Raw genomic sequence first — 922,746 nt, 5'->3', positions numbered from 1 at the left:
TAAGGCAATAGCAAGGCTTCGTGGGACGTATAAAAGTCGGTCTCTTTTAGCTGAGATAAGCCTGCACCAACCCCACACGCTTCCATGAATTGCAAAGCATCATCGATTTTATCAGCAACACCTTGATAGCGACCGCCTGCAGGACTTGCATTCAAAAAGTCCAAATTCCACTGATGAACTTGATGCAAATCCGCAAAACCACCCTGCGAGAAAGCGCGAAGTAAATTCATTGTCGAAGCGCTTTGATTATACACCTGCACTAAACGCTCAGGATCCGGCACACGAGCCTGCTCGGTAAAATCAATGCCATTAATAATATCGCCACGATAACTAGGCAGCTCAACGCCATTAACAACCTCTGTTCCAGCTGACCTTGGCTTAGCAAACTGACCAGCCATGCGGCCGACCTTCACAACAGGACACTTACCCGCATAAGTCAAAACCACTGCCATTTGCAGCATGACTTTAAATGTATCGCGAATATTATTAGCATGAAACTCAGCAAAACTTTCTGCGCAATCACCGCCTTGCAATAAAAACGACTGTCGATTTGCCACCTGAGCCAATGCCTTTTTAAGCTGACGCGCTTCACCTGCAAAAACAAGAGGAGGCATTTTGCCTAATGTACTTTCCACCTGAGCCAGATGCTCAGCATTAGGATAAACCGGCTGTTGCAGTGCCGTTTTACCTCTCCAACTTGTCAATCCCCACTGCTCCATAACGCAATACAACCTTCTCTTAAATAATTTTTTAATATATTAACGGGCCACAACCCAAAGTATTTCAGCATCTTTTGCCGACAAAGAAACAACAGCGTGTCCCATTGAGGCATCATAATACACACTATCACCTTCTTTTAATTCAATTGGTTCATAGAGCTCAGAGAAAAAATTAATTTTACCTCGCAAAACCAAAAGAAACTCCTCGCCATCATGACGAACCCACTCTTTAAACTCTGCGAAAGATCTCGCTCTGACAGTAGTCTTGAAAGGCACCATTTTTTTGCGGCTAATTGAGTAATTGAGCAATTCATGCTCATACGTTGCTGTCGGATGCGGCTCTCCTCGGCCCTTTCGCGTAACATCCCTTCGCCCAGCAATAGAATGCTCACTGGCCTCAACAAACAACTGAGGCAAGTCCATTTCCAAACCATTTATGAGCTTTTGCACAATAGCAAAACTAGGCGAAACCTGATCATTTTCAATTTTCGACAATGTAGAGCGAGCGATTCCAGTCTTTTTGCCCACCTCTTCCAGCGTCCACCCTCTCGCAAGACGAATTTCCTTAACACGCTTCCCCAGCTCTAACGGCTCGACAAAGCGATCAGGATCAGAGGCTGTGGCTGTTTCTAACGACGGTCGACTAACCATAAATTACCAATACTACATATTCACAAAGAAAGAAAATTGCCTGCTATGCCTCAGACACATACTGACAGTTATTTATTCAACAAAGGCGCCATTGCTGCCGCACACCGAGAAAGATCAAAACCTTTCCCTGCCACATAAGCACTAAGCTCATCAGAAGACTTACCCTTAGCATTTTCAGACAGCAGCCACAAAACGGAAGATCGAGTTCCTGTACGGCAAAAAGCCAAGGTTTTTTTACTGACACCTAGCGCGTCAGACTGAACCTCAACATGCTCTTTCGACAACTTAGATAAGTCAATTGGGTTACTAACATATTCTAGACCTAATGCTTCAGCCTTTGCGCGCAAAGCATTATCTGTCGGCTGATCTTCAGACTCAAAATCAGGACGATTATTAATCACCCTTTCAAAACCTAGATCCTTCAACACCTCTATATCTTCTAGCAATATCTGAGGCGCAACATAATACAGACTGTCGAGCTGAATCACATTATTCATTTTCACCCACCTTAAGAACGATACAACACTTTAATCAAATGAAAACCAAACTGTGTTTTAACGGGCCCCTGAATTTTATACAGCGGACCATCAAACACAGCCTTATCAAACGCTGGCACCATATCCCCTTTGCGAAACTCCCCAAGGTCTCCACCTTTTTTACCAGAAGGACAAGTTGAGAATTGCTTGGCCAATTTATGAAAATCAGCACCTTTATCTAACTTTGCCTTTAATGAGTCCGCTTCCGCTTTGGTTTTTACCAAGATATGACACGCACTTGCTGTCGACATTACCACTCCCACAATTCAAATAGACTAGATAAAACATGTTAACCTATTTAATATATTCATATTAAGCAGTAAGCAACCATAAACACAAAATAGTCCTAGTAAAAGTCATAACATCACAAACAAAATAGGCAACTTTAAACTATGAGCACTTATGCAGCGATAAATGACCTATCTTTTCTCTTAGTAGAACCGTCAGATACCCAAAAGAAAATCATCACTAAAGCTCTAGAAGATGCCGGCATAAAGCAAATTGAATACGCAAACAGCATTCAAGAAGCAATGGGCTTACTCGCTTCGTTTCCGCCCGATCTAGTCATTTCGTCAATGTACCTTCCTGACGGAACCGCAAATGAACTTATCGACAAAATACGCGCTAATCCAGACACAGAAAACCAGTGCTTCATGCTCATTTCTAGCGAAAGAAACCGTGAGAATTTAGAACACTTAAGACAGTCTGGCGTTCTTGCCATATTACCCAAACCTTTTAGTCAAAAGAATTTAGTAAGAGCAATTCACGCTACTCTAGATCTCATTGTTGAAGAAGAAATTGATTTGGAGTTGTTTGATCCACGAACACTAAGAGTACTTATTACAGACGACAGCCTGATGGCTCGAAAGCACATAAGCAAAACACTAAACACAATGGGTATAGAAGACATCCAATTTGCAGAAAATGGCAAAGAAGCAATTCTTCTACTGAACGAAATGGAATTTGACCTTATTGTAACCGACTACAATATGCCTGAAATGGATGGTTTAGAGCTTACTGAAGCGGTCAGGTTAGACCCGTCCTTAGCCCATATTCCAATATTGATGGTTAGCTCTAACGCGGACACTGAAAATAGCCAGCTATCAAATATCGCCCAAGAAGGGGTAGATGCTATCTGCGGCAAACCTTTTGAACCAAGCACAGTAAGAAAACTCTTAGCCAAAATACTTGACTAAAAAAACAAAAAAAAGAGCTTCAATATATGAAGCTCTTTTTTGTTCGCTGCACTAACTACTTAATCAGATCAGCAACAATTTCTTTGTTCGCCTCAGGGAAGTCATAAGAAGGCAGATCAGAAACTGGCACCCAAGCGGTTTGCTGACCTTCACTCCCCACTGGCTCACCATCAAACTTTGTTACTTTATAAAAACAAAGCTCAACTTGTTTATCGCCATAATCATGGGCAATGGTCTTAAAAAAAGAGCACTCAGTGACAGCGATGCCACACTCTTCTTTTAACTCACGCTGCAATGCAGTCTCTGGAGATTCCATAGGTTCACACTTACCCCCAGGAAACTCCCATAAACCACCCTGATGCTGGCTTGACTTGCGAAGAGCAATAAAAACCAAATCATCGCGAACAATAATACCGGCAGCAACTCTAACCAACATTAGGTACGGTACTCAGCATTAATAGTGACATACTCATGAGAAAAATCCGTCGTCCAAACAGTATCAGATTCAGATCCCATTCCTAAGTCGAGCACTATATGTATTTCTTCTGGTGCCATTGCTTCTTTCCCATGTTCCTCCAAATAATCTGGAGAACGACCACCATCACGAGCTACTTCAAACCCGTTGATATGCAACTGAACATGATCAACATTTAAACCTTCAACGCCCGCACGACCAACAACCGCCAAAATACGACCCCAGTTAGGATCTGAAGCAAACAAAGCCGTTTTCACCAAAGGTGAATGAGCAATCTCGAAGGCAACTTTCGTTGCATCAGACTTAACAGAAGCGCCTATAACTTCCACAGTGACAAACTTAGTTGCCCCTTCACCATCGCGCACAATCGCATGAGCAAGCTCCTGCATAACCTCAGTAAACGCAACAATAAAAGCTTTTGCCAGTGGCTCATCGACCGAAGAGACTTTTGTATTGCCTGCCATTCCTGTTGCAACCGCAACACAAGAATCATTTGTAGAGGTATCACTATCAACGGTAATACGGTTAAAGCTCTTGTTAACAACATCCTTCAGAATCGACTGAAGAACATCTTGCTCCATCGCAATATCACTACACACGTAACCCAGCATAGTCGCCATATTAGGACGAATCATACCGGCGCCTTTGGAGATACCAGCAATAGAATAAGAACGACCTTCATGTTCGAAGGTACGCACAGAGCCCTTTGGTAAAGTATCCGTTGTCATAATACCAATACCAGCAGAACGCCAGTTATCACCAGACAGATTTGCAAGTGCTGATGGTATTGCTGCAATGATCTTCGCTACAGGCAAAGGCTCTCCAATAACACCGGTAGAGAAAGGCAATATAGATTCAACGCTCACACCTGTTTCATGAGCCAACGACTCACACGTTTTCAGTGCCGTTTCCAAACCTGATTTACCAGTACCAGCATTAGCGTTACCTGTATTAATCAACAAATAACGACTGTTGGATAAGCCTAGATGTTTTTGACAAATACGCACGGGTGCTGCACAAAATGCGTTTTGAGTAAAAACACCCGCAACAGAAGCACCTTCGCATAACTCAAAAATGACAACATCTTTTTTATTAGGCTTTTTGATACCTGCTTCTGCAACACCAATTCTTACCCCTTTTATTTCCGGAATAAGAGGAAAATCATGCAACCCTACAGCCATTTAAACTTTCTCCAGTTAAACAAGACTACCGTGACACTGCTTATATTTCTTACCAGACCCACATGGGCAAGGCTCATTTCGACCTACTTTAGGATATTCTTGCGACTCGCTAGAGCCATCGTCTAAAGCATTCAATGAATCATGAACCATACTCATTGTTGTTTTTTCTTCTTGTGCCTTGCGAGCCGCTTCTATTTTTTCGGCTTCTTCTGCAGACTGAACTCTCACACGAGTAATAATTTGAATCACTTCAAACTTAATCTGCTCTAGCAAGCCTTGGAACAGCTCAAACGATTCACGTTTGTATTCCTGCTTTGGATTCTTTTGTGCATAACCACGCAAATGAATACCTTGTCTAAGCATATCCATCGTCTGAAGATGCTCTTTCCAAAGAGTATCAAGAACCTGAAGAAGCACTTGCTTCTCGAAAGCTCTAAACGAACTTGCGCCAGCAACTTGCTCTTTTGCTTGGTAATCTTCAACAAAAGCATCCAGAATTTTCTGACGAAGAGGTTCTTCGTACAGTTTTTTGTCTTCTTCTACCCATTTTGCAATAGGGAGCTCTAGGCCAAACTCATTACGAATCTTATCCTCTAATCCTGCAAGATCCCACATGTCGAAGATACTTTGCGGCGGAATAAACTCATCAATAACTCCAGCAACCACCTCTTCTCGCATAGCTGAAATAGCCTCAGAAAGATCTTCTGATACCATCATATCAAAGCGCTGACGATAAATTACCTGACGCTGATCATTCGCAACATCATCATACTCAAGCAATTGCTTACGAATATCAAAGTTACGACCTTCAACTTTACGCTGGGCCTTTTCAATCGCATTCGAAACCATCTTATGCTCTATGGCTTCACCCTTCTCCATACCCAACGCCATCATCATTTTCTTGATGCGATCAGACATGAAAATACGCATTAAATTGTCTTCTAATGACAAGTAGAAGCGTGAAGAACCAACGTCGCCTTGACGCCCTGCACGTCCACGCAACTGGTTATCAATACGACGAGACTCATGACGCTCAGTACCAATGATATGCAAACCACCGGCAGCCAATACAGACTCATTTCGAGACTTCCAATCCGCCTTCAACGCATCGATACTTTCTTGACTAGCTCCTTCGCCCAGCTGATCAATCTCAACCTGCAAATTACCACCCAATACAATATCTGTACCACGACCCGCCATATTGGTAGCAATGGTAACAGCACCAGGACGACCCGCATCTGCAATGATCTGAGCTTCACGCTCATGCTGTTTAGCATTTAGAACATTGTGTTTTACGTTTTTCTTCTCAAGATAATTTGACAGCAACTCAGAATATTCAATAGAAGCCGTACCCACTAATACAGGACGCCCTTGCTGAATAATTTCTTCAATATCCAAGACAATCGCTTCAAACTTGTCTTCCGTCGTCATGTAAATAAGGTCGTTATAGTCTTTACGCTGAACCTGACGATTGGTCGGAATAACAATGACGGATAGACCATAAATTTGCTGAAACTCAAAAGCTTCCGTATCGGCTGTACCCGTCATTCCAGATAATTTGTCATATAGACGGAAGTAATTTTGGAAAGTCGTCGACGCCAATGTCTGACTTTCCGCCTGAATCGTCACACCCTCTTTTGCTTCTACTGCTTGGTGGATACCCTCAGACCAACGACGACCTGGCATGGTACGACCCGTATGCTCGTCAACGATGACGATTTGATCTCCTTGAATCACATAATCAATGTTTTTCTTAAAGATAACATGGGCCTTCATACACGCATGAACATGGTGCAATAAAGAAAGATTTCCTGCCGCATAAAGGCTTTCACCTTCACCCAACAATCCTTGCTCTACCAACCACGCCTCAACAAACGAGTGACCTTCTTCGGTTAACTCGATACTGCGCTGCGACTCATCAAAAATATAATGCCCAGTAGCCGCATCACCCTCAGCATCGTCAGAACTTTCTTGCTTGGTCAGTAATGGCGCCAACTGGTTAATTTTACGATACTGCTCAGAACTGTCTTCTACAGCACCAGAAATAATAAGAGGCGTTCTCGCCTCATCTATTAGGATGGAGTCGACTTCATCCACTACAGAAAAGTTCAAATCACGCTGAACACGATCTTCTAGGCGGAACACCATATTGTCACGAAGATAGTCAAAGCCAAATTCGTTGTTCGTTCCGTAGGTGATATCACATAAGTAAGCCGACTTCTTCTCATCACGATCTTGACCAGAAAAAACAACACCGACACTCATGTCTAAAAATTCATAAAGTGGACGCATCCAATTCGCATCACGTTTAGCAAGGTAATCATTCACCGTAACAACGTGAACGCCTTTAGACGTCAATGCGTTCAAATACACTGCAAGCGTTGCAACAAGCGTTTTACCTTCACCTGTTCGCATCTCTGCAATTCGACCTTCGTTCAAAACCATTCCACCAATGAGCTGCACATCAAAGTGGCGCATCCCCATCACACGACTACTGCCTTCTCTGACAACAGCAAACGCCTCAGGCAAAATAGAATCAAGTGATTCGCCTTTATTTAAACGTTCACGAAACTCGCTGGTTTTTCCTGACAAATCATCGTCTGATAATTTTTTGAGAGATTCTTCGAATTGATTAATTTGCGTAACGATTTTTTTATATCGTTTTACTTCTCGGTCATTCTTTGTGCCGACAATTTTTTTAATTACGGTTCCTAACATCTTGAACTCAACGTAGCCAATTAGTAATAAACACAGTCTACCACGGTAATGTGAGACAAAACATGAAATATCAAGGACCTAAATACAAAAAAACCAGACATATTGTCTGGTTTTTTTGTATTCGGTTAAGAATTAATCACTTATTAAGCGCCAACAAAAGCTGGCTCCACATAAGAAATAGGCGTTGTTTGCGCTTCATCTTCGAAAACAACATATTCCCAAGCGTCTTGATGCTCAAGCAAAGCTAACAAAAGCTTATTATTCAAAGCATGGCCTGATTTATAAGCTTTGTATTCACCGATAAGACTGTGACCCAAAAGATAAAGATCACCAATCGCATCCAATACCTTATGACGCACTAGCTCATCACGGTAACGCAAACCTTCATCGTTCAGGACGCGATAGTCATCAAGAACAATGGCATTTTCCATGTTTGCGCCACGAGCAAGGTTATTATTTTTGAAGTATTCTAGATCCTTCATAAAACCAAAAGTACGTGCGCGGCTAATTTCTTTCACAAAAGTAGTCGTTGAAAAATCAAACGACGTGCTTTGCACATCTTCACCAATGGCAGGATGCTGAAAGTCAATTGTAAACGACAGTCGGAAACCTGAATGAGGCTCAAGAGAGGCATATTTATCGCCCTCATCAACTCGAATAGGCTTCTTAACTCGAATGAATTTCTTCGGTGCGTTTTGAGCTTCCAAACCAGCAGACTGCAGAAGGAAAACAAAAGGGCTTGCACTTCCATCCATAAGAGGAATTTCGCTAGCGCTTACTTCTACATAGGCGTTATCAACACCTAGACCAGCCATGGCTGACAACAAATGCTCTACAGTACTAACCTTCACATCACCCTGACATAAAGCCGTAGCAAAATTTGTTGACCCTACTGCCTTCGCATCGCCATGAATCTCTACAACTGGATCCAAGTCTGTACGAACAAATACGATACCCGTATTCACAGGAGCAGGTTTTAATGTCAAATACACCTTCTCGCCAGAGTGTAAACCCACTCCAGTAGCTCGAATAATGTTCTTTAGTGTGTGTTGGCGTACCATTTGATTCCTACATTTTTATGACTGGATACTATTCTTTACAAATAATATCAATAACACATTTTATATACAATCCAACCTTTTGATATTGCATCGTTTTTGCTGAAACTAATCAGCTTGTCGACGCAAAAACGCTGGAATGTCCAAATATGACAATTTATCGCCACTTGAAATAGAAGATGAATCCGTTGATTCTTTCTTTTCATCCAAGTTTTTCTCTACAACTTCCACCTTGGTATTAACCGAAGGCTTAGACTCAGGAGGAGCCACTGAAACTTGCGCTTCAGTGTTTTCTACAACTTGTTGCTCCACCTTTGTCATAACCGGTTGAGAGACAGCAGATTCACCAACAGCAGACTTCATTTCAACTGCGGTACGACCCTCTAAACCAGTAGCAACCACCGTAACTCGCATCTCATCACCTACACTAGGATCGATAGCACAACCAATTACGACAGTAGCATCTTCCGATGCATATTCTTCAATAATTCCACCAACCTCAGTAAACTCGGACAACCCAACTTCTTCGTTGGCTGTAATGTTTACCAGCACACCACGTGCACCTCTAAGATTGATGTCTTCAAGCAATGGATTGTGAATTGCGGCCTCAGCAGCCACTCTCGCTCTATCCTCACCTGATGCAGACCCCGTCCCCATCATCGCCATACCCATCTCAGACATAACCGTTCTTACGTCTGCAAAGTCGACGTTGATCAAACCAGGTCGCATGATCAAATCTGTTATACCCTGAACCGCATTAAACAAAACATTGTTTGCTTCACCAAATGCCTTCAGCAGGGAAATATTTTTTCCCAATACTGGTAACAAGCGTTCATTCGGTACTGTTATTAATGAATCGACATTTTCACGCAATTCTTTAACACCATCTTCTGCAACGCGTGCTCGACGACGGCCTTCAAACGGAAAAGGCTTAGTAACAACAGCAACCGTCAATATACCAAGCTCACGAGCCACCTTAGCAATAACGGGAGCAGCACCTGTTCCTGTACCACCGCCCATACCAGCGGTGATAAAAACCATATCAGCGCCAGTTAACAACTGGGTAATCTTTTCTTGGTCTTCTAAAGCGGAGTCGCGCCCCACCTCAGGGTTTGCACCTGCACCCAATCCTTTTGTGATCGTTGAGCCCAGTTGCAAAGAAACACCTGTCTCGAAACCTATCAGAGCCTTGGAATCCGTGTTAGCACAGATAAATTCCACACCTTCCAATCGGTTCTCAAGCATGTGACGCACGGCATTACCACCGCCACCGCCAACACCAACAACTTTAATAACAGCATTATCTGATAGATTATCTTCGGCTAAATCAAAGACATTCATGGGCTTATCGCTCCTCAATAAATTCGTAATCACTTCTGACTAAATATAACTTTGAAACCAGTGTTTAAGTTTCTGCCACGCCTTCGCTGCACTGAAGGATGACCCGATTTCTTTAGGTGCCAGAACTGACGTTTCTCGTTTAGTTTGCGTCTTAGACATCATTCGTTTCGAGATTTCCGTTACTTCAGCCTCTTTACTGCCATAAGCCAATAATCCAACACTTGTTGAATATATAGGGTTATCGACAATGTCCGACATTCCTTTAGTACTATCTGGTAAAGATAGTCGAACAGGCATCTGGAAAACCTTCTCCGCCAGTTCAGCTGCCCCTTCCATTAAGGACGTACCCCCAGTAATTACAATACCTGCAGGGATACGCTCAGCATATCCACTGCGCCTTAACTCATCTAAAACTAAATTGTAAATTTCTTCATACCGAGCCTCTACAACTTCAGTTAAGGCATGGCGTGTAATAGATCTTGGTTGACGATCCCCAACACTTGGCACTTGAAGAACCTGCTCAGCAGAAGCCATAGAAGACATTGCACAAGCATACTTCACTTTAATTTCTTCTGCGTGTTGAGTCGGAGTACGCAGAGCCATCGAAATATCATTCGTGACCTGATCACCCGCCACCGGAACCACTGCAGTATGGTGCAACGCGCCATCAATCCAAACTGCGATATCAGACGTTCCTGCACCGATATCTATTAAACAAACACCTAAATCTTTTTCATCTTCACTTAGTGAAGATTCACTGGAAGCCAGCTGTGAGAGAATGACACCATCCACTCCCAACCCACAACGCTTAATACATTTCTCCACATTCATCACAGCGTTCACGGCGCCTGAGATTAAGTGGACATTGGCCTCTAAACGAACACCAGACATTCCCAAAGGATCTTTGATGCCTTCCTGCGAATCTATGTGGTATTCCTGAGGCAGAATATGTATCACTCGCTGATCTGAAGATATTGGCACAGCTTGCGCGGCATCAATGACTCGATCAATATCTTCTTTTTGCACTTCGCCATTTTTCACCGCCACAATGCCATGAGAATTCAAGCTGCGTATATGGCTCCCAGCAACACTGACATAAACAGAATGTATATTACAACCTGCCATCAATTCAGCTTCCTCAACAGCTCTTTGGATAGACTGCACTGTTGACTCAATATTGATGACAACACCACGCTTCATACCCTTTGAACTATGAGAGCCAATACCGACAATTTCCAAACTACCATCAGCTAGAACTTCGCCAACCAAACAGATAACTTTCGATGTGCCTACATCCAAACCGACTATCATTTTACCTTCCCGGCATTACGTGTTTTTATGGAGACCCTCTTCATGCTGTACAAAAAAGCAACAAACAGGCCAACATTATTTATTTTTTGCCCAACCCACTGCTACCCCATGAGGATAGCGAGCATCGACAGACGTTATTTGATCTATTCTACCCGATAAATCACTTTTATACACCGCTATAAAGCGCTGTAACCGTTCTAATATCTCGGTTCTTCCTAGCTTGACGGCTACTCCATTGGTAAAAACAATATTCCAAGCCCCCCTTGGCTCCAAGGTGAGAGAAAATATCCGCAATGAAGAGGAAGCAAGCACTTGGCTTACTAAACCAAACTGCTCGAGCACAATATCGCTTGAACCTTCTGGACCATAAAGCCGAGTAAGCGGCAAATCAGGCACCGTCTTTGGAGTAATAACGGCAGCAGAGGTGGAAAGAACTTGCCTATCCCCCCAGTATGCTAGAGGCGTATGCTCATGAACAAGCACCTGCAACGTATTTGGCCAAACTTTACGAATCTCTGCACTTGCCACCCACTCTGATGACAAAACTGTCGCTAAGGCGTCCGACAAAGAAACACTTAAAAGGCTCTGATTGAGCAAAGAAGAAAAATCGGACTGCAACTCTGCTTTCTTTGCATATTTCAGATCCCCTTTGATCTCAATATTCTCGATAGCAAACCAAGTTTCAGAGGATTCATTTCCCTGAAATGTCGCCACCAATATTAATAAAATCGCCCCAATGAGTGCCGCTATTCTCATACGCTAGTTACGCCCAACTTTATCCCAAGCACTTTGCGCAATCTTCTCTACTAATGAAGCATAGTCAATTCCAACATAATTAGCCGCCATAGGAACCAAACTATGAGATGTCATACCCGGCGCGGTATTCACTTCCAACACCCAAAAGACCCCAGCTTGATCGCGCATTACATCAACACGCCCCCAACCAGAACAACCCAATGAGCGATAAGCATCCAACGCCAGCATTTGCAGCTCATTTTCATCATCTTCATTCAGGCCACAAGGTAGTAGATACTCGGTATCATCCGCAATGTATTTTGCCTCATAGTCATACAACTTATGATCAGGGGCAGGCTTAAGCCCTATTGGAGGATAAGCCACGTCATCGATAATCGTTATCGTGAATTCAGGCCCATCAACAAACTCCTCAACCAGAACATCAGAGTCATACTCAAGCGCCTTAAGAAGCGCTTCATCAAGCTCCGCTCTGTTAGTGGCTTTGTTAATTCCAATAGTAGACCCCTCTCTTGAAGGCTTTACTATCACTGGATAAGACATCTGCTCTTCAATGACATCTGCATCAGCATGCCCAACAAAAGACAAATAAGCTGGCGTCGGAATACCAATACCATGCCAAAAGCGCTTAGTTAGCACTTTATCCATTGCCAACCCACAAGCCAAAGGCGAGCTTCCCGTATAAGGCTTACCAAGCATTTCAAGCAAAGCTTGAACTCGACCATCCTCACCTTCACCACCATGCAAGGCGATGAACGCCACATCGAATGATACAGACTGCAATTGCACAATAGGATCCAACAGCCCATCAGCGCCATAAAGATCCACTTCTACAACTTGGAAACCTTTTGACCTAAGGCCTTCCGCGACCAAAGGACCGCTTTGCATCGATACTTCACGTTCAGCCGAGCGGCCACCATAAATAACAGCAATCACTGCTTCTTTTAGTGTTTTTAACATCTTAAATTCCGCTCACTGATAAGTTTTTCGATACCATGCCAATGTCACCAGCACCTTGCGTAATAAACAAATCTCCCTCACGCAGGACATTACTTAAAATGGAACGCAAATCCGCCTCACCGCCAACATGAATAGGATCAACATTACCACGCTGACGAATACTGCCACACAAAGAACGACTGTCAGCACCGTTAATCGGGACTTCTCCAGCTGAATAAACATCAAGCAGCAGCAACACATCCACCTGAGACAAAACCCGAACAAAATCTTCGTAAAGGTCACGAGTCCTAGTATAACGATGCGGCTGATACACCATCACCAATCGTTTTTCAGGCCAACCTGCACGAATAGCCTTTATCGTTGCCAAAACTTCACTCGGGTGGTGACCATAATCATCAATAAACATCACATTAGACCCGTTCGGAAGCTCTAACGGTTTTTGTTCTTGGAAGCGACGACCAACCCCTTCAAAACCCATCAAACCAGCCTGAATAGCACTGGCATCAACACCTAAATCTGTTGCTACTGCAATCGTTGAAAGCGCATTTAATACATTGTGACGCCCAGGCATTGGCAAACGAATCTTCAGCGGCTCACCCTCAGGACGGTGGGCTAAAAATTCGCAGTAGCGACCAGTTTGGACAATGTCGGTCGCATAGAAATCAGCCACTTGATCTATCCCATAAGTCAAAACAGGACGACTCAGTAATGGCAGAATTTCGCGAACATTTTCATCATCAACACACAACACTGCCAAACCATAAAATGGCAAGTTATGCACAAACTCTACGAATGTATGCTTCACTTTCTCAAAGTCACCATCGTAAGTATCCATATGATCTTCATCAATGTTGGTCACTATGACTGTCTGTGGCTGCAAATGCAGAAAAGAAGCATCGCTCTCATCCGCCTCAGCAACAAGATACGCACTGCTACCCAATTGCGCATTCGCGCCAGCACTGGTTAAACGACCACCGATTACAAAGGTTGGAGCCTCACCAGTTGACGCCAAAATAGACGCCATCAAACTTGTTGTGGTTGTTTTGCCATGGGTGCCAGCAACCGCAATGCCATGGCGATAACGCATAAGCTCCGCCAACATCTCCGCTCTGCGAACAATAGGAATACGATGCTCTTTCCCCCAAATAATTTCTGGGTTTTGCTCATTTACCGCAGTAGACACCACAATAACATGGGCGTCATACACGTTTTCTTCTAAATGGCCGAGATAAATTTTGATCCCTAACTCTTCAAGTCGCTCTGTTGTCGAGGACGCCTTAAGATCTGACCCTGATACCTGATAGCCTTGGTTATGTAACACCTCGGCAATACCACACATCCCAACACCACCAATACCGATAAAGTGAATGTTTTGGATACGACGCATTGTCGGAATATCGTACTGAGTTTTGTTATTCATCATGATTTAATTAACCTTAAACAGTGTGCAACAACATCTTGTGTTGCATTTGGATGAGCAACCAATTTGGCCTGCTCCCCCATTTTCAATAATGTCTCTTCACTCTCTACAAACTCAGAAAGCAATGAAATGATTTTTTCACAAGTTAACTGTGGTTGAGGCAATAAATAAGCGCCTCCATTTTTTTCTAAATACCGTGCATTGGCAGTTTGATGATCGTCAATTGCGTAAGGATATGGAACCAAAATAGACGGCAGCCCAGCAATTGCCAGCTCACTTACCGTCATAGCGCCTGCCCGACACAATACAATATCCGCCCAATAATACGCTTGATCCATGTTATCCAAGTAAGGCTCAACCCGAGCATCCACTCCCGCCTCACGATACATGTCTGAGACCGCATCAAAATTACGAACTCCGGTTTGATGCCAAACATCTAACCGCTGAGAAAAAGGCCATTGTGCCAAAACTTGCGGGACCACATCGTTAATCGCCTTAGCTCCCAAACTACCGCCAACAACAAGTAATCGCAGCGGTCGCGCAACACCACTTCTAGATTCACGAACCCGCTGATCTAAAATAGTGTTCCTAATTGGATTGCCAACACTAATGGCCTTTGGCAAAGCACCATCAAAAGCCTGTAACCTTAAACTTGCCACTTTGGACAGTAATTTATTTGTTGTCCCAGCAATGGCATTTTGCTCATGAATAACCAAAGGAATTCCCAGAAGTCGAGCTGCCACACCGCCAGGGCCTGCCACAAACCCGCCCATGCCCAACACAACATCAGGCTTAACCTTTTGCAAAACGGCCACAGCTTGGCCTATCGCATGCAACACTCTAAACGGCGCCGCCAACAAACCAAGTAATCCTTTACCTCTCACTCCTTTAATAGATAAAGAGTGCAAAACAATATCCTGCTTAGGCACAAGAGACTCTTCCATGCCTCCTTTCGAACCTAACCACTGAACATCTAAACCTTTTTCCCTAAAACTATGAGCACAAGCCAATGCTGGATAAATATGGCCACCCGTTCCGCCAGCCATAATAATGACCTTATTTACACCACTCATGCTGCACTCTCTTTCAATTTAGAAGATTCTCCCGAATCGTTTTCAACACGTCGATTTTCAATATCCACACGCGCAACAACAAACAAACTGCTCAAAGTAATAATCAGGCTACTGCCACCATAACTAATAAGAGGCAACGTAAGTCCTTTAGTCGGTAAAAAGCCTGTATTCACGCCAATATTAATGATTACCTGAGCCAAAATAAGAATGGAAAAGCCGAAGCACATGTAGCCAGCAAACGGGCGAGATAAAGTCATAGCACGACGACCAATTTTAAAAGCCCGCGCCACCATCACTGCAAACAGAAAGATCAGCAACAAACCACCGAACATACCGGTTTCTTCAACCCAAATGGAAAACACAAAATCCGTATGCGCCTCCGGCAGATAAGATAGCTTTTGCACACTATTACCAAGCCCCAAACCAAACCATTCCCCGCGACCATAAGCAATTAAGGCCTGACTCAACTGATAGCCTTCATTAAACGGATCCGCCCAAGGGTCGATAAAGTTCATCAAACGTTTCAATCGATAGCTTTCTGAAATTGCAACAACGCCTAGCATCAAAACCGCACCGATCATCAGCAATAAAAACTGATACAAAGGCGCGCCGCCCAAAAAGAGCAGCACCATCACCGTACCAAGTAGAACAACGGACGCACCGAAATCTGGCTCAAACAAGAGAAACAATAGAAAAATACTACAAAGACAAAGAGGAAGAACGAACCCCACCCAACCTTCTCGCACTCGATCCGCTCTACGCACCAGATAACCAGAGACGTAAACCACCATACAGACTTTAGCGACTTCAGACGCCTGAAGGTTAAACACGACAAGGTTTATCCAGCGACGACTGCCATTAACACTCTTACCAATCCCCGGCATCAACACAAGAATAAGTAAGATGAGCGACAAGCCCATCATCAAAATGCCCCATTTATGCAACTGGCTTGTCGGCAATGACAATAAAATCCAACCTGAAATCAAACCAATAATCAGATACAGAGCCTGTCGCACCATAAAAAAGTAAGGGTGACCGTGAATATTTTCAGATATAGAAATGGAAGCACTTGAAACCATCACCATTCCAAGCGCTAGAATAGCCACAACAGAAGCTACGAAAACCGCATCGACCTGAGCAAATTCACGAATAGAAACTCGGTCAAATACCTTCAACCATTTCATAATGCATTAACCAACCGAGCAAAATGCTCACCGCGTACTTCATAATTCTTATACATATCTAGACTGGCGCAAGCAGGCGAGAACAAAACAATATCTCCCTCTTTGCCATCCTGCCCGATACTGGCCACAATTTGATCCAAGGTATCAAAGTGCTTTACTTCAGCATCTGCGGGCAACACTTCAGCGATTCGTTCTGCGTCTTTCCCAAACAAATACGTGGTGCGTACAAAATCTTTTACAGGTTTAGCAAGTGCTCGAAAATCGGCCCCTTTTCCTTCGCCGCCGGCAATCAGTACAATATTTTTAGTCGCAGACGAGCCAAGCCCTTGAAGCGCCGCTAAGGTTGCCCCCACATTTGTGCCTTTTGAGTCATTGATGTAAGTGACCCCATTGTGCGTACGAACCGTCTCACAACGATGTGGCAAACCACCAAATTCGCTTAATACTTTAGCAATAGGTTCAGACATGACATCCACACCCAACAACTCAATCATCGCCAGAGCAGCCAAGACATTGGCATGATTATGAGAGCCCTTTAGGGCGATTTGAGAAGTGTGATACAGCCTTTCAACACCACGACAAAGCCAAGCACCATCCCCATCCTTAATCATGCCGTACTCTTTTAGATCGGGGCTTTTAGTCGTAAAAGCACGGACAGGGACGCCCTCAGCCAACAGCGGAGCCGTCAAGATATCCTGTTTATTACATACGGCCGCTTTACAACCGCGATAGACTTTTTGCTTAGCCCGCTGATACTCATAAAGATCTTTATAACGATCCATATGATCTTCGGAAACATTCAGGAGACAGGCCAAATCAGCCTGAAGAGCATGTGTCGTTTCTAGCTGAAAGCTAGACAACTCAAGCACATAGAAATCAGTATTAGGAGCCAGCAAATCCAAAGCTGGCAAGCCTAGATTACCGCCTGCCTTAGCATTTTTACCACACGCCTGAAGCAGTAATGCGACCAAAGTCGTTACTGTACTTTTGGCATTAGATCCTGTAATAGCAACAAAAGGCGCATCGACATAATCGCAGAACAAATCGATATCTCCACGCATAGCCACACCACGCTCAGCAAGGCGAGCCAAAACAGGTGTACGTAGCGCGATACCAGGACTTACAAACAGCTCTGTCACCCCAAGGGTTTCAAGCACCTCTAAATCACCAGTAAAGATCCGCTCTTCAGAGCAAAGTTTTTTTGCCTCTTCCAAGCCAGGTGGATTTTCACGAGAATCCACCACGTAAAATTCAATTCCCTTGCTAGCCAAAAAGCGCACACAAGACAAGCCTGTCGCTCCCAAGCCGACAACGGCTCTTATCCGATCTGACCCGATCAACGACATGCAAAACTCCTAGCGTACTTTTAAGGTTGCAAAACCTACTAAAACAAGACAAACAGTGATAATCCAAAAACGAACAATCACTTTAGGCTCAGCCCAGCCCTTTAATTCGAAGTGATGATGGATTGGTGCCATCCTAAATATTCTTCGTTTGGTCAGCTTATAAGAGGCAACCTGCAAAATGACAGACACTGTTTCCATAACAAAAACACCGCCCATGATGAACAACACCAACTCTTGGCGAACAATCACAGCAATGGTTCCTAATGCCGCACCCAAAGCCAAAGAGCCAACATCGCCCATGAAAATTTGCGCAGGGTAAGTGTTAAACCACAAAAAGCCCAAACCAGCCCCGGCAAGGGCGGCACAAAACACCAGCAACTCCCCAGAACCATGCACATATGGGATAAGCAAATAATCTGCAAATCGTATATTACCGGTCAGGTAGGCAAACACACCAAGTGCTCCACCGACTAAAACCGTCGGCAGAATCGCCAACCCATCTAAACCATCCGTTAAGTTCACAGCATTACTCGTACCGACAATTACGAAATACGTCAGCACAATAAAAAACGCACCTAAAGGGATGGCAACATCTTTAAAGAGAGGCACAATCAGCGCCGTTTCAGCCGGAGTGCTCGCTGTGTAATACAAATAAAAGGCAGCCGCTAGACCAAACACACTTTGCCAAAAATACTTCCAACGACTAGGAAGGCCACGCGAGTTCTTCTCAACCACTTTGCGATAATCATCGACCCAACCAACAACACCAAATGCCAGCATAACCAACAAAACAACCCAAACATATTGGTTACGCAAATCGCCCCAGAGCAATGTACTCACAGAGATAGAAAATATGATCAGCGCTCCGCCCATGGTCGGGGTGCCAGCTTTAGACAAATGTGTCTGAGGGCCATCATTACGAACAGACTGACCAATTTGCAAACGCTGCAAAAAAACAATGACTTTATTCCCTATCAAAAGAGAAATAGCCAACGCGGTAAGCACACCCAAAATGGCACGCAAAGACAAATAATTGAATACGGTAAAAAAGGTATGGTATTTACTTAAATACGCCGTGAGCAGAAGTAACATTGTTAAGGAATATCCTAATTGATTAATGCTTCAATGACATTTTCCATTTTAGCGGACCGAGATCCCTTTACTAAAATGGCGTGTTTTTTATCTAGAGGTCTAACAACCGTCGCCGCCTCATTATGGGTTTCACAAAATATTGCGTTTCCCCCTTTATCCCTAAATGCCACTCCAGCAACTTTCGCTACCGGGCCGACACAAATCAAATAAGATATTCCTTTATCTCTCGCATATTCACCCAAGCCATAATGAATCGCATCTCGCTGCTCACCCAATTCACCTAAAGCCCCTAAAATTAACCAGGTCTCTTCTACAGACTGCATCGATAACACATCTATTGCAGCCTCAACTGACTTTGGGCTGGCATTGTAGCAATCATTAATTATAAGAGCGCCATTTTTTGCCTTAAGGCGCTCTAATCGCCCTGATACCAGCACAGGTGCGGCTAATTTATCAGTCGCTTGTTTAAAATCAATACCTAGAATCAACATAGCTAAAACAACCGCCATGCCATTGGCAATTTGATGCTTTCCAGCACCTGCGATAGTGACGGGTAAAGCTTCCCCATCATAATGAAACAGTGCTGAACTAGACTCTGCGCCTAAAACTATTTCAGAGGCATAGAGACTCGCCGCTGCAGTAAAGCCAAACGAATAGACGTTACGATCACCAGCCAAGCCACACCAATAATCAAAATACTCATCATCGGCATTCAAAATGACACTAGCAGCAGATGAAGAGCCAGATATTAATGCGCCCTTTTCCTTGGCTATACTTCCAAGATCGCCTAGCCCTTCAAAATGACTTCCGCTAGCATTCGTCAATATCACTATATCCGGATGCGCTATTTTTGCTAATAACGGAATTTCACCCGTAAAACTGGTACCCGCTTCAATGACTGCGACTTGATGATTCTCTTCCAGTTCAAGCAATGTTTGCGGCACACCAATTTGATTGTTCAAATTGGCGCGTGTTTTTAACACATTTTTATTGCTAAGAGACTGAGCTAACCAATCTTTTACGGTTGTTTTACCATTACTACCGGTAATACAGACAACTTCACCTTTAAATGCATCTCTAACCAAGCGGGCTATTGCGCCATATGCTAATGTTGTATTGCTGACTTTAACGTAATTTTGCACATCTACATCGCGTTCAGAGACAACAGCAAGCGCGCCGCCATCTATCGCTTGAGTGACATAATCATGACCATCAAAACGTTCACCTTTAATAGCGACAAAAATACAGCCACTTATGATTTTTCTTGTATCCGTAACAACTGCGTTTATTTCACAATCATCACCAACAAGCTCGCCATTACAAGCTTGAGCAATATCTGAAAGAGTAAGATTAATTAACATAGCTTTTCACCCCCTTCAGAGCCTCTTCTTTATCGTCAAAATGATGCTTAACACCCTTGATATCTTGATAAGACTCATGACCCTTTCCAGCGATCAACACAACATCGTTCGGCCCTGCAGACAAAATAGCCTGCTGAATTGCCACTCTACGATCGGGCTCAAAACTAAATGCCTCACCCTCATTTGTCTGTGACAACACATCAGCAAAAATCTGGTCTATTGATTCTGTACGCGGATTATCCGACGTCAACCAAACATAATCTGCGTTTTGCATAGCGGCCGCCATCATCAAAGGTCGCTTACCACGATCCCTATCGCCTCCACAGCCAAACACGCAAATCAAGCGCCCACTGGAATGCTCTCTCAATGCTTGCAGCGCAACTTCTAAAGCATCCGGCGTATGTGCGTAATCAACCACCACAAGAGGTGCATTTGGACATTGCACCTTATCCATACGTCCGGGCGCGCCGCGTAACGAAGACAGACCTGATATCAACGCCTGCTTATCTTCGACGTCATACCAAAGACTCGCCAGTGCAGCCAAAGCATTTTGTATATTAAAACGCCCCAATAAAGGCAAAAATACCGACGACTCCCCTTCAGGATGACAAAGCAAAAAACGACTCCCTGTCGGCTCAAGGGTTAATTGCTTAACATAAAAATCCGCTTCGGGGTTATGCTCGCTATAGGTATGACGGGCCGACGTAGTCGCACCCTCAGCCATAAAACCAGAATAAGAATCATCAAGGCAAAAGACAGAATGAGACACCGTCTCTACAGAAAATAAGCGCCGCTTAGCCAACGCGTAGGCATTCATATCACCATGGTAATCCAGATGATCACGAGAAAGGTTTGAAAATACCGCCGTCTGAAAAGGAACCCCTTCTATACGCCCTTGATCCAAAGCATGAGAAGACGCTTCAAAGGCAACAAAGTTTACGCCCTTTTCAGCCATATTCATTAAAGTAAGATGCAAAGACAAAAGATCTGGCGTAGTTTGTTTTGCTTCGGCCAAATCCCCTAAAGCCCCAACGCCAAAGGTTCCAACCAAACCGCTGTTGAAGCCCACAAAATTCGCCAGTTGAGCAATATAAAAGCAAATGGAAGATTTACCGTTTGTGCCAGTTACAGCCACCATATGCCCGGGCATACTACCAAAAAAGCCATGCAAACAAGACACTAACAACGCCGCAGGATCAGCGACAGAAATGAGTTCTATGTTATCGTGCTGTAAGTTCAGGTCAGAAGGCACAACGGCCACCTTGCAACCTAAGGCAGCAACATTATCCAAATAGTCCCAACCATTAGATGTAACACCCGGCAAGGCAAAAAAAACGCAATCCTCATCCACTTTACGACTATCGGTTTCTAGCCGGCTATAAAAAGCAGAATGCGGATTACCCTCTACAGAGTAACCCGCCAATTTAAGTAATTGATCATGTCTTAATTGCCCCATTTAACCACCCTGCACAACTTGATATGGCACTTTCTTGGGTTCCAAACGCACCTCTCTAAGTCCTTCGGGCAGGTCTGGGTAAATATTCAATGTTGTTAACGCCCCTTCCATCACGCGTGAAAAAACAGGAGCAGCCACTTCACCGCCATAATACTCGCGACCTTTAGGATCATTAACCATAACGACCATTGCCAATCTAGGGTTAGAGGCCGGAGCAACACCTGCAAATAAAGCGATATACTGGTCGTATTCATACCCTTTCGAGCCTACTTTATGAACCGTACCTGTCTTTCCTGCAACACGATAACCGGGAATTTTAGCCGCTTTACCAGAGCCTTTTTGAACAACAGACTCCATCATTTTCACAACATCACGCGCTACTTTTTTAGGAATAACCTGCTTACCATCAGCCGGAACATCCTGTTTGAAAATAGTCACAGGCACACGATAACCATCATTAGCCAATGTCATATAAGCCTGAGCCAACTGCAATGTGGAAACAGATAAACCATATCCATACGATAACGTCGCAATCTCTGATGGATGCCATTTAGGATGAGAAGGAAGAACCCCAGAAGCCTCACCCGGAAAGCCAATGCCAACTGGTGAACCTATACCTAATTCATAGTCCATATTCCAAACCGCGTCTTGCGGTAGTGACAAAGCAATCTTTGACGCCCCAACGTTACTTGATTTGATTAATAGTTTTTCAAAATCAATCACACCATAATTGGCAGCATCACGAATCGTAAATCGACCAAAGCGCAAATAACCTGGAGAAGTATCAATGGTCGTTTCAGTTGTGTACTGGCCAGACATTAAAGCAGCCGAAATAGTAAAAGGCTTCATGGTTGAGCCAGGCTCAAATAAATCGATCACAGCACGGTTACGCAACTCTTCATATTCTAGTTTAGAGCGATCATTCGGGTTATAAGATGGCTGATTGACCATGGCCAAAATCTCACCGGTTTTCACATCCAAAATCACAGCAGAAGCGGACGTAGCTCGGTGCTCTTGAACCGCAGCTTTAAGCTCTCGATAAGCCAAATATTGCAATCTCAGGTCAATACTAAGTTCAATATTTTCACCAGGGTGCTCCGTTTCATCCACACCGACACCACGAATAATATTGCCCGATAGATCTTTCACATAACTGCGTCGGCCAGGCTGACCTTCCAGCGCTTTATCGTAAGCAAGCTCTATGCCTTCTTGGCCTTTGTCATCGATGTTAGTAAAACCAACAACATGGGCTGCAACCTCGCCCGCTGGGTAAAATCGCTTATATTCTTTCGTCTTACTCACACCGACAACATGCGCCGCCATAATAGCATCAGCTTCATGGGGAGGAATTTGGCGTCTAAGATACATAAAAGAACGCGTCTTATTGGCTTCAAACCGTTCTTGCAACCACGCTCGCCCTACACCCATAACCTCAGCAAGGCGCTTAATTTCTTGTTCAGGGCCAATATTCATGGAAGGATCACGAGGCATTTTCCATAGTGCTTTTGGGTTTGCAATAATCGTCCATGTTGGTGTACTTACCGCCAAAGGCTCACCTCGACGATCTAAAATCATGCCTCTCGTTGCAGGAATAGACTCAGTGCGCACTGCACGCATTTCACCCTGGTTTTGTAGGAAAGCTTTATCAACAACCGTCAAATGAAACAGTCGCCCCCCAGCAATGAGGAACAACAACAAGGCGATAGCATATACAAACCTAAAGCGCCATTTTCCTGGTATGTGAACACTATTATCAATTTTCATGGTTTCACTATTATCAATTCATCCTGAGAAGGAGCATGCATATTTAAATCTTTAATAGCCGCTTGCTCTAAGCGGCTAGGCTGAGTCAGAGCACTTTGCTCAAGAAGCAACTGCCCCCATTTCACTTCATAATCCACTTCGTCTTGCTTCAACGTTTGAAGGTAAGAAAAGTCTTTTCTAAAGTCGTAAACTTGAATAACAACAGCAATTGAAACGATAGCCAGCAACACGACACCGACAGCAAACACCAGCGGCGAAAAGCGCGACTTAATCACTGACTCGCTCCAACACTCGTAACACAGCGCTACGCGAGCGCACATTTTCACTCACCTCTGATTGAGAAGGCTTAATCGCTTTACCAACCGTCTTAAATTTAATGTCGAGGTGTGCGTTACGAATAGGCAAATGTCTTGGCAGCTCAGGCCCTTTTGATTTCAACTTCATAAAGCGCTTAACAATTCGATCTTCAAGAGAATGGAAACTGATAACCGCCAAGCGCCCACCCACTTTCAATGCTTCTGCCGCCGCATCTAAGCCTACTTCCAAGTCACCTAACTCATTATTGATATGAATTCGGATACCCTGAAATGCTCTAGTCGCTGGATTTTTGCCTTTTTCCCAAGCAGGGTTAGCCTCAGCAACAATTTTAGAAAGCTGAAGCGTTGTCAGGATTGGAGTATGTGCACGGTATTCACAAATCGCCTTCGCAATACGACGGGAGAATCGCTCTTCGCCATATTGATACATCACATCGGCCATTTCTTTTTCACCAGCAGAGGCAATCCATTCAGCAGCACTTAAGCCTTTATCTGGATTCATGCGCATATCAAGCGGGCCATCATTCATAAAACTAAAGCCACGTTCAGCATCGTCAATTTGAGGAGAAGAAACCCCCAAATCCATCATCACGCCATCCACTCTATCAACACCAAACACACTTAAAATATGCTCAGCCATGTTCGCGAAACTGTCTTGAACAATAGAGAAGCGTGAATCTTCTTGCTCTAATGCTTTGCCATAACCTATTGCCACAGGATCTTTGTCAAATCCCAGCAATCGGCCTTTGTCTAATCGGTCTAAAACCAAACGAGTATGCCCCCCACGGCCAAACGTCCCGTCTACATACAGGCCATTCGTGTCGGTTACGAGCATATCGACGGACTCATTAAGCATGACGCTTATGTGTTCTGCCATCGTCTTTGTCATAAAGAAATATCCATCATGGTTTCAGTTTGTAAGTCTCCAAGAGCATCTTGGGACAAATAATCTTCTCGTTGTGCTTCCCACTCTTCTTGGCTCCAAATTTCTAATTTTTTGCCTTGACCAAGAATCGTCAGTTTTTTATCCAGTCGAGCAAATTCACGCAGTGGCGCTGGAAGCAAAATTCGCCCAGCTTTATCCACTTCTAAATCAGTCGCATGACCAACTAAAAGACGCTGTAAACGGCGCGCTTGTGGCTGGAAAGTTGGCAACTTATCTAACTTTTGCTGGATCTGTTCCCACTCTGACAAGGGGTAAAGCAACAAGCATCTCGACACGGGATCAATGGTAACGACGACACCATCATCGTCATATTGGGCGAGATCATCGCGCAAGCGTGCAGGGAGCGACATTCGCCCCTTCACATCAACGCTTACCTGATGAATCCCACGAAACATTGTCATATCCCACTTATCGACACTTTATCCCACAATTTAACACTTTTTTGGAAAAATAGTAAAAAAATATCGATAATAATTAAAATAGAAAAACGACAGACACAAAAAAGCCGCCAAAAAAGGCGGCCACAAAAGTCTAGGCTTAAGAACAATCACGAAAAAAATAAAAGGGAAAACAACAACTTCTTTTGAAAGCAGATCTACGAAAAAAGCAAAGGTGTACAAAGAATATCGCTCAAGCGACAAAGGAATAAAAAAGAAGGGAAATGTGCAAGTTGGCCGATAAGCCGGGTTCTGTCGTGGACAGTCATTCATCTAATACGTACATCACTGCACGTCTTTAGCAACCTACCCGAACTCAGCGCGGGTCACGCCAAAGAGTTCCTATTTGGTCTTGCTTCAAGTGGGGTTTACCTTGCCACGAACTGTTGCCAGTCGCGCGGTGCGCTCTTACCGCACCATTTCAACCTTACCGGCAGTAAACTGCTTAGGCGGTATATTTTCTGCTGCACTTTCCGTAGGCTCACGCCCCCCAGGCGTTACCTGGCACTTTACCCTGCGAAGCCCGGACTTTCCTCCCCCCAATAAATTGAGCGGCGACTGCCTAGCCAACTTGCGACGCGCATATTACTTATCTACGCAGGTAATAACAAGCGCTTTCTTGCCAACAGAAAATTTTATTCGATTTTAAAATATTACAGATTAAGCAACAGGCAACTGAAAACACACCTCCAAGCCACCTTCTTCTCGGTTTTTTGCCGTTATCTGCCCTTTATGAGCCCGAATTATTCGCTGAGATATAGTAAGCCCAACACCAAAGCCACCGCTATTAGCCTCTCGCGCTTCAGAGGATCGATAAAAGGCATGGAAAATCTTCTCTAATTTATCATCAGATACACCGGGGCCGTTATCGCGTACATATATGTAAGCCATCCCAGCCTTTTCACTCGTTTCGACCTCAATCACACCGCCACACCCTGCATAAAAGCAGGCATTACGAAGCACGTTTTCAATAGCATGTCGTAACTGAAGCGGATCACCCAATATGGTTTTAGGCGCTCGCCCCAATCGCGTAACAGTAATTCCTTTAAGCTGACTCTCAAAACTAACATCAGCCACAATGTCATCGAGCCACTGACGTAGATTCATTTCTTCTTTGATCAAAGAAGCCGCCTCAAGTCGACTCAACGTAAGAACCTGACCAATCAATTCATCCAGCTCATGCAGTTCCGTGCGAATCCTAGATAAATAGCCTTTTTGAGCTTCTAAACCATATTTATCCTCAGCGATGGTCAAAGCCACTTCAATTCGAGCCAATGGCGTTCTAAGTTCATGAGACACATCACGCATCAAGCGCTCTTTAGAGGATAAGAGCGTCTCAATTCGCACCGCCATTTCATTAAACTCACGCGCCAACTTACCAACAGCATCACTCCGTCGAGCCAACTTATTCTCGACCCTTGCCGTCATATCCCCTTGACCAAATGAGCGAGCAACTCGCTGCAACTTAAGCAAAGGACCTAACAACCAATAAGCCAACACACCACTCGAAACCAACAAGCCTAACAATGAAAATCCAACCACAGCCTCTGGTGCAAGCGAGTTAATTTCAGGGCTTGGTTTAAATATCAGCAAATACTGGACATTATTCCCACCTATCACCTGAATAAACTGGCTGTGCAAAAAGTCCGCCGAAGGACGACCTGTTGCATCAGGCGTGTTTTGCTCCCTAAAGTTACGAGGCAATGGCTTTAATAGAGGACGACCATTTTCCTGATATAAATAAATCGTACCAGACAGCCGCTTCTCAGCTTTTTCGGTTTCCTCTTGCAAGGAGTCTATACCGAACTTTTCATACCCAGCCACCAACTGAACACCCACATCTCCGAGCAAGTCAGCTGATACCTGATTGCGTTTTTGAATAAATTGGACCATCCCTAGACCAATACTGACAACAACAATGTTTGACAGCAGTACAACCAAAAACACGCGCAGAAAAGTATTTTTCATGAAAAACTAAGCACCTTGCTCATTCGATACAAATATATAACCAACACCTCGTACTGTTTTAATCCGAGGATCACCATTTTCTAAATTACCAATTTTTTTACGCAAATTACTAATATGCATATCTAAACTGCGATCATACATAGTTAATTTACGACCTAAAGCTTTTTCTGAAAGCTCCTGCTTAGTCAACACCTGACCTGGCGCCATTAACATACACTCAAGCAGTGTATATTCAGACGTCGTCAACTCAACCAACTCACCATTCAAATAAACCGTACGATCCTTACGACGTAGCAACACACCAGAAAGCTCAATGTCAGCAGTAGGATCATCTTCACGTTCTTGGCTTGCACGACGCATAATAGCCTTGATACGTGCTAGCAACTCACGCGGGTTAAACGGCTTAGACAAATAATCATCCGCACCCATTTCCAAACCAAGAATACGATCAATATCATCACCCTTGGCAGTCAACATAATAACCGGCACCGCACTCTTATTACGGATTTGCTTTAACGTTTCAAACCCATCTAACTCAGGCATCATAACATCAAGAATAACAATATCCGGCATATTCACAGCCATAAGCTCCAACGCCTCTCTGCCATTCCAAGCATGAGTGACATCATAACCCTCACCATCAAAGTACTCTTTAATCAAATCCGATAAACGAGCATCATCATCAGCAAGCAATAACTTAACCATAAATATTCCTCTTCATTTTACTATTCAAACAGCAAATACGCTGCCCTAATTCCAATTGTAAATATTACATCAGCCCCCAACAAACACCGCCCCCTCTTTTCACTCTATTTACAAAGAATGCTAATAAGATGAACTTAGCGAGTTAAAAATACAAAAAAAGCCGCTAAAAAAGCAGCTTTTTAATCAACCCATTAAACAAATCAAACTATTGCTTAAAAGGATCGCGAAGAACAATTGTTTCGTTACGATCTGGGCCAGTCGAAATAATATCTACTGGAACACCAACTTGCTCTTCAAGGAAGCGAATATAATCTTGCGCATTCTTAGGCAAAGCATCGAAATTTGGCGCACCAACTGTTGATTCTGTCCAGCCTGGCAACTCAACATATACTGGCTTAGCGTTTTCATAACCCTCACTGTCAACTAAAGACCCAGCCACTGGGTTACCATCAGCATCAGCGTAAGACACACAAACCTTAATCACTTCAGAACCATCAAGAACATCCAGTTTCGTCAAACACATACCTGAAACCGAGTTAATCTGAACAGCGTGACGCAAGGCAACAGCATCAAACCAACCACAACGACGAGAACGACCTGTTGTAGCACCAAACTCATGACCACGACGACCCAAACGCTCACCGTCTTCATCGAACAATTCAGTAGGGAAAGGACCTGAACCTACACGCGTAGTATAAGCCTTGGTAATACCAAGCACGTAATCCAAGTATAACGGACCAAAACCCGTACCGGCTGGAGCACCGCCAGCTGTTGTATTTGAAGACGTTACATAAGGATAAGTACCGTGGTCAACATCCAACAATGAACCTTGCGCACCTTCGAACATGATGTTCGCACCGGCTTTACGCAAGTCATGCAACAAAGTAATAGTGTCTGCCACCATTGGACGCAAGAAATCAGCCATTTCCAAGCCCGCAGCATAAACCTCATCAAATGAGATTGGATCTACTTTATGGTATTCAGTCAGTACGAAGTTGTAATACTCAAGCACTTCTTTCAGCTTAGCAGCAAAACGTTCAGAGTCTAACAAGTCTCCAACACGGATCGCACGACGAGCAACCTTATCTTCATAAGCTGGCCCGATACCACGACCGGTTGTACCAATTTTCTTCTCGCCTTTTGCAAGCTCACGAGCTTGGTCAATAGCAATATGATAAGGAAGAATTAATGGACAAGCCGCACTGATTTTCAAACGATCAACCGCTGGCACACCTTGCTCAAGAAGCTCAAGAACTTCTGTTTTTAAGGCAGCAGGAGACAACACAACACCGTTACCAATAATACACTGAACACCTACACGCAAAATACCAGAAGGGATCAAGTGCAAAACGGTCTTTTTGCCATCGATAACCAATGTATGGCCAGCATTATGACCACCTTGAAAACGCACAACAGCTGCAACGTCCTCAGTAAGAAGGTCTACAACCTTACCCTTACCTTCATCACCCCATTGAGTGCCTAGAATAACAACATTTTTACCCATAATTTCAGGTCTCATTTAGATAGTTCTTAAAGAAAATTCTAGCTCTGAATCGGCATCAACTGCCAAGTCTCATCAACAAATTCCAACTTAAAGTCCGCATCTCCAGCGTAGACATCATCCAAGACCTCTATCACTCGATACCCTTCACTTCGTAAGGAGTTTGCTTTCTGCCAAAGCGCATCGCTTGAGCAAATTGGCGACAGAACCGTTTTTGGCTTATTCACCACAACATCAGTTAAAGCAACCAAGGCTTTCACATCCGTACTAAAACCCGTAGCTGGGCGTGAACGACCAAACACTTGTCCAATATTGTTATAGCGTCCGCCTCGAGCAATGGCATTACCATGACCAGGAACATAAGCCGCAAAAACAACACCAGTATGGTAGCTATAGGAAACCAAATCGCTTAGATCGAAATGAAGACCTACATTAGGAAAACGCTGACAAATTGAATCACTCACTTTTTGAAGCAAAACAATGGCCTCACGAATAGATTCATTCACATTCCCCAACAAATCCATCGCACGTTTCAATACCTCTTTGCCGCCACACAAACGCGGCAAACCAACTAACCACTGCTGCTGGTCTGCACTCAAGCCATCAAGACTTTCCACGTAGCGGTCAAGTTCAGGCAAATCTTTTGCCTTATATAATTCAATCAACTTACTTTCTTGATCTGCATTAAGATCGCAAGCAGCAAGAACGCCACTCACCACATCAACATGCCCGAGATCAAGAACAAGATTAGACAAACCGGCTGTAGATAAGGTTTGCAACATCAAGGATAAAACCTCAACATCACTTTCTACGCCGCCATGACCATAAATTTCTGCCCCTAATTGTATGGGGCTACGTGTGCCATCTAGGCCAGCCGGCATGGTTCTTAAAACACTGCCGCAATAACTCAAACGTTGCACCCCATCATCTTTAAGACAATGAGCATCAATACGAGCAACTTGAGATGTAAAATCGGCACGAATACCCAAAAGTCGACCTGACAACTGATCAATTACTTTAAAGGTTTCAATTTCTAGGTCTGAGCCTGCTCCCGTTAGAAGGGAATCCAGATACTCTAATAGAGGAGGTATTACTAAGTGATATCCCCAGCTCTCATGGAGATTAAGCAGAGTTCTTCTAAGGTGCTCGATCTTAGCCGCCTGTTCAGGCAACGCTTCATCAACGCCCTCAGGAAGTAACCAGCGATCTGCTAATGTCATTAAATTGTCCTCTTAGCTTCGAGTCAGCAAAAGAAGCATTAATCCAAGAAACATACTAACCGCGCCCAGAATACGTAAATTTAAATCTGAGCTCGCGATAGCTTTCACCATTATCTCCCGCCAAACATTCGGAACTAAAAACGGCAAAAAGCCCTCAGCGATCAATAAAAGGCTGACGCCAACCAGCAGCGACTGCAACAATTCCTGCATAGATTCTCTTTATTTTGACCATTAAAAAACCGGGCTTGGCCCGGTTTGTGTAATAGTACCATGTTTCCCATTTTAACAAATAGGTCTCATGCACGATTATTGATGAATATCTACTCTATTTAGAACCACTGCTAGTAGAGCTATTCAAATATTTGAAGAATTCACTATCAGGCTCAAGCACGAACAAATCATTGCTACCACTAAAGCTTTCACGATAGGCCTGAAGGCTACGATAAAACTCGTAAAACTCAGGATCCTGCTTATAGACTTTAGAGTAAATAGCGGCTGCTTTAGCGTCACCATCACCACGAATCATTTCAGCATCACGCTGTGCTTCTGCTTCTAAAACGACTTGTTGACGATCTGCATCTGCTCGAATACCTTCAGCTAACTCCAAACCTTTCGATCTGTGATCACGAGCTTCACGCTCACGCTCAGTTCTCATTCGCTGATAAACAGACTCACTAACATCTGGCGGTAAATCAATTCGCTTAACTCGGATATCAACAATTGAAATACCCAATTCATTTTGAGCGACCTGATTTAGCTCATCACGCAAACCTGTCATCAACTGGTCACGTTCACCAGAAACAACTTCGTGCATAGTACGCTCACCGAATTTATTTCGAAGTCCCGTATCAACACGAGAAGACAAAACGCGATTCGCCACAAACTCATCACCAGACGTTGCTTGGTAATATTTAGCTACAGAGTCTATCTTCCATTTAACGTAAGAATCCACAACAACAGCCTTCTTCTCTAGCGTTAAGTAACGCTGAGGACGAGAGTCCATTGTCAAAATTCGAGCATCAAACTTTTTGACTTCGTTCATAATCGGAAGCTTAAAGTGAAGGCCAGGCTGAACATCATCCTGAACAATTTCACCAAACTTAAGAACAACCGCACGCTCTGTTTCACTCACCACAAAAAGTGTTTGTGAAGCAACTAGCACACCGAGAAGAGCAACAAATAAAACGGAAAAAGAAAAGCCTCTCATTAGTTTCTGCCCTCTCTACGAATTGTTGCACTTTGACGTTTACGAATCTCTTCAAGAACTTGGTCAGTCAACATTCCAACATTGCTAGAATTCAAAGACCCAGACCCCTTAGACGACTCTGCACGCTGCTTCATTAACTGATCCAAAGGCAAATACATCATGTTATTTCCACCTTCAGTATCCACAACAACCTTATTCACATCTTTATAGACGGATTCCATTGTCTCAATATACAAACGGCGACGAGTAACGTCTGGCGCTTTCGTATATTCTCGATACAGTCTATCAAAACGATCAGCCTGACCACTTGCTCGAGCAACAATCTCAGAACGGTAAGCTTCAGCTTCCTCTCTGATACGCTGCGCACGACCACGTGCTTCAGGAATAATACCATTTGCGTAAGACTCCGCTTCATTACGGACTCTTAGCTCATCTTCTTTCGCCTTAATAACGTCATCAAACGCTTCCTGCACCTGAGTTGGTGCTTGCGTATTTTCAACGTTAACTTTCGAAATCAAAACACCAGTACCATAAGCATTGCTGTAGTCTTGGATACGAGCCTTAACCTCTGACGCTAACAACTCACGACCTTCCGTTAAGATTTGATCCATTTCAGAGCTACCCACAACATGGCGCAAAGCACTTTCTGTTGCCTGAGCCAAAGACTCTTCAGGATTACGAACATTCAGCAAAAAGTTCTTTGGATCTTGAACCGAATACTGAACAGAAACACCAACCTCAACAATGGCATCATCCACCGTCAACATAAGTGCTTTATGGTCATGGGAACGAACTTTCGTCACATTAACCTTACTAACAGTATCAATCATCGGAGGATTCCAATGCAGACCTGGCATAACTGTAGAGTGATATTTACCTAGACGAAGCACTACGCCTCGTTCTTGCTGATCCACTTGGTAAATGCCCGTAGCTGCCCAAAGAGCAAGCAGAGCAATCAGCGCAATAGCGATTAAACCACCACCGATTTTGCCCGAAAAATTAGAGCCACCACCATTAGAACCACCAGATTTACGGGACTTTTTAACGCCTAGCATCCCCATCAATTTCTGGAAAGCCTCATCCAAATCTGGAGGACCTTGTTCATTCCCACTAGGCTTGCGGCCCCATGGGTCATTGTTGGTTTCCTTTTCACGATCTCCATCTGGGCGTCCAGCACCATTATTACGGTTTTTATCTGGATTCCATGGGTCATTGTCGTTATTACCCGGTTCATTCCAGGCCATACTACATCTCCACTTTATTTTAATGATAATCCTGACAGCTTACACAGCTTCAATCTGATCCTCAGACATGCCAGCGCGAGCCAAAATTTGCAAATAATCTTTTTTAGGCAACTTAACATCAAGGACAAATCGGCCCATCTCATCAAAGCGCTCCGATTTCACTGCCCCATGCTCAAACAGCATAGCTCTTAATCGACCATACTTGTTCGACAAGTAAAGAGTTTCATTAAAAACGTCTTCCGCTAAAAGCTCTGCAATTGCCTGCTTAAGCAAATCAATACCTTGACCATCACGAGCAGACAACCAAACTCTTAAAGGGTTCCCGTCCGAATCACGATCTATTCGAGGCTCTGCGGTAGGCAAAGCATCTATTTTATTAAACACCTTAAGCGTTGGCACTTCATTAGCACCAATCTCTTCTAGCACAGAATCCACATGCTTCATATTCTCTTCGCGAGAAATATCGGCAGCATCAACAACATGCAAAAGCAAATCAGCCTCTGAAGACTCTTTCAATGTCGCCTGAAACGCTTTAATTAATCGGTGCGGCAACTGACGGATGAAACCAACCGTATCAGCCAAGACAATCGAACCAACCTGCTCAATATCTAAACGACGCAGTGTCGGATCCAATGTGGCAAACAACTGATCAGCCGCATAAACCTCTGACCCCGTCGCCCGATTAAACAAGGTTGACTTACCTGCGTTGGTATAACCAACCAGCGAGACCGTTGGCACTGAAGATCGATCACGGGATCGGCGGTTTTGATCTCGCTGAGACCCCACTTTGGCCAATCTCTTTTGAATCGCTTTAATGCGCTCTCTTAATAATCGACGGTCAGTCTCAAGCTGAGTTTCACCTGGACCACGCATACCTATACCGCCCTTCTGGCGTTCTAAGTGCGTCCAACCACGAATAAGACGAGTAGACATGTGCTGCAACTGCGCTAGCTCAACCTGCAATTTACCCTCATGGGTACGTGCACGCTGCGCAAATATATCAAGTATCAGTCCTGTGCGATCAAGCACACGACACTGCAATACACTTTCTAAGTTACGCTCTTGGGAAGGAGACAAAGCATGATCGAAAAGAACCACTTGAGCTTCTTCTCGATCAACAATGTCTTTTATTTCTGCTAGTTTACCGGTGCCAATAAAGTACCGGGCATCAGGACGCTGACGCGACCCTGATACAACAGCAACAGGATCGGCGCCAGCAGAAATAGCAAGCTCCACAAACTCTTCCGGCCCATAAGACTCATTTTGCTCATGAAAATCTATATGAACCAATACAGCTATTTCACCACTATCTGGACGTTCAAAAAACAATCTAGTATTCCTCTGTTCGCCTTGTTACAGACAAACTATTCAGCTTCATCTTCCGGCTGATCAGGAGACGGAACGCGAATTGTACGGGAAGGTACAACTGTAGAAATGGCATGTTTGTAAACCATTTGGCTAACAGTATTTTTCAATAGAATCACAAACTGATCGAATGATTCGATTTGACCTTGAAGTTTAATTCCATTTACAAGAAAGATAGATACTGGCACTCTTTCTTTACGTAGAATATTTAGATAAGGGTCTTGTAATGATTGCCCTTTTGACATTGTGATCTCCTTAAACAAGCAAAAAATATTAAATTAAATATTGATAAAACAATACTGTAGATACTACACCAAATTTTTACCGATTTCCCCTATATAATCCTGCTTTCTATGTAATTCAAGGCTTCCGGCACAAGATCTTTCGACAAACTATCGAAAATCATCAGATCCTCCCAGCCCCTTAACCAAGTAAGCTGCCTTTTTGCCAACTGACGAGACGCAACCACTCCTTTAAAGATAGCATCATCTAGCAAATCAGCACCGTCTAAATATTGCCATAGCTGTCGATATCCGACACAGCGCATAGATGGCATATCAATAGACAAGTCACCGCGGCGGTACAAACCTTCTACTTCAGCCAAAAAACCTTGGTCCATCATCTCATAAAAGCGCTGCTCTATTCGCTCATGCAAGACACTTCGCTCTTTCGGCATCACGGCCATATTAATCATATCAAATGGCAAAGACACCGTTTCTTGCTGCGCCCAAAACTGAGTCATAGTCTTACCCGTCAAACGATACACTTCAATAGCACGCTGCAATCTTTGAGGGTCATTAGGGTGAATACGAGAAGCGGCTTCTGGGTCAAACCTCTGCAACTCTTCATGCAAAGCCCCCCAACCTTTCTCTAAAGCCTCAGCCTCAATCAAAGCGCGCAACTCAGCGTCGGCTTGCGGCATTTCAGCCAAACCTTTTTGCAGCGCATTGAAATACATCATAGTGCCGCCTACCAAAAGCGGCGTTTTACCTTTCGCAATAATCTCTTGTGACTGCTCAACCGCATCCAAAACAAAATCGGCCGCAGAATAAGATTCAAGCGGATCAATAATATCAATTAGCCTATGAGGAGCCCTTGCAAGCAACGCAGCATCCGGTTTGGCCGTGCCGATATCCATCCCCTTATAAACCAGAGCGGAGTCCACACTAATAATTTCAAAATCGTGGTGCTCAGCCAACTCAACGGCCAGCCCTGTTTTCCCAGAAGCCGTCGGCCCCATCAAACAAACAACATGTGGCTTCGTCATATTAACGCCCTCTCAAGAAAAGTTTATCCAAGTCAGACATTGTCAAATGCGCCCAAGTTGGTCGGCCATGGTTACACTGTCCACTTCGCTCAGTCACCTCCATATCTCGGAGAAGACTGTTCATTTCAGCAATAGTCAACTTACGATTAGCACGCACCGCACCATGACAAGCCATGGAAGCCATCAGCTCATTCGCCCTAGACTCCATCAAGTCAGACACCCCATTGATCGATAAATCACTTATAACATCGCGCACCAATCCTTCAACGTCCCCTCGAATCAGTATAATAGGAACTTCTCGAACCATGACACTTTCTAATCCCGTTCTTTCTACTCGAAAGCCGAACGACTCAAACACATTGCCACTTTCTTCTACCAAATCGGCTTCACTTTGCGATACAGACACATTGATCGGCACCAATAGCGGCTGAGACGATATGTTTTTTTGATAAAAAGCCGTCTTCATGCGCTCATACACTATTCGCTCATGTGCTGCGTGCATGTCGACTAAAATCAACCCTTGTTCACTCTCGGAAAGAATATAAACCCCATGCAACTGAGCCACCGCAAAACCTAAAGGCGGCACAGCTTGATAATCAGCATCTGATCTCGCAAAAGGGTCGCCAGATTGCCCTAGAGAGCTTGGTGGAGCAACTTCTCTCACCTCACCCGTCTCAGGATCAACCTCCTCCGTCGCAGATACATATTCCTGAGCATAACCAGACAGCCGACGCATACCATCAAGCTGACCACGCACCTCTGAAGAACCCAAAGAACCAGAAGGCGAACGAGATTGCATCCACTCCATGCCAGACGCCGCAGGACGATTCGATAGCTGCAAAGCGGACTGCTCTGTAATATTTGAGCCGTATGAAGACGGTTCACTGGCGGCTGAATCCTGCATACCCGTTGGCGCCCCATCCGATTCAGGACGCACATCAGCGATAGCCTTATGAATTCGACTAAACAAGAAATCATGCACCAAACGCCCATCCCGAAACCGCACTTCATGCTTTGTTGGATGTACGTTTACGTCTACTGTAGAAGGGTCTAACTCAAGATATAAAACAAACGTTGGATGACGGCCATTATATAAAACATCACGATAAGCCTGACGAACGGCGTGGGCGACCAATTTATCTTTAACCACCCGACCATTTACAAAGAAGTATTGCAAATCCGCTTGGGAACGAGAAAATGTGGGCAAACCAATCCAGCCCCACAAACGCAAGCCAGCCGCTTCCACATCGAGCGTCAACGAATTCTCTATAAATTTCTTACCCAGCAAAGTGGCCAATCTATGCTCAGCGTGGAGCTGATCTGTCACTGGGCGAAGATCATATACCTGCTTACCATTATGACTTAAGCGAAAACCTGTTTCATAGCGACTCAGCGCCAAACGCTTCACCACCTCTTCTAGGTGGGCAAATTCGGTTTTTTCAGTACGCAGGAATTTACGACGAGCTGGCGTATTAAAGAATAAGTCCCGCACATCGATCGTCGTACCTTGAGGATGAGAAGCGGGACGAATTGCCGTCGCCATATCTTTGCCTTCTGCCTCTACACGCCATGCTTCTTCTTCATTTTCGGCCTGAGAGGTAAGGTGCATTCTTGACACAGAGCTAATACTGGCTAGCGCTTCACCACGAAAACCCAGCGTACAGACAGCTTCTAAATCATCTAAAGTAATTATTTTACTTGTTGCGTGTCGGCTTAACGCTAAAGACAAATCATCTTTCATGATTCCAGTGCCGTTATCACGGATCTTTATGCGCCTAACGCCACCTTGCTCGACATCGATATCAAGCTGAGTGGCCCCAGCATCAAGACTGTTTTCAAGCAACTCTTTCACAACGGAGGCTGGTCGCTCAACCACCTCTCCCGCTGCGATTTGGTTAGCTAAACGCGGAGATAAAAGATTAATTCTTTTCATGAACGACCTTTGATTTCTGAGCTCTTTAGTTCAACACAAGAGCATAAGACAATTAGATTCTAGCCGGCAGGTATAACAAGCTTTTGACCAATCCAAATAACATCGTTACTTAGATTGTTTGCTTGCCTTAAAGTAGGTAAAGACACCTGATTGCGTCTAGCAATTTCAGACAAAGTATCACCTTTACTAACGGTATACACATAATCAGAATGTTTCTTTTGCTTCCAAGCCACTAAGGTTCCATCTGGTGCATTCTTGGTAAAGTATTCGATGACACCTTTAGAAATAGAATCAGCCAACTTTACGCGATATGTTCTGCTCGATAAATTCTTGGCTTCCGTCTTGTTTGATACAAAGCCAGTTTCAATCAAAATAGACGGAATATCTGGTGATTTTAGCACCACAAAGCCTGCTTGCTGCACGCTGCCTTTATGTAAGACAGCCACATTTTTCATCTCACCGAGAACACTTTCACCAATATTCAGACTCATCTGAATCGTCGAATTCATTGACATATCAAGCAAGACCTCAGCAAGCAACTGATCTTTGTCATCCAAAGAAATGCCACCCACCAAATCGGCGGAGTTTTCTTGTTGCGCCAGCCAGCGACCCATTTCAGAACTTTTACCACTCAATGACAGAGCCCACACCGAAGCCCCGCGAGCACTCGATTTTGTAAAAGCATCCGCATGCACGGAAATCATCAAATCAGCATTAGCTTCACGCGCCACACGAGAACGGTCACGCAATTGAAGATAGGTATCAGTTGATCGCGTCAACACAGCCTTAAAGCCATCAACCGCATTTATTCGTCGAGCCAGTTCCTTACTAATCGACAACACTATGTCTTTTTCACGAACATTGTACTGCCCCAAAGCACCCGGATCCTTTCCACCGTGCCCAGGATCGATCGCAATAACGATATCACGCTTTTCTTTGGATAAATTCGCTAAGCTTTTTACAACCGTCACCGGTTTGCTGACGCCATACTCAAGCTCAACCAATATTCTCGGGCCATAAGTACCATTTGCCGCCAACACAGTACTCTTCGCTTTTGCCTTTTGAGCCAAATCCAACACGAAGCGAACACCATTGTCTCGCTTAGCGTAACGAACTCGCATCAAAACATCAGAAGACAAAGCCGACAAGCCATTAACCACAGAGGTATTTAAGTCGACGTTACTCACATCGAGCACTATTCGCTCTGGGTTGGAAAGAGGAAATATACGATGCTCCGAAGCATCAGATAGCTCAAAAACTAAACGTGTCACACCCTCTTGCTGAGCGACACGAATGTCTCTCACTTCTGCAGCAAAGGCATTTGCCGCAGTTAAGGAGACAATAAAAGAGAAAAAAACAAATAAATAAGTACGAAATTTAGTATGCATATCAGACAGCTAGCTAGTATATCTGACACACTATAACTGCTGATTACATGGATCTCAATCTTACTTAGAGTAAAGACGTCTATACATCAAGACGTTATGACATTTTGCAGCGTATTTATAGCCGCCAAACCTTTTTCAGTAACGCCTTCTATCACCACATGGCGACCCTGACGAATCAAGCTCAATGAAACAATCAAATCTGCCTCAGGCAAAATACCACGCCCCATTTCAGCCCATTCAATTAAACACAAAGCGCCATCCGAGAAATAATCACGAATCCCTATAAATTCAAGCTCTTCCGCATCTGAAACGCGATAAAGGTCAAAATGAAATGCTTCAAGGCCGGATAACTCATAGGGCTCAACAATCGTATAAGTAGGACTTTTAACTGGCCCCAAATGACCTAAGCCACGCAACATACCTCTAACAAGCGTGGTTTTACCCATACCAAGGTCTCCCTCTAGATACACAACCGCGCCCGCTTTTAAAGCCAAGGAAACAGCCCCGCCTAGACTTTCCATCGACTCTTCACCGTAAACATCTTTCTCTATTTGCATCACTTACCAATCCTTCTCTACTCAAAAAGAGCAAACACCAATCACATGGCTCATTAATTTCTGACAATTCTAATACAGAAGCCTTTTGAAACAAGTGGCAATCCCCCATAATCAATATGCATTTTTACCGCTCACCACAAACATCTAACCAGAGGACACTTATGGATTGGCTGCTTATGTCACTCATCGCCATTGCCGTATTTATTACTGGCATTTCTAAAGGTGGTTTCTCTGGCGCTTTCGGCATACTTGCTGTACCGCTTATTTCACTCCAAACTTCCCCTACTCTGGCCGCCGCCATAATGCTCCCCATACTCTGTATCATGGACATTTTCACTGTGCAGAAGTTTTGGAAAAAGTGGAACACAGAGCAACTAATCAAATGCATACCTGCAGCCATCATCGGCGTTGTTATTGGTGGCCTAACAGCGTCATGGTTCTCTGCTGAATGGTTAAAAATAATGGTTGGCATTATTGCTGTTGGCTTCACGCTGAACTCATGGCCAAGAAAAAACAGCGCAACAGAGCGACCACCTCTGCATTCGTTCACTGGCAAGCTTTGGTGCACCCTTGGCGGTTTCACCAGTTTTATAGCTCACGCTGGCGGACCACCCATGAGCGTCTATCTATTAAGAGCAAACCTAGACAAAACACAATACGTGGCTACAGCAGCCGTCATCTTCACAGCAATAAACTATGTAAAACTCATTCCATACGGCATGCTTGGACAACTCAACAGCACCAACATCCTGTTATCACTTTGCTTTACACCCGTTGCGTTTATTGGCGTCCAACTTGGCGCATGGCTGCATTACAAACTTTCCACGGCCGTGTTTTTCAAATTCATGTACGGCTTTCTTTTCCTAACAGGAATCAAGCTAATATGGGATGGTGTGACAGGACTGAGTTAGTGGGCACAGAACCCACCAACTCATAACAAGAACAGGTTAGATTAGCAGCATGTGCTATTAAGATTTATCGTCCATACCAAACATAGTTCGACGATAATGCTTTAATTCGCCAATAGACTCTAAAATATCATCCATTGCCAAATGTGAGCCTGATTTAGTAAATCCTTCTAATGCCTCTGGCTTCCAACGTCTTGCCAATTCTTTAATGGTACTGACATCCAAATAACGATAATGAAAGAATGCTTCTAACTTAGGCATGTAACGGTACAAGAAGCGACGATCTTGCCCAACACTATTACCACAAATTGGCGATTTACCTGCTGGCACATATTGCGCCAAAAACTGAATGGTTTCTTCCTCTGCCTGCGCCATGCTTATGCTCGACGACAACACTCTTGCTGTTAAGCCAGAATCACCATGATGCTGTGTACACCACTCATCCATCGCGTCCATCACCGCTTTTTCTTGATGAATAGCAAGGCTAGGACCTTTTGCTAAAACGCTCAGATGCTTATCCGTAACCACGGTTGCAATCTCAATAATTGTGTCCGTTTCTGGGTTCAATCCGGTCATTTCAAGATCGATCCACACTAAATTCTCATCATTTAAGCTCATAACCTTCCAAATCCTTTATTATCAATGCCAAGCATTATACTCTATGCGCCTTACTTTATGACCAGACGAATCTAATGTCGAAGCGAAAACTTACTAAACAACAAACTTGGCGAATCGAAAAAATCCACAAAGAGCGCGTTGAACGCACTCAAAAAAGAGGAGAGGTCGCCGAGGAACTTCTTCAGTCATCAGACCTTGGAGCCGAAACTGAAGGCATTATTATTTCTCATTTCGGAACACAAGTTGAAGTGGAAGGCACTCAAGAACCTTTTCTTGGCGTATCTACCCGATGCAACCTACGCGCCAATCTAGGCCAACTTGTAACAGGCGATAAAGTCGTTTGGCGCCCGAAACAAAATGAGGGCGGTGTCGTGGTTGCAACCACACCAAGACACACTTCTTTATCTCGCCCAGATATGCACGGCAGGATAAAACCCGTCGCAGCAAACATAGATCACATTATTGTTGTGATTGCTGCAGAGCCTGTTGCGCACGCCAATTTAATTGACCGCTACCTAGTTGCTGCAGAAACCGTTGGCATTCCACCTGTCATACTACTTAACAAATGCGATTTAATTGACGACAAAAACAAAGAAGATTTAGACAATCTACTTAAAACCTACGAAGACCTGAATTACAACATCATCAGAACCTCCATCAAAAATCAAGCTGGAATGGAGTCGCTGTATGGATTCTTACAAGATAAAACCAGCGTTTTTGTTGGACAGTCAGGCGTAGGTAAGTCGTCACTTATCGGCACCCTACTCCCAGATATAGATATCAGCGTGGGTGAGCTTTCTCAGAAACGTAAAAAAGGCGTACATACCACCACCACAGCCAGACTATTCCATATGCCAAAAGGCGGCGACCTCATTGACTCACCAGGAATACGTGAATTTGGTTTATGGCACATTTCAGAAGATGAGTTACTGAACGGCTTTATCGAATTTCGACCGCATATCGGCTACTGCCGATTCCGAGATTGCGCTCACGAAAAAGAACCAGGCTGTGCGATTCTTGAAGCCTTGGAAAAAGGTGAAATAACAGAACACCGCTTCCAAAGCTTCTTAAGAATTAAACATTCGATACGTGAAAATCAGGCGTTTTAAAAAACCGCTTCTGGCGTAAGTTTGACACTAGGTTGCTGGGCAGCATCACCGAAATTACGGCGATTCTGATCCAGCAATTTTTTATAAGCATCATCCGTCAACAGAGTAATACTGATTCGTCTATTCTCGGCACTCTCGGTATCAAAACGGTTATAAGGGACCGAATCAGACAAACCTATCACTTGAGCAATACGCTTATCAGGCACACCGCCTTCTTCTAATATTCGGCGAGCCGCATTCGCCCTTAGCGCTGACAAATCCCAGTTATCCAAACGCCCACCATTAAATTTTGACGAATCCGTGTGCCCCGTGATGACAATAGGGTTAGAGACCTTATTAAAAATTGGCGACATGGTAAGGAGAGTATTTTCTATATCAGGCATCATTCGCGCACTGCCACGCTCAAACATGGGCTTATCAGGGTCGTCCAACAACGTAATACGCACACCAAGAGGCGTGATTTCGATACGCATATTTTGCTGCTGAGAAAGCAGGACATTCATTTTCCCCACCTCTTCTTGCAACATATCGTTGATGCTCTTTGACTCCGCAGAATCAGGCCCATTACCCAAACGATCATCACGAGAAGGCACATCAACACTGCCAGGATCAGGCAGTTGCAAATCTAGCTTCTTTTCAGCACTTTTGGCAGGACTGCCACCTAGATCAATCGGATTAGCACTAAAACCAGCCGTTGACTGCCCCATTGGATCTTGAAAGTACCCTTCAATACTTTTTAACTCCTCTGGAGAGGCCACGCTCATGATCCATAAAACCAAAAATAGCGCCATCATTGCCAAAGCAAAATCCGCCAAGGCTATCTTCCAAGCACCGCCATGATGACCGCCCTTTTTGATTTTTTTGACTCGACGAATAACTAAGCCATTAGTACCTATAGCCATTGCTCACACCTCTTATTCTTGCGCTCTTGCATACTAGCGATACTGCTTAAGGCCATCAGATAGCTCAATAAAACTCGGACGCATTTCAGGTGGAAGCAACTTGCGGCCAGTTTCTACCGCGACTGGCGGAGCATAGCCTGACACAATCGAATTCAAACACGCTTTAATACATAGGTATGCTTTTAACTCATGGGTACCTAAATTCTCCAAATGAGAAGCCATAGGCCCCACAAAACCATAACCAAAAAATATCCCTAGAAATGTCCCTACTAGCGCAGCCGCAACATGAGCACCGATCTCTTCCAGCGGCCCACCGATCGACCCCATGGTAATAACAATACCCAACACAGCCGCCACAATACCAAAGCCTGGCAACCCTTCGGCCACACGAGTCAAGGCATGACTTGGTGCAACCAACTCTTCCTGAATTTGTTCAATTTCATTATCCATAATTGCCTCTATCTCATAAGCAGGCAATCCTGTTAAGGTAAAAATCCGATAGTTATCCGTTAAAAAATCAACAACCTCATGATCCCGAACGACATCGGGAAATCGAGCAAACAACTCACTCGTAAAAGGCGACTCGATGTCTTCTTCAATCGATAAAAAACCTTGCTGTCGGCTTTTTTGAAAAAGGCAATACATCAAACCTAACAACTGCAGATAAAAAGTCTTATTGTGACGACTTCCAGTAAACACCTGCGGCAGCATGGTAATTACTTTTTTCTGCACAATAAAAGGATTGGCAACCATGAAAGCACCAAGCGCTGCACCACAGATGATAATAACCTCAAAAGGTTGCCATAGGGCCAACATATTCCCATGGGAAGCAATATAGCCAAACACCACACTAACAATGACCACTAGCAAACCAGCTAATGCAAACATATTACCTTCCTTAATACTGACAAAGTATGCTCTTATCTCAATATACAGTATGATTAATAAGAACCGAAATATAAGAGCAACTTTTTAAAAACCACCAACATGAGCTCTCAATGTAACCAGCTATGATAGACAAGTCACCTTCTGGCCTAAATGAATGGCTACATTTTCTAAAAAGCAAAAAATTTCCCGTGAAAGCGGTAAGCTTGTCTCGTCTAAAAACCCAAATAGCGAGAACAGAAGACACACTTGATGGCATGCAAGCCAATATCGCCTCTGACCCATTATTAGCCTTCGCGATATTAAACGAAGCAAACCGAATAATACCTAATAAAAACAATGAAATAAAAAATCCTTTCCACGCAGCATCAATGGTTGGCATGAGTGGTATCGGAAAGATTTTTTCCGTTTTTGCACCTTACAAATTCTATCCAAAAAACAATCCACCACATATCAAAGCCTTCCTTAGTGAAATACAAACCAGCTACGAGGCTGCCACCATAGCGAGACATTGGTCGATTGAGAAACTCACCAGCCACGAGGATGATATTTTTTGGATCACCTTATTTCGCGATGCAGCAAGATGGCTATTGTGGTTTTACGCCTATCCAACCATGATGGAAATTAAGCACAAGCTCAGCCAAGGCGAAAAACAAAGCCAAGCCGAATTGAACGTTTTAGGCTGTCGCATAGACGAACTGACTGTGCATTTATGCACCCATTGGAACACACCAAACAAGGTTATTGAGTCCTTCTCTACCAAGTTCATACCGAATAAAAAAGAACTGCAAAGCCTGGCACACTTAGCCCATCACCCAGAAGAACTACCTGGTTTTTCTGAAGACAAAAGGCTAACAATACTAATAAACAACCCACTGATTTTTTCATACTGCGCAACCAAGCTAACCCATGAAGCAGATTTAAGGGGCTGGGATTCTAAAAACCTGCCTTTTTTCTATCGTGTTGTCGCAACCGTTATGCACCGTCATGTAGGGGAAGTGATCCAAACCGCACACCTTGCCAGTGCAGAAGCAGCAAGACTGTTTAATAATGGCGGAAGAGCACCTTTAGCACTGCAACTACTAGACCCAAATTTATATACTGGCAATAAGACCAGCATCAGTGATACCAACAAAGCATCCCCCATTGCCACACTCAAAAAAGCATTGGGCAAACACGATATTTATGACTCAAAGCAAAAAGCTAATATGGCTTTGAAAACGATTAAACAAGCCATACCAACCGCACAGCACGTCATACTATTCAAACAATCCAAAAGCACTGTGTCGCCGATCTTCCAATATGGCTACAATATCAACATTCTGAAAACCATAAAATGGGACGCACCTTCTACCCTATTTAGCAAGCTATCAACCAAAAAGTCAGCAACACATCTTTTCGGCAAAAAACTAGACAGAATATTAAAAGACCTGCCGCACACAGCAGCCCAAATAATCGACCCTAACGGCCACCTCATGCTCGCCTCTACACAAACAGCAGAGCGAGAAACGGTTATATTTTGGCTAGAAACTCGCGGCGAATTTAACGAAAAAGACTTCACAAGCCTAAAACAGATTGTGTCTCTTGTAAGCCACAATCCAATTTAAACATTTATTCAAACTTCACCTACTAGGATAATAAACGTGACTAAAGACCAACTTTTCGCCTTTGCGCAACACATCACACCACAAAAAACATTATCAAGAGTCATTGGTAAGATCGCCGAATGCGAAAACTCATGGGTTAAAAACACCTTTATCAACCAATTTGTTAAAAAATACCAAGTCGACATGTCGGAAGCCGTTAACAGTGACGCGCTGTCCTACCGCAACTTCAACGATTTTTTTACACGCGCTATTCGCCCAGAACTGCGCCCTATTTGCGAAGAAAAGAACAGCATTGCCTGCCCTGCGGACGGCGCGATTAGCCAACTAGGCAAGATTGAACACGGCACACTATTTCAAGCAAAAGGCCATCATTACAGCCTAACAAGCCTTCTTGGTGGTGATGCTTCCTTGTCTAACGATTTTCTTGGCGGCTCCTTTGCCACTGTATACCTATCTCCAAAAGACTATCATCGCGTTCACATGCCACTCACTGGCAAGTTAACCAAAATGATCCACATTCCAGGAAAGCTTTTCTCGGTCAACAAAGTCACGGCAGAACAAATCCCTAACGTTTTTGCTCGTAATGAACGCACAGTATGCCTATTTGAAACAGAAGCTGGTCCAATGGCCGTCATACTTGTTGGCGCCATGATTGTAGCCAGCATAGAAACCGTATGGGCAGGACAAGTCACACCATTCAACAAGAATGTCGTGACATGGGATTACAAAGAACTAAGCAACATAGAGATCAAGAAAGGCGAAGAAATGGGCCGATTCAAACTAGGATCAACCGCCATCGTTTTATTCGGTAAGAACGCCGTCAATTGGGAAGCGTCGCTTCAAGCAGAAATACCAACCAAAATGGGTATGCATTTCGGTACAATCAACGAGAAAGAATAAGCCGTAAAGCAGAAAGTCTACTCTTGGATTGAGTAGACTTTTACGCATGAAAGACAAAACTAAAAAGAGTTACCTAGCTGCTTGGATAACAGGGATAATGTCCTGACTAACCATCTCATGCAGCGAATCACGATAGCCTGTTTTGCCTGAAGGCAAATGCTCATCGGACGTAATAGCGATCGTTAAGTCCAAATCTGGCAGCACATAAATCATTTGCCCACCATAGCCCCAACCATAGTAGCCCTGAACATCCGCAAAGGTTTGAATAGACCAACCATACCCATATAGACCACGATGAAAGCGTGACTGCGTCCTTGGCTGCCAACTTTCCTCTATCCATTTTTTAGAAAGAATCCGCTTACCTTTTTTGGTGACTCCACCCCTTCGCTACAACTCACCAAACGCCAAAAGTGAAGCTGGCGTCATACCAACTTGATTACCTCCCATTGGAACACCTTGAGGGTCTGTCTCCCAACTCTGAATCCAAACACCAGAACCGTTAAACCACTTATTGGCTAGCTGATAAGTATTCTTACCACTCTGACGCATAATGATCGCAGACAAAAGATGCGTATTTCCTGTTGAATACTGCATGTCACCACCAATCTCGGACACAAAAGGTCGCGCCAACACCGCCTGAACCCAGTTATTGCTCGCTACCCAACGTCCATAATACCGTCCAGACGTACGCTCTAGTCCCGCCTGCATTGAAAGCAAATGCGACACTGTAATCTCTTTCAAACGCGGATCTGGATCTTTTGGCAGTTGATCAGCAAGAATCGACACAATAGTTTGATCGACACCCTGAATAACATCACGCTCAATCGCCATACCAACGATTGCCGACATCAGTGACTTTGACGCCGACTTAATATTGGCAACCGCATCAAGATTAGCCTTGTTGTAAGCCTTTGCCCAAACCACCTCCCCTTTGTAGGCAATCTGTACCGTTTTAATATTAGGAAAACCTTGGGCTGTTTTATCCATATCACTAAAATCTAACCCCTTAGCTTGAACACTAAAAAGCAATATCACAGCGCTAAGTAAAAAATAATGCATATAAAACAATTCACCCTATTAAAGCCAACACTCAAACAAAATAACAATCACTCACCCAAAAGAAGATGGCACCCACCGATTAAAGCACATAAAAAAGCCCGCACGAAGCAGGCCTTTTTATGTATCAGAGGAAGCTTAACCACTAAGGCATATCGTCTTCTAACTCTTCTTTTGGTGTTGGCATCAAATCTTCACGTGTCACATTCATACCCAGCAATAAATTTGCCGCCACGAAAATAGAAGAATAAGTACCGATCACAATCCCTACCAATAACGCCATAGAGAAGTTGTGAATGGCTTCGCCACCCGCAACAAACAAAACCACCAACACAAACAAGGTCGTTAAAGACGTAATCAAAGTACGACCAAGTGTTTGGTTAATCGACTCATTTACCAAGTCGAAAGGCGTTGTGTCACGCATGATACGGAAATTCTCTCGAATACGGTCACACACGACAATGGTATCGTTTAGGGAGTAACCAACGACAGCAAGTAACGCCGCTAACACAGTCAGGTCAAACTCCACCTCAAAAAGAGAAAAGAAGCCCAACGTGATAATAACGTCGTGTATCAAAGCCGCTACAGAGGCAACAGAGAACTTAAACTGGAAACGCACAGCAACGTAAATCATCACGATCGCCAAGGCAAGTAACATGCCCAGACCACCTTGCTCACGCAACTCCTCACCAACTTGCGCACCAACAAACTCAGAACGCTGAAGCGAAACGTTAGTCTCACCATGATTCTGCAAAGTTGATAACACCTCATCACCCAATGTTGGCGTATAAGAGTTGGCCATACGAACCACTACATCCGTTGGTGACCCAAAGTTTTGCACCACTACATCGGTATAGCCGTTTTCAGCCAGCAAAGCTCGAACGTCATCAAGTTTAGGTGCCTCTTCATAAGCCACCTCGATCAAAGTACCACCAGTAAAGTCCAAACCAAACTGCAGCCCTTTTGTTGCCAAAGAACCCAGAGAGATAAGAATCAAAACCAGCGAAAAGGCTGCGACGATTTTACGCATTGCCATAAACGGAATATTTGTCACTTTCATGGCACCCTCCTAAATATACAGTTTTTTGTTTTTACGACCGCCATACACAAGATTCACCTGTGCACGCGTTACAACAATCGCTGTAAACATCGAAGTAATAATACCCAGTGACAAGGTTACGGCGAACCCTTTAACCGGCCCAGTTCCTACTGCAAACAAGATAACAGCAACCAATAACGTTGTTATATTGGCATCAAAAATCGTAGTGAATGCGCGGTTGAAACCAGAATGTATCGCTTGCTGACTCGGCGTTCCGTTCGCCAGCTCTTCTTTTATCCGCGAGAAAATCAACACATTGGCATCCACCGCCATCCCCATCGTCAACACAATACCGGCAATACCGGGCAAGGTTAACGTAGCAGAAAGCAACGACATACACGCCATCAGAAGGATGATATTCAGCGCCAAAGAAATGTTGGCAAAAATACCAAACACCTTGTAGTAAACCAGCATGAACAACATCACAACCAGCAAACCAATTTGAGCAGAAGTCACACCCAGCTTGATATTTTCAGCACCCAAGCTTGGTCCAATAGTACGTTCTTCAACAAAGTAAATTGGCGCAGCCAAGGCACCAGCACGTAACAACAAGGCAAGTTCGGAAGATTCACGAGGACTATCAAGCCCCGTAATACGGAATGAATTACCTAGCGTCGTTTGGATTGTCGCTAAAGAAATAATCCCTTTTTCGCTGTAGCTTCTACGCACTTCTTCCATTTTGCCGTCTTTTTCAACAAAACGACTGCGAGATTTGTGTTCAATAAATACAACCGCCATATTGCGACCAACAGCAGAGCGAGTCACTTTACTCATCTGCTTGCCACCCTTGGAGTCCAGGTTAATATTTACCTGTGGGCGACCATTTTCGTCGAAAGAAGAACTCGCATCAGAAACACTGTCACCAGTAATGATAAGGTCACGCTCTAGTCGTGCAGTACGACCACTGCCATCACGGAACGCCAATGTTTCAATATCGGCACCTTTATCGTCTAAGCCTGCTTCCAAATGGAATTCAAGGTTAGCGGTTGCGCCGATAATACGTTTCGCTGCCGCTGTATCTTGCACACCTGGCAATTCAACCACAATACGGTTACTGCCCTGACGCTGCACTAAAGGCTCAGCCACACCCAACTCGTTTACACGATTTCGCAATGTGGTTAAGTTTTGCTGCAAAGCGTAGGATTCAATTTCTTTCTTAGCGGCTTCTGTAAAGCTCACATTCAAGTAGAAATCACTGCCGTCCTGTTGTGTCGCGTAGCGATATTCCGAGAAGTCACGTTTCAGAAGCGTTTCCGCCAAATCCAGATCGGACTCTTTCAAGAAGCGAATAGACAAAATACCGTCTTCAACATCAACACTGCGATAGCGAATTCGCTCATTACGTAACGCGGCTTTCATTTCGCTGGCACTGACTTCAAGTCTTTGCTTCAGTGCTGCAGGTGTATCCACCTCCAGCAAGAAATGCACACCACCACGTAAATCAAGGCCCAACTTAGCAGGCCCAGCTCCCAAAGAAGACAACCAATCAGGTGTTGTTGGCACCAAGTTAAGCGCCGTTACGAAGTCTTCACCCAAAGCTGCCGCTACAACAGGCTTGGCAGCAAGTTGGTCCTCACCACTATTAAAGCGCAAGGTACCACCAGCAGAAGTAAGCTCTGCTTGTTTTAATTCTATATTCGCTTCAGCAAGCGCATTTTTTGCTTTTTGCAACGACTGCTCATCAACAATAGCAGTACTTTTTTGAGTAGATAATTGTAGCGCTGGATCATCCGGATAAAGGTTTGGGAAGGCATAGAGTAGCCCCAAAGCCAAAACTAGAAGAATTAGCAAATACTTCCACAAGGGGTACTTGTTAAGCATGAAAAATCCTTTAAACCTAAAAAAATGAATAGATCGATAAAGAAGAAAAGCGCCGTAAAGGCGCTTTTCTAAGAAAGGTTAAATAGACTTTAACGTTCCTTTAGGTAAAACAGCTGCAACAGAAGACTTTTGGAATTTCATCTCAATGCCTTCCGCAACTTCAAGCACTACGTAGTTATCATCTACTTTAGATACTTTACCCAATACACCACCGCCAGTTACTACCTCTGTACCTTTCGCCAAAGATGCAATCAAGTTTTTATGCTCTTTTGCACGCTTTGCTTGTGGGCGCCACATAAGGAAGTAAAAAATAACAACGAAGCCAGCAAGAAGCACTAGGTTAAAAATACCTGCATCTGCTGGTGCGCCGCCTTCAGCGTAAGCTGGTGAGATCAATGCGATCATGGTGTTAACTCTCCAATGGTTTATGAAACTGTTGCAAACTCTTTTTCAAGAAATTTGCATGATTTTGTTTATTATTCACTCAAAGCTGGCGTTTCTAGGCCTCGCTTTGCATAAAACTCATCAACAAAGGCGTCAAATCTACCTTCATCGAGCGCTAGACGCAATCCCGCCATGAGTGTTTGATAGTATCGTAGGTTATGAATCGTATTTAATTGTGCCCCTACCATTTCTTGACACTTATCCAAGTGATGTAAATAAGACCTAGAAAAGTTTTTACAAGTGTAACAATCACATTCTTTGTCTAACGGGCCAACATCGTGACGATATTGAGCGTTACGAATGCGAACCACACCATCTGATGTAAACAAGTGACCATTACGGGCATTACGTGTCGGCATCACACAGTCAAACATGTCAACACCGCGACGCACGCCTTCCACCAAATCTTCTGGCTTACCAACACCCATCAAATAACGAGGCTTATCAGCAGGCATTTTTGGTGTCGTGTGATCCAATACCTTCATCATTTCTTCTTTTGGCTCACCCACTGACAAGCCACCGATTGCGTAGCCATCAAAACCAATATCCACCAAACCTTCTAGCGACTCGTCTCGAAGGTTTTCGTACATACTGCCTTGGATAATACCAAACAATGCAGAAGGACTATCACCGTGCTCGTCCTTCGAACGCTTAGCCCAACGCAAACTCATACGCATGGACTTGGCAGCCACTTCTGGCGTCGCTGGATAAGGCGTACACTCATCGAAAATCATGACGATATCTGAGCCAAGGTCACGCTGAACTTGCATGGATATTTCAGGACTCAAAAAGACTTTTGAACCATTAATCGGCGAGCGGAAGCTAACCCCTTCCTCGGTGATTTTACGCATTTCTCCAAGAGAAAATACCTGAAAACCACCAGAGTCCGTTAGAATTGGCTTCTTCCATTGCGTGAAGTCATGCAAATCACCATGCGCTTTCACAACATCTGTGCCTGGGCGCAACCAAAGGTGGAACGTATTACCAAGGATAATATCCGCACCAATCTCTTCAATATCTTTGGTCAACATCCCCTTCACAGTACCGTAAGTACCGACTGGCATAAAAGCTGGCGTTTCAACCTTCCCACGTGGAAACGTCAAGGTAGCACGGCGCGCTTTTCCTGACGTAGTGTGAAGTTCAAAATCCATAAAACATTCTGGACGCTTATCAGACATACGTCTTATTCCTCACCTTGCGGGCCTTTAGCCTGCGCATTTCGTGTAATAAACATGGCATCACCATAACTAAAAAATCGATATTTCTGCTCTACAGCTGTTTTATACGCAGCCATAACATGATCGTATCCCGCAAAAGCACTGATCAGCATAATCAGTGTGGACTCTGGCAAATGGAAATTCGTCACCAAGGCATCCACTGTTTTAAATTCATAACCAGGATAGATAAAGATACTGGTATCGCCTTGCATCGGCGCAATTTCACCACTTTGACTTGCTGATTCAAGGCTGCGAACACTCGTTGTACCCACAGCAATCACTCGACCACCACGCGCCTTAGTCGCTTTTACTTGCTCAACCACACTGGGCTCAACTTCAACATACTCAGCATGCATGACATGGTCTTTTACATTTTCGACCTTCATCGGCTGAAAAGTTCCTGCACCAACGTGCAAGGTAACAAACGCCGTTTCTACGCCTTTGGCTTTAAGCTTTTCCAACAGCGCATCATCAAAATGCAACCCTGCCGTTGGGGCAGCGACCGCACCTGGCTTTTGATTATAAACCGTTTGATAACGTTCTTGGTCACTGTCTTCATCTGGACGTTCGATATAAGGCGGCAGCGGCATATGACCTGCTCGTGACAAAACATCCAACACAGATTCATTGAATACAAGATGAAACAAAGCACCTGAACGACCTACCATAGTCGCTTCAATCTGCTCTCCTTTGTCTTGCCCTAAAATCAACTTACTGTTTTCTTTTGGCGATTTACTAGCACGCACATGAGCTAGAGCTTCGTTACCATTGATAACCCGCTCAACCAATATTTCAACTTTACCGCCGGATTCCTTTTGCCCAAAAACACGAGCAGGAATAACTCGGGTATTATTAAACACCATCAAATCACCAGGCTGAACTAAATCCAACACATCTGGAAATTGACGATGAACCACATCCCCAGTCGGACCATCAAGATGCAACAGGCGACTCGCCGTTCTATCCGGCGTAGGGTAATTGGCGATCAATGAATCAGGTAAATCAAAGTGATAATCGGAAACGAGCATGGAAAGAAAGCTACCTAGAAAAAACGACCCAGCATTCTAGCGAAAATCCGTCTAAAAAGGTACTTCCAAGCCACCAGAAGTGAAAAAGATAAAAAATTTTCCTTATTAGCGTTGACATATATTGGAAATACCCTAAAATACGCCTCACCTTTTTCAAGGCCAGTGTGGTGGAATTGGTAGACACGACGGATTCAAAATCCGTTGCCTTCGGGTGTGGCGGTTCGAGTCCGCCTACTGGTACCAACATAAAAAAGCCCTGATCATTGATCAGGGCTTTTTTTTCGTTCCTTGAATGTCATTCTTGGATTTTGAAATTACATAAATGCATCATTTTAGGAACAACACATGAATCGCCGTAAAAAGATCAAAAGCATATACGACAAGCGCATTAAGCAAGCCAACCTAAAGGCCAACCCTAAAAAGGCGAAACCTAAGTACATATCTAAGGCTGAACGCGCAAAAATGGAAGCCGAAGCGGCAACTAACCCAAACATTGAAGCCGCTACTGAAACCCCTGATACAAACGAGACAGAAGACGCTTAAAATCGCGCTCTAAAATGCCAGTCACCTTCCGTCATATCATTTTTGATTGACTGGCAAATATCCTCGTCTATCTCTTCGCTCTCCGGATCATATAAACCACAATGGGCCACTGCGTACTTTTTGTTTATATTTTTCCCCAAATATTCGTACACAACTCGCACGCAACAAGGCGCTCTTTCGCCACTACCTGACACTCCTAGACGCAAGCCTGTTAAGCGCTCAACGCGATTTCGAAAAGAAGGGTAAAGTATAGTCTGGGTCATTTCCACGTGCGTCTGACTTTCAAAGTCTAGCAAAAACAATCGGTCTGAAAGCAATTGCACAAAACCATTATAAACACCATGGAACGACTTTTTAATATTGCGCGGGTTTAGTCGCTCTATACGTTTATAATAGGTCTTACCGTCTTGCGACTCTATATGAACCAAGGTGCGTAATATTTTCCCCGGGCACGCCATAGAGTAATAATACTCAAAATAGTAACCATTATATTTTGCCAAACCCAACTGACCAGACTGGTTAAGTCGATCAAATTGCAGCTGTTCAGGCGTTAGAGCTTTGACCTCTTCAGTCTGACGAATCGGACGCGCCTGCACCAACTTAACGAACTGCTCATGGGCAAGCATCATTTCATGAGGCTCTACACCAAAAAACTCACAGATACGGCGCTGCGTACTGTTGCTCGGCATAGTTGTGCCATTGAGATATCGATTAAATTGCGCACGATTAATATGCAGTCGACGACATACATCCGCAACCGATTTGTAGTAGCTACACAACAACTGCAAGTTATCCGCAAAATGTTGAACCATGATGAGTCCTATTTAATCTTATTTTGCATACCAACATAAATTCGCCGCTAGTGTAATAAATCACAAACTATTTAACACGCACAAAATAGTGCTAGTTGATGCTACCATAGCACCAACTAGCATCAGATCGCACCTATTTACGAACTCCCTTTAGTACTTATTTTTCGTTCCAATGGGCACCTCAATACCCCCTTAATAAATCTAAAAACACTAGGAGTTATGATTCATGCTATCCCTTCTCACTGACTTGCTTTGGAGCAAAGTCCTTATTGCGGTGTTAATCGGCCTTGGCATCTGGTTTACCGTTGCAACCCGATTCGTGCAGTTCCGCTACTTTGGCAACATGTTTAGCATACTAACAGCCAAACACCATGAAGCAGACGGCAAACACTTAAGTTCGTTTCAAGCCTTAATCTTATCTGTAGCAGGTCGTGTCGGTGGCGGTAATATTGCCGGCGTAGCTGTGGCGATCACAATCGGTGGCCCAGGTGCTATTTTCTGGATGTGGATTGTTGGCCTAATGGGCATGGCAACCAGCTTTGTAGAATGTCTATTGGCACAAACTTATAAATCGGCAGATAGTGACGGTTCTTACCGTGGTGGCCCAGCATTTTATATAGAGCGTGGTCTAGGTAAAAACTGGAAATGGCTTGCGGTACTTTACTCTGTATTGTTATTAGCCACATTCGGCATTGCCTTCACGACACTTCAATCCTACTCGGTTGCAACTTCATTAGAAGATGCCTTTGGTATCCAGCCTTACTACAGCGGCATTGGCATGGCGCTCATTGTTGGTCTAATCATTTTCGGCGGTGTAAAACGCATCGCTCAAGTGGCTGAAATCTTAGTACCTATCATGGCTGGCGGTTATTTACTTATCGCCCTGATCGTACTTGCGATGAACCTCAGCGCAATTCCAGATACATTAGTTATGATAGTTAAAAGTGCCTTTGGCCTAGAACCAGCATTTGGTGGCGGCATAGGGGCAGCCATCCTAATGGGTGTAAAACGCGGTCTATTCTCTAACGAAGCGGGTCTGGGCAGTGCACCAAACGTGGCAGCCGTTGCGCATATTCCACACCCTGCCAACCAAGGTATCGTGCAAGCATTCTCTGTATTTATCGACACCATCGTATTGTGTACTTGTACCGCTCTGATCATTCTTCTTGGCAGCGCGTATGACCCAAGCAGCACAGACACCGTTCAAGGCGTCGCTCTGACTCAAGCCTCTCTCGCCACTCACATGGGTGATTATGGCCGTATGTTTGTCAGTATTGCCTTGCTGCTATTTGGTTTTAGTACCATTTTGTACAACTACTACCTAGGTGAAAACAGCGTTAGCTATCTAACGAAATCTGGCAATCATGGTTTCTACATGAACGCTTTCCGCGTCATCATCATTTGCCTATGCTGCACTGGGGCAATCCTTGACCTAAGCACTGTATTTGCTTTCGCGGATTTAAGTATGGGTCTATTGGCATTAGTTAACTTGTTTGCTCTTGCTCTGCTATTCAAAGTGGCTAAGCGCGTGATGAAAGACTTTGACGATCAACGCAAAGAAGGCAACAAAACACCGACCTTCGAAGCCGTTCGCTTTCAAGACTTAGAGCTGGACCAAGAATCTTGGCCAACTAACGACTCTCACCGTTAATCATTCAACCTAGGTTTCACCTCACCGTCACTCGGTGAGGTGTCAGGAAACACAAAATGAATACTCGCTCTGAATACGATTTACTTGGCAACATGGACGTTCCAGCAGATGCTTTTTATGGCATACAAACATTACGTGCTGCACAAAACTTTTCGATCACAGGCGTTCCAATCTCACATTTCCCAGAGCTAATCAAAGCGTTAGCCATGGTAAAAGCCGCTGCCGCTCGAACCAACCAAGAAATGAAGCTGCTTTCTACTGAAAAAGCAGACGCCATCGTATTTGCCTGCCAAGACTTAATTCAAGGCCAGTATCACGATCAATTTATTGTTGATGTGATCCAAGGCGGCGCTGGCACATCAACCAACATGAATGCCAACGAAGTGATTGCCAACATTGCATTAACGAAATTGGGCCATGAAAAAGGTGAATACAAATACCTGCATCCCAATGACGACGTTAACCGCTCACAATCTACTAACGACGCCTACCCAACGGCGGCTTGTTTAGGCATTCAATTTGCGGCAGATAACTTTGTTCCAAGCCTTGCCTCCCTAAAAGAAGCGATAGAGGCCAAAGCTCGTGAGTTTGCTCACATTGTAAAAATGGGTCGCACGCAACTGCAAGACGCAGTCCCAATGACATTAGGTCAAGAATTCGACGCCTTTGCCGTCACTCTTGGCGAAGACATTGACCGAATTCGTGAAGCATGCACCCTACTGTGCGAAGTAAACCTTGGCGGCACGGCAATCGGCACTGGCATCAACACGCCAGAAGGCTACGCTAAACGGGTGGTAGAGAAGCTAGCAACCATCTCGACAAAACCACTTGTGCCAGCAAGCAACCTAGTCGAAGCAACCTCCGACATGGGCGCCTTTGTGTTTTTCTCCGGCATTCTGAAACGTCTAGCCATCAAACTCAGCAAGATGAGCAACGACTTACGCCTACTGTCCAGTGGCCCTAGAACTGGCTTAGGCGAAATCAATCTCCCTGCTATGCAACCTGGTTCTTCCATCATGCCGGGTAAGGTAAACCCCGTGATTCCTGAAGCGATGAACCAAACCGCTTATCAAGTTATCGCCTCTGATCTTGCCGTAACATTGGCCGCTGAAGCCGGTCAATTACAGCTAAACGCCATGGAACCCATGATCATTTATAACGTACTCAATTCGTTGAAAATGCTCAAAGAAGCTTGTCAGATGTTAGAGAATCGCTGCATACGTGGCATCACAGCAAACGAAGCCGTTTGCGCAGGTCATGTTGAAAACAGCATAGGCATTATCACAGCCTTGGTTCCACACATTGGTTACGCCAACGCATCACGTATAGCCAACACCGCACTGCATACAGGCAATACCGTTAAAGCCTTAGTGATTGAAGAAAACCTACTTACGGAAGACCAAGTAAATATTCTGCTAAGCCCACAATCCATGTTATCGCCTAGCAAGGTTGTCTTATGAGCGCACAAGTCCTCATTTTATATACAGGCGGCACAATAGGCATGGTGCAAACAGAGCAGGGCTTGGCCCCTGCTTCTGGCTTGCAAGAGCGCATTGAAATGGCATTAGGGGCGAGCATCAACACGCTTCCCTCTTTTGAAGTATTGGAAATTTCGCCTTTAATTGACAGCGCCAACATTACGCCTAAGCACTGGACAAAGTTAGTGTCCATTCTTGCAACCCATTGGCAAGATTACGATGGCTTTATCATTCTTCATGGCACGGACACCATGGCGTACACGGCCTCGGCTTTGTCTTTTATGCTGGGTGCTTGTACGAAAAACATAATCTTAACAGGCTCTCAAATCCCCTTGGGCATGAACCGCAGTGATGCCAGCTCCAACTTAGAAGCCGCATTGTCGCTGGCAGTCTCCCATAAAATACCGGATGTAAGTTTAGTTTTTGCTGGCAAGCTCATGCGTGGCAGCCGTATTCAAAAAGTCAGCAGTCATTGCATTGAAGCCTTCCACACGCCCAATGACGATTTATTAGGCAAGCTTGATATCGAGATGCGGCTGTATCCTGATCGCATGATAAAGAGCAAAGAAGACGATATGAAAAACCCAGCCACCTCAATTGAAAACAATATTGTCAGCTTTAAAACAGGTGCTGTTGGTATCATCACTCTGCACCCAAGCCAACCAACAGCCATCTATCAAAGCTTATTAGACGACGAAGATTGCAAAGCCATTGTTCTATTAACCTACGGTGCAGGCAATGTACCCGATCAAAACCCAGCGTTTTTATCTTTTTTAACAGAAGCAATGTTGCGCAAGAAAAACATCGTGAATTTGACCCAATGCCTACACGGTGGTGTGTCTCAGGGCGCTTATGCAGCGGGATCCATCTTATCGTCAATGAATGTATTAAGTGGTAGAGACATGACCTTGGAGGCAGCCTTCTGCAAACTCCATTGGCTGATTGCCAAAGGGGAAAACTATTACGGCATTCTAGAAAAGTGGAATACAAATTATTGCGGTGAATTTAGCTCCCTATAAACGCATTAAAGGCCTTTACGTTAAGCGACGCAAAGGCCTTTAATGTCTAGTTGCTAGGCTCACTCCATACCGCCCATTCATTACCACACGGATCCAGAAAGTGAAAACGACGACCACCAGGGAAGTCAAAAATTACTTGTTCAATCGTTCCACCCGCCGCTTGTACTTTTTCAAATACCACTTCGAGTTCATGACTGTATAAGATAATCAGCGCTGCGCCATTTTGAGGCCTTGAACAAAAGTTTGCCTGAAAAAAACCGCCATCCAATCCTGCATTTTCAAATGCTGAATATTCTGGCCCATAGTCTTTAAACCCCCAGCCAAACACCTGAGTAAAAAAAGCCTTATTTAACGCCAAGTCACGCGCTGGCAATTCAACGTAATTGATTTTATTCGATTCCATACACACTCACTTAACGGTCGATGTCACAACCAAGATAACACTCATTACAATAAGAGCACCGCCAATCCACTGCTGTTTCGTGAGTTTTTCAGCGAAGCGCACTTTCGAATAATATAAGGTTCCAATGATTTCAATTTGCCCTAACGTTTTTACCAAGGCCGGATTCACCAAAGCAAAGCCGGTAAACCAACCAATAGAACCTAATGAGCTTAGCACACCCACTTTACAGCTTAACGCCAATTCATTTTTAAATGGTGCTAACAGATCTCGACTCCTATAAATTTGAAGACCACATAAAATAAGAGACTGCATGGCCAAAACATACCAAAGCGTCACACCCGCACTGGTTATCAAAGAGCCAGAGAACGAATGGCTAGCCATCGATGCAGCAACAGACGTAACGGCGAAACAGAAACCACTCGCCAAGCCCAACAACAAAGATATGTCTTTATGAGCTCGCTTAATATTCTGCCACTTTACACTCATTACAACCGCACCCAGCACCCCTAAAAAAATGCCAACCCAGGAACCAATCGTTAACGTGTAATGCAACAAGGGCAAACCAATCAAAGCGGCCAACACCGCTTCCGTTTTCGCCAACAAAGTCCCCAGCGCAAAGCTGCCAGACTGAAAAGCTCGCAACATAAAATACGTCGCCATCATTTGCGCAATAGCACACACACTCGCCGCAACAAAGAAGCGCGGATTATTATCAACTGACACCCCACCAAACAGATACCAACACACAGCAAGATACAGGGAAACCAAAGGCAAGCCATACAAAGAGCGCGACATGGTGGCATGCAAAAAGCCCGCTTCACGAGCCAGAGTATTTTGATACGCCGTTCGAATAGACTGACACCCAGCCGCAAACAGAGTAATGAAGATCCACATATCAACGCCTTAAATTCGATTCAAAGGCGCTAGCATGAGGTTAAGAGAAGTATTTGTAAAAGGAATAAATCTTATATTTTAGATTCCATAAAGGAATACTTTATAAGGTAACTCGACAAACATCGGCAAATTGCTTAGTTAATTCAAAAGCCGATATTTCTTTGCAACCTGACACATTCTGACCACTCCACAAAGAAGAAAAGCCATCCGAACCATGCTTCTCTGCCAGAGCTTTTAACTGCGCCATTTCCATTGAGGCATGTGGAAACTCAGGAACATTATCATTCATATAACCAAGGTCTTTCATAACTCGGTTAGCGATTCCTCTTGCTGGTCGTCCCGTAAATACATTGGTTAATGCGGTATGGTGAGCTTTTTGGCTTTTTAATGCTGCGCGATGCAACGCCGATGTTTTAGCTTCATCACACAACAAATAAGACGTTCCTATTTGCACCGCCCCAGCACCAAGTGCCAATGCACCATTAATGCTGCGAGCATCACAAACACCACCAGCCGCAACAACAGGGATAGCGACTCGATTCACAATCTGAGGCAATAACGAAAACAGCCCAACCTGCGTAGAAACATCGTTCGAAAGAAACATCCCACGATGTCCACCCGCTTCAACACCCTGTGCAATAACACCATCGGCGCCATTCTCTTCCAGCCAAATAGCCTCTTCCAACGTCGTTGCCGAAGACAACACCTTCGTCCCCCAGCGCTTAATTCGAGCCAGCAAGTCCGGATCAGGCAAGCCAAAGTGAAAACTAATAACAGGTGGAGCAAACGCCTCTATCGCATCAGCAATATCATGGCTAAAAGGCATACGCGAAGCCGCCTTTACTGACTCATCATATTGACCAGAAAACTCGTCAAAGTAGGGTTTCAATAAAGCCCGCCATTGCTGATGTTTTTGTTCGTCGTATTCTGCTGTTTTATGACAGAAAAAATTCAGGTTATAAGGTTTAGCCGTAGCCGCTTTAATTAAAGAAACCTGATGAGCAATATCGTCCACGCTCAACATAGCGCAAGGCAAAGAGCCCAAGCCACCCGCTTTCGATACAGCAATAGCTAAAGCGCTGTCTTGAACGCCCGCCATAGGCGCCTGAATAATGGGAGAATCTATTCCCAACCATTCACAGATACGAGATTCCCTCATCTGGTTTCCTTATATTTAACCAAAAATTTCAGAGCAAAAGCTTAAAACTTTGCAGCAATACCCAACAGTGCCTGTTTAACAGACGCATCAACAACTTCACCGTCTTTCATCACATCATAAAAGTTAGGCACACTTAAACTACCAACAACATTACCCTTGAAAAATGGCATGCTGTTCACCGTTTGAGCAAGCACACTGCTCGCACCACCAGGGCCAGGTGATGTAGAAAGCACCGCAATTGGCTTATTTTGAAAAACCGCTTTTTCAATACGAGACGCCCAATCAAAGATATTCTTATAGGCCGCGGAATAAGTACCATTATGTTCGGCAAAAGAGGCAACGATCGCATCCGCTTGGGCAATGGCATCAACAAAGATCTGCGCTTTAGCCGGAACACCAAATTCTTTTTCGAAGTCTTCACTAAAAAGCGGCATTTCAAAATCGTTCAGATCAAGCAGAGTTACTTCCGCCCCCTCGACGAGATTTGCAGTATAACCGGCCAAAGCCTTATTAATTGACTGGCGGCTTGAGCTAGCACCAAATGCAAGTATTTTCATGTTCGATCCTTCTATTTCGGGAATGTTAAAAGCGACGATAACAAGCGTTTCATCTTTTTTTGATGTAACTGTATTTAGAATGCCACCATGAGACACATTTTTAAACATACATTTGTACGCTTCGCCATTGTGGGCGGCATTGGCTTCTTAGTCGACCTTAGCAGCATGCTACTGCTGGCTATCTGGCTACCTCCGGCAGTCGCACGAGGCATTGCCTTTTGGATCGCCGCAAGCTCAAACTGGTGGTGGAATCGCAGCATAACTTTTAGCGATGTAAACCCAGACAACACAAACAAAAAAGCCGCCGCATTGCAGTTAACGCAATTTCTCGGCGGCTCTGTTGTGGCCTTTGTACCCAATTGGGGCTGCTACCTAATACTCATGTCACAACCACCAGCACTGCACAATCCAACGTTTAGTCTCTTGTGGCCTTATCTGGCAATGATACCTGGCATACTAGTGGGTTTATTCCTCAATTACGCTTTCTCTCGCTTTTGGGTCTTTTCCCCTGCAAAGCATTAAACCGCAAAGGCCATGAGTACTAGTCGTTTAGACTTTGCTATTACCGTGATCAGCAAATCGTCCTTTCGCTTTATCATGCACTTGGTCATGACGTGGCCAAGGCCAGCCGCCAAATTGCGTACGCTGATAGTCACTAAAAGCTTGCTGCAACTCGGCTCTTGTATTCATCACAAATGGACCATGCTGTTCCACTGGCTCACCAATTGGACGACCTTGCAACAACAAGAAACGCGCTTTCTTACCTTTGTTTTTAAGCACTAAAGGCGCATCGCTTTTCAAAACAAACGCTTCGTTGATAGAAGCAGTAGTGTCATCCAGTGTCACCTTTTCGCCCTCAAAGAAGTAAAGCGTGCGGCTCAGCTTCGCAGACGCTGCTGGCAGCGTCCATTCACCATTTTCTGGTAAATCGATCAGCCAAATCGCCACATCGTTATTGCTATCCGCTGCCCATGAATCTGGAGGACAAGGCGAAGGATCGACATTCTGAAACGAACCTGCCACCACTTTAACCTGAGTATTCAAACCATTGGCATCCGCGACACTCACTACAGGCGTATCTTCATTCCAAAGCATTGCGAAATGAGGCGGCACCATCTTGTTTTTGCTTGGTAGATTCAACCAGATTTGAAAAAGCTCCAATGGATTAGGGCCTTCTTCGTTCAGCAAAGGAAACATTTCTGAATGCTGAACACCTTCTCCTGCGGTCATCCACTGGGTATCGCCTTCGCCATAACGCCCAGCCGCACCAATCGAGTCGGCATGATCAACAAAGCCTTTGTTTACAATAGTGACGGTTTCGAAACCACGATGCGGGTGAGCAGGGAATCCAGGAATACTTCTCCCATGGTACATACGCCAACCATCAATACCACCAAAGTCTTGCCCCAGAGGGCGATTGTTTAACGGCGCATCTGGGCCCATAGAACCATTGGCTTTAGGGTAAGTATCATTGTGAAAAGCACAAAACAAAAAAGGATCAAAGGTCGGCCAGAACATTTGCAACGGAATTCGTTTTAAAATAGTTGAGCTCATAGAATGTTCTCCATCAAACATCAGTATCAATATACGAGAGATAATAACATCAAAAAAGTCGATTGTTTTATGCTGATATTGAATCTAACCCATTAACAATTTAAATCTATTACTCAGAACGAGGAAACACCACCGTCGCTCGACAACCGCCATTATCATTATCGACCAATGAAAACGAACAATCGTATTTCGCACAAATATCTCGCACTATCATCAAGCCTAAACCATAACCCTCGCCACCAGGTTTGCCACTCAATCCGCAGCCACTATCAATAATCGACAACTCATTTTCTGATATAACAATATTAACGAAGCCTTCTTCGGTACAGGCCATGGCATTTTTTAGTAAGTTGCCCACCAAAATATGAAAAGTCGGAACAGGCAACTTCGTCGTAATTTGACCTTTGCTGATAATATCAACCGTTACCGGCCTATCTGCCAAATAGCCTAAATGCATTTGTCGAATGTCGTCATACTCACTCGGCTGCACAACGCGTGAAGTAATCCCCTCTACATCTTCCTCTCGAGTCAGAGACAACAAGGTCGTGATGTAATCTTCCATCTCTTGGCAAGCCTGAACCATTCGCACTCGCTGCCTTTCTAAAAACGCTTTTGAATCCGATTTTCCCAGAAGCGTCGTTACGCCTTTTATCACCATAAGTGGTGTGCGTAATTCATGACTGGCATAGCGGTTAAAGGCTCGCTCTCTTTCGATCAAATCACGTATTTGATTCTGATAACTGTTTAAACGATCAACCAACTGGCGTATTTCCCTTGTTGCGGCCCCTTCTGGCAATTCGATGGCCGACAAATTCGCAGGACTGCGCGCACCAAGACTTTGCGTCAGCTGCGCTAGTGGTTTAGTCAAACGACCAGAAATCCGCATCACCACCCACAAACTGACAGCTAACAATAACAACGACAAGATCAATTGAGTGCTTTGCGTTTCGAACATTTGCGCTTCAGAAGTTTCATAAATTTCATCATAGTGAATAACATAAATTTCTTTCATTTCACCGTTAAGCATCACCTGCGAACGCATAGCAAACATCTCTAAGCTCGTATCTGAGGCTTCATCCAGCTCAAAGGGTTTGTCATTCACCATGCCTTTCACCAACACAATTCCCGGTGGCAAATTTTCCTTGCCAACATACACCTCAGAAAAAGGCGGAACCGACACATGGGTTAATTCCTTACCATTTAACATAGACACTGCGGTGTTTTTATCTTTCAACATACGATTTTCGGCATAGATCATTTCTATGTTTTCTATCATTGAAGTAAACATAGAAAAATGGAAGGCAATAATCGCAAAGGCCACAATAGAAAAATAAGTGAAGGTTAACTGTTTTGCGGTTTTAAATTGCTTCATTCATCACCTTCAGCAACAAGTCGATATCCGACTTTAGAAACGGTTCTTAAATAGGCATGTTCAAAAGGCCGATCGACCAAGCTACGTAACTGATAAATGTGACTGCGTAACACTTTGCTGTCTGGCTCTTCATCACCCCACAAGGCATCGCAAATTTCGTCTTTGGACACCACTTCTGGGGCTTTTTGCATAAGACATTTTAAAATAGTGTATTGAGATGGGTTTAATGAATAGCGCCCACCCTCTCTTTGCAAAACTCGGGTATTCATATCCAAAGATAAACGCCCAAAGGTCAGGGTTTTGTTCGCTACACTGCCTTTGCGTCGTCTAACTAAAGCCTGCAACCGAGAATCCAAAATTTCCAAATCAAACGGTTTGACTAAATAGTCGTCCGCCAGATGGTCAAAGCCCGTCAAGATATCGTCTTTCGTGTCACGCGCGGTAAGCATTAAAATTGGTGTATCAATACCCGCCTCACGCAAAGATTTACAGACGGTTAATCCATCCATTTTGGGCAGCATGATGTCTAAAATAATCACATCATAATGTTCCGTTTTTGCTAACTCGTACCCTTGCGAGCCATTGTTTGCATAGTCCAAGACATAACCTTTGATTTCGAAATAATCAAAGATCACCCCTGCAATGTCTTTATGGTCTTCTATTAAGAGTAGTTTCATCGTCGTCTCAGCAGTCAGTAAAGAAGATAAGTAACACCATTTTATGACACGTATTGTCACACAGTGACATGAAAAAAAAGTGAATCACCTTTTTGCGACCCAGCTATCTTTATTATGCCTTCATCGCACTTCCCCTTATTGGAGAATTCAATGAAAGCCATTCCTTATAGACAATACGCGCAAACAGAGCCCGCCACAAAAGCTCAACCTTTGGTGACGGTGATTATTCCATTTTTAAATGAAGCCGATGTTCTCAGCGTTTGCCAACAACGAGTTTGTGATGCCCTGTCCCAACTTCATCAACACTGTGAGATTCTCTATATTGATGATGGCAGTCAAGACGACAGCTGGGCATTAGTCAATACGTTCAACCACCCATTACACCAAATACGCTGCTTACGCCTAAGCCGGAACTTCGGCAAAGAAGCCGCCATGAGCGCTGGCATGAAAGCCTCTACGGGGCGTTGCGTTATCTTACTAGATGCAGACCTACAAGACCCACCTGAATACATTCCAGAAATGGTAGAAGCATGGAAAAATGGCGCGCAGATCGTCGAGATGCAACGTCGGGAGCGCCATGGCGAAAGCTGGCTCAAACGCACCACGGCTCATTGCTTTTATCGCTTTATGTCGAAAGTAAGTGACCACCAAATCACTGAAAACGTTGGCGACTTCCGTCTAATGGATCAAAAAGTCGTGAAGGTCATTAACACCTTGCCTGAACGAACGCGTTTTATGAAAGGTTTATTAGCTTGGCCTGGCTTCCACCGTAAAATACTTACCTTTGACCGTGACCCTCGCCTGGCCGGCAATACCAAATGGAACTACGCAAAACTTATTCATTTGGCGCTAGAAGGCATCACCTCCTTTAGCACCAAACCTCTTCGTTGGGCCACCATGGCAGGAATCACCACCTCTGCGATTGCCTTCATAATGGCATTGGTGGTTTTCACCAAAACCATCGTCTGGGGCGATCCGGTAGCAGGTTACCCCTCAACCATGTTGATCATTTTATTTTTAGGCGGCTTTCAGCTTCTCTCAATTGGCGTATTAGGGGAATACGTCGGACGACTGTTCATTGAATCCAAACAACGTCCACTCTATGTCCTCATGGAAGACACCACAAAACAACCAACTTTTCACCCAGTGGACGCAGAATAATGCCAAAAACAATAACCCAACTACCATCCTATAAAACGCTATTTATTCTGCTCTTCAGCTGCTTAATACTGCGTCTTATTTCTCTCTCACTTTACCCATTGATGGACACAACAGAAGCCCGCTATGGCGAAATGGCACGCATCATGTTTGAGACAGGCAACTGGATAACACCGATGTTTGACTACAATGTGCCATTTTGGGGAAAGCCACCTATTTTCACTTGGCTAAGTGGCCTTGGATTTGAACTCTTTGGCGTCAATGAATTTGCAGCACGTGTGCCGCACCTTATCGTTGGCCTAGGCATTATTTGGTTAGTCTACAGTCTGGCAAAAGATCATTTCCAATCCTCTGTCTTAGGTGTGTTTGCGGCCAGTATTCTCGCTTCTACGATTTCTTTTATCATCTTAAGTGGTGCTGTGATGACCGACACAGCCCTCACTTTTTCCATCTGCTTAAGCATGATCAGCTTCTGGCAAGCTTGGAACAATAGAGGCAAAATTTGGGGGTATTTGTTCTTCGTAGGATTGGCACTGGGCATGCTTTCTAAAGGCCCACTTGCCATTGTATTAATTGGTATCAGTTTAACCATTTGGTTACTCCCTAATGGGCGCTGGAAAAAACTCTGGAGCGCTTTACCTTGGGGATACGGCACACTCATTTTTCTTGTTATTTCTGTGCCTTGGTACGCCATTGCCGAATACAAAACACCGGGCTTTTTAGATTACTTCATCGTCGGCGAACACATTAAGCGTTTCATTGTCAGTGGCTGGCAAGGCGATCTTTATGGCACCGCCCATGAAAGAACGCGTGGCACGATTTGGCTCTATGCGTTTCTTGCCATGCTGCCATGGAGTCCACTACTTATACTGCAATGGATTCGCACGATAAAAGACAACAAAGACGTAGAGCAAAGTACAGACGGCTTTGGTAGCTTTTTAGTGTTGTGGATGCTGTCGCCCATGTTACTTTTCAGCTTTTCAGGTAATATTCTAGCCAGTTACGTGATGCCAGCACTGCCTGCCTCCGCGCTCCTGATCGCCTACTTACAAGGCAAAAAACCGCTACCAAGCTGGTTCTATAAAATTGGCTTCATCACCCCTATTTTGCTTATTGTTCTGTTTAGTGCGTTGCACTTCGACTTAGTACCGAAACGTTCAGAAGACAAAATACTCGCCGTCTGGAAACAGCAGCCAGAAGCCACACAGAGCGATTTATTTTATCTGCATAAAAGACCTTTCTCAGCTCAGTATTATTCATCAGGCAAAGCGAAACAGCGTGCAGCAGACACTAACAGCTGGCTAACAACACAGAAAGCCCCATTCTTCATAGTGCAAGCTAAAAAAGACGCAACCACCTACCCAAACTGGCAATGCGTTAAAAAAGGCCAAACCGACAAGGAAATACTACTGTACTGCCACAAAAAATAATTTTTTCCCGCCCACAAAAAAGCCCAAGCCTTAATATTATTAAGACTTGGGCCTTATCGAATCTGTCACAACTTACATTGAAATAGATCCATAACTAGGCTCAGAATGCGAAGTGTTTAACGCATCATGAGCATGTGGAATATAGACAATTGCTTCGTTCTTATCAACTTTAAGCGCGTCAGGCACTTCACCCTTCCAAGCAATTTTTCGCTCGTCTCTTGGTGAAACACCAATATGCTTACGATAACAGCGACTAAAATGAGGCGTGGATATAAAGCCACATGCCATCGAAATCTCTACAATCGACATATTGGATTGTTTAAGCAATTTACGCGCTCTTTCAAGGCGCAAACGCAAATAATAGCGAGAAGGCGAACAATCCAAATGACGGTGAAACATTCGCTCAATCTGACGACGAGACACATCGACAAAATTAGCCAACTCATCAAGCTCAATAGGCTCTTCTAAGTTGTTTTCCATCAGTTCAATAACATCCACCAGCTTAGGAGTGCAAACACCCACATTACTAAACTGACGCATCGGCATACGTTGTTGATCAGACTCATTACGAATACGATCACAAATAAACATATCTGAAATAGCGTTAGATAATTTTGGACCATGCTGCTTCGTCATCATGTTTAGAAACATGTCCATAGGCGCACTACCGCCTGATGACGTTAATCGATCCTTATCAATTGAGAAAAGCTTATTATTGCAATTCACCTTAGGAAACGTTTCTTGCAAGGCAGTCAAACATTCCCAATGCACACTGCATTGATAACCATTCAAAAGCCCAGCATATGCAAGCACATACGCCCCAGTACAAATACCACCTAATTTAACACCTTTACGCGATTGTTTCGTCAGCCATGAAACTTGCTTCGCAGTAAAAGCCCTAGTGATATCAACGCCACCCGCCACGATAATTAGATCAAACTCTACGTTATCTTCAATGGATAGATCTGGCGTTAAGATCAAACCATCGCTTGCAGTTACAGGCTTCCCATCCGCGGAAATTAAATTCCAACTATACAGTTCTTCGGCCGACAATTGATTCGCCATACGCAGCGGTTCAATCGAAGAGGCAAGCGCAATCATTGTAAAATGATCGAGCAATAAAAAACCCACTTTTGTAGTGCTTCTTGCATCAAACGCAAGACCTGAGTCATTTGCCATTACCATATTAGAGTCCTCATTTTTGTGCTTCTTCATGCTAGGCAAGAACTAGACCAACATAACCAATTTCACTAAGAAGTACTTTTATTATTTTTAAGGAGGCACGAAATCAAAGGCGTCCTATTCTTATTGTCACATAATAATAGTTGAACTAGAGCAGAACGCACTCTAGCTCACACCCAAAATCTAACACCATGCACTAATATAGAACAAGACCGCTCTTTAATTGAACGCTTTTTTTCAATAAATTTTAATACTCAAGCACAACGTCAGATTTCGGCACGGTACAGCAAGACAATACATAACCCGCTTCGATATCTTCATCGGTAATACCACCGTTGTGATCCATCTGAGTTTCACCCTCTTTAACCAATACTTTACAAGTACCACAAATCCCCATACCGCAGGCTTTAGGTATCATCAGATCCAGTTTCGCCGCGGCGTTGTGCAAGGTTTCACCTGCGCCAATCTGAATACTCTTACCGCTTCCAGTAAACTCAACACGGACCAGATCCTCTTGATTTACGGCTTCCGCTTCAGCCTGTGCCACTTCCGCTTGCTCGATGGCGTCTTCCACAACACTTGCTGGCGTCGCACCAAAAGACTCCTCATGGTAGCGGCTCATATCAAAGCCTCTGGAGATAAGAAGTTCTTTCACGGCTTTCATGTAAGGCGCAGGCCCACAACAGAAAATCTCTCGCTCCATGAAATCAGGCGAAATCATATCCAGTTTTGCCGCATCCAAATAACCGCGGTAACCCTGCCAAGGCAAACCGTTTTCCATACGCTCAACGATCAAGTACAAACCAAAGTTGTCTAATCGCGCCGCCAAATGGTCAAGCTCTCGACTATAGATAACGTCTCTTGGAGAACGAGCGCTGTGTATAAACGTCATATCAACATCAGCATTCGTGTCGAACCACCAACGCGCCATCGACATCACAGGCGTAATACCAACACCACCTGATAACAACAACACTTTATCAGCTGGGTAATCAATACAGTTAAACTGACCAACCGGTCCATGCACCGCCAACTCTGTGCCTATCACCATGTTGTCATGCAACCAATTAGACACTTCCCCACCAGGCACGCGCTTCACTGTAATGGAGAAGCTGTATGGCACAGAAGGCGAACTCGAAATGGTGTAAGAGCGCATAACCTGCTTACTCTCAATTTCCAGCTCTAATGTGACAAATTGCCCAGGCTTAAAGAAAAACATCACAGGCTGCTGCGCCATGAAACAGAATGTTTTCACATCCCACGTTTCATGAATCACTTTTACACAACGCACGTTATGGCGGCCATTAACCCAAGTCTGAGTATTTACCGGAGCTAAATAATCAGCATTCACAATAGCAGAAGAAGAGTTGGTCATATTGAAATCTCTTTTATTAAAGTCGAGTACATATAAATTGAATGACGCCTTTTCGAGCCATTTTGGGCGCAGTTTGTATATGCGAGTTTACTCTAAGCGACAATAAGTTGCTCATGGAGGTCAAACCTAGATGACACATACAATAGCGAGTCGATTTATGTATCACCGCGTGTCGTGAATAGTCATTTTTTTGGCCGATAATTCAGCGACTATAGCCTCGTAGTTAATGAACGACGCATATTTGCCCATCAATCTTTTTGTCATGAAGGTCCAGAAAGATGAATCAACACGATTTACTGAACGTACGCCATGCTTCTTTAGACGAAGCAAAAACGACAATGTATGAGTTACTAGAGAATCGCGCACGCAATTACTCTCTAGATGCTCAGCTATATAATGATCCACACATGTTCAGAATCGACATGGAAGAGATCTTTCAAAAAGAGTGGCTATTTGTTGGAATGACCAGTGAAATTCCAAAGAAAGGCGACTACATCACCGTCGAGGTTGGGCAAAACTCACTGCTTATTTTGCGTGACGCTGAAGGCAACGTGAATGCTTTCCACAACACTTGTAGACACCGTGGCTCAGTACTTTGCACAGAACACAGAGGCAAAGTCGCCAACCTAGTTTGTCCTTATCACCAATGGACTTACGACCTAAAAGGCAACCTATTGTTTGCCGGCACAGAAATGAACAAAGATTTCGACCTGAAGCAGCATGGCCTTAAACCGGTATTTTGCAAAACCGGTGGCGGATTCATCTATGTTTGCCTAGGAAAAACACAGCCTGATGATGGTTTTGACGATTACCTAGCCACACTCGAAGCCTACATGGAACCGTATGATGTTGAAAACACCAAGCTGGCTGTTGAATCCACCATGTACGAACGTGCCAACTGGAAGCTAGTACTTGAAAACAACCGCGAGTGCTACCACTGCTCAGGCAGCCACCCAGAACTGTTGAACACACTTCTAGAGTGGGACGACACCGAAGATCCACGCGCGCCACAAGACTTCCACGACCACTACAACGCACAAGCAGCGCAGTGGGACAAAGAAGGCATTCCACATAAGAGCAAAAGCTTTGGTGAAGTGCAGCGCAATCGTATCGTGCGTATGCCACTTAAAAAAGGCACGCAAGTTATGACGATAGATGGCTCTGCCGCCTGTCAGAAAACATTAGGACGCATCCAAAACCGCGAACTAGGCTCAATGCGTATCTTGCATTTGCCGAACTCTTGGAACCACATGCAATCCGACCACTTTATCGTATTCCGCGTGCTACCTGTTTCAGCACAAGAATCCATCGTCACAACCAAATGGTTCGTCCACAAAGACGCAGTAGAAGGTGTTGACTACGATACCGAAAAACTACGTAGAGTATGGGATGCCACTAACGAACAAGACAAAGTACTTGGCGAACGCAACCAGCTAGGTATTAACTCTATCGGTTACCAACCTGGCCCTTACTCTGAAACATTTGAATTCGGCGTTATAAACTTCTTAGAATGGTATTCAAATACTGTTAAGAAAAACCTTAAAGCGAAATAAAAATAGCTTTAAGTTGCTCAGCAACACCAAAAAACGCAATACCAAAAAACACAAAAAGCGAATCCTCGGATTCGCTTTTTTTATGCTTTAACATAAGTATGAAGGTATGAGTTTTTCTACAAAATTCGCTTAAGCAATCGATCCGCGCGGGTGCGAATAATTCTTCTCAGCAGTTTTTGTGTCTTGGCGGGATAATCATGAATAGAATCGAGTTGCTCGTAAGATGAGATACGCTGGGTATGCTGATGAATACCATCAAACTCAGCCTCAAACTTAGCCAACAAATGTTGCTTTGGATCGTCAATCAACAAACCATTTTCCAGATCCAACGCCCACGCGCGTGGGTTCACATTATTGCCAGTCAGCAACATACGACAACGATCCACCCAAAGGCCTTTTAGGTGATAACTATTGCTATCGTGCTTCCATAAATGAATCGATAAGCCACCCGACGCAATATAAGATTCATTGGCTTGAGCAAAACGACGCAAATTCATCTCATACAAATACGGCAGACCACCAATCGCCTTAAACGGTTGATCTGGCGGAATATAGAAATCATTGGCGGTTTTGTCACCGACAATAACATGGACCTTCACACCACGTTTAATAGCGCGCTTAACCTCCCGTAGAGCCACTTTAGGAAGGTTAAAATACGGCGTACAAAGAACAATCTCTTGTTTCGCATCAGACAGCAGAGACACAATCTTTTGATTCAACACATTATGTCGCTTCCCGACACCAACCATAGGCGTCACCGCCACATGCTGATCGTTAATCGCTTGTTTCTCGCCACGGTAAGACGACTTACCTAACGAAATCCGAAACTGTCGAATATCAGATTTAATGTCTTTCGTCGTCGGTAAATCTGTCTGATTTAAATCATGCACCGCAGGCTGCAAAATAATCGCATTATGGACAAATCCCACCATGCTATCGGCCAGAGCTTGCTGCTGAATGACATGATAACGATCAAAACGGTAGCGATCTTGGCGGTGAAGATACACATTATTAATACTTGCGCCGCTGTAAATCACCGTATCGTCAATGACAGAACCTTTCAGATGCAACACACCAAACACTTCACGGTTACGAACAGGCACACCATAAACAGGCACAGCATGCTCATACTTTTGTGCAAACGCCTGATACATACCCGCATTGCCTTTCGACTTGTCGGCACCAATCAAACCACGCTGAGCGCGATGCCAATCAACACAAATAGCAATATCCAAGCTTGGGTTACGTTGTTTTGCTTCATAAGCCGCCGTCAAAATCTCTCTGCCTGCTTCATCATCTTCCAGATAAAGCGCGACAAGATAGATCCTAGACTGAGCGTTCTGGATCGCTTCTAATAAATATTCTCGAAAACTAAAGGCAGATTGCAGGACATGGAATTGGTCAGGCTCAACGGCAAATGTAGGCAGTGAACCGAATAAATTTCTAATGGGCATAATACAAAAGTGCTACCTTATTTTTAACGAACGCCAAACTGTAACAAATCCATCAATTTTTTTCTTAAAAATAATCGACTCAGCTCGAAAAGAACCCTAAAAAACAGAGCAAATGTCGTATTCAATACCTACTAAAGCCTAACCTCCTCCATATCTGGGTGATTCCGTAGATACACCAGCCAAGAAGAATCAATCACCCTCACCTCATCTTCAAGCCATAACGCATCATGGCGATACCTTGCCAAGGCAACAATGCCTCCACCAAAAACGAAGCGCAACGGAAAGACATCAGCCTCACCGCTGCAGACAAGGTTAGTGAAATGAGAAAGCCGGTTTGGAAGTGATTTTTTAATAATAACTACTTACCACCTTTTTTAGAGTATTAAGCACCCATTATATTACTATAATTAACTCCCTATCATTGGAGAGAAAAATAAAGTCACACCTAGAAACATCAGCACACCTCCGATAAAATTATTTACGATTCTTTGTTTTTTCAGCATTCCCTCTCTTAGTTTTGGCGTTGAGAAAAATATTGCAACGATACAAAACCATAAAAGATGAGCTAACGACATAAAAACCCCATAAAGACATAAAACAAAAAAGCCAGTATCCTTATTTAAAAATTGGGTAAAAACACTAAGTACAAAAACATGGTTTTAGGGTTCAAGGCGTTAGTAAAAAAACCTGTTTTGAAAGATTTATAACTATTAAAACCCTGAATTTCTTTTTGACTTCCAGCACTAACTACTACACTTTTTATTGTTTTAAAGCCAATATAAATCAAATAGGCCGCACCTATAAATTTTACAACCATAAATAAAGAAGGGCTTTGAGAGATCAAGAGTCCAATACCAAATATCGTATAAATAACATGAACTTGAACCCCTAAAGAGATTCCCAAGGCACTCATTACGCCTGATTTTCTACCGTAAAGAAAGCTGTTTCTCGTTACCATAGCAAAATCAGCTCCAGGACTTATAACGGCTAAAACAGTGATTACAATAACAGCAATAATTTCATTCATATTTTAATACCATTTCCATTCATTTATTTTTAAAAGTTATAAAAAGTATTTCTTGACATCCTATTTCACCCGTAGTTTATTTATAATCGAGTAAAACACCATGGAGACATTGAAATACACGTCAATTATTATTAGTATGAAATAAAAATAAATTGATTTTTATTTCATACATACTTGAGGAAATAGCAATGACAAATGGCTTCAGAACACCTCCACTGAACTCATTAAAAGTATTCAGTGTTGTAGCGAAGCATGAAAGCATCTCTAAAGCGGCATTAGACTTGAACCTAACAGAAAGCGCTGTTAGTCGTCAGATCAAAAATATTGAAGAAAATTTAAACTTTTCACTTTTTACACGAAGAAGCCGAAGAATTTATCTAACAGAAGAAGGGGAAATACTGCAAAGGTGCTGCACTAAAATTTTCACTGAACTCGATAACACATTAAAAAACCTTTCTTATTCTGACTCAAAAGAACCTTTAGTCGTATCCTGCGAACCAACCTTAACCATGAATTGGCTTATCCCTAACCTCCCTAAATTTCATGAATTACATCCAGACATACCTATCCGAATTTTTGCTGCCGGTGGTGATATAGACTTAAGCACAGAGAGAGTTGACATAGCCCTACGTCGTAATGATTTCACTTGGAATAGAAACTATTTTTCTGAAAAAGTATGTGATGAACTGATTGGGCCCGTATGCTCTGAAAATCATTGGAAAATATATGAAAAGGGCAAAAGCCCAATGACAATACTGCACACAAAGTCTCGCTTCGATGCATGGCAAAAGTGGCTATCAAACACACCTAAAGAGACACTATTAATAGAAAATGAAATGATATTTGAGCATTTCTACCTTTGCCTACAAGCAGCAACATCTAACTTAGGCTTTGCCATTACTTCCATTTATATGTGTCCTGAAGAGCTTAAAGCAAAAAAACTTATGGCTCCCTTTTCTTTTATCAAAGATGGCTCTTCCTATCACCTGTTGTCCGAAACACCTATAACACATGACTCAAGAAAGAATGCATTTTACCAGTGGGCAAAAAGCGAGTTTGCAAACATCCGTTCAACCCATTTCGATACGGAATAATAAAACAAAACACAAACCACGCCGGAAGAGCCGGTTCCTTTCACATCTGGCTACTGGGTAAAGAGGGTGTTTTCAGGAAGCAAAGTAATCACCAAGAATAAAGTCTAGCTGAACAATATTTTGGGTTTAATCCCAATTCCTTTTGCTTTATCGTCATCTCCCCTATGACAACCTCAGCAAAGGAGAAAAACGTGAAGCAAGACAGCGAATGGGATCTAGATATCGGACAAGAGCATTTTGTCGTACAACGCCGATACGAAGCTCTAGGCGCATTCAATGACGTACTAATTGCAGTTTGGTTCTTGATCGGAAGCTTCTTTTTCCTCAACGACTCATTAGTGGAAAGCGGCACATGGTTGTTTATCGTTGGCAGCGCCCAGCTGATCATCAAACCCTTAATTAAGCTAACTAGCTTAATTCACGTGGGCAGGATAGCGCCAACGAACAATCATTAAATTTTACTCTGACCCGAATTATTACTAGAAGCTGCTGGTCTTAAGCTGATATTTGATGTAGTTAAATCCAAAAGAAATCCGAACTTTTCAGCCAAATTATTCACCAAAGGAGGATTGTTAAAAGCAGATCTAATAGCTAAGAATGTTTAAGACCGATATTACGACATTAGGGACAGATAAAAATTTTTATCTGTCCCTAATGTCCCTCAGCTAAAAAAGAGCCATAAAAAACAGAGCAAATGTCGTATTAAATACCTACTAAAGCCTAACCTCCTCCATATCTGGGTTGTTCTTTAAATACGCCTTCCAAGACAAATCAATTGCCTTCACCTCATCTTCAAGCCAACGCCTGAACTTCATCACTTTCTGATACTTAAAATGCGGCGCAGGCGCGACAAGATAAAAATCATATTGCGACTTCATATAAATAGGCAGCGGAGAAATCAACAGCCCCTTCTCAATCAGCTCATACACCAAACCATAACGCATCATTGCCAGACCTTGTTGAGACAACAACGCCTCCACCAAGGAAGTCGAATCCGCCACATGCAAATGCGACCTCATCGGCATATCGTAAAGGTCCAAAAATCGCTGCATCACAGGCCAAACATGCCGAACGTCTGGCCCAGTATCAGTAATAATCGGAATATTAATTAACTGTTCTTTAATCGGTTCATTCATACGAATCATCGACGGATGACACACCAATACTAAATGCTCTTGAAATAATAATTGCGACTTCAGGCCAGCGTAGTCGCCCCGACCTAAGCGAATACACAAATCCAAATCACTGTCCGCAAACGTCGATAAATCAATACTCGGACTCAAGCGAAGGTTAATCTCCGGCTCTTGTGATTGAAACCCACCCAAGCGCGACACCAACCAACGGCTTGAAAACGACGGCACCGAACTAATCACCAAAGTATTTGGGTTTGGATCTTCCGTAATGCCTTTCACACCCTCTTCTAATAAGCCAAATGCCTTCTCAACGTAGTCAAATAAATACTGCCCTTCCGACGTCAGCACCACTTGGCGAGTGTGCCGTTCAAACAACTCCACACTTAGCGCCTGCTCCAAGGTTTTAATCTGCTGACTCACCGCCGCCTGCGTCACAAAAAGCGACTCCGCCGCCTTCTTAAAACTCAACGTCTGTGCCGCATAACGAAACGCCTGCAAAGATTTAAGCGGCGGTAAAGCTCGACTAGAAGACATGGAAGGCACCTTTTATAAGTAAGATTTTCTTAACTATAAAACACTTTTTCTCGTTTGTCGCACCGCAATTAATAGCCGATTATTTGAACATAAAGCAAACAAACTAATTAACAGAGAAAAGGATAGCGCCATGAAAAACTGCACATCAGAAGAAATGAACAACCTCGAAAACAACCAACTAGACATAACTTCTAACTGCAAAAACGCATTAGCTAAACTAAAAGCAAACACATGGAAACAACGCCTAGCCAAAATAGCTCACAACTGGCGTACAAGAAGCAGATTGAGCCAACTTAACGACGCCCAACTGAAAGACCTCGGTTTAACTGCTGCGGATGTGGATCAAGAAGTGAGAAAGCCGGTTTGGAGGTGACTTTTTTGGGGGAGCAAGCAAGGGTACTTTGGGGAGTGCCCTTTTTGCAGGGTTGTTGTTTCTATAGACAGATTTGGGTTGTATTTTAACGCCAAGCTAAGCGGCAAGTTTGGAGTGGAAGTTTTTGTGCTAGCGTAGCGATAAAGCACAAAAATCGGCCACGGAAAATTTGTCCTTGCTTGAGCGCCTTGTTATGCGATTTTAATCGGTAACCCGCAGTTGAATTTGCGCACCATCCGGTAGGTCTTTGATTTGTTTTGCTACGTGACCCGAAAACCTAATTAGTTCGTGCAGCGGTGCTGTATTAATATTTGAAATTACGTACTCACCACCTAAAGCGCCTGGGGTTACTAAGCAGTATTTTTGACCTTCGGTTAGTTGCCCAAGATGCTCACTGGCCTGCTCAACTAAAGCCTGCATATACCAATCTTCTAGGAACTCTTGATCGGTTGAAAGGCTATCTAGCTCTTCGCGATTGGTTGCCACTATTTCACAGTAAACATCTTCGGGGCAAAGGCGCCAATAATAACCAGAAGAATCTTTGACCATTAGGTTACCGAAGTCATTTTCACCTACGACCTCGACAGGATCGATACCAACCCAACCCTAAGATTCTTTTATTTCTTGAATAATATCCATGAGTTCCTTTACGCATAACGCTTTTTTAAAAGTTGTCACTGCTAATCCACGAAGCCACAGCGAACGAATATGCAACGACATCTGACCCATGACCACGCTTTCCTTCCTTCAGCATTCTCGTTACATCAAGCACGATCTGATTTCCATCAGCTAATTCCCCGGTCATCTGCATAATAGTAGTCTCGAAGCTTTTCATTAATTGTGGTGTTGACATCATTCTTCTATGATCTTCCGCCGCTTCATGAGCAATAAAATTTCTAGCTTTTCTTGCCCCATGTATTTTTTCTTCCATCAAACCGGGTAATCCATGCTCACCAATAAGTAGCTTTATCTTTGTATACAAAGTATCTGACTTGACTAGCTTATAGATCTCATAAGAGAACTCACTCTCCGATTTTTCGATATCAAACAAATGGGCCAAAGTTCTACAGTTTTTTTCGAATTCAGTAGCGTATGCCAAAGCTCGTCCCAGCACAGCATAAACAGCATCTGATTCTTCTGTTCTCTCTGGCATTGGCAATAGTGGATGATTCATAGACTTTTAACGCCCAATTAAGGTGTGAGCCACGCTACCACGGCTACCACGGCACTCAATTTGAGCGCCGTAAACACTAAACTTGACCTAAACCAAAAATGCCAAGTGTGGGGAATCGCTCTTAAATTGTTTGTTAGGTGTGGTTACCGACATAGGTTCCATCAGGACAAATTGTAAAGTTATTTCCGCCCACATATGAACCATCTGGACAAATCGTAAAGGTACTACCGCCAACATAAGTTCCATCAGGGCAAATTGTAAAAGTACTACCCCCGACATAGCTCCCATCAGGACATATTGTAAAAGTGCTACCACCAACATAACTTCCATCAGGGCATATTGTAAAAGTGTTACCACCAACATAGCTTCCATCTGGACATATTGTAAAACTCATAATAATTTCCTTCTTTAAAACACCTAACGCCGTGCTCTGGGGCAAACCGAAGCGCAGCATAGGTTTGTCCCTAGCAGCACCTTGTTATGCCTTGCCTACACCAAACCACGATTTGAGCTTTGAACCCCATTTTTGCTCGTAGAATGGCTTAGTTTGATTTATAAAGTACTGGCAAAGACCAGAATCATTTTCATTGACCCTATATAGATCAACAGCCTCGCCTTCGGGCGCGGTATCGCCAGCTACGGCGCCAGCCGCTCTCATAACCTTTTCAATATCACCATCTGCCTCTATGCCTACTATTAGATGAGGTTTCTCATCAACAAACGAGTCATGCATGAGTGCCAGATAAGCTTTTTTAACATTGCCATGTTTTGCCAAGAGCTGTGTCAGTGAATCAATCATCTTTGAAGGGTAATTAGAAGGTTGCCCCAGTAGCACCTTAGTTTCTTTCTCTACGACTCTCTGAGAAGGAGCCTGACTGATGCCTATAGATAACAAATGCGTAACTTCTTCAGGAGCAAACTCTTTACCATAGTCTGATTTCGGGTTAAGAAATAGCGTAGCCCCTTGCGTCATTTCAAACAAAGAACGAACTGGTAGGGCTAAATATGATTCTTCGCTATTGATTGATTTTTGCAGCACTTCTAGCGAGGAAAAGAACGGAATTACAGGTGAGCTATCTGCTTTCTCCCAATGCTGTATTTGAATTTTATTTCCGGCTTCGAGATTCACCTCTCCGTCTGTACCTAGTACTCCAGTCGTACCAAGCAAAAACACCTCCGAGCTTAGTAGGATTTCACAGAATTGTGGTCGATGGGCTGGCTCGTCAGCAGCCAACCTTAAAATCTCTTCTAGTTTATTTTCTTCGGTTAATTCCACGATTCTTCCTTAAGGCATAACGCCTCAATAACCGGCGCGGTTCTGCCGCGTCCGGCGCCGTAGGCGCGTAGTTGATTGATTTGTTAGGAGCTTAATCAAGGTTTAGCCATTTTGTACTATATCCATAACTGCGACCTACGGTATTTCTTATGGATTTGTTCTTATATTTTTCTCGGACTGGGTTGTTCGCTACTTTTCCAACGAACTCCATTCTATCGGCCGCTTCATGTTTAAGTTTTCGATTGAAATATTGAGTAGATCCTGCACTAAACCAACCCGCAATTTCGTAGACCTCTTGAATTATGCCGTCATAAACTGCTAGTGCGTATTTTGCATTTCTATAGTTTTTGGGTAGCCTATTCCAACAACCCCGTGTAATTTCGTAAAGACTTAATTCATCTATACCGTAGTAGAATAGTTTATTTATCAGGATGATAACTGCTGGGTCATCTACCTCAACATCTTGCATTGATATTAAAGCTGAAACCTCTTCAAGCGTCTTTCTCCCTGCTGCTTTAGATCCCTTTCCTCTAACCTCATTTGTTAGGTTTTCTATTCCAATGATATCAATGCATGATGCCTCGATTTGTTCGGCTTCTTGGCTTGTTTCAAGCCCATAACGAATTAGCTCTATGCGCGGTTCCAGTCCTAAGCTATTTAGCTCTTTGATTCGTTTGACTTTGTCAGACTCCTTTTGATCTCGCAAGTGTGATAAAGCCATTTTGTTAACTCCTTTCCCTATGTAGAAGACCTCATCTTTTCTTGGGTCTACATAAGCGTAAACATAATTTTTTAATTCATTCCATTTGATGTCGGAGTGCATATGTATTCCTAACGCTCGCATTTGCGGCTGGTTTGGAGTGTAGCGGAAAACCAGTCCGACAACATGCGTTTGTTAGGCATTTTCACTCTTCCGTACTGCCTCTATTACTTTTATGAGGTAATCAGGTGAAATTGGCGTTTCTTTCGATGTTATAGATTCTTGAATTATCTCACGGGTCGTTTGGCCATCAGTCATAATTGGGTTTCTCTCGACGGCCAAAAACTTGTGAATGCACTTTTCTATTAAAGCTTTATCATCAATGGAAATAGAGGCTTCCAATGCAACAAAATTATGTTCAATATTTGTGGCTTCATTTTGAAAATACTTTATTTCAGCCAGGCTAGCTTTATACAGCCTTAGAAAAAAGTATGAAAATACTTCTATGATAAGAACGATAGATAGACGTGGCAGGAACTCCATTGCAAAATCACCTAGAGAAGAATGAGTGCCTTCTTTAGCTAATACGAAAAAAGATAGGGCAATTACACCAGATAGAGCTGTAATTACACCCAGAACCAAATTTACAGTTCCCCGCCTACCAAGAGCATCTATTTCTTTATATATACGATCTAAAGTCGATTTTCCACGCTTGAAAATATCTAATCTATACTCCGAAGCCTTAATTTCATCCCTCAGTTTATCAATGTAGCTTGCATTGGCATCTGCATTTAGCCTATTTAAGATTTCATCTGTTATGATTTTCTCATCTTCTTCTGACACTGGAGATGTTTGCTTTGCAAATTTTGCTTTCAATTCATGGCGCAAATGCTCAATTTCATATTTGTAAATCTCATCTTTAGTTGATGACAAGTTTGTACCACTTAGGAAACGAACCATAACAAGCGCCATAACAGCACCTACCGTCACCAATGCAAGTAAAACACTCTCCTTGCTTTTCTCAAAACTAGAAAACTCGTCAGTTATAAAAGGAACAAAAGATATTGTCATAGCGACGAGCATCATGGGCAATAGTATGGTGTCTTTATCTCTCAATAAGATTCGTATCAGTCTATTCATGCTTTATTTCCATATTGATGCCTAACATCTATGGACACCCCGATTTTTGCAAGCAAAATCAAGATCTAACAAAAACAGTTTTGCAGCCATCTATTCGGATTTTTGGTAAAGCTTTATTAGCTTTTATCCCTGATGAACTCCGCTGACTTGGTTCTAATCATTTTGGCGTTTTCAACGAAACGATGTTAGTCCCAGAATTTCCAAGTCACGGTCTTACCTATCTTGTCATCACTCTTTTTTACTGAGCAAAACTTGGTGTATCACTCTTTAAAATTTAGATCGTTTGAGCATGATATTTTTGATCTCGTGCAAGTATCGCCCAAACAACTCTTACCAATTTGTTGGCTAATGCCACAATAACTTTGTTTTTATGCATTCTGTTTAACAGGTTTGTAATCCACTCATAATAAGGCTTTCCCGGTTTAATATGTCTTATGACCGCCCTAGCACCATGAATAAACATTCGCCTTAAATACGAATCGCCTCGCTTACTAATGCCTAGTAATAGTGACTTTCCTCCACTTGAGTGTTGGCTCGGTACCAAACCCAACCAAGCAGATAGTTGACGACCAGAATCAAATTCTCTCGCATCACCAATACTTGCCACTAACGCTGATGAGGTTAATCGACCAACACCTGGAATTTCTCTAATAGACTGACATTGGCGACTTTCTTGGCTCGCTCTATCAATTTGTGTATCTAGGTTATTTAGATATTTTTCTAAATCTATTAATCTAGATTGCATCGCCTTAATATGATTACACAACATCATGGGCAGACAATCTTCAACTAAAGCAAAATCTTCTCTAAACCATATCTGTAAGCGAAACCTTCCTGCTGGGATACTGACACCAAATTCCTGCAAACTTGCCCTAATTCGATTAATTAAAGCCGTTCGGTCTCGTACAACACCATCTCGTTCTCGATGGAGTAAAAGCAAAGCTTGCTGCTCTTCACTTTTAACAGACACAAAACGCATATTTGGTCGGCTAACCGCTTCACAAATGGCTTCGGCATCTGCTGCATCATTCTTATTCGTTTTAACATAGGGCTTTACATATTGTGGTGGCATCAACTTCACAGTATGGCCTAGTTTACTTATCTCTCTAGCCCAATAATGGGAGCTACCGCACGCCTCCATTCCTATCAAACATGGCTCTATATTGATTAAGAAACGAAGAAGTTGATTGCGACGTAGCATTTTATTAAACAGTTTTTTTCCAGCTCGATTAAAAGCGCATATCTGAAAAACTGATTTGGCTAAATCAATACCAACTGTATGAATCGTATCCATAACGTCCTCCTTTTAAACTGACCTACTCAGTATAGAAGGGGGTGTCCATTTCATTATTTTAATAGTCCGCTTGCGCGTTTACACATTTTTAAATTCACTTAAAACCATTTTAACTTTCTGAATAATAATACTTTTTAACTGATATCCAAAAAAGTCAAAACTGGAAAAACGAGCATGCGTGTTTTTTCATTTATCCACTGCGCGTTATTTCGTCTGCCAATATTCTTATCCATTGATACTAAAGGTCTTTCTGGATTGCTGCCAGTACAAACAGGCAAAGTTATGATTATTTTTTAGACAAATCGTGCCAATAATTGGTAATCATAAAAATAAACTGTATATTTGCTAAAAGGGTCAGAGTAAAATTAAAACACCTTTCGACTCTAATAGTTATTTTTCGCTAGCATATGTCTTTTAATTTTACTCGCTCCCTCATTATCCTGTTATGTGCGCACTAAAGTTGTATGTACAATCTCAGCATGTCTTTGTGTTGAATACCATTTTCAAAGATTGGCTCAGGGTAATTTAGCAAAAAGTGATCTTTGATGACTGAATCGACTCGAAAGCCAAGGCGTTGATAATATGTCAGTTGATAGCCAAATGTGCCAGTACCAAGTTCAACACGATTGATCCCCTTACTTGATAACTGCAATAGAATTGACTTTAGCAATGCGGAGCCAAAGCCTTGACCTTGGAACTCTGGATACACAGATATATTGAATATCTCAGCAACACTGCTAGTGTGAGGTTTTACTGTGCAAGCCGCTAGAACACGCCCATTATCTATTGCAGCAAAACACCATGAGCCCAATAAATATGATGAAATACTTGCTTCAGAAGGATCGGCTTCAAGCAGTAAATCCAGCGGAATCTGACTGCTTTTGACTTCGATATACTGCATTTTTCCTCCAATCACATAATGCTCACTTGAGTAATGAACAACGCAATACTGATACCGCTGAATATTTAATCACAACGCATATTAAAAATGCCTGGCGTTGCAAATAAGTTACTAGTTTTGCTTGCCCTACTTTCTAACAACGTCGCTGTGATCCAAAACGTCTTTGCATGCGGAAAAAAGCGCAGTGTATTAAGATGGGATTAATTGGTTTGCTAAATACCGTAGTCGCGCTCTACCTTTGATATGCGAGTTTTAAATGATGAATACCATTTTTCATGGCCAAGCTTTTGGGCTTGTTGATGCTCTGCATGTGCTTTCCACTGCCTGATGGACTCGAGATCAGACCAATATGAAACAGTAATTCCAACGTCCTCTCGTGCCGATTCTATGCCTAAAAACCCTGGTTGCTTTGAAGCTAGTTCGACCATTCGGTCTGCCATTTGACCATAACCGCTATCAACTTCAGTACGGTGAGATGTAAAAATTACCGCGTAATATGGCGGGTTAGGTGTGTTAGCGATGAGGGACATCTTTGCTCCTTTAGGTATCCAACATTATATTAATACAGTTGTGCGTTATTCTCTTTACCCATTGATACTAAAAGACTTGCAAACCAGCCACCAGTAAAAGCTCGTAGTTTTTGATTACTTATCAGACAAGGCAGTGTTAAAGCTCCGAAGCGCAAAAGAACCCCAACTTCCGTCTTCCCCTTGAAGAAAAGGGAAGAAACTTGTCCGTAGCTTGAATCAGTTATTCATTAGAACAATAGCATTTCCTTAAAAAAGCTACTTCGCTAATCGTGCTCTTCGATTGAAGATAGTGGGTATTTTGGGGCAAGGCTAACGTAAAGGGTAAGACTAATTATTTTTATATACAGAAGATCTATGTGCACCTTTAATCACGTTTATGATCAATACGTCATCTCTTATCTGATAAATGATGCGATATAAACCTTGCCTTACGCGACAAGTATCTAAACCAGATAGCTTGATGCAGCCTTCTGCTCTTGGGTTATCAGCTAGACTTTCAATTTTTTGAAATATTTTGGGGGACGTCTTTTTTAGGGATATTCTTAAAATCTTTGCTGACCGACTTTTTGAAAGTAATCTTATATTTTGCCATTCGCTTTCAGCTCGTTTAGAAAAACTTCATAAGTCACTTCTGGCTCATTCACTCGTTCTGATATGGCAGCAAGGTCTTCTTGATCTTCTCTCATAAGCAAACGAACTGCTTCATCAATTAGTTCTGAAATAGAAACATCTGATGATGCCACTCGCATTTTTAGCGCTTGATGGATAGCAGGCTCAAAGTAAACGGTTGAACGTTTTGATAAATTACTCATGTTACACCTCGACGATTCTTCAGGGGTTTTAACAATGTAGCGTTATAACGTTAAAACATCAAAATCGAAAAATTTCGAGTGATCTCGTTTTATACTGGAGAGATTATGGGAGCAAGGCGGACGCCAAGAGCGAGGTCAAACGGCCATCTAAAGCAGTCAAGTTGAGTTGTGGCGTTTGCTTAGGCCTCATTCTCTGTTAATTCAAGCTGTCTCTCACTTCGCCAGACGCGTATTAGAACAATCTCTTTGGCTTGTCTGAGGTAGACAACCCGAAATGGCGCGTGAATCAATTCACGAATGTGATCCATGTTGAATTCAGGAACAATTCGTCCTATATCTGGGTAAATTTGAAGCATTTCGCAATGTTTCAAGATAGCAGCGACGAAGTCATCACCGATATGCGGCACATCTTGTTCTCGGTAATACTCCTGAATAGCTTGTAAATCCTCAAGAGCAGACTGTACGATGCGTAATTCCATTTACTTGATTCCCAAGGTTTTCTTGGCGTCCTCCAAGGATACGGTGTTGCCTTCGCGAGCATCCATTAGTCCCTGCGCCACCGCTTTTACAAACCGCAATTCCTCTGCGGTTTTCTCATAATCTTCGAGCCCCTGAACCACCGCTACGCCGCGGCCACGGCTAGTAAGTAGAATTGGGCGATGCGTTTCCTGCGTTCGACCCACTACCTTTCCGGGATTGATCTTTAGGTCTGATAGAGGAATAACATCCTCAGAAAATTTAATCTGCATAGTGACTTCCTAGCAAGCAATCGAGTGCTATTAATAGCACCCGTTAACAGGTATGGTCAATAAACATAGGGCTCGCATTTGGAAGACGGGGGCAAAGCCCTGAAGAGCCAAAGTAATAACCCCACCCTAGCCCTCCCCTTGGAAGACATAAGGGGAGGGAATAATTACGTTGTCGGGCTAAAGCCGCGACCTACAAAAAAAGTTAAATCAACAACTTACAAGGTTGATGCGGAGTAAGGCGAACGCCAAGAGCGAGGTCAAACGACAGTGTCGAGCGGTGGTGTTTAGCTTGCTCGCATCTCGAGAAGTCAGGGGCAAAGCCCTGAAGAGCCAAAGTAATAACCCCATCCTAGCCCTCCCCTTGGAAGACATAAGGGGAGGGAATAATTACGTTGTCGGGCTAAAGCCGCGACCTACAAAAAAAGTTAAATCAACAACTTACAAGGTTGATGCGGAGTAAGGCGGACGCCAAGAGCGAGGTCAAACGACAGTGTCGAGCGGTGGTGTTTGCCTTGCTCCTGCTACCAAACGACCTAGATGTGAGCCGTCTCTTCACTTAAAGCGTTGTTGATTTCTTTCCAAGTCAGTCCACTGCCCTTTTTCGCTGACGTTTGTGTTTGGGTGATTTGGATGATTTGCCCTGCGATGGATATGGCGATTTCGAAGGGTTTCTTGCCTGCGATTTCGTTTAGTCCCACTGGGCAGTGGACGGAGTCGATTTCTGCTTGGCTGAAGGAGGCGCTAACGAGGCGTTTTTTGAAGCGAAGCGCTTTGGTTTTCGAGCCGATTAAGCCGATGAATCGGCAGTCTTTGCGATCCAGCAAGGCTTCCACAAGTTGGTAGTCCAAGGCGTGGTCGTGGGTCATGACCAAGGCGATTTCGTTATGGCTCATGTGGTCGATGTGTTCCAACATGGATTCATACAAAAACGGCGTGACGTTGCTTGGCAAGCCTTTGAGGTTATGGTCTTGAGCCAAGTTCTCGCGGCTGTCGACCCATGAGATTTTCGCCTGCATGTTGCCCAGAACATTGACCAAAGTCGTCGCCACGTGCCCCATACCAAAGATGGTGATCTTTGTGGCGGGTTCTGGGAAATACTCCAGCAGCACGCTGACCGTGCCGCCGCAACATTGATTGGTTTTAGCGGCGAGGGGAAAGTTTTCCAAAAGATGCGAAGGCGATGCCGCATCTTGCAACATGGCGCGGGCTTTTTGGCAGACAGCGTATTCCAGCTGTCCACCGCCGATGGTGTCGAAGCTGTGCGACTCGGTGATGATCATCTTGCTCGATGATTCCCGAGGCGCAGAACCTTGGGTGCCGATCACGGTAGCGATCACCCAAGCTTGCCCTGCTTTTTCCACCTCTTGCAAAGCCTGAACCCAACTCATAGAGGACATCATAGACTGACTTCCTCATCCGCTTTATGATTTTGCGCCGCTTGCATGGCGTAATACACCGCTTCTGGCGTGGCAGGCACAGCCAATGGCGGTGAGATTTTATGGTCTGCCACGGCAGCGCAGGCGTCTTTTAGTGCACACCAAACGGAAATCCCCAGCATGAGCGGCGGTTCGCCTACGGCTTTAGAACGATAGACGGATTCTTCGCTATTGGGTCGATCAAACAGTTTAACGTTGAACTTCTCTGGAATGTCCGCCGAGGTAGGAATTTTGTAATTCGCCGGGCTGTTGGTGGTGATGCGACCTTTTTCATCCCAGCTTAGCTCTTCTGACGTGAGCCAGCCCATGCCTTGCACAAACGCGCCTTCAATCTGCCCTATATCCAAATCTGCGTTTATCGAATCGCCAACATCGTGGAGGATATCCACTTGAGTCACCTTGTATTCACCCGTAAAGGTATCGACAATCACTTCCGCCACAGCAGCGCCATTGGCGTAGTATAAAAATGGACGACCTTTGGCCGCTTTGCGGTCGTAACCTATCTTCGGTGTTTTATAAAAACCTGTAGACGATAAAGACACGCGATTCATGTACGCCAGTTTAATGAACTCAGGAAAGCCCATGGTCTCGCTGCCTAGGATGACTTGATCGTCTTCAATAGCAAATTCATCGGCAGCAATAGCAAAGTGTTCCATGGCGAATTCTTGCAAGCGACCTTTGATCGTCATCGCTGCATCCAACGCCGCCATGCCATTCAAATCTGTTCCTGCTGATGCGGCGGTTGGTGACGCGTTTGGCACTTTGTCAGTACGAGTAGAACCTACATTGACGCGCTGATAGTCAATACCAAAAGCCTTGGCAACAATTTGCGCCACCTTGGTGTAAAGCCCCTGCCCCATTTCCGTTCCGCCATGGCTCACGTGCACACTGCCGTCGGTGTAGATATGCAGCAAGGCACCACCTTGGTTTAAGTGTTTCGAGGTAAAGGAAATACCAAATTTCACAGGTGTGAGCGCGAGGCCTTTTTTCAAGAAAGAGTTCTTCTTGTTGAAAGCCTTAATCGCTTCACGACGAGCGCGATAATCTGAGCTGGTTTCGAGCTCTTCTATCAGTGTAAGCAACACATCGTCATCGACTTTTTGTCCATATGGCGTGGTGTCTTTACCGGTTTTATAACAATTTAACTTACGAATATCTAAGGCATCTTTACCGACTGCACAGGCGATTTCTTCGATCACGTTTTCTGCCAACAGAACGCCTTTAGGCCCACCAAAGCCACGAAACGCGGTATTGGACACTGTGTGGGTTTTCCCACGATAGCCACTGATGCGAGCATTCGGTAGGAAATAAGCGTTGTCTGCGTGGAACATGGCGCGGTCAACAACGCCGTCAGACAAATCGGCGGTACAGCCACATTTGCCCACCATGTCGTACTCTGCTGCAAGGATCTCACCCGCGTCAGAAAAGCCCACTTCGTAGCTGTTCCAGAAGTCGTGACGCTTACCGGTTTGCACCATGTCGTCTTGGCGCGGCATACGATACTTAACTGGGCAACGATTTCGTACCGCAAGCACCGCTGCCATACAGCTCAGCACCGCCGCTTGCGATTCTTTACCACCAAAGCCACCGCCCATACGACGTACTTCAACCAATACTTGAGCCACTGGCAAGCCAAGCACACGCGCCACCAGCTTTTGTACTTCCGCTGGATGCTGAGAGGAAGCAAATACTTGTACGCCGCCGTCTTCATTTGGGGTTGCCACACTGATCTGGCCTTCCAGATAAAAATGTTCCTGGCCTTTGATGTACAAATCGGATTTCAGTTTATTTGGCGCGGCTTCTAATGCCCCTTTGGCGTCGCCACAGCTAATGGTGTGAGTCGGCAAAACGAACTCTTGACGTTCTAACGATTGACGAGGATGTAAAGTTGCTTCTCGCGGTTTGTACTCTATCTCCGCCAAGGCAACGGCTTGTTTTGCCGCACGCAAACTGGTGGCTGCGACCGCAAAAATGGCTTGCCCTATGAAGTGAACGAAATCACCCGCCAATAGCAAATCACCGCTCAATACAGGCGACACATCCACTTCACCAGGAATATCCGCTTGCACGATCACATCGACCACACCTGGGTAAGCACGAACTTTGTCCAAGTTGATCGACACAATATCCGCGTGGGCTTCGGTCGATAACCCCGTTGCCACATGCAATTCATTTGGCCATTCCGGCATGTCGTCAATGTAAACAGCTTGGCCTGTTACGTGTTTAATCGCCGATTCATGGACAGGCAAAAAACCATTTTTGCCGATGTCTTTTTTGTCTAAAGTAAAATCTTGTGGCAGTTTACGCATGAGTGCTTGCCTCCGAACCAGTCGATAAAATGGAATCGCTAACAGCGTGACCTGAGAAGGTCACCACCTCGGTGCCGTTTAATTCCAACCAGGCTTTGTGAATCAGATTACAGGCAATATCCAAACGGTATTTTGCGCTGGCTCGCATGTCGCTCATTGGCGTTAATTCACTGCGTAACGCTTCTATGGCTTGGTTTAAGGCTTGCTCGTCATTAATGGCTTTGCCGATTAATGCGGCTTCTGCTTTTTTACCACGAATTGGGGTGGCGGCCATGCCACCAAATGCAAAGCGTACGTCGCTTACTTTGCCATTATCAACGCTAAATCGAACCGCTAACATAACGCTGGAAATATCGTCTTCCATGCGTTTCGATACTTTATAAAAGCGATGAAATTGCGACAGTTTGTCCAGCGGCACATCAAAGGATGCGATCATTTCATCGTCGGCTAGTTGAGTTTGTTTGTAGCCTTGGTAAAAGTCATTGATGTTTACCGTTCTAGTACTGCCGTCTGTTTTCAATAATTGAATATCGGCATCAAACGCCAATAGCAATGGCGGTAAATCAGCAATGGGCGATGCGTTCGCCACGTTGCCGCCAATCGTGCCACGGTTACGAATTTGTCGAGAGGCTATTCGGCTCAATAAGCCATAAATTTGCGGATAAAGTATCTTGCTGAAATCTTCCAATTCACTGTAAGTCACCGACGCACCGATTGTCAGTGTCACGGCACCAATATCCAACTGCTTAAGTTCCGCCACGTTAGATACGTCGATGAGAGTATCAAAATCGCGGTAACGCTGAGTGTTTTCTAGCATCAAGTCCGTGCCACCAGCGATCAAGGTTGCGTCTGGATACGAAGTTAATGCCTGAGCCAGTTGCTCTAAATTGTTTGGTTGTACGTAGTTGCTGCTGTCATTCGTTTGCGTTTGTAGGTTTTCAAGTAACGCCTTAATGCCTTCGTTTTTACTCATTAACTCAATAAAAGGCGTCTCTTTAGATTCTTGAACCTTGATCATAGACAAGCCAGCATCGATGATTGGGCGATAGCCAGTACAACGACATAAGTTGCCAGAAATCGCATCGCAAACGGCTTCACGATCAATTGGCTGGTCAGCGTTCTGTTTGTTTTCGTATAACCCCGCCAAGGACAATACAAATCCCGGCGTACAAAAACCACACTGAGAACCATGAGATTCCACCATGGCCTGTTGAGCAGGATGCAATTCATCCACCTTGGATAAATACTCTACCGAGACCACATGCTTACCCGATAAAGATTGAACTGGCGTAATGCATGAGTTGAGCGTTGAATAGGTCAATTCGCCGTTTTCTAATGCACCAACAAGAAGCGTGCATGCACCACAATCTCCAGAGGCACAACCTTCCTTCGTACCAGTTAATCCACGTTTTTCTCTTAAGTAACGCAAAGCGGTAAAGTCGCTAGGGAGCGTGTTATCGTCGATGAGCTCATCGTTTAGTATAAATTGCAAAGCGCTCTCCTTATTTAGAATAGTGTCATTAATAATAGCTTAAATGCAAAAACCTGACCAATCGTACAAAGTTTTGATTTAAAACTAATACTGTTCCTTAAACAATCCATTTTGCAATTAAAAGTATTAACCCTATCGACAATCGCAAATGAGTTTTATTATCATTAATGCAGTTTGATAAAGGACAGTAAGGTTACCAATATGGACAAGATTAACATTAATGAAGAATTTGTATCTCTAAACGAAGAATGGGCACCAAAAATCATTGCCGAGTCTAATGGGCAATCGGTACGAATTTTAAAAGGGACAGGAGAATTAGGCTGGCACAAACATGAAGACGAAGAAAAAATTATCATCGTCTTCAAAGGCCAACTGACATTAAGGCTCAAATCATCCAGTGACATTATCCTTGAGCAAGGCGATATGTACGTCATGCCAAAAGGGGTTGATCACTGCCCTGTCGCACAAGCTGACACGCACTTCATGATGATAGAACCGTCTTAGTACGCACTCCGAATTAAGCATAAAAGATAAATATATATAGCACTACTTAAAATTTAGGTCTAAAATAAGACCTAAATTTAGTGCTTAATTGAGGTTCCCATGAGACAAATCTTAGCCAATTACACAGCCAGTATTTCTGAATTAAAGAAAAACCCAACGGCTTTACTTAACGAATCTGATGGCTCTGCTATAGCCATTTTAAACCACAATAAGCCAGCGGCTTACCTCGTCCCTGCTGAGGCCTATGAGCTTTTGATGGAGATGGTCGATGATATTGAACTAGCAAAACTAGTTGAGGCTCGCCGTACTGATTTATCCAAAGCCATCGAAGTGAGTTTAGATGACTTATAAATTAAAATTTCTTCCTGCAGCTCTAAAAGAATGGCGCAAATTAGCACCACAAATCCAAACACAATTTAAAAAGAAGTTAGCAGAGCGACTAGACAACCCGCATGTTCCAGCCTCAAAACTACGTGGTTATGATTACGTCTACAAAATAAAACTAAGAACCTCAGGCTACCGCCTAGCTTATGAAGTCATAGACGATGAAGTCGTCGTTTATGTGCTGGCAATTGGAAAACGAGACAAAGACGCGGTTTATAAAAAACTCGCTTCTCGGGCTGGTTGATATCGCACCATTTTGTTTCATTACCTCTATTCGAATACTTTTCTGTCTTATCACCAAAAGTCTTTCACTTTACTTTTTATTATTAAATTCAAATACTTAAAGAAATATTTCTAGTTCCACTTAAACATGGAACAAATGTTGCTAAATATAAAACATATGAAACAAGCGGGTCTTTAATACCTATTAATTGTATGGAGTATGTTTATGAAAGCGGCAAAGAAAACAGCAATTCGATTCTCTCTTTTAGCCAGTCTCATCTCAGCCACATCTGCCATGGCGGCAGATCAGGTTACATTTCAATTAGACTGGTTACCAGGTGGCGATAAAGCGCCCGTTTATGTAGGTATCCAACAAGGTTTCTTTGCTGACGAAGATTTAGAGGTCAAGATCGCCAGTGGTCGCGGTTCCACCGATGCGTTAACTAAGATGGCAACAGGCCAGTCTGATATTGGTAGTTCCGATATTGGCGCCTTGATGGCCGCAAAAGCTCAGGACGATGTGCCTGTTGTAGCGGTTTATCCCTACTTCACACAAGCACCACACGCATTTTTCGTCTTAAAAAGCAGCGGCATTAAATCGATCAAAGATTTGAAAGGCAAAAAAGTCGCAACGTCACCCTTCACCTCATCCAATGCTTTCTTGCCATTGGTGTTAGAACAAAATGGCCTGAGCGAAGACGATATTAAATTAGTAAAATCCGATCCGGGTGCTCTAGCACCAATGATGATCACCGGCAGCACAGATGCCATTATTGCTTGGGTCACCAACACCGCGCTTTATGAGTCGCAAGCGAAAGGCGCAGGCAAAGAGCTGATCGAAATGCCTTGGTCAAATTCTGGTTTGTCACTTTATAGTTCCTCTCTTCTAGCTTCTGAACGCTTTTTAGAAGAGCGTCCAGATGTCGCCAAACGTTTCATCAAAGCCTTCGCAAAATCCATTGAGTTTACTTACGCCAACCCAGACCAAGCGGGCGTGGATCTACACAAAATGGTGCCAGAAGTCGACGCCAACATTGTTTCCGCACAAATTAAGAGCATTTATAACTTGGTCTACAACGACGTCACAACACAAGACGGCTTTGGTAACTTCACCGACGAACGCATTCAAAAAACATGGGAATACGTAGCACAAGCCAATGGCGTCTCTGTGGATGCAATCGACCCAAAAAGTGCCGTAAACAACAGCTTTAAGCCGGAGTAACGGTATGGAAGATAATAAGATGACGGATAGCAATAAATCCGCCTACGTGAGCATGAAAAAAGTGAGTCATAAATTTGACCCACGCCCAGAAGCACCCATGGTTGTGCAAGACATAGATCTCGATATACACCGCCACGAATTTGTGGCGGTCGTTGGGCCATCTGGTTGTGGTAAATCCACTCTCTTGCGCATGGTGGCGGGCTTGCTGATCCCGTCTCATGGCGAAGTCTCTGTCTTTAACCGTCCCGTTACCGAACCTCGTGACGACGTGGGCATTGTGTTTCAAAAAGCCAATTTGTTGCCTTGGCTAACGGTACGCAAAAATGTGCTGTTTCCACTGAAACACAAATACGGCAGTTATTCCCCTAGTGATGAAAAGCGTGCCAACGAACTATTAGAAATGGCTGGTCTGACTCAGTTTGCAGACAAGATGCCAGACGAATTATCTGGCGGCATGCAGCAACGTGTTGGCATTGTGCGAGCACTACTTCTGAACCCAGACATTCTATTGATGGATGAACCTTTTTCGGCATTGGATGCGTTAACGCGTGAGCAAATCGGTTTCGACCTGCTCGATATTTGGAAAAAAAACCCAAAGACCGTGTTGTTTATCACCCACTCCATTAGTGAAGCTGTGTTGTTATCAGATCGTATTTTAGTGATGAGCAAACGCCCCGGTACTGTGTTGGATTTGATCGAGGTAGATTTACCTCGCCCACGCTCTTCACAAACCATTAACTCCCCTCGCTTTGCTGAGCTAACCGATTTAATCAGAGGCTATATTTATGAACCCAACGTACCAGCCTAAAACTTGGCTCGGCCAGCAAGCCAATCGCTTCGCACCGGGGCTATTCTTTATCGGCCTCGTGCTGTTATGGGAGCTAATCTGTCGATTTGGCAATGTGCCAAATTACATTTTGCCTTCACCATCAGCGATTTTTATTGCCTTCTTTGATGTGGAATTTTCCCGCTGGTTGACACACCTTTGGGCAACATTACGTGTGGCTTTGATGGGCTTTGCTCTGTCTATCCTCATTGCCCTTCCCTTATCCATTGGCATGATGCGCTCTGAATTGATGAACCGAGTACTGTATCCAGCTTTGATCGTGATTCAGTCGACCCCTGTGGTCGCCGTTGCGCCTTTGATCATCGTGTTGCTTGGCACTGACGATCCATCTCGCGTGTTGATCACTTGCCTGATTACCTTCTTCCCGCTTGTGGTATCAACGACGACGGGCATGCTGGAAACACCACCAGAAATGATTGAACTCAGCCAATCTTTGCGTGCGCCACGTTATCGTGAAACCTGGCAGATTCGCATTCCTTATGCGATTCCACACATTTTCAGTGGCCTTCGAGTGTCGATCACGTTAGCGATTATTGGTGCCGTGGTGGCGGAATTCGTCGCAGCTGAAGAAGGTTTGGGCTATTTCATTCAGTTCTCCACTTCTTTCTTTAAAATCCCGCAAGCCTTTGCTGGGCTGATCTTCTTATCGGTCATCAGTTTGTTACTGTTTAAATCGATTCAGTGGATTCAGGCGTGGTTGTTTCCGTGGAGCCTTCCTAAGAAGAAGTAAGTTATGACATTAAATACCAAAGACACAGGTTTTTTACGCCAAAGCTTTGCCCTAGCGGATGAGGCCAAACAACAAGGCATTCACCCGTTTGCGGCGATCTTAGTCGACGGCGAAGACAATGTACTGATGACCCAAGTGAACGGCTACTTGCCCGACTTCGATATGACAGGCCACGCCGAGCGCAAGTTAATGACACGCGCCAGCAAGGCGTATCGTCCAGACTTTATGGCAAAGTGCACCATGTATGTTTCCGCTGAGCCTTGTGCCATGTGCGCAGGTTCCGCTTATTGGGCAGGATTAGGACGCCTTGTGTATGGATTGAGCGAAGACCGCTTAAAGCAAATCACTGGCAACCACCCAGAAAACCCGACTTTGGCTTTACCTTGTCGTACCGTATTTGAATCGGGACAACGAAAAGTGGAAGTCATTGGGCCTTGTCTTGAAGAAGAGGCCGCAAAATTGCATGAGGGTGTTTGGTAACACGAAATAATCGGAGTAGAAGCAGTCAGACGCGCTCTATTACTCTGTCACTCTATAAAAAGAGTAAGAGTAGAGTACGTTCGGTCATTGCTCCATTTTCCACTAGGCAGAAGCGCCTAGTCATTTTAAACCTAGGAGAATGGGAGAAAACCATGACGAATGCATATTCACTTGAAGAACTACAACGCGAAACCACCTTTGGTGGCGCAGGAGAAGACACCAACGATAGAGAAATTCGCATCATCGACATGAGCGATTTTGAAAATCGTCGAGAAGAAATCACCGAGCAACTTTGGCTTGCCGCAACCGAAATCGGTTTCTTCCAATTAAGCAACCACGGTATCGATCCTGAAGAAATAAAAGCCGCCTTCAAAGAGTCCGAGCGTTTTTTTAACCTTCCTGAAAGTATTAAAAGCAAATACCCAAGACCAAAAAGTGTCAACGCCGGCTGGGAAAGTCGCAGCCAGATCCGCCCTTCTACTGGCACTAAGGACCAAAAAGAGTCTTATCAGATTACCCAATACCACATGGACAATTTGTGGCCTTCTGAAGACGAGTTGCCAAACTTTCAAGCCAATACGCTACGTTTTGAAAAACAATGCTGGGAAGTCGGCATGAAGGTGTTGTCTTGCTTTGCGGACAAGCTCGGCTTTGATCGAGACTTCTTTAGCAAAGCACACGACCCACGTCAGCCAGACTATCAAAGCACCTTGCGCTTGTTGCATTATTACGCCACTGAAGGCGTCACCGAGCAAGGTAATATCTGGCGTGCTGGTGCCCATACGGATTTCGATTGTTTGACTTTATTGTTCCAACACGAAGGACACGGCGGTTTACAGGTTTGCCCAGGTGCGGAAGCAGAAACCCAACGCTGGACAAGCATTCCGCCCCTTGGCGGCGTGATCACTTGCAACATCGGCGATATGCTCATGCGCTGGAGTGACGACCAACTTAAATCCAACCTGCACAGGGTGCGTCAGCCACGAATCGATGAATACTGCGGCAGCCGTCATTCCATTGCCTTCTTCTGCCAAGCCAACAAAACACAGATCATCCAAGGCCCAGCAAAACGCTACCAACCTATCAGCGCAGCAGACTTTTTGACGCAACGCATTCAGGCAAACTTTGTCGATAAATAAGCCTTCGATTTTCACTACTCGCTAACAAAAAAACCGCCACCGATGCTTAACCATCGATGGCGGTTTTTATATGAATCGGTAGGCGCAATTTCACAAATCCGCCAATCTGAACCCTGCAATTTTATGTACTTCGCTCATGGCTCGGTCAAACTCAGTTTGCCAGTCATTGGGCGTTCTGGCTTCAAAGCCTGCAAGTATCTGCTCTTTGGTCGCGCCTTTCACGGCCATGATGAAGGGAAAACCAAACTTCGCTCGATAGGTATCGTTCAGCTGTAGAAAGTACGCAAGTTCTTCTTCTGAACATTGATCCAACCCTGCTCCGGCTTGCTCTGATGTAGAAGCATCCGTTAATTCTCCCGCTATAGCCGCTTTGCCAGCCAAGTCAGGATGAGCACGCAACAACAGCAGTTTCTGCTCGTCTGTGCTTTGCTCCACGATGTCAGCCATGGCCTCTTTCACTTTGTCGATACTGTCAAAATATTCGGCAGGATGCGCAACTTTCTGTCGCCACAATTCTTCTGCTACCCAAGTCGAATGCTCATAAATATTGCTGAATAACGCGATAAAATCCGCTTCTTCCATTTGACTAATCGCAGCTAACGGGTCGTGCATAATAGGACTCCAATCTCCAATTTTTATCTAAGAACATCTCTATGAATGACAAAAATGCGTACCATAGGAACATATGGCACAAATATTGACTACTATGAAACAATATTTTCAATTCCATTTCACTTATTAAAGGCTCTACTTGCAAGAAACAGGCAAGGTAAGCCACACTTTTAAAAATAGCAGCTAAGGACAAACAATGGGATATCTAACGACTCATATACTAGACACAACAAAAGGCATTGCCGCCGCAGGCGTTAAAATTCGTCTTTATCAACGCATGTCAGAAGATCAGCGACAGCTGATTCATAGCACTGTGTCCAATAGTGATGGACGCTGTGATCAGCCTTTGTTGCAAGCTGACAGCTTCTCTGTGGGCGTGTATGAACTGGAATACGCTATTGATGAATACTTTGCCGATGGCACCAACCAAGACAGTAAACAAGACGGTCCAAGCTTTTTAAATACCGTGGTAATTCGGTTCGGTATCAGCGATGAAAACGCCCATTATCATATTCCACTGCTTGTCTCGCCTTATTCTTACAGCACGTATCGTGGTAGCTAGTTTTTCGTATTTAGAGCCCAGACTAAGCGAGCCAGAATAGAGCAAAAAGCACTAATTCCGCACCAAGATAGTCCACTTCCTGCCCTATCGGTCAAAGAAGAAAACTCGCCTATTTCTTCTTTGACCCACACCCAAAGATTACCAATCCCTCTAAAACAAAGGTTTCACATATAAAAATATAGGTTCATTTGTTTCATGGCATATTTATTGCGAATGCTCTTCCTTATTCGCTATTAAGAATTTGAGGAAAATCCTATGAAAGCACTCGTGATAGGCGCAGGTATCGGCGGAATGTCAGCAGCAGCAGCGCTAAAGCAACAAGGCATCGAATGCGATATTTTTGAAGCGGTGAAAGAAATCAAACCCGTGGGAGCAGCACTTTCTATTTGGTCTAACGGCGTGAAATGCATGAACCATTTAGGCATGGGCAGCATTATGGACGAACTCGGTGGCCCGATGCACAACATGGCGTATCACGACGGTTTAACTGGAAGCGTGATGACACAATTCAGCCTTGCGCCCCTGGTTGATGCGGTTGGCGAACGCCCTTGTCCTGTTTCGCGAGCGGACTTACAAAGCCAAATGATCGACTGGTGGGGGCGCGATAAAGTTCAATTTGGCAAGCGCATTGAAAAAGTCGAACAAAGCGACACGGCCGTCACTGCGTATTTTACCGATGGCACCAGCGCAACAGGCGGCTTCATGATTGCCGCCGACGGTACGCATTCCGTGGTGCGCGCTGACGTGATTGGCTATCAAACCGAGCGCCGTTACGCCGATTATGTAAACTGGAATGGCTTAGTAGAAATAGATGAGAACATTGCTCCTGCCGACCAATGGACCACTTTTGTTGGCGAAGGCAAACGTGTTTCCATCATGCCCATCGCGAATGATCGCTTTTACTTCTTTTTTGATGTGCCATTACCAAAAGGCCTAGCAGAAGACAGAAGCACTGTGGTGGCGGATCTCACCCGCTACTTTGCTGGTTGGGCGGAACCCGTTCAAAAACTGATTGCAGCGATTAATCCAGAAACCACTAACCGTATCGAAATCCATGATATCGAGCCATTCGATACTTTGGTGAAAGGCAATATTGCGCTACTGGGTGACGCTGCTCACAGCACAACACCAGACATTGGCCAAGGCGGTTGCTCCGCACTAGAAGACGCTGTTGTTCTAGGACAGTGTTTTGCAGATCAATTTGGAATGAAAGGGAAAACGGTTGCGGGTGTTCTTGCCGCTTTGCAGCAATACGAAGAAGAACGCCGTTTTCGCGTTAAAGATCTTGTGCTAAAAGCTCGCAAACGCTGTGATGTTACCCATGGCAAAGACATGCAAGAAACCCAAGCTTGGTATGATGAACTAAGACACGAAACAGGCGAGAATATTATCGCTGGGTTGCGTAACACTATTATTGGTGGGCCATTGGCGTAATGCTAGTAAATGACTGATAGCGTACAAGTAAAGTGATTACCTACACTGGGTAATCACTTTCTTGCCAGTTTCAAAAAGCGCTCTCTGCTGTTGGTCAGGTGCAAGCGCATTGCTGCCCGCGCAGCGTAAGAATCTCCTCGCTCTATCGCTGCATACACTTCTTCGTGTTCATGGTTCACATGAGACACATCAATACGCTTTCGTGGTACTAAACTGTTTTCCATGTGTTGCATGATATCGACAAAGTAATGATTGCCTGCCGACTTTGCGATTAATAAATGGAAATTAAAATCCGCTGATCCTGCGTCTGATACATGGCCATTTCTGTCGATAGCTCGCAATGCATCCAAGGCTTTGCGGATTTCCACCAGCTGCTCTTCTGTACGTCGTAAGGCGGCTAAACCAGCGATTTCCACTTCCAAACCAATGCGCAGCTCCAAGATTTCCACTGCATCATTGACATAATCAAATGACAAATCCATCGGCCCTTGGCCTTTGTTATTTAAAACAAAGGTGCCTATGCCGTGTCTGGTTTCTACATTTCCTGATGCCTGAAGTCGTTGCAAGGCTTCTCGTACAACGGTTCGGCTGACGCCATGCTCTTGCATGATGTCAGCCTCTTTAGGCAATTTATCCCCCGGAACTAACACCTTATTTTCAATTTTATGCAGTATTTCTTGAACCAATTTCTGCGCCAAATTCCGTTGTGGCTTGTTTTCTCGATGAGGTTCATTAGACGAAATAGCGGACAATAAAGGATCATTTTTCACGTTCGGTCATTCCTAACAACTAGAAAAGTCATCATACAACATATAACAAAAATACGGAAAGTTAAAAAAGTACAAGGCGCTAACGCCCCAATTTCCGCAACAACTCAGGATTAAAGCGTGATAATGCCTCAAAAAGACATATTAACACTCCAAAAAAATAGTCATCGTACCTCTTGACCAATATAAAGTTAGTTGTATGATGTACTACATCAAACGTATAACACTCGATCTAAAGAGATTTTCTTAGCCATGAAAATTACAAAAATAACAATTAGGCGCATCGCGATTCCGTTTACAGCTGGCGTACGACACATCGCTCCCGTAAAAGAGGAAGACAAGTTCAACGGTGCCTCTCCTAACATAGATAAGATGGAGTCACTTCTTGTTGAAGTGGAGACCGATACTGGGCTAATTGGCTGGGGCGAAGCATTCGGACACGCCTCAAATGTCGTTACCTACGCGGCTTTAGAACACCTTGTTGCCCCTATGTTTGTTGGCAAACACATCGCAGAATACGAACAACACCTCTACGCAGCCAAACGTGCATTACACAGTTTCGGCAGTTCTGGCCCTATGCTTTACGCCCTATCCGCTATCGACATTGCCATTTGGGACCTTAAAGCACAGCAAGCCAAACAACCTCTGCATCAATTTCTAGGTGGCAAGAGCGGTAAAATTAGCCTTTACGCCAGCCTAGTAAGTTATGGCAATGAGCCTGAAAAAGTCCGTGAAAACGTCCTACGCACGGCCAAAGCGGGCTTCAAAAAAATAAAATTACACGAAACCACTTATGACGCCGTTGCGGCTGCTCGCCACGCCTTACCTGATGATGTGGAACTCATGGTGGATGTAAATTGCCCTTGGAATCTCGCTGAAGCTACCGCCAAAGTAACCGAGTTAAAACCGCTTAACTTAGGCTGGGTAGAAGAACCCGTTTGGCCTCCTGAAGACACCGCGCAACTTGCCAGCATTAGAAAAATTGGTGTGCCTATCTCTGCCGGTGAAAACGCCTCTGGCCCAGATGGGTTTGAACAGTTATTTAAAGCGGGCGCTATTGATATCGCTCAGCCGAGCGTCAGCAAGATAGGCGGCATCACTGGCATGTACGATGTCTGTGATCGCGCCAAACATCACAATGTAAAAGTAGTCCCACATTGTTTCTACTATGGTGCGGGCATGATAGCGACGGCTCACTTTATCGCTGCCAATATGCCTGAAACGTCATTAGAAATCCCTTTCATTGAATTGGCTGATTTTCTTCACCCACTCAACGAATGCCCTGCGACATACGACCTTGGAAACACTTTCGGATTAGGTTTCTCACCGAAGCCAGAAATCATCGAAAAGTACACTATAGCAAGCTGCTTAATTAGCAATAAATAGCACTATCTTTCTTAGCACAATAAAAACAATCTACGCTTCAAGCGTATTTAGGAGAAGACTATGTTCACACGAAAAACCCTTGCGGCCCTAACCATCACATCAGCGCTTGCCGTCACGCCAGCGGCTTTTGCAGCAAAAATGATTACGGTTGCTAACTTTTTTCCTGATACTCACCCAAACAGTGTCGCTCTAAAAGACACCTTCAAAAAAGATGTCGAAAGCCTTAGTAATGGCGAACTGAAAGTAAAAGTATTCAGCAATGGTGTATTGGGTGCAGAAGAAAAGCTTTATAACTCTGTCCGAGGCGGCACCATTAATATGGCTATCCTTGGCACAATTATGGACAAAGAAGTAGAAAACGTAGGCATTATCCAACTGCCCTTCTTGTTCAAAAATTACGAACACGCTCAAACTGTATTAAACAGCGAGATCGGTCAAAAATTAGTGAATGATATGGACACCAATACAGGCATGCATTTCCTTGCTTATGGTGTGCAAGGTTTCCGCGTTGTTGCCAGTAACCGTGAAATTTCCTCTATGGATGACTTCAAAGGACTTCGCCTACGCTTTCCTGGCATTACCAGCATGCTAGAAATCGGTAACAACCTAGGTGCGAACATCACACCTTTGCCTATTTCCGAAGTGTTTAGTGCTCTAGAGCAAGGCGTTGTGGACGGCGTTGAAAACCCATACCCAAATATCGTCGCGTCTAAGTGGTATGAAATTGTGAAGTACATTACTGAAACGAATCACGTTTTCACGCCAAATTTGTATTTGATGAACAACAACACTTGGAACGGCTTAACCAAAGAGCAACAAAAAGCCGTTTCTACAGCTGCGCAAAACGCAGCGAAACAAGAGTGGAGTTTGTTGATCAAACAGGAAGCACAAAACAAAGCGAAGCTTGAACAAGACGGTGTGAAAATCACGGTGCCAGACCAAGCTTTCCATGCGGCGTTAATAAAAGCAGAACAATCTGCGTATGAAAACTTCTACAAAACTCATCCAGGTGCTCGCGATATTGTTGAAGAAATCATTGCACTAGGCGAAAAATAAGTTCAATAAGGGCGTCCCTATATTCCATAGAGACGCCCTTTTTAAATACGAAATTTTGAATACTGTTTGACCCATTAAGAGCATCCCCATGATGAAAAAGCTATCTCGCTCTGTAGACTTACTGCTAGGAATCGGCATGGCGAGTTGTCTAACCGCCATGTCTTGCCTTGTTTTCTCGAATGTCATTCTGCGCTATTTATTCGATTCAGGTATCACATGGTCGGAAGAAATGTCGCGCTATCTATTCGTCTTTATGATCTTTCTCGGCACCACTCGTGCGATGAAGCTCAATCAACATTTGAACGTCGATATTTTCATTAAGCTTATACCGTTCACATGGTTGAGAATCGCACTGCAACTTATTTCTGCGGCCTTAATGCTATATGCCCTCTGGTTACTCATCGATGGTAGCTGGGAATTAGTCAAAATCAATATGAACACTCTCGGCCCCGCCACGAATATGCCACTTTGGTTGCTCTATGCAGGCGCAATCATTATGGGAGCTTGCATGAGTTTGTTTATTCTATTTGGCATTAGACGCTTAATCGAAAACGAACAGCAACAAGACGCTCTCAACAACAAAAATCACCAAGAAGGAGAAGCATAATGGAGCTGGTCATTTTTGCTGGCGCGTTATTTGGCGCCATTATTATCGGTATGCCTATCGCCTTCGCGCTTATCATGACAGGTATGGCGCTGATGTTTTACATGGATATGTTTAACAGTCAGTTGATTGCGGAAAACCTAGTCAGTGGCAGTAATAACTTTTCTTTAATGGCCATTCCCTTCTTCATACTCGCAGGGGAATTAATGAATGCAGGCGGTATTACCCGCCGGATTATTGATTTAGGCATGACCATGCTTGGCCACAAAAAAGGTGGTATGGGTTATGTCACCATTGTGGCGGCAATACTCTTTGCGTCGTTATCTGGTTCTGCTGTGGCGGACACTGTGGCACTTGGCGCTATATTGATTCCGCTCATGGTTAAAGCGGGCTATGACCACAACCGCTCTTGTGGGCTTATTGCCTCCAGCGGCATTATTGCCCCTATTTTGCCACCAAGCATTCCTTTGATTTTATTTGGTGTCACCAGTGGCGTTTCCATCTCTCAGCTTTTCATTGCCGGTTTAGCTCCGGGTCTAATGATGGGGGTTTTGCTGATTTTTGTGTGGTGGTACGTTACCCGTAAAGAAGACATTGAACTGCTCGAAAAAGCCAGCCTTAGCCAGCGCCTTCATGCTCTAAAGAATGCGCTATGGGCACTCATCTTACCTGTCATTATTGTTGTCGGTTTGCGTTTTGGTGTATTCACCCCTACAGAAGCAGGGGCTGTTGCAGCCTTTTATGCATTGTTTATCGGAATATTCGTTTATCGAGAACTCACTCCTAAGCGTCTTTATAGTGTATTGGTGAACTGCGCTACGCTAACCAGCATCATTATGTTCTTGGTTGCGGCCTCTTCTATCGCGGCTTGGATGATCACCATGGCGGATATCCCAGGTGCCGTGTCTGAGTTACTTCAGCGCTGGAAAGACGACCCAACCACACTAATGATCATTATCAATATCTTGGTATTAGTCATCGGCATGGCAATGGACCTTGCTCCCGTGATCTTGATTTTGACGCCGGTTCTGATGCCCGTTGTTACCGCAGCAGGAATCGACCCTGTCTATTTTGGTATTGTCTTTGTACTTAATCTAAGTATTGGCTTACTGACGCCACCCGTTGGCACCGTATTAGCCGCCATATCAAGCGTTGGCAACACCAGTATGGGAGCAGTCACTAAAGGTATTGCGCCATTCTTATTGGCTCAACTGGCCTTACTGATTGCGCTAATCTTGTTTCCTTCTCTGGTCTTAGTGCCTTTCCATGCCCTTTATAATTAACCAATAACGGCTCACTTCCATAGCAAAAGACTAGGCTTCCTCATTGGGCAAACCAAATGAGGAAGCCAATTAAAACTTGATAAGAATCACAATACTCGATATAAAGGCATCTTGAAGTGGAGATGATGATGAGTAAAAAGTTCTTATTGCTAACACCTGAAGATGGCGCTGATGTCCTAAAAAGCCTAGCGGCGCCAGCTCGTTTGGCAATATTGTCTTTGCTGCATGAAAAAGGTCCGATGAATGTTAATGACATTGCCGACCTGCTCGAACTACCGCAATCATCGACTTCTAGCCATATCAACTCTCTCGAAACTGTTGGCTTAATTACCACTGAAAGCCAAAAGGGCCGTAAAGGTAGCCAAAAAATCTGCCGCGCAGCCCATGAAGAAATCGTCCTATCTTTCAGTAATACCAAGCAAAATCAAAATAATGTCATTGAAGTGTCTATGCCTGTTGGCTTGTATTCTGAATTTGACGTGATGGCGCCTTGTGGCTTGTGCTCTGAATCTGGCATTGTTGGATTTTTAGATAGCCCAGACACTTATCTCTCTCCAGACCGAATGCGCGCAAACTTATTATGGTTCACCAAAGGCTATGTGGAATATCAATTCCCTAATAATGCTCGCATCGCAGGCCAGAAAGTAAAAGAGCTAGAGCTGGTTATGGAGCTTTCATCAGAAGTGCCGGGGACCTCAGAAAACTGGCCCTCTGATATCCATATCTCTATCAATGGCAAGACCGCCGCCATTTGGACAGCACCTGGCGACTACGGTGATCACCAAGGTAAATACACCCCAGATTGGTGGAAGCTCGCTGGCAGTCAATACGGGCATTTAAAAAGCTTCCGTGTCACTCATAACGGGACTTTTGTCGATGGCATGCGTGTTTCAGACGTTTCTTTGCAAGACTTAGCGCTGGACGAACATCGATCCATTCGGGTGCGAATTTCAGTTCCTGACAATGCTGAGCACCCTGGCGGAATCAATATTTTTGGCAAGCAATTTGGCAATTACGATCAAGATATTATTTTACGCCTTCAATCTTAAGCATCTTATTTTCTGATTTTGATATCAGCAAGTTTGTCATAGTGATAAAAAATTCATAAAAACGCTAAATATCAATACCTTAGAAAATCCTCAAGCATTCAACACTTTCTTTTTTCGTTCAAAATCCCGCTTAGACATACCAATTTTGGTATTCGATTGCACGAAAATTAAACGTCTTATTGATTGACCTTAAGTCAAATATGCCTTTAATATCCATCAATCGGATAATAAACATAAAATCAGATACTTAAAAATACCTTAAATAAGTACAAAAATAAGAAAGGAGTAAGCATGCGCGCTACAGTGACTGCACACAAAGACTATGTGATTGCCAAAATTGACCCTCGTCTATACGGCTCTTTCATCGAACATTTAGGTCGCGCTGTTTACAGCGGCATCTATGAACCAGGCCATCCAACCGCAGATGAGCATGGTTTTCGCCAAGATGTGATCGAGCTGATTAAAGACATCGACGTTCCGGTCACTCGCTACCCAGGTGGTAACTTTGTTTCTGCTTACAACTGGGAAGATGGTATTGGGCCAAAAGAAGACCGTCCTACTCGTCTAGACCTTGCATGGCATACCTCAGAAAGCAATGAAATTGGCATCCATGAATTTGCTGAATGGGCAGAGCAAGCTGGCACAGAAATGATGTTAGCAGTGAACCTTGGTTCACGTGGCTTAGACGAAGCCCGCGCTTTCCTAGAATACGTTAACCACCCTGGTGGCTCTTATTGGTCTGACTTACGTAAGAAAAACGGCCGCGAAGAACCATGGGACGTAAAACTATGGTGCCTTGGTAATGAGATGGATGGCCCTTGGCAAATCGGTCAAAAAACAGCGGCAGAATACGGTCGAGTGGCTTTTGAAACAGCCAAAGCCATGCGCGCTTTCGACAAGAACATCGAGTTGGTTGTTTGCGGTTCTTCTTCTCCTAAAATGGCCACTTACCCAGAATGGGAAAGCACGGTTCTAGATTACACCTATGAAACCGTCGACTATATTTCATTGCATATGTATTTCGACGACCATGAGAAGAACACGGCAAACTATCTAGCCAAAGCCAGCCTACTGGATAACTACATCGATACTATTGCGGCGGTTATTAAAACCACTAAAGCCAAAAAACGCTCTAACCATGACGTCTATATTTCATTCGATGAATGGAACGTCTGGTATCACTCTAACGAGCAAGACAAAAAAATCCTTGGTGGCAACGACGGCTGGCCACACGCTCCTGCTTTGTTAGAAGACATTTACGACTTTGCTGATACCTTGCAAGTTGGCTGTATTCTTAACAGCTTTATTCGTCACAGCGACGTAGTAAAAATTGGTTGTTTGGCACAGTTAGTCAACGTTATTGCTCCTATAATGACAGTGAAAGGCGGACCAGCTTGGCGTCAGTCTACTTATTATCCATATTTGTATGCTTCCCAATATGGTCGCGGTACAGCACTTAATCTTGCAGTGCAGTGCGAAAGTTACAGCACAGACTTTGCTAAGGATGTACCCTACTTAGATGTATCCGCTGTTGAGTCTGATAAAGATGGCGGTTTGACCTTCTTCATCGTAAATCGTCATCCAGATGAAAGCATTGAATTGGATCTGTCTCTACAAGGATTCACACACCAAACAGTCATTATGGATAAAGTCATGTCAGGTTACGCACTTGACACTAAAAATGGCCCAGATGCTGAACAAGTGGCACCGAAAGATGGCCAAGGCGCGTCTGTTACACAGCAAAAATTAACGGCAAGCATTGCTCCTATGAGCTATCGCATGATTCGACTTGGGGCGTAATACCCCAAGTTTTTCCGTTTAAAATTTGCTGAGAGAGGAAACCATGTCTGCATCTATCTCTATAAAAAATATAACAAAGCGATATGACAGTGTTACCGTTTTAGACGACATTAACCTACACATTGAAGACGGTGAGTTTGTTGTATTCCTTGGTCCTTCTGGCTGTGGTAAATCGACCCTATTGCGCATGATTGCGGGACTGGAGTCGATAACCGAAGGTTCTATTGAAATTGGCGAAAAACGCATTGATACGCTCCCTCCTGGGCAGCGCGGTGTAGCCATGGTGTTTCAGTCCTATGCACTTTACCCGCATATGACAACACGTCAAAACATGGCTTTTGGCCTAGAGAACGTGAAAGTAGCCCAAGACGAAATTGATCGTCGCGTTAATGACGCTGCGAAGATCCTCGAAATTGATCACTTGTTGGACCGAAAACCTGGACGATTGTCTGGTGGTCAGCGCCAACGTGTTGCAATAGGTCGCGCTATTGTCAAAGAACCCAAAGCCTTCCTCTTCGATGAGCCATTGTCCAATTTAGATGCGGCATTACGTGGCAGAACTCGTTTAGAACTGGCTCAGCTCCACCAGCGCCTTGGTTCAACCATGATCTTTGTAACCCACGATCAGGTGGAAGCGATGACGTTAGCAGACCGCATCGTCATCATGCACAACCAAAAAATAGAACAAATCGGCACACCAATGGAGATTTATCAATATCCTGTGAGCCGCTTTGTTGCTGAATTTGTTGGCTCTCCACCTATGTCTATGTTGCCGATCAATCACATCGAAAAAACCGCGGATGGCGTGACTGTTGAAGTCAGTGGTGCGGGAACCGTCGCCACAGCCATTACCCTACCAGCAGAATTCAACGCTAAAGACGCGGTTATTGGTATTCGAGCAGAAGACACTGAAGTGGTTTCAGAGCAAGAAGATGGCCTTGATTTGACCATAAAAGTCGTCGAACGCCTTGGTGATCGCACCCTTCTGTATGGCACTTTGGTTGATGGCACAGAGCTTATCGCGGAGGATTCAGGACGCTCAAAAGTAAAAGCTGGCGATATGGTACGAGTGGCAATATCTCCTCACGCTGCACATATTTTTGACGGTGATGGCCGCGCCCATCACAGCAAAATGGAGGTGTAAGATGGCGGAAAGTTATCGTCGTTCCCGTTGGTCGAATGGCTTATTTGTCGTTCCCTATTTGAGTGTCTTTTTGACCTTGCTGGTGTTCCCTCTTGGTTGGGGGATCTGGCTGTCCCTCAATAAAGTGGATTTATTTGGTGGTGAACGCTTCATAGGTTTAAAAAACTACGCCCGTGTATTAAGTGACCCCATTTTTGGGCAAGCGGTCAAAAACACGGTCATTTTTGTTGGGGTATCCGTACCTACTTTAGTCGTTTTGGGTTTGTTTCTGGCATTGGCCTTAAACAAAACCACCAAAGGCTCGTCTTTTTTACGCGGCGTATTTTTTGCGTCTTCTATCCTGTCTGTCACCATAGTAACGCTCATTTGGCGTATCGTTTTCATCCCTAACGATGGCTTAATGGCACTGATTTTTGAGTATTTCGGTTGGCAGCCAATCGGTTTCCTTTCAACCACTGGTTGGTCGTTATTTTCGGTTGGTGTTGCAACGGTTTGGTGGTGTATCGGTTTGCCGATGATGTTGTTCTTAGCAGCGTTACAGCAAATACCGAAAGACCTTTATGAGGCTGCCGCTCTCGACAATACGTCGCGCTGGCGAGTGCTAACCCGCATCACACTGCCATCGATTAAGTCGACCATTATGTTGGTTGCGATTATCCAAGTGGTCATGCAGTTCCAGTTATTTGGTCAGGCTCAATTAATGACTAACGGTGGCCCTGCAGGTTCGTCACGACCAATCGTTATGTACATATATGAAATTGGCTTCTTACGCTGGGATATTGGTATGGGTGCCGCAGCGTCACAAATTCTGTTCTTAATCATTCTTTGTGCCGCCATGTTGCAATATTGGGTCAGCACTCGTAAAGAGGAGACAGACGCATGAAAGCATTAAACTATTCGCCAGAGCATTTAACGTCGAACCGTAGATTGTTCTGGATAGCCGCTTTCCTCGGCTTAATTATGATGGCGCCGGTAGCATGGATTATCGGTCTTTCATTGAAAGATAATGCGGAGCTGCTCAAAGGCACCGAAGCTGTCTTTTCGTTTCCCTATACCTTAGAGAACTATGCGAACATCTTAAAGTCATCCAGTGTTTTTGGCTGGTTTATGAATTCGGTGATAGTTGCGGTTGGACAAACATTTGGCGTGCTTCTACTCTCTTCTCTTGCGGGTTACGCTTTTGCGAGACTGGAATTTCCATTCCGTAAAACACTATTCATTATTGTGTTATTTGGTTTGGCTGTGCCTGAACAGGCGGTGATTATCGCTCGTCACCAGATGTTCAACTGGTTCGACCTCCACAATACGCACATCGGCTTGATATTGCCTAACTTGTCTTCGGCGTTTGGCGTTTTTCTGATGACGCAATTCTTTCGGGCAATCCCCAAAGAAATTGATGAAGCAGCCATGTTGGATAATACATCGACTTTTCGTATTTTCTGGAAAGTACTGCTACCGCTAACACTGCCAGCACAAGCAACGTTAGGGATATTTACTTTCTTGCAGGCTTGGAACGATTACTGGTGGCCGCTGATCTCTGCGACAAAGTCCGATATGTATACTCTCACCATAGGTATCGCATCATCACAAACAAACTTTGCGCAATCCGAAGGACTTGGTTTCTTAGGTGCACAGGCTATCTTTGCATCATTGCCTGTCGTGCTTGTTTATATTTTCTTTCAACGCCACATAGTCACTGCGGTATCAGGAGGAGCCGTAAAATAACGCGAATAAACATACTTGAGTAATAAAAATTGACACTGGGCTATACAACAACAATAAAAATGAACTAGGAGATAAATAATGAAAAAGTTACTTCTCGGGACAACAGCAGTTGGCTTATTAGCTCTCGCACCATTGGCGAACGCCAATACCACAATTGAACTGCAGCGCTTCTTTGGTGCCTGTGAAGCCGAATACGGCAAGGTCACTGACGTTTCTGCGGCGGTTGGCGAATGTGGCATCATCACCGCATTGGTGAATAAGTTTGAAGCCGACAATCCAGATATCGACGTAAATGTCACCACAGTGGAATGGCCTGGTTATGACCAGCTGAATGCTCAACTAGCGTCACGGTCGGCTCCTGATGTTGTTTCTATGCATTATTCTGCTATGTCCGACTACCAGTCTCGCGGCCTTTTAGTACCACTGGATAAGCTACTAAAAGATCAGAATATCAAACCATCAGATTTTACCAACGCGGCCATCTCCAGTGTCACGAAGGAAGGTAAAGTTTATGCTTTGCCATTCGATAACTGGACTATGCTATTTCACGTAAATAACAATCTGATGAAGAAAGCAGATCTAATGAAGTCCAATGGTAAACCCGTTTTACCAAGCAGCAGCGATGAACTATTTACCCAAGGCAAACAGTTTAAAGATGCAACTGGCAAACCTTACTTAGTGCAAATCACAGCGAATGAAACCGCCGCTTACGCTCGTATTTTCTACACGCTCATGATGCAGCAAAACAGCAAGTTTTTTGCCGATCCTAGCCGTATCGACTTAAGTGGAAAAGACGCCAAAGCAGCTCTAACCTTGATGAAAGACATCATGGATAAAGGCTTAAGTACAAAAAATATGGACTACCCTGCTGCGGTCGCTGGCTTTGCGAACGGCCAAGGCGGCATTGCCGTAAACGGTACTTGGTTAATTGGTTCTTATGATGCGCAATCAAAACAAGCCGATAACCCACTATCAGATGGTTACAGTGTTTTCCCTGTGCCACAGTTCTTTAAACAAAAAGACGCCACTTATGCTGACGGCCATGGCTGGGTTGTTCCTCGCGGAAATCGTGATGAGGAAAAAATGGCAGCCATCGGAAAACTGTTTAAATTCCTATACGACAACGACTATGAGTGGGCTCGTACAGGCCATTTACCAACAGTAAAAGCCGTGATTGACAGCGATGAGTTTAAATCTCTGCCTCATCGTAGTGATATCGCAAAAGTCGCTAAAACCGGACAAGCTTTACCAGCTCAGGTTTTACGCCAATTTGCGATCCAAGACATTCTTGGCGAAGAATTAGGCTCTGCTATTAGTGGTAACAAATCGATAGACGATGCACTGGAAACAGCGCAATATCGTATTAACGACTTGTTAGAAAATATCTAATCGTCATCTGTCTACACTTTCGGGAGCTTCGGCTCCCTTTTATTTGAAAGGATACTTCCGTGAACGTAGCGCCAGATTTAAATCAAGTTCAATATATCACGCTAAATAACGCGCAGCTTAAGGTGTCGATTCTGACATTGGGTGCGAGCATTCAATCTGTCTATCTTAAAGGCTACGAGCATTCTTTGGTTTTAGGCTCAACAAAAATAGCCGATTACCTTCAAGGGGCAAAATACTTTGGTGCTGTGGTTGGCCGAGTAGCAAACAGAACCAATAAAGGGCATGCCGTGATAGCTGGAAAAACCTATCAGCTGCCTCCTACCTTACCAGAAACCCACCACCTTCATGGTGGCCCAGATGGAACCGGCAGTAAAAACTGGTCTATTATCGAGCAAAGTGACGACATGGTGCAGCTGCAAACGCAACTGGCTGACGGTGAAATGGGTTACCCAGGTAACATGATTGTGAATGTGTTTTACCGACTGGTCGATAGCGCATTGGAAATGGAAATTACCGCAACAACGGATCAGCTAACCATTTGTAATTTTGCCGGCCATAGCTATTTCAATCTTGATGGCAAAGGCTCCATCTTGGATCATCAACTTAGCATTCAAGCAGACCACTACTTACCAGTGGATGCTGAGTTAATTCCCACGGGCGAAGTCACGCCAACTGCAGGCAGTGCCTTTGATTTTTTACAGTCCCGCACTATTGGCCGAGAGGATTACCCAGGACTGGATACCAATTTCTGCCTTTCTTTGGCCAGCCATCGTCCGTTACAAACCGTTGCCACACTTAAAGCCCCTATCACTGGGCTGACATTGCACTATCAAACAACCGAGCCAGGATTGCAGGTTTATGACGGTCGTCACATTCAGCTGAGTGCCGAATCAAATATCAACCAAGGCGCGCTATCGGCTTACGCAGGCCTCGCCCTTGAGGCACAACATTGGCCAGATGCCATTAACCAGTCACACTTCCCACCAATTTTACTTGCACCTGAAGACACTTATAGGCAAGTGACGCGTTACGCTTTCGTGTGACGGTTCAATTAAGCCAAGGCTCAAAATAAAAAAGGGGCTTTCTACCACTCATGTAGAAAGCCCCTTTTTCTTGCTCTAAGCAAGTATCAGATCGATTTTACAACGCCAAAGTAAAGGTTCCTTTTGGCGTTACAGGAAGGTATTTTTTGTAGAAGTCTAAATACGATTGTTCTGGATCCAAATCAGCGAACAAATCTGGGTACATCGCCTTAGCATAGAACTCAATCATAGCCGCATCGAAAATAGTACGACATGCACCATGATAAGCCGCATATAAACGATTATTTTTAACCGCATTAATAGATGACCAACCTAAACGATTTTTATAGCCTTCTAAACGCTTGTGGGCTTCTGCTCTATCAACACCTTGCCCCATGATCATTGAATCAGACCCTTTGCCTGTTTCATAACCCGTAATAACGATAACATCAGGGTTTGAAGCAATTACTTGTTCTGGGTTCAATTTACCCCACCACTCAACAAATGGCGCAGAAATATTGTCGCCACCCGCCATAGTCGAAATAGCACCCCACATGTTTTTACCAAAGGTAAAACCAAGCTCTTGCACACCAGAAGCACCAAACTCTGTATACACCTTAGGCTCTGGTAAATTCGCTTCAGCAAGACGCTTACTAATCATGTCTGCAGTATTTTTATAATCCGTAGCAATCTGGTTTGCGCGCTCTTCTTGGCCTGTAATCACACCAATCAGTTCTGTACTTTTAATATGGCGCTCTAATGTCTGAGCATTGTAATCCACCACAACAATTTTAATACCCGCACTTTCAAGACGCTCGATATCTGTTGCTAAGCCTTTGTACTGCCAGTCAGCCAACATCACAACATCTGGGTTCAAGCTAATAACTTTCTCAACAGAAAAGGTTTGTGTGTCCACACGACCAATCTCTGGGATATCGTCTAATGATGGACGGTGCTCGACGTACATTTCCCAGTTGCTAGTGCGCGCCTGCCAAATGTATTTAGACATGCCAACGACTTTGTCAAAAGCTGCCTCTGTACCGATTGCCATGTAGTCTTCAGGATAAAATCCCACAATAACTCGCTGCGCTGGCGCATCAAATGTTACATCACGACCCAAGACATCTTTTACCGTCACTTCAGTAGCCCACACTGAGCCAATAGAAAACGTTAAAAAAAGCATTATGAACGACTTAATCATGCTAGTACCTAAATCAGTAAATTTAATCGCATATGATAATCGTTATTATCTTTTTTTCAAATGAAATTTGAAGAGTACAGAAATAAAAAAGGGCCATTTTGTATGGCCCTTTGATTTACATTTTTAGTGATAAATGATGTCTACTCCGTACGGAAACGAACCACCATCACGTGTAACTGTTTACTCAATTCATCTTGCTTGCGACACAGTTCAGCAACGTCACCAGATATATCCGATACTCTGTGCGCAGACTCACTGATTGAATTAATGTTTTCATTAACCCCTTCGGTTACTGCACGCTGCTCTTCTGCAGAAGCCGCTGTCTGCATCGTCATATCACGCATTTGTTTAACCACTTCTTCAATCTGCTCGAACGATACGAGTGCTTGGTCAGATAAATTAATCGCATTTTCTGATTCCGTTACACTTATCATCATAGAATCTGACGCTTGTTTCGTTCTGTTCGCAAGAAGCCCCAAAATATTGCTAATCTGTTCGGTCGACTCTTGGGTGCGCCCAGCAAGGGTTCGCACTTCGTCGGCGACAACAGCAAAACCCCGGCCTTGTTCACCGGCACGCGCCGCTTCTATTGCGGCATTTAATGCCAACAAATTAGTTTGCTCTGCGATACCTTGAATCGTTGACAGAATCTGATTGATATTCGTGGTCTCTTTTTGCAGTTCCGTAATAATCTGATTCGACTCTTTTAAGCGAGTACCTAAACGATTCACCCCTTCAGCACTGCTTTTTAGTAAATTCTTACCTGCTATCGTCGTTTCCAAGCCTTTCTCAGAGAATTGAGCTGAATTGGCGCAGCTTTCAGCCGCTTCATTCGACGCTATCAACATCTGCTGACCAGCTTCGGCAATCAACTCTATGGACTGCAGTTGCGTTGTCGCAGACTGAGCCACTTCACTCGCTTTCGCTGAGGTTTCAGCGGCGATTTTATCAATCTGAATACTGGACTTCTTAATACCGACTATAAGTTTTCGAGTCGTTTCGATAAATTGATTAAACCAATTAGATAAAGTGCCTGTCTCATCATTGGTGTTGATCGAAATTTGAGAAGTTAAATCCCCCTCGCCTTCAGCAAGAATTTGCAAATGTTTCGAAACAGACTCAATTGGCGTGATCAAACCTTTCGCCATTAAGAATGCAACCACACCAAATACAATCAAAAGCAACACGCAGACGATCGTCGTGGTTTTAATCATTTCAACCGTGCTTGAATAAATTTCTGCAGCAGGCATTAAACCTACAAACTTCCAGTCTAAATTTGGGGAAGTATAAACATTGGCATAATAGTCTCTTCCATCTAGCTCGAAATTAACGACACCATCAGATGTATTGGCAATGGCTTGATAAGCCTCACCGTCTAGCTCGGTAATTTTCTTAAAATTATTCTCAGCATGAAGGGCATCGACCAAAATAGTTCCAGTGTTTTCGATTACCATAAGGCTACCGGAATTGCCCAGTTTCGTTCTATTCGCCATTTCAGTTAATGTCTTTATAGACACATCAACAGCGACAACACCACCAATATTATTGCCTTTGTTATAAGTACGTACCGCTGATACATACACAGCATCATCAGGTTCCCAATAATAGGCGTCTCGAAGTGCCACTTGATTAGGCGTTTCTAGGGCTCTTGAATACCAAGCGCGTTTTTTTGGATGCCATTCTGCATATTCATAAGTCCCTGGCCACTCCATGTAACCATCGCCAACATCACCAGTGTAAACGTATACATAGTTAGGATTATTTTTGCCTATCGCCTCAAACAAGTTAAAAACCTCAGCCTCTCGACCGCCATTTTGCGCAGCAATCTTGCTTGGCGCTTTGCCCTGTTTATCATGATAAGTTGTTAAAGGTTCTGCATTTGGATCTGTTATCGCGTCACTTTCCGCAATAAAAGCAACAACGTATTTAATATCGGTAAGAAATTGATCAAAGGTGTCTTCTACAGCTCCTATAGTTTGTCCACTATTTTTCGTAAAGCCTTTTAGCGCTTGATCAGAAGCAAGAAAGCCAGTTATTGCACTAACCACTAAAACAGGCAATAAAGTAGCAACAGAAAAAGCAATCAATAGCTTGGTTTTTATCTTCATAAACGTCATCCAAATATTCTATTCACCAATATTAAGGCTCTGAAAGGGCTTACGATAAGTCCACAGAGAACTCATTCAATATGAGAAATACCTTTTAAAAGAATCTAATTTTGATACTTCATATCGCTTGATTAGCTAGTTAGTAGAAATCAGTACTTCCTTACTTTTCCTTCACTCCCTCAATTTACTAAAAAATACTTTATCAACAACATTTAGAGTAGTTTAAATATGCTAATTTATGTATCTAAAAAGCACATAAAGCTGTAAAAAAATACAATCAGATAAACAGATTATATTTCACAGGAAGTGTAAGGATTTTAGAGAGGAAATATCTAAAGGAAAACGTACTTATAAAGCAGCCTTAGTAGCATTGCATCGGTGCTTTATAAGTATCGTAAATTGATGCAGATTAACTAAATGCAGCTATGACACTATATACTTCAGGTAGTACCGTCGTGTTTTCTTTTTGCATTGATAAGCAAAGGTCTTTAATGAAAGGCGTCTGTTCAGGATACTGCTGCAACCAAGACAAAACGGCTTCCTGCACTTCAGGCAAACTTTGCTCTAAAGTAACAGGCGCCCCAAGGGCTATCAGCTTTTCCTTGAAGTCGACTTCATCAATTAAGTCTACAATCATCATAACGCATACCTATATACAAAATGCTTGTTCAGTTAAGCAACAATGGACTAACAGCTTATACCTAAACAGTGGTCTAGCGCACCACTTTTTCTTCTAATAATAAGTCGAATATAGCTTGGGCCTTTTCAGCTGCCGTTTCATTTTTCATGACTTTGCCACCACCGCCAACAGGTTTCGCCGTTGCGGCCTTCATTCGGTCAGCTGCAGTTTTGGCTTTCACTACTTTCAAACGCTTAGGGCGAGGCTTGGCAGCGCTAATTTGCCACGTTGCCATAGCCTCATCCTTCACACTGTTAACATCCAATACTTTAAAATCTGCCCTTAGTCCTGGCCCGAAAGCCGTTTGACGCGCTTCAGCAGCGGCATTATCAACTGTAGCAATAAAAGGCAGGCTGACAATAACCGAACGCCTCTGACCACGAGGTAAAGCCAACAAAACTTCTGCAGCACCCTGTTTTATTGTCAAAATTTCTGCAACGCGAGGCACTAATGGCCAGCCGAGTTGTTCAGCCAATAAATAGGGCAACATACCAGAAGACTCGCCACTTTCGGCACGAACTCCCGTTAGTACTACTTGTGCTTTACTGCTTTTCAAGAAATCAACCAAGATTGGCAAGGCATCGCCATCAGCCGGTTGCGGTAAGACTGTCAACGAATCTAACCCCATACCTGCATATTGACGCAGCACGGGTTCTTGAGCATCACCAGCGTGAACAACTGTTAAAGACTTTTTCGACAGTTTCAAACCTAGCTCAACAGCTCTACCATCTTGCTCAGCACGACGTGATCGACCTGACTGAGGGTGACGACCAATAGAAACCAAAGAAACCACATTAACTTTAGGCGGCATCACTCTTCTCCTGTTCCTTTGATGAATAATGTTCTTGAGCAAGTTTCATCAGTGCTTCCAAAACAGCCTCACTGTCTTCAATAACAGCTAAGTCGGCACGCTTCACCATGTCACAGCCCGCATCGGTATTAATCGCAACCACCTTGTCACACTGCCCAATACCTTGCATATGCTGAATCGCACCAGAAATACCAACAGCCAGATAAACACGTGCCGTAACCCAAGTTCCAGATGCCCCAACTTGGCGAGAACGAGGCATAAAGCCATCGTCTACTGCTACACGACTTGCGCCTTCAGTAGCACGTAGTGCCGCCGCGACCGCATGGAATTGATCCCAATTATGGATACCATTACCAGCCGATAAGATAAACTCAGCTTCCGCTAAAGGCACAGCGTTAGAATCGACTTCAATTTGCCCCTGATCAATCAAGCGATAATTGTCACCGGTATCGACGCTATTAACATCAAATTCTAGATCCAGTACTTGATGTCGAGTATCTTCAATGGCATTGGCACACTCTTCCATCAGCATCAAAATACGTGGTGTTTCTCTACTAATATCACAGCTTCCAGACGCGCCACGGCTTACTGTACTGGTTGCCGTAACTTGCCAAGCTTGCGTTGCTGGACGCTCTCCCAAACGCGATGCTAAACGGCACGCTAAATCAGTGCCACCATGGATACTATCGGGGAACAACCAGTTCTCTGGTTTATATTGAGCTTCTATTTGCATCAAAGCAGATAATCTTGCCTCTGGCGCAAAGCCTTCAAACTCTTGGCCTGTAATATGAAGCAGACGATCGACACCCGCTAAATCAAACTGGGTTTCTTTACTTTCACCAAAACACACTAGTACAACGGCAATATTGCCTTTGTCAGCGGCTTTATTTTCAGCCACAAGTTGATGTGCCAACCCAAGAATGTCTTTGTCATGGCTGGTCAGACGACCGCCAATCATATCGGCTACCACCATAATGTAACCGTCTGGATTATCAACAACATGCAATGGCAGCTGAACTTCTTTCGCTTCGCCAGCGCGTTTTTTACTATTAAGACCAGCAGCTGACAAGTTAGCTCTGTCGATACGCTTGATCCCATTTGGGCCAATAAAGCCAACGACGTGAGGATTTTTACGCAATAGCCCTGTTGGACCACGCACTTCGCCTTGTCCTGCCGATACCACACTGCTATGCAATGGGTGCAAACGGTTACGGGCAATCCATTCAGTTCTTGGATCACGTCTTAGAAGACCGCTTGAAGTCGCCTCAGTTGAGGGAAATTCGCTCATGAGTTCACCTCCTCAGAAAGTTGACTAACAAGAATTTCAGCAATATCTTTTACAACAGGTCTTGGTTCTACAACACCTTCAAGCATAGCAGTACATTGCTGACAACCCACGGCAACCATTTCGGCACCAGTGCTAACCACATCTTCCATACGCATATCTGCAATACGGCGTTCGCCAGGAATATCCGTAATCGGAGCGCCACCGCCACCGCCACAACAACGAGAGCGGTAACCAGAACGTTCCATTTCAGCAACATCAATACCTAAGCTAGCCAACAATTCACGCGGTGCGTCATATTCACCATTGTAGCGGCCCAAATAACACGGATCATGATAAGTAACCTTGCCACCTTTAAAAGTATCTAGCTGTAAACGGCCCTCTTTCACCAAACGATTCAAGAAGGTCGTGTGGTGCAATACTTCAACGCCTTTAAGGGCATCAGAACCAAAGTCACCGTATTCATTTTTCAAACAATGAAATGCATGCGGGTCTGTCGTTACGATTGTTTTAAAGCTGTATTTCGACAACGTCGCCAAGTTACGCTTTGCCAAACTTTGGAAAGCCGCATCGTCACCTAATCGACGAGCAACATCACCACTGTCTAGCTCTTCATCACCCAAGATCGCAACGTCAATATTTGCTGCTTTCATTAGTTTCACAAACGCACGTAAAATTCGCTGACTGCGCATATCAAAGGCACCATCAGACACCCAGAACAACACATCCGCTTGCTTCACATCTTTCATCAAATTCAGGTTTTGGTCTGCCGCCCAGTGAGTTCGGCTCGCTGGCGAGTAACCATTCGGGTTATCTGTAGCGATAATGTTTTCCAGAACTTGAGCACCTTTGTTTGGTGTCTCGCCCTTTTCTAGGGTCAAGAAACGACGCATATCAACAATGGCGTCCACATGTTCGATCATCATCGGGCACTCTTCTACGCAAGCACGACATGTCGTACATGACCAAAGCGTATCTGAGCTGATCAAACCATTAGTGATAATCTGGTCCGGTGCACCTTTCGCGTTACCAACGTCCACACCAGGGTAAGGACTACCTGCATACTTTGCATCCGTACCACCAGCAAAACCTACCACCATGTCTTGAATAAGTTTCTTGGGATTCAATGGCTGACCTGCTGCGAATGCTGGGCAAACCGCTTCACAACGACCGCACTGTACACAAGCATCAAAACCTAATAATTGGTTCCATTTGAAATCCGTAGGTTTCGCAACGCCATGGGATGCCTCACCTAAAACAGCCGGTTTCAAGCCAGTGGAACGGCCACCACCAAAGCGTTCTGGACGACGGTGAAAAGCAAGATGCAAAGCCCCTGCAAAAGCGTGCTTCATTGGCCCGCCCCACGTCATGCCAAACAGCATTTCACTTAGGCTCATTAAAATAAGAACAGACAATACAAGCGTAAGTACCCAACCACCCGTTCCTTCAGGAAGAATTCCTGCAGCAGGTAAAGTCAGTACAAAAAAGGTGATAGAAAAAGTCAGTAGGCTTTTCGGCAAGCGCATCCACGGACCTTTAGAAAGGCGCGATGGCGGGTTCATGCGGCGCTTATAAACAAACAAAGCACCACAAAACATCAATACCAAAGCCGCTAGTAGCGCCCAAGCAAGAATTTCGCTCTTAACGCCAAATAGGTGAACAAACAGTACTAGCACCATGGCTAAGACGAAACCACCACCCGTTGCAACGTGTGTACGAGACATGTATTTATCCCGTTCTACAACATGGTGAAGGTCATGCAAATAGCGTTTTGGCATCGCCAGCAAACCAGCCAGAATATTGACTTTTTCAGCCTGTCCTGCGCGCCATAAATTCATGCGGCGGATAGCACCAATCCCCGCTAGCACAAGAAGAAAACCAATCAAAGTTGGAGGTAACCAATCAAGAATCATGATGAGTCCTCATCATTATAAATACAGAAGGCACATACAGTATTTACTCATATATGCATTAGCGATTTAACGAACCCAGTAAAGACAAGGCAAAAATGAACAAGAAAGCTCAGCTAGTAACAATAAAAGAACATTTCGAGTTCATTTTTAACCAGGTATTTACGAGCGCAGTAATCGCTCCCCTACAAGTCTTTGCAAAGGCGAAGAGCATCATACATAGCAGCATGAACGTTACGCTGAGAGACACAGTCTCCGAGACGCCACAAGATCATGCCCTCATCTGATCCACCTTCAAGCACTGGCTGAGGCTTAATATCAAACAAAGCTTCGTTATCAATTTGGCCTTTATTACGAGAACTTGATTTTAGTGCGTAGTACAACTCTTCGTTTGGACGCGTACCGTTCTCAATCACGACTTGATCAACCACACGTTCTTCTTTCTGTGCAGTGTACTCATTTTCAAGCACAGCCACTAAGCTGTTGCCTTCACGATATACTTTGTCTAACAGCATATCGGACGTCATGATAACTTCACGCTCGTACAAAGAACGGTAGTAAGTTGGGAACGTCGTACCGCCAACACCAACACCAGGTTTAATATCGTCAGTCACCAATTCAACCAAAGAGCCTTTAGACGCCAAATAATCGGCTGCAGACATACCTGAGAATTCACAAATAGTGTCGTATACCAAGACATTTTTGCCTGGTTCAACCGCACCACTCAGAATATCCCAAGAAGAAACAACCAAACCTTCAGCAGCGCCCCACTCTTCATTCTGTTCGATAAATGGACGACCACCAGTCGCCAAGATACATACATCTGGGTTCAACTCTTTAACCATGGCTTCATCCGCTGACGTATTTAGACGTACGTCAACGCCTAGGCGCTCCACTTCCATCACTAACCAACGAGTAATACCCGCAATTTGATCACGCTGAGGCGCTTTGGCCGCATAGACTAACTGACCACCTAGCTCACTTGCTTTCTCAAGCAAAGTCACTTTATGACCACGTTCCGCTGCAACACGTGCCGCTTCAAGACCGCCAGGGCCGCCACCGACAACGAGCACATTACGAATGACACCCGTTGTTTTTTCGATAACATGTGGCAAGCCCATGTACTCACGAGATGTTGCCGCATTCTGGATACACAACACGTCCAAACCTTGGTACTGACGGTCGATACAGTAGTTTGCACCCACACACTGACGAATCTGATCAACCTGATCCATCTTGATTTTGGCAATAAAGTGCGGATCAGCAATATGAGCACGAGTCATACCAACAAAATCGACATAACCTGCTTCAAGAATACGCTTCGCTTGGTTCGGATCTTTGATATTTTGCGCATGGATTACTGGAACATTAACGACTTCTTTGATGCCAGCAGCCAAATATAAAAACGGCTCAGGCGGATAGCTCATATTTGGAATAACGTTGGCCAAAGTATTGTGAGTATCACAACCAGAACCAACCACACCAAAGTAATCCACCATGCCTGTCGCATCGTAGTATTGGGCAATTTTCTTCATTTCTTCATGGCCCAAGCCATCAGGATGGAACTCATCACCCGTGATACGCATACCAACGACAAAGTCAGGACCCACTTCAGCACGAACAGCTTTAAGCACTTCCATGCCAAACTTCATACGGCCTTCAAACGTTCCGCCCCATTCATCGGTACGCTTGTTTACACGTGGCGACCAAAATTGGTCAATCATGTGTTGGTGAACAGCAGACAGTTCTACACCATCCAATCCACCTTCTTTGGCACGGCGAGCTGCTTGAGCAAAATCACCAATAACACGCCACATTTCTTCAACTTCAATGGTTTTACAAGTTGCACGGTGAACTGGTTCACGAATACCAGAAGGAGACATTAGGTTAGGCCAGTTTTCACCATCCCAGCGAGAACGACGACCCATGTGAGAAATCTGGATCATAATCTTGCCACCATGCTTATGAACCGCATCAGCAAGATTTTGGAAATGAGGAATGATGCGATCTGTCGAAAGATTGACCGAACTCCACCAGCTTTGCGGGCTGTCAATAGACACCACACTAGAACCACCACATATACACAGACCACAGCCACCTTTGGCTTTTTCTTCGTAATATTTCACGTAACGGTCTGTTGTCATGCCGCCATCAGTAGCATATACCTCAGCATGAGCCGTACTGACAATACGATTGCGGATGGTTAATTTATTAATATTTAGTGGTTCGAACAACGCATCATACTGGGACATAACATCCTGCCTTCTTGAAAACGACGTGTAACTTTTACTGATTACGATCACCACCTGCCCGTGGCAATCGCATCTTCGTGGTTTAGGTTAAAAAGATTCTAAAGTGGTGACACTTGGAAATACCCAACATCACAGCCTTCTTCTGCTGCGCTTTGAGTCTGAATCGCCTTGGTGCGAACCGCCAATCCATTGCTTTCTGCAATTTGATCTAGCGCCCCAGCAAACCAACCTGTGAACATGTAATCCACTTTACGATTCACTTTTTTACCGTGAATTTTTTCGTAGTGATAAACAAAAGCGGAATTCTCTAAACGCACTTTCGCAGTGCCTTTTTCAACATCCAACTCTTCTGTAATAAAGAAGCCCCAACCACGTTGCGACAAACGTCTCAAGTAGTGGTGCCAGATCTCTTCGCCATAAATACCGTGGCAAGCTGATTCCTGCTCACACCAGTAATAAGCTGACTTATAACCCGCCTTATAAAGAATCTCAGCGTAACGTTCTTCGCCGATTTCATCTTCGATTCCCATGTGGTTGTTCACAAAAAAGTGGCGAGGTACATACAGCATTGGAAGTGCATCTGTACTCCAAACTCCGGTTTCGCTATCAACTTCTATAGGCATCTCTGGTGCATGAACAGTCATATCTAATTCCTTAAATTCTTTGTGTTATAACCAAACCCTGCAAAGCGTTACGAGCGCTGTAGCTTTATTCGCCCCAAACTTCTTTTAATAGATTTACCCAGTTTTCACCCATAATCTTCTGTACCTGACGCTCGCTGAAGCCATGCTTCAACAGCGCCTCGGTCAAATTCGGGAAATCACCTACAGTACGCATACCCAGTGGATTGATGATCTCACCAAAGCGAGTCAAGCGACGGGCATAGCCTTTATCGTGAGTTAGGTATTCGAAGAAATCGTAGCCGTGACCTTGAGTAAAGTCAGTGCCAATACCGATCGCATCTTCACCAACGATGTTGTAGATGTATTGAATGGCTTCTACATAATCATCGACTGTTGCATTGATGCCGGCTTTTAAGAAAGGAGCAAACATGGTGACACCAACAAAACCGCCATTATCAGCAATGAACTTCAATTCTTCGTCTGTACGGTTACGTGGATGCTCTTTCAAACCTGCTGGAAGGCAGTGTGAATAGGCAACGGGTTGTTTGGATTCGATGATGACTTCTTTCGCAGTATTTGGACCAACATGAGATAGGTCACACAACATACCAACACGGTTCATTTCCGCGACAATTTCACGGCCGTAACCAGACAAACCGCCGTCACGTTCGTAACAACCCGTACCAACCAAGTTTTGTGTGTTGTAGCACATCTGCACAATACCAACGCCAAGGTCTTTAAAGATTTGTACGTAACCAATTTGGTCTTCAAATGCATGAGCGTTTTGAAAGCCCATCATTACACCTGTTTTACCTTCAGCTTTCGCTCGGTGAATGTCTTTTGTCGTGTAGACTTTGGTTAGCAAATCACTGTTGGCTTCGATCAATTGATTCATCTCGACAACATTGCGCACCGTGCCTTCAAAGTTTTCCCAGAACGACACAGTACAATTCGCTGCGGTCAGCTTACCTTTCGCCATGTCTTCAAATAGCTCACGGTTCCACTTCGCACAAATCAAACCGTCAATAATAATAGACTTATCATGTAACTCTGCTGCGTTCATTGTTCTGTCCTTTAGGGCTATTAAGCAATGAACTCAGTGTAATTTTTCGGCTAGTAGGAGAACTAGCTGGAAACGACTAGAGCAACACTAAAACCGACTAGGTTATTGCGTCGCTTTCAAACCCATTTTAAAGAAAGAGTCATTAAGTACTGGGTAAGGGACTTAAGAGAGGATTTAGAGGGCAAACACCTCTTTATTAAACGCTTTTCAGATCCATAGCGTTTTGAATAAAAAGGTGTGTGAGCCACTAAATGTGTTTGGAAGATGTCTGTGAAGGGATTATTTTTTAACGATTAAGTCTTCTAGCTTCAATCCTGTGGCTTTTTGGATGCTGCGCCATAGGTAATAAAATATCGCCATTAGCATGATCATGGATGGAATAGCGATCATTGGGTAGCTGTATAAGGTCATCTGCCCCAGTTCTTCGTTAAAGGCTTCCGTTCCTGCTGGACTGGTAACGATCCATTTCGCCAAGACATAATTCATTGTCGCAGAAAAGGCAAAAGAGCCTGCAATGAAATACGTGGCTTTCATTAATCGCTTTTCAAACATTTCTGTACTGTTGTTTTCTTCAAGCTTTTGCTTAATGGTTTCAACGTCCATGATCGCAGCGTTAAAGAACATCGCTCGCACCAAAGGATACGGTGTAAATGTCGAGATCAAAACGGCCACCCCAATAACCGCAGGAATCGCTGCTTCTTTAATCGCCAGCCATTTATTGTCTAACTCGAACAAGCCAATACTGCCTGTCAGCAACACACTGAACAAACCCAACAAGGCAATGAAGTTGAACTTCCTGTACTTAACTAACTCATAAATCCCCCAGCCTAGGGGAAACGCCAACGCTGCGATTAAACCGCCAGTCGTACCTAGCTTATCTTCACCACTTAACTTCATCAAAATAAAAGATGGCAAAATGACACTAACAATAAGATCCACCATTGGACGTGGCTTGTGTTCGGGCGTGTTACTCATATTCTCTGTTTCCAAGTTTAATTCAAATTCTAATGGCGACTATCATAAAGGAAAAATACACATGGTGGTGAATAGACAATGATTTTTGATAGAAGTGCCAAGGATTTGTGGATTTCATCCTTTGGTTCCATTCGAATGCTTAGTATTCCCGACCTTTATATAATCACTATACCTACTGTTATTCGGCCAGCAACCTCAAAACTTCGACTCGACATCCATGCTTTTATGAAGTACCCGAACAATAAAGATTGAGTCCCTTTGAATTTCATAAAATATAGTATGGCTTTGATGTTGGTGTTTCCGTAAGCCTGAAGCTATATAGTCACATTGCGTACCTGATATAGGGTTATCTGCTAAAAAAAGCATCGTTGCATCTAATTCTTTGATGTAAGTTCTACGCTTGTCTGAACCCCATACTTTCTGTGTATAGGTAGCTATTTTCTTAATGTCGGCACGTGCCGCGTTCGACAAAGTAAACAAATTCATTTACCCAATTCGTCATCAAGCTCTTTCATCAAGCCTTCATAGCTGTATTCGGCAGTGCCACTAGCAACACCTTCTTGTATTAAGCTTTGCAGTGCTTTAAGTTTTTGATCATCATCTTCAAGTTTACGCAATCCAGCACGGATGACTTCACTAGCGGAGGCGTATCGCCCATCTGCTATTTGCTGTGCAATAAACTGATCAAAATGACTACCTAAACTAATGCTTGTATTTTTAGGCATTCCTTCCTCCTTCTGTACCAATAGTTGGTATATTTTGGTACAGAGAGTGTAGTAAGTCAAAATAAAGGATAAGACGAACAAACCACACTAGCCCCAGTTGCTTATAATAAAACCCCTTCTCTATAATGGCAGGCATATCAAACAGTCCATTACAAAGAAGGCGGTTTTATAATGGTGTTTAAGAAGGTTTCTTTAAAGATAGCGATGGCGGCGGCTTTGGCTGTGATGGTCGGTTGTAGTTCATCACCAACAGGGCGCAAACAGTTTGCCGTGCTGCCTGATAGCCAGATGAATGAGATGGGCGTTCAATCTTTCACGGAAATGAAGAAAGAAATACCGGCTTCATCTGATGCTAAATTGCGCGAGCAAGTTCAATGTGTGGCAGATTCATTAATTGCGGTGTTGCCAGAAAAGTATCGCAACCAAGACTGGGAAGTGGTGCTGTTTAACGATGAACAAGTGAATGCATTTGCCTTACCTGGATACAAAGTTGGTATTTATACGGGACTTTTGACTGTTGCAGAAAACCAATCACAATTAGCCGCTGTGGTCGGTCATGAATTAGCCCATGTTATTGCCCGCCACGGTAACGAACGCGTGTCGACTCAGTTGGCAACAAGCCAAGCTTTGGCGTTGGGGTATCAATTGAGTGGTGAAGAGTCGCCAGAAAAAATAGCCATCTTCCAAGCGCTAGGCATAGGAGCGCAAGTAGGCATTATTTTACCCTTTAGCCGCTCTCATGAGTCTGAGGCAGATTTACTTGGCCTAAGCTATATGGCAAAAGCGGGCTTTGATCCACGAGAAAGCGTTCAATTATGGCGTAATATGAGTGCAGGAGGTGAAAGCAAAGCACCGGAGCTGCTATCTACTCACCCTTCCAACTCCACTCGCATTAAAGATTTGCAGGCAAATTTAAGTAAAAACCTACCAATTTATGAAGACTTAGTCGCCCAGAATAAAACGGCTAAGTGTTACTAGCGTCTGCCCTAAACATCTTGGTTAATAGATAAAGTACTAACATCCAAAAAGATAAAGGAACCGAGGAGCACTTGCTACTCGGTTCCTTGTGACAATTTACTTTTATTTTAACCCGTCCCCGTCTATTCCGTATTTATTAGCAATACACACACTTTCAAGTCGACTTATAACGATAGCCCAATAGATAGAAGATGTTTGAATTAAATGGCTTTTGCGGCTGCAGAGGGCTTAACCCTCAAGCCGATTGAGACAAACAAGGAAGCCGCCAACAGTATCAATGCAGCGATACTAAAGACCCCCAAAGCACCACTTGCATCAAACACCAATCCGCCCGCTGCAGCACCGGTTGCAATCCCTACTTGAATAGCCGCAACCAAAAGCCCACCACCACTTTCAGCTTCGTCCGGTACACTACGTGTAATCCAGGTAGACCAACCGACAGGCACGCCACCAAACGCCATACCCCAAATCGCTACCAATACAGCAGTTGGAGCAATAGCGCCCTGAATGCTGACCATCCCGATTCCTGCTAAGCCAATGATCAATGGTGCAAGCGTTAAAGTAAGACGCAGAGATCGCGCAATTAACACACCGGCTAAGTGAGTCCCAATGAAGTTCGCCACGCCAAAACCTAATAAGATGCCAGAAATACCAGCCGTAGCCACGCCTGTTACGTTTTCAAGAAAGGGTCGGACATAAGTAAATAAAGCGAAGTGCCCCGTAAAAATAAGCACCAGCATTATTAGGCCAAACTTCATTCGAGGTCGATTCATCACTGCTAACAATGTACCCAATGTCGCTCGCCCACGAGGAGGCATTTTCGGTAAGGTCGCAAGCTGGACGAAAAGAACCATAACCCCTAGTAAAGCAACAAGCCAAAAGACATTACGCCAGCCAATAGTACCACCGAGGTAGCTGCCAAGCGGCGCCGCAAAAATCGTCGCGGCCGACACCCCACTAAACATAATAGCCAACGCACGAGGAATGTCTTTATCGGGAACCAAGCGCATAACGACAGCGGCCGCCATGGTCCAGAAACCACCCAGTGCAATACCAAGTAACACCCTACCGGCCAACAGCAAGAAGAAATTTGGAGCAAGCGCAACCAAAGCGCTTGAGATAATTAATAGCACAGAGAAGCCCAGCAATACGTATCGACGATCTATTCTGCGGGTCACAGTAGCCGTTAAAAGGCTGGCGACCACCGCCAAAATAGCAGTAGCCGAAACCGCTTGACCAGCCATACCTTCGGTAATGGAAAGGTCTGACGCCATCGGAGTAAGAAGGCTAGCAGGCAAAAACTCTGCCGTGACCAACCCAAAAACACCTAACGTCATCGCTATCACAGCCCACCAGGCAGGTGTTTCTTTTGTCTGCATGGACGGCTCATTTATGGTATTCGTCATTGAAAATCCTCTAGATATAAATGTTTGTACATTGCCTATCGAACAATATGCACAGAATAATATGGACAGGCCAGACGATATATACCAATATATCTTAAATTTATACCATATCGTCCGGAGCGCTATGCAACTTTCCACGCAAAACAACATCACCAATAAAACCCAACACGACATGGTAAACGAGCTTCTGTCCGGTGTTCGCCTTAAAGGCCTTGAATACCGACGTATCGAAATTTCAGCGCCATTTGGCCTGAAATATGGAGAAGGAGCCGATACAAAATTGGCGTACTTTCATTTTATCGGCCAAGGCTCAGTATTACTTCGAACCAAGAGTGGCGCAGTACAAGAGCTTGCCTGTGGCGATGCTGTATTGTTGCCTTGCGCTGGAGCGCACGATATTTATAGCGAAGACGGCGTGCCATTAGTCAGTATCGATGCCTTTGAAAAAGTATCGCTGTGTGATGCCTCCTCTGAAATCCGTGCTTGTGATACCGAAATCTGTAGATCAAAAGACAACTTTATTTTCAGTTGTGCGATGGAGTTCAACTTAGGCTGGCTTCATCCATTAGCCCATTTGAAGCCCGAAGTCATGCATATTGAAACCGTGCCCGATTATGACCCTCAAATCCCGGCCATTCTTGATGTCATGACCAAAGAACTAAAGGCAAAACGACCTGGATATAGCGTCATTTTAACAAGGCTTGCCGATGTCGTGGCCGCTGCGATTTTACGTCGTTGGGTAGAAGTTGGATGCGATGTGTGCGGCTGGGTTGAAGCCATGCGCGACCCCAAATTGGCACAGGTTTTATCCGCCCTACACCATGACCCAGGTCGACAATGGTCGGTAGCAGATATGGCTTGTGAGATGGGCGTTTCACGTTCTGTCTTTGCTGAGCGCTTTACCGAATTAACCCATTCCACACCACAGCAATATCTAGGCAATCTGCGCATGCGGCTCGCAAGCCAATGGATCAGCCAAGACAACCTGAATCTTGACGAAATCGCAGATCGCCTTGGCTATAGCTCAACAGCATCGTTTAGTCGAGCCTTCAAACGAATGACAGGTATATCCCCCGGCGCGGTTAGAAATGGCCTGCTTCCAGAACTTTGAAAACAAAAGTAGAACAACAAAATGCACATAAGTGTGGATGATAAGCTGGTTGATAGAGTTGATCATAATCCACTGGTAAACTTACTGAATTTACTTTTCATAAGGCTTAAATCACATGTCTACTTCGATAAAATCTGGTTTTAATGTAACCAGGGTTGCGGGCTTTAGTACTATTCTGATGACAACGTTTTTAGTGGGTTGCAGTGAGCCACCAAAACTGGAAACGGTTGAAGGCTATGCCCAAGGCACAACCTATCAAATCAGCTTTTGGTCTGAAGACGCGGTTCCAGTAACAGAGGTACAAGCTGCATTTAACGATACTCTTGCCCAGATTGATAAAGAACTTTCTACTTATCGTCCAGATTCTTTCATTTCCGAGTTCAACCGCAGCCCTTCTGTGGCCTGGCAACCTGTTTCTCAAGACTTTGTCGAACTGGTTCAAATCGCCCAAGACATACACGCGAAATCAGAAGGTTGTTACGACCCGACTATTGGGCCTTTGTTTGATCTATGGGGGTTCAAAACCGACCAACTTCATGTGCCAACACCAGAAGAACTCACAGCTCTGAAAGCAGAAATAGGCATAGATAAAGTTGAAATCGATGAAGAAAATATGCGCGTGCGTAAAACGCGTCCTTTCTTACAGCTTGATTTTTCTTCTATGGGCGAAGGTTACACCATTGGCAAGTTAAGTCATGTATTAGAATCCAAAGGCTACGATAATTACATGGTGCAATTTGGTGGCGATATGAAAATCAAAGGACACAAGCCAAATGGCGACAAATGGCGAGTGGCCATTCAAAGTCCAATCCCTTCTACTGAAGGTGGTCCAAAAGTTTATAAAGTCATAACGGTCAAAAATGAAGATGGCGTCACACTGGATACATCAGGCACTTATAACCGTCACTTCGACGATAATGGCGTGGAGTATTCGCACATAATCAACCCAAGCACAGGCAAGCCAATCACTCATGACCTTGTCTCGGCATCGGTATTTGGCACCGACCCTAGAATAAGCGATGCATGGGCAACCACCATGTTGTGCCTTGGCCCAGTGGAAGGCGCAAAAATCGCCAAAGAGGAAAACTTAGACGTCTTCTTTATCGAAAGAAAGAACGACAAGTTGGTGAACTCCAGCAGTGCCGCTTTGCTCAAAACAGACAAAGTGAAATTTGATTAAAAAGCGAGCAGGTGTAATGCTTGTTACTACTGCTCGCCTTATGCGAGACTATTTTCCTCCCATTTAGAAATGGCAAGATCGTAAGGAAAAAACGCTATGGAAAAGCTTGTATTGGTATACCTAGTTTCGGTACTCATGGCTGGCTGCGTAGGTAATGAAAGCTATACCAAAATTGGGAATTATTTCAATGGCAGCGACGAAAGCCCTGTCACAGAAATCGAAGATGCCGAGAGCGAAGGTAACGACACAGAAAACAATCCTGACGACCCCGAAAAAGTATACAACGCCACCGTGACGACCAGTGACCTTGAAGGCTCTTGGAGAAAGTCATGCGGGCATGTAGACGGTGAAGCGCACTATGATATCGTTACGTTATCCTTCAGTCGTAGCGAATTCACCACTGATATAAAAAACTACCTTGATGCTGGCTGCACTAGCCCCTTACCTGGGGCTCCGAATCCTACATCATTTAGCAAATTCACGTTGGGAAACGGCATTATGCTGAGTGATGGCACTATCGTCACCGAAGTCGATAGTCGCACTATGCGATATGATGGCGCCCACTTCTACCCTGAAGAACACAACATCATTTATATCAAGAACGACAATCTCTACACTGGAGCTGATGACCAAGATACGTTACAGAGACCAACCAGACTCGACTATAAGCGTCCTTTCCATAGAATAAACTAGCCTACAGTCAGCCATTCTTGCTGCTGCCTTGCATTAATTTGTTAAAACTTGGATAAAACAAAAAGACCGAATAGCAAACTATTCGGTCTTTTTTTACCCATTCTATTCAGCTTAAATTAAAGCGTACTCTTAAGACCTAACTCTAAACCACGAACTTCCGCCAAGCCTTTCATTCGGCCTAGTTTCGAGTAACCCGGTTTCGAGTTTTTATCTAGGTCATTCAGGATTTGATGACCATGGTCTGGTCTCATTGGGATCAGGCTCGGTGCGTTGTTGTCGTTACGCTTTTTCTCTTCTACAAGAAGCGCGCGAACCACGCCAACCATGTCTACGTCACCACCAAGGTGGGACGCTTCATGGAAGCTACCTGCCACTTCTTCACGTTTAGTGGATCTTAAATGCGTAAAGAAGATGTTTGAGCCAAAGCGTTGCACCATGTCGACCAAGTCGTTATCAGCACGAACTCCATAAGAACCAGTACAAAGAGTAATACCGTTTACAGGACTTGGCACTGCACCAAGCAACCATTCGATATCGTCTTTGACAGAGACAACGCGTGGTAAACCAAGAATTGGACGTGGTGGATCATCTGGATGAATCGCTAAACGTAAACCGCCTTGTTCTGCGGCTGGCACAATTTCTTCCAAGAAAAGCTTCAAGTGTTCACGAAGTTTGTCTTTGTCGATACCATCGTATTCGTCTAATTTAGAACGAAACTGCTCTAGAGTGTAGCTCTCTTCTGAACCAGGAAGACCTGCAATGATATTCGCCACTAGACGGTTCTTATCTTCTTCTTTTAGGTTTTCAATAAAGATTTTTGCTTGGGCTTTTTCTTCATCGCTGTATTCAGATTCTGCCCCTTTACGCTCTAGAATATAAAGTTCAAACGCCGCAAACGCAGTTTGATCGAAACGCAACGCACGCGAGCCATCAGGCAATGCATAATCCAAATCCGTACGCGTCCAATCCAACACTGGCATAAAGTTGTAACATACCGTATCGATTCCACATTCAGCCAAATTCAGCAGGGTTTGCTTGTAGTTTTGAATGTACTCTTTGTAGTTACCAGTGCGCTTTTTAATGTCTTCATGCACTGGCACACTTTCTACCACAGACCAGCGCAGTGAATGCGATTCGATCATTTCCTTACGAGCTCTGATCGCCTCTACTGGCCAAACGTCACCATTAGGAATTTCATGCAACGCGGTCACAACACCCGTCGCGCCTGTTTGACGAATATCCGTCAACGTTGTTTCATCGTTTGGTCCAAACCAACGCCAAGTATGTTCCATTTTATCCTCCGAAATTCGCAGTGTTGTTATTGAATGACAGACATTCCACAACACCACTTGAAATAAGTGTTTTGTAAGCGCTCAGCACAGCAACAGAGAATGCCTCGTTTTGGCTGAGTGTATTTGAAAATATATCGTTCAATTTTAGAGCTTCGTGTACCAATGATTCTGGGTCTGAACAGCGAGCATGGAGCTCACTTAATGTCTGTGCCATTGGGTCATCAACTTGATGTTTATTGCCATCAAGGTCTTCGCCACGTACATAGAACAACCACGCCGCCACGCCTAATGCGGTCGCAGCAAGACTGGATCTGGTAGCTAAGCGTTCTTCTGCGCCACTCAACCAGCGTTGCGGGATCTTCTGTGATCCATCCATCGCTATTTGTGACAACTGATGCTGCAGGCTGTCATTGGCAAATCGGCTGATCAAACTATCAATGTAAGCCTGTACTTGCACCTCTTCAGGTAAATCCAAGGTAGGCGAGGCTTCAACACTCATATAGTGACGAATTAAGTTAGCGAATTTTTCATCCGCTACCGCTTGTGCAACTGTTTGATGTTTGGCTGCTAAACCAACATACGCCAACAAAGAATGACTCCCGTTCAACAGACGAAGCTTCATAGTTTCAAATGGATGTACATCTGCCACCATTTGTACGCCATCTTCTTCCCAGTCTGGGCGACCTTGTGGGAAGTTGTCTTCGACAACCCATTGGCTAAAGGCTTCACACATGACGGCATTTTCATCGTCACACTGCAGTTCTGACTGCAAGCGTTCACGAGAAGCGTCCGACATAGCTGGTACGATTCTGTCAACCATAGAGCTAGGGAAAGCAACGTTATCTTGAATCCATTGGGCGAACTCAGTAGAACGGTGCTCAGCTAATCCACACACAGCTTGACGGGTCAAGCTGCCATTATTGGGCATATTGTCACAAGACAAGACAGTAAACGCTGGCAAGCCAGATTCTTTTCTGCGATACAAGGCTTCAACTAAAATTCCAGGCGCCGTTTTCGGTGCTGTGGGATTCTGTATGTCATGCTGAATACTTGGATCATCTAGACGCAATGTTTTATCGGCTGGCGCCAAGTAATAGCCCTTCTCGGTCACGGTTAAAGTGACGATCTTGGTCTTTGGCGACACCAGTTTTTCAAACAAAGGTTCTTTATCAGTGCCCGCAAATAAAGCGTCACGAATCGCGTTGACTTCTCGCAACTCGACATTCTGACTATCCTGATATTCGGCAATATGATATCGACAATTATTGGCTTTCAGCTGATCAACCAACTGGGTATTCGAGCGAATATTAACGGCACAAATTCCCCAATCACCACCTTGGTGACGATTAAGATTTTTTTCGATATAAACTGCTTGATGGGCACGATGAAAAGCCCCCAATCCAATATGAACAATGCCAACATCTACCTTGTCTGGCGCATATAAGGTATTTGTTGTTTTTATGCTAATCATGATGGTTCCTTAGGTTGTAACGATAAAATAGCGCAGCCTTACGAGATTAATTCTGGAAGCCAAAGTACTTCTTAGCGTTTTCAGAACAAATTCCTTCCACCATGCCACTTAATAGCGCCATATCTGCAGGAGCCTCACCACGCTCAACCCAACCACCAATCATGTCGCACAACAAACGACGGAAATACTCATGACGGGTATAGGACAAAAAGCTACGAGAGTCGGTTAGCATACCGACAAATTGGCTCAACAAGCCCATTTGAGCCACACTGGTAAGCTGGCGCTGCATGCCATCCAGTTGATCGTTAAACCACCAGCCAGAACCAAATTGCACCTTGCCTGCAATGCCGCCACCTTGGAAGTTACCCGCCATGGTTGCCAGCATTTCATTATGAATTGGATTCAAGCAGTAAAGGATGGTTTTTGGTAGTTCATCAGTCTGATCTAAAGCATTCAAGAATCCAGACAATGGCTCTGCGTAAGCGCGATCATCCATAGAGTCAAAACCAGAATCACCACCAACCAGTTTGAACATTCTGGATGAATTGTTTCGGCGCGCACCAATGTGCAACTGCATCACCCAGCCTTTTTTAGCGTATTGCTTGCCTAACCACACTTGAACGGCGCTGGAAAATTGCGCTATTTCAAGTTCGGTTAGCGGTTGCTCATTAACGCGTTTGGATAGAATAGAATCCAATTCAGCTTCGCTTGGTTCGTTAGCAAAGCGCATGATTTCAATACCGTGATCGGCACTACGACAACCATGAGCATCAAATACTTCTAGACGTTGCGCTAAGGCATCAATCAGATCTTTAAAGCGAACAATGTTTATGTCGGCAGCTTTACCCAGTTTGTTTAAGTAATCTTTGAAGCCAACATGATCGACTTTAAAAGCGCGATCAGGTCGCCAGCTTGGCGTCACAGCAATGTCAAAACTGCTGTCGTTAGCGATAAACTTATGGTGTTCAAGGCTATCCGCTGGGTCATCCGTGGTGCCAACCATTTTCACATTCATTTGCTGCATAATGCCACGTGCGAAAAACTCTGGTTGCTGCAACATATCATTGCACTGCTCCCAAATAGCGTCGGCTGTTTTTGGAGAAAACAGCACATCTGTGACGCCAAATGGACGGCGCAACTCTAGGTGAGTCCAATGGTAAATTGGATTGCCTATGCACTGAGGGACAGTTTTAGACCAAGCTTGGTATTTTTCTTTAAAGCTAGCGTCTCCGGTGATTAAACGCTCTTCCATACCTGCGGCGCGCATAGCGCGCCACTTGTAATGGTCACCTTCCAACCAGATCTCGCCAAGGTCGCTAAAACGGCGATTCTCAGCAATCTCTTGAGGGCTTAGATGGCAATGGTAATCGTAGATTGGTTGCTCAGCCGCGTAGTCATGATAAAGACGCTTGGCCGTTTCCGTTGTAAGCAAAAAATCTTCTGTCATAAAGTTTTTCATGTCATTCCTCGGCTTAAGCTAGTTCGTTTAGGGCAACAGTTTGAGATGCTTGCACTCGCTTGCCATTGACGTAGAAAGGGCGTAACTCATTGCTAGGCAGAACAAAGCTCACTTCGCTGTAAGCTGGTTGCCATTCACCCTCACTTGATACGGCCAAATCAATACGCTCTAGATCCGATGTTAATGTCATGTTTAGCATCAGATACTTGCCATCTAGGTAACCGTTGCTTAGGCCGTCGTCATCAAACACTGATACGTTGCGCTGCCCTGCACCTTTGAATGGGAAAACAAGGAACTGGCGTTGTGTGTCTTTTTCTGCGTCCACATGAGCAATACGACTGCTGGTAGGAATCACACTACCGGCACGAGCAAGTAGCGGAATTTCTTCTAATGCGGCAGGTAACCTAATGTCTTGTCCGCCGGCATACCAAGTCTTGCGATGGAAGTCATACCAACCTTCACCATTATCAGGCAAATAAACAGGACGAGTTCGTTGTCCCTGCTCCACCACAGAGGCAACCAATAGATCTTGACCTAGCAAAAAGTCATCGCACTCTTCATAAGTACGAGCATCGCCTTCGTGATCTAAGAAAGTCGCACGTAGCATAGGTTCGTGGTGCTTGTGTGCTTGCCAAAGCAGGTTATACAAATAAGGCATCAAGCGGTAACGAAGCGCCATGGCTTCACGAATAATTGGCGTCACCTCTGGATACATCCAAGGCTCGTTAACCGTTTTATCATCGTTCCAAGAATGAATAGTGAAACGAGGATGCATGACACCATTTTGAACCCAGCGTACGAACAATTCAGGATCTGGACGATCGCCAGAGAACCCACCCACGTCATGGCCCATGTTATACAAACCAGAAAGGTTCATACCAACCCCCATGCGAGTGTTGTACCGCAAAGTTTGCCAGTTAGTACGGTTGTCACCACTCCATGTTTGCACGTAGCGCTGCATGCCTGGGCAACCGGATCGCGAGATCAAATATGGGCGCAGGCTTGGTGCGAATTCCGTTTGTGCTTCGAAAGAGGCACGCATCATTAGCAAAGGTTGTAGCGGACGAATTAACTTGATTGGTGTTTGTTTACCAAAGCCAACACAACGAGCATTGCTGTCCCACACTTCGTATTCGTTGTTATCATTCCAAGTAGAATCAATGCCCTTTTCAAGCAGCTGCTCGGTAACATTTGTTTTCCACCATTGAATGGTTTTTGGGTTAGTGAAGTCCAAGTGTGACCCTGAATCATCCCAAAATTGTGAAGACTCAGGGGCGTCGAATTCAGAGTCTTGAATGAATAAATTCTGCGACGCGACTTCATCAAAGCGCGGGTGATCTTGCAGCAAACAAGGCTTGATATTGGCCGCTAGTTTAAGACCCGCCTTATGGAAGTCTTCACTCAATTTAAGTGGGTTTGGTACCTTGCTGGTGTTCCAGTTAAATACGTAGCGCTTATTACCAATTGAGGTATAACCAGACGAAAGCTGAAAAGAATCGCATGGCATGTTGTGATTATCACAATGCTTAATAAAGTCGCCTAACTGCTCTTGAGCGTTTTCCGCATCCGTATAAAGCATGGTGGAACCACTGTAACCAAGGCTCCACTTAGGGCCAAAGATGGTACGACCTGTTAGGTTGACATAGGTTTTGGTCACATCTAAGACTTTTTCACCGTACATGAAGTAGAAATCGAGGTCGCCTTCATCAGCGTGATAACTGCGGTAATAGCCATGATAGTTATCAAGCTCGTTACCCAAATCAAACCAGCTGGTTGATAAGTTATCGTAGAAAATACCAAAACTCGCTTGCTCGGTTTTCGTAATGTAGAACGGAATATGTTTATACAAAGGGTCGGTATTTTTCGCATCGTAACCCATCGCATCAATATTACGCATTTGGTATCGAGAACCATGACGATTCAAATCACCAGCCTTCTCACCCAATCCATAATATTTTTCAGACAAATCACGAGCCATATAATGATGGATATCGTTACTTTGCACGCCCAGCATATAGGCACCGCTTTGGCGGTCTGCTGCAAGATAATGCCATTCGCCAGTCGCGTCGGCATATTCCCATGTAAGCTTTAGTGGCTTCGATAGAGTAACGCGAAGAGCGTCGGAAGCAATGCTTAGCTGATCCCCCTGCTCTGACACGTTAAATTCTGGACAAGTAAAGCCTTCCGTACTCATACGGTCGCGCCCTTCCCAGCCTGTTTCGCTATCATTAGGAGAAACACACCAGCTGCTTTCAAGCTGCAATGTAGCGTTCTTTTTTAGTAAAACACGAATCACGTTAGATTCTAGAACGAAAAAATGCAGCACATGGCGATCGTCACACTGGACGTCTACACGATTGCCTTCAACACCTAGAAGCTTCCAATTCTTAATTGGCTTCATAAATACATATCTCCAAATATCGTTAAAATTCGCACGCTTCTAAACTAGTACCCAAGTAAAAGAGACGGTAAAAACAGGCTAATTTCTGGAATGAAAGTCACTGCCAACAACGCCAATAAAAGTAAACCAAAGATAGGCAACAACGGCTTAATCACTTGGTCAATTTTGACGCCACTTACAGAGCAACCAACAAACAAGGCGCTGCCGACTGGAGGAGTACAAATACCAATACATAAGTTAAATGTGATGATGATGCCGAAGTGAACTGGATCGATACCAAGCTCTTGCGCAATAGGTAAGAAAATAGGTGTGAAGATTAACAACGCTGGTGTCATATCCATAAAGATACCGACAACAAGCAAAATTAAGTTAATAATCAACAAGATAATAATAGGGTTATCAGAAAGAGCCAGAAGCACATCACTTACAGCATAAGGGATGTCACCGTTTGCCATTGCCCAAGCCATTGCCATAGACGCCCCGATCAATAACATGATCATAGAAGCAGTCATGATGGAGCCTAGAATAATGCTCGGCATATCCTTAATTGTCACTTCACGATAAATCAAGGCTAGCAATAGCGAGTACACAACCGCGACAGCAGACGCTTCTGTGGCTGTAAAAACACCACCGATAATACCGCCCATGATGACCACAATAAGTCCTAGGCTAGGCAAAGCTCGAAGCGTAATACGTCCAGCTTCGGTCATAGAAACTGGTTCAGAAACTGGGTAGTTTTTCTTTTTAGACACGACAGCAACGGCCAACATCACACACGCGCCCATTAATATGCCAGGCAAATAGCCGCCTAAGAACAAAGCACTAATCGAGGTACCACCAGAAATCAGGGAGTAAACAATTAAAGCATTACTAGGTGGAATCAATAGGCCTGCGGGGCTAGAAGATATGTTTACTGCTGTGGAAAATACAGGGTCGTAGCCACTCTTTTTCTGCAATGGCGCCATAGTACCGCCCACCGCAGCAGCCGCCGCAACGGCAGAACCAGAAATCGAGCCAAACAGCATATTAGCAATCACATTCACATGGCCTAAAGAACCTGGTAAACGCCCAGCTAACAACTTAGAAAATTCAATCAATCTTAATGCCAGCCCGCCACGGTTCATTATATTACCAGCGAGAATGAAAAACGGGATCGCCAGCAAAGTAAAACTGTCCATGCCTGACGCAATTTTTTGCGAAACAACAGATAAGGCCGCATCAAACGGCAGAGAAACCATAATAGACAGCAGCGAAGCAATCGCAATGGAAAAAGAAATGGGTACACCAAGTACCAGCATTCCAAAAAAACTACCAAATAAAACAAGTGCAATTAACCATTCCACGTTTTTTATCCTTATTATCAGAATTTTTTAGACCGCTAAGACGCTAGAAAACAGCGGAATTCTTTAACATGTAAGTTATTTTAATCTTGGCTTGGTGTGACCAAATCTCTTACCAAATACAAGATCATGAATACGCCACTGATTGGAATTGCGGAATAAACCCAGCCCATTTGCAGCCCTAAAACAGGAGAGACTTGACCAACATTCAACGTTTTCATCATCAATGATCCGCCGCCATACACCATAATTACAGCCGCGAAAAACACACCAATTAATGTAATGACCAATTGCAAGGTGGCTTTTTTATTGCCATCCAACATCAGCAAAACAAAGTCCATCGCCAGATGCTTTTTCTGCCCTAATGTGAAAGCTGCACCTAACAAAGCAACCCAAATAAACAAGAACCTAGCAATCTCATCGGTTGATGTACTTGGCGCACCAAGAACATATCGAGAGAACACTTGCCACACCACACACGACACCAATACCACCATCAAAGTGATACAAATTGTCGATAATATGCGGTCGACCACATGAATGAATTTCGCCATTTACTACCCCCAAAAGAGACTAAAAGCGCAAAACAGCGCCTATTAACCAACGACATATTGAACCAAACATCAAATTTGGTCAACTAATCAGACAGATTGGTTGACCAAAATCAACTTGCGTGCAATTATTCGAACTCGAAACAACACACTTTGATAATCTAAAACATTATAAAAATATCAAAACGGAGATTTACAAAATGTTAAATATCAAAAAAACTAAGTTACACCTTGCTACAGCAGTCATCATTGGCGGCTTGATGGGTGCCTCTTCTATGAGTTTCGCTCAAACTCTAAAACTTAGTCATAACGGCGACACAAAATCCCCTGTCCATAAAGCTCTTAAATTCTTCGCTGATGAAGTAAAAGAAAAGACAGATGGTGATTTGAAAGTTCGTGTTTACCCAAATGGACAATTAGGTACACAACGTGAGTCTCTAGAATTACTTCAAAGTGGCGCGCTCGACATGGCGAAATCAAACGCCAGTGAACTTGAGTCATTTGACCCAGGTTACGGCGCTTTCAACATCCCTTACATCTTTAGAGATCGTGAACACTTTTATCGCGCACTTGAAAGTGAAGACATTGGCCAAAAAATCCTGCGCTCTTCTGAAAAATACGGTTTTGTCGGCGTAGCGTATTTTGATGCAGGTTCTCGTAACTTCTACACAACTAAGCCTGTTCGAACACCAGCCGATTTGAAAGGCATGAAAATTCGCGTTCAGCCAAGCCCTAGCGCGATTAAAATGATGGAATTAATGGGTGCATCTCCAACCCCACTACCATTTGGTGAGCTGTACACTGCACTACAACAACGTGTGGTTGATGGTGCCGAAAACAACATTGGCGCTGTAACGACCTACCGTCATGGTGAAGTGGCGAAATATTACACCGAAGATGAACACGCTATGATTCCTGATGTATTAGTTATCAGCGCTAGCACTTGGGAAGGATTGTCTGATGATAACAAAGCAGCCGTAATCGCTGCGGGTAAAGACGCGACAGCGTTCATGAAGACACTTTGGGCGGAATACACGGTAGAAGAGCTTAAAAAAGCTGAAAAAATGGGCGTAGAAGTTCTTCAAGCTGATAAAGACGCCTTTATTAAAGCCGTTGCTCCAATGCATGAAGCCGCAGCAGAGAACCCTGCGATTTCATCTTATGTGAAAGCAATAAAAGCACTCGACAAATAAGCAAAATCCAGCGACTCTTATTGGGTTACCTCTTAATAAGAGTCGCTTACTTATTAAAGCTCCCTCTTTTTAGTACATTAGTCTATCGACCTCTGATCTCTCACTATTATTAAAATTAAAGTAGAACGCCATGATAAACAGTCTTGTAAAACCAAAGCGCCTTTACCAAGAGGTAGGCCTTAAATTATACGAGGAACTTAGAAAAGGCAGATATCAGATCGGAGACCGTTTACCACCGGAACGCGATATCGCCGAACAATTAGGCGTCAGCAGAACCTTACTTCGTGAAGCACTAATCATGCTTGAACTGATGGAGGTGGTTGAAGTTCGTAAAGGCAGCGGTGTTTATCTTTTAAAGCAACCCACTAGCATTAAATCGACCGATCGATTTGAAGAATCATTAGACAAGGATGATGTTGGCCCATTTGAAATGATGCAAGCAAGGCAACTGCTTGAAAGTCATGTTGCAGAATTTGCAGCCAGCCAGGCAACCAAGAAAGACATTCTCAAAATGCGCGATGCACTAGAGCTAGAAAAGCAGACAATAGACACAGCCGACAAAAATCATGAGGCTGATAAGTTGTTTCATTTGGCGATCGCCGAAGCAACGCAAAATAGCGTTTTGGTCGACCTTGTCAAAACTCTATGGGAACGCCGTGAAAATAGCCCCATGTGGAAACAACTTCACTCCCACATCATTGATCAGGCTTACCGAAAAAAATGGCTTATTGATCACGAGAATATTCTGCTTGCGATTCAACAAAAGAAGCCTGATGCGGCTCGTATGGCCATGTGGCGACATTTAGAAAACGTTAAAGACACCTTAATGCTGTTGTCAGAACATCAAGACCCTAATTTCGATGGTTACTTATTCAGTACTAACCCTGTACAACTGCCTACTAGTAACTAGTAAACCTTTTTTGTAGTGCTCTCTTGCCATTAATAAGAGAGCACTATGCGAATGTTCTGTCCTTCGCCGTGCATTCCATTCCTACCAAAGTTTCCTCCCCTCACCTAAGACCCTCCCATATTTACAAAAAGCAATATTTACCTAATTGCTGTTCTGTCATTTCTAGTCTATCAATATATAGAGCGCCTTCTTGATATATGGAATATATGATGGATCATACTGAAGTTGAAGATAGCAGAATTGACCTACCTAATAGCCCGTCAAGGGATGAGTTTTTTTTAAAACAATTAGTCACTTACTTACCTATGGGGGCCATGGTCGTCAATGCCGACACACGAATCCTATTCGTTAACGACTCTCTTATTGATATTCTCGGCTACTCCCAAGAAGAGCTGCTTAATGCTGATATTGATATGTTGCTGCCTGAAGAATTCAGAGATAAGCACAAAAACTTTATACAGCATTTTTTTGCGCAACCGCGTAAGCGTCAAATGGGGTTAGGACAAGCCTTATACGCTCGCAAGAAAAATGGTGAACATATCCCAATAGAAATTGGGCTTAACCCAATACAGCAAAACGGACACACTTTTGTATTAGCCACCTTGATCGATTTAACCGCAAGACAACGCGCTAACAATATGTTTCAACGCTCTATTGAAAGCGCTCCTCATGGCATTCTAGCGGTGGATGCTGGTGGAATAATTCAACTTACAAACAGCGCTCTTTGCCAAGCTTTTGGTTATTCCGCTGAAGAGCTAATCAATCAGTCAATGGATATGCTTTTACCCCATCGCTACCGCGAATACCACGGTAAATTGCGCGACACTTTTCACCAGACGCCAACACCAAGAATGATGGGCGTGGGTCGCGACCTAACAGCACTGCATAAAGATGGGCGAGAATTCCCAGTTGAAATAGGCCTCAGCCCGTTTGAAGACGAAACAGGCAATAACATGGTATTGGTTTCTCTGCTGGACATCACCAAACGTAAACGTATGGAACAAGATCTTAAAGAGACAAATACTAACTTAGAAGAATTCACCTATGTGGCTTCTCATGATTTGCGCTCACCACTTCGAGGTATTGCAGATTTATTAGAGTGGATAAAAGAAGATTTAGACTCTGGCCTTATTCCGGATGTCAAACGAAACCTCGACAGAATAGAGGTTCGAATTGAGCGCATGGAACAGTTAATAGACAATTTATTAACTTATGCTAAAGCAGGTAAAGTCGAGTCAAATACACAACAAATCGACGTCAACAAGCTTCTAGATGGTATATTCGAATTAATCCCTATTCCAAAAGGCATAACCGTTACTAGAGATATCAAATTAAAACATCTCACTTCCACATCGACACCGTTAGAAACGGTCATTCGCAACCTAATTAGTAACGCGATCAAACACCATGATCGGGACACCGGCAATATATTTATTCACTGTGTTGCTGAAAATAATCTTTGTCATTTCTCGATATCGGATGATGGACCCGGTATTCCAGAAGCGGCTTTCTCACGCATTTTTCGTTTATTTCAAACAGTAACATCCAACGAGCGCAGTGGCACTGGTATAGGCCTATCTGTTAGTCGGCGCTTAGTTGAAACACACGGTGGCCGTATTAGCGTTGAAGCAAATACGCCACAAAGAGGCGTCACATTCCATGTATGGTGGCCACGATTTTTGAGGAAGGATACCCATGATTGAACACCTAAACGTACTTATTGTTGAAGACGATGATGTTGCAGCTGAATCCATTACTCGCAGCCTAAAAAAAGTGGATCCCGATATCAGCTTGGTTTATGCAGAACACGGTAAGACAGCGATAGAAATATTAGAAAAACGCCATCCAAGCAGAACATTAGCAGCACCCTATTTGGTACTACTAGACTTAAATATGCCAGTCATGAATGGTTTTGAGTTTTTAGAGTACATACGTGAAGACCCAGTCCTTCAAGACTGCATCGTTTTCATTCTTACTACTTCAAATGATGATAACGACCGAGCGCGAGCGTATGACAATAATGTGGCAGGCTACATGGTGAAATCCGCTGTTGGGCCACAATTCGCTAAATTGGCCATGCTAATGGACGCTTATAGAAACGCTGTTGAGCCAAACCATTAAACATGGAGTTACTATGGAAGCACAATTCACTGTAGACCTATTAGAAGCCTACCAAGGGCCCACACTAAAGCTGCTGATTGTTGACGATGATGATGTTGATCGTGAACGTCTGCGTAGAATGCTGTCCAAATCAGACATAAAAACGCACGTATCTGAAGCGGTTTCCGTCGAAGACTCTTTAGAGCATTTGAGCAAGAGTAATTTTGACTGTGTCATTATTGACTACCGTTTGGGATTAACTTCGGGACTCACTTTGCTAGATAGTATTCGTTCGACGATGGATAACCATTGTGCTGTCATCATGATCACTGGATTAGGCGATGAAGAAGTGGCAGCTGAGGCTATGAGGCTTGGAGCAAGTGATTACCTATTAAAAAGTCAGCTACAAAGCCACAAACTCATCCACGCCATCATCAATTCAGTGCATCGTGCCGAGCTAGAAAAAAAACTTCACGATATGGCCCATTATGACAACCTTACAGGGTTAGCCAGCAGGCCGCTGCTATTAGAAAAGTTGCAACAGGTCGTTAAAAACAACGAACCCGCTGCTGTCGCTTTTTTGGACTTGGATAATTTCAAACCCGTCAACGATAATTACGGCCATGAGACGGGTGACTATGTTTTGGTTACCATTGCGAATCGTCTGAAAAATTTGCTTCGCAAAGAAGATACGCTTTCTAGAATGGGTGGTGATGAATTTGTCTTACTGCTTAGAGGAATTGCCAGCAAGCAAGAATGCGACCTGTTCTTAAATAGGCTAATCAGCCTAATCAACACCCCTATTGAACTGACAGAGTTCGAATGCCAAGTACAGGTTTCTGCGAGTGTTGGCGTAGCCTTGGTGACAGATAATAGTCTAGACGCTGACACCATATTACGTCGCGCTGACCAAACCATGTATCAAGCTAAAAATTCCGGTAGTAACAACATTTTATTTTTCGATCCTCATGAAGAGAAGCGCCTATATGATCGCAGAACCATGCTACAAGCCGCTGAACGAGGTGTCGCATTAAATGAATTTGAACTCTATTACCAACCTCAGATTGACATGGTAAAACAGACGGTAATCGGTGTTGAAGCTCTGATTCGTTGGCACCATCCCAGCCTAGGTTTATTGTATCCGGAGACTTTTTCCGAAGCATTAGAGCATCCAAATACAGGGGTTTTGATTGGTGAATGGGTTCTAAAAGAAGCTCTAAAGCAACACGCAATTTGGAATATCCCAGACCTTGTCATTAGTGTCAATATTGCTCCTGCTCACTTGTTAAATCACAACTTTGTTCAGCGCCTTTCTCTGTTACTAGAGCAAACTCCAGCGGTAAACCCTCAAGCATTAGAGATTGAGATCCTAGAAACAGTATCTATGTCTGACATCAAACATGCTGTTGAGGTGGTAAAAGCCTGTAGCCAATTAGGTGTGCATGTCGCATTGGACGATTTTGGGACAGGTTATGCGTCCCTAAGCTATTTAAAACAATTGCCTTTGAACACATTAAAAATCGATAAGAGCTTTGTACAAAACCTATTAAAAAATCCTGAGGATCGATCTATCGTGATTTGTATCGTTGCCTTAAGCCAAGCATTTAATTACAAGCTCATTGCTGAAGGCGTTGAATCCCAAGAAATTCAACAGGCGTTATTAGAGATTGGCTGTCAATTTGGGCAAGGCTATTTCATTGCCAAGCCAATGCCAGCGGACAAAATGACGTCATGGATAAAGACTCATCATTAAGGGAAAAATTTACGCTATTGTGTAAAACGTGACAATAACTTGCATTACAAAAGTTTCAAAACCACTTTTTAGTTTCATTAGAAGAAAAGAAACTTCCGCTTATAACGAAGGTTGGTAGACTGCGCCGCATATCAAAACAAGCAAAAAAACAAGAGAGTCTACCATGTTCAGTAATGATGCTATGACAGTGCGCGATCAACGCACCAGTAAAATCATATTGGCTATTGCCGCAATTACCATTCTATTGGCCACGTTTGCCGGCCAAATGCCCAGCGGAATGATCGGTGCCTTGGGTATTATGGTCATCATCGGCTTCATCCTTAATTACATTGGGGACAGAACCCCTATTATCAATCAGTTCTTCGGTGGTGGCGCGATTGTCGTCATTTTCGGCTCTGCTTACTTATTCCACAGCGGTTTGTTTCCTTCTAGCGCTGAAAGCAACATTACAACCTTCATGAAAAGTGGTGGCTTCTTAGCGTTTTATGTTGCCAGTCTAGTAACGGGCTCCATTTTTGGTATGGACACACAAACCCTAAAACAAGCCGCATTAAAATACATTCCGGTGATTTTAGGGTCTGCTTTCTTCGCTTGTATCTTCACAGGCCTAGTTGGCATGCTGGTGAGCAAAGACTTTTACGATTCCGTGATGTTAATAGCACTGCCTATTATGGGTGGTGGTATGGGTGCTGGAGCTGTGCCACTTGTTGAAATCATGTCTGGAAAGACGGGCATGAATGCAGAGACGCTAATGTCACAAATGGTTCCTGCATTGGCTATTGGTAATGCTATCGCTATTGTGATTGCGGGATTGCTCAATAAACTCGGCCAGATGTCCCCAAGCCTAACAGGTAATGGCCAACTAATTCGCGGCCAAAAACCGATTGAGGAAGAAGACCAAACAGTCTCTGGATTGACTGTCACCACTCTTGGCGTTGGTGCTTTGTTGGCTGTCAGCATGTACTTCATTGGTACTTTTCTATCCAACTACATTAGCATGCACACTTATGCGCTAATGATCCTGTCAATCGCTATTATCAAAGTGTCTGGCATTATGCCTAAGGCGTTAGAGCAAGCTGCTTTTTCTTGGTACAAGTTTGTTGTTGGCAACCTAACACCAGCCCTATTGGTCGGCATTGGTGTGGCATACACAGATCTGAACCAAATTCTTAATGCTCTATCTCCAATCTACTTCTTACTAGTTCTAATCACCGTACTTGGCGCTGTTTTTGGTGCTGGCTTAATCGGCTGGTTGATGGGCTTTTATCCAATCGAGGCAGCGATTACTGGCGGGCTTTGCATGGCAAACATGGGCGGTACAGGCGACGTAGCGGTACTTGCGGCAAGTAAACGTATGGAGCTGATGCCTTTCGCACAAATCTCATCGCGAATTGGTGGTGCCTTCATGCTGATATTGGCGACAATTGTGGTGCAATCGATCGCATAACACTTCAACAAGTTATTTAATACACTAGCAAGTCCGCATAATCACCTTGCTAGCTTTCAAACAAAAGGGAAAAGTCCGTCAAGGCTTTTCCCTTTTGTTTAGCCGTTCCCTCTGTATGCTGTATAATCAGCGCTCTTATTTCATAAGTAATAATCCATACATGACACTTAAGTCCTACTTAGCATTAATTACAATTTCAACCATTACCGCCATTATCATTTCAGCGGCATTCGTATTCGGCTATTCCCTACAAAATGCCTATTTAGAAGGAATAAGTAAACGAGGGTTGGAGCTAGCTCGAGTCATTGCCCAAGACGAAAAAGTGATTCAGGCCGTCAAAGCAAGCAATTCGGGCCAATTTACTTCCCTAGAGCAGCACATTGAAAATCTTCGCCAGCAAACAGACGCATCTTATATTGTTGTCGTAAACAAAGACGCCATTCGTCTAAGTCATCCAACACCCACATTGATCGGTAAAGCTTTTATTGGAGACGATATATACCCAGTCCTACAGCAAGGCATCGCTTTTACCAATGTCGCCAGCGGTTCACTAGGGGAAGCCATCCGCAATTTCACACCTATAAAACACAATTCAGACGTAATTGGGGCCGTTAGCGTTGGCTATTTATCTCAAACTACCAGCGAATTGATATATCAACATTTAAAAGAAGCAGGCTTACTTGTTGTGCTAGTTTATTTACTTGGTGTGGTTATCGCGATTTTTTTGATCGCCAAGTTAAAACGGACTTTTTTAAGCTTAGAACCAGAAGAGATCGTACAGAAATTCAAAGAGCATGAATTAATTTTAGACAGCATTCGCGATGGCATTGTTGCCATTGATCATGAACAGAGCATTACCGCGATTAACAGCACAGCGGTTGAATGGTTAACCATGAACGTTTTAAGCCCGTCACAAGTTGTCAGAAAGCCGTTAAAAGAACTCTCTCAAAGTCTTTCCCATTTTATCTTAGAAGCAAAAGGCCAACTCACTCAAAACAGGTTTCATTTAGGTGCTCTGGAATTTATCGCTACCCTTTACCCTATCAAAGGTAAAAAAGGCAATGTAGGCTATGTCATCGTCTTCTTTCCTGATCACGGTGAAAAGTCTCTAGAACAAGAGCTAATTTCCACAAAGAATTACGCTGACTTATTACGTGCTAAAACACATGAGCATTCTAATCGACTTAATGTACTGTCTGGTATGCTGCAAGCAGGGCGCTATGATGACGCTATTGAATACCTCCAAAAAGAAAGCGACGGCGACCAAATAATACTAAAACGCATTATTCAGACCATCGAAAACAGTGCTGTAGCAGGCCTTATTTTCGCTAAGCACAACAAAGCCAAAGACTTAAAAGTAGACATGCAAATGGATAGCGATTGCCAATTAGGTCACTACCCTTCTGAGGCAAATGAAGCCTTGGTCACTTTAGTTGGAAACCTAATAGACAATGCCTTTCTGGCAGCCTGGTCAAACAGACAGCATTCATCACCATTTGTTAAACTCTATATCAGTGATCGTAACGCCCACATCATGATACAAATTGAAGACAGCGGTGCCGGTATTGATGAAAAACTAGAAAGCCGAATATTGGATTTTGGTGTCAGCAGCAAGCACAGTACAGAGCAACACGGTATTGGCTTATATTTGGTTAAAAAAGTTGTCGACCAATATCATGGTAGTCTGGATTGGGAGCGCAGTGAAGAAAACACCACTGTGTTTAGTATATATTTAGATAAACGAGCGCTAATAAGATGAGTCGCATTCCTGTAATGATTGTGGAAGATGATCTGCGTGCTAGCTATGTATTAGAAAGTACCGTAAACCAGCACAATGATTTTCATGTTATCGCAGTCTGTGAAAGTATTATTGAAGCAGAATTAAAAGCCGAAGCATTCGAACCAGAACTAATTATGGTAGATATTACGCTTCCTGATGGAAACGGGATTGGCTTAGTAAAATCTTTAAAGCAGCGTGGTTTCAATGCCGCCTTTATCATGACAACGGCAGAAAGAGAAACCACGACCATTGAAAAAGCCATCCAACTTGGCGTGATAGATTACTTAGTCAAACCAATTCGCATGTCTCGCGTATTACAGGCGTTGGATGATTATTTAGATTTTAAAAAGCGTCTAACGAAAAACAATAAAATCGATCAACAAGACATAGATGCGCTATTTCGAAAGAGCGCTTCTCAAGACGGCAGCCGAAAAACACCGAAAGGCATTGACGAAAACACCTTAGAAAAGCTCAATCAATACCTTGAAACCATAGAGGAACATTCATTCACTGCCGAAGAAATTGGCGATGCCATTAATCTTAGCCGCATCACCGCAAGACGCTACCTTGAGTATTTAGAAACCCAAGGCTATGTCTGCATGACACTCGATTACAAAACAGGTGGCAGGCCAAAGCAACGCTACACAAAAACGACTTGAAACATGATGATTAACACACTAACGAGCGTACTGCCTAAATACTTTAAACGCAGGCCGATCCCCAAAAAGCTCATTTTTGTTGGTATTGACTACCTCTGCTTTGCGCTGTCTAAGTCCTTACTCGACCAAAACAAACAGGCTAGACAACCCCTGAATATTATCGCTTTCATAGACGATGAACCTTGGAATAACAGAACGCTGGTTCACGGTGTGACAGTATTTTCGCCCAGTGAAGTGTCTGCCCTAATACGCAAACATGATGTGGATATAGTCATTCAAGTAGAGGGGGAATCAATCAACATTGCAGACAACATTTGGCAAGATATCATCAAAACCCAAGTATCAATCATTACACTAGACAAGCATCAGGATCTCAAACAAATGCAAGAGATTGTTTACAAAGTCTGCGAAAACATAAAAAAATAGGGTTACAGAGAAGTGCTCCATAACCCTATTTTTAGACGTTACATATCTTATCTATAACGCTCGTCTAAACCAATTAGTAAGCTGATGAAACCGCAACACGCTGGTCATTCAGGCTCATTGCCGTTTTTAGAGACTGGGGCGAAGACATAGCAACAACATTCAATTGATCAGTATAAATATCTTTAGGCAACTCAATATCATTACGTTGCGCCATCACAGTTTTAAATTTCTCAACATCGATTGAGTCTGAGCCATTCTTAATGGTGTTCAATTCATCTTCCGTTAAACTGGCCATTCCGCCACCAGGCAAATATATTGCCCCCGTTACGAAATCGACACCGAATGCCACAACACCAGGAACAAAGAAAAACAGTAAACCAATGGCGTCCAATGCCGCCACACCGATATCAATTTGGCCATTCGTTTGTCCACGACGTTCAGGGTAAAGCAATGTGCCACACGCTGTTACTTGAGTAACAAGTAAGGCAGCGGCAACACCTCGTGCCAAACGAGTAAAGCCTAAATTTTTCTTTAAACCTGTCATACTTATTCCTTATCAATGATTAGCACAATGACTACTGTAGCTTGAATCAGCTCAAAAGAACAAACCTCATCATCTTTATTTCACAATACTTTCGATCCACTAAACAGAGGTAATTTGATCATCTAGCTTGTTAACGATGTATTCTCCTATCGGAAAAGCACTGGTCGCTGCAGGAGAAGGCGCATTGCAAACATGCAAGGTACGAGCACTTTGAGCAAACAGAAAATCATGCACTAAACTGCCATCTTTCATCACAGCCTGAGCGCGTATCCCAGCGGGATAAGCCTGCAAATCATCTAATGAAACAAGGTCGCAGTATTTCTGCACTTGCGCCAAGTAACCAGGTTTATACCAAGAGTTTTTAGTCTCAACCAAACCTGTTTTCCAATGCTTAGATAGCAGCTTCCAAAAGCCGGGGAAACGCACCATATCAAATACGTCACGAAGGTTTATGTTAATTCGACCATAACCTTCTCGCTTCCATCCTTGTACCGCATTTGGGCCTACCGTCACAGACCCATCGATCATACGAGTCAAATGCACCCCTAAAAACGGTAAGTCTGGATCCGGAATTGGATAGATTAAATGATTTACAACTTTATTGTGTTTTGCAGGCAAACGGTAATATTCGCCACGAAAAGGAATAATTTGAAAGTCGGTTGGGATATTAAGCATCTTAGTCAGGCGATCCGCCATCAAACCACTGCAGCTGACCAGATAAGATGTACTCACTACATCGTTGTTCAATGTGATCGCCACACGTTCGTGACTCTCATCAAGGCCAACCACCTCTGTACCTAAGCGCAGTTCGCCACCCTTCCCTACGAAAAGCTCAGCAAGCTTATGGCAAATCTCTCGATAGCTGACGATTCCGGTAGAAGGCACATACAGTGCCGCAAGGCCTTTCACATTAGGCTCACGCTCTTTAAGCTGTGCCTGATCTAGCTTATGCACTTCTAAGTTATTTTCTTGGCATCGCGAGTACAGGGCTTCCATACGCTCTTGCTCAGCGGGATTGGTTGCAACCAATAATTTTCCGCATTCATCAAACTTGATATTATGTTGAAGACAGAACGCCTTAGTGGCTTTGGCACCTCGCTGACAAAAATCGGCTTTTAAACTTCCTGGCGCATAATAAACCCCAGCATGAATAACACCTGAGTTATGGCCGGTCTGATGCATCCCAACTTCTGCTTCTTTTTCAATCAATAGTATGCGGTACGTAGGATAACGCTGCTGTAATTGCCAAGCGGTTGACAGGCCAACAATACCCGCTCCTATCACTGTAATATCATAAACAGTATTGCCGCCAGACACGTCACTCATTACTTTCTTCCTTTTTTATTATTGAAAACTCTACATGAACAAGCTTTATATTCTCTTAAAAAATAAAGCTATCTTGGCTTAAAGTCGAACTTTTTAAAAAAGCCAAACTTATCGGCAAGATAAAATTCAATACACGCTTGGCACACACAAACACGCCCTTTTTGCTCCAACGGTATAAGCGCCAGTAAATCCTCCGGCACTTTAACTCTAAAACACCAACAAGTCTGACTGTCATCAAGAGCACAGCCATTATCCTTTAAACAAAATGGACACGTCATATGAACACCTATCAGCCAAAAAAAATCCCTGCCTAGGCAGGGATTTTTATCATCAGTTGAACTTAAAGTTCCAGCTTACCAGCCAGTGATTTCTTTAAGGCCAGCACCGATGTCTGCCAAAGAACGAACAGTTTTAACACCAGCGTCTTCTAGAGCAGCGAATTTCTCATCAGCTGTGCCTTTACCACCAGAGATGATAGCGCCAGCATGGCCCATACGCTTACCAGCAGGTGCAGTAACACCAGCAATGTAAGATACAACAGGCTTAGTAACGTTTGCTTTGATGTAAGCAGCCGCTTCTTCTTCAGCTGTACCACCGATTTCACCGATCATTACAATCGCTTCAGTCTGTGGATCGTTTTGGAACATTTCCAATACGTCGATGAAGTTAGTACCTGGGATTGGGTCACCACCGATGCCTACACAAGTAGATTGACCGAAGCCTGCATCCGTTGTTTGCTTAACCGCTTCATAAGTCAAAGTACCAGAACGAGATACAATACCTACTTTACCTGGCATATGAATGTGGCCAGGCATGATGCCGATCTTACATTCACCAGGAGTGATAACACCTGGGCAGTTAGGGCCGATCAAACGTACACCTAGGTTGTCACAAGCTACTTTACAGTCAAGCATGTCTAGAGTTGGAACGCCTTCAGTAATACAAACAATCAGTTTGATGCCTGCATTAGCCGCTTCAAGAATAGAGTCTTTAACGAAAGGAGCTGGAACGTAGATAACAGATGCTTCAGCACCAGTTTGCTCAACCGCTTCTTTTACTGTATTGAAAACAGGAAGGCCAAGGTGAGTTTGACCACCTTTACCAGGTGTAACACCACCAACCATTTTCGTTCCGTAAGCAATCGCTTGCTCAGAGTGGAAAGTACCTTGGCCGCCAGTGAAACCCTGACAGATTACTTTAGTATCTTTGTTAATTAAAACAGACATTATTATTTGCCCTCCGCAGCTTTAACTACTTGCTCTGCCGCGTCTTTCAAACTTGCTGCAGCAATGATATCTAGACCAGAGTTCGCAAGAACTTCACGACCTAGTTCAGCATTTGTACCTTCAAGACGAACAACAACAGGCACGTTTACGCCTACTTGCTCAACAGCACCGATGATACCTTCAGCAATCATATCGCAACGAACGATACCGCCGAAGATGTTAACCAATACGGCTTTAACATTGTCATCAGAAAGGATGATTTTGAACGCTTCAGCAACACGCTCTTTCGTCGCGCCGCCACCAACGTCTAGGAAGTTAGCTGGCTTGCCGCCATGTAGGTTAACGATATCCATTGTACCCATTGCTAGGCCGGCACCGTTTACCATGCAACCAACGTTTCCGTCTAGTGCAACGTAGTTAAGTTCCCACTGTGCTGCATGTGCTTCACGCTCATCTTCTTGAGATGGATCGTGGAACTCTTGCATTTTCTTCTGACGGTAAACAGCATTGCTATCAATGTTGATTTTGCCGTCTAGACAGTGAAGGTTACCTTCATCTGTAATAACAAGAGGGTTGATTTCTAGAAGTGCGAAATCGTAATCATGGAACATCTGAGACAAACCAAGGAAGATCTTAGTGAACTGCTTGATTTGCGCAGCGTTTAGACCCATTTTGAACGCGATTTCACGCGCTTGGTAAGGCTGAGCACCCACAAGAGGATCAATAATCGCTTTATGGATAAGTTCAGGTGTTTCTTCCGCTACTTTTTCAATTTCAACGCCGCCTTCAGTAGACGCCATGAAAACAACTTTACGAGTAGAACGGTCAACAACAGCACCTAGGTACAATTCGTTTGCGATGTCAGTGCAAGACTCAACAAGAATCTTAGCAACTGGCTGACCATTTTCGTCAGTTTGGTAAGTAACTAGGTTTTTACCTAACCAGTTTTGTGCAAACGCAGCAACTTCTTCATAAGAATCAACAAGTTTTACACCACCTGCTTTACCGCGACCACCAGCATGAACCTGAGCTTTAACAACCCACTTGTCACCACCAATTTTCTTCGCTGCTTCAACCGCCTCTTCTGGCGTGTCTACTGCGTACCCTGTAGATACTGGCAGGCCGTATTCAGCAAAAAGCTGTTTAGCCTGATATTCATGTAAGTTCATTTGATTCTTCCGCTCATCTGAATGGTTGACATAAGCTCTGCCCGTTAAGACAGAAATTGCCGGCTCATTGGCCGGCAAATCTAATTTGGATTAACGCTTTTTACGATTTGCAATATGAATCGCGTGGTTATCTACCGCTAACGCCGCTTCATGAACTGCTTCACTTACTGTTGGGTGAGCAAATACAGTCAAGGCGATGTCTTCTGCTGTAGAACCGAATTCCATTGCAATAACAGCTTGAGCAATCAAATCTGCCGCATGGCCGCCGATAATATGGCAACCTAAAATACGATCAGTTTCTTCACAAGCAATTATCTTAACAAAACCATCAGTATCGTTAGCCGCCATAGCGCGACCAGATGCTGCAAATGGGAATTTACCCACTTTAAACTTAACACCCTCTGCTTTTAGCTCTTGCTCGTTTTTACCAACCCAAGCTAGCTCTGGGTGTGTGTAAATAACAGAAGGGATGCAGTCGTAATTCATTTGTGCTTTATGGCCTGCAATAATATCAGCAACCATCACACCTTCTTCAGATGCTTTGTGAGCCAGCATAGGTCCGCGAACAATATCACCAATCGCGAAAACACCTGGTACAGAAGTACGGCACTGTTCGTCAACAAAGACAAAACCACGCTCATCTAGCTTCACGCCAGAATCTTCTGAGAAACAGCCCTGAGTGAATGGTTTACGACCAACCGCAACGATTAACTTATCAAAAGTTTGCTTTTGTTCTTCACCTTTCGCATCAAGGTAAGTTACTTCAACTTCTTCACCCTTGATTTCGCTACCAGTAACGCGAGCACCTAGACGAATGTCTAAATGTTGCTTTTTGAAGATTTTAGCCGCTTCTTTGGCAAGATCTTGATCACATACGCTCAAGAATGAATCTTGTGCTTCAAGAACAACCACTTCTGAACCCAAACGAGCCCATACAGAACCAAGTTCTAGACCGATAACACCAGCACCAATTACGCCAAGACGTTTTGGTACAGCACGGAAATCAAGTGCACCTTCGTTATCAACGATGATATCACCTGTACGTGGAGCCGGTGGAATGTTAACTGGAACAGAACCTGTTGCCAAAATAACATTTTCAGCTTCGATTACAGTTACTGTGCCATCGTGCGCAGTAAATTCTACTTTCTTGTTCGCTAGTACTTTACCAAAACCTTCAAAGCTTGTGACACCGTTTGCTTTGAAAAGACCTGAAATACCACCAGTAAGTTGATCAACAATTTTATCTTTGCGATCAACCATGGCATTCACATCCATGGATACTTCACCCGTAGTGATACCGTGGACACCATAAGATTCTTTCGCATCATGGAATTTGTGAGAAGAGTCTAACAATGCTTTAGAAGGAATACAGCCAACGTTCAAACAAGTTCCACCAAGACGTGGCTTGTTTTCTTTGTCTAACCATTTTTCGATACAGGCTGTTTTTAAACCTAACTGAGCAGCTCGTATAGCGGCTACATAACCACCAGGGCCGCCACCAATTACAACAACATCAAATTTATCAGACATAAGAGGTCCCATTTTTCAGTCAAGCTAGGCAGCACATACTGTGCCGCCTAGTATAAAATTCATACAAACTAGTTGATACGAATACTTAGATTTCAAGTAAAAGACGTGCAGGGTCTTCAAGTAGGTCTTTGACCGTTACCAAGAATTGTACGGCTTCTTTGCCGTCAATCATACGGTGATCATAAGACAAGGCCAAATACATCATTGGCTGGATTACTACTTGACCATTAACAGCCATTGGACGCTCTTGGATTTTATGCATACCCAAGATAGCTGTTTGTGGTGGATTGATGATTGGTGTAGAAAGCAAAGAACCGAAGGTACCACCATTAGTAATAGTGAAAGTACCACCTTGCATATCATCCATACCTAGTTTGCCGTCACGTCCACGTAGCGCGAAGTCCATGATTGAAGACTCGATGTCTGCAAGACCCATAGCTTCAGTATTACGTAGAACAGGAACCATCAAACCACGATCGGTAGAAACAGCCACACCGATGTCTTGGTAACCATGGTAAACAATGTCGTTACCATCAATTGAAGCGTTTACAGCAGGGAAGCGTTTAAGCGCTTCTGTTGCCGCTTTCACGAAGAAAGACATGAAACCAAGCTTCGTGCCGTTATGAGCTTTAGCAAACTCATCTTTGTACTTCTTACGAAGCTCCATGATAGGGCCCATGTTAACTTCATTATATGTAGTTAACAATGCAGCTGTCTGCTGAGCTTCAACCAAACGCTTAGCAATAGTTGCGCGAAGACGCGTCATAGGAACGCGTTTTTCAACACGACCTTCAGCACCCAATGCGGTAGAAGCTGGAGCAGAAGCGGCTTTTGCAGCTGGCGCAGCTTTGGCTGGAGCAGCAGTAGAAGCAGGAGCAGCAGATTTTGACTTAACTGCAGCTTCAACATCTTCTTTAGTGATGCGACCACCTTTTCCAGTGCCTTTCACTTGGGACGCCGTTAAGCCAGCTTCAGAAAGCGCTTTGCGTGCAGCAGGGCCTGCAACACCATCTTCATCACCTTCTGCAGCGGAAGTAGATTCAGCTTGCGCAGGTGCTGCTTCTGAACCAGAAGCACCAACCAAGAAGTTAGCTAGAACCTCATCACTAAGAACGGTATCGCCTTCGTTTTTCAAGATTTCGCCAATCACACCATCAGCTGGTGCAACCACCTCTAGAACCACTTTATCCGTTTCGATATCGACGATATGATCATCACGAGTACAGGCTTCACCTGGCTGTTTGTACCAAGTAGCAACCGTACCATCGGCAACGGATTCTGGGAAACTTGGCGTTTTAATCTGAACCGTTTCTTTTGAAGAAGCCGAAGCTGGTGCTGCAGACTTTTCAGCTGGAGCATCCGCTTTTTTAGCAGGTGCTTCAGAAGCCGAAGCTCCAGATTCAAAAATCGCCAATACTTCGTCACTTAATACAGTGTCGCCTTCACCTTTTAGGATTTCTTTCAACACACCATCAGCAGGAGCAACAACTTCCAAGACAACTTTATCAGTCTCGATGTCTACAATATGCTCATCACGTGCACAGGCTTCGCCTGGCTGTTTGTACCAAGTAGCAACGGTGCCGTCTGCTACAGATTCTGGAAAAGTAGGTGCTTTAATTTCAATGCTCATTTTATACCCTTATCTCTTTGACAGGCTATGGTACTAACCAACTAATGCGTCGTTGACCAGCGCTTCTTGTTCTTCAACATGGACAGACATGTAACCAGCCGCTGGTGCAGCAGACGAAATTCGACCTGCAAAGCGGATTTTTAATTCAGGATACAGTTTTTCCAACACTCGATTCATACGGTGACGATTGGCATGCCAAGCACCTTGGTTTTTCGGCTCTTCTTGACACCATACCAAGCTCTCAACATTTTTGTATTGTTCTAACTCAGACTCTAAATCTGCGTATGGGAACGGATACAATTGCTCAACACGTATTACAGCAACGTCATCTTTTTGCAGCTCTTCACGACGGTTAATCAAGTCAAAGTACACTTTACCGCTACAAAGAATAATACGTTTTACTTTATCCGCAGTAATGTTTTCCACTGACTCAGGAAGAACCGTTTTGAAGCTACCTTCCGCCAAATCTTCTAGTGTCGAAATCGCTTGTTTATGACGCAACAAACTCTTTGGAGACATAATAATAAGCGGACGACGCATAGGACGAATCGCTTGGCGACGGATAATATGGAAGATCTGCGACGGCGTTGTTGGCACACAAACCTGAATATTATATTCAGCACAAAGCTGTAAGAAACGCTCTAGCCTTGCAGATGAGTGCTCAGGACCTTGACCTTCATAACCATGCGGCAACAACATAGTTAAGCCACATAGGCGTCCCCATTTATGCTCACCACTGGTAATAAACTGGTCAATTACAACCTGCGCGCCATTTGCGAAGTCACCAAATTGCGCTTCCCAAATAACCAGACCTTTTGGAGATGTGCTGGCATAACCGTACTCAAAAGCCAATACCGCTTCTTCTGAAAGGTAAGAGTCGTAAAGATCCATTGTAGGCTGATCTTCTGACAAATGTTTCAGTGGAATATAAGTACTGCCATCTTTTTGGCTATGAATTACCGCATGACGATGCGAGAAAGTACCACGACCAGAATCCTGACCCGTAATACGAATCGGATAACCCTGCTCAAGCAAAGTTGCAAACGCCAATGTTTCTGCGTAACCCCAATTTAGAGGCAAAGCACCTGCGGTCATTTTATCGCGGTCTTGATAAATCTTTTGAACTTGACGCTGAATAACGACACCATCAGGAACCGTTGTTAATTTCTTAGCAACTTCCTGCAACTTAGATAATGGGTATGTCGTGTCGCCTGCATCCGTCCACTCAACACCTAGATAAGGTTTCCAATCAACAAAAGATCCTGTTTGAGACTCTAGTACAAGACTTTTTGCTACATGACGGCCATTATCCAAATCTTCGCGATTTTCACTTACCATCTTATCGGACTGTTCTTGTGTCACGACAGATTCAGCAATCAAACGCTCAGAGTAAAGGGTACGAGTCGTTTTCAATTTATTGATAACACTGTACATCAATGGCTGAGTACCAGAAGGCTCGTCTGTCTCGTTATGACCACGACGACGGTAACAAACCATATCAATGACAACATCACGACCAAATTCGTAACGGTAATCTAAGGCTAGTTGAGTGACAAAAAGCACTGCTTCTGGGTCATCACCATTAACGTGGAAAATCGGCGCCTGAATAATTTTAGCAACATCTGTCGCATATTCAGTAGAACGCGAGTCTTCCTGACGGTTAGTAGTAAAACCAACCTGGTTGTTAATAACGATATGTACTGTACCACCTGTTCGGTAAGCGCGTGTTTGAGACATCTGGAATGTCTCCATAACCACACCTTGGCCTGCAAATGCTGCATCACCATGGATCGAGATAGGTACGACAGTTTTACCCGTTGTGTCTTTACGGCGATCTTGACGAGCACGTACAGAACCTTCAACAACAGGAGAAACGATTTCTAAGTGTGATGGGTTAAATGACAAAGCAATATGAACTTCCCCACCCGCCGTCATCACATTAGATGAGAAACCTTGGTGGTATTTAACGTCACCAGAGGTATTGACTAATTTTTTACCTTCAAACTCATCAAACAAGTCTTTAGGATTTTTACCTAGCGTGTTCACCAAGACGTTAAGACGACCACGGTGAGCCATGCCAATAACCACTTCTTTCGCACCAAGCGCGCCAGAACGTTGGATTAGCTCATTCACCATAGGGATTAAGCTTTCGCCACCCTCAAGACCAAAACGTTTTGCGCCTGGGTAACGACTAGCAAGATACTTCTCTAGTCCTTCAGCAGCAGTTAAACGCTCAAGTAAGCTTTCGCGGGTTTCTTGGGAGTATTCAGGACGTGAACGAACCGATTCAACACGTTGTTGAAGCCACGCTTTTTCTTGCGTATCAACAATGTGCATGAATTCATAACCAATGCTTCCGCAATAGGTTTTTTCAAGCTCAGATACGATCTCACTTAATTTAAGCGCTTCTTTATTAAAGAATAAAGAACCTACATTAAAAGTGGTATCTAGATCTGCACCAGTTAATTGGTGATAACCAATATCTAGATCAGCTACTTTCTCACGTTTTTGTAACCCAAGTGGATCAAGTGTTGCGTGTTGATGTCCACGAACGCGATAAGCGTTTATCAACTGCAGGACATTGATTTGTTTCTGCTCATGATCAGAACTAGCCACCACACCTGTAGAAGCAGGCATTGAGCGAAATTTGTTCTTACCAATTTGTAGAAACTGTTCTTGAATCACGGAATGAGGAAGATCAGTTGATTGTGCTTCGCTTACACGAGGCAATTGATCAAAACATTTACGCCATTCCTCCGACACTGAGTTCGGATCGACGAGGTAGCTTTCAAACAACCCTTCAACATATTCCAAGTTTCCACCTGAAAAATGAGAGGTGCTCCACAGCAACTCCATTAAACTTTCGTGCATTCTCGATCACCCTTATGTTCGAGCCAGCTACCGGGGTCCCGGTCTCAATCTATAATAAGATCGATCATTTTATCAGGCCCGTAAGGCTATTAAAGCCTCGATTTTTTGTTTATTTCCAGCTACTTTCGCCCTTCTACGTTCAATACTAAACCACTAAGAACATCACATTTAAAAAAATGCCACATCCTAATTCCATAATTACTAAGTTAGCGGTTTTTCTTAGTACATCCTTGTTCGCAAAGGTCGAATTTTAAATTCTTTTTGTTGCATTCTCTACATTAGAATATGCAAAAATGGCGGCATTGAATACATTTCCAAGCCGCCTATTTCGCGCAGTCAATCCAAATAAAACTGGACAACCACAAAAACAACTATCAGGTCGCTCTTTGTAACAGCATAGAACGAATATTACCAATCGCCTTAGTAGGGTTTAGACCTTTAGGGCAAACGTTTACACAGTTCATGATACCGTGGCAACGGAAAACACTAAATGGGTCGTCTAAGTCACTAAGACGTTCCTGAGTTGCTGTATCACGGCTATCTGCCAAGAAGCGGTAAGCCTGTAGCAATCCAGATGGCCCAACAAACTTATCAGGATTCCACCAGAAAGATGGGCATGCCGTTGAACAACAAGCACATAGAATACATTCGTAAAGTCCATCAAGCTTTTCACGCTCTTCTGGGCTTTGCAAACGTTCAATTGCTGGCGCAGGCTCATCATTAATTAGGAATGGACGAATCTTTTCATACTGCTTGTAGAATTGTCCCATATCCACGACAAGATCGCGAACAACCGGTAAACCAGGCAAAGGACGAAGCACAAGCTTACCCTTTTTAGCGGCTTCCGATACTGGCGTTATACAAGCCAAACCATTCTTACCAGACATATTCATACCATCTGAACCACACACACCTTCACGGCATGAGCGACGGTAAGAGATAGTAGGATCTTGCGCTTTCAACAAGTTCAACACATCAAGCACCATCAGATCTTTACCTTCTGGCAACTCAATTTGATAGTCCTGCATGTAAGGAGCATCGTCCACTTCAGGATTATAGCGATAAATACTAACCAACATTGATATAACTCCTTAGTATGAACGGATCTTAGGTGGAAAAGCTTCCATGGTTTTTGGAGCAAAGTTTACTTCACGCTTAGTCACATTCTTACCTACTGGGTGGAACAAAGAATGTTTCAACCAGTTTTCATCGTCACGCTCAGTAAAATCATTACGTGCATGAGCACCTCGACTTTCTTTACGGAATTCTGCTGGAATAGCTGTTGCTTCAGCAACCTCCAATAGGTTTTCAAGCTCAAGGGCCTCAATACGCGCAGTATTAAATGCTTGGCTCTTATCTTCAAGATGCAAATTCTCAACGCGAGTACGAATTTCTTTAAGCTGAGCCAAACCTTTCTGCATTGCCTCACCATCACGGAATACACCGAAGTAAAGCTGCATTACACGCTGAAGATCAGCACGAACGGCTGCAACACTTTCACCGCCGTTTGAACCATTTAGACGGTTCAAGCGAGACAATGCTTTTTCTATATTCGTGTCGTCCGCATCTAGAGAGTCGAAACCTTCATCTAGAGACTTTTTAACATGCAAACCAACAGCACGACCAAACACAACAAGGTCTAGAAGTGAGTTACCACCCAAACGGTTGGCACCATGTACAGATACACAAGCCGCTTCACCACACGCATAAAGACCATCAATGATAACGTCTTCACCCGCTTCATTTTGTTTAAGCGCTTGACCACCGATGTTTGTTGGAATACCACCCATCATGTAGTGACAAGTAGGAATAACAGGAATTGGTTCTTTAACTGGATCAACGTGCGCAAACGTGCGAGAAAGCTCAAGGATACCAGGCAAACGCTTATTCAACGTTTCTTCACCTAGGTGATCCAATTTCAACAACACGTGATCACCGTCTGGACCACAGCCACGACCTTCAAGAATTTCAAGAACCATTGAGCGAGCCACTACGTCACGACCAGCAAGGTCTTTCGCATTTGGCGCATAACGCTCCATGAAACGTTCGCCGTCTTTATTGATTAGGTAACCACCTTCACCACGACAACCTTCCGTTACAAGCGTACCTGCACCGTAAATGCCTGTCGGGTGGAATTGCCACATTTCCATATCCTGCATAGGGAAACCAGCACGCAAAGCCATACCAACACCGTCACCAGTATTAATGTGAGCGTTAGTGGTTGACTGGAAGATACGGCCAGCACCGCCTGTTGCAATAACAGTCGCCTTTGCTTTTAGATAAACGGTTTCGCCTGTTTCGATACAAATCGCAATAACACCAACAACAGCGTCTTCGTTATTCTTCACTAAGTCTGTGGCATACCACTCATTAAAGAAAGTCGTTCCGCCTTTTAGGTTACCCTGATAAAGCGTATGCAACAAAGCGTGACCTGTACGGTCAGCAGCAGCACAAGTACGGGCAGCCTGACCGCCCTTACCAAAATCTTTAGACTGACCGCCAAATGGACGCTGATAAATACGACCTTGCTCAGTACGTGAAAACGGTAAGCCCATGTGCTCTAGTTCGAAAACGGCTTGAGGACCGACAGAACACATGTATTCAATTGCATCTTGGTCGCCAATGTAATCAGACCCTTTTACAGTGTCATACATGTGCCAGCGCCAATCATCATTCGGATCATCACTCGCAATTGCACACGTAATACCACCCTGAGCGGATACAGTGTGTGAACGAGTTGGGAATACTTTAGTAACACATGCGGTATTTAAACCTGATTCTGTTAACTGAAGTGCAGCGCGCATACCAGCACCGCCACCACCGATAACAATGGCATCAAAAGAAATAGTACGAATATTTGCCATTACTTATAGCCCCCAAAGAACCTGAACACCCCATACGATGTAAACAAACATTACAAAACCGCATAGAGATTGAAAAAAGAAACGAGCACCAGTTGCTTTGATGTAGTCAGTTGAAACAGACCACAAACCAATCCAAGAATGCATACCAATAGATAGAAGCACCATCAAACTAAAGATGCGCATCCATGTTGCTTCAAACAAAGCACTCCACTGATCGTATGTTAGATCAGGATTAAGCAACAAATATCCAATAATGAAAACAGTGTACAAAGACAACACAACGGCAGATACACGCTGCATCATCCAGTCATAAAGGCCTGAACGACCAAAACTAGTGATTTGAGTTACCATATCCAAACTCCTGCTAACACAATAAGAACCACAGCAATCACAATGTTTGCGATAGCAGCACTACGTCCACTTTCTAATTCTTCAAAATATCCCATATCCATAAACAAGTGTTTAACACCTGCTACGAAATGGTACATCAATGCAGAGACAACACCCCAGATAACGAACTTCACCAAAAAGTTAGTTTGCAAAGCGTTAACTACCTGATCAAAACCTTCTTGAGATTCAAGAGAAAGATCGAACGCATAAAACAAGAAAGCCAATCCCACAAAAAGGATGATTCCTGTTACACGATGAAGAATAGACACAATTGCAGTGACGGGCATTGATATTGTTGAAATATCAAGGTTGACTGGTCTTTTTTTATTCACGACTATTTACACCATTTTTATCGATTGAATGGTCAATCACGACCCAATGTCTATACGCGCCTGTTTTTACATCTTAATCAGAGTAATATGACACGTCATAGGCCTACTTTGAAAATCTCATCGATTTGCCAACAAATGTTTAAAAGCGACTTTCTTTTATCCATTAGCATCAGCAAATCAATGAAATCGTCTGAGGCGCAATTATAGACCAGCGAAAAATACTAAGACAAATAGACTGAACAAGAGGTTTTCAATGGTCACCATTCATCAAATGAATGTAGACATAACTTCAAACAATAATGGTATAAAATTACATAAAATTAGCACTGAGAACTTTTCTATTTTTCCTTATAAATCATACAGATAAGTAAAAATAAGTATAAAAACCCTCCGAATAACCTTCAGGGTTATGTCAGATAATTACAAAATAACACACCATAATGTAAATTCGGTGCAAATGAACAAGATTGACTTTTATAGTCTAGAAACAGTATTTTTTCCGCACCTTCTGGACTAGGCAGTGTCAATATAAGAACTTTTAGCCCAGAACCGGAATACGAAGGAGACCATAAATGGCTGATAAAAAAGCGCTACTCAAAGTGGATGGGATCGATAAAGCTATCGAACTTCCTGTTCTTTCAGGTACTTTAGGAACAGACGTCATAGACGTTCGCGGACTAGGTGCTAACGGTGTATTCACCTACGATCCAGGCTTTATGTCTACCGGCTCTTGTGAATCCTCTATTACATACATAGATGGAGATGCAGGAATACTATTGCATCGCGGTTATCCAATTGCGCAACTTGCAGAACATTCAGACTATCTAGAAACATGCTATTTGTTACTTTATGGAGAACTTCCTAATAAAGCCCAAAAAGCAGAATTTGAAAAAACGGTTGGCAAACACACCATGGTGAACCAATCGATGCATAAATTCATCGAGGGCTTTAGAAATGACGCTCACCCTATGGCTATTATGTGTGGCCTAGTTGGTGCTTTGTCTGCTTTCTATCAAGACCATATGGATATCAACAATCCAAAGCATCGTGAAATTGCGGCATTCCGCCTTATCTCTAAAATGCCTACTTTGGCATCTATTTGCTACAAGTACTCTAAAGATCAGCCTGTTATGTACCCTCGTAACGACTTATCTTATGCAGAAAACTTCTTGTACATGATGTTCGCAACACCATGTGAAGAGTACAAAGTTAATCCTGTTTTTGCTAAAGCAATGGACCGAATTTTCATCCTTCACGCAGATCATGAACAGAATGCGTCTACTTCTACAGTACGACTAGCAGGCTCATCAGGCGCAAACCCATTCGCTTGTATTGCTGCTGGTATCGCAACGCTTTGGGGGCCTGCTCATGGTGGTGCAAACGAAGCCGTGTTGACTATGCTTGAAGAAATTGGTGATGTTGAAAACATTGATGAATACATCGCGAAAGCCAAAGACAAAAACGATCCATTCCGTCTAATGGGCTTCGGGCATCGTGTCTATAAAAACTTTGATCCACGCGCAAAAGTAATGCGTGAAACATGTGATCAGGTATTGGAAGAATTAGGCCAGTCTAATGACCCTCTTCTTAAAATCGCCAAACGCCTTGAGCAGATTGCACTAGAAGATCCTTACTTCGTTGAGCGTAAACTTTACCCTAACGTGGACTTCTACTCCGGCATTATCATGAAAGCAATTGGTATTCCAACCAGTATGTTTACTGTGATTTTTGCCATGTCTCGTACTATTGGCTGGATCTCTCACTGGAATGAAATGATCAGCGGGCCGTATAAAATTGGCCGCCCTCGCCAGCTGTATGTCGGCAAGCCAGAGCGCGACTACCCAACCAAAAAGTAATACATTGAACTAATGCATTACAAAAAAACGCGCCCTTAGGCGCGTTTTTTATTGGTTATAAAGATCTAAATAAAAGCTAAGTGCTACTCTTCATCATCTTCAACGATTTCAGTAATCGTTGATTGACCACACTTAACACACTCCCCTTCAATCCAAACTCGATCTTTCGACTCAAATTCCTTAGGGTTAACCATGCCTAAGTCAACTTCCATGCAGTGATTACACCAAGTTTGAGATACAAAATCTTTTTGCTCTTCCTCTGGGCGCGCCGAGAAATCACGTTCTTTTACTGTTTCATCCATCGGATCTAACATTTAATTCATTCCACCATATTGATAAGACACAACCCTATTTGCGTCGGGATCTAACGCATTTAACGGAGCACTGATGAGCAAGCGACTCAAGGAAATACTATTAAAGAGTTTCTCTTTATCACCATCAATAACGACAACGAATTCCACTTTATCACCTTCAACCTGCACAATACTCAGGTCACGCACCAAGCCAATACTCTCCAAATAAGACTGCACTTTATTCATCGCGGCGTAATTTTTAACACCAACTACCTGAATATTCAGCTTGCTTGCCGAGCCACTATTACGGACAGACGCATAGCGAGAAGAAAACACTTTCGCTACACGAGCCGCAGCCTGATCGACCACATCATTAAGTGTTTCACCCTGTAATGAAAAGCGTTCCGTTGCACCGTTCTTTAATAGCACCAAGGCGCTACCTTCAATTTGCCCAGCAAAATCACTTACTTTTAGCGCGACGACAGAATCTGTCTGATAACGCCGACTTGCCGCTTGTATACTGTCTTCAAAAAAGCCCCAAACATCAGACACCGTCAGATTTTTCTTATCCACTTCATCAAATAGCGGGGCATACACAGGAACCCCAACCATGCTGCTCGATTGCGCAAATTGACTCAGTGCATCTGAAGGCGACCTTGACCCAGACAATGACCTCACACCATTTTTTTCTGTCACTAACCATACCAATACAGAAGGTCGATTATCGCCCCACACAGGCAAATTATTCTTGGATAAAAAACCATCAATTGATGCTTGATAAAAAGTCACCTTGATTTTTTTACCCGGAACAAAACCCCCATCAAATGGCAAAAGCTCATTTAAAGAAGCAATAGAGTGTTGCGCTACCCAAGTAGAAGCTTGTTTTTTAGCTTGCTCAAGCAAATCACCAGAAATGGCGTCTTTGTCTCCTGATACTTTAATTAGCACATCCTCAGCAGCCAAATTGAACGCATCGTTCAGCATTTGCGACTCGGATTGCGTCACTGGTAAATTAATTTCAGCACTATAAAGCCCTTGAACAGGAACAGCATTGGCTGACGAAATACAAAAAACACTGATAAGTAGTAAAAATATACGAGAATTCATAACCCTTCCTTCGTTTATTTGCCTATTCTACTGTCTTAATTGCAAAGAACCATAGCCCTAATGCGCCACTATGCTAAAATGCATTTTTTTCCTCGTACCATGATAAGGCATAGGCAATGACCAAGTCGGATAAACCATCCATTAGTTATAAAGACGCAGGCGTAGATATCAACGCCGGAAATCAACTTGTTGAACGCATTAAAGGCGTAAGCAAAAAAACTCGTCGCCCTGAAGTAATGGGTGGTTTGGGTGGATTTGGCGCCTTGACTCGCCTTCCAACAAAATACAAAAACCCCATCTTAGTTTCAGGCACTGACGGCGTAGGCACAAAACTTCGCCTAGCAATGGACCTTAATCAACACGATACGATTGGTATCGACCTTGTTGCTATGTGCGTTAACGATCTAGTAGTAGCAGGCGCTGAGCCTCTATTATTCCTAGATTACTACGCAACTGGCAAGCTAGACGTTGACGTTGCAGCCAATGTAGTAACAGGTATTGGTGAAGGCTGTCTACAAGCAGGCTGTGCGCTTGTTGGTGGTGAAACAGCTGAAATGCCTGGCATGTACCATGACGGTGATTATGACCTAGCTGGCTTTTGTGTAGGCGTGGTTGAAGAAGGAAGCATCATTGATGGCAGCAATGTAAAAGCTGGCGACAAATTGATTGCTTTAGGTTCATCTGGCCCTCACTCAAACGGCTATTCACTTATCCGTAAGATTCTTGAAGTCAGCAAAGCAGACCTAAATCAAGAGATCGACGGCGTACCGTTAAAAGACGCATTGATGGAGCCAACTCGCATTTATGTGAAGTCTATCCTTAAGTTAATGGAATCCATTTCCGTGAACGCCCTAGCTCACATCACTGGCGGCGGTTTGCTTGAAAACATTCCTCGCGTTCTTCCTGAAGACGCAGCGGCGCGCATCGATGCAGCAAGCTGGAAACGCCCAGCTGTGTTCGATTGGTTGCAAGAACAAGGAAATGTTGAGCAAGAAGAGATGTACCGTGTTTTAAACTGCGGTGTCGGCATGGTACTTTCAATTGATGCAGAAAAAGCAGACGAAGCGCTTGCCATTCTGCAAGCTGAAGGTGAAAACGCTTGGATCATTGGTGACATTTGCCCACGTAACGGTGGCAAAGATGTCTTGATCTCTGATCTAGAGATGCAAGCATGAGTTTTCCAATCGTTGTCTTAATTTCTGGCAGCGGCAGCAACTTGCAAGCTTTGATTGATCAAAGCTTGCAAGGAAAACTCAAAACCAAGATCTGCGCTGTAATTAGCAATAAAGCGGATGCATATGGCCTAGAGCGAGCGAAGAATGCAGGCATTCCCACTCATACTCTTAGCCATAAATCATTCAACAGCCGAGAGGAGTTCGACTCAGAACTACAAGCTCTCATAGATCAATACCAGCCAAAGCTGGTTGTTCTGGCTGGCTTTATGCGTATTTTAACTGAAGCATTTGCGAAACATTATGATGGTAGGATGCTAAACATTCATCCATCTTTGTTGCCAAAGTTCAAAGGGCTCGATACGCACCAACGTGCAATTGATGCGAATGAAAAAGAGCACGGTGTATCCGTTCACTTTGTCAGTCCTGAACTGGATGCAGGTGCGGTGATATTGCAAGCAAGCACAGAGATTGCCGAAGAAGAGACAGCGGAAACATTAGCGAAAAAAGTCCATGCTTTGGAGCATATTATTTACCCACTGGCTGTAAAATGGTTCAGTGAAGAAAGACTAACATTCCAAGACGGAAAGGCTTTTTTAGATAAGAATCCACTGCCCGAACACGGCATTCTTTATAACGAAGCACTAACATGATGTAGGAGAAAGTATGAGAGCTCGTAAAATTCCAAATTTGTTAATGGCTATTTTTATGAGTATTCCCATGCTTTCTTTCTCTTCAACAGCACAAAAGCCCGAAGAAACTTTTCTAAAGCCCTATACCGCCGTCTACAGCACAATATGGAAAAAAGGCATCAGTCTAAAAGTAGAAGGCAAGCAAACCCTTTCAAAGCAAGATAATGATTCTTGGAAATTTACGTTTACTGCTGACAGTCTCATCGCTTCGCTAAATGAGTCATCTGTTTTTTACGTTAAAGATCACCAGATAGTGCCCACCAAATACAAATATAAAAGCTCAGCTCTTGGGAAAAAAAGAAGCGCGACACTGACCTTCGACTGGGAAAACAACTTCGTTCGCAATGATGTTAAAGACAAGCCATGGAATCTTTCGATTAACCCAGGCACTCTCGATAAACTGTCAATTCAGTTACAAGTTAGACAAGACCTAAAGCTTGGAAAAAACGACTTCGAGTATCAAATCGCGGATGGAGGATACATAAAAACCTGGCGCTTCAAGCGAGATAAAATGGAAACCATCAACACCAAACTTGGTCGTGTTTCCGCCATCAAAATCATTCGCACAGACAATCTTGAAAAGGGTAAAAAGACGTCTTTCTGGTTTGTCCCTTCGTTAGACTACTTGCTCGTTAAACTAGAGCATGAAGAAGACGGCGAGTCGTACCACCTAGATATCGACTCACTAAAATAATTTACAGCAGATCTTGTGGCGTATTTACATTTAAAAGCTGCTCAGGGACATCCCACTTGACGGTATCACCGCCAAAGTAGTCATAAAAAGCCATCACGCTATAACGGTTCTCAGTATTAAAAAACGCTTCTAACGCTACTAACGTTTCCGCTACAGGTAAGATCGCATGCAAAGGATGTATTCCTGAAGAATCACATAAATAATGAATACGATCAGGTGAGGACACACTGGCTTGTTTTAACTTTGCGAATGCGTCTGCGCTAATTTGTGGCGTATCACAGGGAGAAACCAATAAATGCGATGTCTTAGAAAAGGCCAAGCAAGACATCAATCCAGATAAAGGCCCTTTGCCATGATAATTTTGCTCATCCGCTATCACGTCGTAACCCAGCTCAGCGTATTTTTCGATATTTCGATTGGCATTAATAAACACAACATCCGCTACTTGCTGTAACGCTCGCGCTACGGATGACGCCATCGGTTCACCCTGAAAGAACAACAAACCTTTGTCCTGCTTTGACATTCGCTCTGCTTTTCCACCAGCAAGCACTGCTGCTGATAAAGATATAAACGCCATGCTATTCTCTTTCTACAAAATATGATCAAAATACGCCCTATCTCGCTTTGACCAAATATCATCAGCCAAAACAAGACAATCCTCATGAGACGTCACACCATAAAGAAGTCCTGCCACCGACGCAATAGTTTGTCGCACGGCCTGCTCACCAAATTGATCTAACTGATTTCCGCACCAATGATCTGTTAATCGTGACAAGTCCAAATTGTCTTTTAAGCGCTTGTGCTCCTTTTCAGCCTTTGGCCAATCAGACCAACTGGCTACGTTATTTTGCCACTTACCCAATGCCACATCGCGCTCTGGATTCACTTCCGCTTCACCATTACCACCACGAAATACCAATACTGATTCATCACCCAATTGTTCGCAGGCAGAAAGATGAAGCTGGTCATAGCCACGATGAAACACCCCATGCACACTATGGGCTGCCGAAAAAGGATTCATCATACGCACAACCGTATTGACTGGTGAACGCAACCCCAACACATATTTAAGATCCATCATGCTCCCCAAAGATGCATCGATATCAGCCAGTGGGATGTAAGCAAAATGTCTGTCAATAAGCTCTTGTTTTAGCTGTGTTCTAGAGTGGCAAACGGCTAACCCCAATTGTTGAATAACATATTCCACATAGATTCGATTTTCTCCATCAAATGTATGGCCATGCATAACAATATTCACGCCTGTATTAGCAAGTGCGATTGCCGCCAGCAAAAACCAAGGCAACTCATTGCGTTTGCCAGCGTAAGCAGGCCAATCCAAATCGACCTTGGCTTTCAGCGGGTCTTTTTTCGATAAATAGTCTCTTGCTGCTTTCGTAAAACCAACCGTTTCCTCAACCGTTTCTTCACGAATTCGAATCAACATCCAGAATGCGCCTGACTGTTCTGGCGCAACTTGACCAGACAACATTAAATTCATGGCATGTTCGGCCTCTTCCGCCGTCAAACTGCGTGCGCCTTTTTTACCTCGGCCTAAAATTTTTACATATTGAGTGAAATCATTCGTCATTCGGATTTGTGTACTACTCATCATGCTGATAACTCCGCCACTGAAGAAACAAAGCGTTTTAACTCAGGAAGACAAGAGCCACAATTGGTGCCACATTTTAGTTTGTCCCCCAATCCACTGACAGTACAAACACCAGACGAAACCGCCTTTTCAATTTGCTTACTGCCTACTTGATAGCAAGAGCAAACAATTTCTCCTTTATCTTCAGCGTTGGCGGGACTGCCTACCAAAATAGCTAAACGGTCTGCTAATGATAACGGAGTGTTTGCTTCTAATTTAGAAATAAGCCAATCCGCCAAAATGGATTTAGGCTGCGGATGCATATAAATAAGCATGGTAATTTTTTGATCAACCAACTTCGCCAATCGAACTTGTTGGGTTACTGGGTTCGCATACTCTAACCACTCAACCTTTTTTGCTAAACCGTCACGCCGTTCTACATGGATTGCTTTCAAGGACGCTTGTGTTTGCCCCTTCGGCCAAACAACTTCGTAGTGATAGCCTTGCTCTGATGGTACTTGGCACCAATACAAACAATCCGATAAAACAAGCGGAACTGCCGAGATAATCATGCCGTAGTCAATATCACTTACCGCCTCCAGCTGAACCTGAGCGTGTTTAGACTCTGGTTGCCCTGACAAAGGGTCAACGACTTGGGGTATTAGATTAGATACAACGGACGCGTTAGCAAATTGTCGAGTCCAGTGAATTGGCACAAACACATTAGCCGGTGCAACGGCTCGACTTAGCTTAGCTTTTAGCAACACTTCCCCGTACAGCGAAGTAAGACACACCAATGCTTTGTCTTTAATACCAAGCTGTTTCGCATCTTTCGGATGGATTTCCACATAAGGCTGTGCGGTATGCTTAGCCAAAGACGCCGCATCTCCAGTTCTTGTCATCGTATGCCATTGATCGCGCACTCGCCCGCTATTTAAAGTGAAAGGCCATTCCGGTGAAGCTTGATGCTTAGGCAAACGTGGCGTAATGGCAATGAATTTTGCTCGACCGTCTGGCGTGAAAAAATAGCCATCCTCAAACATCCGCTTGGTGCCTTCTGGACGACCTTTCGGCACCGGCCATTGCACTGGCGTCAAAGCATCGTATTCGGCCTTAGTTATTTGACTAAAATGGCCAATATCAAAATCACGTTTGCCATTGTTCTCAAACGCTGACAAAGCCGCATGCTCAGCAAAAATCTCATGAACATCTTGATAAGAAAAAGCCGATTGAAAGCCCAAACTTTTTGCGACTTCACAGATTGCCCACCAATCATGCTTAGCTTGCCCTGGCGCTGGCAATAAACCTCGTTGGCGAGAAATACGCCGCTCAGAGTTGGTGACCGTACCGTCTTTTTCACTCCAGCCCGTCGCAGGAAACAAGACATTAGCCATCGCGGTTGTGTCCGTATGCGCCTTACAATCACTGACAATCACAAGCTCACACTTTTCCAATGCCCGTCGAACTTGCGCTGTATCAGGCAAGCTCACCATAGGATTGGTCGACATAATCCACACGACTTTTACTTTACCTTCCTCCATGGCTTGAAATAAGTCGACGGCTTTTAGACCATTTTCTGTGGCCATATTGGGCGCTTGCCAGAAACGCTGGACTAAATCCTGTGCGTCTGGTGTTGCAAAATCCATATGAGCAGCCAATTGATTGGCCAACCCGCCGACTTCTCGCCCACCCATAGCATTCGGCTGACCCGTAATAGAAAAAGGCCCAGCCCCCTCTTTGCCAATACGGCCCGTCGCCAAATGACAATTAATAATCGCATTGCATTTATCAACGCCGGAGGACGACTGATTCACCCCTTGCGAATAAAAGGTAATTGTCTTTGCGGTATCACGCCACCAGCCAACTAAGCAGGTTAAATCTTGCTCACTTACCCCGCAAAAATTCGCTGCAGAGGAAAGACTCGGTGTCGACGCTTGCGCTTGCGCCAAAGCCTCATCAAAACCATTGGTGTGGTTCGCAATAAAGTCATGATCCAGAATATCTAATTGGGCAGAGTCGTGTAATAAAAAGGAAAATATTGCGGCGTCACCCCCAGGTTTAATCGCCAAGTGCAAATCCGCAATGTCACAAGTCGCTGTTTCACGAGGGTCGATCACGACGACTTTCATATTCGGTCGTTGTTTTTTAGCTGCGGCAATACGTTGATATAGAATGGGATGAGTCCAGGCAGCATTCGATCCAACCATGATCAATAAATCACAACACTCTAAATCTTCATAACTGCAAGGCACAGTGTCCGAGCCAAAAGCGCGCTTGTAGCCGACAACGGCAGACGCCATACACAAGCGAGAATTGGTATCCACGTTGGCAGTACCAATAAAACCTTTGGCAAGTTTATTAGCCACATAATAATCTTCAGTAAGAATTTGCCCCGAAAGATAAAAAGCAAACGCATCGGGACCATGGTCTTTAATAACCTGAGTGATTTTTGCGCTTACCGTCTCAACAGCCGATTGCCAATCCACTGGCCGCCCATTCACCATAGGCGTTAATAAACGATCATCTGATTGAATCGTTTGTGCAAGGCTGCTGCCTTTCACACACAAGCGACCAAAGTTCGCAGGATGCTCCAAGTCACCAGAAACAGGAGGAATCGCTTCATTTACCGAATGAGGAACAGTCAAGTTTACGCCACACCCAACACCGCAGTATGGACAAGTCGTTTTTCCGCTTGTTGCTGTCATCGTTGTTGCCGCCATGGACCCTCCTCACATTTGCCTTCTTAAAAACAAAAAAAGGCCCAATCACTTTTCTAAAAAAGTGATTGGGCCTCGTTGCCTTTTGTAATATCTGTATGCTTTATGTGTAAGCCATCGTCGGTTTACGGTGCATCAGTAATCTATACATAGCAATTAGTAAGCCAACTTTTAATAAAGCAGATAAAGCCAGTTATAACTGGGTTTTACTGGCCTTGCGGCTGGCGTACTTCTGAAGTGCTATAAAAAACGATCTTTTAGAGCCCTCAAACAGTGCAGCTAAGCAATAAAATGCACCATTTCTAATTGGCGGCGATAAACACCTCATTACCTTCTAACTTCGCTTGCCAATGAGGTACTTTAATATCCTCTTCCAGACATTCGCCCGATGCCAAGACAAAGTGTTGTTTATACAAAGGGCTGGCAACGACCCATTGATCTTGTAAATGGGCAACCAAGCCTCGTGATAAAACATTCGCCTTGCCAACCGGATCCCAGTTAGCAATCGCAAAGACTTTATTATCAGACTCAGGGACGTAGAAAATCGCGACTTGTTCGCCATTTACCATGGCCGCCACACCAGCGCCCTCTATTAGGTCTTCTTGTTTACAAATTAATTTCCATGGCATCGTCATCGTTTTAACCTACCTTCGCAATTAATTGTTGTTTCTCTGCTTCTGTTGCCGGACGCATTTGACTGCGCTCTTCAACAAAGACCACATTGTTATCACTTCCCTCATAATTCACAAATTGGCGGAACGTTTTTAGGGCTTCTGGATCTTGCAACGTGGTTTTCCATTCGCATTGGAAAGTATCCACGACGTGCTGCATACTGGCTTCAAGCTCAGCACATAAACCCAGTTTGTCATCAATCACCACCTCTTTAAGGTAGTCCAATCCTCCCTCTAGACCGTCCATCCAAACAGAAGTACGCTGCAAGCGATCCGCTGTTTTGGTGTAAAACATCAATACACGGTCGATGTATTTCACCAAGGTTTCATCGTCCAGATCTTTGGCAAACAAGTCTCCGTGGCGTGGCTTCATACCACCATTACCGCACACATATAGGTTCCAACCACCTTCTGTGGCGATCACACCAATGTCTTTACTCTGAGCTTCAGCGCACTCTCGAGTACAACCAGACACCGCGAATTTGATTTTATGGGGGGAGCGCAAGCCTTTGTAACGATTCTCCAGATCAATCGCCATCTTCATGCTGTCATTCACGCCATAACGACACCAAGTGCTACCAACGCAAGATTTCACTGTACGTAAGGATTTGCCATAGGCTTGACCGGTTTCAAAACCCGCTGCAATTAACTTTTCCCAAATTTCGGGTAATTGCGACAAGGTCGCACCGAATAAGTCGATCCGCTGACCACCTGTTACCTTAGTGTATAAGCCGTACTCTTTTGCCACCTCGCCTAATACAATCAATCTATCAGGCGTGATTTCCCCGCCCGGAATGCGCGGCACAATTGAGTAGGTTCCATCTTTTTGCATATTGGCAAGGAAGCGATCATTGGTGTCTTGCAAGCTAATGTGTTCTTTTTTCAACACATAATCATTCCAGACACTGGCTAAAATAGACCCAACTGCGGGCTTGCATATTTCACAACCGTGACCTTTACCATGTTGGTTTAACAGTTCAGCAAAGGTTTTGATTCCACCGACCTTCACTAGGTTGTACAAATCTTGGCGGGTATACGCAAAATGTTCACAAATGTCTGTGCTGACCTCAACACCCAAGGCTAACAATTCATTGTCGACGACTTTTTTCAATAACGCTGCACAACCACCACAACCCGTTCCCGCTTTCGTAATGCCTTTCACATCACCAACCGACAAAGCGCCATGACAAACGGCGTCATTAATATCTTGTTTAGAGACGTTATGGCAGCTACAGATCGATGCAGTCGCTGGTAAAGCATCTACACCTAGGCCAACGGGAGCATCGCCCATCGTAGGTAAAATAAGTGCTTGTGCTTGCTCAGGTAAATCAATGGCATTGAGGTAATATTGCAACAAGGTATCGTAATAACTGTTGTCGCCCACTAAGACAGCGCCTAATAGCTTTTTACCGTCTTCAGAAACCACCATTTTTCGATAGCTTTGGCTGATTTCATCTTGGTAAACAAAGACTTTGCAGCCTTGCGATTGAGCATGTGCATCGCCAACTGACCCCACGTCGCAACCCAAAAGCTTCAACTTGGTGCTCATATCCGCGCCTGTGAACGTCACGCCTACATAACCCAACAAATGCCCTGCGGCGGATTTGGCCATGGCGTAACCTGGAGCAACCAAACCAAAAATACGATTATTCCACAGCGCACACTCGCCAATGGCATAAATGTCGTCATCACTGGTTTGGCAATGATTGTTGACACTGATACCGCCACGCTCTCCAACCGTTAGACCCGATTGATGCGCCAACGCATCCTGCGGTCGAATCCCCGCAGAGAATAAAATAAGATCAGTTTCAAGATGAGAACCATCAGCAAAATTCATGCGATGAAAAGCACTCTCACCATCAATTATTTCTTTGGTCGCGGTGTCGGTATATACCTTGACACCTAACTCCTCGATCATTTCCTTAAGAACCGCACCGCCCTTTTCGTCTAATTGAACGGGCATTAAACGCGGAGCGAATTCCACAACACTGGTTTCCAAACCCAGATTTTTGAGCGCATTCGCCGCTTCCAACCCAAGTAAACCACCGCCGACAACCGTGCCTCTTGTTACTTGTTTCGCACACGCTCTAATCGCGTCAAGATCATCAAGAGTACGATAAACAAAGGTGTTATCACGTTTATGACCAGGAATAGGTGGAACAAAAGGATAAGAGCCCGTCGCCAGAACAAGCTTGTCATAAGACAATGACTCGCCATTTTGTAATATGAGCGTCTTCGCCTCACGGTCGATCTCGGTCACCAAGCTATTGGTAAAGTAGCGCACGCCATGTTCGTCATATAAAGTGCCATCTGTCATGGCCAAATCGGCTGCACCTTTACCCGTGAAATATTCACTTAGATGCACACGGTCATAAGCTAAGTAAGGCTCTTCACCAAACACCGTAATTTGAAAGGCTTCATGACCAGCTTGGGCGATCATTTGTTCGACAAAGTGATGACCGACCAGGCCATTGCCGATCACCACAAGATGAGGTTTGGTAGTAAGAAAAGACACGCTAGAAATCATTGTGTTCCCCTTTGCAATAATAGTTTGCCTAACGGCTAACAACGTCTAGAACGGCTTGATTTAGGCCACTTGAAGGCAGCAATACGCTTCGCCAAATACCAGTAAATCAAGCATCTCAGAGACATTGGTCTTGTTTTGAATTAGCTGGAAATACCAGCTTCCATCGGCGACGTTGCCATAAAGAATTGCGCCAACCAGTAAGCCGTCGTTGACTACCAGTTTGCGGTAATGATTTGCGCTAACATCTTTGAAAAAAATGCAGTTGTCTTCTTCTGATGGCTCAATCTTACCAACCGAAAAAAGATTGATGCCGGATACTTTCAACTTAGTCGATGTCGGCTCGATAACAAACGCGGCTTCTTCGCCTACCAACACCTTCATCAAAACGTTAATTTGTGTCCAAATAGGCGCTACTAAGCCAAAGGTTTGTTGATTACATTCACAGCACTCACCCAGAGCATAAACATCAGGGTGAGAAGTTTGCATTCGCTCATCGACTAAAATCGCCCGATTCGTTTCCAATCCAGCCGCTTTGGCTAACGCAATTTCAGGCACGATACCCGCAGCCATAACAACCAAGTTCACTGCCAGCTGTTCGCCACTTTGGCAAACCACATGAGAGACGCAGCCGTCATCTGTTTGTAAAAAGGATTCTGGTGACTCGCCAAGACGAAACTCGATACCCATTTGCGTAAGCCTAGCCAGTAAGAGCTCGGCCGATTCGGCGTCTAGCTGACGATTTAGCAACCAATTTGAGCGATGAAAAACGACCACCTTATGACCACGCTTTACCAAGCCCACTGCAGCTTCTAAGCCCAACAAACCACCACCGACGACGCAAACAGACTGACGGCCTTTCAACTGCGTCATAACATCCACATCATTCCAAGTACGAAAGCCCATTACATTAGGAGCCGACACCCCTTTGATTGGTAGCACACTTGCCCGAGAGCCAGTCGCTAGCACTAATTGATCGTATTTAATGGTTTTTCCACTGGCTAATAGGAGCGTTTTATTTTTCGGGTCCAACTTAATAGCGGGATCATTGGACACAATATCAACGCCATCTTCTTGCATTTTCTGCGCATCAACAAATGGCATATCGGCATCCGAAATATCCTTTGCCAATAAAGAGGACAACATGATGCGGTTATAGCCAACTCTGGATTCTTCCCCAACCAAAACTATTTGGTAATCATCGCCATGCGCTTTTTCGAAGTCGTGCGCAAGCTTGCTGCCAGCCATACCAGCCCCAACAATGACGAGACGGCGTTTGCCCGACTTAGAGATAAGACTAGGCATTGGCAACCTTGGCACTAGCCGCCACCGTTTTACTCTTAGTCGTTGCTTGGATAGGCTCTACTTTGCGTTGTTTTTCATACAAGAAGGTCAACACTTGAGTTCGATAATCTACGTATCTTGGGTCATTCGCTAAAGCCAGACGTTCACGCGGGCGCTCAAGGTCAACATGGAGAATTTCTCCAACAGTGGCAGCTGGGCCATTCGTCATCATGACTATACGGTCCGATAGCAGCACGGCTTCATCCACGTCGTGAGTAATCATAATCACAGTGTTGTTTAAGTCTTTTTGAATCTCCATCAACGAATCTTGAAGGTGTGCCCGAGTCAAGGCATCCAATGCTCCAAAAGGCTCATCCATCAGTAAAACACTAGGCTCCATCGCTAACGCTCTAGCAATACCAACACGCTGCTTCATACCGCCAGAGATTTCATCTGGACGCTTATCAGCGGCATGGGTCATGTGCACCAACTCTAAGTTATGCATGATCCAGTCATGCATTTCTTTCTTCGATTTGGTTTTGCGAAAAACCTGTTTCACTGCCAATTCGACATTCTGGTAAGAAGTTAGCCAAGGCAGTAAAGAATGGTTTTGAAAAACCACCGCACGCTCCGGTCCTGGCCCCTTAACTTCACGACCATCCAATAAAATGCCGCCTTCCGTTGCGTCATACAAACCAGCCACGATATTAAGGACGGTAGACTTACCGCAACCCGAATGACCAATAAGCGATACAAACTCGCCTTTCTGTATTTTTAGGCTGACATTATCAAGCGCTTTAAAAGGCCCTTTTGGTGTAGGAAACTCAATAGAAATATGGCTTATATCTAAATGTGTTGTCATAGCATTCTCCGTTAGCGCACTCTAAATTAATGTATTTTCGACAAATCGCTTCTTATCGAAGCACCTGCGTCTTATCCCAAGAAGCGAAGCGCTGGAATGCCAACATCACTCGATCCAACAAATACCCAATAAAACCAATCATCAGAACAGCCACCATAATTCGGCCCAACGAGTTCGAACTGCCATTTTGAAACTCATCCCAAACAAACTTCCCTAGCCCTGGGTTTTGCGCCAACATTTCCGCCGCAATCAACACCATCCATGCAATACCTAATGACAGACGTAAACCTGTGAACATCAAAGGAATCGCGGACGGAATGACGATCTTCATCACATGTGTCACCCACCCAAGGCGCAATACTTTGGATACGTTAAGCAAGTCTTTTTCGACCGCTGCGACCCCCACCGCCGTATTTATCAAAGTTGGCCACATGCAGCACAAGGTGACCGTGAACATGGACGTTAAGAATGATTTGGAAAACATAGGATCATCAGATACATAACTCGCACTCACGACCATAGTGACCAAAGGCAACCATGCCAGCGGAGAAACCGGCTTAAATACCTGAATCACCGGATTCAGGGCACTGTAAACAGAACGATTCAAACCAATCAAAATCCCTACAGGAATAGCAATAAGGCTGGCCAGACCAAACCCAGCTAGAACGGTGTACAAGCTGGTAAATATCTGGTCAAAAAAGGTCGGCTTACCAGTGTAATCCCGGATAATGCCAGCATAGCTTGGGTCTTTAGCTTGACGTTCCGCAATACGCTCTTCTTGGCGGACGTAAAACTTTTCGGCCTTCACTCGTTCATTCTGGTGTTCTGCCACCAAACTATTCCACTGTTCATACACCACAACAGGGCCAGGAAATTCTCCCAGAGAGGTATGAACTCGACTTGCTCCTGCTTGCCACAACAAGATGAAAACTATAATTCCAAAGACTGGCAGTAGAACGCCCTTCAAAGAAAATGCGCTGATCTTATCCTTTAAAGAAGCCATGGTTATGTTTGATATCATCATCTTTATCTCACTTATCGTGTTTGGTTTAGACCTGATCATCGCCTTTTAGACCAATCTTAAATCGCTTCAGATAATCATTAGGGTGTTTACCGTCATACATGACACCATCAATAAAGTCGCTTTGAGGTGGTTTAAAACCATCTTCCTTATCAAAATCAGGAAACTCGTCTGCCGACATGACACCCTCCTCTATTAAGGATTGTGCCGCTTGCGCATAAATATCAGGACGGTAGACATCTTTAGCGATCTTCATGAACCATTCGTCAGACTTAGGTTCGGAAATTTGCCCCCAACGACGCATTTGCGTTAGGTACCAAATCGCATCGCTGTAATAGGGATAAGTTGCGTGATGACGGAAGAAGACGTTGAAATCTGGAATGTCACGTTTATCGCCTTTTTCATACTCAAAAGTACCGGTCATACTGTTGGCGATCACATCGTAATCAGCGCCCACATATTGGCTACGCGAGAGGATTTTTACCGCCTCAGGGCGATTAGCATTGTTGTTTTCATCTAGCCATTTCGCAGCACGAATCATGGCTTTGACAACACGAATGTGCGTGTTGGGGTATTGATCCGCCCAGTCGCTGCTCACACCAAAGACTTTCTCTGGGTTATTTTTCCAGATTTCATAATCGGTAATGACTGGCACACCAATCCCTTTAAACACAGCTTGTTGGTTCCAAGGTTCACCAACGCAGTAACCTGAAATCGTTCCCGCTTCCATGGTGGCTGGCATTTGCGGTGGCGGTGTAACAGACAGCAAAGCATCGGCATTAATCTGACCACTGGTGTCGCCTCGCGCTGGGGCGTAATAACCTGGATGAATGCCACCAGCAGCAAGCCAATAACGCAGCTCGTAATTATGAGTGGAGACGGGAAACACCATGCCCATTTTGAATGGTTTGCCTTGGGCTTTATAGCCATCTATTACAGGCTTTAAAGCACTGGCACTGATTGGATGAACAGGCTTGCCATCTGGACCATTTGGAATGTTTTTCTTCATTTCATCCCAAACATCGTTGGAAACCGTAATACCATTACCATTCAAATCCATACTAAAAGCGGTCACTATGTGCGCTTTCGTACCGTACCCAATAGTTGCACCCAGTGGCTGACCCGCTAGCATATGAGCGCCATCTAACTGCCCATCAATCACTCGGTCGAGCAGAACTTTCCAATTTGCTTGAGCTTCCAAAGTGACATACAGCCCTTCATCTTCGAAATAGCCTTTCTCATACGCAATCGCCAATGGCGCCATATCGGTTAGTTTGATAAAACCAAATTTAAGCTCTTCCTTTTCCGCATAACCAACCTCCGCTTGGGCAACACCAGATAACAGAACGGACCCCATTAATATGGAAAAACCCATTTTAGGAAGGGGATCTAAGGCTTTCAAAAATCTTAGGTTCATTGTCATACTCCGCAACTAAATACATTTCAAAAAGTAGAAAAACAAAAAAAGGCGCATGCACAACACAAATAGAATGTGTTTGCAGGCGCCTTTGCCATTCAAAGAAAATCCGACTTTGGAGATTCAGTAATGTGGGTGACAATTAACGACCGTTGCCAATTTCACCATTTTTTTTCAAAAAATTTTTCTCTATGTATTTTACAAAGCACGCAGTGTGCCAATTAAAATAAACAACTGTTTTATATGGTTTTTTGTATTTTTTCCGCTCAATTTTGAAATGCAGACCGATAAGAACATCTTTATTCTTGCCCAATAATCATGCACAGCGCACTAAAACATCACATCATCCGATGCGCATTACGCCAATCTTTCAAACCCCTTTAAAATCCCTTCAGGGTGCAAACGAATTTCCCCATCCGCCACCAAAGATAACCAAGTTGCTTCGTCTGCCTCTGGTAGCTGCCACTCTATGGCATTTTTGTCTTCAACTAAGCCCAGTGCTTTGTAGTAAAGATCTTTACGATAAATTTGCTCGGCTAACTGGTTTAGCTTGGACACACCACCTAACTGTTGCCAGCGATGCATCTGAGCCATGACCCATAATGCATAACTCGGCAGTGGCTTATTAATATCACTACCGGAAAAACGCTGAAACGCTTCCATTGGCCAATCAAACTGTCCCTTTGGTTTAATAGAACCAAAGCCATACACCAACTGCTGCATAGTGCAATTTAAATAATCTGGATGGCTCAAAATACTAAGAAGCTCAGCTTGGTTTTCTGCGACATCTACCCAAGCGCAGGCTTTATCTAACGCCCGAATAATCGCAAGATGTTGTGCTTGATTTTGCTCGGCCCAAAGGGCGTTCACTCCAAATACTTTCTCCGGAGTGCTTCCCCAAATTTCATATCCTGTGACCAGCATATGACCAACACCTTGCTCAACCGCCAAGCTATTCCATGGCTCACCCACACAATAGCCATCTATATCGCCACGTCTTAAGTTATCGACCATTTTTACCGGAGGAATAACCACTATTTGGACATCTTTATCCGGATTAATACCAGCTCGACTCAGCCAATCCCGTAACTGATAATTATGAGAGGAATAAGGGTACACCATCGCAAAACGCAACGGCGCGACTTTGTCACCTCGATGATCAATGAGCCTTTTTAAAGCGACGCCCGTTCGGATGTCCAGAGAAGAGTCAGCAAAATGTTGCAGTTGGTCGTACAGAAAATTACCAATCGTTATGCCATTACCGTTGTGGCTTACGGTAAAACTGGTTTGCATTGCTGTTTTGATGCTACCTATCCCTAGGCTGGCAGCGATCGGCATTGATGACAACATGTGCGCACCGTCTAGCAAATTAAACGCTACCTTGTCACGAATACTTGCCCAAGATGCCTCTTTAGAAAGTACAACATTGACGCCCTCATCGACAAAGAAGCCCTTCTCTTGAGCAATAACAAAAGGCGCGCAATCGATAAGTGGGATAAAACCGATACGAATGGGATCCGCTTGCTGAATAAGACTATTTGATTGCACTGTGTTCATTTTGAACCTCCCATCAACTCCATGACAGATATGATATTTCTAGCAACATCTGTCATACGTTGACTACGATCCATTGCTAGTTTTCTAAGAGCTTGATAGGCCGCTGGCTCATCACATTTCTGATGTTTCATGATTAAACCTTTTGCTTTATCTATCAGCTTACGATCTTCAAGCTGGCTTTTTACCGACTCAAGCTCAGACCTAAGAGCATGAAACTCCCTAAATCGCGCAATAGCCACTTGTAATAATGCTTTGACGCTACCGCTATTGACGCCATCAACCACATAGGCGCTTACCCCAGCCCTAATGGCAGCCTCTACATACTTAGAGTCATCCTGTTCAGCAAACATCACGATTGGGCGAGGATTATCTTTAGTGAGACGAGACATATTTTCCAACATGTCTCGATCAGGTGATTCAATATCAATAATCACCATATCTGGTTGAAACTCTGCTACGGCTTCGGTTAGGTTTTTAGCATTCTCTAAACGTCTAATGACACGGTAACCGCTATCCATCATAGCTTGTTCTACAATAGCCGCTCTTGCAGGCTCATTATCGACCAACATCACAGTCAATTCTTTTTCGGGGGGAGCGGACATGGTGCATTCTCTTTGAAAGCGTTAAGTTACACTCAAGTAAACTGCAAAAATTGCGCCATTAAGATACACAGAAAATAGATAAATACGGAGGATAAGCAACAATAGAGCGCTGCTGCAGTCGAAAATCCCCTTTCATTCTGATGTGATTGAGCGGCAAAAAAGTGAAATGAACCAAAAATGTGCAGAGGACGCTAAGGATACGACCTAATGCACCGTATCAAGTGATTTCACTAAAAGAGCCAAGGCTAAACGATCTTTAGTATTGGTTTTCTTAAAAACAGAAGTAAGATGAGCTTTCACGGTCCGCTCGGTGATCTCTAACTCCAATGCAATTTGCTTGTTTGAAAGGCCTTTTGCAATACATCTAGCAACACTCCATTCCCTGTCAGACAAATGCTCAAGCGTGTTATTAGACGTTGGTTCAGTCGGTGCAGACTGTTGAATGAGTTGCTCTATGAAAGCCTTCCCTCCCCAAATCTCGCCAGAGTCAATCACGGACAACACCAGTGATAATTGCTCCTTACCAATATAAGGTGCACATTGACCATTTACGCCTACCGAAAATAATCTTAGTGCTGCACTTTGGCTAAATTGATTCGGAAAAACGACCACTTTTTGTTTTGGAAACGCTGAACATAATGCCGCAACATCTTCTACATCTTTGGAAAAAGAGTCGTTGCCTAAATACATAAAGCAATATTCAAACTCGGATGGTGATACAGTTAACGATTCACGCACATCTTCTATCGTCTCAGCACGAAATAATGAAATTCCAACTGCGACTACACTATTCCAATGTGTCCAAACGGCGTCATCTGTATTCCAACACAAAATTTTCAAAATAAACCTCATCCTATTGAGTGCAACCTAGCTATTCTAACCAGCTAACAATGACAGTTTGTTAACATTTGTTACCGAATATAAACCTTGGCGTTTTTTTTGTAATTAACGCTCACGAAGCGCATTCTGCTTGGCTTTTAGAATTGGTTTCAATAAATAATCGAGTAGCGTTTTCTTGCCTGTTATAATATCTACGGTCGCTTGCATACCTGGGATAATTGGTAATTGCGATTTTTCAGTCCCTAAATAATTCTTATCCGTCCTCACCCTAACCAAATAGAAACTGTTGCCTTCTTCATCCAGAATGGTATCAGCACTGATGTTTTCAACAACACCAGGCAACCCGCCAAAAATAGCAAAATCATAGGCTGACAACTTAACAACCGCTTTCAAGTCTGGCTGTATAAAACCAATGTTTTCGGGTCGAACTTTAGCTTCAATCAATAGCGAGTCTTCAATAGGTACAATTTCCAATAAACTCATTCCAGGCTTAACAACGCCACCCACCGTATTGATTTGAATTTGTTTCACAATCCCTTTAACCGGTGATCTAACCTGCGTTCTAGAAACTTTATCAGCTAGTGATACGCTGGTTTCACGCAGTTGATCCAACTTGCTTCGAACGGCGGTTAAATCCTCTTGGGCATCAGCACGAAATTTAGCATCACTTTCTTCGAGCTTACTCTGCGCTTCTTTTAACGCTGACTCGGCTCTTGGAATAGCCAATTGAGTGGCTTCTAAATCCCCCTGCAGCTGGTTCACTTGCCGTTCAAGCTGTAATAACTCAACCCTGGATACAGCTCCCTGCTCAAAAGCAGGTCGAGTTAACGCTAATTCTTCTTTAGAGTATGCATAACTTTGCTTCAAGTTTGCCAGCTTCGCCTGTAATTCAACAATCTCTTGTCGCCGCTGTGCTATCTGCTGCTCAAAGCTAGCCTGATTAGTACGCAGTGACTCTAAGCGATTCTTGTATAAATCAAGCTCTCGATTAACCACCTGTGGGTTTTCCTTCATAACATCAGCATCAAACTCAGGTTTAACACCATAAGACTCTGCTTGAAGACGTGTGGCACGCACCCGTAAATTAATCGACTCTGCTTGTTGCTCCCTTAATGAAGATAGCGCTTCTGTGTTTTCGATCGTCATCAACACCTGATCATTATCGACAACCTGCCCAACCTTTACGTTAATTTCTTTTAAAATACCACCTTCAAGGTTTTGAATTTGTTGAACCTGACTCGAAGGAATCACCCTTCCCTCACCAACAGTCACTTCATCCAACGAAGTATAGTGAGCCCACACTAATGCAACGGTGATGAATATAAAAATCACCCATAGAATGATACGGCCGCCACGAGGCGTCTTCAGCATCAAAGCGGCATTTCGGTTAGTCAAATACTCTAAATCACTTTGAGATATTGATGTTTTTTTACTCATTATTAACTGACCTTTAATTTGCCTTGGCGAAGTGCTTCATGCACCTGAGCTTTTGGACCATCAGCAATCAAGCGACCATTATCCATTACGATAATACGGTCAACCATATCCAGCATAGAGGCCTTATGTGTAATTAATATAAGCGTTTTATCTTTTAACCCTTCCATTAGTCTTCGCTTCATTCGCGTCTCAGTTGTATTGTCCATCGAGGCGGTGGGTTCATCCAAAATAAGGATTGGTGGATCAAAAAGTAACGCACGAGCGATCGCAATACTTTGACGCTGTCCACCTGACAGTAAAGCACCTCGCTCACCAACATTACTGTCTAGACCACTTGGCTTACGATTAGCAAACTCAGAAACACCTGACAGGTCAGCCGCTCGAATAATAGCGTCATCCTCCATGTAAGGAACGCCCATGACGATATTATCTTTGATAGAGCCATAAAATAAATTAACGTCTTGGGATACAGCGCCAACATTACGACGTAAATCAGTAGGATTAACCTGACGAAGGTCCACACCATCTATTCTTATTGCACCGCTATTGGGTGTATAAAGGCCTGTCATCAACTTACCAATGGTCGATTTTCCGGATCCGATACGCCCGATAATGGCGACCTTCTCTCCTTGCCTAATATTAATATTAATTTCACTTACCGCTGCTTGCTCTTGATCAGGATAAGCGAAATTAACCGCCTCGAATTGAAATTCTCCTTTAAAGACAGGACGATGCACAAACTTAACATCGTCAGGGTTTTCAACTGGAGAGGACATAATTTCATTTATTGAGGTAAAGGCCGACTTCGCTTGATTGTATCGAGTTGCTAAACTCGCCACCTGCGCCATGGGGCCAAGTGCGCGACCTGTCAACATAACAGAGGCCACCAACGCCCCCATACTCATGTTCCCTTCTGCGATCTGATAGACACCCACAATCACAATGATCACGGTTGTTAACTGTTGCGCAACCATGGCAAAAGAAGAAGAGGACTGTGATAGTTGACGCGTTTTCACGCCCCAATCGGCAATGTTACCAACCGCACTTTCCCATTGCTTTTGCATTACGCCTTCGGCGTTATTGAGCTTAACACTCTCAGCGTTATAAAGACTTTCGATCAATACCGCGTTTTTCTGTGAGGCTGTTTTTTGGCTTTCTTCAATGGAGCGACGCAAAGGCACTTGGATAATAATGCTGTAAAGCAAAATTAAGGCAATAGTCACGATGGGGATATAACCAACAGGTCCACCGATCATCCATATCACGCCAATGATAAGAAACATAAATGGAATATCAACCAGAGTAGTGATTGACGCTGAAGTAATAAAATCTCGAATACTCTCAAATTCTTGGAGGTTTTTTGCGAACGCCCCAACCGATTTGGGACGAGACGCCATGGTGATATTGTTCACCTTGGAAAAAATAGAGGCCGAAATCAATATATCTGATTTTTTCCCAGCAATATCGATAAAGTAAGAGCGCAACATACGCAATAAAAAATCAAACAAATAGACAACCGCGGCGCCAATAGCCAAGACCCAAAGCGTATCAAATGCATTGTTAGGCACAACACGATCGTATACGTTCATCACAAAAAGCGGGCTGGCTACGGCAAAGATATTAATCAGCAGGGAAGCGATGAAAACGTCTCGATAAATACGCCAAGAACCAGTCACAGTTCCCCAGAACCAATGACCCTTTTTCTTTTCTTCGTCATCATTTTTCGCTGAACGCTTATCAAATTGATACAAAGGGCGTACAAAAAAACAGTAACCAGAAAAAGACTCAGTCAGTTGCTCAATCGGTAAGGTTATTTCCCCTTCCCCAGATTCTGGTCGAAATATTTTGGCGGTGCCAGACTCTTTATCCAATTCCAATAAAACGCAGGCTTGCTTTTCCTTCAATAGAAGGACGACAGGAAGCACCATGTCTGGGATTTTTAACAGGGGACGCTTAACAAAACGTGAGCTCAAACCTATGCGCTGTGCAGCGCGTTGAAAAAGCTCGGGGGTCATTTCATTTTCAGTGATAGGTAAACCCGCGGCAATACCATCGGCAGTGTAAGGATTATAAAAATACTTACTTAGCAGAACTAAGCAATCTAATAACGGATTCGGGTATTCTAACGAAGCACTTTTAATTCGCCATTGGTCGGCAGCTTCTTCAGGAGTCGCTTGATTCGTTACTCCTGTCACGTCTTCACCACCCTCATTAATGATGTCATTATCTTCATAAGATTCTGGTGACGAAGAGTCCTGCTCTGAACGACCAGTGTCAGACATACCCTATATTCTCCTTAAAAAACCGAAATACCGCTTGTGGATCAATAATAAAATAATAAGAACTATAGTCTAGAATAGTGTTTATTAAGTAATATGGGAAGAGAACATACCAACTTGTCATAAATTGAGATATTAGAAGGAAATCAATATGCTTTACGCAAAACTCAATGCAGATGGAGTGATTATAGATGTGGCCACATCACAGTCAGATGAGTACAAATTATTAGTCGCTCCTAATGACCCAACGGTTGCCAGCATATTGGAAAAAAAATTCACGTCAGCAAGCACCAGCACCCAAGAAATACTCGCTAGCTCTGATGGTGAAATGATGCGTATTTTGGAAGATTTAGTAGACCTTCTAACAGAAAAACGCCTGATACAATTTACTGAATTACCTTTAGCTGCGCAGAAGAAATTGCTTGGTAGAAAATGGGTGCGTGGCGTTCATAGCGGAAATGATGAAAGCTTAATGGCCGACAATGAAGACATTGGCGATCGAGAAGATGACTCATTAATCTAGTAAGCCACCTTCTTAAAAGACCGCACAAGCAAGCTGCATTACATGTCTTGCGAGCGCCCAATATAGAAGCCTTGAGCCCCCGTTACATCAAATCGTTTCAATGCTATTAACTGTCTTTCATTCTCCACACCCGTTGCGATCACTTCAATATTTAAGCTATTGAACATCTTACAAAGAGTATGCATAAAGAAAGACTCAGATTCCTTACCCGCTGCCATACGCGTATAAGACGAATCGACTTTCACATAATCTGGCATTAGCGTTTGTAGATATTGGAAAGCTGAGAACTGCTTACCGACATTATCAATACCGAACACTACATGATGTTTTTTCAGTATTTGAGCCAACACGTTGGCTTGGGCTTCCTCTAACAAAACGCTTTGTTCAGATATCTCAAACATTAACTTACTTTTAATATCCGTACTTAATGAACCAAGAGTGCTGTCTAACCAATCAATAAATGACGCTTTAGTGACGGATGACATTGACACATTTACCGTAAGCGGTGCGGCTAAGCTTCTGGATTTAATATAGTTAATAACCTGAGAAATAATGACTTTGTCTATTTTTTCACCCAAATCAAACTGTTCAGCCAAGCCAATAAAATACCCTGCATGATATTCCTTTCCACCATGCTCCAAGCCCATAAACACTTCTTCATGGGAGGTGACGAAAACATCGTCTGATGACGAGTCTAACATCACCACCTTCTGTTTTTTCAGCTTGAATGATTGACGCTTGATGGTTAACTCTAAAACGTCTTTCCAATCTGTCCTGCTCAAAGATAATTTCTGACCCGCATTGAAATCCAACACTTTAGTCATGTTGGCACCCGCTCGCTTCGCTTCACGTAAGGCACTGTCTGCTTGAGACATAACCGCAGCACGATCAACCTGCCCATCAAAGGTAATTGCCCCAATATTTGCGACATGACTGGAATAACTAATACTGGCCACATTTAACTCCAGTAAGTTTGCCATAATATCTTCGACTATTTGCTTAAGCTCGCTATGGTCAACGTTTGGAATCAAGACCACAAAATCTGCGCCCGACAAACGCGCAAGCGTGCAAAATGACGAAATAGTGGCAACTTTTTTGGACAATACATCTGCTGCGGATTGAATAAACAAGTCTGCAGATTCATAGCCTCGTTCGTTATTCAATTTTGCCAAATCGGCCAAACTCACAAAAATAAGACCATCAATCCCACGCTCTCTTCCGACAAAATGAGATTTAATCTGGCTTTCAAAGAAGTTACGATTCCCCAATCCACTGACAGGGTCTTTAAAGGCTTTCGCTTGTAGCCATTGCGCCGTTTCCACCTCGGAGGCAAATTCTTTCTCTAACTTTTCAGCCATCCGGTTCATGGATAAAACAACGGATTTTAATTCTCGGGTTTTAGGAACGTTCGTCATTTTCATAAAGCGGCGTTGCTGTATCGCTTCAGCCTGTTTTTCCAGCTCAACCAAGGGGCGGAACAAATAGCGTAAGGCAAAGCTTCCCACAAGTAGTGTTACTGCGCCGATGACAAAGAATGAGATCAGTAAATCTCGTGTCGCTAACCAGAGCTGATAATAGCCATAACCCGCACTACCGGTAACATACACTTGACCAAGCTCACTCCAGCCATTTGATATCACGGCTTTGGCAACAGGTACTTTAAAATCAATCAGTTGAATAAACCAATTTGGCACGCCATCTATCTTTGTTTCATTCGAGCGAACAATGTCTTGCTCTGTGTTATAAACATGGATGCGTACTTCAGAGAAATACCCACTATCAAATACTGCATTGATGCTACTTTCTACCGAGGCATAATCTTCCAAAGCCATAAAATCTGAAACAGACATGCTAAGAGACGTCGCAGAATCTTGTGTTGTCGATGCCAACTGCCCGATCAAATAGCCTTTTGTCGTGTTAAAATTGATGCCCATTACGACAGCAAGCATCAATGAAAAAATGGCGATAATTGTTATCATTAATTGGCGGAACAGGGTCATCCACGTTCTCCTAGTTTTTCATCGTATTGAAACGATTATTTAAATCTGTCCACAAGCTCAACCTAGATGAGCCACCTACCAAGACACCGCGCCCTTTTTCTTTGGATAGCCACATGTTCTCTGCGTTAAATGAGTAAATAGGCAAGAGGTCATTGCGTTGTATCGCGGGTTTTAATTCTTTATCTAGATTATCAAGCAAGACAGGAACAGAGGTTGGCTTATGGTAATACGCCAATACCATGTGATGTTGATTAAGTTTCAATGATTTTACATACACAAGTCGTAGCTTATCATCAGGCACACCAAGCTCTCTTAGAGTGAAATATTTAGCAATAGTAAAGTCTTCGCAGTCCCCTGCTTGCATTCCTAAAAATTCAATTGGTGTTGCCCAATAATCTTCTTTACCCCATAGAGTCATGTCATCAACAAACTCCATCTGGTTAAAGAAGTTATTCACCACTGTCAATTGCTCCACAATTGGTAAGGATTGAGATTCTCCTATCAACTTGCGCCATGCAAGTATGCGCTTCTCTGCACTGGCACCATAAACAGTTGCCGCTTCTTTAGCCAGTGTTCGATATTTGTCCGATACGTCAGCATAGAGCCACAAGCCCGGCAAAAAGCACACGACAAGGAGCACACACAAACATCGTCTGCTGTGCCCCATAAGTAAAAAAAACGATTGAAATCGTTTTTTCACAGAAAAATTACTTATCAGATATCGACTTTGCATTAAACGCAGCTAACTGTTCTGCTGTCGCTTCCGGCTGATACTTCGCTTTCCAAGTATCATATGGTTCGCCGTAGACGAATTCGCGCGCTTCATCATAGTCCATATCAATGCCTTGCTGCTTAGCTTCAGCCATGTACCATTTGCTTAAACAATTACGACAAAATCCCGCTAAATTCATCAAATCGATATTTTGCACAGATTTATTGTCATCAAGATGCTTCAAAAGACGACGTAATACAGCCGCTTCAATTTCCGTTTGTTTGCTCATAATAATCTCAAGTCTTCTCTTAAAAAGGTTAACAATTAATCAAGATGCCTATGGTGCTTAGGTTGTTGACGCCACTGCCATTCTTGCGCAACCAGCATAAAATCTCTCAATGGTTGCATATTCTCTCCTGCAACCTGCTCTATCGCATAAGCACATGCTTCTAAAGTAGAAAGCGATGTCATATTAGGCGACTTACGAATCGCGTATTGCCCCTTCGGGGACTGTGCAAAACTAACGGCATCAAATTCTCCCAACATAGGCTCGGTAAAAAACACTTTTTTGGCTTTTCGCCAAGTAGCATCGAGCAAGATAAGCCCTTCTATTTCCGCATTCGAATCCGCATCCATAGACTCTATAGAAACCGCATTGTCTGCAGGAAACACCAAGCGCCATTTAGCTGGGTTTAATTGCCCTAGTCTGCTTACCAACTCATCTCGATTGGCTGTCGAAATACACTCAACCGACGTTAAACTTAAAGACAATAACGACACAGTATTTTTCGCATGCTGTGCTTCTTTAGGGTCTTGTAGTATTAAGATTTTCAAGCGAGTAGACAACTTGGGAACCCACTTGCAAACACATTGACCCGCTAAAAAACCACAAGAATCACAGCGTGCTCTTTTTGCACTTGGCATTTACTGGCCTCTTATCACTAAACGTTATGCCAGTTTGGCGAGATAAGCCTTCACCACGTTATCCCAGCCCATATCTAATGCTTCAACAGTTAAAGCATGACCAATCGATACTTCCGTGATGCGCCCTGGCTCACATAACGCCTGAACATTATTCAAGTCTAGATCATGACCCGCATTCACGTCTAAACCAGCGTCTATAGCCGCTTGCGCTGCTTGCTGATACGCTTCAAGAACATCTTCAAATCCTTCTTTGCCATAAGCATTCGCATAGGCTTCGGTATAAAGCTCCACACGATCCGCTCCCACCTCTTTTGCCAATGCCATATTCTCAGCATCAGGATCCATAAACAAAACAACTCTGATTCCCTTTGCCTTCAGTTTAGCAATAACTGGGCGTAAAGCATCTTGATCACGAGCTATATTCCACCCATGATCTGACGTCAATTGATTTGGATCATCAGGCACCAAGGTGCATTGGTCTGGTTCTACCTCTAAGACCACATCTAAAAATTGAGCATCTGGAAAACCTTCAACATTTAGCTCTGCACCGGGAAAACGCTTTAATAGCGCTTTTAAATCATGAGCATCTTGATAAGTTGCATGGCGCTGATCTGGTCGTGGGTGGATGGTAATACCAAAAGCGCCAAGCTCTAATGTACGCTCAGCCATCGCTATTAAATTTGGGTAATCTCTGCCACGAGAATTTCGAAGTAAACCAATTTTATTCAAATTAACGCTTAAGTGTGTCATTCAACTTCTCTCGATTGGGTCATTTAATGGCATTATAAGACAAACACCTAGCGTCAATCACTAAAATACCAAACAAGATATTGGTTGCGCCCATTATATAGAGCAAGGCTTATGATAAACTGGCCGCCACAAAAAAGGAGTCCATGATGAAATACGAACTCTTCCAGTCCATTTATGATCGAGCCGCTCTTCGACATGGTGGTAAAAAACATCTTGAAGCCATGCTTTCTAGACCACTAAGCCCAACACAACTCAGCCAGCACACAGACGATAGATGGCTTGCGGCCTTCTCTCAAAAAGTCTTTCAGTCTGGCATTAATTGGCAGGTTGTTCGCAACAAATGGCCCGGTTTTGAAACGGTTTTCTTCGGTTTCGACATCGAAAAAATGCTACTAATCCATGATGAAATGTGGGAAGAAAAAGCCAAAGACGTGCGTATCATTCGCAACTTCGGCAAAGTCATGACAATTCGTGAAAACGCCTTAATGATTAGTGAATGCCAAGCTAGCCATGGTTCTTTTTCAAACTTTGTTGCGCAATGGCCGGATGACAACATTATAGGCTTGTGGGCCTATTTGAAAAAACATGGCGCTCGCCTTGGCGGCAATACCGGCCCTTACACACTAAGAGCCATGGGGAAAGATACTTTTATGCTAACCAAGGATGTTGAGGGTTACCTGCGCCAGCATGAGATTATCACCACGGGCAGAGACACTCAGTCAGCATGGAAAGCCGCACAAGCTGCGTTTAACCATTGGCATAACGAGAGCGGACGTTCTTATACCGAAATAAGCCAGTGCATTGCACTGAGCGTTAATTAAACATTTTATACATTCAGTAATTTATTATTTGTTAGGAGAATACATGGCCGATCTACGAATCGATATTATTTCAGATCTGGTTTGCCCTTGGTGCTACTTAGGCTACTCACGTCTTAAACAAGCGATTGAGCAGCTGGGAGACGATTACCGTATCGACATTCGCTGGCAGCCATTTGAGCTACATCCTGATATGCCACTAGAAGGGGCAGATCGAGAAACTTACCTAGGTGAGCGGTTCGGTAGCCCAGAGAAGCTAAATGAAGCGACACATGCTATTCAACAAGTGGGGATAGAAGCAGGAATTCAATTCAATTTTTCTGAAAAAGATCGCATTCCCAATACCAAGCTCAGCCATCAATTTGTACTGGCTGCCACTAAGTCTGGGCTAGCGACGCCTTTTGTGTTGGCTGTATTCCATGCCTACTTCACTGATGGAAAGGACATTGGGTCAAAAGTCATTCTTGAAGAAGTCGCCGCAAGCATCGGTATGCAGAAAGCTGACATGGATTATGCACTGAGCCCTGAAGCTCAGCAGCTGACCGAAAGAAAACTAAAGCACTTACGTGACTTAGATATAAACTCCGTACCGACCTATGTTATCAATGACAAATACATGGTTCATGGTGCCCACGACCCTGAAGCATTTCTGAAAGTGCTAACGGACATAGCAGAAAAAGAGCAGTAAACACCCTCTTCGATCCCATCCTTTTGCTGATAAGACCTAAGCTAATTCACGGTCTTATCAGTAAGCCTTACCAACAGCCCCTATAAAAAACTATCAAATATTTAAAATAGATTAATATTTATCTATTGATAATCATTAACATTAAAAATAGAATCGCAAGATCAGAATATTAGTGAGAGTGATTTTCATTTATGTATGTTTGTATTTGTAACAAAGTATCAGACAGAGAGATCAAAGCGTCCATTCAAGAAGGGGCGACAACCATGCGTGAACTCTACAAAGAACACAATATCGGTAGCCAGTGCGGCAAATGTTGCCAGTGCGCAAAAAAGCTACTGAACAGTGAGTTGATCAAGATTGCCGACACCCAAGTTCAAGTAGCTTAATGGCAAAGAACTAAATTACATTTGTGATTGCAGGTAGTTTTCAATACCAGAAGTTGCAATCAAATGCTGTTGAGTTTCGAGCCAATCTATCTGCTCTTCTTGCTCTTCTAATATCTTTTCTAAGGCATCACGGCTCATAAAGTCTTTTTTCTGCTCACAAAGATCAATTGCCGCTTTAAGCGTTGGCAAGGTATCCAATTCGAATTCCAAGTTAGCCGCAATCATCTCTTCGCTATTTTCACCAATGCGCAGACGTCCAAGATCTTGTAAATTAGGCAAACCTTCCAAGAACAAAACACGCTCAATCAAACGATCCGCATTTTTCATTTTTTGGATAGAGGTTTTATAATCCGCCTTGTCCAGAGCACTAAAGCCGAAGTCTTTAAACATGCGAGCATGAAGAAAATACTGGTTGATACCAACCAATTCATTGGCCAAAACTTTGTTTAGATTAGCAACTACGTCACGATCCCCTTTCATAGCATCACTCCTTAGTTACCCATCTGTGACTGGTAATAGTTCTGCATACCAATTTTGTCCATTAGACCAAGCTGTTTTTCCAACCAATAAACATGGTCTTCTTCAGTATCAAACAACAACTTCTCTAGCGTTTCACGTGTTTGATAATCCCCTTCTGATTCACATACAGCAATGGCCTCTCTCACACAGCTAACCACTTCAAGTTCAAGGGTCAGGTCATTACTCATCATCGAACGAACATCAGAGCCAATCAACAAATCACGACGTTTCGTCATGCATGGCACACCTTCTAAGAACAAGATGCGTTTGATAAGCCAATCAGAATGCTGAGTTTCCTCTTCCATCTCGTGATTAAGGCGCTCATAAAGTTTATCTAAGCCCCAATCTTCGTACATGCGAGAGTGAATGAAATATTGGTCAATCGCGGCCAATTCGTTCGCTAACAAGGTATTCAAGCTATCAATTACTTTTTTACTGCCTTTCATATTCTTTTCCTCTTATCGTAAGCAAGTCCATTTTTGTAATGGGCACAAAATGTAAAACTTGGTTCAAAAATGGAGAGTCTAGAATTCAATTCTAGACTCTCGCCTTAGTTTGTCTAAGATTAAAATAAATCTTGGCTAGGCGGCTCATCGGTTTTAGCCACCTTTCCTTCTCCCACCTTCACTTCAAGACTGTCAATTCTTTGAAGCCCTCTTGGTAGCTTAAGTCCTCTGCGGCCGCGCTCACCAAGGTATTCTTCCAAATCTTTTTCTGTGAAGGAAATAAAACGTTTCCCAGCATAAGCCGTTAAAAGATCATTGGGTTGTACGCAAGCTAAGGCAACCACCAGCTCTTCTCTATCCGCAGCACGGGCACTTGGAATGCTAAGCATCTTGTTGCCTTTGCCTTTAGCCATCTGAGGCAACGAAGCCACATCAAATGCCAGCATACGTCCTTCATTTGAAATCGCAACAACACGACCTGACGAAGGATCCTGCACAGGCACAGGTGCAAGTACTTGCGCCCCTTTCGGTAAGGACAATGTTGCTTTACCTGCTTTGTTTTTCGCATACAAATCTTTAAGCTGAGCAACAAAACCATAACCGGCATCGCTTGCGATCAAGTAATAAGCGTCTTCACTATCAAGCACCATCGAAACAATCGTCGCGTCTTTTTCCAACGTAATACGACCTGTTATCGGCTCTCCTTGGCCTCGGGCAGATGGTAAGGTGTGAGCCTTAATCGAATACGTACGTCCATTAGAAGCCACTAGCACGAGCATTTGGTTCGAACGCCCTTTTGTGCTGGCTAGGAACCCATCGCCCGATTTATAGCTCAAACCATTAACATCAATATCATGGCCTTTGGCGGCACGAATCCATCCTTGCTTAGAAATCACCACAGTAATAGGATCATTCGATAGCAAATCTTCTTCGCTAAAGGCTTGCGCTTCTTTACGAGCCACAATCGGAGTACGGCGCTCATCACCAAAAGCATCAACCGCTTCTTGAATCTCGTCCGAAATCAATTTCTTTAACTTACGGTCAGAAGACAGTAGACCTTCGAGCTGCTTACGCTCTTTCTCTAGCTCATCTTGCTCACCCTTGATACGCATTTCTTCAAGCCTAGCAAGGTGACGCAATTTCAATTCTAAAATCGACTCAGCTTGCGCATCACTTAAGCCAAAACGCGACATCAGCTCTACTTTCGGCTTTTCTTCCGTACGAATGATTTCGATTACTTCATCAATATTTAAATAAGCAATCAACAAGCCTTCTAAAATATGCAAACGGCTATTAACTTTGTCTAGTCGGAATTGCAAACGACGACGAACGACATCAATACGGAAACGCAACCATTCAGATAAGAAATTCTTCAACGGTTTCACTTGAGGTAAACCGTCAAGACCAATCACATTCATGTTGGTACGGTAAGATTTCTCTAAATCTGTTGTTGCAAAAAGGTGCGTCATGACCGAATCAATATCAACGCGATTTGACTTAGGCACTATCACCAATCGAGTCGCATTTTCATGATCTGATTCGTCACGTAAATCAACCACCATCGGCAATTTCTTCGCTTGCATTTGCGCCGCAATTTGCTCTAACACCTTGCTACCAGACACCTGATGAGGGAGCTCGTTAACAACAATTTCGCCATCCTCGACTGTAAAGCGAGCTCTGGCTTTAATTTGCCCCTTGCCAGTCTCATAAAGCTTAGCGATATCGCTTCTAGGCGTGATAATTTCACCGCCTGTCGGGAAATCTGGGCCTTGAACAAAATTAAGGAGGTCTTCTAATTCTGCATTTGGATTATTCAATAAATGAATGCAGGCTTCGCCGATTTCACGCAAGTTATGTGGTGGAATATCGGTTGCCATACCAACTGCAATACCCGTTGTACCATTGAGCAATAAATTGGGTAAACGCGATGGTAAAACCGATGGCTCTTGTAGCGTTCCATCAAAGTTCGGAACCCAATCCACGGTTCCTTGGCTCACTTCTTTAAGCAAGACATCCGCGTATTTCGACAATCGAGATTCAGTGTAACGCATGGCTGCGAAAGACTTTGGATCGTCCGGCGCTCCCCAGTTACCTTGACCGTCCACTAATGGATAACGATACGAGAAAGGTTGCGCCATCAGCACCATAGCTTCATAACATGCGCTGTCACCATGAGGGTGAAACTTACCCAGTACGTCACCCACAGTACGAGCGGATTTTTTGTATTTCGCACTGGCTTTTAGACCAAGTTCACTCATCGCGTAAATGATGCGACGCTGAACCGGTTTCAACCCATCACCGATGTGTGGCAATGCTCGGTCTAAAATCACGTACATAGAGTAATTTAAGTACGCTTTTTCTGTGTAGTCTTTTAATGAAAGGGTTTCATTCGACTCAAAATTTGACAACTCACTCAAGGAAACTTTCCTTCTACAATCGTTTGAATGTGTAAATTATCGACACATACGGATTTCATAAACTAATATGGGAACAACTATAAAGAAACATCCCAATACACTGCAACACTCTGCGTAAGATTATCATGGAAAGGCCTGTATTCTCGTGTTTCAATACGGTCAATTATCAAATAAGGTAACGGTTAGTGAATGCGACAGTCCAAAATACAAGCAATCCCCTAGACTACAGTCTTGGCGAGACCAGCAAACGTATTATTGTGCACCAGCAAGATGACCTTTTGATTATTCACGATCACCTTTTTCAAGATGTGACGCCCACCCGCTTTTATCACGACCAAGCAGATACATTCTTGTTTATCATTAAAGGCGAAGCTTACTTGCAACAGTATGCACCAAACAATGTTCAAACCATCGTTGAAGAAATCACCTTGAAAACACACCAAGGAATTTGGCTCAATGCAGACACAATCAACTCTGTCACGTTACTCACCCCCAGAGTCGAATGTTGCTTAATTAGGCTGTCAAATTCAATGAATTCACAGCCAACCCAACCGTTCACGAAAATATCGTCAGGAACCGTTGAGTCGCAATTAGGAAGGAATCAGATCAGAATATGGCCTCTGTGGGAAACAGAGATCGGACGAATTTCACTAGAATTGTATCCTGCGAAATACAAGGAAACACTCTACTACCACAAAACAACGACGCAGTATTTTTTACCACTTGGCGGCTCTACTCTTCTACTAAGCAAATCAAAAACACCTACGGCTTGCCCCAGTATAGGAAAAGTCATTCCACCTAAAGAAGCCGTGGCCATCTTAAACCCAGGAAATCAAAACAGTATTGTCCTATCGGTCATGACCAAGCATTACAACCAAGGGCGCGTTCACCTTCTAACACGAAGCTAGTATAGTAAACTTTGAACGATATACGGTTATCGCAACACGAGTGCGGTTAAAATATGGTCTTCCCACTTACCATTAATCTTCAAGTAGTCTCTTGCCACGCCTTCTTTATCGAAACCTAGCTTCTTCAGCACCGCAGCACTTCGAACATTTCTTGGCATGTAACTCGCTTGTATACGATCAATATGTAACTCTTTAGAAAGATACTCTAATCCCGCGGTTAAAGCTTCATGCATGATCCCTTTGCCTTGCTCGCTTTCTCGGATGCTGTAGCCTAAATTACAAGCTTGAAAAACGCCGCGGATAATATTGGAATAATTAGTATAAGCAAGCATTTTGTCTTCGCTTGGAGACAAAAAGCAGAACACAACGCCCCTGTCCTCAAGAAAATCACGACGCATTTCGCGTATGCGTAATGCACAAGTCTCAAGTGAATAATAGCCTTCACTTCGAAGAGGCTCCCACTGAGCTAGAAAGTCTTTTTCCTGATTAATATAGTCATACAAGAGCGGCGCTTGGCTTTCGTCCAATATTCTTAACACTCCGCGCTCTGTGACAATACGAGGAAAGCGTGAGGCATACAAATCATGATTAGAGTATTTAAACGACATATCCTTCATCACTTCAAACAGCTTTAACGAGTATTCTTCATACCAACAATTTTCACCAATGGTTAAAAGTCTACGCTGTAAATCATTATTTAACCAAGCCTCAGCCTCTGGCTTGCTTGACCAATAAGTGATGAATACATCCGTCTCACCTGAGGAATACTCAGCATCAAGATAACCTGGTTGCTCTTTCACCAGCTCAAGCATTTTTTCAACCATAATTCGGTAGGTCAAATCATCCGACATCAGTTTACTAGAAAGCGAAACACCATAGTAAGGCACTTTATTTGGGGAACTAAATACGCTCATAGACTCTCTAACCTGAAAGATAGATAAATCATAAATGTGTAAACATGAATTATATACACACTTATTGGTAATCTCCGACTATAGTTATTACCTAGGTTTGGACAGATCTATACTGACGCAGTAATACTTTTTATTAAAACTTAGCGATACGCTTTGTGCTGCCGTCATGGGTACTTAGTAATACCCTTTACACTATTATTTTTAAACTCTTATAGGCTTCATAAAGCCTGGTGTAAATAGATCTTCCCTGTTGGTATCCCCCTTTATATCAGTAGGGATAAGGAAAGCTTTTGTGCCCGCTGTGAAGCGGGCACTTTTTTTGGCTATTTATCCCAAGTCACACCAGCACCCGAAGTGATCGCTTGATATTGATCAGGACGTCGGTCACGGAATAGTCCAAATGAACGTCGTGCTTGGCGTATCGCATCTAAATCGTAATCAGAATACAAAATAGTACTTTCATCACGCCCCGCCACACACTTCATCGCTCCCATTTCATCGGTCATAAAAGAAGAACCATAAAACTGGATAAAACTATTCTCACCCTCTTCTCGGCCAACACGGTTCGCTGCAATCACTGGCACCATATTCGCAGCGGAATGCCCCTGCATAGTTCTTTGCCAATGATCTTTTGAGTCCCACTCAGGATAAGGAGGCTCGGAACCAATTGCCGTAGGGTAAAAAATCAGTTCAGCCCCTTTCAAAGCTAATTCACGAGCCAATTCTGGAAACCACTGATCCCAACAAATTCCACAACCAATACGACCGAACTTTGTATCCCATACTTTCACACCGGTATTGCCTGGAGTGAAATAGTATTTTTCTTGGTAACCTGGGCCATCCGGAATATGAGTTTTGCGATACAAATCCATCACATCACCATTGGCGTCGATCATCACCAAAGAGTTATAAAATACATTACCATCACGCTCAAAGAAGCTGATAGGCAAAACGACCCCCAACTCCTTCGCAAGCTTACTCATTGTTTGGATCGCCAAGCAATCATTTACAGGTTGCGCCCAATCAAAATACTCTGGTTTTTGATCAATGCAAAAATACGGTCCCATAAACAATTCTTGCAACAGAACAATATTTGCCTGATTTGCTGCGGCCTCTCTTACTTGCGCAACCGCGTTATCTAAATTCGCTTGAAAATCTGTACTAATTGCCATTTGAACGCAGGCTACTTTTACAGTACTCATACTCTACTACCTCCAAAATATCGTGTGTCATCAGCAAAAAGGCTTAGTTTATACCTGAGTCAAATAGGTTGTGCCTTCTAGTACTTTTTTATAAGTAGCCATTAGTTTCACCTGCTCTTCCTGACTAAGCGAGCTTGCTGCTACTTTCTCTTGGTAACGCTTAATTAATTCATTCTCATCATAACTGACAAACTTCAGCACATCCTGAACACTGTCGCCTTTTAGTACATGATCAATTCTAAAACCATCATCCGTTAAATACACATCCACTGAACAGGTATCGCCAAATAAATTATGCAGATCCCCTAAGGTTTCCTGATACGCTCCGACTAAGAAAAAGCCCATCAAATAATCTTCACCTTTTGGTGGCGGTGGCGGCAATGGTAAAGACGATTCAATCCCCTGACCGTCTACATAGCTATATAAACAACCATCAGAATCACAAGTAACGTCTTGAATCTTACCTCTAAAAGAAGGCGCTTGATCCAAGCCCTGCAAAGGCAACACAGGGAATAATTGATCAATCCCCCAAGCATCTGGCATGGATTGAAACACAGACAAATTCACAAACAATTTTTCAGCTAAACGTTCATTCAGCTCATCAATAACAGGACGATGACCTCTGTTACGATTATCTAAACGAGGTAATAAATTACGGCACGCAGATAAAAAGAGGTTTTCGGCTTGCGCTCTTTGGGCAAGGTTAAGCTGGCCGTGGTTATATAAGGTCAAACTATCGTTAAAGTCATCCAGCAAGTCATGATAAATCTCAACCAGAGAGCGACCCTCATCCTGCTGTTCTTTCAAGCTCTGATAAGATGCCCAAAGTCGTTGCAGTTCCAACTCACATTCTTCGCCTGGTTCTTCAATTGGCAAAAGCTCTGCGCCATGCGAAAAGACATCAGCAATCATCATCGCATGATGCGCCGTTACTGCACGACCAGACTCAGAGATCAAATGTGGATGCGGAAGCTCGTATTGTTCACACACATTATGGAAAGCAAAAACAACATTGTTAGCGTATTCACCAATACTGTAGTTTGCAGAAAAGTCATTCTGACTGCGAGTACCTTCGTAATCGACACCCAATCCGCCACCAACATCAACCCACTTGATTTTGACATCCATTTGATGCAGTTCAGCATAATAACGAGCGCATTCTTTCAAACTGTTTTGAATGTCTCGAATACGAGTAATTTGCGAGCCTAAATGAAAATGGATTAACTCAAGGCAATGCAACAAACCCAACTCACGCAAACGGTCAATTGCGCGCAACAACTGAGATGTGGTTAGACCAAATTTCGATTTCTCACCACCACTATTGCCCCAGTGCGTAGTACAGGTTGACGCAAGGCGAATACGAATACCGATACGTGGCTGAACACCAATCTTCTCCGCTTCCTCTAGAATCCAATCTAGCTCATGCATTTTCTCAACAACGATGAAGACCTGATGGCCCATTTTCTCAGCCATCAAGGCAAGATGAATAAACTCACGGTCTTTGTAGCCATTACACACAATAATGCCGTCAGCATTTTTATGCATAGCAAGTACTGCCATAAGCTCAGGTTTACTACCTGCTTCCAAGCCTACCGTAGATAAATTATCAGGTTGGCAAGCAGCAATTTCTTCAACTACTCGGCGCTGCTGGTTTACTTTAATTGGATAAACTATGGCGTATTTTGCTTGGTAGTCGTAGTAGTCTATCGCCTGCTGAAACGAGTTAGTTATTTTCTCAATGCGCGAATGCAAAATATTAGGAAATCGAACAAGGCATGGATATGGAATCCCCTGTTGTTTAAGCGCCGCGGAAAGCTCAGTCAAATCGATACTATTTTCTCTATCCGGTAAAGCAATCACTCGACCTTTATCATTGATTGAAAAAAAGTCACTGCTCCAATGACTTACATTATACAGTTCCATCGAATCTTTGATTGACCAAGGCTTCATATCATCTCCAAATTTCTATGTAACTAAACATTAGCCCTCATTCGAATGAGGTACACTTAGTGAAGCACAGACAAATATTTTAGGTGTAATTAAAATAAAAAAAAGCGGCGCTAAGATATACACCTTAGCTCCGCTTTATTCTAACGAAAGAACAAACTAAGACACTCTTTCGCCATGTGCTTGTTTATCCGCATGGTAAGAAGAACGCACCAAAGGACCGCATGCTGCATGCTTAAAGCCTAACTCTTTTGCTACTTCTTCATAACGAGCAAATTCTTCAGGCGGTACAAAGCGTGCCATTGGGAAATGATGTTTAGATGGCTGCAAATACTGCCCAATCGTCAACATATCCACGTTATGCGCGCGCAAGTCTTTTAGTACCTCAACGATCTCTTCAAAGGTCTCACCCATACCAACCATCAAGCCAGATTTAGTTGGCACATCAGGGCAGCGATCTTTAAAGTTTTTCAAAAGATCCAGTGACCACTGATAGTCAGAACCAGGTCTAACTTGACGATACAAACGTGGGATAGACTCTAGATTGTGGTTAAACACATCCGGCGGTGCAATTGAAAGCGTATCAATAGCCACCTCCATGCGACCACGGAAGTCAGGAACCAAAGTTTCAATTTCAATGTTCGGACTTTCTGCACGCGTCTCTCGAATACAATCAACAAAATGCTGAGCACCACCATCACGAAGATCATCACGGTCCACAGAGGTAATAACCACATATTTAAGTTTCATGTCGCGAATGGCGGCAGCCAATTCTTTTGGCTCATCTGCACTAAGAGGATTAGGACGACCGTGAGCCACATCGCAGAAAGGACAGCGACGCGTACAGATCTCACCCATAATCATAAAAGTAGCAGTACCATTACTAAAGCACTCACCCAAATTTGGGCAATTAGCTTCTTCACAAACAGAAGCCAGTTTGTGCTCTCGCAACGTTGCTTTAATACGAGCAATCTCAGGAGAAGCAGGCATACGGACACGAAGCCAATCTGGCTTACGAGGTATTTCTTCTGTTGGAACAATTTTCACGGGAATACGCGCCATTTTATCGGCACCGCGTAATTTTTCCCCTTGGACAACGCGTTTGCGTTCAGCTGTCATTCTAATTCCACCCTTGTTGGATAGCCGGATAACTGTATCCGAGTTGTTCAGCCAGCTGATTCGCCAACTGAACTTTTACATTCGATAAATTACTGTCTTTATTAAGACGTTTCATATCAACCATCTGCAAGCCTTGATAGCCACAAGGGTTAATACGATTAAATGGGGTAAGATCCATATCAACATTCAAAGCTAAGCCATGAAATGAACAGCCTCTGCGCACACGCAATCCCAACGAGGCTATTTTTTGCTCATCCACATAAACCCCAGGAGCATCGGGTTTTGGGTAAGCGTCAATGGCATTCTGTGCCAAAGTACCTACCACAGCGTTTTCTAGTACGCTGACCAGATCTCGAACACCAATTCCAAGACGCTTCAGATCCACTAAAACATAAGCAACCAGCTGGCCAGGCCCATGATACGTGACCTGACCACCACGGTCGACTTGAATAACGGGAATATCGCCAGGAGCCAAAAGATGCTCTTCTTTCCCAGCTTGTCCTTGTGTAAATAAAGCTGGGTGTTCAAGCAGCCAAATTTCATCAGCATCGTCTTTTGTCCGATGCTGAGTAAATTCTTTCATTCGCTCCCATGTGTCAGCGTAATCAATCACGCCTAAATCACGGCAAATTAAATTTAGCTGCATTTACATGACCATTTTAACGGCTTCAATCGACATTAAGTCACGATGCAAAGCCGATAATTGATCTTCACTATGAGCAACAATACGAAAACTAAAGCTAACAAAGCGCCCTTTACTAGAGCGATTAATGTTCTCTGCTTCCGCCATTTCTGGTGCATGCACCAACAAGCATTCCTTGATTTCTTGATGGATACCATCGGCATCAATTGAAACTACTTTGATAACGTAGTTTTCACAAGGAAACTCAATTTTAGGTGCATCTACAGCATTTTGTGCCTGATCACCATCTTTCGTAATTAGTGCCATTTCTAGTTTACCATTCGCCTATAAGGCCTTAAAACAAGTTCATAAAGAAGAGTTTGATTTTATCAAAGATTCGCTTGAAGAAACCACCTTCTTCTACCGCCTCTAGTGCCACCACTTGACGCTCTAGTAGTACGTTATTTTCTGAACCAACTACGATTTTCCCTAACACATCACCAACAGCAATAGGCGCTACGATTTCTTTTTGCATATCCAATGTAGCTTGAATAGAGTCGCCTTGTTGACGAGGCATAGTTACTAGGACATCTTCAGAGAAACCAACTTTAACATTTGGCTGACTACCGCCCCATACTCGAGCATTGTTCACAACTTGGCCGCGACTATAAAGCTTACGAGTTTCATAGTATCTAAAACCATAGTCCAATAGTTTTTGAGCTTCAGCAGCGCGAGCCGCATCCGATTTGGTTCCCATAACCACTGTAATTAGGCGCGTACCATTACGCACTGCAGATGCGGCCAAACAATAGCCAGCGGCCTCTGTATGACCTGTTTTCAGACCATCAACTGTTTTATCTCTCCACAACAAACGGTTACGGTTTGGTTGGCGGATATTGTTGTATGTAAACTCTTTTTCAGCATACATTTTGTAATTTTCAGGAAACTGCAGAATAGTTGCACGAGATAATTTCGCTATGTCGTGTGCACTAGAATAATGATCTTCAGCAGGAAACCCGGTCGAGTTAACAAAATGTGAATTGGTCATTCCTAGTAGCTGAGCATGCTGATTCATTAAATCGGCAAATGCGGACTCGCTTCCAGCTACGTATTCGGCAGCAGCAACGCTAGCATCATTACCAGACTGAATAATAATACCGCGCATCAAGTTTTCTAAGCTAACCTGCGTACCTTCACGAATGAACATACGAGAACCTTCCATCCTCCATGCTTTTTCGCTAATCGTCACTTTATCTTCTAAAGATAAATTTCCACGAGCAAGTTCGTACTCAACAATATAAGCCGTCATTAATTTAGTCAGACTCGCTGGTGGCAAAGCTTCATCAGCATTATGCTCGACTAAAACATCTCCGGTATAGGCATCCATCAAAATATAGCTAGAAGCTGATAATTGCGGAGGGGTCGGGATCAATGACGGAGCCGCAAAAATGGAGCCACTTACGAAACAAAATACGAGGGATAGGGTAACTAGGAGTTTTTTCATACTCAAAAAAGTCGTCTTCTAAAAAATGTGAATAAATAATACTAGAGCATTAAACGAATCTCTAGCCCAAACAAATCGTGCCTACGGCACTAAAGCCACCCTAACCGGGTTGCCAAAGCCCTCTTGCTGGAGCTTACTTTGCCATTCAAGTAGTTTATCTGCGCTTTCAAAAGGACCAACAAAAACCTTATACAAACCATCGCTTTGCTTATTAACAACCACTTTAACACTGGTATCAAATGCTTCAAAAAGTCGACGTTTTAGTTGGTCTGCTGACTCTTCTGAACTAAAGGCTCCCATTTGTAAATGAGAGAACCTTAACTCAGCTTCAGGACTTGGGTTTTCAACCGGCGGAGTAGCCAAAGCCTTATCAGGCAAGGCTTTCAGTGGTGGAACAGGTGTACTCACCGCTGTCTCCGATGGACGATAACTCTGCCCTTTAGCTGGCGTTATCGCTTCAATTCTCACCCGTGCCAACCCCTTCTTATGATAATCAAGGCGAGCCGCTGCTGCATAAGAAAGATCGATTAATCGGTCTCCATGAAATGGCCCCCGATCATTGACACGAACAATCACTGAACGCTGATTATCAAGGTTGGTTACCTTGAGGTAAGTCGGCAATGGCAAGGATTTGTGTGCCGCTGAGAACGCGTACATGTCATATGTTTCCCCATTTGAGGTTTTATGACCATGGAACTTCTTTCCATACCAAGAAGCCGTCCCCTCTGCCACATAGCCTTGAGCAGAGTCCATCACCCAATACTTTTTGCCCCAAACTTCGTAAGGGCTTTTATTGCCACCACGACTCTTTTCTTCCCATTTCGGTACCAAGTCTGGCAAATGATCTACTTTTATATCACCTGTAGGGGCATGGTCTTGCAAAATCGAATAACGCCCGCCCCCAGACGCTTTTTCATAATCTATTTCATCTTTACCTAAAACATGACGCGTGCTCATACAACCACTTAATACCAGCGAACTAAGGCTGGCAATAAATAGTAGATTAATAGCTCTCATAGCTTCCTATCATCTCCGCAAGCTCAAGTACTGACATGGCATACCGCCTACTTGGGTTATAGTCCATGATGGTAAAAAAGTTCTCGTAGGCAAGCCAATAGGAAACCTCTTCAGCTCCTGTTCTCAAACCAATCAATCCTGTCTTTTTAGGAATAAAGGATTGTGCTGGCAGTACATTAAGTGCCGACCATTCTGTCATTTCAGAACTCGGCGCTCTACCACGATTAACAAAATCTACCACCTTTTCTGGTTCTGCAACGTAGGCCATAACAAACCAAGGCTCTCTCGCCTTCCAACCATGGTGTTTAAGGTAGTTAGCAACACTACCAATGGCATCGGCTTCGGATCCCCATAAGTCAATATGGCCATTCTGGTCATAATCTACTGCCAGCTTTTGATAATTGCTTGGCATAAACTGTACCATCCCCATTGCACCACTATATGACCCTTTTGTGTCGCCAATGTTCCAACCTTCTTGGCGAACTAATAATAAATATGCTTCCAGCTCACTTTGGAAATAATCTTTTCGCCTAGGATAATCAAACGCGAGTGTCGTTAGTGATGTAAAAACGTCCCTTGAGCCAGTTATACGCCCGTAATAGGTTTCAACACCGATTAACGCAACAATGATACTAGGCTCAACACCAAACTCTTGCTGAGCCTTACGTAGCCATTTCTCATTACGTTTAGCAAACTCACGTCCGGCTTTTGCTCTATCTTCGTTTACAAAGCGAGTTTTATATTCATAGTAAGGAGTAATAACTTCGGGTTGGTTGTCGGATTTTTCAATGACCTTAGGACGCACTTTTATATGAGAAAAGGCCAGCTCTAGGCGATTTCTGTCATAGTTGTGCTCTTTTACTAACTTGTTAATAAAGCGCTGAACTTCAGGATAACCTGCATAAGACTCCGCCCATTCCTCAGGCATATCCTCAAGCAGTGAATTACTGACCCCTGAATCAGCGGGTAAGGTTGAGTGATCCATACTACTGCACGCAGTCAGACCAAGCGCTAAAAATACAAATGCAGCTTGCTTAATCATCATCTTGCTCTTTTATGTGTTTGTATTGACATTAAAATCCCAAAGGTCGCCATGATGGTAATAATAGAGGTTCCACCATAACTAACGAGTGGTAAGGGTACCCCAACCACAGGCAGAATACCTGACACCATGCCAATATTTACAAACATATACACAAAAAAGGTAAGCGTTAAACTACCCGCTAATAAACGCGCATAATTATCTTCCGCTGTGGCAGAGATATACAAACCTCGTGCTATAACCAATAGATACGCCAGTATCAACACACCGCAGCCCAGCATGCCAAACTCTTCGGCGAGTACAGCGATAATAAAATCTGTATGACTTTCAGGCAGAAAATCTAACTGGGCCTGCGTTCCTTCCAGAAAACCTTTGCCATATAGACCGCCAGAACCAATCGCCGTTTTAGATTGGATAATATTCCAGCCAGAACCCAATGGGTCGCTTTCTGGATTTAAAAACGTCAATACGCGCTGGCGCTGATAATCATGCATGAATTGCCATAATGTGTACCCTGCAATAGGCGCTAATGCCGCAGCACCTAAAATATAACGCCAACCTAATCCCGCGAGAAACAGAACGAAAATGCCTGACACGGCCACCAACAACGAGGTTCCTAAGTCCGGCTGCTTAGCGATAAGTAACACTGGGGTGGCAATCAGAGCAAGCACAATCACTATTTGCTTAAAACTAGGAGGAAGTTGCTTGTCAGAAAAATACCAAGCAATCATCATGGGCATAACAATCTTCATAATTTCGGAAGGCTGAAAACGTAAACCACCAGGTAACGCCAACCAACGCTGAGCGCCTTTTGCCCCCACCCCAAAAAGCAACACACAAATGAGAAGAACAGCAAGGAAAATAAACAAAGCTGGCGAAGCACGCCGCATATATTTAGGAGGGAGTTGTGCCAAGACCAAACACACTAAAAGCCCCACAGCCAAACGAAACACCTGTCGTTCGACCATTGCAACATCCTGACCAGAAGCAGAATAAAGAATAAAAAGACCGCCCGATATTAACAACAATAGCGAGGCCATCAGCAGAATATCAATGTGCACCAGCTTCCATAAGTGGGCATTAGTAAAAGACAAGGCTCTACGATAAACACTATCCCTCATTCTTATTACCTTTTAAATAGTCATATCGCTCAGGGTAGTCATCATAAAGATAGGCATCAAACAACGCCTTACTTAAATCAGCAGGCTTAGAGCTACTACCACCGTTCTCAAAAATTGCAAAAATAGAAATCTTAGGGTTTTTAGCGGGAGCAAAACCAATAAATAAAGCATGATCGTGCAACCTTTTTTCTAAGCTATCTGCATCATACTCTTGGTCTTCTTGTAAGCTAAACACCTGTCCAGTACCTGTTTTACCTGCAATGTCGTATTTCGTTCCTTGCAAACGTCTAGCCGTACCATGGGAGTCGGTGATTACTTTACGCATAGCATCAACCATTCGCTCCCAGTTACGCTGATCTTTCAACACTATATCGTGCTCGTCACCGCGGCCGTCTTCAAAAACAGCGGGCTCATCACCAATCGTGTTTGCCATACGTGGATAAAAATAATGCCCCCTGCTTGCGAGTGCAGATGTAGCGGAGGCTATTTGCACCGGTGTTGCCACCATAAACCCCTGCCCTATACCAACGTTTACTGAGTCACCTGGGTACCAAGGCTCTTTATACTTAGCTTTTTTCCACTCATTTGAAGGCAACAGACCATCACTTTGACCATTTAAATCCAGTAAATTACTCTGACCAAAACCAAAGCGGGTTAAGAAATTATGGATCGGAGTAATTCCCATCTTATTCGCCAATTGATAATAATAGGTATCAACCGACTCTATAATAGAGCGTTCTAAATCAATCCAACCATGACCGGTTCGCTTCCAATCTCGGTAACGTCGACCATCTGGGTTAATTTGGTAATAGCCTTTTGCGAAATAACGCTCAGTCCAAGAGGAAAAACCATACTCAAGACCAGCAAGAGCCATAAACGGTTTAATCGTTGATGCTGGGGGATAGCCACCGCGTAACGCTCGGTTAAATAAAGGCAGCTTTTTTGATTGGCGAAGAATTTTGTAATCGTCGTAGGATATACCGCGGACAAACAAGTTAGGATCATAACCAGGTTTTGAAACCAAGGCTAAAACACCACCCGTTGTTGGATCTATTGCTACAACCGATCCAGTGTAATTACCCAAAAGATCATAAGCATACTGTTGAAGCCTTGCATCTAAAAATAAATGCAGATCTTTTCCTGGGGTTGGATTTTGTCTATCCAGCTCAGACATGATGCGGCCGCGCGCATTAACTTCTACTTTACTAAGACCAGCCTCACCAAAGAGCGTTTTTTCGTAGAAACCTTCAACGCCAGTTTTACCAATAAATAAAGCGCCTTGGTAAGCTTGCTTATCAACCGTTTCTAAATCTTTCGATGTAATACGGCCCACGTAACCAATCGCATGAGCAAACGCCTCTCCATACGGATAGTAACGGGTTAATTGTGCCTCTACTTGAACACCATCAAGCTTATAAAGATCAACGGCTACTTTCGCCCACTCTTCATCGGTCAGTTGAGATTTTAGTGTTAAGGATTGATAAGGACGCCGGTATTCTTTAAGTCTTTCATCAAAATCCTCCCATTCAGCATCGCTGATTTCAATAATGCCAGAGAGCATTTTTTTCAACTTGGCGAAGTCTTCTACTCGTTCAGGAATAATAGTTAAACTGTGAATCGGCGTATTGTCCGCCAGAATTAAGCCATTACGATCATAAATCAAACCACGAGGTGGAGGTTGAGTAACCAACATCACCCGATTATCATCCGCTTTTGTCTGATAAAGGTCATGTTCTATCACTTGTAAATAGAACAGCCTGGCCATCAATACCATAGCCAGTATCAATACAAATAACGCAGCAGCAATCAAACGATGTTGAGTCAAACGCTGCTCTTGACGATAGTTTCGGAAGTTCTGATGTCGACGGCTCACCTGACCACCTTTACCTGTGATATGGGTGATTATTCATTAGCGTCCAAGCACGATAGATCTGCTCTGCTAAGATAATTCTCACCATAGGATGGGGTAACGTTAAACGAGACAAAGACCAAACCTGATCCGCTCGTGCTGTACATCTTGGGTCGAGACCATCAGGGCCACCCACCAACAAGCTAACATTGTAGCCATCCATACGCCACTGCTCTGTTTGGTCTGCAAGCTGCTCTGTAGACCATTCTTTACCAAGGACTTCCATTGCGATGACCTTGTCGCCAGAAGGAATTGCCTCAAGCATGGCATCCCCTTCTTTTCGAATCGCCTTAGCTATATCCGTATTTTTCCCACGTGGCGACATTGGGATTTCAACAAGCTCTAGCGCAAAGTCTTTTGGAAGACGCTTTGCATACTCATCATAACCTTCCGTCACCCACTTCGGCATTTTACTACCAACAGCAATTAAACGAACACGCATTACAAAAAGCCTTAGAGTTGTTCTGGTTTAATATCCCACAGTTTTTCAAGGTCATAAAACGCTCGAGCTTCTTCCGTCATCACATGAACAACCACATCATGTAAATCCACCAAAACCCAATCACTGCCCATGCCACGACCTTCCGAACCCAATGGCTGAAGACCCTGACCTTTTAAATGTTCAAATACATTTTGACCCAAAGCATTCACGTGACGCTTTGAAGTACCAGTACAAATAACCATGTAGTCCATCATATCTGTATGATTTCCTACGTTTAGCACTGTAATTTTATCACCCTTAACATCTTCCAATGCTTCAACAGCAAAAGCTAAAATTTGATCTGCTGTGAGATTAAGTTGACTCATATGTTTACGTTATCCTATCGATATAATTGATATTGCTGTATATAGTTCTGAACGGGTTCGGGCAACAAGTAGGCAATAGACTCATTATTACGAGCCAACCCCCTAATCATGCTTGAGGATATGCCTAGAGGAGTCAGTGCCTCAAACCAGATCCGCCCTGAGGGCGCGCATTGTAACTCATGCGGTGAAGCCGCACGACAATTTTCGCAAAAAGCGTTTAATTCAGACACAAAGTCTGGTTCCCAACCAGGTCGAGACACCACAAGTAAGTGTGCAAAGTGCATCAGTTGATGCCAATTTTTCCAAGTTGGAAGGGATAAAAAACTGTCCATACCCAACACCATAACAAGAGGTGTATCTGGGCCAATTTCCTCACGGATAGCTCGTAATGTATCCACCGTATAACTAGGACCCTCGCGATCGATTTCACGAGAATCAACACTCAAACGCTCATCACTAGAAATAGCAAGTTGCGTCATTTCTAAGCGTTGTTCAGGTGTGATCACAGGACGATCTTTATGAACAGGCTGAAAGCAAGGTATTAACCTCAACTCCGAAAAACCGTAACGATCTAGTATCTCAACGGCCGTTCTTAAATGGCCATTATGAATAGGATCAAAAGTCCCTCCCATAATGGCCAAACCGGACAATTTATTAGACCTAGTTGTCACGAGTATGACCATCACCAAGTACTACGTACTTTTGACTTGTTAACCCCAACAAACCAACTGGTCCACGGGCATGAATTTTGTCGGTTGATATACCAATTTCCGCACCAAACCCATACTCAAAACCATCGGCAAAAGATGTTGAAGCATTCACCATTACAGACGAAGAATCGACTTCCGTCATAAAAGCACGGGTCTTCGAATAATTCTGTGAAACAATCGCATCTGTATGGTGTGAGCCATACTTATTAATGTGCGTAATTGCCTCATCCATATCAGATACTATCTTGATGGATAACTTAGGCGCTAAATATTCGGTGTACCAATCCTCTTCTGATGCTTCACCGATAACGGTACTAATAGCACGAGATTGCTCACAGCCTACTAGCTCTACGCCTTTTTCTTGATAAGCAGCAACTAATTTAGGCAATATTTGTTCAGCGCTTGCGACATGCACCAATAAAGACTCCATAGCATTACACACACCATAACGACGTGTTTTTGCGTTCATTGCGATGGCAAAAGCTTTTTCTAAATCAGCTTCCTCATCAATATAAACATGACAATTACCATCTAGGTGTTTAATCACTGGGACACGCGCATCTTTACTGATGCGCTCAATTAACCCTTTGCCACCACGAGGCACAATCACATCCACAAACTCAGGCATCGAGATCAACATCCCAACGGCTTCTCTATCTGTAGTATTTAACACCTGCACCGCATGCTCTGGCAAACCGGCGGCAACAACCCCTTTTTTTACAGCCTCAGCAATCGCTTGATTAGAATAAAACGCTTCAGAACCACCGCGTAAAATCGTCGCATTGCCGGATTTCAAACAAAGACTTGCTGCGTCAATCGTCACATTAGGGCGAGACTCATAAATAATACCAATCACACCAAGAGGAACTCGCATTTGACCGCGCTGAATACCGGATGGAAGATAAACCATATCGGATATTTCACCGATTGGGTCTGGCAAAGATGCAACTTGCTTTAATCCTTCGATCATCCCATTAATACGAGCATCATCAAGCAATAAACGATCTAACAATGCAGAATCCAAACCTTTAGCTTGACCATTTTCCATATCCTTAGCATTTTCAGATATCAATCGAGGTCGGGCATTTTCTAAAGCGTCTGCCATAGCAAACAACGCCATATTCTTTTGCTTCGTGGATGCTTTAGCAAGCAGACGAGAAGCCGCCCTAGCTTGCTGACCAATTTGATTCATATAAGATTCTAAAGACATCGTTAATCTCTAATAAAAGTAAAAAGAGTACACACTAGATCCGTAAAAAGTCGCGACCTATTTCATCAAGACAGTATACTATCACACTATTTTTATTCATTTAGTGCAGATTTTCACGAAAGGACAGACCATTGCCCTCCCAACATTCCTTTACTCTAAACACTATTGGCATAATCCATTCTTGCTACAAAGAAAAATTTGGCATTCCACGCCAGCCAGGTCTGGTTACCGAAGCGACAGCCAGACTAGAACTCATCCCCCCATACAATAGACTTGATACCCTAGACGGACTAGATGGTTTTTCTCATATCTGGATACAGTTTATTTTCCATGGCTGCATAAATGAAAGCTGGAAAGCTAAAATTCGCCCTCCTCGCTTAGGAGGCAAGGCTAAGATGGGCGTGTTTGCTACCAGAGCCACACACAGACCCAACCCAATAGGCTTATCAGCAGTAAAAATCGGACGAATTTATCAGGAGGGTCAGCGTATATTTATTGACCTATATGGCGCAGATTTACTAGATGGCACCCCCGTACTCGACATCAAGCCATATTTACCTTACGCAGATAGCATTAGTAACGCCAAAGGAGGATTCGCCCCAGCGGCTGCCGAAGCACAAAAAAGACCCGTCGTCTTTTCTGAGGAGGCGAAAGCACAGTGCGAAAGATATGAAAATTTGCACAACAAGAAAATAACCACTTTAATTAAGCAAATAATAGAACAAGACCCAAGGCCATCCTACCTATCAACACAAATAGATAGAGAGCACGGAATCCAATTATGGGACTTAAATATCAAGTGGTGCGCAAGAAATGACCATTTTGAAGTTCTCAGAATAGAGCACGAATAAGTGAGCAAATCATGAACAAGAAGCAGTTTTTAAATACCTACAAAAAAATAGATGGACTTAACGAGAAGAAGACCGAAAACACAGTAAAGCCGCCTATTTATCGTTCAGAGCATGATGAGCGCTTGATTAAAGACTTTCACTACGCGAAATTTCAGAAAAATCTTCAAAATGCCCAGAACAGTGACACCCTAAAAGCTCTACTGAACAAAGAAGATTGGAGCGAGGAAGACACGAATACATTGCTAGAGTCCCTGCGCTGATCAACATACACAACACCTATACCCATGGTTATCCACATGTTATATGTATAGTTTTTCTGTCAACAACTTCAAAAAAATATGCAAAAAAAAGCGGGCCTAAGCCCGCTTTTTATTACAACTATAGAATCAAAACTTAGTTTTGGTTTTCTAGTTGCGCTTTGATCAAATCACCGATAGTCGTAGGACCATTAGATTCAGCTTGTTGTTTCTCAGAGTGAGATTTCAACGCAGCTTTCTCTTCAGTAGCATCTTTCTGCTTGATAGAAAGAGCAATAGTACGAGCTTTACGATCAACATTGATGATCGCAGCTTCTACTTTGTCGCCTTCTTTCAATGCAGTTGTTGCATCTTCGATACGCTCACGGCTGATTTCAGATACTTTCAAAGTAGCTTCAACGCCTTCAGCAAGAACAACTACAGCACCTTTCGCATCAACTTCAGAAACAGTACCGTTTACGATAGTGCCTTTGTCATTTTCAGCAACGAAAGCAAGGAACGGGTCTTCTTCTAGTTGTTTAACACCTAGAGAGATACGCTCGCGCTCAGCATCGATAGACAATACAACTGTTTCTAGCATATCGCCTTTCTTGTATTGACGAACGGCTTCTTCACCAGTTTCGTCCCAAGATAGGTCAGAAAGGTGAACAAGACCATCAATACCGCCATCAAGACCGATGAACACACCAAAGTCAGTGATAGACTTGATTGCGCCAGAGATCTTGTCGCCTTTATTGAAAGATGTAGCAAACTCTTCCCATGGGTTCATTGTGCATTGCTTGATACCCAAAGAAATACGACGACGCTCTTCATCAATGTCAAGAACCATAACTTCAACTTCATCACCGATCTGAACAACTTTAGATGGGTGAATGTTTTTGTTAGTCCAATCCATTTCAGAAACGTGTACTAGACCTTCTACGCCTTCTTCAAGCTCAGCGAAGCAGCCGTAATCAGTCAAGTTAGTTACTTTAGCAGTTACTTTAGTATTTTCTGGGTAACGAGCTTTGATAGCTACCCATGGATCTTCACCCAACTGCTTAAGACCTAGAGATACACGGTTACGCTCACGGTCGAATTTAAGAACCTTAACATCAATCTCATCGCCAACAGCAATGATTTCGCTTGGGTGCTTAATGCGTTTCCAAGCCATGTCAGTGATGTGTAGAAGACCATCAACACCACCAAGATCAACGAAAGCACCGTAGTCAGTAAGGTTCTTAACGATACCTTTAACTTCTTGACCTTCTTCAAGAGAAGCAAGCAATGTTTCGCGTTCAGCGCTGTTAGTCGCTTCCATAACGGCACGACGAGAAACAACAACGTTGTTACGTTTTTGATCAAGCTTGATAAGTTTGAACTCTAGATCCACACCTTCCAAGTGAGATGTATCGCGGATTGGGCGAACGTCTACCAAAGAACCAGGCAAGAAAGCACGGATATTAGCGATATCAACTGTGAAGCCACCTTTGACTTTACCATTGATAACACCGTGAACGATGGCATTTTCTTCGTAAGCTTTTTCAAGAACAGACCAAGTTTCTGCACGTTTAGCTTTTTCACGAGACAATTTAGTCTCACCGAAACCATCTTCAACAGCATCAAGTGCAACTTTAACTTCGTCACCGATGTTTAAGTTGAACTCACCACTTTCCGTTAGGAACTGAGAACGAGGAATTACGCCTTCAGATTTAAGACCTGCATGAACAGTTACCCATTCGTTATCGATGTCAACAACGATACCAGTAACAATTGAGCCTGGCGCCATTTCGACGGTTAATAGGCTTTCTTCAAACAGTTCTGCGAAGCTTTGAGTCATTGTATTTCCTATATAATCGACCTATATAAAGAACTAGGTCATATCCACATTGCCAGCAAATGTGGGTCAATTTTTTGAATGATGCGATGAAAGCTTGCTGGCACTTCCACCGACTTGAATAACATTTGATCTATTCTAGCACATTATAGATAAAAAAAAGTAGACGCAAAAAAGAACAGATTATACAAGACCCGCTTTTACCGTTTCGGCAAAAACCATCTCGACAACCTGCTCTATGGTCAAATTCGTACTATCTATAACTAAAGCGCCTGCTGCAGGCACAAGAGGAGCAATTGCTCTGTTCGCATCCCGCTCATCACGCTCTTTAATCGTTTTAACAAGTTCAGCTAGATTAACAGCTTCACCTTTTTGCTGCAATTGCTGCGCACGTCTTTGCGCTCGCTCTTCTGCAGAAGCCGTTAAAAATATTTTAATCTGGGCGGAAGGAAACACCACTGTTCCCATATCCCGACCATCAGCAACAAGACCAGGGGCTTGCGAAAAAGCACGCTGACGCAACAACAAACCTTCGCGAACTTCAGGAATTGCCGCTAATTTAGAAGCACAATTACCAACCTCTTCTGTTCGAATAGCTTGAGTAACCACCTCTCCTTCGAGAATAATCTCAACTTTGCCTTCTTCGGTCTGTTGAAACTGTATATCCAGATGCTCAGCCAAGACCTTTAACGTATCCACATCATCAGGAGACATTCCATGATGGGAGACAGCAAGTGCAAGTAATCTATATAAGGCACCACTATCAAGTATGTGCCATCCCAGCTTTTCCGCGATCAATTGACTTACAGTACCTTTACCGGCACCACTTGGACCATCAATCGTAATAACTGGGCCTTGGTTGATCATAACTATTCCTCTTAAAAAACTATTGCGCCACAGAGCAATGAAAACCTAATTGCAATGCGACACTCTCCAACTCATTAAATTCTTCTAATAATTTTTGACAATCATTTACTTTTGTTATGGATTTACTACGCGCTCCCAAGCCAAGCATGGCAAGCGCTAATCTATCATCACCAGCGCAGTCCAATTCACCACCCTGAGGAAAACCACCCTTGATCAATAGATCACCGTGTTCGTATGTACAGGAGATTTTCATAGAATCCAACGCATCCACCAAAGCCAACACTCTATCTTCATAGTAATAAGGTAAGTCACCCACACCCTCTACTCGACTGTCACCTTTCGCGTACGCTGCCACCACACAAAGCAAAGGTAGCTCATCTCTAAATTGATAGGTCTGCCCAGCCGATAATACAAACGATGATAATTCTGCAAAACCTGCCTGCAAAACACCCTCATAAAGGCCAGATTCAGCCAATGGTGGTATAACCACATTTGCACCAATAGATTTTAAAAACGACAAGAAATCAAAAGAAACAGAGTCTAACCCTGCATTTTCGATCATCAAATCAGAGCCTGGTAGCAAACTTGCCAACAGCACAAGCCATACGGCCTCATACTCATCACCAGACAATACAATATCCGTACCAACTAAAGACCCAGGAGAAAAATTAAAACTGTCTCCATGCTTGGTCATATTCTGGCCAAAGCGCTGCAATAAAACTTCACAGTGAGATAAGCCAAGCAACATAGGCCTCACTCGCCCTTCATCAGGGGAATAAATAGCAGACAAAAATGCTGCCATCAAAAGGTTCCCAGACCCTGTTTTCAATTCAACATCTACATTAAAAGAATCATTTGGCGACAAGGTAACAGGCAAACAATCAGCCAGCTCAGAGACTACCGATCCACCCATCTGACGCAGCAAAGAAAATAAATCACTCATAGATTGATTAAGCAATTTACCTTCAGCAACAACCGTTACTGAGAAAGACTGACCAGCTAAAACTGGCAACAACAAATACAAACTCTCTCGCGACTCGTGCACATTGATTGGAGCAATTGGCGCTTTTAAACCATACAAGCCCACGCCATGGATACGCACACAATCCTCTGAGGCCTCTTCAATAACAACCCCCATATCACGGAAAGCTTGCATTGTAATGCGTACATCACCCGTTAAATCAATGTTCTTGATCTCACTCACACCGACGGAAAGCGCCGCTATAGTAATGACTTTATGTGACAAAGATTTGTCACCCAGCAAAGAAATCTTCCCTTTTACGGTAGAAGCTGGCAATACAGAGACAGAAACAGGGCGCACCTCTTTTGCTGAACCTATTGTACGCAACTCCAGCAGACGAAGAAAATGATCTCGCGCAGACTTTGCTCGGGTAAAAACACCGAACATGCTCGCCCCATCACCTTGCTCAATTGCAGCACGCATATCAGCCAGACGATCTGTAAAATGATCCAATGTAGCTAACGTGGCATCTTTATTCGCCATAAAAACATCTCGCCACATCACAGGGTCACTTGATGCAATACGAGTAAAGTCACGGAAGCCACCAGCCGCAAATTTGAATATATCTTGGCTACGCTCACCGCTTGCCAGTGCATCCACCAAGGTAAATGCCAACAAATGTGGCAAATGACTGGACGAGGCCAAGACATGATCATGATGATCAACATCCATACTCACCACATCCGCACCAACCGCACGCCAAATTCGGTGCAAGCGATCCAATAACAAGGGGTCACTATCAGGCAAAGGCGTGACAATCGCCATATGCTTTTCAAACAGCTGCGGATTCGAAGCCAAAACACCACTTTTTTCCGCACCCGCAATAGGATGACCAGGGATAAAATTAGCAGGAACAAAACCAAATACACGGCGCACGGATTCAACAACACTTCCCTTTGTCGAACCCACATCAGTAACAAGCGTTTTTTCTTGTAGCAATGGCTTAAGGTCAGCCAATACGGATTCCATTGCTCTTACCGGTGTTGCAAGAACAATAACATCCATTTTTGAGACATACTCTTGTGAAAGCTCTGCTGGATAATCAATAACACCAGTCGAGACCCCTAACGCGAGCTCGCCCTCTCGACGATCGACACCATAAAGTGTTGCCAATCCTCGATCTTTAAGCGCCTTAGCAAAAGAACCACCTATCATGCCAAGACCGATAATCATGACATTGCCAAACTTCTTATTTTCTTGCGGCGTCACATTCGCGAGCACCTGAAATTCACTTTCACCAGTCAAAGCACAACACTCTTAATCAATTTGCTAAAGCACAGCAACTGGGTATGACCCCAACACTTTCACTTCTGACGCACGTTCACGCAACTCTTCAATGACTGCGCTACAGCCTTCATCCAAATGATGTCCAACGAAGTCTATATAGAAAATATATCCCCAACGGCTCATAAGTGATGGGCGTGTCTCCAAGCGAGTCATATCAACCCCATGTCGCTCAAAAGCCTCAAGCAATCGATACAAAGCACCGGGCTCGTTTTTCGCACTGATCAATAATGATGTCTTATCCTTTCCACTTGGTGGCACATCTTCATTCCCCACAATCAAAAATCGCGTCGTATTATCCGGACGATCCTCAATATTGGCAGACACTTTCAGCAGACCATAAAGTTCGCAAGCCACTTCACCCGCTATTGCAGCAATGGCTCGACCACTACGGCCAGCCTCCGCCGCCAAACGCGCCGCTTCCGCATTTGAACTTACAGCAACACGCTCTACATGCGGCCAATAGCGATCCAGCCAGGCACGACATTGCGCCAAAGATTGCTGATGAGAGTAAATATGCGTGACATCATCCGCACTTACATTTGGGCTTACTAACAAGTGGTGGTGAATTCGCTCTTCCACTTCGCCACATATCTTAAGACGTGAGTCACGAAAACTGTCTAAGGTATGATTAACAACACCTTCTGTCGAATTCTCAACTGGCACAACACCATAATTAGCCGCCCCAGATTCAACCTCACGAAACACCTCATCAATAGCCGCCATAGGCGCACTAATAATTGATTTGCCAAAATGCTTTAGCGCTGCCTGCTGAGTAAAAGTACCTTCAGGCCCTAAGAAAGCAATTCGCATTGGCTTCTCAAGTGCAAGACATGAAGACATAACCTGACGAAATATCTTCGCCATTTCCTCATTACCCAAAGGCCCTTCATTGCGCTCCATCACTCTGCGTAAAACTTGCGCCTCACGTTCAGGACGGTAAAACACAACAGACTCATCACCTTGCTCAGCCAGTTTTACTTCCGCTACTTTCTGAGCACAGCGTGCGCGCTCATTGATCAACATCTGTATTTGCGAGTCAATAGAATCAATACGATCGCGCAATAGCGGCAGCGTATCGGGTACTGCTTGTTTAGAATTCGACATGCTATTTATTATCCGTAGACGTTATTATCTCTAAAAAGGGGTTATCGATGACGCTCTTCAAAGGCGCGCATGAAATCAATTAATGCCTGAACCCCTTCCATTGGCATAGCGTTATAAATACTGGCACGCATACCGCCAACAGAGCGATGCCCTGCTAAAGTACGTAAGCCAGCCGCTTCCGACTCTTTCAAGAAAAGAGATTCAAGGGACTCATCCGCCAAAATAAACGGCACATTCATACGAGAACGGTAGGCAGGATCAACAGGGTTTGAATAAAAATCGCTAGAATCAATAAAGTCATATAAGGCTTGAGCTTTACGAATATTGATCGCCTCAATCGCTTCGACACCACCTTGCTCTTCCAACCACTCAAACACCAAATCCGCTAAATAAATAGCAAAAGTCGGTGGCGTATTGATCATAGAATCATTGGCAGCTAAATTTTCAAAATTCCAAATAGAAGGCACATTATCGCCACAACGAGCCAACAAATCCTTACGAATAATACAAATCACCACACCTGCTGGACCAACGTTCTTTTGGGCACCAGCATAAATAAGACCATATTTACTCACATCAATTTTGCGAGACAATATAGTTGAAGACAAATCTGCAACGATAGGCAAGCTTGTTTCTGGCAAATCTGCGAACTCTAGACCACCAATCGTTTCGTTTGCACACAAATGCAAGTAGGCCGCACTTTCATCTAGTTTCAAACTAGAAAAGTCAGGAACCGTGGTGTAATTTTGCTCTTTTGAAGAACCAACCACGTTAACCTTGGTATATCTTTTCGCTTCTTTAATGGCCTTCGAAGACCAAGCACCAGTATCTAGATAGCAGGCAGACTCAAAACCATTTACTAAATTTGCAGGAATCTGAGCAAACAAAGTGGATGCACCACCTTGAACAAATAACACTTCATAATCATCACTAATATCAAGCAGTCGAGATAAACGAGCTTTGGCAGACGCCAAGATCGACATAAACTCAGTACTTCTGTGACTCATTTCCATAACAGAAACACCAGCACCATGCCAATCAAGCATTTCAGCCTGTGCTTTTTTCAATACCGCTTCAGGAAGCGCTGCTGGACCAGAACAAAAATTATATACTCGGCTCATCCCGCCTATTACCTCTAGTATTTTCAGGACTTATCTACAACAAAAGCGACGCACCTAGGTGCGTCGCTTATTTTCTATTCCGTATCAGTATCTGGAATGTCCGGAGACTCGTCACCATCGCTTGGTGCCTGATCGACTACAACATCACCTGCTTCATCAACCACAATGTCTGCTTCGTCATCTTCAACGACACGTTCAATACCAACCAAATGCTCATCATTGGTCAATCGAATCAAGGTAACACCTTGAGTATTACGACCTTGACAAGACACCTCGGTCACCCGAGTACGAACCAAAGTACCCTGATCGGTAATCAAAATAATCTCATCGGTTTCATCAACCTGAGCAGCACCAACCACAGGGCCGTTACGCTCAGACACTTGAATACCAATAACACCTTGACCACCACGTCCATAGACTGGGAAGTCTTCCACTAGAGTACGCTTGCCGTAACCATTCTCACACGCCATCAAGACAGCAGAACCTTCTTGAGGAACGATCAATGACACAACCTTAGCGTCTTCATTCAAGCGAATACCACGAACACCTGCCGCAGTTCGACCCATTGCACGAACATCAGACTCTTTAAAGCGTATTGTTTTACCAGAAGAGGAAACCAACATAATGTCGTTTTCACCATTGGTAACAGACACACCAACCAACTCATCTGTTTCATCTAGGCTAAGCGCAATCAAACCTGTAGAGCGAGGACGCGCAAAATGCTGCATCGCCGTCTTCTTAACCGTACCGTTTGCCGTTGCCATGAAGATGTAGCTGCTTGCTTCAACAATTTCCTCTTCAGAAACTTCTTCATCAGAGTCAGCCTCAGCCACTGGTAAAGGCAATAGAGCAGAAATAAACTCTCCCTCTTTTAGCGGCAGTAGGTTAACGATAGGACGACCTTTCGCACTACGGCTAGCCACAGGAATCTCGAACACACGCAACCAATAAACTTTACCTAGATTACTGAACAGCATGATAGTGTCATGGCTACTAGTAACTAATAAGTGCTCGATATGATCTTCATCTTTCATGCTTGCAGAAGATTTTCCACGACCACCGCGACGCTGAGCTTGATACTCAACCAATGGCTGAGATTTCGCATAACCAGTATTCGAAATTGTCACCACCATTGGGGCTTCATCAATCAAATCGGCAATAGTCAAATCCTGACGAGAGGTTAAGATCTCAGTGCGACGAGCGTCACCAAATGTATCTCGAACTTCTTCCAACTCTTCACGAATCACTTCCATCAAGCGATCAGGGTCAGACAAAATATTCAGCAATTCAGCGATAAGCTCAATAAGAGACTTATACTCGCCCATTAGCTTGTCGTGCTCTAAGCCCGTTAGACGATGTAGACGTAAGTCCAAAATCGCCTGCGCTTGATCTGGTGACAAATGATAAGCACCATCAACAAAACCGTAACAAGCTTCAAGGTCATCTGGTCTACATGCATCAGCGCCTGCACGTTCAAGCATGGCCATAACATCACCTGGCTGCCAAGACTCGCCAACCAATTTTTCTTTCGCCTCAGCAGAGGTCGGAGAAGTACGAATCAACTCAATCACACGGTCGATGTTAGCAAGCGACACCGCCAAACCTTCAAGAATGTGACCACGTTCACGCGCTTTGCGAAGCTCGAAAATAGTACGACGAGTAACCACTTCACGGCGGTGCTTAACGAAACACTCAAGAATTTGCTTAAGGTTTAGCAATTGAGGGCGGCCATCAACCAAGGCCACCATATTCATACCGAATACAGATTGAAGCTGTGTTTGCGTGAAGATGTTATTTACAACAACTTCAGGGTTTTCACCACGGCGCAATTCAATAACGATACGCATACCGTCTTTATCAGATTCATCACGTAGCTCACTGATGCCTTCCAGCTTTTTCTCTTTGACTAGCTCAGCGATTTTTTCAATCACTTTCGCCTTGTTTAGCTGGTAAGGAATTTCAGTGAAAACGATGGATTGGCGATTGCCTTTTTCCATGTCTTCAAAGTGATGGCGAGCACGCATATAAATACGGCCACGACCTGTTTTGTAGGCTTCAATAATACCCGCGCGACCATTGATAAACGCCCCTGTAGGGAAATCAGGCCCAGGTATATGATCGATCAGCTCATCAATGGTGATGTCTGCGTTATCAATAACAGCAAGACAGCCATCAATAATCTCACCGAGATTATGAGGAGGGATATTAGTTGCCATACCAACCGCGATACCCGCAGAACCGTTTACCAACAGCCCTGGAACGCGTGCAGGCAATACTTCAGGCATAAATTCGGTGCCATCGTAGTTAGGCACGAAATCAACCGTTTCTTTCTCAAGATCCATCAACAGATGATGAGAAATTTTCGCCATACGAATTTCGGTATAACGCATCGCTGCAGCACTGTCACCATCGACAGAACCAAAGTTACCTTGACCATCAACCAAGGTGTAACGCATTGAGAAAGGCTGCGCCATACGAACAATCGTATCGTATACAGCAGAATCACCATGTGGGTGATACTTACCGATTACATCACCAACGATACGCGCCGATTTTTTGTACGGTTTATTCCAATCATTTTTAAGTTCATTCATCGCAAATAGAACGCGACGGTGAACAGGCTTTAATCCGTCTCGTACATCAGGTAATGCTCGGCCCACAATAACGCTCATTGCGTAGTCTAGGTAAGATCCCTTAAGTTCATTTTCGATACTGACGGGAGTAATTTCTTTGGCTAATTCACCCATAGATACAATCGATCCTTATGCCTTGGAGTCAAAAGACTCCCTAATATCTTTTTATAAGCGCTGCATTGTAACATAAGGAAATAAATAACACCCCTTCAAGGAGCATGTTTTGTTGTTCTATATTGCAATTATAGAAACAGCACCCCAAACAGTCTCCCTGCTCAAAGTAAGTTTACTATTGGTCACCCCTTTAGTTGGCGCTATACTAGAAAAAGCACACTTTAGCTCAAGCCTAAAACAGACGACATAAAGCACATTACGCAGCTCAATACATCGAGCTTATCGCCTTTAGCAACATTTAAGATGGATGCAGAACAGATGACCGACACTCAACAAAACAACGTAGACCTAAATGAAGTTGCAAAATTTGAAGCACTAGCAAGCCGCTGGTGGGACACTGAGAATGAATTTAAACCTCTGCACGACATAAACCCACTACGCACCAACTATATAAATGAGCGAGCTGACGGCCTGAAAGGCAAAAAAGTCATCGATGTCGGTTGTGGTGGAGGCATATTGTCAGAAGCCATGGCAAAACTCGGCGCAAGCGTCAAAGGCATAGATATGGGAGAAGCCCCACTTGCTGTAGCAAAACTGCACAACGAAGAGTCAAAGCTCGATATCGATTATGAAAAAATCACCGCAGAGGAAATTGCCCAACGAGAATCTGGCCAGTACGACATCGTCACTTGCCTTGAAATGCTTGAGCATGTTCCAGACCCATCATCGGTTATCAAAGCCTGCATGACGCTAGTGAAGCCAGGTGGACATGTATTTTTCTCCACCATCAACAGAAACCCCAAAGCTTATCTATTTGCCATTATAGGGGCTGAATACATTCTAAAAATGCTTCCTAAAGGCACCCACGACTACGCAAAATTCATCCAACCGGCTGAGCTCAATAACTACGCAAGGGCCGCTGGTTTAGAAGTTTCACACATGACAGGGTTGACCTATAACCCCATCACCAAAGTGTACAAACTCAACGACAAAGATGTATCCGTTAATTACATGATGCACACTCAGAAAATTAACGCCTAACCAAGGCATAAGGAGGAGATATGTTTGATTATCAAGCCCCAAGCCAACTACTTAAAGACAAGGTAATCCTTGTTACTGGTGCAGGTGACGGTATAGGCAAAACCGCCGCGATCACTTATGCAAAACATGGCGCAACAGTCATCCTATTAGGACGCACCACCAAAAAACTGGAAGCCGTATACGACCATATCGAACAAATGGGCTATCCTCAGGCCGCGATCGTACCACTAAATCTTGATGGCGCGGCTGAGCACGACTATGTAGAACTTGCCAACACCATTGAAAGTGAATTTGGTCATTTAGATGGCATTCTACACAATGCCAGCCTTTTAGGTGAACGAACGCCGATAGCAACCTACGACATCACCTTGTTCGAGCAAGTTATGCGCGTCAATGTGACCAGCCAATTATTGCTAAACCAAGCCCTACTCGCTCTTATGCAGAAAGCAAAACATGCTTCTATTGTGTTTACATCGTCTGGCGTTGGCAGAAAGGCAAAAGCTAACTGGGGAGCGTATGCCATTTCAAAATTTGCCACCGAAGCCATGATGCAATTGTTTTCCAACGAACTGGTCGATCTTTCCCCGAACATTCGAGCGAACGCGATCAACCCTGGAGCAACAAGAACCAGCATGCGCGCCAACGCCTACCCTGAAGAAAACCCAGAAACACTGGCAACAACAGAAGACATCATGCCGGTATACCTTTACCTTATGGGCGATGACAGCCTAAACGTTAATGGGCAATCTTTAGACGCCCAATAACCCACCGATAGATGCAATGCGCGACAGCCATTGCATCTTTCCCCATGCTTCAGTTAGTCTGAAGTCATGAACAAATTCAAAACAGCGCTCTACGTACTTTTCATTTTATTCATCACGCAGACCTCGCTATCAGCTCGCGCGGATGACGCACACCTAACAAAAAATCACACTTCGGTAAGCCCAAAACTAATGACGCAAAATATTACGCACGCCACTCAAGACACCTTTACACCGATTCCAAATAAGAGCACAAGCGACGAAAACAGCTACAACTTGATCACTCTCCCTAACCACCTAAAAGTACTGCTTATCAGTGATCCAAAAGCGGAAAGATACTCTGCCTCCCTATCAGTCAAAGTTGGTAGTTTTCAAGACCCAACTGGGCAACAGGGGCTGACTCACTTTCTTGAACACATGCTGTTTCTTGGCACTGAAAAGTACCCTGAAGCCGGAAACTACCAAACCTACATCAACACTCATGGCGGAACACATAACGCCTACACAAGCACAGATAAAACCAACTTTTACTTTGATATTTCCCCATCAGCTTATGAAGGCGCCCTAGATCGCTTTTCACAGTTTTTTATCTCTCCCCTGTTTAGCGAATCACTCACTCAAAGAGAAAAAAATGCCGTCAATGCAGAATATAAAGCAAAGCTAACTGACGAAAGCCGACGCAATACCCAAGCCTTAAAAACCTTGATCAACCCTGACCATCCCTACAGCCAATTTTCAGTAGGCAGCCTAGACACCCTCAAAGATCTCCCTAATAAACCACTAAGAGAGCAGCTGCTTAACCTATACAAAGAACACTACTCTAGCGAAAATATGGGCCTAGTTCTTGTCGCAAACCTTCCGCCAAATCAGCTAGCAGAGCTTGCTCATCAATACTTCTCATCTATTCCGAGCAAAGCCATAACGACATCCAAAAGCTACCCAGAACTCATTACGACCGATAAACCACAACTGCAATTTGTTCGTTCTTTAATCAACAGCAACACGCTTAATATTTTCTACCAAATAGACGCCCAAAAACAAAATTACAAAACTCAGCCAACACGCTATCTATCCTATATTTTGGGCAATGAAAACAAAGGCTCTCTTTATGCCTCATTAAAATCAGATGGGTTAATTAACAGCATATCAACCGGAGTTTCTCCGGATTATGGGGACAACGCCCTATTCTCCATAAAAATACGCTTAACCGACGAGGGACTATCTCAAATCAATACTGTCGCACAGCGACTCTTTGCCACGATCAGTCTTTTGAAATCTTCACCTGTCAATCCACTCTACTTGCAAGAAGGACTGACATTAAGCCAGCTCATGTTCAACAACCAAAGCTATGTCGCCCCTTTAAACCTTGCTCGAACACTCTCAGCAAGAATGTTAGATACACCAAGTGAGGACATTCTAAGCAGCTTTCGACTAGAACATGCAGCAAACCAGAGCGAAGTCCAACACCTGCTACAACAACTGTCACCAGAAAACCTACTAATACAAGTAGTGACCAACAAAACGTTCCCGCAGGACTGGACAAGTAAAGCCCCCACATGGAAAACCGAACCTTGGTATAACAGCGAATACAGTAACAACCTAATTAGCCAGTCACTTTCAGACACCATTAATTTTTCAGTCAAAACCACGCAAGTCGGGTTGCCTGAAAAAAACAACTTCATCCCAGAGTCACTAAAACTCGTCGATGAAAAAGACTCAAGCCCCAAGATTATATTCCAGAAAGAAGGCATGACTTTTTGGAGCAAATCCGATCCCAGCTTTAAAAAACCCACGGCGATGAACTTTATCGCCTTTCGCTTCGATAATGCCGCCGATACCGCCAAACACACACTGCTCAATAGACTATGGACACGACTTTTTAACGACAGCGTAAGCGAGTCGACTTATGCTCCGTATATCGCAGGATTAGGCTACTCATTCTACCCACACACAAACGGTGTCACACTTAGAACAAGCGGCTACTCAGATAAACAGAACGTTTACACAACTTGGCTCATAGATCAGATTTTCTTATTTCGCCCTAACCAAGAAACATTCAATCTTGCTAAAACTCAACTCAAAACAGATCTAAGCAATCAAAAAAGTCGTCAGGCTTACAGCAATGCCAACAGCGCGCTACACACGCTCATCACAAAAAATAGCCAGACCATAGAACAACTAGAAAGTGCACTAGAATCACTCACATTAGAAGATCTCCAAGCTTTCACAAAAAGGGCGCGCAGTCATTTTGATATCGTCGCCTACAGCACAGGAAATGTCACAGAGCAACAATCAACACAACTTGCTCAATCCATTTACCAACGCGTAGAAGACAGACTCACACATAGAGAACCGCTAGAAATTGAAACCAAAGAACTCACCGCACAACAGAAGCATCATTACAAGTTCAACTCCACAAGCAACGACTGCGTTGTGCTTTACACATTAATAGACACCAGCGGACAGAACACACAAAAGGCGATTACCGAAAAAGCGTACTTTGCCATCTTGAAAAAGCTCATTAGCAGCCCTTTTTATCAAGAACTAAGGACCAAAAAGCAGCTTGGCTACATTGTTGGCGCGCAAGACCTCAGCATTCGCAAAACCCCAATGCTAGGGCTGCTGGTACAATCCCCCAATAAGGATACGCTAACCTTAGTAAACGCCATGGAAGACTTCATAGAAGAGCAAAGAGAAAGATTACCCAATCTATCTGCTGATGAGTTTTATAAAGCAAAAAATGCGCTGTTAAGCGAACTAAAAATGACAGCAAAAAACCTAAGTGATAACGCCCTTAATGAATGGCATCAAATTGCCAAACCAGCACCCGATTTTCAGACGAAAGAAGAATGGATAGAAAACGTAGAAAAGATAGAAGTAAAAGATTTTCTTGCCTTTATCAAACAGAAATTTGAATCAACTGAAACAGCAAAAATCATCATTCATAACAAAGCGTTTCCGCAGGAATTAACAGACCAAGAATCTTGGCAGGAGGCCTCCCCTATGTCACCCAAGCTGTGAGACTTAGGAGTTAACCGCCAATTAATCGCTCCAGTTTTTCAGCGTCCGTGGCAGGAGCCCCTTTTGCCCCACGCGCCGAAGCTGGCGCAGCGGATTCCCCTACAGGAGAGAAGTCCCCAACATCTGGTACAACTTTATCTGACGAGCGATCATCCGCGTTAATTTGATCACCAAAAATACCAATTTCCGGCATCATTCTTAAACGCTTATTTTGAATATCTTCGGGAATATTGCCTGTAAACAGCACAGTAAAAGGCGCCTCTTCAGTACGCTTATTCACTTCATCGTAAATCGCCTGCTCACGCTCAGCAATGGCATTTTCTTCCAAATAAGACATACCCTTACCATCCGCTGTAATAACAACATTGGGTCCTAGGGTCATTTTTGCCTTTTCCGCTGGAATAACTGCCACCTGTTCCTGAGAACTCAACACAACCTGATGCTCGGAACGAATAATCTGATTACCATAGATAATCTCAACAGGCTGACGCTCAACAGTCTGAGCATGCACACATAACGATACTGCACAAAGCAACCCAATTGAATATTTCATAACCACCCCAAAGTAAGACTCCATTCACTATAAGAGATAAAAACACATAAAAAAAGGAGTCCAAGCAATACTTGAACTCCTTTTTTGTCTCTTTTAGTAACGATTAAAGAGTAATGACTTCAAAATCCACTTCAGGATTGGCTTCTGCGTCATAATCAACACCTTCGACACCAAAACCAAACAACTTCAAAAATTCATCTTTGTAAAGTTGATAGTCCGTCTCTGAAAAGAGGTTGGCATCGTTAATTTGAGGCCAAAGATCACGACAAGCTTGCTGTACGTCTTCGCGCAATTCCCAATCATCCAAGCGAAGACGGTTTTTCTCGTCTGTCAATTCTGCAGGGTTATGATTGTTGTATAGACGCTCAGAGAACATACGGTAAATCTGATCCATACAACCTTCATGGATACCTTTTTCACGCATCACCTTGAAGACCATTGCCAAATACAAAGGCATCACTGGAATAGCAGAAGACGCCTGAGTAACAACCGACTTCAATACGGCAACATTAGCACCACCGCCGATTTTCGCTAACTGAGCATCAATAGCTGCAGAAGCACGATCCAAATCTTCTTTCGCTTTACCTAACGCACCATGCCAATAAATCGGCCACGTGATATCAGAACCAATGTATGAATAAGCGACCGTGCGAGCACCCTCAGCCAAAACACCCGCTTCTTGTAAAGCAGACATCCAAAGCTCCCAGTCTTGACCACCCATTACCGTCGTCGTCGCTGCAACTTCTTCTTCAGTCGCAGGCTCAATTTCAGCTTCAATAATGACATCTTTATTGGTATCAATCGCAGTAGAACGGTATGGCTGACCAATAGGCTTAAGAACAGAACGCACAACCTCACCAGTTTCTGGCATTTTACGAACAGGAGAAGCCAGTGAGTAAACCACCATATCCACTTGACCAAGATCTTGCTTAATCAAATCAATCACAGTTTCGCGCGCTTCATTTGAGAAAGCATCGCCATTAATACTTTTCGCGTACAAACCTTCTTCTTTGGCCACTTTATCGAATGCAGCAGAATTGTACCAACCAGCTGTACCCGTTTTCTTTTCTGTACCTGGTTTTTCAAAGAAAACACCAATTGTTGCAGCACCAGAACCGAACGCTGCAGCGATACGAGAAGACAAGCCATAACCACTTGACGCACCGATTACAAGTACTTTTTTAGGGCCATTTTCAATCGCCCCTTTGCTTTTAGTAAAAGCGATTTGATCTCTTACGTTTTGCTCACAACCTACTGGATGTGTTGTTGTACAAATGAATCCGCGAATCTTTGGTTTTATGATCATAATATTGTCTCAACGTCATGTTTTGCTTACGTCTTGCCTGACAATTACTTCAAATAAGGCAGGCAACACAAATCTACTCGCCATGATACAATAGCCGAACCAATATGTCCTGATTCTGCTAAAAATTCAGAACCAAAAAATCATCAAAACCTTGAGAGAGCGCACAGTGCACCTACTTGTCATTGGCTACGTCTGGCCAGAACCAAACTCTTCCGCTGCTGGCAGTAGAATGATGCAACTACTAAACAGCTTCCATAAAGAACAATGGCAGATTTCTTTTGCAAGCCCAGCCCAGCAAACAGAACACATGGCAGACCTATCCCAGCTAGGCATTGAAGCCGAACATATAGAACTGAACAGCGATTCATTTGATCACTATATTGCAGAAAAGAAACCAGACATTGTGGTATTTGATCGCTTCATGATGGAGGAGCAGTTTGGCTGGCGCGTAGAAAAATTCAGTCCCGATTCGTTACGAGTCCTCAATACAGAAGACCTTCACTCACTAAGGCAAGCCAGACACAATGCCCTTAAGCAAAACAGAGAGTTTGTCATTGAAGACCTTTACAACGACCACGGCATCCGTGAAATCGCTGCCATTCATCGCTGCGATCTAACCTTGATGATTTCTGAAGTGGAAGCAAAGCTGCTAGTCGATCAATTTCACGCACCAGAAACACACGTTTTCCACCTACCATTTATGCTGCCTGAACCACAACAGACAGACACATTACGCAGTTTCGAAGATCGCGAACATTTTATTAGCATCGGCAACTTTCGACATGCTCCAAATTGGGATGCTGTACTGCAATTGAAAACAGAAATATGGCCAAAAATTCGCAAGCGCTTACCGAAAGCAGAGATGCATATTTACGGTGCATACCCACCACCAAAAGCCACACAACTGCATAATGCAAAAGAAGGCTTTTTAGTGAAAGGCTGGGCTGAAGATGCTCAAGCTGTGATGCAACAAGCGCGACTTTGCTTAGCACCATTACGCTTTGGCGCGGGAATTAAAGGCAAATTAGTGGAAGCCATGCAAGTCGGCACACCGAGCATCACCACCAGCATTGGCGCGGAATCTATGCATGGCGTATTACCTTGGAATGGCGTGATAACCGACAACATAGACACCTTTGTCGACGCCGCTGTTTCGCTCTATGAGGACAAAGAAAGCTGGCTATTAATGCAACAAAATGGCAACACAATATTGCAAGCTCGCTATCAAGCAGAAGAGTGGGAGCCCAAACTGATCAATCGATTAAAATTACAGCTTCAGCTAAAAGAAAGCCTAAGAAACAAACACTTTCTAGGATTAATGCTGCGGCATCACAGCCTTAAAAGCACGCAATACATGTCCCAATGGATAGAACTTAAAAACAAAAATGAAGAGAAATAGCGCTAACGAAAAAACACACTAAGCAGAAACAAAACGACTTTTAGCCTCTCGCTCACGCACTTTTTTCATTACAGCCTGCTGAGAGGCTTTGTTCATACTGCCCCACTGACTAATTTCCTTGCCAGTACGGTAACAGCCAACACAAACATCTTCGTCATTCAAAAGACAGATATTTACACAAGGGGATTTTAACTGAGGTTTTGGCTTAGTCATTCTTAATCAACATACATAAAAAAGGCCTTAGTGAAAAAGATCACCAAGGCCTCTGATTCTAATATTCAGCGTTATGATACACACGCTGCACATCATCAAGATCATTCAAAAGATCCAAAAAGCGATCAAACTGCTCCACTTCTTCACCTTGAATTTCAATCGTATTTTGAGCAACAAACTGAATTTCATCTACTTCGAATTCAATATCACCAAACGCATCCGTAATGGCCGTTTTAGCTTTGCTGTAATCAGTATGCGGTGCAAATACTGTCACCTTACCGTCTTCCAACTCAATGTCGGTTACGTCAACATCCGCCATCATTAGTGCTTCTAATACCGCTTCTTCATCCGTACCGGCGAAAACAAAAATAGCGCTGTGGTCAAACATGTGACTCACGCTACCTTGGCTACCAATTTTGCATTTTACTTTGTTAAAGCAAGTGCGCACATCACCAAAAGTACGGTTTGGGTTATCAGACAAACAATCGACGATAACCATTGTATTACCAGGACCAAAACCTTCGTAGCGAGCAGTATCAAAATCTTCTCCACCACCGCCTTTCGCTTTATCAATTGCTTTATCGATAACGTGAGTTGGCACCTGATCTTTTTTAGCTCGATCAATCAGAGAACGTAGTGCCAAATTACCATTAGGATCAATACCACCGGATTTTGCGCAAACATAAATCTCACGGCCGTACTTACTGTAAACCTTGGCTTTTTGGTCAGACGTTTTTGCCATGGACTCTTTGCGGTTTTGAAAGGCTCTGCCCATTACATATTCCTATTCTATACAGTCTTAAAAGTAAGATTCTAACGTGTAGCCCAAAAAGAAGGAACTGCTAGCCAAACATAAATACAATAAAAAGCCAGCCTTAGTGCCGCAAAAGACCACAAGCATCAGAGCAAATACTGTTAATTCATGTGCTCTTTAATGATTAAAGCCTTGCCCGCTCATCATGACATCAAACTGCTGATCTTTTTGCAGCCAAAGGTCATTCACCCATTGCTGAAAATACGCCCGATATTCTGCATCATTTTGGTAGTCACCAAGCAATGCAGGTTCAATCGGCATCATTCTAATATGTACTTTTATCTTGGGGACATTCCCACAAAGGTAGTCAAAAAAACTTGGGATACCTTCGGGATAAACAATGGTTACATCAATTAACTGATGTAACTTGCCATTCATGGCATTCAGCGCAAAGGACAAACCTCCCGCTTTCGGTGTAAGAAGGTGCTTGTACTGGTTAGACTGTTGTCGGTGTTTTTCTTCTGTAAAACGCGTGCCTTCGAGAAAATTCATAATCGAAACGGGAAAATACTGAAACTTTTCACAGGCTTTTTTCGTCACCTCAATGTCTTTTCCTTTCAGTTCAGGTCGCTTCTTGAGCAGCTCAGGACTGTAACGTTTCATAAAGGGAAACTCTAATGCCCACCACGCCAAGCCGATAAAAGGCACCCAAATAAGCTCGCGCTTTAAAAAGAACTTGATGAAAGGAATGCGTCTATTAAACAGGCGCTGGAGAATAAGAATATCCACCCAAGATTGGTGGTTCGCGGTGATCATGTACCATTCGTTTTTCTCAAACGCATTCACACCAGTAACATCAATTGCGGAGCGCCCAAAGTAACGCTGATTAATGTTATTCACTCCGATCCAGAAAGTAGCAATTCGGTCTAGAATGACATTCAGCACAGCACGCACTCTCGGAAAAGGAAGCCCCCCTTTTAAAACAGCCAATATTATTACTGGCACAAAGCAAAACAGAGTGTTTAGTACAATCAAAACAAATGAAAGCACGCCTCTTAAAACAAAGAAATTAATCATGAACTAGCTCAAAAAACGAAAAATAGTGCACTATTTTAAAGGAAATCCTCATTATTTACACTCCAATCAAGTAGCCAGCTTTCCTAATAAAACAGTATAGTAAATAGACCGTTAGAATAACTTATCAACCAACACCTTAGATGAAGCGATTACACAGCAAAGCAATGATAACAGAGCAAACTGCTTCACTATTTTTAGTAGTGCACACTATAGGATTTCAAACCCAGCTATGACCATGACTAAAGGGTTAAAAATTCGCCATAAACTATTTGCCGTTTTTGTATTAAGTAACGTATTGCTAATAGTGTCTATGTGGCAAGTCTTTCAATGGAGCTTTGATAAAGGCTTCGTCTCCTATGCGACAGAACGTGATCGCGATTTCCTTGAACAAATGGCCAACAGAACAGCCAACCTATATATCTATTACGATGATTGGTACTTCCTGGTACAAGAAAGCCGCATGGAAAGTGAGTGGCAGCAAGCAAAACTTGAAAATCTTCGCGATCTTGTGCCGCCCCCAAGCACACCCAATCTAGATTTAATTTACCCATCACAATACTACCGCCAGCGTTTTTTACTGTTCGATAGCCAGAAGACCCCCATTATCGGCGAAGTTAAATTTGCGGACGCAGAAACGCATGCGGTAAAAGTAAACAAGAAAGTCGTCGGCTATGTGGGCCTTCGATCTATTCGTGAATTAGTTCAGGATCAAACAGTACGCTTTGTGAGACAGCAAGGTGAGGCATTTTTGCTAATTTCCGCTTTCATGCTCATCATTGCCGCACTATTAACTTGGCCTTTAGCTCAATGGCTAAGCCGCCCAATAACCTCCATGCAAAGAGCAACTAAAAAACTAGCGGCGGGTAAATTTGAGACACGCATCGCTGTAAATGGCTCTGATGAACTGGCAAGCCTAAGTTGTGATTTTAACAATTTAGCCTGTACATTAGAGCATACAAGAGAAGCACGTAAGCGCTGGGTAGCTGACACAGCCCATGAACTAAGAACACCAGTCGCTATTTTACGTGGCGAGATTGAAGCCATGCAGGACGGCATTATTAAGGTAACACCTGACAGTCTTGCATCACTACAGCAAGAAACATTGCACATTGCACGTCTGATTGATGACTTAAACCAATTATCAATGCATGATGTTGGAAGCCTAAGCTACAACATGGAAGACATTGCAATTAACGACATTATTGAACAAACCGTTCAATCTATGACGTTACCTTTCAATGAAGCTGGACTGGATTTGATATTTGAATATTCACAGAAAAAACCTATTGTTATGAATGGTGACGCTGATAGGTTGCATCAGTTGTTTTCTAACCTGATGAATAATTCACTAAAATACACAAACGCTCCAGGGACCTTGACGGTAAAACTAAAAAAGGCGAACAAGAAAGCGATCATTTTATTCGAGGATTCAGCGCCTGGAGTAAGTGATGAGGATAAAGAGAAAATTTTCGAGCAGTTTTTCCGCGTTGAAAACTCACGAAACAGAGCAACAGGAGGCAGAGGTCTAGGTCTCGCCATTTGCTCTAATATTGTAGATGGACATCAAGGCACTATCAGTGCATACCACTCTCCTGATGGTGGTTTAGGAATAAAAATAGAATTCCCTTTAAATTAATATGGAACGAATAACATTATGAGCAAAGTACTAATTATTGAAGACGAACCAAAATTAGCAGAATTAATGGGTGCTTACCTAGAGCAAGCAGGTTATGAGCACCATCACCTTGACCGCGGTGATGTTGCCGTAAACTACATTAAAAACAATGCTGTCGATATTATTTTGCTCGACTTGATGCTACCAGGGTTAGATGGCGTCGAGATTTGCAAACAAGTTCGTCAATTTAGCGGCGTGCCTATTATTATGGTGACAGCCAAAGCTGAAGAAATCGATCGCCTAATTGGTTTAGAAATGGGTGCTGACGATTACGTATGCAAACCATTCAGCCCTCGCGAAATCGTTGCTCGTGTGAAAGCGAACCTTCGTCGAGTTGAACTAGACCAAGCTGAATCACCAAGAACAGACGGTTTTGACCTAGACGTAGATCGCCTACGTGCCACTTACAAAGGTGAGCTGATTGACCTAACGACTGTTGAATTCCAGTTGCTTCAACTACTAATCAAAGAACCGGGTCGTGTCTTTGGCCGAGATCTGATAATGAAGAGCATTTACGCTGACAGCCGTGTCGTAAGTGACCGTACAATTGATAGCCATATCAAGAAACTGCGTAAGAAAATATCTGCCGTAGCGCCAGAGTTAAATGTTATTCATTCCGTTTATGGAGCTGGTTACCGTTTCGAAAACAACGACCAGTAATATCCTGCTAAGGAATAGGCGTTGGACAATTTTTTAGACGTATTGGTTTTTTCATTTTCCATTACATTGCCAATATTCTTAATATTGGCGCTAGGCGTATTGCTACACCGAATACGCCTTATCAATGACAACTTCGTTGATATTGCCTCTAAATTAGTGTTCAACGTCACCCTTCCCGCCCTACTCTTCATTAGTATATCTAAATCAAATATCAGCCAAGATACCGACTTATCACTGGTGATATTTGCCATGCTTGCTGTCACTATCACTTATATAGCTTTAGAGCTATTTATGTCGTTTTGGATAGCGGATAAAGCCGAGCGCGCAGTGCTGGTTCAAGGCGCTTTTCGTTCCAACATGGGGATTATCGGTTTAGCCTATTGCGTAAACGCTTATGGCAATGAAGTATTCTCAGTCGCGGCCGTTTACTTAGGTGGCGTCACCATATTATTTAATATTTTGTCTGTGATTGGATTAAGCCGAGCTTTGGGTAAAAACGCCAGCTTTACAGGCATAATAAAAGGCATCGCGAAAAACCCTTTAATTATCGCCATTGTGGCAGCCTTTGCTTGCTCATTATCAGGCTTCACACTTCCTTCTACACTTTATAAGACGGGCAGTTATTTTGCGCAAATGACACTGCCATTGGCCTTGCTTTGTGCGGGCGCGTCATTGAGTTTCAAGTCCTTAAAAAACGGCATGCTTGGCGCCATATTGGCATCAGTCGGTAAACTTGTGTTCATTCCATTTACACTGACTTTTAGTGGATATTTACTGGGTTATCGCGGTATGGAACTCGGTGTATTATTCTTAATGTCTTCTGCTCCAACCGCTTCTGCAAGTTATATTATGGTCAGAGCCATGAAGGGCAACGCCACTCTTGCTGCCAATATTATTGTGATAACAACGATTGCATCCTTGATTACTACAAGCATTGGCGTTACTTTGCTACGCAGTTTTAATCTTATCTAATTAAAGAAAGCCTTTCTTTCATCGAACACAGTTGCCTGTAAGTTATTAGGTCTTTCAGCATAATATAAGCGAGTGAGACACCCTTGATTTCACAATTTCGTAAACATCGCCTTTTTTTTCTTTCCCTTGGTTGTGTCATCCTGACTCTACTGTTCTTCGGTGTAAACACCATCGCCTATCAAGCGCTTATCATCAACAAACATTCGGAGGGCCAAGATCAGCTGCTCGATTACGTCATCGAATTACGTAATGAACTAAAAGGCTACCATATTCTGCCCTATGCCCTTGCAGACAACCCAACGCTATTAGACTTTATGGAGAACCCAAAAGACGAGGCGTTAACCCAGCAAATTCAACGACAGCTAGAAGACCTTACTCACGTATCAAAAACATTAGATTGGTTTATTCTTTCCTCACAAGGAGATTTGCTTGTCTCCAGTGAGCAATCCCCGCATTTTAAACTGGACGATTATTTCGACAAACAGAGCTTAAGCAATGTCCTGAAAGACCAACAAGGAGAATATATTCTGGTTTCTGGCTACAACGCTGAGCTATCTAAATCCGCACATATCGTCATGGCGCCGGTTTATACGCCTTCAGGATTAGCCGGAGCAGTTGTTGTCCGTATCAATGTGAACGATCTAATTGAGCGCTGGAACTTATCAGATGATCTGGTCGTGATGACAGATCAAAACAGCCTGATTTTTTTAGCCAGCAAAGTAGATAGATTGCTAATTAGTGACTGGCTAAGCAACTACAGCAATGTGCAGTTTTTAAATAATACTCGCTCTAAAATATACCATTTAAACAATGAAAGTTACTTACTGCAAAATGTCACTTTGGACGATCTAAAATGGCAAATTCACTATTTATCCAATTTGAAAACCATCCAAAAGAAAGCACAGAACATTGCATTTATAAGCTTAGGGATCTTCGCCTTAATCTTTCTATTTTGGCTTTATCGAAGAGAACGCGCGTTAAAAATCGCGTCCAAACTTGAAAATGAAATCCTCATTGCCGACAGCGCCCTGCGTCAGCGTGCGCTAATTGAAAACACACACGTAGGACTTTTACAGCTGACCAAAAGCGGGGAAATCTCCTTCGCAAACCCAATGGGCCTGAGCTATCTTGGAAAAAGCGCTCAACTCAACGAACGCTATCTTGAGGATTTTTTACCTAATTGCCCAGAAAACCATACTGCACTTACCTTTGTGCAATCGTTACAAGAAGCAGAATCAAAAGACACAGTGCTGACTAGCAACTTGTTAGGACAAGAAGCGATGTTACAAAAAGACGATGGACAACTTTTCCCTGCCCTATTATCTGTTTCACCACTTGAATGGAGCGATTCTCAAGGATACTTGGTGACACTAATAGACATTAGCAAAAGAAAAAAAGCCGAATTGAATTTATTGGAAGCCAACACACGCCTAGAAGAACGAGTTCTAGAACGAACAAAAGCCCTTGAAGTCGCACAGCAAGAATTATTAAGAACTGAAAAGCTCGCCGCCATAGGGCAAATGTCTACCGCCATTGCTCACGAACTGAATCAGCCCCTTACCGGCATCAGAACACTTGCTTACAGCACTGAACTACTATTAAAAAGACAAGAACCCGAACAAGCCTTAAAGACGTTAGTTGATCTAGAATCTCTTGTGGTGCGAATGCAAAAACTGACTAGCGAACTAAAAGTTCTCGCCTATCGGCGACCTGAGCAACTTATTCCCACATCAATAAAAATAGCGGTCAATTGCGCAATAGAAAGCCTTGGTGATGATGCCCATGACGTACAATGGGATATAGAATTGCAAGATTCAGACAAGGTTATTGCTGAACCGACTAGGTTAGAGCGTATTTTTGCCAACCTTATTAGCAATTCAGTCCAAGCCTGCAATGAATTAAAAATTCCCCCAAGGATTCAAATCGCATTACAAGAGGAAGATGGCTATATCAGCATCAATTACCAAGACAATGGACCAGGCATTGATAAAGCACAATTAGCGCATATCTTTGAACCCTTTTTCACGACCAAGCCAATCGGTAAAGGATTAGGACTTGGTCTTGCTATTAGTGCCAACCTTGCGAAAGACATGAACGGAGTACTTAAGGCAAGCCATAACTCTGCGGCGCAATTAGTCTTCAGATTAACCCTATTAAAGGCCTAACATGGAAAATAACAACACCAGCAATCACATCGAAATTTGGCTGCTTGATGATGACGATATCGTACGTTCAACAACGGCCCAATGGTTACGCTTATCCAGTTACACAGTGAGAGAATTCCAAGACGCTCAAGACCTCATTGACCATTTCAGCGTTGGTTTGCCTTGCATCATTGTTAGCGATATTCGAATGACCCCCATTGATGGGCTCACACTGATGAATAACTGTCTTTCACAGGAAGCTGAACTGCCTTTTATTCTCATCACAGGCCACGGTGATGTCGATACTGCCGTTAATGCTCTTCGTGATGGCGCCTTTGACTTCCTCGAAAAACCCTTTGATCCGAATCGATTATTACAAACCGTAGAAAAAGCCATTCAACTGAGAAAGGTACAACAGCAACACGCAAACCAATCTCAATATTTGGGTGAGTTACATGGCTTGGAAGAAACGATTATCGGACAAAACGAACAAATCATTCGAGTAAGACAGCAAATTCGCACCTTTGCCAGCATGGATACTCACGTCATTGTTTACGGGAAAACAGGTTGCGGAAAAGAACTAGTCGCCAAAGCGCTGCACGACTGCAGCCCAAGAAGTAAACACCCCTTTGTTGCTATAAACTGCGCTGCCATTCCTGCTGATCTTTTTGAAAGTGAGCTGTTTGGACATGAAGCTGGGGCATTCACCAGTGCCAATAAACAACGAATAGGCAAGCTGGAGCACGCCAGTGGCGGCACCCTCTTTCTAGATGAAATAGAAAGCATGCCTTTGCCAATGCAAATAAAACTATTGCGCGTATTACAAGAAAATCAGCTAGAACGTATCGGCAGTAACAACACTATACAAATAGACCTTAGAGTGGTTGCCGCTGCTAAAAACGACTTACAGACACTCGACAATTTCCGACAGGACTTATTCTTTCGACTCAACGTTTCTCAGATTCACTTACCAGATTTACGCAGTAGAGGAGCAGACATTCCCCTACTTTTCGAGCATTTCTGCCGTATTGCCGTAAAAGAACGGGGTGGTGATTTCAAACCATTAAGCCCAATAGATCACGAAACACTCACCGTATATGGCTGGCCCGGCAACGTTCGTGAACTCAGAAACGTCGCTCTACGCTATGCCTTAGAACCCAACACGAGCATAGCCAAGATACTTGCTGGTTATCAGGCGCAAGACGACATAGACACCATCACGCCATTACCTCTAAGTGTCAAAGTCCAAGAATTTGAACGCAGTTTGATAGAAGCCAGCATCCGACAACAAAAAGGTAATATTCAGCTGGTCTTGGAACAACTTCAACTTCCGCGCAGAACCCTAAATCAAAAAATGCAAAAATACGGCTTAAACCGAGTCGATTACCTAGATTAATCCGCTATTTAAGCAATTAGATCAAATAAAGATATCAACAAAGTGATTCTCATATAATTTATTTAATGAGAATCACTTGCATCAAACCTCTAAAAATACTTTAATGATAACCATTATCGATTCAGGGGCTACATACGATGCAACTAAACATGCAAGACATCTATGACAATAGCGGCAGCATTAGCGAACAGGCGATGCCATGGCTATCTGGTCACAAGCAACGAATTACCCTTCTGCCTAATTTGCACTTACTCAACCAGCATCTAAGCAGTACTGCAGATGTGTCTATTCACGAAGAAGCTCAACCAGGCCTCTATTTTTCTTTTTTGGGAACAGGCCCAATAAAAACCGTCGAAGATATTCAGTCTGTACAAATTAGTTATCAGGCAAGCGCCATTAGTGGCGACTTTATGATGAAAAAAGGCGAGTCATTTAGTCTTTTGCAGACGCATATTAGCCCTTCTCTTCTTGCGTCTGTTTTGGGCGAGACAGAAGATCAAGTGATTCAGCATTTTGTTGCTATGCGTAACCGGTTAGGCAACGAAAACGCTGTCATCCAACTTCCTGTCACTGGCAATACTCATCCAATATTAACCAATATTTTAAACCACAAAAGCCACTCAATTAGTCTAGCGGGGCATTTGTACTCACTTATTTTTACACTGATCGAGCAGCTGCAAATGCTTAGTCACCTCTCTCAATGTGAAGGTTGTCAAAGTAAGTTATTTAACGCGCAAAACCTGATTGAAGCACCAGAGTTAAACAAACTCGACATTCAACATCTTGCTCATACTGTAGGCTTAAATACAGAAGCATTAGCTATTGGTTTTAAACACCTTACAGGAAAATCAATAGAGAGCTATTTCACTCTCAATCGTATCGAATCAGCGGCCTCTAAACTTCGACAAAACCCTGCGGAAAAATCGCATATTCATATTGTCGCTCAGAGCGGTTTTTCTGAAGATCAATTTGAAGCGGCTTTCATTAAATATTTTGGTGTCTACAGCCACCAGTATGAGCAAATACACTAAGCATTAAGTTATAGGAAATACATAAGACATGGCTCAATCAACTATCGCCCTCATCTACGGCACAGACACCAACAACACAGAAGAAGTTGGTCACAAGATAGCGAAACAATGGGAAGAATTAGGCGAGCAAGTTGATATATTCAACATAAAAGACATAGAGCTTAGCCAACTAGAACAGTACTCAATGCTCATTTTAGGGATTCCAACATGGGACTTTGGTGGCATTCAATCAGATTGGGAAGACATTGGCGATAATCTAGCAGACTTAGCTCTTGCTGATACGGTTATAGCGCTTTATGGACTAGGTGATCAATTTGGTTATGGCGACTACTTTGTTGACGCAGTTGGTTGGCTTTACGAGAAACTGTTACCAACAAATGCCACATTTATTGGTCAATGGCCCACCGAAGGTTATGAATTTGAAGCATCGCGCGCTTGCGTTCATAACAAAGAATATTTTGTCGGTTTAGCAATCGATGAAGACCAGCAATTTGAACTCACTGATCAACGTATAGAACAGTGGGTCATCCAGCTTTACGCAGAAAGAGCAGTAGAAGCCGCTTAAGTTATCGTCTGACTGGCCATTGCAGTAAAAGCTAACGACTAATTTGGTACACCAAACATTCGCTGCCCCGAATGCCCAAATTTAGCTTACTGCAATGAGATAATTTGACGGCTTGCTCTAGCCTGTGTGAAGAACGTGACTACCTCTCCTTTCTCTCCTGCTTGGAGGTAGTCACGTATTTTTCTTTTCTTCTAGATACTATTCGTTATGATGTAAGAGAAAGCATTAAATTTCTTCTACACACAGTTGATATACATGAACCTACAACTTTCGGATATTGTTATCCTGCTACTTGTTTTTGCCGCCATTTATGCATGGTGGCGTAATGCCTTTATTAGAGAGCAAGCTTTAATATGCGCCAAAAAACACTGTGAATCTCTAAATCTACAGTTACTAGAAGACAGTGTTGCAGGGTCTGAATGGCGGCCGACTTGGCAACATGGCCAAATCAAAATAAAGCGCAGCTATAAATTCGAATTTAGCTCTAGTGGTATTGCCCGATACCAAGGAAAAATTAGCTACCTCGGCCCCCATAAAACAGAGATATGGCTAAGCCCACATGACTTTTGAGCACCAAAAGACAACACCATGCAATAAAATATCAACGACAGTCACATTTATTCACACAACAACGACAAGATAAATTCATATTTTTATTTCATTTAATTGCAAATGTGGTCATAGTAGAAATAGAATACATGTGTAAATAAGTGTAATGATTTGATAGACAAAGCGTAAACTTAGGCTATCGACCTAATACCCTCAACTAAAGTCTATCTGTTCCACATATAATAAAAACGCAGGATAAATTATGTTGGCAAACCTTAGTTTTCGTACAAAATTACTTTCCCTACTCATTGCTGCGGTTCTTGGATTCGTTATTGTCACTGCTGTTGCCTTGCAGGGTTTAAACGTCCAAGAAACATCCTCATCAAAATTTGAGCGACTAACAAGCGTTGATAAAAATCTGTCAACGCTCATCATCACCTTGATGGAAGAGTATGAAGCCCTTTCTACAATCAATGACAGCTCCTACGACAGTTATTTAGAACAACTAAACGCGAGCAACGAGTCTTTTATCGCGACGCTTCAAAAAGACCTAGCAAGTCTTCAAGATGAAGGCGCTAAAGAAAACCTTAAAAACATCATCACTTCCTTAGCTGACTACAACGATTCATTAATATTATTGGTTAAGCAAAGACATAAAGTGGGCTTTAATGGCTCATCTGGCCTAAAAGGTGAAATATCTCTTTTAGGTGAAAAAGTGACTGAAGACATTTCCTTCTTAAGTCTTGTTAAGCAAGAATTCTTACCCGTTCGCGAAGCAGAAAAGAACTTTATCTTTGAGCCCACACCAGAAAACAAAGCTTCGTTCATGGAACGCTACGACAAATTCTATAAACGCGTAGTGAACTTTGGCCTAGAAGAGCGTTTTGGTGAAGTTATTGGCCAATATTTTGCGGCGGTAGAAAACCTTAGTAAAGAAAACCAAATCTTAAAAGATCTACAAGCACAGTTCTCTACCAATAAAGCGGCGTTCGCGCAAACACGCTTAGCCACAACCGATTACATGCAGAAAGCCGTACAAGAAGCACGCCAACAAGCTTCTGTAAGTTCTCAGCAAGCCAGCATAGGCCTGATCATTGTTAGTGTAATTGTCGCTATTATCTCCGCTCTAATGATGATGGGTATCGGCAGCAGCGTTAACAAAACCCTAAACCAAATCATTAAAGATTTAGGTAAAGTGAAAAGCGGTGATCTGACGGCACGCTTACATGTAAACAGCAAACGTAACGATGAATTTGACTCTCTGTGTAGTTCTGTCAACGAAATGACAAATGGACTGGGTAGCGTTATTGGCGACGTAGTCAACACCACGCAAGGTGTCAACAACATGGTAGCCGAGCTTAATACATCGGTTGTAAACATTGCTCAGAGCAACCGTTCCGTTAGTGAACAGACAAACTCTCTAGCGGCAGCTACCGAAGAAATATCCACCACTATTTCAAGCATTTCCCATACAACAGAAGGCTTGAGCAGTCAGTCTCAGAATACTTATGAGTCTGCCAAAGTGGGTGCAGAAACGATAAAAGGCGCACTTGCAAATCTGTCTAGCACTATCAGTGTGGTGAACAAAACTAGCCAGCAGCTTAACGAGTTAGGCCAACTGTCTAAAGACATCGACAATGTCATTGGTATGATTAACGATCTAGCTAATCAGACCAACTTATTAGCCCTAAACGCAGCTATTGAAGCAGCGCGTGCCGGTGAAGCTGGTCGTGGTTTCTCTGTCGTGGCAGATGAAGTTCGCTCTCTTGCAGAAAAAACAGTTGATGCAACAGCGAAAATTACTGACATAGTAAGCACGATACAGTCGTCTACTCAAACGGCGATTGAAACAATGCAAAGTGGTCAAGATAGCCTGCACTCTATTGAAGAGTTCAGCGAGAAAGCCGAGCTTGCAATTCGAGACATTGAGCAAAATGCACAAACTAGCTCTGCATCTTCTATCGATATGGCAAGATCCATCCAAGAAGTCGCGAAAACCGCTGTTCACATGAGTGAAGAGATGGATAAGATTGCTCAGCAACTTCAACGCGATAACAGCTACATTAACAGCATTGAAGGTAATACCCGCGACATTCACAATCAGGTAAGCAGCCTAGATAAAAAAACGAGCGTTTTCACTACTCGTTAATACAAGACAAATAAGACACAAAAAAAACCGGCTTAAGCCGGTTTTTTTGTCTCATTTGCTATGAACCAGAAATAACTGATTATGCTAAGTCAGCAAACTCTTTTTCCCAACGCTTAGCTTCTTTCTTAGACGGTCCACCTAAAACATTCACCGCGGTTCGCATGCGTGCGCGTGAAATATCAGAACCTAGAATCGCCATTGAATCAAAGACAGAAACAGAAGCGGTTGTACCAGAAATAGCCACAAACAAAGGCGCAAAGAAGTCCTTAGGCTTAATACCCATAACTTGTGCTAGCGCTTTCATTTCATTAAAGATGTTATCTTTTTCCCACTGGTTCAATGCTTCTAGACGCCACAACGCGAACTGCATCGCTTTACGAAGCGTTTCTTCTTCCATTTTTATAGAAGAGAAATCTTCTTTCGTAATAGGCAACATACCTTTTAGGAAAAAGCCTGCCACATCCGCAACATCAGAAAAAGTTTCTACTCGTGGCATTACCAAAGGCAAAATCTTCATCAAGTATTCTGGGTTCAGTGCCCATTCAACATATTTCTGAGCAAACGCTTCTGGCGATAGATTCTCGCGAATCCACATACCGTTTAACCAGCTCAACTTCTCAACATCAAAAACAGGGCCACCCAAAGATACGCGCTGAATATCAAAATGCTCAATCATGTCATCAAGCGAGAATTTTTCACGCTCATCAGGCATAGACCAGCCCATACGACCAAGGTAATTGATAACGGCTTCAGACATATACCCCATACGTTGATAGTACAAGATACTCGTTGGATTCTTACGTTTTGATAATTTAGACTTATCAGGGTTACGCAGTAAAGGCATATGACACAATGTCGGCATATCCCAACCAAAGTATTGATACAACAATATGTGCTTAGGCGCTGAGTTAATCCATTCTTCACCACGAATAACATGGGTAATTTTCATCAAATGGTCATCTACAACGTTGGCCAAATGGTACGTTGGCATGCCATCAGCTTTAAGCAACACCTGCATATCCACTTGAGACCAATCGATTTCAATTGTGCCACGAAGCATATCTTGAACCACACAAACGCCTTCTTCAGGCACTTTCATGCGGATAACATAAGGAACACCTGCATCCAGTTTCGCCTGAATCTCTTCTTGGCTCAGCTTAAGCGCTCTACCGTCGTACTTTTGCGGCAGACCTTGCTCTTTCTGCTCGATACGCATTTGATCCAACTCTTCCGGTGTTTCAAACGCATAAAACGCATGGCCTTTCTCGATCAGTTCTTGTGCATACTGAGCGTAAATATCACCTCTTTCACTTTGACGATAAGGGCCGTATTCTCCCCCAACATCTGGACCTTCCGCCCAATCAAGACCCAACCAGCGAAGCGCATCCAAAATCATTTTTTCAGATTCTGGCGTGCTGCGAGTTTGATCCGTATCTTCGATACGTAAAATAAACTTACCGCCCATTTTTCGAGCAAACGCCATGTTAAATAGCGCGATATAAGCAGTTCCTACATGCGGGTCACCTGTTGGTGAAGGTGCAATACGTGTTCTTACCTCTGACATAACAATCTCATTTATCTGTTGCCTGAAAATATCACTATTATAAGCCTCTCACAGCCTGTGAGTAAGAGGGCTGAACTATCTTTTCCGTTTAGATGTTTGATATTCATGAAACTTTACTTGTGCAGCCACTAAGCGCCGAAGAAACAAGTAGATAAAATAGCCAATAGCCTGCGCTGATTACTTATTTGTGCTGATAACGGAGCTGAGAAAGGCGAACGCCAATATCTACATCGGTTTTTAATGCCACCAAGGATCGTGACAAGAGACATTGTTCATATCCTCCCGCCAACATTTTCTGAGTCCGTTCCGAAAAAGACGCCAAATTGGCATAAATATCTTCAATTGTTGGAAACTCTCGAATAATGCCCAGTGCGGTTTTAGGACCAATCCCCTTCACCCCTGGAATACGGTTTGTTGTATCACCAACCAAGGCCCAATAATCAGTTAACTGATGAGGTTCCACACCGTACTTTCCAGGCACCCAGATTTTGTCATACCCCAGCTTAGCGAAATAATCGTACTGTAGGATGCGATCGTCCCCCAGCAATTGAGTGAAGCCTTTGTCCGTGGAAACAATATAAGATTTGACATTATTCTGCGCTGCTTTGACCGCCAAAGTGGCGATAAGATCGTCCGCTTCCCAGCCATCTATTCTCAAACACGGCAGATGATTAAATCGAAAGACACGGGCAAAATCCGCTAACGATTCCAGCAATGCATCGTCCATGGGAACTCGGCCAAGCTTATACTCTGGATAGACTTTGTGACGCCACGTTTTACCGTTGGAATCAAACACAACCACAGCATATGATGGTTCAAACTGATGAGTTAACTTCGCCAAAGCTTCTATTGCAATGCTTTGTGTACGTTCCACTCGACGCTCTAAATCTTGCTCGGATTCTAATGCAGCATAAAGTCGACGAATTAAATTTAAACCGTCAATAATGAGTAATTTTTTATCCACACCAAACCCTTATTTTTACTTCTTTGCTTTACAGACAAAACTTTTTATTAGGGTAACATGAGTAAACATGCACCACGATAACTAGTATGATGATATTCCAATAACACAAAAGGACTCTGTTATGAAAAAGCAACCAGCCTACTTGTATGTAAGCGTTCTTTTAGGCACGTTAACTCAACCTATTTTTGCCACGCCAATCGACGCGGTCATTGGTTTAAGCAACAGTCAAATAGTCGAAAACAACCCAACCATAAGCCTGTCTCCAATCTCAGGCACTTTGCTACCACTGCAAGATAACTTCGCCCCCATTACCCATTTACAGAATGATTCATCAACCAATTGGATTAATGAAGTGGGACAAGAAGTCAGAGTAGAGCATAAACAAAGAGACCTAAGCTACACAGGCACTCTCACTCAAATACAACAAAATAACCGTACCATGTGGCTGTCCATAAATGGCCGCCTAACACAATTACCGCTGGATGATTTCTACCTAATTCCGCTGACAAAATCGGAACCCCAAAAAAACGCAACAGCACTTACCTTCCCTGTCAGCTATCAAACCAACCAGCTTTCTTGGTCACCACAGCTCAGCCTAATATTTGAAAATGGTCAGGTGACTCTTTCGCAACAAGCTTTATTGAGCAATCACTCCAACACGCAAATTGATATTCGAAAGAGCTTATTACACTACTCAAATAACATTAGCCCGCAGCGCTTTAAAATAGAACGCAGTTCTCTTGCCATGGGTGACATGAAGCAAGAGGTAAACTATCAAGACAACGAAATAAGTTATCCTTTAAAAGAAAACGCTCTTTCTATTTCCCCCTATTCCAATACCTTAATACCGTTACCGAGCAGCAACAGCGAAATAGACAAACAAGTTCAACAAGCCAGTTTATATACCTATGGAAACAGTTCAGGAAAAATCGATCTAACCTTTAATAACACCGTCCATTTTTCATTGCCTAAAGATGGCTTCCCTGGGGTATATAAAACCTTCTGGAAAAAAGAAGGTTTACTGATTCCGGGCAACGAAATCACATTAAATACCGTTCGCGCCAACAACCCTCTTACCGTGACGACAAACAAAAGCCAAGATGTAACCGGTTACCTTACCCTTGTTAGCTCTACATCCGAAAAACTTCCCACGACACAGGTCTGGACTGCCACAATAGAAAACCATTCCGATAAAGCACAGCACTATTCAGTGGAACACAGTACAAACAGTCTTGTAGAGTTATTAGCGGGCGACGCGGCAACACAGACAAATGCCAAAGGCATAAACCTTAGCGGCAATATAGAAGCGAATTCAACGAAGACAGTAACCTATAAAATAGAGCTGAAAAACTAATCACTACAAAATAAAGAGAAATGGGGGCCAACCCCTCATCTCTCTTGCATTAATTTTTCACAATCCGATCCTATTTAAAATATTTCGTTATGATATGGTCAATAGTCATAATAGATATAGCAACTTAGGTACTGCCACAAGTTAAAAACTTAAGGTAGTATTATAACTATATTTCATAATACGAGCCCACAGAGATCTATGAAAAAGCATATTATATCATCACTCATTGCCGCAGCAGTGCTATCCAGTGCGACTGCAAACGCTGAAAGCATTTATCAAGTATACAAATTAGCTCAGCAACATGACCCAAGTCTTAGAGCGGCAGCTGCCACTTATCAAGCGCAAAAAGAAGGCGTAACAGTTTCCAAAGGGAACCTATACCCAAGCATCTCTTTTAACGGCAACCTTGGTTACGATAAAACAGACACTTCTTCCGCTGATTTTGACAGCACCTCAAACTCCTTGGCGTTGCAGTTAAGTTACCCAATTTACTCACCTGCTCTTAGTTATGCTGTTGACTCAGTTGAATTAAGCTCGAAAAGTGCTGGTATTAGTTATGAAAATGCCTCTGAAGATCTTGCTCTTCAAACGCTAACCGAATACTTCAACCTGTTAATTGCACAGTCCACCTTGCAAACAACAGAAGCTTTAGTAAAAAGTACAGCAAGTCAGCTAGATCGCGCTAAAAAGCAATATGAAGTAGGTTTGGCGTCTATTACTGACCTGCAAGACGCACAAGCGGAATATGACTCTGTTCGAGTAACGGAACTAAGCGCCCGCTCTAGTGTGTCTTATGCTCAAAAAGCCTTGCTCCAAAGAACAGGCCAAGAAATCAAAAACATTCCTCAACTGTCAAAAGACTACCCTATTCGCTTAGACCCAAATATGACAGTGGATTCTTTGATTGCTAAAGCGAAAATGGATAACAAAGATTTGAAAATTCTAAGCCTTTCATTGGAAAGTGCAGAGAACAATATCAATATCCAAAAAGCCAATGGTCGTACACCAACTGTCGCCATCACAGGCTCGCTATCAAGAACAGACACGGATTATAGCAACAGCGCCCCTGCTTCCATGCAAGACGGCGTCACAAACAATGCTTCCGTCGCTCTAGGCGTTAGCATTCCGCTTTACAGCGGCGGTGCAATCAACGCATCCATTCGACAAGCAACATCACAAGCCGAGTCTGTTGCTGAACAAAGAGCAAGCTCTATTCAGTCCATTGAGCTGAATATCCGTAGCCTATATCTTGATTTGCAAACAGCCGTTGCTCAAATCGAAGCACAGCAGCAGCTAATCCGCTCTAGAACCAGTGCCTTAGAAGCAACAAGAGCTGGCTATGATGTGGGTACTCGTAACCTTGTTGAACTATTAGATGCACAATCTAATCTGTTTAATGCGCAAAATACTTACGAACAATACCGCTACAACTTTGTGTTGAAAAAGCTAAATCTTCTTGAAGCCACTGGCGACCTAACAGAAGACAAGATCAAAGAGCTAGACAAATGGCTGGTTGCTAAAAACTAACCGACTCAGTCTTAGCGAAAGAAAAAAGCCGTAAAACACTGTTTTACGGCTTTTTTATTGGCTTCAACACCCTGTCAGTATTATCGAGTTATCAACTTTTCTCGTTTTGTGAATCGAGCTAATACTTTATACAAACCATAAGCATCTTTGCTGCCTGCCAACTCACGAATTGAATGCATACCAAATGTTGGTAAGCCGATATCAATGGTAGGAACACCTATCTCGCCAGAAGTAATTGGCCCAATTGTGCTACCGCACGCCATATCACTACGAACGACAAAGCACTGTACATCGTAATTTTCTTGCGCAGCGATATCACGGTAAATGCTTGCTGTTTCACTGTTTGTCGCATAGCGCTGGTTCGCATTTACCTTAATAACCGCCCCTTTATTGATAGCAGGCGCGTGATTTTTATCGTGCTTGTGCGCATAGTTCGGATGCAATGCATGAGCATTGTCTGCAGACACCAACATAGAACGCTGAATGGATTGAACATATTGCTCTGGATCGGGTGTTAAACGGTGCAATACATCCTCTAAAAATGGCCCATTTGCGCCACACGCAGACAAACTACCAATCTCTTCGTGATCGGTGCAAATAAGCAAGCTTGGACGCTGTGAGTCACTATCTAATAGAGCCTGCAACCCAACGAAACAGCTCAACAAATTATCCAAACGAGCGGAGCAGATATACTCTTTATGCAAACCAACCAAAGCGGCTGGCTGAGTATCATAAAGGCTCAACTCGAAGTCTAAAATAGTAGCAACAGACAACTCTGGGTATTGCTTTTTCAGTTGCGCTTTTAACAATGAATGCAAATCGAATTCGTTTTCTGCGCCACAAAGAATAGGCAAAATTTCTTCTTGTGGATTCACAGAGAAGCCTTCGTTTGCCTGACGATTCAAGTGGATCGCTAGGTTTGGTACGACCGCGACCGGGTCTTTAAAGTCCACTAAGCGGCTGACAATTTTACCTTCTTGGTTTTTTAAAGTGATACGACCTGCAATCGATAAATCTCGATCCAACCAAGTGTGAAGTAAAACCCCGCCATAAACCTCGACACCCAACTGGTGATAACCAAAACGATCGACTTGCGCATTCGGCTTCAACTTTAAGCAAGGACTATCGGTATGGGCACCAATCATTCGCCAACCAGTTTGATGCATAGTCAGCTGAGGCGTCGTAAAAGCAATTAAGGATGATTCATTACGCGTGACAAAATATTTCCCACCTTCCTCAATCACCCAGTTATCTTCTTCTAATAACTCGACAAAACCTTCCGCAAGCAAGGCGTTACGCATGCTGTCTGTGGCATGAAACGGCGTTGGGGAAGAGTGAAGAAATGACAGTAAAGAATCATTAAAGTTTGAAAATTCCATAATATCCTATAGCACAATGCTTTAAAAAAGTGACTTTTTAACACTTAAGCTAGCCTTACAGCTCAGTGTCTAATATGATTTTACTAATGATGTATTAAATAGACAGAGAGAACACATTCCGGATGAACTATAAACGCCTTTTGCTTTGCCTTTTAACCGGCTACACCTTTGCCTCAACCTCTGTGTCTGCTTATCAGGAGCTACAGCCTCCTCATGAATATGACAAAGTATCCAAAGAACTCGTCGAAATGCTGGAAGGCATTCATTATAACAGACCTCTTATCGATGATACCATTTCGGAAAAAGCGTTTGATTATTACATCGAAGCGCTCGATCCGACGAAAAGCTTCTTCCTAAAAAGCGACATAGAAAAGCTGTCTCAATACAGAAACAGCTTGGATGATGCTTTGCGCGATGGCGATACTCAGGTAGCCTACACTATCTACAATCTTTATCTTAAGCGCCTTGAGAAACGTTTGGTCGACCTAAAAAGCCAACTTCCGGAGATGGTAAAGGGCTTTGACTACACGATAGACGAAACATTAAACGCCGATCCAGAAACACTAGAATGGGCTAACAGTGAAGCAGAACTCGACGATTACTGGCGTAAACGCCTAAAAAATCGCGCACTCACGCTTAAATTAAATGGCGAAGACGAAGACAAAATCATTTCCGTCCTTGAGCGCCGCTATAAAAACCAACTGAAGCAGGTTGATCAGACAAACGCCACCGACGTTTATCAAACCTTTGCCAATGCCATCACCTCCGCGTTGGATCCTCACACCAGTTACTTTGCCCCACGAGCGTCAGAGACTTTCAATATCAATATGAGTTTGTCCCTTGAAGGCATCGGCGCGGTATTACAAATGGACGATGACTACACCAAAGTAGTACGTCTAGTGCCTGGTGGCCCTGCCGCCACACAAAGCGATCTAGCACCCAACGACCGCATAATTGCCGTGGGTCAAGAAGGCGAGCCCATGATCGATGTGGTGGGAATGCGTCTTGACGACGTTGTGGACATGATCCGTGGAGAGCGCGACACAAAAGTAATACTGGAAGTAACGCCGAGCAAAGGCGATACGCAAACCAGTAAAAAAATCAGCATCGTACGTAAAAAAGTTAAACTTGAAGACCAATCCGCCAAAAAAGAAATTGTCGAAATAGAACGTGATGGCGAGAAATACAAAGTGGGTGTGATTAGTTTACCTACCTTCTATTCTGATTTTGCCGCCATCCAAGCTGGCGATAAAAACTACAAAAGCTCTACTCGTGATACTAAAAAACTCATAGAAGAGCTGCGTAAAGAAGACATCTCCGCCCTGATTCTAGATTTACGAAACAATGGTGGCGGTTCATTACAAGAAGCCAACGCCCTAGCTGGCTTGTTCATTCCATCTGGCCCTACCGTTCAAATTCGAGATCAAAGCGGGCGAGTCACACCATTAGGCGATTCTGACCCAGGCATAGCCTACAGCGGCCCAATGGCCGTCTTAGTGAACCGTATGAGCGCCTCTGCATCTGAAATCGTGGCTGGCGCCTTACAAGACTATGGACGCGCCTTAATTCTTGGCGATCAAACCTTCGGAAAAGGAACCGTTCAAGTCTTACAAGAAATGGACAAAGGCCAACTGAAAGTCACACAAGCCAAATTTTATCGTGTCTCAGGTGAGAGCACCCAGCACAAAGGCGTCATGCCAGACATTGCCTTTCCTTCTTTGATAGACAAAGACAACATTGGCGAGAGTGCTTTAGATAACCCATTACCATGGGATAAAATTCATGAAACACGCTACCCAGTTTACTGGAATATGCCTGCTTACTTGCCTATTCTAGAGCCTCGTCATGAAGACAGAATGGCAAAAGATCCTAATTTCATTGCCATCAATGAACAAATTAAAGAGTTCAAAGATCAGGTTGAAACCTATAAAACAATATCATTGAATGAAGCCACTCGTATAAAACAACGAGAAGAAAGCAAGAAAAGAGAGCTAGAACGCGAAAATAAACGCCGTACCGCACTCGGGCTTGAAACGGTAGACTCTGTTGATGATATAGAGCCTGTCGAAGAAGATACCTATGCAAAAGAAGCATCAGAAATCTTACTAGACTTCATAGCAACCAACCAAATGGCGCAAGCGCAAGCAGATAAGAAGACTGCACAAAAATAGCCTATAAAGGGCGAAGAGCTAAATCCTGCTGTTCGCCCTTTTCAACCCACTAATACGAACGTACCTAATACCATGGCTAAAGCCTCATCCGACCGCAACACCATAGACCTATTTGGCAAATCGCCAGGCCGTCCTAGAAGCCAACCTCTCACCAGAAAAGACCAGCTTAAACTCAATAAACGAGCCCAGCGTGAGAAAGAAAAAGCACAAGGGCTGAAGCGCTTAGAACTTCTCATAGAGCAAGAGGTTATTGAAAAACTTGATCAACTTTGCAATCTAAACGGCTTGAAACGTGCTGAATGGCTAACATTGCAAATTAATAGCTCACTTGCCAATGGCAAAACCACCAAATCAAAAAGACCAGCCCCAAAGAGCGACACAAAAGTGAGTAAATAATCCCCATGAAAAAGAACCACTAACAATAGTGATTTGATATACTAGCCAGCCATTTAACACTGCAAACTGAAAAACAGACTCGATATGGCCAAACTGTATTTTTATTACTCCGCGATGAACGCTGGTAAATCCACCGTTTTACTGCAATCTGCTCACAATTACCAAGAGCGAGGCATGCGGGTTTTACTTCTTACAGCATCGATAGATGATCGATTTGAAACAGGGCATATAGCCTCTAGAATTGGCATATCAGCAGAAGCCTGCCTGTTTGATAACAGCACAGACCTTGTGGCGTTAATCCAGAATGAAATCAACCAGCAAACATTAAGCTGCATATTGATTGACGAAGCGCAGTTTTTAACCAAAGAACAAGTTTATGCTTTATCTGAAATTGTCGATAAACAACACATCCCTGTGCTTGCTTTTGGCATTCGCACAGATTTTCAAGGTGAGCTGTTCGAAGGCAGCCAAGCGTTACTAGCTTGGTCAGATAAGTTAATTGAATTAAAAACCGTATGTCATTGTGGTAGCAAAGCCACCATGGTCATTCGACTTAATGAACAAGGAATTCCTGTTAAAGAAGGCGCACAAGTTGAAATTGGTGGTAACGACCGCTACTTGTCCGTTTGCCGAAAACACTTTAAAGAAGCCGTGAGAGATTAATTATGTGGTTCAAGAACGCCCAGATATTCCAACTAAAAGATACCGAATCACTAGATACTAACGAACTAATCGACAAAATCCCGGAGTTCCCATTAAAAGAATGCGGATCTCAAGAAGAGTTCTCTTTCGGCTGGCTGCCACTCATTCGTAACAGCGAGCAATGGAGCTTAGCCAGCGATCGCTGCTTGTTGTTCCGCGCAGGTAAAGAAGAAAAAGTGTTACCTTCTGCCGTGGTACGTGAAGAACTAGAAGCCAAGGTCGCTGAAATCGAATTAATCGAAGGCCGTAAAGTAGGTCGCAAAGAAAAGTCTGACATGAAAGACGAATTGGTTTTCACGCTTCGTCCCAAAGCTTTTTCAAAGCGCACAGACATCTGGGCATACATTGATCTACAAGCCAAAATACTGGTTCTCAACAGCACCAATGCCAGCATGACAGAGCTGTTGTTTAAGCATCTGCAAACAACGCTTGGCAGTTTCCCAATGACACCATTGCAAGCACAGGTTTCACCGTCTTCTCTGATGACAGATTGGTTAGTCAAAAACGAAGTACCAGCAAGTCTTGAAACCGGTGACGAATGTGAAATCCAAGATGCGTCAGAAGACAAAGCAACCATTCGCTTTAAATCTTTAGAGCCATTATCTGAAGACGTGACTCGTCACTTACAACAAGGCATGGCAGTAAAAAACCTAGGCCTTCGCTGGACAGATAAACTAAGCTTCGTATTACATGACGATCTAACACTACGCAAAATTAAATTTGATGATGCACTAAAAGAAGCTGCGTTTAATGATTCTCAAGGCGGTGGGTTATCCGACATGGACGCAAACTTTTCTCTAATGTCTCTTACCATGAGAGAGTTTTTTGCTTCCTATTGCATGTGGTTTGAAATCGATTAAAGCGCCATATTTATTGAGCTCGCCAAGCTTTTCCACAGATATCGTGGATAAGCTTGGGGAGAACATTCGCAAAGCCAGACAACAAGGCAGCCGCACAGAATACTCAATAAAAACAGCCAAAACGTAAAGCAACCAGATGCACAATCCTGAACCTAAAAACTCAGGACGATCATCCAAAAAACAACAGAAATAAACTTACAAATCAATCACTTAATTTTTTAAATTTACTTAACCGTTTTAGATAAATAAAGTCGACTTAAGCAAGCCATACCAATAAACACCCTTATATTGTCGTATTTTTAAATAGGTTCCTAACTGCATGACAACACTTAAAAAAGAAGAAGATATCGCTAAAAGAGTCACTCTGGTTGGCGCTGTTTGGGACGCTCTATTGGGGTTAGCAAAAATTGTTGCTGGATACTTTTCTCAATCACAGGCTCTTATCGCTGACGGCATCCATTCCCTATCGGATTTAGTCACAGACGTGTTTGTCTATTTTGCTTCTGCCAACTCCCGCCAAGGACCAGATGAAAACCATCCCTATGGTCACCTTCGCTTTGAAACATTAACCACCGTTTTTCTAGGAATGGTTCTGATTGTGGTGGCCTTTGGGATTGGTTACGAGGCCTTCAATGCAGATTCATCACAAGCTCAATTAACTTGGTATGGCCTAACCGCGATCCTTGTCACCATCGCTGTGAAGGAAGCCATCTTCCATTACACCAAAAAAGCGGGCGATGAAATCGGCAGCAAAATGTTGGTTGCCAATGCTTGGCACAGCCGTAGCGATGCACTTTCCTCTGTTGCCGTATTAATAGGCTTAATTGGGGTCTACTTTGGTTATGGCTGGGCAGACATGGTGGCTTCCGTTATTGTCGCCCTATTAATCGGCAAAATGGCGATCAGCATGGTATGGGAAAACCTAGCGGAACTCGTAGACACAGCCCCTGACCCAAAACTGATTGCGCAAATCAAAGACACGGCCAACAGTCTAAAACACGTAATGGCGCCCCATGATGTGAGAGCTAGATCCATGGCTGGGAAAATCTACCTAGATATGCACATTCATGTTCCAAGCCACGCCAGCGTTAGCGAAGGACATTACCTTGGCGACTTGGTTGCTTACACTATTAAAAAAGCGCACTCACAAGTAGAAGACGTGATGGTGCACGTGGATACCGATGAAACCATTCAGACAGACAGTTTCACCCATAAATCTGGCAAGCCACCACACTTAAAACTGCCTGCACGCCATCAAATCATAGCCGATTTAGGCTACCTACTGCGCCAGCATTCAGCGTACGTAGACATACCAAACACTCGGCTTCATTATCTGAACAACCAGCTTGATTTAGAAATCATAGCTCAGTCTGCAAACACAGCAGAAGGCGCGGATCTAAAACAACTGACAGCAAGAATTCTTCAGGAACTACAAACAACAAACTATATAAACAAAGCCACTGTGCTTTGGGCCTTTCCTGAATGACAAAGAAAGTGAATCAGCTAAGATTTTTGTAGGTCGCGGCTTCAGCCCGACAAAACCTTATATATCCTTATGAGCTTTTTGGGGCGTACTTTAGCGCAAAAAAATGTCATTTCTCGTGAAGAAGGTTTTGATTTTGTGTTGGGAGTTTTTTTGTCGGCCTAAAGGCACGACCTACAATTTACGCCAAAAACGACGAGCAATGAAACACGGAAAGATTCAATTACTCGTTCGGTTCATCGGTAAAAACATCATCGTTTAGATACTCCACTGGCAGCGCCTTACTGGTCTTCGCACCCATCATTTTCAGCCTTTCCGCTCTGGAAACCAAATTACCACGCCCAGCCGTCAGTTTTTTCAACGCCGATTCATGAGTACGACTCACCGCATCCAATTTACTACCTATGTCATCCATATCCTGCACAAAACTCGAAAACTTGTCGTACATAGCGCCTGCTTGGCGTGCAATTTCAATCGCGTTTTGACTTTGCTTTTCATTGCGCCAAATATTTTGAATGGTGCGTAATGTCGCCAACAAGTTAGATGGCCCGACAATAATAATATTGTGTTCAAAAGCTTCACTAAACAAACCATTATCGCCCTGCAAAGCCAGACCAAACGCCGCTTCGATTGGAATAAACAAAAGCACAAAATCCAATGAGGTCACACCTGGCAAGTCATGATAAGACTTAGCGCTTAGCTCCTTCATATGACGGCGAACGGCATCCAAATGCTGTTTCAGCGCTCGATTTCTGTCTTCTTCAGTTTCGGCTTCCATATAGGCCAAATAGCTAATTAGCACCATTTTGGAATCCACAATGATCTGTTTACCCTCAGGCAAATGAATCACCACATCTGGCTGCAAGCGTCGACCTTCTGCTGTTTGGTAGGAGGCTTGCGTCTCATATTCACGGCCTTTTTCTAATCCAGAACGTTCTAATATTCGCTCTAGAATCACCTCACCCCAACCGCCTTGCAGTTTATTTTGCCCTTTCAAAGCATGCGTTAAGCTCACCGCATCGTCACTGATTTTTTGATTCAGTTGCTGAAGCCCTTTAATCTCTTTCACCAAAGAAAAGCGTTCACGGGCCTCTTCTTGATAACTTTTCTCTACGCTTTCTTGAAACTTCTGAATTTGTGAGCCAAGTGGCGTTAATAACGACCCTAATTGGCGCTCATTTTCTTTCGCCAACCGCTGTCCTTGCTGGCTCATAATCTCCTGAGCCATTTGCTTAAATTCGGTTTCGTTTTGCTTTTTTTGCTCACGATAAAAGGCTTCTTTTTCTTGCCAGACACTTTGTGCTGCTGCGAACTGTTGCTCTAAAGTAAGCGACTCTTTTTCCAAATAATGAACCTGATCTTTCGATTGCTCTAAAAGACGCAGTAATTCCTCATTTTGTTGCTGCATTTTTTCCTCTGTGCGCTGCCACTGACGGCGCATAGCCTGTACAATAACGCCAGCAATAACAGAGAGAAGAATCGCGCCGATACAAAAGCCCGATAACACCCAAACTGATTGCGAAAGCCAATCTGTCATATGAATTAAAACTCGCTATTTAAATGTCTGTTTTTAACAAAGTGAGGTCTTTACATGACGTCGCGAACAAAGGCAAAACGAGTCTATTTTTCATACTGCATTGGCGCGCGCAGCAGTCATGCTAAGGTCTCGATAAGTTTACATGGATTACTACCTAAGCCCAACACACACGCAACGCTTTGATCTAGAAATAAAAAATAGTCAGTTCATTACGACGGTTTGTCGTACAAACGGCCGTGATGCGGCAAAGGCTTTTATCGAAGAGGTGCGTCAGCGTTACCCAGATGCTAACCATCACTGTTGGGCGTTTATTGCTGGTATGCCAAATAATGCCCACCTGTGGGATCAAAGTGACGATGGCGAACCAAAAGGCACAGCGGGTAAACCGATGCTGAATGTGTTGCAGCACTCAGATTTTGGGGAAACGACCGTCGTCGTGACACGCTTTTTTGGTGGTGTAAAACTCGGCGCAGGTGGCTTAGTAAGAGCATACAGCCAAGCCGTACAAGAAGCGCTGTCGCAAACAGAATATGAAAATGTATACCCGCGGCGCGCCGTTCAGCTAAAAATCGCCTACCCTTTATTGGGTAAGGTTGAATACTGGCTAGAACAGAGCGATATAGAAATAACCAACAAAACATACAGTGACAGCATCGTAATTGACCTTGCTGTTATTGAACGTACTTGGCCTGAGCACAAAATCGTATTAACCGATTTATGCCAAGGCAGTTTAACTTTAATTGAACCGGACAACGAATAACTATGTACCAAACTGGACAAAGATGGAGTAGCCGCAACGAGCCTGATCTCGGCGTAGGCATGATAGTAGACACACAAAATAAGTCTTTTACCCTGCATTTCCCAGATGCGGAAGCAGAACGTCAATACTCAAATGACCAGACTAGCCTTGTCCGACGCACGCTGACCGTCGGCGACCAACTTCATTTCCAAGATGAAACCTACACAGTATTGGAAGTAGAAGAAATCAACGATTTGATCGAATACCGCATCAGTGACGACGATGATTGGCTAGAAGAATCCATCATCCAATTTCCACGTAACGATAAAAACGAGTTAGATTCTTTATTGGCGCTGTCGCCTGCTCGTCGTATGTGGTTCGACTTACGTCGTCACACACTTGAACACCAAGCGGCCAATGCGGCATCGCCGGTACGTGGTTTAATGGGTTTGAAAGCAGAACTTCTACCACATCAGATTTACCTTGCTCACGACATCGCTAACCGCCCGAAAGCACGCGCACTTTTGTGTGACGAAGTCGGCATGGGTAAAACCCTAGAAGCAGGCTTGATCTTACATCAACGTCTACTAAACGGCCTTTGCAAACGCGTTCTTATCCTCACGCCAACAAACCTGCAACACCAGTGGTTGGTAGAGATGTTACGCCGCTTTCATCAGCCATTCTCACTGATCAACGAGTCTGTATACGAAGACTTCATGGACGGTGACGACAACCCATTCGAACAACAACCTTTTGTTATTGCACCAATCGATTGGGCGAGCCAACATCCAAAAGCGACTCAACATATGTTAGACGCTGAATGGGACATGGTCATTGTCGACGAAGCTCACCACCTTGCTTGGCATCCAGAAACACCAAGCATTGGCTACCAAGTGGTTGCTCGTTTAGCCGCACAAACAGAATCTCTATTGCTATTGAGTGCAACGCCAGAACAAACCGGCGAGCGTGAACATTTCTCTCGCCTACAGCTTTTAGATGCCGATCATTACCATGACTTCGACCACTACCTAGCTCAGCAAAGAGAATTTAAAAAAGCCGCTGAACTGGCTGAATCTTTATTGCCATTTAGCCAAGAAAACAGCTCGCCTGAAGCATTGGACTGGAAAGCGGCATTTGGCTCGTACCTGGCTGAAGTGAGCGCCAAAGACTGGTTCCAAGACCTAACCACCAAATCTGGTGCAGAACAAACCGCTGCCGCGAAAGAAGCCATTAGCTGGTTGATTGACCGTCACGGAACAGGCCGTGAAATGTTCCGTAATACACGGGCGGCTGTGGGTGGTTTCCCTGATCGTTACCTTCATTCTTACCCATTAGAAAACAACGAACACTTCGAGTCTGCCAATCGTCACGTGCAGCCAGAAACCGAAGTATCTGATGGCTTATGGGAAAAAGACCCTCGTTGGGTTTGGCTTAAAGAATTCCTTGAATGCCAAGCAGACAAAATTCTAGTGATTTGTCACTCTGCCGACATGGCAAAATGGCTAAACGACCAGCTTACTTTCGCTGGCTTCCAAAGCGCAGATTTCCACGAACAAATGCCACTTATCCACCGTGACCGAGCAGCGGCTTACTTCGCAGACGAAGAAGGCGCGCAAATCTTGGTATGTTCTGAAATCGGCAGTGAAGGCCGCAACTTCCAATTCAGCCATCACATCGTCATGTACGATTTACCTGAGCACCCTGACCTACTTGAACAACGTATTGGCCGCCTTGACCGCCTAGGTCAACTAAACGACGTTCAGATTCATGTGCCTTACATCAAAAACAGCGTACAAGAGCGCCTATACCACTGGTATCACCACGCCCTAAACGCATTTTGCCGTACTACAGGTTCTGGCGATAAGGTCGAAGAAGCTTTTGGTGACAGTCTGCATGCTTATTTGCACGGCCAAGACGACGACACAGATCTACTAAAAGAAGCCAACATCTACCATGAAGCACTGCTAAAACAAATGGAAGAAGGCCGTAACCGCTTGCTAGAAATGAGCTCATGTCGCCCTGAACAAGCCCGAACGCTAATCGACCAGATTAACAACCAAGCGACAAAAGGCCTACACCACTACATTGAGCAAGTGACTCACGCATTCAACATCTATGCTGATTGCATCAATGACGATCCTGACCGCGCCGCATGGTTCTTGCGCCCTTCTACCGACATGATGCTAGAAGCCCTACCAGGCATCGAAGAAGAAGGCAAAATGCTCATGCTTGATCGCCGTCAAGCTAGCCAACGTGAAGACGTGGCGTTCGCAACCTGGGAACACCCACTGATCACCATGCTAATGGACGAAGTACAAGGCTTTGACTCTGGCAAACTGACTTCAGCCATCTTACCAATTGCAGCATTGCCAGAAGGCACTGTACTGGTCGAAAGTATGTTCGTTATTGAAGCGACCGCTCATCCTCGTTTGAAATTGGCACAGTCACTGCCAATGACACCAATGTGGCAATTGTCTGACTCCAATGGCAAATTCCTCCACCAGCAATTTACTGCCGACAAATGGGCAGAAAAATTGAAAGGTGTGCCAAACCGAGTGGCAGAACAATGGGTTGCTGCATTGCGCAAAAACCTTATTGAAGTGTTGCAAGCTCACCAGTTGAATGCCCAAGACCAAGCGCGTCCGATTGTGCACGCGGCGAAGACGTCTTACCAGCATCGCTGCCAAAATGAAATCGAACGTTTAGTGGAACTGAAAGCCTTCAACAACACCATTCGTGACGAAGACATAGCGCGCCTTGAGACCAACATGCAAGAAGGTTTGACTCGTATCGACGAACACCAAATCCGCTTGGATGCGATTCGTATTATCTTAACAACGAAACCGGAATAACATCCTGTGCAGGATGCCGTAACGAGTTTAGAACCATCTCGCTTAGAGATATTGTACGAAGACGAATGGTTTGCCGTAATAAACAAGCCTGCTAACTGCTTATCTGTGCCCGGTCGTGGCCCAGATAAGCTCGACTCTATCTTGCATAGAGCAGAATGTTTATTTGGTGAAGCCTTTGCCATACACCGTTTGGACGAAGCCACCTCAGGCTTAATCCTCGTGGCGAAAACTCACGAGTGTCAAAAACGCATGTACGCGCATTTTCGTGAACGAGAAGTGAAAAAAGAATACCGCGCCCTGCTGCGCGGTCATCTTTTGGGTGATAAAGGCGAAGTAAGAAAGCCACTGCGCTGCGACTGGCCAAACCGCCCAAGACAAATCATCTGCACCGATGAATGGAGCAAAGACTCTATCACCTATTGGGAAAAAATCGGCTACGAAGACAACACTACCCGTGTTCGACTCGTGCCTTTTACAGGTCGTTCTCACCAACTGCGCGTCCACATGCAAAGCCTCGGACACTCGATTATTGGCGACGAATTCTACGACCCAGCATTTCACAACGACCCTAGGTTACTGCTGCATGCTTATCGACTAGAGTTCAGACATCCGTTCACCAAAGCTTGGGTAGCGTTTGTCGCGGCCTGTCCTTTTTAGTTCCCGCCCACCGCCCTAGAAGCTGAGCAACATCATTCGCGCTTAAACAACATCATTCCCGCTTAAACAACATCATTCCCGCTTAAACAAAGTCATTCCCGCTTAAACAAAGTCATTCCCGCGAAGGCGGGAATCAATCTCTTTTTGTCCTACAGTATTTAGGTTCCATTCGAGTACTTTGTATTCCCAACCTTTTTTCCGCTCTGCTGAGCGGGTAACTTTTTGCTAGCGCCCAAAAAGTAACCAAAAATTCGCTTTATCGGGCTATCGCCCAAACGTCTCATTTATTTTGGTTAAGGTTATGTCTAGCAACACGAGTTTTACCATAAGGCATAGATTGTTTTTGCTGATGTTAGGAAGGATATTTTTAACTGACTCTGAAACGCCACAAGGTCGCGCAACTTCGTCGCGTCGAACTGACTTCTTCTGGATTGCAATGATGAAGAACAAAGACATAGGTCTGATGAGACGAGGAACGAGGCGTGATCTGACGATGAAAGCGGAGCTTTTACTTTGGTCGCAGGCTTAGCCCCCCTCAACTTTTGTCTCAGAGAGGACAAACGCCCGCGAAGGCGAGGATCAATCTCTTATATTTAATTTTACTCTGACCCTAATTAGTTTGTCCCTTTTAGTTCCCGCCCACCGCCCTAGAAGCTGAGCAACATCACTCGCGCTTAAACAACGTCATTCCCGCTTAAACAAAGTCATTCCCGCGAAGGCGGGAATCAATCTCTTTTGTCCTACAGTATTTAGGTTTCATTCGAGTGCTTTGTATTCACAACCTTTATTCCGCCCTGCTAGGCGGGTAACTTTTTTCAAACGATAAAAAAGTAACCAAAAAATCTTTTATCGGACTTTCAGCCCAAACGTCTCATTCACTTTGCTTGTTATTGGATTCAGCAAGACGATTTACATCGTAAGGCATAGATTGTTTTTGGTGATGTTAGAAAGGATATTTTTAACTGACTCTGAAACGCCATAAAGTCGCGCAACTTCGTCGCGTCGAACTGACTTCTTCTGGATTGCAATGATGGAACCCAAAGAGCGTAGGTCTGATGAGACGAGGAACGAGGCGTGATCTGACGATGAAAGCGGAGCTAATTTGTGGTAAAGTGAGCGCAGCGAGCCACAAATTAGTGGAGCGTAGCTTTTTCCCTTGAAGCGCTTTGTTATACAAGTTCATTTCGCATAGCAGACAGGTACGCGAAATGCCTAAACTCATCTGGTATAGACTTACCCACTGATAGCTCTTGGTACGCAAATTTCAGAGCGCAAGCACCTAACGCAGCAACATTTAGACCTTGTACATATGGTTGATAATTTTCAGGGAGGTAATCTTTTACTAGTGCTCCAGCTCCTGCAACTCCAAACCAAGGGTCTGTTGCAACAGATGTGAGTGAGCGCTTAACACGCTGAAATTTTGTCTCTTTCATGACTCTGTTAAAGTCATTCAAATCGCGATGCAGCTTATTTAGTGCTTTGTTTTTTCGTTTTGGTATATCTTGCGATGACATTATTTGATCGACTATTGAGTCCATTGAGTCACGCAATGCGAGTAATTCAGCATTCCTGCGCATTTTGAACTCGACAACTTCTGGAAGAGGAACATCAGCCGTTGGAATTTGAACAGCGTTATACAGTTCAAACTCAAGACAACCTTGTTTTTTCGAGTATTCTTGAGGAACGATTAGCCTTTGCGTAGGTTGGGCAATGCTCCACTCTTTATCCTCGGCTTTATTATTCTGTTCAAAAGCAACCATTTGGGAAGCGAGAAATAACAACCCGTTTTCATGTGCTTCCATTCTTTGGAATCTAACCTCGGTAGACGTTGCAATTCCTTCTTGTATTAGGAATTCAATATCAGGCCCACCGTCGATATGAATCATATTGTTTACGGGATAATCGATCTCATCCCAAAACAAAAGATACTTGCGAAGGTTTACAGCTTCAACACCACCCGCTAGCTGAAGACCTCCACTATCCAGTACCTTATAGTTTGGTGTGATAATTATGCCGCGTTTCATAATGCCTCTTCATTTGTATAATATTTTAATAGTACACATGCGCGTTTACACATTTTTAAATTCACTTAAAACCCTTTTAACTTTCTGAAAAATAATACTTTTTTATTCATATCCACAAAAATCAAAACTGAAAAGGCGAGCGTGCGTGTTATTTCCTTTATCCACTGCGCGTTATTCCCTAAAAAAAGCACACGGTAGATCCTTATTCATTGATATTAGGAAACTTTTTTACTTTCAACCAGTACAAAACACGCACAACGGGTTTATTTAAGGCTGTATATACCGTCATAATCAGCGAATTGTCGGCCTAAAGGCGCGCCCTACGACTGGCATTAGGGTATCGGGTATAATTTTGCAGACGATTATCTACTAAGAAGTCAGTTCGACGCGACGAAGTTGCGCGACTTTATGGAGTTTCAGGGTCATTAACAGAAAGACTTTCATGAACAGAAAAACCAATCTATGCCTTACGATAAAAATCGTGTTGCTAGACATAACCTTAACCAAAATAAATGAGACGTTTGGGCGATAGCCCGATAAAGCGACCTTTTGGTTACTTTTGTGTCGCTAGACAAAAGTTACCCGCTCAGCAGAGCGGAATAAAGGTTGGGGAAACAAAGCGTTTAAATGGAATCAAAAACAGAGAATAACCCCACCCTAGCCCTCCCCTTGGAAGACATAAGGGGAGGGAATAAGAAAGCTAAAACTCTCTTCCAAAAAGAAGTACGTTCTTTTTGACGCCCTTGAACACCAGTTAACAAGCCACCAATCTCTGTAACCCAGTAAAATCAAGGAATTGGCTTTATCACTCACACAAGCGTTACATTCCACCCCCAACAACAATCACTGTACTGATCTAGGTTCAAGTCTATCAAGCAGTTTGATATTGCCATACCCTACTTTACTGGAAGCAGCCATTATGGGCATGTATCAAAAAATCATCACTATGACTGAACAGCAGGATAAGTAGAGAAATTAAGCCTATTGATATAGCAGTTATCAAAGCTGTTGGCCGTAAACAAACGAAGACTGAGTAGTTAAACTGACCTTCTGGATTAACAAATCACACTTTTCATACCAAGGGCTAAAAAACTAGATATAAGGGATAAATGTATAACTTGTTATGCATGCAATTCTTCTTTCTTACCCACCACCAAAGGCTTAACCAGTTTGGCTTCTTCTTGATAACGGTTTCGTGTATCCCAAAGATCGACAGCATGTTGTATGTTTAACCAAAATTCAGGTGTATTACCAAAGGCAGCCGCTAGTTTTATAGCGATTGGCGCGGTTAGCACACCACCGTTGATAAGACTGCTGACGGTATTACGATGTACTCCCATAGCATCAGCCAGTGCTTTGGAGGTAATGTTCATTGGTTCAAGAAACTCAATTTTAAGCATTTCACCAACGCTAACTGGTCGACGTTTTGTTTTACGCATTTGTTGGCACCTCAATATTTGTGCGGGTCAAGATAAGTGTTTAGAGCAGTTCCTTGGACCCACTGAAAAATTAAGCGGTATTGTTTATTGATTCGAATTGAACACCAGCCTTGCAGATTACCGTCTAAATGCTCAAATCGATTACCTGGAGGAATCCGTAAATCAGACTCTGTCAGTGCCGCATCTAAAATTTCCAACTTCCTATATAGAGCATTTTCAATATTCTTAGGTATCAACCTGTGACGCTGGTCTTCTTCGTAAAATAATTCTAACCATTTATGTTTAAATTCTAATGACATTCGCACTTCCTTACTGTGCATCAATATACAAATCATATCGCACAGCATTGCTATGCACAACCACCAAAAAAATCAGTCTCGTTAGGCTAAAGGACTCACACCTAATTAAAAAAGTCTGTCCCTTTATACGCTGCTACACTTTAAATAATGCCCTTCAATCAAGTAAGGAGGCTTAGCCAGATGACTGAACTAAATTTAAAGTGCGTTTGCGGAGCCATTAAAGGAAGAACCTCTGCAATCAGTTCAAAAATTGGTACGAGGATTAGGAAACTTTTTTACTTTCTACCAGTACAAAACACGCACAACGGGTTTATTTAAAAGGGCTAAACGCGCAAAAATGCGTTTATTTAAAAAAATAGGCTGTATGTACCGTCATAATCAGCGAATTGTCGGCCTAAAGGCGCGCCCTACGACTGGCATTAGGGTATCGGGTATAATTTTGCAGACGATTATCTACTAAGAAGTCAGTTCGACGCGACGAAGTTGCGCGACTTTATGGAGTTTAAGCAACGGATAAAGGTTGGGGAAACAAAACGTTTAAATGGAATCAAAAACAGAGAATAACCCCACCCTAGCCCTCCCCTTGGAAGACATAAAGGGGAGGGAATAAGAAAGCTAAAACTCTCTTCCAAAAAGCAGTACGTTTTCTTTGACGCCCTCACTCTGGGCAATATTGGGAAGCAGTCCCCACTGTTCAAACCCTTGGCGTTTGAAGAAGCCTTGGCTTTCCACATTACTCGCGTAGATATAGGCAATCAGGTGGTTGAAGCCGAGTTCCGCTCTTAGCATTTCGAGGTGTTGGATAAGTTGTGTGCCGACGCCTTTACCCTGCTCTTCTGGGTTGACGTAGAGGCTAATTTCGCTGGCTGCATCAAATGCGGGAAGTCCGTAGAAAGGTTCGATTGAGCACCAGGCAATCACGTCGCCGTGCTTTTCGCAGACCAGCATTGGGTGAGCCTCTGTGATGCTGTCGATCCAATCCATAACATCAATGAGGTTAACATGCTGCTGTCTGCGACCTTTAGTCGCAAATAGATCGCAGTGCTGAAAAATACGTAAGATGGCAGGGGCATCGTCTAGGGTTGCTAGACGAATACCACTGCTTTTGTTTGGTGACTCGACAGAGCTAGCCTTGTTCAAGCAGGCGACGCAAGTCGATGATGGCGGTATTAGCGCGAGAGATATAAGACGCCATAACCAATGAATGGTTTGCAAGCACACCAAAGCCACTGCCGTTTAAGATGAATGGAGACCAAATATTAGCTTGAGTAGCCTCTAACTCACGAATGATCTGACGCAGGCTTACCAAGGCATTTTTGTCTTGCAGTACGAAGACGAAGTCCACTTCGATCGCTCGAAGTATGTGAATAAGCGCCCAGCTTGTACCACGAGCTTCATAAAACACATCGTCAACCTTTGACCAAGGCGTGCGAACGTAACGATCATTTTCTTCTGATTCGAGTTGTGGCTTGTCGTCTATCACGCTCGCAGACAAACGCTGAGACAAGCTACCAAGGCGAGTGCTAACGTCCGATAACCAATCGGCAAGGTTGTCTGCACGTGCATAGAATTGTGCTTTGTTGTTGCTTGGCCCTGCGAGGCGATCTAGATATTGCATTAACTCTTTGTTACCACGGCGGTATTCGCTTTCACTAGAAGGCAACGCCCAGCTTCTGGTATCAAAGTTAAATTGCGGTTCAGCAATCTTTAGGTTCACGTCTTCAGTTGACTGAGATTGCGAACGGCTAAATTCTTTACGAAACGCGCGCGCCAAGTCACGAGACTGCACTAATGCCCCAAATTCCCATGCAGGCATGTTGTCCATAAAGACACCCGGCGGCATGATATCGTTACTGATAAAGCCACCTGGTTTATCCAGCAAGGTTTCGATAATGCTGTGTAAGGTGCTGGCTGTGGTATACCCAGTCACTAACTTTTTACTGTTGTTTAAATAGCCTTGCGCTGCGGCTTTTTCTTTGGCTGTTGCCACAACATCAAATTGATCCGGCTCACTACTCCAGTACATACCTAAAAAACTCAGCAGTATGGCGATCACGACAAGGGCGGCCGCTATGGCTTTCCCCATGTTTGAAAAGTTGATGATGGACGTTAAGCCCCGAAACTTATTCGTTAACCATGACATTATTGACCTACCTTAATCTTGTTGTAATTCGACCATGTAATCCGCACGGTGATAAATCATCGCACGTACACGAAATTCTGTTACTCGACTGTTAATTATCTGATAAATCAATCGCGCCTCTTTGTCATTTGGCCAGTGAATAGCAATCGGCCGATCAGCTTGCGCTACTTTATCTATAATAGGCTGAATAAGGGAGATTATCTCGTCATCCGTCATGCTAAAAAGTGTTTTTGGCAATAAATATTGATCTTCATTGGGCGCTTTTGGTGCTGCCTCCGATGACGACTGTTTAGCTTGGCTTTTACTCATCTTTGCCACTTGCGCACGCTTTTTTTGCAAATCACTAATACGCGAGACCATTTCTTCAATGACGGGGTCTTCTGGATTCACCGACCTAGCTGAATCGATATAACGCGAGGCGCTTGCGTATTCACCGCGCAAGGCAGATTCCCAAGCCCATTGCGTGTAGATGTCCACAATGGCGGAGATGCCTTGTATTGCTTGGTAATTACCGGGATCCCGACCAAGCACTGCCTGAAAATACAGGTTAGCGTTGTCTTCTACTGGCGTTAACAAACGTTCCGCGGCTAAGGCGGCTTGTCCTTTTTGGATTAGCTGCTGTGTTAGTTTCTCGGCCGCTGTTAAACTTTTTACCGCTTTCGTCGTGGTTGACGATTCTGTGGTGACATCCTGAACCGTGCTTTTGGTGTCAGTGTTCTCTGAAGTAACGGCCACATTCTCTTGCTCTTTTTCTGACGTTGGCGCATTTTCAGCAGATGATTTCACATTTTGCTGGCAACCTGTCATGAAAAGCACAAGAATGAGAATTAAGATACGATTTTTACTCAATGTTTCCCCTTGAGATTGGCAACGTAAAGGCTGATTGATAGTCTACACCCTCACCTTTACCCTAGTGAAATTAGATTGTAAATTTATGCGCCTATTTGTTTTCTTGCTATTACTGACGTTTAACAGTGTGACTCAGGCTTTTACATTTGGGGCAACATCCGCTTTTTCAAAGCCTACTTTTTTACCCGTCGACCAAGCCTTTCAACTGTCAGTATCAGCACCTAAAGATGGCAAATTTACAGCGAAATGGCAGATTGCTGACGGTTACTATTTATATCAAGAACAGTTCAGTTTGTCTGGTCAACACGCAGATAAACTACACTTTTCCCCTTTTCCTGCCGGTGAAGCAAAGCACGATGACTATTATGGTGACGTAATCGTTTACCGAGATCAATTTACTCTGCCTATTTATTACGACATAACACTGCCCGCAGGAACACAAGTTAACGCTGTTTTAACCTACCAAGGCTGTGCCGACAAAGGCTTATGTTACGCACCACAAAATATGCCAATTCAATTTACTGTACCTGAAATGAGCGCTGAGTATGCGGAGCCCCCCAAGACTAAATCGATAACCAATAAGGCAGCCAGCAGTACAGCAAACCTCCCCCAACCCGTTTTTTCAGACGCATTGTCTATTAACAAACTACTTGGCTCTGATAATACTTGGGCAACGCTACTTGCGGTGTTTGCACTTGGGCTACTCTTATCTTTTACACCTTGCGTGTTGCCTATGGTTCCCATCGTCAGCGCCATTGTGGTTGGCACACGTAACTCCAAATTAGGCGCCTTTTACTACAGTTTAATTTATGTTTTCGCTATGGCGCTTACTTATGCCGCTATTGGGGCTCTCGTTGGTATTTTCGGCCTACAATTTAATATCCAAGCGCAGTTACAAAACCCTATTCTATTAATAATGAGTGCCGTTGTTTTTGTCTTGTTGGCTTTAGCCATGTTTGGCGTTTACGAAATCCGTTTACCAAGCGCATGGCAACACCGCCTTCAGATGTCAGGGCAAACAACCACATCGGTATGGAAGTCCACTGGCAGCATTTTTCTGGCGGGTGTGTTAGCCACCTTGATTGTTTCTCCTTGTGTGTCCGCACCTCTAGCAGGCGCTTTGCTTTACATCAGCAGCCAAGGCAACGCTTGGTATGGAGCAACAATATTGTTTGTCATGGCTCTAGGCATGGGATTGCCGCTGTTATTGGTGGGCCTGTTTGGGCCTAAAGTTTTACCTAAGAGTGGGGAATGGCTGCACGATATTAAAGTTATGATGGGCTTTGGCTTACTCGCCATGGCCGTTTGGTTAATCACCCGCTGGTTACCGATAGCTAGCCATTTGTATCTTTGGGCTTTGCTATTCCTAGGTATGAGCGGCTACTTCATTCATCGTGCTTATCGAGTGGCATCTCATCCAGTGCGCTGGTTCTTAGCATTAACCTTATTTTTGGTGGGTTGCATTGAATTTATTGGCGGGGCCAGTGGCAGTTACTCGCCATTACAACCCTTGAAAAAGTTCTCTACCACCTCCAACCAGTCAGAAGAAGCAGTATTGTTTGACGCGACCATTACCAGTCTGGATGAACTGAATAACATTGTCGCTAATCAAGACCCACGACCCATTGTCTTGGATCTTTATGCTGATTGGTGTATCAGCTGTAGAGTTCTAGAAGAGATGTTTGCTTCGCCTGATGTTTTATCTAGGCTTGATCATGTTCAATTGGTACGAGTTGATGTCACCGAAAATTCCGCTGACAACCAAGCTCTGATGAAAAAATTTAATCTTTACGGACCACCTTCCTTGGTTTTCTTAGATGCCCTAGGAAACGAACGGAAAACATTGACCATTATGGGAGAGCCATCAAAGCCCTTATTAATCAACCGTTTAGATGCCGCTTTGACAGAATAAACAAAGCATCACAAGGCGAGGTTTACCACGGTTCAAAAAACATACAATACAAACATTTTTTGGTTTTTTTACCGCATAACTGGACAATATCCAGCTTTTTACCGATAATTTCGCGTTACAAGCTTTTTAATTAGCCATTTTTTATAAAAGCCTGCTTGCTGTATAAAGCGAGCTATTTACAAATTTATAATAATCAGTGGATCACACAATCACTGAACCATTAATTTCAGACAGAAGAGAGTAACCATGGACATTCGTAAAATCAAAAAACTAATCGAGCTTTTGGAAGAATCAAACGTCTACGAGATTGAAATCAAAGAAGGCGAAGAAGCGGTTCGTATTAGTCGTGGTGGTGCTCCGGTTCAAGCACCTATGATGCCCGCTCCAATGATGGCTGCTGCTCCTGCGGCACCAGCTGCAGCTTCTACTGCTGCGCCAGAAGCCCCAGCTGCTATTACTGGCCACACTGTAAACTCTCCTATGGTCGGCACTTACTACAAGTCTTCTGCCCCAGGCGCTAAACCTTTCGTCGAAGTAGGCCAAAAAGTTAACGTTGGCGATACAATCTGTATCGTTGAAGCAATGAAAATGATGAACCAAATTGAAGCCGATAAATCTGGCACAATTGGCGCAATCCTTGTTGAAGATGGCGAGCCAGTTGAATTTGACCAGCCTCTTATTACTATCATTTAATCCAACGCAAAGGTTCCATCATGCTCGATAAGGTATTGATTGCTAACCGAGGCGAAATCGCGCTACGTATTCTACGTGCGTGTAAAGAGCTCGGTATCAAAACCGTTGCGGTTCACTCTAAAATTGACCGTGACTTATTACATGTGCGTCTTGCAGACGAATCTATCTGCATTGGGCCAAACCCATCTGCTCAAAGTTATTTGAACATTCCAGCGATCATTAGCGCTGCAGAATTAACAGATACTTCAGCGATCCACCCAGGCTACGGCTTCCTTGCGGAAAATGCAGACTTTGCAGAGCAAGTTGAGCGTTCTGGCTTTACTTTCATCGGCCCTAAAGCTGAAACAATTCGTCTAATGGGCGATAAAGTATCAGCTATCAAAGCGATGAAAGAAGCTGGCGTACCAACGGTTCCAGGCTCAAACGGCCCTGTACCATCCGATCCTGAAGAATGCATACGCATTGCAAATGAAATCGGCTTCCCTGTGATTGTAAAAGCTGCCGCTGGCGGTGGTGGTCGTGGTATGCGCGTTGTTCACAACGAAGGCAGCCTATTAAAATCGATCAGTATTACACAATCAGAAGCAGGCTCGTACTTCGGCGACAGCACGGTTTATATGGAGAAATTCCTACAAAACCCACGTCACGTAGAAGTTCAGGTGCTAGCTGACGGTCAAGGTAACGCGGTTCACCTATACGATCGCGACTGCTCTTTGCAACGTCGTCACCAAAAAGTATTGGAAGAAGCACCAGCACCAATGCTAAACGAAGAATCTCGTCAAGCTTGTTTGAAAGCCTGTGTTGATGCTTGTATCAAGATCAACTACCGCGGCGCGGGTACGTTTGAATTCCTATACGAAGATGGCAATTTCTACTTCATCGAAATGAACACTCGTGTTCAAGTAGAGCACCCTGTTACTGAAATGGTTACAGGCGTAGATATCGTTAAAGAACAACTTCGCATCGCGAGCGGCTTGCCACTGTCTTTGAAACAAGAAGACATCAAGCTAAATGGCCACGCGGTTGAATCTCGTATCAACGCAGAAGACTCTAAAACCTTCATGCCTTGCCCAGGTAAAGTGGAATATTTCCATGCACCAGGCGGTATGGGTGTTCGTGTTGACTCTCACCTGTACAGTGGCTACTCAGTACCACCAACGTATGACTCAATGATTGCTAAAATCATTTGTCATGCACCAGATCGTACAGCTGCGTTAAAACGCCTTTCTGGCGCTCTAGATGAAACATTCATCGATGGTATTAAAACCAACATAGAGCTACAAAAAGACCTAGTCAATGATGCTAACTTCATTGCTGGCGGCGTTAACATCCATTATTTGGAGAAAAAACTCGGTCTATAAAGACCGCAGTTTTGTCCCTAGTGATGACTAAATCACTAGGGACAATCATTTTCCACTCGCCACTCGCCCCAAGCTTCGCTATTCTATTCCTGTTTATTTATTGTTGGACTCCACTTTATGCCTTGGCTTCAAATACGCATCCATACTACTCCCGATCATGTCCCAGCCTTTGAAGACACGCTTCTTGACTGCGGTGCTTTGGTTGTTACCTTTGAAGACGTTCACGATGATCCGGTTTACGAACCAGACCTGAACACCGCACCATTATGGAAAAACACCAAAGTCACGGGCTTATTTGAAGCTGACGCAGACATTGAACATATTCGCCCTGTGATTGAGCATAAAGCCGCCTCTATCAATGAATCCGACATCGATATGAAAATAGAGATTCTGGAAGACAAAGACTGGGAACGCGAATGGATGGACAGTTACCACCCAATCCAATTTGGCGAACGCCTCTGGGTTTGCCCTAGCTGGAGAGAAGTCCCAGATCCAAAAGCGGTAACGCTTATGTTGGACCCTGGCTTGGCATTTGGTACAGGAACACACCCTACAACGGCTCTTTGCTTACAATGGTTAGACAGCATTGACTGCCAAGACAAAACCATTATCGACTATGGTTGTGGCTCTGGCATCCTAGGCATTGCAGGTTTGTTGCTTGGCGCTACTAACATGGTGGGAATAGACATAGACCCACAAGCCGTTCAAGCCACGCAAGCCAATGCTGAACGCAACAACATTGACCCAAGTAGAATTGAAGTCAAGTTGCCACCGTATGAGTCTGACCTACAAGCGGATATTGTGGTAGCCAATATTTTGGCAGGCCCACTTGCCCACCTTGCCCCAACCATTTCAGCGCTGGTTAAGACGAACGGACAATTAGCGTTATCCGGCATTCTTGCCAACCAAGCTAAAGAAGTCATTGAAGCCTATCAAGAATGGTTTACGATAGACGACATCACTGAAAAGGAAGAATGGGTTCGTATTGTGGCAACCAAAAACGCATAACCCCCATTTAGTAACGCTTAAATAGGAAAACACACCTCATGGCCAATAGCTTTATCACTCGATGCCCCAAATGTTCTACTGCATTTCGTGTCACCGACGAGGTATTAAGCATGGCCAAGGGGAAAGTACGATGTGGGCAATGCTTTCATATCTTCGAGGCCGGTAACGGTCTACAGCAAGCCGAGAAAACACAAAAGCGTGAAGTTAAGCAAGAAAGCAAAGCCCAAGTAAAAGAAACAGCGCTAGCGAATAGCTCAGAAAAATCGGATTTACCACCTCCGCCAGTATCGCCATACAATCAGAGCTACCCCAACCAAGAACAATTCACGCCAGCTGACGACATCGTCAACCCAGATTGGCTACACACTCTGTTCGATGACGAAGACCTTTACCCTCTTGGTCATAAAGCAGAACCCTCTCGTAAAGAGAAAGAGCAAAAAACCACGACCACGCCCGAAAAATCAGCGGTAGAAGCCAGCACCACCAAAGAGACAACACCGAAGACTGATGAACCTGCGCCATGGGAAGTCGAATTAGCAGAAGTTGAGGCCGCACTTAAATCGACCTCTAATACGATTGATACTAAGAAGCCAACACCTAAAAGCACCGCGCCTTCAGCAAAAACAGAAACGACAAAAACAGAAGCTAAAATAGCAGAACCACATATCGAGCCTGATTACATGGTCGCACTGCACTCGCTGGCTCAGTCTGCCGCCGAGCAAACACGACCATCCGACATCAAAAACCAACACTCTATTTTAGAACAACTTTCTGCCCAGCAAAGTTTGGCGCCGTTATTAGGCGATGCCGAAGAGACGACTCGTAAGAAGAAATCTCACCCTTGGCTATGGTTTTTCGCCACTTTATTTGGCGCGGCCTTATTATCAGCCCAAGTGGCGATGCATTTTTTTGATGAAGGCAGCCGCTCGTCCAATTTCAGATCACTGTACCGAACCTTATGTTCGTATACTGGCTGTGTACTACCTGGTTTTGAAGACGTCAGCGCCATCTCCATCCAGCATGTTAGAATACAAAGTCACCCGACCATTCCGAACACCTTGCTGGTGAATGCCATCATCACCAACACCAGTGATTTTTCACAACCTATGCCGAAAATTGCTCTGGAATTTTTCGACTTAAATGGCCTTCCTGTTGCTGCGAGACTCTTTGCACCAAATGATTATTTACACAAAGACTTCTTAGACATTACCTATATGCCACCAAGCACCCCAATCCATTTAGTTATTCCAATCCAAGACCCAGGTGCTCGTGCTGTCACCCATCAGCTTAGGGCGTTCCCAGCCAACACTCGCTCGTACTAATTTTTCAGAGTTTTGCATTGCTGCACTAATGCAGTTATTTGGCTTTCGTGTTTTTTTCCTCGTCTTGGCCATGCTTGTAGCTCGGTACAAAGCGCTCTTTTCGTTGATTTGCCACTAAGGTCAAAAAAAGAACAAAAAATAGTCAGTTTTTATGCTGTCAAGACTTCAAAAATGACGATTGCCTAGGTATTATTCACGCCCGCTCGACACTGTCGACGATCTTTAACATTCAATCCAGTATTCAGGAACATCATGGCATTTGCAATTGGCCCATATTGCGTAGACAAACCTGTCATTCTAGCCCCTATGGCGGGAGTTACAGATTTGCCTTTTCGCCGCCTTTGCCATGACCAAGGTGCAGGCTTGGTCGTATCAGAAATGGTTACTTCTGATGTTCGCCTGTGGAACTCGACTAAAAGCCGCCATCGTCTAATACACGACGCAGAAGTCTCACCAAGATCCGTTCAGATCGCAGGTGGCGACCCAGTAATGATGGCTGAAGCAGCTCAACAAAATGTCGAGCTAGGCGCACAAATCATTGATATCAACATGGGTTGCCCTGCGAAAAAAGTGTGCAACAAAGCCGCTGGCTCTGCATTACTAAAAGATGAAACCTTGGTTCGTGAAATACTGGAATCGGTTGTAAATAGTGTTTCTGTTCCAGTCACTCTGAAAATCCGTACTGGATGGAGTCTCGATCAGAAGAACGGTCTTGCTATAGCAAAAATGGCCGAAGATATTGGCATTCAAGCATTAGCCATTCATGGACGAACACGGGAATGTAAATTCCAAGGACAAGTTGAATACGACACAATTGCAGAGATCAAACATCATTTGAGCATCCCTATTTTTGCCAATGGGGATATCAAAGACGCACAGACTGCAAAATTTGTGAAAGATTACACCCAAGCGGACGGCATAATGATTGGTCGAGCCGCTCAAGGAAGACCATGGATTTTTCGAGAAATAAACCATTATTTACAAACAAATGAATTGTTAGCACCTCCATCTTTATCTGAGGTGAGGCAGCTTGTTATTAACCACGTTGGCGCTTTGCACCAGTTTTACGGTGACTATTTAGGCGTGCGTATTGCTCGCAAACACGTTGGTTGGTACTTGCAAACGTTAGCGGATAAAACACAATTTCGCAGCTTGTTTAACCGTATTGATAATACGCAAGAACAACTTGATAAATTGGAAGAGTTCTTTGTTTGCCAATAGGCAAACGAACCTTACACATTAATGCTACGATCATCTGAAAGACGAGTTGGATCACTCTTCTCTACGATGATCAACACACATTAATAAATGGTTAGCTTTAAAAAATAGAAGGTCATTCTGTGGTAGAACAAACTCATACACATACGTTTCAAGCCGCTTCTTCAGAGCAGTCACAAACCCTACGTGACAATGTTGAAAAAGCCCTACAAAACTATTTCGCTCATCTCGATGGGCAGCCAATAACAGACTTATATCAGTTAGTCTTAGCCGAGGTTGAGGCGCCTTTGCTAGAGTCTGTCATGAGCTACACAAAGGATAACCAAACCAAAGCATCCACCATCCTTGGATTAAACCGAGGCACACTTCGCAAGAAGTTGAAGCAATACGGCATGCTATAAGCACAAAGAAAAAAAGGGCGAATTCGCCCTTTTTTTCGTCTTATCTTCCCCTTGTTTTATTTAGTGTTAAATTAACCGCGAGAACCATGATGGCAAATCAAAATACAGTAACTCCAATCAAACGAGCGTTAATCAGTGTTTCCGACAAAACAGGCATTGTCGACTTTGCACGCGAACTAGCAGCTCAAGGCGTTGAAATTCTTTCAACGGGTGGTACTTACCGTCTTTTATTGGACAACAACGTTAAAGCGACAGAAGTGTCTGACTACACGGGCTTCCCTGAAATGATGGATGGCCGCGTAAAAACCCTACACCCTAAAGTACACGGTGGCATTCTTGGTCGTCGTGATATCGACGGCGCCATCATGAAAGAACACGGCATCGAAGAAATCGACATGGTGGTTGTTAACCTTTACCCATTTGAAGCGACGATTGAACGCCCTGATTGCGACCTACCAATGGCTATTGAAAACATCGACATTGGTGGCCCAACAATGGTTCGTTCCGCTGCGAAAAACCACAAAGACGTTGCCATTGTTGTTTCTCCATCTAGCTACGAAGGCATCTTGGCTTCTCTTAAAGCAGATGGCGGCTTAACGTACGATCAGCGTTTTGACCTAGCTGTTCAAGCCTTTGAGCACACATCACATTACGATGGCGCTATTGCAAATTTCCTAGGTAAAAAAGTACCTGGCGGCAGCGAAAACTTCGCTCGCACATTTAACTTAAAGTTCAATAAACAAGAAGAAATGCGCTATGGTGAAAACCCTCATCAAAAAGCCGCTTTCTACGTTGAGGCAAACCCGAAAGAAGCCTCTATCAGCACAGCGAAACAAATCCAAGGCAAAGCACTGTCTTACAACAATATTGCCGACACTGATGCAGCACTTGAGTGCGTAAAAAGCTTCGACAAGCCTGCTTGCGTTATCGTAAAACACGCTAACCCTTGTGGCGTTGCAACAGCAGCAACGCAATTTGAAGCTTATGATCTTGCTTTCCAAACAGACCCAACGTCTGCTTTCGGAGGCATCATTGCATTCAACCAAGAGCTTGATGCAAAAACAGCCCAAGCCATTGTTGATCGTCAATTCGTTGAAGTGATTATTGCCCCAAGCATCAGCAAAGAAGCTTCTGACATTGTCGCTACCAAACAAAACGTTCGCCTACTTGAGTGCGGCCAATGGTCAACTGACAAGCCAGCAGCATTGGACTACAAACGCGTTAATGGCGGTTTGTTGGTGCAAGACCGCGATGATGGCAACATCACTCTCGCTGACTTAAAAGTGGTTTCTAAGCGCCAACCTAGCGAAGCTGAGCTAAAAGACCTATTGTTCGCTTGGAAAGTCGCTAAATTCGTTAAGTCTAATGCCATTGTTTATGCGAAAGCAGAACAAACAATCGGTGTAGGCGCAGGCCAAATGAGCCGTGTTTACAGCGCTAAAATTGCTGGCATTAAAGCAGCAGACGAAAATTTAGAGGTTGTTGGCTCTGTTATGGCGTCTGATGCCTTCTTCCCATTCCGTGATGGCATCGATGCCGCTGCACAAGCAGGCATTACAGCCGTTATTCAGCCAGGCGGCTCTATGCGCGATGAAGAAGTTATCGCAGCCGCAGACGAAGCAGGTATGGCGATGGTCTTCACAGGCATGCGTCACTTCCGCCACTAAGACAGTGTCACCAATCGACACTTATAGTAAATACAAAGCTTGATAGTCGCCAGAGACTGCGGTCTCTGGCTCGTAATACAAAGGATTAGATAATGAAAGTTCTTATCATTGGTAACGGCGGACGCGAACATGCTCTAGCATGGAAAACCGCTGAATCTGATCAAGTAGAAAAAGTCTTTGTTGCTCCCGGCAACGCAGGCTCAGCATCAGAAAATAAAGTAGAAAATGTCAACATTGGCGTAACAGACATTGCTGACCTTGTTGCTTTCGCCAAAAAAGAAAACATCGATCTAACGATTGTTGGTCCTGAAGCACCATTGGTTATTGGTGTGGTTGATGCATTTGAAAAAGAAGGCTTGGCTATCTTTGGCCCAACGGCTGCGGCAGCACAATTAGAAGGCTCTAAAGCCTTCACCAAAGACTTCTTGGCTCGCCATAACATCCCAACGGCTTCTTACGGCAACTTCACCGAAATCGAACCTGCTGTTGCTTACATCAAACAGCAAGGCGCTCCGATTGTGGTGAAAGCTGATGGCTTGGCCGCTGGTAAAGGCGTTATCTTGGCTCAAACAGAAGCGGAAGCCATTGCAGCAGTTGAAGACATGCTGCAAGGCAACTCTTTTGGCGATGCCGGCAGCCGTGTTGTTATTGAAGAGTTCTTAGTTGGCGAAGAAGCCAGCTTTATTTGCATGGTCGACGGTGAAACGGTTTTACCTATGGCGACCAGCCAAGACCACAAAGCTCGCGATAATGGCGACCTAGGCCCAAACACTGGCGGTATGGGTGCCTACTCTCCTGCCCCTGTTGTAACACCTGAAATTCATGATCGCATTATGAATGAAGTTATTATGCCAACCGTAAAAGGCATGAATGCTGAAGGCAACCGTTACCGTGGTTTCCTATACGCTGGCGTGATGATTACCGCTGACGGCACACCAAAAACATTGGAATACAACTGCCGTTTCGGTGACCCAGAAACTCAACCTATCATGATGCGTTTACGCTCTGACTTGGCGCAAATGTGTTTGGCTGCCGTTAATGGCAAACTGGATACAGTCGAAGCAGACTGGGACCCTCGTGCCAGCTTAGGTGTTGTTCTTGCTGCTGGCGGTTACCCTGCAGATTACGCGAAAGGCGATGTAATTTCTGGTTTGGATACAGTGCTTGCTGAAGGTCAAAAAGTCTTTCAAGCTGGTACTGCATTGAAGGACGGCCAAGTGGTTACTAATGGCGGCCGTGTTCTTTGTGCAGTTGCTCTTGGCGATACCGTTGCTCAAGCTCAATCAGCCGCTTACGATGTGGTAAACACATTGTCTTGGGACAAGGTTTATTTCCGCACCGACATTGGTCATCGTGCCATTGCTCGCGAGCAGAAATAATCCCTCTATAGCACAAAATAAAAAGGCCTCACGTTGAGGCCTTTTTTACATTTAATACCTTTTTAGGCGTATGACTTATTTTTTTAGCTGAGACTCTTTTTTGTCTAACCAAGCTTTAAACAGTCGCCCCAACTCCAACACCAACAGGCCAAAGATAATCCCTGCAACCCAATCTAACCCTAGCACAAAGCCCAAAGCAGCAATCATTCCGTAGCCGTACATGAGGTTGGTGCGTGTTGCTGGTTTTTTCTGCCTTGCAAACCAAGTGACACCTAGAAGCAGTATGCTAAACCAAACATAATACTCCACTAAAATTGGATATAGCATTCGATCCCCTATCTAGTTAATAATAATAGCCTTTATTGAATCTGCTTAGGCCAGCATTTTGTTTAATCGACTGATTTTACTATTTATACTCTGCATCTCCAACACCGTATGGGGTGTTAACACCATAGCTATCATAGATGAAAGCCATGATGTGGCTAATATCAGTCAAACTGGCTCATATTTTATCGACAAAAATAAAGTACTTTCTCTTGATGATATTTCATCTGATGCTTACGCCAAGCAATTCCGCCCCATTCATAGCGACTACTTTCAGCTCGGAATGGTAGAAGGTAACGTCTGGATTCGCACTGAAGTTGCCATACGAACAACCGACAATACACCTGTCCTCTTAGAAGTTAATTCCCCAAGACTGCAATATCTAGACATTTATTTGCCTACGTTACCTAAAGGGCAGGTTCAAGTAGAGCTTGGCGGCGCAAGACCCTATAACAACAGGCAGGTAAAAGCACCACATTACATTTTTTCGATCCCTGCTAATCCACCGCCGGTTTTTACCCTGTACCTTAAGCTTTCTTCCCATTTACCGATCAATGCCGATATTGAGCTTAAAACCCTATCTAGGATAAGCCAAGATTCACAACAAGAGCAGATGATCACAGGCGTGTTGATTGGCATTCTGTTCACCCTGTTTGTTTGCAATATCTTCTTTTACGTCAAGACATCTCATCCGATGTACTTGATTTATAGCTTTTTGCTGGTTGGCATTGTGGTTTTACACCTCTCAATCCATGACCAGGTCGCGCAGTTTTTTCCCGACCAAAGCAATATTCAAGAGCGTATGTACAATCTATCGTCTCTCGCCTGTTTATGCGCGATCGTATTTTTCTCCAGGCTGTACCTGAACACCAAGGCGCACCTGCCCAGCATTGATAAAATTTTAATCACAGTGGGCACTATCAATGGCATCTTTGCCATTATTTTTAGCGTGACACCAAATGTTATAAACATCAAAGTGCTGTCTCTCATTGTGGTAGGCACTTTATTACTTTTAACCGTCCATGCCATCATTGCGTTTCTTAAAAACATTCCATTTTCTGGCTACTATTTGGCCGCCAGACTTACTCTACTAACAGGGCATTTCATATGGATCTTATCGGTCTATGGCATTATCCCGAGCGTTGTCTTATTTGAATGGGGCATGACCATCACGATCATTTTGGAAGCCATGATTCATTTCTCCGGCATGATAGTGCAAGCCACGCCACTAATCCAAAAGAACACACTCAAAGGCCAATACAATCAAACCGAGGTGATGGATTTTTTAGCCGACATTTCAAATCGCTTACGACGTCATATAAACATACTGGGTGGCGGATTATCGCACCTTGAAAAGGTCACAACATCGAAAGACGTTAAACCCTTTATAGCGAGTAGCCAAACCGCCAACAACAACCTTAAAAACATCATTGAGCGAATCGATCTATTAAGCGACATTAAAGACAATACGCCACCAGCACAGCCTTACCCTCAGCCACTTAATCAATTAATAGACCGCGCCTACAATAATATTCAACGCTTAGACCAAGACGGCACTTTTATCGAGCTAAATACTCACAATACTGATCATGTTGAAGTGCTGCAAAACGCCACGATATTACAACAATTGATCGAAAGCCTAGTGCAAGAATTCAAACACTTTACGGATCAAACCTTAACACTGGATATCACTCGCCATGAGAGCAATCGAGACGGCATAACAGAACTAGAAATTAATTGCTGCCCGATTCCAACTAGAATCCAAGAGCCCAGTAGCTTCGACCTTGGACTGCATTATATTTTGCTGCTTATTCGCTATTTAGATGGAAGCATGAAGACCATAGACAATGAACGCTGTATTAGTATCAAACTGCCAATCAGCATACATATTCGCCCAACTACTAGTGATCACCTATCACAACAACAGCACTTCAATATTATTTTGTTTGGCCAACTGGATGACGACCTACAAAAAGCACTATCGATATTACAAAGCCACAGTAATCGCATAGAACATGTCACCACACTAGAAAATTTATTAGAGCATCTTGAACAACCCGAAAAAAGAAAATCGGGATCTATCATTTTAGTGTTTGATAATGGCGGGCACATCCCTCACATCACACAACAAAGACTGATGCCTTTAATGCGCGTCGAAGATCAGTGTTTGCTGATTAGTAACAATGTTAAGATGTCCCTAGACTATGCACGCAAGCTTGGTTTTGATGGACTCTTAGCCTGTGCTGAATTAGACAATCAACTTGAGCAACAACTGTCTAAGCTAATTCAGAAAGGCGATCGATTAAGGAACACATCTTTGTCACGGGTCAATCCTTTGCGCAAAACACCTTGAAGCAACATCAGCAACCTTGAATAATACTCATCAAAGGAGACAATATGGACTGTTTATTTTGCAAAATAGTAAAAGGGGATATCCCGGCAACCGTACTATTTGAAGACGATGATGTTATCGCTTTTGAGGACATCATGCCTCAAGCGCCAACGCATTTTCTAGTCATCCCCAAACGCCATATTAGTACGCTAAACGATCTTACTGATGCCGACGCCTCAGTGGTTGGCAAACTGCAAATCACCGCTGCCAAAATAGCAAAACAGAAAGGCATCAGTGACGCAGGATATCGTGTGGCAATGAATTGCAACGAAATGGGTGGGCAAACCGTCTATCATATTCATATGCATGTATTGGGCGGTCGTGCAATGACATGGCCACCAGGTTAACAAGAGGAAATACCATGATCTCTTTTCTAGATAAAGCTGTACTTCAGTTTGACCGAGCACTTCAAACTCTGGTGCCGCATGCAGCAAATGCCTCTCGCCCTTCTCCTGCCATGACGCTAGAAGAAACAGAGCTAACCCACGCAGAAAGAACACACTCTTCTGGACTAATGCGCATTAATCATACTGGCGAAGTCTGTGCACAAGCCCTTTACGCAGGCCAAGCAACCACAGCAAAGCTACCAGAAGTACGGGAAGAAATGGAGCATGCTGCCGATGAAGAGATTGATCATTTAGTATGGTGTGAACAGCGTCTTTATGACCTCGGCAGTAAACCAAGTATTCTGAACCCATTATTTTATGGTGCCTCTTTTATCATTGGTGCAGGTGCTGGTTTGATCAGTGATAAATTAAGCTTGGGCTTTGTTGCTGCAACAGAAGATCAAGTTTGTGTTCACCTTCAAAAACACATGGCCGCTCTGCCTGTGCAAGATGAAAAAAGCAAAGCTGTACTAGAGCAAATGCACATTGACGAAGCCAAACACAAAGCCATGGCACTGGATGCTGGAGGCTATGAATTTCCAAAACCGATTATGGCTATCATGACCCAAGTATCCAAAGTCATGACCACTACTACTTACCGGATTTAATCATGAACAGAGACCTTCATTCTATTCGTCGTGACTACCAATTCGACGATCTTCTAGAAGCACAAGCCGGAAATGACCCGCTTGCTTTATTTGATGCTTGGCTAGAAAAAGCCATTGATGTCTGCCCTGATGATCCAACGGCTATGGTATTAAGCACAGTTGATTCAGCTGGCTGGCCTCATTCTCGCGTCGTGCTACTGAAACAGCGTAATGATGCAGGCTTTTCTTTTTTCACCAATTACGACAGTGAAAAAGGCCAACAGCTCGCTCAAAATAACAAAGCCTGCATAACTTTCTTCTGGCCCGCACTATCTCGCCAGGTTCGAATCGAAGGTACCATAGAAAAAGTGTCACGAGAGGCTTCAGAGACCTACTTTGCAAGTCGCCCTCGTGCTAGCCAGCTTGCCGCGAGAACATCAAAGCAAAGCGCCACAATAGAAAGCCGCGACGCACTTCAACAAGCCTTTAAACAAGAAGAGCAAGCTTTCATGGATCAAGAAGTGCCTTGTCCTGACAATTGGGGCGGTTACGTTCTAAAACCTGTATTCATTGAATTTTGGCAAGGCCGACCAAGTCGACTTCATGACCGAATTTGCTACACGCACACTGACAACGAATGGGCTATAACGCGCAAAGCGCCATAATGTCAAAGTCAAAGTAGGAGACGAAAAGTTAAGCTTATTCGCTCCTCTTTGATGCGCTTTCTCACAGGCAAAGAATGCTGCCACAGAACTTGTGTTGAAGCGGACATAATTAGCCAGCTCGCATGTTCCAATTCCACCTTATGTTTAATCACGTGGTTGGCTTTTAAGCGAAATAAAAACGGACGTGTTGCTCCGAGACTCAGCATAGCCACTACCGGCGCTGGCCCTAGGGCTTTCTCGTCATCTGCATGCCACCCCATGTACTCATCACCGTCTTGATACCAATTCAGCAAGACTGCATTAAAGGGCTGCTGAGCAAGGCTCTCCGCTTCTTTTTTAATCGCTAATAACCAATCAGGCCAACCTGAGCCAAGATGGTCTTTACCAGAATAACGATAACAGACGCCTTCATCGGCAATAAACGCCACCTGCCTAGGCACTGACACCTCACGCCCAAACATCGTTAAACTTTCTCTTTCCCAAAACACTCTAGACTGCAGCTGTGACATAAGCCCCTGCAAGCTTGAGCTAGAAAATGAGTATCGGTATGATGGCCGAATACTCACTAACCTATTTCCCTTGGACGACAATGCAATCCTCTCCCCTTTCTGGATCAACCAAACGCAGTGCTTTTTTAGACGTGTATCGTGGCACCGCAGTGCTGCTAATGATCATTTTTCATTTTTGTTGGGATTTACGCAATTTTGGCTTTGTAGACTTCTCTGTTTATGACCCATTCTGGGTATATTTCCGTAGCGTCATACTGACTTTATTTCTTTCGGCTGTTGGCTGGTCAACCTACCTTGTGCTTACAGAAAAAGCCAAACCTTCTTTCTGGAAGCGGGACCTCAAACTTTTTATTTGCGCTGCGGGACTTTCCCTTGCAACCTATCTCGCTGCCCCTAATCAATGGATTTACTTTGGTATCCTACACTTTATCTTCATCGCGTCACTGATCACTAGACCTGTCGCAAAATGGCCTATTGTCTCTGCCGCTATTGGAGCCGTCATTATTGTCACATACCATGCAACAGATTGGCTGCATTTTCCAAATGCGTTTTCAACCATCACCCAGTACATTGCTATACCACAAAGAACCTTAGACATTGTTTTCCCATTCCCATGGATAGGCGTTGTTTTAATCGGACCTCTACTTGGTTATCTACACCTACATAAACTACCTACACCTAATAACCTTGTCATTAGCCTATTGTGCTTTATGGGACGTTATGCTCTGCCAATATACCTGCTTCATCAGCTGGTGTTATTTGCTCTTGTCGGCAGCGTCAAAATGGTGCTGAATCTTGCACCTTGATTACTTTTTGCGCGCAGATCGTGCATGGAATTAGGTGAGTTTTTTTCATCGAAAAAATAGATAAAAATAGATAAAAATAGATTTTATGCTATTGCCAATTGCTAACTTTACGCTTTGTCGGGCAAGTAAAGTAAGTGACCACTTCGGCATTTTCTGTTTATCATTTTCGAGTTTTTTTCAAGCCTTGATTTTCATTCAAATGAGCACTATTGTTCGTTACATATTGTTAACGAAGCACTACATATAGTGTGTCACTTTTAAAGCACATACTACATAGAGTATTTCTCCTCTTTTTATAATGCACTAATGGGAAGTTAAGGCATGAGCACTCTCACAGTTACTAAACGTAACGGGAAGACCGAAAACATCAACCTAGAAAAGATCCATAAAGTCATAGCATGGGCTGCTGAAGGTTTAGAAAATGTCTCTGTTTCCCAAGTGGAACTAAAAGCGCGAATTCAATTTTTTGAAGGCATTCGTACTACCGATATCCACGAGACACTAATCAAGTCTGCTGCAGATTTGATTTCTGAACATACGCCTGATTATCAATACCTAGCCGCTCGCCTAGCCATCTTTCACTTACGTAAAAAGGCCTTTGGTGATTTTGAGCCACCGCACCTTTACGCGCATGTAAAAAATCTTGTTCAGCAAAAGCGTTATGACGCGCAATTGCTAGAAAAGTACTCTGAAGAAGAGTTCAATCAGCTAAACGAATTCATTGACCACTCTCGTGATATGAATTTTTCCTACGCAGCCGTCAAACAGCTTGAAGGCAAATACTTAGTGCAAAACCGCGTTAGCGGTGATATTTACGAAAGCCCTCAGTTTATCTACATCCTAGTTGCGGCTTGCCTATTTGCTGAGTATGAGCCAAAAGATCGCTTGAATCTTATTCGCCGTTTCTATGATGCCGTCTCTAAGTTTAAGATTTCATTACCAACGCCTATCATGTCTGGTATTCGTACACCTACACGTCAGTTTAGTAGCTGTGTACTAATTGAGTGTGGTGACTCTTTAGACTCTATCAACGCAACATCCAGCGCCATCGTTAAGTACGTTAGCCAACGTGCTGGTATTGGTGTAAATGCGGGTGCCATTCGTGCCTTGGGCAGCGCCATTCGTGGCGGTGAAGCCTTCCACACTGGCTGTATTCCATTCTACAAGCACTTCCAAACAGCAGTAAAAAGCTGTTCACAAGGCGGCGTTCGTGGTGGTGCAGCAACGGTGTTTTACCCTATTTGGCACCTAGAAGTCGAAAGCCTATTAGTATTGAAAAACAACCGTGGTGTAGAAGAAAACCGCGTACGTCACTTAGACTATGGTGTTCAGTTCAACCGTTTGATGTACCAACGTTTGATCAAAGGCGGCAATATCACATTGTTTAGCCCATCAGATGTACCTGGCTTATACGATGCCTTTTTTGCTGACCAAGAAGAGTTCGATCGCCTATACACCATGTATGAGCAAGATCCTTCTATTCGCAAGCAAACAATCAAAGCGACAGAGCTATTTACGCTGTTTGCTTCTGAACGTGCTAGCACAGGTCGTATTTACTTACAGAACGTGGATCACTGTAATACTCACAGCCCATTTGATCCTAAAGTTGCTCCTGTTAAGCAAAGTAACTTGTGTTTGGAAATTGCACTGCCAACCAAGCCACTAAATCGCATTGATGACCCTGAAGGTGAGATTGCACTTTGTACATTGTCTGCATTCAACCTAGGCGCCCTAGAAAATCTAGACGAGCTTGAAGAATTGTCTGAGCTAATCGTCCGTGCTCTCGATGCATTGTTGGATTACCAGAACTACCCAATTCCAGCAGCACAACGTGCCACTGAGTTACGCCGTACTTTAGGTGTGGGTGTTATCAACTACGCTTATTACCTAGCGAAAAACGGTGTTAAATACTCTGACGGTAGCGCAAACGAGCTAACGCATAAAACGTTCGAAGCCATTCAATACTTCCTATTGAAAGCGTCCAACAAGTTGGCAAAAGAATTTGGCCCTTGCTTAGCTTTCAACGAAACAACTTACTCTAAAGGTATTTTGCCGATCGATTCCTATAAAAAGGAAATCGATAACATAGTGTCTCCAGAACTTGTTTATGACTGGGAAACACTGCGTTCAGAAATCGTGACTCACGGTCTGCGTAACTCCACGCTAACCGCGTTAATGCCATCTGAAACGTCGTCTCAGATCAGTAACGCGACAAACGGTATTGAGCCACCACGTGGTTTCGTCTCCGTCAAAGCCAGTAAAGATGGCATTCTGAAACAAGTTGTGCCTGAGTTTGAACGCCTAAAAGAAAACTACGAGTTATTGTGGAGCATCCCATCTAACGATGGCTACCTACAACTAGTTGGTATTATGCAGAAGTTTGTCGACCAAGCTATCTCGGCAAACACAAACTATGATCCACAGAAGTTTGATGCTCAAAAAGTACCAATGAAGGTAATTTTGAAAGACCTTCTAACGGCGTACAAATTAGGCGTAAAAACACTCTACTATCACAACACACGTGATGGTGCAGATGACAAGCAAGAAGACATGGATGATTGCGCTGGCGGTGCTTGCAAAATCTAACTTGTCTAATAATCGTTAAGTGCTGATTAAACAGTATGACAAGCAAAGCCTCATAGACATGGGGCTTTGCTATGTTTAGCATTTTAGCGAAACACGAATATCTATTAACAACTAAGGTGTGTCTTTTTATCCATCACACCCTATGCTTTTGAGGAATACCCTGAGACATGAGTTACTCGACTTTTAACCGTAAACAGTTCGATAGTACAAAAGAACCAATGTTCTTTGGTGAAAATGTCAACGTTGCTCGTTATGACCAGCAAAAGCACCCAATCTTTGAGAAACTGATTGAAAAGCAGCTGTCTTTTTTCTGGCGCCCAGAAGAAGTCGATCTTTCTACCGATCGTAAAGACTTCCAACGTCTTGAAGCCCATGAACAGCATATCTTTTTAAGCAATTTAAAATATCAAACATTGCTAGACAGTGTACAAGGTCGTTCGCCAAATGTTGCATTATTGCCAATCGTATCTTTACCAGAATTAGAAACATGGATCGAAACTTGGTCTTTCAGTGAAACGATTCACAGCCGTTCTTACACGCACATCATTCGTAATATTGTAAATGATCCGACTAAGATTTTTGACGACATTGTAACCAACGCTGAAATTACGAAACGCGCTGACAGCGTGTCTATCTATTACGATCGTCTTATCGAAATGGTCAACCTATATAACACTATGGGGATGGGGACATTCGACATACCAGGCAGAGGCGAAATTGAGATATCAATGCCTAAGCTGAAAAAAGCGCTGTATCTTACCATTGCTTCTGTCAACGTATTAGAAGCGATTCGTTTCTATGTTAGCTTTGCCTGCAGTTTTGGTTTTGCAGAACGCACTCTTATGGAAGGCAATGCAAAAATCATCAAACTAATCGCACGTGATGAAGCCTTACATCTAACAGGCACACAACACATGTTGAACCTGATGGCATCGGGTAAAGATGATCCTGAAATGGCTGTCATTGCAGCAGAATGCCAAAATGAAGTACGTCAGATCTTCATTGAAGCGGCTGAACAAGAGAAAGAATGGGCAAATTACCTATTTAAAGATGGCTCAATGATCGGTCTTAACGCTCAGATCTTAGGCCAGTATGTAGAGTATATTACCAACGTTCGCATGCAAGCGATTGGACTTGAAACTCACTTTGCTACAAAGAACAACCCAATCCCTTGGATCAATGCTTGGTTGGTAAGTGACAATGTTCAAGTCGCGCCACAAGAAGCTGAAATCAGCTCTTACCTAGTAGGACAGACAGATAACAGTTTAGATGACTCAGATTTCGATGACTTCGACCTCTAACAAAGCAATGCCGGAGCAAAAAGAGCAAGTTCTACACCGTGTACTTTTAGGGAAAAAGCAAATCCTTGTGACCGAGGAGGAGCCTTTATTAGTTCAGCTTGAACGTGCGGGTATTCACGTTGAATATCAGTGTCGTGAGGGTTACTGCTCTTCTTGCTCCATCAAGCTTTTATGGGGAAATGTTATTTACCCATTCGAGCCTCTAGCGTGGGTACAAAGCGGCTATTTACTAGCCTGTTGTGCCATCGTTAAAAGCGACATCGAAATCGCTTTTTTCGACTAATCGCTCAGTCCTAACTGGGATCGCGTAAAGTACGGTAACCTGCATAAATTCGGGTTACCGTCGTTATCCAACATATCACGCCAAAAATATACGCCAATACAGCAAAGTAATTTGGCCACAAGCAAATCAATATTAGAAAACCAATAGTTTCCGCCCCTTCAGCCAATCCGCCTACGAAATACAAAGATTTACGACCATACTCTAAGCGCTCAATATTTCGTTTCTCTGCCATAATAGCAAAGGCTAAAAAGCTACTCCCCGTCCCCATAAAAGAAAAAATCAGAAAACTGGCCGCCAATGCGTTATCTAGCGGATTCATCAAAGCAAAGCCAAACACCACCGCCGAATAAAAAATAAAGTCCAAGGTAATGTCCAAGTACCCGCCTAAATCGGTAGGCCCTTGCACACGAGCAACGGCGCCATCCAAGCCGTCCATAACACGATTGATTACCACCAACACTAACGCTAGAGAGGTTTGCTCAAAATACAAAGCAGGCAAGACCATCATACCCACAGAAAAACCAAACAGAGTAATCCAATTGGCCTTTACGCCCAGCTTATCGATCAGCAAAGCGGTTAAACGTAAGGGATGCTTAAGAGTTTTAATAAAAAATGTATCTAACATTCCAAAAACAACCTTGATTCTATGAGGACGTAGGTTTTAAAGACTTGCTACAATATTGGCATATTTTCTTTGCCAATATCTATTTCATTTACTTACGCAGATTAATAAGGTTTCTATGATAAACGCAAAACAATACGGCACATCAGGACCTCACCTTATCGTCATCCATGGTTTATTTGGTAATGCTGATAACTGGCATTCTATTGCTCAATCCTTAGCCGAGCACTTTACAATACACTGTGTCGACCTTCCAAACCACGGCAAGTCAGATAGTATGAGTGAAGCCAGCTACCCAAAAATGGCTTCCGCTGTTCTGGAATGGGCTAAAGCAAACAACATAAACACCTTCTATCTATTAGGTCATTCTATGGGCGGAAAAGTTGCCATGCAAATGGCGGCAATCGCTGAAGCAGGACAGATAGAAAAGCTCATCGTGGTAGACATCGCCCCTGTCGATTACGAACCGAGCCATACTCGTATATTGGACGGTTTGAAAGCCATTGATGAAGCTCTACCAGCCTCTAGAAAAGAAGCAGACTCATTATTGAGCCAGTATGAATCAAGCTTGGGAGTAAGACAGTTTTTACTAAAAAACCTAACTAAAAAAGAACAAGGGTTTAGCCTAGATCTTTCTGTACAAAATATTGCAGACAGCTACCCAGTTATTTTGAAAAAGCCTGAGATAAACGCAGCGGTCAACCTCCCTACACTGTTCATAAAAGGTGAGAATTCAGACTATATTGTGGCAGATTATCAAGACGCCATTGCAAAACTCTTCCCACAAGCTAGCTTTAAAATGATCTCAGGAGCTGGCCACTGGCTTCATGCCGAGAAGCCAGTGCCGTTTAGCAGCTTAGTAAAACGCTTTTTAACCTCTTAACTAGTTACACGCTGATTCCGAGCAAAGTCCATATTGGTCTTTTAAATACGCAGCGGAAGGCAGCACAATGCCATGAGATTTTATAAGGTAGGGATTGAAGCTAACTCTTAATTGGTCTGGGTACACTGCATCCAACAGTGTGCCCTCTGCCTGCCAGCCATTTATACGAGCCGCCAAAGCGTCTAATTTTGTTTCGGTATCAGAGTAAATAGCAAACAAAGAACCAGCCTTAACAAATCCCAACGACGGGCCTATCATCAATTTCTGTTTATGAAATAGCAGCTTCAAAATGTCTTGTGCAATTCCGTTTTCATAAAGCTGAGAATCGACCAATGAAAACATCATCGTAGAATCTTCCATAATATAGTTCACTGCTTTTAACACAGATAACTGATCAACCTCAGTTTGCAAAAAGCGAAACGTGAACCCATACACACTCGCTTGTTCCTGCATGCCCTGCTGATCTATAAGAAGATTGTTACTGTGTAGAACGATAAGTGGCTTGGGGTCAAACCAGACTGCCTGCAGTAATGATAAGCGCTTTTCTAAAGGCGCGCCTGAAAAAACAGCACTACTGGGTATAGAGCACTGAGGCTGAATATTTAAATATTCTTCTTTACCAATAAAAATCCCAACAATCGCTCCTTTTGAGGCAACCGAACAAGCCTCTCGAAAGCTATTATTGCCAATGGCAACAATCATATCCTCTGGCTGTAGTGCTGAAATGTTTTGCACAAACACAGACTGTCGCACAGGGATAACCGATGTACTGGTGGATAATAATCGAGAAAGTTGGAACGTCAAAGAACGCACCGAACTCTCTTCAGTATTGTGAACCACATAAACTGCTGCCGACACCTTCATTGTGCTAAACAGCAATAAAAACCAAAAAATCCGTTTCACTCTTTCATTAATCCGAGTTAGAAAGTAATGTTGCTAAAGACATAGAAGAACGTGTCTTCGTCCAAGTTATTGTGGTAGCTAACCAAAGCGTTTCCATCCAAGCGCGCTTCTAAACCCAACCCCATCGTGGCAGTCGAATAGCCACCTAGTGACATTTTGTAAGATAGCCAACTATTGACAAACTCGTAGTTCCTTCCGTTTAACTCTTTCCCATACCAATAGTAGCCATTAATAAACAACTTATCCGTTAATGGCTGACTCGAAAATAATGACATCATTATCGGTGAGGTAGAGTCCAACAGTTTACTATTGTCCGTTTGCGTATCTTGATAAGCATAAGTGAACCGAGTCATTCCGCCTGAGCGTGAACGCCAATCCAGTTCAAGCTCCAAACCATTAATACTGACATCTTCCGTCACACCCTCTTCAATGGCTGAATCTGACCCTGCATTAGAAAAGTATTTTCTGCTTAATACCATATCTTGAACCGAATCATGGTAAAGCTTTACATCCATCGACAACCCCTGATCAAGCCAATAATGATAATAGCCTATTTCGTACGAGGTGATTTTCTCTTCCCTCTCTCCTTGATCAGCGTATGTCGTGTAAGAGCTTTCTCCAGTCGACAATACGTAATGCCATTTAAAATATTGATCAGACAAATCGGGCGTTCTCACCGCGTTCGAAGCGTTGAATCGAAAGGACTCATTTTCTGACAATTTGTAGGTGGCTCCCAGCTTAGGCGATAAGAATGTCCCACCCATTTGGCTACGCTCAAGCATGGCCCCAGTATTCAAAACCCAGCGCTCACCTGCTCTATATTCTAAATTTGAAGATGCTCGCAGCACTTCATCGCTGACAGCGCCCGAAAAGTAGTGTTCAGAATCGGCTTCATCCAAGCGATAACCTAATGCGGAGATCACTTTTAGGTTTTCTCTCGCGGCCCAGGTGCTTTGCACTTCCAGATCCTGACGGGTTTCCACTAGGTCCACGTCATACGATCGATAAACATCCCCGCTACTAGTACCACCAAAAAACACACTATAAAAAGAGCTGGTTAATCTGGCATCGTGATGCTCACTTTGTTCAGCCTGATCATAGTAATACTGGAATTTTAATTCATGATCGGACGAGACTTGCTTAGTGTAACTGAGCTTGATGTGCTCACGATTCGCCTCACGTACCGGATCATTAATATCATAAGAACCTTCCGCATACTCTTCAGGATCCATATTAGCTTTGACACGATTTGCCCCTACATCTATGTCAAAGAAACTAGTGGATGTTTCTTTTTGAATGAAAACATTCCCCATGACAGTTCCATGCCCATCATGTCGATCATTACCATCCTTATCTGTATCAAATCCACTTACATTACTGGTCGAAGCTGATGCTCGGTAGCTCCAATCACCATTCAAGCCACTGTGTTGACCATATAAGCGGTAATCACCTCGTGATCCTGAATAAGCAGAAACACTGCTTCCCAATGTTTCCAAAGGAGAGCGTGTAATGATGTTCACTACAGCGAAATATGAGTTAATACCATAACTCGCCGCATTAGGACCTCGGTTGACCTCCACACGCGAAACATCTTCAATATTAAGAGGTAAAGTTGCCCACTCAACTCGAGCCTTGCCAGCACTATAGACAGAACGTCCATTTACCAACACCTGAATGCGGCGATATTCTTCTAGCTGAGTACCATGGTACGACACAATTTTCTGACTGGATGCTTTATAAGGAAACACCGCAAACCCTGGGACAAATTGCAGTAAATCTTCAACATACTGCATATTTAGGCGTCGAATAAACTCACCATCCAGCACCGACAAGGTAGAGGAAACATCGACTCTTGGCTGCGCTATTTTAGATGGGGTAACGACCACTGGAATACTATCAAAAAAATCATCAAATGAGCTCAACTCTGTCCCAGTTAAAGATGACATATCATCCAACTCAGCCCATGCTATTGAACTCAATGACAGGGATAAAACAACACAACACCAACGCATCATAATGACTTTAACCTATACTCATCAGCCAAATAGGTGCCTAAAACGCGTACATCTTCAGAGAAAAAACTCAGCTCCTCAAGCGCCGCTTGCATAGCAGCAGATTGAAAATGCGCCTCTACATCGACATAAAACTGTGTCGCCGTGAAGTTGCCATTCACCATGTAGCTTTCTAGCTTCAACATGTTAATACCCTGAGTCGCAAAGCCACCCATTGCTTTATACAAAGCCGCAGGAATATTGCGCACCCGAAACATAAAAGACGTTATATAAGTTTGGCCTTCTTCCATAACTGGCATTTTTTGCTGGCGGGCAAAGACTAAGAAGCGAGTCGTGTTGCCAACAGAATCATTAAAGTGGTTTTTTAGTACCTTTAGACCATAAAGCTCTGCCGCAAGCTCAGACGATATAACGGCTAATCCGGGCTCTTCAAACTCAGCTATGTGCTTGGCCGCGCCTGCGGTATCGTACATAGCCTGATTTTTTGCTCCTAACGCCTTTATATTACTATCACACTGGGCCAAGGCTTGAGGGTGGCTGCCTATGCGAGTAATTTGATCGATCGTCATAGAATGAGGCGCAATCAAACAGTGGTTTACGGGTTCAAAATGTTCTTTCACAACATACAGCTGAGTGCGTTTTAACTCTCGGTAAATTTCCTCGACTCGCCCAGCCGTAGAATTTTCCACCGGAATCATCGCGTAATATGCATCCCCTTTTTCAACCATATTTAAGGCATCAACAAAGGTGGCGCAATGAACGCTATTCCAATCGGGAAAAGTGTGTTTACACGCTAAATGAGAATAAGCTCCAGGCTCGCCTTGGTAAGCGACGACCTTCATTGCATCTAAAGTAAGATGTTGATCTGGCATAGTGAATTCTTTTCTGTGGTATATTTCGAATACAGTATCAAATAGGCGTCATTATTTACATAGAAATGACATTGAAGACTCAGAAAACAGATAATACACCATGAAAAAAATACTTATTGTGCTGGTAAAAGGCTATCAGTTTTTAATCAGTCCATTGCTAGGAAATAACTGCCGATTTTACCCAAGCTGTTCTCAATATATGATTCAAGCCATTGAGCAATATGGTGTGTTTAAAGGAATGTATCTTGGAATAAAAAGACTGTCTAAATGTCATCCATGGCACGAAGGCGGTATTGATCCGGTACCTTCGCCTTGCGAATGCAAAACCAACACAAAAAAAAACGACAACCCTTAACTCAAGGCCGTCGTCATTTGTAGTTTTAAGTCACTTGCAACCAATACCGCTTGCGTTCTGTTATTAATTTCAAGCTTGCGGAATATGGCGGTAATGTGCGCTTTAACCGTTGCCTCCGAAATGGACAACTCATAGGCAATTTGCTTATTCAACAACCCTTCATGCAAATAACACAACACCTTGTATTGCTGAGGAGTCAATTCAGCGACTTTATTTTGCATTGATAAATCAGGTTTAGGTTGATTAGCCACAGCCTGCTTAAGATCATCGGGTAACCAAATATCACCCGCTAAAATAGCATGGATCGCTTGTACATAAGTGGCTGGCTCACTGGTTTTGGGGATAAAACCCAGCGCGCCAGAGTCTATGACTTTTGCAACCATTTCACTGTCTTCACTGCCTGAAATCACAGCTACTGGTACATCTGGAAAGTCTTTACGAATTCGAATCAACCCATAAAGCTCACCACTGCCCGGCATATTTAAATCCAGTAAAAGCAAATCAAGGTCATCAAGATCGCTTAAACATTGTAGCGTCGAATCTAAGTCAAAAGATTCGACAATAACAATACCCTGAATCTCTGCTCGTAATGCACCACTGAGTGCACTACGAAACAAAGGATGATCATCCGCGATAACAAGTGAAATCACAGTTTATCCTTTTAAATATGTAAACGATTACACATTTAAACGGTTTTCGATTAAATCATCAACCACACTTGGATCAGCTAATGTACTTGTGTCTCCCAATTGATCATGTTCGTTAGCAGCAATCTTCCGCAAAATACGACGCATAATCTTACCTGAACGCGTTTTTGGCAGACCTTTGCTTGCCCACTGAATCAGATCAGGCGTCGCAATTGGACCAATTTCTTGGCGAACAAACTGTTTTAATGCCTTAGTGAGGTCTTCATCTGGCGTGACACCAGCAACCGCACTCACGTAAACATAGATACCTTGTCCCTTAATATCGTGCGGATACCCAACAATGGCAGCTTCAGCCACTGAAGGATGCGCCACCAAAGCACTCTCGATTTCTGCAGTACCAAGACGGTGACCAGATACGTTTAAGACATCATCCATTCGACCGGTGATCCAATAGTGGCCATCTTCGTCACGCATCGCCCCATCACCAGTGAAATACATACCTTCAAACGTGCTGAAATAAGTTTGTTCAAAACGCTCATGATCACCATACACTGTACGAGCTTGACCCGGCCAAGAATCGGTTATAACCAATCCACCTTCCACTTGAACGCCCTGAGCATTTTGTACGACGCCTTGAGCATCCACCAATGCAGGCTGAACGCCAAACAACGGTCCAGTACAGGATCCAGGTTTCACATCACCTTGAACAATTCGTGGTGTCATCATCATGCCACCAGTTTCGGTTTGCCACCAAGTGTCTACGATAGGACAAGCAGAGTTACCAATTTCAGTGTAATACCAAGACCACGCTTCTGGGTTAATTGGTTCACCAACACTGCCCAATATACGCAAAGAATCACGCTTACTGGTACGTGTTGCTTCATCCCCTTTTGCCATCAAGGCACGAATTGCCGTTGGCGCAGTGTACAAAAGAGTGACATCAAATTTGTCTACTACTCGACCAATTCGGCCTGAATCTGGGTAGGTTGGAACACCTTCAAACAAGATACTCGTAGCACCATTGGCAAGCGGGCCGTATACCATGTAGCTGTGTCCGGTAATCCAGCCAACATCAGCCGCACACCAGTAAACATCATCAGGCTTAAGATCAAAAACCAATTCGTGGGTCAATGATGCATACACTAAATAACCGCCAGTTGTATGAACAACCCCTTTCGGTTTACCTGTCGATCCAGAGGTGTACAAAATAAACAATGGATCTTCAGCATTCATTGGTTCTGCTGGGCACTCAGTGCTTTCATTCGCTACTTCAGCGGCCCAATCCACATCACGACCATCAACCCAAGGCACATCTTTGTTGGTATAGCGATAGACAACAACAGACTCAACTGATGGACAAGCATTCTTATCCAGTGCCATATCCACATTGTGTTTAAGTGGAATCGTATTTCCAGCACGACGACCTTCGTCGGCAGTAATGACAAGCTTCACTTCACAATCATTTAGGCGGTCGGCAATTGCATTAGCGGAGAAACCGCCAAAAATAACAGAATGGATTGCCCCAATTCGGGCACACGCCAACATGCTGTAGACGGCTTGAGGAATCATTGGCATGTAAATCGCTACTCGGTCACCTTTTTTAACGCCTTTGCGCTTCAAAAGATTGGCTAAGCGGCCTACTTCATCATGCAGTGTCTGATAGGTAATCGCGACTTTGTCATCGCTTTCTTTGTCGCCTTCACAGTAATAAGCAACTTTGTTTGCAGAGGTGGCCAAATGGCGATCGATACAGTTATACGCGACGTTTAATTCGCCATCTTCAAACCATTTAATATTAACCTGACCACGCTTAAATGAGGTGTTTTTAACTTTGCTATAAGGTGTAAACCAATCTAAGCGTTTACCGGCTTCCCCCCAAAATTTATCTGGGTTTTCAATCGATTCTTGATAGCGTTTTTCAAACTCTGCTTGACTCACATTGGCATTTTTTGCCGCCTCACTTGAGGTTGCGCTATATAATGACTTCATAACCCGCTCCATTGTTAAATTTGTTATTCGGATGCAGAACTACTATAACCAGACAAGCAGTACGATCTATTCCACTTTAGTCTTATTGAGACTTTATCATGTACGCGCTTTGCAGCCTGTCTAAGAAAAGCGTCCTGCTTTTACAAAAAATGGCAGACGTATTTCCTGCTTTTTAGTTGGTTTAGACCAAGCTTCTCGAATAATAGGAGACGCTTCTAGCAGAAAATCGTCCCCATGCTCTTGAATACGTAGCTGAGAAGCAGACCACGTTCGAATAAAGTCTATAGTCTGCGTTACTGACCAATGGCAATTTAGCTCAAATGCTGGCACATCAATCAATTCAAATGGAAACTCAATACTTCGATATTGCTCCCATAACAAGCGACTTTCCGCTGGCCAGTAATCCTGAAGATGCGGTAAGACGGCTTCCGCAATAGCTCGATCTTCGGCCTCTCCGATTTGCAACCAGTTATAACCCCAGCAAACAAACATGCCACCAGGCTTCAAGACTCGTCGAAGTTCAGACCAAAAAGACGCTAAATCAAACCAATGCAATGCATGAGCCACACACACCACATCAAAATAATCATCTGGATAAAGGGTCTTCTCAGCAGGAAACACCTGATAATTTACTTTACGGTGTGGCGTTGCTGCAGTGATTTGAGACTCACTAATATCCGATGCTTCCACACGGTCAAAATACGCAGCAAGATCAACCGATGCCTGACCGGTCCCACAAGCACAGTCCCATACAACACTTGATGGAGACACTTGCTGAGAAAGCCAATAATAAAGCTCGGCCGGATACATTGGTCGAGTTCGAGAATAACTAATCGAAGACTGTCCATCAAAAGTACGCATAGAAACCTCTAACCCCAACTGTGCTTTCACCTTAATAACATCCTTAAAGGCTGCAACCTATCCTGTGTCAATATCCTGATACTAACGAGCTAGTACCCCGTACTCTTCAAGCACTTGCCGAGCTTGTTTAATTCCTTTAACTCGATGCGCCTTCATACCCAATGCACATGCCGCATCAATGTTAATCTGATTATCATCAATAAAGAGTATTTGTTCAGGTGCCACTTGCAGCTGATCAATCACATGATGATAAATCGCAGCATCCGGTTTCACAAACCCCACTTGATGAGAAGCGTAATAGCTATGAAATTTATCAGCTAATGCCATTTCATCCATCAGCCTTGGCCAATGTGCAGCGTTGGTGTTGGATAAAACCGCTCGATGATATTCCGGTTTAACCGCGTCTACTAACTCCAACGCCCCAGCAAACAAACCTTTTGGCCATGCTTTAAAGGACGCTTTAAACACATCTTTATCAATGGTGCTGCCCACTTCCGCTAATAAATCTTGTGCAAATTTATCAAAAGAAATCTTCCCCGAATCAAATGCTGCAACACTCGGTGATGATAACCACTTCAGCCATACATCAGACTCTTCACCCTCTGTATTCAGCATCCGATGCATTTCTGATACATCGCCGAGATCTACCAATACATTTCCTAAATCAAATAGTACAACACGAATAGTCGATTTTTGTTTCATTATTTCCCTTCCAGGTACATCGGCAATATTTCGCTCATTCAAAATCAAATAAGCAATAAAATAGCATGTTAACAGCGATGATTGCTCGACCTCATCATAAGCAATTTATTGCCGACAAAGAAACGTCAACAATAAGCAAAAAACAGCGCATATGAGTATAAAAAAGTAAAAATACTCGAGAGCATTAAAAATAGTCTTTCAATATCAACAACTTAAATATTTGGCATGATAATCGCAATCAATAAATCAACTAACCCCACCCATTAGGAGAAAAATAACATGAAATTGGGATTCGTTACTAAAGCCATTCTTTCTAGCGCAACCGCTGCGGCGATTGCACTTTCTGCAACCAATGTATCAGCAGCTGACGATCGCAACTATATATTAGCAACCGCATCAACAGGTGGTACCTATTACCCAGTTGGTGTTGCTATTGCTACATTAAGCAAAGTCAAACTAGAACCAAAATTTGGTTTATCTGTCTCTGCCATCAGCTCTGCAGGGTCAGGCGAAAACATCAAATTACTGCGTGAAAACCAAGCGCAATTTGCCATTCTACAAGGCCTTTACGGTGCATGGGCATGGGAAGGTGAAGGCCCATTTGAAAGCTCAGGCAAACAAACTGAATTGCGCTCTGTATCAATGCTATGGCAAAACGTTGAACACTTTGTACTAAAGTCAGATTTGGCTAAAACGGGTACAGTGGCTGACCTAAAAGACATTGAAAATACCAACCACAAATTCTCAATTGGAACAAAAAACTCTGGTACTGAAGGCTCTGGCCGCCAACAGCTAAAAGGCCTAAACATTGATCCAGATAAGTTTGCTCTCGCTTACATGGGATATGGTGCCAGCGCTGACGCCATGCAAAATGGCAACATTGATGGTATGAACACGCCAGCAGGTGTACCTGTTAGTGCCGTGACACGCCTTTACGCATCAATGGGTGACAAAGTAAAAGTATTGGACTTCACTGATGAACAAATCAAACAAGCCAATGGCAATTATGAGCTATGGACTCGTTATGTTATTCCTGCAAACACTTACCCAGGTCAAACAAAAGACATCAACACCGTAGCGCAACCTAATTTCCTTGCGACACGTGCCGATTTGTCTGAAGACGATGTTTATGAGCTAACTAAGTCCCTATATGAAAACTTGGGGTATTTAAGTGCCATTCACAAAGCAACCGCTGTAATGTCTATTGAAAAAGCCATTGCTGGTCTGCCTGTGCCATTACACCCAGGCGCAGCTCGTTACTACCGTGAACGCGGTATTAACATTCCTGCTCGTCTGATTGCGAATTAATAACCTACTCGCAATAGATTGTCGCGCCGTACTAAGTACGGCGCACTTTACCTCTCTTTGCTTAATTTGTTTCTGTACGTATCTAAGGTAGCCTGTCTATGACTGCTTCATCTCAACCAACCGATTCTCAAGAAATTAATCTTGAAGATTTCGAAACAAAACATCGCTCTGGACTCTGGTTAAACCGACTTGTTTTTACCATTTCCATTTTTCTCGCTGTGGCTCATATTTACATCAACACCATCGCTACTTTGCCTGAATTGTGGGTCTCCGCTTTTCACTTCGCAGGCTTTGGTGCGCTATGCGCTTTACTGATTCCAGCACACCCAAAATGGCAAGACAGTAAAATAGCAATGTTTTTTGATGGGGCGATCGTGCTTGCGCTGATTGGAATGGTGTTATACATCATCTTTTTCGAAGACGCCCTTTACGCAAGAGGGGTGACATTCAATACATCAGATTGGATCGTTTCTAGCATTGCCGTGCTACTGTCATTGGAGCTCATTCGCCGAACCAGCGGCTGGTTTATTCCTTTCTTAATTCTTATTGCCTTAAGCTATGTTGTGTTGTGGGGAAGCTGGCTGGGCGGCATGTTTAACTTCCCAGGTCTTAGCCTAGAAACACTGCTGTATCGTAGTTTTTTTAGTACCGATGGCATGTTCGGCTCTATTTCCCGTATTTCATGGAGCTTTGTCTTCATGTTTATTTTATTCGGCGCTTTTTTAGTAAAATCAGGTGCCGGTGATTTCATCATCGATTTATCCCGATCCCTTGCCAGCAAGATGATTGGCGGGCCAGGATTTGTTGCTGTACTTGGCTCTGGTCTCATGGGCTCTGTTTCTGGCTCTTCTGTGGCCAACACGGTTTCGACGGGGGTTATTACCATCCCTCTGATGCGCAAAGCAGGGTTTCCAGCACGCTTTGCCGCAGGCGTTGAAGCCGCAGCGTCTACTGGTGGACAGCTAATGCCACCTGTCATGGGAGCTGGTGCCTTTATTATGGCGTCTTACACCCAAGTATCTTACGTCACCATCATCGGTGTCGCTGCTATTCCAGCCTTACTGTATTTTCTTTCTGTTGGTTTCTTTGTTCGTGTAGAAGCGAAACGTAGCAAAGTAATTTCGACTGAAAGTGATGACGCGGTAAAAGTGTCGCAAGTATTAAAAAGCGGTTGGCATCATATTGTTCCTTTAACCGTTCTGGTTACTCTGTTAGTACAAGGTTTTACGCCAACTTACGCTGCGGGTATCAGCATACTTGCTGTCATTGCAGCGTCTTTTTTGTCTAGCAAACATCGCATGGGGCCTGCAGAAATACTCGATGCTATGGCGCAAGGCGCAAAAAACATGTCAACAACAGCCGTTCTTCTTGTTGGCATTGGTTTAGTGGTAAACGTCATAAGTACAACAGGGATAGGTAATACTTTCTCGTTATTAATTACCAACTGGGCTAGTGGCAGCTTGTTTTACACCATAATTTTGGTGGCCATTGCATCGCTTATTTTGGGAATGGGATTACCCGTTACAGCGGCCTACATTGTTTTAGGAACACTGTCTGCACCTGCGTTATTTAACCTGATCGCTGAAAGTCAGTTACTAGATATGATGGTTTCTGGAAGCTTGCCAGAAGCGGCCAATGCCGTCTTTATGCTGGTCGATCCTTCTGCGATTACGGCGCTGGCACAAGGCATGCCGATGGATCAAGCACAGTCCTTGTTGGCTCAAGTGCCAAATGACTTTAAAGGCATGTTAATGGATCAGGCGTTGGGCGCTGAGAGCGTTGCGATGATTCTGGTAACAGCCCATATGATTATCTTCTGGTTATCACAAGATAGTAATGTGACGCCTCCTGTGTGTTTAACCGCTTTTGCCGCGGCTGCGATCGCGAAAACACCACCAATGCGAACGGGTATGACGGCATGGAAACTGGCAAAAGGTCTGTATATTGTGCCGTTATTAATGGCCTACACACCCCTTATTGGTGGCGATTCTGAAACACTATTGCGTCTCACTTTCTTTGCTATTTTTGGTATGTATGCATTGGTAGGTGCAATGGAAGGTTATCTAGAAGACAAACTAGCCATAGTGCCACGCGCTTTGCTATTAGCCGCTTCTTTAATGATGCTATGGCCAAACTTAGATCTATGGATTCAATTCATCGGCTTGGTCGTGTTCTTATGTATCTTTATGGTTGGCAACAAGTCCTACAAAAAGAGCCTATAAATCAACCTCTAAGATAAAAAGTTGAGCAATAAAAAAGGAGCATTTTCATCAAAATGCTCCTTTTTTTATATGCTCATTTCAGACCGTTAAGCGGTGCAGAAAAACGCTTTTCAAACCTTCATTCTTCAGACTCTGAACTAGAACCCGCTTTTGCATCGGTTTTGCCTGCCATCATACTAATCCAAGTAGCAACATTAGCATTGTATTCGCTGCGCGTATTCTCGGGTATTGATTGCATTGTTGGAATACTTGCTGTCATTGGATTGACTGGTCGACCTCTTACATGCAGCTCATAGTGCAGATGCGCTCCCGTGGTTCGCCCAGTATTCCCAGACAAGGCAACAACTTGACCACGTTTCACTTTCTGGCCTTTTTTCACTAGAATTTTACTCAAGTGAAGATAACGTGAGCCATAAGGGCCGGTATAGTCGATCACAACATATTTACCAGCGTATTTATGTGATGCCACGCGAGTCACAATACCATCACCTGTAGCCAACACTTCGGTTCCTGAAGGTGTTGCCAAATCAACCCCATTATGAGGCGCTGGGTGCCCTGTTATTGGGTGTAAGCGATTAGCATTAAAAGGCGAACTAATTCGATAGTGTTTGCGTGTCGGCCAACGCAATAACGCAGGCGTTAAACTGTTACCTGCCTCGTCATAGAAACGACCATCGGAATGTAAAAAAGCACGGTATGTTTCACCCTTAACGGTAATTTCTATCGCTTCTAATTGATCCTCACCTACTTTTACACCATCTATGCTGCCTTTTTTAACAACAAAGTTGAATTCGTCGTTAGCCCTTAGGTCCTTACGGAAGTTAACTCGACCTTTAAGCACATCTTGAATAATCAAAATATTGGCATCAGAAAGACCGGCTTTTTTGGCAGACAAGTAAAAGTTACTGACCACTTTACTGTGGACGGTTTCCTGTTTGTAAGTGATGGGCTTGATATGTTCATCATAACTAAAACCACCGTTTTCGTGCCGAACATATGACACACTTTTACTTATATCAAGGCGACGGGTTAACTCTACTAACTCACCTTCTTCATTCAGTTTAAAAGTAAACTTATCATTAGGAAGCAATGGCTCAAGAACAAGATATTCTTGGTCAGCCTCCAGTACGGAATACAAAGACTCACGGGACAACCCCAGACGCGCAAAAATACCCGCCAGCGTATCGCCCGGCTTTATAACGTATTTAATAGAAGGAAGAGGTGCAGTCACTTCCTCTACTTGCTGTAAAGGGTCAGTGGTAACGAAAGAGTCGTAATCTTTGTCTTCATCAGTGTCTTCATCTGACTTTGCATTAGCAGTAGAAGGCTTAACGGACGTCTTAGTGTTACCACTAGGTAATTGGTACTCTTTAGGATTCTCTGTTGATGATACAAGCGATTTATAAACAAACAGCAGAACGATGAAAACGACGAAAATAATGGATAACCAAGCACGCGGCCCAGATAAAGCCCAGCGTGAAAGGCGTGTTATAAACTGCATAAATAAAAAAACTCATTAAACAAAAAATGGCTCTCACAGAACCTGACTATGCACCACCACTTGGGCCGCACACATTCTCAATTAGGACAAGAACTGAGCCACACTTTGTCTCATGTGCCTCCCCCTCGCCACTGTTGGAGTGCAAATAATCACAGTCCATACCTTTTTCACCTAGGGTTTTACACAACCCATACGAAAAAGACATTGAAGCTATTTTTTTTCGGGCAAGAATACGGCATTTTGAGTTTCAAAGAAATACTTAACAATTTGAAATGCGCATCTATATTGATTCTTTTATGAACAATAGACAGCGACCAAGAATCACCTCGTTTTATGCACTTTTTCAATATAAAAAGATTGGACGACCTTCTCGTCTCTCCGTACTATTAAAGCCCTCTCAAATTCATTTAGTAAATCGGATAATATGCAATATTCATCCTTGTCTTTTCCCTGCTTCCAACGACATTCTTTTGATCGCTGCGACAATCAACTCGCTGCTGGGTCGGCAAAGCTTGTGGAAGAAGTCCCTCTGGCCATTAGTATCAATGACATTACTCATGCCGTCATGATGGTTACCCCCAATCAATTAGACGCCTTTGTCATTGGTTTTGCGCGGAGCGAAGGCATTATTGAGCACATTAGCGATGTACGAGATTTGGAAGTAGAGACTACAAAAATACCGCCCAATATTGACAGCATCGCCATTAACTTAACCCTTAGTTCTCGCCGATTTGCCAATTTCAAACAAAAGAAACACGCTCACCTTGGTGCAACAGGATGCGGCTTGTGTGGTGTCGAATCGCTTCCTCAAGCGATCCCTACGCTAGCAACATTACCACCAAGCGAGCCGATAGCTGAGTCAACTTTATTGTCGCTAAAATCACGTTTGGCTGATTATCAAACCCTTGGAAAACAAACGGGGGCTGTGCATGCGGCGTTATTGGTTTCTCCTAACGGAGACCCTATTATCTGCATGGAAGACATAGGCAGACACAATGCACTCGACAAGGTGATTGGCTACGCTCTGCAACAAGATATCAACTTACATAACTACAGCGTTTTAATGACGAGCAGATGCAGTACGGAATTAGTACAAAAGGCCGTTCGAGTTGGTCTTTCTAGACTTATCCATCTCGCTTCACCCAGCACATTAGCCGTAACACTTGCGGAACATTATGGGCTAACGCTGATTCATTTACCTAAACAAGACTCACCACGAATATTTACATCTTCAACCCCGTAAAAGGAAAAAAACTTGAGTAAAAAAGCTGATTTTTATTCGCCATATAAAGGACCGGCGGGTGGCTGGGGTGCGTTACAAAGCACTACAAAACATTGGTTAAAAAGCAAAAATGCGGTTCGAAACATTCACTCATTATTAAAAACCAACCAACCCCATGGCTTTGATTGTCCAGGCTGTGCTTGGGGTGAAAAGCATGATCCTGCCAAAATCCGTTTTTGTGAAAACGGCGCGAAAGCCGTTAACTGGGAAGCCACATCACGAAAAGTCGATGCCGCTTTTATGGCAGAACACAGTGTAAGCTGGCTGAACACACAAAGTGATTACTTCCTTGAATACCAAGGTCGACTCACTGAACCTATGCGCTATAACCGCGAAACCGATCACTACGAAGCCATCTCTTGGGAACAAGCCTACCAACAAATCGGCGACACGCTAAAAAAACAAGCGGACCCAAATAATGTTGCTTTCTATACATCGGGGCGCGCCAGCAATGAAGCCGCATTCTTATACCAACTCTTTGCACGGGCTTATGGCACAAACAACTTCCCTGACTGTTCGAACATGTGTCACGAAGCCAGTGGTTATGCATTATCCAGCAGTATTGGTAGTGGTAAAGGCACGGTTGATATAGGCGATTTTGAACATACTGATGCCGTCTTTGTTTTCGGGCAAAATCCAGGCACAAACCACCCACGCATGCTAGAAACCCTAAAAGAAGTGGTCCAGCGTGGTGCCCAACTATTCAGCTTCAACACTCTTCAAGAGCGTGGTTTAGAGCGTTTCCAGAACCCTCAAAGCCCGATCGAAATGCTGACCAATGGTTCTAAACCAACCAATACTGGCTACTTTTGTCCGAAAATTGGTGGTGATATGGCGGTGGTTCGCGGGATAGTCAAAGTCCTCATTGACATGGAAGAAGCGGCCCAACGAAAAGGCGAAGCGGTTTTTGATCATGACTTTATCAAAGAACACACCCAAGGTTTAGATGACTACCTTGAGCAAGTAAAACAAACGCCTTGGCAAGAGATTATCGATCAGTCTGGCTTAAGCAAAGCCGACATAACCCAAGCCGCTAACGTCTACGCCAAAGCAAATAGCGTGATTATTACCTGGGCAATGGGAATAACTCAGCATCATCATTCGGTTGCCACTATCCACGAAATGGTCAACCTAATGGCGCTGCGGGGGAATTTGGGCAAACCTGGTGCTGGCGTTTGCCCTGTTCGTGGCCACAGCAATGTTCAAGGCGATAGAACGATGGGCATTAATGAATGCCCTTCAGAGGAATTTCTAAACGCTTTAGAAACACACTTTCAATTTACACCGCCCAAAAAGCATGGCTTCGCAGTTGTCGATACGATTCGCGCGATGCGGGATGGCAAAGTCAGTGTGTTCATCGCGCTCGGTGGCAACTTCGCGGCCGCAACACCTGATACCAAAGCCACTGAGCATGCCTTACAGCAATGCGAGCTCACAGTACAAATCAGTACTAAGCTTAACCGCTCTCACCTGATTACAGGCAAAGAAGCCATCATACTGCCTTGCCTTGGCCGAACGGATATTGATCATCAGGCTAAAGGACAGCAAAAAATCACTGTAGAAGATTCATTCAGCATGATTCATGCCTCTGGCGGTGTATTAGAGCCATTAAGTAAAGAGCAAAAATCTGAGCCTGCTATCATTGCAGGGATGGCCGCAGCAACACTAGGCAATTTCCCTATTGATTGGCATGAAGCGGTTAGCGATTACAATATCATTCGTGAACACATTGCGGCTGTGGTGCCAGGATTCAAAGACTTTAACCAACGTATTTTAGAAGATGGTGGTTTCTATCTAGGCAACAGTGCACGTGAAAGAAAATGGGAAACACCAGCCGGCAAAGCCATTTGTCATACTCACACACTGCCTGCTTCTATTTTGCCTAAGCGTGCTCACGATTTACTTTCTGACAGAACACTGGTCATGCAAACTCTCCGTTCTCATGACCAGTACAACACCACTATTTATGGTATGAACGATAGATATCGTGGTATCAAAGGCGAACGTAAAGTGGTGTTTATCAATCCTGCGGATATACAACGCCTAGGATTTGAAGAAGGCCAAAGTGTCACCCTACGATCCCTATGGGATGATGGCGTCATTCGCCAAGTAAGCGGTTTCAAGTTGGTGCCTTACAGCATTCCTGCTGGCAACATAGCGACCTATTACCCAGAAACGAATCCGCTAGTGCCGCTAGACAGCCTAGGGGAATTCAGTAATACACCAACTTCAAAAAGTATTGCCATAGAACTAGAAGCATTCGAAGAAGAAAGCAACGGTATCGCGGTTGCCACCGTTTAACCCTCTCTTTAAGTAATACTCTCTTTATGTGGTCATTAAAAAGGGGCGGATCTCAATGAGATATCCGCCCCTTTTTTGCTCTTACTATTTATCAAAACGATCAATGGCGCCACATTACCGGAAAGAAAAGCACCAGCACAGTAAAGTATTCAAGACGACCTAAGATCATGGCAAAACTCATCAGCCAAGTACCTGCGTCGCTTAATGGTGAAAAGTTACTGCCCAGCTCAGCAAAGCCTGGCCCAAGCACATTCAAACAAGCTGCGGTTGCACTCAAAGACGCCATAAAACTCATGCCTGTCATCATCAGCAAAACCGTAAACAAAATCGTTATCATGGCGACAATACACATGAATCCCATCACAGAATGTCGTACATCAGCCGCAATCGTTCGCCCCTGAAACTTCATCGCGAAGACCCCATTAGGATGCACTAAGCGCTTTATCTCCAAGCCAATCGATTTGACCGAAATGATGTTGCGGATCACTTTATTACCACCCGCCGTCGACCCTGCACAACCGCCAATGTAACCAACAAAAATCAAAATAATAGACGTCACGGCCGGCCAAGCGCCAAAATCTGTTGCCGCATAACCAGTACTGGTAATAAACGAAATGACATGGAAAAACGACTGTGTAACAGCCACCCAAAGCCCCTCTTCTGACTCTGTCTGAAACAAAAACAAAGCCAATAACAAAGCGATAAAACCAATGATTTTTAAGAAACCTCGCGTCTCTTCATCTTGCCAATAAAGCTTAATGCTACGAGCAATATAAATACGATAATGCAAGGCGAAATTCACCGCCCCCAACACCATAAAAAGGTTACAGATCCACAAAATTAATGGGCTATTAAAATACCCCATACTGGCATCATGAGTAGAAAAACCGCCCGTAGAAACCGTCGTAAAACTGTGGCCTATCGCATCAAACGCAGACATTCCAGCAAAGTAATAACTCAGCGCACACAACACGGTGATCGCTAAGTACACCATCCATAAATAATGTGTGGTACTGGAAACTCGGGGGGAAAGCTTTTCGTCTTTAATTGGCCCTGGAGTCTCGGCTTTTAATAAGCGCATACCACCAATGTTTAACATTGGCAGAATAGCCACAACAAAAATAACCACCCCAAGACCACCCATCCATTGTAAAAACTGGCGGTACATCAAAAAAGTGGGCGGCATGTCATCGAGCCCCGACAAAACGGTTGCCCCTGTGGTTGTTAAAGCACTGATCGACTCGAACACACCGTCAGTAAAAGAAATGTGAGTAATCGAGATAATAGGAATTGCCCCCAGAACCCCAACAGTGAACCAAGTTAATGTCGCGAATAACATAGCTTCGCGAGTATTAACCGAAGGCAATGCGTATTTTCGAAAACCCAATAATATGACCAAAGAAAGTATAAAGATAACCACAGCAGGTATTGCGAATGCGCGGCCGACACCATCTTTAAAAAACATGAAAGACAATTCACCAAACACAAACTGCACAACACTCATCCACAAGCATGGCATTGTCAGCATACGCAGCACTAATAAAGGGCGAATCATATATAGTCGCCTCTCCCATCAATTAATCAGAAGCAGATTCTAAACGTTTACCTTGCGCAAACACAGCCATTCAAAAAAAGCTATTTTGTAAACAATGTGGACGAACTAAGCACCATGTGCTTTATTATATAAAAATAATAACTAAGCCTTGATTCAAAAAGGAATGAAAATGAGCCAAATACCACTGATTGACATATTTCACCTAAGCGCAATGGCCATCACCGTAGGCTGCTTTTTATTTATTAGTGCAAAACGTGTTATCGAACTTTGCTCTAACACCAATATAGAGAAATCATAATAAAAAACCGAGCCAATAAGGCTCGGTCTATAATTTGCCGAAAATCTCAAAGTTTAGCATTTACCCATGGCTTAACATTTTGGCTCTAATATCATCTGGAATCGCTTTGGCTTTAAGGCTGCCATCAAGAGTATGACAAGCCCACACTCGCTTTTCCGTACATTCAATCGCTAAATCACCCTCATTAAAAAGCCGATGGCGAATACCAAAACTGGCACGGCCAATCTCAGTAAACTCACTCTTAATGATAACCTTATCACCATACTTAGAAGGTTTAAAAAATTGCGAGCGAGTATCAACCATTGGAAAGCCAACAGCCTTTAATTCATCACGAATGTACCTAAGCGAAAAGCCCATTGCCTCAAATAAAGCCCCTGTTGAGGCATCAAAATAAGCAAAATAACGCGGATAAAAGACAATATCAGCGGGGTCACAGTCGCCCCACTCAATTTGCACTTGGCGCTCATTATGAAACATAACGCAGTTCCTTATAAACTGATAACCAAATCAGAAAGGGGCTCTTGGTACAAAAGCTCAATTTGATCTTCTCGATGGTTTTGTACTGCACGCTGATTCAATGAACCTTTATCCGTTACTTCGTGTGCATCAATACTTGGTGGCGCAGCTTGCAACAAAATTCGTTGCACAACCGTAGAGCTGCCTGTGCTGTTTTTAGCGAACTCGACCAACTTTTGCTTAAACGCCTCTCGAACAGCGGAATGGGCAATAATTTGCTCGTTAGTTTCCACCGAGTCATGTGGCAGAATGGCCTTACAATGGGCCCAATCGGGAAAGACCAGAGCACTGATATAACCGCGGTTTGTGCCACACAACACCACATCCTGCACAAATGGGGCAAATGAACTGATCAGCTTAGCCCGCAGCGTTCCCGCACTCACCCAAGTACCACTGTCCAATTTGAAGTCCTCAGATACTCGACCATCAAAACGGAAACCACGCTGGGGCTCATTCTCATCCAGATACGCAAATGCGTCACCTAGACAGTAATAGCCTTCTTCATCAAACGCTTTTGCCGTCAACTCAGGCTGACGCCAATAACCCGGCATCACGGTTTCCGCCTTAACACGCGCTTCTAACTTACCTTCGTTTGGAACCAGCTTAATCGACACACCAGGGGCAGGAACGCCAATAACACCAGAAGTGGACTCTTCTACAGAAGCAAACGTCGCTGACGGTGCCGTTTCGGTACACCCTAATCCTGTGACCATGGGTATTTTTTTGCCCGTATATTGAATCGCCAAGGCATCCAAATCATCCCAAATATGTTGGGCTAAGCCTGCCGCAGCAAAGAAAGTAAACTGCAAGCGCGCAAAAAACTTCTCAGCCAAATCCTGATCGGCTTTTAGACTTTTCACCAAAAGCTCAAACCCTTTTGGCACATTGAAATAGACGGTTGGAGAAATCTCTGCAAGATTCTGCAAGGTTTTATCGAATAACTTCTCGGTTGGCTTACCATCGTCTAAGTACAAACTTCCGCCGTTGTACAAAGCAATACCGATATTATGATTACCACCAAAAGTATGGTTCCAAGGAAGCCAATCCACCATGATAGGTGGCTGATCTTTAAAGAACTGCATAACTTGATGAATCATCACTTGGTTAGCGCAAATCATACGTTGAGTATTGATCACACCTTTTGGCATCCCTGTTGTGCCAGAGGTAAACAGCACTTTAGCAATGGTATCGCCATTCACCTGAGCATTCTTTTCATCGATTAAATGGGATTCAGGAAAGTCCCAAAAAGAGTCAAACGATAAAGTAGGATTAGAAATTTTCTGCGGTGTGATATCGCCTTTTATGACAGCAACTGGCGTCTCTACCTCTTTGCAAACGGCTTGAATGGCATTTTCATAAGGAGCAAGCTCATCCACCACAATCAAACCCGGCGTCAAAATATCAAAAATATGTTGTAGCTTACCGTAATCAGTCGCAACCAGAGAGTAAGCTGGTGACACTGGTGCATGAGCAATTCCTACATACATGCCCGCCAGCGCAAGCATCAAGTGCTCAACACTATTACCACATAGAAATACGATAGGACGATCAACAGAAACAGGTTGAGTCAGTAACCAAGAGGCAAGTTTGCGCACTCGAGTTACCGCTTGAGCGTAAGTTACTTTCTGCCATTCGCCGTGCTCATCACGCTGTGCCACAAACATCTGATCTGGTGTTTTATCAGCCCAGTATTCAAGCTTATCAGTCCAGCAACGAGCGTACTCATCAAGCGCTTTTTGGCTATTGATGATTTGCACTCCACCTTCACGATTTTCAATGTCGATCGGATGCGCCACAACCTTAATTGGATGAAATTCACCGTTCATTTTTTGCTCCCGCTCTCATCTTTTGCCCTTTAAGGCTTTTGATTATTTTTATGTCTTGAGTATTAGGGAGTGGTTTAGTAACCACTGCCGAATTGTTATTTTTATCTCGACTTCAGACCCAAACGGCCTGTTTCAAAATTTGTACTTGCTAAGACCTAAACCAGCATTTTCAACAACCTTTAGCGCCGCCAATGCACAAGGCAAACGATAAGCTCCATAAAATGCGGCTAGCGCCTTAATATTCTGCATATAAGGCTCATCAACCATCTCTTGTTTTTGCTGATAAGCCAGCACATTAAATATCTGCCATGTGCAACATAGAATGCCCATAGCCTCCAAGAAAGGCACAGATACTGCCAGTAATCCGTCATGATCGGCATTCAGATTCAGCAAGTGTGAGTCCAGCAATGACGTCACTTTAGTAACCACCAGCTGCGTTTCTGTCGCCATAGAGGCAAACTCATCATCCGCTTCAAAAGGCTGAATCAACTGAGTTATTTCTGCTAATAACTCAGTGACTGTGCGACCTTGGTCACCACGTACTTTTCTAAACATTAAGTCACGGGCCTGAATGCCTGTCGTGCCTTCATAAATCGTCGTGACTCGGGCATCGCGCATAATTTGCGCAACACCGGTTTCTTCTACGAACCCCATGCCACCAAAAACCTGAACCACTTGGCCTGCCATCACATTGGCACGTTCTGTTGCAAAGGCTTTAAAAATCGGTGTCAGCAAAGCGACTCGATCTTTTTTCGATGAATCATGGGCCGCCTCAGTGGCATCAATTTGAGCTGCAATTTGATAGCCCAAAGCACGCAGTGCAAAGGTTTCCGAACGCATTTCTAGCAACATGCGTTTCACATCGGCATGCTCAACAATGGCCACCTTTTCGCCTTCACTATTAGCGCCTTGAGTTCGTTCTTGGGCATACTCTAATGCCCGTTGATAACCCAATTCCCCCAGAGCCACGCCTTGTAAGCCGCAACTTAAGCGAGCCTCATTCATCAAGACAAACATAGCTTGTAAGCCTTGATTTAATTCCCCTACCAATTCACCAATACAATCGTCTTGGTCGCCGTAGCTAATGGAACAAGTTGGGCTACCATGAAGTCCCATTTTGTGTTCCATTCCAGTACAACGAACATCATTGAATTCGCCAAGTGCACCGTCGTCGCCAACACGATACTTAGGCACGATAAATAACGAAATGCCGCGGCTACCCGCCGGTGCATCTGGTGTTCTAGCCAGAACTAAATGCGCAATGTTGTCGGTAAGATCATGATCACCATAGGTAATGAAAATCTTCTGACCTTTAATCTTATAAGTATTGTCAGCTTGTGGTATCGCCTTGGTGTTTAGAGCACCAAGATCTGAACCCGCATTAGGCTCTGTCAGAGCCATCGCCACGGTCCAATCACCGCTAACAATGTTTGGTAAATAACGCTCTTGGATCGATTTATTCGCAAAGTTCAATAGGATCTCTGAACCACCTTGCGCGAGAGCTTGAAACATCACAAAGGCCAAATTCGCCGACAACCACATTTCATTAACCGGCTGCGCTATGTACTTTGGCAGACCTTGGCCACCAAACGCTTCCGGCAACGCCAAACCAATCCAACCTGATTCGGCAAATTGCTGATAAGCATCTCGCCAACCATCTGGCGTTATTACCTTTCCGTCTTCAAAGCGACAGCCTTGAACATCGCCCACCGCATTCAGTGGTGCAAGCACACCTGTGGCAAATTTCGCCGCTTCTTCCATCACCGCATTGGCCAGCTCGGGATCAAAACCATCCAATGATTCGCAAGCATCCAAGCCTTGCTGCTGATAGGCTTGTGCCACCAGCAGCTGCATGTCTTTGTAAGGCGCTTGATAAGTCATCATCGACTCCGAGTTACTTCGCTGCCATACGAATCGCACCATCAAGACGAATCACTTCGCCATTGAGCATGCCGTTCTCGATAATATGTTGAGCCAAAGACGCATACTCATCAGGCTCACCAAGGCGCGGTGGAAATGGCACAGATTCACCCAAGGACTTTTGCACTTCTTCCGGCAACACATCCATCATTGGTGTTTTGAATAAGCCTGGGGCAATGGTCATCACGCGAATACCGAAACGGGCTAATTCACGAGCAATCGGCAAAGTCATAGCGCACACACCGCCTTTGGACGCCGCATACCCTGCTTGGCCAATCTGACCATCAAACGCCGCAACAGACGCGGTATTAATAATCACTCCACGCTCTAAATTGGCTTCTTGTTCGTTGTGCTGCATTTTGTCGGCTACCAAACGAATCATGTTAAACGTGCCAATTAAGTTAACCGATACCGCACGCTGGAATGATGCCAAGCGATGCGGACCTTCACGCCCAACGACACGCTCTGCGCCGGGTATACCCGCACAGTTAACCAAGCCACTAATAGGACCAAAGGCGTCAACTGCTTTATCAATCGCATTCTGAACCGATACTTCATCTACGATATCCGTCACACAGCCTTGGACTCGTTCACCTAAGTCTGATTTGACGCGTGCTAAACCTTCTTCATTTACATCCGCTAGAGTGACTTTGGCACCCAGACCGTGCAGACGACGCGCAACCGCCTCGCCAATCCCCGAAGCCGAGCCTGTTACCACAAAATGTTTATCTTGGATTTGCATCTAAATACTCCTTACCTTGCTGTTATTTTTATTACCAAGGGCAGATTTACTCAGTCTTTTCCTTGTTATTTGATAAAAGAGTCTTGGCATTTGATTCACGCTGACGCATTAAATTTGCGAAACAGACGCAAGTACTTTTTATTTTAAGCACTAAATTTCAAGACTCATGCTATGCACGACTACAAGCAAAGCTCTTAGCTTTTTTTACGATTTAAAAACGCATCAATACGTGCTTTTACTTCCTCACTGGTTTGCGTAATACCGCAAATCAATGACTCGGTATACATACCTTCCTGTGCCGACATATTGCCGATACGGCTTAGTCCCGTGGTCATTGCCCAGTTGGAATATTTAGAGTTTTTGCTGATGCCTTTGGCGATTTCAAATGCTTTTGCCAAGGCCTCGCCATGACCAACAACATAGTGCGCTAGGCCGATGCGTAAACCTTCTTCAGCATCTACGTCGCGTCCTGTCAGCATCATTTCAGTCATACGGCTAACACCAATGACATTGGAGACATTGACAGATGCGCCACCGCCAACAAAAATCCCGTGTTTGCCTTCAGGTAAGCGGTAGAAAGTATTCTCTTCTGTAACACGCACATGAGCACAAATCCCCAACTCTAGGCCGCCACCAATAACCGCACCATGCATGGCCGCCACAACTGGAATGCCAGAATCACGGATATGACCAAATACGCGGTGCCACATATTAGAATGCTTCACTACTTCGAAAGGTTCACGCGCCTTGTGCTCTTGCAAATCCAGACCAGAACAAAATTCAGGACCATTGCCAGAAAGCACAATAACCTTCACTTCATCCGCTAAATTCAAAAACACATGCTCAATCTCAAGACATAAGCTGTCATTGATGGCATTTTTCTTTTCTGGGCGGTTAAGCTGTAAATGCGCCACACCGTTTTCTACGGAATAATTAATAAATTGATAAGTCATCTTGGATTACCTTTAGCCTTATAATTAGCGGTCTGAAACTTTGATTACTACGGCCATGCCGGTATCACCCGCCGCACAACCAGTGAACAATCCATAACCGCCACCATTGATAACCAATTCTTCAATAAGCTCAATAATGGCACGCATGCCAGTTGGCCCTTGTGGGTGGCCCCAAATCAAAGAACAGCCATAGTTGTTCATCGTCATCACATCTATGTCCATGGCTTTCGCCAAGGCTACATCGTTAACCGCAAACGGGTTGTGTGTTTTGATGGCTTTCACTTGTTTTATATCAACGCCTGCCACGGCAAGAGCGCGTTTCGCGGCCTCTATCGGTGCAGCTGGCATATAAGCCAAATCATCACGGGCTTGCCCAAAACCTAGCACTTCGATCTTGATTTCAGAACGCTTAGTCAGCTCAGCAACTTTTTCTGAATGACACAAAATAACGGAAGCATTGCCATCGGCAGGATGAGTCTGGTTACCAAAAGTAATCACGCCACCTTCCTGAATTGGCTTCAGTTTTTGCAAGCCTTCTAGGGTAGTTGGAAACACCCCTTCGTCGCCCGTAATGACTTTATCTTCTTTGGCGAAATTGGCTGTCGGTACAGATAAAGGCAATGTCATGTAGCGTTTCTGGAATGCCTGATCGTCTTGCAAAGCCGCTTGATATTGCTCATAGCGACGGAAAGTGACCGTGTCTAATTCTTCACGAGTGATATCGAAACGCTTAGCGACATTTTCACCCGTTTGCATCATCGAATGACCACCAACACAGTCGTTCATCATGTTGTAAGTTACTTGATCTTCTGACGCTCCTGCCGGGCCTTTCGCATTGGGATAATAGATATGTGGGCCGTTAGAACAGCGGTCCGCCGTCATCAACAAAGACACATTTGCCATACCACAGACAATTTCTGATGCGGCAGCAAACAAACCACGCGCACTGGTCGCACACACTTGGTTAACCGCATGGCCGGCGGTATTAACCGCACCAATGTCGTACAAAGGCCAAGGCGCACCATTGAAAGATTGATATTGATTCACCGTCATACCCAATACCCCAGAATCAAACACCTTGGGGTCAATATGGCGTTTCGCCAATTCAGCTTTCGCTACGTGCGCAGCAAACTTCATGGAATGTAAATGTTGTAATGAGCCCTGCCACTTTGTGAATGGCGTACTCCAATACGCACCGTAAGGAATTTCTACATTGTTGATCGACATAAGGTTTCTCGCTTATTTATTCTTGTTTTTTTACTGTTGGTTAGCCGTCGCCATGATGTCAGACAAACCACCCCATTGTTCAGCAAAGATAGCTTCCGGCATGGTTTTTAGATCGTCTGCAATAACAGGTCTAAACGCCATAGCACTCAATACATCTTTTTCTAAATCCAACCCCGGTGCGATTTCGGTGAGCACCATGCCTTCTTGACGCAGCTCTAAAACGCAACGCTCCGTGACAAACACCACAGGCTGATGGTTTTCACGCGCCACAGCCCCACTAAAGGTAATGTGATCTACCGACTCGACAAACTTCTGCACCTTGCCTTCTTCTAGCACGGTCATTTTGCCGTTTTCGAAGCTCAACTTAGCGCCATTCACCAAGGTGCCGCAGAACACCACTTTCTTGGCACTTTGAGAAATATTAATAAAACCGCCTGGGCCAACGACTTTAGGGCCAAACTTACTGACGTTTAAATTCCCTTCTTTATCTGCTTGCGCCAATCCCAAAAAGGCAATATCCAAACCGCCACCGTCATAAAAATCGAACTGCGCTTCATGCTCAATAATCGCATCCGCATTCCACGCCGCGCCAAAGTCACCGCCAGACGCGGGAATACCGCCGTAAGTGCCGAGCTCGGTCGTTAGAGTAAATAAATGGGAGACTTTTTCTTCTGCCGCAATGGCAGCAACCCCATCAGGCATACCAATGCCAAGGTTCACCATAGCGTTTGCTTTTAACTCCATCGCTGCACGACGAGCAATCACCTTTCGGTCACTAAAAGGCATTGGTGGCAACGCATTTAAAGGCACACGGGAATTACCCGCTAAACCTGGATTGTAGGTTGTTGTGATGGTTTGTTTGTGGTCTTCGGCAGGGGCGACAGTGACATAATCCACTAACACACCTGGCACTTTCACTTCTTTCGGATGAATGGAGTGGCGCTCAGCAATGTATTTCACTTGCGCAATAACGATACCACCGCTGTTTTTAGCCGCTTGTGCCATTGGCAAGATTTCCGCCAACATGGCTTCTTCTTCCACAGATAGATTGCCATCTTCATCAGCCGTAGTGGCACGAATCACGACAACATCGAGCGGAAATTTCTTATAGAGAAGCCACTCTTCGCCTTCAATATTGATGCGTTTAACCAGATCTTCCTTAGTTAATGACGTCACCTTACCACCACTTACTAAAGGATCGACATAGGTTCCCATACCAATCTTGGTGATCACGCCAGGTTTATTGCCTGCTATTTGACGCCACATAGTGGTCAATACACCTTGAGGAAGCAAATAGGCCTCAATGGCATTATCTGAAATCATTTGCGCCATTTTGGGTGCTTGGCCTGTGTGCCCAGAAATCAGGCGTTTCACTAAATTCGGGTAGGACATTCGGGACATGCCTGCGTCTTTACCGTTACCACAACCACAGTCATGGATTAACGTTAAAGCCTGTGGGTGGCCCGTTGCTATAAAGCGCTGCTCAACGGCTTTAGCGACAGCCTCAGCAAAATAAGACATACCCACTGTAGACCAGGCAACATTGGCACCATCAGGAATCAACTCAGCAGCTTGCGCTAAAGAAATAACCTTGCTCATTTTTACCCTCACATCTCTTTTATATTTATTTAGTTGGGCTTTAGTTCGTCGACTTTAACTTGTCAGGAATAATTATGTTGTACATTACAACTATTTTTTTTACAAACATTTTTTATGCACGTTACTTTTTTTGAATACCTTGTGTAAAAATTCTATGAGGAGTTTTGTTGAAAACCCCAACTATTCATGTCAAAACTAACCTATTCTTTAGATAGAGAGATAAAAAGCAAAAAATACTGGCAGGATCAATGAGCATGATGGAGCATCCCGATCACGTCATCTAAAAGTGAAAAACAATAAATAACAAAAAAAATACAAGGTGAACAAAATGAAAAAAATCCAAATGACAAGCCTCGCTTTTATGGTGGGCTCTATGATGTCTATCAATGCTTTAGCCGCTGACGCTGAGTACACCCTAAAGCTGCACCACATGCTCCCTCCTGCATCCAATGCGCACAGTAATTTTTTGGAACCTTGGGCGAAAAAAGTAGAAGAAGAATCCAATGGCCGCATTAAAATTGACATTTATCCAGCTATGCAATTAGGCGGTAAACCAGCACAGCTTTTTGATCAAACACGTAAAGGTATCGTTGATATCTCTTGGACTGTCGCAGGCTATACTCCTGGACGCTTCCCTAAAATGACCTCTTTTGAACTGCCGTTTATCCCAGGTTCAGCCAAAGCAACCAGTATGGCTCTACAAGAATATGCAGAAACCGAAATGCAAGATGAACTAAAAGACGTTCATCTGTTGGCGGTTCATACACACACTCCAGGCTCTCTTCATTCTCGCGATAAAAGAATTAAAAGCCTAGAAGACTTACAGGATTTAAAAGTTCGCGCGCCAAACAAATACATGTCTGAAGCATTCAGTGCCATTGGTGTTAACACCGTATTTTTACCTGTACCAGAAATGCCAAGCGCGCTTTCTAAAGGTGTCATTGATGTCGCTGTGCTACCTTATGAAGTGGTTCTACCGATGAAGATTCATGAATTGGTTGGACACCATACTGAATTTAAAGGCAAAGGCTTATATTCAAATACCTTCGCCTTTACGATGAATAAAAAGGTCTATAACAGCATGCCAGCTGACCTACAAAAAGTGATCGACAACAACTCAGGTGTAGAATTAGCAGGTCACATTGGTGAGGTTTTTGATAACTATGAAGTGTTCGCGCGTAAATATGCGGTAGATCGTGGCAATACTTTCGATTACATCGAAGGTGCCGAGCATCAACGCTGGGAAGAAAAAATGGCTCCGGTTGTCGATAAATGGGTTGAAGACATGAATGACGACGGCTACGAAGGACAACGCCTTCTCGATAAAACAAGAGCTCTTATCAAGAAATACGAAGACTTATAAGCCAGCCAATCGGATAAGTTAGCATGATCAAATTTAATGCAGATATACACCGATCTTATCTAGGTCGCGTATCGTCTCTATTTGCGCTAACGGGTGGCTTTATCATGTTGATACTGGCGGCGATAACCGTCACCAGTATCATTGGTAGGTCAACCATAGGGCAATCAATAGTAGGCGATTATGAAATTACCGAAATGGGTCTGGCAATGGCCGTATTTCTTTTTTTACCCGAATGCTATTTGCGCAAGGGTCATGTCATCGTCGACCTCTTTACCGCAAACTGCAAACCAAGCACTTTACGGTTTTTAGATACCTTCAGTGACGTAGTTTTCACCATAGTGGCCTTTGTTTTTGCCTACCGTATGAGCCTAAGCGGCTTAGAGGCAAAGGAGTATTTAGAACAAAGTATGCTTCTAGAGTTGCCGACTTGGTGGACCTTTATTGTAGGCGTTGTATCCATGATACTTTGTGGCCTATGTGGTCTTTATAAGCTGTCTACCACCTTGTGTGGAGGTAATCATGAGTAATGTAGAACTGGCCTTTTTAATGATGGCTGTACTGCTGGTTCTGATGAGTATTCGTATTCCTATCGCCTTAACTATGTTGGTTTGTGGTGCTGTTGGTTACGCTCTTATTGGTGGTGTACCTGCCCTTTTAGAATATTTGGGCACTGCGCCGGTCGCAAAATTTTCCACTTACGACCTTTCTGTTGTTCCACTCTTTTTATTAATGGGCGAATTAGCAACACGATCTGGTATCACCGCGGAACTATTCCGCACCTGTAACACCTGGATTGGTCGCCAACGTGGCGGTATTGCCATGGCAGCGATTGCAGGCTGTGCCGCCTTTGGCGCTATTTGTGGTTCGTCTTTAGCCACGGCCTCAACTATGGGCAAGGTTGCCTTACCAGAAATGAAACGCCTGAAATATTCTGGCAGTTTAGCGGCTGGTGCGTTGGCAGCTGGCGGAACGTTAGGCATATTGATCCCACCTTCCATGGTGCTGATTATTTTCGCCGTACTGACCGAACAGAATATCTCAAAAATGTTTATTGCCGCCTTCGTTCCAGGCTTTTTAGCCGCTGGTGGTTACATTCTTGCTATTGCGGTTTATGTACGAATTTTCCCTGACGCTGGCCCTCGTGGCCCAAAAACGACATTTGCCCAGAAAATCAAATCAACCAAAGATGTTTGGCACATCACGACAATCTTCTTGATCGTATTGGGCGGTATCTACATGGGGATCTTCACCCCAACAGAAGCCGCTTCCGTTGGTGTCATTTTAACCGCCATTCTTGCCTTTACTCATGGCAAAATGCGAATGGATGGCCTATTGGTTTGCTTAATACGGACCGCTGTATCCTCTGCAATGATTTTTTTCATTGTGCTAGGCGCAGACCTTTTTAGTGTCTTTATTGCTTTGTCCCGCTTGCCGGATTTAGGGGTTGAACTTATACAAAATTCCGGTTTGTCGCCATATACCATATTGGTCTGCATGCTGCTTACCTATTTGGTTATGGGCTGTTTCTTAGACAGCTTAGCAATGATCTTGCTGACAATTCCAATTTACTTCCCCATGATAATGGCGATGGATTTTGGCATACCGCAAGCAGACTTAGGACTTTGGTTTGGTATCTTAGCCTTGATCGTTGTAGAAGTGGGGCTAATCACACCACCCGTCGGTATGAACGTATTTATTATAAAATCGTTCGATGATGCCCTAAAGCTCAAAGATTGCTTCAAAGGGGTTATTCCTTTCCTAATCTCAGACTTTATTAGGGTCGCATTACTTATACTCTTCCCTAGTATTACCCTCGGACTCGTTCACTTAATAGGGTAATAAAAAAGGCGTAGGTGCACATTGCACCTACGCCTTTTTGATATAATCCCCAATAGTTTAGACTCACACCAAACTCATGTTTTATATTACAATAACGGATTATTCGACTAAGAACTGAGACACTCATGGCTAACGACACAAAAAAAATAGACCAACCCGTAGACTTTGGCATACTCAATAACTTGGTTGGTTATCGCTTACGTCGCGCACAAATGAATTTCTTCACAAAATTTTCTGAGGTCTGTTCAGATCTTGGTATCAGCCCAGGCTTGTTTGCCATAGCCGCGATCGTTGAACGAAACCCAGGGCTAACCCAAACAGCCGTCGCTCAGGCATTAGGCAATGATCGATCTGCCATGGTAGCCGCAGTCGATAAGCTCGAAAAAATGGACATTATTGAACGTAGACCAGCCATTAATGACCGTCGATCCTACGCTCTTTTTATGACACCGCATGGTGAAGAGTTTTTTCTTAAAATCAGTCAACGAGTCATGGAACATGAACAAGCAATGGCTTCACGTCTTGATGGTGAGAATGAATTAGATTGGCTATTAAAAACGCTAGATACGCTCTCTAAGTAATTAAAAAGGCCAACTCTGAACGCCCCATAAGGTTGGCCTTTGTTAATATTCTTTTGCTTAAATACAGATCAAAGTTTATTAGTAAACTGACCAACAGCATCGACAACACGTTTAGCACCATCTTGTATTTCGACGATAACCTCACCCGCTTCATTAGATAACGCCAACCCTTTTTGCGCTTGTTCTCTGCCTTTATTAATCAGGGCAACGGCTTTTTCGGCAAGCACTTGGTTCTTTCCAACCACCCCAACAATCTCTTCTGTTGCAGAGCTGGTACGTGATGCCAACTGTCTAACTTCGTCTGCTACAACCGCGAAGCCTCGACCTTGCTCTCCCGCTCTAGCGGCTTCAATTGCGGCATTTAGTGCTAATAAATTCGTCTGATCCGCAATCCCTCTTATACTTTCAATAATGGAACCAACTAATTGAGACTGAGCATCCAACTCTGAAATCCCTTGCGCGGCTTCAGCCATTTGCTCGGATAGTTGGCGCATCACGGCCACGGTTTCACTCACCACTTGATTACCTTTTTTAGCACTAGAATCGGTTTGCTGTGAGGTGGCATAAGCAATATCTGCTGCTTCTGATACTGCCAATTCACGATTCACTAAATCTGTAATCAGAGTGGCAAACTTAATGACTTTGTAAAACCGGCCATGTACATCGGAAATGGGATTATATGACGCTTCTAGCCAAACAGTATTGCCTCTACTGTCAATACGTTGAAAACGATCGGCAACAAACTCGCCTTTATTTAAACGTGCCCAGAAAGCGGTATAAGCATCAGAATTCGCCTCTTCAGCAGTACAAAACATCCTGTGATGCTTGCCTTTTATTTGATCGATTTTATAGCCCATACCACGCAAAAAAAGCTCATTTGCATCTAGTATGTGCCCACTCATATCGAATTCAATCACCGCAGTAGAGCGTTGCAATGCCGCTATAATATTTTCATCTTCGCGGGAGCTCGTGATAGTCCGTGTTAAGTTATTACAATATAGAGAGTATTCTTTTAGCTTACCTGTTTCACCATGAAGAATGGGCTGAAACACGGCTCTTAACCATGATTCAGAGCCGTCTTCTTTTTCAATTTCCAAGGCTCCAGCCCAATGTCTCACTTCTTTTATAGCATTCATAAACGCCTTATAATGCTCAGTTTTTCGCGAGTAGACAGGCACCAAATCTGCTAACTTTCTTCCGACAATCGCTTCTTTAGAAAAGCCAAGCTCTGTCGTGAACATTTTATTAACTGATTTCACTAACCCGTCGGTATCCAGAGTAATAACCAGCATTTCTTGATCTAGGCTGTCTTTTATCTGATGAAGAGAGTTTAACTCTTCCTTGATAACCTTAAGTTCACTCTTTAAGTTACTGTTAAACATTCATCTCTCCTAGAATCTGCTCATAAATAGATCAGCGTTATCAAGATTAAGCTGGTTGAAACAAGCAATCTATTGAAATAGCTTAGATCAAATTTTCAATAATTCACCTTTTTCCACTCATTTTTTGCAGAATAATAGCCATTTCTTCTTGCAACTGAGCCCGCAATTCTGTGCTATCAATGGAAGATAAACATGCTTCTACGAGGGCATTATCTTCTGTCGTTTTTAAGGTTTTTTCGAATATAAAAACCTGACTGGCGAAACGCTGTAATCCCATAGTCAAAGACGCCCCTTTTAAAGTATGGAGGGTCTCTGCTGCCGCTAACCGATCTCTGGATTCAACGCTTTGAGCTATTTTTGCTAATAAATCCTCTGACTCTTGAGTAAAGCCCTCGATAACACTGTTATAAAGCTCTATGCTGCCGCCAAATCGACTTAGAATAGACTCAATATCCTCGTAATCGCTTAACTCAACTGTCGGGGTGCTTTTCTCGGTTGGCTCAACCACAGAGTCTTTTGCGTCTTCCTGCGTAACAAGCTCATCTCGAGTGTTAGTATGCTTAAGAATACAGGCAACCATTTTGTCTATATCCAGAGGCTTGGCAATATGGTCATTCATCCCCGCTCTAAAGCAGGCTTGACGGTCTGACTCCGAAACATTGGCCGTCATGGCAATAATTGGAAGCGATGCAAACCTTGTATCCTTACGTATTTGCTTCGTAGCTTCTAAGCCATCAATACCGGGCATTTGCATGTCCATCAACACAATATCAAATGCCCCCACATCATGATTGAGTACTGTTGCAACACCCTCTAAACCGCCTTCTTCCACTGTCACAACAGCGCCTTCAATAGCCAACAATTCTGTGGCCACTTGTCTATTGAAAGCGTTATCTTCAACCAACAAAACTTTCACACCAATTAAATTACCGCCACCATAATCATTACTCAAACGATCAGGTAACGAGGATGCATCACCTGAAAGAGCTTGATAAACCGTTTCTGACAATTGACTTACTGTTGCGGGCTTTAATAAAGACCCAGAAATACACTCAAATTTATTATCTAATTGATCATTTATTGCGCTAGACAATAAAATGATTTTTGGCGCACGGTCAGTATCAGGAAAGATTGAATTTACTTCGTTAATACTTTCTTGACCCAAAAAGTCTGATGTTTTCGTATCGAGTAAAATGGCATTGTACTTATCACCTGCGGCGAGCGATTCTCTCAGCAATACAATAGCACCCTGAATCGATTCCGCTTTTTTACTTGTCCACCCAAGACCAAATGCCATCCGTGTGAAAATCGCTTGTGTTGCCACATTTTCATCAACAATTAAAACCTGTAACGGCTTGCTGGATATATTATTAAAAGGTAATTCCGGCTTAATATCAGATATCGGCAAATCAACCGTAAAATAAAAACGACTGCCCTTACCTAACTCACTCTCTACTTGTAATGAGCCTCCCATTAACTCGACAAAGCGACGCGAAATAACCAAACCTAACCCTGAGCCCCCAAAGCGGCGTGCAGTGGAAGATTCTGCTTGCGAAAACACCTCAAAAATCGAGTCTAACTTGTCTTCTGCTATACCAATGCCAGTATCCTGAACAGATACCGTTAGACGAACTACACCCGCTTCTGCTGGTTGTTGCTGAATTTTCAACACCACACTGCCTTCTAAAGTAAACTTCACAGCATTACTGACTAGGTTAATAAGTATTTGTAGAAGACGTAATTTGTCACCGACAAGAAAGGCCGGAATCCCCCTATCAATATCAAAAATCAACTCAACATTTTTTCCGAGCGAACTGCCAGACAAAACAGTTGATAATTCACACAACAAGGCTTCAACTTCAAACGGTGCTTTCTCAAGCTCTAATTTACCCGCATCGACTTTAGAAAAATCCAAAACGTCGTTGATCAAAGCCAATAATGATTTCGCAGAAATTTGCGCTTTAGAAATATAATCATCTTGCTGATTTGTCAGTGGCGTGCGCTTTACAAGGTGTAACATACCCAAAATCGCGTTCATGGGGGTGCGTATTTCATGACTCATATTTGCCAAAAAGTTCGACTTAGCGACATTGGCCGCAATAGCTTCATCTTTGGCTTTACGTAACCATGTTTCTAACTCATATTCTTTGGTTATGTCTCGATTAATGCCGGTAACTTTCATTACCTGCCCATCGCTGTCTTTCTGCAAAATAGCACTGGCCAATATATGGCGGATACTGCCATCCGGTAAGATGATGCGGAACACAACATCATAAGAGCCCTTATTATCTATCACATCTTTTAACGCTGCGGTGACGGTATCTCGATCTTCTGGGTGGACTCGATCGAACCACTCATCATAAGTAATGCCCTCATCTTTTTTAGAAAGTGGAAACTGATACATAGACAGCATCAAATCACTCCACTCCAAAACATCATCAGCAATATTTAGACTCCAGATACCTAGCTGCGCCGCTTCTGCCGCTAACAGCAACTGGTCTCTGGTATATATCAACGCCTGTTGGTTACTCTTCTGCTCGGTGATGTCCATCGCCATCCCCAGATATCCCACAGTGTTGTTATCACCGCCTTTCATCAGAGTGACAACCAAAGAGACCGGACGTGTACTGCCGTCTTTATGTATATAGGTCCATTCTTTGCTTTCGAAATCGCCTTGTAAAGCGTGGTGAATCAGTACATCTAGGGAGTCAGAAACCGTTTCACCTGTTGCCTCGAATATGTCAATACGATGTTTGTCGATTTCTATTTCGTCATGGAAGCCAACAGGCGTCAGCTTACCGACAACCTCATCAGCCGAATAGCCAAGCATGCGCTCAGCCCCTTTATTAAATAACTTAATCACACCGTTCAAATCTGTCGCAATAATAGACACTTCTGAGGAGGCACTTAAGACATCACTTAACAATAAATTTAGCTCTCTTAGCTCGGCTGTTCTCGCCTTTACTTGGCTCTCCAAATTGCTATTCAATTCAAAAATTTTGGCTTCGGCTTTTTTACGCTCTGAAATATCACGAATACTTTTTGAAACACCGACAACCTTTTTATTTGCATCTAATATAGGCGATAAAGTAATAGACACTGGAATCTCTGTACCAGACTTGGTGGTTCTTCGCGTCTCAATGGATTTAGGCTCCTTACTCTCTTTTAAAGTCGCAATAGCCTTCAAAGCCTCAAATCGAAGTTCATTGGGCACAAGCAACTCCACCACATTCTTACCTATCGCTTCCTCCTTGGAGTAGCCTAAAATTCGTTCTGCACCGCTATTCCAGCTGACCACCTCTCCGTCCATATTTGAGCTAACAATACCATCTGCGGAGCTTTCAACAACGGCCGAAATTCTAGCTTGGTGTGTCATCACCTCTCGATTTCGCAAGATATACAGACGTATAACAACCACAACAACTGTCAGTAATAAACTGATTAATAACCCAATCGACAAAAAATCAACCGGGCTGGGTAAACGCAACGATTGAATGAATGCAGGCGTGACTCTTAATACGCTTCTCCATTCACGCCCATATACCTTTGTTGTTTGGACCTGTTCATAACCCGCCACGCCCGATACACTGCTGCCGTAGAATTGAACAGGTTCGTCCAAATCCGTAATGTCCCAAAGTTCATAATGAAGCTTTTCAACATCTACTGGCAAACCACTCAACACCTCACCCATTATCAGAGGGGCATAGCTCCACCCAAAACCCTTCTGTAGACGCTCTGCTTGTGTCAAAGGCGTGCTGCCGCCATGATAAATGGGCATAAGAATAAGAAAGGACTGTTGCGGCTTACCTGTCGCTTGCACTAAAGTGATTGGACCTGTTAAACGAACTTCTCCTGAATACAAAGCAGACGCTGCGGCTTCTCGCCGGTTTTTTTCAGAGGCAATATCCAAACCCACCGCTTGGCGATTTCGATCAACAGGCTCGATATATTGAATAATGTATCGTTCGTTAAAATTGGGGTTTAGTGACTTAACAGAAAACTCAGGCCAGCCATCTTTACGCGCACGATCAACAAAGGCACTTTCTTCTGATGGTGTTACGCGACGAATAAAACCAAAGCCCCTAGCGCCAGGAAACTCAACATCAACATCACGACTTAAACTGTACAGAGTGAAAATCTTGCGAGTAATCAAATTCTCACCCGTAGTTAGTATTGCCCCTCTGGCTCCTCGCAAGCCATATTGATAAAGCTCAATGCGAGTCTGTACTTCCCGTTGTAGAGTATTCGCTGCCTCTAAAGCCGCTTTATTAATCTGTACTTTGTTGTCTTCATGAACTTTGTAAGCAATAGCAAGAGCAACAGTGATCGTCAGCAATAACGTAATAAGAACCCAGCGATTAAAAATAGACTCAAATGATACTCTTTGCACTTATGCCTCCGGACCACAAACTCACCTCATGCTTGGATAAAACCACAGAAGCGAATAATCAAATACAGCAACAATAAGTTGCAAGTTAATTAATAACTTATATTGAGAAAATTACCACCAAAAACACAAAATAAAACATGGGTTATCTCAGATAAATTATCGTTGAAAAACAGGTAAAACCATACAAAGCACTTAGGCGTTTTATTGTCTTGAATCAATGTTTATTCCACAAACAAAGCAACTCGCATAATTTTACGTTATCCTTTTCACACTATTTAGGCGCGTTTTCTTCTCAAATAAAACGACAGGATCGACTTTCATGAATATTGCTGTTTTTTCTTGCAAGCCCTACGACAAAAGAACCTTATCCTCCTACGCGGAGCATAAAAACATGTCCATGAGCTACTTCGAAAGTAGACTCAGCATGGAAACCATTAGCCTAGTAAAAGGTTTTGATGCGGTATCTTGCTTCGTTAACGACGATGTTAATGCCGAAGTCATTCACCTTTTAAAGCAACAAGGTGTAAAAACCATCGCCCTGCGTTGTGCTGGATTCAATAACGTCGATCTAGACGCAGCAAAAGCGGAAGGCATCAAGGTATTTCATGTCCCAGATTACAGCCCAACCTCCGTTGCTGAACACGCCGTGGCACTTATCATGACGTTAAACCGCAAAACGCATCGCGCCTATCATCGCGTAAAAGAAGGCAACTTTGCCCTTGAAGGGCTCATGGGCTTCAACCTTGAAGGGAAAACCGTTGGCTGTATCGGCACAGGACGAATCGGCGCAGCATTTTGTCGCATCATGAAAGGCTTTGGCTGCAAGGTGTTGTGTTATGACTTATATCCGTCACAAGCGCTTATCGACCTAGGTTGCCAATACATCACACTCGATGAAATCTACCAAGAAAGCGACATCATCAGCCTGCATTGTCCTTTGAACCCTTCGACTCATCACTTAATCAATAAAGACAGCTTAGAAAAGATGAAAGACGGTGTGATGATTATCAACACCAGCCGAGGCGCATTGGTCCACGCACAAGAAGCCATTGACGCACTTTACAGTGGAAAAATTGGTTATCTGGGTTTAGACGTGTACGAGCAAGAAAACAAAATCTTCTTCGAAGACATGTCATCCCACATCATCCAAGACAGCGTCTTCCAACTCATGCTCACCTTCCCTAACGTCGTCGTCACTGGGCATCAAGGCTACTTCACTATCGAAGCGCTGAACCACATCGCCGAAACAACGGTCGACAACTTACTGCACCACCAAAGCGACAGCAGTGGAACAAGGCAATTGGCATAGGGCTGAGTCGTAACAAAAAGATCACATAATAATCAAGATACACTAAACCATTCATCACTCTGATCACGTATAATTTGCGAACTTGGAGAGTACAAAAGGAGTGACGAAAGATGAACCTCGATAAACCAACTCAAGAAAGACTAATAAGCATTGTCCGTAGAGCAGGCCAAGAGATCGTCATGCCAAACTTTCGTCAGCTTAGCGCCGCCGACGTAGAAACCAAAAGCAGCCTAACGGACCTTGTCACCATTGCCGACAAAGCCAGCGAAGCATTCATCACTGAAGAAATTCAGGCGGCCTTTCCTAATTGGGAAATCGTCGGAGAAGAAGCCGTTGCCGAAGACCCATCGACCACAGACAAAATAGCGACGGCAGACACCTGCGTCATCATCGACCCTATTGACGGCACCTGGAACTACGCCCACGGATTATCTGAATTTGGCATCATACTCGCCGTGGTCGTAAAAGGCGTCACACGTTTTGGCTTGCTGTACGACCCAGTAAACGACGACTGGATTTATGCCAATCGTGGCGAAGGCGCGTTTTTCCAACACACCGCCATGAATGAAAAAGGCAAGCATCAAACACCCAGCCAAGCGCCGCTAGCCTTAAAGATCACCGCAGAACCCGAGCTAGATAAACTCGTCGGCATAATGTCGGTAAACTCTTATAGTGGTCAGAAAAAACAAGACTTTGCCTTAAAAGCAAGCCGCTTTGTGCGTATCAACAACCTACCTTCCTGCCCTGCTTACCGACAAATAGCCCAAGGCCACTTTCACTTCAGCCTCACCTACAAAATGCTGCCATGGGATCACGCCGCAGGCGTACTGGTTCACACCGAAGCGGGCGGCATATGCCGAACACTCGACGGCCAAGAGTACCGCCCAACTATGCTCGACGGCGAAATGCTCGCCGCCCAGTCAGAACAACAGTGGCAAGCGTTGGCGGAACATTTTAGGAAATAGGCTGAACGCCCCATAGTTTTACTCAACGCAATCTGTGGCATAATGCCAGAATATATAGGCAAAAGAGATAACAAGGGCATGACCGAAGAAAATCTACCATCAGCACGTTGGAAGCAGCGATTTGAGAATTATAAAAAAGCGTTGTTGCAACTCAACGAAGCCGTCGAAGCCTACGACGAACAATCGCCAAACATCATAAAAGAAGGCGTTCTACAGCGATTCGAATTCACTCACGAACTTGCATGGAAGGTGTTAAAAGACTATCTAGAATACGAAGGTCATCAGAACATTACAGGATCAAGAACCGCCACAAGACTGGCGTTTAACATTGGCCTAATTAAAGATGGTCAAACATGGATGGACATGATCGAAAGCCGAAACAAAACAGTACACGCCTACGATGCCAGTATTCTTGAAACCGAATTTTCAAAGGTACGAGAAAGTTATAACGCCTGCTTCATCCAACTCAAAGAAAAACTGTCCACCCTATGACACTTTCCCAATACGGTATTCCAAATCAATTACTGGAAAAAATGTCAGAGACCTTTTCAAAGTATCCAGACATTGAAAAAGTGACTCTGTTTGGCTCCCGCGCCACAGGAAACTTTCGCAACGGATCAGACATAGACCTGTCTATTTCAACACGAAAATCGGACATCATCCCCACTCTTCGTATTGAATTAGACGATTTAAACAGCCCATATCTGATCGACTTGGTGGATGAAAACAACCTCACCAACCAAGCCTTGTTAGCACAGATTCGAGAATCTGGGGTAGTAATCTATACCGTCTAACGTTCTACGTTTAGCTAAAACGCTTATCAAAAGTGGAATGTTTCATAATCTCATAAGCGCCTGTTCGTATGTTTTCTTTGGCAACAACAAGACGATAACTACGATTTAACTTCAAACGAAACATCCCTCTTTGGCAGCGCAAAGCCTTCCATTTTCGTAACCTCGTTTCATTTGCAATGAGCCGATATATTTCTTTCCACGCTTTCTTCTGTATATGATCAGGAATGACATCATGCTCTTTTATTTTAATCGCCATACATTCCTCCTCACACCATCACCGAAGGAATAAGCTCGTAACGCTGCTTAAATCCAGAGACATTAAAAGGAACCTGACTCAGTGCTTGTTCGACACCCGCAGTCAAAATAGAATCACTGACGATATAACCGCTGCCCGCATCGGAATTTTGGTAAAAACGCCCTTCTGGATTGATCATCAAATACGTATGCGTCATGGCATGATTGTCTTCTTCGACAATCATGCTAGATAGCGCAGCATGTCGCTGAACATAAGCTTTATACTGATCCTGAGTAATCGTCAGCTGATGATCATGTACCGGTAAAACACGCAATAATTTCCATTTATTTGGCTGAATCTCGTTTATTAAATCCAGTAAACTGTCATCACAGTTCACCGAATTCACCACGGTGTTCAGCTTTAAAATCCCAGTCTGATTCAACGACCGATAACGGGCGCACATCTGCACCAATTGTTCAGCGTCAATCCAACGTTTCTTGCGATCAACACGGCCAATACCCTGCGCCAAAGCATGATCCGCGGTATCGTAACTCATCCCCAACACATCTAACGAAGGCGCTAATTCATCCAAAATATCGTCAGTAAGATAATGCCCATTGGTAATCAAAGACGTGCGAAAACCTAACCGATTCGCAAACTTAACAGCATCCAGAAAACGCTGACCGAGCAACATAGGCTCACCACCAGCAAAATTGAGGCGCACGTTCTGATAACCCATTTCAGCTTGTAGTGGATTAGGTTGTAAAAAATAATCAGCAAGATTTTGGAGAAGGGATTCCACTTGGCCTGACAAACGATGAAGCTCATTTTTCGCTTCTAAATCATCCCAAGTGGCGTAACAGTAGCTGCACTGATAGTTGCAGCTTTCTGTCATGTGAAAATTGATGACAAGGTCAGTGCTTGTTGTATGTGTTCCTGAAGTAAGTGCCGTCATGTTGAACCTCCGTTTATTGTCAACGGAAACCAGATTCAACTTGTGCACTGCACAACATAGATTTTTTCTAAATCTATTTTTCTTTTCTACGAAAAATTAAAGCTTGAGCATAAAATCCAAAAGGTCATCCACCTCTTCCGCTTCATGGATTTTCTTATCTATCTCAGCCTTTAGCTCGGCAACACCCGCTACATTCGTATCCAATTGACGGATCAAAGCTTGAGCCTCAAGCCACTCACCATCTAAGTATTTCATTAGAATACTGTCCATCGGCTCAAGCACCGCCGCTTGAGCCAACAAAACACGAAGCAAAGAACCATTACTGCCAAGCGTTACCTGAGGCAAGGTTTTAAACGGATTCGGCAAACGCGCCGCCCTGAGGTCAAAATCCCCTTCTAGGCAGGAAACAAAAGCCGTTGCCTCGCTACTTGAAAGCGCAATGCCTGCCAGCGAATGCTGACGAATGAACATGGCTTTCACTATCTCCGCACATTGCTGGCGCTTCGTAGGCTCACAGAAAATCGCCTTCACTTCCTTTGAATCGGCAAAAACAGCACTCAACAACATAGCATTGAACAAGGTATCCAATTCAGTTTCTGGAATAGAATTGTTGTTTTTATGAACAATCAGCTCAGATTGAGAACTCAACAAGCCATTACGCAAAAAGGAATTCGCCTTAGTTCTTAGAGAGGGCGTTTGGCTCAAAATATCTGAGCCAAATAAAAACCTCAGCGCATCGGGAATGCTGTAGTAGTTAGGTTCCACAGTATGCTGCCTTCAAAATAGAGCTTGAGTTCTTATATTTGAGTTGCGATTCAGTTAAGTTTGAATGAGCAATTCTTTCGGCCAATTGATACCAAGAACTTGTATAGCTGCTACAGCCATGATTGTGCACTAAGAATTGCATAGTAGCTCCAATACAGTAGCCAGCTTTAATGCCTTCGTTTAAAGAAGTACGTTGACCCGCTAAGAGCTCGGCTTTACCACGCTTATCGTAGATTTCAATGACCTCTCGACAAGCGCTAACAAGAAGTGAACCACTATTATTAATAGGAATATCACCATCAGCAAACACATTACTACTCAGTACCAAAGCTAATAAACCCCATATCAAACGATTATTTTTAGTCATACCAAAATCCTTTTATTGTTTATCAGTATTCATCGAATCAGTGTGAGTATTACCCTCACTATCGGTGAAAAAATCAACTTGCTCTTCTGCAGATTTAAGTTTTTCTTTCTCTTCTGCTTTTTTCATTTCAGCGTTGTAATCATCTTTAATGGCCTGAATCCACTCTATCTTAGGCAGCGGAGTCAAAGCATAAAGAGCCACGAGGTACACAACAAAAAAGATCAAATAGAAATCATTTTCTTGATAATCGCTAACGCCAAGCTGCTCTTTTTTAAAAAAGAAAACGAGAAATAAACAACTCACCGTTAGGTAAAACGCAGCTGCACCAGCCGAGATAACGACATACCTCGTTACAATCTCACTAAAAGACTCACCTACAGACCCACTCCGAACAAAAAAACGACGCAAGACAACGATGAAGAGAAAAAAGCCCAACAATTCAAGATTATCCAACTCATTCAAACTTAAGTTTCCATCGAACGGCAGATAAAAAAAGAAGTAAAAGCTCACAAAACAGAGGAGAACAGTAAAAAAGCATATAAAAAGAGACATAACAAAAGAGGCAAGATGTCCAACTATAAGGTCTATTACGTTGAGTATTTTCTTACTTATTAACCACATAAAAATTTCGTCCTTAAAAGGTATTTATGAATTCGTTAATTTTGCAACATCCGTTTTTTTGAAACAAATATTTTCTATAGCAGGATCAAGCGGTAAAGCTTTCTTTTCATTTTTTTCACCTTGGTCTTCTTGGTTAATAGGTCCTAGATAGTAGGAAAAAGCACAAGACTCTTCTTTCTTAGAAACATAAGCAAAATAGCCTTTTTTCTTAAGAAATAAGCATTACTCGTTGATAAAACGATTTCACCCCATAAAGCTTGTCCTTTTACCACTAACTTAGGGCAAAATCTTGTTAAAGTTTCATACTCTTTATTCATTTCAGGGATTACGCAAATATCTTCTTCCATTTTTAATTTTTCAACGTAGTCAGTCCCATTCCAAAACCCTACAAACCCGGGAAATAAGAGAAGAAAAAAAGCTATGGCAAGAGAAAACTTTAGGAATATTTGAAAAACAAAACTAGAAATAGCTCCAATACCACTCCAAATAAGAGTGGAAATCCACCATGATTCAACTACCATTTTAAACAATGAAAAAAACTTTATGTCTTTTTTTCTCATATAGTTTTTTATTAAATTATCTTTACTAATAAAAAAGTGAGAAATAAACCCTGCTAAACCATACATTCCTGCCATAAAAAATATTTTCTCAAGATCAGGAATATAATTAATCTTAATGAAATTACTTGCTATTTTCTCAACACCTAGAAAAGCGAAAAAATAAATTTCTTTTATCTCGTAATTGAAATCGACGTTTTCCAGCCCCATTTCAGAGACCATACCTTTCTGATAAGCAAAACCATAAACACCAGCATACATCACAAGAATAGGAATAATTTTAAGTATTAGGTTTAAAGTGATGTATTTTGAAAAAAAACCTATTTTATTTACTGACTTAGATACTATGAATTCACCTTGAAGTTTTTCATCAGGGCTTTCTGACAATGTAAAACTTCCATTTATAGTATCAGTTTTTTTATTATTCATTGCTTCATTACTCATTCTTCATCCTTAAAGGCATGTAGTTCTCATTAGATTATTTATATTGGTTGTTTTTACTTTTTCTTCCCAACTTTCTTCGCGGCCTTGGCAAGGGCTTCGCTTTCGGCGCGGGCGGCGGCGATGCGTTTGAGCAGTTGGTCGGCGGGTTCATCGTTCGGATCTTGCGGCACCAGTTCGCCACGGAAGGCTTTGGCGAGGATGGATTGGGTGAGTTTGTCGACGCGCTGTTGGGCTTTTTGCACTTGTTTTTCGATGGTGTCGGCAAAGGCAAAGTATTGATCCACAAGGCGAACGATTTCGGCTTGCTCTTTCAAAGAGGGCAAAGGAACAGGAAAACCCTTAAACATAGCAATATCAATTCTTAGACGAGTTACTCCAAAAGCTAATTTCTCAATTATCTCCGTAGACATTGGAGAATTAAAATAAAACATCAAATATTTTTTATTTGCTGACAGCTCATCAACATCCATTTTAAGTACATCTGGAGTTACCATAGATATTCCAAAATTTTCTGGATATATACAACATTCACCAGGTGGGTCCCCTAATTTAGTAACGAGTAACTCACCACCATATACACTGTAATCTTGATGTTGTGCTTTCCACACTTCTCGATCCATAAAGTTCGGTTTTCTTTGATTAAAGCCAATTTCTTTAACATGTCTCAAAAAGATAATTGGTACACCTTCATCTCTAAAGTCTTTTGCTTTAAAAATTGTACCAAACGGGCCTGCACAAATAGCATTTGATGAATCCCGCGCCAATTTATAGTTCTCAATCCAACACCACGACGTGGGTAAATCAATTAGGCTAATATCGTTAAAAGAAAACTTATTACCTCGCAGTTTTAATCTGCCTTTTTTCTTCGAGAAGGTTTCTGCAATTTCATCAACCGCATTAATTAAAGTCTCTCTTACCCTCCACTCTTCGGTCAATTTCCCACTGACTGCGGCGGCGAGGACGGATTGGCGGAAGCGTTTGAGGATGGCGGGGATGTCATCGAGGCGGGCTTTGATGGTGTCCACCTGTGCCAAGACTTGATCCAGTTTTTCGACGATACGTTTTTGCTCGGCTAGGGGGGCGAGAGGTAGCGTGCAAGCTTTTAACTTTTTCTGGTTTAAAGATGACTGATTTACCGCATGTTGTGCTATAGAGACAAAACCGCCTATAGCTCTGTAGAATTTACAATAATAATTAAATAGTTCAGGCTTATACAGCGAATTGTTCACAACTAATCGAAGCAAATTTGTGCCATGAAATAGTTCTTTATCGCTATTAAAAATAGCTGTTTTACCTAAATGTATTGGACTATTAATATGACTAAACAAAATATCTTTTTTATTAATTCGATACTTTGGAAGTTTTTCTTCGTCAAAGCCATCAACGTAGCCAATTTTAGAAAAATCAAACTTCTCTTTAGCTATAGTTTCAATGCGACTAACAGGTATACCTGATTGCTCTTGATTTTGTTTATTAGATATTCCATTAGAAATAGACTCTAAAACCTCATCAAAGCAAGCCTCACTCCACCCCTTCGGCAATTCGCTCACGCTTGGCCTCCAAATAGTTCACCTTGGCCTTTTTTATTGCCTTGCTCTTTGCCCTGCTCTACGACTTTTTCTTCTAAACCAAAGGCTTGCTCTAAAAGCTGCTTTTGCGCTTCGGCTTCGTCGTCGGCGCCGAGGGCTTGCATCAGTTGATAGAGTTCGCCCATGGCTTCGGTGAGTTCCGCCATGGCTTCGCCTGCCAATACGTCTGGCTCGGGCAGGTTTTCCGAGTTGCTGGCTTCGAGGTCTTTGAGCCATGCGATGTCTAGGCTGTCGCCTTTTTGCTCGCGAATGTAGTCACGGCTGAATTTGCGCCAGCGGGCGTTATCAACACCTTCCTCTTCACTCAGCCCTTCGATTTCACCCAGTTGCTTATAGACGCCCTCTTCCCGTGGTGATTGGCCGTTGGCGTCTTCCCCGTAGGCAGCAATAAAGGCATCAAAGTGGGCTTCGGTGAGCATGCGGCGTTTGCCAAAGGTTTGCATATTGGTACGCATGTCGTACACCCACGTTTCTTGGGTGCAGTGGGTGTCTTGATGTGGGTTGTCTGGGGTGCCTTTTTGGAAAAACAGCACATTGGTTTTCACCCCAGCGGCGTAGAAAATGCCCGTGGGTAAGCGCAAAATGGTGTGCAGGTTGCACTTGTTCATTAGGTCGCGGCGAATGTCGGTGCCCTTGCCGCCTTCAAACAGAACGTTATCGGGGATCACCACAGCGGCGCGGCCACCGGGTTCCAGCGTTCCGATAATATGCTGCATAAAACACAATTGTTTATTGCCCGTTTGGTGAACAAATTTACGGGTAACGTTGCTGCTGGACGCGCTACCAAACGGCGGGTTAGACAACACAAGGTTAGCCTTGGGAATGTCTTCCCCATCGGCACCCAAGGTGTTGCCAAGGTGAATAGCGCCGTGTTCGCTGTCGCCTTCGATGTCGTGCAACAAGCAGTTCATTAGGGCAAGACGGCGGGTTTCGGGGACTAATTCAAGACCAATAAAAGCGCGCTCCATTTGGAACGTTTGGATGTCGTCGGGCAAGTCTTCTAAGTTATTAGTCTGATCTTTAATGTATTTATCGGCTTCGATCAAGAAGCCTGCTGTGCCTGCAGCAGGGTCTTGGATGATCTCGCGCGGTTGCGGCTTCATCAGCTTCACAATGGCGTTAATCAAGGGGCGTGGCGTGAAGTATTGCCCTGCGCCAGATTTGGTTTCGTTGGCGTTTTTCTGTAGCAAGCCTTCGTACATGTCACCAAAGTCGTCACGGCCTTTGCCGCTGCCATCGTTGTCGTACCAGTCCAACTTGTCCATGTTATCGATCAGTTCGGTCAATTGGGCGGGCTGGGTAATAGTCGTTGTGGCATTAAGGAAAATCGCTTGGACGATGGCGTGATGGTCACCATCCAGCTTGTTTAATAAGGTTTTGTAAAAGCTATGCTGTTCGATGCCGATTTTGCTTTTTAGATCTTTCCAGCGGTAGCCCTCGGGCAGCAGATCCACTTCTTGCCCGGTTTGTTCGCACATTTTTAAAAACAGCAAGGAAGCCAGTTCGTTCACGTAGTTTTGGTAGGACACACCACCATCGCGTAGGTTGTCGCACAGCTTCCAGAGTTTGGCGACCAGCTCGTTGTTGTTCATAAAATGTCTCTATTTTGTAGCACTAGTAAATAAGGGCGCTTTTGCCATGTTGGGCTAAAGCGCATTAAGAGGATAATGGGCGGGTATGATACCCACCTAGGCCAGTTCGTCCCAGATGTACTCGTTAAATTTTTGCAGAATTTCGTCCAGCTCGTTGTCTAGGGCGTCTTGCAAACGGCGTTTGCCGCCGTCTCGTCGGTAGTTGCCGATTTTGTACACGTCGTCGTCCAGCACGACTTTATCTTTGATGGAGCTGGCAAGACGGTCTAACCATTTGACTTGCACGGCATTCCAGTCGCGCTCGGCTTTTATCTTTTCTAGGGCGTGATCGACCCGCACATCAAAAGGCAAAAGCTGTGGGTTCTTCATGCTGGCACGACGAATGTGCCCCACCAGTTTGGCGGCAATGTCTTGGTTGGTTTTCTGTTTCCATGCGGTTTGCAAGGCGGATTCGTCAAAGCGCTTGGCGTCGAACCATTCTTGCAGCTCCACCAGCCCTTTACGAGTGAGATCTCGTGGCCGATTAACTACTGCATCGAGCGCAGCCAGTTGGTTGACGTTGTCTTTCACTAGGCGATCAAAGGCATCCAAAAAGTCGTCTGGCTGGTTGTAATCACCATACAGGGTTTCCACGCCAATCACCTTGTCGGCAATGTCGGTAAAAATCGGGCGGTCACGCAGGCTGTTTAGGGTGCGTTTTAAGTCTTCAATTTGTTCAACCAAGTTAGGCAGCTCGGCAAAGTGCTGAGCGGAGATCCGCGCCCCTTGGCTTTTTAAGGTTTTGCCCAGTTCCGCAAAAGAGCAACGGGTGACGTTCTTCAAGCGTTCGTCGAGTTTTTGGATCTGTTGCTCTACGTCTCGGCTGCGCAATTTTTGGTAATTGGCTTGGGTAATGACACGCTGGAGTTTAGACACCAACTGTTCGTGGCTGTTTTGAGCAAAAGATTGATCATTGCTTTCGATCAGCTCGTAAGCCTTGTCGTCGCTGATTTCCGCTACCAAGGTAGTCAGACTGACCTCTGGGCGCACCACCACGGCTTGCATGGTGTCGACGGATTCTAGCGTGCGGTACAAGTCCACAGCGTCAAAAATACGGAAGTTGGTTTTGCCTATGTCGGGGCACAAACGTGTGGCACGGCCTTTCATTTGTTCGTACAAGATACGGCTGCGCACTTTGCGTAAAAACACCAAATTACAAATACTGGGCACATCAATGCCTGTGGTAAGCAGGTCTACGGTGACAACAATATTCGGTAAGCGATCTTTTTCGTAGCGGGTGATCAGGCTTTGTAACTTGTTGGCGTCTTTATCTGAATTGCCGGTGATTTTGATAATGGCGTTGTGTGCTAGGTTGGCAAATGCCGGATTGCCAGATTGTCTAAAGGCTTCTCTTAGCGCAATGACCACCGCATCCGCGTGTTCGTTGTTCACACAGAAAATGAGGGTTTTCTGCTGGCCGTTTGGGTCAAGCCAGTTGGTCAGCTCTTGGCAAATGGCTTGGGTAAAGCTGGGGGCGATAATTTGCTTGTTAAACTGGTCTACTTCGAAGTTCTGTTCGTCTTCTAGCTGATCGAGCTGTAAGTCGCCATTCACCGTCAGGCGCTGTACCTGCTGCCCTTTAGCAAAGGCAATGCCCTTGGTGTTCAGTTCGGTGTTGATCTTAATCGGCGGTTGATAGTCGTTTAAATAGCCGTCAATCACGGCGGTTCGGTAAGAATAGTTAAAAATCGGCCGGCCAAAGATCTCTGTGGTGTGCAACGCTGGTGTGGCGGTGAGCGCCAATTTAAAGGCATCAAATTGATCGATCACACGACGATAAGCCGAAATGTAGTCTTGCTGATCGCGGAAGGCAAGCTCCCCTTCGGTTTGCTCTTTATCCAGAATATAACCACGGTGGGCTTCGTCTATGATAATGGCATCGTACAAACCCACGGGGATAAATTCGTCACTTTGCAGTACGCGTTTCACCAGTGATTGCACGGTGGCAACGTGGATCTTGGTACTGTCTTCTGGGAAGCGATCGGTCAGGCCTTTGATGTTGAAAATACGGTTAAAGCTTTGCTCTTGAATCCGTGTGTCGTCAAAGGAAGCAATGGCTTGGTTGCCCAACGAGCGACGATCAACCAAGAAAAGCACTCGTTTGAAACGCTGGGATTGAATCATGCGGTACATGATGGCGATGGCGGTTCGGGTTTTGCCTGTGCCCGTTGCCATGGCTAATAAAGCGCTACGCTTGCCCGACACCACGGCGTTTTCCACCGCGCGCACGGCGTCTTCTTGGTAGTAGCGCAACCCCAGTTCGCTCATATCTTGGTGGGTGGCAAACCAGTTATTTAGCTGCCCGGTATTTTGCTCTAGCTTATCTAGTAGCTCTTTCGGGGTGAGCCATTGCGGTAAAGCGTCTGGCTGGTTAGTGGCAAGGCGTGTGTCTCGATACCAAATGCCACTTTTGCTTTTAACGGCGGCACTGTAGCCGCGCCCATTGGCGGAAAAGCAAAAAGGTATCTGGTAGCCCGTGGCATTGTATTCATTGATTTTAAACTCACTGACGGCGGCCATCATTTGCTCGTCGTTCGCAGCGCGCTTGCTAAGCTCTTCTCGATAGGTGAGTAAATCAAAGTGTTTGCTGTAGCGGTAAGCTTCGTTGAGTTTATCGGCTACGTCTTGGTTATAACGCTTGGCTTCCACCACACCAACGGGGATTAATCCTGCAAACAAAACATAATCGGCAAAGCCCACCTTACCTGTTTCGTCTTTGCCTGTTGGCCATTCGGCAATGGCCATATTGCGACCGATAACTGGGCGTGTGCCATTGCTGTATTTGAGATTCTGAGTGTCCGCTTCCCAGCCTGCAAGGCGCAGTTGCTCATCGATCAAGTAGCGTGTTTCTTGCTCATCCAAATTAAGAGGAGTTTGGCTGGCCTGTTTGGCGGTGGACTTGTAGAAGATATTACGGTCAGGCTCGCTCAACTTGGCTAATTCATCTTCTTTGGCCTTGAGCTGGGCTTCTAGCGCGGCAATGCGCGCTTCGCTTTGTGCTTGGGTTTCTTGCTTATCACTTTCTAACACAGACAAACGACCTTGTAGCTCGCTCAGTGCCTGCTGTTGGGCGTCTATTTCCGCTTGGCTTTTGTGCTCTTGCTGCTCAGCTGCTTTTTCTGCCTGTGCTAGGGCATCTTTTAACGCAGCGATTTCTTGCTGATAGGCTTGCGAATTTTGCTTGCTTGGTAATTGAAACAGTGGCGCAGCAAAGTCCCTGTCACTACTTGTTAAACGGTAATACCAAAGCGCCAAACGAAACGCCAAGCGCAAGCACATTTCTGCATCGTTTAGGTCATTGTGGTATTTGTGTACCGCATCGTTACCAATGGTGCGCAGTTTATGAAAGACATTGATGATGCTTTCATCTATGTTGGTTTTCTTTTGAATTTCAGCGAGCAATTTGAACTGGGTGTCTTGTGGTTCGATGTTAAATATCTTACCAAGATGATTCGCCACATATTCACCAAAAATACGCAGTTTGACTAGAGTGGTGTTGGGATCGTCTGGATAGTTATTTTCAGCGGCTTGGGCAATAGATAGTAGAAAGTCGTTGTGACCTTTTAGAAAAGCAAAATTAGATTGAGTTATTGTCATTGCGTTCTAAAGTCCCTTCAGCGCCTAATGTCATCATATTGGTTTGTCAGTTTACCCTGACAATTCAACTTGCGGAATCCCTGAAGGCTGAATATCCCAAGAATTCTCACCAAGGATGCTTGGCAAAGTAGCTTTCCAAATGATCGATCAAGGCGCGTACATTGGGCGATAAATGCTTTCGGGATGAATAAAGTGCGTAGATCGTCAGGTCTTTGGGTTTCCAATCTGGTAGTACATGGCACAGGCTGCCATCGTTAATGTAACGATTGGCTAAATAAGTAGGCTGCAGGCAAACTCCCATACCATTCAATGTGGCGTGCAAAAGCGCTGTGGCTTCGTTAATGCTTAGGCGACAATTAACACTCACCGATTCAAACTGATCACCTTTAGAAAGGTGCCAGATATGCCGTTCAAAGTTTTTATACCCCAAACAAGCGTGATTGATTAAGTCTTGCGGATCTTGGATTTCGCCTAGGGTTTGCCGTACTTTTTCAAGGTAAGCAGGAGACGCCACCAGCACAGATTCACACATGGCAATGGGTTTACCGATTAAAGACGGATCCGGATTCGAAGCAATGCGAATGGCAAGGTCGATGCTTTTTTCCGTTAAGTCGGCGGTGCTGTCTTCTAGATCCATATCGATATGAACGTTGGGGTTCTGCTCCATAAAGTCTTGAATGGCAGGCATCAATTGGGAAAAGCCAAACGACATGCTCGACGTGATTCGCACCAAGCCTGACAACTCCTCACTGGTATTCACCAAAGCGGTGATTTTATCCGCTTGCTCCAACCACTGTTCCACGTCTTTTAAACAGGCTTCGCCCGCACTGGTGAGTGATATTTTTCGGGTTGTGCGGTGCAACAAGCGGATTTTTAACCAGTCTTCCATGGCTTCGATATAACGTGTCACCATGGGACGCGACATATTTAAGCGATCTGCGGTGCGAGAAAAGCTCCGCGATTGAGCAACATCGATAAAAACCTTAGCCGCAATAACTCTGTCCATTTCACCCACCCACTTGCACGATATAAGAAATAATCATGCTCATTATTGTGTATTTTTCCGAGCACATCAATTCCCTATTATGAGCACATGAATTACATAATCACTCTTTGGAGATAAAGATGAAAAAACTGATTACATTCGCGGCTTCCGCGATTATCGCTCATGCTGCTTTTGCAGCAGACACCAAGCCATTAACACTAGATGTATATAATGCAGACGCCAACAGCTTTAATGTGACATCCACTTTGGTATATGGTGAAACGGAAGCGCTGCTTATCGACACTGGTTTTACCAAAGCCGATGCATTGCGTATTGCAGCAAAAGTGCTGGATTCTCATAAAGAGCTAAAAACCATTTTCATTAGCCAAGCCGATCCTGATTATTACTTCGGTGCCGAGACGCTACACGCTATTTTCCCTCAAGCGGATATCGTCACTACGCCTGCGGTTAAAAAAGTGATTGAGGAAAAACTGGCAGGAAAATTGGCTTTTTGGGCTCCTAAAATGGGCGACAACGCTCCAGTAAACCCAATTATTCCAAAGGCTTACGATAAATCGACTTTGATGGTAGACGGCCATGCTATCGATATTCGTGGCACGGAAGGCGCGTTTGCACATCGTCCTTATCTTTGGATTCCAGAAAACAAAGCTATTCTGGGGAATGTCGCTGTGTACGCAAACATGCACCTATGGATGGCAGATGCACAATCTGATGCAGCTCAAGCTGCTTGGACGGCACAATTACAAGAAATGCTGGCGCTCAAACCTGCGGTCGTTATTCCAGGTCACATGGCACCTGGAACAAAACTGGATTCAAATAGCATTTCGCACTCTCTGAATTACATCAAAATCTTTCAGAAAGCGAAGAAAGAGAGTAAAAACAGTGCTGAGCTTATTAACGCCATGTCAGCCAAATTCCCAGATGCTAAAGGCGCTTTAAGTTTGGATATCGCAGCGAAAGTTCATAAAGGTGAAATGTCATGGTAAAGGTACATTATTTCTTCGACCCTATGTGTGGTTGGTGTTATGGAGCATCGTCTCTGCTCGGTGTGTTGGCTGATATGCCTGAATTTGAGGTCATTTATCACCCTGGAGGTATGATCCCAAAACAAGTAATTGACCCTTCGTTTAGACAGCACATTTTGCAGGCGGATAAACAAATTGCACTCATGACAAAAGCACACTTTGGCGATGCTTATAAAGCAAGAGTGGCGGGAACTGGCGATTTTATTGTGGATTCCTACTCAACAACGCGTGCCTTTTTTGTTGGTCAAGAGATGGGCATCAAAGCACATGTCATGTTGGCAGCCATTCAGAAAGCACATTACCAAGATGGTAAACATCTGGACGAGTTAGATACCTTAGCAGAACTTGCTGCGTCTATGGGTTTAGACAAAGCCACTTGGAACGAAAAAATGGCACAGTCTGAAGCCAAGATGCTGAGTAAAGTAGAGGAAAGTCATCGCTTGATGGGGGAATTAAGAGTCAGTGGCTATCCAACAATGATTGTTGAAAGAAATAATCAATTCATTAGGCTCGAACACAGCAAGTACTATGGTAAGCCAGCAGAGTGGCAAGACTATTTAGCTGAATTAGTTTAAACCTATAAAGCCTTCTCTAAACTCACAGAGAAGGCTTTTATCTTTCATCACCCATTCTCATAGCTGCCAAGCAAAGGTCAATGTCCCATAACGACTAAATCGATCCATCTTTCTATCATGCTCGTCACCATTTATTGTGAAGGGTGTATTAATAGCAAACGCAACGGCAATGCCTTCCCAAGCGTAACTAAATCCCGTACTGAATAACGTGTTAGTGTGGTCATAATCAATTGAGCGACTATCACGGAAAGTATTACCATCGGTGAAAATCTGATTAAAAGTATACCCAGCTTGTAAACCCGCATAAACAAACCAACCGCTGTCCACTGCGGTCGGATTAGACATACGGTTATCCGTCAAGAGAATGGTGGGATAAGACTTTTTTAAGTTACGACCATATCGGTACATAATACCGGTATTAGCCTCACTTCTTAACGTACCTACACTAAGATTCCCGCCCGTCAACACATCCATAGTATCGTTGTCGGAAACCCAAGATCGCCAAACACGGCTACGAGATAACTCGAACACCAATTCGTTATGCAGCTGAGTGTCCCAGCCTTTAGGGTCTTGCGCTCCAATGATTTTATGAAAGCCTTTTTGCGTCTCTTTGCCCATTGCCAGAGGCCCCACAATACCAATAGTGGTACTGACACGATCAGCGTAATCTTCTCGAGTTGTAATATAGGTATTGTTCATACTGAGCAAAGCAGAATACGGGAAAGACCCTTCTGGCGGGTTATGCAAAGTCAAATCTTCTGCGGTATTTAATGTTTGTCCAAAACTGTAGACATTGGCAGAAGATTGCACTTCCCCATCAGGCATACTCCACATTAGAGGCTTTACCCAAAAATCTGGCCAATGAGGGCTACGACCAGACTCATTCACATCGTAATGTGTCACATACAGACCATTGGTATAACCGCTGTCTTCGTTCACAAAAACATCATTATCTAAAGTAACAGACATCCAACTCTGGCTGGCATACGCAGACATTCCAAACAACAGAAATAAACTATTTAAAGAGTACTTTACGAGGCTTTTCGCTACTGCATCTTTATCTGTAATCAATCTTTTTTGATCGTCTTTGTTTAACACCTGTAGCATGAAAGCTCCCCGCTGCGTAAGCACCTTGCATCTTAAAATTATTAAGTTTACAGATATTATAAATAGAAATTATGCGGGAGAGGACGACTAAGAGTTATAACATTATGGAAATGAAAGGAAGGATTACATATAATTTTCAAGAATAGTTCAATTTGTGCATTAAATGGGAAAGATAAGGCGAACATAGCTAAAATTTTTCAAGCAATGAACGCCCTATTGGGTATTTTATATTAGAAAATCAAAAAACCTAACGAAATAATCACACCTGAGCCGATCAAAGCCATTAAACAATAGCCCATCACATCTTTTGCACCAAGACCTGCAATAGCCAGTGCTGGCAATGCCCAGAATGGTTGAATCATATTTGTCCACGCATCACCCCAAGCAATCGCCATAGCCGTTTTCGCAGCATCAACGCCTAACGCAGCACCCGCTGGCATCATTATAGGAGCTTGTACCGCCCATTGACCGCCACCAGAAGGAACAAAGAAGTTAACGATGCCAGCGCTCAAAAAAGTGAAAAGCGGAAAAGTCGTTTCATTTGAAATAGACACAAATGCCTGAGAAATTACACCAGCTAACGACACACCGGAATCTCCCGTTGCTGTCATCATACCCATGATCCCAGCATAGAATGGGAACTGCAGCAAAATGCCAGAGCAGTTACGTGCCCCTTGAGAAACCGAGTTCAACAGGCTTTTTGGTGTGCCATGAAGCAAAACAGCGGAAAACAAGAAGGTAAAATTCACTATATTTAGGTTCAGTGCGAAACCGTTATTCACAAAATAGTAAATCACGTAAGCAAAGCCCATCACACCTAACAGCATGGACAAAGCACGGCTATTTTCAAGACGTTCTGCTGGGCTCATATCAGCTTTACTTGGCGTATCGACGACTTGCTCTTTTAATAATTCAGCGTCAATGGTAATTGTGTCTTGTGGTGCTGGATGCATCAAACGGTTCAACAATGGAATCGTAATAAACATCACCGCCAAAATGGTTAGGTTCATGGTTGAGAAAAGCGTTTCAGAGGTAGAAATTGGTCCTGTCACCGCACCATTAGTCACCTTTTCTATATTCGCACCGCCGGCGATAGACAAGGGAATCGATCCAGATAAACCAGCATGCCAAAATAAAAAACCGCTGTAAGCAGAAGCAATCAATAAGCGGTAGTCTACACCTTTAACACGAGCGGCAATTTCTTTGGCAAAAATAGCTCCCACAGAGGGAAGGAGCGGACAAGTTTTCTTGTCTCAGCATGTAAATAAAAACATGTATTCGAGGCGAGTGCCGAATGTTAATAGTGCACTATTGACGAGGTGCTCAACAATGAAGACAGGTTTTTAGGACATGCCCTTCGGGTCTTTCAGAGAAAACGACATACAGTGTTGCGCTTCCTTACAAGGTGCCTACATTCCTTCAGAATCGCGCCTTGTCTGACGATTTCTCTGAAAGACTGAGACTTAGAGAACTTGTCCGCTCCTTCCCTTTCCAAAGCCCCAGTTAACCCAACATGCCATCGCACTGATAACAGTAACTAGAATAATAGCTTGCCCCGGTGTTTTGGCGATATCAGCCAACATTGCTAATTTTCGTTTGAACGCTGGCGCACTTGCCATGGCATGACCCGTAACAACCACCATTGCCATCTGCATAGAGAAACTAAGCAAATTCCAAAACCCACCTGCCCAAGCGTTTACTACTTGCATTGGCCCTTGCCCAGTACTGGGCATTACCAATAAAAACACAACGAATGTTAAAACGATGGCGAAAATAAAAGGATCAGGAAGGTAACGCTGTAGCAAAGTAACGAAGAATTGACTTACTTTTTGTAAGCCTGTTTGTTTTTGTTCAAGGGTATTCATCAGTTCTATCCTATTTTTATAGTTTTTATGAGATGACAAACAAAAGCGAAAGCAGAAAGTGGTCACACCACTTTCTGCCAAAGTTTTGCTTTTATTATCTTTTACAGTTGTTAAATCGAATGATTAACGAGAAACTAACATAGCAACGCCCATACCGCCGCCAATACACAAGGTCGCTAAGCCTTTGTTAAGATCTTGACGCTGCATTTCATGAAGCAAGGTAACCAAAATTCGACAACCAGAAGCACCAATAGGATGGCCCAGCGCCACAGCACCGCCATTTACATTCACCTTATCAGCTTCTAATCCAAGTTCTTTATTGACACACAAAGCCTGCACTGCAAAAGCTTCGTTGGCCTCAACAAGATCCAGATCAGCGACTTGCCACTTCGCTTTGTTAAGCACTTTTTGAGTCGCTGCTATCGGTCCCGTTCCCATGATTTCAGGATCGACACCGGCTCCGCTTGCCGCCTCAATAACCGCGAGAATGGGCAAACCTAAACGCTTAGCTTCTTCATCAGACGTCACGACCACCATGGCTGCGCCATCATTTAGCGTAGACGCATTGCCTGCGGTCACCGTCCCTTCTTTTGTAAACGCAGGACGCAATTTAGCAAGAGACTCTGTCGACGTATCAGAACGAATTTGCTCATCAGCATCCACTATGATCGGCTCACCTTTGCGCTGGGGAATGGAAATCGGCTGAATCTCCTCCACAAATCGACCAGCCGCTTGTGCTTGTGCCGCTTTTTGCTGAGAGCTGGCGGCAAAAGTGTCTTGTTCTTGGCGGCTAATATTCCAACGATTGGCAATATTTTCAGCGGTTTGGCCCATATGGTAATCATTAAATGCATCCCATAGGCCGTCAGTCACCATGGAATCCAACAATTCCCAGTTACCCATTTTCTTACCTGTGCGACTGTTTGGTAACACATGTGCCGCTTGACTCATGCTTTCTTGACCACCTGCAACCACCATACTGGCATCACCGTTCAACACGGCTTGCGCTGCAAGTTGCACCGCTTTTAAACCCGAGCCACAGACTTTATTGATCGTCATCGCGGAAACATGATGCGGTAAGCCTGCATGCACGGCCGTTTGGCGAGCTGGGTTTTGGCCACAGCCAGCGGTCAACACTTGGCCTAAAATCACATCTTCAATGTGATCTTTCAAAATAGGTTGCTTAGCCAACATACCAGACAATAGTTGCGTCCCAATTTGAACGGCACTAAGGGAGGATAAAGCGCCATTAAAAGCGCCAATGGGAGTTCGTGCTGCTGCTACAATAACGGCTTTCATAAACAAGTCCTTTCACGATTGGTTAAATACGCTATGGAGTAACGGATTAGGCAAATTGCATTTCTGGCACATGATCGGGAACGATCAATTTACCCTGTGTTTTTTCAACAATCTCTTCTACTGAAACACCAGGCGCTCTTTCTTTCAACACAAAAGCACCGTCAGCAATTTCCAGCCAAGCTAAATCGGTGAGGACTTTTTTAATACAGCCTTTGCCAGTGAGCGGCAAGGAACAATTAGACAAGAGTTTGGATTCACCATCTTTAGAAGCATGAGTCATGGTGACAATGATATTCTCTGCGCCTGCGACCAAATCCATGGCGCCGCCCATACCTTTGATCAGTTTGTTGGGAATCATCCAAGAGGCAATGTTGCCATTCACATCCACCTCAAACGCACCCAGCACAGTCAAATCCACATGGCCGCCACGGATCATGGCAAAAGACTCGGCAGAAGAAAAGATAGACGCACCTTTCACGGTTGTGACAGTTTGCTTGCCAGCGTTGATCATGTCTGCATCGATGGTTTCTTCCGTTGGAAACTCACCCATACCCAGCAAACCATTTTCAGATTGCAACATGACTTCCATATTCTCAGGGACGTAATTGGCCACTAAAGTAGGAATACCAATACCAAGGTTAACGTAAAAACCGTCTTGTAATTCTTGGGCGACTCGTTGCGCCATTTGCTCTCTAGTAAGTGACATAAGAAACCTCTTTTTATTCTATTATTCTGCTGTTTTAACGGTTCTTTTTTCTATGCGTTTTTCGAACGTACCAAGAACAACTCGGTTAACATAAATACCTGGTGTATGAATCTGTGCGGGATCAAGTTCACCGACTTCCACGATTTCTTCCACTTCTACAACAGTGATTTTGCCTGCGGTCGCGGCGAGAGGATTAAAGTTTTGTGCGGTGTGGCGATAAATAACATTGCCGTAACGGTCTGCTTTCCAGCCTTTTACAATCGCGAAGTCGCCAACAATAGCTTCTTCTAGCAAGTATTCTCGACCATTAAATTCTTTGGTTTCTTTGCCCTCGGCAACTGGAGTACCGACGCCTGTCGCAGTATAAAAAGCTGGAATCCCCGCACCACCTGCACGCATTTTCTCAGCCAAGGTGCCTTGGGGCGTCAGCTCAACTTCCAGTTCGCCATTCAATAGTTGCTTTTCAAATAAGGCGTTTTCACCCACATAGGACGACACCATTTTGGTGATTTGCTTATCTTCAAGCAGAATGCCCAAACCAAAACCGTCTACGCCACAGTTATTAGAAACAACGGTTAAACCTTTTGTGCCTTTACGTTTTATCTCAGCGATTAGGTTTTCAGGGATACCGCAAAGACCAAAGCCTCCTGCCAGTATCGTCATACCATCTTCAAGTCCGACCATGGCCTCTTCAAATGAAGCGACAACTTTGTCAAAACCGGCCATATTAGTTCTCCTATCTTATTATTTTTACTTTCCAACAGTTTGACCCAAGCAGATAAATTAATTAAATTTGTTTTTTCTATTTATTGATAAGTTTTTCAAAATAATAATCCTATAGAAGCATTCCTAAATGAACATCAAACAAGTTCGAGCCTTCCTCGCTGTCGCCGAGTCCATGAGTTTTGCCAGCGCAGCGACGCAATTGCACTTATCACAACCGGCCCTGAGCCTGTCTATTAAAAGCCTAGAGGACAATTTAGGTGGCAAGTTATTTACTCGTACAACACGTCATATCGCCTTAACGCCAGAGGGGGAAGCGCTTGCTCCTATCGCTAGACGATTACTGGCGCAATGGGAAAATGCCGAAGATGAAATGAAACAGCGGTTTGCGCTGCAAATGGGCAAAATCACTATCGCTGCCATGCCCTCTTTCGCGGCATCGTTGTTGCCTAAAGCGATCCGTAATTATCACTCGTCTTATCCGAACATTCAGGTGGCCATCGATGATGTGTTATCTGACATAGTGGTAGAAATGGTTCGTAACAACCAAGTGGAACTTGGGATCTCATTTGAGCCAAGCAATCTGGTGGATTTGTCTTTTTACCCACTTTACGAAGACAGGTTCATCGCTATTTTACCAAAAAACCATCCCCTCATAGAGCAAGACGAAGTGACTTGGACGGCACTTCTGCAATACGACTTCATTACCTTACAACGCCCTTCCAGCGTTCGAACTATGATTGAAAGCGCACTCAATGAAGCAAACATCGAACTCAATGTCGCATTTGATGCTCACCAACTTGCGACGGTAGGACGCATGGTCAGCGAAGGCATGGGCGTTGCCGTTGTCCCCGCCTTGTGTCAGCAACAAGCCTTAGAACAAGGCGCTGTTTGTCGTGCTGTCATTGAACCGGAAATTTGCCGTAGGGTGGGCGTTATATGCCAACCAAGGTCACACCTATCTATTGCTGCCGCTGCGATGCTTGATGTATTGATCAACACATATGCTTAGCAACCGCTTCCAACATTAATTGTCTTAACCAAATAATCCCCAAATCCGCATTTTGATATTTATGCCATTGCATACTTTCACACAGCGTGGGCAAGGCTACAGGAGTAGCGAAGGACTTTAAGGGCATCCCTTGTGTAATGGATTTATCGATAAGCCGCCTCTGTAAAGTGGCGATTAAATTAGTACCAACAATTAAATTTGGAATGCACGAAAAACTAAATGTCCGCACATCAACACGACGTGAAATACCTTGCGATTCATAAGCATGAGTTTCAAAAGATGGATTGGAATTGGGTGGTTGCATACAAATATGACCCGCCGACATAAAGGTTTCCATCGTCATCTGATCTTTAGCCAGATCACTTTGATCCCACACCACACAAGCAAATTCATCGGTGATTAAAGGCTCACTAAGGTGAAAATCGGAACAAAAAATATCTGGCATGATCAGCAAATCCGCCTCACCACGATCCAGCTCTTTCTTTGGATCACTCACCTGAGGCAAAAAGTTCAACTTCACTGTACAACCTTGCGCTTGAGTCATCTCTATCACATAAGGAATAAGCGTATGAAGCATGTAATCTGATACGCAAATACGAAACTCTCGGTCGGAAGTAGTTGGATCAAAACCCGGCTTGAGCATTATAGAGGCGTCTATTTTTACCAAGATGTCACGAATTGGCTGCTCTAATTGCTCAGCTAAAGGGCTTAACGTCATTCTTCGCCCCGTTTGAATTAACAGATCATCGTTAAAATATCGACGCAATCGAGACAATGAGCTACTCATGGCCGATTGACTTAGGTGTAACTCTTCGGCTGCTAGACTCACATTCTGATTACGGATCAGAGCGTCTAACGCCACCAATAAATTCAGATCAAGTTTTCGAAAATGCATTGTTTTTATTCTCTTTTTCGTGCCAGAAAGCGTCAACAAGGTGTGACATAACACGCCTTGCTTTTTTAATCTGCCTTGTATTTATCATAATGGTCAAATCGATACCATAGATACTTAATAGAAATATTATTCATTTAAAGAATATATTTTTTTTCTCTACCATGATTTTCATCAGATGTGATGACTTGCTTAACCGTCAAATTTATGAACAGCCAAGCAATCTAGTTGAACCACAATAAAAATAATAATCTGGAGTGAATATGATGAATCTACTTTTCCGCCAATGGCAAAAACGCCAACCATTCTATACAAGCACACCAACAACCCAAGCCAGTATCTTGACTTAGCGAATGCTGATTAATGCAGCATTAATCTAAACGAAACAGCCCCACAAACCGCTACTGTCACAGTGAACATAGAGCATCAATTTGCTGCTTTATTGAGCTGAACTTATGTGGGCACTCTGTTTGAAAAACGCAAAAATATAAAAATAAAAAGAGAGAAACGTATGAAAAAAACAGCTATCGCACTATGTATTTTATCGCCTATTACTTACGTAAACGCTGGTGTAATCGACTTTTTAAAAGACAGTGATCACACATTCAAATTGCAAAATACCTATGACGACACAAGAAGTGGGCGTTACGATAGAACAGGCAAATCGGATTTATTGAACTGGGCTCAGTCCGCTACTTATGACTTTGATTCCGTGTATGCGGCCGATCATTATGGCTTTAATTTAAGCTTATTGGCGGTTGAGCCGATTGATACGGGTGACGCATTCCTTGCTAAGCAATATTTTAAGGTAAAAGTGGATGACAACGGTAAAAGAAGCGCAGAAGGGTTTAACAAATTCACCCAAGCTTTTCTAAAGCAAAAGTTCACTACGGACAACAACACTAATATCAACTTGTACGAAGGGCTTCGTGTTTTGAAGAACTTCGGCGCTGTTACACGGGATGGAGACATTACCGATAGTGCTTACATGGGCGTAACGGCTGATATAGACTCCGAAAACTGGAATTTTAAAGCAGGTTATCTGACCGCTTATACAACACCAAATGATCCAGATGTGGATGACCTAAAAACAAAAGACCAAAAAGAAATAGATTTCATTTATACCGTAGCGGCTGAGTACAAAAATGGTGGCCAGTCTTTCCAATACCATATCGGGGAAGGACAAGACTATGTAAGAAGTCAATTCTTTGGATACAGCAAACAACTGACGGCCAAAAAAGTCTCTGCCAAAGTCTTTCATGCTCAAGCACTATCAAAATATAAAGCGCAATCAGCTCGTAACCGCTTCTTTGATGATAACGCTTACATTGCAGAAATAAAGACGGATTTCTTTTTGCCCTCAGGCGTTTTTACTGTTGGCTACGCTTATGTCTCAGCAGACAGAAAGAACAGCTTGGGTCGATTTGAGAACAACCTTTCCGGTAATTCAAAAGGCAACGATAACACCATTGCCAACGGCGTCAGTAAAGATTTTTACAATGATCAAGAAAACGTAATTTCTTTGAATTATTTCCATCGATACAGCCAAGAAGTGAAGTTTGGTTTACTTGCCCGCTATGGCTTTGGCTTTGAGTACCAAGGACAAGATTTATACGAATACGAAGTTGGTGGCGCCGTTTTCTATACACCAAGCGATGTGCCAGGTCTTGAGCTTAGTCTAATGGGTGGACCCAACTCTTCTATTCGTCGTGGTCGAGACAACACGCCTTACCTAGACAGTAATGGAAAAACGAGCAACTTTGATGGAACAACCTTAATAGCCAAAGTAAGCTACGAATTCTAAAAACCTTTATATTGCATGATTAAAATGAGAATAATATGGCTAAAAAAACAATAAGATCTGTGGAGCGTTTGTTGACCCTAAGCAGTGCTATTGCACTGCTGGCGGGCTGCAGCGCCAGTCCTCAAGGCAATTTCACTGAAGACGTTACAACCAAGCAAGCCAACTTGGTGAGCAAAATAAAACCAATCTTAGCTATTGATGGCTTATCATTTAAAGATCTCAATCAAAACGGTCAACTTGACCCATATGAAGATTGGCGTCTACCTACTCCGCTTCGTGTAGACAACCTAGTTAAGCAAATGACACTACAAGAAAAAGCAGGTTTAATGTTGATCGATACGCTCAACAGCGGCTGTGAAGGCTTGCCACAGGATACGGCGCAACATTACATCAAAAGCCAAAATATGCGTCGTTTCATTTTCCGTAACGTGGTCACTAATGACACTCGATGCGGTCCCGATCGAGGCATTTTCGCAGGCTCATCACTCACGCCTGCAGAATCCGCTCATTATATGAACCAAATCCAAGAAATGGCGGAAAATAGCCGTTTGGGTATCCCTGTCTTGCAGAAGTCCAATGCACGAAACCATTTCGATAAAGATCCGAAAGTCGGCATTAACGAAGCAGCAGGCGCCTTTACCCAGTTCCCAAAAGAACCAGGTTTAGCCGCCGCCGTGTTAGGTGAAGAAGCCCTTCACCCAGGACAAGGTATGGAAGTAATCAAAACCTTTTCAGAAGTTATCGGAAGCGAATGGCGCTCCATTGGATTGCGCGGCATGTATGGTTACATGGCAGACTTGGGCACCGAACCTCGCTGGCACCGCTTCCACGAAACCTTCACTGAAAATGCCGACCTAGATGCGAGCATCATGACCGGATTGGTAGAAGGTCTACAAGGTGGGCCGGTCAATCCAGACACGAATATTGCCCTTACGCTTAAGCATTTTCCCGGAGGTGGACCGCAAGAAATGGGCCTTGATCCCCACTATTCCTTTGGTAAAAATCAAGTCTACCCGGCTGGTCAATTTGAACAACACCTTAAGCCCTTTCAAGCGGCGATTGATGCTGGTGTTTCTTCGATCATGCCTTACTACGGCGTGCCCATTGACGTTGTCCATAATGGCGTAAAATACGAACAATTGGGCTCATCATTCTCTAAACAAATTGTTACCGACTTGTTGCGTGACGAAATGGGCTTTAAAGGCTATGTGAATACCGACACCGGAATCGTCGATGCCAGAGCATGGGGACTGGAAGACAAAACCGTTCCAGAACGTGTCGCACAAGCGATTCAAGCCGGAGCCGATACTATTTCAGGCTTCCACGATGCGAAAACCATTACCGACTTGGTCGATCAAAAACTACTGACTGAAGCGCGTATCAATGAATCTGCAAAACGTCTGTTAACCCCCATGTTCAAGCTAGGTTTATTCGAGAATCCTTATGTAACTGAGGGTATTGCTCAACAGACGATTGGCAATGAAAAGCACCAGAAAAAAGCCATGGAAATTATGCAGAAGTCCATTGTCTTATTGCAAAACAAGACCCAAGCGAACAACACAAAAGTGCTACCGCTTAAACAAGGCGCTCACCTTTATGTTATGGGTATGGCACCAAAAGACATCGCGCCCTACGGCTATAAAATTGTGAATGGTGAACCAACTGACAAGAATGGCAAAGCCTTACCAAGACCCAGTGCAAAAGGCAGTGACTATGCACTAATAAGAGTCGAAGTAAAAAACGCCAGTCCACTGTTGCGCAGCTATCGCACAAAAGATGCTGCGACAGGCAATAACCCAAAACATATCAATCCATTAACGAATAAAACATGGGGGTCAGAAGACCCATGCAATATGTTTCCGCAGGTTAACCGCTTATGTGTTGATGATATGTTTGGACTAGGGTTGATATTTGGCGGTGCCGTGCCATGGGAAGTCAATAACCTTTCCTTTACTAGCATGGCGGCATCTGAGTCGTGGAAAATCTCGCCGTCTCTAGAAGACATTCAAGCCGTGATGAAAGAAGTGGGCGCTGAAAACACCATTCTTAACATCTATTTCCGTAACCCTTATGTGCTTGATGAGGCAAGTGGTTTGAAAAACGCTGGTGCTATTTTGGCTGGTTTTGGAGTCAACAACAAAGCGCTCATGGACGTTATTTCTGGACGCTTTGCGCCACAAGGCAAAATGCCTTTTGCTCTGCCAAACAGCTTAAAAGCAGTCCTTGACAATGCACCAGACGCACCTGGATATCCAAAAGAAGACACCTTATTTGATTACAACTTTGGCTTAACTTACTAAGTAAAACATAGACTAATCAAGATGCTTCACTAACGGATTACACTAAAAATGGCGCTTTAGTATCAGCGCCATTTTTCTTTCTTTCGACCATTCTAATAGTGCCTTGGGGATTTAAACAAACAAAAGTCAAGTTGATATCATCAACAGGTCATGTGGTTATTATCAACTTAAACTGAATCTTTCTTTTCTCTATGATTGATTCGACTGCCATGTATAAAAGGCACAATAATAAAAAGAGGTAACTAAATGAAACCATCCAAAACAAGACGCATTGTCGATTTGTCCGTCGCACTAGATAACAACCCATACACAGATCCACCGCCACTTTTGCCTAAAATAGATTACACAGATCATCAAGAAGGCTGGCCTGAAATGGCAAGTATGTTCCCAGGTTTAAACAAAGAAGACATGCCAGGAAACGAAGCGTGGGCCGTCGAAAAAATGGTCATGAGCGCGCACAACGGAACACACATGGATGCTCCTTGGCACTACGCGTCTACTACTGACGGCGGTAAACCTGCCTACGGTATAGATGAATTGCCATTAGATTGGTGCTTGCAGCCGGGTGTAAAACTGGACTTTCGTGACTTCCCTGATGGTCACATTATTACGGCAGCAGAAGTAGAAGCTGAGCTAAAACGTATTAACCATACACTTGAGCCTTTGGATATTGTGTTGGTAAATACTCGCGCTGGTAGCATTTATGGCGAGCCTGGCTATTTGGAAGCTGGCGTCGGCATGGGACGAGAAGCAACCATGTATTTGTTAGAGCGCGGTGTTCGAGTTGTCGGAACTGATGCGTGGAGTTGGGATGCACCATTCAAATACACTCGAGAAAAATTCGCTGAATCTGGTGATGCTTCTATTATATGGGAGGGCCATAAAGCAGGACGTGATATTGGTTACGGACAAATGGAAAAGCTTTCCAACTTAGAAAGCCTACCAGCGGATGGTTTTATGGTGTCTTGCTTCCCCTATAAGATCAAAAATGGTTCCGCGGGCTTTATTCGTGCCGTCGCTATTTTTGATTAACTGACCGACTTAAAAAATAACAGGCGATTTATGCAGATAAATCGCCTTTTCTTTCACTTTTCGTTACGTTGACTTTTGTTATTGCGATTTCACTAAATTAGCCACGACTTTTTGCTCGATCACACCAAACGGCCCTACACTACCATCATCAAACATCGCTTCCATTCGCACCCTGTCACCAAACTTCATAAACTGAGTTTGGATTTCACCAAGATCGATTTTTTCAATGACTCGACGTTCAGCAATGCAAGCAGAACCGGCATCTCGAGACTTGTTAGAAACCGTTCCTGAACCCAAGATACAACCAGCGGTTAATTTACGACTTCGAGCAGCATGCACCATTAATTCAGGAAACGAAAAATTCATTTCACTACCGTGAGGCTCACCAAAACGCTGGCCATTCCACGTAACATGCAAAGACATATTCACTCTACCGTTTTTCCATGCCTCCCCCAATTCATCCGGTGTGACAGCCACAGGTGCAAAGCTAGAAGACGGTTTCGCCTGCAAAAAGCCGAAGCCAGAATTCATTTCGCGAGGGCCAAGAGCACGCAGACTCCAATCGTTAATCTGCACAATAAGACGAATAGCCTTAGCGGTTTCTTCAACAGAAGCCATCATGGGGACCTCCGCCATTACGACACCAAATTCTCCTTCAAAGTCGATGCCATCGGCTTCTTTGGGCATAGGAATATCGACTGTAGGACCTTGGAAGTCATCGCTCGCACCTTGATACATAACTGGAATCGTATCAAAGTCCGCAATCGGATCGGTATTAAACGCTTCTTCCATCAGCTTACCGTGATTTAAAAAAGCCGACGCATCCAGCCATTGAGGGCTTCTTGGCAATGGCGCACAACAACGACTTGGGTCAAAATCAAACGCATCTTGTCGTTTTCCAGCATTAAGCTGTTCATATAAAGCCTGTAACTCAGACTCATTTTTGTGCCAATTCTGTACCGCTGATAATAAATTAGGCGCAATAGCGCTAGCATCCACTGCTTTGCTCAAATCTTTTGATACCACCACTAAATGGCCATCTAATGTCCCATTAGGTAAGGTTGCGAACTTCATGAGATTACTCCTTAAACGGATTATCTGTTTTTATGTTGAGTCGATATAACGAAAGAAAGCAGCGCTCAGAAATCACCCTCACGCTGCTCAAAGGGGGGAATTAACTAAAATGACTTAAATAGGTTGGCTCAATGCCATCAATGATTGCCCCATAATTTTAGAATGTTCTGCTTTGTCACCACCATTGATTTCGATGTCACATAAGCGAGCTGAATTTTCAACAACCATTCGACAACGATCCCAGCGACGTTCATGAAAACGTTCTAACGCTTCTTCAACAGAGTTGTTCGTGGCTAACTCGTCAGCCAATACAATACCGCTCTCAATACCAATACCTGCACCAGATGCAAGATGTGGTGTGGTTGCGGCAACCGTATCACCTATCATCACTAAACGACCTTTATTCCAAGGCGTTTTCACCAACAAATTAGCAAGCGGACGATAATCGATATTCGCTTCTTCTTTTAAAGCATGAGGAATCAAGGCTTTTACAATTGGATTAGGGAAGTTTTCCATCAAGCCTGCAAATACTTTAGGCCAAGTGGCTTTATCAATATGCTCTTTGGTTGGACGATCTTCAGTAATAAACATGTACATATGGGTTTCAGAGACAGGATTGACTCCCAATTTTAGATGACTGCCCATCCACATAGTGACACGATTAATCTCCGCTGGACGAGGCATAATGGCACGCCAAACACCCTGGCCAATGTATTCTGGTTCAGGAACTTCAGGAAAAAACTCTTTACGCAATGTAGAATGAACGCCGTCAGCCCCCACTACCAAATCGTAGTCCTTCGTCGTGCCGTCGGTAAAAGTGACACTCGCGCAGGTTTCAGATTGCTTAATTTCCGTATAAGTACAACCCAAACGAACATTCACTCCAGAATCAATCGTTGCATTCGACATGATTCTCGCCAATGTCGGACGAAAAATACCGCCACTGCCGCCAACCTTTGAACCCACAGGGCTTGGCGTGGGTAATTCCATAACGAGAGGACCGTGAGCCAAATGAATGGCTACACCATCGGTCACACAGCCTTGTTCAACCACTTGTTCGTACAAACCAAGGCTCTCTAATGCGCGCATAGACGCACCATTAATGGTAATACCGGCACCTAGTTCACACCATTCAGGGTCAATCTCTACCAAATCCACCTCAATACCATTGCGGCGCATTTTGATAGCGGCCGCCATACCAGAGAAACCACCGCCGACAACCAACACTTTATTTACAGCAGCCATAAAACTACTCCTTCTTATTTTTTTATTACTAATAATTAGCGGATATCCGTTAATAAAATAGAGACTTTTCCCGCTTGATTTACATAAACAGGAACCGGTTTTAAGCTCTTGCCAAGACAAGGACCTTGGACACATAAGCCTGTATTTGGCTCAAATAACGCCCCATGCGCATGGCAACTAATAAAGGTGTGCTGAGAATTCATGTAAGCGTCTTTTCGCCACGCCATTGGCGCACCATCAACATGAGGACAAGCATTACGCCAACCAAACAATTGCCCTTCTTGTTTAACAATAAAGAACAAATCGCTTCCCGATTCATCGCTTAAAAACCCTTTCGACGCCCCCTCTTCGATATCATCAATGTGGCAAAGGTACATATTTTCATTCAGCTTTTTATTTAGTTCAGCCATATTGTGTTATCCATCTTTAAATCAATAGAATCGATTAGCCTACTCATGACACAGATTCAGCCTTAGCAATCAAAGCACGAGTTCGGAAAACATTGATAAAACAAAATAGGGAAATCAAGCCGAAGACTAACGCCGCAATACCAATGCCGTGGTAGCCAAAAAATTTCACTATCGTCCCACCAAGGACAGGACCGATCGCTGCACCAATCATCAACATCGCAGGCGTTGCTGCCATGGCTCGGCCAGAGGTATCTAAGCGAGCCAATAAGCCAAACACAAAGGTATGAGTAAAAATCATCAAGGAAACAAAGCAGGACGCTGATACCGCATATAAGATGAAGCCACTGCTGTTCATCATGATATTTGATAAGACAATTTGTAGAACAGGACCAGCAAACAAAACAAACTTAGTGGAAAAACGTTTTTGAAAAATACCCGCCAGCGCCGCTGCAACAATATTAATCAAAGCAAGAGCGACCAAAACCAAGGTAATAGAATCGGTATCAAAACCGCGCTCGTTACCAACTCGCTCCATAAAGCTGAAGGCCATGGCTTGAGTGACTGCCATTAAACTGATGCCTACGATCCCGAACCAAACACTGGGCGGAATGACTTCTTTGGCTTTTACGCCTTCATCCTTATCCAATACGACGGAGGGAAAGGCCAACGCACACACCACAGCTGCGATGGTCATAATGCCGCCAAAAATAAGAAACAAGGCTTCACCACCCGCCGCTTTGGTTATGTTTGGTGTGGCACCCATAAACACAAAACCTAATATGCCTAAGGTAAAACCAGCAATCGCAAACAAACGATGAGGGTTTTCACCACGAGCGAAAGTTCCATGAGCCATGCTCAGCGCGGCACTCGCACTTAAACCGGCAACAAGATGCAATAGCGCCAATTGAAAATATTCTGAAGTTTGAGACGCCGCAAAGAAACATAAGCCTGAGATCAAAAAGCCAACGCTTGCCACTAACCGACGATTGACCTTTTTAAAGCGAGGGGCAATTAAAACACTGGCACACACAGCACCACACAAGAACAAGGTCACTAGACCGCCAGCTTGCTGAGTATCAAAACGATACGTCGCTACCAAAATACCAATCCATAAAGGCAATGCGACAAGATCCAACATCCCAGCGCAATGGGAAACCATTAATGCAATATTACCTTTAACACCAAAACGTTGGCTCATTTTACACCTCCAACGAAAGAGGCTAGTTCTCGTCGATTCGCTAGGATGCAAATCCTTTTTACTAAATAAATTTTCAACATATTTTTTACCATCCACTTTGCTTATTTTTATATCGTGGGAGCGGCTTAAACCGCTTTGTTGGCAACACTTTAGGGTGCTAGTTATCTTCTGCAAACACCCCAAAATGCGCTTTTTTTTAGCATTCAAGAACACTTGGCTGCCATGACTTTAGACAGCAAAGATTCTATTCATAATCACCGTTTTCAGTCGTATCTTTGCCCGGAGACCATTTATTTCTGTATCGCAGTAAGAAAGCCTGTGATGCATCCGCTCCCATTGGAGAAACACGAGGCTCCCAATTTTTATCATGCAAATCCATGTCTGCATCCATTTCAATATGGCAAGCAAAAGGACTATTAAAATACCAAAACCAATTTGACCCTAAGATATGACGACCAGGCCCCCAAAAGGCTTGATAGCCTTTTTCAATAAAGCGAGAACCGTTTTGCATCACTTCTGTTGGTCCACCAAAATGGAAAGTGAAATGCTCAACACCTTGCATAAATGGTGGCGCACCAATAAGGAAATGAGTGTGATGATCAAGTGTTCCTGCTGGTTGTAGAAATGGACCCACGCCTTCAAATCGATCGGTACAACGAAAGCCCAAACGCTCCACATAAAACGCCTCAGCCTTCACTGGGTCCGGCACAAAATACACAATATGAGACAAAGTACGTGGGCGAATCTGCTCAGCGTCAACATCGACTGCTCTGTGATTAACTGGGCGCTGGAAAGGCGACCCTGGAACGTTAGAAATCTCTCCTGCAAGATTGATCGTCTTGCGTTTTGTTACTTGGAAACCAATAACAAAACCAGAGTCATCCGTAGATTCGATTGAACCATCTGCTAAGGTTTTGACCTCGCGGTCTTTGCTTAATTCTTCAGTAATCGCTTGAATAGTCTCGACATCGGCAACCCCCATAACCGTTTTACGCATCATACAACCATTACCGATACTGGCTGGGAGGCTGTCATCTGACGCATGCGCCAATACAACCGCAGTGCCATCCAACGCTTCAAAACGTCCACCAGTTTCCGTTACGTCCACTGGGAACAAGCCATAATCCGTTAAAAATATTGAACAAGCAGCAATGTCTTCAACGCCAAAAACAATGGTTTCTAAACCTATTATTTTCATTATTATTCTCCCTTAAAAGGCTTAGGCCGTATGACCATGAAGTGTTTCTGCAACCCAATCAGCGATATACGCCCCCGCATTAGCAGAATTATCAAAACTCGAATGCTGAACACCACCTTCACGTTCAGTAAAAATTTTCAATTCGCGATTCGGGCTGTTAACCAATTGCTCATACGTACGGTGCGCCCATTTCAATGGAATTTGTGAGTCTTTTTCACCGTGAGTGACAAGGAATGGCACCTTGATACGATCCAGTACACCATCTAAATGAACCTTCTCAGCGATCTCCATAAACTCATCCATGTCTTTGGCACCCCAAACCCAGCGAACGTGCTCCCAATAATGAGGGACAGGAAAACTGCCTTCTTTTTCTAAACGACGTTTTTGTACATCTCGCCAGTCATGGTTCGCCCCCCAGACCACACCACAAGCAAACCTTGGCTCAAATGCCACCGCACGAGGACAGTAATAGCCACCTAGTGACACACCTTCCATACCAATTCGTTTTGCATCAATTTCTTCGCGAGTTTCTAACCAATCTACTACTCGGCTAGCCCAATGTTCGCTGTCATAACGAGCCGTAAAACCTTGTAGACGGATCGCCTCACCTGTACCTGGTTGATCAACGATCAAAGACGACACACCACGTTGCGCTAACCAGCGGGGCAATCCAACGCGGTATTTCATTTCTTTTGTGGAGTCCAAGCCATTCACTTGTACAAGCACTGGCGCTTTACCTTGCACACCTTCAGCTCGTACATATAAAGCAGAAAGGTGCTTGCCTTCATATGGAATCTCAACGCGTTCACAATTTTCATTAGCCAATTTCAGCCCAAGGTTAAACACCTCTAAAAAACGTTGATATAACGCCATACGTCCTTCTGAACCGTGACCCTGAAGACGTTCTGCTGTTGAGTAATAGGTTGCTGCGCGACCGTATTTGTCGCCAGCAGAGATCAGGCGGCCACGTGCCTCATCCTCTTTTGCTAGCTCACACAATTTGTCCGCCATGCGCTCCCAGCTTTCACGGAAAGCTTTAGAGCCAGCCGCATCTTTCGCTTTTGCTGCTTCTTGCAGTGGTGCACACATTTCTTCAATTTCACCAATCCGTGCGCCCATTTCTAGCGCAAGATTGATAGAAAGATCCCATGGATAATTGGTAGGGAAATAACGAAACATAAGTTCTCCAAATTGTTCTATAAGCCAGCCGGCTAAGGTTTATTGTTTAAATAATCTTTGTAAAAACAGATATCTAAGGACAAAAATTCACGAGGTCGTTATCAACACTCGGCTGCAAAAAATAAATGAAGGGCTGTTTACCTAAATCAGGTAATCACAAATTTCGGGTGATAAAGCGTCAAGAGAAGCAGCCATGTGAAACCGAAACACTTTGAATCGTATTGGGAAATTCATGCCGATAGATTGAAAAGCATCGACATCTCGATACTGGATGGAATGAAGTGCAGACATTGATTTTTCCTCATTTAGTTTATTTTTATCCTGAGAACAGAAACAATGTAAATGAGTGCAACCTTTCAGAAAAACCCTTTAAACTAAATCAACCATTCGATATCATCGAATAATCACTTAAGACCTGTTCACAAAATTGTGAGCATCACTCAGGCTAACAAAAGCAGCTATATGAGGGTCTAAAATAATAAAAATAATTTAATAGGGGTAACTCATGCGTTTTAAGAAACTGGATTTAAATTTATTAGTTGCGCTGGATACATTGTTGATAGAGCAAAGCATTACTAGAGGAGCGGAAAAGCTCAATATGAGCCCATCGGCTCTTAGTAATTCCTTGTCACGTTTACGAGAATATTTTCAGGATGATTTGTTAACCCAGATTGGACGTAAAATGGTCATTACGCCGTTGGGAGAAAATTTAAAGGTTCAAGTTCGTAATGCTTTAAATAACATTGAAAGCACAATCTTGGTTCAACCCAGCTTCAATGCCCAAGCTACAGACCGTATTTTTAGTTTCTTTTGCTCGGACTACACTCAAACAGTACTTGTCCCTCATGCCTTAGAAATTGTCGGTAAAGAAAAAAGCAGCGCACGCTTTCAGTTTTTAGCACAAGTCGATAACCCACACGCTCAACTCGAACAAGGCAAAGCCGACTTACTTATTATCCCGTCTGATTTCATGTCTACAGAACATCCGAGTGAAGTCCTTTATGAGGAGGAGTTTGTCTGTGTCGTTTGGGCTCATAGCCAGATTGCACAAGGTGAATTAAGCATAGAAAAATACGCAGAAGCGGGTCATGTTTTGATGCGCCCTGCAGGCATTAAAAAAGATTTCTTTGAGACGATTTTCGCGCAAAAATATGGCATAAAACGACGTCTGATCGCGACAACATTCAGTTTTGCGTCTCTACCAGCCTTGGTAATTGGATCAGAAAATATTGCCACCATACATGCAAGACTAGCCAAAAAAATGGCTAAAGTATGGCCACTGAAAATTCTACCTCTGCCCTTTGCTGTTCCTCCAATGCAACAGTGCATGCAATGGCATCAATATCGTAACAACGATGAAGGCTTGATTTGGCTTAGAAACACATTAAAGCAAGCCGCGATCAACATGGATAATGAGTGATTTTTAAACATCCCCCTATCTGTGGCAGCTGCAAGGATGCTCGATGTGTTAATTGATATTTATCTATGGGATCTTGTTCATACTAGGAACAAAATAAGGAAGTATTGCGCTTCCGTCGTTTTCAGAACGCCTTTATGTCGCATAAGGAACTATCCTTTTTATGTCTGGTGACAAAATAACCAGACATAGAAACAAAAACAAAAACAACTTCAAACAAAGGATGTCGTTATGAGTAATCATGCAAATCGCGGTGTTATTTACCAAGGTAATGGCACAGTCAAAGTGGACGCTATACCCTTCCCAGAGCTGGCTATTGGCAATCGCCGATGCGATCACGGTGTTATCCTAAAAGTTGTCACCACAAACATTTGTGGTAGTGATCAACACATGGTACGTGGCCGTACAACTGCACCGAGTGGTTTGGTTCTAGGCCATGAAATCACGGGCCAAGTTATCGAATGTGGCCGCGATGTAGAATTCATCAAAGTTGGTGACCTAGTTTCTGTTCCTTTCAACATTGCATGTGGCCGCTGCCGCAACTGTAAAGAAGGTAAAACAGGCATCTGTTTAAATGTTAACCCTGCTCGCCCTGGTGCAGCTTATGGTTATGTAGACATGGGTGGCTGGGTTGGTGGTCAAGCTGATTACGTAATGGTGCCATACGCTGACTTTAACTTGTTGAAATTCCCTGATGCCGATCAAGCACTGGAAAAAATTCAAGATCTAACACTGCTTTCTGACATTCTTCCTACTGGTTTCCACGGCTGTATTACGGCAGGCGTAGGTCCAGGCTCTACTGTTTATATCGCTGGTGCAGGCCCTGTTGGTCTAGCTGCAGCGGCATCCGCTCACCTACTTGGCGCGGCTTGTGTCATCGTTGGTGACATGGTGGAAGATCGCCTTAACCAGGCTCGTTCTTTCGGTTGCGAAACTATCGACCTTACTCAAGAAGGCGATATGCAAGATAAAATCGAAGCCATTCTTGGTGATCGTGAAGTGGACGCATTTGTCGATTGCGTAGGCTTTGAAGCACATGCTTGTGGGTGTAACCACCATCAAGAATCCCCTGCCGTTGTATTGAACTCTGCGATGCAGATGACGCGTGCTGGTGGACAAATTGGTATCCCAGGTTTGTACGTGACGGAAGATCCAGGTGCAACTGATGAGGCCGCAAAACAAGGTAGCCTAAGCATGCGCTTTGGTCTTGGCTGGGCGAAATCTCATTCTTTCCACACCGGTCAATGTCCTGTAATGAAGTACCACAGACAGCTAATGCAAGCGATCTTGTTCGATAAAATCGACATTGCTAAAGCAGTTAACGTACAAATGATTTCACTTGATCAAGCACCACAAGGTTACGCTGATTTCGATGGTGGCGCAGCGAAGAAATTCGTTATCGACCCACACAAAATGGTGAGCTAATTCAGCCACCAATCTAGAACACTAGATTCTAAAAAGGCCTTGCCCCATAAACGTTTAAAAAACGTTATTAGGGCAAGGCCTTTTTCGTTTTAATTCGATAATGGATGAATACTCATCGCTTAGTCAGTGTAATATTGCTTTTTGAATGCCGTTAGAACTTTGGGGAGATGATCAGGTAAATCCTCGGCAATCAATCCAGCACCAACCTCACAAGCCACTTCACCATGCATCCAAACGGCCGCTGCTGCGGCATAAAATGGTTCAAAACCTTGCGCTAACAATCCGACTATAAACCCAGCTAAAACATCGCCTGACCCGCCCGTTGCCAGATCCGCAGGCGCATTGGAATTAATAATAGCTCGACCATCAGGAGAAGCGATCACTGTATCCGCACCTTTCAATATCACGACAGCAGCACTTAATTTGGCAGCAAGCCGAGCTCGCCTTAATTTATCTCCAGCGTGCTCTTCATTAATATCGGGGAACAGTCGAGCAAACTCACCTTCATGAGGCGTCATAACACAGGGCCCATTAATCGCTTCGAAAAGTATTTTAGGGTCATCTGCAAAAGCACTTAAACCATCCGCATCTAACACAGTAGGACGGTTCGTCGCCAGCGCCGCCAGAACAATTTTGCGCGTACGTATTCGCTCGAATCCAGCCAAACCTGCACCGGGCCCGACAATAATGGCATTGTGACGCGGATCGAGTAATAACTCTTCAAAGTCTTCCGCTTCCTGACTCTGCTCTAACTTAGTCACCATCACACTAGTCATCGCTGTGGCATATATTGCCCACACTTTAATTGGCACAGCCAGCGTAACTAGGCCTGCACCCATTCTCATAGCGGCACGGGCCGTTAGACGACTCGCTCCTGTCATATTTTCACCGCCAAACACAACAGCGTGTCCACGATGAAATTTGTGTCCATCTAAGCGAGGCCAAGGGTACTCTCGATACCAAAGCTCAGGACTATTCTCCCAAGTATGAAGGTTCAACTCGTCCAATACCGGAGCGGGAATGCCGATATCAGCAACAACAAGCTTGCCGCACAAACCACGGCCAGGGAACAACAAATGACCAGGCTTTTTACGAAAGAAAGTTACCGTTAACTCTGCTGGTGCAACCAATCCAAATGCCGCACCTGTTGTACCATCAACGCCACTAGGAACATCAATCGCACACACAGGCATTTTACGCTTGATAATGGCATCCACCATATCGCGAGGTTTACCCTCCAGAGACCGAGTTAAACCCGCCCCAAACATAGCGTCGATCACCAAATCGGTTTGATCTAACAAATCCGTTGCAAACGCTTCTATCTCACCCTGCCAGGCTTGGTAAAAATACGCCGCTTCAGCGGATAATTTTTCAACAGAACCCCAAAACGCCAGCCGCACAGGCCACCCAGCAGAGAGCAAAAATTGAGCAACAACAAAACCATCACCACCGTTGTTGCCTGGTCCACAGAGCACTAACACTCGACATCTGGACCATCGTTCAAGCACAGCATCGGCCACTGCTTTGCCAGCCGCAGCCATCAGTTCCATAGCAGGCACTCCGGCCTGAACCGCCGCTTTATCGGCCTCACCCATTTCACTTGCCGTTAGAAGTATTTGGGGATGCTGCTTATCCATGTGATCCATTACCTCCCACCTATTGATAACTAAGCCTTTTATATCACTAATATTAACAGTTATGTCTGAATATCGCGTTCACTTTAAAGGCATTTATGAAAACCATCAGGTCTGGGCACTTATAAGCATTTCTACAACGGCAAAGACAGCCTTTAGTATATTGTCTAAGCCGTCACAGGTATGATGACGCTTTATAATGCCTTTTCAATTATTCGACTTATTACCGGACACTCTTATGAACGACGAGATCAACTATGAAAACAATCCACTACACGGTTTGGGTTTACAAGAACTGCTCACCCAACTAGTTGATCACTACGGTTTTGAGATCCTGTACGCTTACTTGAATATCAACTGCTTCAAAACTAACCCCAGCATTGAATCCAGCGTGAAATTTCTCAAGAAGACTGAATGGGCACGGGAGAAAGTAGAAGTTTTCTATCTGTATAAATTTAAAAACTTACCACGTGTGTCATCGGAGCAGTTTGAACTGCCACCGCGGAAACGTATCATTCCAGAAGGCCAGACACCCCGTGAGCCAGCTGAATTGAGTTTTGAAGATGCAGAACGCGTACGAGAAAAGCAGGCAAAGAAAGCGGCTGAGCATGGTAAAACCCGAAACTATCGGAGCAACAACCCCGGTGGTTATTCTAGAAGCTAGCCACGTAACTAACATAAACACATAAAAAAAGGGGAATTCCTGTTAAGTGAATTCCCCTTTTTTCATTACATCAAGGTTAAACAAACATAATAATAAAACTAAGCCAACACAAACTCTTCTGTCTGCTCATTAAGCTGCTTATTTTCTGGCAAATATTTTTCCATTGCCGCCATAAGCTCTCGGTGTTGCAAGATGGCAAGGCATTCTTTTTCGTTAAGATGATCAAGAAGGCTTTGAATATTATCGCTGTTGATAATCTGCCATTCCGCGCAAATCCAATCACGACAAAACTCTTTATTTGGCTCATCTTCTGGCATTTGAGCAAGGTGCCAATAAAACAACGCAGCATCAGATGACAAACGCTTCAAAGAAGAGGAAGCACTATCAAAGTTAAGTTCGCTTTGCGCTTCGTCGTAGCGGCTCTGCATAGTAATAATGGGGTGCGGACGTTTTTCTTCTGGCGCACGCATCAACCCTAAGTAATGAATCACGTTACCACGCTTAGCGCCACCACTTAGCCATGACAATGGAATAGATAGAATCAGACCGAAGCTGATAGGCAAAGACCAATAAAACAGCTCTTTACTTAAGAACAAAGCACCGCCCGCTAAACCAATACCTAGCAAAGTATGGCTACAGTGAGCACGTGCTGCGACTTTCCATGAAGTAGCGCCATCATCACGGGATTGTGGTTTCCAACCACTGTCGCGACCTTTAAACACGTCGTATACAACTTGGAACTGAGACAACATCAGAATAGGCGCATACAACGCTGACAAAATGGTCTCTACCAACGTACTCAATGTCAGCAAGATTGGCCCACCAAATTGCATGCAGCGGCGGAAGTTCAACATAGCAGCCAACCAACCATAGACTTTAGGCGCTAACACCAACGCCATCGACAAAACAAATAATGAGCGCGCTTTTTCGAAGTCAAATACTGGCCAAGTCGGAAACAGTGATGGATTGGCAAAATACTCAGGGCGAACAAAGTACGCCTGAACTGCCAAAGCAAAACCAACAACGATTAACAGCAGCCAGAAAACAGCACTAAGATAAGACATGATCCCAGAGATTAAATGCAAACGTGTGGCAAAATGAAAGCCTTTAGCAAAGACAAACGCCTTATGTTGCAAGTTACCCTGACACCAGCGACGATCTCGAACAATCACATCCACCAGCGATGGCGGCGCTTCTTCGTATGACGCTTTTAAATCCGTATCAAAACGCACACCCCAACCTGCACGGCGTAACAGCGCGGCTTCCATAAAGTCATGGCTCATTACATGACCACCAAAAGGTGCCTTACCTTCTAATACCGGCAAACCGCAGGCATCAGCAAAGGCCTTGGTACGGATAATGGCATTATGTCCCCAAAAGTTAGAAGAATAACCATGCCACGCCGCTAAGCCAGACGCATAAATGGGACCGAAACAATGGTTAGCAAATTGCTGAATACGACTATACAGAGTGTTCGCACGGATAATGGTTGGCAAAGTTTGAATCAGACCTACCCCTGGCTCAGCTGCCATACGACGAGTAAGTGAAATCAAACAATCCGCTCCCATCAAACTGTCGGCGTCCAGTACAATCATGCATTCATAATCGCCACCGTAACCTGTCACCCATTCTGCAATGTTACCTGCTTTTCGTTCAGCATTATTGTAACGACGACGGTAATAGATAGGACACGCCGAGTCATCGTCATTTAGCAGCGGACGAAACGCTTGTTCCTCAGCAATCCAAGCATCCGCTCTATTAGTATCACTTAAAATAAAGAACGCAAATTTGCCCGGTGCTTGTTTGACCAAGTCTTCATGCATTGCTTGAATATTCGCTCGAATGCGTAAAGGGTCTTCGTTATATACTGGCAACAAGATAGCCGTAACGCCATCAACATCTTGCTCTTTACGAGCTTTAGAAAAGGGCCAAATCTGGAAGATCAACCCAAGTGTCGCCTGTGAAAATGCAAATGAAATCCACGTAAAGTTGATACAAAATAAAACTAAAAAAGCCCACTGCAAACCCGCAATGGCATTGGTATTTAACACATCGTACATCTCGGTTGCCCCATACCAAGACAAACCGACCGTGCCAATTAATACAAACAAACGAGAAAAAAATGTCGTAACTGCAAAGCTCTGCAATCTATTTTTACGAGCTTTAGATTCTTCGTTAACGGTATGACGCGGCATCGTCAAAGGGGATACCTTTGGCAATGCTTGTTTAGCAACACTGTCCTTTAACAACATAATTATTCCTTTATCCAACGATATAACCAAGTCGGCGCAACAGCGACATCATCTTGTTTCAGCTGGACTCTCAATTCTGACAAAGCAGCATCTTCAGGGTCGAAAGATACATACACGCGAACACCGTTATTGTGTGGGTTCTTGACCAAAATGGTTTCAAGAATTTTCCCATTACTTATGCTGGCATCGACCGTAAGATCATCGACATTTACATCCGACATCTTATTAAAATCGATCACCACTTCAGGATTCGTTTTGAACAACTTCACCCCTTTAGCACTGCGAACGATTCGAGGAGAATCCATTGCAACAGGTGTGTCATTAGACCAAGTCATTAAATACTTATAAGTATAAGATTCACCTTTCTTCAAACCCTTTTCAGGTTGCCAGTAGGCAACAATATTGTCATTTGTTTCTGCGTTTGAAGGAATTTCAACTAACGCGACATGGCCTTTACCCCAGTCATTCAGAGGCTTAATCCAAGCAGAAGGACGTGTATGATAGCTGGCCTCTAGATCTTGATAGTCCTCAAATCTACGATGACGCTGGATCAATCCAAAGCCTTTTGGAGAATCATCACTGAAAGCACTGACTTGCAATGATTTAGGATTGTTTAATGGACGCCAAACCATTTCGCCTTTACCCGTTAAGATTTGCAGACCTTCGGAGTCATGAACGGCAGGACGGTAATCTGGAGTCTCTGGACCATCAAGCGAGTTGTTGTACATAAACATAGAAGTCAGTGGTGCGACGCCCACATTCTTTAGGTCTACTCGTGGAAACAGGGTCGCTTTCACATCAACACGAGTCGGCTTTCCTGGGTAAATACCAAATCGATAAGCGCCTGTAACACTTTTGCTGTCCAGTAATGCATGAACAACAATGGCATCCTGACTAGACGATGGGCGCTCAATCCAAAACTGTTTAAACATAGGGAACTCTTCGCCCTTAGGCTCAGCCACATCCACTGCTAAACCACGCGCCGACAAACCATAGGATTGCCCTTTGGATATAGCTCGAAAATAACTCGCTCCTTGAAAGACAATAAATTCATCATTCATATCGGCGGCATTTATCGGGTAATGCAAACGTAAACCAGCGTATTTCCCCACCTGCGAAATAAGCTTACTTATTTCAGCATTCGGTGTAGTAAAAGAATCTGACGATACGCTCAATGGAAAAGCACGACCGTTTTCAACGACATCAATAGATACTAAATCTTTAAAAATAAAGCCTGGAGCAAATAGCTGGACTGAAAATTTCGTTGGCGTGTTTCCCCATACCGCTTGGTTCTGCTGAAAGTTAATTTGTCGGTAAGTAGAATAATTCATATCAGTCAAGGTCTGCGGTGCCTTCTCGGCTGGCTTCATTGGAGATTGAGCCAACTCTTTCGCCAGATCGATCACCGTTTGATTTGAAAAAGCATACCCTTTTGACTCTTGCTCTAATTGAACGTTTTTAGCCACAGGAACAGAGTCTACCTTCACATCAGATTCTTCTGCTTGTGCATACCCTATTAAATTGATTAATAGAGACGTTAATAAAGATCGTTTTATTAGCCAAAATGAATTGGCGCGCATATTAGATAAAGAAGGATAAAATAATTTCAAAAGAAGCTCTCTCGTTGCCTAATTGGATTCAACCAATCCTCAACATAAGGATGACGTCATAAATTTGACACTTATGATATAAGTAAACTCACAAGAGATTAAGCCAGCAAAGTCGGAGGAATTCATAAGAATTAAGGATAGATTGTGCCTAAGGAAGTTTATTGTTATTCATGATCACTAAAAATAGCTTTTAGCCCCATTAAAGAGTGATAAAAAGACACTTACATGACTGTTATTGAACAACATATTACAAAAACTTTCGAATCCAGTAGAGATAAAACCATGTTCAAAAAACTAAAAAATTGGTGTGAAAACAGGCGAATCAAAGCAATGGGATTTACTGTAGAACAATGGGAATCCGCCATTGCTGACTGGCCAGTTATGGATCGTTATCAAGGCACAGAACGTGACACACTTCGAGAGATGAGTTTTCATTTCCTTGCTCGTAAAGGTGTCATTCCTGGTGCCGAATTTCAATTCACTGAAGCCATGTGCCTGAGGCTTGCCACCATGTCATGCGTGCCCATTTTACATCTCGGCTTAGATTGGTACGACCACTGCAAAACCATCATTTTGTACGAAAGTGACTTTATCGCCAACCATCCTTATCAAAGTGAAGATGGTGTCGTACATACAGAAGGTCGAGGATTAAGCGGTGAGGCATGGCTGAGGGGTCCACTGATTTTGTCGTGGAAGTCTATTCTAGAAACAGGCGATCATGCCCGTCACGGCAAAGCCAGTAATGTGGTCATTCATGAATTTGCCCACAAGCTAGACATGCTTCGAGATGGCGCCAATGTCACACCGCCAATGCACCCAGATATGAAACCTGGAGAATGGCACGGCATATTATCCGAAGCATTCCAGCGCCTTCAAAATGACTGGCAACATCATAAACACCTACCTCTAGACGAATATGCTCTCACCAATCCAGCCGAGTTTTTCGCGGTATGCAGTGAGACCTTTTTTGAAGCCCCTAAAATGATGAAAAAAGAAATGCCCGATGTCTACAGATTACTGTGCCAATTTTATCGCCAAGATCCAGCTCGTTAAAACTCACAAATCCAAACTTAAAACGGGCATAGAATCAGACATTTACTAACGGACTAGGGTATTAATTTCCGTACTAACTGACGTCATCAATTTATGAATAGGACATTTATCTGCAATAACCCCTAAGCTTTGACGCTGCTCATCGGTTAAATCACCGTTTAATGTAAGGCTGACATTAAGCACATAAATACCTTTGCCTTCACGACTGTTATCTCGCTCAATATCGATATCCACACTGGTTAATGCTATTTTTTTTCGTTGGGCATACATCAGCAAAGTCATCGCTTTGCATGCTGCTAATGAAGCATCATAAAAATCATGAGGGTCTGGTGCGCTATCCTCTCCACCCAAGGCAACAGCGGCATCGGAAAAAATACTGTGCTGGTCTATACGAATCGTTTGTCGGTAACGACCAGTCTCATTTTTTTCTAAATGAATCGTCATGGTATTCCCTCGATAAAATGGTTAAACATGTTTTTATGGTAACGGAATAAACTCGTCCTCATCGCCAATAACTTTTGGAAACACCCCTGCCTGCCAGTCTCGTTTCGCCTGTTCTACACGCTCTTTACGACTGGAAATAAAATTCCATTCGATAAAGCGCTTACCTATTTTTTCACCGCCAATAAATGCGATTCTCGAACCCGCTGTAGCGTCAATAACCACCTCATCAGCGGCGGACAAGATCACCATGGAAAACTCAGGGATCACAGTTTCTTTTATTTTTAAACCGCCCTTCACCACATAAATGGCGCGTTCTTCTGTATTCGGTAAGGTTAAACGTTGTCCCGCTTGCATGTGCGCTTCGACATACAAGGTTTCAGCATAGGTTTTTACAGGCGACGTCACTCCATAAGCGCTTCCCATTAGAACCCTAATCGGTACACCTTCAACTGTTATAGAAGGGATACTGGCCGCAGGGTAATGATAAAAAGCTGGCTCGATTTCTTCATCTTTCTCAGGCAAAGCCAGCCATAACTGCAAACCATGCAATGTATGAGGAACATTCTTCACCTCAGGGCGTTCTCGTTCCGAGTGAGTAATGCCTTTGCCAGCCACCATTAAATTGATATCGCCTGGCGTAATCGTGGCGTAACTACCCAAAGAGTCTCGATGTAATATCTCCCCTTCAAACAGGTAAGTCACTGTTGCTAAATTGATGTGTGGATGTGGGCGAACATTAACACCGGAACCCGCCGAAAAATTCGCTGGCCCCATATGATCAAAGAAAATCCATGGACCAACCGTTTTACGCTGTGTTGTTGGCAACGTCCGTCTTACCGAAAACTCACCAAGGTCCTTTTCTCGCGGCTTGATAATAGTCTCAATCGCTTCACAAACACCGTCGTTTGATTTCTCTATGCTCATATCATTTTCCTGCTCAAGTCATCGTTCCACTAAAACATTACCCGAAGCAGTCAGATTTATACACCTTAGTGTCACTTTTTAATCAGCAAACTACACCACTCAGTTGCTTATCACCGACAATAACCTACACAGACGACAGGCAATTGCTTGTTTTTGCTAATCCCTTAAAAAAACCTTTCTCGACGCTCCGTAAATAATTAACATTCTGCCTTTGCTTTTTTTATGTTTAGGAGCCTTTGCCATGAGTCAGACTACCGTTGAACTACTGCACGCATACTACGATGCTTTCAATGCTCAAGACATGGACACCTTTCTGTCTTTGCTAACCGAGGATGTCATTCACGATATCAACCAAGGCAACCGCGAAGTAGGCAAAGCAACCTTTGCTCGTTTCATGGAGCGCATGAACACAAACTACAAGGAAACCATTACTGATATCGTTGTTATGTCCAACCCTGCGGGCGATCGTGCTGCGGTTGAGTTTACGGTATTGGGTGAATACATCGCCACCGACGAAGGTTTGCCAGAAGCAAACGGCCAAACTTATACACTACCGGCTGGCGCTTTCTTCGATATTCGCGACGGTAAAGTGGCACGCGTCACGAATTACTACAACTTAGAAGACTGGATCGCACAAGTATCCGCGTAAAATACGCTTACTGATGAATAACTGATAAACCGTAGAGCGCCCCCTTATGCTGACATTCCAACGTTTATCTGGCCCTTCCTTGAACCAGTACATTGATGAACTGGCTCAACTACGTATGCGCGTGTTCCGTGACTTCCCCTATCTTTATGATGGCGATACACACTACGAAGCACGCTACCTTCAAACCTATATTGAAGCGCCCAATAGCGTGATCGTCTTGGCTTTTGATGGCAATAAAATTGTTGGAGCTTCAACCGGTTTGCCACTACGCCATGAAACCGACGAAGTAACACAGCCCTTTATCAACGCCGGTTACAACCTTGATGACATTTTCTATTGTGGTGAATCGGTACTTTTACCTGAGTATCGCGGCCAAGGTGCCGGTGTGGCCTTCTTCGATCATCGCGAAGAGCATGCTAAAAACCTTGAAGGCATAAAGTACGCCTGCTTCTGTGGCGTACAACGTCCAGACGATCACCCATCACGCCCCGCTGATTACCAACCGCTGGATCAATTCTGGCGTAATCGTGGATATGAAAAGCGCCCAGAGCTCGCGACTCATTTCAGTTGGAAAGAAATTGGCGAACAAGAAGAATCCCTTAAACCCATGACCTTTTGGATGAAGTCCTTGCTATGAGCGAGATAACATAATATGAGCGCATTTAAACTGGCGACGGCACAATACGACATTGGCTTTTTCACACAATGGGAAGAGTTTGCTGAAAAACTAGACCGCTGGGTAACCAATGCCGCTCAGCAAGACGCTAAACTTTTGGTCTTCCCAGAATACGGCAGCATGGAATTGGCCTCGCTGTTTGGCAAAGCCGTTTATAGTGACTTGCAGAAACAGCTTCATGCCATGCAAACTTTATTGGCTAAATGGCATGATCTACATACTGAACTGGCAAAGCGTCACAATGTATTGATTCTTGCCAGCAGCTTCCCAACAGAACAACAAGACGGACGTTTTCTAAATCGCGCGAACCTATTTGGTCCTAAAAGCCTGATTGATTATCAAGATAAACTAATGATGACGCGTTTTGAAAATGAACAATGGCACATCAGTGGTGGCAAAGAGATTAAAGTCATTGATACTGACCTTGGTCGAATCGGCATTCATATATGCTACGACTCAGAATTTCCCATGATCGCTAATCGACAAGTCGCAGCAGGCGCTGATTTACTATTGGTGCCAAGTTGCACCGATACTCAAGCAGGCTTTCACCGAGTGCGCATTGGCTGCCAAGCCCGCGCTTTAGAAAACCAATGCTACGTGGTGCAATCCCCAACCATTGGCAACGCGCCTTGGTCAGAAGCGGTAGACGTCAATACAGGACGCGCCAGTATTTACACTCCAGTGGATTATGGCTTTCCTGATAATGGCATTTTGGCAGAAGGCAAAGATAACGAAGCAGGCTGGGTGTACGCCACTGTAGACCTATCCGAAATCGCCCGCATTCGTAAAGAAGGCCAAGTATTTAACTACCGCGATTGGCCCAAACAATTCAAATTAACTAGTATAGAATGACACCTATATGCTTGTTTTTTGGATTTTTTCTTTCTACTCGATACACTACTAAGTAGAAAGAAAAAAGACCTTTCGGACCGTTTTATGCTATGAATAAAATCTTCCCTTTATCTCTTGCTTAACTTTTTTCATGGGCAACTGATGATTCAATAATCTCATGGTTTCCAACATTTTTGGTACAGCATGAGAAAAATGCGATTTAAACCCATCACATAGATAATTGCGATTTAACAAACCGTCACTGGATGGTTCAAACCGATGTTTTGGACACCCACCATGACATACAGAACGCACCTCACACTGCAAACAATCAACACTAATGTTATCTCGTTTATCTTGACCAAACTTACGATTTTGCGGCAAATTAACTAAATCAATCAAAGAGGTTTCATTAATGTTGCCCAGCTTATGCTCTGGGTATACGTAATGATCACAGGAATAAACATCCCCATTAGATTCCATTGCGACACTGCTACCACACGTTTCATTAAAAACACACGAACCAGGCCGACCAACTAATTGGCTCATGGTTTGCTCAAAATTCATCACAAAAACTTTTCCTAAATCGTTTTGAATCCAATAATCAAAAATAGTATTCAAGAATTTACCGTATGCTTTTGCTTGAACTGACCATTCAGCAAGATTTGATTCACCTTCAAAAGTAGGCTGTATTAATATCAAACCGTCGCGATCAGGCACAATGGCTTTACGTTCAACCAATGGAATGAATTGCATATATTGACTGCCTATACGCTTTAAGAAAGCATAGACATTTAAGGGACGTCTCACATTTTCAGCATTGACCACGGTTAACGTATTAAAATCCACGTTATGCTTTTTCAGCAGCTCAACCCCTTTTAGCGTATCATCGAAGGTACTCTTGCCCTTTCGGGAAAGGCGATAAGTGTCATTACTTATGCGATCACCATCTATAGAAACTCCAATTAAAAAATGATGCTTGTTGAAAAATAAAGCCCATTCCTTATCCAGCAAAGTAGCATTAGTTTGTAAAGCATTAGTAACCGTTTTCCGTCCTTTATACTGCTCTTGAAAGGTCACAGCCTGACGGAAGAAGTCTAAGCCCAGAAGAGTAGGCTCACCTCCCTGCCAAACAAACTCAATAACATCACCTTTTTGTGACTGTATCTGATCACGAATGTAATTTTCCAATGTCGTATCATTCATACGCCACTGTTTTTTTCTATCTGGATAAAGGTTCTCTTTTTCCAGATAGAAGCAATAAGTACAGTCAATATTACAGACCGAGCCACTTGGCTTAGCCATCACCCCAAAGTGATTAATTCGATCTACAATCTGATTCATAACACCGCCTTCAATAAAAACATACGACTGAAGCAGCTATAAGCTTAAATACTGCATCAGTCGTCACTTCAGAACTTATCGACCACTGTAGGACGCTGCATGCTCAATAACATTATTTTGTCGAATATACTCTTCAAACTCACCTTTCAGCTCTCGTACAAGCTCTGGGTGTTGGGCCGATAAATCCAGAGTTTCACCACGATCTTTCGACAAATCGTAAAGTGCCCAAGGTACATCTTTCCTAAATACTGGCGTTTTACTCATCGTGGCTTGCTGACTCAACTTCCAATTATCACGAACAACATAACTTGCCCCCATCAACTCATCCGCCAAAACAGTTCCTTCAGGGTGAACTATTGAAAAAGCTTGAGGTTGCTGTAAAGCTGTTAGCAAAGAAACGCCTTCTGGGGAATAAATAGCTTTACCTTGATAAGTTGATTTAGGCATCTCAACGCCCGCCGCTTCCAAAAAGGTAGGCAGCATATCCGTTACTTGAACACGAGCAGACGATGTCGGCCTTTGTTCTTTCTGGGCATTCAGCTTAATTATTAGTGGAGAGGCAGTTCCTCCTTCTGCCCCAGTAAAACCTTTAAACAAACGGAAAGGTGCAGAACCCACCTCAGCCCAACGAGAGCCATAAGCGACAACAGAGCCGGGTTTACCCATATTCTCTAATGAGTTATCTACCTTAGTTCCAGGAATTCGAGGCATAAACGCCGCTGCCCCCTCAGCACCGTTGTCTGACATAAAGGCAATAATAGTATTGTCATACTCACCTATTTCCTTCAAATGCGAAACCAACCGACCAACATGTCGGTCTAAATTACTTACCATCGCAGCGTAAATCTCCATGGATTTAGCTTCTATTAACTTTTCTTCGGCATTCAACTCATTCCAATGTTTTTCACCAAGAGACTCTTTAGCCGGTAACATTACATTGTCAATTAGACCAAGGCGTTTCATTCTAGCCAAACGCTGCTGCTTGATAACATCGTAACCTGCATCGTAGCGCCCTTTTTGTGCGTCAATATCTGCTTGAGGTGCCTGTAATGGCCAATGGGGTGCCGTATAAGCAGCATAAGCAAAAAAAGGCCTACCGTCTTTCAAGTTTGAATCTATGTAGCTTATTAATTTATTGGTATAAAACTCTGTAGAATAGAAATCTTTAGGCAGCATTTTAGATGGAAACACTCGATCATCTTCCGCATACATAGTGATGTCTAGCGGTGTCGGTGGACTAGATGGAGCAAAATGCGATCCTCCTCCATTTACCAATATAAATGATTTATCAAACCCACGCGCATATGGCAAAGCGCTTTTATTTATTCTGTACCAAGTTTTATGATCTTTATCTGGCGCCTTAACATCGTATGCCAAATGCCACTTTCCAACCATATAAGTATGATAACCAGCATCGGATAACAACTCTGGCATTGTGACAGTCTTCTCACTTAAATGACCACGATATCCTTCTGGAATGTTATCAAAATCATAAGTATTAGATTTCCCCCAAGGTGCAGTAATCGGATTATCTTTAATGATATTTATGCCAACTACTTCCCCCATATTACCGATACCCGCTAAATGATGATCAACGCCTGTCATCAGACTTGCTCGAGTAGGCGAACATACCGCCGAAGTGTGGAAATTGGTTAAAATACGCCCCTGAGTCGCTAACGCATCAATATTTGGAGTGTGTATTTCACTGCCATAGGCACTTAAATCGGAATACCCCAAATCATCTGCCATAATCAATAGAATATTAGGGCGAGTCTCGTCGTTTGAATGAGCCGTATTATAAGTGGTCTCTGTTTGGGCCATTGCTGATGCACTTAATAGCGAAGCAGCAACGACACCAAGAGATAAGTGAGGAACTTTGAATTTTGACAAGGCACTAACGCCTTTCTCGTGCAAGCGATCAATCATAGATACATCCACTGACTAGCTGTGTGTTATTTTTATTAATTACTAAACTATCAGTAAGTTGATATTGATCAAGACCTTAATATTGAACTCATGCATTCATGATATCGAATGATAACAAAAGTAAGGCTCGATGCCCTTTAATCAAGCCATGTAGGTTTCGAACCTTCTCCCCGCACAATGTCTTGTCCTTCTCTAGAAGCCATAAAAAAAACCTCTCACTCAAAAGTCATATTGGCTTATAGGTAACCTTCATTTTAACGGAAGTATTGCCTTCGAATGTATGCAGGAAAGACCGAGGCTCACTAGCAAAAATATCAATAGCCTGTAATTGACGACCTATCGTGCGAAAAGAATAATTAGCAGAATAACTCAATAGAAAACTGGCCTGTAGAACGTTGTCTCGTTTTCGGTCTAACTCACAACCCACTTCAAATTTGTGTACGTCGCCAACGTACAAAGTCTCAGTAATAGGTCGAGCTTCACAAGAGGCTCCTCCCTCAGAAACAACAATATCGGAAATCATTATTCGAACAGGGTCTTTTTTAACCAAAGAAACCGCTCTCGCGTCATTGGACTTATCAATGTTCTTTAGCAGCCACCTATCAAGACTCAAAATATTATCGATATAATCCTGCTTAGTAAAAGCGATTGTTATGTGTGGTGCTTTCACTTTTTCGCCAGTGACTAACTGGATAAAGGAAGAGATCCCAGAGGCAGTATGCAAATTATCCGCACTTAACTTTTTCAAGTCTTCCCTTTCCATCAACGCCATTTCCTCTCGGCTTAACTGAGGAAAAATAGCACCATCGATTTCTGGGAAGACAAGCACTTCAGCGAATAAAATTCGGCTGAATAACGATAGAAAAACAAGCAAAGTAACTCGACCAAGCATCTTACATCCTATAAATGATTTCCATGAAAAGCAGGATAACAAAAATAGTAAAAGAAATACTGACCTTTTGTGGCGCCCAATCTCTCCTCATTAAGGAGGTATGGGTGTTTTCGTTACTTTGACTCGTAAAAAATAGATTTATACCATCACAAGAGATCTACAGAAAAAACACCTTAATCGTTATATTTTGTGGACCACTTCATAAAATAATTTGCTCAAGACCACCCCGCTTTCACGCTCAATTTCCCCTTAGCAACTTTCACCAGCTTAGTCTTCATAAAGGTGGTGATGAGATTATCCGCAATATTCAAATCACACCATGATTTGAATAGGTAGGCTATTTGAATTATCAACGGCTATCTCTATGCCACTTACACTAATCATCAAGCCCGAAAAAGAAACTCTTTAGTTGCCTTAAACCAAAATAGCAACTAATATGTTTCTATATATTAAAAAGCAACTTATTAGTTTCCTTATGATAAATCTACTACAGCAAATCAAACATCGCCGTTTAGCACTGAAACTCAAGCAGAATGACATGCTAATGCGTATTGGTATTTCTAGGCAGCAATACCAGCGGCTTGAAGCAAAGGGCAACCCAAGACTCGATACGCTTGAACTGATTGCCCAAGGTCTAAATAGCGACGTCATGCTGATTCCAAAAGAAAAGCTGAATGCTGTTTTAGCGGTTCTTGAAAGTGATGGTAACAACACATCTTTACCGCACAAACAGCCTGATCATTCTGATGAACAAAAAAAACTATCGGATGATCCATGGAAAGGATTACTAGAAGATGGAGACGAAAATGACAACGGAAATTAGTGTTCTTAAGTTGACGTTACATGGCCATCTAGTGGGGTATTTGGCAGGGGCAAAGAATGGACGTAATGTTTTACATTTTGCTGAAAGCTTTCAATCTAATATAGCGCGCCCCACTTTTAGCTTAACCACACATCCAAATTTCCCACGTGCCAATAAAATGCTATCTGAGCCATGGGCGACCAACCAACGCCTGCACCCTATTCTGTCCAATCTATTGCCTGAAGGTTCATTGCGAGAACTGATCGCTCAAGGGCTCAAAACCCATGTTGATAATGAGTTCCATATTTTGTCTTATCTGGGTATGGATTTACCGGGTGCATTAGTCGCTGAACCGATGGAGCCAGAAGATGTTCCTCTACATTTATTCTCATCTCATGGCCAAGTAAAAGCGGTTAAATTCGACAAAATCAGCCAAGAAAACAAATTCTCCTTGGCAGGCGTTCAGATGAAGTTTTCCATGAAGGAAAAAGACGGTCGATATAATCTTTCGAAAGACAATGTGCTTGGCGATTGGATTGTGAAAACACCTTCTACTAAACACAAAGAAGTGCCCGCCAACGAGTTCACAGCCATGACTCTCGCCTCTCTCATTGGCGTTGATATTCCTGAAATAAAATTGGTCGAGATAGACCAATTAGACAATCTTCCTCAAATCAATCTTCCTGATGAAAAATTAGCTTTCGCCATAAAGCGATTTGATCGACGTGACAATCAACGCATTCATATGGAAGACTTTGCTCAAGTTCTTGTGAAGTACCCACATGAAAAATACAGTTCAGGCAACTACGAACAAATAGCAAAAATCTTGTATCAGTTTTCTGGTGATGGTTTAAATGACGCTCAGCAACTTGCTCGTCGTTTACTTGCCAACATCCTATTAGCAAACGGCGACGCCCATTTAAAAAACTGGAGTTTACTCTATTCAGATCAAGTCACACCCAAACTCTCGCCTGCTTACGACATAGTCACCACCAGTGTTTATATTGAAAACGAACAACACTTTGCCCTTAATCTAGCCAAGACAAAGGCTTGGTACGATGTCTCATATAAACACTTTGAACATTGGGCAACTAAGTCAGATATCCCATGGCGAGCAATCAAACCGCATCTGATCGATGTGATGGAAAAGGCCAGAACACTTTGGCCAAATGCACTGAAAGATCTACCCATGCATGAAGAGCACAAACAACAGCTAAAAGCGCATTGGCAAAGACTTCATGAGGATTTTCGAGTTTAATACTGTCTAGTAAAGTCTGGGAAGTCCACTAGCTTAAAGTGTGAAGGTCACTAAAAAGAAGCAAAAATACAAAGATGGGATCAAAGTGGTATCAATCTGGTCCCTTTTGGGCCAAAATCAGATACAAAAAAGCCGAACACTGGGTTCGGCTTTCGTAACTTACTGAGGAGTAAGTATAAATTTTGGTAGGACTAAGCAGATTCGAACTGCTGACCTCTACCATGTCAAAGTAAACTTATCACAAAGATAAAGCTATGATTTAAAAGGAAATATCAATTAATTTCTTATGTATTTCCAATAAAACCAGACCTATATAAATCAATAACTTACGAGCTTTAAGGAAATCACATTTTAGCTTTTTGAAGCGTACAAAGCATCTTTTTTATGAGTAGCTTTGTCATGATTATTCGGATTGATTCACTTGATTGTCTATGCCAATATAATTTGGCAAATTAACCACATTGAAGAAAAGGATTTTCTCAAATGGAACACTTACAGCAACTTCTTTCCGATCTAGAATGCATTTCCCTTGCTGATATCTCAGCGATACCAGAATCCAATCAACATGTTGTAGCAGAGCGTTTAGAGCAGTTACAAGACGAACTAAAAGCTGTGTTGAGCAGCAATGATGAATAGCTAACAAATCCTTTCAATTCTGTAATCTAATATTCACCAACACTGCCCTACAATCCAACCAAGTGTTCAATTTATGGAGGTTGGTATGTGGCGCAGTGTTTTTTTATTGCTTGTATCTTTTTCAGCCTATTCATCGGCGGGTTATTACGATGGTACAGAAGGATTAACAGGAGAAGCGTTAAAGACAAAGCTTCATAGTATTATCGATGGTCAGAAGCCGCTTAAGTACACCCAGAGCGGAAATGATGATTGGTACGATGGTGAGAAAGTAGATGTATGGGAGGCTCTGGTTTATACAGATTCCGCATGCCCTACTGAAACGCCTAAATGCGGCTTAATCAGAATGCTTTATACAGGCGAAGTTAAACGCATTGACCAGGCTAACCGTGGAAACAGTAATGACGACTCGTGGGACCGTGAACACGTATGGCCTAAATCCCGTGGTTTTGCCAAACAAAGCCAAGATGGTTACACCGACCTTCACCACTTGCGCCCTGCTGACCGTAATTTAAACGGTGCGCACAGTAATTATGGTTATGGCATGGGCGGTGAACCAGTGTATGACGAACATGATGATGGCTCTGAGGTGTTATCAGGAGCTTATGTAGACCGGGACAAAGAATCTTTCGAGCCAACAGACAAAGCTAAAGGCCAAGTTGCGCGTATGATCTTCTACATGGCAACACGATACGAAGTAGGCGACAACGCCTCACCAGAAAACATGCCAGACTTACGCATAATCAAAGGTAACCAGAAGCAAAGCGGAGAGCCAACCATAGGCGACTTATGCACGCTTGTTGCGTGGAACGATGAATTCCCTGTCACCGACTTTGAGAAACGCCGGAACGACCGAGTACAGGAGCTACAGGGCAACCGTAACCCGTTTATTGATCATCCAGAGTTTGTGGATTCGATATGGGCGAGTAAGTGCCCTTAAATCATTCGCAATGGTGTCATATGAAGCATTGCTAAATTTCACCTGACACCACACTCAACTTACTAGCTACGACGGACAAGCACTAACTGATTTTTAAATCTAAGCCATTCATGATCGCCCTGCACTAAAAACACCCACCAACCATATATAAAAAAACTAATAACACTAACAAGCATTAACAGATTCATAGGCGGTAAGTCTGGTCCCTTCAGAGCTAAAAGCACAATAAATATAACCCCATATAACAGCATAAATGCTGACATTAGATATGAAAAAGAGAAAGACAATAAATAATTGGCCAGTCGCAACCTAGGCCTATTAATTGGTGATTGTGTTGCAGATCTGAACTGGTGACCAAGCCAATGAAAAAAAGCTCTCATTGTATTGATGAAAGCTGGTGAGTTTAACTCAACGACCGTTCTGACAAAAATTCGAACTATAAGTGATAGCGCAACAGCAATCCAAACAGAATAGGTCAGTGATTCTGGCAAATCACTATTGATAGAACCAAAAGCCTGCAATAACCCTTCAACACTCATATCTCACCCCTGAATACCAAATTGTTAGTTACTAATCATCTTATATATAAAAATACAGAAAGCCCACATCGGTGGGCTTTACTTTTGCTGATTTAAAAGGCCTGTCGTTTATACGTCTAGGAAGGTGCGGTTGGCGTATTCCTTGATGCATTCGACGTTTTTATTTACCCAGTCTGGTGTGCGTAGTTGGGCGATTTGGGTTTGGTACATGCGGACGGCTTGGATTAGGTCGACGAGTTCTTTAGAGGGAACGACGACGGGGTTGCCTTCTAATTTCATGGCCGTGATCATGTTGTTGAGGATCTGGTACTTTTCTTTGTTTTGGAAGTTGGTTTCGTGGTTCGTGGTGGCGGGAAGGTGTTTTTGCTCGTTGAGCTGTTTTTCGCAGTCGATGAAGTAGCGGCGAGCTTGTTTGCCCTTATCATTCAGCTCAACCATGGCCAGTTCTTTTGCCATGTCTAAAGTGATGAAATACTCTTTTGTCGCGCCACGATTCCCGCTTGCCGAATTTGGCAAGCGGCTTACAACAGTGTAATCGACACCTTCTTCAAAGCCATATTTATCTATACGGGCTTTAATCCAGTTAGCAAAGTATCTGCCTACTTCTAGAAAAGCATGAAGTTCACGGGCATTAACGGTATCAAGAGTTTGCTCGTTGATAGAGCGAGTGTGAAGCGGAATAAGTTGCGTAGCCATACTTGGCCTCCTTCGGTCATTAAATTGACCACTCCTTGAGTGTGAGAGTCTCAATGGGTGGTGGGTCTAAATCAGGATCTCACAACCGCCCGAAGGAACGGCCTAGCCGAAGCTAGCCCAACAAAGACCCACCATAACAGGCGGACTCCGGCCACAAAAAAACACGCGGTGCGTGTTTTAGGCCGCTTCGGTACAAACGGGGTGAGATTCCCGGCACTGGATTTTGCCAGTGCAAGAGAAATACTAGATCAAGATGCGGGTGGGGTCAATGAAACATACTAATTAGTGTAAAATCTAAAAATCAATATGCAGTATCAGCTTCTGTGATCTCAGTAGGTTTATAAGTTAAAATAATAGGCCCAGAATTGAAAGTATCAAATATTGCTTCAGTAGAATTGAAATTAGTAAAATCATCTACAGTAAAATCTATACCATTTTTATCATGAAAACACCCTATTCTATGTACTTTTTGATATTGGTCTACATAATTTGAGAATAGTTCTAAGGTTCTACATCTCGGATGCCCATATCCAAGGTGTGGGCCGGCACTCACTAATAACCATTTTGGTTGTGTTAAATCTTCAAAACCTTCCGGGTAAGAGCTAAAAGAACCATGATGGGGAGCTGTCACCACAAATACATCATCATAATTTATTGATTTATTATTTTTCATAAATTCTAAAGTTTTACTAGACATATCTCCAGTCAGCAATGAATATCTATTGACAAAGCCGTCTGATACTTGTCTAGGTGTGTTTATAGCAAGCACTACACTTTTATCATTTGAGTCATCACCCTCCACATTAGCTGCTAATACATGTGTGCTAACTTTTTGCTTGGGACAACTTAATTCAAGAAATTCATCCCCGGGTAGGCTTTTAAAATTTTCATTGAATTTTTCCAATTTTAAATACTTATTTTTACTTAAGAATTTCAATAAAGAAGCTGTATTTCCGGCTTTATAGTCTTCAATATCGCCACCATAAAATATATTCTTTGGCATAATATCAAAATTATTAGAAAGATTTAGAATTATTGATGAGATATAATTATAATGATCAATATCAGGATGACTCAGCAAAATATTATACTCTGAAATTTCTAATTCTTTTTTTATTTCACTAATAGCTTTAATGGTTTCAGTCTCATTCCATTTATATAAGCCAAATTTATCCCTAAGTTTCTGATTAGCCCCTGAACTACCACAATCATAAACCATCATTTTTTTATCAGCCGGACAAGTTAGAACCTGACACAAGCCTTGACCAATTGGTAAGGTTATTAACTGAGGGGAAACCTTAGAAAGACCCTCTCCAAAACCAATTGATAAAGGTTTATTCTCAAAACCAGTTTTATCGACATTACTATCATCAAGACTATATTTTGTACACCCTGTACATAATATAACTACTATCAAAAAAATTCGATTAAACATTTTATTCCCTTCTAATTAGGATATTCCATAAAGTGAAAATTGAAGAAGTTTTATGATTTCATCTTCAAAGATTGAAGCATTTTGATGTAAATTATGATTGTATAGCCAATTTTTATAGCAGCCTATTGTAAACATTCCCGTACTAGAATATTTAGATTTACTGGTCACTTTCACATCACTACCAGCTAAAATCACACTTACTTGTCTGAAATTCAATCCCCACTCAGTTGCGTTCTTTCCTTGAAGAGAGTATTTAAATATTACATCTTCTATTTTAGGACTTTGATTGTAGCAACCTATCAAGTATGCAGTTTGAACTGAATTTTCTAATACCAGAATTTTCATAAACACTTTACATCCTTATAAAATGGCTAGCATTTAAACTAGCCATGTTGAAAACTATATTTTTAACGATACCCCCCTTAAACATCCCTTAATAATAGATTCATGTGCTGATGAATTTAAAATCAACTCAACAAATACACTATTGGCAATATCATTTGGAAAATTCGTGCCTTCAGGAAACGGTATAAAAATATTGGTAGACGATGAGTGGTCAACCTGATGTTCATTACTATTATATGTAGCAAACACAACATCTGATTCAAAAATTGCTTGTGCATTTACAATATAATTCTCAGCAGGTACTGGTGACGTTATGCGAATTCCATAAAGATCATCCTTTTTTGTAAAGGTGCATATAGCATTTGTTCCGATCTTGAAAGAGTTATTCAGATTTATCTGAGATATACTTGTCGTGATTTTTTTTAGAGGCTGAGATTGGGAGTTAAAAAAACCAGTGATATTAGAAGAGACTTCAGAATCAACTGGAGAAACTGTAATTGAACAGTTTAGATCATTAAATTCTGAAAGCAATTCAGAAACATCATATGCATCAGTATCAAAATCCAATAACAAATAGCTAGACTTGGATTGATTACTTCCATCCTTACCAATGTATGTTTTATTAAATGTTATACCAACTGGATTACGGTCTGGTAGTATATTTAAAACATATGGAACACTATTTCTTAGCCCCCATTGTACAGCACCCATTTTATAAATGGGTTTAAAAGCACCTTCTATAGATTGTGCCTTTGAACTTTCTTGAGAAATAACTGGATTTAACACTTCCGTAAGAACTTTTGAAGCAACTGTTGTAGCAGCCTTAACCACTGTACTAAATAATCCCATTTTAAACATCCTTTTTAATATAAATTTAATTCAGTACTCTTGGTACCAATACTCTTATAGTTATTCAAAATCTTTTTGTCAAGACACCTCAAAGCCTATTAATAAAACTAAGATGAAAAGTTATTTTCAAACCACCTCACTAGCCACCACAGTACACCGATACCCTGCTTTGCTGTCGCCTCTTGCGGTGACTTTGTCGATGGACCAGTTGCCTTTCATTTCGGGTGGGAAGGTGTCGTTTAGGGTGAGGATGCCTTCTGCGACGAGTTTGGGGTTGCCTGGTAAGTCGAGGGTGACGCTGGTGCCTTGGCGTTGGCTTTTGATGAGGTCGTCTTGGCAGGCTTGTTGGGCGGTGGTTGGGTTGTCGTAGCTTTGGCGTAGTTTCTTGTACGGTGCGGTGCCGACGTGTACGGTGTGTTCTTCCCCTGTGTTGTTGTTTGTCCAGTTGGCTTTGACGCCGGTGATGGCGCTTCGGCTGGGTCGGTCGAGTTGGCAGTTGATGAATTGCCCTAGCTCATTTGGTGTGTTCTGGCTCGGTACGCCGACGACGACGGGCGGAATGGCTTGCCCTGTGATGGTTTTAACTTGGCCCCGTTTGGCGAGCACGTACAGGTCGTTGACGGGTTTGGCGATGGCGTCCCGTTCCCGTGCGATGCGGGTTAAAAAGGCGCTGTCGGTTTCGTCGGTTTGGTCCATGTGCTCGAGGACGACACTTTCAAATTCTTTGGCCACGCGTGGGCTGAATCCGTGGGGCGTGACGACTTGGCGGAACAGATCGGCAAGGCTGACGTTTTCGAAGGTGCGTGTGCGGCGCTCTTTAAAGCCGGTTTTGTCGTCTACCTGAAACGGCGCGGCGGTGGCCACGATCGTCACGCTGGGCGGAAACAGTTTCGGCACGATGCGGGTGATTTTGAACTGGCCTTTGTCGATGAGGTTATCACCGTAGCCTTCTTGCCACGTGAGCACCGCGCCCTCTTTCGGCAAGCCTGTTTGCCCTGTGGTGTCGATGTGCAAAGTGAGTTGGTCGCTTTGTGTGCCGGCGGCGTCGATTCGCTCCCACGATGTTAGGCGGTTATTGATGATGCCCTCGCCTGCTCCGCTCACGCGCACTCTTGGCAAGTAGTTGGATGGATTGTCTAGTCCCATATATTGGTTACCGTCTCGGCTGCTTTGTTTGGCAAGGTGGGGATTTCAATAACAACGCCAGCGGGAAGCACTGGCCCGTAGGCTTCTAAGCCGGGGTTGAGTTCAAACAAGGCTTCTTCCGCTTGGTCGTCGTTGCGTTTTAGGGCGATCCACAGAATGTTGGAAATGGTATCGCCGTCGCGGCTACGGATGGTTGTCATTGGCGTACTCTTCTAGCTCTAGGGTGAAAGCGAGGACAAAGGCGGTGCCGTCGTCGATGATCTTGTCTTGCTTCTCTTGCAAGCGTTTGATCGTCCATTGGCCTAAGTTATTGCCGTAGCCATCGGCCAGCACCAAGGGCGCTCGCTGGTTTTGTAAGGCGCGTAAGGCGTTGAGATTCGCCATGCCATCGCCTTGAAACCACGTGCCTGTGACCGTGATGTTTTCCAACTGTTGGCCCGTGTTTTGGCTCATGGGCTTTTGACCGTAACGCGCCACCGCGACCCAACCGCCGTCACTAGTGCGCTGCAAACCCTCGTATGGCGTGCCTTCGCTCAGCGAAAACACAAAACCACCGAGCGACATCATCTGACGCATAATTACTCCTTAGATAAAAATGGAAGGACAGAAACGAAAAAGCCCATCGAGGGATGGGCTTGGGGGTGTTTTGGGGTTAATGAGGTTCAGGGGTGTTTTTTTTCTGAGTCAAAACTCCAAACTTAACGCTGAGCACAGCGGCAGTTTGTTCCGTAGCCTTTCAGCACAAAAAAGCTACGGAACAAAATGTCCGACTGGCACGATTTGTTAGGCTTCAGGATCACTTTGTTGACGATCTAACCTGTTCAATTCTTTTTAATACCTGTTTAAGACCCGGCCATTCAACATCATTTTCTTTGTTACCTTTTATTTTGTAAAAATCTTCAAAATTTTTTCGCTCTTTTGAAGTCATTTTCTCGAATAGCTCTTCCATTTCTGGTGATAGTCTGAATGACCGAATTTTCATACCGCTACCTCTAACGGCATCATTAAAATCCAAGAAGTGCTCATGTGTTATTTCAAGCTTTCCTGGAGATAACTGCCAATCAAGAACCTCAAAAATAATTCCCACTTCGGGAACAATAGACTTATTATGGATGATGCAATGCCTGATCTTTCGCAGATCTCCCATTAAAGGGCAAACAAGATTTTTCGCTTCAATATTAGAAGCTGCAGCCACACGGTGACGGTATAGCTCATCCCAAAGTGAATACATTGTGCATAGTAGAGACTTCCTGATTTCATTAGAAAAACTGCCGCCCTCTTTGCACTTCTCAATGCACTCCACTGTTTTTATTCTAGCGTGCATTTTCGGATTGCTATCTAATTTTGAACCGATCCACGTTTGATGATCATCGCTAAATGATCCTAAAGCTAGTTTTTCACCATAGTCCCGTATTCCGCTCGTAGCAAAAAACATGCAAATTAAATATTCATCAAAAGTATCAATGAACTCCCCCATAATACTTTGAACTGTTTCAGTATGCTGTTTGCTCATGCTAATTCCACATAGTTTTATTTGAAGCCTAACATTTTAATAGGGCGCATGCGTGTTTAGGCAGTTTTCAAAAGCTCTTAAAATTATCGTAACGATTTGATTTTAAATAGCTTCATGAAATTACTAACAAATCGTAAAACTGGAAAAACGAGCATGCGCGTTTACACATTTATCCACAGCGCGTTATTTCTGGTGCGGATATTCTTATTCATTGATACTAAAAGACTTTCTCGTTTCCTACCAGTCCAAACAACAACTAAGCCCACTTTCGTGGGCTTTTTGTTTTTGTTACTTATGCTTGGGCATTGGCCAGTCGTCTAGGAAGGTGCGGTTGGCGTATTCCTTGATGTGGTCGACGTTGTCGTTTACCCAGTCTGGCGTTTGTAGTCGTGCTATTTGCTGTTGGTACATGCGGACGGCTTGGATTAGGTCGATGAGTTCTTTTGATGGAACGACGACGGGGTCGCTTTGTATCTGCATGGATTTGATGATGTTGTTGAGCAGTTGCCTTCCTTGGAGGGAATAACTGTCTTTTTCCGCTAGCGCTAAGTTGTCTGTGGTTGGTTTTGCTCGTGGAGCTGTTTGGAGTAGATGAAGGATAAGTACTATTTTTCATCTACTCCAAACTCATGTTATTACTTAGAAACTAACAATTGTGGTATTGGATCTGAACTTCCTTTTTCGGACATAATTTCGTCCCTTAGCTCTTGATTGAATTCGTATTTTTTAAATGATGCCTTATTTAATATGGAAGTATCAACAACACAAATTGAGTGCTCAAACTTGGAACCCTCAACTGCATTTACATAAGCAATTACTTTGATACCTAGCTTCTCAAGTGCGATAGCAATTGCATCAAAGTCATTATCAGAGTCTTGTGAACCTGAAAGCTGTTTACAAATCAATTCAATATTTTGTAAATGCTTTATGGATTCAGGATCTGTTTTCGTTTTTAAATAATCTTTCAATCGGAGTGCGAGACCAATACTTTTTGGAGTATACCAATCTTCAACCTCAAGCACTTGCTCAGCTTCAACGTTGACATTTATTTCATAAAGAGTCGGAATTTCTGGCTTATCCAGCAAATCCCCTCTCCATTCACGTCCCAAATTTTCATTTCTCTCAACTGCGTGTAAAGCTGACAATCTAGAGCCGAAATGTGTAAACGGTCTAAATTCTTCAATATCACCGTGTAGCGAGCCATGGAACCAAGTTTGATTAATTTGCATAAGTATCCAAATCCTGTTGGTGGTTTATATATGTTAAACCTTAATATAAAAGCTCAACAATTAGGCATACTAAATTTTTACTTGTTGATTCTAAAGCTAAATTCCATGTTTACCAACAACTTTAACTTAAGATATTTTGTAATGTAGCTTACTAAAGCCCACATCGGGGCTTTAGTTGCTTACCGCTTAGAAGTCTACGAAGTTGCGTTGGGCGAAGTCTTTGACGCGGGTGATGTTGTCGTTTACCCAATCGGGTGTTTGCAGTCGTGCTATTTGTTGTTGGTACATGCGGACGGCTTGGATTAGGTCGATGAGTTCTTTTGATGGAACGACGACGGGGTCGCTTTGTATCTGCATGGATTTGACGATGTTGTTGAGCAGTTGGTACTTATCTTTTTCCGCTAGTGCTAGGTTGTCTGTGGTGGCGGGAAGTTGTTTTTGCTCGTTGAGCTGTTTTTCCATTTGGTTGAAGGCGTTGATGTAGGCTTCTTTGAATTGGGCGGCTTTGGTGCCGATGAAGCCCATGGCCAAGAAGACGAAGCCGTCGCGGGTGATGCGATACATAGGGCGAGTCTTGTCTTGTTCATCTTTGTATTCAGCCAGCTCAAAATTGAGCGCGCTAAATTCACCGCTGCATTCAAGGCTTTCTATTTTGCGTAAAACGTTTCTGTGATGCTTGCCGAAGAATTTGGCGAGATCAGTTGAAGTCGTGGTGATTTGGTTATTGGTGATTTGTACAACGGGTGCATCGATGCTTGAGATAATGTCCATAGCCATGTTTGGCCTCCTGTGTATGAAGTTGACCACCTTGTGAGGTACTAATCTCAGTAAGGTGGTGGATCTGAATCAGGTTAGTACTACCGCCACAGGAACGGCCTAGCCGAAGCTAGCCCAACAAAGACCCACCATAACAGGCAAATCTCGGCCACAAAAAAACACGCTCTGCGTGTTTTAGGCCGCTGTGTAAACGGGGTACTAATCCCGGCACTGGATTTTGCCAGTGCAAGGAGAATGTTAGATCAAGATTGGGGGCGGGTCAATGTTCTCAAATCAAATACAGCCAAAATGGGGACAGATGAAACATTAAAAGCTATTTGGTGTGATTTTTAGCCAAGAAATTACATTTTTTAACTAGTAAATCAATTATAGGTTTAACATCATTATGAGATGATGGTCTGTTATCAAACTGGTTTGTTACACTTCTATGTGAGCGGTATTTACTATAGGTAACCGTCAACTGATGTTTGGCTCTCGACAACGCTACATAGATAGCGCAATTATTTTCAAATGGTTCCTGAGCATAATTCCAAAAAGCTTGATCTTCTAAACCTAAAAAATATACCGCATGATATTCGAGACCTTTACATTTATGAATGTTCATTAAATGTATAGAATTCTCGGCATTAAACAAATTTATCGCAACCTCTAGTGATTTCGCCTGGGCACACATCTTTCGCAAGTGGTCCTCAAGACTTTTCCAAATTAAATTATAATATTCAGAAGATTTATATTGTTTCCATCTCCCTTTAATTTTTTTAGATCCAAGAAAATGAATAAAGCTCTGCATATATGAAAGTAAATCATCTACAGTACTACTTTCTGTTAACAATTTTTTCTTTGATGATATGAATTTAATAAGATTGGTTGTTAACTCTTCTTCCTTATCTCCTCCAACTTCAACTTTATTTAGTGCCAAGTTTATTTTGTAAAGATCGGTCATAACTTTAGGCCTTGGGCATACTAAAGCTTTTAAAAATAATGAAAAAAGCTGCCCTAGCGGCTCCCTCAAAGCATCTTGTAAATCATTCATATCAAGGTTATTTATTCCAGCTCTAGTAAGTTCAGCTCTTAGAATATCTGTGTATTGCGAGGAATGTTGCTTTGTTAGAATACAAATATCTTCTTCACTTACACCACTAGCAATAACTTTTCTTATATTAGCTACAACAAAAGATGCTTCTTGATGTTCATCAACGAAGATATGCGCTGAACAACTTGGTGATTGGGAAGGTAATTCATTTACGGGTTGATTTGGTTCTTTAATGTATTTTAATACAATTTCCAAAACATCTTGAATTTCCTTTGAAGCCCTATGGTTTTTAGCCATGATTTTTTTGGTAGCTGAAAAGTCGATCAAAAAATCATTAAATACTGTTTTCCTTGCTCCTGCCCACAGCATAATACTCTGATAAAGATCCCCTACTGTTAATAATTTGGTAGATGTATTTTGAAAAAATAGTTGAAGAAGTTCGTATTGCTCATTTGTAGTATCTTGAAACTCGTCAACAAAGACATAACAATATGTGTATGAAAAAAGATCTCGTATATCGGTTCTAGCTCTTAAAATTTTGATCGCCATCCTCAACAAATCATTCATAAATATTTTATCTTTGCCATTTGCGTCTTGTTGACGAAATACAATATCATAGTTATTTATTGGACGATCATGTTCTGGTAAGACATTCTTGAACCTATCAACAATACTTTTGCTAAAAGCATGAAACGTAAAAGAATCGAAACGAGTTGCTTTTTGACCACAACGTTTATTAACTCTGCTTTTTATGTTTAGTTGCGCTTCGGTTTTGAATGTTAACGATAATATTCTCTTAGGCCAAACGCATTTATCTGTAAAAAACAAGTAATTTGCTTTTTGTGCTAACAACTCAGTTTTACCCGCACCCGCTCCGGCTAGAACTGCTACAGACTCATCGCATGTGATAATGTCCATTAGCTCACTTGAAGCCTGAATACCTTCCGAAGGACACCATTGAATCATCATTCTACAACCTGATCAGCAAGTTCTATAACACGCTCTACCAATCTATTTAGCTCTGGAGGTAACTTTCTCCTTATTTGATCAGCATTGTATTTACTTTCTAGCTTTGTAAACATTCTGACGTGAGAAGCGGGTTTGCTTTTATTAGATAAAAAGCGATAACGATACCATAGAAAATTGCGCACCCATTCATCTCCAAATTCAAATCGCTTACCTATATTACCTTTTTTCAACACTGCTTTGATTAATGCCTCTTCTCGTTTCTCACGATCCGTATCTTCTTCATCCACTTTACCATCTGATGGACCCCTCTCACCATATACCTCATCTTTTTCACAAAAAATATCCGGAAAAGCACATATCATTGAGTAATCAATATCTAATGGACTTGAAAAATATACGTTACAAGACTCTAACTCTTTAACTATATTTATCTCCTTTTTATCATTAAATTTTATAATGAATTTATTAGGGTCTAATTTATCTTTCCAGTCAGGTATGTACTTTACGATGTCTTTATGAATATATTGAGTACTTATGCCGTCCATTTTACTTAATTGTTCGATAACATATTTTATTCGCCCGAAACCACCACCATTTCTATCAATATCAAAATCCAATAAAGTAACAAATGGTATTTTCAAGGTATTAAGTAGTCGCCAGAAATGATTTACATGCCTTCCGCCTAAAGGAACTACCGATATTGAGTGCGCATCTACATTCTGACTATATTGCGCCAGAAGTTTAGGTAAAATGACTTGTTCACTGTCACCTTCACCGAGGATAACAAGCTTTGCAAAATAGATTTCAGGATAAGCTTTTACTGCTTCACTTATGAACTTTGCTTGTTCGTCACCGTCTTTAGGTAAAGATAACGACTGAACATGAGTGCTCTTGGACTCATTACATAAGCGAAAATGGCGTATTTGTGTTGGTTCTACTCTCCCCACTAATGCAGCCGAATGTGTAGAAACTATAGATTGGCAAAACTCACTAGAGCCATAATCTTTAATCAGCTTAATAATTCTTCCCAAGTAATGCGGTGATAAATGGTTTTCTGGCTCCTCTAGTGCAATTAAACTGAAAATAGGCAATTTCATTTTTTCAGGGTCAAAATTAGTATGTTGCTCATTTGTTACGGCTTGTCGTGTGACTTTATCTATATCGAATAGTGCTTTCGTCAAAGCAAAGTAAACGAGAGACTTTTGTCCATCACTTAGTCTACTTGTATCTACTTTATTTCCTGCTGCGTCTGGCATAAACTGTAGCTGTATCAATCTAAATATTTCATCAACTTCCCCCACTGGAAAGTTAAGACCTGCTTGACTAAGATGACGACCTTTATATATTGCTCTCCAATTCTCATTTATCGCGCCTGTAATCTGTACCAATGCCGGATTATTCATTGCTAGACGATTTAACTCTTGAGCTTGCGCTTCAAATGAACCTTGCTCACCCTCAGACCATTTAATAGCTTTAAGCAATCGACCTAGAATAGCTTTTGACGAATATTTTAGTTGAACTAGTGGATCCCTATTCGCAGGAATATAGTTTACTTGAATTGAGTTTCTTTGCGCGGATGATATTCGGTGTTTGTCATCTTCCTCCGGGAAATCTTTATCACTGTCGACAACCCATATATTTTCATCTACATCACCTAAGGGGCTATAATCAAAGCTTAAACTGGCTTCCAAACGAACTCTAAATATTATTTCACCATTATCACTTGAAATTGTTAACCCATTAATTAAAGAGGGAATGGATGTATTGTCTTTAGCGTCTGACATTGTAAACCATGCCTCAATAAATAAACTTCTTGCTGTATATTTATCAGTGTCATCTTTTAAGTAGAAGTCTGAAGTATTTATACCTCGCAAAGAATGATCAATTGAAAATAGTTTATTCAATGCTTCTAACGCAGCACTCTTTCCAGTCCCATTGTGGCCAATAAATGCCGTTACATTAGGTTCGAAGTTTATTGTTTGTGGAAGTTCTGTAGAAATACTTTTATATCCAGAAACGATCATTTTTTTCAATAACATAATTATCCTTAATTTAAAAACGTAAATCGTTTATTGGTGTCGGACGTAGTTTACGATGATATATATTGAATTAATTATAATCCGACTTAACATAACATTCAGCTAACATTTAATATGTCTGCATACGTGATTAGAAATTCACCCATAGCACGATATTTCAATACCATGAAATCTTACTAATTGATTCTAGTAGCTTTTTTCTGAAACACCAGCAAACCTCTACAAAAAAGCAACATCACCACTATGAACTCTTTTTATCCGTCAAGCTCCCATCGGCTCTTGTGGCGACGTCCATGTTGCCCATCATGCCTTGTGCAAATTCGGCTTTGAGCCTTTCTAATATTTGGTCGCTTATTTGTTGATCATAGCTTGGGTTGCCTGTCGGTGTTAGCTGGATGGTTGGTGCGAAGGTGATGCTTTTGTTGTTGTTTTGTAGCTGTTGGCTTTGCTTTGCGATGGCGTCGGGTGCGGGTTGGTCGGTTTTGTCGTCTTCAAACCATCCGCCGATTTTGCCGCCGATCCATTCTCCTAATGAGCCACCGCCCATGCCGCCTGCGATGGAGCCGACGATTCCCCCAATGGCGGTACCGATAATGGGCACGACGGAACCAATGGCGGCGCCAGCTAACCCGCCAGCCGCCGCGCCACCCAAGCCCCCTGCCATGTCGCCTGCGGTCGCGCCGATTTGGGTGCTGTTGCCTTGGGATATGGCGGAGGCAAGGCCTGCACCTTGTAGGGCGATGTCTAGCGGTCTGAACAGTTTGCCCGCGCCTTTTAGTACGCCGCCCGCCATGCCGCCCATGGGTAGCATGGCAGACAATCCGCCAGCGGCACCCGCTAGGTCTGCCCCAGTCATGGCAAGGTCACCTAAACCACCCGCATTCGCTGAGCCCGAGAACATGGACAAGGCCGCGCCGCTGCCAAGTAAGCCAGCGAGTCGGCCGTATTTGCCAAAGCGAGAACGTCCGCTGAGTCGGGAAGGTCTGGTGGGTCTAGCTCTGCTTGATAGGTTGTCTTCGTAGTCTCTTAGTCCTGCTAATCGATTACGGCCTCTACTGCTTCCCCTTGTTCTTCCCCCTCTTCCACTTCTCTCTCTTCTATAGCCACCGCCTGCGCCGAGTCCGTTTAGTTTGCGGTTGAGTCGGTCTAGGGAGCGGGATGCTCGGTTGGCGCTTTGGGTGGTTTGGTCCGTGGAGTTGGTTAGTTTGGTTTTGCCAAGGTTGAAGCGATCGCGCCCGTTGCCAAGGGTGAGTTTGGCGAGTTTAAAGGCGATGGCTCCCGCTTTTACGGCGGCGATAGCGGCGGCAACGCCCATTAAACCTGTGGCGAGTTGTGGGTTGGCTTCGGCAAAGTCGGCCACGCCATCCACCACGGACATAAGCGGCGGTAAAACGGCATCGAGCACGGGCAAAAGACGATCGCCTAACACTATGGTCATGCGGTCGAATTTGGCGCTCAGTTGACCAAGCATATGGCCACGAGTGGCAGCACGGTTGGCGTATTCGTCGTTGACGCTGTTGGCTCGGTCGGCTTGGTTGGCGACTTTGGCAAAGGCGGAAACAAGGCCGTTTTTGTCGTCGTCCAGTGTGGTGACGAGTTTGGCGACGGCGCCTTTTACTTCTTCCCCAAAGAGTTGCGAAATCACCGCGCCTCGGTCGGTGGCGTTGACGTTTTGTAGGCCGCGCATGACTTCCACAAGGGTGCCTTGGGCGTCTTGCTGCATCATTTCCGCGAGTTCTTCCGCGTTGAAGCCGATGCGCCCCATGGCGTTTTTCTGTGCGCCTGTGGCGGCGTAGCCTGCGGTGAGTCGTCCGGTGATGTTCTTTAGCGCGGTAGAGGCAACTTCGTCCGTGGCACCGCCTGCGATGAGGCTTGCTGAGAGTGCGGCGGTTTGGTTGTAGCTAAGCCCTGCGCCCATGGCGGTGGAGCCTTGGCGTACCATGACGGCGGCAATGTCCTTTGCCTTGGCGTTCATGTTGTTGCTTAGGTAGTTGGTGCTGTCTGCCAGGTCTAGGGCGTTCTTTTGGGTTAAGCCCATGGCCGCGCGCCATGTGGCGAGGGTAGAACCGGCTTCTTCTGCGGATACGTCCCACGCAACGCTCATTTTGGTGGCGGCTTCGGCAAACTGTAAAAGCTGGTCTTTTTCGATGCCCGATTGCCCTGCGGCGGTGACGATGTCGGCAATGCCTTCTTGCTGTACGCCAAGGCGGCCAGCGAGTTTCATCATTTGTGTGCGGTATTGGGCTTCTTCTTTTTTGTCGGAAAAGTCGACAACCTTTTTGACGTCGGCAAAGGTGCTTTCGTATTCGACGGCCCGTTTGCCCGCCATGATGAGTGGCGCTGTTTTAACGGCTAGGCCGACGGCTTGCCCGACGAGTTCGCCTTTTTGGGCGTTACGATCGGCAATGCGCCCTTTTAGGGTTTGGATCTTTTTAAGTTTGGCTTGCTGACGGTCTAGGGCTTGGCTGGCTTGGTCGGTTTGGCGCGCGAGTTTGAGTTCTTGGGCGCCAAGTGAGTTCACCTTTAAGCCTGCGGCGCTCATGTCGCGACGCAATCCGCCTAGTTCTTTGGCTTGTTTGCCGTAGGCGGTGCTGAGCTTGCTACTGGCTTGTTCTGCGTTTTTGAGGGCGGCTTTTTCTTTTTTGTGGGCTTGCTCGGCGGCTTTTTTGGCTTTGGTGAGTTGCTTTACTTTTTGGCTGGCGTCGACCACTTGGCGAGACTGTGCGCCGTAGGCTTGGGCGGCGTCTAGTACGGCTTTTTCGGCTTTGGCCAGTTCGGTGGCGTGTTGCTTGACGATGGCTTTGGCGCTTTGCTCGCTTTGTTTTAGGCGGTTTGTCTCTTGGGTGGCCTTTGCCATGGCGTTGCGCGTTTCGTCTAAGCGGGTGCTTAGGGTTTTGAATCGGGCAATGGTTTTTTGTTGGTCACCTAACGTTTTTAAGTTGGCGTTGGTGCTTTCGATTTTCTGTTCGAGTTTGCCAGCGGTCTGCATGGCGTTGTGGAACGGTTTGCTGAATTTGTCGACCGCTGACAGGGCGATGGATATTTTTTTGTCGGCCATGGCTTACCCCTTTTTAATACCCAGTTTGGCGGCGGCTAGGTGGTAGCGGCGCATGGCTTCGTCGATGCGCCAGTTTAGGATTTCAGACGGTGGAACGTGGTAAACCAGCGGGATAATGTCGGTTAGGACTTCTACGTCTTTGGGCGAAAGTAGTCCGCCGGTTGTTCCAAAAAATCGATAAGTCGCTCTTGTAGCTGGTTCCAATCTGGCAGGCTGAGGCGCGCTAGTTCGGCTTTGGTAAAACCTGAACAGCTTGAGCTAATGAAAATGGTGCGTTCCCATTCGTCTTCGTGGGTGTCCATTAAGTCGGTGGTGGCAACGGTGGGCGGACGGAGTTTGTAGCTGGCTTTTTGTTGGCCATCGTCCCCTTGAATAGGGATAAGCAGCGCGGGGGCGGCTTTGTCGAATTCGCCTTCCATGAGTGTGCTGGCGGTGGTGTTCATCAGCTCTAGCACGTGGTTTTGAATGCTGGTGTAGTCGGGCGTGACTAGGGTTTTTAGTTCTTTTTCTGTGAGGCCCGTGCTTTCGCTAATACAAGCGCGAAGTAGCTTGGTGTCGGTCTTGTTGGTTTTGTGTTTTTCGGAGAGGTCACGGTGCTGCCCCATGGTAATTGTATTGATAGTGACGGTTTGGATTGGCTCGCTTTTGTCGCTTTGGATAGGCCAGACGAGTGTGTGCTTTTTGGGTTGAAACATAATTATTCTCTTCTCAAATTCGTAAAAAAAGCCCGCTCGTTTGAAGGAGCAGGCAAAGGGGCTTCAAGCTTTTTGACGGCTAGGCGTTACGGCAAGCCAACGTTGCGGCGGTGTTCGGCTAGGATGTCGCCATTGCCGAGGTTGAGGATTTGCGCGTTGCGGTCGATCTCGTAAATGGTTTTACCGGACTCGGTTTTCTTGTAGGCGCTGACGGCCATTTCCATTTCGTTGTCGGGTAGCTCGCCCATTTTGCTGGCGGATTCGGTGACGCTGGTGATCTCGCCTGTGACGCTGTATTTGATAGCGAATTTGTTGCCGTCTTCGTCTTGGTGGGATTCGTTGACGTTGATTTGGCACATCTCGCCATTTGCCAACCCAAACGCAGAGAGCAAGGTTTGGCTCGCGCCTTTGATTTTGAATTTGGCAGTGAGCTTTTCTAGCCCCACCATGACTTCACCGGGGATGAAGGAACCGCCGCGGGTGTCTTGCATGGTTTTCTTCACTTCGGGTGGTGTGAACTCGTCGAGCTCTTTGATAAGTGGCTCACCGTTGATGATGGCCATGCGGGTAATGCGGGTACGTTGTCCGGCCATTATAGGACTCCTTCAAGAAACGATTCGACGATGCCAACGTCTTCAATCAGGTGATACACCATGTGTTCGTTTGGTGCGTAACCGTGGTATTTGATGGCAATGTGCCATTCGCCGTTGGTGTAGTTTTCGACGTTGTTGAGCGTGGGGTGCAGGTAGACTTGCGCGCCCATGATGGTTTCGTCGGCCTGAAGAGATTTGAGCCAGAAGTTGAGCTTTTCAATCTCTTGGTTCATGAAAGATTCGCTTAGGTTGCGCGCCATGGCTCGCTGGGCGGTTTTCGCCAGTTTGCGAATGATGGCGTATTCCAAACCCACTTGTGAGACGAATCGCCCCATGACGCAACGGTTACCAATCAGGGAAAAGCCGCCCATGGAGGTACGCGCAAAGTACGAGATACCAAAGCGATTCATCAAATCGCCATTGGTGGCTTTGTCCATGATGTTGTAGTCGATGGTTCGCGCTGTGCCTTGGATCAAGGCGCCCATGCCGCCCTTCGCTGGGCTTTCCCATGGTTTGACTCGGGCAAAGCAAGACAAGGCAATGGCTGCGCCTGAGAAGTACACGTTGCCTTTGGCGGCTTGGCTGTAAACCGATACGAACGGATCGACCACATAGAATGCGTCGTAGCCTGTGCCTTCGCCACCTAATGACTTTGAGTATTCGATGGCGGCGTTGTCGTTGGTGTTTGGACCATCGCCAACGGGGATCGCGTAGAGGCGTTTACCCATGGCCGCGAGTGCATCGGCTACGGGTTTGGTATTGAAGCCCGGCGCGGCAATGTGGGTTGGCACTTCTTGGCAATCGCTTAAGGCTTGGATGCCGGTTCGTTGGCCTGTGGCGGGATCGATTTTACCTATTACCTTGTTGATGGTGTCGGCTGTATCTGTCCCCTCTTCCACGATGACGACGTACACCGGCACGGAAACAATGCGGAGCAGCTCGTAACAAGTACGGTAAAGCGTGCCGCGTTCTGTGCCTGCCATGTCTAGCTTGGCAACCGCGGCCATGTTGGCAATGCGGATGGGGGTGTTTTTGACGTAGCTTTCGTGGGCGTCTGGCGCGGTGCCAACCACACCGACGACTACACTCCCCAACGGCCCCATTGGTGGCGGCGCGGAGTGAGTTTCGACACTGATTCCGTTATGTACAAAGGATGCAATTTCTGGCATTACGCCTCTCCTTTTTGTTTAGCGGTCGTTGTCGCAAGGGCGACTTTACCGCTTAGGATTAAGTATTCTGCTTCGCAAGGAAGCAGATTGACCGTGGCGCCTTTTTCATGCCAATGCTTTTTGTTCGGGCATTGGTAAGGCGAGAGAACGTTGTAGGTTTGCCGAGGATTAGGCGGCTGTTTCGTGGTCATGGGCTTTCTCCAGACATAAAAAAACCGCTTTCGCGGCTGGGGTTCTTGGTGGGGTCTTTAATTAGGAATAATGGCTATTCGGTTGGTAAGGGATAGCGCTCTTTGATCTCGGCGACTTTATCACGCCACTTTTGTTCTGCTTCGTCTGTTTTGTCGTATTGCCATTCCATGTAGAGCGGGTCGGATTCCTGCTTGTACGCGGCTTCGCGTTGAGCTATTGCTAATGCCTGACGTTCTTCGAAAGTTGGCTCAGGTTTGGGGGGGTCTTCCAGTAAAGCACCCTCGGGGAGTTCTTCGCCTAGCTCTGTGATCGTGTGTTTAGAGCCATCGGCGAGAAAGTATTCAGTGCCGGTGTTGTCGACCACGTAATGCCAAGCACCATCTTTGAAATAACGCTGATGGCCTGCTTTTTCTGGGATTAACTTAACCTTTGTAGCAAATGAGGGAATCATCCATTTACCGCTTACTGGATCTTTTTTTGCAGTGATTTGCTTGGTGAAAACAGGGTATTTAGCCCCTAGTTTGAATGCGTTTAACATTATAATAAGGACTCCTAAAGTCTAGTTTTTCCGTAGTAAGCGATGGAACGGGGGCGATTCTGATCCGCTGTCGGAACAACACGTGAAGCATCGAAGCTGATATTATAATACTGGGTAGGACCACCATTAGAGTTTTGACCCGAAGCCCCGTTTCTGTAGAATGCACCACCACCAGAACCAGCCTTGGCCCCTGTAAACGTACCCGTTATAGTTCGAATCGCATCTTGTTGAAAGCCACCAAACCCACGCCCAGCATCAACACCTCGGCCATCATCATACATACGTATAAATTCCCCCCCAACAATAGGCAGCGTTACAGTCGTCGAGCCGTCCAACTCTTCAACAAAGCCGTAATATCCACTATAGGTAATTGGGTCAGCATCTTTTATTGCTTGAGAAATGTAGTTTGATGACGCTTTTACAATGGCGCATGCAATTGGATGATCAACACTACTGATGGCTGTGCCATCCAGTGCGTATTCACCAGGTCGCAATATGTCGATAGTATCTGTATAAAGCTTCGCTATATCCAAAACACTATTACCCGTCTTTGCGTTAATTTGATCTGCTATATAAAATGCCCCATTTATGTATCTAACGGTCAATAAGGCCGTTTTAAATATCTGTGAATCAGCCACAATTCCCTCAAGATTTAATGCGGCAACATTATCTATTTTAATAGTGACAGTGGATGTATTTGTTTCTGCAACAACAAACGTGAACTCGTCATAGTCTTGAAGCTCATTAAGTGCACTTCCTCCCTTTTTCGTCTTCAAAACGATATTATTGGCATCACCCGAAACAGAAAATGAGCGCCCAGCTACAACAAGACTTTCTGCATAATTTTTCGCTGCTATCAGCTTCTTAGCTACTTCACTATCCGTGTAGTTTTTTGCACTACTCAACGCATTATTCGATTTAGTTGATGCATCGGCTTTGGCTGCATTTAATGCTTCAGTTGACTTACTATCCGTATAACTTTTCGCACTAGATAAAGCATTATTTGATTTCGTTGTTGCATCAGCTTTGGCTGAATTAAGCGTTTCTGTTGCTTTGCTATCCGTGTAGCTTTTAGCACTACTCAATGCACTATTTGATTTGGACGTTGCATCGGCTTTGGCTGCATTTAATGCTTCAGTTGACTTGTTATCCGTATAGCTCTTCGCACTAGATAAAGCGTTATTTGATTTCGTCGCCGCATCGGCTTTGGCTGCATTTAATGCTTCAGTTGACTTGCTATCCGTATAGCTTTTCGCACTAGATAAAGCACTATTTGATTTAGTTGATGCATCCGATTTGGCAGCATTAAGTGTTTCAGTTGCTTTGCTGTTCGTGTAGCTTTTTGCACTATTCAATGCGTTATTTGCTTTAGCTGTGGCACCTTCATCCGTTTCGTATTGCGGGTGAGGGTCTTTGTCTTCGGAGTGCTCTTTCTTTAGATTTTCTAGGTCAGTAGGCGTAGCAAACTGTACAGAAGGATCAATTTTGATTTGAATTGAATCCGCGTTACCAGGAATAAACTTAAGTCGAATAGTATAGCTTTTTCCCTGCCCTTCACTTAATAGAGGTTTGTAATCCCCTGCTTGGCGCGCAAAAGCATATAAATAACCATCTCCAGTTTTTATTCCTGCCTCTTTAATAAAGAAGCCGCCATCACTGGCTGGAATTTCTGCCCGTGCAATCCAAACGTTAGGGTCTTTTTCATCTTTTTCTATGGTTAATCCATATTCGCGAACTTGATGTATCAAGTCGGTTCTTTCGGCAGGCGAAGCGGAATCGGCTAACACACCATCCCCAATGACCAAAACAGCTAAATCAACGTAGCTGTTATTAAATTTTGCATCACGCTCAAGGCCAAAGCCTGTTTGCGTCACATAGGTTCTATAGTCACTCATTTCTTGCTGGCTCCGATGTGGAAATGATTCGTAGATGTTGGGCTATGCCCGTATGGGTTAATGCATTTGTCTCACTACCTGCAGGAACAAATGGCGTTGACGTCATTGTGATACCAATCTCGGCGGCGACCGCAATACGAGGCGTTGAAATGGATTCACGTGCAAGATCCATAACATAGGAATCTCGCTCTGACTTCATTTCCGTAAGAAGTTGATCTATGCGAGCGTTGATTTCTGGGGTCAATACACGATCGGCAGCATAAACCCAGATTTGAAAGTAATACGGTTCTAACTCATTGGGCTTTTTAAACCATGGCGTAACATCAGCCCCAAAACCCATTTGCCCAAGTGCTTTAATAAACCCTGCTCGCGTACCGCTTAGCTGCCTGTTTCGCCATGCCTGTTGTGTACGATCTCTCTTGACTTGTTCGGTGTCTGTCGAGTCCCACACGGGTACTTGTCGATCAATACCAAGCGTCGTAATCACCCCTTTGGGCGTTTTCTGTGCGTTCAGCAATTCAGGGTATGGATGATCAATCGAGTACAGAGCCTCACTTAGAGCAAGCTCTAATGCGCGCTCTAGTGGGCTGCGGTTATCGGGTAAAACACTATACGTTTTCAGTGTTAACGGTAATTTGGACTGACTCAAGGTAAGGTGCCTCGTTGAATTGGCAACGCAATGGCTCTGTGGGTTGCAGTATGTCGGCTCGATGCGCGCCGCTTGATTTCATGAGCACGCTGTACAACATTGACAGCTCGATACTGCCGCCCAGTCTGTGTTGTTGCTCTGCATACTCTCGCACAGCCTTTTCAGCGGCGGCTTCTACCACATAGGCATCGGGGCCAGTGCGGATATACAGCACGGCGTCGCACGACCAAGGCTTAATCGTTGGGGCTTTTACAGTGAGTAAATCCGTCTCTTGAGCGATGTCGTCCCGCTGCATGTATTGTTGAGTTGCTACAATCAATTCTTCCGCTGGTACGCCATTATTTGCATGAGCCAAGATGAAGCAATCCACTTCCCCAGGTGCAACGCGCCTTGCTTGAGCGTCTTTGGTTTGTCCTGCCATCTCGTGTTCTGCAAATTCGTATGTCACGACAACTTTTTTCTCAGACGGGCTTTCGACAGTGACTTTGGGACGACCGCCCAAGGTCATGGCGTTAAATCTATAACCGGATCGTGTGCCGGTTGTCGCTAAGGCATAGGCGGCTAAGTAATAGCGGGTGAGCAATGCTTCGTTGCTTTCGACGGTCGGTGGCACTGGGGGAAAGGCGTTCGGGTCGCCTTCATCCAATATTTGACGCTCTACACCCAGTTGGCTGGCGATAAGATCGACCATTTTGTCGTCAGTCGCGTACATGCCAAACATCTGTAACGCTTGAGCGTTCATCTGCCTAAATTGGCTTTGCAATATGACGGTGAAAGCCTGAGTAAATTTGGTTAACAACTCAGCTTCGTTTTCAAAGGTTTCTGCTACGCCTGCCACGTCGTCCGGTGCGTTTTCTGACAAGTACGCCAGCACGCTTTGTTTAACCGTTTTGAATAGATCATCAAAATTTGGGGTGGTGATGATCTCCGGTTTAGGCAGTGGATTTTGATGGGGAAACATCTAACGGCACCTCAAATTTAATAGTCTGTCCATTCCACTGACCTTCGAAATATAAGGCCAATCCATTGGTTAATCGCTTGGCGACACAACGAGACGGCACAAAGTCCGTTAGGCCGTTGATTGGTTCGTAAAAGGCTGCAATAGCAGCGGCTTGCAGGCGAATAAGCATGCTGTCAGTCATATTCGACCCCATGTATTGGCGAACCTCGCTGCCAAAATTGGGGCGTTTCGCTCGCCCTACTTTGGGTGTGGTCATGACTTGGGTAATACGGCTCACGAGTTGGTCAAAGCCTTCTATTCTTCGGCCTGTTTTGCGATCGATGCCTATCATTTAGGTCACCTGCTATTGTTGTTAAGTGACTTTATAGGTACCTGCAGAAGAGCCACCTTTAACCGGCACCTCTGCATTTTGGGTGATGTGGTTAACAATGCCTTCAGCAAACGCTAACCACCATTTATGCCCCGCGGCTTTGTTTGCCAATGGATCAAATCCATTGGCTTGCATGGCTGCTTCTATGTCTTTGGCGAGTTGTTCGGAGTTGAGTGCCATGTTGAATACCTCTTTTCCAATACTTATTTGCCAGCAGTGACGGTGGATGAACAGTCAGCATGAGGTAACCCTGTGATCATGCATTTGTGAGCACCAGTTACTACGCCCATGCCTTTATTGAGCTTGATCATGCTGCCGTCTACGGTGACTTCACCACCTGCTTTAACCTTGGCTGTTTTATCGACATTGACGACCACGTCGCCTTTCACCTCGACTTTGAGAAGATGATTTTTAACATGATATGAAACGAGTGAACCGTCTGCATAACAGCGAACAATCTCGTTAGGGTCGTTACTCGGTGCGGGGAAGTTATCACTAAATAACCCGATCAGTGCGACGGTTTGGGTGCCGTTATTGCCTGCGCCGTAATTAAGTAATACCGCCTGCTCGCCCACGGATGGACAGCGATAATCCGAGGTATCGCCAGCGGCGTAGGCAAACCAACGAATAAAAGGCGTTTTAAGTCCCCCATGCTGAACTTTGATCAAGTTGCCCGATTCGTGAACGGCAATGACACGACCAAGGCGAATAATGCTTTGCATGCGTCGTCTTAGGTCTTCGGTTTCTTCGCTTAGCTCTTCGATTCTATCGAGGTAAGGCTGCAACATATCCCGAACCATGGCTTCAATCAGTTGGCGCATTAGAGACTCCGGTATTCGTCTTGGTTGTTTTCATCGGTTGGGTTGGTCGCAATGCGAATGCCGCTTTTAACGGCTTCAGGTTGCCAAGTGGATGCACCGAGATAGAGCTTTTGCTCCCAATTCACCACCCACGAATCAAAGCCGCCACAGGTGTCTTTACGAAAGTTGCCAGGGTACGCCTCGATGTTAAATGGCTTCTCTAACACGGAACCTTTTAGCCAAATACCTTTTTCATAAACAAACTGCGACACAGCCACGGCAAACTCTTGTAGCTCCATTTGTAGGTTTTTTACTTCTCGACCTAGCACACAGTGAATGGCAAATTGCGCCACGACGGGATAACGACCATCACCCACATCGGGCGCTTTGGGCAGTTCTTCAATATTTAGCAGGCAAGCCGGAGCGAGAGACTCAAGGTTCTCGCTTGGGTCGTAGCTGTCTATGGTGACTTTAGGAAAACGACCTTTCAGGGCGTCGATGATGGCTTGGTGTACATTGCTTAAGTTGATATTGGTGTTTGCCACTCATTGCCCCTCGACGTTCATCGCAAAGTTGATTTCTTGCTTTAGGATTTGGCGAAAGCGCGCCTCGGCTCGCACGTGATAACGCTCTATGATGGGTTGAGCGATGTCATTAATAAGGAAACGCTCTTCTTCGATCGGCAGTTCTGTCCATTGCCCATCGGCTCGCTTTGAACGCTTACCGCCCTTCTTGTGCTTGCGTTTAAATACGCCGCTGTGGCCGTTTTTCATGGTGGCGATAAAGGCGCCAACAAAGTGATGCTTGCCGACTCTTACGCCAACGTCCGTTTGCTTAGGTTTGCCCAAGGCCGCTACGGATATGGGCGCTAAGCCAAACCACACATTAACCGTGCGTTGGCCGTTTTTGATGTAAAAGGTTTTGTAATATCGCGCCGCTAACACTCGTTGAGGAACCGACAAAGCGACGCCTAGTTCTCGTTTGGTTTGGGTTTCTAACCAGCGCGCCACTTTTTTAAGCGTTCGTGTCACGGCTTTTTGCAGTTGACGAATAGACAGCTCTAATTGTTCTTCTAGCTCGGCAACGCCTTCCCCTAAATCTATTTGTAGGTTCATACATTACCGCCAGTTGTGGTCTTTGTTTTGAGTCACTTTCAAGGGAAGTACGATTTCAAACTCGGCTTGTTGAAAGGGCAAAATCAGATAGGATACGCCGTCAATTTCGAGGCGATCCCCCTCTTCGCAGGGGCAATGGTGGGGTGATACGCAAAAGGTCGCGGTGATCACATCGATATGCAGTTGCCCTGCGGTTTTTGATTTCGACGTGGTGTTCACGTCGCGTTCTATGAATGAGAACGTCCCTGTTATGGTGCCTGTAGTACCGGTTTGCGATATCCATATCGCGTCTTGCCCAAACGCCTTATCAATGTCGCTTTTGAGTGCGTCTAAGACAGCACGATGACTGAGATTCATAAGCGCCCCATAAGTCAAAAATAAGGAGTTGGTAAAGAAAAAGCTCTGTTAGTTAGAGCTGTAGATTTCAGCTAACAAAGATGGATCGCGAGCGATTGGCAAGTAAATCGCGCGGGAGCGGATTTCCAAGCCTTCGTCATGGTCCAGTTCTTTGGTCGTGATATGACACTCACGGGCTTTGGCGGAGCTGGCATGCAACACATCCGCTGGTGCGCGCAACATGCACCACAAGTCATTTACCCCAACTGGGTAAGAAGCGCCCTTTGTAGCCACTTCATCCGCTTCGTCGGCAATAAACTTAATACCACAAATGTTGATTTCGCTTGGATCGTCGGCAAAAGCCACGACACGTTTCGCGTGAATTTCATCACTGTAGAATTTTTTGATGCTGTCGTGGTTGAGAATCTTCTCAATCATTTCCTGACCAATGCGACACTCGACACCTTGCAGCGTTAAATGACCATGCTTTTTGGCGTTGTCTACGGTAGCTTTGCGCAGCCCTTTCAACAAAGCAGGTACATCTGTTCCTGCTGTGCCGAGCTTCAAATCCAACTTACGCTCATCCACACCCAGCACTTTATGCAAATCCACTAGAACCGCACCTTTTTTGTTTTTCACTTTGCCTTTCAATGCAGAATAGGCAGTAAATGCAGCAGTATAACGATGGTTGCTTTTGTGCTTACCCATATGGCTCTTGACCAAAGCCGCCAATTCTTGGGCTTTGATCTTCTTATCACGAAGTGAGCCAATGCGTGACAGGTCACTAGGAACAATCCGCGTATCAAATGGATAACGAATCAAATGCACTGGTACTGCGTTTTCAGCGTCGTGTTCGTCGATGTTGGGGTTTTGGCCGATTTCACCTGGCATCAAGACTTGAAGTTGTTTACCAGACTTCACAATCATGACGGTACGGTTTTCGACATTCTCCACTTTAAACATGTTTAAAACATCAGTATCGATGTGAACCGATGCATTAAAACCCGCTGTCAGTGAGACAAGTGAAAACGCCTCGTGATCGAATAATTCTTCCATTACTGTGACCCTTTTTTGATAACAATGAATGCTTTTTCAAGCTGTTCGGTGATGGCCGTTTTAATCGGCTCCGTCACCCCGTCTGGCCATGCGATGTAGAGCGTATTGAATACCGAGTTCGCCCAGTAAACCTTGCCGCCGCCAGCATGAATGCCGTAAGCATCGCTACCATCGTAGCCTTCCGCTTTTACATTTAGTGCTTTGCCTTCTTTGGTGACGATAGACCACTCTGGTTGCGTCGCAGCGGCATCGATTTGCTTGATGCACATCTCGCCGCGCTCGTGGGACCAAAGGAGTATTAAAGAGTCCGATACCTTGTTATGAATCTCTTGCATTACGCATCCTCAATCAGTTGCAGCATGTCGTAGCTCTCTTCTTTGTGAGACTCCAAACCGCTGGTTAATGAAATGTCTTCGTCTTTTTTCGCGGCGGCTTCTTTCAACGCTTTGGCCGCGGCTTCTTCACTGGCGTTGTCTTGAATAAGCTGGCCTGCCATTTCGGGGACACCAGCGGCCTTTGCAAGATGGTTAATCTTTTTCGCCAGCTCTGTTTGATTGTTCGCTTGAGCAAGGGACGATTGCTGTAACGCAACGATTTGCGCTTTTAGGTCGCTGGTTTCCGCTTCGTGGGCCGCGTTGATTTCTGCGACTATTCGTTTGTGTTTTGCATCTGTCATCATGGTATGAATCTCTTCCTCTGTTTTGATGCCATCAATTAGGCCGTGGGTGAGTAAATCGCGAGCACCAAACATCTTGGCTTGCAGTGCTTTAACTTGAGTGGCGTCAATGCCTCGGTTTTGCGCCACCAGTTGAAAAAAGGCATCGCCTAATTGGTTCACCATGGCTTGATGGCGTTCGCGCTCTGCCTCACTCAATGCCAAATGCGGTGAGCCGTCGGCTTTGGCTTCGCCTGTGGTGAAGTAGGTAATGGTCTCCTTATCGTTATGAACTTCACGACGACCAAAGATCACACCAATGGAACCGGCCATGCTGTGTGGGCTGGCGTATAGCTCGGTACATGCACTGGCCAAGGCGTAATTGGCAGAGTACGAACCGCCATTGATGAAGCCAATCACCGGCTTTATCGCCCCAATTTCTTTGATCAGGTTAGCCAGATCAAAACAACCGGATGCCTCACCGCCGGGGCCGTCGAATTCCACAAAGATGTTCTTCACCGAACTGTCTTGAGCAAGCACATTGAAGCTTTGCCGCAAGTCTCGATAAGACAGGACTTGATTACAATTCGCGTCTAGCCCATTGAAGCGGTGCGAGGTGGGACCAAAGACAGACAAGTGACAAAAGGTGTCGACTCGTCCGCTTTTTTCGCCGCCTAAAAACAGGCTTGGGTTCTGGTAAAACTGTTTGAGTAACTCAAAGTTGGCCTGATGAGCGTCAATCGTCATCATCATCGGGGAGTTCGTCATCAACTGCAGAAGATGCCGCATCGTTTATTCCTCTTGATTGTTTCGCTTCTTGGCTTCGTTGAACGCCATCCAAATGTTTATCGAGTGTTTTGCCGCGACTATTCGAGACTTCTTCCAATGATGTGATGTCGTTTTGAACTTCTAACACCAGCGCCTTAGCGGCTTTGAGTGGGTCGATTTCTTCCCATTCTGGCCAAATCCATGTGGGGTTGAGATAGGTGTAAGGGTTCTCGAAATAGTTAGGCAAACTTTCAGACGTACCAAGATGGAACGCGTCTATTAACCAGCCTAGAATCCGGTTAAACGCAGGGCCTAAAACGATGCCTCGTAACTGCCCAACTAAGCGGCGATGGTTGATCATGCCCGCACGAATACTAGAATAGTTAACTTGCGTTAAATCCCCCGTTAGCATTTCGTAGGTAATGCCCAACAGCCCTGCAATCATTCGCAACACTTGGTTGTTGTGCTCTTGATAGTTGCCTGCAATCTCGGCGGGTGACGCGGTTTTAATCTCTTTCACACCATTCAAGAAGGTCACACCACCCGCATTGTGAACAAGGCGCTGGGGCGTTCTTTGACTGGCTGGGCCGCTTGCGGTTTGGCTGACCTCGGCTTCTTTGAGAGCAAATACTTGTTGGCCTACGCGCTTCATCCGAGACTTAATCTCGACGGTTTGATTGTCTTGGTATTGCTTGGCGAAGTCGGCACCAGGGGAAATCCAAGGCTGAGCTGTACTTTGCGATACATGCACAACGTCACGAAGGTGGATCACGTCTTCAGCGGGTATCCAGTTCACCGAATCTTCGTCAAAATCTGGGTGATCTCGTGGCAGTTTGTAGAAGGCGTACTTTTTCACCTTGCCGTTTTTGGCGTACATGATGCCGCCACGAACGTAACTCCCCGCCCCCGTTTGCTCTAAACCAATCGCCAAACTTAGCGGGCTAACGACCTGTATTTGCAAAGGTATGCGGTGCAATGTTCGACGACGCACAATGAACGCGCTGCCATCCAATAACATGGTGATAACGGCTAATGCCTGAACACCTGCAAAGTTGGTGTTTTCGTAAAAGTCACAGTAAAGCGTCCATTCCTCAAAACTCTGAATGAACGACTCACTGAACAAATTAGGATCGAAAACCGGCTTTGCGCCGCCACCAATACAGCTTGCACGAAAGCGAGACGCGCCCACTCGTAACAAAGGATTATTACGAATAAGGTGATGACTGGCGGTGATCTCTTTTAAAAGAACGTTTTCGCTTTTCTCGTTATCATGCAGCTCAGCGCCTTTGAATAAGGGCGATTTAGCAACACTGGAATAACTCAAAATATCACCTCGACATCTACGCTTTCCATCAAGGGAACTGACTGCAAATCGCTGATCATTTGGCGCTCTAACGAACGCAGTTCTGACAAGCTCACTTCCGTGTATTGCATGGAAGTTCGGCCACCTTGTGGCGTGGTGTATTCGACGCGGACTTTGCGCTTACCTTGCACTAGGTCGGTTATCGCTTGCTGGACGATTTTTAAGTTGTCATCAGTAGAATAGATCGTCATCAGTAGTCTCCATAATCTGACGTTTCGTAATAATCGCCGTAGTCAGTTTCGATAATATCGTCTGTGATTTTGTGGGCGTTTGGATCAATCAAGCCAAGCGGTTCTTGGGGTGACGCGTCTTGTATTTCGGGTCGTAAGAAGTCGTAAAGCCACAGCACGTAAACGAGCAAATCCCAAGGCTCGTTGCGCTTTTGATCGGGCTTTTTGTCCCACTTCACATTGCTGCCGCTGCCCTTTAACTCCTCGGCAGTGAGCATTTGGAAATAGACCAAATCGAACACATCGTTTACGGGAAAGTGAATGTAGTTCTTGCCTGGCATTTCGTTGTTTAAACGTTCTGCCGCTCGGTTTTTCAGTTGATGAACGTTAAGGCTGCGATACTCACACCGCGCTTCGGGATGAACCTTGTATGTGAGTGTGAATTCAGGTTTGAATTTGGTTTTTGCATTCCCTTCCCCACGAATGGCAAAGATCCAACCTTGGTAAGGCGCGCAAAACTCCAGCATGGCTTTCCACGCATGGCCGTTACAGTCCATAGCCGCCGCAAACACGCCAATGGTTCGCCCATCGGATAAGGTGAATTCGGTTTCTAATTCACGAATCAGGTTTTGCTGAGTCGAGACATCTTCAGGGTCACCATGGATTTTCCCGTAATGAATTGCCCACATTTCGCCACGCTCGCCAACCGCCCAAAAGTGATAATCAAAGCGGTTCTTTTGGGTATCAATCGTCGCCAAGACACAGCGCACTTGCTCAGGCAAAGATTCCATTGGCGAGTAGTATTCTCGCCGCTTATACAATGCTTCAAAGTTGTTGAGCTTGTGCGCTCGTGATGCGTCCGAGTACTCCACGCCCACCTTCGTGTTCATGAAGGTTTGCATTTTGCGCGGGTCTTTTTTCGCCTTGTCGTATTCGGCGGCTATCGATGGCAACGAGGTGTTAGGGTTGTCGTTGTAAGCCGACCAAATATGAAAGCCAGCGTCTATTTTGCCGCGTTCGTTGGTGTCGCCCGGTTCGCCACATTTGCAGCACAAAGCGGAGCCGGTTTCGTCCCATCGTTCTGGCGTTTGATGGACGCCACAGCATTCAAACTCTCGCGTGGCACGCCATTCCCCCGCCTCCACCATGTTGAATTTGTGGTGTTCTTCAATCTTGCCGCCGCAATGAATGCAGACGAAATGCGCGTCTTTGAAGTGTTTAGGCGAGTATCGGAAATTCTCTAACTTTAGGCGTTGCTTGAAATCGCAATGAGGGCAAGGCACATACAAATAACGCTGATCGGTTTGCAGAAACTCACGCGTGATCTTACAAGTACCGGCTTCTTTTGGTGTGGAGCCAAGAACGATCTTGCGTTGTCCTTCACTCTCGGTTCGAGTGATACCGAGATCAATCGAATCACCTTCTTTATCGACGTTATCTGGATAACCCGATATCTCATCCATGAAGAGATACTTGATTGTCACCATCCGAAAGCTACTGGCAGACGTCGCCCATACAACCGATATTTCACCACCAAAAAAGCTCTTTTCATTGGTGGTATTCTTGCCAAATAGACGGTCTTTAACTGGTGCGCTATAGGTGAATACCTTGCCTATCTCACGAGTAGAGAATTTATTTGCATCCCCTTCTGTGTTCTGAACAATCATGATGTTGCCAGGATCATTCGTGATAACCCAAGCAACTGTTGTGTTGATGAATATTGCGTACCCAACACGAGCACTTTTTGATAAAACGATTTTTTCGATCAGTGGCGATTCAAACGCCAACAACCACGCTCGTTGAAAAGATTTAGGCGGGAAAATCTGTGCAGTTGAATTCTCATTCTTCTTCGCCCATTTGATGATCGGCATCTTCATCGGTGGAACGATAGAACTTCGAATAGCGTTCGAGAATTTCTTCAATAATGGGGTGTAATTCATCCAGACCTTTCCCGTTCAACCTTTCAAGAGCGGCCCGCACCACATCATCAACCTGCTTTACATCATCAGGCTTAAGAGAAACGCGTTTTTGTATCTGATTTGACAGGTCTAACAGCTTGCTTTTGACGGCAGATAAAGGGGCGTTATAGAGCTCAAACATAGCCTCAGCAGGTATCAATTCACCTTTGTCTTTTCCATTCTGTAATTGAAGTTTTATGGCAGCCTGCTTTTCCTTCTCAGTTTTCCAATCTTCGAAGGATTTAGGAGAATTTATATTTCTTCTGCTTCCACCCGTTTCCCTTCCCTTATTCGCCTTCATATGGCGGATTTTTTCGGACTGATATTTCACATAGGAACGAACAGATTCCTCAACATTAATTTTTCCAGACCCTAGAAATACCAAGGCATAGCCGTCTTTTATGTGATTACGAATTGTTCGTTCAACTACACCTAATGACTTCGCAAGCTCTTTAATCGTGCTCATTGCAAACAATTCTCACTAATAACGAATAGATAAGACAAAGCGGAATGGGAAAAACAAGCCATATTTTTAAAAAATTCTGAGAGGCCGCGAGTCTTAGACCCGCAGAAAAAAGGCCCCTATGGCGAGTACCTTTTCTTTATAAATCAACAACTTATATACATCAAAAAACATTAACCAAGCGGTCAACAATGACGTAAAAAAAGCCATTTTTAAGCATTTTTGCTAAAAATACACACTGACTGTTTTTGTCATTAAAAATGCAGCAAAAACACACCATCAAAAACAGGCCAAAATTCCCCTAATTTTCACGGTTTCTAGGGGTCGTTTTACGTTGAATTTTCACGTCTTGCTCTTTGACTCTTGGAAGACCAACTTCAGGGTCTCCAAGCTGCTCTAAAATTGAGTCAACGGTGACTTTCAAAAGCTTATTTGAGTAGCGTTTTTCCAGCCAACGAAGGCCAATAGTGATGGCTCGACTGACAAATCGTTCGACAACAATTTCCCATTTGATTTTTAGGATGGTGGCTTTCAGTGCATCCATCGCCAAGCTCATGATCAAGCCTGGCAAATTGCCAGTTATCAAGCCAAGAAGACCTTTTATAATCGTGCTCATACGTATTGCTCCTTATCGATTCCGTACAGCTCAAACGGAAAGTTATTGATGAACTCATGCACCGTTCCAGCGCCATGAATCGTGTTGTAATGATCTTTCCAATATTCGCCTAAAGCCTTGATATTATTGGGCTCAGGCAATGATTGAGGTTTACGCCAGTAATGAACACGACACATGGCCACGGCGTATTTGATGTTGCTCATCAGCTCTAATTCGTCCGGTACACCACACACTTCGAACACGCTATCGGCTTCACCACTAAGCAAGGCACGAAGATCATCCTGCAATGAGGATTTGTACTTAATGAAGTTGCGCCATAAGTCCGCATGCGTTGCTGGCTCCATCTGGATCAAACCAAGTGCTGGACCTTTGCCAAGCTGCTTCAGATGCGTGGCGCGTGACTCTTGTGTAATCGTCCCCATAACCAACTGTTCTGCGGCTTCGCTGTACATTCCAAGGTTTGAAAGCGTTGGTAAAACCACATACTCACGCAATTGTTCTAGGTTTAAACTCATTTGTTACCCCAAATATTAATGGCAATAGTGACAACAGCGGTCACCATTGAGGCAATGATAGTGATAGCCTTCCAGCTACCAAACGCAGTATTAGTACGGCTTTCAATGGTTCGAATACGGCTTTCATGGTCATCAACCACCTTACCTATTCGCTTCATGCCATCGTCATGAGAAAGGTGCCGCTCTTCTACTCGTGCGACTAATGCAGTCAGACGTGAGACAGACTGAGCCATCTCGCTAGTTGCTTTACGCAGTTCACCAAACTGCTCTCTGTTCTCTTTGCGTTGAGCTTCTATTAGCTCGCGAAAATGATCCCATTCGTTGGCCATAGAAACCCCAGAAACGAAAAAGCCCCGCAAAAAGCGAGGCCCAGAAATGACAAAGCCCCGCACTTGGCGAGGCCTGATAAGTTGTGTTGCCGTCAGACATAAAACTAACAGCGTGAAGAAACTTTAACGCCTAATTCCCTGCCTCGCAAGCCTTGCGCGCGCAAAAGCAAAATGTCGTTCTCTTCTTATGAAAGCGACATTTTGCACATAGAGCCTTGTATTTATTGGGCTAGAGCAACGCGCCTTAACAACTCAATGGCGGCATGTTGGCGGCAAATCACAGTTCTTTTTTGATAAAAACGTTTTGTTCAGGCACAAAAAAACCACCCGAAGGTGGCTTATTAAGACTGTCGGAAGCCTATTAACGAGCATACGCACTAATAAAATGGTATAAAACAGCAGCTATAACGATACAAACAATTAGAGGCATTCATGACAGCACTACCTAACGTTGACCTGATTCGAATAAGTGCAAGCGAATCAATTGACCCAACGAAAAAGGGCTCATTAGGTCAATTTTTTACAAGTCAGCCCATATCAACATACATGGCCTCATTATTTAGTTCTTACAAAGGGGCTATACAATTACTTGATCCTGGCTGTGGCCCTGGCTCACTAACTGCAGCTTTCATCGATGAGGCAGTGAAGCGTGGTGAAACGCAATCGATTGAAGCTAAATTAATCGATATTGAAGAATCAATTACACCTTATATTCTAGAGACAATTGAAGTATGTGAGGCAACGGCAAACAAAAATGCTGTGAAAGCAAAGTTGTCGTTTCAGACCAAAGACTATGTTCTTGCAACGGTCGAAGAATCAGGTCTATTTTCTGGTTCAACATTCAGTCACTGCATAATGAACCCACCATACAAAAAAATTCCATCATCAAGCGATCATCGCAAGGCACTTAGCTCCGCAGGGATTGAAACAGTTAATCTATATTCAGGATTTGTATCTTTAGCTATCAAGCAACTTAAAGATAAAGGTGAATTAGTAGCCATAATACCAAGGTCATTTTGTAACGGCCCATACTACACACCATTTAGAGAGCAGATTCTACGAGAAACAGCAATCAAGCATATCCATATCTTCGATAGCAGAAGTAACGCCTTTTCTGAGGACAAAGTACTACAAGAGAACATCATCATTCATCTAATAAAAGGCGCAGAACAAAGGGAAGTAACGATAACCTCTAGCCCTAATGCTGATTTTCATATCGACGAAGAAAGTAGCTCCATCACAGCGTCTGACATGACAACCAGAACAGTTCCATTTCACAAAATTGTGAACCCTGATGATAAAGATAGATTTTTTCATATTGCTGCAAACAATCGAGACCAAGCAATAATTGACCGCCTGAGTGCTTTCAACTCAAGTTTGAAAGATATCGAAATAGAAGTCAGCACAGGGCCTGTTGTAGACTTTAGACTCAAAGATGACCTAAGAACAGACATTGAAGAAAATGCCGTTCCGTTAATCTATCCAATCCACTTGAATGGCCAAGTAAACTGGCCTAAAGAATCAAAGAAGCCAAATGCAATAAAAGTAACAGATACTTCTAAGCCTTGGCTCTGGAAACATGAAGGCTCATTTGTCATTGTAAGGCGATTTAGCTCAAAAGAAGAAAAACGCCGCATAGTAGCTACTGCATATGACAGCCATCTTCCCGGTAAAATGATTGGCTTTGAAAACAAGCTAAACGTTTTTCACAGAAAAAAAGTTGGCATGGATCGGCACATAGCTCTTGGTCTGTACGCCTATTTAAATTCCACATTACTGGACAAATATTATCGAATCTTTGGTGGTCACACTCAAGTAAATGCAACTGACCTAAGAAACATACACTACCCAAGCGTAGAGTCTCTAAAAAGAATTGGCTCGCAGATAGAAAACCTCCCAATAAACCAAAACGAAATAGACGCGTTAATTGATAAGGAAATCTTTTTGATGACTGGCAATAACGACAACCCACTCAATGCACAAGAAAAAATCCAACAAGCCATCGACATACTTGCACTACTAGGTATGCCACGCGCACAACAAAATGAAAGATCAGCGCTCACCCTCTTAGCTCTGCTAGACTTAAAGCCTAACCAAACATGGCAAAAGATCCAACGACCAATGATGGGAGTCACACCTATCATGTCATGGGCTAAAGACCATTACGGTAAAGAGTATGCACCGAATACTCGCGAGACATTCAGAAGACAAACCCTACATCAATTTACCGCTGGTGCTATATGCCTATACAACCCCGACGAGCCAAATAGACCAGTAAACTCACCAAAAGCTTGTTATCAGATAACAGAGGAAGTTATTAACCTTCTTAATACATATGGTACAACAGATTGGGACGCTGCACTGCGTGAGTTTAAAGGGCAAAGTCATTCGCTTGCCTCAAGTTATGCAATGGAACGAAACATGAGCATGATTCCATTAACGCTGGATGATGGATCTGAAATCAAACTTAGTCCAGGTGAGCACAGCCAGCTAATCCATGACATCGTTACGGACTTTGGCCCTCGTTTTGCTCCAGGTTCAGAAGTGATCTATTTAGGTGACACTGGCGCCAAAAATGATTTTTTTAAACAAAAAAGGCTTGCCGAGTTAGGAATAACGGTAGATAAAAAAGGAAAACTTCCAGACGTAATCCTTTACTGGCCAGAAAAAGACTGGTTGTTACTCATAGAATCAGTCACTAGCCATGGACCAGTAGACGGAAAGCGCCATCAAGAACTCAAAGAGTTATTCAGCAACTCAAAAACGGCTGGCCCAGTCTACGTAACTGCAGTGCCGAACAAAACAATTCTGAAACGATTTATTATGGATATATCGTGGGAAACGGAAGTTTGGGTAGCAGACACCCCTTCACACATGATTCATTTTAACGGTGATAGATTCTTAGGCCCTCACTAACAGAGCCCCTAAAACCTCAAAAGCCCCTCCAGAAAACTGGAAGGGCTTTTGGCGGAGAGTGTGGGATTCGAACCCACGGATGGTTACCCATCGCTGGAGTATAAAACCAGTACCTTAGGCCACTCAGACAACTCTGGAAAACAAAAGCTTTCCGCAGCAAACTGTCTAATCATCATAACTCAAAATATTAATATAACAAGGGGCATTTCGCCCCTTGTTGCTCCCTGCTCTAACCTTCTCCGAAGTGTCGGCCTGTGGCGTTTTTGACTCGTTCGATGGTTTGGTCGACCCATGCGGGGTTGGTTTGGATTCTGGCGAGTTGTTGTTGGTAGTTTCGGATGGTTTGGATCATGGCCATGATGTCGGTGGCGGATACGACGGCGATGCTTTCGGTTATGCCCAAAGATTTGGCGACATCATTAATGAGTTTGAGCTTTTCATCGTCTTGGATCGGGGCGGGTAAGGTTTGTTGCACCGGTTCGGGTTCTGGCTGTTGGGCTTGGTCGAAGGCGCGGATAACTTCTAGGTTGAACTTCGGGCTAATCCACATGGCGTAAGCGTACACCAGTTCTTTGCACACCCAAGTGCCTTTATCAGCTCCACCCCGATTTGATTTAAAAGTGTTGCTCAGATCTGAGCATCGGTCAATTTCAGCAATTAATTCTTGAGTCGTTTCTAAGCGCATAAAATTTGCTGGTTTATGCTTCTGACTCGCGCCAGATACAACATGAAGATCATTAAGGGAATACAATCCGTCGAGTGTGCGGATGTCTTTTGAAGAAATAATTAAATGAGCCATCGTTGGCCTCCTGTTGTCATCGTTGACCACTTCAATAAGGTTGCAATCTTATTAAGGTGGTGGGTCAAGTATCTGGGTTGCAACAACCGCCAACAGGTAACGGCCTAACCGAAGTTAGCCCAAACAAAGACCCACCATAACAGGCGGATTCCGGCCACAAAAAAACACGCGGAGCGTGTTCTAGGCCGCTGTTGTAAAACGGGGTTGCAATCCCGACACTGGATTTTGCCAGTGCAATACTAATGCTAGATCAATGGACGAGAGCGGTCAACTGGATTTGCGAGTCTTTCGATCTTTTCGTTACTTTTTTCATCAAACGCTATTTTTTCTTCGGCCTTACTCTTTAGATAGAATTTATTCTCAGCGTAGTTTTGTATATCTTCTTTAAAGCTATCTAAGATGAAAAAAACAAGTTCTTTTAGCTGAATAATAGACTCATCAGACAAATCAAACTCATCATCCTCTTGCTCAAGGATTTTTGATCCATGACTTATTGAATTTCTATTACCTAAAAAGCATCTATCCAAATATGGTTTTTTTGTAGTTATTATGCTTTTCTTACCCAACCCTATAAGATCACATATCTTCTCAAATATATCTGGATTCAAATTACTCTTGGTATCAATCAACTTATTATTTCTATCTTCAAAGTAATCTGAATTTATTTTAAAAGGAGCCCTATCTTTTCCTGAAAATTTTTCAAGAAAAGAAATTTCATTAGAAAGAGATATACTCTCGCCACTTTCATTTACTTGAGCAATTAAAGACTTTAGCGCAATAGCGTTAAAATTAATTGTTAAGTTTACGTTTCTTTCCTTTAATTCACTAACATAGCGAAGATATAGCTTAGAAGCATTCTTAACGTAACCTTCCCAATGTGAATATAAAACCAGCAAGAGAGATTTTCTAAGAACCTCCAACTCACTGGACCCAAAGAGGCTACTTATATCAGATACCTCTTTTTTTCTCCAAGCCAAATCTTGATCTAGAGAATCTATAAGAAAATCTAACTTCATTCCTAAAGTCCATCAAAAACCCTGAAAGAGAGATCTGTTAGCTTTTGGAACCTTTGCACGGCCTTGGTACCATGTTTAGTTGCACTTACATAATCATCTTCTTTGAAAATTGAAAAAATCGTTTCAACAATTTCATCATGTTCTAAATCAACTATTTTATCAAAGTTAGCAGAAAGACCAGGTAAAATCACTTCAAATGAAGATAATGAGAAACTCTTACTAAAAGCATCTTTTGCTTTATTGAGAGTATTAAAAACTGGAAGTTTCAAATCCTTCCTAACCCAACTCAAAACTCCCTTCAAATGATTAAGCTCATCATTTAAATCAAAATCTTCATCTTTTATCAGCCTTGTAACCTCTGAATCTATGAAGTCACGAACATGAATTTGTGAAAGTTTATATTTTTGATAATCTATCTTATTACCTATTGTAATCAAATATCTAGTTATTAGTTCCATACGATATTCAGTATCATTTTTAGCATCAGGCAACTTTATTAAAGAAAGAAAATCTTTATCCTTTTTAAAATCATCTATAGATTTAAAAAAGTCACCGTCAAGCATAATCATTAGACAATTTCTAATTTCTTGATCTGAAAGATGCAATCCTCCAGTATTTAACCTCTGAAAAACTTCAAACTGGGCAATTTCACTATTCTCTGTAACTATGATATTGACGGTAATTTTCGCCCGCTTTATCATTCTAACCGTTTCTAATGGTAAAGTTTTCCAAGTTTTACCTTCAAGTGAAGGTATATACTTTGTTGAATCTAACTTAAGAGGTGGAAGTTTTTCCAGCTCACCTGCAAGCTGCAATATAGTAGATAAGCGCTGAACACCATCAACCACATCCCACATACCACTACTTCTCTGTGAAACAAATATCGGTGGAATGGGTATACCAAGAATAAGAGACTCAATAAAGTTAGATTTCTGCTCATTATCCCATCTGAAAAGTCTTTGATAAGCTGGTTCGAGAAATATCTCCCCATCTTTGTATAAATTTATGAGTTCCCCAACACTCATATTGTATGAGTCAGCCTTTATATCCTTCCGTGCCGAAGAAACTTCGGCTAACAAGCTTTTATTTGACATATAAATCTCAAGTTAAAACGTAAATATTAACGAGATTCTATGCTCTATACCTCATGCTAGCAACCTCCCCCACTCCCCCAACGCTTTGCGCATCTGTTCTCTCGAATGGGTGTGCATGTAGCGTTTGTCCAGTCCGTCCCGTTCGTGGTTGAGTAGCATTTCCCCTATTACCCAGTCGATGCCCATGTCTTGCCAACTGTCGCGGGCGAGTTTGCGTATGTCGTGGCTGGTGAACTTGATGCCCACGTCGTCGCTGAGGCTTTGATACCAACGCTCTATGGTGCGTGTGGTAATGGGTTTGATGCCTTTGACGCTGAATATATAGGTGCCACGTTTGGGCAGGCTGTTGATGAGGTCCATGGCGTGTTGGGTGATGGGCAAGCGGTGCTCGGTGCCGTTTTTGGTGTTCTCTGGTGGTAGGTACCATTCCAGTTGGGTGGGCGAAAAGTGTTTCCATTCGGCAAGGCTGGTTTCGCCTTCTCGTGTGGCGTGGAGTAATTGGGTCATGAAGAAGACGCGGCGCTTTTTGGCTTGCTTGTTAATAGCAGCGAGTAACGCGGGTAAATCGTGGGGTTTGAGTCGCCCTGGTTGGCTGTCGGGCTGGGAGGTGGTGAAGCTGCTAAGCGTAATGTTTTTGGTGGGGTTGCTGGCAATGAGGCCGAGTTCATGGGCGCGGGTGAAGGCGGTTTTCAGGGTGCCAAGCACGCCTTTTATGGTCGATAGCGCATAGTCGCTCTGCATGGGCATGTAGAGCTGCTTGTACAGTAAAGGCTTGTCGATGTCGTTGAGTCGCACTTGGTCGAGCTGGCTCAGTAGATGGTTGCCTATGTAGCTGGACGAGGTGGACACGTAATCCGACGAGTAGGTTTTGTCGGCGTCGATGTGCTGCATGTACCACATTAAGACTTCACCGCCTGTTTGGAAGGCGGACACGGTGAGGCTGGCTTCCCGATCGGCCAAGGCGTTGGCACGTATGGCTGGGAGTTCGGCAAACAGGGTTTTGGCGGTGACGGCTGGCCATTTGGCAAGCTTGGTGCGCTGGCGCTTTTTGCCTTTGTAGACGACATCATAAAAGGTGCCACCCGTCCGCGCCGCGTTGATGTGGAGTTCAACACGGCGCGCATCGTAGAGGTAACGTTTGTCTGTTTTCAGGGCGGCTTTGATGGTGGTGTCGGTTATCTTGGTGGTGCCTTTGGTCATGCAATGGCCCTTAACTGTTCCTCTGTGAGTCGTGCGGCCAGTTCAGTTTGCAGCTTGAGCAAGAAGCGTTTGCGCCCTTCTGCTATGTTGTTGGCGAAGGTCTTTTCGCTTGGTGTTGCGTGGGCGGGGCCAAGACGTAGTTCGGCAGCGAAGGTGGGCAAGGTGGCGGCAATTCGGGCATTGGTAAGCGGTTTGCCTTTTATGGTCTTACGCCCTTCTGCCAGCACCGCAGCAAACAGGCAAAGCTTTTGCATTTGTGACAGGTCACAAAAGAGCCAATCAAAGCCTTTGTCTTTCACGGATAAGGCGCGTATTTGTTTGATCATCGCGGCGTTGCTGTCGCCACCGCCGCCAAAGGTGGGCGTGATGCCCAGCAATGCCGATTCACAAATTCGTCCTGTGTTGCCAACTCCAGACCAACCCGCATCGGCTGAACTGGATATGAGGTACGTTACTTGATCGTTCACGATCCGCCATCCTAGCGCTCCTAATGTGTTGGGTTTGTCTCGATTTAGCCAGCGCATTGTTTATTGATTCCTATATAAAACGTGGTTTAGCGGTTTAGCGTCCGCTACTCTTAATCTAGATCTTTAAGAAAACTCTGATACCTTTGCCTCCAAACGATTGAGCTTAGCTATCTGAAGCTGTGTTTTGGTGTATTCCAGTTGCTGCTGGGTATGACAAAGCTCGGCTTCAAGTTGAAGACGATCTTTTAAGCCAAGCTTGTTCCATAACCAGTTTTTAAACTTATCCATCATTAACTCCTCAGTGCTTCTCGCAGTTGATTTACTTTTTCACGGCCAAACACTCGACGACGTAATAGCTCGCTTTCGCTGATTTTCTCGCCGTATTGCTTGGGTTGAATAACGTCTCGTTTGAATCGCTCGCCACGCAACCACGCTTTGCAAACATCTTTGTACACTTTGCCAAAGGCTCGCTTGCCTGCTCCGATATCGCGGCGGCGTAGCTTGGAGAACCCGACTCGTCGCCCTGCTTCGTACACCGCGTCGTGGGTTGGTTTCCAGTGCGCTAGGTCGTGGGCGTTGTTGGCCGCTTCGAAGTACGCCGCGTCGGCTGCTGGGAATTCATCAAACAAATCGTACATGGTTCGCTCCTACCAATCGGTGTCGTGAATGTCTGTCAAACTGTCGCTAACTTGCTGCTTGGCCACGGCTGGCGGCGTCGGTCGCTGTGCGGCAAACTTCATGGAATTACGCATCCACAACCTCCAAGCCGCGATCCAATCAAGCATCTTCGAGCCCTTCGCTCGGTGATAATCCAAGAACTTATTCGTCTCGACCCGCCAATCATTCGTGATTTGATTCTGTGCCAGCCAATCGAGCATTCGCTGATCGACCAAGAACTCATCCGGAACGCCAGAAGCACGTTTTGGTTTTTTGGGTTTGGGCGGAACGGCCAAGGAATTAGGATCATTGGTTTTTGTATTACTAGTAATATAATTAGTCGGATTTTTTTCCGAGGTTTCTCGGATAATTTTCCGAGACTCTTCGGAAATATTTCCGTCCTCTGGATAAATTTCCGCTTCGTTGCTTTCGGTCACTCGGATTTTTTTCCGACCTTCGGAAGTGCGCGTGTTATCTGGGATTGGTTCGTTTTGGTCAATCGCATTCCAAAGCTTACCTTTCGCTGTTAGGGCGATGTATTGGTAATGCATCTTGTCTTTTATAACGACCTTCAGCTTAATGATTCCAAGCTTCTCTAGGCTCTTCAAATGGCGAACAATGGTGTCTTCCTTATCTGTCACCATAGGCAATTCAGACAGCAGCTTAGACTTGGCAAACCAGTAATAGATTTCACCATCCATTAACGTACCATCCGCCCAAGAAGACGCTTCACATACAACCGACAGCACAGCGCATTGGGGCAAATTAAGCCCCCATTCCAGTGCTCTAACTTGGTTGATGTATAGGCTGTATCTCATGCCGTTCCCCCAATACTCAACGCTATCGCCATTGGTTTAACCCAAACAGGTGCATTGGAAAGCAAAAAGGTCTCGCCTGATCTAGCCAATAAAATGGTAGTCCCCATGACTTCGGCAATGGCCTTTGCAGCCGATGGAGGAACCGCATTACCAATGCGCTCACGCCATGCTTCGTCATTCAGCCCGTCAAGCTCCAAGTACTCTTCTGGCTCAATGAGTGATTGAAGAGCGGCAAGCTCTAAGGTGGTAAAAGGACGGTGCCATGTACCGTCTAAAGAGCGAATGACAGCAAGACATTTTTCAGTCGCTTTAGGTAAGCGAGGGTCGGCAACAGACCAGCGGCCATTATCATGAGAGGCAGCCGCCGAAACCGCGCCGGAAGAACTATCCCAAGGAATGACACCGTAATGCCCACCACCGTAATAACTGTCTCCTTTTTGGCGCTTCATACCAGGACGCGGATCAGCCACCGCAAAGGCACCTTGCCCCGTTGTACTTCCCGCAATGACAGTTCCTGAAGATCGATCAAAATGCGTTACGGCATATTTGCTCGCAAAGCCGTTTCCGCGAGGATCGGCAACCGAAAAATTGCCGTTTGTTGGTTTACTCTTTCCGGCAACAGTCCCCATTGATTCATTCCAGTCATTTACACCCATATAGCCATTGCGATGTTCAGGCATGATCACGTAATCACGCAAATACCCATCTTCCATCGCTAAACGCTCAAGGCTTCGCCAATCTTTGCCAGCTTCAACAAACGCCAGCCGCACCCATGTTTTCCATTGAAGACGTGGAACTCTATGCATTACCCCACCGCGTTTGTCTCCTGGTAATGGCATACGATCCAAGACAGAACCCACACTTTTCAGGCCCTTATAGGTTGGCTGATACAAAAAAGGTGGTATCTTTTCAATGTGACGAGCGACCAGCAAAAAACGCTTACGGCTTTGAGCCAAGCCACCAATATCACCGCAATCATGCGTCGTTTCAGAAACGGCATAGCCAGCAAAAGAAAGCAGCTGATTAATTTGGTCTAACAAATGTCGCCCACGAGTTGCCAAGCGAGGGACGTTTTCAAAAACAATTAGATCAACAGGGTCATCTTTCCATGCTTCAATCATCAACCACACACAACGAAGCGTCAGTTCATTAAGAGCCTGATACTTAGGCGTTACCGACTTTTGCTGAGACAGCAAGCCACTCGCCCCTTTACACGGGGAGCTAATAAACACCACATTTGGCGCTTGGTTCTTTGCGGCCTTTCGAATGTCGGCTGGCGTGGCTTCTTTCCAGTCTTTACAAGGTTCTTTGCCATGAAAACGGGTGTACTGATCACGAGTGAACAAATCCATCAAGGTACCTTCCACACCCGTCAACGTTTTGAAATCACGAATGGCCGAAGGCTCAACATCAATGCCACCAAGGCATTCAAACTTACCTTCTAAATTACCTACCTTTGGGTTCGCTTGGTTAAATCCTTTTGCACCGGCACCAAGGCCACAGCAAAAATGAAAGTGCGTTATCGTTTCAGTCGTCATGACTCACCCCTTAATCTGTTTCTTGCTGTGCTCAAGCACGGCTTCACGAAGATCCATAAGCGCCTCGATGGCTTCGGTGATTTCCCGCTGGCATTGCTCTTGCTCACGCATGGTCAGCTTGCCGTCTTCCATGGATTTATGGATCATCGCCAACACATCGCCGTGCTCTTTTCCGACTTTCAGCACAGATTCCAGAATGCCCAGCGGTGCGGCTTGCTTCGTCTTAATGCTTAGCTCCATGCCCATAGCGCGGTAAATGGCATGGTTGCCAGTAATCAACTGAAGCGCCACGGCCTCACGCAAAGACATCTTGTGCGTTTCCGTTTGCGGGTTTGCCTTGTTGATCAAGACTTGGTGCCCTACGCCCATCAGCGGCGCGATTTGCTTCGCAGACAGCTCCGAGTTGTGCACCGTGTCGTAAATGGCTTGGTCGATGTGATCCATTGTTTTCTCCTGATAAATACAAACGTGTGCAAACCTTGAAGCCACGTTTTTAATGTTCTAAATTCGGTATTCCATTACTCAGAAAGCAAGGAAAGCGCATGAATATTGAGATCTACACGGACACTGTCGCCCTAGTGAAAACCTTCAAAAATGTAAAAGGCCCGATCCCAAGAACAGGTGAAATCCTGTCTCTAAAGCAAGATCCCGACTTAGTGGAAGACGTTGATGAATTCATCGTCAAAGAAGTCAAATACGTTCTAGAAAACAATGAACTAAGCCCTATCATTCGGTGCATGCCGTACTTTGGCGCTCATTCCCGCTCCTTCGTTATTGAAGACTTCGGATGGGATGGGAAGGCTGGATAACTGCTTAAGGACCTGATTAAGCATTTCGCCAGTCGCGTTTAACTGGTGAAATGTGTCTGTTTCACTTAAACCAGCATTATTCAAATGACCAGTGGTTCCCCATAGCTGCACTCTTAACTTAGAAAGAGACTCCTGCACTTCGCCTAAACTGCACTTATGCTTACTCATTGTTTTCTCCTGAAATAACTAAACGTGTTCTGGTTAAAAATCGTTCGCTAAGCTAAAAATCAGAGCGACTCATGATCTTTAAGAAGCTCATCAACACTCACTTTTCCCTCTGTCGCTTCGGATATGCGACGAATGTACTTAGCAGGAGCGCGCTTATGCAGACGCAACCAATTCCAAACATGGGCTTGTTTAACCCCTGTCATTTGAGCAAGGGCTGTTTGGCTCCCAACAATCTCTACAGCTTTTTGTATAGCTGACATACCACCTCCTACAACTTTTTGCTGTATTTAATAACAACATTTTATTGTTTGTCAAATACATAATTAGTTGTAATCATCTATGACATGTTTATTTTCTTAAGCGCTTGGATAAAAATGACGATTGCAGATAGAGTTAAATCACAACGAGTTGAACTAGGCCTGACACAGGTGCAACTAGCAAAACAGATTGGAATCAGCCAACAATCTCTTCAGAAAATAGAAGACGGAAGAACAAACAACCCTAGAAAGCTTCTAGAATTAGCTAATGCGCTAAACTGCTCTCCAGAGTGGCTACAGTTCGGCATTACTACTTCTAATGATTCAGCAGAGAGCAATGTCACTTCAGCGCCTTATTTCAATAGCTTCAGAAAGCTACCTCTTATTAGCCATGTACAGGCTGGGGAATGGAGCGAGGCCCTTGATTACAGGACTCTTGGGGATGATGTTGAGTGGCAAGAGTCACCATCAACTGCCAGCGAAAATGCCTTTTGGTTGAAAGTGGTTGGAGACAGCATGACAAGCCAAGTAGGCCAAAGTATTCCTGAAGGACACTTAATTCTAGTTGATCCAAACGTTCAAGCTGATAATGGAAGCTTAGTTGTTGCAAAGCTTGAAGGCACCGATGAAGTAACATTCAAAAAATTAGTTATCGATGCAGGGCAAAAATATCTGAAGCCACTTAATCAAAACTATAAGCCTCTTGAGATAAACGGAAATTGCCGAATTATTGGCGTCGTGACAGAGGCTAAAGTGAAGTTTTAAATATTTTTTAAAACTCTCAGCCCGCTTTGCTGCGGGCTTTTTTATGTCTAAAATAAATAATACAACTTTTAGGTGTTGACCAATAACCACTTTAGGTTGTAAATTAATCCTATTCATTACAACCAAAGGATAGGAATCATGTTAATTCTAACTCGCAGACCACAAGAAGCCATCTACATTGGCGACACCATCAAAGTCACCATTTCTAGCATCAAAGGCAAGCTGATCCGTGTTCGCACAGCGTCACCAGAACTGCTTGTCGTCACTCGTAAAGTGGGTGAACCCATCAACATTGGCAAAGACATCAGCGTGACACCTCTAAGCGTAAAAGGCATGCAAGTTCGTTTAGGCATCAAAGCGCCAAAAGACATCAGCGTCCACCGCGAAGAGATCTACAACGTCATCCAAGCAGAGAAAGCCCAACAAGCAATGGCAAACGCTTAGGGCAAGGAGATCACTATGAACACAGAGTCAATAAGCTGGAACAGCAACAAAATCGCAGGACACGACGCCAACAGCAACCCAATTACCGTGGGTGAATTAGTCGCGGCTATAGAAGGATACGAGCTGCTTGCCAGCATCGCCTCAATGCCAGACAGCATGCGTGACAACTTAGCCCGCGCCGCTGGTGAAAACTACCGCGTTAAAAGCAAAAACGAGCAGCTAGAACGCACAGTGAAAGAGCTAGAAAGCCAACTCAATACCTCTTTCTCACGAATCAGCGATTTACTGGCAGAACGAGCAGAAGTTGACAACAGCAAGCTACTGGAAGCCCTAGCCAAATACGCCAACCCAAAACACTGGCGCAACCCATACAACCAGCATGGCGAACTAGACACGCAGCAAAGAAACGTCTTCGCCCATGGTTACCACGGCTTTGAACTGGCCATGTCAGTGCTGAAAGACAAACAAAAAGCAGCTTAGGGGGAAGGATGATGAGTTTTGCAGTATTTGGAGTGTCTAAAGAATTGGCTCAAACACAAGCAGCAAAGCGCCTGAAAGCCATCGAAAAGGCTGGAGTCGAATCAGCCAAAAAGACAGTCGAGTCTTGGAAGTTTGATAGAAAACTAAGCAAAGTCGATATCGCCATTAAGATTCTATCGAACATTGGAGAAATCCCACAAGAGGCGTATCAAAATGCGTTCATCGAGTTGGTCGTTTTCTACATGGGTAAGCTAACACCAAAACAAATATCACCACTGTATGGCGACCCAAAACGATGTAGAGAATTCATAGACATAGCTAAGCGATACGGCGCTAAACAATTAGCGCCTAAGCAATGTATTCGGGTACAAGACCCAAAAAAAGCAGGCAAGTTTAAATCGCAATGGAATGATGTTCCTGCAAGTTTAATGAGATAAGGAGAAGGATGATGAGCCAAATCAAACCCAAATGGCCACGTAAACAACGTCTTAGCGAATACGCAAAAAATAACTTCGTTGACCCCAAAGCAGAACGAGCAAACCTATGTCGCCAATGTCGCCTGGGCGAACTTCCTGCGGTAAAAGAAGGAAATATCTGGTTTATATGGGTTCTGCCCGATGGATCAGCCGCTTACGGGTATTCAGAAGACAAGCCAGTACAGCAACAAGCAAAAATAGATCGCCCTAAAACAGGCAACGCCATTGCTGATGCTATTCTTTCAAACTACGTAATGGACAAAGGAATTGAGTTGAGATGAGCCCTCGTAAGAACAAGTTATGTGCCAATCTTAAAGTCATCACTCGCCCAAATGGAAGCAAGTATTATTACTATAAGATGCCCGATGGCAGGATGGAATCGCTAGGTCGAGACATCCCACAAAAGGCAGCGGAAGATGCCGCTATGGCGCTTAACATTGCTCTTAACAACCAAGAATCACTCATCAACCGTATATCAAAACGTGCCGAAGAACTGCGCAACTACAACCCACAAAATCCGCCTATGTCGCAAGTGATAGACGAGTTTAAAGTGACCAATCTTGATGCCGCCCTAGAGCAGGGTAAACAAGGTAAAGAAACCATTGTGAGCAAAAAGTATAAACTCGACGAGTACATGGACAACTGGGGCAAAATGCGAGTCCAAGATATCCGAACCTTTGACCTCGCCAACCTAGTCAAAACCAAAACACCTCACGCCCAGGCAAAGCACGTCCCGTTATTACGGGAGCTTTTTCGCTATGCTGTCACGACAGGCTATAGGGACGACAACCCAGCCAACGAACTCAAAGCCGCCACGCCAGAGCCAAGACAACGCGAGCGACACACACTAAGCGGCTATATGAAAGTCAGAGAAGCCGCGCCAGATTGGTTAAAACGCGCCATGGACATTGCCATGTACAGTCTTCAACGTCGGGGTGATCTAGTAGAGATTCAGTTTTTAAAAGACATCAACCTACAAGAGCGAACCATTCGGGTACTGCAGCGCAAAACCCAACGATACAAACACCCTGTGTTTATCGATATAGCCATGGGCGACATTTTGTGGAATTCGGTTCAAGACGCCATATCAAGCAAAACAAACTGCCCTTACCTAATACATTGCCGACCTCTACGAATGGACAAACGAGACATGGCCGCCAAACCACACCCTTTTTATGTCTTGCCAGATTATCTAACAAAGCAATTTCGTAAATGGCGAGACAAAAGCGGCGCCTATGATCACCTAGAACCAAAAGAACGCCCAATGTTTCATGACATACGAGCACTTGGGATCATGCTTTATCACAAAGCCGGTTACCCAAAAGAGTACATCATGGCGTTAGCTGGGCATGCAAAAGAAAGCACAACAGACCACTACATAGAAGGTCACGAAAAACCCAAGCCACTTCGAGTAGCAGCAGAATTAGACATCAGCAACATAGCGATAGAAGACATAGATTGGCGGCAAAACAAACTTCCGCCAGAACTGGCAAGATTAATCGACGAAGAGGGCTAAATAGCCCTCTTTTTTTGGCCTGAACGAAAAAGTCAGCACAGAAAGCCTAACCCGCACCCACCAAAAAGCCAGAAAACACCATAAAAAGCGCTCTAAAATAGCCATCGTTAGGAAATCTTTCGGAAATTTTAAGGAAATTAAAAACAAAAAAAGGGCTTACGAATTAACGTAAGCCCTTGATTTTATTACCAAATTAGGTGGTAGGACTAAGCAGATTCGAACTGCTGACCTCTACCATGTCAAGGTAGCGCTCTAACCAACTGAGCTATAGTCCTAAAAAGTGTTGGCTATTATACGCAGAGGTTTGCTTTTGACAAGCCCTCGTTGATATTTTTTGAAGCCTTTGTTTTAAAACTGTTATTCACTAACTGGAACGAGTAGTTCGTGACCAATCACTTCGTCAATTAATCCGTAAGGCACTTTGTACTTTTTGTCTTTAAACCGAACCAGTGCGTAGTCGTAGCACATTTCAATCACGGTGCAGTTGACGATAACACCGTTGTCAATGACTCGGATGATGTTGTAGTTTCTTAAGGTAATCGCCACGTTTTTCTCTCCGATTCTATTATTCACCAACGTCTTTTAACTTTTTCTGCAGCTGGCGAATCTGGTCACGATAACCCGCTGCCAATTCAAATTTTAGCTCTTCAGATGCTTGCATCATTTCTTTTTGTAGCTGAATCATGGCTTTACGAACTTGAGCCACGTCTTCCATACTTTCCACTTGGTAATCTTTTGCCGTCTCGGCCACTTTCTTCGTTTTGCTACCGCGTTTGCCTGCACCTGGGTTGTAGGCACCTTCCATGATGTCTTCAACGGATTTGGTAATACCTGTTGGCGTAATACCATGTTCTTCGTTGTAGGCTTTTTGTTTTTCACGACGACGATCCGTTTCACTTATCGCACGCTCCATGGAACCGGTAATTCGGTCTGCGTATAAAATAGCTTTACCGTTAACGTTACGAGCCGCACGACCAATGGTTTGAATCAGTGATTTTTCCGAGCGTAAGAAGCCTTCTTTATCGGCATCAAGGATCGCGACTAGGCTCACTTCTGGTATATCCAAACCTTCTCGTAACAAGTTGATGCCGACCAAAACATCAAACTCGCCAAGACGCAGATCTCGAATGATCTCGACACGTTCAACGGTATCGATATCAGAATGAAGATAACGTACGCGAATGCCGTGATCGCTCAAGTAATCACTTAAATCTTCTGCCATTCGTTTCGTCAGCGTCGTCACCAATACTCGCTCACCGGCAGGCAGTCGTAAGTTTATCTCAGACAATAAATCGTCCACCTGAGTGGCGACAGGACGCACCTCTAAAATAGGGTCTATCAAGCCAGTCGGGCGAACAATCTGCTCAACAATCCAGTCCTGATGCTCTTCTTCGTATTTTCCTGGTGTAGCCGACACAAAGATCGTCTGTGGTTTAATTTGTTCCCACTCTTCAAAACGCATAGGACGATTATCAAGGGCCGAAGGCAAACGGAAGCCATATTCAACAAGGTTTTCTTTACGAGATCGGTCCCCTTTATACATGGCGCCAATTTGCGACACGGTAACATGAGATTCATCAATAACAAGCAAAGCATTGGCTGGCAGATAATCAAATAACGTTGGCGGTGGCGCGCCCTCTTCCCTACCCGATAAATAACGGGAATAGTTTTCTATGCCGTTGCAGTAGCCCAGCTCTTGCATCATTTCTAAATCGTATCGCGTACGCTGATCAAGGCGTTGCATTTCCACTAATTTATTTAGAGATTTAAGCTGTTCAAGGCGCTGATCCAACTCCACTTTAATACGCTCAATAGCCGCTTGTACGGTTTCTTTTGGCGTCACATAGTGCGTTTTCGGATATATAGTGACTCGTGGAACTTTGCGAATGGTTTTGTTCGTCAGAGGGTCGATCATCGACAAAGCTTCAATTTCGTCATCGAACAATTCGATACGGATTGCGGTGTCTTCCGAGTCAGCAGGAAAGACTTCAATCACATCGCCGCGCACTCGGAAATTACCACGTTCTAAAACCAAATCGTTGCGGCTGTATTGCAGTTCGGCCAAACGACGCAGCACATCTCGTTGATCAATACGATCGCCACGATCAAGGTGCAACATCATTTTTAAATAGGATTGCGGATCACCCAAGCCATAAATCGCCGAAACGGTAGCAACGATAATAACGTCATCGCGTTCTAACAAAGCCTTGGTCGCGGACAAACGCATTTGCTCTATGTGCTCGTTGACGGACGCGTCTTTCTCGATAAAGGTATCAGACGCAGCCACATAGGCTTCTGGCTGGTAATAGTCGTAGTAGGAAACAAAATATTCTACGGCGTTATGAGGAAAAAACTCTTTAAATTCACCGTATAGTTGTGCCGCCAAGGTTTTGTTGTGCGCCATTACAATGGTTGGGCGCTTCACTTGAGAAATCACATTGGCAATCGTGTAGGTTTTACCTGAGCCCGTCACACCAAGCAATGTTTGGTGTGCTAAACCCGCTTCAACGCCACTAACAAGTTTTTCGATGGCTTTTGGCTGATCGCCAGCAGGTGAATAAGATGAAACAACTTGAAACTCTTGCGACACGGATATTTTCCCTAAGCTTTACTATCGATCCATTAGATTAACAAATTTTGCTTAAGACGTCCGATGTTTACGCTTTTATTCTTATTCCATTAAGGCAAAAAAAGGACATAAAAAAAGAAAACAATCGATATTCAGCTTTACCATCAAAGCCTGCGTATATAACATAAGGAAATATTCATATACCCAAAAATAACAGGTAGGCTTTTTATAATCTTATGCCGCCTTTTACCTGCATCTATCCTGAGAGCGCTGATGAGCAAGCTTGAAAAATACTTACCGGCTATGGCTTGGATCAAAGAATATTCAACCAACAAACTACAAGCGGATACCATGGCCAGTCTTATTGCCACCATACTGCTGATTCCGCAGAGCATGGGCTATGCTTTGCTAGCGGGTCTGCCCGCAGTAGCAGGGTTATACGCAGGTATTATCCCTTCTATTTTATATTCCCTATTTGGTACTAGCCGCACTCTTGCTGTCGGTCCTGTGGCCATCACATCCATGATGACAGCAACGATATTGGCACCTTTTGCCATAGCAGGAAGCGAACATTATGTGGCAATTGCGATAATGCTGGCGTTTTTATCGGGCGTATTTTTAATATTAATGAGTCTGTTAAAAATGGGCTTTTTATCCAACCTACTCAGCCACCCTGTTATCTCTGGCTTCATTAGCGCCTCAGCTATCTTGATTGCTGTTGGGCAATTCAAGCACTTAATAGGTGTACAAGCTCAAGGCAACAACCTAATCGAGCTTGGGCAAAGCATGATTTTGCATATTAATGACATTAATCTGCCAACCGTTATTTTAAGTGTTATCTCTGTCGTTTCTTTACTTCTCTTTAAGCGTCACCTAACACCTATGTTAAGCAAGCTTGGCCTATCGCCAAGCACATCTAGCATGCTTGGTAAATCTGGCCCTGTGATTGTTGTCATCGCAACCACCAGTTGCGTTGGAGCCTTATCTTTAGATTCGTTAGGCATCAAAATTGTTGGTGATATTAATAACCACTTACCCGTTATTCCTGTCGAATATTTCACCTTAGAGAATATGATTGATCTGCTACCAGGCGCGTTTTTAATCAGCATCGTTGGCTTTGTTGGCTCTGTTTCAGTAGCGCAATCTTTTGCTGCAAAACGAAAACAAAACATCAACCCAAACCAAGAGCTTGTCGGGTTAGGTTTAGCAAACTTAGGGGCCGCATTCAGTGGCTCATTTCCCGTAACAGGGGGATTTTCTCGCTCGGTGGTCAACGTTAGTGCGGGGGCAACCACCCCGATGGCCGGCATTTTAACTGGGCTATTGATGCTTTTTACCCTGCTGTTTTTGACGCCGCTATTTTATTACCTACCAACAGCCGTCTTAGCCAGCTGCATCATCACATCTATTTTGCAGCTTATCGATGTTAAAGAGTTTTTTAGGCTGTATCAGTTTTCCAAACAAGAAGCCCTAGGCTTATTAGCCACATTTGTTGTCGTGCTCTTTGTGAGCATGGAAACAGGAATCATCGTTGGTGTTTCGTTATCACTGCTGTTCTTTCTCTGGCACACCAGCCACCCACACATTGCCGTGGTTGGCCGACTACCTGGCACAGAACACTTTCGTAACGTTAAGCGCTTTGACGTAGAGACAACACCCAATGTTATAACTGTTCGTATTGATGAAAATCTTTTCTTTGCGAATGCGAGAGTGCTTGAGGATTACGTTTTGACCTTGGTTTCTGAACACACAGACATTAAACATTTAATCCTTATGTGTAACGCCGTCAATATGATTGATGCTAGCGCCTTGGCGAGTTTAGAAGCCATCGATGACAGATTAAAATCAGCGGGCGTAACCTTACATTTCTCTGAAATTAAAGGCCCCGTTATGGATAAATTGGCAGGCTCAAATTTAATACAGCAGCTTAGAGGAAACGTATTTATCACTCAGCATCAAGCAATCAACACACTAACAGCTCATCAAGCAGGAACAAACGCTCCTACTCAATGAGCTAAATCAGGTGATTACTGAGCAGCATCACTCTGCTCAGCGACCTGAATAAGATCTCTATTACGTGCTAAAAGAGCATCACCAATCCCTTTCACGTTCATTAGCTGATCAACAGACTCAAAGCGGCCATTGGCGTCTCGATAGGCAATAATAGCTTCAGCCTTTTTAGCCCCCACACCAGACATAACCGCTTCAAACTGTTGAGCTGTGGCAGTATTGATATCTAAAGGGGTTGCGGCAAAAAGCGCTAGCGGAGCAAAAGCAAGTGAAATAACCAAAAGTGTGCGAGACACAAAAACACGGAAGGTACGATTAAGTTTCGTCATATTAAATTCCTTTTTAAACTGTTTTGATAACAAAAATCAGCATCATGCCAATAAAAAAACCACTCACCGAATCAGCAACCAAGCCAAAACAAGTAAGTGGTTTTTAGATTAAAAGCTTTTTATCCAGACTTCAACCGCTAACACGGCTATTTAAACGATTACACCCAAGTCTGTATTGGTCTGAGTCAGCACAGCAATAGGATCGCTCGCCTGAGTAATCGGACGACCCATCACAAGATAATGGCTTCCAGCCGCCATTGCCTCAGCCGGCGTCATAATTCGTTTCTGGTCACCTTGTTCAGATCCAACAGGACGAATGCCTGGGGTCACTAAAACAAAGTCTTTGCCAAGATCGGCAGACAACACACTAGACTCTTGAGCCGAACAAACCACACCATCCATACCAGACGATTTCGCCAACGCAGCAAGACGTTTAACATGTTGTTCAGGTGTTGAATCTATACCGATTTCCAAAAGATCCGCTTGATCCATGCTGGTCAGTACCGTCACAGCGATAAGCAATGTTTTATTATCAGGCAGTTGCTGCAAGGCATTGGCAGAGGCTTCCATCATTCGACGACCACCAGTCGCATGCACGTTGACCATCCATACACCCGCTCTCGCCGCGACACTAACGGCATTCGCTACCGTATTTGGAATATCATGAAATTTCAGATCCAAAAATATTTCAAAGCCTAGTTTATGTAGCTCATCTAAAATTGCAGGACCTGATGTCGTAAACAACTCTTTGCCGACTTTTACTCGACACTGCTTTGGATCTAGTCGTTTCGCCATCTCGATTGATTGCGCCATGGTTGGATAATCTAGGGCAACCACAATAGGGGATTGGCAGCTCATTCAGTGTCCTCTTTTTTCAGTTTTATCAATATTTCAGTGTTATTTATATAAATAGCATCTACATACAAATGCTGTATTTTACTCGCCTTCTAAGCCATGAATAGGCTTAACCACACCCCAGTTTTTACAGCTTGGACATTGCCAATGCAATTGATGCCCAGGGAAACCGCACTGGCGGCATTGAAATTTCGGCTTTACCTGCACTAACTGGTCAATAAGCTCAAACAAGACCACTAAATGCTGTTGGTTATAGCCATGTGAATCAGCAAGTTGGAGACTAATTAATTCCTTAAAACCTTTAATCGTTGGGTGCAGTCTAAGCTGCTCAACCAAAAACATCTCGGCATAATCTTTATCGGTTTCCATATAATGTTGTACAAGCGCCATAATCAATGCGGTAGAGGGCTTTTTTTGGTTTTGCTCTTGCAAAAACTTGATATAACCACCGCTTCCCCAGACTTTCTGGTAGCACTCTTTTAACTTAGGAATAATGATTGAAATAAACTCAGGGTCTTGCTCTGCTGCGTGCTTAAGCTCTTTGATAGCATCACGATAACGGCCCTGACTGTTTAACACGTCCGCTGCCCCAATACTTGCTCGAATACAGCTAGAATCTACACCTAAGGCTTCTTTGTAGTGTTGAAAAGCAGGCTTCCAATGCTCTTTCTTCTGTAGCTCTTGCGCCATTTCACAATGGAAATGAGCAAGACGCTTGATTTCTTTCTTGTTAGGGCTTTCTTTGATTAGCTCCAATCCGATCTGGATCGCTTTATCCCAGCTTTGTTCAAACTCGTACAGGTCAACCAACAAGGCTAGAATTTTGGGGTGAAACTCACTTTTTCGTGACGTAGAAGCCATGTTCAACAACAAACGCCCCGCCCTATCGAGTAAGCCTGCAGACATAAAATCGCTGGCTAGCTCTAGCTGCACCATGCGCATCTCACGTTGAGATATTTCAGGGCGTGCCAACAAACTTTGATGAATATTAATCGCCTTTTGTATTTCGCCCTTCTTACGGAACAAATTCCCCAATGTAAGGTGAATATCAAAGGTATCAGAATTGACTTCTAAGGAATCAACGAAGGCGTCAATCGCTTCGGAGTGCTGATCATTAAGCAGATGATTAAGACCACGAAAGTAGTCTGTTGGAATACTCTTTTTTATTTGCTTATTTTTTTTAGTCGGACTCTTTCGCCCCATTGCCCAGCCAACAAAGAGCGCGACAAAAAGAACCAGAAACAATCCTATTTCGGTCAACGCAACTACTCCTTCCCTACAGAAAGCTCTTTGGTAATAGAAGCTTTACGTAAGGCATCTACTTCATCACGTGCTTTTTCGTATCGACGAGTCAATACTCGGATTTGACGCTCACTGCGCAAATAAGCAACCGAACTCACAAACAGAGCCAAACATGCCCCAACGGTGAAAGACAAAATAGTATAAAGAGCAACGCTCAACTCTGGGCCTTGCCAAAAAACAAGGTCAAGGTGAATCAATTGCGGGTTACGGATGGCAAAAAACACACCAACAGCGAGAAAAAAAGTAACAAGAACGATGTAAACAACTCTTTTCAGCCATTTAAGCATAAAACAACCTACCAACAATAGAATGGCGATATTATGCCGTGATAGCTCAAAGATTTCGAGGCATAAGATGTAAATTAGTTAAGTTCGCTAATCTCTTCACCAGGAGCCAAATTAACCAACTCCCTTAATTCTTTACCCGGTTTGAAATGCGGCACATACTTCGCGCTCAGATCAACAGACTCGCCTGTTTTAGGGTTTCTGCCTATTCTAGGTGCTCGATAATGCAGAGAAAAACTACCAAAGCCTCTTATCTCTATGCGCTCACCATTTGCCAAAGAATCAGACATATGTTCAAGCATCGCCTTGATGGCTTGTTCCACATCTTTCACTGGCAAATGAGATTGCTGATCGATTAGTAGCTCTATCAGCTCAGATTTTGTCATTACTGTCCTCGCGACTATAATTTGATCACACTGTAAGACTAGCTAAATTCAGAAAGAAAGCAATAAGTTAACGTATCATAAGGCTGTTTTTACGTATTTAATTCCTAAGAAATAGAGAATATTACGAATGGACAGCTTCCACAACTAGCATAGATGCACTCTAGCTTTTATAATATCGCCAATATTTACCACATTGGAAGAAATAAAATGAGCTATAACAAGATCCCAGCGGGCAAAGATGCTCCAAACGACATCAACGTAATCATCGAAATCCCAGCTCAAGCGAACCCAGTAAAATACGAAGTGGACCATGACATGGACGCTCTTGTTGTTGATCGCTTCATGACAGCACCGATGTTTTACCCAGCAAACTACGGCTATGTTAACAACACATTGGCTGATGACGGTGACCCAGTTGACGTATTGGTTATCACTCCTTACCCAGTGGTTCCTGGTTCTGTTATTCGTTGCCGCCCTGTTGGCGTATTGAACATGTCTGACGAAGCAGGCATGGACGCTAAATTGGTTGCCGTTCCTCACGAGAAGCTAAGCAAAGAATACGGTCATATCCAAGATGTGAACGACATTCCACAATTACTACGTGATCAGATCGAACATTTCTTCGAAAACTACAAAACTCTTGAAAAAGGCAAGTGGGTAAAAGTAGAAGGTTGGGCGAGCGCTGAAGAAGCTAGAAAAGCCATCGTTGAAGGCATTGAAGCTTACAACGCACAGTAATTCGTTTTTTAAACGCTTTATTGCAGACATAAAAAAACCGATCTTAGGATCGGTTTTTTTGTTTAGAGACTTTGATCTTAGTTTTGAGAATCTAAAAAGCGCTCTGCATCTAACGCTGCCATACAACCCGTACCAGCAGAAGTGATTGCTTGACGATAAATGTGATCAGACACATCACCCGCTGCAAACACACCTTCAACACTTGTTTGAGTCGCATTGCCATGGGAACCAGACTGCACCGTCAAGTAGCCATCTTTCATATCTAACTGACCTTGGAAAATATCAGTATTAGGCTTGTGACCAATGGCAACGAACAAACCAGCAACGGCTAGCTCTTTTTTCTCACCTGTTTGAGTGTTCTTAATACGCACACCCGTTACACCTGCGTCATCACCCAACACTTCGTCAAGCTCAGAATGCCATTCGATTTTCACATTGCCGTTTTTCGCTTTTTCCATCAACTTGTCCGCAAGAATTTTTTCAGAGCGGAATTTGTCACGGCGGTGAATAACCGTAACCGTTTTAGCAATGTTAGAAAGGTAAAGCGCTTCTTCTACAGCCGTGTTACCACCGCCAATCACAGCGACGTCTTGGTTACGGTAAAAGAAACCATCACAGGTTGCGCAAGCTGATACACCCTGGCCCATGAATTTCGTTTCGCTTTCTAGGCCCAAATATTGAGCACTTGCGCCAGTAGAAATGATCAAGGCATCACAAGTGTAAACACCGCTATCACCTTCCAAGCGGAAAGGACGATTTTTAAGATCTACTTTGTTTACATGGTCAAAAATAATTTCTGTTTCAAAACGCTCAGCGTGTTTACGCATACGATCCATCAATTCTGGACCTTGCACGCCTTGGTCATCACCAGGCCAGTTGTCTACATCCGTTGTCGTCGTCAGCTGACCACCCATTTGCATACCTGTAATCATCACAGGATTAAGGTTCGCGCGGGCCGCGTATACAGCCGCTGTGTAACCTGCTGGGCCAGAACCTAAAATCATTAATTTAGCGTGTTTAACATCGCTCATGTTATTGCTCCTGTAAATGTATGCTTGCCAGACTCTAAAATGGTCGGCTAAAAAGACTGTGATGAATTCTAACGAAAATCTACTGAAATTCTTAGAGAAAAATATTAATTATTAACATAGGGACTATCTATGAGTTTTCAAGCGCCTCACTGCTTTCAATTGCACAAGCAGAGCACTCGGGGTCTTGGGTTAAACGCATTTCACGCCAGCTTCCCTCAAAACCATCAAACAACCTCAGAACGCCATGCTTCACCTTTCCACAACCGCTTGCCAGCTTCAGTGCTTCAAGTGCCTGATAAACCCCTAACATACCCACCACAGGCGCAACTATGCCGCTTTCGTTACAGCTTAACTGTTGATCCGACAATGATGGATACAAACACTCGTAACAAGGCGTCGATTGCTGATCATATAAAAAGTTTACCAACTGCCCTTCCCAGCGAATCGCAGCGGCACTTACTAAAGGCTTCTTTAATGCCATACAAGCCCGATTGATCGCCTGTCTAGCAGTGAAGTTATCGGTGCAATCCAATACCACATCCGCTTGCTCTACCGTGTTTAACAAAAGCTCACCAGATAACTTTTGCGTCAAAACCTCGACATGAACCGCAGAATTTTTCTGCGCTATTTGCTCCGCCGCCGCATCAACTTTGTTCAAGCCAAGCTGCTGTTCGTTGTAAAGGACTTGGCGAGGTAAATTACTACTTTCTAGCTGGTCCCCATCCGCAAGGATCAGATGCCCCACACCAGACGTTGCCAAATAAGTTGCCGCAATGTTCCCTAACCCACCCAAACCAATAACCAATACCTTGGTCTGAGCAAGGTTAAGTTGCCCTTGAATATCGAAATTCGGCAATAGTAACTGTCGACTATAACGATCTAACTCTGATTCGTTCATTTTCACCTTACTTTCTTATCAATCATCCTGCCCGACTGGTCAATTCTTTGCTAAACTCGCTTAATTACCTTACCCACGAGTACCAGTATGAAGTTTCCCGGTAGACGCAAACTAAAACACTATTTTCCAGTCTCTCAAGCCAAACCTGTTTTGCCGACATCAGAAGTTAGACCCGATAAAGACACCTACATTGTTGGCTTGGATGAAACCATTGTCGATGTGGTCGCCAATGTGTCTGATCAATTTTTAGAAACTTTCAACATCCAAAAAGGATTATCCAATCTTGTCGATGCGGACACAGCGTCTGCTATCTATGATGAGTTAACCGCACAAAACAGCATCTCAGATCACTTTGCTGGCGGAACTATTGGCAACACTATCCATAACTATTCTGTATTGGCCGATGATAAATCGGTTCTACTGGGCGTTATGTCAGCCAACATCACTTTAGGCTCACCAGCTTACCATTATATCTGCCATACCAGCAGCAAAGTAGATATGAATCATCTACAAGGTGTCGCTGGTGATATTGGTCGCGGTATTACCCTAATCACACCAGATGGCGAACGCACTTTTGCCATTGCCCCAGGAGACATGGACGAACTGGACGAAGACCATATTCCAGAGCATATCATAGCAGGCGGTGCCGCATTGGTAACTTGTGCGTACCCACTACGCCATCAAGGCAAACCGATCAAAAAAGCCATGCTGAAAGCCTTGGAATACGCCCATAACAATCAGGTTCCAACCGTCTTGACCCTAGGCACCAAACATCTAGTAGAAGAAAACAGGGACGAGCTACTCGAGATCATCAAAAAGCACGTTAATGTGCTCGCCATGAATGAACTGGAAGCGGAAGCATTAACAGGACTAGCTGATCCGCTACAAGCCGCCAGTGCGATTCTAGAGTATGTTGATATTGTTTTGCTGACAGCAGGTCCGGATGGCATGTATTTATGTGGTTACACCGATGATGAGCTAAAACGCGAGACCACCAATCCGATTAAATCTGGCAGCTTGGCCGATTTCAATCGCTGGGAATTCAGTCGACCAATGTTACGAGAAGCCTGCAAGCAACCAGTAAAAGTGTTTTCTCACATCGACCCATACATGGGCGGACCTGAAAAAATTCGCAATACCAATGGTGCAGGTGACGGCGCTCTATCCGCCTTGCTTCACGACATATCTGCTAATCACTTTCACAAAGAAGTGGTGCCAAACTCTAGCAAGCATTTAGCGCCCTTTTTGGCATACTCTTCTTTCGCGCAAATTTGCAAATATTCAAACCGTGTGAGTTATGAAATACTGGCTCAAAACGCGTCTCGTTTATCAAAAGGATTGCCGGAGCGAGAAGACAGCTTAGAAGAAGCGTACTGGGAAAGATAAGCTTACCGCACTTATTACAGACACAAAAAAACCATGCCTGAAGTGACCCCCAATAGTTGGACTATCCAATTACTGGGGGTCTTTTTATGTCTAAATACCACAGAGCGTTTAAGTTAAAATTAGCCAAACTTGCTCAACATGAAAGTTCAAGAGAACTCGGTCGTAAATTCGGAGTGTCATCAGGACAAATCCGTTACTGGTCATTAGTTTTTCAAATACATGGCGTTGAAAGTTTTCGTCATGAAGGCCATCCTTATTCATCTCACTTCAAGTTAAACGCAGTGAAGTCCATGCAAGCAAATAAATGGTCTCTTGCTTACTGCTGTGCGTACTTTGATTTATCTTCTCCAGGTGTTTTATTTCAATGGCGATCCCTTTATTCTCGTGAAGGTACTCTACGACTTACTTCACGAAAAAGAGGCATGCCCAACATGAATAATACTTCGACGACGCCAACCCCTTCAGAACAAATGACAGAAAAAGAACTGAGAGAAGAGCTGGAGTATTTACGTGCGGAGAATGCTGTTTTAAAAAAGTTAGAAGCCTTGGCTCAAGCAAAAAAGAAAAAGGCAAAGAAAAGACTCTAGTAGTCCATGAGCTCAAGGCTGTATTTAATTTACCCTGTTTACTTAAGGCAATAGGCTTACCAAAAAGTGTTTACTACTACCATCGTAAAAGGCTGACGGTTGATGAGCCTAATGTAGGGGTGAAGGCGCAAATACAAGCTCTTTACCATCAACATAAAGGCCGATATGGATATCGTAGAATCACGCTGGCATTACGCTCAGAAGGTACTCTTATTAACCATAAGCGAGTTCAACGCCTTATGAATGAACTAGGGCTCAAATCAAAAGTTCGACCAAAGCGATATAGATCTTATAAAGGGCATGTAGGAAGAATAGCTCCAAATCTCGTTAATAGAGAATTTGTGGCAAATAGGCCTAACCAGAAATGGGTAACGGATGTCACTGAATTTAAAGTGGGAGACAAGAAGGTTTACCTGTCTCCTATTATTGATCTTTTTAACCGAGAAGTAGTGAGCTATGAAGTACGTCAATCGGTGAAGCTCTCCTTAGTCACAGATATGTTGAAGAGCGCGATAGATAAATTAAAATCGCATGAGAAGCCCATTGTTCACTCAGATCAAGGTTGGCAATATCAGAATCGACAGTATCAAAACCAGCTTAGAGAAAAGGGATTAATACAAAGTATGTCACGCAAAGGAAACTGTTTGGATAATGCCGTTGCTGAGAGCTTTTTCGGCATACTGAAGACAGAAATGTTCCACAATAACGTGTTTAGAAATGCCGATGATCTTATTGAGAAAATCAAAGAATACATCGATTACTATAACAACGAGCGAATTAAACAGAAACTAAAAGGCCTGAGTCCGATTGAATATCGAAATCAGGCCTTGCTAGCTGCTTAGAAATGAGTCCAACTTTATGGGGTCACTTCAGCCATGCATGGTTTTTTTTCGATCTTTAAAAGAGAATCGTTTTAAAAAAGAAGCGCTTCGCTTAGCTCATCGCTTCGATGCCAAGTGCATCATTGCGTTCAAACATGCGGTTAAGCTCAAGCAAAATAACCAACTCTTCTTCTTTTTGATAAACACCTTGAATGAACTTCAATGCTTCATCATTGCCAACGCTAGGACTTTGCTCAATCTCGCCTTGGTACAAATAGAACACTTCTTGAACAGCATCAACAAGCAAACCAACTTGCTCACCATCATGCTCAATAATAATAATGCGAGTGTCGTCAGTAATTGTACACTCAGGCAAGCTAAAACGAACTCGAGTGTCGACTACCGTCACGACATTACCACGTAAATTAACGATACCTAAAACATAGGAAGGCGCACCAGGAACCGGAGCTATTTCGCTATAGCGTAGTACTTCTTTTATCTGCATGACGTTAATACCATAAGTCTCGTCAATCAGCTTAAAAGTTAAGTACTGTAACAACTCACCTTTATTCGATTCAGATAAGGCTTTCCCGTTTTCTTTAATAGGCGCTAATTCAGACATGGCTCACATCCATATTTAGTTTAATAAGAGTAATGTAGGACTCATCACGAGCTTTGTCTAGTGTAAACAAAATGTGATGAGTCTACGAGCAAAGTTAAGTAACAATTAGTTGTCTTGTTGTATCCCAACTATTGTCCAATTTCCATTTGCATCAGACATATTCTTTTCCAAATGCCAAATTTCATTGGTTTCGGAAGTCTGATCACCTTCTTTGATCCAGCCTGAGAATTGCAAAGATATAGAGGCAATAGAGCCAATATACTCACCACGAACAATCTCAACCATCAAGGAAACAACTTCTGTACGAGGCTTATCATTGCCGTATGAAGCACGTTCAGTCACCAACAAGTTATATAGTTCTGGGCTGACATAATCTAGAATCTCATCGAAATTATTGTCATCCCATGCTTTTTGCAAAGTGATGTAATGGTTTTTCGCTTCAGCAACAAACGCTTGCTCATTAAAGCCTGACGGAAGCTGAATCGCTGGCTGAGAACCAAAACCACTGATACCAGACATTGGAGAAGGCTGGGAACCATCGCGGGTTGAGTTCGGCATTTCGCGGAACATACCATTCGCACCACTTGCTTGAGCCTGTGCTGCACGACGTTTTGGTGCGATGAAGAACTTGTAAACCAAGAAACCAATCAAGGCAAATAGCAGAATATCACCGAAAGAAATGCCGTCAAAAGCACCGCTTCCTAGCAAAGCTGCAAAAATACCACCAGCTAACAATCCGCCTAACAGACCACCGCCCATTCCACCTAAGAAACCAGGCTTTTTAGCGCCAGCTGTTGTATTGGTTGTACCGGCTGTGCTGTTCGTTGTGCTTTTAGGTTTAGAGATAGAAAAGCTTTTACCAAAACTTTTACCACCACCAAACTTCTTTGCCTGAACATCTGCACTATAACCGCCAGCGCCGATTGCCAAAACAAACGCCATTAACATGGCAAATACTGTTGTTTTCACAAAACTCTCCTTTATTTAAAATTGACCAAACCAACGGCATTGCGTAAGTCTGAAATCATTCCACGTGCACGAGCTCGTGCTTTTTCCGCCCCTGCCTGTAAAACTTCTTCTACATGAGATGGATTAGCCATTAACTCAAGGTATTTTTCACGTGGCTCAGATAGTTGACCATTGACCAGAGCAAAAAGTTCCTTCTTCGCTTCGCCCCATGCAATGCCATCTGCAAAATTCTGACGCATCTGCGCCGTTTGCTCAGGTGTGGCGAACGCCTTGTAAATATCAAACACGGTAGAGTCGTCAGGATCTTTCGCTTCACCTGGTTCTAGCAAGTTTGTTTTGATTTTATTAATACCTTTTTGCAGTTTCTTTTCGGTATCAAATAATGGAATCGTATTGTTGTAACTCTTACTCATCTTACGGCCATCTAAGCCCTTCAAAATCGAGCCCTCTTCACCCACAACCGCTTCAGGTAAGACAAAATGCTCACCAAACAAATGGTTAAAACGGCCAGCAATGTCGCGCGCCATTTCGATGTGTTGAATTTGGTCACGACCAACAGGCACTTTATGCGCATTAAACGCCAAAATATCCGCCGCCATTAATACTGGATAGCAAAACAAGCCCATAGTAATACCAAAATCTGGGTCTTGGTCATTGGCAAGGTTTTCGTCCACTGCGCCTTTATAAGCGTGAGCGCGGTTCATCAAACCTTTTGCGGTTACGCAAGTCAGCAACCAATTGAGCTCAGCAATTTCAGGAATATCGGACTGACGATAAAAAGTTGCTTTATCCGTATCCAAGCCACACGCTAGCCAAGTCGCCGCAATTTCTAAACGAGACTGTTTCACACGTTCAGGATCCTGACATTTGATCAACGCATGATAGTCCGCAAGAAAGAAGTAAGATTCCGTATTTTCTTGACGGCTTGCTTCGATCGCAGGACGAATTGCACCCACAAAGTTACCTAAGTGAGGAGTGCCTGTGGTGGTAACACCGGTTAAAACAATTTCTTTTGCCATTGTTGCTACTCTTTCCTACTTTACATAATGTCGAAATTTGAAATTTTATAGTGTTGAAATGCCGCTTACCCTAACATAAAAAAATCACATCAAGAATCGCACAACAAGATTATTTATTCCTATATTCAATATCTTATCCATAATGGATCCGAATAATGAAATATCAATGCCAAAGCTCACTGATAAGACCAGAGTCACGTTGGATGCACGCACCGGTTGCCGCCCGAATCAATCCGCTCGATCCCCATAAGCTAAACGACTTTTTCGCCCGAGTGATGCCCGTATAAAGCAATTCTTTGGTTAATACTGGCGAGGGTGTCATAGGCAACAATAAGGCTACTTGCTCGAACTCAGAACCTTGGGATTTATGTACCGTCATGGCGAAGACCACCTCAAACTCACTTAAGCGACTCGGCAACAAGCCAGTAAAAGAGCCATCTGGCTGCATAAACCACACCCGAAGGCGCTGAAACTCATCGTGCATACAAAGGCCAATATCGCCGTTAAACAAGCCTAATGCCGCATCGTTTCTGGTCAGCATCACCGCTTTGCCCGGATACCACACATGCGGATCTTTCACTCGTCCACGCTGATAAAAATAATTCTCTAGTTGTGCGTTAATTTTCTCGACACCGAACTCACCTTGTCGAACCGCTGTCAAAATTTGATAGCGAGTAAACACCTCGTAGAGTTTGGCAATATCAAGATTCTGGCGCACAGCGTCCCAATAATCGTCATAACCTTTTGCCAATGCCGCAATGTCTGCTTTCGTTTGCCCTTCTTCCGGCACTCGCCACTCCACATCGGCGTACCCAGATTGAAGGCAGCTTAATACCGCTTGGCTATCACCAGCGTTCATCGCTTTCGCTAAGTGCCCGATACCGCTGTTTGCATCAAAACGATAACTGGTGCGTAACAATGTCAGCGCTCGGCTAATTGGCGGTGCTGAAGGGTTACCAAACGGCACAATATTTTCTCTGGTAAGGCTCGTAAGGCGATCGGCCCACTCCGGTTGAAAGTACACATTATCAATGCCGTAAGATAAATCACCGAGCACACTGCCCGCCTCCACCGAAGCAAGCTGATCTTTATCACCAAGCAAAATCAGTCGCGCATGGGTTGGCATTGCATCGATCAATTTTGCCATCATCGGCAAATCCACCATGGACACTTCGTCCACCAGCAACACATCCAAATGCAGAGGATTTGCTTTATTGTGCTTAAAACGACTGCGACCAAAATCGCTTCCTAACAAGCGATGCAGAGTGCTGGCTTGCTCTGGTATGGCGTCCTTAATGTCGCCACTTAATGGCAAAGCCGCTTTCGCTTTTGAGATAGACTCTGTTAGCCGCGCCGCCGCTTTACCTGTTGGCGCCGCAAGCTCAATTCGCAGTACTTTCCCTTCCGCCAATGATTGAGCCACCAGCAGCGCCAAAAGACGAGTCACTGTGGTTGTCTTGCCTGTTCCAGGGCCACCGCTAATCACCGAGAAAGGCAAACTTGCTGCGTTGGCAACCGCGACCTTTTGCCAATCTACCGACTGGGATGTATCTGGGAACAATTGCGCCAACAAATCCGCATCAACATCAAAAGGTACAACGGAAAATTGGCTCTTAAGATAATTCAGCACCTGTTGCTCATATTGGAAATAACGATATAAATACAGGCGAGTACCAGCCAGCACCATAGGTCGTTCAGCAACATTGCCAGCCAAGGACACCAAACGGCTCCCTTGCAAAGCATCACACCAAGAAGACACGCTGTTTACACCAGAATCTGCCAATGCCGCTCTCAACTCTTCAAGCTCAACACCTTCTGGTGGGTGTTGCCAAATGGTGGCTAGATCGATACAAATATGCCCCGCACCAAGATACGCACTGCACAAAGCACCTGCGATATGAACAGCACTGTCACCCTTGTCTGGATTATCCTCTTTAGCATGGTGCGCAAGCTGCGTAATCCACTGACAATCAATTGCACGCAAAACACCTTTTGCCTGCCAATCAGCAAGCCTAAATGACGTAACTTTAGCGGTATTTTCTTCAAAAGCGTCGAGCAAACCTAGCTGATTAGAAAAGTCCATATTGTACCGCCTCGTGATTTTCTGGCTTATCGCTTTCACCACTAAACAGCTTGTCTAGGGCGGTTAGATGTTCAATGCTTAATCGGCTTTTGAATACGCCTGTTTGCTGTTCCGGCTGCATACCGCGGAGGAACAAATACACCACGCCACCCACATGTTTTTCATAATCATAATTTGGCAATCGTTGCTTTAATAATCGATGCAAAGCCAGAGTGTAAAGCTGATATTGCAGATCGTATCTGTGCTCCGCAATGGCATGAACCAGTTTGTCTGCTTCGTAATCGGCAAAGTCATCGCCCAAATAATTCGACTTATAATCCAACACGTAATAACGGCCTTGATATTCGAACAACAAATCAATGAAGCCTTTTAACATACCTTTTAATGGACGATCTTGAATCATAGGTGCAACACGCGATACCTCATCATGCTCGCGAGAAATCCGATCCAACTGCAAGGCGTTCATCCCTGTCACCGGAATAAAAAACTCCATCTCTTTTCGGCAAGCCGATGGGGACAAACTCCCCAAGCTCATACCGTCCATTAACTCGGTATTCACGATATCTGGTAACCATTCGCTGAGCACATCTTGCCATTCATCAAAGCCCTGACGTTGGTAAAAATCGACCATCAATTTATGGTGGCTGGTTTTTAATAAATCCTTAAAGCTCGGGTTAGTTGACACATCATGCAGGGCTTTACCTTCTAATGCATCGTGTAAGAATGTCCCCGGCTTTGCGCCTTTGGGAAAAGTAAAACGATTCTTCTGTGGCTCTTTTTGTTGCGCTTCTAATGCCTGATCGAGCGCCTCCATATCATCCAGCAAAGGATCGACAAAACGCGTCATTTCATCCAAGCCTGGCACACTTTCATCGTGGTGTTCTTTATCTTCCACCACCAAGGAGGAATAACTCCCCACCCACCAATCACGCTCTACACGCCCCGTAAAGTGTCTAGCATGAGGTTCAATTAACTCAGCCTGTGCCATTTTGAATCGCGGCAAGCGCGGTGGTTCATCAGGCAATTCCAGCAAACACATTTGCCCATTTTGGTAACGCTCGCAAAGGCGTTCGATACTCGGATACAAGTCTCCTGCTTCCATTGGTTCGCCTTCACTAATCAAAGCACCAACACCGCTCAGATGAACATCTGACACAGCACCTCGGGATTTATTCGCGCTTTTTCCCACATCCATCGAGCCAATAAAACACGCTTCTTTGGAACGCGTTAACGCCACGTAAGCCAAGCGAATTTCCGCGGCATATAACTCTTCTTTATGCATGTCGGTTTGCGTTTCATCTGGGTCAATAGCAATCCACAATTGCTGCTGCGCATCATGATATAAAGCCGATTTGTCTTGGTCTCGATATGGCGTAAAGGCAAACGGCAAATACACCAGTGGGTATTCCAAGCCCTTACTTTTGTGGATGGTAACGATTCGAACCAGTTCCGCATCGGTTTCAAGACGGATCTTTTGCTCGTCGCTGTTACCATTCGGGTTTTGTATCGCCAACCTTAGATAACGCAACACGCCTTCTTTGGAATCCAGCTCAAGGGACTTCTGCTGTAACTTTTCGGTTAGATGCAGGAAATCCGTTAAGCGACGCTCGCCACCTGTATGACTGAGCATATTCGCAGCCAGAGCGACGTTCTGCATGAATTCACGCAACATAGGCAGCAAGCCCTGCTTATCCCAAATTTCTAGATAATCACGGAAGGCTTGTCCCCATTTTTCATACACCACATCGTCGTGGTTGAGCGTGTCTAAATCTTCCAGTGACCAATCGACCAAACTGGTTGCCAACGCTGAACGCAGTTTACTTTCTTGTCCATTGGATAAAATCGCCGTCAGCACGATCAGTAGCTCTCGCGCTTCGACGGTTTCAAACACGGAACCTTTATCACTCAAATACACGCTGGCAATACCGCGTTGGCGTAACGCGTCTTTTAGGGCATTGGCTTGGCTAAAGTTAGTCACCAATAAGGCAACATCTTTAGGTCGTACGCCTTTGCCATCAATCAGCGCCTTTCCTTGCTGCCCTTCCAGTAACAGTTCATGAAGGTGCGCCGCACAAGATTCCGCCATGGTCTGACGATAGTCTTTTGTCGACACGGGCTCATCGCTGCGTTGATACAAAAATTGCAGCGCGGCTTGCATTTGTCCATGTCGAGAAAAACCACTGGCAACGCCACGATCTTGCACTTCAACAAAGGGAATGCCCGCCACTCGAAAGGGTTCCGCTTGCGTGCTAAAAAGCCCATTCACCGACTGAATCATCGCTGCGGAAGACCGATAATTGGTTGCCAAAGAATACACACTATCGACCCGTTTTTTGGCCGCCAAATAGGTATAAATATCCGCGCCACGAAAGGCATAAATCGCCTGTTTAGGGTCGCCGATCATGATCAAGCCAAGGGCATTTTGATCCACTTGAGCTGGGGCATAAATAGATGAAAAAATCCGATACTGCACGGCATCCGTGTCTTGGAACTCATCGATCAAGGCGATGGGGTAAAGATGACGAATACGCTCGGCTAATTTACCGGCTTCGTCTTGAGACAATGCCGCATCGAGAGAGGTTAGCAAATCGGTAAACGTCAGCGATTGAGTACTGCGCTTCCAGCGTTTCATACGCTCTTGGGTCTGCTGCCAAAGCTGAGTCAGCAAGACCGCTTTTAATCGACCCACATCGGGAAAGCTTTCACGCAAAGACTGCACCAAGCCAAAAAATTCGTGAGCGGGCAAATCGCCCCCCTTGCTCAATCGGCTAGCATGCTCATTGGTGTCGAATTTCTCTAAACTCTTATCCAATTCAAAACGCGTTGAGTTCGCCCATTGCGTCATGGCCTGAATGTCTTTCGATGGGTCTTTGCGCCAAAAAGTACGCTTAATACCGCTGCGCTCAAGAGCATCGATAATATCTTGCGACTGAGCAAGCCACATAGCGCGCACCGCCGCCATGGTTTCTTGCGCCTCGCTTAGGGCATTCTCCCAATCGTAATCCGGCACGGCGATTTTGGCATCAGGCTGATTGTTCAGTAAGTACAAATCTTTCAGCAAGGCGTCTGGGGTCGACCAAATGGGCTGAATCAAGGCGGCTTTGGTGTCGTCCATCGGATAAAACACACTGCGCCAAACGTCTTTCACCGCCATAGACAATGGCGCCAGCTCATCAGTCTCAATGGTTTGTTGGAACAACATGCGGCTTTCAAAGGCATTCTGGCTCAGCATACGCTGACAAAAACCATGAATGGTGAACACTGCCGCTTCGTCCATTTGCTTCTCGGCATACAGCAGTTTTTCAATGGCTCCAGCGCGTTGTTCGTCTGACATTTGCGCCAGCCAAACCGCCAAAAACACATCACTACTCTCACCTTGTAACAAGGCTTTTCGTGCCGCTCGTATGCGCCCACGAATTCGGGCTTTGAGCTCGGCGGTGGCGGCTTCGGTAAAGGTCACCACCAAAATTTGATCGACTGTTAGCGCCTTGTCTAAATCGCCCGCTTGACCCGTTGGCACCAACAATCGCAGATATAAGTTCGCAATGGTATAGGTTTTCCCTGTGCCTGCGCTGGCTTCAATTAAGCGCTTGCCAAACAATGGAAAAGTTAAGGCGTCGAGCGGCTCAGGTATCATACTTAAGGCTTCGGCATTGGCTGAAGACTCATTAACAGAAGCTAGGTCGTTAGAAAGACTCATTCGATCACCTCCAAATGACGGTGCATGGGCAACCAAATCTGCTCACACAAGGCGACAAACTGTTCTTTTTGGCGATTCAAATCTGGGAAATAACGTTGCCAATAAGCATCATCTACTTCACTACGTGTAAAAGCACTGCTGTTATCTTGATACAGCTTCAACGCCTGCTCCCAAGCTATGTCTGCGTCTTCTTGCGTTTTACTCGAACAATAGCTTTTACACCATGCGTCGGCGCTTTTGGCTGGCAAGGCAATCGGCTGACACAAGCCTTGCTGCAGTAAAGCCAGCATCGTGTTTAGATAGTCTTGGGCATCCTTCGGCGGGATAACAATAAAACTGTGCTGAAGCAATTTGCCCGTTTTGCTCAAGTTAATAAGATGATGTTGCTTTGGCGTTCCTTGTGCACATAAAGCCAAATGCTCAATCCACGTCTGCATTTTTTGATGGGCGGATAAGTCGCCAATGCGATAAGACAAACGCGTGGTCGCCGTTGGTAAATCCAACCACGCCTGCAAAACAACACTGCCAAGGGTCAAGTTCACTTCAATAGGTTCGCATTCTTCCAGCGCATAACCTTGCAACACAGCCATCAACCGCTGGCATTGCCCACGACTCTGCTCCAAAGACAATCGACCCAGCGCGCCATAAGGCAAAGCGCCCATCAAAGATAACCGTTCAACAAACTGGTCTTCATCGCCTTTTAGCATGGCTTGCAGCAAACCCTCGCGCAGCTGATAACCTGCTAAACCATCCAAGGCGAACGGCTCATCCTCTTTTTCTTCCTCTTCTTGCAAACTTAAATAGGCTTTTAAGCGGCGTTGCGTAAAGTAACGCGTCGGATGACCAATAAAGCGCGACAGCTCGTCCAGAGCAAGATCCAGCCTTGGCTGCTCCAAACCATCCAGCGGTGAAAACTCAGCGTGTTCATCGTCCACAGGAGCGCTAAGTAAGGCTGGCAGCCATTGTTCGTCATAGCTGTACAGACGTTTATCAAACGCAACAGCCAATTCTTGTTCCTGAACATGTTGTTGTGGTTGATAATAATAAGCCGCGTTGAAAGGCTGTAAAGGATGCTCCAGAATCAATCGCTCTAGCAAGGCTTTCTGCGCTTCGTCTGGCGCTAATGCCTGATCGCCTTCAAACACACAGCTTTGACCTATGTATTCCAACAGTTCACTCACCAAGATCGACGGATTTTTCTCACTGTTGTCTTGAATACTGCGCCCCACATAACTGATGTAGAAACAATCTCGTGCTGACATCAGCGCTTCAAGGAACAAATATTTATCGTCTTCGCGTCGGCTTCGGTCGCCGCTGCGATATTGCCCAACCATAAGGTCAAAGCCCATGGGCGCAACACTGCGTGGATAATCCCCTTCGTTTAACCCCAACACACAGATAACCTTAAAGGGCACGGAACGCATAGGCATCAAGGTACAAAAGTTCACTCGACCTGCTAAGAAGCGCTGACCACCTTGAGACTCTTGCAACAAAGGCGATAACAACTGACGGATCACTTGCTGATCCAATGGGGCGTCAAAATGCGCTTGTTGCCATTGCAAGGTTAGAGTGTCGAGTTGCTTAGTCAGCAAAACTTGAAAAGCATCGTCTTCTTCCAACAAAAAGAAACGCTCTGCTAAATAATACAAAGTCGAAACCCAGTCTTTTGGAACAAGGGATTCCATCAACCTAGCTTGAGCGTCGTCAATGGCAACTAAAAACTCAGCCAGTTTCCCCGCCACCGAGGCTTCTAAACCTTCCACGTCACCATAGCTTAAGGTGTCTTGCCAAATATGGTCGTGGCCCATGGCGTAACCCAATAACATGCGACGCACGCCATTTAGCCAAGTGTGTGATTCCTGTATTGGCAAATCATGCTGTTGAGCGGTTTTACCATCCAATCCCCAACGAATACCGACTTCTGTCGACCATTGGCGAATACGCTCTAATTCCTCAACGGTTAATTCAAACCGCGCCAACACCGCTGGAACTTCAAGTACGCTGATTAATTCAGACAAAGTGAAACGACTTTCACCCAAACCAAGCAAATACAAATAGGCATCAACAATTGGGTTTTCCATACCGCCAGATTGGTCAATCAAGGCAAATGGAATCTGTTTTCTACCCTGTGCGCTACCTTTAACATTACCGAAGACTGCTTTCACGAACGGGCTGTAGGTGTTTACGTCGGGCAACATGACGATGATGTCTTTTGGCGTCAAGCTTGGATCGCTCTCGAACATTTGCAACAGCTGATCATGCAAGACTTCCACTTCCCGTAACGGACTGTGACAAAGATGCACGCGAATGCTTTGATCATCCACCGCAACGGGATGTCGATACATAGCATTGTCGATATTCGCGTCTCTTTCTTCTTTCGAGCCGTGGTTTTCTAACGTCAGCACATCTTGCTGAACCCACTGCAACAAGCCACTCGATTGCTCGCTCAGATAATCTTCAAAGACTTCCAATTCGTTGTCGGCCATTTCTTGCAGCTGAGCAATATAATCTCGTCCCAAACGCCCCCAGCTCGCCAGTAGCGGATTAGCATCCAAATGCAATGTGTCCGTACTCAACCCAGGCTTGAGAGTTTGGCGTTTTATTTCTCGACCTAAGTAATGTTTATCAACCACATCGCCCCAGTAAAAGCGACAAGGGTTCTGCAAAAATAAATGCACATCAATCCAGCCAGAAGCGGCCAACACACGCAAAGATTCAAGGGTATTTGGCGGCAAGGAAGACACACCGAAAATAAAGATACGCTCAGGCACACCAACAGGTCGCGTAGAAGATTGAGTCGCGTCATGCAAGGCTTCAATCAAATTACCACGATGATAAAGCGAGGTGCCCTGCTGGCTCACATCAGCCACCAGATCTCGCCAGAGGATCGCCTGCCAAGGCTGTTGTTCAAACAAGGCTTCTAAGGCCTTGTCCGTGCCACCATAAGAGACATCGCCAGACTCCCAAAGCTTGATCCAATCTGGACGGTAAACCAAATATTGGTCATAAATATCCGCAATGCTGCTGCATAACTGGAAGCGACGAATTTGTGTATCGTCTTCTTCAAGATACCAACTGAGCGCCTGAAACTCAGGTTCGCCAAGGCGAGTATCCAACAAGCGCATCAAGCGCCACACTAAGAAAGGTTTATTAAATTCACTTTGCGCGGGAATATCGTTAAGTGTCTGAGAAAACGTCTGCCAAACAAAAGTAGAAGGCAACGGAAACACCAAACCCGCAGCAATCGAATGGGACTCAGCCAAAAACATCTTCAGCCATTGCGCCATACCTGGGTTTTGCACCAAGATAGATTCATCATCAAACGGATTCTCTGGCGGCGAAACAGCCAGAATCTTCGCAAGCAACACGGCTAAATCCTCTAGACGGTTACCTGTGTAAAGTTGAAACATGCAAGAATCCTACGTGTTAGAAAGGAGCTTAATAAGATACTAATAAGCCTAACCTTGGACGCACCAAAAAAGAAGGACTGAATGCTTTAAATAAAAGGGTAATAAGGAAGTTTATTGGTGGAGCCTAGCGGGATCGAACCGCTGACCTGTTCGCTGCCAGCGAACCGCTCTCCCAGCTGAGCTAAGGCCCCACAAAACGCATAAGCGTAGGTGGACATGATGTCCTGAGATTTCAAAGATGTTTTGACAGCGGGGGATTTTATGGATGCTTTTTGGCCCTGTCAACCTTTTTGACTCACTTCATCTCAGTTTTTATCGAGCCATAAATATACTTATTGCTACATAATCCTGATTGCCTAAATTAAGAAATATGTGTTTTTATAAGTTATTGTTTTACTGAACATGAACCCCACTCCCCCGAAGCAATCGAGTAAGAGAGATATATGGTCGAATTTCCAACGGTCTTAGACGATCTAATGATGGCTCAGCAACCAATATTGAAAAAGTCCAAAGACATATTTGGTTACGAGCTGCTATTCCGTGGAAAGGACGCATTAAGCGCCAATGTTTCAGACGGTGAATCTGCAACTAGCCAAGTATTAGTAAACCTATGCATTGGGATTACCAACCTAGAATCTCAGTTAAGAAAGCCCTTCTTCATTAATATGACAACAGAGCTAATGCTGTCTGACGCTTTCTTTCCGATTTCCCCAGACACGGTTTATATAGAAATACTCGAAAGTCAAAAGCTCACCCCTGAGTTTTTCGAAGCGTTGAAAAAGTGGCGCGGTGCAGGTTACCGGTTTGCACTGGATGACTACCAATTCAATGCCGATTATGAGGCACTGCTGCCTTGGGTTTCGATCGTCAAAATAGACGTGTTCTTAACACCGCCAGAAAATTTCATTAAGGAAATTAACGAGCTAAAAGCGCGCGGCTTAATATTACTTGCTGAGAAGATTGAAAACGAAGAGATGTTTGAACTTTGCAAAAAGATCGGTTTTGATTTATTTCAAGGCTACTTCCTGCAACGCCCCGAAATCATCAAAGGCAAAAAAATTGACTCGGCAACACATGGCGCCATTCATCTAGTTAATGCACTGCAACAAAAAGACGTCGATATAGCCACTGTGTCAGACCTAGTCACCAAAAATCCCAAGCTGTCTTATCAACTCTTACGCATCATCAACAGCCCCGTCTGCGGTTTGTCTAAAACCGTGACATCGATCCAAGAAGCCATTATTTTTTTGGGGCTGGTGCAACTGAAAAAATGGGCGCTCCTCATCACTCTTACCTCCTCATCGACCCAACCAAAAGCATTGCTTAAAATTCTGCTGACTCGTGGACGTTGCTGTCAGTTGCTAGCACAAAATAAACAACCTACCCTTGCTGACTCGGCATTCATGGTGGGATTGATGTCTGGCATAGACGCCGTTTTCAATGTAGAAAAATCCGTGGTGCTGGAGCAAATCGCATTAGATAACCTATCCCGTGCCGCCATCATGCACCGCACAGGCGAACTAGGAAGCTATCTTTCTTTGGCACTCGACTGCGAAGAGCAGCATTGGGACAACATACAATCCATGAACCCAGCAGAAAGAGCGCAGCTAAACAGAGCATTTTTAGATGCTATGTTGTGGTCAGAAGAGGTCATGCAATCGATAAATTAAGGGCTCTGCACGAGTACCGCCTCACCCATATATGGTTAAAAATAGGGGCAAATTAAATAAAATGATTTTTTTTACGTTAAATGATTGACACCCATACAAAAAAATATAGAATGCGCTTCACCTTTTCAAGGCCAGTGTGGTGGAATTGGTAGACACGACGGATTCAAAATCCGTTGCCTTCGGGTGTGGCGGTTCGAGTCCGCCTACTGGTACCAACATAAAAAAAGCGCTTACTTCGGTAAGCGCTTTTTTTTCGTCTTGAAGAAATAGCCTGAAAAAAACAGGCTCAGTCATCAAACCCTTGCATAACATAATCGGGCAAATCTTCTTCTTTCGGTATCGGCATCGATTTACCAAATTCATCGATAGCAACGAATTTAAACATGCCTTCCGTTACTTTTTCACGGTGACCAATACGACCACGGCGCACCCAAGCTTCCACCAAAATATTCATAGAAGTGCGACCAACGGAGTCAACCTTTGTATAGACGCCTAAGATATCGCCCACCTTTACTGGACGGATAAAACTCATTCCATCTAGAGCAACCGTGACCACACGCGATTGCGCACGCTGTCCTGCACATATCCCGGCCGCGATATCCATTTGCGACACCACCCAACCACCAAAAATATCGCCTGCAGGGTTAGTATCCCCCGGCATTGCAACCGTCCTAGTCGTAAGACGACCTTTTGCCTTTTCTTCTAACCCTGACATAACACTCTCTCAAAAACTTAGTGTAAAATTTCACTGCAAAATAATATCACAGGCAACTAAAAGTACTCATCAAGACACACCACAGCCTAAGACTATTTTGTCATCAAAACATCGTAAGATATGGCCGTTCCTTTTGCTTCCGTCGTTGGGAAAGAAAAACTTGAACCTATCGACGTTCCAAGACCACCTCGACTGCTGCCACTCACACCAATACCAGTTCCTAAACGTCTAAAAGAAAGCTGCGTTACCTCATCCAAGATCACGCCATTGGCCCCTATTTTAGCGGCTTGCTCCTTTAGCTCTTCCGTGGCTTTTTCTTTTCTAGCGTCTTCCGTAAAACCACCATCACTGGACGCACGCACGGTACCAATCACTTTATAGTCAAACGCTGGCGCCTCTTCAAATACGGTCACCTCCTCCACCTCGATCTCGGGCAACTGCTGCCCAGTCACAACATGAGAACCAGAAGAACAACCAAACAACAAAGCAGGCAACGCTAAAACGGATAGATATTTAATAGCACTCATCATCGCACCTCATTTTGACTATCAGATCATAACAGTGTTGCACAAAGACAACGCAAGCAGATCGATAAAAGTATGAATTTTTGACTCAACCACTATCAAACTCAATATCCATCCAATAAAAAAGAGCAGCTCAACCTAGCTGAGCCGCTCTTCAATCACATGACTGTTCTTGGTATTTTTACACCTTAAAGCGACCGATTAAACCTTGCAGCGCCTGAGAATGCTTAGCCTGTTCATCAGCAGATTGATCAGACAATCTAGCCGCGTCACTGCAACTTATCGCCAACTGATTAATCTCATTGATCGATTTATTGATTTCCTGAACAACAGCACTTTGCTCTTCTACAGCGGCTGCAACTTGCAGGTTCATATCCGATATCGTAGAGATCATATGCGCAATTTCATCGACATTATCACCAGTCTGTCTACTTTGATCCGTTGTTTGCCCAATGCTTTCATTACTACGAACAATCACCTCTGAAGCTTGATTAGCCGCCCCTTGAAGGTTCGAGATCATAGAACCAATCTCATCAATAGAAGACTGCGTGCGCTGTGCTAAAGAACGAACCTCATCCGCAACAACAGCAAAGCCTCGCCCTTGCTCGCCAGCGCGAGCCGCCTCGATCGCCGCATTCAACGCCAACAAATTCGTTTGCTCTGCAATATCACGAATCACATCAAGAATTTTACCAATGTTCTGAGTGTCACCATTTAGCTTATTGATAACCGCTGTCGCCTCTTCTAGATTACGACTTACGCTATCCACATTGCTGATGGTAGAGCCAATGCTCGCAACAACCAACTTCGCCTTATCTACCGCACCCTGAACCACTTGCGCTGCGGACGAAGCATTACTAGAGATCTCATGAATAGAACTCTCCATCTGACCAAAAGACGCTGCCACAGTTTCTGTTTCTGAATTTTGGTGCATCATGCTTTTCAAGGTCGTCTTACTTAACTGCGAAGACTCCTTAGCCGAATGCGCAATATGGTTACTGTTCGTTGCGACACCTTTAAACACATCATGAAGCGTTTCGATAAAAGCATTAATACCAACAGCCAACTTCCCTATTTCATCTTTACGATCCAACTTAATACGGAAGGTTAAATCCCCTCCCGCTTTCGCCAAATCATTAATATGTTGTTCTAAATCTTTCAGAGGCTTAGAAATAGAGGACGCAAACAATACCGACAAGACAATGGTAACAACCACAACAACACACAGAATAATAAGAATATTCAACAAACTTGCTGACATTTTCTCAAACGTTACCTGTAGATTCTCATCCTCAATCTGAGAAAAAGAACTCATCACAGTCCCCAGAGAACGACTTATCTCAGCATTCAAAGCCTGCACTTTTTTGGAGTTTTCAATGTACTTCTCAGATAACGCACGAATTCCAACCAAAGAGTCGCGCACCTTCTCCGCCTCTGCTTTGGCGGGTGAGCCCTCAAGCTGAATGATCGCCTCTTTATTGTTCGCCTCTAGACCACTTATGTAATCAAGTAATCTGGAAGCATATGAAATATCACTCTGCACCTTTTGGAAGATCAACTCTAGCTCAAAATTGTCCACCGTATTGATCAACGCAGCCGTCAATATCTTCCTTTCAAACGTCGTTACATCCTTACGCTGATCCTCATCAACCAACTTCTCAAATTGTAAATAAAGATAGTCATCAGACACCTTTGATGATTCTCTAAGCTTCTGCACAAGCTCCGTTGCCGTCTTACCATTATCCTGGTAAATCGAATGAATTTGCTCTAGCTTATTGTTAATGCTTGCCATCTCGGCCAACAAAGACGCTTTCTCAGGCAAATTCGACTGGGAAAAGCTTGATGTGACCAACTTGTATTTTTCAGACACGCCCTCATAGTTTTCTTGGCTCTGAATAAAACTTTCAGCGCTAGAAAAATAAGAAGAGATGGCATCCGTCGTCTTCTTATTTGCTGACAACTCTTGCTTAGCGTTATCAACAACGACTTCATTTCTATAAAAGAAAACAGCCACAACAACAAGCAAGAAAGTAAGCAGAACAACAGGGACAAAAAGCTTTTTTTGCACACTGAGGGAAGAGAGAATTTTATCCATTACAAACCTTTAAGAGTTGATTATTTCTCGCTGAGTTTAGGAAAGTTATTGACGGAAAAATAGTCAGGACTGCAAAACGCTACAAAACAACTTTAGACACTTACACAGACACAGTAATAATCAAAAAAAGAGAAATATTGGAGACCCAAATGAGCGAATTAATAGAACAAGACATCTCCTGCCCTTACTGCGGCGAAAGCATCGACGTCGTCATAGAAGTGCTAGACGAAAGCCAAGAATACATCGAAGACTGCCAAGTCTGCTGCCGACCGATTGTCTTCAACATCGACACCGCCTTTGATGGCTCAACCTCCGTTTCCGTTCACTCGGAAAATGAGACGTATTGAGAAGAAGAAACACCAGCTGGCGTTGGGTCGCCAGCGACGTAATGTCCTGGGCACTGGCGCAGAAAATGACGCATTGAATTGATTTACAGCTGACATAAAAAGACCCCCAGTAATTGGATAGTCCAACTATTGGAGGTCACTTCAAGGTCGGTTTTTTTATGCATTTAGAAATATTATAAGCTTATTATTTCCTTAGTCTTTTAACTGCCTCTTTCAACGCGTCATCATCATTTAAGGCAAGCTCTATTTTTTCTATTAAGTAAAAAAGGATGATTTTTATATCTTTTGCATTTTGCAGGCACTCTTCATCTTGTTTAGAATGCAACCCTTCACTTAAAGCCGCGTAAAGCAATTTAAGTGGGTCTTGACCTTGTATTTTTAGCGAGTTCGGTAATGCTTTTTTTATTCTATCAATACTTTTTGTAAACTGGGTTTCAGATTTTGCAGCCGTTAACTCTTCAATTAATAGCTCATCAGAACCATCAATTTTCAGTACTTTGATAATTTCATCAAATATCACATTTTTTTTAGAATCTATAACTCGCCTATAATATGCAAATGCAGCAATCCCCATCCCTAGATTTTCACACTTAAGCCCTTTATAGAATAGCTTTCTATCTCCTCCCATCAACCGTTCTATTCTTTTTGGTATAGGTATAACTCTTTCAGGAAACTCACCAACCTTCTGTACTTTAACAAAGTGAGTACCTGTACCTAAGTTATAACGGTCATTAGCTGAAACAACTCTTAAACTAAGGGTCTTATAACTATTTTGACAATTTCTACAACGATAAACTACCCTAAAAATATCACTTAAGGTTTTATTCCAGTAATTTTCAGATACGCCATTCTTCATCAGATCAAATTTTTGATTTCTAGCACAAGAAGAACAATAAAAATTTGGAATCATTTCTGCACTTAAACTAACATGTCCATGACTGTTAATAAGATCGATGTTAATTTCAGCCTCTTCATACAAAGAGCTATTTTCTATAAATGTACAAAAATCTATACTTTCCATCTATCACACCTAAAATCACTCTCTTTTAATAAATAGAGTCAGAGTAAAATTAACTGTTAGCTCTGCTCTTTACCTAATTGTAATCAACTTATTAAGCATCACTTATTAGCTATTGATAATAGACTAAATAAACCTAACCCATTCTTGTTCCGTTAGGATGATAAGCGGATGCCCGCTTTCTTTTAGCTCTATTGCCTTTTGTATCTTGCGGCCAAAGCTGGTGTGCTTCCAATCTAGGGATACCGCAAGGCCAAATGAAAATTATTAAATGGATCTACCCTAAAAGAGCTGATTATTAATTCCTTTACTATCGTCCCTAGAAACAATATCAACATTCTCTCCCAAAATTAGAAAGTCATGAACTTTAAGTGTAGGAATGTTAGGTAATTTTTTCTCATGATCAACATGTAGTAAATCTCGAAGCTCCATCAAAAGTCTACCTAAAACATTTTTACCAACTAACTCATCTGAATTTGACTTCGAAGGAATAGCTCCCCAAAAATCATCTTTATAAGATAACTCTACTATTGATGCATTCTTCGTCGAAAGAAGTAATTGCCCGAATGAATCATAATTTTGTGCTAGCTTAACTCTCAGACACCACCTCATAATCTTGTGTCGTATATCCATCCAATCAGGTCTTGTTTCATATTCATATTTTTTACTAATATCTTTAGCATGCATTGGGCTTATTTGATCAAATATTAATTTTTGAATATCAGCATTATGAGGAAAACGACACGCTTGATATAGCGCTTCAGATGTCAGGATTTCTACACCATTGATGAATAAAGGATAACCAGAGGCCATATTCGAGAGCCCTCCAAAACTATCCTTAGTTTTAAAAAAAACAATTGAGTCAGCCTTTCGGTAACTTCTTAGATCACCAATCATTCCCAAAATCTATCGCCCCAAAAATATTTTCAAAACAGGAGTAAGTTTTTCTTGGTAAAAGAGGGTACCAATTAAGCGCCCCCGATGTAGCATCAGGATCGCCCCACCAAAGAGCTAAGGGAGCATTATTAGGGCAATTTCTATAAGTAACAATCATTGATCCAAAACCTAGCCCAAAAAAACCTTGCCCTAGAGGTCTTTGAAAACCTTTGACATTATCCATTTGTGATAAGATTTTAACGCCAGCCTTAAGAAACTCAGACTCTAATAACACCCTTCCATCAGGCGAAGAGAACAAAGAGTGGTCACCTACACTGCCAAAATTACTTCTAGGAGCAAAATCTAAACTATTAGTGGTTATATAGTTCGCAACTTCTTCATTAGCAAATAACGTGTCATAAGGCCAAAGAACATCAGATGTATTTTTATAATATTTCCTATTTTCGAATATCACAACTGACCAAATTTTGAATATTGAACTGCCATCGAGTCTAGGAAAAATAGTTGTTCTTAGATAGTAATCAGCGGCAGAATGGCAAACAGCAACAATAATCTGAATTTTAGATTTTTTAGGAATTTGGTCTACAAATTGTTCAAAATCCTTACGAACTCTAGTACCAGAAAACATGACATCATCAAGATATATATAGTCACCGCCTTCTTGTCCACAATCTTCTATATCTAAACCTAGCTCTCTCATAAGGCATTCAGCAAAAACACCATACATTTCTATCTGGCTATGCCCATGTATTTGAATCTTTAAGATATTTGCTCTTGACCAATAAGTAAGATGATCTCCTCCTGTCAAATCAGGATTCTTAACTAAATTAGCCAAAAACTTCACAACATTATCTCGAGTTAAGAATGTTTTCCCAAGGGTATAATCGATTTCTTTCAAAAAAGATAAAGAACATTCTGGCGAGAATTGAGCAGCCCATTTTTTAACATGATTAACATCAGGCGCGGCTATTTCACCTCGCCTGTAGTCCTTAATCGTTTCCACTATACTTTTAGTTACACAAAGCACTTCTGCCTGATACTCTTCATTAGTCATAAGCCCTTCTCCATCAAACAATACGTAGTCATTACTTCTTCCTAATTTAAGGGTTACTAGGAAATAATTGATTAAGAAAATCCGTACATACGCAAATATAGTGAAAGCAGTCACCCATTATCATTGTGGAACCATGAGCTTTTGAGTTTCGCATCTTGGGGATAATATCAACCATGCTTTTACACCATTCGTTACCCGGCTCATCTGTCTCTAGATGCCTAAAACCCGCATCACAAATCCAACCCTCTTTTACAGCCTTGCTTAGAAGCATTTTTAGACCGACATGTTTTTTAGGTTGAACTTTGAATCTGAGTGCATGCTCGATGACGGTGTATGTTTTAAGGTGTACTTCGGGGGCTAGGGCATAAAGGTAGTATGTGAAGAGAGCCATGTTTTTAGCTACGTTGAATTGCCCTTTGATTTCGTCAGGCACTTCGTCGTTTAGAATTTCTTTGGATAGATTTTCATGCAGCATCTCAAGACTTAGAACCGATCCACAAATATCACCAATGATGAGGTGCTTTCGATCAATTTTGGTTAATTCATCTAATGTCTTAAACTTTTCCATAAGAAGGCTACCACGCGAATCCATTGCTCAATGTCAGTGTTTCTTTACATTAAAATGTTTTGCATGTTTATGCCAGCAAAAACGAGCAGAGTCTCCAGACGCAGGTCATAGAAAAACAAGAGAATGATTTAATGAGGTTCGAGACGCTAGAAAAATATCGAAAGAAAGGTATTAGGAATGTTTGAGTGAGATAAGAACTTTCAGAAGAGTCTTTGGCGCTTTAATAAATTTTAGGCATAAAAAAAGGCACCATAAATGGTGCCCGGGACCGGAATCGAACCGGTACGCTCGTTAAAGCGCAAGATTTTAAGTCTTGTGTGTCTACCAATTTCACCACCCGGGCATATCTGATTTTGGAGGCCGGAGTCGGAATCGAACCGGCGTTCACGGAGTTGCAGTCCGCTGCATGACCACTCTGCCATCCGGCCTTCTATCAGATTATCTTTTGATGGAGCGGGAAACGAGGCTCGAACTCGCGACCCCAACCTTGGCAAGGTTGTGCTCTACCACTGAGCTATTCCCGCGTCTCAAAAGACGGTGCCTATTCTATGTATTTGAGCTTTCACGTCAAGGAAAAAATCCAAATAAATAACTAACTTAGGCACTTTTTTTAAATCTGTTTAGTTTTTGTTCGACTCTTTAGGCATTAGCGCAGGCCAAGCCGCTTTTAGGTAAATATACATAGACCAAAGCGTTAACAAGGCCGCTGCGATTAGAACCGCTTCCCCAACATGAGCAGAAACCGTGTCTGGTCGACTGCCCAATAAAATGAAAATCGCCAACATTTGCATGGTGGTTTTCAGCTTACCAATGAAAGACACCGCAACACTGGCGCGTTTCCCCATTTCCGCCATCCATTCTCGCAATGCAGAGATAACGATCTCTCGTCCAACAATCACGGCACTGGCTAAGGTCAATAATGGGTTTGCGTAGCTTGCGACTAACAACACCAAAGCAATGGATACCATCAACTTATCCGCCACGGGATCAAAAAACGCCCCAAAGGGTGTGGTTTGATCCAGCTTCCTAGCCAGGTAACCATCTAACCAGTCTGTAAAAGCTGCCAAGGCAAATATAATCGCACTGGTGTAATAACGCCCTTCCCATGGTAAATAGTAGATCGCTACCAAAACAGGAATCATAAAGATCCGCACGGAAGTTAATATATTCGGTATGTTCATGTTATTCCTAATTTTTAAAGCATTCCTAGTTATTACGCTAAATGCACCAACACTTAGCCAAGCTTAACTCTTATGGAGGTAGAGATAAATTTCTTCCGCTTTTTTCGCGCTAATCCCTTTTACCTTTGCGATATTTTCCTGACTCGCTGACAACAGTTCTTGGTAGCCCCCAAAAGCCGTCAGTAGCTCTTTACGGCGATTTGGCCCAATACCGGGAATCTCTTCCAAGACAGAGTGACGTCGTTTCTTGTCTCGTCTGCGGCGATGGCTTTTTACCGCAAACCTGTGGGCTTCATCTCGTATATGCTGAATGAGGTGCAATGCGGCCGAATCTGGCGGCAGTACCACTTCATCTTCTTTTGAACCAATATATAAGGTTTCAAGACCGGGTTTGCGTGTATCGCCTTTTGCTACGCCCAATAAAAAGATATCGACCAGACCAAGCTCTTTTAATACGGCTTCGGCTTGCGTTAATTGCCCTTTACCACCGTCAATGAGCAAAACATCCGGTGCGTCCAATTCGCCACTTTTCACCCGTTTGTAACGACGAGTTAGAGCCTGCTTCATAGCACCATAATCGTCCCCTGCTTCCACACCTTCGATGTTAAAAGATCGATAGCGTTTTTTATCGGGGCCGTCGGGGCCAAACACCACGCAAGATGCCACAGTGGCTTCACCACTAGAGTGACTGATATCGAAACATTCCATGTGCATTGGCGCTTCAGAAAAACCTAATAGCTTTTGCAGCGCGGTGATACGACTAAAATGATTACGCTTATCAGAAAGCCTTGCTTGTAGGCCTTGTTCTGCATTGAGTTTTGCTAGCTCTAACCAACGAGCACGTTGGCCTCTTACGTTATCTAGTACTTCTATTTTCTTCTGCGTAGTGGCAAAAATACCTTCCACCAGCGCTTCCGCATCGTCTAGTTGATGACTAATGATAAGCGTCTTAGGTAACTCTTGAATACCACCAAGGTAAAATTGAGCGATAAAAGACGATAATAATTCGCCTTCTGTGATTTCGATCGGCATTTTTGGGTAGTGGCTTTTGCTGCCAACCACTTTACCTTTACGCACCATCATCACATGCACACACAAGCCACCCGGCTGAATAATGGCGGCGATGATATCTGCTTCGCCTGTTTGCCCATAAACGTGCTGCTGTTCTTGGATGTGTTTTAGCTGGATGATTTGATCTCGCAGCTCCGCTGCGCGTTCAAATTCCATGTCTGCGGCGGCGGCACTCATTTGCGCGCTTATTTCAGCGGTCAACTCTTGGTCTTTGCCTTGTAAGAACATGCGCGCATGGCGCACATCGTTTTCGTATTCTTCGTCACTAATCAGGTTCACACATGGCCCTGAGCAACGTTTGATTTGGTACTGCAAACAAGGGCGAGATCGGTTCGAATACGTGCTGTCTTCACACTGACGTACTTTAAAGACCTTTTGCATGGTGTTCAGGCTTTCTTTGACGGCACTGCCGCTAGGAAACGGGCCAAACAAGGTTCCTTTGTCGGTTTTATCGCCACGGCGAAACAATAAGGCCGGATGATGGTGATTCGACAACAGAATATATGGGTAAGATTTATCGTCTCGCAGCAAGATATTATAAGGCGGACGATGCTGCTTAATAAGCGTTTGCTCCAGAAGCAAGGCTTCCGTTTCGCTTTTGGTAACAGCAATTTCGATGGAGTGAATACGACTTACCAAGGCCATGGTTTTGGTCGTTAACCCTGTCACGCGGAAGTAGCTCGCAACACGATTTTTTAGATTTTTTGCTTTTCCGACATAGAGCAACTCACCGTTTACATCGTACATGCGATATACGCCCGGACGTGTGGTTAAGTTGCTAACAAAATGCTTAGGGTCAAATTCTGAATGGCTCAAACAAACCTCGTTTTTCGCCTAGCCCATACCAAGTACATTGTAACGTATCGCTAGATGAATCAATTCCACATCACTGTCTATGTTTAACTTGGAAAAAATGCGAGTACGGTATGTGCTCACGGTTTTTGGACTAACATTGAGTAGGTCAGCTATCTCATGAGATTTTTTACAATCAATAATCATCTGAGCTACTTGTAACTCCCGATCGGACAATTGCCCTAAAGGCGAACCTTGTTCATCAATCGAGAACTTAGAAAGTGCCATTTTTTGGGCGATATTTTTGGATATGTAATGCTCGCCTCTGGACACCATTTCAATCGCCTCTAATATTTCGGAGGTTTTTGTGCCTTTCGTCAAATACCCTGACGCTCCAGCTTCTAGCAATTTTACTGGATACAAGTTGTCGTCCAGTGCGGACAAACCGATAATTTTAATTCTCGGCATAATGCGCTTAATTTCTTTTGTGGCACCCAATCCACCAATTCCAGGCATATGAATATCCATGAGTATAATATCTGGCTGAAGCGTTTTACTGTGCGCTATTGCTTCTTCCCCAGAATGTACAACCCCGACTACATCAACGCCTTTTACATCCTGTAATACTCGACCAATTCCTTGGCTAACCACATCATGGTCGTCAACAATCAATACTTTTAGCATAACAACCTCACCAAACTGTCCTCTATCTGCGCCTCTCCTTCAAGGAAGAATAAAACACAAAGCATCCTGCTGATAACCAATTATATTGATAACAACCTTTCCGAAAAACTCATTTAATCAGGAAGATGGCCTTTATAACCCATTTCTTTCAGCTTTTGCTGACAAATTTCTCTATACCTTGCACGCACACCCGTTCCGTTGGTTTTTTGGGTGTAATAAAGCAGAGGCGTGATTTGTTCTTCATCAACAGAGAGTTCTTTGGCGATTACGTTTGCCAAGTCTTTTACGTTGAGGGTTTGCTTATTTTCAATCATGACAACTTTAGGAATGACTAAGCGTTCACCAGCAATCACTCGATCGACAACTTTCAGGTAACTTTGCTCAAACAAAGGCCAGCTCACACGCTCTTCTTCGGATTTCAATTTGTACCAACCCACTTCAGAGCCCGCAAAAAATACCGCAGGGTGACTCCATTTATACCGCAAAGGATCCGTGCGACAAGCACACGCTTCTAGGTAAGCTGAACGAGGATCCACCAAACCGTAAGCTTTGTATGCGGTATTAATTAGCTTCAAAAAGTCCGCAATGGTCGGAGGCCAAGCATGAACTTCTTTGGTTCGCTCTACTGCGTACGCCAACAGAGGCTCTTGAAAGCCTTTTAAAGCAATGGCCCACTCACGCTTTGCAAGCTTCACTTCATCTGTGGTGCTGTAAGCTGACGCAAATTTATGGGTATAAATTGCTTTAAAGCGCGCAAACAACATATTTACTAGTACGCGAGTTTGTTGATCTGCTTCTGTCGGGCCGGAATCACGGGCAGCTCCGGCCGAACCATACTCACCAGTCTGTGTCGTGGATGTTGTTGAGGGCGTCGCTAACTTGTTCTCTAGAGGTTTTAGTAAATTTTGTACTGCCTGAGGTTCCTTCATATGAAGACCTATCCGATTGTTTGTATTGCCACTGACGTTTTACGTATTTAAAAAATTCGCTGTTCCAAGTTCTGACATTTTTCCGCTGCTCTTTGATTCTTAGCAAAAATTCGGCTTGTAGAGACAGCGCAAAATCACGAGCAATGCCAGCCTGACCAATTTGTTCTAATGTTGCCTCTTCCGGCTGCCATTGGTCGGGTTGCCTAGCGCGTTCTTTCTGCTCTAAGTATAAATCAAAATCCGTCACGCCTCGTCTGTCATTCACCACAGGGGGAGTGAACGGCGTTTCGTATTGTCGAACCGGTTGCTTTGCAGGATAGCTTTTTGGTTGCGGAGTAAATTCTTCCGTCTTATCCCGAGAAGCTCGATGCAATCTGTCCATTTTCTCCATCAATGGATCTTCTTTCGGCACTTTTTCTGCTGCCGGTTTCATCGCTTGAGCGACTTTTTGGGATGACGCCAATTGAATCTCTAAGACTTCTTCTTGGCGCTGAAAACTTAGCAACTGACTAATCTGCAAATTTGTTAATAAACGCATGAGCATAGGCACTGTCCAGAAAGGCAGCTGTGCACTAAGTCGATTCATTTCAATTCGCAGTACGTTGGCGCCTGAAAGGTAAGTATGCTGCTTTAGAAAGGTCAGCAATACTGTCTCTTCTAGACCAATCTGGGCGGCCATTGAAAATGATATCGGTAATGAATAGTCGTTATCCAACATAAATCTCGCTTCGCATAATTAGCACAACAGTCTATCAAAAGGCTTTGCCATTAGCACGACAACCTTACATGCAAACTGCGCTTCTTTTAATAAAAATAGTCCGTCTTTGACAGCATAAAAAAACACACCTATGCTGAAATAACAGCAAGGTGAACATCAAGTCTTCATGTATCAAGCCATTTGATTTTTTCTCCGTGCTGCATCGCGAACGTTACTCTGGAGGAAAGTAGTATGCACACTACCAAAATTTCTGGACACCATATCGACGTCACCCCAGCCATTAAAGACCACATCAATGAAAAACTTGAGAAAGTGTCAAAACTGACCGATCAAATTACTTCTGTTCAAGTCACTCTTCTTAAAGACAATAAATCCCAAAAAGCAGAAGCTTGCATACACTTACCAGGCAAAGAAATTTTCGCGGCGGCGTCTTCAGAAGACAGGCTGTTTTACGCCATAGATGAAATGGTAGACAAATTAACCAGACAGGTAGACAAACACAAAACCAAACAAGCCTCTGCAACCAAGTCGTTAGCATCTTAATCACGGGTTTCGAAACAAATCGTAGCCAAGCAAACAAAATACCAAAAAAGCATCGATATCCTCGGTGCTTTTTTGGTATTTTGCATAGAATAAATAATCTAGCTTGAAGTTTGGAACTTTCAGCCTCATATTAAGTCTATTAAATGTCTTAAACCTTAAAGGAGTAATCTCATGCGTTACACAGAAGCCCTTTCGACACATACGTCACAAGCGGCAAACAAAACGCTCCGCAATACATACGGGCTGTTGTCGCTTACCCTTTTGTTCAGCGCCTTCACTGCGGGCATGAGCATGGCATTAAACCTCCCACATCCGGGACTCATTATTACTCTTGTAGGCTTTTATGGCTTACTTTTCCTAACACACAAGTTTAAAAACAGCTCTGCTGGTATTTTGTGTGTATTCGCTCTGACTGGTTTCATGGGCTTAACCCTTGGTCCAATCCTGACGGCTTACTTGAGCCTATCAAACGGCTCTAGCTTGATCATGAGCGCATTAGGCATCACTGGCCTATCTTTCCTAGGCTTGTCAGCTTACGCACTTATTTCTAAGAAAGACTTTAGTTTCCTAAATGGATTCATCACAGTCGGCTTCTTTGTCTTGCTGTTTGCTGTCATTGCCGGATTTTTCGTTCAGATGCCAGCGTTGCAAATCTTCATCTCTGCAGGTTTTGCCTTGTTCTCTGCAGCGGTTATCTTATTGCAGACTAGCGAAATCGTTCGTGGTGGTGAAACTAACTACATCATGGCTACTGTGAACTTGTATGTTTCTCTATACAACATGTTCCTAAGCGTATTGTCTTTGCTTGGTATGGCTAACGACGATTAATCCTAATTAGCATTTTTAAAAGGCCGCTGACTGCGGCCTTTTTTGTGTGTAAAATTTACCGTATCTCATGCCAAGGTTATTTTTAATGCAATACACTCTGCTCATTACGGGTTCGCCTTATCACAGCAAAGCCTGTCACACTGCACTGCGCTTCATACGAGCGGCGCTTAATAAATCCCCCGATAGCATCAAAGGTGTCTTCTTTTATGAAGATGCTGTATTAATTGGCAACCAATTGGCACAGCCGCCTAGGGATGAAATCAACCTCACCCAAGCATGGCAAGAAATAGCAGAACAAAATAACATTCCACTGTATTTATGCATTGCCGCGGCGGTAAGACGTGGCATTATCAATGAAGGTGAAAGTCGTCGCTATGAACTAGAACAGCATACGCTTGCGGAGCACTTTCAGCTTGAAGGCTTGGGGACTCTTGTTGATCTTATGAACACAACCAACAAAATTATTCAGTTTAGGTAGCCTCATGAAACACACTTTGATCCACCTAAATACCAGCCCCTATTCGAGCTTGGCTTGTAAAGAGGGACTAGACCTAGCTCTCGTATTGGCCACATTCGAGCAACCTGTTGATTTATGCTTATCAGGCGCGGCGTTGGCTCTTTTATCTGACGCTCAACAACCAACAGCGGAACATGGCAAAAACCTGCACAAACTGCTCGCTGGACTCGAGTTTTATGATATTGAAAACGTCTATATAGAAAAAAACCATTCATGGCTGAATAGCACCACTTCATGGCAAGGCGTCACACCACTGGATAGTACCGAGTGGCAGACAATGTTTTCACAATACCAACAGGTTTTTCGGTTTTAATTATGCGACTCCACCAAATAAATCAACTCGATTACCCTGCCTCACTAGAAACAACGTGGCAAAATAGCCTGCAAGCAGGTGACCAAGTCTTACTGATTGAAGACGGTTTTCTAAAAAGCATTCAGTACGCTGAGAAGATGCAAACTCTTATAAAAGAAAAAGAGATCACTCTTTATTATTTGCAAAGTGATGTTGCTGCCTATGGCTTATCGCCAACAGTCGGTGTCGCACTTACAGACGAAGAATGGGTAGAGTTAACGTTTGCAGCAGAAGCAAATATAAGTTGGTAATCAATATGACAGACAATACTTTGGTTTTAGATGAAGAAGGCTATTTGCTAAACCTGCAAGACTGGACACCAGAACTTGCTAACCAACTCGCCCAAGAGGTTGAAATCGAGCTAACGGACGCGCACTGGGAAATCATTTATTTATTACGAGATTTCTATGAAGAATTTGAAGTGTCACCCGCTATGCGCCCTTTGGTCAAAGCCGTATCCAAAAAACTTGGCGCGGAAAAAGGCCGTAGCATTTATTTGATGACGCTTTTCCCGGGTAGCCCACCTAAGCTAGCCGCTAAAATTGCTGGTCTTCCAAAACCCGCGAACTGCCTTTAACCAGCACAATGTTATCAGCACAAAAAAACGGAGCGACTAAACTCCGATTTTTTGTGTGGCTAAGGCTAATATTAGACGAGTCTAGTATTTACCATACCATTCTAATTTACTCTGCAAAGCCACTACTTCACCAATAATAAGCAACGCTGGTGATTTAGCTTCATTTACCACAGATACGTCATAAACATCTTGAATTGTGGATGTAAAAACACGTTGCTCACGCGTGGTACCTTTCTCGACAATTGCCACTGGCATAGATGGACTCATACCAAAGCGTATCAACGACTGAGTGATATCTTTAAGGCCTGTTAATCCCATATAAATCACAAGAGTTTGCGCAGGATGAACTAACTCTTCCCAAGGCAACTCCGTCGTACCATCTTTCAAGTGACCCGTTAAAAATCGAACCGACTGAGCATAATCGCGATGCGTTAAAGGAATCCCCGCATACGCAGCACAACCAGCCGCCGCCGTAACACCCGGAACCACTTCAAAAGGAACGCCCTCTTCGATCAGCTCTTCCAGCTCTTCACCGCCGCGCCCAAAGATAAATGGATCTCCACCTTTTAATCGCACCACCATGTGCCCTTCTTTGGCTTTTCTTGCGAGCAAGCTATTGATCTCATCCTGAGGAAGGCTGTGCAAAGACTTGGCTTTACCTACGTACATTTTTTCTGCTGACTCAGGAATTAGCTCAATAATTTCTTTACCAACCAAGCGATCATACAAAACCACATCCGCCATTTTTAACAGTCGATGCGCTTTTAACGTCAATAACTCTGGATCACCTGGACCCGCACCAATCAAATAGACCTTGCCCGTCATAATTTCCACTATCCACTCATATAAAAAAAGCCTCCTTTGAGGCTTTTCACTTTAAAACAATTAATTCGAGGCCTTTTCACTACGTTACGAGCAAAGCCAAGACGAGGCAAAAATAGACGAGAAAGCGGAGTTTATGAGTTATAAATGAGCAATTCGAGTCTATTTTTAACAAAGTATTGGCGAGCACGGTAGTCGTGCCAAGTTATCAGCTTACGCTTTCTTCAACACGGTCTTACCGCCCATATAAGGCACTAGTACATCAGGAACGCGCACACTACCGTCTGCATTCTGGTAGTTTTCAAGTACAGCAACCAATGTACGACCGACAGCCAAACCAGAACCATTCAAGGTATGTGCCAATTCTGGACGACCGGTTTCAGGGTTACGCCAGCGCGCTTGCATACGACGAGCTTGGAAATCCCACATATTAGAGCAAGAAGAAATCTCACGGTATTTGCCCTGACCAGGCAACCATACTTCAATATCGTAAGTTTTGTGCGCAGAGAAACCAAGATCACCACCACACAAGATCACAGTACGATAAGGAAGTTCTAGCTTCTGTAGAATCACTTCTGCGTGACCAACCAATTCCTCCAGCACCTGCTCAGAGATATCTGGACGACAAACGTGGACTAGCTCAACTTTTTCGAATTGGTGCTGACGAATCATGCCGCGAGTATCACGACCATAGCTGCCTGCTTCACTGCGGAAACAAGGCGTATGTGCAACAAACTTCTTGTGCAGGTCCGCATCGTTTAAAATTTCATCACGCACTAGGTTTGTTACAGGTACTTCTGCTGTTGGAATCAAATAAAGATCGTTGTTGCCGCTTTCTTTATCCACTGGCACTTTAAACAAATCCGCTTCGAACTTAGGTAGCTGGCCTGTTCCCTTTAGGGAATGAGCGTTCACCAAGTAAGGTACATACACTTCGGTATAACCATGCAAGTCAGCATGAGTGTTGATCATGAATTGCGTTAGAGCGCGGTGTAGACGCGCTAAATCAGAATGCATAACGGCAAAGCGAGAACCAGTAATCTTCACTGCTGCTTCAAAATCCAGCATATCCATCGCTTCACCAAGATCAACGTGATCTTTTGGTTCAAAGTCGAATTGCTTAGGTGTACCCCAACGACGTACTTCTACGTTATCGTCTTCGGTCTTTCCTTCTGGAACAGAAGCATGCGGTAAGTTTGGAATACCTTCTAATAAGCTTTCCAGCTCGTCTTGAATTTGTGTTAGCTGTGCTTTTGCCGCTTCAAGGTCGTCACCCAGCGTCGCTGTTTGCGCTTTTAATTCAGCCGCTTTTTCTTTATCGCCAGACTTCATCGCCTGACCAATTTCTTTGGATACTGAATTTCGGGCTTGTTGCAGCTGCTCCGTTTCTACTTGAATGGCTTTACGACGCTCTTCTAAGGAAGAAAAAGTCGCCACATCCAACTCATAGCCTTTCTTTTTAAGTTGAGCCGCAATGGCTTCTGGGTCAGCGCGTAATGCTTTAATGTCTAACATCTCTGCAACAATATCCTTCAAACAGTGTATAAAAATAAATTAGGGTATTTTCAAATAATATAAGAGATCAGAACAAACGCGCGAGCGTCATTCCAACCGCCAAACCAACAATACCCAAAATGCAGCTTAATAATAAATAGCTTACTGCAGTTAGCCAAGCCTGCATGTTAATAAGGGAGACAATTTCCAATGAAAAAGTGGAAAAAGTGGTAAATGCACCTAAAAAACCCACCATAATTAATGGACGATAAGGTTCAAGTGACGGCAGACGCTCACTAATCAGCACAAACGCCACTCCCATTAACACGCAACCCAAGACGTTCACTACCATAGTGGCTAAGGGAAAATGGTATTGCCAGTGGGTATTAACCCACTTAGACATACCATAACGACTCAATGCGCCCAGCGCACCGCCAACCGCTATCATTAGATACATCATAGTTTGTCCTCTTGAGACAAGAAACCATAGCGTTGTAATGGACTTTGGTCATCTAAATCTGACAACCAAGCCAGTTTGTCATTGATCTTTTTCTCTAGGCCGCGATCTGTCGGCTGATAATAACGCATATCCGCCAATTCTTCTGGCATATAATTTTCGCCAGCAGCGTAAGCATGCTCTTCATTGTGAGCGTAGCGATATTCATCACCGTGCCCCATGCTTTTCGCCAATGAAGTGGGGGCATTGCGTAAATGCGCAGGCACTTCATAACTAGGCTGTGCCGCAACATCTGACATTGCTTGGTTAAACGCTTTGTATACCGCGTTACTCTTAGGCGCACACGCCATGTAAACCGCCGCTTGAGCTATCGCACGGTTCCCTTCTCCTGGGCCAACACGTTCAAAAACATCCCATGCGTTTAGACCAATTTGTAAGGCTCGTGGATCGGCATTGCCAATATCTTCTGAGGCAATCGCCAATAAACGTCGTGCAATATACAAAGGATCACAGCCACCATCCAGCATTCGCGCCATCCAATATAAGGCACCATCAGGAGAAGAACCACGAACCGATTTATGAAAGGCGGAAATCTGATCGTAAAACACATCGCCTTTACGATCAAAGCGGCGAAGACTTCCTCCAAGAACATCTTCAAGCTGTTCTTGGGTAACTTTACAACCAGGTTCAACCAAATCCGACAAAATCTCTAAAAAATTAAGTCCTCGTCGAATATCGCCATCAGCAGCTTGAGCTAACACAGATAAAAAATAATCCTCTATCTGAAAGCCATTTTCGAGGCTTTTTAGGGCCCGGGCCAATACAAGCTCCACCTCTTCGACACTTGGTGTTTTTAAACGATAGACTCGCGCCCGAGATAACAGAGCGGAATTCAATTCAAAAGCAGGGTTTTCGGTAGTAGCACCGATAAACAAAAATGTGCCATCTTCGATATAAGGCAAAAAGGCGTCTTGCTGTGATTTATTAAAACGGTGTACTTCATCGACAAATAAAACGGTCTGAGTGCCGTTCATCATGCGTAATTGCTTCGCTTGATCTACCGCAGCACGAATTTCCTTAACACCAGACATGACCGCTGATATTTCAATAAATTGCGCATCAAGGGCGTGAGATAAAAGCTGGGCAAAGGTCGTTTTACCAACACCGGGAGGACCCCAAAGAATAAAGGAATGACAGTGTCCTGTTTCTACCATTCTGCGCAACGGCTTTCCCGGACCCACCAAATGCGACTGGCCAATATAATCATCCAGACTCGCTGGCCGCATTTTTGCTGCCAAAGGCTGATAGGCCTCTGGCGGAACATCCGAAAAAAGATCTTTCATTACTGACCTTCTACAATAACATCCACGTTAGCTGGCAAATCCAACACAAAGTTTTCTTTTGCCACGCCTTCATGCGTCTCAACATTTTTAAATTCGATAACCGTGGTTTGCCCAAGGGTATCTAAAATACTCATGGCGCTGATCACTTTATTTTTAAAAGACAGAGTCAGTGCTTGAAAGAGGTCTTGATCGTCTTTTGGCGCCAAGCGAAATTTCTCAGCCCCCAATACACTCACATCATAATGAGGAAGCACATCCGCTGCTGGTTGCCCCAAAAGAGCCGCTGGCGAATTACCAACCGCACCTGACAATGGTTTTTTCGTTGCTTGCTCTAAATCCACATCCCAAACAGTGATGTATTTGCCATCAGAAATAATACGCTGGGAAAAAGGCGTCACACTGTCCCAAACAAATTGATTAGGTTTAGCCAAGAGAAAGACACCCTCACTCACTTGAAGCTGCTTCCCCTTTTCATCGTATGTCACTTGTCGGAACTCACCTTCAATATTTCGGTTCATTTCCAGTAAACTTTCTATTGAACCAGACGCATTGTCCTCTGCCTGCACTAGCGTCGATTGAAAAATAGCTAAAAAGCCAAACAGTGCGAAAGTGACGAATTTATTAACCAAAATGTATCTCCACTCATATAAACATAAAGCCCCAGAACGAAACTAGGGCCATCGACTTTTACTCTGGAATCAAGATGTCTCTTTGTCCATTGGTTCCCATTGGACCAACCAAACCAGCGGCCTCCATTGCTTCAACCAAGTTAGCCGCTCTGTTGTAACCTATTTTCAATCGACGTTGAATAGAAGAAATCGAAGCTTTACGCGTTTCAATGACAATTTTCACAGCTTCATCATAAAGTGCATCTTTATCTTCACCGCCGCCATCGGTCATTAAGTCTTCTGGGTTAACGACTACATCCTGAATGTATTCAGGCTCTCCACGCTGTTTCCATTCTTCTACTACCGCATGAACTTCCTCATCCGATACAAACGCACCGTGCACACGAATTGGGGTTGGCAAGCCAGCTGGAAGGTACAACATATCGCCCATACCCAAAAGCTGATCCGCTCCACCTTGATCAAGTATGGTTCTGGAATCTATTTTCGAAGACACCTGAAACGCCATACGTGTTGGAATATTCGCCTTAATCAAACCTGTAATAACATCCACAGATGGACGCTGGGTCGCTAGAATTAAGTGAATCCCCGCTGCCCTCGCTTTCTGTGCTATACGGGCAATCAGCTCCTCTACTTTTTTACCGACTATCATCATCATATCGGCAAATTCATCGACTATAATAACAATGTACGGCAAAGGCTCTAAATACGGTACAGTTCGCGCCACGCCATCTTCTGAAAACATAGCCATTTCTGGCTGCCATAACGGATCTTCGATCGGCTTGCCCGCTTCAATAGCATCACGAACTTTTTTGTTGTAACCCGCAATATTACGCACACCAAGCTTTGACATAAGTTTGTAGCGACGCTCCATTTCATCTACCGACCAACGCAAGCCATTGGCAGCGTCTTTCATATCAGTTATAACAGGCGTTAATAGGTGCGGAATACCTTCATAAATCGACAATTCAAGCATTTTCGGATCGACCATGATCATACGCACTTCATCAGGTGTCGATTTCAATAACATACTTAAAATCATGGCATTTACGCCCACCGATTTACCAGAACCTGTCGTACCAGCGACCAACACATGAGGCATTTTAGCTAGGTCGACAACAACAGGCTCGCCAGAAATGTCATGACCCAATGATAAGGTCAATGGCGAAGACAATCGTTCATAGGCATCGCAATTAATCACCTCTGAAAAGTAGACGGTATCACGAACTTGGTTCGGAATTTCAATCCCGATCGTCGACTTACCGGCAATCACTTCAACCACACGAACACTCATCACACTCAAGGAGCGCGCAAGGTCTTTTGCTAAGTTGGTAATTCGAGAGACTTTCACGCCTGGCGCTGGCTGAATTTCAAACCGTGTAATGACCGGACCTGGGTTCACTTCAACCACTTCGGCTTTGACACCAAAATCTTGTAGGCGCTGCTCTAATAATTCAGACAAGGCTAATAATTCATCTTCAGAATAACCGCCCTGCTTAGGTTTTGGCTTAGTCAAAACGGAACGATCCGGTAAAGAGTAAGCCTCTGTTTTTTTACTGCTTTCCGCTTCATCAGAGTAAGGACCGCCAAGAGAATCCAACTGCTTCGCTTCAGACAAAGTACGAAAAGCAGGTTTGTGTGCTGGCGAGATCTCTGCTGGTGCCGCTTTATCAGAACTAAACAACATCGCATCAGCTTGTTCTTTGGAAATACCGGACGAAACAGCAGCAGCCTCAGGTTGGGTTTGAGGCTCTTTTACTGGCTGTTTATATTGTGGTGTGCTCGTAGCTTTTGTTACATCGTCACTTTGATCTGACCAAGACTCTTCTATATAAAGCGTGTCACCAAAGTTAACGTCTTTATCGTCAAAGGCTAAACCATCGGAAGTTAAATCATCAAAACCACCAAGCTCTGGCTCCGTATGAGCGACAAATTCTTTATCGGATTTATCTTCCTTAGCTTTTGAAGATCGCACTTTTGAAAACAAAGCAGACATACTAAATTTCGATTTCTTAGAGTCATCGGAACTTGAGCCTTCATTTTCCGCAACCGATTCCTCAAACAAAATATCCACCGCTGGCTGCTCTTTCTGTGCCTTTCTTCTTTTTCGGACTATTGCAGGCTCTTCTACTTCATCAGAAACAGCTTCTAGATCAATCAGCTCATTCCTCTTATTGGCCTTTAGCTCTCGTCTGCTAATCCATTTTTGACGGACAAACATAGCAAAGTTGTACGCTCTTTCACCTAATCGGTCCATCAAACTCAACCAATGCACCTGAGAAAGCAGAGTGAATGACAAAATCACTAACGCCAAGCTAACTAAAGTCGCACCATCATAACCAATGAAGCCATACATCAAAATGCCAAGTGCGCGACCTAAAATGCCACCCGTGCCATATTGCAAAGAAGGTTCACCGACTGAATGCAAAAAACACAGTACGGATCCAAAACATAAATACAAAATACTACCAATGGTACAAAGCAAGGCGTTATTAAGAGGCAATAAGGAATGTGGGTTACGCCATAAAATGATCGCTACCCAAAAGAACAAAGGTGGTAAAGAATAGAATAGAGACCCGAAAAAGCCGGACGCTAAATCGGCAATAATGGCGCCAATTGGCCCCATAGAATTCTGGATAACGGCTCCGCTGCCAGAATAAAACCAACCAGCATCGTCTGGATTATAAGTATAGGTCGCCAAACCAAAAAAGAATAAACACAATAAAGCAGCTATAAAGGCCGCCTGTTTGGCAAACAACTCCCAAATTGGTGATCGTACCGACTCACTCATTTTTTCTGACAAAACGCGCCTTCCTATTTCATGCTAACCAAAACAAAATAAGCTCCATTCAAAGGAGCCATAAGTTCGCTAAGCTTACCATAAAAAAAGCCAACCCAAAGGGTTGGCTTTCGCTTTAACTCGTAAAGGTGTTCCCATTTTCAGAGAAGACCTTTAGGGGAATAGCTTAGAAAGAAACTTTAGCGCCAACTACAGAGTAGTCAGAATCATCAGCTTCGTATGATAGGTAAGAAGCGTAGAATGTTACATCGCCTGGAGTGTAGTAAGCAGTAAATTCAGTACGACCTTGATCTACTTCATCAACACCTTCAGAGGACTCACCACCTTTAGTGTAATACTGAGCAGCAAGAACAAGCTCTTCAGAAACTGGCAAATCAAGACCAATACCTGTGTTCATAACGTCGGCATCATTTACAGTACCAACACGAACGAAAGAAGACAATGTTGCCATACCAAGAGGCGCTTTAACACCAACAGTTAAAAGCTGGTTGTCAACGTCGTCAGACATTTTGTAGCCAGCAGATACACCCAAAGTTACACCACTAAATTCTGTTGTGTATGCTGCATTCAAAGAACCTACGTTATCACCTTCTTCAATTTCGAAAGCAACAGTAAGGCTATCATTAACCATGTAACGAACACCTAGGTCATTACCAAAATCATCTTTCGCATGGTCGTTATCTTCTTCAACACCAGCGTTGTAAGCAACAGAGTCTAGAATAGTGCCATCGAAGTCACCAAACTGAACAGCGCCAGTCTTAACATAGATTTCATCCAAGTTAAATGCTGTGTTGCCTACTTCGTCTTCACCTTCTGTTGAACCTTCCATATCAAGGTCAAAGTAAACTAGACCAGTATCACCGATAATGTTCACTTCACCACGAGAAGTAGCAGAATCACCACCTGATTCTTGAGATTTGTACTCAAGACCAGCAGTACCTTTAAATACTGGCTCAGCAGCAAAAGTAGCAGTAGAAACAGCAGCCGCAACAGCAGATACTGCAAACACAGAAGCAAGTTTAATCGCTTTCATTCAAGATTCCCCTTTATATTATATTGTGTGGCCTTGTAGACCCTTTACTGATTTTCGTCTAACCAAGAAACGTTGCTAAATCAACGACTCATGTATCTTAAAACCGATCAGTTTCACTTTTGTGACACCTGCCAAAAAAGTAAATTATCTGCAGTTCCCAACACCGTATTCCATAATCTTTTCGAACTACCGTTTAGGACTGCATCGATTAAAACCAAGTTTTCCATTACTGGTCAAGCTTTCCTTGCACTTTTTTTCTTTTTTTTTTCATTTTGCCCCCTTTATTGAGTAAAAAACACCCAATAAAGGCAACAAAGGTCAAAACACTCTAATTATTCATGCACATTCTTACGCTTTAAGCATAACATTGTGTCAACAAGTCGCAAGTAGAATGTTTTTTCCTCCTCAGTTCAAATATCGGAGTTAGATTGTTTTTCTTTAATTTTTTTGTCATTTTTTCTCTACAATAGTTTTTCGCGCCAAAAAAACTATAATTGACGCCCTCAGACCACATTAAACATTTAGGCTAGCTAGACAAATGTCAGATTCCGAAAATAACGACGCTCACGAACTCTTGTTACTTTCAGAGTCACCCTACGACACACCTGACCCTCATAAAGCCCTTCAAGATCCTGAAGGCCTCTCTGCCGTTGGTGGGGATCTGACAACAACACGCTTACTTCACCTGTACAGTAAGGGCTTTTTTCCGTGGTTTAGCGACCCCGACCCTATTTTGTGGTGGCACCCAGAACAGAGGTGCGTGTTGATTCCCGAACATTTCCATGCCTCTAAATCACTCAAAAAAGCCTGTAGAAAAGAAAACTGGATGTATTCGGTCAACCACTCTTTTGAGTCGGTTATCGACTACTGCTCTGCCTTACGGGCAGACAAGGAAGGGACGTGGATATCCAATGACATCAAAGCAGCCTATACAAAACTCCACAAACTGGGCTATGCCCATTCAATTGAAATTTGGCTTGATGAAAAATTGGTTGGTGGTTTTTATGGGGTGGCTATGGGCAAAATGTTTTTTGGCGAATCCATGTTTTCACTGCATCCGAATGCGTCAAAGATTGCATTAAAAACATTTTGCGACCTCACTAAGGATTGTCATATTGAGCTCATCGATTGCCAGGTCGAGTCAGAGCATCTACTTTCGCTAGGGGCTAAACAGCTGCCTCGCAATGATTTTTGCGCAGCACTTACTGACCTCATTCCCAAGATAGAAAAGAATTTAAAACTCATCAACATCGGAAAAAATTCAGGCAAATGCCCACTGTGATACAAAAATAGACGCAATCAGAATGCAACTAGGTTTGCCTTACGCTGCATTTTTAGGCAAAATACGCTCGATCAAAATTCAGACGTCGCTAAATACACAATTATGATTTAGATATTTAGCGCTCAACCGACCAAGAGAAACATCTTTTTTCTTCGTCTGCAGACCTTGGCGCTCTTAAGGTCGGCGTCTACTAAACAAATAGTAAGTTAACACTATAGGACACATATTGTGGCAAAAGAAGAAGGCTTAGAAATGGAAGGCACTATCATTGATACGTTGCCTAATACCATGTTCCGTGTTGAATTAGAAAACGGACACATCGTAATCGCACATATCTCTGGTAAAATGCGCAAAAACTACATTCGTATTTTAACTGGTGACAAAGTTAAAGTTGAGCTAACACCTTACGACCTATCTAAAGGCCGTATCGTATATCGCGCACGTTAATTTAAGCAGCCTTAACAAGGCAACTTAAAGTAAACGACATAAAAAAACCGGACACTGTCCGGTTTTTTTATGTCTGCTTTTCACCATATCCCTCCTCCCCTTGATTTAGGAAGGAGGGTTATCACCTAATGAACCACAGCTTCTTTAATCACCTCAAACTGCAGTTCATCACTTTTCTCATCCAAAGACACTTTGACATGACCACCGTCGTGTAGCTCCCCAAATAGGATATGATCCGCCAAAGGCTTCTTCAGATGCTCTTGGATCACTCGCGCCATCGGACGTGCACCCATTTGACGATCATAACCTTTGTTCGCTAACCAGCCTCTGGCTGTGTCTGAGACCTCTAACAAGACCCCTTTCGGATCCAGTTGCGCCTGCAACTCCACCAAGAACTTATCAACAACATTGAAAATAATACGCTCATCAAGCTGCTGAAACTGAATAACAGCGTCAAGGCGGTTTCTAAATTCTGGCGTGAATGTGCGATTAATCACTTCCATACCATCTGTCGAATTATCCTGACTTGAGAAACCAATAGAACGTCGCGCTAATTCTTCTGCACCAGCATTTGACGTCATTATCAGGATCACATTACGGAAATCCGCCTTGCGCCCATTATTATCGGTCAAAGTACCATGGTCCATTACCTGCAAAAGCAAGTTAAAGACTTCTGGATGAGCTTTCTCGATCTCATCCAATAGCACCACGCTATGCGGATTCTTTGTTACCGCTTCGGTTAATAAGCCGCCTTGATCAAAACCAACGTAACCTGGTGGCGCACCAATCAAACGCGATACCGCATGACGCTCCATGTATTCGGACATATCAAAGCGTATAAGCTCAAGCCCCAGCTGCTTAGCAAGCTGTTTAGTCACTTCCGTCTTACCAACCCCCGTTGGGCCAGCCATCAAGAAAGAACCGATAGGCTTCTGCTCAGCTTTCAGCCCAGCACGAGACAGTTTAATCGCAGCTGATAGGGAATCAATCGCGTTATCCTGACCAAACACCACCATTTTCAGGTTGCGTTCTAGGTTAGATAGCACTTGCCTGTCGTCTGAGTTAACCGCTCTAACTGGTACTCTGGCAATTTTAGAAACAATGTCTTCAATATCGGCAACCGTAATAACTGTTTTACGTTTGTCTTCCGGCTGAAGGCGCTGATAGGCACCAGCCTCATCAACAACATCAATGGCTTTATCTGGCATATGACGGTCCGTCACATAGCGCTGAGCAAGCTCTGCCGCAGCCAATAAAGCCGGTTCTTCATACTTGATTTTGTGATGTTCTTCGAATGCACCAATGATGCCTTTCAAAATCTGATAAGTATCATCAACACTTGGCTCGTTTACATCGATCTTTTGGAAACGACGCGCCAGTGCATGGTCTTTTTCAAATACGCCACGGAATTCTTGGAACGTGGTCGAACCAATACAGCGCAAACCACCTGAACTCAAGACAGGCTTAAGCAAGTTAGAGGCGTCCATAACGCCACCAGAAGCCGCACCAGCCCCAATGATGGTATGAATTTCATCGATAAACAAAATGGCGTTCGGTAATTTTTTCAGTTCGCCGAGTAACTGCTTTAGGCGTTTTTCAAAATCACCACGGTATTTTGTGCCTGCTAATAACGCCCCCAAATCCAAGGAATAGACAACGCCATCAGCGATAACATCAGGCACCTGTCCATCAACAATACGTTTTGCTAAACCTTCAGCAATGGCTGTTTTACCAACGCCAGACTCACCAACTAAAAGAGGGTTGTTTTTACGACGACGAGAAAGTGTTTGTATCACTCGCTCTACCTCGTATTCACGACCGATTAATTTATCAATCTTTCCAGCTTTAGCTTCTTCGTTGAGATTGGTAGCAAATTTTTGTAAGGGTGCCGTTGTTGTATCGTCTGCTTCGTCATCGTGATCCAAGTCTTGAGAAGCCGCGTCGCCTGTTTTAGAAATGCCATGCGCCACATAATTGACCACATCAATTCGAGCAACGCCATGTCGCTTAAGAAGATAAACCGTCTGACTCTCTTGTTCGCTAAAAATCGCCACCAGCACATTCGCACCAGTCACTTCACGCTTACCAGAGGACTGAACATGAAAAACAGCACGCTGCAATACCCGCTGAAAGCCTAAGGTAGGTTGAACTTCACGCTCTTCGTCGTCTTCAGGAATAAGAGGCGTTGTGCTATTAACAAACTCCTCAAGCTCCTTACTTAAGATGTCTAAATTGACACCACATGCTTTTAGGACGCTTGAAGCAGCGCCATTTTCAATAAGAGCTAATAATAAATGCTCAACCGTCATGAATTCATGGCGCTTGTCACGCGCCGCCTTGAAAGCTGTGTTCAGGGTTTGCTCTAGTTCTTTATCTAACATTGCTATTCCCTCACTCTGAATCAGTCGACCTTTTGTAGGTCACACATTAAGGGGTGCTCATTTTGTTCCACGAACTGTTGTACCATTGCTACTTTGGTTTCAGCAATATCAAAGGGATAAATTCCACAAACACCTTTCCCTTTCATATGTACTTCTAACATTACCTGATTAGCCTTCTCCCCATCCATAGAAAAAAAACGTTGTAACACAAATACGACAAAATCCATTGGCGTATAATCATCATTAAACAACACCACCTGATACATAGAAGGCGGTTTTAGTTCTGTTTCCTCTGGAGCAATCGCAATACTCGAATGCCCGTGTTGTTCATCATCTTCTGATACTAGTCTAATTTTCTGATCTACAATCATTCCACGCCTCTGAGGCTACAATTTTTCACATAAACAGCCAAATATGAAACATTATCACTCATATACGGCCGTTTCTTAAAAACAGATTACCACTTGAATTTTACAAATACCAAAAGGGCTTCTACGCTTTTATTGGGGCGACCAAATGTGCAATCAATGCTTATTGATGAAATTCTAGCACTGATTGACCAAAACAATTCGCACCTATTTAGCAATCTAAGCTATCCGAACTATATTTTTAAATCTAACAGCTCGCTATTACAGGCTAACTATGTTCTGAGTGGATAAGGAGTGGCTCATGCATCACGGATCAGTAAAGTGGTTTAATAATGCGAAAGGATATGGATTCATTGTCTCGGAGGATTTTAATGAAGATTTATTCATTCATTATTCTGCGATCAATGTAGAAGGATATAAAACCCTAAAAGCCGGACAGGCAGTGACATTTGATGTCGAACCAGGGGAAAGAGGGTTGCACGCTATTGAAATAAATCCAACCATTTCAAATCAAGAGGATTCAGCCAAGAGCGACTCAAAAACACAACCAGCATAGCATCAAGCCTAATCGCTATCCTTAGACGAATTTGTTATCTTACTCCCTTCACGGGGAGTGAGACGATCACTCGAGTCTTTATTAACCTCAAAATGCCCGCTTATAAGCATCTATTTACTCCATGCCTTCAAACTTAATTTTATTTAACAAGCCCTTTCGAGTTCTAAGTCAGTTTTCTGCAGAAGGAGATAAATCCACCCTTGCAGATTTCATTGATGCGCCTGAATTCTATCCTGCAGGACGACTAGACTTTGACTCGGAAGGATTATTACTGCTTACCAACCAAGGTGCGTTACAGCATATTATCGCGTCTCCAGACTTTAAAATGCCAAAGACCTATTGGGTTCAGGTAGAAGGTGATATTTCAGATAGCGCATTAGAAAAACTTAGGCAAGGCGTTGAGCTAAAAGATGGGCTGACCAAACCCGCCAAGGCGGAACGCATGGCAGAACCCGATATTTGGGAAAGATCACCGCCCGTTCGCTACCGTGAAGCCATCCCAACCAGTTGGCTATCACTGCAGATTCGAGAAGGAAAAAATAGACAAGTACGCCGAATGACCGCCGCGGTTGGCTTTCCAACACTCAGATTAATTCGCTATGCCATTGGCCGATATACTTTAGAAAACACAGAAATTGGCCAATGGAAACATATAGAGCCAACGGACATTTTACTAAAAGAGGTCACTCAGTTTGAAGAGCAAAGAAAGAGAAAGACTGCCACATCTAACCGTCGCCGCCCTAGTGAGAAAGGACACTCAAGACCCCAAGGCAACAAAATATCTCATGGTGAAGGAGTGGCAAGACGGAAACCTAGTTCTAAACCAGCCAGCAGGTCACGTCGAAAATAATGAAAGCGTTATAGAAGCCGTTATCCGTGAAACAAAAGAAGAGTCTGGCTGGATAGTAAAACCCGTCGGTTTACTGGGCATGTATGCATTTACCCCTTTCGAAGGCGCCGACACTTATCATCGCCTGTGTTTCTTATGCGAGCCCGTAAGCCAAAGCGACGAGCCGCTCGACGATGACATTGTTTCTAGCCACTGGCTAAGTTATGAAGAAATTATGGCACTGCCTCATCGCAGCCCATTAATTAAGGCCTGCATTGAAGATTCATTGAATAACCCCATTATCTCCTTATGCTTCCTATCGGATCAATTTCTTCAACCTGAGAAAGTGATACAATAACGAATATTAAATTAATCTGTGGTCTTGCCTCTTCGCTTGACCAAATTAACAGCCGAGAAATAACAGCACATGAAAGACAGTCCTATTGCGAACAACGCAAACAGCTCAAAAAAAGTCATTGTCGGCATGTCCGGCGGCGTAGACTCCTCTGTATCTGCACTTATCTTGATGCAACAGGGTTATCAGGTTGAAGGTCTTTTCATGAAGAACTGGGACGAAGATGATGGCACTGAATATTGCACTGCAAAAGATGACCTTGCCGATGCCCAAGCCGTATCGGATAAATTAGGTATCAAACTGCATACCGCCAATTTTGCAGCAGAATATTGGGACAATGTCTTCGAGCACTTCCTTGCCGAATACAAAGCTGGACGTACGCCAAACCCAGATATTTTGTGCAATAAAGAAATCAAGTTTAAAGCATTTTTGGAATACGCCATGGCACTCAATGCCGATTACATTGCCACTGGACACTATGTTCGTCGTGGCGAAAAAGACGGTGAGCCATTGCTTTTGAAGGGCTTAGACGGCAACAAAGACCAGAGTTATTTTTTGTATGCTGTTGGCAAAGATGAAATCGCCAAAACACTTTTTCCTGTTGGTGAACTAGAAAAACCGGAAGTACGCCGCCTAGCGGAAGAGTACGGCTTAGTCACTCATAACAAAAAAGACAGTACCGGCATTTGCTTTATTGGAGAACGTCGTTTCAAAGACTTCCTCGAACAGTATTTACCTGCTCAACCAGGCGATATCGAAACCCTAGAAGGCGACAAAATTGCTCGTCACCACGGCCTAATGTACCACACCATTGGCCAGCGCCAAGGTTTAGGCATTGGTGGTTTGGCGAATTACTCTGACGACCCATGGTATGTCGTAGAAAAGGATTTAGAGCGAAACGTCTTGATCGTCACACAAGGTGGTCAACACGACTCTCTTTTCAAAACCCACTTGATCGCTGATAACTTAGATTGGGTCGCGAGAGAGAAACCTAGCTTTCCATTAACCTGTAAAGCCAAATGTCGCTACCGTCAGGCAGACCAAGATTGCACCATTAACGAGTTGGCCGACGGGCGTGTTGAAGTATCTTTTGTTGAACCACAACGTGCAATCACACCAGGACAGTCTGTGGTATTTTATATAGATGACGTCTGCTTGGGCGGTGGAATCATTAATGTGGCTTTTAATAAGTAATGTTTAACACTCCCAAATGAAACACCACCCTAACCTAAGTTTTTGAGAGTAACGAAACGTGAGTAGAGAAAAAGAGCAAACTATCGCCCTATCCGCTGTCTTTCAAGCAGCGGAGCTGGTGTCTATTTTAGCCAAAACAGGAAAAGTCGATAACGAAAGCTTAAAGCCACTTTTAGACAGTATTTTGATGCTGAACGCTGCCTCTACAGAAGATATTTATGGTGGGCAATGGGATTGTCGAAGCAATCTTGCTCTGGGGCGACGTATTGCACAACAAGCTCTTGGTAAAGAACGCAGCAGTGTCAACCCAGACACACTTAGATACGCATTAAGTTTAATTCACTTAGAAAACAAGCTGTCTAAGACACCGGAAATGCTGTCACAGATCGGCCAAAGCATTATCAACATCGAACAGAAAAAAGCCCACTACGAAAGCGTGTTACACGACAATATGCTGGCGTCTATTTCGGGCATGTATCAGGACACACTGAGCAAGTTACCGTTTCGTATTCAAGTGCATGGGGACAGTCGTTTCTTACAGCAGCCACAAATATCCAATCAAGTCAGAGCCATTTTAATGGCCGGTATTAGAGCCGCAATGCTCTGGCGACAACTTGGCGGTAAACGCTGGCATTTAATTTTCAAACGCAAAGCGTTACTAAGCGCTTTAGAAGCTCGTCATTAATTTTATTTAAAAGGCCTATTAGGCCTTTTTTTAGCACTAAAGATTCTTATTTAAACAGTGGAATAATTGAAATCAATTTCCAGTATATCTTAGGGTCGATATCTCTATCTTGGTTTTTTATGTAGTATATCGTGCAAATTTTTAACCTTTGTGGGTTAACGTATTAGAGCAGTTTAAATTAGGGAATGGCGGCTAAAAGTCATCTTCGATTCAATGGGCTAAGGCCTGAAATGTTAGGGGAATTACATGTCAACGAAACAAACCATTTACTATACATTTACTGATGAGGCGCCAGCGTTAGCTACAGCGTCTCTACTTCCTATCTTTGGCGCTTTCGCGAAAGAAGCAGACATCGAACTAAAACTAACCGATATTTCTTTAGCAAGTCGTGTTATCGCTGCGTTCTCAGACCTTCTTCCAGCTGACAAGCAAGTAGAAGACGGCCTAAAATTCCTAGGCGATCTAACTGCACAACCAGAAGCAAACATTGTTAAATTGCCTAATATCAGTGCGTCTTTGCCGCAGCTTTATGCGACAATCAAAGAATTGAATGCTGAAGGTTACGGTCTTCCTGAATACCCAGAAAACCCACAAACAGACGAAGAAAAAGACATCCAAGCTCGCTACTCTAAAGTACTAGGCAGTGCCGTTAACCCAGTTCTACGCCAAGGTAACTCTGACCGTCGTGCTCCAGCAGCAGTAAAAGGCTTCGCTCGTAAGAACCCTCACTCAATGGGCAAATGGAGCAAAACCTCTATTTCTCACGTTGACTACATGCGTGAAGGCGATTTTTACTCTTCCGAGCAATCCACCACTATGGAAACTGCTCAAACTGTTAAGATCGAATTCGTTGCAAAAGATGGCTCGGTAGAAGTGAAAAAATCACTTCCTCTGCTCGCTGGCGAAATCATCGACAGCATGAACATCAGCACTAAGAAGCTACGTGAATTCTTTGAAGCGACAATGCAAGAAGCGAAAGAAGACAACATCATGTGGTCTGTGCACCTTAAAGCAACCATGATGAAAGTGTCTCACCCGATCGTATTTGGTCACGCGGTAACCGTTTTCTACAAAGACGTTTTTGAAAAATACGGTGAGCTTTTCAAAGAAATCGGCGTAAACCCAAACAACGGTTTAGGTAGCGTATACGACAAGATTCAAAGCCTTCCTGAAGCGAAACAAGAAGAAATCAAACAAGCCATCCAAGACGTTTACAAAACTCGTCCTGAATTAGCGATGGTTGACTCTGATAAAGGCATCACTAACCTACACGTACCAAGCGACGTGATCGTTGATGCTTCTATGCCTGCAATGATCCGTAACTCTGGCAAAATGTGGGGCCGTGACGGCAAAGCACACGATGCTAAAGCGGTTATTCCAGACAGCACTTACGCTCGTATTTACCAAGAAACAATCAACTTCTGTAAAACCAATGGCGCATTTAACCCAGTAACAATGGGTACTGTTCCAAACGTTGGCCTAATGGCTCAGAAAGCAGAAGAATACGGCTCTCATGACAAAACATACGAAATGAAAGCCGATGGCGTGATGCGCGTTGTCGATGCAAACGGCAACATCCTAATGCAACACAACGTTGAGAAAGGCGACATCTGGCGCGCTTGTCAAACCAAAGACGCGGCTATTAAAGATTGGGTAAAACTAGGCGTTACTCGTGCTCGTCAATCTGATACTCCAGCGGTATTCTGGCTAGAAGATGCTCGTCCACACGACAACGAGCTTCGTAAAAAAGTAGAAACTTACCTAAAAGATCACGACACTAGCGGTTTAGACATTCGCATTATGTCTTACAACGAAGCGATCCGTTTCTCTATGGAACGCATCATTCGTGGCTTAGACACTATTTCAGTAACAGGTAACATCCTACGTGACTACCTAACTGACTTGTTCCCAATCCTAGAGCTGGGTACATCTGCGAAAATGTTGTCTATCGTACCAATGCTTAATGGCGGTGGTATGTATGAAACTGGCGCTGGCGGTTCTGCTCCTAAGCACGTTCAACAGCTTATGGAAGAAAACTACCTTCGTTGGGATTCGCTAGGTGAATTCCTTGCAGTAGCCGTATCGTTCGAAGAGCTTGGTATCAAGCACAACAACGAAAAAGCAAAAATTCTTGCGAAGTGCCTAGATAAAGCAACAGGCAAATTGCTAGACACTAACAAGTCTCCTTCTCGTAAAGTGGGTGAAATCGATAACCGTGGTAGCCACTTCTACCTAGCGCTTTACTGGTCTCAAGAGCTTGCTGCACAAACAGAAGATGCGGATCTTGCAGCGAAATTCGCACCTCTAGCGAAGCAACTTGCTGATAACGAAGATAAGATTGTCGCTGAACTGGCAGCCGTTCAAGGCAAACCTTCTGGCCTATCTGGTTACTACCACATGGACCTAAATGAAGTAGCTAAGATCATGCGTCCTAGCGCTACCTTCAACTCTGCATTAGCAACACTGTAAAGTAAAACTCGAAAAACCAAGCCCAGATAGTATCCTTTGGATACTATCTGGGCTTTTTTATGCCAATCCCTTCCGTGAATCCCTGTATTACCTTCGCCCTTTTGCCTATAATAGCGGCTCCCTGAAAACCATGTTCGAGGCGTTATCTCAATGGAATTAACTAGCTTAAATGCAATTTCCCCTATCGACGGTCGTTACGGATCGAAAACCAACGTACTACGTCGCTCTGTGAGCGAGTATGGTTTGCTGCGTATGCGAGTCATAGTCGAAGTTCGCTGGCTACAGGCTCTTGCCAAACACCCACAAATTATCGAAGTTCCAGCATTAAGCAATGAAGCAAGCGCTTTATTGGATCAACTTGCGGAAAACTTCAGTGAAGCTGATGCACAAGCCATTAAAGACATTGAGAAAACAACTAACCACGATGTCAAAGCGGTTGAGTATTTCATTAAGAACAAAATGGCGGACAACGCAGAACTTGCCGCTATTTCTGAATTTGTTCACTTCGCTTGTACGTCTGAAGACATCAACAACTTATCTCACGCTTTGATGCTGCGTGAAGCATTGGAAGAAGGCATTGCTCCAGAGCTTAAAAACGTCATCAACGCCATTGAAGACCTGGCTATTGAGCACGCTGAGCAATCTATGTTGTCTCGTACACATGGCCAAACAGCATCACCAACCACTGTTGGTAAAGAAATGGCGAACGTAGCTGCACGTTTGAAGCGCCAGCTTAAGCAAATCGAAAACGTTGAATTTTTAGGCAAAATCAACGGTGCAGTGGGCAACTACAATGCTCACCTTTCTGCATACCCAGATGTTGATTGGCAAGCACACGCCGAAGCGTTTGTGACGTCTCTAGGTTTGACTTGGAATCCTTACACCACTCAAATCGAACCACACGATTACATCGCTGAACTATACGATGCGATTTGCCGTTTCAACACTATCTTGATCGATTTCGATCGCGATGTATGGGGCTACATTTCCATGGGCTTCTTCAAGCAAAAAACCATTGCAGGCGAAATCGGCTCTTCTACTATGCCGCACAAGGTTAACCCAATCGACTTCGAAAACTCCGAAGGCAACTTGGGTATTGCGAATGCCATTATGGGTCATTTGAGCGCAAAATTACCTATCTCTCGCTGGCAGCGTGACCTAACTGACTCTACGGTTCTACGTAACCTTGGTGTTGGTTTGGCGCACAGCTTAATTGCTTATCAAGCAACACTAAAAGGCATCAGCAAGTTGGAAATCAACGCGCCTCGTCTTGAAGCAGACCTAGACAATGCCTGGGAAGTTCTTGCTGAACCAATCCAAACTGTCATGCGTCGCTACGGCATCGAATCTCCATACGAGAAGTTAAAAGAGCTAACTCGTGGTCGCACTATCGATCAAGCGACGATCGAAGCCTTTGTTGATACGCTAGAAATGCCAGAGCAAGCCAAAGCCGAATTAAAAGCGCTTACGCCAAGCACTTATATCGGTAATGCGGCCGCTCAAGCAAAAGCAATTCGCAACTAATTTCTCTAAGGGATTTCCCAATGGTATATTGGGATTCTTAACGAGCGTAATGAAAAGGGCCGATTTATCGGCTCTTTTTGCCTTTTAGGCAGTAAAAACTAAAGCATCAGACCATTTTCTTTGTTCTTTTTAACGAGCGACTTATGACAAATCTAAACACACCACTGTCTATTCTTGGTGGCATGACAGCCCAAACTTTTATCGATGAATATTGGCAAAAAAAGCCATTATTGATTCGTGGCGGCCTTGTCGATTTCACTCCACCATTAGAAGCGGATGAGCTTGCAGGCATGGCCATGGAAGAAGAGATTGAGTCACGCATTGTTATCGAAAAAGGAATTAGCCCTTGGGAGATGCGCCAAGGTCCTTTTACTGAAGATACCTTTGCCACGTTACCAGAAAAAGAATGGACACTGTTAGTTCAGGCCGTTGACCATTGGGTTCCAGAAGTCCAAGCTCTAAAAGAACAATTCGAATTTCTGCCAAGCTGGCGTTTAGACGATGTCATGATCAGCTACGCTACAGAAGGCGGAAGCGTTGGTCCACATTATGACCAATACGATGTATTCCTAGTACAAGTATCAGGCAAACGCCGCTGGCAGGTATTGGCTCCAGACGAATATCAAGATTCCGCTATTCCAAACATTAAGCTGCATATTCTCGATAACTTTCCGGTTAACCCTGAAATGGACTGGGAATTAGAAGCCGGTGACATTCTCTATTTACCACCTAACTTTGCCCATAATGGACGCTCACTGGATGACGAGTGCATGACTTACTCCATCGGATTTCGTGCGCCAAGCTTGCAGGATGTCTTAACCGGTATTTGCGATAAATTATGCGAAACAGATAACGTTAAAGATCGCTTTGCGGCTCCAGAAACCGCAAGTCGCCAGCACAGCGCGCACATTAGCAAAGACGATATCCAGTACTTACAAAGCGAATTGGCAAACCTCATTAGTCAACCTGATCTGCTTGCAGAATGGTTAGGTGAAACCATGAGTGAAAGCAAATACCCTGAATATCTAACACCGTTAAACCAGCAAGAAGTAGACGAAGCATTCGCCAACGCAACACAGGGTCAAACCTTTATTCGACCTGGCGATGCCAGAATTTGTTATTACACACCACAAAGCGATGACAACTCAATTCGCGTATTTTGTAACGGTGAAAACCTAAAGGTTGATGCTGAGCTAACCGGTTTCGTGGAAGCGGTTTGTCATCAAGTTGAATTCGATTTTTCAGGCCTAGATTTACAACAGAACAGCGACCTAGAACCTCTTGTGCGTTTTCTGATTGGTCAGCAAGGGCTTATCGAATTAGTCGCACCTGAAGAATAAGGATAAGCAATGAAGGTTTTAACATCAGACTGGAACAGCAGCAAGGATCAACTGACCTTTGTTCGCAAACAGGTCTTTATCATTGAACAAGGTATCGATCCGCAAGACGAATGGGACGATCGAGATGAAGACGCTGTGCACTTTGTCTCCTTTGGTACCACCGCGGTTCCTACGGGCACTTGCCGTTTAACCGAGGAAGGGCAAATCGGCCGCTTGGCAGTATTACCTGCCTATCGACATCAGGGCTACGGTGAAATGCTGTTAATTCGTGCTGTGAAAGTCGCCAGAGAAATGGGCATTCGCAAAGTGTTTTTAAACGCTCAAGTTGACGTACAAACCTTCTATGAAAAGCAAAACTTTCGCACAGATGGGAAAGTCTTTCTGGAGGCAGGGAAAATGCACATTCGCATGGAAAGAGACATATAGCCTTTCTCTTTACCGATCTATTTTATACAAAAAAGCGAGTCGTTCCGATTGGATCGACTCGCTTTTTACATTCTGCTTGCTGCTAGAAGTTTATGCGACGATTAAACAATCGCAATTAACTCAACATCGAATTGCAATACAGAGAAAGGTTGAATCAATGCACCAGCGCCTTGAGCACCGTAAGCCAATTCTGCAGGAATAGTAAGACGGTATTTCGCACCCTCTTTCATCAACTGAAGACCTTCAGTCCAACCAGCGATAACGCCAGTTAGAGGGAATTCAATTGGCTCACCACGAGCGATTGAGCTATCGAATACTTGTCCATCAATTAGACGACCTTCGTAATGTACGCGAACTGTCGCTTCACGGCTTGGTGTTGCACCAGTACCTTCTTCAAGTACTTCAAACTGCAAACCGCTTTCAGTTGTTTGAACGCCGTCTTTTTCTTTGTTTGCAGCAAGGAAAGCTTCGCCTGCTTTTACGTTCTCTTCAGACGCTGCACGGCTTTTTTCTTCCATTTTTTGCTGTAGTTCAGCAAAAGCAGCTTCTAGCTCTGCACCAGGAACTCGCATCTCAGTGCCATTTAGGGCATCTTCAATCGCTGCAAAAAGGTGTGTTAGAGACAATTCACCAAGATCGCTACCACGTAGTTGATCACCAATTTGACGACCAATGCCGTATGCGATTTTTGATTCGTTAGAGTCGAACGACAGTTCAGACATGATTACACTCTCTTATTCATTAACTAAAAAATTGAGTGCACATCATAACATAGGCAAATCTCATGGGCTTGTGTTTCAAACAATTGACGCCGAAAAACCTTCCCCAGAAAAATATATTAATCGATGCAATAGACTTTATAAATGATATTCATTATCATCTAAGTCAACCTCTTACTATGGAGTACATTATGAAATCCAAGAACTTTGTCCAACCTCACCATAATTACGCTGAGACCAAAAAAACCACTGACTATTGGGGCATGCTGTTTATTGGTTTTATTTTTCTGTCATCAATGAGTTGTTTTTTATTCGCCAATCACAGTTGATCGACAAGCTCAACAATGATTGACCTAAATCAGAGCAGGCATAGCTAAAAGGATTAAGCTATAGGTACATTGAAAGAGGACCTTGTTATGTTACCTAAAATAAACACTATTGTTTATGCTTGTGATCTAGATGGAAAAACACAAGCCGCTATGGAGCTCGTTCTTAGCCTAGCCAATACACATGGAGCCAAAGTCATATTGATGCATGCAATAGAGCCATTGAACGCTCAAGCATCCAATATGATGAATAATTACATTAGCGAAGACATCAGAGAAACAATGCGAAAAGATGCCATCAAAGACATCAAAGCTCGCATGGAAAGATTATTGGCTGAATTCATGGAGAAATATTCTGCAGAGCTTTCTAGCCTAGCAACACCGCCTGAAACCGTGATCGTAAATGGCGTTCCATCTGAATCTATTCAACGCCTCGCCAAAGAAAAAAATGCGGATTTGATTATAATGAATAGCCGAACACATGGTCGAATTAGTCAAATGATTATTGGCTCAACTGCCAATAAAGTCATTCATTCCAGCACGATTCCAGTACTTGTTGTACCAATTAAATAACAGTCAACTCTGGTCACACTTCTCCGTGTTCGATACACTTACTGTATATATAAACAGTAAGTGTATTTATGATTCTTTATATTGCAGAAAAACCCAGCCTTGCTAGAGCTATCGCCGCCGCACTCCCTTCACCTCAGAAAAAAGAAGAAGGTTGTATTTGGCTACCTAATGGCGATTGCATCAGCTGGTGTATCGGTCACTTACTAGAGCAAGCGGAGCCTCATCAATACAACCCTGCCTATAAGTCTTGGAACCTGGATCACCTCCCTATTATTCCAACCGATTGGCAATGGCAAGAAAAAGCCAACACCAAAAAGCAACTTGGTATTCTGAAAAAGCTGATCAAAAAAGCAACGACATTAGTACATGCGGGAGACCCAGACCGCGAAGGGCAACTCTTGGTCGATGAGGTTTTGCATTACACCAAGGTTCCTGCGCAAAAATTAAAGAACACGAAACGCTTGTTAGTAAACGATTTAACACCCTCGGCCATTAAAAAAGAACTAAACAACTTACGCTCAAACAATGAATTTGCGGCCTTGTCACGTTCAGCACTAGGTCGTGCACGTGCCGACTGGCTATTTGGCTTGAACCTCACCCGCGCTTATACCATCAAAGGTCGCCAAGCAGGGTATCAAGGCGTTTTATCAATTGGACGAGTTCAGACTCCAGTATTAGGGCTGGTTGTTGCTAGAGACAAGGAGAGAGACGCTTTTATTCCTAAAGATTTTTATCAAGTATGGGCAAACATTCAGACACCTGAAGGCGCGGTATTCCAAGCCAAGTGGCTGCCTAGCGAGGCATGCCAGCCCTATATGGATGAAGAGAATCGAGTGCTCAGCTTGCCACTGGCAAAAAACGTTGCTAACCGTATTACTAATAAACCAGCGATTGTAATGGAAGCGAATTACAAGCAAAAAAAGCAAGCCGCGCCACTGCCCTACAGCTTGTCAGCCCTACAAATCGATGCTGCAAAAGCCTTTTCTCTTTCCGCACAGCAAGTATTAGATGTTTGCCAAACCCTTTATGAGCGCCATCAGATGATCACGTACCCAAGATCTGATTGCCGCTATTTACCGACTCAACAGCATAAAGACGCGCCTGCTATTCTTGCCGCTCTGGCTAAATCCGGTGGTGAAATCCAACAAGGTGCCCAACATGCTGACGCTTCAAGAAAAAGCAAAGCTTGGAATGATAAACAAGTCACAGCCCATCACGCGATCATTCCAACCAGTCAGGCACACAAGGCGGCATCGTTATCCAAAACAGAAGCTTTAGTCTTTAACTTGATTGCTCGTCAATATCTCATGCAGTTTTACCCTGAATACGATTACTTAGCGTCTTATATCAAGCTGGAAATCGAAGGCGGTCAATTTGAAGCAAAAGGCAACACACCGCTCGCACTTGGCTGGAAAGCTCTCTTACCAAGTAAAAAGAAAAATAATGACCCGGAAGATGAAAATCAAAATGAACTCCCAAAACTAAATAAAAACGAAGAGCTGTGGTGCACACAGGGACAAGTTCAAGAAAAAGTCACCACACCTCCCGCCGCATTTACTGATGCCAGCTTACTCGCAGCGATGACAGGCATTAGTCGGTTTGTCACAGACAAAGACATTAGAGCCATATTAAAGGACACCGACGGTCTTGGCACAGAAGCAACCCGAGCCAGCATCATAGAATTACTGTTCAAACGCGGATTTTTAATAAGACAGGGAAAACAAATTCACGCCAGCCAAACAGGTCGGGCCTTTATTGATTGTCTACCAGTACAGCTGGTCACCCCTGATATGACGGCAAAATGGGAGTCAGCTCTTAACAGTATCAGTGTAGGTGAAGCAAGCTATCAAGCTTTCATGGAGAGCTTAGAAGTCAATTTAAACCAACTGCTTAACGCTTCCAGAGACATGCCCACTTCCGCTTTGCAAAACTTGCCTCCTCCAACGAAGAACCCTTTTGCCAAACGTAAAAACACAACCAGTAGAAAAGCACCGAGCACAAGAAAAACAACAGGAGCAAAAAGCAGCAGCACAAAAACAAGAAGACGCTCGAAAGCGTCTTCTTAATAAAACTAGAAAGTTTTAAGCCGGCTAACAATCAACCGATGGCAAGCCACACTCCCACACCGATCATCAATGTACCGGCAATACGGTTCATTATGCGCACATTTCCGCTTTGCATAAGAAGCGACTTCAGAGTTCTTCCACCTGTTGCGTAAATCAGCAAACAAATAAATTCCAAAGTAAGGATTATACTAATCAGCACAATAAGCTGACTTGCGAGAGAATGGCTTGCATCCAAAAATGGCGGCAATAAGGCAACAAAAAAAGCCCAGCCTTTCGGGTTAGCAATTGCAGTAACAAAACCTTGGGAAATCAAATCCAAACGCGATGCAGGCTTGCTTTCTTCTGAGTCGGCTTTAATCGCCATTTTGCCTTTAGACAGCCACATTTGCAGACCGACATAGGCAAGATAAGCACCGCCAAGATATTTTAATACAACAAATACACTAGGGTAATTCAGTAGCAATGCAGCAACGCCAATAGCCGATAAAATAGCCACCATGGCAACACCCACTAGCTCGCCTAGCATCATCCATAGAGCACGTTTAACGCCAATCGTCATTCCTAACGTCATCGCTAATGTCATACACATACCCGGTGTAACAGACACGAAAAAGAAGGTCGGTATAAAAGCCGACAAAAGCGCAAAATTCACAGAAAGTCCTTTATAAAAATGGTGAGTATTGGGAAATGACAAAATTGTCACGACTGCGATTAACTAGCAAGCAGAAAATATCAATAATAAGGTCAATCAGGCGATTAGATTTTACTAGAAGCGTTTCTTTTGCTGGAAAGTAGATTCTTCCATAAATTTGTTCCATTCATCGTCAAGTTCTTCTTCGCCTGCGGTATCCATATCACGGCTAACTTCCTCTTCCGCCTTTTGCAAGATAAGGTCATCTTCTATTTCCTGAATCAATTCTTGTAATTTCAGAATGGTAGCCTGAGCTTCAGCAGAGTCTTTAATGGGGTTTAACTGTGCAAGCGCTTCTTTGTATTTTTCTAAAGCGTCACTGATCTGCCCACTTAAAAATGCCTTTCGAGCAAGATGGGAATGGTAATCTGAGTTTACTTTGTAATGAAAAAAATCAAGCAGCTTTTTATAGCGATTAGCTACATCTGCATCGATGTTCTTTTCTTTTTGCGCGAGGATTAAGTACGATTTGAAGGACTCAAACATACGTCTGACTTCAATAATCGCTAACTCATCATTCATCGGTTTAGCACGCCGCTTCTGTTTACTTGCTTGAAACTCTTTCATCTCAGTGGCCAAATTCTGTCGACGACGAGTCAAGGTTGCATCGGGCTGCAAGGCAATAAGCTGATCATGAAGAGCAATCATCCTAGAAAAAAGCCACAGCTTCATATCCTTAGGTTGATACTGAGGAGGCATTTCATCAAGATATCGACGCACTTGGCGCAATTGATTGTTTAGAGCTGCCACTTTACGTAACTTCTCTAATCTTGCTTGCTCTTTAAGCTGTAGAAAAATTGCAAAAGCAATAAATCCACCGATAACCAGCAAAAGTACCGTGATGGTGACAGCAGTCATATAGTAGGTTTTTTTACCTTAACATTGTTAATGGAACCGTTTTATTGCGCTATTTCTAACAAAATAGATTGTTCCAAATCATTTCTGCTTAAGCTCTGCCTTATCCTTTTTTTGCAAACAAAACTTCTTCAACATCCTGTATCGGTTTTAAAGGCGCGCCGTCTCTTTTTTAAAAAAAGCTTGTCATGGAAAACATTCTCGTAGCCCAAAAGAGAAAAGCACAATCGAACAAATCGTCTTCTACATTTAATCGAGTTTACTTAACTTAACCAACGTGTCTCACTATCAAAACACGCATCACTTAACAGCAATATCGTATCACCGAGCAGCACAATACTTTGGAAGGCATTTTAAGTATAGACTGAAGTGGATTGAAGGTTAGTCTAAATTTAAACAAGCAATACTAGTTTATATAACACCCTTTCCCTCTTGAAAACAAAAAAAGACCAGAAATACTGATCTTTTGTTGTTTATAGAGAGGGCTTTTCTATCGAGAAACGGAAAAACCAAGCAACATATAAAAGATAGCTGCCGACAATATTGCAGAGGCAGGTACTGTAATTACCCAAGCCGCAGCAATACGCAACAGAGCAGAACGTTTAACTAACTCTTTCTTAGTCGCTTTCTTAAGGCCTTTACGTTCAGCGGAAGAAATTGGCGAAGCGGCTTGTGCAGCTTTCAATTCTTTCAAGATCGCGCGCTTTTCAGCAACATCAGCCTGCGTGAATCGTCTTACGAACTCTTGTGTTTGCTGGCCATTGTGACCTGCAGATTCAGAGTGAGAGATAATTGACGCCAGTTTTTTCTCATAAGACTGCTTCAAATACTCACGCAAGAAGCCCACACCAAAGATACCACCCACAGCAATATGCGTAGAACTAACAGGTAAGCCTAGTTGCGAAGCAATAATAACGGTAATCGCTGCAGCCATTGCCACACAGAAAGCACGGGTCTTATCCAATTCCGTAATTTCAGAACCAACAGTTTTAATCAGCTTAGGACCAAATAGTGCCAAACCAACGGCAATACCGATACCACCTACCATCATAATCCATAGCGGAATAGTGGCTTTTCCAGATACAGCGCCAGTCAATAAAGCATCGTTAATCGCTGCTAATGGTCCAATTGCGTTTGCGACATCGTTTGCACCATGGGCAAAGCTCAACAGTGCAGCAGACACAATAAGAGGCAAAGTAAATAAGCTATTCACAGCGTCCTTATCATTTTTCAATGCCGCCGCAGCTTTGTCTACCATTGGGCGAATAAAGAAATAAACGGTTAATGCAATAGCAAAAGCAATCAAGGCTGCGGTGATGAAATCCAATTCCCACAGCTTTTTCAAACCTTTCAAGATAAGGTAAGTAGAAAACGCCCATACCATCATGCCAACAAGTAGAGGCACAACTTTTTTGGCTGCATCAATCATGTCATTTTTGTAGGTAATAGAACGCTTTATATAGAACAAGAACAACGCCGCGATGACACCACCCATAACAGGTGAAATAACCCAGCTAGCAACAATAGCAATTAATTTGTCCCAATTAGCGATATCCAAACCACCAGCGGCAACACCAGCGCCAAGTACACCACCAACAATAGAGTGAGTTGTTGAAACGGGTGCGCCTAAGTAGGTGGCTAAGTTTAACCAAATAGCACCCGCTAATAGTGCTGCCATCATCACCCAGATAAAGGTTTCAGCATCACCAATAGAGTTAGGGTTAATAATGCCATTTTTAATCGTACCAACGACATTACCACCAGCAATTAACGCCCCAGCAGCTTCAAATATAGCGGCAATTAATATTGCACCTGTCATCGACAAAGCTTTAGAGCCAACGGCAGGACCAACGTTATTGGCAACGTCGTTTGCGCCGATGTTAACGGCCATGTAAGCACCAATGGCAGCAGCAATAGCCAAAATAGATAAGTTAGAAATCCCTACGCCATTCGCTGAGGCATAAAATCCAGATAGCATCACAAATGCTAACGCAATTAGTACACGGATGTACTCATGACCACTCAGTAAAGTGGATTCTTCTTTCGGGTTATTTGTAAGATCCATAAGGGCTCTTCTTTCTATCATTAATCTTTGCCAAACCACTACTGACCCAAGGCTAGCCTGAGTAGGTAATGACATGCTCATCCCAGCATTTAAATTTCATCTGGCTCTCAAGTCATCCCATTACATTTTGGTGAAATGTAAATTTCGCGTCATTCTACACTGGGAGTCTACAGATAAAAACCCCTAAACTTTTTCAGTACAATAGTACGCGCTGAGATAAAAAAAAGTGCCTATCAAAGGCACTTATTGCAAAGATACTACAGAAATGTGACCGATTTATTACAGGCTATATTTTATAAAAAAATTAGCACTCAATCACATTCACAGCTAGACCACCACGCGATGTTTCTTTGTATTTGTCATTCATGTCTCTGCCTGTATCTCGCATCGTACGAATAACCTTATCAAGAGATACGTAATGAGTGCCATCTCCACGAAGCGCCATACTTGCCGAGTTGATGGCCTTTATCGAGCCCATGGCATTCCGCTCTATACATGGTACTTGCACCAACCCACCAATAGGGTCGCATGTTAATCCCAAATTGTGCTCCATACCGATTTCAGCAGCGTTCTCAATTTGCTCAGGTGAACCACCCGTTGCCGCCGCAAGTCCTGCTGCTGCCATAGCACAAGCAGAGCCAACCTCTCCCTGACAGCCGACTTCAGCACCTGAAATAGACGCATTTTCTTTGAACAGTAAACCGATTGCCGCTGCGGTCAAAAAGAAATCTATAACCCCCTCTTCACAAGAACGTGGGCAAAACTCCCAGTAATAATGCAACACCGCAGGGATTATACCCGCAGCACCATTTGTTGGAGCGGTAACAACACGCCCACCACCCGCATTTTCTTCGTTCACTGCCAGGGCATAAAGGTTAACCCAATCCATTGCCCCTAAAGAAGGAGTAATCATATCCATACGAGTTTTGCTGGTTAAATCTCGATAAAGGCTCGCGGCTCTTCGTTTAACTTTCAAGCCACCAGGCAAAATCCCCTCATGACGAATGCCTTCTTGAACACAGGACTTCATCACAGACCAGATAGAAAGAATGCCCTGTTTTATTTCCTCTTCCGTTCTCCAGTACTTCTCATTCTCCATCATAATCTGAGCGATAGTTTTGTCATTATCTCGACAAAGCTTAATAAGCTCCTCAGCACTATGAAATTCATAAGGAAGCCTTGTTGTGTCTTCAACTAATTCTACATTTCCATGCTCGTCTTCTTGGACAATGAAACCACCGCCAACAGAGTAAAAAGTCGCTTGATGAAGCGTATTGCCTTGTACATCAAATGCAACCAGCACCATGCCATTCGCATGAAAATCGAGGCGATCAATTCGATGATAAATAAGATCCGTCGAAACATTAATCGAGATAGGGTACTGTGCTAATAGATTCAGCTTTGAAGATGCTTCAATTGCCGCTACTCGTTCATTGACACCGCTAGGGTCAATCAGCTCAGGCAACTCACCTTCCAGTCCCATCAATACAGCTACGCCTGTTCCGTGTCCCTTGCCTGTTGCACCGAGCGAACCGTATAAGTCTATTTTCAAACGACTTACCTTTGATTCCAGATTAAGGTTTTGTATTTGATGAGCAAACTGGTTCGCCGCAATCATAGGGCCAACAGTATGGGAACTAGAGGGACCAATCCCTACCTTAAAAAGATCAAATAAACTGATTGCCATCGCTTTATTCCTCTGTCGATCAATGTTTCTCGAACGACATTTAAGTTGTATAACACGGACTACTAATGAGGCGAAATTATCACTTCTTAGATGAAGTTTCCAATCGGAAACTTCATTTTTTCAGCTATATAACGGCACATCTAGCAAAGAGGCAAATTTATGACGTTTCAAGACTAGTTGTACAAAAAATAAAAGCCTGCTTAAAAACAAAAAAAGCCAGTGTGAGTGACACACTGGCTTAGCTCAAAACAGTCAACAAATAGAAATGCAGACTATTTGTATCCTTCTATCCGAACTTAAACGTCCACAGGGTTAGAAAAAGCCCAAAGGATTGATGTCGTAGCTAACCAACATATTTTTTGTTTGTTGATAATGCTCTAGAGCAACCTTATGCGTTTCACGACCCACACCCGATTTTTTGTATCCACCAAACGCAGAGTGAGCAGGATATTGGTGATAGCAATTCATCCACACGCGACCCGCTTCTAAGTTACGTCCCATGCGATAGGCAAGGTTTGTGTCACGCGTCCAAACGCCAGCACCTAGGCCAAATTCACTATCGTTGGCGATAGCAAGTGCTTCCGCTTCATCTTTGAAAGTGGTTACACTGACCACTGGTCCAAAGATCTCTTCTTGGAAAATACGCATTTCATTAGAACCTTTAAACAAGGTTGGCTGAACATAAAACCCCTTGTCTAAGCCATCGACAGCTTCAATATCACCGCCAATTAATAACTCTGCGCCTTCTTTCTTACCAATGTCGATATAACTCATTATTTTATCAAATTGCTGCTTCGACGCTTGAGCCCCAACTTGCACTTCGGTATCAAGTGGATTACCACGCTTAATGGTTTTGGTACGCTCAATAACTAGCGCCATGAAATCATCATAAATTGATTCATGAACCAAAGCACGAGAAGGACAAGTACATACTTCCCCTTGGTTAAAGAAGGCTAACACTAGACCTTCCACGCACTTACTAATAAAAGCGTCTTCCTGCTGCATAACATCAGCAAAATAAATGTTAGGTGATTTTCCGCCCAGCTCAACCGTAGACGGAATGATGTTTTCAGCAGCGCATTTTAGGATATGGGAACCCACTGGCGTCGAGCCAGTAAAGGCGATTTTGGCAATACGTTTACTGGTAGCAAGCGCTTCACCAGCTTCTTTACCGTAACCATTAACGATATTCAGCACACCCGGCGGCAACAAGTCTTGAATCACTTTGATTAATTCTAGGATAGACGCAGGTGTTTGCTCTGCTGGCTTTAGAACCACACAGTTTCCTGCTGCAAGCGCTGGAGCCAGTTTCCATGCAGCCATCAAAATCGGAAAATTCCACGGAATAATTTGACCTACAACCCCTAATGGCTCATGAAAGTGATACGCCACAGTATGTTCGTCTAGTTCAGCCGTACTGCCTTCTTGTGCTCGCAAACAGCCAGCAAAATAACGGAAATGATCGGCAGCTAAAGGAATGTCTGCATTTAAGGTTTCACGAACCGCTTTGCCGTTATCCCAAGTCTCTGCCACAGCAAGGGCTTCTAAGTTTTGCTCGATGCGATCGGCAATTTTTAGCAAAATATTGGAGCGATTTGTAACTGATGTTTTTCCCCATGCAGCACGTGCCGCGTGTGCCGCATCCAATGCAAGGTTAATATCTTCTTCAGTAGAACGAGGAATTTGACAGAACACTTCACCGTTAACAGGACTAATATTGTCGAAGTATTGACCTTTAACAGGGGCAACCCATTCGCCGCCGATAAAATTACCGTACTGAGCTTCAAAGGAAATAAGGCTACCGTTAGTACCAGGTTTGGCGTAGATCATAACACTCTCCATTTTTTGTTGTTTTTCATTAACACTGGAACTAAGAGTAGGAAGAAAGCGAACAGAAAACTTGCCTGTGAGTCCATGAAGTTTGTCTAGCAATCCATTTCTGCTCTGCTTTTGTATTGACCCATAAGCAACCAAGAGTGATTATAAGAAGAGAGTTCGCTACGTCACACAATTAGAATAAAAAATATTAAGACGAAAGGGGTGTGTAAATGAGTCGCTCTATCTCGACAGAGAAAACATTGATGCAACACAAACGTGCGCCAATTCAACTGATCGAAAACCGTGTCTGCTTCGCAGGACCACATTCAGAATTGAGTATTTACGATACCTATGAGCAGGCCCAAAAAGTCAGCTTAAAAGCCGATACCTTGCTTTATTGCGGCATGGTCACTGGAGCAAAGGTCATGCATACCAAAGAGCATGACAATATTCCATTTCTGCCCCACGAATCTTTCATCTTAGCGCCTGAAGAGGAAGTCTTTATCGATTTCCCAGAGGCTCAGTACCAGAACCCAACCACTTGTTTGACCATCGCTATTTCACAAGAAAGAGTCGCGCAAATATGTGACCGCATGAATGACATCATGGTATCCGCATTGCCTTCAGGTAGCCCTATCGACCCAAACCAACATCTACATACATTACATACTCAAGCTACCCAACAAATTATCGACCGTCTTACCAGTGACTTTCTACGCAATGACCCAGACAGAGACTTGCTTGTTGATTTTGGCGTTAGTGAGTTGGTTACTCGCATTATTAGGCATCATGGTAGAGATGCCCTATTGCGTTTCACGCAGCATTCACCTGACGCAACAGGCTTAACCTGCGTCATCCAATGGATTGAACAAAATCTCGCCCAACCAATGGATATTAACTTACTGGCTAAGATGGCTTGCATGAGTCGCAGCCGTTTCTACGAAAGCTTTAAACGACAACTTGGTTGTACACCGTTAGAGTATCAGCACCAGCGCAGAATGAGCCGTGCCTATGAACGCTTACAAGAAAAACGTTCAGTGACAGAGGTAAGTTATGAAGTGGGCTATTTAAGCTTGAGCCACTTTAGTCGACGCTTTCATCAACACTTTGGGATATCCCCAAGACAAGTCACTCAAGCCAAACTCAATTCCTAAAAGAATTGGCTAAAAAACATGTTTTAGTTTCTGTTTACAATAAACAAAAACCACCAGCATAAAGAGTAACGCAAACATCAGCCCAAAAAATGGCACCAACTGACCTAGCTGATACAGTGACGCCAAAATAACCGGACCTAGCGCGGCGCCCAGCCCTTGCATTGATGCGTTCATACTGGCCAAACGACTCTGTTGTTCATCTTTTACCAAGAGAGTTTGTGCGGTCACTATCCCAGGAAATAAGAAGCCAAAACCTGCACCAAATAACCCCATCGCGATCAGCACACCTGTATACGAATCCAAATAGATAAACGCCAGTTGTGCAAGCACTCCAATCCCCACACCAGAAAACATAAGCGTGACAACACCTAGCTGGAATCGTGGAACCAAGATCATTTGCACTAAAATACTAAAACAAGACATGGTCATCATCGCAAACCCTAAGTGATGAGTCGTTTGCGCGACGTCTAATTGAAACCTATCCTGAATCAAAAAGCTCATGATTTGCTGTACGCCAGTCATTGATAAAATCGATAAAGAGGACATAAACAAAAATGGCATGACGGGCTGAGCAAGCCAATTTATTGCCGGTGGTTTTTCTCGTTGTCGAACATGCTTAGAATCTCTTACGAACAACACCACCAACAACGCCGCACTTCCAGCCAAAAGAGCAATGATATAAAAAGGCGCCGTCAATCCTAAGCTACTCAGTAAAGAAGCAAAGGCAGGACCTAAAATCATTCCTATACTGAAAGATGCACCGATCATCGCAATTGTTGAACTACGGCGTTTGATATCAGTATGCGCAATCAAATAGGTTTGAATAGAAGGCAAAACCCCCGCAATACCAAGAGAAAAAACAATACGTAATACAAACACAAAATAATAGGTTTGCTCTGCGGACAAATTTCTAGCGAGCGCTTCTTGCAGAACAAAACCGGTTAAGGCAATCGTCACCGCGTAACTGCTCATCCCGATAATGACAGAACGCATTCGACCAATTCGGTTAATAATACCGCCCCATAGAAAAGCAGCTACTACAAATGTCGCTGCGCCCGCTGTGATGAGTGTACTAATTCGAACATCAGCCAAACCAATCTCACGACCAATAGGTGGCAACGAGGTGAAAATAAACGATTGCCCGATTCCCACCGCCATCAAACAAGACAGCAAGAGCCAGCGAGATATTTTTTCATTAAAAGTATTAGGATTTTGAGAGGTATCCAATGTGATTCCTTAGTGTCAAACTGATCGATTAATCTACAAATAGTGTCGATTAACTTAAAACAGGCTTGGGGTATAAGCTTGTTAGTTTCTTAAGGGCAATTTATCATCCTGATAAAGCAGACGACTATATTACCATATTCTTGGTAAAATTTATGGCTCAATCTGTGCAAGCATTCACGAATAAGGCGATAAAAAGTCCATGCCACCACTGTTTAAACACCCTAATTTTGTTCACTTCTGGATTGGGCAAATCGCCTCTTCATTTGCCTTTCAAATGCTCAGTGTTGGTATTGGATGGCAAATGTATGATCTCACCAATAGCCCAATGGCATTGGGGCTAGTGGGACTTTGCCAGTTTCTCCCACAGTTACTACTAACACTGGTTGTTGGTCACGTAGCAGACCGCTATAACCGTCGCCTTATTTGTGTTTGTACACGCTTTACCATGGCGATGACGGTTGGCATTTTGGCCTATGGAAATATCACTGACAGCATTTCCGCCAATATGATTTACCTTTGTGCCGCGCTTCTTGGCACAGCAAGGGCATTCGAAATGCCAGCAAATCAAGCCATTCTTCCAAATCTTATACCCAATGAATTATTGTCACGCGCTGTTAGCGCCATCGCCTCTGCACGTGAAATCTCGGTGATTGCGGGTCCTGCGCTTGGTGGCTTAATTTACCTAATTGGACCAACCACGCTTTACCTTTCCAGCATGAGCTGCTTTTTAGTTTCTTGCGTGATTATGTTTTTCTTACATTACAACTTCATCGTGGAAACTAAGTCTCCTATAAGTATGGAGCATTTGTTTGGTGGGCTGCGCTTCATCCGAGGTAATAAAGTCATTTTGGGGTCTGTATCACTGGATATGTTTGCGGTGTTATTAGGTGGTGCTACCGCCTTACTGCCTATTGTGGCAAAAGACATTTTGCATACCGAAGCATGGGGGCTTGGTTTACTAAGGTGTTCACCAGCGGTTGGCGCTTTACTCATGTCTATCTATTTGGCACGCCGACCTTTGACCCATAGCGTGGGCAAAATCATGTTTGCTGCGGTTGCCGTATTCGGCGTGGCGACAATTCTATTTGGGCTATCTGAAAATCTTATTTTATCTATGATCGCGCTGGTCTTGCTTGGATCATCAGACATGATAAGCGTGGTCATACGCTCTACATTGGTTCAATTAGAAACACCTGACGACATGCGGGGCCGAGTCAGCGCAGCCAACTCTGTCTTCATTGGCAGTTCGAATCAACTTGGAGAGTTTGAGTCTGGGGTCACCGCAGCATGGTTTGGCGTTGTGCCCGCGATTATAGTTGGCGGTGTTGGCACCATTGCGGTTGTGGGATTATGGATGTACTTGTTCCCCAATTTATTAAAACGAGATACCTTGGAACAATAAACACCTTAAAGTGCTCAGCGTTTCCCTTACTGATCATTTTAGGCTTTCCGCTCTTAAAATGATCAGTAATATGCGGCTACTTAAACCATTTACGTTTCTCTTTTTCGATGGTTTTCCATTTCCAATTTGGTGCTTCGCCTTTCCAGACATACATACCCAGTAAGCCAATCGTACAAACAACAACAGCCATAGCCCAGTTGAGCAACTCAACTTTTGGATCGAACTTGAAACTCACCAGCATCACAACCAAGCAATAGGTGACCAGCACACTCCACCCTTGCCACGTAGCGGGCTTACCCCAGCCCCAACCATTGTCTTTTGCGGGAAACCACACATTTTTTTTATCGGTCATATCCGCCTCTCTATATCATTCATGCTACCAACTAAGATAAGCATTCTAGCGCTAGTGCAAGCCATAAAAAAAGAGCCATTCTTAAATGGCTCTTTTTTTACATTATAGACACAACTCTAGTTTGTCATTTATCGAGCTAGAAACTCACCACGTGTTTTATCGCTGCGTTTAAACAAACCGCCTAATGCTGTCGTTTGAGTAGATGAACTTGCGTCCATTACGCCACGCGCTTTCACACAATAATGCACAGCATTGATGCTGACCGCTACATTGTCTGTTTCAAGCAGGGCTTGTAATGTCACCAAAATTTGCTGTGTTAAACGCTCTTGAACTTGTGGACGTTGCGCAAAAAAACGAACGATACGGTTTATCTTAGACAAACCAATGATCTTGTTCTTAGGCAAATACGCTACTTTCGCCAAACCATCGATCGTAACAAAATGATGCTCACAAGTGCTGGTAAAGCTGATGTCACTCACTTTTACCATCTCATCCACTTTCATTTTATTTTCAATCACAGTGATTTTTGGAAACTGGGCATAATCCAAACCTGAGAAAATCTCTTTTACGTACATTTTAGCAATACGATGAGGCGTTTCAGCCAAACTATCGTCGGTCAGATCCAACCCAAGAGTCGATACCACATCTTCAAATGCGCTTTTAATTCGCTGATATTTTTCTTCGCTTGTTAGGCCGTTATCAATCATAGGGGTTTCTAAACCACTTTTGATTAGGGCATCACGCACTTTGGTTGCCTCACTAGACAACTCAAGGCGATTTAAATTGGTTTGCTTAGCTAGATTAGCTTCCATCTCTTTGTCCTACGTTTCATAACCCTGTCTCATGACATGAAGGCGTTCAAAATAAAGAAGTCTTAATTTGGCGATTAAACCAAATGTCGTCCTCCGTCTAGTGACAAGGTTCGACCTGTCATATAAAGACTGTCTAATATGTACTGTACGGCTAGCACACCTTCTTGCTCACCTGGCTCTTTGCGAAGCAAAGATTTACGCAATGCTTTGCTACGATAATCGTCATCATCACCACTGTTAAACATCAGCAATGATGGGGCAATGCTATTCACTTTAATGTGTGGTGCAAATCGCTTGGCAAATGAGCTGGTCAAATTCGCTAAGCCTGCTTTGCTTGCCGCATAAGCAATGTGCTTATCACTGCCTTTTTCAGCCACATAATCGGTCATGTGGATAATATCTGCTTGCCCATCTTGCTCAGCGCCCGCACATAATAATGCTTCAAAGGCGAGATTTATACGATAAGGTGCAAATACATGCACTTGCCACATATTTTCCATTAATATTGCCGTATTCGAGCAGCCTTCTTCAGACTCCCACTCTGACGCATTGTGGATAATGCCCCCAAGCGCCGAATACCGTTCCAATATATTAGACGTAAACGAATCAACCCCTGCAGAAGTTGAAAAGTCAGCCTGTATACAAGTAATACCTTGTTCTTCTAAAACCGCGATGTCTTTTCGTGCTTTCCGGTAAGTGATAATGACGTTGTAGCCTTTGGCCACCAATGCCTTAGCACAAGCAAGACCTAAACGTTGTCCCCCACCGGTAATAATAATCGGCATTTTACGTATCATTCGCGTCCATTCCTACAAAGTTTGCTGTGTTGACCGCATCAAATAATAATGCCTGATTTAGTCTAATATTTTCTTTCTGCTAATCTCAATACGTACTCAATCAAAAAAAAGATCATCTTATTATCATCTAAGCACGTTTTATCTGCGTATCTATTGAACCACTTTTAAGAACCCAGTTCTAAAGTATGCGTTACTCACTTTTATAAGCTAAAAGGAAGGGAATTGTAATGACTTTATTGACAGAGAAATCAACAACGAAACCACTATCAACCGATAGCATTCCGCAAGAGGCATTTGACTGGTATGACGAATACGCACATGGTGATATTGATCGCCGAACATTTCTATCAAGACTGGGCACACTAAGTGTTACTGGCTTAACACTCTCTGTCGTTGCAGGGGCACTCACACCAAACTATGCATTAGCAGAACAAGTGTCATTTAACGATCCAGACATAGTCGCAAGCTATGTTGAGTATGATTCGCCAAATGGCCATGGTCGAGCTCGTGGATATTTAGTAGTGCCCAAAAATGTAAATGCAGACAACAAAGCAGCAGCTGTCCTAGTGGCTCATGAAAATCGTGGTCTTAACCCTTATATTGAAGATGTCGCGCGCCGTTTAGCAAAAGTAGGTTTTATTGCGTTTGCACCAGACGCATTGTTTCCGTTAGGTGGCTATCCTGGTAATGACGATGAAGGCCGAGCCATGCAGAAAACCCTAGATGGTAATAAAATTGAAGGGGATTTCATGGACGCAGCCAGCCTACTCAAAAACCATTCATTTAGCACAGGTAAAGTCGGTATGGTGGGCTTCTGCTATGGTGGTTATTTAACGAATACGTTAGCGGCGGCTATGCCGGATACCATTCATGCGGGTGCGCCTTTTTATGGAACGCCAGCCAAATCCCAAATAGATAAGATAAAATCACCACTGCAGTTGCATTTCGCTGAATTAGACAAGCGCGTTAACGATACTTGGCCTGATTACGAAAAAGCACTAAAAGCGAATAACGTGGACTACACCGCCTACATTTACCCTAAAACCAACCACGGTTTTCATAATGACTCAACCGCACGTTACGATGAGAAAAATGCCGAACTGGCGTGGAATCGTACTGTGGAATTTTTCCAGCAGACGCTTAACAGCTAAACACTAGATATCCGTAAAAACAATGCTACAGCCTAACATTAGGCTGTAGCATTTTTCACTCGAGGCTTGGCTATTGCGGCACTCTTGTTCACTGGTAACGAAAAATCAATGCCACGAACATTAGGGGTTTGTCGCCACAAAGACTCACATAAGTCAGACAAACTCACATCATTTCCAGACTGCAACCAATCCACCACGGCGCGGGCCACATTAGGATACGATATCTGAACCACTCGACTCGTTTCGAGCCATTCTTGGATAATATGCGAATTCAACACATCACTCGTTTTTGCCACGCCTAATGATTCTAAGGCGATTGCATTCGAATGCTGCTCAATTTGACCTTTTAAAGGCTTGGCCAAAATACGACGCCCAAGTTGTAACGCCTCTGAATTCAATTCAAAACCTGCATTACACAATACCGACTCACATTCACTAAGATTCTTTTGAAACAAGTCTCGGCCAAATGGAAAGACTTCCACATTGCCATAAACACCAGGGTCAATATCTTTACAATGCAATCGAAAGCGGTAATTAGGCACACCTTCTAACCACTCCAGCACCGCTTCACTGTTTTCAAAGGGAAGGTAAACCAAGACAGAGCCAGAATCTGGCCTATTGTTTATCTCTTGAGCGTGAATAAGTGGTGGTAAAATAGGATAGCCAAAATGATGCCAATGGGCGCCTAACTGGGTTGTTGTTGGTGCAAAGTTCGCCATCACCCATTGAGCCACACGATTTTTCTTATAGCGAGGTATGTCATATTTGAACGCATACTGGTGACCGAACCCAATACAGGGAACACCTTGTCGCCTTGATGCCCATGCCACTATTGGCTCAAAATCCGTAATCACCAGATCGTAGCCGCGCGTATCTAACGAGCGGATGTCACGATACAATCTAGCAAACTTTGCTCTTTTACACGTTGAATAGAGATCCAACTGACCATCTCGGGCAACAAAACTTAATCCCCGAAATGTTCTGTAATTACCGAACACTGCCATATCAAAATAGTCTTCAGGTGGTCGGCCTGAAAACACAAAATCAACGTCAATACCCGCTAAGTGCATTTCTGCCGCCATTGCCCGCGCACGAGTAATATGACCGTTGCCGGTTCCCTGAACGCCATACAAAATTTTCATACCAACATCCCTATAGCCACAGCGGCACAGGTGCTACCTAACAAGGCGCCGATTACTGTATCCGTTGGAAAATGCACACCAAGAAAGATGCGTGATAAGCCGACATTTGCAGCCCAGAAATACAGCATAAGATTCATACTCGGGAACCATTCTGACACACAATATGCGATGAAAAATGCGCCAGATGTGTGCCCAGAAGGAAAAGAAAATTGGTCGGAGGGGATAATGAAACTACTAAAGTTATCCAGTGCATCGGCGGGACGATTGCGCTTAAAACCTTTTTTCATTACAAGGTAAACAATGCGCTCAAGCAAAAAGCCCACACCCATTACCAGTACCAGCTCCTTGTAGCCAGTAAACCAGAATAAAAGCGCCGCCACGGCATAAAATGGGCCATCGGCAGAAAATGAAATAGCACGCCCTAAGCGAGTTAACACCGCCCTATGTTTGCGGGCCATACACCAAGAAAAAGTTAGTACGTCAACGGCGTGGATATTCTGAAGCAGGTTCATACTTATCACCTCACTGGTTTTTGTCTTGTTTTCAACATAAACCAATAAAATGTCCATTCCATGGCATTCTTGTGACAACTTAGTGACAGCTAGATTAAGCGATCAGACCATCCTACTCGCACTTTTGACTCTTATTAATATGGGTATGACGGATATCACTTTATAACCAATTGGTAAGCATAATCCCTATTCCCAAAGACTGTGTCTGATGGTTGTAGTCCAATAAAGATTGTCCATATCCATTAAAATATTGTACATATCCGCGCGTTTTTCCCCACAACGGGAAGGTAAAACCAACTTGAATCGCACCTCGATTATCCGATGACTTTAGGTTATTTCTTAACATCACATCGATCGTATAATCATCAATCACATGAATTACATTAAATTCGCCATAGCCGTAATAGTTTTCAATGTTAGGGTTATCATCTAATTCTGCACTTTCAGGAATGCGGTACCAAGGCTTGAAAGAAAAAGCGGTATCGCCTTTCTCAAACATGAAGTCCACGTAAAACCGATTCCAAGAACGAGACAAGTCACCCGATTGACCATTCGACTGATGATTAAAGCCATAGGAGATATAATTAGGTTTAATGCCTAAAAAGCCATTTTTGGGCTTGGTTACAATAAAAGCTTCCGGCTCATGATTGGTATCACGAAATGGCGCGGAAATACCGCTGTTGTAAGCTTGCCAGTATGCCTGTTGTGAATAAGCAAACCACAAACTGGTGTCACGCCCTACAATGTCATAAGCGACAGGAAATTTCACACTCAACTGAAACTTGAATTCTACGCTGTCTAACTTTTCAGAATCCGCTTGATCACCCAAAAATGCACGATCATTCGGATTAGAAGTGTAGGCAATTGGCAAAAAATAATTCGGTTTATGGGGAGTCAATACAAAAGGGTTGCTGGATGTCGCTGTTTCTCTGCTTTCTCTCTGTTTAAACAACCCGTTGGCTTCTCTTGCTCGCTGGGTAATAGATTCAGGCACTTCTGGTTCTTCTGGCGAATAAGGCTCAGACACCTCTTCTTGGGAATGACTAACACCTTGCTCTAGCGTTGATTCTTCAGAAAGATTTTCCGTATTAGTCTCAGCCCAAAGCAAACTAGGAATAAGCATCATTGAGCATACAATGGCTTTCATCAATATATCCTTACAAGCGACCTATATGTCATTGTTATTGAGATAGAACGACCCTTTTTACATAGGTATCTGTTTCCATTTCACTCACTTCCACAGAGAAACTAACATTCTTTAGTGGAAATTGTGTTAGTGCTTCTAGAACCAAATGAGAAAGTTGCTTTCTTTGCTCTACCGTTCGCCCTGATAACACCTTCAATGTCACATGGACAAAAGCATCTTCCTGACCACCGGTCAAAAAGTTTTTATACGGGCAGCTGCGCAACTTAATATCTTCAACAGAGAAAAGTGTTGAGGCAATGCATGCGTCTTTCACTGCTTCTAAAAGGTCAGCAGGCGGCACTTCTTGCTCTAAATTTTGGCTGTACTCAACAATACAATGCGGCATAGCAAACTCCATTTTTAGATAGATTTGATAATTAAAAGTTGGTTTTCTAAATCAGTACCCTAAAACAGGGTCTACCGCTAAAGGTATTTCAGCAGTCAATCGATAGTGATTGATATGTTTGGCAACAATGCTACTTGCACTGGAAGGACTCGTTGGGGCTGAAATATGTGGCAATACGCTGACTGAAGGATGCTCCCAATAACGATGCTCTTGCGGCAATGGTTCTTGCATAAAAACATCCAATACCGCGTGAGACAATGCGTTGCAGTCTAGCCTTTCCAATAAAGCGTCATCATCGATAATCGGCCCCCGAGCAAAATTAATAATACTTGCCCCAACAGGTAAATGCGCCAATCTCTCGCGATTCAATAGCCCCTTTGTTTGTGCAGTTAAAGGCAGCAGACAAACAATGATATCACTTTGACTCAATAATGAAATCAACCCACTTTCGCCATGCAAACACGAAACACCATCAACCTGCTTTTGATTACGACTCCAACCCGAAACCGAAAAACCGTTATTCGCTAATCGCTGCGCGCTCAATTTGCCTAACTCACCTAATCCCAACACGCCAATTCGTCTATCTTGGGGGAAAACCATCGGCTGCCCTATCCATTGCTTTTTGCTTTGCTGCTGTGCGTAAGTTGGCATATCTCGGTGCAAAAATAATGTCCACGCTAATACCGCCTCTGACATGGTCGCTGCCAAATTTGGATCAACTAACCTAACGATAGAAAACCTAGGGGAAGATAGCTCCTGCACCATACGTTCAACACCAGCCCATACACTGTGTACCCAGCGTAAAGAAGGGAGCTCTAGCAAATCTTGAGGATCAGGATTGGCAACAATCGCAACATCACAGTCTTGCTTTTGCTCTGCGGTTAATTCAGACAGCAAAGCAATCTCTTCATGAGGCATGGCTTTAGACAATTCCTCAACCCAAACGGCTTGCTCTGATAAAGCACTTCGACTAATAAAAGGAATCATTTGGCGTACACCTGAGCCATATCCTTAAAACCTTTTAGCTCAATGGCATTACCACTTGGGTCTTTAAAAAAGAGAGTCCATTGCTCCCCAGGCATGCCTTCAAATCGGACACTCGGAGCGAGATCAAATGCGACATTTGCTTCCGTTAATCGTTTGGCGACCTTTTGCCATTCCTCCAACGGTAGAATCAAACCAAAATGCGGCATAGGAACAAAATGTTCTCCTACACGCCCTGTATTGGTCGTTGGGCTTGGTTCACCAAGATGCAGTGACAGTTGGTGTCCATAAAAGTCAAAATCGATCCAAGTCTCGGTACTTCGCCCTTCTGTACAACCTAGAACCTGCGTATAAAAGTCGCGAGTTTCTTCCAAAGAAGTAACATGAAAAGCGTAATGAAACAAAGCAGACATACTATGCCCCTAACAAAAAATTGAGACTAAAACATACAGCACGAAGGGAAAAAGTAAACATGAGGCCCCAAAAGAGACCTCATATACTTGTCATTAAATTAAAAAATACAGGACATAGACCGGCACAACAATTTATTGTAAGCGCTCTTCTTTCGAAATAGCCTCTTCTTTCAACGCTGTCATATTAATGTATTCAGGGCGGACATTAGGTAGCGGGTTAGCATGTGAAAATAGCTGTGAACGGCTTTGGTTCTCGATAATTCGAACATGGGAACGGTTTAATTCTCTTGGTTCTTTTACGCCACAAGAATGGGCGATCATACCGATACCATGTAATAGTTCGGCTGCGTAATTTGCCACTCTCTCAGACTTTTCAGCCGCGACTAAGCCCTGTTGTAAATCGGGGTTATGAGTCGTTATACCAGTTGGACAAGTGTTTTTATTACATTGTAATGCTTGAATACAACCAAGTGAAAATAGAAAACCTCGCGCCGTTACAACAAAATCAGCACCAGCACTTAAAGCCCATGCCGCTTTACCAGGAACGATCAACTTACCAGACGCTATAATTTTGATATAACGACGCAAACCATACGAAGTCACAATATTCACAACAGTCGGTAAACTCTCACGCAAATGCATCCCCACATAGTCCATCAAAGGTTGTGGAGCGGCTCCTGTGCCACCATCAGAACTGTCAATAGTGATAAAGTCAGGACAATACTCGATGCCTTTTTTATGGATTAACTCGCATAAGGTTTCAAAAAACGTCAAATCCCCAACCACCATTTTAAAACCAACGGGTTTAGAAGTAACTTGACGTACATGATGAACCATATTTAATAAGTCATCGATGGATTTTATATCGACATGACCATTTGGACTGATGGAATCCTCACCCACTGGAATACCACGAGTATGCGCAATCTCTTCCGTGACTTTTGCTCCTGGCAACATACCACCCTTGCCTGGCTTAGCCCCTTGACTCATTTTAATTTCAAACATTCGCACATTTTGATGCTCAGCTAAACTCGCCAGCTTGGTATCGTCCAGATGCCCTTCATTATTGCGCACACCATATTTTGCCGTTCCAATTTGAAAAACAATATCGCAACCACCTTCAAGGTGATAAGGGGACAACCCACCCTCGCCTGTGTTCATCCAAATACCTGCTTTACGTGCTCCTCTTGATAGAGCCTGTACCGCAGGTTTCGACAAGGCACCAAAACTCATCCCTGAAATATTGACCACGGAGCGAGTTCTATAAGGCTTTTTGGCAGTGTATTCACCAATACAAATCTCTTTTGGCTGTGCAGCGTCTTCCTCCAAAGTTGGAAAAGCACAATTCAAAAAGAAAATATCACCAGGGGTTTCAAGAGAACGAGTCGAGCCAAAAGCAATAGTGCTATCGACATTTTTTGCTGCACGATATGCCCAAGAGCGTTCTGCCCTGTCGAAGGGGTGCTCTTCCCGATCCATAGCAAAAAAGTATTGTCGGAAAAACTCTCCGATATGCTCAAAGATATAACGAAAGCGGCCAATAACAGGATAGTTCCGTCTAATGGTATGAGACGTTTGATGGGTATCAACCCAATACATCACCACCACAGAGACCGCAGCCACAAACAGCAAAAACACAAACAACAATGCACCCCAATGAATGGTCACCGTTGCTAACGAAGACAAGAAGTCCATAGCAAGTCCTTAATATAAATAAGTCGTATACGCAGTCATATTACGCTATGAAGAAGGACTCTGTGTGGGCAAATCATGGACAAACTGAGCAATAAACTCTTCTGGAGGAACAGGGTGACCAAAATAATACCCTTGATAATAGAAGCAACCCATTTCATGTAATCGATCAAAATGCACTAAGGTCTCCACCCCTTCTGCCAACACATTAATATTGAGCGCTTTCGCCATTGCAATCACCGCAAGCACAATTGCTTCATCACTTTTATCAGTCAATAAATCTCTGATAAAGGATTGGTCTATTTTTAGACGGTCGATAGGCAAAGATTTTAGGTATTTTAAAGAAGAGTAACCTGTACCAAAATCATCAATAGAAAGATGAACCCCCAAGTGCTTTATAGCGTGCATTTTTTCTAAAGAAGAGTTGAGGTCATTAAAGAGCATATTTTCGGTAATTTCCAAATCAACACAACTTGAAGGTACTTCATGCTTTTCTAACTGCTCTTTCAGCATAGGTAAAAAGCCTGCCTGTTGAAACTGAATTGGGCTAACGTTTATAGACATCCGCCAAGATGGATCCCATTTCCCCTCTTTTAACCAAGTTGCCACTTGGGACAAAGACTCATCTAAAACCCACTGACCAATTTCAACAATCAAACCAATTTCTTCAGCAATAGGTATAAACACCGCAGGAGAAATAAACCCATTGTGCTCATCTTTCCATCTGATCAGCGCTTCCGCCCCAATTAACTGGTTCTTGTCATTCGTCTGGGGTTGGTAATACAGTTCAAACAACTTAGCTTCGGTAGCGTGATGAAGGGCTTTTTCCATTTCAAGACGCATATCAGATATGGCCTGCATTTCTGTTCTATAAAGAGCAAAAGTGTTTCTCCCTGATTCCTTGGCGCGATATAACGCTGTATCAGCCTGCTTAAAAATTGCCTCGGCTGATGTTTCATCACCATTAAAGATTGTCGCGCCTAAACTTGCCGTTATATGAACTTCATGATGACCTGCTTTCTTAACCTGCTGGCATGCGTAAATCACCCTTCTAATAAAAGTCTCTATTACTTTTTCTACCCGTCTCTTATCATCACCAAGGTGCGACAATAAAAAAGCGAACTCATCCCCGCCCATGCGGGCAAATACAATATTATCTTTAACGACAGATTCGAGTTGCGACGCCACGGAACAAAGTAATTGATCACCGACATTGTGACCCAAGGAATCATTAATGATTTTGAACCTATCAAGATCCATAAAAACAACCGCTGCATGACTGCTTGTTTTTGTCGCTCGCAAGTTCTTCAACACATCCAGAAGCTTATCTGATAAATATTGACGATTTGGCAAGTCGGTTACCGAATCATAATACGCTAAGCGATGAATATGAGCCTCAGCTTCCTTTCGTTCAGAGACATCACGTACCAAGAGTATTGTTTCGACTCGACTTTGAATTCGGTATTTCGCCAAGCGTATCTCCACCGGCAATTCAACACCTTGAATTTGATATACAGCCTCTACCGTTTGAGGGGAGCCAAGGTTTAAATTCATTAGAACTTCAAGAAAGTCTGGCCATGACGAGGAGGTATGCAAAGCCTTCAGCGGACTTGATTTAAGCTCATCTTCACTCATTTTCAGCATATTTTCTGCTGTTGAATTGACCAGAGTAATCTTATTTCTCTCGTCTAATAACAAAATACCGTCAGCAGCGTGTTCAATCGTCGCCTTACTATGACTATCGCTACGCTCTAAATCGCTCAAGGCCTTATGGAGCTTTTTCCATAGGTGTGCAAAAGTAGTATATAAATTACCTAACTCATCCGACTTATGATATCGATGAAAGGATTTTGGCAGAGGAATGTCTTCATTGTAGCCAGCACTTGATAAAGACTCTGTTAAGCGCATTAGTGGATAAGTAACCAAAAAATAAAACACTAAGGAAAGCAGGCAGGCTAATAACACATCTTTAAATAAGTTATAGATTAAAATAGAAACTTGTTCTTTGAAAATCGCATCCAATAAATAACGCTTTTCTGGCCAGAGATATAAGTTCCCCGCATAAAAAGCAGGCCTTTCTAAGTGTAACTCTCGCTCATAAGTTTCTAAATCAACCAAAAAGTAGTTAGTAAAAAACTCTGGCAAGTAAAAATCGCGCTTGGCGGCTGTGGCTTCAACAAAAAGACGTCCAGACTCGTCTCTGACTTCCAAATGGGAAATACTAGGGCTAACAAGTAAACCATTCACCTGTTGTTGTGCAAACGCAACGTCTAAACGAAAAACCGCTTCAGACAAGGGTTTTTCGACAACGGCAAGTAATTCTTCGAAGTGTTGATTTATTTGGGCCTTTTGTTCACTAATTCCATCAAAAAATTGAAAGCCACTGCTAACCAAACTTAGAACAATAGCGAGTACTAACGTTAAAAACGTTTGCTTAACGAATAAAGATTTTGAAAAAACAACACCCATTCTGACTCGCTTATATTCTTTGGTGTTTATCCTACGCTACCGCACCTAACAACTGATTCTTAACTTGCTCTTTTATAAGATTGACATGTTATGAGCAATGACACAAGAATCTATAAAAAACTCTTATAGGAGCTATGACTTAAATCATAATTTGCTCATTTTATCCCCCCTAAAAAAGGCATAAAAAAAGCCAGCATATTAACTATACTGGCTTTAAAGTGCTAAAAACTATTTGCAACACAAGATCTTAGCCGAGCACGGCACCGTCTTCGCGCGATATAGCAATGACACTAGAACGAGGAACTGAAAGTCCTCCATCAGGCCAATGTGAATTCCCACCTTCACCCGGATGCTGAATACTAATAAACATAGTGGTCTTAGCCGCGTTCCAAGCCAAGCCAGTAATCTCAGATTCTTTTGGACCCACTAGGAATCGACGAATTTCGCCAGTCTCAGGATCCCCAACCAACATCTGGTTATTACCTTGTCCTTTGAAACCATTTTCGTTTGAGTAATTGCCGTCTGTTTGAATCCACAATAAGCCTTTAGAATCAAACTTCAGACCATCTGGCGAGTTAAACATATTGTCTTGATTAATGTTTTGAGAACCCGCATTCGCATCGTCATAAACCGCTGGGTTACCAGCTAATACAAACAAATCCCACTTAAATTCCTTGTGAGTATGATCTGCGTCCATTGGCATCCAACGCACGATTTGACCAAAGTTGTTTTTAACTCGCGGGTTTGGACCACCAGCTGGCGTAGCATCTCCACCTGCATTTGGCTTAACTCCACGGTTTTTGTTGTTCGTCAATGAGCAATACACTTCTGTTTTATGCGGGTGAGACGCCACCCACTCTGGACGGTCCATCGTAGTCGCTCCCACTTTAGAAGCCGCCATACGGGTATGAATGGCAATTTCAGCCTCCGTCATTCCCGTTGTCTTAGGCGTTAACGCTAACCACTCGCCGCGGTTATTATCATGGAATTTGGCAACGTAAAGAGTCCCTTCTTCCAGTAGGTCGCGATTATTACCACCAGCCAAGTATTTATGCTTGGAGATAAAACGATACAGAAATTCGCCACGCTCATCATCGCCAAGATAAACAACAACGTGACCGTTCGCAGCAATAGTTAATTCGGCATTTTCATGTTTAAAGCGACCTAAAGCAGTACGTTTTTTCGGGCGAGAAGTCGGATCTAATGGATCGATTTCAACAATGTAACCGAAACGATTTGGCTCATTAGGCTCTTTGACAAGATCAAAGCGATCGTCCGCCATCGCCCAGTTATAACGACCTTCCGTACTCACGCCGTAACGCTTAAACGCTTCGGGCATTTTGTAGTTCTTGTCACTTGCACTGAAGTAACCATTAAAGTTCTCTTCGCACGTCAAATAGGTACCCCAAGGCGTTTGTCCATTACCACAGTTATTCCAAGTTCCTTTGGCAACCAGCCCTTTAGGATCTTCTGAGGTTTGTAGCCATTTATGACCACGAGCAGGTCCTGTAATGTCCATTTCCGTATCCGCCGTGATTCGACGATTGTAAGGAGAATCCTGAACAATCCCCCATTTTCCGCCGCGCTCTGCTACTTCAATAATAGACACGCCGTGAGCCGCTTTGTTTTTACGCACATCATCAGCATTAGCAGGCATGCCATCAGCACGATTAGCATGAAGCGTTTTTTCATTAGTGTATTCGTTGTTGATGGCCATAATTTGTTTGCCATCTTTAGAAAAGAACGCCATGCCATCATTATGATCGCCAAAGGCCAATTCTTGTGAAGCGCCAGTACCACCTGTAGCGGCGTTAAAAGCAGGAGCATTACTGAATAAAGGATCACCCCAAGAGGCCAAAACCTCCCATTTATAACCTTCAGGGACAGTCACAGTATCTAACGTATTAGCTGCCACCTTGGTAAATGCAAGGCGTGATTCTGTGCTTCCTGCGGCAAGTGCTTTACTTGCTGCTAATGTTGTTGAGCCCATGACGAAAGCTCCGGCACCGACTGCTGCACCACCACTTAAAAAGCCACGACGTGACACCATTTTATGCGCAACTTCTTCAAATTCGACCACTTCAGGAGCGGGACGCACCAATTCATCTAACTCATCAAATCCTAGCTTTCTATCGTTTTTAATGCTCATAACACTGCCCTATTAATGATTAAAAATAGCCATTGGCGAGATTGATACCTAGGCATACTCTTTTTTGGTATTGCTCATGTCACTCTTCCTCTGGCAAGGAAACTGAAAAGTAACTTACCGAGAAAAGATGACATGAAAATGACAGTGTTGAGAAATTATGATTTATAGGCAGGATTACATAGGAAAGGATGGTTATCACTCAACCCGTAGAAAAAATATACGCTTTAAAAAATAGTATGGATAAGCCTAAAGCCAGCAGTCGCATTTATACAATAGATCAATGTTGCTTGTGGTTGTTTTCAGCCATTATTTCGGAGTACAAATTCGACTTTCCGTGTCGAACTTCTAAGCCTTCTCGTATAGACTTTTTTAACCCCTTAACCACCAAACTGTAGGAGTGATCGATTTGCCTTTGAATTTCGCCCATAGGCAATTCACCAGACAGAACAATCGAATTCCAATGTCGTTTATTCATGTGATAAGCAGGAATGACATCAGTAAAAATATCACGCAACTCAATAGCATGATCTGGAAGGCATTTCAGGTTTAAGAGTGGCGCACCCTGTTTCTTTATTAACAATGCAAACATCTTTCCCTGTACTTTGAACACGGCCGTATAATCATCGAATGGGTAATATTCTTCTGCCTCAGGTTTAGAAAGCAGATATTGTTTAAGTGATGTTGAATCCAAAATAGCGTCCTTATCATGCGTCAAAACAGTCATCAGTATAAAACAAAAAAGCCACTTACTGACATTCAGTAAGTGGCTTTAAACAGAGGTAAAATCTATCTAAGGTTAGCCTTGATGAGCCAAATATTCGTCATAAGTCCCTTGGAAATCAATAACCTTTTGTCCCTTAATTTCAATCACTCGATTTGCCAAAGAGGAGACAAACGCCCTATCGTGACTAACAAAGATCAAGGTGCCATCAAAATCTAACAAGGCGTTGTTTAACGCTTCAATTGCTTCCATATCCATATGGTTAGTCGGCTCATCCATCACTAAAACGTTTAGGTCCATCATCATCAACTTACCAAATAACAAGCGGTTTTTCTCACCACCCGAACAAACGCGTACTTTTTTATTGAAGTCATCTGCCGTAAAGAGCAAGCGCCCCAACATAGCTCTAACTTTAAGATCATCATGTTTCGCAGTACGCCATTTCGACATCCAATCAAATAATGTCAAATCGCAATCGAAGTCTTCGGTGCTGTCTTGTGGACAGTAACCAATTACCGCGTTTTCAGCCCATTTCACTTCACCCTGCTTGGCTTCTAGCTCTTTCATCAAGCAACGTAAGAATGTGGTTTTACCTGCACCGTTTTCACCAATAATCGCTAACCGAGAGCCCGCCTCTAGAATCATATTGCCGCCGGTAAACAGCAATTCATCAAAGCCATGCCCCAAATCTTCTAAGATCAACGCATGACGATGAAGCTTCTTGTCTTGCTTGAAGGTCAAAGAAGGCGTCATACGGCTCGACTGTTTTACTTCCGCCAATTCGATTTTTTCTAACTTTTTCGCCCGTGAGCTGGCTTGCTTTGCCTTAGAAGCATTGGCCGAGAAACGATTAACAAAGGCTTGAAGATCGTCCATTTCTGCACTCTTCTTCGCATTTTCAGTTAATAATTGTTCACGAATCAAAGACGAGGCTTCCATGAAATATTCGTAGTTACCTGGGTAAATACGCAACTCACCAAAGTCGATATCCGCCATGTGAGTACACACAGAGTTTAAAAAGTGACGGTCGTGGGAGATGATAATCATGGTGCATTTACGTTGATTTAACACACCTGCTAACCAGTTAATGGTATGGATATCCAAGTTGTTAGTTGGTTCATCTAGCAACAAAATATCAGGATTAGCAAACAATGCCTGTGCTAGCAAAACACGAAGTTTCCAACCCGGTGCAACTTGACTCATTAAGCCAAAATGAAATTCTTCTGCGATGCCCGCTTCCAATAAAATGTCGCCTGCGCGACTTTCTGCACTGTAACCATCCATTTCAGCAAATTCAGCTTCTAGCTCACCAGCACGCATGCCGTCTTCTTCGCTCATTTCTGGTTTAGCATAAATCGCATCTCGCTCTTGCTTAACCTTCCATAGCGCCACATCGCCCATAATAACCGCATCGACAACCGTGTATTCTTCAAAAGCAAACTGATCCTGACTTAAGGTACCGACTTTTTCACCAGGCGTGATAGACACGTTACCAGACGTTGGCGTCAGCGCCCCACTGAGGATTTTCATGAAAGTAGACTTGCCACATCCATTCGCGCCTATTAAGCCATAGCGATTACCGTTACCGAATTTTGCAGAGATGTTTTCGAACAATGGCGTTGCGCCAAATTGCATGGTGATATTAGCCGTGGAGATCAAAGGATAAAGCCCTAAACAAAAAGAAAAGAAAAACGTTTATACAGACCACAAAAGCAGGGTCAGAAGACAAACACAAAGATGGGCGAATATAGAGACTTAAGGCCCCAAAGTCGAGGATTAAGTGCCGTTTTTTTGAACAAGTCGGTCTAATAAAGGCTATTGATTATTTAACGAACCTATAATGCTCATTCTCGGTGCGAAATTACTCTAAAAATCTCACAAGACTGAATTATACATTCGTATTTTCGGGAGGGATGGCTGCTTCAGAAGGCGCTTTATCGTCTTCATCTACTGGCATTTCTGACTCATTCTTAGTTGGCTCATTATTCATGTAAGCCGCAACCTGAGCCACCAAAAAGCTGGCCACATCTCGACTTGCGCCATTAAGTAAGTTTTTTCGGGCCTTTCTTGTAATATCAAGCTGAGTACTTGCCCCTAAGGCAAAGCTAGCCAGTAAGCCTGTTGGACTGGTTGCTGTATCAAGTAAATTATCAGCCGCTTTGTCACGAGACGCCTTTGCACGTTTTTCTAAAATTTGTGTGCGAAAATATAGGCGTTCTCGCTGTTGACGCATTCGCTTTAAACCAAACATATATTACTCATCGTCTGTTGGAATAATGGCATCGAAAGTACGAGTAAAATCCATGCTTTTCAAGGTTTTCTTCACCAAATACAGCAAAACAATAGAACTTAGAAAAGTCACAAATGTTGCCGTTAATAAAATCCCGACCAAAGAAAAACCATAGCTCCATGCGAGAGCTGCAATACTGGCAATAATTAATAACCAAGTAGTGAGCAACAAGAAAATCACGCCACACATTAAGGCAAGGAGCTGGGCACTAGACGTTACCCATAACTTAGCTTCTAACGCTCCTAGCCCTAATACACTCTTCAGCCAACTTTTATGAGTATCAATAACCTCATCAAAATCCGATTTTTCTTGCTGAGATTCAGCCTCAGAGTGCTGCGATGTTTCCATCAATACTATTCCTAATTTTATTTACGCTTACTTAGAAGACTCGCAGCTAAAGCGCCTGCTAGAAACGCAATGCCGATTGTTTTAACTGGGTGTTCTTTAGCGTATTCACCCACTGCCGAGGTAACCTTTTCAGATTGGCTCTTGGCTGTGTCTGCAATTTTGTGTGCTTGTTCACTGATCTGATGAGCAACTTCTTCAATGCGTTCTTGGCTCTGTTCTTTCATTTCTGCAGCACTATCTACACCTTTATGTGCAGCCTCTGCGGCACTGTCTACTTTCTCGTGTGCTTTTGATTGGGTCGTGCTCTTGGTTGTTGTAGCCATTCTTTATTCTCCTTGTAGAATTGAAATTAACTTTTCAACGCCAATGTAGCGACAAAAAACTCAGCTAAACGAATATAGTTTAGCGTGTACATTAGAAAGGCTTCCATATCGTTTCTAGATTATCTAAAGCTAAATATTTACGTAAAAAGTCAAAAGCTTTAAATTAAAAATCAACTTACCTTTCCCTATTCACCTTACGCGCTTAATCTACAATGGTCAAAGAGACACACCACAACACGCACTTTTTCCTTTTTTTATTGTTAATCTTTAAACTATTAAAAACCCGATATAATACCAACAGATTAAACAGATAGCGTTAAGCCAACACCCTCTTTTCAAATCGTTTGATAACAAAAAAGGGCAAAAGACATACAGCCAAACAGTATGCTTTTTGCCCTTTTAGAATAGATTCATATAGACTCCTATTCGCAGATAGCTTGTCAAATTTTAAACTGGAGCACGTTATTGTTTAACATCTACCCAAGCGTCCCAACCTTTCCAATCATCCATATCCGAATAGCCTCCTGTATCAATATCAACAGGCTCTTTAGCACGTCGACTAAATACTGATACATTCATTAGTTTTTTAATTAAGCGAGACATTTCTGCTTCCTCATCTTTCATGATTTTGGAAACATCATCCTAGCATTGAAAAACTAAAGTAACCGTCAGCAACACCTAAAGAAACTCCCTTTCCCCATTGCTCGAACTATTCTTTAGCTTCTTGACGTATGGTGCTTATATGAGCCATAAAAAACCTATTTATGCACTAAAAGCGGCACAATATGGATATTACTTTAGTTTGGTCACTAACAGCTGCTCGACTCTCACACCTTCCAAATCCAATACTTCAAACTTGTAGCCTTCATAGACAAAAAAGTCAGTACGCTTGGGTAGGCGTTTTAAGCTGTAAGTGATAAAGCCACCGAGTGTTTCATATTGCGTACGGTCTGGGAACTCTTCTATATTTAAACTGCGCATCACATCATTAATGGGCGTTAATCCTTCGATCAACCATGAATTCGCATCGCGTTGCACTATTTGCTCTTCATCGTGAGGCGTTAACAAACCGCCCATAAAGCCACCCAATAAGTCCTTCACCGTCACTATCCCAACAATCGTTGCGTATTCATTTACGATGACAGCAAAAGCTTGAGGCGCAACACGAAAAGCATTAAGTGCTTCAGAAAGCGTTAAAGTTTCTGGTAGATAAAACACTTCCTTATCGACTTTTTCTGGCTTAATTTGCGCAGGTTCGCCTTTTAATACCAAGCGTAATATTTCTTTCGATTCAATAATGCCTTCGATTTTATCTAAGCTGCCATTGCAAACCAAAAAGTCATTATGCGGATGGTCAATGATTTTCTGGCTGATTTCTTCACTACTGTCATCTATATCAAAATAGATAATCTGATCTCGTGGCGTCATGGTACTGGCAATATTGCGCGTTTCTAATTCAAACACACTGCCAATTAATTGATATTCTTGACTCTGTAAACTGCCATCTTCAGCGCCCGCATCCATCATGGCAACAATGTCTTCTGTGGTCACCACCTCTTGGCGTTCGATAGGCATATTAAAAAGACGCAGAACCAAATTGGTGAAGCCGTTAAACACGAAAACCACAGGCGTTAAGATAAAGGTCACCCAAAGCATAGGAGTCACCATTCTAACGGCAACCGCTTCCGGCATAATCATGGCCACACGCTTAGGCAAAAGATCAGCAAACAAGATAAAAAGTGACGTCAAACACAAAAAGGAAATGACAAAGCTAACTTGCTCCAATAAAGGCCCAACATAAAGCAAACTTACAAATTGCTTTATGTAAGGTGTTAAGGTCTGTTCACCAACAATACCGCCCAGGATAGCAATGGCATTCAGCGCGATTTGAATCATAGCAAAAAAAGCACCTGGCTTTTGCTGCAAAGTCAGCACAGATTGCGCCTTCACATTGCCTTCATCCGCTAACACTCGAAGTTTTATTTTTCTAGCTGCCGCCACGCCAATCTCAGCCATAGCAAACAAGGCCCCAGCAATTATTAGCAAACCGATACTAAATACATCACTCATTTTTTTCTCTTTATACCGAAAGACAGAACGTCAATAGGCCGCATTATAGAAGGAAGTTGCTACGATACAATGCTTATTTTTTATACTTTCAGAAGGGAGGAATAGTATTCAAAAAAGCACACTCAAGGCGTAATATGAAACAACCAAACAGCGTAAAACACTGTCTTTATTTCATGATCAACAGGATCCAGCATGATTATTACCCTAACGACTCCGGCGATGTTGTTTCCCGCCGTTTCATTATTGCTTTTGGCTTATACGAATCGCTTTGTCACACTAGCATCGATTATTCGTAATTTTGACCCTAAACTCGAAGATGCCAACATTACAGAACAGATTACCAATTTACGTAAACGCATATACTTGATACGACGCATGCAAGAAGCTGGGGTAATTAGCTTTTTCCTATGTGTGTTATCCATGATGGCAATCTACCTTGAGTATCAACAAATAGGCAGTTACATTTTTGGCGCTAGTTTGGTTTGCTTAATGTACTCTCTGTACTTATCCGTGCGCGAAATCACCATCTCATGCGATGCATTAGAGTTGCATCTGCAACATTTCAGCACGAACTTTAAGCAACGTAATCGCAAAAAATAATTACGCTGTTAACGCTGTAATACTTGGACATTAAAACCTTTCAAAGAAGAGGTCTCAGAGTACTTTGAAAAGTACTCTGCAAAGTTTTCATCCATTACTTTTTTGTTCGTCAAGCTAGCATGTCGCAGCAATAAGGTGCCGTTTTTTCGAATAGCTAGACCTTGGTGTGAGACATTCATATTCGTACCAATGTATTGCTTTATATTCCAATTTGGACGAACCATACTGATTACACTTCCAGAAGGAATACGGTCTAAAAGCGCCTGGTTAACATCATTCTCGTTACCAATAAATAGCGCCGTTAATGGCACATATGGAATATAAGCAGGCTCAGTTTTATAAATACGGCCTTCTTCATGCAACTGTTTTAGCAAGTTTAGACACTGGCGAGACGATTCAGGGTCGCATTTTAGTACATCTCCAGTAAGTGCCTGATACCATGCAGACTTATCTATCATTGCCTTCGCAACCCGCGCTTTGCCATCACCAACATCTGGCGTGATGTCCATTAACTTGTCTTGATTGTTGCGAATCCAATCAACACTCGGAAAATGATTACGAGAAACAAAATCCACTTTTGCATCTCGATAGCGAATACGGTGTAAGTTTGACTGGAATTCCTCAGACGTCGACGAAATAGCGCCTGCCAATATGGTTTCAACGTAGGTAGTACAATCAAACACGTCGAAACGACTCAAAGGGTCCTTGTCATACTTGCCCTGATCGCCTTCTCCAACGCTACCACCAAGGTATTCAGCTCCAAGTAAGGTCGCACTTAAAGCGTCAATTTTATCGGCATTGGAGGCTGCGGTAGCAGAAAAATCATCGATCGTTTTATAAAAGACCGCTCTGTTTGCTGAATCCAGCTGATTCATGGCCATCGCAGACGAACACATAAAAGTAATCGACAACGCCGTTAGCGCTTTTCGGATAATGCACTTCATACTCGCTTTAACCCACATGATAAAATTTTTAACCTGATACATAAAAAAACAACCATTGTATAAAAAACAATCATATTATTGTGCTAGTATTTACCTATTAATTGAAATTGAGGCCGCTCATGGAAATCAATAGTTCGTCATTTATTTATGGTCAACAAGGCTTACAACGCAGCCAAGACAAGCTAGATCAAGCAAGCCAAAAAGTGGCAAGTGCCTCATTACCGACACTTGACCCCAAAGCAGCGCAACAGCCTGACCTTTATGGCTCACAGGTCCAAGATGGCCTAATTGAAGCCAAAAGTAGCGTGTTAGAAGCTCAAGCCAATGCAAACGTAATCGAGGCTTCAGATAAAACGATTGGTCGGTTGATAGACATCACAGTTTGAACATTTTTAAAATGATCAACAATGAATTAACACTGTCGAGCAAGCAACGCCATGACCTCATCAGGTGAAGTAAAGCGAACTATTCGGTCTACTTCTTGGCCGTCTTTTAATAAAATAAGCGTTGGCCAAAGCTTTACACCAAATTGGCGACCAAGGCGCTTGCCTTTACCATCAAAAATTTTAATGTGAAACAAGTCTGGCCTTGCCTTCAGAACGCTTTCGACGGCAGTCCTAGACGCTTGGCAATGTCCACACCAAGGTGTGCCGAACTCCAAAACAGCAGATCCATCAAGCGCCTGAAGGTCTTCAAATGCTGGAGCCTCTTCTGAATAATCTGGATTAAATCCCATCACACTGGCTTGCATAACACTCCCTCCTTCAAACACTATTAATCAACCACGTTAAACACTTCGACGCACTCCTCAGAACCCATTTCAAACTCTCTGCAGATCCAAGGGCGGTTTTCATAAATGGTACAAAGATAGGTCTCTCTATCAACGGCAGAACACCAGCCATCGTCTAATCTCAACATGGTTTCTCCACCCCATTCGTCCACTGAAACATGCTTATCAGGCACACCAGTATCACTAATTATCATCACTTCCATTCGGCAGCAACAAGCTTGGCAGTTTGCACACGTAATATCATGTTCAGTAATGTTCTTTAGGTCGATGGTCATAAAAGCAATAAGTTACCTAAAAGAAAGTGTCGAGAGGCAGACAGAGAATCAAAAACAGATCTTTTTGATCATAGAAAGGAAACAGTATACTACCGATCTAGCCTAAAAGCAGACACAGCCACCACACTTCGCAGGCTAGACCAGTAAAAATGATTATTTATACTTTGAATTTAACAACCAATTCATTCAGCTCGACAGCTAAACGCGTTAATTCAGCGGCACTTGAACTTGTTTCATTGGCACCAACTACCGTTTGCGTTGCTAAATCGCTAATCGTAGAAATGTTGCTATCGATTTCTTTCGATACGGTAGATTGCTCTTCCGCAGCACTTGCAATCACGTGATTGCTGTCACTAATAGCAAGAATGCGTGCCGTTATTTTTTCTAGCGCTTGAGATGCTTCAGCAGCAACGGTTTGAGCTTGGTTCGTTTTGTGGCTAGTGTTTTCCATTGACGAAACAGCATCGTTTGCCGAAATCTGGACTTGACGAACCATGGTTTCAATTTCACCTGTCGACTCTTGAGTACGATGAGCAAGGCTTCTTACCTCATCAGCCACAACCGCAAACCCTCGTCCAGCTTCACCCGCTCTTGCCGCTTCAATGGCAGCGTTTAGCGCCAATAAATTCGTTTGCTCTGCTACAGCGCGAATAACATCCAAGATTTGGCTAATCGATGCGACTTGTTCTGCCAATTGATTAATAACGCCAGTGCTGGCTGTCATTTCTTTATTCATATCAAGAATAACAGCGGTCGTTTCGCTTACTCGCGCCTTGCCTTCTTCCGCCAATGATGCCGATTCGACTGAACCTTCAGACGTTTGCTGTGCCGTTTGAGCCACTTCGTCTATTGCCGTACTCATTTGAGTAATCGCAGCAGCGGCTTGCTGGATTTCCTCATTCTGCTGCATGAGAATATTTGACGAGTTTTCTGTGACCGTATTTAGCTCTTCGGCGGCCGACGCAAGTTGCCCGGATGAATCTGCAATATGAACAATCGCTGTTCGTAAGTTCCCTTGCATGGCTTTCAAAGCAGTGGTTAAACGAGTTAATTCATCATCGCCATCAACGTGGATAGTTTGAGTCAAGTCACCGCTAGCAATCACTTCTGCGGAGGCAACAGCGTCCTGCAAAGGTTTATTAATGCTTCGAGAAAGGACCACAGCTATAACTGAAGCCGCTGCAGCTGCAATAACAGCGATAATAATAATGAGAATGAAGCTTTCATTATACATTTCCCGTGAATCTGCACTGGCGATCTCAGCACCTTCCTGGTTTGCTGCCACTATGTTTCTCAACACCACAACCATGTTATCTGCAGAGTCATTCATCTTAGGAACTAACACTGATAGAGCGTCTGTATTTCCTTGTAGTGAGGCAGAAACCACTTCTTTTTGGACGTTAAAATAACTGGCTTGCGACTTTTTAAACTCTTCGAATAAGCGCCGCTCGCTTTCTAAATATATAGTGGCTTCATACTCTGATAGATATTGCTCAACGTCTTTTATAATTTTTTCTAGGTCCGCGACTGTGGCTTTCTTTGCTTCTTGGCTAGTCCCGTTTAACAGCCTTAATGTAAATATCCTCACTCGCATTAAATTACTGTTGACGTCACCCAAGCTTGCAATAGCGGGTACAATATTCGTTTCAATCATCTCTGAATTGGCTCGAATACTTTTCATCGCTGACATACTCACGCCACCGAGGCAAACAAGCAAAAATATAATGACAGTAAACGCCATTAATAATCGAGACCTAATATTGATATTACGTAGCATGTGTACTTCCTTTAGATACTATGTTGTAAATCTGATTAACGCTTATATTTCCCTAACACACTTAATTCCTTTTAAAGCACCAATGCTCAAATTCCAATTGTGGTAGAGGAGGAGAAAAAATATACCCTTGTACAACCCCATAACCCATTGAGGTTAAATGGGATAACTGCTGCTGTGTTTCGACCCCTTCGGCAATAGCTGTTGCACGCATCGTTTTGCAAAGAGATAACACGACCTTGCTAAGTTCCTGAGACATTTCGCTATAACACTCATTGGATAAGCCATCCACAAACACTCTGTCTAATTTCAACTGTGACACGGGAAATTTCAGTAAGCGTTTAAGATTCGAATACCCTGTGCCAAAATCATCTAAAGAAATAGCCACACCCATCGCATGAATTCGTGCAATAGTATTAGCTAAACTGCATGATGTGTTAATGGACTTATTCTCAGTCACTTCTATAACCAAATCCGAAGGCAATAAGCTATTTTCCTCTAGAATAGCTTGTACCTTTTGTTCTAAGTGGGCGTAAGTAAAGGTAAGCGGTGAAAAATTAACGGCAACAGTAGGAATTTTAATGCCCTGCTTTCGCCATAGCGCCAATTGCTGACAAGCACGATTGAGAACCCATAGATCCAAATCTGCAATTAACCCATTTTCTTCTGCCAAAGCAATAAAGTCGTCAGGAGCAACCCTGCCAAACGCTTTGCTTGTCCACCTGGCCAACGCTTCCACGCCATGAAGACTATCATCTAAAATATTTATCTGAGGCTGATAATGTAGGTCGAGCAAATCGCCATTTAAATCTGCCTTTAAAGCCTGAGCTTTTTTAGCAGACGACAATGCAGCAAGCCACTCTGGCTCCACAAAACGTTTTTGAAAAAACAGACTGTAATAGTGCTTCCCTAATAGCCAAAAAGCATTAACCCACATTTTCACTTTATGTGTATTCACTCCATTTTCCATAAATAAAAGCCTAGCCTCCTTCATGACGGACTTTTTAAGCTTACTCAGCTCAAACAGTTGATTTTTGTCATCTAACCGAAACCGATTAAAAGGTAAAATTGACCATGCTTTTAAATTGACACGAGCTAATTCTGCCTCTTTGTTACAAAAACAATCACACCTTTACTGTTCAATACAATAAAGTCACCATTCGCTTCTTGTGCATGATGCTGATCACACTCAATATTTGAACCATCATTTTTCACAAAAAAACCTTCAACTGCATGTCTCGATTCGTACATAACGCAATCAAAATTTTGTCTTTTAGACACAAAATGTTGTCAATATTGCCTATATGGCAAATAGTGTCAAGCAAATTGCCTGTCAGGTTTTGCCATATAGGCAAAATTAGACGGATAATCTTGCCATGAATATTGGCCAAGCTATAAAATTTTTGCGTATTCATCGCAAGATGACTCAGGAACAAGTCGCACTGGAAGCTGACATGGCCACCAGCAATGTCTCACGAATTGAAAAAGGTCAAAGACAACCCTCGCAAAAAGTCTTACAAAAACTGGCTATGGCTTTAGATACCAAACCATCTATCTTATACGCTGCCAGCGAGCATTCTCCTGAAGACATAGTCGACTTTTTAAGACAAGAAGATGATAAAGAAAAGCATGAGGGGAACCCTGCCGATTTTCACTTCACTCATGAAGCGAAAATGGTATTAAGCTTATTTAACGAACTAACACCAAACAACAAATCCTTGTTGCTCGAGCAATTAAAAACATTGCACAAATGGCAAACAAAAACAGGTCAATAGCGCATTCGATTTTTGTCAAAAATCTCGCTAAGCACCATAAAAATAGATTGAAAAATAATGACAAACCGTACCGCCAAGTACGAATAAATGCCAAACCAAATGCCCATAACGCAATCGTGAATCCAGTATAAAGAACACTACGCCAAGGGTGTAAAGCACGCCGCCCAAGACCAACAGAAGCAACCCGGTCGGTGCCATTAAAGTGACAAGTGGCTTAATGGCAATCAGAATCAGCCATCCCAATACGACATAAAGAATGGTTGAAACAGCAGGGTGAGAGACTTTACCAAATGCCTTAAGTCCAACGCCAATCGTTGCAAGCCCCCAAACAGAAACCAGTAATGACCAGCCCCAAGCACCTTCCAACACTCCCAACATAAAAGGTGTATAGGTTCCAGCAATCAATAAATACACTGCTGAGTGATCGATCACTCGAAACACATATTTCAGTTTGCCTTTAGGCATTGCATGATAAAGAGTCGAGGCTAAATACAGTATGATCATCGTTGCTGAAAAAATACTGACCCCAACAACATAGCTCACATCGGCATAGCGCATTGCGCTCAAAATAAGAAACGGAGTACCAACAATGGCAGCAATCAAACCTAGACCATGGCTAATGCTATTCGCTACTTCTTCTCCAATCGATTGATGACGATTAGACGCCAGCTTTTCCATACTTCCCTACCTATCATTAATTTGACTTACACCAGCATGGTACAAGTCGATAAAATTAACAACGAAAGAGAATGAATAAACAATGAAAACCCAACAACAAAAACCTACACACTAACTCTGACAAACCATTGGAGCCTGAAAATCTAGATTCAATAACTGAAAATAATTTTCCCCCAAGGCGATGTTTCGAAAGGCATCATCATCAATATATTGCAGAATTCGGCTAGTCGCTTCTAGTTCAGACTGATACACCTTAAAACTATTATTCCGGAAGGCGACAAAATCAGATCCAGGCAAAATACGATCAGAGTAACGATTCATAAAAGCAACGTATTTGCTCCGATTCCCAAACTTACTAAAATAGTAATCCTCTAGTACACGCCACGAAATATCTATCATCAGATTCGGGTATTGATCCAACAAGCGCGATAAAATGGCAATGTGCGTTGCCGCATCCAAAGAGGTTTGTTCATAAGAAATCCCCATGTGAGCCCAGACAATTTTATTGTCGGGATACAGCGCCAACGCCCTCTCCATTAAGGGCAAATATAAGGTTGGCGTTGCGTTGTTACCGATATCGGAGTGAATCGTTATCGGGTAATCTCTGGCTCTTAACTCGGCCATAAAACCCGCCCACTTAGTGATGTCTTTTGGTGTGGCAGCTTTATGACGATTATTAAACTGAGCTTGCTTAACTAAATTGACCTCCCCCATCCAGTGAAATAAACCAGGATATTCCTTTTCATACAACTCCATTAACGCAACAGTTGGCTCTGGGTTCGATAAATCCGTGAACGTCATCGACAGAGTAAGATGAAGGTCATCGGGCTTGTACTCCACCATGTTTGCCGCATTAACAAAATCGTTTCGCGTGGTCGGTGCCACAGGCGTGCCTGGACATTTCAAATAATTAGAACAAGAAGAATTCGCTGGCAACATTTGCCCAATCCCATAAACATTGGCAAATCGAACCGTAGTACGAGACAAATAGTCATTTACCTCGTTAAAAGGAATCGCCCGTCCATCAAATGGTCGGTAATGTAAATGCGTATCGACAACTGGAGTGTAAGGCTCCACCTCACGATCATAACAAGCAGAATCCCCTTTGAAGGAATCTAACGAACGATAGGCTGGCGTGTTATCTGACGAGGCACAGCCACCAATCAATAAAGGAGCTAGAATAGCCCAAGGCAAATAACGACGCATAAACAAGATTCCCTATAAAGCCAACTGAGGTATAAAGTAAAAGGCAGCAATAAACATCAAGCAAAATACCATAAACATCAGCCCTATAACAAAAGCCACCACCACAAAATGGCAATAAAAAGCCTCAACTATTTGACCTAGGACTTATCTCTAAGGTTTATACTCTCAATAATATGTAGGAGAGAAAATATGTACCGAATCGGAGAGTTAGCGAAAGCCTGTGACATCAATAATGACACATTACGCTTCTATGAAAAAAATGGATTATTAAGCCCTTCAAGCCGATCAGAGTCCGGCTACCGGCTGTATACAGAAAAAGACAAAGAAACCTTAGAGTTTATATTACGTGCGAAAGGTGTTGGCTTCACTCTTGCCGAAATTCGTGAGCTACTTTCTATTGAAATAAACAAAGCTGACAACGCCTGCGCTGATGTAAAAGTGCTTGTCGACACAAAACTCTCAGATGTTGAAAGGAAACTTGCGGAACTCACTCGCTTTCAAACCTCACTCAAACGCTTATCCGATGCCTGCTGTGGTGGAGAAGAAAGCGCCGAGCATTGCACCATACTCGAAGCGCTAGAATCAGACACAAACGATGTTCGCCATGAACATCATGGTGAATAAGGCAAAGTAACCAAACGCGACCTAATCAAAACAATTAATTAGCAAGCCTTATTCACAACAACCCTATTTCTCCCTTGCTCTTTAGCATCATAGAGCGCGGCATCAGCACGGTTAAGCACCTGTTCGTAGAGTGAATCATCTTCTTTGTAAATAGCCACACCAAAGCTTGCTGTAACAAATAGGCCATCGCTCATATCTTCTTTTTCAAGCGCAGCCCGAAGAGACTCAGCAATAACTCTAGCCTCCTCGACACTGAATTTTGGCAATAAAACCGTAAACTCTTCACCACCAAATCGAGCAACCATCCCCTTATTTCCAACGATACTAGCAAACAGGACAGCCATATTTTTTAACACAGTATCGCCAACCGTATGACCATATACATCGTTTACCTTTTTAAAATAATCGACATCGGCCATGATCACAGCGAACGTCTGCTGTGTTTGCTTCGCCGCGTTATATTCACCAAGCAGGGCTTCATCTAACGCTAAACGATTATAACTGTGGGTTAATGGATCTTTCCGAATTATCACCTCTAGAGACCGATTACTGGCTTCTAACTCGGCCGTTCGAGTGCGTACTTTTGTCTCGAGTGTGACATTCATTTGCATTAATGACTGCTCTCGCACCAACAAAGAAGACATCATTTTTTCCAATGAACAGCTCAGACTGGCAACCTCGCTCAACTTACTGTCATCTTGGAAAGTCGCGTTACGGTTGCCTTGCTCAATACTTTGAGCAGTAAGCGCTAGCCTTTCTAGTGGACGACTTAAAGTGCTCGCAAATCGGTATGCCAAAAACATACAAAACAAGGTGGCAAGCCCACCAAACAACAGCAATAGTTTATGCACCTCATTAACGGTTGCCATCGCAATAGACAAAGGCTGACGTACGACAATTTGCCAACCTAGATTTGTAGATTTGAGAGGTGTCACTGACACTAAACTGGTCAGATATTTTTGACCATCTTGCCAAGTCACTGATTTGAATTGGCTATTACCAGGCAGCCCCTCAGGCACTTTGATATCATTCAGAGAATTGTCGGGATATAAAATATTATGATCTTTATCGATAATAAAAATATCGATTGCTCTTCTTTTAGACGCTTCAGTCAGGGAAGACTCCAGAACCTCTTTTACCCACACCCAATCAGCATGTGTTACAACTACCCCTTTTAACTCTCCGTTTTCCCCTATGACAGGGGCCGAAAAATCAACAAAACGAATTGGTGTACCGTCTTTCGGCTTAGGCAGTAAGTTTTCAAGCAGTAACGCCTTATGTACATCACTAACAAAAGGACCTTTACTACCATGAATAAACCAAGGTCGTTGGCTAACATCTGCCCCTGCAAGCATGCCATCACCGGACGCGAGCACGACTCCGTTCGCGTCGGCAAAACCAATCCAAGCGTAATTTTTATAAGAGCTTTTAATTTGATCTATCGCCTCTTGTAGCTCATTTAAATTTTGGCTTTTAAATAAGGAAGATCGCTGACTGAGTAAAAAAATTTCGCGTTCGCGCTCAAGCAAATTTGCGGTTAGCATATTTGAAACAGATTGACTAAGACTGACTAACGACTCGCCACTTGCCTGCGAAAGACGAGTTGAAGTCAGCTGGTAAAAAGAAGCAATGAGTACCAAGCTCAAAGAAAGAAGCAAACCACCTGACAATAAAGTAATTCGCTTCCGAAAAGTATCAAAGCCTCTCAACATGATCTGTAAACCTGATTAAAATTAAAAGTTAACTGCGTATTTTGCATCATAGCATGCCTTGACTTGCTCTTTATATTCCAATTTGAGCCCAAAAAATTAAATCGTTGGTACCAAATACCGTTACTAGACCTTTCATTGCAATTAATCCAGCACAATAGGCATAAACTTAAATGCTCTCATCGTAGGCAAAAATAGGCTGTGGATGATAATTTGGATTCTCATAAAAGAATCTTTAACTGAACTCTTATAACATTTATTCTAGAAGAAAAATCCCATACTGAGGAAGTCAGTAAACACGCAATGGATATCATCAAACATCTAAAAATAAATGGAGAGATGAGTATGCGAACCATACATTTAATACAACGCTGGCTTATAAACGCAATAGCCATTCTTTTTACCGTAACGGCTTATTCCAACCCAGTGGTGGTTTTATCAGATACAGCGAAGATAGAAGGGAATAACAACCAAGGCGTTGATTCTTTTTTAGGTGTCCCTTACGCAAAAGCACCGATTGGCTCATTGCGCTGGCAATCGCCTCAACCTGTAGAGCCTATACAAAGCACTTTGCAAGCCACACAAAAAGGCGCTATCTGCTCTCAGTGGCATCAAAACCAATTTAAAGGCCAAGAAGATTGCCTAAACCTAGATATTTATAAACCAGATAACGGTAAAGACAACTTACCCGTTTTGGTTTACATCCATGGGGGAAATAATCAAACAGGCGAAGCTAATGAATTCGACCCTAGAGCGCTGGCCAAATCACTAGACGCCATCATAGTACAAGTAAATTATCGTCTAGGAGTATTAGGATTTAACCCTCTCAAAGCCATCAAAACCGAAGATCCAATCCAAGCTTCAGGTAATTTTGGACTGTTAGATCAACACGCCGCACTGCAATGGATACAAAAAAACATCAAATATTTCGGAGGGCGCGCTGATCAGGTTACCGTATCCGGTTTTTCTGCGGGCGGACGAGATGTCATGGCAATGTTAATCTCACCTCTGTTTAAAGATAAATTCAAGCAAGCGATTGTCTTTAGTGGTGGAATGACAACAGCCCCAGTCGCCCCAAGCCAAGAGGTGTTTCGTCAAGCATTTGCTCCTCTTATTGTGGAGGACAAGGTGCAACCGAATCTGATGGCTGCCAAGAAATGGCTAGCAAAAGGTGGTGACGACGTTCTTAGCTATCTGCAAAAGCAATCCGCAGAACGTCTTGCACCCTTGATGAAAAATGCAGGCATTCGCATGAGCCATTTCCCGCACCTTTATCAAGACGGCGCAGTGATTCCTAAGAACGGTTTTGCCACGTCAAACTACAACAGCGTGCCAGTTATTATGCTCTCAGGACAGACTGAGTTCTCTTTCTTTGCATTGAGTGATCCGTACTTTTTGAAAGCATGGCGTTCAGGAGCATTAAGCAAAGACCCAGACTTACTGACCCAATACAAATTTACCTCAGATTACGGAAGCAAACTTTACAGCCTATTTAATGTTCAAAAGTCAGCAGAACAAATGTTTGAACATTACCAATCGCCTATTTTTGGCGCTGAAATTGCCTTTGGAACCAACCCTTTTGTAACACAAAACCCACAAATGGACTTAATCGGATCATTTCATGGTGTGTTTATGCCACTTCTAGATCAAAATTGGCAACAAGGACTTTTAGGTGAGACATTTCAGAAAACTGGAACCCGAGATCTAGCCAAACATTTTCAAGCTTATTTAAAACGTTTTATCCGTACAGGTAATCCAAATGACCCAGAACAAGTCAACTGGTTAACCTGGTCACCTGAACATGAACAACAAGGTCAATCGTTACTTATCCTGAACGCCAACAAACACAAAGCTCTCATCCAAATGTCATCAAAGTCATACGATGAAAATGCGCTACTTGAGGCAATGAAGAATGATAACCACCTTCCAGAACAGGCAAAAATGCAAATGATCAATCAGGTATTAAATGGACGCTGGTTTAGTACTGCTCTAGATAATACGTTTCAGAACCCTTCCCTATGGCCTAAGCAATAAACACATTGGCCGAATCACTCACGTGATTCGGCCAAACTTTGCTGTATTTTGTATTTACTATGTTAGCCAAGGCAAGCTCAAACTACTCTAGTAGGAAGCTTTAAGCCTTAAAGATAAAAAAGAGCGCTAATTTTATGATACCCTTTGTTAAGCTTTATCTTTGTATAGGGTATAGCGGTTAATGGGTCTGTTGTATTTGAATTCGTTCTTAATGAAACACCTTTTTCTTGAAGGCAATCATCTAATCGAACTAGACAGGTAATATCCTCAAGAACGTCACCTTCTCTCGTTTTCCTTTGCAAAATAAGCGCTCGACTTTTTTCTTTATCTTCAAATAACTCCATTTTTTCATTGTAAATGGGATAAGAAAAGCCTGTTTCAACCAAAGATGCATCTTGCTTAAGGTCAATAATATGAGTTCTACGAAATGTGCCATCTTCAAAAGGCTCTATGATTGTAGTGACCTCTTGTCGCCCTGATGTCCATACCTGCGTCAATACATTTCCTTCAATTTTTGTTTCAATGATTTTTTGACGGTATTGCCAGTTACTCCCATCATCAAAACTGATGGCTAAAATATTATCCCCAAAACTACCTTGTTCAGAGTAAAGCAATGAGTTGACATCAAACCCTCTATTTGTTGAATAAAGGAATTTATTGTATTTATCTTTTTGAAAGAAAGGATGTATAGGGGCCGAAAAATGTATAACACTTTCACCTTTATATCTTTGTACTAGCGTTTCATTAGCAATATTTGGATAGATTCCATCACTAATTTTGCTAGGTAGCTCTTCTGCCAACCAAAACTCGCTGTCATCACTCAATAACAAAGGAATAAAAGCCTTCATCGCCCAGTAAGGAGATGTAGGAGAGTTATAAACTTCACAAATACTAAGGTTTTGATAGGTATAACCTCTGGTCAACCGACCATCATTAGTGAATATGTTTTTATCCTTCCACCAACGAATTTGTCTTGCCCATATTCCCTTGATCTCTCCCAAAGGCATTTCATTATCATCAAGTAGAGCAAGCGCTCCCCAAAATGAGCTAGCTGCGAAACGGTAAATCAATGATCGACCCTGCTGTAAAGCAGCGCCATCTTCAGCAAACCAAAACTTAAAAGATCTAGCGAACAATTTAGATCTTTCTACAAACTTGTCAGCCCAGTCTTTTTTATCGCCTTTAATAACTTTCGCATACAACAGGCCATAATAATGCATAGCAAAGCCAGCATAATGATCAATGGTTCTCGTCGTACCATCGCAATACCAGCCTTCAGATAAGTAATAACTATCTAATCTATTTAAGTAGTCATTGGCTAGGTCATCATCCACTAAATGCCCATAGCCCACTTTCTTTAAGCCCTCTTGAACCATAATGGTAAAGAATAGCCAATTATTTTGAGGGTATTCATGGTTTTGAATATCAGCTAACCAATGTACAAGATTGCTTTTCTCTGTATCTGTGAGTGGGTAAAAAGCATGTTCAGGCAAAGTAGCCAGTAATAACCCGATGGCAGCCATCTCAACAGTACGCTGATCAAAATAAGCCGTTTTCCCCCAATAATCACTATGTGAGGGATTCGTGCCATTCACTAAAGCGTTCCTATAGAGTTCCCAATAATGAAACTCTCCTCCACCAAGAACTAAAGGAATGATTCCCCATAATGGTCTAGCAACACCTTCTAAAGAACTTGCTTTTTGATCAAATGAAGCAGCTCCCTCATTAAAGTCTATAGAAGCCCCTTGCACCTCAAAGTAAGGAATAAGAGGTTTAAACATATCGTTAACCAATTTTTGGTAATCCGACTTAGTCGAAAGCGCATTATTATCAAAAGGATTATAAGAATTCATCATATTTATGTCCTACATTAATCCAAAAAACTTTGGCAAAAACAAAGAAATCTCTGGGAAATAAGTAACGATAAGCAACCCAATAAATTGGAAAAAGAAAATCGGCAACAAAGGCTTAATAACTTTTGTTATCTTTTCCCCACTAATACTACATGAGACAAATAAAACAGTTCCAACAGGCGGTGTCACAACACCAATAGATAAGTTATAAACCATAATCACACCAAAGTGGATTGGATCTACACCTAAACTCGTAACGATTGGGTACAATATAGGGGTGAAAATCAGTAATGCTGGCGACATATCCATAAAGACGCCAACAAGCAACAAGGTGATATTAATAAAAAGCAAAATGATATATTTATTTTCACTAATACCTGATAGGAAGTCAGCAACAACATCTGGAATATAAGCAAATGTCATACTCCAGCTCATCAAGCTAGAACAGGCAATTAGAAACAAGATAACGGACGAGCTTAAAACAGAGTCATGTAGTATAGAAAATATTTTTTTCCAACTAAGACTTCTATAAAAAAGAGACAGAATAAGACTGTAAAGAACAGCAATACCAGATGCCTCGATCGCAGTAAAAACACCGCCGATAATTCCACCGATGACAATTATAATGAGTGTAAGGCTAGGAATAGCCCCCCAGCAAATGGCCAATGATTCACTAAGGTTGATACGCTCTGCTGATACTTCATAGCCATTTTTCTTAGCATATCGATAAGCGACGATCATTACGGATAAACCTAGTATTATCCCAGGAACATAACCTGCTAAAAACAATGATGCAATTGATGCCTCGCCACCTGTAATCAAGGAATAGACAATAAATACACCTGTTGGTGGAATCAGCATGCCACATATAGAGGAACTAGCATTGACAGCTGTTGTAAAAGGCATATTGTAATTTTTCTCTTTTGCCATAGGGGAAATAATCCCCCCAATGGCCGTAGCCGAAGCGATAGCAGAGCCAGAAAGAGAACCAAATAGCATGTTGGCTACAATATTTGTTTGCCACAAACTTCCAGGTATTTTTCTACCAAGTAACATTGCAAAATCAATTAACTTCCTTGCAATTCCTCCTTGATTCATAATATTACCAGCGAGAATAAAGAAAGGCAGAGCTAGAAAACCGAAATTATCCAGAGATCTAAAAATAGTTTGCCCAGACATTGACAACAAATCGCTAAAGTCCATTTGCAGACTAAGTGTTAAAATGCCGGATATAGCCAATCCTACCGCGATAGGAACGCCTATGAACAACATGAAGAAAAAACTAAAAAACAATATTATAAAAGACGAACTTTCCAGATTTTCAAAAACCAAATATTCAAATGAATCACTGTCTTTAAAAAGGCCAAATAAATATGCGAAAATCAACAGAAAAACAGAACAGAAAAATAAATAAAGAAAAGCTTTTTTATTAAGCAATCCTTTCCTGATGATCTTTATAAATTGTGATGCCGTAATAATAGATCCACTAACTATCATTACAGACTGAAGAATACCGAAATTGATCTTTAAAATAGGAGTGTTTGCCGCATTATTAAGACCTAAAACACCACCATATAGGATTACACCTCCTACAAACACATTCACGACAGTAATAAATGACTCTAAAAAAATAGCTTTTCCTTCACCAATATGGTCTATAAATATTGGAAGGTTCAAATGCTTTTCTTTTAGAAAGCACAATGAAGCACCAAGAATACCAAGCCAAATATTTGAATATCTGAGTAACTCCTCGGACACGCTGCTAGGAGAGTTCAAAAAATATCGACAAAACACTTGATAAACAATTAAAAAAACCATTCCAGATAAAAGCGCCATAAGAAAAACTTTCAACAGTACTTCTAGGAAATATTCTACTTTCAATAGAATTTGGCTTATTCCATTTTTATTTTGATTATAATTCATAAATGCCTCAATTAAAAAATCAAGAGGATAGAAAACTACCCCCTATTTTCAACTACATTTCACGATTTTCTAATTCAAATATTTTTTCAATAAACGCTTTCTTTTTATCATCATTCATCGCGTCAACGTACATAGGCTTAACAGCTTCAATAAATGGTGTTTTATCCACTTCATGGATTTCAACGCCCATTTTTTCTACTGCTATTTTCGTTCTTTCTTCAATATTTTCATCGATCGTCTCAATTGACTTACTAGAAACTCGCTTCATCTCGCTCAAGACAATCTCTCTATCTTCAGGAGACAATTTATCCATAAACTTCTTACTAGCCAATATAAAGTCAGTCAGCCTAGTTTGCTCAGTTTTCAAACCATATTTGGCAACTTCACCAAATTTAAGGTCCCATAAAGCGGAAAGACCACCTTCTGCACCATCTATAATTTTTTGTTGAAGTGATGGGTATACCTCACCAAATGGAAGTGGTGTAGGTACAGCACCGAATAAATTAATCATTTTAATATAAGAGTCACTTGATAGCGTTCTTAGCTTAAGCCCTTTTACATCGTCAATGCTTTTCATTGGTTTCGCAGCATATATACTACGAAAACCGTTACTTAAATAGCCAATTTGAAGCAATCCACTGTCTGCAACATAGCTATTAATCATTTCTTGAATATCTGGATTATTTAAAACCAAACCATACTCTTCTTTGCTGCGAAAAATATAAGGTAGGTTAATAACCCCTATTTCTGGAGCAAGAGTTTCAAGTGTTGCGCTATTTATCATACCCATATCAATAACGCCAATTTGCATAGCTTGTAAGTATTGGCTTTGTGTACCAAGCACCCCATTCCAAGACACTCTAATTTTGACTCTATTGTCTGTTTTCTCTGCCACACCCTCAACAAAATCTTGAATCAAATAGCCAGTAATAGCATTTTCAACAGTATTCGTTGCTAATCGATACGTTTTTGCATGAGCAGAAATCGATGCTGTAAGTACAGCTGCGCTGAATAGTAAAGTAGCGGTTAACTTTTTCATAAAATTCCTCTTTTGTTTTTTTAATACGAATTACTTGAAAATATACTTTATGTATCTATTGAAAGTTTTTATAACTTTCAAATTAGGTACTCTTTATTTAAAGGTCGATTTACCAGAAAAAATCTCTATGCGTAAATCCAATAGCACGTAATACACCCTCGTAATAGTAATAATCACCGTAAGGAAGCATGCCATTAGCTAAGTAATCTTTATTTTCTTCATGTGCCAAACGGACAAAAGTAGCTGCATTTGAAAGCAATCCCTGTGCATCTTCTTGTGCAGTTAAGTCGTACTGTTCACGAAGTGCTAACAGCATTCTCACACCGAAGTCTTTATATTTCGCAGCTTGTGTTTCTTGATTATTTCTCGTGAAATATTCGCTTAAAAGCAACATTCCAGAAGCAGTAATAGAACCCGCAGAGGTATCTTTATATTGAGGTTCATGTGAAGGTAATCTGTAATCCCACAATGGCACTAAATCACTTGTAATATGATCCATTACCCAGTCAGCTAATTTCGCTGAAATATTTGCGTATTTTGCATCACCAGTAATCATGGCTAACTGAGCGAATCCATGTACAGCCCACGCCTGCCCTCTGCTCCAGCAAGACTCGTCGGCATAACCTTGGAACGTATTACCACCTATTGGCTCATTCGTTTTGGTATCAAAATCATAGGTATGGTAGGTAGAATAATCATCACGTATGAGATATTTCATTGATGTTTCTGCTTGCAGAATTGCAGCATCACGATAGCTGTGATTCGCTGTTTCAGAGTATGCCCAGAACAAAAGAGATAAGTTTTGCATGCAATCAATAATGATTTTGCCTTGGATCTTTTCTGCATGCTCTTTGCCATTAGAACCAGCGGTCCAAGCAACTAGGTAATTACCATTCCAGTTAAAACGATGAAGCAAAGCATCTGCAGCACGAAGTCCAAGCTCTCGAGCAACCTGATTTCCTGTCAATTTATAATCAGCTACAGCAGTAAGAGTGAATCGAAAGCCCAAATCATGATCCATCCAGAGAGGCGTATCTAAAACTTTTTGGCAATGTGAATAACGCATTCTTGCCATATTTTTATATTTATCTTCGCCTGTCAGCATATAGCTCAGCCAAAGTTCGCCAGCCCAAAATGAGTCTGTCCAAAAATGATCTTCTGGGTAAAGCCAATAATGAGCTTCAGGTCCCGCTCCAACCATTGGATTGCGATTGCCGATCATGACTGAGTTCCGCTCAATACTCGAAAGAATATCAGCCTTAACTTTCAATAATTCCTTAAACATTTTTATACCCTTAGGTGAGATAAATTCTTAGCGCCATTAACTATTTGACCCTATGTACTTTTTTGTAGACTATGAACAAAAGAACCTACATAGCGAACGTCTTGAGCCAATAGAAATGAATCATTTCACAAAAAATGTAACGTTTCAAGATTTGTGTTCATTTTTCCTACAACCTTAAAAATTGATGCTAAAGATGAGTAATAACAAGATAAACATGAGTGAAATAGCAAGGCTGGCAGGAGTCTCAAAAGCGACTGTATCCAGAGTGTTGAACAACCCTGAAAGCGTAAAATCACATACAAAACAACTAGTAATGGGATTCATTGAATCGACAGGGTATGTCAAAGACTCATACATCAAGATACAAGTGAAGCTCAAAAAAATTACTATTATTTGTCTAGATGCAGTCAAATCCCCAAATAGCTTTTATAACGAAATCATCATCTCTTTAGAGAAAGAAATGTCGATGATTGGCTTAGAAACGGAACTGTTTGTCATTAACTACCTAAACGAAGACTGTTCGGCATCTTTAGACGGAATCATTAAGAAATCTGAAGCTATCATCATCGTTGGTGTCGGCACGCCAGCGATTTTAGAAAAGCTTCGAGCTTGCTCCATTCCTGTACTCATCATTAATGGACAAGATGACGAAATGCGGATAAATAGCATATCGCCTGATTATGAAAATGGTGCATTCTTAGCCACCAAAGAACTTATTAAGCATGGCCATACAAAAATCAAAATCATAACAGCCAATATAAGGCATTCTATTTACCAACGATCTAATGGCTTCAGTCGATGCATGGAAATGTCTAACATTGATTTTAGTCAGGATAATATTATCGATATCGTCCAATTCTCTAATAAGTTCGTTCCTGAACTTAAGCTAGAAGAATCAATAAGATCGGGCAAAGCAGGATCAGATTTCGGACTTCATACCGTTATTGATAGAATGATTTCTGAGGGCTATTTCGCTGATACAACAGCTGTTTTTTGTATATGTGACATGATGGCTGTTACCTTAATGGATGCTTTAACTAAGAATGGTATCCGTGTTCCTGAAGACATTTCGATCATTGGTTTTGATGGTTTGAAAATTGCCTCGATGGTAAGCCCGAAATTAACCTCTATTAAATTTGATTACGATGCAATGTGCAGACTAGCCGTTAGAAAAATAGTCCAACTGAGTAACGGAGATTACAGCGGTGTAATAAGATCCTGCGTTGGAGTTGAAGTGTTGCATAATGAAAGCATCGTCCCCCCTAAACAGAAACAATAATACCTAGTAATGGCGAAAAGCATTGATTATTTGTTTAAAATCCAGCCAAAGCGCATGTCAATGTTGCTTTGGTTTTTTTACTTACTAACCTCTTTGTATAGACGACCTATTAAACTCATGAACTGCTTATTCACCAAGCCAATAAGCATAAGCTTTAATGTCTTCATCACTGGCAAAAATAGACTGGCGGTTGTTACCTCACTGAATGATTTGCTCGGCATAACCTGGGATAGAAACTCTGGAACAACTAAACAGGACACACAAGGGTCAAGAAAAAGCTAGAGGCCTTGTAAATACTAGGTTCTTGAGATGCATGTCCTGTTAATAATATTAATGATATAGCCATTCGCAACATTGTGTTTTACGAGACACCCACGTTAAAACCCTTGATATGACTGGCTTATTAACATGGGTGTCCTGTTAAATTTGTGAATCATCATCCGCTTGAGTTACTAAATCAGAGTAATACCATTCAATAAAGTCATAAAAAGATGTAAACCACGGCTGTTTTTGTCCTGATTCCATCAATTCTTCTTCCCCCCACTTCACATCATAAACAGCATCTGTTTCTACATCATAAAAATAGCTGCTCTCACCTTCAATGGAAGTAAAACGCAAATAGCGACTACCAACTACATTTCCTTCTAATATTGATTCTAAGTTAAACAACTCCGAGCCAAAGCCTAGCGGAGTAAAAGCAACTACAGAATAAAAATCTATAAAAGCGGAATTTGGTACTTTTAGCTTCAGCGAATCACAAAAGTAATTCTTGTGCTCATCAGTAATAATAAATTTTCCTTGATGCTGAGAGTAACTATCTTCAAAGCACCAATTTAGATTCTGTGATAAATATTTAGTGACACTATCTGGAAGCATCAGGTATCTCCATCAATTTCTTTAATTCTATCCTTATAATATTGCTCTCTATCCTTATCAAAATTACTTCTGTCTACTGGCTTATTAGGATGAGCACTATTGGTAGGCCCAGAACCTTCACCATTCAACTCTCTACCGAGCTTAGTCTTATAAGGGTGTAATGCCTCAGCTCCCTGACCAGTTTTAACATTATGAGTTGGAGAACTTAATTCAAATAAGGGGCCTTCAGCATTTTGCCGGCTATGATGAAGCTCTACTCTAACCGTTTCTCCGTTTCTCACAACATAAGGTGCTTTACCATTTTGCATTAATTCGCGGTTGGTAGTTGTTCGAGTTTGCCCAGTAACGGATAATTAGGGTCAGAGTAAAATTAAATCACTATACCACTGCTTTTACGCCAAGCTTTTCTTACAGTTAAACGTCCCCAGTGGCCTGTACTTGGTACAGCACTACCTCAGAAGCAATCGTCCTCGTACTTTTTTATTACCATTCGACAATCGCTTCAAATTCTCTTTGGCGGATAGGCTTCCCTGAAGAGCGGCTTTTCGATACAGAACCAATGCCTTTGTTACGCTTTTAGGCACACCAGAACCAGCTTCATACAAAATAGCTAAATTATTTTGAGCGCCAGCAAAATCTTGATTGACCGCTTTTTGATACCATTCCGCTGCAAGTGAATAGTCCTGTGTTACACCGTAACCATTTTGATACATAGCGCCGATATTATTTTGAGCAGCTGCTGAACCTTGTTTGGCGGCTTGATGAAACCACTTCCAAGCTTCTTGATAATTTTTATCTACACCACTTCCACGATAAAACAATAAACCAAGCTCTACCTGTGCATCCATATCCCCTTGTTGCGCAGATTTTCTAAACCACTTTTCTGCTTCAACTGGGTTTTTATCGACTCCAATCCCCGTATTCAACAGGTAAGCAAGATTATACTGTCCATCAGAAAGACCTTGCTCTGCCGCCATTTTATATAGCTCAATTGCACGCTGAGAATCTTGTTTTACGCCATAACCTGTTTGATACAAGGCTCCCAAATTATTCTGTGCTATTGAATAGCCCTGATCGGCAGCTTTGCGATACCAGTTAGCCGCTTCAAGATAGTTTTGCTCTACTCCTAAGCCTTCATCATAAAGATAACCTAAATTCGTCTGTGCTCTTGAGTAACCCTGATCGGCAGCCTTGCGATACCAGTTAGCCGCTTCAAGATAGCTTTGCTCTACTCCTAAGCCTTCATCAAAAAGATAACCTAAATTCGTCTGTGCTCTTGGGTAACCTTGATCCGCTGCCTTGCGATACCAGTTGGCCGCTTCAAGATAGTTTTGCTCGACTCCTAAGCCTTCATCAAAAAGATAACCTAAATTCGTCTGTGCTCTTGGGTAACCTTGATCCGCTGCTTTACGATACCAATTAGCCGCCTCAAGATAACTTTGTTTTACACCTAACCCAGCATCAAAAAAATAACCTAAGTTCGTCTGTGCTTTTATATGTCCTTGATCGGCCGCTTTGCGATACCAATTAGCGGCCTCTGGGAAGTTTTGTGGAATACCAATGCCTTCTTCATAAAAGTAACCAAGGTTATATTGGGCAGAGTTATTACCAAGCTCGGCTGAACGTAAGTACCAATTCACCGATTCTTGATAGCTCTTTTCTACTCCTTGCCCACTGTAATACAAATACGCCAGAGCATTTTGAGCATTGGTATAATCTTGCTCTGCCGCTTTACGATACCAATTTGCTGCCACTTCATAATCTTGTGCCACACCTTCACCCATCTCATACATGTAGCCCAAATTATATTCAGCTTCGCCATTGTCATCTTCCGCGGCTTTCAAATACCACTTTTCTGCTTCTGTAAAATCTTGAGCAACCCCCAACCCGCTATAGTACAAATCTCCCAAGTTCACCTGAGCATAGCTATTACCATTTAAAGCGGCTTTTAAATACCAATAAGCGGCTTTTTCATAATCTTGCTGGACACCTAAGCCTTCCTCAAACAAATACGCCAAATTATTTTGCGCGTAATCATAGTCTTGATTTGCCGCTTTTAAATACCAAACGGATGCCGTGGCGTAATTCTGCGTCACCTCTGTACCGTCTTCATACCACCAGCCCAAGTAATTCTGGGCTTTTGCAAGACCACTTTTTGCAGCTAATGTCATGTAATGGAAGGCTTTATCAACATTTTTATCTCCTCCCTTAGCTTGATAAAACATCAAGGCAAGAGTGAATTGCGAGTCTATATCGTTCAGATCGGCTGAAACTTGGCACAGTGACCTTGCCTTTTCATATTCACTACTATCATAGCTAAATGCACAACCCGATTTTGCAGACAACCTAGCAAGGCGATCAGTATCGGATATAGCATTTGCCTCTTTCCCCCCATGCTGAGCACACCCTTGGAGAAAAACAAATAGCAAAGCTAATAAATAGTTACTTGGCTTCTTCAATAAAGAAGTGAAAAAACACAGATTGCGGAGAGGATGGAGAAGTGTCATTTTACGCCCTGTATAAAAATTTAATATTCCATTAAAAAACAGCATTTATTTGTTATAGAAAATCACAAAATATTCTATATAAAATACCTTAAAACGCATCACATGATGCATAAAAATTCTTGGTAGAAACATAAAAATAGAAAAGTTAGCGCCCCCGCCACCACTTAAAGCCATTCAAATTAATACTATTAAAGGCAAGGGTATTATTGAATGAGACTCTTTATAAAAATTAGCTCGACTTAAACCCTCTCGCCAAAGCGCAGGTCGCTTTGGCGTTTTTGATTTTATTCAAGATAAGCTCTGGTTCTGTGCCTGTTTCCATTTGAACGGCTAACAGCGCGGCGGATTCGGCGACTCCATAGACACCGACGGTGTTGAAGATGTAGTCGGATTTAGTACTAAGAAGCGACTCCATAGGTGTCAGCTCTTGGGCACTGTAGGTGTTGAAGTCCCAATGGTATTTGTCAGCGAGAGCGATGAGCTGTGTCTCGTCGGCTTTGATGTCAATGCTGTTTAGAGAGTGAATATCGCTGGGCGTTAAGCCTTTTTGCGCTAGAGCGTCGAGCATGAGGCTTTCGAGAAATTCCAAAGGACAGTTACGTTCACAGCCCATTCCCACAGTATAAACTGGGTTAAGATAAGGTTTCGCTGTGGTCATAACCAACTGTGCGCCAAGGGATTTTGCCACTTGCGCGCCCCACTCGTTGGCGCCGCCTTCATGCCCCGATAACAATGGAATAACAAACTTGCCTTCTTCATCCAATACTAAGACTGGCGGGTCTTGATACTTGTCTTGAATCACTGGCGCGAGGGTTCGCATCACGATGCCCGTGGCGCAGATGAACACCAGCCAATCGCCATTTTTAAACGCCGTTTGCACGAACTCAGCAAAAGGTTTTGGTTTGTAGTCGACAACCGCATCAGGCCAGTTATTCAGCGCCACGTTAGACAATAGTTTTCTTGCCAACCGTTCACCTGCTGGCGTTAATGCAACAAAGCGTATCACCGCGTGCCTCGCTCACTTTTCGTGACCACGAACAAGGAAAAATACGGCCCCGCTTTGTCTTCCAAGGTGGATACATCGCGCACAATACGTTCGTTTTCGCGGCCAATGTATTCCAGATATTTCGCGTCTTGCATGCGGTTAGTTTTGCGCAGCGCCATTAATATTCGCGGACGCGCACGCCCAGCTTTCATAATAACCACACTGTCGTGCTGCTCTAACGCGGTATCAATTTGCTGGGCGGTATGACGACCACTCACCACAGCGAAGGATTCTTTCAACACGGTTAACGGATGATTCAAGGCGGACGATGCAGCATTGATTGACGATACGCCAGGCACTACTTGGCATTGAAAATCCCCTTCTAGACGCTCTAATAAATACGCGAAAGAGCCAAAAAACAACGGGTCCCCTTCACACAAGAAAACCACGTCTTTGCCTTGCGATAATTCATTAGCAATGGCTTTTGCGCCATTGTCGTAGGCTTCATTTGCCAATGATCGATCCGTCGACATAGGCATAACAATAGCGATTTCATTCTGCGCATGAGTCACACCTGCAAAGGCTTCACTGGCGATGGTTTTCGCCTGAGAACCCCCTTCGTTATTGGCAAGGTAACTCACCACGCTGGCACCTTGAATCAAACGCAAGGCTTTTAAGGTGATCAATTCTGGATCACCGGGACCTACACCCACACCAATGAATCGGCCTGTTTTTTGAGATGTTTCCAAGGCACTCATTGTGCGTTTTCCTTATAATTTGTCTTAGTCGTTTTTTGTGTAACATGCTTTGTAAAATGAGCAAGCGCCACCGGTAAGCTTGGGCGAAATAATCGCTGCCCTGCTAATCTTTCGCCTTTAGCGATCGATACTTGCAAGCCTTGTTCGACTGCGTCTTGCGCTTCGTCACGCTGTTGAGCGAATTGCATAACCTGATATTTTGTCTCTTCAGTAACTGCGCTCACCATCAAACAACCACCAGCCGGTAAGAGATCCCAAACCTGTGCCATCAAGACGCTTAACTCGCCATCACTACCACCAATGAAAACTTTGTTTGGCTTGCCGTGCTCTTCATCATTACGAGCAAGTAAATCCATCAGCACTTCCGGCGCTCGCCCTGCGACAATCGATAAATTCTGCATCACACCAAAACGATCTCGATTGGCTGTTAAACACGCCAAACGATCTGGATGATGTTCAATAGCTATAATCTGACTACGCGGATGCCAATAGGCCATTTCAACGCTCACACCACCGCAACCCGCGCCAATGTCCCAAACCGTGTCGCCCTGCTCGATGTTCATGTATGAAAAAATCGCCAAACGCACTTCTCGCTTAGTAATCATACCTTTGCCGTCACCTTTGTCGGTCACAAATGAGGCGTCAGGAATACCCACAGAACTTGGATAAAGGGAGGTTTGTTGACTGGTTTTCAGCACAATGACATTGAGCGGATCAAATTCCAGTTCGTCTCCTATAAAAACCCCAGTGGCAAACGTACGGACTTTTTCTTGCGGATACCCCAAGGCTTCGCAAACAGTGATCTCACTTTGATCCAACCCAGCTTTAACACATTCTTCGGCAATATGTTTCGGTTGGCTATGTTGGTCCGTCAGTAACACCAAGGTTTTATTCGATTGCAAATGACGACGCAAAGACGCCAGTGGACGACCATGCAAACTCACCACCTGCACGTCTTGCAGAGACAAACCAAGGCGATGACACGCTACTTGAATACTGGAAACATTCGGATAGAAATGTAGGTTTTCAAGAGAAAAATTACGCATCAACCAAGCGCCAATGCCGTAATACAATGGATCGCCAGAGGCCAACACCACCACCTGCTTTGCGCCCTGAGATTGCCATTGTACGAAAGATTCTTTTAGCTCTTTTAGCTTGGGTAAATCCTCACGCTGACCTTGATGAACATATTGTCCAATAGTGTCATGCTGACGCGGCGCACCCAACACAATATCGTTCGGAGACAAACTCGCCAAAACCGCTTGCGCCGCCTCATCCAGATGCGCCACTTGATTAACGCCCAAACCGATAACATGGATTGGCATTTGTGTGTGTTTCATAAACCTACTTCCATTCAATGCCCCCGCACTAAGGGGCGAGGTATCTGTGGTTCATTAGAACATCGCAGCCCGCACCTCCCCCAGCTAAGGGGGAAGCTGGGAGGGGGTCAAAAACCTAACAACCCCATCCTAACCTTCCCCTTGAAGATAAGGGGAAGGAACAAAAAAGTGTTTAACTCCTCCCCCTGCTAAGGGGAGGCTGGGAGGGGGTCAGAAAAATTAACAACCCCATCCTAACCTTCCCCTTGAAGATAAGGGGAAGGAACAAAAAAGTGTTTAACTCCTCCCCCTGCTAAGGGGAGGCTGGGAGGGGGTCAGAAAAATTAACAACCCCATCCTAACCTTCCCCTTGAAGATAAGGGGAAGGAACAAAAAAGTGTTTAACTCCTCCCCCTGCTAAGGGGGAGGCTGGGAGGGGGTCAAAAACCTAACAACCCCATCCTAACCTTCCCCTTGAAGATAAGGGGAAGGAACAAAAAAGTGTTTAACTCCTCCCCCTGCTAAAGGGGAGGCTGGGAGGGGGTCAAAAACCTAACAACCCCATCCTAACCTTCCCCTTGAAGATAAGGGGAAGGAACAAAAACAAATTTAGCATCCAAAGCATTAATAATACTCGCCAATATTACAGCGCAACAAGGCATTACAACTGGCCGATGTCACGGCGCTGCCGCCCATTCGCCCTAACAAGGTGATGCATTCAATGCCCAGTTTCTCGTGGGCTTCCCAAAGCGCGTCTTTCGATTCCGCCGCGCCAACAAAACCCACAGGCATACCGATAATCAAAGCAGGTTTTGGCGCGCCTTGCTCTATCATTTCCAACAGGCGAAACAACGCCGTAGGCGCGTTGCCGATTAACACCACGCTGCCAGCAAGGTCGTCTTGCCATAAACTCAATGCCGCCATCGAGCGAGTCTCACCTTTGCTTTTTGCCAATTCCGCCGTGCGAGGATCGTTCAAAAAACACAAGGGTTCTCGCGTTATCATGCGTTTGGTCACGCCTTGCTTAACCATTTCCACGTCGCACAAAATCGCCCCATTATTGGCCAACGCCTCGCGCCCTGCTTGAGTTGCGTTGGCACTGAAGCGTACTTGCTCAGCCACATCGGGCAAACCAAGGCTGTGCACCACGCGCATAACCACTTGTTGCTGGTCTTGGCTCAAGCCAGACACATCGGTTAACTCGCGGATTTGTCGAAAGCTATCGCTCTCAATGGCTTGAGGATTATTTTCGTATTTTCTTTCGTATTGAGAGTCGTCTGAAGAAGTCACTGTTGGCTGTCTTTTGGTTGATGCTTAATATGGATAGAAGCGTTGCCCCAAGCCGCTAAACAGGCTTGCAAACATTCTTCTGTGTCACTAAATTCTCGCTCGGCGTCGGGTAAGATTGGACGAGCATGCAGTAAAACGGGAATAAATAATTCTCTAGCGGCTTCCAGCTTTGAATACGTCGCCCCACCACCACTGTTTTTACTGACGATGACATCGATACCTTGATCGATTAATAATTGGCGCTCGTCTTCTAAGGCAAAAGGGCCAATGGCCTTAATCCAGCGAACCCTGTCTGGTAGAGCAAACTTAGGCTCAACCGCCGTTCGCCACACAATGCGTTCAACGCTTGGCAAATGTAAAATACGTTCAAGCAAAGCCTCACTCATTTGCCCTGCACTTAATAATGGCACTCGAAAGCCATCAAGCCGCGCCAGTAAATCGGCTTCGTCTTGGTACTCTTGCCACAGATCGCCTTCTTTTTTTTGCCAAGCAGGACGATGAAAACGCCAACAAGGAATGCCAACCTCTTTGGCCGCCGTCACCGCTTTGCTGCTCATGGTTTGCGCATACGGATGGGTAACGTCCAAGATCGCATTAATGTGATTGTCCTTTAAATACTGAGCCAAACCACCAAATTGGGTAAAGCCACCGACCACCAACTGACAATCTACTTTAGGAACGCGAACCAACCCAGCCAAACTGTAGATGACACTGACATTCTCTTTATGCAAAGAGTCGGCTAAACGACGAGCATCAGCGGTGCCGCCTAACAATAAAACCTTCATGCCCTGTCTCGCTTATTCCTATCCAAAGCCCGTCCAACAAATTGGCCTTTGCGATCAATCGCCCAGACTTCCAATTCTATGTGAACAGGAATGTATTTTCTGGAAAAGTCTAAGGCTTGCTGGCAAATAGCATCAGCTAGTGGCAAACCTTCTGACATGGCGAACGACAAGGCTTCCACGCTGGTATTGGCGTTTTTCATGCGCTCTTGTAACTCAGCACCGGCCCCCAAACTGGCCGCCAGTTGTACCAAGGCACCAAGATCAATACTCGATGCTCGACTGTTTAAATCCATATGATGCTGGGCCAGCTTACTGATCTTACCAAAGCCTCCGCAAATACTTAACTTAGTCAGCTGAACAGGTGCGGTGGATTCCACTTTTTTAATGTGCTTTAACACAGCGCCAACAAAGTCACCCATTTCGATCAAGGCCATGTCGTCGAGCTGATAATGGCTTTTTATTGCGTCTTCGCTGGCGTTGCCAGTCGTTGCGGCAATGTGGGTCAAATTATTGGCTCGCGCCACATCGATGCCTTGATGAATAGACGCAATATAAGCCGCACAAGAAAAAGGTCGAACAATGCCCGTCGTACCGAGAATCGATAATCCACCTAAAATTCCCAAGCGTGGATTCATGGTTTTTTGCGCAATTTGTTCGCCATTAACAACACCAACAGAGACATCAAATCCTCCCTGGTATTGATAGGTTTGTGCAAAACCTTCCAAATGCTCTGTCATCATTTTGCGCGGCACAGGATTAATCGCAGGTTCGCCCACATCAAGTAACAAACCGGTTCGCGTGACAGTGCCCACACCTTGTGCTGCATGAAAACGCACGCCTTGCTCTGGTGACAATCTCAGTTCAACAAATAACGTCGCGCCATGCGTGGCGTCTGGGTCGTCTCCCGCGTCTTTTATCGTTGCGGTTTTGATGCCATTGTCTATTTCTTGGTATTCGGTAATGGGTAGGTCGACTACTTTGCCTTTGGGCAAAGTAACACTGACGCTTGAATCTTGTTTATTGGCAAAAAGAGCCTGAGCGGCCGCCACACAGCAAGCTGTCGCGCACGTACCGGTCGTTAAACCAGTGCGCAATGGCGCGGGCGATTCAGCACTTTCAGGCCACATTATTTTAGTTACCTTTTCCTAAAAAAATCTTGGCGGTGACGTCAAGGTTCGAAGGAAAGAATAAATGCAGATAACTGGCCGTTAGACCTTTTTGCTGATAAATCGCTTCGCCCGGTGCTGGGTGTCTTTGTCGTCGACCATAACCCACAGGTTCTGGCGTATTGGCACTGCGAGATCTATGATGAGCGTGACCACGGATTTCGCCTTGCGGAATAACAGCCGTTTGCATGCCTTGGCAACCACGTTTGCCACGCATCGCACCTTGGCCTGCTAAAATCCCCAACATGGGATAACACTGATGATCCAAATCGGTTAAATCCTCCAAGCTATACAACATGCCACCGCACTCCGCCAAAATACCTTTACCAGCAAGGTAAAAATCTTTAATCGCTTGGCGCATCCCTGTGTTTTCCGATAAGGCTCGAGCATGCAATTCTGGATAACCGCCCGGCAACCAAAGGGCATCGGCCTCAGGCAAGGTTTGATCTTTTAATGGCGAGAAAAATACCAATTTAGCGCCTAAGCTTTTTAGCGCAATCAGATTGGCATCATAGATAAAGCTAAACGCGGCATCTTTGGCAACGGCAATGGTTTTCCCCGACAAACTTTGTTCAATAGTTTGCTCTGTGTCTACTTGGCTGGCAGGGTAAAAAGGTACGGCACTAGGCAAGTTTAACAACCCTGTATCTTGGGTTTCTTTGAGCCATTCAACCGCCGCTTCAAAACGCACTTCTAGCTCATCTTTCACTTCGTCCGCTTGCACCAAACCCAAATGGCGTTCTGGTAAAGTAACCTCTTCATCACGCTTTAAGGTTGCGAGCAAAGGTAAGTTTGCAGGTAATGCATCGCGGATCAATTCCGCATGGCGTTCGCTGCCGCAGCGATTAGCAATCAGTCCTGCGACTTGCACATCATCACGGAAATTCGCCAAGCCAGACGCAACGGCAGCCGCAGTCTGCGCCATGCCTTTAACATCCATAACAATGGCCATGGGAATACCAAAACGAGCGGCCAGATCAGCGCTGGATGGCTCACCATCAAACATGCCCATAGCACCTTCTACCAAGATCAAATCCGCTACTTGGGCGGCTTGATAAAGCTTATCTTGGCAGTACTCTTCACCCGCCATCCAGATATCCAGTTGTTCTACTGGCTGCTTAGACGCTTGCGCTAAAATTTGCGGATCAAGGTAATCAGGACCCGTTTTAAACACACGGACGATTTTGCCTTGATTGGTAAAATAACGCGCCAGCGCCGCCGTAATGGTGGTTTTTCCCTGGTTCGACGCGGGTGCTGTCAAAAATAACGCGGGACAATGAACAACAGAAGTGGTCATAAAGCAGTCTCTAAAAGCGAATTCAATAAAACGTATTGTGCACCCAAATGCTGGGCAATATCCTGACCTCGACCACGCTTAATGGCCGCGTTTTCAGTATCGATCAACACCGTATTGCCTGGCAAAACAAGATCTGACACATCAGCTTGGGTGCGACCATCGGTCAAGATATAAGTTTGGCTGTGTAAGCCAATGGTTGTCCTATGTTGCTGCGCCAAATACTGACTGGCGTTTTCAATGGCAACCCGAAACGGCGTGCCACCGCCTGCGCCTAAATTCTCCAATAAATCCGCGATTTCTTTAGGAGCGCGTACTTTGGGCAAAATAGACGACACGCCCTCTTGCCCAAAACCTAAAATGGCGATCTGCTCTCGGGCTAAATAGGCACGCTTGGCAATGTCTAAAATCACGCCCTTAGCATGGGCAAAAACGCCTTGGCTCAAAGTCGATGCTGAGGTATCTAACAACACTAAATGCAAAACAGCCTGACCAGTTTTAGCAGGCTTAGGAGTCAAATTTTTCGGAGGCCATTCTTGTGGTTGGCTGACAATACTGCGAAACCAATCAATCCCATCCGCTGATTGACGGTCAACCGATTGCGCCACATCAGGACGATAACCGCCCTGCTGCTTGCCTTTATGCTTTCCCGGCGTTACCTCTCCAATAAGGGATTGAGTTGGGCGACGCTGATGCTTTTCATCCTCAATAGCAATCTCTATCGGTGCGCTACTTGCAAGCGCTTGTGGCTCCATGCTTCCCCACTCCCCCGAACCACTTTGCTTATTTTCGTGATGACCTTGCGAGCTTTCGCTTTGTGGTTGATTCGCGTTACCTTGTGAAGGAGAACGAGAAGCATCAGGACGACGTGACGGAGGCGGACTGGAGGCCTGAGGCGATGCTTTTACTTGGCGACGATGCGCCAACACTAAGTCTTCTACAGCCTGAATATCATCCCAAGATACGCTTTTTGCACCACGCCATGCAGCGTGTGTCATCGCCGCTCTAATCCACACGATATCACCACGAACACCATCAATGTTTGCTAACTGGCAACGAGTCGCCACTTCTAAACGTAGCTCATCCGAGCAACGCACTTGCGCCAACGCTTGTCTTGCCAAGCGAATGCTGTTTTTTAAGTTGCGCTGTTTGTATTTGAAGGCATCACAAAAGGCGTGTGTATCTTGATCATATTCATCACGCAGACGAACAATCTGCACGCGCTCTTCAAGGCTATATTGGTTGCTCAATTCCACCATCAAACCAAAGCGATCTTTTAACTGCGGACGCAGCTCGCCTTCATCAGGGTTCATGGTGCCAACCAATAGAAACCGTGCCGCGTGCTCGTGACTAATACCATCACGTTCGACACGGTTTACCCCGCTGGCGGACACATCCAAAAGTTGATCGACTAAATGATCGGCCAGCAAATTCACTTCATCGACATACAAGACCCCGCCATGGGCCTTACTTAATAAACCTGGCTTAAAGGCGACGTTCTTATCTTGCAGGACTTGCTCTAAATCCAAGGCGCCAAGCAAACGGTCTTCGCTGGTGCCCAGTGGCAAGGTGGCAAAAGGTGCCAATTCCTCACCATCCAGCGCTGGCATAACGCCCGACAAACCGCGAGCCAAAGTAGACTTTGCTGAGCCACGGGGACCGCTGATTAAGACACCACCGATGTGTGGATTTATCGCACAGAGAATCAATGCCAATTTAAGCGGTTCTTGCCCAGCTACTGCGGTAAATGGAAAGTCACTAGAGGCTAAAGGAGACATTGAGTTACCTGTTGCGGTTCGTTAAGGTCAAATAGAAAAACATAAGCCGTCTATTGTAGGCGTTTTCCCTATGATTTGTCTTGTTTGACCTTATCTATGCACCCTATTTATGTCAAACCTAAAGCCTTCAGCTTAGCTTGAACGAAACGCATGCAGCCGCAAAGAGAGCGGGCAAGAGCGATGACGCCTTAGGCCAATGACGATTGACCAGAATATTCAGCAATCAAGGTTTCCACCAATCCTAAATCAAATTGATTAATCGCTGTTTGAATGGCTTTTTGTTGATTCGAGGCCAAAGACTGACCCAACACCTGAAAGACGTCTTTGGTGGTCTGAACATCTCCACTTTGCGCCGCTCGCAATAATGGCAGCCAATCTTCTACCGTTAACTCAGGCAACGACTCGTTTTGCTCAACTTTCAAAGCCTCGCCTGCAAGCTCGCCATGAGAATCATTTTGACTTTCAGCACTGTCAGCGATAGGTACAAACTTCACATCAAGGTGAGCCGCTAATGCGGTATAAATGTTTTCAATCTGATAAGGCTTGGCAATGACCTGCCAAAAACCCTCATCCAAAAGGGCTTGCTGTTCATGAACTAATGTTGACGCTGTCACAGCAATAACAGGCACCCGCCGCTCTTGATCTTCTTTTTGAATAAATTTTAATAAATCGATTCCTGTTTTATTAGGCATACGAATGTCGGTCATTACCAAATCAGGCGAATATTGCCCAAACGCTTTTATAGCTTGCTCGCCATCTTCGGCCTCAATAATCTGACAACCCGCACTTTCAAGCAAAGACACAAGAATATCTCGTGACCATTCGTCATCCTCTGCCACCAGCACTTTGATGGGATTATTAAGCCTCATATTCAACAATGAATCTTGCTCACTCACATCCAGTACGTCATCGTCTTCTACTTTCGATAGAGGTAAGTCGACAACAATTTGCGTTCCAACACCGTCACTGCTTTTAACAGACAACGAACCCTGCATTAACTTAACAAGAGTCGTCGATAAGGCTAAACCTAACCCAGTTCCACCTGATGCTTCGCCCGCTTTACCCTGCACAAATGGCGTAAACAGATGCTCCATTAACTCTGTCTCGATGCCTGGCCCTGTATCTTCAATACTGACATGAATGCGTTCTTCTACAATTTGAACAACCGCCTTAACAGACCCTTGGGCTGTAAATTTCACTGCATTACCCAAAAGGTTGGTAATGATTTGCTGAAATTTAACGGGGTCCATCCAGACATACAGGCGATCATCGACATCGCACTCTACGATAAGGTCTAACCCTTTATCCTGGGCTTGTCCTTGAAAGAGTTTGCTAATCTGACTGACTTCTCGGCATAAATTCATTTTTTGTTCATGCAATACAAGTCGACCAGACTCAATACGCGCTATGTCTAAAATGTCGTTGATTAGGCCTAGTAAACGATTTCCTGCGCTGGCAATCGATAAAAATCGCGTTCTGGAAACGCCCGTCAGTTGATTGTCTTCACTAATTAATTGCGCGTAACCAATAATGGCATTAAGCGGGGTGCGGATTTCATGACTCATATTGGCAAGGAAATGGCTTTTCGCTTGGCTTGCTTGTTCTGCTGCTTCTTTGGCTTGCTCTAATTGTGCAGAGACATTTTTTTGCTCAGTAATATCACTCATGATGTAACCTACAGAAGTGGCATGACCATTGTCATCACGAAGTAAAAAATAGGTTTCATGAGTAGCAAAAACACGACCATCCATGCTTTTAGCCTGCATTTCGCCCTCCCATACACCATGATCTTTGACATAAGGAATCACAGTTTCTTTGAGATATTTCTGGCTAGCTTCAGGGTAAAAATCAAGATAATTTAATTCTGCCAAAGACGCATCGGTGACTTCTTCATCCACACCAAGCAGGCTGCGTATTTTTTTATTAAAGTAGTTAATATCACCATCCAATGTGGCCATCGCAAAACCTTGCGCTGAATTATCTGCAAAGCTTTTGAACAACTTAAGCTGGTTAATAAGTCGATGGCGCTCGGTAATATCTCGAGCTATGCCCAACGTGCCACAAAAGTTTATGGCAGGTTCGACCACAGGAACACGATGTACCTCAAATAAGCATGGCTCACCTCCATCTTTCGGCGTTCCCCAACCTTGCTCATGTGATGTCATACCGGTTTCTAAAGGCGCATTTCCTACTCTTTGGTAATAGGCCCCTTTTCCATCTAGGTCTAAATCTATGTCGCTTTTTCCCTTCACTTCATCCAATGTCAGCTGATTGAAATCCAAAAAAGCCTGATTGCAATCTAGATAGTTCCCCTGCTCATCTTTAGACCAAACTATGTCGGGGATATTATTAAGCAATGAAGATAAAGTTAGCTCTCGACGCTTTGCATCTTCACGAGCAAGAATTAAATCGTTCTCAGTCTGGACCCAATAGCCAACTTCTTCAAAGATGCCAGCCACACTCAGGGCTCTATTACGCTTATCTCTTCGGATGACGCTGCCGCGCATTTCGATCCAAAAGCATTCATTTAAAGGGTTTTGAATTTGCAGACGCACTGACTTACGCTCACTCGCCGCTTTTTGCTCAATCAAGCCTTCTGCCCATGCGTTGAACGCCAATTGATCATCTGGGGATAAGAACGCCAACCAGTCTTCTAGACTTTTAGGTGTCTTTTTTTCTTCAAACCCTAGCTGCATAAAAAATTCGGAGGAAGCATACAACCGATTTGTTTCCGGATACCACTCCCAAACACCGGCGTTGGTCGCAAGAATTGCTCTTGAATAACGGCGTTGTAAAAGCTTGAATCGCCATAGGAAAACAATCTGCAGCACCACTAAAATAAAAGCGGTCGCACAAAATAGAAACACGAGTATTTTGAAGAGTGTTGGCAGTTGCATATCCATACTTAATCCTTAGAAACATCAAACGTACGACTTACTGTAGATTGGATATTTGTTCTGCTCTGAGTTTTCGATACTCTAGAGTTTTTCAGGCTTATGAAAAAAGTAACCTTGACCCCATTCCACACCAAGCAATTTCAATTTATCAACAATGCTTTGGTTTTCAACAAATTCAGCCACAACGGGTTTGTCCAGCATTTTGGCTAGCTTAACAATTGAATCTACCATGCCGTAATGGATCTCATTGAGGTGCATGTCTTTGATAAACATGCCATCTATTTTGATTAGATCGAAGGGCAAATCCATTAAATAGGCAAAAGATGAAAAACCGGTACCAAAATCATCCAGCGCAATCGCACAACCATGCTCGTGCAGCAAAGACATGAAACGGCGAGTGTCAGCGAAGTTATTTAATGCCTCGGTTTCGGTAATTTCAAAACAGAACTTTGAACCGTCCAACTGAAATTCCGTCAATTGCTCAACAATGAATTCTGCAAAGTTCGCCTGTCTAACAGACAGCGCTGAAACATTAAGCGCCACTTGATCTATTGTTTCCCATAAATCACTGTTTTCAGCCATTCTCTGCATAGTATGGCGAATCACCCAGCGGTCTATTTTGGAAACAATGCCAAAGCGCTCTGCAGCACGGATGAAATCATTTGGGTAAATTAATTTACCCGTATCTTCATCAATGAGCCTTACCAGTATCTCAATCTTCTTTTTCGGCTCTTCTTTAAGAAGCGAAAATACTTGCTGAAAATGAATTTCAAAGAGATCTTTTTCTAAACCATCGATAATACGAAGGCCCCAATTTAAATTCCCACGATGCTCTTCATAAGCCAAATCTTGTGCATTTTTGATAATTTTAGAATGAATGCCAGACTTTTTACTGGTGTAACATAGTTCGTCCGCGAGCATCACAACTTGTTCAAATGACACCATATCGATGGTAATAGGCATAGCCACTTGGGTTACTGTCATGCGAAATTTGCGCTCGTCCCAGACGAACGAGAACTGTTGAATGGCTTTTTGCAAAAGCCGAAAGAAGGATTCAACCGCCTCATTTCCCCCTTGGCTAATCACTATGGCAAATTTATCACCACTTAAACGCGCACAAAAATCACGCTGCGGATCCACAAGCTCACTCATCATGATCGCCAGTTGATGCAATAATTCATCACCAGCAATGCAGCCGCATGAATCGTTGATCAGTCGAAATTCATTAATATCAATTAATACAAAATAAGGTATGTGATTGGATGTATTGGCTTGGATACCAGAGATAAGATAAGAAATGTGTTCGTCTAGCGCATCACGATTATATAGTTGTGTGACAAAATCATGCTGCGCTAAATACTTTAGACGATCTTGCATATAGCGTCTTTCGTTCACTTCTTTGCGCAGATTGCGATTTAGCAGATTTAGGTCAGCGGTTCGCTCACGCACCTTTTCTTCAAGATGAGATGTTAATTCCCTGAGCTCATTAACAAGTTGAAATTTTTCTAGTTGATGCTGAACCCTGGCTCGCACTTCCTCTATCCGGATTGGCTTACTAATATAATCATTACCGCCGGCCTCAAAGCCACGACTCACTTCATCTTCTAATGCGGTGACAAAAATAACAGGGATATCTTTGTGTACAGGGTGGGATCGAATTCGTCGACAAGTTTCAAAGCCATCTATGCCGCCCATCATAACGTCTAGCAACACTAAGCAAGGTGCCGTTCGTTCTAATAGCTCTAACGCCCTTTCACCAGAATTCGCAACAGCAATCTGACAATCTAACGTATCCATTACTTCTTGTAATACGCGTAAATTCTCAGGTACATCATCGACAATCAACACTGTTGGGAATTGCTTCATACCTAGCTATGCCTTTTCTATGATTTTACAATCACTTGTAAAAGTAATTAAAACGCCATAATCGAACAATATGTAAGTAACACCCCTAAATATTAACCCTGTTTCCGACAAAAGATCCATCTTAGTTACGCAGATAAAAAGGCAAAATGTAAATAAACCCTACCTTAAGTCATGATATCAGCACATATAAGGTACGTATTAATTTAATTTTAAGATGAGAAGCAAGATAAAAAAGCGCCAATAAAGTGCGTTCAATGAATCACATTGCCTCATAACGCACCTTAATCAACTCAGCAGAATACTCGTTACTAGAAGAATAAAAGTCTCAATTCGCTTTCGCATCAACCAAGGAATTCTGCGCCCATTTTGGCGGTCGATGATAACGGCCGACAACAGAGCTCAATAGCAAAAATGCCAACAAGGAATAGCCTAACTGACTTAAATCAAGGAAAATTATGGCAGCCACCAAAACCAAAATATCAGCCAATAACGTAGTTTTACTGGCATGGATAGAAAATTGACGCTCTAAATAAACCGCCAATATATTTAATCCGCCCAATGAAGCGTTATGTCGAAATAAAATAATAAGCCCAAAGCCTACCAACAACCCACCCAATGCGCCCGAAAGCCCAGGATGCATGGATACAATAACATAATGCTTCATCAGCTCAGATAAAGCGGATAAAAGACTAACGCTGGCAAATGTTCGGATAGTAAAATCACGGCCTAAAGCACACCAAGCCAAGATATAAAAAGGAATATTCAGCAAAAAGAACAAAGTACCAAAAGATAAGTCTGTCAATCTGAGCAGAATCATACTGACTCCCGCCGTTCCACTAATTAATAGTCCGGCAGAATTAAGAATGTGTAAGCCTAAAGCAACAAGCAAACAGCCCTCAACAATAGAGAGCCAACGGTGAGTGGTTTTCATGGCAATGTCCTTTACGGATAACGTATTAACTTTTGGTTAATAACAAAGGTTTGTAAATCGCCTCTTTTGGAAGCGGATAACACAGACCAGATACAGTACTGAGCCTATCAGTACAATTTGTGCATATTTCATACCATAAAAGAAAAATGCACAATCAGTTTTTACGGATTTATTGGCACTTTCACTCATTTATATAGTCAATAAGCATTAGCACTACTCTTCCAGCCAAAAACAGAGCTACAATACAATAATGAGAATAACACTTAGACAATTACAGATATTTGAAGCCGTTGTGCACACCGGATCCGTAACCGCGGCCGCCGAAATGGTTTCTATTAGCCAGCCCGCAGCAAGTCAGGCCCTAAGAGAGCTAGAAGCCCTGTTAGGACGCCCTCTTTTTCGTCGCCATGGCAAGCGCTTACAAATCACGCCCCAAGCTAGACACCTACTTCCGCAGGCTCGAGCCGTTCTAAGCCAGATAGAGCAAATAGAAAGCATGGGCAATGAAGACGAATTAAGTGGTTCTCTTCACTTAGCCGCAAGTGTAAGCGTTGGCAATTATCTGCTTCCAAAACAAATGTCTTTATTTAAGCGCCAACACCCAAACATCCGCTTTAACCTAGATATTGGCAATACACAAAGTGTTATCCAACAGCTGTTAACAGGTAAAGCTGAAGTAGGCTTTATTGAGGGTTACTGCCAACATGCAGAACTCATGACACAAGTGTGGCTTAAAGATGAATTAGTCGTATTTGGCTCTGCAGAAGAAGATCGACCAGAAAACTTATCTTGGGAAGACTTAAAAGAAGCAAGCTGGGTAATGCGTGAATCAGGATCAGGAACAAGGAACATACTTGAGCAAGCAACGGCTGCTCATATTCCTCAGCTCAATGTGGTGTTATCCCTCGCTCATATGGAGGCAGTAAAACAGGCCGTCATCCATCAAATGGGGTTTGGCTGCTTATCTCGAATGGCTATTTCGCAAGAGCTGAACTCTGGGCTGATACGCCTTTACCAAACACCTTTAGAGCTAAACCGAAATCTATTAATCGTAACGCCAAAAAATACAGCGCTTACTCAAAATGCCCAACGTTTTATTGACCTTTGTCGTGCTGTTCCTGTTTTACCAAGCATTTAAAACCAATAGCAAAAATAGAATGCTGATTAACATTATGCATTCTCTTGTTGTAGTTTGCACAAAGGCCAATACAATCAACTCATTACATAAGCCATGCGACCCCTAGAAAAAATATGAATATTAATAAAATAGACCTTAATCTTCTTATTTATCTCGATGTACTGTTAAGAGAATGTAACGTCACACGTTCTGCAAATAAACTTAACATCACACAGCCCGCGATGAGCAATGGATTAAAGCGCTTAAGAGATCTACTGGGTGACCCGTTACTTGTTCGCACCAGCGAAGGCATGAAGCCCACAGAAAAAGCCCTCCGTTTGCAGCCCATTGTGCGTAAAGTACTTCTCGAGTTAGAAGAAGCTCTGCAGCCAGAAGCAGACTTTAATGAAAGCACAAGTACACGAGTGTTTCGCATTATGGCAAGTGACTACGCGGCTTCTACGGTAATTCCACGATTACTCAATCGTTTGCGTGAATTCGCACCAGGCATCACATTGGACATCATGACCCCGAGCGATGTGACCTTTCATGATGTCGAAGCCGGTAAGATTGATATGGCGATTAATCGCTTTGAAGAATTACCCCAATCATTTCATCAAAAAAGCGTTTGGTTCGACACCTTTGTCTGCATGATGAGCTCAAGAAACCCAATTAAAGATCACTTTGACATTGACGCCTACTTGGCGGCTCAGCACATATGGGTAAGTAAAACAGGGTTTGGCGTCGGTGTTGGTATGGACCCAAACGACGTACAAAAATTAGGCTGGGTTGATGAAGCACTGCAGACACTGGATCACAAACGTAGTATCCGAGTCTTTACCAGAAGCTACCACACGGCAATGCATCTAGCGCTTGAGCAAGACCTGATTGCCACGCTGCCCAGAAAAGTGGCCATGGTGAACAAAAAGAACCCTGATCTGGTGATTTTAGACCCACCATTCGATATTCCCAAAATTGAACTAAAAATGATTTGGAGTCCGCTCCTTCATCACGATGCCAGTCATATTTGGTTTAGAAGGCAGGTCATCGATGTTGCCAATGAGCTAAAAGCACAAACCAAAACATAAGACATCAACATGCTTTCTATCTCACACATTCATCACGTCGCTATTATTTGTTCGAACTACCCAGTTTCAAAGAAATTTTATAGTGAAATACTGGGGTTTCGTATCGTTGCTGAGACCTATAGAGAAGAACGTCAATCCTACAAACTTGATCTTGCTGTTACTCCCAATCAACAAATCGAACTGTTTTCATTTCCCTCGCCACCAGCACGTCTTTCTCGGCCAGAAGCACAAGGCTTGCGACATTTAGCGTTTGCTGTAGACGATTTAGACGCTTGCATACAGCATCTAAATCAGCATGGTGTGATAACCGAAGCCATCCGACTGGATGAACTTACGGGTAAACGTTTCACCTTCTTCACTGACCCTGACGACTTGCCTCTAGAGCTTTATCAGCTATAAAACCAATAAACCCAATGGCAAAAAAAACGCCTGCTACTTTTCAGTAGCAGGCGTTTTGGTCATATAAAACCGAAAGTTTTATAGAGATTTTGAGTTCTCAGCAAGGTAAGACGCAACACCTTCAGGTGATGTGTTCATTCCTTTGTCGCCTTTGTTCCAGCCAGCTGGGCAAACTTGACCATTTTCTTCGAAGAATTGTAGCGCATCAACGATACGAACCAATTCATCCATGTTACGGCCGATAGGCTCGTCGTTAACAACTTGTGAACGAACGATACCTTTCTGGTCGATAACAAAAGATGCACGCATCGCAACACCCGCTGGGTAGTAAGAATCGCCACCTTCAGATTCAATGCCGTATGCTTTAGCAATTGCATGGTCCATATCAGCAGCTAGAGTGTATTCAACCGCGCCGATACCGCCTTCTTCTACTGGCGTGTTACGCCAAGCATTGTGAGTAAAGTGAGAGTCGATAGACACACCGATTACCTCTACACCCATTTCACGGAATTTTTCCATACGGTGAGACATAGCAATAATTTCTGAAGGGCAAACGAATGTGAAATCCAATGGATAGAAGAACACAATGGCGTATTTGCCTTTGATTGTTTCAGAAAGGCTGAAAGAATCAACAATTTGGCCGTCAGCCAATACGGCAGGAACTGTAAAATCTGGGGCTTTCTTACCAACTAAAATAGACATTTTTAACGTCTCCTTTTTATTGCTTGATGTTTAAAGGCTAAATTTAACTCAATTAGCGTCCCTTATTATTTACACTAATAAGGGACGCAAAAAACTTACTCTTCAGAAGAGCCTACGGCTTCTTTAATCAGCGCTTGTAATTCGCCGTTAGATGCCATCTCAACAATAATATCGCAACCACCGACTAGCTCACCTTTCACCCAAAGTTGCGGGAAAGTAGGCCAGTTAGCGTATTTTGGCAGCTCAGCACGAATGTCTGGGTTATCCAAAATGTTAACAAAGGCAAAACGCTCGCCACATGACATTAGTGCTTGGACAGCCTGAGATGAAAACCCACACTGTGGAGCGCGAGGATTCCCCTTCATATATAGCAAAATATCATTACTACTAATCTGCTCTTTAATTGTTTCGATTGTATTACTCATGCTTAAAACCTCGCTCTGCAACTGTCTTTTAGTAAGGACATCGTGGACGATTAATGCCCTTACAAAATTCAAGTCTATTAAAATCATTAAACTTGCATCAGTTTATTGGGTCTAGTGGTGTATTTACAACCCCAAAAGAGTGCTTTCAGTTACACTTTCCCTTGTTAAATGTCCTTTACTCACTTACCTGAGTGTATTAAATTGGTCGATTCCCTTTTCAGCACACAATTTAAGGAGCTATAGCGTGTCGCCTAGACATTTTCTTACTCTGAAGGATCTTTCTTCCGATGAGTTAAAACAGTTATTATTTCGAGCCTCTGAGCTTAAGAAAATCCATCACGAAGGCACACTATTTCAACCGCTTAAAAACCGAGTGTTGGCGATGATCTTTGAAAAGTCGTCTACTCGTACGCGGGTTTCTTTTGAGGCAGGTATGGCTCAATTCGGTGGGCATGCGCTGTTTCTTTCTTCACGTGACACACAGCTTGGACGTGGTGAACCAGTAGAAGACAGCGCTCGTGTTATTTCGAGCATGGTTGATGCTGTCATGATTAGAACGTTCGATCATGAAACCGTTGAAACCTTTGCTAAATACTCTTCGGTTCCTGTCATCAACGCTCTTACAGATGACTACCACCCATGTCAGCTGCTTGCAGACATGCAAACATACCAAGAACATCGTGGTTCAATCCAAGGCAAAAAAGTCGTTTGGGTTGGCGATGGTAACAACATGTGCAATTCCTATATCAATGCTGCTGCTATGCTGGACTTCCAGTTGGTTGTTGCCTGCCCTACTGGATACGAGCCTAATGCTGACCTAGTTGCCGAACACAGTGATCGTATAACCGTACTTCATGATGCTCACGAAGCAGCAAAAGGCGCGGACTTAATCGTAACGGATGTTTTTGCTTCCATGGGTCAAGAAGATGAACAAGAGCAACGCCTAAAAGATTTCGATGGCTTCCAAGTAAATTCCGACCTAATGGCAAAAGCCAACCCTGATGCCTTATTCATGCACTGCCTGCCAGCGCACCGTGGCGAAGAAGTATCTGCTGACGTGATTGACCGCCCTGATAGTGTTGTCTGGGACGAAGCCGAAAACCGCCTCCACGCCCAAAAAGCACTACTTGAATTTTTGCTGTGTCGCTAACACAATAACGAGGCTCGCTTGAAATCCAACTTTCAGCGAGCTTTTTTTGCACCCATGCATTAGCCCCTAAACATTGAACTCTCATATATGAGCTTCTAAACGATAAGGCTCTTAAATATGGCTAAACGCATCAACAGTGAATTACTATGAGCATTATTGAAGTTAGGCATTTAAAAACACTGGCCGCACTCAGAGAAACTGGCAGCTTGGTTGAAGCCGCTGAACGAGTTCACCTAACGCAATCCGCTTTGTCGCATCAGCTCAAAGACCTTGAAGAGAAACTAGGCTGCCCGCTTTTCATACGAAAAACAAAACCAGTCCGCTTCACCAGTGCAGGATTGCGCTTATTGCAGCTTGCCGATGATGTGTTACTTTCGTTCCGCTCTGCTCAACGCGATATTCAACGATTCGCCGAAGGTGAAAGTGGGCGTTTACATATCGCCATTGAATGTCACAGTTGCTATGAATGGCTGATGCCAACCATTGACCATTTTCGTGAACACTGGCCAGACGTTGAGCTAGACCTCTCTACCGCTTTTGGCTTCATGCCGCTACCGGCGCTTGCCCGTGGTGACTTGGACTTGGTGGTGACATCCGACCCGCAAGACATCCCCAACATAGACTACATTCCCTTGTTTCAATATGAGTCACAAGTTGCGCTGTCGCGGCATCACGCCCTTGCGAAAAAGGAATACTTAACACCTGAAGATTTCGCGAAAGAAACACTGATCACTTATCCTGTCGAAATCGAACGCTTAGATATCTTTAAACACTTTCTAAATCCTGCAGATGTCTCTCCAGCAAAAATTCGCCATAGCGAATTAACCCTGATGATGATGCAGTTAGTCGCGAGTGGCCGAGGCGTATGCTGTTTACCTAACTGGGCACTAACAGAATACACCAACCGACAATATGTAATAACGAAGTCACTTGGCGAAGAAGGCGTTTGGTGTAAGCTCTATTTGGCAATAAGAAAAGATCAGCGTGAAAACGCCTACATGGAAGATTTAATAACAACGGCATCAAAAACCTGCTTTAAAAACCTTAAAGGTATTTTGGCGCCAGAACTGTAACCAGCACGCTTTCGTAACCAGCATCACGCCACGGTATTTTTATGCTGGTTACGAGACCAAATAAAGCTAAATTTAGCGCCACCGGATTCACTAGCATCAATTAACACCGCCCCACCGTGCCAGAATGCAATTCGCTGAACAATCGCCAACCCTAACCCATAGCCACCTGAAGCCCGTGTACGGCTATTGTCTAGCCGTTGAAAGGGGATAAAGACTTTATCTCTATCTTCAAATGCGATACCTGGACCATCATCCTCAATATCCAATTGCCAGCGTTCGTCATCGTATGAAAAGGTCACCGCTATTGCTGTCGAAGCGTATTTGGAAGCATTAAGGATTAAATTCTGCAAAGCTCGGCTTAAATGATGCTCGTCGGCCAAGACGATATCCTCTTCGGAAATATTCACTTCAACATTAAGGTGCTGCAATAACAGATGATTGTGACTTAAAATCCCATCCACTAACTGGGAAACAGACAGCTCTTTAAAATGAAGCTCTAGCGAGCCACCTTCCAGTTTTCCATATGTTAATACTTCGTCTACAAGGGTATTTAACTCTTCTACATCACCCTCTAGCGCTTCTATTGTTTTAGCAACATCATCGTCCACTTCATCTTTCATGACCTCCAACCCAAAGCGTAAACGAGCGATTGGGGTTCTAAGTTCATGGGAAATAGCGTTAATCATCTCTCTCTGCACTTTTAATAAGCGCTGTATATGAGAAGACATTGAATCAAATGAATAGGCTAATTCTTTTAGTGTTCCGCTACTGTCTGGAACCCCTTTCGGAAGACCACTACGACCACGAGCAATTTGACGGGTGATACTTTCAAATGTCTTACGTTTGAAATCTAACGAGACAAGCTCCCGCCAAATTAAAACCAACATCACAGCAATTCCCAGACCAACGACAAACACAACCACTAAGGATAAAGAAACATTATCTTCTTCTGTGACAGCCACTAGGATCGATTGATTGGTGCTTTGATCCTTCCAGACAAAACCATACTTAGTGTAGGTTCCATGGACCGTTGCAACCCCCGTTAAAGGATTAGAAGGAGTGTAAGAAACATCTTCAATAGACACACAGCTCAAGTTTTCTAATAAAGCCAGTTTATCTGAATAGCTTATGAGGTCAGTTAATAGCAATTGGCTTAACAATGACTCCAACTGAAAAAGCGAACCACTTTTATCAACCCGACCAACCAATACAGGCGCATCGGTTTTACCAAGTGCAATCTGATAACTGTCCTCAGGGAGTTTTAGCCACTTTTTCTCTTGAATCAAAGCCGCTGTGGCCGAAATAGTGTGGGGTTCACTGGGCTGAACAGTCCAGTTGAATTGTGATTCTGGGATTTCTTTACGAATACCGGTAAGCAATAATGCAGAGCTGATTTCAGCATCAACACAAAGCAAGCGCTCTTCTCTTGAGCCACCAAAACGTGCTTGAGTGAACTCAATAACAATATAGCAACATGCAACAATAACGACACCTCCTAAAATAAGATGTCGATATAATCGCCACATTTCTGCACGCATCAGGCTAGACTTCTTTTACAAACAAATAGCCCTTGCTACGAATAGTCTTAATACGACGAGGATGAATTGGGTCGTCACCAATTTTCGAGCGAATACGAGAAATACGAACATCGACAGATCTGTCTTGACCGTCATACTCGATACCGCGTAATTCTCCGAAAATTTCCTCTCGGCTTAGGATTCGTCCTGCATTACTCGCCAATAACCAGAGCAAATCAAACTCAGCACTGGTTAACTCAACTTCCTCTTCTAAAAGCCAAGCCTCACGACGAGAGTTATCAATGGTTAATGGACCAAATTCAAGGTTTTTCTCTTCTTTCGAGGAGACAGCATCAAGATCAACATCCTGGTTACTTCGACGCAATAAAGACTGAACTCTGGCTAATAAGACCCTAGGCTTGGCAGGCTTAGAAACATAATCATCAGCTCCAATTTCCAAACCTAATATCTGATCAACATCATCGCTACGAGCGGTCAGCATTAAAATAGGACCTTTATAGTCATTTCTAACACTTCGGCATACCGTAAAACCATCAGCACCGGGCAGCATCAAGTCAAGAATAACCAAAGAAGGCTGTTCAGCAATAATACGAGAAATTGCCTTACGTCCATCCGGTTCAATTGCTACATTGAAGCCATTTTTTTGTAAATACTCCTGAGTAAGTAGCGCTAGGCGCTCATCATCTTCCACTATCAAAATAGTTTTGTTGTCATCTATACTCATGGGCATTCCTCGTCCAGTTATTATTGCTTTAGATTAAAAGGCTTGTAAATCAATCTACTAAAAGTTCTTTAATTTGTCTAACCCTGTCTCGGTTAACACCAAAATCTGAGTAGCCGACCCGAGAGGCAGAACGAACATGTATGGCACTGTCTGCATCAGGAAGGTATACCTCGACATCATCTATATAACCAACTAGCGAGCTTTCCACTTCAAAATGAACATAGCCTAATGCACTGGTGACTATACGAGTATTTCCTTGCTCAAGCAGATAGGACTCAATAGCCAACTGAGCACTTTTGCGATCACTGGTATAGATAATCGGCTCAACATAATGCTCTTTATCGTCTTCTGCTGCTTGAGTTGAAACACAGTTTGGTGAAGAAGGGCAAGGCTTTAAAAAGCCATCCGTCACCCCCAATCCTTCTGGTAATTTATTGCTAATCTTGGCATAAATACCGAACCCTACAACCAAAGCAACAACCAATCCAATTATCCAGCGAACCATGCTTCTGCGACTCCTAAGCCATTTATATCTTAACGAAACGATCTTTTACCTGGCTTTTTAGGTTTAAACTCAGGCTTGTCATTGCTTTGCCAATCAAAACCTTTAGGTGGCGCACGACGCGCACCGCCAGCTGTGGCTTTGTTTTTATGACGTTTCAATTCCAATTTTTCTTGCTGCGTCTTTGGTGTCAATTCCGATATTTTTAGATCAACCATGGCACACAAAGAATTAACATCTTTGTCATCCATTTCAACCCAACGCCCTACTTTTGCTTTAGATGGCAAAAAGACAGGACCAAAACGAACACGTTTCAAACGGTTTACTTTAACGCCTTGAGATTCCCAAAGACGACGAACCTCACGGTTACGTCCTTCCATCAAGCAAACGTAGAACCAACGGTTAATACCTTCACCGCCACCATCAACAATATCTGTAAATTTCGCGACGCCATCGTCTAGGATAACGCCTTTTTTCAATGCGGCTAAATTTTCTTCCGTTACTTCACCCATAACGCGAACTAGGTATTCACGATCAATTTCCGTCGATGGATGCATTAATCGGTTTGCCAATTCACCGTCCGTAGTAAAAAGCAGTAAGCCGGACGTATTAATATCCAAACGGCCAACAGCGATCCAACGCTCTCCGCGCAGTTTTGGTAATTTATCAAACACAGTTGGACGACCTTCAGGGTCTTTACGAGTACATACCTCGCCTTCTGGTTTGTTATAAATGATAACGCGGCGGTTTGCACCAGCCTCAGTAGCAACAATAGAATAACCATCTACTGTGATCGTATCTTTCACGCTAACACGATCGCCTAATGTAGCGACTTCGCCATTAACCAATACACGACCTTCACGGATACGAGTTTCCATCTCACGACGCGAACCTTGTCCCGCTCTTGCTAATACTTTTTGTAACTTCTCGTCCATTACGAACCTCTTAGAGGGAATGCTTCTCAGCAACCCAGTTTTAATAAAATTAATTAACCATTTTCCGCATTATAAGCCACACAACCTGAGCCTTAACAGCGGTATCTTCGCCATTTTACGCAAACGGTGCAGGATCGCCAGCACCAATACGTACAACCTCAACACTGTCAGCGTCCATTTTAACCACTGTGGTTGGTTGCAACCCACAAAAACCGCCATCTATCACTAAATCTAGAGCATGTTCCAGAGTATCGCGAATATCATAAGGATCTGTCATCGGATCCGTTTCGCCTGGCAAAATTAAGGATACACTCATAATCGGCTCTCCCAATTCTTCCAGTAAAGCAGACACTATCTGATTATTCGGGATGCGAATCCCAATCGTCTTCCTTTTGGGATGCAATAAGCGTCTCGGCACCTCTGATGTAGCATTAAATATAAACGTATATGGGCCAGGCGTATTATTTTTTAACAACCGATATAAGTGGTTATCAAAGCGTGCGTAAGTTGATATTTCAGACAAGTCACGACACACCAAAGTAAAATTATGCTTATCATCCAAGCGGCGAATAGCACGAATTCGATCTACAGCAGTCTTATCACCAAGGTGGCAACCAAGCGAATAACCACAATCCGTAGGGTAAGCAATAACACCACCGCCGCGAATCACTTCTGCCGCTTGCTTAATTAATCGTGCTTGTGGGTTTTCTGGGTGTATCTGAAAAAATTGACTCAATCTGCTCTCCACAAAAAATTATAAGTTAAAATAACCAAGCCTCAATGGATCACTCCCATGACCGCCATACTAAGTCCACCTCACTTTCGTGAATTTGAGTAAACTTACCGACTTGCATCCATGGCCCAAATGGCCCGTGGTAATCACTTCCTACCGACGCTTTTAAATCAAATTCTCTCGATAGACGCTCAAGCAATCGCACACTATCCGGCCGCTCATTACCAGATACAATTTCCATTCCCGTTCCACCCCATTTTTTAAAATCATTCAACAGTCGCTTTAATTTAGTAACGGTTAAAGGGTAGCGTTTAGGGTGTGCGAGTACTAACTCCATATTTTGGTCAGATAACTTGGCTAGAACCGTTTCCAGTTCTGGCCACACATCACGTAGCTGGCCTAGACGTTTATTCCCCAAGTATCGGTCAAACGCTTTGTTTGCGTCTTTCACAAAACCTTTTTCTACTAATAAACTTGCAAAATGCGGCCGTCCCAACTGACTTTCACCCGCTAACGCCACGGCTTCTTCGAATAAATCAGGCAAACCTTGTTTGACCAACAAATCGGCAATGCGCCGAGCACGATCAAGCCTAATCGCTTGATTTTCAGCCACAATAGCCAAAAGTTCCTCGTTGTCTGGAGCGAAATTCAACGCCACCATATGCAAAGGAACGCCATTCCACTGCGTAGACAATTCTACACCATTAATAAAACTTAAATTATGCTCCACAGCTCGCTGATGCGCTTCTGCAATACCATCTAATGTATCGTGATCTGTTAAAGCAAATAAAGAAACACCCTGCTCAACCGCTAAATCTACTAATTCTGTTGGCGAAAAATGACCGTCAGAACGCGTAGAATGTGTATGTAAATCGACTTTTCGATAAGTTGCTGCTTCAGGCATAGATTGGCTGTTCTTTAAAAGGAATGGTGGTTATCATAAGGAAAGGTGTGAATAAGTCTATGGCATTAGAAGTCTAGTCCGCATCTCCCCTCTACCAGCATACATACATTTTAGTATACATTCACTGGGTTTTTTATATGAAAATACTGCTCGACTTTCTCCCTATTGCGATCTTTTTTGTTGTTTATAAAATGACAGGGAATATCATCTTAGCAACCGCCATCTTGATTCCCGCAACCATTATTCAAGTAGGTTTTACTTGGTTCAAAAATAAAACCGTAGAAAAAATGCACCTAGTCTCGCTGGCATTAGTCATTTTACTTGGGGGAGCCACCGTGCTGATGGGAGATGGTAACTTTATAAAATGGAAGCCCACTATCGTTAATGGACTTTTCGCCATTGTGTTTTTTGGAAGCCAGTTTATTGGCGATAAAAATATCATTCAACGCATGATGGGCGATAAATTAGAACTTCCATTTAAAGTGTGGCGAACATTAAACTTAGCTTGGGTCGTTTTCTTTATTGTTTCAGGTTTAGCTAATATTTACGTAGCCTCTTCTTACAGTGAAGAAACATGGGTCGATTTTAAATTATTCGGCTTATTAGGAATGACCCTAGTATTTATTATCTTACAGGGTATTTATCTATCATCGCATATAAAAAATAAGGAATAACCATGCTTTACTCAATCATTGGCGAAGATGTAGCAAACAGCCTTAGCGCTCGTCAACAGGCTCGACCAGCTCACTTAGCGCGTTTGGAAGCACTACAAAACGAAGGTCGTTTAGTATTGGCTGGCCCAAACCCTTCTATTGATTCTGAAAACCCAGGTGATGCAGGCTTTAGCGGCAGCGTTGTTATAGCGGAATTCGCCAGCCTTGAAGAAGCAAAAGCATGGGCTGACGCTGACCCTTATGTGGCGGCAGGTGTTTACCAAAATGTTACCGTAAAACCATTCAAGCAAGTATTTCCGATGAACGCTTAACAAGCGCTTAGCGCCTCCCCCCCGATTAGGGGGAGGTTGAGAGATTATTTCTTTACATCTGAATGACCAAGATCACGTTCAGGATCGATCACATCTCGCATTCGTTGCTTTAATACCTTTGCTTCTGGGAAGCCATCTTCTTTTTTACGGCACCAAATCTCTTCCCCATTCACTCTCACCTTAAAAATACCACCTTGAGTTGGCAGCAAGGTGACACTTTTTATATCATCATCAAATGTTGTTAACAGCTCCTGAGACAACCAAGCCGCACGCAACATCCAGCGACATAAGGTACAATATTCAATTTCTACGGCTGCAGTTCGCATTTGCTTTCTCTCCGGTAAATAAATAAGACGTCTTGGAACGTCATGACACAACGAATACTATTGCTCATACATTCAATAAGGAAGTAGCACTATGCGTAAATCACTTATCGCCAGCTTGGCTTTACTTGCTCTTTGTTCAACAGCAAACGCAACAGAAGTCGATATTGTAACCAATAAAGGCTCCATAAGAGTCGACTTAAATGATGAGGCAGCACCAAAAACAGTCACGAATTTTTTGCGTTACGCGGATGAGGGCTTTTACGATAACACCATCTTCCACCGTGTTATTCGAGGCTTCATGGTACAAGGTGGTGGCTTCACAGAAGATTTAGAGCGCAAGAGCACTCATAAAGCCGTCGCCTATGAAGGTGATAATGGCTTAGCGAATAACCGCGGCACTTTAGCGATGGCGCGTACTCAGGATCCGAATAGCGCCACATCACAATTCTTTATTAACCAAGTAGATAACACTTTCCTAAACCACGGTGCTCGTGGTGCTGCGGGATACACAGTGTTTGGGCACGTTGTTTCTGGAATGGACGTTGTTGACGCCATTTCTGCTGTTCCCACAACATCGGTAGGCCCATATCAAAATGTTCCAGAGTCACCAGTCATAATCGAGAGCATCAAGCGTGTTAACTAGTTACCAATTAGAAAAACCTGCGTTAAGTTGGGGTGAGGATGGTGCTCCTCATTCCAATCAGTTTGACGATGTCTATTTCGACAAAGATTCAGGGTTAGAAGAAACTCGCTACGTTTTCTTAAAAAACAATCAGCTAAAAGAACGCTGGGCATCGCTACAAAAGAGCGCCTTTGTCATAGCCGAAACAGGGTTTGGCACAGGGCTAAACTTTTTATGCGCTTGGCAGGCTTTTCTCAATGACGCGCCCAGCGATAAGCAGCTGCACTTCATTTCAGTCGAAAAATACCCGATGACCAAGAGCATGCTGGCAAACGCATTAAAAATGTGGCCATCTATCAGCGATCTTAGTCAGCAACTAATCGACGCTTACCCTGAAGTGTGCCATGGCTTTCACCGCATCGAATTAGAACAAGGCCGAGTCCAACTCACCCTTTGGTTTGGAGAGGCACAAGACGGCTTTGCAGCACTTGATGCAGACGTCGATGCCTGGTTTCTGGATGGTTTTGCGCCAAGTAAAAACCCTGAAATGTGGTCTGACAAACTATTTCATCATATTCATCGCCTCAGCCACCAAGGTACGACTTGCTCAACGTTTACCGCAGCAGGGATTGTGCGAAGAGGATTACAAAGCGTCGGCTTTGATGTCCGTAAGGTAAAAGGCTTTGGGCAGAAAAGAGAAATGACCGTGGGTGTACTGAACACCACAACCGCCTCGCTAACGGAACGCATGTCCCAAGGGCAATCTTGGTTCAACCTTCGTCAAGATGCGACTCAAGAGATTACTAAAGTGTTGGTTGTGGGAGCTGGATTAGCCGGTGCCAATACCGCTTACGCTTTGGCAAATCAAGGCATACAAGTCGAGGTATGGGAGCAAGGCAACTGCATCGCTGGCGGAGCGTCTGGCAACCCTCAAGGCATGCTGTATCCTAAATTAGCCTCACAAGATACGCCTGTGAATCGCTTTTACTTATCCGCTTATTTGCATGCTCATCGTCTGTACACTCGCTTGGACGACAGCAAACAATTTTGGGATGCTTGTGGATTAATACAAATCCCAAAACACGATAAAGAAGCCGAGCGATTTGAAAAATTATTAAACGATAAACTTTATCCAGAAGCTATCTTGCAAGCCTCAAAAGACAGAGTAGGCAGTTTGTTCTTACCATTATCCGGCTGGGTTGTGCTTACGCGACTTTGCGAGAAGCTGTTGTCTCATGACAATATTAAAGTCAGCTTAAACACCAAGCTCGAAGGCCTTTCCCCAATCAAGACAACCGATAAAATTACCGGATGGCAAGCACAGTCTGGAGACAATAACTCGGTATTTTCACATGTCGTCCTATGTACCGCCAATGACACCAAAGCTCTGGGGGTAACACCCAACACACCCGATTACCCTATTCGAGGACAAGTCTCATTTATTGATCTTGAAAAAGCCAAAGCGGCTTGCGAAGCCATAGGAGAGTCGGCAGACAAAACAGACTTTGATAAGGTACTCTGTGAATTTGGCTATGTTTCACCTTCGATAAATGGCCTACTGCACTTTGGCTCTACTTACGACCTAAAAGACCAAGACACACAAGTAAGAGAAGAAGGACATAAACGGAACTTGGCCATTTTAGAAAGCCTGCTTTTGTTACCTAAAGAGACGTTTAATACGGAAGATTGTGGTGGACGAGTGTCGTTCCGATGCGCGGTTCCTGATTACACGCCGATTGTTGGACCTGTTCAATCAGAATCAAGTTATCAGCAGGCATATTCAACCCTCAGCAGAAATGCTAAGTGGCAAAGTAATGACATAGCAGAGCCGATAACACAGTTATTTATTAATATTGGACATGGTTCGAGAGGCTTGATTTCGACCCCTCTGAGTGGCAGTTATATTGCCAGCTTAATTACAGGGACCCCCTCGCCTTTAGAGCAACAAATAAGCCACAAGCTGCACCCAAGCCGTTTTATAATCCGAGACCTGAAACGCAGCCAAAATACCTAACTCTACTGCATTGAAACGCACTCGCGCGTTTCAATGCAGTGCAACACAAACCACATCAAGATTACGATTCAAAAAGCGCACAAGCACTTGGAATAAGCGCTAAAAATCGGTTGGAAGTTTGCGGGCGAATGATGTAATTATTCAGTTCTGGTAACAAAGCTCGCAACTTATCACTTAATTGCAGCAAGCTGGGGTTTATTGGCTCGTATGGATAAACATGGTCTTGTAGACTCAATTTATGCAACTCATCCAATTCATCTTGTAAGATACCCTTCATCGCAAAAAAACGGTCTTTCTGATTAATGTCATTGGTTTCCCAATAAGCATCAGAAAACGCCTCGTTTAATTCATAAAAAATATGCAACGCATCAGCAACATTTTTCTTAGACATGCTATCTCCAATCTTTCTTAGGCAATATTACTATTACCCCTTGTATTGTTTAACCCTAACCCTATAACCTACATTCTAAACATGAATCAATATAGGTGAATACCCCTTGAGTACATCAATGCATCATGCCGTGACTTCTGACAATCTATGGCAATCTATGCAAGCTGAAGCAGAAAAGCTCGCACAAGATGAGCCGATTTTAGCCAGCTATTTTAATACCACTATTTTACGTCATGAATCACTGTGTTCGGCATTGAGCTTTTTACTTGCTAGCAAACTCGACAGCATCTCCATCCCCGCTATGGTGCTCCGTGAAGTATTCGAAGAAGCTATGGCAGATACTAACTCTGGCATTGTACGCTGCATCGAGCAAGATATTTTAGCAATAAAAGAACGCGATGCGGCTTGCGACACTCTTACAACACCTTTGCTATTTTTTAAAGGTTTCCACGCCTTACAAACACATCGAGTGGCAAACTGGCTGTGGAAGAATAATCGTAAAAGTTTAGCTTTGTACCTACAGGGCCAAATGTCTATGGTTTTTAGCGTGGATATTCACCCTGCGGCAACAATCGGCTGCGGCGTCATGTTAGACCACGCCACAGGGCTTGTAGTGGGTGAAACTTGCGTCATTGAAGATAACGTCTCTATTTTGCAATCCGTCACTCTAGGCGGCACAGGGAAAGAGCACGGCGATCGTCATCCTAAGATACGTTCGGGTGTATTGATTGGTGCAGGTGCAAAAATTCTTGGCAATATTGAAATCGGCGAAGGCGCAAAAATCGGCGCTGGTAGCGTGGTGTTAGAACCCGTTGAGCATCACACCACTGTGGCTGGTGTACCCGCAAAAGTAGTGGGTCGCAATATGGGAGAAGACCCATCCAGAGCCATGGATCACAATATCAATCATTGTATTCGTGATTGCGTCGAAGAATAATTTAATCAAACGTAACTACGATCTTAAAAAAGATCGTAGTTACTTAAATCACTTTTCGGAATCATCTTAATGGTTTCGCTCTCTGTATCAAACAACAACACAGCCTCCCCATTTCGCAATGCTCTCAAAGCTTGTTCACGCTTCTGCGCAACCGATAGATCATAATCGCCATAATCCGTACCATCACGAGATACAATGTCATCCAAAATGGTTGCCAGTGTGTCTGCAGCTAACGAATCGTAGGGTATTAAAGTATCCAATTAAATTGCTCCATGTTGATTAAGCAAGGCAATAACGCCTTCTTCATCAATAATAGGCACATCAAGAGACTGTGCCTTGGTGAGTTTAGAACCTGCTTTTTCACCAGCCACTAAGCAGTCTGTTTTCGCTGACACAGAGCCACTGACTTTTGCGCCCAATGCTTGCAGCTTATCTTTCACCTGGTCACGGCTAAACTGAGTTAGGGAGCCAGTCACAACATAAGTTTTACCTGACAAAGGTAATTCATCAGCAGAGATCTGTTGCTTTTTCTGCCAAACAACGCCAGCTTCTAACAAACCTTTAATGGTTTCTCGATTAAGTTCCTGCTCAAAAAATACATGCACATGCTGAGCAACAATAGGACCAACATCTTCAACTTCCACCAAGGCTTCTTGATCCGCTGCCATCAAATCGTTCAACTCAGTAAAGTAACTAGTTAACGCTCGTGCTGTCGCTTCGCCCACTTCACGAATGCCTAACGCATAGATAAAGCGATTAAATTGCGTGTTTTTAGCAGCCTCGATAGAAGCCAACAGTTTCTCTACTGATTTTTGACCCATGCGCTCCATGGACAATAAGGTGTCTTTTTTCTCCGCGAGAGTAAAAATATCGACCGGCGTTTTAACAAGCTCTTGGTCAACCAACTGTTCAATCAATTTATCGCCAAGGCCATCTATGTCCATGGCTTTACGAGAGACAAAATGCTTTAGGGATTCTTTTAACTGCGCGCCACAAACCAAGCCGCCGGTACAACGAATCACGGCCTCGCCTTCCACTTGTTCCAAGTCCGAACCACAAACAGGGCACGCCTCAGGAAAAATAACGTCTGTGGCATTGTCAGGGCGCTTATCCAACACCACTTGAACAACCTTGGGAATCACATCACCAGCGCGGTGAACAACAACAAAATCGTTTATTTTCACCCCCAAGCGCGCAATTTCATCCTTGTTATGCAAGGTGGCATTAGAAACGGTTACTCCACCAACAAATACTGGCTCCAAACGCGCAACTGGCGTAATCGCTCCTGTACGACCCACTTGGAAGTCGACACCCAATACTCGGGTCATTTCTTCTTGTGCTGGAAACTTTCTGGCAATTGCCCAGCGTGGTGCTCGCGCAATAAAGCCCAACTGATTCTGCAGAGCAATTTGATCCACTTTGTAGACAATACCATCTATGTCATAAGATAAATCAACACGCTTTTCATTGAGCATTTCATAATAGTCAATACAGCCTTGCGCGCCTTCGGCTTTTGCCATCAGATCATTGATACGAAAGCCCCACTCACTCAACTGCAGCAAACCTTCGTAATGGCTTTTAGGCTGATCCCAACCTTCCACATAGCCAATTGAATAGGCACACATAACTAAGGGGCGTTTAGCGGTAATCTTTGGATCAAGTTGACGCAAACTGCCTGCGGCCGCATTTCGAGGGTTAACAAATGTCTTTTCACCTTGCTCAACAGCCAAGGCGTTCAACTTTTCAAAACCTTCTTTTGGCATGTAAATTTCGCCACGAACTTCTAATACCGCAGGTGGCGTACTGGTGCGTAGCTTCATTGGTACAGAATAGATAGTCTTTATGTTCGAAGTGATATCTTCCCCAGACAAACCATCGCCACGGGTCACGCCTCGAACCAAACGCCCCTCTTCATAACGCAGACTAATCGCCAAACCATCCAGTTTAGGTTCGCAGCAATAGGTTATATGATCAACTTTGAGCAATTTACGAATTCGCTGATCAAAATCAGACAAAGACTCGTTATCAAAGGCATTGTCCAAAGACAGCATAGGCACCGTATGGGCCACATTAGCAAAACCACTGTCTGGTTTTTCGCCAACTCGCTGGGTCGGTGAATCTGGCTGAATCCAATTAGGATGCTCGGTTTCTATCTCTTGAAGCTGGCGATATATGCGGTCGTATTCTGCGTCAGGTACAATTGGCGCATCTTTTACATGGTAAGCATAGCTGTAGTCATTAAGCTGCTGAATCATGTCCAGCATCTGCTGATGCATCATGTTTGTCTCTTGGGTCATATGTAAATAAACTCGAATTGAATTTTTTAGCTGGTCTAAAGCAACCAAGGCCCCTTAGGGCCTTGATGTAATCACTGTTTGCTGCGCATCAATCGTCGACGTTCAAAATCACGTATTCGCTGACGACAATGGGCAATGGTTTGTTCACTCATTGGACTGCGTCTTTCATCACGCAACTCCCCACCCAAATTACGCACTAAGGTTTGAGCGGTTTCTAACATGAAATCAAACGCTTTCATGCTGTTTTTCGGACCTGGCAAGCCCATAAAGAAGCTCACTCCTGGGCAATCACTTTCACCCATAGTGTCTAGATCAAACGTACCCGGCTCAATGGCATTCGCCATACTGAACTGTACTCGACCACGGTCGAAGCCATCTTCATGGCGATGGAAAATATCCATTTCACCATAGCGCATGCCACAATTTAGAATCAACTGAAGCAACTCCATGCCAGAGAAGCTTTCATTTTCTGGCGCAAAAATATTAATGACGATCACTTCTTCGATTTCAGCGACATCATTCGTTTCTTGCTCATCTTCTTCTAAAACACTGTTTGGCGTTACTTGATCAATGTCGACTTCTGAATAGCTGCGCTCGTAATCTTCGTGCATTTCAGTGTCTGCGATTTCATTGCGCTCGTCACCTGCAAAATCTAAATCAAGATCATCTTGCTCATAAAATCCATCATCTGCATAATTTTGCTCTGATACAGCCGAATCGCCAAAGTCTCGTTCAGGAACTAATGATGCCAGCTCATCAAGGTGCATCTCGTCATCACGATACATCTCTGGACCAGAATCCACTTTATGAGGAACATCGGTTAACGGCTGCTTAGCTGTCTTCCTAGCATTCTCGAACGCGTTGCTTATCGGGTCTTGTAAATCTGCACTTCGTCCCTTTACAGACGCTTTACTGTAACCAACAGGCGATCTTTTTTGCAGTATCTCGTCATCGTCTGATTCATCAAAATCAGTGAAATCACTTTCAGCTTGTGAAAGTTCATTGCTTTTTTTATATCGACGAAATCCATCTATAAGAATAACGACAATAATGACGACCCCAATTAAGATCAGCCACTCACGTAAGCTAAATTCCATTGCATATTCCGAATTGCATCAATTAATGTTGACCTTATTATCAAGCGAAGCGGCTTAGGATTCAATTACAAGGCTACGTTGATTACGAAAATCTCGTTATGATTTACCAATAAATCTCGTTTCATACCAATAATTTGGCCTTTTGTAAGATCATCGTCATTTATATTGGCGAGCTTAACGACCAAATCCACTTTATCGGCTTCTGCCAGCGTCACCGTTGGCATCAAGGAATCAAGGTTAGTTAATAACACCGGACGATCTAAATCTTCAGGAAATAGTCTTTGTATCGCAATGGGCATGGTCTGCCCTTTCAATACGGCATAAACTAATAAAACATCATCCTGGTGCCAGCGAAGCTTACTGGCATCCCAAGTTATTTTTACCGCTAACTGATCTGTAATAATAGGCGCTAATTGCTGATAATCAATACGGCCTAATTCACGCGCCTTGCCTATTGCCGATAGCAACGCCAGACGCTCTTGAGAATGCGCGCTATAACGAATCGCTTCTTGCCACGCTAATACCGCGCCTAAGTAGTGCCCTTTCGCAAACTCAGCTACGCCTTTCAAATCCAGCGCGGTGGGCTGAGTTGGTTCAACCTGAAGAACAGCGTCTACAACCTTTAGCATTTTGTCCGAGCTTTGACCACCGTTTGCATAAAAAATAGCCTGCGCATACTCAACCAATAAGCTGACACGGTTTTCCGCGTTTCTTGGCAATTTTTCTAATGCGGTTTCAAAAGCGATAACAGCATTTTGGTATTGTTCAGCTTCAAGATAGTCATTTGCAAGATAATACCAATCCTCTACTCTGTCATAACGCGCGCTACGATACATTAAAAAGTCAGTTATTTTTTCTGGCGTTAATTGCTGCTTTTGCAAATCTTGTGTAAAAAGCACCTCTTTCGAATATCCCATCTGTTGATAAAGACTCACGCTGCCTAAAACAGTTACCGCCATCACCCCCAGCATAATCCAACGCGCAAAAGAGGTGTCAGTTGAAAAAGAAAACCGCTCTTTGCTTTTGACGACACGCACTTCATGATCGATATCCTGCAAAAGCTGTGATGCTTCGCTGGCCGTTAAGCGACCAGCCTCTTGCTCCTGCGCTATTTCCTCTCGACGAACCAAAGCAAATGCTTGCCTAACCTCAGCGCCTCTGTCTCTACGATGAGTCAGCGAACCAAAAAGATACACCAGACTCAATACTAGCAGGCTGGCCATGGCCAAATACGCAATCATCATAAAGCGCGCCCTCGTCGTTTACGATTTGCCATAACTACATAGACAAAGGCTAAGATCCCCAATCCAAGCAGAATAAATGGCCCATACCAGAGCAAAAACGTAGCGGAAGAATGCTGCGGTCGATACAAAACAAAAGTTCCGTAGCGTGCGACCATGTAATCCACAACCTCTTGATCGGTTTTACCTTGCTCAATTAATTGATGAACCAACTCCCGCAGATCAACCGCAATGCCAGAGTTTGAATCCGCCAAACTTTGGTTCTGACATTTCGGGCAGCGCAGCTCTTCCACTAAACTTTGGTAACGGGTTTTATTCAATTCAGAACTAAATGCCATTTGCTCTTGAGCAAAAGTCGACACAGAAAGGAACATCACGACAGATAGGGCAACACCTTTTAGCAGCATCATTTCATGTACCCTTTCAGTTCAGGCCAGTTCTCGGCATTGACCACGCCTTGATGTCGATAGACCACCACGCCAGAACTATCAACAACAAAGGTTTCAGGAGCACCCGTAACGCCCATATCCACACCAAAGTTACCTAGCTCATCCATCAAAACCAATTGATAAGGATTGCCTTTTTGCTCTAACCATTGTTCCGCTGGGGCTTTCTGGTCTTTATAGTCGATGCCAATAATAGGCACACCAGATTCGGCCAACTCCATCAAAAAAGGATGCTCAACATGACACGCAGGGCACCAAGTCCCCCAAAAATTAATGAGATAAGCCCCCTTTGGCAAATCGTCTTTGGTATAAACTTGATCGTCTTGCAAAGACACCAAGGTGAACTCAGGCAATAATTTTCCAATCAAGGCAGAAGGCATATATTGTGTATCTTTGCCTAGTTGAAGATATAAAACGACACCTAATACCAAAAAAAGCACGAATGGCACAAAAAGTAAAAACTTACGCATAACTAGGCTCCCGCTCGTTTTCGATAGCGTTTGTCGAAAGCGGCTAACAAACCACCGACCATCATCAACAACCCACCTAGCCAGATCCATCGCACAAAGGACTTAACGTAAATCCGCACTCCCCAAGCAGAATCATCCAATCTCTCGCCCAAGGAAACATACAAGTCACGAGTAAACCCCGCATCCAAAGCGGCTTCAGTCATCACTTGCTGACGAGTTGTAAAGAAGCGCTTTTCCGGATGGAGAATGGCAACGACTTTGCCAGATTTATAGACCGTAAATTGCCCTTTACTCGATAAGTAGTTAGGACCAGAAACCTGCTCTATGCGATCGAACATAAAATCATAGCCTGCCACAGTTGCTTTATCGCCAGTAGATAATCGCAGCATAGACTCATGGCTGTTCACACTAACCAAAACGATCCCCACTAGTGTGACAACCATGCCAAGATGAGCCAATATCATGCCATAGTAATTTCTTGGCAATTGTCGTGCACGAGGAATAATGCCTTTTGTTCCCGCAGACACTTTACCAAACCAATCCGCACAAGATAAAAACACCACCCAAAATGCCACAGCTAAACTAAGCCAAGCAATGACACCAAAATCATAACGATAAACAATGCCACCAGCCGATAACACAGCCACAATAAGCGCGATGCTACAGACCTTTAAAAATACACTTAATTTAGTCTGATGCCATTTTGACAAAGGCCCTACCGCCATAAACACCATCAGCAGCAGCGCAATTGGCGTGAACACACTATTAAAATAGGGCGCGCCCACTGATATTTTACCTAAGTTTAAGGCGTCAAATATCAGTGGATACAAAGTGCCCAACAAAACGGTCAATGTCAGAACCGTCAGTAGAATATTATTCAGCAATAACCAAGCTTCTCGTCCCGAAGCCCCAAAGGAAACGCTCGAACGCACCTCGGCTGCACGGATGGCATACAACAACAAACTGCCACCGACGAGCACCAAAAGTAAAACGAGAATAAAAACACCGCGAGTCGGATCGGCCGCAAAAGAGTGCACCGAGGTTAATACACCAGAGCGAACCAAAAACGCACCAAGCAGTGAAAGACTAAAAGTAAAAATCGCCAGTAGGACAGTCCAGCTTTTAAATACACCACGCTTTTCTGTGACAGCAAGGGAATGCAACAGCGCAGTTCCCGCTAACCAAGGCATAAACGAGGCATTTTCTACTGGGTCCCAAAACCACCAGCCACCCCAACCTAATTCGTAATAAGCCCACCAGCTACCCAGCGTAATCCCTAAGGTCAAAAACGCCCACGACGCAGCAGTCCAAGGCCTTGCCCAACGTGCCCAAGACGCATTTAAATTACCCGTAATTAGCGCGGCCACGGCAAAGCCGAATGCCACAGAGAACCCCACGTACCCCATGTACAAAACAGGAGGATGGACAATCAGCCCAAAGTCTTGCAACAAAGGGTTCAGGTCTCCGCCATCCACAGGCTTATCTGGCAGTAAGCGCGCAAAAGGCGAAGACGTAAAAAGCAAAAAGGATAAAAAACCTAGACTAACCATGCCTAGCACAGATAGCACCACAGGTCCGACATCCTCAGGCAAGGTTTTTATCTTGAACGCTACGGCAGAGCACCAACCAGACAATATCAACACCCAAAGCAGCAATGACCCTTCGTGCCCACCCCACAAAGCACTAAACTTGTACCAAACAGGCAACTGGCTATTGGAATTTTGGGCCACATACAGCACAGAGAAATCATCGCTTAAAAATGACCAACTTAGTGTAATAAAGCTTACCAACACCAACGCAGACATAATAAAAGTCAGTGGGCGTGCTGTTTCCAATAAAAGTCGATTTCCTCTCCAGTAACCAATCAGGGGGACAAAAGCGAGCGAAAGAGCAAAAAATAACGACAATATCAGAGAAAATTGACCAATTTCAGGGAACATAAACAGCCTAAATTAATAAGTAGATTGCGAGTTTACTTTCGTCTCACCCATAGCACTCTGAGCATTCTTCACAGCCTCAGACACCTCCGGAGGCATGTATTTTTCGTCATGCTTTGCCAACACTTCCGTTGCGATAAATACGCCATCATCATTTAACTGCCCTTGAGCCACTACCCCCTGACCTTCTCGAAATAAATCCGGCAAAATGCCGCGATATTCGATAGTAATGGTGTGCTGAAAATCGGTTGTTTCAAACACAACCGCCAAGGTTTCTGAATGACGCTTTACACTGCCGTTCACCACCATACCACCCGCTCGTATAGTCGCGTTGCGTGGCGCTTCCCCCATGACGATTTGGGTTGGTGAATAGAACAGATTAATATTTTGCTGGAGGGCATACATGACTAGTGTCACAGCAGCGCCCAATATCAATACAATCGCACTTATGACGAATAGACGTTTTTTTCTAACTGGATGCATTAGCGAGTTTGATTCCTCATAAAGCGTTTACGTAGTCGATCCCGAGTTTTCTGACGTGTAAATAAGGTGTCCCAAACTAACCAAGTTAGCACCAAACCACTAAAGCCATAAACAGACCAAACGTATAGGCCGTGAGTTCCCATCGATAAAAATTCGCCAACACTACTAAAGGCCATTTTTCATCACCTCTTCCCTCACCCAGCTGGTTCTATGTTCACGTTGCAATATTTCTGACTGCATTCGCCAGATAACCAAACCTGCCACGAAAAAACACATACCAATCATACAAACAAGCAAGGGTAACCACATCTCAGGAGGCATTTCTGGTTTTTTAGTAAGCGTGAACGTTGGCCCTTGATGCAGCGTTTCCAACAGCACGACAGAATACTTAATAATGGGCAAATTAATTAGCCCAACTACACTGATCACCGCCACGGCTTTATTGGCTAAAACCGGATCGTCTAAAGCCTTTTGCAGGGCAATAATTCCCATATAGAGAAAAAACAATACCAACACAGAGGTCAATCTTGCGTCCCAGACCCACCAAGTTCCCCACGTTGGTTTTCCCCAAATGGCGCCAGACACCAACGCGATCAAAGCCATAATCGCACCGACCGGTGCCATTGCCTTGATAAAGATAGGCGCTATCTTCATCTGCCAAACAAGAAACACAAAGCCTGCAACACCTAACGCGAAATAACACGATTGAGCGAGTATCGCCACTGGCACGTGCATATAGATAATTCTAAAACTGTTCCCCTGTTGATAATCTGCCGGGGCAAAAGCCAGCCCCCATATCAAACCAACAATGAGGCCAACGCAGCCCAAACTAAATAAAGGCAAGGCCCAAGCTTTAGTGCGAAAGAAAAACCATTTGGGTGAACCCAATTTATGAAACCACATCCAGTTCATCAGCCTGCACCCGCTTTGATCGCAATCGCTGCCATAAAAGGCGATAGTATTAAAGACAATAAGGACATAGCCAGCAACAATGCCAACTGCCCAGAATACGGCAAACCGGCTTCTGCTGCCTGTATTGCTAATGTCGAAAAAATAATCACTGGCAAGTAAAAGGGTAATATCAACAACATGACCAACATCGCGCCCTGCCTTAAAGAAACGGTCAAGGCGGCGCCAATCACACCAATTAAAAACAAGCTTGGCGTTCCCAACAGAAACGTCATGATAAGCACCCAAAAGCTTGCATCCGATAAATACAACATTTCACTCAATATCGGCATCATGGCGAGCAGAGGCACAATAACAACCAGCCATTGCACCACCACTTTCAACAAGACCAATACCGGAAGAGAAAGACCACTGACGACCCACTGCTCTAAGGAGCCATCGCGAAAATCTTCTTTAAACATCCCCTCTACAGCCATCATTATGGCTAAGACAGCTGCACACCAAATAATTCCGCCTGCAGCTGGCGCTAAAAATTCAGCTGACGAACTGACGCCTAGAGGGAACAAGGTAACGACAATAACAAAAAACAACAGCGCGTTAATAACATCCTGCTTTCGACGCCATAACAGCAAAAATTCTGACACTAAAAAAGAAGTATATGTCATGACATCAAAGCCACATCACGGCATGGTAAAGATCGCAACGCCTGATGAGTGGTTAATACGACCAAACCACCAGACGACACATGTAAGCGAATACGCTCTTCCAATAGAGCAATCGCAGTGCTATCTAAAGCGGCAAAAGGTTCATCCAATAACCAAAGTGTTTTGTCAGTCAACCATAAACGCGCCAATGCCACTCGACGTAGCTGCCCTGCGGATAATGTGCTCGCGAATGCATTCATATGATCCAGCAAATCCAACTTCTTCAATACAGCAGACAAAGCTTCTGGGGACACAGTAGGACAATACCTGCGAATATTTTCCGCCACAGTCAGTAGACTTTTGACACCAACCGAATGGCCAATATAGATTGCATCTTGCAGCAACGGCGCTCTGTCTAAAGTGACATCCTCGCCCAAATAGACGATAGTGCCTTCAAGTGGAGAAATAACACCCACAATGACTTTTAACAACGAACTCTTACCAGCACCGTTCTCTCCTAAAATACGCACAACCTCTCCTGATTGAGCAGAAAAAGAAAAGTCTTTGCATAAGTCTCTTTCCCCTCGCTCTATCCAAAGGTCTGATATTGTTAAAGAAGCAGAAGATTGCAAAAGATTTACCTAATTCGGCCGATATGAAAGTAAAGGTTACCATTCTTTGGCTACGCTGTTTATCTATACTGTTTAACGATATGGTTTCGTTAAACAAAGACTTCAGACATTATATGAGAATCGTTCCTAAAAGAACAAACTGATAGGCTCTAACATCACATTTTATAGGCAGGCGACATGATCTCTGACATACAATCTATGATAAATGCTTCATCAGGTAAGCAGGGCAACGCCAACATCAGCAGCAATAACGCCGTAGGAAACTCAGCCACTCTTGCGAAATTAATGGGTGAAATCAAATTAATAGAAAGCCTTAGCTTAATTAAATTTCAGGGTAGTGAGTCGCTAAACTTCCAAGGCAAACCAGCACAACTGTTATTTGCAACCAGCGCACAACAACCATTCACCCTAATCAATACTGGCACTCCAATCGATATTAGCGATATCCAAAACGCAAAATTAAACAGAACCAACTTGCAGCAAGCCTCCCTGTCTATTCCAGTTGAAAACTCATCCAGCAAAACCCTTACAGGCGCAAATACCCCTACGGTTAAGCAAGCTGATAATCTTATGCTAGCGTCTCGCATTGTCAATTTAACCGTTACCTCAGCGACGCCTGCGACACCACCCAATCAATCAACCACGTCACTTGCACCAGCTACTAACACTCAAACTCCAGCTCCGCAAACCAACACAACAAATCAGACCACAAATCAGACAACAAGCCCCCAAACTGCCGCATCAAGCCAAGCGCCCAGCCAAGCGGCAAACACACCGACACTCAATGTACCACTGCGTCCAGCCAATACCGCACCACAGCCCACAGCAATGGTCAGCCCGACCCCCCCTCAAGTGGCAACCGTCTCAGATGGAAAAACTGAGTTTCCTATATTGAGCCAAACGCCACTAAAAAAAGGCGATGTGATTAGAGTTATGGTTGATGCCAATAACAACCTGCAAGTATTACCGGCAAAAGCGAACACCTCAACCATCCCTTCTACCCAAGCAGAAGCGCTTAAGCAGAGTCTCCCAAGGCAACTTTCGCTCGCAGACATGTCTCAGCTCGTCAAACAATTGCATACTCTTAACGAGACATCATCAGCCAACTTACCACCCAAAACACAACAGGCCCTGAGACAACTTATTCAAAGTTTCCCAAACCTAGGAGCACTGACCACGTCACCGGATACAATGAAGCAAGCCCTTCAGACCAGCGGTGTCTTTTCGGAATCGTTACTGGCTAGTGACAACAAAACTCAAATTCCTGCGGACATAAAACTCAATTTATCCCGCCTAAAAGACGTGCAAGAGAATACAGGCGCATTGCGCCTTGGAAGCATACCAACTGAACAAATTGCCAATGCTATTGAACGCATAACAACGAGCCAATTACGCCACTTTTCAGATCCAAACCAAATCACTACACCAACCTATCCACTGCACATAGAACTGCCAATTAAAAACGGCCAAACTCCTAGTTTCGTTCAAATCGAAATAAATAAAGATGCAAGCAGTGAAGAACAATCTAAACAAGACAGGCGCTGGTTGGTAAAACTCAAGTTTGATTTCGAAGAAACTGGTCGGTTCGATGCACGAGCCAGTATTCAGGCAAACAAAGTCGGGGTTTTATTTGCAGCCGAAGACCCAGACACTGTACAAAAGCTACAAAAAAATATGTCTCTTTTGAAACAGCGATTAACGGACAAAGACATAGAAGTAGAAAGGCTAGATGCCTTTCAAGCAAAACTGGATAAAGAAAAAGACAGTGCGCTTAAAACACACTCTTTAATCGATGTGAGGACCTAATGCAAAAAGCCGTCGCTTTAAAATATGATTTTAGTGCAGCACCAAAAGTGATCGCTAAAGGGAGTGGTCTATTAGCAGAAAAAATAATGTCAGTCGCCAAAGAAAATGACGTCTTGCTGCACCAAAGCCCTGAACTTGTTGAAATGCTCAGTACTTTGGAGCTAGGAGAAGAAATACCTGAATCTCTCTATCTTGCTGTCGCAGAAGTTATCGCTTTTGCTCACAAAATCAAAGATCATCAGTGGTAATCTGAATTACGGCGAGACTCTTGCTTTAACAGGCTAATCAATTCAGCCTCAGCACGGATCAAACCACATTTAGATACTAAATCGTCAATGGTCGCGCCCATTTCCAAAAGCTCCATAGCGCGATTGTACGAGACGCCACCTTCCTTTGATAAAATCTCGGATTGCTTCTCAACAGCCAAGTTTAGCTTTTTCTCAATGGCTACTAAACGACGCCCCATACCAATAGAACCAGAAGCAAGTACTTGCACTTGCTTTTTTTGACTCAACTCCGCCTCGGCATGTTGAAGCTTCATCCGCGCCAATCGTTTTGAAAGCCTATACGCCCAAACAACTACCGCGATCAGAATCACAAACTGGAGCATTAATAAGAGGTTAAATAACCATTGAGATTCCATCTAGTACAACAACCTTAAATTACATTGACCCAACTTCAGACCACTCATTTTCAGATAACAATTTATCCAAATCAACCAGAATAAGTAAAATATCATTTTTATGACAAACACCTTGGATAAACTTAGATGATTCGTCATTCCCAACATTTGGTGATGGCTCTATCTCTGATTGGCGTAAATAAACCACTTCAGAAACGGCATCGACCAGAATTCCGATCACATGACCCTCAACTTCAAGAATCATGATGCGCGTTGCATCCGTGATTTCGCCAGAAGGCAGACCAAACCGTTGGCAAGTATCAATAACCGTCACAACTGTGCCGCGTAAATGAATAATGCCTAAAACAAAGTTAGGTGCACCAGGTACCGGAGCAATCTCAGAGTAACGTAAAACCTCTTTGACTTGCATAACATTTACACCATAGATTTCATTTTCTAGGCGGAATGTTACCCACTGCAACATTGGATCTTCTGATTGGTTTGCGCTTTTTAGCGCTATGCTAGTAGTTGCCATTATTCATCTCCAAAGATCAAAAATGATCATTACAATTATTTAAGCGCGGCTTTAAACCCATTTTTGGGGTCATCCAACAATTCAATAAAACCCTGTACATCTAGTATGGCACACATATGATCAATTACTGTACCAGCAAGCCAAGGTCTCTTACTTCTATCACTTCGCCACTTTACTTGAGATGGTTCGAGCGTAATCGCTTCTGCAACACGTTCACAAGCCACTCCCCAATCAGAGCGATCTAACTGAATAACAAACTTAAAATGCTCTTTTAGGTCACCTTCGTAATGATTAGGCATAACCCATAAAGCAGTATCAACTGTGCGAAGATTAAAATCACCAACATTCGCGACGCCCATAAACCAGTCTGGCTGACCGAATATGGATGTTAGCTTGTCACTTCCGCTTTGGAAGATTCCCCCAAGCTCAACAAGAGGAACCGCCATTTTCAGGCCACCAACATAAAACAACAAGCATTCGAACCGACCCGTTGCCCAAGGCAAAGGATCCGTTTTCGAAATTTTACTAACCGGCTCTAGCTCTGGCTCTGGCTCTGGCTCTGGCTCTGGCTCTGGCTCTGGCTCTGGCTCTGGCTCTGGCTCTGGCTCTGGCTCTGGCTCTGGCTCTGGCTCTGGCTCTGGCTCAATAATACTTGGTGCAATCTCATCAGTTGACAAGTCTGATTCCGAATTTGCTATAGCCTGTTCAAAGTCCTTGAAAGAAGCATCAAGCGACAATAAATCTTCATCACTGAACTCAGACGCTGTAACTTCAGGTTCAGGCACTTCAGGCTCGATTTCTTCAGTCTCAACAACCTCAGACTCAACGACGTCAGAATCACTATCTTCTGATACCTCGTCCTCTGACTCTACTTCAGCAGATTCAGCAATATCCTCACTCACGGATTCCGTTGTAGCGTCTTGCAGAAGATCATCAAGGTAGCGCTGTAAAGCTACTTGAGGACCAATCATATTCTGCTCTTTGTTCTTTGTATCTTTCATAATCAGTTACTATCCCGCTGGGTTCAGCAAAGAATCCTTCAGGCTTGCATAAGCCTTAATTCCTCGGGCATTAGGATCTAGAGCTGAAGGCGCTATACCTGCTGTACTGGCATCCCTTAACTTTGTATCGACTGGAATAACAGAATGCCAAACCAACTCTTCGTAAGTATCCTTTAGATTTCTGAGGCTCTTGTTAGATGCTTGAGTACGCCTGTCGAAAAGAGTAGGAACAATTAAAAATGGAACAGGACGCTTTCTTGCGCGGTTTATCATCGTCAATGTTCTCACCATACGCTCTAGTCCTTTAATGGCAAGAAACTCAGTTTGAACCGGAATAACAAGCTGCTGACAAGCGGCTAACGCATTAATCATTAATACCCCAAGCACCGGAGGACTGTCGATTAATACATAATCATAATCGTCCCACAATATAGCCAGGGTTTTCGAAATAACTAATCCCATACCACCTTGTGATTGAGCATGACGCTCTAACGTTGCCAGCGCAGTAGAAGCAGGCAAAAGGGATAAATTGGGATGACCAGTTTCGAGTATGAGTGAAGCTGGCAAATCTGCGGGAATCTTTCCTGCCGTTTGGAAAAGACTATAAGCACTTTTTTCAATTGAATCAGGGTCGAAGCGAAAATAGCTCGTCAAAGAGCCATGGGGATCAAGATCTATCATCAATACCCGATTTCCGGCATCCGCTAACAAGCCCGCCAAAGAAACTACTGTAGTCGTTTTGCCAACGCCGCCTTTTTGATTCGCCACTGCCCAAATGTGCACTCTGACTCCCCTGATACCCTATGCTATTATTTTGCTTACGAATTCCTTGCAATCATATACAGTAATATACTATTGAAACAAGTAATCATGAAGATTATCAGCGTTACGCTTACTAATTCGTAAGATTACACGGCGATTTTGCTGTCGAGCATAGTCATTTGTGTTTCTCACCTTAGGATGTTCGCTAGAAAAACCAATGGGAGCGATCATGGTTGGATTTACGCCCCGGTAGACCAACTCATCCACAACAGAGGAAGAACGCAAACTAGACAAATGCCAATTCGACACCAAACGCCGAGAATTAACAGGTAAATCATCGGTATTACCTTCAACTAACACGACTGAAGGATAGGCTTTGAGGATATCTGCCACGAGAATTAACAAAGCGACAGCCTCATTAGTCAGCTCATACTCACCTTGCCCAAATAATAAGCCAGACTTTAACTCAAGGCTCACCCAATCCGCAGATTCAGTGACGGATATTTGCCCTGTCGCATGCAAGCCAGAAAATTGATTCTCTACAACCTGACTCAACAAAGAGTACACCGCAGAGGATGTATTTTCTTCAATAGTAGGGACTGCAGCCGGAATCGGTTTTACTTCAACCATCTCACTGTCTTTTGGCTCCCCCACAATGGGCTCACCAATATTGATCGGCTTAATAGACTTCTGAACAGCATCAAACACGCCTTGCAGCGTTTCTTTTAAACGCGCCTCGTCGTCAGAGTTTTTTAATGAGAGTGAATACAAAGCAACAAAAAAGGCAAACAGCAGAGTAATGAAATCGGCATAAGAGAGTATCCACCTGTCACGCCCTTGCGTAACCTTGGTTGATGACTTAGCCACCACCCTACGACGCTTAGGCACCCTAGATGATTTCTCACTCATAAGCGTTCAACTCAAGCTCTAAACGATATGGGTGTTTGCCTACGGCAATACCACAAATACCATCAATAAGAAGCTGATGATAAAGAAGTTCTTTATCCACATAACCCGTTAGCTTTTTGACAATAGGAAAAATGACCAAATTTGCAAAGCCTTGGCCGTATAGCGTTGAAACAAAAGCAACGGCAATACCATGGCCTAGTGCCTCTGGGCTGTCTAAGTTGGCCATCGCCTGAATCAAACCAAGTACAGAACCCATAATACCTAAAGTGGGCGCATACCCCCCGATAGATTCAATAAATGAGATACTTCTCATGCGCTTATCATGAATTCTAACCGCATCATCATGCAGTCGATCAGAGAGCAAATCTGGGTCTGTGCCATCTATCGCCATCTGTAGCGCTCGCGTAGAAAATTGACTACCTAATGATTCGACATCTGATTCTAAAGCAAGCAAAGAAAGGCGGCGGGCTTTATGCGCTAAGTTATTTAATGTGGATCTGGCTGTGTTGAAATCGTAAACAGGTGGGAAAAGGCTCCACTTAATTAAAGCCAAAGCGCGGATGGCTTCTTGGATACTACTTTGAATTAATGTAGCACCAATACTACCAACAACAACAATAATAGCGGATGGCAAGTTAAGGAGAAGAATCACTTCCCCTCCTCCTAACCAATTTGCTAGCAGTACCGAGCTAAATGCAATCAACAGTCCTGCTAAAGTCACAAAATCCACTAGCTAACCTCGCGCGCTATACGCTCACCAATGTGGTCGAGATCAATAATTTCATCTGCTAGATTAGCCTTTTCGACAGCCATAGGCATACCGTAAATAACACAAGACTCTTCGCTTTGTATCCAGACTTTGGAACCGGAGTTTTTCAACATCCGAGCACCTTCTCTGCCATCAACCCCCATACCTGTCATTACGACAGATAATACTTTTCCAGGGTAGCACTTCGAAGCAGAACCAAAGGTAACATCGACAGAAGGTTTGTAGTTTAGTCGCTCATCGCCATCAAGGATGCGAACACACCCTCCATTTCGAGGATCGATCATCATCTGCTTTCCACCTGGAGCCAAAAGCGCAACGCCTGGTTGAAGACGATCACCATCTTTAGCTTCTTTCACGGTAATCTGACAAATGTTATTAAGTCGTTCAGCAAACGCACCGGTAAATGCAGCGGGCATATGTTGAACCAACACAAGAGGCGCCGAGAAGTCCTTAGGCAGCTTACTCAACACAGCCTGCAAAGCCATTGGACCACCAGTTGAGGTACCAATAGCAACCAGACTAACTCGCTTCCTCATACGTGGAATAATAACGCCACGCTCGGTCACAATAGGCTTGGGAGCCTCTCTTGGACCCAGAGCGGCAACAGGCCTTCTATCTCCAGCAAACCGCGTTCTTGCTACTGCTAAAACACGATCCACTAATGCCCGTTTAACAATTGCCGAATCTCGAGAAATATCCTCAAAATTCTTTGGCATGAAATCGACAGCGCCCGCTTCTAATGCATCTAAAGTAACCTTAGCTCCCTCATGCGTTAATGAGGAAAACATTAGAACCGGAGTCGGCTTTAGCTTCATGATATTAGTTACTGCGGCAATGCCATCTAACACTGGCATCTCATAATCCATAGTAACTACATCAGGAGATAAAGATTGTACCTTTTCTATTGCTTCTCGACCGTCGTTAGCCGTACCAACAACGGTTAATCTAGGATCAGCCTCAAATATTTCAACTAAACGACGTCGAAAAAAGCCTGAATCATCAACAACCAGCACCTTTACAGGCATATCACATCTCCTAAATGAGTAACTTACTACCTAGATGCGTAACACTTAAGCATACTAGGTACATCCAGAATCAATGCAATACGACCATCACCAGTTATTGTTGCACCAGCCATACCGGCAGTTCCTTGCAACATTTTACCTAATGGTTTTATAACCACTTCTTCTTGGCCAACCAACTGATCAACAACAAACCCGACTTCACTCATCCCAACTTGCACAACAACCACATGAGCTTCGGATGGAAGTTCTGCACTGCCGTTATTTTTGATCAGCCAGCTCTTAAGATGGAAGATTGGTAGCGTCTTCCCTCTAATAACAACAACTTGTTGACCATCAACGACGTTGGTTTTTTTCAGGTTAAGATGGAAAATCTCATTAACACTAACCAGCGGGAAAGCAAAAGCCTGATCAGACAATGTCACCATTAGAGTCGGCATAATCGCTAACGTTAATGGCACCTTAATGATAAATCGAGAACCTTGTCCCAATACGGATTTAATCTGCAACGTACCGTTAAGCTGAGAAATTTTCGTTTTAACAACGTCCATTCCCACGCCACGACCAGATACATCGGTAATCTCAACTTTCGTTGAGAAGCCTGGTGCAAAAATTAAATTGAACGCCTCTTCATCAGATAAACGCTCAGCCGCATCAGCATCCATTAAGCCTTTTTCGACCGCCTTACGACGAAGAACATCAGGGTCCATACCGGCACCATCATCTTCGATAGACAGTAGAATATGATCCCCTTCCTGCTCAGCAGAAAGAACAACATGTCCAACTCTTGGCTTACCTTTCGCTTCACGAACATCTGGCGCTTCAACACCATGGTCAACTGAGTTTCGAACCAAGTGAACAAGTGGATCAGCAAGGGCTTCAACTAAGTTTTTGTCTAAATCTGTTTCTTCGCCTCGAAGCTCTAAATTCACTTCTTTTTTCAAGTTACGAGCCAAATCTCGAACAACTCGAGGGAACTTACCGAATACCTTCTTAATGGGCTGCATTCGGGTTTTCATGACCGCATTTTGCAAGTCACCGGTTACCACGTCCAAATTAGAAACCGCTTTCCCCATAGACTCGTCATCACTTTGCAAGCCGAGTCGTACAAGTCGATTTCGAACCAACACCAACTCACCGACCATATTCATTATGTCGTCTAATCGCTTGGTATCAACACGAACCGTGGCCTCTTGGGTAACAGGAGAATTAGCAACTTTCTCTTTTACATGCTCTGGCTCTTCAGCGGGTTTAGCCGCTGCTTTTGGTGCAACTTTAGGCTTAGCAGGCGCCGCTTTTGGCTCTGAGGTCGCCTTTGGTTTTGCTTCAGCTGCCGGTTTATCTTCTTTTTTAGACTTCTCTTTGCTCTGCAAAGTATCTAATAAAGACTCAAACTCATCTTCTGTAATGAGGTCTGACTCATTGTCAGCAGGTGCTGAATCACTGGCGACTTTTTCATCTTTTTTAGATGGCGCGCCATCACCGTGAAGCTGATCTAATAAGGCTTCGAATTCATCTTCCGTTATCTCATCGGAATCTGAAGGCGCTGCCGCTTCACTTTTCTGCGTATCATCAATTCCTGGTGCGCTATTACCGTGTAGCTGATCCAATAAGGCATCAAATTCATCTTCGGTAATTTCATCATCTGTTTTCGCATCGGATTCAGATGCTTTAGCAGTATCTGCTGTCTTTTCAGGAGCATCACCAAGCGCATCAAGCAAAGACTCAAATTCATCGTCAGAAATATCTTCGGGTTCGTTCGTTGCAGCAGGCTCTTCCTTCGCAGGCTCCTCTACCACCTCATCCTCGTCCTCAACAATTTCTTCAGCTTCTTCAGCGTCGTCGTCCTGAGCAGCAAGCTCTTCTGCAGTAGGCGGTTTTGCATATACAGCCAGCGCTGCAATCAGCTCTGGTGAAGCAGGCTCTGGCTCACCACCAGAACGAACCACCTCGAACATTTCGTTTACAGCGTCAAGCGCCTGCAAAACAATGTCCATCAAGTCAGAATCTATTTTACGCTGACCGTTTCTTAAAATATCAAAAACGTTCTCAGCATAATGGCAACAACCAACTAAGGCATTTAATTGTAAAAATCCAGCACCACCTTTTACCGTATGAAAACCACGGAAAATAGCGTTAAGCAGTTGCTTGTCGTCAGGATTTTGCTCTAAATCTACTAATTGCTCGGAAAGCTGCTCAAGAATCTCACCAGCTTCTACCAAGAAATCTTGTAGTATCTCTTCATCGACCTCGAAACTCATCCTCAGCTCCTTCTAGAAACCAAGACTTGATAGCAAGTCGTCTACTTCGTCTTGACTATTCAGTACTTCAGGGTTGTTTTGTTTATTAATAGCTGGGCCATGTCCACGAGTGTCATCGTGTTCAGACTCTTTCTCTTTGTGTTCAATTCCGGAGATACTATCAACGCGTCCAGCAACAGCAACGAGATGCACAAGTTTTTCTTCTACATCACGAATTAAATCATTCACTCTAGCGATAACTTGACCTGTTAGGTCTTGATAACCTTGCTCTAGAAGAATTGTGTTGAGGTTTGAATGCAAGGTAGTGGCACTATCGTCCGCATACGATAAGAAGACATCAATACGTTTGTATAAGTCTCTAAATTCTTGCGGTGTTAAATCTCGCTGAATCAAACGACTCCAGTCTTTGCGTAGCTCTCTCGCCTGGCTTTGTAGTTCGCTAGCGACAGGAACACTACTATCAACCATATCCATGGTTTTATTAGCAGCTGCACTAGTCGTTTCGATAACATAATTCAATCGATCCGAGGCATCAGTAATTTTGGTAACAGACTCGCTCCCGCCCTCACCAACAACAAGGTCCATTGAATCAACCTGAAAATCACGAATAGCATCATGCAAACTTCGAGTTAAAAAACCCACTTCGTTATAGAAACTATTATGTCGGGCTTCGCTCAGCTCTTGAATCTTTTTAATTGCACCACTAAAGTCACCGACTTCAATGTAATTTAAAAGCTCAACTGCGCCGTCTTTAACTAGATTTTCAAAATCCCCTAGTCCAGATCCCAATATCTTTGACATCTACATTTCCTATTTCGCAGCATCTATTCGTTCGAATATTTTCTCAATTTTTTCTTTGAGAGCCACCGCAGTAAACGGCTTAACAACATAACCATTCACCCCAGCCTGAGCTGCAGCAATAATTTGGTCACGTTTCGCCTCTGCCGTTACCATAAGAACAGGAATGCTTTTCAATTTTTCATCTGCACGCACGGCACGAAGTAATTCGATCCCTGTCATACCTGGCATATTCCAATCGGTAACGAGAAAATCAATCGTACCGGCTTGAAGTATGGGTAACGCAGTCGTCCCATCATCAGCTTCGACTGTATTGGTAAACCCTAAATCCCGTAGTAGGTTTTTAATGATTCGTCTCATTGTCGAGAAATCATCAACAATTAGGATCTTCATGTTTTTATCCAATGCAACCTCCACACCCTAAAGGTAATATTACACAACTCATAATTAATCTCGCCAATCGCTTAATCTAGCTTTCAATCTCATAGCCGCTTGACTATGAATTTGACTAACCCTTGATTCACTTACGCCTAACACTGCACCAATTTCTTTCAAGTTAAGTTCTTCATTATAATAAAGTGACAAAACTAACTTTTCTCTTTCCGGTAGGTTATCAATTTCTATTGCCAATTGATTTTGAAATCCGCCTTCTTCAACTAAAGAATATGGTGCATTTTCAACTTCGGATTCAACGCTATCTAGATTATTTGTATCAGAGTCTAGCATTTCTTCATAGCTAAACAACTGAGTAGACATAGATGAATGAATCATTTCATGATATTCATCCATCCCTATATTCATATGCGCTGCTACTTCCATATCTGAAGCTTCTCGTCCCAGGGTCGCTTCCAATTCTTTTATGGCGTTAGCAACTGCTCTACCATTTCGTCTTACTGAACGAGGCGCCCAATCTGTTTTTCGCACCTCATCCATTATAGAACCGCGAATACGGATTCCCGCATAAGTTTCAAAGCTGGCGCCTTTCGTAGACTCAAAGCGTTTATACGCCTCAATTAGCCCCATCATGCCAGCTTGAATCAAATCGTCTATATCCACACTATCAGGCAATCTCGCCAATAGGTGATAAGCAATTTTTTTCACTAAATACCCGTATTGTTCAACAATCGCATCAATTGAGAGCGTTGCTTTTTTGGAGTATGTGTTATATCCGTTTTTGGTCTGCATAAAAATAGTCTAAGCAACCTTTACCATTTAAGTTAGTTGCGCTAACTAACTGTACTACATAGTTTGGCGCAACGCTTTCAGTAATAACATAATTTTACTAACTACCATACTTTAGTGACCCATAAAGCTGACTGTAGTGTTCTGCTGTATAAACAGCTCTACTAATCAGGTTATGAGCACGAGCAGGTTCGATATCATCAGGTATTCTTTGTCCATCTGCGATATAAACAACAGGAAGACCTTCTTCAATAACTACACTAATCGCTTCGCCAAGTGAAGCTGATTCGTCAAGCTTACTTAAAACACACCCATCAAGCTGCACCTGTGAATATATTTCAGTCACGGTTTTCAGAACTTGTCTTTGGCTTGTGCAAGGCAATACTAATAACTTCTTAAGGCTGGCCCTTGCTCGTTTCATCATTAACAATTGGCGCTCAAGATTAGAATCTCTTGGATTCATACCTGCCGTATCAACCAATACCAAAGAGTAATGCGCGTATTTTGCTAACACTTCATTTAAATCTGAATACTCATTAACAACTTCAACGGGAACATTTAAAATACGCCCAAACGTTCTCAGTTGTTCATGAGCAGCAATTCGATAGGTGTCTGTTGTAATTAATACAACACCTTCAGAGCCATGTTTCAATACGTGCTGGGCAGCAATTTTACCGATTGTGGTTGTTTTACCAACACCAGTAGGGCCCATAAAGGCAATACAGCCGCGTAATTCATTAGAGCCTGAGCGAATAGGTATATAGTCAGCCAAATGTGCCAATAACCTATTCCAGTCATCTTCACGGCCTTTTAGATCTATATCATCCATCAGTCTAGACACAACAAACTCAGACAACCCTAACCCTTTTAACTTTTCGCGGGCTCGAGTCTCAACAGAAGATTCTTTGGCAGAGCTACGGTTGTCATTTTGCTGATGCTGTTCCAGCATAGCCCGAACACTTTTCAGTTCGCGCTCCATGTCCTGCAATTGCTTAGCATTATCACTATTTTTAACAGATAAAGCCTCTTCAACAGCTGGATCTTCCTTATCTTCAGGCAGTGGCGGCATTTCAATCTGAGAGTTTTGACGCGGTGAAGTATAGGAAGGTGCGTCATTCTGAGGTAGCGTGGTTTGTTGCTTGGCTCGTTCTATGCGTTCTAAATAATTCGCACTAGGATCGACCGAAGTGTCAGGGCGCGAAGAGCTTGAGCTCGAACGTTTAGACGACATGCTAGAAGGCAAAGATCCATCGTAATCTAGAGCGGCAACAATTTCTATCTCGCCTGTTGGCAGACGTTGATTTGACAAGATAACCGCATCAGGACCTACGGCGTCACGAACTTTCCGTATCGCTTGGCGCATGTCTGGTGCTCGAAACCGCCTAATTTGCATGAATACCTTAATCCTTACAGTTTATTTTTCTTACAAATCCATAGCTTACCCGAAAGATTCCGATAAATATAGATACAATATTTTACAGAAAACTGGCAATTACTATTGACCAATAACCCCCACGACAGTAATACGTTTATGATCTGGAACTTCTTGATAAGAGAGTACAGACATATTCACCATACCATAGCGCATAAAACGCGCTAACATAGGGCGAATCGGTGCAGATACGATCAAAATAGGTGTATTACCCATTGCTTCTTGCTGCTCTGCCGACTGTCTCAAAGAAGTCTGCAATTGTTCTGCCATTTGCGGCTCTAGAATCAAAGCTTCTTCATTTTTAATTCCAGACTGTTGGCTTTGTTGAACCGTCTGCATTAACATTTTTTCTAACTGCGGCTCTAAGGTCAATACAGGAATCTCTTCAACTCCATCCGCCAATGTTTGAATAATTAATCGGGACAACGATGTCCTCACGGCCGCCGTTAATATCATAGGATCTTGCGTTTTAGGCTGTACCCCCATTATCGACTCAGCAATAGTACGCATATCTCTTAGAGGCACACCCTCTATTAATAAATTCTGCAACACTTTCAGCAACACACTTAATGGCACCGTATTTGGAACTAACTCTTCCGCTAATTTAGGGTTGTACTGTTTCAACAAACTCAATAACTGCTGAACCTCATCGTGACCAATTAATTCATACGCGTGTTTATGCATAATCTGGTTAATATGAGTCGCCACGACGGTACTTACATCCACTACCGTATAACCATACGTCTGTGCCTGATCTCTTTTCTTTGGATCAATCCAAACAGCATCTAAACCAAACGACGGATCTTTGCCTGCGATACCATCAATAGAACCAAAAACTTGGCCCGGATCGATCGCCAAATCTTTATCTGGATGCACTTCCGCCTCAGCTAAACTCACCCCCATCAGGGTGACCCTGTAAGCATTTGGCATCAGATCCAAATTATCTCGAATATGAACACTAGGCACCAAGAATCCCAAATCTTGGGACAACTTACGGCGCACACCTTTTATTCTAGCCAACAATTCGCCACCCTGCGTTTTATCAACCAGAGGAATTAAACGATAGCCAACTTCTAAGCCCAGCATATCTACAGGAGCGACATCGTCCCAACTCAAATCTCTCACCTCAGCAGGCGCGGAGCCTTCTGCTGGCGTTTTGGTGGCACTTTTGGTTCCTTGATTTAACTTTTGCTTCTTACGGTACTCTAAAAAGTACGCCAACCCACCCAAACAAGCGGCTAACGATAGAAAAGAAAAATGAGGCATGCCAGGCACAATCCCCATAATAGTCATCACACCCGCGGCGACATACAGCGCCTTTGAAGACCCAAACATCTGGCGAACTACTTGCGAGCCCATATCGCCAGTTTCATTTACTCGGGTCACCATGATGGCCGCTGCAGTAGACAACATCAAAGAAGGCAGCTGAGCAACAAGACCATCACCAATGGTTAATAACGAATAGCTTTCAATCGCTTGCGCAAAAGAAAGGTCATGCTGTGCCATACCAATAGATAAGCCACCAATGATATTGATCCCAAGAATCAACAAACCGGCAATCGCATCACCTTTAACGAACTTTGAAGCACCATCCATAGAACCGTAGAACTCTGCTTCAGAAGCAATTTCCATCCTACGCTGCTTAGCTTGGTCAGCATCGATCATGCCCGCATTCAAGTCTGCGTCGATGGCCATCTGCTTACCAGGCATCGCGTCCAAGGTAAAACGAGCACTCACTTCAGATATACGACCAGCACCCTTTGTCACTACTGCGAAGTTAATAATCATTAAGATGGCGAACACTACAAAACCAACGACGTAGTTACCGCCAATCACCACTTCACCAAAGGCTTGGATAACCTTACCAGCGGCATCACCACCTTCATGACCATTTAGCAAAACCACACGCGTGGACGCAACATTAAGCGCCAGTCGCATCAAAGTAGATACCAGCAGCACCGTTGGAAACACAGCAAAATCCAATGGTCGCATGGAATAAATAGCGACCAAAAGCACCACAATCGCTAAGGCAATATTGAAGGTAAAAAGAACGTCGAGTAAAAACGCGGGGATAGGAAGAATCATCATCGCTAAAAGCGACAACAACAAAATAGGAATCCCTAGATTCCCACTAAAAATACCTTGAACCTGTCCAGTAAATCGAGCGCGGTCAAAATTCACACGGCACCCTTATTGGAGGAAAATACACAAAACATAATTAACTACCGTCCCACTGAAATTCATCAGGCACATCTAAGTTTGGCATAGCTTCTGGCTGCGGTGCCCCCATACGAGCATTACGCAATTGATACACGTAAGCCAGCAATTGCGCCACCACTTTAAATAACCCCTGCGGTATTTCCTCACCAATTTCAGTATGATGATACACCGCCCTTGCCAGAGCGGGTGATTGTATCACAGGGATATCATAGTGATTGCCGACTTCTCGGATTTTCAATGCAATAAAATCGCCACCTTTTGCAAGAAGAACAGGAGCCGCACCACTCGCTTGATCGTATTTCAACGCGACCGAAAAATGCGTCGGGTTCGTTATAATAACATCCGCATCAGGCACGTCAGACATCATTCGATTCATCGCAGCCTGGCGCTGCAACTGACGAATGCGACCTCGTACCATAGGATCACCTTCTTGCTGCTTAAATTCGTCTTTCACTTCCTGCTTAGTCATTTTCAATTTCTCTTTATGCGACCAAACTTGGAACGGCACATCAATAGCAGCAATCAGCGCCAAAGCGAGCGTAACAAAAATAAAAGACCAAATAACAATATCTATCCCATGTGAAATAGATAATTCAATAGACTGAAAAGTCAGCCCCAAAGTTTCCGGCAAAAAATAATTTAGTACTATGGTGGCAACAACGCCCACCAGCGTGACCTTGGCAATCGACTTAAGCAACTCCACCAAAGACTGCACCGAAAACATTTTTTTAAGCCCTGCGATAGGGTTCATTTTGCTCAATTTCGGCGTTAATGGCTCCCAAGCGAAGTTCAATCCCCCCAACGCTATGCTGCCAACAATCCCCGCAACAGCAAGCACAGACATTAGCAGTACCATTGAGTCCATCATAGTCACAACCGAATCATACAGATGAAAAATCATACGACTCAGATCGAATGCGTCCGCCCTTTCAAGCAAAAAATTAAAATCGAACAACACCGCCAGATCTCGAACAAGAAGCGTGCCTGTCCCGTAAATCGTCGCGGCAGCAACAATTAGCAATAGTGCAGCACTAAGGTCTTTAGACCTGGGAATATTACCTTTATTACGCGCATCCTGAAGTTTTTTACTACTGGCACTTTCGGTTTTTTCGCTACCGTCTTCATTTTCAGCCATGTAAATGAACCCCCCAAGTCACCTTTAGCCAATCGATTAACTCGCCAAAGAAAAGCAAATATATATTTAAGAAATCATCCAGCATGATCCAGAAGAAGAACAGCGAAAACAACATAATAATAGGAAAGCCAAGCGCAAATATATTCAATTGAGGCGACGCTTTAGCAACCACACCAAACGATAAGTTAATGACCAAAACAGCAACCGCCAACGGCAAGACAATAAGCAGTGCTTTTTCAAACATCCACCCACCCAAAGAAACAACTTGCCAATAACGCTGACTATCAAAACCACTACCAATCGGCCAATAATTAAAACTCTCAGCCAAATACTCTATCATCACAAGATGGCCATTTGTGCCTAAAAAAGCAAGCGCAACCATAGACAAATAATACTGACCAAGCGTCGCGACAGAAATACCATTCGCTGGGTCATTAGACATAGCAAAACCCAAACCCGCTTTCATAGCAGCAAGCTGACCTGCCAAAGAAAATAACTGAAACAAGATAGTAACAACAAAGCCCAATACAAAACCGACCACCAGCTGCTCGGCAATTAAAACAATATAAGCAGGAGAAATAGGGTCATAAGCAGGGATATTTATAACTGGCGTTACAATGACAGCGATAAGAAAAGAAAACGCAATACGTACGCGTGTATTTACCAGACGACTGCCAAACAAAGGCAACGCCATAAAAAAAGCACCGATACGAAAAAAAGGCAAAAGAAAGCTAATAGTCAGGTTAAGTAACTGATCAGGATTAAGCTCTAACATCAGCCTATTATCATAGGAATATTAATAAACAAGTTTGTCGTGAAGTCCATAAGCTTAGTCAAAATCCACGGCCCTAGTTGCATAATTACTAAAATAGTCACTATTAACCTAGGCAAGAAAGATAAAGTTTGCTCGTTTATTTGCGTTGCGGCTTGAAACACACTCACAATCAAGCCGACTAATAAGCTCGGCATCATGACGACCCCAACAATCAAGACAATCAAATAAAAACCTTGTCCATATAGATCTAAAACTACCTGAGGGTCCATAGCTAAATCCCGAAACTCGCCGCCAAAGTCCCCATAATCATAGACCAACCATCAACCATCACAAAAAGCATGATTTTGAATGGTAAGGAAATAATGATAGGAGAGAGCATCATCATACCCATTGCCATCAAGACACTGGCCACCACCATATCAACGATCAAAAAGGGAATGAAGATCATAAAACCAATTTGAAAGGCGGTTTTCAATTCACTGGTAACAAATGCAGGCATCAAGATAGTGAAAGGCAAGGTTTCCATCGACTCGATCGTCCCCTCTCTACCCGCTAACTTAACAAAAAGAGCAATATCATCTTCTCTAGTTTGAGCAAGCATAAAGTCCCGCACAGGAACGGACGCAGCCTCAACGGCTTGAACCGATGTCATCTCCTCATTTAAATAAGGCTGTAAAGCAACCTCATTCACTCGATCCAATGTCGGTGTCATGATAAATAACGTTAAAAACAACGCCATACCAATCATAATTTGATTCGATGGTGTTTGCTGCAAACCAATCGCCTGACGCAGAATCGCTAAGACAACAATAATCCGTGTAAACGCTGTCATCATCATTAAAGCCGCTGGCAACAAGGTCAGCGCAGTCATGATAAAGAGAATTTGTAACGACACCGAATAATCTTGACTGCCATCAGGGTTGGTGACCACTTTCACCGCGGGCAAGCCAACTTCAGCCCAAGACATTCCTGGCAATATCAGCAACAAAAGCAGAGCAAGACGCATCATGTAGCATCTCCATCATCTTTTTTCGCTGCCGTGTTTTCTCGATCAACTTCTTCCATCACAGAAGCAAATGATGTTGCTTTTGGTGGAAAGCTTCGTAAATGACTAATAGTCTGAGGCGTCACCCCAATTAACAAGCGCTCACCCTCCACTTCAACCAACATGAGCTTTTCTTTGGCGCCAAGGGACTGAGCACTAATGATTTTGATATCAGATTTCCCAAGCTTCATTTGAGCAAATTGAAAACGTTTCATTAGCCAAAGGCATGCAGGTATAAAAGCGATAACAAAGATAAGAGAAAGAACAACTTTCCAAATGGATGAAGTCACAGACATATCTTGCGCACCAGCGGCGCACAAATACGGAGACGCCATACAAAGTATGGCGATAGAAACACGGTCAAAAGAAAAAAAGCTCAATATATACTACTTAAGTCGTCTAATACGCTCGCTCGGACTAACAACATCGGTCAAACGAATACCGTATTTGTCGTTAACTACCACCACTTCGCCATGCGCAATCAATGTGCCATTAACCAACACATCGAGAGGCTCACCAGCAAAACGATCAAGTTCCACAACCGAACCTTGTGTTAGTTGCATCAAATTGCGGATTGCTATTTCCGTGTTACCCAATTCCATAGAAAGGACAACCGGAATATCCATAATTAGATCAAGATCAGACCCAACACCACCACTAGGAACAGCAGGATTCGAAAGTGTTTCTAACTTAACAGGCTCAACTTTTTGCTCTGACATTGCTGCCGCCCATTCGTCTTCGATACCTTCGCTATCTTCTGATTCACCAGCTTCAGACATTGCAGCTGCCCATTCATCAGCTAAATCTTCATCCATTCCTGCTGCGTCTGGATTTTGTTCTTCTGCCATGTTATTTAGTCACCTTCGTTTTAAAACTTTCTTCCATTTGTACTGAATAGCGTTCGTTACTCACCCCTAACTTGCCTTTAAATGTAGGTACACCATTCGCACGAACAGTTACAAATTCAGGCATTTCTATCGGAATAATGTCACCCGCTTTAAATTTTAAGACGTCACCTAAAGATATTTTTCTATTGGCCACATTTACCGACAACTTAACATCAATATCTTTAACATCTTGTTCAAGAGATTTGCCCCAACGGTCATCTTTTTCATCAACGTCACTCTGTACACCAGCGTCCAGCAACTCTCTTACGGGCTCGATCATAGAATAAGGTAACGTGATATGAAGCTCACCACCACCGCCATCCAGCTCAATATGGAAAGTGGATACCACCACAACTTCGCTAGGACTAACGATATTCGCCATTGCAGGGTTTACTTCTGAACTAATGTACTCTAGTTCAAGCTTCAATACAGGAGCCCACGCTTCGGTTAAGTCAACAAACACCTGCTCTAACATTAACTGAACAATTCGAATTTCTGTTGGAGTAAATTCTCGACCTTCTATTTTTGCATGTCGACCATCGCCACCAAAAAAATTGTCTACTAACTTAAAAACCAGTTTAGCATCAAGAATAAAAAGCGCCGTACTTCTTAAAGGGCGAAACTTTACCAAATTCAAACTAGTGGGAACATAAAGGGTATGAACGTATTCACCAAACTTCATTACCTGAAGACCACCAGATGAAACATCGGCAGTTCGGCGAAGCATGTTAAACAAACTAATTCGCGTATAACGAGCAAATCGTTCGTTAATCATTTCCAAGGTGGGCATACGCCCACGCACAATACGCTCTTGACTGGTGATGTCATACGACGCAACGCCATTGGCGTCTCGGTTATCCTCTTCTGCAGGCTTTTCATCAGCGCCATGTAAAAGAGCATCGATTTCATCCTGTGATAACAGATCTTGAGCTGACATAATTTTATTGCATCACAAAGTTAGTAAATAACACAGCATCAATTCCCCCTTGACCAGTTTCCTGCTCAAGAATGCCATTGATTGCATCAAGGGCTGCATTTTTTAATGCCATTTTCCCTTCAGCGGTTTGTAACTCATCAAACGATTGGCTTGAAAAAAGCAGCACCAAACTGTTTCGAATCAAAGGCATGTGTAGGGTTAGGGCATTAATCTGTTCGACATTTTTAGACTTCACAGACATGTTAAGCTGTACATAACGCTGCCTGCCATCGACCATAAAGTCCACCGTGAAAGCGGGATCTAATGCTAAGTAAGTTGAAGGCTCATTTGCTAATGCTTCCTCAGTAGACTCTGTAGACTCATCAGAGCCACTAAATAAGAAAAAATACGCAGCTGCACCACCACCGCCAACCAACACTAGAAGAAGAGCAATAATGATAATAAGTTTTTTCTTACCACCAGACTTCCCTGCTTCTTCACCAATATCCAAACCGTCTTCTTCAGCCATACTCATAAACCTTAGGTGTATCAAATTCTTTTACAGAACGTTTATCACGCTCTTATGCATGAACAATTCCCTATTCTACAAAGAATCAAACATAGCACCATCAATTTCTTGAAAGTTTAAGCGTAGTAATCAACACCTGACGCTGAAACATACGATAAATTGCTTGAATCCAACTCTTCCTCAAGCTCATCATTGCTAGCCAGCAACCCTTGCGAAGAGCCATTGCCTCGCTCACCTGCCCTATCTTGCGCGCCAGAAGTGTCTTGCTGGGAAACATCCACATCAGCACGACTCAAATCCATTCCTTGCTGAGCCAGCATATCTCTCAAGCGGCCCATCTGGCCTTCTAGCAAATCTCTTGCTTGAGGCGTTGCGGCAATAAAACTAATCTGAGTATTCGAATCACTGTCCACAGAGACTTTTACCGTTAAACTTCCAAGCTCTGGTGGGTCCAAACGGATGTGCGCGGTATGACCTCCATCACGAGCAATCCAAGCCACCTTTTGCGTCATCTCATTGGCCCAACCAGGGTGACCAGGTGGTACACTCATGGTCAAATTATTTTGAGGCGCCATAGCAGACGCATTCGCTGCAACAACAGCCGCTCGGTTTACATTGTTATTGTGCAACGAACTATTTAAACCACCAGTTGCATTATCATCAGCAAAATTGCCATCAATTTGCGCTGACATTCGACCTATCATGGCCTCCTGTTCTTTTTTACGCAATTCAATCGGCTCGTTTAACAGTACACCATCATCCGTTAGCAAGGCATCACTAAGCTCAACGCTATCGCCATCTAATGCAGTAGCCGCTCCGGCCCCTAACAAAGCAGCAGGAACCGCTCCTGAACGAGCTTCTTTATTGACAACCGTTCCAGCGACAGCTGCTGCGCCACTAAGAACTTTAGACGAATCCACTCCAGACTCTCCAGTCGCAGAACCTGAAGCGGCTTTAGTAACAGGATTCGCCATTTGAGATAAAACCCAAGACAAAGAGCTTTCTTCACCCTCCAAGTCTGTCTCAACGCCCTCTCCGGAAGATTCAACCAAACCAGATTTAGAAGTCAAACCATCGCCACCAGCCACAACGGACTTTAGCCCCGCTACTCCAGCAAGGTTTTCACCGCTGACAGTAGCAGTACTAGATGCATTTGCGGTCTTAGCAATCGACTCATTTTTCATGTCTGGTGTCTTTTGAGACAACACGCCAGTCGCGACCACCTCACCACTATCAGAATTTTTTACGGACTCAGCTTCTGCAGCAACCAACTCAGCATCCGAATTCACAGGACTAACCAGTTCAGACTCTGAATTTAAACTGTTAGTAGCCGGTAATGTTGAAACAGGCACTTCTGCATCAGCGGAAACAGCACCAGAAGCCCCTTGAGCAGGAGCGACTTCACCTTCACCCTGCAACTTTTTGCCGCTGCCATCGGCTTTGATGTTGTTATTTTTGGAGGAGACAGTTTGATCAGTAAGGCCACTCTTCCCATCAGAAGAACGGTCACCTATTGGTGTTGAATCATTCTTTGGCTCTTTCGTTGTCGCTACTTTGTCAGCACTGGAAGTCTTTGTTTCAGCTGCTGGCGACTGTGTAGATGCAGAAGAATCACCACGCGAGGAAGCCTTATCAGAAGCAAGAGTACTTTTTGCTCTATTAAAGTCGTTCGCAAAAGCATCGCCGCTCTTAGAAGGTGCCTTAGTCGAAATAGGCTTTTTAGGTGGTATATTTGAAGATAAAGACAATACCGAATTTGAGTCTGTGCGCATAATTTCCTCCGATAGTGTAGAGGACTATGCAATAGAAAGGCCAACCTAATTAGTTAAACCAACTTGCCAATGATAATGCGCTGTCACTGCACTACCACCCTTAGAAAATTCTAATTTGGAACACAGCTGATCCAGCAATGCTAAGCCTCGGTTATAAAGCAATTCTGTATTCGATATATCGTAATTCACCTTCTGATAATCAAACCCGGATCCACTGTCTTCAACATACAAAACAAGCACACGCTGATTATTATCAGAAGTGACTTTGATGGAAATCTTTACGTAGCCATCAACCAAGTTACTTAAACGTCGTTCCCGCTCATCGTAATACTGAGAAAAACCTTCGCTAGAGTTTTTCTTCGCTGAATCCAGCTGCAACACACCGTGTTCCAGTGCGTTCGAATATAATTCAGACAGAATCATAAAAATCTGACTAGAAAAGCTACTTAACCCCGGCACTGTCGTCAGTATTTGCAAAACGTATGGGAGTGGATCTGTATTGCGAAGCGAGTCAGCGTATAAAACATACTCAAAGGAGAAATTGGCTGGCGCTTCATGGTGCCTTTTTGGCACATCTCGTTCCAAAGAATCAATTCCAATATTTGTATCTAAACGAATATTCAAACACGAAATATCATCATGAGGATTCTCTAAAACCCCTTCATTTTTCAGCTGCTCAACCAACCAATCTGTCGCCTTATCTGCTTCAATTTCCCCTCGATATAGAGGGTTGAGTACTGAATGACAAAACATCTCACCAGATAACCCCAAAGCTTCATAAACACCGTCTGAAAAGGCCATCAACCTATCACCAGGCGCAAAGTTCATAGGGTCAATTTGACACTCAAAAGCCTCGGGCGAAAGCACACCCAATGGTAAATTTTTAGACGCGAAACGAATAGGTTGTTCTGATGACTCTGAAAAGAACAATAAATCTGGTAAGCCCCCATTCCACACCTCAATACTATTGTTGTTCACTTTAACATCGATAAACACTGCACTGCAGAACATATTGGCTGGCAAAATACCCTTTAGACGAGCATTAATCTCAGGAATGATTTGACGCATCAAAAAGCCTTTTTTGGTCCAATCAAAAAAGATATCGGCCAATGGAAGGGCGCCGATAGCGGCTGAAAGACCATGCCCTGTAAAATCCCCCAATAATAAATGCATCCCACCATTTGGCTTATAGGCGGCCAAAATAACGTCCCCATTAAAGGTATGGGTTCCATAATGAATAGTAGAGAGGGCGGGATCTTCCAAACAATTGGAATGCGTTATATTTTCATATACAACTTTTGCGACTTCTTGATCGTGCAGCAGTTGTTCATTGTATAAGCTCATTGCATCACGCTGCTCTTCCAACGTTTTTTGCATAACAAGCAGCTTCACTATGGCATTTAATTTCGCCGTAATAAGAGCAGGACTATAAGGTTTAGAGATGAAATCAATGCCGCCTATACGTAGGCATTTAGATAAGGCGATAGGATCAGAAATCCCAGAAAGAAAAACAATAGGAACAAACACATCTCCAGCAATCTGTTGGATTTCAGAAGCGGTTTCCCAACCATTTTTTAATGGCATTTTTATATCTAAACAGACAAGTTGAATAGCTTTAGGGTCAAATTTATCAATAGCATCTTGACCATCAATCGCAACGACAACCTTGTGCCCGAGTTGGCTTAAAATAGCCTTCAATAAAATGCGATCAGACGGATTATCGTCCGCAATCAATATGGTTAAAACTTGTTCCATATAAAACTACTCAGTAATAACAAACAGCCGATGAAAGTTAGCAATTTTAAGAATGTCAGTAGCCGCATCATTTGCGTGTATCAATCGGATATTCGCTTTATCGCCTCCAGTATAGTCCCTTAGCAACAACAACATACCCAAAGCCGAACTATCAAGATAAGTCACTCGAGATAAATCCACATCACAAGAAGTCACACCCACAGTATTCATAAAAGCTTCTTTAAACGTTTTATGACAGCTGTAATCAAAGCGTCCTTCTATTCGGATTGTTAAACACCCTGATTTTTTATTAAAAAAGCTTTCAACCACAGCCTACTCCTAGAGGATGAGTGAAAAGCTTTATTTAGCCTCCCACTCACTATTAGATTCTTCAGCAGAATTATCGTCATCTGCAACCGACGAAATACTTATGGAGGCTCTCTCTATCATGCTATGGAGCCGTTCCAACACTTCATTAACAGACACTCTGGCCTTATCAAGCCTAGCGACCCCGACACTTCTATCGGACTCTAGCAAAGACAAGGTAGATGACGTCATTGATTTCATCTCTTGTATCTGTTTCTGGACATTACTAATGTCATGCTGCAAATCAACAGCGAAACGGTGACGCACTCCTTCACTCTCACCCTCGGTCGCCGCCAGACTGGTTAATACACCAGCTCTCACTTCATTAAGCCATCGCTCTACATCACCTAATAAAAACACATCTGAAGACAAATCCTTTTCAACCAGTGCTAAGCGCTGCAAAACCAATTCGTAGCCTAATATCAATGAATCTCTTATTTGCTCAGACAACCAAACAACATCGTTTAGTTCACCTTGAAACACATCACCAAGCGAATCATCGACTAACGCAACATCATTACCAGATGCTTTATTGTGATTGGTTTTCTCGTCAATTAGGGATGCTATTTGTTGTAGTTTAGTAACTTTTTCTACCGGTTTTGTTTGTAATGAGAGAGAGTTAAGGACATCAAACACCGAAATGACATTTTGACGAGTAAGCTCTAAAGATTTAGCAAAGGAAGCGTAAGGAGAAGAAGCCCTTAATGGACGTATAGGCGCATCCCAAACATCATGAGACATAAGCTTCAAGCTATGATGTAGCACTTCAAGTTCAGCCATCTCTGACTTGGCTTTTATAGAAATGAAACACTGTAAACGAGACGCTTCTTCCTCACTATCAGGAGCAAGGCGCTCTACTTTTAGCTCGTACATGCCATCTGATAAATTTAAAACTACGCTGTCCTCGCAAAGGAGTATCGAATCCGCTATACGCTCTCCGATAGGATCATCAAGCCCCGGATCAATGCCAAACAAAGACTCAAACAAGGCGGTATTTCTATACCAAAGGTGCCCAGCACCAGCACTTAACCAACTCACATCGCCTTCATGATTCGTGATAAAAAAGGCCTCATCGACTTTTCCTAAAGCCTTCTCGACCAACTCAAGCGACTCCTGAGATTGGCGAATATCAAAATCACGGGATGCCAATTCATTATCAATAATGTGGCCAATGTCTGTTAGCTCATCCACCACATTTCGAGGTGGTAACACATGCGCATGACTATGCTTATAGTGATCCAACACGGCCTGCAAACTAGAAAAGCCAGTGCGCAGCTGCGTGGCAAATCGCACACTCAAAATAAGCAAAATGGCCATCAAAAGGATAAAAGCAGCAATGCATCCCATCATTAAACGATCAGCAAACAGTTGATGTTTATAATCAAGACTGACTCTAGTCTGCTGCAATTTCTCATTAATAGCTTTTAACTGATCAAACGAAGAATAAGCCGCCATTCGCTCTGACTCTGTCAACAACCTCTGCTCTGGTTCTTTCTGAATCATGGCATCCAGCAATATTAAAGAGTCAGATACATTCTCATCCGCTAGAAGCAGAAAATTTGGCAACCGACTTTCAATCAAGCCATACTCTCTTTGTAGCGTTTGCGAAAAGTCATCCGTCTCCATGGCTGAACGAGCGATATCGCCATCATCCCCCTTACCAAGCAACAGCCACTGCAACCAGTGCTCCTTTGCACTCTGCGTCAGCACTAACAGCTCATTCAACTTTGCCTGCTCTTGCCGCTGCTGCTCTAAACTCATGCTAATGGCAACATACACCCCACTAAATACGAGCAAGAGCATAAACAATAAAGCCGCAACGCCTTTTTGAAGTCTATTAATGAGCTCTTTTCTTGGAGCGCCAAATGGTGAATGTGGTGTATTCATAGGCAATAATCACTTTCAAGCTAATAATAAAGATGGCCAAACGCCAGCAACAAAGGATACGAAATTCTTCTTAGTAATAAGAATGTCACCGTGATCAGCATAAGAAAAACTCGTATTCTCATGCTGACTATTAAATGCATTATCTAGTGCAACAAAATCCTGAATATAGTCAGCCTCAGGCACAGCTGAACTCCAATCACATCCAGACAGAGACAAAACCACTGACGCCCCCATCCATTCTAAAACAACGGTAAATGCGGGATCATCTGAAGAAAACGCCCCACCAAGATCAAAGGGTAATTCAGATATCACACGGTCATAACAGCGGCCGTCATGCACAACGAAAGCACCAAACTCTAAACGGTTTCCCACCTTACTTATAACCGTTTTAGGTAATTGATAAGGCAGCAAGGCCATCACTAAACTCGCCTCTACCCAACACATCCTGCCACAAACGCGTCCAGAATAATAACCGTTCTTAGTTGGTAAAGCTTCTCTCTTAGACGATTGCCAGCTAGAAATTACTGGTAAGCCCTCAGCATTCAACAACCAAGGCTCTAACAGCGGTTCATTAAACGAACTCAACCAAACATTCTTAACCCATAAGCGGGGTGATGGCATTTGAGACGCTACCGCTTCAATTTCACGGATAAAAAGATAAGGAATCGCAAAATAGCGCCCTCCCTGTTGCACAACTAAAACCTCGCGAATACTAGAGGGCAACAGACAAAAAGCATCGACTTTGGAAAATAAGGGCATGTCGAATACCACTTCTGCTTCTAGTCGATTTTCCATCGAAAACATCCGGCGCTCACCCATCTTGTGCATGCTTTCTTCAGTCACAAGAAACTTGCCTAAGCATTCTGCTCGATCGAACACAACAGTCCCGAAGCTCGACTCTATCTCATACAAAGTATAGGCTAGATAATCGCGCCCTAGGCAGGACAAATAAGATAGCTGGCCACTTTCAAGAGTAGCAAGGTAAACAGAGCCTCCATGACGAACAGGTAGGTAATCACGACCTTCCTCCACCTGAATCGGCACAACATGTTCAGCCATAGGCACAAGACGGTTTGCTGAATTCAGTAAAGGTACATCAGTACGAAAACAGTCACTAAACCCTTTATAGAACCCAGCCTTAATATGCACATCAAACCTATCTAACAAGCGATAACGCAAATCGCGTGGCATCGCCGTATTTTGAAATAAGGGTAAAAAACTCAACTCACAGAGCTCTCGCAATGTTTCTTTGCTGTTTTTGGGGAGTACTTTCCAGTGCAAGTCAAGAAATTGATCCTGAAGCCAACTCAGTGATTGCACACTCACCAGAGAAAATCGCCCCATCACCACAGAGTTTTTAAACGAATCTAACTGAAATGACACCTTTCCCACACGAGAAAGCCCTTTAAGATAGGTATCAATACTTATCAACGAATTCGTATTTCCATCCAGGCTTGCTTCAAAGTTTTTGTAGGATGGCTCATCGTATGATTGCTCAGAAAAAGATAAAACCACTTGCCAACAAGACCTTTCAGCCGACAACAGAGCTTCCAGTTGATTTGCTCGTTCTGCATCAATCTGACTAGCAATAATTACTTGAATAATCGCATCGGTAGCGGACAAAAAAGCAAGATGATATTCCCTGTCATAAGGCGCACCCTGCGCCAAGAGCACATCAACAGCCGACAAAATGTCTAATAAACGCTGATTGCACAAAGGGGAAGGAAAAGATGATTTAAAAAGATTTTTAATTGAAAGTAATGATTGGTGAAGCTGCGCTATGCCATCTGCGGGTGAGTAGGCATATTCATGCAGTGCACTTTCTATTTGAGCAATAGGCAAAGACAAATTGGTTACTCCGTTATCCAGTCCTGCCATATTTCACCTTAACAATGAGCCAAGTGGCTGTCTAAATATACAATTTGAATGCTATCGCAAACTATCTAAAAAGCGGCGCATAGCAAATTCATCACTTTGTCGTTGTTCTTGTTTAGTCTCCACAAGCAGCTCTGCTTTGTGATTTTTTTCTTTAAGCCAATCCATGCTTTTCGTTTTGGTACGAGCTTGCAGCCAGCGACGCATACTCATATTAGCTTGCTGCTCAGATCGACCAATAGCGGCTTCCTGCTGGGCTATCGCTTGCTGAACTCGCGTCACAAAGTGCTGATAGTTGGTCGTTAAATACGCACTCAAACCTAAAAGATTTCGCTCAGATTCATACTGTTCCGCGTATTCGCGCAACTCTTGCAACTTTTGCTCATCATAAAGCACTTTCGCTTTATCTCGCGCTAATTGCTGAGCAGCAGAGTCCTCTTTGCGTTTAGCAAGATCGACTAGAATCTGCATTCGCTGTGATTTTTTCATGCCCACTCCACTTTGAAACTCACTAAATAGTAGACGTTTTTATAAGCTGGCGTCTACTGCGCTTTCGTCATTGCCGTCACAAGAGCCTGCAAACTCTCATCTATGCTGAAGCTTTCAGTAAGGGATTGCTGTAGAAACTCCCTGATATCTGGCATTTGCAAGATGGCTTGATCTAAATCCGGATCACTACCACGGGCATAAGCACCGACAGAAATAAGGTCTTGGTTTTGCTGGAACTTTGAATACAGCTGCTTAACTCGCATGGCACCATATAAATGATCTTCACTGACAATATGCGGCATAGCTCGAGAAATAGAAGCCTCTATATCGATAGCCGGATAATGCCCTTCTTCAGCCAAACGTCGAGACAACACAATATGGCCATCTAGAATAGCTCGAGACGCATCAGCAATAGGATCCTGCTGATCGTCCCCCTCAGTCAATACCGTATAAAATGCGGTTACTGAGCCACTGCCTTCGCAGCCATTACCAGCCCGTTCAACCAACTGTGGAAGTTTAGAAAAAACCGAAGGCGGATACCCTTTTGTTGCTGGGGGCTCTCCAACTGACAGTGCAATTTCCCGCTGTGCTTGAGCATAACGAGTTAAAGAGTCCATTAGCAGCAGAACATTTTTACCTTGATCACGATAATACTCAGCAATGCGAGTGGCAAGCATCGCTGCGCGCAATCGCATCAATGCTGAGTCATCCGCAGGAGAAGCTACCACAACCGAACGTGCAAGACCTTCAGCACCAAGTATTTGATCAATAAATTCTTTTACTTCTCGGCCACGCTCACCAATCAAGCCAACCACAGTAATATCCGCTTCTGTATACTTGGTCATCATCCCAAGCAACATACTCTTACCCACACCACTGCCGGCAAAAAGCCCTAAACGCTGTCCTTTACCAACCGTTAACAGGCTATTGATCGCCTTAATTCCGACGTCCAATGGCTCGTGTATAGGCTTCCTTTGCAACGGGTTAATCACATCACCGTGCAGGCTAACAGAATCCTTAGTTTTGATTTTGCCTTTACCATCCAAAGGCTTGCCTAAGCCATTCACAACACGGCCGAGCAACTCGTCCCCCACAGGCATCAGGCTATCACCAAGTAAAGGGCGCACCCGAGCACCAGGAGAAATCCCTTCTATTGCTTCTGTTGGCATTAAATAAGTTAAATCACCAGTAAACCCAACCACCTCGGATTCCACCCAGCGATCTTTTCTGACTTGTACCGAACAGCGATCTCCCAACGCCACGACACAGCCAACCGCCTCCATGGTCAAACCAACCATGCGGGTCACTTTGCCTTCTATTTGAGGAGGCAACCTTGTTAATGAGACATGACTTAGTTTGTTAAATCGCTCTTTAAGCGTAGACACAGCAGTTAATCCTGCTCAGCAAAGGATAGATTACGAAGTTCATCACATACAGCGTCAAGTCGTTGCTCGACGCGCCCATCGACATGAAAGGATTTAGAATCAAGAACAAAACCACCGCTGATAAGCGATTCATCCGTTTCAAGCTGAATGGTTAGTCTATCTTTAACCCCCAACTCCTCTAAAATAGACACATCATCAGGGTGAAGTCGAAGTTTCACACGACCTTCGTATTCACCAATTTCATCAAATACTCTTGAAAGCTGCTTTTTAAGCACACTATGGCCATCTTGAGACATTGTAGAAAGACAAACATTTTCGATAATACGCGTCATTGACTGATACAAAAGCGTTTCTACTGCTTCTCGGCTCTCTTCCAATGGATGCGTCAATTCTTGCACAGCCTTACTCAATAAAGCCTCAAGCGCTTCAAATTGTAGTTTCGCCTGTTCACGAGCTTGCTCTTTGCCTTCTTCTAGGCCAATTAAACGACCTTCTTCATGGCCTTTCTCAAAGCCATCCACTTCGCCTTTAGAAAAACCATCGGCATGACCTTTTTTATGGCCTTCCTCTTCACCCTGAATGAAACCTTCTTCATAGGCGGCCGAACGAATTTCTTCTAATTGAGAAGCGGTTAGCGGCTCATACACCAAAGAGTCTTCATCGACCTCTTCACTGGTGACAACTGTATTCTTTTGAATCAACATCGCTGGACCAGAATTGGTCACCGGATTATTATTTTCTAGGTGAGGAAGTTCCCAACGCTCGTAAGCTGTTAACTTACGTTCGTTTTTTTCCTGCTTTTGATCTGACATGCTCTAACTAAACCATCTGCTCACCGCCGCCACCGAGAACGATTTCTCCGTTATCAGCAAGGCGTCTGGCAACTGCCAATATTTCTTTTTGTGCGACTTCCACTTCACTTACACGCACAGGGCCTTTCGCTTCCAAATCATCTTTAAGCATATCGGCAGCACGTGAAGACATGTTTTTGAAAATTTTGTCCTGCATATCGGGATCTGCGCCTTTCAAGGCAAGAATCAAGGTTTCAGATTCAACTTCACGAAGAATAACCTGAATGCCGCGATCATCCACATCCATAAGGTTATCAAATACAAACATCAAATCCTGAATTGTATTAGCAAGATCTTCATCAACATCACGAATAGATTCCATTAATTCAGACTCTACAGAGCTGTCGATAAAGTTCATGATATTGGCTGCCGTACGAACACCGCCAATAGTTGTAGACTGGGTTGAGTTATTACCAGAGAACTGACGCTCAAGGATATTGTTTAACTCTTGCAATGCCGCTGGCTGAACCGTTTCTAAGGCGGCCACACGCAACACGATATCCAAACGTACTCGTTCATCAAAATTCGCAAGGATATCAGCGGCCTGATCTGGATCTAGGTACGAAATAACGATGGCTTGAATCTGCGGGTGCTCATAACGAATAACATCTGCAACAGCGCGAGACTCCATCCATTTAAGCGTATCAAGACCGGTTGTATTCCCGCCTAATAGAATCCGATCGATCAAGCTGCCGGCTTTTTCTTCACCTAGGGCTTCTCTTAGCATGTTACGAATGTAACCATCGGCACCAAGCCCTAAACCAGTTTGGTCTCCAACTAATACCAAGAAATCATCCAATACTTTCTCAACTTGATGTCGTTGAATATTGGATAACTGAGCCATAGTCTGGCCAATACGTTGAACCTCTTTAGGCCCCATATGCTTCAATATTTGGGCAGCATCAGACTCACCCAGCGACATAAGTAGCACGGCTGCCTTTTGAACTGAACTTAAATCTGCACCTTGGCCAGTATCACTCATTTGCTTTCCATTACCCATTGTTTAACGACTTGAGCGACGCGCTCTGGCTCTTCGGCAATTAATCCACGAATAGCGTTAAGTTGTCGGTCAATTTTCTCTGGTGATCCAGGAACTAATATATCTTCTGCACTTACTAAGGAAACCTGATCGTCCGATATTTCGTCTGTCTCATCAGAAAAAATAGCTGCTTCGGTGTCTTCTGTCACGGCAATCTTATTCTGATCGCTGAGTGTTTTAAGAATTGGTCGAACCACGACAAGCAATAGTATTAACACAAAGATACCAACCAAGGTTGGCTGAATAAGATTCAAGAACCAAGCTTGCTGATAGAAAGGCACTTCAACCGCCGGCTCTTCTGGGTCTGGCAAAGCAAATGGAGAGTTAATAACACTCACACTGTCGCCACGAGAAGGATCATAGCCGACCGCATCACGCACTAAGAGCGTTAATCGACCAAGTTCGTCGTCATTCCATGGCGTCCTTACAATTGCAGAAGTATCTGGATTTAAACTCACCAAATCATCCACCACTACCGCAACTGACAAACGCCTAACCATACCCTGCTGGCGCTTGGTATAGCTAATAGTTCGGTCTAACTCAAAGTTTCGTGTTGTTTCTTCACGCGATTGCCCGTTTACACCGGTGGAAGCGCCACCTATTGGCGCGCCATTTTCATCAACCGCTTCAGGCGCTGTCACCGCACCTGGAGGCTGGTTGGTCAAAGCCCCTGGAATACCGCCAGCATTGGCGCCTGCGCTTCGATTTTCTCGTAATGTTTGCTCGCTTCTTAGCGCCAGCAAATCTGGGTTATATTGTTCGTCTGTTTTTTCAACCGCGGTAAAGTCAACGTCCGCAGACACTTCTGCTTTAAAACGTCCCTGACCCACAACAGGCCCAAGAATATTATTCACTCGTTGCAGCAATACATCTTCTACTTTACGAGCGTAATCAAACTGCTTTCCAGCAACAGAAAGCTCAGAATCAGAGTCTTTCTCAGTTAATAAAGTGCCGCGCTGGTCTACAACAGTGACATCTTTATCACTTAACTGGGAAATACTAGAAGCCACTAAGTTAACAATCGCCTCAACTTGGCTTCTGTCCAAACGTCTTCCAGGATACAGCTCTAAGAATACCGATGCTGAAGGTTTTCGTGTATCGCGAACAAATACAGACTCTTTCGGTATTGCCAAATGCACCCTAGCACTTTTAATACTTTGTAAACTTGATATGGTTCGGCTTAACTCACCTTCTAAACCACGGCGATATCGAGTCGTTTCTACAAATTGAGATGTGCCAAGCCCTTGCTCTTGATCCATTATTTCCATACCAACAATGTTGTCGGAAACAATACCGGACCCCGCTAACTTGAGACGAGCCTGATGATAAAAATCAGATTCAACAAGCAACGCACCGGTATTTTGGTCTAATTTGAAAGGAATATTATTAACACTAAGAATTTCAACGATTTGATCTGCATTGTAATCGGTAATGCTACTTAATACAGGTTTGTAGTCTGGGCCGTTACTCCATAAGACAGCGGCTAATCCTATAGCGATAGAGGCAGCTAAACCAACCATTAAGGCAAGCTGACGTATCACCGTTAACTTATTAAAGCCGGTAACCAACTCTAGATAGAGCTTTTGCTCCGATTGTTCTGCAGGGATATTATCCATTAAAAAGCGCCAAGCGGTTTATTATGCCTAAATTGGCATATTCATGATTTTTTCATACGCGTCTACAAGTTTATTACGCACCTGAGTCATTGCTTCAAATGACACACTCGACTTTTGCAGACCTATCATGACTTGAGGCAAATCAACCCCTTCATCACCGCGCTCGTAGGATTGGGCTAACTGAGTCGATTCTTTTTGCAAAGTATTCACGTTATTGACCGCATTTTTTAGCATTTCTGCAAAATCTGCTCGTTCAACAGCCTGACCACTGTCGCCTTCACCACCTATTTTGGGGATATTAGACACAGAGGAGCTAGGCGCTTGAACTTGCGACTGCATTTCTCTCATTTGAGATAACACCTGATTAATGTCTGGTCGACCAGTAATCATGTTTTTTCACCTAAAAAATCACATTTGTACAGCTTAGCATAAAGCTAATTAAAACAAGATACAAAAATCAATCTACATCTATGCCACTTTCACGCATTTTAGCAATTTTGTAGCGCAGCGTTCTTGGACTAATCCCCAATTTATCTGCGACCACTTTACGCTTACCATTTGCATCTATAAGAGCTTGAGCAATAATTCGGAATTCATGCTGCTGAACACCTTTACCCAAAATGGAAGCCGCACTGTCTTCATCCACAACCGCTTCTGTCGCCGCTGGCGTTAAGCTCATCATATCAAAGGCAATGTGATCTTCATTAATTTGCGCATTTGGACTTAATATAAGAGCACGCTGAATCACATTATCCAGCTCGCGGACATTCCCCGGCCAAGGGTGAGATTCCAATTTACTCTGTGCTGACGGTTTTAATGTGGCGCCAGCAATGCGCATTTTCGCAGCATGCTTCGCCAACAAATGCTGAGCAATAGGCAAAATATCCCCTTTACGCTCGCGAATGGGCTGCCAGCGCAACGGAAAGACATTCAAGCGATAGTATAAATCTTCTCGAAAGCCACCTTCTCGCACATAATCAGCAAGATCTCGGTTTGTCGTAGCAATGATACGAACATCCAAGGGAATCGACTTTTTACCACCAAGGCGCTCTACTTCTTGCTCTTGCAGAACACGTAATAATTTCGCCTGCAAACCGACATCCATCTCAGTTATTTCATCCAGCAATAGAGTACCGCCATTGGCTTGCTCAAATTTACCGGCTTGAGATGACACCGCTCCAGTATATGCACCTTTTTCATACCCAAATAATATGGCTTCCAGCATGTTTTCAGGAATGGCCGCACAGTTAATTGCCACAAAAGGCGCATTGGGTCGGCTTGAGTTTTGATGAATATAGTGGGCAAGTACTTCTTTACCTGTACCACTTTCGCCACAAATCAACACCGTCGAGTCGGTTACCGCAACACGCTTTGCTAACTCAAGCAGAGCAATACTCGCTGGGTCTTTGGCGATAGGTTGAAGATTGACAGAAGGTGCTGCTTTTACAGTGTATTTTGCAATGGCATTAAGCAGCTCTTCTTCTTGGAATGGTTTTAGCAAATAGTCAACCGCACCATCACGCATAGCCTCTACAGCATGCGCAATATCACCATATGCGGTCATCAACATAATAGGCAATTCAGGGTAAGTATCTATAACATGATGAAGTAACCCGTAACCATCCATTCCAGGAAGGTTAACATCAGAAACCACCATATCAAATGGAGCATGTTTGAGTGCGATTATCGCCTCTTCAGCGCTGTAGACTATTTTGCACTGATAACTTGCCAACATCAGCGTATCTTCTAGCGCTTCAGCAAGCCCTTTGTCGTCCTCTACAATCAATAACTTAACATCAGACATTTCATACCCTTACTAGAGGCAACGTAAAACTGGCGGTCGTTCCAGTGCCTTCTATACTGTCTATTTCAAATTGCCCATGATGGGCTCGAGCAATGGCCTTCACCACCATCAAACCCAATCCTGTGCCATGTTGTTTTGTCGTTACAAAACCTTCCTGAACGTGTTCCAACTGCGCTTTAGACATGCCAACGCCACTGTCTTTAAACATAAGCGTTACAAACCCATGACTATTACGCCAATGTAATTGTACTAAACCTCCTTCCGACTGCGCATCTACCGCATTATTTACAAGGTTTAGTAATGCTCCTAATAATGTTTCTTTATTACACTGAATACAATCCGTCGCTAAAAATTCAGCCCCTGCAACTTCAAACTTCATATTTCTTTGGTCGCAAATTTCTTGGCTTTGCGCTGTAAGCTCTTTTATAAAAGCCGTCACACTGATTGTTTCATCTAGTTTTATCTCACTACGGGAAAAAATCAACATGTCACGAATTTGCTTTTCGATATTACCTAACCTATCGACTAACTTGTTCGCGAATGTCTGTCGCATAACGGGGGCAAGGTCTGGTTTCTGTAGATGCCCAGCATACAAAGTAGCTGACGAAAGAGGGGTTCGAATCTGGTGGGCTAAAGCCGCCACCATTTTCCCCATGTTAGACAGTCGCTCATGATGACTAAGCTTTTTTTGCAGCAAATACGCTTCAGTTAAATCAACCAAAATAACCAGCTGCCCAGGCACATTACCTAAAGACGCGGTCTCTACGCGGACTCTTCGCCCAGAAACCATACTAACATCGTGGCCGTCGTCTTTTTGGGGGCGAAAGCTAAGCGGAACAATACTGCCCCATGACTGACCAACCAAAGGCAGGTTGAATAAGCGATCGGCAACAGGGTTGGCCATTACAACCACACCCTCTTCGTTGAGCAATAAAACCCCGACTGGCATAGACTCAAACAACTGTTGAAACTGCAACACCAGCACACGGTTTTTATCTTGTTCTTGACGCTTATCCTCTTCAAGTTTCTCTAATTGGTCATATAATCGAGCCACTTCATGCTGAAGGTCCACATATGACTTTGCCAATACATCAGAAGATTCAGAGAAGGCTTTAAACGCGGCTTTTAACTCCGCAATTTCTTCATCTTTTGTCACTAAAACTCCGATTTATCAATATTATAGCGACGCATTTTTTCAATCAGTGTGGTGCGCTGTATTTGCAAATTTTGCGCTGCTTTAGACACAACACCTTGAGTAGACACTAAAGCTTGGCGAATGAGAAGTGCTTCGAGATGACGAACATGCAAATTTAAATTCACGCCAGAGGCTTGGGGAAAAGTATGCAGCTGCTTAATTTCTTTTAAAACAAGAGACAGTGACTGGGAGCGCCAAGGCAAAGGGCAAAACCAAACATTAAAGTCATCCGCGCTCTTCTCTCTCGGGCTGAGTGAGATCAATGGCACCATTTCATCAAGCTCAAAAGAATCGACCGCTTTTCCCAGCACAACAAAATCGGGCAAAGAAAGCGAATTCAAAGACGTGCTATAGTCAATTCCGATAAAGGTCAGAATGCTGGACACGCTCGACGTTTCTTCATCGTCCAATCCACACAACCAAGCCTTCACACCATCACCTCAATCAAAATATACAGTCACTACCATTATAATGCGTTGATTTTACTCACTTTCAAGCGCTTCACGCCAGCTAATAACATCAATTCGCTATTATAAAGCCGAAAGCAACTCATCAAACACCTTGGCAACCTCTTCACTTTCCACTCCCCAAGGCAAGGCACCTAACAAGGGAGCGGGCAACATTGCAGATAATGTTGCGACATTTTCATCATAAAAAGGCATTGTCTCCGGCCCAGTGTTTGCTACCCACCCTGCCAAAGTAAGGCCATCTCGCAAAATAGCTTCAGCAGTCAATAGCGCATGATTCAAGCAGCCTAGTTTCATGTTAACAACCAGAATAACCGGAAAACCTAAGGCTTTAGCCACATCAGATAACATCTCTCTATCATTTAATGGCACTCTCCAACCACCAGCGCCTTCAACTAGCGCAAATTCATGAGGCGTTAGCAAGGCACCTTTTATGTAACCCTCCAAACGCGAAGCTGTGACAAGACGCCCTTCCTTCATTGCCGCAATATGAGGAGCTATAGCCTCTTCAAGAACCACAGGGTTCACTTGTTCATAAGCCAATTTAACACTACTGGCCTGCTGTATGAGCAAGCCATCATCATTACGTAGATTGCCATCAACACGATCAGCGCCCGCTGCAATAGGTTTTAACCCGATCGATTTCAAGCCTGCACGCTTAGCCGCTTTTAACAGACCTACTGTGACATGAGTTTTACCAGCATCCGTATCGATACCCGTAACAAAAAAACGCTTCTTCACCCATTACTCCTGAATACTAAAAGGTCGTTGAACCACAACAAACGAAACTTGATAACTTAGCGGTATACCCAATTCAACCCTTTGTTTTTCATATTCATTTAGAAACGCTTTCCACTTACTTGGCGATATTGGCTTTTCACCCTCGGAAGCAATGAGACTTGCCCCTACCTTTTTCAGCGAATAAATAGCGTCTTCTGGTGTAACGAACCACATAGGAATATCAGATAACAAAAAAGAAAAAAGGTTCAAACCAGACTCTTTAATACAATCCATCAGTGCCTCTGGCGACATGTACTGATGCACATGCTCGGCGTCATCTAGACCACGCCAAGCTTGACTAATTTCTGGCATAGAACCTTTAGACAGAGTTGAAAAAACAACATAGCCGCCAGGTTTAGTGACTCGATACAGTTCTTTAAATAGCCCCAAAGGATTAAGGCACCACTGGATTGCCAAACTAGAAAAAACCAAATCACAGGAAACATCTTGGATAGGTAATTGTTCTGCATCAGCACAAACAAAATGAACATTTTTTAGCTCAGGGAAGCGCTTACTCGCAACCGCCAACATTTGTGGCGACAAATCAAGGGCGATCATACACGCTGGCGTTAATTGCTCAGACAAGGCGACTAATGCCTGACCTGTTCCCGAACCTAGATCAAGCACAACCTCCGCATCCTCTACGGGCAGCATAGCAACCAGCCGCTCTAAAACAATTTTTTGAAAATCGGCATAGGCATCATAAGACAAAGAAGCGCGGTCAAAACGCTTAGCCAATTGTTTTTTATAGCTAAGCGTTGATATTTCAGGGGTTATTAGCATCGATAAAGTTTTCTATATGACGCACGCAAGCCTCTTCATCTTCTAAAAAAGGCTGATGCGCACAGTTGGACAAGACAACACATTGTCGCAAAGGGTTTGCAACAATTTGCTGATCTAAAGATTGACTAGAAACCAATGCATCCTTGCCTCCAAATAGATGTAAATTTGGGAGATCCAACAAGGACAATTCACGGCGCACATCCAACGATCTCAGCAACCTAAGGCCGCCGATCAAAGCCGGGCGATTTAGTGTTTTTAGTGGCAACCAAGCCTGTAACTGTTTAATCAAAGCCCGCTCGTTCTCAGCACCTTTGGTCTGCAATATAACAAAGCGTTTAAGCCCTTCTTCTGGTGTTTGCGCGACCAAACTTGCAAAGGCGTCAAAGTCTTCAACAGACATTGCGTTATCCCAACCGTCACGCTTAATAAAACTAGGCGAAGCCGACAAGGTAATTAACCCCAACACACAACTGGAGCGACGAGCCGCTACATAGGTCGATACCATGCCACCTAAAGACCAACCAATCCACCAAGCTTCATCGGGCGCCGCCTCTATAAGCTGCTCAGATAAGGCATCGATATCGTAATTCGGCCCAATTCGTGAGCGAGAAATCCATTGCTCATCAAGAGATATACTAGGTAAGTTCGCCACCACCACATAAAACCGCTCACTGAGGCGCAAAGCAAAAGAACGCATCACCTCTTTTGGCATAGCCCAACCTGAGACCATAAAAATAGCCTGATTCGACGCGCTTCCAAAAGATTCTGTTTCAATACGTACTCGCATGCTGCCCCTCTATTACTTTGCGTTTAAAGATGTCACTGTTAAAACTTTCTCGAGTGAGTCGCATAATAACACTAAATCTTCCTCAGAGTGGGCAGCACTTAGGGTAATTCTTAAACGCGCACTACCAACAGGCACTGTTGGTGGACGAATCGCAGTACACCATATTCCAAGCGTTCTTAAATGTTCACTAACTGCCATCGCAGCCTTACTATCACCAATAACAATAGGCTGAATAGCCGTATTTGATGGCATTAGCTCAACCGGAAGGGAGTGAACTCTTTGACGAAAGTAAGCAATATGTCGAGCCAGTTTTTCTCGCTTTTCCTGACCTTCTGCGGATTGGATAAGCTGCAACGAAGCCAAAGTGGCTCCAGCAATCGCTGGCGACATAGAGGTGGTATAAACATAAGGACGAGCAAACTGCGTAAGATACTCAGCATAATCGTGTGACGTGGCAACAAAGGCTCCGGCTGTGCCAAACGCCTTACCAAAAGTACCAACTAAAATAGGCAAACGCTTAGCATCCATCCCTTCTAAAGACAAACACCCTCTGCCACTTTCACCAAGACAACCCAAACCATGAGCATCATCAACCATGAACATCCAGCCGTACTGGTTTGCCAACTGAGATAATTCAGCCAAAGGCGCAATGTCACCATCCATGCTAAACACCCCATCCGTCACCAACAGACCTGGAGCAGAAGATTTAGCAAGTAACTTCTGAGCACTCGCCACATTGCTATGCAAATAACGCCGCAAAGGCGCTTGTGCCAACAAAGCGCCATCAATCAAAGAAGCATGATTTAACTTATCCTGCACAACTGGACGTTGTTTATCCGCAAGAGCCGAAATCACTCCCAGATTCGCCATATAGCCAGTACTGAACAGCAGTACCCGTTCATACCCCAACCAGTCTGCCAAAGCCTCTTCAAGCGCCTGATGAGGTGATAAATGCCCACACACCAAATGAGATGAACCACCACCAACGCCATAAACACTCGCTGTATCTGACATCGCCTTAATCAACTTAGGGTGATTGGCCAGCCCCAAATAATCATTTGAGCAAAATGCAGTATATTGCTGAGAGTGGATTTGTGTGTGTGGCGTTTGAGGGCTATCTAGCGTTATTGTTCGGCGCATCAAGTCCCTTTGGCGGCGCTCTTCAAGCGCCGCCAACACCCAATCCGGCGTATCAGACGCTAGCTTCATAAAACAACTTAGACTCTTCTTGCTTTACAGCTTGCGCTGCAATGGCTTCAGCCACCGCTTCATCCGAATGCTCTTCACGCTTTTCAGGATTAATCCCCAAGTTAGCAAACAACGCCATGTCTTTATCTGCCTCTGGATTGCCAGTCGTTAACAGTTTTTCACCGTAAAAAATAGAATTAGCACCCGCCATAAAACACAAAGCTTGAGTTTGTTCATTCATGCCTTGTCGACCCGCAGACAAACGAACATGAGATTTCGGCATTAAAATACGCGCCACAGCAATAGTGCGAATAAATTCAAAAGTATCCAGGTCCTCAACATTTTCTAGCGGCGTCCCCTCTACTTTCACCAACATATTAATCGGCACACTCTCTGGATGCGGTGTCATTAAAGACAATTGACGCAGCAAACCAACGCGATCCTTCTGCTCTTCTCCCATCCCCATAATGCCGCCACAGCACAGTTTAATACCCGAATCGCGCACACGAGACAGTGTATCTAAACGGTCCTGATAAGTACGCGTGGTGATGATACTGTCGTAAAACTCAGCGGAGGTGTCTAGGTTATGGTTATAGTAATCCAAGCCTGCATCGGACAAGCGCTGCGCTTGCTCATCGTTTAGCGTCCCAAGAGTGACACAAGACTCTAAACCTAAAGACTTAACACCTTTAATCATTTCTAGTACATAGGGAAAATCTTTCTCGGAAGGGTGCTTCCATGCGGCGCCCATACAAAAACGGCTAGCGCCTTTTTCTTTTGCCAAGGCTGCTTCTTCAAGCACCTTCTGAACTTCCATTAATTTTTCTTTTTCAAGTTCTGTATTGTAGTGACCACTTTGCGGGCAATATTTGCAGTCTTCAGGACAAGCTCCCGTCTTGATAGACAAGAGTGTACTGACCTGCACTTCATTAGGGGCAAAATTTTCTCTATGGACTGTCTGAGCACGAAACATCAAATCCATAAAAGGCAAATCAAACAGAGCTTTTATTTCCGCATGCGTCCAGTCATAACGCGGCCCGCTCACAGTATTTGTAGACGTACTTAAAGACATAGTATCCTCGATCCATAGAAATTTATGGAGCAATACTAATGGACTGGAAGAAACTGTCAACCACAAAAATAACAGAGGTTTACAGCAGGTTATTTTTAAACCTTTGCTATATTTGTCACACAAAAGCCAAAACCACACTCTGCCAATCCTGCAAACAAGGACTTCCTTCAAACCACACCCATTGCTTGCAATGCAAACGCCCAACCTATGTCCCAAATATTTTATGTGGACAATGTCAAAGCACACCTCCCGCTTATCAAGTATGCGTCGCCCCCTACCGATTTGAAGGCATCATAAAAAACCTGATTCATGGCGTTAAATTCAACCAAAGAAATCACTATATTCGACCCTTAACCACTTTATTAAGCGAGCATCTTATGGAGTCATATTCAGGAAAACATTGGCCCGAGCAACTGCTTTATGTCCCCAGCCACCCAAGTCGAATCAAAGAACGAGGTTTCTGCCAAACAAAAGCGTTGGCAACACAACTAACGAGAGAGCTCAAACACCAGCTAGGAAATAAATGCCCAAGCCTAACAAAGAAAAACCCACTAAAAAAAATCAAGAATACCCAAGCCCAACACTCATTAAGCCGCAAAGAGCGACTAAAAGGGCCCAAAAACAGCTATGTAATTACCTCACCTATAGCTAAACACATCGCCCTATTTGACGATGTCATGACCACTGGGAGCACTATAGAGCATTGCACTAAATTATTATTAGCTGCGGGCGCTGAACAGGTCGATATTTGGGTGATTGCGAGAACGCCAGACAAAGAGCACCAAATATAAGCCACTCAAACCACCTAGTCATTGCAGGCTCCTTTGTTTACTATGCCCCCAACAAAGCAATGGTGAACGTCATGAAAACAGATCAAGAATACCTAGATTTAGACAAGCAACTGCTGTGGCACCCATACACATCGATGAGCAAACCTAGTCCTCACTTCCTTGTCGAAAAAGCGTCAGGCTGTGAAATAACCCTCAATGATGGGCGAACGCTAATCGACGGCATGTCTTCCTGGTGGAGTGTTATTCATGGCTATAACCACCCAACGATCAATCAGGCAATTCAAGAGCAGTTAGCACAATTCTCCCACGTTATGTTTGGTGGGCTAACTCACAAACCAGCAATAGAACTCGCCGAAAGACTTGTCGCAATAACACCTAGCGAACTACAACGCGTTTTCTTTTCCGATTCTGGCTCGGTCTCTGTTGAAGTCGCTCTTAAAATGGCTATTCAGTATTGGAACACCCAAGGCAAGCCCAACAAGCAGTTTTTTGTCACTCCCAAAAGTGGCTACCACGGCGATACATTTGCTGCTATGTCAGTATGCGACCCTGAAAATGGCATGCACAACTTGTTCAGTGCCGCGCTAACACAACAGTACTTTATATCCCCTCCCCCAACAGGCCTGAACGAACCTGTAAAAACGGAATATCTTGAAGAAATACGCAAGACATTTGAAGACAACCACCAACGCATAGCAGGCTTCATTATCGAGCCCGTCGTGCAAAATGCGGGCGGCATGCGTTTTTATAATCCGGAGTATTTAAATCAGATCCGCGCACTTTGCGATGAATTCGACATATTGTTGATTTTCGATGAAATTGCCACAGGCTTTGGCAGAACAGGTAAGCTTTTCGCCACCAATCACACCCATATTTGCCCTGATATCATGTGCATCGGCAAGGCACTAACGGGCGGTTATATGACACTAGCAGCCACACTCACCAATGACAAAGTGGCCCTAGGAATCAGCGAGAATGATGGGGTGTTTATGCACGGCCCCACGTTCATGGGAAACCCTCTTGCCTGTGCTGCAGCCAATGCAAGCCTCTCACTATTAAGCGAATACAATATTCCAGAAAAGATTACGCAGCTAGAAACTTGGATGAAGGAAGCTCTTGGACCATGTGAACAGCTTGAACAAGTAAAAGAAATCCGCTGTCTTGGCGGCATTGGCGTTGTAGAATTAAAAAATGCCGTTAATTTACACGAAATACAACCAAAATTCGTCGAACTAGGCGTATGGATACGACCTTTTGGCAAACTTATTTACTTAATGCCACCGTACGTAATCAGCAAAGAGCAAATCAGTACTCTCGGCAAAGCCATCCACCAAATCGCTAGCGAACAGGCTTGCTAATCCCGATATAAAAAAGCCCTTCAAGCATCGCAGCTAGAAGGGCTTCAATAAGCTTAAGATACCTAATTTACTGCTTCATTCGTTCAGCAAGATTACCCTGCTCATAGGCTTCTTCTTCAATATGAGTAATGTTGATGACAACATTTTCAGCCTGAGCAATACTCTCAATACTTACCGCATCAACGTCTTGCATCTTATCATTAAGATCACGAGCGACACCGGCCTGCTCTTCTGAAGACACATTAATTTGTGCCGTCATCGCCACAACCTGCTTAATAGCGGTTTCAATATCACTCATTTTCTCGGCAACTTTATTCACACTGTCGACACCTTCCTGTGCGACCAACGTCCCTTTATCAATGGTATTCGTAACATCAAGCGTATTTTTCTTCAGCTCTTCTGTCATGCTATTGATGCTCTGCGTAGCATTTTGAGTACGTATCGCCAACGCACGCACCTCATCCGCAACAACGGCAAAACCACGTCCAGCCTCACCAGCACGGGCAGACTCAATGGCCGCATTAAGAGCAAGCAAATTGGTTTGCTCTGCGATATCACTAATGGAATTAACCACTTCATTAATGTTATCACTGCGTTCAGCTAATATCGCAACAACCTTTTTTGCCTCAGATACATCATGGTAAACCTGACGCATTGTTTCGCCTGTCTGCTGTGCTAGCAATCGACTTTCACGCGACAAGTCACCTACCGACTCTGTGGCCTCAACCGCCACATGAACATGCTCTGCAACATGAGTGACGCTAGCCAATAGCTGGGAGCTTGCCGCTACCACATCTTGGAAAGTACTACGCTGTGTATTGAAGTTAGCCAAATTCCCAGTCACGCTCGACTTCGCTTCAGAAGCACGCTGACGAAGCTGTTCAGCCCCTTCCTTAAGACGGTAGCGGAACGTATTGCCTGCGGCTTCTTGATGTATTTTAGCGAACTTAATGGCCGCCTTAACGCCGACCGTTTTACAATATAAATACTGACCAATCGGGTTTCTCGCTTCAGACGACAAACCAGACACAACTGAATTAAGCGCCTGAGCCTGGAAATAGGTTAACCACATTCCTAACAATGCCAAAACAGGCGCAGCTATTTGTAGCGCCAACACATTAGATAACAAACCCAGAACCGCCAATAAAATGAAACAAGACATTAATGGCCAAGTCGCATTACTAAGATGGGCAGCCACTTTTGTTGACGTCGGTAACAATGCTTTACCCGCATTGATACGATCATAAATAGATTGAGCATGCTTAATTTCATCCCGTGTCGCTTTACGACGCACCGACTCATAGCCAATCACTTTACTGCCATCTAACAATGGGCTCACATGAGCACTCACCCAATAATGATCGCCATTTTCACAACGGTTTTTTACTAACCCCATCCAGCTTTTACCTTGCTTCAGGTTAGCCCACATATCGGCGAATACAGCAGGTGGTACATCTGGATGACGAATAAGGTTATGAGGAGAGCCAATTAAAGCCTCTCGCTCATAGCCAGCGACTTCGCAAAAAACATCATTAACAAACGTAATGCGTCCTTTCACATCCGTACTGGAAACTAGAACATAGCTTTCAGGAAAATCATTTTCTTTATCGGTTACAGGCATTTTTCGCATAAACAACTCTCGATATATTTTTTATATTCGTTATTTTTATCACGTATGCTTAATTGTTGCTAACTATGTACACACTAAAAACACAACACAAACTTACTCATCATCAAAATCGCGATAAGCATCTGGAGCCAAATCCTCAAAGCGCGTGTACTTACCTACAAACGCCAATCGACAAGTACCGATCGGACCATTACGCTGCTTACCAATAATAATTTCCGCAATCCCTTTGTGAGGCGTGTCTTCGTGATACACCTCGTCTCGGTACACAAAAGAAATCACATCGGCATCCTGCTCGATCGCTCCAGACTCACGCAAGTCCGAGTTAACAGGGCGTTTATTCGGTCGATTCTCCAAACTACGGTTTAGCTGGGAGAGCGCGACCATCGGACAGTCCATTTCTTTGGCAATGGCTTTAAGAGATCGAGAAATCTCAGAGATCTCATTGGTACGACCTTCGGTAAAACCGGGAATCTGCATCAACTGAAGGTAATCGACCATAATCATAGCAACACCACCGTGTTCCCGAGCAATACGACGCACACGAGAACGCATTTCCGTTGGACTGATACCACCCGTATCATCGATAAATAGTTTGCGGTCTTTGAGCATTTTTACCGCTGACATCAACTTATCCCAGTCTTCTTGAACCAACTGACCAGAACGCATGCGTGTCTGATCAATTCGCCCAAGAGAAGAAAGCATACGCATCATCAATGATTCCGCAGGCATCTCCAAACTAAATACAATCACCGGCTTGTCGCTGATCATGGCGGCATTTTCCACCAAGTTCATCGCAAAAGTCGTCTTACCCATGGATGGACGGCCAGCAACGATAATCAAATCTGCGGGCTGCAAACCAGCAGTCATCGCATCTAAATCGGTAAAGCCTGTACTCAAGCCCGTAATGGCACCATCTTGATGATAAAGCTCATCAATTTTATCTACAGTCGCACTCAGAATATCGGCAGCGATTCTTGGGCCGCCCTTTTTCTCTCCACCTTCAGCTATCTGAAATATCTTACGTTCAGCCTCATCCAACACTTCAGCTGCTGTCATGCCTTCTGGGTGAAATGCTCTGGCTGAAATATCGTTCGTTGTCGAAATAAGGCGACGTAAAATAGAACGTTCGCGAACAATATCTGCATAGGCAGCAATATTGGATGTACTGGGTGTTGCTTCAGCGATCTCAATCAAATATGGCATGCCACCTATTGATTCTAAATCGCCACGTTTATCTAAACGCTCTCCGATGGTAACAACGTCAATAGGCTCAGATTCATCAGCTAAACGAGCAATTACCGCAAATATTGATTTATGCTCTGGTCGATAAAAATCATCCGCTATCACAAGTTCGGATACTTTCTCCCAAGCCTGTGGGTCCAGCATTAATCCGCCAACGACTGAGCGCTCAGCCTCAATAGAATACGGCGGTAATTTTATAGAAGCGACTTCGGAATCATTTAGTTGCACGTAAAATACTCATACAAAAACAGAAAAATACGGGGGATTAGCTTAGCACGACCGAAAAAAAAAGGGCATCTTGCATTAGCAAGATCCCCTTCTCTTATTTAAGAAAGACGAACGCCTTTCTTAAGCAATTTGTCTAAGCAAATTACTCAGCGATTACTTCCAAAGTAACAGCAACTACCACGTCAGAGTGAAGTTGAATGTCTACTTCGAAAGAACCTGTGTGACGAATCGCGCCTTCTGGAAGACGGATTTCAGCTTTCTCTACTGCTACTTGCGTAGAAATAGCGTCAGCGATGTCACGAGTACCGATAGAACCGAAAAGCTTACCTTCATCACCAGCATTTGCTGTGATAGTGAAAGTTTTGCCTTCTAGCGTTTGTGCACGAGCTTCAGCTGCTGCTTTACGCTCCGCTGCTTTCGCTTCAAGTTCAACACGACGCTCTTCAAAGCTAGCCAAGTTAGCTTTAGTAGCCATTACAGCTTTTTTGTTCGGAATCAAAAAGTTACGAGCATAGCCTGGTTTAACAACTGCAACGTCACCAATACCGCCTAGCTTGTTTACTTTGTCGAGTAGAATAACTTCCATCTCGATCACCTCTAATTAATCATTAGCTATCACTTGAGTTGGACGCCTTACCTTGGATTCTAGAACGAATATCCACAAAACTATCAATCACACAAAGTGCAACGAGAATATTTGCAAAATACACATTCAGAACAAAAAATCCCACAAGGTAAAATGCGATCAGTCCAACAATCCCAATTTCTTTCTTTGCTAAAACACCATGTACTAGAGCGAGCCCCGGCAATACTAATGCAGGTACAGCGGCTTGGGATAAAATACTGAATGAACCTCCTAAGCTTTCGCCTATCAGAATCATTCCACCCAACACCAAACTGAACGCTATCGGCAACCTTAATTGATGAAACTCAGCGCGTAATCCGCCTGGATTATAGAGTCCTGCTTGCCACTTTCTTGCCAAAAACAAAGAAAGAATCGCAATGACCACTTGGAAGATGGATATTGCCATCACCGCCTGGCTAAAAATCAAGTCTCTATCAGGTACTTCAACACCTTCATTTGACAGAACTTTCTGAACCAGCGTTACCGCCATATTCAAAACATCGGTCATTAAAAGTGGCTGAAGTAGCGTACTAATAACCGCCAGAAAACTGCCGGCTAACAATACCCAACTCCATGACATTGTCACTCTAAGTAAATAGCTTAACAACATCACATCAATTAACACCATGAGAGCCGTGGCGTCTCCTTGGAGTATCCAAAGCACAAGTGCTGGTAAACAACCCCAAGCTAATACAGGTATTCCTTCTTTTACACCTTTGCGAAGCACTACCAACCCTAAGATTGCAGCGGCCAGCCAAAACATCACAGGTATCAGACCAAACACCATCACACCAATAATGGCATTCAGGCGCTTTTTCATTACCCATTTAGCTAAACCACTCATATAAAGCGCTTCTTAAGCCTATTAATTAAAATGGCTATCAGTGTAAGGAAGTAAAGCAATGTAGCGAGCGCGTTTGATAGCAGTCGCTAGCTGACGCTGGTAACGAGCCTTAGTGCCAGTAATACGGCTAGGTACGATTTTACCAGTTTCAGTGATATAACCTTTCAGTGTGTCTAGATCTTTGTAATCGATCTCTTTAACGCCTTCTGCTGTAAAACGGCAGAACTTACGACGACGGAAAAAACGAGCCATGAGTGTCTCCTAATAAAAATAAATTAATCTTCAGATTCTTCAGATACTTCTTCAGTATCGTTGTTACGCTCTTCACGCTGAGGAGCAGAACGACGGTCTTCACGACCTTCAGAAGCCTTAATAGGAGATACGTCAGTTACCGCATCTTTACGACGAATCACCAAGTTACGGATGATGGCATCGTTGTAGCGGAAAGTGTCGTTTAATTCAGACAAAACACTGTCAGAACACTCAATGTTCATAAGAACATAGTGTGCTTTGTGAATTTTGTTAATTGGGTAAGCTAGTTGACGACGGCCCCAATCTTCTAGACGGTGAACTTGACCACCATCTTCAGTGATTAGGTTAGTGTAACGCTCAACCATTGCTGGTACTTGTTCGCTTTGATCTGGGTGAACCAGAAAGACGATTTCATAATGACGCATTTAAGCTCTCCTTATGGGTTCTTAGTCTCCACGCTCCCCCTGTTAAAAAGCTGTGAGACAAGGAGTATTGATTTACAGGGACGCGCATTATATAGCACCAATGAACAATAAGTAAACGAATTCAGCCAAAGTAATGCGGACACCTACCTCTTTCCTTTCTTTAAGATCGACAATTCAGTTAAGCGGCTTCATTTTATACAGGTTATTTTACAGACATGAGCAAAAACAATAGAATCATTGCACTCTATGATCAGGCTACCTAAAGAATATGGACATGATAAAAAAAGCATTTTTGGGGTTACTTATATCAATCTCACCTATTGTTGAAGCCAGCAGTAGCGTGGGCGTGGTTGGTGCGACATCTGAATCCGTTTATAAGGAAACCAGTAACCGATCAACCTCCCTGCCAAATATCGGCTACCAAGGTGATCATTTTTACCTTCAACTGCCGGAGGTAGGGTACCGATTTTTACCAAGGCAATCTGCGCATAACGTTTCCGTAGGGATATCCTACGAAGGCTTAAGCTTTGATCCTAGTGACTCAAGCAATGCTGACATCCAGCAACTTGATGAAAGAGACCCAAGCATCATGGCTTTTGCCAGCTATCAATTTGGAATATTGTCAACCAAAGTGGCACAAGACATAAGCGGTAAACACGACGGTTATTACGCTCAGGTAGGGGTTGGTTATCCCATTCCAATTGGCTCATGGAGAATCATCCCATCGCTTTCCTATCGCCATATGGACAGTAAAATGAGTAACCACTTATTCGGCATTTCTGAAAGTGAATCTATTCGAACTGGAAACGCTATTGCCGCTTATGACTCAGGCGCTATTTCCCAAATAAAATATGGCGTAAGAGCTATTTACCCTCTTACCCCCAATGCCAATCTAATACTAGGCATTAGCCAAACCAAATTTGATGATGATATTTTGAAAAGCCCTATCGTAGAAGACAATACCGTAACTGCGGGTTCAGTAGGCTTTATCTTTTCATTTTAAGCGTTATCACTTCGATATCGAATAAAATCCAGACCATTGTTTTCGGAACGTATAAGCCATGAGTAAACTTTCTCACAATGCTCAAGCCATGTTTTTTGGGCTAGGCGCCGTACTGCTTTGGTCGACTGTTGCGACCGCATTTTCCATATCCCTAAGACACTTTTCACCTACCCAGTTATTACTGGTTGCTAATGTCGTGTCGCTCGCTTTTCTCATTGCGCTTCTCGTCATTAAAGGAGAGTTTGGCTCTCTCGTTTCCTATACCAAACAATCGTGGAAATCGTCTCTCTTTTTTGGTGCGATTAACCCTTTTCTCTATTACTTAATATTGCTCCAAGCTTACAACACTCTTCCGGCTCAAGAAGCTCAGGTAATCAATTACACATGGGCTATAACGCTTAGCTTTATGGCTGTTCCCATTCTAAAACAGCGACTAAAAACCGCCGATTATATGGCAGCTGCCGCATGCTATTTTGGCGTACTCTACATCGCAACACGTGGGCAAATAGGCTCTTTAGAGTTTTCTAACGTTTCTGGCGTTGCTTTCGCCCTTCTAAGCACGATTATTTGGGCGCTGTATTGGCTTTTAAACACCAAAGACAAACGCCCCAGCTTGGTGGGTCTAACTCTTAATTTTGTTTTCGCACTGCCAATAGTCTTCATCTATGCGGCGCTAACAGGGGAGCTAACCCATTGGGATAATAACGGCCTGTGGGGAGCCATTTACATTGGCTTATTTGAAATGGGACTGAGTTTTGTATTATGGAACAAGGCTTTAAAGCTGACATCCAACGCTAGCCAAGTAGCCAATTTAATCTTCCTGTCGCCACTTTTATCTATTGTTTGGCTGTCACAATTTGCCGGCGAGCCAATTTTACGCTCAACGCTCATTGGATTAGCCTTCATACTAACCGGCCTATTCATACAAAATTGGGCAAAAAGAAAAACAAACTAACAAAGCAAAGGATATGTTATGCCTCCATTTATTTACTTATTGCTCCCCATTCTTTTCTGGTCTGGCAACTACATTCTTGGTCGTCTTACGGTTTCCAGTGGCATTGACCCTTTCTCAATTTCCTTCTTACGCTGGAGCCTTGCCTGCTTAATTATTCTGCCCTTTGCTTATAAAAAGCTTTGGAATGAAAAACATATTATCGTCAAAAACTGGCCACTACTGGTCCTTTTTGGTTGGCTCGGCATATGCAATTACAACCTTTTCCTATACATAGGACTAAGCTCTACAACGGTAACCAATGCCGTATTATTAAATTCAATCATGCCAGTTATGATACTTATTACCGCCCGCCTAATTTTGGGAAACAAAACATCTTGGCTGCAAAACACCGGCATACTTATTTCCACCTTGGGGGCCATCACCATTGTCAGTCGCGGTAGTTTAGATACTTTTTTGCATCTTAGCTTTTCACAAGGCGACTTATGGATCATTACCGCCGCTGTCAGCTGGGCCATTTATTCGGTAATGATTGTAAAACGCCCGAAAGAAATGTCTTTAATTGGCTTCTTTGCCTGTACAGCACTCATAGGAACCTTAATTCAAGCTCCTCTATTCTTCCTATTTGGACACTCAAACCTTGCTGACTTTACAGCAAGTAACTGGGGAGCCATCGCTTATATGGGGGTGTTCGCATCAATTGGGGCTTTTTTATGCTGGAATACTGGTGTTCAAAAACTTGGGGCTGCCACTGCTGGACACTTCATTCACTTATTACCGGTCTTTAGTATTGGTCTCTCAGTCATTTTCCTAGGCGAAAGGTTATTCCACTTTCACTATATAGGTATCATGCTTATCTTCTCGGGCATTTTTGTCGCGACCATACTCAATAAAAAACGACAACAAACAAACTAACCTTTACTACGCGCCATTCGGGTACTAATCAAAATGCTTGAAAAGATAAACAGCATTCCCAGAATGGCGTAAACATCAGGCACATGCCCCCATACAGCCCATCCCCAAAAGCCACTAAAGACAACTCCGACATAACTAACAGGCGACACGATACTGGCTGGCGCATAAGTATAAGCCAAATTATAAAGGTACATTCCGACATACAAGGTAATCGTAACAACAGCAACCAGTGGCCACACCTCAGCGGGTAGCACAACAGAGTCCCCTTGGATAAACACCAAGGGAAGAGACAAGATTGTCGAAACTAGGAAATACACAAACAAGGTCTCTTGGCCTGACACTTGCTGAGACAACATACGCGTTGTCACCATCGACAACGCCAAACCAATAGCGGAAATAAAACCAACAATATGCCAAGGGTTTAAATGATCTGGCGTTGGTTGAATAATAAACGCCACCCCAATAAACCCAATCACAAGTGGGACCCAACGTTCTTTTGGAACCTTAATCTTATGAAGCATTAAAACGACAAAAGGCACACATAAAGGCGCACACGTTCTAAGCAAAGACGCCTCAACCAAAGGGATATGATTCAAGGACCAGTAATAACAAAGAAAACCAAGGAAGCCGCCAAAGCTACGTAAGAAATGGATTCTCCAAACTGAAAATGGCCGCCTTTGCCAACGGCCTCTCATTTGCGGCAATAAAATTAAGGTGCAAAACAAACTTTGCCAAAAAACCAGCGTTGATACTGCAATCAAGGTTTGCGCCTGCTTCGCCGCTAAGGCGGTAAGAGACATAACAAACGCATAAGCGATTGTCATAATAATCCCTTTTTTCAACAACTCATGATTATCTAGCACTCAGTTACTCTTAATTTAAGAAAAGCAGACGCAATATTTAACCCAACAAAATTCACTTGTCGAGCGATTAAAAGTTAAGACACTACCTTTCACCAGAATTAGAAACACCAAAGTAACGAGAGAAATGTGGGTGAAACCCAGTTTCAGATAGCACAGACACATCTTCATGAGCAGTAATTCGTCCCTGCTCGATCAAAATAACACGACCTCCAACTAGAGTCGCTTCACTTGGTAAATGCGACACCAACAAAGTAGTTAAACCCAACTCTTGAGTGACATCATTAACCAAGTACAGCATTTCTTCACGCAATGATGGGTCCAGCGCACTAAAAGGCTCATCCAATAATAAAATTGGCTTTTTTCGCACCAAGGCACGAGCTATGGCCACTCTTTGAGCTTGCCCGCCAGACAAAGCCTGTGGAAATCGTTCGGCTTTATCAAGCAACTGTGTTTTATCAAGCGCCCATTGGACTTTTTGGTTCTGCTCTTCATTCAAAGACAAGGAAGGAGACAAGCCTACAGCCACATTCTGCCAAACAGTTAATTGCGGGAATAAATTATCACTCTGAAACAAAGTCGAAATAGGCCTTTCATAAGCAGGTAAAGACAAAAGCGAAGCATCATTAAAGTAAATCTCACCACGCCCATCCAGAAAACCGCCTAATAAATGCAGCAGCGTACTCTTCCCTTCACCGCTCCCCCCAAGGAGTGTGGTAACGCCAGGGGCGATATCTACGCAATAATCGGCATGAAAGGTCTCCCAATCATATTGAAGGTTAATTTTTAACACGCGCAGTGACTCCACCAATAAAGCGAGATGAACAATAAAACAAAACCAAACACAGAGAGATCAGCACGACGGCCACACACGCTCCTTTTTCAAGCTGATAGGACCCAATCAACTGAAACAGATATAACGGCAAGGAGACTAGGCCTTGGCTGCCAAATAGCGCAATAACACCCATATCCCCCAAAGAAAGCAGCAAAGCGTAACCAAATGCCTGCGCAACACTTTTTCGCACCAGCGGCCACTCTAAACGCCACCTAGCCCATGAATAAATCCCTAGGCTCAAGTAAACATTTCTAAAGCGGCGCTCTTGCTGGTACAACACAGGCATCAGTGCCCGCAGAACGAAAGGTAACGCCATCACAGCATTAACCCAAACCACAATCCAGTAGCTCGATTGCAGCCCCAGCCCTAAATCGCGTAAAGTTAAAAACAACCCTGTAGCAATAACCAATCCGGGCACCATTAAAATCATATTGCCCAAATGCTCAATTTTATTCGGTAGAAACGCCAAATACGGACGATCCATACAAAAACGCGCCAGCACACCAAAGCACACCCCAAGCAACAGACTCAGTAAAGCGGCGGGCAACGCAATCTTCATTGAAACAAGTACGGCCTCCCACAAGGCAGCCGACTGCAATGTACTTAAAAATACAGGCGAGAAAACTGGATCAAAAATAGCTAAAAAAGGTGGAATCACCAATGAAAGAGCACAAAGCAAAGCAACACCATCTGCCACTTTCGCTAACCAAGAATCCTTCAGTGCATAACCCCTAACCGCCAATAGACTGGCATCTTGGCGGTTCACAGGCGCAAGTCTATACACAACAACCGCAAACAAGGTGCATATAAACACCTGCAATAATGCCAAAAAACTGGCCTTATTCAGGTCAAAATCAAACCGTAACGCTTGATATATAGCCACCTCTAACGTACTGGATTTCGGACCTCCACCCAAACTCAACACAACGGCAAAGCTTGAAAAACACAACATGAAAATCAACACAAACGCCCCAGGCAGCGCTTTTTTATATAATGCCATTCAATCCACCGAAAAGCCGCCCAGCGAGAAAACCCCAATTGCGAGGCTTGACGCCATTGCCCTGCGGGAATCAAATCATATCCTTGCAATAAAAGACGCACCGCCAATGGCATATTAAAAAACACGTGGGCCAATAAAATTCCAACCAATCCATACAAGGGAATTTGCACACCCAATATGTGACTCAGCCAGCCCGTGCGACCATACACCACGACCAAGCCTAAAATAGCCACAATGGTTGGCACAACCATAGAAATTGAGAATAACTGCAGTAACGCTGAGCGCCCATAAAATGAGCGATGGATAAGACAAGAGGCTACAGGTATAGCGATAAGTAAACTGATACCACTACTGAGCAGTGCCTGCCATAAAGAAAAGCGAACCACTCGCCAAAGGTAAGGTTGTTGCAAGTAACCGACCCAAGACGGAAGATCACTGTAACGCAAAAGAGCTGCCAGACTGGCAGCTCCTACTAACAAGAAAACACCAACACCTATTAATGCTGGCGTGAGCCTTTTGATCGTGTGAAAAAAGAGCAAATTAGTTCCTGTTATCGCGTTGTCGCATTCAACCATTCATCAATCCAAGCCTTACGGTTTTGTGCAACGTCTTTCGCAGGCAGAACCAAACTCTTAGTTGGCTTTAAAGCATCATCAAATGCGGATGGTAACTTTTCATCCAGCTTAACAACTGGCAGCATCCAGTTTCCTGTCGCTACAGTCGATTGGAAACCTGGCTGCAGAATAAACTGCATAAAACGCTTAGCCAACGCAGGATTAGGCGCGCTTTTCATCATTGCTGCCACTTCAATTTGTGGATAAAGCCCTTCACTGGCAGAGGCTGCTTTATACTTTTCCTCACCTTCGGCCACAATGTGGTATGCAGGAGAAGTCGTATAGCTCAACACGACATCCGCCTCACCTTTCAAAAACAAACCATAAGCGTCAGACCAACCTTTCGTCACAGTAACGGTATGACTTGCTAAACGCTCCCAAGCATCAGCTGCCTCATCACCATACACAGACTTCATCCACAACAATAAACCTAAACCTGGGGTACTGGTTCGTGGGTCTTGATAAATAACTCGAAGGTCTTGATTGTCTACTACGTCTTTCAAACTGGTTGGTGGATTTGAAAGCGTTTCAGAATTGTACACAAAAGCAAAATGCCCCTGATCAAATGGCACAAAGATGTTATCAGACCAACCGCCATCAATCGTCACAGCAGAAGTATCAACAGAATGATTTGCCAGCAGACCAGTGTCTTTCGCAGCCTCCATTAGGTTAAGGTCTAACCCCAAAAGCACGTCCGCTTGAGACGATTTCCCTTCAAGCTGCGCTCTAGATAAAATCCCCCCTGAAGAATCCAATGCAACGAAATTGACTTCGCAAGCACACTCTTTTTCAAAGTTAGCTTTTATCTTAGGGCCCGGGCCCCAATCAGATGCAAAGGCATCATAGGTATAAACATTCAAGGTGTCTGCTGATAAAGCCACAGGCGAAATGGTAAGGCCAAAAGCAATAAATGAAGCGGATAAGGTAGAGGTTAACGAAAGTAATTGCAAAGTGTCGCTCCTAAAATAAGTGAGCGGCGTACAGGGGAAACGGCAAGTATGATGGTTAATGACAACGAGTGTCAGTTATTTCACTTGCTATCTCGATTCCTACGCCAGCATGATCTGGATCAGGTTCGGTGGGTTAGCAGAAAATCTGCTTCTCAGCTCTAGCATTGACTAAACACTAGAACACCCCATGAGATATTGAGCGCTTATTGTAAAGAGTCGCTTAACGGAAGTCTATTTCGCTAAGCACTCTCGTCACAGCACCTTGATTTTTTTCAGCGAAACGTAATGCCGACTGACCAAGTCGGAATCGTTGAGACGATTGCCCAGCAAGATCCACAACCACTTTTTCTAACTGTGCCTCATCCTGACAACGGATGGCACCGTTTACTTGTAAAAGCTGTTCGGTAATATCCAGAAAGTTGAACGTATATGGACCAACCAAAATCGCTTTACCAAGTAAGGCCGGTTCAATGGGATTATGGCCACCCCGTTTAATCAAGCTACCGCCAACAAAAGCGATATCAGCTGCCTGATAGTAATACATCAGCTCTCCCATAGAGTCACCTATCACGACATCAAACTGACGCCATTGATCTGGTGGGGTTTGACTACGCAATGCTACACGTTCAAAAAATTGCTCTGCCAACGCTTTCACCGCTTCAAACCGTTCCGGATGACGCGGAACCAATATTAATAACGCATCAGGTTGCTTTTCCAACAAGGCTTTGTGAATACGCAAAAGCAATTCATCTTCACCCTGATGAGTACTGCCTCCCACCCAAACAAATCGAGAGCCTAGCTGACTACGCCAATTAGCCTGAAATACTTCAGGAGGAACAGCAAGATCAAATTTAATACTTCCTGTGACAAGCACTCTCTTTGCCCCCATCGCCTCAAAGCGCACAGCATCCGCTTGCGCATGAGCCAAAAAGCAATCAGGCAAAGCGAATAAAGGACGCGAGATAATTGAGAACTTCTGGTAGCGTTGAAAAGAACGTTCACTTAATCGAGCATTTAGCACTTCTACTCGCAACCCACGTTGTTTTGCGAGTTGTAATAAATTCGGCCAAAGCTCAGTTTCAACAACCAGAAGGTGCTTACAGGAAAGTTTTTTAAGCGCTCTTTTTACACTAGAACGCCAATCCATAGGCAGATATCGATGCTCTGCAAAAGGAAAAGTTTTAACCACTTGTTCGGCACCCGTTGGGGTCATAGTAGTAATTAATAACTTTTTCGTAGGACACTTTTCACGCCACTGAAGCACTAAAGGGCGAACGGCAAGCACCTCACCCACAGACGCACAATGAATCCATAAATCGGCTTCTACTGAGGGCCAAAAGCCAAATGCTTCATTCGCTCTATAATTCGCATAGTCTTTTTTAAAACGTCGAATTTTCAACAGCACAAGCGGCGAAAAGATATGAATCAGAATACGGTAAAGCCACATAATTAGGCTGTCGTCTCACTAAACTGCTGATTGTGAAGTTGAGCGTAAGCTCCGTTCATCGCCAACAACTCACTATGGGAGCCTTGCTCAATAATTTCCCCATGGTCAACCACTGCAATAATATCGGCGTTTTCAATGGTTGATAATCGATGAGCAATAGCAATCGTTGTACGATTTTCCATCAAGCCATCTAAAGCGGCCTGAATGGCTCGTTCAGATTCCGTATCCAATGCTGAAGTAGCCTCATCTAGAATTAAAATTGGCGCATTTTTCAAAATAGCTCGCGCAATGGCTATACGCTGACGTTGACCACCAGAAAGCAATACACCATTTTCACCAACCATAGTATCTAAGCCATGATCAAGCTCTTGAATAAAACCCCAAGCATTCGCTGCTTTCGCGGCATCAATTACAGCGTCATCGTCAGCATCACTTAAGTGGCCATAAGCAATATTTTCGCGAATTGTACCATTGAACAAAACGACTTGTTGGTTAACTAAAGCAATATTAGAACGCAATTCCGTCAACTTATAATCATTGATGGAAACACCATCAATATTAATGCTGCCGTCTTCAAAATTATAAAAACGCGGAATCAAATTAGCCATCGTAGACTTTCCGCTACCAGACCGCCCTACCAAAGCCAGAGTCTTACCAGCTGGCAATGATAAGTTAATATTCTTCAAGGCTTTTTTATCTGCACCTGGGTATGTGAAAGACATAGAACGCCACTCAATATTTCCTTTTAAGCGGTCAATCGATACTGTACCGTTATCCACTTCCTCTTCCATATCGAGGAAATCAAAAATACTGTACGAGGCTGCAATGCCTTTTTGCAAAATGCTATTTACATCCGTCAACTGACGCACAGGTTTACCCAACATACCTGCCGCGGTCAGAAATGCGATAAAATCCCCCGGAGACATATGAGAGCTGATCGAAGGACTCAAGGCGAGCCAGATTAAAACAGCCATCATCAAAGCAAGAATAAATTGCACAATTGGAATATTAAGGGACTTAGTCATTTCCATTTTTAACTGCGAACGTCGATTTTCATGCGCAGCTTTATTAAATCGCTCGGTCTCGTAATGACTACCGCCAAATATTTTGACTACTTCATGGCCTTTAATCGCTTCAGATGCGACGTCAGTTACACCACCCATAGCATTTTGAATTCGTGTACTCAATTTACGAAAACGTTTAGAAGCGTAGGACACCACCAAGCCAATCAGAGGAACAACCACCAAAAATAATAAAGAAAGGCGCCAATTCATATAAATCATATAACTGAACAACCCAACAACTGTTAACCCCTCACGCAAAAGGACACGTATTGCTTGTGTGATAGAGCCAATGACCTGCTCTGTATCATAAGTTAACTTAGCTAATAATCTCCCTGTGGGAATCGAGTGATAATAGTTAGATGGCAACAATACCAATTTGTCAAACATACTAGTTCGCAAATCGAATACAACGTTGTTAGCCACTTTTGCCATAAAATAGTTACCCAAAAAAGTACCTATCCCTCTTGCAATGAATACACCTAAAATAGCAATAGGTATCAACAGGCGGCTTTCTGAAATACTACCAGCGGAAACAATATCAACAATATGCTTTAACAAGGCAGCCAAAGCAGGTTCCATCGCTGCGTAAATTACATAACCAATAACACTTAGCACTAAATAGAACCAAGAAGATCGCACATACCCCAACAAACGAAAATAAATCTTCATGCCAGATACAGGCACCTTTTGAGGTAGAGCCTCACCATTATCTTTGTCTTGCATTTATAAATTCGCTTTTTCTATGATTGAGGTGGTTGAATAACCATCAACAAAGGTCAGCACTTTAACGTCACCACCATGAGCTAAAACATGATCAGCACCAACGATTGTTTCTATGGAGTAATCCCCACCTTTAACTAAAACATCTGGTGTTAAATATTCAATAATTTCTTTTGGTGTGTTTTCATCAAACCATGTCACCCAATCAATCGCCCCAACTCCTTCGAGTACAGACATACGATGGATTAGGTTATTGATCGGGCGCTTTTCTCCTTTGAGACGCTTAACAGATGCATCCGTATTAACAGCAACAATTAAACGATCACCTAGTGCCTTTGCTTGTTTCATATAAGCAATATGTCCCGGATGAAGAATATCGAAACATCCATTCGTAAAAACGATTTTTTCACCGTTCATTTGCGCCAGTTTAATTTGCTCAAGCAAGTCTTCAGGAGAAAGTACGCCAAAATTAGAGCTATGCGAACGTTGAAACATAATAGCTTCAAGTCGTTCAGCACTAATCGTTGCTGTTCCGAGCTTGCCGACAACATAACCAGCGGCTTGATTCGCATATTCAACAGCGTCAATAAAACGCTTACTAGTCACATAAACAGCGGTCAAGACTGCTATTACGGTATCGCCTGCACCAGTAACATCAAAAACCTCTTTAGCCGCTGTAGCCAGTGAAAAAGGCGGTTTACCCTCACTCAATAAAATAAGGCCATCTTCTCCACGTGTCACCAACAAAGCCTTCCAGCCAAATTGCTCTCGCAAAACATTGGCTTTTTCTTCCAGCTCTTTCGTTGAATGACACTTACCAACAATAGTTTCAAATTCAAGCAAGTTAGGCTTAACCAAGGTAGCACCTTGATAAATAGAGAAATCATTGCCTTTAGGGTCAACGAAACTAGGTACTTTAGCGGCATTAGATAATTTTATTAATGCCTGAACATCTGCTAAACACCCTTTCGCATAATCAGAAAAAATAACAGCGTCAGATTCAGGTAAGCACTCTGTAACCACTTGGGCCAATTCTTGATTCTGCGAAAGGCTGTCTTCACGTTCTTCAAAATCCAAACGAATAAGCTGCTGATGGCGGCTCATTACTCGCAGCTTGGTGATAGTCGGCAAGGTTTCAGATCGAACAAAACGACATTTAACGCCGGCCTTTTCTAAACTACTGGCTAATATATCGGCATTTTCATCATTACCAACCACGCCGACAAGTGTTACAGGCACACCCAGTTTAGCCAAACCAAGTGCAACGTTTGCAGCACCACCTGGTCTGTCTTCAATATTAGATACTTTGACCACTTGAACAGGGGCTTCTGGAGAAATACGCGAGGTACCACCATGCCAATAGCGGTCCAGCATTACATCACCAACAACAAGGATGCGTTTATCTTTAAAGTTTAGATACGAAGAGTTCATAGCCACATAATAATCGATTTTTAGAGGCACTCATCTTATCATACTACTCTGCCAAGTTGGACATACCTAAAACATACGAAATAAGGCTTTTACACAATGCTGAATTCCGCTCTACTATCTAGCCAATCGTTCTTATTTGAAGAACTTTTAAACAATTGGTCGCGTTATGGTATCAACAAGGAAGATGGTCATAGCTATGAAAGCATGAATCACAACTGGACAAACAACCCTCTTGGTCGTGTACGGTTACTAACACAATGCCGTCAATTATATACTTTTAGCCATGCCTGCCAGATTAAGAGCATGCCTGAATGGCAAGCACAGTTAACTCCCCTATTCGACTTTATCGTCTCTCATTACTTTATTGAGGATAGATGGATCTTTTCGTTAAATGACGACTTATCTATAAAAGATAAGCACTCAGACGCTTATGCTCTGGCCTTTGTCTTACTGTCTTTTAGTCACTACTATGCTGTAACCAATGACGATCGTGCTCTTAAATTTATGAAAAAGACACATCGTTTTTTACTAGAAAACATGCAATCTGAGTCCGGTGGTTTTTTTGAGTCCTACCCAGTAGACATCAAACAGGTACGACGCCAAAACCCTCATATGCATTTACTAGAGGGCTATATTGCAGCTTTTGAGGCCACTCATGATGAAGAATATAGAAATACCGTCCAATATTTACTTTCATTATCGCTCAAGCACTTCTATCACAAAGAAACAAAAACCCTTCGTGAGTTTTTTAGTACGGATTGGAGCCTTGACCCTGAAACAGGCCACCAAGTAGAGCCGGGGCACCATTTCGAATGGGTATGGCTGCTTTTTCAAGCAAATAAAATAGTGCCCAGCTTAGAGTATACCGATTTAGCACAGCAATTATGGTTAACGGCAACCCGATATGGCCTCGCCGAAAATGGAGGAATTTACAATCAAATAGATGGAAATACTTATCAGCCTCTCGATAAGGAAAAGCGAATCTGGCCCATCACTGAATATTTAAAAGCCATCACTGTTATGCCCATAGGTAAAGAAGAAAAGGTAGATCGCTTGGTTAAGGCAATCAATTTTATGCAACAATACTATTTACTCCCAAATGGACGCTGGAATGAATACCTTAACGAAGACAACTCAGCAAAGGACTTCCCACTCCCTGGAACCAGTGACTATCATATTTTTCTCGGCCTTACAGAAGTGATAGCATGGGCTAAAGCGAACAACGGTTTCCAAAGCTCTTTCTGAATTTAGTTTACCATTCTAGAAGCAAGCTTAGACAAGACATTAGGATAAACAAATTATGTACATAGTAACTGGCGGTGCCGGATTTATCGGCAGCAACATCATCAAAGCCTTAAACAACAAGGGCATAACAAATATCCTTTTGGTTGATGACCTGACAGATGGAAAAAAGTGTCTAAACCTATCAGACCTTGATATTTCAGATTACATGGATATGTATGACTTTTTAGACGCAATAAAAGATGATAGTTTGGGAATAATCCCTACTGCAGTTTTCCATGAAGGCGCTTGCTCGGCAACCACTGAATGGAATGGCAAGTATGTAATGGATGTAAACTATCAATACTCAAAAGCCGTATTAAACTTTTGCTTAAAGCATGGCGCACCTTTCTCTTACGCTTCATCCGCATCCGTTTATGGATCAGGTCCTGTTTTCCAAGAGTCTCGTCAAAACGAGAAACCACTTAATATGTACGCTTACTCTAAGTTTCAGTTTGATCAGTACATCCGCGCTGCTTTACCAACCGCACAAAGTCAAATTGTCGGTTTCCGCTATTTCAACGTATACGGCCCTCGCGAACAACATAAAGGCAGCATGGCCAGTGTGGCCTTTCATCTTCGCAACCAAGTTCTAGCCGGGGAAAACCCCAAATTATTTGGCGCCTATGACGGCTACGAAGCTGGCGGCCAAAGCCGAGACTTCATTTACGTAGAGGACCTAGTTAATACCAAACTTTGGTTTCTAGAAAATCCAGAAAAGTCAGGAATTTTCAATCTAGGTACAGGTAAAGCCGAGCCATTTCGTACGATAGCTGAAACTGTAATAGGGCATTATGGAAAAGGCGAAATTGAATACATCCCTTTCCCTGAGCATTTAAAAGGGGCCTATCAAAGCTTTACTGAAGCAGACATAACAAAGCTTCGCCAGGCTGGATATGAAGGCAAATTCCGAGGATTAGCTCAAGGTGTTCAAGATTACTTAGGTTGGCTCGATTCGAATGGCTAAATATTTAATTGTTGGCCCATCTTGGGTTGGTGACATGGTAATGGCTCAAAGCCTCTTTATTACGCTAAAACAGCGCGACAAAGAAGCTATAATTGATGTAATTGGGCCAAAATGGTCTTCCCCTATATTAGCTAGGATGCCAGAAGTTCGTAATGCAATTACCCTACCCACAGGACATGGCGAATGGGGGATAAATACTCGACGAAAACTCGGACACTCACTTCGCACTGAACACTATGATCGCGCTATTGTGATGCCTCGCTCATGGAAGTCAGCGTTAGTACCTTTCTTTGCCAATATTCCGCAACGTGTCGGCTTTACTGGTGAACAACGCTTTGTACTAATCAATGAACGGCGCAAATTAGATAAGAATATTCTAAACCAAACAGTCAAACGCTTTACATCTTTAGGTCTACCTAACGAGCTTGCCTATCCACCAGCAAATACGCCATATCCAGTTCTGCATGTTGACCCTGAGAATCAGAAAAAACTCTATCAGCAGCATAAATTATCAAACAGACCAGCAATCGCCTTAATGGCTGGAGCAGAATTTGGTCCATCTAAGCAATGGCCAATCGCTTATTTCCATGAATTAGCAGACAGAGCGATTAAGGCAGGCTATCAAATCTGGGTACTAGGCGGGCCAAAAGACCAAACAGATGGCGAGAATATTGTTAAGGATCTTGGCCAATATGCCATCAACCTGTGTGGAAAAACTCAATTAGTCGATGCTATTGATTTACTCGCAATCGCAGAAAAAGCTGTTAGCAATGATTCAGGATTGATGCATGTAGCGGCTGCAGTTGGTACAGAAGTACATGGAATTTATGGGTCAACCAGTGAATTATTCACGCCACCACTCACCGAGAACAAGACCATTCATAATTTACACCTAGAATGTTCACCTTGCTTCAAACGAACTTGCCCTTTAGGGCATACAAATTGCCAGAATAAACTCACTCCAGAACAAGTTATGGAAAAGCTTCATCTAGAATAGATAACTAGAACCCCCCAAACATTTTTTCCAATAAATGCTTCAAGGTATATTGGCGTTTTATAGAGTCTTTTACGACATGCGTAGGAGTCTCTATAAACTCCTTTAATGCTCTATGCCTTTCTTCTCCATAAATATATATATTTTCAGGACAATAACCATCCATCGAAGCCACATAAGGATTGGTTGTAATCAATTTTTTATTCTGAAAAAAAGCCTCAACAACTCGTAAAGTAACACCCCTCTGATTATTTTGAGCAACATCAATAAGAATATCACTTTGCTCAACCTGCTCAAGATACTCATCAAAACTCAAATACACATCTTTCGTAACGTCTAAATCAGAAAGGGTATAACCATTATTGCCCTTATCCCGAACAATATGAACAACACTATCAATTGAAATTTCATCTAATTCTTTTTTAATACCTTTAACAGTGCAAAGACGCCCTTTATCCACACCAGAAAAAAACGCCCGATTATATACAGACACAGTTGACTTAATTAAAGAAGATGAATGAATTTGATCATGATATAAAAACCCATAAAGCTCCACATCATTTTCATCAAAAGTCCACACTTCAATTTTTTTGCGTCGAACATAAGATAAAAAAAGCTTTTTATTCTTTCTTGTCATAGACGATATAGGATTCCATAACCAAACTTTAGGCTTACCTACTTTCCGGTATATTTGATCAAGAACTATTATATTTTCGATAGCAAACGCCAAGACACAATCGTTAGGCCCAGGCTTAGAGGGAAGAAATGCATTGAATCGAGCAAAAGTTTTATTAATAACGCGACAACGAAAATCACTCTCAAAAAAAATATCATAATCAAGATCAATAACATCTTTCATAAGATATTTAGTTACATAAAAGTCATTCGCGATAATGACCCTTTTCATGAAGTATATTTATCCAATCCATTAACACACTTAGTCAGACATTGATCAATAGCTTTCTGATAAATCTCTTGGTTCTTCTCAAGCATTCCTCGACTGCTTTCTTTATGATATATATGATAGCCAACTGCCTTAAATTTCAGGTAAATGCGATCTAAACCACTATTTAGCAAACGAATAACCATTTCACTATCTTCTCGCCCCCAACCTTCAAAGTCTTCATTGTAACCGTTTACATATATGGCATCTTTTTTCCAGAGAGCAAAATTACACCCTCGAGTAGACTTGTCATTGTTCTTTATTTTTGTAAACCAGTTACTAAGCAACTCTGAATTTAGCATATTATGACGATTTCTAATATCAGCACTAAAAAAGTGTGGTTTATACCCAACCTCCATAACTTTTTTACTAATATTCGGCCCCAGAAGAACCCTACCTCCTTGAACGAAACAATTTTCTTTTGCTGCGCTAGAATGAGAAGCGACAAAACTAGTTGGTAAATAAAGGTCTCCATCTACAATGATTAGATAATCACCTTGAGCCTTTGCAATAGCTTTATTACGACTAGCAGCCAAACGAAAGCCTTTATCCTCCTGCCATGAATGAACAAGGCGAGTGGGATAGTTCAATTGATAGGCTTCGATTAACGATTTAGTATCCTCACTAGAGCCATCATCAGCCACAATAACCTCATAAGGAAGCAAGATCTGCTCTTTGATACTTTCTAGTGTAATAGCAAGCGCTTCTTTCCAATTATAAGTGGTGACGATTAAACTAATTTTCATTTCTTTTGATACTCTCGTAGCCATAAATCAATATACTTATAAAATGTAGAATGTGCGGCTAACCACGCTAAAATAAAACCATGCCGACCATCTAGAAAGCCACGTTTAACAAAATACATTTTTATAAAACAGGCCAGTGCATGTGATATAGCTTTTGACACTGATGAAGACTTCTTCCCTTCACGATCATCCGCCCAAGCTTTAAGGTAACCCGTCGTCTTAGCGGAGTAATGAGCTAAACTCGAATAAGTATCATGGTATAGATGACCAGACAACTTCTTACTACCCAATGACCTGTCCGAGACCACCTTTTCGTGGACAAGCGCATCGTTATACGAAGCAAACTCTCGAGGGTAAAGCCTCACTATCCAATCAGGACTCCATCCAGAATGACTAATACGTTTGCCAAAAGCACTACTCAAACGATCAAGTCGATACAATACTGGCTCATTTAACTTAACTGCAGCTAAGATACTTTGCTGAAGAGCTTCAGAAACTTCCTCATCTGCATCAATCGCAAACACCCAATCTGTGTTTATATAGCTTTGTGCAATTTGCCGCTGCTTACCAAATCCAGGCCAATCTGAATGAACATAAACATCAGAGGTAAAGGAGCGTGCAATCTCTATTGTGTTATCATCACTACCTGAATCTACAACCACAATCTGATCTGCCCATGATGCTACAGACGACAAGCATTTCGCTAACATCTTACCTTCATTTTTGACAATAAGTAGTACACCAACTGTAGACATAAATTCAACCGTCTCTATTTCAATTATCTTCAACTAACCCAAAATACTTCTTAGCTACCAGTAATGACACTAACTGCTCTTTATCCTTATCAAAAAATTGTGAGACATGCTTATGGGCACACTCAATTATCTCTAATGCCTCGCTAGTATGAAGGTTGTAATATTCAATCTTCTCTTCCAGATCAGAAAAGTCCTCTTTCAATTCAACGTAATGAACCCCTGGCACAAGCAAGCCTTCCATAAACCATGTTTCAAACCTTGGTCTGCGCATCATAACTAAGGAATTAGATGCCATGGCCCACTTTAAATTGGTTGCTACATCCTTTCCTTCAACACTAATGATATAACGGTAATTAAGCTGCTCTTGAATTGATAAAAAACCTTTATAACTAGGCTCATAGGATAGTTTCTCATCATTATGGCCTATATTAGCTAAGTTGCTGCCCCAGTACATATCAACAAAGTCACGCCGATGCTGGTGATACACCATACCTCGCCATACAGCAAGAGGACGTTTATTTTCAAACTCTAGCGAATCAGATAAAAACTTATAGTGACGAATAGCATTTAGCTTGAGAAGTACGGAGTTCTGGTTATCTTCAGATATTGGACGGCTTTTCACAAAAGACGGAGTATCAGGCACATCAGTCACATCACCAAAAACATAGTCAAATCTTTTATTTTTAGGAAAATGGCGAACCACACGCTTTGTATCTGCGTAATATACAAAACTTTTTGTTTTTTTAAAGGTTGCGACAGAGACAGCCTTAGCTGATGGAGAGAATGGCTGATTAAGCTTGCAATAATAGTCGACTCTATTCTGTAAGTCACTTGTCACATCAACGTCAGCCAACAACATCTCTACCGATTTAACAGATCGACGAAGAGCCAAGCCTTCACATAAATAATAACGAATTCGAGATAGGCGGCCTTTGAGATAAGCTAAATCCTTCTTCGCCATTCAAACATCCCCACCAAACAAATCACGTGTATAAACTTTATCTTTCACATCTAGCATATCATCGGTCATTCGGTTAGCGACAATAACATCTGATAAAGCCTTAAACTCTTCTAAATCTTTAATGACTCTGGAATTAAAAAAGTTATCTTCTAGAAGAGAGGGTTCATACACTACCACCTCAACTCCTTTTGCTTTTATACGCTTCATGACTCCTTGAATGGCCGATGCCCGAAAATTATCCGATCCAACTTTCATCACCAAACGGTAGATACCAACAACTTTAGGGTTATTTTTTAGAATTGATTCTGCAATAAAATCTTTACGAGTGGCATTAGCGTCGACAATCGCACGTACTAGGTTATTCGGCACCTTGTCATAGTTTGCAAGTAGCTGCTTAGTATCTTTAGGCAGGCAATAGCCACCGTAACCAAATGAGGGATTATTGTAATGGCTACCAATACGAGGGTCTAAGCCCACACCTTGAATGATTTGACGACTGTCTAAATGATGAGATTCCGCGTAGCTGTCTAATTCATTAAAAAATGCTACGCGCATCGCTAAATAAGTGTTTGCAAACAGCTTAATGGCTTCCGCTTCTGTAGAGCCTGTAAGTAGTACATCAATGTCAGTTTTTTCCGCTCCCTGAACAAGCAAGTGAGCAAAAACCCGAGCCCTTTCAGACTCCTCACCAACAATAATTCGGGAAGGAAACAAGTTGTCATATAGCGCTTTGCCTTCACGCAAAAACTCAGGTGAAAACAACAGATTATCAGTCGCATAACGCTCACTTGCTGACTTGGTAAACCCCACTGGTACCGTAGATTTAACCACCATAACCGCATTTGGATTAATGCTTATTACATCTTGAATGACCGACTCAACATGCTTGGTATTAAAATAGTTTGTTTCTGGATCGTAATCTGTAGGCGTTGCAATGATTACATAATCAGCATCACAGTAAGCTTCTTCTTTGTCTAAGGTGGCAACAAAGTTAAGGTTCTCTTCGACCAGATAGCGTTCAATATCACGATCTTCTATAGGAGACTGCTTGTTGTTGAGCATGTCGACCTTCTGAGCAAAGATATCTAAGGCGACTACCTGATTGTGTTTGGCTAATAAGAGAGCATTTGAAATGCCTACGTATCCAGTTCCTGCCACCGCTATTTTCATGCGAGCTACCTTTTTTTAAAGCCAGAAGTGATTTTGAAAAGACGATATTTTACAACGTGTCAGACAATAAAAAACACCTAATTCCCTTTTTTAAAAGAATTACATCAAGAAATGCAGCAAGTAGAGAAGTCCTAAGCTAATCTTAATAAAAAACAAGGAGTTCTCTATGAAGTTCGAACTAGTAGACCGTCAAGGCTATATCCCAGATCTAAATTATGGCATCTCAGGACAAGAGCTTTCCTGCTTTATTCCTAGTGACTACCCTTTCCAGCAAGTAAGCTACAATAACGGCGAAGGTGAAGCCATTATTGATAAACATACTTGGCAGTTTTTCTTCACCCAAGAAGGCATAGGAATCAAGTTAATAGATGGTATTGTTTCACTAAAAGAGGCTGAGCATTTCTTAATGGCTATCAAGTCGCACATCTGGGGGGAAACACACCAGCAAGTGCAAATATTCATGGCAGGCACAACACCAAAATAGAAAGCTTGCCTCTTATAAAACAAGGCATGGGGCTTAACCTAAGGCTAAGCCCCATGACATCACAAAGCCGTCGCTCGCAGCATACGCTTAGCCCATTGACTCCAAGACCCAACATAAACTTGCTTAGCACCTATTCCAGCGTAGTTTAATGCCAAGACATTATGGCAAGCCGTCACACCAGATCCACAATAATAAACATAAGCATCACAATCATCTGATAACCAATCCTGCCACTCGACATGAAGTTGTTCCGCGGGCTTAAAGTAGCCATCTGGATCCAAGTTATCGGCAAACGGTCGATTAATGGCTCCAGGGATATGACCTGCAACAGGGTCCATTGTCTCATTTTCCCCATTAAACCTGTCTGATGACCTAGCATCCACCAGCTGGAATTGATTGGTTTCAAAATTTTCGATAACCGCTTGCTCGGTAATAGCCCAAGGAAATGATACAGCTACTTTATGCTCTGCCGCTACTGGAACAGTAGGTGTTTGTGAGACATCTCGACCTTCTTTAACCCAAGCAGGAAAGCCACCATTTAACACGCGCACATCAATGTCTTGCTGACTCAACATCCACCAAGCTCGGGCAGCGATAGCTCCGCCCATATCATCGTAAACCACCACTTTAGAGTGAGTCTCTATCCCCCAATCCTGTAACTGCTTCGAGAAGACATTTTCATCCGGCAGAGGGTGTCGACCAGTTGTTTGTGTTTCTGGCGAAGCTAACTCATGATGAACATCCACAAAAATAGCGCCAGGAATGTGGCCTTTTTCATATTCAGACCGCCCTTTAGCATGATCAGTCAAATAAAATCGGCAATCCAAAACAACGACATTTGGCTGCCCAAGCAATGTAGCCAATTCATTTGTATTTATTAATGTTTTTAATAGCACAGGCTTTTCCTCAGACACTCATTAACGCTCGTCAAACAGAACATTTCAGTTTCTTTTAAATCTACTTTGATTATTCATTTTTTGCTAATATTCGCGCTTATTATCTTACTGAAGAGCTCCCCATGTTACGTATTGATCTAATCCTCACTGAGCAAGGCCTTGCAAAATCTCGCTCGCAAGCGCAAACCTTTATAAGTGAAGGTCGAGTATCTTACAAACAAGGTGAACACTGGATAAACGTTACCAAGGCCAGTCTAAAGCTCCCTGGGGATACCGAAATTACGATCCAACAAAACGACGCTGATAGGTACGTTTCGCGCGGTGCCCTAAAACTTGAAGGAGCCTTGCAATACACAAACTTAAACATTGAAGGTTTATACGTACTAGATATCGGCCAATCTACCGGAGGCTTTAGCGATTGTGCTATTCAACATGGCGCAGCAAAAGTTGTCGGTGTAGAAGTAGGCCACGACCAACTCGATCCGCGCTTACGAGATAATAAGGACATTATTTGCTTAGAGGGCATCAACGCTCGCCACCTATCGGTTACAGATCTAAACGAACACTTCCCAGAAAATGGTTTCGACCTTGTCGTTATGGACGTCTCTTTTATTTCACAAACAAAAATTTTGCCACAGCTACCAGACTTACTCTGCGAAAAAGGTCACCTAATAACGCTAGTAAAACCTCAGTTTGAAGTAGGCAAAGACTTCATTGGAAAAGGCGGTATAGTCAAAGACAAACTACGAGTAAAGCAGCTTGAAAAAGACATCAAAGACGTTATCCAAGGACTAGGGTTCGAAGTGAAATGCTATATAGAAAGTCCGATCAAGGGCGGAGATGGCAACCAAGAATTTTTACTTTGGGCGACACGTCGATAAGGTCATCGCCCATGATGTACAGAGAAAATTAACGCTTAGATAATTTCATCGTAGTTGTGAAGGTTACTAGGCAGAATCTCACGGGCTTCTTTTTCTTCTAGTTCAGTAATATAGTTTCTAGCCATATAAAAACCCAAACAACCAAAGATAACAGACCCGATCGCCTGACCAAAAAGAATCCCTTCAGCGCCCATAAACAAAGAGAAGAAAGTAATCAAAGGCCAAGTACCTAGTGTCGCTCGGCCAAAATTTAACAAGGTACTGTTTAGCGGCCTACCAAGATTATTGAAAACCGCAATCGCAATAAAAAGTAAGCTTTGAAAGAAAAAGCTAAAAGAAACAAAGGTAGCAAAAAAGCGAATCAAATCAGCACTGCCCTGTGACGCATGAAACACAGAAATCAGCCAGTCCTGCATCTGATAAAGGCAAAAACAAAGCACTAAACAGTATCCAAATGCATAAATCACTGCACTGCTGATTGCACTGTGCATTCTATCAAAACGCCCTGCTCCATAATTCTGACCCAATATAGGCCCCACCGCGCCAGACAAAGCAAATATACCACCAAAAACAACAGGAATAATGCGTCCAATAACTGCGACTGCGGCCACGGCATCATCACCAAAAGAAGCCGTGTGCTCCATTACAATGGCGTTTGCTAGCGGCGAAGACATATTGGTTAACATGGCAGGAACAGCAATTAGGGAGATAGATTTAACGTCCTCAAAAAAATCCATCAAATCAAATTCGCCTAACATTTTATGGATATGGACAACGCCATAATAAGACACAGCCACCATAGAAAAACGCGCGATCAAAGAAGCGATGGCCGCCCCTTGCACCCCCAAGCCAAATGCAAAAATGAAAATCGGGTCCAGTACCGCGTTAACTAAGCCGCCAATCATAGTGGCGTACATTGCTCGACGTGCATCGCCTAATGCTCGCATAATGCCAGAGCCAATCATGCCAATCATTACTGCCGGCATACCAAGAACTAAAATCTGCAAATATCCGGTAGCTAAGTCCAATGCTCGCCCTGTCGCACCTATATACAACAAGATATGAGGGATATTAGACCACAAAAGCCACACAATCCCAGTCGAGAAAAAAATACCGAACGCCAACACATTCACGGCACGCCGCTTGGCCAATTCAATTTGACCTTCTCCAATTGCCCTGGATACCAATGCCGTTGCAGCGATTGATACAGCAATGCTTAAAGAGATGGTAAAAAACATAATCGTGCTGGCGAATCCAACGGCCGCAACCGCTTCCTTTTCACCCAACATAGAGAGGAAAAGCATGTCGACGAGGTCGACCAAAAACATGCACATCAGGCCAAACGCGCCAGTAGCAGACATACTAACAACATGTTTAAAGGTTGAACCTTCTGTAAGCTTTGCCGGACTAGGCATTTGTTTCCCCTAAAAATGCCGTTTTTACTGAACGACAACGATACGAAAAAATAAAAAAATCGGACAAGTGAGTACTTGTCCGATCCTTTATTTTCTCATGTATAGGCAATTGAGAAAATGCTTACTTCACACTCGTCATGCAGATAATTTAGTGAAGGTCATTATTCGTTCGATTAAAAACGATTTTTTCGACATCAGCAAAACGCTCTGCGAAATGCACCGTCATACCTTCTTTCACCGATTCTGGCAGCTCTTCAAAATCTCGGCGGTTAGGCTCTGGCAAGATGATCTCACTAATCTTACTGCGTTTCGCAGCAATGATTTTTTCTCGAATACCACCAACAGCAAGCACTTGGCCTGTTAAAGTAAGCTCACCAGTCATTGCTAAGCCTCGACGTATCGGTTCATTTCTTGCCAATGACATCAAAGCCGTTGCCATCGTAATACCAGCACTTGGGCCGTCCTTCGGCGTTGCGCCTTCAGGCACATGCAAATGCACAAGACTCTTATCAAAAAACTCTGGCGATTTCTGGTAGCTCTTGGTGTGCGAGAATACATAGGAATAAGCAATTTCAGCGGATTCCTTCATCACATCCCCCAGCTTACCAGTGAGTTTTAAGCCACGTGTTAGTTCATGCACTTTATTCGCTTCAATCGGCAATGTCGCCCCGCCCATAGACGTCCAAGCCAGACCTGTTACCACACCAACGCCTTGTAAGGTTTTCTCAGGTCTGAAATAAGGCATACCCAACAAGGTTTCGACATCTTTAACACCTACATTGATTTGCTCTTTCTCTCCCGTAATCAGTTCCACAACACTCTTACGCAAGATTTTTTGTAGCAATTTATCCAATCCACGAACCCCAGCTTCACGAGCATAATGTTCGATAATATGTCGCAACGCTGCATCCGTAATATTCAACTGCTTCTTAAGCAACTTATTCTTCTTCAGCAATTTTGGCCATAAGTGCTGCTTAGCAATCGCCAATTTTTCATCACTTATGTAACCAGACAACCGAATCACATCCATCCTGTCTAACAAAGGCGCAGGGATAGTATCCAGCTGGTTTGCTGTACAAATAAATAAGGCTTTTGATAAATCGATACGCATGTCTAAATAATGATCGAGAAATTCAACATTTTGCTCTGGATCCAAGGCTTCCAATAAAGAAGACGCAGGATCGCCTTGGAAAGAAGAGCCAATCTTATCGATCTCATCCAACATAATGACAGGGTTTTCAACCTCAACATCTTTCAGCGCTTGCACAAACTTACCCGGTAAAGCGCCTATATAAGTGCGTCGATGACCTTTAATTTCAGCTTCATCGCGCATACCACCAAGGCTAAAGCGATAGAATTTACGATTCAAAGACTCCGCGATCGATTTACCAATGGACGTTTTACCAACACCTGGAGGGCCAACAAGAAGAAGAATACTTCCTCCCATCTCACCGCGATGCGCGCCGAGCGCCAAAAATTCCACAATACGATCTTTGATATCACCAAGGCCCGCGTGATGAGATTCCAAAACCTCACGAGCCAGCTTGATGTCGAGATTATCTTTAGAATGAATTCCCCAAGGCAGCGCTGTCGCCCAATCCAAGTAATTACGCGTAACACCATACTCTGGAGAACCCGTTTCCAGAATACTGAGCTTATGCAACTCCTCTTGAATCTTATCATTTACAGCTTTAGGAAGAATTTTGCCTTCCAAGCGCGCTTCAAACGTTTCAACATCTGAAGTACGATCGTCCTTTGAAATTCCCAACTCTTTTTGGATAATTTTCAGCTGTTCTTTTAGAAAGAAGTCACGCTGATGCTTACTGATTTTATCGTTCACTTCTGCGCTAATTTCATTTTGTAAGCGAGCAATTTCTAACTCTTTGCGCAGCAGCGTCAACGCCGAATGCATACGCGCAGGAATCGGAATCGTTGCCAAAACATCGTACAGTTCTTCAGCATCTGCAGAAGTGATAGACGCGGCAAAATCGGCTAACAGACCAGATTCATTAAAGGAAAAGCGCCCTAGATACTGTTTTAAATCTTCACTAAATAAAGGGTTCAAACGAATCAATTGCTTAATAGCATCAAGGATCGCAATTGAGTACGCTTTTGACTCATCATCATTTGATTTAACATCGTTAATATAACGAACACGCGCCAGATAAGGCGCCTCTTCACTTAACCACTCAACAACCTCAAACCGCTTCACGCCCTGCGCCAAAAACGTTAATTTGTCGTTTTGCTTCTCGGCTCTATGAACTCGGGCAACACAACCGATAGATCGAAACTCATTGACCGAAGGCTCTTTCTTTGCCTTCTTATCCGCGTAGACCAAACCAACAGCCGCTTGTGGGTGCTCAGCAATTCGCTCCAGAGTCTCTTCCCATTGCTGTGCATCAACCATGACAGGCTGAACCTGCGCGGGAAAAAATGGACGACTAGAAATAGGTAAAATAAATAGCGTCTCAGGCAAAACATCATCAGGTAAAGCTAAACCTTTAGGGTCACTAATCTCGATATCGTCAGCCCCATCCATTACATCATTGACTTCGTGTTCATCTATATATTGTTCATCATCATTCATTATTAAGGTCTCACACATTGCCTCGTTGTTAAAAACAGCCCAGCGATCAACAGCTAATGACTACTCTTTCTGATACCTTCTATGTAATGACGATCTTACCGAAAACAATACTTTCCGTTATTTTCCCAAATACTTGCTTACTTCAAGAGCCAATCTAACCATACAGACAGGATTAGTTATTTGGTCAATTCTTACTTAATGCTATTATTAGCTAAATGATGAAACGATAACTCACTTACATTCACACTCCCTTAGTGATTAGAAAGGAATGGCCAATGACCCGCGATGAAATCCTTAACGCTTACCAAGATATCCATGTGGTAAAGCACCCTTTTGTTAAACACAAGTTAACAAGTCTACGTGACAAAAATACCAGCACGCGTGAATTTCGAATGTTGGTAGAAGAACTTGGCACCCTCATTGGTTATGAAGCCACCAGAGATTTAGAAACTGTCGACATTGAAATAGAGACACCATTAGAAAAAGCCATGTGCCCTGTATTAAAAGGCAAAAAGCTTTGTATCGTCACAATAATGAGAGCCGGGAACGGGCTTGCTGAAGGCGTATTAAAATTATCGCCAAGCGCTCGAGTTGGCCATGTTGGCTTATACCGAGACCCTGAGACAAAACAACCTGTCGAATACTATCTAAAAATGCCACATTCAGTGAATGAGCGCACCATCATTGTTGTCGATCCTATGCTAGCAACAGGCAACTCTGCGATCATGGCGATCGAGAAAATGAAAGAAATGGGCGCAACGGACATTCGCTTTATCTGTCTATTTGCCGCACCAGAAGGCATTCAAGTCTTTAAAGAAGCACACCCTGACGTTGCCATGTACATAGGTTCAATTGACCGTGGCCTTGATGAGCACGCCTATATCCGACCTGGCGTAGGTGATGCTGGCGACCGTATATACGGAACGCGCTAATCAATACAACTCCAAATCAAAAGGCCCTTCTAAAGAAGGGCCTTTTTTCTATCAAAGCGGTATTTTTAAAACAGTAGAGTAAACAAAAAAACACGCTAGCTCTTCACAGCAAGAAATACACCAGCACTTGCCATAATACCGCCAGCGGTTCGATTCAATGATTTCATTGAACGCTCAGATTTCATAAACCGTCGCGCTTGAGAAGCACAAACTGAAATAATGGTAAGACCAAGCAAAAGAGCAATAAAGGCCAAAAAAGAAGCCAATACAATATCAACACCAGCAAGAACAGTTAAATCCATAAAGGTCGGCAAAAAAGCCACATAAAAAAGAATCACTTTGGGGTTCGATGCTGAAATCATAAAACCTTGCATAAAACTCGCCATTTCACCGCTCGTCGTGCCAACATCTGCTGAAGCAGAAGAGACAGGAGACGTCCACATTTTCCAGCCTAAATACAGCAAATAGGCCGCACCTGCATATCGTATGACTAAAAATGCACTCTCCCATGTGGATGCTATCGCAGCCAAACCATAGCACGCCATCACCAAGTAAATAATATCGCTTAACACCATACCAAGACTAAGCGATACACAAGCCCGCGCACCTTTGGTCATGCTTCTTGCCAAGATAGCAAAAATACCAGGACCTGGAGTGATGCTAAAAATAAAGATAGCGAGAAAGAAGGTAATGCCACTTTCTAATGTCATAAAGATGCTCCTTTAGCTACCCTTTTACGTCACAGCCGGCTAACACCATACGAGTAATAAAGTGTTTAGCTTCTTCGTAATCACTTTCTTCTAACTCATCTTTTTGCAGCATAATTTTTACTTGCGCATCAAAATCTGCATAAGTTTGAGTCATAGCCCAAATACTAATAAAAAGATGTTCAGTCGACACCGGAGCCATCAAGCCCTGAGCAACCCACTGTTGAATTGTTGCTTTCTCTCGACTTAATTCCGTTACGAATAAGTTTCTCAGATAATCTAGAACAAAAGCCTCTTCACCAATTAGTGCCATTGCAAAGATTTTAGAGGCATTTTTATTGGCGCGAGATTGATCAATTTTTTCGCTAATATAACGGGTTAGATTAAGCTTTGGACCTTCTTCCGCATTAAACTCACTCACCGAATCCAACCATAGGCGCAAAATACGTTCTAATACGGCTTCTAGTAAATCTTTCTTAGAGCGGTAATAGTAATGCACATTGGCCTTTGGTAAGCCAGCTTCATCAGCAATCATCTGAGTCGTTGTTTTTGCCAGACCTTGTCGAGCAAAAACACGCTCTGATGTTTCAAGAATGAGCATTTGGTTTTGAGCTCGAATATGCGCTTTCAGCTGATCTTTTGGTCGTTTAACGTCAGTCAAAGGTGTAGCCTCATTGATCGAATATAGTACTAAAGGGGAAATGATTTGCAGTATCGACTTACCTTCCTGTGCGACACAGGAAGAGAATAACATTCTTTATAATTGTCACGAAGCGATAACAAAAATTTGGCATAAAAAAAGGGAGCCGAAGCTCCCCATTTCCCCTCGTAGCAGAGACGTTAGTAACTATAGGCATTCGTTACTAGGCTAACTGCTACACCACGTTGGCGCTGTAATTGACATGCTGTAGGTTCAACATATCAATGTTCTGAGCAAGACACTGATTAGCAAAAGCCGGTTAGCTTTCCTTTATACGCCAATCAATGTCTTAAATATTCAATTTATACGCTGATTATAGACACCTAATTTTGCAGCGCAATAGCTCAGAAGAAAAAAGTTGACCGATCGATCAAATAATTTAAATAAATTAGCTATTTTTAGGTTGAGGCGCCCTGGTAAGACGATTTCGTCCCTTCTTCTTGGATTGATATAGAGCATCATCCGCTCTTTTTAAGACTGCATCGGTAGACTCCCCGGATACCGCAAATGCGACACCAATACTGACCGTCACGTTTATATCTACTTCCTGCTTTTTCTTAGGATCGAATACCGTAACAAACGCCTTTTCTATACTCTCTCGAATGGTTTCTAATGATGACTCAGCTTCATCAAGATGCTTACTACGAAAGACCACCGTAAACTCTTCACCGCCGTATCGAAAAGCACGCCCTGGGTGAGCAAACAACTTCAATTGAGAGGCGACGTTTTTCAGCACCTTGTCTCCCATGTCGTGTCCATAGGTATCATTGAATTTTTTAAAGTGATCAACATCCACCATAGCAATAGCGTACTGCTTAGATAATCCCACCAATTGCTCATTCAAAGACCGCCGACCAGGCAATTTTGTCAGGTCATCGAGATAAGCCATACGATGACTTTCCATCAATAAGAACCAAATCCATAAAAGAAACTGAGCCGATAGCAACGCATCAAACTGCGTATCTGAAGACACAAAATAACTGATTACCAACAAGCTAACGATACTCACTAAACCGCTAGCTTTAAACGCATCTCCGCTAAACCACCAAGCAACGCCTGTCGTACCTGCGCTCAACAACAAAACACTCCAAAGCAATACCGTTGACCAGGTAAAGCTACTGCTAAAAAAGCGGTAATCTAAAAAAGAAAATGAAATCCAGCCGCGCTCGATGGCATAACACCACCCCACCAACATAAAGATAAAAAGAATACGATTTACAGCAAAATGGTTAAAAAACCCTCTCTCTGGAATAAATCCCAACAAAGAAATGCAAAAACAAGACACGACTAGATACGCCGTCAATGATGCCTGTTGGTCTGAATCACCATACAATTTGGGAATCAGTAGCAACAAGACTAAGATCAAGACTCGACCTTTATTAAAGTGCCAAGCTAATAAAATAGCGACGCCTGCTAAAATAAGAGGGAGCAGTGGCAAAATACCAAACCACAAAGGAGGCAGCATACCAACATACAAACTCGCGTAAACACTCACGAGCAAAATACAGCATGGCACTAACAATGAACCTAACCGTTCAGACATAAAACATCAAACCCATCGAATCATTCGATTAAATACGATCAATATATTGCCCCGAAAACGATCCAATTTCATTAATAATAGTGTGAATTATAAATTGAGGAAAAATAAGATGGGATTACTAGTAGACGGACAATGGGTCGACCAATGGTACGACACAAAATCAAACCAAGGTAAATTCGTGCGCAGCGAGTCTGCTTTCAGAAACTGGATCTATCCAGCCAGTGAGTATGATGCAGACAATGCAAAGCATTTCCCAGCACAAGCCGGACGCTATCACTTATACGTTTCTTTAGCATGTCCTTGGGCGCATCGTGCGTTAATTTTCATCAAATTAAAACAACTAGAAGACCTAATTAGTATCAGCTGTGTTCATCCAGACATGCTCGAGAACGGTTGGGAATTTAAAGAAGACTCAGCATTTAGCGATCCAAATATTGCTATTGGCGACCCGTTACACCAGTTTAACTATGCGCATCAGCTTTATACTAAAGCCGACTCCAATTACAGTGGCAGAGTCACCGTGCCTATTTTATGGGATAAAGAAACCAGCACCATCGTGTCTAACGAGTCGTCTGAGATAATTCGCATATTTAATAGCGCTTTCAATGAGATAACTAACAACAAACTCGACTTTTACCCAGCAAGCCAAGCCCTAGAAATAGATGAAATTAATGAACGTATTTACAATACCTTGAATAATGGCGTTTATAAATGTGGGTTTGCCACCACTCAAGATGCTTACGAAGAAGCATTACAGCCTTTATTTGATACACTGGATTTCTTAGAAGAAAAACTGTCGACCAATACCTACCTGCTTGGAGAGGAACAAACCGAAGCCGACTGGCGGCTTTTCACAACACTCATTCGCTTTGATGCAGTGTATTTTGGGCACTTCAAGTGCAACTTAAAGCGAGTTTTGGACTATCCAAATTTAAATGCGTACTTAAAACGCCTCTATGAAACACCCAATATCGCCAGCACAATCAATATGCAGCACATAAAACGACATTACTACTTTAGCCATAAAAACATTAATCCAACGCAAGTTGTTCCTGTTGGACCAACCAACCTTTTCCTATAGTCGCTTTACAACAAGCAAAGGAATTAAGGTAAATTAAAGAAGCCTAAGCTAAAGTCTATTAAAGTGGTCTATTTTTAAGGATAATAGGCTCACTTTTTATCCAATTTATTTGGGTCGGTAGCCGCTAACGTGGACATCGCCCCAAATATAAATGCTTAGGACTTGTGGTTATTTATGAACAAAAAAATACTTTGGATTATTTCGTTTGCACTGCTGTTCATATTGTGGATAAAAGCAGGTCCATTTCAAAGCACTGAAGAAGACACCACAAATGACAGCGCCACAGCCCTAAACGAAGAATCTGGGGAAGCCACTGCAAACGAAAAAAGCTACTTCAAGTCTCACCCTATTTCTCAAAAAACGCCTGATTTCGCAGCCATTACAGACGTTAAAGAGCGCAAACAAGCCTTTTTTGAATTCCTAACCCCCTTTGTTAATGAAAAAAACACGCTCATACTCAAAGACCGTGAACGTATAACGGGTCTATTAAACAGCAACAAAAAGCTCTCATCTAAAAACAAAAAGTGGATTTCTACCCTTCGCGAAGACCACAAAATGAGCAAGTTAGACAACTACACAAAAGATGACTTAAAAGCCTTATTAAGAAGGGTCGACATTATTCCTGTATCGTTAGTCTTAGCACAAGCCGCGAATGAATCCGCTTGGGGAACCTCACGCTTTGCCACAGAAGGAAATAACTTTTTTGGCCAATGGTGCTTTAGAAAAGGTTGTGGTTTAGTCCCTGGATCTCGAGACGAAGACGCCGATCACGAAGTACGAAAATTCAATGATGCCCGCGAATCTGTTTTTGCTTACATAGACAACTTAAACACCAACGCAGCGTATAGAACACTTCGAGCTGCGCGCGAGGAACTAAGACAGGATAAAGAAATAATCACAGGCCTTGCGCTCGTTCATGGACTAGAGTTCTACTCACAACGCGGCCAAGCCTATGTAGAGGAAATCGAAGGCCTCATTAATTATAATAAACTTTGGCGCTACAACCGTGTTCAGCCAAATCAAGAGCCGCAGTAACTGTTCAGGCAATTCGCAATTTTCCTAAATTTCGGCGTATTGTTGCGAAATTACCTTAATGCGGGGTGGCTAAGCGCCACCCCCTTCATTACAATACCGTAATAATTTACCCACTCATAAAACGAGGAAATTCAATTGGCCCGTTTACCTGTTATTGTTGGCTTTGGCGGAATCAATTCGGCTGGTCGTACCTCTTCACATCAAGCATATCGCCGCATTGTCTTTGACCTCTTGCCAAGTTCAATTCAGCAGGATGTTTTACTCGATCTTGCCACCATCACCAATATGGCCGAACATAAAAATGGTCTGTGGTATACAGACGGCGGCGAAGCACTAGACGCTGCCGCATTGGTTGATAGCATTGGTGAGTCACTTCTTGCTCGTACTTTAATTCGTCGTATTCACCCAAGTTTATTTGATGTTGACCATGTCATTCTTCACAAGTCAACGACACTACAATCAAACCAAGACGATGAAAAACTAAGCTTCACGATAAAAACTCGCTCTTTGCCCAATGAGCGCCCAACGAATTGGCATGTAGTTGAACTATCCAGCACGCTAAGTAAAGTAACGGTTGATGGCAATTTAGAAACTTTTATTAAAGACGCTCGCCCACTTTCTGTAAAAGCGGCAGGACAATTACCAACTGGCTTTGATCCATCAAAATTGTACCAAAGTCGAAACCATCCTCGCGGGCTACAAATGACGGTTTATGGCGCCTCGGATGCTATTAAAAGCAGTGGCATCGATTGGGAAGTCATTCGCAGCAAGGTCTCCCCAGACCAAATGGCCGTCTATGCAGCCAACTCTATTGGTCAAATGGACGATCTCGGCTTTGGCGGCATGCTTAAATCCGCCTTAATGGGCAAGCGTACAACATCAAAACATCTGCCACTTGGCTACGCGCAAATGCCCGCTGATTTTGTTAACGCCTACATCCTTGGCAGCGTAGGCAATGTAGGTACTGCCATCGGTGCCTGCGCAACCTATTTCTTCAATTTAGAAAAAGCCATTGAAGGCATCAAATCTGGTAAATTCAGAGTGGCTATGGTGGGCGGTAGTGATGCACCAATTACACCAGAGATCATTGAAGGCTTCAGAACCATGGGCGCACTCGCTGAAGATACAGCCCTACTTGCTCTGGACCAAATAACCAATCAAGAAGAGCCAGACCATACTCGTAGCTGTCGCCCATTCGCACAAAACTGTGGTTTCACCATCGGAGAATCCAGTCAGTGGACGCTCCTGATGGATGACGAATTAGCGATAGAGCTAGGCGCAGAAATATTTGGCGCTATCCCTGCTGTTTTCTCATATGCAGATGGGCACAAAAAATCCATTTCAGCGCCGGGTATTGGTAACTATTTAACCATGAGCAAAGCCATGGCTTACCTACAAAACATAATAGGTAATGAGGGTTTAACACAACGCACCTTCATTCAAGCTCACGGTACAAGCACACCACAAAACCGGATCACTGAATCTCACGTTCTGAGCAAAGCAGCAGTCAGCTTTGGTGCAACAGAAATGCCCGTTATCGCTATGAAAGCGTTTCTAGGACACTCTCAAGGCACAGCTGGCGGCGATCAACTTCATCTATCTTTAGGTGTTTGGAAAGACGGCATTCTTCCTGGTATAACAACATCCCACGCTATTGCTGATGATGTTTACCGAGACGGCTTAAAGTTCCAACTTAAACATGAAGTTTATGGAAAGGACTATTTTGATGCCGCTTTACTTAACTCAAAAGGTTTTGGTGGCAACAACGCAACAGCCGTTCTTCTATCCCCTCAACAAACCATGAAAATGTTGAAGAAGCGCTACAGCGCAGAAGACATCAGCGCCTACGAAGCTAAAAACGTAGACGTTGCAGCGGCGGCTGAAGAATACAACCAATCAAGTATTCGCGGTGAAGTTCTGCCTATTTATAAGTTTGGATTTAATGTTCTAGGTGGTGAAGAACTTCACATCACAGATCAAGAAATTCGCTTACCTGGGTACGAAATGCCAGTAAGCCTCAATATAGAAAATGAATTTGGCGACCTAAAATAATACCTCGGTGATAAAACAACTGGTCAACATGAAGCTAAAACTGAATGTTGGCCAGTTTTTCTTGTAAAAAATCCAAAAGCAAACGCGTCTTTCTAGACATAAGCTTCCTTTGCGGATAAATAGCATAAAACCCTATCTCATACCCTTTACAATGCGGCAATAGATTAATCAGTTCACCTGACTCAATGTACTTGGATACCAAAAAGTCTGGCTGATAAATAATCCCCAAACCAGCCACTGCAAAGCGCGTCAAAGCACTGCCATTATTTGCCGAAAAACCACCTGACACAGACACTGTTTGAGATTCACCGCTCTCATTCATTAATGTCCATCTATTTGGTGTTGGAGCATTACGATATATTAGGCAAGAGTGCTTTTCTAAATCGGCGATCTCATTAAGCGGGCCATAAGCAGCAACATATTCAGGCGACGCACACACAAACCCTTTCGAATAACAAAGCGGCCTTGCAACAAACTGATCACCGCCCAAATAGCCACCACGGATCGCGATGTCCACACCCGATTCCGTCATATCAACACGCTTGTCACTGAAATCAACATCCAGTTCAATTTGCGGGTACATCTGACTAAATTCATTCAATAAAGGCACAAGATGCGTTAACCCAAAATCCATCGGTACACTCACTTTAAGTAGGCCTTTAGGTTTTTTAGTCAATTCACCAATTTCACCTTCAGCCTCTTCAATTGCCTCCATGATGGCAATGCAATGCTGATAATATTTGCGCCCAGCATCAGTAATACTAATATTCCGAGTGTTACGCTGTAAAAGCTTAGTACCAAGCTCTTCCTCTATAGAGTTAATATAGCGGGTCACCATAGGCCTGGATATTCCAAGAGAATCACTAGCCAATTTAAAACTTTCCGCCTCGAAAACTCGGCAAAACACCTTCATACCCTGAAGTTTATCCATTCATTCTGCTCTCCGCACAAAAGTTCCACCAGAATCATTTCTTATTAAGAAATATTGAATTCTATTTTAGGCCGATTATTTATTAAAAAAAACAAATTACACTACACGCATCATTGAATCAAATAGAGGAACTAAACAATGAAAATGATCACTATCAGTGCATTAGTATTAGCTTCAAGTATCACTATGGCGGCCGATTATAAGATTGACCCAGCTCATTCTGCGGTCACTTTCAAAGTTGGGCACCTAGGTGTAAGCACAACACCAGGTCGCTTCAATGAATTTGAAGGCAACTTTTCATACGCTGAAGATAAATCATCAGGAAGCGCAACCCTTACAATCAAGACAGCTAGCGTTGACACTAACCATGAAGCACGTGATAAACACCTACGTAGCCCTGACTTTCTAGATGTAAAACAATTCCCTACTTTAACCTTCAAAAGCACACAATTTGATGGCAAGACATTAACAGGTGATTTGACTCTACACGGTGTAACTAAGCCGGTGAGCTTTGACGTTAACCAAATTGGCGAAGGCAAAGACCCATGGGGTGGCTACCGTGCCGGTTTTGAAGCAAAAGCGGTAATCCAACGCAGTGACTTTGGCATTACTTACTTCATTCCAGGCGTAACAGATCAAACAGAAATTGAAGTGTTTATCGAAGGCATTCGCCAGTAACTGTAACTCATTAAGGAAGCAGAACGATCATGTACGAAGAAGCCAGCAACTCATCGGTGCTTATGTTATTACATACGGCAGTTTACCCTTTTCTCGCCGCACTAATAATCAGCGTTATTGCAGCTAAATTACTACGTGCATCGTCTTACCTTGGTTACATTGGTGGCTTTATTGCCGGACTCAGCCTGATTCACTCAGGCTTGAGTTTCCCGCCGGCCCAAGCCATCGACTATTACAGCATCACAGCATTAATCGGAACAGTGTCTGTACTTTGCTTTACCAATATTCGACAGACGATACCACGCAACATCCTAGGGCTAGTGCTATTTGGCTTATCCTTTTACTTACTACTAAACCCAGTCCTTAAACATACGGGATTACTTCTCAGTCTAAGTTGGGCTGCGGCAAGTGCGATCGTCACCCTAGTTTATCACCTACTGCAAGTGCAACCGAAAGAGTTGGAATTAGGCAATGACAAGGCTGAACGCAAACTGTCTGTTCTTTTACCAACAGTAGGACTCATGATTGTGGCAGGCGCAGCCGCACCAGTCATTTCTATTGGTGGAAGCTTGCTAATTGGGCAATTATTAGGTGCATTAGGAGCGGCTCTTTTTGCTTATGTGATTGTTAGCTATCTAACAAAAGTCACACAAGTGTTTAGCTGTATCCCAGCGTCATTACTGTTAGGAGGATTAATCACGCAGAGCCACGTGCTTGCAGACATTCCTCTTAGTGTCATTTTACTCATTACAGCAAGCGTGTTTGTTACACCAATTGCAGTAAGATTCAGTTCAGAGTTGACCAATAAACAGAGCATCGGCGTGATTTTTATTCAAGGTGTAATCAGCCTTTTAGTGAGTGGATTTTGCTTGTGGCTAGTTTGGCCAGAAAGCAGCCTATACTAAGAGCGATTTAGTCCTTAAATATTGAACGTGACGAGCGCCATAATGGCAATATGATTGCTGCTATGGCGCTATTTACCGCCCCATAGGACAAGAAATACAACATATCAGAAATGCCAAAACCTAAATAGAAACAGAGGAAAGCGCTGTTAGGCAGAACCACAAACAGCCACAAACCTATCACCAAGAAAAAACGCCCTGCCCCAGAAAAGCCTTTCACTCGACTTAACAACCAAGCAGTGAACATCAAGTAAACAAAGGAAGAAGCAACAAAGGCGAATATCAAACCGATATCGAGCTGATTTGGCTCAATAGTGCGTGTAAGGCGGTCTAAAAATGAAGAAGGTGCAGACACATACCAAACACCCCCAAGTATAATCTGAAGGATAAACACCAACACAACCGCTCTTTTATTTACCTTGTACACATCAGCCCCTTAACTTGTTAGTCTCAGCTCACACGCTGTTAACTGGTTTTGTATAATTCCTTCACTAGATTTCGTAATTTTGATCGCCATGGTCGCTGCTTTATCCCAAAGTGGTTAAACACTTTTCGACAAGATAACGACTGACGCTGCATCGCAGAAGATTCCTGAACTTCCGGAAACGAATCACCAATCGCTTCAACTTCAACTTGCGCTTTAGGATCAAACTGCCCAGAAGTCGCAAGAATCGCCTCAACCAAACGAATCCAACTAATTTCTTCCGCACAGCAATAATGGTAAACACCTTTATTTTGCGCACCGTAATGACCCTGACTCACCATAGATAGAATAACACGAACCAAATCTGACACAGGCGTCGGACTACCAATGAGATCATCTTTGTAAGCAAGATTAACGCCATCCTGAATCAAACCAAGCGTTCTACATACAAAATCATCACCTTGACCACTAAAAAGCCAACCAGTTCGCAGGACAATATTATCAGGATTGCTTAATACTATAGACTCTGCCGCGATCAAGGCTTGGGCGTAAGGCTCCGTACCGTCAGGCTCATCTGTTTCAGCGTAAGCTGCATCTTTGTTACCTGAAAACACTCTAGCACTACTAATCATTATCAATGGTGCACTTGCTCGCTCATTGAAATAACGTAAAGCCGCCTGCAACTTCTCATCACTACCCTGCAACGCATAACGCAAACTTAATGCATCAATAACAACGTCAAATTGCATTGCATCAAGTTCTTCCCTTCTAGCAACATCCAGCAACAATGACTCGTCTGGGCATAGCCATAAAAATTCACTTCTTTCTTTTGATAAACTTAATAATGACGACCCCACTTCCGTGCTACTCCCCAACAGGAGAATACGAATAGGGGCATTAATATCAGGTGTAGTATTCACAACGAACCCTCGTTCCACTTAGGAAAAACTCTAAGTAGGTTATCACATGTCTGTATCGCGATCTGCTCAACATTTTCTGTTCTTATCGTTGCCGCGCACTGTGCAATTATGGGAATAGAAAGTGGTGTATTTATTTCCCCTTGAAATCCCTTAAGAGGCATATCAGGTGAATCAGTCTCAAGTACAAATGCTTTACTGTCTAAAGCCGCCAAAACACGGTGAGCTTTCTTTGCTCTAGGATACGTAATTGTACCGCCAATCCCCAGCACAAAACCAAAATCTAAAAACCGCTTCGCTTGTTCAATACTGCCGTTAAAGGCATGAATCACACCGCCATTTTGAAACCGCACATTCTTAATACATTTAAGAACTAAATCATAACTTTTCCTAGCGTGCACGATAACAGGTAATTGCAAAGATTTAGCCACACTTAGTTGTCGAGAAAAGAAGTCGATCTGCACTGCCATATCAACGGCATCAGGCCAGCAGTCCAAACCTATTTCCCCAACACCAACCACTCTACCGGCATCACATTGCTCACCAAGCAGATCAATCTGAGACAATTTGGCATCTCGCAAAAAATAGGGATGTAGACCATATGCTGCTCGCCATTCAGGGTAATGCACAATAAGTGAGGCCAATTTAGACCAGCTAGCATGAGTCGTTGCCGGTACTAAAAAACCACCAACCCCACTTGCTAGGCAACGCGACATTAAAGCGTCGCGCTGACCATCAAATACATCAAAATCAAAATGGCAATGACTGTCTATATACATACATAAAAGATTACATGATTTAAAGAATAAAGCACTATTTTATAAAACCGACAAAAACAAAAAAGCCGTGCTCTATGCACGGCTTATTTAGAAACGCGAATAAACTAACTTAAAGTGATGGGCCAGCCTTCACGATAGCATCAGAAACGGTTTCAAATTTCTTAAAGTTCTCAACAAACTGAGAGATCAAATTTTTCGCTTGCGCTTCATACGCAGACTGATCAGCCCATGTTTTACGAGGATTCAACAAAACACTATCGACGCCCGGAACTTGAGTTGGAACGTCTAGATTAACATCTGCCAAATGCTCAGTTTCTGCATCAGCCAATACGCCAGATTGAATCGCAGAAATAACCGCACGAGTCGTTGGGATACTAAAGCGCTTACCACCTTGACCGTGAGCACCACCAGTCCAACCAGTATTCACTAGATAAACCTTACTACCAAACTCTTCGATACGCTTAATCAAAAGATCCGCATAAACATCAGCAGAGCGAGGAAAGAAAGGTGCGCCGAAACAAGTAGAGAAAGTTGATTTAATTCCCGTGCCAGCACCCATTTCTGTAGAACCAACCAAAGCGGTGTAACCGCTTAAGAAATGATAAGCCGCCGCCTCTTTAGTAAGAATGGAAACAGGAGGAAGAACACCAGTTAAATCACAGGTTAAAAAGATAATCGCATTTGGCTCACCTGCACGGTTACCTGCAGCGCGCTTCTCAATATGTTCTCGAGGGTAGCCTGCACGACCATTTTGCGTCAAAGAAGTATCTGCGTAATCGGCTACACGTGTATTCGAATCTAGTACAACGTTTTCAACAATTGTACCAAATTTAATCGCATCCCAAATGATCGGCTCATTCTTCTTAGAAAGGTCAATCGTTTTAGCGTAGCAACCGCCTTCAATATTGAAAACAGTACCTTTACCCCAACCGTGCTCATCATCACCAATCAAAAAGCGCTCAGGATCCGCAGACAAAGTGGTTTTACCCGTTCCAGACAAACCAAAGAACAGTGTCACATCTTCTTCTGGACCAACGTTCGCAGCACAGTGCATAGGCAATACATCATGAGCAGGCAACAAATAATTCTGCACAGAAAACATAGCCTTTTTCATTTCACCAGCGTAACGCATTCCCGCAATAAGCACTTTACGCTCAGCAAAATTTAAAATAACGCAGCCATCTGAGTTAGTGCCATCGCGATCAGGCTCACAAACAAAGTTTGGCGCATTAAGAATCTGCCACTCACCTTTGTCAGATGGATTATAGACATCAGGACGAATAAATAGATTACGACCAAACAACTGATGCCAAGCGGTTTCTGTACGCATAATGACAGGAAGATAATATTCATCCCCCGCGCCAACGTGGATATTAGATACAAACGACTCTTGACCATCAAGATACGCAGTCACTCGGTCCCACAGCGGAGCAAATTTCGCTTCAGGAAATGGACGGTTTACAGGTCCCCAGTGGATACTATCTTTGCTGGACGCTTCTTCTACAATAAAACGATCCATAGGAGAACGACCTGTACGAGCACCCGTTTCAACAACAAGCGCACCGTTATCGGCAAGAACCCCTTCGCCATTCTGCAGGGCCTTTTCCACCAACTGCGGCGTGGTTAAATTTGTATGAATAGTCGCTACGTCTAATGCGGAGTTCATTTTGCTAAGTCCTCTGAACAATAAAGGTTGTCTGATCACTCTGTTAAAAAATGCCTCTATACGACAACATCAAATATTGCGCCGTACAAAACACTCAGTTATACGAAGTTTTTTTCGGTGAAAAACATAGTAACAAAACAATCTAAAAAAAAATATTGTTATAACAATATGTTATTTTATTACCATTTTGAAATTTTCAGATATAATGTAAGTTATTGTTATTTATAAACTTATACAAAAAACCACAAGATTCCCCAACAAATTATGCCTAGGCAGCGCTTATTGAGCGTTAAATTTATGTAGTTTTCTTTCTTTTTTGTCACCCACCGACTAAACAGAAACCTTCTTACTGACTTACACCCCTACAATAATCCACAAACAACGCGCATATCTATCAACGACAAAGCCACCTAAAATGTAGGGGTTCTATTAAGAAACTTCAAAAAAATACAATTTTTTGAATTTTTCTTGCCTCTAATATGTCCTGAATCATATCGCTTCGTGGTAAGATTCTTTCTTAGATTTCCCCCCAATTGTTCAAAAGGTTGATTGATATTTATGTTAAAAACAAATCAGAACTGCAATATTGGATTTGTCGGCCTGGGTGTCATGGGTAAAAACTTGGCCTTAAATTTAGCTGACCATGGCTACCGAGTTGCAGGTTTTGATCTTGACACACATAAAGTACAAGACGTTCTTGATACAGAAGCTGCGGAACGTCCAGATACATCGACAGAAGCACGCATCATTGGCTGCTCAAGCATGGAAGACATGCTATCAAACCTTGTCAAACCTCGAGTTATTGTTGTTCTCGTTCCAGCAGGAAACCCTGTTGACGCCGTTTGCAACAGCTTGATTGAAGCCGGTCTAGAAGCAGACGACATCGTGGTAGATTGTGGTAACAGCCAATGGACAGACACTATCCGACGTGAAGCGGAATACAAAGAAAAATTCAAATTCTTTGGTACAGCCGTTTCCGGTGGTGAAGTGGGTGCTCGCTTCGGTCCATCTCTTATGCCTGGCGGTGATGCAGACTCTTGGAAATACCTACAACCAATGTGGGAAGCGGTTGCAGCCAAAGTAGACGAAAATGGCAAACCTATCGTTAGCAACACGCCTGGCAAGCCCGTTACTGAAGGTGAGCCTTGCACTGCGTATCTTGGGCCAAATGGTGCAGGTCACTACGTAAAAATGGTTCATAACGGTATCGAATATGCCGACATGCAACTTATCTGTGAAGCTTACCATTTGCTTCGTTCTTTGCTTGGTTACGAGCCAGAAGAAATCGGCAAATTGTTTGAAAAATGGAATCAAGGCGTTTTAAACAGTTACCTTGTTGAAATCTCAGCCGATATTCTTCAGCAATACGACCATAAAACAGGTGCGCCACTCGTTGATATGATTTTAGACAGCGCAGGCCAAAAAGGTACAGGTCGCTGGACATCAATTAGCGCGACTCAAATGGGTGTTCCTGCTGGTATTATTAGTGAATCCGTTTATGCTCGCGCCCTAAGCACACTGACAGGTGAACGCGAACTTGCTGCAAGCAAGCTTGTTGCTGACCTAGACAGCGGAGAGATTGAGGCAGAAGCAGTCGAAAAAGCCATTGAAGATGCGCTTTACTGTGCGAAGATCTGCGCTTACGCTCAAGGCTTCCAGCTAATGCGCGCCGCTGAAAAAGAATACGATTGGAAATTTAACTTCAGCGATATCGCTAAGATTTGGCGTGGAGGCTGCATTATTCGAGCTTCTTTCCTACAAAAAATCGCGGATGCATTTACTGAAAATCCAGAACTTGAAAACCTACTGCTAAGTGATTATTTCGCCGATGCAATGGCAAGCAAACAAGCAGGCCTTCGTAAAGCGGTTGTTCTTGCGGCACAATCAGGTATTCCAACGCCATCTTTCTTCTCTGCCTTGGCTTACTTTGACGGTTACCGTTCTGAAGTATTACCTGCAAACTTGCTTCAAGCACAGCGTGATTACTTCGGTGCCCACACTTATGAACGAGTGGATGCAGAAGCAGGTCAGAAATTCCACACATACTGGCAGGAAGAAGGTCGTCCAGAGCGCAAAGCTTAAGACCGACTCTTAGCCAAAAAAAAACGCTGACCTAGCAATAAGTCAGCGTTTTTTTGTTTCAAACTTAACACGCTGACTTCTGTTATTAACAAAATATTGGCAAGCGTAGTAGTTATACAAAAGTCTCAAAGTCTTATCGAACACTGTCGTCAAGACTTCATTTTCTTCTCCATAGAAGTCAGCATCCCTCTTAGCATGCCCACTTCCTGCTGATCCAATCGCGAACGCTGGAACATGCGACGAAAGCGCGTCATCACCTGCATCGGCATTTCTGGATCAAGAAATTCAGTCTGTACTAGTACTTTCTCTAGGTGCTCAAGCAGATAATCGATCTGCTCTACATTGGCGGCTGGAACATCCCATTTGCTCGTTACTACTGGCGCGTCTTTCATCAATAAAGACTTCATTCGCAGCTCATAAGCGATAACCTGAACGGCAGCACCTAAGTTCAAGGAACTAAAGGTCTCAACTGAAGGAATATGCACATGATAGTTACAACGTTGCAATTCTTCGTTCGTCAAACCTCGGTCTTCTCGACCAAACACAAACGCCGTGACCAATCCTTCGTCATACACCAGATCAGCCGCCTGCCTTGGATCAACCAGAGGCCAAGGAATATTTCGCTCACGAGCACTCGTACCGATAACCAACTGACAATCTGCCAAGGCCTCTTCCAAGGTTTCAACGACAACCGCATTGTCCAAAATATCGGTTGCACCTGAGGCTCGACTTACTGCTTCATCGCTAGGATATTGCTTCGGTGCAACAAGATAAAGATCTGCTAACCCCATATTTTTCATTGCACGAGCAGCGCCACCAATATTGCCTGGGTGCGACGTATTAACAAGGACGATTCTTACTTTGTTTTGCATTTTATGAGGTACCAATAATAGCAGTAGGACAATGGCAGGTATCTTAACAGATATTTATAGTAAAGCCGCAAATCGATCAATTTTCGAACAAATATTTCCTAGTAAAAGGCAGACGATTAAGATAGAATTCGCGCTCTTATTTAGGCACTCGGTTTTATCGCGCTCTTTTCTTTTTAACAGGAAATTTGTTTAGCCTACTCACTTAGAAACCAACCCTCTTTGCAGAGTAAATAGATAAAACGGAGCCGCCCGCTCTTTAACACTTTATTTGGCAACCTATCGTCTGTCTTATCGACGGTATGTGCATTTTAATGACGAAATAATTGACGGTAAATTATGCAACCTAGAATCAATGTCGCACTGAAAGCAGCTCGTGCCGCTGCAGAATATATAGTTCACTCACAAGAGAAACTACTTTTTGACAAAGAACAAGGCCAATCAGCTGAACAGGTTTATCAAACTGTTTGCTCTGGCGCTGAACGCAGCATCGTTTACCATCTAGAAAAAGCCTACCCTGCAGACACTATTACGACTCGCCTTCAAGGCACTGTACAAAATGGTGAAGAAGGAGAATGGATCATTGATGCGATTCAAGGTCAGCACCTGTTTTCACGAGGCCTAACAGGCAACGTCATTACTATGAGCTACCTAGTTGCCGGTAAAGTGGAGCACGCTCTTGTGCTAAACCCTCACACCAAAGACGAATTTTACGCCAGTAAAGGCCGTGGTGCTTATCTAAACAATTCCCGTATTCGCAGCAGTACAGCTCGCACCCTAGAAAACGTAACTGTCGCAGCTCAATTCCCAGCAACAGATCGTCTTATGCCTTCTCTATCTGGCCAATTCGCTGTGCTAGCAGAAATTGCAGAGCAAGGTGCTCGTGCCGTTATGCAAGACTCTCCAGCACTGATGCTTGCTAACGTTGCAGCAGGTCGTCTTGACGCTGCTTGGGGCATCAAACTTCAAGAATGGGAAATGCAAGCCCCACTATTTATCGCCAAAGAAGCAGGCTGCCTATTCGCTGGTTTTGATGGCTCGCCAAGTTTAGAAAAAGGCGATGTACTATGTGCCGCGCCACGTTTATTCAAAGTATTACTACCAACGCTTAACAAGCACCTGAACTAAGACATCCCTTAGCTCATAAGGTAGACACAAAAAAGGCTCTTTTCTGCGATGAAAAGAGCCTTTTTTATTTAGCACTTGTTTTTAAAATCAATGTTTATGATGGCTATGCTCATGATGATGCTCATGCAGATCTTCTTCATCATGGTGATGATGACCCTCAGCTGTCTCGCCAGGGTAATACAAACCAATGTCTTGACGAATCTCATCCAAAGTCGCAATCAACTCTAAACTGTCTTTCCAACTGTGATTAGGGCTTTGCAGCAAACCTTCTTCAAGGCAACGATTTACTTCATCCACTTCAAATTGGTAACCATTCCCAGGGAAATCAAACTCAATCGCTCGCTCTGAATTATCAGCACCAACAATACGACATGACTTAGCTTTAAACCATTCAGAGTCAATTTCAATATAGCCTTCTGAACCAGACAAAGTAGCACGGTTAGGGTTGCATGAAATCAAAGACGCATCCAATGAAGCAAGTTGCCCGCTTTCCCAGCCTAGTAAAATTTGTTCGAACAGATCTACGTCTGTGTCACCAATTACTGCTTGGTTCTGCACAAAGTCAGGCTTACCAAAGAACAACTGCGCCAAAAAGACAGGATAAATACCGATGTCTAACAAGGCACCGCCACCCAATTCAAGATTCATCAAACGATGATTAGGATCGGTCGGTCCAATAAAATTAAAACTTGCTTGAATACTGTTTAATGTTCCTATTTCACCTTCTTCAACCCACTCTACCACCTGCTCAATAACAGGATTAAAGCGCGTCCACATGGCTTCCATAACAAAGACGTTATGCTCTAAGGCTAAATCATAAAGCTCTTTAGACTGCGACTCGTTAATAGTAAAAGGCTTTTCACACAGAACTGCTTTGCCTGCCAAAATACACGCCTTGGTCAAATCGTAGTGATACACATGAGGTGTCGCGATATAAATAGCATCGACCTCGTTGCTATTTATTAAGGAAAAATAGTCAAAAAACGCTAACTCAATATCAAACTCAGCAGAAAAAGCATCCGCAGACACCTTATTACGAGAAGCAACCGCACGAAGTTCACCCGCTTTGACATGACAAAAATCACTGGCAAATAAATGCGCGATTTGACCTGTACCAATAATACCCCAGCGTACCTTCTTCATAGGATTCTCCCCATAGACTTAATCAAAGCATTAACGCCCACAACACATTAGCGTTAAACTTAGCGACACTAAAAACGCGCGTAACAGACCTTTGCACGACGTTACAAGTGAAACCAAGACGAGGCAAAAAATAGACGAGAAAGCAGAATTTATGAGTTATAAATGAACATTTCGAGTCTGTTTTTAACAAAGTATTGGCAAGCACAGCAGTCGTGCAAATATCTCGCTAAGTTTGACGTTAAAGAAGACTATAGTCCACTGACATTTTCAAGTTCATGAATACGTTCATTTAATTTCTCAACTTGTGCTTCCAATTCTTTAACTTTGGCTTCAAGTTGTTGGGTGTATTCCTTGCTTGTATCAGAAGAAAAGGAAACGACAGGTCGCTCAGACTCGGAACAGAAACATTCCTGATAGCGCTGCTCGCGCTTTCCAGGTTCTTTTAGCAACTGGCAAACATAAGGGCCGCCCGTTTTCTCCTGCAGTGACTGCAAAGCCTGCTCGACTTCATCGCGAGATTGGAAAGTATACAGCCGACCGCTACGTGAACGAATTTCTCCTGGCGTTTGTGCGCCTCGAACAAACATCAAACAAATAATCGCTGTTTCTGCAGGAGATAGCTGTAAGTCTGAAAACTCCGTATTACAAAATCTGTGCTGATATTTACTGACTCGGCTATGGGAAGCATTAATTTCAGTGACTAAACCACGCGCCACCAGAGCATCTAAGGCATCTTGAACATCCAACTCTGACAATTGGGTAACAGGATCGCGATTGGACTTTTGATTACAAGCGTTAACAAGTGCATTCAAACTAAGAGGATATTGATCTGGCGTGGTTATCTCTTTTTCCATCAGACAACCAATAATACGCATTTCTATAAAGTTTACTTCGTGATAACTCATAGGGATTCCTAACTGCTTCTTATCTTTCGTCTTTAACGATGCTTTTTAAAAACGGTAAAAGGCATCACCAATACGTCTTTTAACGATGTGGGTTGATACGTTTTTGTATCCGGCAGTCCTATTTTTAAGTGCTCATCTCCTTCTAAGGCGTCATTTCTTTTCGTTCTAAAAAGTGCATCCCAAATACTGAGAAAAAAGCCGAAATTACTGTTTGCTTCAAGACTTACTCTTGAATGATGTATGCGATGCATATCGGGAGTAACCAGTAACTTCTTCAGCCAAGTTTCGATAATAACAGGCAATCTAACATTGGTGTGATTAAACATAGCTGATGCATTCAATAAAATATCAAACGCCAACACGGCCGCCACAGGAACCCCCAGCAGCCAAACGGCTAGCCCCTTAAAAAAGAGAGACAAGACAATTTCGACCGGATGAAAGCGCACAGCCGAGCTAACATCTAACTCTGGATCAGAATGATGGACGCGATGAATTCGCCACAAAAGAGGAATACGATGAAAAAGACGGTGTTGCCAATAAATAAGGCAATCCAACAGTAAAATACTGAATAAGAATACAGCCCAAAAAGGCAAATCTAACCACCAAAAGAGACCAAACTCCGAACTGGAGAAAGCGATAACAGACAGTAATAATGGCTGAATAACTCGGACACAAAGCGCGCCGAGCGCAAAAAGAGACATATTGTGCCACCAACGTTGCCGCCACTGTAACAACATCGCCCTTGGACTCAACCACTGCCACAAAACCAATGTGCTGAATACAAGAAAAAACACGCCAACCCGTACAGTGAAATCTATCATTCAGTACACAACCTAGATAAGAACACGGTGATACAGATCAAATTTACGCCCCAAGACGAGTCTCACTGAATAGGCTCAGGTGGATACTGATGGCTTAATAAAAAATGCACCTTTATTTGGCCAAACAGCTCTGCCAATACATTAAGATTTACCTCATCTAAGCGATGAATAATAAAACAATGATCACCAAATTGAACATGTGGCAACCGATCAATAAAAGGGTGTAAAACACTCAAATCAGAGAAATACACACATAAATGATCAGATCGTGCTGCCACACCATAAAGCCAACTTGAGTTTTGCTGAAAATACGGAATCTCTATACCACTGACTAACTCCGCATCCGGTGCAATTAGCTCCATCATATCAATGATTTCCAGTAGATCTGCCCGCATTGCGGGAGAACTATGCTGGACATATTGTCTTACAAAATCACACGATGCTAAGTTCAACATAAAAGCCTCTCTTTATATTAAAAAAATAAAAAGGACCTCAACCATGAAAACTTAACCATTTGAAAAATATAATAAATTACATAAATCCATGCACAATTAGAGCTTCTTCAATACGAGTTATCGCTTGGTTCAGAATAGATTGGGGACACCCAAAGTTTAGGCGAACATAGTTCGGATTACCAAAATCTTTACCATTTGAAACACCCACACCCGCATCAACAAAAAATTGATGCGGATCGTCCAACGCCAGAGCAGAAACATCAATCCAAGCCAAATATGTCGCTTCCAAATGCAGCATTTTTAATGGCGTAGCAGCGAGCCTTTGAGCCAATAAATCCCGATTTCCTTTTAAATACATGAGCAAAGCGTTATGCCACTCTTGACCCTCTTCATAAGCGGCCGTAGCGGCCGTTAAACCAAGCATATTGGGTGATGGAATCAAGCCAGCTCTTTCTTTATTAAAGGCTTGGCGTAATTCTGTGTTTTCTATAACGGCAAAGGCATAACCTAACCCTGCAATGTTAAATGTTTTACTTGGTGCCATTAAGGTAATTGTTCGGTTTGCAGCGTCTTTGTTTAGACTAGCAAGAGGCACATGCGGCAAATCATCCAAAATCAAATCACAGTGAATTTCATCACTGACAATCAGCAAATCATATTTTTCAGCCAATGCATGAATGCTCAACAACTCCGCTTTTGTATAGACAGTCCCACCTGGATTATGCGGATTACATAGCAAAATCATTTTACTGTTAGGATTCGCACAAGCGGCCTCAAGCTGCGCCATATCAGGTAGCCAACGGCCATCTTGAGAACACATATCGACATGTAACAAATCTCGACCAGACCACTGTGGTGCCTTGGTTAAATGATAGTAAACAGGTCCAGGGACAACGACCCCCTCACCCTCTTTAGAGAAAGTTTGAACACTAAGATGCAGAGCACAAACCAATCCCGGTAAATGCACCAAGTGTGACGCAGAAATTTGCCAATTATAACGATGCAAAAGGTGTGACTGTATGGCGCTCTCTAGCGCCTTAGGTGTGTGGGTATAGCCATAAACCCCTTTACTAACCCTTTGATTTAATGAAGATTTTATACATTCAGGTGAATCAAAATCCATATCAGCTACCCACATTGGGAGAACCGTATCAGGGTATTTAGACCATTTATCACTGCTGGTATTCGATCGATCTAAAACAGTATCAAAGGTAGAAGAAGAGACAGCCATTAAATAACACTCCAGTTATGTATTTCGTTTTATAATTAACATAGTCTAAGCGACAAACTCCAGTGAAAATCTGACGAGTGAATAAGATAAACACGCCCTAAAATCAGAAGAAATAAGCCTAAAAATCCTTATTTCTTATCTTAAACCGACACAATCGCTCTAAAAAAAAGATTAAAAAAATTTTAAACGGCTAAAAACCTTTTAAAATCAAACCTTTAAATTGATTAGAGTACTAAGTTTTAGATTTGTCAAGGGTTGACCTAAATTGCACAATCAGCCTAGTATAGTTTTCATTAAACGGCTGTTTAATAAAAAAGGATCCCGAATGCCAAAAGTTGGAATGCCTGAAATACGAAAACCTCAGCTTATCGAGGCCGCAATAAAAGCCATAGATAAACATGGTTTTGCGGGAGCGACAGTCAGTGTTATCGGCAAAAAAGCAGGTGTCTCACCCGCCATCATTAATCACTACTTTGGTGGTAAAGATGGGTTGTATGAAGCCACCATGAAAAGCTTAATCCGCGAATTTTTTGACGGGTTATCAGTAGAAATAACAAAAACAAAAAACAAGTCAGCAAAACATAAAGTCATGGCGATTGTGAAAGCCAGTTTTAGTCAGTCTCAGACTCATCCTCAAGTTGTGAAAGCTTGGATGGGGTTTTGGGCCTCTGCAATGCACACACCTTCTTTATATCGATTGCAAAACGTTTATTCAAAGCGGTTAAACACCTCGCTTGTGTGCGTACTAAAAGAAGAATTTGATTTACAAGAAGCACGAAACATCGCCCTCACAGTGGCCGCATTAATTGACGGCATGTGGTTAAGGGGCTCGCTCGCAGGCGGAATTAATAAAAAACAAGCCTCAGAACAAATACAGAATTATTTGGATTTGGTGTTTAAAAGTCATCACTAAAACACCTTAGTACCTATATTTACATCATACATTTTAAGCAGCCTTCATTTATTCGCTGCAAACGTTTTAGGAGTTCACGCTCAGTGTTGAGATCTAGCACTGTATTCGCTCATTGATTTTGAGTTCAATAGAAAGAGGGTAAGGTTATGTTAAATAAAGCAAAAAAGACCGCTATCGCGATTAGTATGGCTGGTGTTTCAGGGCTGACAATGGCCGCAGAGTGTTCTACCGTTCGCTTTTCAGATGTGGGCTGGACAGACATTACTGCGACAACGGCAGTAACCAGTGAAATCGTCGAAGGCTTAGGTTACAAAGCGAAAACTCAACTATTATCGGTCCCTGTTACCTATACATCTCTCGCAAACGGTGACATTGATGTCTTCCTTGGCAACTGGATGCCTACCATGCAAGCCGATATCGAACCTTACCTTAAAGCTGGCACGGTTGAGGACCTTGGTCCCAACCTAGTCGGCGCTAAATACACGCTAGCAGTAAGCAAAGACGCTTTTGACGCTGGTGTGACAGATTTTTCAGACATCGCCAAACACCGAAAAGAGTTTTCTGGGCGCATTTACGGCATTGAACCAGGTAACGATGGCAACCGTATCATCCAAGATATGATCGATTCTAACGCTTTTGGTTTGGGTGACTTCCAACTGGTTGAATCAAGTGAAGCGGGCATGCTTTCTCAGGTAAACCGAAACACTCGTCGTAACAAATGGATTGCCTTCCTAGGTTGGGCACCGCACCCAATGAATGCCAACTTCAAAATGGAATACTTATCGGGTGGCGATGATTACTTTGGCCCCGACTTTGGCGGTGCAAATGTTCATACCAACATTCGTAAAGGCTTCATTCAAGAATGCCCGAATGTCGGCAAACTTATTTCCAATCTCACCTTTTCTTTACCTATGGAAAACGAAATCATGGGTGCCATCTTAGACGACGGTAAAAAACCGAATATCGCCGCAAAAGAATGGTTAAAAGCCAATCCTGACGTTCTCGATAATTGGCTCAAAGGTGTCACTACTGCCTCTGGTGATAACGGCCTTAGCGCTGTGAAGTCCCATCTAGGCCTGTAATACATCATTTGCATCACATCGCATTCTTAGTCACACACGACTAAGAATGCGTCATTAATCTATCGGGAGAACACACATATGAATTGGCTGACGGATAATAAAATCCCTCTTGGCGCTTGGATGGAAAACTTTGTCGACTGGCTAGTGAGTGCGGCTTCCGTGTTTTTTGACCTTGTCTCTCTCACCCTAGAAACCATGATTGTTAGCATGGTTGATGCGATTGATTACCTTCATCCTCTCGCAGTGATTGCCATCATTCTAGTCGGTGTTTGGTTCCTCCATCGCAGTATCAGCTTAATCATTTTCGTTGCCTTATCCCTATTACTCATCATAAATATGGGCTACTGGATCGAAACCATACAAACCTTAGTATTGGTTATTTCCGCAACCGCAATGAGTGTTCTAGTTGGTGTCCCTATTGGCATTGCGGCAGCTCATCGGCCTTGGTTGTACACCATTTTACGTCCAATACTGGATTTAATGCAGACAATCCCAACCTTTGTTTACCTGATCCCGACATTGATTCTTTTCGGCTTGGGTTATGTCCCAGGATTGATATCGACCATTATATTCGCTATAGCCGCCCCCATTCGCTTGACCTATCTAGGTGTCAGCAAGGTTCCTAATGAGCTAATTGAAGCGGGTTTGGCGTTTGGCTGTACCAAATCAAAGCTGCTTTACAAAGTTGAACTACCGGCAGCTATGCCAAGTATCATGGCTGGCGTAACCCAATGTATTATGCTGTCACTCTCTATGGTGGTGGTTGCTGCCTTGGTCGGAGCAGATGGTTTAGGTAAACCAGTTGTCAGAGCACTCAACACGGTAAACATTTCCCAAGGCTTTGAGGCAGGTGTCGCCATTGTATTGGTTGCCATCATGCTAGACCGTATTTGTAAGTCGCCATCATCTAAGAACGAGGGGTAATTTATGGCTGTTGTAACAATTGAAAACGTAGACATCGTCTTCGGTGACAATAAAGCAAAAACACTCCCATTGATGGATAAAGGTCACTCCCGTGATGAGATTCTAGGAATGACTGGCGACGTTGTTGGCGTACAAAACGCCAACATAGAAGTGAATGAAGGTGAAATCTGTGTCTTGATGGGGTTATCAGGGTCAGGTAAATCTACCCTACTGCGTGCTGTCAATGGCTTAAATAAAATCGCCCGTGGTCGTTGCCTTGTAAGAGATGGCGACAAAATGGTCGATATGGCCAAATGCGATGAAGCTAAGCTTCGTCATATGAGAACGCACAGAGTCTCCATGGTATTTCAAAGTTTTGCGCTAATGCCCTGGCTGACCGTGCTCGAAAATGTTGCTTTTGGTCTAGAAATGCAAGGAATGCCAAAAGCAGAGCGACTTGTAAAAGCACGTGAACAACTCAAAATGGTAAGCCTAGATAAATGGGCAGATAAAAAACCCGATGAGCTTTCTGGGGGCATGCGCCAGCGAGTGGGTTTAGCAAGAGCCTTTGTCATGGACACAGATGTATTGCTAATGGATGAGCCCTTTTCAGCACTTGACCCACTGATACGTTCTCAGCTGCAAGACGAGCTTATCGAGCTGCAAAAACGACTCAATAAAACCATCATTTTTGTGAGCCATGATCTAGATGAAGCCTTAAAGATTGGTTCTAAGATTGCCATTATGGAATCAGCCAGAATCATTCAGGAAGACACTCCAGAGCAAATTGTCTTAAACCCCGCTACCGAGTACGTAGAAAAATTCGTTGCTCACACCAACCCGCTAAACGTACTGCGCGGAGAATCATTAATGACGCCGTTGGCAGATTTGGCCGTAAAAGATGGTCAAATCATCATCAGTGATGATATCTCGATGACACTAGAAAATGGTAAATTGGTATCAATACAAGGATCAAAAGGTGAAATCCCAACCGCAAGATGGACACCAGAAACCATCCTTGCCAATGTGCCTGATCACACAGTGTTTATCGTGCCAGCTGACATCGCCATGCGTGATGCTGTCGAGATCCGTTACCAATCCAATCACTTGTTAGTATTGGAAGAAGCTGGTCAATGCATCGGCATTCTCAACGATCATAATTTTTACCATGCGCTACTTGGTAAACATTTTGGACGCGAAGAAGACGCGGCTTAATAGAGCACCTGAGCTAAGATCAACGTGACGTACTGCAAACTTGAAAAGGCTAGGTGAAAGCACCTAGCCTTTCTTATTTAAACCGCTCAAATAAACGCATATCGCCAAAGAGGTATGTTGTTTGCATCTTAACTCGAACGACTCAATGGTATTAAAATAAACGGGCGCATTACATCACAAACAAACGTTGTCACCTGCTATCCTTTAAGTCTCAGATTAGTGATTGCATTCACAAATTCTGTCGGTATAGTCAGCCGAAATAATGATCAATCCAGCGTATTATTAAACTTTTTATTGCCAGCTAAAACTTGTAAAGGACACTGAATGTTAAAGCAAACCCTGATTCCAATTTGGAGTCTACTCATAGGCATTGCCGTACTGACTATGGCAAGTGCTTTGCAAAGCTCACTCATTGGTATTAGAGCATCGATTGAGGGGTTTAATACTACCGCGACAGGTTTAATCATGTCCGCGTATTACCTTGGGTTTATTTTGGGCTCCCTTTTAGTGCCGAATTGGGTCAAAAATGTTGGCCATATTCGTGTATTTGCCGCAGTGGCTTCATTAGCATCCGTTACTATCTTAATGCAATCCATGGTAGTAAACCCATGGTTCTGGATGCTGATGCGAATGGGCACAGGCTTGTGTTACGCGGGTCTCTTTATTGTGACTGAAAGCTGGTTAAACGACATTGCCACCAATAAAACTCGTGGTCGATTATTCTCAATTTATATTATCGAAATCTGGGCAAGCCAAACCATCAGTCAGTTCTTATTGAACTTGTCCTCGCCTAGTGGCTACGGCTTGTTCATTTTGACGTCTGTATTAATCTCCTTGGCAGTGGTACCTCTATTATTAGTTCGTACACCTTCTCCAACCATCAACGTACCAGAAAAGCTCAACATTCTAGGGTTAATCAAAACCGCACCTCTTGGTGTCACCGGTGTCACCATTGCAGGGGCAACCTCTGGGGCTTTATTGGGTCTGGGGGCACTCTATGCAAAAAGTATCGGCATGAACATTGCTGAAATTTCGTTTTTCATTGGTGCAAGTTATGTGGGCGGCATGTTGCTGCAATGGCCTATTGGTAAATTATCTGACCGCCAAGACCGTCGCGTCACTATCCTTTGGGTTGGTGTAGTGGGTGCACTCGCCGCCTTCATTGTGCCGCTCGGAGGCACAATGAATAATCAAATATTAATGATGGTTGGTATGTTTGCAGTGGGCGCATTTACTTTTCCAATGTACTCGCTGGCTTCCTCTCATATGAATGACCAACTTCGCCCAGAACAAATTCTCTCTGCCAGTAGCGGCATGATACTGCTGAATGGTATTGGCGGTATGTTGGGGCCTCTGGTTGCAGCAGCCCTAATGGACACCATGCGCATAGATGCTTTGTTCTGGTTCGTTGCCGGTTTAAATATCTCCGTGGCATTGTTTGCTGTGTATCGAATCAAGCATCAGCCAGCGATGATCATCGAAGAGCAAGGGGATCAAATCCCAGTGGCATTGACCGTTTCATCTGTTGCTACAGCGGAAATGTTAGTTGAAGCAGATTCTTCAACAGTGACAGAAGAAACCTCTCACGAGGTTGAAATCAAACTTTAGCCTATTCCATAACTGGCGATAATCAACACAGCCCTTTTACGATAAGGGCTGTGTTGCAATTTTAAGCGCAATACTCCAAATCAAGATAGCATTCACACGATTAAACCAACGCCAGAAAGCCGCTTTTTCTAGCCACTTGGCACACAGTTTTCCGACGAAAGCCAAAGACAAAAACCACACCACAGACGCACACACACCGCCAAACACAAACGCCCACTTTGCGCCCTGCCACTGGTTCGCCAAGCTACCCATCAAAATCATGGTATCTAAATAGAAATGTGGGTTCAGCCACGTCACCGCAACCCCCATCATTACCAATGGAAAAAAGGCCAAACGCTGACTGTATTGTTCCAGAATCAAATGCTCTTCCTGAAAAGATGCACGCCATTTACCAAAGGCAAACCACACTAAAAATGCCACGCCCGCCCAACGAGATACCGACAACAACCAATCATGACTTTGCAAGATTAAGCCTAAACCAAATGCGCCAAGTGCAATGGAAATCGCATCACTTAATATAAACATCAGCGCGATTGGAAAGGCATAATGTCGCTTTAATGCCTGCTCCAATAAAAAACTATTCTGCGCACCAACCGCGACAATTAACCCACCACCTGTAATCGCACCACTTAAAAATGCCAACACAAACTTTCTCCAATTTCTCTGCGCTCTTTAAAGTGGCTTGATCTTACGCAAGGCAACCATTAAATTAAAATTAATTAAACTAAAGCTGCATTAGATAAAGTTATGATGGATTATAAAGCGTTATCCTCGCTTCACGCTGTCTTGAAATTCCAGAGCTTTGACAAAGCCGCAGAATACCTTCATTTGACACAATCAGCGGTGTCACAAAATATCAAACGCTTAGAACAAGAATGTGGTCGCCCTTTACTGATTAGAGCTCGGCCTGTCGTTGCCACACCACTTGGAGAACAACTACTCGCGCATTTCAATAAAGTCGCCATGCTAGAGGAAGGTTTACAAGAAGCAATACAAGGCAATCAATCTACTCAACCAATAAGCATTGCGGTCAACAACGATGTGCTCGCGACTTGGTTTGCCGACGTAGTGAGCCAATTCTCGGCAACAGATTCCAACAAATTACATATTAAAGCCGCTGACCAAGCCAACACTCGTGCGCTACTACAGACAGGCGAAGTCGTGGCTTGTGTCAGTCAAATTGGTACGCCAGTGGCCGGTGGGGATTCAATCTTTCTTGGTTACATGCACTATGAACTGGTCGCCACACACAGCTTTATAGAAGAACACCTGAAAGGAGACCTTAGCGCCGAAGCCGTTTTAAAATCGCCGTCTTTGATTTACGACGAACATGATGAACTTTGGGCGCGATATCAAAATGAATGCCTACAAGTCGAAACCGATATTAGTCACAGTCATTGGTACCCCTCTTCCCATGGTTTTGTTGAACTGGTAATGGGTGGCACAGTCTGTGCTTTAATTCCTAGTATTCAAATCAAACAGAAAATAAAAAGCAAGAAACTGGTATCCTTGCTGCCAAACACGCGCCTAGCCTTGCCTCTTTACTGGCATTGGTACAAACTCAACTCACCTGTATTAGATCGATTAACTAAGGTGATAAAAAGCGTCACACAAGAAGCTTTAAAATAGAGTCACCACTGAAACGAAACAGGCTGACTATGCGGTATAATGTTAGCCAGCCATTAAACAAAGATTAACGCCATTTTTTAAGGAAAATTTATGATTCGCAAATGTCTGTTCCCTGTTGCCGGTTATGGCACCCGTTTTTTGCCTGCCACTAAATCTATGCCAAAAGAAATGCTTCCTATTGTAAACAAGCCTTTGGTTCAATACGGTGTCGAAGAAGCAGTAAAAGCGGGTCTGGACAATGTCACCTTCGTAACTGGCCGTGGTAAACGCGCTATTGCCGATCATTTCGATATCAGCTACGAATTAGAACACCAAATCGCTGGCACAAACAAAGAAAAATACCTAGACGGTATACGTCACCTAATCGACAACGTTAACTTCTCTTTTACTCGTCAAAACAACATGTTAGGTCTAGGCCATGCCATCCTAACGGGCGAACCTCTGATTGGCGACGAAGCCTTTGGCGTGGTACTAGCGGACGATCTTTGCTTCGGAGAAGATGATGGCGTAATGGCACAAATGGTTAAACTGTATAACCAATTCCGTTGCACAATTGTGGCTATCGAAGAAGTACCTGAAGACGAAGTACACAAATACGGTGTTATTAAAGGTGAATCCATGATGGACGGTCTTTACCGTGTTACCGACATGGTAGAGAAACCAGCAAAAGAAGACGCTCCATCGAATCTTGCTATTATCGGCCGTTACATTCTAACACCCGATATTTTTGACAAAATTCGCAGCACGCCAGCCGGCCGTAATGGCGAAGTGCAAATCACTGATGCTATCTTGCAACAAGCTCAAGAGGGTTGTGTATTAGCGTATAAATTCAAAGGCAAACGTTTTGACTGTGGTAGCGTTGATGGCTTCGTTGAAGCAACTAACTACTGCTACAAAAACATTTACCAAGACCCTACTGAAGCGTAACCTTCTAGAAAACGCACCAAAATAGGTCAAAAAAAACCAGTACATCAAACGTACTGGTTTTTTTGCGCCTGATTACACTAGCAAGCTAAGTGTAAAACCCTAAGCCGCCGAGCGTTTCTTCACCCAAACCACAATGCCTTTTTGCAGCAAGATAAAGAACAACAACAAGCCACCTACGGCCAACTTGGTCCACCAGCTATTTAACGAACCATCAAAGGTAATTAACGTTTGAATAATGCCTTGGATCATTCCCCCCAAGAAAGTACCAAACACATAACCCACACCGCCCGTTAATAACGTTCCGCCAATCACCACCGCAGCGATCGCATCTAACTCAACACCAACTGCTGCAAGTGGATAAGCCGAGCCTGTATATATCGCAAAGATCACCCCAGACATAGCACTGTAAAATCCGCTTAGCGCATAGATTTTAATAATGGTCTTTTTCACCGGCACACCTAGCAAGGCCGCAGAATGACTGTCTCCACCCAGCGCATACACACTCATACCAAACCGCGTTCTTCGAGCGAGTAATATGCCCAACGCCAGTAATACCAGCATCGCCATGGCAATAAAGGTCAGCCCTCCACGCCCAGGTAACGGCACGTAAATATCGTACAAGCCCGTAATAAACGGGTGATCTATCGGCACCGCATCTAGGTTGATCAAATACGCTAAACCACGAAATAAAAACATCCCAGCTAAAGTAACGATAAACGCCTGAATCTCAAAAAACGCAATGATAACGCCCATTATCGCGCCAAAAGCCACCCCAACGACCAAAGCAATACCAATGGCAAACAAAGGATGCATGCCGGTGCTGGTAATCAGATAAGCCATCAAGACACCGATAAATGCAATCATCGACCCAACCGATAAATCAATTCCTCCCGACAGAATGACGAACGTCATACCAATCGCAGTGATGATCAAAAACGCGTTGTCCGTCAACAAGTTTGAGAATACCAAGGTGTCACGAAATCCCTTGTATTCATACATGCCAAAACCATACAAGAGGATAAAAACCAATAGCGTTGCCAATATAGGCAAATTACGTTCATTAATCATGGCTCTATGCTCCCTTTACCGATATCAGGGTTACCAGTACGACTATTTTCTGCATGCTTCTTTTTCATAAAAAAGTCAGACAACCACTGGCGAGTCTTAGGCGATTGAACCAACAACACGGCTAAGATAATGGTCGCTTTCACCACCAAATTATATTGAGCAGGTAGGCCACTGGTCAGAATGGCCGTGGTTAAGGTTTGAATAATCAACACGCCAACAATCGTCAGCAACAAATAAATGCGTCCACCAGCCAATGAAGCCCCAGCTAACACCACAGCTAGAATCGCATCCAGTTCCAACCATAATCCGGCATTGTTAGCATCAGCACCGCGAATATCCGCCGCAAGGATAATGCCGCTCATGGCAGCACAAAGGCCCGAAAAAACATAAGCAGACAACACCAATAAACGCGCTTCGATGCCCACCAAACGGCTGGCTCGCACGTTCGCCCCAACCGCTTCTATAAATAAGCCCAGCGCAGTTTTACGCATCACCAATACGGTTAAGACAATCATGCCTATCGCAATCCACACGCGAATAGGAAATGCCAAGAAATAGCCATTACCAATGGCATCCAATACATCTGAATGGAAAGTGACAATTTGTCCTTCCGTAATCATCTGCGCAATACCACGCCCTGCCACCATTAAGATTAACGTGGCAACAATCGGCTGGATATTAAACACGGACACCAAAATGCCATTCCATAAACCGCACAGCATACCTGTGCCTAAAGCACATAAAATCACTACCCAAACAGGCCAATCGGTGTTGACTGTTAACACTGCCGTCACCGCGCCGGAAATTGCAATCACGGCTCCCACGGACAAATCAATACCGCGAGTACCAATGACTACCGCCATACCCAAAGCCACTAAAGCCGTTGGCGTTGCACGATGAAGAATGTCCAACAAGCTACCAAATAGGTGCCCATCTACCATTCGAATGCTCAGAAACCCCGGTGTCACAGATGCCGTAATCAAAATGATCAGTACAAGGGACAACAAAGGCGCGAGCGTTTTTTGATGCTTATGCAGAAAGTTATTTTTTTTCATATGAACAGCTACTTTGAAAACGTAAAAAAATGACTAGCTCGCAATGGTGCGTAATATAGCCTGCTCTGAAACCTCATCTCCATGAAGTTCAGATACCTTATGATGATCTTTCATTACCACCACGCGATGAGCAAACATCACCAGCTCTTCCAGTTCAGAAGACGCGACTAATAACCCCATCCCTTGCTCACACAACTCTTTAATAATTTGAATGATTTCATGATGAGCACCGATATCAATGCCCCGTGTTGGCTCGTCTAAGATCAACAAGGCAGGATGCGTAATCAACCAGCGAGCAAGGATAACCTTCTGTTGGTTACCACCACTTAACTCGCCAATGGGTTTATCCATATCAGGTGTTTTTATTGCCAAACGCTGAATCATTTCTTCTACTAGCTTTTGTTGCTCGGCCATAGAAATAGGCGACCACCAACCTTTGCTCGCTTGCAGCGCAAGGATCATATTTTCCCTAACACTCAACTCCGCCACTATCCCATCTTGCTTGCGATCTTCTGGGCAATAGCCCATACCAACCTGAATCGCCCGACGCAAAGACGATTTAGTCAGTGAATGATTACTTAGCGTCACCTCGCCTTGATCTGGTTTTACTGAACCATAGGCCAACTCACACAATTCAGTACGACCAGAGCCTAACAAGCCCGCCACACCGACAATTTCCCCAGCCGCAATATTCAAATCCAACGGCTGAAGATAACGCTGTTTGCCGACATTATTCAGTTGCAGCAGCTCCGTACGTTCGCGTTTAATAGAATGATCGTGAGCGGTTGGCGCTAAATCTTCTAGAGACTTGCCCACCATGTGACTGACCAAATCAGAGCGCGATAGCTCAGCGGTTTTGAAGGTGCCAATGCACTCCCCATTGCGTAGAACAGTGATGCTATCGGTAATGCTATAAACCTGATCTAAAAAGTGAGTTACGAAGATAATGCCTAAGCCTTCGGATTTCAGTCGTGCCATCAGATTAAACAACTGCTTAATCTCGTCACTGTCTAAACTGGCCGTTGGCTCATCTAAAATCAACATCTTTGCCTGAGTACTTAACGCACGGGCAATAGCAACTAATTGCTGAATCGCAATAGAGTAAGTATCTAGCTGACGTAATGGATCTATGTCTAAGCCTACTTGCGCCAATAATTCCCTCGCGCGGATTTCAGCTTTCTTCCAACTGATCAAACCAAAGGTTTTTTCTTGGTGTTGTAATGTCAGATTTTCCATCACCGACATAGTAGGAATAAGGTTTACTTCTTGATAAACCGTACTGATACCTAAACGCTGAGCATGACCGCTATCCGATGCGCTAATTAGCGAGCCATCTAATAGGATCTCACCGTTGTCCCGAGGATAAACACCTGTCAAAACTTTAATCAGAGTGGATTTACCCGCGCCATTTTCGCCAAGCAAGGCACGAATTTCTCCTTGTTGAATCTCTAGAGACACATCATTCAGGGCTTGAACGCCGGTAAAGGATTTGGATAAATGTTTGATTTCGAGTAAAGGACGCACTGCGCTTTGCGCTGCCTCGACCGTCTCTTTGACCATCAAGGTTTCATTAACTAATTGCGACATAACGCCGTCTCCGTTCCGCTAACATAAAACAATAATCCACACCTAGAAGCACCGTGCTCCTAAGTGTGACGCAATATTATTTACGCTTAGCGTATTCCGCAGCCGCCGTATCAGGAAGATACAAAGGACCGTTTGCCTTGATCCATTTGTCGACTTTTTTACCATCCTGAGCCGCTAGGATGGCATCAAATGCTGGGCCACCAAGATGAGGATTCAACTCGATAGTGGCATTGGCTTCACCGTCAGCCATCGCTTTAAAGATATCTGGCACAGCATCAATAGACACGACCAAAATGTCTTTGGTTGGTTTCACGCCCGCTTCTTTCATCGCCAAAATCGCACCCAACGCCATATCGTCGTTGTGAGCAAATAGCGCGCAAATATTCTTCGCACCGCCTTCGGCTTTTAAGAAACTTTCCATCACTTCTTTACCGCCAGCACGAGTAAATGAACCAGACTGAGAACGAGTAATCGTCATATTAGGGAAGTTACTAATAACAGAATCAAAGCCCGTCTTACGGTCAATAGCCGCAGAAGAACCAACCGAACCTTGCAACTCGACGATATTACAACGGCCATTGGTTTTCGCTGCCAACCAAGATGCCGCTAATGCGCCTTCTTCTTTAAAATCAGACGCCACTTTCGTTAGGTACAAACTTGGATCTGCCGCCACGCCACGGTCGATCAACACAACAGGGATCTTGGCACGTTGCGCTTCTTTCAGCACCTGATCCCAACCTGTTTCCACCACAGGCGCCAGCAAAATGCCATCCACGCCTTGCGCGATAAATGAACGCACCGCTTTAATTTGGTTTTCTTGCTTTTGTTGCGCATCAGAGAATTTTAGATCGTAGCCACGGCGTTCTGCCTCAGCTTTAATGGATTCGGTTTCAGACGTCCGCCAGCCACTTTCTGAGCCAATTTGCGAGAAACCTATCGTGAGATCCGCAGCCATCGCCGAAGCGGACAACACAGGAAGTAATACAGAAAAAGTGGTCAAGACAGCCTTGCGCTTGAATGCACCCAACCATGGAAGTGATGGGCGAATAGAAAGAGATTTCATACTAGATTCCTTTTTGTTTTTGTTGTGATCAGTACTAAAGGGAGCATCATCTATCTGTATTTACAGACAAACTCACGCCCTACGATTCACACTATATCTCCTCACCTTACCTTTCAAATGCAAGTTACAGCGAATTTCATATCAATATTGATATGAAAAAGCACTGCAACATGACTGTTTTATTCACAATATGGTATTTTTTATTCATTAAAGTGCGCGTTACATCACATCAAATACAACTGACTTAACCAAACACTCACAGGCAAAGTCACCACAGACAATAACGTCTGCATCGTAATATACGCTGACATCCTATCTGCATCGCCCCCTAACTGACGAGCCAACGCATAAGCCGATGTTGCCGTTGGGACCACACCAAACAACACCGCCACCAACGCAGGCAAACCACGAACATCTAGCCACCAGCACATCAAACCAATTACCAATGGAAACACCACAAAACGCGCCACAGCAGACATCACAAACGTCATACCAACAGAGCGAATTGTTTCAAATCGTACGCTCGCACCAACCGCCAACAACACCAATGGCAATGCCGCCTGCGACAACATACTAAGCACATCAGAAACCAAAATGATCGGCGTCAGCCCTAGCAAATTCAAACCGCTGCCCAGCACAATAGACACAATCAAAGGGTTGCGAATCAAAGCGCCACTTAACAAACGAGGCAAGGAATTGGCTGATGAACTATCAACTGACGACGACCCATGCATCAAGGTCATGGACACCACCAAAAACACATTAACAGAAGGAATCAACACAGAAGCGCCCAACGCCGCCAACACCAAACCATCATTGCCGTACAAACTGCCCGCTAAAGCCAACATAACAAAAGTGTTAAACCTCACACCGGCTTGCAGCATAGACGATGCCGTCGGCGCGACCACCTTCATCAACCAAGTACAGGTAAACACAAACACAGCTGTTACTAGCAAAGCAAACAACAAAATAAACGCATACTTTGGCAGCATAGGATTACTGAAATCGATCTGCGACGTCTTACTAAACAACAAAGCGGGAAATAACACCCAATAAGTAAACTTATCGACACCAGACCAAAACCCCTCCATAGGAAAACGCCAACGCTGGCAAATAGCCCCCGCCATCAAAAGCAAAAATACTGGCAACACAGAAAGAGAGAGAGAAAACACAAATACTCCTTAAAAATAGTCTCAAATGTCCCCTGCCTGAAAGCACGAGGTATCAGTCTGTTTTTTGAAAAAGCTGCCAGTCTTGCATGGCTAATCGCTCAACAAACCAAGACAACCCTCGACCTGGGTCCTCTTTACGCCATGCCAAATACGCCATCTGATTTGGCCTTGGCAACTCACACTGGCGTAGCACCAAACGCCCAGAGCTTAACTCGTCAGCAATACGATGTTTTGGCAAATACCCAACACCCAACCCCAAACATTGCGCCTGAATTTTACTGCGCATGGTATCGACCCTAAGCACCTGCCGACTCTCAAAAACCCCACTGCTTCGTGCAGGCAAAATTTTTGAACTATCAGCAACAACAATAGAAGGATATTGGCGCAATTGCGCCGCAGTAATGGGCCCGTCAGCCAACGCCAGTGGATGCGTCGGCGACACCGCAAACACAAACTCTATTTCACCAAGAGCACGAATATGAACATTTCCCTTTGGCAACTCACCGGTCGCCCCGATCACCAAATCCGCTCTATCATCGTGTAATGCATCCCACCCACCACCAACGGCTTCTTCTGACAAGGTCAACTCCACCGGTCGGTTCTGCGAAAGGAACTCTCCGACCACCGACATCAAAGGCGATTCCAACAACGCTGTATCACGGGCGATTCTTAACTTCGGCTCCCAGCCAGACTCAAATTGCTTAATTGAATCTTCCAAGCGCATGGCAGCCTCTAAAATGCTACGACCTTGCTCCAACACCAAATGCCCAGCAGGAGTCAGCACCGCTTTTTGGCGCGAGCGATCAAACAAAGCCACACCCAAATCGTCTTCCAACTTCTTGACTGTATAGGTCAATGCCGACGGCACTTTAAACAAAGCCTCCGCCGCCGCGGCAAAACTGCCCAACTGATGAATCGCCTCCAACACTCTTAATGCTTCCAACGTCACCGCGTATGTCATAACCAAACCTTTGTTCAAATTTTTTGAAATATTAGCTCAAAACCTTCCGATTTTCTTTCTTTTCCACAACACCTACACTCACTTCATAGCCTCAAAAAGAGCAACAGCCATTAAGGAGCCAAACAATGATTACACTACGTCATGCACAAGACCGCGGACACGCAAACTTCGGTTGGTTAAACAGCTATCATACGTTTTCGTTTGGTAACTATTACGACCCTCAGCAAATGGGATTTTCACACCTTCGCGTCATCAATGACGACACAGTGACACCCGCTGCAGGATTCGACACCCATGGTCACAAAGACATGGAAATCATCAGCCTAGTACTAGAAGGCACCATCGCCCACAAAGACAGCGCAGGCAACGTAAAAGAACTACCAGCAGGCGAATACCAACTCATGTCCGCAGGCAAAGGCATTTATCACAGCGAATTTAACGCCTCTAAAACAAACATGCTGAAATTCCTACAAATTTGGATACAACCAAACCAACTGGGCGGGCAACCAGGCTATCAACAAAAAGAATTTAGCCAAGCACAAGGCTTCACCACCATCATCACACCTGATGGCAGAGATGGCACACTGCACATAAAACAAAACATGCAACTGATCCAACTGATACTAGAAGATCAGCAACAAGCAACATGGCAAGCGGACAACAACCGCCACTACTACGTGCACCTGATCGAAGGCGAATTGTCCCTAGGTGATGGCATCACAGTTAAACCAGGCGACGGCGCAAAAATTGAAGATGTATCTGAAATTAACTTTGAAAGACTCGGCGAAAAACGCGTCAAAGCCCTACTGTTTGACTTGATGTGACTTGATTTAATCAGATTGGATAGATCACTGTTTAAAACCTATAAAAAATGCTAATTAGACAGTGATCTATTACTCTTATTCTGTAAAAAAGGGCTGGATAAGAAGTCTATATCTGTGCCCTACACCACCCGATACTGCTACTTTATCTAAAAGTACCGTCTCGCTATTCTCTTTGTCATAAAATAAGTAAGCATTATTAAATTTAACGGATTCGGTGCCATATTTATCCATTAAAAAATCAAGCAGTATATTAAAACTATTCTCTGACATACTTTTCCAAGAGACAGTTATATCAAACAATTCACCTGCAGGATCAAAAGCATAAGCAATAGTAGCACTCGGATCGATATAACTTGGCTGCCAGTCTTCATCGACAAATAAGAACTGATTTTTCACATAGTTTTCTTGATTTAATTTTGGAGGCACTTCATATGAAAACAACAGGTTCTCGCAGTTAAGATATGCCTTCACATCATCAATATCACTCCCCAAATAAGCTCCAAACCACTTAGAATGATTGGGCTCAACTTTCAGCTCACAGCTTTGAGCGAATGATATAGTACTTAAAAAACAACACACAAAACCAAAAATATAACGCATAAACATCACATAACTCCCTTTAATAGGATGAATAATCTCTTGCATTCTACCCTATTAATTTATTTATCTACATTTTCTAAACCGCCTGTGCGGCGGTAAAGTAGACGCTTTTTTTAAGACACTCATTATCCATGAAAAAACCTTTGATGATGTAATCCTTAATGAGTTGAGTCGTCCAGATACGAAATTCGGTCGCTTGCACCGAGTTAACTCAATAGCCGACTGAGATGACAGCATCTAGGTTGTAATACTCAAGTTTGCGTTTAACCTCTATTATGCCCTCTTGATGAACTGTTTCCGAAATGGAAAGAGCTCATCACGCTACAGTTCACTAATCACCGCCCCGCCCTGATCATCCAGTTCCGAGGCGTGAGGGCTTTTTCGCAAAAGGTGCCGATTTCAACTTGGTAGCCGTTTTCTTCTAGGTACATGGCACGGTCGAGGACGAGCCAGTATTCCAGTGCGGGACGAAAGAGTTGGCTGATGGCTTCGAGTTTTTGTACCTGTTGGTAGCGTTGTTCGCCTTGTTGTTCGAAGCTTTCCAATGGATTTTTGGCGATTAAGTCGGTTAAGCCTTTTTGTTCGGCGGCCCAATGGCAAAAAGCATCGAAGCCTTGGTTGAGCAGGGCTTTCTGAATAGAGGGAACAGGAAGGTAGTCGTCTTGCTGGCGGGCGTGGCGTTGCCATGCGTCGAAGCCGAGACGGTAAGTCAGTTCCAGTTGTTTGAGGCGTTGTTCACGGGCGCCTGCGGTAGCCACTTCTTTGACGGCCAGTTTGAGGTCGGCTTGACGCAGGTTAAGGCCAGATTGTTGCGCGGTTTTTGAAAATGGTCGGTAGTGGCTGTCTTTTGTTAAGTGGTAGCAGCAAGGGGAAATACACAACACGGCCGTATTAGCGGCAACCGCTTGTTCGATCAGTTCACGATGTAAATCACCGCAGGCATGGAGTGCGACAGCACAGTGAGCGTTTGCTAACTTAGATCGCCCTTCTCCCTTTAATACATCGGCATGAGTAAAGGTTTGCGGTAGCTTTAGGCGTTTGGCTTCTTGCTCGCCCGCCTCGCACAAGGCTTTTTGCCATTCTACGCTGTGCACCGGGGCATGGTGATGGAAAGCCAGCAGTTTGCCAAGGTGGCCTTTTCCTGCGCACCATTCTAGATAGTTGTTAGCTTTGGGGGTGTGAGCAACAAAGGCTTGGATTTGCGACCATTTGCGCCCTTTTATTCCCGCCGAGACATAGCTTGGCAATTCGTTTGTAAGTGTTCGCTTCGGTGATGCATCAAGCAAATCAGGCTTTGAAAAGCTAAGTGCGATTTTTAAGTCTGGGCAAATCTGAAATACTTGTTCATAGAAAGCCTCATTTTCTATTACTCGATTTTCGCGTTCTAACAGTGCTGCCAACTCAGGATAAGCCTGTGCCCAAGGGTTGTCTAAGCGAGCAAAGGTGTCGAATTGCCAGAGTTGAGTATGTGCTTTTAACCAAGTATTTAGGCTTTGAAAGCGACATTGAAAAGAGGTCATAAGTTGGCTCTTGAAAGCAGGAAAACGAAGTGTCTTTATTTCTTTACAGTATTGCGGAAATTTCACTTTATGTTGCATTGTATTTTGTCATAAAAACGGCAAAATGAAGAAGCTATTTAAGCAACGATTTTAACCACAGCGATTTTACTGTGGCACACCATAAGGACCCTTTAAATATCATGTTCAAGCATCTTAAACCTGTTTCTGGCGACCCTCTTTTAGCCCTTATCATTGCGCATAAGCAAGATACGAACCCAAAGAAAATCGATTTAGGCGTTGGTGTCTATAAAGACGATAATGGCAATACACCGATTTTAAATACGGTTAAAAAAGCGGAAGCTATTTTGCTTGAACAAGAAGATTCTAAAAGCTATCTAGGTATTTATGGCGCAACTGAATTTGAAGCCATTATCAAAGATTTGATCTTGGGTGAAGGCAATCCGCTGATTGCTTCTGGGCGTATTCGCTCTACTCAAACTCCTGGCGGTACTGGCGCGTTAAAAGTCGCTGCGGATTTTATCAGCGCGAACTTGAAAGACGCTCGCCTTTGGGTAAGTGATCCAACTTGGGGTAACCATAAGTCTATTTTTGATTCTGCAGGCGTAGAAGTTAAAGATTACCCTTACTACGATCCTGAAACGAACGGCTTACGCTTTGACGATATGATGGCAAAACTAGAAGCCGAAGTGAAAGAAGGCGATGTATTGTTGCTTCACGCTTGCTGCCACAACCCAACAGGCATTGACTTACAACTTGATCACTGGAAAGTGCTAACAGACTTCGTTAATAAGCGTGGTTTGTTACCATTGGTTGACGCTGCATACCAAGGCTTTGGTGATGGCTTAGACGAAGACTTAGCGGGCTTACGTCACATGGCTGCGAATGTTCAAGATATGTTGATCGCGAACTCTTTTTCGAAAAACTTTGGCATTTACCGTGAACGTTGTGGCGGCTTAAGTGTTATTGCTGCATCTGCTGATGAAGCCAATGCTGCGTTTTCTATTATCGGTCAAGCCATTCGTGCCAACTACTCTATGCCACCAGCTCACGGTGCCGCAGTGGTTTATACCATTATGAGCAACCCAGAACTGAAAGCGGAATGGGAACTAGAAGTGGCGGCAATGCGTGACCGTATTAACGGCTTGCGTGAAAAACTTGTAGCGAAATTGGCGGCCTCTGGGGTGAGCAAAGACTTTAGCTTCATCAAAGATCAGCGCGGCATGTTCTCTTACTCCGGTTTGACGTTAGAACAAGTTCGCACTTTGCGCAGTGAATACTCTATTTACATTGCTGATACTGGTCGTATGAGCGTCGCTGGTGTCAGCGATAGCAACATTGATTACTTGTGTGAAAGCATCGCAAAAGTAGTGGGTTAATCCCTAACTAAGCAAAAAAAAACGTGATGCAGGCTAAACCTGCATCACGTTTTTTTATACACAAAATAAGTTTGGAATACGTCCTCTAGTCATTGCATGATTAATGCAATGTGCGTTTGCCTTCCACTTTGCTCGTTGCTTGCATTTCAGGATGGTAGTGTTTAGCCAAACGCAGGATCGAAGGTTCTAGTGTTTCCTTCCAGAATGTCACCTCTGCATCGACCATGCCTTCTAACTTCTCCCATCCGGCTTCTGTCCCAAACAGACGCACAGGAGCAAGCACTTCGTCAAAGAATTCTCTGTCTCCGCCAACGCCTAAACCAATCAATTTAGCGCCTCGAATAAAGCCCACACACCACTCTTCAACCAAAATGGTAAACTCACCATCTACTTCTTGTTCTAGGTAAACAGGATAGAAATCCCCGAACAATAAGCTGTTCATGGTTTCCATATACATGATTAACACTAGGCTTAGAAATTCATCTTCTTGTTCTGTCGAGTCCCATACGGGTTGGTCTTCATCCGCGCCCCATATTGCATTAAGCCACACATCTGGCTCCAACTCTTTTATCGAACAGCCTAACGCGGTTAGAAAGCCATCGAGTTCGGACACACACATCAACGAACGATCTGTACCGAACGTCAATAAATAGTGGTCAATCTTTTCGTAAAGGACTTCTTCGCTGATGACATCATCGCCGTTTTCTTCAGACATTCATTCGTTTCCATTTTGTTGAGCGATACTTATATTTTAGCTTGGCCTGATAAAAACACAGTAGGTTTAATCAATAATCGCCAAGTTGCCATATGTCTCTAACCAGCCTTTACGATCCCCTGCACGCTTTTTCGACAGCAGTTTGTCTAGAAGCTCGTCAGTATCTGGCTTATCTTCCATGGTTAACTGGATTAGGCGACGCGTATCTGGCGCCATAGTGGTTTCGCGTAATTGGGAAGGGTTCATCTCACCCAGGCCTTTAAATCGCTGTACATTTGGCGTACCACGTTTATTTTCAGCGGCAATTTTATGCAATGTGATGTCTTTTTCTTCGTCATCAAGAGCGTAATAAACCTCTTTTCCAATGTCTATTCGGTATAGCGGTGGCATGGCAACAAAGACATGACCACCATTAACCAAAGCAGGAAAGTGTCGAACAAACAACGCGCAAATCAATGTCGCTATGTGCAAACCGTCCGAGTCCGCATCGGCCAAAATACATACTTTGCCGTAGCGTAAGCCACTTAAGTCTTCCTCTCCAGGATCCACACCCAAAGCGACAGAAATATCGTGTATTTCTTGGGAAGCCAATACTTGCGCAGAGTCTACTTCCCATGAATTTAAGATCTTACCGCGCAAAGGCAAAATGGCTTGAAAATCTTTCTCGCGCGCTTGTTTAGCTGATCCACCCGCTGAGTCCCCTTCCACTAAGAAAAGTTCACTGCGCGACGAGTCCTGCCCAGAACAGTCGGCCAATTTACCCGGCAAAGCAGGCCCTTGAGTCACTTTCTTACGAACGACTTTTTTGCTGGCTTTAAGACGTTTCTGCGCACTATTAATTACAATATCAGCAATCTTTTTACCGTCTTCAACGTGCTTGTTTAACCATAAGCTAAAGGCGTCTTTTACGGTTGCTGAAATAAACGCCACGATCTGGCGAGACGACAAACGTTCTTTGGTTTGTCCCGAAAACTGTGGCTCTTGAATTTTCGCTGACAACACATAACTACAACGATCCCACACATCATCAGCGGTTAGCTTGATGCCACGAGGCAATAAGTTATGGAACTCACAGAACTCTCGAATCGCTTCTAGCAACCCCGTTCGTAAACCGTTAACATGTGTACCGCCTTGGGCTGTTGGTATCAAGTTAACGTAACTTTCTGTCACTAATTCGCCACCTTCCGGCAGCCATTGAACTGCCCAATCGACGCCTTGAGTTTTCTCCGTCATACCGCCAATAAAAGGCTCATCAGGCAGCAGTACAAAACCTTGGTTCGCAATGGCAAGGTAGTCTTTTAAGCCATCTTGATAGAACCACTCTTCACGCACTTCTTCACTGCCACTTTGGTCAATAAAGACAACATGCAGACCAGAACAAAGTACGGCTTTGGCTTTAAGTAGGTGCTTTAGACGGGAAAGCGAAAATTTAGGACTGTCGAAGTATTTTGTATCGGCTGTAAACTTAACTTTTGTCCCGGTGTTCTTCTTACCTACGGTACCAATTTCTTTCAGCTCTGACGTTTTAAAGCCATTTTCAAAGCCAATATGATACTGGATGCCATTACGACGCACCCACACTTCAAGGGAGGTAGACAAGGCATTCACAACAGACACGCCAACACCGTGCAAACCACCAGAGAATTGGTAATTATCCCCTGAGAATTTACCGCCTGCGTGCAATTTCGTTAGGATCAATTCAACACCAGATACGCCCTCTTCAGGGTGAATATCTACCGGCATGCCGCGGCCGTTGTCTTCTACGCTTAACGAACCATCTTTGTATAAAATGACCTCGATGCGATCGGCATGACCAGCCAAGGCTTCATCAACCGAGTTATCAATAACTTCTTGGCCTAAGTGGTTAGGTCGCGTGGTATCTGTGTACATCCCGGGACGTTTTTGTACGGGTTCTAAACCACTAAGAACTTCTATCGATCCGGCGTTATATTCTTTTGCAGACATGCGTGTTTTTACTTCCAAGTTGGTCGTACGTTGTATTATCAAACATTACAACGTGAGCGAGTATCAATTCAATGGGTTAGAGTCTATCACTGGTTTTATACTGTGTGAAATACTCCAATAAAAGCAGTAGCTTACTCGGTTAATATTTCAGCAAAACGAAGAATATCTTCGGAAAATCGTTCAAATTCGGTAAAGCTATGGTTGCCATTTTCTTCATGGGTAAGGCGTGCTGTTTGAGGGAAAGCTTTAAGGGCCTCTCGATAATCCAAGACCTCGTCACCTTCCTGAATCATCAGCCAATAATATTCGGCTGTCGGATCGGTCACTACCAATTCCTCTAGCTCGGCCATGTGTGCTTGCGTTAATTCATACTCTTCGCCGGTATAAGGGTTAGATTGCGGACCTAGATAGTCTTGAAGCAAGATAGGTGCTTGAACAGCTGGATTAACCAATATGGCTTTCAGATGGTATTTTTCTGCTAAGTAAGCCGCATAAAAACCACCTAAGGAGCTGCCAATTAACGTAATGTCTTGTGCTTGATTCGCCTCGATAATGTCTGCTAATTGCTTAATGGCTTGCGCAGGCTGCCAAGACAAACGGGGAGACACGACCGCATCGGACACCCCAAACTTTTTTGCCGCTTCACTAAGAACGGTGGCTTTATGGGATCGCTCAGAGCTATTAAAACCGTGGATGTATAGTAAAACAGTCAAAGGTGGTCTTCTCTATCAAGCAATTTACGATTAAAAAAACTACAGTCAGGCAAACTGAAAGGATAAGGTGTCATTCAGTCTATGACCATGTTTCAAACACAGCTCTAACAAATCGGCTAACTGCTGGTTAAGACGAAACTTCTCGTCTCTGTGCAGCATGGCATCATTTGGATATGGGTACGTTCCGCTGTATTGGCGATGCCCATCCGTAATCTCTGCGATACCGACATCATGATACAAACGCACCGTCATAGATAGTGTGGTTTTGAAAAGCAGCTGTTTAGGAATTTCCGGACCAAACTCTAGCGCTATTTCAGAGGTGAAGCGGCTTTCTTTGCCCAAGGTGAGGCGTAAGCGACTCTCTTGATCGCCGGCACTGTGAATCGAAAAACTCCACGAATCCATCTCTTCATGACCGCGCAGGAGTTTACCTAGTCGGCGATAATTTAATTCACCAAGCATCTGTAAACTCACTAAATCTGGTACATATTGTTTCGATGTTTTCATAGCATTCGTCATTTTATTGCGACGTATTTCCTTTTGAAAATTCTTGTTCTGAGCCCAAAGTCTTTGCCTGTTTTAAAGCAGCAAGCTGATGGCTCATGCGTGTATCTTTATCGTGCCAGTATAGATTAAACCAAGTAAAAAAGTGCTCTCTATCTTTCCCTGCGGCTTGGTATTCTGGCGTTAACATGGTGTCAGGAATGGCCACATCTCGCACCATGACTTTCACTTTACCAATGCGACCGCAAAGCAAATCCCAGCCGCTTATATTGTCTTGCTCGTATAAGACATTGATGTCTGTAATACTTTTTATTTTCTGCGGCATTGTCTGCAATATAAAACTGATGCCTCCCGCCTTTGGCTTTAATAAACAGCGATAAGGCGACGCTTGTTGCCGATGCTTTTTTTCTGAAAAGCGTGTTCCTTCAACAAAACTCATAATGGAGTTTGGGTCTTTAAGCAGTCGCTTACAAGAACGTTTGGTGGTAGCTAGGTCTTTGCCTGCCAACTTAGGATTTTTAGCAATCTGAGCTTTAGTATAACGCTTCATATAAGGAAACCCCATTATGTAGGTGGCGGTTCCCACAAACGGCATCCAGAACAGTGCTTGCTTCATGAACACTCTTGGCAAAGGGCGACGATCCTTAAGCTGAGCAAAGACCGCAAAGACATCCACCCAAGACTGATGGTTCGCTATGATCAAATGCCAATGATCAAAGTCCTCTTTCATGGTTTCATCGAGTTCCCATTTCACATTTAAAATGTTTTGGAACCACCATTCGCAGGAAGCAAGCCAGTTGTAATACAAGCGATTAGCACATTGCTCTGCAAGGTTCGCGTAGCGCGTGTTTTTCAACAACAATAAAGGTGCAATAAGGTGTACAAGCGAAGCCCAAAACAGCACATTGGCGCACATAAATGCAAAGGAAACGAGGCCGATACAAGGTTCTAGCCAAGTCTTCTTATTTGTTAAACGAGATATTTCTGGCTTCATCTAATTAAGCACACCATCGTTTTATAAGATCACTTTTATTTAATGCAAACCACTGCAATCCCATGATGGTACTGGCGTTTTCCACGTCATTTTTAAGCAAATCAATGGCATCATCAGAGGAGACGAGGTGAAGTTTGATGTCTTCATTTTCTTCGTCTAAACCGTGCACCGTTTTCGTATCTACAAGACTCGAATCAAATTCGCCAGCGTACATGCGTAGGTATTCCACCAGACCGCCCGGTGAAGGAACAAACTTAAACATGTATTCAAGACGTTTTACTGTCACACCTGCTTCTTCGAACGCTTCACGGCGTGCGACATCTTCATCGCTTTCACCTTCTTCCACCATGCCTGCCACCAATTCCAGTAGCCAGGGTGACTCGCTGTTCAGTACCGCAGGGCGAAACTGTTCGATTAATAAAATTTTGTCGGCCACTGGGTCAAATAAAAGCACACACACGGCATCGTTGCGCACCATCATTTCACGGGTCATTGGCTGGCTCCAGTCACCGTTAAATTTTTTGTGCTTCAACGTCAGCTTACGCATTTCGAAAAAACCTTTATAAAGGCATTCGTCAGCCAAAACCTCGACATCTTTTTTACTGTAAGTCGGTTTAAACTTCATATTATCTCGTCCTAAGCAGAACACTATTTAGTACAGTGTCTGATATGATTAATTCGCAGTTAGGCATGTCGTTATTACACAATTGGAGTGTCATTCATGGAAAACATACGTTGCGCTTGGTGTTTAGGATCTCCCGAATACATTCATTATCACGATACTGAATGGGGAGTGCCTATTTATGATGATCAATCCTTATTTGAATGTATTGTACTAGAAAGCGCTCAGGCAGGTCTAAGCTGGATTACAATTTTACGTAAACGAGAGGGCTATCGCGCCCTTTTCCATAACTTTGACCCTGTAAAAGTCGCTAAAATGACAGACGCTGATGTCGAGCGATTATTATTAGATGAGCGTATCGTTCGTCATCGCGCTAAGATCGAAGCGACCATTAACAACGCCAAAGCTTTTTTGAAAATCGCTGATGAGTTTGGTTCGTTTAGCCAGTATTACTGGGCATTTAGCGACAACCAAGTCATCGACAACCCTATTGAACATCATACAGATGGCGCTTCTGTTACCGACTTATCTAAACGTTTAGCGAAAGATCTGAAAAAGCGCGGCTTTAAATTCCTTGGCCCCACGACTTGCTACGCTTTCATGCAGGCCACCGGCATGGTGAACGACCATATTGCGGATTGTATTGCCCGTCGTTCTTAACATACAGCCCTGACCCCATCCTAACCTTTCCCTTGATAAGGGAAAGGAACCAGATCGCACCTAGCTCCTCCCCCTGCTAAGGGGGAGGCTGGGAGGGGGGTGAACTTATCTTTAATGGTAAAAGACATAAATCAAAGTACAAAAAATCAAGCAGTTCCTTGATTTCATTAATGTTTCACCTAAAGTAGTCGATATAGTTAAGAGGCTCTTAGTACAATGGCGAGGCTTCTTGCTCTCCTCAATTCCATTATTTAGTTTGGTATATAACATGTTTGACAACAAAAGCATTCTTATTACTGGTGGTACAGGCTCTTTTGGCCATCAGTATGTGAAAACTCTATTGGCCAATTACCAACCTAAACGACTCATCATTTATTCACGTGATGAATTGAAACAATACGAGATGCAGCAAGAATTCGATGCGCCTTGCATGCGCTATTTTATTGGCGATGTGCGAGATAAAGACCGTTTAACGCAAGCCATGCGCGATGTGGATTTTGTGATTCATGCGGCGGCACTAAAGCAAGTCCCTGCTGCCGAATACAACCCTATGGAATGCATCAAAACCAACATTCATGGTGCCGAAAATGTGATTGCAGCCGCCATTGCTAATGACGTAGAGAAAGTCATCGCTTTATCTACAGACAAAGCCGCTGCGCCTATCAACCTTTATGGCGCCACCAAACTCGCTTCTGATAAGTTATTTGTCGCTGCCAACAACATGGTTGGCCAAGGCCGCACACGCTTCTCTGTGGTTCGATATGGTAACGTTGTTGGCTCACGGGGCTCGGTTGTGCCTTTTTTCCAAAAGTTGGTTGCTGATGGAGCAGAATCTATCCCGATTACTCACCCAGACATGACGCGTTTCTGGATCACCTTACCAATGGGTGTGGATTTTGTACTGAAAAACTTCCGTCGCATGCACGGGGGGGAAATATTCGTTCCTAAAATTCCTTCTGTGCGCATCATGGATTTAGCGGCCGCTTATGCGCCGAATATACCAACTAAAGATGTTGGCATACGTCCCGGAGAAAAGCTTCACGAAGTCATGTGCCCAGGCGATGATTCTTTTCATACGTACGAGTTTCAAGATCATTATGTGATTGCGCCAAGCATCAAGTTTTATCAAGATGATATGGATTTTGCGCACAATCGTTTAGGCGAAACGGGCGATTTGGTTGAACCAGGTTATGAGTATCAATCTGGCAGCAATCCACACTTTTTAACAGTAAAAGAGATTTTAACCTTCGATGACGCATGATTTTATTCCTTACGGCCGCCACTCGATTAGCGAAGACGACATTGCGGCCGTCGTAAAATCGCTACGCTCTGATTTTTTAACTCAGGGCCCTTACGTCAGTGACTTCGAACAGGCTATTTGCACAAAGGTCGGTGCTCGTTATGGCGTCGCCGCAAACAGTGCCACATCAGCGTTACATCTGGCTTGTTTGGCATTAGGAGTTGGAGTGGGCGACACGGTTTGGACATCGCCTAACACCTTTATCGCTTCCGCGAATTGCGCACGCTATTGCGGTGCAAACGTCGATTTTGTTGATATCGATCCTCGCACTTACAATCTGTGCGCAAATAAATTGGCTGAAAAGTTAGCCATCGCCAAGGCGAACAACAACTTACCCAAAGTCGTGATTCCAGTGCATTTCGCGGGTCAATCCTGTGATATGCAAACCATTCATGCACTGTCGAAAGAATACGGCTTTCGGATAATAGAAGACGCATCCCATGCTATTGGCGCGAAATACCAAGGCAACTATGTGGGTAACGGGGTTTACAGTGATATCTGTATTTTCAGTTTTCACCCAGTAAAGATCATTACCTCTGGCGAAGGTGGAATGGCAATCACCAACGATGAAACACTTGCCAAGCACATGCGCACTCATGCTCAACAAGGCACAACCAAATCCCCTGAAGACTTAACCCAGACGCCAGGAGATTGGTATTACGAGCAACATACGCTGGGCTTCAATTACCGCATGACGGACTTGCAGGCTGCTTTGGGTTTATCTCAGCTGTCTCGTTTAGATGACTTTATCGAACGTCGCCATCAGCAATTTGCCAACTACAAGGCCTTGTTAAAACATTTGCCCGTCACCTTGCCTTATCAAGCAGAAGATAATTATTCGGCCCTGCATTTGTGTCCGATTTTATTACCAGAACATAACAAGTCGGCAAGAAAAGGCGTTTTTGATATTTTACGTCAAGGCGGAATTGGTACTCAGGTGCATTACATTCCGGTGCATACGCAACCTTATTACCAAGCGCTTGGTTTTAAACAAGGCGACTTTCCTATCGCGGAAGACTATTACGCTCGCACTCTGAGTTTGCCGCTTTTTGCCGATCTAACCTATGAGCAACAAGAGCGAGTGGCACTGATTTTAAAACACGCCTTAATTGCTAATCGTGTGATGAGCGCCTAAACAATGACAAAGCACTCTCGTTCGCAAGACAACCCAAAAAATTATCGCGTTGCGGTTATTCCGGCTCGTGGTGGTTCTCAGCGTATCCCAAGAAAAAACATTCGCTTGTTAGATGGCAAACCTTTGATAGGTTATTCTATCGAAACAGCGATTGCTTCTGGGTTATTTGATCGCGTAATTGTGTCCACCGATGACACAGAAATAGCAGAGGTCGCACGTCAATTTGGTGCCGAAACCCCCTTCTTTCGCCCTGCCGATTTAGCCGACCACATGACTGGCACAACCCCCGTCATGCAACACGCGTTACGTTGTTTAATCGATGAAGGCAAAACACCAGATCAAGCTTGCTTAATTTACGCCACTTGTCCGCTACTAACGCCGGATGATTTACAGCAAGGTTTGGCACAGCTTAACGAATTCACAGCTTTTTGTTTTTCCGCCACGACGTTTGCCTTCCCTATCCAACGGGCGCTTCATATCCAAGAAAATGGTGAGTTAGCGCCAATGTTTCCTGAACACATTGGAAAGCGCTCACAGGATTTAACCGAGGCAATACACGATGCAGGACAATTCTATTGGGCGAGCACTCAAGACTGGTTTGATGAAGAAATATTTGGCCCTAAATCCAAGCCTTTGATGCTACCAAGACATAGAATTCAAGACCTAGACACAGAAGAAGATTGGTTGCGTTTAACGCAAATTATGGCACTTAAAAATAGGAATTAATGGTTTCTGCCACGCGTTTAGCACCATTACCATCAACTAAACTGCAGGCAATTTTACGGGCATTTTGCTGCCACTCAATGTCCAGCCACAGACGCTTTAACTCTTCAGCGAGCAATTCAACACGCTGCAATCTAATGTCCTCCGCTACGTTATCAAAACGAAGTGAACGACACCAACCAAGTGGAACATGCTGCTCTAAAGAACGTGTTTGATTGTCAGCAACCTGAGCAAATATCGTAGGCACGCCCATACAAGCCAATTCAAATAAAGTGCCACCAGCAGCAGAAATGGCCATCCTTGCTTGTTCCATTAAAGGCGTAACATCCGTTAAACCTTGCGCAAAAGCAATACTATTATCTTGGCAACACTTAATCACTTGGTCGGCATCTTTGGCGTTGGCACCCAATAAAACCTGTATGTTTTTCCGAGGAAAATTAGACGCCAATAAGGTATTTAGAATAGGCAAAGTTAACGCCAGCGGGTCTGTACCACCAAGCGTAATGAGCAGTTGCTCTGGTACCTTGTGGTTGTCTTGAGGGTGTTGAAAAGCAGGTCTTAATAATGCGTAGCGACTGCCTGTTAATGGAAACTCAACTAACTTGGAATATTCTTGCTGCAAAGGATTGAGCAGCCATTTAGCAGGAAACTCTCCCCTATCATTCATATCATCCAATACTAGGAGATTTTTTTGATGCTGATAGAGCTGGGTAATATCGTCGGCACTGTAGTCATAATGGTCTAAGATGACCAAGTCAGCTTGCTTTGCTAACGATAAAAATTCAACCTTGCTGGCTTTGCCAGGTTGACCTCCGATAAAACAATCTTCAGGGGCTGAAAAGGCTTTATAGCGGCAATCCACAACAAACTGACACTGCCAACCTAGTGCTTGAAACGCATGAATCAAGGCTTGGCAGCGAACTCTATGCCCCATGCCGATTTCGACAGAAGCATCGGCTCGCACCAAGAGTTTCACGCCATCATATCCCAAGCAAGGGGTTGGCCTTTTTGTGCATCGGCTACTAATGTTTTCCCTATTACATCTGGCCAGTGCTTAGGCGCAAGACCAAACGAAGGACGAATGATTTTAAGGTGCTCTTCGGTCAATATGGTGCCAGCAGGTAAATCTGCAGCCACATAAATAGAGCGACGATATTTCTTCGCTGCTTGTTCGGCATCAGAGCCGCCATATGTCACTGTGCCAAGCGCCGCTTTTGCCGCACGGCAAGCAACAACCAGCGCCTTCATTTCCTCTGGCTCCATAGAAAATTCAGCATCGACACCACCCGCACTACGATCCAACACAAAGTGTTTTTCAATCACGGTGGCGCCCAGCGCTGTTGCCGCTACGGCAGCGCCGATACCTTGAGTATGATCGGACAAGCCAATCGGGCAACCCGTTTTTTCAGCCAAATCCGCCATGGTAACCAAATTAGAGTCTTCAATCTTGGAAGGATAAGTACTGGTACATTTAAGCAATGTGAGTGGGTTATCACCAATGGCTCGAATGGTTGCTACGGCTTCGGCGATTTCTTCTTCGCTCGCCATTCCAGTGGACATAATAATCGGCTTGCCTGTTCGCGCAACCGCTTGAATCAGTGGGATATCGGTCATTTCGAATGAAGCTATTTTATATAAAGGCACATCGATGGATTCTAAAAATGCCACGGCACTCAAATCAAAAGGCGAGCTAAACGCGACTAACCCTAAAGACTCGGCTAACTCAAACAAAGGCTTATGCCATTCCCAAGGCGTTGAGGCCTTTTGGTACAAATCATAAAGATTGGTACCACGCCATAAACTGTCACTTTCAGATACCATGAATTCACCATGACGGACATCTAGTGTCATGGTATCTGGTGTATAAGTCTGTAGCTTAATAGCGTCCACGCCCGCGTCCGCCGCGGCATGAATCATGGCTTTAGCGAGTTCAAAATCTTGGTCATGGTTGCCAGATAATTCAGCAATAATAAAAGGCGTTTTTTCAAACATGGTTTCGAACATAGTTAACCGTTATAAAAAGTGATTAGATGATCATTGCCTTTATCCACGTATTCAGACGCTTGCTGAAGCATACTAGGCATTTCATCGAGGAACTCACACCAAGGTGTAAACAGATGACGAGCACGAGCAACCGTTTCAGCTTCGTCTTCAAATTTAAATAGGAACTGCACAATCAAGAAGGCCGAATAGGTGAAAGAGCCAATCAATAGATCATGAATATGACGATAAACACTGCCTCTCAAGAAATAAATTTCTCGGTGATATGACCAAAGTAAGTTACAGACATCCTCACGCGTTTTTATTGAGTCATCCCAGCCACTTTGTAAAACCTTGCTGATTTTCAAAAAGTCATCCACTGAAAGCAGCTGGTCTGGCGTTTGATGTAAAACCGCTTCAGGAGATTCGGTAAAAAAGGCTTCTTCGAGCAAGTCGATTACGCGTTTTTGGTCGATAACAGGATCGGTAATCAGAACATCGTCGATTGAGAGTGGTGTGACACCTTCTATTTTGGCGCCATCAGACAAATTGAAACTCTCAAAGTTTTTACGCTTATTTAAGTTACGTATCAGAGATTCAAGCTGAACTCTCGATGTATCCATTATGCCTGTCGCATAAATTGTCCCACCGAAGTTGCCCTCACGCTCCACCAGCTTCGCTTCCTGGAAGGTTTGAAACCCAGTTTCTTTGCCGTCTTTATAGTAACCACTGTGTACAGAATGGTGAGTATTCTTATCCTTGAAGCCATTATCAACCCCCATAAAGTACACATTATTAAAACCAAATAAGTGCACATAAGATAAAGCTAAATTGGCCACAACAGGGTTACAGAAATTCAGCTGTACATAGTTCTTGTCATCGCCATTAGCGCGAGCATGAGAAAGGATAAGAGAAGTGATTGCCTCGCCAGGCTTCATTCCCATCCCAGAACGATCAAAATAATCAAAATACTCTGGGTGCATGACATCAACACTGAGTCCCCAAATTCCTTTTAAGTACTCTTTATCTAAAAACAGAAACTTATCAACCGTCTGCTTCATTCTTTCAATGTCTACATGTATATCAGGCGTAATACCAAGCTTACTTAAGGTATTAATAGTAGAGCCACATGAAATCAATAACACTTGATCACGAATCTCTTTTATCAGCTCAATACCTTGATCTAGCGATGGGCCATTACCAAGGATAAATACAGGAACATTGGTAACCCATTTAGGCAGTACATCACGTCCTTGAAAATGGGCGACTTTTGTTTTCGGTAAGGATCTTAACCCTTGCGCGATACCAATTAAAGCATCATCAAAGAACCCCCAGCCCATCACTTGGCGTGCATAATGCTTCTTAAAGTAATCAAATACTTTATTATTTTCAGGGCTAGAATACCCCATGAAAAGATAGGTTTCAGGCGCCAAAAAGTAGCCATTCTCTTGCAACTGAAGCAGATAAGTATCTGTAAATTCGTCCGGCTGAATACCCAAAAAGAAATGTACAGTACGACCATCTTTATTAAAGGTATCTAGGATATTCTCCCAGTCTATTGCGAATAAAGAGTAGTGAAAAAAGTCTAAGTCACTTTCATAGAGGTAAAGGTGTTTAATTTCCCTTTGCTGTAACAATAGCTCAAGCTGATAGCCAAACTCGATTCCGAAAACAATGGCAGCCCCCACAAACTGAGGCCACTCTTTTTGTTCTTTTAGCCCTTCTGATTGGACCTTCACTTCGTCAAGAATCTTGTTGCTGTAGAATACATGACGGCTGTCGTTGTTAAGAGAGCGCTCTAAATTAAGCAGTGTTTTCGTGGGATGAGCAAAAGCATGATTAATTTTTTCTTGCGCTTGAGTTCGAGGATTTGTCGAAAATAGAGGAAACCCTATGTCTTCCCTAAAAATATTTAGGTCCCCTGACTCTTCCATGTAGATAAAGCGCTTCTTGGGTACATAGCCTTGCAATTCTTCATATATATGAGGCATTACCTGTGAAAAAACAGTCATATTTTTCACATAGCGCTCAGTCAACTCTTGATCGTTTTCTTTTAGCCTTCCTGCGCCTGCTTTAAAAGATTCAAGAAATGCTTCCGCATGCTCAAGGTTAGAAAAAGGATCGTTATTCTGCATGCTTTACGCCTTTGTATTTACTCACACTCTTGCGAGTTTTTATCGACTGATAAAGTTGATTTTGTACCGTTTGATGAGTTTGTTTTACCAACAGAGTGGCTGATTGATGAATATCAATAAAGGATTTTAATTGCTGATTAGCTGAAGTGTTTTTTTTTTCAGGTTGAATAGAAAAAATAAAATCACTGTTTTCGGAGCACAAGCGTTGAATTTCATCAATATCTTCCGATAACACAGCTTGCTCTAAGTCTTCAGTTAACTTGGTCAGCCGAGACAGATCAAGCATTCACAGCCCCAGCTCGGACTTCACTTTCACGGTTGTAGGCTTCTTGCTTATCCGCTTCCGATATCTGATCCCAAGCCCCTTTTATCTGTAATAGAAGAGCAATAACTTGGTCTATAATAGCAATATCTTTAGACACACTGGCTTCGTTGATTCGCACCGTCATGTAGTCATATAAACCCTCTAAATTATCGACTAATTCAGGGTTCGCATCTCTATCTAACGCATCTCTTAAAGCGTTAATAATTTCTATCGCTCGAGTAAATGCAGCCGCTTTGCCAGCCCAGTCAGCTCGTTCAATACAGCCCTTACCCAAAGCCAACCTTTCGATTGCCCCTTGCAGTAGAAGCTGAATAACTCGATGAGGATCTGCCGAGGCTAAATCGGATTTAATCGAGTCCTTTTTATAGGCCTGAATCCCTTTTTTCCCGTACATAAAGCAACCTCAATAAATTTACTAATTTGGTTCAAACAAAAATTATAGCTGGTTTAACATCGAATTCAGATAATCACCTTGCGCATTCATATTGGCAAGCTGTGTATCTAAATTCGTGAATTTACTGCGTAAAGACGCCTCATATTTAGCCATACGGTCTTCATAGTCAGAAAGAGACTCTTCCGTACTGCCAATAGATTTTGTAACAGAGTCCTTCAGGGTATTATTCATTCCCCTTGGGCCTGCGTAACTTTCTAATAATGAATCAAGTGAGGTTGCTAAGCCATTTTTACCCGTAAACAATGACGCTACGGCATCAAAGTTCGTTTCGGCGGCTCTATTAAACTTATCACTATCATAGGCTAACGTTCCGTTGTCCTGGAACTCTACCCCAACGTCAAAAATGGAGGTAAAAGGACTGCCTGGCTCAGCGTAATTAGACATTAAATTAGTCGCCAAAGATGAGCTTAAGTTCCGTATCATACTGTTTCCATTCAGAACGGCACCCTTTGCTGTATTTTGTTTAAATACACTAATGAGCTCATTATAAGAGCTAACAAAACCCTGAATGGTATTCTCAACTTCTTCTTTATTATAACTAACTTCTACTTTTTTAGGCTCTGGTGAGACGTCCAACGCTTTGATTTCTAAACCTGCAATCGCACTATCAAAATCGTTCGTTTCACTGCGCACTTTAATGCCGTCGACAGTGATCATGGCGTCTTGCGCTTCACCGCCCGCAGGCACACTTAAACCAGGAAAAAAGCCACCAAGACCAACACTGTCTAATGTTAGGTTACTACTATCAATTTTTAAGGTGTTACCGGCGCCGGTTTTTGTAGACGTTATCGTGAAAAACATATGTCCATCGCCATCATCCACCAAGTTGGCAGATACACCAAAGTCTTTGCCTTCAGCATTTATTTGTTCGCGAAGCTGGGACAAGGTTGTGTCTGGCTTTACATCTAAGACAAGCTTTTGATCGCCCGCTGTTAGTTTAAGCTCTCCCCCTGAAGAGGTTACTTTCTCATCTCGGGAAGTAAATGATGTGATATCAGAAACAAGACGACTTCCTTTTGCTAACTGGTCAACTTGAATAGAATATTTATCGGTGGAAGCGGTTTTGTCTGCAACAACAGAAAATGATGGTTTGCCATCTGCGTCTTCGATGGTTGCATTACGACCTGAAAAAAGGTCAGCATTATTCAAAGTGCTTACAAATGTTTTGAAATTATCAATTGCGGAGCCAACTGAACCGAGAGCAGAAAGCTCTGCTTCATACCCAGCGAGTTTGTCTTGATACAATTTTACTTTTGTATCTCTTCTTGCGCTCACCATATCACTTACTAGGGATTCCAGATCTAATCCAGATCCAGCACCTAATGAGCCAATAGCCATAGCAACTCCCCAAGTTTAAAACATAACATTTATAACAAAATCACACTTCACTATTCACTAATGTTCCTTTTACGTCACTTAGCTGATTCATGATAGCATCAATTCTTTCTGACATCTTCAGGAACTCTTCTGTGGGCATTTGACGCACCACATCACCTGTCGTTTGGTCTAACACTTTCACAATATTATTTTTGCGATCTTCGGTCATTTCAAACGATAACTGAACATTTAATTGAGACATTTTAATGTTCGCGTTCTCAATCTGCTTTGGCTCAACACGAGGAGAACTTGCTGCCCCTTGGCTGTTACCACTATTAGCACCAGTTTTATTACTATCGGCTGAACCCTGTATTACTTTAGCATTTGCTTCACGTAATGCTCTAAATTGCTCATCCGCTCGCTGGTCTTGCCTAGTTGTAACCACTCCCATTGGCTGCTTTGAAAAATCACTGGAATTAATTGACATATCATCAACCCTCTAAACGAAACAAAAGCTGGAACAAAGCCCCAGCTTTTCGTTAAACCTAATAATTTTAGCCCAAAAGAGACAAAGCAGTTTGTGGACGTTGGTTCGCTTGAGCCAATATAGATGAACTTGCTTGCTGTAGAATCTGAGCACTTGTTAGTTTAGCAGTTTCTTCAGCGAAGTCAGCATCACGTACACGAGAACGAGCGGCTGATACGTTTTCTTGGATATTACTTAGGTTACTGATACTAGAACCTAGACGGTTTTGAATCGCACCCAATTCTGCACGCTTAGAACCTACAGCAGAAATCATATTATCCAAAATAGAGATCATGCTTTGTGCGTTTTGGATAGAAGTAACCGATGGCGTACCAAAGCCTTCTTCTGGATTACCAAAACTACTAGAACGACTTGCTGGTGGCTGAGGCACAGCTGGTGCATTCGGATCTACATAAACTTCACCACGCTCTTCAGCAGCAGCGATCGCTTCTAACTCTGGATCCTCATACTCATCACCGTTAGCTTCAGCTTCTGCTCTCGCTTGTGCTTTTGCTGCATCTTTTTGTACAAAGTAATCGTTATAAGCAGCCACTTCTTCTTGGTACTTCGCTTCAGCAGCCGCATTAGAAGATAGACCAGCCATAGTGAAACCACCATTGCCTGCGTAATCTTGGTTTTCACCTTTACTCAAATCAAAGCTAATTGTTTGGTTTGCGTCTGCACCAACTTGGTAAACACCATCATAAGTACCATCAAGCAAGCTACGACCACCGAAAGTGGTATCAGAAGCGATACGGTCAATCTCTGTAGATAGAGCCGTGATCTCTTGCTGTAGTGCTTTACGGTCTGCATCAGAGTTAGACCCGTTTGCAGACTGAATAGACAGAGTACGCATACGCTGCAGCATGTTTGTCGTTTCATCCAACGCACCCTCAGCAGTTTGAGCTACAGAGATACCGTCATTGGCGTTACGCACTGCCTGATTCAAACCATTAACCTGAGATGTTAATCGGTTAGAAACCTGCAAACCTGCGGCATCATCTGCTGCACTATTGATACGCAAACCAGAAGATAAACGCTGAAAAGACGTATCCAAAGTTTTGCTTGAGTTCATCAACTGACGCTGTGCGCTTAAAGATGAAGTATTCGTATTAACGTATAAAGCCATTATAGCCTCCTAGGTTTCATTAAACTCCGCAAAAAAGCAGATCGTATAAGGTTTTCGACAAGAAATTGAAAACCTTTAGTCAATTTCGGAATATTTTTTCCTTAAGGTGGAAAAAAACATCCCATAAAGCGGCAAATTAATGCCTAACTAATTGTTTTAACAGGATTAAAAAACAATTAAATTTTTTTACGTTTTTTTCTAAAGCACGTACTTTCCGAGCAAAACGGCTCCGAAATACCACTTCAAACGCCCTAAAACCCCCGCTAATGACAAAATACTGACATTCGACAGAAGAATTACCCGATCACATGTACATATTGTTCAAGCCGTATATTGCCAATTGGGCAAAACGGTAACCTTTTATTGCCGCACCCCATTGCCACAATGCGCCACAACACAGCCACAAGCGGAGAATGCTTGCCACCGCAAATAGGCAGCAATATTCCTACGACACAAATCGCAAAAAGCAACATAGGTGGTGCCTTTCTCGCACTCACATACCCATTAAAATCAGCTCATAGCGGTGCAGCCAAACAATCCATTTTTTCAATCCCCCCCCCAGGCAAGTCCATTCAACGCAACAGCCCCAGCAATATTTTTTTATCGCCACTTCTTTCCATACAAAAAGCGCTCTTTATTCGACTCAAACCCTTCTTAGGTGCAATACAAACCTGCTGGTCACGCCACAAAATCAGGGCGCAACTGTGCCATTAGAAAACGGACGTCTCTTTTCAACAGGCGCACACAAAAAACAGGCAAAGCTAGATGCGATAAAGCCTAAAATGTTGATCACTAAGAACAGCAACACCCTCAAATACGCTCACCTCAAAAAAAATTCGATACCATAAAATCCCAGCAAGGCTTCGTTATTAAGCCATTTTCAATCTATAAAGCTCTGTCGAATCAACTCAGCCGATACTCCTAGGCACTAAAGGCCTCGATACCTCGTTTGAGCCATAATTCAGGCGCAACTGTGCCAGCAAACAACCAATTGTTTTTCGCCATGCACGAGCAAACAAAACCAATACACATCAGCCCAAAACGATTGCGATCAAAAGCACTCATCAAACAACTCCAGCCATCAATCTGAGGCGTACGGAACAAATCGCTTACCCTGCCCTTTAAAATCGAGACGCAATTGTGGCGTTTAAAACAGTGCTTCAACTTATCGTTCGCCCACAGACAAACCCGAAATGGCAGCGCCAAATATCCGACATCCGAACCCCTTACCTATCAAGTAAAGTGACCATTACTTTCAACACATAAAAAAAGCCAAAGCATCCAACCTCTCTTGCCAATCAATCTCTTGTCGGCACGACCAATCCGTGTATTTCTATCTATCGAAGAATGCATCGAACAACAGCATGACTCACATGTAACGCCTTTCATCAGCAGGCAAGACACAGCTATGCCAGAACAAATTAATCCCCCTTACAGACAAGCGGGACTCATTCATTTTTTTCACGCGCACAGCCATATCGCATTGCATCAGCCCTTAAGACTTTCGCCATAAAAAAACAGGCACATCTCATCACCTAAAAGCGATTCAACTCATGAACAAAATCACTACCTTCAAAACAACACCCTATTGTTAAAAACAAACAAATTCTCGATAGCCCATATAGCAATAGACTGGTACGACCAGTTACTTAGAAGCCCATCTCACAGCTGCTCTCTGGTAAGAAGAAACAAAACATGTCCCTTCTAATGCCAAAAAACACCTATGGCATAAGCCTAGAACCCTCTCCAAAACCCGAAAAATGCTATAAATCAGCACTATTTAGGCAAAAAAAAGCCGGGTGAAAATTCACCCGGCTGAAAAGGCACCTCTAGGAGAGAGAAGTAGCCTATATTCCGAGAAGATCTCGAATTTTTTCCAACTGAAGCCGCTTTTTTATGCGAACTTCAACCATGTTAAACCACTTAAGATCCTAGTAACTGCAATGCAGCTTGAGGTCTTTGATTCGCTTGCGCAAGGATCGTCGAGCTTGCCTGCTGAATAATTTGAGAACTAGTCAATGAAGCCGTTTCAGCAGCATAATCTGCGTCTCTTACGCGAGATCGAGCAGCCGATACGTTCTCAGAAATACTAGACAAGTTATTCACAGTTGAACTAAAACGGTTCTGCACAGCACCTAACTCAGCTCGTTTAGAGTCAACCGCTTGGATCATGGTATCCAGCATTGAAATCATACTTTGTGAATTCTTAATATCTGTAATGGACACCGTCTCAGCTGTAATTAATGGCTTGCCGTATTTTTTCTCTGGCTCGACATAAGTGCCATCTGGCTGAGTAATGCCCCCATCTGGGTGATTAATTGTCCCATCTGGGTGAACCATAGATCCGTCCGGCTGCATAACGCGCCCATCAGGATAAGAAATACTGCCGTCCAGACCTGTCGTTGTTCCATCCGCATTCAAAATTGTTCCATCTTCGTTAACAACGTCTTCTCTGATGGAGCCATCTTCATTGATAGGTGTGCCATTTTCATCAATCAACACCCCATTTTCATTAATAGGGCGGTCTTCTTCATCAATAAGAACACCGTTCTCATTGACTCGTAGCCCGTCTTCATTGATCAACTCACCTTCTTCATTAATTAGATGTCCCTGTTCATTAACAGCGTCACCATATTGGTTAACAAAACCACCTTCTTCAGTCGCAATAACCTGAATTGGCTCTTCTTCTGGCTCAATATAAGGAACCCCTGAAGTCAAACCAGAAATAGTAAAGCCACCGTTACCAGCCAAGTTGATGGAATTATTGATGCCACCATATTCCATTGAAAAACTGATCGTCTGATTAGCATCCGCACCTACTTGGAAAATACCTTGGTAAGAACCATCAAGAAGGTTTCGACCACCAAAAGTGGTAATTTCAGCAATTCGGTTAATTTCTTGTGCCAATTGCCCCATTTCTTGTTGTAGGGCAATACGGTCTTCGTCAGCATTCGAGCCGTTTGCAGACTGAATAGACAAAGTACGCATACGTTGAAGCATGCTTGTTGTTTCTTCCAAAGCACCTTCAGCAGTTTGAGCCAATGAAATGCCATCGTTAGCATTTCGAACAGACTGGTTCAAACCATTAATCTGTGATGTCAAACGGTTAGATATTTGAAGACCCGCAGCGTCATCACCCGCACTGTTAATACGAAGGCCAGATGACAATCTTTGAAACGCTGTATCGAGTACTTTACCGCTACTTGTAAGCTGACGCTGGGCGTTCAGCGAGGACACATTTGTGTTTACATATAAAGCCATTTTCTTCTCTCCTAAGAATATTTAAAATCAAGACAACCCTCTGATTTAATTAGTTTTTTGGGGTTTTTGTCTCTTAATAAGGTTATCGACACAGATAAGATAACCTTTAATTGTTTTTGCACTTTTTTTAGTTTTTATTTAATTTTTATTCTTAGTTATTAAGCGCTAGAACGGTTATCGAACAGAGCCCCAAGAACTTTAGAATAAAAGTAAAAATATCGTGAAAAACATGGAGATTAGGTGAAAAAAACGCACATCAGCTTACAGAGGTCTCACTCTGTAAGCTGACAGGGGGGATACTAAAAGGAAAAAATTAGAAGGAGGGAGAGTTCATTACAATGTATTAAGAAAGGTGATTGATGAATTGCAGTCCGAATTCTTGCGGATCAACGTCTTTTTCAATCTTCACCTCTGTTCTTAGATTCGCAACCTTATTCAGCTCAATATCTGAAGCCTCAATAAACGCTTTGTTTGTGACACTGTACACCTGACGCACCAAAGAAGGCTGAAATGATTTATTCAGTGTCAGAACAAACCCAACCCTTCCATTAGAAAGCGCGACACAAGAACCAACAGGAATAGAGCCAATACTATTTAAAAACACAGACAGTAATTTTTTATCAAACGCCAAACCGGACTCTTTCTGCATTTGCCGATACGCCTTAATAGGCCCCATTGAAGGCTTATGCGGCTGCTCTGAAGTCATTGCATCATAAGCATCAATTATTGCGGCAATTTTCCCATACACAGATATTTCCTGATCTTGCTTACCTGCAGGATAGCCAGAACCATCTATTTTTTCATGGTGATCAGCTAGCATTTGATAAACAGCCTTCGGCACACCTTCACACTTTTGCAAAATCTGCTCTCCGAACTGTATGTGCTTACGAAATAAATCAAACTCCCCTTCCGTCATTTTGGTGGTTTTTGTCACCATCGCCATCGGTAATTTAAAACGCCCTAAGTCAAACAACAGGGCACCAAGCGAGATAACTTCAATGTAGGCATACGATAGCTTTAGCGCTTTCGCAAAGTGAATAGCCAACACTGCCATTCCCATTGCATGCTGTTCTAGATAGGCTGAGGGATCTTTAATATGACGTATGGCCATGAGAGAAAAGTTATTACGGGTATGAGACTCAATTAATCGACGGCAAAACTTCATCATCTCAAGCATTTCAAGCTGCTCACCACGCTTAAAGCGCTCCACTTGAGCTGATAATAAGATATGACCATCCTGAAATATTTTGAGTGCTGTTAATGTTTCATCATCAAATGAAGTGGGAATTAACTTATGGTCGACAACACTCTTTTTAGCCATTCCCGTTTTCTTAACTTGCTGCTCTGGAGCAACAACGGTCTCGGAGGTTATGTCGACGTTTTTGGTTTTATCCTGGGCTGACTTATAGCTCAGAATATACTCTCTTGTATGATCATTTAGCTCTTGCCTGAAATAACGAAACAGACTTTTGCCACGTGCATACTTACTACGCAACTCTTTGGTATTTAGGTCAGGGTTGAGTTTTCTAAGACTTCTGACAGAGCGACCGGTAGCAATGGACATGCACAATATGAGAAATCTCTCCTGTGCGTCATACAGTCGCTCACGCCGAGTATTTAAAAGCTTGTCATCCGAGAAGTAAGGATCATAAGGCAGAAATTCAGAGTCCAGAGTTGAACGCAATACATCAAAAGCAATCTGACGCATAGCAATGATGACAATACGGTCTTTTTTGCCATGCATCCCAATCAGACTTTTAACACGTTTACTGCCAACAACTTTGTCCTTAATTTTTAGGATAGTGAGTATTTCAGTAATATTAAAATACCCGACATTAATATCAGCCCCAAAACAGGACTCCATTTTAAATGCTGACATTGTTTACCCTACATCCTAAAAAGTTACATTTGGTTAAATAAAGACAAATTACTCATGCGAGAAAAGACCTTCTGCGAAGCATTAAGTGCAGACTCTTTCATAGACAGTTCGGTAGCAGCTGCCCCCATATCCAATTCACCTTCTCTACTTTGAGCAATCGTATTAGACAACTGGTTGGCCGAGCTATAATCCTCTCTATCTTCAATCATATTCAGCCTTGCACCAATTTCAGAACGCCCTTCACCAATTCGTTGCTGAGCATTATTAATGCTGTAGGTAGCACTGAAAAATGCAGCCTCCCTATCACTGTAGGTGCTATTTTTATCAGTCAAAACAGCTAAAGAGTCTTTTATCTGGTTAAGTACGTTATCTTTTTCTGGCTTTTTAAGAGAGATATCAATAGAAGCTCCTGGCTCCCCCTCAACAATAAAAGACATCCCAGCAAACGCGATCGGCTTACCCACACGATACTCACCAGATTCAATGACCTCCCCATCACTGTTTGTAATTGCATATTGGGCAGGCATACCTGTAAACAGGTGATAATTATCCAACGCCTCTTCCGACTTTCCATCCTTCCCATCAGATACCTGAGTATCTACAGGTTTTTGATCTTCAGCGTAAGAAGTAGTCAAATAATAGCGATTTACTTGCGCATTTTCAGGATCATAATTTTTCGCCATAAAAGCATCAAGATCAGCCTGATCCTGAACTTTAGAGCTTAATCGTACATTACCCTCAGTGATTTTGGCGTTAAAAGATCGATTCGTCCAAATATCCTGAAAAAGCACTTTCCCTGAATTAGTCACAGGAATTTTAATGTCTTCTGAAATCTGGGCAAATTTCTGCCCTTCGTTACCGGACCAATGGTAACGCCCATCACTCCCCAATCTAAAGGCTGGGCTTTGAGAGTCAGTACCAGCAAATATATAACTTCCATCGGCGCTCTTGGAATTCATTAGATCGGCCATTGACTCTGTAATTAATGAGATTTCATGGGCAATCGCATTAATATCTGCTTGAGTATTAATGTCATTCTGAGCTTGGATAAACAGCGTTCTGGCAGTATCTAAAAAATCATTCAAACTGTCCAAAGCCACTTCTTGGTATTCCAAGTTCCCTTTGGCCATTTTCATCGCTTCATCATATTGTTTTAGCGTTCGATTATTGCCGTCATACAGCAAAATCTGACTGGCTCCAACCGGGTCATCACTTGGCTTTAAGATATTCGTTTGCGATGATATTTTGCCTTGAACATCTAAGATTTTTTCATTCGCCTGACTAATAGATCGGTTTGCTTGACCGTAAATTAAGTTATTCGTTACACGCATAATCTTACCTCATGATCCCAAGCAAAGTTTCAAACGTTGTACGAGCAGCAGTCACCACTTGAGCGGAAGCAGAATAGGATTGTTGATATTTCAAGAGATTCACCGCCTCCTCATCAAGACTTACCGCAGACAAACGATCACGACGAGCAAGGCTTTCATTTAACACTATCTCACTTGCGTCAGCGTGCCCTTCTACCTCTGCTGTTTTACTACCCACGTAGGAGATGAAGCCAGAAAATGACTTCATCAGGGTATCTTCACCAGCAACTAAGGATTTATTCTGTAGATCAGCCAACGCAAGACCATTAAAGTTATCGGACACACCTATGTTATCGGTACTAATAGAAAACTCATCACCTTTTTGTGGTTTCGATGAAACCGATACATCAAACCCGGCCTCGTTAGACAGACCGGCTTGTTCAAGCAACTTAGTATACTGAGTCACATTGCTTACTGAAGCAATTTCGACTCCAGTTGCATCACGAACAACGTATGAACTTGGCGAAGTAAAGTAAATTTGATGTGGAGCACTTGGATAAAGTGGCCCATCAGATGAAAACGCCGATGTCTCTGGGTCTGTATTCGTTACAGACGTTAATGAAATTCGGGCATCGGATAAGTTGCTAGACCCAGTACTAACGCTAACAGGCGCACTTAAAGCAAGCGCCTCACCATTTTTTGCAAAGAGCGACAATCCAGCTGCAGCACCTTCCGTTGGGGTAAAGCGGAACACATCGTTATCGTCAATGGCACTCATATTATCAATACGAATATCAATGCCAAGTTCGTCTATCTTAACGTATCCATCACTGTCTTTTGTGAGTGAGACAGGATCAAAAATAATATTCTGCTCCGTTGAATTGCCTTTTTCATCAATTCTTTTTATTGAAAAGCGATTATCGTCCGTTTTGGTTAACTCAAAAGTCTCTTTTGTGATTTTAGCTGCTTCACCATCCGATACCTTGACTGAAATATCTTTAGCCTTGTTAATATTTTCTAGGGATGAATAGACTTTTACTTCCCCTAAAGAAAATAGGTTTTTACCTGCCTGGCCGTTACCATCAATACCTTTTTTATTCTGAGTATTCATAGCATCAGCTAACGCAATGGCGTGCTGCCCTAAGGTTCTATCAGCATAGACACTAAATTCAGATCTATAGTCAACAAGCCCACCAACACTTCCGCCTAAGCCTTGTGTTTTTAAAGCCACTTCATAGTCACCAAAGCTCACCACCAAATCAATTTTTTTGGGTTGCAATTGATTTGGTCTAACTTTAATTTCTGTCGGGTTTTGGTCCATAACCAACGGCTGACCATTTGCCAACTGTATTGTCATCAACCCTTCATCGTTAAATTGAGCGTTGATATCTAGATATTCAGATAAATCCTTAGCCAACAACTCTTGTTGATCTCGTAACTCATTGGCTGGCGATCTAGAGAGACCTTCTTGTCTCAAAATTTGTTTATTCAGACTTGAAATTTTTGATGTAATGGCATTTACATCTTTCAAAGATGAAGAAAGCTGTGCATCTACCAGCCCTTCCTGATCACTCACCACACCAGACAAAACATGATATTGCTGCACTAGATTAGTAAGGCTAGAGTGGGCCAACTGCCGCAATGACGAAGACGTAGGATCGTTATTAACCGTCTGTAATGCATCAAAAGATTTATTCAGATATGTGTTCAAAGAAATACTGTCTTCTGCCAACAGATTGTCAGAAGTCGAAATCATCGAATGATAGGTATCGTAATAGGAATGTGTCGAGGTATCAGTACGCACTTGCTTACTAACAAAATTATCAACCAGGCGTGCAGTATCACGAAGTACGACACCTCCTACAGGCGAACTAGTGGTGTCAGTCCTTTGGCGGCTATAACCCTCTGTATCCACATTGGATGTGTTCTGCCCTGTCGTATTAATACGGGCATTACTGGACTGAAGTCCAGACAAACCAATTGAATATAAATTTGAGCCCATTGCTCACACCTCTAGTACGTTTTCAAAATAGCCAAGCTTTAAAAGCCCGCTCTAACGACTAAGGATGCAAGAAGTTTACCAATGCTTCTATTTAGTAGAATTTAATTTCGAAATATTTTCTTGAAAGAGAGTGCAAAACAAATGAAAATAAGAAAAAAGGTAACTTTAACAACACAATATAGGATTTTAGGCGATTTTATTTAAAAATAAAAAAGCGCCAAGACGGCAAGAAAAAAGCCTACAACCGCTGAAACCATTCGCTTGAAAGGATATTTTCAATTTTTTCAGCGTATTTAGGGTCTGTAGCATAGCCGCCTTTTTGCAAAGAAGCGGCAAACATTGACGCGTCATCCCCAGCATTAATGGCATCTTTATACCGCTCACTAGAAGACAAAAAATTCGCATAATCTTCAAAGCTTTGCGAAAAAGAATCGTAAGCCCTAAACGCGGCTTTCTCTCGCCGAGCAACACCATCACGAAACTCTAAGGTATTCACAACGGCCCTATCGCCCTGCCAACGAGTATCGGCTTTAATGCCAAATAAATTAAAACTGGCCGCACCATCTTCTTTAGCAATAGGGTATTTACCCCACCCTGTCTCCAATGCTGCTTGAGCCAATATAGCCTTGGGGTTTACCCCTAACTTTTCGGCCGCTCGCTGAGCATGAGGCCAAAGGTTATCAACAAATTCCTGCGGGGATCCAAATACAACAGAAAGTGCGGAAGGGGCAGCAGTAGAAGAGGACTCGTCTGCAGCGCCAGTAGACGCTTTTTGCTTAGCCTCTTGCTGTACAGATTCAATAAACTCCGTCGACGCACGATGCGCCAAAGCCTGAATTCGAACCAAGTCCTGTTTTGCCACTTGATTTAAAAAGTCAGTATCTCCACGCTGTTTGGCTTCAGGAGAGCTGATACGGGCCTGCTGCTGTGTTTGATACTGACGAATAAGTGCGTCAGATAAGCCAATACCACCAGAACTCGCTAGACTCTGCGACATCTGAGAGTCCATCATTTCCTGATACTGCTTTGTTTGAGCACTAGCAAACAAACCACTTCCGATTGCCTCGTTAGTGCTACGCATATTTTTCAACAGCATGTTAATGAAAATGGATTCAAATTGCTGAGCCACATCTTTTAACGCGCCATCAGGGTCTTTTTGCGCCTTAGTTTTCAAGTCAGTCAAGGTCGAAAAGTCAGCAAAAAAGTCTTGTTTGGGCGGCACTGAGTTCATAACCAAATCTATATCACCACTAAATCTGCATTAATAGCACCAGCTTGTTTTAAGCCTTCCAATATCGCCATAACATCACCTGGCGCTGCGCCAACCTGATTAACGGCACGTACAATATCATTCAATGAAGCACCTGGGTCAAACACAAACATACGACCACTATCAGGGGCTATTTCAATTCCCTCACGAGGCGATATGATTGTCTCTCCGCCGGTTACTGTTCCATCTTGACCAACTTCAGGTGGCACCTCTTGAATTGTCACAGTTAAGCTACCATGAGTAATGGCGGCAGGTGAAACTTTGACATGCTGACCAATAATAATGGTTCCAGTACGAGAGTTCACCACAATACGAGCACGCTCTTCAGCAACTTCAACATCCAAGTTTTCAAGAATAGACAGATAAGTAACACGTTGACTTGGGTCTCTTGGCGCCGATACTCGAATAGACGTAGCATCTAGAGTTGTTGCCACACCAGGGCCAAGGAGGTTATTAATCTTATCTGATACTTGCTTAGCCGTTGTGAAATCTGGGCGATTCAAGTTAAACGTCAAGGTGTCACCGGTATTAAAGCTACTAGGCACTATACGCTCAACGCTGGCACCGTTAGGAATTCGCCCAACAGTAGGCACGTTAACGGAATTTCTTGAACCATCAGCGCCTAAGCCACCCACAACAAGGTTACCTTGCGCAATTGCATAAACAGCCCCATCCGCACCCTTCAATGTAGAAAGCAAAAGAGTACCGCCTCGTAATGCGCTTGCGTTACCAATAGAAGAGACCGTCACATCAATTTTCTGACCTGGCTTAGAAAAAGCCGGCAAGGTCGCCGTCAAAGAAACCGCTGCCACGTTTTTAGACGTTGCATTCACTCCATCCGGCAAGGTCACACCAAACCGAGACAACATGCTTGCAAAGCTCTGATTGGTAAATGCGGTACTGTCGCCCGTGCCATTAAGACCAATCACCAAGCCATAACCAAACAATTGGTTCTCTCGAACCCCCTGAACACTAGCAATGTCTTTCAGACGCTCAGCCTGAACAGAAAAAGATAAAAAATATAAGACAATTAGCGCTATGTGCTTCATCACATCACCCATTTACGAGGAACCAGTCCCCTGTAGTTAGATCATTAAATTAATATGGCATATTGCTTGTATTAAGCAAACGACTCACCCAACCTTGCTCACTTCCAGCGGCAACATCTCCCGTACCCGAATAGGTAATTCTTGCATCCGCCACACGTTCAGACTCTACCGTATTATCAGGAGAAATATCCTGCTTTCTAACCATACCTGAGAAGCGAATGTACTCATCACCTTGATTCAAGCGCAGCCATTTTTCACCACGAACGGCGAGTAATCCATTTGGATACGCCTTATAAACCGTTACTGAAATTGTCCCGCTCAAGCTGTTATTTTGGTTAGCTGAAGCATTACCACTAAAATCTGTTCCCTGCTGAGGCAGCGTTGTATCTACTCTCAATTCCTGCCCAAGAACCGTTGGGTTTTCTATTGTTGCCGAAGAAGACTTTGAAACCGTTGCCGCATTGGCCTTAGTAGAGGTTGTTGTTTCATTTAGGTTGATGGTCAAAATATCCCCAACCTTACTGGCCTTTTGATCTCCAAAAAAAACATCTCCCATATTAGCCTGATAAATACCGCCGGTTGGCGCCTGAGAAGGCGTCATATCACTCGGGTATACCGGTGCGTAATAAGGGTCATCAGACTGAATGGATTGACTAATATTAGGTCCATTTAAAGGATCATTAGGATCAGGCACATAGCCTTTACGCGCCTCTTCGGATGAAGCACCATCCTCACCATTATCTTCATCAGCTACAGCGTCAATAACAGCATCCGTCACAGCGGCCGCCGCACCAGCGGCCGCTGCATTGGCTACCGCTTGCTGATTTACATCCCATGTGAGACAACCAGACAAGCAAACACTAAGTAAAATTAATAAGGCAAATTTAATCTTCATCATGATCCACATTTTATTATAACTGCTGTATTGCGAAGCTCATCATACCGTCCGCAGAGGCAATCACTTTTGAGTTCATTTCATAAGCACGCTGTGTCGTGATCATATTCACAAGTTCTTCTATCGAATTCACGTTAGAAGCTTCAAGCATACCCTGAGCAATCGTTCCCAATGAATCTGTCCCTGGTACACCAACTAACGGTGGCCCACTCGCATTGGTTTCTGTAAATAAATTTTGTCCGGCAGAATTTAATCCTGTTGGGTTAATAAATCCCGCTATATTGATGGCCCCGACTTGCTGAGCATCAGCGTCACCATTTTTACGAACAGATACGATGCCATCTTCTGCGATCATGATCTCGATAGAATCTGGGTCAATTTGAATACCCGGCTCTACAACCAAGCCACCCGATGTTGATAACTGGCCTTGACTGTTCAACTGAAGGCTACCATCGCGCGTATAAGCAATCGTGCCATCAGGCTGTAACACTTGTAGAAAACCTTTACCCTGAATAGCGATATCAAGCTGACGGTCAGTCATATTGTAATCGCCATTAGAAAAATCTTTTTGAGATGCGCCCACTTTTACCCCTGTTCCCAATTGCAAACCTGAGGGCAATTCAGCGTTTTGGGCACTTAATCCACCAGGAGCACGAACAGTTTTATACATCAGATCTTCGAATACTGCTCTGTCTTTCTTAAAAGCCGTCGTTGAAACGTTAGCCAAGTTGTTGGCAACAACGTTCAACTGCTTATCCATTGCACTTAAACCCGTTTTACTAACCCATAATGCCGAATTCATAAATACCTCTTAATTCATCGATACGTGTTTAACCATCATGCTTATGACGTACGTTGTAATATTCTTGCCGAAGAGTCTGCGTTATTTCGAATGGTATCCATCATTTTGACATTCATCTCAAAGCGACGAGACAAATTCATGATGTGAGTCATCTCTTCCACAGCATTCACATTACTGCCTTCGATGAAACCACTCACCAACTGAACATTAGGATCCGCCTCATATTCCTGGCCATCTCTGGTATGCAGCAAACCATCTTCTTCTTTGCGTAAATTCTGTCTATCTGGGTTCACCAGTTTAATCTGGTTCAACACAGCTACTTCATTACCAGCGCCACCCTGAGGAACAATGGAAATCGAGCCGTCCGCGGTAATGTTAATGCTACTAGCAGGCGGCAAAAAAATAGGACCATCCACTCCCGCAACAGGCAAACCTCGTCCGGTTACCAATTGGCCTGCCGCATTAATCTGAAAATCTCCAGCACGGGTATATGCTTCTTGACCACTGTCATCGTAAACCGTGATAAAGCCATCACCTGCCACAGCCACATCTAAATTTCGACCCGTTTGTATCATGTCACCTTGCGTATAGCGTGTAGCTGGGTTTTCTGTCATCGCGTAAACACGACTCGGATAATAATCACCGTAGACTTGCATAGAGCGGGCTTGCTCAAAATCTGAGCGAAAGCCGGTCGTACTGACGTTTGCAAGATTGTTAGCGTGAATAGTTTGCGCATTCATTGTTTGAACACCGCCACTCATTGCCAAATATAAAGCCTTATCCACTACGATTCTCCCGGAAAAAAATGACCACTAGCCAATATCCTTTCAAAAAGCATACCAACTTACAAAAAGCGTAAAAAACCACTTTATAAAAGCCAAAAAAAAGGCCAGAACAGCGTTGCTGCTCCGGCCTAAATCTTCTCTCTCCAGAAAATTAGCGAAGGTTTATTATCGTCTGAGTCACAGTATTTTCTGTTTCTAATGTCTTACTGTTTGCTTGATAATTACGCTGCGCCTCAATAAGCGCAACCAATTCAGACGTTAGGTCAACGTTAGACTCTTCTAACGCGCCACCTTGAATTCGTCCTAGCGTGCCACTATTAGGACGGCCAATATCAGCTGGCCCAGAACCTTTACTTGCAAGCCACGCAGAATGTCCGTTAGGGACAAGTCCATCCGTACTATCAAAGGTTGCCAAAGCAACTTGGCCAAGTATTGCCGTTTGTTGGTTGGTGTAAGTTGCCGTTAACATGCCGTCATCATCAAATGAAACACCCTGCAATTCACCTGCAGAGAATCCATCTTGCTCAAAGGTGTCGGTATTCTCTAACGCAAACTGAGTAGAACCAACCATATCCAGCTCCACCACCTTACCTCGGTTAGATGGGTCTAACCCTGTAATCTCTAAAGCGATAGGTTGCGCAATATCATAAGGAGCAACACCACGATAGGTCCCCATCAAATTACCTGCCGCGTCAAAGCTAACCATTGTCTTTTCTTTCAAGAAACGCGTGTCATTACCGGTAAGCGGATCGACATAACTTTCCTCTCCATCCAATGTGACGCGCAGTTCGTAATTATTATTCTCACCTTGCTTAATGAAGTAATACCCCATTGTATGAGCGCCACCTAAGGAGTCATATACTGTTCTAGTATTACCGTAAGTATAAGTATCAATATTTAGCGGATCAAACGCCTCGCGGGCAACAGAACTATGATTACGCACTTCATCAGGAGCCAGCGTAGCTGTAATCGCCACCCCACCCAAAGTGCCATTAAGCGTCAAAGGCGTTTGAGTTAACGCCGCGATGTCTCCAGCGCCCGGCTCAGCAGCGCCAATATAAAGCAACTGATTTGGCTGCTCAGGAATACCATCTCCATTATAATCAACACCGCCTTCTGCTGTATTAAACGTAGCAAAAGTTTCCGCTAAGAAAGGAACACCAGCATCATCGGTCATGTTGCCGTCTACCGTCGCATTGACCTTGTAGGTATTAGGCAACTCACTCTTTGAATAGTAATAGGTAACAACGTGCGTTTGGCCATTCGCGTCAACAACACCCTGCGTCTGGGTATAATTGTAAGAGTCAGGATTCATCGGATCAAAATCAGCACTAATATACGGCGGAACGTCCTTACTGTCTGAATTCAAGTTCACCTTCAACTCCATCGCAGATGTCGCTTCAGGCGCAATTCGATCAGTTGGAATTTTGAGGTCTTCTAAATTACCACCCACCACATTATCTACAGCATTGTAGCCTTGAACATTACTTCCCGTGTTAGTCACAAGAAAGCCATTCTCATCTAACTTGAAATTACCCGCTCTCGTGTAAGATTGCGCAACCCCAGCATCCAAGACAAAAAAGCCAGTGCCATCAACCGCTAAATCAAGGTTGTTGTCTGTATAAGATAAGTTGCCAGGAGCAAATTCTTGAGAAACCTTGCTCACACTGACACCAGAACCAATACTGTTACCACTTCCGGCACCTAAAACACTGGTGTTGTAGAGGTCATCAAATTCAATACGTGACTTTTTAAAGCCCGTCGTATCGGCGTTGGCAATGTTATTACCCGTAACACTTAAATAATCGGCAGAAGCTTTAATGCCTGATAATGCAGTATTGAATCCCATAATGCTCTCCAATCACCCTAATATTTCTAATTCAGTTGTAAGTTTAATTTTACCGTGATTTTCTACATTCAAAGCCGTTCCATCTTCACCATTAATGGTGACTCCCTGAATACGGGCAGGCAAGCGAGTATTCATCGCAGAAACCTCCCCCTTATCGTTTGTAGAGAAAGCGGAGAAGCGATATTCACCAGGCGGCAAAACATTTCCGTCATCGTCTTTCTTGTCCCACTTATAGTTGGCATCGTTCAGCGTTGCTGTACGTACAAGACGATTGTCTGCGTCATAAATTTTCAGTGTTGCTGCCTGAGAGTTTTCAGGTATAACAACCCTTAACGGCACCTCTTCCGAGCTTTCCGTTACTTTTGTCTTACTGCCTTCCATCAACACCGATTTACCAACCAACGTGGAGGCACTTAATGCCTGATTGGAGGTCAATGAAGTCGCCATGTTTTCAAGCTGATCAGATATGCTCGTCAGCCTTTCTAGAGAGCTAAACTGAGACATTTGGGCCACCATATCATTAGTATCCTGTGGCGCCGTTGGATCCTGGCCTTTTAACTGCTCTATATATAATTTTAAGAAGACGTTTTGATCTGCTAACGCAGCCTCTTCTTTGGTTACTTCAGGCTTCTCAATACCAGCTTTTGACTTAGCAGCATCCGTCCCGTATTGCGAGATTAGACCGCCAAGACCTTTTGTATCAGAGATATTTGCCATAAATCAGCTCCTATGACTGCCCAAGCGTGAGCATTTTCTGCATCATACTTTTTGCGGAGTTCATAATTTCTACATTCGTTTGAAAAGATCTAGAAGCCGACATCATATCGGCCATCTCTTCCATCGGATTTACATTAGGGTAAAACACATAGCCATCATCGTTCGCCATTGGGTGATCTGGTTCATAACGTGGTTGCAAAGGCGCATCTGACTCCACAATACCATCGATTTTCACCCCAACGCCTGCACCGCTATTATCTGTTTTAACGTTTCCCCAACCGCGTTCACGCATACTATCGTTCATCATCTGAGAAAAAACCGGCTTGCGGGCACGATATGTCTGATCTGCTGAGCTTGCCGCACTGTCGACGTTAGCCATGTTGCTGGCTATCGTGTTCAAACGTACAGTTTGAGCACTCATAGCAGATCCAGAAATTGCAAAAATATTACTTAAAGACATCGTTATTAATTCCCAACAAGTGCTTTTTTCATACCGTTAATTTTTCGGTCTAAAAACATAAAACTAGTATCAAACTGCATTGAGTTCTGCGCGTACTCTGCTTGCTCTCTTTGCATGTCCACTGTATTACCATCTAGGGAAGGCTGATTAGCATTTCGATAAAGCAACCCTTCAGGCTCACCAGCAAATCCTTCTCCAGCAATATGGCGGGAGTTAGTGCCTGCAAGCTTCAACTTATTACTTTCGTCATTTAATAAAGAGTCAAACGAGATATCTCTCGCCTTATAGTTTGGCGTATCCGCATTAGCAATATTGTTTGCGAGCACAGCCGCTCTCGCGCTTCGGAACTCAAGCGCTTTGTCATGCCCTGCAAATGCTTTCGAAAAAGAAATAGCCATCTAGCCCTCAATAAAACGAGTCTTAATTGATATGGTGTAGATAAAGCAATTATGATGCCAAAAAATAAAACCCATATTTTTCAAACAGTTAGTTAAATTAATCAGCGTCACGGCAAAAAGCGGCAAACTTAAAGATAGAACAGAAGAGACAAAAAAGCCCATCCAAAAAGGACAGGCTATTTTAAGAACAAGAAGTGAAAAGTACTTATAAAGCCTTAGCTTTATAAACAATCCCAGGGTGACATTGAACAATTTCAAAATAATCGGACAGACCGCTTAACGCTTCTGAGCCACCAAGAAACAGATACCCACCTGGCTTAAGGGAAGCATGCATTCTTTTCAAAATATCTAGCTTCAGGTCGACAGTAAAATAAATCAGTACGTTTCGACAAAAAATCACATCAAACTTGCCCAACATAGAAAACGACTCTATTAGGTTCAAGTACTTGAACTCAACACGTGCACCCAAGTTCGGCTTAATCTTCCAAGTTGTGTCATTCACTTTATCAAAGTAACGCTTTTGCAAATCTGCACCAAGACCTCGAGCGATTGCTAAGCTATCGTATTCCCCCTGCTTGGCATGCTTCAAAATATTTGTACAGATATCTGTAGCAACTATCTTTTCACCCGCTTTTAAGGCACCTGGTCGAGAGGATTTAAACTCTTCAATCACCATACTAATAGAATATGGCTCTTGGCCAGTTGAGGAAGCAGCCGACCAAATTCTCAAAGGAGATGCCGTCATTTCTGGCAACACCTTCTCTTTCAAAATAGTGAACGGGTGGGTATCCCTAAACCACAAGGTTTCATTCGTCGTCATTGCATTAATGACTTCTTCTTTCAATTTGGAGCCGCCAAATTTCTCTAAAGCATCTACAAGTTGCTCTATTTTAGAAAAACCTTCTCTTTCTAAGATTTTTCCTAAACGACTAGCAACCAAATACTGCTTATTATCACTCAACGAAATTCCGCAAACTTTCTGCAGATAGTCCCTGAACCTGATATAACCATTCGGCGTAATTGTATTTGTACTACTGAGCATTAAAACTCCATACGTTCCAGATTCAATAAATAAAGCCTACCCTAAGAGAGACTAAATATTATTCCGATTGCACTTGAACGGTTTCTATTGCCAATCGAGCAAGCTCATCAGGTTGGAATTTCGCTAAAAATCCGTCTGCACCCACTTTTTTAACCATGGCTTCATTAAAGACGCCACTTAGAGAAGTATGAAGAAGAATAAATAGATCCTGTAAGCGACTGTCATTACGAATCGCTGTCGTTAATGTATAGCCATCCATTACTGGCATTTCAATATCTGAAATAACCATGGAAAATTCTTTCGTAACATCCTTGCCATCTGCAACCAAAGTTTGAAGATAATCTAGCGCCTCACGACCATCACATAAAACGGTTGTTGCAAAGCCAACTTGCTCCATACAGCGCTTGATCTGCTTACGAGCAACAGAAGAGTCATCCACAATAAGAATATGGTGTTTTTGGGCATTTTCAGTCACGCTGTTATCAACAATACCAGCCGAAATGTCTTGACGGGTTGGCGCAACTTCAGAAAGAATTTGCTCCACATCAATGATTTCGACCATCTCTTTGTCTACCTGACAAACAGCCGTCAAGTAATTATCGTTTGATAACCCTTTTGGTGGTGGCTGAATATCACTCCAGTTCATGTTTACAATGCGCTCAACGCCTCGTACCAAGAACCCTTGAATGCGGCGATTATACTCCGTGATAATGACAAAGCACTGGGCAATGTTTTCAATAGGGCTTGCACCCGTAGCCAAACCTAAATCTAAAATAGGGATTGTACCACCACGAATATGAGCCACCCCTCTAACCACAGGGGAGCTATGAGGCATAGTGGTCAATTTAGGGCACTGTAGTACTTCTTTTACCTTAAAGACGTTAATACCGTAAATCTGCTTACCATTTAAGCGAAACAACAGCAATTCAAGTCGGTTTTCCCCTACGAGCTGTGTACGTTGGTTAACAGTATCCAAAACTCCAGCCATAAACGCCTCCAGAATGTAAAAACATATACTGAGGTATTACCTCAAAATTGTTAAAATGCATCATCCGATGATAAAGTGAATTCTATTTTTTTACTAACTATCTTATTAATCAAGCAATAATAAACAAAGAGAGCAAATCATGCGAATCATAAGGCTAAGTATAGCCTTCATTTGTTTCCAAACAGGATTAACTTTTGCCGCTTCTCTAGAAGAGCAAATTAACCTCTATATCAACCAAGTAGAGATCCCTCGGCTGTCAGAAATATACCCTGATGCCGCTATCACTATCTCGCTAAACAATCTTGCTGCTCTAAACTATCTGCCAGACTGCGAAAGTGGTTCAATCCAAATCAACAATCAACGGCCAGAAGCAATTAAACGTACAAATTATGAAATCAGCTGCCAGTCGCCCACTTGGAAGTCTTACATTCCAGTCACACAAAGCATCTTAATCTCAGCCGTAAAAACCATAACACCAATCAATCGCGGACAAGTGATCAATCAGTCCAACACAGACGTTGGCGAAGTCGACATATCAACATTAAGAGGCGATGTTTTTACTCTAAAAAACCCTCCGTACGGCTTGATTGCTGCACGAAACCTCCGAATCAACACATTCATAACTGATGACCTAACCAACCAACCAACACTGGTAAAAAAGGGAGACCTTGTACTTATTACCGCAAGCAGTGGCACTATTATAGTAAGAATGAACGGTGTTGCTCTAGAAAATGGTGTAAAAGGTCAACAAATCAGAGTAAAAAACACAAGTTCTGAACGAATTATATACGCCAAAGTTGTAACTGACAGTGAAGTTCTTGTAAACTATTGAACAAGGATTATTCTACAAGTGTAACGAGTAAATTCTTTTATGAAGTTTTTACTAAAGTTCTCTTAGACTCTGCCGACAATATAGACAGGCAAATTATTAAAGGGCGGAAAACCCAATGGCAATACATTTTACAGGTCTATCCAATCAAAACACTATAAACAAAAGTGAACGATCTCAGAAAGACGATGTAGCAGGCAATGCAACAGCTAAAAACAACGCTGTGCAAAGTGGCGGCACACTTGCTGAAGATACCGTAAAATTAAGCGGAACTGCGCAAACATTGCAGAGCCAGCAAGCGAAAATTAACAACTTACCAGATGTTGATATGGATAAAGTAGAGCAAATCAAGAAAGCAATTGCTTCTGGCGAGTACAAGATCGACACGCAAAAGCTAGCAAGCAACATGGCTTCTATGGATTCATTGTTCTAAGCTATAAGTTCAATGCACCCAGCAAACGGTTTGCCTTATGATTCCTATCGCCCCAATATTCATCAGAAGCAAAGAGGTACTAGAAAAACTTTCTGCGCTTCTTGATGAAGAACGCTTTGCTTATGGCGAGTCGGACAGTGACACCATTATTAATATAGCAGAGCAAAAACAAGCCCTCCTCGATGAAATGAATCAACTTAATGAGAAGCGAGTCAACATTCTCATTAAATTTGATGTCGTAGATAGAAAAAAACCTACCGAAGAAGAATTCAAACACTGGTTAAATTTACAAGACAGTTCATTAGACAATGTACGCTTACTCATGAATGAGTGCGAAACACTCCTACAAGTATGCAAAACTAAGAACAACACCAATGCGCGTGTACTTAACACCCTTCAGAAGCGCAATAAGCACCTTTTTGAATTACTGCAAGGCCATAACAGCAAAAATAAAGTCTACACCTCTAGAGGCTCGACCCACCCAATAAGCAGCAAGCACACACTTGGTAGAGCGTAAAAAACCATACAAATCAATATTGTACTGACCATGGATTTGTATTCCAACCCTAAATAATGTATAAAACACTTCGTCAAATACGTCCTCATAGGTAAACAGGATATACCGGCCGCCTCCTAAGCAGCTATTCCAGGTTCGAGTCCTGGTGGGGACACCAAACATCTAGAAACCGACACAAAAAAAAGAGCCTTACGGCTCTTTCTAAATCCACGCTTTTAGTTTGTCGCCTTACTCAGCTTCAACCACTTCAAAACTATGAACTATCTTCACTCCGCCTTTTTCTAACATCAAAGAAGCAGAGCAATATTCTTCAGCCGATAATTTCACTGCACGCGCAACCACGCTTTCTTTTAAGTTGCGACCTGTCACAACAAAATGCACTCGAATCTCTGTGAATACAGCCGGAACCGCATCCGCTCGATCCGCATCAATTTGAGCCACACATGATGTCACATCTTGACGGGCTTTTTTAAGAATCCCAACTACATCATAAGAAGTACAGCCACCCAAACCTGCAAGCAAAAGCTCCATTGGTCTTGGCCCAGCAGTCTGATTACCATCAATCTCTATTTTAAAACCAGAGCCAGTTTCAGCGGTAAAATGCACATCTTCTTGCCAACTTACATTTGTCTTCATTGTTCAACCCTACTTCAATTTGCCAAGACTAAAACCATCGCCACTAAGACTGAAACAGTTCTGCCAATTTTTCACCTGGATCGTCAGCACGCATAAAGGCCTCACCAACCAAAAAGGCATGAATGCCTTTTTCGCGCATGATCGCAACATCATCTCGAGTATGGATTCCACTTTCCGTAACAATAAGACGATCGGAAGGCACACTGCCCATCAATTCAAACGTGTGATTCAAACTAAGCTCAAACGTATGTAAATCACGGTTATTAATACCAAACAACTCTGTCTCAGTGTACTCCAGAGCCAATTCCAATTCAGGACGATTGTGCACTTCAACAAGCACATCCATACCAAGATCACGCGCCATTCGATCCAGCTCACGCAATTTCTCACCATCAAGGCAAGCTGCAATTAAAAGAATGCAGTCAGCACCTATCGCCCTCGCTTCTAACACCTGATATTCGTCGACAATAAAGTCTTTTCGAATCACTGGCAGCTTACAAGCTGCACGAGCTTCCACTAGGTAATCTTCATGCCCTTTAAAAAAGTCACTGTCTGTCAAAACAGATAAACAAGCTGCTCCAGAGCGTTCATAGGAACGGGCAATATCTCCTGGAATAAAAGGGTCTCGTATGATTCCCTTACTAGGCGAAGCTTGCTTAATTTCCGCGATAACGCCCGCTTTCCCAATGGCAACTTGATGCCTTAGCGCTTGGGCAAAACCACGAGGTGCGTTATGAACATTTGCTACAGAAGCTGCCACCTCTAGATTCCCATAAGGCGTATGAGATTTACGCTCAGCAATCTCCTCATACTTTCGCTCCACAATTTTCTTTAGAATTGTTGGTGTTTCTATTTGCATTAGGCTATTGCTCCTATTCTTTACAGTGAGTCTGAACTCATAAAACAGCGTGTAAAACTAGCAAGTTCCGACATTTTAACTTTGGCCGTACCACCGCCGATCACATCTTCCGCAATATTCACACCCTCTGCCAATGTGTCCGCGATACCCGAGACATAAATCGCCGCACCAGCATTAAGAGCCACAATGTCTCTAGCAGGATTAATTTTCCCTTTGCCATCCAATGCGGATTTCACCAAAGCTAGACTTTCTGATGCATCCAAGGCTTGGATCGTATCAATGGATTGCAAAGCGATGCCAAAATCCTCAGGAGATATTTTATATTCTAAAATCTCACCATTTTTTAGCTCAGCTACATAGGTTGGTGCCGCAATACTAATCTCGTCCAAACCATCTTCTGAATGCACAACCATAACGTGCTCACTACCCAAAGCTTTTAATACCTCAGCGATAGGACGAACCCATTTTTGATGAAAAACCCCCATCACCTGACATTTTGCATTAGCTGGGTTCGTTAAAGGGCCAAGCAAATTAAAAATAGTACGCGCAGCCATCTCTTTTCGTGGCCCGACTGCGTACTTCATCGCTGAATGGTGGTTAGGAGCAAACATAAAGCCTAAACCTATTTCTTCCACACAGCGGCAAACCTGCTCCGCATTAAGTCCAAGAAAAATACCTGCCTGCTCAAGCACGTCAGCACTGCCAGACTTAGAAGAAACAGAACGACCACCATGTTTTGCAACTTTACCGCCAGCCGCAGCAACAACAAAAGCAGACGCGGTAGACACATTAAACAAATTCCCACCGTCGCCACCGGTACCACAAGTGTCAACAACATGCTCAAGGTTCAAGTTTACCTTGCTGGATAATTCTCGCATCACCTGCGCTGCTGCCGTAATCTCTTCGACTGTTTCGCCTTTCATTCTAAGGCCAATTAAAAAACCGCCTATTTGTGCTGGAGTGGCCTTTCCCGTCATGATGTCATTCATCACTATTCGCATCTCGTCGCCGCTCAAATCATGGCGCTCAACAACTGCAGCAATTGCTCTTTGAATATCCACCAGCCTCTCCTATCTTGTTAAAACTATCGCGTTAAGAAATTGGCCAACAAAGCATGACCTGACTCTGTCAGAATCGACTCAGGATGAAACTGCACCCCTTCAACGGCAAGCGTTTTGTGTCGAATCCCCATAATTTCATCTCGTTCACCAGCCGCATTTTGACTCCACGCTGTCACTTCAAGGCAGTCCGGCAAAGAGTCAGCAGACACCACTAAAGAATGATAACGTGTTGCGGTTTGAGGGTTTGGCAATCCAGAAAATACCGAGGTATTTTGATGGTAAATCAAGGATGTTTTGCCATGCATGACATTTTTAGCACGAATCACCTCCCCACCAAAGACCTGACCAATACTTTGATGGCCTAAGCAAATACCCAATATAGGAATTTTCCCTGCAAAAGCAGCAATAGCAGGCATAGAAACCCCAGCCTCATTCGGCGTACAAGGACCAGGAGAAATCACCAAATGCGAAGGTGAAAGACGCTCAATTTCCTCAACGCTAATCTCATCATTACGAAACACTCGCACATCCGCACCCAACTCACGAAAATACTGCACAAGGTTGTAAGTGAAAGAATCATAATTATCGATCATCAATAACATAAAAAAGGAACGCGCCTATAAAAACCATATTGACCTATACCAATGCCATTATCCGCAGAAACTGGCACGCAAAAAACAAAACCCACCAACAAGTAACACGCACTTGTATTTAAAGTGCGCTAAATTCTACACTGTCAGAAAGATCCTGTCTCGCCAGAGCGCATCCTCAACACCTCTCTCAACACACCCAGTAAGAAATTTATCGTTACAATTTGACTAAGTTATTCAGCAATATGAAAGGTTTTCAATAAAACCTTGTAAAAACAGAACCTTACTTGATCCACTCCCAACTATGTTACACACTGAAAAGCATGTTATTGTTAACATCATTTTTCAGTGTTTTAAGGATGCCCTGTGCATAGCCAAGTCGCCGCCCTCATAGAAACCCTCATTCATGACGAATACTCTCCAGAGTCCGTTAACAAGGCCATTTCAGAGCTAACGCCAGACGATGTTGCGCTAGCACTGGAGTCAATACCACTTGCCCAACGAAGACAGGCATGGGCAAACATCAAACAAGCCAATAGATTGGATATTCTTGTTGAGATGCGTGGCGAATCTCGTCAGCTATTGCTCAAAGAACTTGATGATTCTGAGATTGAAGCACTTTTCACTGATGTTGATGCAGAAGATCTACTTGAAATAACCGATTCCTTACCCGATCGACTCGTAGACATTGCGTTAAAGCAAATGGACACCAAACAACGTGAATATTACCAACAAGGTATTGTTTACGACGATGACTCTGTTGGTCGTTGGATAGACCACGAGTTATTAATTGCTTCGCAGTCCATTCGAGCCTCTGAAGTTATGAGACTGCTAAAGAAAAGCACACCAAATTACACAGACATGATTTATCTAGTAAACAGAACCGGACGATGGGTCGGCTGTGTAAAGTTCGACCAACTCTTTAAAGCCCAAGGCCATGAACCTATCTCTAGCCTGATTGATGAAGAGTGCTCGTTCATTAACGCCAACACCGAGCTAACCAAAGCCTCTGAGCTACTTGAACGCTCTTCACTGTCAGCCCTTCCGGTAGTGGATGACAATCAAATTCTATTAGGGCGCTTTCACGCAGGCCTCGCTATGGAAACGTGGCGCTTAGAATATGAAGCTCAGCAGATGTCGACAGCGGGCCTGAACGAAGAATCCGATCTATTTGCTCCAGTAAAACGCAGTGCAGCAACTCGCGGCATTTGGCTTGGCATCAATTTATTAACCGCATTCTTAGCTTCTGCTTTCATAGGAATATTTGAAGCCACCCTGCAACAAGTCGTTGCTTTAGCAGTATTAATGCCTGTTGTGGCTTCTATGGGTGGCATTGCTGGTAGCCAAACCCTCACACTGATTGTTCGAGGCTTGGCTCTTGGGCAAATCACTCGCAGCAACTTGAAATCCCTGTTATCCAAAGAGTTAAAAGTAGGAGGATTGAACGGCATATTGTGGGCGATTGTCATTGGCATCGTGACTTTATGGTGGTTCGAAAGCCCAATGCTTGGCATGGTGATTGGCTTAGCCATTATCGTCAATATTGTTATGGCCGCCTTATCTGGCGTTTTAATTCCCGTATTGCTAGATAAATTACGTGTTGATCCCGCTCTTTCAGGCTCCGTTATTTTAACCACAGTAACCGACATTGCTGGCTTTGTTGCTTTCTTGGGACTAGGAACCTTATTACTTATCTAGTGCCGAAACCAATTATTTAATCCAAGCCATTCACGAACATAAAAGATGTAGAGTAAGAATAATGAACTGGGAAACAATGCAAGTATATTTAGGTCTAGGTGATACTAAGATGCACTGGATCGTTCGAGTCTTTTTAGTGGTACTCGTCACTCTCACCGTCAACTTTATTGCCACTCGCATTCTAATGCGTATAGATAAACAACTAGAAAAAACCAAAACGCCATGGGATAACGTTTTAGTTCATGCGGCACAAAAGCCAATCGGTGTATTCATCTGGCTGGCTGGATTAAGTGTCGCGGCCGAAATATCTGGCAAAGAGTTAGACCCTAATTTCATATCTTTCATTAGAGCAACCCGCGAAGTCGGTATTATCGCCTTGCTAACCTGGTTTGTTTTACGTTGCATTTCCGAAAGTGAGCGCACCTTAATTAGCTCAAGTAAAGTGGCTAACAAGGTTGATTATACAACGGCCAGTGCAATCAGTAAGTTATTACGCGCAACCGTTATTATCACCGCTGTATTAGTCGCACTACAGACTCTAGGTTATAGCATTTCTGGGGTATTAGCATTTGGCGGTGTAGGTGGTATTGCCGTAGGCTTTGCCGCAAAAGATTTACTGGCTAACTTCTTTGGCGGGTTAATGGTTTACTTAGACCGCCCATTTGCTATTGGCGACTGGGTCCGCTCACCAGATAAAAACATTGAAGGGACAGTTGAACACATAGGCTGGCGCCAAACTCGCATCCGCACTTTTGACAAGCGCCCCTTATATGTTCCGAACTCTACCTTTTCTTTGATTTCTGTTGAAAACCCATCACGCATGACACACAGACGAATCAATGAAACCATTGGCGTGCGCTATAGTGATTTTCGACTGTTACCGACCATTTTATCAGATATAAAAGACATGATCGCAAATCATGAAGATCTCGATACAAACGACATATACATGGTGAACTTTAACCAATTTGGCGCTTCTTCACTGGATTTCTTTATTTACGCTTATACAAAAACCGTAGACTGGCGAACGTATCACAATGTCAAACAAGACGTGCTATTTAAAGCCATGAAAATTATAGAATCTCATGGCGCTGAAGTCGCTTTCCCCACTCACACAGTGCATATGGCAAACGACAGCCAGATGACTTTACTGTCAGAACAGGCAAAGAACGCCCAACACTCCCCTGATGAGCCATCTAGCCAAGAGCAGCCTGCGAAAAAGTAGAAACTAAAGATAAAACACAAAAAAGCCAAACTAATTTCAGTCTGGCTTTTTTGTGTAACCTAAACCACCATTCAGACTAATAATTCCGCCAAGTCATCAATGATAGCGTCAGCACCTAACGCTTTAAGATCAACACCCTGATGATAACCATAAGTCACCAATGCGCATTTAAATCCAGCATTGCTTGCGGCTTTAAAGTCTGTGATTGAATCCCCTATCATCAAACAGTTTTCAGGTAAGGCTTCAATGGATTCACTGCAGTAAAGCAGAGGCATCGCCGACGGTTTTTTCTCTTCCAACGTATCGCCACCCAACAACCAGCCAAATTGCTCAGTAAGTTCAAAATGATCCAACATAGGCTTCACGAAAACACTGGGCTTATTCGTAATTAAAGCCACAGGCACACCATTATGCTTGAGTGCTTTTAGCAGCGCTTTAACATTCGGATATAGGATCGTTCCGTCAGTCAAATGAGCATGATAATGCGTTAAGAAAATACGATATGCTTCTTCCTGTTTTACGGGATCAACTTTTGCCCACTCAAGTGCTTGTTCAATCAATTTAGCCGAGCCAAAGCCAACCCAACCTCTAACACGCTCCTCACCTGCTAAAGGTGCACCAAGCTCAGCCAAAAAAGCATCTACCGCGCCAGCAATATCAGGAACGCTATCAACCAAGGTGCCATCTAGATCTAAACACACCAACTCTGGCCAACCTTCAAACCATTTTGAAAAATAGCTAGGTGTTTTCATTAACGTACACTCGCTAATTCTTTGCGCATGGTATCAATAACAGCCTTGTAATCGTCTTTACCAAAAATAGCAGACCCCGCCACAAAGGTATCCGCACCCGCTCGAGCTATCTCTGCAATGTTCTTTTCACTCACCCCACCATCAACCTCAAGGCGAATGTCATAACCACTAGCATCAATCAAAGCACGAGCTTCACGCAGCTTATCTAACGTACCTGGAATAAAAGACTGACCGCCAAACCCTGGGTTAACAGACATCAACAAAACCATATCAACTTTATCTAATACATATTTCAGATAATCTAGAGGGGTCGCTGGGTTGAAAACTAGGCCTGCTTTACATCCTCCAGCCTTGATCATCTGCAATGAGCGATCAATATGCTCACTGGCTTCTGGGTGGAAAGTGATAATAGAAGCACCTGCTTCAATAAAATCTCCGATCATACGATCAACAGGTTTCACCATCAAATGAACATCAATCTCTGCGGTCACACCGTGTTTGCGCAGAGCTTTACAGACCATAGGACCAATCGTTAAATTAGGAACATAATGATTATCCATCACATCAAAGTGTATGATATCGGCTCCAGCCTTCAGTACATTGTCTACCTCTTCGCCTAATCGAGCGAAATCGGCAGAAAGGATAGAAGGGGCGATGATAAAATCATTCATATCTGACTCCAGCAGTGACACAATAAAGGTCTCATAATGAAAATGTAGACCGTATTTTAACAAGGCCTTTATAAGAAGTATTGAAAAACAATGAAGAAAATTAATGCCATAGTCTACGTTATCATTGCACTTCTTTGCTTGAATACACCCTCCTTGCTGGCTGAAGAGTCTCAAGCTTCAACTGATAACAACAATTCGGAATCAAGGTCACCACAAGACTCAGATCAAGAATACGTTCTTCCTAAACCACAAACATCGCGGATAGAATCGTTAAAAAGCACGTTGACCTTAAGGCAGTTAGACCACCAAATACAAACCTTGGAAGCAAATGGAGAGTCGTTTTTAACCTTATATAATCCGTCTTTGACCCGCTCTACGGAAGGCTGTGTCATTTTACTGCATTCGGACAATGAACATCCCGACTGGCCTGATGCCATTGGCCCATTACGTAACGCACTGCCTGAACATAGCTGGTGCACTCTAGCCATAGAGGTGCCTGATATCATAAAGCGTGCAGCGCCTGTTCAAACCAGCCCTTTGGAGAACAGCAACAATCAAGAATCGACAGGGCTGCCGAATCAAGCTAACGTTTTCGCACGAGTCGAAGCCGCAATGAATCGAGCAAGAACAGACGGCATAGAACAATTCGTCTTGCTTGGCTACAAAACAGGTGCCAGTTACGCTCTTGCATTCTTAGCAGAGAACCCAGAAGCTGGCGAAGCGTTAATTTTAATCGACATTGAGTCCCCCACTGCGCTATCTGATTACACAAACGCCCAGAAGATCCGCCAAATAAGCAAACCGACTTTGGACTATTATGTAAACAATAATGGCAGTGAAAGGTTTGCCCTTTGGCGAAAGCAAGCAGCCAACCAAAGAACAGAAAGTGACATTAGCTACATTCAAATAGATGCAATACCGGACAGGGTCACTGGTAAAAACAGCAAACAATTACTCATTCAACGCGTCCGTGGCTTTTTAAAACAAAACACCACTCAAATAACGCAACAAAAACAGCTTCCTAACATAAAAAAAGGGCTTTTTTATAAAAGCCCTGTTGAGTGAGATAGCGATAGCATTAAGCAGATTCGTTATTTGCGAGCAGACTTGATCATTTCATAAGCTGCTTGAATTTCTTGAGTCTTCTCTTTTGCTAACTCTATCATTTCATCTGGAAGACCTTTGGCGCTTAACTTATCTGGGTGATTTTTACTCATCAGTCGTCGGTATGCTTTTTTAATGTCTGCATCACTCATATCTTCAGTCACCCCAAGCGCTTCATAGGCAGCTTTGAGCAAATCCTTTGAGTCAGCGCCATTCGCAGACGACTGATAGCCTTGTCGAAAATGTGCTTGCTGTTTCACTTGAATATGTAGCGCTTCGAATTCCGCGGCAGACACACCAAGGTGAGCGCAAACCTGAGAAACAAACGACTTTTCTTCAACACTAAAGTGCCCGTCAGCATAAGCAGAAACCAACAGAACTTCTAACAATGTTCGCGTCAGATCCCCAGGACCAACCACCTGTTTAAATCTATCTAAAACAATAGCCAAATCAAAATTAGCAGATTTACCTTCATTAAACAGCTGCTTAGCTTGCTCTTGAGCCGCTGGAGATAAGCGTAAACGCTGCATAACAGACTGTGCTAATTGGATCTCAGCTTCAGATACCTGTCCGTCGGATTTAGCCAATCGCCCCATCAAAAGAAACAATGTACGAAAAAAAGTTTCTTGCTGAAGACGCACAGTAGCACCATTACGAATCGTACCGAACGAGCCTCCAGCCTGCGACCTATCAATAACACCGCCAACAATAAAACCAAGCAAAGCGCCTATAAAGCCCGCTAATATATAACCCAAAATTGCACAAACAATTTTCCACATAAAGATATTTCTCCAGAATCGGTAGCCCCTATAGGCCTGCTTAGATTATCATTTGTCTTAACACGTGGACCCGCTTACGGGCAGTATCCGATTTCGGACAATAACTATTGGCACAAGTATACCCTGCATGTTTAAGCATTTACGCACCTACGCTTTATTTTTTCAAAGTCTTTTCATATTGCCTATTGCCAATGCGCAAGTAGACCAATGGGACTGGACACCCAGAGAATCCCTGACAGCGGAGCAACAAGCTCAGCTCAATCAGTATTGCCAGGGAGCCTATATTAACAGCTGGCAAGCCACCAACAGCAAAACGACAAATTTAAGTGGTGACTTGATTGTACGAGACAAGAAGGGGGTAATTCACCTTCAAGGGGCGGCCGAGATCGTCCAACCCAACTCGACATTATCAGCCAATACAATTGAAGGTATTCCTGATGACTACTATCGCGCCAATGGCGATGTCACCTTGCGCGGAGACAATCAATTAATACGCAGCTCCAGTGCTTACATTTCAAATAATGGCAACGGGACAACTGAATTCAATGATGCGACTTTTTTAAACCACCAGTCAGGCACTCGTGTTGCAGCTAAGTCTCTTTCGAACGACCAAGAGGGCGTCATCTTCATTGAAGAAGGCTTCTTTACTACATGCGAGCCAACCCAAGAAAGCTGGCAGCTCTATGGCAGTTCGATTGAATTGGATACCAAAAGTGGATTTGGGACGGCAAAACACGTGCAAATACGCATTGCTGGCATACCCGTTTTTTACTTTCCATGGCTACGCTTTCCACTCGATGACACCCGTCAAACAGGCTTTTTATTTCCTGAGTTTGGCTACTCTGGCTCGGACGGCTTCAGTTTCTCTGCACCTTTTTACTGGAATATCGCACCAAACTACGACGCCACGATTACACCTCAGTTCATTCAGAAGAAAGGGGAAGGCATAGACTTAGAGCTTCGTCACCTAAGCCCTTATGGACAAACAACCTATGAGCAGTCCACTTTCTCGGATAATGACGAAGGTGAGCAGACACTATTAAAATTAACCTCTAAACAAAAATTTAATGACTATTTCAACGCAGGCTTTTTGCTAGAGGCAAACCCAACAGACAATAAGTTTCCAGAAGCCAACAGCACCTCCATTGGCGAGAAAGACCATTATCAACGTAGCATGTACTTTGCTTTCAATAATGGCAATTTCTTCAACAAGGTCACTTACTTGACTTACCAGACACCAGATAAGTCAGACGATCAACCATTTGAATGGCGACCAAGAGTCGACAGTTCTTATCAAATGACTTCGTCCTATATGGATTACAAAGTAAACGTACAGTACACCGACTTTTATGATCCGGCTGAAGATGACTTTGATGGCGAACGTGTCGTACTCAACCAAGATTTGGCTCTAAATTTTAGTAATAGCTGGGGAACCATTAGCCCAGGATTACTAACTCAGTACCGTGACTATGATCTGCACGATTATAAAACCAGTACCGACAGCTCAAATACCGTTGGTCATCTATCGAGCTATATTGACTCCTCACTCTTGTTTGAACGACGAATTCTAGATGGTCAAACATCCAGACGACAAACTCTTGAGCCGCGTTTAAGCTACCTTTATGCACCGTTTGAGTATCAAAATCAGGTTCCCAACTTTGATGCCAGTGAGCCGACCATGACCTACTCTCAAGCCTTTAGTCACACCCGCTTTAACGGCAGTGACCGTATTGGTGATACAGAGCAAATAACCTTTGGTCTCGAAAGTCGTCTATATGATGCAAACAATAATGAAAAGTGGGCTTTTAAAGCGGGACAAGTCTTTTATTTGGAAGATCGTTATGTTGGTATTAATGGCAACACAAATAAAGACACCGCTGTAGATGATGCTAAACGTAGCGACTTATTAACCTCCGCAGATTACTTTGGCAATAACTACAGTTTGACTGCGAACTTAAACTATAACCTAGATGACCAAAACGTTAACCTAGCCCAACTTGTTGCTTCTATGGAACCCGTGGATGACGTTAAAATCAATCTAAGCTATTTGTATTCAATCAATAACACAGATCCAGATGATGACGCCAAACAAGCTAGCATTGGAACGATATTTCCTCTTAACCAAAACTGGTCTATGTACACTCAATATACCTATGACTTCAACCGTGAAGACTCGACTAAGGAAATCGTAGGGTTAGGTTATGAAAACTGCTGTATCAAAGTATCGCTAAGCTATCAAGATTGGCTAAACGATAACAATGTATTTGATAGAGGTGTCTTTTTACAATTTATTTTACGTGGTTTAAGCACTGCCGGCCGAGCGAACAGCGAAGCCAATATTGCTGATAACTATTGGAACCAAGGAAACGTTGGATATTAATCATGAAGTTGTCTTTTTTCTCTTTTATTTTATTTGCATTATTACCCTTGCAATCACTACACGCTGCGCCAACAAAAATCGATGGTATTTCCGCTATTGTGGACTCAACGCCTATTTTAGAGAGTGATATCCAAAGCCGCTTCGAAATTGTGAAAGAACGCGTTCCCGGCGGCATTATGACTGACAATATTCACCGTCAAATTCAAAACCAAATGATCGATGAAGCACTGCAGGCAAACTACGCACGCAAGGTCGGCATGAGAGTATCTAGCTCCGATGTTGATAACGCCATTCTTGGTGTTGCCAAAAACATGAATCAAGACCTTCAAGGGCTAAAAAATGTCCTCGCTAGCAAAGGAATTAACTATGCCCGCTACCGTGAACAAATTGAGCAAGAGATCCTGATCAATAACGTCAAAAGAGAAATAATCAAAAAGCGCATTGTCATTTCTGAGCAAGAAATCAACGACTATTTGAGTTCTGACACCAGCATTACTAAAGAAAAAGACCAAGTGCATTTACGTCACTTACTGATTCGAGCTAATGACCCAGAGCAAGCTAAAAGTAAAATAGAAGCCATCGCACAAAACATTCAGACCGAAGATGACTTTGTCCAACAGGCAATTGAAAACTCTGATGGACAATACGCTATTGAAGGCGGTGATTTAGGCTGGAGACCATTAAACCAGCTCCCACCTCTCTTCGTACGTGCTCTTGAGTCAGAAAGTGGTCAACTTATCGGCCCACTACAGAGCAATGCAGGCTTCCACCTTTTGTGGGTAATAGAAAAGCGATCTCCTGATGTAACGTTGCAACAGCAAACCAAGACTCGACACATTCTTGTTAGAGCCAATGAAATTAGAAATATGGCCCAAACTAAAGAATTGGCTGAGGAAATTTATACCAAGTTACAAAATGGTGCGGACTTTGCTGAACTAGCCAAGGAATACAGCGAAGACCAAGGCTCGACCTTACAAGGGGGCGACTTAGGTTGGGTGACACCAGGCACAATGGTTCCGCAATTTGAAGAGATGATGGATAAAACCGACATCGGGGCAATAAGTAAGCCTTTCAGAACACAATTTGGTTGGCACATTCTTCAAGTTGAAGGCCGTCGTGAAGCTGACATTAGCGACAAAGTTAAACGTAGTAATGCAGAGCAAGCCTTAATAGCTCAAAAACAAGATGTCGTATTAGGAAATTGGCTGGATGAATTACGTGCTGATGCCTTCATCGATATCAAAAATTAAAGGTCAAATGATGACTAACGACCTGTATGAGCCATTGCCCATTATTGCCATTACCTCTGGGGAGCCGGCAGGCATTGGCCCAGACATTATTATTAGCGTACTAAGCGAACAGGAATTCCCTGCTCGCTTAGTGGTTCTTGCTGACCCCGAATTACTCAAAGACAGAGCCAAAACGCTAGGACTATCGGCCAATATTCAAAGCCTAAGTAACGCGAACGATGCGCCTCCCCATAGACAAGGTGTTATTAGTGTTCTGCCAATAAAACTAGCAAAACCTGCGACAGCAGGGATTCTAGACGTAGAAAATTCGCCTTATGTGTTAGAAACACTAAAGCAAGCGGGTGAAGGCTGTATTCAAAAAGCATTCGATGCCATTGTCACGCCACCTGTCCACAAAGGCGTTTTGTGTGAAACCGGTGTGCATTTTTCTGGGCATACTGAGTTCTTTCAAGCCCAGTGCCGATCTCCCCATGTGGTTATGATGCTCGCCACTGAAGCAATGAAAGTGGCCTTAGTCACCACTCATTTACCACTAAAAGACATATCAGCAGCAATCACAGAAGACAGTATCAGCCTAGTTACCAAAGCACTCAACAAAGACCTACAAGAAAAATTTGGCATCAAAACACCTAAAATACTTGTTTGTGGACTGAACCCACACGCAGGTGAAGACGGTCATTTGGGCAGAGAAGAAATTGATGTCATCATCCCAACACTTAATAAGCTTCGCCAAGAAGGACTAAATCTTGTTGGGCCCTTGCCTGCGGACACACTTTTCACCCCAAAATACCTAAATGATGCTGACTGTGCTTTAGCCATGTATCACGATCAAGGCTTACCTGTGTTAAAATACTCAGGTTTTGGTAATGCCGTTAATATTACATTAGGCTTACCTATTATTCGGACATCTGTAGACCACGGCACGGCAATTGATTTAGCCGGCACAGGCAAAGCAAGTAACGGCAGCCTAAAAGTGGCCATTCAACATGCTATTAACATGGCAAATAACGCGAAAAAGTTTTCTAAATGAGCAAACCACAACCCCATAAAGCCAGAAAAAGATTCGGCCAAAACTTCCTTCACGATCACGGCGTCATCCGAAAAATTGTCGCCTGCATAGGTCCTAAAAAAGGACAACGTATCGTAGAGATAGGCCCAGGTAAAGGTGCCCTAACAGAAGGAATCATTAGCGTCACTGAGCGCATGGACGTGGTTGAACTTGACCGTGATCTGATCCCTATATTGAGAGTGAATCTGTTCCGCTACCCAGACCTAACGGTTCATGAAGCCGATGCGATGAAATTTGATTTCACCTCCCTAAGCACAGAAGAGCAAGCTATTCGAGTTGTTGGTAACTTACCTTACAATATTTCAACGCCCCTGATCTTCCATTTGCTGAGCCAAGCCCGCGCTATTGAAGACATGCACTTCATGCTACAAAAAGAAGTGGTTGATCGACTAGCTGCACGACCAGGTGACAGCTTATATGGACGGCTAAGTGTTATGGCGCAATATTACTGCGCTGTTGAATCTCTCTTTATTGTTGGGCCAGAGTCCTTTGACCCTGCCCCTAAAGTCGATTCAGCCATTGTCAGAATGACGCCGTACAAAACACCGCCTCACCCTGTCAACGACATTAAGAAACTAGAAGACATAGTGCGCATCGGTTTCCAACAACGTCGCAAAACCCTTCGTAATAACTACAAAGGGGTATTGGACAATGATGATTTTGCAGCCGTAAACATTGACCCAACACTACGCCCAGAACGATTGGATGTAGAGGATTTTGTTAGAATCACAAACTACGTCCTTAACAAGGAAGGATGAATGGAAAAATATGATGTCGTGGTTTCTGTTCGAACAGAATATATAGCAAGCCAATCTACACCAGCTGAGTCACGCTATGTATTTGCTTACCACATATCCATTACAAACTGCGGAACTGAACCTGCCAAACTGCAAACACGTCATTGGATAATCACCAATGGCAACGAACAAGTTCAAGAAGTAAAAGGCAGCGGCGTAATTGGTGAGTACCCCTATTTGCAACCAGGGGAATCGTTCCACTATACCAGCGGCACAGTAATGGATACCGTGGTTGGCAGTATGCATGGCAGCTACCAATTTCTTGCCGATGACGGCACAGAATTTCACGCTCAAGTTCGCCCTTTCACTCTCTCTGTGCCAAACCAGATTCACTGAGGTTTCCCTATGGCAACTTACGCAATTGGGGACTTACAAGGTTGTCTGACCCCATTAGTACAGTTATTAGAACAAATCAATTATTCCCCAGAGCAAGACAAGCTGTGGTTTGCGGGAGATCTAATAAACCGAGGTCACGAGTCACTAGAAACATTACGTTTTATTAAATCATTGGGCGATAACGCCACTGTGGTTTTAGGTAATCACGACTTACATTTGCTTGCTGTTTCGTTTGGCCATGGCAAATTAAAGCGTGGCGACACATTAATGGAAATTCTAACGGCTAGGGACAGAGATGAATTAATGGATTGGCTGCGCCACCAACCACTGTGCCATTACGACGCTGAGCTTAATACGGTGATGACCCACGCGGGCATCCCCCCATGCTGGGATTTAGCAGAAACGATCGCCTTGTCCAAAGAAGTCGAAAATACGCTTCAATCAGACACTGTTGATGAATATTTTGCGACCATGTATGGTAATAAACCAGATCTATGGAAAGATAAATTATCTGGATTAGATCGACTTCGAGCGATTACTAACTACCTTACTCGCATGCGTTTTTGCGATGAAAACAGTAGACTCGACTTAAAATCCAAAGAAGGTGTAGACACAGCCTCTAAAGGCTATGCTCCTTGGTTCAACTACCCCACAAAGTTACCTGAAGGTTGTCATATTGTCTTTGGGCATTGGGCTGCATTAGAAGGGGAAACCCAAAAAAGTCGCATCCATGCTTTAGACACTGGTTGCGTCTGGGGTGGAAGTTTAACGGCTTTACGCCTTGAAGATATGCAACGCTTTAGCACACCTTGTAACATCAACCGGAAGAAATCATGACTTACACTTGTATCGATATTTCAGACGCCCTCCCAATCATTGAAAACAATGCAACCATCGTAGATATCCGTGATTTGGCTAGCTTCCAAACCAGCCGCATTGCAAATGCAAAAAGCCTAAGCAACGACAACGTACAAGATTTCATCGACAACACAGACAAAGCACAACCCATTATTGTCTGCTGCTATCATGGCAACAGCAGTAAAGGTGCCGCAGAATATCTAGCCTCACAAGGCTTCAAAGAAGTTTACTCATTGAATGGTGGCTTTAGTCAATGGAGCGCCATGTTTCCAGATCAGTGTGAATCAGGTAATTAATCAATAATGTCACAACCTTATCAAGTTTATCTCGTTGGTGGCGCCGTTCGCGATGCTTTATTAGAGCTACCCGTAATCGATCACGATTGGGTTGTTACAGGCGCCATTCCAGAGCAACTTGAACAGCAAGGCTTTCAGCAAGTTGGCAAGCAGTTCCCTGTTTTTTTACACCCTAAGAATAAAGAGGAATACGCCCTTGCCCGTAAAGAGAAAAAACAAGGCGAAGGTTACACTGGGTTCATTTGTGACTTTTCGCCGGATATCAGCCTGGAAGAAGATTTAGAACGCAGAGACCTGACCATCAATGCCATTGCGCAAGATGAAAATGGCACACTAATCGATCCATTTAATGGGCAAAAAGACTTACATGATAGAGTGCTTCGCCATGTATCAAATGCCTTCATTGAAGATCCACTCAGAGTATTAAGGGTCGCCCGATTTGCCGCTCGTTTTCATCACTTTGGCTTCACCATCGCCCCAGAAACCATGCTATTGATGCAAACAATAAGCGCGTCCGGAGAACTTTCTACCTTAAGCGCTGAACGCATCTGGAAAGAATTGGAAAAAGCGTTAAATACTCAAGATTCCAATGTGTTCTTTTCGGTATTAAAGGACGCGAACGCGCTCGACAAACTCTTTCCAGAACTCGTATGGAAAAACAACCAGTCTCTCGTCGATATCTTACAGCAAGTCACACTCACACCTGCTCAGCGTTGGGCTATTCTCTGCAAAGACACCCCTCTTGAGACGTTAACCCAACTGCATCAACGCATTCGCTGCCCTAACCAATTTAAGGTTCTTGCCGAGCAAACTCGCGCTTTTTTAGAAAACCAACGCATCCCTATGGACTCTGTCGCATGGGAAAACTGGTTAACCTCCGTTAATGCCATAAAAAAACCTCAACCATTTGTTTTACTGATTGAGGTTCTAAGCTTGTTAACCAATAGCAAACCACAGGACTGGCAATTGCTACGCACTACTATCGCAGCAATTAATGCAGCAAGCCTAATGAAGCTAGGCTTAAGTGGTGCAGAGCTTGGGCAAGCACTAAAACAAGCCCGTGCGGATGCGCTCGATAAAACCCTATCCCCATTTGTCCGCTGAAACAGAGTAACTAGTAAGTAACAGCAGACTTACGGTGAATCTTCACGCCAACAGCCTTAGCTGCAGGTACAGCGCCCGGCTTACGCAAAGTTAATGTGACAGCATTTAACTTAAACTGCCCAATCAACTCACCAACCAAATGCTCAGCCAAGGTTTCAATCAATTCAAATTGACGCTCTGCACAGAAAGTCAAAATGTAATTAGAAATCGCTTCGTAATCTAACGTTTTAGCCAAATCGTCTGTTTCAGCAGGAACACGATTGTCGTGCTCCATTTCCAAATCAAACACCAAATCTTGTTGGATCTTTTTTTCCCAGTCATAAACACCAATGACTGCTTGAGCCTTAAGACCTTCAATGAACACCAAATCTTGCATTTTTTATCCCTTCAAAGGAGGTAATTCGGATAGAGGCCAACGCGCACGTATCGACAGACTTAACTCTGAGGACTGACCATTCAACAAACGCTGAGCACCAGCATAGGCAATCATGGCGCCGTTATCCGTACAAAACTCTGGGCGCGCATAAAAGACATTCGCCTTTATCTTTTTAAGCTGGGTTTCAAGCTGCTCACGCAAACGCTGGTTGGCACTCACGCCACCAGCAATAATCAACTGTTTCAGCCCTTCCGCTTCCAAAGCTCGACGACACTTAATAACCAAAGTATCCACGACCGCCGTTTCAAATGCCAAAGCCGCATTCGCTTTAAACTGCTCATCACAACACTCGTTATCTAAGGCATCATGAACCGCTGTTAAAAATGCGGTTTTTAAACCACTAAAACTGAAGTCCAAACCAGGGCGATCCGTCATCGGGCGAGGAAATTTCAACCCTGATTTAGGATCACCCTGTTTTGCTAATGCGGCTATTTGTGGCCCACCAGGGTAAGGTAATCCGATCATCTTAGCGGCTTTATCAAAAGCCTCACCAGCCGCATCATCAAGGGATTGACCTAACAAACGATACTCACCAATACCATCCACTCGCACTAACTGTGTGTGACCACCAGAAACCAGCAAAGCAACAAAAGGCATTTTAGGTTGAGACTCTTCTAACATAGGAGCAAGAAGGTGGCCTTCCATATGATGAACACCCAAAGCAGGAATCCCTAAAGCATACGCCAGAGAACGCCCAATCGTTGCCCCAGCCATCAAGGCGCCAACTAACCCAGGACCACTGGTGTAGGCTATCGCGTCCAATTCCGACTTTTTCATTCCCGCTTCTTGCAACACTTCATCAATCAGCGGCAAGGTTTTACGAACATGATCACGAGACGCCAATTCAGGCACGACGCCACCGTACTCAGCATGCTGTGCAATTTGAGAATAAATCTTGTGAGCTAACAATCCGTTTTCGGTATCGTAAATAGCGATACCAGTCTCGTCACAAGAGGTTTCTAATCCCAATACTTTCATCAGAATAATCTCTTCAATAATTTGAGCGCATTGTACCTTATCTGTGCCATCCATTGCAGAGTTAAGCGTCACTACTTAACACGCAGGCTAAATGAAATTAGACACAGAGGAACAAAAGCATTATAATGCGCGCGTTTTAAATGTTTAAATTAAAAGGCAGGTGATTTTTCTAGTTTGGCACATAGATTCTGACGTACTGAAGTAAAGACTTCTTATATCAGTTAAATGGCGACCCAAACACCCTCTTAAAAAATGAATACCGTTACAGACGCGACAATAGTCTGTTCAGGGTTGAGCCTTTGGCTCAGAAAAATCGATTCATACTGAATCACACTCTGTTCAACAAAAGCGCGCTTTGAAAGCCCAGTAAATACGGGTATGATTCACGCCGTTTTTGTGAATACTTAAACTTTAAAAAAATATTATTGAAGGTAATAACATGCCAGCTGTAAAAGTAAAAGATAACGAACCATTTGACATCGCTCTACGTCGCTTCAAACGCTCTTGTGAAAAAGCAGGTGTTTTGGCTGAAGTTCGTCGTCGTGAATGCTACGAAAAACCAACAACTCTTCGCAAACGTGCTGCAGCAGCTGCTGTAAAACGTCACGCTAAGAAAGTTTCTCGTGAGCAGAAGAAATTCCAACGTTTGTACTAGGCCAATCTGCCGTTTGGCACTTTGCTAAAAACAAATGTTTGCCTATATGCTTTTAGCAAATAGGTTTATAAAAGAACGGCTAGTTAATCAACTAGCCGTTTTTTTTGCTTATAATTCATAAAGAGGACAACATGTCAGATTTAAAAAAGCACATCTCAGACACCCTAAAGGCCGCTATGCGCGCTAAAGAAAAACAACGCGTAACCGTGATTCGCACCATTTTATCTGAATGCAAGAAAATCGAAGTTGATGAACGCATTGAACTAGATGACGCGCGCGTGTTGGCCGTTCTTGATAAAATGAACAAACAGCGTAAAGACTCTTACCAACAATTCATTGACGGTGGCCGTGAAGATCTAGCTACCGTAGAAAAGGAAGAGATGGTCATCATTAGTGAATTTTTACCAACACCATTGACTGACGAAGAAGTCGGTGAGATCGTCAAAGCGGCGATTGCCGAAACTGGCGCTAGCTCTATGCAACAAATGGGCGCAGTTATGGCCATTGTGAAACCACAAGTACAAGGCCGTGCCGACATGGCACAAATCAGCAAACAAGTTAAAGCACAACTAGGCTAATACAATGGCGGGACGTATTCCTGATCAGTTTATTGATGAACTGTTAGCTCGAACCGATCTAACCGATGTGGTTGCGTCTCGCATCAGCCTAAAAAAAACAGGGCAAAACTACAGCGCCCTATGCCCTTTCCATAATGAAAAAAGCCCCTCTTTCAGCTTAAATCCAAACAAACAGTTCTATTACTGCTTTGGTTGTGGTGCTGGCGGTAACGCTATTTCATTTGTCATGGAGCATGATCATTTAGACTTTGTTGAAGCCATTGAAGCGCTTGCCAAAGACGCTGGAATGGAAGTACCCAGAGAACAAGGCGCACCAGACAGGTACGAGCAAAACGCAGAATTACTCAAACGACTTTCTGAAAGCTCGCAATTCTATCAACAGCAATTAACACAACACCCAGACAAGAAAAAAGCCACCGATTATTTATCAAAAGATCGTGGCTTATCAGGCCAAATAGCCAAAGTCTTTGGCCTAGGATATGCTCCACCAGGCTGGGACAACCTACTTAAAAAAGTCGGCACCCGCGCCGAAAGCCAAGAACAACTTCTACTTGGCGGCATGCTGATAGAGAAAAAAGACCAACCAGGTCACTATTACGATCGCTTTCGAGATCGGATCATTTTTCCTATTCGTGATTCGCGAGGCAGAGTCATCGCCTTTGGTGGACGAGCTTTTGGCGATGAAAAACCCAAATACTTAAACTCCCCAGAAACGCCCGTTTTCCAAAAAAGCCAAGAACTCTATGGCTTATTTGAAGCAAAACAGAATACGCCTGTACTCGACCAAATTCTGGTCGTCGAAGGTTACATGGACGTGATTGTATTAGCGCAACACGGCATAACCAATGCAGTTGCAACGCTTGGCACATCCGTCAACAGTCAGCACATACGTAAACTGTTTAAACTGGTCAGCAAAGTCGTACTTTGTTTTGATGGCGACAAAGCGGGTCGTGCCGCTGCAATTCGAGGCTTAGAAGCTTCGCTTCCAGTGATGCAAGATGAAAAGCAAGTACGATTCTTATTCTTGCCCGAAGGGGAAGATCCAGACTCTCTCGTCAGAAAGGAAGGCAAAGAAGCGTTCAATCATCGCTTAGAAGACGCCTCTTCTCTCTCCCATGTACTGTTTGAACACGCACGGAATCAAGTCACCTTGGGCGACGAGGAAGGCGAAGCTCAATTTGCTCGCAACGCTATGGAGATGATTAGAGAGATTCCGAAAGAGCTAACCTTTCGGTCTGTGTTGATTCGCCAATTAAGTGAACAGTCTGGCATCGACAGCGAAACATTAAGCAACACTGTTTTTAAAGCTCGACGTCAGCACATTTCAACAGAATCCAACGAGACGCCACAACAAGGCCATACTCAGCCTACTCAAAACTACAGTGACGATCTTCCAGATTTAAGTCATTACGACTATGAACCATCCCATAGTAACTATGATGATTACCAGTACACAGATCACGCCATTCCGGCCACCCAGCAGAAAGCTCAAAGCTCATTCAAAAAGCCATTTGGTAAAAAGCCTTTCTCTAAAGGTAAGTTTTATAATGACGAACCCGCCTTACCGCCAGCAGCGCCTAGCTTAAGTCAAATTAAACAAGCCACACTGTGTCTTTTGCTGCACCCACACATAGCCAAAGAAATTGATATACCAGAGCCACTGATCAACCAAGCAAGCGAAGAGCTACAAGTTTTTTGTAAAATTTGGCGTTTTTTCACCAAAAATCCAACAAAAAACACCGGAAATCTTTTAAGCGAGATAACAGATTCTTTCACCCTTTCTTCTATTTACGCATTATTGAACCACAAAGACGCCATAACAAAGCAAAAAATCACCAACGCACAGCAAGAAGTGCTTGATATGATTCTAACGCTAGAAAAAAATCTTGGATTAAATAGCAGCATTGCACGGTTGAAAAACAAGGGAAATGAATCCATAAAGGATATTAACAGTCAGCAAGAACTGCGAAATTTGATGGATCTAATTAGGCAAAAAAAATCTTAAATGTTGCTTACTTTTCATTCAAAAATCTAAGGATTTGGTGGATAAAAGTGATTGATTTTGTTATAATCCGCGGCTTGCTAAACTCCCAAATGAATTTCTAACGATAGGTTGTCGAATGCCAGACACTCAACAGTCACGTCTCAAAGAGCTGATCTCCAAAGGTAAAGAACAAGGTTACCTAACTTTCTCAGAAGTTAACGACCATCTACCTGATGACCTTTCAGACCCGGAGCAAGTAGAAGAAATTATTGCCATGATCAACGACATGGGCATCACGGTTTCTGAAGTTGCTCCTGATAAAGATAACCTTCTTATGGAAGAAGGTGATGCCACAGACGAAGCCGCGGCTGAAGAAGCTGCTGCTGCGTTAGCGGCCGTAGAAGGTGATATCACCCGAACAACAGATCCAGTGCGTATGTACATGCGCGAAATGGGAACCGTTGAGCTACTGACTCGCGCAGGCGAAATCGCCATTGCAAAACGTATCGAAGAAGGTACTCGTGAAGTCATGGCGGCCATTTCGTACTTCCCTGGCGCAGTAGACGTATTGCTTGATGCTTACTCAAAAGTGCAAGAAGAAGAAGGCCGTTTAAGCGACATATTCAGTGGCTTTATCGATGGCGATGGCGAAGAGCCTGTTTTCGAAGAGACCTTAGCGGACGAGCCTGCTATCGAAGAAGATTCGGTTGACAGTGACGACGATGATGATGACACCGAAACCAGCGAAGAAGAAACCGATAACGGTCCAGACCCAGAAGAAACGGCACTGCGCTTCAACGATATTTCACGCATTTACGAAGAGCTGAAAATCTTGCTAGAAACGAAAGATCGACAAGATCCAGCTGTAAAAAGCAAGCAAGAAGAATTGAGCATCAGCTTCGCGCCGATCAAACTGGTTCCAAAACTGTTTGACGATTTGATTGATCGTGTTCGCTCTCGCATGGAAAAAGTTCGTGAACAAGAACGCCTAATCATGCAAGTGTGCGTGCGTAAAGCCGGCATGCCAAGAACAGAATTTTTGAAACGCTTCCCAAGCAATGAAACCAATCCTGATTGGCTTCAAGAACAAATTGCAACGGGCGCGGATTACGCTGCAACCTTAGAAGAAAACGAAGCTGAGTTTATGCGCAGCCAACGTAAACTTCGTGCAGTGACGAAAGAAACAGGCTTAACCATTGCTGAGCTTAAAGAAATCAACCGTCGTATTTCTATCGGTGAGACTCGCGCTCGCCGTGCGAAAAAAGAAATGGTTGAAGCCAACTTACGTTTGGTTATCTCTATAGCGAAAAAATACACTAACCGTGGCCTACAGTTCTTGGATCTTATTCAAGAAGGTAACATCGGCCTAATGAAAGCGGTTGATAAATTTGAATATCGTCGTGGCTACAAGTTCTCAACTTACGCTACATGGTGGATTCGTCAGGCAATTACTCGCTCAATTGCGGATCAGGCACGCACTATACGTATCCCTGTGCATATGATTGAAACGATTAACAAACTTAATCGTATCTCTCGTCAAATGCTTCAGGAAATGGGTCGTGAGGCGACACCTGAAGAGCTAGCAGCTCGAATGGATATGCCAGAAGACAAGATTCGTAAGGTTCTGAAAATTGCTAAAGAGCCTATTTCGATGGAAACCCCTATTGGTGATGATGAAGATTCACACCTAGGCGACTTCATTGAAGACGACGGTGCTGAATCTCCAATTGATATTGCCACCATTGAAGGCTTGCGTGAATCAACAACAATGGTACTTGCTGGCCTAACCGCCCGCGAAGCCAAAGTTCTACGTATGCGCTTCGGTATCGATATGAATACTGACCACACTCTAGAAGAAGTTGGTAAACAGTTTGACGTTACTCGTGAACGTATTCGTCAAATCGAAGCCAAAGCATTGCGTAAACTACGTCACCCTAGCCGTTCAGAGCATCTAAGAAGCTTCTTAGACGAGTAATATGATCGACTATAAAAAAAACCGCTGCCATAAACAGCGGTTTTTTTATAACCAAAAAATGTAAAAAAAACCAATTAGAACAAGCATACGCAACCAAACTGTCATACACTCAGATTAGAGTATGGATAAATACAGTGAGGTATAGCTTGCTACAAAACCATAATCCAGACCATAACATCACCCTATTCCCACCAACAGAAAGCATCTCTGTTCAGATTTTCAATACCCTAAAATTTACCTCCAATAAAAAACTCAGCACCACAAAAAATACCAAGCCCCATTGTTTTGTACGTTTATGCGCCCTTTCAAAAGAAAACTTCATGTTCTTTGTAGGAGTAATACTCTATGGAAAAAATCTACGTTCTTGACACCAACGTGCTATTGCACGACCCCTTGGCAATTTATGCTTTTGCTGAACACAAGGTTGTTATTCCAATGACGGTTCTTGAAGAACTGGACGTTATTAAAGACAGAAGAGACAAAGACGTCAGTCGCGAGGCACGGGTAGCCATCAATACGATAGATAAAATAGTAGGTGACGCCTCCCCTCGCGAATTGCAAGCTGGCGTTCCAATCCGCGTCGTTAGCAACGACATAGACAAAAACGAGAACGCCCGCAATGAAGGCTCTTTAGCAATCTACCCCGATCAGCAAATTACACTAACCGACAACATCCCTTTCCTAAACGGAAACCATGATCACGCAAACGATAATCGAATTATTAATGTTGGCTTAAGCTTACAAGCAACGCATCCGCGTTCTTCGGTTTGCTTAGTCACCAAAGACATTAATATGCGCATAAAAGCAAAAGGCTCTGGCCTAGAACGAGTAGAAGACTACCGCAAAGATCGTGTTTTAGATGATCTGGACTTAATGACCAAAGGCTACATTCAATTTACCGGAAGCTTTTGGTCGACTATTGATAGTGTCAAAACGGAAGCTCACGGCCGTCACACAGTCCATGTAATCAATAAAAGCCGACTCCCTAACCTCTATATCAATATGTTCGTTATTGATGATGAGGACTTTATTGGCTTTGTGGTAAACCTCGATCAAGAATTTGTCTATTTGCTTGATGTAAACAAACAGCATTTGATGAATCAAAACTTTTGGGGCATCCATCCACGCAATCTAGAGCAAGCTATGGCGTTTTACTTACTACGCCATGACAACTCCGATTTAATGGTAATGACAGGCCCAGCAGGCTCAGGGAAAACCCTACTGGCCTTAGCTTATGGCCTACAAGTCACCATGGAGGAAAAACGCTTCAATAAGATCATTGTGGCAAGATCAACACCACCAATGGCTGAGGACATCGGCTTTCTACCAGGTACTGAAGAAGAAAAAATGGCACCTTGGTTAGCGGCATTCGATGACAACCTAGAAATACTTCATGGCGCTGACGAGCATTCTTTTAGTAGCATTGACTATGTAAAACAAAAGGCTAATATTCAGTTCAAATCACTGAACTTTATGAGAGGTCGATCTTTCAACAACGCTCTGATTATTATTGATGAAGCTCAAGGATTAACACAATTCCAGCTTAAATCTATTGTCACAAGGGTTGGTAGCAACTCAAAAATTATTGTCTTAGGCAACTTGGCTCAGATAGACAACAAGTACATCACCCCACTTACATCAGGTTTAACCTACTTGGTTGAAAAAACGAAATCTTTCAAATACTCCAGCATCATGCACGTCAATGGGATTGAACGCAGTCGACTTGCTGAATTTGCAGAAGAAAACCTCTAAATAACGGAACAACAGCGACTAAAAAAGGGAAAGAGCAAATGCTCTTTCCCTTTTTAATTGACTCAAGATAAAATGAAAAGCAGTAAATTACTGGCTTACAGATTTTGCCAGCTCTGTAATTTCATCCCACTTTCCAGCACGAACCAAATCCATAGGCACAATCCAAGATCCGCCAACACAAAGTACGTTAGGCAGAGCCAAGTACTCGCGGAAATTATTCGCACCAATACCACCTGTTGGGCAGAATTTAATTTGCGGCAAGGGACCTCCGAACGCTTTCAGAGCTTTAACACCACCATTCACCTCTGCTGGGAAAAATTTGAAACGGTCATAACCGTATTCCATCCCCAACAATATATCCGAGATGGTTGCGACAGCAGGTAAATAAGGAACATCATATTCTTTACCAACAGCCAATAAATCCGCAGTCATCCCAGGGCTAATAATAAACTGAGAGCCAGCCTCGATTGCCTGAACATATTGCTCACGAGAACACACGGTTCCCGCACCGACAATCGCCTCTGGAACTTCTTTACGAAGCGCCGCAATGGCTTCCAAGGCTGCAGGTGTACGCAAAGTAACTTCTAAAACAGGCACTCCACCTGCAACAAGTGCTTTACCTAATGCAACAGCTTGTTCTACGTCATCAACAACAATAACAGGCACAACAGGAGTTGCAGTCATTACCTGCTCGGCAGTATAAGAAGTGGTCATTGAAATTTTCCTTTCTTTAAAACTTAATAATCGTGCCAATTACGGCCATCTTTAATAGGCAGAGCCATAGATGCAGCCGGCCCCCATGAACCAGAAGCATACTCTTTTGGACGCTCACTAGTTTGACTCCATGCAGACATAATACCATCGACCCATTTCCAAGCCGCTTCCACTTCATCGTAGCGCATAAACAAAGTAGCATCGTTACGCATTACATCAAGCAATAGTCGTTCATACGCTTCTGGACTACGTTTGTCATTGAAGGCTTCTGTCAAACTCAAGTTCAAATCAACAGGCTGAAGGTTCATACCCTCACTTGCGCCAGGTACCTTATTCATCACAGTCAACGAGATTTTTTCTTCTGGCTGAAGACGAATGATCAACTGATTACGCTGTAGTTGACGGTTACTCTCGTCACTAAAAATACTATGAGGGACTGCCTTAAACTGAATCACAATTTCAGAATAACGCTGACCAAGGCGCTTACCTGTTCTTAAATAGAAAGGTACGCCAGCCCAACGCCAGTTATCAATATCGGCACGCAAAGCCACAAAGGTTTCCGTTCTTGAATTCGGGTTACTACCCTCTTCATCAAAGTAACCTTTCACTTCCTTGCCTTTGATCATGCCTTTTGCATACTGGCCACGGACAGTTTTGGTATAAGCATTAGCACCAGCAATTGGACGCAAAGCTTTTAGTACTTTAATTTTTTCATCTCGTACTGAATCGGCATCCATGCGACCCGGTGGCTCCATCGCCACCAAGCAAAGCAGCTGAATCAAATGGTTTTGCACCATATCACGCATAGCGCCGGCATTATCATAATACCCCCAGCGACCTTCCACTCCGACTGTTTCGGATACAGTAATCTGCACATTATCTATATGCGCACTGTCCCATAGAGGTTCGAAAAGTGTGTTACCAAAACGGATCGCCAACAAGTTTTGTACTGTCTCTTTACCTAAGTAATGGTCGATACGAAACGCTTGCTGTTCCGTAAAGTTTTTCATTACCTCATCATTTATAGCACGAGAAGAAACAAGGTCACGGCCTAGTGGTTTCTCTAATACCACACGCATGCGTTCAGCATTTAAACCATGCGCCGCTAATGATGAACAAATAGAACCAAATAAATCAGGGGAAGTCGCAAGATAGAAAACAACATCACGATCATCGCCTCCGACTTGATGGTCATTCAAACGAACAAAATCCGATTCCTGCTGCGCATCAACCGAGACATAACTCAAACGCTTTTTAAAACGTTCCCATGTTTTGCTGTCGCCAATGCTAGAAGGTACAAACTCATCAAGTGCCGTTCGAATTTTTGCTTGATAATCTTCCGTAGTCACTTCTCGTCGAGAAGCACCAATAATTCGTGTTGTTGGAGCAAGCAAACCATCCATATCTAAATGGTATAAAGCCGGTAATAACTTACGCATCGCAAGATCACCACCGCCACCAAAAATTACAACATCACAGGCTTTTAAACTGGCCTTCATTCTTTACTCTCCAACTAAATCTAGGCTTTCGATACTAGATGAGATGCATAACATGCGCAGCCCATCAGCCCTGGGTATTCAGACATCACAACAAACGTAGGAATCGGTGACACGAAATCTTTCATACGACCTTTATCCTGCATCGCGTCACGAAAGCTACTTTTCAGAATTTCTTTTAGATAACGAGGCACAATACCACCGGCAATATAAACCCCTCCGCGGGATTCAACCGACAACACCAAATCGCCAATCACTCGTCCTAAAAAGACAAAAAACTGATCCAAGGTCGCTGTCGCTATCGGATCATTACCCAATTTCAACGCGTCACCTATTTCAGGTGCAGTTAAACGCTTTTTAATACCTTGTTGCAAGGCCAACGCTTCGTAAATATTTTCCAACCCCATGCCAGATAGGACTCGTTCAGCAGAAACTCTATGATGACGAGTACGAAGAAACTTTAAAATATTATCCTCGACGTCATTACAAGCAGACAAATCAACATGACCACCTTCGCCTGGCAAAACAATATTTGGGCCATGATCTTGCGGAACAACACAGGCGACACCAAGACCGGTCCCAGCCCCAACCACCCAACAAGCGCCTTTGGGATCTACTTCAGATCGTTCGCCAACCACCACCAAATCCTGAGGAGTCAAGATTTCTAGGCAGTGACCAACAGCATCAAAATCATTCAACAAAGCAACCGCTTTATTGTCACCAAAATACGACTCTACTTCGCTACGAGTAAACTGCCATGGATTATTAGAGAACCTAATCACCGGCTGATTTACAGGACCTGCAATCGCTAGCACTACAGCGTCAATATCATCCATTCCGACACTGCAATTTTCAATGTAATCGGCAGCAGCATCAAAAAAGGTTTCATAATTTTCACAGGGAAGCACTCTTACTTCTAGAGGCTCATACTGATGAATGGGAACCAAGGCAAAGCGTGCATTAGTTCCGCCGAGATCGGCGATTAAAGCATGGGACATAAACGAACCCTATTTAATTTTCTTGAAATTTTACAACAAAAATGAGGTGAAAAATACCGCAACCCTGAAAAAACAAAGGCTAAAATGTAATAAAATTACATTTTATCTCAGCCTGTTTAAAAACTTGAACACCTTTGTAGGCACTAATCTTTTACGGTTATTTTTATAATCATAGAGACGCTCATCTGCGATCTTCAACAGATGTTTATAGTTACTTGGTCTGTCAGATGACACACTAGCACCACCGTAGCTAATAGTAATAGGTACAAGGTTAGATTTGTACCTTAATGGATTAGATTGTAGATATTCCTGAATAGATTCAGCGATGAGAATGGCCTGCTCATAGCTTTTACCCGGCATAACGAAAACAAATTCGTCACCAGCAAACCGAAATGCCAACCCTTGCTTGTGTACATATTTTAATAGCCGCTTGGCGATGTATTCCAACACCTCATCACCACAGTTATGGCCTAATGTGTCATTAATCGATTTGAAAGCATCGCAGTCAATAAAAACCACCGTTAAATCACGCTCCTGCATCTTAGAGCGAGCGAATTCGCGGTCTAACATTAACTCTAATTGTCGGCGGTTTAACAAACCAGTCAAGGGATCTCGAGTCGCCAAATATTCAAGCTTTTCTCTTGCTGTCACATTGCTAAGGCAAATGGAAATTTTGATGGCCAACTGATCAAGTAAGAAAGTGTCTTTTGTAGTGGCATCGTAGCGAGTACTGTCCGAATCAGCCTGACAAAATAAACCCACAAGCTCACCATCAATCGTTAAAGGCGAAATAGCAACGGACGAAATGATATCTCGGTAAACCGCTGGGATAATCTCCCAACAGCGGCTTAGATTGGTATTAACCAAAACTGTTTTATTGCTAGATTTAATGATATCAATCATTGAACGGCGTCTTGTAAATAACACCCTATCGCGTAGATCAGGCATTTTTTCCAAGCTTTCAATCAAATGAGACAAAGGAGCCTCGTTGATTAAATTCACCCAAACATAAGGAACATTGAATTGTTTTTGCACTTCTTTAGTAAGAGTCGAAACAAACTGATCACAGCGACCAATCGAAAGAATACAACGCTCAATTTCAAAAAATTTGCGTGCTATCTCTTCATTGTGTCTAACATTATCGATCAATTCATTAATATTATGCATGCATTATGCCTTACCACAGTCAAATTAAGCGGTTCATTAATTCTATATAGAAGCACCAGACCCTAAAAACCTCATTGATCTAACTGCATTATAGTACGATGCTTAATTACTTTGAGCTATAGATGGAACAAAAAAGTGATGAATAATCATACAAAAACAGCGTTTTTGTATGCCTCAGAGACAAATATCACATCATATTCTTTTCTTTCATCACCACCTAGCACAACTCAGCCTTCTTTTATTTACCTGTTTTCTTTAAGAAAATTTTATCTGTGCCGATAGCTAATTTAAGAGTGGCTAACTAGGTACACAAATGAATATAAGAGAAATTATTGAAACGCAGGTAACTCAAAGCAGTAAAGCGGGCCAAGCTGTATCTGGAAACGCTAATTTCGCTTTATTGATGAGCCTCTTCAATCAACCAGGCCCGTCTATCATGAACGCAGATGATGAATTAAGCTTTCATCAGCCTCATGCTCTGACTCGGCCAATGCAGTTTTCCCACAACATTGGTGAGAACCCGATCGCGAACATCGCTCTTTTAAAAGCATTAAGCCAAGAACCTTTAGCGAATGGCCCTGCTTACCAATATGATGCTGTTGAAAGCTTAGAACAACAGCTGAGTGTTCGCATCTAACGATCTTGAATTGAGACAGAGCAGCGCTCGAATAATGCACTCCACTCTTTAGCATGATACTGAGACGCCGACTGATAACGCTGCCATTCACTTCCTTTTTGCTGCAAAGAAAATTGACTTGAAAACTCAGCCATTTCGATACTTAGCGGCTGACTTATTTGGAATAATTGATTTAACAGCGGTAATACCTGATAAGCACCACGGTTAATTCGCCCCATATATGGCTGAATTTTCTGCACATAATGTGTCTCAAATTGTTGCTTTAAAAATGTCATTGGCGCACCACAAACCTCTTCATTTAAAGCATGCACATTACTCGCAACAAGATTTAAATAATCCGCTATACGCGCTAACGAATACAATAAACGTCCAGCATATTCACTGTCCATCAAGACCTTCAGATCATCCTCAAAAGTCCCAGCATCAATCACAGGTAAATCTTGCAAATTCTCGCCAATCACCACCAATCGATTAAGTGAATCTAACAACTCCTGCTGCTCCGCCGTAGAGTAATTAAGTGGCAAATAACCATTCGATAGGCTGAAAAAGGCATCGCTTTCTACGCCATTAAAAAGTGCATTTGAGAACGCTTTAGACAATTCAAGTCTTTTCTGCGCAGCGACTTGGTGCAATTCTTCTGACAAGGATTCATTCTTAATATCACAGGATTCAATCGCACGAATAATATCTAGTTCGTACAAAAATCGCTGACTATCAGGCATCACCTTACCTAGAATACTGTTCTTTCTTCCGGCAACAGCCCCTACATCACATTGCTGTAGAGAAAGAAAATCCAATAAACCAATATCAAATTGGCTTAAAGTTTGCTGTCTATATCGTGCTGAAGGAAACGTTTTCGGCATAACAATCGCAGGAGAAGAAATGGACAAAGACTGAGAGCGATTTAAATCTACGACATATTCATTCAGAAAAGCTTCACCTTTAAAGCGAGTATCACAACCGCTAACAACGAGTATAATAGCGAACAACAGAAGATAAGAACGAAAAGGCTTTATTAACATGAACAAGCTACTCATCCAAAAACGAGAAGAAATTTCAGAAACACGCGTGGCCAAAATGGTTTTCCCTGGCACGACAAACCACTACGACACATTATTTGGCGGCATCGCTTTACAATGGATGGACGAAGTTGCTTACATTGCAGCCACTCGGTTTTCAAGAAAAACCATGGTTACCATTTCAACAGAGCAAGTCGATTTTAAACAACCAATCCCATCTGGCATTCTGGTTGAACTTATCGCCCGCGTAGTTCACGTTGGCAGAACGTCATTAAAAGTAGAAGTGTCTATTTTTCTTGAACAGCTCGACAGCGACAAACGCACAAAAGCCGTCACTGGGCATTTTAATTTTGTGGCAGTAGACAGCAATAAAAAGCCGACACCCATCTTTGACGAAGAGGAAGGTGTTTAACACCTATTCCGGAAAATGATGGAAGACAAGATAACTCTGTCTCCCATCGTTCATCCATTAATTAGCACGTCGTTTTGCTATCTCAGAAGCCAATTCATCAAAACTCTTTTCAGATTCTAATTTCTGAAATAAAGCCGCTTCATTTCTCATAGATGTACGCAAAATACTTTCAGCAATACCTTCAGCTTGAGATGGGTCTAAACCAACCAACACCACTAAACCACCCGTTGGGGTTGGCATCTGGCGAATGACCTTAGATCCTATCAAGGTTTGCTCAGTTATTTGTTTTGTCACCACGCTGTTAACACGATCAACCGTTTCAGCATCGGCAGCGCCTGTCGTTTCAACATATTGCTTAACCATGTTTTGCAAATCAACACTTAGTACTTGAGCTAATTCTACGCGTGCAGCTGTCGTTGCCATTTGCTTCATATAATTAGCGCCGGCTGCAGACTTTTCACTGTAACCAACTGCAGATAATTCCACACCCTCAACCGGTGCACCACACACCCATTCTGGTGCCGCTTGATTTGAACCATCAGCAAACACACAATCAGGAACATCAGCAACAGGGGTATTTACTACATCTTTACTGCAGGCAGCCAACACCAAACTGGCAGCCAATACACTTACTACTTTAAACGTCATGCGCTTTTCCTTGTTTAATAAGTCAGTCAAACAACAAATGAGAGTGTTATTTATGATGTTTTCATTCTAGTCTATTAGACCCATTAAAAACAAAAAAAGGCGCTATAAATAGCGCCCTTTTACATCAATTTACACTAAAAATTATTCAGTATAAGCTGCTTTTTCTTCTTCAGTTACATCTTTCATAGAAAGCTTGATACGACCACGTGCATCAACATCTAGTACTTTAACAATCACGTCTTGGCCTTCTGACAAGAAGTCAGAAACCGCACGAATGCGTTCTTCAGCGATTTGAGAAATATGAACTAGACCATCTTTACCAGGTAAGATATTTACGAATGCGCCAAACTCAGCAAGACGAACAACTTTACCTTTGTAAAGCTTATCAACTTCTGCTTCAGCAGTGATTTCATGAATCTTAAGCAAAGCAGCGTCAGAAGATGCTTTATCAGCCGCGTAGATACGCACTGTACCATCGTCATCTAGATCGATAGAAGCACCTGTCTGCTCAGTGATAGAACGGATTGTTGCACCACCTTTACCGATAACGTCACGAATTTTCTCTGGATCAATTTTGATCGTCGCCATAGATGGCGCATTTGGAGACACTTCTGGACGAGCGTAACCAATTACTTTTGCCATTTCACGAAGGATATGAGTACGAGCTTCAAGCGCTTGGCTCAAGGCGATGTCCATAATTTCTTCGTTGATACCTTCGATTTTAATGTCCATTTGAAGCGCAGTGATACCTTCTGCAGTACCCGCTACTTTAAAGTCCATATCGCCAAGGTGATCTTCGTCACCCAAGATATCTGTCAATACTGCAAAGCCGTCGTCTTCTTTGATAAGACCCATTGCGATACCCGCAACTGGTGCTTTAAGAGGAACACCCGCATCCATCATAGACAAAGACGCACCACAAACAGAGGCCATAGAGCTTGAACCGTTAGATTCAGTGATCTCAGATACCACACGGATTGTATATGGGAATTCATCTTCAGAAGGCAACACAGCCTGAACACCACGACGCGCTAGACGACCGTGACCAATCTCACGACGACCAACACCACCCATACGACCACACTCACCAACAGAGTATGGAGGGAAGTTGTAATGCAACATGAAGCTGTCTTTGCTTTCGCCAGTCAAACCATCTGTCATTTGTGAATCGCGGCTCGTACCTAGAGTACAAGTTGCAATCGCCTGAGTTTCGCCACGAGTGAACAAAGCAGAACCGTGAGTCTTGCTTAGCAAACCCACTTCTACGTCAATTGGACGAACCGTTTTGTTGTCACGACCATCAATACGAGGCTTGCCATCGATTACACGACGACGAACAATGCGTTTTTCAAGTTTAGAGAAAGCACCAACAACGTCAGCTTCTGTAAATTCGCCTTCTTCAGTAACAAGCGCAGCAACAGCAGCGTCACGAACAACACCTAGTTGAGCGTAACGAGCCATTTTCTCACTGATTCCGTATGCTTCTTCGATTTGAGCTGCATAACCAGACTCTAGAGCGTCAGTCAAAGAAACGTTTGCCGCTTCAGCTTCCCAATCCCAACGAGGCTTAGCACACTCAGCTGCAAATTCAGTAATAGCTGAAATAGCCGTTTGCATTTCTTTGTGAGCATAAAGAACAGCACCTAGCATTTCGTCTTCTGTAAGCTCTTGTGCTTCAGACTCAACCATCAATACCGCGTCTTTAGTACCAGCAACAACCATGTCTAGCAAAGAACCGTCTAGATCAGAGTAGCTTGGGTTAAGCACATAACCAGACTCGTCGTTAAAGCCAACACGAGCAGCACCAATAGGACCGTTGAATGGAATACCAGAAATAGTCAATGCTGCAGACGTTGCCAACATAGCCGCAATGTCAGCGTCTAGGTCAGTGTTTGTTGACATAACAGTACAAACAACCTGAACTTCGTTCATGAACCCTTTAGGGAACAATGGACGAATTGGACGGTCGATCAAACGAGAAGTTAGCGTTTCTTTTTCAGAAGGGCGACCTTCACGTTTTAGGAAACCACCTGGGATTTTACCAACAGCGTAAGCACGCTCTTGATAATGAACAGACAGTGGGAAGAAGTCTTGACCTGGTTTAGCTGATTTAGCACCTACAACAGTAGCAAGTACTTGCGCATCACCAATTGTACAAAGAACAGCACCTGTTGCTTGACGAGCAATGCGGCCTGTTTCTAGCGTTACGGTATCGTTACCGAACTGAAAAGTTTTTGTAGTAATACTCACGCGTATTCCTTTTTATTAAAAATAATTCTTCTCCCAAAGACCTCTTTTTAAGCCAGTACTCATATAAACTCTTCTCGCTTCTCCCACTTACAGAGAGAAAAAAGTGTATATGAAGTACAGGCTGTCCCTTGGGAGACCAATAAAAAAAGGGCCATAATCACTTATGGCCCTTTCTCAGTCTTAGCGACGCAGACCTAGTTTTTTGATCAAACTAGTGTAACGTGCTGCATCTTTACGCTTAAGGTAATCCAACAACTTACGACGCTGGTTTACCATACGGATTAGACCGCGACGAGAATGATGGTCGTGGATATGAGCTTTAAAGTGACCTTGAAGACCTTCGATGTTCTTAGTCAACAATGCTACTTGAACTTCAGGAGAACCAGTGTCGCCTTCCGCTACTTGAAACTCTTTTACCAACGCTGCTTTTGATTCTGCAGACAATGCCATAATCTTAATCTCCAAATTAATATGCTATTAAAAGTAAAGGATAGCCGAGCATATTTTCAGTTATCCTAGACCAGCAAGTTTAACACTCTTTTTAGCAGAACTCACTGCTATTTATAAAGAGAACTCACTCGTATTAACTAATCGATAAGGACGAATAGTCGCCCCTTTAATCTGACCAAGACCTAAGAATCGCTGAGACTCATGATCGTACATTCTAATTACCGTTTCATGGTCTAATGAAACAGGACTTTGGACAGTTCGACCGAACATCATATCCAGCGAATCTACTTTAGGTAAATCCACTTTAACAAAATGCTCAACGGCCGTATCCATAGAAATTAGATGAGAATCTAACGCTTCATAACCTTGCTCTGCAATGGACTCAAACTCCTCCAACGTCATCATATTTTCAGGCAAGTATCCTGCCGTAGAAATACGATGCAATGAATGAAGGTGAGCACCACAGCCCAATGCTTCACCAATATCCTCACCAATCGTTCGAATATAAGTACCTTTCGAACACTGAATATCTAAAGTCAGTGTATCTTCCGTTCTTGAAACAAGGGTAAGATTAGAAATAATAACGCGACGACGTTTCCTTTCAATCACAATACCCTGACGGGCATACTCATATAAAGGTCTTCCTTCGTGCTTTAAAGCAGAATACATTGGCGGTATTTGCTCTATTTCACCACGAAATCTGTCTAAAACAGCCTCAAGCTCATCGTCAGCAAGTGACGGTATCGACTCTTCCGTCAACACATCACCCTCTCGATCGCCTGTGGTTGTTCTTTTCCCCAGTTGAATACAGGTTAAATAGCGCTTATCTGCATCCAATAAATACTGAGAAAATTTAGTCGCCTCACCAAGACATAATGGCAACATTCCAGTTGCCAAAGGATCAAGCGCCCCAGTGTGTCCAGCTTTTGCCGCCTGATAAAGACGACGGACACGCTGCAGGGCTTGGTTAGAACTTAAACCTATCGGCTTATTCAGCAGGACAATACCGTCCACTGAACGCCATTTTGTTTTAACCATACGAACTTATTACTCGTCTTCTTTACCGTTTTTTGTCTCATCATCACGAATTGCTTCGTCAATAAGAGCAGACATGCGCGAGCCATTTACAACACTCTGGTCATAATGGAAACGCAAATGCGGCATAACACGAAGTTTTACTTCTTGTGCTAAACGACGACGCAAGAACCCTTTTGCACTATCAAGCGCTGCTTGGTTCTCAGCCAATACTTCTGGCTGATCATCTTTACCAAGAACGGTATAGTAAATATCCGCATAACCTAAATCTTTTGCTACACGCACTTCGTTGACAGTAACCAACCCTAAACGAGGATCTTTTACTTCAAACTGGATCAAGGACGCCAGCTCCTTTTGGAGCTGGTCACCAATCCGACTAGTACGACTAAATTCGCCTGCCATGATCTTGTCCTATTAAAGCGTACGCGCTACTTCGACGGTTTCAAAAACCTCGATCTTATCGCCTACTTTGACATCGTTGTAGTTCTTCACGCCGATACCACACTCCATACCGCGGCTAACTTCGTTAACAGCATCTTTGAAGCGACGAAGAGACTCAAGCTCACCTTCGTAAATAACAACGTCATCACGTAGTACACGAATCTGCTTGTTACGGTAAACCGTACCTTCGATAACCATACAACCAGCGATCAAACCAAACTTAGGCGAACGGAATACATCACGTACTTCAGCAGTACCTTTGATGTCCTCGCGAAGATCTGGAGACAACATGCCAGACAATGCAGATTTCACATCATCAATAATGTTGTAGATAACACTGTAGTAACGAAGATCGATGCTTTCACGCTCGATAAACTGCTTAGCTGAGCTATCTGCACGAACGTTGAAACCGAAGATAACCGCATCAGAAGCAAGAGCCAAAGTTGCGTCAGTCTCGGTGATACCACCAACACCACTAGAAACAACATTTACTTTTACTTCGTCTGTATTCAAGTCAGTCAAAGACTTGATCAACGCCTCAAGAGAACCACGAACATCCGCTTTAAGAACCACGTTCAAGGTACGAACTTCGTCTTTGCCCATTTCAGAGAACAAGTTCTCTAACTTAGCAGAATGCTGACGCGCAAAGCGCACTTCACGGTACTTGCCTTGACGGAAGTTAGCTACTTCACGAGCCTTACGCTCATCAGCAACCACAATGAATTCTTCACCCGCTTCCGGTGTTCCATCAAGACCAAGAATCTCAACAGGGATAGAAGGACCAGCGGCATCAATTGCTTTACCAGTTTCATCCAACAAAGCACGCACACGACCCATTTGAAGACCAGCCAACACAATGTCGCCCTTCTTCAAAGTACCGTTTTGTACAAGCAGTGTCGCTACAGAACCACGGCCACGATCAAGGCGAGCCTCAACCACAACACCTTTAGCTGGAGCACTAGGCACAGCGGTAAGTTCAAGTACTTCAGATTGCAAAAGAACCGCTTCTAGAAGTTCTTCGATACCTTCACCAGATTTAGCCGATACGCCTACGAACTGAACGTCACCGCCCCATTCTTCTGGCACAACTTCTTGTGCAACAAGTTCGTTTTTAACACGATCTAAGTCCGCACCTTCTTTATCTATCTTAGTGATAGCAACAACCATAGGCACTTCAGCAGCGCGAGCATGCTGAATCGCTTCAATAGTCTGAGGCATTACACCATCATCAGCGGCACAAACAAGGATAACAATATCCGTTGCTTTAGCACCACGAGCACGCATAGAAGTAAACGCAGCGTGTCCAGGTGTATCCAAGAAACTAACCATACCATGAGGTGTTTCAACGTGATAAGCACCAATGTGCTGCGTGATACCACCCGACTCACCCGCTGCAACGCGAGTAGTACGAATGTAATCAAGCAATGATGTTTTACCATGGTCAACGTGACCCATTACAGTGACTACAGGTGCACGCTTAATCGCTTCACCTTCATAGTCAATCGCTTCAATCATGTCATTTTCGACAGCATTTTCGTCGATAAACTTAACCGTATGACCCATCTCTTCAACAACAAGCGTTGCTGTATCACGGTCGATTGTCTGGTTAATGGTCGCCATCGCGCCCATTTTGAACATAATTTTAATAACTTCTGCGCCTTTTACTGCCATTTTCTCAGCAAGATCAGCAACAGTAATACTTTCTGGCAAAGCGACTTCATGAATCATCTTCGCTGTAGGTTTCTGGAAACCATGCTCTTGTTTAGCAGGCTTCTTATTCTTACGACCTAACTTACCGCGACGAGTAAATTCATCTTCATCATTCACGTTTACGCGTGACCGTTTGTTATCTGGATTAGCACGACCACGAGGCTTGTCTTTATCATTGTCATGTCTAACTGGACCCTTTTTGCCTTTAGGCGCAACAGTTGACTTTTTACTGTCCATTGCTGGTTGAGACGCTTTTTTCGGGTTTTTTGGCTGCTTCGGTGATTCCACGGGTTCTGCCGCTCCTATATCGGAAACATACTGCTCCGTATCATTTACCGCGCCAGCATCCGCTTTAGCAGGCTTCGCTGCTGCTTCTTGACGCGCTTTTTCTTCAGCTTCAGCTTTTGCTTTAGCTGCCTTCTCTTCTTCTAACTTACGCTCTGCTTCTAGGCGTGCTTTCTCTTCAGCCGCTAAACGCTCTTGCTCTTCCGCAAGACGTTTCGCCAGCAATTCTTCCTGCTTTTGAGCTTCTTCGTCTGCATCATCGCGTTTAACATAGGTGCGTTTTTTCTTTACCGCAACATTAACCGCTTTTCCGCCGTCACCACGAGACAAAGTACTAGTGGTTTTACGCTGCAAAGTAATACGCTGACTTGTATCGCTTTCTTCACCATGCTGACGCTTTAAATAGTTCAACAGAACTTGCTTTTCTACTTCAGAGACTTCTTGGCTCGCACTTGTTTGAGGCAAACCAGCGTCTTTCATCTGAGCCAGTAGCTTATCGACTGGCGTATTTACCAATTCGGATAGTATCTTTACGGTTTGAACTGTCATTAAGTTCCCCCTTATGTACTCAGATTTTATTCAGATTCAGCAAACCAAGGTGCGCGAGCAGTCAAAATAAGACTAGCTGCACGCTCTTCTGTCATACCTTCAACATCAAGCAATTCATCAACTGATTGTTCAGCCAAATCTTCCATTGTAATTACCCCCATAGAGGCAAGAACCAATGCAAGGTGATTATCCATTCCATCCATAGCTAATAAGTCAGCTGCAGGTTTGGCATCATCTAATTGTTCTTCTGCTTGAAGTGCTTTATTCAAAAGAGCTTCTTTTGCTCGTGAACGAAGTTCATTCACTAAATCTTCATCAAATCCGTCAATATCTAACATTTCTTCCATTGGGACATACGCCACTTCTTCTAAAGAAGTGAATCCCTCATCGACCATCTGAATCGCTAAATCATCATCAATATCTAATCCAGTAACAAAGATATCGATTAGTTTTTGCGACTCTTCTTGCTGCTTCGCTTCAGCATCTTCGCTGGTCATCACATTCAAAGACCAACCTGTTAGAGCGGAGGCCAATCGAACGTTTTGCCCATTACGGCCAATCGCCTGAGCTAAATTATCACTCTTAACTGCGACATCCATAGAATGAGCGTCTTCATCAATCACAATAGAATCGACTTCAGCAGGCGCCATCGCATTGATAACCAATTGCGCTGGGTTATCATCCCAAAGCACGATATCAACACGCTCACCATTCATTTCGTTAGAAACAGCCTGAACTCGAGCACCACGCATACCAACACAAGCACCAATAGGATCAATACGACGATCATTCGTTTTAACCGCTATTTTTGCTCTTAGACCTGGATCGCGTGAAGCGCTGCGAATCTCAATAACTTCTTCTGAAATTTCTGGCACTTCAAGACGGAACAGTTCAACCATAAACGCAGGGGCGTTACGTGACAGAATCAACTGAGCACCACGGCTGTCTTCACGAATCTCAAGCAACAATGCACGAATTCTGTCATTCATTCTGAAGCTTTCACGAGCAATCAACTGATCTTTTGGCAAAGATGCTTCAGCATTCTCACCCAAATCAATAATCAAGCTATCGCGAGTCACTTTCTTCACTTGACCGTGAACAAGTTTGCCCACTTTCTCAGAATACAAAGCGACCATTTTAGCGCGTTCAGCTTCACGTACTTTCTGCACGATAACCTGTTTTGCTGTTTGTGCAGCAATGCGTCCAAACGCCTCAGACTCAACTTCTTCTTCGTAAATCTCGCCAATAGCAACGCCAAGATTTTGCTCTTCAGAATCATCAATTGTTAACTCGGAAGCAGGAGCAGAATAATCTTCATCCGCAACAATATTCCATTGACGGTAAGTTTTGTAATCGCCCGTACGTTGATCAATAGATACACGAATTAATGCGTCTTCTTCAAAACGGCGTTTGGCAGCACTAGCTAAAGCAATTTCAACGGCTTCGAAAATAACTTGTTTCGGAACATCTTTCTCGTTGGAAACGGCTTCTACTACCAAAAGAATTTCTTTGCTCATCCTTTTAGCCTCTCTTCAAGGTTAATTTTTAAAATTGTGGAACTACATTTGCCTTATCAATCAAATCGATAGGCAACAAGTATTCTTCTTGATCTACACGAATAACAATATCTTCGCTTTCGATCCCCATTAGTTGCCCTTTGAATTTACGACGACCATCGAAAGGCACTCGCAAACGCAAAGAAACAATAGAACCGATATAAGCCTGATACTGAGCCAAACTGAATAAAGGCCGATCTAAACCTGGTGACGAGACTTCTAGGTTATATTCCCCTGTGATAGGGTCTTCAACATCTAGAATAGAACTAACCTGACGACTGACACGAGCGCAATCCTCAACATCAATTCCTTTCTCATCATCGGTCTCAATAAAAATACGAAGCACAGAATCTTTACCTAGTGATAAATATTCCATTCCCCAAAACTCAAAACCTAACCCTTCAACAACTGGTCGAATGAGCTCTTCTAAAATCGTGTATTTCGCTGACAATCGTTTTCTCCGAATATCATTTTTGTAAAACGCAGAAACAAAAAACGGGCTCAAGGCCCATTTACATTAAAAACTTAGTGCAGCAGTACAGATAACAAAAAACCCCATATAGGGGTTCTTAGCACTCCCTTCAAAATAAATTGAGAGAGAAGCCTTCCAGAAGAAGGTTGTCAATCCTGACACTAAATACTCTAAGAACAAGCTGGTGCGCTTACCTAAGATAGGAAAACAAACAGAAAGCGAATACAAAAACACATAACACTTTCAACAAACCAGATTACTCTGCATCAATATTTCGACATCATACACAAAATACGATATCAATTCAATATTGGTGCGGATGGGGGGACTCGAACCCCCACGAGCATAGCTCACCACCCCCTCAAGGTGGCGCGTCTACCAATTCCGCCACATCCGCAAAACTCTTTCCAAACTCTTCAGTACAAAACGCCAGAAACTAAATGAAATTATTACTCAGTCACTGGAATATCAGAATTTGTTTTATTCTTTTCACCTAACTCTGGCAATCCTGTCGTTTCTTCAACCTGAGGAGCTGAAGGAACAAAATCAACCGCGCCAGAAACACCTTTCGCTTTCTCACTGGCAAAGAACGCCAAACCAAAACTGGTCAAAAAGAAAACCAAAGCGAAGACTGCGGTCATTTTCCCAAAGAAGCTGCCGCCACCTTGGCTACCAAATACTGTTTGGGATGCTCCACCACCAAAAGAGGCACCGGCATCCGCACCTTTGCCTTGCTGCAACAAAACCAACGCGATAATTAATACCGCTGCTAGTACATGCAAAACTAAAATAAGTGCTTCCATTTATTAACCTGCTGTTTTTACAATCGCGATAAATTCTTTTGCATCAAGTGATGCACCACCAACAAGAGCACCATCTACATCAGGCATTTTAAATAAAGCCGAGCTGGTTGATGCTTTAACACTTCCGCCATACAAAATCTGAACTTTCTCAGCAATAGATTTAGATGACTTAGCCAAAAAGGCTCTAATTGACTCATGAACGTCTTGAGCTTGTTCTGCACTTGCTGATAGACCTGTTCCTATAGCCCAAACCGGCTCATAAGCAACAACTAGCTTTTCAAATGCAGAAATACCAACTAGATCAATAACCGCTTGAATTTGACGTTCACAAACTTCAAGAGTTTTGCCCGACTCACGCTCAGCTAATGTTTCGCCGATACACAACATTGGAGTCAGACCCAATTCAAGTATCGTTTTCACTTTGGCTGCAACCAGCTCGTCAGATTCTCCATAAAGAGAGCGACGCTCTGAATGACCAACTAAAACGTACTTAACTCCAAAATCGCTCAACATAGAAGCCGAAACTTCTCCAGTAAAAGCGCCTTTTATCTCTTGGCTTGCATTCTGAGCCGCCAAAACAATATGGCTACCAGAAATAAGGCTGTCGACCTGAGATAAATAAGGAAACGAAGGAGCAATAACTACTTCAGAGCCAGAACCATCCATCTCAAGAAGGCCATTAACAAGTGCAGAAATGCTCTCTTTTGAGCCATTCATTTTCCAGTTACCAGCAACTATCTTTTGACGAATCATATTCTAACCCCTAAATTCGAGGCGCCCATTCTATGGAATGGACGCTTTGGTTTCAAGCATTTATTTTTTCAATTCACAAATCACTTTATTCGCCGCTCTTTGACTCAACAACAGCGTTCACTTCGTCAACAAGATATTCAACCAACTCATCGACCGTATCATTATCACGCCCCTCAACCATTACCCTGATCAAAGGTTCTGTTCCAGATGCTCTAAGTAATACACGACCAAGCCCATTCAAACGCTCATTCGCAACCGCAATGGCCTTTTGCAAAGCAGGCTCTTCATTTGGAATAAACCGTTTAGCGACACGAATATTCTTTAGCTTTTGAGGAAACTTAACCAAACCGACAAGCAGTTCATCAAGGGCCTTACCCTCTTCAACCATGGCACGAAGAACCTGTAAAGCAGCGATAATACCGTCACCTGTAGTGGTAATAGAGCGACAGACGATATGCCCAGAAGGCTCACCACCCAACACCCAGCCGTGTTGCATTAGCTTCTCGTTTACATAACGGTCACCAACAGCAGCCCGACTGAAACCAATACCCGTTTCAGAAAATGCTAACTCTAGGCCGAAGTTACTCATTAACGTCCCCACAACACCACCACTGAAGCGGCCTGTGCGCATCAGATGATTCGCAATGATATACAAAATATCATCACCATCACGCACGACACCATGACGATCCACCAGTATTAGACGGTCACCATCGCCATCTAACGCGATACCTAAATCGGCCTCTTCAGCTAAGACGTTTTTACGCAACAATTCAGGCTTAGTTGCACCACAGAATTCATTGATATTTAACCCATCAGGATTGATACCAATTGGAATTACTTCAGCACCTAATTCAGAAAACACGCGAGGCGCGACATGATAAGTTGCACCATCAGCACAATCGACAACGATTTTTAAACCGCTAAGCTGCAGCCCAATAGGAAAAGTACCCTTGCAATACTCGATATATCGACCAGCGGCATCATCAATACGCTTCGCTCGGCCAATAAGACTGGATTCAACAACCTCCATCGGCTGCTCTAGGAAATACTCTATGCGCTCTTCAATTTCATCAGAAATCTTGCCACCTTCAGCTGAGAAAAATTTAATCCCATTGTCAGTGTAAGGGTTATGTGAAGCACTAATAACAATGCCTGCACTGGCACGAAACGTTCGCGTTAAATACGCAATTGCCGGTGTCGGCATTGGACCCACTAGGCGCACATCCGCCCCAGCAGCAACAATTCCTGATTCCAGCGCAGATTCAAACATATAACCAGAAATACGGGTATCTTTACCAATCAAGATTTTCTTATCATGCTCTTTAAAAACCTGACCTGCTGCCCAACCCAACTTCAACATGAACTCAGGTGTTATAGGCGCTGTCCCGACCTTACCTCGAATCCCATCTGTACCAAAATACTTACGCATTAAACCGCTCCCTCAATACGAGACATTAACGCCAACATTTCTACATGCGGCCTAACATCATGAACTCTAAATATACGTGCACCTTTCAAATAAGCAGAAGCATTTGCTCCCATGGTGCCATAAAGTCTTTCTTCCACAGGATTCCCTAGTACATCACCTATCATGGTTTTCCTAGAAAGCCCCATCAGCACCTCAAAACCTAATAATTTTAAAGTATCAGTATGACTCAACAATGATAAGTTATGGGAAAGCGTCTTTCCAAAGCCAATACCAGGGTCCAAAATAAGCCTAGAACGATCAATTCCAACCGACTCACACGCAGCAACCCTAGACATCAAATACCCAACCACATCGTCCACCACAGAAGTGTAATCAGGTCGATCCTGCATTGTTTGAGGTGCACCTTTCATATGCATCAAACAGATAGGTAAATTTGTCTCAGCAGCGGCCAGCAAAGCCCCTTCACGTTCAAGCGCCCTTACATCATTAATCAGCCCCATACCAAGAGCCGAAGCTGCTCGAATGACATCCGGGGTGCTCGTATCAACAGAGACAATAATATCAAAGCGACGCTTGATCGCTTCAACAACAGGTAAGACACGATCCATCTCTTGCTGAGTGGATACAATTTCGGCACCAGGGCGCGTGGATTCGCCACCGACATCAATAATACTAGCGCCTTCTTGGATCATCACTTCAGATTGACGCAATGCCGCATCTAATGAGTTGAAAGCACCACCATCTGAAAAGGAATCTGGGGTTATATTTAATATCCCCATAACATGAGGAAGGGATAAGTCTAGCGACTTACCCCCAAATGACATTAACGACATGAAAAAACCATATCAAAAAGTACTATTTGAAATCACTCACCTGTTGATTTAGGCGACACCTGACCAGAAGCTGCATCTGCATCATCCGCTTTCACGTCATCATCAGACGATACAACCGCATCATCCTTAACTTGATCAGCATCTTCTGCTTTAGGAGCCTTGGAACCTGGATCAGACCAGCCTTCAGGCGGTGACGGTTTTTTTCCGTCCATGATTTCTTTAATTTGCTTAGCATCAATCGTTTCATACTGCATCAAGGCTTCTGCCATAACATCCAGTTTTGAACGATTTTCAACCAAAATCTTTGTCGCAGTCTCATAACAACGACTAATAATATCCTGAACCTCAGCATCAATAACCTTACCTGTCTCAGGTGAGAAATAGTTCGATTTACTGCCCGTTGGCCCAGAAATAAAGCTACCACTATTGTCGTCTTCTTCGTACGCGAAAGGACCTAATTTTTCAGACAAGCCCCACTTGGTAACCATGTTGCGAGCAATACTAGTAGCGCGTTCAATATCATTTGAGGCGCCCGTTGAAACACCATCAAAGCCATGAATCATTTCTTCAGCGATACGACCGCCGTACAAACTACAAACCTGACTTTCAAGACCACGCTTACTGATACTGTATTTATCTTCCTCTGGAAGATACATGGTGACACCTAAAGCACGACCACGAGGAATAATAGACACTTTATAAACAGGATCATGCTCAGGCATCAAGTAACCAATGATGGTATGACCCGCTTCATGGTATGCCGTGTTTAACTTTTCTTTATCACTCATCACCATGGTCTTACGTTCAGCACCCATGAGGATTTTATCTTTCGCTAACTCAAGCAACTCCATATTCACTAATCGACGATTAGAACGAGCTGCAAACAATGCCGCTTCGTTTATCAAGTTCGCTAAGTCCGCACCAGAAAACCCAGGTGTACCACGAGCGATGTTTTTTGGCTCAACATCATCATCACAAGGCACTTTACGCAAATGCACTTTAAGAATCTGTTCACGACCACGAATGTCTGGCAAACCAACTTGAACCTGACGGTCAAAACGACCTGGACGCAACAATGCTGGGTCCAATACGTCTGGGCGGTTAGTCGCCGCAATAACGATAATACCTTCGTTACCTTCAAAACCATCCATTTCTACCAATAGCTGGTTCAATGTCTGCTCGCGCTCATCGTTACCGCCTCCCATACCGGAGCCACGATTACGACCTACGGCATCGATCTCATCGATAAAGATAATGCATGGTGCGTGTTTTTTAGCTTGTTCAAACATATCACGAACACGAGACGCACCAACACCCACAAACATTTCAACGAAATCAGAGCCCGAAATAGTAAAGAAAGGCACCTTAGCTTCACCAGCAATCGCTTTTGCCAGCAAGGTTTTACCTGTACCTGGAGGACCGCACATCAAGATACCGCGTGGAATTTTACCACCAAGGCGTTGAAACTTACTTGGCTCTCTTAAGAAATCGACAAGCTCTTCAGTATCTTCTTTCGCCTCATCACAACCGGCCACATCGGCAAAGGTTGTTTTAATCTGGTCTTCAGGTAACAGGCGCGCTTTTGACTTACCAAAAGACATTGGTCCGCCCTTGCCGCCGCCACCGCCTTGCATTTGGCGCATGAAAAACATGAAGATGGCAAGAATAAGAAGAATAGGAAAACTGGCGACAAGCAATTGAGTCCAAATGCTTTGCTGCTCAGGCATACGCCCTTCAACAACCACATTATTACTCAGCAAGTCGTCCATAATTTTTGGATCAGCTGCCGCTGGACGCACAGTATCAAAGGTGTCGCCACTGGTTCTACTACCACTAATGGTGTAGCCATCAACAACCACTTTGGCAATACGACCATCCTGAACTTCTTTTACAAATTCAGAGTATGAAATTCGGTTCGTATCAGATGTCGTATTAAAATTATTAAATACAGTTAGTAGTACAGCTGCTATTACCAACCACAACAGTATATTTTTCAGCATATCGTTCAAGAGCACACCTCTAAACGGTTATTTAAAATGTATCTGGTAATCATACCAGAACATATCCCATTAACCTTTATATTGTCTTCCTAATAAGTAAACTTCACGACTTCTTGCTCGCGATGCATCTGGTTTACGTGTTACTACTGACCCAAATTGAGCCCGCATAGTTTTCAGGTATTCTTCGAACCCTTCACCTTGAAACACTTTTACCAGAAAATTCCCACCTGGACGCAATACTTGTGCCGCCATATCCAAAGCAAGTTCTACAAGATACATAGCTTGTGGCTGATCAGAAGAACTGTTACCACTCATATTGGGGGCCATATCTGAAATTACAAGATCTGCTTTCTCATCTCCAATTTCAGCCAAAATAGCCTCGTACACTTCCTGCTCAGTAAAATCACCCTGAACAAAACGCACGCCCGGCAAGGGTGCCATCTCCAATATATCAGAAGCCACAATTGTTCCATGATCCCCAACAAGTTTTGCTGCCACTTGTGACCAACCACCAGGAGCAGCGCCAAGATCCACAACTCGCATAGCGGGTTTGAATAGCTTGTCTTTATCGTTAATCTCTATCAGCTTATAACTGGCTCTAGAGCGATAACCATCTTGCTGGGACTTTTTGACATATGGATCGTCAAAATGTTCCTTCATCCAATTATTACTACTTTTTGATCTTGCCACGTTTTCATCATACCTAAATTAGTCAATATTCCGCTATAATATCGCTTAACCTCTTAAGCCTCCAATAAAGAGGGTCAACTAATATGAGAAAATTTAACTATGAGTCTAACAAACGCCCAAAAAAAGCAATATCGCCTAATCGGCCACGCGCTAAATCCTGTGGTTATGATTGCGGGCAACGGTTTAACTGAAGCCGTATTAACTGAAGTAGATCGCGCATTAGAAGATCACGAGCTTATTAAAGTACGCATTAGCATCGCGGATCGCGAAGTTCGTACCGCTCTTATTGCAGAAATCAGTAAAATCATGAAATGCGAAACTGTTCAGACTATTGGCAAAGTAGCGCTTTTTTACCGTGCAGCTTTAGAGCCAAACCCAAAGCTTTCGAATCTTCTTCGCTAAATACACCATGAGATAGTCTTTTTTGAACAAAAAACAGACTATCTCTAAACTCTTCAACGATATGGCCGATACTCTTGATAGCGAATCAAGGAGTCGTATTATGCTGTTCATAGAGGCGCTCAATCGAGCATCAAACCAACCGAGCGAGAGAAAAACCATTTCTCGGGTCAAATATCGCCCTATAACCAGTAATCAAGATTCAGTTGACCTAAGCTCTGCTGCGCATCAGGTAAAAGAAATATACCTAGATAGCCAAAATAAAGAATCGCTTACGGCCTCAACCAGTATATTCGCCAACCTAATTGAACACGTACTCAGCCACATATTTGAAGCTAAGTTCCACATTCACTCACCAGAAGAACTCGACTTAGACAAAAAAGAATGGCGTCTTTTTTTACAAGTGCCCCCTATACACGCAAACAAAAACAACAAAACAGCGGGATACATGGCACCAGAGATTCATCGACGACCACCAGCAAAACAACTCATTTTCCACATTCCGGTTAAGCCTTCATACGGAATACCTGTGGAAATGACCCTACTTTTATCGCCACATAACGGCTCCCCTGAAACATTAGAGCTTTTTCACTCGCTCCCTAAAGAAAATTCTCTGCCTGTACTAAAAACACCGTATCCGCCAGAATTTTTGGATCAGCAAACCAGGCATCACCACATTTTGCTGGATCAAGATGGCGAGCCAGATCAGCTTTCAGCCCTCTATGCTCATGTTAATCAAAGTAAGTTAGCTGAAGAAAGTTCACTGCCAAAGCAGATGTTTGGTTTAAGAATTTGGCGAGCCAAGAACAACGCCCTAACACCGATAGTATTAGGAAGTAATAAAATAGGCCTGCTTTTTGTCGGTCACTACACAGCACTAGAAGGCAACATTCACAGCGTAGAGCAAAGCGCTAGACAAGCATCCAATCTCTATACCAAAGCCTAATTGTAAACGCCAGCCAATAAAAAACCCTTCAAGCCAGAAGCTTGAAGGGTTTCAGTAACAAAACACTAGAGTTAAATACTAAAGCTTGCGCCACAACCACACGTTGATGTGGCATTAGGGTTCTGCACCACAAAGCGCGAGCCTTCTAAGTTTTCTTTATAGTCTACTTCAGAGCCAACTAAGTATTGGAAGCTCAACGGATCGACCACTAAAGTCACTCCATTACGCTTAACTTCTGTATCGTCTTCTTGATGCTCTTCATCAAACGTAAAACCATACTGAAAGCCAGAGCAACCGCCCCCTGTTACATAAACTCGCAACATGAGTCGATCGTTCTCTTCTTCTTCAATCAAAGATTGCAACTTAGCCGCAGCTGCGTCTGTAAACTCGATAGGATCAATCGATTCAACCATGCTCATTTCAATACCACTAAAACCATTTCAATAAATGAATTATCCGCTTATCCGAGTAATTTAGTCAAGTATAGATCAGTGCTCTCGAGTAGAACGGAAACGTACTTCAGGCCATTTCTCTTCGGCCATCATCAGATTTACTCTTGTTGGCGCTAAATAAGTTAAATGGCCACCGCCATCAATCGCCAAATTATCACGACATTTGTTCTTAAATTCTTCAAACTTCTTAGCATCATCACATTCAACCCAGCGAGCGGTATTAACGTTAACGGGTTCGTAAATGCACTCAACTTTGTATTCGTCTTTTAAACGATAAGCCACAACTTCATATTGCAACTGACCTACCGCACCAACAATCAGTTCATTATTGCGTTGTGGCATAAATAGCTGAGTAGAACCTTCTTCGGAAAGCTGCTGCAACCCTTTCTGTAACGCTTTCATTTTCATTGGATCTTTCAAGCGTACACGGCGAAACAATTCTGGGGCAAAGTGAGGAATACCTGTAAATTTCAAATCCTCACCTTCTGTAAAGGTATCACCGATTTGAATCGTGCCATGGTTATGCAAACCAATGATATCACCAGAAAATGCCTCATCAACACCCTCACGATCGCCAGCGGTGAAAGACACCGCATCCGTCACCTTAATATCTTTTCCAATGCGACAGTGACGCATTTTCATGCCGCGGCTGTAGGTTCCTGAACACACTCGCATAAACGCAATACGGTCACGGTGCTTTGGATCCATATTGGCTTGGATTTTAAAGATAAAACCAGAGAACTTTTCTTCTTTCGCGGCAACTGTACGAGAGTTTGTTTCGCGATCGATCGGTGCGGGAGCCCACTCAACAAAGCCGTCCAGCATTTCGCGAACACCAAAGTTAGACAACGCCGTACCAAAGAACACAGGCGTTAATTCACCAGCAAGATACGCATCATGATCAAACTCATGACTAGCACCACGAACTAACTCGATCTCTTCAACGTACGCTTCCCAATCATCACCAAGCAACTCCTTCGCTTCATCAGACTCTAACCCTTCGATACGAATGTCATCCATCAAAGTATGACCACGTCCACGAACAAATACGTGGATAGTATCAGTATAAAGGTTATAAACCCCTTTAAAGAAATCACTCATACCTATGGGCCACGTGATAGGAGCCGCGGCAATTTTCAACACATCTTCCACTTCGTCCAGCAACTCAATCGGATCACGAATATCGCGGTCCATTTTGTTAATGAAAGATAAAATAGGCGTATCACGAAGACGACAAACATCCATCAACTTGATCGTGCGATCCTCTACACCCTTCGCACCGTCGATCACCATCAACACAGAATCAACAGCTGTTAACGTTCGGTAGGTATCTTCAGAGAAATCTTCGTGCCCAGGGGTGTCCAGCAAGTTAACCGTACGATCTCTATAAGGAAACTGCATCACAGAAGAGGTAATCGAGATACCACGCTGCTTCTCCATTGCCATCCAATCTGATGTGGCATGCTTATCACCTTTACGCCCTTTCACTGAACCTGCAGTCTGTATCAGCTGCCCTAGTAACAGCAATTTTTCAGTGATAGTAGTTTTACCGGCGTCTGGGTGCGAGATAATAGCGAAAGTACGTCTATCGCTTACTTCATTAAGGAAATTCTGGTCTGCCATTAAAGTGTTCTTTTAGGTTATACGCGAGCTTATTATAAAGCCCCGTGATGTTAATCTTGGATTCTATACGCCTATTTTCGCTGATCTCGACGTTATAAACAATCAATGCTCTACGAATTATTCGCAAACGCTTACTTTAACTCTCTTCAGTAAACAGTTTACTGCACAAAAAAAGGAGCCAAAGACGGCTCCTTTTTTACTTATTAGCTTTGCTTTTAGCTAAGCTCAATTACTCTGCGTTTTCTTCAGTTACTAATCCATCTGGACGTTTCGGAAAGATCCGACGAACAACAACAAAGAATAAAGGCACAAAGAAAATAGCCAATACAGTTGCCGTCAAAGTACCGCCCACGATACCTGAACCTATAGAAATTCGACTATTTGCACCTGCACCAGAAGAAAGCGCTAGCGGTAAAGTACCCACCATAAACGCCAAAGACGTCATGATAATAGGACGTAAGCGCAAGCGAGCAGCTTGAGCAGCAGCATCCCACACCCCAAGTCCTCGTCGATAAGCCGCTTCAGCGAACTCTATGATCAAGATCGCATTCTTAGACGACAAACCTATGGTGGTTAATAACGCGACCTGGAAATACACATCGTTTTCCAAACCACGCAAATGCGCCGCTGCAGCAGAACCTATTACCCCAAGAGGAATAACCATGATCACCGAGAAAGGCACAGTCCAGCTCTCATACAAGGCTGCAAGACATAGGAATACAACCAAAATCGAAATGGCGTACAACAATTGCGTCTGCCCACTCGATAAACGCTCTTGATAAGACAAACCACTCCAAGAGCCTGTGACACCAGGTAAGTTGTTCGTAATACGCTGCAATTCATCCATGGACTCACCCGAACTCACGCCAGGAGCTCCTGAACCTTGAATTTCATAAGAAGCGAGGCCGTTAAAACGAGACAAACTCTTCGGTCCATATGTCCATTCGCTTTTAGCAAAAGCAGAAAATGGCGTCATCGTATTGTCATTACTTCGAACATACCAGTGCTGTAAATCTTCAGGAGCAGAACGGTATTCCGCTTCACCTTGCATATAAACAGTCTTAACACGACCACGGTCGATAAAGTCATTGATATAACGACCAGCCCACGCGCTGCTCAAGGTTGAGCTGATATCAGATAAAGACAAGCCAAGCGCAGACGCTTTTTCTTGGTCTATATCAATATGCAGTTGCGGCCCTTCAGACTGTGAACCCAAGCGAACACCAGTCAATAACGGGCTTGCATTAGCATCGTTAAGCAAATTATTTCGCATCTCAAGCAAGGTTTCACGATCAGTGTTACCGGTTGCCTGAAGCTGGAAAGTAAAGCCACTACTCTGACCCAAACCTTGGATTGAAGGCGGAATTAGAGAGAAGATTTGCGCATCACGTATACCTGCAAAAGCACCATAAGAACGACCAACGATAGCGCTAGCACTATTCGCAGGGCCAATTCGCTCACTCCAATCTTTTAACGCAATGAACGCCAAACCTGCGTTTTGGCCACTGCCCATAAAGTTAAAGCCAGAAATGGTGAACACGTCATTAACATTGTCTTTCTCAGTTTCGAGGAAATAGTTTTCCACTTCCTGCATAACCTTATCAGTACGAGACATAGAGGCGCCTTCAGGCAAAGACACCATAACCATCACTCGACCTTGGTCTTCGGTTGGCAAGAAACCAGAAGGCAAATTCAACATCAAGCCGCTTAAACCGGCAACGATCATGCCGTATACCAGCATCCAGCGAACAGGCTTTTTAATGATACGACTAACACCATTAAAATATTTGCCCGTAAAACGGTCAAAGTTTCGATTAAACCAACCACCAAGACCCTTGTATTCATCTGAATGATCTTTTGGTTTTAACAGAGTCGCACACAAAGCTGGCGTTAAGGTTAATGCCACAATCACAGACAAAACCATGGCAGCAACGATGGTTACCGAAAACTGACGATAAATAACCCCCGTAGAACCACTAAAGAACGCCATCGGTAAAAATACCGCAGACAAAACGACCGCAATACCGATAAGGGCACTTGTGATTTCTTTCATGGACTTGATCGTCGCCTCTTTAGGAGACAGCTTTTCTTCTTCCATGACTCGCTCAACGTTCTCAACCACAACGATGGCGTCATCAACAAGCAAACCGATAGAGAGTACGATACCGAACATGGTCAGTGTATTGATCGAGAAACCAAATACCTCCAACACACCAAATGTACCTAAAAGTACAACAGGCACTGCAATTGCAGGAATGAGCGTCGCACGCCAGTTCTGCAAAAAGACGAACATGACAATGATTACCAAAGCAATGGCTTCAAAGAGAGTTTTGACCACTTCTTCGATGGATATTTTAATAAAGTCAGTATTATCAACAGGGAATGAAAATTTATACCCTTCAGGCAAACTGCCAGACAAATCATTCAACGTCTTTTTCACCGCTTCCGACGTCGATAAGGCATTTGCGCCTGGCGCCAACATCACAGCCAAACCAGAGGCAGGGTGTTTATTCAAACGGGGAATGTAGCCATAAGACTCACTACCAAGCTCAACCCTTGCAACATCACTCAAACGAACCGTTGCACCACTGTCATCATAAGTCAGTATGATGTCTTTAAACTGCTCTGCCGTTTGTAATTTAGACTGAGCGGTGACTGTGACGTTAAGTTCTTGCCCTTTAACAATCGGGTAAGCACCAAGGCTACCTGCAGCAACCTGAGTATTTTGAGCATTAATTGCTGCTGCGATATCAGAAGGCATCAACTTATAAGAGGCCAATTTCAGTGGATCCAACCAAACGCGCATGGCGTAAGCCGCACCAAATACTTGGATACTACCAACACCATCAACACGAGAAACAGGGTCCTGAATGCTTGACACTAAAAAGTCAGAAATATCATTTGCTGTATCTCTATCTGTCTCATCATAAACAGACGCTACCATCAAAAAGTCTGAGTTCGCTTTGCGAACAGTCACACCGTTTTGCTGAACAGACGTTGGCAAATTGGACGTAATTTGCTGAATTTTATTTTGCACTTGTACTTGTGCAATATCAGCATCTGTACCTTGCTCAAAAGTAACATTTATACTTGCACGACCACTTGAGCTACTGGAAGACGAGAAATATAAAAGACCGTCAAGGCCAGTCAATTGCTGCTCTAATACTTGAGTAACACTGTTTTCAACCGTTTCAGCTGAAGCACCAGAATACGTTGCTGAAATACTAATCGTAGGTGGCGCTACATTAGGGTATTGAGAGATTGGTAAGGCCGTTATTGCACCAAGACCTGCCAGCATAATCGCAATGGAAATAACCCACGCGAATACCGGACGATTGATAAAAAAATGAGCTAACATAGATTAATTCCCTTGAGTCGAAGAACCGCTGGCATCGACAATAGCACCAGTCTCACTATCTCGTTTCATTGCAAACGGCACGACTTCAGTGCCTGGTTTTGCCTTCATAGAACCTTCAACAATGACTTTTTCACCCGATTGAATACCAGAGAGAACCAACCACTGATTACCCAAAGAGCGTTCAATGTTCAAAATACGGCGCTCAACCACATTTTTATCGTTAACAACCAAGGCAACAGGATTGCCTTTAACGTCACGAGAAACGGCTTGCTGAGGCACTAGAATCGCTGAATTATGTGTTAGCTCATTAATCAAGCCACGAACAAACATTCCCGGCAAAAGAAGGTTATCTGGATTTGGAAATTCAGCACGCAACGTGACACTACCGGTGGACTCATCTACGCTTATTTCTCTGGCTTTCAAACTACCTTTATATTGGTACTCTGTGCCATCCTCTAGAATCAAAGAAACTTGATTTGAGCCACGCTCAACACCCTCTTTTGTTAAAAACGTACGCTGTTTAAGCTGATCCAAACTTGTTTGAGATAAGTCTACAAAAATAGGGTCCAATGAACGAACCGTTGTCATAACGGCAGCCTGACTACCCGTCACCAAGGCACCTACAGTAACGCGAGAGATACCGATTCGACCATCGATAGGGGATTTGATTTTAGTGTAACCTAAATTGATTTTGGCGTTTTCTAACGCGGCTTCAGACCCTTTTTGCCTTGCTTTAGCTTCTAGAAAAGCCACTTGCGCATCATCTAAATCTTGCTGAGAAACATTATTTTGCTTACGCAGCTCTGTGTAGCGTTGCAGTTTCAACTGCGCAGATTTGAGGCTTGCATTCGCTGACTCTAAGTCCGCTTGAGCTTGGTTATAAGAAGAAACATAAGTAGAGTCATCCAATTCGTAAAGCAAATCACCTGCTTTAACATTTTGACCTTCCTCAAAAAAACGCTTCTTAACGATTCCACCCACCTGCGGACGAATTTCTGCGACCAAGCTTGAAGTGGTACGTCCAGGTAATTCAGCAATTAGATCTGTTTTTTGGGCTTCAATACTAACGACTCCCACTTGCACTTTCGGAGCCGGTGGTTTTGCAGAAGCAGACTCAGCAGCCTCTTCCTGACAACCAGCCAACAAAAAAATAACTAACACGCTTAAAGCATATTTAGATTTAGACAACATTGAGGAAACTTCCTTTCGAGATATTGAGAATGACCATTCACTAGCACTATAATACAAGAAATGTACCTAATATATGTCAAAACGTGCAAATAAATGAGATCTATTAAGCCGCCATGTCACAGCGATCAGCGAAAGCAATGCATTATTGATGCCACTGAACAACACGCCCTTGTGAAAGGCTTTCATAAAGCCAGTATGAGCGAAATTGCCAAAACAGCTGGACTGAGTGTTGGCCAAATTTATCGATACTTTGCACACAAAGATGACATTATCTGCGCTTTAGTAGACCAATTTACCGAAAAAAGATTACAGTTTATGGCGTCTTTTTTAGATAAAAAAGATTGGCTAAACCGACACTTTTCTGAAGAAAATCAAGACACTCATAGCATGAGAGTGATGCACTATGAAATCCAAGCGGAAGCATCACGTAACCCTGTTATCGAGAAAATCTATATGGAATCCAATAACCGCTTACAAGCTCGCGCGGTAAAAATTCTTCAATCTCAATACCCCAAAATGGCAAAAGCAGAAATCATCGCACGTATTGAAATACTCGTTACGCTTACTGAAGGCTTACTGGCCAGATGGGACTCACAGAACAGACCTTTTAACGAAGAAACGCAGTTAATCTATCAGCAAACTTTAGACACGATTCTGCCCGATTAAATATTCACTCAGAAGTTTAAAACTCTCTCATGAATATTTACGCGTTTTGAATATGCCCCTAATTTGAGGCCAGCGGCTAATTAACATCGCAACAAAGATCAAAAAACAGCCAAATATCTGACCACCCGACATCGACTCCCTAAACCAAAATACCGCAAAGATAGCAGTCCAAACAGGCTCCAAATTCATAATAACTGCCGCATGACTTACTGGCGTCAAACTCATCCCATAAGCTTGTAATAAAAACCTCAGACTACTGGCAATCAAAGTACTCGCAAGGAACCAACCGGCCACCTCAAGACTAATGCTGTGCGGAAGCGATTCTGTTAACAGTGATAGCAACAATAAGACACAGCCTGCCGCCAATAACTGAATCGTCGTTAATACTAAAACATGCATACGCATAGAAAAACGCGACAATAAATTAAGCTGAAACGCCAAGCCTAACGCCGAACAAAAAAAGTACACATGGGCAAACTCGAAATCCAAGCCATTATCCAATGCCAAAAAAGCCAAGCCTAAAACAGCCACTGGCAAGGCAAGCCAAATACTCAATGGTGGCCTAGCGCCAAACATAAATCGCGCAATCAAAGGCACCAAGACAACCCCTAGGCTGGCGATAAAAGCCCCCACTCCTAAGTTCGAACCTTGATCTAAGCCTTTCACCCAAAACATCATGGTGATCCCCATCACCAAACCAACCAAACCCGCCCGCTTAACATCCTGCCAGTTTAGCCCCTGAAAATATTTCAACCCAGCAAGATACAAAACAAAACCCGCAACAAGAAAACGTACCCCCATAAAAAACTGCGGTGGCATTCCTGAGATGGCTTCTTTTGAAAAGATCCAACCAAACCCCGCCAAAATAGTGACGAAGACTAAAATCAATTCAGCTTTCAGATGAGTCCCTTGTTTCAAGAGCTTTCCTTACTTAAAAATAATAATGTTGGACAGAAAAGGCGCTACCCCTACCAAATGCAAGACACAAAAAAGCCTGCATACCGAGTGAGCTATCACTAAGTTCGCAGGCTTTAAAAATTTATTGCTTGTTACTAAACCTTATTTGCTTTCGTACCTTTAGGCCAGCTAATAAAAATAGAAATCAAAGCGGCAACGGCCAATAACCAACTGTATTGGACATAACTAATTAGTTCTAATGGTGACACCTTCGCTAAAGAAGAAGCCAATAAGATTTGCGCGCCATAAGGCAAGATACCTTGTACCACACAAGAGAAAATATCCAACAAGCTAGCACTGCGTTTCGAATCAACATTGTAGCGCTCAGCAATATCTTTTGCGACTGAACCATTAATTAAAATAGACACCGTATTGTTGGCTGTGCATAAATTAGTCAACGCGACAGCAGCACTGATACTCAACTCTCCTGCACGAGTAGAGCCTTCTTTCGCTCCTAGGCCACGGCTAATACGCTCAATCGCACCAACCAACCAAGCCAAGCCGCCTTGTGATTTCATTAATCCAGCAAGACCACCAATTAACAAAGATAAAATCAGAATCTCTTGCATCCCAGTGTAACCCGCATAAATATCCGCGGACCAAGAAGCCACTGAATAGTCAGGCTGCATCGTCAGACCAATCACACCCGCCAAGATAATGCCACTAAACAAGACTAAGATGACATTCACCCCAGCCACAGCCAAGCCCAAAACGGCCACATAAGGCAATACTCGAATCAGTTCGTAATCTTGAACATCGGCAATATGCGCTTCTTCACTCTGAAAAAATAACCACACCAAAGCCGCCAGTGCCGCAGGCAAAGCAATTTTAAAGTTCATGCGAAATTTATCTCGCATATCACAGCCTTGCGTTCTCGTTGCCGCGATTGTGGTATCGGAGATAATCGACAAGTTATCACCAAACATCGCACCGCCAATCACAGTCCCTACTGTCAATAACAAAGGCAAATCCGCAGCTTCCGCAACACCAATGGCAATTGGCGCAATAGCGGCAATGGTTCCCATGGAAGTCCCCATGGACGTTGCAACGAATGCGGTGATAACAAACAAGCCCGGCAATAATAAAGAGGCAGGTACAATGCTCAAACCAAAGTTAACCGTTGCATCCACTCCGCCAACGCTTTTTGCTACGCTGGCAAAAGCGCCAGCCAACAAATAAATCAAGATCATAGTGATAATCGTGTTATCACCTACGCCTTGAATAAAAGTCTCAATACGCTGATTGAAGTGTCCTTTACCTAACAAAATAGCCAAGGCAATCGCAGGTAAAATAGCGACAGGTGCAGAGATCTGATAGAAGGCGAAATCGACACCTTCAGACTGATACCAAAGGCCACTGCCAACAAAAAGAACAAGGAAAAGTAACAATGGCAACAATGCCAAAGGAGATTTAGAAGTCATATCGTCTGAGGATTCCAGATTAAGTTAACCCTGCAACTTTTGGTCTTAGGGAAGAAAGGCGCGAATGATAGTAAAAAGTCGTCAACGAGACCAATAATAATTAGCAATGTCGTTGTCACAAAACGTTATAACCAAAAAATCAAATAGATCACCTTTTTATTCAATATAGACATATACACAATACTAGAACTCACAAGCAATAAAAAACCCAATCATTAAGACAAACCATTATTGGCTAGCCTTAACCTTGGGTTTTTCTTTTAGCTATAAAACCACCTAGCTATAAAGCAAAGAACTCTTAGGTTATTTTTTCAGTTTATAAGCGACGACATAGTCTCCAATCGTGGTGCCAATAGAACCGTGTCCACCAGCTACCTGAACAACCATTTGCTCGCCTTTGCTGTTCAAATATGTCATTGGTGTTGCTTGACCACCTGCTGGCAAACGCCCTTTCCATAACTCTTTACCCGTAGACAAATCATAAGCTCGCAAATAGTTATCCACGGCTGCTGCCATAAAGACAACACCACCATCCGTGATAACGGGACCGCCAATTCCAGGCATACCCATTTCGATTGGTAGCTTAAGTGGCGTCATATCTTCAATTGTGCCGTTTTTATGCTTCCATACCGTTTTGCCCGTTTTAAGATCGACACCAGCAACATAACCCCAAGGTGGCTGCTGACAAGGCACGCCTAATGGCGATAAGAAAGGTTTCAACTCAACCGCATAATCTGCGCCTTCATTTGAGTTTAGGCCCTGCTCGCCCTTATTTGATTCTCCCAAATCAACACCATCTTTTGGCACTAGGGTTGATGTAAAGGCTAGATAAAGCGGCATACCAAACATTTGCTGACGTTTAGGGTCAACGGCAATGCTGCCCCAGTTGAATACCCCAAAATTACCAGGATAGACGATGGTTCCCTGCAACGAAGGCGGAGTGTATCGGCCCTCATAACGTAACTGCTTAAACTGGATTCGGCACATGAGCTGGTCCAAAGGTGTACCACCCCACATATCAGCCTCTGTCAATTTAGCTGGCTTAAACGTCAACGCCGAAGTGGGTTGGGTTTTCGCAGCATAATCACCAGGAATCGTGCCCTGTGGCGCAGGCTCTTCTGTAATAGGGAAAATCGGCTCGCCCGTTTTCCTATTCAATACGTACACATCACCTTGCTTAGTGGGCACCACCAGAGCAGGCTGCTTACCCGTTGGCGTATCTAAATCCAACAACGCGGGTTGGGCAGGGGTGTCCATATCCCATAAATCGTGATGAACAAATTGTTGAACCCAAGCAACCTGACCCGTTTCAAGGCTCAGAGCCACAACAGAGGTTGCGTATTTTTCTTCCGCAGGAGAACGGTACATACCCAGTTGATCCGGCGTGCGGTTCCCCATTGGGAAATACACCAAACCTAGATCTTCATCAGCACTGGCAACAGACCAACTGTTTGGTGAGCTTGTCGCATAGGTTTCATTAGGACCAATCGGTGTTGTGTCATCTGGATGGCCTGAATCCCAGTTCCACATCAACTCACCTGTTTTTACATCATAAGCACGGATCACACCTGAAGGCGAGTTCACCGCATAATTATCATTCACCGATCCCGCGACAATCACCACACCACCAGCCACTATTGGCGGCGACGTAGAATAATAATAACCAGACTGTTTGAATGGCATATTGTGCATTAAGTCCAATTCACCATTATCAGCAAAGTTAGCACAACGGGCACCAGTGGTTGGATCCACAGCCACTAGACGAGCATCAGACGTAGGTAAAAACAACTGAGCATCACATTGCATACTCGTTAAGCTTTCAGCTGGTACAGATGATTTTTGAACAGGAGGAAGAGGCGCATTCGAAGGCGGTAAATAAGATACACCACGGCAAGTCTGATGCTGACGCTGACTTTCTTCAGGAACTTTTGCATCATAAACCCATTGTTCTTCACCAGTATCGGCATCCAAAGCCACAATCCAGTTATGTGGCGTACACACATAAAGAGCATTCGCCAACTTTAGCGGTGTTGCCTCATAAGTCGTTTCACCAACGTCTTTTGGACCTTTTTTATCACCTGTTTGATACTGCCAAGCAACTTGAAGCTGGTCAGCATTATCAGGGGTTATCTGCGCCAAAGGCGAAAAACGCTGACCTAAGTTACTGCGTCCATAGGCATTCCACTCCCCTTGATTCACATCCCCCATGTCGGCGTCAGGAATGCTAACAGAGCGAGTCATTTGCCCTTCGATCGTCGTTGGAGATGTCATAAATAGAGGCGATATAGTCACCAAGGCAGTCGCTAACCAAACAGGAAATAACAAGCGTCCACCGGCAGGACGTTTGAAGAAAGCGAATAAAAGAAGAGGAATCGCTAGAACTAAGAAAAGCCCCATTCGAGCCGCCAATGGCCACCAGCTCAAACCGGATTCCATAATCGACCAAATCAAGGTTCCCACTAATAAGAGCGCATAAATAAGGTTAGCTATTTTATTACGCTTTCTTAGCAATAGAGCAACAGCGATAAATGCAACACCAGCAACAACGTAGTAAGAACTACCGTCAAGTGCCACTAACCAACCGCCACCGAATAGCAACGCTAGCCCTATTGCTAAAAAAAGTACCGAAAGAATTATCATATAAACTCATCCCTTTGTGTTTGATTCATTCATTTAATTCAGGAGCACAAATGCCAAACGAGCACTGAAAGCCGTCAAGCTACCTATTTACCATAGATGATTACAGTTCAAAGGAAAAGTTTAGAGCACAAAATGACAAAATAGACTTTTTTCTTACATATTTAAAAGGCGATACTCCTCACCCCTGAGTTACATCATGGCCATAAACAGCATCCAACTTAGATTGAATAACATTAGGAACAAAGCGACCTGCGGCCTGGAGCGCTCTTAATTTCGCCTTGCCAAATACACCGCCCTGCATATGATAGAGACCAGCGTTGGCTTTCGACATCTGCTGAACTTTGGTTGCTCTTGGCTTTCGAGTTTGCTCATACTCGACCAATGCTGCATGGCATTCGTAGCGAGCTAAATTTTCAGCCAAAACATACGCATCCTCAATTGCCATGGCCGCTCCTTGTGCCATAAAAGGCAACATTGGATGACAAGCATCGCCTAACAAAACCACTCGTCCCTGATGCCAAGTAGGCAATTCGTCACGCCCATTCAGAGCCCATAAAAAAGTACTTTTCGCACAAGCAATCAACTGGCTAACCTCAGGGTGCCAATCAGCAAAAACTCGTTTCAATTCGGCTATGTCCCCCTCTTCACGCCAAGATTCGGACAGCCAATCACTGCGCTCTTCAACCGCAACAAAGTTAACGTAATCACCACCACGCAGATAATAACTGACAAAATGCCGACCAGGCCCCGCCCAAACACAGGCATCCGGCTTCACATTAACTGCCAGATCACTCACAGGAATAACACCACGCCATGCCACCTGCCCCATAAAAGTGGGGCGCTCCTTTCCAAGCATTTGCTCACGTACTTTTGAGCGAATGCCATCCGCACCAATCAGTAAATCCCCCCAAATTTCACGTCCACCATCAAGGGACACACAAACTTGATTTAGCGCCTTATCTTCGCGGTAAGAATCTACCGTTGAATTGAGCACTAATTCCACACCCGCTTGGGAACAGGCTTGCGCCAATACCTGATGCAAATCAGCGCGGTGCAAATGCCAATAAGGCGCGCCATATCGCACTTCGGCTTGCTCCGCCAAAGGAGATTTAAGGTAATATTCACCCGTTTTATAATGTCGAATCGCAGCGTTCTGAGGCACAAAAGCAAAAGCGCTTAGCTCTGCCTCTAAACCCAGTTCACGCAGAACTTTCATGGCATTCGGGCTCATTTGTAAACCCGCCCCCACCTCACCAAGACTTACGGCTTGCTCACAAACCACCACTTGAATATCACGCTTTGCCAAAGCTAATGCTGCACACAAGCCACCAATCCCAGCACCTGCAATCACAACACGATTAACCTGCTTCAAATAACACCCTCTCTTTTAAAATGAGATTTTTATAAACAATCTACAGGGCATAGTAGCGACTTTCCGTTGAAATAAAACCGACCCATGTCACTAATGATAAAATGAGCCTAAAAATAGCCGACCTCAAAAACAACACCTTGTTAAAACATGTTTAAAATAGACTAATATGCATACTGTTAAATTTCAGTAAGAGGCTTACCACATAGCATGTAGAGCCGATATAAGGTAAGCTTCGCGAAATTCTTGCATAACCTGATTTTTCAGCTTTGCACCTGCCTTTATAAAACATGAGAACATCTATGAGTTTCAACAAACTTGGGCTTTCTGCCCCCATCCTAAAAGCCATTGAAGATCAAGGCTATACTGAGCCGTCTGCAATTCAAGCTCAGGCAATACCAGCCATTCTTGAAGGCCAAGATGTGATGGCCGCGGCCCAAACTGGGACAGGCAAAACAGCCGGTTTTACCCTACCCTTGCTTGAAATTCTGAGTAAAGGCGAGCATGCGCAAAATAATCAGGTTCGTGCTTTGGTGTTAACGCCAACACGAGAACTCGCCGCTCAAGTCGCTGAAAGCGTAAAGAACTACGGCCAGCACCTAGGTCTTAAGTCGACCGTTGTATTTGGTGGCGTCAAAATCAACCCTCAAATGATGGCACTTCGACGCGGCGCAGATATTCTTATTGCGACGCCTGGTCGTATGATGGATTTGTACAACCAAAAAGCCGTGCGTTTCGATAAATTGGAAGTGCTGGTTTTAGATGAAGCCGATCGCATGTTAGACATGGGCTTCATTCATGACATCAAAAAGATCCTAGCCATCTTACCAAAAAAACGCCAGAACCTATTGTTCTCTGCGACCTTCTCTCCAGAGATTCGCCAACTAGCGAAAGGCTTAGTCAACAACCCGGTTGAAATCTCTGTTACGCCACGCAATGCGACAGCCGTTTCTGTTGAGCAGTGGTTACACCCAGTAGACAAAAAACGTAAATCGGAATTATTGATTCAACTTATAGCCCAAGGTCGCTGGGATCAAGCCTTGGTATTTTCTCGCACCAAACACGGCGCCAACAAGATCACCAAACAATTAGAAGACGCTGGCATTCGTGCTAGTGCTATTCACGGCAATAAAAGCCAAGGCGCACGCACCCGTGCCCTAGCCGATTTTAAAGAAGGCCGCATTCGCATTCTCGTTGCAACCGACATTGCCGCTCGTGGTCTAGACATCGAACAGCTGCCTCACGTTGTCAACTTTGATTTACCTGATGTGGCTGAAGATTACGTTCACCGCATCGGCCGTACTGGCCGCGCTGGTGCGACAGGCAAAGCAATTTCATTGGTTGCTGCTGACGAACTGGATCAATTACGTGCCATTGAGCGCCTGACTCAGAAGCTGATTGAACGTCGTTATGAAGATGACTTCATTCCAACACACATGTTGCCTGATACCACCCTTGATACGCGCCCAATTAAACCCAAAAAGCCGAAAAAACCGAAAGCCCCACGCGATCAACACGCTGGAGCAAAGCAAGGTAACGCGCCTAAATCTGGCAAACGTCGCCCTGCAGCACCGAAAGCAGAAATGACACCTGGACAAGGTCTACGTAGCAAACCATTAGCGCCAGCGCGTCGTAACCGTAAGCCAGACTAATTTTCAGTGAGTCTGCTAAAATAAAGCCACAGTGAGCATACCGCTACTGTGGCTTTTCTTTGAACAGCGCATAAGATTAAATAACAACTTACTTACATCAAGGACGCGTCATGGGAATTATCATTCTTCCTCTGTTTTTATTCTGGGCGATCAGCTTCCTTTACTCTCTACGAATAGGCTACGTCCTATTGAAAGAAGAAAAGCTTTTTGTCTATAAAATTCTACCTACCATTACCGCTATATTCCTCGCCTTCGCTTACACAACTCTGTCTCTTAATGACTTCAAAAGCAGCGAATCTCTTTGGACATTCGAGATTATGTTCTACTTCCTCTTTAACCTAAATGCCGCTGTTTTATATTTAGCTGCACTACTCTCTTACTTCACCCTAAGAAAACACATTAAAAACCCATCCATCAAATCGCTTATTTTCATCATCGCATTGTCAATTTCTTTAGGCACATTGATCGGCGCTTTTAGCAGCGAAGCCTTCATGGAAGAAAACAACATTGAACAAACCTATTAAACTAAGATGACATCTGCCTCTCAACGCTAGAACCAGATGTCATCGTGAGGAAAAACTAACTCAACTTGTAAGAGCTAATCTCTTTCAATACGTTTTCAAAACGCTGCTTGGCTTGACCTGCCCCTTCATCGGTTTTATTCACCATGTCCAGAATTCGTTCGGAACGTTCGCTGACATTTTGAATGTTCTTATTAATTTCTTCAGAGACCTGTGATTGTTCTTCAGACGCGGTAGCAACTCGTTCAATTGTTTGAGCCAAATGCTCTATGGCCTCAAATAAGCCTTGCATCATAGTGACGTTCTCAGTCACTACATTCGATGTTTCCGTTGCCATGTTGGCACATTGCCCCATTGATTGAAGCGCACTCTTACCAGAACCTACCAAGGCTTCTATCATCGAACGAATCTCTTCCGTCGAATTTTGTGTACGCTGCGCCAGCGTTCTAACTTCGTCTGCCACTACCGCAAAACCTCGACCTTGCTCTCCTGCTCGAGCCGCCTCGATTGCGGCATTAAGGGCTAACAAATTCGTTTGTTCAGCAATAGATTCGATGGTTTGCAGAATACTGCTAATTTCTTCCGTATGATCCGTCACAGACTGTACCGCTTTATGACCACCTTCCACTTCAGATGATAAATTTGCGATAGATTGCAGAATACTCTGCATACGTTCTGAACCTTGGGTACTCTGCTGACGAATACTTTCCGTCGCCTCCGCTGAGGATTGCATATCCTGAGAAATAGTGTTGCTGGTCAGAGACATCTCCTCTACAGCAGAAGCCATAAGATCGGTTTGATTAAACTGGTCTTTGGTTTCCTCTAATGCAGTTTTAGAATAGCCACTTAATACATTCATGCTTTCTTTTGATTCTGATGCCATATCCACCATCAGATGAAATGACTCACTCAGATGATCTAAGTGAACATTGAGATATTGGATAATTTCACCCAATTCGTCTTTCGACGTATTTTCAATTCGGCCGACTAAATTACGTTCTACAGAGACATTAGATAATGCTCGGCTAATTTCTTCCACACGTTTTGTTAGGGAACGAGTCAACGAAAATGCCAACAAAATAACCGGTGTAATCAGTACAATAAAGCCAATCACCAGCCCATTACGATACAGCTTACTTTGCGCTGTCATGGCGCTACTTAACGTTTTGATCTCTGTACTAACCTGATCAGCAACACCTTTAATCAAACCTATCTTCGCCGTCGCAAGCGCAAACCAATCAGCGGGGCCGTTCACAGAGGACACATCCTGTAACGCCAAAAAATCCTTAGTCGCTTGGTCGACCGCCTGCCATTTTGCATTTTTCATCGCCGTGTCCAGCAAGGCTTGCTCCTTATCGGATGACGTCACCATAAAGTGTTCTAATTGATGCTCCTCATCAATAATAAAAGCCGCAATCTGAGACTGGCGCATTAAGGTTGTCGTCTTAGCGGCATAGACGCCATTCAGTGCACCACGATACTGACCGACTCGCTCCTTCATCCACAACAAACTTAAGCGAGCTTCAAGTGCTTTAGCAATATCGCGATTACTCACATCTAAAATAACACGCTCTATCGAACCAAGAGCTTTACGGTTGACCTCAGAATAAAAATCAAAGGCGCCATTATCCGCGGCTAACGCATCCACTTTTTGACGGATCTGACTCTTATCCTTTAACAAATTCAAAACAGGATTTCGCAAGCGATTCAAACGATCTAACGACAATTTTTCAAAAGCATCTTCATCAATATTGCGAAGGGCTTCTTCTGCACTATCAGCCACCTTACGCTGAGCTAATAATGCCTCGGCGCCATTACTGCCTTTGCTTCCCAAAAAACCTGCACTCAAACCACGCTCTACAGCATAATTATGTGCTACCCCATCAAGAATAGTTGATAGCTTTACCATGTCTTCCGCAAGCACTCCCTCATCCACTTGTTCATTAAGATCTGTGACCAAAAACGCCACGATAATAATCGCAAAAAGTGAGGGTAATATGCCAACAATGGCAACCGAATGAGATACTTTTAGATTTGAAAATAAGGACACTAGCCTCTCCTTGTCGTTGTTATAAAGCAAGCTTAGACGAAATCATGCACTTTGCATGCCCAATATCATTAATATAGATCAGCAAAAAATTTGCGCTCTTTTATTAACTACCGCAGTTAATACTTCTCCAAAAAAATTCATAAAAAAACCACCCGAAGGTGGTTTTATATAAACAAAATATTGCAGCCCTATATCATTAACTGTTTTTCAGCTCTGCTTCAGGCACTTCATCTTGTTCAAACACACTCGAATCTGAATGACCAAGCCATTTAGATGTAATACTACCGGCAGTCATTGCCCCATTCACATTTACGGCTGTTCGCCCCATATCGATCAAAGGCTCAATAGAAATTAACAAACCCGCTAATGCAACTGGCATATCTAAAGCGGATAAGACAATCAATGCGGCGAATGTCGCGCCACCACCAATACCTGCAATACCGAACGAGCTAACCGTCACAATGGCAATCAATGAAATGATGAAGCTTGGATCCAACGGGTTAATGCCCACAGTTGGCGCGATCATCACGGCCAACATGGCTGGATACAAACCAGCACAACCATTTTGGCCCATCGTCGCACCAAAAGAAGCCGAAAAGTTTGACTCCCCCTCACCGTTACCCAGACGTTTTACCTGAGTATCGATGTTTAGCGGGATCGTTCCCGCACTCGAACGGGAAGTAAAGGCAAACAACAATACTGGCAAGACTTTCTTAAAGTAACGCAGAGGTGAAATACCATTGAAAGCCAATAAACATAAATGCATGACTAAAATGAGTGCCAAACCAACATAAGAGGCCACAACAAAGTTAAGCAGCGTCAGTATGTCATCAACATTAGAACCAGCAACGACCTTAGTCATCAGAGCCAAAATACCATATGGCGTAAGGCTTAGCACCATACGAACCAAGGTTCTAACAATTGATTGAGCTACATCAACAAAACGTTCAAAACTTGCGCCTAATTCTGGCTCAGAGCGGGCAACTGTCACCCCAGCGATCCCGACGAAGGCAGCAAAAATCACCACAGCGATTGTAGAAGTCGGACGACTACCCGCTAAATCAGCAAAAGGATTACCAGGGAAGAAAGACGTAATCATGTCAGCAAAAGACACACTAGCCAGACCATCAAGACGTGTTTCTAATGCCGCACCACGCGCCATTTCACGAGCGCCCTGTACGATACCGTCTGCAGACAAACCAAATAAATTACTGACAAAAACACCAATCAAGGCAGAAGCTGCCGTAGTTGCTAACAAGATACCGATAATACCGCCAGACATCTTGCCCAAAGAACCGGTGTCTTTCACCTTAATGATAGCGCCAATAATAGACACCAAAATTAACGGCATAATGATCATTTTCAGCAAGCTAACATAGCCATAACCAACTATATTTACATACTCTAGCGTGGCGCTTGCTTCTGCACTGCCAACACCATAGATAAATTGCAGCGCAGCACCAAAGGCAACACCTAAGCCCAAACCAGTAAACACTTGGGTAGACAGTGTCTTTTTTGCTTTCTGAAGCTTAAACAGCAATGCAATTAACAAAGCGAAAACCACTAAGTTAATAATGGGATACAACATGAGGAAAACCTTAAAAAAATAAACCTTAGAACACCGACGCCCGTTCACCTAAACATCAATCAACAGGTTTGATCGGCAAGTTGGCGCCATCTTAACAAAATGTTGACTAAATGGATAAGAAGGAAAAATGATTACCTTATATAAGAAAAACGAATAAGGAAAAAATTTGGACCAAGAATGAAGACATAAGAGATAACAAATCATCACATTGATGGATTTGCACAAATGTATGTACTCAATACTCATTACAAGGGAATGAATAGTGACTAGCAAGCAGCGAAGATCCAAACGATTATCTATCAGAATTCTTGTTGCCAATATGTTTCTTCTGGCAATCGTCATTACCGCAGGCATTGCTATTTCTCTGCAGTATAGCACCAGCAAAAAAACCGCTGTCGATCACATGCTATCAAGCATCGATCTACTCTCCGATCATATGAGCGACAGTGTTCAAAGCCTGGACAGCGACGCCAAACAAGCCGTTAATTTGCTTTCCGAGCTCATCAGCTCAGATTTATCCAACATCAGCATAGAACACAAAAGCAGCCTATTTGCTCAGTTTCTACAAAAGCGTCCCGAGCTATACAGCCTTTATGTTGGTGACAAGCAAGAAAACTTTTTTCAGCTCATTAACCTAAACTCAGCCAAAGACACAAGACAACGAATGGGGGCGCAAGCGGATGACCGCTGGGCCGCTGTACATATTTCAGGGAATGGCGAAAAGCGTTTACGCCGCACCTATTTTTACTCGAATACCTTTCGCCTGAATCACCAACAAACAGAGAAGAGTAGTTTCTCCCCTACAAAGCGACCATGGTTTGCGGCATCAGAACAAAATAATATCGTTACAACCCCACCTTATACTTTTGAACACTTACAGATATCTGGACAAACCTACGCAAAGAGAATTCGCAACACAGAACAGGTAATCGGATTAGATATACTTTTATCGTCTTTATCAGATCAACTGACTTTATCTTCAACAAAACTGATAAATGGTCAGGAGCAGGCCTTTTTATTCAACCAAAATGGCAAAATCATTGCGTCAAATATAACGGATAGCGACTCAGACACATCGTCGTCTCATCAATACATTCAAGATTACCTTGGCATAGAATCAAAAAGACTCATCGACATTGCCAGCAACCCAAACGCAAAACAGCCAACCCTTATCGAAAAAGAAAATTATCCTCGATACTATGCATTTATTACAGCCATCAGTAACGACATACTCAATCAACAATACATCGCCGTTACTTTGCCAAAGGACGTGTTGTTTCAACAAGCCACCAAAGAAGCGCTTCATTCCACATTGTTAAATGCGCTGGTAATGATCATCTTATTACCCATTATCTGGCTTTTTAGCGCCCCCATCGTTCGCCCGATTCGACAACTACAACTCGAAACAGAGAAAATCAAACGACGCCAGTTTGATGATGTCACCTTCACAGACTCGCACATTAAAGAAATCTGGCAACTATCTAACTCCTTCGTCTCTATGTCTCAAGACATCAAGCAGCATGAAGCCAGCCAAAAAGAGTTTATGGAGGCATTAATCCGCCTTATCGCCACGGCCATAGATGACAAATCCGCTCATACTGGCGGCCACTGCTATCGAGTTCCAGAACTAGGGCTCATGCTGTCCGACGCTTTAGAAAAAGCCGAAGAAGGCCCTTATAAAAGCTTCCAATTTGCCAATGACAATGAACGCCTAGAATTTCGTATTGCAGCTTGGTTACACGACTGCGGCAAAATCACCATGCCAGAACACATCATCGACAAAGGCTCAAAACTCGAATGTATCTACAATCGCATTCATGAGATTCGCACACGATTTGAAGTCTTATGGCGCGATGCGGAAATAGACTACTTACGCTCTGTACATATTGAAAAACAAGACCCAAGTATCGCCTTAGCAACATGGCAAGAAAATCAAGCAAGGCTTCAAGAGGAATTTGCATTAGTAGCCAAAGCCAACATTGGCAGTGAATTCATGAGTGAAAAAGAGCAAAACAAGATCAAAGCCATTGGTGCACAAGAATGGACTCGCCATTTCAATAATCGCTTAGGATTATCCCCTGCAGAAGAAATGATGCATGCAGAGCAAGACCAGCACAGGGATCCACATAACGCCATAGAAACCCTATTATCAGACAAGCCTGAACACATCATTCCTCGGCATAAAGAAGTCAAGTTTGATGAATCCCTAGGCATCAAGATGACAATCCCCGAGCATCAATATAACCAAGGTGAGATTTACAATCTCACCATACAAAAAGGCACACTCACTAAAGAGGACAGATTCAAAATCAACGAACACATCATCAGCACCATTACTATGCTAGACAAACTGCCTTTCCCGCCAGAGTTAAGTCGAGTACCGCTTTATGCCTCCACTCACCATGAAAGAATGGACGGCAAAGGTTACCCACGAAAACTCAATGCAGAACAGCTCAGCATTCCCGACAGAGTTCTAATGATCGCCGATGTTTTCGAAGCCCTCACCGCCGCTGACCGTCCTTATAAAAAGGCCAAACCACTCAGCGTTGCCGTCGACATTATGTTTAACATGTGCAAAGAAGGACACCTCGACCTACAACTGTTCCGCTTCTTTCTAACCAGCGGTACTTACTTAACATACGCCAAGCGATTCCTACCCGAAGAACTGCATGATGAAGTGAATTTAGAGGAATATTTAGAGGAATGATCCGACCAGATCAATAAAAAAGGAATAAAAAAAGCCTTAGTAAGTACTAACCTACTAAGGCTTATTTTATATGGTGGGCCTGCCCAGACTTGAACTGGGGACCTGCCGATTATGAGTTATCGGTTTATTACATTGATAAGCGTTTATACAGATTGATTAAAACCCATAATATTAATCTTAATCAATGACTTAGGCGTTATTTAACATTAATTGACATTGACTAACATTTGTTCAAAAATGTTCCAAGGGTGTTCCGAAGCATAAAAAATTGTTCCGAGAATGTTCCGAAACGGGTCAATTGATGGAAATATAATTTTATGCAAACCAAGGTCAAGTTTACTAAGACTGAGATAGAACGCCTTAGCTGCCCAACTGACAAAACAGAAATATACTTCTGGGATACCGAAGCACCATTTTTAGGATTGCGTATTCTTTCCAGTGGACGAAAGACATTTATTGTCAGAGCTACTGTAAACGGCAAGACTCGCAAAACAACCTTGGGGACAGTAGATTCATGGGGCACTAACAAAAGTAGCTTAGAACGAGTCAGAGAAGAAGCTAGACGCATCAAGTCTGTGGCTATGTCTGGCATTATCCCAGCGGAAGAAAAGCGACAAAATGCTATCAAAGAAAAGCAAGACAACCAGCGCAGGAAAATAGAAGCCACAACGCTAGAAACAGCATGGTTTTTCTATGTTGAATCCAATAAACAAGGCTGGAGCGAGAAACACTACAAAGATCATTTCAAAGCTATTCAAGCTGGTGGCCTTCCTAATAACTTAGGACGTGGTAAAAGCGTTACTAAAGAAGGTTGCCTCTACCCGCTAAAAGATAAGCGCCTTACCCAACTAACAGCACCGATGATTGAAGCATGGATCAACGAACAAAAAAAGACCCGCGCTGGCGTAGCGGCTCACACTTACAGACTGTTATTTGCTTGCCTCAATTGGCTATCAGAAGAAGAACACTATTCAACCTTATTCGATATCCACCAGCTAAAAACCAAAAAAGTACGCAAAGCCGTTCCTAAACTAACACCCAAAACGGACGTACTTCACAGAGAACAGCTTTCAAACTGGTTTAAATACGTTCGGCAAATACAAAACCCCGTCATTAAAGCCTATGTTCAAGCCTTGCTGATTACTGGCGCCAGACGTGAAGAACTCGCAAAACTCACATGGGAAGAAGTAGACTTTCAATGGAATAAGTTAGTGATACGAGACAAGGCCACCACTAAAGGCAATGAAATAGGTTACCGAACCATTCCTTTGACGCCTTACGTTAAGCAATTAATCAATGCCCTACCAAGACGCAACCAATGGGTATTTTCATCACCCAGAGGCCAAGACGGCCGAATGGTAGAGCACAGAAAAAGCTATGAGCCAGCCCTAGTAGCGGCAGGTCTAAAAGGCTTAACGCTTCACGGCCTAAGACGATCCTTTTCAACACTTGCTGAATGGGTAGAAGCCCCAGCGGGTGTCATTGCACAAATCCAAGGACACAAACCCAGCGCAGTACAAGAGCGCCACTACAAGCCCCGTGAACTGGATTTATTAAGGATCTGGCATGAACGCATAGAAGGCTGGATTTTAGAACAAGCAAAGGTAGAAGTGCCGCTAGAAACACAAGAAAGGCTAACCATTGTTAAGAGAGAGCTGGCATGAATAAAAAATATCAGGTCAAAGAGGTTTATTTTCGAGCTAATGAATATCAAGTTAAAATTGGCAACCAGCCACCATTTTATGGGATTTTTTCCGAAACGAGATTTGATTTAACAATATTGGATGAAAACGGTAGCGATGACTTTCCCCTTTTCAATTTATATAAAGAGTCTCTTGGTCTAAGAACAATTTCCAAGGGTAAAATCATTTTCAATGATAAAGAATCTGAGAAACGATTTTCTGAAATTCTGGTGGAGTTACAAAAAGACCCTGAATTCATGAAGTCTCTAAAAGACTATCATATTCAAAAGGTTGCTCTACTAAAAAGAGAGCAAGAGCAAAAGAGTCAAGGTGAAAACGATGGTCTAGGGCTTCTTGAACAAGAAGAGCGGATTTTAGAAAGGTTTATCTCTCAAAGAGTCACAAATTATAAGCAAGAGGATAGCGGATATAAACACTACATAAAGGAAAAAAATTTCCTCTATGATGATTACGCCACATTATTTTTCTATATCCAAGAAAACTATACACAACAAACCCACCCTTTAGCTATTGAAGCAGCTAAAGGCCTTTATCATATTCAAATGGCACGTGAAGCAATAAGAAAAAATGATGCAATGAAATCGGCATATTACACAGGATTAGCAGTCCAAAGACGCTATATGTCAGGTATACATGCTGACTTTGAGAAAAGTCATTTTCAAGCAATAGCAAGAAGATTATATGGCGCCTACGCTAAGAAGTATGAAAGCAAAGGAAATACTAAATTCACCAGTGAGGAACGTCTAAAAATAGTTAATGAAGTAGGAAGAGTATACAACAACAATCCAACTATATCTAAAATTGAAGCTTGTAGAAGAGCCCTCAAAAATAGTGGGCTACCTAATTGCTATTACAATGAAAACAGTTGCCAATATACCAATAGAAGCCAAACAGTCGAGACAATAAGAAAGTGGTCAGAAATCGAAGCTATATTTAAAAAATAGTTGGTGATTCACCAACGGAATCACCAACATATATCCATCAGAATTCACTTACGTTAATCAAAAAGGTAAGTGAAATGACAAACTCAACTGAATATCTCTCAACTGAAGAACTAGCTTCTACCCTAAAGGTAAAAGCTCCCTCTATCCGTGTTCGCCTCTGTAATACAGGATCGTATCACGGCATAAAGCCACAAAAGTTACCAAATGGACGCTTACTCTGGTCTGCTAGCGCTTTACAAGCCTTCATCCACGGGGAAGTGAAATGATTAGCCAAGATGTATTTTCTAACTTCATTGGATCAGCACTTGAAACCCTCTCGACACTAGGAACACTAAAAGCAGACGATAAGCTACACGCCTTTACTGGGAGTACAGATGCCACTACTGGCTATTACCGTTTATCACCAGACGGGAAAGAGTGCTCTGTGACCGTAGATTATTTTTATGGTGGGCACGAAGGAACAGCCACATTTAGTTTTGTAATTGAACGCATGGAGGCTCCTAAATGTCATTGAATGCCTTTACAAAATTTGCCGCTGAACAAGACATGAAACCCTTTGATACATTTCAAGGAAATGGCGACATTGAGCCCGTTAAGGGTGGCGATGCTGCCTATTTTCCAGAAGCTGGTGGCGGGGTACTTATCCCTCGCCAAGGTGACCCTATCTATTTTGGAGATATAAAAAACATAGCTCCATTGGTAAAAGCGGCTTTTGAAAAAGGTACAGAAGAATCGAATGATGCCAGTCACCAAGCACCAATAGACAATGTTTTATCATTGAAACCAATACTTAGAAAGCCTATTGCGTTTCACCCCTACAACTCTGAAAACATAAAGCCTAATAATTGGCTAATAAAAGATTATTTAGAAGTGGATAGTTTAAGCCTGATTTATGGCGCACCTGCCAACGGTAAATCTTTTGTGGCGATTGATTGGGCGGCCTGTATTGCTACTGGCAAAGATTGGCACGGCCAAAAGGTCAAACAAGGCGCTGTATTCTATCTCGCTGGTGAAGGCTTTAACGGACTAAATAAACGCCAAGCAGCGTGGGAGAGAGTCAACGGCAAGCGACTATCAACCGCACCACTTTATACTTCAAACAAAGCTGCCGTTTTAACTGATCTTACACAGCTTCAAGAAATGATGATGGTCATACAGAGCATGATTCAAGAGACGAACGAAAAACCAGCATTGTTGGTTGTGGATACCTTGGCGCGTTGTTTTGGTGGCAATGAAAATGCGGCCGACGATATGAGCCGCTTTATCTCAAACCTAGACACGATAAGAGCGGTTTTTGGTTGTTCCGTGCTGGTTGTTCATCACAGCGGCAAAGACACAGACAAAGGCGCGAGAGGCAGCACCGCGCTAAAGGGTGCCGTTGATACGGAATATTCTTGCTCACTGACTGAAACCGATAGCGGCAAAGTCATCACGATTAAAAACAGCAAAATGAAAGATGCGGATACACCAGCTCATAAATCATTTTTACTGGAAGCTCAAAAGCTTGACATTACAGATGAAGACGGCCAACCATTTTGGGCACCTGCTTTAATTGAAACAGACTACCAAGCACCACTCACACCGAAATTGGCAAAACTTGGAGCGAATCAGCAAAAAGCGTTAGACCTGATACAAGAAATGGTCTCTATCGCAAAAGAGCATCAATCAGGCGAAAGCATTACCACTCAGCTAAACGAAGTCAGAGAGGAAGATTTTAAACAGAGAGCCTACCAACAAGGCATAACCACCAGCAAAAATTACAGTTCTTTTATTGGAAAACTCGAAGAGAGACGATTTATCAAACGCCAAGCGGCTTATATCCAGCTTTTGGAGGTGCCGTAAAGTTCACCTTAAACAACGCCTTGTTTTTGACCATTTTTCCTACTGAACGCCAATGTATACGCCTTACCTTATCTTAATCTTTCTATGAAAGATAAGGTCTAAGGCATGAGGACGCACACAAATGAACGATGATAACAACGAACTTTTAACAGCCGCTTTTCTACTGGTCGCCATCACACTTGGTACCTATATGATGATGACATTTATTTACCTATCCACCAGCCGCTTAATGCTAGCACCTTGGGGGCGTTCTAATGACTTATGCTAAAACAGACGAACTAAGAGCGCGTGTAATAGCTACCATTGAAGAAATGACCATAGCGCAACGATTCATGCGCCCACCGCCTTATAAAGCCGTGTGTAAGCGGTTAAACGAAGATGGAATCACTACTGGATATGGAAGAAGATTTGATCCAACCACACTATACGCCCTTCTTTACAGAAGCGGCTATAGTGGGATATGGGGAGTTACTTATCATCAAATACGAAAACGAGCTAATCAATAGACATTCGTCGTATTTGGTGATTCAGTATAAGAGTAGCTTTCTACAACATCACCTTTAAAGGTTACTTTAAGTGTTTTCGACTCAGTGGATGTTTGTACTTTCATTGCGAAGACCATACTTTGAGCGTGTGAAGAAGTCTTAATATATTGATATAGCCACACCTCAGTTCCATCAGAAGATTTACTTATCGTTGCAGGGCTACCGAAGCTGCTCTTTACATCTTCTTTAGTTGTAATCCCCTCTTTCATACTATCGATTTGTAGCGCGGTAAAATTAGTTCCAACTTCATAGTTGGATGTAGCACAAGCAGAAAGAAGCACACCTAGAACAATCGCACAAAGAAGTTTCATCAAAATCCCTTTTATATCCAATAAAAAATTAATATAGATGTATGGACAATCAACTGTCCATTATTTTTTTCCCTATAAAATAAAGGGTGACAAAACCTAACATAGCAAATCTTACATTATAAACAAACTGTAGATTTTCAGACACGTTAAGGGGCTGGTGGCTAAAGTAGAAATAAAAGGATTCTGGACACTATAAAAAAGGAGGTTTTTAGACAACCTAGGCGAGCACAAACCATAGCTTTTTAGGGGTCATTGAAGGCAATCAACGGGCAGCCCTGTATAGAAAAGATTCAAGTCTGTTAATGAATAAATGTTCCGAGGGTGTTCCGAGAAATAAAAAAGCCCCGACTGTTAGCAAACACTAACTGCCGAGGCTTCGATATATGGTGGGCCTGCCCAGACTTGAACTGGGGACCTGCCGATTATGAGTCGGATGCTCTAACCAACTGAGCTACAGGCCCTAAAAGCGTTGCAGATTATAGCGACATGCTCGCCGCTTGCCAAGAAGTCGATGCAATTTATGTGTAATAAATCTTCGAAAGTAGTTGATTAACAGGCTATTTTTCAACCAACCTCTTACACAGCCCTCTTATTTTCTGCCTTTCAACGCTTTCTCATTCTCGTTAAAAGTTCCCACCTAAACTCGCTCAAAAGCGTGCTGAATGTCGGTATAGGTCACTTTAGCCTTAATCGCCTCTAAAGCGATTAGGTGCAATAGTTGTTCACGGGTAGTACAAGCATCAGGCAATATGCTGACTTGATAAAGATAGGCCGCATCCGAGATGGCGGTATGAGTCACACAGTTTTGCGTCATCATGCCGCAGATGACTAAACGATCAACTTCCAATTCTTCTAACACTTGCGTTAGGTTGGTGTCCTGAAACGCATCGGCGTTTTTTTTCGTGATCACTGGTGCATCGGGTGCCGCTTCAAGAATCGCTTGATGAAGTTTTGCCCCTTCGCTGCCTTCAGCAAATAATGGTGACTCGCTTGCAGCCACATGTTGCACAAGGATCACAGCGGCATCTTGCTCTTTCGCGGCTTGAATGGCGTTGATTATTTCTTTCAGGGCTTCATCGGCATTCCATAGAGGAAAGCTACCATTAGTGAAGTAGTCGTTTTGTGGGTCGATGACTAATAATGCAGTGCGGCTCATTGTTAACTCCTATAGGGTTGCGTTTAAAACGTTAGCATCGCAAAACAATAGATTCCATCACAGTGTCAAATTTGACATATTAGGAGGCATAAATGACAAGCAGGATAAAACCTTGAAACATTATCAAATCGCTGTGCTTGCTTATCCCCACTCCCTTTTGTCGGCTGTTTATGGTTTTGCAGAAACCTTCGAACTAGCCAATGAAGCCTGCAAAACAACGGGGTTAGAAGTTCGTATTACTACGCATATTTTACACATGGCAGACCTGCAGGCAGGATTAGACACGCAATCGCACTATCACGCGGTTTTGTTACCCCCAACTCTAAACAAAGCCAGCTACAGTGTGAAAAACACCATCATCAATAATTTTTTAATCGCACAACATCAACGTGGAGCCATACTTTGCAGCGCCTGTGCTGGCGCGTTCTTTTTGGCTTACTCAGGCCTAACAGAAAAACGCCAGATGACAACACACTGGGCATTGGAGGCATTGTTCAAGGAACGCTTCCCAGAACAAGCGATAGATACGTCGAAGATTTTGATCAATCAAGGCGATATCATCAGTGCCGGCGGAATGATGTCTTGGATGGATCTGGCGCTGGAATTAGTACAAGCTCTGACAAATGCTCATATCGTTCGCCAGCTTAGCAAAACCTTGGTAATCGATACTGGCAAAAGAGAGCAACGCTACTACCAACAGTTTCAGCCTAATTTCGACCATGGCGATGCCGCTATTCTAGCTGTTCAACATTATTTACAAGGCCATTTTGCCGAACTAAAAAGCACCGAAAGCATGGCCGCTTTCGCCAAACTCACACCAAGAACATTTTTAAGACACTTTGCTAAATGCACAGGGTTAAACCCAAATGAATATCTACAACGTATCCGCATTCAAGCTGCTTGCGATGCGTTAGAGCAAACAACGCTGCCGTTCGAGAGTATCGCGTTGCAGGTAGGATATGAAGATGTGGGAAGTTGCCGTAAAACCTTTCAAAAAATAATGGGATTAACGCCCAGTGCTTTTCGCAAACGTTTTGTTTCTTCCTTAACCCGCTAATCGAGCCAATACAGTGAACAACGCAAAAAGCAAAACCACAGGATGATTTTGCTTTTTATTAATCATTACTATGGAATCGACGCAACTCAATCGACAATAAATAGCGTTGCCCCTTCCGAGGTGGATGAACGATGCGGCTCAGCATCATCCGCCACTTGATAGCTCATGCCTGCGGATAAAACAAAAGTACGACCGTCTTTTAATACCGTTTTCAGCTCGCCACTCATGCAAAAAAGAATGTGTCCTTTGGTACACCAATGATCTGCTAAATAACCCGCAGAATAAGTCACGATTCTCACTCGAATATCGCCGAACTGCTTAGTCTGCCAATAGGCAAAACCGCTCTCGCCCTTGTGGGTCGTTTTTTCCACACCTTGCCAGTCTGTTACGCCAAAGGGTAAATCTGTAATCTTCATAACGGCGCCTTAAAATCCTTCTTCTAATAAGAACAATACCGCTCTATTTGAGCGACATAACATGATGAAGTAGTAAGCGTTAGCTGATGAATAAGGTCAAGTACTATATTGAATGTTTAAGCGATCTCTATTTGATAACAAAAGGTCTCTGCCGAACCATGAGAAATCCGGTATTCCAGAGGCGTTTTATCGTAACCATAAGCCACTCGTTCAATAACAGCAACAGGGCTATTTTCAACCGTATTTAAAGCTTTAGCAATGCCCGTGCTAGCCGAGGCTATTGTTAAGGTTTCTTTCGCCGAAGCAATAAGCTGTCCACATTGTTGCTCATAAAATGGGTATAGCAAATTGCCAAATTCAGACAATTCTAAATCGATCAAACTGGAAAAAAGTGCCGCTGGCAGCCAAATTTCTTCCGTTAATACCACTCGATCTTCTAATAAACGCAAGCGATCAAGACAAATAGCCTTGTCATTAATATTTATTTTTAAGGCATCAGCGGCCTGCTGTGGTGGATTTTTGAAGGTTCGGGATAGCAATTGACTTTCTGGCATTACAAAACGCCCATCAGAAGACATTTGACGGAAGAAGCGAAACAAAGAGGCATTAAAATCAGGACGACGCACAAAAGTGCCACGACCTTGACTACGATAGAGCAAGCCATCGTTAACTAGGGTATCTACCGCCTTACGAATAGTGCCAATAGCCACTCCATAACTTTTTGTTAGTTCACTTTCCGTTGGAATTGGCACATCCGGTAACCAAACTCCAGAACTAATATTGTCTAGCAATTCATCACGTACCTGTTGATACAGCGGCAATCTATGATCCCGCCCATGCTTAAACAGCGCCATTTTCTTCTCTCTTTAGTAAATTTCACCATTCTAATCCCAGTGCAGCGAAGCGTCTATGCTTGTTGACTTAATACTCATATAAACATATATTCATCTATATGAATTACAAAAGTATACATTCATCCTTACACCAATAAATTTAAAAACATACAGGTAAAGGTTTTTTAATGATTTCCGACACCAATCTGCCAGTAACAGGCATCGACACACATGCGCATATTTTTCGCACTGATTTGCCTATGACAGCTGAACGCAGGTACGCGCCAGACTATAATGCGCTGCCTGAAGACTTCCTAACGCATTTAGCAGGTCATCGTATTTCTCATGGTATATTGGTTCAGCCCAGTTTTTTAGGCACTGACAACAGTTTTATGTTGCAAGCATTACGTCAACACCCTGAAAAACTAAAAGGCATTGCTGTTGTTGATCCCACTATTAGCGATAGTGAATTGGATACGTTAGATGCTAATGGAGTGGTTGGTATTCGCCTCAACTTAATTAAAAAGCCGTTAGAGAATTACACCTCCCCCCTTTGGCAAACTTTTTTAGGTAAATTAGCTACGCGTAAATGGGTCGTGGAGATCCAGCGCGAAATCGATGATTTAGCGACTTTTTTACCAGCTATTCTAAAGTCCGGTGTCGAAGTGATCATTGATCATTTTGCTCGTACAGATGAAGGAATAGACCCATCGACCCCTACCCATCAAGAATTTTTAGATTTATTGAGCAGTGGCGCGCCAATCTGGACAAAAGTGTCGGCGGCCTACCGCTGCAATGCCGACATAGAACAAGCAAAAGAAATGCTAGCAATCCTGCGTTCAGCCTATGGTCATTCAAACTACTTTTTATGGGGCAGTGATTGGCCAAACACACAATTTGAAGCGCAGACCAATTACAAAGAACAATACGATTTTATGGAAGCTTTACTGCCCAGTATGGATGAGCGGAATAAAGTACTGGTTACTAACCCAAGCAAACTATTTAAGTTTTAACCGCCAACCAAATAAGAACTGTAAAAGAGAAGCATAAAAATGAGTCTACTTGTTGTTGGAGCAATCCTACTATCCATCATCCTTGGTTATAAAACCCGTATTAATATTGGTCTTTTCGCTATCGCTTTTGCCTATTTAATCGGCAGTTTTGCGCTTGGACTAAGCCCTAACGACATTATTAAAATGTGGCCACTGAAAATCTTCTTCATCATTTTTTCGGTATCATTGTTTTACAGTTTTGCCATTATCAATGGCACGTTAGAAAAGCTAGCAGAGCATCTTATGTATCGTTGCCGCCGCTTTCCTCATTTGTTGCCATACGCCATTTACATCACAACAACTATCATTTCTGCGCTTGGAGCAGGCTACTACACAGTTTTAGCTTTTATGGCTCCTATCACGCTATTACTTTGCCAACGAACTGGTATGAGCATGGTGATTGGCTCTATGTCGGTTGGTTACGGCGCATTAACCGGCGCGAATTTCATGTCCAGCCAAAGCGGCATTATCTTCCGCGGCATCATGGCCAGCGCTGGTGTTACCGAAAACCAAGCCTTCATAAACTCTATTGGCATTTTCTTAAGCACGGCTATTATTCCTTTAATTGTGATTACCGCATTGGTGTTCTTCACTAAGCACCGTGCTAATGTCGCCAAAAATGACTTCCAAGTAGAACGCCCTACGCCGTTCAATAAAGAGCAAGCACAAACCTTAACTCTCACTCTTATCATGATGGGCTTAGTGCTACTTGCACCCATTTCGCATCTTCTATTGCCTGATAATGAGACGATTACCTTTATAAATTCCAAGATGAACATAGGCCTAATCGCCAGCGTGTTCTCTGTTATCGCTTTATTATTGAAACTTGGAGACGAGCGTAAAGCCATTGCCTCTGTGCCTTGGTCGACGCTTATTATGATCTGTGGCGTAGGGATGTTGATTTCGGTAGCAATAAAAGCTGGCACAATCAATGACCTTGCCTCTTGGATTGGCACTTCAATCCCAGCCGCTTTGGTGCCCGTTGTATTCGGTATTGTTGCTGCTTTCATGTCCCTTTTTGCCAGTACATTGGGCGTGGTTACGCCAGCGCTTTTCCCAATCGTACCGTCAATTGCACAAAGTCTGTCATTGGATCCGATGATGCTATTCATCTGTATCGTAGTCGGTGCTCAGGCCACAGCCATATCGCCTTTCTCTTCTGGAGGAAGTTTGATTCTAGGCGCTTGCCCAACAGAAGAAAGTCGAACAAAACTGTTCCCTCAACTTCTGTTCCGCGCTGCCCCACTGGGTTTTGCTGCGGCCCTACTCTTTAATTTGCTAATCACTTTTGTGCTTTAGTAACGAATAACCTCTTTGGGCGTATGCATCACTATGGTGCTGCGCCTTTTTTTATATATATGGAGATACCCTCATGACTCTTTCTTTGCGCACGCGGATACTGAGTGTCAGCATTCTTGCTGTTGTTATCACAACAGCATATCTAGTCACAGAAACGACCCTTTCTCTGACGCAGCAAATGCGCAACTCTTTACTAAAAGACATTCGCCATTTTTCTAAAGCCTATGGTGACAATACTAGTGAATGGTTAAATAGCCGAAAAGACATTGCGGCTTCTCTTGCTAGCACGCTAGAACGAGCACCTGAGCAATTACCTTACATCGCGATTAAACAAGCTTATGACAGTGGTAATTTTGCCTTAACCTATTACGGTAATAATGATGGCAAAATGTATCGTCAAGACCCTACGTTAGACGCGAAACGCCCGGGTTACGACCCTCGCCAAAAGAGCTGGTATCAAGAAGCAATGAGCATGGGCCAACCAAGTATTCTTGGCCCAAATCTAAGCTCTACGACCAAAGAATTGGTTATCATCTTAACGAATCCTGTCACAAAGAATGGCCAAAACTTTGGTACGGTCGGCGCAAATCTAAGTTTGGATCAATTGTCTAAACAGGTTGCTGAGCTTGAGATTCCAGGTTCTGGCTCTGCCATGATGGTCGCATCCAACAACGACATTATTGCCCATGCTGACAAAGACATGGTGATGAAAAAAGCCGAATCTATTTCCTCTATTTTCGCACCTCGTGCGCTGTCCAAACTTGCAAAAGAAGATAGGCTAGCCGAAGAAACATTAAATGACCGAGAGGTTTTTGCTTACGCTCAGAATATCCCTAATACAGATTGGACATTAGTCTTCACCATGGACAAAAGTGAACTAATGGCGCCAGTTTATAAAGTATTGGTTCGTCAAATCATCACTGCATTGGTTCTTCTCGTAGCATTTAGCTGTTTATTGTATTGGTTATTCAAAATGATATTTAGTGACTTAACGCGCGTCTCTAAAGCCCTACAAGATATATCTAAAGGCAAAGGCGATTTACGCGCTCGCATAGAAGTAAAACGTGACGATGAAATTGGTGTCTTAGCACAAGGCTTTAATGACTTTGTGGGTCACATGCATGGCGTGGTTGAACGCTTAAAAGTACTTTCTAAAGACGTCGCGAACGAAGCTCAAAATGTGTCTAACTCATCGACTCAAAGCGCCTCTCGTGTTGCCACTCAACAACAAGAAATCGACATGGTCGCTTCTGCTGTTACTCAAATGGCAGCAGCAACTCACGAGATCGCAGGCAACGCAGAACAAACTGCCAAAGCAGCGGGACATTCGGTTGAATTGGGCCATAAAGGCAGCGCTCAAGTGCAGAAAAGCCGTAACTCTACTCATCAACTTGCCAACGAAGTAAGCCTTGCTACTGAACAGATTTCTGAATTAGATAATCATGCTCAGCAGATAAGCGGCATTCTATCGACTATTACAGGCATTGCAGAACAAACCAACTTGCTAGCCCTTAATGCCGCGATTGAAGCGGCTCGTGCCGGCGAACATGGCCGAGGTTTTGCCGTGGTTGCTGACGAAGTACGTACGCTTTCTCAACGTACTCACGCTTCGACCGAAGAAATTCAAAAAATGATTGAGCTACTACAAGAGCAAACATCAAAAGCGGTTACTTCAATGCAAAACAGCAGCGCCAAAGCACAAACCAGTGTTGCGGATGCTGATGCAGCGACAGAGAGCCTAGAAGAAATTGCCAATGCCATCATCAGCATTTCAGACATGGCGACGCAAATTGCTACCGCTGCAGAAGAGCAAACAGCTGTGACCAATGAAATCAGCCAAAACAGCGAGACCATTCGCCAAGTAGCGGCCGATTTAGCCGATGAAAGTAAGACAGGTGTAGAACAATCGAAACGACTTAGCCAACTTGCCAAGCAAGTAGACAACGAAGTCGGCCAGTTCCAGATCTAAGCAGCTTTTCTTCAAGAGGATAACTTGTAGGTCGAGCCTTTAGGCCGACAAAAAACTTGTGACGACAAATCACGTTTTATCGGGCTGACGCCACGACCTACAAAACTCTATATAATTCAATTGGTTAATCAACTAATAGATACCTTACTTTAAGTCATCAACATTCGTCAGCACCCAAGCACTATTATGTTGAGTAAAACCAATTTTAGGGTAGTAATCCACGGCCAGAGGAGCTGACAATAGAATCAAGGAACATTTAGGTTGTAAGGCTTCCTTGGTCATTCGGATCAGCGTTTTACCAATGCCCGACGCCTGAACAGATTCGTCCACCGCCAAGTCCGATAAGTAACAACAAAAGGCAAAATCCGTCACTGAACGCGCCACGCCGACCAAGGCCTCGCCTTGCCATGCCGTAATCAATAAATTAGCATTTTCCAACATAGCCTCTATTGTTACAGTCTCATCGATAGGACGACGCGCGCCCAATGTCGTTTTTGCCAGCAACTCAACAAACTGCTTAGCCGTTATAGCCTGATTCACCTTGTAAACAACGGGAAGCGATAACTCGATGGATTTCTCAATAGACATTAGAACACCTTCTTCGATGCGGTAAAATGGCAGCATAGAGTAATCTGTGCGTTTATAAAATAAGTAAATGCTTACCTAAAGTTAAGCCTAAACAATAGCAAACACCCTACCAAAACTATCGATCTGCCGATAAAATTCGCAAAGCCACACCTGCAGCGGAGGTCCGATTTTCAACACCAAGCTTAGGGAAAATTTGCTCTAGGTGTTTGTTGACTGTACGCGGGCTCATCTCTAGGATTTCGGCGATTTCTCGATTGGTTTTACCATTGGCGATCCAGTGCAATACTTCGGACTCGCGATCAGTTAGATCCAGTTCTTTCTTTAATAATGCAGGGCCTGTCGGTTTATCACCATCTTCCAATCTTAGAAGCACTTCTTTTTGCTCAGTAATTCCCATCATTTTCAACGCCAAAGGGTATTCCAAGCCGCTGAGTTTCAAGACGTTTCCGACCACGGGGTGATGAGCTAACCAAAGTCGTATTTGTAGGGCTAATTCCGTATTTTGCCATTCACTGCTGGCGCGAGCTTTGGCAAGCAAGGCGTAGGTTTGTGGCGTCGCCCAAGCAATTTCGCCTGCGTAAGTCGTTGTCATCAAATATTGCCCCATGCTATCAAGAGCCGATTGCGCGTTATTGCTTAAACGAGCATTAGACAAGTGCACGCGCATGCGAGCAATTAGCTCATTGGGTTGAATTGGCTTAGTGAGATAATCCACACCACCCGCTTCTAAGCCACGCACAATATCATCGGTATCGCTCAACCCCGTCATAAAAATAACCGGAATCGACGCCAAACTTTGGTCGGCTTTAAGCGCTCGACAAGTTTCAAAACCATCCATGTTCGGCATAAGGGCATCGAGCAAAATAATGTCAGGACGAATCCGTCGGGCGATGGTTAAAGCCTGCTTTCCCTCAAGGGCGACAAGCACATCCATATTAGCTGTTTCCAAGGTGTCATGAATCAGGCTCAACGCATCTGGTGAGTCGTCAACCACTAATACAATGTCACTTTTACTACTCGGATTCATAATTAGATTTCTCACTTACACCACGGATTAAACATGACTTTTTTGTATATATTGGGCAATCGCATCGAACTGAAAACTTTGATACAAACTTTCTAAGTGCTGCAAATGATTCGGAGCGATTACGTCTGTTTTAGCCAATTGATCCAGCACACCACGCACGCCCTTTTTATAACCCATTTCTGCGAACGCCATTAGTTCACGCACACTTTCATGGTCTGGAATGGTCGGTTCATCTAACACTTTTTGCTCTTGCTCTTCGCTGCTTCCTGAAAGCTTCTGAATGACAGTCGGTGCTAAGGTGTCTAATTCTGTTTCTTGATAAACCCAATCAAGCACCAACCAATGTTTAATCGCATCCAACAAGGCGCTGTTATTAACCGGTTTGACTAAATACTGATTAAACGCCGCTTGCTCATCAGGCTTACGCTGATTCTCTTTGGCATCAGCAGACAACATAATAATTGGCGCACTATAAGCTTGATCACGTAGCAACTTAGCTAAACTCAACCCATCCATACCGGGCATGGAGACATCTAATACGAATAAATCTGGCGAGCAAGAATCCAGCTCATCCAAGCAAGCTTCAGCGTCGGAGGCTTCCAGAACATTAAAGCCCAGCGGCACCAGAATATCCGACAACAAACCACGTACCACTGGGTCATCGTCCACTACCATCAGAGTGCGCTGATAACCTCGGTAACTCACGATGCGTTTATATTCATAAGCAGAGCCGTCTCCTTGACTGACCCAAGGCAACATCAGACTAACGCGAAACTCACTGCCCTCGCCGACCACTGAGCGCGCCTGCAAATCACCGCCCATAATTTCCGTCAACAGCTTCACTATGGTCAAGCCCAAGCCTGTGCCGGGTAAATTGCCAGTGCTAATGTCGCGGACTCGCTCGAAGGGATCAAAAATACGTTTTAGATGTCCTTCTTTAATACCAACACCTGTATCGCGAATCACAAACTCCGCCACTTGGTTGCGATAATTCACTTCAAACAAAACCGAGCCTTTTGGTGTGTATTTCACCGCATTTGATAACAGATTGATCAAGATTTGCCGCAAACGCTTTTCGTCTGTCACCACGTGTTGAGGCAAAGGGGCGAGAATTTTAGATTGCAGTTGAATACCTTTGTCACGAGCCTGCATAGAAAACATGCTGTTTAACTGATCGATCAATTTCGGCAGATCCACCGTATTGCGGTATAGATCAAAGCGCCCCGCTTCTATCTTCGAAATATCCAACAAACCTTCGATCAAATCCGCCAAATACAAACCACTACGATGAATGATATCCAAACCGTTCTGGTGCCCTGATGGCGTATTGGCTTTCTCGGACAAGAGTTGCGCATAACCAATAATAGATTGCAGCGGCGTGCGTAATTCGTGGCTAATACCAGTAAGATATCGGCTTTTTGCTTCGTTTGCCTGCTCGGCTTGCTCTTTTGCATTTTGTAATGCGCGATCCGTTTCTTGGTGAGCGTCAATCTCGCGAATCAGTTTTCGAGTTTGACGATTGGACTCTTTCTGAGCCACTAAACGGCTTTCATGAGCCAATACGAATAGCCATGACAACACACCAGAAACGATCAATAGCGTGAAGAATAAGGCCAACATAGTGTCTTTTAACAAAACCACTTCATTTGCTGAATTCGGTGCCATTTGTGTATAAATCAACATCATCAGTGCGGCATTGATAATATTGATTATTAGCAATAAGGAAGCAAAACGGCCAAAGCGAGAGCTCAGCGCTTTCACTAGTCTCTTGGGTAAAAACAACTTCAAAAAGTAATCACTTTGCTGTCCAATGCTTGCCTTCGGCTTGCAACTGTCTAAACATCGCACATCTAAAGAACAACACAAGGAACAAATAGGCTGCATATAGGCTGAGCAAAAACTCATATCTTCAGTTTCAAAAGCGTTCTCACAAATCCCACAAGTTAGAGTGACATATTTAGGGTTGCGTTGCTTTGCTAGCTCAATCATTGGAATCAGTTCAGGACTTTGGCGCGCAAGGTAATACTTCCCCTTGGTAAGCCAAGCAATCAACGGCACAAACACAAAGCAAGAACCCAGAGAAATAAAATGACACAAGCTTTTTGCGACTTCGCCAAAGACTCCTAAATAACTTATTAACCCTAATGTCGTCGCGATTAGCATTGATCCCGTTCCAACTGGGTTGATATCGTATAAATGCGCCCTCTTGAACTCCACATAATTGGGGCTTAATCCTAAGGGCTTGTTGATCAATAAATCCGCCGATAAGCTGCCTAACCAACTCACTGCCGCAATGGCAAACACGCCTAAAATAGCACTTAACGCTTGATAAATGCCTAACTCCATAAGCAATAGCGCAATAGTCACGTTAAAGACCAACCAAACCACGCGGCCCGGATGAGAATGAGTTAAACGTGAGAAAAAATTCGACCAAGCAATAGAACCCGCATACGCGTTAGTTAAATTGATTTTCATCTGACAGATAAAAACAAACACCGCTGCTAAAATCAGCGCAGTGGTCGGAGAGGTAGTTAAAAAGAAAAAGATTCGCTGATACAAGTAAGTTGGGTCTGTAGCTTGTATCGCAGAAGCACCATCGGAGATTGCCAAGTAGGCCAAAAATGAGCCCAACAGCATTTTGATGGCGCCAATAAACACCCAACCGGGACCGGCTAAAATTAACCAGAACCACCAGCGGCGACGATTTTGCTTACTCTTGATTGGAAAAAAACGTAGATAGTCGACCTGCTCACCAATCTGCGCCATCAAGGCAAATAACACAGACGCCGCCGAGCCAAATAATATCCAATCGAAATGCGTGCTTTGTGGTAAATCCACCGGCGCATATTGAGTCCAGCCTTCGAAGTTTTGGTATTCCTGCGTAACCACCACGCCGATAGCCGCCACTTGCAACACCAACCAAATCCATTGAGTACCGTTTTGAAAACGACTAATAGCCCGAATACCATGCGTCACGATGGGAATCACAAATATTGCTGAAAGCGCGTAACCCAAGGCCAAGGGAATGCCTAACAGAACTTCCATAGCAGAGGCCAAAATAGCCGCTTCAATGGCAAAGAATATAAAAGTGAAAGTCGCGTAAATCAGCGAGGTAATAGTCGATCCGAGATAACCAAAACCCGCGCCTCTGGTCAGTAAGTCTATATCTAAACCATGCTTGGCAGAATAATAGGCAATGGGAAAACCCGTTATAAAAAACACCGCCAACACAGTAAGAATGGCCGCCACCGCGTTGGTAAAACCATAAGCTAAAGTAATAACGGCTGCCAGACCTTCCAACGCCAAAAACGCCGTTGCACCGAGCGCAGTATGACCGACACGCTCGATGCTCATGGTATGACCTTGTTTGGAAGTGTAGCGCAAGGCATAGTCTTCCATCGTTTGGTCGGCGACCCATTTATTATAGTGGCGCCGTACTTTAAAGATCTTTTGTGCAGCCGTCATAGAGTCTCACGCTTAGGCCATAACATACCGCTCATAGGCTTATACAAGAGCAAGCACCAAGCCTGCAACAGCAATCACAGAACCACTAATACGCGTCGCCAAAGGCGTGCCGATTTTCGCCATTAACTGACCAAAACCAAGGCCAACCACATGCAAACAAGCCGTGGCCACAGCAAAGCCCAGCGCATATTGCAGACCATTGGCATTCAAAGGCATTTCCACACCGTGCGCAGCACCGTGGAATAGCGCAAAACCACCCGCAATCGCCACGCAAACCGCCGTTGGTAAACGCTTAGCAAGCAACACCAAAGCGCCCAAAACGATGACAGACAATAAAATACCCTGCTCAACAAATGCTAGATTCAAACCTGCCACGGCTAAACTGCCGCCCAGCAACATGGTTACAACAAACGCAGCCGGAATCGCCCACAAAGCGCGACCGCCCATGCTCGCGGCCCAAAGACCAATCGCCACCATCGCTAAAAGATGATCCAAACCACCCATTGGGTGAGCAAATCCCGTCATAAAGCTAGAAGCTTGTTCATGCCCCGGATGTGCCAGAACAGAACCTGACGCTAATACGCAGGCCGCTACCAACAAACCTTTTGTTTTCAATGCATTCATACTCTCTTTCTCCTAATACTGAATACTGCTCAACGTCGTTAAGAACGCTGTAGTCGTTTAAACGACGGCTTTCGCTGCTGGTATTTCTTTCGCTTCCAACATACCTTCCGACACAATAATCTGAATAATTTCATCCAAACCTTGGGCTTTTTTAAGATTTGAAAAAATAAACGGACGATCACCGCGTTGAATCTTGGCATCGTGTGCCATCACATCCAAAGACGCGCCAACCAAAGGGGCTAGGTCAGTTTTATTAATAATCAACAAATCGGACTTGGTAATACCTGGACCACCTTTTCGTGGAATTTTGTCACCAGCGGAGACATCGATCACATAAATCGTAAAATCGGATAACTCTGGACTAAAAGTCGCGCTCAGATTGTCGCCACCACTTTCCACAAACACCACATCCAATTCGCCATGGCGCTCTAATAGTTGGTCAATCGCCGCCAAGTTCATCGACGCGTCTTCACGAATCGCCGTATGTGGGCAACCGCCAGTCTCGACACCCAAGATACGATCGGCATCTAACGCCTCATGCTGAGTTAAGAACTTCGCATCTTCTTGGGTATAAATATCATTGGTCACCACGGCAATGTTGTAATGGTCTCGCATCGCGCTACATAAAGAACGCAGCAATGCCGTTTTGCCTGATCCTACTGGACCGCCCACACCAATTCGTAACGTTTGTTTTTTCATACTGGATTCCTTGTTCTTATCTAAATAATTAAATCTCTGCTGCTCTTAGCTCCTCCCTGCCAAGGGGGAGGTTGGGAGGGGGTCAAAAAGCCCTAGAACCCCACCCTAGCCCTCCCCTTCATAAGGGGAGGGAATTAAGAGCGAAACAGCCGCGAGTATTGTGTTTCGTGCTGAGCACTGGCAATGGCGATGGCAGGTAACCCAGCGCCAATGCGGTCTTCTTCAACGGTTAAAGACATGGCAATGGCCTGTCGAATGTCTTTCTGTAATTCACCTAACAACTCTTGTGCTTGAGTTTGCCCAAGGGGAACCAATTTGGTCGCGGCGGCGATTTGATTTTCTAACCAAGACCAAGCAAAACCCAACGACGCAAGATCAGATTTCAAATTCCAATGGCTCGCGGCAATGGCAAACAAGGTGACAAAACTCATTTCATCTAAACGCTTAAATGGTGTGTCTATTTGCAAGCTACCCAACAAGCGAAACAAAGCTTCACCCATGGCGGTGTCGTTTAAACGCAGTTCTTTGGTTTCTCGGCACGCAAGGATCAAATCATTCAGTTCGATTAAGCGTTCAGTATCCTGTTGTTTAGCTGCTGCCATGCAACGCTGCAAGACGGGCAAATCGACCCTCGCTACAGACTGTTGTAGTTGCAAACCGATCCAAGCGGACACTTCCGCTTTATTTTTCACCCAGCCTTGGTCGATGGCATATTCCATACCTTGTGAAAAGGCAAAACCGCCCACAGGTAAGCCGACGCTGCTTAATTGCAAAAGCCGCAATAAGCTGATGTCAGTGGTAACTATGTCCATGACTATAAGCTCCAGATTCTGGGACAAACACGGCTTCTTCATGAGTGACGATCAAACCAAGCATGTGCAACATGTCTTCTAAAACGTGATCAGGTTTAATGCGTAGCCAACGTTCGCCAATTTGGATTTTGGTGTGACGGTTGCCCAAGTGATAACAGGCTTTGGAAAAAGCTTCCCAATCGTCACAGCTGGCATGGGCAACGTCTTCTACTGCGCCAGTCACTTGAACGATCTTGCCGCATTCGGACTTTAAAAACTCTCCGACTAACAGTGGCTTACCACGCTCAAGGAAAACGCGAACCTCTTCCTTGTTATCGCCCACCAACTTTAAACGCCCACGATCACGCTGTTCATGAGTTAAGGTCACTGTGGTGTGGACTGGATCGTGACAATGAGTGCCTAATCTTTCGTAAATATCTAGCATGGTATGTTCCTAAAATAAACTTCCCTAAAAGAGAGTGTAAAGCTGAGCCAAGGGCAAGACTTCCGCTGGCTCGCAAGTTAATAATTCACCATCGGCACGTACTTCATAGGTTTGCGGATCAACGGTAATATTTGGTAGCCAATCGTTGTGAATCATGTCGAGTTTGGAAATATTGCGCGTATTTTTACAGGCCACCAAAGTACGATCCAAACCAAGACTTTCCTTCAAGCCATTATTCAATGCCGCCTGAGAAACAAAGGTCACAGACGTTGCGGCTGCCGCCTTACCGAACGAACCGAACATAGGACGATAATGCACTGGCTGTGGCGTCGGAATAGAGGCATTTGGGTCGCCCATTGGCGCGCTGGCAATCATGCCCCCCTTAATAATCATCGAAGGCTTCACCGCAAAAAAAGCGGGTTTCCATAAAACTAAATCCGCCATTTTCCCTGGCTCAATCGAGCCCACTTCATGGTTAATACCATGGGCTATCGCTGGGTTGATGGTGTACTTGGCGATGTAACGACGAGCACGGAAATTGTCCGCGCCAAGCTCTTGATCTTCTGGCAATAAGCCAAACTGCTGCTTCATCTTGTGAGCCGTTTGCCATGTACGAGTCACGACTTCGCCTACTCGACCCATAGCTTGGGAATCAGACGAAATCATACTGAAGGCACCACGATCATGCAGAATATCTTCCGCGGCAATGGTTTCTTTGCGAATACGCGAATCGGCAAAGGCCACATCTTCTGGAATATTGCTGTCCAAATGATGGCAAACCATCAGCATGTCTAAATGCTCGTCTACCGTGTTGCGCGTATAAGGGCGCGTTGGATTGGTCGACGATGGCAAAACATTTGGATTACCCGCCGCACGAATAATATCCGGCGCATGGCCGCCGCCCGCGCCTTCGGTATGGTAGGTGTGAATTACGCGATCTTTAAAGGCATCAATGGTGCTATCGACAAAGCCCGATTCATTCAAGGTGTCGGTATGAATCGCCACTTGTACGTCGTATTTTTCCGCGACACTCAAACAACAATCAATCGACGCTGGCGTGGTTCCCCAATCTTCGTGCAATTTCAGACCACAAGCGCCCGCTTCTAGCTGTTCTTCTAAGGCTTCTGGCAGACTGGCGTTGCCTTTGCCCAAAAAGCCCAAGTTCATCGGCATGCTGTCGGTGGCTTGTAACATCTTGCCAAGATACCAAGGCCCAGGTGTACAAGTGGTCGCTTTGGTTCCTGTTGCAGGCCCTGTGCCGCCGCCAATCATGGTGGTGACGCCAGAAGTCAAAGCCTCTTCAATTTGCTGCGGGCAAATAAAATGAATGTGCGCATCGATGCCACCCGCAGTCAAAATCGAACCTTCGCCAGCGATAACTTCGGTGCCCGGTCCAACCACAATATCAACGTTATCTTGCACGTCTGGATTGCCGGCTTTACCGACTTTAAAAATACGGCCTTCTTTAATGCCAACGTCGCCTTTCACAATGCCCCAATGATCTAACACCAAGGCATTGGTAATCACTAAATCCACGGCTACGTCATTGGTCACTTGGCTTTGCCCCATGCCGTCGCGGATAACCTTGCCGCCGCCGAATTTCACTTCGTCGCCATACACGGTGAAATCTTTTTCCACCTGAATCCAAATATCGGTATCGCCTAAACGCACGCGGTCGCCCGTGGTTGGGCCGAACATTTGCGCGTAACTTTGTCTGTCCATCGTCGCCATTATTCTGCTCCTGCCAATGTGCCCATGACGTCACCACGGAAGCCATAAATGGTTTTCGTGCCCGCGTATTCGACCAATTCCACTTCACGGCCTTGGCCGGGCTCAAATCGCACTGCGGTGCCAGAAGCAATATTCAAGCGAAAGCCTTTAGTCACGGTGCGATCAAAAGACAAAGCAGGATTCACCTCATAAAAATGATAATGGGAGCCAATTTGCACAGGACGATCGCCGGTATTTTCGACACGAATCTTCACCGTCTTACGGCCTACATTGAGTTCAATGTCTCCTACGGCTACCTGAATTTCACCTGGAATCATGAGACTTCTCCTTCCCTAATTTATAGGATTATGAACGGTGACAAGTTTCGTCCCATCTGGGAATGTGGCTTCAACTTGTACTTCATGGATCAACTCCACCACACCGTCCATTACTTGTTCGGCACTCAATAAGGTTTTGCCATAGGCCATTAACTCCGCCACCGTTTTACCATCGCGAGCACCCTCAATAATTTCCATAGTGATGTACGCCATGGCTTCGGGATAATTCAATTTAAGGCCGCGATTCAAACGTCGTTCGGCTAGTAAGGCAGCGGTAAATACCAACAGCTTGTCTTTTTCTCTTGGGAGGAGTTCCATTTTTATGCTCCGTTACTTATCTTTATGATTGTTTTCGTTGAACCAAAAAAGAGCGTACGCACCTTTTTAGGTCGACCGCGCTTTTTTTAGGTCGACCAGATCCTCGGTTCATTGGATTTTTTGTTGATTAATGCCGGGCGAATATCTCGCCAACACTGAATAAATAGCTGTTTTACTTGTTCTGAATCATCGTGAAGGCTGCGAACTAAGATGTACTCACCTACCATGCTTACGCCACTTAGTGACCCATGTTGGGTACAATGCTGACGTAAAGAATCGATCAAATCGTCCTGATTGGCTGAATCAAACGGCCCAGCGATCATCAAACCATTGATTGGCTTGCTATCTAGTCCGGCTTTGGCGCTAAAAATAGCTCGGCTGCTATCGTCTATCACCAAGCGCTCTCGCACTTTAAGACGACCGTTCTGGCGAATCTGAAAACCTTGCTCTGCGTGGCCTTCGCCAAAATTTTCTTGGTTGGCTGGCAGGCCAAAACAAGTAATTTCCCAACCGATAAATTTGGCGTTATCCGCAAGATCAATGCAGTTTTCAAGGCGAGTGTGGGCATTCGGATAAAGAATGGTTTCTTGTGGTAACCATTCCATTAAGCTGTTTTCAGCGACGTTTAACTGGGTAATTTGATGCTGTAAGGTTTTGTCTTTACGAGCACGATAAACACGACCTGCCCCAGGCGTAGTGATTAAAACGTGAGTATTTTCGGCTAGGTTTGCCGTAATCGTGAGGCGATCACCCGACACCAAACCGCCCGGTGGATGCAATAAATACACGTGTGCCGTGTCTCGACCTTCAGGATAAAAGGGCTTTTGCACGTACAAAGGCCCTTTGTGATCACAGGTTTTCAACACGGTACCGCGAGTGGTTTTACCGAAGCCTAAGGTCAGAAACGCATGCCAGTGAGAAGCTTCCCCCGTCACTGGCATGTTTGTTTCTGGCAACGGCTTTGGGTCGTATTGTTCTGCAAAAGCAAGATTATGTTTATTATTCATGGATGCCCTATAAGCGTCTTTCGCGTGACTGCTGATTCCACCTAATGCAAAAATCACACCGCCAAATACTGCTTTATCAAAGTATCATTAAGGTTTTCCATTTTATCCGCCGCCACAATGCGCCCCTTTTCCATCAGGCGAAATTCTTTCCCTACACGGCGAGCGAAGCCAAGCTTTTGCTCTACCAAGATAACGGTTAAGCCTTCTTCTTCGTTCAGCTTTAAAATCACATCGCCAATCTGTTTAACAATGTTGGGCTGAATGCCTTCGTTTGGCTCATCCAAAATCAAAACTTTTGGTTCTAATACTAATGCCCGACCAATGGCAAGTTGCTGTTGTTGACCGCCAGACAAATCACCACCGCGACGATGCAACATATCTTTCAGCACTGGAAAAAGTTCGAAGATTTTGTCTGGGATATCTTTTGGATTATCGTTTAGAGTGCCTTTTGTGCGCTTGCCACGCACAGGCAAACCAATACGTAGATTTTCTTCCACTGTGAGCATAGGGAAAATGTCTCGTCCTTGAGGAACATAACCAATACCTGAGTAAGCGCGCTTTTCGGCACTTTGTTTGTTTAGGGTTTCGCCTTCCATGGTGATCTCGCCACTTTGGATCGGTAATAATCCCATAATAGCTTTTAGCAAAGTGGTTTTACCCACACCGTTGCGGCCCATGATGCAAGTAATCGAACCGGGGACGATTTCTAAATCCAAGCCCCAAAGAATCTGCGTGCCGCCGTAAAGTTGATCAACCTTGTTAATTGAAATCATGCCTGTTCTCCTGCCGCTGCTTCTTCACCAAGGTATACCTCAATCACGTCTTTGTTACTTTGAATCTGATCCATCGTGCCTTCGGCCAACACAGAACCTTGATGCAATACCGTTACCGTGCGAGCAATACTGCGCACAAACTCCATGTCGTGTTCAACCACAATCACAGTTCGCTCACCCGCTAGAGACGTGAGCAACTCAGCCGTACGCTCGGTCTCTTGTGCAGTCATACCCGCCACAGGCTCATCGATCAATAACAGCCTTGGTTCAGCAACCAGCAACATACCAATTTCTAACCATTGTTTTTGACCGTGAGACAAAGCACCCGCCAACATGAATCTATGCTTAGCCAAACCTATGGTTTTTAATACCTCATCAATGCGGTCGATTTGTGTCGGTGTTAAACGCGAGAACAAGGTCGGCAAGACGCGCTTGTCCGTTTTAAGCGACAACTCTAAATTGTCGAACACGGTTTGCTCTTCAAACACGGTTGGCTTTTGGAATTTACGACCAATACCAAGCTGAGCAATTTCAGCTTCGTCTTTATTCAATAAGTTGTGATTCTGCCCAAAGAACACTGTGCCGGAATCACACTGAGTTTTGCCGGTAATCACATCCATCAAGGTGGTTTTGCCCGCACCATTGGCACCAATCAAACAACGTAATTCGCCATCGTTCACATAAAGGTTGAGATTATTTAAAGCCTTAAAGCCATCGAAGCTCAGATTCAAATCTTCCACATACAAAATCATCTGATTACCGACATTTACCTCGGCCTGCTTCGGCGCCAAAAATGGCCAAACCTGATCACGACGGAAAAATTCACGAGTGCTGTCTAATGTGCTTGAAGCTAAGGTGCTCATGCTTGCGACTCCTTATTCATAACTGTATTTCGCTTGGCCTTTAGCTGCCCATACAACCCCATCAAACCTTTTGGTAAATACAATGTCACCAGCACAAACATGGCGCCCAAGGCGAACAGCCAAGCATCCGGCATAATCGCGGTAAAACGGGTTTTCGCGTAATTCACCAACAAGGCACCAATAACCGCACCAATCAAGGTGCCACGACCACCCACGGCTACCCAAATCACCATTTCGATAGAGTTAATTGGAGAAAATTCACCTGGGTTGATAATGCCCACTTGCGGCACATACAAGGCACCTGCAATGCCAGCAATGACAGCGGAATAAACAAACAACCACACCTTATATCTATCAGTGCGATAACCAATAAAACGTGAGCGAGATTCCGAATCACGAATCGCCAACACCACCTTACCGAGACGAGAGGACAAGATCTTCTGGCTGACCACGAAGATCACCGCCAGTAGAATCGCTGTGATCAAAAACAGAGCAACGCGGGTGCTGTCAGCTTGTAAGTTAAAACCAAGAATTTCTTTGAAATCGGTCAAACCATTGTTGCCGCCAAAGCCCATTTCGTTGCGGAAGAACGCCAACAACAAGGCATAAGTTAAGGCTTGCGTCATGATGGATAAATACACGCCAGTCACGCGAGAACGGAACGCCAACCAACCAAACACAAAAGCCAACAAACCAGGCACCAGCACTGCCATTAACATAGCGAACCAAAACTGATCCATACCAAGCCAAAACCATGGCAATTCTTTCCAATCCAAAAACACCATGAAGTCAGGCAACAAAGGGTTACCGTAAACCCCGCGATCACCGATTTGGCGCATCAAATACATGCCCATCGCGTAACCACCCAAGGCGAAAAATGCCCCGTGCCCTAAACTTAAAATGCCGCAATAGCCCCAAATAATATCCACCGCTAACGCCAACATGGCGTAGCACAAATACTTACCCAAAAGCGTGATGGTGTAAGTGCTGACATAGAAGATAGAGTCGGCGGGTAAAAATAGATTCGCTGCCGAAGCCAGAATCGTCACACTCAATAAAATCACCACAAATGGCAGAGTGTGTTTGCCAGTCGAGCGTCCTTCAGAAAACCAAGCTGTAAGACGTGTCATTCTGCCGCCCTCCCTTTTTGTGGAAAGAGTCCCTTAGGACGTTTTTGAATAAAGAGAATAATAAACACCAACACCAAAATAGCCGCGAGAACCGCACCAGTGGTTGGCTCAAGAAATTTCGTCGCTATGCCCAAAGTGAAGGCTGCAACTAAAGTACCCAACAAGTTACCCACGCCGCCGAACACCACCACCATGAAGGAATCGATAATGTAAGACTGACCCAAGTTTGGTCCAACGTTGGTTAACTGGCTCAAGGCAACACCCGCAATACCAGCGATACCAGAACCCAGGCCGAAGGTCATCGCATCGACCCAATTGGTTTTCACACCCATGGCTTTTGCCATATTGCGATTTTGCGAGACTGCACGAACATTTAGTCCTAGAGAGGTTTTCTTCAGTACAATCACCAAGACGATGAACACCAACAAGGCAAAGGCTAAAATATACAAACGGTTTAGCGTTAAAGATAAAACGGGGTTAATTTCCCAAGAGCCGCTCATCCAGCTGGGAGTTGATACCTGACGGTTTAGAGGAGAGAAAATAGTTCGTACCAATTGCTGCAAAATCAAACTGATACCAAAGGTAGCGAGCAAGGTTTCTAATGGACGCCCATGCAAACGGCAAATCACTAAGCGTTCGATCAATACCCCCATCAAGCCAGACACCAAAAAGGCCGCAGGGATCGCTACCCAAATTGAATAGTCGATGTAATTCGGCATGATCAACTGCACTACATAAGTTGTGTAAGCGCCTAACATAATCATTTCGCCGTGAGCCATATTGATAACGCCCATCACGCCAAAAGTAATCGCCAGACCAATAGACGCCAACAATAAGACCGAGCCAAGGCTCAAACCAAAGAACAACTGATCGACAAAAGCAAAACGATTAACTCGTTGTGCTATTTTTTCTAACGCGACATTGGCGGCATCCACTACAGCAGCGCTGTCGTCGCGGGTAAGTCGATTCAGCAGGTTTCGCACATCGCTTTCTAAGCTAGTCGACATTTTTTCAATTGCCGCAATGCGATTAGAAGGTGCCAACTGGGTCTGTGATGCTGTACTCATAGCCAGTGCTAATTCCATGACATCTTTTACTTTTTTATTCGGTTCGTTCGGATAAAGACCTTCTAAGACCTCAACCGTGTCGTCATCTAATTTAGATAAAAGCTCTCTAACTGCTCTTTCACGCACACTAGGTGACTTTGCGGTTAGTTGAATTCGAGCCATGGCGTTGCGTAAATAGCCACGTAATTTGTTGTTTACTCGAATTTTATCCACATCTCCTTTCTGAAGGTCAGATCGAACTTGTTGAGTAAATACGTCTTTATAAACCGTTTGACCATCCACATCGAACTGACCAACAACCTGACCTTCCGCTTCGATATAATACAAATTGCCCTCTAGTAATGTACGAAAAAGGGGCAAAATACTGTCGTCGGATGCGGCTTCAATTCGGACTAGAATTGGCTCTACGTCTTTCATTTTGGCCTCACCCAACTCCACTAAAAGAGGGTCCAAAGACGTCGACTCGGCTCCAGAGCTTGGAAGGGATAAAAGCCCAAAAAGACAGCAGCAGAGTGCAATGCAATGTCTCAAGGTAATACGTCTCAAGGTAGTACTCCATGTATAGGAAGGTTTCGGAAACAGAGCGTAACTGAAGGAAAAAGGACTCCCTGACTAGACAAGCAATTTAGCCCCTAGACAGAGAGTCGAGGTTACCCCTGGGAATGGGTCAAATTAATAGTTCTGACCAGAGCACGTCTTAGTTTTGGTGTTGTAGTTACCGCACTTGATCGGCGCCGTCCAATCTGAAATTAGATCCTTAGAACCAGGTAAGAAGTCAGACCACGCATCACCCGCCACCACGCCATCGGTTTCCCAAACCACTTCAAACTGACCGTCGTCTTGGATCTCGCCAATCAGCACAGGCTTACTCAAGTGATGGTTTTTATTCATCACCGCAACACCACCGGTTAGGTTTGGTGTTGTTTGACCTATCATGGCTTGCTCAACCGCATCAACATCCGTTGTACCTGCTTTCGTTACCGCGTTAGCCCACATTTTGAAACCGATGTAAGTCGCTTCCATTGGGTCGTTGGTTACACGATCAGAGTTTTTAGTGTAGGCATGCCACGCTTTAATAAATTCTTCGTTTTCTGGTGTTTCAACACTTTGGAAGTAGTTCCAAGCCGCCAAATGACCAACCAATGGTTTTGTATCTAAACCAGAAAGCTCTTCTTCCCCAACAGAGAAAGCCACTACAGGGATGTCTTCAGAAGAAATACCTTGGTTACCCAATTCTTTGTAGAAAGGCACGTTGGCATCACCATTGATGGTAGAAACCACTGCGGTTTTCATACCTTCACTACCGAATTTTTTGATGTCAGAGACAATAGATTGCCAATCCGAATGACCAAATGGCGTGTAGTTGATCATGATGTCTTTTTCAGCAACGCCTTTGCCTTTTAGGTAGGCTTCAAGAATTTTGTTCGTAGTACGTGGGTAAACGTAGTCGGTTCCAGCTAGCACAAAACGCTCTACACCCAACTCGTTCATCAAATAATCCACAGCAGGAATCGCCTGCTGGTTTGGCGCAGCCCCTGTGTAGAAAACGTTTTTAGACGACTCTTCGCCTTCGTACTGAACTGGATAGAACATCAAACCGTTCAATTCTTCCAATACAGGCAACACCGATTTACGAGAAACCGATGTCCAACTACCAAAAATCACATCCACTTTGTCTTTGGTTAATAACTCACGACCTTTTTCTGCAAACAATGGCCAGTTTGATGCTGGGTCGACCACCACAGCTTCGATCTTCTTACCTAGCAAACCACCCTTTTTGTTTTGCTCATCCACCATCATCAAGACAGTGTCTTTTAGCGTGGTTTCAGAAATTGCCATCGTGCCAGACAAGGAGTGCAATACACCGACCTTGATTGTGTCTGCTGCCAGCGAAGGAAGCGCAATAAGCGTTGCACCAGAGAGCACAATCGCAGAAGTAAGCGTTTTGATTTTCATAGTTGGAGCCGTCCTATTGTGATTTATAATATTTTTGAGTCTTCGGATGAGTTTTTTAGAACCTCAAATCCGTAGAGCCAGTATTAAAAAATCACCAATAGAAAGGTATGCGCGAAATGACTTACAGGTATACGTCATTTGACGTATACGCAGCTTTGTTCCCTCCCCTTTCTTCAAGGGGAGGGTTAGGGAGGGGTTGCTCTTTGGTTCCATTCGAACACTTTGTATTCCCAACCTTTATTCCGCTCTTAAACTCAGGAAAAAGCTGGGCGTGTAACTTTTTTCTAGCGCCCAAGAACGTCAGTTTAAAGAAAAGCAAAAATTCGCTTTAAGATCTTTAATGGCTGATTTTTTTCATAGGCGCATGATTGCTTTCTACTCTCCTTGTATCGTAAGTCATAGATTGTTTTTGCTGTTGTGAGAAAGGCTATTTTTAACTGACCCTGAAACTCCATAAAGTCGCGCAATCGGCTCTCTAACAAGGAACGCGTCGAAGTGACTTTATCGGTTTTCGTAAGTCTGCATGAGGGAGGTACAACCGTAATCAGACGGTTTAAAGCAAAGCTTTCATTTTCTAAGGTAAGTCGTCCTTTAGAACGAGATTAAGGTTTATAAACTAAACGCTGGCTGCTAACTAGAAAGTCTTTTAGTATCAATTCATAAGAATCTACAGCACAGAAACAACTAGCTCTAGATAAATAAAATCGCACAGCTACTCGATCGCCAAGCTTGAAAATTCCTTTATGAAATTCTTATTATTCAGATAATTATACGGATGCTAAGTTTTTTCAATACATCTAAACACTAACCCAAAAAATACTAAACTATTAACATAAGGGAGTTGAGCAGAAATCTATGATTGACGATCCGTATCCTAAAAACTGGCAAGATCTACAAACAGGCGTCCAGAGAATATTACGCAACGTAGGCTTATCGGCAGAAGTTGAAGTAGACCTTAAGACGCCTCGGGGATCAGTAAATGTAGATGTTTTTGCAATAGACCTCTGCAGTCTAGATAAAATTAAATACATAGTGGAGTGCAAAAATTGGAATACGGCAGTACCTCAATCTGTTGTACATTCATTTACCACTGTTATGCATGAAACAGGTGCTAATATTGGTTTTATTGTATCAAAATATGGCCTGCAATCTGGTGCAGAGCAATACACAAAAAATACAAATATCATTGGATTAACTTATTTAGAATTTCAACAGAGGTATTTTGAAGCTTGGTGGAAAAGATACTTCTGTCCTAGGATAGGAGATGCAGCTGATAGAGTTCTACAATACACGGAAGAGTTTAACCAACGTCGAGATAATGCATACGAAAGCTTATCACCCGAAAAACAGAAGATATTTAGCCAACTAAGATCTCAATACAAAATCCATTCTTGGATGTTTGCGATGTTCAATTGGGATTGTGTGATTCCGCAAGCTAGTACTGGTAATTTGCTAAAAGTACCATCAGATCTAGAGCACTTTAAAGAAGAAGTATTGCGTAATATCTCGCCTGGCGTAGATTGGTACTGCACATCATTTCGTAGTTTATTAGATTTGATTTTACAATTCCTGAAAGATATTGAAGAAGAGTTTAATACCTTATTTGACGGATATATTTTTGATATTGAACCAATAAGTGGCGTGGGTGCAGACGGACCAAAAATAAACGGTAGTTTCCGATAAGCCTTTCCACACCTAATCCCCTCCTCTCTTCAACCGCTCTATCAGCCCCATTGCCCCGTCTTTATTTTTGGTTCTATCTGGATAGATAAGGTAATAGGCTTTTCTTAGTGGCAATGTGATTGGGCTGAGTGTGACGAGTTGCCCTGTTTCCAGGGCGTTTTGGATGAAGAGTCCTTGGCCAAGTAGTAGGCCTTTGCCTTGTATGGCGGCGTCGATCGCCATGCTGGAGAGGTTGAATTGTGAGCCTTTGTTGGGTTTTCGGTTGTGGTAACCTGCGGCGCTTAGCCAGTCTTGCCAGTTGGGTAGGTATGGATTTTCGTTGCCCCAGTCGATATGGATCATTGGTTTTTCAAGTAATGCATCTAAATCCCCCTGCGCTATTCCGTTAACGAGTGATGGACTGGCGACTAAGTGCACTTCGTCTTGAAAGAGAAAGTCGTGGTTTAGTGATTTGTCTTGTTTACCAAAGCTGATGCTCGCATCACAGCGGCTCAAGTTAAAGTCTACTGCTGCATGACTGGCTTCCACTCGAATTTCTAGGTCTGGATGTTGTTCCATTATATGAAGTACTTTGGGCATTAACCACAAGCTCGCCACTGAGGGTAATGTGTGCAGTGTAAAAATCGTTTGCTGCTTTAATCGCTCTAGGTTGGCTTGTCCACGTTGCAGGCTTTCAATCGCTTGGTTAGCAAAGTATAGATATTGCTGACCTGCTTGAGTCAGTTCCACACCGAGTTTTGAGCGTTCAAACAGCGTTGTGTCTAGATGAGATTCCAGCTGTTTTATTTGTTGGCTAACAGCCGCAGGAGTAATACATAAGGCTTTTGCCGTTTTCGCAAAGTTGCCAGTGTGCGCAGCGTTTATAAAGGTGATTAAGCCGTTCAGGTTAGGCAGTTTTAACATGATTCGCTCATAATACATTTCATCCAATGGCTCGAGTTCAATAAACATTATTGTTAAGAAATAATTAACGATAAGTATGGAAAATATTGATTTAACTGTTTTGCTAACTTCATTAATCTGGACGATATCGTTGGCAATATAAAAGATCAAAACCTAAAGGGGAACTCTAATGTCGTTATCCAATATTATTAATGAGGCAACTTACCCTATTGAAGATAATGACTTTAGAGAAAATTGTAAAAAGACGTTGGCAGAAAACGGGGCGTTGGTTTTGCCTGATTTCCTCTGTCATAAGGCGGTTCAAGCCATTATTGAGGAAGGCGAGGCGAAGAAAGATCTCGCTTGGTACACAAAGTCCACCCATAACGTTTACTTAACGAATGTCGATCCAAGCTATGACGATGATCATGCGAGAAACAAACAGGTTATTTCGTCTAAAGGCTGCATTACGGACGATCAAATTGATGGTAATTCGCCACTACGACAGCTTTATGATTCGGCGGTATTTCGTGCCTTTCTTGCCAGCGTGTTGGACGAAGAAGCATTGTATAACTACGCCGATAACCTTTCCTCTATCAATTTACACTACGCCAGCGAAGGCCAAGAGTTAGGTTGGCACTTCGATAACTCGTCGTTTGCCATTACTTTGTTAATTCAAAAGCCTGAGGGCGGCGGTGTGTTTGAATACATTGAAAACATGCGTGACGCCGACGCAGGCGAGATGAATTACAGCGGGGTGGGTGAGGTTCTCGCGGGACAGAGAAAAGTCAAAGAATTGGCTATCGAACCCGGCGCTTTGGTGCTTTTCCGTGGCCGAAATGCCATTCACCGAGTCACGCCAACACAAGGCGATACCACACGAATGTTGGCAGTTCTCGCCTATAATTCACAACCTGGCATTGCCCTGTCTGAAGCGGCAAGCAAGACCTTTTATGGTCGGGTAAATTAATAGGCGTACGCTGTTTTCTGCCCACTTTTGGTGCCTCTCTATCCAGCAGAGGCATTTTCAATATTTTTCTTCGATAAAGCGTTTACAGTCAACCGATTAGAAATTAAATTAGTCGCGTTATTTTGCTGTGAATAGGTTTTTGCTCAATTCTTCTGCCGTGCTAACGGCGCTGCCTATCTCTTCTCCCCAAATACAAAATGTGGATACTATGAACGAAAACGTTGTGAATGTGCCTAATAAGCCACCATTCAAGGTGATCGCTATTGCCTGTGTGGTTTGTCTAATTTTAGGTTTTGGAATTCTAAATCCTGGTAGTTTGCCAATTAACTCTGTTGTGTTGGCGATTGGTCTAATGATCTTTCTGTGCGTTGTGCGTGTTCCCGTTACTATTGCTTTGATCGCATCCGCTTTAGTGGGTGGTTTGCACAGTGGCCTTTCTACTCAAGAAGCGATTGCCGCGATCAATGATAATTTGTTGGTCGGCTCACAAGTTGGTATGACCTACATTATGGTTGGTGCGCTTGCGGTTGCGCTTGCTCGCAGTGGTTTGTTGGATTTACTGGCTAGAAAGCTGGTGAGCATGTTAGGCAATGAAGAGGCAAAACACCAAACTAAGGTGAAGTGGCTGCTTTATGGGATTTTCATGGTGGCGTCGATTTTGTCACAAAATGCGGTGCCGGTTCATATTGCCTTTATTCCGGTAATGATTCCTCCTCTGTTGGTAATTTTTAATAAGTTACGTATCGACCGCCGCGCCATTGCCTGTGTATTGGCGTGTTCTATTAGCTCAAGCTATTTGTTATTACCAACAGGCTTTGGCGCTATCTTCCTAAATGAAATCCTACTAGCAAACGTCAATGACGTTGGCTCAGCCTATGGTCTGGCAGTAACGGCAGATATGGTGCCCAAAGCAATGTTTTTGCCAGTAATGGGGATTCTTGCGGGTATGTTGGTAGCGGTGTTTTTCTCGTACCGCAAGCCACGCGACTACACAACGAATGATGTTGCCTTAGAACATCTTGAAAAAACCAAAGACACGGTAATCAAGCCATTTCAACTGATAATGACGCTGATTGCGGTTGCAGTCACCTTGGCATTTCAAATCACGTTTGATTCATTGCTTGTCGGCGCCATGATTGGCTTTATGATTTTATCTCTTGCTGGTATTTTCCGTTGGGATCAGCAAGATGATGTTTTCACGCAAGGCATGCGTATGATGGTGCAGATTGCTGTGATTATTACCATAGCGTCTGGCTTTGCTGGCGTTTTAGAGGCGACTGGAGAAATCAAACCTTTGGTACAAGCATCGGCTGAACTGATCGGCGATCACAAGGCACTGGCCGCTGCGATTATGTTGATTGTTGGCTTATTCATTACCATAGGTTTTGGTGACTCCTTTGCCAGTGTGCCGATTCTTGCGCCCATTTATATTCCCCTTGCTCTGACGCTAGGCTTTTCGCCAATGGCGGCGGTTGCCTTGTTAGGCGCTTCTGCAGCATTGGGTGACGCGGGTTCGCCAGCTTCAACTATTACGCTTGGCGCAACCTCTGGCCTGAATGCGGATGGTCAACATGACCACGTGCGCGATTCAGTGATTCCAACCTTTATGCACGCAAACTTTGGCATGGTTATCTTTGCTTGGGTTGCCGCAATGGTGCTATAAAAACCGAATCATTCAAACCAACGCCTTTACCATAATGTGCTGTGGGCCAGCGGCTCCACCATGGTAAAGGCTGTTGGTGTCTTCAAATCCGCCTTTTAAATAAAGCGCTTTGGCAATCGGGTTTTGACAATTAACGGTTAGATAAATTTGGCTATAATTGGCGTAGGCTTCACGAAGGTAAGTTGGTAGCGCCAAAATGGCCTGTTTTGCATAACCTTTGCCTTGATGTTCTTTGCTGATGAAGAAGCTTCGCAGGCCAATTGAATGGGACTGGCTAGCAAAATCATGAGTTTTCGAATAGTTCGTATCAATAAGAAAGAAGCCAACCATTTGTTCCTCTGCGAAAATAACGTGAGGACGAATTTGTGCATTGGCGTTTTTTAGAATGTCATCGATTGTGCCAACAAACTGCTTCTGTTCTTCCACAACACTCAGTGTAATGACGTCTGCTAAGTGTTTTGTGGTCATCTTTTCAATAATAACCATGCCCTTTCCTTCTAATTCTTTTCTTTTTTAGCCTGTTGTATTTATTCCATTAGCCCAAATTATAATCGGCTATCCAATCTAAAAGTGGTGTTCTATGTTTGTTATCAAGCTAATTGTTGCCTTGATCATTATGCTGAGTCTGGCGATTTATATCGTAAATAACAGTATTAAAGCAAAGGTGAATCCGATCAACGAGGCCACATCGGCTCCTTACGAAGGTTCAAAGTTTCACAATACAGCGCCACGTAGCCCGATGTCTTTTTCTGATACCGTCACGTTATGGGTACGATTTTTTACCGAGAAAAAAGTCGACACTACACCCGATATTAACATTCCGGTACGAACCGTTAGTCGAGCAGACTTAGATGCTCTAAGTAGCGACACACTGCATTTAGTTAAACTGGGCCACTCTTCTATTTTGTTGAAGGTGTATGGCGAATATTGGCTGATCGACCCAGTATTTTCTGATCGCGCCTCACCCTTTCAGTTTATTGGTCCAAAACGTTTCCACCAGCCGCCAATTAGTTTAGAAGATTTACCGCCTATCGATAAGGTATTGATCTCCCACAATCATTATGACCATTTAGACAAAGCGAGCATTAAGGTTTTGCTTGCGAAAACACAGCAGTTTTTGGTGCCAAAGGGCGTAGATGGCGACCTAATCGATTGGGGAGTCGAGGAAAGTAAAATCATTACATTGGATTGGTGGCAAGAAATTCAGACTCGCCAAGGCTTGATTGCTTTTACGCCAACTCAACACTTTTCTGGCCGAGGCATGGGTGATGGCAATATGACCTTATGGGGGTCTTGGGTGATAAAAACGCCACAGGAAAGCCTTTTCTTTAGTGGCGATTCTGGCTACTTCCAAGGTTTCAAAGAGATTGGCGACAAATACGGGCCATTTGATCTAACTATGGTGGAAACAGGTGCTTACGATTCAAACTGGGCCGATATACACATGAAACCAGAGGACAGTGTTCAGGCTCATATCGACCTACAGGGGAAGGTGATGATGCCAATTCACAATGGTACTTTCGATTTGGCTTTTCATACTTGGCATGATCCGTTTGACCGAGTGGTTGCCGAATCAGAACGTCGAAATGTGACGTTAAGCACACCTGAGTTTGGGCAAGTCTTCTCGATTAATAATCTGCCACCACTTACACCTTGGTGGCAACAAACACCTTAGGCCGCACCTTTCGTTAGACTCCAGTGCTTTGCTATCCATAGATAACTGAGCACTGGAGCAGCGATTAACAAAATACTTTCGCTTCTTCTCGTAAATACTGGATCAATGTCTGCATCTTTTTCGGTAAATGCCCAAAAGGATACTGCAAGTAAACAGGTAACGGGTTGCCTTTCCACTCAGGTAAGCAAGAAACAAAAATATCAGGATGGCGATTTAAGTGTTTCTCCGCAAAATAATGTGGCAATAAGCCAACCCCTTTACCTTGGATAATGGCTTCGGCATGCAATATATATTGATCTACCGTTAGGCGTGACTTAGGTAAATCCACCGATAAAGATCCTTCTTCCTCGTGTTCTAGCACTATGTTATTACACTCGCTTTTAAGAGTGTCTACCCATGCATACTGACTAAGATCATTTGGGTGATTCAAGGTTCCCATTTTTGCTAGATAGTCGGCGCTGGCATAAAGGCCTTGGCTCAAGGAGCCTATTTTCTCTGTCCTTAATTGTTCATTTGTGGGTTCACCAACCCATACACACACATCATTACTTTTTATTTCTTGGAAGAGCTGATTGCCTGTACGTACTTCTATGTTTACTTGAGGGAATTCATCCAAAAAATTAAACATCAACCCAGAAAACCAGCCTCGCACCAATGTAGTGTGAACATAAACCACCAAAGAGCCGCTTACTTCGTCTTTTAGCTCATCGACGGCTTTGTGCCCTTCATCGGCGACATGAAGCAGTTTTTTTGCAAAAGGTAAAAATTTTAGACCTGCTTCATTGGCAATCAATCGATTCGCTTGGCGGCGTAACAAAGGTTGCTTCAACGCTTCTTCTAAGTGACTAATGCGACGACTTAACGTGGATTTCGATACCCCAAGTTCCTGAGAACTTTCCTTGAGACTGCCTGTTTCCATTACAGATACAAACGTCCTTACTTCATTCAAATCGTACATTTACTTTCCCTTGACTCATTTTTAAGTGCACTGAGCACTGCACTCTTTCACATGTTGTTGCAAAAAATGGAACAGAGCGTACCAACACAAAAAAATAATAATACTAGATAATACAAATGATAAGCATTCTTAACACCATTCATACATTAATTATACAAAATTAGTTCCAATACAACTATGGAGAAATTGTTCATAATGACCCCTTCAGCTCGCAATTATAAACTTACAACACTGGCCGCTTTAATAAGTGCTACCACTTATTCAACAACGCTCTTAGCAGAAGAAAATACAGTCAACCTAGATCAATTAGTTGTGTCTGCTTCGGGAAGTGAAGTTGATATAAAAGACGCCCCAGCTTCTATTAGTGTTATAACTCGCGAAGATATTGAAAGAACACCTGTTACCAGCATATCCGAATTACTAGCTGATTTACCTGGCGTAACGGGCGGTTATACCACTGCTGGTGCAGGCTCAAAAATCACTTTTCGTGGCATGCCTGACAAATACACCTTGATCATGGTCGATGGTAGACGTGTAGGCGGATCTTCACTCACAGGCTACCGCCCAGACCTTGTTGGACAAGATATTGATTGGATCTCTCCAGACATGATAGAACGCATCGAAATTATTCGAGGTCCAATGTCAACGCTATATGGTTCTGAAGCCATGGGCGGCGTTATCAATATCATCACCAAAAAAGTTCCCGCGCAATGGAAAGGTACATTGAGCGCAAATTACCAGAAACCTGACAGCGGCTCCTATGGTGACACCAAACAATTAGGAGCAACTATAGCTGGTCCTATATCAGAAAAAGTCGGAATAAAACTGGGCTTAAATAAAACAGACAGTGAGGCAGACACAAACCCTCGAGGCAGCTCAGGATTAGACAACCGTAGTGTCAATTCAGAAATTGATTGGCAAATAAATAAGAACCATAAAGTAACTCTCAATCTCAATTATGGTTTACAAAAGTCTGAATCCGCACCTAACGCAGAATATGAACAGTTTCGCGCAGGGGAATTAGAGCATAAAGGCTATGGTGTCGGTTATGAAGGCTATATTGGAAACGTAAAAAACACGGTCAATTTGTATCATAACCAATACAATAATAACGACCAATCAGTACCGAATGGTCGCGGTGGTTACACCACTGGCGACTCTGAAGCGAACGAAACGGTACTTGATGCTAAAACAAATATCCCTTTAACTTTTGGTGTTGATCAAGATGTAACGATCGGCCTGCAATATAAAGAAGAGGATATTTATAACAGAGCAGTAATTGGTAATTTAAGTGCTGATAAAGATGGAAATACCATTGATCCCGACTTAAATCCTGACGGGTGGTCTGGTTCCCTTTTTGCGGAAAACCAACTGTATCTGCAAGATAACCTGATTCTAACTCTAGGTGCGCGTTTTGATAAAACAGACGGCTTTGATGCCCACTTAAGTCCAAGAGCCTACTTGGTTTATCACCCAAACCTTGACTGGACAATCAAAGGAGGCATTTCTCAAGGCTTCAGAGCCCCAACATTAAAAGAGCGCTCTCCTAGTTCAGGTACTTACTCGCGTGGTAATGGTTGTACATCTCTCGCTCCGCTCGGTTATACCAGTGGAGGTTGTACCATGTTGGGTAACCCTGATTTAAAACCTGAGGTAAGCACCAACTATGAAATAGGTGCTAACTACGAGAGATCTGGATACCAGTTTGATGCAACTTTTTTCTACAACGATGTAAAAGACCTAATGCAAAATAGTCTGTACGGCATCAGAAACGGTCAATGGTTCACCATTCAGCGTAACGTGGGTAAAGCGACTACAAGCGGTATTGAAACCTCTTTTGCAGCACCAATCAGTAACACAGTTAAATTAAATGGAAACCTAACATACATTATCGAGTCTAAAAGAAAAGATAATGACGAACCACTTATGAACGTTCCTGAAGTGACAGCCAATGTCGGCCTATACTGGGATATTAATGAACAGTGGAATACTTTTACCAAAATACAGTATCTAGGCAAGCAAGCTTATAACAAAGAAGACAGCATTCGTTTTGCAGAAGCCTATACAACGCTTGATGTAGGTACTACGTATAATGTGAATAAGAATTTAAGTTTGCGTGCAGGTATCGACAACATAACAGAAACGATTGTAAAAACAGGCGATGATCACGGAGATGGTAATCCACGAGTCTTCTATATGGGCGTGACAAGTCGTTTTTAATTAATGGTTCTACTTTATTTCCCTTTGTGCAGTATGCACACAAAAGACCGCAGCCATAGCTGCGGTCTTTTTTTGTCCGTATTTTGATGACTCTTCAAACAATAGACATAAAAAAACCGCGATGCTTTCAACAAGCACCGCGGCTTTTCCTATCAGGCCAAATTAATTCTGGTTGATAAAGTAGTTAATCACGTAAGCTGGTAGCTCTGCCGCTGGCACAACGATTTGCTCCATTGTGTCACGATCACGAACCGTTACTGGCGCACCTTCTTGCTCGATGGAATCGAAATCGACGGTGACACAGATTGGCGTACCTACTTCGTCATGACGACGGTAACCTTTACCAACGTTACCTGTGTTTTCATAAAGAATACGACCCAGACCTAGTTTCTGAAGCTTGTTTTTCAATTCTTTCGCAAGCGCTACGATTTCAGGTTTGTTTTTCTTAAGCGGCATAATAGCCACTTTGATAGGCGCTAGATGAGGCTTAAACTTCAACACAGTACGAGTAGAACCGTTTGGTAGCTCTTCTTCTGTGTAAGCCTCGGTCATGACAGCCAATAGACCACGATCTAGACCAGCAGAAGGTTCGATACAGAAAGGAACTTCCCATTTATTTTCTTCTAAATCGCGAATCGCTAACTTAGCAGTAGAATGCTCGTTCTTTTTCACTTTTGCAGAAAGACCAAACTCTTCTTGTGCTTTTGTGTGAGAGCCTAGATCGTAATCGGTACGGTTCGCAACACCCTCTAGTTCTTCAAAACCATGTGGAAACTTGTACAAAATATCCACAGTAGATTTAGAGTAATGCGCAAGATCATCACCGGTCACATATTCAAACTCAATGTTCTCTTCAGAAAGACCTTGATCCAACCACCATTGCTTACGCGCTCCAACCCAGAACTCGTGCCATTTTTCATCTTCGCCAGGCTTACAGAAAAATTCCAATTCCATTTGTTCGAATTCACGAACACGGAAGATGAAGTTACGAGGCGTGATTTCGTTACGGAAAGATTTACCAATCTGCGCAATACCAAACGGCAAAGTACGAGAAGTCGAATCAACAACGTTTTTAAAGTTAGTGAAGATACCTTGTGCTGTTTCTGGACGAAGGTAAGTATAAGACTCTTCGTTCACCATTGGGCCAACGTTGGTTTTGAACATCAAATTGAAATCACGTGGCTCTGTTACATTAGTTGAGCCACAGTTGTCACATACTTTAATGTCTTTCATGTGGTCAGCACGCATACGAGATTTACATTCGTGACAATCTACCATTGGATCGGTAAAAGTATCTTCGTGACCAGAGTATTTGTAGACGTGTTTGTTTTGAATAATCGCAGCATCCAAACCTTCTACATCATCACGCTCATAAACCATTGAGCGCCACCAAGCGGCTTTTAGGTTGTTTTTTAATTCAATACCTAGCGGACCGTAATCGTAAGCACCTTGCATACCACCGTAGATTTCACTGCCTTGGAAAATAAATCCGCGACGTTTACATAGGGAGACGAGTTCATCCATTGTTTTAGCTGGCATTTCTAAACACACCTTAAGCAAAATTCGTTAAATAAGGACATGAGAGCCGATTTGGCATCACGTTCAAGTAATAATAGCCGACCATTGTACTCGTTGACCCTATTTCGCTCAATGGCGATTCTTGATTAGAGCGCCACAAAAAACTTTACACTTTTTTGTACATAAATAGGACAAAAGAAGGATGTTAGGTACTGTTTTAAAGTTCATTTTGTTAGATAATTCTCATTGTTTTCATATTTCTTTTTTCTCGGTACTTTTTAAAGGTAACAACATGCGTTTTTATAAGCCTGTAGTGGTCACTCTCGCTGCATTAAGCATCATTCCATTTACTTTGGCCACTTACCTAAACTTTTCTAATAACACATTAGCTGGTTATACGGGCGTAACTATTTTTGCGACGTATGGGGCCGTTATCCTAAGTTTTCTCAGTGGCGTTATTTGGGGTCGAGTCATAGAACAACCAGAAAACGGCGCAGGTAAACTATTATTGGTTTCTTCTAATATCGTTTTGTTATCTGCTTGGTGCTCGTTACTGTTGAAAACACCTGAATTATCAATCGTATTGCTGCTATTAGGTTTTATCAGTCTTTTTTGGCTGGAAGCACGATGGATAAAACCCTCTTATGTAAACAAAGCATACGCGACCCTTCACTTTAGCCTAACCTCTATCGTTTGTGTCATGCATTTGCTGGTGTTATACCCACATTATTAATCACACTAACGACCGCAGACTGATCTAAAACACTTCTAGTCACGTATCATTACTTAACACTTTAATGTTTAGAGTAATGATCCATGTTAACAATCTTCTACGATGGCTATTGTCCTCTTTGCGCAGCCGAAATGCGCACACTGCAATCTTTAGACACAAACAACAGATTGCAGCTAGAAGACATCCACGCCAATGATTTTACAGAAAGATATCCCCATATTGATCCGATTGAAGGGGATAGGCTACTTCACGGCCAGCTGGCTGACGGAAAGGTTATCAAGGGGTTAGACGTCACGTGTCTCGCATGGCAACTTGTTGGAAAGCACAAATGGATGCAAATGCTACGCTGGCCAATCATCCGCGTTTTCGCCGATATGGGCTACAAAGTATTTGCTCGCTATCGCCACCAGATTTCATCTTTTGTCACTGGCAAACCGCGATGTGAACCCTGTGCCAAAGATCGTTGTGATCTTTAATTCGCCACGATTAATGTAGGAGCCCGCTATGTCGTCTTTCTATGCCCTTGTGATTGGTGCAAGCAGTGTCATTGCCCAAGCTGCCATTAAGCAATTTGAAGATAACCAAGATTGCCTTGGCATCTTTGCCATTAGCCGCGTTTCACCAAGCCAAGACAAAGCAAGTAAAACACAATGGATTGAATCTGATTATAGTGAAGCGAGCATCCAACAAGTTTGCCAAACACTTACCCCTTATTCGGGCGCAATCACCAAAGTGCTGATTTGTAATGGCATACTACACAACGACAGTATGATGCCAGAAAGAAAGTTAGAAGAAATTAGCGCCTCTCAGTTAACCACGGTTTTACACGCCAACACGGTCATCCCTATGCTGTGGCTAAGCCGTTTATTGCCTATTTTACAAGGTAAGCATGATACTCAAGTGGCACTTTTCAGCGCTCGTATTGGCAGTATTTCCGACAATAAAACGGGCGGCTGGTACAGCTACCGCGCCTCTAAAGCCGCTCTAAACATGCTCATTCAAACCAGCTCGGTGGAATACGCAAGAAGAGCTAAAAATGTAAAACTTATCGCTTTTCATCCAGGCACCACAGATACGCCGTTGTCTAAACCATTCCAACGATCCGTCCCAAAAGATAAGCTCTTTACAGCGGAGTTTGTGGCAACACAGCTTTTATCCATTATGGAAAGTATCACTATGGACAACAAAGCCGCTTACTTAGACTGGAACAATCAAGCCATTGAGTGGTAATGACTCTTAATAAGAGTCTATTGCTAAATCATATCCAAGCTTAAAAATAAGCGTTTACTTTCAAGGCTTGCTGACGGTGAGCGATGCACCACACCTCGCCCCAAAGAGGTAGGCCACTCATCCCCTTTCATCAAAGCAACGTCACCCACATTAAGCTGGTTAATGCGCCCTTTTTCATTCAAGCCACTATTATGGTCATTCACTCGTCCACCTCGTCCCAGACGGTCTCTCACCACATGTGCCTCGTGCAGCCATTCACTACCGCTGCCAGCGTATGTCGATACTAATCGGCAGGGAATTTTATCGACATGAAAGCGAGGACACATTGCGTTTGAAAGCACATTTAATCGCAGACCTACTTCTTCAAGGTCAAATAGACACGCAAACATGTCGACCAGTAGCGCGACATCCTCAACGAACAGAGCCTTACCCTCAGCCTCGGGAAGCAGTTTTCCTAACATGGAGCTTAAGTACTCCAAACTTCCCTGAGATGTGAAAGCGAAGTGCGGGGAAGACTCAAGTAAGCTCACAGCATATTGCGAAATAGAGCCCAGCGACCTTTGCCAAACCGCCATACTAATGTTGTTTTGATAAATATCAGCGAGCACTTCTCGGTGAGAAGACTTCACCACACCCAACAAGGCTGGCTTTGTCGCTAGACCCTCTTCTTGATCCAAGCCATTGGTATCAATCAAATTATAGTGACTGTTTTTCAAATCCACCGAAAGAGGCACTTTTTGAAAACTAAGATTTTCTCTCACATCAACACCTTCAAGAAATAAACAAACATCAATTATGTTATGTTATAACATAATTTAAAGGGAGTAAAAGTATGATGAAGAAAATCATGATCTTGAAGATATTGAGCAAAGGAAAATAGACTGAAGACTAATCGGTTATAAGAAGAGAGAAGTTACAAGCACAAAATCACTTCACCGTAACGGCAGCATGAAGTGAGAAAGGAGATACCTGGCGCGTTACGCCTTATTACTTCAAAAGAGGATCGTCTTTTGGCAACAGTTTCTGAATCCACAACGCCAACTTGTGCTTCATGCTTGGCAAATCTTCCTTGTCAGCAGGCAAGCCCACGATCAACTTATCCAGCACCAATAAACGATAAATCGCCTCGGTCTTCTCATTCGCCGACATGGTCGAAGAAAAGCCAGCATAGCCACGTTTGAGCGCGTAGTTCTCGCCAACTTGAATGGCTTTTTTACTAAGAGCGGCTTCATTTTTAATTTTTTTCATAGCTTTCCCTATTTAGTTGCGCGATCAAACAAACCTCTTAAAAGGATGGTCGACACACTTGATAGTCAAATGATTCTTATGACTCTATCAGCTTTTGATATTCAACCAAGCGTTTCTCGTCAATAAACGCCAAAAACTTCTGAATAAACACAGTGTTAGCAGTTTTACACTCGCCTACAACGATCAAACATACGACTAAAGGATAAGATAGAAACCATAAGATTGTTGACAATCCAACTTGATAAGCCGCAAAAATACGACTATAAATCCAAATATTGTCAACAATAAAGTGTTTTCTCCTATTATGAGCAACCTTATTTCAATTAAATCTGCAACACTATCGGAAGACATCGCTCAACAGCTAACCAATGCGATAGTGCAGGGTGATATCCCCCAAGGCAGCAAAATATCAGAGCCAGAACTGGCCAAACAATATGGCGTTTCTCGTGGGCCATTAAGGGAAGCCATCGTTAAATTAGAAGGACTAGGATTAGTCACGCGTACCGCTAATGTGGGTGCACGAGTTATCCAGCTAAACACACAAGATATGCTTGATACCTTTGCCATGCGCGAAGCGTTAGAAGGCATGGCGGCTCGATTAGCTGCCAGCAGCATGCCGACAGATGAAATAAACAGCTTGTACGCGCTACTCGATAAACACCAAGCTCACCTAGATGCCAACCAAGACGAACATTATGTGCAACAAGGCGGCAACGACGATTTTCATTTACGCATTATTCACGCCAGCGGTAACGGCAAGCTAATCCGTTTGTTAACAGAAGAATTGTATGCAGTGATTCGCATGTATCGTCGCCATACTGCAGATCAACGCAGCGATCCACGCCAAGCATTAAGGGAACATAAAGCCATTCTGGATGCGATAGCGAATCACGAAGGCGATCTTGCTGAACTGCTGATGCGACGTCATATCAGCCGTGCCAGCAAACTACTAGAACAAGCAATGCAACACGCCGTTGTCACCTCACTCTAGCCATACATTGATAACAATAAGAGAGGAATCCAATGACCACACTTTCAGCTGGTGCCCGTTTTAGACAAGCCGTCGCCACACAATCTCCCTTACAGGTCGTCGGAACCGTCAATGCCTATTGCGCAATGATGGCGGAACAAACAGGTCATCATGCCATTTACTTATCAGGTGGTGGGGTCGCGAATGCCTCCTATGGCTTACCTGATCTTGGCATGACTGATTTGCATGATGTACTAGAAGATGTGAGACGCATTACGTCTGCATCTAAGTTGCCGCTGTTAGTCGATATTGATACTGGCTTTGGTGGTGCTTTTAACATCGCCAGAACCATTCAACAAATGGAAAAAGCCGGCGCAGCGGCGGTGCATATTGAAGACCAAGTCCAACAAAAACGTTGTGGGCACCGCCCGAATAAAGCCATTGTCAGTCAAGATGAAATGGTCGACCGCGTAAAAGCTTGTGTTGATGCACGCGTTGACGACAATTTTGTCATCATGGCGCGCACCGATGCTCTGGCTGTAGAAGGCATGGAACCCGCTATCGAACGAGCCATTGCTTGCGTCGAAGCTGGCGCCGACATGATCTTCCCAGAAGCCATGATCACTTTGGATCAATACCAAGAATTTGTCGCTGCCGTGAAGGTGCCTGTTTTAGCAAACATCACCGAATTTGGCGCCACACCACTGTTCAGCAAAGAAGAGTTGGCCAGTGCTGGTGTGGATTTGGTGCTCTATCCATTAAGCGCATTTCGCGCCATGAACAAAGCCGCCCTCAATGTCTATCAGCATTTATTAAACGATGGCCACCAGCGCAATGTGATCGACACTATGCAAACTCGTAACGAGCTTTATGACTTTCTCAACTACCATGAATACGAAGACAAATTAGACGCGCTCTTCTCTAAGAAATAAGAGTCTAAGAAATAAGAGCCTAAAAATAAGGGTCTAAGAAAGAACAAGTTACTTCTCTAAACAATAACAAAATGGAGTAGAAAAATGGCTAAAGTACTTTCTGGCGCAGGTCTAAGAGGCCAAAGCGCAGGCGAAACCGCACTCTGTACCGTAGGCAAAGCGGCCTCTGGACTAACCTATCGCGGCTACGACATCGATGTCTTAGCCGACAAAGCGAGCTTTGAAGAAGTCGCGTATCTCTTGCTATACGGCAAATTACCTAATCGCACACAACTGCACGATTACGAACAAAGATTAATGAGCTTGCGTAGTTTACCTGACGAGCTAAAAGCGGTATTAGAGCTGATTCCCGCCAGTGCGCACCCAATGGATGTGATGCGAACAGGTTGTTCCTTTTTAGGGAATCTTGAACCTGAACTGCCGTTTGATAAACACCCCTCGTTGGCGCTACATAGTGCCGATCGATTGATTGCCACCCTGCCAGCTATGGTGGTCTATTGGTATCGTTTTAGCCACGATGGCGTTCGCGTAAATACGCACAATGCCAACGTGCCTTCTTTAGCAGGTCATTTTCTCACCATGCTGCATGACAAAGAACCAAGCGCCCTTCATACCCAGGTTATGAACGCGTCTTTGATCTTGTACGCTGAGCACGAATTCAACGCTTCCACCTTTACTGCTCGCGTTTGTGCTTCCACCTTGTCAGACATGTTTTCCTGCGTCACTGGCGGCATTGGCAGCTTACGCGGGCCACTTCATGGCGGCGCCAATGAAGCCGCGATGGACATGATAGAACCATGGAAAACCCCAGACGAAGCCGAAGCCGCCTTGCTGCAAAAACTCGCCAATAAAGAAAAAGTCATGGGCTTTGGTCACGCTATTTACAGTGAACGCGATCCACGCAATGACATCATTAAAAAGTGGGCCAAAAAGCTCAGCGAAGACGTCGGTGACGATCATTTATACGCGGTATCAGAACGTTGTGAAGAAGTCATGTGGCGCGAGAAAAAACTCTTTTGTAATGCGGATTTTTTCCATGCCAGCGCGTATCGCTTTATGGGCATTCCCACCAAATTATTTACCCCTATTTTCGTTTGCTCCCGGGTCACCGGCTGGGCCGCCCATGTCATGGAACAACGAGCGAAAAACCGCATTATTCGACCTAGCGCTGATTACACAGGGCCTGACCATTCTGAGTGGGTGGATATTGACGACCGTCATTAACTCAACATCAGCATCAAAACTTGACGATTAAGGATCACTCATGAGCAACAACGTAGATTTAAATAACCGCCCAGATTACGACCAAGTCATCCAAGATATTGCAGATTATGTATTGAACTTTAAAGTCGAAAGCCAAGAAGCTCTCGACACAGCACGCAATTGTTTAATGGACACACTCGGTTGTGGCTTGCTGGCCCTACGCTTCCCTGAATGTACCAAGCACCTTGGCCCCATTGTCCAAGGCACAGTGGTGCCAAATGGTGCTCGCGTTCCAGGTACATCCTTGTCCCTCGACCCAGTGAAAGCCGCGTGGGACATTGGTTGCATCATTCGCTGGCTGGATTACAACGACACGTGGTTAGCGGCAGAATGGGGACATCCTTCCGATAACTTAGGCGGTATTTTGGCCGTTGCCGATCACCTTTCACAAGTTCGTCTATCGAATGGCGAAAGCCCGATGACCATGCGAGAAGTGTTAGAAGCCATGGTAATGGCCCATGAAATTCAAGGCGTTATCGCCCTAGAAAACTCGTTCAATCGCGTGGGTTTGTGTCACGTATTATTGGTACGGGTTGCTTCGGTTGCTGTGGTCACCAAGATGATGGGCGGTGACAGAGAACAAATCATGGCGGCGGTCTCACAAGCTTGGGTCGATGGCTCTGCTCTGCGTACTTATCGTCATGCACCTAATGCTGGCTCTCGTAAATCGTGGGCGGCTGGCGATGCAACGTCTCGTGCGGTGCGTTTGGCCGATATGTCGATGCGAGGCGAAATGGGCATTCCCGGTGTGCTTACCGCAGAGCAATGGGGTTTTTATGACGTGTCTTTCTCAAAAACCAATAAAGACCAAGCCATTAAGCCTGATGACAAACGTGAGTTTTCTTTCTCACAAGATTACGGCACGTACGTAATGGAAAACGTCTTGTTCAAGATCTCTTTCCCAGCCGAGTTTCACGCTCAAACCGCGGCTGAAGCGGCCGTTACTTTGCACCCTCTTGTGAAAGACCGCTTAGCCGACATCGACAAAATCGTTATTCGTACTCATGAATCGGCGATTCGCATTATTTCCAAGTCTGGCCCATTGGCGAACGCTGCAGATCGTGACCATTGCTTGCAGTACATGGCGGCAGTGCCACTCGCATTCGGTAATTTAACTGCCGAACATTACGAAGACGACTTTCATGCTGCCAATCCCATCATTGATGAGCTGCGCAACAAAATGGAAATCGTCGAAGACAAACGCTTCACTGCCGAATATTTAGAAGCCGACAAGCGCTCCATTGCCAATGCGATTCAGGTGTTCTTTAAGGATGGCAGCAGCACAGAGGAAGTGGTGGTGGAATATCCAGTCGGACATCGCCGCCGTCGCGAAGAAGGCATTCCATTGTTGGAACAGAAGTTCAAAAACAACTTGGCGACGCGCTTCCCAAACCGTCAGTGCCAGCAGATTTTTTCACTTTGTAAAGATCAAGCCGCTCTTGAAAGCACTGCTGTGAATCGCTTCATGGATTTATTTGTTATCGCTTAGGCCTCATAAGCATTGGCGCTACCTTGTGGTCACAGTATGATAGAGGTCTTTGCATGAGTAACGCGCAAAGGCGAGACGAAAGTCTCTGTCGTACGACCACAAGGGAATTTATTTTAATGTCTGACAACCATCGTCACTGTTTTATTTTAAAAGGCTCGCCTCGCGAGGTTTTGCCAGACTTTCTTCAGTTGTGCGAAAATTTTTCTACACCTCTTATTGCTGCTCATGATGTGAGCCAATATGACGAATTACTCATTCCATCTTTAAAAAGAAAGCCATTTAAAACCTGCGCTTTTAAACAAACTCGACAAGAGCTTGGTAGCTGCTATGACGCTGTCTTAGTCGATCTAACCCAAGGCGTGTCAGCCAGCGCATTAGCTATTTTATCGGGCACTGTTCGGGGTAATGGCCTGTTCGCTGTCGTCTTACCGCACGCCGATTGGTTAAGTATGGCAGACCAAGAACTCTCTCGTTATTTACCTTGGCCCTACGAACCAGAACAAGTTTATTCCAATTTCAAACGTTATCTACTTGATCACTTAAAAAACACTTCCCCTTTCCAAGAGCTAAAAGCCCATCAGGTCGCCCCGCTACCAGCACTCACCCTTTTGGATGACAATGCGCCACTGACAGATGAACAAGCAAATGCCCAAGCTTGTTTATTTGCCGAGCAAGCACAGTCTTATGTATTGATTGCGCCCCGTGGACGCGGTAAATCCACGCTATTAGGAGACAGTTTGGCCAAGCTTGTACAAGCAGGCAAACGTGTAGCCATTACCGCTCCCAACCAAGATGCGATTGTGAGTCTTAAAGCACGATTCGAAAGCCATTTTGAGGCAAACACTGTTACGCTTCCTTTTTATGCACCCGACGCCCTAATGGATGACTCAAACCAATGGGACTTTCTCTTTGTCGATGAAGCTTCAATGATCCCGTTGCCTTTGCTGATGGCACTAAATCAAAAAGCCAACCATTGTCTATTTAGTACAACAGATTATGGTTACGAAGGCTCTGGTAAGGGTTTTGGCATTCGTTTTTGCCAACATTTGGCATCACAAAAGACCACTAAACCATTGGCGTTACAACCGCTTGTGTTGAGCCAACCTATTCGATGGGGGGAAAATGACCCACTTGAAAATTGGATCAACAACACACTCTTGCTGGCACCTAAAGAACAAGCAAAGCAAAGGTTTGATATCAGAGTCGCCTCCTCCATCCAAGACGACATCACAAATAAGAGGCTGGTAGGCAAAGACTGGATAAAAGAAAACAATTTACTCCATGATACCTTCCAGTTATTAGTAAGCGCCCACTATCAGACGTCAGCAGATAATTTAAGATGGGTGCTGGATGATCCATCCGTTACCAGCTTCATTTCAATGACAGCAGAGCAAATACACAGTGTCGCCATAGTGACAGAAGAAGGGCATTTGCCAGAAGATTTGAGTCTAGCGGTGATGCAAGGAAAACGCCGCCCACGAGGACACTTAGTACCGCAATCCTTGCTTGCTCACGAAGGATTTGAAAACGCGGGACAGTATGGCTATTGGCGGATCAGCCGTATTGCAACGGAACAATCTCAACAAAATAAGGGCTTAGCAAGCCAGTTGCTAAGTTACATAGAAAAGTCGGCAAATACGCACTGTGATTTTTTATGTTCAAGTTTTGCAGCTACACCTGATGTGCTTTCATTTTGGCTCAAAAATGGTTTTTTACCGGTTCGATTAGGAACAGCTAAAGACCAAGCCAGCGGCAGTTATTCAATCATGATGGTAAAGCCACTAACACAGCTCGCCACTCAGCAAGCAATAAAATGGCAATCACAACTGCTTGAAGAATTGTTGATGAATCTACTTCTGCAATATGACGATTTATCCGTTGAGTTAATTTTACTTATTTTGAAGCAATACTCTTTCTACCAATCTGACATACCGTCTTTCGTGAAACTAACCACTCAAGACGCCCATAATCTTGCGTTATTTGTAGACCATCACCGCCCCTTTGACAGTATTCGTCCTACTTTCTTTAAAAAAGCGCTGTCTCTTGCCTTACAAGGCCAATTAATACCTAAAGAGCCAAGCCATCAACTATTACTAGAAGCAGCATTAGGACGAAACACTGAGCAAACTCGTCGAAATGCGAACCTAACAGGCAAAAAAGCCATGCACCAAAGTTTCAAAAAGCTTCTTTCAACCGTTCCGCTATCAAAATAGGCGAAAAACCACCCATTTACATCTCTTATATGTGTGCAATCCCCCCCGACAAAATAAGTCAAAGCTCTTAATCGAAGACTTGAAAATAAATTTAATTCTTTAAATTCAACAAGTTAATAAAAATATAAAGATTTGGCATGGATTGTGTAAACAGTATGGTTAGCATCACCTGCTTTGCTCTGTCTGCTTCAAATATGAACTTGGAGAAATATCAGGCTAAAAATCAGGTAAACAATAATAATTCAGTTTTTGGAGTTTTATAAAAATGAAAAAAATCAGCCTTGCTCTAACCTCATTAGCTCTTGCTCTTTCTGCTGGCACTGCGGTTGCGAATTGTGATCCAGGTGAGCGTGTTGTCAAATTCAGCCACGTTACAGGTGGTACTACTCACCCTAAAGTGGTTGCTGCAAATAGCTTCGCAGATCGTGTTAATAAAGAAATGAACGGCAAATTATGTGTTGAAGTTTTCCCTAACTCCACATTGTTTGGTGATTCTAAAGAACTTGAAGCCCTACTTTTAGGCGACGTTCAGCTACTTGCTCCTTCTCTATCTAAGTTTGGTTCTTATACCGATAAATACGGTGTATTCGATCTACCTTTCATCTTTAAAGATATGGACCACGCTATCCGTTTTACCAAAACTCCAGAAGGCAAAAAGCTACTTACCGAAATGGATGAGTACGCTGGTTTCGTTGGGTTAGGTTACTGGATGTCTGGTATGAAATATTTTTCTGCCAACAAGCCTCTTTTAGTGCCTAGCGATGCAAAAGGCATGAAATTCCGTGTACAAACGTCTGACGTTGCTAAACAGATGATTGCGGCAATGGACGCGTCTCCTCAAGCGATGGCGTTCTCTGAAGTATACGGTGCCTTGCAAACAGGCGTTGTAGATGGTCAAGAAAACACTTGGTCAAACATCTACACGAAAAAATTCTACGAAGTACAAGACAGCACAACGGAAACTAACCACCAGTTGTTGGCTTACTTGTTCATGACATCTTCTGAATTCTTGAAGAGCCTTTCTCCTGAAGATCGTGCGCAGTTCACGCAAATTGCTGATGAAGTTACACAAGAAGCAAACTTGAACGTGAAAGCAGCTGAAGCGGCTAACCGTCAAAACATCTTGGATGCTGGTGGCAAGATCAACGTGCTGACACCTGAACAACGTCAAGAATGGGTTGATACAATGAAGCCTGTTTGGAAGCAATTTGAAAGCTACATCGGTAAAGATTTGATTGACGCTGCTGCTGGCGCGTAATCCTTTCTTATCCCGCAGTGGGCTGACCTTAACCGGTCAGCTCTTGTGGTTTTATCCTGTGCTTTCTTGATCCCTTCCTCTTCACCAGAGATCGGTCCTAGAACCTACAAGATACCCCACCGCTGCACTTTAACTTGTTCTGGTCCACTTAGTTAAGGAGACCCCCCATGGCACTTTGGCCGCACCTTTATTTACTTATTTTTATTATTATCCTTTGGGCATTAGAGAAACGCTTCCCAAAAGTCATGGAACGGGCTGAAGAAAACCTGCTAATCATCGTTATCTCTTCCATCATGGCTGTATCATTCGGGCAAGTTGTGGCTCGTTATGGTTTTAACACAGGCTGGGATGCGGCACTTGAATTCAATACCGTCGCCTTCTCTTGGTTAATTCTATTGGGCATGAGTTACGGTATCAAAACCGGCCTTCACCTAGGCGTCGATATTGTTTTGAACGCGGTTCCAAAGCCTATAACCAAAGCACTTTCTTTGTTTGGTGCAGCGGCCGCTATGCTTTATGGCCTTATCTTACTCGACTCTACGTGGCTCGCGATGCTTGGCGTAGACGTAAGTGGCGGCGCCATCGAGTACTGGTTGAAAATGTTCAAAATTGGCATAGGCTCCGAAGAGCTTCGTTACCCAGAATTTGTACAAGAAATGTTTGGTTTACGCCCACGCGTTCACCGTTGGATTGTTCTTGTTATCCTGCCAATCAGCTTGGCTCTCCTTTCTTATCGTTCTTTGCAAGCATTTATCGATATTGCCCGCGGCAAACGAGACATGCTGATCAGTGGCCATGAGGCACAAGATCTTGTCAAAGAAAACCAAAACGTCTTGAAAGACTAGCGCAGGAGCATCATTGTGGAATCAATCATTCTATTTTCATTGGTAATCGTCCTGCTATTTGTGGGCTTACCCGTTGGTATATCTTTGGGCTTATCGTCCATACTGTTTATTACTTTTTTCTCGCACGACTCCTTGTCGTCTGTGGCTATTTCTCTGTTCGGGGCAGGTCAACACTATACCTTGCTTGCTATCCCGTTTTTCATCATTGCCTCGTCTTACATGTCGACTGGTGGCGTAGCGAAACGTTTGATTAACTTCGCCATTGCCAGTGTCGGTCACTTTCGTGGTGGCTTGGCGATGGCATCGGTATTGGCGTGTATGATGTTTGCAGCTCTGTCTGGATCCTCTCCAGCAACGGTTGTTGCCATCGGTACTATCGCCATTGCGGGTATGACGCAGGTGGGTTACTCAAAGGAATTCGCGGCAGGTATCATTGCCAACGCTGGTACATTGGGTATTTTGATTCCACCATCCATCGTGATGGTGGTATATGCCGCATCTGTTGACGTATCGGTTGGCCGTATGTTTTTGGCTGGGGTTATACCTGGTTTGATGGCGGGCGGTATGCTGATGTTGGCGATCTATGTGGTTGCTCGTATCAAAAAGCTACCAGCTGAAGAATGGAAAGGCTTTGGCAACTTAATCCGTGGTGGTAAAGAAGCTGGCTGGGGCTTGTTCCTTGTCGTTATCATCATGGGTGGTATTTATGGTGGTGTATTTACGCCAACAGAAGCCGCGGTTGTTGCTGCTGTTTACTCTATGTTTATCGCCTTGTTTGTTTATCGCGATATGGGGCCTTTAAAAGGCAAAACATGGACGAACGACAATGACGCACCTCATGCACGTGTTGGCTTCAACGGAACGGTATATGGCGTGTCTTTCTTCCTTGTTTGGGAAATCATGTCATTCTTCGTGTTCGCTGACAGCGAAACCGTCACTGGTGGCGACCGTGCGATTTGGGGCGCGATCATGTCTGTCGCTTTGGCTATATTTTATGTCTACAAACGCTCTAGCAAGCTAGAAGAGTCTATTGGCGCTTGTTTGGCTGCCGGCATGCCAATCTGGGGCCGTAACTTGTCCATGATGCTTCGTGGTTTCTTCCCTTCTTTGTTTGGTGAAGAGTCTCGTAAAGTTATGCTAGAAGGTACAAAAACAACGGTTATGTTGATGTTTATCATCGCCAACGCTCTGTTGTTTGCTCATACCTTATCTGCAGAGCGTATTCCGCAAATGATCACAGAGTGGATGCTTGGCGTTGGCTTTAACTGGTTCACCTTCCTGATCGCGGTGAATATCTTGTTGTTGATTGGTGGTCAATTCATGGAACCATCAGGTTTGCTGGTTATCGTGGCTCCTGTGGTATTCCCTATTGCGATGGAACTGGGCGTTGATCCAATTCACCTTGGTATCATCATGGTTGTAAACATGGAGATCGGCATGATCACGCCGCCGATTGGTTTGAACCTATTTGTTACCTCTGGTATTACCGGCATGAGCTTGGCGCGTGTAGTAAAAGCGGCGATGCCATTTGTATTAGTACTGATGGTGTTCTTGGTGATGGTCACTTACATCCCAGCTCTATCTACTGCATTGCCGTACAGCATTATGGGACCAGAAATCGTTCAATAACCATTTCCACCCAAACCGTACTCAATACAGTACTCAATAAATTTATAAATTTTGACGCCCTTCGGGGCGTTTTTTTTGTTTATTGTTTACAACTTTACAGCACTTTTTCCTCTTCACTCTATGGTAGTTTTTTGTTCTGATGCGTTAAGGTACTTTTCATTCATCTGCATCTATAAGGATTTTACTGATGCTAACAACACGTTGGTTAAAAACATTTCGCCTTATCCCCTTACTTGCTTTTAGCTCTTTTACTTTTGCTGCAGAGCAAGCCGCGGACGCTGTCGCGCCAGAAGAAGCCAGCGGTGTAGAAAAGAAAACCCTAGCTCACGCTGAGAAGTTTATGGTAGCAACTGCCAACCCTGAAGCCACACAAGTGGGCTATGATATTCTCAAAGCGGGCGGTTCCGCGATTGACGCTCTAGTGGCTGTTCAAATGGTTCTTGGCTTGGTTGAGCCTCAATCATCAGGGTTGGGAGGTGGTGCATTCGCAGTGTATTACGATGCCACTAATCAGAAGCTAACGACCTTTGACGGCCGAGAAACCGCCCCTCAAGAAGCCACACCCGAGCTTTTCCAAGATGAAAATGGTAAACCGCTTGCCTTTTACGATGCCGTTGTTGGTGGGCGTTCTGTTGGTACTCCTGGCACAGTCAAATTAATGGGGGTACTGCATGAACGCTATGGCACTTTGCCATGGGAAGATTTATTAACACCTGCAACAGAGCTTGCCCAAGAGGGCTTTATTGTTTCACCGCGCTTAGCAAACGCAGTCAAAGGCAGCGCCGAAAAATTGTCCCGCTACCCAGAAACCAAGGGCTACTTCTTCAATTTAGACGGCACACCTATTGAAGCGGGAAGCCGCTTACAAAACACACAGTATTATGACACTCTGCGTTATCTTGCCACATACGGGGCCGATGAGTTCTACACTGGGCAAATCGCTAATAAGATTGTCACTAAGGTGCGTGGCGCTCTAGACAATCCTGGCGTTTTGTCTGAGCAAGACTTTCTCAGTTATCGCGTCAAAGAGCGCGCTCCGGTGTGCTTACCTTATAAAGAATACGATATTTGCGGTATGGGACCACCAAGCTCGGGCGCATTAACGGTTGGGCAGATTCTCGGCATTACCGCACAGTTCGATCTTGCGGCTTTGGGTCCAAACTCACCCGAAGCATGGCAAATTATTGGCGATGCTTCCCGCCTTGCTTTTGCCGACCGTGGTCGTTACATGGCAGACACTGATTTTGTGCCTATGCCCCAAGGCTTATTGGATCCGTCTTATTTAGCCGACCGAGCGAAACTTATTACCAAAGGCAAGGCTTTAGACAGTGTAGATGCTGGTAAACCTGAGTGGCGTCATCCGATCAAACAAGCTGACGATATTGCAATTGAACTCCCTTCCACCAGCCATATTTCCATTGTAGATAAAGATGGCAATGCTGTGTCTATGACCACCACCATTGAAAATGGCTTTGGTTCACATATGATGAGCAATGGTTTTTTGCTTAATAATGAGCTGACTGACTTTTCCTTTAAATCTCACCAAGATGGCTACCCAATTGCGAACCGCTTAGAACCAGGCAAACGCCCTCGTTCCTCTATGTCGCCAACTATTGTGATGAAAGACAACAAGCCTTATTTGGTCGTAGGCTCGCCAGGCGGCTCTCGTATTATTGGTTATGTTGCTAAAACGCTTATCGCACACCTTGAATGGGGAATGGATATTCAACAAGCCATCAACCTGCCAAATATGCTAAATCGCTTTGGTACATTTGATCTCGAAAAAGGCACTGAAGCAGCGTCTTACGAAAGTGCGCTCAAGGAAATGGGCTATAAGGTATCGATACAAGACTTAAATTCTGGAATACAAGGTATCGTCATTGAGCCAGATGGTTTACTCGGTGGTGCTGATCCAAGACGTGAAGGTTTAGTATTAGGAGATTAATGTCTACTCTCAGGTAGATAAACTTGATAGCAATCTCGCCCTGAGTTTTTGGCTTGGTAAAGGGCGAGATCTGCGTATTTAAAAGCGCTTTCAATAACGTTTTTTGAGTTATTTTTATTAATCGAGATGCCAATACTCACAGAGCAAGATACTTTCTTATCGTCCTGCTCTATTACGCACTCCCGCATGGTTCGGCAAATTTGAGCGGCAACAACCTCAGCGTCTTGTTGCTTAACATTTGGCAAAAATAAAGCGAACTCTTCACCGCCAAGACGACCAACAAAACTAGGACTTGGTGCCACTTTTATTAACACGCAGCCCAATTTCTCCAACACTTTATCACCACACAGATGACCGTGTTGATCATTAATACTTTTAAAGAAATCCATATCGAGAATTAAAAAAGCAAAAAAACGATTTTGATTAAACTCATCAGACAGCCAATCACTGGCTTGCTGATAAAAGTATCGACGATTAGAAGTAAGGGTTAAGCTGTCAGTCCTTGCCAACAAGGTCATATCTTTTTCTAAAAGATCCAACTTATAAAACATGCTCACCAGATGCCAAGAAAGCAATGGCGCAAGAAAGATCGGAATCAAAGTGGCACGGAGAATGTCTTCAAACCAAGTTGTTTCAAAACCCCAAAAGACAGAAATGAGAACGTTTGCAACATTCGCCAAAATCACGGCTAAAAAAGTAATGACACCGACAAGTTTGACTCGACCAATGGTCTGGAGCTTTTCTCTCATACTTATTTCCCTCGGGAAAACATCGCAGTTACAGCGTTAGTAAAGTCATGGATTGCCAAATTAATCTAAATGCCATTAACGTTAATATCATGTTAAACACGCGATGAAAATAACGCTCTGGCATACGTTTTAATACTCTAAGGCCAACCCAAGTCCCTATTGCACCACTCACTATCATACAAGCTAACAAAGGCAACCAAGCGAGTAACGGAAACCCAGCCGCTTCAAACACCGCTATTTTCAAGACATGTTGTAACGACATCGCGGTTGCAAACGTAGCAACGGTACGAAAACGATCCGCATGAATCTGCTTTATAAAGGCCGCTACTAAAGGGCCTGTAGCGCCAGCAAACAAAGTAATAAAGGTCGTTACGCCACCCGCCATTGCGGTTCCCCAAGGACCAAGCACGACCTTAGGTAACTTTGGCCCCCAACATAAATACAAGATAAATAACGCAATGGTTAAATACATAATAGCAGGTGGTAAGGAAACCAAGACAAAGCTACCAATAAACGCCCCCAACAAAGCGCCAGGCAAAAACGTGGCAATGAGTTTCCAATCGATATGACGCCAACTCATTGCCGCTCTTCCAGCATTAGAGCCTAATTGCACAACACCATGCAGAGGGATAATTAATTGTGGTGGCAGAACTTGCGCCATAATACCTAGCAACATTACACCGCCACCGGCACCAAAACTCGCAGTAAAAAAAGACGTCAGCCCTGAAACGACAACGAGTAAAAGGAAAACATGCACTGAAACTTGCTCGAACAAGGAAACTAGAATCATAAAATCAATAACATCAAAAGAAATGAAAGTAGCAGAATAGCAAAATGGGCCCCTGAAATATCAGCAAGCCCATTCCAATTAGTGATACAGAAAATTATTGCTTGTAGATATCCTTATCTAAACCATACTTGCGCATCTTGTCGTAGAGCGTTTTTCTCGGTAGGCCTAACGCGTCCATTGTGCCTTTGATAGAGCCTTTTTGACGTAATAGCTCTTGCTCTAGCAAGGTTTTTTCAAAACGCTCCATTTGTTCGGGTAACGTCATCACTCCTGGGTTGTTTTCATTAATGATGATTTGATCAAATTCAAATGACCCCGCTTCGCCCATCAACACATATCGTTCAGCAAGATTACGCAGCTCACGGACATTCCCCGGCCAGTCGTAATTTAATAAACTGTGCATCCTTGCGGCTGAAAGCGCTTCTGCCTCACGCTTATATTGAGCAATAGCCACCAAACAAAAGTGCTGCCAGAGCAAAGAAATATCGTCCTTACGCTCTCTTAGTGGCGGAATATCGACTCGTACTACGTTGAGCCGATAGTACAAATCTTCTCGAAAAGTTCCTCCTTCACTGAGCTGTTTCAGATCAACTTTGGTCGCAGCCAAAATTCGCAAATCCAGATCTATTGCCGTGTTAGACCCCAAACGCTCTAGGCGACGTTCTTCTAAAACTCGCAACAATCGAATTTGCATCGACATCGGCATACTTTCAATTTCATCAAGGAATAGCGTACCGCCATTCGCATGCTCTAGTTTGCCGATACGCTGAGTTTTCGCATCCGTAAACGCACCTTTTTCATGACCAAATAATTCAGATTCCATAATCGAATCTGGCACTGCGCCACAATTGATGGCAACAAAAGCATGACCTCTACGAGAACTATGCTCATGAATATAACGTGCCACTAGCTCTTTACCTGTGCCAGTTTCACCTTGAATCAAAATATCTGCAGCAGTATCTGCTACATGCAGTAAAGCCTGACGCAAACGATGAATTCCCGGTGTGTTGCCTATAATCCGAGGGCCAGGTGCATTCTGAGCCGCCAATTCCAAGCGCAAATTACGGTTTTCTAATGTCAATCGACGCTTATCAGAAGCGCGACGAACAACCTCTAGAAAGTCTTCATTCGAAAATGGCTTCTCTATAAAGTCGTACGCGCCATCACGAATTGCACTCACCGCCATGCTGATATCACCGTGCCCAGTGATCAAAATAAACGGAATTTCAGCATCTATTTTTTTGACTTCTTCAAACAACTCTAAGCCGCTTTTACCCGGCAAATTAATATCACTGACAATCACGCCAGACCAATCAAGAGAAAGCTTTTCAATGACTCCCTGAGCCGATACAAACTCAGCAACATCGAAGTCTTCGAGCTGCAATGTCTGCGAGATCGCCATGCGCACGGCTTGTTCATCATCAATTAATATTACTTTCTTACTGTCCGGCATTAAGATTCCTCTGTTACAACTGACTGAGATGACTGATGCTTAAAGCGAGGTAGACTAACACAAAACTCGGCACCGCCTTCAGTTAGGTTTTTGGCGCTAATTTGACCGCCCATCACATCTACAATTCGCTGGCTAATGGATAAGCCTAACCCCAAACCTACCCCAGAAGATTTGGAGGTAAAAAATGGTTCAAAAAGGTGTTTGGTCGCCTCTTCACTCAAGCCATTGCCTGTGTCTTGCACACAAATCTCAATCTGATCTTCTGTTGCTCTTTGCTTGATAAACACTCGTCGTTCATTATTTATATCTTCTAAAATCGCATCCGCAGCATTGGCTAATAGATTTACCAAAACCTGTTCTAAAAAGACCATATCACCATTTACAAGAAAGCCTTTATCTTCGGCCACTACCAGCTCGATTCCCACTTCCTTGTAACGTGGAGTCATTATTTTTAATGCCCCCATAATCGCTGTTTGAACCGCTATAGGACCTTGCTGCACATCGCCTTTTCGGGCAAATACCTTAAAACGCGCAATAATGTCTCCCATGTGATGACCCAGCTGACTTATATGCTGCAAGTTAGCGTGAGCCTGTTCATATTGACCACGGTCTAAAAACTTCAAACCATTTCCAGCAAAGGCCCGAATAGCTGTTAATGGTTGGTTCAATTCATGGTTTAAACCCGCACTTAATTGCCCCAATACGGCTAATTTTGCCGTTTGAATAAGCTCTCTCTGGGTGCCTTTATGTTCCTCAATTTCTTGACGAAGTCGAATGTTAGCGTCTTCCAATTCAAATGTTCGTTCTTTTACTCGTTCTTCAAGCTCAATTCTGGCCTGAGTAATGTCTTGTTCAAAGCGTTTGCGCTCTGTCATGTCATGGAAAGTAACCAAGTAACTTAGACGATTCGGTAACTGCATCTGACACAAAGCCATCTCTACCGCTACCGCTTGATCTGAATAACACAGATACCCTTCGCGGGTTAGGACTTTGACTCCCAGATCATTAGCGACCGTTAACAGATCGTCATGGGAAGACACCTTTGGACCACTTTTATTATAGGGCTGAAATAGCTTATCCAAAGGCTCTCCAACCAAGGGTGCTAATGGTTGACCAACCAATTTCTCAACAGCGGGATTAAACGATTCAATCCTATAGTGCTCATCTAAGGTCACCAAACCAGCCTGTGTATTTTGTATTACTTCACGAATATAAGCTTGATTGTGACGAGTCATTTCATTGGCGTCTGATCGCTCGCGCAACATACGGCTGCGCAACAGTGCAAGTCCAAACAGCAACCCAGTGATAGTCACACCGCCAGCAAAAATCGCTCGCCATAGAGAAATTTCTTCGTTAATGGTTTTCAGTGGCGCTAATATGGATATTTTAAAATTCAATAACCGAATAGGGCGACTCATTCGTAAAAAAGACTGCCTTTGTAATACCTCCACGCCATCAACGACAGTGTTTTCCAGAATATCAATTTCTTGGGATTTATCATCAAACGGCTTCTGATAAACAATCGCCAACTTCTCTATGGATTTACCGTAATAACGCTGAGATTCCGCAATACGTTGCAACTCAGTATGTGACAACTCGCCCAATACTCGATACAGCCAGCTAGAACGTGAGCTACTAAATACAATGCCGTCAGGGTCTAATAGTAAGAATTCGTAATGTTGATTAGCAAACCGCTTTTCGAACTGTGTTAAGTCTACTTTTACAACAGCGACACCTATAATAGAATCGCCTTCATAAACAGGATATGAGAAATAATAACCACGGCGATTTGATGTTGTACCAAGGGCATAATAACGTCCCGGCTTGCCTTGCATCGCGTCTTTAAAATAAGGGCGAAAAGCAAAATTACGCCCGACAAAACTGGCTGTTTCTCGATAATTAGAAGCAGCGATAGTCAAACCCTCAGTGTTCAAAATGTAGCTATCAGACGCTTCTGTAATGCGGTTAATTTGCTCTAGTTCACGGTTAAGTTGATTGATATCCGATTCAAAACCGTCGCGAAGTGCTTTGCTGACACGGTCATTGGATGCCAATAATGTTGGCATATGTTGGTATTTAGCGATCGCATTTTCTAACACACTGGCAAGCTGATTTAGTTGCCCAAAAGAATCAATCCGCAATTCTTTCACTTGCTGATTTCGTAACGCTTCTCCCCCCTTCCAAATAGACAAAGCAGAGATGATAAAAATAACGATATATAGCCAAAAAACATGCTTTTTCATGTTGTTAGCATCGAACAATTTCGCAACAAAACGATTACTTTGATTCAAGTGTGTGTCCTAATATATGTGCCAACGAATACATGTCTTCGATTGAATTCATTAGGTCTTTCAGGCGTTTTTGGATAACAGGTAAAATTGTGCACCTTTTATGAACTTTATGAAAGGCAGAGAAGGTCAGACTAACTGACCTTTTGCTCACGCTCGATTATGGGCAAACGGCAAAACATCAGCAATGTGTGACTTATGACACAGTAGCATCAACAAACGATCCACGCCCAACGCCACACCTGCGCACTCTGGCAAGCCATTTTCTAACGCGGTAATTAAGCGCTCATCAAACTGACGGTTCGCCAAACGCATTACCGTACGCGCTGCTTTATCTTCGGCAAATCGTCTGGCTTGTTCTTTAGCATCGGTCAATTCATGATAGCCGTTTGCCAGCTCCATGCCTTGCCAATACAGCTCAAAGCGCGCTGCCACCAACTGCCCTTTCTCATCTAAATGAGTCTTGGCAAGCGCCGCCTGAGAAGCAGGATAACTATGGATAAAGCAAGGGGCGGACTGACCAATTGCAGGTTCGACCACACTGGAGAAAAGCAACTCAAGCAAGGTGTCTCGGTCCTCTTCTTGCAAGCCGTATTCTGTATGTTCATGGGCGCATTTTTGCAATTCAAGTAAGGTTGCGTTGAAAGGATCAAGTTCGGTATGGCGTAAAAACGCCATTTGATAACTCAGCCGCTCGCAAATCAGCGTTTCGTCATTCAATAGAACCGACAACAGATCTTGAATCTCATCCATCAATTGCCAATGGTCAAACCCTACTCGATACCATTCCAACATCGTAAATTCGATGCTATGGCGACGGCCAATTTCCTCAGCGCGGAATACTTTTCCCAACTGATAAATAGAACCCGAACCCGCGCACAATAAACGCTTCATAGCGAATTCTGGAGAGGTTTGCAGATAATAAGTAAGGTCTTGGCCTTGGGAACGTGTTTGACTGGTCAACACTTCAATATGTGGATCCGTAATACTGCCCAAAGACAGACATTGAGTGTCCACCTCCATCACCTCACGGGCATCGAAAAAAGCGCGAATGGCTTTCAGTAACTGCGCGCGCTTTTGTAAAATCGAAAGGTCAGCACTGGGTTGCCATAAAGAAGCGTCGTACATAAAAAACACTCTGAAAAATAAAATGCATGATAACAAATACAGCGTGAAAAATGGGCTTATTTCCCCTTCAATGCCTTAGTTACGATCTTTACGACCGATCGACAATTCTTGGCTAGGCATAAAACTAACCGGCCACAATCACCGCTATTGGCTTCATAGTAAGCTTGTTCCTCACGCTCTTAATTTATATATTTTTCGTTCGTCTAAAAAACATCAATTTCGGCAATGCCATTTGCCCGACAAACAGACCTAGCAATATCAGCACCGCAGCGATTATCTGACTCGGTTCAATTGGCTCATGGTAAAACCAATAACCGCCCAAGATACCAAACACAGGCACCAGTAACGTCATCGGTGCAACACTCGAAACGGAATATGTCATGATCATCTTATTCCAAAACCAGTAACCCAATAATGTCGTCGGGTAAGCTTGAAAAAGAATCGAAAATAACGTCCACGAGGTAAATTGGCTCGGCAGCTCGGTAACAACGTATCTTCCTTCGAAAATAACCGCAAGCAATAATAGTGGCAAAGGTGCAAACGCCATTCCCCAGATATTAAAAGCAAAAATCGCTTTGGTGTTCGCGCGCTTTACAATCAAGCCATTCACACTCCAAAAAACCGACGCCATCAATACCAGCACCAAACCTTTGCCCGTCACCGAACCACCATCAGCTTGCATAATCAACACCAAGCCAATTAGAGCCAATCCAGCACCCAGCAACTTATTACGAGTAATGGTTTCGTTTAAACATAACCAACCCACCAGCAAGCTACTGACAACACTCATATCCAATAACAAAGACGCCATACCCGCCGAGACACCCGCGCCAATCGATAACGTCGTGAATCCCCACACGCCGACACCAAAAGACAAACCATAAGCAATCAGATAACGCCATGGAACATCTGGCTTTTTAATAAAAAAGATCAAAGGAAACACCGCAAAACTGAATCGCAACGCAGTGAGCACTAAAGGATGAACACTGTTCACACCCAGCTTGATCACACTAAAATTCAATCCCCATAACGCCATCAAGGCAAACAGCAACCCAAAGTCTCGTAGTTTCATTATTCGTTCCTAAATTTTCTAATCGTAGATGAGCGCCACAACATTCCAATAAACGCCGTATTTCGATGAGCTAGGCGCTAGTTCCGAAAAAACATAGCTTTCAAGTATCACAACGAACTCGCGTGTTGAGTCAGTGTGGTGATTCTTGAGGTAGGCGATAGTTTCGAAAAGAAGCGCCACACTGACTCAACATGTCCACAAGTATCACTAGAAAACAAAAAAGAACACAGATTCAATTTTTGATAAAAATAAGAGTACAATTTGGAAAAGGAAATATTTCTGGAGAGGTTATGGCGCTTTACGAAACACTGGCTCAGCATTTTATTGACGACATACAAGCGCAAAGACTGCCAGCGGGAAGTCGTTTACCAGCTTTACGAACCATGGCGAAACAACATCAAGTCAGCATGACCACAGCGACTAAAGCCTACGATTACCTTCAGCAAACAGGTTGGATTTATGCTCAGCCTCAATCTGGTTACTTCGTTGCCAACCAAATAGAAAGTACAACCTTTCCAAGTCTCGATATCAGAGGGATTGAACAACGAGACCCAAAACGCTTCGCGCCACTAAATGGCTATAACCCTGCTTCAGCGCTTTTCAGCCCACTTGGCACCTCGATGATTTCGCCAGAATTACAGCCGAGCACTTTCGTCACAACAGTATTTCCTTTTCAGCCGCGGACTTTGTGATCACTAATGGCTGTATCGATGCGGTAAGACTGGCGATAGAAAGCGTGACGAAAGAAGGTGACACCATTGCCATTAGCTCACCCTGTTTTAGTGGCTTGCTCGATTTACTCAGCGCCCTATCTCGTAAAGTAATTGAAATTCCTATGAGCGATCAAGGCTTGGATTTAGACCATCTGGAAACCTTGATACAACAAGGATTGATTAAAGCTTCCCTGTTTAGCACCTCAAATATGAATCCAACGGGTATGACGCTGCCCATTGAGCAAAAACAAGCTTTAGCCAAACTCGCTGCACAATACAAAACGCCGATGATAGAAGACGACGTCTATTTCGAATTAAGCCACCAAAAACAGCAGACATTGCCAGCAAAATATTGGGATAAAGAAGGTTACGTGATTTGGTGTGGGTCTTTTTCAAAAACCTTAGCGGCAGGACTGCGTCTTGGTTGGTGTATTCCTGGGCGATATTTGACGTCTTACCTCAATCAACACGCCTTAACCAGCTTTGGCGTGAATGGACTGATGCAGTCCTGCATGGCGGAATTTATTAACACTGGGGAATATAGTTCTCATGTGAATAAAATTCGTACGGTTTTGAACCAGCACATCCATCATTATCAGCAATGTTTGATCGAGCATTTGCCTAAACAAGCCAAAATCAGCGCACCACAAGGCGGGATTGTACTGTGGGTGCAAGTCCCCGGGCTAAATGCGGTACAGCTTGAAAAAGAAGCCAATAAACAGGGCATCGACATCCGCAGCGGCGCGTGTTTCAGCACCCATGATTTTTATCACGATTGCTTCCGCATCAACTGCGGCTGGCCGCTCGAAAACACTGGGGATAAACACAGTACTTATCAACAATTGATCAGTTTGTGCGACAAAATCAGTGATTTGATAAAAACAGAAAGTTAACTAGGCAGGAGTGTTTGCACCTTTACTCCTTTAAACCTAACCTTTAGATCAATAAAAGCGCCCCAAAGTCTGTAGATAAATATTAAGAGAAACACTAAGAGGATTATTTGATATGTCTTATCGCTCGGTAAAATTGGTTAAACGCCCTACTCTAGAAATCACTGAAGATGTCTTCAACATTGTGACTCAAGACATTCCAAAGCCAGCAGAAGGCGAAGTATTAGTTAAACTTTCCCATCTTTCTTTAGACCCTGCTATGCGTGGTTGGATGAGCCCAGATGAAAACAGCTACATTCCGCCAGTAAAGTTAGGGGATACCATGCGTGCCAGTGGCATAGGCGAAGTAGTTGAATCCAACAATGAGAAATTCCCTGTCGGCACTCGCGTTATGGGGCTTATGGGTCTAACTGAGTATGCGATCAGTGATGGTAATGGCTTGAACGTCATTCCAAAAGAATTGCCTGCTGAGGCAATATTATCCGTTATAGCCCTACCCGGCATTACCGCTTATCACGGTGTGTTTGAAGTACTTAAACCAGAAGCAGGTCAAACACTTATTGTCACAGCAGCGGCAGGTTCCGTTGGTTCACTAGTGGGGCAAATGGCTAAGAATCTCGGTTTAAACGTGATAGGCGTGGCAGGCTCTGATGAGAAATGCCAATGGCTCACCAAAGAACTCGGCTTCGATCATGCGATTAATTACAAAGACGCAGATTTTGTTGAACAACTGACAAATGCCACTCCAAACGGCATCGATCTTTTCTTTGAAAATACAGGCGGCACAGCACAAGGTCCGATCTTTGAGCGCATGAACCCTCATGGCCGGATTGCTGTATGTGGCCTCATCGCTGAGTATCAAAAAGAAGAAGCTTCCCCAGGACCAAGCTGGATAGGCATCATCAAACGCCGACTAACAATCCAAGGCTTCACCATGCCAGATCATTTTCATCGTATTCCAGAATACGGTCAGGCACTGGGTGCCATGCTAGGCAAAGGCGAGCTGAAATATCGTGCCCATGTGATTGAAGGCATCGAAAGCGCGACCAGCGGCATTAACTTGCTATTTGAAGGTAAAAATACCGGCAAGCTGATTGTTAAACTGTAGAACTTTTCGACGATAAGATTTAGTAGAAGCGTAAAAGGGGAATGGTTAAACGACCATTCCCCTTTCTAGTCTATATCAGTTTAATTCCTAACCATTTAATTCCTAACCAACTTTGGCATTAATAACCAAACCATTATTGTCATTCCCGCGAAGGCGGGAACCCAGTGAAGCGAGCTAAAGGTCAAATTGCGACGGCAACATCACCACGTCCCGAATCGTCACATGACGCGGACGCGTTAACATGAAAATCAGAGCGTCGGCCACATCACTGGCTTCCATCAAGCTCCCCTTTGTCTTAGCTTCTGCCAGTTTGTCAGCAGGCCAATCAGATAATAAAGAGGTAATCACTGGGCCTGGCGATACTGAGCCAACGCGTATGCCATGCTTGCTGACTTGTCTACGCACGGTTTGCACAAAACAATTCATCGCCCATTTTGACGATGCATAAACGGGCTCCCAAGGCGTTGGAAAGTGACCAGCTAACGAGCTGGTTATTAAAATATCGCCCACACCACGTTCTATCATATGCGGCAAAACATCACGCACATTTTTAATGACCACGTTGATATTCAGGTTCAACATTCTATCTATGGCGTCATTGTCTGCATCCACTAGATCACCGCCCACATACAAACCGGCATTCGCGTGAAAAATATCAATCACCTTAGATTTTTCTAAAATTTTAGACACCATTGCAGAGCAAGCCACAGGGTCCAGCAAATCTATCGCCAGAGTCATGACAGCATCGCCATGTTTTTCTTGTAAGACTTGAAGTGCCTTTTCATCGCGGTCAACGATGACGACTCTAGCCCCTTCGGCTATCATGCCTTCAACACTTGCCAACCCAATTCCTGACGCACCGCCCGTTACCACGGCGACTTTTCCGATTAATGCTTTAGACATGTTGATTCTGCTTATTGTTTTTAAAAGATATCAACACGCTATCATTCTAGTCACCCAAGGTTCTGCTACTTTTTTGCTTATAACTAAACCAAATAGGGAGATTTCCCAATAAAACCACTTTCAAGTGGGTGTTTCAGGCAATGTTCAATTTTATTGATCATTTACCTCAAAAAACTCCGTTACTCTATTTCTTTTTTTTATATATAGTACATATCACTGAACCAAAACCTCCCCCTAACAATAAGGAAACTAAAAATGGCATCTTTCATTCAAAACATTACAAGCACGACGTCTGGTATTGCTAGCACTATTCTGCGTATTCCAGTCGGTCTCATTCTTATGGCACATGGTGCACAAAAGCTATTTGCTATGTTTGGCGGTTACGGTCTTGAAGGGACAGGTCAGTTCATGGCGTCTCTTGGTTTAGAGCCTGGCTATTTGATGGCGCTTTTAGCGGGCAGCGCTGAATTCTTTGGTGGCTTAGCCTTGGTTATCGGTTTATTGGTTCGCCCAGCTTCTGTCGTTATTGCCTTCACTATGCTAATTGCAATCGTAACTGTGCATATTTCAAACGGTTTATTCATGGCAAACAACGGCTACGAATACGCCCTAACGCTATTAATCGTTGCAGTTTCTTTGGTATTCAGCGGCGCAGGTTCTTACTCTGTTGATAAAGTCATTTCAGCTAAATAACGAATCACTTTACTAAGCTGTCATTATTGTAAATAAAAACCTCGATCCCTGTAGAAGGAATCGAGGTTTTTTTATGCTTTATGAAGATCAGAATAAGAAGAGCGAAAATACGAATAGCACAACCAAGGATTATGGACTCAAATCTGGGCTTTCATTCATCAATGAAGAATCCCAATGCTCCATCGCTTTGCCATCTTTAATACGCCAAGTATCAAACCAAGCTGTGGTATAAGTGCCATTTTCAGTTTTTACCTTACGTCGTGTGATCACGGTGACTAGATCACCTTCCGCCATCACTTCTGCTACAGGCCAATTCAACTTATCCGCAACGGGTTTAGGCTTAGTTTTCAGTATTTCAGTAAAGAAATACACCACGGCATCACGCCCATTCGCCGCATTTGGATTGTGTTGAATATAATCTTTGTCAATAAATTCTGGCGCCCTATCCCACTGATTCGCTTCTAATAACACTTTCAGAATATTGTAAACCACCTGTTTATTCGCATGGAGTTTTGGATCATCACTTACAAACAAAGCATCCGCATCCGCTCTAGCCACGACAGGAGTAGCAGGGGAAATGGCGGCAGATTGATCGGCGTACGCTGGAATATTTGTCACAGCAGCTAGGAAAGCCGCCAAAAACACTCTTTTCATTGGGTTATCTCCTGCATAAAATCGTTACTCTTTGATTAGTCTATTAAAAACACTAGATGTATATTAGAGAGTAATGACCCATTGTAAATAAGGCAGTTTTTAAGCAGTAAGTAACATAGAGGTAACTACCTAATGGACAATTCAGATCAAACAAGCCCTAAGTCAAAAACGCCATTGCATAATAAACAGAACACTAAAGCATTTGAGGCTTGCCCAATTCGCGACGTGCTAGATAGAGTTGCAAACAAATGGAGCCTGTTACTTCTTCTGACGCTAGCCAGCGAAGCTCACCGATTTAGCGCATTGCGTCGCGCCGTTCCCGATATTTCACAACGAATGCTGACTCAAACATTACGAGATCTTCAGCATGATGGTTTTATCAGTCGCCATGTTTACCCGACAGTACCACCAAGCGTGGAATACAAATTAACCTCACTTGGTCACTCGCTACTTGAACCATTACAACAATTAACCAAGTGGGCTGACGCCAACCACGATGCAATCCGTGCCGCACGTGCAGAATTTAAACAAAATGCTGTTTAATGAAAAAACAGCCGTTTAGAAACAAAAAAGCCCCGATAGTTTCCTATCGGGGCTTTGTTCATTCATCACGCTAAATCAGGAATTACTTACCTGTAGCGCGAGAAACGTATTCACCTGTACGAGTATCAATACGTAACACTTCACCGATGTTGATAAACAGAGGTACACGAACCATAGCACCAGTTACCAAGTATGCAGGTTTAGAACCACCGTTGGCGGTATCGCCTTTTACACCAGGATCTGTGTCTTTCACTTCAAGTTCAATGAAGTTCGGTGCAGCAACGGCCAGCGGAGCGCCATTGTATAAAGTCACAACGTATCTTTCTTGCTCTTTTAGCCACTTAACCGTTTCGCCTACTGCAGTTTCATCTGCCGCATGCTGTTCAAAAGAACCATCAACGGCCATAAAGTGCCAGAACTCACCGTCGGTGTACAAGTACTCCATGTCGGTGTCCATAACATCGGCAGATTCAAGCGTGTCGCCTGATTTAAAAGTACGTTCCCACACTCGACCAGAACGTAAGTTACGCAATTTCAAGCGGTTAAAGGCTTGGCCTTTACCTGGTTTAACGTGTTCGTTATCGATAATCGCACATGGATCACCATCAACCATTACTTTAGCGCCGCTGCGCATATCGCTGGTAGAAATATTAGCCATACATCCTCACAGTATATTTTTAGAGAAAAGGCTCTGACTGGCGTATCATGTCAGTCCCAAGATCTCTGCGAACTTCTTTTTACACCATTTAGAACCACTAAATAGGCAAGTAAAAAGAGCGTTTGCAAAGATCTCGGAGAGCCACTGGCCGAATCGGCCCAAATAAGTTGGCGCAATCATAACCCAAATGAACACAATTTTGCAGATATTTGACGTGATCCCTATTCAAACAAAGAACAATTTAAGCTGGTCTCAGCACCTATCACAGGCCTTAACCTCCTTACCTGAGCTAGTTGAGCACCTAGGCTTACCAAAAAGTCTCGCTCAAGAAGGCATTGAGGCTCACCAAAGCTTCAAATTATTAGTGCCTCGCCCTTATTTGTCTCGCATTGAATATGGCAACCCCAATGACCCCTTACTTTTACAAGTGCTGCCCAGCGCCATAGAAATGCAAAAAGTTGCAGGTTACACAAAGGATCCATTAGAAGAAGCCGACCACAACCCGCAAAAAGCCATTGTGCACAAATACAAACGCCGTTTATTAGTCATCACCACGGGCACTTGCGCAGTAAATTGCCGTTACTGCTTCCGTCGTCATTTTCCTTATGGTGATAATCAGCTGGCGCAAGCAGAGTGGGACTCGGTAATCGACTATTTAAAAGCGCACCCAGAGGTTAACGAAGTCATCTTAAGTGGCGGTGACCCCTTGATGATGAAAGATAGCTTGCTCGCTGATAAAGTCCGTAAGCTTGATGCTTTACCGCAAATAAAGCGCCTACGCATTCATTCACGTTTGCCGGTGGTGATTCCTGATCGTGTTTGCGACGACATGTTGGCGTGGGTCAAAGCCAGTCGCCTAGACATCGTCATGGTTTGGCACATAAATCATGCCAACGAAATGGATGAAGAGCTTGCTCAGGCAGCCTACAAGCTCAAAAAAGCAGGGGTGACCTTGCTCAACCAAGGCGTCTTATTAAAAGGTGTGAACGACTCCGTAGAAGCTCAAGTGAACTTGAGCGAGGCGGTGTTCAGTGCCGGCATTTTGCCTTACTACATGTTCACGCTAGATCCGGTAGAGGGCGCAGCACACTTTGATATCAGTATCGAAGACGCACAACGCTTAATGGGTAAAGTCGCTGCTGAGCTACCAGGCTACTTAGTGCCAAGGCTTGCCAAAGAGATCCCTGGAAAATCAGCGAAAAGCGTCTTCGCACCTCTTCTCGATACTTAATATTCGCTACCTTAACAGCGCAATACGGCCTACTTTTACTTGCTGGCGTCGAATACTCACATTCGGCGCTAGCTGATATAAATCACCATTTCGACCAATTAACTGATCCGGCACATGACTGAGTTTGGCCACTTCAGCGTGAGCATCCAAATGTTGCGGTTCGCCATGAACGGGAATGGCCAATTGTGGTTGAACCCACGTATAAAGCTGCTTAAGTTCTTCACGACAAGGATGACCACTTACATGAATGGTTAAGTCCGTTTCATGGGCTTGCAAGGTGCGGATTTTTCGGCCTTTAAATTGTTCAGCCAATCTGTCTATGGCGTGTTCATTACCTGGAATTCGCATGGAACTGAAAATCACCAAATCGTCGGCTTCCAAACTCAAGTCAAAACAGTTATCTGCGGCCAACCGATTCAAGGTTGCTCTTGGCTCCCCTTGGCTTCCCGTCACCACCGCCAATACTTCTTCCCTCGGCAAATATCCTAAATGCGCCGCATCGATGATCGGCAAATCATCTGGCCAATGCCCTGTGGCTCGAGCTGCGCTGACCATGTTTGTCAGCGATCTTCCGATCAAGGCAAGGTAACGACCCGTTTCTTTTGCCACTTTCCCTAGTGCCACTAAACGCGCGACATTGCTGCTGAAACAACCAACCACAACACGGTTCTTTTCTGCCTCAATGGTTTTTAATAAGCCCTGATAACAATCGCTTTCAGAAGGCGAAAAACCGTCTTTCAGAGCATTGGTAGAGTCGCACACCATGGCAAGAATGTTTTCTTTGGCTAATGCTTGAAAGGCTGCGGGAGAAAACGCATCACCCAAAATTGGCTTTTTATCGATTTTCCAATCGCCAGTATGAAAAATTCTTCCTGCCGGTGTATCGATGGTCATCGCATAAGGTTCAGGCACAGAGTGTGTTAATCCCAACCACTTAACATTAAATACGCCAATCTTTTTGGTTTCATTTTCTTTTACTTCAATGATTGGCACTTGATCTGTCAACCCAACTTGAACCAACTTACGGCGCAGCACTTCGGCGGTAAACGCCGTGGTGTAAACTGGACATTTGAAACGTCGCCACAAAAAAGGCAAAGCGCCCACATGGTCTTCATGGGCATGAGTAATAACGATGCCGGCTAATCGCTCTTTTTGCTCGCTGATAAAACGCGGGTCGGCGCAAACAATTTCGGAAGTACGTAGGTCATTAGGCGTTAATGGCTCATTGAAAGAAACGCCACAATCCACCATCAACCACTGACCATCGTGACCATAAAGGTTCATGTTCATGCCTATCTCGCCAGTGCCACCTAAAGGCAAAAACCACAAATCCTCTTGTGAGGGAATCAAAGATGAAATAACGCACTCCTTGTGAATCAAAACAGAAAAGTAGCCTGTTGTGTGTCTATACTACGCACTTTCCGATAATATCTCAGCTTAGAAATCAGGCGAAATGCTTTTTGCCTCTCTTTGTAAGCACTGTTATTTATCGATGGATTTTAAATTGGACAATATCGGAAACAAACTTAAGAACGGCCTTGGCAAAGCCATCACCTACTTTATTTTACTCTCCTGCATGGCTGTTTTAGTTATCTACGCGGTGCAACGCTTTGGTGGGGATTACGCAGAACAAAAGATTCAAGAACAACTAGAGCTATCTGGTCTCGCTCCTTTTGTTCATTACGAAAGCGTTCATTTAGACCCTTTTACCCTCACCCCTTCGTTAGAAAATGTTAGTTTCGGTAACGAGTATTCTCCTTGGCTAAGATTTGCCAGAATTTCTTTGAACAGTTATCCGATTAACTACCCAGATCTCGATGTGGATTTTTGGATTCAAGAAAGCCCAATAGACAGCCTATCCCGCGATACAAGAAGACTAATGCGCGCTGCTGGGATCGAAACCTTACTGGGTAAAGGCTCTTTTACGTCGAAAGTTGAGGGCAACAAGGTCTCATCAAGCTTCAAGTTGGACATTAAAGATATTGGCAAGCTGGCATGGGCGTCAGATATCAGCTTATTGAATAAAAACATTGCGATGGATAATCTGCGCTCCGATGTTCTTGCCTCTTTTGCATTAGGCCAACCAGAAGCGCTCCCGATCATCTATGGCGATGCTATTGAGGTGCATTCTTTGGAGGTGGAATACGAAGAGTCGGGGTTAATCGCTCACTTAGTTCCTAAATCAACGATCACCCTCGACTCAAGAGAAAATCAGCTAAACGGAATAAAGTACGCAAGCCAGGCTCTGGGGCTGGCACCTGCCAACTCGGAAGAAGCAGAACATATTGCGAATACGTTACTGACCTTTTTGCAAAAGCCAGAAAAACTAAACCTAACCTTATCACCCACTTCTGCTATCAGCTTAAAAGAGATCGCACTAATGGTAAACGAAGGCAAGCTTTATAAAGACAGTAAGATGGAACTATCAAATAAGTAGAACGCTTATTTACAGCCCAAGCGCCGAAGCGCATGGGCTGTATAAACCAGCAGAGTCTAAAAAGGGTTAAACATTTCGCGATAAGACTGGTTAGACGTTGCTCTGGCAATACCTTTCACCATTCTGAAAATCGACCAAATCCAGACAGCAAATAACACAATATAGCCGATAAAAAAGAACGCCAGTATCACACCAATCACGCTCCAGAAAATCCCCCACCAGAAAGTGCTAATGATATTGGAATAATGATCTTCAAAAAATGTTCCGCGCGCTTCGTCAGCCTTCACCATGGCCCAAATAGCACCAATCAACCAAAATACACCCGTAAAGACGCCTAGCAACATAAATATATAAGCAATCACCACATTGCTCTTTGCATTCTCTTCTCGCGCTGTCAGCGGTCGAATCCGGTTGTCGGGGTCAAATCCAGACATATAAAAAACACTCCGTTCTGTAATAAAACTTATTTACTAGCCATAATGGGGGCACTTTGAAAATTATCGCCTCTTCTTATCCTGTTTTATGATTTCTTTTCACTTCGAATACTTGTAACGTGTCCTCAAACACCACCTTTCAGTTCATAGCAACCACCAACAAATCTAGGAAGACGATGACCAATATAACTATTCTAGTCGATGTTCAAAATGTCTATTACACCACAAGACAAGCTTTTGGACGCTCTTTCGATTACAACACCTTTTGGCAACAGGCCACTGAAGGTCGAAATGTCGTCAAAGCCATTGCTTACGCCATAGACAGAGGTGATGAAAAACAACGTCAATTTCAAAATATCCTTCGAGCCATTGGATTCGAGGTAAAACTAAAACCTTTTATCCAACGTTCTGATGGTTCAGCAAAAGGTGACTGGGATGTAGGTATTGCCATCGATGGTATCGAATATGGCAAAGACAGCGATGTGCTGGTGTTGCTTTCTGGGGATGGCGATTTCGATATCCTCGCCAAAACGCTGAGAGAGAAATACCAAACTAGGGTAGAAGTCTACGGTGTTGAATCCTTAACTGCACAGTCATTAATCAATGCCGCAGATGACTTCACCGCTATCGGTAACAAATTGTTACTTAAATAGATAAAACTCATCTATATTTTTAAGAGAGAATATGTCGCCTTAAGCCCCCTTACTGATTATTTTATATACAAAAAGTAAAACATGATAACTCAGACCAGCTCCTTATTATTAGAGACAAGAGACATACTGCATAAGTGGCTTAGCCTTGCCACCAGTGCCATTATGATTTTTTTCTGCTTCGTAAATATCGTTATGTTAAACCAAGTAACTATCGGGGTTATTGATGGCGTCTTTGGGCTACTGAATCTATATTCTTTTAGAAAAGCTTTATTAGAAAAAACGCATGAATGGCATCATTATATGTTGGCTTTTTCAATGACTGTCGTTGTTTTATCTTCCTTTTATTTTGCAGATCTAAGAGCAGGTTCTATCTATTGGCTTCTTATTCTACCGCCTTTATATTGTCTATTAGCAGGTCCTAAACTTGGTCTTTTCTATACAATTATCTTGTCCTTACCTGCCCTTGCTATTTTATTCATTAAATCAGATACAGAAGACTTCCTTCCCTATCGGTCCATTCTTAATTTCGTATTAGCCTATTTTTTGTCCTACGGTATTTGCTATTTATACGAGAGTCAGTACGCAAAAAGCAGTCTCCTACTCGAAAGAATGGCTTTCCAAGATCCATTAACAGGGGCGCAAAACCGTCATGCATTAAAACTGTTTTTTGACAATTTTAATAACGTACCGGTTGATCCATTCTTAAAATATGAAACAGAAGAAACTCGCTTATTGATCATTGATATTGACTATTTTAAAAGCGTAAATGATGAATTTGGTCATGATGTTGGTGATTCAGTGTTACTTGAAATGACTGAGCTACTTCACTATTTGATACATGATGAGCACGTTTATCGTATAGGCGGAGAAGAGTTTCTGATTACTTTGAAAAACCACACACAAAACCAGGCTTATGATTTTGCTGAAAAAATTCGAAAAGAAGTCGAAAAAACAGTGTTCCGAGCCCATCAACAAAGCATTAGAATCACCGTTAGTATTGGTATAGCACAACTTCAAAAAGGGCAATCCTTCAGAGAGTTTTTACGAGACGCCGACAAAAATCTCTACTCCGCAAAAAATAAAGGCCGTAATTTGGTCCATTATGGTCCAATGAATGTATCCGAGGCGGTTTAGTCGACTATGTTGATCTACGACTTTTTGGCACATCCTCTTAAGCGAATTAATTCATGATGACCACAAGACATCTTCCCCAAACGGCAGTCAGTCCGGCATCATTCCACAAATGGTTAAGCATCCTAATTTGTGCATTGAACAGCATATATTTCCTACTTAACATGATTACAATGCAAAAACTGGGAATTGGTGCCGTACAATTTATTGTCGCTATTTTTAGTGGTTATTGTTTTTATACTTCATCAAAAGGCCTATACCGACCTTGGCACAGCTACACTTTGCTTTCATTACTCACTCTCAACATTTTACTGTCTATCTCAATAATGGAGCTCGTAGCCGGCGCAACCTATTGGGGACTCGCCTTACCCTTCTGGTACTACAGTCTATTTGGTTTAAAAAAAGGCTTTATTTTTAGCGCTGTGGTGATTTTATTGTCTGCGGTGGTCATACTTATTCGCACCGATACAAATATATTCATGCCGTTTAGAACGGTGTTTAACTTCACACTTGTCTATTGTTCTATTTGGCTTGTGTGTCATATTTACGAAGTTCAAAACCAAAAAACGAGTAAGTTTCTACGCTCTCTTGCATTACAAGACGGCCTGACAGATTTGCAAAATCGTCACGCTCTTAAAGCTGATTTTAGAGCCTTCCATAACAGCTTCGACTGTCTGCACATGCTGATTATTGATATTGACCACTTCAAAAACATCAATGATAAATATGGGCATGATATTGGCGACTCTGTGCTTATTAACGTCGCGAATGTGTTGAAAGAGTGTGTTCAAGGCAAAGAAATCTATCGCTTAGGAGGCGAGGAATTTGTTGTTTTATATATAGATATTAGTGATATGGAAGCCTACACTAAGGCAGAAGAAATACGCATAGCAATAGAAAAAAGTGTATTCTACAGCCACAAGGAAGACATCAAACTGACTGTAAGTATAGGCGTGAGTTCACTTCACCCCGACCATGAATTTGCCGATTTTCTTCGAGCTGCGGATCAAAAGCTCTATCAAGCAAAACATGAGGGTCGAAATAAAGTTTGTAGTTAACGGCTAAAGGTTTCCAGAAAAAGCGCTTCAACCTTATCTCTCGCCCAAGGCGTTTTACGTAAAAATTTAAGACTGGATTTAACCGATGGATCACTTTTAAAACAGTTAATATTGATACGAATTGCCAACTCTTCCCAACCATAATGTTCCACTAGATCCGTGACAACCTTCTCTAGTTTGACACCATGCAATGGGTTATTAGCTTGTGTTCCGACCATATCTACTTATTCCTGTGATTCAATTAACGAAGTAGCAAGAGTATACAGCAAGCAAGAAAAAGCCGCTTTAAAGATCATGCGGCTTATCCTTGTTTCAACCTAACTTAGTCTCAACACCTAATGCTCTAAAGACACCCACTGACCATTTCTTTGGCTCGAAAGTACACTCGCTGAGATAAAGCGCATTCCATGTAACCCTGTTGCTAGAGTCGGTAAATCGGGGTTAAAAGTAGATGACAATAGCTGCTCTGCAAACTCAGCATACAAATTAGCAAACGCTTCTAAGTAACCTTCAGGGTGACCAGAAGGAATACGAGAAACCAATGTGGCCGCTTCGCTTAGATAACCATTACCGCGTCGGAGACGTTGGCTTGGTTCACCTAACACAGAATAAATCAGCTCATTAGGTGATTCCTGATGCCATTCTATGCCAGCTTTATCGCCATAAATCCGCAATGACAAGGCATTCTCATTACCTGGCGCCACTTGGCTCGCCCACAAATGGCCTTTGGCTCCGTTTTCATAGCGCAGCAAAATATTAGCATCATCGTCCAAAGTTCGACCTTCTACCCAAGTGGATAAATCCGCCAAGATTTCTTTTGCCTGAGTATTACCAACAAAACACGCCAGCTGATAAGCATGGCTGCCAATGTCTCCCATGCAACCTGCAATACCTGCCTGACTCGGATCAGACCGCCAAGCCGCTTGTTTATTACCAGTTTGCTCTAACGAATGTGTTAACCAATCCTGCACGTATTCCACTTGAATAGAACGAATTTTGCCAAGCTTTCCCGCCTTCACCATGGATCGTGCTTCGCGTACCATAGGATAAGCTGAATAATTATGGGTTAATAAAAACTGCGCTTGGCTTGCTTGTGCAACTTGATAAAGTGCTTCTGCCTCTTCAAGAGTCGCGCTTAAAGGCTTATCACAAATCACGTGAATCCCTTGCTTTAAAAACGCCATCGCTACGGGAGCATGTAGGTGATTAGGTGTCACAATGGACACTACTTCAATACCATCGCTACGCTCGCTTTCTTGCTGTGCCATTTGCTCGAAATCCACATAAGATCGAGCAAGGCCAAGTACCTTCGCTGATCGCTCTGCTTTATCTTTCTGGCTCGATAAAGCTCCTGCCACCAGCTGATAATGATCATCAAGGCGAGCAGCAAACCTATGAACTTCACCGATAAACGCACCTTCACCGCCGCCAACCATGCCAAGACGTAAACGGCGCTTTTGTGTGTTTTCTTGTTTTCCCGACATGTTCTTTCCCTCCAAACTATTAGAGCCCCAACATACGACGATTCGCTTGCGCGTCGACACCGCTGTCAGCAAAATCATCAAAAGCTTTATCGGTCACGCGGATAATAAAGTCTTGGATATGCTGTGCGCCTTCACGGGCTCCATCTTCTGGATGCTTCAAACAACACTCCCATTCCAACACCGCCCAGCCTACAAAATCATAAGTGGTGAGCTTAGAGAAGATCCCCTTGAAATCCACCTGACCATCGCCAATAGAACGAAAACGCCCAGGGCGATCTACCCAGTTCTGGAAACCTCCATAAACACCACATTTTCCATTCAAATTAAGCTCTGCATCTTTGACATGGAACATCTTGATGCGGTCATGATAATGGTCAATAAAGGCCAAATAATCCAAGTGTTGCAATACAAAATGGCTCGGATCATAAAGGATATTCGCTCGTGGATGATGATCTACTTCCTCGAGAAAACGCTCGAAGGTTACACCATCATGAAGATCTTCACCGGGATGAATTTCGTAACACAGATCGACGCCAGCTTCGTCAAAGGCATCAAGGATCGGCTTCCAGCGTCGACCCAGTTCTGCAAACGCTTCTTCAACTAAGCCTGCTGGTCGTTGTGGCCAAGGGTAAAAATAAGGCCACGCCAGAGCACCGGAAAACGTAGCATGAGCCGTCAAGCCAAGACGCTGTGACGCCTTGGCTGCCATTTTAAGTTGCTCCACAGCCCAAGCTTGTCGTGCAGCAGGGTTGCCTCTTACGCTAGCATCCGCAAAACCATCAAACGCATCGTCATAGGCAGGATGCACTGCCACCAGCTGACCTTGTAAATGCGTAGACAACTCCGAGATAACCACGCCGTGTTTCGCTGCCGTCGCAATTAACTCATCACAGTATTTTTGGCTGCTCGCCGCCCGCTCCAGATCCATCAAACGCTTATCCCAAGTAGGAACTTGCACGCCTTTATAACCCAAAGCAGCAACCCAGCCACAAATGGCATCAAAGCTATTAAAGGGCGCTTCATCGCCCACAAACTGCGCTAAAAAAATAGCGGGTCCTTGTATCGTCTTCATAATTCCCTCCTAGAAACAAGCAGCAAGTAAGGCTTTAGCAGCTATTGGATCAAGCGCTCGTGGACGATCACAATGGGTGGTCATCTTGATAGATTGCCCACTCTCACCTGAAGCCAAAATCGCCGTCATGACTTCCACACCATGCAAAGCTCTGTCCAGCGCACACATATGATCTCGCCCCATATGGATCGCCATTACCATTTCTGCCAAACCTGCAGTGCGATAATTCGCCTTTGCTAGCTCGCCATGAATTTGATTGGGCACGCCAAATGGGTGATCCCATACTTGCAAGGGTGTCTCACGACCATCCTGAATCAGCGATACTTTCCCACCAAAAAAATTAGGGTCAGGCAAATACATAGAACCTTTACTGCCGTATAGCTCCATATGGGAATGTTGATGAGCCTTTACATCCCAACTTGCTCCTAACGTAATGACTGCGCCACTTTCAAAAGTCAAAATAGCATGTATAGTCGTCGGTGTTTCGACGTCTATCATCTCGCCAGATCTTGGTTGGCTGGTGATCTTGCGTTGTTTACGAGGAATCGCTGTCTTGGCAATTACCGATTCCACAGGACCTAATAATTGAATTAAATTAGCAATGTAATACGGACCTAAATCAAGAATAGGGCCACCACCAGGTTTAAAGAAAAAGTCCGGATTGGGATGCCAACTCTCCATTCCTGCGCTCATCACATGGCAAGTACCCGAGTACACTTCGCCAATTTCTCCCTTGTCCAATAAATGCCGTGCAAACTGATGGGAGCCACCCATAAAGGTGTCGGGGGCACTCCCGACTTTTAACCCCTTCTTGAGTGAAAACGCTTTCATTTTTTGCCCTTCTTCAAGACTCAAAACCAAAGGCTTTTCTGAATAAACATGCTTACCCGCTTCTAGAGCCTGCATACTCACGGCATAATGCGCTGCGGGGATGGTTAAATTAACAATAATATCAATATCTTGAGAGGCTAATAATTGATCTACTGTACGCGATTCAATGCCGTACTTCTGTGCTTTCGTTACCGCCAATTCAGTGTTTAAATCCGCACAGGCTAAAATTTTGAAACCACCAAACTGTGGCGCCAAAGACAAATAGCTGTCAGAAATATTTCCGCAACCAATCAGCCCAACATTCAAAATCGTTTTCATACTGTTGCTCCTTTTGCTAAGGCCTGCGCCCCTTTTAGGGCTCGATTGGCAAAGCGCGATAAATCATTAGGGTTATCATGCTCCATCACAAACGCATTGGCTGGCGTTGAACGCACTACTGGCCACCAGTCTCGCCAAGGCAAAGTTCCGTGGGTAAAATCAGCCCAGCCATCTTCATCTTGGCATTCGCCTTCTGGGGCGATGTCTTTTAAATGCACAGCGCAAATTCGGTCACGATACCTAGAGAGCCACTCAGCCGGATCCTGCCCCCCTCTGACTACCCAAGACACATCCATTTCCCATTTAATATTCGGGCCACCTTCTAGAATCAACGACATTGGCAAAGAGCCATCGGCTAACGGTTCAAACTCAAAATTATGGTTGTGCCAAGCAAATTCAAAGCCAGCATTGATGGTTTTTTCTCTAATAGTTTCTAAGCGCTGCCCGAATTCAAACCAACCTTGTGCACTATCTGGCCGTTGATCGGGCATAATAAAGGGGCAAATAATGGTGTGCATATTTAGCGTCTTAGCGATATACAAAGCTTGCTGAATGTTATTTTCCAACATAGCCAAATCAAAATGTCCGGTTGGCATAGTTAACTGATGCTTAACTAATAAGCTTTTCAGCTCATCCAATTGGCCATACAAGCCGCCATAACCTTCTACCTCTCTGTAACCTACTTGATGTAAAAGGCTAAATACCTCATCAAGAGATTGTGTATTGCGGGCACTATAAAGCTGAAATGAAAATTCGGTCATATCGTTTCCTTTTTATTTTTATTGCGATAATTATTGGCTTAAAGGCGTACTTCACCTTGCTTAGCAAAGAGATGAGCTTTTTTCGGATCAAGATAAATATCAGCGTCTTCATCCCATTTAAGCTGATGATCTCCATGAACTTTTACCGACCATTTACGGCCCATAAAATCAAACCAAACAATGGTTTCATCCCCCATTGGTTCTAAGATATCAATCTTGGCAGAAATCAATTTCACATAACCATCACGAGGTTCAAGCGCCAAATGCTCAGGCCGAATTCCCAAAAAAGCGTTCTCGTCATGATCACCTTGATTAATAAACTCATAGCCCATTAAGTTGACTCGGTAATCTTGATAAACGAAATTTTCGCCTACGATGCGGCCTTCCAACAAATTCATGCTTGGCGAGCCGATAAATTGCGCGACAAACAAATTACAAGGCTTATGATAAATATCCGCTGGCGTACTTAATTGCTGAATTTCGCCATTTTTCATGATGGCAATCCGATCCGCTAAGGTTAGCGCCTCTACTTGATCATGAGTCACATACACCATGGTATTTTTTAATTTTTGATGCAAACGCTTAATTTCTACCCGTAAATCCGCGCGCAACTTAGCGTCTAAATTCGATAAAGGCTCATCGAATAAAAACACCTCAACATCTCGTACTAAGGCTCGCCCTATCGCCACACGTTGACGCTGCCCACCAGACAATTCTGAAGGTTTGCGGTGCAATAGAGGCTCTATTTGCAAAATTTTAGAAGCACGATCGACTCGCTCGCGAATCTCACCTTTGGCCATGCCTTTCACTTTCAAACCAAAAGACAAATTCTTTTCCACTGTCATCTGCGGATACAAAGCATAAGACTGGAATACCATGCCAATACCACGATCTTTAGGCTCCTCCCAAGTCACATTGCGATCATTGATCCAAATCTGCCCTGCAGAGATATCCAATAAGCCAGCGATGCAATTAAGCAAAGTCGATTTTCCACAACCGGAAGACCCTAAAAGAACCAAAAACTCACCCTTTTTAATATTAAGATTAAGTTGCTTTAAAACATGGGCATCTTGGTACTTAAGATCCAATTCTTTAATAGATATACTGTTCATAGTCTTACCCCTTCACCGCGCCAGCCGCTATGCCACGCACAAAATATTTGCCAGACAACAAGTAAATAGCCAACGGCACAAGCGCCGTAAGAATCGTTGCGGCCATATTCACGTTGTATTCACGTACGCCAAATGTTGTTGCCACTATATTGTTTAATTGCACTGTCATGGGTAAGTTCTCACGACCCGCAAAAATTAACCCCAATAAGTAGTCATTCCAAATCCCGGTAGTTTGTAAAATCACCGCAACGACTGTCACAGGAATGGATAACGGCATCATGATTTGAAAGAAGATCTGCCAAAAATTTGCGCCATCTACTCGCGCAGCTTTAAATAATTCATCGGGTAACGATGAAAAATAATTGCGGAATAACAAGGTCATGATCGGCATACCAAAGATGGTGTGAATCAAAATAATCCCAGTTAAAGAACCATAAAGTCCCACTTCACGAAGGAAAATAATCAGTGGAAAGATCACCACTTGAAATGGCACAAAAGCCCCAAACAAGAGAATGCCAAACAATAAATTAGAGCCTTTAAAGCGCCAAAAGGACAAAGCATAACCGTTAATCGAACCTAGGATGATAGAAATCGCCACACTCGGAATGGTGATCTTCACCGAGTTCCAAAAGCCTGTTTGAATGCCATTACATTCCACCCCAGAACATGCCTCGCCCCATGCCTTTACCCATGCAGCAAAACTTGGGTCGCCAGGTAACGAAAAAAGCTCCCCTAAGCGAATCTCAGGCATGCCTTTTAGCGATGTAATCAACATCACGTACAAAGGAATACAAAAGAAAACGGCAGCACTGAATAAAAATGCATAAACACCAAGCCGTGAGACTGTGGTTTTTTTCGGTTTTGGCCCATGTGGACCAGTTAATTGAATCTGTTCCATGATCGACTCCTAATGTTTGGCTGGACGAACATATTCGCGATAAATCCAGGGACCAATTACCAAGAGCACTGGAAGCAACATCATGGTTGCCGCCGCCATTCCCAAGCCCACATTGCCACGGGCTGTAATGTGATCAATAACGAACTTCGCAGGCATTTCCGTCGACATACCAGGGCCGCCACCAGTTTGCGCGACAATCAGGTCATACACTCGCACGACACCAACGGCTAGTAATACGACGGAGGTAATCATTACTGGTCGCATCATTGGCAAAACGATAAAGAGGTAGGTTCTCCACGCTGGAATACCATCCACACGAGCCGCTTTCCAGATTTCGCCATCAATGCCTCGTAAACCTGCCAACATCAGAGCCATTACTAACCCAGACGACTGCCAAACGGCGGCGATTAATACACCATAAAGTGCGTACTGCGGATCAACCAAAGGCGCGAATTCAAATGATTCCCAACCCATACGTTGAATAACATTTTGAACGCCAAGAGAAGGCTCCATCATCCATTGCCACACCAAGCCAGTCACGACCAAGGACATCGCATAGGGATACAAAAACAAAGTCCTAAAGCCGCTTTCAAAACGGACTTTCTGATCAAGAAACACCGCCATAAAAAAGCCCGAGACTAAACAAAAGGCAATGAATAAAATTCCATACAAAAATAAGTTTTCTACAGACACCACCCACCGGGACGTTCCCCAGAGGCGTTCATATTGGTCTAATCCGACCCAATTAAAGTTTGGAAACAAGCGTGATTTCGTGAACGAAAGCATCACCGAATAACCGACACAAACCACAAATACGCCAATTGCAACAATCGCCATGGGCGCACTTGCTAATAACGAAGAAATTTGAATTCGTTTCGTACGTCGCGGGGTCGATACTTTTGCTGTATTAGCCATAGTCTCTTCCATCTTAAACTCCTTTTTGAAACACAAGAATTGACCGCCAGTACTGCATCTTCAGCACTAAATACTAGAGAAAACTGGTGGTTATTCTGATTATCGAAGGTTACTCAGCGTCTTCGATAATGCCTTTGAAAATGCTAAGTGCATTGTCGACAGACATACTTGGTTCGTTCCAAAAAGTAGAGACTAAATCTTGAACCTGCCCATTCGTATCTTCCGTAATGTAATTATTTGCAGGTGTAATAGTCGCTTTGGGATCATCCAACAAAGCGAGACCTTTTTTCATACACGCATCCGCCACTTTTAAGTCAACATCGGCACGTACTGGCAAAGAGCCTTTAGTATTGTTAAATTTTGCTTGAATAGTTGGATTTAACATCATTGAAGCCAGCTTCAATTGCGCAGCTTCAAGGTTTTTATTAGAGGATTTAGGAAAGATAAACGCATCTCCGCCTAAAGTGAGAGAAGGACGTTTAGCGGGTCCCGGAATACAGCCATAATCGACTTCGGCAACTTTTCCTGCCGCAGCAAACTCACCACGAGCCCAGTCACCCATTACTTGTGCAGCCGCTTTGCCAGTGATAACCATGTTAGTGGCATCATTCCAATTTCGACCAGGCGCACCCTCATCGGTAAATTGTCGTAATGCACCAAAAGTTTCAAACACCTTACGCATTTTATCGCTGCTAGCAGCCTTTGGGTCCTTATCTTTCCATACACTGTTCCAGAATTTTTCATCTGTCACGCCAATCATCACTACGTCAAAAACATGGCGTTCCTGCCAACCTTGCCCACCAAAGGCCAAAGGAATATAACCCGCGTCACGAATTTTAGGCGCAACAGTCAAAAACTCTTCCCATGTATGAGGTTCTTTCACGCCAACATCAGCAAAAACTTTCTTATTCGTCCAAAGCCATTGATTAGAATGGATATTGACTGGCACACAATAAATGCCGCCGTCTTTCATACAAGGATTTAAGATACTCGAAGGACGAATAAAGTTTGTCCAACCTTCTTTCTCTGCAACCGGAGTGAGATCTAGGAGAAGACCTTCTTCAATCAATTCTTCGAACTGACGAGAGGTGTTGAATTGTGCGGCGCCCGGTGCATCACCACCTAGAATGCGCTGCATAGTAAGTGCTCGCGCGTTTTCGCCTAATGCGACAGCGGTATCCATCCACTTGTCGTTGCCCAGTTTATTAAATTCCTCGGCCAACACTGTGACGGCTTTTTGTTCTCCGCCAGATGTCCACCAATGAATGACTTCAATATTGGCCGCTTGGACCGACGCACTCATAAATCCTGCCCCTATTGTGGCAGCAAACAGTTTTTTACCCATCATATTATTTTTATCCTCTATTGGGTTTTTGTCCTCAAAACTTCCTTAAGAAAGACTTGAGTTGAAAACGGTAAAACTTGAAATGAAACCGCTTACATGAACAAATATTAGACAATAATATGACCCCGTCAATACATTTCATTCATTTGTTTTTTACAGTATGGATGTTTGACCTAAGCTGATTGGCGAACGATTAGCTCTGGGAAAAAGCTGTTTTTTACAGGAAATTGAATATCATAAACACGGTTTAAAAGCAGGTATGCTGTGGCTTCAGCCATATCGTATAGCGGCAATTTTATGGTGGTAATACTTGGGGAATAATACTTAGACATATCAAGGTCATCAAAACCTATGATTGCGATATCTTCAGGGACCTTAATACCTTGCTCAGCACATACATGCAGTGCTCCCATCGCCATAACATCATTAGCAAAAAAGATTGCCGTTGGCCTATCTTCACGCTCTAAAATAGATTGCATATGAGTCATACCGGAATTTGCACTAAAGTTGCCTTCGAGTTGAAAATACAGATTTAAACCCGCATTTTGCAGCGCTTTTTGACAACCTAAATATCGCTGGTTAGCATCATGCTTCCATAGTGGACCAGTAACTGTCGCAATTTTTCGATGACCTTTATCAATAAGATATTGGGTCGCCATTTCACCACCCGCAAAGTTATCAAAAGAAATAGTATGATCATCACCACCTGGAAAAGTCTGGTTCAAAACAAAGACAGGACAGCGTAAATTAATCTGTGATATTTCCTCTTCTGATAAAAAATTAGTAATAATAACTAATGCATCGACTTGACGCTTAATCAAAAACTCAACCGCATCACGCTCTCCCTCCAACGAGCCATTGCCACTGGCGATAATGACATGACGATCGCCGCCACGTAGGGCCTTTTCAACACCACTTGCCGCCGGTCCGTAGTAGGCAGTATCGATACGAGACGCCACCAAACCAATGGTATAAGTTTTATTACTGGCAAGAGATCTAGCCGCCTGATTAGGGCTATAAGATAGTGTCTTAATCGCCTCTAATACACGAGATTTCGTCTCATCTTTAACTGGAACCACACCACTTAACACTCGGGAAACTGTAGCTTTTGACACACCCGCTAGGGTTGCAACTTGGCTAATCGTACTCATCGCTTTTTTCAAACTAATATCCTAAGAAAAAGAAACGTCAAAAAGTTAGTATACTTCGACAGAAGGATTATCCTGTGGTAATTCTGTAATCGATAGAAATAAATAATACGACGGTGTTTGACTATTACAATAAATCCCCGAAAAATAGAGAAAAGTATAGGAGAATGTATTAATGGGTATCTTATCTAGCCTTAAAGGGCTATTTGCTGGCGGCGAAAGCGCACCAGAAAAAACAGAAGACGTCGTAGAGCACAAAGGCTTTTCAATTGTACCAGCACCAATGAAAGATGGTGGTCAATACCGAGTAGCGGCAACCATTACCAAAGGTGAAGGCGAAGAGCAAAAAGTACACAATTTCATTCGTTCAGATTTAATGCCAAACCGTGACGAGTGTATTGAGATTACATTACGCAAAGCCAAGCTTACGATTGATCAACTTGGCGATAGTATTTTCAAATAATTGATAAATAAGGCAATTATGAGCGCACCGATAGGACAACACTGGAAACTGGTTAATGACTGTGAAGACCTATTAGGTGCCGACTTTAGGGCTCGTACCTTTGCCTTTGCTGGGCCCAAAACACAAGTACACACAACTCTAATTAATCACCTTGGTAACCCATCGGCAACCAAAGCCATATTATACGTACATGGCTATACGGATTATTTTTTTCAAGCCGGATTAGCCGAGCATTTTATTCAACTTGGCTATCGTTTCTATGCGATTGATCTTCAAGGCTACGGACGCTCTATTCGCCCTTCGACACCGCCGAATTGGTGCGAGTCCCTTGAACAATACGGTCAAGATTTAGACATTGCACTGGCTACGATGAAAGCTGATGGGGTGGACGATGTTGTCATTTTAGGACACTCAACAGGCGGACTTGTCGTCTCCACTTATTTAGCTCAGCCTTATGCTTTACCAGAACGAGAAAGTTACTATCAAAAAGCCTTTCCAACTATTAGCGGCTTAATTTTAAACAGCCCATTTTTGGCTCTCCCTTTCCCTCCTGCGGTGCTTAAGCGCGTTAGCTGGCCTATTCGAATCCTAGTATCATTGTTGCCTTTTTCTTATTTACGCGCCAAGAAGTTCACGCTTTATGCCAAAACAATACACTGTGCATTTGGTGGTGAATGGGATTACCGGTTAGATTGGAAACCTGCGCAAGGTTTTGATTTATCCTTCCATTGGCTAAGAGAAATTATTATTGCGCAGCGAAACTTATCCAATCAGCGCATAACAATTCCAACCTTGCTGTGTCGCTCAGACAGCAGCACCATCGGCAAAAAAACCGTTCAGGAAACTCAACAAGGCGATGCGGTGTTAGACATTGACAGTATGCAAGCCGCCGCAGATAAAATCTTCAGCAACCTATCAAATGCCATCATACCGCAAGGCTTTCACGACCTTTACTTGTCTCATCCACCAGCTCGAACGGCCTATTTATCAGCAATGACAAGCTGGCTGGAAACACAAGATAACACCTAGGTTAAGCGCCTTGACGTCGCATCACCCAATCTAACAAACAGGTTGGCAATACTCGCTTCATAATAACGGCACCATACGTTGGTAAGGTCACGTAATAACGGGCTTTCGGACGTGGCGACTCTAATGCATGAATCAACTTATCCACTACAGCGCTGGCGGGCAAAGTTTGTGATGACGTCACGCCCTCTTTACTCAGGCGAGCAATCGCCTCTTCATAACCAGCCTGATGACGACTGCTTTGCATATCAATATTGTTTTGCAAAGCCACCAAAGCATTCGCTCTAAAGCGACTTTCAATAGGGCCTGGCTCAATTAAGCTAACTTTAATTGGAGTATCTGCTAACTCCAAGCGCATCGTGTCTGTTAAGCCTTCTAAGGCAAATTTGCTCGCGTTGTAAGCACCACGGAACGGCGCAGCGACCAAACCAAGCACAGAGCTGTTATTCACGATACGGCCGAAACCTTGCGCTAACATGATTTTTAGTACTTTGGTTGTGAGTTCATGAGTACCAAAGAAATTACACTCAAACTGCGCTCTTAACGCATCAACGGGTAAATCTTCCACGGCCCCAGGTTGACCGTAAGCGCCATTATTAAACAAAGCAAAAAGCTGACCGTTAGTGATGGTCAGTGTTTCTTGCAAGCCCTTTTCTATCGAAGCGGAATCCGCTAAATCCAACTGTACAACGTGTTTTATGCCCTTTGATTTCAAGCTCTCTACGTCTTCTTGCTTACGGCAGCTTGCCACTACGATGAAATCACGCTCTTGGAGCATTTTTGCGGCCTCAAGGCCGATCCCTGATGAACAGCCAGTGATAAGTACAGAGTATTGCATTGCGATTCCTTTTGATGAGAAACAGTCGTTTTTAGATGTTAACAAAATGTCAGGCAAAGTGCCTTTACCTTGATTTCAATCACAGTCAGCAAGATCCCCTAGGCTCATAATCATTTCTTATAAAGCGAATAACGACTCAGTGAGGGAATACTAAATGAATCTTAGTTCTATCAAAGTAAGCTATAAGCTCTGGGCACTAATAAGTGCTTTGGTAATGCTCCTCGTCATATTCAGTGCTATTGCCTATAGCGAACTCCATAGTGAATTGCTAAACGCTCGACAGCTACAAGTGAAAGAGCAAGTCGATAATGCCTACTCCCTCGTAGAATATTACGGTGATCAAACGTCTATCATTGGCGAAGAGCAAGCCAAAAAATCCGCTTTAGCGGCAATTGCTGCCCTGCGTTTTGGAAAGGATGGCTATTTTTGGGTTAATGATATGAACGCCAAACTGCTCATGCACCCTTTCAAACCTGAAATAACAGGTAAAGACATGTCGACAGTCACCGACGTCAATGGCTTTCATCATTGGCAAGAAATGGTTTCTGTGGTGCAAAAGAAGGGCGAAGGCTATGTCCATTACGCCTATAAAGGCCCACAAGTTTCACAGCCTGAAGACAAGGTCTCTTACGTAAAAGGCTACAAACCATGGGGATGGGTCATTGGCAGCGGTGTACTGTTTAGCGATGTAAAAACGATCTTTTGGAGTGCTGCACAAAAATCAGCTGCGATTGAGTTCATTCTTATACTTCTTGCCTTACTTGCGAGTGTCACCATTGTTCGAAACATCACACGTCCACTTAAGTCCGTCACTGAACATCTTCAACACATCTCGGATGGTGATCTCACTAAGCAATTAGATATGCAACGTGGAGATGAAATTGGCATTTTAGCCAATGCCGCAAACCATGTATCGGTTTCACTAAATGATACCCTGTTGGAAGTTGATCATGCCATTACCGAGCTGCAAGCCGTTTGCGTACAAATGCAAAGCAACAGCCTACACACGAAGGAAGGCATGGATCACCAATTCCAAGAAGTCGAAATGCTTGCCACTGCAATGAATGAAATGTCTTATTCCATTCGTGACGTCGCGCAGCACGCCAAAGACACAGCTGAGGCTACGCAGACAGTACAAAACATCACCCGTCAGAGCAGCCAAGATTTGGATGCCACTAACGCAGACATTCAAAGCCTAACCAAGAATATCGAAGGAGCAAATGACGTCATCATTAAACTGCTTGAGCAAACAGGCGACATTGACTCTGTATTAGGTGTGATTGGTGATATCTCTGAGCAAACCAATCTACTTGCTTTAAATGCGGCCATCGAAGCCGCACGAGCAGGTGAACTAGGTCGCGGATTTGCTGTTGTCGCCGATGAAGTCCGCTCCCTAGCCAGCCGAACTCAAGGCTCCACTGTTGAAATTCGTACTATTATCGAAAAGCTTCAACACCAATCAAAAGAAGCCTCTACGTCCATGGCAGCCAGTACAGCACAAGCTGAACGCGGTGCAGACATAATGCATGATGCCGCCGAAAAATTGAAAAACATGTTAATACAAGTAGACGATGTATCCGCTCGTAGTCATCAAATCGCCTCAGCCGCTGACCAGCAAGGCACAGTCGCAGAAGAGATAAATCACAATATCATGGGCATTCGAGAGGTGTCTGAAAAAGTGCTTGAAGACTCACAACAAGTATCTGAAGGGAGCACCATGATTGCCAAAATGACCGATGAGCTAAGTAAAAAAATCAAACAATTTCAATTCGCTTAACAACTCCACCCAAACAACTTCCCCCCTAAGAAGATAACAGGCAGCCAAAAAATAGCGTGTTATCTTCTTCCTTTTTTTACATCACCTCGGCCTTTCTCTTCACAACCTATAGACCGTTAAAAGCGCATATAAAAAAGCTATTAGAGCCATCTAAATAACTGACTGTCTCTCACTACTTAACTCGTTAATAATCCCACTATCAATCAAATCCTCCTAGGAAAGCAAATATGTTATCCAAGCTATCTATTTCAAGAGCAATGCAGTTAGGCTTTGGCATAACCATCAGCATGGTTATCGCGCTGGGCATTTACCTTATTTTGGTTATTAGCAATGTTCGAAACCAATTCGACACCTTAGTCAGCGAAAACCTACAAATACAGTCCACTATCTCGGATCTACGTTATTACACGGTCACTTACCGTCGATTCGCCTTAGATTACGGTTTAACAAATAGTCCAGATGAACATAGAAACATTCAAAAGACGATTGATGAAAATGATCAGAAGGTTGAAAAATCGTTAGCGCATATAAAATCCATTTCCTACATTCCAACGGTAAACAACTTCATCCCAACATTCGAGCAGCGCATTAACGATTACCGAAAAATGCAAAACCACTACATTAGCCTCATAGACCAAGGTGAAATAGACACAGCGCGTGCTGAAATGCTTGGCTCCATGTTAGCGCCATTCAACACCATAGTGAGTTCACTGACTCAGTTGCAGCAAGAATTAGTTGCGCAAGGCATTAAAGTCAAAGATCAAGAGTCTGCGGCTATGAGCAAAGCCATCTACATTGAAGGGGCCGTTGGACTAATCGTATTACTTTTTCTGATTTCTTTTGGCATTTTGCTTTCCCGTAAAGTAAACCAGCCACTCCAAAAATTGATTAATCAAATGCAGAAAGTCGAAAAAGGAGACTTACGTACTCGCTTAACATTAAGTGATTTTGCCGATGATGAGCTTGGCAAGGCGGCAGCGTCCTTTGACCAAATGCAACAAGGCATTTGTCGACTGGCCTTGGACGTACAGAAAAACACCGAACTATTGGATCAAACCAGCATAAATTTGCTTGAACGAGTCAATCACACGACACAACGCCTAGAAGGACAAAAAAGCGAAATCAGTGCGGTTGCATCAGCCATGGCACAAATACAAGCAGGTTTTTCCGACGTCGCACAACACACCGTTTCCGCCGCCGAAAGCTCTAAAGATGCCAGAAGCCACGCAGCAACAACTCGTAATGTTATTCAGGAAACCTTAGTCCAAACTGAAACACTGTCTAATGCTATTGCTGAAGCATCGGATGTGATTGAAAATCTAAAAAATGACAGTGCCAACATTGGCATGATTTCACAGGTAATTCGTAATATTACCGATCAAACGAATTTATTAGCGCTCAATGCTGCGATCGAATCCGCCAGAGCAGGTGAAGCAGGCAGAGGCTTTGCCGTAGTTGCGAACGAAATTCGCACCTTAGCGCAGAAAACCCAAGACTCTATCGATGAAATAAATCAAACCATCGAAGTTCTTCAAAAGCACGCTGGAGAAGCCGTTAAAGTAATGGACATCAGTGAATCGCAGATGAATTCAGGCCTTGAGAAAGTACGTTTGAGCCACAGCAGCATTGGTAGTGTATTAGAATCGACCACAACCATTGATGACATGAGCCAGATGATTGCAGCAGCAACAGAGCAACAATCACACGCAGCAAAAGAACTGAACCGTAGTATTCATGAGATAAGCCAAGCTTCCCAAGAAGTTCATCAGGATATCCGCGAAACTAAACAACTAAGCGAAAACCTAAAAACCGCCAGCATTAACCTAAGTGAAGTTTCTGCTCGCTTTCAACTAGCCTAATCCCTTCAAAGATCTCTCGCTCATATGATCGAGAGATCAAGTTCCAGGGGTTAAAGTTCACTGCCAACATAAACGCTTATCCCTAAACGAACCTTAAAAAGACTAGCAGTAAGAACGACCACATTGTGAATGTCACTAAGCTTGCAAACCATACTGCAGATTAGTAAATAATGAGAATACCCAGCCCTCAATAAACCAACCACCCTCACCTATTGTTTATTAGATAAATCTAATTTAAACTCTTTTTAATTCCAATGGCGTATAAATATATTCCACAAACCTATAATAAATCAGACGCAAGCCACTCATACGCCAAGCAAAGCATGACCATCAGGTGAACTATGAAACAGACCAACCAAAGCAAACCAGACGTAGCCGCTTTCTTTGATAAAGACTCCAGTACTTTTTCCTATGTGGTGAAAGACCCAGCCTCTTCTAGCTGCGCCATCATCGATAGCGTATTGGATTTTGATTATGCCTCCGGAAGTACTTCACATAAAAGCGCTGATGACATTATTGACTACATCACCACCAACAAGCTCAAATTGGAATGGCTAATCGAAACACATGTTCACGCAGATCACCTTTCTGCTGCACCCTATATCCAGAAAAAATTGGGTGGCAAAATTGCAATTGGCAAACACATCACCACAGTGCAAGAGACCTTTGCCAAAGTCTTTAACGAAGGCGCTGACTTCTTGCATGACGGCTCTCAATTTGACTTTTTATTCGAAGATGGCGAGCAGTTTTATATTGGTGAAATGCAATGCACAGCGATTCACACCCCGGGCCACACACCAGCTTGCTTTACTCATGTTATAGGTGATGCGGTGTTTGTTGGTGATACTTTATTTATGCCAGATGCTGGCACGGCACGTGCAGACTTCCCCGGTGGAGACGCTGGCGTGCTATACGATTCCGTACAAAAAATATTGGCACTTCCTGAAGAGTACAGAATCTTCATGTGCCATGACTACTGCCCGAATGGTCGTGAGTTGAAATACCAAACCACAGTAAAAGAACAGCGTGAATTAAATATCCACGTGAAAGAAAGTATCAGCAAAAAAACCTTTGTTGAACTGCGTGAAACTCGCGATAAAACCTTGGCCATGCCTCGCCTGATTTTACCGGCGTTACAAATCAACATGCGAGCAGGACACATGCCGAAACCAGAAGACAATGGGTTGTCCTATCTAAAAATTCCATTGAATGCGTTTAAATAAGACTCATTA

The 922,746-nt window shown here is 43.6% G+C and carries 868 protein-coding genes, 10 tRNA genes, 1 other RNA gene, 5 pseudogenes and 1 riboswitch (1 of these 885 only partly in view); of the genes and pseudogenes, 291 read left to right on the top strand and 593 right to left on the bottom strand.

Features of this window, described 5'->3' with window-relative positions:
• The 4 genes from C1X04_RS07580 to ppiC all read right to left on the bottom strand — a co-directional run.
• Positions 1-719, bottom strand: the 5' portion of a protein-coding gene (locus C1X04_RS07580; protein WP_110571923.1) for a class II 3-deoxy-7-phosphoheptulonate synthase. Its footprint begins 628 nt before the window's first position; only the first 719 of its 1,347 coding nucleotides appear in the window; its start codon is at positions 717-719; its stop codon lies off the left edge, out of view.
• 39 nt (positions 720-758) lie between these two features.
• Complete coding sequence (locus C1X04_RS07575; RefSeq protein ID WP_110571922.1) at positions 759-1,370, bottom strand: helix-turn-helix domain-containing protein; 612 nt, start codon at positions 1,368-1,370, stop codon at positions 759-761.
• Positions 1,371-1,438: 68 nt separating this feature from the next.
• Complete coding sequence (locus tag C1X04_RS07570) at positions 1,439-1,867, bottom strand: TIGR01244 family sulfur transferase (RefSeq protein ID WP_137169576.1); 429 nt, start codon at positions 1,865-1,867, stop codon at positions 1,439-1,441.
• A gap of 11 nt (positions 1,868-1,878) precedes the next feature.
• Positions 1,879-2,157 (bottom strand): peptidylprolyl isomerase PpiC, encoded by a 279-nt coding sequence (gene ppiC, locus C1X04_RS07565; RefSeq protein ID WP_137169575.1) that lies wholly within the window; start codon positions 2,155-2,157, stop codon positions 1,879-1,881.
• Positions 2,158-2,298: 141 nt separating this feature from the next.
• Between ppiC and C1X04_RS07560 the strand changes: the two genes are divergently transcribed.
• Positions 2,299-3,102 carry a response regulator gene (locus tag C1X04_RS07560; RefSeq protein WP_137169574.1) on the top strand — a complete coding sequence of 268 codons (804 nt, stop codon included), beginning with the start codon at positions 2,299-2,301 and terminating at the stop codon, positions 3,100-3,102.
• Between the two features lie 55 nt (positions 3,103-3,157).
• On the opposite strand, the gene mutT is transcribed toward C1X04_RS07560, so the two are convergent.
• The 19 genes from mutT to mraZ form a co-directional block, all read right to left on the bottom strand.
• On the bottom strand, positions 3,158-3,538 hold the full coding sequence (gene mutT / locus C1X04_RS07555) for an 8-oxo-dGTP diphosphatase MutT (RefSeq protein WP_137169573.1): 381 nt from the start codon (positions 3,536-3,538) through the stop codon (positions 3,158-3,160).
• Positions 3,538-4,758, bottom strand: a complete 1,221-nt coding sequence (argJ, locus tag C1X04_RS07550) for a bifunctional glutamate N-acetyltransferase/amino-acid acetyltransferase ArgJ (protein ID WP_137169572.1) — start codon at positions 4,756-4,758, stop codon at positions 3,538-3,540. The genes mutT and argJ overlap by 1 nt, the downstream gene beginning before the upstream one ends.
• Positions 4,759-4,773: 15 nt before the next feature.
• Complete coding sequence (gene secA / locus C1X04_RS07545) at positions 4,774-7,476, bottom strand: preprotein translocase subunit SecA (protein ID WP_137169571.1); 2,703 nt, start codon at positions 7,474-7,476, stop codon at positions 4,774-4,776.
• Between the two features lie 143 nt (positions 7,477-7,619).
• Entirely contained in the window at positions 7,620-8,537 is a 918-nt protein-coding gene (gene lpxC / locus C1X04_RS07540; protein WP_110571915.1) for a UDP-3-O-acyl-N-acetylglucosamine deacetylase, read from the bottom strand.
• A gap of 105 nt (positions 8,538-8,642) precedes the next feature.
• On the bottom strand, positions 8,643-9,875 hold the full coding sequence (gene ftsZ / locus C1X04_RS07535; protein ID WP_137169570.1) for a cell division protein FtsZ: 1,233 nt from the start codon (positions 9,873-9,875) through the stop codon (positions 8,643-8,645).
• A gap of 39 nt (positions 9,876-9,914) precedes the next feature.
• Entirely contained in the window at positions 9,915-11,186 is a 1,272-nt protein-coding gene (ftsA, locus tag C1X04_RS07530; protein ID WP_110571913.1) for a cell division protein FtsA, read from the bottom strand.
• Between the two features lie 75 nt (positions 11,187-11,261).
• The gene (locus tag C1X04_RS07525) at positions 11,262-11,942 is read right to left on the bottom strand and encodes a cell division protein FtsQ/DivIB (protein WP_110571912.1); all 681 of its coding nucleotides are present in this window, start codon (positions 11,940-11,942) and stop codon (positions 11,262-11,264) included.
• Positions 11,943-11,945: 3 nt separating this feature from the next.
• Positions 11,946-12,899 carry a D-alanine--D-alanine ligase gene (locus C1X04_RS07520; RefSeq protein WP_110571911.1) on the bottom strand — a complete coding sequence of 318 codons (954 nt, stop codon included), beginning with the start codon at positions 12,897-12,899 and terminating at the stop codon, positions 11,946-11,948.
• Position 12,900: 1 nt separating this feature from the next.
• The gene (gene murC, locus C1X04_RS07515; protein ID WP_110571910.1) at positions 12,901-14,322 is read right to left on the bottom strand and encodes a UDP-N-acetylmuramate--L-alanine ligase; all 1,422 of its coding nucleotides are present in this window, start codon (positions 14,320-14,322) and stop codon (positions 12,901-12,903) included.
• The gene (murG, locus tag C1X04_RS07510; protein ID WP_137169569.1) at positions 14,319-15,392 is read right to left on the bottom strand and encodes an undecaprenyldiphospho-muramoylpentapeptide beta-N-acetylglucosaminyltransferase; all 1,074 of its coding nucleotides are present in this window, start codon (positions 15,390-15,392) and stop codon (positions 14,319-14,321) included. Before murG ends, murC begins: the two co-directional genes overlap by 4 nt.
• The gene (gene ftsW, locus C1X04_RS07505) at positions 15,389-16,576 is read right to left on the bottom strand and encodes a putative lipid II flippase FtsW (protein ID WP_110571908.1); all 1,188 of its coding nucleotides are present in this window, start codon (positions 16,574-16,576) and stop codon (positions 15,389-15,391) included. Before ftsW ends, murG begins: the two co-directional genes overlap by 4 nt.
• Positions 16,573-17,922: a UDP-N-acetylmuramoyl-L-alanine--D-glutamate ligase gene (gene murD / locus C1X04_RS07500; protein ID WP_137169568.1), complete on the bottom strand. Its 1,350-nt coding sequence runs from the start codon at positions 17,920-17,922 to the stop codon at positions 16,573-16,575. Before murD ends, ftsW begins: the two co-directional genes overlap by 4 nt.
• Before the next feature lie 9 nt (positions 17,923-17,931).
• Positions 17,932-19,014: a phospho-N-acetylmuramoyl-pentapeptide-transferase gene (gene mraY, locus C1X04_RS07495; protein ID WP_110571906.1), complete on the bottom strand. Its 1,083-nt coding sequence runs from the start codon at positions 19,012-19,014 to the stop codon at positions 17,932-17,934.
• A 14-nt stretch (positions 19,015-19,028) separates the two neighbouring features.
• Positions 19,029-20,375, bottom strand: a complete 1,347-nt coding sequence (gene murF / locus C1X04_RS07490; RefSeq protein WP_137169567.1) for a UDP-N-acetylmuramoyl-tripeptide--D-alanyl-D-alanine ligase — start codon at positions 20,373-20,375, stop codon at positions 19,029-19,031.
• On the bottom strand, positions 20,365-21,831 hold the full coding sequence (locus C1X04_RS07485; RefSeq protein WP_137169566.1) for a UDP-N-acetylmuramoyl-L-alanyl-D-glutamate--2,6-diaminopimelate ligase: 1,467 nt from the start codon (positions 21,829-21,831) through the stop codon (positions 20,365-20,367). Before C1X04_RS07485 ends, murF begins: the two co-directional genes overlap by 11 nt.
• Positions 21,832-23,595, bottom strand: coding sequence for a penicillin-binding protein 2 (locus C1X04_RS07480; RefSeq protein WP_137169565.1), 1,764 nt, complete (start codon positions 23,593-23,595; stop codon positions 21,832-21,834). It abuts the gene before it with no gap.
• Positions 23,592-23,870, bottom strand: a complete 279-nt coding sequence (gene ftsL, locus C1X04_RS07475) for a cell division protein FtsL (protein ID WP_110571902.1) — start codon at positions 23,868-23,870, stop codon at positions 23,592-23,594. Before ftsL ends, C1X04_RS07480 begins: the two co-directional genes overlap by 4 nt.
• Positions 23,863-24,801 carry a 16S rRNA (cytosine(1402)-N(4))-methyltransferase RsmH gene (gene rsmH / locus C1X04_RS07470; protein ID WP_137169564.1) on the bottom strand — a complete coding sequence of 313 codons (939 nt, stop codon included), beginning with the start codon at positions 24,799-24,801 and terminating at the stop codon, positions 23,863-23,865. The genes ftsL and rsmH overlap by 8 nt, the downstream gene beginning before the upstream one ends.
• Positions 24,798-25,253, bottom strand: coding sequence for a division/cell wall cluster transcriptional repressor MraZ (mraZ, locus tag C1X04_RS07465; RefSeq protein WP_110571900.1), 456 nt, complete (start codon positions 25,251-25,253; stop codon positions 24,798-24,800). The genes rsmH and mraZ overlap by 4 nt, the downstream gene beginning before the upstream one ends.
• Positions 25,254-25,362: 109 nt before the next feature.
• Between mraZ and C1X04_RS18870 the strand changes: the two are divergent.
• Positions 25,363-25,476: pseudogene (locus C1X04_RS18870) on the top strand (hypothetical protein); the annotation flags it as partial.
• A 44-nt stretch (positions 25,477-25,520) separates the two neighbouring features.
• Here C1X04_RS18870 and rnpB read toward each other — a convergent pair.
• From rnpB to tsaE, 14 genes are all read right to left on the bottom strand, one after another.
• Positions 25,521-25,869: RNase P RNA component class A (rnpB, locus tag C1X04_RS07455), an RNA gene on the bottom strand.
• Between the two features lie 86 nt (positions 25,870-25,955).
• Positions 25,956-27,263: a HAMP domain-containing sensor histidine kinase gene (locus C1X04_RS07450; RefSeq protein WP_137169563.1), complete on the bottom strand. Its 1,308-nt coding sequence runs from the start codon at positions 27,261-27,263 to the stop codon at positions 25,956-25,958.
• Positions 27,264-27,269: 6 nt separating this feature from the next.
• Positions 27,270-27,968, bottom strand: coding sequence for a response regulator transcription factor (locus C1X04_RS07445; RefSeq protein ID WP_110571898.1), 699 nt, complete (start codon positions 27,966-27,968; stop codon positions 27,270-27,272).
• Between the two features lie 205 nt (positions 27,969-28,173).
• Complete coding sequence (locus tag C1X04_RS07440; protein ID WP_137170744.1) at positions 28,174-29,472, bottom strand: adenylosuccinate synthase; 1,299 nt, start codon at positions 29,470-29,472, stop codon at positions 28,174-28,176.
• Positions 29,473-29,510: 38 nt separating this feature from the next.
• The gene (locus tag C1X04_RS07435; RefSeq protein WP_110571897.1) at positions 29,511-30,689 is read right to left on the bottom strand and encodes an ATP phosphoribosyltransferase regulatory subunit; all 1,179 of its coding nucleotides are present in this window, start codon (positions 30,687-30,689) and stop codon (positions 29,511-29,513) included.
• 12 nt (positions 30,690-30,701) lie between these two features.
• Positions 30,702-30,899 (bottom strand): DUF2065 domain-containing protein, encoded by a 198-nt coding sequence (locus tag C1X04_RS07430; protein ID WP_110571896.1) that lies wholly within the window; start codon positions 30,897-30,899, stop codon positions 30,702-30,704.
• 115 nt (positions 30,900-31,014) lie between these two features.
• Positions 31,015-31,896, bottom strand: coding sequence for a protease modulator HflC (gene hflC / locus C1X04_RS07425; RefSeq protein WP_110571895.1), 882 nt, complete (start codon positions 31,894-31,896; stop codon positions 31,015-31,017).
• A complete protein-coding gene (hflK, locus tag C1X04_RS07420; RefSeq protein ID WP_110571894.1) occupies positions 31,896-33,140 on the bottom strand; it encodes an FtsH protease activity modulator HflK in 1,245 nt (414 codons plus the stop codon). The genes hflC and hflK overlap by 1 nt, the downstream gene beginning before the upstream one ends.
• A 39-nt stretch (positions 33,141-33,179) precedes the next feature.
• Complete coding sequence (hflX, locus tag C1X04_RS07415; RefSeq protein ID WP_110571893.1) at positions 33,180-34,469, bottom strand: ribosome rescue GTPase HflX; 1,290 nt, start codon at positions 34,467-34,469, stop codon at positions 33,180-33,182.
• Between the two features lie 35 nt (positions 34,470-34,504).
• Entirely contained in the window at positions 34,505-34,750 is a 246-nt protein-coding gene (gene hfq, locus C1X04_RS07410; RefSeq protein WP_110571892.1) for an RNA chaperone Hfq, read from the bottom strand.
• 89 nt (positions 34,751-34,839) lie between these two features.
• Positions 34,840-35,772, bottom strand: a complete 933-nt coding sequence (miaA, locus tag C1X04_RS07405) for a tRNA (adenosine(37)-N6)-dimethylallyltransferase MiaA (protein WP_137169562.1) — start codon at positions 35,770-35,772, stop codon at positions 34,840-34,842.
• 1 nt (position 35,773) lies between these two features.
• Positions 35,774-37,705, bottom strand: a complete 1,932-nt coding sequence (gene mutL, locus C1X04_RS07400; RefSeq protein ID WP_137169561.1) for a DNA mismatch repair endonuclease MutL — start codon at positions 37,703-37,705, stop codon at positions 35,774-35,776.
• A gap of 59 nt (positions 37,706-37,764) precedes the next feature.
• Positions 37,765-39,093, bottom strand: a complete 1,329-nt coding sequence (locus C1X04_RS07395) for an N-acetylmuramoyl-L-alanine amidase (RefSeq protein WP_110571889.1) — start codon at positions 39,091-39,093, stop codon at positions 37,765-37,767.
• Between the two features lie 86 nt (positions 39,094-39,179).
• Entirely contained in the window at positions 39,180-39,650 is a 471-nt protein-coding gene (tsaE, locus tag C1X04_RS07390; protein WP_110571888.1) for a tRNA (adenosine(37)-N6)-threonylcarbamoyltransferase complex ATPase subunit type 1 TsaE, read from the bottom strand.
• A 161-nt stretch (positions 39,651-39,811) separates the two neighbouring features.
• Here tsaE and C1X04_RS07385 point away from each other — a divergent pair, with 161 nt between their 5' ends.
• The gene (locus tag C1X04_RS07385) at positions 39,812-40,561 is read left to right on the top strand and encodes a sulfite exporter TauE/SafE family protein (protein ID WP_110571887.1); all 750 of its coding nucleotides are present in this window, start codon (positions 39,812-39,814) and stop codon (positions 40,559-40,561) included.
• 57 nt (positions 40,562-40,618) lie between these two features.
• Here the strand turns inward: C1X04_RS07385 and orn are convergent, their stop codons facing one another.
• Positions 40,619-41,176, bottom strand: coding sequence for an oligoribonuclease (gene orn / locus C1X04_RS07380; RefSeq protein ID WP_137169560.1), 558 nt, complete (start codon positions 41,174-41,176; stop codon positions 40,619-40,621).
• 74 nt (positions 41,177-41,250) lie between these two features.
• Here orn and rsgA point away from each other — a divergent pair, with 74 nt between their 5' ends.
• Positions 41,251-42,285 (top strand): small ribosomal subunit biogenesis GTPase RsgA, encoded by a 1,035-nt coding sequence (gene rsgA / locus C1X04_RS07375; protein ID WP_110571885.1) that lies wholly within the window; start codon positions 41,251-41,253, stop codon positions 42,283-42,285.
• Here the strand turns inward: rsgA and C1X04_RS07370 are convergent.
• A complete protein-coding gene (locus tag C1X04_RS07370) occupies positions 42,282-43,187 on the bottom strand; it encodes a flagellar motor protein MotB (protein WP_110571884.1) in 906 nt (301 codons plus the stop codon). The genes rsgA and C1X04_RS07370 overlap by 4 nt on opposite strands.
• A 33-nt stretch (positions 43,188-43,220) precedes the next feature.
• Positions 43,221-44,075, bottom strand: a complete 855-nt coding sequence (motA, locus tag C1X04_RS07365; RefSeq protein ID WP_110571883.1) for a flagellar motor stator protein MotA — start codon at positions 44,073-44,075, stop codon at positions 43,221-43,223.
• Positions 44,076-44,197: 122 nt separating this feature from the next.
• On the opposite strand from motA, the gene C1X04_RS07360 reads away from it, so the two are divergent.
• The gene (locus C1X04_RS07360) at positions 44,198-45,679 is read left to right on the top strand and encodes an HDOD domain-containing protein (protein WP_137169559.1); all 1,482 of its coding nucleotides are present in this window, start codon (positions 44,198-44,200) and stop codon (positions 45,677-45,679) included.
• A gap of 36 nt (positions 45,680-45,715) precedes the next feature.
• Positions 45,716-46,579, top strand: a complete 864-nt coding sequence (gene asd / locus C1X04_RS07355; protein WP_137169558.1) for an archaetidylserine decarboxylase — start codon at positions 45,716-45,718, stop codon at positions 46,577-46,579.
• Between the two features lie 69 nt (positions 46,580-46,648).
• On the opposite strand, the gene C1X04_RS18575 is transcribed toward asd, so the two are convergent.
• The 7 genes from C1X04_RS18575 to queA all read right to left on the bottom strand — a co-directional run bounded on the left by C1X04_RS18575 (position 46,649) and on the right by queA (position 53,244).
• Positions 46,649-46,792: a hypothetical protein gene (locus C1X04_RS18575; RefSeq protein ID WP_217495008.1), complete on the bottom strand. Its 144-nt coding sequence runs from the start codon at positions 46,790-46,792 to the stop codon at positions 46,649-46,651.
• A gap of 174 nt (positions 46,793-46,966) precedes the next feature.
• Positions 46,967-47,566, bottom strand: coding sequence for a serine hydrolase (locus C1X04_RS18570; RefSeq protein ID WP_217495007.1), 600 nt, complete (start codon positions 47,564-47,566; stop codon positions 46,967-46,969).
• Between the two features lie 214 nt (positions 47,567-47,780).
• A complete protein-coding gene (secF, locus tag C1X04_RS07345; protein ID WP_137169557.1) occupies positions 47,781-48,695 on the bottom strand; it encodes a protein translocase subunit SecF in 915 nt (304 codons plus the stop codon).
• A gap of 9 nt (positions 48,696-48,704) precedes the next feature.
• A complete protein-coding gene (gene secD, locus C1X04_RS07340; RefSeq protein ID WP_110571878.1) occupies positions 48,705-50,555 on the bottom strand; it encodes a protein translocase subunit SecD in 1,851 nt (616 codons plus the stop codon).
• 78 nt (positions 50,556-50,633) lie between these two features.
• The gene (gene yajC / locus C1X04_RS07335) at positions 50,634-50,960 is read right to left on the bottom strand and encodes a preprotein translocase subunit YajC (RefSeq protein ID WP_110571877.1); all 327 of its coding nucleotides are present in this window, start codon (positions 50,958-50,960) and stop codon (positions 50,634-50,636) included.
• Positions 50,961-51,031: 71 nt separating this feature from the next.
• Positions 51,032-52,150, bottom strand: coding sequence for a tRNA guanosine(34) transglycosylase Tgt (gene tgt, locus C1X04_RS07330; protein WP_217495023.1), 1,119 nt, complete (start codon positions 52,148-52,150; stop codon positions 51,032-51,034).
• A 32-nt stretch (positions 52,151-52,182) separates the two neighbouring features.
• A complete protein-coding gene (gene queA, locus C1X04_RS07325; RefSeq protein ID WP_110571875.1) occupies positions 52,183-53,244 on the bottom strand; it encodes a tRNA preQ1(34) S-adenosylmethionine ribosyltransferase-isomerase QueA in 1,062 nt (353 codons plus the stop codon).
• 158 nt (positions 53,245-53,402) lie between these two features.
• Here queA and C1X04_RS07320 point away from each other — a divergent pair.
• Together C1X04_RS07320 and C1X04_RS07315 are read left to right on the top strand one after the other, a co-directional pair.
• A tRNA-Leu gene (locus C1X04_RS07320) sits at positions 53,403-53,487 on the top strand.
• Positions 53,488-53,589: 102 nt separating this feature from the next.
• A complete protein-coding gene (locus C1X04_RS07315) occupies positions 53,590-53,787 on the top strand; it encodes a DUF2986 domain-containing protein (RefSeq protein ID WP_110571868.1) in 198 nt (65 codons plus the stop codon).
• Here the strand turns inward: C1X04_RS07315 and C1X04_RS07310 are convergent.
• Positions 53,784-54,599 carry a helix-turn-helix transcriptional regulator gene (locus C1X04_RS07310; RefSeq protein ID WP_110571867.1) on the bottom strand — a complete coding sequence of 272 codons (816 nt, stop codon included), beginning with the start codon at positions 54,597-54,599 and terminating at the stop codon, positions 53,784-53,786. The genes C1X04_RS07315 and C1X04_RS07310 overlap by 4 nt on opposite strands.
• A gap of 226 nt (positions 54,600-54,825) precedes the next feature.
• Here C1X04_RS07310 and C1X04_RS07305 point away from each other — a divergent pair, with 226 nt between their 5' ends.
• The 3 genes from C1X04_RS07305 to C1X04_RS07295 are packed head-to-tail and all read left to right on the top strand — an operon-like array spanning position 54,826 to position 58,747.
• Complete coding sequence (locus C1X04_RS07305) at positions 54,826-56,250, top strand: sodium:alanine symporter family protein (protein WP_137169556.1); 1,425 nt, start codon at positions 54,826-54,828, stop codon at positions 56,248-56,250.
• Positions 56,251-56,306: 56 nt separating this feature from the next.
• Entirely contained in the window at positions 56,307-57,710 is a 1,404-nt protein-coding gene (locus C1X04_RS07300; RefSeq protein ID WP_137169555.1) for an aspartate ammonia-lyase, read from the top strand.
• Complete coding sequence (locus C1X04_RS07295) at positions 57,707-58,747, top strand: asparaginase (RefSeq protein WP_137169554.1); 1,041 nt, start codon at positions 57,707-57,709, stop codon at positions 58,745-58,747. The genes C1X04_RS07300 and C1X04_RS07295 overlap by 4 nt, the downstream gene beginning before the upstream one ends.
• 46 nt (positions 58,748-58,793) lie before the next feature.
• On the opposite strand, the gene C1X04_RS07290 is transcribed toward C1X04_RS07295, so the two are convergent.
• From C1X04_RS07290 to C1X04_RS07275, 4 genes are all read right to left on the bottom strand, one after another.
• On the bottom strand, positions 58,794-59,150 hold the full coding sequence (locus tag C1X04_RS07290) for a VOC family protein (protein ID WP_137169553.1): 357 nt from the start codon (positions 59,148-59,150) through the stop codon (positions 58,794-58,796).
• Positions 59,151-59,156: 6 nt separating this feature from the next.
• Positions 59,157-60,044 (bottom strand): DMT family transporter, encoded by an 888-nt coding sequence (locus C1X04_RS07285; RefSeq protein WP_110571863.1) that lies wholly within the window; start codon positions 60,042-60,044, stop codon positions 59,157-59,159.
• A 100-nt stretch (positions 60,045-60,144) separates the two neighbouring features.
• On the bottom strand, positions 60,145-61,203 hold the full coding sequence (locus tag C1X04_RS07280) for a nitronate monooxygenase family protein (RefSeq protein WP_137169552.1): 1,059 nt from the start codon (positions 61,201-61,203) through the stop codon (positions 60,145-60,147).
• 41 nt (positions 61,204-61,244) lie between these two features.
• On the bottom strand, positions 61,245-61,760 hold the full coding sequence (locus tag C1X04_RS07275) for an NADPH-dependent FMN reductase (RefSeq protein WP_137169551.1): 516 nt from the start codon (positions 61,758-61,760) through the stop codon (positions 61,245-61,247).
• Positions 61,761-61,847: 87 nt separating this feature from the next.
• Between C1X04_RS07275 and C1X04_RS07270 the strand changes: the two genes are divergently transcribed.
• Positions 61,848-62,282, top strand: coding sequence for a GtrA family protein (locus C1X04_RS07270; RefSeq protein WP_137169550.1), 435 nt, complete (start codon positions 61,848-61,850; stop codon positions 62,280-62,282).
• A gap of 27 nt (positions 62,283-62,309) precedes the next feature.
• On the opposite strand, the gene C1X04_RS07265 is transcribed toward C1X04_RS07270, so the two are convergent.
• From C1X04_RS07265 to C1X04_RS07255, 3 genes are all read right to left on the bottom strand, one after another.
• Positions 62,310-63,314, bottom strand: coding sequence for a pirin family protein (locus tag C1X04_RS07265; protein WP_137169549.1), 1,005 nt, complete (start codon positions 63,312-63,314; stop codon positions 62,310-62,312).
• 109 nt (positions 63,315-63,423) lie between these two features.
• Entirely contained in the window at positions 63,424-64,686 is a 1,263-nt protein-coding gene (locus tag C1X04_RS07260; RefSeq protein ID WP_110571858.1) for a HAMP domain-containing sensor histidine kinase, read from the bottom strand.
• Positions 64,683-65,363 carry a response regulator transcription factor gene (locus C1X04_RS07255; protein WP_137169548.1) on the bottom strand — a complete coding sequence of 227 codons (681 nt, stop codon included), beginning with the start codon at positions 65,361-65,363 and terminating at the stop codon, positions 64,683-64,685. Before C1X04_RS07255 ends, C1X04_RS07260 begins: the two co-directional genes overlap by 4 nt.
• Positions 65,364-65,513: 150 nt before the next feature.
• On the opposite strand from C1X04_RS07255, the gene C1X04_RS07250 reads away from it, so the two are divergent.
• A complete protein-coding gene (locus C1X04_RS07250; RefSeq protein WP_137169547.1) occupies positions 65,514-66,524 on the top strand; it encodes a glycosyltransferase family 2 protein in 1,011 nt (336 codons plus the stop codon).
• A complete protein-coding gene (locus C1X04_RS07245; protein WP_137169546.1) occupies positions 66,524-67,951 on the top strand; it encodes a glycosyltransferase family 39 protein in 1,428 nt (475 codons plus the stop codon). The genes C1X04_RS07250 and C1X04_RS07245 overlap by 1 nt, the downstream gene beginning before the upstream one ends.
• Positions 67,952-68,023: 72 nt before the next feature.
• Here the strand turns inward: C1X04_RS07245 and C1X04_RS07240 are convergent, their stop codons facing one another.
• Complete coding sequence (locus tag C1X04_RS07240; RefSeq protein ID WP_137170743.1) at positions 68,024-69,130, bottom strand: GlxA family transcriptional regulator; 1,107 nt, start codon at positions 69,128-69,130, stop codon at positions 68,024-68,026.
• A gap of 250 nt (positions 69,131-69,380) precedes the next feature.
• Positions 69,381-70,508: a hybrid-cluster NAD(P)-dependent oxidoreductase gene (locus C1X04_RS07235; protein WP_281270034.1), complete on the bottom strand. Its 1,128-nt coding sequence runs from the start codon at positions 70,506-70,508 to the stop codon at positions 69,381-69,383.
• A 278-nt stretch (positions 70,509-70,786) separates the two neighbouring features.
• Here C1X04_RS07235 and C1X04_RS07230 point away from each other — a divergent pair, with 278 nt between their 5' ends.
• On the top strand, positions 70,787-72,061 hold the full coding sequence (locus tag C1X04_RS07230; RefSeq protein WP_110571854.1) for an aromatic ring-hydroxylating dioxygenase subunit alpha: 1,275 nt from the start codon (positions 70,787-70,789) through the stop codon (positions 72,059-72,061).
• A gap of 116 nt (positions 72,062-72,177) precedes the next feature.
• Here the strand turns inward: C1X04_RS07230 and pssA are convergent, their stop codons facing one another.
• A complete protein-coding gene (gene pssA, locus C1X04_RS07225; RefSeq protein ID WP_137169545.1) occupies positions 72,178-73,515 on the bottom strand; it encodes a CDP-diacylglycerol--serine O-phosphatidyltransferase in 1,338 nt (445 codons plus the stop codon).
• Positions 73,516-73,922: 407 nt separating this feature from the next.
• Positions 73,923-74,473: pseudogene (locus C1X04_RS07220) on the bottom strand (LysE family translocator).
• 257 nt (positions 74,474-74,730) lie between these two features.
• Between C1X04_RS07220 and C1X04_RS07215 the strand changes: the two are divergent.
• Both C1X04_RS07215 and C1X04_RS07210 read left to right on the top strand, forming a co-directional pair.
• The gene (locus tag C1X04_RS07215; protein ID WP_137169544.1) at positions 74,731-75,636 is read left to right on the top strand and encodes a LysR family transcriptional regulator; all 906 of its coding nucleotides are present in this window, start codon (positions 74,731-74,733) and stop codon (positions 75,634-75,636) included.
• 191 nt (positions 75,637-75,827) lie between these two features.
• A complete protein-coding gene (locus tag C1X04_RS07210; protein WP_217495006.1) occupies positions 75,828-76,091 on the top strand; it encodes a YrhK family protein in 264 nt (87 codons plus the stop codon).
• 258 nt (positions 76,092-76,349) lie between these two features.
• Here the strand turns inward: C1X04_RS07210 and C1X04_RS07200 are convergent, their stop codons facing one another.
• A complete protein-coding gene (locus tag C1X04_RS07200; protein ID WP_137169542.1) occupies positions 76,350-77,303 on the bottom strand; it encodes a LysR substrate-binding domain-containing protein in 954 nt (317 codons plus the stop codon).
• A 130-nt stretch (positions 77,304-77,433) separates the two neighbouring features.
• Here C1X04_RS07200 and C1X04_RS07195 point away from each other — a divergent pair, with 130 nt between their 5' ends.
• Positions 77,434-77,676 carry a DUF1127 domain-containing protein gene (locus tag C1X04_RS07195; RefSeq protein ID WP_137169541.1) on the top strand — a complete coding sequence of 81 codons (243 nt, stop codon included), beginning with the start codon at positions 77,434-77,436 and terminating at the stop codon, positions 77,674-77,676.
• A gap of 201 nt (positions 77,677-77,877) precedes the next feature.
• On the opposite strand, the gene C1X04_RS07190 is transcribed toward C1X04_RS07195, so the two are convergent.
• The 16 genes from C1X04_RS07190 to xdhA all read right to left on the bottom strand — a co-directional run bounded on the left by C1X04_RS07190 (position 77,878) and on the right by xdhA (position 91,489).
• Positions 77,878-78,225 (bottom strand): T6SS immunity protein Tdi1 domain-containing protein, encoded by a 348-nt coding sequence (locus C1X04_RS07190; RefSeq protein ID WP_217495005.1) that lies wholly within the window; start codon positions 78,223-78,225, stop codon positions 77,878-77,880.
• Positions 78,226-78,340: 115 nt separating this feature from the next.
• Positions 78,341-78,850, bottom strand: coding sequence for a hypothetical protein (locus C1X04_RS07185; RefSeq protein WP_137169540.1), 510 nt, complete (start codon positions 78,848-78,850; stop codon positions 78,341-78,343).
• A gap of 133 nt (positions 78,851-78,983) precedes the next feature.
• The gene (locus C1X04_RS18435; RefSeq protein ID WP_175404911.1) at positions 78,984-79,244 is read right to left on the bottom strand and encodes a hypothetical protein; all 261 of its coding nucleotides are present in this window, start codon (positions 79,242-79,244) and stop codon (positions 78,984-78,986) included.
• An 84-nt stretch (positions 79,245-79,328) separates the two neighbouring features.
• Positions 79,329-80,126 carry an enhanced serine sensitivity protein SseB gene (gene sseB, locus C1X04_RS07180; RefSeq protein ID WP_137169539.1) on the bottom strand — a complete coding sequence of 266 codons (798 nt, stop codon included), beginning with the start codon at positions 80,124-80,126 and terminating at the stop codon, positions 79,329-79,331.
• A gap of 91 nt (positions 80,127-80,217) precedes the next feature.
• Positions 80,218-80,949 carry a hypothetical protein gene (locus C1X04_RS07175; RefSeq protein ID WP_137169538.1) on the bottom strand — a complete coding sequence of 244 codons (732 nt, stop codon included), beginning with the start codon at positions 80,947-80,949 and terminating at the stop codon, positions 80,218-80,220.
• A gap of 72 nt (positions 80,950-81,021) precedes the next feature.
• Complete coding sequence (locus tag C1X04_RS07170) at positions 81,022-81,966, bottom strand: hypothetical protein (RefSeq protein WP_137169537.1); 945 nt, start codon at positions 81,964-81,966, stop codon at positions 81,022-81,024.
• 274 nt (positions 81,967-82,240) lie between these two features.
• Positions 82,241-83,260, bottom strand: a complete 1,020-nt coding sequence (locus tag C1X04_RS07165) for an IS110 family transposase (RefSeq protein WP_137169536.1) — start codon at positions 83,258-83,260, stop codon at positions 82,241-82,243.
• A 454-nt stretch (positions 83,261-83,714) separates the two neighbouring features.
• Complete coding sequence (locus C1X04_RS07160; protein ID WP_137169535.1) at positions 83,715-84,161, bottom strand: GNAT family N-acetyltransferase; 447 nt, start codon at positions 84,159-84,161, stop codon at positions 83,715-83,717.
• A gap of 212 nt (positions 84,162-84,373) precedes the next feature.
• Entirely contained in the window at positions 84,374-84,691 is a 318-nt protein-coding gene (locus C1X04_RS07155) for an antibiotic biosynthesis monooxygenase (protein WP_110571846.1), read from the bottom strand.
• 327 nt (positions 84,692-85,018) lie between these two features.
• Positions 85,019-85,273, bottom strand: coding sequence for a type II toxin-antitoxin system RelE/ParE family toxin (locus C1X04_RS18865; RefSeq protein WP_137170742.1), 255 nt, complete (start codon positions 85,271-85,273; stop codon positions 85,019-85,021).
• Complete coding sequence (locus C1X04_RS07145; protein ID WP_137169534.1) at positions 85,270-85,503, bottom strand: CopG family transcriptional regulator; 234 nt, start codon at positions 85,501-85,503, stop codon at positions 85,270-85,272. Before C1X04_RS07145 ends, C1X04_RS18865 begins: the two co-directional genes overlap by 4 nt.
• Before the next feature lie 179 nt (positions 85,504-85,682).
• Positions 85,683-85,982: a type II toxin-antitoxin system RelE/ParE family toxin gene (locus C1X04_RS07140; protein WP_110571843.1), complete on the bottom strand. Its 300-nt coding sequence runs from the start codon at positions 85,980-85,982 to the stop codon at positions 85,683-85,685.
• Positions 85,983-86,252, bottom strand: coding sequence for a type II toxin-antitoxin system Phd/YefM family antitoxin (locus C1X04_RS07135; protein WP_012070385.1), 270 nt, complete (start codon positions 86,250-86,252; stop codon positions 85,983-85,985).
• Positions 86,253-86,785: 533 nt separating this feature from the next.
• Entirely contained in the window at positions 86,786-87,652 is an 867-nt protein-coding gene (gene xdhC / locus C1X04_RS07130) for a xanthine dehydrogenase accessory protein XdhC (protein ID WP_137169533.1), read from the bottom strand.
• Complete coding sequence (gene xdhB, locus C1X04_RS07125; protein WP_137169532.1) at positions 87,649-89,997, bottom strand: xanthine dehydrogenase molybdopterin binding subunit; 2,349 nt, start codon at positions 89,995-89,997, stop codon at positions 87,649-87,651. The genes xdhC and xdhB overlap by 4 nt, the downstream gene beginning before the upstream one ends.
• Positions 89,990-91,489: a xanthine dehydrogenase small subunit gene (gene xdhA, locus C1X04_RS07120; protein WP_137169531.1), complete on the bottom strand. Its 1,500-nt coding sequence runs from the start codon at positions 91,487-91,489 to the stop codon at positions 89,990-89,992. Before xdhA ends, xdhB begins: the two co-directional genes overlap by 8 nt.
• A gap of 201 nt (positions 91,490-91,690) precedes the next feature.
• On the opposite strand from xdhA, the gene C1X04_RS07115 reads away from it, so the two are divergent.
• From C1X04_RS07115 to C1X04_RS07080, 8 genes are all read left to right on the top strand, one after another.
• The gene (locus C1X04_RS07115; protein ID WP_137169530.1) at positions 91,691-91,993 is read left to right on the top strand and encodes a cupin domain-containing protein; all 303 of its coding nucleotides are present in this window, start codon (positions 91,691-91,693) and stop codon (positions 91,991-91,993) included.
• A gap of 99 nt (positions 91,994-92,092) precedes the next feature.
• Entirely contained in the window at positions 92,093-92,344 is a 252-nt protein-coding gene (locus tag C1X04_RS07110) for a type II toxin-antitoxin system Phd/YefM family antitoxin (protein ID WP_137169529.1), read from the top strand.
• The gene (locus C1X04_RS07105; protein ID WP_137169528.1) at positions 92,334-92,621 is read left to right on the top strand and encodes a type II toxin-antitoxin system RelE/ParE family toxin; all 288 of its coding nucleotides are present in this window, start codon (positions 92,334-92,336) and stop codon (positions 92,619-92,621) included. The genes C1X04_RS07110 and C1X04_RS07105 overlap by 11 nt, the downstream gene beginning before the upstream one ends.
• A 204-nt stretch (positions 92,622-92,825) precedes the next feature.
• The gene (locus C1X04_RS07100; protein WP_137169527.1) at positions 92,826-93,821 is read left to right on the top strand and encodes an ABC transporter substrate-binding protein; all 996 of its coding nucleotides are present in this window, start codon (positions 92,826-92,828) and stop codon (positions 93,819-93,821) included.
• 4 nt (positions 93,822-93,825) lie between these two features.
• Positions 93,826-94,629, top strand: coding sequence for an ABC transporter ATP-binding protein (locus C1X04_RS07095; protein ID WP_254682356.1), 804 nt, complete (start codon positions 93,826-93,828; stop codon positions 94,627-94,629).
• The gene (locus C1X04_RS07090) at positions 94,607-95,398 is read left to right on the top strand and encodes an ABC transporter permease (RefSeq protein ID WP_110571834.1); all 792 of its coding nucleotides are present in this window, start codon (positions 94,607-94,609) and stop codon (positions 95,396-95,398) included. The genes C1X04_RS07095 and C1X04_RS07090 overlap by 23 nt, the downstream gene beginning before the upstream one ends.
• 3 nt (positions 95,399-95,401) lie before the next feature.
• Entirely contained in the window at positions 95,402-95,878 is a 477-nt protein-coding gene (locus C1X04_RS07085) for a nucleoside deaminase (protein ID WP_137169526.1), read from the top strand.
• A gap of 152 nt (positions 95,879-96,030) precedes the next feature.
• Complete coding sequence (locus tag C1X04_RS07080) at positions 96,031-97,017, top strand: isopenicillin N synthase family oxygenase (protein ID WP_137169525.1); 987 nt, start codon at positions 96,031-96,033, stop codon at positions 97,015-97,017.
• Between the two features lie 90 nt (positions 97,018-97,107).
• On the opposite strand, the gene uraD is transcribed toward C1X04_RS07080, so the two are convergent.
• Positions 97,108-97,629, bottom strand: coding sequence for a 2-oxo-4-hydroxy-4-carboxy-5-ureidoimidazoline decarboxylase (uraD, locus tag C1X04_RS07075; protein ID WP_137169524.1), 522 nt, complete (start codon positions 97,627-97,629; stop codon positions 97,108-97,110).
• A 196-nt stretch (positions 97,630-97,825) separates the two neighbouring features.
• On the opposite strand from uraD, the gene uraH reads away from it, so the two are divergent.
• Entirely contained in the window at positions 97,826-98,191 is a 366-nt protein-coding gene (uraH, locus tag C1X04_RS07070; protein WP_137169523.1) for a hydroxyisourate hydrolase, read from the top strand.
• Positions 98,192-98,446: 255 nt separating this feature from the next.
• Entirely contained in the window at positions 98,447-99,625 is a 1,179-nt protein-coding gene (gene hpxO, locus C1X04_RS07065) for an FAD-dependent urate hydroxylase HpxO (RefSeq protein ID WP_137169522.1), read from the top strand.
• Positions 99,626-99,678: 53 nt separating this feature from the next.
• Here hpxO and C1X04_RS07060 read toward each other — a convergent pair whose 3' ends face one another.
• Entirely contained in the window at positions 99,679-100,395 is a 717-nt protein-coding gene (locus tag C1X04_RS07060) for a FadR/GntR family transcriptional regulator (protein WP_245926929.1), read from the bottom strand.
• 249 nt (positions 100,396-100,644) lie between these two features.
• Here C1X04_RS07060 and C1X04_RS07055 point away from each other — a divergent pair, with 249 nt between their 5' ends.
• From C1X04_RS07055 to C1X04_RS07005, 11 genes are all read left to right on the top strand, one after another.
• Positions 100,645-101,778, top strand: a complete 1,134-nt coding sequence (locus C1X04_RS07055; protein ID WP_137169521.1) for a mandelate racemase/muconate lactonizing enzyme family protein — start codon at positions 100,645-100,647, stop codon at positions 101,776-101,778.
• 60 nt (positions 101,779-101,838) lie between these two features.
• Entirely contained in the window at positions 101,839-102,834 is a 996-nt protein-coding gene (locus tag C1X04_RS07050; protein ID WP_110571827.1) for a TRAP transporter substrate-binding protein, read from the top strand.
• Between the two features lie 88 nt (positions 102,835-102,922).
• The gene (locus C1X04_RS07045; protein ID WP_137169520.1) at positions 102,923-103,441 is read left to right on the top strand and encodes a TRAP transporter small permease; all 519 of its coding nucleotides are present in this window, start codon (positions 102,923-102,925) and stop codon (positions 103,439-103,441) included.
• Positions 103,441-104,721, top strand: coding sequence for a TRAP transporter large permease (locus tag C1X04_RS07040; protein WP_137169519.1), 1,281 nt, complete (start codon positions 103,441-103,443; stop codon positions 104,719-104,721). The genes C1X04_RS07045 and C1X04_RS07040 overlap by 1 nt, the downstream gene beginning before the upstream one ends.
• Positions 104,722-104,849: 128 nt before the next feature.
• On the top strand, positions 104,850-105,770 hold the full coding sequence (locus tag C1X04_RS07035; RefSeq protein ID WP_137169518.1) for a transcriptional regulator: 921 nt from the start codon (positions 104,850-104,852) through the stop codon (positions 105,768-105,770).
• Between the two features lie 291 nt (positions 105,771-106,061).
• Positions 106,062-107,570, top strand: a complete 1,509-nt coding sequence (locus C1X04_RS07030) for an alpha-N-arabinofuranosidase (protein WP_110571823.1) — start codon at positions 106,062-106,064, stop codon at positions 107,568-107,570.
• A 43-nt stretch (positions 107,571-107,613) separates the two neighbouring features.
• Positions 107,614-108,714 carry an ABC transporter ATP-binding protein gene (locus C1X04_RS07025; RefSeq protein WP_110571822.1) on the top strand — a complete coding sequence of 367 codons (1,101 nt, stop codon included), beginning with the start codon at positions 107,614-107,616 and terminating at the stop codon, positions 108,712-108,714.
• Position 108,715: 1 nt separating this feature from the next.
• Positions 108,716-109,597, top strand: coding sequence for a carbohydrate ABC transporter permease (locus C1X04_RS07020; protein WP_110571821.1), 882 nt, complete (start codon positions 108,716-108,718; stop codon positions 109,595-109,597).
• Positions 109,594-110,439: a carbohydrate ABC transporter permease gene (locus C1X04_RS07015; RefSeq protein WP_110571820.1), complete on the top strand. Its 846-nt coding sequence runs from the start codon at positions 109,594-109,596 to the stop codon at positions 110,437-110,439. Before C1X04_RS07020 ends, C1X04_RS07015 begins: the two co-directional genes overlap by 4 nt.
• Before the next feature lie 78 nt (positions 110,440-110,517).
• Positions 110,518-111,828 (top strand): extracellular solute-binding protein, encoded by a 1,311-nt coding sequence (locus C1X04_RS07010; RefSeq protein ID WP_137169517.1) that lies wholly within the window; start codon positions 110,518-110,520, stop codon positions 111,826-111,828.
• Between the two features lie 59 nt (positions 111,829-111,887).
• Positions 111,888-112,871, top strand: coding sequence for an aldose epimerase family protein (locus C1X04_RS07005; RefSeq protein ID WP_137169516.1), 984 nt, complete (start codon positions 111,888-111,890; stop codon positions 112,869-112,871).
• Positions 112,872-112,968: 97 nt separating this feature from the next.
• Here the strand turns inward: C1X04_RS07005 and C1X04_RS07000 are convergent, their stop codons facing one another.
• From C1X04_RS07000 to C1X04_RS06945, 12 genes are all read right to left on the bottom strand, one after another.
• The gene (locus C1X04_RS07000; RefSeq protein ID WP_137169515.1) at positions 112,969-114,051 is read right to left on the bottom strand and encodes an ABC transporter substrate-binding protein; all 1,083 of its coding nucleotides are present in this window, start codon (positions 114,049-114,051) and stop codon (positions 112,969-112,971) included.
• Positions 114,052-114,191: 140 nt separating this feature from the next.
• Entirely contained in the window at positions 114,192-116,159 is a 1,968-nt protein-coding gene (locus C1X04_RS06995; protein WP_110572807.1) for a methyl-accepting chemotaxis protein, read from the bottom strand.
• Between the two features lie 409 nt (positions 116,160-116,568).
• On the bottom strand, positions 116,569-116,799 hold the full coding sequence (locus C1X04_RS06990) for a hypothetical protein (RefSeq protein WP_110571816.1): 231 nt from the start codon (positions 116,797-116,799) through the stop codon (positions 116,569-116,571).
• A 73-nt stretch (positions 116,800-116,872) separates the two neighbouring features.
• Positions 116,873-117,649 carry an electron transfer flavoprotein subunit beta gene (locus C1X04_RS06985; protein ID WP_110571815.1) on the bottom strand — a complete coding sequence of 259 codons (777 nt, stop codon included), beginning with the start codon at positions 117,647-117,649 and terminating at the stop codon, positions 116,873-116,875.
• Complete coding sequence (locus tag C1X04_RS06980; protein ID WP_137169514.1) at positions 117,639-118,937, bottom strand: electron transfer flavoprotein subunit alpha/FixB family protein; 1,299 nt, start codon at positions 118,935-118,937, stop codon at positions 117,639-117,641. Before C1X04_RS06980 ends, C1X04_RS06985 begins: the two co-directional genes overlap by 11 nt.
• Complete coding sequence (locus C1X04_RS06975; protein ID WP_110571813.1) at positions 118,934-120,847, bottom strand: (Fe-S)-binding protein; 1,914 nt, start codon at positions 120,845-120,847, stop codon at positions 118,934-118,936. Before C1X04_RS06975 ends, C1X04_RS06980 begins: the two co-directional genes overlap by 4 nt.
• Before the next feature lie 182 nt (positions 120,848-121,029).
• The gene (dgcA, locus tag C1X04_RS06970) at positions 121,030-123,096 is read right to left on the bottom strand and encodes a dimethylglycine demethylation protein DgcA (RefSeq protein WP_110571812.1); all 2,067 of its coding nucleotides are present in this window, start codon (positions 123,094-123,096) and stop codon (positions 121,030-121,032) included.
• A gap of 98 nt (positions 123,097-123,194) precedes the next feature.
• The gene (locus C1X04_RS06965) at positions 123,195-123,740 is read right to left on the bottom strand and encodes a DUF5943 domain-containing protein (RefSeq protein WP_137169513.1); all 546 of its coding nucleotides are present in this window, start codon (positions 123,738-123,740) and stop codon (positions 123,195-123,197) included.
• A gap of 64 nt (positions 123,741-123,804) precedes the next feature.
• A complete protein-coding gene (locus tag C1X04_RS06960; protein ID WP_110571810.1) occupies positions 123,805-124,782 on the bottom strand; it encodes a dipeptidase in 978 nt (325 codons plus the stop codon).
• A gap of 279 nt (positions 124,783-125,061) precedes the next feature.
• On the bottom strand, positions 125,062-125,757 hold the full coding sequence (locus C1X04_RS06955; protein ID WP_110571809.1) for a VC0807 family protein: 696 nt from the start codon (positions 125,755-125,757) through the stop codon (positions 125,062-125,064).
• Between the two features lie 195 nt (positions 125,758-125,952).
• Positions 125,953-126,243 (bottom strand): type II toxin-antitoxin system RelE/ParE family toxin, encoded by a 291-nt coding sequence (locus tag C1X04_RS18860; RefSeq protein ID WP_137169512.1) that lies wholly within the window; start codon positions 126,241-126,243, stop codon positions 125,953-125,955.
• Entirely contained in the window at positions 126,240-126,482 is a 243-nt protein-coding gene (locus C1X04_RS06945; protein ID WP_110571807.1) for a type II toxin-antitoxin system ParD family antitoxin, read from the bottom strand. Before C1X04_RS06945 ends, C1X04_RS18860 begins: the two co-directional genes overlap by 4 nt.
• 171 nt (positions 126,483-126,653) lie before the next feature.
• Between C1X04_RS06945 and C1X04_RS06940 the strand changes: the two genes are divergently transcribed.
• Positions 126,654-127,460 (top strand): M48 family metallopeptidase, encoded by an 807-nt coding sequence (locus C1X04_RS06940; protein ID WP_110571806.1) that lies wholly within the window; start codon positions 126,654-126,656, stop codon positions 127,458-127,460.
• Between the two features lie 200 nt (positions 127,461-127,660).
• On the opposite strand, the gene C1X04_RS06935 is transcribed toward C1X04_RS06940, so the two are convergent.
• The gene (locus C1X04_RS06935) at positions 127,661-128,866 is read right to left on the bottom strand and encodes an MFS transporter (RefSeq protein ID WP_110571805.1); all 1,206 of its coding nucleotides are present in this window, start codon (positions 128,864-128,866) and stop codon (positions 127,661-127,663) included.
• A 124-nt stretch (positions 128,867-128,990) separates the two neighbouring features.
• Between C1X04_RS06935 and C1X04_RS06930 the strand changes: the two genes are divergently transcribed.
• From C1X04_RS06930 to C1X04_RS06920, 3 genes are all read left to right on the top strand, one after another.
• Entirely contained in the window at positions 128,991-129,977 is a 987-nt protein-coding gene (locus C1X04_RS06930) for an AraC family transcriptional regulator (RefSeq protein ID WP_110572805.1), read from the top strand.
• Positions 129,978-130,092: 115 nt separating this feature from the next.
• Positions 130,093-131,157: an FAD:protein FMN transferase gene (locus C1X04_RS06925; RefSeq protein WP_110571804.1), complete on the top strand. Its 1,065-nt coding sequence runs from the start codon at positions 130,093-130,095 to the stop codon at positions 131,155-131,157.
• Between the two features lie 96 nt (positions 131,158-131,253).
• Positions 131,254-131,850 carry a hypothetical protein gene (locus C1X04_RS06920; protein ID WP_137169511.1) on the top strand — a complete coding sequence of 199 codons (597 nt, stop codon included), beginning with the start codon at positions 131,254-131,256 and terminating at the stop codon, positions 131,848-131,850.
• Positions 131,851-131,966: 116 nt separating this feature from the next.
• On the opposite strand, the gene uxuA is transcribed toward C1X04_RS06920, so the two are convergent.
• From uxuA to C1X04_RS06890, 6 genes are all read right to left on the bottom strand, one after another.
• On the bottom strand, positions 131,967-133,142 hold the full coding sequence (gene uxuA, locus C1X04_RS06915; protein ID WP_137169510.1) for a mannonate dehydratase: 1,176 nt from the start codon (positions 133,140-133,142) through the stop codon (positions 131,967-131,969).
• Position 133,143: 1 nt separating this feature from the next.
• Entirely contained in the window at positions 133,144-134,613 is a 1,470-nt protein-coding gene (locus C1X04_RS06910; protein ID WP_110571801.1) for a mannitol dehydrogenase family protein, read from the bottom strand.
• A 46-nt stretch (positions 134,614-134,659) separates the two neighbouring features.
• The gene (gene uxaC, locus C1X04_RS06905) at positions 134,660-136,060 is read right to left on the bottom strand and encodes a glucuronate isomerase (RefSeq protein WP_254682355.1); all 1,401 of its coding nucleotides are present in this window, start codon (positions 136,058-136,060) and stop codon (positions 134,660-134,662) included.
• Positions 136,061-136,085: 25 nt separating this feature from the next.
• The gene (locus C1X04_RS06900) at positions 136,086-138,473 is read right to left on the bottom strand and encodes a TIM-barrel domain-containing protein (protein ID WP_110571799.1); all 2,388 of its coding nucleotides are present in this window, start codon (positions 138,471-138,473) and stop codon (positions 136,086-136,088) included.
• 44 nt (positions 138,474-138,517) lie between these two features.
• The gene (locus C1X04_RS06895; RefSeq protein WP_110571798.1) at positions 138,518-139,816 is read right to left on the bottom strand and encodes a TRAP transporter large permease; all 1,299 of its coding nucleotides are present in this window, start codon (positions 139,814-139,816) and stop codon (positions 138,518-138,520) included.
• A gap of 80 nt (positions 139,817-139,896) precedes the next feature.
• Positions 139,897-140,367 (bottom strand): TRAP transporter small permease, encoded by a 471-nt coding sequence (locus tag C1X04_RS06890; protein ID WP_137169509.1) that lies wholly within the window; start codon positions 140,365-140,367, stop codon positions 139,897-139,899.
• Positions 140,368-140,564: 197 nt separating this feature from the next.
• On the opposite strand from C1X04_RS06890, the gene C1X04_RS06885 reads away from it, so the two are divergent.
• From C1X04_RS06885 to C1X04_RS06845, 9 genes are all read left to right on the top strand, one after another.
• Complete coding sequence (locus C1X04_RS06885) at positions 140,565-141,557, top strand: TRAP transporter substrate-binding protein (RefSeq protein WP_110571796.1); 993 nt, start codon at positions 140,565-140,567, stop codon at positions 141,555-141,557.
• 130 nt (positions 141,558-141,687) lie between these two features.
• On the top strand, positions 141,688-142,467 hold the full coding sequence (locus C1X04_RS06880; protein WP_110571795.1) for an FCD domain-containing protein: 780 nt from the start codon (positions 141,688-141,690) through the stop codon (positions 142,465-142,467).
• Between the two features lie 209 nt (positions 142,468-142,676).
• A complete protein-coding gene (locus tag C1X04_RS06875) occupies positions 142,677-144,170 on the top strand; it encodes a PAS domain S-box protein (RefSeq protein ID WP_137169508.1) in 1,494 nt (497 codons plus the stop codon).
• Positions 144,163-144,588 (top strand): response regulator, encoded by a 426-nt coding sequence (locus C1X04_RS06870; protein WP_110571793.1) that lies wholly within the window; start codon positions 144,163-144,165, stop codon positions 144,586-144,588. Before C1X04_RS06875 ends, C1X04_RS06870 begins: the two co-directional genes overlap by 8 nt.
• A gap of 13 nt (positions 144,589-144,601) precedes the next feature.
• Positions 144,602-146,320: a GGDEF domain-containing response regulator gene (locus C1X04_RS06865; RefSeq protein ID WP_137169507.1), complete on the top strand. Its 1,719-nt coding sequence runs from the start codon at positions 144,602-144,604 to the stop codon at positions 146,318-146,320.
• A gap of 163 nt (positions 146,321-146,483) precedes the next feature.
• Positions 146,484-147,767, top strand: coding sequence for a 2-hydroxycarboxylate transporter family protein (locus C1X04_RS06860; RefSeq protein WP_110571791.1), 1,284 nt, complete (start codon positions 146,484-146,486; stop codon positions 147,765-147,767).
• A gap of 160 nt (positions 147,768-147,927) precedes the next feature.
• Positions 147,928-149,526: a sensor histidine kinase gene (locus C1X04_RS06855; RefSeq protein ID WP_175404910.1), complete on the top strand. Its 1,599-nt coding sequence runs from the start codon at positions 147,928-147,930 to the stop codon at positions 149,524-149,526.
• The gene (locus tag C1X04_RS06850; RefSeq protein WP_137169506.1) at positions 149,523-150,206 is read left to right on the top strand and encodes a response regulator; all 684 of its coding nucleotides are present in this window, start codon (positions 149,523-149,525) and stop codon (positions 150,204-150,206) included. The genes C1X04_RS06855 and C1X04_RS06850 overlap by 4 nt, the downstream gene beginning before the upstream one ends.
• A gap of 3 nt (positions 150,207-150,209) precedes the next feature.
• A complete protein-coding gene (locus C1X04_RS06845; RefSeq protein ID WP_254682354.1) occupies positions 150,210-150,632 on the top strand; it encodes a nucleoside-diphosphate sugar epimerase/dehydratase in 423 nt (140 codons plus the stop codon).
• 73 nt (positions 150,633-150,705) lie between these two features.
• Here C1X04_RS06845 and C1X04_RS18565 read toward each other — a convergent pair whose 3' ends face one another.
• The 12 genes from C1X04_RS18565 to sdhC form a co-directional block, all read right to left on the bottom strand.
• Positions 150,706-151,176, bottom strand: coding sequence for a hypothetical protein (locus tag C1X04_RS18565; RefSeq protein WP_217495003.1), 471 nt, complete (start codon positions 151,174-151,176; stop codon positions 150,706-150,708).
• A gap of 99 nt (positions 151,177-151,275) precedes the next feature.
• Positions 151,276-152,502: an L-2-hydroxyglutarate oxidase gene (gene lhgO, locus C1X04_RS06835; RefSeq protein WP_137169505.1), complete on the bottom strand. Its 1,227-nt coding sequence runs from the start codon at positions 152,500-152,502 to the stop codon at positions 151,276-151,278.
• A 68-nt stretch (positions 152,503-152,570) separates the two neighbouring features.
• On the bottom strand, positions 152,571-152,780 hold the full coding sequence (locus tag C1X04_RS18855) for a cysteine-rich CWC family protein (RefSeq protein WP_137169504.1): 210 nt from the start codon (positions 152,778-152,780) through the stop codon (positions 152,571-152,573).
• A gap of 75 nt (positions 152,781-152,855) precedes the next feature.
• Positions 152,856-153,728 carry a succinate--CoA ligase subunit alpha gene (sucD, locus tag C1X04_RS06825; protein WP_110571777.1) on the bottom strand — a complete coding sequence of 291 codons (873 nt, stop codon included), beginning with the start codon at positions 153,726-153,728 and terminating at the stop codon, positions 152,856-152,858.
• Between the two features lie 2 nt (positions 153,729-153,730).
• Positions 153,731-154,897 carry an ADP-forming succinate--CoA ligase subunit beta gene (gene sucC / locus C1X04_RS06820; protein ID WP_110571776.1) on the bottom strand — a complete coding sequence of 389 codons (1,167 nt, stop codon included), beginning with the start codon at positions 154,895-154,897 and terminating at the stop codon, positions 153,731-153,733.
• Positions 154,898-154,987: 90 nt separating this feature from the next.
• A complete protein-coding gene (gene lpdA / locus C1X04_RS06815) occupies positions 154,988-156,427 on the bottom strand; it encodes a dihydrolipoyl dehydrogenase (protein WP_110571775.1) in 1,440 nt (479 codons plus the stop codon).
• An 85-nt stretch (positions 156,428-156,512) separates the two neighbouring features.
• Positions 156,513-158,057: a 2-oxoglutarate dehydrogenase complex dihydrolipoyllysine-residue succinyltransferase gene (gene odhB / locus C1X04_RS06810; RefSeq protein ID WP_137169503.1), complete on the bottom strand. Its 1,545-nt coding sequence runs from the start codon at positions 158,055-158,057 to the stop codon at positions 156,513-156,515.
• Between the two features lie 33 nt (positions 158,058-158,090).
• Positions 158,091-160,928: a 2-oxoglutarate dehydrogenase E1 component gene (locus C1X04_RS06805; protein ID WP_110571773.1), complete on the bottom strand. Its 2,838-nt coding sequence runs from the start codon at positions 160,926-160,928 to the stop codon at positions 158,091-158,093.
• 374 nt (positions 160,929-161,302) lie between these two features.
• A complete protein-coding gene (locus C1X04_RS06800) occupies positions 161,303-162,007 on the bottom strand; it encodes a succinate dehydrogenase iron-sulfur subunit (RefSeq protein WP_110571772.1) in 705 nt (234 codons plus the stop codon).
• Between the two features lie 12 nt (positions 162,008-162,019).
• Positions 162,020-163,792 carry a succinate dehydrogenase flavoprotein subunit gene (sdhA, locus tag C1X04_RS06795; RefSeq protein WP_110571771.1) on the bottom strand — a complete coding sequence of 591 codons (1,773 nt, stop codon included), beginning with the start codon at positions 163,790-163,792 and terminating at the stop codon, positions 162,020-162,022.
• 3 nt (positions 163,793-163,795) lie between these two features.
• Positions 163,796-164,143 carry a succinate dehydrogenase, hydrophobic membrane anchor protein gene (gene sdhD / locus C1X04_RS06790; protein WP_110571770.1) on the bottom strand — a complete coding sequence of 116 codons (348 nt, stop codon included), beginning with the start codon at positions 164,141-164,143 and terminating at the stop codon, positions 163,796-163,798.
• Positions 164,137-164,514: a succinate dehydrogenase, cytochrome b556 subunit gene (gene sdhC, locus C1X04_RS06785; RefSeq protein WP_110571769.1), complete on the bottom strand. Its 378-nt coding sequence runs from the start codon at positions 164,512-164,514 to the stop codon at positions 164,137-164,139. The genes sdhD and sdhC overlap by 7 nt, the downstream gene beginning before the upstream one ends.
• Before the next feature lie 572 nt (positions 164,515-165,086).
• Here sdhC and gltA point away from each other — a divergent pair.
• The gene (gene gltA / locus C1X04_RS06780; RefSeq protein ID WP_110571768.1) at positions 165,087-166,370 is read left to right on the top strand and encodes a citrate synthase; all 1,284 of its coding nucleotides are present in this window, start codon (positions 165,087-165,089) and stop codon (positions 166,368-166,370) included.
• Positions 166,371-166,453: 83 nt separating this feature from the next.
• On the opposite strand, the gene C1X04_RS06775 is transcribed toward gltA, so the two are convergent.
• On the bottom strand, positions 166,454-166,684 hold the full coding sequence (locus tag C1X04_RS06775; protein ID WP_110571767.1) for a hypothetical protein: 231 nt from the start codon (positions 166,682-166,684) through the stop codon (positions 166,454-166,456).
• A complete protein-coding gene (locus tag C1X04_RS06770) occupies positions 166,685-167,770 on the bottom strand; it encodes a DUF2066 domain-containing protein (RefSeq protein ID WP_137169502.1) in 1,086 nt (361 codons plus the stop codon). It lies immediately after the preceding gene.
• A gap of 116 nt (positions 167,771-167,886) precedes the next feature.
• Between C1X04_RS06770 and purM the strand changes: the two genes are divergently transcribed.
• Genes purM through C1X04_RS06755 form a run of 3 tightly spaced genes read left to right on the top strand, consistent with a single transcriptional unit; the run spans position 167,887 to position 170,328 of the window.
• Positions 167,887-168,945 (top strand): phosphoribosylformylglycinamidine cyclo-ligase, encoded by a 1,059-nt coding sequence (purM, locus tag C1X04_RS06765; RefSeq protein WP_110571765.1) that lies wholly within the window; start codon positions 167,887-167,889, stop codon positions 168,943-168,945.
• Entirely contained in the window at positions 168,942-169,595 is a 654-nt protein-coding gene (purN, locus tag C1X04_RS06760; RefSeq protein ID WP_110571764.1) for a phosphoribosylglycinamide formyltransferase, read from the top strand. The genes purM and purN overlap by 4 nt, the downstream gene beginning before the upstream one ends.
• Before the next feature lie 13 nt (positions 169,596-169,608).
• Entirely contained in the window at positions 169,609-170,328 is a 720-nt protein-coding gene (locus tag C1X04_RS06755) for a DUF3108 domain-containing protein (protein WP_110571763.1), read from the top strand.
• Position 170,329: 1 nt separating this feature from the next.
• On the opposite strand, the gene mobA is transcribed toward C1X04_RS06755, so the two are convergent.
• From mobA to C1X04_RS06685, 14 genes are all read right to left on the bottom strand, one after another.
• The gene (gene mobA, locus C1X04_RS06750; protein ID WP_110571762.1) at positions 170,330-170,905 is read right to left on the bottom strand and encodes a molybdenum cofactor guanylyltransferase; all 576 of its coding nucleotides are present in this window, start codon (positions 170,903-170,905) and stop codon (positions 170,330-170,332) included.
• Positions 170,906-170,917: 12 nt separating this feature from the next.
• The gene (locus C1X04_RS06745) at positions 170,918-171,940 is read right to left on the bottom strand and encodes a glycosyl transferase family protein (RefSeq protein ID WP_254682353.1); all 1,023 of its coding nucleotides are present in this window, start codon (positions 171,938-171,940) and stop codon (positions 170,918-170,920) included.
• Complete coding sequence (locus tag C1X04_RS06740; protein ID WP_110571761.1) at positions 171,937-174,636, bottom strand: nitrate reductase; 2,700 nt, start codon at positions 174,634-174,636, stop codon at positions 171,937-171,939. Before C1X04_RS06740 ends, C1X04_RS06745 begins: the two co-directional genes overlap by 4 nt.
• 299 nt (positions 174,637-174,935) lie before the next feature.
• Positions 174,936-175,268, bottom strand: a complete 333-nt coding sequence (gene nirD, locus C1X04_RS06735) for a nitrite reductase small subunit NirD (RefSeq protein ID WP_137169501.1) — start codon at positions 175,266-175,268, stop codon at positions 174,936-174,938.
• Positions 175,269-175,272: 4 nt separating this feature from the next.
• Positions 175,273-177,831 carry a nitrite reductase large subunit NirB gene (nirB, locus tag C1X04_RS06730; protein WP_137169500.1) on the bottom strand — a complete coding sequence of 853 codons (2,559 nt, stop codon included), beginning with the start codon at positions 177,829-177,831 and terminating at the stop codon, positions 175,273-175,275.
• Between the two features lie 60 nt (positions 177,832-177,891).
• The gene (locus C1X04_RS06725) at positions 177,892-179,133 is read right to left on the bottom strand and encodes an NAD(P)/FAD-dependent oxidoreductase (protein ID WP_137169499.1); all 1,242 of its coding nucleotides are present in this window, start codon (positions 179,131-179,133) and stop codon (positions 177,892-177,894) included.
• On the bottom strand, positions 179,126-179,974 hold the full coding sequence (locus tag C1X04_RS06720; RefSeq protein WP_137169498.1) for an ABC transporter ATP-binding protein: 849 nt from the start codon (positions 179,972-179,974) through the stop codon (positions 179,126-179,128). The genes C1X04_RS06725 and C1X04_RS06720 overlap by 8 nt, the downstream gene beginning before the upstream one ends.
• A 52-nt stretch (positions 179,975-180,026) precedes the next feature.
• On the bottom strand, positions 180,027-180,998 hold the full coding sequence (locus C1X04_RS06715; protein ID WP_137169497.1) for an ABC transporter permease: 972 nt from the start codon (positions 180,996-180,998) through the stop codon (positions 180,027-180,029).
• Between the two features lie 25 nt (positions 180,999-181,023).
• Entirely contained in the window at positions 181,024-182,412 is a 1,389-nt protein-coding gene (locus tag C1X04_RS06710) for a CmpA/NrtA family ABC transporter substrate-binding protein (RefSeq protein ID WP_110571755.1), read from the bottom strand.
• A 357-nt stretch (positions 182,413-182,769) separates the two neighbouring features.
• The gene (locus C1X04_RS06705) at positions 182,770-183,969 is read right to left on the bottom strand and encodes a CmpA/NrtA family ABC transporter substrate-binding protein (protein ID WP_137169496.1); all 1,200 of its coding nucleotides are present in this window, start codon (positions 183,967-183,969) and stop codon (positions 182,770-182,772) included.
• Complete coding sequence (locus C1X04_RS06700) at positions 183,966-184,571, bottom strand: ANTAR domain-containing response regulator (RefSeq protein ID WP_110571753.1); 606 nt, start codon at positions 184,569-184,571, stop codon at positions 183,966-183,968. The genes C1X04_RS06705 and C1X04_RS06700 overlap by 4 nt, the downstream gene beginning before the upstream one ends.
• A gap of 204 nt (positions 184,572-184,775) precedes the next feature.
• A complete protein-coding gene (locus C1X04_RS06695) occupies positions 184,776-185,411 on the bottom strand; it encodes a helix-turn-helix transcriptional regulator (protein WP_137169495.1) in 636 nt (211 codons plus the stop codon).
• 105 nt (positions 185,412-185,516) lie between these two features.
• Positions 185,517-186,848: an HlyD family type I secretion periplasmic adaptor subunit gene (locus C1X04_RS06690; RefSeq protein ID WP_110571751.1), complete on the bottom strand. Its 1,332-nt coding sequence runs from the start codon at positions 186,846-186,848 to the stop codon at positions 185,517-185,519.
• Positions 186,849-186,850: 2 nt separating this feature from the next.
• Positions 186,851-189,130 (bottom strand): type I secretion system permease/ATPase, encoded by a 2,280-nt coding sequence (locus C1X04_RS06685; protein WP_110571750.1) that lies wholly within the window; start codon positions 189,128-189,130, stop codon positions 186,851-186,853.
• Between the two features lie 148 nt (positions 189,131-189,278).
• Between C1X04_RS06685 and C1X04_RS06680 the strand changes: the two genes are divergently transcribed.
• Complete coding sequence (locus tag C1X04_RS06680) at positions 189,279-189,650, top strand: hypothetical protein (RefSeq protein ID WP_110571749.1); 372 nt, start codon at positions 189,279-189,281, stop codon at positions 189,648-189,650.
• A 38-nt stretch (positions 189,651-189,688) separates the two neighbouring features.
• On the opposite strand, the gene C1X04_RS06675 is transcribed toward C1X04_RS06680, so the two are convergent.
• The 5 genes from C1X04_RS06675 to C1X04_RS06655 form a co-directional block, all read right to left on the bottom strand.
• Complete coding sequence (locus C1X04_RS06675; RefSeq protein ID WP_110571748.1) at positions 189,689-191,650, bottom strand: EAL domain-containing protein; 1,962 nt, start codon at positions 191,648-191,650, stop codon at positions 189,689-189,691.
• Between the two features lie 10 nt (positions 191,651-191,660).
• Positions 191,661-192,290: a transglutaminase-like cysteine peptidase gene (locus C1X04_RS06670; RefSeq protein WP_245926925.1), complete on the bottom strand. Its 630-nt coding sequence runs from the start codon at positions 192,288-192,290 to the stop codon at positions 191,661-191,663.
• Positions 192,291-192,357: 67 nt separating this feature from the next.
• Complete coding sequence (locus C1X04_RS06665; RefSeq protein ID WP_217495002.1) at positions 192,358-192,651, bottom strand: DUF1244 domain-containing protein; 294 nt, start codon at positions 192,649-192,651, stop codon at positions 192,358-192,360.
• A 35-nt stretch (positions 192,652-192,686) separates the two neighbouring features.
• Positions 192,687-193,286 (bottom strand): tRNA-uridine aminocarboxypropyltransferase, encoded by a 600-nt coding sequence (locus C1X04_RS06660; RefSeq protein ID WP_137169494.1) that lies wholly within the window; start codon positions 193,284-193,286, stop codon positions 192,687-192,689.
• Positions 193,287-193,310: 24 nt separating this feature from the next.
• Positions 193,311-194,036, bottom strand: a complete 726-nt coding sequence (locus C1X04_RS06655; RefSeq protein WP_110571745.1) for a pyridoxine 5'-phosphate synthase — start codon at positions 194,034-194,036, stop codon at positions 193,311-193,313.
• A 146-nt stretch (positions 194,037-194,182) separates the two neighbouring features.
• Here C1X04_RS06655 and C1X04_RS06650 point away from each other — a divergent pair, with 146 nt between their 5' ends.
• The 3 genes from C1X04_RS06650 to C1X04_RS06640 all read left to right on the top strand — a co-directional run bounded on the left by C1X04_RS06650 (position 194,183) and on the right by C1X04_RS06640 (position 195,928).
• On the top strand, positions 194,183-194,857 hold the full coding sequence (locus C1X04_RS06650; protein WP_137169493.1) for a DNA-3-methyladenine glycosylase I: 675 nt from the start codon (positions 194,183-194,185) through the stop codon (positions 194,855-194,857).
• A 43-nt stretch (positions 194,858-194,900) separates the two neighbouring features.
• A complete protein-coding gene (locus tag C1X04_RS06645; protein WP_110571743.1) occupies positions 194,901-195,542 on the top strand; it encodes a DsbA family protein in 642 nt (213 codons plus the stop codon).
• A 191-nt stretch (positions 195,543-195,733) separates the two neighbouring features.
• The gene (locus C1X04_RS06640) at positions 195,734-195,928 is read left to right on the top strand and encodes a bacterioferritin-associated ferredoxin (protein ID WP_110571742.1); all 195 of its coding nucleotides are present in this window, start codon (positions 195,734-195,736) and stop codon (positions 195,926-195,928) included.
• A gap of 15 nt (positions 195,929-195,943) precedes the next feature.
• On the opposite strand, the gene bfr (C1X04_RS06635) is transcribed toward C1X04_RS06640, so the two are convergent.
• From bfr (C1X04_RS06635) to parC, 3 genes are all read right to left on the bottom strand, one after another.
• Entirely contained in the window at positions 195,944-196,408 is a 465-nt protein-coding gene (gene bfr / locus C1X04_RS06635) for a bacterioferritin (protein WP_110571741.1), read from the bottom strand.
• An 11-nt stretch (positions 196,409-196,419) separates the two neighbouring features.
• Positions 196,420-196,893: a bacterioferritin gene (bfr, locus tag C1X04_RS06630; protein WP_110571740.1), complete on the bottom strand. Its 474-nt coding sequence runs from the start codon at positions 196,891-196,893 to the stop codon at positions 196,420-196,422.
• A 119-nt stretch (positions 196,894-197,012) separates the two neighbouring features.
• Positions 197,013-199,310, bottom strand: a complete 2,298-nt coding sequence (gene parC, locus C1X04_RS06625; protein ID WP_110571739.1) for a DNA topoisomerase IV subunit A — start codon at positions 199,308-199,310, stop codon at positions 197,013-197,015.
• Between the two features lie 185 nt (positions 199,311-199,495).
• Between parC and C1X04_RS06620 the strand changes: the two genes are divergently transcribed.
• Positions 199,496-200,218: a hypothetical protein gene (locus C1X04_RS06620; protein WP_137169492.1), complete on the top strand. Its 723-nt coding sequence runs from the start codon at positions 199,496-199,498 to the stop codon at positions 200,216-200,218.
• Between the two features lie 26 nt (positions 200,219-200,244).
• Here C1X04_RS06620 and C1X04_RS06615 read toward each other — a convergent pair whose 3' ends face one another.
• From C1X04_RS06615 to C1X04_RS06545, 15 genes are all read right to left on the bottom strand, one after another.
• Positions 200,245-201,132 (bottom strand): GNAT family N-acetyltransferase, encoded by an 888-nt coding sequence (locus tag C1X04_RS06615; RefSeq protein WP_137169491.1) that lies wholly within the window; start codon positions 201,130-201,132, stop codon positions 200,245-200,247.
• Between the two features lie 323 nt (positions 201,133-201,455).
• On the bottom strand, positions 201,456-202,334 hold the full coding sequence (aguB, locus tag C1X04_RS06610) for an N-carbamoylputrescine amidase (protein WP_110571736.1): 879 nt from the start codon (positions 202,332-202,334) through the stop codon (positions 201,456-201,458).
• Between the two features lie 48 nt (positions 202,335-202,382).
• Entirely contained in the window at positions 202,383-204,284 is a 1,902-nt protein-coding gene (gene speA / locus C1X04_RS06605) for a biosynthetic arginine decarboxylase (RefSeq protein WP_137169490.1), read from the bottom strand.
• Between the two features lie 156 nt (positions 204,285-204,440).
• Positions 204,441-205,400 carry a lipoyl synthase gene (lipA, locus tag C1X04_RS06600; RefSeq protein WP_110571734.1) on the bottom strand — a complete coding sequence of 320 codons (960 nt, stop codon included), beginning with the start codon at positions 205,398-205,400 and terminating at the stop codon, positions 204,441-204,443.
• Between the two features lies 1 nt (position 205,401).
• Positions 205,402-206,046: a lipoyl(octanoyl) transferase LipB gene (gene lipB / locus C1X04_RS06595; protein ID WP_110571733.1), complete on the bottom strand. Its 645-nt coding sequence runs from the start codon at positions 206,044-206,046 to the stop codon at positions 205,402-205,404.
• A complete protein-coding gene (locus C1X04_RS06590; RefSeq protein ID WP_110571732.1) occupies positions 206,047-206,349 on the bottom strand; it encodes a YbeD family protein in 303 nt (100 codons plus the stop codon).
• A 28-nt stretch (positions 206,350-206,377) separates the two neighbouring features.
• Positions 206,378-207,526 (bottom strand): D-alanyl-D-alanine carboxypeptidase family protein, encoded by a 1,149-nt coding sequence (locus tag C1X04_RS06585; RefSeq protein ID WP_137169489.1) that lies wholly within the window; start codon positions 207,524-207,526, stop codon positions 206,378-206,380.
• An 81-nt stretch (positions 207,527-207,607) separates the two neighbouring features.
• The gene (locus tag C1X04_RS06580) at positions 207,608-208,543 is read right to left on the bottom strand and encodes a septal ring lytic transglycosylase RlpA family protein (RefSeq protein WP_137169488.1); all 936 of its coding nucleotides are present in this window, start codon (positions 208,541-208,543) and stop codon (positions 207,608-207,610) included.
• Positions 208,530-209,585 carry a lytic murein transglycosylase B gene (mltB, locus tag C1X04_RS06575; RefSeq protein WP_110571729.1) on the bottom strand — a complete coding sequence of 352 codons (1,056 nt, stop codon included), beginning with the start codon at positions 209,583-209,585 and terminating at the stop codon, positions 208,530-208,532. The genes C1X04_RS06580 and mltB overlap by 14 nt, the downstream gene beginning before the upstream one ends.
• The gene (gene rodA, locus C1X04_RS06570; protein WP_110571728.1) at positions 209,585-210,706 is read right to left on the bottom strand and encodes a rod shape-determining protein RodA; all 1,122 of its coding nucleotides are present in this window, start codon (positions 210,704-210,706) and stop codon (positions 209,585-209,587) included. The genes mltB and rodA overlap by 1 nt, the downstream gene beginning before the upstream one ends.
• Entirely contained in the window at positions 210,696-212,579 is a 1,884-nt protein-coding gene (mrdA, locus tag C1X04_RS06565; protein WP_137169487.1) for a penicillin-binding protein 2, read from the bottom strand. The genes rodA and mrdA overlap by 11 nt, the downstream gene beginning before the upstream one ends.
• A gap of 10 nt (positions 212,580-212,589) precedes the next feature.
• Positions 212,590-213,057, bottom strand: a complete 468-nt coding sequence (gene rlmH, locus C1X04_RS06560) for a 23S rRNA (pseudouridine(1915)-N(3))-methyltransferase RlmH (protein WP_110571726.1) — start codon at positions 213,055-213,057, stop codon at positions 212,590-212,592.
• Positions 213,058-213,068: 11 nt separating this feature from the next.
• Positions 213,069-213,422, bottom strand: a complete 354-nt coding sequence (gene rsfS, locus C1X04_RS06555; RefSeq protein WP_110571725.1) for a ribosome silencing factor — start codon at positions 213,420-213,422, stop codon at positions 213,069-213,071.
• A gap of 14 nt (positions 213,423-213,436) precedes the next feature.
• Positions 213,437-214,093 (bottom strand): nicotinate-nucleotide adenylyltransferase, encoded by a 657-nt coding sequence (gene nadD, locus C1X04_RS06550; RefSeq protein ID WP_254682352.1) that lies wholly within the window; start codon positions 214,091-214,093, stop codon positions 213,437-213,439.
• On the bottom strand, positions 214,083-215,342 hold the full coding sequence (locus C1X04_RS06545; protein ID WP_137169486.1) for a glutamate-5-semialdehyde dehydrogenase: 1,260 nt from the start codon (positions 215,340-215,342) through the stop codon (positions 214,083-214,085). The genes nadD and C1X04_RS06545 overlap by 11 nt, the downstream gene beginning before the upstream one ends.
• Before the next feature lie 131 nt (positions 215,343-215,473).
• Here C1X04_RS06545 and tsaA point away from each other — a divergent pair, with 131 nt between their 5' ends.
• Both tsaA and C1X04_RS06535 read left to right on the top strand, forming a co-directional pair.
• Complete coding sequence (gene tsaA / locus C1X04_RS06540) at positions 215,474-216,193, top strand: tRNA (N6-threonylcarbamoyladenosine(37)-N6)-methyltransferase TrmO (protein WP_110571722.1); 720 nt, start codon at positions 215,474-215,476, stop codon at positions 216,191-216,193.
• Positions 216,194-216,204: 11 nt separating this feature from the next.
• A complete protein-coding gene (locus C1X04_RS06535; RefSeq protein ID WP_137169485.1) occupies positions 216,205-216,453 on the top strand; it encodes a hypothetical protein in 249 nt (82 codons plus the stop codon).
• Between the two features lie 133 nt (positions 216,454-216,586).
• Here C1X04_RS06535 and rpsA read toward each other — a convergent pair whose 3' ends face one another.
• The 6 genes from rpsA to gyrA form a co-directional block, all read right to left on the bottom strand.
• Entirely contained in the window at positions 216,587-218,269 is a 1,683-nt protein-coding gene (gene rpsA, locus C1X04_RS06530; protein ID WP_110571720.1) for a 30S ribosomal protein S1, read from the bottom strand.
• Positions 218,270-218,449: 180 nt separating this feature from the next.
• Positions 218,450-219,133, bottom strand: a complete 684-nt coding sequence (cmk, locus tag C1X04_RS06525) for a (d)CMP kinase (protein ID WP_137169484.1) — start codon at positions 219,131-219,133, stop codon at positions 218,450-218,452.
• A 19-nt stretch (positions 219,134-219,152) separates the two neighbouring features.
• Positions 219,153-221,399, bottom strand: coding sequence for a bifunctional prephenate dehydrogenase/3-phosphoshikimate 1-carboxyvinyltransferase (locus C1X04_RS06520; protein WP_137169483.1), 2,247 nt, complete (start codon positions 221,397-221,399; stop codon positions 219,153-219,155).
• A 24-nt stretch (positions 221,400-221,423) separates the two neighbouring features.
• Entirely contained in the window at positions 221,424-222,545 is a 1,122-nt protein-coding gene (gene pheA / locus C1X04_RS06515; RefSeq protein WP_137169482.1) for a prephenate dehydratase, read from the bottom strand.
• Between the two features lie 41 nt (positions 222,546-222,586).
• On the bottom strand, positions 222,587-223,666 hold the full coding sequence (serC, locus tag C1X04_RS06510) for a 3-phosphoserine/phosphohydroxythreonine transaminase (RefSeq protein WP_110571716.1): 1,080 nt from the start codon (positions 223,664-223,666) through the stop codon (positions 222,587-222,589).
• A gap of 74 nt (positions 223,667-223,740) precedes the next feature.
• Entirely contained in the window at positions 223,741-226,413 is a 2,673-nt protein-coding gene (gene gyrA / locus C1X04_RS06505) for a DNA gyrase subunit A (RefSeq protein ID WP_110571715.1), read from the bottom strand.
• 318 nt (positions 226,414-226,731) lie between these two features.
• Between gyrA and ubiG the strand changes: the two genes are divergently transcribed.
• The 3 genes from ubiG to C1X04_RS06490 all read left to right on the top strand — a co-directional run bounded on the left by ubiG (position 226,732) and on the right by C1X04_RS06490 (position 231,236).
• Positions 226,732-227,454, top strand: a complete 723-nt coding sequence (gene ubiG, locus C1X04_RS06500) for a bifunctional 2-polyprenyl-6-hydroxyphenol methylase/3-demethylubiquinol 3-O-methyltransferase UbiG (protein WP_110571714.1) — start codon at positions 226,732-226,734, stop codon at positions 227,452-227,454.
• Positions 227,455-227,474: 20 nt separating this feature from the next.
• Positions 227,475-228,218 (top strand): YciK family oxidoreductase, encoded by a 744-nt coding sequence (locus tag C1X04_RS06495; protein ID WP_137169481.1) that lies wholly within the window; start codon positions 227,475-227,477, stop codon positions 228,216-228,218.
• Positions 228,219-228,407: 189 nt separating this feature from the next.
• Complete coding sequence (locus C1X04_RS06490) at positions 228,408-231,236, top strand: insulinase family protein (RefSeq protein ID WP_137169480.1); 2,829 nt, start codon at positions 228,408-228,410, stop codon at positions 231,234-231,236.
• A gap of 10 nt (positions 231,237-231,246) precedes the next feature.
• On the opposite strand, the gene C1X04_RS06485 is transcribed toward C1X04_RS06490, so the two are convergent.
• Positions 231,247-231,789 (bottom strand): hypothetical protein, encoded by a 543-nt coding sequence (locus C1X04_RS06485; protein ID WP_137169479.1) that lies wholly within the window; start codon positions 231,787-231,789, stop codon positions 231,247-231,249.
• Between the two features lie 103 nt (positions 231,790-231,892).
• On the bottom strand, positions 231,893-233,095 hold the full coding sequence (gene fabV / locus C1X04_RS06480) for an enoyl-ACP reductase FabV (RefSeq protein WP_110571711.1): 1,203 nt from the start codon (positions 233,093-233,095) through the stop codon (positions 231,893-231,895).
• Positions 233,096-233,261: 166 nt separating this feature from the next.
• Between fabV and C1X04_RS06475 the strand changes: the two genes are divergently transcribed.
• Positions 233,262-234,494 carry a glycosyltransferase family 4 protein gene (locus C1X04_RS06475; protein WP_137169478.1) on the top strand — a complete coding sequence of 411 codons (1,233 nt, stop codon included), beginning with the start codon at positions 233,262-233,264 and terminating at the stop codon, positions 234,492-234,494.
• A gap of 18 nt (positions 234,495-234,512) precedes the next feature.
• On the opposite strand, the gene C1X04_RS06470 is transcribed toward C1X04_RS06475, so the two are convergent.
• The 3 genes from C1X04_RS06470 to C1X04_RS06460 all read right to left on the bottom strand — a co-directional run bounded on the left by C1X04_RS06470 (position 234,513) and on the right by C1X04_RS06460 (position 236,538).
• A complete protein-coding gene (locus C1X04_RS06470) occupies positions 234,513-234,707 on the bottom strand; it encodes a DUF1289 domain-containing protein (RefSeq protein ID WP_110571709.1) in 195 nt (64 codons plus the stop codon).
• Positions 234,708-234,765: 58 nt separating this feature from the next.
• Positions 234,766-235,482 (bottom strand): YebC/PmpR family DNA-binding transcriptional regulator, encoded by a 717-nt coding sequence (locus tag C1X04_RS06465; RefSeq protein WP_110571708.1) that lies wholly within the window; start codon positions 235,480-235,482, stop codon positions 234,766-234,768.
• A 156-nt stretch (positions 235,483-235,638) separates the two neighbouring features.
• Complete coding sequence (locus tag C1X04_RS06460) at positions 235,639-236,538, bottom strand: acyltransferase (protein WP_137169477.1); 900 nt, start codon at positions 236,536-236,538, stop codon at positions 235,639-235,641.
• A gap of 229 nt (positions 236,539-236,767) precedes the next feature.
• Between C1X04_RS06460 and C1X04_RS06455 the strand changes: the two genes are divergently transcribed.
• The 9 genes from C1X04_RS06455 to C1X04_RS06415 all read left to right on the top strand — a co-directional run bounded on the left by C1X04_RS06455 (position 236,768) and on the right by C1X04_RS06415 (position 247,679).
• Positions 236,768-238,174: an ATP-binding protein gene (locus C1X04_RS06455; protein WP_110571705.1), complete on the top strand. Its 1,407-nt coding sequence runs from the start codon at positions 236,768-236,770 to the stop codon at positions 238,172-238,174.
• 18 nt (positions 238,175-238,192) lie between these two features.
• A complete protein-coding gene (locus tag C1X04_RS06450; RefSeq protein WP_110571704.1) occupies positions 238,193-238,873 on the top strand; it encodes a response regulator in 681 nt (226 codons plus the stop codon).
• A gap of 21 nt (positions 238,874-238,894) precedes the next feature.
• Entirely contained in the window at positions 238,895-239,845 is a 951-nt protein-coding gene (locus C1X04_RS06445) for an AEC family transporter (protein ID WP_137169476.1), read from the top strand.
• 83 nt (positions 239,846-239,928) lie between these two features.
• Positions 239,929-242,010: an ATP-binding protein gene (locus tag C1X04_RS06440; protein WP_137169475.1), complete on the top strand. Its 2,082-nt coding sequence runs from the start codon at positions 239,929-239,931 to the stop codon at positions 242,008-242,010.
• 1 nt (position 242,011) lies between these two features.
• Complete coding sequence (locus tag C1X04_RS06435) at positions 242,012-243,385, top strand: sigma-54 dependent transcriptional regulator (RefSeq protein ID WP_137169474.1); 1,374 nt, start codon at positions 242,012-242,014, stop codon at positions 243,383-243,385.
• Positions 243,386-243,522: 137 nt separating this feature from the next.
• On the top strand, positions 243,523-244,416 hold the full coding sequence (locus C1X04_RS06430; RefSeq protein WP_137169473.1) for an AraC family transcriptional regulator: 894 nt from the start codon (positions 243,523-243,525) through the stop codon (positions 244,414-244,416).
• Positions 244,417-244,444: 28 nt separating this feature from the next.
• Positions 244,445-244,981, top strand: a complete 537-nt coding sequence (locus tag C1X04_RS06425) for a flavodoxin (protein WP_110571699.1) — start codon at positions 244,445-244,447, stop codon at positions 244,979-244,981.
• A 255-nt stretch (positions 244,982-245,236) separates the two neighbouring features.
• Positions 245,237-245,551, top strand: coding sequence for a DUF3301 domain-containing protein (locus C1X04_RS06420; protein WP_110571698.1), 315 nt, complete (start codon positions 245,237-245,239; stop codon positions 245,549-245,551).
• Between the two features lie 241 nt (positions 245,552-245,792).
• The gene (locus C1X04_RS06415; RefSeq protein ID WP_110571697.1) at positions 245,793-247,679 is read left to right on the top strand and encodes a methyl-accepting chemotaxis protein; all 1,887 of its coding nucleotides are present in this window, start codon (positions 245,793-245,795) and stop codon (positions 247,677-247,679) included.
• Positions 247,680-247,758: 79 nt separating this feature from the next.
• Here C1X04_RS06415 and gltX read toward each other — a convergent pair whose 3' ends face one another.
• Both gltX and xni read right to left on the bottom strand, forming a co-directional pair.
• The gene (gltX, locus tag C1X04_RS06410; RefSeq protein ID WP_137169472.1) at positions 247,759-249,243 is read right to left on the bottom strand and encodes a glutamate--tRNA ligase; all 1,485 of its coding nucleotides are present in this window, start codon (positions 249,241-249,243) and stop codon (positions 247,759-247,761) included.
• A 181-nt stretch (positions 249,244-249,424) separates the two neighbouring features.
• On the bottom strand, positions 249,425-250,207 hold the full coding sequence (gene xni / locus C1X04_RS06405) for a flap endonuclease Xni (RefSeq protein ID WP_110571695.1): 783 nt from the start codon (positions 250,205-250,207) through the stop codon (positions 249,425-249,427).
• Positions 250,208-250,328: 121 nt separating this feature from the next.
• Between xni and C1X04_RS06400 the strand changes: the two genes are divergently transcribed.
• Positions 250,329-251,561 (top strand): hypothetical protein, encoded by a 1,233-nt coding sequence (locus C1X04_RS06400; RefSeq protein ID WP_110571694.1) that lies wholly within the window; start codon positions 250,329-250,331, stop codon positions 251,559-251,561.
• Positions 251,562-251,759: 198 nt separating this feature from the next.
• Positions 251,760-253,088: a TolC family outer membrane protein gene (locus C1X04_RS06395; protein WP_110571693.1), complete on the top strand. Its 1,329-nt coding sequence runs from the start codon at positions 251,760-251,762 to the stop codon at positions 253,086-253,088.
• A gap of 80 nt (positions 253,089-253,168) precedes the next feature.
• On the opposite strand, the gene C1X04_RS06390 is transcribed toward C1X04_RS06395, so the two are convergent.
• Entirely contained in the window at positions 253,169-254,467 is a 1,299-nt protein-coding gene (locus C1X04_RS06390) for a M18 family aminopeptidase (RefSeq protein ID WP_137169471.1), read from the bottom strand.
• A gap of 122 nt (positions 254,468-254,589) precedes the next feature.
• Between C1X04_RS06390 and C1X04_RS06385 the strand changes: the two genes are divergently transcribed.
• The 5 genes from C1X04_RS06385 (at position 254,590) to C1X04_RS06365 (ending at position 260,082) form a co-directional block, all read left to right on the top strand.
• Complete coding sequence (locus tag C1X04_RS06385; protein ID WP_137169470.1) at positions 254,590-256,638, top strand: carboxy terminal-processing peptidase; 2,049 nt, start codon at positions 254,590-254,592, stop codon at positions 256,636-256,638.
• Between the two features lie 72 nt (positions 256,639-256,710).
• Positions 256,711-257,034, top strand: a complete 324-nt coding sequence (gene ybfE, locus C1X04_RS06380) for a LexA regulated protein (protein ID WP_110571690.1) — start codon at positions 256,711-256,713, stop codon at positions 257,032-257,034.
• An 84-nt stretch (positions 257,035-257,118) separates the two neighbouring features.
• A complete protein-coding gene (locus C1X04_RS06375) occupies positions 257,119-257,697 on the top strand; it encodes a thymidine kinase (RefSeq protein WP_110571689.1) in 579 nt (192 codons plus the stop codon).
• 2 nt (positions 257,698-257,699) lie between these two features.
• Positions 257,700-258,596, top strand: a complete 897-nt coding sequence (locus C1X04_RS06370; RefSeq protein WP_110571688.1) for a recombination-associated protein RdgC — start codon at positions 257,700-257,702, stop codon at positions 258,594-258,596.
• 319 nt (positions 258,597-258,915) lie between these two features.
• Positions 258,916-260,082, top strand: a complete 1,167-nt coding sequence (locus C1X04_RS06365) for a cation diffusion facilitator family transporter (protein WP_137169469.1) — start codon at positions 258,916-258,918, stop codon at positions 260,080-260,082.
• Positions 260,083-260,302: 220 nt separating this feature from the next.
• On the opposite strand, the gene rmuC is transcribed toward C1X04_RS06365, so the two are convergent.
• Positions 260,303-261,616, bottom strand: coding sequence for a DNA recombination protein RmuC (rmuC, locus tag C1X04_RS06360; protein WP_110571686.1), 1,314 nt, complete (start codon positions 261,614-261,616; stop codon positions 260,303-260,305).
• A 142-nt stretch (positions 261,617-261,758) separates the two neighbouring features.
• On the opposite strand from rmuC, the gene C1X04_RS06355 reads away from it, so the two are divergent.
• From C1X04_RS06355 to C1X04_RS06345, 3 genes are read left to right on the top strand one after another with little or no spacing between them, the layout of a single operon-like run.
• Positions 261,759-262,376, top strand: a complete 618-nt coding sequence (locus C1X04_RS06355) for a YigZ family protein (RefSeq protein ID WP_137169468.1) — start codon at positions 261,759-261,761, stop codon at positions 262,374-262,376.
• A 2-nt stretch (positions 262,377-262,378) separates the two neighbouring features.
• A complete protein-coding gene (gene rapA, locus C1X04_RS06350) occupies positions 262,379-265,207 on the top strand; it encodes an RNA polymerase-associated protein RapA (protein WP_137169467.1) in 2,829 nt (942 codons plus the stop codon).
• A gap of 6 nt (positions 265,208-265,213) precedes the next feature.
• Complete coding sequence (locus C1X04_RS06345; RefSeq protein ID WP_110571683.1) at positions 265,214-265,864, top strand: RluA family pseudouridine synthase; 651 nt, start codon at positions 265,214-265,216, stop codon at positions 265,862-265,864.
• Positions 265,865-267,033: 1,169 nt separating this feature from the next.
• Here the strand turns inward: C1X04_RS06345 and C1X04_RS06340 are convergent.
• The 6 genes from C1X04_RS06340 to C1X04_RS06315 form a co-directional block, all read right to left on the bottom strand.
• Positions 267,034-267,888: a DUF6236 family protein gene (locus C1X04_RS06340; protein ID WP_137169466.1), complete on the bottom strand. Its 855-nt coding sequence runs from the start codon at positions 267,886-267,888 to the stop codon at positions 267,034-267,036.
• Between the two features lie 1,121 nt (positions 267,889-269,009).
• Positions 269,010-269,327 carry a HigA family addiction module antitoxin gene (locus C1X04_RS06335; protein ID WP_110571682.1) on the bottom strand — a complete coding sequence of 106 codons (318 nt, stop codon included), beginning with the start codon at positions 269,325-269,327 and terminating at the stop codon, positions 269,010-269,012.
• 11 nt (positions 269,328-269,338) lie between these two features.
• Positions 269,339-269,626, bottom strand: coding sequence for a type II toxin-antitoxin system RelE/ParE family toxin (locus C1X04_RS06330; protein ID WP_175404909.1), 288 nt, complete (start codon positions 269,624-269,626; stop codon positions 269,339-269,341).
• 615 nt (positions 269,627-270,241) lie between these two features.
• The gene (locus tag C1X04_RS06325) at positions 270,242-270,766 is read right to left on the bottom strand and encodes a GNAT family N-acetyltransferase (RefSeq protein ID WP_254682350.1); all 525 of its coding nucleotides are present in this window, start codon (positions 270,764-270,766) and stop codon (positions 270,242-270,244) included.
• Positions 270,753-271,769, bottom strand: a complete 1,017-nt coding sequence (locus tag C1X04_RS06320) for a DUF2333 family protein (RefSeq protein ID WP_110571680.1) — start codon at positions 271,767-271,769, stop codon at positions 270,753-270,755. The genes C1X04_RS06325 and C1X04_RS06320 overlap by 14 nt, the downstream gene beginning before the upstream one ends.
• A 12-nt stretch (positions 271,770-271,781) precedes the next feature.
• On the bottom strand, positions 271,782-272,618 hold the full coding sequence (locus tag C1X04_RS06315) for a hypothetical protein (RefSeq protein ID WP_137169464.1): 837 nt from the start codon (positions 272,616-272,618) through the stop codon (positions 271,782-271,784).
• Positions 272,619-272,703: 85 nt separating this feature from the next.
• On the opposite strand from C1X04_RS06315, the gene dsbD reads away from it, so the two are divergent.
• From dsbD to purD, 9 genes are all read left to right on the top strand, one after another.
• Positions 272,704-274,530 carry a protein-disulfide reductase DsbD gene (gene dsbD / locus C1X04_RS06310; protein WP_137169463.1) on the top strand — a complete coding sequence of 609 codons (1,827 nt, stop codon included), beginning with the start codon at positions 272,704-272,706 and terminating at the stop codon, positions 274,528-274,530.
• A 246-nt stretch (positions 274,531-274,776) separates the two neighbouring features.
• Positions 274,777-275,223, top strand: a complete 447-nt coding sequence (accB, locus tag C1X04_RS06305; protein ID WP_110571677.1) for an acetyl-CoA carboxylase biotin carboxyl carrier protein — start codon at positions 274,777-274,779, stop codon at positions 275,221-275,223.
• A 20-nt stretch (positions 275,224-275,243) separates the two neighbouring features.
• Positions 275,244-276,584, top strand: coding sequence for an acetyl-CoA carboxylase biotin carboxylase subunit (gene accC, locus C1X04_RS06300; RefSeq protein ID WP_110571676.1), 1,341 nt, complete (start codon positions 275,244-275,246; stop codon positions 276,582-276,584).
• Positions 276,585-276,701: 117 nt separating this feature from the next.
• Positions 276,702-277,592 (top strand): 50S ribosomal protein L11 methyltransferase, encoded by an 891-nt coding sequence (gene prmA, locus C1X04_RS06295; protein ID WP_137169462.1) that lies wholly within the window; start codon positions 276,702-276,704, stop codon positions 277,590-277,592.
• Positions 277,593-277,630: 38 nt separating this feature from the next.
• Positions 277,631-278,914, top strand: a complete 1,284-nt coding sequence (locus C1X04_RS06290; protein WP_137169461.1) for a DUF3426 domain-containing protein — start codon at positions 277,631-277,633, stop codon at positions 278,912-278,914.
• 249 nt (positions 278,915-279,163) lie between these two features.
• On the top strand, positions 279,164-280,135 hold the full coding sequence (gene dusB / locus C1X04_RS06285; RefSeq protein ID WP_302629528.1) for a tRNA dihydrouridine synthase DusB: 972 nt from the start codon (positions 279,164-279,166) through the stop codon (positions 280,133-280,135).
• Positions 280,136-280,239: 104 nt separating this feature from the next.
• A complete protein-coding gene (gene fis, locus C1X04_RS06280; protein WP_217495021.1) occupies positions 280,240-280,533 on the top strand; it encodes a DNA-binding transcriptional regulator Fis in 294 nt (97 codons plus the stop codon).
• 89 nt (positions 280,534-280,622) lie between these two features.
• On the top strand, positions 280,623-282,200 hold the full coding sequence (gene purH / locus C1X04_RS06275) for a bifunctional phosphoribosylaminoimidazolecarboxamide formyltransferase/IMP cyclohydrolase (RefSeq protein ID WP_137170735.1): 1,578 nt from the start codon (positions 280,623-280,625) through the stop codon (positions 282,198-282,200).
• 92 nt (positions 282,201-282,292) lie between these two features.
• Positions 282,293-283,579 (top strand): phosphoribosylamine--glycine ligase, encoded by a 1,287-nt coding sequence (gene purD, locus C1X04_RS06270; RefSeq protein ID WP_110571671.1) that lies wholly within the window; start codon positions 282,293-282,295, stop codon positions 283,577-283,579.
• A gap of 75 nt (positions 283,580-283,654) precedes the next feature.
• Here the strand turns inward: purD and C1X04_RS06265 are convergent, their stop codons facing one another.
• Positions 283,655-283,906 carry a hypothetical protein gene (locus C1X04_RS06265; protein WP_110571670.1) on the bottom strand — a complete coding sequence of 84 codons (252 nt, stop codon included), beginning with the start codon at positions 283,904-283,906 and terminating at the stop codon, positions 283,655-283,657.
• 151 nt (positions 283,907-284,057) lie between these two features.
• On the opposite strand from C1X04_RS06265, the gene C1X04_RS06260 reads away from it, so the two are divergent.
• Genes C1X04_RS06260 through pdxH form a run of 4 tightly spaced genes read left to right on the top strand, consistent with a single transcriptional unit; the run spans position 284,058 to position 287,933 of the window.
• The gene (locus C1X04_RS06260; RefSeq protein WP_254682349.1) at positions 284,058-286,256 is read left to right on the top strand and encodes a 7TM diverse intracellular signaling domain-containing protein; all 2,199 of its coding nucleotides are present in this window, start codon (positions 284,058-284,060) and stop codon (positions 286,254-286,256) included.
• 44 nt (positions 286,257-286,300) lie between these two features.
• Positions 286,301-286,642 carry a histidine triad nucleotide-binding protein gene (locus tag C1X04_RS06255; protein WP_110571668.1) on the top strand — a complete coding sequence of 114 codons (342 nt, stop codon included), beginning with the start codon at positions 286,301-286,303 and terminating at the stop codon, positions 286,640-286,642.
• Positions 286,643-286,656: 14 nt separating this feature from the next.
• Entirely contained in the window at positions 286,657-287,289 is a 633-nt protein-coding gene (coq7, locus tag C1X04_RS06250; RefSeq protein ID WP_137169459.1) for a 2-polyprenyl-3-methyl-6-methoxy-1,4-benzoquinone monooxygenase, read from the top strand.
• Positions 287,290-287,291: 2 nt separating this feature from the next.
• A complete protein-coding gene (gene pdxH, locus C1X04_RS06245) occupies positions 287,292-287,933 on the top strand; it encodes a pyridoxamine 5'-phosphate oxidase (protein WP_110571666.1) in 642 nt (213 codons plus the stop codon).
• An 8-nt stretch (positions 287,934-287,941) separates the two neighbouring features.
• On the opposite strand, the gene C1X04_RS06240 is transcribed toward pdxH, so the two are convergent.
• Complete coding sequence (locus C1X04_RS06240) at positions 287,942-288,442, bottom strand: alpha-ketoglutarate-dependent dioxygenase AlkB (protein WP_254682348.1); 501 nt, start codon at positions 288,440-288,442, stop codon at positions 287,942-287,944.
• 26 nt (positions 288,443-288,468) lie between these two features.
• Between C1X04_RS06240 and C1X04_RS06235 the strand changes: the two genes are divergently transcribed.
• From C1X04_RS06235 to yfaE, 4 genes are all read left to right on the top strand, one after another.
• Positions 288,469-289,248: a heparan-alpha-glucosaminide N-acetyltransferase gene (locus C1X04_RS06235; protein ID WP_254682347.1), complete on the top strand. Its 780-nt coding sequence runs from the start codon at positions 288,469-288,471 to the stop codon at positions 289,246-289,248.
• Between the two features lie 321 nt (positions 289,249-289,569).
• The gene (nrdA, locus tag C1X04_RS06230; RefSeq protein WP_110571664.1) at positions 289,570-291,834 is read left to right on the top strand and encodes a class 1a ribonucleoside-diphosphate reductase subunit alpha; all 2,265 of its coding nucleotides are present in this window, start codon (positions 289,570-289,572) and stop codon (positions 291,832-291,834) included.
• 167 nt (positions 291,835-292,001) lie between these two features.
• Complete coding sequence (gene nrdB / locus C1X04_RS06225) at positions 292,002-293,135, top strand: class Ia ribonucleoside-diphosphate reductase subunit beta (protein WP_110571663.1); 1,134 nt, start codon at positions 292,002-292,004, stop codon at positions 293,133-293,135.
• Positions 293,119-293,418: a class I ribonucleotide reductase maintenance protein YfaE gene (gene yfaE, locus C1X04_RS06220; RefSeq protein WP_302629499.1), complete on the top strand. Its 300-nt coding sequence runs from the start codon at positions 293,119-293,121 to the stop codon at positions 293,416-293,418. The genes nrdB and yfaE overlap by 17 nt, the downstream gene beginning before the upstream one ends.
• Before the next feature lie 10 nt (positions 293,419-293,428).
• On the opposite strand, the gene C1X04_RS06215 is transcribed toward yfaE, so the two are convergent.
• Positions 293,429-294,043, bottom strand: coding sequence for a CDP-alcohol phosphatidyltransferase family protein (locus tag C1X04_RS06215; RefSeq protein ID WP_137169457.1), 615 nt, complete (start codon positions 294,041-294,043; stop codon positions 293,429-293,431).
• Between the two features lie 115 nt (positions 294,044-294,158).
• On the opposite strand from C1X04_RS06215, the gene C1X04_RS06210 reads away from it, so the two are divergent.
• Positions 294,159-294,923 carry an alpha/beta fold hydrolase gene (locus tag C1X04_RS06210; RefSeq protein ID WP_137169456.1) on the top strand — a complete coding sequence of 255 codons (765 nt, stop codon included), beginning with the start codon at positions 294,159-294,161 and terminating at the stop codon, positions 294,921-294,923.
• Here the strand turns inward: C1X04_RS06210 and C1X04_RS06205 are convergent, their stop codons facing one another.
• From C1X04_RS06205 to C1X04_RS06195, 3 genes are read right to left on the bottom strand one after another with little or no spacing between them, the layout of a single operon-like run.
• Complete coding sequence (locus C1X04_RS06205; RefSeq protein ID WP_245926974.1) at positions 294,924-295,787, bottom strand: hypothetical protein; 864 nt, start codon at positions 295,785-295,787, stop codon at positions 294,924-294,926.
• Positions 295,788-295,843: 56 nt separating this feature from the next.
• Positions 295,844-297,841, bottom strand: a complete 1,998-nt coding sequence (locus tag C1X04_RS06200) for a TonB-dependent siderophore receptor (protein WP_254682346.1) — start codon at positions 297,839-297,841, stop codon at positions 295,844-295,846.
• On the bottom strand, positions 297,838-298,710 hold the full coding sequence (locus C1X04_RS06195) for a prephenate dehydratase (protein ID WP_137169455.1): 873 nt from the start codon (positions 298,708-298,710) through the stop codon (positions 297,838-297,840). The genes C1X04_RS06200 and C1X04_RS06195 overlap by 4 nt, the downstream gene beginning before the upstream one ends.
• Positions 298,711-298,810: 100 nt before the next feature.
• Between C1X04_RS06195 and yidD the strand changes: the two genes are divergently transcribed.
• Complete coding sequence (yidD, locus tag C1X04_RS06190; RefSeq protein WP_110571658.1) at positions 298,811-299,065, top strand: membrane protein insertion efficiency factor YidD; 255 nt, start codon at positions 298,811-298,813, stop codon at positions 299,063-299,065.
• Here the strand turns inward: yidD and C1X04_RS06185 are convergent.
• From C1X04_RS06185 to C1X04_RS06170, 4 genes are all read right to left on the bottom strand, one after another.
• Complete coding sequence (locus C1X04_RS06185) at positions 299,062-299,715, bottom strand: response regulator transcription factor (RefSeq protein ID WP_137169454.1); 654 nt, start codon at positions 299,713-299,715, stop codon at positions 299,062-299,064. The two genes, yidD and C1X04_RS06185, sit on opposite strands and share 4 nt — an antisense overlap.
• Before the next feature lie 27 nt (positions 299,716-299,742).
• Positions 299,743-301,701: an acetate--CoA ligase gene (gene acs, locus C1X04_RS06180; RefSeq protein WP_110571656.1), complete on the bottom strand. Its 1,959-nt coding sequence runs from the start codon at positions 301,699-301,701 to the stop codon at positions 299,743-299,745.
• A gap of 120 nt (positions 301,702-301,821) precedes the next feature.
• The gene (locus C1X04_RS06175) at positions 301,822-302,592 is read right to left on the bottom strand and encodes a class I SAM-dependent methyltransferase (RefSeq protein WP_245926909.1); all 771 of its coding nucleotides are present in this window, start codon (positions 302,590-302,592) and stop codon (positions 301,822-301,824) included.
• A 51-nt stretch (positions 302,593-302,643) separates the two neighbouring features.
• Positions 302,644-303,264, bottom strand: coding sequence for an HAD family phosphatase (locus C1X04_RS06170; RefSeq protein WP_110571655.1), 621 nt, complete (start codon positions 303,262-303,264; stop codon positions 302,644-302,646).
• A gap of 279 nt (positions 303,265-303,543) precedes the next feature.
• On the opposite strand from C1X04_RS06170, the gene C1X04_RS06165 reads away from it, so the two are divergent.
• Both C1X04_RS06165 and C1X04_RS06160 read left to right on the top strand, forming a co-directional pair.
• Positions 303,544-304,572, top strand: a complete 1,029-nt coding sequence (locus C1X04_RS06165) for a TAXI family TRAP transporter solute-binding subunit (protein ID WP_110571654.1) — start codon at positions 303,544-303,546, stop codon at positions 304,570-304,572.
• Between the two features lie 98 nt (positions 304,573-304,670).
• Positions 304,671-306,794: a TRAP transporter permease gene (locus tag C1X04_RS06160; protein ID WP_137169453.1), complete on the top strand. Its 2,124-nt coding sequence runs from the start codon at positions 304,671-304,673 to the stop codon at positions 306,792-306,794.
• A 118-nt stretch (positions 306,795-306,912) separates the two neighbouring features.
• Here C1X04_RS06160 and C1X04_RS06155 read toward each other — a convergent pair whose 3' ends face one another.
• Positions 306,913-308,295 carry a peptidoglycan DD-metalloendopeptidase family protein gene (locus tag C1X04_RS06155; protein WP_137169452.1) on the bottom strand — a complete coding sequence of 461 codons (1,383 nt, stop codon included), beginning with the start codon at positions 308,293-308,295 and terminating at the stop codon, positions 306,913-306,915.
• 424 nt (positions 308,296-308,719) lie between these two features.
• On the opposite strand from C1X04_RS06155, the gene fdhD reads away from it, so the two are divergent.
• On the top strand, positions 308,720-309,538 hold the full coding sequence (gene fdhD, locus C1X04_RS06150) for a formate dehydrogenase accessory sulfurtransferase FdhD (RefSeq protein WP_137169451.1): 819 nt from the start codon (positions 308,720-308,722) through the stop codon (positions 309,536-309,538).
• Positions 309,539-309,550: 12 nt separating this feature from the next.
• Positions 309,551-311,878, top strand: a complete 2,328-nt coding sequence (locus C1X04_RS06145; protein WP_137169450.1) for an FdhF/YdeP family oxidoreductase — start codon at positions 309,551-309,553, stop codon at positions 311,876-311,878.
• Between the two features lie 100 nt (positions 311,879-311,978).
• Here the strand turns inward: C1X04_RS06145 and C1X04_RS06140 are convergent, their stop codons facing one another.
• Positions 311,979-313,433: a TrkH family potassium uptake protein gene (locus C1X04_RS06140; protein WP_137169449.1), complete on the bottom strand. Its 1,455-nt coding sequence runs from the start codon at positions 313,431-313,433 to the stop codon at positions 311,979-311,981.
• 169 nt (positions 313,434-313,602) lie between these two features.
• Here C1X04_RS06140 and C1X04_RS18755 point away from each other — a divergent pair, with 169 nt between their 5' ends.
• Positions 313,603-313,731, top strand: a complete 129-nt coding sequence (locus tag C1X04_RS18755) for a hypothetical protein (protein WP_281270032.1) — start codon at positions 313,603-313,605, stop codon at positions 313,729-313,731.
• Between the two features lie 60 nt (positions 313,732-313,791).
• On the opposite strand, the gene C1X04_RS06135 is transcribed toward C1X04_RS18755, so the two are convergent.
• The 7 genes from C1X04_RS06135 to C1X04_RS06105 form a co-directional block, all read right to left on the bottom strand.
• Positions 313,792-314,208: a thioesterase family protein gene (locus C1X04_RS06135; RefSeq protein ID WP_110571648.1), complete on the bottom strand. Its 417-nt coding sequence runs from the start codon at positions 314,206-314,208 to the stop codon at positions 313,792-313,794.
• Positions 314,209-314,219: 11 nt separating this feature from the next.
• Positions 314,220-316,073 (bottom strand): feruloyl-CoA synthase, encoded by a 1,854-nt coding sequence (locus C1X04_RS06130; protein ID WP_137169448.1) that lies wholly within the window; start codon positions 316,071-316,073, stop codon positions 314,220-314,222.
• Positions 316,074-316,205: 132 nt separating this feature from the next.
• The gene (locus tag C1X04_RS06125) at positions 316,206-317,954 is read right to left on the bottom strand and encodes an acyl-CoA dehydrogenase (protein WP_217495001.1); all 1,749 of its coding nucleotides are present in this window, start codon (positions 317,952-317,954) and stop codon (positions 316,206-316,208) included.
• 13 nt (positions 317,955-317,967) lie between these two features.
• Positions 317,968-318,735: a 3-hydroxyacyl-CoA dehydrogenase gene (locus C1X04_RS06120; protein ID WP_137169446.1), complete on the bottom strand. Its 768-nt coding sequence runs from the start codon at positions 318,733-318,735 to the stop codon at positions 317,968-317,970.
• Positions 318,736-318,929: 194 nt separating this feature from the next.
• Entirely contained in the window at positions 318,930-319,688 is a 759-nt protein-coding gene (locus tag C1X04_RS06115) for a crotonase/enoyl-CoA hydratase family protein (RefSeq protein ID WP_110571644.1), read from the bottom strand.
• A 24-nt stretch (positions 319,689-319,712) separates the two neighbouring features.
• Positions 319,713-320,915 (bottom strand): thiolase family protein, encoded by a 1,203-nt coding sequence (locus C1X04_RS06110; RefSeq protein ID WP_110571643.1) that lies wholly within the window; start codon positions 320,913-320,915, stop codon positions 319,713-319,715.
• Between the two features lie 30 nt (positions 320,916-320,945).
• Positions 320,946-322,514, bottom strand: coding sequence for an acyl CoA:acetate/3-ketoacid CoA transferase (locus C1X04_RS06105; RefSeq protein WP_137169445.1), 1,569 nt, complete (start codon positions 322,512-322,514; stop codon positions 320,946-320,948).
• A 328-nt stretch (positions 322,515-322,842) separates the two neighbouring features.
• Between C1X04_RS06105 and C1X04_RS06100 the strand changes: the two genes are divergently transcribed.
• The 4 genes from C1X04_RS06100 to C1X04_RS06085 all read left to right on the top strand — a co-directional run bounded on the left by C1X04_RS06100 (position 322,843) and on the right by C1X04_RS06085 (position 326,297).
• On the top strand, positions 322,843-323,877 hold the full coding sequence (locus C1X04_RS06100) for a TRAP transporter substrate-binding protein (protein WP_110571641.1): 1,035 nt from the start codon (positions 322,843-322,845) through the stop codon (positions 323,875-323,877).
• Between the two features lie 23 nt (positions 323,878-323,900).
• Positions 323,901-324,404 (top strand): TRAP transporter small permease, encoded by a 504-nt coding sequence (locus tag C1X04_RS06095; protein ID WP_110571640.1) that lies wholly within the window; start codon positions 323,901-323,903, stop codon positions 324,402-324,404.
• The gene (locus C1X04_RS06090) at positions 324,397-325,716 is read left to right on the top strand and encodes a TRAP transporter large permease (protein WP_137169444.1); all 1,320 of its coding nucleotides are present in this window, start codon (positions 324,397-324,399) and stop codon (positions 325,714-325,716) included. Before C1X04_RS06095 ends, C1X04_RS06090 begins: the two co-directional genes overlap by 8 nt.
• A 125-nt stretch (positions 325,717-325,841) precedes the next feature.
• Positions 325,842-326,297 carry a MarR family winged helix-turn-helix transcriptional regulator gene (locus tag C1X04_RS06085; protein WP_110571638.1) on the top strand — a complete coding sequence of 152 codons (456 nt, stop codon included), beginning with the start codon at positions 325,842-325,844 and terminating at the stop codon, positions 326,295-326,297.
• A 68-nt stretch (positions 326,298-326,365) separates the two neighbouring features.
• On the opposite strand, the gene C1X04_RS18750 is transcribed toward C1X04_RS06085, so the two are convergent.
• Both C1X04_RS18750 and C1X04_RS06075 read right to left on the bottom strand, forming a co-directional pair.
• Complete coding sequence (locus tag C1X04_RS18750; protein ID WP_137169443.1) at positions 326,366-327,679, bottom strand: PAS domain-containing methyl-accepting chemotaxis protein; 1,314 nt, start codon at positions 327,677-327,679, stop codon at positions 326,366-326,368.
• 103 nt (positions 327,680-327,782) lie between these two features.
• Positions 327,783-332,069 carry a PAS domain S-box protein gene (locus C1X04_RS06075; RefSeq protein WP_137169442.1) on the bottom strand — a complete coding sequence of 1,429 codons (4,287 nt, stop codon included), beginning with the start codon at positions 332,067-332,069 and terminating at the stop codon, positions 327,783-327,785.
• 319 nt (positions 332,070-332,388) lie between these two features.
• Between C1X04_RS06075 and C1X04_RS06070 the strand changes: the two genes are divergently transcribed.
• The 4 genes from C1X04_RS06070 to C1X04_RS06055 all read left to right on the top strand — a co-directional run bounded on the left by C1X04_RS06070 (position 332,389) and on the right by C1X04_RS06055 (position 335,137).
• Positions 332,389-333,378 (top strand): 2-hydroxyacid dehydrogenase, encoded by a 990-nt coding sequence (locus C1X04_RS06070; protein ID WP_110571635.1) that lies wholly within the window; start codon positions 332,389-332,391, stop codon positions 333,376-333,378.
• 110 nt (positions 333,379-333,488) lie between these two features.
• Positions 333,489-334,343, top strand: a complete 855-nt coding sequence (locus tag C1X04_RS06065; RefSeq protein ID WP_110571634.1) for an inositol monophosphatase — start codon at positions 333,489-333,491, stop codon at positions 334,341-334,343.
• Between the two features lie 78 nt (positions 334,344-334,421).
• Positions 334,422-334,835: a nucleotidyltransferase substrate binding protein gene (locus C1X04_RS06060; protein ID WP_137169441.1), complete on the top strand. Its 414-nt coding sequence runs from the start codon at positions 334,422-334,424 to the stop codon at positions 334,833-334,835.
• Positions 334,832-335,137, top strand: a complete 306-nt coding sequence (locus C1X04_RS06055; RefSeq protein ID WP_137169440.1) for a nucleotidyltransferase domain-containing protein — start codon at positions 334,832-334,834, stop codon at positions 335,135-335,137. Before C1X04_RS06060 ends, C1X04_RS06055 begins: the two co-directional genes overlap by 4 nt.
• Before the next feature lie 10 nt (positions 335,138-335,147).
• Here the strand turns inward: C1X04_RS06055 and C1X04_RS06050 are convergent, their stop codons facing one another.
• From C1X04_RS06050 to C1X04_RS06005, 10 genes are all read right to left on the bottom strand, one after another.
• Complete coding sequence (locus C1X04_RS06050; RefSeq protein ID WP_137169439.1) at positions 335,148-335,393, bottom strand: hypothetical protein; 246 nt, start codon at positions 335,391-335,393, stop codon at positions 335,148-335,150.
• Positions 335,394-335,403: 10 nt separating this feature from the next.
• Positions 335,404-336,327, bottom strand: coding sequence for a viperin family antiviral radical SAM protein (locus tag C1X04_RS06045; protein ID WP_137169438.1), 924 nt, complete (start codon positions 336,325-336,327; stop codon positions 335,404-335,406).
• Between the two features lie 96 nt (positions 336,328-336,423).
• A complete protein-coding gene (locus C1X04_RS06040) occupies positions 336,424-337,092 on the bottom strand; it encodes a hypothetical protein (protein WP_137169437.1) in 669 nt (222 codons plus the stop codon).
• The gene (locus tag C1X04_RS06035) at positions 337,082-337,459 is read right to left on the bottom strand and encodes a hypothetical protein (protein WP_137169436.1); all 378 of its coding nucleotides are present in this window, start codon (positions 337,457-337,459) and stop codon (positions 337,082-337,084) included. Before C1X04_RS06035 ends, C1X04_RS06040 begins: the two co-directional genes overlap by 11 nt.
• A 12-nt stretch (positions 337,460-337,471) precedes the next feature.
• Complete coding sequence (locus C1X04_RS06030; RefSeq protein WP_175404907.1) at positions 337,472-337,921, bottom strand: hypothetical protein; 450 nt, start codon at positions 337,919-337,921, stop codon at positions 337,472-337,474.
• Positions 337,922-338,223: 302 nt separating this feature from the next.
• A complete protein-coding gene (locus C1X04_RS06025) occupies positions 338,224-339,081 on the bottom strand; it encodes a hypothetical protein (RefSeq protein WP_137169434.1) in 858 nt (285 codons plus the stop codon).
• A gap of 53 nt (positions 339,082-339,134) precedes the next feature.
• Positions 339,135-340,631, bottom strand: a complete 1,497-nt coding sequence (locus C1X04_RS06020; RefSeq protein WP_137169433.1) for a restriction endonuclease subunit S — start codon at positions 340,629-340,631, stop codon at positions 339,135-339,137.
• Positions 340,628-342,262: an N-6 DNA methylase gene (locus tag C1X04_RS06015; RefSeq protein ID WP_137169432.1), complete on the bottom strand. Its 1,635-nt coding sequence runs from the start codon at positions 342,260-342,262 to the stop codon at positions 340,628-340,630. The genes C1X04_RS06020 and C1X04_RS06015 overlap by 4 nt, the downstream gene beginning before the upstream one ends.
• 96 nt (positions 342,263-342,358) lie before the next feature.
• A complete protein-coding gene (gene hsdR, locus C1X04_RS06010) occupies positions 342,359-345,898 on the bottom strand; it encodes a type I restriction-modification system endonuclease (RefSeq protein WP_217495000.1) in 3,540 nt (1,179 codons plus the stop codon).
• A gap of 106 nt (positions 345,899-346,004) precedes the next feature.
• Positions 346,005-346,904 (bottom strand): LysR family transcriptional regulator, encoded by a 900-nt coding sequence (locus C1X04_RS06005; protein WP_137169431.1) that lies wholly within the window; start codon positions 346,902-346,904, stop codon positions 346,005-346,007.
• A gap of 119 nt (positions 346,905-347,023) precedes the next feature.
• Here C1X04_RS06005 and C1X04_RS06000 point away from each other — a divergent pair, with 119 nt between their 5' ends.
• Both C1X04_RS06000 and C1X04_RS05995 read left to right on the top strand, forming a co-directional pair.
• Positions 347,024-347,890 (top strand): MBL fold metallo-hydrolase, encoded by an 867-nt coding sequence (locus C1X04_RS06000; protein WP_137169430.1) that lies wholly within the window; start codon positions 347,024-347,026, stop codon positions 347,888-347,890.
• Positions 347,884-348,504 carry a DsbA family protein gene (locus C1X04_RS05995; RefSeq protein WP_137169429.1) on the top strand — a complete coding sequence of 207 codons (621 nt, stop codon included), beginning with the start codon at positions 347,884-347,886 and terminating at the stop codon, positions 348,502-348,504. The genes C1X04_RS06000 and C1X04_RS05995 overlap by 7 nt, the downstream gene beginning before the upstream one ends.
• A 57-nt stretch (positions 348,505-348,561) precedes the next feature.
• Here the strand turns inward: C1X04_RS05995 and C1X04_RS05990 are convergent, their stop codons facing one another.
• The 6 genes from C1X04_RS05990 to C1X04_RS05965 all read right to left on the bottom strand — a co-directional run bounded on the left by C1X04_RS05990 (position 348,562) and on the right by C1X04_RS05965 (position 354,207).
• Positions 348,562-349,611 (bottom strand): lipid A deacylase LpxR family protein, encoded by a 1,050-nt coding sequence (locus tag C1X04_RS05990; protein WP_137169428.1) that lies wholly within the window; start codon positions 349,609-349,611, stop codon positions 348,562-348,564.
• 230 nt (positions 349,612-349,841) lie between these two features.
• On the bottom strand, positions 349,842-350,834 hold the full coding sequence (locus C1X04_RS05985; RefSeq protein ID WP_254682345.1) for a short-chain fatty acid transporter: 993 nt from the start codon (positions 350,832-350,834) through the stop codon (positions 349,842-349,844).
• 240 nt (positions 350,835-351,074) lie between these two features.
• A complete protein-coding gene (locus tag C1X04_RS05980; protein WP_254682344.1) occupies positions 351,075-351,476 on the bottom strand; it encodes a TIGR00366 family protein in 402 nt (133 codons plus the stop codon).
• A gap of 123 nt (positions 351,477-351,599) precedes the next feature.
• Complete coding sequence (locus C1X04_RS05975; RefSeq protein ID WP_137169427.1) at positions 351,600-352,775, bottom strand: acetyl-CoA C-acetyltransferase; 1,176 nt, start codon at positions 352,773-352,775, stop codon at positions 351,600-351,602.
• A gap of 46 nt (positions 352,776-352,821) precedes the next feature.
• Positions 352,822-353,481 (bottom strand): CoA transferase subunit B, encoded by a 660-nt coding sequence (locus tag C1X04_RS05970; protein WP_110571627.1) that lies wholly within the window; start codon positions 353,479-353,481, stop codon positions 352,822-352,824.
• A 21-nt stretch (positions 353,482-353,502) separates the two neighbouring features.
• Positions 353,503-354,207, bottom strand: a complete 705-nt coding sequence (locus C1X04_RS05965; RefSeq protein ID WP_110571626.1) for a CoA transferase subunit A — start codon at positions 354,205-354,207, stop codon at positions 353,503-353,505.
• A 127-nt stretch (positions 354,208-354,334) separates the two neighbouring features.
• Here C1X04_RS05965 and C1X04_RS05960 point away from each other — a divergent pair, with 127 nt between their 5' ends.
• A complete protein-coding gene (locus C1X04_RS05960) occupies positions 354,335-355,216 on the top strand; it encodes a LysR family transcriptional regulator (RefSeq protein ID WP_110571625.1) in 882 nt (293 codons plus the stop codon).
• Here C1X04_RS05960 and C1X04_RS05955 read toward each other — a convergent pair.
• On the bottom strand, positions 355,200-356,111 hold the full coding sequence (locus tag C1X04_RS05955; RefSeq protein WP_110571624.1) for a LysR family transcriptional regulator: 912 nt from the start codon (positions 356,109-356,111) through the stop codon (positions 355,200-355,202). The genes C1X04_RS05960 and C1X04_RS05955 overlap by 17 nt on opposite strands.
• Positions 356,112-356,619: 508 nt before the next feature.
• On the opposite strand from C1X04_RS05955, the gene C1X04_RS05950 reads away from it, so the two are divergent.
• From C1X04_RS05950 to C1X04_RS05940, 3 genes are all read left to right on the top strand, one after another.
• Positions 356,620-357,912, top strand: a complete 1,293-nt coding sequence (locus tag C1X04_RS05950) for a hypothetical protein (RefSeq protein ID WP_137169426.1) — start codon at positions 356,620-356,622, stop codon at positions 357,910-357,912.
• A gap of 35 nt (positions 357,913-357,947) precedes the next feature.
• A complete protein-coding gene (locus C1X04_RS05945) occupies positions 357,948-360,212 on the top strand; it encodes a glycoside hydrolase family 3 N-terminal domain-containing protein (protein WP_137169425.1) in 2,265 nt (754 codons plus the stop codon).
• A gap of 246 nt (positions 360,213-360,458) precedes the next feature.
• Positions 360,459-361,244, top strand: a complete 786-nt coding sequence (locus tag C1X04_RS05940; protein ID WP_110571621.1) for a cyclase family protein — start codon at positions 360,459-360,461, stop codon at positions 361,242-361,244.
• Between the two features lie 78 nt (positions 361,245-361,322).
• Here the strand turns inward: C1X04_RS05940 and C1X04_RS05935 are convergent, their stop codons facing one another.
• The 7 genes from C1X04_RS05935 to C1X04_RS18430 all read right to left on the bottom strand — a co-directional run bounded on the left by C1X04_RS05935 (position 361,323) and on the right by C1X04_RS18430 (position 367,839).
• Positions 361,323-362,318 carry a fumarylacetoacetate hydrolase family protein gene (locus tag C1X04_RS05935; protein ID WP_137169424.1) on the bottom strand — a complete coding sequence of 332 codons (996 nt, stop codon included), beginning with the start codon at positions 362,316-362,318 and terminating at the stop codon, positions 361,323-361,325.
• Between the two features lie 114 nt (positions 362,319-362,432).
• Complete coding sequence (locus tag C1X04_RS05930; protein ID WP_110571619.1) at positions 362,433-363,563, bottom strand: FAD-dependent oxidoreductase; 1,131 nt, start codon at positions 363,561-363,563, stop codon at positions 362,433-362,435.
• Between the two features lie 35 nt (positions 363,564-363,598).
• Positions 363,599-363,973 carry a Rieske 2Fe-2S domain-containing protein gene (locus tag C1X04_RS05925; protein WP_110571618.1) on the bottom strand — a complete coding sequence of 125 codons (375 nt, stop codon included), beginning with the start codon at positions 363,971-363,973 and terminating at the stop codon, positions 363,599-363,601.
• A 43-nt stretch (positions 363,974-364,016) separates the two neighbouring features.
• A complete protein-coding gene (locus C1X04_RS05920) occupies positions 364,017-365,171 on the bottom strand; it encodes an MFS transporter (protein ID WP_137169423.1) in 1,155 nt (384 codons plus the stop codon).
• A 244-nt stretch (positions 365,172-365,415) separates the two neighbouring features.
• Complete coding sequence (locus C1X04_RS05915; RefSeq protein ID WP_110571616.1) at positions 365,416-366,369, bottom strand: VOC family protein; 954 nt, start codon at positions 366,367-366,369, stop codon at positions 365,416-365,418.
• 21 nt (positions 366,370-366,390) lie between these two features.
• Positions 366,391-367,548 (bottom strand): S9 family peptidase, encoded by a 1,158-nt coding sequence (locus C1X04_RS05910; protein WP_110571615.1) that lies wholly within the window; start codon positions 367,546-367,548, stop codon positions 366,391-366,393.
• A gap of 141 nt (positions 367,549-367,689) precedes the next feature.
• The gene (locus tag C1X04_RS18430; RefSeq protein ID WP_175404906.1) at positions 367,690-367,839 is read right to left on the bottom strand and encodes a hypothetical protein; all 150 of its coding nucleotides are present in this window, start codon (positions 367,837-367,839) and stop codon (positions 367,690-367,692) included.
• 214 nt (positions 367,840-368,053) lie between these two features.
• Between C1X04_RS18430 and C1X04_RS05905 the strand changes: the two genes are divergently transcribed.
• Both C1X04_RS05905 and fdhA read left to right on the top strand, forming a co-directional pair.
• Positions 368,054-368,968, top strand: a complete 915-nt coding sequence (locus C1X04_RS05905) for a LysR family transcriptional regulator (protein ID WP_110571614.1) — start codon at positions 368,054-368,056, stop codon at positions 368,966-368,968.
• 228 nt (positions 368,969-369,196) lie between these two features.
• On the top strand, positions 369,197-370,390 hold the full coding sequence (gene fdhA / locus C1X04_RS05900) for a formaldehyde dehydrogenase, glutathione-independent (RefSeq protein ID WP_110571613.1): 1,194 nt from the start codon (positions 369,197-369,199) through the stop codon (positions 370,388-370,390).
• 119 nt (positions 370,391-370,509) lie between these two features.
• Here fdhA and C1X04_RS05895 read toward each other — a convergent pair whose 3' ends face one another.
• Positions 370,510-372,036 (bottom strand): NAD(P)H-hydrate dehydratase, encoded by a 1,527-nt coding sequence (locus tag C1X04_RS05895; RefSeq protein ID WP_217494999.1) that lies wholly within the window; start codon positions 372,034-372,036, stop codon positions 370,510-370,512.
• A 226-nt stretch (positions 372,037-372,262) separates the two neighbouring features.
• Between C1X04_RS05895 and C1X04_RS05890 the strand changes: the two genes are divergently transcribed.
• Positions 372,263-372,688, top strand: coding sequence for a VF530 family DNA-binding protein (locus tag C1X04_RS05890; RefSeq protein WP_137169422.1), 426 nt, complete (start codon positions 372,263-372,265; stop codon positions 372,686-372,688).
• A 98-nt stretch (positions 372,689-372,786) separates the two neighbouring features.
• On the opposite strand, the gene mdoH is transcribed toward C1X04_RS05890, so the two are convergent.
• Entirely contained in the window at positions 372,787-374,940 is a 2,154-nt protein-coding gene (gene mdoH / locus C1X04_RS05885; RefSeq protein WP_245926907.1) for a glucans biosynthesis glucosyltransferase MdoH, read from the bottom strand.
• Between the two features lie 2 nt (positions 374,941-374,942).
• Positions 374,943-376,550 carry a glucan biosynthesis protein G gene (locus C1X04_RS05880; protein WP_254682343.1) on the bottom strand — a complete coding sequence of 536 codons (1,608 nt, stop codon included), beginning with the start codon at positions 376,548-376,550 and terminating at the stop codon, positions 374,943-374,945.
• Between the two features lie 225 nt (positions 376,551-376,775).
• Between C1X04_RS05880 and C1X04_RS05875 the strand changes: the two genes are divergently transcribed.
• Positions 376,776-377,603 carry a zinc-dependent peptidase gene (locus tag C1X04_RS05875; protein ID WP_254682342.1) on the top strand — a complete coding sequence of 276 codons (828 nt, stop codon included), beginning with the start codon at positions 376,776-376,778 and terminating at the stop codon, positions 377,601-377,603.
• Between the two features lie 45 nt (positions 377,604-377,648).
• Here C1X04_RS05875 and C1X04_RS05870 read toward each other — a convergent pair whose 3' ends face one another.
• Positions 377,649-378,047 (bottom strand): OsmC family protein, encoded by a 399-nt coding sequence (locus C1X04_RS05870; RefSeq protein WP_137169421.1) that lies wholly within the window; start codon positions 378,045-378,047, stop codon positions 377,649-377,651.
• A 33-nt stretch (positions 378,048-378,080) separates the two neighbouring features.
• On the bottom strand, positions 378,081-378,971 hold the full coding sequence (locus C1X04_RS05865; protein WP_110571610.1) for a pirin family protein: 891 nt from the start codon (positions 378,969-378,971) through the stop codon (positions 378,081-378,083).
• Positions 378,972-379,212: 241 nt separating this feature from the next.
• Here C1X04_RS05865 and C1X04_RS05860 point away from each other — a divergent pair, with 241 nt between their 5' ends.
• The 3 genes from C1X04_RS05860 to C1X04_RS05850 are packed head-to-tail and all read left to right on the top strand — an operon-like array spanning position 379,213 to position 381,148.
• Positions 379,213-379,620, top strand: a complete 408-nt coding sequence (locus tag C1X04_RS05860; RefSeq protein WP_110571609.1) for a ketosteroid isomerase-related protein — start codon at positions 379,213-379,215, stop codon at positions 379,618-379,620.
• Between the two features lie 46 nt (positions 379,621-379,666).
• On the top strand, positions 379,667-380,257 hold the full coding sequence (locus C1X04_RS05855; RefSeq protein WP_110571608.1) for a GNAT family N-acetyltransferase: 591 nt from the start codon (positions 379,667-379,669) through the stop codon (positions 380,255-380,257).
• A gap of 15 nt (positions 380,258-380,272) precedes the next feature.
• Positions 380,273-381,148: a carbon-nitrogen hydrolase family protein gene (locus C1X04_RS05850; RefSeq protein ID WP_110571607.1), complete on the top strand. Its 876-nt coding sequence runs from the start codon at positions 380,273-380,275 to the stop codon at positions 381,146-381,148.
• An 87-nt stretch (positions 381,149-381,235) separates the two neighbouring features.
• Here C1X04_RS05850 and C1X04_RS05845 read toward each other — a convergent pair whose 3' ends face one another.
• The 3 genes from C1X04_RS05845 to C1X04_RS05835 all read right to left on the bottom strand — a co-directional run bounded on the left by C1X04_RS05845 (position 381,236) and on the right by C1X04_RS05835 (position 385,289).
• Positions 381,236-382,471 carry an anaerobic sulfatase maturase gene (locus C1X04_RS05845; RefSeq protein ID WP_217494998.1) on the bottom strand — a complete coding sequence of 412 codons (1,236 nt, stop codon included), beginning with the start codon at positions 382,469-382,471 and terminating at the stop codon, positions 381,236-381,238.
• Between the two features lie 75 nt (positions 382,472-382,546).
• Positions 382,547-384,397, bottom strand: coding sequence for an arylsulfatase (locus C1X04_RS05840; protein ID WP_137169420.1), 1,851 nt, complete (start codon positions 384,395-384,397; stop codon positions 382,547-382,549).
• A gap of 226 nt (positions 384,398-384,623) precedes the next feature.
• Complete coding sequence (locus C1X04_RS05835) at positions 384,624-385,289, bottom strand: hypothetical protein (protein ID WP_137169419.1); 666 nt, start codon at positions 385,287-385,289, stop codon at positions 384,624-384,626.
• Between the two features lie 475 nt (positions 385,290-385,764).
• Between C1X04_RS05835 and C1X04_RS05830 the strand changes: the two genes are divergently transcribed.
• From C1X04_RS05830 to C1X04_RS05820, 4 genes are all read left to right on the top strand, one after another.
• On the top strand, positions 385,765-386,112 hold the full coding sequence (locus C1X04_RS05830; RefSeq protein ID WP_137169418.1) for a helix-turn-helix transcriptional regulator: 348 nt from the start codon (positions 385,765-385,767) through the stop codon (positions 386,110-386,112).
• On the top strand, positions 386,096-387,349 hold the full coding sequence (locus C1X04_RS05825; RefSeq protein WP_137169417.1) for a type II toxin-antitoxin system HipA family toxin: 1,254 nt from the start codon (positions 386,096-386,098) through the stop codon (positions 387,347-387,349). Before C1X04_RS05830 ends, C1X04_RS05825 begins: the two co-directional genes overlap by 17 nt.
• Positions 387,350-387,832: 483 nt before the next feature.
• Positions 387,833-387,985, top strand: a complete 153-nt coding sequence (locus C1X04_RS18425; RefSeq protein ID WP_175404905.1) for a hypothetical protein — start codon at positions 387,833-387,835, stop codon at positions 387,983-387,985.
• Positions 387,986-388,070: 85 nt separating this feature from the next.
• Complete coding sequence (locus C1X04_RS05820; protein ID WP_137169416.1) at positions 388,071-388,922, top strand: endonuclease I family protein; 852 nt, start codon at positions 388,071-388,073, stop codon at positions 388,920-388,922.
• 62 nt (positions 388,923-388,984) lie between these two features.
• Here C1X04_RS05820 and C1X04_RS05815 read toward each other — a convergent pair whose 3' ends face one another.
• The 39 genes from C1X04_RS05815 to C1X04_RS05620 all read right to left on the bottom strand — a co-directional run bounded on the left by C1X04_RS05815 (position 388,985) and on the right by C1X04_RS05620 (position 421,756).
• Positions 388,985-389,461, bottom strand: a complete 477-nt coding sequence (locus C1X04_RS05815) for a hypothetical protein (RefSeq protein WP_137169415.1) — start codon at positions 389,459-389,461, stop codon at positions 388,985-388,987.
• A gap of 108 nt (positions 389,462-389,569) precedes the next feature.
• Complete coding sequence (locus tag C1X04_RS05810) at positions 389,570-390,157, bottom strand: antA/AntB antirepressor family protein (protein ID WP_137169414.1); 588 nt, start codon at positions 390,155-390,157, stop codon at positions 389,570-389,572.
• A gap of 301 nt (positions 390,158-390,458) precedes the next feature.
• Complete coding sequence (locus tag C1X04_RS05805) at positions 390,459-391,592, bottom strand: hypothetical protein (RefSeq protein ID WP_137169413.1); 1,134 nt, start codon at positions 391,590-391,592, stop codon at positions 390,459-390,461.
• Positions 391,593-391,607: 15 nt separating this feature from the next.
• A complete protein-coding gene (locus C1X04_RS05800) occupies positions 391,608-391,937 on the bottom strand; it encodes a hypothetical protein (RefSeq protein WP_137169412.1) in 330 nt (109 codons plus the stop codon).
• 54 nt (positions 391,938-391,991) lie between these two features.
• A complete protein-coding gene (locus tag C1X04_RS05795; protein ID WP_137169411.1) occupies positions 391,992-392,786 on the bottom strand; it encodes a hypothetical protein in 795 nt (264 codons plus the stop codon).
• Positions 392,787-392,912: 126 nt separating this feature from the next.
• Complete coding sequence (locus tag C1X04_RS05790) at positions 392,913-393,890, bottom strand: contractile injection system protein, VgrG/Pvc8 family (RefSeq protein WP_254682341.1); 978 nt, start codon at positions 393,888-393,890, stop codon at positions 392,913-392,915.
• Between the two features lie 32 nt (positions 393,891-393,922).
• The gene (locus C1X04_RS05785; protein ID WP_137169409.1) at positions 393,923-394,132 is read right to left on the bottom strand and encodes a tail protein X; all 210 of its coding nucleotides are present in this window, start codon (positions 394,130-394,132) and stop codon (positions 393,923-393,925) included.
• A complete protein-coding gene (locus C1X04_RS05780) occupies positions 394,116-394,499 on the bottom strand; it encodes a phage tail protein (protein ID WP_254682340.1) in 384 nt (127 codons plus the stop codon). Before C1X04_RS05780 ends, C1X04_RS05785 begins: the two co-directional genes overlap by 17 nt.
• 229 nt (positions 394,500-394,728) lie before the next feature.
• Entirely contained in the window at positions 394,729-395,445 is a 717-nt protein-coding gene (locus C1X04_RS05775) for a hypothetical protein (protein WP_137169408.1), read from the bottom strand.
• A gap of 288 nt (positions 395,446-395,733) precedes the next feature.
• Positions 395,734-395,925, bottom strand: coding sequence for a hypothetical protein (locus C1X04_RS05770; protein ID WP_254682339.1), 192 nt, complete (start codon positions 395,923-395,925; stop codon positions 395,734-395,736).
• 155 nt (positions 395,926-396,080) lie between these two features.
• Positions 396,081-396,674, bottom strand: coding sequence for a hypothetical protein (locus C1X04_RS05765; protein WP_137169407.1), 594 nt, complete (start codon positions 396,672-396,674; stop codon positions 396,081-396,083).
• A 186-nt stretch (positions 396,675-396,860) separates the two neighbouring features.
• Positions 396,861-397,451, bottom strand: coding sequence for a Rha family transcriptional regulator (locus C1X04_RS05760; protein ID WP_137169406.1), 591 nt, complete (start codon positions 397,449-397,451; stop codon positions 396,861-396,863).
• A gap of 313 nt (positions 397,452-397,764) precedes the next feature.
• A complete protein-coding gene (locus C1X04_RS05755) occupies positions 397,765-399,453 on the bottom strand; it encodes a UvrD-helicase domain-containing protein (RefSeq protein WP_217494996.1) in 1,689 nt (562 codons plus the stop codon).
• Positions 399,450-401,492, bottom strand: a complete 2,043-nt coding sequence (locus C1X04_RS05750) for an ATP-dependent endonuclease (protein WP_137169405.1) — start codon at positions 401,490-401,492, stop codon at positions 399,450-399,452. The genes C1X04_RS05755 and C1X04_RS05750 overlap by 4 nt, the downstream gene beginning before the upstream one ends.
• A gap of 241 nt (positions 401,493-401,733) precedes the next feature.
• Positions 401,734-404,550, bottom strand: coding sequence for a phage tail tape measure protein (locus C1X04_RS05745; RefSeq protein ID WP_137169404.1), 2,817 nt, complete (start codon positions 404,548-404,550; stop codon positions 401,734-401,736).
• A 131-nt stretch (positions 404,551-404,681) separates the two neighbouring features.
• The gene (locus tag C1X04_RS05735; protein ID WP_137169402.1) at positions 404,682-405,245 is read right to left on the bottom strand and encodes a phage tail assembly protein; all 564 of its coding nucleotides are present in this window, start codon (positions 405,243-405,245) and stop codon (positions 404,682-404,684) included.
• A gap of 86 nt (positions 405,246-405,331) precedes the next feature.
• A complete protein-coding gene (locus C1X04_RS05730; RefSeq protein WP_137169401.1) occupies positions 405,332-405,838 on the bottom strand; it encodes a phage major tail tube protein in 507 nt (168 codons plus the stop codon).
• Complete coding sequence (locus tag C1X04_RS05725; protein ID WP_254682338.1) at positions 405,838-406,737, bottom strand: phage tail protein; 900 nt, start codon at positions 406,735-406,737, stop codon at positions 405,838-405,840. The genes C1X04_RS05730 and C1X04_RS05725 overlap by 1 nt, the downstream gene beginning before the upstream one ends.
• A gap of 269 nt (positions 406,738-407,006) precedes the next feature.
• The gene (locus C1X04_RS05720) at positions 407,007-407,198 is read right to left on the bottom strand and encodes a hypothetical protein (protein ID WP_137169399.1); all 192 of its coding nucleotides are present in this window, start codon (positions 407,196-407,198) and stop codon (positions 407,007-407,009) included.
• A gap of 74 nt (positions 407,199-407,272) precedes the next feature.
• Positions 407,273-407,737 (bottom strand): hypothetical protein, encoded by a 465-nt coding sequence (locus tag C1X04_RS18560; RefSeq protein ID WP_217494995.1) that lies wholly within the window; start codon positions 407,735-407,737, stop codon positions 407,273-407,275.
• Positions 407,738-407,751: 14 nt separating this feature from the next.
• Complete coding sequence (locus tag C1X04_RS05710) at positions 407,752-409,632, bottom strand: phage tail protein (protein ID WP_137169398.1); 1,881 nt, start codon at positions 409,630-409,632, stop codon at positions 407,752-407,754.
• Positions 409,625-410,281: a phage tail protein I gene (locus tag C1X04_RS05705; protein WP_175404904.1), complete on the bottom strand. Its 657-nt coding sequence runs from the start codon at positions 410,279-410,281 to the stop codon at positions 409,625-409,627. Before C1X04_RS05705 ends, C1X04_RS05710 begins: the two co-directional genes overlap by 8 nt.
• Entirely contained in the window at positions 410,241-411,242 is a 1,002-nt protein-coding gene (locus tag C1X04_RS05700) for a baseplate J/gp47 family protein (RefSeq protein WP_137169396.1), read from the bottom strand. Before C1X04_RS05700 ends, C1X04_RS05705 begins: the two co-directional genes overlap by 41 nt.
• Positions 411,214-411,573, bottom strand: coding sequence for a phage baseplate protein (locus C1X04_RS05695; protein ID WP_137169395.1), 360 nt, complete (start codon positions 411,571-411,573; stop codon positions 411,214-411,216). The genes C1X04_RS05700 and C1X04_RS05695 overlap by 29 nt, the downstream gene beginning before the upstream one ends.
• Positions 411,574-411,594: 21 nt before the next feature.
• Positions 411,595-411,792: a hypothetical protein gene (locus C1X04_RS05690; RefSeq protein ID WP_137169394.1), complete on the bottom strand. Its 198-nt coding sequence runs from the start codon at positions 411,790-411,792 to the stop codon at positions 411,595-411,597.
• Between the two features lie 23 nt (positions 411,793-411,815).
• Positions 411,816-412,433: a phage baseplate assembly protein V gene (locus tag C1X04_RS05685; RefSeq protein WP_137169393.1), complete on the bottom strand. Its 618-nt coding sequence runs from the start codon at positions 412,431-412,433 to the stop codon at positions 411,816-411,818.
• Positions 412,433-412,957: a hypothetical protein gene (locus C1X04_RS05680; protein ID WP_137169392.1), complete on the bottom strand. Its 525-nt coding sequence runs from the start codon at positions 412,955-412,957 to the stop codon at positions 412,433-412,435. Before C1X04_RS05680 ends, C1X04_RS05685 begins: the two co-directional genes overlap by 1 nt.
• The gene (locus C1X04_RS05675) at positions 412,958-413,527 is read right to left on the bottom strand and encodes a phage tail protein (RefSeq protein WP_137169391.1); all 570 of its coding nucleotides are present in this window, start codon (positions 413,525-413,527) and stop codon (positions 412,958-412,960) included.
• Between the two features lie 3 nt (positions 413,528-413,530).
• Complete coding sequence (locus tag C1X04_RS05670) at positions 413,531-413,884, bottom strand: hypothetical protein (protein ID WP_137169390.1); 354 nt, start codon at positions 413,882-413,884, stop codon at positions 413,531-413,533.
• Positions 413,885-413,932: 48 nt separating this feature from the next.
• Positions 413,933-414,919 (bottom strand): major capsid protein, encoded by a 987-nt coding sequence (locus tag C1X04_RS05665; protein WP_137169389.1) that lies wholly within the window; start codon positions 414,917-414,919, stop codon positions 413,933-413,935.
• A complete protein-coding gene (locus tag C1X04_RS05660) occupies positions 414,919-415,254 on the bottom strand; it encodes a hypothetical protein (protein ID WP_137169388.1) in 336 nt (111 codons plus the stop codon). Before C1X04_RS05660 ends, C1X04_RS05665 begins: the two co-directional genes overlap by 1 nt.
• Positions 415,254-416,363 carry a S49 family peptidase gene (locus C1X04_RS05655; protein WP_137169387.1) on the bottom strand — a complete coding sequence of 370 codons (1,110 nt, stop codon included), beginning with the start codon at positions 416,361-416,363 and terminating at the stop codon, positions 415,254-415,256. The genes C1X04_RS05660 and C1X04_RS05655 overlap by 1 nt, the downstream gene beginning before the upstream one ends.
• Positions 416,311-417,666 (bottom strand): phage portal protein, encoded by a 1,356-nt coding sequence (locus tag C1X04_RS05650; RefSeq protein ID WP_175404903.1) that lies wholly within the window; start codon positions 417,664-417,666, stop codon positions 416,311-416,313. Before C1X04_RS05650 ends, C1X04_RS05655 begins: the two co-directional genes overlap by 53 nt.
• A complete protein-coding gene (gene gpW, locus C1X04_RS05645) occupies positions 417,663-417,896 on the bottom strand; it encodes a gpW family head-tail joining protein (RefSeq protein WP_137169385.1) in 234 nt (77 codons plus the stop codon). Before gpW ends, C1X04_RS05650 begins: the two co-directional genes overlap by 4 nt.
• On the bottom strand, positions 417,896-419,815 hold the full coding sequence (locus C1X04_RS05640) for a terminase gpA endonuclease subunit (RefSeq protein ID WP_137169384.1): 1,920 nt from the start codon (positions 419,813-419,815) through the stop codon (positions 417,896-417,898). The genes gpW and C1X04_RS05640 overlap by 1 nt, the downstream gene beginning before the upstream one ends.
• A complete protein-coding gene (locus C1X04_RS05635; protein ID WP_137169383.1) occupies positions 419,715-420,299 on the bottom strand; it encodes a hypothetical protein in 585 nt (194 codons plus the stop codon). Before C1X04_RS05635 ends, C1X04_RS05640 begins: the two co-directional genes overlap by 101 nt.
• A 298-nt stretch (positions 420,300-420,597) precedes the next feature.
• Positions 420,598-420,912 carry a hypothetical protein gene (locus C1X04_RS05630; RefSeq protein ID WP_137169382.1) on the bottom strand — a complete coding sequence of 105 codons (315 nt, stop codon included), beginning with the start codon at positions 420,910-420,912 and terminating at the stop codon, positions 420,598-420,600.
• Positions 420,909-421,427: a hypothetical protein gene (locus tag C1X04_RS05625; protein WP_137169381.1), complete on the bottom strand. Its 519-nt coding sequence runs from the start codon at positions 421,425-421,427 to the stop codon at positions 420,909-420,911. The genes C1X04_RS05630 and C1X04_RS05625 overlap by 4 nt, the downstream gene beginning before the upstream one ends.
• Positions 421,424-421,756 (bottom strand): hypothetical protein, encoded by a 333-nt coding sequence (locus C1X04_RS05620; RefSeq protein ID WP_137169380.1) that lies wholly within the window; start codon positions 421,754-421,756, stop codon positions 421,424-421,426. Before C1X04_RS05620 ends, C1X04_RS05625 begins: the two co-directional genes overlap by 4 nt.
• A gap of 432 nt (positions 421,757-422,188) precedes the next feature.
• On the opposite strand from C1X04_RS05620, the gene C1X04_RS05615 reads away from it, so the two are divergent.
• Positions 422,189-424,672, top strand: coding sequence for a BsuBI/PstI family type II restriction endonuclease (locus C1X04_RS05615; protein ID WP_137169379.1), 2,484 nt, complete (start codon positions 422,189-422,191; stop codon positions 424,670-424,672).
• Between the two features lie 229 nt (positions 424,673-424,901).
• On the opposite strand, the gene C1X04_RS05605 is transcribed toward C1X04_RS05615, so the two are convergent.
• The 12 genes from C1X04_RS05605 to C1X04_RS05555 all read right to left on the bottom strand — a co-directional run bounded on the left by C1X04_RS05605 (position 424,902) and on the right by C1X04_RS05555 (position 433,498).
• Positions 424,902-425,471: a KilA-N domain-containing protein gene (locus C1X04_RS05605; protein WP_137169378.1), complete on the bottom strand. Its 570-nt coding sequence runs from the start codon at positions 425,469-425,471 to the stop codon at positions 424,902-424,904.
• A 245-nt stretch (positions 425,472-425,716) separates the two neighbouring features.
• Positions 425,717-426,487: an MAE_28990/MAE_18760 family HEPN-like nuclease gene (locus C1X04_RS05600; RefSeq protein WP_137169377.1), complete on the bottom strand. Its 771-nt coding sequence runs from the start codon at positions 426,485-426,487 to the stop codon at positions 425,717-425,719.
• A 2-nt stretch (positions 426,488-426,489) separates the two neighbouring features.
• On the bottom strand, positions 426,490-427,581 hold the full coding sequence (locus C1X04_RS05595; RefSeq protein WP_137169376.1) for a DUF262 domain-containing protein: 1,092 nt from the start codon (positions 427,579-427,581) through the stop codon (positions 426,490-426,492).
• Between the two features lie 51 nt (positions 427,582-427,632).
• Positions 427,633-428,781 (bottom strand): tyrosine-type recombinase/integrase, encoded by a 1,149-nt coding sequence (locus C1X04_RS05590; RefSeq protein WP_137169375.1) that lies wholly within the window; start codon positions 428,779-428,781, stop codon positions 427,633-427,635.
• Positions 428,778-429,248, bottom strand: a complete 471-nt coding sequence (locus C1X04_RS05585) for a hypothetical protein (protein ID WP_137169374.1) — start codon at positions 429,246-429,248, stop codon at positions 428,778-428,780. The genes C1X04_RS05590 and C1X04_RS05585 overlap by 4 nt, the downstream gene beginning before the upstream one ends.
• Before the next feature lie 123 nt (positions 429,249-429,371).
• On the bottom strand, positions 429,372-429,536 hold the full coding sequence (locus tag C1X04_RS18420) for a hypothetical protein (RefSeq protein ID WP_175404902.1): 165 nt from the start codon (positions 429,534-429,536) through the stop codon (positions 429,372-429,374).
• Positions 429,537-429,538: 2 nt separating this feature from the next.
• Positions 429,539-429,886 (bottom strand): hypothetical protein, encoded by a 348-nt coding sequence (locus C1X04_RS05580; RefSeq protein ID WP_137169373.1) that lies wholly within the window; start codon positions 429,884-429,886, stop codon positions 429,539-429,541.
• A gap of 9 nt (positions 429,887-429,895) precedes the next feature.
• The gene (locus C1X04_RS05575; protein WP_137169372.1) at positions 429,896-430,723 is read right to left on the bottom strand and encodes a hypothetical protein; all 828 of its coding nucleotides are present in this window, start codon (positions 430,721-430,723) and stop codon (positions 429,896-429,898) included.
• On the bottom strand, positions 430,720-432,261 hold the full coding sequence (locus C1X04_RS05570; RefSeq protein ID WP_137169371.1) for a DNA cytosine methyltransferase: 1,542 nt from the start codon (positions 432,259-432,261) through the stop codon (positions 430,720-430,722). The genes C1X04_RS05575 and C1X04_RS05570 overlap by 4 nt, the downstream gene beginning before the upstream one ends.
• A gap of 3 nt (positions 432,262-432,264) precedes the next feature.
• The gene (locus tag C1X04_RS05565; RefSeq protein WP_254682337.1) at positions 432,265-432,750 is read right to left on the bottom strand and encodes a phage regulatory CII family protein; all 486 of its coding nucleotides are present in this window, start codon (positions 432,748-432,750) and stop codon (positions 432,265-432,267) included.
• A gap of 227 nt (positions 432,751-432,977) precedes the next feature.
• Positions 432,978-433,238: a hypothetical protein gene (locus C1X04_RS05560; RefSeq protein WP_137169370.1), complete on the bottom strand. Its 261-nt coding sequence runs from the start codon at positions 433,236-433,238 to the stop codon at positions 432,978-432,980.
• 59 nt (positions 433,239-433,297) lie between these two features.
• Positions 433,298-433,498 carry a YdaS family helix-turn-helix protein gene (locus C1X04_RS05555; RefSeq protein ID WP_137169369.1) on the bottom strand — a complete coding sequence of 67 codons (201 nt, stop codon included), beginning with the start codon at positions 433,496-433,498 and terminating at the stop codon, positions 433,298-433,300.
• Between the two features lie 114 nt (positions 433,499-433,612).
• Here C1X04_RS05555 and C1X04_RS05550 point away from each other — a divergent pair, with 114 nt between their 5' ends.
• From C1X04_RS05550 to C1X04_RS05525, 6 genes are all read left to right on the top strand, one after another.
• Positions 433,613-434,260 carry a LexA family transcriptional regulator gene (locus C1X04_RS05550; protein WP_137169368.1) on the top strand — a complete coding sequence of 216 codons (648 nt, stop codon included), beginning with the start codon at positions 433,613-433,615 and terminating at the stop codon, positions 434,258-434,260.
• A 138-nt stretch (positions 434,261-434,398) separates the two neighbouring features.
• Positions 434,399-434,704: a carbon storage regulator CsrA gene (gene csrA / locus C1X04_RS18850; protein WP_137169367.1), complete on the top strand. Its 306-nt coding sequence runs from the start codon at positions 434,399-434,401 to the stop codon at positions 434,702-434,704.
• Between the two features lie 15 nt (positions 434,705-434,719).
• A complete protein-coding gene (locus tag C1X04_RS05540) occupies positions 434,720-435,184 on the top strand; it encodes a hypothetical protein (RefSeq protein WP_137169366.1) in 465 nt (154 codons plus the stop codon).
• A gap of 11 nt (positions 435,185-435,195) precedes the next feature.
• A complete protein-coding gene (locus C1X04_RS05535; RefSeq protein WP_217494994.1) occupies positions 435,196-435,621 on the top strand; it encodes a hypothetical protein in 426 nt (141 codons plus the stop codon).
• Positions 435,622-435,632: 11 nt separating this feature from the next.
• Complete coding sequence (locus C1X04_RS05530; protein WP_137169364.1) at positions 435,633-435,941, top strand: hypothetical protein; 309 nt, start codon at positions 435,633-435,635, stop codon at positions 435,939-435,941.
• Positions 435,938-437,176: a tyrosine-type recombinase/integrase gene (locus C1X04_RS05525; RefSeq protein ID WP_137169363.1), complete on the top strand. Its 1,239-nt coding sequence runs from the start codon at positions 435,938-435,940 to the stop codon at positions 437,174-437,176. The genes C1X04_RS05530 and C1X04_RS05525 overlap by 4 nt, the downstream gene beginning before the upstream one ends.
• Positions 437,177-437,374: 198 nt before the next feature.
• On the opposite strand, the gene C1X04_RS05520 is transcribed toward C1X04_RS05525, so the two are convergent.
• From C1X04_RS05520 to uvrB, 3 genes are all read right to left on the bottom strand, one after another.
• Positions 437,375-437,451: transfer RNA gene (locus tag C1X04_RS05520), tRNA-Val, on the bottom strand.
• A gap of 82 nt (positions 437,452-437,533) precedes the next feature.
• On the bottom strand, positions 437,534-437,722 hold the full coding sequence (locus C1X04_RS05515; protein ID WP_072841210.1) for a hypothetical protein: 189 nt from the start codon (positions 437,720-437,722) through the stop codon (positions 437,534-437,536).
• A 19-nt stretch (positions 437,723-437,741) separates the two neighbouring features.
• Complete coding sequence (gene uvrB / locus C1X04_RS05510; RefSeq protein ID WP_137169362.1) at positions 437,742-439,766, bottom strand: excinuclease ABC subunit UvrB; 2,025 nt, start codon at positions 439,764-439,766, stop codon at positions 437,742-437,744.
• Between the two features lie 252 nt (positions 439,767-440,018).
• Between uvrB and C1X04_RS05505 the strand changes: the two genes are divergently transcribed.
• Positions 440,019-441,758: a SulP family inorganic anion transporter gene (locus C1X04_RS05505; protein WP_137169361.1), complete on the top strand. Its 1,740-nt coding sequence runs from the start codon at positions 440,019-440,021 to the stop codon at positions 441,756-441,758.
• Positions 441,759-441,772: 14 nt separating this feature from the next.
• Here C1X04_RS05505 and C1X04_RS05500 read toward each other — a convergent pair whose 3' ends face one another.
• The 5 genes from C1X04_RS05500 to ihfB form a co-directional block, all read right to left on the bottom strand.
• Entirely contained in the window at positions 441,773-442,084 is a 312-nt protein-coding gene (locus C1X04_RS05500; protein ID WP_137169360.1) for a ComEA family DNA-binding protein, read from the bottom strand.
• A gap of 150 nt (positions 442,085-442,234) precedes the next feature.
• On the bottom strand, positions 442,235-442,942 hold the full coding sequence (pyrF, locus tag C1X04_RS05495) for an orotidine-5'-phosphate decarboxylase (protein WP_110571567.1): 708 nt from the start codon (positions 442,940-442,942) through the stop codon (positions 442,235-442,237).
• A 78-nt stretch (positions 442,943-443,020) separates the two neighbouring features.
• Positions 443,021-444,199 (bottom strand): lipopolysaccharide assembly protein LapB, encoded by a 1,179-nt coding sequence (gene lapB, locus C1X04_RS05490; RefSeq protein WP_110571566.1) that lies wholly within the window; start codon positions 444,197-444,199, stop codon positions 443,021-443,023.
• Between the two features lie 5 nt (positions 444,200-444,204).
• Positions 444,205-444,528, bottom strand: coding sequence for a lipopolysaccharide assembly protein LapA domain-containing protein (locus C1X04_RS05485; RefSeq protein ID WP_137169359.1), 324 nt, complete (start codon positions 444,526-444,528; stop codon positions 444,205-444,207).
• A gap of 74 nt (positions 444,529-444,602) precedes the next feature.
• Positions 444,603-444,911, bottom strand: coding sequence for an integration host factor subunit beta (ihfB, locus tag C1X04_RS05480; RefSeq protein ID WP_110571564.1), 309 nt, complete (start codon positions 444,909-444,911; stop codon positions 444,603-444,605).
• Positions 444,912-445,118: 207 nt separating this feature from the next.
• On the opposite strand from ihfB, the gene ppa reads away from it, so the two are divergent.
• Positions 445,119-445,649: an inorganic diphosphatase gene (ppa, locus tag C1X04_RS05475; protein ID WP_110571563.1), complete on the top strand. Its 531-nt coding sequence runs from the start codon at positions 445,119-445,121 to the stop codon at positions 445,647-445,649.
• 77 nt (positions 445,650-445,726) lie between these two features.
• On the opposite strand, the gene trxB is transcribed toward ppa, so the two are convergent.
• Both trxB and C1X04_RS05465 read right to left on the bottom strand, forming a co-directional pair.
• The gene (gene trxB, locus C1X04_RS05470) at positions 445,727-446,680 is read right to left on the bottom strand and encodes a thioredoxin-disulfide reductase (RefSeq protein ID WP_110571562.1); all 954 of its coding nucleotides are present in this window, start codon (positions 446,678-446,680) and stop codon (positions 445,727-445,729) included.
• A 127-nt stretch (positions 446,681-446,807) separates the two neighbouring features.
• Positions 446,808-447,578 (bottom strand): HesA/MoeB/ThiF family protein, encoded by a 771-nt coding sequence (locus C1X04_RS05465; RefSeq protein WP_137170724.1) that lies wholly within the window; start codon positions 447,576-447,578, stop codon positions 446,808-446,810.
• An 87-nt stretch (positions 447,579-447,665) separates the two neighbouring features.
• On the opposite strand from C1X04_RS05465, the gene C1X04_RS05460 reads away from it, so the two are divergent.
• The 3 genes and pseudogenes from C1X04_RS05460 to C1X04_RS18415 all read left to right on the top strand — a co-directional run.
• Positions 447,666-448,964 (top strand): inosine/guanosine kinase, encoded by a 1,299-nt coding sequence (locus C1X04_RS05460; protein ID WP_110571560.1) that lies wholly within the window; start codon positions 447,666-447,668, stop codon positions 448,962-448,964.
• 86 nt (positions 448,965-449,050) lie between these two features.
• Positions 449,051-449,551: a transposase gene (locus C1X04_RS05455; protein WP_137169358.1), complete on the top strand. Its 501-nt coding sequence runs from the start codon at positions 449,051-449,053 to the stop codon at positions 449,549-449,551.
• Positions 449,548-450,393, top strand: a pseudogene (locus C1X04_RS18415) (IS3 family transposase); the annotation flags it as partial. The gene C1X04_RS05455 and the pseudogene C1X04_RS18415, both read left to right, overlap by 4 nt.
• Positions 450,394-450,484: 91 nt before the next feature.
• Here the strand turns inward: C1X04_RS18415 and C1X04_RS05445 are convergent.
• The 7 genes from C1X04_RS05445 to C1X04_RS05415 all read right to left on the bottom strand — a co-directional run bounded on the left by C1X04_RS05445 (position 450,485) and on the right by C1X04_RS05415 (position 462,366).
• Positions 450,485-450,994, bottom strand: a complete 510-nt coding sequence (locus C1X04_RS05445; RefSeq protein ID WP_175404901.1) for a chemotaxis protein CheW — start codon at positions 450,992-450,994, stop codon at positions 450,485-450,487.
• A 105-nt stretch (positions 450,995-451,099) separates the two neighbouring features.
• Positions 451,100-451,963 carry a Tim44 domain-containing protein gene (locus tag C1X04_RS05440; RefSeq protein WP_137169356.1) on the bottom strand — a complete coding sequence of 288 codons (864 nt, stop codon included), beginning with the start codon at positions 451,961-451,963 and terminating at the stop codon, positions 451,100-451,102.
• 11 nt (positions 451,964-451,974) lie between these two features.
• The gene (locus tag C1X04_RS05435; protein WP_110571558.1) at positions 451,975-452,982 is read right to left on the bottom strand and encodes a tryptophan--tRNA ligase; all 1,008 of its coding nucleotides are present in this window, start codon (positions 452,980-452,982) and stop codon (positions 451,975-451,977) included.
• A 163-nt stretch (positions 452,983-453,145) separates the two neighbouring features.
• On the bottom strand, positions 453,146-455,065 hold the full coding sequence (gene recD, locus C1X04_RS05430) for an exodeoxyribonuclease V subunit alpha (protein ID WP_137169355.1): 1,920 nt from the start codon (positions 455,063-455,065) through the stop codon (positions 453,146-453,148).
• Complete coding sequence (gene recB / locus C1X04_RS05425; protein ID WP_254682336.1) at positions 455,052-458,765, bottom strand: exodeoxyribonuclease V subunit beta; 3,714 nt, start codon at positions 458,763-458,765, stop codon at positions 455,052-455,054. The genes recD and recB overlap by 14 nt, the downstream gene beginning before the upstream one ends.
• Entirely contained in the window at positions 458,762-462,175 is a 3,414-nt protein-coding gene (recC, locus tag C1X04_RS05420; protein ID WP_137169354.1) for an exodeoxyribonuclease V subunit gamma, read from the bottom strand. Before recC ends, recB begins: the two co-directional genes overlap by 4 nt.
• Before the next feature lie 115 nt (positions 462,176-462,290).
• Positions 462,291-462,366: transfer RNA gene (locus C1X04_RS05415), tRNA-Ala, on the bottom strand.
• A gap of 252 nt (positions 462,367-462,618) precedes the next feature.
• On the opposite strand from C1X04_RS05415, the gene C1X04_RS05410 reads away from it, so the two are divergent.
• Positions 462,619-463,845 (top strand): EAL and HDOD domain-containing protein, encoded by a 1,227-nt coding sequence (locus tag C1X04_RS05410; protein WP_137169353.1) that lies wholly within the window; start codon positions 462,619-462,621, stop codon positions 463,843-463,845.
• 130 nt (positions 463,846-463,975) lie between these two features.
• Positions 463,976-464,060 (top strand) — tRNA-Leu (locus tag C1X04_RS05405).
• A gap of 71 nt (positions 464,061-464,131) precedes the next feature.
• Here C1X04_RS05405 and C1X04_RS05400 read toward each other — a convergent pair.
• From C1X04_RS05400 to C1X04_RS05390, 3 genes are all read right to left on the bottom strand, one after another.
• A complete protein-coding gene (locus C1X04_RS05400) occupies positions 464,132-464,560 on the bottom strand; it encodes an acyl-CoA thioesterase (RefSeq protein WP_137169352.1) in 429 nt (142 codons plus the stop codon).
• Between the two features lie 92 nt (positions 464,561-464,652).
• Positions 464,653-465,087 carry a hypothetical protein gene (locus C1X04_RS05395; protein ID WP_110571553.1) on the bottom strand — a complete coding sequence of 145 codons (435 nt, stop codon included), beginning with the start codon at positions 465,085-465,087 and terminating at the stop codon, positions 464,653-464,655.
• A gap of 178 nt (positions 465,088-465,265) precedes the next feature.
• Positions 465,266-467,179, bottom strand: coding sequence for a methyl-accepting chemotaxis protein (locus tag C1X04_RS05390; RefSeq protein ID WP_137169351.1), 1,914 nt, complete (start codon positions 467,177-467,179; stop codon positions 465,266-465,268).
• Positions 467,180-467,328: 149 nt separating this feature from the next.
• Between C1X04_RS05390 and C1X04_RS05385 the strand changes: the two genes are divergently transcribed.
• Positions 467,329-467,526, top strand: a complete 198-nt coding sequence (locus C1X04_RS05385) for a CPXCG motif-containing cysteine-rich protein (protein ID WP_110571551.1) — start codon at positions 467,329-467,331, stop codon at positions 467,524-467,526.
• Between the two features lie 184 nt (positions 467,527-467,710).
• Here the strand turns inward: C1X04_RS05385 and C1X04_RS05380 are convergent, their stop codons facing one another.
• The 12 genes from C1X04_RS05380 to C1X04_RS05325 all read right to left on the bottom strand — a co-directional run bounded on the left by C1X04_RS05380 (position 467,711) and on the right by C1X04_RS05325 (position 476,438).
• Positions 467,711-468,547 (bottom strand): hypothetical protein, encoded by an 837-nt coding sequence (locus C1X04_RS05380; RefSeq protein ID WP_137169350.1) that lies wholly within the window; start codon positions 468,545-468,547, stop codon positions 467,711-467,713.
• Positions 468,548-468,826: 279 nt separating this feature from the next.
• Positions 468,827-469,441, bottom strand: coding sequence for an NADAR family protein (locus C1X04_RS05375; protein WP_137169349.1), 615 nt, complete (start codon positions 469,439-469,441; stop codon positions 468,827-468,829).
• Complete coding sequence (locus C1X04_RS05370) at positions 469,431-470,495, bottom strand: hypothetical protein (RefSeq protein ID WP_217494993.1); 1,065 nt, start codon at positions 470,493-470,495, stop codon at positions 469,431-469,433. Before C1X04_RS05370 ends, C1X04_RS05375 begins: the two co-directional genes overlap by 11 nt.
• 46 nt (positions 470,496-470,541) lie before the next feature.
• Positions 470,542-471,063: a hypothetical protein gene (locus C1X04_RS05365; RefSeq protein WP_137169348.1), complete on the bottom strand. Its 522-nt coding sequence runs from the start codon at positions 471,061-471,063 to the stop codon at positions 470,542-470,544.
• A gap of 256 nt (positions 471,064-471,319) precedes the next feature.
• Positions 471,320-471,406: transfer RNA gene (locus C1X04_RS05360), tRNA-Leu, on the bottom strand.
• Positions 471,407-471,417: 11 nt separating this feature from the next.
• Positions 471,418-471,491 (bottom strand) — tRNA-Cys (locus tag C1X04_RS05355).
• A gap of 21 nt (positions 471,492-471,512) precedes the next feature.
• Positions 471,513-471,587, bottom strand: a tRNA-Gly gene (locus tag C1X04_RS05350).
• Positions 471,588-471,683: 96 nt separating this feature from the next.
• Complete coding sequence (gene pgsA / locus C1X04_RS05345; RefSeq protein ID WP_110571543.1) at positions 471,684-472,244, bottom strand: CDP-diacylglycerol--glycerol-3-phosphate 3-phosphatidyltransferase; 561 nt, start codon at positions 472,242-472,244, stop codon at positions 471,684-471,686.
• 63 nt (positions 472,245-472,307) lie between these two features.
• On the bottom strand, positions 472,308-474,131 hold the full coding sequence (gene uvrC / locus C1X04_RS05340; RefSeq protein WP_110571542.1) for an excinuclease ABC subunit UvrC: 1,824 nt from the start codon (positions 474,129-474,131) through the stop codon (positions 472,308-472,310).
• 18 nt (positions 474,132-474,149) lie between these two features.
• Positions 474,150-474,791, bottom strand: coding sequence for a response regulator (locus C1X04_RS05335; protein WP_110571541.1), 642 nt, complete (start codon positions 474,789-474,791; stop codon positions 474,150-474,152).
• A gap of 113 nt (positions 474,792-474,904) precedes the next feature.
• A complete protein-coding gene (locus tag C1X04_RS05330) occupies positions 474,905-475,720 on the bottom strand; it encodes a replication protein P (RefSeq protein WP_254682335.1) in 816 nt (271 codons plus the stop codon).
• Positions 475,629-476,438, bottom strand: a complete 810-nt coding sequence (locus tag C1X04_RS05325; protein ID WP_137169347.1) for a DnaT-like ssDNA-binding domain-containing protein — start codon at positions 476,436-476,438, stop codon at positions 475,629-475,631. The genes C1X04_RS05330 and C1X04_RS05325 overlap by 92 nt, the downstream gene beginning before the upstream one ends.
• A 231-nt stretch (positions 476,439-476,669) precedes the next feature.
• On the opposite strand from C1X04_RS05325, the gene raiA reads away from it, so the two are divergent.
• The 6 genes from raiA to C1X04_RS05295 all read left to right on the top strand — a co-directional run bounded on the left by raiA (position 476,670) and on the right by C1X04_RS05295 (position 479,255).
• Positions 476,670-476,981 carry a ribosome-associated translation inhibitor RaiA gene (gene raiA / locus C1X04_RS05320; RefSeq protein ID WP_137169346.1) on the top strand — a complete coding sequence of 104 codons (312 nt, stop codon included), beginning with the start codon at positions 476,670-476,672 and terminating at the stop codon, positions 476,979-476,981.
• 171 nt (positions 476,982-477,152) lie between these two features.
• Entirely contained in the window at positions 477,153-477,809 is a 657-nt protein-coding gene (locus tag C1X04_RS05315; RefSeq protein WP_110571537.1) for a Bax inhibitor-1/YccA family protein, read from the top strand.
• A gap of 85 nt (positions 477,810-477,894) precedes the next feature.
• A complete protein-coding gene (gene tusD / locus C1X04_RS05310; protein WP_137169345.1) occupies positions 477,895-478,287 on the top strand; it encodes a sulfurtransferase complex subunit TusD in 393 nt (130 codons plus the stop codon).
• A gap of 4 nt (positions 478,288-478,291) precedes the next feature.
• Positions 478,292-478,639 (top strand): DsrE family protein, encoded by a 348-nt coding sequence (locus tag C1X04_RS05305; RefSeq protein ID WP_110571535.1) that lies wholly within the window; start codon positions 478,292-478,294, stop codon positions 478,637-478,639.
• A 2-nt stretch (positions 478,640-478,641) separates the two neighbouring features.
• Positions 478,642-478,929 (top strand): DsrH/TusB family sulfur metabolism protein, encoded by a 288-nt coding sequence (locus tag C1X04_RS05300; protein WP_110571534.1) that lies wholly within the window; start codon positions 478,642-478,644, stop codon positions 478,927-478,929.
• A 5-nt stretch (positions 478,930-478,934) separates the two neighbouring features.
• Positions 478,935-479,255, top strand: coding sequence for a TusE/DsrC/DsvC family sulfur relay protein (locus C1X04_RS05295; protein WP_110571533.1), 321 nt, complete (start codon positions 478,935-478,937; stop codon positions 479,253-479,255).
• A gap of 81 nt (positions 479,256-479,336) precedes the next feature.
• On the opposite strand, the gene cobA is transcribed toward C1X04_RS05295, so the two are convergent.
• The 7 genes from cobA to C1X04_RS05260 form a co-directional block, all read right to left on the bottom strand.
• Positions 479,337-480,080: a uroporphyrinogen-III C-methyltransferase gene (gene cobA, locus C1X04_RS05290; protein ID WP_137170720.1), complete on the bottom strand. Its 744-nt coding sequence runs from the start codon at positions 480,078-480,080 to the stop codon at positions 479,337-479,339.
• A 210-nt stretch (positions 480,081-480,290) separates the two neighbouring features.
• Positions 480,291-481,592, bottom strand: coding sequence for a serine--tRNA ligase (gene serS, locus C1X04_RS05285; RefSeq protein WP_137169344.1), 1,302 nt, complete (start codon positions 481,590-481,592; stop codon positions 480,291-480,293).
• A 67-nt stretch (positions 481,593-481,659) separates the two neighbouring features.
• Positions 481,660-482,031: a fluoride efflux transporter CrcB gene (gene crcB / locus C1X04_RS05280; protein WP_137169343.1), complete on the bottom strand. Its 372-nt coding sequence runs from the start codon at positions 482,029-482,031 to the stop codon at positions 481,660-481,662.
• Positions 482,028-483,371 (bottom strand): replication-associated recombination protein A, encoded by a 1,344-nt coding sequence (locus C1X04_RS05275; protein ID WP_137169342.1) that lies wholly within the window; start codon positions 483,369-483,371, stop codon positions 482,028-482,030. The genes crcB and C1X04_RS05275 overlap by 4 nt, the downstream gene beginning before the upstream one ends.
• Entirely contained in the window at positions 483,371-484,000 is a 630-nt protein-coding gene (lolA, locus tag C1X04_RS05270) for an outer membrane lipoprotein chaperone LolA (RefSeq protein ID WP_245926898.1), read from the bottom strand. Before lolA ends, C1X04_RS05275 begins: the two co-directional genes overlap by 1 nt.
• Before the next feature lie 58 nt (positions 484,001-484,058).
• The gene (locus C1X04_RS05265) at positions 484,059-486,788 is read right to left on the bottom strand and encodes a DNA translocase FtsK (RefSeq protein WP_137170719.1); all 2,730 of its coding nucleotides are present in this window, start codon (positions 486,786-486,788) and stop codon (positions 484,059-484,061) included.
• Between the two features lie 175 nt (positions 486,789-486,963).
• Positions 486,964-487,830, bottom strand: coding sequence for a hypothetical protein (locus tag C1X04_RS05260; protein WP_137169341.1), 867 nt, complete (start codon positions 487,828-487,830; stop codon positions 486,964-486,966).
• 538 nt (positions 487,831-488,368) lie between these two features.
• On the opposite strand from C1X04_RS05260, the gene aat reads away from it, so the two are divergent.
• Together aat and infA are read left to right on the top strand one after the other, a co-directional pair.
• On the top strand, positions 488,369-489,112 hold the full coding sequence (gene aat / locus C1X04_RS05255; protein WP_137169340.1) for a leucyl/phenylalanyl-tRNA--protein transferase: 744 nt from the start codon (positions 488,369-488,371) through the stop codon (positions 489,110-489,112).
• Between the two features lie 228 nt (positions 489,113-489,340).
• Complete coding sequence (gene infA / locus C1X04_RS05250; RefSeq protein ID WP_110571526.1) at positions 489,341-489,559, top strand: translation initiation factor IF-1; 219 nt, start codon at positions 489,341-489,343, stop codon at positions 489,557-489,559.
• A 125-nt stretch (positions 489,560-489,684) separates the two neighbouring features.
• On the opposite strand, the gene clpA is transcribed toward infA, so the two are convergent.
• Complete coding sequence (gene clpA / locus C1X04_RS05245; protein WP_110571525.1) at positions 489,685-491,940, bottom strand: ATP-dependent Clp protease ATP-binding subunit ClpA; 2,256 nt, start codon at positions 491,938-491,940, stop codon at positions 489,685-489,687.
• Between the two features lie 20 nt (positions 491,941-491,960).
• On the bottom strand, positions 491,961-492,311 hold the full coding sequence (clpS, locus tag C1X04_RS05240) for an ATP-dependent Clp protease adapter ClpS (protein ID WP_110571524.1): 351 nt from the start codon (positions 492,309-492,311) through the stop codon (positions 491,961-491,963).
• Positions 492,312-492,609: 298 nt separating this feature from the next.
• Between clpS and C1X04_RS05235 the strand changes: the two genes are divergently transcribed.
• The 9 genes from C1X04_RS05235 to C1X04_RS05195 all read left to right on the top strand — a co-directional run bounded on the left by C1X04_RS05235 (position 492,610) and on the right by C1X04_RS05195 (position 501,686).
• Positions 492,610-492,864: a cold shock domain-containing protein gene (locus C1X04_RS05235; protein ID WP_110571523.1), complete on the top strand. Its 255-nt coding sequence runs from the start codon at positions 492,610-492,612 to the stop codon at positions 492,862-492,864.
• Between the two features lie 121 nt (positions 492,865-492,985).
• Entirely contained in the window at positions 492,986-493,714 is a 729-nt protein-coding gene (locus tag C1X04_RS05230; protein WP_137169339.1) for a pseudouridine synthase, read from the top strand.
• Positions 493,608-494,051 (top strand): NUDIX hydrolase, encoded by a 444-nt coding sequence (locus C1X04_RS05225; protein WP_245926896.1) that lies wholly within the window; start codon positions 493,608-493,610, stop codon positions 494,049-494,051. Before C1X04_RS05230 ends, C1X04_RS05225 begins: the two co-directional genes overlap by 107 nt.
• Positions 494,052-494,120: 69 nt before the next feature.
• A complete protein-coding gene (mnmA, locus tag C1X04_RS05220; RefSeq protein WP_137169338.1) occupies positions 494,121-495,242 on the top strand; it encodes a tRNA 2-thiouridine(34) synthase MnmA in 1,122 nt (373 codons plus the stop codon).
• A 58-nt stretch (positions 495,243-495,300) separates the two neighbouring features.
• Positions 495,301-495,927: a high frequency lysogenization protein HflD gene (hflD, locus tag C1X04_RS05215; RefSeq protein ID WP_110571519.1), complete on the top strand. Its 627-nt coding sequence runs from the start codon at positions 495,301-495,303 to the stop codon at positions 495,925-495,927.
• Between the two features lie 246 nt (positions 495,928-496,173).
• Positions 496,174-498,396 carry an NADP-dependent isocitrate dehydrogenase gene (locus tag C1X04_RS05210; protein WP_110571518.1) on the top strand — a complete coding sequence of 741 codons (2,223 nt, stop codon included), beginning with the start codon at positions 496,174-496,176 and terminating at the stop codon, positions 498,394-498,396.
• 150 nt (positions 498,397-498,546) lie between these two features.
• A complete protein-coding gene (purB, locus tag C1X04_RS05205) occupies positions 498,547-499,920 on the top strand; it encodes an adenylosuccinate lyase (RefSeq protein WP_110571517.1) in 1,374 nt (457 codons plus the stop codon).
• Between the two features lie 143 nt (positions 499,921-500,063).
• Entirely contained in the window at positions 500,064-501,260 is a 1,197-nt protein-coding gene (locus C1X04_RS05200) for a cupin domain-containing protein (RefSeq protein WP_137169337.1), read from the top strand.
• Positions 501,261-501,269: 9 nt separating this feature from the next.
• Entirely contained in the window at positions 501,270-501,686 is a 417-nt protein-coding gene (locus C1X04_RS05195; RefSeq protein ID WP_110571515.1) for a GNAT family N-acetyltransferase, read from the top strand.
• 101 nt (positions 501,687-501,787) lie between these two features.
• Here the strand turns inward: C1X04_RS05195 and C1X04_RS05190 are convergent, their stop codons facing one another.
• Positions 501,788-502,408 (bottom strand): FKBP-type peptidyl-prolyl cis-trans isomerase, encoded by a 621-nt coding sequence (locus C1X04_RS05190; protein WP_110571514.1) that lies wholly within the window; start codon positions 502,406-502,408, stop codon positions 501,788-501,790.
• 413 nt (positions 502,409-502,821) lie between these two features.
• On the opposite strand from C1X04_RS05190, the gene C1X04_RS05185 reads away from it, so the two are divergent.
• Positions 502,822-503,304 (top strand): universal stress protein, encoded by a 483-nt coding sequence (locus C1X04_RS05185; RefSeq protein ID WP_110571512.1) that lies wholly within the window; start codon positions 502,822-502,824, stop codon positions 503,302-503,304.
• Between the two features lie 68 nt (positions 503,305-503,372).
• Positions 503,373-505,370, top strand: a complete 1,998-nt coding sequence (locus C1X04_RS05180; RefSeq protein WP_137169336.1) for a DNA topoisomerase III — start codon at positions 503,373-503,375, stop codon at positions 505,368-505,370.
• Between the two features lie 31 nt (positions 505,371-505,401).
• Here C1X04_RS05180 and C1X04_RS05175 read toward each other — a convergent pair whose 3' ends face one another.
• The 5 genes from C1X04_RS05175 to C1X04_RS05155 form a co-directional block, all read right to left on the bottom strand.
• Positions 505,402-506,022, bottom strand: coding sequence for a LysE family translocator (locus C1X04_RS05175; RefSeq protein WP_175404900.1), 621 nt, complete (start codon positions 506,020-506,022; stop codon positions 505,402-505,404).
• Positions 506,023-506,136: 114 nt separating this feature from the next.
• Positions 506,137-506,919, bottom strand: coding sequence for a hypothetical protein (locus C1X04_RS05170; RefSeq protein WP_110571510.1), 783 nt, complete (start codon positions 506,917-506,919; stop codon positions 506,137-506,139).
• A 487-nt stretch (positions 506,920-507,406) separates the two neighbouring features.
• Entirely contained in the window at positions 507,407-508,981 is a 1,575-nt protein-coding gene (locus C1X04_RS05165; RefSeq protein WP_137169335.1) for an inorganic phosphate transporter, read from the bottom strand.
• A gap of 304 nt (positions 508,982-509,285) precedes the next feature.
• A complete protein-coding gene (locus tag C1X04_RS05160) occupies positions 509,286-510,668 on the bottom strand; it encodes an L-serine ammonia-lyase (RefSeq protein ID WP_137169334.1) in 1,383 nt (460 codons plus the stop codon).
• Positions 510,669-510,980: 312 nt separating this feature from the next.
• The gene (locus C1X04_RS05155; RefSeq protein ID WP_110571507.1) at positions 510,981-512,498 is read right to left on the bottom strand and encodes an aldehyde dehydrogenase family protein; all 1,518 of its coding nucleotides are present in this window, start codon (positions 512,496-512,498) and stop codon (positions 510,981-510,983) included.
• Positions 512,499-512,716: 218 nt separating this feature from the next.
• Between C1X04_RS05155 and C1X04_RS05150 the strand changes: the two genes are divergently transcribed.
• Entirely contained in the window at positions 512,717-513,640 is a 924-nt protein-coding gene (locus C1X04_RS05150) for a helix-turn-helix domain-containing protein (protein ID WP_110571506.1), read from the top strand.
• Positions 513,641-513,649: 9 nt separating this feature from the next.
• On the opposite strand, the gene C1X04_RS05145 is transcribed toward C1X04_RS05150, so the two are convergent.
• Positions 513,650-514,867 (bottom strand): MFS transporter, encoded by a 1,218-nt coding sequence (locus C1X04_RS05145; protein WP_254682334.1) that lies wholly within the window; start codon positions 514,865-514,867, stop codon positions 513,650-513,652.
• Between the two features lie 199 nt (positions 514,868-515,066).
• On the opposite strand from C1X04_RS05145, the gene C1X04_RS05140 reads away from it, so the two are divergent.
• Positions 515,067-516,269 (top strand): MFS transporter, encoded by a 1,203-nt coding sequence (locus C1X04_RS05140; protein WP_137169333.1) that lies wholly within the window; start codon positions 515,067-515,069, stop codon positions 516,267-516,269.
• A gap of 76 nt (positions 516,270-516,345) precedes the next feature.
• Here C1X04_RS05140 and C1X04_RS05135 read toward each other — a convergent pair whose 3' ends face one another.
• From C1X04_RS05135 to folM, 3 genes are all read right to left on the bottom strand, one after another.
• Positions 516,346-516,621, bottom strand: coding sequence for a hypothetical protein (locus C1X04_RS05135; protein ID WP_110571504.1), 276 nt, complete (start codon positions 516,619-516,621; stop codon positions 516,346-516,348).
• Between the two features lie 128 nt (positions 516,622-516,749).
• On the bottom strand, positions 516,750-517,433 hold the full coding sequence (folE, locus tag C1X04_RS05130; protein WP_110571503.1) for a GTP cyclohydrolase I FolE: 684 nt from the start codon (positions 517,431-517,433) through the stop codon (positions 516,750-516,752).
• A 74-nt stretch (positions 517,434-517,507) separates the two neighbouring features.
• Positions 517,508-518,230, bottom strand: a complete 723-nt coding sequence (gene folM / locus C1X04_RS05125; protein WP_110571502.1) for a dihydromonapterin reductase — start codon at positions 518,228-518,230, stop codon at positions 517,508-517,510.
• Between the two features lie 227 nt (positions 518,231-518,457).
• Between folM and C1X04_RS05120 the strand changes: the two genes are divergently transcribed.
• A complete protein-coding gene (locus C1X04_RS05120) occupies positions 518,458-519,381 on the top strand; it encodes a dienelactone hydrolase family protein (protein ID WP_110571501.1) in 924 nt (307 codons plus the stop codon).
• A gap of 38 nt (positions 519,382-519,419) precedes the next feature.
• Here the strand turns inward: C1X04_RS05120 and C1X04_RS05115 are convergent, their stop codons facing one another.
• The 16 genes from C1X04_RS05115 to C1X04_RS05045 form a co-directional block, all read right to left on the bottom strand.
• Positions 519,420-520,523 (bottom strand): MJ1255/VC2487 family glycosyltransferase, encoded by a 1,104-nt coding sequence (locus tag C1X04_RS05115; RefSeq protein WP_110571500.1) that lies wholly within the window; start codon positions 520,521-520,523, stop codon positions 519,420-519,422.
• Complete coding sequence (locus C1X04_RS05110) at positions 520,520-521,035, bottom strand: phosphatase PAP2 family protein (protein WP_110572755.1); 516 nt, start codon at positions 521,033-521,035, stop codon at positions 520,520-520,522. Before C1X04_RS05110 ends, C1X04_RS05115 begins: the two co-directional genes overlap by 4 nt.
• 160 nt (positions 521,036-521,195) lie before the next feature.
• Positions 521,196-522,182: a phospholipase A gene (locus C1X04_RS05105; RefSeq protein WP_137169332.1), complete on the bottom strand. Its 987-nt coding sequence runs from the start codon at positions 522,180-522,182 to the stop codon at positions 521,196-521,198.
• A 34-nt stretch (positions 522,183-522,216) separates the two neighbouring features.
• Positions 522,217-522,567, bottom strand: coding sequence for a 5-carboxymethyl-2-hydroxymuconate Delta-isomerase (locus tag C1X04_RS05100; RefSeq protein ID WP_110571498.1), 351 nt, complete (start codon positions 522,565-522,567; stop codon positions 522,217-522,219).
• 51 nt (positions 522,568-522,618) lie between these two features.
• Positions 522,619-523,554: a glyoxylate/hydroxypyruvate reductase A gene (locus C1X04_RS05095; RefSeq protein ID WP_137169331.1), complete on the bottom strand. Its 936-nt coding sequence runs from the start codon at positions 523,552-523,554 to the stop codon at positions 522,619-522,621.
• A complete protein-coding gene (locus tag C1X04_RS05090) occupies positions 523,551-523,964 on the bottom strand; it encodes a VOC family protein (RefSeq protein WP_110571496.1) in 414 nt (137 codons plus the stop codon). Before C1X04_RS05090 ends, C1X04_RS05095 begins: the two co-directional genes overlap by 4 nt.
• Before the next feature lie 132 nt (positions 523,965-524,096).
• Positions 524,097-525,659 carry an FMN-binding glutamate synthase family protein gene (locus tag C1X04_RS05085; protein WP_137169330.1) on the bottom strand — a complete coding sequence of 521 codons (1,563 nt, stop codon included), beginning with the start codon at positions 525,657-525,659 and terminating at the stop codon, positions 524,097-524,099.
• A gap of 45 nt (positions 525,660-525,704) precedes the next feature.
• The gene (locus C1X04_RS05080; protein ID WP_137169329.1) at positions 525,705-528,125 is read right to left on the bottom strand and encodes an EAL domain-containing protein; all 2,421 of its coding nucleotides are present in this window, start codon (positions 528,123-528,125) and stop codon (positions 525,705-525,707) included.
• 247 nt (positions 528,126-528,372) lie between these two features.
• Entirely contained in the window at positions 528,373-530,274 is a 1,902-nt protein-coding gene (locus C1X04_RS05075) for a PhoX family phosphatase (RefSeq protein ID WP_137169328.1), read from the bottom strand.
• A gap of 277 nt (positions 530,275-530,551) precedes the next feature.
• Positions 530,552-530,965, bottom strand: a complete 414-nt coding sequence (locus C1X04_RS05070; protein ID WP_254682333.1) for an MmcQ/YjbR family DNA-binding protein — start codon at positions 530,963-530,965, stop codon at positions 530,552-530,554.
• Positions 530,966-531,070: 105 nt separating this feature from the next.
• Positions 531,071-532,654, bottom strand: a complete 1,584-nt coding sequence (locus C1X04_RS05065) for an ABC-F family ATPase (protein ID WP_137169326.1) — start codon at positions 532,652-532,654, stop codon at positions 531,071-531,073.
• A gap of 229 nt (positions 532,655-532,883) precedes the next feature.
• Positions 532,884-533,246, bottom strand: a complete 363-nt coding sequence (locus C1X04_RS05060; protein ID WP_137169325.1) for a hypothetical protein — start codon at positions 533,244-533,246, stop codon at positions 532,884-532,886.
• Positions 533,247-533,249: 3 nt separating this feature from the next.
• Positions 533,250-533,633 carry a hypothetical protein gene (locus tag C1X04_RS05055; protein WP_137169324.1) on the bottom strand — a complete coding sequence of 128 codons (384 nt, stop codon included), beginning with the start codon at positions 533,631-533,633 and terminating at the stop codon, positions 533,250-533,252.
• Positions 533,634-533,650: 17 nt separating this feature from the next.
• The gene (locus C1X04_RS05050) at positions 533,651-533,956 is read right to left on the bottom strand and encodes a DUF883 family protein (RefSeq protein ID WP_110571488.1); all 306 of its coding nucleotides are present in this window, start codon (positions 533,954-533,956) and stop codon (positions 533,651-533,653) included.
• A gap of 462 nt (positions 533,957-534,418) precedes the next feature.
• A complete protein-coding gene (locus C1X04_RS18410; RefSeq protein ID WP_175404899.1) occupies positions 534,419-534,559 on the bottom strand; it encodes a hypothetical protein in 141 nt (46 codons plus the stop codon).
• Positions 534,560-534,748: 189 nt separating this feature from the next.
• Positions 534,749-536,026 carry a hemolysin family protein gene (locus C1X04_RS05045; RefSeq protein WP_137169323.1) on the bottom strand — a complete coding sequence of 426 codons (1,278 nt, stop codon included), beginning with the start codon at positions 536,024-536,026 and terminating at the stop codon, positions 534,749-534,751.
• 192 nt (positions 536,027-536,218) lie between these two features.
• Here C1X04_RS05045 and C1X04_RS05040 point away from each other — a divergent pair, with 192 nt between their 5' ends.
• Positions 536,219-536,626: a DUF2721 domain-containing protein gene (locus tag C1X04_RS05040; protein ID WP_137169322.1), complete on the top strand. Its 408-nt coding sequence runs from the start codon at positions 536,219-536,221 to the stop codon at positions 536,624-536,626.
• An 8-nt stretch (positions 536,627-536,634) separates the two neighbouring features.
• Here C1X04_RS05040 and C1X04_RS05035 read toward each other — a convergent pair whose 3' ends face one another.
• The gene (locus tag C1X04_RS05035; protein ID WP_137169321.1) at positions 536,635-537,570 is read right to left on the bottom strand and encodes an N-acetylmuramoyl-L-alanine amidase-like domain-containing protein; all 936 of its coding nucleotides are present in this window, start codon (positions 537,568-537,570) and stop codon (positions 536,635-536,637) included.
• Positions 537,571-537,689: 119 nt separating this feature from the next.
• Between C1X04_RS05035 and C1X04_RS05030 the strand changes: the two genes are divergently transcribed.
• Positions 537,690-537,956 carry a hypothetical protein gene (locus C1X04_RS05030; RefSeq protein WP_137169320.1) on the top strand — a complete coding sequence of 89 codons (267 nt, stop codon included), beginning with the start codon at positions 537,690-537,692 and terminating at the stop codon, positions 537,954-537,956.
• 26 nt (positions 537,957-537,982) lie between these two features.
• On the opposite strand, the gene C1X04_RS05025 is transcribed toward C1X04_RS05030, so the two are convergent.
• From C1X04_RS05025 to C1X04_RS05010, 4 genes are all read right to left on the bottom strand, one after another.
• Positions 537,983-538,321 carry a thioredoxin family protein gene (locus tag C1X04_RS05025; protein WP_137169319.1) on the bottom strand — a complete coding sequence of 113 codons (339 nt, stop codon included), beginning with the start codon at positions 538,319-538,321 and terminating at the stop codon, positions 537,983-537,985.
• A gap of 23 nt (positions 538,322-538,344) precedes the next feature.
• Positions 538,345-538,635, bottom strand: a complete 291-nt coding sequence (locus tag C1X04_RS05020) for a YkgJ family cysteine cluster protein (RefSeq protein ID WP_110571483.1) — start codon at positions 538,633-538,635, stop codon at positions 538,345-538,347.
• Between the two features lie 157 nt (positions 538,636-538,792).
• Complete coding sequence (locus C1X04_RS05015) at positions 538,793-540,412, bottom strand: methyl-accepting chemotaxis protein (protein ID WP_137169318.1); 1,620 nt, start codon at positions 540,410-540,412, stop codon at positions 538,793-538,795.
• A 61-nt stretch (positions 540,413-540,473) separates the two neighbouring features.
• The gene (locus C1X04_RS05010) at positions 540,474-541,367 is read right to left on the bottom strand and encodes an EAL domain-containing protein (protein WP_175404898.1); all 894 of its coding nucleotides are present in this window, start codon (positions 541,365-541,367) and stop codon (positions 540,474-540,476) included.
• Positions 541,368-541,785: 418 nt separating this feature from the next.
• On the opposite strand from C1X04_RS05010, the gene C1X04_RS05005 reads away from it, so the two are divergent.
• A complete protein-coding gene (locus tag C1X04_RS05005) occupies positions 541,786-542,184 on the top strand; it encodes a helix-turn-helix domain-containing protein (RefSeq protein WP_110571480.1) in 399 nt (132 codons plus the stop codon).
• Between the two features lie 27 nt (positions 542,185-542,211).
• Here C1X04_RS05005 and C1X04_RS05000 read toward each other — a convergent pair whose 3' ends face one another.
• Both C1X04_RS05000 and C1X04_RS04995 read right to left on the bottom strand, forming a co-directional pair.
• Entirely contained in the window at positions 542,212-542,862 is a 651-nt protein-coding gene (locus C1X04_RS05000; RefSeq protein WP_110571479.1) for a hemolysin III family protein, read from the bottom strand.
• Between the two features lie 111 nt (positions 542,863-542,973).
• Positions 542,974-544,068 (bottom strand): amidohydrolase family protein, encoded by a 1,095-nt coding sequence (locus C1X04_RS04995; protein WP_137169317.1) that lies wholly within the window; start codon positions 544,066-544,068, stop codon positions 542,974-542,976.
• Positions 544,069-544,257: 189 nt separating this feature from the next.
• Here C1X04_RS04995 and zntR point away from each other — a divergent pair, with 189 nt between their 5' ends.
• Positions 544,258-544,692, top strand: coding sequence for a Zn(2+)-responsive transcriptional regulator (zntR, locus tag C1X04_RS04990; RefSeq protein WP_137169316.1), 435 nt, complete (start codon positions 544,258-544,260; stop codon positions 544,690-544,692).
• Positions 544,693-544,730: 38 nt separating this feature from the next.
• Here the strand turns inward: zntR and C1X04_RS04985 are convergent, their stop codons facing one another.
• Entirely contained in the window at positions 544,731-546,404 is a 1,674-nt protein-coding gene (locus C1X04_RS04985; protein WP_137169315.1) for a sensor domain-containing diguanylate cyclase, read from the bottom strand.
• Positions 546,405-546,746: 342 nt separating this feature from the next.
• Here C1X04_RS04985 and C1X04_RS04980 point away from each other — a divergent pair, with 342 nt between their 5' ends.
• Complete coding sequence (locus tag C1X04_RS04980) at positions 546,747-548,435, top strand: carboxylesterase family protein (RefSeq protein WP_175404897.1); 1,689 nt, start codon at positions 546,747-546,749, stop codon at positions 548,433-548,435.
• 107 nt (positions 548,436-548,542) lie between these two features.
• Here the strand turns inward: C1X04_RS04980 and C1X04_RS04975 are convergent, their stop codons facing one another.
• The 4 genes from C1X04_RS04975 to C1X04_RS04960 all read right to left on the bottom strand — a co-directional run bounded on the left by C1X04_RS04975 (position 548,543) and on the right by C1X04_RS04960 (position 554,535).
• On the bottom strand, positions 548,543-550,291 hold the full coding sequence (locus C1X04_RS04975; protein ID WP_217494992.1) for a DUF2264 domain-containing protein: 1,749 nt from the start codon (positions 550,289-550,291) through the stop codon (positions 548,543-548,545).
• A 9-nt stretch (positions 550,292-550,300) separates the two neighbouring features.
• A complete protein-coding gene (locus C1X04_RS04970; protein WP_137169313.1) occupies positions 550,301-552,211 on the bottom strand; it encodes a TRAP transporter large permease subunit in 1,911 nt (636 codons plus the stop codon).
• A gap of 52 nt (positions 552,212-552,263) precedes the next feature.
• Complete coding sequence (dctP, locus tag C1X04_RS04965; protein ID WP_137169312.1) at positions 552,264-553,250, bottom strand: TRAP transporter substrate-binding protein DctP; 987 nt, start codon at positions 553,248-553,250, stop codon at positions 552,264-552,266.
• A 109-nt stretch (positions 553,251-553,359) separates the two neighbouring features.
• Positions 553,360-554,535: a glycoside hydrolase family 88 protein gene (locus tag C1X04_RS04960; RefSeq protein ID WP_137169311.1), complete on the bottom strand. Its 1,176-nt coding sequence runs from the start codon at positions 554,533-554,535 to the stop codon at positions 553,360-553,362.
• 214 nt (positions 554,536-554,749) lie between these two features.
• Between C1X04_RS04960 and C1X04_RS04955 the strand changes: the two genes are divergently transcribed.
• On the top strand, positions 554,750-555,814 hold the full coding sequence (locus C1X04_RS04955) for a LacI family DNA-binding transcriptional regulator (protein ID WP_175404896.1): 1,065 nt from the start codon (positions 554,750-554,752) through the stop codon (positions 555,812-555,814).
• A 420-nt stretch (positions 555,815-556,234) separates the two neighbouring features.
• On the opposite strand, the gene C1X04_RS04950 is transcribed toward C1X04_RS04955, so the two are convergent.
• The 14 genes and pseudogenes from C1X04_RS04950 to C1X04_RS04885 form a co-directional block, all read right to left on the bottom strand.
• Positions 556,235-556,690: a hypothetical protein gene (locus C1X04_RS04950; RefSeq protein WP_137169309.1), complete on the bottom strand. Its 456-nt coding sequence runs from the start codon at positions 556,688-556,690 to the stop codon at positions 556,235-556,237.
• Positions 556,690-557,001: pseudogene (locus tag C1X04_RS04945) on the bottom strand (HNH/ENDO VII family nuclease); the annotation flags it as partial. The pseudogene C1X04_RS04945 and the gene C1X04_RS04950, both read right to left, overlap by 1 nt.
• A 138-nt stretch (positions 557,002-557,139) precedes the next feature.
• The gene (locus C1X04_RS04940) at positions 557,140-559,197 is read right to left on the bottom strand and encodes a tetratricopeptide repeat protein (protein WP_175404895.1); all 2,058 of its coding nucleotides are present in this window, start codon (positions 559,195-559,197) and stop codon (positions 557,140-557,142) included.
• A 229-nt stretch (positions 559,198-559,426) separates the two neighbouring features.
• Positions 559,427-560,203 (bottom strand): cobalt-precorrin 5A hydrolase, encoded by a 777-nt coding sequence (locus tag C1X04_RS04935; RefSeq protein ID WP_137169306.1) that lies wholly within the window; start codon positions 560,201-560,203, stop codon positions 559,427-559,429.
• Positions 560,200-560,940, bottom strand: a complete 741-nt coding sequence (gene cobI / locus C1X04_RS04930) for a precorrin-2 C(20)-methyltransferase (protein ID WP_110575644.1) — start codon at positions 560,938-560,940, stop codon at positions 560,200-560,202. The genes C1X04_RS04935 and cobI overlap by 4 nt, the downstream gene beginning before the upstream one ends.
• Positions 560,937-562,280: a precorrin-6y C5,15-methyltransferase (decarboxylating) subunit CbiE gene (gene cbiE, locus C1X04_RS04925; RefSeq protein WP_254682332.1), complete on the bottom strand. Its 1,344-nt coding sequence runs from the start codon at positions 562,278-562,280 to the stop codon at positions 560,937-560,939. Before cbiE ends, cobI begins: the two co-directional genes overlap by 4 nt.
• Before the next feature lie 603 nt (positions 562,281-562,883).
• Positions 562,884-563,549, bottom strand: a complete 666-nt coding sequence (locus C1X04_RS04920) for a precorrin-8X methylmutase (RefSeq protein ID WP_137169305.1) — start codon at positions 563,547-563,549, stop codon at positions 562,884-562,886.
• Positions 563,546-564,334: a precorrin-6A/cobalt-precorrin-6A reductase gene (locus tag C1X04_RS04915; protein ID WP_137169304.1), complete on the bottom strand. Its 789-nt coding sequence runs from the start codon at positions 564,332-564,334 to the stop codon at positions 563,546-563,548. The genes C1X04_RS04920 and C1X04_RS04915 overlap by 4 nt, the downstream gene beginning before the upstream one ends.
• The gene (locus C1X04_RS04910; protein WP_137169303.1) at positions 564,331-565,461 is read right to left on the bottom strand and encodes a cobalt-precorrin-5B (C(1))-methyltransferase; all 1,131 of its coding nucleotides are present in this window, start codon (positions 565,459-565,461) and stop codon (positions 564,331-564,333) included. Before C1X04_RS04910 ends, C1X04_RS04915 begins: the two co-directional genes overlap by 4 nt.
• Before the next feature lie 4 nt (positions 565,462-565,465).
• On the bottom strand, positions 565,466-566,797 hold the full coding sequence (locus C1X04_RS04905) for a cobyrinate a,c-diamide synthase (protein WP_137169302.1): 1,332 nt from the start codon (positions 566,795-566,797) through the stop codon (positions 565,466-565,468).
• Entirely contained in the window at positions 566,794-568,572 is a 1,779-nt protein-coding gene (locus C1X04_RS04900) for an ATP-binding protein (protein WP_137169301.1), read from the bottom strand. The genes C1X04_RS04905 and C1X04_RS04900 overlap by 4 nt, the downstream gene beginning before the upstream one ends.
• A 188-nt stretch (positions 568,573-568,760) precedes the next feature.
• Positions 568,761-571,475: a PAS domain-containing hybrid sensor histidine kinase/response regulator gene (locus C1X04_RS04895; protein ID WP_137169300.1), complete on the bottom strand. Its 2,715-nt coding sequence runs from the start codon at positions 571,473-571,475 to the stop codon at positions 568,761-568,763.
• 75 nt (positions 571,476-571,550) lie between these two features.
• Positions 571,551-573,335: an EAL domain-containing response regulator gene (locus C1X04_RS04890; RefSeq protein WP_137169299.1), complete on the bottom strand. Its 1,785-nt coding sequence runs from the start codon at positions 573,333-573,335 to the stop codon at positions 571,551-571,553.
• 325 nt (positions 573,336-573,660) lie between these two features.
• A complete protein-coding gene (locus C1X04_RS04885) occupies positions 573,661-574,266 on the bottom strand; it encodes a YitT family protein (RefSeq protein WP_137169298.1) in 606 nt (201 codons plus the stop codon).
• Between the two features lie 250 nt (positions 574,267-574,516).
• Here C1X04_RS04885 and C1X04_RS04880 point away from each other — a divergent pair, with 250 nt between their 5' ends.
• The 3 genes from C1X04_RS04880 (at position 574,517) to C1X04_RS04870 (ending at position 576,870) form a co-directional block, all read left to right on the top strand.
• Positions 574,517-575,404: a LysR substrate-binding domain-containing protein gene (locus tag C1X04_RS04880; RefSeq protein ID WP_110575626.1), complete on the top strand. Its 888-nt coding sequence runs from the start codon at positions 574,517-574,519 to the stop codon at positions 575,402-575,404.
• 113 nt (positions 575,405-575,517) lie between these two features.
• Positions 575,518-576,471, top strand: coding sequence for a LysR family transcriptional regulator (locus C1X04_RS04875; RefSeq protein ID WP_110575624.1), 954 nt, complete (start codon positions 575,518-575,520; stop codon positions 576,469-576,471).
• A 9-nt stretch (positions 576,472-576,480) separates the two neighbouring features.
• Positions 576,481-576,870 carry a VOC family protein gene (locus tag C1X04_RS04870; RefSeq protein ID WP_137169297.1) on the top strand — a complete coding sequence of 130 codons (390 nt, stop codon included), beginning with the start codon at positions 576,481-576,483 and terminating at the stop codon, positions 576,868-576,870.
• Between the two features lie 78 nt (positions 576,871-576,948).
• On the opposite strand, the gene C1X04_RS04865 is transcribed toward C1X04_RS04870, so the two are convergent.
• Entirely contained in the window at positions 576,949-577,572 is a 624-nt protein-coding gene (locus tag C1X04_RS04865; protein WP_110575620.1) for a peroxiredoxin, read from the bottom strand.
• A 95-nt stretch (positions 577,573-577,667) separates the two neighbouring features.
• A complete protein-coding gene (gene grxD, locus C1X04_RS04860) occupies positions 577,668-577,997 on the bottom strand; it encodes a Grx4 family monothiol glutaredoxin (protein ID WP_110575618.1) in 330 nt (109 codons plus the stop codon).
• Positions 577,998-578,241: 244 nt separating this feature from the next.
• On the opposite strand from grxD, the gene argF reads away from it, so the two are divergent.
• Entirely contained in the window at positions 578,242-579,147 is a 906-nt protein-coding gene (gene argF / locus C1X04_RS04855; protein ID WP_110575616.1) for an ornithine carbamoyltransferase, read from the top strand.
• A gap of 152 nt (positions 579,148-579,299) precedes the next feature.
• Positions 579,300-580,220, top strand: coding sequence for a LysR family transcriptional regulator (locus C1X04_RS04850; protein WP_110575675.1), 921 nt, complete (start codon positions 579,300-579,302; stop codon positions 580,218-580,220).
• 23 nt (positions 580,221-580,243) lie between these two features.
• Here C1X04_RS04850 and C1X04_RS04845 read toward each other — a convergent pair whose 3' ends face one another.
• The 6 genes from C1X04_RS04845 to C1X04_RS04820 all read right to left on the bottom strand — a co-directional run bounded on the left by C1X04_RS04845 (position 580,244) and on the right by C1X04_RS04820 (position 585,556).
• The gene (locus C1X04_RS04845) at positions 580,244-581,758 is read right to left on the bottom strand and encodes an ATP-binding protein (protein ID WP_137169296.1); all 1,515 of its coding nucleotides are present in this window, start codon (positions 581,756-581,758) and stop codon (positions 580,244-580,246) included.
• A 4-nt stretch (positions 581,759-581,762) separates the two neighbouring features.
• Positions 581,763-582,482, bottom strand: a complete 720-nt coding sequence (locus C1X04_RS04840; RefSeq protein ID WP_110575612.1) for a winged helix-turn-helix domain-containing protein — start codon at positions 582,480-582,482, stop codon at positions 581,763-581,765.
• Positions 582,483-582,531: 49 nt separating this feature from the next.
• Positions 582,532-582,987, bottom strand: a complete 456-nt coding sequence (locus tag C1X04_RS04835) for a DUF1499 domain-containing protein (protein WP_137169295.1) — start codon at positions 582,985-582,987, stop codon at positions 582,532-582,534.
• Positions 582,988-583,016: 29 nt separating this feature from the next.
• Positions 583,017-583,919, bottom strand: a complete 903-nt coding sequence (gene rluB, locus C1X04_RS04830; RefSeq protein WP_137169294.1) for a 23S rRNA pseudouridine(2605) synthase RluB — start codon at positions 583,917-583,919, stop codon at positions 583,017-583,019.
• Positions 583,920-584,034: 115 nt separating this feature from the next.
• The gene (locus C1X04_RS04825) at positions 584,035-584,655 is read right to left on the bottom strand and encodes an L-threonylcarbamoyladenylate synthase (RefSeq protein ID WP_110575605.1); all 621 of its coding nucleotides are present in this window, start codon (positions 584,653-584,655) and stop codon (positions 584,035-584,037) included.
• Positions 584,656-584,704: 49 nt separating this feature from the next.
• A complete protein-coding gene (locus C1X04_RS04820) occupies positions 584,705-585,556 on the bottom strand; it encodes a PHP domain-containing protein (protein WP_110575603.1) in 852 nt (283 codons plus the stop codon).
• 137 nt (positions 585,557-585,693) lie between these two features.
• Here C1X04_RS04820 and C1X04_RS04815 point away from each other — a divergent pair, with 137 nt between their 5' ends.
• On the top strand, positions 585,694-586,230 hold the full coding sequence (locus C1X04_RS04815) for a septation protein A (protein ID WP_110575601.1): 537 nt from the start codon (positions 585,694-585,696) through the stop codon (positions 586,228-586,230).
• A gap of 2 nt (positions 586,231-586,232) precedes the next feature.
• On the top strand, positions 586,233-586,541 hold the full coding sequence (locus C1X04_RS04810) for a YciI family protein (protein WP_110575600.1): 309 nt from the start codon (positions 586,233-586,235) through the stop codon (positions 586,539-586,541).
• 44 nt (positions 586,542-586,585) lie between these two features.
• Here C1X04_RS04810 and C1X04_RS04805 read toward each other — a convergent pair whose 3' ends face one another.
• On the bottom strand, positions 586,586-586,867 hold the full coding sequence (locus tag C1X04_RS04805) for a SelT/SelW/SelH family protein (RefSeq protein ID WP_110575598.1): 282 nt from the start codon (positions 586,865-586,867) through the stop codon (positions 586,586-586,588).
• Between the two features lie 91 nt (positions 586,868-586,958).
• Between C1X04_RS04805 and C1X04_RS04800 the strand changes: the two genes are divergently transcribed.
• Together C1X04_RS04800 and mnmC are read left to right on the top strand one after the other, a co-directional pair.
• Positions 586,959-587,510: a peptidylprolyl isomerase gene (locus C1X04_RS04800; protein ID WP_137169293.1), complete on the top strand. Its 552-nt coding sequence runs from the start codon at positions 586,959-586,961 to the stop codon at positions 587,508-587,510.
• Positions 587,500-589,503 carry a bifunctional tRNA (5-methylaminomethyl-2-thiouridine)(34)-methyltransferase MnmD/FAD-dependent 5-carboxymethylaminomethyl-2-thiouridine(34) oxidoreductase MnmC gene (gene mnmC, locus C1X04_RS04795; protein ID WP_137169292.1) on the top strand — a complete coding sequence of 668 codons (2,004 nt, stop codon included), beginning with the start codon at positions 587,500-587,502 and terminating at the stop codon, positions 589,501-589,503. Before C1X04_RS04800 ends, mnmC begins: the two co-directional genes overlap by 11 nt.
• A gap of 61 nt (positions 589,504-589,564) precedes the next feature.
• On the opposite strand, the gene C1X04_RS04790 is transcribed toward mnmC, so the two are convergent.
• Positions 589,565-589,894, bottom strand: coding sequence for a hypothetical protein (locus C1X04_RS04790; protein ID WP_110575592.1), 330 nt, complete (start codon positions 589,892-589,894; stop codon positions 589,565-589,567).
• A gap of 118 nt (positions 589,895-590,012) precedes the next feature.
• Between C1X04_RS04790 and cysE the strand changes: the two genes are divergently transcribed.
• Positions 590,013-590,831, top strand: a complete 819-nt coding sequence (gene cysE, locus C1X04_RS04785; protein WP_110575590.1) for a serine O-acetyltransferase — start codon at positions 590,013-590,015, stop codon at positions 590,829-590,831.
• 23 nt (positions 590,832-590,854) lie between these two features.
• Here the strand turns inward: cysE and C1X04_RS04780 are convergent, their stop codons facing one another.
• From C1X04_RS04780 to ccmA, 12 genes are all read right to left on the bottom strand, one after another.
• Positions 590,855-591,091 (bottom strand): YheU family protein, encoded by a 237-nt coding sequence (locus C1X04_RS04780; RefSeq protein ID WP_110575587.1) that lies wholly within the window; start codon positions 591,089-591,091, stop codon positions 590,855-590,857.
• A complete protein-coding gene (gene ligA / locus C1X04_RS04775) occupies positions 591,092-593,110 on the bottom strand; it encodes an NAD-dependent DNA ligase LigA (RefSeq protein ID WP_137169291.1) in 2,019 nt (672 codons plus the stop codon).
• 89 nt (positions 593,111-593,199) lie between these two features.
• Positions 593,200-594,225, bottom strand: coding sequence for a cell division protein ZipA (gene zipA / locus C1X04_RS04770; RefSeq protein ID WP_110575584.1), 1,026 nt, complete (start codon positions 594,223-594,225; stop codon positions 593,200-593,202).
• Between the two features lie 65 nt (positions 594,226-594,290).
• The gene (locus C1X04_RS04765; protein ID WP_254682331.1) at positions 594,291-595,469 is read right to left on the bottom strand and encodes a tetratricopeptide repeat protein; all 1,179 of its coding nucleotides are present in this window, start codon (positions 595,467-595,469) and stop codon (positions 594,291-594,293) included.
• Positions 595,466-595,876: a cytochrome c-type biogenesis protein gene (locus C1X04_RS04760; protein ID WP_137169290.1), complete on the bottom strand. Its 411-nt coding sequence runs from the start codon at positions 595,874-595,876 to the stop codon at positions 595,466-595,468. The genes C1X04_RS04765 and C1X04_RS04760 overlap by 4 nt, the downstream gene beginning before the upstream one ends.
• Complete coding sequence (locus C1X04_RS04755; protein WP_137169289.1) at positions 595,873-596,382, bottom strand: DsbE family thiol:disulfide interchange protein; 510 nt, start codon at positions 596,380-596,382, stop codon at positions 595,873-595,875. The genes C1X04_RS04760 and C1X04_RS04755 overlap by 4 nt, the downstream gene beginning before the upstream one ends.
• A gap of 2 nt (positions 596,383-596,384) precedes the next feature.
• Positions 596,385-598,322: a heme lyase CcmF/NrfE family subunit gene (locus C1X04_RS04750; RefSeq protein WP_137169288.1), complete on the bottom strand. Its 1,938-nt coding sequence runs from the start codon at positions 598,320-598,322 to the stop codon at positions 596,385-596,387.
• A 12-nt stretch (positions 598,323-598,334) separates the two neighbouring features.
• Complete coding sequence (gene ccmE, locus C1X04_RS04745; protein ID WP_137169287.1) at positions 598,335-598,802, bottom strand: cytochrome c maturation protein CcmE; 468 nt, start codon at positions 598,800-598,802, stop codon at positions 598,335-598,337.
• Entirely contained in the window at positions 598,802-598,978 is a 177-nt protein-coding gene (gene ccmD, locus C1X04_RS04740) for a heme exporter protein CcmD (protein ID WP_110575575.1), read from the bottom strand. Before ccmD ends, ccmE begins: the two co-directional genes overlap by 1 nt.
• A complete protein-coding gene (locus C1X04_RS04735; protein ID WP_110575573.1) occupies positions 598,968-599,714 on the bottom strand; it encodes a heme ABC transporter permease in 747 nt (248 codons plus the stop codon). The genes ccmD and C1X04_RS04735 overlap by 11 nt, the downstream gene beginning before the upstream one ends.
• Complete coding sequence (gene ccmB / locus C1X04_RS04730; RefSeq protein WP_137169286.1) at positions 599,714-600,376, bottom strand: heme exporter protein CcmB; 663 nt, start codon at positions 600,374-600,376, stop codon at positions 599,714-599,716. Before ccmB ends, C1X04_RS04735 begins: the two co-directional genes overlap by 1 nt.
• A complete protein-coding gene (gene ccmA / locus C1X04_RS04725; RefSeq protein ID WP_137169285.1) occupies positions 600,373-600,987 on the bottom strand; it encodes a cytochrome c biogenesis heme-transporting ATPase CcmA in 615 nt (204 codons plus the stop codon). Before ccmA ends, ccmB begins: the two co-directional genes overlap by 4 nt.
• Positions 600,988-601,164: 177 nt before the next feature.
• Here ccmA and C1X04_RS04720 point away from each other — a divergent pair, with 177 nt between their 5' ends.
• A complete protein-coding gene (locus tag C1X04_RS04720; protein ID WP_137169284.1) occupies positions 601,165-602,793 on the top strand; it encodes a flagellar hook-length control protein FliK in 1,629 nt (542 codons plus the stop codon).
• Positions 602,793-603,041: an EscU/YscU/HrcU family type III secretion system export apparatus switch protein gene (locus C1X04_RS04715; protein ID WP_110575565.1), complete on the top strand. Its 249-nt coding sequence runs from the start codon at positions 602,793-602,795 to the stop codon at positions 603,039-603,041. Before C1X04_RS04720 ends, C1X04_RS04715 begins: the two co-directional genes overlap by 1 nt.
• Here C1X04_RS04715 and C1X04_RS04710 read toward each other — a convergent pair.
• From C1X04_RS04710 to bioB, 40 genes are all read right to left on the bottom strand, one after another.
• The gene (locus C1X04_RS04710; protein ID WP_110575563.1) at positions 603,032-603,436 is read right to left on the bottom strand and encodes a DUF2802 domain-containing protein; all 405 of its coding nucleotides are present in this window, start codon (positions 603,434-603,436) and stop codon (positions 603,032-603,034) included. The genes C1X04_RS04715 and C1X04_RS04710 overlap by 10 nt on opposite strands.
• A 19-nt stretch (positions 603,437-603,455) precedes the next feature.
• Positions 603,456-603,950: a chemotaxis protein CheW gene (locus C1X04_RS04705; RefSeq protein WP_110575561.1), complete on the bottom strand. Its 495-nt coding sequence runs from the start codon at positions 603,948-603,950 to the stop codon at positions 603,456-603,458.
• 35 nt (positions 603,951-603,985) lie between these two features.
• On the bottom strand, positions 603,986-604,951 hold the full coding sequence (locus tag C1X04_RS04700; protein WP_137169283.1) for a chemotaxis protein CheW: 966 nt from the start codon (positions 604,949-604,951) through the stop codon (positions 603,986-603,988).
• Positions 604,952-604,960: 9 nt separating this feature from the next.
• Positions 604,961-605,734, bottom strand: coding sequence for a ParA family protein (locus tag C1X04_RS04695; protein WP_110575557.1), 774 nt, complete (start codon positions 605,732-605,734; stop codon positions 604,961-604,963).
• 69 nt (positions 605,735-605,803) lie between these two features.
• Positions 605,804-606,622 carry an OmpA family protein gene (locus C1X04_RS04690; protein WP_137169282.1) on the bottom strand — a complete coding sequence of 273 codons (819 nt, stop codon included), beginning with the start codon at positions 606,620-606,622 and terminating at the stop codon, positions 605,804-605,806.
• Positions 606,615-607,352 (bottom strand): flagellar motor protein, encoded by a 738-nt coding sequence (locus tag C1X04_RS04685; protein WP_110575552.1) that lies wholly within the window; start codon positions 607,350-607,352, stop codon positions 606,615-606,617. The genes C1X04_RS04690 and C1X04_RS04685 overlap by 8 nt, the downstream gene beginning before the upstream one ends.
• Positions 607,352-608,416: a chemotaxis response regulator protein-glutamate methylesterase gene (locus C1X04_RS04680; protein WP_110575550.1), complete on the bottom strand. Its 1,065-nt coding sequence runs from the start codon at positions 608,414-608,416 to the stop codon at positions 607,352-607,354. Before C1X04_RS04680 ends, C1X04_RS04685 begins: the two co-directional genes overlap by 1 nt.
• A 26-nt stretch (positions 608,417-608,442) precedes the next feature.
• Positions 608,443-610,674: a chemotaxis protein CheA gene (locus tag C1X04_RS04675; RefSeq protein WP_110575548.1), complete on the bottom strand. Its 2,232-nt coding sequence runs from the start codon at positions 610,672-610,674 to the stop codon at positions 608,443-608,445.
• A gap of 12 nt (positions 610,675-610,686) precedes the next feature.
• Positions 610,687-611,475, bottom strand: a complete 789-nt coding sequence (locus C1X04_RS04670) for a protein phosphatase CheZ (protein WP_110575546.1) — start codon at positions 611,473-611,475, stop codon at positions 610,687-610,689.
• 9 nt (positions 611,476-611,484) lie between these two features.
• Positions 611,485-611,877, bottom strand: a complete 393-nt coding sequence (gene cheY / locus C1X04_RS04665; protein WP_048814102.1) for a chemotaxis response regulator CheY — start codon at positions 611,875-611,877, stop codon at positions 611,485-611,487.
• Between the two features lie 42 nt (positions 611,878-611,919).
• Complete coding sequence (locus C1X04_RS04660) at positions 611,920-612,657, bottom strand: RNA polymerase sigma factor FliA (protein ID WP_110575544.1); 738 nt, start codon at positions 612,655-612,657, stop codon at positions 611,920-611,922.
• 97 nt (positions 612,658-612,754) lie between these two features.
• Complete coding sequence (gene flhF / locus C1X04_RS04655) at positions 612,755-614,047, bottom strand: flagellar biosynthesis protein FlhF (RefSeq protein ID WP_137169281.1); 1,293 nt, start codon at positions 614,045-614,047, stop codon at positions 612,755-612,757.
• A gap of 102 nt (positions 614,048-614,149) precedes the next feature.
• A complete protein-coding gene (gene flhA, locus C1X04_RS04650) occupies positions 614,150-616,267 on the bottom strand; it encodes a flagellar biosynthesis protein FlhA (protein ID WP_110575540.1) in 2,118 nt (705 codons plus the stop codon).
• A 37-nt stretch (positions 616,268-616,304) separates the two neighbouring features.
• Positions 616,305-617,441: a flagellar biosynthesis protein FlhB gene (flhB, locus tag C1X04_RS04645; RefSeq protein WP_110575537.1), complete on the bottom strand. Its 1,137-nt coding sequence runs from the start codon at positions 617,439-617,441 to the stop codon at positions 616,305-616,307.
• On the bottom strand, positions 617,434-618,216 hold the full coding sequence (gene fliR / locus C1X04_RS04640) for a flagellar biosynthetic protein FliR (protein ID WP_110575535.1): 783 nt from the start codon (positions 618,214-618,216) through the stop codon (positions 617,434-617,436). Before fliR ends, flhB begins: the two co-directional genes overlap by 8 nt.
• Entirely contained in the window at positions 618,216-618,485 is a 270-nt protein-coding gene (fliQ, locus tag C1X04_RS04635; protein ID WP_110575533.1) for a flagellar biosynthesis protein FliQ, read from the bottom strand. The genes fliR and fliQ overlap by 1 nt, the downstream gene beginning before the upstream one ends.
• A gap of 2 nt (positions 618,486-618,487) precedes the next feature.
• Positions 618,488-619,225 carry a flagellar type III secretion system pore protein FliP gene (gene fliP / locus C1X04_RS04630; RefSeq protein ID WP_137169280.1) on the bottom strand — a complete coding sequence of 246 codons (738 nt, stop codon included), beginning with the start codon at positions 619,223-619,225 and terminating at the stop codon, positions 618,488-618,490.
• The gene (fliO, locus tag C1X04_RS04625) at positions 619,222-619,641 is read right to left on the bottom strand and encodes a flagellar biosynthetic protein FliO (protein ID WP_245927038.1); all 420 of its coding nucleotides are present in this window, start codon (positions 619,639-619,641) and stop codon (positions 619,222-619,224) included. Before fliO ends, fliP begins: the two co-directional genes overlap by 4 nt.
• 6 nt (positions 619,642-619,647) lie before the next feature.
• Positions 619,648-620,109: a flagellar motor switch protein FliN gene (fliN, locus tag C1X04_RS04620; protein ID WP_110575529.1), complete on the bottom strand. Its 462-nt coding sequence runs from the start codon at positions 620,107-620,109 to the stop codon at positions 619,648-619,650.
• A gap of 1 nt (position 620,110) precedes the next feature.
• Positions 620,111-621,085, bottom strand: a complete 975-nt coding sequence (gene fliM, locus C1X04_RS04615) for a flagellar motor switch protein FliM (RefSeq protein WP_110575528.1) — start codon at positions 621,083-621,085, stop codon at positions 620,111-620,113.
• Positions 621,086-621,089: 4 nt separating this feature from the next.
• Positions 621,090-621,593 (bottom strand): flagellar basal body-associated protein FliL, encoded by a 504-nt coding sequence (locus C1X04_RS04610; RefSeq protein WP_137169279.1) that lies wholly within the window; start codon positions 621,591-621,593, stop codon positions 621,090-621,092.
• Positions 621,594-621,709: 116 nt separating this feature from the next.
• Complete coding sequence (locus C1X04_RS04605) at positions 621,710-623,365, bottom strand: flagellar hook-length control protein FliK (RefSeq protein WP_137169278.1); 1,656 nt, start codon at positions 623,363-623,365, stop codon at positions 621,710-621,712.
• A gap of 45 nt (positions 623,366-623,410) precedes the next feature.
• Entirely contained in the window at positions 623,411-625,120 is a 1,710-nt protein-coding gene (locus C1X04_RS04600) for a fused response regulator/phosphatase (protein WP_137169277.1), read from the bottom strand.
• Between the two features lie 6 nt (positions 625,121-625,126).
• Complete coding sequence (locus C1X04_RS04595) at positions 625,127-625,429, bottom strand: STAS domain-containing protein (RefSeq protein WP_137169276.1); 303 nt, start codon at positions 625,427-625,429, stop codon at positions 625,127-625,129.
• 30 nt (positions 625,430-625,459) lie between these two features.
• Positions 625,460-627,352 carry a hypothetical protein gene (locus C1X04_RS04590; RefSeq protein ID WP_137169275.1) on the bottom strand — a complete coding sequence of 631 codons (1,893 nt, stop codon included), beginning with the start codon at positions 627,350-627,352 and terminating at the stop codon, positions 625,460-625,462.
• A 15-nt stretch (positions 627,353-627,367) separates the two neighbouring features.
• The gene (locus C1X04_RS04585; RefSeq protein ID WP_137169274.1) at positions 627,368-629,230 is read right to left on the bottom strand and encodes a hypothetical protein; all 1,863 of its coding nucleotides are present in this window, start codon (positions 629,228-629,230) and stop codon (positions 627,368-627,370) included.
• Between the two features lie 51 nt (positions 629,231-629,281).
• Entirely contained in the window at positions 629,282-629,716 is a 435-nt protein-coding gene (fliJ, locus tag C1X04_RS04580) for a flagellar export protein FliJ (RefSeq protein WP_110575513.1), read from the bottom strand.
• Between the two features lie 53 nt (positions 629,717-629,769).
• On the bottom strand, positions 629,770-631,101 hold the full coding sequence (gene fliI / locus C1X04_RS04575; protein WP_110575511.1) for a flagellar protein export ATPase FliI: 1,332 nt from the start codon (positions 631,099-631,101) through the stop codon (positions 629,770-629,772).
• Between the two features lie 5 nt (positions 631,102-631,106).
• Positions 631,107-631,913, bottom strand: coding sequence for a FliH/SctL family protein (locus C1X04_RS04570; protein WP_110575509.1), 807 nt, complete (start codon positions 631,911-631,913; stop codon positions 631,107-631,109).
• A 7-nt stretch (positions 631,914-631,920) separates the two neighbouring features.
• On the bottom strand, positions 631,921-632,934 hold the full coding sequence (gene fliG / locus C1X04_RS04565; protein ID WP_110575507.1) for a flagellar motor switch protein FliG: 1,014 nt from the start codon (positions 632,932-632,934) through the stop codon (positions 631,921-631,923).
• Positions 632,931-634,607, bottom strand: a complete 1,677-nt coding sequence (fliF, locus tag C1X04_RS04560; protein WP_110575505.1) for a flagellar basal-body MS-ring/collar protein FliF — start codon at positions 634,605-634,607, stop codon at positions 632,931-632,933. Before fliF ends, fliG begins: the two co-directional genes overlap by 4 nt.
• Before the next feature lie 27 nt (positions 634,608-634,634).
• A complete protein-coding gene (fliE, locus tag C1X04_RS04555) occupies positions 634,635-634,997 on the bottom strand; it encodes a flagellar hook-basal body complex protein FliE (RefSeq protein ID WP_110575503.1) in 363 nt (120 codons plus the stop codon).
• A gap of 67 nt (positions 634,998-635,064) precedes the next feature.
• The gene (locus tag C1X04_RS04550) at positions 635,065-636,411 is read right to left on the bottom strand and encodes a sigma-54 dependent transcriptional regulator (RefSeq protein WP_137169273.1); all 1,347 of its coding nucleotides are present in this window, start codon (positions 636,409-636,411) and stop codon (positions 635,065-635,067) included.
• A 1-nt stretch (position 636,412) separates the two neighbouring features.
• Positions 636,413-637,567 carry a PAS domain-containing sensor histidine kinase gene (locus tag C1X04_RS04545; protein WP_110575499.1) on the bottom strand — a complete coding sequence of 385 codons (1,155 nt, stop codon included), beginning with the start codon at positions 637,565-637,567 and terminating at the stop codon, positions 636,413-636,415.
• The gene (locus C1X04_RS04540; RefSeq protein WP_110575497.1) at positions 637,567-638,037 is read right to left on the bottom strand and encodes a helix-turn-helix domain-containing protein; all 471 of its coding nucleotides are present in this window, start codon (positions 638,035-638,037) and stop codon (positions 637,567-637,569) included. The genes C1X04_RS04545 and C1X04_RS04540 overlap by 1 nt, the downstream gene beginning before the upstream one ends.
• Before the next feature lie 99 nt (positions 638,038-638,136).
• Complete coding sequence (gene bioD / locus C1X04_RS04535) at positions 638,137-638,814, bottom strand: dethiobiotin synthase (RefSeq protein WP_110575496.1); 678 nt, start codon at positions 638,812-638,814, stop codon at positions 638,137-638,139.
• Positions 638,815-638,817: 3 nt separating this feature from the next.
• Positions 638,818-639,636, bottom strand: coding sequence for a malonyl-ACP O-methyltransferase BioC (gene bioC, locus C1X04_RS04530; protein WP_137169272.1), 819 nt, complete (start codon positions 639,634-639,636; stop codon positions 638,818-638,820).
• Positions 639,620-640,423 carry an alpha/beta fold hydrolase gene (locus tag C1X04_RS04525; protein WP_137169271.1) on the bottom strand — a complete coding sequence of 268 codons (804 nt, stop codon included), beginning with the start codon at positions 640,421-640,423 and terminating at the stop codon, positions 639,620-639,622. Before C1X04_RS04525 ends, bioC begins: the two co-directional genes overlap by 17 nt.
• Before the next feature lie 12 nt (positions 640,424-640,435).
• Positions 640,436-641,632 (bottom strand): 8-amino-7-oxononanoate synthase, encoded by a 1,197-nt coding sequence (gene bioF / locus C1X04_RS04520; RefSeq protein ID WP_137169270.1) that lies wholly within the window; start codon positions 641,630-641,632, stop codon positions 640,436-640,438.
• Entirely contained in the window at positions 641,616-642,683 is a 1,068-nt protein-coding gene (gene bioB / locus C1X04_RS04515) for a biotin synthase BioB (RefSeq protein WP_110575488.1), read from the bottom strand. Before bioB ends, bioF begins: the two co-directional genes overlap by 17 nt.
• A gap of 377 nt (positions 642,684-643,060) precedes the next feature.
• Between bioB and C1X04_RS18635 the strand changes: the two genes are divergently transcribed.
• Positions 643,061-643,474, top strand: coding sequence for a ComF family protein (locus C1X04_RS18635; RefSeq protein WP_254682330.1), 414 nt, complete (start codon positions 643,061-643,063; stop codon positions 643,472-643,474).
• 71 nt (positions 643,475-643,545) lie between these two features.
• Positions 643,546-644,832 (top strand): adenosylmethionine--8-amino-7-oxononanoate transaminase, encoded by a 1,287-nt coding sequence (bioA, locus tag C1X04_RS04505; protein ID WP_110575486.1) that lies wholly within the window; start codon positions 643,546-643,548, stop codon positions 644,830-644,832.
• A 67-nt stretch (positions 644,833-644,899) separates the two neighbouring features.
• On the opposite strand, the gene C1X04_RS04500 is transcribed toward bioA, so the two are convergent.
• The 6 genes from C1X04_RS04500 to rpsF form a co-directional block, all read right to left on the bottom strand.
• Entirely contained in the window at positions 644,900-646,462 is a 1,563-nt protein-coding gene (locus C1X04_RS04500) for a PAS domain-containing methyl-accepting chemotaxis protein (protein WP_110575485.1), read from the bottom strand.
• Positions 646,463-646,555: 93 nt separating this feature from the next.
• A complete protein-coding gene (gene dnaB / locus C1X04_RS04495; protein WP_110575484.1) occupies positions 646,556-647,932 on the bottom strand; it encodes a replicative DNA helicase in 1,377 nt (458 codons plus the stop codon).
• 142 nt (positions 647,933-648,074) lie between these two features.
• The gene (gene rplI / locus C1X04_RS04490) at positions 648,075-648,518 is read right to left on the bottom strand and encodes a 50S ribosomal protein L9 (RefSeq protein WP_110575482.1); all 444 of its coding nucleotides are present in this window, start codon (positions 648,516-648,518) and stop codon (positions 648,075-648,077) included.
• A 22-nt stretch (positions 648,519-648,540) separates the two neighbouring features.
• The gene (locus C1X04_RS04485; RefSeq protein WP_110575480.1) at positions 648,541-649,401 is read right to left on the bottom strand and encodes a hypothetical protein; all 861 of its coding nucleotides are present in this window, start codon (positions 649,399-649,401) and stop codon (positions 648,541-648,543) included.
• Positions 649,402-649,422: 21 nt separating this feature from the next.
• Positions 649,423-649,653, bottom strand: a complete 231-nt coding sequence (gene rpsR / locus C1X04_RS04480) for a 30S ribosomal protein S18 (protein ID WP_013662377.1) — start codon at positions 649,651-649,653, stop codon at positions 649,423-649,425.
• A gap of 23 nt (positions 649,654-649,676) precedes the next feature.
• Complete coding sequence (rpsF, locus tag C1X04_RS04475; RefSeq protein ID WP_110575478.1) at positions 649,677-650,078, bottom strand: 30S ribosomal protein S6; 402 nt, start codon at positions 650,076-650,078, stop codon at positions 649,677-649,679.
• 274 nt (positions 650,079-650,352) lie between these two features.
• On the opposite strand from rpsF, the gene C1X04_RS04470 reads away from it, so the two are divergent.
• The 3 genes from C1X04_RS04470 to C1X04_RS04460 are packed head-to-tail and all read left to right on the top strand — an operon-like array spanning position 650,353 to position 652,948.
• Positions 650,353-651,081, top strand: coding sequence for a MipA/OmpV family protein (locus C1X04_RS04470; protein WP_254682329.1), 729 nt, complete (start codon positions 650,353-650,355; stop codon positions 651,079-651,081).
• 58 nt (positions 651,082-651,139) lie between these two features.
• Positions 651,140-652,036, top strand: coding sequence for a DMT family transporter (locus tag C1X04_RS04465; RefSeq protein WP_137169267.1), 897 nt, complete (start codon positions 651,140-651,142; stop codon positions 652,034-652,036).
• Between the two features lie 18 nt (positions 652,037-652,054).
• A complete protein-coding gene (locus C1X04_RS04460; protein WP_110575472.1) occupies positions 652,055-652,948 on the top strand; it encodes a DMT family transporter in 894 nt (297 codons plus the stop codon).
• Here the strand turns inward: C1X04_RS04460 and C1X04_RS04455 are convergent.
• From C1X04_RS04455 to hldE, 8 genes are all read right to left on the bottom strand, one after another.
• Positions 652,945-653,811: a DMT family transporter gene (locus tag C1X04_RS04455; RefSeq protein ID WP_110575470.1), complete on the bottom strand. Its 867-nt coding sequence runs from the start codon at positions 653,809-653,811 to the stop codon at positions 652,945-652,947. The two genes, C1X04_RS04460 and C1X04_RS04455, sit on opposite strands and share 4 nt — an antisense overlap.
• 82 nt (positions 653,812-653,893) lie before the next feature.
• Positions 653,894-654,601, bottom strand: coding sequence for an ATP-binding cassette domain-containing protein (locus C1X04_RS04450; protein WP_137169266.1), 708 nt, complete (start codon positions 654,599-654,601; stop codon positions 653,894-653,896).
• A complete protein-coding gene (locus C1X04_RS18630) occupies positions 654,588-655,643 on the bottom strand; it encodes an ABC transporter permease subunit (protein ID WP_254682328.1) in 1,056 nt (351 codons plus the stop codon). The genes C1X04_RS04450 and C1X04_RS18630 overlap by 14 nt, the downstream gene beginning before the upstream one ends.
• Positions 655,601-656,182 carry an ABC transporter permease subunit gene (locus C1X04_RS18625; RefSeq protein WP_254682327.1) on the bottom strand — a complete coding sequence of 194 codons (582 nt, stop codon included), beginning with the start codon at positions 656,180-656,182 and terminating at the stop codon, positions 655,601-655,603. Before C1X04_RS18625 ends, C1X04_RS18630 begins: the two co-directional genes overlap by 43 nt.
• 11 nt (positions 656,183-656,193) lie before the next feature.
• On the bottom strand, positions 656,194-657,207 hold the full coding sequence (gene thiB, locus C1X04_RS04440; protein ID WP_137169265.1) for a thiamine ABC transporter substrate binding subunit: 1,014 nt from the start codon (positions 657,205-657,207) through the stop codon (positions 656,194-656,196).
• 78 nt (positions 657,208-657,285) lie between these two features.
• Positions 657,286-657,405, bottom strand: a riboswitch (TPP riboswitch).
• A gap of 22 nt (positions 657,406-657,427) precedes the next feature.
• Positions 657,428-658,654: a 3-deoxy-D-manno-octulosonic acid transferase gene (locus C1X04_RS04435; RefSeq protein WP_137169264.1), complete on the bottom strand. Its 1,227-nt coding sequence runs from the start codon at positions 658,652-658,654 to the stop codon at positions 657,428-657,430.
• A gap of 2 nt (positions 658,655-658,656) precedes the next feature.
• Positions 658,657-660,441 carry a lipid A export permease/ATP-binding protein MsbA gene (gene msbA, locus C1X04_RS04430; protein WP_110575462.1) on the bottom strand — a complete coding sequence of 595 codons (1,785 nt, stop codon included), beginning with the start codon at positions 660,439-660,441 and terminating at the stop codon, positions 658,657-658,659.
• Positions 660,442-661,869 (bottom strand): bifunctional D-glycero-beta-D-manno-heptose-7-phosphate kinase/D-glycero-beta-D-manno-heptose 1-phosphate adenylyltransferase HldE, encoded by a 1,428-nt coding sequence (gene hldE / locus C1X04_RS04425; RefSeq protein WP_110575667.1) that lies wholly within the window; start codon positions 661,867-661,869, stop codon positions 660,442-660,444.
• A gap of 96 nt (positions 661,870-661,965) precedes the next feature.
• Between hldE and C1X04_RS04420 the strand changes: the two genes are divergently transcribed.
• The 3 genes from C1X04_RS04420 to waaF are packed head-to-tail and all read left to right on the top strand — an operon-like array spanning position 661,966 to position 665,114.
• Positions 661,966-663,114 (top strand): AGE family epimerase/isomerase, encoded by a 1,149-nt coding sequence (locus C1X04_RS04420; protein WP_110575460.1) that lies wholly within the window; start codon positions 661,966-661,968, stop codon positions 663,112-663,114.
• Between the two features lie 55 nt (positions 663,115-663,169).
• Positions 663,170-664,117: an ADP-glyceromanno-heptose 6-epimerase gene (rfaD, locus tag C1X04_RS04415; protein WP_110575458.1), complete on the top strand. Its 948-nt coding sequence runs from the start codon at positions 663,170-663,172 to the stop codon at positions 664,115-664,117.
• Entirely contained in the window at positions 664,110-665,114 is a 1,005-nt protein-coding gene (gene waaF, locus C1X04_RS04410; RefSeq protein WP_110575456.1) for a lipopolysaccharide heptosyltransferase II, read from the top strand. The genes rfaD and waaF overlap by 8 nt, the downstream gene beginning before the upstream one ends.
• Positions 665,115-665,118: 4 nt before the next feature.
• Here waaF and C1X04_RS04405 read toward each other — a convergent pair whose 3' ends face one another.
• Genes C1X04_RS04405 through C1X04_RS04385 form a run of 5 tightly spaced genes read right to left on the bottom strand, consistent with a single transcriptional unit; the run spans position 665,119 to position 669,686 of the window.
• Positions 665,119-665,970: a hypothetical protein gene (locus C1X04_RS04405; protein WP_137169263.1), complete on the bottom strand. Its 852-nt coding sequence runs from the start codon at positions 665,968-665,970 to the stop codon at positions 665,119-665,121.
• Between the two features lie 44 nt (positions 665,971-666,014).
• On the bottom strand, positions 666,015-666,824 hold the full coding sequence (locus tag C1X04_RS04400) for a glycosyltransferase family 2 protein (protein ID WP_254682326.1): 810 nt from the start codon (positions 666,822-666,824) through the stop codon (positions 666,015-666,017).
• On the bottom strand, positions 666,797-667,555 hold the full coding sequence (locus C1X04_RS04395) for a glycosyltransferase family 2 protein (RefSeq protein ID WP_137169262.1): 759 nt from the start codon (positions 667,553-667,555) through the stop codon (positions 666,797-666,799). The genes C1X04_RS04400 and C1X04_RS04395 overlap by 28 nt, the downstream gene beginning before the upstream one ends.
• A 19-nt stretch (positions 667,556-667,574) precedes the next feature.
• Positions 667,575-668,516, bottom strand: coding sequence for a glycosyl transferase family 90 (locus C1X04_RS04390; RefSeq protein ID WP_110575448.1), 942 nt, complete (start codon positions 668,514-668,516; stop codon positions 667,575-667,577).
• On the bottom strand, positions 668,517-669,686 hold the full coding sequence (locus C1X04_RS04385; protein ID WP_137169261.1) for a nucleotide sugar dehydrogenase: 1,170 nt from the start codon (positions 669,684-669,686) through the stop codon (positions 668,517-668,519).
• A gap of 166 nt (positions 669,687-669,852) precedes the next feature.
• Here C1X04_RS04385 and C1X04_RS04380 point away from each other — a divergent pair, with 166 nt between their 5' ends.
• Positions 669,853-670,170 carry a hypothetical protein gene (locus tag C1X04_RS04380; protein ID WP_110575443.1) on the top strand — a complete coding sequence of 106 codons (318 nt, stop codon included), beginning with the start codon at positions 669,853-669,855 and terminating at the stop codon, positions 670,168-670,170.
• A 59-nt stretch (positions 670,171-670,229) separates the two neighbouring features.
• Here the strand turns inward: C1X04_RS04380 and C1X04_RS04375 are convergent, their stop codons facing one another.
• Positions 670,230-671,066 carry a sulfurtransferase gene (locus C1X04_RS04375; RefSeq protein ID WP_110575666.1) on the bottom strand — a complete coding sequence of 279 codons (837 nt, stop codon included), beginning with the start codon at positions 671,064-671,066 and terminating at the stop codon, positions 670,230-670,232.
• A 122-nt stretch (positions 671,067-671,188) separates the two neighbouring features.
• Here C1X04_RS04375 and C1X04_RS04370 point away from each other — a divergent pair, with 122 nt between their 5' ends.
• Positions 671,189-671,947 carry a TlyA family RNA methyltransferase gene (locus tag C1X04_RS04370; protein ID WP_110575441.1) on the top strand — a complete coding sequence of 253 codons (759 nt, stop codon included), beginning with the start codon at positions 671,189-671,191 and terminating at the stop codon, positions 671,945-671,947.
• A gap of 35 nt (positions 671,948-671,982) precedes the next feature.
• On the opposite strand, the gene C1X04_RS04365 is transcribed toward C1X04_RS04370, so the two are convergent.
• Positions 671,983-673,362: an MATE family efflux transporter gene (locus C1X04_RS04365; RefSeq protein ID WP_110575439.1), complete on the bottom strand. Its 1,380-nt coding sequence runs from the start codon at positions 673,360-673,362 to the stop codon at positions 671,983-671,985.
• A 148-nt stretch (positions 673,363-673,510) separates the two neighbouring features.
• Positions 673,511-675,949, bottom strand: a complete 2,439-nt coding sequence (gene lon, locus C1X04_RS04360; RefSeq protein WP_110575437.1) for an endopeptidase La — start codon at positions 675,947-675,949, stop codon at positions 673,511-673,513.
• A 275-nt stretch (positions 675,950-676,224) separates the two neighbouring features.
• Here lon and upp point away from each other — a divergent pair, with 275 nt between their 5' ends.
• Complete coding sequence (gene upp, locus C1X04_RS04355; RefSeq protein WP_110575434.1) at positions 676,225-676,881, top strand: uracil phosphoribosyltransferase; 657 nt, start codon at positions 676,225-676,227, stop codon at positions 676,879-676,881.
• Between the two features lie 95 nt (positions 676,882-676,976).
• Here upp and C1X04_RS04350 read toward each other — a convergent pair whose 3' ends face one another.
• The 3 genes from C1X04_RS04350 to C1X04_RS04340 form a co-directional block, all read right to left on the bottom strand.
• Positions 676,977-677,591, bottom strand: coding sequence for a LysE family translocator (locus C1X04_RS04350; RefSeq protein WP_137169260.1), 615 nt, complete (start codon positions 677,589-677,591; stop codon positions 676,977-676,979).
• Between the two features lie 16 nt (positions 677,592-677,607).
• Positions 677,608-678,249 carry a TetR/AcrR family transcriptional regulator gene (locus C1X04_RS04345; protein ID WP_110575430.1) on the bottom strand — a complete coding sequence of 214 codons (642 nt, stop codon included), beginning with the start codon at positions 678,247-678,249 and terminating at the stop codon, positions 677,608-677,610.
• A gap of 427 nt (positions 678,250-678,676) precedes the next feature.
• Positions 678,677-679,831, bottom strand: coding sequence for a GGDEF domain-containing protein (locus C1X04_RS04340; protein ID WP_137169259.1), 1,155 nt, complete (start codon positions 679,829-679,831; stop codon positions 678,677-678,679).
• A 109-nt stretch (positions 679,832-679,940) separates the two neighbouring features.
• Here C1X04_RS04340 and C1X04_RS04335 point away from each other — a divergent pair, with 109 nt between their 5' ends.
• The 3 genes from C1X04_RS04335 (at position 679,941) to C1X04_RS04325 (ending at position 683,999) form a co-directional block, all read left to right on the top strand.
• A complete protein-coding gene (locus tag C1X04_RS04335; protein WP_137169258.1) occupies positions 679,941-680,912 on the top strand; it encodes a glutathione S-transferase family protein in 972 nt (323 codons plus the stop codon).
• Between the two features lie 174 nt (positions 680,913-681,086).
• A complete protein-coding gene (locus tag C1X04_RS04330; RefSeq protein ID WP_110575424.1) occupies positions 681,087-681,947 on the top strand; it encodes a glucosaminidase domain-containing protein in 861 nt (286 codons plus the stop codon).
• A 135-nt stretch (positions 681,948-682,082) separates the two neighbouring features.
• The gene (locus C1X04_RS04325; protein WP_110575422.1) at positions 682,083-683,999 is read left to right on the top strand and encodes a beta-ketoacyl synthase; all 1,917 of its coding nucleotides are present in this window, start codon (positions 682,083-682,085) and stop codon (positions 683,997-683,999) included.
• A 34-nt stretch (positions 684,000-684,033) separates the two neighbouring features.
• Here the strand turns inward: C1X04_RS04325 and C1X04_RS04320 are convergent, their stop codons facing one another.
• Positions 684,034-684,930: a LysR family transcriptional regulator gene (locus C1X04_RS04320; RefSeq protein ID WP_110575420.1), complete on the bottom strand. Its 897-nt coding sequence runs from the start codon at positions 684,928-684,930 to the stop codon at positions 684,034-684,036.
• 138 nt (positions 684,931-685,068) lie between these two features.
• Here C1X04_RS04320 and C1X04_RS04315 point away from each other — a divergent pair, with 138 nt between their 5' ends.
• Both C1X04_RS04315 and C1X04_RS04310 read left to right on the top strand, forming a co-directional pair.
• Entirely contained in the window at positions 685,069-685,608 is a 540-nt protein-coding gene (locus tag C1X04_RS04315) for a YceI family protein (protein ID WP_110575418.1), read from the top strand.
• Positions 685,609-685,637: 29 nt separating this feature from the next.
• Positions 685,638-686,513: a hypothetical protein gene (locus tag C1X04_RS04310; RefSeq protein ID WP_110575416.1), complete on the top strand. Its 876-nt coding sequence runs from the start codon at positions 685,638-685,640 to the stop codon at positions 686,511-686,513.
• Positions 686,514-686,520: 7 nt separating this feature from the next.
• On the opposite strand, the gene C1X04_RS04305 is transcribed toward C1X04_RS04310, so the two are convergent.
• The 4 genes from C1X04_RS04305 to C1X04_RS04290 all read right to left on the bottom strand — a co-directional run bounded on the left by C1X04_RS04305 (position 686,521) and on the right by C1X04_RS04290 (position 690,296).
• The gene (locus C1X04_RS04305; protein ID WP_110575414.1) at positions 686,521-686,937 is read right to left on the bottom strand and encodes a hypothetical protein; all 417 of its coding nucleotides are present in this window, start codon (positions 686,935-686,937) and stop codon (positions 686,521-686,523) included.
• A gap of 38 nt (positions 686,938-686,975) precedes the next feature.
• Entirely contained in the window at positions 686,976-687,854 is an 879-nt protein-coding gene (locus tag C1X04_RS04300; RefSeq protein WP_110575412.1) for a sugar nucleotide-binding protein, read from the bottom strand.
• Positions 687,851-688,630, bottom strand: a complete 780-nt coding sequence (locus C1X04_RS04295) for a TatD family hydrolase (protein WP_137169257.1) — start codon at positions 688,628-688,630, stop codon at positions 687,851-687,853. The genes C1X04_RS04300 and C1X04_RS04295 overlap by 4 nt, the downstream gene beginning before the upstream one ends.
• A 109-nt stretch (positions 688,631-688,739) precedes the next feature.
• Positions 688,740-690,296 carry a phosphoenolpyruvate carboxykinase gene (locus C1X04_RS04290; protein WP_137169256.1) on the bottom strand — a complete coding sequence of 519 codons (1,557 nt, stop codon included), beginning with the start codon at positions 690,294-690,296 and terminating at the stop codon, positions 688,740-688,742.
• 558 nt (positions 690,297-690,854) lie between these two features.
• On the opposite strand from C1X04_RS04290, the gene gndA reads away from it, so the two are divergent.
• Complete coding sequence (gene gndA / locus C1X04_RS04285; RefSeq protein WP_110575405.1) at positions 690,855-692,378, top strand: NADP-dependent phosphogluconate dehydrogenase; 1,524 nt, start codon at positions 690,855-690,857, stop codon at positions 692,376-692,378.
• 149 nt (positions 692,379-692,527) lie between these two features.
• Here gndA and C1X04_RS04280 read toward each other — a convergent pair whose 3' ends face one another.
• Positions 692,528-693,250, bottom strand: a complete 723-nt coding sequence (locus C1X04_RS04280; RefSeq protein WP_110575403.1) for an RNA methyltransferase — start codon at positions 693,248-693,250, stop codon at positions 692,528-692,530.
• A gap of 336 nt (positions 693,251-693,586) precedes the next feature.
• Between C1X04_RS04280 and C1X04_RS04275 the strand changes: the two genes are divergently transcribed.
• On the top strand, positions 693,587-694,375 hold the full coding sequence (locus C1X04_RS04275) for an inositol monophosphatase family protein (protein ID WP_110575402.1): 789 nt from the start codon (positions 693,587-693,589) through the stop codon (positions 694,373-694,375).
• Between the two features lie 87 nt (positions 694,376-694,462).
• Here C1X04_RS04275 and C1X04_RS04270 read toward each other — a convergent pair whose 3' ends face one another.
• The 5 genes from C1X04_RS04270 to C1X04_RS04250 all read right to left on the bottom strand — a co-directional run bounded on the left by C1X04_RS04270 (position 694,463) and on the right by C1X04_RS04250 (position 698,930).
• Positions 694,463-695,518 carry a Gfo/Idh/MocA family protein gene (locus C1X04_RS04270; RefSeq protein WP_110575400.1) on the bottom strand — a complete coding sequence of 352 codons (1,056 nt, stop codon included), beginning with the start codon at positions 695,516-695,518 and terminating at the stop codon, positions 694,463-694,465.
• Between the two features lie 248 nt (positions 695,519-695,766).
• On the bottom strand, positions 695,767-696,423 hold the full coding sequence (locus C1X04_RS04265; RefSeq protein WP_137169255.1) for a YceH family protein: 657 nt from the start codon (positions 696,421-696,423) through the stop codon (positions 695,767-695,769).
• A gap of 32 nt (positions 696,424-696,455) precedes the next feature.
• The gene (locus C1X04_RS04260; protein ID WP_137169254.1) at positions 696,456-697,244 is read right to left on the bottom strand and encodes a sterol desaturase family protein; all 789 of its coding nucleotides are present in this window, start codon (positions 697,242-697,244) and stop codon (positions 696,456-696,458) included.
• Positions 697,245-697,306: 62 nt separating this feature from the next.
• Positions 697,307-697,699 (bottom strand): DUF1801 domain-containing protein, encoded by a 393-nt coding sequence (locus C1X04_RS04255; protein ID WP_137169253.1) that lies wholly within the window; start codon positions 697,697-697,699, stop codon positions 697,307-697,309.
• Positions 697,700-697,775: 76 nt separating this feature from the next.
• On the bottom strand, positions 697,776-698,930 hold the full coding sequence (locus C1X04_RS04250; protein WP_137169252.1) for a MalY/PatB family protein: 1,155 nt from the start codon (positions 698,928-698,930) through the stop codon (positions 697,776-697,778).
• A 325-nt stretch (positions 698,931-699,255) separates the two neighbouring features.
• Here C1X04_RS04250 and betI point away from each other — a divergent pair, with 325 nt between their 5' ends.
• The 5 genes from betI (at position 699,256) to C1X04_RS04225 (ending at position 704,651) form a co-directional block, all read left to right on the top strand.
• Complete coding sequence (betI, locus tag C1X04_RS04245) at positions 699,256-699,843, top strand: transcriptional regulator BetI (RefSeq protein ID WP_110575391.1); 588 nt, start codon at positions 699,256-699,258, stop codon at positions 699,841-699,843.
• A 146-nt stretch (positions 699,844-699,989) separates the two neighbouring features.
• Complete coding sequence (locus C1X04_RS04240; protein ID WP_137169251.1) at positions 699,990-700,925, top strand: choline ABC transporter substrate-binding protein; 936 nt, start codon at positions 699,990-699,992, stop codon at positions 700,923-700,925.
• A 78-nt stretch (positions 700,926-701,003) separates the two neighbouring features.
• Positions 701,004-701,849, top strand: a complete 846-nt coding sequence (gene choW / locus C1X04_RS04235; RefSeq protein ID WP_110575387.1) for a choline ABC transporter permease subunit — start codon at positions 701,004-701,006, stop codon at positions 701,847-701,849.
• A 3-nt stretch (positions 701,850-701,852) separates the two neighbouring features.
• A complete protein-coding gene (gene choV, locus C1X04_RS04230; RefSeq protein ID WP_110575385.1) occupies positions 701,853-703,043 on the top strand; it encodes a choline ABC transporter ATP-binding protein in 1,191 nt (396 codons plus the stop codon).
• Between the two features lie 324 nt (positions 703,044-703,367).
• The gene (locus C1X04_RS04225) at positions 703,368-704,651 is read left to right on the top strand and encodes an MFS transporter (protein ID WP_137169250.1); all 1,284 of its coding nucleotides are present in this window, start codon (positions 703,368-703,370) and stop codon (positions 704,649-704,651) included.
• Between the two features lie 36 nt (positions 704,652-704,687).
• Here the strand turns inward: C1X04_RS04225 and C1X04_RS04220 are convergent, their stop codons facing one another.
• Entirely contained in the window at positions 704,688-705,296 is a 609-nt protein-coding gene (locus C1X04_RS04220) for a LysE/ArgO family amino acid transporter (protein ID WP_137169249.1), read from the bottom strand.
• 102 nt (positions 705,297-705,398) lie between these two features.
• Between C1X04_RS04220 and C1X04_RS04215 the strand changes: the two genes are divergently transcribed.
• Both C1X04_RS04215 and galU read left to right on the top strand, forming a co-directional pair.
• Positions 705,399-706,280: an ArgP/LysG family DNA-binding transcriptional regulator gene (locus C1X04_RS04215; protein WP_137169248.1), complete on the top strand. Its 882-nt coding sequence runs from the start codon at positions 705,399-705,401 to the stop codon at positions 706,278-706,280.
• A 90-nt stretch (positions 706,281-706,370) separates the two neighbouring features.
• The gene (gene galU, locus C1X04_RS04210) at positions 706,371-707,207 is read left to right on the top strand and encodes a UTP--glucose-1-phosphate uridylyltransferase GalU (protein ID WP_110575377.1); all 837 of its coding nucleotides are present in this window, start codon (positions 706,371-706,373) and stop codon (positions 707,205-707,207) included.
• Between the two features lie 99 nt (positions 707,208-707,306).
• On the opposite strand, the gene yjfF is transcribed toward galU, so the two are convergent.
• The 6 genes from yjfF to C1X04_RS04180 all read right to left on the bottom strand — a co-directional run bounded on the left by yjfF (position 707,307) and on the right by C1X04_RS04180 (position 714,113).
• Positions 707,307-708,275: a galactofuranose ABC transporter, permease protein YjfF gene (gene yjfF, locus C1X04_RS04205; protein ID WP_110575375.1), complete on the bottom strand. Its 969-nt coding sequence runs from the start codon at positions 708,273-708,275 to the stop codon at positions 707,307-707,309.
• A complete protein-coding gene (locus tag C1X04_RS04200) occupies positions 708,272-709,330 on the bottom strand; it encodes an ABC transporter permease (RefSeq protein ID WP_137169247.1) in 1,059 nt (352 codons plus the stop codon). Before C1X04_RS04200 ends, yjfF begins: the two co-directional genes overlap by 4 nt.
• A 33-nt stretch (positions 709,331-709,363) precedes the next feature.
• The gene (locus C1X04_RS04195; RefSeq protein WP_175404893.1) at positions 709,364-710,917 is read right to left on the bottom strand and encodes a sugar ABC transporter ATP-binding protein; all 1,554 of its coding nucleotides are present in this window, start codon (positions 710,915-710,917) and stop codon (positions 709,364-709,366) included.
• 76 nt (positions 710,918-710,993) lie between these two features.
• Positions 710,994-711,980 (bottom strand): ABC transporter substrate-binding protein, encoded by a 987-nt coding sequence (locus C1X04_RS04190; protein WP_110575371.1) that lies wholly within the window; start codon positions 711,978-711,980, stop codon positions 710,994-710,996.
• A 224-nt stretch (positions 711,981-712,204) separates the two neighbouring features.
• Entirely contained in the window at positions 712,205-713,152 is a 948-nt protein-coding gene (locus tag C1X04_RS04185; protein ID WP_137169246.1) for an AEC family transporter, read from the bottom strand.
• A 52-nt stretch (positions 713,153-713,204) separates the two neighbouring features.
• On the bottom strand, positions 713,205-714,113 hold the full coding sequence (locus C1X04_RS04180) for a LysR substrate-binding domain-containing protein (RefSeq protein WP_110575367.1): 909 nt from the start codon (positions 714,111-714,113) through the stop codon (positions 713,205-713,207).
• 125 nt (positions 714,114-714,238) lie between these two features.
• Here C1X04_RS04180 and C1X04_RS04175 point away from each other — a divergent pair, with 125 nt between their 5' ends.
• Entirely contained in the window at positions 714,239-714,937 is a 699-nt protein-coding gene (locus C1X04_RS04175; RefSeq protein ID WP_137169245.1) for a pirin family protein, read from the top strand.
• 75 nt (positions 714,938-715,012) lie between these two features.
• Here C1X04_RS04175 and C1X04_RS04170 read toward each other — a convergent pair whose 3' ends face one another.
• The 3 genes from C1X04_RS04170 to C1X04_RS04160 form a co-directional block, all read right to left on the bottom strand.
• A complete protein-coding gene (locus tag C1X04_RS04170) occupies positions 715,013-715,582 on the bottom strand; it encodes a hypothetical protein (RefSeq protein WP_110575363.1) in 570 nt (189 codons plus the stop codon).
• Positions 715,583-715,613: 31 nt separating this feature from the next.
• Complete coding sequence (gene rhuM, locus C1X04_RS18845; RefSeq protein WP_217494991.1) at positions 715,614-715,739, bottom strand: RhuM family protein; 126 nt, start codon at positions 715,737-715,739, stop codon at positions 715,614-715,616.
• A gap of 133 nt (positions 715,740-715,872) precedes the next feature.
• Complete coding sequence (locus C1X04_RS04160; protein ID WP_254682325.1) at positions 715,873-717,057, bottom strand: methyltransferase; 1,185 nt, start codon at positions 717,055-717,057, stop codon at positions 715,873-715,875.
• A gap of 179 nt (positions 717,058-717,236) precedes the next feature.
• Between C1X04_RS04160 and C1X04_RS04155 the strand changes: the two genes are divergently transcribed.
• On the top strand, positions 717,237-718,433 hold the full coding sequence (locus C1X04_RS04155; RefSeq protein WP_110575359.1) for an amino acid aminotransferase: 1,197 nt from the start codon (positions 717,237-717,239) through the stop codon (positions 718,431-718,433).
• A 100-nt stretch (positions 718,434-718,533) separates the two neighbouring features.
• Here the strand turns inward: C1X04_RS04155 and C1X04_RS04150 are convergent, their stop codons facing one another.
• From C1X04_RS04150 to C1X04_RS04125, 6 genes are all read right to left on the bottom strand, one after another.
• Positions 718,534-719,148, bottom strand: a complete 615-nt coding sequence (locus C1X04_RS04150) for a UPF0149 family protein (protein WP_137169243.1) — start codon at positions 719,146-719,148, stop codon at positions 718,534-718,536.
• Between the two features lie 66 nt (positions 719,149-719,214).
• Positions 719,215-721,113, bottom strand: a complete 1,899-nt coding sequence (parE, locus tag C1X04_RS04145) for a DNA topoisomerase IV subunit B (RefSeq protein ID WP_110575355.1) — start codon at positions 721,111-721,113, stop codon at positions 719,215-719,217.
• A gap of 131 nt (positions 721,114-721,244) precedes the next feature.
• The gene (locus C1X04_RS04140; protein WP_137169242.1) at positions 721,245-721,826 is read right to left on the bottom strand and encodes a YqiA/YcfP family alpha/beta fold hydrolase; all 582 of its coding nucleotides are present in this window, start codon (positions 721,824-721,826) and stop codon (positions 721,245-721,247) included.
• 45 nt (positions 721,827-721,871) lie between these two features.
• The gene (locus tag C1X04_RS04135) at positions 721,872-722,333 is read right to left on the bottom strand and encodes a DUF1249 domain-containing protein (protein WP_245927032.1); all 462 of its coding nucleotides are present in this window, start codon (positions 722,331-722,333) and stop codon (positions 721,872-721,874) included.
• 13 nt (positions 722,334-722,346) lie between these two features.
• The gene (locus tag C1X04_RS04130) at positions 722,347-723,324 is read right to left on the bottom strand and encodes an acetyltransferase (protein ID WP_137169241.1); all 978 of its coding nucleotides are present in this window, start codon (positions 723,322-723,324) and stop codon (positions 722,347-722,349) included.
• Between the two features lie 4 nt (positions 723,325-723,328).
• Positions 723,329-723,949: an NUDIX domain-containing protein gene (locus C1X04_RS04125; protein ID WP_137169240.1), complete on the bottom strand. Its 621-nt coding sequence runs from the start codon at positions 723,947-723,949 to the stop codon at positions 723,329-723,331.
• Positions 723,950-724,045: 96 nt separating this feature from the next.
• Between C1X04_RS04125 and C1X04_RS04120 the strand changes: the two genes are divergently transcribed.
• The 4 genes from C1X04_RS04120 to pseF all read left to right on the top strand — a co-directional run bounded on the left by C1X04_RS04120 (position 724,046) and on the right by pseF (position 727,767).
• A complete protein-coding gene (locus C1X04_RS04120) occupies positions 724,046-724,606 on the top strand; it encodes a DNA-3-methyladenine glycosylase I (protein ID WP_137169239.1) in 561 nt (186 codons plus the stop codon).
• A gap of 268 nt (positions 724,607-724,874) precedes the next feature.
• The gene (gene pseB, locus C1X04_RS04115; protein WP_137169238.1) at positions 724,875-725,867 is read left to right on the top strand and encodes a UDP-N-acetylglucosamine 4,6-dehydratase (inverting); all 993 of its coding nucleotides are present in this window, start codon (positions 724,875-724,877) and stop codon (positions 725,865-725,867) included.
• Positions 725,857-727,041, top strand: coding sequence for a UDP-4-amino-4,6-dideoxy-N-acetyl-beta-L-altrosamine transaminase (gene pseC / locus C1X04_RS04110; RefSeq protein ID WP_137169237.1), 1,185 nt, complete (start codon positions 725,857-725,859; stop codon positions 727,039-727,041). Before pseB ends, pseC begins: the two co-directional genes overlap by 11 nt.
• A 3-nt stretch (positions 727,042-727,044) precedes the next feature.
• Positions 727,045-727,767, top strand: coding sequence for a pseudaminic acid cytidylyltransferase (pseF, locus tag C1X04_RS04105; protein WP_137169236.1), 723 nt, complete (start codon positions 727,045-727,047; stop codon positions 727,765-727,767).
• On the opposite strand, the gene pseG is transcribed toward pseF, so the two are convergent.
• The 25 genes and pseudogenes from pseG to C1X04_RS03990 all read right to left on the bottom strand — a co-directional run bounded on the left by pseG (position 727,751) and on the right by C1X04_RS03990 (position 754,337).
• The gene (gene pseG / locus C1X04_RS04100; RefSeq protein ID WP_137169235.1) at positions 727,751-728,740 is read right to left on the bottom strand and encodes a UDP-2,4-diacetamido-2,4,6-trideoxy-beta-L-altropyranose hydrolase; all 990 of its coding nucleotides are present in this window, start codon (positions 728,738-728,740) and stop codon (positions 727,751-727,753) included. The two genes, pseF and pseG, sit on opposite strands and share 17 nt — an antisense overlap.
• Positions 728,737-729,768: a pseudaminic acid synthase gene (gene pseI / locus C1X04_RS04095; protein WP_137169234.1), complete on the bottom strand. Its 1,032-nt coding sequence runs from the start codon at positions 729,766-729,768 to the stop codon at positions 728,737-728,739. Before pseI ends, pseG begins: the two co-directional genes overlap by 4 nt.
• A 2-nt stretch (positions 729,769-729,770) precedes the next feature.
• Positions 729,771-731,879, bottom strand: a complete 2,109-nt coding sequence (locus tag C1X04_RS04090) for a 6-hydroxymethylpterin diphosphokinase MptE-like protein (RefSeq protein WP_137169233.1) — start codon at positions 731,877-731,879, stop codon at positions 729,771-729,773.
• A complete protein-coding gene (locus tag C1X04_RS04085; RefSeq protein ID WP_137169232.1) occupies positions 731,869-732,165 on the bottom strand; it encodes a hypothetical protein in 297 nt (98 codons plus the stop codon). Before C1X04_RS04085 ends, C1X04_RS04090 begins: the two co-directional genes overlap by 11 nt.
• Positions 732,158-732,598 (bottom strand): flagellar export chaperone FliS, encoded by a 441-nt coding sequence (gene fliS / locus C1X04_RS04080; RefSeq protein ID WP_137169231.1) that lies wholly within the window; start codon positions 732,596-732,598, stop codon positions 732,158-732,160. The genes C1X04_RS04085 and fliS overlap by 8 nt, the downstream gene beginning before the upstream one ends.
• A 42-nt stretch (positions 732,599-732,640) precedes the next feature.
• Positions 732,641-733,996 (bottom strand): flagellar filament capping protein FliD, encoded by a 1,356-nt coding sequence (gene fliD / locus C1X04_RS04075; protein WP_110575328.1) that lies wholly within the window; start codon positions 733,994-733,996, stop codon positions 732,641-732,643.
• Positions 733,997-734,036: 40 nt separating this feature from the next.
• Positions 734,037-734,462: a flagellar protein FlaG gene (locus tag C1X04_RS04070; protein ID WP_137169230.1), complete on the bottom strand. Its 426-nt coding sequence runs from the start codon at positions 734,460-734,462 to the stop codon at positions 734,037-734,039.
• Positions 734,463-734,529: 67 nt separating this feature from the next.
• A complete protein-coding gene (locus C1X04_RS18840; RefSeq protein WP_110575324.1) occupies positions 734,530-735,630 on the bottom strand; it encodes a flagellin in 1,101 nt (366 codons plus the stop codon).
• Between the two features lie 921 nt (positions 735,631-736,551).
• Positions 736,552-736,695, bottom strand: a complete 144-nt coding sequence (locus C1X04_RS18405) for a hypothetical protein (protein WP_175404892.1) — start codon at positions 736,693-736,695, stop codon at positions 736,552-736,554.
• An 858-nt stretch (positions 736,696-737,553) separates the two neighbouring features.
• A complete protein-coding gene (locus C1X04_RS18620; RefSeq protein WP_281270067.1) occupies positions 737,554-737,814 on the bottom strand; it encodes a flagellin in 261 nt (86 codons plus the stop codon).
• A gap of 597 nt (positions 737,815-738,411) precedes the next feature.
• Positions 738,412-738,891, bottom strand: a pseudogene (locus C1X04_RS18545) (flagellin); the annotation flags it as partial.
• Between the two features lie 343 nt (positions 738,892-739,234).
• Complete coding sequence (locus C1X04_RS04055) at positions 739,235-740,770, bottom strand: HD-GYP domain-containing protein (RefSeq protein ID WP_110575320.1); 1,536 nt, start codon at positions 740,768-740,770, stop codon at positions 739,235-739,237.
• A 23-nt stretch (positions 740,771-740,793) separates the two neighbouring features.
• Entirely contained in the window at positions 740,794-742,101 is a 1,308-nt protein-coding gene (flgL, locus tag C1X04_RS04050) for a flagellar hook-associated protein FlgL (RefSeq protein WP_110575318.1), read from the bottom strand.
• Between the two features lie 4 nt (positions 742,102-742,105).
• On the bottom strand, positions 742,106-744,082 hold the full coding sequence (gene flgK / locus C1X04_RS04045; RefSeq protein WP_110575316.1) for a flagellar hook-associated protein FlgK: 1,977 nt from the start codon (positions 744,080-744,082) through the stop codon (positions 742,106-742,108).
• Positions 744,083-744,320: 238 nt separating this feature from the next.
• Positions 744,321-745,313 carry a flagellar assembly peptidoglycan hydrolase FlgJ gene (gene flgJ / locus C1X04_RS04040; RefSeq protein WP_110575314.1) on the bottom strand — a complete coding sequence of 331 codons (993 nt, stop codon included), beginning with the start codon at positions 745,311-745,313 and terminating at the stop codon, positions 744,321-744,323.
• Between the two features lie 8 nt (positions 745,314-745,321).
• Positions 745,322-746,401: a flagellar basal body P-ring protein FlgI gene (locus C1X04_RS04035; protein WP_110575662.1), complete on the bottom strand. Its 1,080-nt coding sequence runs from the start codon at positions 746,399-746,401 to the stop codon at positions 745,322-745,324.
• A 49-nt stretch (positions 746,402-746,450) separates the two neighbouring features.
• Positions 746,451-747,299, bottom strand: coding sequence for a flagellar basal body L-ring protein FlgH (locus C1X04_RS04030; RefSeq protein WP_110575312.1), 849 nt, complete (start codon positions 747,297-747,299; stop codon positions 746,451-746,453).
• Positions 747,300-747,312: 13 nt separating this feature from the next.
• On the bottom strand, positions 747,313-748,098 hold the full coding sequence (gene flgG, locus C1X04_RS04025) for a flagellar basal-body rod protein FlgG (protein WP_110575310.1): 786 nt from the start codon (positions 748,096-748,098) through the stop codon (positions 747,313-747,315).
• 41 nt (positions 748,099-748,139) lie between these two features.
• The gene (flgF, locus tag C1X04_RS04020) at positions 748,140-748,883 is read right to left on the bottom strand and encodes a flagellar basal-body rod protein FlgF (RefSeq protein WP_110575308.1); all 744 of its coding nucleotides are present in this window, start codon (positions 748,881-748,883) and stop codon (positions 748,140-748,142) included.
• A 151-nt stretch (positions 748,884-749,034) separates the two neighbouring features.
• Positions 749,035-750,732, bottom strand: a complete 1,698-nt coding sequence (locus C1X04_RS04015) for a flagellar hook-basal body complex protein (RefSeq protein ID WP_110575306.1) — start codon at positions 750,730-750,732, stop codon at positions 749,035-749,037.
• A gap of 12 nt (positions 750,733-750,744) precedes the next feature.
• Positions 750,745-751,449, bottom strand: coding sequence for a flagellar hook assembly protein FlgD (locus tag C1X04_RS04010; protein WP_110575304.1), 705 nt, complete (start codon positions 751,447-751,449; stop codon positions 750,745-750,747).
• A gap of 10 nt (positions 751,450-751,459) precedes the next feature.
• Positions 751,460-751,909 carry a flagellar basal body rod protein FlgC gene (gene flgC / locus C1X04_RS04005; RefSeq protein WP_110575302.1) on the bottom strand — a complete coding sequence of 150 codons (450 nt, stop codon included), beginning with the start codon at positions 751,907-751,909 and terminating at the stop codon, positions 751,460-751,462.
• A gap of 5 nt (positions 751,910-751,914) precedes the next feature.
• Positions 751,915-752,307, bottom strand: a complete 393-nt coding sequence (flgB, locus tag C1X04_RS04000) for a flagellar basal body rod protein FlgB (protein ID WP_110575300.1) — start codon at positions 752,305-752,307, stop codon at positions 751,915-751,917.
• A 205-nt stretch (positions 752,308-752,512) separates the two neighbouring features.
• Positions 752,513-753,349, bottom strand: coding sequence for a protein-glutamate O-methyltransferase CheR (locus tag C1X04_RS03995; protein WP_110575298.1), 837 nt, complete (start codon positions 753,347-753,349; stop codon positions 752,513-752,515).
• A gap of 58 nt (positions 753,350-753,407) precedes the next feature.
• Positions 753,408-754,337 carry a chemotaxis protein CheV gene (locus C1X04_RS03990; RefSeq protein WP_110575296.1) on the bottom strand — a complete coding sequence of 310 codons (930 nt, stop codon included), beginning with the start codon at positions 754,335-754,337 and terminating at the stop codon, positions 753,408-753,410.
• A gap of 139 nt (positions 754,338-754,476) precedes the next feature.
• On the opposite strand from C1X04_RS03990, the gene flgA reads away from it, so the two are divergent.
• From flgA to C1X04_RS03970, 4 genes are all read left to right on the top strand, one after another.
• On the top strand, positions 754,477-755,169 hold the full coding sequence (flgA, locus tag C1X04_RS03985) for a flagellar basal body P-ring formation chaperone FlgA (protein ID WP_110575293.1): 693 nt from the start codon (positions 754,477-754,479) through the stop codon (positions 755,167-755,169).
• Between the two features lie 115 nt (positions 755,170-755,284).
• Positions 755,285-755,599, top strand: coding sequence for a flagellar biosynthesis anti-sigma factor FlgM (flgM, locus tag C1X04_RS03980; protein ID WP_110575291.1), 315 nt, complete (start codon positions 755,285-755,287; stop codon positions 755,597-755,599).
• 37 nt (positions 755,600-755,636) lie between these two features.
• Complete coding sequence (locus C1X04_RS03975; protein WP_110575289.1) at positions 755,637-756,116, top strand: flagella synthesis protein FlgN; 480 nt, start codon at positions 755,637-755,639, stop codon at positions 756,114-756,116.
• An 81-nt stretch (positions 756,117-756,197) separates the two neighbouring features.
• A tRNA-Arg gene (locus C1X04_RS03970) sits at positions 756,198-756,273 on the top strand.
• Positions 756,274-756,344: 71 nt separating this feature from the next.
• Here C1X04_RS03970 and C1X04_RS03965 read toward each other — a convergent pair.
• The 4 genes from C1X04_RS03965 to C1X04_RS03950 are packed head-to-tail and all read right to left on the bottom strand — an operon-like array spanning position 756,345 to position 759,274.
• Positions 756,345-756,752, bottom strand: a complete 408-nt coding sequence (locus tag C1X04_RS03965; protein WP_110575287.1) for an OsmC family protein — start codon at positions 756,750-756,752, stop codon at positions 756,345-756,347.
• A 43-nt stretch (positions 756,753-756,795) separates the two neighbouring features.
• A complete protein-coding gene (trpC, locus tag C1X04_RS03960) occupies positions 756,796-757,611 on the bottom strand; it encodes an indole-3-glycerol phosphate synthase TrpC (protein WP_137169229.1) in 816 nt (271 codons plus the stop codon).
• Between the two features lie 20 nt (positions 757,612-757,631).
• Positions 757,632-758,672, bottom strand: coding sequence for an anthranilate phosphoribosyltransferase (gene trpD, locus C1X04_RS03955; protein WP_110575282.1), 1,041 nt, complete (start codon positions 758,670-758,672; stop codon positions 757,632-757,634).
• A 23-nt stretch (positions 758,673-758,695) separates the two neighbouring features.
• Positions 758,696-759,274: an aminodeoxychorismate/anthranilate synthase component II gene (locus C1X04_RS03950; RefSeq protein WP_110575280.1), complete on the bottom strand. Its 579-nt coding sequence runs from the start codon at positions 759,272-759,274 to the stop codon at positions 758,696-758,698.
• 354 nt (positions 759,275-759,628) lie between these two features.
• Between C1X04_RS03950 and C1X04_RS03945 the strand changes: the two genes are divergently transcribed.
• Together C1X04_RS03945 and C1X04_RS03940 are read left to right on the top strand one after the other, a co-directional pair.
• Positions 759,629-760,960: a magnesium transporter gene (locus C1X04_RS03945; RefSeq protein ID WP_137169228.1), complete on the top strand. Its 1,332-nt coding sequence runs from the start codon at positions 759,629-759,631 to the stop codon at positions 760,958-760,960.
• A 61-nt stretch (positions 760,961-761,021) separates the two neighbouring features.
• Positions 761,022-762,185: a mechanosensitive ion channel family protein gene (locus C1X04_RS03940; RefSeq protein WP_175404891.1), complete on the top strand. Its 1,164-nt coding sequence runs from the start codon at positions 761,022-761,024 to the stop codon at positions 762,183-762,185.
• Between the two features lie 71 nt (positions 762,186-762,256).
• Here C1X04_RS03940 and C1X04_RS03935 read toward each other — a convergent pair whose 3' ends face one another.
• Both C1X04_RS03935 and rpe read right to left on the bottom strand, forming a co-directional pair.
• Positions 762,257-762,937 (bottom strand): phosphoglycolate phosphatase, encoded by a 681-nt coding sequence (locus C1X04_RS03935; protein WP_137169227.1) that lies wholly within the window; start codon positions 762,935-762,937, stop codon positions 762,257-762,259.
• The gene (gene rpe / locus C1X04_RS03930; RefSeq protein WP_110575271.1) at positions 762,937-763,608 is read right to left on the bottom strand and encodes a ribulose-phosphate 3-epimerase; all 672 of its coding nucleotides are present in this window, start codon (positions 763,606-763,608) and stop codon (positions 762,937-762,939) included. The genes C1X04_RS03935 and rpe overlap by 1 nt, the downstream gene beginning before the upstream one ends.
• Positions 763,609-763,698: 90 nt before the next feature.
• Here rpe and C1X04_RS03925 point away from each other — a divergent pair, with 90 nt between their 5' ends.
• Positions 763,699-764,673 carry a DUF3530 family protein gene (locus tag C1X04_RS03925; protein ID WP_137169226.1) on the top strand — a complete coding sequence of 325 codons (975 nt, stop codon included), beginning with the start codon at positions 763,699-763,701 and terminating at the stop codon, positions 764,671-764,673.
• 26 nt (positions 764,674-764,699) lie between these two features.
• On the opposite strand, the gene djlA is transcribed toward C1X04_RS03925, so the two are convergent.
• The gene (gene djlA / locus C1X04_RS03920) at positions 764,700-765,491 is read right to left on the bottom strand and encodes a co-chaperone DjlA (protein ID WP_110575267.1); all 792 of its coding nucleotides are present in this window, start codon (positions 765,489-765,491) and stop codon (positions 764,700-764,702) included.
• Positions 765,492-765,618: 127 nt separating this feature from the next.
• Here djlA and lptD point away from each other — a divergent pair, with 127 nt between their 5' ends.
• The 8 genes from lptD to C1X04_RS03880 are packed head-to-tail and all read left to right on the top strand — an operon-like array spanning position 765,619 to position 773,581.
• Positions 765,619-767,871: an LPS-assembly protein LptD gene (gene lptD, locus C1X04_RS03915; RefSeq protein ID WP_137169225.1), complete on the top strand. Its 2,253-nt coding sequence runs from the start codon at positions 765,619-765,621 to the stop codon at positions 767,869-767,871.
• Positions 767,872-767,873: 2 nt separating this feature from the next.
• A complete protein-coding gene (locus tag C1X04_RS03910) occupies positions 767,874-769,121 on the top strand; it encodes a peptidylprolyl isomerase (RefSeq protein WP_137169224.1) in 1,248 nt (415 codons plus the stop codon).
• A 10-nt stretch (positions 769,122-769,131) separates the two neighbouring features.
• Positions 769,132-770,151 (top strand): 4-hydroxythreonine-4-phosphate dehydrogenase PdxA, encoded by a 1,020-nt coding sequence (gene pdxA / locus C1X04_RS03905; protein WP_137170710.1) that lies wholly within the window; start codon positions 769,132-769,134, stop codon positions 770,149-770,151.
• Entirely contained in the window at positions 770,148-770,948 is an 801-nt protein-coding gene (gene rsmA / locus C1X04_RS03900) for a 16S rRNA (adenine(1518)-N(6)/adenine(1519)-N(6))-dimethyltransferase RsmA (RefSeq protein WP_110575261.1), read from the top strand. Before pdxA ends, rsmA begins: the two co-directional genes overlap by 4 nt.
• On the top strand, positions 770,949-771,323 hold the full coding sequence (gene apaG, locus C1X04_RS03895) for a Co2+/Mg2+ efflux protein ApaG (protein WP_110575259.1): 375 nt from the start codon (positions 770,949-770,951) through the stop codon (positions 771,321-771,323).
• A gap of 9 nt (positions 771,324-771,332) precedes the next feature.
• Positions 771,333-772,160 carry a symmetrical bis(5'-nucleosyl)-tetraphosphatase gene (locus C1X04_RS03890; RefSeq protein ID WP_110575257.1) on the top strand — a complete coding sequence of 276 codons (828 nt, stop codon included), beginning with the start codon at positions 771,333-771,335 and terminating at the stop codon, positions 772,158-772,160.
• Positions 772,157-772,477, top strand: a complete 321-nt coding sequence (gene glpE / locus C1X04_RS03885; protein WP_137169223.1) for a thiosulfate sulfurtransferase GlpE — start codon at positions 772,157-772,159, stop codon at positions 772,475-772,477. Before C1X04_RS03890 ends, glpE begins: the two co-directional genes overlap by 4 nt.
• A gap of 6 nt (positions 772,478-772,483) precedes the next feature.
• A complete protein-coding gene (locus C1X04_RS03880; protein WP_137169222.1) occupies positions 772,484-773,581 on the top strand; it encodes a tRNA nucleotidyltransferase in 1,098 nt (365 codons plus the stop codon).
• Between the two features lie 10 nt (positions 773,582-773,591).
• On the opposite strand, the gene folB is transcribed toward C1X04_RS03880, so the two are convergent.
• Together folB and tsaD are read right to left on the bottom strand one after the other, a co-directional pair.
• A complete protein-coding gene (gene folB, locus C1X04_RS03875; RefSeq protein ID WP_110575251.1) occupies positions 773,592-773,957 on the bottom strand; it encodes a dihydroneopterin aldolase in 366 nt (121 codons plus the stop codon).
• Positions 773,958-773,960: 3 nt separating this feature from the next.
• Complete coding sequence (gene tsaD / locus C1X04_RS03870; protein WP_110575658.1) at positions 773,961-774,995, bottom strand: tRNA (adenosine(37)-N6)-threonylcarbamoyltransferase complex transferase subunit TsaD; 1,035 nt, start codon at positions 774,993-774,995, stop codon at positions 773,961-773,963.
• A gap of 439 nt (positions 774,996-775,434) precedes the next feature.
• Between tsaD and rpsU the strand changes: the two genes are divergently transcribed.
• The 5 genes from rpsU (at position 775,435) to C1X04_RS03845 (ending at position 781,939) form a co-directional block, all read left to right on the top strand.
• Complete coding sequence (gene rpsU, locus C1X04_RS03865; protein WP_009835737.1) at positions 775,435-775,650, top strand: 30S ribosomal protein S21; 216 nt, start codon at positions 775,435-775,437, stop codon at positions 775,648-775,650.
• A 131-nt stretch (positions 775,651-775,781) separates the two neighbouring features.
• Positions 775,782-776,228, top strand: a complete 447-nt coding sequence (locus C1X04_RS03860; protein ID WP_110575249.1) for a GatB/YqeY domain-containing protein — start codon at positions 775,782-775,784, stop codon at positions 776,226-776,228.
• A gap of 4 nt (positions 776,229-776,232) precedes the next feature.
• Positions 776,233-778,233, top strand: coding sequence for a DNA primase (gene dnaG, locus C1X04_RS03855; protein ID WP_110575247.1), 2,001 nt, complete (start codon positions 776,233-776,235; stop codon positions 778,231-778,233).
• A 115-nt stretch (positions 778,234-778,348) separates the two neighbouring features.
• Complete coding sequence (gene rpoD / locus C1X04_RS03850; RefSeq protein ID WP_110575245.1) at positions 778,349-780,187, top strand: RNA polymerase sigma factor RpoD; 1,839 nt, start codon at positions 778,349-778,351, stop codon at positions 780,185-780,187.
• A 345-nt stretch (positions 780,188-780,532) separates the two neighbouring features.
• Complete coding sequence (locus C1X04_RS03845; protein ID WP_110575237.1) at positions 780,533-781,939, top strand: PhoH family protein; 1,407 nt, start codon at positions 780,533-780,535, stop codon at positions 781,937-781,939.
• A gap of 87 nt (positions 781,940-782,026) precedes the next feature.
• Here C1X04_RS03845 and C1X04_RS03840 read toward each other — a convergent pair whose 3' ends face one another.
• The 4 genes from C1X04_RS03840 to C1X04_RS03825 form a co-directional block, all read right to left on the bottom strand.
• A complete protein-coding gene (locus tag C1X04_RS03840) occupies positions 782,027-782,653 on the bottom strand; it encodes a bifunctional 4-hydroxy-2-oxoglutarate aldolase/2-dehydro-3-deoxy-phosphogluconate aldolase (RefSeq protein WP_110575235.1) in 627 nt (208 codons plus the stop codon).
• Between the two features lie 23 nt (positions 782,654-782,676).
• The gene (zwf, locus tag C1X04_RS03835) at positions 782,677-784,152 is read right to left on the bottom strand and encodes a glucose-6-phosphate dehydrogenase (protein ID WP_110575233.1); all 1,476 of its coding nucleotides are present in this window, start codon (positions 784,150-784,152) and stop codon (positions 782,677-782,679) included.
• Positions 784,153-784,172: 20 nt separating this feature from the next.
• Positions 784,173-785,147 carry a glucokinase gene (gene glk, locus C1X04_RS03830; RefSeq protein ID WP_110575231.1) on the bottom strand — a complete coding sequence of 325 codons (975 nt, stop codon included), beginning with the start codon at positions 785,145-785,147 and terminating at the stop codon, positions 784,173-784,175.
• 102 nt (positions 785,148-785,249) lie between these two features.
• Entirely contained in the window at positions 785,250-786,314 is a 1,065-nt protein-coding gene (locus C1X04_RS03825; RefSeq protein WP_110575229.1) for a diguanylate cyclase, read from the bottom strand.
• A gap of 313 nt (positions 786,315-786,627) precedes the next feature.
• Between C1X04_RS03825 and C1X04_RS03820 the strand changes: the two genes are divergently transcribed.
• Complete coding sequence (locus tag C1X04_RS03820; RefSeq protein WP_110575227.1) at positions 786,628-786,951, top strand: hypothetical protein; 324 nt, start codon at positions 786,628-786,630, stop codon at positions 786,949-786,951.
• Here the strand turns inward: C1X04_RS03820 and C1X04_RS03815 are convergent.
• The gene (locus C1X04_RS03815; protein WP_137169221.1) at positions 786,948-787,973 is read right to left on the bottom strand and encodes a DUF3080 family protein; all 1,026 of its coding nucleotides are present in this window, start codon (positions 787,971-787,973) and stop codon (positions 786,948-786,950) included. The genes C1X04_RS03820 and C1X04_RS03815 overlap by 4 nt on opposite strands.
• Between C1X04_RS03815 and C1X04_RS03810 the strand changes: the two genes are divergently transcribed.
• Positions 787,972-788,382: an acyl-CoA thioesterase gene (locus C1X04_RS03810; RefSeq protein WP_110575223.1), complete on the top strand. Its 411-nt coding sequence runs from the start codon at positions 787,972-787,974 to the stop codon at positions 788,380-788,382. The genes C1X04_RS03815 and C1X04_RS03810 overlap by 2 nt on opposite strands.
• Positions 788,383-788,439: 57 nt before the next feature.
• Here the strand turns inward: C1X04_RS03810 and C1X04_RS03805 are convergent, their stop codons facing one another.
• The 15 genes from C1X04_RS03805 to rlmE all read right to left on the bottom strand — a co-directional run bounded on the left by C1X04_RS03805 (position 788,440) and on the right by rlmE (position 804,289).
• On the bottom strand, positions 788,440-789,030 hold the full coding sequence (locus C1X04_RS03805; protein ID WP_110575221.1) for an LPP20 family lipoprotein: 591 nt from the start codon (positions 789,028-789,030) through the stop codon (positions 788,440-788,442).
• A 141-nt stretch (positions 789,031-789,171) separates the two neighbouring features.
• Entirely contained in the window at positions 789,172-791,280 is a 2,109-nt protein-coding gene (gene pnp / locus C1X04_RS03800) for a polyribonucleotide nucleotidyltransferase (protein WP_137169220.1), read from the bottom strand.
• Between the two features lie 180 nt (positions 791,281-791,460).
• Entirely contained in the window at positions 791,461-791,730 is a 270-nt protein-coding gene (rpsO, locus tag C1X04_RS03795) for a 30S ribosomal protein S15 (RefSeq protein ID WP_012068748.1), read from the bottom strand.
• 111 nt (positions 791,731-791,841) lie between these two features.
• On the bottom strand, positions 791,842-792,768 hold the full coding sequence (gene truB, locus C1X04_RS03790) for a tRNA pseudouridine(55) synthase TruB (protein WP_137169219.1): 927 nt from the start codon (positions 792,766-792,768) through the stop codon (positions 791,842-791,844).
• A 9-nt stretch (positions 792,769-792,777) separates the two neighbouring features.
• Complete coding sequence (rbfA, locus tag C1X04_RS03785) at positions 792,778-793,167, bottom strand: 30S ribosome-binding factor RbfA (protein ID WP_110575215.1); 390 nt, start codon at positions 793,165-793,167, stop codon at positions 792,778-792,780.
• Positions 793,168-793,179: 12 nt separating this feature from the next.
• Positions 793,180-795,750 (bottom strand): translation initiation factor IF-2, encoded by a 2,571-nt coding sequence (gene infB, locus C1X04_RS03780; RefSeq protein WP_137169218.1) that lies wholly within the window; start codon positions 795,748-795,750, stop codon positions 793,180-793,182.
• Between the two features lie 26 nt (positions 795,751-795,776).
• Entirely contained in the window at positions 795,777-797,267 is a 1,491-nt protein-coding gene (gene nusA, locus C1X04_RS03775; RefSeq protein WP_110575211.1) for a transcription termination factor NusA, read from the bottom strand.
• A gap of 28 nt (positions 797,268-797,295) precedes the next feature.
• A complete protein-coding gene (rimP, locus tag C1X04_RS03770) occupies positions 797,296-797,757 on the bottom strand; it encodes a ribosome maturation factor RimP (protein WP_110575209.1) in 462 nt (153 codons plus the stop codon).
• Between the two features lie 332 nt (positions 797,758-798,089).
• Positions 798,090-798,175 (bottom strand) — tRNA-Leu (locus C1X04_RS03765).
• Positions 798,176-798,227: 52 nt separating this feature from the next.
• Positions 798,228-798,581 carry a preprotein translocase subunit SecG gene (gene secG, locus C1X04_RS03760; protein ID WP_110575207.1) on the bottom strand — a complete coding sequence of 118 codons (354 nt, stop codon included), beginning with the start codon at positions 798,579-798,581 and terminating at the stop codon, positions 798,228-798,230.
• Positions 798,582-798,584: 3 nt separating this feature from the next.
• On the bottom strand, positions 798,585-799,334 hold the full coding sequence (gene tpiA / locus C1X04_RS03755) for a triose-phosphate isomerase (RefSeq protein WP_137169217.1): 750 nt from the start codon (positions 799,332-799,334) through the stop codon (positions 798,585-798,587).
• Positions 799,335-799,419: 85 nt separating this feature from the next.
• Positions 799,420-800,766, bottom strand: a complete 1,347-nt coding sequence (gene glmM / locus C1X04_RS03750; protein WP_137169216.1) for a phosphoglucosamine mutase — start codon at positions 800,764-800,766, stop codon at positions 799,420-799,422.
• A complete protein-coding gene (gene folP / locus C1X04_RS03745) occupies positions 800,766-801,599 on the bottom strand; it encodes a dihydropteroate synthase (RefSeq protein WP_137169215.1) in 834 nt (277 codons plus the stop codon). The genes glmM and folP overlap by 1 nt, the downstream gene beginning before the upstream one ends.
• A 32-nt stretch (positions 801,600-801,631) precedes the next feature.
• Positions 801,632-803,608 carry an ATP-dependent zinc metalloprotease FtsH gene (ftsH, locus tag C1X04_RS03740; protein ID WP_137169214.1) on the bottom strand — a complete coding sequence of 659 codons (1,977 nt, stop codon included), beginning with the start codon at positions 803,606-803,608 and terminating at the stop codon, positions 801,632-801,634.
• 60 nt (positions 803,609-803,668) lie between these two features.
• Positions 803,669-804,289: a 23S rRNA (uridine(2552)-2'-O)-methyltransferase RlmE gene (rlmE, locus tag C1X04_RS03735; RefSeq protein ID WP_110575197.1), complete on the bottom strand. Its 621-nt coding sequence runs from the start codon at positions 804,287-804,289 to the stop codon at positions 803,669-803,671.
• A 99-nt stretch (positions 804,290-804,388) separates the two neighbouring features.
• Between rlmE and C1X04_RS03730 the strand changes: the two genes are divergently transcribed.
• On the top strand, positions 804,389-804,691 hold the full coding sequence (locus C1X04_RS03730; protein ID WP_110575195.1) for a YhbY family RNA-binding protein: 303 nt from the start codon (positions 804,389-804,391) through the stop codon (positions 804,689-804,691).
• A gap of 100 nt (positions 804,692-804,791) precedes the next feature.
• Positions 804,792-805,634, top strand: coding sequence for a hypothetical protein (locus C1X04_RS03725; protein WP_110575193.1), 843 nt, complete (start codon positions 804,792-804,794; stop codon positions 805,632-805,634).
• 71 nt (positions 805,635-805,705) lie between these two features.
• On the opposite strand, the gene erpA is transcribed toward C1X04_RS03725, so the two are convergent.
• The 4 genes from erpA to C1X04_RS03705 all read right to left on the bottom strand — a co-directional run bounded on the left by erpA (position 805,706) and on the right by C1X04_RS03705 (position 812,258).
• Positions 805,706-806,053 (bottom strand): iron-sulfur cluster insertion protein ErpA, encoded by a 348-nt coding sequence (erpA, locus tag C1X04_RS03720; RefSeq protein WP_110575191.1) that lies wholly within the window; start codon positions 806,051-806,053, stop codon positions 805,706-805,708.
• A 69-nt stretch (positions 806,054-806,122) separates the two neighbouring features.
• Positions 806,123-807,709 (bottom strand): peptide chain release factor 3, encoded by a 1,587-nt coding sequence (locus C1X04_RS03715; RefSeq protein WP_110575189.1) that lies wholly within the window; start codon positions 807,707-807,709, stop codon positions 806,123-806,125.
• Positions 807,710-807,938: 229 nt separating this feature from the next.
• Entirely contained in the window at positions 807,939-811,067 is a 3,129-nt protein-coding gene (locus tag C1X04_RS03710; RefSeq protein ID WP_110575187.1) for an efflux RND transporter permease subunit, read from the bottom strand.
• Between the two features lie 3 nt (positions 811,068-811,070).
• Positions 811,071-812,258, bottom strand: a complete 1,188-nt coding sequence (locus tag C1X04_RS03705; RefSeq protein WP_110575185.1) for an efflux RND transporter periplasmic adaptor subunit — start codon at positions 812,256-812,258, stop codon at positions 811,071-811,073.
• Between the two features lie 93 nt (positions 812,259-812,351).
• Between C1X04_RS03705 and C1X04_RS03700 the strand changes: the two genes are divergently transcribed.
• The gene (locus C1X04_RS03700; protein ID WP_110575183.1) at positions 812,352-812,924 is read left to right on the top strand and encodes a TetR/AcrR family transcriptional regulator; all 573 of its coding nucleotides are present in this window, start codon (positions 812,352-812,354) and stop codon (positions 812,922-812,924) included.
• Between the two features lie 27 nt (positions 812,925-812,951).
• Here C1X04_RS03700 and C1X04_RS03695 read toward each other — a convergent pair whose 3' ends face one another.
• From C1X04_RS03695 to C1X04_RS03680, 4 genes are all read right to left on the bottom strand, one after another.
• Positions 812,952-813,842, bottom strand: coding sequence for a DMT family transporter (locus C1X04_RS03695; RefSeq protein WP_110575180.1), 891 nt, complete (start codon positions 813,840-813,842; stop codon positions 812,952-812,954).
• A 134-nt stretch (positions 813,843-813,976) separates the two neighbouring features.
• Complete coding sequence (locus C1X04_RS03690; RefSeq protein ID WP_110575179.1) at positions 813,977-815,302, bottom strand: Na+/H+ antiporter NhaC family protein; 1,326 nt, start codon at positions 815,300-815,302, stop codon at positions 813,977-813,979.
• 303 nt (positions 815,303-815,605) lie between these two features.
• Positions 815,606-817,942, bottom strand: a complete 2,337-nt coding sequence (locus tag C1X04_RS03685) for a glucose/quinate/shikimate family membrane-bound PQQ-dependent dehydrogenase (RefSeq protein WP_137169213.1) — start codon at positions 817,940-817,942, stop codon at positions 815,606-815,608.
• 178 nt (positions 817,943-818,120) lie between these two features.
• Positions 818,121-819,314, bottom strand: a complete 1,194-nt coding sequence (locus tag C1X04_RS03680) for an FAD-dependent monooxygenase (RefSeq protein ID WP_137169212.1) — start codon at positions 819,312-819,314, stop codon at positions 818,121-818,123.
• 299 nt (positions 819,315-819,613) lie between these two features.
• Here C1X04_RS03680 and C1X04_RS03675 point away from each other — a divergent pair, with 299 nt between their 5' ends.
• A complete protein-coding gene (locus C1X04_RS03675) occupies positions 819,614-820,963 on the top strand; it encodes a DEAD/DEAH box helicase (RefSeq protein WP_110575173.1) in 1,350 nt (449 codons plus the stop codon).
• Positions 820,964-821,073: 110 nt separating this feature from the next.
• A complete protein-coding gene (locus C1X04_RS03670; protein ID WP_137169211.1) occupies positions 821,074-821,487 on the top strand; it encodes a hypothetical protein in 414 nt (137 codons plus the stop codon).
• Between the two features lie 55 nt (positions 821,488-821,542).
• On the opposite strand, the gene C1X04_RS03665 is transcribed toward C1X04_RS03670, so the two are convergent.
• Positions 821,543-823,534, bottom strand: a complete 1,992-nt coding sequence (locus C1X04_RS03665) for a methyl-accepting chemotaxis protein (protein ID WP_137169210.1) — start codon at positions 823,532-823,534, stop codon at positions 821,543-821,545.
• Between the two features lie 196 nt (positions 823,535-823,730).
• On the bottom strand, positions 823,731-825,122 hold the full coding sequence (locus tag C1X04_RS03660) for an L-cystine transporter (protein WP_137169209.1): 1,392 nt from the start codon (positions 825,120-825,122) through the stop codon (positions 823,731-823,733).
• Positions 825,123-825,384: 262 nt separating this feature from the next.
• Here C1X04_RS03660 and C1X04_RS03655 point away from each other — a divergent pair, with 262 nt between their 5' ends.
• The 7 genes from C1X04_RS03655 (at position 825,385) to C1X04_RS18835 (ending at position 832,824) form a co-directional block, all read left to right on the top strand.
• Positions 825,385-827,829, top strand: a complete 2,445-nt coding sequence (locus C1X04_RS03655) for an HD domain-containing phosphohydrolase (protein WP_137169208.1) — start codon at positions 825,385-825,387, stop codon at positions 827,827-827,829.
• A gap of 317 nt (positions 827,830-828,146) precedes the next feature.
• Entirely contained in the window at positions 828,147-829,493 is a 1,347-nt protein-coding gene (locus C1X04_RS03650; RefSeq protein ID WP_137169207.1) for an integrase family protein, read from the top strand.
• Positions 829,490-830,476, top strand: a complete 987-nt coding sequence (locus tag C1X04_RS03645) for a hypothetical protein (protein ID WP_137169206.1) — start codon at positions 829,490-829,492, stop codon at positions 830,474-830,476. The genes C1X04_RS03650 and C1X04_RS03645 overlap by 4 nt, the downstream gene beginning before the upstream one ends.
• Before the next feature lie 262 nt (positions 830,477-830,738).
• On the top strand, positions 830,739-830,990 hold the full coding sequence (locus C1X04_RS03635; protein WP_137169204.1) for a hypothetical protein: 252 nt from the start codon (positions 830,739-830,741) through the stop codon (positions 830,988-830,990).
• Entirely contained in the window at positions 830,981-832,318 is a 1,338-nt protein-coding gene (locus tag C1X04_RS03630; protein ID WP_137169203.1) for a helicase RepA family protein, read from the top strand. The genes C1X04_RS03635 and C1X04_RS03630 overlap by 10 nt, the downstream gene beginning before the upstream one ends.
• Positions 832,319-832,439: 121 nt before the next feature.
• Positions 832,440-832,586 carry a hypothetical protein gene (locus tag C1X04_RS18400; protein WP_175404890.1) on the top strand — a complete coding sequence of 49 codons (147 nt, stop codon included), beginning with the start codon at positions 832,440-832,442 and terminating at the stop codon, positions 832,584-832,586.
• Entirely contained in the window at positions 832,573-832,824 is a 252-nt protein-coding gene (locus tag C1X04_RS18835; RefSeq protein WP_368073954.1) for a recombinase family protein, read from the top strand. Before C1X04_RS18400 ends, C1X04_RS18835 begins: the two co-directional genes overlap by 14 nt.
• Here C1X04_RS18835 and bamE read toward each other — a convergent pair.
• The 3 genes from bamE to C1X04_RS03615 all read right to left on the bottom strand — a co-directional run bounded on the left by bamE (position 832,818) and on the right by C1X04_RS03615 (position 834,330).
• Positions 832,818-833,174 carry an outer membrane protein assembly factor BamE gene (gene bamE, locus C1X04_RS03625; protein WP_137169202.1) on the bottom strand — a complete coding sequence of 119 codons (357 nt, stop codon included), beginning with the start codon at positions 833,172-833,174 and terminating at the stop codon, positions 832,818-832,820. The two genes, C1X04_RS18835 and bamE, sit on opposite strands and share 7 nt — an antisense overlap.
• A 384-nt stretch (positions 833,175-833,558) precedes the next feature.
• Positions 833,559-833,635: transfer RNA gene (locus tag C1X04_RS03620), tRNA-Ile, on the bottom strand.
• 176 nt (positions 833,636-833,811) lie between these two features.
• Positions 833,812-834,330 carry an isochorismatase family protein gene (locus tag C1X04_RS03615; protein ID WP_137169201.1) on the bottom strand — a complete coding sequence of 173 codons (519 nt, stop codon included), beginning with the start codon at positions 834,328-834,330 and terminating at the stop codon, positions 833,812-833,814.
• 112 nt (positions 834,331-834,442) lie between these two features.
• On the opposite strand from C1X04_RS03615, the gene C1X04_RS03610 reads away from it, so the two are divergent.
• Positions 834,443-835,387 carry a GlxA family transcriptional regulator gene (locus C1X04_RS03610; RefSeq protein ID WP_137169200.1) on the top strand — a complete coding sequence of 315 codons (945 nt, stop codon included), beginning with the start codon at positions 834,443-834,445 and terminating at the stop codon, positions 835,385-835,387.
• A gap of 86 nt (positions 835,388-835,473) precedes the next feature.
• On the opposite strand, the gene C1X04_RS03605 is transcribed toward C1X04_RS03610, so the two are convergent.
• Both C1X04_RS03605 and C1X04_RS03600 read right to left on the bottom strand, forming a co-directional pair.
• Complete coding sequence (locus C1X04_RS03605; RefSeq protein ID WP_137169199.1) at positions 835,474-835,803, bottom strand: DHCW motif cupin fold protein; 330 nt, start codon at positions 835,801-835,803, stop codon at positions 835,474-835,476.
• A 116-nt stretch (positions 835,804-835,919) separates the two neighbouring features.
• A complete protein-coding gene (locus tag C1X04_RS03600) occupies positions 835,920-836,657 on the bottom strand; it encodes a GntR family transcriptional regulator (RefSeq protein WP_137169198.1) in 738 nt (245 codons plus the stop codon).
• 167 nt (positions 836,658-836,824) lie between these two features.
• Here C1X04_RS03600 and C1X04_RS03595 point away from each other — a divergent pair, with 167 nt between their 5' ends.
• The 3 genes from C1X04_RS03595 to C1X04_RS03585 all read left to right on the top strand — a co-directional run bounded on the left by C1X04_RS03595 (position 836,825) and on the right by C1X04_RS03585 (position 840,956).
• Positions 836,825-837,649: an amidohydrolase gene (locus C1X04_RS03595; protein ID WP_137169197.1), complete on the top strand. Its 825-nt coding sequence runs from the start codon at positions 836,825-836,827 to the stop codon at positions 837,647-837,649.
• Between the two features lie 39 nt (positions 837,650-837,688).
• A complete protein-coding gene (locus C1X04_RS03590; protein WP_137169196.1) occupies positions 837,689-838,987 on the top strand; it encodes an SLC13 family permease in 1,299 nt (432 codons plus the stop codon).
• Between the two features lie 73 nt (positions 838,988-839,060).
• Complete coding sequence (locus C1X04_RS03585) at positions 839,061-840,956, top strand: methyl-accepting chemotaxis protein (protein ID WP_137169195.1); 1,896 nt, start codon at positions 839,061-839,063, stop codon at positions 840,954-840,956.
• 144 nt (positions 840,957-841,100) lie between these two features.
• Here the strand turns inward: C1X04_RS03585 and C1X04_RS03580 are convergent, their stop codons facing one another.
• From C1X04_RS03580 to urtA, 16 genes are all read right to left on the bottom strand, one after another.
• On the bottom strand, positions 841,101-841,580 hold the full coding sequence (locus C1X04_RS03580; RefSeq protein ID WP_245927030.1) for a GNAT family N-acetyltransferase: 480 nt from the start codon (positions 841,578-841,580) through the stop codon (positions 841,101-841,103).
• Positions 841,581-841,659: 79 nt separating this feature from the next.
• Positions 841,660-842,571, bottom strand: a complete 912-nt coding sequence (locus C1X04_RS03575; protein ID WP_110575141.1) for a response regulator transcription factor — start codon at positions 842,569-842,571, stop codon at positions 841,660-841,662.
• A 27-nt stretch (positions 842,572-842,598) separates the two neighbouring features.
• Positions 842,599-846,036, bottom strand: coding sequence for an ATP-binding protein (locus tag C1X04_RS03570; RefSeq protein WP_137169194.1), 3,438 nt, complete (start codon positions 846,034-846,036; stop codon positions 842,599-842,601).
• Between the two features lie 39 nt (positions 846,037-846,075).
• A complete protein-coding gene (locus C1X04_RS03565; RefSeq protein ID WP_137169193.1) occupies positions 846,076-846,660 on the bottom strand; it encodes a HupE/UreJ family protein in 585 nt (194 codons plus the stop codon).
• A 57-nt stretch (positions 846,661-846,717) separates the two neighbouring features.
• Positions 846,718-847,359, bottom strand: a complete 642-nt coding sequence (gene ureG / locus C1X04_RS03560) for an urease accessory protein UreG (RefSeq protein ID WP_137169192.1) — start codon at positions 847,357-847,359, stop codon at positions 846,718-846,720.
• 134 nt (positions 847,360-847,493) lie between these two features.
• Positions 847,494-848,171, bottom strand: a complete 678-nt coding sequence (locus tag C1X04_RS03555) for an urease accessory protein UreF (RefSeq protein WP_175404889.1) — start codon at positions 848,169-848,171, stop codon at positions 847,494-847,496.
• The gene (locus C1X04_RS03550) at positions 848,152-848,595 is read right to left on the bottom strand and encodes an urease accessory protein UreE (RefSeq protein WP_137169191.1); all 444 of its coding nucleotides are present in this window, start codon (positions 848,593-848,595) and stop codon (positions 848,152-848,154) included. Before C1X04_RS03550 ends, C1X04_RS03555 begins: the two co-directional genes overlap by 20 nt.
• Before the next feature lie 24 nt (positions 848,596-848,619).
• Positions 848,620-850,326 carry an urease subunit alpha gene (gene ureC, locus C1X04_RS03545; protein WP_137169190.1) on the bottom strand — a complete coding sequence of 569 codons (1,707 nt, stop codon included), beginning with the start codon at positions 850,324-850,326 and terminating at the stop codon, positions 848,620-848,622.
• Positions 850,326-850,643, bottom strand: a complete 318-nt coding sequence (locus C1X04_RS03540; protein WP_110575686.1) for an urease subunit beta — start codon at positions 850,641-850,643, stop codon at positions 850,326-850,328. Before C1X04_RS03540 ends, ureC begins: the two co-directional genes overlap by 1 nt.
• A 15-nt stretch (positions 850,644-850,658) precedes the next feature.
• Positions 850,659-850,961, bottom strand: a complete 303-nt coding sequence (locus C1X04_RS03535) for an urease subunit gamma (RefSeq protein WP_110575688.1) — start codon at positions 850,959-850,961, stop codon at positions 850,659-850,661.
• An 86-nt stretch (positions 850,962-851,047) separates the two neighbouring features.
• Positions 851,048-851,968: an urease accessory protein UreD gene (locus C1X04_RS03530; RefSeq protein ID WP_137169189.1), complete on the bottom strand. Its 921-nt coding sequence runs from the start codon at positions 851,966-851,968 to the stop codon at positions 851,048-851,050.
• A gap of 53 nt (positions 851,969-852,021) precedes the next feature.
• Entirely contained in the window at positions 852,022-852,741 is a 720-nt protein-coding gene (gene urtE, locus C1X04_RS03525) for an urea ABC transporter ATP-binding subunit UrtE (RefSeq protein ID WP_110575690.1), read from the bottom strand.
• Positions 852,738-853,604 (bottom strand): urea ABC transporter ATP-binding protein UrtD, encoded by an 867-nt coding sequence (gene urtD, locus C1X04_RS03520; protein WP_137169188.1) that lies wholly within the window; start codon positions 853,602-853,604, stop codon positions 852,738-852,740. The genes urtE and urtD overlap by 4 nt, the downstream gene beginning before the upstream one ends.
• Positions 853,601-854,734 carry an urea ABC transporter permease subunit UrtC gene (urtC, locus tag C1X04_RS03515; RefSeq protein WP_110575694.1) on the bottom strand — a complete coding sequence of 378 codons (1,134 nt, stop codon included), beginning with the start codon at positions 854,732-854,734 and terminating at the stop codon, positions 853,601-853,603. The genes urtD and urtC overlap by 4 nt, the downstream gene beginning before the upstream one ends.
• Positions 854,731-856,332 carry an urea ABC transporter permease subunit UrtB gene (urtB, locus tag C1X04_RS03510; RefSeq protein ID WP_137170707.1) on the bottom strand — a complete coding sequence of 534 codons (1,602 nt, stop codon included), beginning with the start codon at positions 856,330-856,332 and terminating at the stop codon, positions 854,731-854,733. The genes urtC and urtB overlap by 4 nt, the downstream gene beginning before the upstream one ends.
• 141 nt (positions 856,333-856,473) lie before the next feature.
• Positions 856,474-857,757: an urea ABC transporter substrate-binding protein gene (urtA, locus tag C1X04_RS03505; RefSeq protein ID WP_110575696.1), complete on the bottom strand. Its 1,284-nt coding sequence runs from the start codon at positions 857,755-857,757 to the stop codon at positions 856,474-856,476.
• Between the two features lie 855 nt (positions 857,758-858,612).
• Here urtA and C1X04_RS03500 point away from each other — a divergent pair.
• Positions 858,613-859,440: a restriction endonuclease gene (locus C1X04_RS03500; protein ID WP_137169187.1), complete on the top strand. Its 828-nt coding sequence runs from the start codon at positions 858,613-858,615 to the stop codon at positions 859,438-859,440.
• A 12-nt stretch (positions 859,441-859,452) separates the two neighbouring features.
• Here C1X04_RS03500 and C1X04_RS03495 read toward each other — a convergent pair whose 3' ends face one another.
• The gene (locus tag C1X04_RS03495; RefSeq protein WP_137169186.1) at positions 859,453-860,343 is read right to left on the bottom strand and encodes a LysR substrate-binding domain-containing protein; all 891 of its coding nucleotides are present in this window, start codon (positions 860,341-860,343) and stop codon (positions 859,453-859,455) included.
• 169 nt (positions 860,344-860,512) lie between these two features.
• Here C1X04_RS03495 and C1X04_RS03490 point away from each other — a divergent pair, with 169 nt between their 5' ends.
• Both C1X04_RS03490 and C1X04_RS03485 read left to right on the top strand, forming a co-directional pair.
• Positions 860,513-861,292, top strand: a complete 780-nt coding sequence (locus C1X04_RS03490; RefSeq protein ID WP_137169185.1) for a 2OG-Fe(II) oxygenase — start codon at positions 860,513-860,515, stop codon at positions 861,290-861,292.
• Between the two features lie 322 nt (positions 861,293-861,614).
• On the top strand, positions 861,615-862,955 hold the full coding sequence (locus tag C1X04_RS03485; RefSeq protein ID WP_217495019.1) for a Na+/H+ antiporter family protein: 1,341 nt from the start codon (positions 861,615-861,617) through the stop codon (positions 862,953-862,955).
• Between the two features lie 12 nt (positions 862,956-862,967).
• Here the strand turns inward: C1X04_RS03485 and C1X04_RS03480 are convergent, their stop codons facing one another.
• Positions 862,968-863,441: a GNAT family N-acetyltransferase gene (locus C1X04_RS03480; RefSeq protein WP_110575698.1), complete on the bottom strand. Its 474-nt coding sequence runs from the start codon at positions 863,439-863,441 to the stop codon at positions 862,968-862,970.
• Positions 863,442-863,535: 94 nt separating this feature from the next.
• Here C1X04_RS03480 and C1X04_RS03475 point away from each other — a divergent pair, with 94 nt between their 5' ends.
• The gene (locus tag C1X04_RS03475) at positions 863,536-864,630 is read left to right on the top strand and encodes an MBL fold metallo-hydrolase (RefSeq protein WP_137169184.1); all 1,095 of its coding nucleotides are present in this window, start codon (positions 863,536-863,538) and stop codon (positions 864,628-864,630) included.
• A 64-nt stretch (positions 864,631-864,694) separates the two neighbouring features.
• Here the strand turns inward: C1X04_RS03475 and C1X04_RS03470 are convergent, their stop codons facing one another.
• Complete coding sequence (locus C1X04_RS03470) at positions 864,695-865,588, bottom strand: LysR family transcriptional regulator (protein ID WP_110575702.1); 894 nt, start codon at positions 865,586-865,588, stop codon at positions 864,695-864,697.
• A 195-nt stretch (positions 865,589-865,783) separates the two neighbouring features.
• Between C1X04_RS03470 and C1X04_RS03465 the strand changes: the two genes are divergently transcribed.
• Positions 865,784-867,808 (top strand): TonB-dependent siderophore receptor, encoded by a 2,025-nt coding sequence (locus tag C1X04_RS03465; protein ID WP_137169183.1) that lies wholly within the window; start codon positions 865,784-865,786, stop codon positions 867,806-867,808.
• Between the two features lie 162 nt (positions 867,809-867,970).
• On the opposite strand, the gene C1X04_RS03460 is transcribed toward C1X04_RS03465, so the two are convergent.
• Entirely contained in the window at positions 867,971-869,347 is a 1,377-nt protein-coding gene (locus C1X04_RS03460) for a glycine--tRNA ligase (RefSeq protein ID WP_110575706.1), read from the bottom strand.
• Positions 869,348-869,618: 271 nt separating this feature from the next.
• Between C1X04_RS03460 and C1X04_RS03455 the strand changes: the two genes are divergently transcribed.
• The 3 genes from C1X04_RS03455 (at position 869,619) to C1X04_RS03445 (ending at position 871,289) form a co-directional block, all read left to right on the top strand.
• Positions 869,619-870,059 (top strand): DUF3429 domain-containing protein, encoded by a 441-nt coding sequence (locus C1X04_RS03455; protein ID WP_175404888.1) that lies wholly within the window; start codon positions 869,619-869,621, stop codon positions 870,057-870,059.
• Positions 870,060-870,142: 83 nt separating this feature from the next.
• Positions 870,143-870,535 carry a thiol-disulfide oxidoreductase DCC family protein gene (locus tag C1X04_RS03450; protein WP_137169182.1) on the top strand — a complete coding sequence of 131 codons (393 nt, stop codon included), beginning with the start codon at positions 870,143-870,145 and terminating at the stop codon, positions 870,533-870,535.
• A gap of 28 nt (positions 870,536-870,563) precedes the next feature.
• Positions 870,564-871,289: an SDR family NAD(P)-dependent oxidoreductase gene (locus tag C1X04_RS03445; RefSeq protein WP_110575712.1), complete on the top strand. Its 726-nt coding sequence runs from the start codon at positions 870,564-870,566 to the stop codon at positions 871,287-871,289.
• Between the two features lie 23 nt (positions 871,290-871,312).
• Here C1X04_RS03445 and C1X04_RS03440 read toward each other — a convergent pair whose 3' ends face one another.
• Both C1X04_RS03440 and C1X04_RS03435 read right to left on the bottom strand, forming a co-directional pair.
• Positions 871,313-872,050: a DUF1826 domain-containing protein gene (locus C1X04_RS03440; protein WP_254682324.1), complete on the bottom strand. Its 738-nt coding sequence runs from the start codon at positions 872,048-872,050 to the stop codon at positions 871,313-871,315.
• 226 nt (positions 872,051-872,276) lie between these two features.
• Positions 872,277-872,537 (bottom strand): DUF5062 family protein, encoded by a 261-nt coding sequence (locus tag C1X04_RS03435; protein ID WP_110575714.1) that lies wholly within the window; start codon positions 872,535-872,537, stop codon positions 872,277-872,279.
• 304 nt (positions 872,538-872,841) lie between these two features.
• On the opposite strand from C1X04_RS03435, the gene C1X04_RS03430 reads away from it, so the two are divergent.
• The 9 genes from C1X04_RS03430 (at position 872,842) to ggt (ending at position 885,081) form a co-directional block, all read left to right on the top strand.
• Positions 872,842-873,528, top strand: coding sequence for a GntR family transcriptional regulator (locus C1X04_RS03430; RefSeq protein WP_137169181.1), 687 nt, complete (start codon positions 872,842-872,844; stop codon positions 873,526-873,528).
• A 32-nt stretch (positions 873,529-873,560) separates the two neighbouring features.
• Entirely contained in the window at positions 873,561-874,439 is an 879-nt protein-coding gene (gene prpB, locus C1X04_RS03425; RefSeq protein ID WP_137169180.1) for a methylisocitrate lyase, read from the top strand.
• 84 nt (positions 874,440-874,523) lie between these two features.
• Positions 874,524-875,663 carry a 2-methylcitrate synthase gene (prpC, locus tag C1X04_RS03420; protein WP_137169179.1) on the top strand — a complete coding sequence of 380 codons (1,140 nt, stop codon included), beginning with the start codon at positions 874,524-874,526 and terminating at the stop codon, positions 875,661-875,663.
• 40 nt (positions 875,664-875,703) lie between these two features.
• On the top strand, positions 875,704-877,191 hold the full coding sequence (gene prpD / locus C1X04_RS03415; protein ID WP_137169178.1) for a 2-methylcitrate dehydratase: 1,488 nt from the start codon (positions 875,704-875,706) through the stop codon (positions 877,189-877,191).
• Between the two features lie 116 nt (positions 877,192-877,307).
• Entirely contained in the window at positions 877,308-879,404 is a 2,097-nt protein-coding gene (locus C1X04_RS03410) for a tRNA(Met) cytidine acetyltransferase TmcA (RefSeq protein ID WP_137169177.1), read from the top strand.
• 265 nt (positions 879,405-879,669) lie between these two features.
• Entirely contained in the window at positions 879,670-880,662 is a 993-nt protein-coding gene (locus C1X04_RS03405) for a TRAP transporter substrate-binding protein (RefSeq protein ID WP_110575726.1), read from the top strand.
• 167 nt (positions 880,663-880,829) lie between these two features.
• A complete protein-coding gene (locus C1X04_RS03400) occupies positions 880,830-881,507 on the top strand; it encodes a TRAP transporter small permease (protein WP_110575729.1) in 678 nt (225 codons plus the stop codon).
• Between the two features lie 15 nt (positions 881,508-881,522).
• Entirely contained in the window at positions 881,523-883,136 is a 1,614-nt protein-coding gene (locus tag C1X04_RS03395; protein ID WP_110575731.1) for a TRAP transporter large permease, read from the top strand.
• 187 nt (positions 883,137-883,323) lie between these two features.
• The gene (gene ggt / locus C1X04_RS03390; protein WP_137169176.1) at positions 883,324-885,081 is read left to right on the top strand and encodes a gamma-glutamyltransferase; all 1,758 of its coding nucleotides are present in this window, start codon (positions 883,324-883,326) and stop codon (positions 885,079-885,081) included.
• Here the strand turns inward: ggt and C1X04_RS03385 are convergent.
• The 6 genes from C1X04_RS03385 to C1X04_RS03360 all read right to left on the bottom strand — a co-directional run bounded on the left by C1X04_RS03385 (position 885,078) and on the right by C1X04_RS03360 (position 892,561).
• Positions 885,078-885,830 (bottom strand): GGDEF domain-containing protein, encoded by a 753-nt coding sequence (locus C1X04_RS03385; RefSeq protein WP_137169175.1) that lies wholly within the window; start codon positions 885,828-885,830, stop codon positions 885,078-885,080. The genes ggt and C1X04_RS03385 overlap by 4 nt on opposite strands.
• A gap of 28 nt (positions 885,831-885,858) precedes the next feature.
• The gene (locus C1X04_RS03380; RefSeq protein WP_137169174.1) at positions 885,859-886,620 is read right to left on the bottom strand and encodes a sulfite exporter TauE/SafE family protein; all 762 of its coding nucleotides are present in this window, start codon (positions 886,618-886,620) and stop codon (positions 885,859-885,861) included.
• 94 nt (positions 886,621-886,714) lie between these two features.
• Positions 886,715-888,073, bottom strand: coding sequence for a sigma-54 dependent transcriptional regulator (locus C1X04_RS03375; protein WP_110575740.1), 1,359 nt, complete (start codon positions 888,071-888,073; stop codon positions 886,715-886,717).
• The gene (locus C1X04_RS03370; protein WP_245927045.1) at positions 888,073-890,364 is read right to left on the bottom strand and encodes an ATP-binding protein; all 2,292 of its coding nucleotides are present in this window, start codon (positions 890,362-890,364) and stop codon (positions 888,073-888,075) included. The genes C1X04_RS03375 and C1X04_RS03370 overlap by 1 nt, the downstream gene beginning before the upstream one ends.
• A gap of 147 nt (positions 890,365-890,511) precedes the next feature.
• A complete protein-coding gene (gene epmA / locus C1X04_RS03365; RefSeq protein WP_137169173.1) occupies positions 890,512-891,489 on the bottom strand; it encodes an EF-P lysine aminoacylase EpmA in 978 nt (325 codons plus the stop codon).
• Positions 891,490-891,673: 184 nt separating this feature from the next.
• A complete protein-coding gene (locus tag C1X04_RS03360; protein WP_137169172.1) occupies positions 891,674-892,561 on the bottom strand; it encodes an EamA family transporter in 888 nt (295 codons plus the stop codon).
• A gap of 290 nt (positions 892,562-892,851) precedes the next feature.
• Here C1X04_RS03360 and C1X04_RS18615 point away from each other — a divergent pair, with 290 nt between their 5' ends.
• The 3 genes from C1X04_RS18615 to C1X04_RS03350 all read left to right on the top strand — a co-directional run bounded on the left by C1X04_RS18615 (position 892,852) and on the right by C1X04_RS03350 (position 895,272).
• Positions 892,852-893,253, top strand: a complete 402-nt coding sequence (locus tag C1X04_RS18615) for a GntR family transcriptional regulator (RefSeq protein ID WP_254682323.1) — start codon at positions 892,852-892,854, stop codon at positions 893,251-893,253.
• The gene (locus C1X04_RS03355; RefSeq protein WP_254682374.1) at positions 893,196-894,167 is read left to right on the top strand and encodes a PLP-dependent aminotransferase family protein; all 972 of its coding nucleotides are present in this window, start codon (positions 893,196-893,198) and stop codon (positions 894,165-894,167) included. The genes C1X04_RS18615 and C1X04_RS03355 overlap by 58 nt, the downstream gene beginning before the upstream one ends.
• A 112-nt stretch (positions 894,168-894,279) precedes the next feature.
• Positions 894,280-895,272, top strand: coding sequence for an NADP-dependent oxidoreductase (locus C1X04_RS03350; protein WP_137169171.1), 993 nt, complete (start codon positions 894,280-894,282; stop codon positions 895,270-895,272).
• Positions 895,273-895,446: 174 nt separating this feature from the next.
• Here the strand turns inward: C1X04_RS03350 and C1X04_RS03345 are convergent, their stop codons facing one another.
• Positions 895,447-896,175, bottom strand: a complete 729-nt coding sequence (locus C1X04_RS03345) for an SDR family oxidoreductase (protein WP_137169170.1) — start codon at positions 896,173-896,175, stop codon at positions 895,447-895,449.
• 255 nt (positions 896,176-896,430) lie between these two features.
• On the opposite strand from C1X04_RS03345, the gene C1X04_RS03340 reads away from it, so the two are divergent.
• Positions 896,431-896,868 (top strand): DoxX family protein, encoded by a 438-nt coding sequence (locus tag C1X04_RS03340; RefSeq protein WP_110575752.1) that lies wholly within the window; start codon positions 896,431-896,433, stop codon positions 896,866-896,868.
• A 129-nt stretch (positions 896,869-896,997) separates the two neighbouring features.
• Here the strand turns inward: C1X04_RS03340 and C1X04_RS03335 are convergent, their stop codons facing one another.
• The gene (locus tag C1X04_RS03335) at positions 896,998-897,522 is read right to left on the bottom strand and encodes a nuclear transport factor 2 family protein (RefSeq protein ID WP_110575754.1); all 525 of its coding nucleotides are present in this window, start codon (positions 897,520-897,522) and stop codon (positions 896,998-897,000) included.
• A gap of 132 nt (positions 897,523-897,654) precedes the next feature.
• Between C1X04_RS03335 and C1X04_RS03330 the strand changes: the two genes are divergently transcribed.
• Positions 897,655-898,065 carry a helix-turn-helix domain-containing protein gene (locus C1X04_RS03330; RefSeq protein ID WP_137169169.1) on the top strand — a complete coding sequence of 137 codons (411 nt, stop codon included), beginning with the start codon at positions 897,655-897,657 and terminating at the stop codon, positions 898,063-898,065.
• 82 nt (positions 898,066-898,147) lie between these two features.
• Here the strand turns inward: C1X04_RS03330 and efp are convergent, their stop codons facing one another.
• Positions 898,148-898,723 (bottom strand): elongation factor P, encoded by a 576-nt coding sequence (efp, locus tag C1X04_RS03325; RefSeq protein ID WP_110575758.1) that lies wholly within the window; start codon positions 898,721-898,723, stop codon positions 898,148-898,150.
• A gap of 187 nt (positions 898,724-898,910) precedes the next feature.
• Between efp and epmB the strand changes: the two genes are divergently transcribed.
• Entirely contained in the window at positions 898,911-899,954 is a 1,044-nt protein-coding gene (gene epmB / locus C1X04_RS03320; RefSeq protein ID WP_254682322.1) for an EF-P beta-lysylation protein EpmB, read from the top strand.
• Between the two features lie 6 nt (positions 899,955-899,960).
• Here the strand turns inward: epmB and C1X04_RS03315 are convergent, their stop codons facing one another.
• Positions 899,961-901,244 carry a ribonuclease J gene (locus C1X04_RS03315; RefSeq protein ID WP_254682321.1) on the bottom strand — a complete coding sequence of 428 codons (1,284 nt, stop codon included), beginning with the start codon at positions 901,242-901,244 and terminating at the stop codon, positions 899,961-899,963.
• Positions 901,245-901,458: 214 nt separating this feature from the next.
• Here C1X04_RS03315 and C1X04_RS03310 point away from each other — a divergent pair, with 214 nt between their 5' ends.
• Positions 901,459-902,391 (top strand): hypothetical protein, encoded by a 933-nt coding sequence (locus C1X04_RS03310; RefSeq protein ID WP_137169168.1) that lies wholly within the window; start codon positions 901,459-901,461, stop codon positions 902,389-902,391.
• A 56-nt stretch (positions 902,392-902,447) separates the two neighbouring features.
• Here C1X04_RS03310 and C1X04_RS03305 read toward each other — a convergent pair whose 3' ends face one another.
• Entirely contained in the window at positions 902,448-902,825 is a 378-nt protein-coding gene (locus C1X04_RS03305) for a YIP1 family protein (RefSeq protein ID WP_110575762.1), read from the bottom strand.
• 176 nt (positions 902,826-903,001) lie between these two features.
• Between C1X04_RS03305 and C1X04_RS03300 the strand changes: the two genes are divergently transcribed.
• The 3 genes from C1X04_RS03300 to C1X04_RS03290 all read left to right on the top strand — a co-directional run bounded on the left by C1X04_RS03300 (position 903,002) and on the right by C1X04_RS03290 (position 905,667).
• The gene (locus C1X04_RS03300; protein WP_110575764.1) at positions 903,002-903,478 is read left to right on the top strand and encodes an NYN domain-containing protein; all 477 of its coding nucleotides are present in this window, start codon (positions 903,002-903,004) and stop codon (positions 903,476-903,478) included.
• 81 nt (positions 903,479-903,559) lie between these two features.
• Positions 903,560-904,612, top strand: coding sequence for a GGDEF domain-containing protein (locus tag C1X04_RS03295; protein ID WP_254682320.1), 1,053 nt, complete (start codon positions 903,560-903,562; stop codon positions 904,610-904,612).
• A 53-nt stretch (positions 904,613-904,665) separates the two neighbouring features.
• Entirely contained in the window at positions 904,666-905,667 is a 1,002-nt protein-coding gene (locus tag C1X04_RS03290) for a GGDEF domain-containing protein (protein ID WP_110575766.1), read from the top strand.
• Here C1X04_RS03290 and C1X04_RS03285 read toward each other — a convergent pair.
• The 10 genes from C1X04_RS03285 to C1X04_RS03240 form a co-directional block, all read right to left on the bottom strand.
• Complete coding sequence (locus C1X04_RS03285) at positions 905,664-905,885, bottom strand: VF530 family DNA-binding protein (protein WP_110575768.1); 222 nt, start codon at positions 905,883-905,885, stop codon at positions 905,664-905,666. The two genes, C1X04_RS03290 and C1X04_RS03285, sit on opposite strands and share 4 nt — an antisense overlap.
• A 117-nt stretch (positions 905,886-906,002) precedes the next feature.
• Complete coding sequence (locus tag C1X04_RS03280; RefSeq protein WP_137169167.1) at positions 906,003-907,151, bottom strand: Gfo/Idh/MocA family protein; 1,149 nt, start codon at positions 907,149-907,151, stop codon at positions 906,003-906,005.
• Between the two features lie 19 nt (positions 907,152-907,170).
• On the bottom strand, positions 907,171-908,223 hold the full coding sequence (locus C1X04_RS03275) for a sugar phosphate isomerase/epimerase (protein ID WP_137169166.1): 1,053 nt from the start codon (positions 908,221-908,223) through the stop codon (positions 907,171-907,173).
• Between the two features lie 9 nt (positions 908,224-908,232).
• Entirely contained in the window at positions 908,233-909,372 is a 1,140-nt protein-coding gene (locus tag C1X04_RS03270) for a Gfo/Idh/MocA family protein (RefSeq protein WP_137169165.1), read from the bottom strand.
• Entirely contained in the window at positions 909,369-910,133 is a 765-nt protein-coding gene (locus C1X04_RS03265; protein WP_110575776.1) for a sugar phosphate isomerase/epimerase, read from the bottom strand. Before C1X04_RS03265 ends, C1X04_RS03270 begins: the two co-directional genes overlap by 4 nt.
• A 38-nt stretch (positions 910,134-910,171) precedes the next feature.
• On the bottom strand, positions 910,172-911,245 hold the full coding sequence (locus C1X04_RS03260; RefSeq protein ID WP_110575778.1) for an ABC transporter ATP-binding protein: 1,074 nt from the start codon (positions 911,243-911,245) through the stop codon (positions 910,172-910,174).
• Between the two features lie 4 nt (positions 911,246-911,249).
• Positions 911,250-912,143: a carbohydrate ABC transporter permease gene (locus tag C1X04_RS03255; protein WP_137169164.1), complete on the bottom strand. Its 894-nt coding sequence runs from the start codon at positions 912,141-912,143 to the stop codon at positions 911,250-911,252.
• 9 nt (positions 912,144-912,152) lie between these two features.
• Positions 912,153-913,070, bottom strand: coding sequence for a carbohydrate ABC transporter permease (locus C1X04_RS03250; protein WP_110575781.1), 918 nt, complete (start codon positions 913,068-913,070; stop codon positions 912,153-912,155).
• Positions 913,071-913,167: 97 nt separating this feature from the next.
• Complete coding sequence (locus tag C1X04_RS03245; protein ID WP_175404885.1) at positions 913,168-914,361, bottom strand: ABC transporter substrate-binding protein; 1,194 nt, start codon at positions 914,359-914,361, stop codon at positions 913,168-913,170.
• Between the two features lie 215 nt (positions 914,362-914,576).
• Complete coding sequence (locus C1X04_RS03240; RefSeq protein ID WP_137169163.1) at positions 914,577-915,566, bottom strand: LacI family DNA-binding transcriptional regulator; 990 nt, start codon at positions 915,564-915,566, stop codon at positions 914,577-914,579.
• A 160-nt stretch (positions 915,567-915,726) separates the two neighbouring features.
• On the opposite strand from C1X04_RS03240, the gene C1X04_RS03235 reads away from it, so the two are divergent.
• Positions 915,727-916,014 carry an HlyU family transcriptional regulator gene (locus C1X04_RS03235; RefSeq protein WP_137169162.1) on the top strand — a complete coding sequence of 96 codons (288 nt, stop codon included), beginning with the start codon at positions 915,727-915,729 and terminating at the stop codon, positions 916,012-916,014.
• A gap of 18 nt (positions 916,015-916,032) precedes the next feature.
• Entirely contained in the window at positions 916,033-917,043 is a 1,011-nt protein-coding gene (locus tag C1X04_RS03230) for an alpha/beta hydrolase (protein ID WP_137169161.1), read from the top strand.
• Between the two features lies 1 nt (position 917,044).
• On the opposite strand, the gene C1X04_RS03225 is transcribed toward C1X04_RS03230, so the two are convergent.
• Entirely contained in the window at positions 917,045-917,878 is an 834-nt protein-coding gene (locus C1X04_RS03225) for an SDR family NAD(P)-dependent oxidoreductase (protein WP_137169160.1), read from the bottom strand.
• Between the two features lie 154 nt (positions 917,879-918,032).
• On the opposite strand from C1X04_RS03225, the gene C1X04_RS03220 reads away from it, so the two are divergent.
• The 3 genes from C1X04_RS03220 (at position 918,033) to C1X04_RS03210 (ending at position 922,737) form a co-directional block, all read left to right on the top strand.
• Complete coding sequence (locus C1X04_RS03220) at positions 918,033-919,655, top strand: methyl-accepting chemotaxis protein (protein ID WP_137169159.1); 1,623 nt, start codon at positions 918,033-918,035, stop codon at positions 919,653-919,655.
• Between the two features lie 227 nt (positions 919,656-919,882).
• Entirely contained in the window at positions 919,883-921,514 is a 1,632-nt protein-coding gene (locus C1X04_RS03215) for a methyl-accepting chemotaxis protein (protein WP_137169158.1), read from the top strand.
• A gap of 341 nt (positions 921,515-921,855) precedes the next feature.
• Positions 921,856-922,737: an MBL fold metallo-hydrolase gene (locus C1X04_RS03210; protein ID WP_137169157.1), complete on the top strand. Its 882-nt coding sequence runs from the start codon at positions 921,856-921,858 to the stop codon at positions 922,735-922,737.
• Positions 922,738-922,746: the final 9 nt, after the last annotated feature.

Source organism: Marinomonas sp. FW-1 (assembly GCF_005222245.1).
Taxonomy (GTDB): Bacteria; Pseudomonadota; Gammaproteobacteria; order Pseudomonadales; family Marinomonadaceae; genus Marinomonas; species Marinomonas alcarazii.
Note: the sequence above shows the minus strand (reverse complement) of the source record. Positions and strands in the feature narration are given on the sequence as shown.

Bases quoted from the DNA above. Each gene is read 5' to 3' on its own strand.
- C1X04_RS07575 (WP_110571922.1), bottom strand. From the start codon at position 1,370: ATGGTTAGTCGACCGTCGTTAGAAACAGCCACAGCCTCTGATCCTGAT.
- C1X04_RS07570 (WP_137169576.1), bottom strand. From the start codon at position 1,867: ATGAATAATGTGATTCAGCTCGACAGTCTGTATTATGTTGCGCCTCAG.
- ppiC (WP_137169575.1), bottom strand. From the start codon at position 2,157: ATGTCGACAGCAAGTGCGTGTCATATCTTGGTAAAAACCAAAGCGGAA.
- C1X04_RS07560 (WP_137169574.1), top strand. From the start codon at position 2,299: ATGAGCACTTATGCAGCGATAAATGACCTATCTTTTCTCTTAGTAGAA.
- mutT (WP_137169573.1), bottom strand. From the start codon at position 3,538: ATGTTGGTTAGAGTTGCTGCCGGTATTATTGTTCGCGATGATTTGGTT.
- argJ (WP_137169572.1), bottom strand. From the start codon at position 4,758: ATGGCTGTAGGGTTGCATGATTTTCCTCTTATTCCGGAAATAAAAGGG.
- secA (WP_137169571.1), bottom strand. From the start codon at position 7,476: ATGTTAGGAACCGTAATTAAAAAAATTGTCGGCACAAAGAATGACCGA.
- lpxC (WP_110571915.1), bottom strand. From the start codon at position 8,537: ATGGTACGCCAACACACACTAAAGAACATTATTCGAGCTACTGGAGTG.
- ftsZ (WP_137169570.1), bottom strand. From the start codon at position 9,875: ATGAATGTCTTTGATTTAGCCGAAGATAATCTATCAGATAATGCTGTT.
- ftsA (WP_110571913.1), bottom strand. From the start codon at position 11,186: ATGATAGTCGGTTTGGATGTAGGCACATCGAAAGTTATCTGTTTGGTT.
- C1X04_RS07525 (WP_110571912.1), bottom strand. From the start codon at position 11,942: ATGAGAATAGCGGCACTCATTGGGGCGATTTTATTAATATTGGTGGCG.
- C1X04_RS07520 (WP_110571911.1), bottom strand. From the start codon at position 12,899: ATGTTAAAAACACTAAAAGAAGCAGTGATTGCTGTTATTTATGGTGGC.
- murC (WP_110571910.1), bottom strand. From the start codon at position 14,322: ATGATGAATAACAAAACTCAGTACGATATTCCGACAATGCGTCGTATC.
- murG (WP_137169569.1), bottom strand. From the start codon at position 15,392: ATGAGTGGTGTAAATAAGGTCATTATTATGGCTGGCGGAACGGGTGGC.
- ftsW (WP_110571908.1), bottom strand. From the start codon at position 16,576: ATGAAATGGTTGAAGGTATTTGACCGAGTTTCTATTCGTGAATTTGCT.
- murD (WP_137169568.1), bottom strand. From the start codon at position 17,922: ATGTCGTTGATCGGGTCAGATCGGATAAGAGCCGTTGTCGGCTTGGGA.
- mraY (WP_110571906.1), bottom strand. From the start codon at position 19,014: ATGTTACTTCTGCTCACGGCGTATTTAAGTAAATACCATACCTTTTTT.
- murF (WP_137169567.1), bottom strand. From the start codon at position 20,375: ATGTTAATTAATCTTACTCTTTCAGATATTGCTCAAGCTTGTAATGGC.
- C1X04_RS07485 (WP_137169566.1), bottom strand. From the start codon at position 21,831: ATGGGGCAATTAAGACATGATCAATTACTTAAATTGGCGGGTTACTCT.
- C1X04_RS07480 (WP_137169565.1), bottom strand. From the start codon at position 23,595: ATGAAAATTGATAATAGTGTTCACATACCAGGAAAATGGCGCTTTAGG.
- rsmH (WP_137169564.1), bottom strand. From the start codon at position 24,801: ATGACAAAGACGATGGCAGAACACATAAGCGTCATGCTTAATGAGTCC.
- mraZ (WP_110571900.1), bottom strand. From the start codon at position 25,253: ATGTTTCGTGGGATTCATCAGGTAAGCGTTGATGTGAAGGGGCGAATG.
- C1X04_RS07450 (WP_137169563.1), bottom strand. From the start codon at position 27,263: ATGAAAAATACTTTTCTGCGCGTGTTTTTGGTTGTACTGCTGTCAAAC.
- C1X04_RS07445 (WP_110571898.1), bottom strand. From the start codon at position 27,968: ATGGTTAAGTTATTGCTTGCTGATGATGATGCTCGTTTATCGGATTTG.
- C1X04_RS07440 (WP_137170744.1), bottom strand. From the start codon at position 29,472: ATGGGTAAAAATGTTGTTATTCTAGGCACTCAATGGGGTGATGAAGGT.
- C1X04_RS07435 (WP_110571897.1), bottom strand. From the start codon at position 30,689: ATGACATTAGCAGATCGCTGGTTACTTCCTGAGGGCGTTGATGAAGCG.
- C1X04_RS07430 (WP_110571896.1), bottom strand. From the start codon at position 30,899: ATGCAGGAATTGTTGCAGTCGCTGCTGGTTGGCGTCAGCCTTTTATTG.
- hflC (WP_110571895.1), bottom strand. From the start codon at position 31,896: ATGAGAGGCTTTTCTTTTTCCGTTTTATTTGTTGCTCTTCTCGGTGTG.
- hflK (WP_110571894.1), bottom strand. From the start codon at position 33,140: ATGGCCTGGAATGAACCGGGTAATAACGACAATGACCCATGGAATCCA.
- hfq (WP_110571892.1), bottom strand. From the start codon at position 34,750: ATGTCAAAAGGGCAATCATTACAAGACCCTTATCTAAATATTCTACGT.
- miaA (WP_137169562.1), bottom strand. From the start codon at position 35,772: ATGACGAAGCCACATGTTGTTTGTTTGATGGGGCCGACGGCTTCTGGG.
- mutL (WP_137169561.1), bottom strand. From the start codon at position 37,705: ATGAAAAGAATTAATCTTTTATCTCCGCGTTTAGCTAACCAAATCGCA.
- C1X04_RS07395 (WP_110571889.1), bottom strand. From the start codon at position 39,093: ATGCATACTAAATTTCGTACTTATTTATTTGTTTTTTTCTCTTTTATT.
- tsaE (WP_110571888.1), bottom strand. From the start codon at position 39,650: ATGCAAATAGAGAAAGATGTTTACGGTGAAGAGTCGATGGAAAGTCTA.
- C1X04_RS07385 (WP_110571887.1), top strand. From the start codon at position 39,812: ATGGATTGGCTGCTTATGTCACTCATCGCCATTGCCGTATTTATTACT.
- orn (WP_137169560.1), bottom strand. From the start codon at position 41,176: ATGAGCTTAAATGATGAGAATTTAGTGTGGATCGATCTTGAAATGACC.
- rsgA (WP_110571885.1), top strand. From the start codon at position 41,251: ATGTCGAAGCGAAAACTTACTAAACAACAAACTTGGCGAATCGAAAAA.
- C1X04_RS07370 (WP_110571884.1), bottom strand. From the start codon at position 43,187: ATGGCTATAGGTACTAATGGCTTAGTTATTCGTCGAGTCAAAAAAATC.
- motA (WP_110571883.1), bottom strand. From the start codon at position 44,075: ATGTTTGCATTAGCTGGTTTGCTAGTGGTCATTGTTAGTGTGGTGTTT.
- C1X04_RS07360 (WP_137169559.1), top strand. From the start codon at position 44,198: ATGATAGACAAGTCACCTTCTGGCCTAAATGAATGGCTACATTTTCTA.
- C1X04_RS18575 (WP_217495008.1), bottom strand. From the start codon at position 46,792: ATGATTTATGTGCTGCCAGATTTGGACTTAACGATCGCTATTACGTCC.
- C1X04_RS18570 (WP_217495007.1), bottom strand. From the start codon at position 47,566: ATGGATAAAACAGCCCAAGGTTTTCCTAATATTAAAACGGTACAGATT.
- secF (WP_137169557.1), bottom strand. From the start codon at position 48,695: ATGAAAGTGACAAATATTCCGTTTATGGCAATGCGTAAAATCGTCGCA.
- secD (WP_110571878.1), bottom strand. From the start codon at position 50,555: ATGCTTAACAAGTACCCCTTGTGGAAGTATTTGCTAATTCTTCTAGTT.
- yajC (WP_110571877.1), bottom strand. From the start codon at position 50,960: ATGATCGCATTGATCTCACCAGCTTACGCTGAAGGCGGCGCACCAGCA.
- tgt (WP_217495023.1), bottom strand. From the start codon at position 52,150: ATGGATTTTGAACTTCACACTACGTCAGGAAAAGCGCGCCGTGCTACC.
- queA (WP_110571875.1), bottom strand. From the start codon at position 53,244: ATGCTCGTTTCCGATTATCACTTTGATTTACCTGATTCATTGATCGCC.
- C1X04_RS07315 (WP_110571868.1), top strand. From the start codon at position 53,590: ATGAATCGCCGTAAAAAGATCAAAAGCATATACGACAAGCGCATTAAG.
- C1X04_RS07310 (WP_110571867.1), bottom strand. From the start codon at position 54,599: ATGGTTCAACATTTTGCGGATAACTTGCAGTTGTTGTGTAGCTACTAC.
- C1X04_RS07305 (WP_137169556.1), top strand. From the start codon at position 54,826: ATGCTATCCCTTCTCACTGACTTGCTTTGGAGCAAAGTCCTTATTGCG.
- C1X04_RS07300 (WP_137169555.1), top strand. From the start codon at position 56,307: ATGAATACTCGCTCTGAATACGATTTACTTGGCAACATGGACGTTCCA.
- C1X04_RS07295 (WP_137169554.1), top strand. From the start codon at position 57,707: ATGAGCGCACAAGTCCTCATTTTATATACAGGCGGCACAATAGGCATG.
- C1X04_RS07290 (WP_137169553.1), bottom strand. From the start codon at position 59,150: ATGGAATCGAATAAAATCAATTACGTTGAATTGCCAGCGCGTGACTTG.
- C1X04_RS07285 (WP_110571863.1), bottom strand. From the start codon at position 60,044: ATGTGGATCTTCATTACTCTGTTTGCGGCTGGGTGTCAGTCTATTCGA.
- C1X04_RS07280 (WP_137169552.1), bottom strand. From the start codon at position 61,203: ATGAGGGAATCTCGTATCTGTGAATGGTTGGGAATAGATTCTCCCATT.
- C1X04_RS07275 (WP_137169551.1), bottom strand. From the start codon at position 61,760: ATGAAAATACTTGCATTTGGTGCTAGCTCAAGCCGCCAGTCAATTAAT.
- C1X04_RS07270 (WP_137169550.1), top strand. From the start codon at position 61,848: ATGAGACACATTTTTAAACATACATTTGTACGCTTCGCCATTGTGGGC.
- C1X04_RS07265 (WP_137169549.1), bottom strand. From the start codon at position 63,314: ATGAGCTCAACTATTTTAAAACGAATTCCGTTGCAAATGTTCTGGCCG.
- C1X04_RS07260 (WP_110571858.1), bottom strand. From the start codon at position 64,686: ATGAAGCAATTTAAAACCGCAAAACAGTTAACCTTCACTTATTTTTCT.
- C1X04_RS07255 (WP_137169548.1), bottom strand. From the start codon at position 65,363: ATGAAACTACTCTTAATAGAAGACCATAAAGACATTGCAGGGGTGATC.
- C1X04_RS07250 (WP_137169547.1), top strand. From the start codon at position 65,514: ATGAAAGCCATTCCTTATAGACAATACGCGCAAACAGAGCCCGCCACA.
- C1X04_RS07245 (WP_137169546.1), top strand. From the start codon at position 66,524: ATGCCAAAAACAATAACCCAACTACCATCCTATAAAACGCTATTTATT.
- C1X04_RS07240 (WP_137170743.1), bottom strand. From the start codon at position 69,130: ATGGCAAATGACTCAGGTCTTGCGTTTGATGCAAGAAGCACTACAAAA.
- C1X04_RS07235 (WP_281270034.1), bottom strand. From the start codon at position 70,508: ATGACCAACTCTTCTTCTGCTATTGTGAATGCTGATTATTTAGCTCCG.
- C1X04_RS07230 (WP_110571854.1), top strand. From the start codon at position 70,787: ATGAATCAACACGATTTACTGAACGTACGCCATGCTTCTTTAGACGAA.
- pssA (WP_137169545.1), bottom strand. From the start codon at position 73,515: ATGCCCATTAGAAATTTATTCGGTTCACTGCCTACATTTGCCGTTGAG.
- C1X04_RS07215 (WP_137169544.1), top strand. From the start codon at position 74,731: ATGACAAATGGCTTCAGAACACCTCCACTGAACTCATTAAAAGTATTC.
- C1X04_RS07200 (WP_137169542.1), bottom strand. From the start codon at position 77,303: ATGTCTTCTAGTCGAGCTTTACCGCCGCTTAAATCTTTGCAGGCGTTT.
- C1X04_RS07195 (WP_137169541.1), top strand. From the start codon at position 77,434: ATGAAAAACTGCACATCAGAAGAAATGAACAACCTCGAAAACAACCAA.
- C1X04_RS07190 (WP_217495005.1), bottom strand. From the start codon at position 78,225: ATGGTCAAAGATTCTTCTGGTTATTATTGGCGCCTTTGCCCCGAAGAT.
- C1X04_RS07185 (WP_137169540.1), bottom strand. From the start codon at position 78,850: ATGAATCATCCACTATTGCCAATGCCAGAGAGAACAGAAGAATCAGAT.
- C1X04_RS18435 (WP_175404911.1), bottom strand. From the start codon at position 79,244: ATGAGTTTTACAATATGTCCAGATGGAAGCTATGTTGGTGGTAACACT.
- C1X04_RS07175 (WP_137169538.1), bottom strand. From the start codon at position 80,949: ATGCACTCCGACATCAAATGGAATGAATTAAAAAATTATGTTTACGCT.
- C1X04_RS07170 (WP_137169537.1), bottom strand. From the start codon at position 81,966: ATGAATAGACTGATACGAATCTTATTGAGAGATAAAGACACCATACTA.
- C1X04_RS07165 (WP_137169536.1), bottom strand. From the start codon at position 83,260: ATGGATACGATTCATACAGTTGGTATTGATTTAGCCAAATCAGTTTTT.
- C1X04_RS07160 (WP_137169535.1), bottom strand. From the start codon at position 84,161: ATGCAGTATATCGAAGTCAAAAGCAGTCAGATTCCGCTGGATTTACTG.
- C1X04_RS07155 (WP_110571846.1), bottom strand. From the start codon at position 84,691: ATGTCCCTCATCGCTAACACACCTAACCCGCCATATTACGCGGTAATT.
- C1X04_RS07145 (WP_137169534.1), bottom strand. From the start codon at position 85,503: ATGAGTAATTTATCAAAACGTTCAACCGTTTACTTTGAGCCTGCTATC.
- C1X04_RS07140 (WP_110571843.1), bottom strand. From the start codon at position 85,982: ATGGAATTACGCATCGTACAGTCTGCTCTTGAGGATTTACAAGCTATT.
- C1X04_RS07135 (WP_012070385.1), bottom strand. From the start codon at position 86,252: ATGCAGATTAAATTTTCTGAGGATGTTATTCCTCTATCAGACCTAAAG.
- xdhC (WP_137169533.1), bottom strand. From the start codon at position 87,652: ATGATGTCCTCTATGAGTTGGGTTCAGGCTTTGCAAGAGGTGGAAAAA.
- xdhB (WP_137169532.1), bottom strand. From the start codon at position 89,997: ATGCGTAAACTGCCACAAGATTTTACTTTAGACAAAAAAGACATCGGC.
- C1X04_RS07115 (WP_137169530.1), top strand. From the start codon at position 91,691: ATGGACAAGATTAACATTAATGAAGAATTTGTATCTCTAAACGAAGAA.
- C1X04_RS07110 (WP_137169529.1), top strand. From the start codon at position 92,093: ATGAGACAAATCTTAGCCAATTACACAGCCAGTATTTCTGAATTAAAG.
- C1X04_RS07105 (WP_137169528.1), top strand. From the start codon at position 92,334: ATGACTTATAAATTAAAATTTCTTCCTGCAGCTCTAAAAGAATGGCGC.
- C1X04_RS07100 (WP_137169527.1), top strand. From the start codon at position 92,826: ATGAAAGCGGCAAAGAAAACAGCAATTCGATTCTCTCTTTTAGCCAGT.
- C1X04_RS07095 (WP_254682356.1), top strand. From the start codon at position 93,826: ATGGAAGATAATAAGATGACGGATAGCAATAAATCCGCCTACGTGAGC.
- C1X04_RS07090 (WP_110571834.1), top strand. From the start codon at position 94,607: ATGAACCCAACGTACCAGCCTAAAACTTGGCTCGGCCAGCAAGCCAAT.
- C1X04_RS07085 (WP_137169526.1), top strand. From the start codon at position 95,402: ATGACATTAAATACCAAAGACACAGGTTTTTTACGCCAAAGCTTTGCC.
- C1X04_RS07080 (WP_137169525.1), top strand. From the start codon at position 96,031: ATGACGAATGCATATTCACTTGAAGAACTACAACGCGAAACCACCTTT.
- uraD (WP_137169524.1), bottom strand. From the start codon at position 97,629: ATGCACGACCCGTTAGCTGCGATTAGTCAAATGGAAGAAGCGGATTTT.
- uraH (WP_137169523.1), top strand. From the start codon at position 97,826: ATGGGATATCTAACGACTCATATACTAGACACAACAAAAGGCATTGCC.
- hpxO (WP_137169522.1), top strand. From the start codon at position 98,447: ATGAAAGCACTCGTGATAGGCGCAGGTATCGGCGGAATGTCAGCAGCA.
- C1X04_RS07055 (WP_137169521.1), top strand. From the start codon at position 100,645: ATGAAAATTACAAAAATAACAATTAGGCGCATCGCGATTCCGTTTACA.
- C1X04_RS07050 (WP_110571827.1), top strand. From the start codon at position 101,839: ATGTTCACACGAAAAACCCTTGCGGCCCTAACCATCACATCAGCGCTT.
- C1X04_RS07045 (WP_137169520.1), top strand. From the start codon at position 102,923: ATGATGAAAAAGCTATCTCGCTCTGTAGACTTACTGCTAGGAATCGGC.
- C1X04_RS07040 (WP_137169519.1), top strand. From the start codon at position 103,441: ATGGAGCTGGTCATTTTTGCTGGCGCGTTATTTGGCGCCATTATTATC.
- C1X04_RS07035 (WP_137169518.1), top strand. From the start codon at position 104,850: ATGAGTAAAAAGTTCTTATTGCTAACACCTGAAGATGGCGCTGATGTC.
- C1X04_RS07030 (WP_110571823.1), top strand. From the start codon at position 106,062: ATGCGCGCTACAGTGACTGCACACAAAGACTATGTGATTGCCAAAATT.
- C1X04_RS07025 (WP_110571822.1), top strand. From the start codon at position 107,614: ATGTCTGCATCTATCTCTATAAAAAATATAACAAAGCGATATGACAGT.
- C1X04_RS07020 (WP_110571821.1), top strand. From the start codon at position 108,716: ATGGCGGAAAGTTATCGTCGTTCCCGTTGGTCGAATGGCTTATTTGTC.
- C1X04_RS07015 (WP_110571820.1), top strand. From the start codon at position 109,594: ATGAAAGCATTAAACTATTCGCCAGAGCATTTAACGTCGAACCGTAGA.
- C1X04_RS07010 (WP_137169517.1), top strand. From the start codon at position 110,518: ATGAAAAAGTTACTTCTCGGGACAACAGCAGTTGGCTTATTAGCTCTC.
- C1X04_RS07000 (WP_137169515.1), bottom strand. From the start codon at position 114,051: ATGATTAAGTCGTTCATAATGCTTTTTTTAACGTTTTCTATTGGCTCA.
- C1X04_RS06995 (WP_110572807.1), bottom strand. From the start codon at position 116,159: ATGAAGATAAAAACCAAGCTATTGATTGCTTTTTCTGTTGCTACTTTA.
- C1X04_RS06990 (WP_110571816.1), bottom strand. From the start codon at position 116,799: ATGATGATTGTAGACTTAATTGATGAAGTCGACTTCAAGGAAAAGCTG.
- C1X04_RS06985 (WP_110571815.1), bottom strand. From the start codon at position 117,649: ATGCCGCCTAAAGTTAATGTGGTTTCTTTGGTTTCTATTGGTCGTCAC.
- C1X04_RS06980 (WP_137169514.1), bottom strand. From the start codon at position 118,937: ATGAGCGAATTTCCCTCAACTGAGGCGACTTCAAGCGGTCTTCTAAGA.
- C1X04_RS06975 (WP_110571813.1), bottom strand. From the start codon at position 120,847: ATGATTCTTGATTGGTTACCTCCAACTTTGATTGGTTTTCTTCTTGTG.
- dgcA (WP_110571812.1), bottom strand. From the start codon at position 123,096: ATGTCCCAGTATGATGCGTTGTTCGAACCACTAAATATTAATAAATTA.
- C1X04_RS06965 (WP_137169513.1), bottom strand. From the start codon at position 123,740: ATGACTGTTCATGCACCAGAGATGCCTATAGAAGTTGATAGCGAAACC.
- C1X04_RS06960 (WP_110571810.1), bottom strand. From the start codon at position 124,782: ATGAACGCAGCAGAGTTACATGATAAGTCTATTATTATTGACGGTTTG.
- C1X04_RS06955 (WP_110571809.1), bottom strand. From the start codon at position 125,757: ATGAGTAACACGCCCGAACACAAGCCACGTCCAATGGTGGATCTTATT.
- C1X04_RS18860 (WP_137169512.1), bottom strand. From the start codon at position 126,243: ATGAATTTGTTTACTTTGTCGAACGCGGCACGTGCCGACATTAAGAAA.
- C1X04_RS06945 (WP_110571807.1), bottom strand. From the start codon at position 126,482: ATGCCTAAAAATACAAGCATTAGTTTAGGTAGTCATTTTGATCAGTTT.
- C1X04_RS06940 (WP_110571806.1), top strand. From the start codon at position 126,654: ATGGTGTTTAAGAAGGTTTCTTTAAAGATAGCGATGGCGGCGGCTTTG.
- C1X04_RS06935 (WP_110571805.1), bottom strand. From the start codon at position 128,866: ATGACGAATACCATAAATGAGCCGTCCATGCAGACAAAAGAAACACCT.
- C1X04_RS06930 (WP_110572805.1), top strand. From the start codon at position 128,991: ATGCAACTTTCCACGCAAAACAACATCACCAATAAAACCCAACACGAC.
- C1X04_RS06925 (WP_110571804.1), top strand. From the start codon at position 130,093: ATGTCTACTTCGATAAAATCTGGTTTTAATGTAACCAGGGTTGCGGGC.
- C1X04_RS06920 (WP_137169511.1), top strand. From the start codon at position 131,254: ATGGAAAAGCTTGTATTGGTATACCTAGTTTCGGTACTCATGGCTGGC.
- uxuA (WP_137169510.1), bottom strand. From the start codon at position 133,142: ATGGAACATACTTGGCGTTGGTTTGGACCAAACGATGAAACAACGTTG.
- C1X04_RS06910 (WP_110571801.1), bottom strand. From the start codon at position 134,613: ATGATTAGCATAAAAACAACAAATACCTTATATGCGCCAGACAAGGTA.
- uxaC (WP_254682355.1), bottom strand. From the start codon at position 136,060: ATGACAGAAGATTTTTTGCTTACAACGGAAACGGCCAAGCGTCTTTAT.
- C1X04_RS06900 (WP_110571799.1), bottom strand. From the start codon at position 138,473: ATGAAGCCAATTAAGAATTGGAAGCTTCTAGGTGTTGAAGGCAATCGT.
- C1X04_RS06890 (WP_137169509.1), bottom strand. From the start codon at position 140,367: ATGGCGAAATTCATTCATGTGGTCGACCGCATATTATCGACAATTTGT.
- C1X04_RS06885 (WP_110571796.1), top strand. From the start codon at position 140,565: ATGTTAAATATCAAAAAAACTAAGTTACACCTTGCTACAGCAGTCATC.
- C1X04_RS06880 (WP_110571795.1), top strand. From the start codon at position 141,688: ATGATAAACAGTCTTGTAAAACCAAAGCGCCTTTACCAAGAGGTAGGC.
- C1X04_RS06875 (WP_137169508.1), top strand. From the start codon at position 142,677: ATGGATCATACTGAAGTTGAAGATAGCAGAATTGACCTACCTAATAGC.
- C1X04_RS06870 (WP_110571793.1), top strand. From the start codon at position 144,163: ATGATTGAACACCTAAACGTACTTATTGTTGAAGACGATGATGTTGCA.
- C1X04_RS06865 (WP_137169507.1), top strand. From the start codon at position 144,602: ATGGAAGCACAATTCACTGTAGACCTATTAGAAGCCTACCAAGGGCCC.
- C1X04_RS06860 (WP_110571791.1), top strand. From the start codon at position 146,484: ATGTTCAGTAATGATGCTATGACAGTGCGCGATCAACGCACCAGTAAA.
- C1X04_RS06855 (WP_175404910.1), top strand. From the start codon at position 147,928: ATGACACTTAAGTCCTACTTAGCATTAATTACAATTTCAACCATTACC.
- C1X04_RS06850 (WP_137169506.1), top strand. From the start codon at position 149,523: ATGAGTCGCATTCCTGTAATGATTGTGGAAGATGATCTGCGTGCTAGC.
- C1X04_RS06845 (WP_254682354.1), top strand. From the start codon at position 150,210: ATGATGATTAACACACTAACGAGCGTACTGCCTAAATACTTTAAACGC.
- C1X04_RS18565 (WP_217495003.1), bottom strand. From the start codon at position 151,176: ATGACAGGTTTAAAGAAAAATTTAGGCTTTACTCGTTTGGCACGAGGT.
- lhgO (WP_137169505.1), bottom strand. From the start codon at position 152,502: ATGAGTGACGTGTCTGGCGGCAATACTGTTTATGATATTACAGTGATA.
- C1X04_RS18855 (WP_137169504.1), bottom strand. From the start codon at position 152,780: ATGACGTGTCCATTTTGTTTAAAGGATAATGGCTGTGCTCTTGATGAC.
- sucD (WP_110571777.1), bottom strand. From the start codon at position 153,728: ATGTCTGTTTTAATTAACAAAGATACTAAAGTAATCTGTCAGGGTTTC.
- sucC (WP_110571776.1), bottom strand. From the start codon at position 154,897: ATGAACTTACATGAATATCAGGCTAAACAGCTTTTTGCTGAATACGGC.
- lpdA (WP_110571775.1), bottom strand. From the start codon at position 156,427: ATGTCTGATAAATTTGATGTTGTTGTAATTGGTGGCGGCCCTGGTGGT.
- odhB (WP_137169503.1), bottom strand. From the start codon at position 158,057: ATGAGCATTGAAATTAAAGCACCTACTTTTCCAGAATCTGTAGCAGAC.
- C1X04_RS06805 (WP_110571773.1), bottom strand. From the start codon at position 160,928: ATGCACGAAAGTTTAATGGAGTTGCTGTGGAGCACCTCTCATTTTTCA.
- C1X04_RS06800 (WP_110571772.1), bottom strand. From the start codon at position 162,007: ATGTTGGTTAGTATTTATCGCTATAATCCTGAAGTGGACGATGCTCCT.
- sdhA (WP_110571771.1), bottom strand. From the start codon at position 163,792: ATGGCAAATATTCGTACTATTTCTTTTGATGCCATTGTTATCGGTGGT.
- sdhD (WP_110571770.1), bottom strand. From the start codon at position 164,143: ATGGTAACTCAAATCACTAGTTTTGGTCGTTCAGGCCTTTATGACTGG.
- gltA (WP_110571768.1), top strand. From the start codon at position 165,087: ATGGCTGATAAAAAAGCGCTACTCAAAGTGGATGGGATCGATAAAGCT.
- C1X04_RS06775 (WP_110571767.1), bottom strand. From the start codon at position 166,684: ATGTTAGATCCGATGGATGAAACAGTAAAAGAACGTGATTTCTCGGCG.
- C1X04_RS06770 (WP_137169502.1), bottom strand. From the start codon at position 167,770: ATGAATTCTCGTATATTTTTACTACTTATCAGTGTTTTTTGTATTTCG.
- purM (WP_110571765.1), top strand. From the start codon at position 167,887: ATGACCAAGTCGGATAAACCATCCATTAGTTATAAAGACGCAGGCGTA.
- purN (WP_110571764.1), top strand. From the start codon at position 168,942: ATGAGTTTTCCAATCGTTGTCTTAATTTCTGGCAGCGGCAGCAACTTG.
- C1X04_RS06755 (WP_110571763.1), top strand. From the start codon at position 169,609: ATGAGAGCTCGTAAAATTCCAAATTTGTTAATGGCTATTTTTATGAGT.
- mobA (WP_110571762.1), bottom strand. From the start codon at position 170,905: ATGGCGTTTATATCTTTATCAGCAGCAGTGCTTGCTGGTGGAAAAGCA.
- C1X04_RS06745 (WP_254682353.1), bottom strand. From the start codon at position 171,940: ATGATGAGTAGTACACAAATCCGAATGACGAATGATTTCACTCAATAT.
- C1X04_RS06740 (WP_110571761.1), bottom strand. From the start codon at position 174,636: ATGGCGGCAACAACGATGACAGCAACAAGCGGAAAAACGACTTGTCCA.
- nirD (WP_137169501.1), bottom strand. From the start codon at position 175,268: ATGACGATGCCATGGAAATTAATTTGTAAACAAGAAGACCTAATAGAG.
- nirB (WP_137169500.1), bottom strand. From the start codon at position 177,831: ATGATTTCTAGCGTGTCTTTTCTTACTACCAAACCTCATCTTGTGGTG.
- C1X04_RS06725 (WP_137169499.1), bottom strand. From the start codon at position 179,133: ATGCCTAGTCTTATCTCTAAGTCGGGCAAACGCCGTCTCGTCATTGTT.
- C1X04_RS06720 (WP_137169498.1), bottom strand. From the start codon at position 179,974: ATGACAACACATTTAGATATAAGCCATATTTCTATTGAGTTTCCTACA.
- C1X04_RS06715 (WP_137169497.1), bottom strand. From the start codon at position 180,998: ATGATGATATCAAACATAACCATGGCTTCTTTAAAGGATAAGATCAGC.
- C1X04_RS06710 (WP_110571755.1), bottom strand. From the start codon at position 182,412: ATGAACCTAAGATTTTTGAAAGCCTTAGATCCCCTTCCTAAAATGGGT.
- C1X04_RS06705 (WP_137169496.1), bottom strand. From the start codon at position 183,969: ATGAACACAGTGCAATCAAATAGTCTTATTCAGCAAGCGGATCCCATT.
- C1X04_RS06700 (WP_110571753.1), bottom strand. From the start codon at position 184,571: ATGTCCGCTCCCCCCGAAAAAGAATTGACTGTGATGTTGGTCGATAAT.
- C1X04_RS06690 (WP_110571751.1), bottom strand. From the start codon at position 186,848: ATGAGTAAAAAAACATCAATATCTCAAAGTGATTTAGAGTATTTGACT.
- C1X04_RS06685 (WP_110571750.1), bottom strand. From the start codon at position 189,130: ATGTCTGACACTGGTCGTTCAGAGCAGGACTCTTCGTCACCAGAATCT.
- C1X04_RS06680 (WP_110571749.1), top strand. From the start codon at position 189,279: ATGCTTTACGCAAAACTCAATGCAGATGGAGTGATTATAGATGTGGCC.
- C1X04_RS06675 (WP_110571748.1), bottom strand. From the start codon at position 191,650: ATGACCCTGTTCCGCCAATTAATGATAACAATTATCGCCATTTTTTCA.
- C1X04_RS06665 (WP_217495002.1), bottom strand. From the start codon at position 192,651: ATGAGCAAACAAACGGAAATTGAAGCGGCTGTATTACGTCGTCTTTTG.
- C1X04_RS06660 (WP_137169494.1), bottom strand. From the start codon at position 193,286: ATGCCAAGTGCAAAAAGAGCACGCTGTGATTCTTGTGGTTTTTTAGCG.
- C1X04_RS06655 (WP_110571745.1), bottom strand. From the start codon at position 194,036: ATGACACACTTAAGCGTTAATTTGAATAAAATTGGTTTACTTCGAAAT.
- C1X04_RS06650 (WP_137169493.1), top strand. From the start codon at position 194,183: ATGAAATACGAACTCTTCCAGTCCATTTATGATCGAGCCGCTCTTCGA.
- C1X04_RS06645 (WP_110571743.1), top strand. From the start codon at position 194,901: ATGGCCGATCTACGAATCGATATTATTTCAGATCTGGTTTGCCCTTGG.
- C1X04_RS06640 (WP_110571742.1), top strand. From the start codon at position 195,734: ATGTATGTTTGTATTTGTAACAAAGTATCAGACAGAGAGATCAAAGCG.
- bfr (WP_110571741.1), bottom strand. From the start codon at position 196,408: ATGAAAGGGGATCGTGACGTAGTTGCTAATCTAAACAAAGTTTTGGCC.
- bfr (WP_110571740.1), bottom strand. From the start codon at position 196,893: ATGAAAGGCAGTAAAAAAGTAATTGATAGCTTGAATACCTTGTTAGCG.
- C1X04_RS06615 (WP_137169491.1), bottom strand. From the start codon at position 201,132: ATGAGCGTATTTAGTTCCCCAAATAAAGTGCCTTACTATGGTGTTTCG.
- aguB (WP_110571736.1), bottom strand. From the start codon at position 202,334: ATGAGTACTGTAAAAGTAGCCTGCGTTCAAATGGCAATTAGTACAGAT.
- speA (WP_137169490.1), bottom strand. From the start codon at position 204,284: ATGAAGCCTTGGTCAATCAAAGATTCGATGGAACTGTATAATGTAAGT.
- lipA (WP_110571734.1), bottom strand. From the start codon at position 205,400: ATGACAGCTGAACGCAAACGCGTTGTCCAAGGGGAAAAATTACGCGGT.
- lipB (WP_110571733.1), bottom strand. From the start codon at position 206,046: ATGCAGCTAAATTTAATTTGCCGTGATTTAGGCGTGATTGATTACGCT.
- C1X04_RS06590 (WP_110571732.1), bottom strand. From the start codon at position 206,349: ATGGCACTAATTACGAAAGATGGTGATCAGGCACAAAATGCTGTAGAT.
- C1X04_RS06585 (WP_137169489.1), bottom strand. From the start codon at position 207,526: ATGAAAAAACTCCTAGTTACCCTATCCCTCGTATTTTGTTTCGTAAGT.
- C1X04_RS06580 (WP_137169488.1), bottom strand. From the start codon at position 208,543: ATGAGAGCTATTAATCTACTATTTATTGCCAGCCTTAGTTCGCTGGTA.
- mltB (WP_110571729.1), bottom strand. From the start codon at position 209,585: ATGATTAAGCAAGCTGCATTTGTATTTTTAGCGCTTGGTCTGACTGCG.
- rodA (WP_110571728.1), bottom strand. From the start codon at position 210,706: ATGAGGGATAGTGTTTATCGTAGAGCCTTGTCTTTTACTAATGCCCAC.
- rlmH (WP_110571726.1), bottom strand. From the start codon at position 213,057: ATGCGTGTTCGTTTAATTGCTGTTGGTAGTAAAATGCCGAAGTGGGTG.
- rsfS (WP_110571725.1), bottom strand. From the start codon at position 213,422: ATGAGTCAACTTAATCTCACAGCAGATCAAATTTTAGCTTTTGCTGTT.
- C1X04_RS06545 (WP_137169486.1), bottom strand. From the start codon at position 215,342: ATGTCTTTAGAATCTTATATGAATCAAATTGGTCAGCAAGCTAGGGCG.
- C1X04_RS06535 (WP_137169485.1), top strand. From the start codon at position 216,205: ATGAACAAGAAGCAGTTTTTAAATACCTACAAAAAAATAGATGGACTT.
- rpsA (WP_110571720.1), bottom strand. From the start codon at position 218,269: ATGACTCAAAGCTTCGCAGAACTGTTTGAAGAAAGCCTATTAACCGTC.
- cmk (WP_137169484.1), bottom strand. From the start codon at position 219,133: ATGATCAACCAAGGCCCAGTTATTACGATTGATGGTCCAAGTGGTGCC.
- pheA (WP_137169482.1), bottom strand. From the start codon at position 222,545: ATGTCGAATTCTAAACAAGCAGTACCCGATACGCTGCCGCTATTGCGC.
- serC (WP_110571716.1), bottom strand. From the start codon at position 223,666: ATGAGCCGAGTATATAATTTTTGTTCTGGTCCAGCAGCGCTTCCTGAA.
- gyrA (WP_110571715.1), bottom strand. From the start codon at position 226,413: ATGGGTGAATTAGCCAAAGAAATTACTCCCGTCAGTATCGAAAATGAA.
- ubiG (WP_110571714.1), top strand. From the start codon at position 226,732: ATGACCGACACTCAACAAAACAACGTAGACCTAAATGAAGTTGCAAAA.
- C1X04_RS06495 (WP_137169481.1), top strand. From the start codon at position 227,475: ATGTTTGATTATCAAGCCCCAAGCCAACTACTTAAAGACAAGGTAATC.
- C1X04_RS06490 (WP_137169480.1), top strand. From the start codon at position 228,408: ATGACGCAAAATATTACGCACGCCACTCAAGACACCTTTACACCGATT.
- C1X04_RS06485 (WP_137169479.1), bottom strand. From the start codon at position 231,789: ATGAAATATTCAATTGGGTTGCTTTGTGCAGTATCGTTATGTGTGCAT.
- fabV (WP_110571711.1), bottom strand. From the start codon at position 233,095: ATGATCATAAAACCAAAGATTCGCGGATTCATTTGTACAACAACACAT.
- C1X04_RS06470 (WP_110571709.1), bottom strand. From the start codon at position 234,707: ATGACTAAGCCAAAACCTCAGTTAAAATCCCCTTGTGTAAATATCTGT.
- C1X04_RS06465 (WP_110571708.1), bottom strand. From the start codon at position 235,482: ATGGGCAGAGCCTTTCAAAACCGCAAAGAGTCCATGGCAAAAACGTCT.
- C1X04_RS06460 (WP_137169477.1), bottom strand. From the start codon at position 236,538: ATGATTAATTTCTTTGTTTTAAGAGGCGTGCTTTCATTTGTTTTGATT.
- C1X04_RS06455 (WP_110571705.1), top strand. From the start codon at position 236,768: ATGACCATGACTAAAGGGTTAAAAATTCGCCATAAACTATTTGCCGTT.
- C1X04_RS06450 (WP_110571704.1), top strand. From the start codon at position 238,193: ATGAGCAAAGTACTAATTATTGAAGACGAACCAAAATTAGCAGAATTA.
- C1X04_RS06435 (WP_137169474.1), top strand. From the start codon at position 242,012: ATGGAAAATAACAACACCAGCAATCACATCGAAATTTGGCTGCTTGAT.
- C1X04_RS06430 (WP_137169473.1), top strand. From the start codon at position 243,523: ATGCAACTAAACATGCAAGACATCTATGACAATAGCGGCAGCATTAGC.
- C1X04_RS06425 (WP_110571699.1), top strand. From the start codon at position 244,445: ATGGCTCAATCAACTATCGCCCTCATCTACGGCACAGACACCAACAAC.
- C1X04_RS06420 (WP_110571698.1), top strand. From the start codon at position 245,237: ATGAACCTACAACTTTCGGATATTGTTATCCTGCTACTTGTTTTTGCC.
- C1X04_RS06415 (WP_110571697.1), top strand. From the start codon at position 245,793: ATGTTGGCAAACCTTAGTTTTCGTACAAAATTACTTTCCCTACTCATT.
- gltX (WP_137169472.1), bottom strand. From the start codon at position 249,243: ATGTCAGAGGTAAGAACACGTATTGCACCTTCACCAACAGGTGACCCG.
- C1X04_RS06400 (WP_110571694.1), top strand. From the start codon at position 250,329: ATGAAAAAGCAACCAGCCTACTTGTATGTAAGCGTTCTTTTAGGCACG.
- C1X04_RS06395 (WP_110571693.1), top strand. From the start codon at position 251,760: ATGAAAAAGCATATTATATCATCACTCATTGCCGCAGCAGTGCTATCC.
- C1X04_RS06390 (WP_137169471.1), bottom strand. From the start codon at position 254,467: ATGGAATTTTCAAACTTTAATGATTCTTTACTGTCATTTCTTCACTCT.
- C1X04_RS06385 (WP_137169470.1), top strand. From the start codon at position 254,590: ATGAACTATAAACGCCTTTTGCTTTGCCTTTTAACCGGCTACACCTTT.
- ybfE (WP_110571690.1), top strand. From the start codon at position 256,711: ATGGCTAAAGCCTCATCCGACCGCAACACCATAGACCTATTTGGCAAA.
- C1X04_RS06375 (WP_110571689.1), top strand. From the start codon at position 257,119: ATGGCCAAACTGTATTTTTATTACTCCGCGATGAACGCTGGTAAATCC.
- C1X04_RS06370 (WP_110571688.1), top strand. From the start codon at position 257,700: ATGTGGTTCAAGAACGCCCAGATATTCCAACTAAAAGATACCGAATCA.
- C1X04_RS06365 (WP_137169469.1), top strand. From the start codon at position 258,916: ATGACAACACTTAAAAAAGAAGAAGATATCGCTAAAAGAGTCACTCTG.
- rmuC (WP_110571686.1), bottom strand. From the start codon at position 261,616: ATGACAGATTGGCTTTCGCAATCAGTTTGGGTGTTATCGGGCTTTTGT.
- C1X04_RS06355 (WP_137169468.1), top strand. From the start codon at position 261,759: ATGGATTACTACCTAAGCCCAACACACACGCAACGCTTTGATCTAGAA.
- rapA (WP_137169467.1), top strand. From the start codon at position 262,379: ATGTACCAAACTGGACAAAGATGGAGTAGCCGCAACGAGCCTGATCTC.
- C1X04_RS06340 (WP_137169466.1), bottom strand. From the start codon at position 267,888: ATGAAACGCGGCATAATTATCACACCAAACTATAAGGTACTGGATAGT.
- C1X04_RS06335 (WP_110571682.1), bottom strand. From the start codon at position 269,327: ATGCGTAAAACAAAACGTCGACCAGTTAGCGTTGGTGAAATGCTTAAA.
- C1X04_RS06330 (WP_175404909.1), bottom strand. From the start codon at position 269,626: ATGTCATTAGAATTTAAACATAAATGGTTAGAATTATTTTACGAAGAA.
- C1X04_RS06320 (WP_110571680.1), bottom strand. From the start codon at position 271,769: ATGTCATGGTTAACGAATAAGTTTCGGGGCTTAACGTCCATCATCAAC.
- dsbD (WP_137169463.1), top strand. From the start codon at position 272,704: ATGCGCCTATTTGTTTTCTTGCTATTACTGACGTTTAACAGTGTGACT.
- accB (WP_110571677.1), top strand. From the start codon at position 274,777: ATGGACATTCGTAAAATCAAAAAACTAATCGAGCTTTTGGAAGAATCA.
- accC (WP_110571676.1), top strand. From the start codon at position 275,244: ATGCTCGATAAGGTATTGATTGCTAACCGAGGCGAAATCGCGCTACGT.
- prmA (WP_137169462.1), top strand. From the start codon at position 276,702: ATGCCTTGGCTTCAAATACGCATCCATACTACTCCCGATCATGTCCCA.
- C1X04_RS06290 (WP_137169461.1), top strand. From the start codon at position 277,631: ATGGCCAATAGCTTTATCACTCGATGCCCCAAATGTTCTACTGCATTT.
- purH (WP_137170735.1), top strand. From the start codon at position 280,623: ATGGCAAATCAAAATACAGTAACTCCAATCAAACGAGCGTTAATCAGT.
- purD (WP_110571671.1), top strand. From the start codon at position 282,293: ATGAAAGTTCTTATCATTGGTAACGGCGGACGCGAACATGCTCTAGCA.
- C1X04_RS06265 (WP_110571670.1), bottom strand. From the start codon at position 283,906: ATGCTATATCCAATTTTAGTGGAGTATTATGTTTGGTTTAGCATACTG.
- C1X04_RS06255 (WP_110571668.1), top strand. From the start codon at position 286,301: ATGGACTGTTTATTTTGCAAAATAGTAAAAGGGGATATCCCGGCAACC.
- coq7 (WP_137169459.1), top strand. From the start codon at position 286,657: ATGATCTCTTTTCTAGATAAAGCTGTACTTCAGTTTGACCGAGCACTT.
- pdxH (WP_110571666.1), top strand. From the start codon at position 287,292: ATGAACAGAGACCTTCATTCTATTCGTCGTGACTACCAATTCGACGAT.
- C1X04_RS06240 (WP_254682348.1), bottom strand. From the start codon at position 288,442: ATGTCACAGCTGCAGTCTAGAGTGTTTTGGGAAAGAGAAAGTTTAACG.
- C1X04_RS06235 (WP_254682347.1), top strand. From the start codon at position 288,469: ATGAGTATCGGTATGATGGCCGAATACTCACTAACCTATTTCCCTTGG.
- nrdA (WP_110571664.1), top strand. From the start codon at position 289,570: ATGAGCACTCTCACAGTTACTAAACGTAACGGGAAGACCGAAAACATC.
- nrdB (WP_110571663.1), top strand. From the start codon at position 292,002: ATGAGTTACTCGACTTTTAACCGTAAACAGTTCGATAGTACAAAAGAA.
- yfaE (WP_302629499.1), top strand. From the start codon at position 293,119: ATGACTTCGACCTCTAACAAAGCAATGCCGGAGCAAAAAGAGCAAGTT.
- C1X04_RS06215 (WP_137169457.1), bottom strand. From the start codon at position 294,043: ATGTTAGATACATTTTTTATTAAAACTCTTAAGCATCCCTTACGTTTA.
- C1X04_RS06210 (WP_137169456.1), top strand. From the start codon at position 294,159: ATGATAAACGCAAAACAATACGGCACATCAGGACCTCACCTTATCGTC.
- C1X04_RS06205 (WP_245926974.1), bottom strand. From the start codon at position 295,787: ATGAAGGTGTCGGCAGCAGTTTATGTGGTTCACAATACTGAAGAGAGT.
- C1X04_RS06200 (WP_254682346.1), bottom strand. From the start codon at position 297,841: ATGATGCGTTGGTGTTGTGTTGTTTTATCCCTGTCATTGAGTTCAATA.
- C1X04_RS06195 (WP_137169455.1), bottom strand. From the start codon at position 298,710: ATGCCAGATCAACATCTTACTTTAGATGCAATGAAGGTCGTCGCTTAC.
- yidD (WP_110571658.1), top strand. From the start codon at position 298,811: ATGAAAAAAATACTTATTGTGCTGGTAAAAGGCTATCAGTTTTTAATC.
- acs (WP_110571656.1), bottom strand. From the start codon at position 301,701: ATGAAGTCATTATATAGCGCAACCTCAAGTGAGGCGGCAAAAAATGCC.
- C1X04_RS06170 (WP_110571655.1), bottom strand. From the start codon at position 303,264: ATGAAACAAAAATCGACTATTCGTGTTGTACTATTTGATTTAGGAAAT.
- C1X04_RS06165 (WP_110571654.1), top strand. From the start codon at position 303,544: ATGAAATTGGGATTCGTTACTAAAGCCATTCTTTCTAGCGCAACCGCT.
- C1X04_RS06160 (WP_137169453.1), top strand. From the start codon at position 304,671: ATGACTGCTTCATCTCAACCAACCGATTCTCAAGAAATTAATCTTGAA.
- C1X04_RS06155 (WP_137169452.1), bottom strand. From the start codon at position 308,295: ATGCAGTTTATAACACGCCTTTCACGCTGGGCTTTATCTGGGCCGCGT.
- fdhD (WP_137169451.1), top strand. From the start codon at position 308,720: ATGCAATATTCATCCTTGTCTTTTCCCTGCTTCCAACGACATTCTTTT.
- C1X04_RS06140 (WP_137169449.1), bottom strand. From the start codon at position 313,433: ATGATTCGCCCTTTATTAGTGCTGCGTATGCTGACAATGCCATGCTTG.
- C1X04_RS18755 (WP_281270032.1), top strand. From the start codon at position 313,603: ATGAGCCAAATACCACTGATTGACATATTTCACCTAAGCGCAATGGCC.
- C1X04_RS06135 (WP_110571648.1), bottom strand. From the start codon at position 314,208: ATGTTTCATAATGAGCGCCAAGTGCAAATTGAGTGGGGCGACTGTGAC.
- C1X04_RS06130 (WP_137169448.1), bottom strand. From the start codon at position 316,073: ATGAACGGTGAATTTCATCCAATTAAGGTTGTGGCGCATCCGATCGAC.
- C1X04_RS06125 (WP_217495001.1), bottom strand. From the start codon at position 317,954: ATGACTTATCAAGCGCCTTACAAAGACATGCAGCTGCTGGTGGCACAA.
- C1X04_RS06120 (WP_137169446.1), bottom strand. From the start codon at position 318,735: ATGCAAATCCAAGATAAACATTTTGTGGTAACAGGCTCGGCTTCGGGG.
- C1X04_RS06115 (WP_110571644.1), bottom strand. From the start codon at position 319,688: ATGACTTATCAATTTATTAATTATTCCGTAGAAAACGGTGTGGCGCAT.
- C1X04_RS06110 (WP_110571643.1), bottom strand. From the start codon at position 320,915: ATGTCGATCAACAATGTAGAAATTCCTTACGGTGCGTATTGGAGTACG.
- C1X04_RS06105 (WP_137169445.1), bottom strand. From the start codon at position 322,514: ATGAGCAAGGTTATTTCTTTAGCGCAAGCTGCTGAGTTGATTCCTGAT.
- C1X04_RS06100 (WP_110571641.1), top strand. From the start codon at position 322,843: ATGAAAAAAATCCAAATGACAAGCCTCGCTTTTATGGTGGGCTCTATG.
- C1X04_RS06095 (WP_110571640.1), top strand. From the start codon at position 323,901: ATGATCAAATTTAATGCAGATATACACCGATCTTATCTAGGTCGCGTA.
- C1X04_RS06090 (WP_137169444.1), top strand. From the start codon at position 324,397: ATGAGTAATGTAGAACTGGCCTTTTTAATGATGGCTGTACTGCTGGTT.
- C1X04_RS06085 (WP_110571638.1), top strand. From the start codon at position 325,842: ATGGCTAACGACACAAAAAAAATAGACCAACCCGTAGACTTTGGCATA.
- C1X04_RS18750 (WP_137169443.1), bottom strand. From the start codon at position 327,679: ATGTTTAACAGTAACTTAAAGAGTGAACTTAAGGTTATCAAGGAAGAG.
- C1X04_RS06070 (WP_110571635.1), top strand. From the start codon at position 332,389: ATGAATATTGCTGTTTTTTCTTGCAAGCCCTACGACAAAAGAACCTTA.
- C1X04_RS06065 (WP_110571634.1), top strand. From the start codon at position 333,489: ATGAACCTCGATAAACCAACTCAAGAAAGACTAATAAGCATTGTCCGT.
- C1X04_RS06060 (WP_137169441.1), top strand. From the start codon at position 334,422: ATGACCGAAGAAAATCTACCATCAGCACGTTGGAAGCAGCGATTTGAG.
- C1X04_RS06055 (WP_137169440.1), top strand. From the start codon at position 334,832: ATGACACTTTCCCAATACGGTATTCCAAATCAATTACTGGAAAAAATG.
- C1X04_RS06050 (WP_137169439.1), bottom strand. From the start codon at position 335,393: ATGGCGATTAAAATAAAAGAGCATGATGTCATTCCTGATCATATACAG.
- C1X04_RS06045 (WP_137169438.1), bottom strand. From the start codon at position 336,327: ATGACGGCACTTACTTCAGGAACACATACAACAAGCACTGACCTTGTC.
- C1X04_RS06035 (WP_137169436.1), bottom strand. From the start codon at position 337,459: ATGACTAAAAATAATCGTTTGATATGGGGTTTATTAGCTTTGGTACTG.
- C1X04_RS06025 (WP_137169434.1), bottom strand. From the start codon at position 339,081: ATGAGTAATGAAGCAATGAATAATAAAAAAACTGATACTATAAATGGA.
- C1X04_RS06015 (WP_137169432.1), bottom strand. From the start codon at position 342,262: ATGAACAACAACGAGCTGGTCGCCAAACTCTGGAAGCTGTGCGACAAC.
- hsdR (WP_217495000.1), bottom strand. From the start codon at position 345,898: ATGACAATAACTCAATCTAATTTTGCTTTTCTAAAAGGTCACAACGAC.
- C1X04_RS06005 (WP_137169431.1), bottom strand. From the start codon at position 346,904: ATGGACAGAGTTATTGCGGCTAAGGTTTTTATCGATGTTGCTCAATCG.
- C1X04_RS06000 (WP_137169430.1), top strand. From the start codon at position 347,024: ATGAAAAAACTGATTACATTCGCGGCTTCCGCGATTATCGCTCATGCT.
- C1X04_RS05995 (WP_137169429.1), top strand. From the start codon at position 347,884: ATGGTAAAGGTACATTATTTCTTCGACCCTATGTGTGGTTGGTGTTAT.
- C1X04_RS05990 (WP_137169428.1), bottom strand. From the start codon at position 349,611: ATGCTACAGGTGTTAAACAAAGACGATCAAAAAAGATTGATTACAGAT.
- C1X04_RS05980 (WP_254682344.1), bottom strand. From the start codon at position 351,476: ATGAATACCCTTGAACAAAAACAAACAGGCTTACAAAAAGTAAGTCAA.
- C1X04_RS05975 (WP_137169427.1), bottom strand. From the start codon at position 352,775: ATGAAAGCCGTTATTGTAGCAGCAGCACGAACTCCCATTGGCGCTTTT.
- C1X04_RS05970 (WP_110571627.1), bottom strand. From the start codon at position 353,481: ATGTCACTTACTAGAGAGCAAATGGCGCAACGAGTCGCCCAAGAATTA.
- C1X04_RS05965 (WP_110571626.1), bottom strand. From the start codon at position 354,207: ATGGCCGGTTTTGACAAAGTTGTCGCTTCATTTGAAGAGGCCATGGTC.
- C1X04_RS05960 (WP_110571625.1), top strand. From the start codon at position 354,335: ATGAACATCAAACAAGTTCGAGCCTTCCTCGCTGTCGCCGAGTCCATG.
- C1X04_RS05955 (WP_110571624.1), bottom strand. From the start codon at position 356,111: ATGCATTTTCGAAAACTTGATCTGAATTTATTGGTGGCGTTAGACGCT.
- C1X04_RS05950 (WP_137169426.1), top strand. From the start codon at position 356,620: ATGAAAAAAACAGCTATCGCACTATGTATTTTATCGCCTATTACTTAC.
- C1X04_RS05945 (WP_137169425.1), top strand. From the start codon at position 357,948: ATGGCTAAAAAAACAATAAGATCTGTGGAGCGTTTGTTGACCCTAAGC.
- C1X04_RS05940 (WP_110571621.1), top strand. From the start codon at position 360,459: ATGAAACCATCCAAAACAAGACGCATTGTCGATTTGTCCGTCGCACTA.
- C1X04_RS05935 (WP_137169424.1), bottom strand. From the start codon at position 362,318: ATGAAGTTCGCAACCTTACCTAATGGGACATTAGATGGCCATTTAGTG.
- C1X04_RS05930 (WP_110571619.1), bottom strand. From the start codon at position 363,563: ATGGCTGCTGTAAATAAAGTGTTGGTTGTCGGCGGTGGTTTCTCTGGT.
- C1X04_RS05925 (WP_110571618.1), bottom strand. From the start codon at position 363,973: ATGGCTGAACTAAATAAAAAGCTGAATGAAAATATGTACCTTTGCCAC.
- C1X04_RS05920 (WP_137169423.1), bottom strand. From the start codon at position 365,171: ATGAGCCAACGTTTTGGTGTTAAAGGTAATATTGCATTAATGGTTTCC.
- C1X04_RS05915 (WP_110571616.1), bottom strand. From the start codon at position 366,369: ATGAAAATAATAGGTTTAGAAACCATTGTTTTTGGCGTTGAAGACATT.
- C1X04_RS05910 (WP_110571615.1), bottom strand. From the start codon at position 367,548: ATGTTTCGTTATTTCCCTACCAATTATCCATGGGATCTTTCTATCAAT.
- C1X04_RS18430 (WP_175404906.1), bottom strand. From the start codon at position 367,839: ATGTCTGCACTTCATTCCATCCAGTATCGAGATGTCGATGCTTTTCAA.
- C1X04_RS05905 (WP_110571614.1), top strand. From the start codon at position 368,054: ATGCGTTTTAAGAAACTGGATTTAAATTTATTAGTTGCGCTGGATACA.
- fdhA (WP_110571613.1), top strand. From the start codon at position 369,197: ATGAGTAATCATGCAAATCGCGGTGTTATTTACCAAGGTAATGGCACA.
- C1X04_RS05895 (WP_217494999.1), bottom strand. From the start codon at position 372,036: ATGGATCACATGGATAAGCAGCATCCCCAAATACTTCTAACGGCAAGT.
- C1X04_RS05890 (WP_137169422.1), top strand. From the start codon at position 372,263: ATGAACGACGAGATCAACTATGAAAACAATCCACTACACGGTTTGGGT.
- mdoH (WP_245926907.1), bottom strand. From the start codon at position 374,940: ATGTTGTTAAAGGACAGTGTTGCTAAACAAGCATTGCCAAAGGTATCC.
- C1X04_RS05875 (WP_254682342.1), top strand. From the start codon at position 376,776: ATGACTGTTATTGAACAACATATTACAAAAACTTTCGAATCCAGTAGA.
- C1X04_RS05870 (WP_137169421.1), bottom strand. From the start codon at position 378,047: ATGACGATTCATTTAGAAAAAAATGAGACTGGTCGTTACCGACAAACG.
- C1X04_RS05865 (WP_110571610.1), bottom strand. From the start codon at position 378,971: ATGAGCATAGAGAAATCAAACGACGGTGTTTGTGAAGCGATTGAGACT.
- C1X04_RS05860 (WP_110571609.1), top strand. From the start codon at position 379,213: ATGAGTCAGACTACCGTTGAACTACTGCACGCATACTACGATGCTTTC.
- C1X04_RS05855 (WP_110571608.1), top strand. From the start codon at position 379,667: ATGCTGACATTCCAACGTTTATCTGGCCCTTCCTTGAACCAGTACATT.
- C1X04_RS05850 (WP_110571607.1), top strand. From the start codon at position 380,273: ATGAGCGCATTTAAACTGGCGACGGCACAATACGACATTGGCTTTTTC.
- C1X04_RS05845 (WP_217494998.1), bottom strand. From the start codon at position 382,471: ATGAATCAGATTGTAGATCGAATTAATCACTTTGGGGTGATGGCTAAG.
- C1X04_RS05840 (WP_137169420.1), bottom strand. From the start codon at position 384,397: ATGATTGATCGCTTGCACGAGAAAGGCGTTAGTGCCTTGTCAAAATTC.
- C1X04_RS05835 (WP_137169419.1), bottom strand. From the start codon at position 385,289: ATGCTTGGTCGAGTTACTTTGCTTGTTTTTCTATCGTTATTCAGCCGA.
- C1X04_RS05830 (WP_137169418.1), top strand. From the start codon at position 385,765: ATGATAAATCTACTACAGCAAATCAAACATCGCCGTTTAGCACTGAAA.
- C1X04_RS05825 (WP_137169417.1), top strand. From the start codon at position 386,096: ATGACAACGGAAATTAGTGTTCTTAAGTTGACGTTACATGGCCATCTA.
- C1X04_RS18425 (WP_175404905.1), top strand. From the start codon at position 387,833: ATGGAACACTTACAGCAACTTCTTTCCGATCTAGAATGCATTTCCCTT.
- C1X04_RS05820 (WP_137169416.1), top strand. From the start codon at position 388,071: ATGTGGCGCAGTGTTTTTTTATTGCTTGTATCTTTTTCAGCCTATTCA.
- C1X04_RS05815 (WP_137169415.1), bottom strand. From the start codon at position 389,461: ATGAGTGTTGAAGGGTTATTGCAGGCTTTTGGTTCTATCAATAGTGAT.
- C1X04_RS05810 (WP_137169414.1), bottom strand. From the start codon at position 390,157: ATGGCTACGCAACTTATTCCGCTTCACACTCGCTCTATCAACGAGCAA.
- C1X04_RS05805 (WP_137169413.1), bottom strand. From the start codon at position 391,592: ATGTTTAATCGAATTTTTTTGATAGTAGTTATATTATGTACAGGGTGT.
- C1X04_RS05800 (WP_137169412.1), bottom strand. From the start codon at position 391,937: ATGAAAATTCTGGTATTAGAAAATTCAGTTCAAACTGCATACTTGATA.
- C1X04_RS05795 (WP_137169411.1), bottom strand. From the start codon at position 392,786: ATGGGATTATTTAGTACAGTGGTTAAGGCTGCTACAACAGTTGCTTCA.
- C1X04_RS05785 (WP_137169409.1), bottom strand. From the start codon at position 394,132: ATGACAACCATCCGTAGCCGCGACGGCGATACCATTTCCAACATTCTG.
- C1X04_RS05780 (WP_254682340.1), bottom strand. From the start codon at position 394,499: ATGATGTCGCTCGGTGGTTTTGTGTTTTCGCTGAGCGAAGGCACGCCA.
- C1X04_RS05775 (WP_137169408.1), bottom strand. From the start codon at position 395,445: ATGAGCAAACAGCATACTGAAACAGTTCAAAGTATTATGGGGGAGTTC.
- C1X04_RS05770 (WP_254682339.1), bottom strand. From the start codon at position 395,925: ATGCAGATACAAAGCGACCCCGTCGTCGTTCCATCAAAAGAACTCATC.
- C1X04_RS05765 (WP_137169407.1), bottom strand. From the start codon at position 396,674: ATGCAAATTAATCAAACTTGGTTCCATGGCTCGCTACACGGTGATATT.
- C1X04_RS05760 (WP_137169406.1), bottom strand. From the start codon at position 397,451: ATGGCTATGGACATTATCTCAAGCATCGATGCACCCGTTGTACAAATC.
- C1X04_RS05755 (WP_217494996.1), bottom strand. From the start codon at position 399,453: ATGATGATTCAATGGTGTCCTTCGGAAGGTATTCAGGCTTCAAGTGAG.
- C1X04_RS05750 (WP_137169405.1), bottom strand. From the start codon at position 401,492: ATGTTATTGAAAAAAATGATCGTTTCTGGATATAAAAGTATTTCTACA.
- C1X04_RS05745 (WP_137169404.1), bottom strand. From the start codon at position 404,550: ATGGCCGACAAAAAAATATCCATCGCCCTGTCAGCGGTCGACAAATTC.
- C1X04_RS05735 (WP_137169402.1), bottom strand. From the start codon at position 405,245: ATGTTTCAACCCAAAAAGCACACACTCGTCTGGCCTATCCAAAGCGAC.
- C1X04_RS05730 (WP_137169401.1), bottom strand. From the start codon at position 405,838: ATGGCCGGACAACGTACCCGCATTACCCGCATGGCCATCATCAACGGT.
- C1X04_RS05720 (WP_137169399.1), bottom strand. From the start codon at position 407,198: ATGACCACGAAACAGCCGCCTAATCCTCGGCAAACCTACAACGTTCTC.
- C1X04_RS18560 (WP_217494995.1), bottom strand. From the start codon at position 407,737: ATGTTAAACGCATTCAAACTAGGGGCTAAATACCCTGTTTTCACCAAG.
- C1X04_RS05710 (WP_137169398.1), bottom strand. From the start codon at position 409,632: ATGAGTGACTATAGAACCTATGTGACGCAAACAGGCTTTGGCCTTGAG.
- C1X04_RS05700 (WP_137169396.1), bottom strand. From the start codon at position 411,242: ATGTTTCCCCATCAAAATCCACTGCCTAAACCGGAGATCATCACCACC.
- C1X04_RS05695 (WP_137169395.1), bottom strand. From the start codon at position 411,573: ATGATAGGCATCGATCGCAAAACAGGCCGAAGAATAGAAGGCTTTGAC.
- C1X04_RS05690 (WP_137169394.1), bottom strand. From the start codon at position 411,792: ATGGCACTCAACTCCGAACAACTCGCCAAAGACATAGAAGCAGCCATG.
- C1X04_RS05685 (WP_137169393.1), bottom strand. From the start codon at position 412,433: ATGCGCCAACTGATTGAAGCCATGGTTCGGGATATGTTGCAGCCTTAC.
- C1X04_RS05675 (WP_137169391.1), bottom strand. From the start codon at position 413,527: ATGAACCTACAAATAGATTTAGGGGAAGGCGTTGCCGAGCTAGAAGAA.
- C1X04_RS05670 (WP_137169390.1), bottom strand. From the start codon at position 413,884: ATGAATCTCAGTCATCGTGCTGTCTTAGACGCACTCAAAAGCGACATT.
- C1X04_RS05665 (WP_137169389.1), bottom strand. From the start codon at position 414,919: ATGGAAGAATTATTCGATCACGAGGCGTTTTCACTTGTCTCACTGACA.
- C1X04_RS05660 (WP_137169388.1), bottom strand. From the start codon at position 415,254: ATGCAAGAGATTCATAACAAGGTATCGGACTCTTTAATACTCCTTTGG.
- C1X04_RS05655 (WP_137169387.1), bottom strand. From the start codon at position 416,363: ATGCGGCATCTTCTGCAGTTGATGACGAACTCCCCGATGATGATGACG.
- gpW (WP_137169385.1), bottom strand. From the start codon at position 417,896: ATGACGATCTATTCTACTGATGACAACTTAAAAATCGTCCAGCAAGCG.
- C1X04_RS05640 (WP_137169384.1), bottom strand. From the start codon at position 419,815: ATGAATTACACCCCATTATTGAAGAAATTCTCGAACGCTATTCGAAGT.
- C1X04_RS05635 (WP_137169383.1), bottom strand. From the start codon at position 420,299: ATGAGCACGATTAAAGAGCTTGCGAAGTCATTAGGTGTAGTTGAACGA.
- C1X04_RS05630 (WP_137169382.1), bottom strand. From the start codon at position 420,912: ATGAGCACGATTATAAAAGGTCTTCTTGGCTTGATAACTGGCAATTTG.
- C1X04_RS05625 (WP_137169381.1), bottom strand. From the start codon at position 421,427: ATGAGTTTAAACCTAGAACAATTGCGTGAGTATGTGGTTTTACCAACG.
- C1X04_RS05620 (WP_137169380.1), bottom strand. From the start codon at position 421,756: ATGGCCAACGAATGGGATCATTTTCGCGAGCTAATAGAAGCTCAACGC.
- C1X04_RS05615 (WP_137169379.1), top strand. From the start codon at position 422,189: ATGACAGCACTACCTAACGTTGACCTGATTCGAATAAGTGCAAGCGAA.
- C1X04_RS05605 (WP_137169378.1), bottom strand. From the start codon at position 425,471: ATGGCTCATTTAATTATTTCTTCAAAAGACATCCGCACACTCGACGGA.
- C1X04_RS05600 (WP_137169377.1), bottom strand. From the start codon at position 426,487: ATGAAGTTAGATTTTCTTATAGATTCTCTAGATCAAGATTTGGCTTGG.
- C1X04_RS05595 (WP_137169376.1), bottom strand. From the start codon at position 427,581: ATGTCAAATAAAAGCTTGTTAGCCGAAGTTTCTTCGGCACGGAAGGAT.
- C1X04_RS05590 (WP_137169375.1), bottom strand. From the start codon at position 428,781: ATGACCAAAGGCACCACCAAGATAACCGACACCACCATCAAAGCCGCC.
- C1X04_RS18420 (WP_175404902.1), bottom strand. From the start codon at position 429,536: ATGGATAAGTTTAAAAACTGGTTATGGAACAAGCTTGGCTTAAAAGAT.
- C1X04_RS05580 (WP_137169373.1), bottom strand. From the start codon at position 429,886: ATGTACGATTTGTTTGATGAATTCCCAGCAGCCGACGCGGCGTACTTC.
- C1X04_RS05575 (WP_137169372.1), bottom strand. From the start codon at position 430,723: ATGAGATACAGCCTATACATCAACCAAGTTAGAGCACTGGAATGGGGG.
- C1X04_RS05570 (WP_137169371.1), bottom strand. From the start codon at position 432,261: ATGACGACTGAAACGATAACGCACTTTCATTTTTGCTGTGGCCTTGGT.
- C1X04_RS05560 (WP_137169370.1), bottom strand. From the start codon at position 433,238: ATGAGTAAGCATAAGTGCAGTTTAGGCGAAGTGCAGGAGTCTCTTTCT.
- C1X04_RS05555 (WP_137169369.1), bottom strand. From the start codon at position 433,498: ATGTCAGCTATACAAAAAGCTGTAGAGATTGTTGGGAGCCAAACAGCC.
- C1X04_RS05550 (WP_137169368.1), top strand. From the start codon at position 433,613: ATGACGATTGCAGATAGAGTTAAATCACAACGAGTTGAACTAGGCCTG.
- csrA (WP_137169367.1), top strand. From the start codon at position 434,399: ATGTTAATTCTAACTCGCAGACCACAAGAAGCCATCTACATTGGCGAC.
- C1X04_RS05540 (WP_137169366.1), top strand. From the start codon at position 434,720: ATGAACACAGAGTCAATAAGCTGGAACAGCAACAAAATCGCAGGACAC.
- C1X04_RS05535 (WP_217494994.1), top strand. From the start codon at position 435,196: ATGAGTTTTGCAGTATTTGGAGTGTCTAAAGAATTGGCTCAAACACAA.
- C1X04_RS05530 (WP_137169364.1), top strand. From the start codon at position 435,633: ATGAGCCAAATCAAACCCAAATGGCCACGTAAACAACGTCTTAGCGAA.
- C1X04_RS05525 (WP_137169363.1), top strand. From the start codon at position 435,938: ATGAGCCCTCGTAAGAACAAGTTATGTGCCAATCTTAAAGTCATCACT.
- C1X04_RS05505 (WP_137169361.1), top strand. From the start codon at position 440,019: ATGAGCAAGCTTGAAAAATACTTACCGGCTATGGCTTGGATCAAAGAA.
- C1X04_RS05500 (WP_137169360.1), bottom strand. From the start codon at position 442,084: ATGACGAAACTTAATCGTACCTTCCGTGTTTTTGTGTCTCGCACACTT.
- pyrF (WP_110571567.1), bottom strand. From the start codon at position 442,942: ATGAGCTGCCAATCCCCTATTGTGGTTGCCCTAGATTATCCAACCATG.
- C1X04_RS05485 (WP_137169359.1), bottom strand. From the start codon at position 444,528: ATGCTTAAATGGCTGAAAAGAGTTGTTTACATCGTTCTTGTTACTTTT.
- ihfB (WP_110571564.1), bottom strand. From the start codon at position 444,911: ATGACAAAATCTGAGCTGATAGAGCTACTAATCGATCAGCAATCTCAT.
- ppa (WP_110571563.1), top strand. From the start codon at position 445,119: ATGAGCTATAACAAGATCCCAGCGGGCAAAGATGCTCCAAACGACATC.
- trxB (WP_110571562.1), bottom strand. From the start codon at position 446,680: ATGAGCGATGTTAAACACGCTAAATTAATGATTTTAGGTTCTGGCCCA.
- C1X04_RS05465 (WP_137170724.1), bottom strand. From the start codon at position 447,578: ATGAACGAATCAGAGTTAGATCGTTATAGTCGACAGTTACTATTGCCG.
- C1X04_RS05460 (WP_110571560.1), top strand. From the start codon at position 447,666: ATGAAGTTTCCCGGTAGACGCAAACTAAAACACTATTTTCCAGTCTCT.
- C1X04_RS05455 (WP_137169358.1), top strand. From the start codon at position 449,051: ATGTCTAAATACCACAGAGCGTTTAAGTTAAAATTAGCCAAACTTGCT.
- C1X04_RS05445 (WP_175404901.1), bottom strand. From the start codon at position 450,994: ATGTCTGAATTAGCGCCTATTAAAGAAAACGGGAAAGCCTTATCTGAA.
- C1X04_RS05435 (WP_110571558.1), bottom strand. From the start codon at position 452,982: ATGGCAAAAGAAATTGTTTTAACCGGTGTTACCACCACAGGCACTCCT.
- recD (WP_137169355.1), bottom strand. From the start codon at position 455,065: ATGGACTTTTCTAATCAGCTAGGTTTGCTCGACGCTTTTGAAGAAAAT.
- recB (WP_254682336.1), bottom strand. From the start codon at position 458,765: ATGAGTCTTTCTAACGACCTAGCTTCTGTTAATGAGTCTTCAGCCAAT.
- recC (WP_137169354.1), bottom strand. From the start codon at position 462,175: ATGTTTCAACTTTACACAGGTAACCGTCTAGAGGATTTAGCCGTGTTG.
- C1X04_RS05410 (WP_137169353.1), top strand. From the start codon at position 462,619: ATGGTCGAATTTCCAACGGTCTTAGACGATCTAATGATGGCTCAGCAA.
- C1X04_RS05400 (WP_137169352.1), bottom strand. From the start codon at position 464,560: ATGTCAGGGTTAGAAGAAAAGGCAAAAGGTCGTCTTACGACTAGGACG.
- C1X04_RS05395 (WP_110571553.1), bottom strand. From the start codon at position 465,087: ATGAGTGCTATTAAATATCTATCCGTTTTAGCGTTGCCTGCTTTGTTG.
- C1X04_RS05390 (WP_137169351.1), bottom strand. From the start codon at position 467,179: ATGGATAAAATTCTCTCTTCCCTCAGTGTGCAAAAAAAGCTTTTTGTC.
- C1X04_RS05385 (WP_110571551.1), top strand. From the start codon at position 467,329: ATGAGCGAATTAATAGAACAAGACATCTCCTGCCCTTACTGCGGCGAA.
- C1X04_RS05380 (WP_137169350.1), bottom strand. From the start codon at position 468,547: ATGGAAAGTATAGATTTTTGTACATTTATAGAAAATAGCTCTTTGTAT.
- C1X04_RS05375 (WP_137169349.1), bottom strand. From the start codon at position 469,441: ATGATTGGTGATCTAAGAAGTTACCGAAAGGCTGACTCAATTGTTTTT.
- C1X04_RS05370 (WP_217494993.1), bottom strand. From the start codon at position 470,495: ATGACTAATGAAGAGTATCAGGCAGAAGTGCTTTGTGTAACTAAAAGT.
- C1X04_RS05365 (WP_137169348.1), bottom strand. From the start codon at position 471,063: ATGGAAAAGTTTAAGACATTAGATGAATTAACCAAAATTGATCGAAAG.
- pgsA (WP_110571543.1), bottom strand. From the start codon at position 472,244: ATGAACATACCGAATATATTAACTTCCGTGCGGATCTTTATGATTCCT.
- C1X04_RS05335 (WP_110571541.1), bottom strand. From the start codon at position 474,791: ATGCTAAAAGTATTGATTGTTGACGACCATGATGTGGTTAGCCAAGGA.
- C1X04_RS05330 (WP_254682335.1), bottom strand. From the start codon at position 475,720: ATGAAGGAACCTCAGGCAGTACAAAATTTACTAAAACCTCTAGAGAAC.
- C1X04_RS05325 (WP_137169347.1), bottom strand. From the start codon at position 476,438: ATGTTGGATAACGACTATTCATTACCGATATCATTTTCAATGGCCGCC.
- raiA (WP_137169346.1), top strand. From the start codon at position 476,670: ATGCACACTACCAAAATTTCTGGACACCATATCGACGTCACCCCAGCC.
- C1X04_RS05315 (WP_110571537.1), top strand. From the start codon at position 477,153: ATGCGTTACACAGAAGCCCTTTCGACACATACGTCACAAGCGGCAAAC.
- tusD (WP_137169345.1), top strand. From the start codon at position 477,895: ATGCAATACACTCTGCTCATTACGGGTTCGCCTTATCACAGCAAAGCC.
- C1X04_RS05305 (WP_110571535.1), top strand. From the start codon at position 478,292: ATGAAACACACTTTGATCCACCTAAATACCAGCCCCTATTCGAGCTTG.
- C1X04_RS05300 (WP_110571534.1), top strand. From the start codon at position 478,642: ATGCGACTCCACCAAATAAATCAACTCGATTACCCTGCCTCACTAGAA.
- C1X04_RS05295 (WP_110571533.1), top strand. From the start codon at position 478,935: ATGACAGACAATACTTTGGTTTTAGATGAAGAAGGCTATTTGCTAAAC.
- cobA (WP_137170720.1), bottom strand. From the start codon at position 480,080: ATGACGGGCAAGGTCTATTTGATTGGTGCGGGTCCAGGTGATCCAGAG.
- serS (WP_137169344.1), bottom strand. From the start codon at position 481,592: ATGTTAGACATTAAAGCATTACGCGCTGACCCAGAAGCCATTGCGGCT.
- crcB (WP_137169343.1), bottom strand. From the start codon at position 482,031: ATGATGTATCTAATGATAGCGGTTGGCGGTGCGCTGGGCGCATTGAGT.
- C1X04_RS05275 (WP_137169342.1), bottom strand. From the start codon at position 483,371: ATGAAAGATCTTTTTTCGGATGTTCCGCCAGAGGCCTATCAGCCTTTG.
- C1X04_RS05265 (WP_137170719.1), bottom strand. From the start codon at position 486,788: ATGAGTGAGTCGGTACGATCACCAATTTGGGAGTTGTTTGCCAAACAG.
- C1X04_RS05260 (WP_137169341.1), bottom strand. From the start codon at position 487,830: ATGAAAGCGATTAAACTTGCTTCTGTGTTTGCAGTATCTGCTGTTGCG.
- aat (WP_137169340.1), top strand. From the start codon at position 488,369: ATGTCAGATTCCGAAAATAACGACGCTCACGAACTCTTGTTACTTTCA.
- clpA (WP_110571525.1), bottom strand. From the start codon at position 491,940: ATGTTAGATAAAGAACTAGAGCAAACCCTGAACACAGCTTTCAAGGCG.
- clpS (WP_110571524.1), bottom strand. From the start codon at position 492,311: ATGATTGTAGATCAGAAAATTAGACTAGTATCAGAAGATGATGAACAA.
- C1X04_RS05235 (WP_110571523.1), top strand. From the start codon at position 492,610: ATGCATCACGGATCAGTAAAGTGGTTTAATAATGCGAAAGGATATGGA.
- C1X04_RS05230 (WP_137169339.1), top strand. From the start codon at position 492,986: ATGCCTTCAAACTTAATTTTATTTAACAAGCCCTTTCGAGTTCTAAGT.
- mnmA (WP_137169338.1), top strand. From the start codon at position 494,121: ATGAAAGACAGTCCTATTGCGAACAACGCAAACAGCTCAAAAAAAGTC.
- C1X04_RS05210 (WP_110571518.1), top strand. From the start codon at position 496,174: ATGTCAACGAAACAAACCATTTACTATACATTTACTGATGAGGCGCCA.
- purB (WP_110571517.1), top strand. From the start codon at position 498,547: ATGGAATTAACTAGCTTAAATGCAATTTCCCCTATCGACGGTCGTTAC.
- C1X04_RS05200 (WP_137169337.1), top strand. From the start codon at position 500,064: ATGACAAATCTAAACACACCACTGTCTATTCTTGGTGGCATGACAGCC.
- C1X04_RS05195 (WP_110571515.1), top strand. From the start codon at position 501,270: ATGAAGGTTTTAACATCAGACTGGAACAGCAGCAAGGATCAACTGACC.
- C1X04_RS05190 (WP_110571514.1), bottom strand. From the start codon at position 502,408: ATGTCTGAACTGTCGTTCGACTCTAACGAATCAAAAATCGCATACGGC.
- C1X04_RS05185 (WP_110571512.1), top strand. From the start codon at position 502,822: ATGTTACCTAAAATAAACACTATTGTTTATGCTTGTGATCTAGATGGA.
- C1X04_RS05180 (WP_137169336.1), top strand. From the start codon at position 503,373: ATGATTCTTTATATTGCAGAAAAACCCAGCCTTGCTAGAGCTATCGCC.
- C1X04_RS05170 (WP_110571510.1), bottom strand. From the start codon at position 506,919: ATGACTGCTGTCACCATCACGGTACTTTTGCTGGTTATCGGTGGATTT.
- C1X04_RS05165 (WP_137169335.1), bottom strand. From the start codon at position 508,981: ATGGATCTTACAAATAACCCGAAAGAAGAATCCACTTTACTGAGTGGT.
- C1X04_RS05160 (WP_137169334.1), bottom strand. From the start codon at position 510,668: ATGGCAATCAGTTTATTTGATCTTTTTAAGGTAGGGATTGGTCCCTCT.
- C1X04_RS05155 (WP_110571507.1), bottom strand. From the start codon at position 512,498: ATGATCTACGCCAAACCTGGTACTAACGGTAGCCTTATTTCCTTTGAA.
- C1X04_RS05150 (WP_110571506.1), top strand. From the start codon at position 512,717: ATGAGTCGCTCTATCTCGACAGAGAAAACATTGATGCAACACAAACGT.
- C1X04_RS05140 (WP_137169333.1), top strand. From the start codon at position 515,067: ATGCCACCACTGTTTAAACACCCTAATTTTGTTCACTTCTGGATTGGG.
- C1X04_RS05135 (WP_110571504.1), bottom strand. From the start codon at position 516,621: ATGACCGATAAAAAAAATGTGTGGTTTCCCGCAAAAGACAATGGTTGG.
- folE (WP_110571503.1), bottom strand. From the start codon at position 517,433: ATGGAAGCTAATCTAGCTAAGCAAACCAATTTAAATCGCCTTGAGTTG.
- folM (WP_110571502.1), bottom strand. From the start codon at position 518,230: ATGATACGTAAAATGCCGATTATTATTACCGGTGGGGGACAACGTTTA.
- C1X04_RS05120 (WP_110571501.1), top strand. From the start codon at position 518,458: ATGACTTTATTGACAGAGAAATCAACAACGAAACCACTATCAACCGAT.
- C1X04_RS05115 (WP_110571500.1), bottom strand. From the start codon at position 520,523: ATGAAAATTTTGTATGGCGTTCAGGGAACCGGCAACGGTCATATTACT.
- C1X04_RS05110 (WP_110572755.1), bottom strand. From the start codon at position 521,035: ATGAACCTGCTTCAGAATATCCACGCCGTTGACGTACTAACTTTTTCT.
- C1X04_RS05105 (WP_137169332.1), bottom strand. From the start codon at position 522,182: ATGAAAGCCATTGTATGCTCAATGATGCTTATTCCTAGTTTGCTTTGG.
- C1X04_RS05100 (WP_110571498.1), bottom strand. From the start codon at position 522,567: ATGCCGCATTGTATTGTTGAGTACAGCCAAAATTTAGAGCAAGAAGTG.
- C1X04_RS05095 (WP_137169331.1), bottom strand. From the start codon at position 523,554: ATGATTCCTTTTATTAGTCGAAGTGCTTTATCAGAGCAAGCCGTTTGG.
- C1X04_RS05090 (WP_110571496.1), bottom strand. From the start codon at position 523,964: ATGTCTGCTTTGTTTCATTACGCTTTTCATGTTACTTCTTTGGAAGAA.
- C1X04_RS05085 (WP_137169330.1), bottom strand. From the start codon at position 525,659: ATGGACTTCTTGTCTTCGTTAGCAACGGTGACCATTCATTGGGGTGCA.
- C1X04_RS05080 (WP_137169329.1), bottom strand. From the start codon at position 528,125: ATGGGTGTTGTTTTTTCAAAATCTTTATTCGTTAAGCAAACGTTTTTA.
- C1X04_RS05075 (WP_137169328.1), bottom strand. From the start codon at position 530,274: ATGAGCATTAAAAACGATAGAAAGCTAGGATTTGATGAGTTAGATGAA.
- C1X04_RS05060 (WP_137169325.1), bottom strand. From the start codon at position 533,246: ATGTTTGGTTTAAAGCGAATGCGTCAACAGCGAGAACGCCTATATTTT.
- C1X04_RS05055 (WP_137169324.1), bottom strand. From the start codon at position 533,633: ATGGAAACATCGCAGCACTCTGAGGCTGAATCTCAGCAAGAAAAATCG.
- C1X04_RS05050 (WP_110571488.1), bottom strand. From the start codon at position 533,956: ATGGCTACAACAACCAAGAGCACGACCCAATCAAAAGCACACGAGAAA.
- C1X04_RS18410 (WP_175404899.1), bottom strand. From the start codon at position 534,559: ATGTCTCGCTTAATTAAAAAACTAATGAATGTATCAGTATTTAGTCGA.
- C1X04_RS05045 (WP_137169323.1), bottom strand. From the start codon at position 536,026: ATGAGTGATGTATTTAGTATCGGTTTGCTAATAATTGCTGGGGCCTTG.
- C1X04_RS05040 (WP_137169322.1), top strand. From the start codon at position 536,219: ATGATTATTACCCTAACGACTCCGGCGATGTTGTTTCCCGCCGTTTCA.
- C1X04_RS05035 (WP_137169321.1), bottom strand. From the start codon at position 537,570: ATGAAGTGCATTATCCGAAAAGCGCTAACGGCGTTGTCGATTACTTTT.
- C1X04_RS05030 (WP_137169320.1), top strand. From the start codon at position 537,690: ATGGAAATCAATAGTTCGTCATTTATTTATGGTCAACAAGGCTTACAA.
- C1X04_RS05025 (WP_137169319.1), bottom strand. From the start codon at position 538,321: ATGCAAGCCAGTGTGATGGGATTTAATCCAGATTATTCAGAAGAGGCT.
- C1X04_RS05020 (WP_110571483.1), bottom strand. From the start codon at position 538,635: ATGACCATCGACCTAAAGAACATTACTGAACATGATATTACGTGTGCA.
- C1X04_RS05015 (WP_137169318.1), bottom strand. From the start codon at position 540,412: ATGCTACGTAATATCAATATTAGGTCTCGATTATTAATGGCGTTTACT.
- C1X04_RS05005 (WP_110571480.1), top strand. From the start codon at position 541,786: ATGAATATTGGCCAAGCTATAAAATTTTTGCGTATTCATCGCAAGATG.
- C1X04_RS05000 (WP_110571479.1), bottom strand. From the start codon at position 542,862: ATGGAAAAGCTGGCGTCTAATCGTCATCAATCGATTGGAGAAGAAGTA.
- C1X04_RS04995 (WP_137169317.1), bottom strand. From the start codon at position 544,068: ATGCGTCGTTATTTGCCTTGGGCTATTCTAGCTCCTTTATTGATTGGT.
- zntR (WP_137169316.1), top strand. From the start codon at position 544,258: ATGTACCGAATCGGAGAGTTAGCGAAAGCCTGTGACATCAATAATGAC.
- C1X04_RS04985 (WP_137169315.1), bottom strand. From the start codon at position 546,404: ATGTTGAGAGGCTTTGATACTTTTCGGAAGCGAATTACTTTATTGTCA.
- C1X04_RS04980 (WP_175404897.1), top strand. From the start codon at position 546,747: ATGCGAACCATACATTTAATACAACGCTGGCTTATAAACGCAATAGCC.
- C1X04_RS04975 (WP_217494992.1), bottom strand. From the start codon at position 550,291: ATGATGAATTCTTATAATCCTTTTGATAATAATGCGCTTTCGACTAAG.
- C1X04_RS04970 (WP_137169313.1), bottom strand. From the start codon at position 552,211: ATGAATTATAATCAAAATAAAAATGGAATAAGCCAAATTCTATTGAAA.
- dctP (WP_137169312.1), bottom strand. From the start codon at position 553,250: ATGAAAAAGTTAACCGCTACTTTACTATTCAGCGCAGCTGTACTTACA.
- C1X04_RS04960 (WP_137169311.1), bottom strand. From the start codon at position 554,535: ATGTTTAAGGAATTATTGAAAGTTAAGGCTGATATTCTTTCGAGTATT.
- C1X04_RS04955 (WP_175404896.1), top strand. From the start codon at position 554,750: ATGAGTGAAATAGCAAGGCTGGCAGGAGTCTCAAAAGCGACTGTATCC.
- C1X04_RS04950 (WP_137169309.1), bottom strand. From the start codon at position 556,690: ATGCTTCCAGATAGTGTCACTAAATATTTATCACAGAATCTAAATTGG.
- C1X04_RS04940 (WP_175404895.1), bottom strand. From the start codon at position 559,197: ATGACACTTCTCCATCCTCTCCGCAATCTGTGTTTTTTCACTTCTTTA.
- cobI (WP_110575644.1), bottom strand. From the start codon at position 560,940: ATGAGTGCCTTGGAAACATCTCAAAAAACAGGCCGATTCATTGGTGTG.
- cbiE (WP_254682332.1), bottom strand. From the start codon at position 562,280: ATGAAACACACACAAATGCCAATCCATGTTATCGGTTTGGGCGTTAAT.
- C1X04_RS04915 (WP_137169304.1), bottom strand. From the start codon at position 564,334: ATGAAGGTTTTATTGTTAGGCGGCACCGCTGATGCTCGTCGTTTAGCC.
- C1X04_RS04910 (WP_137169303.1), bottom strand. From the start codon at position 565,461: ATGTGGCCTGAAAGTGCTGAATCGCCCGCGCCATTGCGCACTGGTTTA.
- C1X04_RS04905 (WP_137169302.1), bottom strand. From the start codon at position 566,797: ATGACCACTTCTGTTGTTCATTGTCCCGCGTTATTTTTGACAGCACCC.
- C1X04_RS04900 (WP_137169301.1), bottom strand. From the start codon at position 568,572: ATGTCTCCTTTAGCCTCTAGTGACTTTCCATTTACCGCAGTAGCTGGG.
- C1X04_RS04895 (WP_137169300.1), bottom strand. From the start codon at position 571,475: ATGGATATGCAACTGCCAACACTCTTCAAAATACTCGTGTTTCTATTT.
- C1X04_RS04890 (WP_137169299.1), bottom strand. From the start codon at position 573,335: ATGAAGCAATTCCCAACAGTGTTGATTGTCGATGATGTACCTGAGAAT.
- C1X04_RS04885 (WP_137169298.1), bottom strand. From the start codon at position 574,266: ATGAAAACCACTCACCGTTGGCTCTCTATTGTTGAGGGCTGTTTGCTT.
- C1X04_RS04880 (WP_110575626.1), top strand. From the start codon at position 574,517: ATGAGAATAACACTTAGACAATTACAGATATTTGAAGCCGTTGTGCAC.
- C1X04_RS04875 (WP_110575624.1), top strand. From the start codon at position 575,518: ATGAATATTAATAAAATAGACCTTAATCTTCTTATTTATCTCGATGTA.
- C1X04_RS04870 (WP_137169297.1), top strand. From the start codon at position 576,481: ATGCTTTCTATCTCACACATTCATCACGTCGCTATTATTTGTTCGAAC.
- C1X04_RS04865 (WP_110575620.1), bottom strand. From the start codon at position 577,572: ATGTCTATTTTAGTTGGTAAGAAAGCCCCAGATTTTACAGTTCCTGCC.
- grxD (WP_110575618.1), bottom strand. From the start codon at position 577,997: ATGAGTAATACAATCGAAACAATTAAAGAGCAGATTAGTAGTAATGAT.
- C1X04_RS04845 (WP_137169296.1), bottom strand. From the start codon at position 581,758: ATGCGTGCAGAAATGTGGCGATTATATCGACATCTTATTTTAGGAGGT.
- C1X04_RS04840 (WP_110575612.1), bottom strand. From the start codon at position 582,482: ATGAGTATAGATGACAACAAAACTATTTTGATAGTGGAAGATGATGAG.
- C1X04_RS04835 (WP_137169295.1), bottom strand. From the start codon at position 582,987: ATGGTTCGCTGGATAATTGGATTGGTTGTTGCTTTGGTTGTAGGGTTC.
- rluB (WP_137169294.1), bottom strand. From the start codon at position 583,919: ATGGACGAGAAGTTACAAAAAGTATTAGCAAGAGCGGGACAAGGTTCG.
- C1X04_RS04820 (WP_110575603.1), bottom strand. From the start codon at position 585,556: ATGCCTGAAGCAGCAACTTATCGAAAAGTCGATTTACATACACATTCT.
- C1X04_RS04815 (WP_110575601.1), top strand. From the start codon at position 585,694: ATGAAAATACTGCTCGACTTTCTCCCTATTGCGATCTTTTTTGTTGTT.
- C1X04_RS04810 (WP_110575600.1), top strand. From the start codon at position 586,233: ATGCTTTACTCAATCATTGGCGAAGATGTAGCAAACAGCCTTAGCGCT.
- C1X04_RS04805 (WP_110575598.1), bottom strand. From the start codon at position 586,867: ATGCGAACTGCAGCCGTAGAAATTGAATATTGTACCTTATGTCGCTGG.
- C1X04_RS04800 (WP_137169293.1), top strand. From the start codon at position 586,959: ATGCGTAAATCACTTATCGCCAGCTTGGCTTTACTTGCTCTTTGTTCA.
- C1X04_RS04790 (WP_110575592.1), bottom strand. From the start codon at position 589,894: ATGTCTAAGAAAAATGTTGCTGATGCGTTGCATATTTTTTATGAATTA.
- cysE (WP_110575590.1), top strand. From the start codon at position 590,013: ATGCATCATGCCGTGACTTCTGACAATCTATGGCAATCTATGCAAGCT.
- ligA (WP_137169291.1), bottom strand. From the start codon at position 593,110: ATGATGCATCAGCAGATGCTGGACATGATTCAGCAGCTTAATGACTAC.
- zipA (WP_110575584.1), bottom strand. From the start codon at position 594,225: ATGGAATTTAGCTTACGTGAGTGGCTGATCTTAATTGGGGTCGTCATT.
- C1X04_RS04765 (WP_254682331.1), bottom strand. From the start codon at position 595,469: ATGATGATTGCGTATTTGGCCATGGCCAGCCTGCTAGTATTGAGTCTG.
- C1X04_RS04760 (WP_137169290.1), bottom strand. From the start codon at position 595,876: ATGATGCTGCTAAAAGGTGTTGCCCTATCTGTCGTGATGTTCCTTTCT.
- C1X04_RS04755 (WP_137169289.1), bottom strand. From the start codon at position 596,382: ATGCGTAAGTTTTTACTTTTTGTGCCATTCGTGCTTTTTTTGGTATTA.
- C1X04_RS04750 (WP_137169288.1), bottom strand. From the start codon at position 598,322: ATGTTCCCTGAAATTGGTCAATTTTCTCTGATATTGTCGTTATTTTTT.
- ccmE (WP_137169287.1), bottom strand. From the start codon at position 598,802: ATGCATCCAGTTAGAAAAAAACGTCTATTCGTCATAAGTGCGATTGTA.
- ccmD (WP_110575575.1), bottom strand. From the start codon at position 598,978: ATGGCCTTTAGTAGTGTTGGCGAATTTTTATCGATGGGAACTCACGGC.
- C1X04_RS04735 (WP_110575573.1), bottom strand. From the start codon at position 599,714: ATGAACTGGATGTGGTTTCATAAATTGGGTTCACCCAAATGGTTTTTC.
- ccmB (WP_137169286.1), bottom strand. From the start codon at position 600,376: ATGACATATACTTCTTTTTTAGTGTCAGAATTTTTGCTGTTATGGCGT.
- C1X04_RS04720 (WP_137169284.1), top strand. From the start codon at position 601,165: ATGATCTCTGACATACAATCTATGATAAATGCTTCATCAGGTAAGCAG.
- C1X04_RS04715 (WP_110575565.1), top strand. From the start codon at position 602,793: ATGCAAAAAGCCGTCGCTTTAAAATATGATTTTAGTGCAGCACCAAAA.
- C1X04_RS04710 (WP_110575563.1), bottom strand. From the start codon at position 603,436: ATGGAATCTCAATGGTTATTTAACCTCTTATTAATGCTCCAGTTTGTG.
- C1X04_RS04705 (WP_110575561.1), bottom strand. From the start codon at position 603,950: ATGGCAACTACTAGCATAGCGCTAAAAAGCGCAAACCAATCAGAAGAT.
- C1X04_RS04700 (WP_137169283.1), bottom strand. From the start codon at position 604,951: ATGAAAGATACAAAGAACAAAGAGCAGAATATGATTGGTCCTCAAGTA.
- C1X04_RS04690 (WP_137169282.1), bottom strand. From the start codon at position 606,622: ATGAGTGAGAAATCATCTAGGGTGCCTAAGCGTCGTAGGGTGGTGGCT.
- C1X04_RS04680 (WP_110575550.1), bottom strand. From the start codon at position 608,416: ATGCCTGTAAAGGTGCTGGTTGTTGATGATTCAGGCTTTTTTCGACGT.
- C1X04_RS04675 (WP_110575548.1), bottom strand. From the start codon at position 610,674: ATGAGTTTCGAGGTCGATGAAGAGATACTACAAGATTTCTTGGTAGAA.
- C1X04_RS04670 (WP_110575546.1), bottom strand. From the start codon at position 611,475: ATGTCAAAGATATTGGGATCTGGACTAGGGGATTTTGAAAATCTAGTT.
- C1X04_RS04660 (WP_110575544.1), bottom strand. From the start codon at position 612,657: ATGCAGACCAAAAACGGATATAACACATACTCCAAAAAAGCAACGCTC.
- flhF (WP_137169281.1), bottom strand. From the start codon at position 614,047: ATGCAAATTAGGCGGTTTCGAGCACCAGACATGCGCCAAGCGATACGG.
- flhB (WP_110575537.1), bottom strand. From the start codon at position 617,441: ATGGCTGAAAATGAAGACGGTAGCGAAAAAACCGAAAGTGCCAGTAGT.
- fliR (WP_110575535.1), bottom strand. From the start codon at position 618,216: ATGTTAGAGCTTAATCCTGATCAGTTACTTAACCTGACTATTAGCTTT.
- fliQ (WP_110575533.1), bottom strand. From the start codon at position 618,485: ATGGACCCTCAGGTAGTTTTAGATCTATATGGACAAGGTTTTTATTTG.
- fliP (WP_137169280.1), bottom strand. From the start codon at position 619,225: ATGATGCGTCTTGCTCTGCTTTTGTTGCTGATATTGCCAGGAATGTCT.
- fliN (WP_110575529.1), bottom strand. From the start codon at position 620,109: ATGGCAGAAGAACAAAATCCAGACGCAGCAGGAATGGATGAAGATTTA.
- fliM (WP_110575528.1), bottom strand. From the start codon at position 621,085: ATGTCAGCTCAAGATCTGTTATCACAGGATGAAATCGATGCTCTTTTA.
- C1X04_RS04610 (WP_137169279.1), bottom strand. From the start codon at position 621,593: ATGGCTGAAGAAGACGGTTTGGATATTGGTGAAGAAGCAGGGAAGTCT.
- C1X04_RS04605 (WP_137169278.1), bottom strand. From the start codon at position 623,365: ATGCGCACAGACTCAAATTCGGTATTGTCTTTATCTTCAAATATACCA.
- C1X04_RS04600 (WP_137169277.1), bottom strand. From the start codon at position 625,120: ATGGAACAAGTTTTAACCATATTGATTGCGGACGATAATCCGTCTGAT.
- C1X04_RS04590 (WP_137169275.1), bottom strand. From the start codon at position 627,352: ATGAATACACCACATTCACCATTTGGCGCTCCAAGAAAAGAGCTCATT.
- C1X04_RS04585 (WP_137169274.1), bottom strand. From the start codon at position 629,230: ATGGCAGGACTGGATAACGGAGTAACCAATTTGTCTTTGCCTATTGCT.
- fliJ (WP_110575513.1), bottom strand. From the start codon at position 629,716: ATGAAAAAATCACAGCGAATGCAGATTCTAGTCGATCTTGCTAAACGC.
- C1X04_RS04570 (WP_110575509.1), bottom strand. From the start codon at position 631,913: ATGTCAGATCAAAAGCAGGAAAAAAACGAACGTAAGTTAACAGCTTAC.
- fliG (WP_110575507.1), bottom strand. From the start codon at position 632,934: ATGAGTGATACTGGCCAAGGTGCAGATTTAAGTTCAGTTCAAAAGGCA.
- fliF (WP_110575505.1), bottom strand. From the start codon at position 634,607: ATGGATAATATCCCTGCAGAACAATCGGAGCAAAAGCTCTATCTAGAG.
- fliE (WP_110575503.1), bottom strand. From the start codon at position 634,997: ATGATTACTGGTCGACCAGACATTAATCAGGTGTTATCTCAAATGAGA.
- C1X04_RS04550 (WP_137169273.1), bottom strand. From the start codon at position 636,411: ATGTCTGATGTTAAGTTATTGATTGTAGAGGACGACAAAGGGCTTGCT.
- bioC (WP_137169272.1), bottom strand. From the start codon at position 639,636: ATGCTAATAACCCCTGAAATATCAACGCTTAGCTATAAAAAACAATTG.
- C1X04_RS04525 (WP_137169271.1), bottom strand. From the start codon at position 640,423: ATGCGAGTACGTATTGAAACAGAATCTTTTGGAAGCGCGTCGAATCAG.
- bioF (WP_137169270.1), bottom strand. From the start codon at position 641,632: ATGAAGCTAGCGTCTGATACGCCGGATTGGGTGTTGGCGGCGCTTGAA.
- bioB (WP_110575488.1), bottom strand. From the start codon at position 642,683: ATGTCTTTAAGTACGTCTACAAATACTGTGAGCGGGCCGCGTTATGAC.
- C1X04_RS18635 (WP_254682330.1), top strand. From the start codon at position 643,061: ATGGAGTCATATTCAGGAAAACATTGGCCCGAGCAACTGCTTTATGTC.
- bioA (WP_110575486.1), top strand. From the start codon at position 643,546: ATGAAAACAGATCAAGAATACCTAGATTTAGACAAGCAACTGCTGTGG.
- C1X04_RS04500 (WP_110575485.1), bottom strand. From the start codon at position 646,462: ATGCGAAAAATGCCTGTAACCGATAAAGAAAATGATTTTCCTGAAAGC.
- rplI (WP_110575482.1), bottom strand. From the start codon at position 648,518: ATGGAAGTTATTCTACTCGACAAAGTAAACAAGCTAGGCGGTATTGGT.
- C1X04_RS04485 (WP_110575480.1), bottom strand. From the start codon at position 649,401: ATGAGTGGTTTAGCTAAATGGGTAATGAAAAAGCGCCTGAATGCCATT.
- rpsR (WP_013662377.1), bottom strand. From the start codon at position 649,653: ATGGCTCGTTTTTTCCGTCGTCGTAAGTTCTGCCGTTTTACAGCAGAA.
- rpsF (WP_110575478.1), bottom strand. From the start codon at position 650,078: ATGCGTCATTATGAAATCGTCTTTCTGGTTCACCCAGATCAAAGCGAA.
- C1X04_RS04470 (WP_254682329.1), top strand. From the start codon at position 650,353: ATGATAAAAAAAGCATTTTTGGGGTTACTTATATCAATCTCACCTATT.
- C1X04_RS04465 (WP_137169267.1), top strand. From the start codon at position 651,140: ATGAGTAAACTTTCTCACAATGCTCAAGCCATGTTTTTTGGGCTAGGC.
- C1X04_RS04460 (WP_110575472.1), top strand. From the start codon at position 652,055: ATGCCTCCATTTATTTACTTATTGCTCCCCATTCTTTTCTGGTCTGGC.
- C1X04_RS18630 (WP_254682328.1), bottom strand. From the start codon at position 655,643: ATGGCATTATATAAAAAAGCGCTGCCTGGGGCGTTTGTGTTGATTTTC.
- C1X04_RS04435 (WP_137169264.1), bottom strand. From the start codon at position 658,654: ATGTGGCTTTACCGTATTCTGATTCATATCTTTTCGCCGCTTGTGCTG.
- msbA (WP_110575462.1), bottom strand. From the start codon at position 660,441: ATGCAAGACAAAGATAATGGTGAGGCTCTACCTCAAAAGGTGCCTGTA.
- hldE (WP_110575667.1), bottom strand. From the start codon at position 661,869: ATGAACTCTTCGTATCTAAACTTTAAAGATAAACGCATCCTTGTTGTT.
- C1X04_RS04420 (WP_110575460.1), top strand. From the start codon at position 661,966: ATGCTGAATTCCGCTCTACTATCTAGCCAATCGTTCTTATTTGAAGAA.
- rfaD (WP_110575458.1), top strand. From the start codon at position 663,170: ATGTACATAGTAACTGGCGGTGCCGGATTTATCGGCAGCAACATCATC.
- waaF (WP_110575456.1), top strand. From the start codon at position 664,110: ATGGCTAAATATTTAATTGTTGGCCCATCTTGGGTTGGTGACATGGTA.
- C1X04_RS04405 (WP_137169263.1), bottom strand. From the start codon at position 665,970: ATGAAAGATGTTATTGATCTTGATTATGATATTTTTTTTGAGAGTGAT.
- C1X04_RS04400 (WP_254682326.1), bottom strand. From the start codon at position 666,824: ATGGCTACGAGAGTATCAAAAGAAATGAAAATTAGTTTAATCGTCACC.
- C1X04_RS04395 (WP_137169262.1), bottom strand. From the start codon at position 667,555: ATGTCTACAGTTGGTGTACTACTTATTGTCAAAAATGAAGGTAAGATG.
- C1X04_RS04390 (WP_110575448.1), bottom strand. From the start codon at position 668,516: ATGGCGAAGAAGGATTTAGCTTATCTCAAAGGCCGCCTATCTCGAATT.
- C1X04_RS04385 (WP_137169261.1), bottom strand. From the start codon at position 669,686: ATGAAAATAGCGGTGGCAGGAACTGGATACGTAGGCATTTCAAATGCT.
- C1X04_RS04380 (WP_110575443.1), top strand. From the start codon at position 669,853: ATGAAGTTCGAACTAGTAGACCGTCAAGGCTATATCCCAGATCTAAAT.
- C1X04_RS04370 (WP_110575441.1), top strand. From the start codon at position 671,189: ATGTTACGTATTGATCTAATCCTCACTGAGCAAGGCCTTGCAAAATCT.
- C1X04_RS04365 (WP_110575439.1), bottom strand. From the start codon at position 673,362: ATGCCTAGTCCGGCAAAGCTTACAGAAGGTTCAACCTTTAAACATGTT.
- lon (WP_110575437.1), bottom strand. From the start codon at position 675,949: ATGAATGATGATGAACAATATATAGATGAACACGAAGTCAATGATGTA.
- upp (WP_110575434.1), top strand. From the start codon at position 676,225: ATGACCCGCGATGAAATCCTTAACGCTTACCAAGATATCCATGTGGTA.
- C1X04_RS04350 (WP_137169260.1), bottom strand. From the start codon at position 677,591: ATGACATTAGAAAGTGGCATTACCTTCTTTCTCGCTATCTTTATTTTT.
- C1X04_RS04340 (WP_137169259.1), bottom strand. From the start codon at position 679,831: ATGTCTGAACGGTTAGGTTCATTGTTAGTGCCATGCTGTATTTTGCTC.
- C1X04_RS04335 (WP_137169258.1), top strand. From the start codon at position 679,941: ATGGGATTACTAGTAGACGGACAATGGGTCGACCAATGGTACGACACA.
- C1X04_RS04330 (WP_110575424.1), top strand. From the start codon at position 681,087: ATGAACAAAAAAATACTTTGGATTATTTCGTTTGCACTGCTGTTCATA.
- C1X04_RS04320 (WP_110575420.1), bottom strand. From the start codon at position 684,930: ATGGATAAACTTCAGGGTATGAAGGTGTTTTGCCGAGTTTTCGAGGCG.
- C1X04_RS04315 (WP_110575418.1), top strand. From the start codon at position 685,069: ATGAAAATGATCACTATCAGTGCATTAGTATTAGCTTCAAGTATCACT.
- C1X04_RS04310 (WP_110575416.1), top strand. From the start codon at position 685,638: ATGTACGAAGAAGCCAGCAACTCATCGGTGCTTATGTTATTACATACG.
- C1X04_RS04295 (WP_137169257.1), bottom strand. From the start codon at position 688,630: ATGTATATAGACAGTCATTGCCATTTTGATTTTGATGTATTTGATGGT.
- C1X04_RS04290 (WP_137169256.1), bottom strand. From the start codon at position 690,296: ATGAACTCCGCATTAGACGTAGCGACTATTCATACAAATTTAACCACG.
- gndA (WP_110575405.1), top strand. From the start codon at position 690,855: ATGTTAAAAACAAATCAGAACTGCAATATTGGATTTGTCGGCCTGGGT.
- C1X04_RS04280 (WP_110575403.1), bottom strand. From the start codon at position 693,250: ATGCAAAACAAAGTAAGAATCGTCCTTGTTAATACGTCGCACCCAGGC.
- C1X04_RS04275 (WP_110575402.1), top strand. From the start codon at position 693,587: ATGCAACCTAGAATCAATGTCGCACTGAAAGCAGCTCGTGCCGCTGCA.
- C1X04_RS04270 (WP_110575400.1), bottom strand. From the start codon at position 695,518: ATGAAGAAGGTACGCTGGGGTATTATTGGTACAGGTCAAATCGCGCAT.
- C1X04_RS04265 (WP_137169255.1), bottom strand. From the start codon at position 696,423: ATGAGTTATCACGAAGTAAACTTTATAGAAATGCGTATTATTGGTTGT.
- C1X04_RS04260 (WP_137169254.1), bottom strand. From the start codon at position 697,244: ATGATAGATTTCACTGTACGGGTTGGCGTGTTTTTTCTTGTATTCAGC.
- C1X04_RS04255 (WP_137169253.1), bottom strand. From the start codon at position 697,699: ATGTTGAACTTAGCATCGTGTGATTTTGTAAGACAATATGTCCAGCAT.
- C1X04_RS04250 (WP_137169252.1), bottom strand. From the start codon at position 698,930: ATGGCTGTCTCTTCTTCTACCTTTGATACTGTTTTAGATCGATCGAAT.
- betI (WP_110575391.1), top strand. From the start codon at position 699,256: ATGCCAAAAGTTGGAATGCCTGAAATACGAAAACCTCAGCTTATCGAG.
- C1X04_RS04240 (WP_137169251.1), top strand. From the start codon at position 699,990: ATGTTAAATAAAGCAAAAAAGACCGCTATCGCGATTAGTATGGCTGGT.
- choW (WP_110575387.1), top strand. From the start codon at position 701,004: ATGAATTGGCTGACGGATAATAAAATCCCTCTTGGCGCTTGGATGGAA.
- choV (WP_110575385.1), top strand. From the start codon at position 701,853: ATGGCTGTTGTAACAATTGAAAACGTAGACATCGTCTTCGGTGACAAT.
- C1X04_RS04225 (WP_137169250.1), top strand. From the start codon at position 703,368: ATGTTAAAGCAAACCCTGATTCCAATTTGGAGTCTACTCATAGGCATT.
- C1X04_RS04215 (WP_137169248.1), top strand. From the start codon at position 705,399: ATGATGGATTATAAAGCGTTATCCTCGCTTCACGCTGTCTTGAAATTC.
- galU (WP_110575377.1), top strand. From the start codon at position 706,371: ATGATTCGCAAATGTCTGTTCCCTGTTGCCGGTTATGGCACCCGTTTT.
- yjfF (WP_110575375.1), bottom strand. From the start codon at position 708,275: ATGATTAATGAACGTAATTTGCCTATATTGGCAACGCTATTGGTTTTT.
- C1X04_RS04200 (WP_137169247.1), bottom strand. From the start codon at position 709,330: ATGAAAAAAAATAACTTTCTGCATAAGCATCAAAAAACGCTCGCGCCT.
- C1X04_RS04195 (WP_175404893.1), bottom strand. From the start codon at position 710,917: ATGTCGCAATTAGTTAATGAAACCTTGATGGTCAAAGAGACGGTCGAG.
- C1X04_RS04190 (WP_110575371.1), bottom strand. From the start codon at position 711,980: ATGAAATCTCTTTCTATTCGCCCATCACTTCCATGGTTGGGTGCATTC.
- C1X04_RS04180 (WP_110575367.1), bottom strand. From the start codon at position 714,113: ATGACATACGCGGTGACGTTGGAAGCATTAAGAGTGTTGGAGGCGATT.
- C1X04_RS04175 (WP_137169245.1), top strand. From the start codon at position 714,239: ATGATTACACTACGTCATGCACAAGACCGCGGACACGCAAACTTCGGT.
- C1X04_RS04170 (WP_110575363.1), bottom strand. From the start codon at position 715,582: ATGCAAGAGATTATTCATCCTATTAAAGGGAGTTATGTGATGTTTATG.
- C1X04_RS04160 (WP_254682325.1), bottom strand. From the start codon at position 717,057: ATGACCTCTTTTCAATGTCGCTTTCAAAGCCTAAATACTTGGTTAAAA.
- C1X04_RS04155 (WP_110575359.1), top strand. From the start codon at position 717,237: ATGTTCAAGCATCTTAAACCTGTTTCTGGCGACCCTCTTTTAGCCCTT.
- C1X04_RS04150 (WP_137169243.1), bottom strand. From the start codon at position 719,148: ATGTCTGAAGAAAACGGCGATGATGTCATCAGCGAAGAAGTCCTTTAC.
- parE (WP_110575355.1), bottom strand. From the start codon at position 721,113: ATGTCTGCAAAAGAATATAACGCCGGATCGATAGAAGTTCTTAGTGGT.
- C1X04_RS04135 (WP_245927032.1), bottom strand. From the start codon at position 722,333: ATGAAAACATCGAAACAATATGTACCAGATTTAGTGAGTTTACAGATG.
- C1X04_RS04130 (WP_137169241.1), bottom strand. From the start codon at position 723,324: ATGAAGCCAGAAATATCTCGTTTAACAAATAAGAAGACTTGGCTAGAA.
- C1X04_RS04125 (WP_137169240.1), bottom strand. From the start codon at position 723,949: ATGAAGTTTAAACCGACTTACAGTAAAAAAGATGTCGAGGTTTTGGCT.
- C1X04_RS04120 (WP_137169239.1), top strand. From the start codon at position 724,046: ATGGAAAACATACGTTGCGCTTGGTGTTTAGGATCTCCCGAATACATT.
- pseB (WP_137169238.1), top strand. From the start codon at position 724,875: ATGTTTGACAACAAAAGCATTCTTATTACTGGTGGTACAGGCTCTTTT.
- pseC (WP_137169237.1), top strand. From the start codon at position 725,857: ATGACGCATGATTTTATTCCTTACGGCCGCCACTCGATTAGCGAAGAC.
- pseF (WP_137169236.1), top strand. From the start codon at position 727,045: ATGACAAAGCACTCTCGTTCGCAAGACAACCCAAAAAATTATCGCGTT.
- pseI (WP_137169234.1), bottom strand. From the start codon at position 729,768: ATGTTCGAAACCATGTTTGAAAAAACGCCTTTTATTATTGCTGAATTA.
- C1X04_RS04090 (WP_137169233.1), bottom strand. From the start codon at position 731,879: ATGCAGAATAACGATCCTTTTTCTAACCTTGAGCATGCGGAAGCATTT.
- C1X04_RS04085 (WP_137169232.1), bottom strand. From the start codon at position 732,165: ATGCTTGATCTGTCTCGGCTGACCAAGTTAACTGAAGACTTAGAGCAA.
- fliS (WP_137169231.1), bottom strand. From the start codon at position 732,598: ATGTACGGGAAAAAAGGGATTCAGGCCTATAAAAAGGACTCGATTAAA.
- fliD (WP_110575328.1), bottom strand. From the start codon at position 733,996: ATGGCTATTGGCTCATTAGGTGCTGGATCTGGATTAGATCTGGAATCC.
- C1X04_RS04070 (WP_137169230.1), bottom strand. From the start codon at position 734,462: ATGTCAATTAATTCCAGTGATTTTTCAAAGCAGCCAATGGGAGTGGTT.
- C1X04_RS18840 (WP_110575324.1), bottom strand. From the start codon at position 735,630: ATGGCTTTATACGTTAATACGAATACTTCATCTTTAAGCGCACAGCGT.
- C1X04_RS18405 (WP_175404892.1), bottom strand. From the start codon at position 736,695: ATGAGTGCTTTTGATCGCAATCGTTTTGGGCTGATGTGTATTGGTTTT.
- C1X04_RS18620 (WP_281270067.1), bottom strand. From the start codon at position 737,814: ATGCTGGATACCATGATCCAAGCGGTTGACTCTAAACGAGCTGAGTTA.
- C1X04_RS04055 (WP_110575320.1), bottom strand. From the start codon at position 740,770: ATGTCAGCATTTAAAATGGAGTCCTGTTTTGGGGCTGATATTAATGTC.
- flgL (WP_110575318.1), bottom strand. From the start codon at position 742,101: ATGCGTGTAACGAATAACTTAATTTACGGTCAAGCAAACCGATCTATT.
- flgK (WP_110575316.1), bottom strand. From the start codon at position 744,082: ATGGGCTCAAATTTATATTCAATTGGTTTGTCTGGACTTCAGTCCAGT.
- flgJ (WP_110575314.1), bottom strand. From the start codon at position 745,313: ATGAACTCAGTGCCGCCCAAACAAGACTTTTTTGCTGACTTTTCGACC.
- C1X04_RS04035 (WP_110575662.1), bottom strand. From the start codon at position 746,401: ATGAAGCACATAGCGCTAATTGTCTTATATTTTTTATCTTTTTCTGTT.
- C1X04_RS04030 (WP_110575312.1), bottom strand. From the start codon at position 747,299: ATGATGAAGATTAAATTTGCCTTATTAATTTTACTTAGTGTTTGCTTG.
- flgG (WP_110575310.1), bottom strand. From the start codon at position 748,098: ATGAATTCGGCATTATGGGTTAGTAAAACGGGTTTAAGTGCAATGGAT.
- C1X04_RS04015 (WP_110575306.1), bottom strand. From the start codon at position 750,732: ATGGGATTCAATACTGCATTATCAGGCATTAAAGCTTCTGCCGATTAT.
- C1X04_RS04010 (WP_110575304.1), bottom strand. From the start codon at position 751,449: ATGGCAAATATCTCTGATACAAAAGGTCTTGGCGGTCTAATCTCGCAA.
- flgC (WP_110575302.1), bottom strand. From the start codon at position 751,909: ATGTCTTTAAGTAATATTTTTGCAATTTCTGGATCTGCTATGAGTGCT.
- flgB (WP_110575300.1), bottom strand. From the start codon at position 752,307: ATGGCTATTTCTTTTTCGAAAGCATTTGCAGGGCATGACAAAGCGCTT.
- C1X04_RS03995 (WP_110575298.1), bottom strand. From the start codon at position 753,349: ATGCTCAGTAGTACAAATACAATTACGCCGAATGGTTATATCAGGTTC.
- C1X04_RS03990 (WP_110575296.1), bottom strand. From the start codon at position 754,337: ATGGCTGGAGTTTTGGATACTGTTAACCAACGTACACAGCTCGTAGGG.
- flgA (WP_110575293.1), top strand. From the start codon at position 754,477: ATGCGAATCATAAGGCTAAGTATAGCCTTCATTTGTTTCCAAACAGGA.
- flgM (WP_110575291.1), top strand. From the start codon at position 755,285: ATGGCAATACATTTTACAGGTCTATCCAATCAAAACACTATAAACAAA.
- C1X04_RS03975 (WP_110575289.1), top strand. From the start codon at position 755,637: ATGATTCCTATCGCCCCAATATTCATCAGAAGCAAAGAGGTACTAGAA.
- C1X04_RS03965 (WP_110575287.1), bottom strand. From the start codon at position 756,752: ATGAAGACAAATGTAAGTTGGCAAGAAGATGTGCATTTTACCGCTGAA.
- trpC (WP_137169229.1), bottom strand. From the start codon at position 757,611: ATGCAAATAGAAACACCAACAATTCTAAAGAAAATTGTGGAGCGAAAG.
- C1X04_RS03950 (WP_110575280.1), bottom strand. From the start codon at position 759,274: ATGTTATTGATGATCGATAATTATGATTCTTTCACTTACAACCTTGTG.
- C1X04_RS03940 (WP_175404891.1), top strand. From the start codon at position 761,022: ATGAACTGGGAAACAATGCAAGTATATTTAGGTCTAGGTGATACTAAG.
- C1X04_RS03935 (WP_137169227.1), bottom strand. From the start codon at position 762,937: ATGAAAACACCTAGCTATTTTTCAAAATGGTTTGAAGGTTGGCCAGAG.
- rpe (WP_110575271.1), bottom strand. From the start codon at position 763,608: ATGAATGATTTTATCATCGCCCCTTCTATCCTTTCTGCCGATTTCGCT.
- C1X04_RS03925 (WP_137169226.1), top strand. From the start codon at position 763,699: ATGAAGAAAATTAATGCCATAGTCTACGTTATCATTGCACTTCTTTGC.
- djlA (WP_110575267.1), bottom strand. From the start codon at position 765,491: ATGTGGAAAATTGTTTGTGCAATTTTGGGTTATATATTAGCGGGCTTT.
- lptD (WP_137169225.1), top strand. From the start codon at position 765,619: ATGTTTAAGCATTTACGCACCTACGCTTTATTTTTTCAAAGTCTTTTC.
- C1X04_RS03910 (WP_137169224.1), top strand. From the start codon at position 767,874: ATGAAGTTGTCTTTTTTCTCTTTTATTTTATTTGCATTATTACCCTTG.
- pdxA (WP_137170710.1), top strand. From the start codon at position 769,132: ATGACTAACGACCTGTATGAGCCATTGCCCATTATTGCCATTACCTCT.
- rsmA (WP_110575261.1), top strand. From the start codon at position 770,148: ATGAGCAAACCACAACCCCATAAAGCCAGAAAAAGATTCGGCCAAAAC.
- apaG (WP_110575259.1), top strand. From the start codon at position 770,949: ATGGAAAAATATGATGTCGTGGTTTCTGTTCGAACAGAATATATAGCA.
- C1X04_RS03890 (WP_110575257.1), top strand. From the start codon at position 771,333: ATGGCAACTTACGCAATTGGGGACTTACAAGGTTGTCTGACCCCATTA.
- glpE (WP_137169223.1), top strand. From the start codon at position 772,157: ATGACTTACACTTGTATCGATATTTCAGACGCCCTCCCAATCATTGAA.
- C1X04_RS03880 (WP_137169222.1), top strand. From the start codon at position 772,484: ATGTCACAACCTTATCAAGTTTATCTCGTTGGTGGCGCCGTTCGCGAT.
- folB (WP_110575251.1), bottom strand. From the start codon at position 773,957: ATGCAAGATTTGGTGTTCATTGAAGGTCTTAAGGCTCAAGCAGTCATT.
- tsaD (WP_110575658.1), bottom strand. From the start codon at position 774,995: ATGAAAGTATTGGGATTAGAAACCTCTTGTGACGAGACTGGTATCGCT.
- rpsU (WP_009835737.1), top strand. From the start codon at position 775,435: ATGCCAGCTGTAAAAGTAAAAGATAACGAACCATTTGACATCGCTCTA.
- C1X04_RS03860 (WP_110575249.1), top strand. From the start codon at position 775,782: ATGTCAGATTTAAAAAAGCACATCTCAGACACCCTAAAGGCCGCTATG.
- dnaG (WP_110575247.1), top strand. From the start codon at position 776,233: ATGGCGGGACGTATTCCTGATCAGTTTATTGATGAACTGTTAGCTCGA.
- rpoD (WP_110575245.1), top strand. From the start codon at position 778,349: ATGCCAGACACTCAACAGTCACGTCTCAAAGAGCTGATCTCCAAAGGT.
- C1X04_RS03845 (WP_110575237.1), top strand. From the start codon at position 780,533: ATGGAAAAAATCTACGTTCTTGACACCAACGTGCTATTGCACGACCCC.
- C1X04_RS03840 (WP_110575235.1), bottom strand. From the start codon at position 782,653: ATGACCACTTCTTATACTGCCGAGCAGGTAATGACTGCAACTCCTGTT.
- zwf (WP_110575233.1), bottom strand. From the start codon at position 784,152: ATGAAGGCCAGTTTAAAAGCCTGTGATGTTGTAATTTTTGGTGGCGGT.
- glk (WP_110575231.1), bottom strand. From the start codon at position 785,147: ATGTCCCATGCTTTAATCGCCGATCTCGGCGGAACTAATGCACGCTTT.
- C1X04_RS03825 (WP_110575229.1), bottom strand. From the start codon at position 786,314: ATGCATAATATTAATGAATTGATCGATAATGTTAGACACAATGAAGAG.
- C1X04_RS03820 (WP_110575227.1), top strand. From the start codon at position 786,628: ATGAATATAAGAGAAATTATTGAAACGCAGGTAACTCAAAGCAGTAAA.
- C1X04_RS03810 (WP_110575223.1), top strand. From the start codon at position 787,972: ATGAACAAGCTACTCATCCAAAAACGAGAAGAAATTTCAGAAACACGC.
- C1X04_RS03815 (WP_137169221.1), bottom strand. From the start codon at position 787,973: ATGTTAATAAAGCCTTTTCGTTCTTATCTTCTGTTGTTCGCTATTATA.
- C1X04_RS03805 (WP_110575221.1), bottom strand. From the start codon at position 789,030: ATGACGTTTAAAGTAGTAAGTGTATTGGCTGCCAGTTTGGTGTTGGCT.
- rpsO (WP_012068748.1), bottom strand. From the start codon at position 791,730: ATGGCATTGTCTGCAGAATCAAAAGCAGCGTTGGTAAAAGAGTTTCAA.
- truB (WP_137169219.1), bottom strand. From the start codon at position 792,768: ATGGTTAAAACAAAATGGCGTTCAGTGGACGGTATTGTCCTGCTGAAT.
- rbfA (WP_110575215.1), bottom strand. From the start codon at position 793,167: ATGGCAGGCGAATTTAGTCGTACTAGTCGGATTGGTGACCAGCTCCAA.
- infB (WP_137169218.1), bottom strand. From the start codon at position 795,750: ATGACAGTTCAAACCGTAAAGATACTATCCGAATTGGTAAATACGCCA.
- nusA (WP_110575211.1), bottom strand. From the start codon at position 797,267: ATGAGCAAAGAAATTCTTTTGGTAGTAGAAGCCGTTTCCAACGAGAAA.
- secG (WP_110575207.1), bottom strand. From the start codon at position 798,581: ATGGAAGCACTTATTTTAGTTTTGCATGTACTAGCAGCGGTATTAATT.
- tpiA (WP_137169217.1), bottom strand. From the start codon at position 799,334: ATGATTCGTCAAAAGATAGTTGCTGGTAACTGGAAAATGAATGGCTCA.
- glmM (WP_137169216.1), bottom strand. From the start codon at position 800,766: ATGCGTAAGTATTTTGGTACAGATGGGATTCGAGGTAAGGTCGGGACA.
- folP (WP_137169215.1), bottom strand. From the start codon at position 801,599: ATGTCGTTAATGTCATTTGGGGGTAAGTCGCTAGACTTATCCCTTCCT.
- C1X04_RS03730 (WP_110575195.1), top strand. From the start codon at position 804,389: ATGAGTCTAACAAACGCCCAAAAAAAGCAATATCGCCTAATCGGCCAC.
- C1X04_RS03725 (WP_110575193.1), top strand. From the start codon at position 804,792: ATGCTGTTCATAGAGGCGCTCAATCGAGCATCAAACCAACCGAGCGAG.
- erpA (WP_110575191.1), bottom strand. From the start codon at position 806,053: ATGAGCATGGTTGAATCGATTGATCCTATCGAGTTTACAGACGCAGCT.
- C1X04_RS03715 (WP_110575189.1), bottom strand. From the start codon at position 807,709: ATGGCAGACCAGAATTTCCTTAATGAAGTAAGCGATAGACGTACTTTC.
- C1X04_RS03710 (WP_110575187.1), bottom strand. From the start codon at position 811,067: ATGTTAGCTCATTTTTTTATCAATCGTCCGGTATTCGCGTGGGTTATT.
- C1X04_RS03705 (WP_110575185.1), bottom strand. From the start codon at position 812,258: ATGTTGTCTAAATCTAAATATGCTTTAAGCGTGTTAGTTATTTTTTTG.
- C1X04_RS03700 (WP_110575183.1), top strand. From the start codon at position 812,352: ATGAGATCTATTAAGCCGCCATGTCACAGCGATCAGCGAAAGCAATGC.
- C1X04_RS03690 (WP_110575179.1), bottom strand. From the start codon at position 815,302: ATGACTTCTAAATCTCCTTTGGCATTGTTGCCATTGTTACTTTTCCTT.
- C1X04_RS03685 (WP_137169213.1), bottom strand. From the start codon at position 817,942: ATGATAATTCTTTCGGTACTTTTTTTAGCAATAGGGCTAGCGTTGCTA.
- C1X04_RS03675 (WP_110575173.1), top strand. From the start codon at position 819,614: ATGAGTTTCAACAAACTTGGGCTTTCTGCCCCCATCCTAAAAGCCATT.
- C1X04_RS03670 (WP_137169211.1), top strand. From the start codon at position 821,074: ATGGGAATTATCATTCTTCCTCTGTTTTTATTCTGGGCGATCAGCTTC.
- C1X04_RS03660 (WP_137169209.1), bottom strand. From the start codon at position 825,122: ATGTTGTATCCCATTATTAACTTAGTGGTTTTCGCTTTGTTAATTGCA.
- C1X04_RS03650 (WP_137169207.1), top strand. From the start codon at position 828,147: ATGCAAACCAAGGTCAAGTTTACTAAGACTGAGATAGAACGCCTTAGC.
- C1X04_RS03645 (WP_137169206.1), top strand. From the start codon at position 829,490: ATGAATAAAAAATATCAGGTCAAAGAGGTTTATTTTCGAGCTAATGAA.
- C1X04_RS03635 (WP_137169204.1), top strand. From the start codon at position 830,739: ATGATTAGCCAAGATGTATTTTCTAACTTCATTGGATCAGCACTTGAA.
- C1X04_RS03630 (WP_137169203.1), top strand. From the start codon at position 830,981: ATGTCATTGAATGCCTTTACAAAATTTGCCGCTGAACAAGACATGAAA.
- C1X04_RS18400 (WP_175404890.1), top strand. From the start codon at position 832,440: ATGAACGATGATAACAACGAACTTTTAACAGCCGCTTTTCTACTGGTC.
- C1X04_RS18835 (WP_368073954.1), top strand. From the start codon at position 832,573: ATGACTTATGCTAAAACAGACGAACTAAGAGCGCGTGTAATAGCTACC.
- bamE (WP_137169202.1), bottom strand. From the start codon at position 833,174: ATGAAACTTCTTTGTGCGATTGTTCTAGGTGTGCTTCTTTCTGCTTGT.
- C1X04_RS03615 (WP_137169201.1), bottom strand. From the start codon at position 834,330: ATGAGCCGCACTGCATTATTAGTCATCGACCCACAAAACGACTACTTC.
- C1X04_RS03605 (WP_137169199.1), bottom strand. From the start codon at position 835,803: ATGAAGATTACAGATTTACCCTTTGGCGTAACAGACTGGCAAGGTGTG.
- C1X04_RS03600 (WP_137169198.1), bottom strand. From the start codon at position 836,657: ATGGCGCTGTTTAAGCATGGGCGGGATCATAGATTGCCGCTGTATCAA.
- C1X04_RS03595 (WP_137169197.1), top strand. From the start codon at position 836,825: ATGATTTCCGACACCAATCTGCCAGTAACAGGCATCGACACACATGCG.
- C1X04_RS03590 (WP_137169196.1), top strand. From the start codon at position 837,689: ATGAGTCTACTTGTTGTTGGAGCAATCCTACTATCCATCATCCTTGGT.
- C1X04_RS03585 (WP_137169195.1), top strand. From the start codon at position 839,061: ATGACTCTTTCTTTGCGCACGCGGATACTGAGTGTCAGCATTCTTGCT.
- C1X04_RS03580 (WP_245927030.1), bottom strand. From the start codon at position 841,580: ATGCTGCCATTTTACCGCATCGAAGAAGGTGTTCTAATGTCTATTGAG.
- C1X04_RS03575 (WP_110575141.1), bottom strand. From the start codon at position 842,571: ATGAATCCGAGTAGTAAAAGTGACATTGTATTAGTGGTTGACGACTCA.
- C1X04_RS03570 (WP_137169194.1), bottom strand. From the start codon at position 846,036: ATGACGGCTGCACAAAAGATCTTTAAAGTACGGCGCCACTATAATAAA.
- C1X04_RS03565 (WP_137169193.1), bottom strand. From the start codon at position 846,660: ATGAATGCATTGAAAACAAAAGGTTTGTTGGTAGCGGCCTGCGTATTA.
- ureG (WP_137169192.1), bottom strand. From the start codon at position 847,359: ATGAAAAAACAAACGTTACGAATTGGTGTGGGCGGTCCAGTAGGATCA.
- C1X04_RS03555 (WP_175404889.1), bottom strand. From the start codon at position 848,171: ATGGACATAGTTACCACTGACATCAGCTTATTGCGGCTTTTGCAATTA.
- C1X04_RS03550 (WP_137169191.1), bottom strand. From the start codon at position 848,595: ATGCTAGATATTTACGAAAGATTAGGCACTCATTGTCACGATCCAGTC.
- ureC (WP_137169190.1), bottom strand. From the start codon at position 850,326: ATGGCGACGATGGACAGACAAAGTTACGCGCAAATGTTCGGCCCAACC.
- C1X04_RS03540 (WP_110575686.1), bottom strand. From the start codon at position 850,643: ATGATTCCAGGTGAAATTCAGGTAGCCGTAGGAGACATTGAACTCAAT.
- C1X04_RS03535 (WP_110575688.1), bottom strand. From the start codon at position 850,961: ATGGAACTCCTCCCAAGAGAAAAAGACAAGCTGTTGGTATTTACCGCT.
- C1X04_RS03530 (WP_137169189.1), bottom strand. From the start codon at position 851,968: ATGAATAATAAACATAATCTTGCTTTTGCAGAACAATACGACCCAAAG.
- urtE (WP_110575690.1), bottom strand. From the start codon at position 852,741: ATGATTTCAATTAACAAGGTTGATCAACTTTACGGCGGCACGCAGATT.
- urtD (WP_137169188.1), bottom strand. From the start codon at position 853,604: ATGAGCACCTTAGCTTCAAGCACATTAGACAGCACTCGTGAATTTTTC.
- urtC (WP_110575694.1), bottom strand. From the start codon at position 854,734: ATGACACGTCTTACAGCTTGGTTTTCTGAAGGACGCTCGACTGGCAAA.
- urtA (WP_110575696.1), bottom strand. From the start codon at position 857,757: ATGAAAATCAAAACGCTTACTTCTGCGATTGTGCTCTCTGGTGCAACG.
- C1X04_RS03500 (WP_137169187.1), top strand. From the start codon at position 858,613: ATGATTGACGATCCGTATCCTAAAAACTGGCAAGATCTACAAACAGGC.
- C1X04_RS03495 (WP_137169186.1), bottom strand. From the start codon at position 860,343: ATGTTAAAACTGCCTAACCTGAACGGCTTAATCACCTTTATAAACGCT.
- C1X04_RS03490 (WP_137169185.1), top strand. From the start codon at position 860,513: ATGTCGTTATCCAATATTATTAATGAGGCAACTTACCCTATTGAAGAT.
- C1X04_RS03480 (WP_110575698.1), bottom strand. From the start codon at position 863,441: ATGGTTATTATTGAAAAGATGACCACAAAACACTTAGCAGACGTCATT.
- C1X04_RS03475 (WP_137169184.1), top strand. From the start codon at position 863,536: ATGTTTGTTATCAAGCTAATTGTTGCCTTGATCATTATGCTGAGTCTG.
- C1X04_RS03470 (WP_110575702.1), bottom strand. From the start codon at position 865,588: ATGTACGATTTGAATGAAGTAAGGACGTTTGTATCTGTAATGGAAACA.
- C1X04_RS03465 (WP_137169183.1), top strand. From the start codon at position 865,784: ATGACCCCTTCAGCTCGCAATTATAAACTTACAACACTGGCCGCTTTA.
- C1X04_RS03460 (WP_110575706.1), bottom strand. From the start codon at position 869,347: ATGCCAGCTAAAACAATGGATGAACTCGTCTCCCTATGTAAACGTCGC.
- C1X04_RS03455 (WP_175404888.1), top strand. From the start codon at position 869,619: ATGCGTTTTTATAAGCCTGTAGTGGTCACTCTCGCTGCATTAAGCATC.
- C1X04_RS03450 (WP_137169182.1), top strand. From the start codon at position 870,143: ATGTTAACAATCTTCTACGATGGCTATTGTCCTCTTTGCGCAGCCGAA.
- C1X04_RS03445 (WP_110575712.1), top strand. From the start codon at position 870,564: ATGTCGTCTTTCTATGCCCTTGTGATTGGTGCAAGCAGTGTCATTGCC.
- C1X04_RS03435 (WP_110575714.1), bottom strand. From the start codon at position 872,537: ATGAAAAAAATTAAAAATGAAGCCGCTCTTAGTAAAAAAGCCATTCAA.
- C1X04_RS03430 (WP_137169181.1), top strand. From the start codon at position 872,842: ATGAGCAACCTTATTTCAATTAAATCTGCAACACTATCGGAAGACATC.
- prpB (WP_137169180.1), top strand. From the start codon at position 873,561: ATGACCACACTTTCAGCTGGTGCCCGTTTTAGACAAGCCGTCGCCACA.
- prpC (WP_137169179.1), top strand. From the start codon at position 874,524: ATGGCTAAAGTACTTTCTGGCGCAGGTCTAAGAGGCCAAAGCGCAGGC.
- prpD (WP_137169178.1), top strand. From the start codon at position 875,704: ATGAGCAACAACGTAGATTTAAATAACCGCCCAGATTACGACCAAGTC.
- C1X04_RS03410 (WP_137169177.1), top strand. From the start codon at position 877,308: ATGTCTGACAACCATCGTCACTGTTTTATTTTAAAAGGCTCGCCTCGC.
- C1X04_RS03405 (WP_110575726.1), top strand. From the start codon at position 879,670: ATGAAAAAAATCAGCCTTGCTCTAACCTCATTAGCTCTTGCTCTTTCT.
- C1X04_RS03400 (WP_110575729.1), top strand. From the start codon at position 880,830: ATGGCACTTTGGCCGCACCTTTATTTACTTATTTTTATTATTATCCTT.
- ggt (WP_137169176.1), top strand. From the start codon at position 883,324: ATGCTAACAACACGTTGGTTAAAAACATTTCGCCTTATCCCCTTACTT.
- C1X04_RS03385 (WP_137169175.1), bottom strand. From the start codon at position 885,830: ATGAGAGAAAAGCTCCAGACCATTGGTCGAGTCAAACTTGTCGGTGTC.
- C1X04_RS03380 (WP_137169174.1), bottom strand. From the start codon at position 886,620: ATGATTCTAGTTTCCTTGTTCGAGCAAGTTTCAGTGCATGTTTTCCTT.
- C1X04_RS03375 (WP_110575740.1), bottom strand. From the start codon at position 888,073: ATGCCGGACAGTAAGAAAGTAATATTAATTGATGATGAACAAGCCGTG.
- epmA (WP_137169173.1), bottom strand. From the start codon at position 891,489: ATGTACGACGCTTCTTTATGGCAACCCAGTGCTGACCTTTCGATTTTA.
- C1X04_RS03360 (WP_137169172.1), bottom strand. From the start codon at position 892,561: ATGAAACTACGAGACTTTGGGTTGCTGTTTGCCTTGATGGCGTTATGG.
- C1X04_RS18615 (WP_254682323.1), top strand. From the start codon at position 892,852: ATGGCGCTTTACGAAACACTGGCTCAGCATTTTATTGACGACATACAA.
- C1X04_RS03350 (WP_137169171.1), top strand. From the start codon at position 894,280: ATGTCTTATCGCTCGGTAAAATTGGTTAAACGCCCTACTCTAGAAATC.
- C1X04_RS03345 (WP_137169170.1), bottom strand. From the start codon at position 896,175: ATGTCTAAAGCATTAATCGGAAAAGTCGCCGTGGTAACGGGCGGTGCG.
- C1X04_RS03340 (WP_110575752.1), top strand. From the start codon at position 896,431: ATGGCATCTTTCATTCAAAACATTACAAGCACGACGTCTGGTATTGCT.
- C1X04_RS03335 (WP_110575754.1), bottom strand. From the start codon at position 897,522: ATGAAAAGAGTGTTTTTGGCGGCTTTCCTAGCTGCTGTGACAAATATT.
- C1X04_RS03330 (WP_137169169.1), top strand. From the start codon at position 897,655: ATGGACAATTCAGATCAAACAAGCCCTAAGTCAAAAACGCCATTGCAT.
- efp (WP_110575758.1), bottom strand. From the start codon at position 898,723: ATGGCTAATATTTCTACCAGCGATATGCGCAGCGGCGCTAAAGTAATG.
- epmB (WP_254682322.1), top strand. From the start codon at position 898,911: ATGAACACAATTTTGCAGATATTTGACGTGATCCCTATTCAAACAAAG.
- C1X04_RS03315 (WP_254682321.1), bottom strand. From the start codon at position 901,244: ATGAACATGAACCTTTATGGTCACGATGGTCAGTGGTTGATGGTGGAT.
- C1X04_RS03305 (WP_110575762.1), bottom strand. From the start codon at position 902,825: ATGTCTGGATTTGACCCCGACAACCGGATTCGACCGCTGACAGCGCGA.
- C1X04_RS03300 (WP_110575764.1), top strand. From the start codon at position 903,002: ATGACCAATATAACTATTCTAGTCGATGTTCAAAATGTCTATTACACC.
- C1X04_RS03295 (WP_254682320.1), top strand. From the start codon at position 903,560: ATGATAACTCAGACCAGCTCCTTATTATTAGAGACAAGAGACATACTG.
- C1X04_RS03290 (WP_110575766.1), top strand. From the start codon at position 904,666: ATGATGACCACAAGACATCTTCCCCAAACGGCAGTCAGTCCGGCATCA.
- C1X04_RS03285 (WP_110575768.1), bottom strand. From the start codon at position 905,885: ATGGTCGGAACACAAGCTAATAACCCATTGCATGGTGTCAAACTAGAG.
- C1X04_RS03280 (WP_137169167.1), bottom strand. From the start codon at position 907,151: ATGTCGGGAAAACAAGAAAACACACAAAAGCGCCGTTTACGTCTTGGC.
- C1X04_RS03275 (WP_137169166.1), bottom strand. From the start codon at position 908,223: ATGAAGACGATACAAGGACCCGCTATTTTTTTAGCGCAGTTTGTGGGC.
- C1X04_RS03270 (WP_137169165.1), bottom strand. From the start codon at position 909,372: ATGAAAACGATTTTGAATGTTGGGCTGATTGGTTGCGGAAATATTTCT.
- C1X04_RS03265 (WP_110575776.1), bottom strand. From the start codon at position 910,133: ATGACCGAATTTTCATTTCAGCTTTATAGTGCCCGCAATACACAATCT.
- C1X04_RS03260 (WP_110575778.1), bottom strand. From the start codon at position 911,245: ATGAACAGTATATCTATTAAAGAATTGGATCTTAAGTACCAAGATGCC.
- C1X04_RS03255 (WP_137169164.1), bottom strand. From the start codon at position 912,143: ATGGAACAGATTCAATTAACTGGTCCACATGGGCCAAAACCGAAAAAA.
- C1X04_RS03250 (WP_110575781.1), bottom strand. From the start codon at position 913,070: ATGGAAGAGACTATGGCTAATACAGCAAAAGTATCGACCCCGCGACGT.
- C1X04_RS03245 (WP_175404885.1), bottom strand. From the start codon at position 914,361: ATGAGTGCGTCGGTCCAAGCGGCCAATATTGAAGTCATTCATTGGTGG.
- C1X04_RS03235 (WP_137169162.1), top strand. From the start codon at position 915,727: ATGGGTATCTTATCTAGCCTTAAAGGGCTATTTGCTGGCGGCGAAAGC.
- C1X04_RS03230 (WP_137169161.1), top strand. From the start codon at position 916,033: ATGAGCGCACCGATAGGACAACACTGGAAACTGGTTAATGACTGTGAA.
- C1X04_RS03225 (WP_137169160.1), bottom strand. From the start codon at position 917,878: ATGCAATACTCTGTACTTATCACTGGCTGTTCATCAGGGATCGGCCTT.
- C1X04_RS03220 (WP_137169159.1), top strand. From the start codon at position 918,033: ATGAATCTTAGTTCTATCAAAGTAAGCTATAAGCTCTGGGCACTAATA.
- C1X04_RS03215 (WP_137169158.1), top strand. From the start codon at position 919,883: ATGTTATCCAAGCTATCTATTTCAAGAGCAATGCAGTTAGGCTTTGGC.
- C1X04_RS03210 (WP_137169157.1), top strand. From the start codon at position 921,856: ATGAAACAGACCAACCAAAGCAAACCAGACGTAGCCGCTTTCTTTGAT.